Genomic DNA, 922746 nt, shown 5'->3' with positions numbered 1-922746 from the left:
ACTAATTATGAATTATTTTTCGTTTACAGGCGCTAACATGATAAACATTTGACGCCCTTCCATTTTAGGTTTTTGTTCAACAGTTGCAATATCTTTACATTCGTCAGCAAATTTTTCTAATACACGTTGACCAATTTCTTTATGCGTAATCGCACGACCTCTGAAACGAATAGAAACTTTACATTTATCGCCTTTAGTTAAGAATTTACGTCCATTTTTCAATTTAGTTTGGAAATCGTGTTCCTCAATTGTCGGACTTAAACGAATTTCTTTAACATTGATAACTTTTTGTTTCTTTTTCATTTCTTTTTCTTTTTTCTGTTGTTCGAATTTGTATTTACCGTAATCCATAATTCTTGCAACAGGTGGTTTAGCATTTGGAGCTACAACAACTAGGTCTAATTCTACACGTTCAGCCATTTCTAAAGCTTCACGTTTAGATTTAACACCGATTTGGTCTCCATTTTGGCCAATTACACGTAATTCTTTTGCACGAATTTTTTCGTTAACTTGCGTTTGATCTTTTGCTATGGTTGACACCTCCCAAAATTTTACGAAATGTTCCAAGTAAAAAGAGCGGGCGTAAAACGCCCGCTCTTCACTCATACACATTAAATGTGTGACATGATTAACCTGCCAACTGCTCAAAGCGTCGCTACAGGTGAGAAACGGGTGTTTCTACTTGGTTCGTTTCGTATTCAACGTTTATAATCATATCAGCATTTATCATGTAAGTCAACAATTATTTTAATTTAATGATGTTTAATATCATCCATTTTAACATCTTGACGTAAATCTACTTTATCAAGTGGTATTAATTTAGTTTTATATCTAATTTTATGGTAGATATAAAATGCTAAGAATACTGGAATACCCATGTAAGTAATAACAAAGCGATTTAAATCAAAGTGCCCTGTTTTAATGAAATCTACGTCTTGTCCTATAATAACAATCACACATAAAATTCCTGCAAATATTGGACCAAATGGGAACCATTTAGCTTTATATTTTAATTCGCTCTTATGGTGATGTTGTTTATCAAAGGCTCTTCTAAATCTATAATGACTGATTGCAATACCAACCCATGCAATAAATCCAGTCATACCACTTGCTGCAACGATGTATTCATATGCACCGCCACTAAGTTTTTGAACTAAGAAAATAACAATAACTAAAACACCTGTAGCAATTAATGCTAGATAAGGTACACCGTATTTATTCGTTTTGCCAAATGTATCAAATGCTAATTTATCTTTACTCATTGAATATAACATACGTGTTGAAGCGTACATTCCTGAGTTACCAGCAGATAATACTGAAGTTAAAATAACTGCGTTCATGAATGAAGCGGCAAAAGCTAAACCAGCATTTTTAAATACAAGTGTAAATGGAGAAGTTGCAATACTATCATCTCCACCCATTAAAGCATTGCTATCATAAGGAATTAGCATACCTATCACAAAAATGGCTAAGATATAGAATAATAAAATTCTCCAGAATACTTGTTTAATCGCCTTAGGGACAGCACGTTCTGGATTCTCAGATTCACCAGCAGTGATACCGATTAATTCAGTACCTTGGAAAGAGAAACCTGCAACTAAGAATACGCCTAGAATTGATAATAAACTACCTCCTAGGTTTCCTCCTAAGATTGGACCATCACCTTTAGTGAATGTTTCAAATCCAACAAACTTACCACCCATAATTCCTAATATAGTTAATAATCCTATAATGATAAATATAATAACTGTTACTACTTTAATTAATGCAAACCAATATTCACTTTCACCATAAACTCTTACTGATAAAGAGTTAAGAGCAAAAATAATAACTAAAAAGATACAACTCCATACCCATGCTGGAATACCAGCCATAGGTGTCCAATATTGAATGACTTGTGCAGCTATTGTAACATCAGCTGCTACTGTAATTACCCAGTTAAACCAATAGTTCCAACCTAAAGCAAATCCTAATGAAGGATCTACAAATCGTGTAGCATATGTACTGAAGGAACCAGATACAGGTAAATACGTTGCCATCTCACCTAATGAAGTCATTAAGAAGAATACCATAGCACCAATAATAGCATAAGCGATTAATGCACCGAGTGCGCCTGCATCATGAATAGCGCCACCGGAGGTCATGAATAAACCTGTCCCTATGCATCCTCCCATTGCTATCATGGATATATGACGATCTTTCAAACCACGTTTGATACCACCGTCTTGATTTTCGACTTTACTCATAGAAGCTTCCTTTCCTTCTGTAGAGGCTAACTAGAAACGTTTTATTTGCTATGTGTTGATAATTAACTTATCAAATTCATATTTTACGAATTATGTAAAATTAAAAATCGAAATAAAAAAGATTGCATACCTTAGAGATATGCAACCTTTTGCTTAATCTATATCGGTAGCACATCACAAATTGTGACAGTACAGTTTCTATTCGACAACTGTCCCAACAAATGATAATTATGGTTATCATTTGTTTCGGCAACTTTACCTTTCACTCTTTCAACATATGTTCCATAACAACTTCTGAAGAGTTACTAATCAAAGTTGCAACCTCTAACTCATTTTTTATATTTACTAATTTGTAATATACATTAAGCGTTCATTTTTATCAAGACTATCTATGTTTTTTTAAGCGAATTTCATCAATTAAATTCCAAATAAATTCATCTTTTTCAACAGTTTCTTGATCTTGTGAACCGTATTTACGCACATTTACTTCATTATTTTCAACTTCTTTGTCCCCTACAACGATTTGATAAGGAATTTTTTGCATTTGTGCTTCACGGATTTTGTATCCCATTTTTTCATTGCGGTCATCAATTTCTACACGAACACCTTGAGATTTTAATTCGTCTTGAAGATTTTTCGCATAGTCATAATGTAAATCAACGTTTACAGGAATGATTTCAACTTGTTTTGGTGCTAACCAAGTTGGGAAGGCACCTTTAGTTTCTTCAGTTAAGAAAGCTACGAAACGTTCCATAGTTGATACAACACCGCGGTGGATAACTACTGGACGATGGTTTTCACCATCACTACCAATATATGTTAATTCAAAACGTTCTGGTAATAAGAAGTCAATTTGAGCAGTTGATAAAGTTTCTTCTTTACCCATTGCTGTTTTAACTTGAACGTCTAATTTAGGGCCGTAGAATGCCGCTTCACCAATTGCTTCAACATATGGTAAGTTCATTTCATCGACTGCTTCTTTAAGCATTGATTCAGCTTTATTCCACATTTCATCGTCATCCATATATTTTTCTTTATCTTCTGGATCTCTGTAACTCAAACGGAAAGTATAATCTTCAAATCCGAAGTCTTTATATACATCTTGAATCATGTGTACAACACGTTTGAATTCATCTTTAATTTGGTCTGGACGAACAAAGATATGAGAATCGTTTAAAGTCATACCTCTTACACGCTGCAAGCCTGATACAGCACCACTCGCTTCATAACGATGCATAGTACCTAATTCAGCGATACGAATTGGTAATTCACGATATGAATGTGGTCTATTATTATAAACCATCATATGATGAGGACAGTTCATTGGACGTAATACCATTTCTTCTGTTTCATCTAATTTCATAGGTGGGAACATATCATCTCTATAGTGATCCCAGTGACCTGAAGTTTTGTATAATTCAACATTCGCTAATACTGGAGTATAAACGTGGTCGTAACCCATACTTACTTCTTTATCTACGATATAACGTTCGATTTCACGACGAATAGTAGCACCATTCGGTAACCATAAAGGTAAACCAGCACCTACTAATTGGTTATTAGTAAATAACTCTAAATCCTTACCGATACGACGGTGATCACGTTCACGACGTTCTTCTAACATTTGTAAATGCGCTTTTAATTCTTTTTTATCGAAAAATGCAGTACCGTAAATACGTTGTAACATTTTATTATTGCTATCGCCACGCCAATAAGCACCAGCAGTAGATAATAATTTGAATTCTTTAATTTTTGAAGTAGATGGTACATGTACACCTCTACATAAATCTGTAAATTCACCTTGAGAATATAATGTTACATTTTCATCTTCAGGGATTGCATCAATTAATTCTAATTTATAAGGATCATCTTTAAAGAAATCTTTCGCTTCTTCTCTAGAAACAACTTTACGTTCAATTTTATGATTTTCATCAACGATTTGTTTCATAGTTTTTTCAATTTTTTCAAAATCATCAGAAGATACTTTTTCATCCATATCAAAATCATAGTAGAAACCGTCTTCAATAACTGGCCCTACACCAAATTTTACGTTACCATATAAACGTTTTAAAGCTTGAGCCATTAAATGAGCAGTAGAATGACGTAAAACTTCTAATGCTTCCTCACTTCCTGGTGTAACGATTTCAATTTCACCATCTTCTTCTAATGGTCTAGTTAAGTCAACCATTTGACCATTAAATTTACCAGCCACAGCTTTTTTTCTTAATCCAGGACTAATTGATTGTGCAATATCTTCAGTAGTAGTTCCATTATCGAACGCTTTTGAATTACCATCTGGGAATTGAATATTAATTCGATCCATTATATAACCCTCCAATTATAAATTCTATCATCGTTGAAAATAAAAAAACTCGCCCCCTATATAAGGGACGAGTTCGTCGTGGTACCACCCTAGTTATTTAGCAAATGCTAAATATCTCTACATAAGATAACGGTCTTGAGCCGAACACTGATTACCAGCGCCTTAAAATGAAGGAGTAATAATTTAATATATTAGCTAAATTCACACCATACATTAGCTCTCTGTATAATAGTAATTAAATTATCATATCTTCATTAATTTCAACGATTTAGATTTAAGTTCATTATACATCACTTACTGTAAATTTCAATTGTTTCGTAAATTTTCTCCATCTAAATAATAAGAATTCGATAAACTCTTAATTCTTTCAACAATTCTAGCCGCTTTCGTTTGCTCAGCGCCTTCACGCGTATTAGATAAATGATGCTCTAATTCATCTAAATTTAAATTAGATGAAAAGAAAGTCGGTAGTTCCTGAACCATACGATAATGAAGCAACGGTCCAATGACTTCATCTCTAACCCATGGCGTTACTTCTTCTGCACCAATATCATCTAACATTAAAATATTGGCTTCTCTAATACGTTGTAATTTCTTCTCATAACTTCCATCTTTGAATCCACTTTTTAATGTACGAATATATTCTGGAAGATACACAATCGTTGAAGCAACGTTTTTAGATTTTAATTGATTAGCTATAGCGCCTAATATAAATGATTTACCTGTACCAAATGGACCATGAATATATAGACCTTTGACATTTTCTTTATTCACTAGTTTCTTACAAATATCATTAACAGCCATCGCAATTTCTAAACGATGACGTCCATTTGTGTAAATATCTTTAACCTTAGCATCCAGTGTGTCGCGTTGCATATGATGTGCAGTAATGAGTTGAGAATTATATCTTGCTTCATCATGTTTAACCTTACATGGACATTGTTTGTATCTAATTTTAATGCGCTCATTTTCAATATAAAGTTCAGGTGTATGACCTTTAACAAAATTAGGACATTGTTCATAATCATGGCCATCATAACGTTTTTGTTGATCTTTATACTCTTGTAAAATATTTAAATCGTTATCTATCATTTTATTTGTTAATTCTGATTTGTGTTGTATTAAGAATTGTTTAACATCTTCGTCATTTAGAACTTGTTGTTTAATTTTAGCAATCCGTTGTTCTAAATCGCTGTTTGATCCAATAATACTACTAAACGATTTCATCTAATCCTCCTCCCAGTCTTGAGCTAATTGAGCGCGAAACGCTTCTCTATCTTTTTCGAGTTGTGCATCATGTTCATCTTTATTTACTGATGATTGTTGATCTCTATTTTTCAACCATTTTGGTGTTTTTTCTCTTGAAACTATCTCTTTATTTTTTGAATAACGTCGACGTGATTGGTTTGAGTTATAACTTTTAGAAGAAGAACTATCTTCTTTAGTTTTTAAAGCATAGTTATATGCTTGTTGTGCTGTTTTAATACCCAACTTTTTCCAATTTGAGGCAATTTCAAATATATACGTTTTAGGTAGTTTCATATCATTTTTTAACATGACAAATTGTAGCAAAATATTGATAACACCAAATGATAATTTCTCACGTTCTATTAATTCTTCAATCATTCTTTTTTGTTGTAATGTAGGTTCTGATTCTGACCATGAAGATAGCATATCAATTGGACTTGTCGCTTCCAACAAGTCAAACCATTCATCAGTTGATGTTTTAACATCTTCTTGTGCATGCTCATTTTGACTTACAGATGATGATTGTTTACTCTCATTTGTCTTCACTTGTAATTCAGGAAGTTGTTGGTTATGTTCTATTAAATAATATGAACGCGCATGCTTTCTCATTTCTTCAAAAGAAAGTTGTTGATCACTCGTAATAGAGTTTAAAATGATTCGCTTCATTGAATCAGGCGTTAATCCATACAACGTAGCTAACTGAATAATTAATTGGCGTGTTTCTTTAGTTAGCAATTCACTACTAATAAAATGATGTTGCAACATTTCTTTTAACATATCAAATTCAAATGTTTCATTTGATAAATCAATACCTACATATGAAGATTCTTTTTTAATTGTAGAAGAATCTACTCGTATATTTTTCTGAGGGACTTTAAAGACGTCTGTAAATTTACGAGTCACTTGTTGAAATCCTTCCAAATTTGGTTCATCTTTTTCAAAATAAGCTTTTAAACGCTTATAACGTTTATTATCTACTTCATTATACAAATAAACAGACAGCATAGGGTCATTAAAGAATTGATAAGCCGTTGGAGGTTTGATTAGCTCATAAATAAAAAAAGATTGCTGATGATTGTGTTTAACATATGTTTTGATTAACCCAATCGCTTCTAAAGCATCCATTGATTTTCTAAACTCTAATAAATTAGTCCTTAATTCATTCATAATCGTGTAATGAGTAAGCGTCTCGCTCATTGACTCATTCACAAATTGGTTCATATAATGATAGACCCCAATCGCTTGTGTGCCAATTAAAGGTACATATAAGCGATTTAATATATCTAAATGGTTATGATTAAAGAAAAAATTACGATAAACTTTAAATCCATCATGAGGCCTCAAACCATATTCATATGACTGCAAACTCATTATGAATCACTCCGTTTATTATCATTCAATATGCCCTGCATAGATGCGAGTAACTGATCTACGTCTTTAAATTCTTTATATACTGAAGCAAAACGAACATAAGACACTTGATCAACATGCATTAGTAAATTCATCACATGCTCTCCTATATCTCTAGATGAAATTTCAGTATGGCCTTTATCACGTAATTGCCATTCAACTTTATTAGTAATATCTTCCAATTGTTGGTAACGTACCGGTCTTTTTTCACATGATCTTACAAGTCCATTTAATATTTTTTCTCTTAAAAACTGTTCACGTGTCCCATCTTTTTTTACAACAATAAGTGGACTGACTTCTATATGTTCAAATGTAGTAAAACGGGTGCCACAATTTTCGCATTCACGTCTTCTTCGAATTGCATTTGCTTCATCAGCATGACGTGAATCTACAACGCGTGAATGCGTAGAGTTACATTTTGGGCATTTCATATCTTTCACCCTCTTGAATAGATTATGCTTCATTATACTATAAATATAATTAAGACAAAAGAAGTCAACTTACGAGCTAAAATATCGAATTTGAATTTATTTCAACTAAAATTAATATTATGTACATTAAAATTATTTAGTCTAACCATACTGCACATCATCACACTCTAAATATTAAAAAATAAAAAATATACTCTCCCTTAATCACCCTATTTAATTCTTTCTTATATTCCAGAAAAATTATTTTAACTTTGATATTTCACATAATAATTTTAAAATAAAATTTATTTATTGATTAGTGAAATACGCTTGCATAAGTAGTTCTAAGGTAGATTACGAAGTGTAGTTGTGAAGACTCCTATGCTAATTATTAATGAACCTAAGTGCTATAGCACTTAGGTAAGTAATTCTAAAATGGATAATGGAACGTAGTTGAGCGACGCCTGAGGGAGCAGGATGAGTGTCGAGACCAAGGCTCGACCCAGCCCCCTAGGCAAGCGTCTCAACTTAAGTGTAATGTCAATCCATTTAAGAACTGCTTTACAAGACTACAGGCTTAAGCCTTTCCCGCAAGAAAGCGTCGCAACAAAATGAGTAGCATTCATCTAAGAACTACTTTACAAGACCGTGGCTCGACCCAGCCCCCTATGCAAGCATCACAACAGAATAAGTAAATGTTCATCTAAGAATTTCTTTGCAACTAAAACGAGTAAACATCTATCTTAGAACTTCAATTACTAGTTTAAAATAAAAACTGCCGGCAAAGATTAATACTTTGTCGACAGTCTAGCTCATTTCCCTAAGGTCATGATGTTTATTTACGATTTATAATCAGTTAGTAGAAACTACTTTGTCAGCTTAGATTAAGCTACCAATTTGTTCAGCAACTTCCACTACTCTATTTGAATAACCCCACTCGTTATCATACCAAGCAATAACTTTCACTTTGTTGTCGCCCATAACGATAGTGTTTTGTGCATCAACTACAGCTGAATTAGGGTTAGTATTGAAGTCAACTGATACTAACGGTGCATCTTCAACATCAAGAACACCCTCTAAACCTGCATTACGAAATGCGTCGTTAACTTCATCTACTGTAACATTTTTCTCTAAATCAACTACTAAGTCCACTAAAGAAACGTTTTTAGTTGGAACACGTAAAGCAAGACCGTGTAATTTACCTTCTACTTCAGGTAAAACTTCTTTTAATGCTTTTGCTGCACCAGTAGAAGTTGGGATGATACTTTCGTTACATGAACGTGCACGACGTAAGTCTTTATGAGGGTTATCAATGTTATTTTGGTCATTAGTAATAGCGTGAACTGTTGTCATTAAACCATTCACAATACCAAATTTATCATTTAACACTTTGGCTACTGGGCCGATACAGTTTGTTGTACAAGAAGCATTACTGAAAATGTCATATTCTTGAACATCTAATTTATCGTCATTTACTCCTTTAACAATCATTTGAACGTGGCCACCTTTTGAAGGACCAGTTAATAATACTTTTTTAGCACCAGCTTTAATATGAGCGATTGCTTTATCTCCATGATTGAATTTACCTGTAGCTTCAATGACGATATCAATATCTAAATCTTTCCAAGGTAAGTTTTCTGGATTACGATCTGACACTAATTTAATATCATGACCATCTACACGGATACCATTTTCAATTGGTTCTACTTTTTTATCATATCTACCGTGAGTTGTATCGTATTTAATTAGATGCGCAATTGTTTCTGGTGGATAGCTAGCATTGATTGCTACTACGTTTAAGTTATCGTTATGTAAAGCAATTCTTAATACCATTCTACCAATTCTACCCATACCATTAATTGCAATATTTGTTGACATTTAAAGCACCCCTTGATTGTTTGTTTATATGTTATACTTTATAAAATTAGTGTAACATATTTAACAGAATTTGAAAGCGTTTTCCACTAATTTAAATATTTTATTTTTATTTAAGGTATATAAGTTTTAGTTATAAAAAAATCTTAGTGGAATTTTATATTTTTAATAACTTTTATCCCACTAAGATAATATTCAATATTTAAAGTTCTTCTTTATTTAAAAATCCTTGTTCAGATAATAAACGTTCAAGATTTTGCTTTAATTCAAGCTTACTTCCTAAATTATCTATAACATGATCAGCCATTCTACTTTTCTTGTCAATTGAAATTTGACTATATACTCTTGCTTTGGCATCTTCGGCAGTTAAATTATTTCGCTCCATTAAGCGCTCAATTTGTACACTTTCTGATGTATAAACTAGCCAAACTTCGTCAACTGTATCTTGTAAATCATTTTCAAAAAGAAGTGGAATATCCATAATGACATTATGACCTTGTTGTAAATATTCATGTTTTTCTTTTTCCATAATTTCTCTTACAATCGGATGCACGATTTTATTTAATTCAAGGCGTTTTTCAGGATGATTGAACACGAGTTCTCCCATGTACTTACGATCCATTTCACCTTCTTCAGTAATCGCTTCCTCACCGAATTGTAATTTAACTTGTTCTAACCCTTTTGAACCTTTAGCGACTGCTTCACGTGCTGCTATATCTGCATCCACAATTTTAAAACCATATACACTTAAAAGTTCAGAAACTGTAGATTTCCCTGTCGCTATACCGCCAGTTAATCCTATTACTTTAGGCATGATTTTTCACCACTCATTTCTATTTCTGACACTGTGGACAAAAATGACTATTTCTAGTTGCTACTACTTTTTGTTCAATGTCATGATTACATACTTTACATTTCTTTTGTTTATAAACGTTTAAATGGAGTTGCATTTCTCCAGTTTTACCATCTGCATGACGATAATCGGAAATGCTAGTACCTCCATTATTAATACCCTCTTTTAAAACTTCTTGAACATAATAGAAGAGCATTTGACGTTCTTGTTCAGATGTATATTTAACTTTTCGAGAAGGAAGTATGCCTGCTCTAAACAATGCTTCGCACGCATAAATATTGCCACAACCAGCGACAATCTTATGGTCTAGTAACATCTGTTTAATTGGCTTATTCTGCACTTTCTTTTGAGTTAAATAAACTTTAAAATGTTCGAACGCTTCTTCTTCAAATGGTTCCGGCGCTATTTCTAAGAATGAAGGATAATCATTAAAAGAAGCTAAATTACGAATTTCTCCAAATCGACGAATGTCCGAGTAGACAAGTTTTTTACCATTATCTAAATGAAAAATAACGTGCCAATGCTTTCTATAATTAGGTGTACTAATTTCAGATAATTGATTGACTGTAAAAAAACCACCGGCCATACCTAAATGACTTAATAAAATTCGTTCATTATTATTTTTCTCGATAGTAAATACAATATATTTACTACGTCGTTCAATGTTTTTAAATGTGTAACCTTCACTATTTAAACGAAAACCATCTAAATTAATACCTTTGATAATAGTTTCTTTACCTTGTTGTTTTCCTTCAATAACCTTTTTAGAAAAAGTTACACTTTTAATAGTAGTATTTTGAATAAATGGTTCTATACCTCTTTTTACATGTTCAACTTCTGGTAATTCTGGCATTTCAATTTCCTTTCTCTATTTCGCATCATACCAAGTAGAGCCATAATTTGAATCTACTTTTAAAGGCACATCTAAGTCTAGTGCATGTTCCATTATATCTTCTACAAATGCACTAAAATCTTCAATTTCATCTTTAGGCACTTCAAATATCAATTCATCGTGAACTTGAAGTAATAATTTCGCATGATAAGAAGTATCTCTGACTTGTTTATCAAACTCTACCATTGCTAATTTAATGATATCAGCTGCGCTTCCTTGTATAGGTGTATTCATCGCAGTTCTTTCTGCAAAGCCTCTTAAATTGAAATTACGGCTTGTAATATCTGGTATATATCTACGACGATGCAATAACGTTTCTACATACCCATTTGCTTTTGCATCTTTTACGATATCTGACATATATTGTTTCACACCTGGAAAACTAGCTAAATAATCATCAATAAACGCTTTCGCTTTTTTACGAGTTATTCCTAAACTTTGACTTAAACCATAGTCACTAATACCATATACAATGCCGAAGTTAACGGCCTTTGCTTGTCGACGCATTAAATCATCAACACCATCCGCTTCAACGCCAAATACTTTCATAGCAGTTGCAGTGTGGATATCTCGTCCATGGATAAACGCTTCTTTCATACTCTCATCTTGCGTAATATGCGCTAATACACGTAACTCAATTTGAGAGTAGTCGGCTGAAAGTATAACACTATCATCTGAATTTGGTTTAAACGCACGACGAATTTTACGCCCTTCCTCAAGTCTAATAGGTATATTCTGTAAGTTAGGATCAACTGAAGACAAACGTCCAGTTTGAGCTAATGTTTGGTTGAATCGTGTATGGATACGTTTATCATTGCTAATTACTTTTTGTAATCCTTCAACATACGTTGATTGTAATTTAGATAATTGGCGATATTCTAAAATATAATCAATGATTGGATGTTCGCCTTGAAGTTGTTCTAATACATCAACTGCTGTAGAATAACCTGTCTTTGTCTTTTTAATAACTGGTAGTTTAAGCGTTTCAAATAATACAACACCTAGCTGTTTAGGTGAATTAATATTAAATTCTTCTCCAGCTGCTTCATGAATATTACTAATAAGTGTATCCAATTTTTCTTGAATTTCATGTTGCATTTGTTGTAAATCATTCACATCTGTATAGATACCAGTTTCTTCCATTTCACCTAAAATGCGGGCAAGTGGAAGTTCTAAGTTTTGTAATAAATCTATTTGATTATGTGCTTCTAATTCTTTAAACATTAAAGGTTGTGACTCATGAATAGCTTCGGTAATTGAAGCAATATGAGTGTTTAAAACTTCATCATCAGGAATGCTACGTTTTTTACCTTTGCCATATATAGAAATATCATCTTTAACGTAGTTTTGATGATAATGCGTCACAACAGAACGAACGTCATCTATTGTTCTCGATGGATCAATAATGTAACTTGCTAACATCACATCAAATTGAATATTTTTAATATCGATATCTAATCTATGTGCTGCAACATACGTCTTCTTAGCATCATAAACACTTTTACATGTATTCTCATCTTCAAGCCATTTAATTAAATCAGGATAGTCTTTAATACTATCAGCATTAATAACAATATGTTGATCGCCTGTATGGAAACCAAATTTTAATATTTGATCTTTTAGATAGTTGGAACCGTCTATTTCGAAATGGATGACTGCTTCATTTAAGTGGTTAAAATCTATATGATCAAATGTAGGGTCAATTTCAAATGTTCTATCTGAATTATCGTCATTGTCAGTAACATCACTATCTATATCAGCAAGTAACTGTTTAAACTCTAACTTTTTAAATAACTCAATTTTATCTGTATTGTCTTCTTGATGATTAAGTTGCGTATCCTTTAAGCTTACTTCAATAGGACTATCACAATTAATTGTAGCCAAATCTTTACTCATTAATGCATCGTCATGACTATTTTCTAGCTTCTCTTTAAGTTTTTTACCGGAAACTGAATCAATATTGTCATAAACACCTTCGACAGTTTCAAATTGTTTTAAGAGTTTAATCGCAGTTTTTTCGCCTACACCTGCAACACCTGGAATATTATCTGAAGTATCTCCCATTAAACCTTTCATATCAATAATTTGTTGTGGCGCTAATCCGTCATATTTTTCGGCAATAAATTCTGGAGTATAGTGATCAACGTCAGTAACACCTTTTTTCGTATAATAAATAGTGACATTATCAGTAGCTAATTGTGTTAAATCTCGATCTCCGGTTACTATAATCGTTTCAAAACCTTGCTTATCAGCTTCTTTACTTAATGTCCCAATAATATCATCAGCTTCATAATTTTCTAATTCGTAATGTTTAATGTGATAAGCGTCAAGTAATTGACGAATATATGGAAACTGTTCACTTAATTCAGGTGGTGTACTTTGTCTACCGCCTTTATACTCACTATACTTAGAATGACGGAAAGTTGTTTTTCCTGCATCAAATGCTACTAAAAAGTGGTTCGGTTGTTCTTCTCTAATAATTTTTTCTAGCAACATTGCAAATCCATAGATTGCATTCGTATGAATACCTGCTTTATTAGAGAGCAGTGGCAAGGCATAGAAAGCTCTAAAACTTAAACTATTACCATCTATTAAGATTAATTTATTCAAAGTGCAAACCTCCAGAACGAATTTAATTATATTTTAGCATATTCCCTTTATCATCACGAATGAATGATTTTATAGTAAATCCAAATATAAAAAAACCTGTTTATTTGTGCTTTCCAAATAAACAGGTAAATAAATATTTATTGTTTTTCATCTATAAATGACACTCTAAATAATGAACCTTCACCAGGTTGACTATCAACATTTATCGTACCATGATGTGCTTCTACAATATGCTTAGTAATTGATAGCCCTAATCCTGTTCCGCCTGAATCACGACTGCGCGCTTTATCAACACGATAAAATCTTTCAAAAATATGTTTTTGATCCTCTTTATCAATACCAATACCAAAATCTTGGATTTCTAAATTGACTTTAATGTCTTCTCGATAAACTCTAACAATGACCTTATTATCTTCAAGAGAGTAATTGATGGCATTAGACAATAAGTTGGTAATGACTTGAGCTAATTTATTCTCATGAGCTTCAATTATCACATCTTTTTCAATTTCTGAATTGATAGTGATGTTTTTATATCTAGCCTGATTTTGAAGGTTATCAATCGTATTATAGGCTAATTCCGAAAGATTCACATAAGTTGTTTCAAGCTCTGTTTGTTGTTCAATATGTGATAAATCTAATAAATCCATTACTAATGATTCAATACGATTGGATTCTTTTAGGATAATCTTTAAAAACATTTCTAAAGATTGCTCGTCATTTTTAGCACCTTCAATAAGCGTTTCAGCAAAACCTTTAATTGACGTTATTGGTGTTTTTAATTCATGAGAAACATTTGCTACGAATTCACGTCTAAGGTTTTCAAGCTTTTTCAAATTTGTAATATCATGCATAACGAGTACCAAACCTTGTAATCGTTTTTTAGATTTACTGAGGATAGGTAGACATGAAACATCAAAATATTTTTGATGTACGTCATTTATATATAATTCAATTTGATCATAAATTGCTTGTTCAGTTCTAAAAGCTTCAAGTATCAAGTGCTGTATTTTCTCATCTAAATATGCGGTATAATCTTTGCTTTCTACTTTTTTCTCTGGTCTAAATACTTCATAATACGAATGATTGGCTACAACAATCTCTCCATGTTTATCGATCATTAATACTGAACTTGGGATATTCTCCAATGTTGTTTTTAATCGATTAGATTGCATTTTTTGTTTGTTATTAAGCTTTTGGAGTCGTCTCGCTAAATCATTCGTTGTTACAAATAAGGCTTTTGTTTCTTTAACGTTACTTTCAGGAACTCTAACATGGTAATAGCCATCCGCAATAAGAGATGTTGCATATGTAACTTCATTAATAGGTCTAATATATGTCCTATTAATACTTCTAACTGCTAAATAAATTGCTAATAATACGATAATTCCGATTAATGACAAATATTTCCACATACTTTTCTGCAGATCAATAATTTCATTATTCAAACCACTTATGTATATCGTTTTATCATTAACTGTATGTTTAAACGTGTATCTTAGTTGCCCATTCTCATTGTGATATATAATATCTGATGGATTTGCGGCATTGTCTATATTTTTATTTATTTTTTGATGATTACCTAACTTATAAATAGTTTTACCATCTTCGTAAATATAAACAGTTAAATGTTGATCAGATGCGATATTTGTAATTTCTTTGTTGTTTTTTTGCTTATTTAATTTTAGAAAATTCTCAGAAATATGGTTTAATTCAGCACTTTGCGTAGTAGATAGTATTTGATAAATCGTATGATGAATAATGGCCCCTAAACCTATAAAACTGATAATCGTGATAGCACTTAATAATAGGAGTAATCGGTGATGAAACTTTAACATTAACCTTTAGGTCTTTCTAATTTATACCCTAAACCACGTACAGTTTTAATCAATTTAGGCTGCTTAGGATTCTCTTCTAATTTATCTCTTAGATGACTAATGTGTACATCAACTATCCTAGAATCTCCAGCAAATTCATAATTCCAAACTGAATTAAGCATATGTTCTCTTGTAATTACTCGTCCCTGTCTTTCGATTAAGTATAAAAGTAATTCAAATTCTTTAGGCGTTAATTCTAGTAACTCGTCATCTTTATAAACTTCAAAGAATTCAGGTCTAATTCTAATATTTTCAATTATTATATCTTCTTCATCTACATCATCTTTTTCTACTTCACTAGCAAACTTCGATCTTCTAAGGATAGCTTTTACTCTGGCTACCACTTCTCTAGGCGAAAAAGGTTTAGTCATATAGTCATCTGCACCCAATTCTAATCCTAATACGCGATCAAATTCATCATCTTTAGCCGTTAACATTAAAATTGGAACAAGGTTTTTATCAGAACGAATCGTCTTACAAACTTCAATTCCATCTTTTTTCGGTAACATTACATCTAAAACAATCAGTTCAGGTTGAACTTCATTTACTTTTTCAAGTGCTTCTTCCCCATCGTAAGCAACTTCTACGATGTAACCAGCTGTTTCAAGATTATATTTTAGTAAAGTTACAATGGATTGTTCGTCATCCACAACTAATACTTTTTGTGACATAATGTGCCTCCCTGATTAGAAATAACATTCAAATACATTATAACTGAAGTTTAAATAAAAATAACATACCACATATTAAATTTACATAAACTTAACAATTAATATAATATTTTCTATTTATTAAGAAATTATTTTACTAACCTTAACTTAATATTAACAAATTTAGGCAAAAAAATATAATTTTATAAAAAAAGATGACTCACTCAAAACCTATTAAAGGCCTTTGAGTGAGTCATATAGACATTTATATTATTATTTTAAATTTTTAATAAGTTCATCAGCAAATTCAGATGTAGAAACTTCTTTAGCACCATCCATTAAACGCGCAAAGTCATAAGTTACGACTTTTGAAGCAATTGTTGCTTCAATAGCATCAGTAATTTTATCTGCTGCTTCTTGCCATCCTAAGTGTTCAAGCATTAATACAGAACTTAATAATTCTGATGAAGGATTGACTTTATTTAAGTTTGCGTATTTAGGAGCAGTACCATGTGTTGCTTCGAAAATCGCATGTCCAGTTTCATAGTTAATATTGGCACCTGGTGCGATACCAATACCACCAACTTGTGCCGCTAAAGCATCTGAAATATAGTCACCATTTAAGTTCATTGTAGCAACTACATCATGTTCAGCTGGACGTGTTAAAATTTGCTGTAAGAAGATATCCGCAATTGAATCTTTAATGATGATTTTACCTTCTTGTTCAGCTTTGTTTTGTGCTTCATTTGCAGCATCTTTACCATCTTTTTCGACAATTTCATCATATTGTTGCCACGTAAATACTTTATCTGCAAATTCATTTTGAGCTACATCATAACCCCATTGTTTAAATGATCCTTCAGTGAATTTCATAATGTTACCTTTATGAACTAAAGTCACAGCTTTACGATCATTATCAATCGCATATTGGATCGCAGCTCTTACTAAACGTTCAGTTCCTTCTTTTGAAACAGGTTTAATACCAATTCCAGAAGTTTCTGGGAAGCGGATATTAGTTGCGCCCATTTCATTTTGCAAGAAGTCAATGACCTTCTTAACTTCATCAGTTCCTTCTTTAAATTCAATGCCAGCATAAATATCTTCAGTATTTTCACGGAAGATAACCATATCAACGTCTTGAGGACGTTTAACTGGTGAAGGCACACCTTTAAACCAACGTACAGGACGTAAGCAAGTAAATAGATCTAATTCTTGACGTAAAGCTACGTTAAGTGAACGAATACCTCCACCAATTGGTGTAGTTAAAGGTCCTTTAATCGCGATTAAATATTCTTTTATCGTATCTAGTGTTTCTTTTGGTAACCACTCACCAGTTTCATCATATGCTTTTTGACCAGCTAAGACTTCTTTCCACTCAATACGTTTTTCGCCGTTGTACGCTTTTTCAACAGCGGCGTCAATCACACGACTTGCTGCTTTCCAAATATCTGGGCCAATTCCATCACCAATAATAAATGGGATGATTGGTTCGTTTGGTACGTTTAATCCTTCATTCGCTCTAGTAATTTTTTCTGCAGACATACTTTTAACCTCCAAGTTTAACTATGTTTAAAACTCATTAACTAATTAAAACTTATCTTTCTTCTATTGGTAGATATTTACGATCTTTTTCACCAATATATTTTGCACGTGGTCTCATAATTCTATTATCACGATATTGTTCTAAAATATGAGCAGTCCAGCCAGAAGTACGACTTACTGCGAAAATTGGTGTGAATAAATTATGTGGAATATCCATACTATGATATACAGTTGCACTGAAGAAGTCTACATTAGGAATAATACCTTTTTCTTCACGCATACGTTTTTCGATAGCAATAGAAATGTCATATAATTCGCTTCTTCCAGTTTCAGAAGTAATTTTACGACTCATTTCACGTAAATATTTAGCACGTGGATCTCCATCTTTATATACACGATGACCAAAGCCCATAATTTTCTCTTTGTTTTTGAATTTTTCATCTAAATAAGCATCTACTTCATCCACTGATTTAACATCAGATAACATATTCATAACTTGTTCGTTGGCGCCACCGTGTAAAGGCCCTTTTAATGAACCAACTGCTGCTGCGATCCCTGAATACATATCAGATAAAGAAGAAACTGCACAACGAGCTGTAAATGCTGAGGCGTTAAGTTCATGGTCTGCATGTAAAACTAATGCCTTATTAAATGCCTCAACCTCTGTGTCAGTTGGTAATTCTCCTCTTAACATATATAGGAAGTTTGCAGCATAACTTAACTCTGGGTTAGGCTTTACTGGCTCTTTACCGTTTCGTACACGTGCAAATGCAGTAACTAATGATGCAATCTTAGCTTGAATGCGGATTGCTCTTTCTTTTCTATTTTCTTCTGTTTCATCCTCAGCATCAGGATCAAAATGTGCAATGTAAGAAACTGATGTACGTAAAGCAGTCATTGGATGTACATTATCAGTTGCATATTCTTCAAAGTGTTTATACACTCTTGGGTTCAATGTCATATATTTATTTAATTTTTCTTTTAATGTATCTAATTCGTCTTGAGTAGGTAATTTATAATTCCATAAAAGGAAGATAACTTCTTCGAATTGCGCATGTTCTGCTAAATCGTCAATGTCATAACCCGCATATGTTAATTGACTCTCAATAATTGAACTGATTTTAGTTTCAGCTGCAATTACCCCTTCTAAACCTTTTTGTAATTCTGCCATAAGCAATTCCCCTTTTCTTTAACTTAATGTAATGGCTTTCATCATCATTATAGCTAATTGTCTAAATTTTGTGAATGAATATATACCCCGCTTTCTATGTTGAACCGTTAATTACATTACATCATCTAGTGAGTATATCTATTACATTACCCGTTATTATTGGCTTTGTAGATAATTTAATAATGCAATTAGTAAGAAAATATTGAAATTTCAATTTTTTTATCATGAATGATTACAATTTATTAACTAAATATTAAAGGAATTTTTAGAGAAATTTATAAAAGTAATTGTCGAATTGGTTATATAAGTGCATAATAAATATTAATTAAATGTAAGGGAGTTGTCTTATGGCTGAAGAAAAATTACAAAGAGGGTTAAGTAATCGTCATGTGCAATTAATTGCTATTGGCGGCGCAATTGGTACAGGGTTATTTTTAGGAGCTGGACAAACAATAGCAATGACTGGTCCTTCTATTTTATTCACCTATATTATTATAGGCTTCATGTTATTCATGTTCATGAGAGGTCTCGGAGAAATTATGATTCAGAACACTCGTTTCCACTCTTTTGCAGACGTGACTAATGAATACATAGGACCCTTTGCTGGCTTTGTAACTGGTTGGACGTATTGGTTATGTTGGATTATTACTGGAATGGCAGAAGTTACAGCAGTTGCTAAATATGTAAGTTTCTGGTTCCCTAATATTCCGAACTGGATTTCAGCATTATTTTGTGTACTAATATTAATGGCATTTAACTTATTAAGTGCTAAATTATTCGGTGAATTAGAATTCTGGTTCGCGATTATCAAAATTGTTACTATCATCGCTTTAATAGTAGTAGGTTTAATAATGGTGTTATTCGCGTTCAATACACAATTTGGACATGCAAGTTTCACTAACTTATATAAACATGGCATCTTTGCAGATGGTGCTTCTGGTTTCTTTATGTCATTCCAAATGGCACTATTCTCATTCGTAGGTATTGAAATGATTGGTGTTACAGCAGGAGAAGCAAAAGATCCAGAGAAAACTATTCCAAAAGCAATTAATGCAGTACCATTAAGAATTTTAGTATTCTACGTAGGTGCGTTAGCAGTTATCATGTCAATTATTCCGTGGGATAAAGTTGATCCAAATGAAAGTCCATTTGTACGATTATTCTCATTAATTGGTATTCCATTTGCTGCAGGTTTAATTAACTTCGTAGTATTAACAGCAGCAGCTTCATCTTGTAACAGTGGTATCTTCTCAAATAGTCGTATGCTATTTGGATTATCTGAACAAGACCAAGCTCCACCTTCTTTTAGAAAAACAAATAAAAACGGTGTACCACATATTGCGATAATTGTATCATCAGCATTATTATTAGTTACAGCTTTACTAAATTACATCTTCCCTGATGCTACTTTAGTATTTACTTATGTAACAACGATTTCAACTGTATTATTTATTATCGTGTGGGCATTAATTATTATCGCTTATATTAACTATCATAGAAAAAATCCTGAACTACATAAAAAAGTTGATTATAAGCTTCCTGGTGGTAAATATATGGCATATGCGATTCTAGTGTTCTTTATCTTAGTTTTCTGTTTATTATTTGTAAATGAAACTACTAGAAATGCAATTTTCTTAACACCATTATGGTTTATCATTTTAGGTTTAATGTACTTAAGATATAAAAACGTAGCTAAAAGAACTAAATAATTTAATTGCTCATAAACCTTAACTTATCCACTGTGGGTAAGTTAAGGTTTTTATTATGCACGGATTTTACACTATGATTTTTTACTAATTATTCAATATTAAAATATATAATTCCCATTTACGTTTAATTTCTTTAAATATGAAAAATAGGCTAAACCATTCATTTAAAATGGTTTAGCCTATTGTATTTATTAGAAAATTTTATAAATAATATAACTTTAACTATTTAATTATAAGACGTTAGCATAGCCTTCAAAGATTTTACCTTGTGCAGCATCTACTGTAACTAAAATATCATCTTTGAATTCTTTAGTAGCATGTTCAACACCAATCACAGTAGGAATACCTTTTTCAAGTCCTATAATCGCACTTGGAGATGTAATACCATTTTCTTCTGTGATTAAGCCTACAGCTTTTTCAACATATGGCACTAAAGTTTCATCTACAGAATTAGTAACAATGATAGATTCACTTAAATCTTTATCTTCTAAATCTTGTGCGCTATTCGCAACAATAGTTCTACCAACTACTGATCCGCGACCAACGCCTTGACCCTTAGCGATTTCGTCACCTACTAAATGTAATTTCATCATATTAGTTGTACCTTGTTCACCAGTTGGTACACCTGCAGTAATAATGATTAAGTCACCATTGCTTACTCTTCCAGTTTCAACAGCTGTTGCCACTGCATTGTTTAAAAGATCATCAGTAGTTTTGCGACCTTGTTTAATCACAGGATAAGCGCCCCATACTAATGCTAATTGACGAGCTGTATGTTCGCTAGGTGTAACTGCAATAATATCTGAATGTGGACGGTATTTAGAAATAGTTACTGCTGTAGAACCACTTTCTGTTGCAGCAACAATTGCTTTAACATTTAAGTTTAAAGCTGTGTGCGCAACAGAAACACCAATCGCATTTACAAGAGATGTTTCAACTAATTTAGTACGGTCAGATAATAACTTTTTATAATCTTGAGCTGCTTCAGCAGATACAGCAATATCTCTCATTGTTTTAACCGCTTCTTCAGGATATAAACCTGCAGCAGTTTCACCAGATAACATTACTGCATCAGTACCATCGTAAATTGCATTCGCTACGTCACTTGCTTCAGCTCGTGTAGCACGTGGATTACGTTGCATAGAATCAAGCATTTGAGTTGCAGTAATAACTGGTTTACCAAGTTTATTACATTTTCTAATTAAATCTTTTTGCACAATTGGTACTGATTCAGGTGGAATTTCAACCCCCATGTCACCACGAGCAACCATTAAACCATCAGAAACTTCAAGAATTTCTTCGATATTATCAATACCTTCTTGGTTCTCTATTTTAGGAAAAATTGTAATATTGTGATTATTCTCTCTCTCTAGGATTTCACGGATGTCTAATACGTCACTTGGACGACGTACGAAACTTGCTGCAATATAATCTACATCTTCTTTAATACCAAATAAGATGTCTGCAGCATCTTTATCAGTGATACCTGGTAAATTAACTTTAACACCTGGTAAGTTAACACCTTTTTTATTTTTTAATTCACCTGTATTTAAAATATCACATTTAACTTCGCCTTTATCTTTATCAATGTCTTTAACTTGTAATTCAACTAAACCGTCATCAAGTAAGATATAAGAGCCTACTTCTACGTCGTTAATTAAATCACCGTATGTCACTGAGAATTTCTCAGGTGTTCCTTCTACTTGATTCATACTTACGATAACTTCTTTACCTTTTTCAAGAGTAATTATGCCATCTTTCATATCATGTGTGCGAATTTCAGGTCCTTTAGTATCTAATAGAATTCCAATAGTTTTATCTAATTTGTTAGCTACTTTACGAATGGTATCGATACGCGCTTTGTGTTCTTCATGACTACCATGAGAGAAGTTTAAACGTGCAACGTTCATTCCAGCTTTCATTAATTTTTCTAACATTTCTTCTGACTCTGATGCAGGTCCAATAGTACATACGATTTTAGTCTTTCTCATTATAAAAGCCTCCTAAATTAAATAGATAACTCTTTTGCTAATTCATAAATATCTGTATTAAATTTATGATCATTTTTATTGAAAATGTCTTCGAACGGGGTTGCCGTTAGCTTATTATTCTTAATACCAACGCCTTTACCTGTTTCACCTTTCAATAATAATTCTACAGCATAACCACCTAAGCGTGAAGCAAGTACTCTATCAGTACCTGATGGACTACCGCCACGTTGAATATGGCCTAAAACTGATACACGCGCATCTACATTAATATATTTCATTAATTCATTAGCACATTCTTGTCCAGTCATACAACCTTCGGCTACCATCACTATAGAATGTTTTTTGCCACGCTTAATACCTTTTTCTATTTTTTCAGCAATATCTTTAATATCTGTATGCGCTTCTGGTACTAATATCGTTTCAGCTCCTACTGATAAGCCAGCCCACAGTGCTAAATCCCCACAGTCACGACCCATTACTTCGACAATAAAAGTTCTAGCATGACTTGATGCTGTATCTCGAATTTTATCTACGCAATCAATGATTGTATTTAAAGCAGTATCAAAACCAATCGTGAAATCCGTACCATTAATATCATTATCAATTGTACCCGGAATCCCTATAGTTTTAATATCTTTAGTTTCTTCACTGATACGTTGTGCCCCTCGGTAACTACCATCTCCACCTACTACAACTAAACCTTCAATTCCATGCTTGTGTAAATTCTCTATCCCTTTTTTACGAACACTCGCTTCTTTGAATTGTGGACATCTAGCAGAGTAAAGGAAAGTGCCTCCACGTTGGATAGTGTCTCCAACTGAGCCTAATTCAAGTTTATGAATATCATCGTCTAATAAACCTTGATAACCTTGATAAATTCCATAAACTTCAATATCATTATAAATCGCCTTACGCACTACTGCTCTTACAGCAGCGTTCATGCCTGGTGAATCTCCACCACTTGTTAATACCGCAATTTTCTTCATGACGACATACCCTTTCCTTACTAGAATTATCTTTAGTAATAAATTACCACAATTTTTTTAGGTGTTCCATTAATATAGGTGTATTATATTGATGTAAACGTTTTATATATGAAAATTAACTTATTCAATATAAAAAAACTAGAAACCAAAGTATTGATTTCTAGTTTCTATCATTAATTTTCAATATAAGAACCGATATTTCTAAATTTATTAAATCTATTTTCGACTAATTCCTCAGCGCTTTGTTTATTTAGTTCATCTAAATGTTTAACAAATGCTGTTTTAATTTCTTTCGCCTGCTGTTCGATATTATTATGAGCACCACCAAGTGGTTCATTAATGACTTCATCAATAACTTTTAATTGATATAAATCTTTTGCAGTGATTTTCATTGTTTCAGCAGCCATTTTAGCTAATGAACTATCTTTCCATAATAAGGCTGATGCACCTTCAGGAGAAATAACTGAATACGTACTATTTTCAAGCATTAATATTTTGTTTGAGATTCCAATACCTAGTGCACCACCACTACCGCCTTCACCTATAACAATAGCGATTACCGGAACTTTAAGTGAAGCCATTTCAACTAAATTTCTAGCAATAGATTCACTTTGACCTCTTTCCTCAGCAGCTTTACCTGGATATGCGCCTTTAGTGTCGATAAATGTAAAAATCGGACGATTAAATTTTTCAGCTTGTTTCATTAATCTTAAAGCTTTACGATATCCTTCTGGATGTGCCATACCAAAATTTCTATAAATATTATCTTTGGTGTCTTTCCCACGTTGTTGACCTATCACCGTTACTGCTTGTTCATTTAAATAACCAATACCACCTATCATTGCTGGATCATCTCTGAAATTTCTGTCTCCATGTAACTCAATGAAAGAATCAAAAATATGAGGAATATAATCAAGTGTAGTAGGTCTTTCTTGTAAACGTGCAATTTGTACTCTATCCCACGGTTTTAAATTTGTATAAATCTTCTTAGTTTCTCTTTCAAGTGATGCTTCTAATAAGTCAATTTCATCTTGTAAATCTACATCATTTTTTTCTTGAGATTCTTTTAAAGATTCAATTTTACTTTTTATATCAAATAATGGTTTTTCAAAATCAAGCATTCGGTTTCACCTCTTGGTGCATTTTTAAAATTTGAGCAAGTGTCGCTTTCATTTCTTTACGATGTACAACTTTATCTAATTGACCATGCTCTAATAAAAATTCAGCAGTTTGGAAATCATCTGGTAATTTCTCATTAATTGTTTGCTCAATTACTCTGCGACCAGCAAAGCCAATTAAAGCTTTGGGTTCACTCAAGTTAATATCCCCTACAGAAGCAAAACTTGCTGATACACCACCTGTTGTCGGATGAGTTAAGTAAGAAATATATAGTAATCCAGCATCAGAATGACGTTTTAAAGACACGCTGGTTTTACCCATTTGCATTAATGAAATGATACCTTCTTGCATTCTCGCGCCACCGCTAGCTGAGAATAATATGAATGGCAAACGATGCTCTGTACAGTAATCAATAATACGACAAATTTTTTCACCAACGACAGAACCCATACTACCCATTCTGAAACGTGCGTCCATAACAGCTACGCCATATTTAATGCCTTCTAATTGTGCAGTACCGGTAACGACAGCTTCTTTTAAATCAGTTTTCTTTTGATCTTTTTCAATTTTTTCTTGATACCCAGGGAAATCTAAAGGATTAGCAGATGTCATTCCTTTATCAAATTCTTTAAAGCTGTGTTCATCTGAAATTGCTTCAATTCTTTTATATGCAGGTAATGCAATATGATGATCACAATTAAAGCATACGTTTAGATTTTCTGATAATTCTTTTGTATACATAATTTTTTTACATTTAGGACATTTAGTCATAATCCCTGCAGGTACTTCATTTTGTTTTGAATCTTGTACTGTTAAATATTTCTTTTTCTTACTACTTCTATTAAAAAAGTCTTTAAACATGTGTAAACCTCCACGTAACCTATCAAACAACCATATAGTTTACCAAAATGTTGAATTTGCAATTGTTAAAGCTTGCAAAATATTAGAGAGAAACTATGAACAAATTAAAATTAAGTCATAATTTCTCTGTAAATCTAACAATTTGTGTTATTATTTTAAATCAGTTAATTTCATTGTTTTATCGTACACTTTTTGAGGGTCAACATCAATACGAGCTACGCCTGTTTCCATTGCTGTTTTTGCAACTTCACGTGCAACTGAAGGTGCTACTCTTTTATCGAAAGGTCCAGGAATACAATAATCTGGATTTAATTCATCTTCTTCAATTAAATTAGCAATCGCTTCAACAGCTGCTTTTTTCATATCTTCATTAATATTAGTAGATTCCGTTTCTAATGCACCTCTAAAGATACCTGGGAATGCAAGTACATTATTAATTTGATTTGGGAAATCTGAACGACCAGTACCAATTACTTTAGCGCCAGCTTCTTTAGCGTCATCAGGTTTAATCTCTGGATTGGGGTTAGCCATAGCAAAGATAATAGCATCATCGGCCATAGTCTGTACCATTTCCTTAGATAATAAATCTGCTACGGATACACCGATAAAAACATCTGCATCTTTAATAACATCTTCTAATGAGCCGTCAATTTTATCTTTATTCGTAAATTTAGCAACAAAATCTTTAGTCGCATTCATGCCATAAGAACGTCCTTCATATATAGCACCTTTAGAATCACACATAATCATATTTCTAACACCGTATGCATCTAATAATTTTACGATGGCAATGCCTGCCGCGCCTGCGCCATTAAGTACTACTTTAATATCAGATAAATCTTTATCGACAATTCTTAAAGCATTGATTAAACCCGCCATTGTAACGATGGCAGTACCATGTTGGTCATCATGAAATACTGGAATATTAGCTTCTTTCTTTAATCTTTCTTCGATTTCAAAACAACGTGGCGCTGAAATGTCTTCTAGATTGATGCCACCGTAATTTGGAGAGATTAATTTAACTGTTTTGATAATTTCTTCAGTATCAGTTGTATCTAAGGCAATTGGCACGCCATTAATACCTGCAAAACTTTTAAATAAAACTGCTTTTCCTTCCATAACTGGAATGCTTGCTGCGGCGCCGATATTCCCTAAACCTAATACCGCTGTACCATCTGTTACAACAGCAACTGTATTTCTTTTAATAGTATAGTCATATACAGTACGAGGATCTTCATGAATCTCTTTACAAGGCTCAGCTACACCAGGTGAGTAAGCTAAGCTCAATTCTTCTTTATTCGTTACCTTTACATTAGGCATTATTTCTAATTTACCTTGATTTTCTTTGTGCATTTGTAAAGCGTCATCTCTTAAAGACATCAAATCAGCCCCTGTTAATAATCTGTATTTTAAAACAAAAGTTGTGAACAATCAATTTGTTATATTAACTCAATTGTGTTCATAAAATGAAATTAACTGATGATCTTATCTTATTAATCATCAGTTAACTATATCACAATTTTTTTGCTTGTAAAAGCTATACAATTCTAATATCCCTAGGTTCAAAGAGATTAATAAAATGACTTAAATATTCTCTATCTCTTTTAATAAATCCTAGTGAAGTCGTTTCATTAGATGCTTCATTATAAATCAGTACTTCTATATCATTTTCTTTGTTAAATGAAAGATGTTGTTGTATCTCTTCAAGCTCTTTTACATTTCTAATAATAATTCTCTTTGCTTTTTTTATATGTTTTTCCTCATACTCATTAATAGTAATTAACTGGTTAACAATCAGTTGAATTTGTTCGTTTCTTTTTTCAAATTTACCAGACACAACATAAAGTTCATTTTCTTTTAAATCTGTTTCATAATGTTTAAATTTTTCAGGAAAGATTACTCCATCCATCATATTACGGCCATCATTTAACGTTAAAAAAGCCATATTTCGACCGTTTTTAGTTCGAATTTGCTTAATTCTATCTATTTGAACTAAAATCGGTAGAAAATTCGTGTGATGTTTAAGTGTAAAAATACCTAAGTATTGTTTTTTATTAAATAATTTTTCTACAGGATGATTTGAAATATAAAATCCTAAATATTCTTTCTCATAATTGCTAATCATTTGATCATTGAGTTCCTCTTTGTCTTGATAAGTTTGTTTAGGCGTCAACATATCAAATAAAAAATCATCATGTGCTACATCTGAAACTCCATCTAATACTTGATCAATCGCCGTCAATAATGTAGCCCTTGTCTTGCCAAAAGTATCAAATGCACCTACAAATATTAATGCCTCAAATAATTTACGTGTTTTAATTCGTTTAGGTATTCTTCTAGCAAAGTCAAAAAAGTCTTTAAAATCACCATTTTGATAACGTTCATCTACGATAGATTTAACACTTTGGTAACCTACACCTTTAATTGCACCAAGCGATAAATATATATTAGATTCTGTAGCTTTATAAAACCAATGACTTTTATTAATGTCTGGAGGCAAAATATTTAAGTTTTGACTTTTAGCTTCATCAATAATTGTTGCTGTTTTACTTTCATTACCTACTACATTACTAAGTATATTTGCATAAAAATAATTAGGATAATGTACTTTAAGATAAGACATGATATAGGCAATCTTTGAATAACTAACAGCATGTGCTCTTGGGAAACCATAGTCAGCAAATTTAAGTATCAAATCAAAAATTTGCTTACTAATCTTTTCATCATATCCATTTTGCACTGCGCCGTTTATAAAATTTTGACGTTCATTTTCTAATACTGTCCTATTTTTTTTACTCATTGCTCGGCGCAAAATATCTGCTTGACCGTAACTGAAGCTCGCAAACTTACTAGCGATTTGCATAATTTGCTCTTGATAAATAATGACACCATACGTGCTCTTTAAAATGGGTTCTAAATCAGGATGCAAATATTGAATTTCACTTTGCTTATGCCTTCTTGAAATATATGTAGGTATTTCTTCCATTGGGCCTGGTCTATATAACGAAGTGACTGCGACAATATCCTCAAAATGTTCTGGTTGAAGTCGGATAAGTACTTTTCTAACTCCCTCTGATTCTAATTGAAAGATACCTGTTGTATTTCCATTAGAAAGTAGTGTAAATACTTTTTTATCATCCATAGGAATTTTTTCAATATCAATATCGATATTCATATCTTTCTTAACTTGTGTAACAATTTGATGAATAATTGAAAGATTTCGTAACCCTAAAAAGTCAATCTTCAATAAGCCTAATCGTTCCGCTTCAGTCATCGTCCATTGAGTTAATAAACCTGTATCCCCTGTTGTTAAAGGCACATAATTATAAAGTGGTCTTTCATTGATAATAATCCCTGCTGCATGAGTAGAAGTATGTCTAGGTAATCCTTCTAATTTACGACTGATTTCATACCATTTTTCATGACGGTGATTACGATGAACAAATTGTTTAAAATCATCGTTTTGATATGCAACTTCTAAAGTGATACCCAATCGATGAGGAATAAGTTTAGAAATTTCATTTAAAGTTATATCGTCAAACCCCATGATACGCCCTACATCTCTAGCTACAGCTTTCGCCAACAAATGGCCAAATGTAACAATCCCCGATACATGATGTTCTCCATATTTTTCTTGAACGTAATGTATTACTCTTTCACGTCTAGTATCTTCAAAATCTATGTCAATATCTGGCATCGTTACACGTTCAGGATTTAAGAATCGTTCAAAAAGCAAATGATATTGAATTGGGTTGATCGTAGTAATTCCAAGCAAATAACTTACCAGTGAACCAGCTGAGGATCCTCGACCTGGTCCTACCATAACGTCATGCGTTTTCGCGTAATGAATTAAGTCACTTACAATTAAGAAATAATCTTCAAATCCCATATCCGTTATGATTTCATACTCATGGTTTAAGCGACTCTCATAGCGTTCGTCTTGATGTAAATTAAATTCTTGTAGTTTTTGCTGTAATATTGACCATAAATAGTCTTTAGAGCTTTCGCCAGTAGGAGTCTCAAATTTAGGTAATAAATCTTGATGATATTCAATATTAGCTTTACATTGTTTTGCAAGCTCTGAGGTGTTATTCCAGATTTCATCAGCTAATTGTATCTTTTGTAGTTCTTCTTTGGAGAAAAAATGTTCTTCAATATTTTCAACATCACTTACTAAATCTAACTTCGTATTATTCTTAATGGCCTCTAGAGCAGGTATCGTATCAATATCTTCCGGATTAAGATATCTAGCATTTTTTATCCAAACCACTTTTAAATTATAAAACGATACCTCACTTGTGTGATTAATATATGTTGCTTCATTATTAATAAATTCATTTATAATGCCTTGATGTTCTTTCTTGGCATCTTTAAAAATGATGGCAAGATTCGCACTATATTTGTGTAGCCATTCTAATGGCACAAGATCTTTGTCTTTCATTTTAATGGCAGAAGATAATTGATATAGAGCGGTTAATCCCTCATTATTTCGAGCAAGCAACACAGTTTCAATGGTATATAGGCCATTTGATAGGTGAATCGTCATACCAAATATCGGTTTAATATTATATTCGATGCAAGCATCATAAAATTTAGGGAAGCCATATAAAACATTTGTATCAGTTATCGCTAACGCCTCATAACCATTTTGTTGCGCTTTTTTAACAACATCATCGATTTTTAAACTGGAATATAATAAATCATACGTTGTATGAATATTTAAATGTGCAACCATATATGACTTCCTTTCATTTTATAATTTTTGGCGTAATGCTTCTGCTAACTTGTCAAATTCTTCCCAACTATAAACAGAGACACCTGACGCGTTCGGGTGACCACCTCCACCAAATTGATTTGCTACATCATTAATAACGATGCCTTTAGAACGTACACGACATCTTATTTGATCTCCCTCATCAACAGCAAACACCCAAATTTTTAACCCTTGAATATCAGCTACAGTATTTACAAATTGAGATGCTTCATTTGGTAATAATTGATATTCTTCTAAGATTTCTTTAGTAATTCTCACTTGGCAAAATGCATGATCTTCACTCAACTCAAAGTTTTGGAAGATATAACCTTGGAATGGCATCACTTTAGGATCTTTTTCCGCCATTTTATTTAGTTCTACATTATGATCGAATGGGAATTTTAATAATTGACTCGCTACTTCCATCGTATGTGGTGTTGTATTATTAAACATGAATCTGCCAGTATCGCCTACTATACCTAGATACAAAACACGTGCCACATCAGTATCAATAATATTAACATCATTAAAATGCGTAATAAAATCAAATATTATTTCACTCGTAGAGGACGCTTCAGTATTCACATAATTGATTTCTGCATATTGGTCTATCGCTGGATGGTGGTCAATTTTAATCAATCCTCTACCATCCCCGTATCTTTGGTCATCAATACGTGGAGCATTGGCCGTATCACAAACAATCACTAGCGCCTCTTCGTAAACCTCATCCGCTATTTCATCTAAACTTCCAATAAATTCAAGGGACACTTCAGATTCTCCTACGGCAAAAATGTTTTTTTCTGGAAATTTGTGTTCTAAATATAACTTCAATCCAAGTTGAGAACCATAAGCATCCGGATCTGGACGTACGTGTCTATGAATAATAATCGTTTCCGCTTCTTCAATTTTTCGCATAATTTCATTAAATATTTCTACCATAAATGATTGCTCCTCAAGTTTTATTTTTTTAAAATGTATTCGCAAATACATACCATGACAATTGATTAAAAATCTTCGAACATTTGGACAATAATCATAGCATTGGCCACCCTCTCGTTACCACTCATCATAGCAACTTCTAATTTTGCAAAGTTTCGGCCGACATCTAACATGTTATATGAAACATTAATAAAGGTTTCAATAGGTACAGTTTTTATGTAAATAATATTTAAACTTTCTATCATTACGTCTACTTTTTTAAATTTACGTAGTTCATGTTTAATCGTTTCTTCAATAATGGCTACAAATACTGATTTACTTAATGTGCCATACTGATTAGTTAATAATGGAGAAATTTCAACAGTAATGTCATTTTGGGTGATTGTAATATGTTTAGCAATTTGGTCATTAATTGTTTCTCCAATTTGAGGTTGTCGACCAAGTAATTGCATCGCTTTTAGTACATCATCTCTTGTAATTACCCCAATTGCTTTTCTATTTTTAGTAGTTACTGGTAAAATTTCGATACCTTCCCAAATCATAAGATGCGCACAACTCGCTACAGTGGTTGTTAATTCAACATTAATAGGTCGTTTCGTCATCACTTTACTCACAGTGTCCCCAACTTGCATGTGAATAGTCTCTTTACTAGTAATTATACCCACTAGTTTCCAATTTTTATCCACTACTGGAAAGCGCGAGTGGCCTGTAACTTTCGCCCGTGCTTTATAATCTTCAAGACCCATTTCGTCAAAGACAACGGTCATATCATTAATAGGCTTAACAATATCATTTACGATTAATATTTCTTTTCGAATCATTTGATTATACATTGCTCTATTTATGATATTGGCCACTAAAAATGTATCATAATTTGAAGATAGAATTGGTAAATTGTGACTATTGGCATAATCGATTATTTTTTGAGAGGTTTTGAACCCTCCTGTAATGAGTACACCACTACCTTTTTTTAAAGCTTCTAATTGGACATCAGGACGGTTTCCTACAATAAGCAATGTTTGATGACTGATATATTTAACGACATCTTTAAGTTCCATTGCGCCTATCGCAAATTTGGACACACTTTTACTCAAACCATTTTTGCCACCGATAACTTCACCATCGATAATTTTAAGAATTTCATTAAACGTTAAATTTTCAATTTCTTCACGATTTTTCTTATCAATGCGTACGGTGCCTACCCTATCAATCGTAGTTACCAACCCTAATTGACCTGCATCTTTAATGGCTCTATAAGCAGTGCCTTCAGATACATTCATTACCTTCGCAATTTTTCGAACTGAAATTTTTTGTCCGATTTTTAACGATTCAATATACGCTATTATTTGTTCATGTTTAGTCATTCATATACCTCTCTAAAATAGACAGTGTCTTGTATATTATAACTTTTCCACCTAAAAAAATCGATTTTGAAAATACGCTTATTTCAATTTATAATTTACACATTTTCAGAATAAAAATAATAACCTCTTAATAATTTAACGATTGAAGTTATTTAATAATTATAAATATATTTATTGGAAAAATTAATTTATCCTATATATAATTATATTAAAGGAGGAATGTCCTATGTATAAACATATATTATTAGGTGTCGATACTCATTTAAAAAATGAGAAAGCGTTAAAAGAAGTATCAAAATTAGCAGGTGAAGATACGGTAGTTACGATTCTTAATGCAATTGGAGAACAAGATGCTCAAGCTTCTATCAAAGCAGGTACACATCTAGATGAATTAACTGATAAACGTAGCGAAGAACTTGAAAAAACACGCAATATTTTAGATGATTATGGCATTAAATATGATCAAATTATAGTTCGAGGCAATCCTAAAGATGAACTTGTAAAACATGCCAATAGCGGTAAATACGAAATCGTTGTATTAAGTAACCGTAAAGCAGAGCTTCAAAAGAAATTTGTACTTGGTAGTGTAAGCCATAAAGTAGCTAAACGTGCAACTATTCCAGTATTAATTGTTAAATGACTTTATTCACTATTAGAAAACTCCTATTATAGAGTGACTTAAAACATGTATTGTCCACTCATATAATAGGAGTTTTTCTGTTTATCGTAAACCAAGAATTCAACATTATTTTATCTATTTATATTAAAACTCTACAGATTCACCAGGTTTTAAAATTTGAACTTCCCCTTCTGTTACTGCATCTTTAAATTCTTGAGGGTTTTGTTCGATTAATGGAAAAGTATTGTAGTGAATTGGTACTGAAATTTTAGGTTTGATAAATTCATTAATTGCATAGCTAGCATCATCAATACCCATTGTAAAGTTATCACCAATTGGTACAAAACAAACATCTACAGGATGGCGTTCTGCAATTAATTTCATATCACTAAATAAACCTGTGTCTCCAGTGTGATAAATTGTTTTACCTTCAGTTTCAATAATCACACCCATTGGCATACCTAGATAAACTGGAATACCATCTTCGTGCGTGAAGCTTGAACTGTGGAATGCTTGAACATATTTAATCGTACCAAAATCAAACTTCGCTTTGCCTCCAATATTCATACCGTGAACATTCTCAACACCATGATATGTTGATAAATAACCTTGTAATTCTGCTGAACCAATAACAGTAGCATGGTTACGGTTAGCAAGCTCAACTACATCGCCAAAGTGATCAGCATGACCATGCGTTAAGATAATGTAATCCACATCTAATCTTTGTTCATCTAAATCACAATTGTCATTTCCAGATATAAACGGATCTACAATTACTTTTTTTCCATTTCCTTCGAAATAAATAGTAGATTGACCATGAAATGAAAGTTTCATATTGATAGCCTCCTAATAGCTTGTTTAATTGTAGTATACCCTAGCAAATAAATTTTATAACACTTTTTAACTAAAATGCCTGAGAAAACGTATCAACTCTTGTTTACATTTTCAGAAAAATATAAAAGAAGTCTCTTCTGAAATTATTCAATAATTTTGAATTAATTCTGTTTTAGACGTAAAATTAAAGTCAAAGTATTGAAGGAGGAGAATTGTTTTATGACTAAGATAGATGAAATTACTAAAGCGTTACATAACGAAAATGCTGATGCCGCATGGATTACAACTCCACTTAATGTCTTTTATTTTACAGGTTATAGAAGTGAACCTCACGAAAGATTATTAGCAGTGTTAATTACTGCCTCAGGCGAAAAGACACTTTATTGTCCTAAAATGGAAGTTGAAGAGGCTAAAGCGTCATCTTTTGACGGTAAAATCATTGGTTACTTAGATACAGAAAATCCATTTGATATAGAACCCCATTCGTTTAGCAAATTATTAATCGAAAGTGAACATTTAACTGTTAAACGTCAACGTGAACTTACTGAAAATTTCAATGTCACTGAATATGGTGACATTGATCAGACGATTAAAAATTTAAGAAATATTAAGAATAATGATGAAATTAATGACATTAAGAAAGCAGCTGAGTTAGCTGATAAATGCATTGAAATTGGCGTTAATTTCTTAGAAGTTGGCGTTTCAGAACGAGAAGTTGTTAATCATATTGAAAATGAAATTAAAAAGTTCGGTGTGAGTGAAATGAGTTTTGACACTATGGTTTTATTCGGTGATCATGCCGCTTCTCCTCATGGGACACCAGGTGATCGAACATTAAATGATAATGAATATGTTCTGTTCGATTTAGGTGTTATTTACAATCATTACTGTAGTGATATGACGCGTACTGTAAAATTTGGAACACCTTCAGACAAAGCTCAAGAAATTTATAATATTGTGTTGGAAGCCGAAACAGAAGCGATTCAATCAATTCAAGCGGGTGTGCCATTAAATGAAATTGACAAAGTTGCACGTGATATCATCTCAAATGCTGGTTATGGTGATTATTTCCCTCACCGCCTAGGTCATGGTTTAGGACTTGAGGAACATGAATATCAAGATGTTTCAAGTACAAACAATAACAAGTTAGAAGTAGGCATGGTCATTACTATTGAACCTGGCATTTATGTACCCGGCGTAGCGGGGGTTCGTATCGAAGATGATATATTAGTGACTGAAGATGGTTATGAAATTCTAACTCATTATGAAAAATAATTAAAAATCCAGTTGAGATAGGTAATTCCCTCTCAACTGGATTTTTATTTTAATATAATCGATTAGTCTTCTTTTAAAGCGTCTTCAATAGTAGTGTATTCTAAATTAAATGCTTCAGCTACACCTTTATGAGTGACATGACCTTTATAAGTATTTAGACCTAAAGATAATGCATGGTTAGCTTTAAATGCTTCACGGTAACCTTTATTTGCTAATAATTGAGCATAAGGTAATGTTGCATTATTTAAAGCGATTGTAGATGTACGTGGTACGGCACCTGGCATATTTGCAACAGCATAATGAACTACACCATGTTTAACGTAAGTAGGATCATCATGAGTAGTGATCTTATCAGTTGTTTCAAAGATACCACCTTGGTCGATAGCGATATCAACGATTACTGAACCGTCTTTCATTTCTTTAATCATATCTTCAGTTACTAAGCTTGGCGCTTTAGCACCAGGAATAAGAACGGCACCGATAACTAAATCACTTTGTTTAACCGCTTCTTCGATATTTAATGGATTAGACATAATCGTGTTTACACGACCATCAAATAAATCTTCTAATTCCGCTAAACGTTTAGGATTAACGTCTAAGATAGTAACATCTGCACCTAAACCTAAAGCGATTTTAGCAGCATTAGTACCAGCTTGACCGCCACCGATGATAGTTACTTTACCTTTTGGTACTCCAGGTACTCCGCCAAGTAAAATTCCCATTCCGCCGTTAATTTTTTGTAAGAATTCTGAACCTACTTGAGCAGACATACGTCCTGCTACTTCACTCATTGGTGTTAATAATGGTAATGAACGGTCAGGTAATTGAACCGTTTCGTATGCAATACCTACTACTTTATTATCAACTAACGCTTGAGTTAATTTTTCTTCATTAGCTAGATGTAAGTATGTGAATAAGATTAATCCTTCTCTGAAGTATTTATACTCTTCTTCTAAAGGTTCTTTAACTTTGATAACCATTTCTACATCCCAAGCTGAAGATTGATCAGATACGATTTCTGCACCTGCTTTTTCGTAATCTACATCTTCAAAGTATGAACCTAAACCTGCATCTTTTTCCACAAGAACTGTATGTCCTTGTTCAACTAATGCATGTACACCACTTGGTGATAAACCAACTCTGTTTTCGTTGTTTTTTATTTCTTTTGGAATACCAATTTTCATTCCATCCACCTCCAACACTATCGTAACGCTAAACCAATGAAAGCGCAATCAGAAAATGTACACATTATTGTTAAAATATAAATATTAAATATTCTGAAAGTTGTGGTAAACTATAAGTAAGAAAAGCTAAGGGGGTTATTAAGATGTTAACTTATAAAAACATTTTAATCGCAGTTGATGGTTCACACGAAGCAGAGTGGGCTTTCAACAAAGCTGTAGACGTAGCTAAACGTAACGACGCCAAATTAACTATTGTAAACATTATTGATTCAAGAACATATTCTTCATATGAAGTTTATGATGCACAATTCACTGAGAAATCTCGTGGTTTCTCTGAAGAGTTATTAAAAGGTTATCAAGAAGTAGCAACACGTGCTGGAGTAGCTAATGTAGAAACACGCTTAGAATTTGGTTCACCTAAAGCTATTATCCCTAAAAAATTAGCAAGCGAACTTAAGGTAGATTTAATTATGTGTGGTACTTCAGGTTTAAATGCAGTAGAACGATTTATTGTCGGTTCTGTATCTGAAGCTATCGTACGTCACTCACCTTGTGATGTATTAGTAGTACGTACTGAAGAAATCCCAGAAGACTTCCATCCAGAAGTGGCTACACCAGAATTTAGACAACAATATTCATAATTTCAAAATAATTATTTAATTTTTAAAAGGGCACCTTGTTTCCATAGGTGCCCTTTTCTATTTCAATAACGTCATAAAAAATGCCATGATCACATCTTTAAAAGACATAATCATGGCCAATATTATATATTATAATTCACCGAATTTTACAGTGTCTCTTGCAATCATAACTTCTTCGTTAGTTGGAATTACAATTACTTTTACTGGTGAATGTGGGTAGTTAATGAAAGCTTCTTCGCCACGAATAGCTTCATTTTTCTTAGGATCCCAATAAACACCCATGAATTCTAAACCTTCTAATACTTTAGCACGTACTGTTGATGAATTTTCACCTACACCAGCAGTGAAGACAATAACGTCTACGCCATGCATTCTAGTAGCATAAGAACCAATGTATTTGTGGATTCTTGAAGCGAAAACGTCTAGTGCTAATTGAGCACGTTCTTTACCTTCTTCAGCATCACTTTCAAGGTCACGTAAGTCACTTGAAGTACCTGAGATACCAAGTAAACCAGATTCTTTATTTAATACATTTAATACTTCTTCAGCAGTTTGATCTGTTTTTTGCATAATGAATGGAATTAACGCTGGGTCAATGTTACCAGAACGTGTACCCATTGTTACACCTGCTAATGGAGTGAATCCCATTGAAGTATCGATAGACTCTCCACCATCAACAGCTGCGATAGATGCACCGTTACCAATATGACAAGAAATAATACGTAATTCTTCAATTGGTTTATCTAAAATTGCAGCCGCACGTTGTGATACATACTTATGACTTGTACCGTGGAAGCCATATTTACGAATACCATAATCTTCGTAATATTGGTAAGGTAAGCTGTATAAGTATGATTGCTCAGGCATAGTTTGATGGAATGAAGTATCAAACACAGCTACGTGAGGAATGTTTGGTAATAATTTTCTGAATGCACGAATACCCATTAAGTTAGCAGGGTTGTGTAATGGTGCTAATTCACTTAGTGATTCAATTTGTTGTTCCACTTCGTCAGTTACTAAAGCTGATTCAGGGAATAATTCACCACCGTGTACAACGCGGTGACCAGTACCAACAATATCATTAATATCTTCGATGATACCATGTTTTTTGAAGCTATCTAACATGATGTTAATTGCTTCTTCGTGATCTTTAATATCGCGAACTTCTTTAACTTTTTCACCGTTAACTTCAACAGTAAAAATTGAATCTTTAATACCAATACGTTCGATTAATCCTTTAGTAACTAATTCTTCTTCAGGCATTCTAATAAGTTGGAATTTCAAAGAAGAACTACCAGCATTAATCGCTAAAACTAATTTAGACATAAATTATTGTCCTCCAATTTATTAATTAAATATCCATATTTATTTAACCATTAATACAGTTATAATTCAAGAATATGACAGTTTATTTTTTATGATGATTTTCATCCATCCATTGATTTAACTCACTAATAAATCCTTGAAATTGATTTGGATTTTTGAAGTCTGGAATATTAGCAAGTAAGACTTCTACTGGCTTAGTTTCATTTACTTTTTTCTTTTGTAAAATTAAAATAGATTTACGCGCTTTCTCATTTTTAAATAAAGTCTTAGGTAAATTAAGAAACGCTTGCATTTCTGTTTCTGTAGCAATGAAATTTTCTAACTGTTTTACATTCTCATCTTCAAAAATATTGCTAGGTACGACTAAAAAGGCATATCCAGTAGCTTTTAAAGCTGTAATAGCTTGCTCAATTAATAAGTGATGAGAATAACTATGACCTTCTTTAAAGCCTAATTTCATTTCTTTGCTACGTTCATCCACTGGATAATACCCAATTGGGAAATCTCCAATAACGACATCTGCTTCTTCTAAAGGTAACGGCATAATCGCATCTTGAGGATAGACATCAAATGGTATTTCTAAGAAGTTTGCTAGATGTACACTTACTCTAGATAAGACGGGATCCACTTCAATTAAGTGATGCATGACTGTCGTCTCTTTTAACACTTCATTAACTGAAGCACTTAAATGTCCTGCCCCACTTGCAATGTCAACAATATGTAGTTCATCACTGTCTTTTGTAAACTTTTGAACTAAGAATCCTAATATCAATCCTATTGAATCAGGAGTAATTTGATGATTCGCTTGAATTGTTTCTTCTTGTAAAAGACTTAAATAAGCAAATTGAAATGCTTTACGTCTATCTTGTAACGTTGCTTGTTCGAGTAACTCTCTTTTATTTTGATAAACATCTTCCATAGCTAAACCTAAATTTTCAATAAAACTTTGGCCATTTTCTTCATTTAAAGTTTTAGCTTTCTCATCTAAAGTACGGAATAATGTTTCCATAATAGTTTGTTCTTCAGTCATATAAACTTCCTTTCCAACAAAAAAGCGTCCATAAATTTTATTTCTTTAAAATGTAACATCTCTTTCTACATTCTTGTTTTTGAAATAAATATGGACACTTGAATTTATGTCTTTTTAAACATTTATTTATGCAATCATTAAATATTACGATAAGCCTCTAAAGCCGCTTCAAAGTTAGGATAATCCGTACCCTCACTTACTAATTCTTTATAAACTACTTTGTTCTCTTTGTCTAAAACGAAAACTGAACGTGCTAAGAGACGTAACTCTTCCATTACTACACCGTAATTCTCACCGAAAGATAAGTCTTTATGGTCGCTTAAAGTAATAACATTGTCTAAACCATTAGACGCACACCATCTTTTTTGAGCAAATGGTAAGTCAGCTGAAATAGTTAAAACGACACCATCTTCTTGAGAAGCTTCCTCGTTAAATTTACGTGTTTGTTGATCACATACACCCGTATCAATTGAAGGTACTACGCTGATTAATTTCTTTTGCCCTTCAAAATGACTTAAATCTACTTCATTTAAATCATTATCTAATACTTTAAAATCTGGAGCTTGTTGTCCTTCTGAAACCTCTGTTCCTAATAAATGAATAGGATTATTTTTAAAAGTAATTTGTGCCATGTTGTTATGACCTCCAAGATTGATTTTAAATTCTATCTATAATAAATAATACGACAGTAGTAAATCTTAAATCAATTAATTGATACTATTACATGCTTAGACTCAATAAATTGAAAGTACTATTTCCCTAGTAATTGCATAATATAATCGTATGTGTTTTTCAAAATTAATAGTGCAGTGACTATAATAAATAATAATTTCACATAGCCGACACCTTTACTTATAGCTAATTGAGCGCCCAAATATGAACCAAAAATCATACTTACACCCATTATTAACCCATACACGAAATCAACTTGTCCTAAAATAATGAAAAGGATTAACGCTCCTATATTTGAAGCGAAGTTGAGTACTTTCGCATTGCCAGCAGCGCTTAAAAAATCAAATCCAAACATTAATAAAACAAATAACATAAAGGAGCCTGTTCCTCCACCTAAAAAACCATCGTAAAATCCTATTAATAATAATAAGCCAACAAAAATAATAGCTTTACCAAAGGTCAATTTAGAAAAGGTGCGCACATCTCCCCAATCTTTTTTAAATATCGTGTAAATTAAAACAAGTGTTAATATAACGATAACAAGTGGCTTTAGAACTTCGGCTGGTAAAAACGTCGCTAGACTTGCACCACCCGCTGAAAACACAAATATAAATGGAAAAAGTTTTAGTACAATTGATAAATCTACTTTTCCTGAACGAATAAATTTAATCGCACTGGTTAACGAGCCAAATGAACTCGCTAATTTATTGGTGCCTAATGCAAGTGCTGGTGGCATCCCTACAGCGAGTAATGCGGGAATAGAGATTAACCCACCCCCTCCTACCACTGCATCAATAAAAGCGGCTACAAAGCCAAAAACTATAATGATAATAATCATATCCAAACTGATATCCATTAATCCATCCCCAAAAATTTGTTTTTATTTAAACTAATTTTAGAATAATTCATCTATTAATGCATCAGCATCTTTATCTTTTTCACTCTTATAATCCTTACTAATTGTAATTGTTTCAACATTATCTGCAGCACGTTGAACCATTTCATCAAAATTATATACGCTTTCGTATTTAATGACTTTATCGAAATCTGGCTCTGTGACAGGATTTTTAGGTGTAAATATTGTACAACAATCTTCATATGGTTGAATTGACACATCAAATGTTCCAATTTCACGTGCTTTTTTGACAATATCTTCTTTATCAAGCGAAACAAGTGGACGTAAAATTGGCGTAGATGTCACGTTATTGATAGCATACATACTTTTTAACGTTTGACTGGCAACTTGTCCTAAGTTTTCTCCGTTAACAATCGCATGTCCGCCGATACGTTCTAATACAATATCAGCGACTCTAAGCATCATGCGTCGTGTTGAAGTTATCGTATATCTCGGATGGACAACTTTATTAATTTGTTTTTGAAGTTCAGTAAACGGAACAATATGCAGTTTAATTGGACCTACACGTTCAGATAATATACGCGTTAATTCAATTACTTTATCTTTTGCTTTTTCACTAGTAAATGGAGGGCTATGAAAATGAATCGCTTCAATTCTAACACCACGTTTCATAATTTCCATTCCAGCTACAGGTGAATCAATGCCTCCTGAAAGCATTAGCAATGTTTTTCCTCCAGTTCCTACTGGTAAACCTCCTGCACCTTCATATACTTCTGTGTAAATATAGACGCCATCCATACGTACTTCTACTCTTACGTTATGAGTTGGTTGCTTAACATCCACAGTAAGATCTTCAGTTGCATTTAATATTGTGCCACCTAATTCTCTTTGTAATTCATACGTATCAAGTGGGAATGATTTATCGACACGTTTAACATCTATTTTAAATGTATCTCCACTATTAAACTCTTGTGCAAGTTCTACACATAAGTTTTTAATATCTTCCAATTCTTGAGTTGTTTTATGAACTGGACTTACAGATTTAATCCCAAAAATTTTAGTGACACGAGAGATGACTTCTTGAGCATCAGCTTCATCTGTTAGTGTGATATACATTCTATCTCTTTTACCATATACATGTGTACCATCAAGTGACTGTAATGAACGATTCACATTATCTTTTAAAGCGTTGACGAATTTTTTTCGATTGCTTCCTTTTAATGTTATTTCGCCATACCTTACTAATAAATGATCGAATTTCATTTATTTAAGCAACTCCTTTACTTCAGTATATATTGTTTCAAATCTTTCTTTAAATTGATTAATATCTTCTTTCGTAGTAGTATCCCCCAGTGATAATCGTATACTACCCTCTATTTTATCCTCACGAATATTCATTCCTAATAATACTTCATTTAACTTACCACGTTTTGATGAACAAGCACTTGTCGTTGAGACCATGATATCGAGTTTTGAAAATGCATTTACGAGGACTTCACCTTTCACACCAGGAAAAGCAATATTCAAAATTTGAGGGGCTCCATCTTCTGGAGAATTAACATAAATACCTTTATAGTCTTTAAAAAACGAGCGTAACTCTTTATTAAATGACTTTAACTTATTGTAGCGTTCATCTAAATTACTTACAGCTAAATCAATTGCTTTCACTAATGACACATCCATAGCAAGATTGACTGTACCACTTCGGATACCATATTCTTGTCCTCCACCATGAACGATAGGCTCAAGTTTCGCTTTATTGTCTATTAATAATAAACCTTGTCCTTTCAGACCATTAAATTTATGTCCACTAAAACTTACACTATTCACACCTGTTAAGGTCATTGGCACTTTGCCTAAAGCTTGAACAGCATCTACATGTAAGTGCGCCTTAGGATACTGTTTTAATACTTCTACTATTTGAGCAATAGGTTGAATTTGTCCCATAATATTATTCACATACATACATGTTACTAGTCCTACTTTATCATTCATTAAAGAAGATAGATGTTCTACATCTATTTGACCATTTTCGTTAATATTTACATATTTCAAAACAAAACCCTGTGTTTCAAGATAGCGCATCACTTCTAATACAGAAGGATGTTCTAAAACAGAAGTAATAATTTCATTCGCAAATTGTTTTTTACGTAATGCTACACCTTTTAAGGCAATATTGTTAGATTCTGTTGCCCCACTTGTAAATATGACATCAAATGGTTGTTTGCCGAATAAAAGTTGATTAATACGTTCTTTCGCTTGATTTAAAACTTTTTCAGCTTGTAAGCCCATTTTATGCGGGCTATTTGGATTATAATAAACAGATTCATTCACTTTAACAAACGAATCTAACACTTCTTTATGAGGTTTAGTAGTTGCGGCATTATCCAAATAAATCATTTGCAACACTCACTTTCAAATCAAATAAACTATCTAACACAGAGGTCGAGACAAAAGCGTTTAGGATTTGAGCAGAACTGAACAATGAGCAAAATTGTTTCTCAATTTTTGTCGAATTGTAAAGGCCTCTGCCGAAAATCCTGCTTTTGGAACGCCGTTAATCGGTGCCCAGAGCACAAATACTTTTGTCTCAATCCCCTTTTATAATTCTTAAAAATAGACACTAAAGCATTATACTATTTTTTAACAAAATTTAAAGGCATGTATTCTATAATTTTTAGGATACATGCCTAAGTCTGTAGACAAACCCTTTCACTCATCGTCACCTCATACGTGCCTTAAAGCACCACTTCTTCTTTAGAAGTTAGTGGTACTTACACATGAGCTTTAGCTCAGGTGTTCCTTTTCACAAGAAAAATGACCGTCGTTACGCATTTCATCTCCTCGATTGACGAGGGTTTTCTATCAGTCTTAATCTTTAAATTTATTTTGCCTATAAATTTAGGCATATATCCTAATTTTAAGGATATATGCCTATTTTATGTTCTAAAGTCTATTCTTTTGTAATTTCGTCTTCAATGTATTTTGTGATGCCAGGTTCGACACTTTCAAGTGCCTGTTCTGAAATTTCAATTGAACGTTTATATCGATTATTTTTAAACAAACGTTCTGCTTCATTTAAACTTTTATCTACATTGTTATAATCTTTACGGTAGCGATTACCATATTGAATTAAACGTTCAGCATAAACTGCATTAACTAGAACATCATTTGCTTCGTCTTCAAATGTATTCATTTGAATCACAATTTTTGATACTCTATCTTTTAAATGCTTCACATGAATTGGACGTTCGCTAAATTGATCATTTACATCTCTAACTTCATGGTCAATTTCATTTTTCATAATAACAAAGCGTTCCGGAACACTTGTTAAATTAGAAGCAAGCAATCTACGATATACTTCTTCTTTTTTAGATTGGATTCTTAAAAGATTGTCTTCCGCATCTGCTTCATCTTCTCTCATTTGAATAAGATGATTTTGTAATTTTTCTTGTTTTTCGTTAATGACTTTTACATGGTCATCTAGATATTCTAGATTATCTTTAACTTCACTATATCTTACTGCAGACTTAGACATTTCTTTAAGAATATCATCATATACAGCCACTAAATTTTGAATTTCATTCTCATGTTGGCGAATACTATGAACATCACTTTCATTAATGAAGTAGTTCTCACGAATATAATCAATTTCAGTTCTTAGTGTATAGTTCATTTCTCTTGCTTTGAATAATTCATTAGTAATGTCTTCTTTTGTTTCTTCTACTTCATTTTTAGCTTTTACTTCATGTTCGATTAAATCATACATTTCATCAAGCTTATCATTGATTTGTTGAAGTTTATTATTCGCTTCATCCAATTCCAAACGACTAATCATTGGTTCAACGAAATTCAACTCTGTTTTTAAGCTTTGTAATGTCCCATCAATTTTCACATGATCTAAGTCATAGCCATTCGCTTTTAAATCTCTACAACCATATTTTAAATCTTGGAATTGACCTGGCAATTCTTTTTGCGCTTCTCGAATTAATTCTGGAATCTCAGCCATATATTCTTTTGTTTCATTCATTGACTCGCTTAATCCCATAATATGATTATGCGCTTGAACGTAATTACCTTCACTTTTAAGCATGTCATACTGCTCTAGTTCAGGCTCAAATGATTCAATTTGTTTTTCAAGGGGTGCTGCCGCTTCCCCAAATTGATGTCTATTTGCTAATACATCACGTTTCATTTCACGATAATCCGTTTTACATTTGTTATAAACTTCTTCGTTTTCCTTATGTAAAGTTATGATTTCGTTTACGTCTTTTACTTGAGCTTGATAACTCGCTTCGTATCTATCCATCAATTCATGCGCATCATCAATATCCATTTGCGCACCTGAAAATTGAAATTTATCAAGTTGAATTTCAGCATCATGAATCTTATCTTCAACTGGTGCTAGATAATTATTTGTGTGATCTAGGGTGTCTTGTTTTAATGCATCATATTTAGTTCTAGTTTCACCTTTTAAGTTTAATTCAGAAAGCTTATCTAAGTTTTCTTCAAAAGGTAGTTGTTGGACTTTTAATTTACGTTCTTCTGCTTCTTCTAGAATTTTTCTCTTGCTAGATCGCATGTAGAACATAACGCCAACAGCAATCAATATGATAATTAGTATTGCTAATATAATGATTACAGCCATCTCATTCTCCTCCTATATTATCATCATTATAACGTAACTTTACCGTTCATTAAAATAGAATTAAATGAATTGATAGAATATTTTTTTCACTTTATACTTATTTGTAAAATAATTGAATGAGGTACAGTTATGACAGTTATCAAAGAAACAAATTACACTTTGCTAAAAAAACAACTTACTAGTCTAATTGAAGATGAAACAAATTTAATCGCCATCTTAAGTAATACGTCTGCTTTACTCAATGATACATTAGACCAGGTGAACTGGGTTGGGTTTTATTTAATAGAAAATAACGAACTCATCTTAGGTCCCTTCCAAGGCCATCCAGCTTGTGTGCATATCGCTATAGGTAAAGGCGTTTGTGGCACAGCGGTATCAGAAGACAAAACACAATTAGTAACAGATGTGCATGCCTTTCCTGGCCATATTGCTTGTGATGCAAATAGTAAATCTGAAATTGTTGTTCCTATCCATAAAAATAAAAAAATCATTGGTGTGTTAGATATTGATGCGCCTATAAAAAATCGTTTTTCAAAGGAAGATCAGCAAGGCTTAGAAACGATCGTAGCAATTTTAGAAAATCAGTTATCAAAATAGTGATAAATGTATTGACACTTTAAAAAATACTGGTACAATGGGTTTTGTGTGAATTAACGAAAATAGCAGTTGTATATTATTGAGCGCTATGTTGTTCCCGAAGTGGACGTGTCATGTAACTGGAGCTATAAGGTGAAGACACATAAAACAACATATCTTGATGAGCATGCAACACTCTTTTTTGTTTATTCATAACAACAAAAAAGAAAAAGGAGGAGTCTTATTATGGCTCGATTCAGAGGTTCAAACTGGAAAAAATCTCGTCGTTTAGGTATCTCTTTAAGTGGTACAGGTAAAGAATTAGAAAAACGTCCTTACGCACCAGGACAACATGGTCCAAACCAACGTAAAAAATTATCAGAGTATGGTTTACAATTACGTGAAAAACAAAAATTACGTTACTTATATGGAATGACTGAAAGACAATTCCGTAACACATTTGACATTGCTGGTAAACAACACGGTGTTCATGGTGAAAACTTCATGATCTTATTAGCTAGCCGTTTAGATGCAGTTGTATACTCATTAGGTTTAGCTCGTACTCGCCGTCAAGCTCGTCAATTAGTTGGTCACGGTCACGTTGAAGTTGATGGTCGTCGCGTTGACATCCCATCATACTCATTAAAACCTGGTCAAGTTATCACTGTACGTGAAAAATCACAAAACTTAGACATCATCAAAGAATCAGTTGAAATCAACAATTTCGTACCTGAATACTTAGACTTCGATGCAGACAGCTTAAAAGGTACTTTCGTACGCTTCCCTGAACGTAGCGAATTACCTGCTGAGATTAACGAACAATTAATCGTTGAGTACTACTCAAGATAAGTTGCGTAGTATTAAAACCACCCTTTCCTTTGGGATTGGGTGGTTTTTTATAACTTCATTATAATTTGAATAGTTCATCTGGAATATCAGAAATAATTCCGTCTACCCCTAAGTTGATAATTTTTTTTACATCTTTAGACTTGTTCACCGTATATGGTATGACTTTCAAATCATTCTCGTGAGCATGGGCCATAAATTTTTTGTTTACTAATTTATAATTAGGATTCACAAACTTCGCATATTTAGCAATTTCTTTAAAGTCAGGTAATTTGTACCAATATTTCTTTTTGCTAATCAATACCCCTAATTGATAATCACTCTGTAATGTAGAGAGATGTTTGACGCTATCAACATCAAAGGATTGAAGAATCGCTTTATGTGATGGAACTTGATGCGCTTTTAGTCGTTGTACGACTGCTTCCTCAATACCAGGATATTGACTAGGCACCTTTAACTCTATTAATAATGTTTTAGAATAATGATTAAATACTTCCAACACTTCATCAAACGTAGATATTTTTGTATTTAAAAAAGCTTTGCTATGCTTTACGCCAAAGTCAAAGTTTCTTAGTTCTTCAAGTGTGTAATCCATCACTTTCCCTTTTCCATTAGATGTACGATCAATCGTATCATCATGAATTACCACTAATTCTTTATCTTTAGTGAAATGCACATCTATTTCTAACATATCAATATGATGCATTAATGCCGCTTTAAATCCTTCAATAGTATTTTCAGGATAACGATGAGATAATCCACGATGCGCTACAATTTGAAACGCTTGATTGGGTTTAGATATTTTCATAAAAAGACACCTTTCTTTCATCTTGCACCACTTTCAACTAAACTTAAGTTAACACACAATTTACGGAGGTCAAACTGATATGGTGAAACATGATTTCGAAGTTCAAACTAAGTGGCGAGGTGGTCGCGAAAAGGTAGGTACAGTGAATGGTGATGTGATTTCTGAACATATTTCGATTCCAGCTCCTTTAGGTGGTAATGGTACTGGCACAAATCCAGATGAATTATTAGTGTCTGCCGCTTCTTCTTGCTATATTATCTCCCTAGCTGCAACGCTTGAAAGAGCTAAATTTACAAATATAAAGTTAACGATTAAGACCATTGGTACAGCTCTTTTTGAAAATGGAAAATTCAAAATGGATAAGATTACGCACTATCCTTCTATTACAGTTTCGAGTGATGAGAAATCAACATTAGAAAAACGTTTACCTAAACTATTAACGATTGCTGATAACAACTGTATGATTTCAAATTCTATACGCAATAATGTAACTATCGATATTAAACCTACTATTGAATAGTCTTAAGCAATCTCACTATAAATCTTTGTGGGATTGCTAAACCCTCTTTTAAATTGTCAGAATATTTGATAAAATAATTAAATCTTATCCATGTGGGAGGAAATTTAACTATGTATTATTATGAACCTTTATTACTTACACCCGGACCAACTCCAGTCCCTCCAGAAATTAATCATGCTATGAATTTACCAATGGTAGGTCATCGTTCTCCAGATTTTGAGGCTATTGCGAAAGAAGCTTTCAATAATTTGAAACCTATCTTTGGTACGCAAAATGAAGTTATGATATTAACTTCAAGCGGGACAAGTGTGCTCGAAGCTAGTATGTTAAATATCGTCAATCCAGACGATCACTTTGTAGTCATCGTTTCAGGTGCATTTGGTAATCGCTTTAAACAAATTGCAGAAACATACTATAAAAATGTACATATTTATGACGTCGAATGGGGTAAAGCAGTCAATGTCGATGAATTCGTTCAATTCCTTTCTTCAATTGACCACAAAATTACTGCTATCTTTACTCAATACTGCGAAACTTCAACTGCCGTACTACATCCAGTCGGAGAATTAGGCAAAGCTATCAAAGCGTTTGATAATGACATTTATTATGTAGTGGATGGCGTAAGCTGTATTGGTGCAGTTGATGTAAATCTTGAGAGAGATCACATTGACGTACTCGTATCAGGCAGTCAAAAAGCCTTAATGTTACCTCCTGGTCTGGCATTCGTCGCTTATAATCATCGTGCTCAACAACGATTTAGTGACGTAACTACCCCACGCTTCTATTTAAATTTAAATAAATACTTTGATTCACTTCAACAACATTCAACACCTTTCACTCCAAATGTAGGTCTATTCAGAGCGATTAATGCCTATGCAACTTTAGTAAATAAAGAAGGATTTAATAATACGATTGCACGACATAACACCATTAAAAATGCATTAAGAGCTGCATTGAAAAAACTTGATTTAGACTTATTAGTTGATGACGCTTACGCTTCTCCTACTGTAACAGCTTTCGTACCTAAAGACGAAGCGGAAGTTAAACATATTAAATCTACATTGAAATCTCAATTTAATATCACTATCGCTGGAGGACAAGGAAAATTAAAAGGTAAAATATTGCGTATTGGTCATATGGGTAAAGTTTCTCCATTTGACATTTTATCTGTGGTTACTGCATTAGAACTTATTCTCACAGATTATCGGAAAGTAAATTATATTGGTCAAGCAACTACTAAATATACGGAGGTCATCCAACATGGCGCATAAAATTTTAGTTTCAGACCCTATTTCTGAAGAAGGTTTACATAGTTTACTCTCTCACCCTGATTTTGAAGTAGATATTAAAACTGATTTAACACCTGAACAATTAGTTGACGTTATTCCACATTATGAAGGTTTAATCGTGCGTAGCCAAACACAAGTGACTGTTGACGTCATTAATCAAGCACAACAATTAAAAGTGATTGCTCGTGCAGGTGTTGGTGTAGATAACATCGATATTGAAGCGGCTACTTTGAAAGGGATTTTAGTCGTTAACGCACCAGATGGAAATACAATTTCTGCTACTGAACATTCAGTGGCTATGATTTTAGCAATGGCGCGTAATATCCCTCAAGCTCATGCTTCTTTGAAAAGTAAAGAATGGAATCGTAAAGCTTTTAAAGGTGTAGAACTATATCAAAAAACATTAGGTGTCATTGGAGCAGGACGTATAGGCTTAGGCGTGGCTAAAAGACTTCAAAGCTTTGGCATGAAAATTCTAGCATTTGACCCCTACTTAACTGAAGAAAAAGCACAACATTTAGATATTCAACTAGCTACAGTAGATGAAATTGCTGCAAATGCAGACTTTGTAACTGTTCACACGCCTTTAACACCTAAAACACGTGGCATTATTAATGCTGACTTCTTTGCTAAAGCAAAACCTTCACTACAAATTATTAATGTAGCTAGAGGTGGCATTATTAATGAACAAGATTTACTTAACGCATTAGATAACAATCAAATTGCACATGCAGCTTTAGACGTATTCGAACATGAACCTCCTACTTCTTCACCTTTATTGGACCATGACAAAGTCATTGTCACACCACATTTAGGCGCTTCAACAGTTGAAGCTCAAGAAAAAGTGGCTATTTCAGTAGCTAATGAAATGATTGATATTCTAGAAAATGGAAATGTCACAAATGCAGTTAACGCACCGAGATTAAATTTAAATAATATCGATGAAGTGACACAACAATGGATTGAAGTCGGAGAATTATCTGGCGAATTAGCTATTCAATTATTAGAAGAAGTCCCTAGAGAAATTAAAATTACTTTTAACGGAGAAGTAAGTGAAAAAGATACAGATTTAATTATCCGTTCTATAGTCACACGCATTTTACAACAAGATTTAGGAGAACGCGTAAATCTAATCAATGCAATGGCATTACTGAAAGAACAAGGTGTGACGCATCACATTGAAAACCGTGCCTCTCAAGGAACGTTTAGTAATTACATTCAAATTCACTTAATCGGCGGACAAGAAGAAGTCAAGATCGGAGCAACAGTGGTTTCAGGATTTGGCCCACGTATTGTACGTATTAATGATTACTCGGTTGACTTTAAGCCTAACGCTTATCAATTCATTTCATACCATGCAGATAAACCTGGTATGGTTGGATTAACAGGACAATTATTAGGCAAACATGATATCAACATCGCTTCTATGTCATTAGGACGTCATAGCGAAGGTGGCCAAGCGATGATGGTTCTTTCAGTTGACCAACCTGTAACACAGGAAGTTATTAATGAATTATATCAATCTGGTGGTTTTGAAAAAATTTACGGCACGACTTTATCAGTAAAATAAAACAACTATATTATAAAAGCTCGTAGATGAACAGTGATTTCATCTACGAGCCTCTTTTTATAATAAAATGTCACGAATTTTTCCTACGTGATTAACGATATGGTCTGCATGGTATTGTTCTAATTCTTCACGAGCTTCTTGCCCTTTCAAACCTGTTAATGTCCCAATAAAAGTAGCGCCTATTTTTTTCGCACATAATAAATCTGCTAATGAATCTCCTGCAATATATACATCTTCTTTGTTAACAATGTTTTCTTGCTCAGTGACATACGTTTTATAATCCGATTTTTTGTTACCGTTGAGGGTTGCAATATAACAAAATGGGTTTGGTTTTCCTAAAGGAATATACTGTGGAAATTCACTTTCTGCTTCAAGAACATCGCTTGCAGTTACAATGTTGTTTTTATCGAAATATTCTAGAAGGCCAAGCGATTCAAACGGCACTATAGTTTCTGTTTTTGGTCGCCCTGTGGCAATTGCTAATTGATAACCCGCTTCTTGTAAATCATGTAATAAGGTTTTGACTTCCTCCACTGGTCTCAAAATGATTTCATCATATATGAAACCTTTTTTTCGAAAATTAATAGGTGCTTTATTTTCAACTTCTTTAAATAACTTCCCACCTAAATACCAATTTTGGTAAACTTCTCTAGATAATTGCCATAAAGGACCTTTTAGTTTAAATACACTGGCATCATCTGTATTAAGTTGCAATTTAGCAAACTGTTCTAAAGCTGCATATATACTAGCTTTGCCACTTTCAATATCTTTAATAAATGATAAAGGCGCCTCATAATCAATCTCTACCTCATTGTTAATAAAAGTTTGTAAATATTGTAAGTCATCTTGAGACATAGATTTTAATTGTAAAAATGGATTTACAACTTGTGTATCTAACGTTTTTAAAATTTGTATAAAATGAATACTAAATACGACAAATAACATATCCCAATTAGAATTTAGGCCTAATGATTTTAATTGTCTTAAAATGTGGTCGTATTGAAATACTCTATTTCTCACTTCTTCAGTCTGGTCATCATTTATATTTTCAAAAATAATAGCTTTATCTAAACCAAGAAAAGTCTCACTCTTAAGCATTTCTTCTACAGTTAGCGCTGAAACATCAAAACAGCGTTCCTCGCTTAAAAATACCCCATCCACATCAAATAATATTGACTTCATTTCACCGCTCCCCTTTTATTTCAAATATTCTGATACTTTTAATCATAACTAACCTATTATTAAAGTCAATATGCTAACAAAGAAACCAGCATGATATATAAATTGATTACATATCACACTGGTTATCTGAACAACATATATTTATCAATAGGCTTTTATCTTATCAGACTACTAAGACATATATTGTCTTTTTAATTATTTCTTGAAAAATTAATGCATTTGTTTTTCAATTTCATCAGCTACTTGTTGAACATGTGTGCCAATAATGACTTGTGTAGAGTGTTTACCATTTTTCGTTACCCCTACAGCTCCTGCATTTCTAATTTTTTGTTCATCAATAATAGAATTGTCTTTTAATTCCATTCGTAAACGTGTTGCACAATTTGTTAATGTATTGATGTTTTCACTACCGCCTAAGCCTTCTAGAATTTGACTTGCAGTTTTATGGTATCTGCCTTTTCCAGAAGCAATAGCTTGATCTGTAGAATCATCGGTAGTGTCATCAGTTGGATCTGCTAATAAGTTTGTACCTCTACCTATAGTGTTAAGATTGAACACTTGAATGATTACACGGAAAATCACATAGTACAGAATAAAGAATACAATGCCTTGAACAAAAATCATGAGTGGATGATTTGCTACAGGATTGATAAGTGATAGTGCGTAATCAATTAAACCAGCACTAAATGAGAATCCAGCTGTCCAATGGAAGAATGAAGCGATAAATAATGATAGTCCTGTTAAGAATGCATGGATTACAAATAATACTGGTGCTACAAACATGAATGCAAATTCAATAGGTTCAGTTACACCTACTATGAATGCTGAGATAGCACTGGCTAAAAACCAACCATAAACTTGTTTCTTTTGGCTAGATTGAGCTGTATGATACATCGCTAAAGCTGCTGCAGGCATTCCAAACATCATAATTGGGAAAAATCCAGCTTGATAACGGCCAGTGATCCCTTTAATTGCGCCCTGACCAGTTTGGAATTTACCGATGTCATTAATACCCGCTGTATCGAACCAGAATACTGCGTTTAATGCGTGATGTAGGCCTGTCGGAATAAGTAAACGGTTGAAGAAGCCATATAAAAATGCTCCGAATGGACCAAATCCTACGAGCCATTCACCAAATTGTACTATTGCAGAATAAATATAAGGCCATGTAAACATTAGAATAACGATTAAGAATGTACAGAAGAAAACTGTCATAATTGGTACTAAACGTTTACCACTGAAAAATGATAATGCTAATGGTAATTCAACATCACTAAATTTGTTATAACAATATGCAGCAATCAATCCAATAATAATTCCTATAAAAACGTTTGAGTTATCCATTTTTTCAAACCCTTGATTTACTGCGCTTATTTTAATATTAAACAGTGGTGCTATATGCTTTGGTGATAATACTTCTACTACCAATGCATATCCTAAAGCTGCAGCCAATGCTACTGCGCCATCATTTTTCTTAGCCATACCGATTGCTACACCGATAGCAAAAATGAGACCTAGCTGAAGTAGTATAGCTGTCCCTACAGTTGAAAAGAATAATGCTATAGTTGGCAATACATGTAATGCTTTAAGCAGGTTACCTATCCCAGTGATTATTGCTCCGGCAGGCAACACAGCGACTGGTAACATTAACGATCGCCCTAAATTTTGAAAAAACTTAAACATCTATGTTATTTCCTCCCAAAATATTAACTATTTAATTAAATAGCATTTTTATTTATGTATGATATACACCTATAATAATTTATCATATTTGGAAGCGTTTTTGTCGTGATATTTTCAATCAAAATCATCAAATTCATGGACTTAAATGAATTGATTATGATGAATAATACGAAGTTGGATAAAAGGCTGATTTAAGGGCATCTATTGAGTTGAGATTAAATAAAAAACTCTTGAACCCAAATTAGATTCAAGAGCTTTAAAAGCTATAATGAAGTTTATTTATTATTAGAGAAGCGTTTGAATGTTAATAATGAACCTGCAGCTAGTAAAACAGAGGCAATAATTGTTACTAAACCAGAGTTAGATAGTTCCCCTGTTTCTGGTAAAGCTTTAGTAGTATTTTTTACTTGCTGTTGGGATTGTATAAATTTGTTACTTTTATAAGCTTTTTTATTGTGATTTATCTTGTCGAGCCAAGTTATTATCTGCTGTTAAATTTGATAAAGCCTGTTATTGATTAATAGTAATATTTTCTTGTGAAATATAATATTCTTTTCAATTAACTTCAATTTCATAAAATCATATATTAATATTATTAAACCTATTATAAACCTTTATAAATTGTTAAAAGTAACGTTATAATTTAAAGCTAAGGCTTCTTTATGTTTCTTAGCAAGAGTTTTATATGTATATGAAGCTGAAATTGAGTGTACAGAAATTTGATATCTATCCACTATGTATTCCATATCATAAATACTTACTTGCTTATTTTGATCAGCCATTTGACTTAAGAAGTAAATCATACCTGAATTAGTAATAGTTAATACTGATAAGATTTCTCCCTCAGTGACCGTTTTTAATAAAGCCATTCTACGATAGATATACTGCTTGTCGATTTGTGGATCCTCATATTTGGTGGTAACAACATTTCTAAAGATATATTTACCGTCTAAAAACTCCCTAGTGCTAAATCTTTGAGCTCCTTTTCCATTCTTTGAATAATAAACTTCTTGCGAATAAGCTTTTTCAAGTGCGTTTAAAAGGCGTTTTGAAATATCTAATTTTCGTATTTCTTCAGTTTTATCATTATTAATATTTTTTAATTCCAATTCATACATGTCATTCGTCTTAGGATGATTTCTTGCTTCTCTAATATCTTGGATAGTTAAATTACTAATTTCACTATATTCATTGCCGCCTAAACCTTCAAATAAAGCTAAATATAAAGCATAATCACATTCATTAACAATACTTTTTAAAGCTATATCAAAATTCTCTTTAGAGACATATTTTAATTTATGTTTAGCTAAATATTTGTCTAATTGACTATACATAAACGTCTTGTATAAGTTGACATTACTAGCTTTTCTACCAGTCTTAATCGCATAGTCAACATATCTTCTAGCTTGATTAAGATAAGTTACTAAAGTGTTTTTTTGAGGCGTATTGATGCTATATAAAAATATTTGGATTTCATTATCAGTAAAGTTATATAAATCTTTATTAAGTTGTTCCTCTAGTTGTTTAGTTCTACTGAAAAGTGATCGGAAATTTGCTTTATTCTCCTCACTGATCGTCGATAAAAATTCATCTTTATAAAATTGGTTATAATAGTCCATACTTTTTCTCCTGTTACTCCACTAACTCACTCAATTCTAAAACTTTAGAATAAGCTTCTTCTTTAACGAGCTTCTCTTTTCTATTTTGGATTTTGAAATTAACATCATTATTTTTAATATATTTTTCTATTTTATCTAATTGAACTAAAAAGTTGTCCACGTTATTATAATAACCAACTTTAAATAGTTTGATAAAACCATAAACATAAAATTGAGATTTAAATGTTGGTGCATAACTTTTTATTTCATTAATTTTCAATAAGATTTTACTCAATTGCTCAGATAAAATTACCTCATCTTTTCTATTATTTAGAGTATATAACTCATCAATAATATTCGTAAGATTATTAAAAGTAATCAATGATTTATCATTTTTCAATCGTGTACCAGTATATATTAAATAGTTAAATTCATAGTCTGAGTTTTTTATAGCTTTAACGACTTTAGAAGCTCTACTTTCTATTTGCATTTCACTTATTCTATTTTTAGACCAAGCAGTAGCTTTAGAGTGTTGAGCTTGCCATTTAATAGCCTCTGAAGTAGTAAAGTTACTGAATACAACGTTTAATTCGAACTCAATGGTAGGATTTTCTCTTAATGCTCTTTGAATTGATAATAAACGGTGGAAACCATCTAACACATCAATCCTAGTACCTTCTGTTACGATCAATGTATAAGTTGAACTATCATAAATTAGTTCATCACCTTCTGTACTAGTTGTAGGAGCAGCATTAAGATAAATAGTACTTTCTTTTAAACTATCATTTAATAAATGAATTACCATTTCTTTAACATTTTTTTCATTGATATTCGGTGTTTTTATAACTTCATTTGTTCTTATTTCCAGTTTAGCTTCCCTTTGAATATCAAAATTATAATTAATAATTCCACTATTCATGAATGCTCCAAGTTCTTTCACCGTCATTTTAGTACTATAAACATCGTTTACAGGTAATGCTGGGGTAAATTCATACGGCAGACTAATTTCATTTGCTTTATTATAAGCAAGAAAATCGTATTGTTTAGCTTCATTCTGTTCACCAACTGAAATAAAGTTTTCAAGTATTTCTTCTCTGCCCATTGCCTTAAATGATTCAATAATATATAAGACAATCAGTCTAATATCTGTAGTTTCAAAAAAATTTTCATCTAACTTTCTTATTGTAAAAGAATACGATAATCCTTTGGGGATGTTATAATTAATTTCCATATTATTAGCAATTTTATTAATAACTGTATCATTTGCTAGATTTTTCAACTCAGAAACTACATTAATTAATATATTTTGTTTTTCCATAATTTTACATCCTTAATTAAATGTTTAATTTTAACACCGATCATTTTAAAAATAATTTTTTTATTATATTTTTATTTTTTAAAATTATATCATGTTCACTCGTAAAAGCCTTAATAAATATATTGTATATAGTTACTAAAGTATGTTTTTTACATTATAATAAACATATTTATTATAATGTAAAAATTTAATTAATTTTGGTTTTTTGATATTTAGATACTTCAATACATATTACATACAAGATTAATAGCACACTAATAAAAATTTTAATTATTATATATCTTTCATTCTTTGTGTTTAAATTTAAACTATTATTTATAAATATTAAGAGAAATACTACTCTTATAAGCGCCTCAGTTGTGATATTTTTTCTAAAAATTCATAGGGTATTTTACTTGATATATACTCTTTAGAAAGTGGTTCATCATATTTAATGGTGATTAATTTAATATTATTTTCCTCGCATAAATCTTGTTTAATTTGATCGTAGCGTTGTTGTTTTAAGAGTTGTGTTTCACCACCCCAATGTTCTACCGCTTCATAATGTTGAATTCCGTTATATTCAAATCCTAATTTTAATTCTCGTATATAAATATCGATTTCTAGTCCTTGTAGCCAATCTGGTCGATAGTGACGTTTACATTGATATTCATGAAAAATATCTTCAATGATTTTGAACATTGTATTCTCAGAGATCCACTTTTCTCCTATTTTTGCGACGCCATATTCTTGGCGCAATATATTCTCAGATTGTTTAAAATAGTAATTATTCTTCAAGTCTTCTTCTATTTCAATTTGTTTAAAGTACCAGCCATATTTTTCTCTAAAACGACTACCAAACCTATCGAATGCGTACTTAGGTGTTGTTTGATTACATCTAAAGCAAATATTATCTTTAAACTTAATATCATTCATAGTGATTTCCTGATTCATTAGGTGTGCATTGATTACTGGATGTAGATAATTTCTTATATCTTTTTTATTATCAATTAATTTAGCAATAGCGGTTTGAGTGCAACTACACATGTAAGGCGTCGTTTCAAAGCTATCTCTAATTGCAAAAAAGATAGAATTGTAACTCATAGGATAATATGTGATATATGCATCAACATCTTCATTTAATGAAAAATCTATTTTTTGGCTATGACTATAGTTAAGAAACCATCTAATTTTATTATCAATTTTATGTTGAAACGCTTTGAATTCAGTTAAGATTTTAGTAACTAATTTACCTTCTATATAAACTTCTTTATTCTTCCAATTTTTTTATTAACTTAATAATTTCTTCAATAGTTAATTTATGTTCCAGGTATTCCATATCATTAGATACTTCTATGCAAAATTGTCCACCTGTATGTCTAAAAGATGTGAACTGTTGCATAAGTGCAATGACTTTTTGGAAATTTTTAGATTTGCTTAGCTTTAGTATAATTTTTAAAACATTTCTATTTTCAAATAACGAAGCTATTTCTTCTTGAGTATGTTTGTATGCACCTAGATGGTTTAACGCTAAACCATCTAGGTGCATAATCTTCTTGCCGTTAATTTCCTTTTTCATAGAGCGGCTATTTAATGGGTGTAATTCAAGGCGATTATTCCCCTCACTATTAATTGAAGTTTCTACTTTTCCCTCATATTGGCTACCATTTTCTAAAATATCTAGAATTTCTGTAGCTTCATTTAACGTTTTAAAAATTAAAAAATGAGTATGCTCTTCCTCTTTATTAATAAAATTAAGTCTTAAGCATCTATCTCTTTCTTCCCCATCGAAGTTCACTTCATTAATATTTTTAAAATGTATGTGCAAAGTTAAGTGATTTGTGAGATTAATTATAAACAAGTCATTCAGTCCAAGATAAAATGAACTGTATATACTCTGTCCAAAGTCATTGTAGTTATAGTAAAAATCACATTCAGTTTTATAAAAAATTGTTGCATCGCTATATGTATCTTTAATATATTGATCATTTGCTTCCATACTCTGTCTATAATCCATTATCTTTCCACCCATTGTTTCTTATTTATATGTAATGTGCACTTTTTAATCACTATATTATGACATAAAAATAAAGATTGAGAACGCGAATTGTCTCAATCTTTATCTATAATAATTTTATTTTTCTTTTAATTTATCTTGAATTTGATGTAATTCTTTTTGAAGTTCTGCAGTACGTTTTTCAATTTCTTTAGTTAAAAAGTCGATTTTTTCATTTCGTTTTAAGTCTTTTGGAATGTCTGATTGGTAGATAGGTTTACCAAATTTAATTAAGGCTTGTCCTGTAATTAAGCCATGTAATTTAGTAGGACCCACATATGCAGCTGGTAAAATTGGCGCTTTACCTAACATTGCGATTGTTGAGGCACCGCGTTTTAAAGGGGCACCTTCTACGGCAGTACGGTGACCTGTTGGGAAGATCCCTACTGTTTTGTTTTCTTTTAATAAATTAACTGGACGTTTTAACGTACTTGGGCCGGGATTTTCACGGTCTACTGGAAACGCATTTAAAGAAGTTAAAAACTTACCGCCCCATTTGTTACTAAATAATTCTTTTTTAGCCATATAATGAATTTCATTAGGTACAAGTGCTACACCTAACATAATGACTTCATTGTAGCTTTCATGTGTACATGTCACTACATATTTATTATCTTTAGGAATATTTTCCTTACCTAATACATATAAAGATTTAGCCATTTTAACTAAAAAGACATCTAATATTCTACTAATAATTTTATACATTTTGTCACCCGCTTCATAAATTATACACTTTATAGATTTTATCATTATACTTATTTTTGAACAACTTTTCACAAAGATACATCTAAAGTCTGATAGTGGTTTACTAGCAAATTTTCAAAAAATTAAGCATAATTGAGATATCGACTAAAAATTTAAATGGAGGTTTAATATGTCTGATTATAATCAAGATAATTATACGGAAAACAGTAATGATTATTCACAACCTAGAAAACCTAAATTTCCATGGTTTAAAACTATCTTGGTTGCGTTAATTGCAGGTATTATCGGAGCATTACTTGTATTAGGTGCAAGTAAACTTATAAATAACAGTGGTGTCAATAACAATGGTGGTCAAGTCCAAGAAGCGACCAATAGTAAAGGTGGCAATATGCTTGATGGTAAAAGTGACAAATATAAATCTGTCAATGCTATGATTAAAGATGTGTCTCCAGCGATTGTAGGCGTCATCAATATGCAAAAAGCGACAAGTTTAAATGATTTATTAGAAGGTAAATCTACGAAAGCACAAGAAGCGGGTGTCGGTTCAGGTGTGATTTATCAAATTAATGATAACTCAGCCTATATCGTGACGAATAATCATGTTATTAGTGGTGCTTCTGAAATTAAAGTTCAACTACATAGTGGTAAACAAGTTAATGCGAAGTTAATTGGTAAAGATGCTGTGTCTGATATTGCAGTATTAAAAATTGATAAAGTTGGCGGCATTAAATCAATGAAATTCGCAAACTCTTCTAAAGTTCAAACGGGTGATAGCGTATTTGCAATGGGTAATCCACTCGGTTTAGAATTTGCGAATTCAGTAACATCAGGTATTATTTCTGCTAATGAGCGTACAATCGAATCTAATACAACATCTGGAGGCACTAAAGTTAACGTTTTACAAACAGATGCTGCGATTAACCCAGGTAACTCTGGTGGTGCTTTGGTAGATGTTAACGGTAACTTAGTCGGTATTAACTCTATGAAAATTGCTGCCGAACAAGTAGAAGGCATAGGCTTTGCTATCCCTAGTAATGAAGTTAAAGTTACAATCGAGCAACTTGTGAAAAATGGTAAAATCGAACGCCCTTCTATTGGTATTGGATTACTTAACTTAAGTGATATTCCTGATTCTTATAAAAAAGAATTAAAAACTGATCGTGAAGATGGTATTTATGTTGCTAAAGTTAGCCATGGTAGTGACTTAAAAGTTGGTGACATTATTACGAAAATCGATGATAAAGAAGTTAAAGAAGACACTGATTTAAGAACATATTTATATCAAAATAAAAAACCGGGCGAAACTGCTAAATTAACAGTCATTCGCGACGGTAAAACACAAGAAGTGACAGTCACTTTAAAAAATCAAAAATCGACAGCATCTGAATCATCATCTTCAGAATCAGAAAATAATAGTCAATTTTTAAGATAATTAAATATATAAACACACACATTTTGCTAGTCATACATGCATCGTATAATAGCGAAATGTGTGTTTTATTTTATGCAGTTGGTTGACTCTTATGTGTTAAGAATAACGCTGGAATTATAATGATCAATAATGTAATTACTGATACTAAGAACCCTGCATGGTATGCAATAATACTATGAGCCACTGAATTACTTAGACGATTCAATACCATCGCCAGTGTCGTAGCAATGAAGGCAGTTCCGAAGCTTGCGCCCACATTTTCAATCATATTAATACCAACGCCTGCTTCAGCAATTTCATCTTCTGCAAGACCCATATAGGCATCAGTGGTCATACCTAAATTGATACCACCTACACTACAACCTCTGATAAATAAAATTACTGAAAGCCAAATAATACTTGTATGTTGCGTAATAAATAATAATGGCACTGAGCCAAACATAGCGATAATTATGCTAATGACCACAACCCATTTCGCGCCATATTTATCAATGACTTTCCCAATATATGGACGCGTAATCAACATACCTAAACCTTGTGGAATTAAAGCTACAGCCGCTTCAATTGCCGTATAATGTTTAAAGGTTTGGAAATAAAGCGGAATAATAACCATCGGTCCCATAATTCCGATGTTTGATAGGAATAACCCAACAAATGATGCACTATAATTTCTTTTTTTGAAAATTGATAAAGGTAAAATAGTGTCATTACTTTTATGTCGATTATAGAAATAATAGCCTATCATCAAAACTACACCGATAATGATATAAATTAATGTCACAGAATTAAAGAAACTGTGATAGTCTGCTGCTTTAGTCAGACCATATATAAATACTAAGCTAATTAAAGCTAAAAGGATAATACCAATGAAATCCATTGGTTTAGCTTTATTGAATGGTTTAAAGTCTGGTAAATATTTCATCTGAAGCGCTACTGCGATAATAACGACAACGATATTAATAAAGAACATCCAGCGCCATGAAGCGAAGTGGACGATGAAGCCACCAAGTACAGGTCCTAAAATGGGCCCAAATATCATCGGCGTGCTTACTACAGCCATGACTTTACCAATATGTTCTTGGCCAGTTGTTTTAATTAACAACGTAAACATTAATGTTGTTATAACACCAGCACTTAGACCTTGATTAATACGAAATATAATAAAACTTTCGACATTCCAACTTATACCAGCTAATACAGAGGTCAATCCAAATAGTAATGAAGCGCCTATAAATACACGCTTACCATTAAATTGGTTAATTAACCATCCTGCCACAGGAATAATCATGGCTAATGCTAAGATATAGCCTGTTATCCCCCATTGCACAGTATCTAAAGTTGTATTGAAAGTTTGGTTGAGTTGTTTAATTGCGATATTGATCATCGTTGAATCAAGCATTGGCGCAATGGCACCTAAAGCAATTGCCCATGCGGCTGTCATTGTCTCTTTGGAAATTTGATTCGTCTTTTGATTAGACATGAATTCTCTCCTTCGATATTGTTTCTATGTCAACAAAAAATATACGCTCATTTTGTTTCCTTGTCAACAATATACAGAGAGAATTTTTCTTAATCTCAAATAGACAATTTTTTATGGTCTACGGTCTTGTTTAATAATTTCTTCATCCAAATGTTGATTATATCGATGTATAAAAGCCATCATATTTTCAAATTCTTCATTAGTCATAGTTTCAAAGACTTTTTCATCTCTTTGTTGGAATTCTTGATGTAACTCTGAGTGAATTTGATAAATGTGTTCACCTTCAGCCGTTAATTTAAAATAAATTTCTTTTTTATTATTTGGATTTCTATAGTTTTCAATTAAACCTTTTTGTAGTAAACGTTTAGTAAGTTTACTAATTGCGCCTCGTGTCATATATAACGTATCAGCTAGATAACGAACGTTAGGTTGTGAATGTTCTTTTATAGCTTCGATACAATGAACTTCACTCGATTTATAGCCTTTTAATGCATGTTCCATTTTATCTTTATTTAGCCAACCTATTTTATTGAATAAATCTCTAAAACTGTTCATTAAGATTTCTTCTTTATTTTTCTGCATGTTATATCACTCTTTTTGGAAAATTAATAATATACATATTATAGCTTACATGTCTTTCATTTTTCAGTAAAAAATATAGTCACTTAGAAGTGTTTAGCTCATAAGTGACTATGTCTTAAAACTTAAATTTATTTATAATTAATCATGAAATATTTTTTCTTACCACGACGGATAATTGTAAATTCATCATCAATTTTATCTTCACTACTTAATTCGTAATCAACAGATTGTTGTCTTTCACCATTAATATAAATAGCGCCATTATTTACATCTTCACGTGCTTGGCGTTTAGATGAAGCAATGCCAGTTTCAATTAAAGCTTCGATGATATTTGTAGTGTCAGTTGATAATTCTACTTGTGGCACATCTTTGAAACCTTCTTTTAATTCTTTGCCTGATAATGATTTTAAATCACCACTAAATAAAGCTTGAGAAATACGAATCGCATCGTCTAACGCTTCTTGACCGTGGATGAATCTAGTTACATTTTCAGCTAAAGCTTTTTGAGCTTCACGTAAATGAGGTGCTTCATCTCTAGATTGTTCTAAACGCTCAATTTCTTCTTTATCTAAGAATGTGAAATATTTTAAGAATTTGATGACATCTTCGTCAGATTGGTTAATCCAGAATTGGTAGAATTCATAAGGGCTTGTTTTTTCTGCATCTAACCATACAGCACCAGATTCTGATTTACCAAATTTTTTACCGTCGGATTTAGTTACTAATGAAATTGTTAAACCGTATGCTTCTGTTTGACCATACATACGACGCATTAATTCAATACCGCTTGTGATGTTACCCCATTGGTCTGATCCACCTACTTGAATTTTACAATTTAATTCACGGTTTAAATGACCAAAGTCAATTGCTTGTAAAATTGTGTATGTGAATTCAGTGTATGAAATACCATTTTCTAATCGTGTTTGAATTGAATCTTTACCTAACATATAGTTAACCCCTACATGTTTACCATAATCACGTAAGAAGCTAATCAATGAAATTTGACTTAACCAATCTTTGTTATTAACTAAAACTGCACCTTTTTCAGTACCAAATTCGAATAATTTGTGCATTTGTTTGCTTAAACCTTGAACATTCACTTCAACTTGTTCTTCAGTTTGTAGCACACGTTCTTCTGATTTACCAGAAGGGTCACCAATCATACCAGTGCCTCCCCCAATTAATACAATTGGACGATGTCCGTGTTCTTGGAAACGACGTAAAGTCATGAATGGTAGTAAATGACCAATATGCAAGCTATCTGCTGTTGGATCTGCACCACAATATAACGTTACTTGCTCTTTATTTAAAAGTTCTTCAATACCTTGTTCGTCAGTTTGTTGGTAAATTAAACCTCTCCACTGTAATTCTTCAATTAATGCGTTTGTCACGATGACGTCCTCCTCTAAATATGATTTCAATTTTGAATAAAGTTTTAGCATTTTCAAAAATAAAAGCGCCCCTACATTATTAAAAATGTAAGGGCGCTTGATTGCACGTTACCACCATACTTAAACAACACTGCTACTTAAATAACACTTATAAATATTTACATAAATGTTACGAAAGTATAGTTGTCCTCTCTCTTAATGATACGTTCATTAATAAAACGTAGGATAATTCAAACCAAGGTGTATTCATACAAAAGTAAGTGTTAGTTCGCAGCACCCACTAACTCTCTTGAAATCTTACTAAAATATTACTTCTCCTCTTATCCAATATATATTGAATTTCTTTTAATTATAGGTAAGAGATGTTTAAAAGTCAACTTCATGAATATGTTATACTATATTTGAATTTTAGGAGGTTCAAGATGAAAGTACGATTAACTCAAGCCAATAGAAGTCAAAAATTAAATACTTTTGAAAAAACATATAAAAGATTAAAACATATTTGTGTAGGTTTATTTAGTATTGCTTTATTATGTGCTGTTATTGGTTTCCTTGGTACTGTATTGTATTTTCATCATTTAACGCATGAAGCCTCTCAAATTAGTAATGTAGAACTCAAACAAAAAGTACTTCACTTTGCTGGTGATGATCTTTTAAATCATGATAACAAGAATATTTTACAAGAATACGACCGTTCTCAAAACTCTTTAATTGTAGGTCCTGCCCACGTTAGTCCGAATGTTATCAAAGCATTAACATCGTCTGAAGATACTTTATTTTATAGACATAGTGGTGTTTTGCCTAAAGCCTTAGTACGTGCTATGGTACAAGATGTGTTTAATTTACAGCAAAGTACAGGTGGAAGTACAATTACTCAACAATTAGTTAAAAACCAAGTCCTTACTAATAAAAAAACATACAGTCGTAAAGCAAATGAAATTATATTGGCTATGCGTCTTGAAAAAATCTTGTCTAAAAATGAAATTATTTATACATATTTAAACATTGTACCTTTCGGTCGTGATTATGAAGGGTCTAACATTACTGGTATTGCTTCAGCATCTTACAGTTTATTTGGCGTGCCACCTTTTGAATTAAATATTGCTCAGTCGGCTTATTTAGTTGGTTTATTACAAAGTCCATATATGTATACCCCTTATAACACAGATGGCAGTTTAAAACCTCCAAGTGAAGTTGAAATTAGCATTCAAAGGCAACATTATGTATTGAAGAGAATGTTAGTTGAAGGCGTTATTAGCAAAGAAGAATATATGCACGCTAAGAAGTATAATATCTATCAACATTTGCTTACTAATCCTAAATTGCATAATACAAAGCAAACGTCTGCTTAAATGGCTCTATAATAAATTGGACTGATGACTAAAAATCATCAGTCCAATTTTTATGTTTTGAATACAAAAATAGCGCAATTACCTCTATAATTATTAGCTACCACACCAAATAAAAAAGAAAGGTAATGCGCCTATGTGTAAGTCTATATTAAATACATTAAGAATTAAAGATAAAAATCTAAATTTTTTAGATGAAGTGATTGAGAAAAAATATAAAGGACGAATGAGCTTGTTTTACTATGCAGAGCTCACTTATCAACCTACACATTGTGAAAATTGTTTAACTAAAAACGAAAATTTTTCTATAGTTAAAAATGGTAAGAAAACTTCAACGATTACTTTACTTAAAATTATGGAAATGCCTGCTTATTTGAAGCTTCAAAAACAAAGATTTTATTGTAAGACATGTGATAGTTATTTTACTGCTAAATCTAATATTGTCGATAATCATTGTTTTATTTCTAACAAAACAAAACTTGCAGTTTTAGATAAAGCACAAGAATACCGCTCTCAAAAATCTATCGCCAAGTCATGCTTAGTATCATCAATGACTGTATCTAGAGTGATTAATCAAGCGGCAAGCGACGTAGGTCAGTCTTCTTTTGATGCTTTACCTGAACACTTAATGATGGACGAATTTAAAAGTGTTAAAAATGTAATTGGAAAAATGAGTTTTATTTATGCAGATGCTGTATCGCACCGCATCGTAGATGTGGTAGCGGATCGTAAGTTAAAATCGCTGAAAGATCATTTTTATCGTTATTCTTTGAAACTAAGAAAAAAAGTCAAAACTGTAACGATTGATATGTATGAACCCTATATGTCGCTAATCAAGCAATTATTTCCTAATGCGAAGATTATTATTGATCGTTTTCATATTGTTCAATCTTTAAATCGAGCGTTAAATATGTCTAGAGTTCATATAATGAATTGTTATAAAACCTCTAATAGACCGCTTTATAATAAATATAAAAGTTATTGGAAACTATTTCTTAAACCTTTTGAAACGCTAGAAGCATTTAATTATCGTAAAGTCCGTTTATTTAAAGAGTGGAAAACCGAAAAAGGAATTATGAATTACTTATTAAGTGTAGATGTTGAATTATTTAATACATATCACTACGTTCATGAGCTAAGACGATTATTAAAAGAAAACCAAATAGAGAAATTTACTCATAAACTCTTTTCTATTCATCTTTCAGATGTGTGTCCTAAATTACGTCCAGTTATTAGAACTTTAAGAAGATTAACAGCTTTCATTGAAAACACCATGATATATTCTAACCTGACCAACGGTCCGTTAGAAGGAATTAATAATAAAATCAAACTCATTAAAAGGGTATCTTTTGGTTATAGAAATTATGATAATTTACGTAATCGAATTATTATAACTTCGCGACTATTTGCCTCAACAACAAAAAAAGAGATTAAACAACCTAAGGTTGCTTAATCTCAATATTAGGACTCATCAGTCCGATTTGACGTAGAGCCGCTTAAATTTGTAGGCGTACAGGGTTCTGTCTTTTCAAAAAGAAAAAGAGCAGTAGAGATAACTCTACCACTCTTAGTAATCATTAAGTTCTAATTAGAATAAACCAACAGCATGACCGTCGTCTGTAACGTCCATGTTTAATGCAGCTGGTTTCTTAGGTAAACCAGGCATAGTCATGATTGCACCTGTTAATGCAACGATGAATCCAGCACCTGTTTTAGCTTCTAATTCTCTGATTGTAATATCAAAGTCAGTTGGCGCACCTAATGCAGTAGCATCGTCACTGAATGAATATTGTGTTTTAGCCATACAGATTGGATATTTGCCCCAACCGTTATCAGTGAATTCTTTCAATTGTTTTTTAGCTTTTTTACTAAATGTAACTGAAGAACCACCATAGATATCTTTAACGATTGTTTCGATTTTTTCTTCTAATGATTGATCTAAATCATATAAGAATTTGAAGTCGTTTGGTTGTTCGATAACTTCAAGTACTTGGTTAGCAAGCTCAACGCCACCTTTACCGCCTTTTTCCCAAACTTCAGTTAAAGCGATACGTACGTTGTTTTCTTTAGCCCAAGCTTTTACTGCTTCAGTTTCAGCATCAGTATCGTGGATGAATGCGTTTAATGCGATAACTGGTTCTACACCGAATTTACGGATGTTGTTAACGTGACGTTCTAAGTTAACGATACCAGCTTTAACTGCTTCAACGTTTTCTTCTTTTAAGTCGTCTTTAGCTACGCCACCATGCATTTTAAGCGCACGAACTGTCGCAACTAACACTACTGCTGAAGGTTCGAAACCTGCTTCACGAGCTTTGATGTCGATGAATTTTTCAGCACCTAAGTCTGAACCGAAACCTGCTTCAGTAACTACGATATCAGCTAAGTCACGTGCAGTTTCTGTAGCTAAAATTGAGTTACAGCCATGAGCGATGTTAGCGAATGGTCCACCATGTACTAATGCAGGAGTACCTTCGATTGTTTGTACTAAGTTTGGTTTAATAGCGTCTTTTAAGATCATAGCTAAAGCGCCTTCAACTTTAAGATCAGCAACTGTGATTGGTTTACGTTCACGTGTATAACCAATTGTAATACGGCTAATTTTTTCTTTTAAGTCTTTGATATTACGAGCTAAACATAAAATAGCCATAATTTCAGATGCAACTGTGATATTAAAGCCATCTTCACGAGGTACACCATTTGTAGGTCCACCTAAACCAACATTCACATGACGTAATGCACGGTCGTTCATGTCTAAAACACGTTTCCATTCGATACGGCGTACGTCGATACCTAAATCGTTGCCTTGGTGAATGTGGTTATCGATGAATGCTGATAATGCATTGTTTGCTGTTGTAATTGCATGGAAGTCACCATTAAAGTGTAAGTTAATGTCTTCCATAGGTAATACTTGTGCGTAACCACCACCAGTGGCACCACCTTTAATACCGAAAGTTGGTCCTAACGCTGGTTCACGTAAAGCAACCATAACGTTTTTATTTAACTCATTAAATGCATCAGATAAACCTACAGTAACTGTTGATTTACCTTCCCCAGCTGGAGTAGGACTCATTGCAGTTACTAATACAACTTTCCCTTTGTTATCTTTAGGTTTAATTTGATTAATATCAATCTTAGCTTTGTAATGACCATATTGTTCTAAAGCATCTTCAGAAATACCTGCTTTTTTAGCGATTTCTCCAATAGGTTTTAGTTCTGATTGATTAGCAATATCTAAATCTGATAAATGTGCCAACTTATTTCAACCCCTTATGATAATTAAATTATTTTATGTAAGAATACCTTACTTCAATGAAGGTTTCTTTAAATCTTACATACTAATAATAACTAACTATATAAGCGATGTCGAATTTTTGATAGCGTTTCCAAGCATTTGTGTAAAATTTAACTGAAATTTTGTGTATTTTTAAGTTTTTAGCATATTTTAATTCTTAATAAGTTTACATAATAAAAATATAGTAATATAAAATATAATTAAAGCGTCCACATAAATAGTGGACGCTTCTTTTCAAAAAACAAATTAATCTTCCATCGTACTTAAGTCCCCAGCGTCTAAATTTAATTCCCAAGCTTTAAGGACCCGTCTCATAATTTTACCTGAACGTGTTTTAGGTAATTTATCTTTAAATTCAATTTCTCGAGGCGCAGCATGTCCTGACAAGCCTTCTTTAACAAATTTACGGATTTCTTCCTTAAGTTCATCTGATGGTTCATATCCTTGTCTTAAAGAAATAAATGCTTTAATAATTTCACCTCTTACTGGGTCAGGTTTACCAATGACACCTGCTTCAGCAATTGCTTCATGTTCTACTAATTTAGATTCAACTTCAAATGGACCGACACGTTCCCCTGCTGTCATAATGACATCATCTACACGACCTTGGAACCAGTAGTAGCCATCTTCGTCTTTATATGCTGAATCTCCTGAAACATACCAATCACCGATAAAGTAAGATTCATATTTTTCAGGATTCTTCCAAATCGCATACATCATTGATGGCCAACCTTTTTTAATTGCTAAATTACCCATGCGGTTTGGTGGCAATTCTTTTCCAGAATCATCAATGATAGCCGCTTCAATACCAGGTAATGGTTTACCCATAGAACCTAATTTAACGTCCACTGATGGGTAATTGACAATCATATGGCCTCCAGTTTCTGTCATCCACCATGTATCAAGCACTCTCTTATCATAAACTTCTTTTGACCATTTAATTACTTCAGGGTTAAGTGGTTCACCGACTGATAAAATTGAACGTAGAGAAGATAAATTGTATTTTTCAACGACATCATCCCCTGCACTCATTAACATCCTTAAAGCAGTTGGAGCTGTATACCAAATCGTTACTTTAAATTCTTCAATCATGCTATACCACTGTTCTGGAGAGAATCTTCCTCCAGCAATACAGTTAGTCACGCCGTTTAACCATGGTGCAAATACCCCATAAGAAGTACCTGTAACCCATCCTGGATCAGCTGTGCACCAATAAATATCGTCCTCTTGTAAATCTAATACATATTTACCAGAAATATAATGTAATAACATCGCCTTTTGAACATGTAATACCCCTTTAGGTTGTCCAGTTGAACCTGAAGTATAATGCAAGATTAAGCCATCATCTTCTTGTAACCATTCGATATCAAAGTCTTCACTAGCTTGTTTAAGCTCTTTGTTGAAATCAACGTAACCTTCTTCCACATCTTCATCTACAACAATGATTGTTTTAAGATGTGACAATTTGTCTTTAGGTATTCTACTTAATAAACTATTTGTCGTAATAATTACTTTCGCTTCACTATTTTCCAAACGATCTGTCACAGCTTTTTCCATAAAAGCTTCAAATAATGGACCAACGATAGCACCAATTTTTAAAATTCCTAGAAAAGCAAAATATAATTCTGGTGTACGAGGCATAAATATAAATACACGATCACCTTTTTGTACATTTGCTTTCTCAACTAATACATTTGCAGCTTGATTCGATAATGTTTTCAATTGTTTAAATGTATATTGTTCTTTTCGTCGCTCATCTCTGTAATTTAAAGCGATTTTGTCTCCCTTTCCTTCATCCACATGACGATCAATACACTCATACGCCATATTCAATTTCCCAGTTTCGTACCATGAAAATGCCTTTTTCACTTCATCCCAGTTGAAATTTTCATATGTTTCCTCATAATTTTTTAAATTATAATTACCATTTTGAGCTTCATAAACTTCTATTTTCATCATAAACTCCCCCTTGTTTTAGTGAAAACGCTTTCTTAAAAAGTATTATACCTCAATTTTTGTGTTATTCAAAATTTTTAGATAATTATTATAATTAAAGTTGTTTATTACACAAAAAAATATATAATGATAATAATCATTGGTGAAATGGATGTGGAAAATATGAATCACAAAAAAACATACCTCACTAAACAAATAAAATTTAAGCAATTCAATATAGTTATAGAAGGCCCTATCTCGTTTGACGATTTAAAGAATTTAGATTTTGATGAAGCATTAAATGCCTTTCGCCCTTCTCAAGATCAATTTGAAGCATTATTAGAAATTACACAGTTACCTGAAGGACGCATTTATATATCGAGAATAGATCAGCACATTATTGGCTATGTAACTTATCATTATCCCGATGAATTTGAACGTTGGTCTGAAGGTCACTTACCTTACTTGATTGAACTAGGCGCAATTGAGGTGCATAAAGACTATAGACAATATCATATCGGTGGTGAACTCATTTCTCAAAGTCTTTCACAAGATGAATTTGAAGATTATATCGTCTTGACCACAGAATACTATTGGCATTGGGATTTAGCACAAGCCAAATTAAATGTCTATGATTATAAAAAAATGATGCAAAAATTAATGTCTAAAGGTGGATTAGAAGTATTTGCGACAGATGATCCAGAAATCACAAGTCATCCCGCCAATTGTTTGATGGCTAGAATCGGTAACAGAATCTCACTCGACCAACAACAGGCATTTGATGATTTAAGGTATAAAAATCGCTTTCTTTTCTAAAAATGGTAAGGCAAAGGAGTGTAACATAAATGCAATCTGCTAATAAAACAGGCTATGTTTATTCTGATGAATTATTAAACTATCGATTCAGTAACGACCATCCTTTTAATCAAATGAGGTTAAAATTAACAACTGAACTGCTTCAGAATATGAATGTCTTAACAGAAGAGCATATCATTCGCCCTAGAATTGCGACTGAAGAGGAATTAGCCTTAGTCCATCAGTATGATTACATTCAAGCGATTAAACATGCTTCACATGGCATTTTAAGTGAAACTGAAGCTCAAAAATATGGACTAAATACTGAAGATACATTTCAATTTAGACATATGCATCGTCATAGTGCCAGAATCGTGGGTGGCGCACTCAATTTAGTAGACGCTATTATGGATGGCACAGTGCAAAATGGCTGTCATTTAGGCGGTGGATTACATCATAGCTTACCTGGTCGCGCTAATGGATTCTGTATTTATAACGATGTGGCAGTTACAGCGCAGTACCTGGCTACTCATTATCATCAACGTATAATGATTATTGATACTGATGCGCATCATGGTGATGGGACACAATGGAGTTTTTATACTAGTAATGAAATCATGTGTTATTCAATTCATGAAACTGGTAAATTTCTTTTTCCTGGTTCAGGACATTATACCGAAAGAGGCGAAGATTTAGGATTTGGCTATACCGTTAATTTGCCACTAGAACCTTTTACTGAGCACGATAATTATTTAAATGTCTTAAGAAGTACTGTTAAAAGCGTGATTGAATCTTTCAAACCAGACATCATTTTAAGTGTGCATGGCGTAGACATTCATTACTTAGACCCCTTGACCCATTTAAGTTGTTCTTTAGAAACTCTATATGAAATTCCATATATAATTAAAGAATTCGCTGATGAATATACAAATGGTAAAGTGATGATGTTTGGAGGAGGAGGTTATAACATTTGGCACGTGGTTCCACGCGCTTGGAGTCATATATTTTTAGCTCTTTTAAGTGCACCATTACGTAGTGGTCCTCTTCCTGAACAGTGGATTACGAAGTGGAATGGATACTCGCCTGTTAAATTAGCGAAGCAATGGACAGAGGACTATAGAGATTAACAACCTGTGCTACGTTCTCAAACTATTTCTGAAAAAAACCTCGAACGCGCTCAACGCATAATTGATTGGTATAGGTAATTTTTTCGTATATATGAAAGAAGCGAGTTACGTCATAGTAACTCGCAATACTAAATGGTTATTTAGTTGTTCCACGATATTCTATTCGGTGAGGTAAAATCACGTTTGGTTCTTCAATTTCTTCCTCATTCATATATTTAGTCAATAAGCGCATGCCTACTGCCCCGATATCATATAAAGGCTGAATAATACTTGATAATTTAGGTCTCACCATTTCAACTAAACGTGTATTATTAAAACTTATAATTTGTAAGTCTTCAGGCACCTTTATCCCTGCATCAAAAGCACTGTGCATAATACCAATAGCTTGTTCATCACTAATTGATAAAATAGCGTCAGGTAAGTTATCTTTAATTTCATTAAATACTCTAATACCATCTTTATAACTTTCTGATCCTGTTAATTGCAACGTTTCATTTAATTTAAGTTGGTGTTTATCGAGTACTTCTTTTAATCCACTAAGTACATCTTCTTGCGCTTTTTTAGAGTAATCTCCACTTACTAAAGCAAATTCTTTGGCCCCTGATTGAACTAAATGTTCGGTGATTTCTTTTGCAGCTTCTTTAAAATCAATATTAACTGAAGCGATATTGTCATCCTTACCATTTGTTCCAGACACAACTACAGGAACAGAAGATTGATTAATTAAATCTTTAATTTCGCTTGAAATAGTACCCCCTAAGAATATAATTCCATCTACCTGCTTGCTAAGTAAATTGTTGAAAATTTCTTTTTCTTTCTCAGGATCATTGTCAGAATTTGAAATAATTGAATGGTATTTATACATAATCGCAACATCTTCAATACCACGTGCTAATTGTGAATAATAAATATTTGAAATATCAGGGATAATAACGCCTACAGTTGTCGTACGTTTACTAGCCAACCCTCTTGCAACAGCATTTGGTCTATAATTCAAGCGTTTAATTACCTCGTTTACCTTTTTACGAGTCTCAGGTTTTACATTTTGGTTGCCATTTACGACGCGTGATACTGTCGCCATCGATACTCGAGCTTCTCTCGCAACATCATATATTGTTACTGTCATAATATCCTCCTTGTAAGCGTTTTATTTGTTATTATAACGCGTTTTCATTTCATTTTCAAAGTTTATCATAAAAATTGTTTGTGTGAAATAAATTAATTATTTATTCACATTTATGTCAAAATTTAATATCTAAATAAATATAGCATTGTAATTATTCATTTACGAAATTCTTTTTTTCATAAAATATTTATTATTTCTCAATTTTAATTTCTAATATAATGAAATTTACGAAAATAAAGCTATCCATTTTCACACGAAAAGAGTATTATAAAATACTTACTTTTCTAAGTAAAATGAATAGCTTTAGCCGTTAGATTATTTTTAAATTAAATTTTTATTTGAGTTGTTTAGAGTTATACAATTCAGCAAGTGGTTTTAATTCATTGTAAAATGTATCAAATTCATTTAAATCCATTTGTTGACCACTATCACTAAGCGCTACTGATGGATCAGGATGAACTTCTGCCATAACACCATCTGCCCCAACAGCTAATGCAGCCTTTGCAGTAGGTAACATGATATCTTTTCGTCCAGTACTATGAGTAACATCGACCATAACTGGTAAATGAGTGCCTTGTTTTAAAATCGGCACGGCAGAGATATCAAGTGTGTTACGCGTAGCTTTTTCATAAGTACGAATACCACGTTCACATAAGATAATATTTTTGTTGCCTTGTGATGCAATATATTCAGCAGCAAAAGTAAATTCTTCAATTGTAGCTGATAAACCTCTTTTTAGTAATATTGGTTTATTTGTGCGTCCAGCTTCTTTTAATAGTTCGAAATTTTGCATGTTACGAGCCCCAATTTGGAAAACGTCTAAATATTCATCAGCAATTTCAAAATCTGCAGGATTGACAATTTCACTAACAACATTCAAACCAAATTTATCTTTAACATTTTTTAATATTTTAAGACCTTCTACACCTAATCCTTGGAAATCATATGGAGAAGTACGTGGTTTAAATGCGCCACCTCTAATAAATTTTTCGCCTTTAGCTTGTAAGTCTTTTGCGACTGCATCTACTTGTTCTTGTGATTCTACTGAACATGGACCGAAAACGAAAGATTTATTGCCATCACCAATAATACCGCCATTATCAAATTTAACTATAGTATCCTCAGGTTTTAACTTACGTGAAACATATAAATGTTTTTCATTTTCAGATTTTTGTAAATCTGTTGATGCTTTAAAGATTTCTTTAAATAATTGTTTAATTACATTATCATTAAATGGACCTTGATTATGATCCATCAATTGGTTAATCATTTCTTTTTCACGTTGAGGGTCATAAACTTTTGTTCCTTGTTTAATTTTTTCCTCACCAATTTTTTGCGCTAGTTCTCCTCTTTTAGATAATAAGTCTAAAATTTGATAATTAATCGAAACGATTTCTTCTCTATATTGTTCTAACTTAGTTGTCATACTTACTCACCTCATTATAATTCCTTACTTATATATTACTTTAAAGCGATAAAATAATAGTATTTAATTAGTATTCTAACAATTAGATGTCATATGTTCAACCGTATTGATAAATAAATTGTTTAAAATTTTAGAATTGTCAAACATTTATAAAAAATATATTGTATATACAAAACAAAAGAGCAATGCAAATCAAATTTACATTGCTCTTTTAAAACTTTCTTCAATAATTAATCATTGAAAGTACGTTTATCTATTTTACTTTTCGCTTTTTCAGTTCTTTGTTGTTGTTTAGGTGTTTTGTTATTTTGTGTCTTATTATTTTGTTTTTTGTTGTTCTGTTTATTGTTGTTTTGCTTTTTATTAGTTTGTTTTTTTGCACCGTTAGATTTTTTATCTGTATCGTGCGTAATAACACCTTTATCGAATTTAGCTGAAGCATGGCTTTGATTATTTTTTAAATGTGCTTCATCTCTATTGAATTTTTTAGTTACTAACATAGGAATCTTATTATTCTTAGATTTAGCAATTGGTTTTTCAGCTAATAATTCTTGTGTCTTTTTCTCTATACTTTTATCTTTTGCTAATTTTTCTTTTTTAGAGTTAGCGGCTTTAGCTAATTTTTCACCTAATGATAAATTATTTGTATTTTGTGTGTTTGTAACTGAAGGGCTAGATAAATTATTTTCAGCAGCCTCTTTTTTTACTGCATTTTGTTGCGCAGTCAATTCTGTTGCACTTGCGTTTTCTTGTGATTTGTCTGACTTAGCTTCTGCTTTCGCTTCTTGGATTTCTTGCGCTTGTGGTGATTGGTCTGCTAATTCATTTGATGTCTCTGCTTTTATTGCATTTTGTTGCGCAGCTAATTCTGTTGCACTTGCGTTTTCTTGTGATTTGTCTGACTTAGCTTCTGCTTTCGCTTCTTGGATTTCTTGTGCTTGTGGTGATTGATCTGCTAATTCACTTGATGTCTCTGCTTTTATTGCATTTTGTTGCGCAGTCAATTCTGTTGCACTTGCGTTTTTTTGTGATTTGTCTGACTTAGCTTCTGCTTTCGCTTCTTGGATTTCTTGCGCTTGTGGTGATTGGTCTGCTAATTCATTTGATGTCTCTGCTTTTATTGCATTTTGTTGCGCAGCTAATTCTGTTGCACTTGCGTTTTCTTGTGATTTGTCTGACTTAGCTTCTGCTTTCGCTTCTTGGATTTCTTGCGCTTGTGGTGATTGGTCTGCTAATTCATTTGATGTCTCTGCTTTTATTGCATTTTGTTGCGCAACAATTTCTTCTGCACTATTACTTTCATTATTTCTTTGATGATAGTCTTCACTCATTGCTTCAACTTTAGCATCTTGAATCTCTTGCGCTTGTGGTGATTGGTCTGCTAATTCACTTGATGTCTCTGCTTTAATCGCATTTTGTTGTGCTTTCAACTCATCAGATGTAATATTTGATTTTTTTCTATTTTTGAAGTCATCAATTTTTTGTTTTACATTATCAATATTTTCTTCAGCTTGAGTTCTAATATGATGATAATTATCTTTAAGCTCTTGTTCTTTAGCTTTAGCTTGATCAATTTTATCTTGTGCTTTTGTTCTAGTGAGTAAACCAATAGCAGAACCAATTAAAGCACCTGTAATAAAGCTTACTACAAAGTCTTTTCTTGAATTTTTAGTATTGTAAGTATACTGATGACGAGAATTTGAAGTAACCTGATTATTTTGATTTCTTCCTCTATTATGCAAGTCTTCACCAGTATTATTAGTTTCAAATGCATCTCTATCATAGTGTTTTGTCGCATTTGATTGCGCTACATCATCTTGTTGATTTGCGCCACGGCCATGTAAGTCATTGCCTGAATTATTTGTTTCAAATGCATCTCTATCATAGTGTTTTGTCGCATTTGATTGCGCTACATCATCTTGTTGATTTGCGCCACGGCCATGTAAGTCATTGCCTGAATTATTTGTTTCAAATGCATCTCTATCATAGTGTTTTGTCGCGTTTGTTTGCGCTACATCATCTTGTTGATTTGCACCTTGACCATGTAAGTCATTGCCTGAATTATTTGTTTCAAATGCATCTCTATCATAGTGTTTTGTCGCGTTTGTTTGCGCTACATCATCTTGTTGATTTGCACCTTGACCATGTAAGTCATTGCCTGAATTATTTGTTTCAAATGCATCGCGATTATATTTCTTACTCATGCTAATTCCTCCTATAACAAATGCACTTAAACAAGTACAAACCTCATTTAAGTGCATTTGATTGAATCATATTAAAAGTTTTTCTCAACGTTTGTAGTGTAATTTTCATTTGAATGATTTGCATGGTTTGCATCATCAGCTACAGAATTTGTTCTGTAGTTTGCACTTCCTCTACGGTAGTGTCTATTTTGCCATTTGTCAGCAATTTCCATTGCAACATTTGACCATTGAACTACTTGAGAAATTTTATCTTCATTTTGAGAAATATTATGTGTAATTGAGTTAGTTACACGGTCAACTGAACTATTTAAAGTTTGAACTGAGTCGCCGATACCTTTTACACCATCAACAACAGAGTTTAAACGTTCAACTTTACCTTGAATATCTTCAGTTAAGCGATTTGCTTTGTGAAGTAAATCAGTTGATTCACGAGTGATACCTTGAACTTGACCTTCAACACCATCAAGTGTTTTAGCCACATGATCTAAATTCTTTTTGACCGAAATTAAAACTACAACGATTCCAATACATAAAATTAAGAATGCAATTGCAGCGATAATTCCAGCAATTGGTAAAATCCAATCCATTAAAAACGCCTCCTAATTACTTTTAAAATAAAAGTCATTAATTATTAATACCCAACATAATTATATCTAAACATATTAAAATTCATTTGAGATGCCAACTTTTTCTTCATAAGCGCGTTGAAGCTTTTGGATGTCCCCTGCGCCCATAAATAAAATTACAGCATCTTTAAATTGTTCTAATACGTCAATATTATTTTCATCGATTAAAGCAGATCCGTCAATACGGTTTATTAAATCTTGAATAGTTAATTCTCCAGTATTTTCTCGAATTGAACCAAATATTTCACATAAAAATACATGGTCAGCTTTGCTAAGTGAATCCGCAAACTCATTTAGGAAAGCTTGCGTTCTAGAAAATGTATGTGGCTGAAATACTGCTACGACTTCTTTATTTGGATATTTTTTTCGTGCTGTTTCAATTGTAGCATTAATTTCTCTAGGATGGTGAGCATAATCGTCTACTAATACTTGTTTAGCAACATTTGTTTCATTAAAGCGACGTTTTACACCACCAAATGTTTCCAATGCTTCTTTAATATTATTCACGTTCATTTCTTCTAAATAACTAATTGTGATAACTGCAAGTGCATTTTGAATATTATGGTCACCATATTGAGGCGTTAAGAATTGATCATAATATTCGCCGTTAATATAAACATCAAATTGCGTACCTTTATCAGTAATTTGAATATTATCTGCGTATACATCATCATTTTTACTTAAACCATAATAATAAATTGGTACATCCACTTCTAATTTTCTTAAGTGTTCATCGTCTCCCCAAGCAATAATGGCTTTTTTAACATTACGGGCCATGTTCTGGAAAGCATCAGCCACATCATCAATATCTTTAAAATAATCTGGATGATCAAAATCAATATTAGTCATAATGGCATAATCAGGGTGGTAACTTAAGAAGTGACGACGGTATTCACATGCTTCAAATGCAAAATAGTCACTTGCTGGCAATCCCATTCCTGTGCCATCTCCAATTAAAAACGATGTCTTTTTATCACCATTCATAACATGAGATAGTAAACCTGTTGTTGATGTTTTACCATGAGCTCCCGTTACAGCTACAGATGTATACTGACTAATTACATGTCCTAAAAAGTCATGATATTTAATGCCATCTAATTTTAACTCATGTGCTTTTACGATTTCTTCATGTGTATCTGGAAACGCATTACCTTGAATTACAACCATGCCGTCTTTAATATTATCAGCACTAAATGGAAGAATTTTAATCCCTTTATTTTTTAATGCTACTTCTGTAAACACATAATTTTCAATATCCGAGCCTTGTACTTCATGCCCTAAGTCATGCATGATTTGTGCTAGAGAACTCATTCCTGAGCCTTTAATACCAACAAAATGATAATGCGTCATAACCATAAAACTCCTTTTAAATTAATCTTTCTTTAAATCTTCATCTGTAATATATACATCTCTTGGTTTTGAACCGTTAGCACCAGAAATATAATTCAATTGTTCTAATTGGTCTACGATTCTTGCTGCACGATTATATCCAATTTGAAAATGTCTTTGTATTAATGAAGTAGAAATATGTCCTTCTTTTACCATAAATTCACAGACATCATCAAATAATTCATCTTGTGCTTGAGTTTGATTCTTTTTCAATAATTCTTTTTCTTCAAATAAATAATTAGGCTCTCTTTGAGCTTTAATGAAATCAACAACTTCATCGATTTCTTCATCCGATACAAATGTACCTTGAACACGTATAGGTTTATTCATGCCACTGCCTAAATAAAGCATATCACCGTAACCTAATAATCGTTCTGCACCACCACTATCTAATATAGTACGTGAGTCAACGCTTGACGATACCATAAACGCAATACGTGTAGGTATGTTAGCTTTAATTAATCCAGTGATGACATTCACAGATGGTCTTTGCGTAGCCACAAGCATATGAATGCCACATGCACGTGCTTTCTGAGCAATCCTTGCAATCGATTGTTCAACCTCTTGTGGTGCCATCATCATTAAATCAGCTAACTCATCAATAACAATAACAATTTTTGGCATTCTTTGGTCATATGACGCTTTTTTATTGAAAGCTGTAATATTTCTAACGTGATATTGTGCAAATAATTTATAGCGACGTTCCATTTCATCTACTGCCCATTTTAAGCTTTGAGTCGCTGCTTTGACGTCTGTGATGACTGGTGACACTAGATGTGGTAAATCATTGTATGGTGCCAGTTCAACCATTTTCGGATCAATCAATAATAATCTTAATTCTTCAGGATGATTTTTGTACAGTAGCGACATCAAAATACTATTAATGCATACTGATTTACCTGAACCTGTAGCCCCTGCAATTAAAGCATGAGGAGTTTTAGCAATATCCATTAGTAATGGATCATTATTAATACGATTACCCATTGCTACAGTTAATTTAGATTCAGCATTTTTAAATTTATCTGTTTCTAAAATGGATTTCAAGTTAACTTTGGTTGGATTTTGATTTGGTACCTCAATACCAACTAAACTTGTTCCTGGAATAGGCGCTTCAATTCTAATATCTTTAGCTGCTAATGCCATTTTAATATCATCTTGTAACGCAGTAATCTTTGAAACTTTTACACCTTTTTCAACCGCTAATTCAAATCGAGTGACGCTTGGTCCCTCTGTAACATTTTGTACTTCGGCTGGTACATTGAAATAGTAGAATGCATCATTTAATTCTTTTTTCTTTTCTTCAATCCATTCTTCATCTATTTCATGAGTTTCGGGGTTTTCTAATAAATCTAAGCTTGGCAACTTGATATTTGGTCCTTTTCGAATCGCAGGCTTAGACACATCAGTTTGTGCAGAACTCGCCTGATTTCCATCTTCAGTAGTTACACTTGCTTCATTTGAAGCGACTTCATTTTCTTCTTTATGAACTGCATTTTCTTGCTTTGCAGAATTTTTCGCTGAAAATGAATCATCCCTAGTGTTGTCCACATTATGGTGACTAGCTTCATCTTGAATGTTGCTAGGAGATACCTCAGAAGGGTCTAGTTTGCTTCGATTTACATTATCCAACTGATTACTAGCTTGTTGATCAGCGGTTTGTTTATCATTAGAGACAGACTTTTCTACTTTGCTTTCATTATTTGGCGTTGTAGAAGAGGTATCGTTTACTTCTTCTTTTTTAGCTTTCGTCTCGGGTTTTAATTCAGGCACTGATACTTTATGTGATTTCTTTTTATAAGTATCCACCATACGTTTTTTGTCTGACGGTGTCATGACTACATTAAATGGTTTACTGCCAGGCTTAATTGATTGCTTAAGCGATTTTTTAGGTTGCTCAAGATGATTTTCATCATTATCTTGATGCTTATTTGTTGTGGTTTTGTTAGTTACAGTGTCATCAACATTAGAAGCATTATTTCTTTCTACACTTTGAGCAACTGCTTGAGAATTGTCATCTGAGTTATCAGCTTCATGAGATGAAGCCTTTACATTATTATCTTTTATATCTAGTTGTTCGTGAGGTTTCGTTGCATATTCCGTTTCAGAGTCAACCGCATTTTGAACGACATTATTAGTTTCAGATTGAGATGAATTTGATTGATTGTCACTCATGCTCGAATCATTTTGAGAAATAGAATTGTCTATCGATTTTCCAGCTAAATGATCTTCCTCTTGCACTTCATGAGAGTCATTGTAAGTATTATCAAGTTCACGATAGTGTGCTTCATCTACAGTCGTTTGATCACTTTCTCCTGAATCTTTCTCATCATCATCATCTTCAATGCGATCCTGATTATCATGAATCTTATCCTGTTTATTTGAAGCACTATCAATATGTTTTTCATTCTCATTATCAACAAATGTTGGTTCTTCCTCAGAAATTAGTTGAGTTGTGTCATCTAACTGTTGTACTGAAGTATCCTCTAGTTTGAGGTGATGTTGATCTTCTTGGGTATTTTCTACTTTCACGTCTTCATCTTTCACTTGTTGAACGCTTGGAACTTGATTTAAATCTATTTCTTCGTAATTATACGGTGATGATTTAGCTAACTCCTCAATTTGTTGTTGTTCCTCAGCATCAGTATTTTCTTTAGATGATTGTGATTCATTAGAAATATCATGAGATGCCGCTTCAACTGCATTTTCTTTATCATTCTCACCTGCTATAGATGAATGTGCTGTAGTTTCACCGAATAATGCATCGTCAAGAGAACTTTCTCCTGTATATTGCTTAGCTTGTTGCGCATACATTTCGTCAATTGCTTTTTGAATATCATCATCTTCATTATTCGTTTTTTGACGCTTATTTTGTAAAGCTTCTTTAAATTTACGTTTTTGTTGCGCTTTTCGTTCTCTTTCTTTTCTAATTTCTTCAACGATTTGTGAAGCATAAATATTTTCGATATTTACTGTATTATCTTTCTGAGAATAATTAGGCGTTGCCTCATTTGAAGCGAAAGCATCATTGCTTTCTGTATTGTCAGAAGCTTCAATTACAGGAGATTGCTTATTCTCTTTAGAAGTTGCATTGATGTTTTCATTTTCTGAAAATGTTTTTTCAGCGTTTTCTTCTCTATGAGTAGCATGTTCGTTCGTTTTTGCATCATCCAATGATGAATCAGTCTTATTCTCCTCTGTATCTTCCATAGGAGGTATAACACCATTCCTAATTGGACGACGTTTTTTTGTCCCGAAAATAGCTGAAGGTACTTCAGAAGTTTTAAAGCTTGACTTATGATATGTAGAATGAGGGCGCGTGTTATAATCTGATTTAAAACGCTCAGATTGTAACTTAACGCGTTCATGATTATTTGAACTTTGATGAGAAGCGTTAGGCTTTCTTTTCTGTGAACTTACTCCATTAAAACCTGTGTCAATTGATTTATTCTCACGTCTTTGCGAAGGTCTTTCTTTAATTGAAGGTATACCTGTATCATCATGATTCGTATGTTTTCTTCTACGACGTCTTCTCGTATCTTGAGAACTATCATAAACTTGTGATTGTTCAGCAGCTTGATTAAAGTCATCATAATGGTATGAACCGTAATCGTATAAATCCTCGCTATTATATACCTCATTATAAAATGGCTCATTTTCATTATCATGCTCTTGATAAATAGCCTCTTCAGCTTCATCAGTATCTCTACCAATATCTATAGGAAAACGAAATTTACCTTTAGGACGGTCATAAATGTCATCATTTTCAGGAAGTAATGCATTGTCATTATTCATTTGTGTCTTTGAGTCCTGTCGACGTTTGTTTTTACGTCTTAATAATTCTTCATTCGAATTATTATCATTGCCAAATAATTCATCAAACCAACTCATACACTCACATCCTTCCTTCTTTAATCAAAAAATGCTTTGCCGACTTCATAATCGTCAGATAATACCATTATACCCTTTTCTTGAGGCGCATTAGGTAAGTTTAATTCTTTCATAGAACATACCATGCCACTAGAAGCCACACCACGTAATTCGGCATCTTTAATAACCATACCACTTGGCATAACAGCACCAACTTTTGCCACTACGACTTTCTGTCCTGCTTCGACGTTTGGCGCACCACATACAATTTGTAAGTTTTCATTTCCTACGTTAACTTTTAAAATGCTTAATTTATCAGCATTAGGATGTTTATCTTTAGTCTCAACATATCCTACAACAAATTTAGGTGATAAATCTGCATCTAATTTATAATCTACATTTGATTTATCAATTGCTTGTTGTAATGCGTCAACCAATTCTGGCGTTAATTTGATATGACCATTTTCTTGAATATTAGAATAGTTAGAGAATCCAAAAATATTAAAGCCGACTACTTTATCGCCATCTTTGATAATAACGATATCATTTTGTTTGTCATATTCAAATGGACCATTAGTAGGTTCAATTTGTAAGAATGCTACGTCCCCTACCCCTTCTTTATTATAAAATAAATTCATTGTAACTCTCCTCTATTTATCTTTATTATTAAACTTTTTACGATTCGCTTCCAAACGTTGAATGACATTTGGATCGCGTTTTTGTTTATTATTTTTACCTAAAATAAATATAGGTTCAAAATGTCCTTTTTCATAACCAAAAGATAATGATGTGATAGGAACTAAACCTTTAGTGAAAAATTCCATAGTTAAATGTGCCATCACATCATAACCTGTTTTATTGCGTATATCTGCAATAATTAATACATCTTGATGTGGAACGGCTACTAACATTTCACCTTCGCATTGACTATAAATATCATCTAAAAATTTAGTATTTAAAATACGACTAGCATCATACCCATCATTAGAATTCACAAAATAAAAGATATTTCCTTTTACTTCATCAGTTTTATATTTATTTTGTAATTTACGAATATTAAATAAAGACATTTCTTTAACTTGTTGTGTAGTTAAACCTAACTGTTCTAGCATACTTTCGTCAATCAAACGGTAAGATTTACCTAAATCCAGTGCGTAGTAAATGTTAGTTTCTGCAGTATGCTTTTCAATAATAAACGGATGACCATCTTTAGTTTTTTTATCGAAACTTGCTGAACGAATGACTGGCATAATTTGAATATCTTGCATTTTATCAAGACTATCATCATCCATTTGAGCAATTGCTTCTTCGACATAATAAACAATTTCATCCACTATTTTTTCTTTTTGTTCTTCATACTTGGCAACAATCGCATTTAATTTGATTGTGACGCCTTTATGATTGTCTTGTCTGTAAATACGTAACGTTTCTTCTTCACGGTCGAACTTAAAGTCGACATCTAAGCTACTCAAACGTTGTTTAATTTTATCTCTCATTTGAAAGACATTCATTATTAACACTCCTATTTCGCACCTTATAATATTTTACAATAAATAAGTACCTAATTACAGGGAAATCAAAGTATTACTTGAATAGAATTCTATTTTTCACTTATAAATGAGGTACAAATTCGCTATTATGAAATATTACTTGTACTGGCTTAAAAATTCATCAATTTGTTCAATAGATTTACGTTCTTTTCCAATATAACTTCCTACTAATTCGCCTTGTTTAAAGACTAAAAAGCTTGGAATACCCATAATATCATTTTCAATAGCTAAATCGATAAATTCATCTCTATCTACTGATACAAATTTAAAATCTGTATATTTTTCTTCAAGTTTTGGTAAATCTGGTTCAATTACTCGACAGTCAGGACACCATCCTGCAGTAAATTCAAAGACAGTATTTTCTTTTTTCAATTCTTCAAATTGTTGTTCAGATTCTAATTTAATCATTATATCTCTCCTTATATTAATCTTGATATTGTAATTGTTTTATTGTTTGATCATCTAAATTTAAAATTGCTTGTTGCAGTAATTCACGTGCTGAATAATAATCTCTAATATCAAATACTGCATCAGTACTATGAATATATCTTGCACATACGCCTATCACAGCAGTAGGTACACCTTGGTTTGCTTTATGGATTTCTCCCCCATCAGTGCCACCTGGCGAAATGTAATATTGATGATTAATGTTATATTCATTCGTTAAATCTAATAAATAGTTCTTAAAATTAGGTTGAAGAATCATCGTTCCATCTTTAATACGGATGAGCGTACCTCCACCTAATTCGCCAGAAAGCTGTTGCACACCTTTAATATCATTCGCTGGAGAACAATCTACTACAAATGCAACATCAGGTTGAATCATTTTTGTTGCTGCCTTTGCTCCTCTTAATCCTACTTCTTCTTGGACATTGGCACCAACATATAAATCGACATCCAACTCTACATCTTTTAACAATTCTAATATCTCAATGGCAATGACACAACCATATCGATTATCCCATGCCTTCGCGCTAAATCGATGCTCTGATAATTGAGTGAAAGAAGTATAAGGTACGATTGTATCCCCGATTTCAATTCCACGTTCACGTACTTCTTCTGCACTTTCAGAACCGATATCTAACATTAAATCTTTAATCTCAGGCACCGCTTCATTACCTGTTCTAAAATGTTTAGGAATGTTTGAAACTACCCCAATAATGTGTTCACCATCTCTATTTTTAATCTGTAAGCGTTGACCTTGCCATATATCGTTAGCCACGCCGCCAAGATTTGTAAATTGAATCATTCCATTGGAAGTAATATTCGTAATCATAAAACCAATTTCATCCATATGCGCAGCAATCATTACACGTTTTGCATTTTCTTTTTTAGATTTCTTTACTCCATAGAAACCACCCATGTGGTTAGTTATAAATTCATCTACATAAGGTTCCATTTCTTGTTTCATATATGCACGCACGTCGTCTTCAAAACCTGGCGCGCCATGCAGTTCAGTTAATGTTTGAATTCTTTTCAATGTTTTGTCGTTTTGCATTACAATAAACACGCTCCTTAAATGTATTATATCATTTTGAATATGGTAAACTAATGATACGAATTAATTAAGAGAGGTAAGAAATTATGAAACGTCAAACCATTAAATTCATCACAATTCCTGTAGTGCTAACAGTTGGAGTATCTACAGCGATGTTGTTTTATTATCTTCTTGAAAATAAAAAAGTCAAACAGCCAAGTAAAGTGTTAGACGAAGCGAAATCTTATTTCATGAACATAAGAGGCTCATACATTCTACATGAAGCATATATGGATAATTATAAATATCCTAACCGATTAATTTATCAAGGTGGCATCACGCAAGATAAGCACAATAAAATTATAGAATATGTCTTCTATGCAGATGCCTACACTGGCGAAATTTTAACTATTGAAGAATTGTAGATATCGAATTATATAAAGTGAGTAGCATAGAAATTTCTAATTCAGCAAATTTCTATGCTACAATAATTTAAACAAACGGACGCTTTAATATTCTTCTAATTTAACCTTCCATGATTTCATTTTTTACATCATTTTATCTTTCAATTTTCTCTTTTATTGTTTTTCCATCATTTTCATATTTAACAGCGAAATATTTATTGTCATGATAATATAAAAACCAATAGTCATTTTTTATAAAATAAGGAATCAATCTTTCTTTTTCACGAATAGATTGCATTGGATAATCATCATAAGCACATACCCATAATGGATTATTATGCGCATGTGTTGGGAAGATATCCGACATATGCACAGCTTTTTCCTCATCACTTTCAATCATCACTATAGATTGGCCATAACTATGGCCGCCGGTATGCATCATTTTAATACCCGGATATACCGCGATTTCTTTATCAAACAACAACACATTCTCTTCATACGTGCCACGATTTTTCTTCCAATATGTTGCTTGACTACGAATATTCGGACTAATAAACTCATGCCATTCGTCCTGTTGGATATAATGTAGCGCATTTTTGAAGATGGCGTTACCTTCAACGTCAGTTAGACCAGTCGCATGATCAAAATGCATGTGCGTCATTAATACGATATCGATATCATCTACACTTAATCCATAACGTTTAAGTTCTTCATCTATCTTACTTTCATAATCAACGGCATAATTTCTCAGTTGCTTTTCACTTAATTTACCATTACCAATTCCAGCATCCACTAATATATTTTTATCTCCAGTTTCAATTAATATCGGATAAGTTAAATTCGGTACTTGGTTCTTATCATTCACGTCATACTTTTTGGACCATAATGGCTTAGGCACTACGCCAAATATAGCCCCTCCATCCATTTTAGTCGTACCACCATTTAAATAATTAACATTAAATTTTCCTAATTTCATATTTCATTTCCCCTTTTTTGAAAAATAAAATATTCTTACCTTTTACATATTGAATTATTAAATATCAATTTTACTTATATATTTAACCTTTTTTGTTTTATTTCAATCATTGAAAACAAAAAAATACCGCACAATTATATTAACTGTGCGATAACTTAAATAAATTATTTGTTTTTATGAAACTTAGCTTCCATACGATAAATACGTGAACCTTTATCAGAAAATTTCTTTTCATATTCGGTCAGAATATTATCCTCATCATTTTCTTCATGAAGATTTAAATTTAATTTAGTGAAATACATACCATATTGTGACATGCTTTCTAAACTAAATGCAAACAATCCTCTATTGTCTGTCTTGAAATGAATTTCACCATCATCTTTAAGAATTTGCTCATACAATGCTAGAAAAGTATGATAAGTGAGTCTTCGTTTCGCATGGCGTTTCTTAGGCCATGGATCTGAAAAGTTTAGATATATACGAGACACTTCACCATCTTTAAAATATTCATTCAACTCGATGGCATCATTACAAATCATTTTTAAATTAGTGAGTTCAAGCTCTTTAGTTTTATCTAATACTTTATACATTACGCTTTTTTCGCGTTCCATTGATACAAAATTAATATCTGGATGTTTTGCTGCCAATGTAGTAATAAATTGACCCATGCCTGAACCAATTTCAATGTAAATAGGTTGTGTCTTATCAAACCATTCAGTCATTTTACCTGCGTGTGTCCCATCCATATCCACTAACTCAGGATGTTCTTTCAAATAATCTTCCGCCCATGGTTTATAACGAACTCTCATACAAGAAATCTCCTTATATAAATAAGTTACTATTCATAACTTCATTTAAAAATTTTAGCCAAGTATTCATATCCTTAAATCTTTTTTGTTCTTCGTACCATTGCACCATACCAATAGATTGAATCACCGTATACCACTTCATACGTTTATTTAACTCAATGCTCTCTTCTACTCCATATGTTTTGAACCATTGCGACCATTTACGTTCAGGAACGTAGTTGTAAAGCAACATACCAATATCGATAGCAGGATCCGCAATCATAGCACCTTCCCAGTCTACTAAGAATAATTCATCACGATCAGATAATAACCAGTTATTATGATTGACATCGCCATGAACTACTGTAAAGAAACGTGGATCTAAGTTAGGAATGTGATCTTCTAAATAAATAAGCGCTTTACGTACAACATGATGCGTTAAAACTTCTCTTGATAGTGAAGCGTTAATTTTATTTAACATAATTGTTGGCGTGATTGGTTCCATTTCCATACGTTTAAGCATGTTTAACAAAGGTTTTGAACCGTGTATCTTTTTCAATAATTCTGCTACTCGCGTTTGATACATTTCAGAAGGTTCTAATTCACGACCATTCTTCCAATGTTGTGCAGTAACAACTTCGCCCGTTTCAATACGTTTTGTCCACACTAATTTAGGTACAATGCCTTCTGCTGATAAGGCTGCGATAAATGGATTTGAATTACGCTTTAGAAATAATTTTTGACCATCTTGTTCGGCCATATACGCTTCGCCCGATGCACCACCTGCTGAATCAAGTGTCCATCCTAACTGATAAAATTGCTCCAACTCGTTCACCTCACTTCCAATTAGAAAATGGCTCGAGAAATATAGTTTTCAAGAGCCATATATTCTAATTTATTATAATCGTCACATAGATTTAAACGATTATATTTTATTTTTCAACTAAACTTTTTCAGTTTTTTCATTTAGTTTGTTATGTAAAAAATCTGTTGAATAGATTTTCTTTTTCTTAAATCACTCACTGATGATTTTATAATTTTTAGCACACTTTTTCAACTGAAAATGAGAAACAAAAAGATACATTTTACTAGTCAAAAAAAGCTCAAAGTCGATTAATCGTTAAGTCACATTATAACATATTTTGAGCCCAATAGTTATATGAATTTCAGTTATATAAGAATAAAGAGTAACAGCACAGATTATAAAATAATTTCCATATCTGAATCAACTTCCTATACTTGTATGCTCTTTTTTCATGATATTTTATATTAAGTGCCATCGACAAGAATACCTAAGATTGAAAAGCTTAATATAAGCGGATTTTCAATTCAGTTAGCTACTGCCACAATATAAACAAGCCTGTTACATTTAATAATAATGTTCCAGGCTTGTTTATATTACTTTATAAAATTTGAGTTCAAACTCCGCTCCCCGTTATTTACTTTTAGTTTCAATATATTTATTAAATCCTTCTTTTAATTTACGAGTTATAGGTCCAACATTACCGTTTCCAACAGACTCTCCATCAATTTTTATGACAGGCATAACTTCAGCTGATGTACTTGAAACAATAACTTCATCAGCATTTTTCAAGAAATCAACAGTAAATGTTTCTTCTTTAAATGGAATGTCGTAATCTTCAGCAATCCATTTAATGACTCTACGGGTAATACCATTCAAAATGTAATTATTAACAGGATGAGTATAAATTGCGCCATCTTTAATCGCATAAACATTACTTGAAGCACCTTCAGTAACAGTATCGCCTCTATGTTGAATCGCTTCGCTAGCATTATATTTTACAGCATACTCTTTGGCAAGCACGTTTCCTAATAAATTTAAGCTTTTAATATCGCATCGTAACCATCTAATATCTTCTACTGTAGCGGCATTAATTCCATTTTCTAAGTCTTCATATGGACGATCATAACTTTTAGCAAAAGCCATTAATACAGGCTTAACTTCTGGTGTTGGGAACGAATGATTACGTGGAGCTACACCTCTAGTAGCTTGAATATAGATGCCACCATTTTTAATGTCATTAACCTGTAGTAAATCCCTTACAATATCGATTAGTTCTTCTGCAGAATAACCCAAGTCTAGTTGAATTTCACCAGCACTTCTAATAAAACGTTCAAAGTGTTCATCGACTGTAAATAATTTGCCATCATAAGCTCTAATATATTCATAGATGCCATCACCAAAAACATATCCTCGATCTTCATATGATACTTTTGCTTCTTCATGGTCTACGAACTCACCGTTAATAAATACTTTTGTCATAGTTTATCCCTCCACACAAAGTGAATAAATTGCTTCTAAATAGATACTTGTTGCGTTGAATAATTGCTTTTTAGTAATATATTCATTCTTTTGATGCATTAAATCTTCTGAATCTTCGAACATAGCGCCAAATGCTACACCTTTATCAAGGTTTCTAGCATATGTTCCACCACCAATTGTATAAGGTTCTGTCATGTCACCAGTTTGATTTCTATATGCAGTAACAAGTTTTTGTACAAATGGATCATTTTTATCTACATAATGTGGCTGTTGGACTTTACCTATTTCGACTTCAAAGCCTTGAGCTTTAATTTCATTAGTGAAACGTTCAATTGCTTCTTCAAACTCAAAACCTTGTGGATATCGTAAATTTACACCAAATCTACCAGCTTTGTCTTTATCATAAGATATAATACCTACGTTAGTAGTTACATCGCCCATAATATCAGTATGGAACTTCATACCCATTTTTTCGCCGAAATGAGATTCATGTAAATAACGATTACTAAATTCTACAAACTCTTTTGCAGTTTGGTTAAGGTTAAGTGTTGATAAAAAGTCTAAAAGATATAAACCTGCGTTAACACCCAATGAAGGATCCATACCATGTACAGCCTTACCTTCAACCGTTAATACTAATTCACCACTATCTACAACACTTTCTCCTTGTAAATGATGTTGATCTAAGTAATGTTCAAAGTGTTGTACGACATCTGTCATATTTTCTTTAACAAAGACGCGTGCTTTTGCAAAATCAGGTACCATATTATAACGTTGACCTGATTCAAAGGATAATAACTCATAATCTGGTTCATCTGAATCATCAGCAGTATTTGTTTGTACTAAATCAAATGTCGTAATCCCTTTTTCCCCATGAATAGCAGGGAATTCTGCATCAGGAGCAAAACCTAATGTTGGCATTTCCTCAGTTTGGAAATATCTTTCTGTACATTTCCAGTCTGATTCTTCATCTGTACCAATGATAATGTGAATACGTTTTTTCCAATCCACGTTCATTTCATTTAAAATTTTAACCGCGTAGTATGCTGCAATTGTCGGTCCTTTATCATCTAAAGTACCACGTGCAATGATGGCATCATCTGTTACTACTGGATTGAATGGGTCTGAGTCCCAACCATCGCCAGCAGGTACTACATCAACGTGGCATAAAACACCTAAAACATCCTCACCTTTACCCGCTTCAATACGTCCTGCAATGTGATCAACGTCATGCGTAGAGAAACCGTCTCTTTTAGCAATATCATACATGTAATCAAGCGCTTTTCTAGGTCCTGGTCCTACAGGGGCATCTGTTGAAGCTTGCGCATCATCTCTAACACTCTCAATTGAAAGCAGACCTTTTAAGTCATCAATAATCTGACTTTCATATTCTTGAACTTTTTCTTTCCACATTCGAGATCAACTTCCTTTTCAATAGATATACCTATTATTTTACATAATTATGAGTTCAAATTACAGTAAGATGTCAGAAAATTTATAAATTCTATAAAAAAAGAAGTGAAGCTTCGAAATCAAATTAACTTGATTTCGTTGTTTCACTCCTAAAAACATCTTAGAAAATCAATATTAGTCTAGACTGTCGACAAAATCTATCAGTCTATATCATTTTAACTACTTAATTAAAATATATTTTTTAGTCTTTATCTTCTAACGCATTTTTATTATTTTTTAAATCTTCTTCACTTACAACACGTAAATTATTATCTACTGTTGCGCCACCTTCATCATCAAATTTTCCTTCTTGTAAAGAATCTTCTTTATTTGAATTTTGACCTGTGAATTTAGATTTTTCTTCTTCAAGAAACGCTTTAGGATCATTTTTTAAACGATTTGCATAATCTTGAGGATTATTTCTTACGTCTTGAATTTTTTCGTTTGCTTTAGCACCAAATTGGTTCGCTAAATCTTTTGCATTTTCTTTATAACCCTCTGGGTCTTGTTTATATTTATTATATTGTTCTTTTAATTTATCTCTGCTTTCTTTACGAGATAATACAACTGCAGCACTTGCAACACCAATTCCAGCTAGAATTCTGAATAAACCTGCTCTTTTAGCCATAGTTAACACCTTCTCCTTTTGTTATTGTTGTAAAAGTTGTATTTCTTCATCAGTAAGTAATCGATACTCTCCTGATTGAAGATTACCATCTATCGCTAAATTAGCGATTTTAAGACGTTTTAATTCTAATACCTCATTTTCGATGGCATGAAACATCCTTTTTACTTGATGATACTTTCCTTCGTAAATTGTCACATGTGAAATTGTCTCGTTAACTTTAACTAATTGGGCTGGTTTAACTGGCCCGTCGGATAGTTCGATTCCATTTTCAAAAGCTAAAATATCGCTTTCTTTAATAGGAAATTTCGATATAACTTCATATGTCTTAGAAACGTGTTTAGTAGGGCTCATAAGATTATGATTAAATTGGCCGTCATTAGTAATGAGGAGCAATCCTTCTGTATCTTTATCAAGTCTACCTACAGGAAAAATATCAAGGTGTTGATATTCTGGTATCAAATCTATTACTGTCTGAGCTGAATCATCGTGAGTAGCTGAGATGTAACCTTTAGGCTTATTGAGCATAATATAAATTTTATCAATATATATAATTTTTTCTCCGTTTATCGAAATTTCATCTTGCTCAGGTTTAATTTGAGTTTTAGGAGACTTTTCAACTGTTTGATTAACTTCTATATTTCCTTTTTTCAATAACTGTTTAACTTCAGTTCGTGTGCCCACGCCCATATTGGCTAAAAATTTATCTAATCTCATCTTAAGAAACCAACTTTCCGACGAATTTTACCAGGTAAATCTCCTAAGAACTCATCGGCTAAGCGATTTTTAATAGTTATTGTGCCGTAAATTAATGCACCCACAATGACACCTACGATTAAAATAATTAATGCGCCAATTTTGCGATCTACAGGAATAAAGAGACTTAATATGAAGTACACAACCTCTACTCCTATCATCATAATTAAACTATAGATAAAGATCTTCGCAACTTGAACAAATGTATCAGTAAAATGATATTTCGCATAAACTTTTAAAATCATTAGATTTGCTATATTCGCTGCTAATAAAGCGATAGCTGTACTTAACACTGCCCCGGCAGTATGGAACATCATGATGAGTGGGAAGTTTAAAATTAATTTTAAAAGTACTGAACCTAAAATAACAAAAACTGTTAATTTCTGCTTATTAATACCTTGCAACATTGAAGCAGTTACGCTTAATAAAGAAATTAATATTGCAACTGGCGCATAGTAAAATAATATTTTGTTACCATCAGGATTATATTGATAGAACACTGTATATAATGGTGATGATAGGGCCATAATTCCTAAACTTGCTGGTACTGTAATATACATTAATACGCCAATTGAAGTTTTAATTTGACGATGCATTTCAGTTAAACGTCCTTCAGCAAATGTTCTAGTAATATAAGGTATTAAACTTACAGCAAAACCTGCAGCTAATGATGTAGGTATCATGACAATTTTATTTGTCGTAAAGTTTAAAATTGTAAAGAAATAGTCTTTGTTTGCATGCATTCCGGCAGCATCCAGTGCATTATTATGTGTAAATTGGTCTACTAAATTAAATAACGGAAAGTTAAGACTTACAATAACAAATGGAATACTATAAGAAATAATTTCTTTATACATTTTTGTATAAGATACATCTAATCCGGTATTATCAGAAGCCACCATGTCTTCAATAAATGGTTTACGTTTTCGCCAGTAATACCAGAGTGTTAATAGACCTGCAATGGCTCCTATAGCTGCTGCAAAAGTTGCGACACCATTCGCCTGTAAATATGTACCATGGAAGACATTAAGAACTAAGTAACTACCTATTAAAATAAAAATAATTCTTGCAAGTTGTTCAGTAACTTCTGACACAGCAGTAGGTCCCATTGATTCATAACCTTGGAAGACACCACGCCATGTAGCAAGTAATGGTATAAATACTACTACCATACTAATAATTCGTATAATCCAAGTAATCTCTGCTATTGACCAACCAATTTTCCCTTCTTTTTGCCCAAGCGTTATACTCGCAATTTCAGGAGCTAAAAAGAATAAAATTAAAAATCCAATAATCCCAGAAATTGTCATTACAATAAAGCTAGATTTGTACAGCTTTTGTCCTACCCTATAGGCGCCTAATGCATTATATTTCGCTACAAATTTAGAGGCTGCTAAAGGTACACCGGCTGTTGCGACGGCAATAGCGATGTTATAAGGAACATAAGCATAGTTGAAAGGTGCTAATTTTTCTTCTGCATTTGCACCCATAATTGCGTAAAATGGAATTACAAAAAGGACTCCTAATATTTTAGTAATTAAAATACTTAAGGTTATTAGGAAGGTGCCTCGTACCATTTCCTTATTTTCACTCATATTTAATCTTCCTACCTTTAAAATTAATCATTGATTTGATTGATATACTTTTTATTTCTGCATGTTTTCTAGACTTGCATTAATATAAAATATATCACAAAATACTTATTGTTTCCTGTATCTTTTCAAGTTTTTAAGAATTATTCTTATAATAATAAATTTATTTATGAAACATATTTCAAAAATTTAGAAGTATAAATACTTTGTTTAGCGTAACTTGTCATCTATATTTTGTAAATTCTTATGACATCCATAGTAAAAAATGATAATTCTAGATAAAATATTAACGAATCAAAATGGGGGTTAAAACATGTACCAAACTATTATTATCGGTGGAGGGCCAAGTGGACTAATGGCGGCGGTCGCCGCTAGTAAGTCTAATAACCAAATTCTTTTATTAGAAAAAAAGAAAGGTCTAGGACGTAAGTTAAAAATTTCTGGAGGTGGACGTTGCAATGTTACTAATCGTCTCCCCTACGCAGAAATTATAAAAAACATACCTGGAAATGGGAAGTTTTTATATAGTCCTTTTTCAATTTTTGATAACGAATCAATTATTGAATTTTTCGAAAATCGCGGTGTTAAATTAAAGGAAGAAGATCACGGACGTATGTTTCCGGTATCAAACAAAGCACAAGATGTGGTCGATACTTTAGTCAATACGATTAAAGATAACCACGTTGAAATTAGAGAAGAAACAATCGTGAATAGTATTAAATTAACAGAGGATTATCATTTTAAAGTGACAACACAAAATGAGGAATTTCTTTCTAAAACTGTTGTTATTGCAACCGGTGGGACTAGCGTTCCTCAAACTGGTTCAACTGGGGACGGTTATAAATTTGCTGAACATTTTGGTCATACCATCACTGAACTTTTCCCTACCGAAGTTCCTATTACTTCTCCAGAATCATTTATTAAATCTAAACAATTAAAAGGTTTAAGCCTTAAAGATGTTGAATTATCTGTTTTGAAAAAGAATGGCAAGAAACGCATAAGTCATCAAATGGATATGATATTCACACATTTCGGTATAAGTGGTCCAGCTGCCCTACGCTGTAGCCAATTTGTATATAAAGAACAAAAGAATCAAAAGAAACAAGATATCATGATGCAACTTGATGTCTTTCCAGATATTAAACAAAATGAATTAGAACAAAAAATTAAAAAAATGCTTAATGAAGTTCCTGATAAATATGTAAAAAATAGTTTAAGAGGTTTAATAGAAGAACGTTATCTATTATTCATGTTAGAACAAGCGGATATTGATGATAAAACTACGTATCATCATTTATCTAATCAACAACTCACGCGTTTTGTTGAAGGTTTAAAAGGTTTTACCTTTACAGTTAATGGTACACTGCCTATCGATAAAGCATTTGTTACAGGTGGCGGCGTAAGTTTGAAAGAAATTTGGCCGAAAACAATGATGTCTAAGCTACAACCCGGCTTGTTTTTATGTGGTGAAGTATTAGATATTCATGGTTATACAGGTGGCTATAATATCACGAGCGCCTTGGTGACTGGCCATGTTGCTGGGTATGAAGCAGGTCGATTTGAACCAGAAGTAGAGGAATAAATCAGATCTCATTCATTTGACTTTATATTCAATTATAAAATTCACTTATTTTAATACTAAAAAACTAGCTCGAAAGACTTAAATCCCTTCTTTCGAGCTAGTTTTATATTTATTAATAAAATTTCACTTTTATTTAGATACTTTCAATATCTGTTCCTTCAGTACCCCATTCATTCATGCCACCTTCAACGTTTACAGCATGGATACCTTGGTCTTCTAAATATTTCACTACTTTTGCACTACGCATACCAGCAGCACAAATAATGTAGTATGTTTCATCTTTATTAAATTGATTTAAGTTATCAGGAATTTGATCCATTGGAATTGTTTTAGCTCCAGGAATAATTCCTAATGCAGTTTCTTCGTCAGTTCTTACATCCACAATATTCACTGGATTAGCGTCTAGTACTTTCTCTTTTAATTGATCTACACTAATAGATTCCATTTGTAAAACTCCTTTAATTTTATTTAGCAACGATGTTAACTAGTTTTTGAGGTACAGCAATAATTTTCTTAATATCTTTACCTTCAATAGATAGTTTAACATTTTCATCTTGTAATGCTAAATCTTGCATTTCTTCTTTAGATAAATCTTTAGGAATGTTTAATTTAGCTCTAACTTTTCCGTTAACTTGTACAACGATTTCTACTTCTGCATCCACAAGTAATGATTCATCGTAAGTAGGCCATGGTTGGTACGTAATTGTATCCGCATTACCTAAACGGTTCCATAATTCTTCACCAATGTGTGGCGCAATTGGAGCTAACATTTTAACAAAACCTTCTGCGTATGGTTTATAAATTTCGTTAACTTTATAGCAATCGTTAATAAATACCATTAACTGACTGATAGCAGTGTTGAAGTTAAGTGTATTAAAGTCTTCTGTCACTTTTTTAACAGTTTGATTGTACACTTTATCTAATGAATTGTCGTTGCTTTCCACAATTTTATCAGAAAGTGAACCATCTTCATTAATGAATAAACGCCATACTCTATCTAAGAAACGTCTAGAACCATCTAAACCATTTTCGCTCCATGCGATAGCAGCATCTAAAGGTCCCATGAACATTTCGTAAAGACGTAATGTATCAGCACCATGTGATGCTACGATATCATCAGGGTTAACTACATTACCTTTAGATTTACTCATTTTTTCATTACCTTCACCAAGAATCATACCCTGGTTAAATAATTTTTGGAAAGGCTCTTTAGTCGGTACAACACCTAAATCATATAATACTTTGTGCCAGAAACGAGCATATAATAAGTGAAGCACTGCATGTTCTACCCCACCAATATATAAGTCAACTGGTAACCAATGTTTTAACTTCTCTGGATCAGCTAACATTTTATCATTATGAGGGTCGATGTAACGTAAGTAGTACCAGCAACTACCTGCCCATTGTGGCATTGTATTTGTTTCACGACGGCCTTTCATGCCTGTTTTTTCATCTACAACATTCACAAACTCATCGATATTCGCTAATGGAGATTCACCAGTACCCGATGGCTTAATTTCGTCTGTTTCTGGAAGTAATAATGGTAGTTCATCTTCTGGAACGGTTGTCATTGTGCCATCTTCCCAATGGATAATTGGAATAGGTTCACCCCAATAACGTTGTCTACTGAATAACCAGTCTCTTAATTTGTAATTAACTTTCTTTTCTCCAGCGCCTTTAGCTTCAAGTAACTCGATTGCTTTTGTGATAGCCGCTTCATTATCTAAACCATCTAAGTCGCCAGAGTTAACATGTGCACCTGCACCTGTATAAGCTTCTTTTTGAACGTCGCCACCTTCAATGACTTCAATAATTGGTAAATCAAATTTAGTAGCAAATTCATGATCACGTTCGTCATGAGCTGGTACCGCCATTACTGCACCTGTACCGTAACTTGATAATACATAATCGGCGATCCAAATAGGTAATTTTTCACCAGATAATGGATTAATTGCATAAGCACCTGTGAATACACCTGATTTATCTTTAGCCAAATCTGTACGTTCTAAGTCAGATTTTTTAGATGCTTCATCTTGGTAACGTTTCACTTCTTCTTTTTTATCTTCTGAAGTAATGTCATCTACTAATGCGTGTTCAGGACTTAATACTAAGAATGTAGTGCCATAAATTGTATCTGGACGTGTTGTGAAAACGTCGATTGAGTCCTTTTTATCTTCAATTTCAAAAGTAACACGCGCACCTTCAGAACGACCAATCCAGTTACGTTGCATATCTTTAATTGATTCAGGCCAGTCTAATTCGTCTAAATCTTCTAATAAGCGATCAGCATATTCAGTGATTTTTAATACCCATTGTTTCATAGGACGACGGTATACTGGATGACCACCACGTTCAGATACACCATCAACAACTTCTTCATTTGATAACACTGTACCTAAAGCCGGACACCAGTTAACTGCTACTTCATCTACATAAGCAAGACCTTTGTTATAAAGTTGGATGAAAATCCATTGTGTCCATTTGTAATATTCAGGGTCAGTCGTATTTACTTCTCTATCCCAATCGTAACTGAAACCTAATTCTTGAATTTGACGTTTAAACGTTTGGACATTCTGTTTAGTAAATTCTCTCGGATCGTTACCTGTATCTAAAGCATATTGTTCAGCTGGTAAACCGAACGCATCCCAACCCATTGGATGTAATACATTATAGCCTTGCATACGTTTACAACGTGAAATAATATCTGTTGCTGTATATCCTTCTGGATGACCTACGTGAAGTCCTGCCCCTGATGGATATGGGAACATATCTAATGCATAAAATTTCTTCTGACCTAAATTATCGCTAGCTTTGAAAGTTTTGTTATCAGCCCAATAATTTTGCCATTTCTTTTCGATCTCTTTGTGATTGTAACCCAAAGTTTCTCCTCCTAAGATAAATAAAAAACATCTCTAACTATTACATTTTAAAGGGACGACTATAAGCCGCGGTACCACCCTAATTCACATAATTATGTGCACTTTATAATAGTAAGAGATGTTTTAAATTTAATTATTTAACGGTAAGTTCACTTAATTCTTAACACTAGTTTACACCACCACTAGCTCTCTGTTGAAAAGTCTTTAAGCTACTACTCCAATACAATTTAATATTATGAGATTCGCGACGTATTTGCAAGTGGTTAATTTATTTTTTTAAAAGTGATTTACTCTTGAAATCATTGACGAGTATTTCTAGGGTGTTTGCCTTTTGGTAACCCTTTGTCAAAAACAGCAAGGAAAATCATAGCAACAATTAAAAGAAGCATAATTCCTATGAACATTGCACTCATATTAAAGGTATCTACCAACACACCACCGATGAATGGGCCGAATGTTTTACCTACAGTAGAGGCTGAATTAACAACACCTTGGTATTGACCTTGTTTACCTTCAGGCGCCAAGTAATTAGCAATAGTAGGAACTGCTGGCCACACAAACATTTCACCAAACGTTAGAATAATCATACCAATTAAGAACACAGTAAATTGTTGAGCAAAGCTTGTAACAAAGAATGCAAGCATAAAGATTAAAATTCCAACGAACATTTGTGCTTTTAAGTTACCTTTTAATAGAACAATCACAGGTCTAATTAATGGTTGCGCAACTAAAATCATGATGCCATTAACAGTCCAAAGAATACTGTATTGAGATAATGAAATATTCAGTTCTTGTGTATATGATGCGATAGTTGTTTCCCATTGAATATAGGCTATCCAACAAATAGCAAACATTCCACATAAAGCAAGTAAAGCCATGAAGCGTTTTTTATTTTCTTTACTTTTAATATCAATACTGTCAGGTGTTTTCATCTTAGCATGATATTCAAGATTGAATTGAGTCACTGCTATTAATGTAAATAGAACATACATAATTAAGTTTGCTATAAAGATATAATTAAAGCTCAATTCTGCTACGAAACCACCTAAAGCAGCACCAAGCGCAACACCCATATTTTGTGCTAAATAAATGGCATTAAATGTCGTTCTACCTCCGTTAGGCCAAACGGCACCTGCCATCGCAAATATTGTGGGAACTATCATTCCACCACCAAATCCTAGTAATACTAGCCAAACCGCATACCATGGCCATCCATGGAAGAAGTTTAAAAGTGTAGTACTAGTCAAGCATGTAAAGGCACCTATCAAAATTGTGCGATAACCACCCAATTTATCAAATAATGAACCACCTAGTAAGTTACCAACTACCATGCCAAATGAGTTAACCATTAGAACGAGCGTAGCTGTTGTTAAACTCTTACCAAGTTCTTCTTTCATATAAATTGTGTTTAAAGGCCATAAAAAGCTGGCACCAGTTATATTTAGCGCCATGCCAATAACTAGCCACCATACTGATTTAGGTATATTCATATTTCTAGTCCCCTCTTTATATATTTGTAGAACCACATTAAACACTATAACATTAAAATATGTTAAAATCTTTACTTAGAACTAAGTTAGATAGAAAGGATAATGTATTATGGGTAACTATTTCCCGTATGCCTTTGAAAATAAACGATATCATACATGGAATTACCATTTAAAAAATAAATTTGGTCAAAAGATTTTTAAAGTTGCGTTAGATGGTGGCTTTGATTGTCCTAACCGTGATGGCACAGTTGCACACGGTGGATGTACATTCTGTTCTGCTGCAGGTAGTGGTGACTTTGCTGGTAATAGAGCAGATCCTATTGAAGTTCAGTTCCAGCAAATTAAAGATAGAATGCATGAAAAATGGAGCGAAGGTCAATATATTGCTTATTTCCAAGCTTTCACTAATACACATGCACCGGTTGAAGTATTAAAAGAAAAATATGAACCTGTCTTAAAAGAAGAAGGCGTGGTTGGTTTATCAATCGCTACACGTCCTGATTGTTTACCAGATGATGTCGTCGAGTATTTAGCTGAATTAAATGAACGTACTTATCTTTGGGTAGAACTAGGATTACAAACTGTCCATCAAGAAACGTCTGATTTAATTAACCGTGCACACGATATGCAAACTTATTATGAAGGTGTAGCGAAATTAAGAAAACATAACATCAATGTGTGTACGCATATAATTAATGGTTTACCTGGTGAAGATTACAACATGATGATGGAAACCGCACGTGAAGTAGCTCAAATGGATGTACAAGGTATTAAAATTCATTTACTTCATCTATTAAAAGGTACGCCTATGGTAAAGCAATATGAAAAAGGTATGCTTGAATTCATGTCACAAGAGGACTATACCAACCTAGTTTGTGATCAACTTGAGATTTTACCTCCAGAAATGATTATTCATCGTATCACTGGAGATGGACCAATTGACTTAATGGTAGGTCCTATGTGGAGTGTTAATAAATGGGAAGTTTTAAATGAAATTGATAACGAACTTGCACGTCGCGATTCTTATCAAGGTAAACATTATAAAGCTGAGTCCAAAATCAAATCATGAAATTAGAACGTATTCTTCCCTTTTCAAAAACACTCATACAAAATCATATCACCGAAGACAGCAACGTTATTGATGCAACATGTGGCAATGGTAATGACACTTTATTCTTAGCTCAACATGTACCAAATGGTCATGTTTATGGTTTTGATATTCAAGCTACAGCAATCCAAAATACTTCCGAAAAAGTTAAAGACTATAACAATGTTACCCTTATACAAGAGGGACACGAACATATCTTAGAGCATCTAAAAGATAAAGTTACTAATACGATTGATGCAGCCATCTTTAATTTAGGGTACCTTCCAAAAGGTGATAAGACGATTGTTACACATCCTGAAACTACTATTAAAGCAATTGAAGATATCTTTGAATTATTAAGTGTCGAGGGAATTATTGTATTAGTGATTTACCATGGTCACGAGGAAGGTAAAATTGAACGTGATGCAGTGATAGAATATTTGAAAAGTATTGATCAAACTAAAGCACATGTCTTACAATATCAATTTATTAACCAAATCAATCATGCACCATTTATATGCGCGATTGAAAAACGCTAACTTTAATCAAATTGTTAAATTAAAACGAGCCTAACACATTATCATTCCCAAGTGTTAAGCTCGTTTATTTAATTAAATTTCCATTAATGATTTTAAATTTTCTTCGAATAATTGATATCTTTTCTTAATAATATTAGTTATAAAATTAAGTAATTCTTGTTTGTCGTCTTTTTTATTTTTATTAAAGTGAATAATTACTGTGCGTTCATCATCTAAAGGTCGTTCTTTGTATATCCATTCAGAGTGAACTAGATTATTGTAAGTACGTGTTCTTTTATAAGCTTTTATACTCACGTAACTATCCATTTCTTTTAATGTCATAGGTCCCTTATCCCATAACGTTAATAAAATTAAAACTTCTTCTTTCGTTAAATCATAATTTTCATAAATCACTTTAAAAACAGAATTAATTTCTTTACACAATTCTTCTAATTGCAAAATCATCGTTACATTCTCATTAGCTTGATTACTCAATGGAGCCCCCTCCTTCATGTTTTTAACCTTATCTAAATAAATTCATGATATGATTTTCGACATTTCTTACCCTGAAAAATAACCATAATACTCTTAAATTATTACTATTAAGACAATTAAACCTATATGTAAAAAATGTTTGTTTTTTATATAAAACTACAAACTTTTAAACATGCAATTACAATAAAAATTTATAAATTTATCCAAATAAAATATACCAATTCTTTAAATTTTAATCAACTTTCCCGAGAAAGTTTTAATCATATAAAATATGAAAATCTATACAATAAAAAATCAGGAAACGCCTTCTTTGATATACAAAGTTTGGGTGTCCTGATTCTTAATAGTATTTTAAATTTCTTCAATCTCTTCTTCTTTAACTATAAATCCCATAGTATTCACGCTATTGTTTAAGAAAGTTAAGACATAACGCATCACTTGATCACGTTCTGGTTCATTATGGATCTCATGGTAAAGTCCTTTCCAAGCTTTAAAATAAAATTCAGTAGTTGGAAGTTGATGTTTAACTTCTATAATCGAGTGCAAATCTAATAACTTATCTTCTGTACCATACATTAATAATGTTGGAAGTGGTTTGATATCTTGAATATGTTGTAAAGTTTCTTTCATTGTTTCGATAATAATGTTATACCATTTATAAGTTACTTTTTTTAATATTAATCCATCTTGTTTAGCTTCTTCAATGACTTCATTATTACGTGTCAAATCATTATAATTAATGCCGAGTTTAAAACGAGCATCCTTAGAGCCTTTACCTATATTAGAAATAAACATATTTTTACGTGTCTTATTGTTTTTTTGTAATTCAAGCATTGGAGACAACAATAATATTCCTTCAATAGGGACCACAGTTTTTTCAAGGAGATTTAGCAAGATAAGTCCACCTAAACCTACCCCCATTACAAATGTAGGTATTTTATATTCATTTGCAATTCTAATCCATTCTAAGACACTCTCATGATAAACATTAAAACTTTTTAAATGTCCCTTATTTATGCGAGAAGTTTGTCCTTGACCAGGCAGATCTCCCATAATAACATGATAGCCATTACGTCTTAACATTGTAATAACGTAAGCATAACGTCCGGTATGCTCAAGAATATTATGAACTATGACTACTACGCCTTTCGCGTCTTGTTCAGTTTCCCACTTCCACATATCTATTAATCCTTTCATACTTAAATTCCAACATTAATATTATATCAGATAATTCATTAGGATTGGAGTTTACTAGCAATCATTGAAGTAACTTTAATTTAAACAATTTTGTTATTAAATTAAATAAGTGTATTTATACATTATAAAAACTATTCTGATAATTGAAAACGCTTTCTTGACAACGTATTTCATGCTAAACTATATATAAGTAAACGATTTGTGTGTAATGGAGGAATTATAAATGTCACTTTTCAAAGATTTTTTTATCGCTTTATCTAACAGCACATATTTAAATGAAACAGCAAAAAGAATTGGACCTCGCATGGGCGCGGATAAAGTCGTTGCAGGCAATACTATTGAACAACTTATTGATACAATTGAAAGATTAAATGACAAAAATATCGAAGTTACTGTAGATAACTTAGGAGAATTTGTGGGTACAGAAGCTGAAGCAACTCAAGCTAAAAATGAAATTCTTGAAGTTATGCAAGCAGTTAAAGATTATAATGTTGACGCTCACATGTCTGTTAAAATAAGTTCATTAGGCGCAGAATTTGATTTAGATTTAGCTTATGAAAATTTAAGAGAAATCCTTTTAAAAGCAGACGAATTTGATAAAATGCATATCAATATTGATACTGAAAAATATCAAAGCTTACAACAAATTATCGAAGTTCTTGATAGATTAAAAGGTGAATTTAAAAATGTAGGTACAGTGATTCAAGCATACTTATATGATGCTAGTGATTTACTTGATAAATATCCTGACTTACGTCTACGATTGGTTAAAGGTGCATATAAAGAAGAAGCAAACATTGCATATCAAACTAAAGAAGAAATTGATGCGAATTATATTAGACTTATTGAAAAACGTTTACTTAATGCTAAAAACTTCACATCTATCGCTACGCATGATGATAAAATTATCAATCACGTTAAACAATTTGCAAAAGATCATCATATTGATAAGGATAATTTTGAATTCCAAATGTTATATGGTTTCCGCAGTGAATTAGCTGAAGAAATTGCTAGAGAAGGCTATCATTTCACTGAGTATGTACCATATGGTAATGACTGGTTTGCTTACTTCATGCGTCGCCTTGCAGAACGCCCACAAAACTTAGCATTGGCATATCAAGAATTTGTTTCAACAGAAACATTGAAAAAAGTCGGTCTAGCTAGTGCAATTGGAATTGGAAGCTTAGCTATCTTTTCAGGAGCTACCAAACTACTAAGAAAATAAATGGGTGAATGAAGATTAAGAATTGAAATAGATATTCTAAAATAGAGTGAATACATAAGGCACTTCGTTGATTTAATAATATTCATTAAATCGAACGAAGTGCCCTATTTTTTTAATATTTAATTATAAAATATAAATGAACGTAAATGTTCATACACTTACGTAAGTAGTTCTAAGATGAATAACGAATGGGTTGCGCGCGGGGCCCCAGCACAAAGACTTTCGCATAGAAAGTCTACAAACAAAGCAAGCTGGGGAAGGAACGTAAGTGTTCTAACACTTGCGTAAGTCGTTCTAAGATAGATAACGAAGTGTAGTTGTGAAGACTCCTATGCTAATTATTAATGAACATAAGTGCTATAGCACATAGGTAAGTAGTTCTAAAATGGATAATGGAACGTAGTTGAGCGCGGGGCCCCAGCAAAGAGACTTTCGCATAGAAAGTCTACAAACAAAGCAAGCTGGGGAAGGAACGTAAGTGTTCAAACACTTACGTAAGAAGTTCTAAGATGAATAACGAATGATGTTGCGCGACTCTTGGCGGAAAAGAAAGAGCTTAAGACTACAGGCTTAAGCCTTTCTCGCAAGAAAGCGTCGCAACAAAATGAGTAACATTCATCTAAGAACTACTTTACAAGACCAAGGCTCGACCCAGCCCCCTAGGCAAGCGTCTCAACTTAAGTGTAATGTCAATCCATTTAAGAACTGCTTTACAAGACTACAGGCTTAAGCCTTTCTCGCAAGTACTTAAAATTGTTTAAGTAAGTTAGCCATTTCAATTGCACTAACCGCCGCTTCAGCACCTTTATTACCCGCTTTAGTACCTGCACGTTCAACAGCTTGTTCAATACTTTCTGTTGTTAATATACCAAAAATAACTGGCGTGTCAGTAACATCATTCGCTTTAGATACGCCTTTAGCCACTTCGTTACATACATAGTCATAATGTGATGTAGCGCCTCTAATTACACAACCAAGTGTAATAACAGCATCATATTCACCTTTTTGAGCTAATTTTTTAGCTACTAAAGGTATTTCAAATGCACCTGGTACATAAGCCACGTCGATATTATTTTCATCCACCCCGTGTCTAATTAATGTATCTTGTGCACCATCCAAAAGACGACCTGTAATAAAATCATTAAATCTACTAACTACTACCGCAATTTTTAAATCTGTACCTACTAATTTACCTTCAAAGTTCATGTTAAATCTCCTCCTAAATTAAATGTCCCATTTTAAGTTTTTTCGTTGTCATATAATCGTGATTATGTGCTGTTTCCGGAACTATAATTTCCGTACGATCAGCTACTTTAATCCCATACTCTTCTAATCCTTCAAATTTCTTAGGATTGTTACTTAACAAATTAACTTGTTGTACATTAAAATAATTAAGAATACGAGCTGCAATATGATAATCGCGTAAATCTTCATCGAAGCCTAATGCTAAATTGGCAGTTACTGTATCATGACCACGTTCAATTAATTCATAAGCTCGTAATTTATTAATCAAGCCAATCCCTCTTCCTTCTTGAGGAAGATAAATAATTAAACCACCATGTTCATTAATGTAATTCATAGCCGCTTCTAATTGCGCACCACAATCACATCGCTGACTATGGAAGATATCTCCCGTTAAACAAGCAGAATGAATTCTTACATTTTCAGTACTACGTGGTTCTCCTTTCGCAAGAACAACGATTTCTTCATCAGTTAATGAAGATTGAAAACCATACATCTCGAAGTCGCCATTATCTGTTGGCATATTAACACGTGCTTTTAGTTCCACATCATTCGCTCTTTTTTTACGATATTCAATTAAACTTTGAATTGTAATCATTTTTAATTGATGCTTCTCCTTGAACGCTACTAAGTCTTGACCCTTCGCCATAGTGCCATCGTCGTTCATAATCTCACAGATAACACCTGCTGGTTGCGCACCAGTTAAAATAGCTAAATCTACAGCCGCTTCTGTATGGCCCATTCTTTCTAATACACCATTATCTTTAGCAATTAGTGGAAAAAGATGACCAGGTCTGTTAAAACTTTCCGGTGTAGATTCTGGATTAATTAAAGCGCGTGCAGTAGCCATGCGATCAAATGCGCTGATACCTGTTGATGTTGAGACATGGTCCACACTTACAGTAAAGTTCGTTCCATAATCATCAGTGTTATTTTTAACCATTGATACAAGATTTAAACGATTCGCAATTTCTTTACTTATAGGTGCACATATTAACCCTCGGCCATGTTGTGCCATGAAATTAATCGTATCATCTTCCATCCATTCAGTAACTGCAATTAAGTCGCCTTCATTTTCACGATCTTCATCATCTACCACGATAATACTTTTACCATGTTTTAAAGCTTCAAGTGCTACATTGATGTCATCAAACTTCATATTATGCCCTCCTAAACTCCTAAAAACCAAATGCTTTTAATTTATCAATTGTTAAATCCGAATCATTTGCTTTCACGATATTCTCTACATATTTGAAAAGTACATCTGTTTCTAAATGAACGTAATCGCCAATCTTTTTTGAGGAAAGAATTGTAGAACGTCTTGTTTCAGGAATTAAATGTATATCGAAACTATTACTATGCAAATCAAAAACTGTAAGACTAACACCATCAACTGTTATAGAACCTTGTTTCACCATTTGTTTGATAGTGTGCGGTGGGGCTTTAATATTCACGATACGTGAGTTAGGTGTTTCTTTTACATTCATAATCGTACCTACCTCATCTACATGACCTAAGACGAAATGTCCGCCAAAGCGTCCATTCCCTGCCATAGCACGTTCTAAATTCACTACGTCATTTAGTTTTATATTGGATAAATAGGTCTTGTTTTCAGTACCTTTAATCACTTGCACAGAAAAATAATTACTGTGAAAATCGATAACTGTTAAACATGCGCCATTGACACTAATCGAATCGCCGATATGCATATCTTCTAAAATGCGTTGACAGGCGATATCTAGCGTTTTAACAGATTGTTGCGTACGAATATTTTTTATAGTACCTATCTCTTCAACGATACCTGTAAACATTCTTAGTTCACTTCTTTCGCAATGTCATTTTAATATTTTGATGAATTAACTCTGTAGAAATAATTTCAAATTGAGTGGCTTCGTTTAAATCAATCACTTCATCTGTTTGATAGAATTGATATTGACCGGAACCACCTATTATTATCGGGGCATAATAAATAATAAGTTGATTAACATAATTAGTTTGGAGAAATTCTGAAGTAACACGAGGACCTGCCTCTACAAGTAGCTTTCCAACACCTTTATCATATATATCAGCTAAGATGTTTGCTAATTTGCATTCAGTTAATTTTATAATTTTAATATGTTCAGATGAACTACTAAGCGATTGATTTTCGGTATAAATCCAAATATCACTAAAGTTATCTTGAAACATTTGTTTTGAGAAATCGATCTCCCCACTTTTCGATAATACGATTCGAACTGGATGTTTGCCATCTTGAATTCGCGTTGTATATTGTGGGTTATCTGCTTCAACCGTTCCATTACCTGTTAACACAGCATCATGTGTATGTCTCAATTGATAAACATCTTGTTTCACATATTTATTCGTTATCCATTGGCTTTGACCATTATCTGTGGCTTGTTTGCCATCCAAAGATGTGGAAACTTTTACTGTAATTTCAGGAACTTTATTTTCTTTCGCTTTGAAAAAGTCTTTATAAAGAATCGTAGCTTCATCTGAAGGTTGATATTCAACTTCAATACCAGCCTCTTGTAAAATCTTGTCTCCTTCAGAAGGTAATGTAGTATCTTTAACTGCATAAATGACTTTACTTAGTCCAAATTCTATAATTTTATTTACACAAGGTGGCGTTGAACCATAATGTGTACAAGGCTCTAAAGAAATGTAAATGGTGCCGCCTTTTGCCTTTTCTTGCGCCATATCTAAAGCTTGAACTTCAGCATGTTTATCGCCTTGCTTGAGATGTGCACCAAGACCTACTATGCGACCATCATTTACTACCACTGAGCCTACTGGAGGATTAACTCCAGTTTGTCCGTCCACCATTTGTGCAAGTTGAATTGCATATTGCATATAATTACTCAAATTATCACCTCAATAAAAAAACTATGCCTAAAATCTTCATTCAGGCATAGGGAGTTACATGTATAGTTAAATAAGCTTACTACGATTAGTAAACTATCCATATTTAAATAAACGTCTATTCTATCAATAGCGCGTCTTCATTCTTTCTCCCATCCAGACTATTACTGTCGGCTCTAGATTCTCACTAGATCAGCCACCTGTACTTCTTAGCTACAAGCAGGTCGCAGGCTTAAATTACTGCCGGTTGGGAATCACACCCTGCCCCGAAAGAATTACTATGAAATTGTGATAACTTTAGAGTTAATGTAGTTAATTACTACACAATTAATCATACGCTTATTTTTAGAAAATTACAAACAAAGAAATACAGTAATATAGACGATTTAGTCACTAAATGTAGCCTTTTTCAACATTCGGTGTAACCCTATGTTTATTCATGATCAAATTCACTTTGAATTTCATACAGGTAATTCACAGAACTTACCGCTTGAGTGACAATCATTTTAACCCCATTACGTAATTTATTAACGCCATTTGTGACTTGTCCAATCGCAATCATATTATGCAATGTGCCATATCGTGGACTAATCACTTGATTGGTTTCTGGAATAATTTGAATACCACCCATAGGATGAGCCTGAACAATTTGACGATTCTCAAGATTTAATACAAGTTGATCATCTTCATCTAAATCTGATAAATGGGTTTTAGAACCAGTAGAATTAATCACTACATTATATTGATGTACTTTCGCTTCATCTTTAAATTTCAAATTAAATAAATTATCCTCATATTTAATATCTTCTAAGCCTTTTTTTATGATTAAAGACCCATCATTAATTAAATCAATAATTAAACGAGCTGTACGAGGAGGCATCGGATTAGAATTTAATTGAATTATTTTAGTAAAACGTTTATCAAATTCTTTTTGATCACTACGACTGAAACTATTCCATATCCAATTTAGGTTTTCTTTAACGTTTTCAATGATACTTTGAAAGACACCTAATTCATCAGGTCGATTTAAGTCGAATTGTAGATCTTTAATAGTATCGCCTGTTCTACGATGAACCATTTTATCTAACTTAACATCATATAAATCACATTCTAATTTAAATAATTCGAATGCTTTTTCAAGTGGTACATTCCCATAATGTTGTGTCTTAATTTCATTGAATTTTTCTTTCGTTAAATATTTAAAATCAATATCTATCATATTACCTCTTACGCTTGGTAAGTTAGCAGATCTACTTGTCATTGTTATTGGCAATTTAGCATGATGCGTAGCGACATAACGTACTACATCTAAACTCGCTAAGCCTGTGCCAATGATGGCAATACTATCTGTTTGTTCAACTTCATCTAATGTATGATATGTAGGATATGGTGTTTGTATGTATCCTTTCTTGCCTTTCAAATGATAGGGATCATGATAAGAGAATGTTCCAATTGTTAAGAAAATATAATCGTATTCTTTCCATTGCGTCATATCCTCAGACGTACAAACATAATATTTCAACGTCGTTTCATCGACATCAGAGTTAGTAAATATTTCATATACTTGTTTGTTAATAACATTCAAATTGTCATACATAGCTACGTAATCTGATAAATATGATTTCATATAATGACCGAAGACGAATCTTGGCAAATAGTTAGGGTTGTCAAATTTGAATTCATTCTGATTTTGATACCATTTCCAGAATTCTTCATCATCATCTAAATTTAAACTCATATTTTTTGTAGGCAAATTAATTAATAGTTGGCTACTATCGTTTTGAAAAGGTACGCCTTGTCCCATATTCACTTCATTATCATATACATCTACCTTTAACTTTTTAAAATCTTCATTTTTAACTAATTGTCGTAATACACTTACGCCAGCGGTTCCCATTCCAATTATTGCTACACGCATTTTTAACATCATCCTTCTGTCTATCTCATTTATATCATAATAGTATTATATCAATGCCCTTAAAAATATAGTCTTATTCAAGTATAGCCATTAATAATTACTTTTAACCATTATAAGATATGATAGAATCTATTTGAGGTGAATTAATATGAAATTTTTACTTAAAGTTGTCATCGTATTTGTTATTGCGTTCTCTTGGTTGAATAGAAAAAATAAAGCCGAATAATTCAACCTATTGATAACCCTTTCCGTCTTCATACTAAAATTATTTGGGAAGCAAGCTAAATAACTTTATGTGTTTTTCTACATTATAGAAAACCAGCGTACACAATCTTTAAAACCTTTGTGTACGCTGGTTAATTTTTTATTATTTTTGATGTTTCGTATCGTCTTTATATACATAAAGTTTAAAATATTTACCTTCTGTTTTCATTTCTTTATAGAAATCTGCGATAATTTCGGCATTATTTTCTGCCCATTTAATATCTGTCGCATATTGATGTTCGCCAGGATTTTTAGGATTCCATCTCATACTATAAAGTGTATTTTGGTCACTGTGTGATAAATAATGTTGGTGAATGAAATCCGCTCCACCTTTAATTGCTTTCTCAGGTGTATCCCAACCATGTTTTTTAGCGTATTCTGAACCTGTTTTAATAGGGTCTTCATCTAAAGCTCCAACACCGTAAAAGTTATAATACTTTTTACCGTCAATTTCAACACCTTTAGCTAAATCACTTTTGACAGAGCCTGTTTCTAATAATGCATGAGAAATTAAATATACTTCATTTACGTGTTTTTCTTTAGCGGCATTAACGAATGCATCCGTATGTTCTAATAAAGTAGGTCTATCAAATAACATACGTTTGATACGCTTTTCATCAATACCTTGATATTTTGATAAATCTAAAAATTGATATTTTTGTTTGTCATCCTCAATGAATTTACTACTATCCATTGCAGCTTTTATTTCACTTGCTGAAGCATCTCTCCAAGCATTATTACTTTTATTAGACACTTGTTGACTTGTATAATTATCGATTTGCTTTTCTGCAGCTTTATTTAATGTAACATTTAAATGCTCTACACTTTCTTCTTCATCAACATTTTTGAAAAAAATTTGATCAGAAATCATTGAAAAGAAGACGAAACCAGCTACCACTAAAACAATGAGCAACCCTACAAGTCCTATTATAGAGCCCTTCTTGTGCTTCGTCATATTCACACCTCTTAGGTCATTCTTGTAATCTTTAATAAACTATATCATGATAAAAAGTTTAACATTATTACTAAGGTTAAACAATTTTATAATTGCAATGTTACAAATTCATAAAATAACAGTAATCAAAATGAAACTTAACAAAATAAAAAGTAATGAAATAAGCGGAATTTCATTACTTGCATATCTATATTTAATTTATTTGCTATCTAGATTAAGAAATATAAAAATTATTTACTCTCATTGCGGTAATCCATCATAATGAAACTCGCAGCTTGTGATCTATTCTTATAATAATATTGGTTCAAATCAATTGTACCTTCAACTTCGCCATCACGATACATCATTTCATTAGTGAAATTGTTAATCATCACAAATTCAGAACGATCTCTAATAATATCTAAATCATCATTTCTCGCAAAGAAATGTTCAAGATTTAAATGTGCGTAATCCAACTTCATACCTCCCACTGATTAAATGTAGAATTTTATTCTAACAAACCTTTTAATGTAATAAATAGATAGTTTTTGTCATTCTATGTTTACTATTTAACACCTATTTTTTAAATTACGCAAATGATAATTCATGGTTGCTATATTAATATTTATTTATCCGGAAAATTAAGTTATGTACATAACAAAGGAGGTTAGCTCGAATACATTGAGTTTTGAAGAAATCTATACTAATCATTATAAAATTATTCATTATTTGTTAAAACAATACCATATAAAGTATAATTATGATGAATTTTACCAACTACTTTTAATTAAATTATGGCAATTGTCACTTGTCTATGATTCAAATTCTTCAATAAGTCTTAACTCTTTTCTTTATACCCGTCTGAAATTCTATCTTATCGACTTGTTTAGACGGGAAAAATTTAAACCTGAAACTGTCAATATTGATACCCCTATTATGAATTCTTCATTAAAATTTTCCCATTATCCTCAACTTTATAGTTGGCTCCAAGATGTTGAACACCTTCTTCTAGTCCATGAATATACATGGCTTTCATATTATGTAAAAGGTTATAAACAATATGAAATTGCTAAGTTAATGGGTGTCTCAACCACTACTATTAAAAAATATAAATCCTCAGCGTTTAATAAATTACAAACTTATTATCAAGTAGGTGTATAACATGCTACCACATAATTCATACAATTTATTATATATTCAAACTATGTCAGGTAGTTCGCTTAAGACAAAGTGTTGCTTTACGACCTATGACATGGTACTGCCTTTTCCAATAAAAAAGGTACTGATTTATTATTTAGAGCAATATCAACGTTCTTATTCACAGCAAGTAAAGTTAGCGAAACGTCTGTTGGCAATTAATAAATTAGTACCATTATATATTTCTAATAAAGTGATTCTCTTCCCAGTGAAGCAACAACGCGCTCCATTACAAGTTTATTTAAATGCACAAGCGATTGTAGGCTTAACGTCTAACAGCACTGGAACTATCGTAACGTTCGATAATTCAATTCAATTTAAAATTGACGAACCTTATACGTTGATCTATAAGAAATGGCAAGAAAGCCTATTATTATTTCATTTAGTACAAAAATCTACGACGTTTTATTAAATTTGTACTCTAACAATTTTTTAGTAAATAGCGCTGTCACCGATTTAATTAATAATAAACTGACTAAAGCTAATAGGATTGCACCTATTAAAATTAAAAGAACATTTATAACTGGCATAGCAACTTGAGGATTAACGAAATAATTTACTGCCGTTAAACTCGTGATAAATCCGGCTAAGAATAAACCTAATAACAATGCATAAATGATGACCATCACGATTAACATTATAAATAAACTCGTGCTTGAAGTACTTTTTTCTTTAAAAATATATTGTTTTAAAAAGGCGTTAGCAAAGGTAACTGGTTTATGATAATTATATTCATCATTTTTTTGATGATGCATAGTCAATTTATCTTCAAGTAATTTTTTCTCTTTTTTGTTTAAAAACCATAATTGCTTTTTAACTTTTTGTTCAAAGGCTGTTTGTTTCATACTTAGTTGTTTCTCTCCTTTTCCTCTCTTACTCATAAATCTTATCGGAGTTTATGAAGAGTAGCAAGATGTTATGCTCTAAAAATAAAAGAAGCGAACCAGAAATCCATTTTAACCAAAAAGATTTCTGATTCGCTCTTTTTCATTTATTTTAAAATTATAAGATAGATAATCCTGAACTTTGAATATCTTTAGCGAAACCTTTAACAGTATCTACTGATAATTCATTAATGTCACGACCTAGGTTAGTGTTTACTTTTTTCACAACGTCAGCAGGACATGTAATAATATCGACACCAAGTTGGTCAGCTTGAATTACGTTAAATGTTTCACGGCAGCTTGCCCATAATAATTTAACGCCTTCTTTACTATGTGCAACTTCAACAGATTCTTTCACTAATGGAAGTGGATCTACACCTGTATCTGCAATACGTCCAGCAAATACTGAAATATAAGTAGGTACTCCAGCAGTTACCGCTTCAGTAATTTCTTTTACTTGTTCAATTGTATAAACTGCAGTTACATTTAAACGAACGTTATCTGCTGATAATTTTTTAATTAATGAAATTGTTGATTCACCTTTAGAATTTACAATTGGAATTTTAACAAATACATTCTCACCATATTGTTTTAAGATTTCAGCTTCTTTTTCCATAGTTTCTAAATCATCTGAGAACACTTCAAATGAAATAGATGCATCAGGAATTTCGCGAACCGCTTCTTCAGCAAATGCTTTATAATCAGTAACACCTGCTTTTGCCATTAAACTAGGGTTAGTTGTGAAACCATCCACTTCTTTATTTTTATATGCTGCTTTCATTTGTTCGATATCTGCGCCATCCGCAAATACTTCTACATTTAGTTTAGCCATCTTACTATTCCTCCAAATTAATTTTTACGAATCTAGAAATATACTGATAGTATGAACTTAAATTTCAAATATGTATATTTTATTATGAACTTTATATGATATTTTCAATTTCGTAAAGTTAAATGATTATAAACTATTTATATCATTCTTAGTGATAGTTCGCGAATGTTTTGCTTATTTTTGAAAATGAATCCCCCCTACTATAACGTGCTAGTATCCAATTCTATAAATATGGTAATATAATGTAATGATGTCGCACAGGAGGTTCAATATGTCGAAATCTAATAAGTACTTTGTTATTTCAGTTGTATTATTAATTATAAGTTTTTATTTTAATACATTTAATCCATTATTAAGTAAACAAATTACATCAATAAAATATTTATTAATTGCTTGTAGTATTCTCAATGTAATTATTTTAATTACTTCAATTATATTTTCAGATAAAGCAATTAAACATCTTGGTTCCAAAAAAGATAAGCTAAGAACTGCAACTAAAATTTTACCTTTTATTATTTTAGTCGTTATCCTGTTCCATATTTTCGCCTCAATTACAACATTTGGTGTTTTTTCTTAATTTTTAGCGAAAATTTTAAGCATTCAAAAATTAAAATATTTTCAAATTAAAGGTGAAAGTTCATGCAATATATTTTTGTCTTTATAGGTGGAATGGTAGGTGCATTGCTTAGATATCTCATATCTTTTTTAAATGATGGCACTGCCTTTCCAATAGGTACTTTAATAGCTAATTTAGTTGGTGCCATTCTAATGGGATACCTTTCAACTATAGTTATTCAGTACTTTAAAGACCATCCTATATTAAAAAAAGGTCTTACTACCGGATTTTTAGGTGCCTTAACTACATTTTCAACATTTCAATTAGAACTTGTTAAAATGTTTCATCATCATTCCTTTACATTATTATTCATTTACGCTTTAGTTAGTTATATTGTAGGAATTATAGTATGTGGTATAGGGGTGAAATTAGGAGGGCGTTCTAAATGATTAATGGTTTATTAATTATGCTAGGTGGCGGTTTAGGCGCAGTAGTAAGAGCTTGGTTAACGGACTTTACAAAAAGTAAATGGTCTTCCCCACTACCCCTAGCAACACTAATAGTAAATATCGTTGGAAGTTTTTTAATAGGATTAACACTTGGCGTTACACTTAATCATCCATCATTTAGCCTATTCTTTACTACTGGTTTCTTAGGTGGCTTAACGACTTTCTCAACATTATCATATGAATTAGTCAATTTTATAACTCCTAAGTTTAAACCACTACATTTTATTGGTTATACAATTTTACAATTTATTGTAGGATTTTTAGCATGTTATATAGGTTATTTAATTTAAACAAGTAGCTACACATCGACTATATCGCGAAACAGTCAATGTGTAGCTATTTTTCATTTAGTGACCTTCAAATGTATTTGGATCTGGTCCTACTCTTTTATCTTTATTTAAATGATCAATACGTGTCATCTGATCTTCAGATAATTCAAAATCAAATACCTCAATATTTTCTTCTATTCTACTAGGTGTAATTGATTTAGGAATCACGACTACACCGTGTTGAATGTTCCAACGAATAATAATTTGCGCTGGTGATTTGCCTATTTCTTTCCCAATCTCTACTAAAGTTTCATCATCTAAAATTTGAGCGTTCATTAATGGTGACCATGATTCCATATAAATTTTTTGCGCATTCAAATATTTTCTTAATTCATTTTGCGTAAAATAAGGATGAAATTCAACTTGATTGATTACAGGTTTAATTGACACTTGAGCTAATAACGCTTCAAGATGTTCCGGTTGGAAGTTACTTACACCAATATTTTTCACTTTGCTATCTTTATATAAATCTTCCATACCTTTCCACGTATCAATCATCACTGCTTCGTTCGTACCTGGCCAGTGCACTAAGTATAAATCTAAATAATCTAGACCTAGTTTTTTAATACTAGTTTCATACGCTTGAGCCACATTTTCACGACCAAAGTCTTCGAAATATAGCTTAGATGTGACAAAGATATCTTCACGACTTAAACCAGTTGCTTCAAGTCCTTCTTTAATACCTAAACCAACTTGTTCTTCATTACCATACACTTTAGCTGTATCGATACTACGATATCCCGATTTAATTGCATGCTTCACTGCTTCTTTACATGTTTCATCATTTTCAACTCTAAACGTACCAAGCCCTAATTTTGGCATGTGATGCCCATTATAAAATTCAATTGTTTCCATTGTAGAACCTCCCACTATTTATCATATGCTTTATTTATAACATGTATTATGTATAAGATGATATTATTTTATTCCCTAAAACCTCTTACCTTAATACAAAAATATATTAATAATGACAATGTGCGCACCTGAGAGAATTTAAAGCATTGTAAAAATGAACATCAATACAAACTTAGTTAAAAAATTCTAAAATAAGTAGTTATTGATTGTAGTTATAATGACTATGTTAAAAATATTATTGAAAACAATTGCGAGTGAACTTGTGTCAGGAGTTCTAAGATAGATAACGAAACGTAGTTGCGTAGACTCCTAAGGGAACAGTGCCTGTCGAAGACCGAGGCTGAGACGGCACCCCAGGAACGCGCAGCAACTTAAGTGAGTGAACATCTATCTTAGAACCATTCAAGCACAAAAAACGCTAGGAAGATTAATCTTCCTAGCGTTTGAATATTAATTAAACGTTTCAATTTTATCCATGATAGATTGTAATTCTTCAACATTAAATTGAATTCGTCCATGGAACACAAACTTATTAAAGAACTCATCTAATTGTTCAGGACCTACTAACACTTTAACACTTGAACTTTGCGCGTAATTTGAAATCGTTACATCTCCATCACGTTTTGGATTGAAATACATAATAGAAGTTGGTGTATATTTCGTACCTAATTCAGTTTGTAAATCAGTCGCTAACTTTTCAATTGCTTTAAGTTGATCAGAATAATTAATAAATGATAAAGAAGATTCATCATCATTCTGATCTAATACTAATGTCTGAGGTGATTTCGCATCTAAATCAAGCGTATTAAATACTTGCTCCATCATCGGTAACTCTTGGAATTGATTACCACTAATACCATTGTAAACATGTCCTTTTAACAATTGAGAATCAATGATATAAAGACCAGTACGTGTTAATACTAAATGACTAATGCGTTGAATATCATTAAACTCATTACTCGGTAAAAAGATATTCGCCATAATGTGCATGTCATCACGTCGGATACGTTTTTCATTAACTAATCGGTCACGAATACCTATTAATCGCATATCCGTTACATATTCACTTTTATTTTTAGAGAAAAGTTTTAAAGCATCAATTTCACGGTTTTTACCGCTTATAGCCGTATCGAAATCTTCTTTTTGTCTAGTGACTTGTTTCTTATTTTCGATACGTTCTTTTTCTAATGCTTCTTCATGTGACTCCAACATTTGCTTTTCTTTTAAACTATATTCTTCTTTCGTTTTCTGTTTAATATTATTTTTACTTTTCAAGGTAACTAAGAATAATATTAAACATATTATTGCAACTATGATCGCTACAATCAAACCAATTTCAATTGGCCCTAATGAATTCATTAAAACAACGCTCCTTCAGACTTTGGACAAAGCTTTTCAGTCTTTAAACTTAAAATGACTTTGTCAACAAACTTCCTTTTATACTATCAATAATCTTCATTATAATAGAAATGATTAATAATTTCGATATAAATCATCAAAACTTCAATAAAGGCTGCTATGCTTGTACAGCATCTTTTAGGACATTAACTTTGTCTAATTTCTCCCATGGTAATAAGACATCAGTACGTCCGAAATGACCATAAGCTGCAGTTTGTTTGTAAATAGGTTGTTTTAAATCTAACATTTTAATAATACCTGCTGGTCTTAAGTCGAAGTGCGCTCTAACTGCTTCAACTAATTGCGCTTCTGAGACTTTACCAGTGTTAAATGTATCAATAGAAATTGAAACTGGTTCAGCTACGCCAATCGCATAAGCTAATTGAACTTCACACTGATCAGCTAACTCAGCTGCAACAATATTTTTAGCTACATATCTTGCTGCATACGCTGCTGAACGGTCTACTTTAGTTGGATCTTTCCCACTGAAGCAACCCCCACCATGACGTGCATAACCACCGTAAGTATCAACAATAATTTTGCGACCTGTTAAACCAGCATCTCCTTGAGGACCACCGATTACGAAACGACCTGTAGGATTGATAAAGAATTTAGTTTCTTCGTCAATTAAACCTTCTGGTACTGTAGGATAAATAACATGTTCTTTAATATCACTTTGAATTTGTTCTAGTTCAACATTATCTGCGTGTTGAGATGACACAACGATTGTATCAATACGTTTTGGTTTATCATCTTCATCATATTCAACTGTTACTTGAACTTTGCCATCTGGACGTAAGTAGTCTAGAATGCCATCTTTACGTACATCTGATAAACGTTTAGCAAGTTGATGCGATAAGAAGATTGGTAAAGGCATATATGTTTCTGTTTCATTTGTTGCATAGCCAAACATTAGACCTTGGTCTCCAGCACCAGTTGCTTCGATTTCTTCTTCTGAAATATCTTCACGGTACTCTAATGCTTTATCTACACCTTGAGCAATATCTGGAGATTGTTCATCAATCGCAGTTAATACTGCCATTGTTTGATAATCATAACCATATTTTGCGCGTGTATAACCAATATTTTTAATCGTTTCTCGCACTACTTTAGGAATATCAACATATGTAGTAGTAGAAATTTCTCCTGCAATTAAAGCCATGCCTGTAGTAACTGCTGTTTCACAAGCAACACGTGCGTTTGGATCATCTTTTAAGATTTCGTCTAAAATGGCATCAGAAACTTGGTCAGCAATCTTATCAGGGTGTCCTTCTGTCACTGATTCTGAAGTAAATAAACGTTTATTATAAGTCATGTTTTGCTCCTTTATATATTTTATATTTACGAAAATTCTCTTTTAAATTGTGAGCTCAAAATAAAAGAGCCCTCTTCACTATATAAGATAGAGAGAAGGCTCTTAAACGTCCATTCGCTCTTATCGTTCAGACCTTATATGTCTGCAAACGGTTTGGCACCTTTCTTTTTATAAAAGAGGTTGCTGGGTTTCATTGGGTCCATGTCCCTCCACCACTCAGGATAAGAGAATCCGTTACTAACTATACTATCGAATCCCCTTAACAATGTCAATTTCGATTTTTAAAAGTTTTTGTCTTTACCAGGTGGAATAATTAAACCATTATGTTATACTAATTTAATGTAAAGGCTTACACGAAATATATTAATAATTAGATGCTGGAGGGATTGGGTATGTCAGTAGATACATACAGCGAAACACCTAAAATTAAACACTTATTAGAGAAAGAAAGTTCACTGTTCCAACTTTCTACTACACAACTTTACAATAAAATTTTAGATAACAACGAAGGTGAATTAACTGAACTAGGAGCAATCAACGCAAGTACTGGTAAATATACTGGACGTTCACCTAAAGATAAATTCATCGTAACTGAACCTTCTTATAAAGATAATATCCACTGGGGAGATATTAACCAACCTATTGATGAAGAAACTTTCTTAAATCTCTACAATAAAGTTTTAGACTATCTTGATAAAAAAGATGAACTCTACGTTTTCAACGGTTATGCTGGAAGTGACAAAGATACTCAACTTAAATTAACGGTTATCAACGAATTAGCATGGCATAACCTATTCGCACAAAACATGTTTATCAGACCTGATTCATTAGACGAAGCTAAAGATATTAAAGCTAACTTCACAATTGTTTCAGCACCTCATTTTAAAGCAGATCCAGAAGTAGATGGTACTAAATCTGAAACATTTGTCATCATTTCATTCAAACATAAAACAATTTTAATCGGTGGTACTGAATACGCTGGAGAAATGAAAAAAGGTATCTTCTCAGTAATGAACTATTTATTACCAATGCAAGATATTATGAGTATGCACTGCTCTGCAAACGTAGGAAATAAAGGCGATGTAGCTTTATTCTTCGGTTTATCAGGAACTGGTAAAACAACATTATCTGCTGCACCAGACCGCAAATTAATCGGTGATGATGAACACGGTTGGAATAAAAATGGTGTCTTTAATATTGAAGGCGGATGCTATGCTAAAGCAATTAATCTTTCAAAAGAGAAAGAACCTCAAATCTTTAATGCTATTAAATACGGTACTATTTTAGAAAATACTGTAGTTGACGAACGTGGTCGTGTGGATTTCGACGATAATACTAACACTGAAAATACACGTGCAGCGTACCCTATTCACCATATTGATAATATTGTATTACCATCAAAAGCAGCACACCCTAATACAATTATCTTCTTAACTGCAGATGCATTCGGAGTCCTTCCTCCAATCGCCAAATTATCTAAACAACAGGCTATGTATCATTTCTTAAGTGGTTTCACTTCTAAATTAGCTGGAACAGAACGTGGTGTAACAGAACCTGAACCATCATTCTCAACATGTTTCGGTGCACCATTCTTACCATTAAATCCTATTAAATATGCTAATTTATTAGGTGAATTAATTGATGAACATGATGTAGATGTTTATTTAGTAAACACAGGATGGACTGGTGGTAAATACGGTGTAGGTCGTCGTATTAGCTTACACTACACACGCTACATGGTTGACCAAGCTATCACTGGTAAATTAAAAAATGCTGAATTTACTAAAGATGAAAAATTTGGCTTAAGCATACCTACTGAAATGGAAGATGTTCCTAAAACAATCTTGAACCCAATCAATGCATGGAGCGATTCAGATAAATATCGTGAACAAGCTGATGACTTAATTAAACGATTTGAAGAAAACTTCAAAAAATTCGGTCCAGAAGTTGAAGAAATTGCTAAATCTGGCGGATTCAATAAATAATACTTAATCGTTGAATAAAAATGCCCACTCCACTGACACCTTATTGATGTGTTAGTGAGAATGGGCATTTTCTTTTTGCTTTTCAATTTTATTCATCCAAAGATGAACGTAATTCAATACATCTTTCATTGCTTTAGGGCGTGGTACATGGCCTTCTTCTAATTGATAGAATGTGTCATATTGAGCTTTCTTTTTCTGCAACTGTTCTTCTAAATAATAAGCTTGATGAATGCCAACTTGCCAATCTTTGCCTCCATGCACAATTAATATGGGAGGGCTCGTATGATCTATATCCTTAATCGCATCACGTTTCTCATACTCTTCTTTATCTTTCTTAGGATGACCAACCATTCGTCGCAACATTCCACGCAAGTCCACGCGTTCTTCGTACATTAATCGCACATCAGAAACCCCTCCCCATGCAATGTAACTATCAACTGGATAATCTTGGAACGTAAGTAACCCTTGCAATCCCCCTCTTGAGAATCCAATCATATGCACATAAGCATTTGAATATTTCTTTTTTACAATGCGCACTAGTTCTGTCACATCGTTTAAATCAGCACGACAAAATTCATCTCGACCTTCACTACCATTACTTCCTCTATAATATGGTCCTACCACTAAGGTATTTAAATTTGCAAACTGCATTAATCTTGCTGCACGAACACGTCCAACTTGACCTTTACCTCCGCGTAAATAAATCACTATGCGTTTTACACTTTCCTCATAAGGCGTCATTTGTAATGCTTTAACTTTAAGACTATCAACCTCATAAGTGATTTCTTCAAAACGGTGCGTGTTTGACTCAATCGGCATTTTTTTAGTAGCTATAATACCCAAGCTCAATCACCCTCTCCAAACATTTGAGAATAGCATCATCCTGAATTAAATAACTTTGATGTGCTTCAGAAATATCATCAATTCGTTTGAATAACTGAGGACCTTCAGTTTCTAAATAGTCCTTTTTATTTTGAACCTCTTTGACCTCAATGACATAAACATCTTTAGCAAACTTAGAACCATTATTCGTATGCACTTGATATTGCGCAATATAATTTATATTACTAGCAATCGCACCTGTTTCTTCAAACAACTCTCTCTCAACGGCTTCTCGACTAGATTCTCCTTGTTCAACTTTGCCACCAGGAAATTCAATACCTCTTTGTTTGTGTTGTGTAAATAATAATTGTTTCTGGAAAATGGGAATAGCTAAAACGTGATTGCCATTCGGATCATCATTATTTGTTTTAAACTGCATTGTGACACGTCTATCATCTTTATCTATAAACTCCACGTTCTTCACTACTCCTTTGAATGTGTTAAACTATTTAATAATTAATCTATGTTGGAGGATTTCCATGTTTAAAAAAATATTTTTAGGCATCATTCATATATATCAACATTATATCTCACCAATGACACCACCGACTTGTCGCTTTTATCCTACTTGTTCAGAATATACTAGAGAAGCAATTGAAGTCTATGGTGCCTTTAAAGGTGGCTATATGGGCGTACGTCGTATTTTAAAATGTCATCCACTTCATAAAGGTGGTTTCGACCCTGTCCCTTTAAAAAAAGATAAAAATAATCACGAACACCATCACTCATAAGGTGTTAATTGTGCTTTATTAATAATTGGGGGATTAAAATGTATCAATCCCTCTTTTAATTTACCTATGCTTTGCGTATAATCTTCTTTAAAATAATACCCATCCGGCGTAATATCTCCTGGATAATCCCCTTCGTTTGCTAACAACGCTGTAAAGTAACGGCTCAAACCATACTCATACATTCCACCAACTACCACTTTAACTTGATGTTGATGTAAAGTTTGAATTAATTGTTGCGCTTTATCAATCCCACCTACTCTAAATGGTTTTATAATCACCACGTCGATTGGATATTGATCAATTATTGAAATAATCGCTTCCTCGTTGAGTGCTTTTTCATCTATAGCAATGGGTGGATAATTATTTAGATCTACTTCATTAAGTAGAGATAATGATTTAAAGGGTTCTTCGATATATATAATATGTTGCGACGTAAGTTGTTTTACCTTTTCCAAATCTTGAATAGATAACGATTCATTAGCATCTAGCGCTAAATAATATTTGTGATTAAGATGTGTATTCAACTTAAATATGTCCTCATTCAACTGATTAGACCATTTAAGCTTAATACGAGGCGGTTGCGTCGTTTGAAGTGTTTGTAATTGTGCTTCCGTTAAACCACTAGCAGTAGCTCCATATCCTACAGTGAAACTAGGTAACTGATGATACATTTGGTAGATTGCCATCACTGCTGTACAACGTGCAGCAGGATAAGACTCAAGTTGACGCAAATATGGCTCCCAATCCGCAAACGTATTAAACGTGACATTTTTGACGTGGGCCGTCCATTCTTCTAAAACATTTTTTACCGAATAAATGGTTTCTTTATCATACCAATTTGTTTCAAACGCGTTGCTTTCTCCAAAATAAGACTGATTATTATCAGTAATGAATTCTACTATAAGTGCTTTTCTATGCGTCATTTCAACTTTAGGAGTAATAATCGGAGAATGAAATGCTGCATTGTAATAATAAAAATTGATCCCTTTAATTTTCATGTTGATTTACCTGTGAAATGATTTTATTTCGTTGTAACTTTCCAGTAGAAGTATAAGGTAATGATTCCATACGATAATAATGTTTAGGTGTTTTATACTTAGCTAAATTATTTTGTAAAAATTGGGTAAGTGCATCATGTGAAATTTCATTTTCAGAAACATAATAAAGCACTGGAATTTGGCCCCAAGTTTCGTCTTCCTGTGGAACACATACTGCATCTTCTATACCTTCAAATTTCTTAGCTATCGTTTCAATTTCATATGGATAAATATTCTCCCCACCACTTATGATTAAATCTTTACGACGATCATAAACCATAACATAACCTTCGTTATCTATTTCTGCAATATCACCTGTTTTGAAGTAACCATCTTCAAACGTATCATCCAGTTGCTCAGGGTATAAATAGCCATTCATGACATTGTTGCCTTTAATTAGAAGTTCTCCATGCCCTTCTTCATTTGGATTTTTAATTTTTACTTTCACATTCTCACTTGGTTTTCCAACAGTATCATAACGTTGTGCAAGCATTTCTGGTGTTGCAGTTAAGAATTGAGAACACGTTTCTGTCATTCCAAACGAATTATAGATAGGTAAATGATAAGTAAGTGCTTGATCTATTAATGTTGATGATAATTTCGCGCCACCTAGTAATATTTTTTCTATTGAAAATGGTTGATTTAACCCTGCATCCATAAGCCATTTTAATGTTTGTGGCACGAGTGACACATGGGTAGGTTTCTCTTCTTTTATAATATTAAGCATTGTTTGAGTTTCATATTTTTTTAAAATACGAACTGTAAAGCCTTGAATCATTGCACGTAAAATCACACTTAAACCTGAAATGTGATAGATAGGCAATACAGATAGCCATGTCGTATCTTGATCAAAGCCTAAACTCTGTTTACATCCTATGGCACTCGCATAATGATTTTCAAAGGTTTGTGGTACAGCCTTTTGTGGACCTGTAGTTCCAGAAGTAAACATAATTGAAGCAATACGTGTTATATCGAATGATTGTGTGTTTGAAGATGGTTCAAAAGTGTTTAAATCATTGAAATTTACAATTTTAAAAGAAGGTAAATCAAAATTCGTAGTAGAAATAATTGTAGAAATATCTACAGAACGCATTTGATTAATCATTTCTTGTTGTGTTAACCGTGTATTTATCATGGCCACTTCAATATTAGCTAACCAGCATGCATTCACTAGTATTACTGATTCAATATTATTATGAATATATAGCCCCACTCTATTTTCATTCAAAGAAAGTAAGCGTTGCGATAATTTGAAAGCACGATGATATAAATCTTCAAATGTTATTGCAGTTTCACCATCTGTAACTGCTATTTTATTTTTATTATTTATACTTTGTTCTTTTAACCAAAAATCCAATATTCATTCCTCCATACACTATACATATCAATTATAACGATTTTTATAAGAGTTAGCAGTGGTTATGATTAAAATATATGCGATTGGTTTTTTAAATTTCTATAAATCAAAAAAAGAAGACAATTCAAATTGTCTTCTTTACTATCTGAGTAATCAAACGGGAAGTAAGGGATTTTTATAAATATAGAACTAGCTAGAAAAATGCTTATTTATCGCATTTATATCGAATTATCTTTCGAACAAAACTGAACTAAATAGAACTATTTTGACACGCGCTTGACACTTTCGACACAAAAATAACCGGGAATTTATCCCGGTTTTGTTTTATTCTAAAAAGTCTTTTACTTCCTGCAATGTATATTCAAATTGAGTAGGTTCTTCGATTTCTTCGCCAGTAAATTTACTGTTTAAATCTTCATTCTTAATCAAGTCTAAAATATAGTCAGTGTCTTTTAACCATTCAGGGCTAATCTCATATAAGTAAAAACTACCGTATTCATTAGTAATGATTTCAACTGCTTTATCTTGTTTATTCATATCTACTATATAAGTTTTGTTAGTCATTGCTTCTATCCCCTTTTGATAATTATAAAGTTTTTCAGCATTTTTTAATGTCAGATTTTCAATACTTCTCTCACCACGACGCATAGAATTTATGTTGCCGTAACTCACACCAGTCTCTTTGTTTATTTGATAACTTGAAACTTTGTCGTCTAATATAAGTCTTTTGATTGTGTTGATTAATTCATCGTATATATTCATTTTATTAAGAATGAGGCGTTTATATTATTTTAAAATTATTAGTACTACATTAATTATAGCTAACACAATAGTTGTAACCATAAATACTGTTGTTAATCTTCTCATAGTTTTGCTTGTCATTTTTAGCACCTCCATAATATAATGAGGTAAAGGGCTTTCGCCCTTTCCTATTTTAGTAGCGTTACGATGATTGAAATGATTTGTAGTACGACTCCTGCCAGAGCTATTAACATCATTCTTTTATCGTGACGCTTTTTTTCTAATCTTTCTTTTCGCCTCATTCCCTTCACCTCCTAAATATATTATAGTTCATATGAACTATAAAATCAACAATATTTTTATTTTTAGGCATAAAAAAATAGGCCAACCGTCGCAACAGTTGACCTCAGATACACTCCGCAGATGTGTACCGCAATTTCTATTCAATTATAGCATATTTGCGACCGATATTGATGTCGGTCGCATAAAATAGCCATACCCCGAATAGAGATATGGCTAGATCGTTTAGCGTTAAAATCTATTTAATTATAACATAAAAAATAAGGGACAAGCACCGTTATGCTTATCCCTATACGAACGAGTATATAGTGAAATGTCATCTGAGTATATTATATCATATTACTTCCAATTTATCTTGCCAAAATACTTCTCTTTCTTAATACGTTCTTGTTTATCTGTGATTTTACATAAAGCACAATAGAAGTAACCGGCGCTAGGGTTAGTCGGATATTTAAACTTAGCCCACCAATATCCATTGCGTTTAGTCACAGATACAAAGTCTACCCATTGATTTTTAAGTAACCATGAGTTGCTATCTACAACTGATCCATGTAAACCAGCTGAACGTCTAACTTTAATAGTTGTATTAGCAACAAAGCGACCTTTCCAGTTCCACGTGATTTTCTTCTCTTCTTTTTTATCTTTTAGCTTATTAGACAATGTATTAGTTGTGGCTTTAGTAGCAAAGTTAGGTCGAATGAACCACATTTCAGTTTCATAATTGTGCTTTCTGCGTGTAGCCGTTTCCCAACCAGTACCATTATTGATTGGTCCAGAAGTCCAACCACCGCCTAACCAGTTCTGCTCGATTACAACTATATAATCTAAAGTAGCCTCAACTACCCAAGCAACGTGACCCCAACCACCACCGAGTTGAGCACCCCAAACAACTAGGTCACCAGGTTTTGCTAAGAATTTAGGTGTGTTTTTATAAACCTTTGCCTCTTCTTTAAACTTTTCTAAATTCCAAGCGTTAAATGGAATATCTTTAGCTCCGTCACCTTTTAGTCCGTGACCAAATAATTTATTCCAACCAACGTTAGCATAATCAAAACATTGGAATGCTGCATACATATCATAATCATATTGTTTTCCCTCAGTAGCTTTAAGCCACTTCACGAATTCGTCACGTGTGAGTGTAGTAGCACCTTTTTTGGCTGATGTAGGTGTCACTTTGACTTTAACATCTTTTTTGTAGTATTTAGCTACTTGTTTATCTAAGTTGCTTGTGTTACGACCATATCCGCACGCTTGCAAAAGATTGCCTGGATCTTGTTTATCAGATTGGATATCTTGATGTCCCGGCATGCGAGTTTTATAGTCAATATTCCAGTATTCTGCCAAATATGCTAACACACGAGCGCCGTTATCTAAAGCTTTACGAGAACGCTCTTTATCGCTAAAGTAACAAATCTCTACACCAATCGCTACGTCGTTTGCATCTTTGTTATACCAAAGGTTATCAGTAGGCGCGTCATATAATACATGCCATGCTTTTTCTGTTGTCGGTATACATACGACACATTCTTTATCATCAACGAATATATGCGCGCTAGCTACACTGTTCCAAGGTATATTATAAGTATTCTCGTAATAATTAACATTAGTTTGTGCTGATGTATTAGGGTTACCTGTATCATGTGCAACAATAAATTGTGGTTTACCACCATCTAATTTCTCGCCATATCGTCGTGTACCTTTAGTTAATAGATCATAGCGTACTTTTACGCCTTTCCAATTTTCAGTAGCCATTTATAACACCCCTATTTTAAGTTATTTTCTTTCAAGTATTCTTCTTGTGCTTTAGATTTTTGATGTAATACATATGAATTTTTGTACACGCCATATATGGCGATTAAAAACGGTACAGTGGACGTTGCAAAGTTTTCCCAAGCTGTTAATTTATCTGGCATTAAAAATGGCACTTCTATACCACTTGCTTTTAACGCAAGGTATAAAGCGCTTAACATACCACCGAATAAGCCAATATATTGTTTTAATTTATCTGATGTCATCTTCATTCCTCCAAAAAAAGACCAGCGATTACTCGCTAGCCTTTTCAAAATTATATTGTTTATCTTCAATAGGATTATCATTAAATGTGTATGAGATAGTAAAATTACCTGACTTATTGTTTTTTATGACACGTGAAGTTGCCATCATTAAATCTTGTGGAAGTTCGTTACTTCTCGTTGTAACTTCATTGCCGAATGTGTCTTTGTATACTACATCAAAAACATTTAACGGCTCGATAAAAGATAGTGCATCAGCGTCGTTTAATACATCTTTATTTGATAATGCAGAGTAATTATCTTTTTTATTAAGAATCTCATTCAAAAAAAAGGGTAGTGAACCTTCTAAATTGAAAATCGCTGATTGATTTACATCAGCTTGATAAGCAATATAATATCTAAACTCGTTCTCGTTACCATAACTAAGTTCTGATAATTTAATATCTTCTTTATTACGCATAAAATCTTCTTTCATTATTCGCACTACTTCTTCAGCAATAGGTTTTGCCATTAATTCAATCCATTCATTAGTTTGCTCATTATATATTTTAGGAATTGCGTTTGCCATTATTTTTGACCTCCGTTTGTATCTATCCAGATTTTATTTGTATCTTTAGGCGGTTCTGCACTTACGACAAAATCACTGCCACCGTCTTGTTTGATAAGGCCTTTGTCGATACCATATTTAAGCACTTCGTCCCAAATATTCTTACTCTTAATATCTTCAATGCCTTTACCAATAATGCTAGGTACCACTTCGATTTTTGCTTTGTTATCGCTAGGAAACGAATATTTGTTATCAACCCAAATTTCAAGTGTATAAAGACCAGCTGGTATGACATCGTCGATTACAATCTCAACTGCGTTATCTTTAACTACCGTTGCATACGTATACTCAACTTTGTCGTTTAAACTGAAAAACGCTTTAGCACTTAGTTCGTTTAAATCTAAGTTATCGTTATTCGCATCTTGTAACACATAACGCATGATTGATTTATCACCCTGTTTAATACGGTTACCGTCAGTACTTTCAAGCACATTTAATACATTCGTTAACATTTAATCACTCCAATATAAAAAGGCTAGCCGTAGCTAACCTTTGTTTATCTTCCTGTTATTTTTCCGTCAAACTCTGATGTAGGCTTACCTGTTTTAACTCGTATATCGTTGTTGCTATCGACCCAAATACACTTATTACCTAATTGAATAATATTGTTATTCCATGCATGGTTTTTGATTGAAAAATCACCGTCAACGCCTATACCCGTTGAAGTACCCTGCATAAATCCGTTAGGTTCTTTTGTACCGTCACCCATTTTTAAAGCACCTGTCACAAAATCAAATTTTAATCGTGGGAATAAATCAGTTGGCCGTTTCATATTCATAGAATTTGGCGACAAAGATACGTTGTAGTTACTTTCTGATGTATCATCAATTTTTTGAGATGCACTAATCAACTTGAACAACGGCGCTGCATCACTATAAGTGTTCTGATATCTGAATGCACCGTTAGAAGATGAAGTGGCAACTCGAGTAAAACCTTGCCCCTGCAAGATGTTTTTAGATGAAAATTCATCTTCGTTAAAAACAACATTGGCTGATTGGTAACCTAATAACACTGTGTTAAATTGTGTAGGTTTATCTTTAGAATTTGAAAAGAATGATATTGTGTATTTAGGTGATTTATTCTTCTCAAATCGAGCATTGAAAAATGTATTATATACACCTTGCAATCGAATGCCAATTTTAGCAACTTCTCCTTCAACACTGGGTTTAACCCACAAGTTATTATTGATTAAATAAGGGTTAGTATCTGGTTTAGATACAACAATTTGATATACACTTTCTACATTGGTACCTTCACTAGAAAAGTGATAATAACGCCCACCGTCAAATACATTCTCGTTGATCCAACTGATATCGTTTTCTTGTCTAACAACTAAATTAACTTTGTTGTTGGCTAATGTACCGATGTTAAATGTATTGTAAACTGTGCTTTTTGTTGCTGATATACGCAACCCAATGCTAAAGTTTTCGATACGACCGAATGTCAAACGACTTTCAATCACGTTTAATACTTTAATGCCTGTTGAGCCTGTAATATCCCACGCTCTATCTTTTGCAATAACACTAGGTAATGTGGAAATATGTCCTCTTATATAAGTATCTTCATTACCGTATACTATCGTTGGTTTACTACCTACATCAGATAAAATTGAACCTAATGGCATATCAACCACGCAATTAATATTAATTGTATCTGTAACTAACGCTGTACCGTTAAATTGAGCTGCAATGTTATTATTAGCACAATAATCTAATGCTTTTTGTAACGCATCTGTATCGTCTGTTTTGCCATCTCCTACAACACCTAAAGTAGTAATATCTACTGTTGTTTTGTTATTGTTTATGTCACTTTTTATAAGTGTTTCATATTTCAACTCGCCTTTTTTATCATCTAAACTATCATAAACACGTAATAAAGTACCGTCTTTTGCTGGTGCGTTTTCGAAAATTAAAGACGAACCACTATTACCGATTGGTCCTTGTGGCCCTTGTGGACCAACGTCGCCTTTTTCACCTTTAAATTCATCTGGGTTCTCTACTAAATACATATGAATATCATCTTTCAATTCTTGAGTATATTCATCAGTAAGTAACCCCATAGCGTTTTCGGACATGACGTTTCTAACCAATCTTTGCAAAGATGATACATTGACCTCTTTACCAATTGGACCGTCAATACCACTATCTTGAATAGTAAAATAGAAATTGGCTACATGTACACTTTGCGTTTTATATTCTAAAAATAATTTAGCATCTACTCGACCAGCATGTTTAATCACGTTATCTGAGACCTTATAAATAATTACACCGTCTTTTGGAGATACAATATCTAACGGTTCATTTGTAAAAATTGAACCATCTTGACTAAATAGATCTAATCTAGGTTTTAAATTTGTGTCAGTAAAATCTACATTAACGTTGTTATCAGTCACTGTAATTCGAATATAAGCACTACCGTCATCTTCTGTGTAAAAATTCGCGTTGATATTACCGTTTTCGGCGGTACCAACATTGATATTAGTTTCAATATCACTCACTTTACCTATCATATATACACCTCATTTATAAAATTAAGGCTACCCACTCACAGTGAATAGCCTTATCTATATTTATCTTGTATAAAGTACAAACCTTTTAAACCTATCTTTTTGTAATAACTATAAATTGTACTTGCTTGATGTTCACACCAACGTATATCCGTTGCATATTGATGCGTAGCTGGGTTTTTAGGGTTCCAACGCATACGATATAGTGTGTTTTGACCTTTGTTGATATAATCTTGTCTAACAAATTTAGCACCACCGATAATCGCTTTTGCCGGTGTCGTCCAGCCACGATTTTTAGCGAAAGCTATCGCGTTGTTAGGGTTGTTATCATACGCGCCTATTCCAAAGTAGTTGTACATACCATAACGACCACTAGCAAAATTACTTTTACCATTGCCACTTTCTAGCAACGCATGAGCAATCAAATATATCTCGTTGATGTTATATTTTTTACAACCGTCTGCGAACGCCTTACCTTGACCTGATAACGTTCCGCGCCCTTTTAAGATAACGTTCAATTTCGACACGCTAATACCTTGATACTTACCTAAATTAAGCATTTGGTACCGTTGCGATGCGCTGTTCCATATACTTGTAGGGTTCATCGCTGCACTTACAGCTGAACGGCTAGGGAAGTACCATGAATAACCATTACTTTTTTGTGGATACCCTCTATTCATTTGTAAGTTGAGTGCTTGAGCAAATGTAAAACCACTCTTCTCTACTGTGACTTTAGCTTTAGTTTGTTTTGGTGGCGTAGGTTTTTTACTTGTAGAGGTAGCTGGCGTTGAAACTGTTGGTTTAGCTGTTTTAACCTCTTTATCGGATTTAATTTTGATTATTTTTGCACTTGTTGTTGTTACAATTTTCTCTTTCAACAGGTCATCTTTTTTAAGATACATCTCAATGATTTTACTTTCGACTTCTTTGTACTTGCTTCCGTCAGGAATGCCGTTTTTAATCATATCGTAGTCGATTAAATCTTTCATCGAACGCCAAATGTTAGGGTCTGCTTTGATTGTACTTTCAGACAATTTGATTTTTGACCAACTCATTAACCACACACCATATATAAGTGCTTGTAATTGATTTAGCATGAATTGACGTTTACTTTCTGTTTGCGCGCCACAAACTTCTAACACTAACCAACCTGGATGTGAGGGTGCCTCTGTATCAGGTGGTCTAGGGGTCCATATTTGTTCACGGTCAATATAAACGTGTGGATATTCATCTTTGCTAACAAACCGATTACGTTGTAGATACAATTCTTCGACATCTCTCAAATGAGGACACTCTTTGATGTATATACCTTTAGGCTTGGTCATCAAATTACCGTCATCCACTATTAAATGGTCGTTATATTCTAACTCTTTATCTAGAGAGTATTGAAAGTCGGTGTATTGGACTTTTTTAATTTCTTTGAAGTGAGGCTTTTTAGCCTCGCCAGTTGACGTAACATCTTTAGAACTATCTTGTGGCTTAACTTCTGGTTTAACATTTGTTGGTGTTTTGGGTTTGTTTGTTTCGTGTTTAGTTCCAGTCTTTCTAACTTCTTTTTGGTAAGCTGGACGCACAAAACCTGTTACACTTGTATAGCTATGTGTTACATATGCTGCGGCACTTCCCCAGTTGTAGTTTGGTGGGTATTCTTTATGTACCCAATTTTGATCCACGCATCTAAATGTTTTTTTATTACTAGGGCCTACTACAATACCTGTATGCCCTGCCCATCCGATGCCGTTACCAGGATGCCAAACTGCGATATCTCCAGGCAAAGGAACAAAATCAGGCGTATTTTTGATAAACCTGAAACCTTTAGGATATTTGTAATAAGCCATATCAACTGCATTACCCCATGTTCTAAAACCCCAATATCTTTCAAATATATAATTAGGCAAGTCCCAACATTGTGGTCCTCCTCCAGAGCCAGGCAAATCTATTCTTTTTCCTATACTTGCTTTTGCCCATGCTGCAACCTCTGACGCTGTAGGTTTTCGTTTTTTCGGGTTTGGTAGTCCCATTTATCCACCTCCAAAATAAAAAGCCGACTAATTAAAGTCGACTTAAAAAAAGACTTGTGCAAACGCAAAGGCAGCACCCACTAAAGTACCGGCCAAGCCTATGAGTGCTACAATGATTTGAACACTACCTTTTTGTTTTGTTTCTATTGTCCCTTGAATACTTTCTATTTTTTCGTCATGAGACATGACTTTGTACTTAATATCAGTCATTTCATTACCTACGTTTGTCATAACTTTAGTTAAATCTTTGATGTTGTGATTAGTCTCTTTTTGAGCTTCATATGTTTGCTGTTGTAATGTAGTTTGTATCTCAATTTTCGTTTTTAATTCGCCTATTTCTTTGATGTTCTTTTTATCATTTTCGTTAATCTTTTTGTAAATATCGCCGTTTGATTTAACCCATTCGTGGCGTAGTACATACTTATTTTCGTCTGGCATATAAGTCAGCACCTCCAACAAAGGACGCAACAAAACCTGTTGCTGACATTAGCCCCATGTGTACAGTGGTTAGCCAGTTGATTGAATGATAAATACTTGCACTGGTCATTAAAAAATAAAGAATAGCTGACAAAAAACCACCCAATGTAATAAGTTTGCTGAATTTAGTATTTTGATCACTTGATGCAATAAATATAGATGAAATCATTACGATTAAACCTGCAAGCATCACAATGATACCCCAACACCAAATAGGCATAATATGATGTAACGCTAAATAAAAAGAACTATCATCTAATACGTCATCTTGCTCTTTGAACCAAAAGAAACCCCTTAAAAACTCTCTAAAACCATAACTAAAAACCATTATTGATGCTATGGTTTCAGCCAGTGTCAAATCTTTCATATTGTTTTTCATATAACACCTACTTTTTCCCATAATAAAAACCACCAGCTATTCAGCTAGTGGTTCGTAATCTAAACCAGTAATTTCTTTATATTCATCTTCAGTTATCCATTTTACTGTGACGGCTTGTTTTACTTTTTCGAGTGGAAATAATTTCATGTTGTAATATCGTTTAACTACTCTGTACATCATCAGCACTTCCTTTTGTCGTTAATAATTCTAATACGGTAGCCATATCCTTTTTAACGTTTTCGACTTCCGATTGAGTATCTAGTAATTGTTGTGATAGATTAGTAATAACTAAATCTTTATCATCGATTGGTGGTTCTGGTAATGTTTGTTCAAACTCTTCTTTTTCTTGTCCCACCCACTTCTGACCGTCATAATAAATAGGTGCGTATAAACCATTAGGTGGTTTTACATCAGTCCATTTATCATCAGGATAAATAAATTCTCCATCTTCATTTTCAAAAACAAGTACAGGTTGACCATTGTTACACAAATAAACTATTTTCATAAGGCCCCTCCTAATTCGTAAATCTCAATTCACTGTAAATATAATCTTCGCTCGTCCACTCACCTGTAATACCCGATGTGTAAAAAACAATATCTCCAGTTGTTAAAACCACTACACGGCAACCAGATTTACCATTTGTTGCAACTGGAAATGATTGTACTTTGTTAACTACATTTTTAGGTAGCGTTGCGATTACTTGACCATTTAACACATTACCTACATTCAATCTGATATACGTCGTCATAACATCGTTTTGATTTACTATTCTGAACGCACTCGTAAAACCTTCACTATCTTTATATGCTGGGTTAGGTACAGTACCATTTACAACTGTTAAGTCGTTCCAACCAGTATCAGTAAAACCGTCAACCCTTCTCCAATTCAACCAATTATCTGCACCATTTTTACTGCGTACATATATTTCATTTGAATTGTAAGGTAGGAATATGAGTTTAATGTAATTGCTACCCATAAACATAGCCCATAGTATACCGTTTCTAGCGCTAGTTACTGGTCCGTTTAAAGAATTGTATAGGTAATATAAACCACTTTTAGTGATAAGTTTTAACGGATCATTGAAATCTAAATCAACAATCGGAATTGCCATACCATTGCTATCTGTTAATTTGGCTTTTTGTAAATCGTAGCTACTCATCACGCTATCAACATCATCTTTAGTTAAAGCACCATTATTTTTAAAGGCGTTTACCTTTTCATCGATAACGTTATTTGCATCTGCAATAGTACCCTCTAATTCTTCAATGATTAAATCGGCATCATTTTGCATAGAAGATTGTGCTAACTTAAATTTGCTATCAACATCATCTTTACTCGAATTAATTTGAGTAATTGCCATTTCGCTTTGTTTGTTAATATCTTGCAAGATACTAACTTTTCTATCATCTATTAATTTAATGCTATCATCTGTAGTTTGATTAATAGTTTTAACTGCATTTGTGATGATTTGTTTGACCTCATCAACCATGCTAGTAGTTGATTGAATATCATTAACTAAGCTTTCTACTTTACTTTCAATAGTATTTTTTAAATCATCAAACATTCGAATGTAACTTACTTTTATATCGCTTTCTAGTTGATTAATTAAAGCATCTTTAACTTCAAATGTGAATGTACCTAAAACAACAGTGTCATCTTTTCCTTTTTTAGACACATCGTTAAGTGATAAATAAATCTCTCCTAAAACTTCACTGTTTACCACATTTTTTAGAAACCATTGTGGAACGGATACGCCAACAATACCTTTCATCGGGTTAATGTAATCGATATCTAACACGCCAGATGTACTAGCTTTTTCCGTTTGCGTTCTATTTTTAGCTTTAAAAAACGCGTAACCTTTAACGTTGTTACCAGATATCAACAAAGGTTTGTCATTCTTTTTAACTATAAATTGAAATTGCGCTGTATTTTTATCCATATTGTAAAAACCGATACCTCTATTAGATATCGGTCTCAAATATGGCGTTTCTTCTAAATCGATAGTTGCAACTTTATTCAACTCAAATACATCACTCATCGTTTAACACCCCACAATACTTTAGCAATTGCATATCCTCTTTCTTGCGTATATGGCGTAGTGATAGACATTACACGACCTACACCATTAACATCATCTTTATACCCTATGCCTGCTCTGCCACTTATATAATCACCAGGCGCAACATACTGCTCAACATTTGTATAGATTTGACCTAACAAACCAACTACATTCCATTCTGGTCTATCTTCGCGTGATACATAGTCCAATTTCTCGTCATAATCTGGGTTTTCGACAGGAATGTCACGCCATTCGAAATGAGAGTTGCCGTCATCATCTATAAATTCTTTTTGAACACGATTTGTAATAGTTACACCATACTCATTTTTAAGATATCTATCTTTATGTTGATAGGTTTTGTCGTTTGCTATTAAAGCTGCAGTACCAGATATAACACCAATAGGTCTATCACTCGGTTGTGCTTTTCTGATTTTATCACCGTCTAAAGTTACAATAGTCCCCAAATCAATGGCTTGACCACTTTGGCTTTCGAAATACTCAGCAATATCTGCATTGTTTTGTTTCAACTTACCATCTAAAGTTAGATCGCCTTTCAATACATTAAAGTCAATTTTAATATTCGATGTAGAGGGTTTACCTTTATCACTGTAACCAGCAACAATATGGTAACTTCCAGGTGATTTAACGTTACGACTGTTCAAAATTGTTTGAGCGTGGCTATATCTATCCGTTTCCGAACTCAACGAGTTGATAACTCCACTTCTCGAACCCATAGCTTTTGAACTCATACCTGCACCTAATGCAAAAGAACGTGGACTATACGCTTTAGTACCGCCACTCGATGCGATAACCGCACTTTTTTCTGCAACTGCTGCCGAGCCAGTTGTACTTGCACTTAACGGCCCCTTTAATACAGTCGGTGCAACTTTATACTTTTCATCTGCAATAACTGCTGCGTAATCGTAGTAATCAACGCTAACACCACTTATTTCAGTTGTATTGTTATAAGCAACAATAGCATTTCCAGTACCGTTACCTTTCATATTTCCATTGATGATTTTTAACTCGTAAATTCCACCACCACTTTGAATTCCCACTTTTTTAGATGAATTTAAAATGTTGAAGTTACTGATAACATGACGATAACCTCTATTATCTCCACCGTAAATCTGTATATCAGCACCCGCGTTTTTAAAGTCCATGATATTAATGTTATTCAAAGTTATATTGGCACTCATAAATTGTAGTGCTATGGCCGGTAAGTTATCGTCAAATTTACCACTAGCGAGTTTACCAAAGTCATCATCACCAATAGCAGTAAAGTTATTAATTGTTACGTTGCGATAAGCACTTACCACTAACGCTCTAGGCGTTGTGTCTGGATAAACACCATTATATTTAGGATAAAGGGCAGCACAGTTGTTTAGAACAATTGTATCTGCCGTTTTAGTAAGGGTATCTGTTTTCTTTCTGTGGTGGCCGATATGTCTGATGTTATATGATCGTATATCTTCATATGATTGATGATTGTTAACAAATACGGCTCTTGCAGCACTAGCAGTTGCATGTGCTTTGATTTCTAAACCACCAAAGTTACGTTCTGTTTTATTATCTGATAAATAAATTTGTTGAGAACCGTCATCAATTTCAATACCGTTATTATTACCGCCACTAATTGTAGGGTGATGAGCGTAACAGTTAGATATTGTTATATTGCGTGAATGGTGGGTAGTAATACCGTCGTCACCAAAATCATGAACTTCACATTTATCTATGTGTACAAACTGACTTTCTAATGATTGTGGCACTCTATTACCGTCACCTTGGTAATAATAATCATCACTCGCAAACGTTACATCAATACCATGTAATAATGAATGATGTGATTTGACGTTATAAATAAAACCACCTTTAACACCTGCAAAACGTATATTAGAAGAACGTGAGCCACCAGACGGTTTTAAACCTCCACCCTGTCTAAATTTATTACCATCAAAAGTGAAGTTTTCGATTGATATATTTTCTGCATTACCGCTTGTTTTTAGGTTGGTAATACCACAATTTTCGGCAGGTGTATTATTAGCAAGTTTAATTGTGGTAATATCTTTGCCTTGTCCAATCAATCTTGTGTTATTAGGTATTTTAATGCCAGTAACGATATAAGCACCTGCACTCATATTAACTGTTACATTACCATTGCCTAACGCTTGTTCAAAAGCTTTTGTACTATCGTTTTTACCTGTTGGATCACCACCAAAATCATCTACATGTACATTACGTCTAAGCTTCGTTGTAAACTCATCTCGTAATTTATCCATATCATTTTTAGTTTTATTAAAGTCATAAAATAATCTATCTGAGAGTACATCGTGATTTGTACCGTCAATAGCAGTGCGTGATGCTTTTAATTCCGCAACACCGTCGCCATTATGTCCTAAAACCAATGCTGATTGCTGACCTTTCAAATAGGTTAAAAATTCACTTACTGTTGTGTCAGCATATGTGATTTGAGATGAATTGTGTGCTACTTTGTCGCTTGTTTTATGTGCTTTGATGTTATCTTCTACATTGTTAGACCAACTAGTGATATTTTCAAAATTACTTTCAACTTGATTAATGAATTTTTCACCGAAGTAAGAATGCAATTTTGTAACAATATCTTTTATCATATTTTGCCTCCTTTTAGTCATAAAATTGATAATAATCTTTAATTAATTCATACATGATGACTTCGTGTCCTTTATCGTTAAAATGAAGGCCGTCTGGCATACTAGATTTTCTAAAAGCTGGACTGTATGGTTTGAAACTTTCATATCGATACGCATCAAACACAGGTATATCCAAGTCGTTACAAATATCTATTTGTACGTTTACGTAATCAATCAAAGTTTTACCTTTATCGTTCTTATCAGTATCTTTGCGTTTAACCTTAGAACCTTCCATATAGCACTGTCTTGCAGGTGTCATTACCAATAATTTTGCTTTAGGGTTATTCTTTTTGATGACTTCAATCGCACTATAAAAGGCACCGTAAAACGTTTTTATATCCGTTTTATCAGTGCCTATATCTACGTTTTTGACCCAATCACCATCAGTACCTTGTATGATGATTAAATCGCCTTTAATTTTAGAAGCTTGTTGGTAAATATCACTCATGGTAGTCCCACTTTCAGCAAGATTAGTATATTTTGCTTTAATCTTTTTAGCTAATTGTTGAGTAAAATTGTTTTTAGCTAATGACCCTTTAGCAATACTATCGCCAATTGTACCTATGGTTTTAACCTTTTTGATACTAGATTTACTTGAGAAATCATGTACAATTGTTCCGTTTGAAGTAGTAACGCTTTTAGCGTTTGCTTTATCAAGTTTTGCTTGTAAATCATCTGTTTTACCCAATAAATCTTGTGTGGTTTTTGTGTTGGCGTTTGCCTGTGATTGCATTTCTTGTTGTGTTTTAGCAGGGTTGTTTGTTTTTAAGTTAGTAACATATTTAGCAGCTTTACCAACTGCTTTTACATATCTATCTTGCAATCTAAACTCACCTAATACCAAGTCCATTTTTATGATATCTCCATTTATATCACGCTTGGTTGTGATTTCGATAATTCTTAAATCAACGTTCAAGCCCATTAAATCATCAATTACTTTAACAACATCGCCGACCCTAGGTATGGCGTTTTTAAAATACTTTTTCAATAACACGAAGTCGAGTGTTACTGATGTTTTGATACTATCGTTGATAACCTTTTCCATGCTCTTTTTTAAAGTATCTTCTTTGGTAATTCTTCCGTCTTGAACAGGTGGCGCATGCCTTTTACCAATAACATCAGCTAACGGTGATGTATATTCAAATTGCAAACTTGCCTCATTATAAGTTTGTTGATCTGTATAACCACCAAAGCCCTTTATAAATGTAAAACATTTAGTAGCATCTTCTTGTATTTTGATATTGTTAGCATTTACGCCTGCTTTTATCCAATATTCTGGTTTATATTCGATATAATCGTATAAGTGAAATGTTTTAGTTTTTGCATCATATTCATACTCTAGTGAATATCGTTCCAAACCTTTTTTAAATAAATCGAGGTTTGTGTCGCAATTACCAAGATTTTCAAATTTCGAAGATGATACTTTAGCATGCAATTTGTATTTGTAACCTGTACCTTTAAAAACTAAATCGAAATATGCTTTGCCAGTAAAACTACCATTATAAACTTCGTAAATACGATTATTGTTTAAGTCGTCGATTTCTACTGGTCTAGCTTTTATTGTTAATCTACTTTTTTGACCTCGAGTTTCTTTATCTAGCATTACAATACGATACTCATTTTCATCTTCTGGACCAGCAACGCCTGTTATCGTCCACATCTTTGTAATTGCACCGATAGCATCAAATGTACCTTTATTTTCGTCAATTACAATTGTTAACGCATTATCTGTATCAGATAATTTAGTGTTCAGTTCAGTTTCAACTGGTAAATTTTGACCGTAACCTTGTAATGTTTTTAATAATACCGTCATATCGTCACCCCTACATATAATATTCTTTGTGTTTGAACACGACTTTTTGCATCAACTTGGTACTTCTAAACGTGTTCCAACCAGGTATTAAAGTAGGGTTGCGTCGGCTCACATTATAAGCATCAATATTTAAGCCGTTTCTGAAAGTGTGGACACCATCAAACTTAATAGTATCACCTGATTTCAACTCTAAACCTTTGATGTTAATAACATCGCCACTTTCAACCATATAAAAAGTAGCACCGTTTTTATCATCTTTAGATACGTTTTCTGCCAATGTCACTTCAACCGTACTATCTTGATTAATTTGGTTAATTTCAACAGTACCAGCATAGTAAACATTACATATTTTTGTATCGTGGAATGTGTATTTACGTTTATTATCGTTAACATTGAAAGGTAAATCATCAGATATCGCCCACTTTTCAATACTTGCACTTTCGCTCTCTAAATCAGTGCTATAAGCAATACTTTCGAAATAAGGCAATTCAACAGTTTCAAATTCAAGTTCAAACTCACCAGCCGTTTGTGTGGTATCGATTGAAATTGCATTAACTAGACCAACAAATATTTGTCTACCGTCTACATAATCTAGTTCAAACTCTTGAGGTTTTGTGTTGAATATATCTTCATATTTAATAGATGCATCAGGTGTAGATAATTCACGTAAATAATATTGACCACGTAATAATGCTTGTAAATTTGATTTAAGATGTGTTACTTGAGCCATTTTTTCTACTTGATATCTCAATCTAAGACTAACTATCTTCTTTTCTTCATAAACAGAGTTAAAAAACCTTCCTTTCGCACCATTAACTGTACTGTATTCACGATCATATCCTGAGCCTTTGACATCATAGGATACTACTTCTAAAACTGAGCCAGTAAAAGTGTTATTACTGACTTTATACTTTTTATTATCTTTAATTATTTCTATGTCGTGAGCAATCAATAATAACACTCCTTTACAAGCCCATACTGCTGTTTTTACCGTTTTGTTCTTCAATGTAAGATTTAATGTAATCTACATCGCCCTCGTTACGAACAGTTACGTTTACGATTGGACGATTGTTCTCTTGCATACTGTGTCTCACATCTTTAGTCATGTGAGCGTCGACGCTACCATTCAATGAACCACCTAAACCGTCTGTTAAGTCTGTAGATAATTCCGGTTTAAACGCGTCAGTTAAATTACTAGCTACACTACGAACTGCATTCACCGCTTTGTGTTGGTCTGCTAAGATACCCATTCCTAAGCCTTGTGAAATATATTCACCAATTCCTCTAAACACACGAGATGGGGAATGTATGTGTAAGACGCTTTTTGCGGCATTAACGGCACTTTGTGCTACGTTCTTAGCTGCGTTTACCACCCATGATAAGCCTTTTTTGATGCCGTTTACTAAACCGCGCATCAAATCCAGTCCAGCAGAAACAAATTGACTTACAAAGTTTCTAACTGTATTAACTGCTCTACTCATTCCTGATTGCACTTGGCTAACAACATTCATAAAACCACTTATCACACTTTGAACAAACCTAGACATAGCACTAACAATTGAAGATACCCATTGCGATCCACCAGAAACAATCCTACTGTACGCTTGTTGCATATGTTGCCAAACAGAATTGACAACTCGCATAAAACCATTTGCAACTCGACTGAAGAAATTAGAAACAGTTGAACCGATAGAACTCACCCATTGCGCACCTGTAGATACAACATAGTTATACGCTTGTACCATTTTGTTCCAAACAGACTGTGCCATTTGGCCGAACCATTGTGACACACTAGACCAGATTTGAGTGACAAATTGTACTGTGGACGACCAAATTTGACCCCAACTACTAATACTAGTACCTAAAATAGAGTTTAGAGATGTGAAAATAAAATTAGAAATTTGAGTAAAAATTGAGAGTATCGTATTCCAAATTGTATTTAGCACATTTGAAATCGTAGTTTGTAAGGTTAGCCAAGCACCTGAAAAATCGCCAGTTAGCAATTGGATAAATGCCGTGAATAAACCGACGATTAATTGGACGACAGCCGAAATAATACCACCAATGGCAGTAAATACGACTGATACGGCTAGCCATAAAGATTGGAACGCACCTATCAATAATTGAATAGCGCCCATGACTAAGCCGCCTAGTACTTGCATAAAAATTTGGCCAACTTGTTGAAGTAATGGCATTATCGGTTGCAAGGTTTGTTGGATTGAAGCCCACAATTGCATAAACCAGTTAACAATTGAGCTTATCGCACCTGAAATCGCCGAAACTATGCCATTCCACGCGCTTGTTATCATATTTCTGAAATTCTCGTTCGTTTTCCACAAATAGATAATAACGCCGACTAAAGCCATGATTATCCCAATTACAATACCGATTGGACCAGTAAGCACTTCAAACGCAGTACCTAAAATAGGTAGTAGTTTAGATATATTAGCAATCGGACTCATTAACAATCTAAACGCACCTTGTAGCATAGTTAAAATACCTCTTAAAATGCCACTAGATGAAACGAAACGTAATATACTACCGATAACTTTAATTAAACTAGTACCAAATACATTGGATAGTACTGTGCTAATTGCTATCACTGGTGCCATTAACGCCCAGAATATACCACTTAAAATCATAAGTACGCCCATGATTTTAGCGACTGCCGGATGTGTTTCAAACAATTTAGCAATAAAACCTGCAAAAGCAGTAACAACACGTAAGATAACGCTTGCTATTGGCGCCATTGCAACGCCAAACGCTACTAAAGCACGTACAATATTGCCGATTAATTGCATAATCACTGGTCCATTTTGTTGCACATAGCTAATAAACTTCTTAAAGCCTTCTGATTTTCCGACTTGTTCGGACCATGTTCTAAATTGACTAGTTAATTTAACTAACCAATCAAATATACCGGCACTATTTTGTGCAAATGCGCCCATTAAATTACCAATACCGGCAAACACATTGCCAAATATCTGACCTATTTTAGGTAGATTGGTTTTTGTATACTCGATAAATGCTTTGATAGCATTTTGACCAGCTACGCTATTAGCCCAGTTTTGAAACTTTTTACCTAGACTATCTAAACCTTGTGCTACCCATAAGAATAATGGTGCTAATTGGGTAAATACATTGATTAAACCGTCGCCAAATCTACCAGCAGCACTTAATAAAGTATTAAATATTTTAACGCCTGTTGTGTTCATCATATTAAAGAATTTAGAAGCAGTTTGACTATTTTGCGCCCATTTAAGCACGCTAGCGCTCGCTTTTTCCATTCCTGCTGCAACTCCACTCAAGAATGGTGTCATGCGTTGTAGCGCCACATTTACAGTATTTAAACCATTAGCCAACGTATTAAATATTTGGGATTGGTTTTGTTTGATAATGCCTGCCCACGTTGATTTTACTTGTTCTAATGCAGATTGATAACGTCTAGTTTCAGCTGTTGCTTGTAATGTACCATCATTAAGCATTTTTATAGCACTTGCAGCCATTACACCAAAGCCGAACGCACCTGCTCCTGCAATAGCAAACGCTCCGGCTAAACCAACTACGTCACCTGCTAATACACCAACCGCATTCAATACTGCCATAATTGCAGGTACTAAACCTGCGATAACTGGTATCAAGCCTTGAATGCTTGCTATCATTAAACCTTTAACATGTTGGCTAAAAATAGTACCAAACGTTCTAATTTTAGTAGCTAAAGCGTCCATTTTATCGCCATATTCGTCTAAAGATTGACCTAAAGCTCTTGTTAACACTTGTGTTCTAGTCATTCCTCTAGTGTCAAAATTTACGTGTACTGTTTTATCATGCAGTAACGCTAACATTGCTTTAGCGCTAATCACAGAACGCTTTAAATTATCGTTGTCACCTTTAATATCTACTCGTTTATCACGAATACGTTGCAATTCTGCTTTAGCAAAAGATATCGCACGTTTAATAGGGTTGGTGTCTCCGTCTATATCCACTTTATGCTCTCGCCAACGTTGCGCCATAGCTTTGGCTCTTTGGAGATTACGTTGGAATTGGCTAATATTAGCTTTCACATCAGTTTCAATTTCATCTGGAATAGATGTTTTAGCTAAACTTTGCGCTTTTCTTACATTACTTTGAAAGTCGCGTATATTAGCCATGATCTTAGCCATGAAGTTCTTTTCCACGTATTCACTCTCCTTTCTGTTTTTGTTGTTCTAACCAACGCTTAGTACCTGATTTGAATAACTCTCGTCTACGTTTTTCATGTTCAAGTTCTGCACGTTTAATACGTTCATAACTACCAGGGTTACGTATTTCAAAACGTTGACGCTCAATTTCTCTAGTCATACGTTTTAATGACTTGCCAGCTTGTACAAGTCCATTCGCTTGAGCGACCTGTATCATTAATTCTTTCTGATCTAAAATCTTATCTTGGCCACCAATTATCCAATCTTTCCATTCATTAGGTGACATCATCATTAACTCATTTTCAGACAGATAACCTATGTACCTGCTCGTTAATTGTCTTATTTCTGAATAGTTAAGTAAGGTTCCGCGTTCATGATTTCTTTGTAATTCTCTTTCATAAACTCGATGCCGGCTTTCGTTGTTTCTTTGTCCTCGCCCTTCGCCATTTGTGGCGCTTTGTTCATTTGCGTCCAGAACCCTCGAGATTTTTGCTTGAAAAAACCGCTATTATTCAATACATCTAAGGCACCTTGTAATAATTCGATTGTGTCTTCTTTCTCTTCAATGATTTCAATTAAAGCCAATTCAATTTCATCTCTTGAAGGTGCGTTTTTACCTAAATATGCAGTAGCACATTCCCAAAAATTAGCAATAGCAACAGTGTCACGTTCTAAAATACCGTTGTAAATCACATTAAAACCAGGTGTAGTAACAGTTTTGCCATCCTTATCTTTTGTATCTTCGGCAAACTTCTTCGCTTTTAGGTCAAACGCAAATAACGCTTTAGCTTTTACTTCGTTATCATTGATTGTAAGTGTTGTAATTGGTTTAAATTCAGTCAAAATATATACCTCATTTCAAATTTTATATAAAAAAATAAGGGGACATCTGTCCCCAATTATTAAGCACCTGTTGCTTTAGCTTGGTCCTCAAAGCTACCCACTTTTTCCGCAAAACTTTCGTATTCAACAGTAGGTGCGCCTGCTGCCTCAAACCATTCTGGTGGTAGATTAGCTTCAGTTCCCTCTGCAGAGTTCCACTTAACTTTTAACGTTAATTCAATTTTGTTATCTTCATCGTCGAACGACATTTCGTAGCTTTCTGGCACTGTATAAGCAAACACGCCATGATATTTACCGTCATCGCGTTTATTGCGTTCATACAACCATACACGTAATTGTTCGCCGTTTTTAATTGCTGTTTTAACTTGTTCGATACCTTTATCACCAGGAATATTACCGATAGTAAGTTTAAACTCTTCAGAAACTGCATTTACGCCATAATCAGTTTTACCACCACGAATGATTTCAGCTAAGTCATTCTCAATAGTGTGTCCACCTTCTTGTAAGTCGGCTAATAGTAAAGCATCAGTTGGATCTAATTTATCTTTAGCTGGTCTAACTACTGCTAAGTAATTCTTTTGAGCCATGCTTACACTTCCTCTCTCTTAGTTTTATGTCTGAAATTAAATAAAAGCCGAATTGTGCCATGCTTAGTAAACCTATCTACATCTGGAAATACTGCTTGGCTATCAATTCGACTGTGTCTAAATTCATAATTATCTATCTCGATTGGTTTGTTCAGTACATAACCAATAGCGCTAATTAATAGCTTGGCCTCGTACTGTGTTGGATATTGTGAATACACGTGAAAAACGATACCTACCGTTTCACGCATATTTGCACTACTTTCGTTATTAGTGACGTTGCTCTCACCCACAACAATATATGGGTATCGCACATCATCTTGAACGACATCAAAAACCCTATCACCAACTAATTTGTTAATGATAGGGTCTGCTTTTAATGTTTCGTATAATCTACTTGTAAGTTCAGGTTCAACCGATACCCACATATTTTTTACCGTCCTTTATGAAAAATACTTATTGAATGTTTCTCTACCTGCGTCAATAGCAGGCTCCCAAAAAGGTTGAGCATGTTGGCCTTTAGTAGTATGCCATTTACCGTCTGCATCTTTATAGTGCCACGGTATCTTTTTAGCACGACTACCACCAGGACCGACTGCATAAATTCCTGTACCATAATTTACGTACACGGCATACTCACTGCCTATACTTATAACACCAGTCAAACCTCCGTTTCTAAAATCTACGGAAGTGCTTTCTCTCAAGTAACCAGTATCTACTGGCATAAGATCAATTGCAGTGTTATATATCTTCATTGTGGTTTTAGCTATACCTTTTTTTGCCCGCTTTTCTACATCTTTTTGGTACCGTTCCAACTCAACAACTAAACTATCCGCACCATATTTCACTTTAGCCATAAGGTGCCTCTTTCAGTCGAATCAACTTAATTTCATGTTGGCCACCTTGATCTACAGGCTCACCTACAATGCCAAAGATTTTACCCTCGTATTTAAAGTAATCGTTATCGTTTATTGGTAGGTCATAAGGTACATATAGGTTCCTGTCGTATTCAGATGACATTTGATGATATTTAAGTTGTTCTGAAGTCGTAGGCGTATCCATAAAGCCTTTTATAATTTTTTCGCTCTTGTAGCGCTCTTTTTTAAACTTGAAATCGCCTATCACTTCAATTCGGCCTTTCGAAATAGCGTGTGGAAACTCATCGTATGGGTTAAACATGATAACCACTCCATCTTAACTTTCGATAAGGTTTAAGATAATTATACGTTGATGCAGGTAGGTCTGTTACAAACGTATAGCTTACCGTTCCCATTGTGCGAGCAGAAATGTTACCACTTGAGCCAAACTTGATACTCTCTGAGATAAATTTCTGAACGCCAGTAGGTAATGGCGCGTCAAAAGTTTGATTGCAATAATCTTGTGCTACACCTTTGTACATTTCAATAAGTTTGTCGATTGCATCGTCATTATCGAAGTTATCGAGTGGCAATTGGTTAATTAGTTTGACGTCTTGTGCGTCCATTATTTACCACTTCCTAGCGCCTCGACTAATTCAGCTTTTTTCATATCAGAAAAGCCTTCAATATCACGCTCTTTAGCCAACTCTTTCAACTCTGATACTTTCATACCAGAATAGTCAGTTTGCTCTTCTACACGCTCAATTAAAGGCTTGTTTTGACGGTTGTTTTCAGTGGATAATTCAGTTAATCGTTCTTCGCTTACAGTTAAATCTTTACGAGGGAATGTATCGCCTACATTATACGCGTGATTATCGTCTTGTAAGTCAGTAAAATATTCGATTACTTTATACATACGTCACTACCTCCTGTTATGCGCCAGTACCTGAAGTTTCAGTGTCAGCAGTTGTGGCAGCGTGTGCATCTACACCATCTTGTTTAGTAGGCACTTCTGTACCGCCAATAGTGAAGATGAATTTTTGTAAGTGTTCTGGTACAAATGCGCCAGTGTATAACATTTGCTCTGCTAATGTACCGAACATGCCAGGTACGTTAGAATTAGTTTTCGCTTCATTAGCTTGAATAGGTGACGCCATAACTTCACCGATTACCGCCATTGCGTCAACACCTTGTAGCATTTTAGATGGTACTTTGACAATACGGAAACCATCTAATTCACCTTGTACACCTTTACCTAATACTCTTTGATTAGTATCGCCTTGAGGTAAAGCAACAACAAATTTTTTGATACCTTTGTAGAATTTAGGTGTAACGAATAAAATACGTGATGGACCAGCATTGATTTCATCTAATTCAACAGATACGTCTAACACTGAATCATATTGAGCGTCTGTACCACTACCGACAGTTAAGTGTTTAGCTTTATTACGTGCTAAAGTAGCGAAACGTAAATTGTCTAAATAAGGTGCTACTACTTCTGACGCTTGTTTAGCAACAACATAATTAATATCGATATTACCTTCTGTGTCACGCTTATCTAATGCGTCAACAAAACGTCCCCAGTATTTTTCTTGGTCAAGGAAATAAGTTGTTTCTTGGATTTGTGGGTGGTCAAATTCATTCGTAGCGTTACGTTTGTAGTCTTTCAACTCTGTAACGTCACCTTTCATTACTGTAAATGAACGACCTTGCATAAAGATTGCGTCATTACTAATCACTGCAGGTGTAGAATAAGAATTCGCAGCAGTAACTTTTTCTAAAATCCCAACGTGTTTGTGTTTTAATAAAGTATCGCCTGGTTCAACAGACTTATTTGTAGCTTGTGCCATTTATATCACTCCTATTGTAAAAATTCTGTCCATGCCTCCGTTTTTTGAGGCGTATTACCATCTTGTGGCGTTGTTCCCGTTGGCTTAGGTTGTTCGAACAAATGACTATTTTCTTCTTTGAAATTGCCCATATAATCATCTAAACCATTAACATTGCCGTTGTCGTCAACTTCTAATTTGTCAGTGTCAATCAACTTAATAACTTGTTCTGGTTTAATTGCATTTTCTTTAGCAAGCGCAACCTCAATCGCTTTGTTTAATCGAACGTCTTTGATTTTTTGCTCGTAGTTGGCGTTTTCTTGCTTATAACTTTCTAACTGATTATTTAGTTCTTCATTATCGCCAGCTTTAGACTGCAATTCTTTGATTCGACTATCACGAGTAGCGATTTCTTTGTTAGCAGTATCGAGTTGCTCTTGTAAGCTTTCAACTTTTTCAGCTTTGTCTTTGTATTGACGTAAACTATCGTGATGTTCGTCTACAATCTTTTGAACAGTTTCTTCTTCTAAACCTAAGCCTCTTAAAAATTCGCGTTTCATTTACATTTCTCCTCACATTTTTGATAACACTGGTCTTATCCAGCACGAGTTTGCACCTTTTAACGCCTTGAGCATAATTTGGGCATAAAAAATAGCCAGTGCATTAAGCACTAGCTTTACGTTTCTGTTTCTCCCACTCACGATATGTCACGAACGGTATAATGCCGTCATCTTTTGTTCTCATGACAGTAGGTAACTCATCTTCATCGAAGTAATATAATAATTTGCATCGACAATTGATGTTCTCTTTTCCACTAGCCACACCTACAAACAATTTAGGCGCTTGTCCGACACAACCAGATGAATGAAAGTTATCATCGATATCAATCGCTTTCCCATCTAAATGACGATGTGTATCACGCGTTCTATTATCTTTAGTGGCTAACCAACGTTTTTTCATTCCAGTTAAACCATTATCTTTAGCAACTTTTGCACTATCAAGCCCTGCTTGTGACATTGCTCTACCTGCTTCTGTACGTGCTACACGTTGTGATTGTGCTTTTGTCATACCTATATCATCACGTAACGCTTTTGCTATCTTAGAATAACCTTCACCACTCATAATGCCTTGCGTGATGTGTATACGTATCTTTTTAAGCACTTCATCGCGATGCTTTTGTAATGTAGGAACCAATTTAATAAACTCAATCGGTTGCTCGATTGCATTATTGATTACAGATGCAGTAGGTACATCAAACTGCATAGATGTTTGACTTGCCATTTCATACAAATAAAGGCTCATCAAAAACTTTTCAATATAAGTGTTTTGTTGTGTCTGACGGATAGTTTTAGCAACTTCTCTGTAATCTTCCGTCAACATCTCACCTATTCTGATAAGTTCTTTATTGAGCCTGTTGTACTTATTAAATTCAGTCCATGTGACATATACGTCATCAGACTGGTACTTTTCAAACATATCTGCTATTTCTTGTTGTATTTGCTTTAATCTACGTGAGAATAGTATTTCTAATTCACTTTCTGCTTGTTTGATGAATTGGTCGATATAGTTATCAATGTCATTCTGGTTGTTTATCTTCGGATTGTCTTTGTTCATTCACAGCACCTCCAGTATCGATATCTGGTAACTGTGTATTGAGTTCGAGTTGTTCTTGCTCGATACGTTCCATTTCTGCCGTTGGGTCGTCAACCCACGGGTGATGTCTCACAATTGTTTCTTTAGATAGATATTGAGATTGTGCAGCGATTTGTGATTGTTCTAAATCGTTCATCATTCTGTTGAAATTGAATGTGATTTCAATATCTTTCGGATCTACTTTTAATTTGTAGAAATCGATAATAAACTCAATTAATTCTTGTATAGCAACAGTAGCTTTATTCTTTAGCTTATTCGCTTTTAAATCTAAGTTACCGTATAAGAATTTGAGTGCTATACCACTAGGCGCAGAGCCAAATTTATCTGTTTGAAAGTCCACACCTTGCCCGAACTCCATAATGTTCTGACGCATCATATCGAGATATTCTTTTGTACTAGCGACTGGCACTTCAACTTGTATCGTTTCAACGCCACCTTCACTATCTACATTGATTGCTTTGTAGTATTTTAAGCCTTGCATAAACTCTTTGAGATTCTCTCCCTCATATCCACGCAAGATATAAATCAACTCTGCACTCTCATCAAACATATTTTGTGTGTCAGATAAACGCTTATCAATAGCATCTATAATTGTTTTATATTGCCAAATATCCGATACCTCTTCTGGGTTGTTTTTGAATGGTATAAACGGAACTCTATTCCAACTACCAGTTGAGAAGTGTGTTTGTTTGTTGTTTTCACCATAGTAGTAATCGTTGATTAATGAACCGTTATCATACACATAGTATGTAACATCGGTTTCAGTCCAGTATTCTACTTTGGTTTCATCGTTTAATTTGAACACACGTATAAACGCTTGTAGTGCATCTCTTTTACTATCTTTCCAAATCGGAATAGATTGCTCAGCAGGTACTCTAAATAGCTTAAAATCGCCATTCTCGTCAATGTATGGCTGTACCCACTCAATACCTTTGTTACTTGCAGCAGTGAGTACATCGATTAACTCGTTATCCCAACGATTATCTAGCACTTCATGGATAGTATCTAGCACTTTTTCATTCTCACAAGAATAACTCACTGGGTTAGTAACAAGATAAGCTACTTTCTGGTCAACTAAGTTTTGATGATAGTTAGTAGTAATACGCCAATCTGGTTTATCTATGTCAAGATTACCGTCTAGGTCGTATTTATACTTTTGTCTGTATATATCATTATCTTTATCGTAGTAGCGTTGCCCTGTTGAAATACGCTCAATATCTTTCTGATGATTTTGTACTAAACGCACAATCATTTCTTCTTGCGTCTCAACTTTAGGCGCTAACTGTTCTGTTATTTCTTCATAATATGGTTTCTCCCACGGCCAACGAATAAAAATCACCTACCTTAATATATTCATATGATTTTGACGCATATCCCGTTCTAAAGCGTAACGTGTAGCGTCGATACAATTGTGTATAATTAAACCGCCATCAACTGAATAGTTGTGGTGGTCTTCAACTTCCATATTATAAACGTTTTGAATACTATGAAATCTTATTGATTTTATCTTTTCCCTCTTTGGCTCTTTGCCTGTTTGTACAACTTCTGGAACATGTTTTTGTTTTTTTATACTTGTTGATTTTAAATTCTTTTCCACAATATACGCACTCCCTTGTCACATCATCTAAACCACTTTTTCTTCGCCACTTAGATTTACACTTATTAGAACAAAATCTGTTAACACCTGTATCTTGCGCTTCAAATTCTTTTCCACACTCTTTACATTCAAACTTTTTAATTTGATGTAATTTGCCTTTGGTATTTTCATAATGTTTTTTGTGCCATTTACGTCCTTCATCTGATTTGTGCCACTTATTCGCGGCTGGCCGAGCGTTTTCATCTAAATTTCTTATGATTTCTTTTCTTTGCAACTTTGCTCGTTCTAATCCATGTAACGTGGCATGTTCGCCATGTTTCATTAGTTGTAAGTTCGTAATATCGTTATTACTCTTATCATGATCTAAATGATGTATATGGCAACCATCAGGTATTGGCCCATTGTGGTATTCCCAAACATATCGATGTAATCTCTTATGCTTAGTAGAATTTAGATAATATCCAGTTTTGTCATCTCTAGTGAATTTCAAACCGTTAAAAAACACGTATTTCATAGTATCATCTCCTTAATTCTATTATATCAAAAGAATAACGAGAAGTATCTACTTATATACTAATTATTTCATCGTCATTATTGAGTTCTTCAACCATTTTCCAACCACTTGTGGTTAATACTAAATGGTCACTTGTCGCTTTGATTTTACGCCCACTTTCTGTTTCGATTTCAAACACCTCAGCATTTTCTCTAGTTAGCCTTACATCAAAGTATGTTGATTCAGTAGCGATTTGTTTATCTTCGTTAAAACACTTTACTAATCCGGTAGTACCCACTAAATCTTTAATAGGTATTTGTCCTTTTGATGTATCAATTAGTGTATCGCCTGTTACACAGTGGTTATCTTTATCTTCTAATCTCGGCTTAACATTGCCGTCTTTATCTGTTTCGTAATCAATATTCTCAAATTCTCTTGCAACATTTGGTGTTCTCTTAGGGTCAATCACAATAGCATCTAAATCATCAAGCCATTGCTCGCCGTGTTCAACACTGTCAGGACCTTTTTTCACACCTTTAACTCTTTTGATACCATGTTCTTGTTTAAGTTCTGCAATTGACTTGGGTTCGGCGGAGTCACAATATATCTCGTCAGACTGATAGCCTTTCTTCTTCAACCAGTTAGCAAACTCTCTATTACTTATCTGCACACCATAATGTTCATCAACTGCGTAGATAATACGTTTCTTTTTATCATAATGCCAACGTACAAATGCTAAAGGGTCAGTAGCATAACCAAAGTCGCAACCGTTGCGAATGTTATCAAATGTGTTGTATAACTCATCTGGTATAGGTTCTATACGTAAATTATTAAATGGTACAACGCCACTACCAATTGCCTCACCTAAATACTCCCAGCGATATCTTAATTCGTTACGTTGTTTAGCACTCTCTGCCTCTTGTATAAATTGTTTAGATATAAAAGGGTTATTTAAGTACGTTGAGTGATGTACGAATGTATTATCTGGTTGGAATGACGTTTCATATTTCTTGTTTGCCCAGTGTTGCTTACGCTTAGCCGGGTTGTATGAGAAATAGAATTTGTAGAATAGACCTTCGTCTAACTCTCCACGTAACATTGAGTTAGTAATCGTAGTCACTTCATCTTCCGTTTTGAACTCGCCTAATTCTTCTATCCACATAATAGAAAAAGGGAACCGACTATCTTTTAACGACTTTAATCGTTCTGGGTTCTGCGCACCCCTGAAGATAATTCTGTTCCCTCTCGGTATATATGTTAATTCCATAGGCGACACTTTAACTTTGAATAAGTGCGATACTTTCTGTTCCTCAATCGCCCACTTTATTTGCTCGAACACAGACGTTGCTAACGTGTTATCTGTCTTACGCACAACTACTGCATTCATCGGATAACGCATAATCAGTTGAGTAATGATAATGGATATATCAGACGACTTACCACTACCACGCCCACCTTTTGCCACAACGTTTAGTATGTTAGGGTCTTTTGTTGCTCGCCATAAACCATGAAAGTGCTTTGGTATCAATTCAGATAAGTTAAGTGATGTCGTCATTGAATTGCACCGTCGCATTCGTTTCGATTTGTTGCTTATCAACAGGATTATAACCAGAACGGTCAAGTATATCTTTTGCGGCTTGGAACCTCACTAATTCACTTCTGGCATTTAGCAACTTTGTCATGGTTAAAAGTGCTTGTGGCGTTTTCTCACTAAGATAGTAAGCTTGATAACCTTTCAAACCTAGCTGATACTCTTCTTTTTTCTTCCATCTGCTAATCGTAGTAGTGTCAATGCCGATTTTTTTAGCGATAGTTTTATCTGTTTGCCCTGTTTCGTTCTTTATTTCTATATACTTCTGCTGTTTTTCACTCAACTTTAAAAAGTCGTCAAAATTAGCATTGTTTAGCATTTTTGTCATGTCATCTATCACACGCCTTTACGTTAAATACTCTTTAAATTTGTAATAAAAAAGCACCTAATTAAAAGTGCTTTTTATCTTCATACTCTTCCACTTTAATTGATACTATTTGCTTAGTTGCTATTATCTTTTTACCTGATGTTAAAAACGTTTCATCGCTAACAACATCTATAAAGCGTTCTAAAATTTCATCTTCATTTCTTTCACTCATAAGTAAACAAACTTCCGTTTTACCGTCAACAGTATTAATAGTTACGTTGTATTTTTTCTCCATTTTCACACCACTTTCAATTTAATAATAAAAAAAGACTACTCGAGTTACTCTCGAATAGTCACATATGGGAGGTAATTAATAATGCAAAATCAAGTTTATCCAGAAAGGAGAAAAAGTACCTACCCAACGGATAGGCACTCAAGCAATCAGTGGCTGGCCAATACGACCATTACCAAACTTAATCACTTTCATTGAGAACTAACCAGCTACCTCAAAACGAGGGTTTGTGTGGATAGTTCTTACACGACAATTATATAAAATAATTTTGCCCTTTCAAAATAGTGTCATTTCAGTCATTTTCGTCATTTTTGTCACTGTAATAAGTATATTTTTTCTGCCAATTCATCACGTCGTGCTAAAAAATTATTTCTGTTCAATTTAGAATTAGGTAACTTTTTAATCACATCATCGCGCTTGTACCCTTTTTTGAGTAACTCTAGAAAACAAAAGTCTACATGTCCTAATTTCTGTTGTGATTGATTAATGAATTCAACTTCACGTAACATCTGTGCATAACGTTTGTTAGTCTTTTCTAACCTAATAACAACATCTTCAACTTTACTGCTATTTCCTCCTTGTGGTTTAGGTAGCGTGGCTTGTATACCATATTGAGCAATTGAATTGCTATCGTAATCTGGAATAGCATCAGCAATAACATTACACTTCATTTTATGTGTACCAATCATGTTGATAATCGATTCTTTAGAATACAATTAATACCCACCTGCCAAATCATTAATATCGTATTGATCACTCACCCTAGCATAATCACTTGGCACGTCCACACCATCTTCACTCTGCAACTTAACGATAAGTTCGTTAGTTAAGTATTTGCTTAGTTCATACAATGCGATGATGAACCATATTTTTAGTGTGCGTTTAAACATTATCACGCACCTCACTTTTAAAATTAATATCTTTTACAGTGATACTATTATGATCTTCTAATAAGTAATGATAACTAGCTAAGAAATCTGCTATAACTATAGGATGCTTAACAGCCATTCCTTGTTGAGTATTAACTCCGGACAATTTTAAAAAATACACGTCGCTATAATTGATTACTGAACAATCACCAACAATCAAGGTGTCATCTTCTATTTCAAACTCGATACCTTTGCTAATTAATTCTGAAGTTATTATTTTGAAATCACTCATTGCGTTCACTCCTTATCCAGCTTGTTATTCTCGAATTGTTTTCTTTTACGTTCTTCAAATTCTTTACGTTTATTTCTAGTCTTCTTCGCAATTCTTTTATATTCACGTTCTTCTTTGGTGTTTTCTAAATACATTTTGACAATCATTCCTGCCGAACTGACTAATAATAGTAAGGCTATAATAATTAAAATTAGTTCTGTCACTTCCCCAGCACTTCCTATCTATTTGAATTCGAAATCGACTTCAGTCGGTATAACTACAACTTTATAATTCTCATACACCTCTTTAATTTCATTTGATATTTGATTTAGACCAGTAATGTCTAAGTTTTTTCCTTGTAATATGAATATTTCTTTATTCCAACCACGAAAAATGATTTTAGTACGTTCTCTCACTTCCCCAGCACCTCTTTTACTTTTTCTTTTTAAATTTCAAAGTCACTACATCTCTGAAGTGTTGATTTCTTGTATGAGTTTCTGAAAGTTTATAATTAGTTATCATTTCAATAACTTCATAATCTACTAGGTTCAAATGAGATATATGAATATTAGTTTCATCTTTTCCGTCAAATAATCTTTTTAATATTTTTATAGTAGGTTTTTCAAAGTTTTTCATTTCCCTAGCACCTCTTTCACTTTTTCTAAAATGTCTTTACTCTTTGAGGTCTGATTCTTTGATGAATGTGCCATTGATTGTCTTTCCTTTTCTTCCTTTGATTTCGTCATATGCATACTGTAAACACTCCTGTAATGTCATATCATGCTGTTGTGCCAATATGATTAATGTAACGACTGTATCGCCTATCCCATCTTTTAATGCGTCCATTTGTCCACGAGATAATGCTGCACCAACTTCTCCTGCCTCTTCATAAAATTTAAGTGCTTGTCTATCTGGGTTACCATTGTGTAATTTTTTATCAACGCTCCATTGTTCTACTGCTTTTACTAATTGATCTACTGTTAATGTGTTAGTCATTATCTGTGTCCTCCATTTCGATTAATTCAACGTGAGCGTAATCACTGTGACGGTTATAATGTACAAATTCATAATCATTATCATTTTCTGAACGAATATCAACGTTACCCAATTCATCTATAATATCTATTAATTCTTCAATCATTTTTCTGGCTTTCATTTATTCGTCCTCCTTAAATTTAACTTGATGTGGTTTGACCGTTTCTATACCGTCATTCCATTCAATTACTGCATACAAGCAAATAATGTAATCGCCTCTGTAATTTCTTTCAGTTCCCTGTACAACCCCGTGAAATTTATCTCTAGTGATTTCATAAATACGTTCAGTTTCGATTGTCATTGTCGTTGGCCTCCTGTATTGAAATAGTGTACTCATCGATATTTTCAGGTAATTCCATCGTCGCAATATCTTGAGCTTCAAATTCAGCTTTTTCTTCATCGTCAGCAAACACAGTATCTTCAATCACACCAGTATAGTAGATTTCAATATAATATTTTTTCATCACTGCCACGCTCCAAATCGTTTAAAAAGTTTTTGAAATCGTCAGTGCCGTCGAGCTCGTCCATATGCAGTAAAAAATACCTTGTTTGAGATAAACGAGTAAGCGTTGCTCTTCTCGTCTCACCACCTGTTATTACTTCAAAATTGTTTCTATACAATCCATAAACTTCTAAGGTGTCTTTTTTTAATTTATCCCACGCTTCTGCCTTACGTTTAATGTCTGCAATGTCATTGATTATCTTGTCACGTTCTTTTGATACATCATATAAATTACCTTCTATTTCATAACTTAATTTAATCTCTTTATTCAATTTTTCTTCTAAATCTACATTACACTTGCGCAATCTTTCGAGGTCAACAAGCAATGCGTCATAACTTTCCTGCGATAACTTAACTTCTGCCATTTACTCGTCCTCCGATAATTTTCTTGTTTCTACTGGTCCATACTCATTTTCTTTGTTAACAATGTCTAGTATTTCATCTACTGTTAAATTTCTTATAGGTTCACTTATTAATTTTCCACCATGCACTTTTGCAATTTCATATAAACCAGTCTTACGCAAATGTAAGTTGTGTAAATCTAATTCGTTAACAACGCTTTCGTTAACAACGCTTAATAAATAATCACCTGTACTATCAAAGATGTATTGATTGCAGTTATCAAATCTTGAATAATATTCCACTAAATGTGGCGATTGCAAATATCTAATTTCATATTCTTCTGCCATTCTTCACACACTCCCTATTACTTTTAATATCGTTCTCGCTTACTAACCTTCCTGCGACCTTTACCACAAAGCCGTTGACACCTAACTTGCGTAATTCTTGTTGTATCTGTGTAGGTGTCTTTGCTTTGTATCGTTGGTGTATAATTGTCATTTTCATCTACACCTTTACTATGTCGTATCTATCATCAATCTTTACTAACTCACTGCCAACACGCACCATAAGGTAAGGTTCCCCATCAAAGTTATAATTCAACTCTTCCACAACTGCTGGGAATGATGTTTTAGCTTTAGGATGTTTAAACCAAATGTCATCACCTTTATTTAATTCATGTAATTCCACAATGCTACCCCCTTTGCACATTATCGTATTGATCTGTTTTGACTTTAACCATAAGATTGTTTTGCGCTAGATTTTTAAAGTACCTAGTGTTCACTCTGTGTTTAGCAACCTCACGTTCTGCACGTTTAGCTTTAGCAATACGTTCTTCCTCGCGCTTACGTTTTAGTTGTCTTTCGTGTCTAAGTTGTATTTGTTGTAATTCGTAAAGTTGCTTAGATGTCATCCGTTTAGTGTGTGTCATAGCTATATACTCCTTTTCCATACAGCAATTCTGGACCTCGCAAGCCTCTGTTATAACGACCACGTAACGTTGTGAGTGGTACATCATAATTTTTTGAGGCATCTCTCAACGAGATACGTTTGCCATCTAAATATACATACGTTGCTTTTAGTTTTTGTTTATGCATCTCTACCACTTCCAATCGCTTTCTTCTATCCACAGACTATCCTCGTCAAATTCTGCTTCTCGAAGAATATCAACTTCCACGTTGTTATATGCTTTACTGATTAAACGCTCCATTTCTTTTTCACTTGGTTTGTTGTCTGTTGGTATTTCTACTGTGCCTTTTACTTCGAAATTGACGATTAATGTTGGCATTACTTCTTCAGCTCCTTCTTACGCTCCCTGCGTACTTTGATTAATTCTTCATATGTTATCCACTCTTGACCTGTGTATTTAGGCGCTTTACATATCCAAGTTAGCGGTATTTCTCTGTTTTGATACCTAAATATCTTTGCTTTAACCTTTGCTACTGGCGTTGGCATACCTTTTACATCTATAACTTCAAGTAAGGTATCGCCTTTCCACAAAGCAAAATCTGCCACATAAATAATAGGTTTATTTCCGTCGAATTTAGGTTGTAATTCATACTTAGGTTGCAACTCGATATGATCGTATTCACCGCCTAAGTTACCTTCTAAATATTGGTAGTATTCACACTCGACTTTGCTGTCGAATGTGATACCTTTGTACTCAACTTTTTTAGCGTTGTATTTACTCACGTTGTCACTCCTACATATCAAATATCGTTGCTTGTAACCCTAGTTCTTCTTCGTAGAGAAGCTCATATACGCCTTTGAAATGTTTCAACTCACTATCAGCCATCTCTTTGTATTCTTCGCTAAAATGAGCGCCTGTGAGTGTTTTGACGATGTTTAAATTAGGCTCACGTTTCTCCACCTTTATTTCTTCTGTTCCGTCAGGTCTATAAAGGTAATACTTTTCGATAATTGCCATCTTTATCTCTCCACTTCGTTTCTTTTTCAATAATGTCTTTCACTTTCTCATAGTCATCGAATGGCGATATCTTTTTCTCTTCCAGCAAGCGATTGATAGCCCGACCAACTTCAATCAGTAACGTTCCGATAAGTTGATCGTTGCTATAATCTTGTCGGTACATCGTTCCAAGTAGTTTCTTATATTCGATAACCGTCATGTCGTGAACCTTTGCGTACGTTTATAATATTCAAATTCGATAACACCTGTTTCACCGTCTTTATTTTTGGCAATGTTGCATTCAACAATCGACTTACCGAATTCATCATCTTCGTCTTGGTTATAATAATCATCTCGATAAAGAAGCATTGCTAAACTTGCGTCAGCCTCAATTCCACCTGCTTCTTTCATGTCAGACAACATAGGTCGTTTGTCATTTCGACTTTCTACACCACGACTAAGTTGAGAAAGTAAAACGATAATTGCACCAGTTTCGTTTGCTATTATTTTTAAATCACGACTGATTTTTTCAATGCCATTTCTACGGTCTAATTTGCTATCTGTTTGCATTAATTGTAGATAGTCGATGAATATTACCTGTTGCTTATCTTTGTTCTTCATAGCTTGTTTACGGACTTCCTGGGTGCTTACATTACTTTGTGAATTAACATCTATTTCAAGTTTTAATATTTCACTTGCAGCACTTGTTAATTTAGTTAAGTCATCGTAGCTTAGATCTGTTTTTTTCTTAATACGTGACAGTTCAATTCCTGTCACAGTCGATAACATTCGTTCTAATATTGCTACGCCTGTTGTTTCTAAACTAAATAGCGATGTTTTATAACCCTGTTTAGCGATATTAAGCATCATCTGAATTGCAAAACCTGTTTTCCCAACAGATGGCCGTGCTGCGATAACTACTAGTTGTGTAGGCTCTAAACCGCCAATCTTATAGTCCATTAATGGAAAACCTGTCTTAATGACTTTCTTAGGTTCATCGCTATATAATTCTTCTACAAACTCATCTACAATTTGTTTTGTACTTGTTTCATCTGTCGCACTAATCAGTGATACTTGATTTAAGTCAGTAACCATTGCTTCAAACGATTGCATGTTAGGTGATTGGTTAAATTCATTGATTACTTCATTCGCTTGTGATATTTGATAGATTTCCAATAAATTCTGCTGATAGCGCTCAAACATGCCGTAACCAATAAAATCGGAATTATATAGCTTTTGTATCGTGTCGAAATCTAAAAAGTTTTTATTCTTTGATGTTTCTAAAAATATTTCTTGATGATCCACCTTTCCGACTTCAAATACATATTCCATAAATGTTTTAAAGTCGTCGTAATAGAACATATAAGGTTTAACACGCAACTTTTCGATAAGTTCAGGCTTTTTAAGCAAACTCGAAACAATCGTACTTTCAATATCTCTGCGTTCATTCATGGTTGTTCACCTCGAACTTTCTAAGCTGTTCTGCAAAGTCATCAAGTATCTTTTTTCGTGCTGCTACATATTCGGGATCGTTTTTCATTTTCCAACGATGCTCTTTTACATCATCTGGCGCCTCTTCATATCCCATTTTCTTAGGTGCTTTTCTCATAATTTTAGGTAAGTTAGGTGGATATGAATTGCCGGAATTTATATAGTTATCTAATGTTTTTAGTGTTGGTTCGTAATCACCATTTTCGCTAAGAACTTCTATCCATGTTTCTAACTTTGGTTTGTCGAACTCTAAATTATAGATGTTCCTAATTTTTTTGATGATTTGTAATGCTTCTTTCTTAGTCATACTCATTACTCATCACCTAATTCTTGTTCCATTGCTGCGATAACATCATCAGTTTCGCTTTTCTTTTTAGGTTTAATTTTATTTTTAGCGTCATCTTTAGTTTTCACATTTTCTTTTGCCCAATTATTTAACACTTTGATTAGATAACCTACATGACAACCTTTTTCTTTCGTATAATCTGTGGCAACTTCGATAACCTCATCTGCATGTTCTCCTATGTCATCAACTGCATATCCTATCTGTTCCATTTGGTAAGGAGTTAAGTTATTATCTAAAAATGTGATTACATAATTAATTGCTTTTGAGAAGACGTCGTTACTTCTATCTTCTTTATTCTTATTCTTATATTCTTCTTCTCTTTCTTCTTCTGTATCGTTACGTAACGTTACGGTAACGTTACTTTCTATTTGATTTTGCTTTTTTCGTTCTCTATAACGTTGTTGTCTAAGTCTATTTTTTTCGTTATGTTTGCTTTTACTATCTAAACTTTGGTGCTTTTCCCAATTAGTTACTTTATAGACACCTTGATTATCATCTATCATTCCTAATGTTTTAAACGTTTGTAATGCTAATCTGATAGAATTAATAGGTCTGTTAAATTCATTTGCTAACATCTCGTCGTTGTACGGTAAGTTTTCAGATAGCATAATATAACCATGCTCGTTATATTTACCAGCAAGCGTTAGTAATTTAACCCAAACCGTAATGATTGTGTCGCGTTCGGGTAACGCCTCTATATATTTAATTTTGCTGTCATCGAACATTCCGACTTTTAATTTTATCCATGATACTTCAGCCAATATCACTACCTCCTTTAAGCATCTTATTTAGTCGATCGTCCACATCAACCCAGCTATCTGTTAAGTGATATTTATTGTTAAACGTGTCCATTCCTATCTGGTGCTGTTCTGTGTGGTGGTTCCTACACAAAGCTAATACTTGGTTACCTACATGATTTATCTTGTTGCGATTACGACCTTTACCTACCGCATATCTATGTGCTAAATCTGAATGCGGTTTCCCACAAATCACACAGTTACGATTGACCGTCGCCCAATATAAAAATGATTTATCTTGTTTGAGTAAGTCGCTTGTTTTATATGCAAGTGGTATATCGTTATGGAATATCCAGTCCAATGTAACCTCAATAATTTGGCTAGCTTGTGTACGTGTGCAATCACTTAATGAGATGCGCTTGTCGTAGCCGTAGTACGTCCGAACGTATTCGATGAACATATGACGCATGTAGTCCATAGGTTGAGCTGTATGCGCCTCTATGTCCTTTACAAGAGCAAATATCTTACGGCGTTGTTTGTCGGTTATTCTGAAAGGGTCTACGACTTGCACATCTACCTCTACTTCAAACCCGTTATCAAGCAAGAGTGAAGTTTTGTTGTCTAGTTCTACACCTTCAATGACAACGGTAGTTGTACCGTCGTCTTGAATGATGTAATTTTTAATAATTGGCATCTACATCAGTCCAATCAGAACGGCAAATCTGAGTTATCGATGTCTGTACCATTACCAAACGGGTTATTGCCTGCTGGTGCTTGTCCTCGTTGTTGTTGAGGTTGGCCATTCTGTTGATTGCTACCTTTGCTATCCAAGAATTCAATTCTGTTAGCAATCACTCGTACTACTGAACGATTGTGACCTTCTTTGTCTTGAAATCTGTCTTGCTTCAAGTTACCTTCAATTAAAATTTTGCTACCTTTACCACAGTAGTTATTAAGTAGTTCAGCAGTTTTACCGAATGCTACGATGTCAAAAAATGATGTATCGTCCCTTTTGAATGGGTTATCAACTGCCATTGAGAAGTTAGTTACTTGTGTTTGACCAGCTTGTTTAAGTTCTAAATCTTTAGTGATACGTCCTGTTAAAATAGTTAAATTAGTCATTCGTACTCTCCTTATATTTTTTTGCCATTGCTTGAATGTTATTGATTGTAGTTACTGCTTGTTGTTCAGACATTGATGTGTAATCTTGTATTCCAAATGTTTGTTCTGCTTGTTGTTGTGTTACGTCTTTTCCTAATGACTTCATCAAATCAACGAAATCAAACACTTCTTGCTTTAGAACACCAACCGTTTTACTACTTACCTTGTTGTATTTTTCTTGTTTTTGCTTAGCATCTGCATCATCTTCATCAGTTGGAATATTGAAGAATTTCATCAAGAAATACCTTTCAGCATAAGTTAGTGCAGTACCATGTGCTTTAGAAACATCATCTTGTTGACCTACTGCGTAGAAAGTAACTTCGAATTGTTCTTCCGGTTTATCTGCATTGATCCATACATAAGTTAATTTCATTTCAACGATAAATTCTGATGTTGTAATCTCACGGCCAGCTTTTTTATTAAATCTTGTTACTTCAACTTGTTTGTAGTTTTCTTCTGATGTTTTCGGTACAAGTAATAAATTGTTTTCAATCATCTTATTTCTAATTCTATGCAACACTTGAGAGCCACTTACGTATGAGTAGTTGTAACTCTTTGCATCTTTAGTAAAGCCATCAATATTAGCTTTAACGTCTGCTATCTTTTGGAACAAATTAAGTTGTTCAGCCATCTACTTCACCACCAAACTAACAGTGTGTTTCAACTTTGCACCCGGAACGTCTTTACCGCTTTTCAAATCATCAGTAAGCATTTTAGAGTTGAGTTTTGGTGCTTGTGATACCCAGTATTCTTTAGGTATTAATTTTTCATCTGTGACCTCTTTACTTGGTCCATTACTACGTTTGTAAATGTAGTTAGTAGATGTACGGTACTTATCCAATTGACGTTGATCTAACATATCTAGTAAGTAGCCTTTTAATCTGTCAGAAAGGTTAGATTTCTGTTTTTTAATTGCTTGTAGACGTTTAATTTCTTTATCGATAGTTTCAACGTCTGCATCTACCGAACGCTTTAAGCCGATAGTGTTATCAACTTTTATATTCAATTCTTCTTCAATGCTATCCAATGTATCTTTTAAATCTTCAAACGAATAACCTTCGTCTAATTTGTTTAAAACTTCCAAATAATTTTGTGTAAGATTATAGGTGTTCAACATTTATCATCGCCTCCAGTTTTCTACGGTCAGCTTCTAATTCTGCTAAGCGTGATGATTGACCGTTGTTTAATACGACTAAGTCGTCGATGTATTCTAATGCGTTGTCTAATTGGTTGTTTGAATATTCGAGCATTGCTTCGAGTTTCTTCACTCTGTCTTTAGCAACTAGAAATTCAATAAACTCTTTTTCGTAGACTTTTATATATGGTTCTTGCATGATTAGTCCTCCCGTTATATGATAAAGATGAAATTCATTTTATTTGTGCTCGACTGTTACTCATTGCCGTGAGTATCAGTCTTTTTATTTGTAAAAATAACTGTCAAAAAAGATGTATGTTGCAAGTGATGTAAATAACGCTATTCCTGCTGCGTCAGTGATGAATATATTAATCATGATAGATGCAAAAAATATTGTGTTAAATGCTAATCCAGTGATTAGTATTGTTTTGTCTTTGGTCGACATGGATATCATCTCCTCATAAACTAGCTTCGTTAACCATCAAATTATTCTCGATATAGTCGATTGCTTTTCTGACTTTGATATAACGTTTACGACTACCTTCAAATCGATACATACATTCTTGTTGAAAACCTTTATTTGAAGCTATTTTCTTTTCAAAGTCGTCTTTCGATAAACCGCTAATTTTCACAAACTCTTTTACGTCTGCAAAGCCGATGCATTCCATTAAAATCACTCCTTTCGTGTATAATTTGGTTATCGCTACTGCGATAGTGTGTGGTGATAAGGTTGAAAACTAGCTATAACTTTAGTATCAATGTTAGAAATGCCGGTAAGTTTGAAGAAACACCATGTGAATTTGTAGATGGTAGCAAAGGTGTTCGATTAGCTTACGAAAATGGTTTGGTCGTAACAATCCAAGTTGACGGCAATAATATTGATATACGTTCAAGTCACCGATTAATTTTGGTTGATGAAAGCTCTTTAACTTTTGATGTTGATATGAATACAAAAAATCCTAAATAATTTTTTTACCATCAACAGTTAAAGACAATGTATTTTTATTTTGGAGATGTAAGAGGTCTATTGTCGTTAGCAATTCCTCTTCGCTCCATTTTTCTTTTTCTGCTAATTCGAAAATTTTGATCGCTATCTCATGTAATTTTTTTAAGTCTTGCATTTGTTATCCTCCTTTAAGTTGTTTGTTCGATTGTGGGTTAAGCGAGTCTTTTTAAAATTTCAAAATCTCCATGTCTTTCAGCAACATCAATTTGATGGTCTGTAAGTCTTAAATAATTTTTAGGTAAATCACTTAAAGTCAAAGTTTCTGTAAACGCAATAGCAACTTCACATTCCACACGTTTTACTTGATTGTATTTATTAACTTCAAATTTCTTTCTAATAGCTGTGTAAACACCTTTCACAAGATGACCAAACTTTTTAGAATACAACTCTTGAGACACTTCTTCTCCAAAATATTGTTTAGTGAGTTGGTGACCTTTTCTCGTACAAACTGCGTATAATCTATCTGCTTGTGGCCCAGTTAAAGGTACTGTGTTTTTGAAATCTTCAAATTCTTTTTTTATTTCTTTGTATAAAGATAAAAGTTCATCTTTTGTATGAGCAATATCTGCTTTTGTTTCTCTAATTTCATTTTTTGTTTCTACAATTTCGTCGTACATTTGTAAAATTGAATTCGCTTGTGTTACCATGTTTTCCATTTGGCTTCTTCTTAATTCCATTACTTGATTAGACATCTATAACATCTCCTTGTTTAAGTTGTTTTTTTAATCTGTTTGCCATGTCGCTTAAATCTTCAATAATTTTTTCAATAGGTTTTCTTGCATAATCGTTGTCGATAATATCTTTTGAAAAAGCCAGATAACAAAGTGGCGCTACTTCTCGAATGACTTTCTCACTACCTTTGACCAAATCATAAATTTCTTTTTGTGCTTTTAACCTTTGTTGCCCATCATTCAATTTCGCATTCATATCGTTAATAGCTTTATTTAATTCATCATATTTCTGCGATTTCTCACTTATTTCATCTCTACGTTGCTCCATTTCTTTAATGTCTTTTTCTAATTTTTCGTTACGTTGTTCAATCAATTTTTGTTGGTGTCTTGATTGATTGAGTGCATCTTTCGTTTGTTGGTAATCTTCTGGTTCAATATATTTCTCGATTACCTCTGGCTCTCTGTTTTCTGCGTTTTCTAGTTGTTTCTTGGCAATTTCTTCTGAACGTTGCGCTTGTTTGACTTGTGATTGGAGTTGGGCGTTTTGTTCGTCACGTTGCTTGAGTTGTTTCTTCAATTCACGTAATTCTCGAACTGTCATCTCATCAGGTGTTTTTGTTTCTCCACTTGATGTTGTGTGCTCTTTGGTGCGTTCTGGTTCGGGAAGAGTTGCGATTTCGTATAATGCTTGCATTCCTAAATTCGAGGACATCCTCGTTTTCAATTCTGGAGTATCGTAAATCTTAATCATCTGTTGTGCTACACGTTGGTTTAAATTTACTTTTTCTAACCACTTACCAAACTCTCCATGTGCTAAGTCATTCTCTTTAACGTGTTTCAATCTTCGACCAATCTCAAAAATAGATTGACCAGCGATATTTTGATAACTCTTAATTTCAGTTTCAATCGTTGTTAGGTCGTTACTAAGTTGTAGTTCATTCAATTAATCCACCTCTTTTATTAATTTGTTTGTCGTTCTTTTTCGGGAACATCTTGAGTAAAAAAAATATCCAAATTGTTTGTTTCATAACCTAATATTTTGGCCATTTTAATAAACTCATTTGCTCCAATATCTACAATGCCATTTTCCCTTTTAGCGTATGGAGTTCTTGTTTTCCACCCCATTTTGTGCGCCATCTCATCTTGCGTTATTCCACAAGCTATTCTTTCTGCTCTCAATCTTTTTAAGTTGAGTACCATGTTGTCACCTCCGTTCGTTCTCGTTTGAGAACTGTATATAACTTAACATGTGTCGTTCCCGTTAGTCAACACTTTTTACTTATAAAAATTCAAAAAAGTTTTTTCTACCTATATATTGTATTCATTTGGGAACGATGATATAATCTAATTGTTCACATGAAAGAACAATATATTTATTCAGGAGATACTTAAAATGAGAAATAATGATGAAATAATCACAATAATTAAATCAGCTATGAAAGAACAAGATATGTCACTTAGTGAATTGGCTCGTCGTGTTGGAGTTGCTAAATCTGCTGTATCACGTTATTTAAATTTAACTAGAGAATTTCCATTAAATCGTTCAGAAGATTTTGCAAAAGCACTTAGTATCAGTACAGAATATTTACTTGGTTTTGATAAAAGTGAACAACAACATGAACAACCACTACATCGTGCAGCTCATCTTGAGGGTGAATTAACTGATGACGAATGGCAACGAGTTTTAGATTATGCTGATTTTATAAGAAGTAAACGTAAATAAAGGGTGTTTTTATGGGGTTATATGAAAAAATGTTAATAGAGCATGACTATATAGAAGTCAGAGAAACAGATGTTATGCCTAATGACTTACACGGTTTATGGTTAGGCGATTTAATTCTAATTAAACGCAACCTATCCGAAACACGCAAAGCCGAAGTTCTCTACGAAGAACTCGCACATCACAAACTTACATATGGGAATATTTTAGATCAATCTAAAGACATAAATCGCAAATTTGAAAACTACGCTAGGCGTCACGGGTACGAGGCAGCACTCCCCTTACGCATTATCGTGGAGGCACATAACTATGGTGTAAGTAGCTTATATGAATTGGCTGATTATGTTCAATTAAGTGAAAAGTACATAGTAGAGATACTGGAACATTATAAAAATAAATATGGTATTGGAACTCACTACGGCAATTATTCTATTACCTTTGAGCCATTGAGAGTTTTTAAATATAGCAAAATATAAAATAAAGGGAGAAATGTAGAATGAAAAAGGTTTTATTTATTTTATTGGCTAGTTTATTTGTATTAGGTGCATGCAGCAATAATAGTTCAACGCAATCTAAATCTGTTGACGAGAATAAACCACAATTTACCAATGATACATTGGTTTTAGATCAAGCTGTGCTAAAAATTAAAGATACTTTTATCGTTAATGACAAAGAAAGTGGTAACAAAGAAATAGCGTTTAAATATGAGGTTAAAAACAAAACAGATGACGATGCGATAACTCCTGGTAACGTTTGGAGTGCAGGCGTTGAAGTTAAACAAGATGATGATAACACTGTTAGCACCTTAGATACCGGAATGACTATCGTTAAAGGAGGCAAATATAAAGACTGGACAGACCATAACGACGACACAATCAAAAAAGGCAAAACAGTCAAAGGTTTATCTACTTATCAATTAAAAAATAATAATGAAGTTATTCTGACGTTTACAAAAGGCGTTGGTGGCGAAAAGTTAGGCACCAAAAAGATAGATATAACTAAATTAAAAACTGTTGATTATTCTGCAACTGACGACCTTAATAATCAAGCGAGCAATTCTGACGAAAACACAAATGATAACACAAATAATGATAGCGCTATTAAATCTGATGATGCAGTTGCAAATAAAACAGAAAATAGTAATAGCGCAATGCCTAAAAAGACACAAGTTGCATCTAATCAAAAACAATCTAATCAGCAGAATACAACTCAACAAAATACTAGCATGACACAAGCAGATATCGATGAGTGGAATAAAACAAAGCCAACTACTCATGATGAAAGTCAAATGGAACAAGTGGCACAAGAACACTCAGGTGGCCACCCGTCTGCATTTGGCAAAAGCGATGTTCCAGTAGGTGTTGAAAAGCAAGATAATAACGGACAAACATATATTGATGCAACTGAACAATAAATAATTGGGTAGCACGTCTACCCTTATTATTTTTTGCAATTTTTAGAGAGGAATGGTAAAAAAATGGCATCTTTTACAGTAACAAAACGAAAAAACAAAAACTCGACAAGTTGGCAATATGACGTGAAACATCCTAGTTTTAAATCAGGTAAAAAGCGTAAATCTGGTTTCAAAACGAAAGCAGAGGCAACAAATGCAGCACAACAATTGATTAGAGATTTGGAAGATGGTAACGCCTTAGAAAATAATAAAACATTTTCTTCGTATTATGAAGAATGGCTAATAATGAAAAAGAAAAGTGAATTATCGTCACGTCAATATTATTGGTATAAGCGATCATTAGATTTATTTGAAGAATTTTTCGGGGAAAATATGTTAGTAAAAAATATCAAACGCTCTGAATATCAAAAGTTTCTAAATAATTACGGTAAAGGTCGAACAGATGAAACGGTTAGGAAAGTGAATAACTGTTTAAAACAAGCACTTAAAGATGCAGTGTATGATGGCTATTTAAAAAAAGATGTAACTTATAATGTGATTGCAAAAGGAACTGTGGAAGCTAAGAATGAAAGATTTAAATTTATGTCTATCACCCATTATCTGGCTATGCTAGATTATTTCAAAAGTAGAAACGATCAAAGTTATATCTTTTTATACTTGATGGCTATTACTGGTGCGCGATACAGTGATTTAATTGGCATGACATATAACGATTTAAATAAATCAAATGGTATTGTTCATTTGCCTGGAACTAAAACGAAAAATTCAAAAAGAAACGTAGAAGTTAATCCTAAAGATATTTTGATGATTAACTCAAAACTATCTAAATTGCCGCGTAGAATTGATGGAAAGTTATTTAGCTTAAGTCATAACGCAGTGGCTAAATCTTTTAACCACACTAAAAAAATTATTGGTTTAGAAGATGATAATGTAACACCCTATTCTCTTAGACATACACATACATCTTATTTATTATCAAAAGGAATTTCTATTGAATATATAAGCAAGAGATTAGGGCATGCAACTATTTCGCAAACACTCGATACTTATACTCATTTACTTGAAGAACATAAAAAAGAGCAAGGTCAAAAGGTCAGAGAATTATTTTCATGACACATTTTTGACACTTGATAGGTCTAAATCCCTTGATATAAGGGTTTGTTAACGGGAAGTAAGGGATTCGAACCCTTGAAACGCTTGTGGCGTTTACACACTTTCCAGGCGTGCTCCTTCGGCCAGACTCGGACAACTTCCCAAAATATAAAATTAAATAAATAAAAAAACAGAAGCGATATTTCACTTCTGTTTGAATGACTCCTACGGGACTCGAACCCGTGTTACCGCCGTGAAAGGGCGGTGTCTTAACCGCTTGACCAAGGAGCCATGGCTCCACAGGTAGGATTCGAACCTACGACCGATCGGTTAACAGCCGATAGCTCTACCACTGAGCTACTGTGGAATAATGTTAATAATGGAGCGGGTGATGGGAATCGAACCCACAACATCAGCTTGGAAGGCTGAGGTTTTGCCATTAAACTACACCCGCTTAGTAAACGATTATGGGGCGGTTGAAGGGAATCGAACCCTCGAGTGTCGGAACCACAATCCGATGCGTTAACCACTTCGCCACAACCGCCAAAGTGTAAATGGTTCAGGACAGAGTCGAACTGCCGACACATGGAGCTTCAATCCATTGCTCTACCAACTGAGCTACTGAACCATGATAAGAAAGTAATGGCGGTCTCGACGGGAATCGAACCCGCGATCTCCTGCGTGACAGGCAGGCGTGTTAACCGCTACACTACGAGACCTACTAAATTATGTATTGCGGGAGGCGGATTTGAACCACCGACCTTCGGGTTATGAGCCCGACGAGCTACCGAACTGCTCCATCCCGCGCTAATATTATTTATTTCCTTAAAATCAAGTACTTTATTAGTATATCATTTAAGCCTTAGTAGTGTCAATACTTTTTTAAATTAATTTTTACATTTAATTAATTTAAGCTTTATATATTTATGCGATAATTATTTTTTAAGCACCGCTTTTTTGAATACTTTATTAGTATATATACTATAGCCTTTATAGTCAATAACAATTACAAAGTATTTTGTGTAAAAAAACGCTACACTTAGAAAATTTTAATTAAATATACGAATTGGATATTAAGCCCCCCTATTTAACGCAATAAATATATATTTATCTCTTGAAAACTATCTTTAGAAATTGTGTGATAAAACGAACTTGTGCTTTAGAATAACTAAATGCACAAGTTTCGGCAACGGGGGCTAGACATAAAAATTTTCAAAAAGTAAGTATACAATCAACATGATTTAGGAATAAACTCCCACCTTAACAAAATTTGAAAAGTTATTTCATTCATCGATCGATGCTGCTCAAATCCTTATCACTTTTGTCCCGACCTCTATAAAATAATAAATTTTACCTATCTATTTGATAGTCTTTAAACTATTTAGTCATATACATTTGCATTCTTTCTTGTAATTCAGTAAATGAAACGAAACCCTCTTCTTCTAGAAAATGGCCACCCTCTTCTACTATTCTTATATGACCACCTAATGTCTTAAGTAACTTCTCAGTTTCTTTATACGAAACATATTGATCAGTTTTAGATGCTAATCCATAGAAATGTTTAATTTTACTTTTAATTTTAGAATAATCAATATCTATTGGATCAATATTAATATTTTCATCTATATCTTTTGCATCTTCTTTAAAACCGGCTATACTAAAAAATCCGGCTAATGGTTTATTAATATCTAAATCTTCAATATACTTCAATGCTGCTATTGAACCAAATCCATGTGTTACAAAGTATGTATCAGAACTAGAGATTATAATCTGCTTGTTCATAGCTGTTACCCATTTATCAATATTATGATTATTGTCTTTATCTATATTAAATAATTGAACATCATAGCCTTCTAATTTTAAATTATGTTGTAGCCACTCATACCAATGATTATGAGAATCACCTAGACATGAATGAACAATAATTACATTCGTCATTGTTACCCCTCCAATTAAATAATAGTTAATTTACTTTATTTAAACATACCTTAAAATAAAACACTTTAAAAAGAAATATTAATTCTCTAAAAAGTGTTCAATTATTTTACATTTATAATTCATCTATAAGCTCTTCCACAGCATTTTTACCTTGTTGGATACAATCAGGTAGTCCTACTGCTTCAAAAGGTGCTCCAGTAATGCGTAGACCTTTATAAGTTTGTCTCACATGATTTTGAATTTCACGAATTTGTTTAATATGACCGATGTGATATTGTGGCATACTTTTCGGCAAACGATTAACAATAGTAAAATCTGGGTCGCCTTTAAATGTCATCATTTTATTTAAATCACGACGCGCAATCATCGCTATTTCTTCATCTGTATGATCATCTACTACGGTATCACCCGGTTTACCTACATATGCACGTATCAATACTTTACCTTCTGGCGTTGTAAATGGCCATTTTTTTGTCGTCCATGTACAAGCAGTAATATCTGTATTACTTGTTCGTGCAATTACAAATCCTGTGCCATCATACGTATTCTCGATATTCTTTTCATCAAATGCGAATACAACAGTCGCTACCGTAGTTGAATCCATTGAATTAAAGTAATTAAATGCGTGATCGTGATTAAACCATTTCATAAAAGTGTGATGAGGTGTGGTCACTAAAAGACCATCAAATTGTTCGCTTCCACTATTGGTAATCATTTCATAATTATCTTCATTAATCTTTATATCTTCGACTGGCGTATTGTAACGAATTGTTACGCCTTTAGAAGTGACATCTTGTTCTAATGCTTCAATAAAAGAGCTTAATCCATGTCTAAATTGCTTAAATTGGCCTTTAGGCGCACCTGGATATAATTGACGTTGTTTAATACGCTCTTCCTTTTCATGTTGCATCCCTTTAATTAAACTGCCAAATTCTTCTTCTTTTTCTTTAAAATTAGGGAACGTACTCATTAGACTTAAATGATCTATGTCCGTACCGTAAATTCCACCCATAAGTGGTTCGATTAAATTTTCAAGAATTTCATTACCTAAACGTCGTCTAAAGAATTCTCCTACTGAAATATCATCTTCCATTTGGATTGGAGATTTAAATAAATCTAAACCTGCTCTCAACTTTCCAATCGGAGAGATTAATCGTGTTTTAAGAAATGGTTTAATATCTGTTGGAATGCCCATAATTGAGCCACCAGGAATAGGATAAAGTTTATTCTTTGCAAAAATGTATGATTGACCTGTTTGGTTAGTGATTAAATCATTTTCCAAACCAATATCTTTAGCAATGTCTGTCATAATCGTTTTACGTCCTAAATAAGATTCTGGTCCTAGTTCAATTGTATAGCCATCTTTGCGATAAGTTTGGATTTTACCACCAGGTCGTTGAGTTGCTTCAAAAATAGTTACATCAATTTCTGGTTTATAATGTTTAAAATAATATGCGCTAGCTAACCCAGTTATTCCAGCACCTATAATTGCAACTTTTTTACTCACTTTAAGTCCCTTCCTTTATTAAAAAACTGTTTTTATTTCATCAACAATTGCACCAATAAATAATGGGTGCGTGTCCGGCATCGCTGGACGGTAATAATTTGCCCCTATTTCATCACACACCACTTTACATTCATAGTCGTTATCATATAAAACTTCTAAATGTTCACATACAAAACCAACTGGTGTATAGATGAAGTTTTTATAATGATGTTCGTTGTATAGTGTACGTGTTAAATCTTGAACATCAGGCCCTAACCACGGCGTACCTGTATTCCCTTCAGATTGCCAACCTTGTGCCACATGTAAAATATTAGATGAAGATGCTAAGCGTTTCATTGTATCTTGTAATTCATTAGGGTAAGGATCATTGTTTCTTTCAATAAGACCCTTAGGTAAACTATGCGCAGATACGACTAACACAGTTTCATCATGTTCTTCACTAGGAATTTGTTCTAATGTTTCATTTATTTTATTAGTCCAATATTCAATGAATTTAGGCTGTTGATAGTAATGTTCAACATGATAAAGTTTAATACCATATTTATCCGCTTCTTCTTTCGCACGTGTATTATAAGAACCAACTGAGAAGCTTGAATAATGAGGCGCTAAAACTACAGTTACCGCTTCTTCAATACCATCTTTGTTCATTTTTTCTACGGCTTCTTCAATATATGGAGAAATGTGCTTTAATCCTAAATACAATTTAAATTCAACATCTTCATATGTTTCGTTTAAAGCATCTCTTAATGCTTCCGCCTGACGGTCAGTCGTACCAGCTAATGGAGACAGTCCTCCTATAAATTCATAACGATTTTTCAAATCTTGAAGTTCTTCTTCAGTGGGTCTTTTACCGTGTCTAATATCTGTGTAATATGGTTCAATATCACTTTCTTTATATGGTGTACCATACGCCATAACTAATAAACCTACTGTCTTAGTCATTATATAAAACCTTCCCTTTAATAATAAATTTCTTTATTAACAGTTATTATTTCTGTGTGTAGTCATGTACAAATTGTGTCACACGTTTAAGTGTATCTGGTTGAACTTCCGGAAATACACCATGTCCCAAGTTAAAGATATGTTTACCTCTTTCTAATCCTTCATCAAGAATACTCTTAATTCTTTTTTCAAGAACTTCCCAAGGGGCAAGTAATAAAGATGGATCTAAATTACCTTGAAGTGTTTTGTTAACACCTAATTGATTCGCTTGTGAGATTGATGTACGCCAATCTAAACCTAATACATCAATTGGTAAATCATTCCATTCATTTATTAAGTGACTTGCTCCAACACCGAATAGAATAACCGGTACATCATAACGTGATTTAATACCACTAATCAATTGTTCCATAGAAGGTTTAATATAATAGCGATAATCTTGAACGTTAAGCGCGCCTACCCATGAATCAAAGATTTGAATTAATTCAGCGCCTGCTTCAACTTGAGCTGCCACGTAATCAATAGAAATTTCTACAAGATGATTCATTAACGCAAACCACGTTTCTTCATTCCCATACATCATGGCTTTCGTAAAATTATAATTTTTAGAAGGTCCACCTTCTATCATGTAGGAAGCCAATGTAAATGGTGCACCAGTAAAACCGATTAATGGTACATTTAATTTTTCTTGAGTAAGGATTTTAATTGTTTCCAATACATAAGGAACGTCACGTTTTGGATCTATCTGTGTAAGTTTTTCTACATCTTTTACTGATTTAATTGGATTATGAATCACTGGACCAATGCCCGATTTAATTTCAACGTCTACCCCTATAGGTTTAAGAGGCGTCATTATATCTTTATATAGCACTGCTGCATCAGTGTTATAGTTATCTACTGGCAAATGTGTAACATACGCACATAATTCCGGTTGATGTGTAATCTCAAATAATGAGTATTTTTCTTTCAGTTTGCGATATTCTGGTTGCGATCTTCCAGCTTGGCGCATAAACCATACAGGTGTATGGGATGTCTGTTCACCTTTAATTGTTTGTAAAATCGTATTATTTTTATTATGCACCATAATATCCTCCTAAATTAAAATCATTCTTATCTATAATATCATATCACGGTTATTTTATCGTTTATACTACATTAAATGTCATAAAAATGACATAGCACATTAGTATATATATTCAATGAATATAAAACTATTTTTAACAGTAATTATAAACTAATTTATATAATCAAAACTATCATTCATAAGGTCTATTCTGACTTCAAAATAATTAAATTATATAAATAATTGATATAGCAACAATCTCTGTTTAATCGTATAATATAAGCACTAAGGGAGGTATGAATCATGAAAATATATACAACTTATGGGACTTACGGTTACTTAAATCAAATTCGATTAAATAATCCAGAAAGAAATTTATTTTTGTTTTCTACGGATGACTCTTCTGTCATTATTGAAGAAGCAGAAGATAAATCGATATTAAAGCACCCAACTGTTTATGATACAGTCGTTGAAATTAATGAATTAAGTAATGAGCATTTTTATTCAGCATTATTCATTCCAACATCAGATGACCATTCATATCAATTAGAAAAAAAACTTGAAAATTTAGATTTAAAATTAGAGAATTTCGCTGGTTTTAAAAGTTACCGCTTCTTAAAACCTGAGGAAGGCACAACTTATAAAGTGTACTTTGGCTTTGCTAATCGTCAAACATATCAAGACTTTAAAGATTCTGAAACGTTTAAAGATTACTTTTCAAAAGAAGCGTTAAGACGCTACTTTGGTTCAAGTGCACAACATTCTAGTTACTTTGAAAGATATTTATATCCAATTAAAGATTAGTTTTAAATAAATAAAGGTTGTCTTAGTTAATTGAGATTTAGTTCTCACTAACTTAAGACAACCTTTTTTTAATCTTTTAATAGCGATTCCTGATATTGTAATTTTTTGATTGTACTTCGAATTGTAAGCCAGCCTACTATAAAGAAAACAATCGCAAAGATAAAGTATTGCGGATAAATAATGATAAATGTAATAGAGAAAATAACTCCAATAATTATCATCAAACGATATAAGAATTTCTCATATCCTTTAATTACTTCTGCATCTGATACCGGCCAAACTTGAGGCCATAGACCATATGCTTGTTGTGTATAGAATTGTGACATTTGCAACAAGATAATATACATAAATAAGCTACCAATAATTACCGTTACAATTGGGAATGATAACCAAATCATTAAGATAAGCGCAATCACAACTAATCTTAAGATGATTGTAAATGCATCTCTTCCCCTCACAAAACTACGCGTAAATAAATATAAATACATATTTTTTGAACTAAAACGTTGTCCTTTAGGCGTTGGTAACAAGAAGTCTAAATATTGTCTTCTTACTGCTGTTTCTTTTAAATGCTTAACGTCAGTAAACATATTAACGAATTTATAGTAATTTGTATGATGACGTTCTTCAATTAATACCATACGTTCCCACGGGAATAGGTAGCTGTGCTTCATTTTCGGAAGTAAGAAAATCGCTAATAGCAATATAATGGTAAAAATAATTCCCCAGTACATTTGATAGCCTAGTACAAGATAATATGCTAACCCGTTAAGAATAAATAAGATGATATTCAATGACCAACTTGATAAATGTGATTGGTACCATTTCCATCTAAGCAACAAGCCAAGAAACGGATGGATAAGTACTAAAACTATAAAAAGTATATAGCCTAAGTTTAACCCATGATTGAGTTTATAAAATAATGGAAACAGCACAATTAATAAAACGATTTGAATGATGATGCGGTTGAAATAGCTATATCGTAAACTCAAACTCATATACGCTTTCATGTGCTTTTCAAATGGTAAGAGAAACAAACGATCAGCATCTTTTAAAAATGTTCTTATTGGAAAAATAGATGTGATGGCTAAAATGAGACTCGCAAATAGAGCATAATCGATGTGCGATGGAATATGTTTTAACCATTGACCATAGCCTAGGATGAAAGCACCCAGTAAGATAAGTAAGAACACTGAAAAGTGCCCATTAAAAATAAATTTATTGTAATAGCTTTTTTCTTTGCGAATCGCTTTATGACGTTGTTGAAATAATGTTATTGCTGTTTTATTCATGTAGGTTGCCCACCTTGTGTGACATGAATATAAATGTCATCAAGTGTATGGTAATGTAAGCCTGTTTGCTCTCGTAGTTGATCTAAATCGCCAAAGCCTACAACTTTACCTTTATCTAGAATAATGAAGCGATCACAATAACGTTCTGCCGTTGCAAGAATATGTGTACTCATTAAGACTGTACGTCCTTCATTCTTCTTCTCAACCATTAAATCAAGCATAGATTGTATACCTAAAGGATCGAGCCCTAGGAAGGGTTCATCAATGATATATAATTCTGGATTAACAATAAAGGCACAAATAATCATTACTTTTTGTTTCATCCCTTTTGAAAAGTGACTCGGGAATACTTTAAGTTCATTTTCTAATCTAAATGTTTTAAGTAACGGACGAGCACGTTTCATTGCCTCTTCCTCACTGATTTGATATGCCATCGCTGTCATAGCGATATGTTCTTCTAATGTCAGTTCTTCATAAATCACTGGTGATTCTGGGATATATGATAATTTTCTGCGATAAACTTCAATATCATTTGTTATATTTGTATCGGAAATAGAGAGTGTACCTTCCATAGGCGTTAATAACCCTAACATGTGCTTGATTGTTGTACTTTTACCTGCACCGTTAAGCCCAATTAAGCCTACGATTTCTCCCTCTTTTAATTCAAAATTAATATCTTCAATGACAGGATGTTTGCCGTAACCTCCTGTTAGATGTTCAACTTTTACTGTCATAAGGCACCTCCATGACTTACATTGTACCAAAATCATTGTCCAACTACTAAAGTTAGCTATACCTTACTAACGAAATTTTAATATAGTAATGATATAATATTGAATAAATTAAAGCATAAGGAGTGTATTCAAATGGCAGAAACTGTATTTGGCAAAATTTTAACAGGTGAAATTCCAAGTTATAAAGTATATGAAAATGAATATGTTTATGCGTTTTTAGATATTTCACAAGTAACAAAAGGTCATACTTTATTAATCCCCAAAAAAGCGTCTCCAAATATTTTTGAAACAGATGAAGAAACAATGAAACATATTGGTGTTGCAATTCCTAAAGTGGCAAATGCTATTAAAAAAGCGTTTAACCCTGATGGTTTAAACATTGTTCAAAATAATGGCGAGTTTGCTGATCAATCAGTATTCCATCTTCATTTCCATTTCTTACCACGCTATGAAAATGATATTGATGGTTTCGGTTATAAATGGAATACACATGAAGAAGAGATTGATGATAATAAGAAAAAAGAGATTGCAGATCAAATTAAAGCTCAATTTGAATAATTCTGCATATTGTATGCCTTTAAAGGGTAATATAAAATTAAATTGAGTTTTTAAAAATTAAATTTAAGATGATAATTAATCATTTAATTTTAAACTTATTAAAACGATGACATATTAAGTGAGGAGAATATAATATGAAAGTAACACGCGTATTATTTGGTATTGGTGTCGGAGTAGCAAGTGGTATTGCTGTTTCATGGATGAACCGTGATGATCGTGGTGTAACCAAAGGAGATACTACAGGAGATAACGTTCCTACTGGTGCTCGCTCAGAATTAGAACGTGAAATTGAATCAATTAAACGTAGTTTCCATAATATTATCGATTATAGTAAACAAGTCAAAGATGATGGCGTTCAATACGGTAGTGAAATTGGTGATGAGTTCAAAACATTAATTGGTGACTTTAAATCAGATATTAATCCTAATATTGAAAAGTTACAATCGCATATTGAAAACCTTCAAAATCGCGGTGAAGAAATTAGCAATACATTTTCAAAAGATAAAAAATAAAATTACTTTATGTTAATAAAGAGTAAAATAGAAATCTATTGAATTGGTTTCTGTTTTACTCTTTTGTTGTGTAGAACGCCTATATTAACTTAAAATTTAATTTAATCAAACTATTAAATACAGCTTCATCACTTTTTGTATAGTGTAAATAATATCTTGATTTTATTTATTGTAAGTTAGATAATACTTAGCGTATATATGACCTATTAAGAGGTGAAATTATGTTTCTATGTAAACAACAAATCGACATTCACGCTCGTTTTGGAGTGCCAAGAGTAGCTTTTTTAAGCTTTGCAACCACTGTAATCGCTTTTTTTGTCAGTTACGAAATCATGTATTATTTTGTGGATACACCTTTATCAGATAAATACTTTTTAGTTTTGTTATTTTTTGTATTTTTAATGTATCCCATCCATAAATCTATACATTTGTTATTCTTTTTGCCTTATTTAAAGTCTTTTAGAGCACATAAACTGAACAAAAAGCGTTTTTTACCATATTTTAATACTTATGTTAGTACGCCTGTACACAAAATTTACTTTTGCATTAATTTAATTATACCCTTTTTAACTATTACGAGTATTTTAATCTTTTTAACTACACGCTTTCCTGAGTATGGACATTATTTTATGTTCTTATTAGCGTTGAATTTAGGAATATCAGTTATGGACTTTTTATATTTAAAAATTATTATTTTTTCAAATGAAGGTCAGTTTATTGAAGAACATCAAACTGGTATAAGCATTTTAAATAAAGTGCCCTATCATACTACTTTTTAAGTAGTATTAACCACCAACAAAGCTATCAAACTTTGTTGGTTTTTTTAAAATTATTCTTCGTCTAGTACTTTGGTAGTATTACGCCAGTTTCTAATTGGTGAAGCGCTTAGAATATGTTATAGTTACGTTGTTATTAATGTAAAAGGAGCTATCAACTATGAAAATTATGAATAAATTAATTGTTCCAGTAACAGCAAGTGCCCTGCTATTAGGTGCTTGTGGTAATCATGCCACTGATTCGGAAAGTAATACACTTATTTCTTCTAAAGCTGGAGATGTTAAAGTTAAAGATGTAATGAACAAAATTGGTGATGACCAAATTGCAAGTACTTCATTTAGCATTGCTTTAAACAAAATTCTAGCAGATAAATATAAAGACAAAGTCGATACAAAAGACATTGACGAAGATATTAAAAAAGAAGAAAAACAATATGGTGGTAAAGATCAATTTGAAAGTATGCTTAAACAACAAGGTATGTCATTAGATGATTACAAAGAGCAGAAAAAATTAGCAGCTTATCAAAAACAACTATTATCAGACAAAATCAACGTATCTGATAAGGAAATTAAAGATGACACTAAAAAAGCGTCACATATTTTAATTAAAGTTAAATCAAGTGATAGTGATAAAGAAGGTCTAAGTGATAAAAAAGCTAAAGCAAAAGCTGAAGAAATTCAAAAAGAAGTTGAAAAAGATCCAAGTAAATTCGGAAAAATTGCTAAAAAAGAGTCAATGGATTCTTCTAGTGCTAAAAAAGACGGCTCATTAGGTTATGTAGTTAAAGGACAAATGGTTAGTAGCTTTGAAAAAGCCTTATTTAAACTTAAAGAAGGTCAAGTTTCAGATGTTGTAAAAACAGACTATGGTTACCACATAATTAAAGCCGATAAAGAAGACGATTTTGACAAAGAAAAATCTAAACTTAAAACTAAGATTATTGAACAAAAAGTTCAAAAAAATCCTAAATTATTAACAAACGCATATAAAGATTTACTTAAAGAATATAAAGTGGACTATAAAGATAGAGATATCAAAAAAGCTGTTGAAAATACAATTTTAAATCCTGATAAATTAAAACAGCAACAATCTCAACAAGATAGCTCATCTGCTGGCCTATCTTCATAATTTTCAAAGTTCAATACACACAACAAATAGCGATATCAGAAACTTAATCAATGTTTCTAATATCGCTATTTTTTATACATATACAATTATTTAATCTAATTTTTCTGGATTATAGAATTGGCGATTTTCCATTCCAAAAATACGTTCGGTAAATTGGCCTTTTTCTGTTTTTTTGAAGGCTTTTTCAAACATATTCATTTTAGCATCGATGTTATCAATAAAGAATAAAATTTCTGCTTCTTTTAAATGAGGTAATTTCGGAGAACCGAATTCCATTTTACCGTGATGCGCTAAAATCATATGACGTAATAACATAACCTCTTCGCCTTCTATTCCCAGTTCTTTAGCAGCTTCAGCCACTTCATCACTCGCGATTGAAATATGGCCGAGTAAGTTACCTTCTACTGTATATGTTGTAGCTACAGGTCCACTTAACTCTCTGACTTTACCTAAATCATGTAAGATGATAGAACTGTAAAGTAAACTGCGATTTAATAGTGGATAAATATCACATAACGACTTAGCAATTCGAAGCATTGTTAAAACATGATAGCTTAAACCACTTGCAAAATTGTGATGATGTGAACTTGCTGCTGGGAAAGTGAAAAATCTTTCTTGATATTTTTTTAATAAATGACGCGTAATACGTTGTAAATTCGCATTTTCAATATCTAAAATATAATGTGAAATTTCTTCTTGTAATTCAGCTGGTGTTAAAGGCGCACCATCAATGAAATCTTGTGTTTTAAACCCTTCTTCAGGTTTAGCCAATCTGATTTGATTGATTTTCATTTGTTTGCGACCTCGGTAATTAATCACATCACCTTTAACCCAAACAATTTCTTCAGGTTTCAAAATTTTCATTTCTTCTTTTGTTACTGTCCATAATTTTGATTCAATGTCCCCACTTTTATCTTGAAGGAAAAGCGTCATATAGTCTTTTCCTTGAGCAGTAACGCCTTGTGTGGCTCTATGAATCATGAAGAAATTCTCTACTGAATCTCCTGGATTTAATTTCTCTACGTTTCTCATCGTTTACCGCCTTCCTCTATTTTATTTAATATCAGCATTTCTTTAGAAGGAATTGTAGTATCTTTTGTGCATGTAAAGTAAAGCACTTGATAATCATATGCTAACTCTCTTAAATAGTTTAACATCATTGATTTTCTTTGTTTATCAAAATGTACAAACGCATCATCAATGATAATTGGAAATGGATAATAAGGTCGTAACACTTTAATTAAGCTAATACGTAATGCAATGTATAGCAATTCTTTTGTTGATTGACTTAGTTCTAATGGATGATACATCTGCCCATTTTGTTGTTTTACCATAATCGAATCATTTTCATAAGTAATCAGCGTATAATTACCATTTGTTAAAGATTTAAAGATATTAATTGCTTCATTAATAACTTGTGGTAATCGTTTATCTTTAATTTGCTTAATATGTTCATTAACTAACGTTTCTAAATAGCTTAAACTTGCCCAATCTTTGGCAATATCATTCATTCTATTTTTTAGGCTATGATAATTGTGGCGTAGTTGCGATAATGTTTTATCTGTTTCCATTTGATTAATTTGCGCAGTTAATTCGCTTACTTCCATTTGTTTATCTAAATATTGATCATTATAATCATCTACTTGTTGTGCTAATAATTGATCTTCGTCTTCCATCTGGACAGTTGTTTTGCTACTTAAGTTAGAACTATCTTCATAGGAGAAGTGATGGTTTTCTAAATACGTAGTTAAATCATTGAAGCGAGCTAAGTTCTGTTGATACTGTTGATATTGTTCGTAATATTGATAATAATCTGTTTCATTTTTTACGTGAACAAATTTAAATAGCGTTTGAATAATTTCTTCGTTTTCAGTCAAGCGAAGTTTCAATTGCTTGATTTCATTTCCTAATAATTGAAGTTGGTTTTGCAATTGATTTTTCTTATCTTTATTACTTTCATAAGTAGCTAACCAATTTTTCATATCATTAAATAAAGAAACCTTATTAAAGTTAGGTAATTCATGTGAAATTTGATTTTGAGCTTTTTTATAAAATGAAGTAACCTTTTGATTTAATTCATCACGTTGTTGTATTAGTTTTTTCAGATGATTATCGTTTGTTTTCAACTGATTCATCATAGTAAAACTACCCATTAATAAATCATCTGTCATTTTTTCTGGCAATTTAATGTCTGATTTAACTTCTTGTAGATTACTAGATAACTCATTTAGTTCTTTATTTGTTTTTTCTAATAAATGTTGTTGATGTGTTGATTTATTTGTTAAAACATCATTATTTTTAGTAGCATTATTCCATCGCTCACGCAAATGGTACTGTTGATCTAAATCAAAATTTAAATCGTATTTTGATTCTAAATCTTTTATTTGTTGTTTTAAACTGTCGATTTCATCATTAAATGTTTGACTATAATCGACGTCTTTTGATTTAGTAATGATTATACCAACAATAAATAATATTGTGAGTATAGTAAATATTATTCCAAATATCATGTTTGCTGTAGCAAATGAAAAAATAGTTAATCCTAAACCAACTAAACTTAAAATAATAAAGCTAAGTCTTAACCACTTTTGACGTTTATTTTTACTTTCTTTCTCATTTTCAAATGTTTCTTTTAATTTATTATATAAATTTTCTTTTTCCTGAAGTTCAAGTTTTTGTTGATTATATTCTTTTTTCTTTTCAAGAGACTTTTCAGAAACTAAATCTTTTTCAAGACTTTTAATTTCTTTAGTTATAGCTTCTTGCTCTATTGTAATTTCGGAAATAGTTCTCTCAATTTGTTGTTTTTGATTTTCTTGTTCATTACGTTCTTTAATTTTATGGCTTACATAATTCTTCATTGCTTCAGAAGTATCTGCTTCGTGATGCACATCTTGCCAACCTAAATTCGTTTTTAATGTTTGTTGTTCTCTTTGGGATGTATCAATATCTTTATTAAGTGCAGCTATCTTTAATTCAGTTTGTTTAATATCACTCTCTTCATGAGCTAATCGATAAAAGTTATTAACCACTTCATTGGAAGGTATATTTATGGCATTAAAATCACTTTCCATTTGTTTCAAACGCTCTTCTTGCAAACTAATATCTTTTTCAAGTGTTTGTTTATAACGTGAAGCCGTTTCGTATCGTTCAATCCCTTTTTCTGGAAATTTAAGCGGTTCTATATTCAACTGTTGTTCTAAATTTTTCCACTCTTGCGCTTGTGGATGGATTGCGAGCTCTTTTTGTTTGCTCTCATGCATTTTAGAAAGTTGAGTTAGGTTATCTTTTAGATGTTTTAAATGGCGTTGCGATTTATCTTTGTCATCTATTAAACGATGATACTCATCTAGTTTAGCTTCTTCAGTTCTAATTTGCGTTTCTAATTTTTTTAAATCATCTATTTGTTGATTTAAAATTGGATTTTTGCCTGCTTTTTTATAAAGTGTGGCTTTCTTTTGCGCAATCATATTGCCCATAGAAGTAAATTCTGATGACCCTAGCGCACCTGCTTCTAATAGGTAATTTTGTAATTGCTTTTCATCCATATTTCTATGTATATCTTGTAATCCTAAAACATTAAATGAGAATATCCCTTGATATGTTTTTTTAGAGATGAAATTTAATTTCTTTTTTAACCATGCTTCATCACGAATAAGTCCATTTTCAAGATAAACTTTTACATCTCCTTGGGCACGTCCTTTAATACGTTCGACGACGATTTCTGATTTATCATCAAAAATAAGGGTAAGTTTCCCACCATATTGATTGCCCATACGGGGTTCTAAACGTGGCTCTTTTTCTTTTTTTGTTGGAAATCCAAATAAAATTGAATGTATAAATGCTTGAATGGTAGATTTACCAGCTTCATTTTCACCATAAATTTCTGTAAATGAGTCATTAAAAGTAATCTTCCGTTCTACAAATTTCCCATACCCATAAATTTCGAGTGATTTAATGATCATTGTTGTCACCTCGCATATCTTCTTTCAATAATTTTTCTGCTCGATCGACTAATTCAACTTTATTGAAAGCAGTATAATCGTCTAAATATTTTGAAGCTCTCGGATTCAAGTATAATTCAGTCATTGCGTCTTCGAATAATTTAGAATCGCTAATTAATTCATTTGAGAATTCTCGTACAAGAGGTGGATCCTCATTTTGAATATAGTTAAATATTAAATCTTCAATGACTATAAAATGATTTTCATTTTCTTCATACTCATCAGTCATCGCCTTAATTTGGCTAATATCTTGTGGTGATATCGCCATTTCACTATCTATGTCTAAAGTAAGTTTATAGAAGGCTTTCCCTTTATGGCGCACACTATCTTTGAAATCTTGTATTGCTTCATAAATACTTTGTTTATTCGTCTTCTTGATCTCAATCGTAGCTGTGTCAAAGCGAATATATTGAGTTGGAATAAACTTTGTAGTTAATTGAAGACTATCCCCTTCAACAAGCAAGCATCCTTTTTCTCCCTGTTCGCCAAAATGTCGACCTTGAATATTACCTGAATAATGAATTGGTGGCATATCACTTAATTCCTGACGTTCATGAATATGACCCAATGCCCAATAATGATACAATTTATTTTTTAAATCTTCTAAAATGAATTCAGTATAGCGATCTTTAATACTTGATTTACTATACGTACCATGCAACATACCAATATGTATGCCGTTCACGCCTTGACTCGAAGGATATTCATCGATTTTATTTTCATAACTTGCATTATTTTGATAACTAAAACCATGAATATTAATAGTTTCACCATTTTTAGTTATCGCTTGATATGTTTCTACTCGATTTGAAAAAACAGAAACATTATCAGGCCAATCATCTGTAATTCTTTTAGTTAGCGGATCATGATTACCATGAATGATATATACAAAGATTTGTTCTTTTTCTAAACGTTTAAATTGTTCTTTTAAAAACACTTCTGCACGTAATGTGCGATTCTCATTATCAAATAAATCTCCAGCAATAAGGACGAAATCAACCTCTTCTTTCAGAGCAATATCTACAATATTTTTGAAACTTTCATAAGCACTATTTTGAACATCTTCGAAAATGTTAGGTGCTAAATAACTTTTGGATTTAAAAGGGCTATCAAGATGCAAATCAGCACAGTGAATAAATTTAATCATCAGTTTAGACTCCTTAATATTAGGATTAGGTGACTTTATTATGTATCTTTATATTTTATCATATCTTGTTTATTTGGGTCGATGCTCATGATGCATTAAAAAAAGCTACAAGGCTTTCTTAAATTAGAAAGTCTTGTAGCTTAAAACTGTAAATAATTCTTTCAGTTTTTTGCATTGTTTAAAACCTCAATCTATAAATTAGTCAGCGTAAATTTCGTCTAAAGGTTTAACAATAATTTGATTGATTTCTTGGAATACTTGGCTCATTTTTTGCTCAGCTTGCATTAATTCAGAAATATTTTCATCTTTTTCAATTGCTTGAGCTTGTTCTTGAGCTTTAGCTAAATCTTCCTCAGGAATTTCTTCCCCTTGCATTTGTTTTTGTTGGAAGTTTAATTGAGTTTCACGGAACTCATCAAATAATTTTTTAGATTCTTCATTGTTTTTAACTTTAGAGAAAGCATCTTTGATTGCTTTGTATTCATCGCTATCTCTTAATGCTTGTTCTAAATTATTTGCATAATCATATAAATTTACTGCCATGTCTATTGCACTCCTTCGTGTAATGATGTTTTGACAACTCTTAATAACCATAACATATAATGAGTTGTTAGACAAAGATTGCGACTAGTCCTTGGAAGAAACCGATAATTCCTCCTAAAATAAATCCTAATGACATAATTAATTTAAGTTCTTTATTAGCGATTTCAATAATTAACTTTTCAATATAGTCTAAATCAAAGGTATTAATTTGATCTTCAACTAATTTACGTAAATTAATTTTCTCCATAATTGTTGAGACATGTTTAGAAGCTTGTTCAACAATTAAATGTGTAATCTTATTAGCAACTTCTAATTCTAAGTATTTAATAAATTGAGGTGCTAATTGGCTGAATGGTGTATTCACCTTATCATTTAAATTTAAATAAGACGTTAGCCATTGTGTTGTAGACTCTGATATTTTTGAAAATTGATCTTCCTTAACAACTTGTCCTAAAGATTGATTTTTCAGCGTTTCATATTCATTATGAATCACTTGATCAATAATGCCCTTTGCTTTAGGATGACTTGTTAAACGTATTAATTCATGCTGAATTCTGTCGGCTATACTCTCTTTAGTCATAAACATTTGTAACAGACCAACAATTTTCCCCTTTTCAGCAAAAAAGGTATCTAACATATCATATATATCGCGCGCACCTTTATCTGAAGCTAAATAATGACGTGCTCTTTCACATAATAAATCTCCAACATTCTCCATCTTATCATCAATCATTGTAATGGCTTCTTGAGGTAAAATGTCTTTAATAGGCGCTTGTCTATGTTCGTTATAATATTGGTTTAATTTATTAGAAATTATGGAATCTAATTTATCATTAATTAACTGGTCTATATCAATATCAAATCGATATGCAAAATTTCGAATAGTTGCATCATCACTTCTAAGTTTAGATAGTTGCTCAATCACAAACTCATTAATCGTTGCTCTTGTATTAGGCTCATTTAATTTATTATGAATTACAGACTCTGTAATAAGATGTTCTTCGATGACTTGGCCAATTTTGGTTGCAATTTCGTCTCTTCGTTTAGGAATGAGTCCTGGCGTAAATGGAATACGCATTTTAAAAATATAGTAAGGCTTATAAGGGTGAAATAACATACGAATCGCGATAACATTAGTTACACCACCAATTACTGCCCCCACTACTACCATGAAAAGTATTACTAAAAAAGCTTGCATTGATTACTCTCCTCATCTTGTTATTACATTAAGCAAATTATATCATGCACGGTTTAAAATCTCATGATTTTAATAGACAAAATAAGATAATTGAGTTTCGTTCATTATCCATTTTTCAATGTATTTAAAAAGACGAATTTATTGTAAAGTCACAACAAATTCGTCTCAATTTACTCATTTCTTTAAATCGTGATTAAATCATTTTTAGATTCTTCTATCACTTTATTTCATTCACTTATACTTTAATTAGACGTGCATTAATTCTTCCTTAGCATTTCTATTAAAGTAAGTTTCAGCTTCTCTTAATTTTGCCGTACCAAAAATGGGTTGTTTTTCAGAATTTAAAACTCTGTAAATATTACTTACTTTATTACTTTGTAAAATGAAACCATTACGTGTCTCAATTGTATTCCAATAAATATCGCTAGTTGTAGAATGGTTAGGGTATGCGCAATGATTACGTGAAATTGTTTGTACAATTTCAAGTGGATCGCAACCAAACGTATTGTTTAATACGTCAGAATCTCTAAATAATGCACAAATTGATACGCAAGTTGTCCAGTTAGGTAACACACGTTCTTTCTCAATTTGAACTAATGTTTTCTTTGAAAGGCCAATTGTTTGAGCCATAGTATCTTGCGTATAGCCCGCTTCAATTCTTACCATTTTAAATTTTGTTTGAATTAAATCTGTAAAACTCTGTCTATCCATATTATATTCTCTACCTTTCTAATAGGGGTTATATTCTCCGGACGCAAGAAATTGCAATAATACACATTTCTTGAAACACAAATTACATCTTAATATATTTTCAATAAAATGAAAAGAGGAATTTTTGTTTTTACACACAATTTTATTAAAGGCAAAATTGTCAAAATAATTAAACTAGTTTAATAAATCATTTATTTTTTTAAACAAATGATTTTGCAAAGCTGATTTTTACTTGAATAAACTGCGGGTGTGAAATATTTTTTCTTTTCTTTGTTATATTAATTTATTTTCAATTGCATAAATAGCTGCTTGCGTACGATCTGTTACTTCTAATTTATTAAAGATATGGCTGACATGTGTTTTAATCGTTTTTTCAGACACAAACAATGTAGATGCAATTTCTTTATTTGTTTTACCTTTGACCATTTCACGTAATACTTCAATTTCTCTTTTAGACAATTTGTTATTAAAATGTGGTTTCTGAGACATAGAAGCCATAACGTTTTTCGCTTCAGGATGAATAACTTTTTCATCATTCAACACTTGTAAAATGGTATTAATCAATTTCTGCGGTTCAACATCTTTCATTTCATAACCATCTGCACCCTTGTTAAGCGCTGACATTACATGTTCATCATCTACGTAGCTCGTTAAGACTAGTACTTTAATCTCTGGATAATTTTTTTTAACAAATTCTGTAACTTCTATGCCATTCATTCCAGGCATAACTAAATCTAATAAAATGATATCTGGTAAAGCATTCTCTTTTAAATCATCTATGAAACTTTGACCATCTGCAAAACTCGCTTGTACCTCTAAATCCTCTACTGTAGACAGTAAGAATTCTAAACCCTGTCTTACAATATGATGGTCATCGATTAAAATTACCTTTGCCAAAATGTTAAACTCCTTCCCCTACTTTGATAATGGAATATTAAATTTTATATAAGTACCTTCATTAATTTCTGAATAAATATGTAACTGTCCTTTTAACAAATGAATTCTCTGGTTTAGGTTCTTAAGACCCTGTGATTGATAACTACCATGTGCTTTAATATCAAACCCTCTGCCTTTATCTTTGATTTCAACGTATAATGTATCACGTAGTTGTTTTATTGTTACATAAATAGTATTTGTATGTGCATGTTTTTTCGTATTATTCATCGCTTCTTGTATCATTCTATAAACGTGTTCTTCTATTGTATTTGATAAATCAATTAACCCGTCAATTTCAATATCTATATTTAAGTCTAATATTTGTGCGTAATTTCGTAGAGCATGTACTAAACCATGTTCGAGTCCAACTGGCTTCAATTGCCATATTAATGAGCGCATTTCATTGACGGCATTTTGACTCGTTTCTTCAATAGTTTTCAATGCTCTCTTTGCTATATCATCTGAAGTAATATCATGCGCAGCATGGGCAGTTAATTTTAAAGAAAAGAGCATTTGATTCACAGAATCGTGTAAATCTCTTGCTAAGCGATTGCGTTCATTGATTCGAGCCGCTTCTTTCTCTTGATCAGTAAGATAAATACGCTTAATCGCTGAACCTATTTGTAAAGCGACTGATTCAAGCAATTCCAAATCTTCCTCACTATACTCTGTAGTACAAGGTGTAGCTACATTTAATAAGCCATATTGTTCGTCACCTGAACGCAGTGGTACCGTTGCGTGGTGCGTAATATCGTCTGTGGCTTCTTGATAGGCTTGAGCGGCTTTATTAATTCTTGAACAGTTTATAATATTTGATGCTTTTGTCAATCGTTGATTATGGTATGCTTTTACACACCAACACGAACCTTCCGTCATATATTGACAATGATTAGCCTGTAGAGCTCCCGGAAGATAGACGTCTGCTACTAGCTCATGTTCTCCTTCATCATTAATAAAGAAGATCCATCCTGTAGTGAAATTACTGCCTTGTATTAAGCATTTCAACGCACCATTCATCATATTATAGAGCTCTGTTTCTTCATTAAGATATTCCGCTATTTCTTTTAATAACGCTAAACGAGTTGGCTTTTCCATTTTATTCGCTCCAATTAAATTCATATTAGCATTATATCATTATACAGTTTGTTTTTATTTTTTAAAATTATTAAAATAAACGCTACGTGTTCGGGAAGCATTTTCAAAAAATTAAATAATTAGTATGAATTTCAGTAAGAGAGCTATCATTCATAGCGCTCAATGAAACGAAGATGTGATATGATAAATGCGTACTTAATAGGAGGATTCTATGAAATTTAAAATACCTGAAACTTATGATGATTTCACTTTAAGAGAAATCTTTCAAACGTTGAAATTACCAAAAAAAGACTTACATCAACTTAATATGTCTAAAGAAATTACAATTAATGACACGCCCGCTAAACTTATGTCTAAAGTATCTACTGGGGACAGTGTTTACATTCCTACGCCTAAAGAGAAAAGTAATTACGTACCAAGTTATCGATATGCGCAAGTTAGCTATGAGGACGATGATTTAGCGATTGTAATGAAGCCTAAAGGAGTTAAAACGCATCCGAATGATTTAAAAGAGAGCAATACTTTGATGAATCACGTGATTTATACGGTTGATAGTGATTATGTTGAGCCTATTCATCGTTTAGACCAAGAGACAGTTGGTTTATTGATAGTGGCTAAAAATCCATTAATGAAGAAGATTCTAGACCGTATGTTAGAAGATAATGAAATTACAAGAATTTATAAAGCGAATGTAAAGGCATTATTACCACTTAAACCTCAAACGATTGATATGCCGATTGGCAAGGATAAATTCCATCCGAATAAGCGTCGTATTTCAAATACAGGACAACGCGCTATCACGCATATCTTATCTTCTGAGATGATTAAAGAAGGCGTTTGTCAATTAGATATTAAACTTGATACTGGTCGTACGCATCAAATTCGTGTGCACCTTGCTGAAATTGGTCACCCTGTTATCGGAGATCCACTATATGGAGACTCAAAATTAAGACAATTGGAACTTAATAGTTATCAAATTGAGTTTAAACACCCACTTACTCAAGAACTCATTTCAGTTAATTTAGACGATTAATAAAATTATGCAAAAAAGGAGTACCGTTCTGTACTGAACGGTACTCTATTATTTCTATGCAATTAGTGAGGATCTACCATATCTTCAGGTTTAATCCATTCTTCAAATTGTTCTTCAGTAACATAACCAGAATCAATTGCTGATTCTTTTAATGTTAATCCTTCTTTATGTGCTTTTTTAGCAATTTGAGCTGCTTTTTCATAACCGATGTGTGGGTTTAAAGCAGTCACAAGCATTAATGATTGATTTAAGTAATTATCAATGTTTTCTTCAATTGGTTCAATACCTACTGCACAATTATCGTTAAATGTTTGCATACCGTCAGCTAATAAGTAAATTGATTGTAATGTATTATGCAGAATGACTGGTTTAAATACATTTAATTCAAAATTACCTTGTGAGCTAGCGAAGCCAACTACGCTATCGTTACCCATGACTTGCACGGCAACCATTGTTAACATTTCACATTGTGTTGGATTTACTTTACCAGGCATGATTGATGAACCTGGTTCATTTTCAGGGATAGAAATTTCAGCAAGTCCTGCTCTTGGTCCTGAAGCTAACCATCTTATATCATTGGCGATCTTCATTAAGTCAGCCGCTAAAGCTTTTAATGTACCATGTAATTGCACAACTTCATCATGAGATGTTAAAGCGTGGAATTTATTCTCAGATGATACAAAATCATATCCAGTATTCTCAGAGATAAATTTCGCTACTTTATCGCCAAATTCAGGATGTGCGTTAATTCCTGTACCTACCGCTGTACCACCGATTGCTAAGTTTAGAATATGTTTTTTAGATTCTGATAATAATTCTTCACATTTATCTAACATATAGCGCCAACCACTGATTTCTTGACCTAATCTAATTGGTGTCGCATCTTGTAAATGTGTACGTCCAATTTTAATAATAGATTGGAATTTGTCTTCTTTTTCTTTAAAAGTATCACGTAAATGTTTTAAAGCAGGTTCTAATTTAGTTTCTACTTCATGATATAACGCAACGTGCATTGCTGTTGGGAATGTATCATTAGAACTTTGTGACTTATTTACATCATCATTAGGATGAATTGATTCGTCACTACCATGTTCTTTTAAATAGTCATTAGCCACATAACTTACGACTTCGTTTACATTCATGTTACTTTGAGTACCGCTTCCTGTTTGCCATACAACTAATGGGAAATGTTCATCTAATTCGCCTTTTAAGATTAAGTCACATGCGTGAACAATCGCATCTTTTTTAATGTCGCTTAATTTACCAAGCTCATGGTTAGCTAGCGCTGCACCCCTTTTCAATTGAGCAAAACCGTACACCACTTCAATTGGCATACGTTCTTTACCTACTGGGAAATTACGTTTACTTCTCTCAGTTTGAGCGCCCCAATATTTATCCGCTGGTACTTCAATTTCTCCAAAAGTATCATGTTCAATTCTTACTGACATTTGATGTTCTCCCCTTATAAGCTTATTTGACTTAAGTATAGCATTAAATAAATTCAATGAGCAATGAACAACTAAAACGGTTTCATAATGAAAAAAACCACTTGAAATATACTCAAGTGGTGAAAATTTAATTGCACTATTCAAATTTAATTTTAACAGCTTGTACCACCGCTATAGCGCTTAAAATATATAATATAATACTTAATATCAAAGTAACCGGGCTTAATTTAATTAACATGCCTAAAAAGCCTGATAACCCTTGATAAAAATCATTTAATGTATACATTAAAATTGCAGTGACAAGTATACAACAAATTACACTTATGATTACGCCTGTCTGATTACTTTTAATAAAAGGCTTTGCAGTCACATCATCAATTAATCCTTCAGATAAATTTAATTGTAATTGCACGATTTTAAATAAAATAGGCAAATATAATGTTCCTAAAGCAATAGGAAATCCTTTTATAGATAATAGACTCACGATAATCGTTGCAATTGTAATGTGTAACCAATATTTATGCAACATCGATATTGCTCCTCATCTTTTTATTAATTTATATTTTATCATAGATAATGTGTTGCTTTTACGCAAATTAAAAAAGCGAGTCAGAAATCAATTCAACTAAAATGACTTCTTTAACCCGCTTCAACTTACTTTACTTTATTTATAATGTGTTTATAGAGATATACCTTTTTTAACTTACGATTAATCTAAATCAGAGCGAACATCTGAATCATGTGATTGATTGAGTTTTTCTTCATCATTTTTCTCAGAAATTTGCTCCATTTCTTTACCTAATTCTTTTAAATCATCTAAGTCTTGAACCATTGCATTCTCTTCTTCATGATAATTCAATTCTGTTTCTTTTTTATCAGACATTATTTAAACCTCACTTATAGATTTATGCAAAATGAGCAGTAAAGTATTCTTTAACATCTTCAGGTAAACCTTCTGCAGCAGCTCTATCTAATACTACAGTTACCATACGGTGTACTTTTAAATCTGCTGGTTCGAAGCTTGATTTGCCATTTTCTTCATATAATTTTTTAACAAATTCGCGTTTTTGTCCACCTGTAATCACTAATACTACTTCGCGAGCTTTCATTAAGCCTTGTCTTATATTTACATTTAAGCTACCTTTTTCATCAATAGAAGTAACTTGTAAAATAAGCTTACCTTTGTTTTCTTTTGTTTTTATTTTGTCATCGATAAGAGACGTTGCATCATCATCTAAATTAATAGGATAAATTTGGCCAGATGGTACGCCTAAAGCTTCATAATAAGAACGATTGTCATCATAATCTAAAATGTTAACTTGACTGAAATCAACCGGATTACGATCTACATCTTTTTTTAATTCGTCTAATACAGGTGCAGTTTCTCTTTCTAAATGAAGCCCTGCAATAGTTGTAGGATTGTTGTTAAATTGTTTTCTAATGATGTCCGCTGTGAATTGTGCTACTTGGTCAACATCATTAAATACTTTAAAGTTCATTGCCATTGTTATTACACTCCTCTTGAATCTCATTTGTCTTAAAAAAACGGTATTATATAATATGATACCCTTATGACAAGTAAATCAAACCAATTTAAAATGTTATAATAATTCATTAACAAATATAACATTTTTTATTGTATAAATGCATTTAAATATGAACAAGCTTCTCGCTCTAATTTTTAATTACGATAAGCCTGGAAAGTTTTGCTGACGAAGTGCTTCATAAATTAATAAAGCTGCTGTATTAGATAAATTTAAAGATCGAATATGGTCACTCATCGGAATTCTTAACGCTGTATCTGCATATTTTTCTTTAACCCAATCAGGTAAGCCTGTCGTTTCTCTTCCGAAAATAAAAAATAAATCAGTGTCTGGTTTATTAAAATTAAAATCGCTATATATTTGCTTACCAAATTTTGTTAGAAGATAGTATTCTCCGTCAGTCGCTTCAAAGAAGTCTTCAATACTTTCGTGATATGTTATATTTACATGTTCCCAATAATCTAATCCAGCACGTTTTAACATTTTATCATCTGTACTAAAGCCTAAAGGTTTAATTAGATGTAGATTTGTGTTTGTGCCAGCGCAAGTACGGGCTATATTTCCTGTATTTGCAGGTATTTCAGGTTGAAATAATACGATATGATTTGTCATTTATTGTTTCCTCATTTCTAGTCCTTTTAACATTTCAACTTGAACTTCTTCTAGTTCATTATCGTAATGTTCTTGTATAAATTCACGAGCCGCTTCACCAATAATTTGTCCAATTGCCCAATAAGCGGTTCCTCTAATCATAGGTCTTGGATCGTTCATAGCAACTTCTTTTAATTCTGGAATTGCAGTTTCTTCACCAAAGTGAGCCAAAGCTATTATAGCATTTCTTTGGATAGGTTTTTTTCCTCTCCATGCGCCTGCTAGATAGCCATAAGTATTTTTAAATTCTTTATTACTCATTTGTAATAAAGGTACTAAACGCGGTTTTAATATTTCTGGTTCTAAGACAATATCGTCATGCGTAGTATTAATACCTCTATTTTTCGGACAAACTTGTTGGCACGTATCACAGCCATATAGACGGTTACCAATTTTATAGCGATACTCGTCTTGTAAATAACCTTTAGTTTGTGTAAGAAAGCTAATACATTTTTGCGCATTTAATTGGCCATTACCTACTAATGCACCAGTCGGACAACGGTCAACACAAATCGTGCAATCACCACAACTATCTAATATAGGGTCATCAGGTTCAAATGGAATACTGACTAACATTTCTCCTAAATAGGTCCATGTACCTAAATCCGGATTGATAATAAACCCGTTACGGCCAGCAAAGCCTAAGCCAGCACGTTCCGCTACTGCTCTATCAGAAAGTACACCCGTATCCACCATGCTTTTAATTTCTACATCCGGTACTTTAGATGTTATAAATTCGGCTAATTTATCTAATCGTTTCCTCATAATTGTATGATAATCTTGGCCCCATGAAGCACGCGCAAACATTCCTCTTCTGTCCCCTCTTACGCTTTTAGGAGCACCTTTTAATTTATTAGGATAACCGACCGCAATAGCAATAATTGAACGCGCAGTTGGTAAACTTAATTTAGGTTCTGTACGTAAAGCAATATCAGATTCTTCAAAGCCAGAAGCATAGCCTTTTGAATGATAATCCTCTAACTTTTGTTTTAGTTCATCAAATGGATCTGCAGTTGTAAAACCGATGCTATCAATTCCAATAGTATAAGCATAGTCAATAATTTCTTTTTTAAGCTGCTTATAATCCACTAAATCTTCCTCCTATAAAAAATATCCATAGGACATTGTAACACAAAGGGATATTCAAAGACGCAAGATTTATCTCAATAAAAAAGAGCGGAACAAAAATCATTGAAATTTCATTGTTCCGACTCTATTTTTTGAATTATTTTTTAAAAGTACTGCCAATTTATAACACTCTAGCGAGGAAGTTTTGCGTTCTTTCGTGTTTAGGACTATTAAAGATATGTTGAGGTGTACCACTTTCAACAACATAGCCATCTGCCATAAATATCACTTTATCACTTACATCTTTAGCAAAGCCCATCTCATGTGTCACAACTACCATCGTCATGCCTTCTTTAGCAAGTTCTTTCATTACTTTAAGCACTTCGTACACGACTTCAGGATCAAGCGCTGAGGTTGGTTCATCAAATAATATAACGTCTGGATGCATTGCTAATGCTCTTGCTATTGCTACTCTTTGTTTTTGACCTCCTGATAATTGAGCAGGGTAGACATCAGCTTTTTCTTCCAAACCGACTTTTTTGAGGAGCGCTTCCCCTTCTTTTTTCAGATTTTCCAAATCATTCTTTTTAAGTAACTTAGGCGCAAGTATCACATTCTCTAACACTGTTTTATGAGGAAATAAATTGAAATTTTGAAAAACCATGCCCATTTTCTGACGTAACGTATCTAATTTCGTACTTTTTTGCGTCAATTCATTTCCCTCAAAAATCACTTTCCCATTAGATGGTGTTTCCAGTAAATTCATACATCTTAATAATGTACTTTTACCGCTTCCTGAAGGTCCTATAATAGCTACAACTTCACCTTTATTTATTTCTAAATTAATGTCTTTTAATACTTCATTTTTTCCAAAAGATTTATTTAAATTTTGAACTTTAATCACTGGCTTTCATTCTCCCTTCAATAAAACTCATTATTCTTGATAAAGAGAAAGTTAATACAAAATACATGACTGCTGCGATAATTAACGGTGTAAATGGATCGAATGAAATGCCTTGAACCACTTGAGCGTTAAACATAATTTCACTTACACCAATAGTTGAAACAATAGAAGATTCCTTAATTAACGTTACAAACTCATTACCTAGCGCTGGTAAAACATTTTTCACCGCTTGTGGTAAAACAATATGGAACATCGTTTTAGAATAGTTCAATCCTAAACATTGTGCTGCTTCTGTTTGTCCTTTATCTACAGCATTAATACCAGCTCTGAAAATTTCAGCAATATAAGCTGACGAATTTATAACTAACGCGATTGTCCCACATATCAACGCTGAAACATTTAACCCTAATACAGCTGTAGTACCAAAGAAGACTAAGAATACTTGAACAAGCATTGGTGTACCTCTGAGAAATTCAATGTATATAGAAGCTATCCATGACAATAATTTAAATTGACTTAATTTAGCTAATGCTATTAAAGCACCAATAATCGCACCAAAGACAACCCCAATAAATGAAATTAAAATAGTATTTTTTAACCCTTTGATAAAGAACGCACCATATTTACTTAAGAAATTACCATCATCTTGCATTTCCCTTGAAGCTTTATCCATATATTTATCAATCAAATTTTTATTTTTAACTTCTTTAATTGTTTTGTTTATATGTTCCAGTAAAAGTGGTGAATTTTTAGGTACTGCTATCACTGTTTCTTTTTTGGCTTCATTAAAATCTGCATTATTAATTAATAAATCCTCATTTTGCTTTGCATAAGCTTCAGCCACAGGTTTTTCAATAACTAAACCTTCTACTTTTTTACTTTTCAAAGCTAAAATAGCATCTGGCAAACGACTTAATGAACTCAAATCTACATTTTCAATTTCTTGCTGCGCTATTTTTTCCTGTTCAGTTCCTTTTTGTGCTGCAATTTTTTTATTAGAAAAATCTTTTAACGAGTGGTATGTATCTTTATCACTTTTTCTAATTAATACAACATTACTTGACTCCATGTAAGAGTCAGAGAAATCTACTTCTTTTTTTCTCTCAGGCGTTGATGTCATACCAGAAATAATAATATCTATTTTTCCAGTTTTTAAAGCACCTAATAAACTATCAAATTGCATATTCACAATTTTTAATTTTAGATGATTATCATCAGCTATTTTTTTAGCTAACTCAATATCAATACCTGCATAAACACTTTTTCCATTGACTGTTTTTTCAAATTCTAGTGGTGCATAATCAGCTGATAATCCCACTTTCAGTTCTCCACTTTGCTTAATTTTTTCCCATTTCGCATCTTCATCAGCGTGAGCCATTGGTTCTATGTATATAAAGGTCATACCAATTAAGATTGCTATGATTATTAACTTGGATATATATTTCATAGGCAACCTCCTTTTAATGTAAATTATTATACATATAAATGCATTATTATGCAATAACTTTTTTAAAAAAATAAAGCACTTATCTCGTAAAATTGAGATAAGTGCTTTACTTATATGATTATTGTTTAGGAATTTCAAAACGATAAATACTATCTGTATAAGATGGTATAAGTTTTTTGCATATTTCGTGTATAATGAATGCACTTACAAAAGGTATAATGAGATATCCAAAGATTAATAGGATAATATTCATTGTAATATTACCAGGCATACGATTTAACGCATTGATAGGGCCTACTAGTCCAGTATAGCCAAACCCTGCTGATAATGGCGTTCCTTTGATACCAATCATGTATGTAAGTATACCTGCAATAATACCATTTAATATTAAAGGAATTGCAATGATTAAATGTTTAAAATAAACTGGAATCATCATTTTAGCAGCGCCAATAAAGAGCACAATATTTACTCCAAGAGAGTTTACACGTAAAGAGCCAAAGAAAAATGTGACACAAGCCGCTACAATGCCCATATTCGCTGCCCCACTGCCTAAACCTGAAAGGCCGATCGCAGTCGCGATAGCAACTACAGATATTGGTGTTACCATTAATAAAGAATACGTAACACTGATTAATATCGCCATTAATAATGGATTTAATTCAGTAAATGAATTAATCATATGTCCAAGTGCTTTAGTAATAGTTTGTACATAAGGTAATGTTAATAATCCTATTAAACCACTCACTACTGGAATTAGTACAGGTAATATAATCATTTCTAATGAACCTAATTTACCTTGTAAAAGTAAATAAAACGCACATGCAATGATAACAACGATAATCGTATTAATAATATCGCCAATACCTTTTAACGCAATGCCATTCGCACTAACTTGTATTGCACCAGAACCCAACATCGCTGATACACCAACCATACTTGCGCCAGCCCCACTGAAACGAAATTGATGTGCAGCTAATATACCAATAATAAATGCCATAAATGACTGGATCACAGTCACAATTTGAAATATCATTTCTAATGTAGGATGTCCATCTTTAAAAAATTTTAAAAATTCCCCCAACAGAGCATTTGGTAATAATGCTATAACTACCCCTGCTCCAACCGCATTCAAAATATTGCTAAAAAAATATTTCATAGTCAAACGTTGTTTATTCATAGTAGCCTCCATTTCCAAACATTAGCTTTATATTAGTACATTATCCGTCTATAAACAATATAAATTAAAGACTTTTATTGTTTCAATATTTAAATGTTGGAATTTTTACTTACTAAACTTATGCATTTAGAATTATAATATATTTATATACTATTTATTTTTGATATAGTAGCTCGAAATTTATTGATCGATATCATTTTCATTTTAATCTTTACGCTTAATGATTTACTTACAAAGAGTTTAAATTTTACATCTAGGAAGTGACAACTATGTTATTATATTTATTCTTTACACTATTACTAATTTTTTCAGTATCAACTTTAGTTTTATTAATCCAACTCATAATTAACAAAGTTAATAAAAAGAGTATTAAACCTTTTGTTATAAGTACTACTATAACTTTAGTTTTAACAATAATCTGTATAATATTAACAGTAGTTTTCTACCATATTGATGAGCGAAATAAAAAAGAAATGTATCCATCAAAAATAATTGAATTGAAAAATGGTACGTATGAGGTTGGTAAAGATATTGAACCAGGTCATTATACGATTTCATCAAAAAATAATAAGGGATATATTGAAATTAAAACTGTTGAAGATTGGTCATTTAAAGAAGAATTTGGAAAAGACTACGGTACAGTTGACAAACCCACAATTCCGACTATAACAACTTATTTAACTGAAGGTGATAAAGTTAATTTAGATAAAACTGAATTAACTACATTTGAACCTAAACACCAAACATATACAAATCCTATTTCAACAGGTATATGGATTGTTGGTAAAGATGTTAAGCCAGGGAAATATAAAATATACACCACTTTTAGCCATGATATAGGCGGCAACTTAAAGGTATTTAATAGAGATAGTAGCTTAGATAAAGAATATATATTAGCAGGTAAAGATTCTGATACGGGCGATGATACTGAAGGTTCTGTTACATTAAAAGATGGACAAATTTTAGTTCTTAATCACATGTATTCAGTTACTTTAGACAATGAATAAACGTCTATCTTAGATATTGTTTGGCTTATATTAACATTTTAGAGTCAATAAAAGGGTCCATTCGGGGCCTTTTTTATTTTTTTATATAGTGTCTAATAAAAAAGAAACCCTGATAAATCAGGCTCTATAATAAATTGGACTGATGACTAAAAATCATCAGTCCAATTTTTATGTTTTGAATACAAAAATAGCGCAATTACCTCTATAATTATTAGCTACCACACCAAATAAAAAAGAAAGGTAATGCGCCTATGTGTAAGTCTATATTAAATACATTAAGAATTAAAGATAAAAATCTAAATTTTTTAGATGAAGTGATTGAGAAAAAATATAAAGGACGAATGAGCTTGTTTTACTATGCAGAGCTCACTTATCAACCTACACATTGTGAAAATTGTTTAACTAAAAACGAAAATTTTTCTATAGTTAAAAATGGTAAGAAAACTTCAACGATTACTTTACTTAAAATTATGGAAATGCCTGCTTATTTGAAGCTTCAAAAACAAAGATTTTATTGTAAGACATGTGATAGTTATTTTACTGCTAAATCTAATATTGTCGATAATCATTGTTTTATTTCTAACAAAACAAAACTTGCAGTTTTAGATAAAGCACAAGAATACCGCTCTCAAAAATCTATCGCCAAGTCATGCTTAGTATCATCAATGACTGTATCTAGAGTGATTAATCAAGCGGCAAGCGACGTAGGTCAGTCTTCTTTTGATGCTTTACCTGAACACTTAATGATGGACGAATTTAAAAGTGTTAAAAATGTAATTGGAAAAATGAGTTTTATTTATGCAGATGCTGTATCGCACCGCATCGTAGATGTGGTAGCGGATCGTAAGTTAAAATCGCTGAAAGATCATTTTTATCGTTATTCTTTGAAACTAAGAAAAAAAGTCAAAACTGTAACGATTGATATGTATGAACCCTATATGTCGCTAATCAAGCAATTATTTCCTAATGCGAAGATTATTATTGATCGTTTTCATATTGTTCAATCTTTAAATCGAGCGTTAAATATGTCTAGAGTTCATATAATGAATTGTTATAAAACCTCTAATAGACCGCTTTATAATAAATATAAAAGTTATTGGAAACTATTTCTTAAACCTTTTGAAACGCTAGAAGCATTTAATTATCGTAAAGTCCGTTTATTTAAAGAGTGGAAAACCGAAAAAGGAATTATGAATTACTTATTAAGTGTAGATGTTGAATTATTTAATACATATCACTACGTTCATGAGCTAAGACGATTATTAAAAGAAAACCAAATAGAGAAATTTACTCATAAACTCTTTTCTATTCATCTTTCAGATGTGTGTCCTAAATTACGTCCAGTTATTAGAACTTTAAGAAGATTAACAGCTTTCATTGAAAACACCATGATATATTCTAACCTGACCAACGGTCCGTTAGAAGGAATTAATAATAAAATCAAACTCATTAAAAGGGTATCTTTTGGTTATAGAAATTATGATAATTTACGTAATCGAATTATTATAACTTCGCGACTATTTGCCTCAACAACAAAAAAAGAGATTAAACAACCTAAGGTTGCTTAATCTCAATATTAGGACTCATCAGTCCGATTTGACGTAGAGCCATAAATCAAGGTTTCTAGTGATTAAATGTGCCCTATTAATAGGTATAAATACCGGCGGTCGGGGTCGAACCGACACTCCAATAAAGGAACGGGATTTTGAGTCCCGCGCGTCTGCCAATTCCGCCACGCCGGCACAATTTAGATAAATAAAAAACTTCCATCTGGAAGCAATATATGGAGCGGAAGATAGGATTTGCACCTATATCTCGTTCCGGGAAGGAACGTATTCTAAGAGTTGAAATACTCCCGCGCTATATTAAATTATGGAGCGGAAGATAGGATTTGCACCTATATCTCATTCCGGGAAGGAATGTATTCTAAGAGTTGAAATACTCCCGCATTATATTAAATGGAGCGGAAGATAGGACTTACACCTATATCTCGTTCCGGGAAGGAACGTATTCTAAGAGTTGAAATACTCCCGCGTTATATTAAATTATGGAGCGGAAGATAGGACTTACACCTATACCTCATTCCGGGAAGGAATGTATTCTAAAAGTTGAACTACTCCCGCATAGTAAGTTGGAGGCGGCAACCGGATTTGAACCGGTGATAAAGGTTTTGCAGACCTCTGCCTTACCACTTGGCTATGCCGCCAATTAAAAACTGGGCTAGCTGGATTCGAACCAGCGCGTGACGGAGTCAAAGTCCGTTGCCTTACCGCTTGGCTATAGCCCATTAATATTATAAGGGCGGTTGAAGGGAATCGAACCCTCGAGTGTCGGAACCACAATCCGATGCGTTAACCACTTCGCCACAACCGCCATGGCAGGGACAGTAGGAATCGAACCCACATCAAAGGTTTTGGAGACCTCTATTCTACCGTTGAACTATGTCCCTATTAAATAGATGGTGGAGGGGGGCAGATTCGAACTGCCGAACCCGAAGGAGCGGATTTACAGTCCGCCGCGTTTAGCCACTTCGCTACCCCTCCGTGAGATGGTGCCGGCCAGAGGACTTGAACCCCCAACCTACTGATTACAAGTCAGTTGCTCTACCAATTGAGCTAGGCCGGCAATCTAAAATGGTTCAGGACAGAGTCGAACTGCCGACACATGGAGCTTCAATCCATTGCTCTACCAACTGAGCTACTGAACCATAATTAGTAATGGCGGTCTCGACGGGAATCGAACCCGCGATCTCCTGCGTGACAGGCAGGCGTGTTAACCGCTACACTACGAGACCAGATTATATTGCGGGAGGCGGATTTGAACCACCGACCTTCGGGTTATGAGCCCGACGAGCTACCGAACTACTCCATCCCGCGATAATAAAAAATAAATGGCGGAGGAAGAGGGATTCGAACCCCCGCGGCCCGTTAAGGCCCTGTCGGTTTTCAAGACCGATCCCTTCAGCCGGACTTGGGTATTCCTCCACATTTTATAGGTAATTTGCTATTAAATTATTAGATGGCGGTCTCGACGGGAATCGAACCCGCGATCTCCTGCGTGACAGGCAGGCGTGTTAACCGCTACACTACGAGACCAAAAAACGGAGGAAGAGGGATTCGAACCCCCGCGAGCCGTTAAGCCCCTGTCGGTTTTCAAGACCGATCCCTTCAGCCGGACTTGGGTATTCCTCCAAAATTATATGGACCTTGCAGGACTCGAACCTGCGACCGAACGGTTATGAGCCGTTAGCTCTAACCAACTGAGCTAAAGGTCCAAATTATAATTCTACAACTAATAATTAGTGGCGGTGGAGGGGATCGAACCCCCGACCTCACGGGTATGAACCGTACGCTCTAGCCAGCTGAGCTACACCGCCGTTATCTAGTTTGTAAATTGAAATATGGTGGAGACTAGCGGGATCGAACCGCTGACCTCCTGCGTGCAAAGCAGGCGCTCTCCCAGCTGAGCTAAGCCCCCATAATTAATAAATAGTTCCTATCGGGAAGACAGGATTCGAACCTGCGACCCCTTGGTCCCAAACCAAGTGCTCTACCAAGCTGAGCTACTTCCCGTAAGTGAACGCGCCCGATAGGAGTCGAACCCATAACCTTTTGATCCGTAGTCAAACGCTCTATCCAATTGAGCTACGGGCGCAAAATATAGATGGTGCCGAGGACCGGAATCGAACCGGTACGGTGATCTCTCACCGCAGGATTTTAAGTCCTGTGCGTCTGCCAGTTCCGCCACCCCGGCACTATAAAATTAATGGAGCGGAAGACGGGATTCGAACCCGCGACCCCCACCTTGGCAAGGTGGTGTTCTACCACTGAACTACTTCCGCATATGCGGGTGAAGGGAGTCGAACCCCCACGCCGTAAGGCGCTAGATCCTAAGTCTAGTGCGTCTGCCAATTCCGCCACACCCGCGTATACATGTGAGCCATAGAGGATTCGAACCTCTGACCCTCTGATTAAAAGTCAGATGCTCTACCAACTGAGCTAATGGCTCTTAGATGGTGCCGGCCAGAGGACTTGAACCCCCAACCTACTGATTACAAGTCAGTTGCTCTACCAATTGAGCTAGGCCGGCTATTTAGTTAAAATGGTGGAGAATGACGGGTTCGAACCGCCGACCCTCTGCTTGTAAGGCAGATGCTCTCCCAACTGAGCTAATTCTCCAATTTGTAAGCCTGGCAACGTCCTACTCTAGCGGAACGTAAATCCAACTACCATCGGCGCTAAGGAGCTTAACTTCTGTGTTCGGCATGGGAACAGGTGTGACCTCCTTGCCATTGTCACCAGACAAGTGAATGATTATACATTCAAAACTAGATAGTAAGTAAAGATTTTGCGTCGCAAAACTTGAAAAAATTGATTAAGTCTTCGATCGATTAGTATTCGTCAGCTCCACGTGTCACCACGCTTCCACCTCGAACCTATTAACCTCATCATCTTTGAGGGATCTTATAACCGAAGTTGGGAAATCTCATCTTGAGGGGGGCTTCATGCTTAGATGCTTTCAGCACTTATCCCGTCCATACATAGCTACCCAGCTATGCCGTTGGCACGACAACTGGTACACCAGAGGTATGTCCATCCCGGTCCTCTCGTACTAAGGACAGCTCCTCTCAAATTTCCTACGCCCACGACGGATAGGGACCGAACTGTCTCACGACGTTCTGAACCCAGCTCGCGTACCGCTTTAATGGGCGAACAGCCCAACCCTTGGGACCGACTACAGCCCCAGGATGCGATGAGCCGACATCGAGGTGCCAAACCTCCCCGTCGATGTGAACTCTTGGGGGAGATAAGCCTGTTATCCCCGGGGTAGCTTTTATCCGTTGAGCGATGGCCCTTCCATGCGGAACCACCGGATCACTAAGTCCGTCTTTCGACCCTGCTCGACTTGTAGGTCTCGCAGTCAAGCTCCCTTATGCCTTTACACTCTATGAATGATTTCCAACCATTCTGAGGGAACCTTTGAGCGCCTCCGTTACCTTTTAGGAGGCGACCGCCCCAGTCAAACTGCCCGCCTGACACTGTCTCCCACCACGATAAGTGGTGCGGGTTAGAAAGCCAACACAGCTAGGGTAGTATCCCACCAGCGCCTCCACGTAAGCTAGCGCTCACGCTTCAAAGGCTCCTACCTATCCTGTACAAGCTGTGCCGAATTTCAATATCAGGCTACAGTAAAGCTCCACGGGGTCTTTCCGTCCTGTCGCGGGTAACCTGCATCTTCACAGGTACTATGATTTCACCGAGTCTCTCGTTGAGACAGTGCCCAAATCGTTACGCCTTTCGTGCGGGTCGGAACTTACCCGACAAGGAATTTCGCTACCTTAGGACCGTTATAGTTACGGCCGCCGTTTACTGGGGCTTCGATTCGTAGCTTCGCAGAAGCTAACCACTCCTCTTAACCTTCCAGCACCGGGCAGGCGTCAGCCCCTATACATCACCTTACGGTTTAGCAGAGACCTGTGTTTTTGATAAACAGTCGCTTGGGCCTATTCACTGCGGCTCTTCTGGGCTTGCACCCTAAAGAGCACCCCTTCTCCCGAAGTTACGGGGTCATTTTGCCGAGTTCCTTAACGAGAGTTCGCTCGCTCACCTTAGAATTCTCATCTTGACTACCTGTGTCGGTTTGCGGTACGGGCACCTATTATCTATCTAGAGGCTTTTCTCGGCAGTGTGAAATCAACGACTCGAGGAAACAATTTCCTCTCCCCATCACAGCTCAATCTTAAGAGTGCCGGATTTGCCTAACACTCAATCTCACTGCTTAGACGTGCACTCCAACAGCACGCTTCGCCTATCCTACTGCGTCCCCCCATCGATTAAAACGATGTTAGGTGGTACAGGAATATCAACCTGTTATCCATCGCCTACGCCTGTCGGCCTCAGCTTAGGACCCGACTAACCCAGAGCGGACGAGCCTTCCTCTGGAAACCTTAGTCAATCGGTGGACGGGATTCTCACCCGTCTTTCGCTACTCACACCGGCATTCTCACTTCTAAGCGCTCCACATGTCCTTGCGATCATGCTTCAACGCCCTTAGAACGCTCTCCTACCATTGTCCAAAGGACAATCCACAGCTTCGGTAATATGTTTAGCCCCGGTACATTTTCGGCGCAGTGTCACTCGACTAGTGAGCTATTACGCACTCTTTAAATGATGGCTGCTTCTAAGCCAACATCCTAGTTGTCTGGGCAACGCCACATCCTTTTCCACTTAACATATATTTTGGGACCTTAGCTGGTGGTCTGGGCTGTTTCCCTTTCGAACACGGACCTTATCACCCATGTTCTGACTCCCAAGTTAAATTAATTGGCATTCGGAGTTTGTCTGAATTCGGTAACCCGAGAGGGGCCCCTCGTCCAAACAGTGCTCTACCTCCAATAATCATCACTTGAGGCTAGCCCTAAAGCTATTTCGGAGAGAACCAGCTATCTCCAAGTTCGATTGGAATTTCTCCGCTACCCACAGTTCATCCGCTCACTTTTCAACGTAAGTCGGTTCGGTCCTCCATTCAGTGTTACCTGAACTTCAACCTGACCATGGGTAGATCACCTGGTTTCGGGTCTACGACCAAATACTAAACGCCCTATTCAGACTCGCTTTCGCTACGGCTCCACATTTCCTGCTTAACCTTGCATCAGATCGTAACTCGCCGGTTCATTCTACAAAAGGCACGCCATCACCCATTAACGGGCTCTGACTACTTGTAAGCACACGGTTTCAAGTTCTCTTTCACTCCCCTTCCGGGGTACTTTTCACCTTTCCCTCACGGTACTGGTTCACTATCGGTCACTAGAGAGTATTTAGCCTTAGGAGATGGTCCTCCCAGATTCCGACGGAATTTCACGTGCTCCGTCGTACTCAGGATCCACTCAAGAGAGAATATATTTTCAACTACAGGATTATTACCTTCTTTGATTCAACTTTCCAGATGATTCGTCTAATATATTCCTTTGTAACTCCGTATAGAGTGTCCTACAACCCCAATAAGCAAGCTTATTGGTTTGGGCTCTTCCCGTTTCGCTCGCCGCTACTCAGGGAATCGATTTTTCTTTCTCTTCCTCCGGGTACTAAGATGTTTCAGTTCTCCGGGTCTGCCTTCTGACAAGCTATGAATTCACTTGTCGATAACACGACATAACTCGTGTTGGGTTCCCCCATTCGGAAATCTCTGGATCAACGCTTACTTACAGCTACCCAAAGCATATCGTCGTTAGTAACGTCCTTCATCGGCTTCTAGTGCCAAGGCATCCACCGTGCGCCCTTAATAACTTAATCTAATATAGTTATTAATCTGTGAGTGTTCTTTCGAACACTAGCGATTATTTTTTATGAATTCAAGCTTATTTAAAACTCTATTCACTCGGTTTTGCTTGGTAAAATCTATTTTACTTACTTATCTAGTTTTCAATGTACAATAAAATATCTTAAATAATGGTGGAGACTAGCGGGATCGAACCGCTGACCTCCTGCGTGCAAAGCAGGCGCTCTCCCAGCTGAGCTAAGCCCCCAATATCACAGTATTTAATGGTGGGCCTGAGTGGAATCGAACCACCGACCTCACGCTTATCAGGCGTGCGCTCTAACCAGCTGAGCTACAGGCCCATTAAATATTTGAATGTAAAATAAACATTCAAAACTGAATACAATATGTCACGTTATTCCGTCATCTCTACGAGATGTTCCGAATATATCCTTAGAAAGGAGGTGATCCAGCCGCACCTTCCGATACGGCTACCTTGTTACGACTTCACCCCAATCATTTGTCCCACCTTCGACGGCTAGCTCCAAATGGTTACTCCACCGGCTTCGGGTGTTACAAACTCTCGTGGTGTGACGGGCGGTGTGTACAAGACCCGGGAACGTATTCACCGTAGCATGCTGATCTACGATTACTAGCGATTCCAGCTTCATGTAGTCGAGTTGCAGACTACAATCCGAACTGAGAACAACTTTATGGGATTTGCTTGACCTCGCGGTTTCGCTACCCTTTGTATTGTCCATTGTAGCACGTGTGTAGCCCAAATCATAAGGGGCATGATGATTTGACGTCATCCCCACCTTCCTCCGGTTTGTCACCGGCAGTCAACTTAGAGTGCCCAACTAAATGATGGCAACTAAGCTTAAGGGTTGCGCTCGTTGCGGGACTTAACCCAACATCTCACGACACGAGCTGACGACAACCATGCACCACCTGTCACTTTGTCCCCCGAAGGGGAAAACTCTATCTCTAGAGTGGTCAAAGGATGTCAAGATTTGGTAAGGTTCTTCGCGTTGCTTCGAATTAAACCACATGCTCCACCGCTTGTGCGGGTCCCCGTCAATTCCTTTGAGTTTCAACCTTGCGGTCGTACTCCCCAGGCGGAGTGCTTAATGCGTTAGCTGCAGCACTAAGGGGCGGAAACCCCCTAACACTTAGCACTCATCGTTTACGGCGTGGACTACCAGGGTATCTAATCCTGTTTGATCCCCACGCTTTCGCACATCAGCGTCAGTTACAGACCAGAAAGTCGCCTTCGCCACTGGTGTTCCTCCATATCTCTGCGCATTTCACCGCTACACATGGAATTCCACTTTCCTCTTCTGCACTCAAGTTTTCCAGTTTCCAATGACCCTCCACGGTTGAGCCGTGGGCTTTCACATCAGACTTAAAAAACCGCCTACGCGCGCTTTACGCCCAATAATTCCGGATAACGCTTGCCACCTACGTATTACCGCGGCTGCTGGCACGTAGTTAGCCGTGGCTTTCTGATTAGGTACCGTCAAGACGTGCACAGTTACTTACACGTATGTTCTTCCCTAATAACAGAGTTTTACGATCCGAAGACCTTCATCACTCACGCGGCGTTGCTCCGTCAGGCTTTCGCCCATTGCGGAAGATTCCCTACTGCTGCCTCCCGTAGGAGTCTGGACCGTGTCTCAGTTCCAGTGTGGCCGATCACCCTCTCAGGTCGGCTACGTATCGTCGCCTTGGTAAGCCGTTACCTTACCAACTAGCTAATACGGCGCGGGTCCATCTATAAGTGATAGCAGAGCCATCTTTCACTATTGAACCATGCGGTTCAAAATATTATCCGGTATTAGCTCCGGTTTCCCGAAGTTATCCCAGTCTTATAGGTAGGTTACCCACGTGTTACTCACCCGTCCGCCGCTAACGTCAGAGGAGCAAGCTCCTCGTCTGTTCGCTCGACTTGCATGTATTAGGCACGCCGCCAGCGTTCATCCTGAGCCAGGATCAAACTCTCCATAAAAATTTATGATGTTTGATTAGCTCATAATACTAAATAGTGTTTGTAACTTAAAGTTACGTTTATTGGAATTAACGTTGACATATTGTCATTCAGTTTTCAATGTTCATTTTAACAATTACATTTATTAATTGTATCAACAATCAATATCTCTTGTCAAGAACTTTTTTAACTTTTTTATCAGTTCTAAACTTAATTGATTATTTCAACATTTAATATCTTATAATGTTTTTGTATTGTTTTCAATAGTCAAAATTACACTTTCTTAACATTAATTTAAAATACTTAACTTTGTCTTTCAAGAAATGTTATCTGTTTTTGACGACTTTTATATAATAGCAAGATTAATTTAGAACGTCAATCATATTCAAGACAAAAATAAGTTTAATATTTCACGTGTGATGTATCCTTTTATTATATAGAGTATATTTTATACTAATTACATTGAATAACTAGTTATTTTCTTTAGTTTATTAGTTCATTTTATTGTTAATTTAATATCAATATACCTATTATCTCTTCTATAAAACAAATAAATTATCTCTATTTTTATCTTTCTTCAATTAACCCACTAATAATTTATGATGATTAATTTCTTTAATGATCTAATCAATATTATTATTCAAGCATAAGCGCTTTCATATACTTTATAGCTTGATGCATTAAGATAAAACTCTTTCAATTTGTAGTTTAAATGACTCTAGATATTTAAATGATGTTCTCAAGTTTTATAAAGTAGCTTCTCTCTTATTTAAAAAGTTTCTCTACTTTAAAAATAAAAAAGGCTAGAACATGTAATTGCTCTAGCCTCTTAATCAAATATCAATTTAATTGTATTCTCTATTCTTCTTTACCTTTGCATTCTTTGCAAATCCCATATATTTCCATACGATGATGTGTTACGTCAAATTCAGTTATATGTTGAGCAAGTTGTTCCACTTCATCTAATTGCGGATAATGAAAATCAACTATCTTACCACATTTTTCACAAATAACATGATAATGGTTATGGGTATTAAAGTCGAATCTACTTGAAGCATCGCCGTACGTCAATTCTTTTACAATACCAATACTTTTAAATACTCTAAGATTATTATATATCGTCGCAACACTAATATTTGGAAAATCAGGTGAAAGTGCTTGATAAATTTCATCCGCTGTTGGATGTGAATGAGAAGTAATTAGATAACGAATAATTGCTTGTCTTTGTGGTGTAATTCTGATGCCTGCTTTTCTTAAAGCTGCAATTGATTCTTCTAGTTCATGTTCTATTGATTCTAACTCTGCACTCATTGAATTCACCATCTTTCTACTTAATAATTATTATTAGTTAATATTAATATAACTGTTGGGAAACTGTGCTGTCAATAAGTACAGTATTTTTCAACTAGTATCCCTTATCTAAGTCAACTCTATTCTCATTTACTTCTTTCTTATTGAGAAAATCATCTAAATTTCTTTCAAATATTTCTGTAGCGTCTTTTTTTATACTAACGTCATTACCTGTAATATGAGCGGTAATTGTTACATTATCTAAATTATATAATGGATTATCCGCTTCGAGTGGTTCATTTTCAAATACATCTAAATAAGCATGACGAATCAATCTATTCTTCAATACTTCAACTATATCTTCTTCAGCAATGATCGTTCCTCTACCTACATTGATAAAGAGCGCTTCATTTTTCATTTTTTTGAAATGTGATTGATTTAATAAATGATACGTTTCTTGAGTTTCTGGGAGCGAATTAATAACAATATCGGCTTCTCCTATTATATTGTCCAAATCTTCAATTTTAAAAGTTTGATTAAATCCAGGTTTTTCTCTACCTGATTTACTAACTCCCACAATTTCTACTTCAAATGGTGATAATAATTTAACCGTACGTTGCGCTATCGCTCCTGTGCCTAAAAACAAAATTTCCTCTCCATCTAAACGTCTACCAGTTAAAGTAGAATCATATTTATGTTCTTTTTGATTTATATATGATGTACGCATTTTTTTATAATCATCTAATATAAACGCTAAGATAAATTCAGCTAATTGCTTAGCTTGCACACCTCTTGTATTAGTTAAGATGATTTCGCGTTCTTTTATATGCTCTAACGGTAGATTATTAACGCCAGTAGCGTACCATGCAATCCATTTTAAATTTGGACATGACTCTATAAACGCTTTATCAACGCCACTAGAGTAACCAATTAATATATCTAACTCCTTTTTTAATTCTTCAGGAATTTCTTCTGCTTTTTTGAAAAATGAAAAATCCAAATCTGGATATTTATTTTTCAACTCACTTTCTATATCTCCAAGTCTCTTTAAGCTAACGATCTTCATAGAGTTCACCCCAATATTTGTTTAAGCTCATCTAATTGTGTTTTTACTTTCACTTTTTCAATGACATCTATAATATAACCGTCTTCATCAATTACAAACGTAGTACGTACAATTCCCATACTCTCTTTGCCAAATGATTTCTTCAGTTGATAAACGCCAGTAGCTTTAGAAAGTTGATAATCTTCATCTACTAATAAATCAAAATTCAAATTATGTTTGTTAATAAAATTTTGATGTTTTTTCTTAGAATCTCCACTAATACCGTAAACTTGGACATCCCTATCATTAAATAATGCTAAATTGTCTCTAAAATCGCATGCTTCTGTAGTACAAGTCGGCGTATTGTCTCTAGGATAAAAATATAAGATTGCTTTATTGCCTTTAAGTGTTTCATTAGTTATCCATTCACCATTTTGATTTTCTAATTTAAATTCTGGAAATTGTTCACCTTTATTTAACATAATTTCACCTATTTCTTCTTATTATTAGTTATATGATACGATAGTAATGAATATTATTAAAACAAGAGAGGTTGATACTAAATGAAATTCACTGAGAGTGAACGTCTTCAAAAGTTATCTAATGAGTATATTTTAGGTGGAGTTAATTCGCCTTCTCGTTCTTATAAAGCAGTGGGTGGCGGTGCGCCAGTAGTAATGCGTGAAGGTCATGGTGCATATTTATATGATGTCGATGGCAATAAATTTATAGATTATTTACAAGCATATGGTCCTATTATTACTGGACATGCACATCCTCATATTACTGAAGCGATTCAAGATCAAGCAGCAAAAGGTGTATTATATGGTACCCCTACTGAATTAGAAATTGATTTTAGTAAAAAATTACGTGAAGCTATCCCGTCATTAGAAAAAATTCGTTTCGTTAACTCTGGTACTGAAGCGGTAATGACTACTATTCGAGTCGCACGCGCTTATACTAAGCGTAATAAGATTATTAAATTTGCAGGTTCATATCATGGTCACTCTGATTTAGTTTTAGTTGCTGCTGGTAGTGGCCCTTCACAATTAGGCTCTCCAGACTCTGCTGGTGTACCAGAAAGTGTAGCTAGAGAAGTCATCACTGTTCCGTTTAATGATGTTGAGTCTTACCGAGAAGCTATGAAACATTGGGGCGATGAAGTTGCTGCAGTATTAGTTGAACCTATCGTCGGTAACTTTGGTATGGTAGAACCTCAACCTGGATTTTTAGAAGAAGTAAATAAGATTACACATGATTATGGTGCATTAGTCATATATGATGAAGTAATCACAGCTTTCCGCTTCCATTATGGTGCCGCTCAAGATTTATTAAATGTTTATCCTGATTTAACTGCTTTCGGTAAAATTATCGGTGGTGGTTTACCAATCGGTGGCTATGGTGGCCGTCAAGATATTATGGAGCATGTTGCGCCTTTAGGTCCTGCTTATCAAGCTGGTACTATGGCTGGTAACCCTCTTTCAATGAGAGCTGGTATTGCATTATTAGAAGTGTTAGAACAAGAAGGCGTTTATGAAAAATTAGATGCTCTAGGTAAACGCTTAGAAGATGGACTTAATAAGTTAATTGACAAACATAATATTACAGCTACGATAAACCGCGTTTATGGTTCATTAACTTTATATTTCACAGATGAAAAAATTACGCATTATGAACAAGTAGAAAATTCAGATGGTGAAGCATTTGCTAAATTCTTTAAATTAATGTTAAATCAAGGTATTAATTTAGCGCCATCTAAATTTGAAGCTTGGTTCTTAACTACAGAGCATACTGAAGAAGATATTGATAAGACATTAGAAGCGGCTGATTACGCATTTAGTCAAATGAAATAAAACTTGAGAATTCAAAAAATTAAACCTATTAAATTGTTGTTTTCACATTATAATAACAATTTAATAGGTTATTTTAATTTATTTAGGATAAAAACTTGTATAGAATAAAGGTTCGGTTGTATACTAAGTTAAAATTATTTCTTTTAAAGGAGCGTTATAGTTGAGGCTAGGAGCTCGTATATTAAAAACTGGAATCGCAATTATCCTTGCTCTGTTCATAGCTTCTTTTTTACCTGATAATGTTGGTTTAAAATCTGTAGCTGGTATTAGTGCGATCGTTGCTATGCAACCTAATATCTACCGTTCAATTAAAACAATTTCAGAACAGGCTACAGGTAATGTCATTGGCGCAATCCTTGCAGTAATAATGGTCACAATATTTGGTAAGAACATTGTTATTATGGGTGTGACAGTTATTTTATTAATTGCTATTTTATACAAAATTAATTTAGCACATGTTGCTACTTTAGCAGGTGTAACCGCGCTCATTATTATGGGACAACACACTGGCTCGTTTTATGTAGCTGCCACATTTAGATTCATACTCGTAATGATTGGTGTACTTAGTGCTTCAATTGTTAACTTGATATTCTTACCTCCTAAATTTGAAACCAAAATATATTATAATTCCGTGAATATTGCTTCAGACATATTTATTTGGTTTAAACTCGTGTTAAATGACGCCTCTGACTATCATCAGATTAAAGAAGATGGTGAACAAATAGCATCGCGCATTACAAAATTAGAACAAATATTCAATTATTACGAAGAAGAGAAAGCATTGACGCGCAAAACTGCTTTTCAACAAAACAGAAAGAAAATCTTATTTAAAGAAGTTGTTGGTACTACAAGACAGGCATACGAAGTATTAAATCGAATGGCACGTTATCAAAATGATTTGCATCATTTGAATCACAATTTAATTTTCCAAATTAAGTTAGAATTGGATTCTTTAACTGCTTATCATGAACAAATTTTAAAAAGTTTATCTAAGAAAGCAAAATATAATGTCGAACACTTTGATAATCAAATTATGAATCCTCAGAAGAAAGATTTAATGGATGCTTTTCAACAACAATTAATTCAAAATCCTTACCAAACTAATTATTCATATTCAAATGTTATGCAAATTATTTCTGCAATAGAAGAATATCGTTATTTCTTAGAACATCTTGATAGATTACGATTAAGTTTCTTCACTTATCATCGTAACGATACTGATATTGATATTGCTGATGAAGATTTTGATTTATGATTTTCTACTGATATATAAAAATCCGCTTACTAAGTGATTATACTTAATAAGCGGATTTTTTTATTATAAGTTTTGAATGCTATATAGATGTTCATACGCGCCTTTTTTAGCGATAAGTTCATCATGTGTGCCTGTTTCAACTATTTGTCCATTTTGCATAACAATAATTTTATCAGCATGAGTAATTGTTGAAAGTCTATGTGCCACGATTAAAGTTGTTCTATCTTTACTTAATACATCTAAAGCTTCTTGAATAATTGCTTCACTCTCTAAATCGAGTGCACTTGTTGCTTCGTCTAGAATTAAAATAGGCGGATTATTTAAGAATATTCGTGCAATAGAAAGACGTTGTTTTTGACCACCTGAAAGTTTAACGCCTCGTTCCCCTACTTCAGTATCGTAACCTTGAGGAAGATTCATAATGAAGTCATGGGCGTTTGCCATCTTAGCCGCTTCAATAACTTCATCTTCTGTAGCATCTGGTCGTCCTAATAATATATTTTCTCTTACTGTATCTGAGAATAAAATATTATCTTGCTGTACTAAACCAATTTGATTTCTTAAGCTACCAGTTAAAAAGTCTTTAATATTGTGATTATCTATAAGGATTTCACCCTGAGTCACATCGTAGAAACGTGGAATAAGATTGATTAATGTTGATTTACCGCCACCACTCATTCCTACGAAAGCTACGGTATCTCCACGTTCAATATTTAAGTTAATATTTTTTAAAATGAGTGATTCATTGTCATTATATTTAAAACTTACATCTTTTAATTCAATATGTCCCTGTTTAATTTCAATAGGTTGAGCACCGATACCATTTTTGATGTCATAATCTTCATCCATTAATTGGAATACCCTGTCCATTGAAGCAAAACTTTGTGTCAACGTTGTAAATGAAGCAACTAATCTTCTTAATGGCCCAAATAATTGTTCCAAATATCCGACGAAAGCAGCTAATGTACCCACAGTGATTGAGCCATTAATAGCTAGGTAAGCACCTACGCCAATAACAATAATTGGTCCTAAGTCTGTTACCGTATTGATAGCTGCAAATGAATACGCGTTCCATGATGTATGTTGAAAGGCTTTACTTAAGAAATTTTTGTTTCTGTGATCAAAATTCTTCGCTTCGTTGTCTTCAATAGCAAAGCTTTTTATAACTGACATTCCTTGTACACGTTCATGTAAAAAGCCTTGTACTTCTGCAAGAGCTTGTGAACGTTTGCGAGTTAATTGTCTTAAACGTCCAAAGAAGAAATATACAGTTAGTATATAAAATGGGAAGATGAAAATAGCTGCTAATGTTAATTTAATATCTAAAAAGAACATTATAGAAAGTGCAATAATAATGGTTACACAGTCTAACCAAATATTCATTAAACCGGTAAGAATGAAATCTTTAGTTTGTTCCACGTCATTAATAACACGTGAAATAACTTGGCCGACTTGGTTATTCGCATAAAATCTTGCACTTAATGCTTGCAAGTGATTATATAATTGCTTTCTGATATCATATAAAATTTTATTACTTGTCCATTGTGCTAAGTATTGGCGAAGATACTCAATAGGTGGTCTAACAATTAGAAATATAAATAATGCTAAGCCAATGGCTACTGCCAAATGTTGGAATTTTTCATTAGTAGATAGAGCATGGTTATTAATAACTCCATCTATAGCATATTTAATTAATAATGGTATTAACATTGGTATGCCGAATTTGATAATACCAATAATTATCGTCGCAAATATACGATATTTATATGGTTTCACGAACTCTAAATAGCGTCGTATCATTCGTGTTCCCCTCCATCCATTTACGCTTATTTATGAAAATTAATAGAGGTTGAAGACTTAATTTACAAACTGTAACGTCTGTAATAAAAAAAGTAGTTTCAACCTCTAATTATTATTACTCAAGTACTATAAAACAATTATGTACTGATTACATCTATTATGCTTAATAATTGCGAATCTTTTTGTATCTTTCTTTCCATACTTTAATAAAATCAGGCGCAAACGGTCCTTTTTTCTGTTCAATCCATTGTTGTAAAATATCGACATTACGACGTAAAATAACATCAATGTCATGTGGGTAATTCATTTGATTCATATGTTGTTCATATTCATCTTCATCTAATAAATGATACTTACCATTTGGATAGACTTTTATATCAAGATCATAATCAATATATTTCAATGCCTCTTCATCACAAACAAATGGTGAAGATAGATTACAATAATAATAAATGCCATCTTCTCTAAACATACATATCACATTAAACCAGTATTCGGAATGGAAATAAACAATTGCTGGTTCTCTTGTAATCCAAGTGCGTCCATCGCTTTCAGTAACTAAAGTATGATCATTGCCCCCAATTATCACATGATCCGTTCCTTTTAAAATTGTAGTTTCAGACCATACTCTATGGATATTTCCATCATGTTTATAACTCTGAATTTTTATATTTTCGCCTTCTTTAGGTATGGATTCTTTTACCATACTCCACACCACCTTTTAATCATTTTTGCACTTTAAATTATAGCATATTTTCAAAAAAGACTTTAAAAATCATTTGAAAATACTTTTAACCTAGACATTCTCATTAGACAAAAAATAATTGTTAGATTAACCAATAATAAATTGATATATTTTATCCATTGATACTGGAAAGGTATATTTTTGACGTTCATTTAAATCTAACCATTCCATCTGACCTTTAAACTTATCTAGCGAAATATCAACGTCTTCTACAATACTATAAACACTTATATCCCATGTCATATGTGTAAACTGATGTTTGAGATGGAATACTCTTTCTTCCACAATTGTAACTGCGACGTTTAGATTTTCTTCTAATTGTTTTAACGCATCTGGGCCTTCAAACATTGGAAATTGCCACATACCATTTAATAATTTTTCTTGTCTTTTTTCAATCAAATATTCACTTTTTGAATTTCTTACTAAAAAGACATTTTGATTTTTAGTTTTCTTACTTACTTTTTTAGTTTTAACAGGTAATTCAAGCTCTGTTCCTTCTTTAAACGCTTCACAATTTTCTTGAACAGGGCAAAATAAACATAACGGATTTTTAGGCGTGCAAACCAATGCGCCTAATTCCATCATAGATTGATTAAACGTACCCGCTTCTTCTTGTACATAAGGTAGTAGTTCTTGTTCATATGCTTTTCGAGTAGTTTGTAATTTTGTATCTCGTCTGTCATTATTCAACCTTGACCATACGCGAAAGACATTTCCATCTACAGTAGCCAATGGTTGATTAAAGGCAATACTCATGACAGCTGCTTGAGTATACGGTCCAACCCCTTTTAATTGAGCAAACGCATCGGGAGAAGCTGGAACTTTCCCATAATATTTCTCCTCAACTTCCTTAATAGCAGTGTGAAAGTTACGCGCACGGCTATAATATCCAAGCCCTTCCCAATATTTAAGGACTTCATCTTCATGGGCTTTACTTAATGATTCAACTGTTGGAAAGCGTTCAATGAATCGATGGTAATAATCTATAACTGTTTTAACTTGCGTTTGTTGTAACATCACTTCACTTAACCAAATGTAATATGGATTTGTGGTTTCCCGCCATGGCATTTCTCTTTGGTTATTTTCGAACCATGTAACTATATTATTTTTAAAAGTGGGTTCATTTAACATGTATATTTTCCTTTCTACATTCATTTTTATTTTACTTCGTCTAATTTAACTAATTTTTTAATTTTTATTAAGTGTCTTAATTTTGTTATTCTAATTTTTAGATTATAATATATATTAAATTCAAATGAAAAGAGTGAACTTTTATGGATACAGCCACACATATTGCTATGGGTGTCGGATTAACCGCCTTAGCTACGCAAGATCCTGTGATGGCCGACACAATGGTAGCTACGGCTACAACATTAGTTGCTGGGTCTTTAATCCCTGATGGTGATACTGTTTTAAAATTGAAAAATAATGCAACTTACATTTCTCATCATAGAGGTATCACGCATTCAATTCCGTTTACTATTTTGTGGCCAATATTAATTACATTTGCAATTTATATTGTATTTCCACATATAGATGCTACACATGTATGGTTGTGGACGCAACTTGCAGTGTTTCTTCATGTATTTGTAGATATATTTAATTCGTATGGTACACAAGCGTTACGTCCAATTACTAATAAATGGATTCAACTCAGTGTGATCAACACATTCGATCCTATTATTTTTGGTATACTTTGCCTTGGAATTATTATTTGGGCATTGGGCGTTCATCCGTTCTTAGTATTTTTCCCAATTATAGCAATATTCATCATTTATTATATTATTCGTTTTAAAATGCAAGCGATTATCCGAAAACAAGCTCTAAAACAAATTCAACAACAACATCATCCAGTTAAAATCTTTGTAGCACCAACGATGAAGTTTATGGAATGGCGCGTAGCTATTCAGACTGAAGAACACGATTATGTTGGTCGAGCATATGGACGTAATGTAACATTTACTGATAAAGTAAAACGTCAGAAGTTTTCACCTGATACTATATTATGGCAAATCAAAAGTAATCCAGATATTAGAACCTTTTTAAACTTCTCAACTATTTATCGTTGGCAAACACGTAGGCTGGATGATGATACTACTGAAATTAGATTAATCGATTTACGTTATTACAATAAAGGTCATTATTCTTTTGCAGCGATTGCACATTTAGATAAGAATAACCATATAGACCATTCTTATATTGGCTGGGTGTTTACAGAGGATAAATTGCAAAAAAAATTATATGTTCATTAATAGAATATAGAAAAAGGTACGCTATCATCCCAAAAGTTGATAGCGTACCTTTTTAATTTTCTTTTGAATAATGTGTGTATTTATATTTTTCATGCGCAACATAACGCACTAACATAAAGTTTATTGTCCCTATTAATACTATAAAGATAGCAAAGTAAATATGATAAGCAATATTATATATATTTACAGCGCCAAAAATAACGGAACTGGCTGAGCCATCTAGAAGATAATAAACTGGGTTAACCTTTAAAATTTGGTTAATTATATGAAACTTGGTACTGGGAATATAAATAATTGGCACTAAGAAGAAACAAATCACACTAATAATAAAAAATAATTTAGTTACTTTATTACTAATTAAATCAATTAATCCCAACGTTACTACAATAAATATCATAAACAATAAACACATTAACGCAAAGAATAAATAAGCAAACACTGATGTTTCCAAATTCATAGGTTTAAACATAGCTATAATGAGTGTTAGAATCCAAATAACAATGTTTCCCATTATAATGTTCATGATAGCAGTAACTAAAGGTGTTAGTTGAAACGATTTCGTGATTAAATAGTCTCTACTATACTCTGAAAATGCTTTATAAATTGTAAATACCATTGTTATAAAAGTAATAAAAGTGATAAGTCTATATAACCATTGTGCTTTCCCTATTTCTTCTATTTCTAAAAATGAGACACTTAAGAGAAGAATCACTACTAAAATTAATTGTGCTAAAAACAATGTAACAAACCATTTCCATGTATTAAATAATCTTTGCTGTGCAAATTTTAAAAGTGATGGAAAGTGTTTAAAATATAAAATTAAATTATCTATCATTGTTCCACCTACAATTCCACATAAATCCATTTGTTATTTTTCATATCTGCAATTAAATAACCATCACTTGTTTTTACTGTCCATAAATCTTGTTTAATATGATATTTATTTTTCAATTTATCTTTATCAACGATTGGATAAACAAATCCAGTCAATTTATTTTCATCATTAAATAACATATCAATAGGTTGTTGTGTAATAGACACTACAAAGCGTTGATCTTTTTCAGGGACCAGCGTTTTTTTAACTTTGTCATGCTTTTTATGTAATTCTCCATTGAAATAATCAACATAGTTACTATAATTTGATTTCATATATGGCGCTAATGTTTTAAATTCATGTGATTCATAAAGTGCAGCTGGATTAAAGTATTGCAGTTTACTCTTTCCAATTTCATAATTTTTATCATCTACAACAACACGATAATTTTTTGCACTTTCACCTGTAATAGTTACGAAACTATATTTAGGAATATCGAGATTCTCTTCTCCAGTTAATTTAACTGATTTATCCAGTACAAGACCATATGCTAATTTCTCTTCAAATGGATCCTTGTCTTTATTTTGTACTTTCTTTTGAACTTCATTTGTTGGTATTTCTATTTTACCAACATTATTCACTACTAATGCAGCAAGTAACACTAAAGCTATTAATCCTGCTATTAAAATAGTCCAAAATTTTACTATGAAATCTGGAATTTTAACATGTTTATATCGTTCAACTCTTTTAAAGTTATAGCTCATTTCAGGTAATCGACTTCGATTTTCTTTCCAATCCAAATCAAAGTTTTGTTGTTCTTCTTCACCTTCAACGCTCAATCTATCACGTTCATGTTCTTTAAATACAGGCAATACTTGATTCAATGATCCTTCTAATCGCAACTGTCCATGCGAAATCCATGCAACGTAGTTACTTACTTGAGCAACCTTTTTCACATCATTATCAATAAATACCATTGATAAATTATCTGATACATAATCTTTAGAAAGTTGTTTAGCTTTTTCTAGAAAATCATCACTGAGATGCTCAATGATATGATTTAGTATGATTACTTCACTACGGCAAACTCTGGCTATACTCAATATCAATTGCGCAAATTCTGAATGACTGAGTTCATTCACTTTCGTAGAAGCTTTCTCATCCAAGTGTGCAAATTTAATAATTTGTTCCACGTTATGCGACGTTGTTTCATATGTAAACAGTCGTTGAATATCTTTAGTATATTCTTCAACAGTAATATTTAATAAATGTTTATCTTTAATATCACCATAATATGTAGATACCGATTGGATAACTTTCCCTCTATCGGGTTTGATGTCACCAGACATAATTCTACCCAGCAATGTTTTTGATGAGCCAGGTTCTCCGATAATTGCTAGCGCTTCACCTTGATATATATGTAATGAAATTTTATTTAACTCAATGTCTTCAGCAGCATAGCCAAATGGTAAATACCATTTCCTATCTTTTTTACTTCTATAATATTGCGTAACGTTAAGTAACTTTAAAACTATTGAACTTCCCATTCTTGTTACATCCTTCTAAATTTTTAATAAAGCAATCGGTAAACCTTCTTCAGGATTAGAACTGTTAATTCTGTATCCCCATGCGAATATACCTTTTAAGCGTTCAACTTTAAAATATTGCTCGCTGCCATCCGTTAATTTATATATTCTGCCAAACTCAATTTTATTACGATCTACTAAATAACTTTCTGCCACAATCACTTTACTCTGATATACATCATATTCGTTCATGATGCCATTCATTTCTGCTTTACGCATTTTCTCTTTATACGTTTGAATTTCATGTCTTAATTCTTGTTCAGACATTTCACTGAGTTTTTTATCATTCATCAGAAATACCACTTTCCTCTAATTTATTTTTAATTTTATCATATTTATAGCCTTTTCTCATAAGCGACTCAATGGTTTTCATCACAAGCATTTGCCCATCATATTTACGACGCTGTTTATTATAAACTTTTTCTAGATCTCGCTGTAATAAATCGTCCATCATTGCTTCATCTTGCGTAAAATCTAGTTCACTCATGGCTTGATTAGCCACTTCTATAGAATACCCTTTTTGAATCAAGCTATGTAAAACTTTTTGTTTCACTTTGCTTTCTGGGCCCTTTTTCGTTTTCATGATTTTTTGAGCTACATTAATTACTGCTTCTAAAGGCTGTTCTTCTTCATAAATTGCCACGAAATGATTAATAATGTTAGGTTCTACCCCTACTTGGTACAATTTCTGTTTATATACTTCTGGGCCTTTATCCGTCGTATTAATCATTGTATTTTTTAAACTTTCGGCGTAATCATTGTGATTGATATATTTTTCTTTGTAGCAATAATCAATTACTTGTTGAATAGCAACATCACTTATTTCATTTTTTTCCAAATGTTGACGCACTTCTTTTTCAGTTCTTTTTTTATACGATAAATATTGAATGGCTATATTAACACCCAATCTATAATGTTCATATTTCTGAATTTGTTCCATATCAGCCGCTTCAATAATTTGGCCTTTTTTCAAATTAAATTTTACTAACGTATCGATATCTATTCCCATTTCAAACTCTTCATCTAGGAACAGATTGAAACGTTCTTTATTCTTTTTTTGTACTTCAATTTTAGTGATTTTAGGCATGACTTTCCCTCCTTTTCTATAAATGAATTATGATAACTGGCCAAAAATATTTCCAACTGCAACAATTATTATTTTATAATAGCTCCCCCTACTCTCAAAATATTTTAACTCTCTTTAAAAAATAAAAAGAATGAAGATTAAGACGTTATACACATCTTATTCTTCATTCATGATTTTTATTTAGTAATTATTAAGTTGTGATAATGCTTCCTCGTATTGACTATCATTTATGAAATCTTGTTGCTTCATTTTTTCTAAATTTGTTTTAATCCGATTTTTAAAATTATCGGACATATTATTGATGTCATAAACACTTGGTGCATTCACTTTACTTGCTAAAATAGCACTTTGCAATACCGTTATCTTCGGCATACTACTATTATTTTGATTTGTAGTAGAACCAAAGTAATGGTTTGCTGCACCTTCAATCGTATATTGATCACTACCATAATAAATATTATTTAAATAAAAACTTAAAATTTGATTTTTATTATATTCTTGCTCTACTTTATGGGCTACAAATAATTCTTTAAGTTTTCTGGTAAATGATCGTTCATTGCTATAATAATAGTTTTTCACAGTTTGTTGAGTAATCGTACTGCCACCTTGAACATCATGTTCACCAATTGTGGAAAATATTGCACGAACAGTCCCTTTTACATCAAATCCATGGTGTTTATAAAATCGTTCATCTTCCATCGATATAAATGCCCCTTTAACATAATCAGGCATATTATCTACTGGAACATAGCTATTTTTATTCTCAATCGTTTGTAAAGCATCCACATTCGCTCTTGAAGACAAAAAGTACATTAAACCAGTAAATATTGCAAATAGGATAGCTAAAATAATAAATATTCTTAAAAAAATACGTTTACTTTTTTTCTTTTTAGGTGGTTTACCTACAGGTCTGTAATACGTATTATAATGTGGTTCATTTTGATGATGCGAATAGCTCTCAGGCGAGTTGTTATATCTTTGGCTTCTTTTCATGCGCTAGCTCCTTTACTTAAACTCACTCTATAATTGAGAGTTTAACAGTAGTTTATATTTTTAGCTATACTTATCATGAAAAATCAGTCCCAAGGTGTACTACCTATCAGACTATTGGCTATACAAAAAAACTGTCCACAAAGCTAGCAACTTCATGGACAGTCTTGCTTGAAACAAACTTATGCTTCAAATTTCAATTCATTATATTAAATATAATTAGTCTTCTAATTGTTTTACGATTTCTCTATTGAAATCATCTAAGTCATCAGGTGTACGGCTTGTAACGATGTTATTGTCAACAGCTACTGATTCATCAACAACATTTGCCCCTGCATTTGATAAGTCTTTACGTACATTTAATACAGCTGTTAAAGTACGTCCGTTTAAGTCATCAGTATCAATTAATACTTGAGGGCCGTGGCAAATTGCGAATGTTGGCACATCATTTTTAGTGAAGTATTTAGCGAATGTACCATAACGACCTTCAGCGTCTCCACGTAAGTGATCTGGTGAGAAGCCACCCGGAATTAATAACGCATCATAATCTTCTGGTTTAGCATCGGCAATACTTACATTTACTGTAGCTTTTTCGCCATGTTTTCCAACTACTTCCGCGTTAGCAGTATCACCAATAATTTCTGTTTCAAATCCAGCTTCTTCTAAAGCCTCTTTGGGACTTGTTAATTCAATATCTTCAAATTCGTCTGCTAAGATAATTGCTACTTTTTTAGTCATATGTGTATCACCTTTCTTAACTAATTTATATATTTTATATATAGACAAATTGAAAGGATTTTAAACATATGAATTATGGTTCTTCACTTAAAAATTTAGCTATAATCCAGTTATTTAGAGACTTGTTTTACCTTCTCTTCTAATTGATCAAGTAAGCCGATCCATTCATCAATGTCTTCAACACTTACTTCATCTGGGTTAACATGATCGATATCCTCTAAAAATTTTGATAAACGACTTTTAATTTGATCAATAGTTTGATTTTCGTTCATTAAAATAAGCACTCCTTCATAAAAAATATTTTATTTAACATTTACGTTAATTTAATCCTAACAGAATTTGACAAAAAGGGATATAATCTTAATAATGTTTACTGTACTTTTTAGCAACGGAGAAAGGAATTTATAAGTTTAGGAGTAATAATAATGTTGATGACAAATAGTAAAAAACCCATTTCGATTACAAATGATCCATGGGAAGCCTACAATGATATTGAAGAATACGGTAACTTAACCTTAAGTAATATTGAATTTACAACTACAAATTTATGTAATATGCGTTGTAGTCATTGTGCGGTAGGTTATACATTACAAACAAAAGATCCGGACCCCCTTCCTATGGACCTCATTTATAGACGTTTAGATGAAATTCCTCATTTACGTACGATGTCTATTACGGGTGGTGAGCCAATGTTTTCTAAGAAATCCATTAAAAATGTTGTGAAACCACTTTTAAAATATGCGCAGAATCGCGGTATTTATGTACAAATGAATTCTAATTTAACACTTCCTCAAGATCGTTACTTAGATATTGCTGAATATATTGACGTCATGCACATTTCTCATAACTGGGGTACAATTCAAGAATTTACTGATGTTGGCTTTGGTGCAATGAAGAAACAGCCACCACTAAAAGCTAAGTTGAAATTATATGAACAGATGTTAGACAATGCAAGTACTTTATCTGAACAAGGTATGTTTGTCTCAGCAGAAACAATGTTAAATCAAAGCACTTTACCTTATTTAGATAAGATACATAATGAAATTGTGAATGATATGAAGTGTAGTAGACATGAAGTTCATCCTATGTATCCTGCTGATTTCGCAAGTCAACTTAATGTATTATCGCTTAAAGAAATGAAAACAGCCATTCATCATTTATTAGACATTCGTGATGAAAATGTATGGATGTTATTTGGTACTTTACCTATTTATCCATGCATTAATGATGAAAATGATCAAGCGTTATTACAACGTTTAAGAGATGCCAAAAATGTGACGATGCGTAATGACCCAGACGGACGTAGTCGTTTAAATGTTAACGTGTTTAGTGGCGACGTCATTGTGACTGATTTTGGTGATGAAAATGGAACAATTTCAAATATTCGACGTGATAAATTAACGGATGTATTTAACTCATGGTTAGATAGTGACTTAGCTAAGTCTTTAAATTGTCATTGTGAAGCTTTTCATTGTTTAGGACCAAATGTGTTAGTAAAAAATATGTATTATCCAAATACGAATTTCAGACAAAACGAAATCGCTATGCATGGTGAACACATCTTTAATTAAGTAAAAGAAGCGGTTGGAACATAAATTTTAAAATAGCCAGTAAATGATTTTTTATAATTTCATTTACTGGCGTCTTTATTTATACTACTTCGTATTATTGGCTCGAAAAGAAAATCTTAGATGAATGTTACTCATTTTGTTGCGACGCTTTCTTGCGGGAAAGGCTCAAGCCTGTAGTCATGTAAAGACGTTCTTTGATTTTAATCACTAGAACTACTTACTTAAGTGTGTAAACACTTAAGTTCCTTCCCCAGCTTGCTTTGTTTGTAGACTTTCTATGCGAAAGTCTTTGTGCTGGGGCCCCGCACTCAACTACGTTCCATTATCCATTTTAGAACTATTTATGTATGTGTGTGAACGCTTACGTTCCTTTTCTCCACGCGCACACTCGTAGGTCATCCCTAGAATTTCTTATCTAAGTATTCTAGCAATTAGGTTCATTAATAAATCCTCACTATAACACTGTATATTCATATGTAATTTTACATTAAAATATTTAAAACAAATGTCTCGCATATTATTTTATTTAACACGCATCATTAAAATAAATTAACAAGCAAAAGGCAATTTCTATATTTTAATAGAAATTGCCTTTGTCCTTTGACCAAAACATTAATTTTAAGTCTCTTCCCTATTATACTTCTTCGATATTTTGTGCGTTTGAAAGAAAATCTAATGTACTTTTACTTTCTTCGCGTCTATCTTTTCTACGTTGAACGCGTTTAGGTGCGCTTTCGTAGAACCATTTTTCTACTTTAGTTTCTGGGTAAACTTTTGGTACTTGTACAGGTTTACCATCGTCACCTAATGCTACAAATGTTAAAAAGCTTAATGCAGCTAAGTGTCTTTCTTTATTTAATACGTCTTCAATAATAATTTGCACACAGATTTCCATTGAACTTGTGCCTGCATAACTTACCATTGCTTCATATGATGTAATATCGCCTGTTTTAATTGGTCTTAAGAAATCAACTGAATCTGTAGATGCTGTCACTACTTGTGCATTCGCATGTTTCATTGCAGTAATCGCAGCAATTTCATCTATATTAGCCATTAAAGAACCACCAAACATTGTGTGATGATGGTTTGTGTCTTGTGGAAAGACTTGTTTGGCTTTAATACTTTTAGACTCAGACATCGATTTTTTCTCAACTTGCGTTTGTGACATTTTGACTACCCCTTTTATATAATCTATCTTTCTAATGTGTTATTGGGCCCAGTTCCCATTTTCAAAAACTAATTCTTTACTGCCATCATGAAGAATGCCGTAAATCGTTAAATCTGAACTACCAATCATAAAGTCTACGTGTGTATTTGAATCATTTAATCCACTAGCAATCTTCTCTTCAGTAGTCATTTCTGTGCCACCTTTAACGTTGAAACCATAAGCTGAGCCAATAGCTAAATGACATGATGCATTCTCATCAAATAAAGTATTGTAGAAAATAGTATTACGATTAGAAATCGGTGAATCATCTGGCACAAGTGCAACTTCACCCAAACGTTTAGAGCCTTCGTCCGTATCAATTAAGTCTCTTAATACGTCTTCACCTTTTTCAGCTTTATAATCAACAATAACACCATCTTTGAAAGTCAATGTAAATCCATCAATAATAGTGCCGTTGTAGCTTAATGGAAGCTTATTCGTTACGTAACCATTGACATTATTGCGGTCTGGCGCTGTGAACACTTCTTCAGTAGGAATGTTCGCGATGAAAGGTTGTTGATCACCATTAACGTAACTTGTAGCGTCTTCCCAAATATGACCTTCTGTTAAGCCCACTACTAAATCTGTTCCTTCAGATAGATAATGTAATGCTTTATAATTTTTCTCTTGTAGTTTATTCGCATGCACACTTAGATTTTCAACATGATTTTTCCAATTTTCAACTGGATCATTACCATCAATGCGCACGATATCAAATACTTCGTCAACAAATTTTTCAAAAGCTTCATCTTCGGATAATTCAGGGTATACACGTTTTGCCCATGCTTTAGATGGAAATGCGGCAACTACCCAAGGAAATTTATTTTTTTGGCTACCTTCCATATAACCTTTAAACGCTTGTGCATATTTCATCTGAGATGCTTTTAATTTTTTAGAATCAATTCCATTCATTAAATCTGGATCTTCAGACAATAACGCTAAATTCGCAGCCCCACGGTTTGCATAATCCATACGTTCTTCAACATCATATGATTTTACTGGTGTATTTTCAAAAGTATCAACAGATTCATATTCGTATTTTAATCGACTTAATCTAGGATCGCCATATACTACTCTGACATCTGAAGCGCCAGCTTTATAAGATTCTTCAACAATTAAGCGCGTTAATTCCACTGTCTCTACAGATGTTCTTATAAAAACAGGTTGTTCAGGCTGAACATTCATCCCTACCTTTACTAATAATTCTGCATATTGTTGTAATTTCTCTTCATAATTCAATGTTGCCATTTAAGATTCCTCCTTAGTCCTGACGTAAATTACCTAATTCGTCTGCTATCGCTGTTACTTCACTTGGTGAAAATGATTCTTTGGACATCACAAAACTATGAATTTCTTTTATATCTTGATGGTTTGCTTCTGTAAATTTATCTGGATTTAGTAAACCTTGATTAACTATGTTTAATTTCTTTCTAATATCTTTAATCATTTCTTCATTACTTTGTGCCATATTCTTCACCTCTTTATTTCAATATTTTATCAAAGTATGAATATTTAATAAACTTTTATAGAATTTAGTAAATTTATTACTTTCTAAATGTTTAAATTAACTATAAAATGGTTTTATATTATTGTTTGGAGGTATGTATATTGATAGATGTAGCTTTTGTCTGTCTAGGAAATATTTGTCGTTCTCCTATGGCTGAGGCAATTATGCGTCAGCGTTTAAAAGATCGTGGTATTTCTGGAATTACAGTTCATTCAAGAGGTACAGGCCGTTGGAATTTAGGTGAACCTCCTCATGAGGGTACCCAAGATATTCTAAAACGTCATAATGTACCTTTTGATGGCATGATTAGTGAGCTTTTTGAACCTGATGATGACTTTGATTATATCATTGCAATGGATCAAAGTAATGTAAATAATATTAAGTCTATTAATCCTAATCTCAAAGGACAATTGTTCAAACTGCTAGAATTTAGTAACATGGAAGAAAGTGATGTACCTGATCCTTATTACACAAATAATTTCGAAGGCGTGTATGAAATGGTACAATCATCTTGTGACAATTTAATCGATTTCATCGTTAAAGATGCAAATTTGAAAGAGGGGTAAAATAAATGCAAAACAAATTCATTCCTGGTATTATTATTGGTGCTGTTGTTGGTGGCGCAGCTACATTAGCTGATAAATCAACACGTAATTCATTAATTCAATCTATTAAAGATATTAAAGAAGGTAATCGTTCTCGTAAACCTTCTAAAATTAGTTCTATTAAAGATGAAGTTCTATACTGGAAAGATACAATTGAAGAAATTCGCCGTAACAATCCAGAATTAGAAAGATCAATTAAAGATGCTAAAGATACGTTTGTAAATCGTAAAAATAATCGTATCGGCAAATAATTGATAATTAAAGGCAAAATTCTTTTTATAAAGAAATTTTGCCTTTAATTTTAAAAAGTATTTATTGTTTATTGAACAAAGGAGATTGTTATGTCTAATCAAAATCAATCAAATTCGAAATATCTTAATTCAATTAAAGATAAAGAGAATGAGGAGAAAGATAAGATTAAGGTTGATCGTACATATGTAGAACCTCAAGAATTTCAATCGAAAGAACCCAAAAAAGATAGCCAAGTGTTATTTGTTTCAAGATTGAACAAACCTGCGAAATACACTAAAGACTCTAATTTTTTCTCATATTTAATTTATCGTATTGGGAAAGATGATGCCTCAGGTTTAGCTGCACAAATGACCTATCATTTTGTTTTAGCTATGTTCCCTATGCTTATCTTTTTATTAACACTTTTACCGCTATTTAATTTAGATCAAAAACAGATTACTGATTTATTAAGTAATGCGCCAGCAGAGACATCAACTCTAATTAAAGGCGTGATTAACGATGTCACTAAAAACTCTAGTGGTGGCTTACTGTCTATTGGTTTGATTTTAGCAATTTGGTCAGCGTCTAACGGTATGACTGCGATTATGAACTCATTCAACGTTGCTTATGATGTTGAGGATAATCGAAATGGTATTGTATTAAAATTATTAAGTGTAGTATTCACTGTTGTTTTAGGTGTTGTCTTTTTAGCAGCTATGACATTACCTACAATGGGTTCAGTTATCGCACATTATCTCTTTGGTCCGTTAGGTTTAGATGAAGAAATTAAATGGATATTTAATTTAGTTCAAGTCATTCTTCCATTAATTATTATCTTAATTTTATTCACTATTCTTTATTCTGTAGCGCCAAATGTTAAAACGAAATTAAAATCAGTTTTACCAGGTGCAATCTTCACATCAGTTATTTGGTTAATTGGTTCATTTGCATTCGGTTTCTACATTTCTAACTTTGGTAACTATTCTAAAACCTATGGTAGTATCGCAGGTATTATCATTTTATTAATTTGGATCTATTTAACTAGTTTTATTATTCTAGTAGGCGCAGAAATTAATGCCATCATTCATCAAAGAAAAGTCATTAAAGGCCAAACACCAGAAGAAGCAGCATTAAAACACGATGATAATAATCAGAACCATTACAACGAAGATACAACTTATGAATATAAACAAACATCTCTTGGACAAGATGAGGATTATAAAGTAGACAAAGATCCTGATAATAAAACTGAAGAAAAAGAATCAATGACTGATAAAATTAAAGATAAATTCAGTCATGAGAATGACGATAATAAAGATAATAAATAATAATGAAAAATAAAGGTCAAGACGCAATTTCGTCTTGACCTTTGTTTTTTCATTATTGAATTAAATTATGTTGGAAAGCATATATAACAGCTTGAGTTCTATCTTGTACTTCTAATTTACTCAGTATATTACTTACATGTGTTTTCACTGTTTTGATTGTAATATGAGACGCGCTTGCTATTTCTTGGTTAGAATATCCTTTTGCAATTAGTAGCAATATCTCCATTTCACGTTCAGTTAACATTTCATATAATTCTGCTCTTTTTTTCATTCTATTACGCATTTTCACTAACACTTCTGGTTCAAATACTGCTTCACCGTTATATGTTTTACGCACCGCTTCAGCTATATCTTTAGCACTTGTTGTTTTTAAAATATAACTATCTACCCCAGCATCTAATGCTCTATAGACTTCTTTATCTTCTATAAAACTTGTAAGCATGACTACTTTAATGCGAGGTAAATCTTTTTTTATTTGGGTCGTAGCTTCCACGCCGTCCATATCATCCATAAGTAAATCCATTAATATTAAATCAGGTTGTAATTCATGCGCCTTAGCAATTGCATCTTTACCGGATGCGCCTTCTCCCACGACTTCAATATCTTCTTGCGTTGATAAATAACTTGAAATTCCAATACGAACCATTTCGTGGTCATCCACAAATAGTACTTTAATCGCCATATAAATCATCCTCCTTATGTAATGGTGCTTTCACTTCAATTCTTGTCCCTGAATCTGGTAAAGAAACAATATGAAAAGTTGCCCCAATTTCTAACGCACGTTCTCGCATATTCTTTAGACCATAGCTTTGTTCTAGCTTTTCATCTACATTAAATCCTTTACCATTGTCTTGAATACGCAATAATAAATAATCTTCTTTATTGAATAATTCTACGGTTACTTTCGTACCATTTGAATGACGCAACGTATTAGAAATAGCCTCTTGTGTAATTCTAAATAAATGATCTTCAATCCCCTTAGGAACTTCAAATTCTTCAATATCATGAATTACTTTCATAGGTACCTTTTTCTGTAAATCAATGACCAAGTCTTTAATACCTTCCCCTAGCGTCTTATCTTTAAGACCGAGTGGACGAAGGTGTAATAGTAATGCTCGCATTTCTAATTGAGATTCTTGAACCATTTTTTCAAGCACTGGAATTTGTTGATTGAGTGGAGGTTCTAAATTAGTTTCTTTAATGGCTGAGAGCATCATACTAGCTGCGAAAAGTTGCTGACTTACAGAATCATGTAATTCACGTGCTAAACGCTGACGTTCATCTTCAATGATTTTTTTCACTTTGACATCATTCATATTATAATTTTCATTGGTTAAATTTTGGGTTTTAATTCTTAAACGATGTAACTCTTGATTCAATGGTACGAGCGTTTGATAAATATCAACTGTTTCATTATATAATTCAATATTTTGATCATTGATGCCTACCGTTTCACCCTCAATAGCGTGTTCTATTTGATTTTTTATCCAATGATTTTGTTGGTTGATTTTATAAGCTAAGATCGAGCCAACAATAATACATAATAAAATAATAATTAGATTTAAAAATAAGAAGACGGGTATCCCAAATATCTGAGCATAAAACATCCCCTGAAAATAAATAATATTAACGAATACTTTATCAATAAATAAGAACGCGGTTAACATGCTATACACAAGGATTAACATGGAACCAATAGCTCTTAAGTAGTGATTCATCTATAAACCACCTCAACATCACCTATAAATGTTGATATATAAATATTAACATTATAATTTTCTTCTTTTGGTTTTTCTTCAACTTGAATATGATTATTTTCAACTTTATATGATTGACCATTTAAATAAGCCGTGCCGTAGAAAGCTGCCATGTGTAAATTAATGTTGTAATTAGTAGGAACAATAAGCTGAATTTTTCCTAATACATGTCTTACAACAATGGTATTATTTTCTTTAATATTGGCTGCTTTAGTCATATCGATGTGAATATCTCCTATGCCATGTTGGATTTGCACGTCTTCCCATTTATACACATAAACTGGTGTACGTTGCTCACCAAACCATTTTTGTTTAATAAACTGAGGAGAAGTCACTTCTTCTTCAGACGCAACTATATTTAAAGGCTTAAATTTGAAAATTAGATATCTTATTATAACGATAACTAAGAAAATAAATAAAATGATAATAGTATATTTATTGGATAACAATGTAAAAGCAATAAGTAGTACACCTATCCAAAACGCTAAGAGCCCCCTTACTTTGTGAAAGTAAAGGTAGCCAATATAAACTAATATACATCCTAATAATAGTACGAATAGGTAACCTATCTTTTCGAAAAAGATATAGTAAAAATTCGCAATAATCATTAAAGCTGTAAAAATAATTAATAATTCTGTTGATATATACTTACGTGTCAATCTATCGCCCCCTTATCTTTCTATATTTTTAAGCTATTACACTTATTTGCTCAATAATATCACACTGCTCCTGTGTTGATACGCATTCTCTTGAACAACGGTGAATATTCGCTTCTATTCTAGCGCAATAATCTTCACACATATCTAATTGTCTTTTTAAACTTTCAATTTCACAATTATTAATTTCTTGAGCACTTTTAATATTGTACATATTTGTTATATCAATATACTTATTTTCTAATGTTGCTGTTAAACTGTCAATCAACTTATTCATTTGAATCTTTTTCGTTTTTAAATAAGCTATATATCTTTCAATACTTTTTAATTTATTATCTAACGCTATGTGATAGTCATTAATATTTTGTCTATTTATTGTTTTTAGAAAATGATTTAAATATAAATCTATATAATTCATAGAACCACCTCGTCCCTGATTAAGTTTTATTATAATTCTTTTAAATATTACTTAATATAGGCTTAGGAACCATATTCATCTCATACTTAAGTACCAATATATGTAACAAACAATCACAGGTGCATCTTCAGGATTAAGTCTAGTGCTTACTTTATTATTCGCTGAAATAGTTAAAAAGCCCTCAAAAGAGTAAATGACACTCTTTTAAGGGCTTGTGCTTTATATTAACGTTACATCATCATTTATTTACTATTAGTCAATTTTAGTTGTTAAGATTGGGCCATCTTTTGTAACGATAACTGTATGCTCGATTTGCGCAACAAAACTTTTATCTCTCGTTTCAAATGCCCATTCATTTTTACCTTCTGTTACAAATGTTGCTTTGGAAGAAATAAATGGTTCTACTGCGATGACGACACCTTCTTTTAAAAGTGTTTTATCTTTAGGATCATAGTAGTTCATTACATGATTAGGTGCTTCATGTAATGATTGTCCTACACCATGGCCTGTTAAGTTTTTAATAACAGTTAAATCGTTTTGGCGAGCTGTGGCATGAACTGCTTTACCAATATTACTTAATTTAGTGCCTGGTTTAATTTTAGACATTGCATTTTCAAAAGCCATAATAGCAACATCACAAACTTTTTGTTTTAATGGATTATCCGCTTTTCCTACTACAAATGAAATACCTGTATCAGCATAGTAGCCATTCTTCAAAGCAGAAACATCAATGTTAACTAAGTCACCTTCACGGATGATGCGTTTGCCAGGAATACCGTGTGCAACTTCTTCATTTACACTAATACAAGTTTGACCTGGGAAGTTCTCATCGTGAATTGGTGCTGAAACTGCTCCGTGTTCTTCAAATAATTCTTTAGCAATATTATCTAATTCTTTCGTTGTGATACCAGGTTTAGTCGCCTCTTGCATTGTGTCTCTAACCTTTGCACAAATATAACCTATTTCCTTTAAGGCTTGTAATTCTTCATCTGTTTTTACAATCATTTTATCCCGTTCCTTTTTAATTGTTGTTACATCTTATTATACCAAAAATTTTTTGATATACTAAATATGATAAACAAAACGTTAATAATTATTATTTTCAAATATATTTAGAATTATTTTCGGGTCAACGAGAGGATTTATAGATTCATGAATAAATGGTATAAGCATATTATTGGGGCTAGAACAATTAAAACAGGGTTAGCGACCTTTCTAACGTCCTTATTTTGTTTAATGTTAAACCTAACTCCGATCTTCGCAATACTTACTGCAATCGTTACGATTGAACCTACTGCTAAGGCTTCCTTAAAAAAGGGTTACCGTAGATTACCTGCTACAGTGATTGGTGCACTATTTGCAGTGATATTTACTTATATATTTGGAGATACATCTCCTTTATCCTATACGTTTGCTGCAGTATTCACTATTTTATTGTGTACTAAATTAAACTTACAAGTGGGTACAACAGTAGCAGTACTAACCGCTATGGCGATGATTCCCGGTATTCATCATGCCTATTTCTTTAATTTCTTTTCCAGATTATTAACAGCTTTAATTGGGTTAGTAACTGCAGGATTAGTTAACTTCATCGTCTTACCCCCCAAATATTATCAACAAATAGAAGATAATTTATCGGTTACAGAACATAAAATGTACAAATTATTCGCAATTAGATGCCAAGAATTATTACTAGGCAAATTTCAATCTGATGAAAGCAATGATTTACTTGATAAATTAGTAGGACTAAATACAAAAACAGAAACATTAATTGGTTACCAACGTGATGAGTTAAGGTACCATAAAAACAAAGAAAAAGAATGGAAACGATTAAAAGATATATCAAACCGTGCTTATAGTGATCGTTTATTGGCTACCCATCTTTCTAATATCATATACTTGCCTAAAGATATTCATCTTAAATTTACTGCAGATGAAAAAATGGCAATGATTAAAATTAGTAATAGTATCAATCATATTCCATCAAGCGATGAATTTGTTCGACAAAAGGAAGCTGCTTCAACATTAAAATCTTCTGTTAAATTATTAGAAGAATTTGACCAAAATCAAATCAAAAGTCATCTCATCTATGAAATTTTATTAATTTATAGAATACTTGATACTCGATTTGAAGACAAAGAAAGGGAGCGGGACAGAAATTAAAATAATTTCGTTGTATCCCCAACTCGCGTTGACCGTAGACTTTCTTTTCGAAACTCTCTATGTTGGGGCCCCGCTCCCCGGCAAGGATGACTAGGTTTGAAAAAAGCTTGATTTAAGCGCATTTTCAAATCAGTCAGCTACTGCCATAATGCTAATGAAGGCTGAAACATTTTATTTTGTCTCAGCCTTTTTTATTTATATTTAATTTTTCGCTGAACGTTCAACGATGACACGTTTTGCAGCTTCTTCTTCAGTGTTATCAAGTTGTCTTGGTTCAAAAGGAATATCTTTACGTTCACATGCTTTTTCCAATAGGTAATCTGTTAACTCATGATTTTTAGGTAAAATCGGTCCATGTAAGTACGTACCTAATAAGTTTTTATAATGTATGCCTTCACGTTTGTCCGTCTCATTATTTCCATAACCAACCTTAACATGGCCTAATGTACCGAAGTTATGATGCGTACGGCCACCATGATTTTCAAAGCCGACGATTGTACCAAACGTTTCGCTTTCAATCACGATATCTCCAGTCAAGCGATCAGTACGTGATTCGGTATAAAAGTCTAAAATACCTAGACCTTCTAACTCGGTGCCATCTGGAGTGATATATTTAGTACCTAAGAATTGGTAACCACCACAAATCGTAAGGCCTGGCATACCATCTTCAATCGCTTCTTTTAATTTTGATTTAATCTTACTTAATTCTTTCGTAGCGATACTTTGTTCTCTATCGCTTCCGCCACCGATAAAGAAGATATCACATTCATCTAAAGTAACGCCTTCTGTTTCATTGATTTCTACAACATTTAATTTGATATTACGTTTTTTAGCACGTTGCTTAAGGGCGATAATATTCCCGATGTCACTATATAAGTTCAATTTATCTGACATAAAATGATAGACAGTTAATTCATTCATATTTATTGCCCTCCTACAAATGAACGATTAAGTTGTTCAAGCATTGGTGATAATGACGTATAGTTCGGAATGGCTACAGTGAAACCACTATAATTCATCGTTAATGCTGTCGCTTTGTAAATATCCTTTTCAAGCACAATAGGAACAGTGACTTCTGCTAATTTCAAACGCAATTGTAATTCCTCTGCACGTGTACCTGTTACTATAATTGCTTCAATATCTTGTTCGCTTAATTTTTCAAAATCAGCGTCATAAATCCAAGACGTATCACGACCATCTGCTGCATTATCATTTAAACTGATGACATAAACTTTCTGACCTTCAAGTTGCTCGCCTACTGATAAACTAGCATTCATACCTGCAGGGTTCTTAGCTAAATTAATCATTGCTTCTTTCCCATTTAGTTTAAAGTACTGCATACGACCGTTATCAGAAGTATAAGTTTCAAAGCCTTTGCGAATTGACTCATCGTTAAGTCCTAATTCTCTTAAAACTGAATAAGCTGCGATAGCATTGTAAGCATTGAAATCTCCAGCTATTTTCATATCAAATTGCGCATCATTAACATTTAATTTCAAGAACGGGGAGACCTCAAATGTGTTCACTTCATATTTAGGCGCTTCGCGTTTGAAACCACATGTACAATGGTAATGTCCTATTTGATTGTAATGTATGTAATCATATTCTAATAATCTACCACAATTAGGACAGTATTTACTTTCATTCATTGTACTTTGTTCAAATTCATGGGCATGTGCTTTCATGCCATAATAAACAATTGTATCACTTGCGATTTTAAGACGACTCACAAATGGATCATCTGCATTAAGTAATAACTTAATCCCTTTGTTGCTAATTGATTTTGCTATATTATTAACCATAATATCAATTTCACCGAAACGGTCCATTTGATCTCGGAAAAAGTTGGTAAAAATCATCATCGTTGGTGTAACTTCTTTTAATACACGCGGAATAGAACCTTCATCAATTTCAATTACCGCTACTTTTGTATTTTTAGTCGATTGCATAATAAATGCTGACGTAATACCAGCCGCCATATTTGCACCTTCGTTATTATGAACAATATCGATATTATTCGCTTTTAAGGTATGACCAATTAAGTTAGAAGTAGTAGTTTTTCCGTTCGTACCACTTACGAAGACGATATCATCTACTTGTGCGGCTAATTTACGTAATATATTTTGATCCACTCTACGTGCAATTTGACCAGGTAAGTCAGTACCCTTTTTACCAGCTGCGATACTTGCTCTACGGGCCAATTTAGCTAAGTGGGTTGCAGTCCATTGTCTCATGAGTTTCCTCCTTGTTTAATTCACTCGCATAATTATAACACGTTACGGGTATAACAAAAAACATTCTCAATTAGAAATGATAATATACACTCTAGATTATAATAATTATTATTTACTAATGAGAATAAATTTGTTATACTCAAAAAGAACAAACAGAGATGATTAAATTTTATATTTGAGGTGACTTAATTATGTTAAGTAAAGACTTATTAGAAGCATTAAATGACCAAATGAATCATGAATACTACGCAGCTCACGCATATATGGCAATGGCAGCTTATTGTGATGATAAATCTTATGAAGGTTTTGCTAATTTCTATATCCAACAAGCTAAAGAAGAACGCTTCCACGGTAAAAAAATCTATGATTATATCAATGATCGTGGAGAACGTGCAGAATTCAAAGAAATTCCTGCACCAAAAACTGATTTCAAATCAATCTTAGAAACCTTCAAAGATGGTTTAGCACAAGAACAAGATGTAACACGTCGTTTCTATAACTTATCTGAAATTGCTCAAAAAGATAAAGATTATGCAACAACTTCATTCTTAAATTGGTTCTTAGATGAACAAGTTGAAGAGGAATCTACTTTTGAAACTCATATCGACTACTTAACTCGTATCGGTGACGATTGCAACACTTTATATCTTTATGAAAAAGAACTTGCTTCTCGTTCATTCGATGAAGAATAAGTGGCAATTTCTATTTAAAATCAACGTATAAATTTAACCCGTATTACTCTCCCCCACAGTTAGGAGTAATACGGGTTATTTGCGTGCAACTTTCTGTTATTTTTGACGATATTAAGCTAAACTAACAACATCTTTAATTAAAGAAAGGAAACGAATATGTTTAGTAATTCATTTGTAGCACTCGATTTTGAAACAGCTAATGGAAAACGTACTAGTATTTGTTCAGTGGGTATGGTGAAAGTAGTTGATAATGAAATCGTAGAATCATTCTATACGCTAGTAAATCCATTTGATTACTTTTCAAAAACAAATATTGCCGTCCACGGTATAAAGCCTGAAGATGTTAAAGATGCGCCTAGCTTTGCGTATGTTTATCCCTATATGTTGCAATTCATTGATGGGCTTCCTGTCGTAGCTCATAATGCAGCATTTGATATGAACGTGCTACATCAAAGTTTAAAGCAATTAAATATCGAAACACCTTCTTTAATGTATTTCTGCTCTTATCAATTAGCTAAACGCACGATTAGTGCTTATCGCTATGGTTTAAAACATTTAATGAACCATTATAAATTGGATTTTCATGGCCATCATGATGCGTTAAATGATGCGAAAGCATGCGCCATGATTACATTTAGATTGTTGAAGCACTATGAAGATCTTGAAAGTATGTTACAGATTTATGGTAAGAATTTAAAAGATAAAGGTTAATATCAAAGACTATAGTAAAACTATTTCACTCTTTTACATTAGACTCTGGAGTTAAACTAGTCCTAGATAACGATAAACCTTTATCTTCTAAATAAAATCATATATGGTCATATTTTGATATGTGGCTTGTTCTAAGTTTCCGACTGTTACGCCTATTAAGCGAATAGGTACGTCTGGATCTTTCAATTCGTTATATAAATCATATGCCACGTTATAGATATCTGTTTCACTACTAACCATTTCCCTTAAACTGCGTTGTTTGGAGAATGTTTCATATTTATGTGTCTTAATCTTTACAGTCACTGTGCTGCCAGACTTTTGTAGTTTCGCTAAGCGCTCTGCCGTCTTTCCTGATAACTCCCATACTTTCTGTAAAATCTCATCATCATCGTTCACATCTGTCGAGAATGTGCGCTCTGTTCCTACAGATTTGCGAATACGAGTCGCTTTGACTTCACTGTTATCAATGCCTCTCGCTTTGTTATACAAACCTCTTCCTCTTTTGCCAAACCAACGAATTAATTCGAACTCCGATTTATTATACAAATCTTTCCCAGTATAAATCTCATGTTCATGCATAATCTTCTTTGACGCTTTACCTACACCAGGAAACTCCCCTATATCCAAATTCATCAGAATTTCATGCACATTATTATAATCAATGACCATCATGCCATTTGGCTTGTTCATCCCACTCGCTAGTTTAGCCAAATATTTATTATAAGAAACACCCGCCGACGAGGTTAATCCCGTTTTTTCGAAAATGTCTCGACGAATATAAGCAGCAATTTTAGAAGCCGGCATATCTGGTCTTACTAAATGCGTAATATCTAAATACGCTTCATCTAAAGCAAGTGGTTCTACTATATCGGTATAGCTTTTAAAAATATTCATAATAATACCAGAAGCTTCACGATAAGCATCAAAACGTGCTCTAACATAATAACCATTAGGACATAGTTTATGTGCTTGAGACATCGGCATGGCAGAATGAACGCCATATTTACGTGCCTCATACGAAGCTGTCGACACTACACCACGGTTACTTGCTTTTCCTCCTACAATTACAGGTTTCCCTCGTAGCTTCGGATTATCTCTCATTTCTACTTGCGCGTAAAAGCAATCCATATCGATATGCACAATACGTCTTTCTGCCATTATGTCCCTCCTTTTCCTGAAAATAAAAAATATAAAAAGCCTCAATACAATTATACTTCGTCTATGAGTAAAACTCATGAGATGTGCATAGTACGATTGTATTGAGACTTAACTATATTATTCATAATCATTCTGAGCTTGTAATGGTTGATAGTGATACATATATAAACCTTCATCAGTGGCTTGAACATATTTGAATTTATTAATTAACACGATCCCTACTAAATATAAATCAAGTAAACAATAACCAATATGTATACTTAAAATAAAGATAATCGATGAGTAAGAATAAAAACTAAATAAAACCATTAATGCAGCAGTAATCATAATCGCTGGAGCTAACATAATTGTACAAAATTGCCATTTATTAAAGTATTTTTTCGAAATATGAATTAATAAAATACCTTTTTTGTATTTAAAATGAGGTTTCTCCCCTTTTGAAAACACATAAAAAGAAAAACGATGAATCATTTCATGTATAGCCAAGGCAATGCCAAAACCTAATATACCAAATACTATATTAGTTAAAAATGATTGTTCGATAACTTTCGTAAATGAAAAAGCCCATTTATAAGTTAGCAATATTGCAAATAATATTACGACGATTTGAATGGCAATAAACTTCGATAAGTTTAATCGGTTATGATTTAAATCGATTTTATGCACAATTATGACCCCCTATCCCTCTTAATTCATTCATAGTATACATGGACGAATAAAAGAAAAAAAGTTTTTTTTTATAAATTAAACACTCTGTAATCATTTCTTAATATTAATCAAACTGAATTGCATATGAAAGAAAAACTACACACTTCTTAAAAGATAAAAATTGTTTATTTGTCTTCTTTGCGTTCAAACAAAGCCACCGTTTCAATGTGTGTAGTTTGAGGAAACATGTCGACTGGTGTAATCTCTTTCAGGTCATAACTAGAGGCTAAAATTTTTGCATCTCGTTGTTGAGTAGAAGGATTACAAGAAATATAGACAATACGTTTCGGATTAAGCGCTAGAAGTGTTTGTAAAAAGGTTTCATCGCATCCCTTGCGAGGTGGATCGACCATGACTACATCGGGTTTAATTCCTTGTTGTTTCCATTCTATAATGACTTCTTCTGCTTTACCACATTCAAAAGTCGTATTATCTAATCCGTTTAAAGTCGCATTTTGTTTAGCATCCTTAATTGCTGATGGCACAACTTCTACCCCATATACATGCTTCGCAACTGGCGCCATGTACAAACCTATTGTGCCAATTCCACAATAAGTATCAAGCACTGTTTCTTGTCCATTTAATTGTGCATACTCAATAGCCTTGCCATATAATTTTTCCGTCTGACTTGAGTTAATTTGATAGAAAGATTGATCACTAATTTTAAATGTAATATCACTTAATGAATCAATAATTTTGTCTTTACCGTACAAAGTAATGGATTGTCGTCCCATAATAACGTTTGAATGGCTATCATTAATATTTTGCTTAATACTCGTTATATTTGGAAACGTTTGAGTTAACTTTTCAACTAATAAATGTGCCTGTTTAAATTTAGCGCCATTAGTTACAAATATGACCATCATTTCATCTGTATAATGCCCAGTACGAATAACTAAATGTCTTAATAGACCTTTCTTAGTGCGCTCATTATATATACTGATATTAAATTCATTAAGCCACTGTTTAACATGATTCATAATTACTTGATGTTGTTGATCTTGGATTAAACAACTGTCCATATCAATGATGTCATGACTTCTTTGACGATAATATCCCAAAATAGTGTGATTGTCTTTATCTTTACCTATAGGTAATTGTGATTTATTTCTATAACGCCATGGATTTTCCATACCTATCGTGTCATTAATTAACGTCTCGTTAAACTGCGCTTTTCTATGAAATAGATTTACCACTTGTTCTTTCTTCATTGCAAGTTGCGCTTCATATGTCATGTGTTGTAATTGACATCCACCACATTTCCAATAATATTTACAAGGTGGTTCCACACGGTCTTCGCTCGCTTGTTTAACTTCAAGTAATTTACCAATAGCGAAATTTTTCTTTACTTTGATAATTTTAAATTCTATTTCCTCATCAATTAACGCATTTGGAATAAATATAGGATAACGATCAAATTTAACCACCCCATGACCTTCATGTGTTAAATCGACGACATATCCTTGTTTAATGTCGTTCTTATTTAATATTTCCACTCTTTTTCACCCCACATGAAAAAGAGGTTTGAGTAGCTTAATGTAGGTGATGTTATTCCCCGTATTGTCAAACTATGACTCAACCTCTTCTTATTATTTATTAAATTATTAAATATTTATCATTAACAATCTCGTTCTAATTAACTCTGTGTATCATGTTGTTGATCTTCAGTTAACTCTTCATTGTGAATATCTTTCGGTGTACATACTTCTATATGACGTTTTAAATTTAAGAAATTAGCCGGTAATTTACCACCGTATTCTCCATCTACATTAAGTTGCATTTCTGTAAAGGAAGATATATTGATAGATTTCGCTTTTTCATAGATGACTTTCGGATGTTTTGTATGTTCTCCACGTGAAGCTAATGTCATAATATGTCCCAGTTCTGCTAGATTAGCCTTTTCAACAATAATTAAAGTATAATACCCATCGTCTAGCTTAGCATCAGGCACTAGCTTTTCAAAGCCAGCCATTGAATTCGTTAATCCTAATAAAAATAATAATGCTTCACCTTGAAAGACGTTATCATCATATTCAATTCTTATATCTACCGCTTTCATTTGGGGTAACATTTCAAAGCCTTTTATGTAATAAGCAAATGGTCCTACAATTGATTTCAAGCGACTGGGTGTTTCGTAAGAGACTTGGGTTAATTTCCCTCCAGCTGCGAGATTGATAAAATAGCGATTATTCATTTTACCAATATCTACTTTCGTCGTGTGATTCTCAATAATGACATCAACTGCTCCCATAATGTCACTTGGTAAATGTAATGCACGACCAAAATCATTCACTGTGCCCATTGGTATAATGCCAAGTTTGGGACGATTAGGTTGTTCTGCAATTCCATTTACGACTTCATTTAAAGTACCATCGCCACCCGCAGCGATAAGAATATCATAGTTTTGTTTAAGTGCACGTTCCGCTTCAAGTATAGCATCGCCTTCTCTTTCAGTTGCATATGCACTTGTTTCATATCCTGCACGTTCTAATTTTATTAAAACATCTGGTAAAGTTCGCTTAAACATTTCCTTTCCAGAAGTTGGATTATAGATGATTCTTGCACGTTTTCTCATAAATTATCCCTCAACTTTTTTTACATACACTTATATTAAATGATTTAGGAGTGAGATAAAAGTATTTCATCCAATTATCTTAATCCAGTTTATTTAAAAATTATAAAATTTATAAAAACACAAAAAATCCATCTCAAGTGATGGAGGGAGGTCTGGACAAAAGTGTTTAGGATTTGAGCAGAGCCAAACGATGAGCAAAATTGTTTCTCAAATTTTGTCGAGTGGTAACAGTAACCCCAGCTTGCATTGCTTGTAGATTTTCTTTTTGAAAATCTCTGTGCTGAGGGTCCCTCTGCCGAAAATCCTGCTTTTGGGAATCCGTTAATTAATCGAATTCCCTATGCATAAATTCTTTATACCTAAACCTCTACTCTTTATCATGAGATGGAGATTTTATTTGATATTATCGTTTATCTAATTCTTGTTTTAGAATTTGGTTAACTTTTTGTGGGTTAGCTTGGCCTTTAGACGCTTTCATAATTTGACCGACTAAGAAGCCCATTGCTTTACCTTTACCATTTTTATAATCTTCTACTGATTGAGGGTTATTGTCTAAAGCTTCAGTTACAAATTTAGTTAATGTAGCTTCGTCAGAGATTTGAACTAAACCTTTATCTTCCATAATTTGTTTAGCATCTCCACCATTTTCAGCTAATTCTGGGAAGACTTTCTTAGCAATTTTACTACTCATTGTGCCATCTTCAATAAGTTTAATCATTCCTGCTAAGTTTTCAGGTGTTAATTTAGTATCTTCTAGATCAACTTGATTTTTATTAAGATACTCATTTACACCACCCATTAACCAGTTAGATGTTAATTTAACATCAGCGCCATGTTCAATTGCGCCTTCAAAGAAGTCAGACATTTCTTTAGTAAGTGTTAATACATGTGCATCGTATTCAGGTAAACCTAAATCATTTACATATTTCGCTTTACGTTCGTCTGGTAATTCTGGAATAGTTTGACGCACACGTTCTTTCCACTCATCATCTACGTATAAAGGTACGATATCTGGTTCTGGGAAGTAACGATAGTCATCTGACCCTTCTTTAACACGCATAAGAATTGTTTTACCAGTAGATTCATCGAAACGACGTGTTTCTTGTCCGATTGTTCCACCATTTAATAATTCTTCTTCTTGGCGTTTTTCTTCATATTCTAAACCTTTTCTTACATAGTTAAATGAGTTAAGGTTTTTTAATTCCGTTTTAGTACCGAATTCTTTTTGGCCATATGGACGTAATGAAATGTTGGCATCACAACGTAATGAACCTTCTTCCATCTTACAGTCAGACACGCCAGTGTATTGAATGATTGAACGTAATTTTTCTAAGTAAGCATATGCTTCTTTTGGTGAACGAATATCTGGTTCAGACACAATTTCGATTAATGGTGTACCTTGACGGTTTAAGTCAACTAAAGAGTATCCATCTTTATGTGTTGATTTACCAGCATCTTCTTCCATATGAAGACGAGTAATACCAATACGTTTAGTTTCACCATCTACCTCGATATCAATGTATCCATTTTCTCCAATTGGTTGATCAAATTGTGAAATTTGATAAGCCTTTGGATTATCTGGATAGAAATAGTTTTTACGGTCAAATTTAGAATGTGTCGCAATATCCATGTTAAGTGCCATTGATGCACGCATAGCCCAGTCTACAGCTCTTCTATTAACAACTGGTAAAACACCTGGATATGCTAAATCAATAACATTAGTATTTGAGTTAGGTTCAGCTCCAAAGTGTGCTGGTGATGGAGAGAACATTTTTGAGTCTGTTTTTAACTCAACGTGAACTTCAAGTCCGATAACTGTTTCAAAATGCATTATTTCCACTCCTTATAATTTTTCGTATGCGTCATGTAAATTGAATTGTGTTTCATATTGATATGCAACACGGTATAACGTTTTTTCATCAAAAGGTTTACCGATAAATTGTAAACCGATTGGTCGTCCATTGGCTTGGCCACAAGGAACAGAAATACCTGGTAGACCAGCTAAGTTAACAGGTGTAGTTAATAAGTCATTGGCATACATTGTTAAAGGATCATCGATTTCGTCGCCTAAGTTGAACGCAGTTGTTGGTGCAGTAGGACCTACTACAACATCATAATCTTCAAATACTTTATCAAAGTCATTTTTAATTAATGTTCTTACTTTTTGAGATTTTTTGTAATATGCATCATAGTAACCAGAACTTAATGCAAACGTACCTAAGAAGATACGACGTTTTACTTCGTCGCCAAACCCTTCTGATCTAGACATTTTATATAATTCTTCTAATGTTTGTGCTTCTTTAGAGTGGTAACCATATCTGATACCATCGAAACGTGCTAAGTTAGCTGACGCTTCAGATGATGCAATAACGTAGTATGAAGGAATACCATATTTAGTGTTTGGTAATGAAACTTCTTCTACTTCAGCGCCTAACGATTTTAATGTTTCTACAGCACTTTTTACTGCTTCTTTTACATCATCACTTACACCTTCACCTAAATATTCTTTAGGTAATGCAACTTTTAGGCCTTTAATATCTTTACCGATTTCTGAAGTGAAATCTACATCGTCTACTGGTGCACTTGTTGAATCATGTTCATCCACACCTGAAATGGCTTCTAAAACTAAAGCGTTATCTTTAACATTACGTGTGATCGGTCCGATTTGATCTAATGATGAAGCGAACGCCACTAAACCGAAACGTGATACACGACCATAAGTTGGTTTCATACCGACTACACCACAGTAAGCTGCCGGTTGTCTAATTGAACCACCTGTATCTGAACCTAAACTAAATGGTACTAAACCAGCTGCAACTGCTGCTGCAGAACCACCTGATGAACCACCTGGTACTGCTGAATGATCAAATGGATTGACTGTTTTTTTAAAGTAAGATGTTTCTGTTGAACCACCCATTGCGAATTCATCCATATTTAATTTACCAATTAATACAGCATTTTCATTATTCAATTTATTCATTACAGTAGATTCATAGATAGGCACGAAACCTTCTAACATTTTACTAGCACATGTTGTTTCAACGTCTTTAGTAATAATGTTATCTTTGATACCCATTGGAATACCAAATAATTTACCTTCGATTTGGCCTTTAGCTTGCAACTCATCTAGCTCTTCAGCTTTTTTGATTGCATTTTCTTTATCTAAAGCTAAAAATGATTTAACAGTTGGATCAGTTTCTTCAATTGCATCATAAATATCTTTAACAATTTCAGAAGGTTTGATCTCGTTGTTTTTAATCATTTCTGATAATTTTTCAACTGATTCATAGCGAATACTCATCTTAAGCGTCCTCCTCATTCATGATAGCTGGTACTTTAAATTGACCATCTTCTGTTTCTTTAGCATTTTTTAATGCAAGTTCTTGAGGAATGCCCTCGATTGCTTTGTCATCACGTAACACATTTTGTAAATCTAATACATGATAAGTTGGCTCAACACCTTCTGTATCAGCTGTATCATTTTGTTTCGCAAAATCTAAGATACTTTCAAGCGTGTTAGCCATAATTTCTGTTTCTTCTTCAGAAATTTGAAGTCTCGCTAAATGTGCTATATGTTCAACTTCTTCGCGTGTAACTTTAGTCATTAATTAAAAAGCCTCCTTATTACTCATTCATCATAAAATTGTATCAAATTTTCAGTGAAAAATCTAAATATTTCTCATAAGTCATATTGGTATAGTGCTTAATCACGCTTTTTTGAAGATTAACGACGTAAATTAATCCTATTTTATGTTACTTATTTAATTTTAATTAAAAATTAAGTACTTTATAAATATTTAAATAATATAAATTATGCAATTAAAGTATAAAAAATTAATAATTGATTTTTGTTTAAGAAAACGCTTACTAACTAATAATAAAGATAAAATAGTGTTAACTTTATAAAATAAAACTTCTCTAATGTATTCACTTTAATGTATAATATTACATGTAACTAATTTAATTTATAGGTGCAGTTATTCATAATCTATTTATATTAGATATTTTATAAATATTCACCTAAAAAGAATAAAGGGGGTATAAAGATGTTTACTTTAGGAGCAAGTTTAAGCAGTCATGTTAACACAGATTGGCAAACCTATATCATGATTGCGATTTATTTTATTATTTTATTAGTCATTGGCTATTATGGTTACAAGCAAGCAACAGGTAATTTAAGTGAATATATGTTGGGTGGGAGAAACATTGGACCCTACATAACTGCATTATCTGCTGGCGCTTCTGATATGAGTGGTTGGATGATTATGGGACTACCTGGCTCTGTATATAGCACTGGTTTATCCGCTATATGGATTACTATTGGTCTTACACTTGGCGCTTATATTAACTATCTGGTTGTAGCCCCTCGTTTAAGAGTGTATACAGAAATCGCTGGAGACGCTATTACACTTCCAGACTTTTTTAAAAATCGCTTAAACGATAAACAAAATATAATCAAAATTATTTCTGGTCTCATCATTGTCGTGTTCTTTACCTTATATACACATTCTGGTTTTGTTTCTGGAGGCAAATTATTTGAAAGCGCATTTGGATTGAATTATCATTTTGGTTTAATCTTAGTAGCGGTCATCGTTATACTTTATACTTTCTTTGGTGGATATTTAGCTGTATCTATCACTGACTTCTTCCAAGGGGTAATCATGTTAATAGCAATGGTCATGGTGCCTATCGTAGCTATGATGCAATTAAATGGTTGGGAGACATTTCATCGTGTTGCTGAAATGAAACCAACAAATATGGATTTATTTAGAGGAACTACATTTTTAGGTATCATTTCTCTTTTCGCATGGGGACTTGGTTATTTCGGACAACCTCATATTATCGTTAGATTTATGTCTATCAAATCACATAAATTATTACCAAAAGCTCGTCGTTTAGGTATTAGCTGGATGGCTGTAGGTCTTTTAGGTGCAGTAGGTGTTGGTTTAACAGGTATTGCTTTTATTTCTGATAACCATATTAAAATGGAAGATCCAGAAACTTTATTTATCATTATGAGTCAAATTCTATTCCATCCATTAGTTGGAGGATTCTTATTAGCAGCTATCCTTGCAGCAATCATGAGCACAATTTCATCTCAACTTTTAGTTACTTCAAGTTCTTTAACTGAAGACTTTTATAAACTATTTCGTGGTGAAGAACGTGCTAAAACACATCAAAAAGAATTCGTACTAGTTGGACGTCTATCTGTATTAGTAGTAGCAATTGTAGCAATAGTGATCGCTTGGTCACCAAATGATACAATACTTAACTTAGTCGGTAACGCTTGGGCAGGCTTCGGTGCTTCATTCAGTCCACTTGTTTTATTCTCTTTATACTGGAAGAAATTAACACGTGCTGGAGCAGTCAGTGGTATGGTAGCTGGTGCCCTAGTTGTAATTGTTTGGATTGTATGGATTAAACCATTGGCTAACATCAATGAGTTATTCGGTATGTATGAAATTATACCTGGATTCTTAGCTAGTGTGATTGTGACTTATGTTGTCAGCTTACTAACTCAAACACCTGGTGAATTTGTAGAACAAGATTTAAATAAAGTTAAATCAATCGTACGAGAAAAATAATATTTTTAGATAGAATAATGTGGCTGGGACATAATTCCCAAAGAAATAGCCAGTAAATGAGTTTTCATAGATTCATTTACTGGCTATTTTATTCACAACACTTCGTATTGTTGGCTCACTTGCCAAACTTGCTTTGCTTGTAGAAACTGACTAACTCAGTTTCTCTGTGTTGGGGCTCTTATTATGGGACAGCTTCAGCCTGTAGTCTTCAGCTTGTCCTGTTCTCTCAAGAGCCTCGACAAAATACTTTGTATTTATATGTATTTTTACATTGTAATACTTAAAAAATAAGGCACTTTCGTATAATTTAATAAACATCATTAAACTAAAGTAACGAAGTGCCTTATGTACAAAGATTATAGCATGACTCATTTTATTGATTAATTATTATAAATATGAACTTGTGGTTCTTTATCGTCTTTAGTTTTGGTAATTAAAGCACGTGCGTTATTTCCATCTTTAATTCGAATTTCATAGCTATCAATATTATCAAAATACTTTTCAGCTTGTTCAGTTACGTATTGGGTAATACCAATCGTTTCAGCTTGGCCATAATAATCAATTGGTAAATCTATCGTTAATTGTTGTGGCTTTTTATCAACAAATTTGATTTTTCCTACTGCTTGAGTAAAGTTAGTAAAATATGATTGCAAATTATTATTAAATTGTTTGAAGTTATTATTTAAATTTTTATCATATTTTTCAGCAGTAGACGATGGTAATAATGTTGATACTTCATTGATTTTATTCCACTTACTGATTTTAGTTTGATCGTCATCTACCACTGTATTTGCAATAAACTCTCCAGGTGTAATGGAATCTTGACCCGATTGCTTATAAATAGCAAATTGAATTGGAATATTCTTCAAATCATCATTAGCACGTAATCTCGTTAACATTTCTGATGCCATCGCTTTACCTTGTTTTTCAATTTCATTATCATCAAGTTTTTTACTATACGTTTCTCCATCTTTTTCTTTCTGATAATAATAAACGCTATTCATTGCTAAGCCAATCGTCATACCTTTAATATCAGAACCTTTAGTATCATTACTATCATAAAAATCTTGTTCTAAAATATTCGATAAATAGGCAGGAGACTCATCTGCAATTTTTTCAGGTTTTGTTTCCCCATTATGAGAAGGGTTTAGACCTAAATTTTCATTTGCTTTTTTAGATTTTTTCTCACTTTCGCTCATTTTTTCAATCTCTTTTTTAGAATACTTCGGACTTAAATATGCATTAATCGTGTCTTTGTTTAAATATTGTCCATCTTGATATAAGTATTTATCTGTAGGAAAGGCTTCTTTACTTAAATTGAGTAAGCCATTTTCAAAGTCTGCCCCATTATAGCTATTAGCCATATTATCTTGTAATACACCACGTGCTTGGCTTTCTTTAAAAGGCAAAATTGTTCTATAATTATCACCTTGTACATTTTTGTCCGTGGCGATTGTTTTCACATTATTCGAATTTGATTGCGTATCTTGTTGTTTATTAACTGAGTTATCATTTTTATTACTATTACCGTTGCCACATGCCGTTAATAGCACAAGCGACATTATTACTAATAGCAGTGTCCGCTTCATTGCCGTACTCCTCTAATTTGAAATTTCATTTTGTTTCGCTACAAATTGGTCTTCAGTCCAAATTGCTGTGCCAAATTTTTCTGCTTTGGTTAATTTTGAACCTGCATCTTCGCCAGCAATGACGATGTCGGTACTTTTAGTTACACTACTTGTAACTTTTGCCCCTTGCATTTCCAACCAAGCCGTCGCTTCTTTACGTGTCATTTGTTGTAATTTTCCTGTTAACACTATTGTTTTATCTTTAAAATCAGGATGCCCTTCTATTTCACTAGATTTGACACCTTTATACTTCATATTAACATTCTTATGCTTAAGTTTTTCAATCAATTCTTTAATATCTTCATTTTCAAGATAAGTAACAACTGATTGCGCTAATTTATCACCAATGTCATGGATACTTACCAATTCTTCTTCTGTTACTTCAAGCAAACGGTCCATCGTTTCATATTTCTCGGCAAGGACTTGGCTTGCTTTAGCGCCTAAATGGCGGATACCTAAACCAAATAATAAATGTTCCAATGAATTGGCCTTGGACATTTCAATTGCATTTAACAGATTATCTACTTTTTTAGCACCCATGCGTTCTAAAGGTAATAAATCATCTTTAGTAAGATAGAAGATATCAGCAACATCTTTAATCAGATGATTATGGTAAAGTTGTTGGATAATCTTTGTACCTAATCCATCGATATTCATCGCTTGACGTGAAACGAAGTGAATGAGACCTTCAACTAATTGTGCTTGGCATTGAGGATTAATACAACGTAGTGCAACTTCTCCTTCAATACGTACAAGCTCGTGTCCACAACTTGGACAATGCGTTGGCATATGATATGGCACAGCATCATCAGGACGACGGTCAACAATACTACGAACAACTTCTGGGATGATATCGCCAGCTTTTTTCACAACCACACTATCTCCAATACGAATATCACGTTCTTTAATTAAATCTTCGTTATGAAGTGACGCTCTTGAAACAGTAGTCCCTGCAACGCGGACTGGGTCTAAAATAGCAGTAGGTGTTACTACGCCCGTACGTCCAATACTTAATTCGATGTCTTGTAATTTAGTAATCACTTCTTCTGCTGGGAATTTATAAGCAATTGCCCATCTTGGTGATTTCTGTGTATAGCCCATTTCATCTTGTTGTTCTATGTCATTCACTTTTATTACTATACCGTCTATATCGTATGGTAATTGCTCACGTTGTTCTGTCCATTTTTTAATATATTCTAATACGCCTTCTATATCAGCAACACGTTCACGTTCATGGTTAGTTTTAAACCCTAAGCGATCTAATTCATCTAATGCCCCACTTTGCGTTGTAGCTTCAAAATCAGTAAAATCGTTGACGCTATATAAGAATACGCTCAATTTACGTTTTGCTGCTAATTTAGGATCTAACTGTCTTAATGAACCCGCAGCTGCGTTTCGAGGGTTGGCAAATGGTTGTTCTTCATTTTTTTCTTTTTCTTCATTTAAAGCCATAAATGAACGTCGTGGCATATAAGCTTCACCACGTACTTCAAAATTTAAAGGTTCTTTAATTTTTAGAGGTATCGCATGAATGGTACGTAGGTTTTCCGTAATATCTTCACCTGTTGTTCCATTACCACGTGTTAATCCTTGCACAAAGCGTCCATCTACGTATTTAAGTGACACAGCTAAACCATCAATTTTTAATTCACACATATATTCGACTTGTCCGATTTGTTCACGGATACGTGCATCGAAACGTCGTAATTCTTCTTCATTGAAGGCGTTCCCCAAACTCAACATTGGGGTATCATGATCAACCTTTTCAAAGGAAGATTGCGCTTCTCCTCCTACACGTACTGTTGGTGAATCAGGCGTTTTGTATTCAGGATGTGTCTCTTCAATATCTATTAATTCACGCAATAGTTTATCATATTCGCTATCAGGAACTGAAGGATTATCTTGCACGTAATATTCATAACTATATTGATTTAATAAATCATGTAGTTCATTAACACGTTGTTGGGTGTTTTCCATTCATTAATCCTCCTTTTTAGTAATTGGGGCAAATTGTGCTAAGAGTCGTTTAGGGCCTTCAGATTTGAAAATAATATCTAATTCGACTGAGCCATTTTTCTCACTTACATTACTTACCATACCCTCGCCCCAAGACTTATGCGTCACTTTATCGCCAACATTCCAATCTGAAGCGGATACTTGTTTTTTAGATGAAGTCGTACGCTTACTAAATCCACGTTTAGCTGGTGTTTTAGATTTAGGAGAGATCACTTGTCGTTGTTGTTTTTCAGGTGTTTCTAATAGTTCTTCTGGTATTTCACGTAAGAAACGAGATGGCATATTTGATTGTGAGCGTCCAAATAACATCCGAGATGTGGCGTGAGTGATATACAATACTTCTTCTGCACGCGTAATGGCTACATAGCAGATGCGTCGTTCTTCTTCCATTTCATGGTCATCGTCACTTTTAATTGCTCTAATATGAGGGAATAATGATTCCTCCATACCCATTAAGAAGACGATTGGGAACTCTAGACCTTTCGCAGAGTGCATTGTCATTAATGTCACACCATTTTCAATTTGCGCTTCATCAATATCTGCCACTAATGATAAATCTGTTAAAAAGTTAATCAATGATTGTTCTTCAAGTGGTGTATTCTCTTCATAGTCTTTAGGTACTGACATAAACTCGTCGATATTCTCTAATCGTGAACGAGACTCAATGGATTGTTCACGTTCTAACATTTGACGATAACCTGATTTATCAAGGATTTCATCTACAATTTCACTTATTTCAAGGAACTCTTGTTCTTTAATTAAGTTTTGAATAAGTTCATAGAATTCAATACATTCTTGTGTAACTTTTTTAGAAAGTCCAATAAAGTCGACTTCGCCTAATGCGTCAAACATACTAATATTATTATCCATTGCATAGCGTTGAATCTTTTCAACTGAAGATGGACCAATACCACGTTTAGGGACATTAATAATACGTTGTAAACTGATATCATCATTGCTGTTAGCGACAATGCGTAAATAGCTTAATAAGTCTTTAATCTCTTTACGATCATAGAACTTTTGCCCTCCCACCATTGTGTAAGGAATATTAGATTTCATAAATGTTTCCTCTAATACACGAGATTGGGCATTCGTTCTATAAAGAATAGCCATGTCACTATAATCTTTACCTAGCTTGCGGTGTTTAATGATTTGACGTACAACATATTCCGCTTCATCACGTTCTGTCATCGCTTCATAATATTTAATCTTTTCCCCACCAGTATTTGCTGTCCATAATCCTTTTGGTTTACGTTCTGTGTTATTTTTAATAACCTCATTAGCTGCGGTTAATATCGTTTTAGTTGAACGATAGTTTTGCTCTAGGAAAATAGTTTTAGCATCAGGATAGTCTTCTTCGAAAGATAAAATATTTTGTATATCGGCACCACGCCAGCCATAAATAGATTGATCTGAGTCGCCTACTACACATAAATTTTTAAATTTGCTAGCCAATAACTTAACAAGTGTATATTGAGCTTTATTGGTATCTTGATATTCGTCTACATGAATATATTGGAATTTATTTTGATAATATTCTAGTGCATCTGGAACACGTTCAAATAAACGAATCGTCTTCATGATTAAGTCATCAAAATCTAAAGCTTCATTTCGTGATAGTTGACGTTGATAACCACTATAAACTGTCGCTACCATTTGTGAATGAAAGTCATTTGCTTCATTCATCGCATCTTCTGGTGTCTTTAATTCATTTTTTAAGTTACTAATAGCACCGATAAACATACGAGGTTCAAAACGCTTGCTATCAATATTTTCATTTTTTAGCACATCTTTAATCACTGATTTTTGATCCGTTGGGTCGATAATCGTAAAATTGCGTTCAATACCAATTCGATCTGCATCGCGTCTTAAAATTCTCACGCACATTGAGTGGAATGTAGACATCCATATGACTTGGGCTTCTTCCCCTACAAGATGTTCTACACGTTCTTTCATTTCTTTTGCTGCTTTATTTGTAAAAGTGATGGCTAATATGTTGTAAGGAGAAACATCTTTTTCATCTAATAAATAAGCGATTCGATGCGTTAATACTCTTGTTTTACCAGAACCAGCGCCGGCCATAATAAGCAATGGTCCTTCAGTCGTTCTTACAGCTTCACTTTGCTCTTTATTCATGTTTGCTACTAATGAATTCATTTATTAGACTCCTTTTTTATTTTTACAGTTTTTAAAGCTTTTTTTATATCAGTATAAATAATATTACCTACTACAATAGTATCAGCAATATCTTTCATTTTCTTGGCTTCTTCTAATGAACTAATTCCGCCACCATAGAATAACTGAGTTGTTGATAACATTAGGGAGGCTGCTTTCACTTTTTCAATATCTCCATATTTACCACTATATTCAATATACATCATTGGTAATTTATACATATCATTTACCATTTGTGCATAGGCTTCAATATCTTCAGCAGTCAACTCAGTATCTGATTGTGTGACTTGTGCTACTTTACTTTCTGCATTAAGTACTAAATAACCTTCAAATATGACTTCTTCGAAATTAATCATATGTCCATATTGCTTTAGCGCTTTATGTAAAATGCCATTATGATACCTAGTATCTTTACTGTTCAATACGGTTGGCACGAAGTAAAAGTCAAAACCAGGCATTATACTTTCTAAATTTGAAATTTCAAGTACTAATGGCAATGGATATCGTCTCACTCTGCTCATTAAATGTATGACATTATCCTCAGTGATATCATCTGTGCCACCAATCATTATTGCATCAGTTTCAGACATACACAGTGCTTCTAAATCCTTGTCACTAATATCCTTTGCAGGGTCAAGTTTAAACACATGTTGCCACTCTTTAATGTCGTACATATATCCATAACTCCTTTTTTTAACATACACTAAATTATAGCATTTTTAATCTGTTTGTTCTAAATAGATTCCTCAACATCCAAAGTGAAAAATATAAAAATTGAAGTCAAAAATTAAAGCTGAGACACTAAGTCTCAGCCTTTTATATAAATATCTATTCTTTTGTTTCAATATTTAAACGATCTAAAATCATTGTATATGCATCATTACCCCATTGTAACGAACGTTTCACTCTAGAAATAGTAGCTGTTGATGCACCAGACTCTTTTTCAATCGTGGCATAAGTAAAACCTTGTTTAATCATTTTTGCGACTTGTAGTCTTTGAGATAATGATTGGATTTCGTTTACTGTGCATAAATCATCGAAGAACTCGTAACATTCTTCTCTATTTTCTAGTGTTAATATCGCATCAAATAATTCATCTAATGCTTGTCCTCGTAGTTTCTCGATTTGCATCTCAAACAACCCCTATATTCCAATTTCAATATACATTTATTTTAACGCATTAAATAGTTAAAGTGTAGTCATTTTATTGAAAAAAGAGTATAGGCTTATTCTAATCCAGCACGTGTGAAAATCGTATCAACTTGATTTAAGTGGTGTTCGGGATTGAAGCATTCATCTAATTCTTCTTTAGAAAGCACCTCAGTGATTGAACTATCTTGTTCAATTAATTCACGGAAAGGTGTTTTAGTTTCCCAAGATTCCATAGCTTTAGGTTGAACTTTGTCATATGCTTCCTCACGAACCATACCTTTGTTAATTAAAGCTAATAATACTCTTTGTGAGAAGATTAAGCCAAATGTTTTATCAATATTGTTTCTCATATTATCTTCGAATACAGTTAAGCGATCAACGATATTAGTAAAACGGTTTAAAGCATAATTTAATGCAATGGTTACGTCCGGCAACATAATACGTTCTGCAGATGAATGTGAAATATCACGTTCATGCCATAAAGGAACGTTTTCATATGCTGTTGTAATATAACCACGGATAACGCGTGAAATACCTGTGATATTTTCTGAACCAATTGGATTACGTTTGTGAGGCATTGCTGATGAACCTTTTTGGCCTTTAGCAAATGCTTCCTCGACTTCACGTGTTTCAGTTTTTTGTAAATTACGGATTTCAACTGCAAATTTTTCTAAAGAAGTAGCAACTAATGCTAACGTTGCAATGTAGTAAGCATGACGATCACGTTGTAACGTTTGAGTTGAAACAGGCGCAGTGTCAATTCCTAAATGTTTACATACATAACTTTCGATTTCTGGTGGAATATTAGCAAATGTGCCAACTGCCCCACTCATTTTTCCTACTTCGATTTCTTTACGTACTTCTTTAAAACGTTTTAAATTACGTTTCATTTCTGTGTACCATAATGCCATTTTCACACCAAATGTTGTAGGTTCAGCGTGAACACCATGAGTACGCCCCATCATTAAAGTATATTTATATTTTTTAGCTTTTTGTTCTAATACCTCGATAAAACGTTCAATATCTTTTTCTAAAATTTCATTAGCTTGTTTAATCACATAACTTAAAGCTGTATCAACGACATCTGTTGAAGTTAACCCATAATGAACCCATTTACGTTCTTCACCTAATGTTTCAGACACTTGTCGAGTGAAGGCTACGACATCATGACGAGTTTGTTCTTCGATTTCTTTGGCACGTTCAACATCAACTTTAGCATTCTCTCTAATTTTTTTAACATCTTCTTTTGGAATGTGACCTAATTCACTCCATGCTTCACATGCTAGAATTTCAACTTCTAACCATGCTTCATATCTATTTTGGTCTGTCCAAATACTAGCCATTTCTTCTCTTGAATAACGTTCAATCATTTTTAAACTCCTATTCTATGTATTAGATTCATCACAAAAACTGTACATTTATTATAAAAACACACAAATAGTTCGTGTTTAAGTACTTGTTTTTAGTTTAACAGATTCTATTTAAAAAGTATAAACCTTTTTTCTATGTAATAAGTATAATAGATTATTTGGAAAATAGACACTGATGTCCCCAATAAAAAAGAAACCCAAGTGCAATCAAGTTTTAGAAATTGCACTTAGATTTCCTATTCAAAATTTGTAATTCAATTATTCACTTTCGATTTTCTTACCAACAAATTGAATATCTTGTCGTAAAACTTCTACATTACCATTTTTATCTTCTGTATATACTGGTTTTTCAATGCGACGCACGGGCATATAGCCTTCTTCACGCATGCGTGCTAAACAATCAGCAATCGTTTCGTTCTCATTTACTCTGAACTTCACTGTGTTCCACAACGCTTTCTATTTCTTCTACTTCGTATGCTTTAACTTTACGTGTGCGTAAACCTCTTGTCCAGAAACCACCATGAATCGCTCTTGGTTCATAGGCAATGATGAATGCTTTTTCGTCTAAATTACGAACAGTTTCCATCAATTTACGTTCATAGCGTCGAGGAGTTAAGATTTGCATAACCATTCGACTACCATCTCTACCGTGTGCTTCATAATGGGTAACACCATAACCTAAATTTCTTAATTCATTAGGTAAATCTAACTCATATTCTGCTGAAGTTACATTGACGACTGTGTATCCTAAAGCTAGTTTCTCTTCAATCTTCATACCTACCATAATTCCTATTGAGAAGCCAAAGGCATAGGCGAATATATTCTGTATTTGATCAAGACTAGACATTACTAGTCCAAGACCAACCACATATATTAAAACTTCAAGGAAACTTACTGCTGCTGCCATATAACGATAACCTTTTAATGTTAAGATTGTACGCATTGTTAAAAATGTTACGTAAAAAACATTAATGATAAATATCGCTATAACCATTGTCCATGGATTTGATGTTATCACTGACATTTAAATCCCCATTTCTTCCTTATATAACTAAAATCGAACTCATTTTATCAGTGAATATTTAATTTGTCACTAAAAAATCGTTATAGAATAGTGATTAAACAAGGAAGTTAAAATTTAAAGATTGCATGAAAACCCTTGTCATTCGAATTTAATTCTTAGGCCAAGTATAACGATTATAAGCTAACTCACGTTTATGCGCATTGCGAACATAATGTTTTTCAATGACTTCGCGTGCTTCGCTTGGCACTTCTTTACCCTCTAAATAATCATCAATTTGATCATACGTTACACCGAGTGCTTCTTCATCAGGTAATTGTGGTTTATCATCTTCTAAATCCGCTGTTGGCACTTTTTCATATAAATGTTTAGGCGCATTTAAATATTGTAATAATTGTCTGCCTTGTCTTTTATTTAATCCGAAAATAGGGGCAATATCAGCAGCACCATCGCCATATTTAGTATAAAAACCAGTGATATTCTCAGCCGAGTGATCTGTGCCAATGACAATGCCACTACGGTTAGAAGCTATTGAAAATTGTACTTTCATACGTTCACGTGCTTTTTCATTACCACGTTGAAAATCTGTTAATTCAATTCCTGCATCTTTCAATGATTGTACACTTTGATCTACCGCTGGCTTAATGTTAACTGTAATTGTCTCATCTGGTTGGATAAACTTAAGTGCATCTTCTACTTCATCAGCATCTCTTTGTACACCATATGGTAATTTAACAGCGATAAATTGACATTCTCGTCCTTCTTTACGTAACTCTTCTACTGCAAGTTGAGCAAGTTTACCTGTTAATGTAGAGTCTTGACCACCAGAAATACCTAGTACGAGGGATTTTATAAAAGCATGTGATTGAACATATTCTTTAATAAAATGAATAATTTCATGTACTTCATGTTCACTTCCAATGTGCGCTTTCACTTTCATCTCTTTCACTACAATATCTTGTAATTTAGTCATTTTCTTCCTCCATTTCTTTTACATGCTCCGCAACTTCAAAAATACGTTTATGTTTATTATCCCAACATGCTGTACTTAAATCCACTGGATACTCTTGTGGATTCAAATAACGTTTATTTTCTTCCCATAATTTAGAAAGTGCTTGTTTTGAATAATCTTGCGCTTCTTTTTCACTTGGTAAGTCATAAACGAGTTTACCATTTTCAAAAATAGAGTGATGTAAGTCAATGGCTTCGAAATGTTTAATGTGTTTCATTTTATACGTGTGGACTGGATGGAACATTTTTAATGGTTTTTCATTATTAGGATTTTCATGTTCTAACGTAATGTAATCGCCTTCTGCTTTACCAGTTTTTGTATTAATAATTCTGTAAACTTTTTTCTTGCCAGGTGTTGTAACTTTTTCAGCATTATTAGATAGTTTAATACGATCAATATATTCCCCATTTTCATCTTCAATCGCTACTAATTTGTATACTGCACCTAAAGCTGGCTGATCATACCCGGTAATTAATTTTGTGCCTACCCCCCATGAATCCACTTTAGCACCTTGAGATTTCAAGTTCATTATTGTTTGTTCATCCAAATCATTAGAAGCAATTATCTTAGCATTAGTGAATCCCGCTTCATCTAACATACGTCTTGCTTCTTTTGATAAGTAGGCGATATCGCCAGAATCTAAGCGAATACCAATGAAATCTATTTTATCCCCTAATTCTTTAGCTACTTTGATAGCGTTAGGCACACCTGACTTCAAGGTATGGAATGTATCTACTAAAAAGACACAATTTTTATGACGTTCAGCATAAATATTAAACGCTTTATATTCATCACCATACGTTTGTACTAACGCATGCGCATGAGTTCCAGAAACTGGAAGACCAAATAATTTACCAGCACGCACGTTACTTGTTGAATCGAAACCACCTATATAAGCTGCACGTGCACCCCAAACTGCTGCATCCAGTTCTTGCGCACGTCTTGTTCCAAATTCCATCAATGTATCCTCTGGTGCCACTTGGCGAATACGACTGGCTTTTGTAGCAATTAACGTATGGAAGTTAACTATATTTAATAATACCGTTTCAATAAGTTGTGCTTGAATTAATGGTGCTTCTACACGTAATAACGGTTCATTCCCAAAGCACAATTCCCCTTCTTGCATAGCTCTAATATTACCTGTGAATTTAAGGTTTTTTAAATAAGATAAAAAATCATTCTGATATCCAATTGACTGTAAATATTCAATATCTGAATCACTGAAATGGAAATTTTCAATAAATTGAATCACTCGTTTTAATCCATTAAATACCGCGTAACCACTTTCAAATGGCATATTTCTAAAATACAAATCGAATACAGCATTTCGTTCATGAATGCCATCATTCCAATAGCTTTCGGCCATATTAATTTGATACAGGTCATTATGTAGCATTAAACTATCATCTTGGTAACGATACACCTTAATCTCTCCTAACGATCTTTTTGTATATTTTATCACAATTAGAGAATTGTGAGTATTCTCCCAATTTTTATCCTTTTTTAAAAATAAAAATAAAGTTATCTGACAAATTCGTGACAAAAAATATATTTGAATGTGTTCATTAGTTGCCTAGATTATAATACTTATTGAGGTGTTCATATGATATTTGAAGAAGCAAAGTCATTTATACAAACCATGTATTCCGAATTAGCATATCCAACAAATAAAATAACTGAAAGAATCAATGAAATCGAAGAAGAAATTGCTCAAACTGGCACTTATACGCATACTTATGAAGAGTTGAATTACGGGGCAAAGATGGCGTGGCGAAACTCTAATCGCTGTATCGGGCGCCTATTTTGGGATTCACTGTATGTGAAAGACGCTCGAGACGTAACGACTGAAGTGGGTTTTATCGAAGCGATTAATACACATTTAGATGAAGCTACGAACGACGGCAAGATCAAGCCTTATATTACTATTTTCTCTTCTGAAAAGGCACCCCGCATATACAACAATCAACTTATACGTTATGCAGGTTATGAAGATAAAGGCGATCCAGCTGAACGTGAAATTACACAACTGGCACAACATATGGGATGGAAAGGACAAAGTACAGATTTTGATGTTTTGCCGTTAATTTATCAATTACCTGGTGAACCTGTTAAAATGTACGATTTACCGTCCTCTTTAGTAAAAGAAGTCAATATTGAACATGACCATTTTCCAAAATTAAAAGATTTAAATTTAAAGTGGTATGGTGTGCCTATCATATCTAATATGGATTTAAAAATTGGCGGTATCACTTACCCTACTGCACCATTTAATGGTTGGTATATGGTAACAGAGGTAGCCGTACGTAATTTCACAGATCCTTATCGCTACAATTTATTAGAAAAAGTTGCAGAAGCTTTCGAATTTGATACACTTAAAAATAAATCATTTAATAAAGATCGAACATTAGTAGAGTTAAATTATGCGGTCTATCATTCATTTAAATCTCAAGGTGTATCTATCGTTGATCATTTGACTGCATCAAAGCAATTTGAATTATTTGAACAGAAAGAACATGCGGCACAGCGTGAAGTGACAGGTAAATGGTCTTGGTTAGCGCCCCCACTTTCACCAACGTTAACAGCGAATTATCATCATGGTTATCACAATGAAATGAAAGACCCTAACTTCCATTACAAAGAGAAACAATCGATGAAATGTCCATTCCACTAGTGTTCAACAGTCATGGGGTGACATTATAAGATGCGATTATATTATTTAGGTCCTAAAGGGACGTTCTCTTACCTAGCTGCAAAGACTTTTATCTCTGAAGGTGAAGCTACATATTCACCGAAATCGAATTTATATGAAGTAGTAAAGTCAGTTAATGGAAATGACGACTCCGTCGGCATTGTACCTATTGAAAATTCTATCGAAGGTACTATCAACATTATTGCTGATGCACTAGCGTTACAAGAAATTTATGTCCATGGTGAAATTCACCTAGCCATCAACTTCGCCTTATATGGTAAAGAAAGTGCTACCGTTGAAGACATTAAAAAAGTATATTCAATTGCGCCAGCTATAAGCCAAACAAGTCTTTATATTTATCGCCATCATTTTTCATATGATTATGTGGATAGTACAATTCAAGGATTAGATAAAATTTCAGATACTGAAGGTGCTATTGCACCTCTTGGAAGCGGTGAAGCATATGGTTATATGCCTATTGATAGCAACATTCAAGATTATCCTCATAATGTGACTCGTTTCCTGGTGGTGAAAAATCATGACCGCTATAATATGGAAGCTAAAAATACGATATTGCTCATTACACCGAAATTTGACAAAGCCGGCTTATTAGCAAGTATATTAAATACCTTTGCGTTATTTAATATTAATCTGTCATGGATTGAATCGAGACCTTTAAAAACGAAATTAGGTATGTATCGCTTCTTTGTGCAAGCTGATATTGGTTTATGTACCGAACTCAATAAAGTGATGTCCATCCTAGAAACGTTAGATTTCAAAGTAAAAGTCATTGGAGCATTTAATCGTCATTAAATGAGGTCTGGACAAAAGCGTTTAGGATTTGAGCAGAACTTTGAGCAGAACCGAACGATGAGCAAAATTGTTCCCCAAATTTTGTCGAGTCGTGAGTCCCCAACTTGCTTTGTTTGTAGAATTTCTGAATGAAATTCTCTGTGTTGGGGGCCCCGCTGCCGAGAATCCTGCTTTTGGGAAGGCGTTAATCATTTTCCCAGAGCATATTTTTTTAAGTCTTAGCCTATTTTATGATAAATACTATTGAACGTTAATTTTGTTCACTGGTACATCATCACTTTGGTTATAGGTTAAATCAGAAATATCTTCTAAATGTATTTTTTGCGATGCATGATTAAAAGTATTTCCTGCTACAAAGATATTCGCATGTTTGACATTATTATAACTCCTAACATGAATCGCATCTCTTTTCATTTCTCCCTTAAAAATGTTTCCGATAACACTGAAATTCTCACCTGCTTGAGACGCTTGAACGCGGCCTGTTACTGGGTCAGCCGCATTCTTGCCATCCTTCACTCCTAAAAAACGAATACCACCATTACAATTTTTAAATTCATTACGTGAAACAGTCATATTTTTAGCTTTTAATGGTGTGAGTGCATACTCATTTAATCCATCAAAAATATTATTCCGGATATGTACATTTTCGTAGAATTTATTATATCGACTTGCATGTGAACCTATGGCTCTATTCCACGCTTGCATTTTTGGATGTTCTGAATTACCGAAGTAACAATTTTCAATAACAACGTTTTTAGTAATTGTGCCATCTGTCGTGCCAAATTTAGGAAATGCACCAGGCACTTGAATGTCTAATTGTATTGCTTCTGAAAATGAACGATCCCCATTGATATCGTAAAATCCTTCAAACCTACAATCTTTAATATATAAACCATTGATACCACAAGCATCTAACGCATGGCCACCCACTACATTTAAAACAGTTACGCCTAATAGTTGAATATCTTCCGCATGTCCAATAGACATTGCTGTATTATTGTAAGGATAATCTCCTCCATTCATATCAAATACACCACCTTTGATATAAATGTGGCTGTTTCCTTTATAACCATGATAAAAACCTAAGCGTCTTCCATTTTTCAATAATGCGTCCTTACTACAACGTAGCAAGACTGTTTCATCTTCAAGAAGAAGTGTTGTTGAATCATATATCACTAAAGCTTTACCGATATGATAGGTACCTTTAGGAATATAAACAGTTTGCTCTCCGTCTTTTGCGGCATTTAGCGCCCTTTGAATTGCCTTAGTGTCTTTACGCTTATTCTTCCCTTTTAACCCATAATCTTGAGCATTAATTATCATTTTTTATTGTCCCCTATCTATCATTATGTATTACAATTTTAAAATTTATGTATAAATTTGTATCAAATCCAGAGTAAAGCTATACTATAGTTAACAATTTTAGTTAAACCATACTTGAGGTATATGTAAAAGTCTTATCTATATTATTATACAATTTTCGATTACCTCAAACATGCACTTGAGAGGAAGTTAGAATATGACAAAAAAAGCCTTAATTGTTGTAGATTATTCTTATGATTTTATCGGTGACGATGGCCGTTTAACATGTGGCCAACCTGGTCAAGACATTGAAAAATTCATTGTTAATCGTCTTGAATATTATCAAGCACATAATGATAATATTTTCTTTATGATGGACTTACATTATGAGAATGACGAACATCATCCAGAAACTAAGCTCTTTCCCCCACATAATATCGCGGGCACACCTGGACGCGAATTATATGGAAACGTTAAAACTTTTTATGAGAAACATGAAGAGAGTGATAATATCCACTACTTAGATAAACGTCGCTATGATTCATTTTATGGAACTCCATTAGATAGCTTACTTCGAGAAAGAGGTATTACTGAAGTTGAAATTGTAGGGGTATGCACAGATATTTGTGTATTACATACTGCAGTTGCTGCATATAATCTGGGTTATCATATTGTAATTCCTAAAGATGGCGTTGCTTCTTTCAATGCACAAGGACATGAGTGGGCGCTCGGTCATTTCCAAAACTCATTAGGCGCCAAGGTGGATGAATAGCCCTAAAACATGCTAAAATAATATTAAATTTATAGGATAAGGGTGAATTAAAACTATGGCAAAAACTTATATTTTTGGACATCAAAATCCAGATACAGATGCTATTTCATCAGCTATCATCATGGCTGATTTTGAAAAATTAACTGGTAATTCTGACGCAACAGCTTATCGTTTAGGTGATATCAACGCTGAAACACAATATGCGCTTGATCATTTTGAAGTCAAAGCACCAGAATTATTAAGTGATAATCTAGAAGGACAAAATGTTATTCTAGTTGACCATAATGAATTCCAACAAAGTGCAGAAACAATTGCTGATGCGACAATTTTAAACGTAGTAGACCATCACAGAATCGCTAACTTTGAAACAGCAGGTCCGCTATACTATCGTGCTGAACCAGTTGGCTGTACTGCAACTATTCTATATAAAATGTATAAAGAACGTGGTTTTGAAATCAAACCTGAAATTGCAGGATTAATGATTTCAGCTATTATTTCTGATAGCTTATTATTCAAATCTCCAACATGTACTGAAGAAGATGTGAATGCTGCTAAAGAATTAAAAGATATCGCTAATGTTGATTTAGATGAATATGGTTTAGAAATGTTAAAAGCAGGTGCTTCTACCACTGATAAATCTGCTGAAGAATTATTAGACATGGATGCTAAATCATTTAATATGGGTGACTACGTAACTCGTATCGCTCAAGTCAATACAGTTGATATCGACGAAGTATTAAATCGTAAAGATGAATTAGAAAAAGCGATGTTAGAAACTAGTACTAACGAAAAATATGATTTATTTGTATTAGTAGTGACTGATATTATTAATAGTGACTCTAAAATTTTAGTTGTTGGTGCTGAAAAAGATAAAGTCGGCGAAGCTTTCAAAGTTCAATTAGATGATGGTATGGCCTTCTTATCTGGCGTAGTATCACGTAAAAAACAAGTCGTGCCACAAATTACTGAAGTATTAACTAAATAATTTGTTGTTTCTATTTAAACTGAGTCACAATTGGTGGCTCAGTTTTTTTAATAACTCAAAAATTGGGTATAAATAATATAAATCATATTTACTTTTTATATTAATCTTATTTATTAATAAATATTTAAATTTTAGGAGGTCTTGTGCTTGTCTTCAATAGAGCAACAATTTGAAAACAGTAAAACTTTTTTTAAAACACATAAAACAAAAGATATTAAGTTTAGAAAACAACAATTAAAAAAATTAAGTAAAAGTATTAAAAATCATGAAAATGAATTACTTGAAGCTTTAAAAGAAGATTTAGGTAAGAGTCCTGTAGAAGCCTATGCCACAGAAATTGGAATTTTATTAAAAAGTATTAAAACGGCGCGTAAAGAACTTAAAAATTGGGCTAAAACAAAGCAAGTTGATACACCCTTATTTATGTTTCCTTCTAAAAGTTACATTAAGCCTGAACCTTATGGCACTGTTTTAATTATCGGTCCATTTAATTACCCTGTACAACTTGTCTTTGAACCCTTAATCGGTGCTATTGCTGCAGGAAACACTGCTATCGTTAAACCATCCGAATTAACACCTCACGTAGCTAGTGTAATCAGTAAAATAATTGAAACAACTTTTGCATCTGAATATATCTCTACTGTAGAAGGCGGTATCGAAGAAACACAAGCTTTAATCAATCTACCTTTCGATTATATGTTCTTTACAGGTAGTGAGAAAGTTGGTCAAATTGTCTATGAGGCTGCCAGCAAGAATTTAGTACCTGTCACACTTGAGTTAGGTGGTAAATCCCCTGTCATTGTAGACGAAACAGCAAATATAAAGGTTGCTAGTGATCGCATCAGCTTTGGAAAATTTACTAACGCAGGTCAAACTTGTGTGGCCCCTGATTATATTCTTGTTAATCGAAAGGTAAAAAATGAGCTTATACATGCATTAAAACATAGTATAAGTGAATTTTACGGTAAAAATATTCAAAAAAGTCCAGATTTTGGACGCATCGTTAATGAAAAACATTTTAATAGATTAAATGAATTATTAGCCGTGCATCATAACGAGGTAGCATTTGGTGGCCATACGGATGCATCTGAACGTTATATTGAACCTACGATATTAGAAGGTATCAATCCACTCTCAAAAATTATGCAAGAAGAAATCTTTGGTCCACTTTTACCAATCATCACCTATGATGACTTTGATGAAGCAATAGATATCATACAAAGTAAATCAAAACCATTAAGTTTATATTTATTTAGTGAAGATGAAAATACGACACACCGTGTATTAAATGAATTGTCTTTCGGTGGTGGTGCTATCAATGACACATTGATGCATTTAGCAAACCCAAACTTACCATTTGGTGGCGTAGGTTCTTCAGGAATTGGTCAATATCATGGTAAATATACATTCGACACATTTAGTCATAAAAAATCATATATTTTCAAATCCACACGCTTAGATTCAAGTATTATTTATCCTCCATATAAAGGTAAATTTAAATACATTAAAGCTATTTTCAAAAATTAAAGAGAGCAAAACAATATAAAAGCTACGACATCATTTAAATGTCGTAGCTTTGTTTTAATTATTCTAAAAATCCTACATATACACCTTCTGGGGCTGTATATTGATTATCTTTAGGTGTGAGTTTACCAGTATTTGTATCACGATTGAAAACAGTAACTGCATAATTACCTTCTTGATGAGCACATACAAGATATTCATCTGTTTCCGTAATATTAAAATCTCTAGGGAATTCTCCCCCAGTTTTTACAATTTCTACTGGATTAAGTGCTGCGCCCTCTTCAGTTACTGTAAATACTGCAATACTATCATGACCACGATTACTCACATACAAACTTTGTTGGTCGTGAGATAATCTTACTGCTGCTAATTTAGTATCTCCTTCAAAATCTTCAGGAATAGTTAAATGACGTTCTATTTCTTCAAATTTCCCATCAGCGTAACGTATTACACTTACATAATTGGATAATTCATGAACAACATAAGCGTATTTACCATTTTTATGAAAAGCAATATGTCTTGGACCATCTTGATCTTTAAATTGAGAAACAGAATGCTCTTTAAATCCATTATCGCCAAATTCATAAGTGACTAATCGGTCTGTGCCTAAATCTGCAGTAACTATAAATTTATTGTCAGGCGTTTCGTTTATAAAATGAACGTGTGGCTGTTCTTGACGTTCATGGCTACCCGTTGGATAGTCATGTGCTAATTCTTCAATTAATTTAACTACTTCACCAGTTTCTTTATTTAATTGATAGATACGTGCTAGTCCAGCGCCATATACCGCTTCAAATAAATAATTGTGATTAGATGAAACAGAAATATAGCATCCAGTGCCTTGCGTAGATTCTAAACATTTGTTAATTAAGGACAAGTTACCTTCCTCATCTTTTTTAAAAGCTGCTACTCCACATTGCTCGCCTTCTTTAGTGATCGCATATAAGAAGTCTTCAGTTTGTGCTAAATAGGTTGAAGCTTCAATCTCGTATCCAGTTTCGACTGAATCAATTTGGCCATTATCTTCATTTAATTCGAAGCGATAAATACCCTTACCTTCTTTTTTAGTATAAGATCCAATATAACCTCTCGTTGCCATAGAAAAACCTCCAATCATTTATTAATTTCATTTTATTAAAAGTAAGATAGACATGCCAATTATTCCTACTCAGAGTTATTGTTTATAACTTACATTCACAAAAATCATTTAAATAAAATAAAAAATCCAGCAATTCCATATGAAATTACTGGATCAATTTAATCGATTAATTAAGCATTATTGCTTTCGATATCTGAAACGATTTCTTTTGTTTTTCTTTCGATATCTTCAAAGTCTTTTTTGAAAATGTAAGCAAATGCAGCTACGCCTACACCAATTACTAATGTAGTGATGACTACAAAGCTTAATAAGAATTTGAATAAACCTTTAATTAAATCCCACATTAAGTTTCACCTCTGAAATAAAAATAAGTGCGTTTACAATATTATATTTTATCATACTTACTGTGATGGTTAAATAGATAGCTTTTTTCGTCTTATAATAATCGCTAAAAATTGAATTTCAAAAATTCAAAAACTTCATAATTTTTAATTGCACTTTAATTTAAGATAACCACCAAGATTTTACTGAATCAACTACACTTCTATATGCATCTGAAATCATTCTATCCCTCCTTGTATTTTTAATTTTTCTTGCTATCATGTTCAGTATAGTAATAATTATATTAGTTTTCAATTAATGCTATTTTACAATATTTTAAATTTTCAGGAGGCCTTCTCATGCAACAAGTGAAATCGGATATCATGACATTTCGAGGGTCACATTTTGATTTAGGTGTTAAAACGGCTCAATGGCTTAAACAAACACCTTTACTAGAAAATCGTGAACGCGAGTGGAAAAAACGTATGCCTCGTTTTGATATAGATGTTAATGAAACCTACTCAGTTTTTCAAACGTATGCGCCTGAAATTTGGGAAGAATTAACGGGAATGCAAGAAGTACTTAATCTACCAACGAAGCAAATGATTTTAAACTTTGCTCATTATCGTTTCACTGATTTGAAAGAAAGTGGATGTACTGTATTCCAAGGCCCAAATTACATGGTACGTAATTATGATTACCATCCTGCTACATATGATGGTAGATATTTATTATTCCAACCTAATGATGGCGGTTTGGCTCAAATCGGTCCTACATCACGTGTTACAGGACGTATGGATGGAATGAACGAAGCTGGACTTTGTATGGGCTATAACTTTATGCATCGTAAGAAACCTGCTAACGGTTTTGTCTGTTATATGATTGGTCGTTTAGTCTTAGAACATTGTAAAGATGTCGAAGAAGCGATTCAGTTTTTAAAAGAGCTGCCTCATAGAAGTTCATTCAGTTACATTTTGATGGATAGACAGTTACATCATGCTATTGTAGAAGTCACTCCTCGTTCTTTCGATGTTAGATACAATAAAGTGTGTACTAATCATTTTGAATTGTTAACACATGAAAATCGTAATTATACGACCGAATCGCGTGATCGATTAGAACGCACCGTTAATCAAGTGTCACAAGACTTAGATAAATTCACCGCTTTTAAACTTTTTAATGATCCTCAATATGAAATTTATAGTAAATTATTTAGAAGTTGGTCAGGTACGATACATACTTCTATGTATGAACCACAAAGTTTAACGGCTTGGATGACATTAGGTGAGAACCAAACACCCACTTCCATTGATTTTCAATCATGGCTTAATGGTACTGAACTAGAAATCAAACAATTTACAGGTAGAATTGATACAAATTTAACATTCGCTAATTATTAAATAAAAATGTCGACGAACTTTGAAGTAATTCGTCGACATTTATTTATGTACAATTATTTAATTGTAATATCGTATTTTACAGTATAAAATTCTACAATATTCTTGCTTTTACCAACTTTTCCATTTTTAAAAGCTCTGTTTTCTACTTTAGCTTTTCCAGTTCCCGGATGTAATTTTAAAAGTGTGTCTTTTGGTTTTTCCTTATAGCTCATAGTTATAAATTTTTGTTTACTTGAACCTTTTAAATCTGATTCACTATGCATATCAGTAAATTTTAAATAACCAATCTCACTTAAGAATATAGAATTTTGTATTTTTGAATTGTTGACTTTAACACTACCAACATGTAATTTTGATTTAATATTGCGAACTAAACTATTTTTAATAACTAAATCGCCAGAGCCATTTTCTATATTTATATCATCCAATTCTGAATGATTAGCATAAATATCTTCTCCCTCTTTATAAATAGAACCTTCATTTACTTTCAAATTATCAAGCATCACTTCGCCCATATCAGCATCAATCTGCATTTTTTTCAAACCCTTTTCGGGAATAGTAATATAAATTGTAGATTTACTTAAATTAAAGGGATTAACATTAAAACTATATCCTCTATTTTCAGCTCGACGTTCTTTTATATTAATTGCATTTTTTTTGGTAGAAACTTTTACATCATTATCTCCCACATATTTTACATTGAATCGGTTACCTTTTTTGATAGCTATATCAGAACTAAAGCTGTCAATATTAAGTGTATTTAGATTTTTACTAGTAAATTCTTTATTATACTTTAATTTCTTATATTCTTCTTTATCATGGACAAACCATACTAACGTTGCTGCTAAGAAAAATCCTATAAAAATAACTAAACCTGTAATTATCGCTTTCTTCATTGTTTGATTCTTCCTTTAATCGTTTGTATATACCATGATAAATACTTTAATACGAGTCTATATAAATTTCGAGTAATAATAATTGTAATTGCAATTAATACAATGCCTATTCCACTATAAGAAACACTAAAAAGAAAATTACTAAACGAATCTTGGATACCTTTTACGAAGCTCGTAATAATTAATATAATCGGGAAAAGAATAAGAAAAATTGAAAATAAAAACACTAATAACAAAATCCCTAAAAATATAAGGAGAGGAATAATGATAAAAATAAATGAAATGACGCCCAAACTCAAGGACGCCATGATTGCTCTAATAATGTTACGTAAATTCGGCGTAACTTTTGCATATGATATTGCTTCTTTAGCTTTCAGTTCTTTACCAATTGCGTGTGGCTCTTTTAAATCAGATAATATTTCTTTTTCTGATTTGCCCTTTGTTTCTTGATTATAAAAATGATTTTCATAATCGTTCATTAATTTATCTTTTTCTTCAATTGGCAATTCATCTAATTCCATCTCTAGTTCAGTTAAAAAAGTAATTTTATCCATTTCTCTTTCACATACTTTCTTAATTTGTTTATTTCACATATCATGTTATAAAACTTTAACGGCTAAAGAATTCAATACGTTTCACAATACCATCTTTATAAAGAATAGATAATTTCATATGGTTTTCCTTATCTACATAGACAATTGCATCATAACCTTTACCCACTTTATCTTTACGATAATTGTCACCTAAGTAGTTAATCACATCATCTACATGTCCACCTATGTGAGCACCAAAATTTGTATCTACTTTAGAATCGTTAATCACAACAATACCTTTAATTTTGTTTTGTTTCTTTTTAACTTTTACTGTCACATTTTTATGATGTTTATCATTATAAAATTCATATCTATCTAATTTAATGTGATGATTCACATTATAATGAGATTTATCAAATTGTTGATTGAGTTGTACATTATTTATCTTTATATCTGTTAAATCAACTGTCTTTTCATTTTTATAAATAGTAAGACTAATGACCACCGCAAATGCTAAAATAGCAAAGATAATCGAAACAGCCCATCTATTTTGAATGCGCAAAATAACCACCACTTTAATCGTATTAAATTAAATATATCATAATAACTCTTTCATCTACAAAGATATCATGGAAATTATAAATATCGTTTTTTTAATTTTCAATTTATTATATTTTTAGTAAAAGTATTAAAAATATCAATTTTCCAAAAAACTTGTTATAATAATGTAAATTTATTTAAGGAGGTTTTACTTATGTCTAACTTAGAAACATATTACAAAAAAAGCCAACCACTTGAAGACTATATTGCAGATATGACTACAAATAAAAATAATGTACTAGCAATATACGATGCATTTAGTATTCCTTCCAATGATAGTAAAATTGAAAATTTAAAAGACGCTTCATTCTCAAAGGTTTTAGTAATTTCAGAAGACTGGTGCGGCGACGCAATGATGAACCTTCCTATATTAGCGCGTATCAGTGAATATTTAAATCTTGAAGTACGTGTATTTCACCGAGATGAAGACACTAATTTGATTGATCGTTATTTAACCAATGGGACAGCTCGCTCTATTCCAATCTTTATCTTCTTAAATGATAACTATGAACAAGTTAGCGTTTGGGGACCAAGAGCACGCGAAGCTCAAGAATTTGTTACTCATATAAGAGCAGACAAATTACCAGAAAAAGACGATCCAACATTTGAAGAAAAAGAAAAAGAAGTACATCAAGAAATTGTCTCAAAATATAAAAATGATACAGAATTATGGAATCAAGTTTATGATTCAATTATTAATAAATTATCATTATAGGTATTAAAAAGTCTGGGTGGATCACCCAGACTCTTTTTCATTAGCTTAAATATCTCGTTTTGCAGCGTAAATTACATTAGCAATGAAGAAAACCACAATTGAGGCAATTGAGATGAACCATTGCCAATTTGAAAATTTAATATTGCCAGAGTTAGATTTCTCAGTTAAATAACTGAATGGAATATATTTAAGTGATTTCTGTATGTTATCGCCCCATTCTGGAATAAACCCAATAAATGGTTGAACGAAAGGTACAATAAATACTAAGAAGATACCTAAAGTAAAGATAACAGCTGGTTTTTGTACGATTAGAGTTATTAAGAATAGTAATAAACCAAAGAATAGTAAGAAGATAAGATAAAACCAAATATTATTTAAAAATTTATCTCCGTCTAAATTCTTACCATCTGTAAATGCTTGGATAATCAACATCGTTACATAAGTAATCAAAGTAAATATGAATGAAATAATCACTATAGAAATTGTTTTCGCAACGACATAACCGATTCTATTTTTAACTTTATTCATGTATAGTTGGATTGTTCCTTGTGAATAATCGCGAGTAATAGTTTTAATTACTACTAATAAACCAAAGAATAAGAACATCCAGTTTGCCATTGGTAAAATAGTTGAGTAATCTACTTTGTCATTGTGTTGAGCCATCAATATTGTCATTAATCCTAGCATTGCCCAAATAAGTAATAAAGCAATATATGTTAAATAGCTTTTACAAAAACTAATGATATCATGTTTCACTAACTGTAAACTTCTCATTTATTTGTCACCTCTCTGGTTAATATTAAAGTACGTATCTCGAAGCGAACTTTTACGTGTTTCAATGAATTTAGGATAAATATTCTTCTCTGCAAGTGCTTTAATTAATGATTGATAATCTTGTTGCACTTTAATATTTATTTCGCCACTCTCTTTATGAGATTGTAAAACATTGAAATGCGCTTTTAAGTACTCGAGTGCTGTTTTGAAGTCGTCATGACTTACTTTAACCGATGTATAATCTTGTGCGCTACCATCTTTCATATTAACGTCTTGTACAAAATGTCCATCTCTTAAGAAGACCGCTCTATCACAAATTAATTCAATATCTTCTAATTTATGACTTGAAATTAAAATCTTCATACCTAAATCATTCACTAATGATTGAATGGTTTCTAACACATCAATTGAACCATCAGGGTCCATACCATTTGTAGGTTCATCAAGGATTAAATATTTTGGTTTATTCATTAGTGATACTGCAATGGCTAACTTTTGTTTCATACCCATTGAATATTTTTTAACTTTTTTCTTGATGTAAGGTCTCATGCCGAATGCATCGATAATCTTATCAGAATAAGCTTTATCAAACCCTTTTCCTAATACTTGAGCGAATAACTTCAAGTTATTTAACCCACTTTTATTATCATAAAGTTTAGGATGTTCGATCAAATAGCCCACATTCTCGTTGTCTTTAAGACCTACTTTCCCTTTAAAGTTAATAATATTACCGTTCATTACCTTCATTAAAGTTGTTTTACCAACACCATTTTTACCTATTAAACCAACAATTTGGCTATTTCCAAAATCAAAGTTAATATTGTCTAAAACGTTGTTAGAACCATACGTTTTAGTGATGTTCTCTAGCTTCATAAAAGCCCTCCTTTTTAATTCGTTGATTAATATGTCTAAATTGAATAATGTAATTAAGTATCATACATAAAACACTTAATAGTAGTAAGCCATAATTAATATATTTCGCATATAGCTGCGTATTTAATGCATTATTTAAAAACATTGTATTTGTCGCTGTAAACACTAAAGCAATCGTAAAAGGTATAACTAACATCATTGAAATAATGTAAACAGCGTATGATATATGTTCACTTTTTCGTACAGTATTTTTCTGAAATGCAATAGGAATACTGAAGAAATTAACATATACAAATGAAATGGCTGTTGAATAACGTAAATCATTGATTTCAATATTCGTAGCTTGAAAATTATATAATCCTATAATCAGTGCTCCAAATAAAGTTAAAACAATACATGTGATATAGTTTGCATTTAACATATCTTTTTTTGAAACAGGTAAGCTTTCATAAAAGATATGGGATGATTTTCCTCCTAATCTTCTATGAATCCTAAATAAATGTCCTGAATCCAAAATACTGAGTAGCATTAATGCTATAGCGACAGGTATATAGATGATATAACTCCATGTTGTATGCGCTATAATCATGGCATAAATAGGATTAATTACAAGCAGTAAAATATATAAAGCAAGCGTCCAACTACGTAATTTGAAATTTCTAATTAATAGCTGTTTCATTGTATCAACTCACTTTGATGTTTTTCTTGATGTAAATGCATGCGATCAGATTTTTCCAAGTAAATCATCAATTCTTCTATAGAAGGCTGTTTAATATCTACGTTGTTGCCAAACAATTCTTTAAATACATTTGCTTGTTGGGTAAACCCTAGATAACCGGTAGCCCTTTCTTCTTTATATAGAAATAATTGATTTAATTCCTCATCTAAATCTTTTGTATCGCCTCTTACAATGAAATATTGCCCTTGCAATTCGTTACGATAGCCTTGAATTTTTACTTCACCATCTTTTAAATAAACAAGATAATCAGCAATCTTTTCTAAATCTGAAATGATGTGCGTTGAGATAAACACGGTTTTGTTTTCATCAATTAATTCTTGCTGTAAAATTTCAAGCACTTCATTTCGAACGATGGGATCTAAACCAGCTGTTGGCTCATCGAATATGAATAACTCAGCGTGATGACTTAGTGCAATTGCAAGTGAGAGCTTCATCTTCATCCCAGTTGAAAAGTTTTTAATCTTATCTTTAAATGGTAAATTAAATCTTTCTAAATAATGGTGAAATGCTGCTTTATCCCAATTGGAATAAAATGGAGAAATAAAACTTTCTAATTTTTTCACTGACCATTGTTGGTTAAAATAAATTTCAGAATAAACGAAACCTATTTTATTTTTAATCCATTGTGGTTCGTGAACCATCCTCTTATTGAGAACTTTAATCTCACCACTATGTGCTTCTAATAAATCCATAATCAATCGAATGACCGTTGTTTTTCCTGCGCCGTTACCGCCAATGAACCCAGTAACAAAGCCTTGAGGAACATCGAATGAAATATCTTTAAGCGCAAACGACTTATTACTATAATTTACATTTCTAAGTTCGATTGCATTCATTCTTCTTCCTCCTCATAAATTAAAGTTAATATTTCCTTTAACTCTTTTAGAGGCATGCCAATGGTCTTGGCTTCTTTAATCATTGAACGGGCTAGATTCTCAATCACAAAGAATTGTTTCTCCTTTAAAATTGAACTATCTTGTTCTTTCACAAATGTTCCTTTACCTCTAATCGTTGTGACAAAGCCTTCTTTTTCTAAATCTTCATAAGCACGTTTGGTAGTAATTAAACTCACTTGTAAATCTTTAGCTAATTCTCGCATGGAAGGTAAATGACTACCCGCTTCAACATAACCTTTTAAAATATTTTCTTTAATTTGTTGCTTAATTTGTTCATAAATGGGTTGTTCACTGGTGTTCTTTAAAATTATCTTCATCGCTGTCCCCCTTTAACAACTGTATATAAATAATATATACAGTATATACAAATTTGTAAAGTGTTTTTATTGAATTTCTTGAAAATTAAGGATTTCTTAAGGTTTAATTGTATATATTGTATAGATACAATTGGGCTATTAAAAAAGAAGTAAGATAAATAACTTCAATAATTGAAGAGTTACCATCATCTTACTTCTAAGCATAATTCATTTTTTATTTTTACGTCTGTCATTACTTCGATTTATAAACGCACATATCATAAACATAATAGCCGCTAGTAATAATTTAATACCTTGACTTTCATGTCCTGTAGCTTGTAAATAATAGCCAACAACAAATAAGACGATGGCTAAACCAACAAATATTTTGGTTAAGTGTTTCATCATTTTGTGTCACCCCATTATTTTAATTATAACAAATCAGGTGTTTTGTATGTAATCTCGTAGAAATATTGTAAATTGAAATTTATTTATCATATGTTAAAATTAAATTGTATCCACGTATTACATTACACAACCCCTAACTTGTAGTGGCAAGTTAGGGGTTTTTGTGTAAGGTCATCTATTTATTCTTCCACTTTGATTCCAACCAAACTCGAAAAATAACTAGTATGCCTCCTGTAATTAGAGCCATCATACCTTCTAATAACCACGACATTACACTACACCTCCACAATGAAAAGTGTCATATCTTATGATGACCTGTCCTCATTTTAACATAAAAAGCGAACAAATGTTCCCTTTTGAAGAAATAACTAAAAATTCCATTCTCCATATCATAACCAGACTTTATCTTTACTTAAAATCAAGTTAATATAAGAGTGAATGATAATATTAAAGCGAGGTTATAATTATGAATCCTTTAGCACAAAATTTAAATGATCAACTCGTAGATGAACGTCCTGAAATTTTAAGCATGCTATCAAATTTAGGCCAAGCAATGTACTATCCTAAAGGTATTCTGTCTCAATCAGCAGAAGCGAAATCGACGAAATATAATGCAACAATTGGTATGGCTACAAATAATGATGGCAAAATGTATGCACCAGCTTTATATGACGTGTATAACCATTTATCTCCAGATGAAGTCTTTCCATATGCACCGCCACAAGGTATCGAAAGCTTAAGAGATTTATGGCAACAAAAGATGTTAAAAGAAAATCCTGATTTAACTGCACAAGCCATTAGTCGTCCTATCGTAACTAATGCATTAACTCACGGTTTATCATTAGTAGCTGATTTATTTGTAGATAGTGGTGACACTTTATTATTACCTACACATAACTGGGGTAACTATAAATTAATTTTCGATACGAAACACGGTGCTAATATTGAAACTTATTCAATCTTTGATCAAGATGGTCACTATACAACAAACTCATTAGTTTCAACATTAGAAAATTGTAATCAAGAAAAAGTGTTATTAATTTTAAACTATCCGAACAACCCTACTGGTTATACACCTACTAAAGAAGAAGTAAAAACAATAGTTTCAGCTATTGAACAATTAGCTAATAAAGGCACAAAAGTGATTGCTGTTGTAGATGATGCTTACTACGGCTTATTCTATGAAGATGTTTATACGCAATCTATTTTCACAGCAATTACGCAATTAAATTCTAAAAATATTTTACCTGTTCGCTTAGATGGCGCTACTAAAGAATTCTTTGCTTGGGGCTTACGTGTAGGCTTTATTACATTCGGCTTAAATAATGACACTGCCAAAGATGTCCTTGAAGCTAAAGTGAAAGGTTTGATTAGAAGTAATATTTCAAGTGGTCCAATGCCTTCACAAAGTGCGATTCAATATGTACTTGAACATCACGAACAATTCGATAAAGAAATTCAAGCAAATATCGATACATTACAATCACGTTATGAAGTGACTAAAAAAGTCGTTTATGATGATAAATATAAAGATCACTGGACAGCTTATGACTTCAACTCAGGTTATTTCATGGCAGTTAAAGTGAATGGCGTAAACCCAGAAGAATTGCGTAAACATTTAATCGATAAATATTCAATCGGTATTATTGCCTTAAATGATACAGATATTCGTATTGCATTTAGTTGTGTTGAAAAAGAAGATATTCCACATGTCTTCGATTCAATTGCACAAGCAATCGATGATTTAAAATAATATGTAAAGAGGAACTAAGTTAGTTTAGTTCCTCTTTTTTACTGTCCTACTCAATCAAATATAAATAGGAGTGATAGTATGGTTTTCATTTTCTCACTTTTACTCGTCATATCGTTTGTATCTGCCATTTATCATCTATACCTATATGCGTTTACTAGTCCGGGCCATGAAACTAAAAATTTATATTGGTTTATTGGTTCACTTGTTGTGTTTATTTTAATGGGTGTTTGGCTAGCAGAATTGCTTTAAAATGATTACTTATAGCGAAAATAGAAAGACGCTTTTCTAAAGACAAACCTCTAGAAAAGCGTCTTTTTAATATAATTGGAAAAAATATTAAATGATAAATTATGTCACATCTAGTATTAATTACTATATCAATAAGGTACAAATAACATTCTTAAAATATTCGTTATTTTAGTTTTTCCTTATAATCATCAATTATTCCGCATATGAATCTCTATAACTATATTTGCAATATTAATTTATTCATATTTTTTTACTTTCCCAGTAAAATATAAAGATTTTCTCAAGCTCTCTTAGACTATAATTTCATGTAACACTAAAGAATAAACTTAATTCATATTTTTATATTATATCTTCTTTTTAATTTCGTCATTAAACTCTTTTATATCATTATCGATTTGATTATCATTTAAAAATCTTTGAAACTTACTTTTCTCAAAATTATTATTATATTGATAAGAGCATAGATACACGTTTTCTATAGTTTTACGGTTGTCTTTCAAAATCTGTTCAATATACGGCTTATCTACTTCTGATAGAGAAAATCCCCAAAAGTATATTTTTGCAATATTTTCATACCTAACTTTACCTCTTTTTATATAGTCATTTACAGGTTTTGCAAATACTTCTGCATTATTAAAAATTGAATTAATATTCTTAAAAAAACCTGATTTTTTTTTATATTTTTTCTTATGTCCAAAAATATAATCTCTTCCAATTTTATCTTCAATATGAATGTGATTAACTTTTTTTATATTATAAAGTTTTTCTAATGTATATGTATAGTTAAAGTTTAAATATTCGCTATTTTCATCATCCACTAAAAATTCGTTATAATATGATCCAGAAATTTCAATAGATTCAATCCAACTATAAAATAAATCTTTTAATTTAGTATTTAACGTATTGAAGTCGTTTACGTTTTCTTCTATACTCTCTTTACTTCCATTTTTATTTCTTTCAAATTCATCAGAAAATGTAATATATTCAAGAATGTCCTCAAAGTATGACCAATTATTTGAATTATTTTCAGAATTAAAATAGTTATATTTTTCTTCAGCTTTATTTATTGTTTCATAAATATTTTTTCTTTTTTTAAAACAAAATCTTTAAAATAATTATATGAAGTTTTAAGATTATGAGCTCCATAATCAAAACCATTACCAATTATAAATAAATTCATCAATTTCTCCTTTAAAATTTAAAAATTAAAAATATATAAACATATTCATCATTATTATATCAATTTAAAATTTTTGTTGTATACTTCTTAACTTGTTAGTTATTATTATAATAGAAATAAATTTTTTTATGAGGAGCAAAAAAATGAAAGAATTCGTTCAAAAAATTGAGGATTTACAAAAAAGAGTTAGTACTTTAAAAGATAATATCAATACAGAAGAAGCTACTAAAAATGCTTTAATTTTACCTTTTTTCCAATTACTTGGATACGATGTTTTTAATCCCCTCGAATTTACTCCTGAATTTATAGCAGATGTAGGTATTAAAAAGGGAGAAAAAGTGGACTATGCTATTATAACTGATAATTCACCTTCAATTCTAATAGAGTGTAAATCAGTTAATGAAAAATTACATAACCATGATTCTCAGCTATTTAGATATTTTGGAACGAGTACTTCTAAATTCGGGATATTAACAAATGGCATTGAGTACAGATTTTATACAGATTTAGAAGAACCAAATAAAATGGATAGCAAACCATTTCTAACTGTAAATATTGAAAATTTAAAAGAAAATAGTATAAAAGAGCTATACAAATTTAAAAAGGAAAACTTTGATATTGATAATATTTCAAGTTCAGCATATGAACTAAAGTATATGAATCTAATTAAACAATTCTTAGTCGAACAACTAGAGAATCCAAAAGAAGATTTTGTAAAATATCTTTTAACAGAGGTTTATGAAGGAGTTAAAACAAAATCAGTAATTGATCGTTTTACACCTACTGTAAAAAATACTTTAAATATTTTTATAAATGAAAAAGTTACTGATCGTTTAAATGCTGCTTTAAATTCTAGTTCTGTTCCTGAGGTTAAAATCGAAGAACCTTCAGAAGAAATTACTAATGAAACAACTAATACTAAAGAAGATATTATAACTACTCCTGAAGAATTAGAATCTTATTCAATGGTCAAAGTACTACTAGCTGATATTATTGAACCAGATAGAATATTTTATAGAGATAATAGAAGTTATTTCAACATTTTATTAGATGATAGCATTAGAAAATGGATAATGAGAATCTATATTACTAATACTAAATCAGAGTTTGTACTTAATGACGAAAATAAAACAGTAGTAAAATTTGAAAAACCTTTAGACATATTAAAACATAAAGAAGTAATTACTAATGTGGTCAAAAATTATATTTAATTAGTTACTAACCTTACTATTTTAGTAAGGTTTTTTATTATAAATATATTTATCATTATTTAACTTTATAAACGCCAATATCTCTTATCTACATTAATTTTTGCCAACGTTAAATTAAAAAGTAATATTAAACTGATTCTTTTTGCTACATATAGTCGATTCCATATTTTTTTATATTATACTATCTAATATTAATTGTAAAATATTTATTCATCAATTCTATTTAATGTTATCAATAAGTATGGTATTGAGATATTATTTAATTAATTTTTCTAAATCTTTATTATTCAATTCATCGTTATCCTCATTATTATCAATAAATACTGGTATTGATATATCCAGCATTTAGAGCAATTTTAATAATAAATACTATTTTTACAAATATGAATACAAGTTATTTTGATACAAATAAATTATTTTCATTTTTTCATATTCATTGCACATTCGTTATTGAGTATAAAATAATAATTGAAAATTTAACGAACACTTATGATATAAAGATTTAAATACTTCGATAATCATCTTCCCTAAATAACCAACTCATACAAAAAAGACGCTTCCCATAAGTTTAATAAACTCATGGAAAACGTCAGTAAAGAATTATTTTAAAATTTCTATGCCCAATTTATGACCATTAAACGTTTATATCATTGATATATCAGTGTTTAATGGTTATTTTACATCATTCCTGGCATGCCGCCCATACCTGCATCATTTTTCTCAGGTTCTGGGATTGTCGCAACAACCGCTTCAGTAGTTAAGAACATCGCAGCCACACTTGCAGCATGTTGTAATGCTGAGCGAGTTACTTTAGTAGGGTCTACTATACCTTCTTCAAGCATATTTACCCATTCGTTCGTAGCAGCATTGAATCCAACACCAGCATCCGCATTTTTAAGTCTTTCCACAATAACTGAACCTTCAAGTCCAGCATTTTCAGCAATTTGACGTACTGGTGCTGATAAAGCTTTAAGCACAATGTTTACACCTGTAGCAACATCACCTTCAGCCTCAATCTCATCTACTTTATTATAGATGTTTACTAAAGCAGTACCACCACCTGCTACGATGCCTTCTTCTACAGCAGCACGTGTAGAGTTTAATGCGTCTTCAATACGTAATTTACGTTCTTTTAATTCAGTTTCAGACGCCGCACCTACTTTAATGACAGCTACACCACCAGCTAATTTAGCTAAGCGTTCTTGTAATTTCTCTCTGTCAAAGTCTGAATCTGTTTCTTCAATTTGAGCTTTAATTTGGCTTAAACGTGCGTCGATGCTGTTATCATCGCCGTCACCATCAACAACAGTAGTGTTGTCTTTAGTCACTTCAACTTTATTTGCACTACCTAACATATCGATAGAAGCATCTTTTAATTCTAAGCCTAAGTCGTCAGTAATAACTGTCGCACCAGTTAAAATTGCTAAGTCTTCTAACATTGCTTTTCGACGATCACCAAATCCAGGTGCTTTAACTGCAACTGCAGTAAATGTACCACGCATACGGTTTAATACAATATTAGTTAATGCATCGCCTTCTACTTCATCCGCAACGATTAAGATTGGACGGCTAGATTGAACTACTTGTTCTAGTAAAGGTAAAATGTCTTGGAATGATGAGATTTTTTTATCAGTAACTAAGATATATGGTCTTTCTAATTCAGCAATCATTTTATCGGAATCAGTTACCATATATGGAGATTGGTAACCTCTATCAAATTGCATACCTTCTACTACTTCTAATTCAGTGTCTAAACCATTTGATTCTTCAATAGTGATAACACCGTCGTTACCTACTTTATCCATAGCTTCAGAAATATATTTACCGATTTCTTCATCAGCAGCAGAAATTGCACCTACTTGCGCGATTTCATTTTTATTTTCAACTTTTTGAGAAATATCATGTAACGCTTCAACAGCAACTCTCACTGCTTTATCGATACCTTCACGTAAACCTACAGGGTTAGCACCACTTGTCACGTTTTTAAGTCCTTCTTGAATCATTGCTTGTGCTAATACAGTCGCTGTAGTAGTACCGTCACCAGCAATTTCATTTGTTTTATTCGCTACTTCTTGTACTAATTTAGCACCCATGTTTTCATAAGGGTCTTCTAGTTCAATTTCTTTAGCGATTGTAACACCATCGTTTGTAATTAAAGGTGCTACATATTCTTTATCCAATACAACGTTACGACCTTTAGGACCAATAGTCACTTTAACTGCATTTGCTAATTTATCTACACCACGTAACATTGCTTGACGTGCGTCTTCTGAGAATTTAAGATCTTTAGCCATTATTTGACCTCCGTAAAATTTTAATTTTTATCGTTAATATTAATTATTTTTATTTTTCAATGATTGCTAGTAAATCTTCTTCATTTAAAATTAAGTATGTTTCGTCTCCACGTTTAACTTCTGTGCCAGTATATTCTTGGAATACAACTGTGTCGCCTTCTTTAACCTCTGGAGCAACCTTTTCACCATTGTCAAGGATACGTCCTGAGCCAACAGCGATTACTACGCCTTCATTTGACTTTTCTTTTGCGCTATCTGTTAACACAATTCCACTTTTAGTTGTTTGTTCTTGCTCTTTTCTTTCGATAATCACACGACTTCCTAATGGTTTAAGCATGATTGTTCCTCCCTTAATAGGTCTCTTTTTAGCACTTAAATAAGTTGAGTGCTAATCTAAGTTTTATAATAATCAAAGTTGGTCAATTTTTCAAGCGATATGATTTTCTATTTTTTGTACATCCATTATATTTAAGATAAAATAGAAATACTGATATATCGATGGAGGTTTAACATGGCAAGAATTTGGGTGGCATTTTTAACACTACTGATTTATGCATTGGCACAGTTTTTACCACTTTTCTTGGAAAAGACACCAATGTTTAGTCATCTATCTGGAATGGCTTTAGCAAGAGTAGGCGTATATACGCAAGTCATTCTATTTATCATAGCAGCCGTGCTAATTATATGGTTAAATTCAATTATTAAAAATCCTAATGTCATTGAACGGGATGATAAGGAACTTAAACGCTATATTATCCCCTGGGCATTGCTAGGATTTTGTATCGTGATGGTTTATCAAGTTATTGCTGGTCTTATTAATATGTGGATTTTTGGACAACCACAACAAAGCCCTAACACAGAAAGAATAATGGCAATTGCTAAACAACTTCCTGTGTTAATCGTACTCATATCTATTGTGGGGCCTGTCCTAGAAGAATATGTATTCCGAAAAGTTATATTTGGAGAACTTTACAATAAAATTAAGGGTAATCGTATCGTCGCTTTCCTTATAGCATCTATTGTAAGTTCCTTAATATTTGCACTTGCACATAATGATATTAAATTTTTATTGATTTACATTGGTATGGGCATGATATTTTCTTTAGCTTATGTCTTAACAAAGCGTATTGCTGTACCAATCATTATTCATATGATGCAAAATGGTTTTGTCGTGATAATGCAATTTTTCTTCAGTAATGCAGTAAAAGATATACAACATCAAACAAATTTTATCCTACATTCTTTATTTTAAAGTAATAATAAACGCATCTAATTCTCAAATTTTTATTTAATGCAAAAAAGAGTAATTAGATGCGTTTATTTGTACTATTTAATTTTTTAAGAATTTAAATAAATAGCGACCTGTAATACCTAAAAATATGACTATAATACTACTGATTAAAACGATGTTTAACTTTTCAAAATCATATTTCCCCTCTGATTCACTTTTCTCATCATCATTCGATTCAATAATCTTTTTATGACTGTGAATATCCGCTTCATCTTCTTTTTCATCTGAATGTTTATCGCTTGGCTTCTTCAAGTCAGGCATTGATCCTATTTCACCTGTAATTAGCCCTAAAACTTGTTCATCTAAATTTTTGTAATAACCTTTTGAATTGAGTGGGTTAAAATACTCAAATCTAAAATAATTTGATTTTCTTTGTAAATCATTTAAATATTCGTTATTAAACGATTTCTTACGGAAAAGTCTATAAAAGTCTTGATTAGTTACAGTATCTTCATTTTCACCTAAACGATTAACTTGATTAATAATAAATGGATTATATTTATATGATCCCGTCGCGAGTGTATTAAATCTGTGAAGCAATGATGTCCACTTATTATTTCCACTAACATTGTTATCATCGCGATTTGCATACTGATTATCAAATTGATGTGCGTTATAGTGACGGTCATTTATTGTAGATTGGCCATAATGCCATTGATGATTAGTATTCGACGCATAGCGATTTTTTGCTAGAGAAGTACGACTGTTATTCTTATTTGGATATATTTGTTGAATCATCGCATTTGAGACATTACGATGATTTTGTTCTCCCTCGCGTTTATGACCGTCTTGATAGTAATATCCGTTATCTCTATTAGATGATTGATTATGTTGTGATTGGGCCCCATTATTCTTTGATGATTGATGAGGCATATTTTGTTTAGGATATCCTGAATGGGTCGGATGATTATTCCAATTCGAATCATGTTTCCTACCATTATCATATTGTCCTTGAGGTTGATCATTCGTTTGTTGAGATGAATTTGATTGACCTTTATTATTATCACTCGAAGGGTTCGATTGATGATGACCCGGTTCTTGTGAATTATCGTCTTGATCAGATGGGTTTTCTTTTTGATTATCCGTATTCGAGTCGTCCGTTTTATCAGGGTCTGATGAAGAATGAGATGAATCATCGTCTTGATCAGATGGGTTTTCTTTTTGATTATCTGTATTCGAATCATCCGTTTTATCAGGGTCTGATGAAGAATGGGATGAATCATCGTCTTGATCAGATGGGTTTTCTTTTTGATTATCTGTATTCGAATCATCCGTTTTATCAGGGTCTGATGAAGAATGGGATGAATCATCGTCTTGATCAGATGGGTTTTCTTTTTGATTATCTGTATTCGAATCATCCGTTTTATCAGGGTCTGATGAAGAATGAGATGAATCATCACTATCATCTTTATCATCATTGCTAGTATTATTATCAGAATTACCATTATCATTTTCATCCTCGTGAGGATTCCCACTATCACTATTTCCATCGATATCTGATGTATCATCTTGAGAACCATCACTTTGATTGTCTTGATGATTCTCACCACTTACATCATTGTCATCATTAGAATTCGAGGTATCATCCTCATTTGATTGGGTTGCATCATTCTCTCCGTCATGCTCTTCTGTCGAGGGCTGCGAATGATTATTCGACGTTACTTCTTTACCGTTCTCTGCTTCTATATCACCAGCTGGTTCATTATTTGGGTCTTCTTCACTCACATTAGTTTGTTCAGCTTCATTTTGGTTTTCATTTGACGATTGCGGACTATCTGAGGGCGTTTCTTCAGATTCTTCTGTGGTCTCAGTAGTTGGTACTTTCTCATTTTCTTTATTAATTAGTTGATCACTATTCTTTTCTTCACTCGATTCATTTTCTTGAAAAGGCTGTTCCGAATAACTTCCGCCATTATTATTAATATTATTTTTATTTTTTAACGCTTCATTTGCTTGTTGAGCGTTTTCATCCCCATGAATATTCTTAGGCATCACCCTATCATTTGATATTTCTTCTGCATGTGCATGATGAGTAATTAATGGCGCACTTAAGGTCAGAAGTATAGTGGCATGGGCTAATTTCTTTTTCATCAACCTTCACCTCCTTCTTTCATTGAACACTTCTAGTATAAGAAATATAATTGTGTTATGCATGTAAATAAGAATATTGACAAAGAATATTAATACTTTTGAAATTTTTTGTTATATTTATTTTACTTATTGAGGTATAATATTTATACTTAGTTTATATCATTTAAAACAAAGGAGACTTAGATATGGGATTATTTAATAAAGAAAAAACTAAACCATTTTTAAAAGAAATCGAAAACAGACGTACAATTTATAAAACTGAAACATCAATTTCTATTAGTGATAAAGAATTAGAAGAGTTAATTGAACACATTGTTAAATACACGCCTTCAGCATTTAACTCTCAATCTACCCGTATTGTTTTATTATTAAACGATAATCATAGAAGATTCTGGGATAACACAAAAATCGTATTGAAAGATACTATGGGTCCTGATCGTGACTTTGAACCTACAAACCAAAGAATTGAAGGCTTTAAGCATTCTTACGGAACAATTCTTTATTTCGAAGACGAAGATGTAATTAAAGCATTACAAGAAAAAATGCCAAGTTACGCTGATAACTTTGCGAATTGGTCAGTTCAAACTAACGCCATGCATCAATTTGCGATTTGGACTGCCTTAAGTTCAAAAGGTATCGGCGCATCATTACAACACTATAATCCATTAGTTGACCAAATTACTACACAAGAATTTGATATCCCAGCTTCATGGAAATTAGTCGCTCAAATGCCATTTGGTGATATTCGTGAAGAAGCAGGTGAAAAAGAAATTCAACCAACTGATCAACGTTTTATCGTAAAAAAATAATTCACCCTTCTGGAGCAAGTTAGATAATAGATACGCTAACTTGCTCCTTTTTTGATTTTCTTTAATTATTTTAGTAAATTTAAAATAATTATAGGGATGAGGAGCGATACAATGAAGATTCAATTATTTCAATTTTATGTTGAATACGGAAATGCTGAAAAAAATGAAAAAAAAATAAAAAATTGGTTTGAAACTGAATTAAATGAAGATACTGAAGTCGTGGTCTTACCAGAAATGTGGAATAATGGATACGCTTTAGATGAATTATCACTCAAAGCAGATCAAGAACTAGCTAGAAGTTTTCCTTTTATTCAAACACTTGCCAAAACTTATAACGTGGATATTGTAGCTGGCTCCGTTTCAAATATTCGTAACGGAAAAGTGTATAATACAGCTTTTACTGTTTCAAAAGAAGGCCAAAGAATTAATAAATATGACAAAGTTCATCTTGTACCTATGTTAAATGAACCTGAATTTCTAGAAAGTGGTAAAACAGCTCCCGAGCCATTCACCCTTTCTTCAGGTGTTATCGCAACTCAAATCATTTGTTATGATCTGCGCTTTCCTGAACTTCTTAGATATCCAGCACGTGAAGGTGCACAAATTGGCTTTTATGTAGCGCAATGGCCTACTGCACGATTAAACCATTGGAGAGCTTTACTACAAGCGCGCGCTATTGAAAACGATATGTTCATTATTGCATGCAATGGTACAGGTAATGATGGAAACACGGACTATGCGGGACACTCAATGGTTATAAACCCTAATGGAGAAATATTAACAGAACTTGGTCAAGAAGAAGAAAGTATTGTGGTAGATATTGATATCGATGAAGTAGAACAACAACGTAATAATATTCCAGTATTCAAAAATTTAAGATTAGAACTTTATAAATAAGTTTTATCAACACAAAAAAGCCGTGAGCTTGGGAGAGACTCACGGCTTACGTTTTATTAAGGGAATGTTTTTTTACAGTTATTTTTCAATCTTTTGGGGATGTTATTAATTATGAAAATTATCACTTTATACAAATGATGTTACGATAGTTTATATCGTTGAGAATAATTACCTTCTATTACATTTAATAGCTAAGTTAATCATCCTCTACTGAGTTTTATACTTCAGTCACTTTAAATTATTATTCATTAATAAGTTGGGATGGCTTATTAATGAATATATCAACTACACGAAGAAAACAAAGTTAAGTTATTTCTACTAAGAGAATTTACTAAATTGACAATGTATTCTGCCATTATCAATAATGAAGCTTTTCTAAAGCTACACAAACACTCCTTCCAACTTGGGCAAGATGAAATGATTTCGCAACTACAAACAAAATCATCATCTTCTACTACCAATAAAACAAAACTATAAAATTTAAAGACTAAGATTATTAAGTTGTTATCACATCTATGTGATATGTCTATATTAAAACACAGACTTTACACATTTTTTTAAAAACTTCTTAACTTGCAAATTTTTATACTAAACTGTATGTTTTTATATGTTAAAATATTATATGTAATTCAAATACAACAGTTAAGTATTAATTTCGAACAGATAAGCAATGTTTTCCTGACTGGTTGCGCAAAATTGTATAATTGCATTAAGGAGAGTGGCACGATATTGAAAGCAATTGACAAAAGAATTGAACGCTTTGCTTCCTACTTACAACGAAAGAATAACCTTAATCATATTCAGTTTTTGAAAGTGCGATTAGGTTTACAAGTTGTAGTAAGTAATTTAGCAAAGACAATTGTGACATATGGTGCTGCTATCATATTCCATATATTTCTATACACTTTAATTACACATGTTAGTTATTTTTTAATCAGGCATTTTGCGCATGGGGCTCATGCTAAGTCATCATTGTTATGTCATGTTCAAAATTTAATCTTATTTGTTGGTTTACCTTGGCTCGTTGCTTATTTTCCAATAAATTTGGGTATAATGTACACGGTTGCATTAATTGGCTTAATTCTGATTGTATTGTATGCTCCTGCTGCAACAAAGAAACAGCCAATACCTCAACATTTAAGAGGAAGAAAGAAAATATTATCTATTGTTACTATATTAATAATGATAATTATTTCGTTAATAGTACCAGCGCCATACAAACAGTTAATTTTATTGGGAGTAACACTTGAAAGTCTTACTCTACTACCACTATTCTTTCCTAAGGAGGACAATTAATATGAATTTATTAAGTGTTTTATTTGCAAAAATCTTTAGTTTTATCTTTAGTATTGTTGGGACTTTTTCAGTACAAGACGTGTGTAGCTTTTATTTTGATGAACCAGAAGTTCCTGAAGAATTACAAAATTTATCTAATAAATAATTAAGGATAAGTGTTATAGAAATGAATCTTTTAGATTTTATACCATTATCAATTTTTCAGTCTGCAATGTTAATTTTAGTTTCAAAACTCATAATAGATATTAAGTTTAAAAAATGGGATTATTTAGCCGTAATTGGCATTATAATCCCATGTACTATTTTATTTTACTTTTTAGACAGAAAATCTGTTTTAATACTAATTATTTCTTGTATTATATTTTTTTATTTCAAGGCCGGACTTTGGTCTATTTTAGCTATTTTAATTTCCACTTTAATAATGTACATTAGTAATTTCTTTACTCTAGCATTGTTTGTAGTTACTGGAAATAGTATGAAACTTCAGTTTTTTGAAATAGCTATTTATATGATTTCATATACTCTTATTGCTTTAGTTTGTGTATATCTTGTCAGATTTTTAGTGAAATTATTAAAAAAATCTTATCTGTTCTTCAATAAATTTTACATTATTATAATTTCATTATTTTTAATATTATCTATTGTTGTCCTTTATTTATATACACAAAAATTTTATCTAGATACTCAAGGTCTTCGTTTATTTGCATATGTATTTTTGGCTATTTTACTTTTCTTAATACTATGCATTATTATTATCACTTATACAACACAAAGAGAACTTCGTTATAAACGTAACATGCAAGAAATTGAAACGTACTACGAATATACGCTTCAAATTGAGTCTATTAACAACGAAATGCGTAAGTTCCGACACGACTACGTCAATATTTTAACGACTATGTCTGAATATATTCGTGAAAATGATATGACTGGCTTGAAAGAATATTTCAATGAAAACATTGTACCTATGAAAGATAATCTTCAAATGAACTCGATTAAGATTAATGGTACAGAGAACTTAAAGGTTCGTGCTATTAAAGGGTTAGTCACAACTAAAATTCTTCAAGCGCAAGAAAAGAACATCCCTATTAGTATTGAAGTACCTGAGTTAGTTGAACATATTGAAATGAATACAATAGATTTAAGCCGAATTATTGGGATTATTATTGACAATGCGATTGAAGCTTCTGAAGACTTAAAGGATGCTTTAATAAGAATTGCTTTCATTAATACCGAAAACTCTGTTATGTTTATTGTGATGAACAAATGTAAAGAGGATATACCTCGTATTCATGAGTTGTTTCAGGAACGTTTTTCAACTAAAGGAGAGAATCGTGGTTTAGGTTTAACGACCTTGAAAGAAATTACAGATTCGACTGAAAATGTCTTACTTGATACAACCATTGAGAATGGCTATTTTGTTCAAAAAGTAGAAATTATAAATAATATGTCATAAGGATGTGTAACAATGAAAATATTCATTTGTGAAGATGATGTGAAACAGCGTGAAAATATGGTTTCAATTATTAATAATTACATAATGATTGAGGAAAAACCAATGGAAATTGCGTTAGCTACAGATGATCCTTATGAAGTTATAGAGCAATCTAAAGAAATGAATGATGTAGGTTGCTATTTCTTAGATATCCAATTAGAAGCGGATATGAATGGCATTAAATTGGGCAGTGAAATTCGTAAGTACGATCCGATTGGTAACATCATTTTTGTGACTAGTCATAGTGAATTAACTTATTTAACGTTTGTCTACAAAGTATCTGCAATGGACTTTATTTTCAAAGATGATCCAAGCCAGTTGCAAACAAGAATTATTGATTGCATAGAAACTGCACATACACGTTTGAAGTTACTTTCCAAAGAAAGTAACATTGAAACAATAGAATTAAAACGTGGTAGCAACTCTATTTATGTCCAATATGATGACGTAATGTTTTTTGAATCATCAACAAAATCTCATCGTTTAATTGCTCATTTAGACAATCGCCAAATTGAATTTTATGGCAATCTTAAAGAACTCGCCCAATTAGATGACCGCTTCTTTAGATGTCACAACAGTTTTGTTGTTAATCGTCATAATATCGAATCTATTGATTCTAAAGAACGTATAGTTAACTTTAAAAACGGCGAACATTGTTACGCTTCCGTTCGAAATGTCAAAAAAATATAAACACACAAAAGCACCAGCTGATATAAATTTAATCAGTTGGTGCTTTAATATTATGTTATTGTAAGTCTTTCATGACTTCATCTAAAGCAGGAATACTCTCAATCGCTCCATATTTAGTAGTCACTTTAGCTGCTACTAAATTACTGAATTTAAGTATTTCTTGTCCTTCCTTTTCAAAGAGGTCAGTAATATCAGTGATTGAACTATTTAACATTCTGCTAATTACTGCTCCAATAAAGGCATCCCCTGCCCCAGTTGTATCAATCGCTTTCACTTTATAACCTTCGTGATGAATGCTTCCCCCATTTTTTAAGAAAATGGTTGCCCCTTTAGGACCCTGTGTAAAAATAACCGCTTCAACATTGCCTGTAAATAATGATTGAATGGCTTCAGTTTCATCTGCTTTACCAGTAATGAATTCAATTTCTTCATCAGAAACTTTAACAACGTGTGCTTTAGGAATAAATTCTTGAATCGCCGCTTTACACGCATCCGCACTATCCCATAATGGCAATCTCACGTTCGGATCAAAAACGATGATACCATTAGCTGCTTCGAATTTCTCTATCATCATTTTGTGAGAAGTTTTCATTTCACTTTCTACTAAATCGACTGAACAAAAATGCAAAATATCATATTCGGATATTGTAATTTCGTCTAGATAAGACGGTTGATATAACATATCTGCAGAGGGTTTACGATAAAATGAAAAATCACGTTGACCATCTTCTTTTAAACTTACAAATGCAAGCGCTGTATTAGCTTCATTAGTTCTTCTAATATATTGCGTGCCTACACCTAATTGATCAAGCGTTTCTACAATGATATCGCCAAATGCATCGTGTCCTAGTTGTGTTACCATCTCTGCATTCGCCCCCAATTTTTGAGCTACACTCGCCACATTGGCAGGAGCGCCCCCTACTTGACGGCTAAATTGTGTGACGTCTTTTAATTCAGAATTCGTTACATTTGGAATAAAATCAATTAATGCTTCGCCTAGGGCATATAACTTTCTCATTTTATCTATCACCTTTAAATTCATATTTCGTAAATTGTAAATATACTTGTCCCGATTCTGTTGATGTTTTAATTCCTGAAGCAGTTTCATCTGGAAAAATACGAGATGTCAGTACACGTTCACCATCATTACAGAATATTTCTATACTTGATGTATCTACAAAAATTTGTAACTGAGTAAGTGGCGTATCTAAAATAGTACTACGTGTCATATCTGTAACATTATCCGGTAATAAGCCACTCTCTGAACGATCTAATGTTACTTTTTGTTCTCGCGTATTATATGTAATAAGAGTTGAACATTTTTTAGAAGCGCGTAATTCAAAATAAAGTTCTGATGCTTCATTGTCCAAAATATCAATGATTAATTCATATTGTGTGCCTTCATAAGGATGCAGTACACGAGTAAATTTATTTGCGTAGCCTAATGCTGTTTCTTTATTGGTGCGTAATTTCTCTAATGCTTTAAGAGGTCGTTGACGTAACTTGCCCTCCTCCATTGATAATTCACGAGGTATAGTTAAACAATGCGCCCATCCTTCATCATCAGTTGGATAATGAATTTCAGGTAAACCCATCCATCCAATTAATATTCGTTTACCATGTTCATCAACAAAAGTTTGTGGTGCATAAAAATCAAATCCATTATCTAATTCAATAAATTCATTATGTTCAAATGTCAAAGTATCAAAGTCTAATTCACCAATAATATAACCTGATTGGTAAATATTTCTAAATTTATCTCCTTTGGGTTCAAGCCCTTGAGGACTAAATAAAATCACATCTTCTCCATCTAATTTGAAATAATCCGGACATTCCCACATATAGCCGAAATCTTCTAAACTAGTGTGAATTTCTCCAACCAATTCCCAATGATCGAGTTGACGATTTACTGTTTTATATAATAAAAATCGACCTAATTCATTATTATTTTGTGCTCCAATTATCGCGTTGAACTCATCGTCATGTTCAAACACTTTTGGGTCTCTAAAATGACTTGTGTAACCTTGAGGTTGATGAGAAATAACAGGTTCTTTGAATTTATGTATTGTTCCATCCTCATTTACTTTCGCTATCATTTGACTAGCATGACGTTCCCAATCTTCATCTCGATGATTACCAGTATACATATAATATAAGTGACCATCATGTTCAAAGGCGCTTCCACTATATACACCATGGCTATCAAATTCAGTGTCAGGTTTAAGTATAGGGCCTTGAGGTTCAAAAGTGATTAAGTCTTTACTGGTATAATTAAACCAATATTTTAGACCATGCACAGCTCCTAAAGGGAACCACTGATGAGAAATATAATATTTACCGTCAAAATATATTAACCCGTTTGGATCGTTTAATAGTCCTGTTTCAGGTTGAATATGAAATATTTGACAATATTTAGATGTTGAGACTTGATATTTTAAGTCTTCTATTAATTTTGATTCTACATCTTCTAAACGACGATAGCGTTCTTCTCTTGACCATTCAGCCATATTATCCCTCCAACGATAGAGATTATTCTTTTTTCATTTTATCATTTCTAATAATATCGGTCCTATCTTGTGATAATTATTTTATGTTCAACCATAAATGAGCGTTTGCACAGTATAAACTTTCATTCTTAGATTAGTTACCCTAAATTTAAAAAACGGGAGACTATATTTTTTTAAAGACCCCCGCTAATTTTATGTAACTGATATATTTTCAATAAAATAATCACTTAAATTAGAAACTATTCAAATTATATTTTATCATAATTTTAAACGCTTAAAATATTAAATTTCATAGCCTCTTTATTTAATAATCATATATTTTCAAACTATAAAGACAGTTAGAATACCCCTAATCGGATGTGTCAGGACGTGTTTTCATTTAAGATAAAAGAACACCTAAGCCAATGCTTAGGTGTATGCATCACTAATTTCTAAACAAGAAATGATGCTAAAAAGTTTGTCTATAGTCTATTAATATCTTTTATTTAATTTATTAAGCTCACCGTAGAAGTACGCTTTTTCACCGTGGACAATTTCGTCTAATCCTGCTTTATCTTCTTCTTCGGTAGTTGCTAATGGCATCAGTTTTTGTAAAACTTTGCCGATAATCCAAGTTAAAACAATGGTATAAATGACTACCACTACTACTGCAATAAGTTGAATCAATACTGCATGGAAATTACCAGTGTAGACAAGGCCATTATCAATATCTCCATTAACTGCATGAGATTGGAAGACACCAGTAAGTACTGCTCCTACTACACCACCTACACCATGAATACCAAATGCATCTAATGTATCGTTATATTTAAATTTCTCTTTAATAATATTAATGACAAAATAACATGCGATACCACCACAAATTGAAATAATATATGCATTCAAATAACTTACATAACCTGCAGCAGGTGTAATAGCTACTAAACCTGCAAGTACCCCTGATAATAAACCAAGAAGGCTAAGCTTTTTAGTTATTATGTATTCCAGTACTAACCAACTGAATGCACCACCACTAGCTGCAATCACAGTATTTACAAATGAAGCTAATGCAACATCATTTAAAGAATAGGCACTACCTGTATTAAATCCATACCATCCCATCCAAACAAGTATGCCACCAATTAATGTAATTAATAAATTATGGGGTTGAATTTTTTCGATCTTTTTACCATGACCAATCATAATTGCTAAAATAAGTCCCGACACCCCTGACGTAATATGTACAACAGTTCCTCCGGCATAATCTAAAGCACCTAACTTACCTATCCAACCGCCGCCCCATACCCAGTGAGCAACCGGGCTATAAATGACAATAACCCATATTATGATAAAAATTGTAAACGGAATAAATCTCATACGTTCCGCAATAGAACCAGATAAAATTGAGACCGCAATAGTACAAAACATCATTTGAAATAACATAAATAGCGCAAACGGAACATGTGGACTTAAATCTTGATTAATCGCAAAACCTACATGTTGTAAGCCCATGAAATCAAAGTTTCCTATTAAGTCATTTCCAGTTCCAAAACTTAATGTAAAACCAAATGTAATCCATGTGAAAGTTACGATAATCATCGCTGCCATACTTTGCATTACTGTATTCAATACATTCTTAGATTGTACGAGACCCCCATAGAATAAACTTAACCCCGGTGTCATTAACCACACCAGTAATGTACAAAGAAATAAAAAAATTGTGTCATCCATCTTCATAATTACCACTTCCTTTGAAAATATCTTAATGATAGTTTTTCAAGATGGCAAAAATCGGTAAGATAAAATGACACAATATGTTACAAAATATAACATCACACTTCTGTATTTTGTTTTAAATAGTATACTTTCCTTAAAATTCGCTTATGCTTTTTGTACTGTAATCGTCCAAGAAGCGTCATCCAATTGTTCATAGTTTGTTACTGGGTAACCTTGTTCTGCTGCCCAGTTTGGAATGGCTTCTGTCGCTTGAGTACAGTCGAAATCGATTTTTAACTCATCACCGTTTTCAAGTGTTTGCATTTTCTTTTGCGCTTCAATTAATGGGAATGGACATACCATACCAACTGTACCTAATTCATATAACATTATTATTACTCCTCCTATCTGTTTACGTTGTTTGAGGTTGTTTAGAAGTAGATGCTGAGTTCGCTTGCTTTGGTGCAGTTTGTTGCTGTAATTTTTTCATTGGTCTTACGAAGATAAAATAACTCATGAACCATACACCAAAGATCATAGATACTAATGCTATCCAACCTTTCCAAGACATAATTGCAGTTTCTACTAAGCCGTTACCGATTGAGCAACCGCCTGCCACTGAGGCACCAAATCCCATACAAATACCGCCAATTGCACTGTTTCTAATAGTACGTTTATCCGGTAAACGCCATTTAAATTCATGTGAACCTCTTGCTGCAATATATGAGCCTAAGAAGATACCTAATATTAATAAAACGCCCCAATCTACTAATTTAGTATCACCTGTAATTAAGAATGTAATTAAATTAGCAGAAGGTGTTGTAATACCTAAACCATGATCACGTCCCGTTGACATACTCATTGGCCAAGCGATAAATGCTATAAGACCTACCGCAATACCTGCTACAAACGGGTGGTAACGTTTTTCAAATAAATAATGTCTAATACCTGTATACTTTTGTTTCAATTTTGGTACTGCCATTTTAGGTTTAGGCTTACGTAATGTTTTCACTACAACAAATAATGTAATACCAGTTAAAATAATTGTTAATACCCACATTGGAATACCTGTAGTTTGAGCCATACTTGTATTCACCTTCGTAGGTTTATTAATCCAATTCATAACTGGAAGCAAAACGCCTGTTTTAGTTACTGCAGCAGTGCCTGCATACATAATGAGGGCAACCCAGCTCCCGATTAACCCCTCTCCAGCTCGGTACCACGTTCCAGTCGCACATCCACCTGCTAGAACTATTCCTATTCCGAAAATGAAAGAACCAATAATCGTTCCTAGAACAGGAAATGTACTATAAGGAATTGCGATTAATCCTAAACTTGTTAATATTACAAGTCCAATACTTTGAACAGTAATCGCTACTAATAAAGCATAAAACATTTTATTATTTTTTTGCACGTACATATCTCTAAAACCACCTGTTAAGCAGAAGCGTGTACGTTGCATGACAAAGCCTAATAAAATCCCAACGATTAGGCCGCTAATAATCATCCAAACCAAAGTCAAATGCATCCTTTCCCGATTGATTTACTAAGGTATTATAATAGATTAATATTTAATTATCAATAACATTTGTTCGGATTTAATAATATTGAAATAATAAAAAAATCTTTCTTTCTCTCGAAAGAATGATTAAGACTATAAACAAAATACTATCTAGTTCGAATAGTTTTTCATAAAAAATAAAAGTGATTGTAATTCTATACCTAAATCAATATGGTGCACTTGAACAGTTTTTGGCACTTCTATTCTAGCCGGTGTAAAATTCAATATTCCTTTTACATTAGCCTCAACTAACTGATCTACTACGTTTTGAGCTGCCTTTTCAGGTGTAGTTAGAATAACTACATTAATGTCTTGAGTTTCAAGCACTTGTTGTAAATCATCCATATGATGAACTTTCACTTTACCGACTTGTTGATCTACAATATCTTTATCAATATCAAATGCTTCTGTAATCGTCATTTCGTCATGAATTGAAAAGTTGTATGTTAATAGTGCCCTTCCTAAGTTACCTACTCCAACTATAGCAATATGAATCTCCTCACTATCACTAAGTTCAGATTTAAAAAATTCTAATAAACTATCAATATTGTAGCCATAACCCTTTTTTCCTAACTCACCAAAGTAAGAAAAATCCCTTCTAATCGTGGCTGATTCAATATTTAGCGCTTCACTGATAGTTTTAGAATTAACTCGATCAATTCCTTTTGTCTTCAAGGTGTTAACGAATCTATAATATAACGGTAATCGTTTCAATGTTGCACGAGGAATTTTAGCTTGATTTTGAGCCATTTGAGTTGTCCCCCTCTTGTTTGAACTTTTTAATCTATGTATTCAAACTAATTTGCGTGCAATTAGTCATTCCTTTGAAATCACATTATGTCCCATAATGAATACTGACATATTATACCTTAACACTTTTTAAAAATAAATATCTTAGTTTCATGTAACTTTATTATACGGTAAAATAAAGAGTAATGTATAAGGCAATTTTGTGATAAATACTTTTGTAAAAAATAGAAAGGTGAACCCTGAATGATATTAATGCAATTAAATGACATTTCGAAGTCATTCGATGGTGAAGATATATTTACTCATGTTAATTTCGAAGTTAAAACTGGCGAACGTATAGGTATCGTTGGACGAAATGGCGCTGGTAAGTCAACATTAATGAAGATTATCGCAGGTGTTGAAGACTATGATAGTGGCCATATTTCTAAAATTAAAAATTTGCGTATGGGTTATTTAACTCAACAAATGACACTCAACTCTTCATCGACTGTGTTTGAAGAAATGTCTAAACCTTTTGAACACATTAAAAATATGGAAGGTTTAATTAAAGTAGAAACAGATTGGTTAGCTATGCATGCCAATGATTATGATACTGAAGACTATCAACATCATATGGAACGCTATGAATCGTTGTCTAATCAATTTGAACAACTTGAGGGCTATCAATACGAAAGTAAGATTAAAACTGTGTTGCATGGTCTGAATTTTAAAGAAGAAGATTTCGGCAAACCTATCAACGACTTTAGCGGTGGGCAAAAAACACGCTTATCACTAGCACAAATGTTATTAAGTGAGCCTGATTTATTATTATTAGATGAACCGACTAACCATCTTGATTTAGAAACGACAAAATGGTTGGAAGACTATTTAAAATACTTTAAAGGTGCCATCGTCATTATTAGTCACGATCGTTACTTCCTTGATAAAATCGTGACACAAATTTATGATGTGGCGCTTGGAGATATTAAACGTTACGTGGGTAATTATGAACAATTTATCGAACAACGCGATAAATATTATGAACAGCGTATGCAAGAATATGAAAAACAACAGGAAGAAATTAAACGTCTTGAAACGTTTGTAGAGAAAAATATTACCCGTGCCTCTACTAGCGGTATGGCTAAAAGTCGACGTAAAACGCTAGAAAAAATGGAACGCATCGATAAACCTATGTTAGATGCAAGAAGCGCCAATATTCAATTTGGCTTTGAACGCAACACTGGTAATGATGTTATGCATATTCATAATTTAGAAATCGGATATGAAATACCTATTACTAATCCTATAAATATCGAAATCACTAAAGGCGATCATATCGCTATTATTGGCCCTAATGGTGTAGGTAAAACAACGCTAATTAAAACAATTGCCAATCGTCAAGCTAAATTAGGTGGCGAGGTTGTCTTCGGTGCTAATCTTCAAATTGGATACTACGATCAAAAGCAAGCTGAATTTAAATCTAATAAGACGATTTTAGATTATGTTTGGGATCAATATTCTAATATGAATGAAAAAGATGTTCGAGCTGTATTAGGACGTTTTTTATTTGTACAAGATGACGTCAAGAAAATCATCAATGATTTATCTGGGGGCGAAAAAGCTCGTCTTCAACTTGCATTATTAATGTTACAAAGAGATAATGTATTGATTCTAGACGAACCGACCAACCATTTAGACATAGATTCAAAGGAAATGTTAGAACAAGCTTTACAACATTTTGAAGGTACAATCTTATTTGTTTCTCACGACCGTTATTTCATTAACCAATTAGCGAATAAAGTATTTGATTTAGATAAAGACGGGGGACAAATGTATCTTGGAGATTATCAATATTATATTGAAAAGACAGAAGAAGCAGCTGCCTTAGAAATTTTTGAAGCCGAACGCACTGATGATCATACAGGTGGAGCTGAGATTTCAAGTAATAAACAAAATAGTAGTTATGATAATCAAAAACAACAACGTAGAGAACAACGTAAATTAGAACGTCAAATTGAACAATGTGAAGAAAAAATAGAACAATTTGAAAACGATATAACTCATATCGATGAACAACTCACCCAACCTGAAATATTTAATGATCCTATCAAAGCATCTGAACTTGCTAATGAGAAAATGGAAACCGAACAGAAATTAGAACAAGTCATGATAGAATGGGAAGAATTACAAGAAATGTTATAAAGTAGTATTTAAGATAAAATAACTAGAAAATTACCTTAAATTTTCTGGTTATTTTTTTATAATTTTTAACCACAATTTTATAAACAGTTGAAAGTCTTTTATATCAAGTATCCACAGACTTATCCTAGTTATCCACAACCATTCCCTTGCACTTTTACATTTCTTTTACACAAAATTTACGCTATATCCACATTGTTAAGCACTACTTATCCACAGTTTATACACGTTTTGTTGATAAGTACACACGTTCCCTATTGACGCACTTATTTTCCCACAATTTCTATTTAGTATTAAAAATAGTGCTAAGTACACATGTATTTGTAAATCATTGTACTTAACACTAACTTTTAATTATTCAACAGTTGCTTCTTCAATATCCATATTATTTTGGCCATTTAAATCTAAATCTGCTGTAATACCAGCTTTATAGAAATAATATGCAGCAGCACCAATCATTGCTGCATTGTCTGTACATAATTTAGGGCTTGGTATAGAGAGTTTGATATCATGTGTTTTACATAATTCTTGTAAACGTTGACGTAAACCTTTATTACTCGCAACGCCTCCTGCTACAATTAAACGATTAACATTATATTCCTCACAAGCGTGAATCGCTTTCGTACTTAATACGTCGACTACACTATTTTGAAAACTTGTAGCAACATTTGCTTTATTAATTTCTTCATTTTTTTGTTTTAAATTATGTAATTTATTAATTACAGCACTTTTCAAGCCACTAAAACTAAAATCATAGCTATCTTTCTCAAGCCATACTCTTGGGAAATCATACGTATCCTCACCTAAAGCAGCTAATCTATCTACTTCTGGGCCACCTGGATATGGTAAACCAATCGTTCTAGCAACTTTGTCATAGGCTTCACCGACTGCATCATCACGCGTTTCACCAATCACTTCGAAATTCATATGATCTTTCATATAAACTAATTCTGTATGCCCACCAGAAACGATTAGTGCCATTAAAGGAAACGTTAACGGTTCCTCTAAATGATTCGCATAAATATGACCTGCAATATGATGAACCGGAATAAGTGGCTTGTCATAAGCAAATGCTAGAGCTTTCGCAGCATTGATGCCAATTAACAATGCCCCAATTAAACCAGGCCCTTGTGTTACTGCAATAGCGTCAATCTCTTCCATTGTGACATCAGCAGCAACGAGTGCCTCTTCAATTGTTGCAGTGATACCTTCAACATGGTGTCTACTTGCCACTTCAGGCACGACACCACCGAAGCGTTTATGACTTTCGATTTGGCTTAATACAGTATTCGATAATATGGTATCGCCGTTTTTAATCACACTGACACTTGTTTCATCACAGCTAGTTTCTACTGCTAATATTAAAGTTTCATTATTCATTTAAATTCACCCACATGACTAATGCATCCTCGCCTTCTCCATAATAATTTTTTCGTTTTCCTCCAAATTGGAATCCCAAATTTGTGTAGACATGTTGTGCTACATAATTTGTTACCCTAACTTCTAAGCTCATGACATCACATGTTGTTTTTGCGAAATCCATCACATATTTAAGTAATAATTGTCCTAATCCATAACCTCTATAATCTTTGCGAATTGCCACGGTAGTGATCTGAGCTTGATCAATCACTATCCAGAGCCCTAAATAACCAATAATTTCATTTTCGAAAATGATAACAAAATACTTTGCGAAGTTATTTTCATTCAATTCATGATAAAACGCATCAATTGTCCAAGAACTGTCATTAAAACTTTCACGTTCAATATCAAATACACTTGGGACATCATCGACTTGCATTGCTCGTATCGTTAATTCTGATTCTGCTGGTTTAACCAATTGCGTTCCGCCTCTGACATTTTGATATAATTTGGTACAAATGTATGGATATCTTCAGCTTCAGTCACCAATGAATACATTACAGATGCACGTGGTAGATTAGCTTGAATATCACCTTTTAACTGATTTGCTAACTTTTCAGCATCTGTGCCAATAAATAAATATGACTGATGTTGTTCATTTAACCAATCTAATAAGTCTTTAGTTGAAATATATTGGTCTTCTAAAATAGTTCTTAGTTCTCCATCGATATATTGATAAACGCCAGTGTAGACCGCTTCACGACGTGCATCAAACACTGATACTAATAAACGATCTTTGGCTTCACTTTCATCTACTGTAGCTGCTAAACCTTGTAATGAAGATACGCCGTACAACTTAGTATTTAAAGCATAAGCTAGTGTCTTTGCAGTTGTAACGCCGATTCTCACACCTGTATAAGAACCTGGACCTTTGGCTACTACAACAGCATCTAATTCTTCTTTATTTAACTTCGTTTGTTCAAATAAATTTCTAATACCTGGCATTAATTGACTTGAATGATCTTTATTACTTTCTACTGTGTGCTCTGCTAAAACTTGGTCGTTGGCCATTAAAGAAACCGACATAGGACGATTAGACGTATCAATAAGTAGTGAATTCACGTTCAACTTCCTCCTTAACTTTAGAATAATGGTCGCCTTTCGCAATCAACTCAATCGCACGTTCTGTTTCACTCACCGTTTTAATATTAATAATTAACTGCGTAGCGGGTAGTAAATCTTCAATGAATTGGCTCCATTCAATCACGGTAATGGCTTCATCTTCAAAATATTCATTAAATCCTAAATCTTCATCAGAATCTTCAAGACGATAACAATCCATATGATGTAACTTCAGCGATTTCCCTTTATACGATTTGATGATGTTAAACGTAGGAGAATTAATATTTCGTTTTACGCCAAGATGTTTACCTATAAATTGAGTTAATGTTGTTTTACCTGCGCCCAAATCACCATTTAATAAAATTAAATCTCCTGGTTTAAGATATTTAACTAATATGCCAGCAAAACGATTCATGTCATCTAAATGTTTTATACTTATCATTTGCTTTGCTCTCTCCTATTTTGAAAATTCCTTATAACTATATTTACTAATAGAAATTTTAAAATCACATTTTTAACTTACTAATTGTAACAAATTCTAGCTAAAATTTCTCTCTATTCAGATGAAATAAGAATTTGTTAATTGTTAGAAAATTCAAAAAATAGTGTTGACTTCAAAAGTATGTTGTAGTAAATTTAATTTATCGAATTTTAGAATAATTCTAATAATTACATAACTCACCATTCATTAGAAAGGAGTATATTAAAATGACTCAATTTAATACACAACCGCACACTGTAATTCATAATTTAATTATTTTATTATACTCGCAAGGGCTGGAACTTTAGTAGTCAATACATACTAAATGTTTAAGTCCTATTTCTCATTGAATGGGACTTACAAACGTCCCAATCACATTGGGACGTTTTTTTATTTTCAAAATTCAATAACCTGACGGGGGAATTATTAATGAGAAGCGACATGATTAAAAAAGGTGATCATCAAGCACCTGCGAGAAGTCTTTTACACGCCACGGGAGCACTCAAAAATCCAACAGATATGAACAAACCATTTGTAGCAATTTGTAATTCTTATATTGATATAGTACCAGGACACGTCCATTTGCGAGAATTAGCTGATATCGCTAAGGAAGCAATTCGTGAGGCAGGTGCTATTCCATTTGAATTTAATACAATCGGCGTGGATGATGGTATAGCTATGGGACATATTGGTATGCGCTATTCACTCCCTTCCCGAGAACTTATTGCTGATGCTGCTGAAACTGTCATTAATGCACATTGGTTTGATGGCGTATTCTATATTCCAAACTGCGATAAAATCACACCGGGTATGATTTTAGCTGCTGTCAGAACAAATGTACCAGCCATTTTTTGCTCAGGTGGACCGATGAAAGCTGGTCTTTCCGCTCAAGGTAAAGCACTCACTTTATCTTCAATGTTTGAAGCTGTCGGCGCTTTTAAAGAAGGTAGCATTACTAAAGAAGAATTTCTAGATATGGAGCAAAACGCCTGCCCTACTTGTGGCTCATGTGCAGGTATGTTTACTGCTAATTCAATGAACTGTTTAATGGAAGTCCTTGGATTAGCACTACCTTACAATGGCACAGCTTTAGCTGTTAGTGAGCAACGTCGTGAGATGGTTCGTGAAGCTGCTTTTAAATTAGTTGAGAATATTAAAAAGGACATTAAACCTAGAGATATTGTCACTAGAGAAGCGATTGATGATGCTTTCGCATTAGACATGGCAATGGGTGGTTCAACAAATACTGTATTACATACACTAGCGATTGCTAATGAAGCTGGTATTGATTATGACCTAGAGCGCATTAATAAAATTGCGAAACGTACACCTTACTTATCTAAAATTGCACCGAGCTCTGCATATTCAATGCATGATGTGCATGAAGCTGGTGGCTGTCCAGCTATTATTAATGAATTAATGAAAAAAGAAGGCACGTTACATCCTGACCGTATTACAGTTACAGGTAAAACATTGAGAGAAAATAATGAAGGTAAAGAAATTAAAAATTTCAAAGTCATTCACCCACTTGATGCACCATACGATAAAGAAGGCGGTTTATCTGTATTATATGGTAATTTAGCGCCTAAAGGAGCAGTAATCAAAGTTGGAGGCGTAGATCCATCTATCAAAGTATTCACTGGTAAAGCTATTTGTTTCGATTCACATGATGCAGCTGTTGAAGCGATTGATAATAAAACAGTACGCGAAGGTCATGTCGTGGTTATTCGTTACGAAGGTCCTAAAGGTGGTCCAGGCATGCCAGAGATGTTAGCCCCTACTTCTTCAATCGTAGGTAGAGGATTAGGTAAAGATGTAGCACTAATTACTGATGGACGCTTTTCAGGAGCAACGAGAGGTATCGCTGTTGGACACATCTCTCCAGAAGCCGCTTCTGGTGGTCCTATAGGATTAATTAAAGATGATGATGAAATAACAATTAATTTAATTCATCGTACCCTAAACGTTAATCAACCTGATGAAGTACTTGAGCAACGTAAACAAGCTTTACCCCCTTTTAAAGCGAAAGTTAAAACAGGTTATTTAGCGCGATACACTGCTTTGGTTACTAGCGCAAATACGGGTGGCATTATGCAAGTGCCTGAGAATCTCATTTAATATTAAGGAGTGTTAGCAATGACGAATAAAAAGGAAAGTACCGTAATCGAATCTCAATCTCATTCGAATGAACCCCTTTCTGGTTCAGAATTACTAGTGGAAACATTATTACATGAAGGCGTAGATTTTATCTTTGGCTATCCAGGTGGTGCCGTATTACCCCTATACGACACATTTTATGACGGAAAGATTAAACATATTTTAGCGCGTCACGAACAAGGTGCTACTCATGCTGCTGAAGGTTATGCGCGTGTTTCTGGTAAGACAGGTGTCGTAGTCGTTACTAGTGGTCCAGGAGCAACTAACGCTATCACTGGTATTACTGATGCTTACAGTGATTCTCTACCCCTTGTCGTTTTTACAGGCCAAGTAGCAACGCCAGGTATCGGTAAAGATGCTTTCCAAGAAGCAGATTTACTTTCAATGACTACACCAATTACTAAAGCGAATTATCAAGTGAAACATGTAGATGATATCCCAAGAATTGTTCATGAAGCGTTTTATGTGGCTAATTCAGGACGTAAAGGCCCTGTGGTCATTGACTTCCCTAAAGACATGGGTGTATTAACATCTTCTGCTCCCCTTGAAAATGAAGTTCATTTACCTGCATATAACGTTGTAGAAGAACCAAATGAAGCCGATATTCAACAATTAAGCGAGTATTTATCTAAAGCTAAAAAGCCACTTATTTTAGCTGGAGCGGGTATCAATCACTCTAAATCAAATAGCTTGTTAACGGCATTTGTCACTCAACACCAAATACCAGTCGCTACTACATTATTAGGCTTAGGCGCTATACCATATGAGAATCCACTATTCTTAGGTATGGGCGGTATGCATGGATCATATGCAAGTAATATGGCATTGACTGAATGTGATTTGCTCATTAACTTAGGTAGTCGTTTTGATGACCGTTTAGCAAGTAATCCTAATGAATTTGCTCCGAATGCAACTGTTGTCCATGTAGACATCGATAAATCAGAAATTAATAAAGTCATTTCTACTGACTTAGGCATCGTTGCTGATTGTAAGAAAGTGCTCGAATCGTTGGCGCACACATTTTCAAATACGGTTGAACACTCTGACTGGGTTAAACACTGTTTAGCGAATAAAGATAAGCACCCATTTAAATATCAACCAGCTGATGAAACGTTCTGTAGACCTCAAGAAGCGATTGAATATATTGGCAAGATTACTCACGGAGATGCAATCGTAACGACTGATGTAGGCCAACATCAAATGTGGGCAGCTCAATTCTATCCATTCAAACATTATGGGCAATGGGTCACTAGTGGTGGTTTAGGTACGATGGGCTTTGGTATCCCTTCAGCAATCGGTGCACAATTAGCTGCACCAGATAAGACAGTGATTTGTTTCGTTGGTGACGGTGGTTTCCAAATGACAAACCAAGAAATTGCCCTATTACCTGAGTATAACCTGAACGTAAAAATCGTTCTTATCAATAATGGAACGTTAGGCATGGTTAAACAATGGCAAGACAAATTCTTTAATAAACGTTTTTCTCATTCCGTATTCAATGACCAACCTGATTTTATGAAAATGGCTGAAGCATACGGTATCAAAGGTTTCTTAATTGATAATCCAAAGAATTTAAAAGCAACATTAGACGAAGCTTTTGCATATGAAGGACCTGCATTAATTGAAGTGAGAGTATCCCCTGTTGAACCAGTTAATCCTATGATTCCTAGTGGTAAAGCGAATCATGAAATGGAGGGTCTAGAATGAAAAGAACGTTACATTTAAAAGTTACAGATCAATTGAGCACGCTAAATCGTATTACCAGTGCTTTCGTAAGATTACAATACAACATCAGTGAGTTAACCGTTAAACCTTCTTCAGAGAAAGGCATTTCAGATATGGTGATCACTGCAAATATTGAAGATGAAGCTATCCTTAAAATTTTAATTGCAAAGTTAAATAAACAAATTAGCGTTATCGATATTGAAGAAGTTAAGGCTTAATATTTAATCAAATGATGCGCTAGCATTTACAAATATTTTAATAACATAATGACTATCATCAACTGTTGTAGATAATTTATATCTATAATATTAAGAATATTCAAAATTTTATGTAAGTTACAAATTGGAGGAACGTATTATGACAAAAGTTTATTATGATCAATCAGTTGAAAAAGATGCTCTACAAGGTAAAAAAATTGCAGTAATTGGTTACGGTTCACAAGGACATGCGCATGCACAAAACCTTAAAGATAATGGTTATGACGTAGTCGTTGGTATTCGTCCTGGACATTCTTTTGATAAAGCTAAAGAAGATGGCTTTGATGTTTATCCAGTTAGTGAAGCAGTTAAACAAGCAGATGTCGTTATGGTGTTATTACCAGATGAAATCCAAGGTAACGTATACAAAAACGAAATTGAACCTAACTTAGAAGCAGGTAATGCATTAGCTTTCGCACATGGTTTTAACATTCACTTTGGTGTTATCCAACCCCCTGCTGATGTAGATGTATTCTTAGTTGCACCTAAAGGTCCTGGTCATTTAGTAAGACGTACTTTTGTAGAAGGTACTGCTGTACCAGCATTATTTGGTGTACAACAAGACGCTTCTGGTCATGCACGTGATATTGCTTTAAGTTATGCCAAAGGTATTGGCGCAACTCGTGCTGGTGTTATTGAAACTACATTCAAAGAAGAAACTGAAACTGATTTATTCGGTGAACAAGCTGTACTTTGTGGTGGTATCCATAAATTAATTCAAAGTGGTTTTGAAACTCTAGTAGAAGCTGGATATCAAAAAGAACTAGCTTACTTCGAAGTACTACATGAAATGAAATTAATCGTTGATTTAATGTATGAAGGTGGTATGGAAAACGTTCGCTATTCTATTTCAAATACAGCTGAATTTGGCGATTATGTATCTGGTCCACGTGTTATCACTCCAGAAGTTAAAAACAATATGAAAACTGTATTAGAAGATATCCAAAACGGTAACTTTGCTAATCGTTTTGTTAAAGATAATGAAAATGGCTTCAAAGAATTCTATCAATTACGTGAACAACAACACGGTCATGAAATCGAAGCGGTTGGTCGTGAATTAAGAAAAATGATGCCATTTATTAAATCTAAAAGTATTCAAAAATAACTAACAAGGAGATGTTAAAAATGGAAAGCCATATTCAAATTTTTGATACTACATTGAGAGATGGTGAACAGACACCCGGTGTTAACTTTTCTTTTGATGAACGTTTAAAGATAGCTAAACAGCTTGAAAAATGGGGTGTAGATGTACTTGAAGCAGGATTTCCCGCTTCAAGTACAGGAAGTTTCAAGTCTGTTCAAGCCATTTCAAAAGCTTTAACTACTACTGCTGTATGCGGATTGGCACGTTGTAAAAAATCTGATATCGACGCAGTATACGAAGCAACTAAAGATGCAGTCAAACCAGTAGTTCATGTATTTATAGCAACCTCCCCTATTCACTTAAAACATAAACTGAAAATGACACAAGAAGAAGTGCTTGCATCTATAAAAGAACATGTCACTTACGCTAAGCAATTCTTTGATGTGGTTCAATTCTCACCTGAAGATGCATCTAGAACAGACATGGCATTTCTCATTCAATCTGTGCAAACTGCAGTAGATGCTGGAGCAAGTATTATTAACATTCCAGATACTGTTGGATATAGCTACCCTATTGAATATGGCCAAATTTTTAAATCTTTAATTGAAAATGTTAAATCAGAACATGACGTGGTTTATAGTGCCCATTGTCATGATGATTTAGGTATGGCAGTTGCGAATAGTTTAGCTGCTATAGAAAATGGCGCTAAACGTATTGAAGGTACTGTGAATGGTATTGGTGAACGTGCAGGTAACACTGCACTTGAAGAACTCGCATTAGCATTGTATGTTCGTCGTGATCATTACGGCATTGAATCAAACCTAGTTCTTTCTGAAACTAAAAATACGTCTGACCTTATTTCTAGATATGCAGGAATTCGTGTTCCTAGAAATAAAGCCATTGTTGGACAAAACGCATTTAGTCATGAATCAGGCATTCATCAAGATGGCGTGCTTAAAAATCCTGAAACTTATGAAATTATGACGCCTCAATTAGTCGGTATCCGTCAAAATGAATTACCTTTAGGCAAACTTTCTGGTAAACATGCTTTTGCGGAAAAATTAAAAACTTTAGGCTATGATATTACTCCAGAAGAACAAGTAGAGTTATTCAAGCAATTTAAAGCCGTAGCAGATAAGAAAAAATCTGTTTCAGATAGAGATATCCATGCAATTATTCAAGGTACTGAACATGAACAAAATGCCATTTATCAACTTGAAACACTGCAACTACAATTTGTATCTAACGGTCTACAAAGCGCTGTCGTTGTCATTAAAGATAAAAACGGTCGTGTATATCAAGATTCAAGTATTGGTACAGGTTCTATCGTTGCTATCTATAACGCTGTTGATCGCATTTTCCAAAAAGAAAGTAAACTGATTGATTATCGTATTGATTCTGTTACAGAAGGTACGGATGCACAAGCAGAAGTACACGTGGAACTTGTTATTGAAGGTCACCCAGTCAATGGTATGGGTATTGATCATGATATTTTACAAGCTTCTTGTAAAGCTTATGTGGAAGCTCACGCTAAATATGTAGCTGAAACTACTGAGAAGGAAGGTAATTAATCATGACGTATTCAATTGTAGCTTTACCCGGTGATGGTATTGGCCCAGAAATTTTAAATGGAAGTTTAGAACTACTGCAATTAATTAGTGAGAAATATCATTTTACTTATACTTTAGAAAGTTTTGATTTTGGAGGAGCTGCCATCGATTCGCATGGCACTTCCCTTCCTGATGATACATTGGCTGCTTGTGAAAAAGCTGATGCTATTTTGTTAGGTGCTGTAGGCGGACCTAAATGGACTGACCCTAACAATCGCCCTGAACAAGGTTTATTAAAGTTACGTAAGTCTTTAGGATTATTTGCGAATATACGCCCTACTAAAGTAACTGAAGGTGCGACTCAATTTTCTCCTTTAAAAGAAGAACGAGTTAAGGGTACTGATTTAGTTATCGTACGTGAATTAACAAGTGGAATCTACTTCGGTGAGCCTAGACATATTAATGAACGTGAAGCACTTGATTCACTTACCTATACGAAACAAGAAGTGGAACGTATTGCTAGAGTTGCATTTGAATTAGCTTCTCATCGAAAAAAGAAAGTAACTTCAGTGGATAAGGAAAATGTGCTCGCTTCAAGTAAGCTTTGGCGTCAAACAGTAATTGAAGTTAGCAAGGATTATCCTGAAGTTGAACTTAATCATTTACTTGTCGATGCGTGTAGTATGCACTTAATCACAAATCCAACTCAATTTGATGTAATAGTAACTGAAAATTTATTCGGAGATATTTTAAGTGATGAAGCTTCAGTTATACCAGGTTCTTTAGGTCTATCTCCTTCAGCTAGTTTTAGTTTAGAAGGTCCAAGATTATATGAACCTATTCATGGATCAGCGCCAGATATTGCGAATCAAAATATCGCTAATCCTGTTGGTATGATACTTTCTTTAGCAATGTGTCTTAGAGAAAGTTTAAATCAAGATGAAGCTGCCACTGAATTAGAAGACTATGTATATACATTGATTAAAGAAGGTAAAACAACACCTGATTTAGGTGGCAATTACAAGACAACTGAAATTTTCAATCTTTTAAAAGAAAAATATAACTAAAAGGAGGAGTACAAAATTATGGGACAAACATTATTTGACAAAGTTTGGGATAAACACGTCTTAACTGGCAAAGAAGGCGAACCTCAACTCTTATATATCGATTTGCATCTTATACATGAAGTTACTTCTCCTCAAGCGTTTGAAGGTTTAAGATTACAAAATCGTAAATTGCGACGACCTGATTTAACGTTTGCAACGCTAGATCACAATGTGCCTACAATTGATATTTTTAATATTAAAGATGAAATTGCTAATAAACAAATTACTACCCTTCAAAAAAATGCTAAAGATTTTGGTGTCCATATTTTTGACATGGGGTCTGATGAACAAGGGATCGTTCATATGGTAGGACCAGAAACTGGTTTAACTCAACCTGGCAAGACTATTGTATGTGGTGATTCTCATACTGCTACTCATGGCGCTTTTGGAGCTATTGCCTTTGGTATTGGTACGAGTGAAGTTGAACATGTCTTTGCAACTCAAACTTTGTGGCAAACAAAACCTAAAAATTTGAAGATAGATATCAATGGAACACTTCCCACTGGTGTTTATGCAAAAGATATCATTTTGTATCTCATTAGTAAGTATGGTGTCGACTTTGGCACTGGTTATGCATTGGAATTTACTGGTGAAACCATTAAGTCATTATCTATGGAAGCAAGAATGACGATTTGTAATATGGCCATTGAAGGTGGCGCAAAATATGGACTTATCCAACCTGATGAGATTACTTTTGAATATGTTAAAGGACGTAAATATGCACAAAACTTTGAGATAAGTATAGATGAATGGCGTACGCTTTATTCTGATGACGATGCACATTTTGATAAAGTCATTGAATTAGATGTCAGCAATTTAGAACCTCAAGTCACTTGGGGAACTAATCCAGAAATGGGCGTAGGTTTCGATACACCTTTTCCAGAAATAAAAAATATTAATGATGAACGGGCATATCAATATATGGGACTATCCCCTGGTCAAAAAGCAGAAGATATCGATTTAGGATACGTCTTCTTAGGATCTTGTACGAATGCTAGATTATCTGATTTAGTTGAAGCAAGTAAGATTGTTAAAGGCAATCAAGTGCATCCTAAAATTACAGCGATCGTTGTACCTGGCTCCCGCACTGTTAAAAAAGAAGCGGAGGCTATGGGTCTTGATAAAATCTTTAAAGAAGCTGGGTTTGAATGGAGAGAACCAGGTTGCTCAATGTGTCTAGGAATGAATCCTGACCAAGTCCCTGTAGGCGTACATTGTGCGTCTACAAGCAATCGTAACTTTGAAGGTATACAAGGTAAAGGCGCAAGAACACATCTTGTATCTCCAGCAATGGCTGCAGCTGCTGCGATTAATGGTAAATTTGTAGATGTTCGAAAGGTGGTTGTTTAATTATGGAAATGCAACCTATTACGACTTATACAGGTAAAATTGTCCCATTGTTTAACGATAATATCGATACCGATCAAATTATACCTAAAGTCCATCTTAAGAGAATTACTAAAACAGGATTTGGGCCGTTCGCTTTCGATGAGTGGCGTTACTTACCTGATGGTACTGATAATCCTGATTTTAATCCTAATAAACCTGAATATAGAGGGGCTTCTATATTAATTACAGGTGATAACTTTGGCTGCGGTTCTAGTCGTGAACACGCTGCATGGGCATTAAAAGATTACGGCTTTAATATTATTATTGCTGGAGGATTTAGCGATATCTTTTATATGAATTGTACTAAAAATGGTATGTTACCGATTGTTCTTGATGAAGATACAAGACATTATTTAGCAACTCAAACTGAAATTACGATAGACCTCCCTAATCAAACAGTTTCAACTAATGAAAAGTCATTTCACTTTGATATTGATGAAACTTGGAAGAATAAATTGGTCAATGGTTTAGACGATATTGCCATTACGCTTCAATATGAAGATTTAATAGAAAAATATGAAAAACAAAGTAAGGGTTGATAGAATATGACATTTAAGACGACAGTGACATCAAAAGATATAGATGAAGCTTATTTACGAATCAAAGATATTGTTAAAGAAACACCTCTCCAATACGACCACTATCTCTCTCAAAAATATGATTGTAATGTGTATTTAAAAAGAGAAGATTTGCAGTGGGTTCGTTCATTCAAATTACGAGGTGCATATAATGCCATTTCTATATTAGACCACGAAGCACAAGCTAAGGGTATTACGTGTGCTAGCGCTGGCAATCATGCACAAGGTGTCGCTTATACTGCTAAGGCATTAGGGTTAAACGCAGTCATCTTCATGCCTGTCACTACCCCACTCCAAAAAGTAAATCAAGTAAAGTTCTTTGGGGCTGAAAATGTAGAAATTGTACTTACTGGAGATACCTTCGATGATTGTCTTAAAGAAGCACTACAATATACTAAATTACATCAAATGACTTTTATTGATCCATTTAATAATATTCATACTATTGCTGGTCAAGGCACATTAGCTAAAGAAATTTTAGAACAATCTAAAGAAGATAATGTCGTATTTGATTATTTATTTGCTGCTATTGGTGGAGGTGGATTAATTTCTGGCGTAAGTACTTATATGGATGATTTCAGCCCTCATACTCAAATTATTGGCGTAGAGCCTGCAGGTGCAAGTAGTATGTTTGAATCTGTAGTGATTCAAAATAAAATTATCACTCTAGATCATATTGATAAATTTGTTGACGGCGCTTCCGTTGCTCGCGTCGGTGACATCACATTTGATATTGCAAAACAACACGTCGATGATTATGTTCAAATTGATGAAGGCGCTGTATGTTCGACTATTCTTGATATGTATTCAAAACAAGCGATTGTAGCTGAGCCAGCTGGTGCGTTAAGTGTTTCGGCTTTAGAATCCTATAAAGATAAAATTAAAGGAAAAAATGTAGTGTGTATTGTAAGTGGCGGAAACAATGATATCAATCGTATGAAAGAAATTGAAGAACGTTCGTTGTTATATGAAGAAATGAAACATTACTTCATTCTTAACTTTCCTCAACGTCCTGGAGCACTCAAAGAATTTGTTAATGAGGTGCTAGGGCCACAAGATGATATTACTAAGTTTGAATATCTGAAGAAATCATCTCAAAATACTGGTACAGTTATCATTGGCATTCAACTTAAAAATCATGATGATCTTAGTCAATTAAAAACGAATGTGCATGATTTTGATCCTTCGAATATTTATATTAATGAAAATAAAATGTTATATTCATTGTTAATTTAGGTGCAAATGTGAATTGAAGGGTTCTAAGATAGATGTTGACTGATGAACATTCACTCATTCTGTTGCGACGCTTGCCTAGGGTACAGTTTTAGCCAGAAATTCCTCACAGATAAATCTGTGGGGATTTCTAAGGTCTTCTAAAGCAGTTCTTAAATGGAGCACCATTTCACTTAAGTTGAGACGCTTGCCTAGGGGGCTGGGTCGAGCCTTGGTCTCGACACTCATCCTGTTCCCTCAGGCGTCGCTCAACTACGTTCCATTACCCATTTTAGAACTACTTACTTAAGTGTGTAAGCACTTAAGTTCATTAATAATCTATTCCTCAGGCGTCACACAACATCATTTCGTTGGTCATATTTAGAATTTCTTACCTAAGTGTTAAAGTACTTAGGTTCATTAATAATCAACATAGGAGTTCCCAGAACTACGTTTCGTTATCTATCTTAGAATACCTGTCATAAATATAACAACACTAATGTTTGTAAAAAAACAGAGCAGTAGTTTTGCTACCGCTCTGTTTTTATCTCAGGACTACTAATAGTTTAAATAAACTCGCTGCTCTCTTTCCTCAATTCATCAGCTTCAATCGCTTTCTCTTCGTAAAGCTAAATATACGTAAACGTGATCTATAACTTTAATTTTAGACATAAAAAAAGAGACCTTACGGTCTCAATATTGCCTGGCAACGTCCTACTCTAGCGGAACGTAAATCTGCTACCATCGGCGCTAAGGAGCTTCCTTTACTTTGAGGCAAGCGCTCGCATCTTTCTTCATTGTCGTCTTTCGCTTGCTCATTTAGTTTAACTAAACTCGCTGCTCTCTTTCCTCAATTCATCAGCTTCAATCGCTTTCTCTTCGTAAAGCTAAATATACGTAAACGTGTTCTATAACTTTAATTTTAGACATAAAAAAAGAGACCTTTCGGTCTCAATATTGCCTGGCAACGTCCTACTCTAGCGGAACGTAAATCCAACTACCATCGGCGCTAAGGAGCTTAACTTCTGTGTTCGGCATGGGAACAGGTGTGACCTCCTTGCCATTGTCACCAGACAAGTGAATGATTATACATTCAAAACTAGATAGTAAGTAAAGATTTTGCGTCGCAAAACTTGAAAAAATTGATTAAGTCTTCGATCGATTAGTATTCGTCAGCTCCACGTGTCACCACGCTTCCACCTCGAACCTATTAACCTCATCATCTTTGAGGGATCTTATAACCGAAGTTGGGAAATCTCATCTTGAGGGGGGCTTCATGCTTAGATGCTTTCAGCACTTATCCCGTCCATACATAGCTACCCAGCTATGCCGTTGGCACGACAACTGGTACACCAGAGGTATGTCCATCCCGGTCCTCTCGTACTAAGGACAGCTCCTCTCAAATTTCCTACGCCCACGACGGATAGGGACCGAACTGTCTCACGACGTTCTGAACCCAGCTCGCGTACCGCTTTAATGGGCGAACAGCCCAACCCTTGGGACCGACTACAGCCCCAGGATGCGATGAGCCGACATCGAGGTGCCAAACCTCCCCGTCGATGTGAACTCTTGGGGGAGATAAGCCTGTTATCCCCGGGGTAGCTTTTATCCGTTGAGCGATGGCCCTTCCATGCGGAACCACCGGATCACTAAGTCCGTCTTTCGACCCTGCTCGACTTGTAGGTCTCGCAGTCAAGCTCCCTTATGCCTTTACACTCTATGAATGATTTCCAACCATTCTGAGGGAACCTTTGAGCGCCTCCGTTACCTTTTAGGAGGCGACCGCCCCAGTCAAACTGCCCGCCTGACACTGTCTCCCACCACGATAAGTGGTGCGGGTTAGAAAGCCAACACAGCTAGGGTAGTATCCCACCAGCGCCTCCACGTAAGCTAGCGCTCACGCTTCAAAGGCTCCTACCTATCCTGTACAAGCTGTGCCGAATTTCAATATCAGGCTACAGTAAAGCTCCACGGGGTCTTTCCGTCCTGTCGCGGGTAACCTGCATCTTCACAGGTACTATGATTTCACCGAGTCTCTCGTTGAGACAGTGCCCAAATCGTTACGCCTTTCGTGCGGGTCGGAACTTACCCGACAAGGAATTTCGCTACCTTAGGACCGTTATAGTTACGGCCGCCGTTTACTGGGGCTTCGATTCGTAGCTTCGCAGAAGCTAACCACTCCTCTTAACCTTCCAGCACCGGGCAGGCGTCAGCCCCTATACATCACCTTACGGTTTAGCAGAGACCTGTGTTTTTGATAAACAGTCGCTTGGGCCTATTCACTGCGGCTCTTCTGGGCTTGCACCCTAAAGAGCACCCCTTCTCCCGAAGTTACGGGGTCATTTTGCCGAGTTCCTTAACGAGAGTTCGCTCGCTCACCTTAGAATTCTCATCTTGACTACCTGTGTCGGTTTGCGGTACGGGCACCTATTATCTATCTAGAGGCTTTTCTCGGCAGTGTGAAATCAACGACTCGAGGAAACAATTTCCTCTCCCCATCACAGCTCAATCTTAAGAGTGCCGGATTTGCCTAACACTCAATCTCACTGCTTAGACGTGCACTCCAACAGCACGCTTCGCCTATCCTACTGCGTCCCCCCATCGATTAAAACGATGTTAGGTGGTACAGGAATATCAACCTGTTATCCATCGCCTACGCCTGTCGGCCTCAGCTTAGGACCCGACTAACCCAGAGCGGACGAGCCTTCCTCTGGAAACCTTAGTCAATCGGTGGACGGGATTCTCACCCGTCTTTCGCTACTCACACCGGCATTCTCACTTCTAAGCGCTCCACATGTCCTTGCGATCATGCTTCAACGCCCTTAGAACGCTCTCCTACCATTGTCCAAAGGACAATCCACAGCTTCGGTAATATGTTTAGCCCCGGTACATTTTCGGCGCAGTGTCACTCGACTAGTGAGCTATTACGCACTCTTTAAATGATGGCTGCTTCTAAGCCAACATCCTAGTTGTCTGGGCAACGCCACATCCTTTTCCACTTAACATATATTTTGGGACCTTAGCTGGTGGTCTGGGCTGTTTCCCTTTCGAACACGGACCTTATCACCCATGTTCTGACTCCCAAGTTAAATTAATTGGCATTCGGAGTTTGTCTGAATTCGGTAACCCGAGAGGGGCCCCTCGTCCAAACAGTGCTCTACCTCCAATAATCATCACTTGAGGCTAGCCCTAAAGCTATTTCGGAGAGAACCAGCTATCTCCAAGTTCGATTGGAATTTCTCCGCTACCCACAGTTCATCCGCTCACTTTTCAACGTAAGTCGGTTCGGTCCTCCATTCAGTGTTACCTGAACTTCAACCTGACCATGGGTAGATCACCTGGTTTCGGGTCTACGACCAAATACTAAACGCCCTATTCAGACTCGCTTTCGCTACGGCTCCACATTTCCTGCTTAACCTTGCATCAGATCGTAACTCGCCGGTTCATTCTACAAAAGGCACGCCATCACCCATTAACGGGCTCTGACTACTTGTAAGCACACGGTTTCAAGTTCTCTTTCACTCCCCTTCCGGGGTACTTTTCACCTTTCCCTCACGGTACTGGTTCACTATCGGTCACTAGAGAGTATTTAGCCTTAGGAGATGGTCCTCCCAGATTCCGACGGAATTTCACGTGCTCCGTCGTACTCAGGATCCACTCAAGAGAGAATATATTTTCAACTACAGGATTATTACCTTCTTTGATTCAACTTTCCAGATGATTCGTCTAATATATTCCTTTGTAACTCCGTATAGAGTGTCCTACAACCCCAATAAGCAAGCTTATTGGTTTGGGCTCTTCCCGTTTCGCTCGCCGCTACTCAGGGAATCGATTTTTCTTTCTCTTCCTCCGGGTACTAAGATGTTTCAGTTCTCCGGGTCTGCCTTCTGACAAGCTATGAATTCACTTGTCGATAACACGACATAACTCGTGCTGGGTTCCCCCATTCGGAAATCTCTGGATCAACGCTTACTTACAGCTACCCAAAGCATATCGTCGTTAGTAACGTCCTTCATCGGCTTCTAGTGCCAAGGCATCCACCGTGCGCCCTTAATAACTTAATCTAATATAGTTATTAATCTGTGAGTGTTCTTTCGAACACTAGCGATTATTTTTTATGAATTCAAGCTTATTTAAAACTCTATTCACTCGGTTTTGCTTGGTAAAATCTATTTTACTTACTTATCTAGTTTTCAATGTACAATTCTCTATTATTTAGTCAATCGTTTTCATACTTCTTCGTTATCACAAATTTAAATGCTCATTTACGAAAGTAAACTGCGCTTTAAATTCGTTCAACTCATCGTCTGAGAAACGATTTCTTTAAATAATAACTTAAATTTTCAACAATCACAATGAGTTATTATATCAAAATATAACACTTAATGCAATTATCATTTATTTTGAATGTTTGAAATAAACATTCAAAACTGAATACAATATGTCACGTTATTCCGTCATCTCTACGAGATGTTCCGAATATATCCTTAGAAAGGAGGTGATCCAGCCGCACCTTCCGATACGGCTACCTTGTTACGACTTCACCCCAATCATTTGTCCCACCTTCGACGGCTAGCTCCAAATGGTTACTCCACCGGCTTCGGGTGTTACAAACTCTCGTGGTGTGACGGGCGGTGTGTACAAGACCCGGGAACGTATTCACCGTAGCATGCTGATCTACGATTACTAGCGATTCCAGCTTCATGTAGTCGAGTTGCAGACTACAATCCGAACTGAGAACAACTTTATGGGATTTGCTTGACCTCGCGGTTTCGCTACCCTTTGTATTGTCCATTGTAGCACGTGTGTAGCCCAAATCATAAGGGGCATGATGATTTGACGTCATCCCCACCTTCCTCCGGTTTGTCACCGGCAGTCAACTTAGAGTGCCCAACTAAATGATGGCAACTAAGCTTAAGGGTTGCGCTCGTTGCGGGACTTAACCCAACATCTCACGACACGAGCTGACGACAACCATGCACCACCTGTCACTTTGTCCCCCGAAGGGGAAAACTCTATCTCTAGAGTGGTCAAAGGATGTCAAGATTTGGTAAGGTTCTTCGCGTTGCTTCGAATTAAACCACATGCTCCACCGCTTGTGCGGGTCCCCGTCAATTCCTTTGAGTTTCAACCTTGCGGTCGTACTCCCCAGGCGGAGTGCTTAATGCGTTAGCTGCAGCACTAAGGGGCGGAAACCCCCTAACACTTAGCACTCATCGTTTACGGCGTGGACTACCAGGGTATCTAATCCTGTTTGATCCCCACGCTTTCGCACATCAGCGTCAGTTACAGACCAGAAAGTCGCCTTCGCCACTGGTGTTCCTCCATATCTCTGCGCATTTCACCGCTACACATGGAATTCCACTTTCCTCTTCTGCACTCAAGTTTTCCAGTTTCCAATGACCCTCCACGGTTGAGCCGTGGGCTTTCACATCAGACTTAAAAAACCGCCTACGCGCGCTTTACGCCCAATAATTCCGGATAACGCTTGCCACCTACGTATTACCGCGGCTGCTGGCACGTAGTTAGCCGTGGCTTTCTGATTAGGTACCGTCAAGACGTGCACAGTTACTTACACGTATGTTCTTCCCTAATAACAGAGTTTTACGATCCGAAGACCTTCATCACTCACGCGGCGTTGCTCCGTCAGGCTTTCGCCCATTGCGGAAGATTCCCTACTGCTGCCTCCCGTAGGAGTCTGGACCGTGTCTCAGTTCCAGTGTGGCCGATCACCCTCTCAGGTCGGCTACGTATCGTCGCCTTGGTAAGCCGTTACCTTACCAACTAGCTAATACGGCGCGGGTCCATCTATAAGTGATAGCAGAGCCATCTTTCACTATTGAACCATGCGGTTCAAAATATTATCCGGTATTAGCTCCGGTTTCCCGAAGTTATCCCAGTCTTATAGGTAGGTTACCCACGTGTTACTCACCCGTCCGCCGCTAACGTCAGAGGAGCAAGCTCCTCGTCTGTTCGCTCGACTTGCATGTATTAGGCACGCCGCCAGCGTTCATCCTGAGCCAGGATCAAACTCTCCATAAAAATTTATGATGTTTGATTAGCTCATAATACTAAATAGTGTTTGTAACTTACAGTTACATTTATTGGAATTAACGTTGACATATTGTCATTCAGTTTTCAATGTTCATTTTTAATGGAGCGGGTGATGGGAATCGAACCCACAACATCAGCTTGGAAGGCTGAGGTTTTGCCATTAAACTACACCCGCATATTTAACTAATTATTTATTTGGTGCGGCCGAGAGGACTTGAACCTCCACGGGATTTCTCCCACTAGGCCCTCAACCTAGCGCGTCTGCCATTCCGCCACGACCGCTGGCAAAACGCATAATTAATATTTATTAATTATCGAGAACATTATTTATTGTAAATCTTTTGTAATAAAAAGTCAATACTTTTTTAATATTATTTTAAATAAATTTACTAACTTTTAATGTTTAGCGCTTTTATTAAAGCAACGATATATATAATACATGCTTATTATATTAAAGTCAATACCTTATTTATAAAAAATTCAAAGCACTTTATCCTTGGCAAATAACGTCGTGGATAAAGTGCTTTGAATATCATTCTATTAATTTTCAATCATAATCTTTATATTTAAAGAACTATTCTATAACGGTCATTTTTTAAGATATTTCTTCAGTTCTAACTTGCCACTACATTTACCACATCTCATTCTGCTAATATCTACTTTTTTAATTCTCATATATTCACTTCCACAAGATGCGCACTTATAAATATAATTTGCTCTTTGTTCATAGCTTTCAAGTGCTTTACAGTAACGAGGTGCTTTTACTTTTTCACTTAATCTTTTAAAGCCCTCATCTCGATGTTTATATCCCTTACCTAATAAATGCAAATGGTAGTGACATAATTCATGCTTAATGATATCGACAAGCGCTGCTCTTCCAAACCTCTCATATTGTTTCGGATTTATTTCAATATTATGGGAAGATAATAAATATCTACCGCCTGTAGTTCTTAACCTTTTATTGAAGTATGCCTCGTGTTTAAATCTCCTGTTAAAACTTTCAAGAGAGATTGTTTCTACTAATTGTTGTAAACCTTTATTATTCATTAGGGTTAATCATAGTTAATGCAACTTTGCCTTTAGTTTTATCAATATTTAAAATCCATACATCAACTATATCTCCTACGCTCACGATATCCATAGGATTTTTTACAAACTTCTTAGATAATTTTGAAACATGAACTAAACCATCTTGTTTTACACCTATATCTACAAAAGCGCCAAAGTCTACTACGTTTCTAACAGTACCGCTTAGTTTCATACCTTCTGTTAAATCTTCAATTGAAAGCACATCGGATTTTAAAATTGGTGTTTCATATTCATCACGTGGATCACGGTTTGGTGCCATTAATGATTTAATAATATCTTCTAATGTTGGCACCCCTATTTCTAACTTAGTAGCAACGTTTTCTATATTGATGTTAGAAAGTTCTTGTTTTAACTTTTCAGAACCTAAGTCTGATATAGATAAATTTAAACTTTCTAATAAGTTGTATGTTGCCGCATAACTTTCTGGGTGAATTGATGTGTTATCTAAAGGCTCTGTACCGTTTACTATTCTTAAGAAACCGATACTTTGTTCAAACGTCTTAGCACCTAATCGTTTAACTTTACTAATTTCTTTATTATGTTTAATAGCTCCATTTTCTTCACGATAATCAATAATATTTTGAGCTATTGCACCTGATAATCCAGAAACGTATTGCAGTAATGATTTAGAAGCAGTATTAACATCTACGCCAACTTGGTTAACCGCTGTTTCAACAACAAATGTTAATGCTTGTTCTAATTCTTTTTGATTCACGTCGTGTTGATATTGACCTACCCCAATTGATTTAGGATCTATTTTAACTAATTCACTCAATGGATCTTGCACCCGTCTTCCAATAGAAACAGCACTTCTCTCTTCTACTTGGAAATTAGGAAACTCTGCTCTAGCCACTTCGGAAGCAGAATAAACAGAAGCACCCGCTTCATTTACTATAATAAACTGCGTATTTAGTTTATATTTTTGAATAACATTTGCTACAAATTGTTCTGTTTCACGACTTGCTGTTCCGTTACCAATTGCAATTAATTCTACGTCGTTCTCTTTGATGATACGTGTTAATTCTTTTTCAGCTTCTTGAACTTTCGCTTTTGGAGGATGTGGGTAAATAACGCTTTTGGCCACAAATGTTCCGAAAGGATTGATAACTGCAAGTTTACACCCCGTTCTGAAAGCTGGATCGACACCTAAAATTTGTTTCCCTTTCATAGGAGGTTGTAGTAATAAATTTTTTAGATTTTCACTGAATACTTCGATTGCATGATTTTCAGCTTTTACAGTTAAATCTCCTCGAATTTCTCGTTCTATTGAAGGCATAATTAAACGTTTTAAACTATCTTTAATTGCTTCTTTAATATATTGTAATTGAGTATTTGCAGATTTAACTTCATTTTTTTCAATAAAAGTTTCAATATGAGACGTATCAAATTCAATTTTTACTGATAATACTTTCTCTTTTTCACCACGGTTCATGGCTAAAACTCTGTGATTAGCTACGCGCTTAATTGGTTCAGAATAATCATAATACATCGCATATGTTTCTTTTTCATCTTCCGCTTTTTTCTTTTTAGCAGTCGTAATTTGGCCTAGTTGATAGACATCTTTTAAGATTCGGTTACGATATTTAGGATTATCAGAAACATGCTCGGCGATAATATCTTGCGCTCCTGCTATCGCATCTTCAGTTGTTTCTACTTCTTCGTTTATATATTGCGTTGCTTGTTGTTCAATATCAGAACCTTTTCCTTCAATAATCCATTGAGCAAAAGGTTCAAGTCCTTTACGTTTTGCTTCTGTGGCTCTCGTTTTCTTTTTCTGTTTATACGGTCTATATAAATCTTCTACTCTTTGCAATTTAGTTTGCTTTAATATATCTTGTTTAAGTTCATCAGTTAACAGACCTTGTTGATCAATATTATGTATAACTTCTTCTTTTCTCTTTTGTAAATTTGATACATACTGATATTCATCAGAAATTTGTTTTATTTGAACTTCATCTAGTCCACCAGTAGCTTCTTTTCTGTATCTAGCAATAAAAGGAACTGTATTATTTTCTTCTAAGAGTTGTAGTACTGCTTTAACTTGTTTTCCTGAAAATTGATATTTTGTTACTATTTCATCAATTAAATTTTTATCCATTATATAACCACACTTTTTCAAAATTTCATTTTCAATTTTAGCATATAATAAACAATCATTTTATTTAAACCATTTTTCATAATTGTTCTCATACTTTACTCATAATTAAAAAGGAGCGAAACAGGAATTCAAATAATTTCGTTGTTCAACCCCAACTTACGTTGGCCGTGGATTTTCTTTTTCGATAGTCTCTATGTTGGGGCCCCGCTCCCCGGCAAGGATAACTAGAATTGAAAAAAGTTTGATATAAGCGCATTTTCAATTCAGTTAGCTACTGACAAAATATGAGAAAAGCCTGTTACATTTAATAATGTACCAGGCTCTTATATATTATTAATATTGAATTATTGTTTAGCTGCTTGTTGCAATTTTTTAATTGCTGTACGTTGTAATCTTGAGACATGCATTTGGCTAAGACCTATACGTTCTCCAGTTTCTTTTTGACTTAATCCTTCAATGAATGTGCATTGAATAATTTCTCGTTCTCTATCAGATAGAATCGGCAAAATACGTTCAAGTATCATACGTTTTTCTGTTAAATCGTAGTTATCATCTTGTTGGCCCATAATATCTAATAAAGTCACTGTCGAACCATCTTTATCTGCTTCTATCGAATGATCTACACTTAATGCATTATAACTTTGTCCCATTTCCATCGCTTCTAGAACTTCTTCTTCAGAAACTTCTAAACGCTGAGCAATCTCTGAAATTGAAGGAGAACGTTCAAATTCGTTTGTTAATTCATCACTAATTTTTTTAATCCTCGGTCCAATTTCTTTAATTCTTCGTGGAACATGGACGCTCCAAGTTTTATCTCTTAAATATCTTTTAATCTCACCAATAACGGTTGGTACTAGGAATGCTTCAAATTTGCGATCAAAAGATAAATCAAATCTGTTAATAGCACCTATTAAACCAACCATACCAACTTGAACTAAATCTTCATGATGTGATTGTCCTTTTGAATATTTATAAGCTAATGACTCAATTAACTTACGATAATGCGCTACAAGTTTATCTTGAGCATCCGTATTTTTGTTATCTTGGTGTTCTTTAATCCATTGGTTAATCTGTTCAGGTGATACATCATTAACTGATTTCGACTCTTTCGTCATTATTTGGCACCTGCTCTTTTTTTATATACTTAATCATGCTGATTGTCACACCAGATTCTTTGAAAACTTTTACTTCGTCCATCAACGATTCAATTAAAAATAGACCTAAACCGCCTTCACGTAAAAAGTCAATATTTTCATTTTCGGTATAAGGCCCTAATTGAGATTTAGTTTTTTCATAATCAAAACTTTCACCTTGATCAGAAATGATGATTTTAATTTTATCATCAAATACTTCAAAACATATGTTAATCATACCATTAGTTGTTTCATTTTTGTATGCATGTTTAACTGCATTTGTAACCGCTTCACTTACTGCAATTTTAGAATCTTCTATATCATCATATGAAGCACCGGCTCTAGAAAACACACCTGATAATGTTAATCGAATTAAACTGACATATTCTGCAGAGGCAGGTAGTTTCATTTCAATATAATCATTTTTAGACAAGTTACTCTACCTCCGTTCCTTCATTAACGTGCATTAAGTCTTTTAAGCCAGTGATATCAAATAGTCTACTAATTCTTTCTGATGCTCCAAAGATATATAATTCTTTACCATTTTGATTTAACGCTTTCAATGTTCCTACAAATAAACCTAAACCTGTTGAATCCATATAACTTACATTTGTTAAATTAACATGAATATCATGTGTACCTTCTTGACGCATAGGGACAAGCACCTCTTCAAGTTCTGGTACTGTGTAAACATCTAGTTCTCCTGCAACGATAACTTCATAATATTCATCATGTGTTATCGACTCTATATTAAGGTTCATAGTTTGACACTCCTACTCTTTATCTTTACAAATATGTATACTCTATTTAGTATACCCATTACTATTATAATATAATCAAAAAATTTAATTTCTAATTTACTCTTTTTATAATTAGAATTGTCATATCATCACGTTTATTTGGATTTTGTACTTTTAATATAGCTTCATATAAGATTTGTACAATATCTTGTGGGTGCATATGTTTATATTTACGAATTAAATTAAGCAATGTTTCTTTAGCAATAAATTCTCCATCGGTATTTCGTGCTTCTGTGACACCATCTGTGAAAATAATGACAAGATCATCAAGACATATTTGAATTTCTTGTTGACTATAACGTGTATGTTGACTCACACCTAAAACGCGACCTCTTACATCAATTTCTTCAAATGTTTCAGTTTCTGCTCGATACACATAGCCCGGCTCATGACCAGCAGAACTACAATATAGTAAATGATTCATCTCTTCATATAAACCATAAAACATAGTAACGAACATATTTTGATTAACGTTTTTTTCTACTACTCGGTTTAATCTCTTTAGTCCATCACTTGGTAATTGAGAGTGTCCATAGGAGTCCATTCCAAATTTAATCATACTCATAGCTAAGGCAGCGGGAATTCCTTTTCCAATAACATCAGCTACTGCAAAACTCATCGTCCCATCTCTGTGATCAATTAAATTAAAATAATCTCCACTTACTTTTTGTGCTGCTACTGAAATAACGCCAATTTGAATACTGTCGAATTGAGGAATATCTGTTTTCAACATCGTTTGTTGAAGTCTAGAGGCTAAATCAATTTCTTTATCGTGGAATTGCATTTTATCAATTAATTTTTGGTAATCTCTATAGCTATATCCAAATCCTTTGACTACTTCTTGCAAAACGTCTAGTGTTTCAAGCAATTGAGATTCTTGGATTTGTAAAGAAGAAACATACGATTTATGTATTTTAACGACATCTTCAGGCAGAATATCTTTTTTGATTACTTCATCCGTAAAATCGTTACATTTTTCCAAAAATCGTTTTTTATCATCTGTAACCAAGCTTTCATCTATAAGTTGTTTATAGTGTTTTTTAAATTCTTCCACGAATCTGCCTCCTTACTTCATAGTTGCAAAACTTTAATTTTAATTTCGTTAATATCAAATGTATTTATTCACGAATTTTATTAATGAATTATTTAATATATTCCAAAATAATACTTCTATTTAAAAAAGACTTTAGGGATTACCTAAAGTCAACAACTTAAGTCATCTATTAAATAGTAACTATCGAAAAAAGTACTATTTTGTAGGTAATGATAACCCATAATTGCAATTTTGAAAAAACTAATTAATCATTAAACTAAAGATTTTTCTTTATCTTTTTATTAAATATATATTTGGTTTATACATAAAATAATCAAGTTTTTTGAGGACGAACCTCATGTAAACCTAAACTAATATCTAGTGCCTCATCTACTTCTTTCATTTTTTCTTCAGATAAATAAGTTAATTTTTCCTTTAACCTTTTTTTATCTAAAGTCCGAATTTGTTCAAGTAGAATAACTGAATCTCTATCCAATCGATATTTGTGTTTTTCTATTTCCACGTGAGTTGGTATTTTGGCTTTATTAATCCTACCAGTAATTGCAGCAACAATTACTGTAGGACTATATTTATTACCAGTATCATTTTGAATGATAACTACAGGTCTTACTCCCCCTTGTTCAGAACCCTGTACTGGTGACAAATCAGCTAAATATACATCGCCTCTTTTAATCATTCACTTTTATAATTCGAAGTGATGTACGATTCGTTGCAATCACAAGCTTCACATTCTAAAGGAAAAGCTTCTGTTGCTAGGGAGAGGTTTAAATCGGCCATTTGTGCATAGCCTTCTTTTAAAGATTGTTCAAGACTGTGGCTTCTATTCTGGTTAAAAGTTAACATACTATGAACCTCCATCGGATACCAAATAAGACATTGTAAACCTTTATTTAAATTTATAATAACAAATTTTACATCTAGTGACTATACTATTTTAATAATTCATTTGTTACATATTTTTGATTATTTATATAATATATGCGTGGTACACGTCTTCCAAAATTACACAAAACTTCATAGCTTATCGTATTTTGTTTATCCGCTAAAGCTTCAACTGATTGAGGAGTATCAAATTGATTATCTAGTAAAACTACTTTGTCGCCTTCTTGAACATCTTCAGGTACTTTAACTATGGTTTGATCCATACACACTCTACCTATAATTTCACATTGACAATTATTTATATTTACAGTTGCACCTTGCATGGATCTTAAAAATCCATCAGCATAACCAATAGGCAAGATAGCTATTTTCATATTCTCGGTAGCGGTATAGGTGCTGCCATAACTCACTGATTCCCCAGAGATTAAATATTTAGTTTGTACCACTTCCGTAGTCAATTTTGCACTAGGCTTTAGACGAGTTTGCACAATGCTTTTCACATAATCTGAAGGATAATAACCATAAAGTGAAATACCTACTCTTAGTGCATTACATAATTCACATTCTTTTAATAATGAACCCGCTGAATTTTGTGCATGAATATACTTAGGTTTTGGCGCGTTATTAACTAACGTTTCAAATAGAGCGTATTGTTCATCCATGGAATCACCAGGTTCATCTGCATTTGCAAAATGAGTATAAACACCTTCAAACACCAGATTTTCAGATGTTTGTATTGTATCTATAATGTCTTGATATTCTTCTTGTGTTTTAATACCTAATCTTCCCATGCCTGTGTCTAATTTTACATGTAACCATAAACGTTTTTGATTATCCTCATCGATTAAGCGAAGTGCACTTGTTAGCCATTTTTTAGACGGAACTGTCAAAGCTACACGATGTTGTATTGCTTTATTAATATCCTCTATAGGTATAACGCCTAATATTAATATTTGTGCATTAATACCATGCATACGTAATTCAATAGCTTCATCTAAAGTCGCTACTGCAAAGAAGTTGGCACCTTGTTGCATTAAGTGTTGAGCGACTTTAACGCTTCCTAATCCATAACTATTGGCTTTTACAACCGGTATAACTGTTTTATTCGGATGCATTCCAACAAAAGTGTGATAGTTTTCTTGAATAGCATCTAAATCTACGTTTAAATAGGTTGCTCTATAAAATTTGTCTGACATAAGAAGTCCTCCTCAAAACTTTAGATATATTCATCAATAAAAGTCTGATAACTTAAATTCATATTATTCATTATAGTACTGTTAATCTTGCTTTTCTAATATAACTTGGCTCATTGCATAATTATCAGTATGGGTAATAGATACATGAACGATAAAGTTAGGATATTTAATACAAGGCTTACCTTTTTCATCGTTATAACAATTAATATCATTGAAAGCTACCGTTTTACCTAAGCCTGTACCAAGTGCTTTACTGAATGCTTCTTTTGTAGCAAAACGACCTGCTAAAAATTCTATTTTTCTTTTTTCACTTTTAAAAGACTTAAATCTTTCCTGTTCTTGCATAGTTAATATACGTTCAATTAATTTATTTTGTTGTTTCCTATACACTTTTTCAATGCGATCAATTTCAATTAAATCGACACCAAGACCATAAATCATATATTATCCTCACTTCATTTTCATACTGTCTCTTCTAATTCTTCGTTGTCATTAGATTTCTTAAGTTGAAGAATTTCTTTTAATTTTGAAGCTTCTTCTTTGTTTATTAATTCAATTTCTGCATTGCCTCCAGCGGTGGATAAATGTAACTTAGCTAAATCATATTTCCTCATCAAATACCCTTCTTCAATATCTATATTTTGTATTCTATAAAAAGGTATAATAGTTGTTTGAATAAAGATAATTCCTTTTCTTATATAAATCTCATTATCTTTAGAGTAATAACGAAAGTTTTTATATTTTAAAAAAGGGGTTACGATGATAAAACATATTGCAAATAAAACTAAAACAATGATTGCTAATACAATCGTCCAAATTGGTCGCATCAAATGCATATATATAATATCTATAATTGTTATAATACTTACTATTAATAAAAACACAATAAATGTTATTGTCGCAGCTAATCGCATTACTTTGGGACCATTTTCATGCATATATTTATATTCATTCATTGTAGTCACCTCGTAAATAGCCCTTTATATATTGATTTACTTTATTTTCATCCATAAATTTCAACTGCATAACTTCAAATAATGCACCCTTAGCAATTAAGAAAGTTATATTTTCTAATTGAGCTCTCTCAAGGAAATGGTGTTGCGTCGTTTCCATGCCAATAATCTTATTCGTCTTGAAATAATACGTTTTAAAACTAAAAGTACTTACTTCACGAAGTGCAATTTCATTATTTTTGAAGTTTAATCCGGCAGCACGAATATATATATAAGCGTGTAACGCCATTAATCCAATAATTAAAATAGCTATAACCATACTCCATGCACTCCAATAATAAGTACCAAAACAAGCCATGATTATTAATATTATGCTAGGGATTAAAAAATGACGATGATAACCACGCCATGGCATATCGCTTTTTATGTTATTAAACTGCATTTCAGGAACTAGTGTATTAATAATTTGATAGGCTTCTTTTCTTTTAATAAATGGTAAGATCATAATTTTGCCATCATCGCTAACGTCTTCATTTGAAGAGATTTCTAAATCACTAGTAATGATAAAGTGAATGGAAGTGTAACCAAACAATTTCCTTATAAAAGATTGTTTTTCAAGGACAGCTTGTAGTCTATTTGTAGGTACCGTAATATTTTTTACATTTAATAATCCATATTTTATTTTTAGTTGACTGTCTTGTTGCGTAACCGTGTAGTTATAGTATCGATTAATCGTAATGACAGTCCCTATTATGTAACTAATAACTAACACGACAATAATGATAAACAATACAATGAATAATACTGAATGAATCCAGTTCCAAAGTTTAGATGTCCAATCCTCCCAAGAAATCAAATGTTGAAAGACGCCTAGTATAGGCGATACAGTTGCTAAAGCCACGCCAATAGCGCCACTAGTCATAGCCATGAGTAACAATGAACGCCACGACATTTTATAGATCATTGTCTCATTTTTTAGTGCTTCAGAAGTTGTTTTGTGATTATATTGTGTATGTTGATTGTCAATCTCACTCCGTTCATGATTAATGATTGCCTCATTATCAGTATCTTTCAATTGTAACTGATGTTCGCGAATCGTTTGATCAATTAAATCGCTCTGTTTTTTTGAAATTGTAGCTAATTCTATCCCATCACTGGGTGTTTTGATTTGTAAACTCACACCACCCACCATTTGATCAACTAATCCTTGAGTGGTATCTAACGATTGAATCCTATTAATATTTAATTCTTTACGTTTTTTATTCAACCATCCAGACGTTACTATAAATTGTTCATCTTCAATCCAATAACGTGTGACATACACCTCTAAAAATTGATGAATAAAAGTAACAAGAAAGATAAGTAAAAATATAGCTGGACTTATATAATTTCGTATATTTGTAAAATCAAAATCCCAACTATTAAACACTATAAAAATGATAAATGGAAAAATATTTTGTTTTATAACTTTAATTAAACCTGATACATATGAAATAGGATGCAACTTTTGAGGATTATACATCAGAATCTGCACCTCTCAATGTTTCTAGAATATGTTGTGATACATGTTCTGCTTGTGCCTCAGATAACAAAGGAAATTTCATTTCATGACCAGCTGTTACAAACACTACAGTATTAAGTTGAAAAGCTTTTAACAACGGATTTGTTTTGATTTGAAGATATTGTAGCCTTTCAATTTTAGTCATTTCATAATGCTTCATAATAAACATAGACTTAACTTCTATATTCTTAGCATCAATTCTATAATAATGAAAACGATAACGAATATACGGTTGTATGACTAAACGAAGACAACTTAAAACAAACAAGAAGATTAAAATGTAGAGAATAAAATGAAACCAATTAAAGTAGTTCCACATTGAATATAAAGCACCTAATATAATTAATTCAATTAGGAATATAATACCACTAGATATCCAATGAACAGGGTATGCGTTTTTAGGGCTTTTATGAAATGAAGCTTCTACCTTCATAATAAACTCCTTTGCAATTTTTCTTAATTATATCATATTGATTTAATTGAATATAATTTCTGCAATATATGTTTTTCTTCTGTACCTTATGTTCTTTTTATTTATTTTTAGATATAAAAAAACACTCCAAATATTTGGAGTGTTTACTCAAAAAATAGTCGCTCATGACTATTTTTGCATGTCTGCAAAGGTACGTGCTTTCATTGATGGTTTACCTTTATCTTGTCTGTCACGACGATCTGATTTTTTACCTTTTTTCTTGTTGAAATTACCTTTTGAACGTTTATTTTTATTATCGAACTTACTATTTCGTTTACCACCACGGCGTGAATTATTTCCTTTACCTTGACGACTTTTACGTGCTAAAGGCTTTTCAAAAGTTAATTGAACTTCAACTTCGTCGTTTGCTTCAACTAATTCTTGTAGTAATGATGCAACTAATTCTGTGCTATCATATTCATCTAATAATTCACCTGAAATGCGTTTTAAACGCGCTTCACTTTCACGTGACATCCAGTTTTTAACTTTATCTTTAATATCTTCTTCTCTAGCTTTAAGCACTTCTTTACGATGTGGTGGTCTTAAAGCATTCATTCTTCTACCGTTAACTTCCTCAATTTGGCGGATATAGTCCATTTCAATTGGATTAACAAATGTAACGGCAATTCCTTCTTTACCTGCACGACCAGTACGGCCAATTCTGTGCGTATAACTTTCAGTATCTTGAGGAATGTCAAAGTTATAAACGTGACTTACACCTGAAATATCAAGTCCACGTGCAGCAACGTCAGTCGCTACTAAAATATCAATTTGGTCATTTTTAAATTTCTTTAATACCTCTAAACGTTTCGCTTGCGTGATATCTCCGTGTAAACCTTCAGCTTTATAACCTTTAGATAATAAAGCACTTGTTAATTCATCAACACGGCGTTTTGTTCTACCGAAGACAATTGCTAATTCAGGTTGGTGAACATCTAAGAAGTTTGTAAAAGTATCAAATTTCTCAAGTTCTTTTACGATAGTGTAGTATTCATCAATTTGTGGATCAGACATTTCATTATTCATTGTCTTAACAATTTGTGGAGATTTCATAAATTGTTGTACTAAAGTTTGAATCGCTTTAGGCATTGTAGCTGAGAATAACATTGTTTGGCGTTGTTCAGCTGGAATTTTATCCATAATAAATCTCATATCATCAATGAAGCCCATGTTCATCATTTCATCCGCTTCATCTAAGATTAATGTATGAATATCATTTGTTTTAAGTGTACGGCGGTTTAAATGGTCAATCACACGACCAGGCGTACCTACTACGATTTGTGGTCCACGTTTTAACGCTTTGATTTGTCTATCGATTGGCATACCACCAAATACTGTAACGACCTGTACATTTTGTCCACGACTGAATTCGCGTAACTGTTCTGCTACTTGCATAGCTAATTCTCTAGTTGGTGCTAAGATTAAAGCTTGAACGCCTGATTTACCAACTACTTTTTCAATTAAAGGAATCCCGAAAGCGCCTGTTTTACCTGTACCAGTTTGAGCTTGTCCAAGGATATCTCTTCCTTCTAATGTGTAAGGGATACTTTCTTTTTGAATCGGTGTAGGTTCCTTAAACCCCATTGCTTCAAGGGTTTCTACCGTTTTATCCGAAATCCCTAATTCTTTAAAATTTTGCAATATAATTCTCCTTTAAACTATCTTTTTTATCAATATACGTCTGTGTATATAAGGTCCTCTTATTACGTCAACTTCTATATAGTACCACCTAAAAATATTTATCGCAATAAAGCAATTTCTTACTTTCTTTCAATAAATAACTATTTCTTTCATAATAGCGTTTTCATTTTTTGCCTTCTTTTTTGGGAAAAGGGCATAAAAAACAAACCATTGTGCGATTTTTAACATCCACAATGGCTCGTTCAGAAAAACATATAAATCGATATATAGTTTTATTAAATAATTTGATTTACAACTTCTTCAAGCTTATTTCCTCGTGAACCTTTGACTAAAACTTTGTCCTGAGAGATTAAATGAGATTTTAAATAAGCTGTCAATTCATCTTTGTTTGAGAAGTGTGCCACATTTTCAACAAATTGACCACCTACATTACTAATAAATTGAGCATCTGTGCCGTAAGTAAGCAAGGTATGAATGCCTTTATCTTCAAGATGTGCACCAACCTCTTCGTGCATACGTTGGCTATTCTCACCTAATTCTAACGAGTCAGCAAGCACTAAGATTTTACGTCCGTGCATATTGCTTAAGGTATCAATGGCTGCTTTCATACTTGTAGGGCTCGCATTATAAGCATCATTAATCACTGTAATTTCATTATCAGTCACATGACGTTCCATACGCATGCCAGTCAGTTGTACATTATTAATATTACGTTGAATAGTTTCATAATCTAATCCAAGTTCATGACCTATTGCAATAGCGATAGCAGCATTCTTCATATTATGGATACCTAAAATAGGTAATTCGTAATGTTCTTCACCATTAATATCAAAAGCGATACCATCATTTTTACTATTCTTCACTTCGCAAACTAAAACATTATCCGAATTTAAGCCAATACTAATTAATTTAGCATTATCAACTTTCTCAACGTGAGGCGCTAACAATGGTTCGTCGCCGTCATAAATAAATGTGCCACCTTCTTTTAGGCCAATCGTAATTTCTGATTTAGCTTTAGCAATGCCTTCACGTGATCCTAAATCTTGCATGTGTGATTCACCAATATTTGTTATCACAGCAATGTCTGGCTCAGCTATCGTCGATAACAATTCGATTTCATGGAAACCTGACATACCCATCTCTAAAATGGAAATTTCTGTATCGTTATCTAATTCTAAGATGGTTAATGGTAAACCAATTTCGTTATTATAATTGCCTTGTGTCTTTTTAACTTTAAATTCAGTATGCAACACACTTTCAATCATATCTTTCGTAGTTGTTTTACCATTTGATCCTGTAACACCGATAACTTTAGGATTTACATGTTTTAAATAAGCTTTCGCTAATTGTTGTAATGCAGTTAATGTATCTTCCACCCAAATAATTGGCCCACTAATGTTTGCGTCAATGTCATGCCCTTTTTCATAAAAAGAAGCGCCGGCACCATCTTGCAACGCTTGTGCTACAAAACGATGGCCATCAACGTTCTCTCCTTTAAAAGGAATAAATAGCATGTCTTCTTTAATCGCACGTGAATCGATTGTGATACCTTTGATGGTTTGATTTAAGTATTGATCATCAATATCACAAGGTATCCAGTTTTGAATATCTTTTAATGAAACTTCTATCATAAATGAATTCCTTTCTTAATCGATTGTGTATTTATTTTTCTTTTTATCTTCGTGACGCTCTTTGGCTAAGTCGATTAATTTAGTGATTAAGTCTGAGTAAGATAAGCCCATATTCTCCCAAAGACTTGGATACATACTAAATGCAGTGAAGCCTGGCATTGCATTTGTTTCATTTATGAAGATTTGATTATCTTCTGTAACGAAGAAATCTGCACGCACTAAACCAGAGCAATCTGTAGCTTTGAAGGCTTCAAGTGCCATATTTCTTAAAGTGGTTTGAACTTCTTCATCTAATTTTGCAGGAATTTGTAGTGAGATTTTGCCGTCTTTATATTTAGATTTATAGTCGTAGAAAGCGACATCTTTGATAACTTCCCCAGGCCATGTAGTTTCTGGATAATCGTTGCCTAGGACTGCTACTTCAACCTCACGTGCATTAATACCTTGTTCGATGACTAATTTACGGTCAAATTGGAAAGCTTCCGCAATACCTGCTTTTAATTCTTCTTCATTATTACATTTACTAATACCAACACTTGAACCAAGGTTAGCTGGTTTAACAAAGACAGGATATGTAAGCTTGTCATTAACGAGTTTAATGATATTACCTTGATATTTTTCATACTCACTTCTTAAGAAGCTAATATAAGGTAATTGAGGTAAACCACGGTGTTCAAATAATTGTTTCATTACTAATTTGTCCATAGAGCTTGAAGCGGCTAATACACCGTTCCCAACATAAGGTAAATCAAGCACTTCGAATAAACCTTGGATCGTACCGTCTTCACCGTTTGGACCATGTAATAATGGGAATACAGCGTCATATGCTTTTCCATCACTACTTTCTTTTAATAATAATGTGATTTCTCCAGCATCAATGTCTGATAAATGAAGTTCTTCTACTGATTCAATTTTTTCAACTATATTATCTTTTTTCTTCCATTGTCCGTCATTAGTGATATAAATAATATCAACTAAATATTTGTCTTTATCAATCGCATTTAATACATTTTGCGCAGTTAAAATCGAAACATCATGTTCAGCACTTTTACCACCATATACGATACAAATATTTTCTTTTACCATATTCAATTTCCTCCATTGAGAAAGATTAGAACAAAAGCGTTTTGAATTTAAACAGTACTTTTATTCTTAAGAAATTTAATTTCTCAAAAATTTAAAGTTTCTTAATTTATAAATTGTTAATGCCTTAGTCTCTTTCATCATATTATAATATGATTAATCACTGATTTTAAGTTGTAGATTAAACATTTATTATTTTTATGTAATTCTTTTTGTTCTTTCTAAAAATCAATATTATCACAGTATGTACTGTTTTTGCATTTATCAACAAGTAAACATTGGCCACTTTTTTGGATTAATCTTATAAGTTAAACATTACTTATAAGTTGTTTAAATTCGCTGACCCTAGTTATTCTCTAGCAAATTCACATAAAGTCATGTAAAATCGATATATATTAATAATCGTGATATTACAGTTTTTAAGGAGTTTTATATGAAATATTCATCCCGTCAACAGCCTTCAAAACATTGGCTACGAAAAATCGACTGGATACTCATAGCATTATTGACGATCTTAGCAATTATAAGCGTTATAACTATTAGTTCAGCTATGGGTGGCGGCCAATATAGTGCCAATTTTAGTATTCGACAAGTTATATACTATATGTTAGGTGCTATACTCGCTTTAGTAATTATGTTGTTTTCACCTAAAAAGATTAAACACAACACATACATATTATATATCTTTTTATGTATTTTACTTGTAGGTTTATTAATCCTACCTGAAACCTCCTTTACGCCAATTATTAATGGTGCTAAAAGTTGGTATTCATTTGGTCCTGTAAGTATTCAACCATCTGAGTTTATGAAAGTGATATTAATACTTGCGCTTGCTAAAACTGTAGCAAATCATAACCGTTTTACTTTTAATAAGTCATTTCAAACAGATTTAATGTTGTTTTTCAAAATTATTGGTATCTCTATCTTACCAATGGCATTAATCCTATTACAAAATGACTTAGGTACGACATTAGTCATCTGTGCCATTATCCTAGGTGTTATGTTAGTAAGTGGTATTACTTGGCGCTTGCTTGCACCCATACTTATTGCTGCAATTGTACTCGGTGGAAGTATTATTTTAGCTATTATTTATAAGCCTACGTTAATTGAAAGTTTACTTGGCGTTAAAATGTATCAAATGGGACGTATCAATTCTTGGTTAGATCCCTATTCATACAGTAATGGAGATGGTTATCACTTAACAGAATCATTAAAAGCGATTGGTTCTGGGCAATTATTTGGTAAAGGGTATAACCACGGAGAAGTTTATATACCAGAAAATCATACCGACTTTATTTTCTCGGTTGTAGGTGAAGAAATGGGATTCATGGGAGCAGTTGTATTATTACTCATATTCTTAGCTCTTATCTTTCATCTTATAAGACTTGCTACTAGAGTAGAATCTCCATTTAGTAAAATATTTATTGTTGGCTATATATCTTTATTAGTTTTCCACATCTTGCAAAATATAGGCATGACGATTCAACTTTTACCAATTACAGGTATTCCACTTCCATTTATAAGTTACGGTGGTAGTTCGTTATGGAGTTTAATGGTAGGCATAGGTATCATACTTTCTATCCATTATCATCAACGTCAAACCATGTCTAACAAAGAATAATATAAAGACGCTTAATCATGCGATTAAGCGTCTTTATATTTTAACTATTTTAGTTCGTGATGCACTTGTGATGATGTAGGCAAAGTGTTGATGATGTCTAAACGAGATTTTGTTTTTTTAATATTCACACCTAAAGATGATAATAATTTGACTACATTTTGTATCTTATCCGATTTACTCATTGGTAATCACCTCGTTTTTGGACTTTCAAAGTTATACTACCCCAATTAAATTATATTTACCATACAATTTTAAAAATAATTTTTAATTTTTTATTAAGAAATTCGTAAATTAATTTAACACTTTGAATCCATCATCATAGATTTCTTTTTCTATACTATTTAAATTTGTAGGCGTTTCATATTCAATTTCAACGATTTTATAATCCGCACTTACTATAACTTCTTTCACACCTATCATTTGTGATAAACGATGTTGTAATTGTTCAGCTTGTTCATTTGTATTTAATCCTTCAATATTCACGTTACTTCTAGCCATTTTAATTTCTCCTAATCTTTCATTAACTTTTGAAAAGTGACTAATAATTCTTCCATCGCTTCTTCTTGAGCACCATTATTTACTTTATCCATAATACAACTCTTCATATGATAATCTAACAATTTTGTCGCCACACTATTAAGTGCTGATCTTGTAGCTCTTATTTGAGTTAACACATCATCGCAATACACATCGTCTTCAATCATACGATTAATCGCTCTCACTTGTCCCTCAATACGATTGAGTCTTGATTTTAAATTCAGTTTCATCTGTTCAGAATGGTGTGCATGTATTTCACTCGACAAGGCAGTTCACCCTTTCTTTTATTCTATAATATCGTATAGTTTAACGACACTTCTCGTCAAATGCATTTATCAATATATTTAAAAATTGAATATGATATTTTAATTTCTGCATGATACAATAATTGTTAAGAAAATTGATAAAAACTTATACTTTTTGCAAAAGTTATAGCTATAAAGGGAGGCACATCATGTTAGAAATTTTCTCAATGGCTTTTGCCCATTCTACTTTAATTGTTAATATTATCTTAATTTCTGCCTTTCTTTTAAACTTAATTTTTGCGTTCGTTATTATCTTTATGGAACGCCGTAGTGCTGGTTCAATTTGGGCATGGCTTCTAGTATTAGTATTCCTTCCAATTATTGGATTCATATTATACTTATTATTAGGACGTCAAATTCAAAAAGACCAAATCTTCAAATTAAACAAAGAAGATCGTAAAGGACTAGCAATGATTGTTGATGAACAAATCGATGCTTTAGAAAGTGAAGATTTTTCAAAAGGCAATCATCAAATTGTTAAGTTTAAAGAAATGGTACGCATGCTATTATTCAATAATGCAGCGTTTTTAACAACTGATAATCGCATTAAAATTTTTACAGATGGAAATGACAAATTTGATGCATTAATTGAAGACATTAAAAATGCACAAAATTATATACATATTCAGTACTACATTTTCAAAAGTGATGGGTTAGGCCACAGAATACTTTCTGCCCTTGAACAAAAGCTTGAAGAAGGTCTTGAAGTTAAAATGTTATACGATGATATGGGGTCTAGAACATTACGTAAAAAAGATATTAAACACTTTAGAGAAAAAGGCGCACATGTTGAATCATTCTTTCCTTCTAAACTTCCATTGATCAATTTGCGAATGAACAACCGTAATCACAGAAAAATCGTGATTATTGATGGTAAAATTGGTTACGTAGGTGGATTCAATGTAGGCGATGAATATCTTGGTAAAGATAAGAAATTTGGTTATTGGAGAGACACGCATTTACGTCTTGAAGGTGACTCAGTCAATGCGCTTCAATTACGATTTATTCTAGATTGGAATTCTCAATCAAGCCGTGACTTTATTGAATATGATGATCGTTATTTCCCTGATGTAGATTCAGGTGGCTCTATTGGAGTTCAAATCGCTTCAAGTGGTCCTGATGAAGATTGGGAACAAATTAAATATGGTTATTTAAAAATGATTTCATCTGCTAGAGAATCAATTTATATTCAATCTCCTTACTTCATTCCTGACCAAGCATTCCTTGACGCAATTAAGATTGCAGCATTAGGTGGCGTAGAAGTCAATCTGATGATTCCAAGTATGCCTGACCATCCATTTGTGTATTGGGCTACATTAAAAAATGCCGCTTCTTTATTAGATGCCGGCGTTAAGATTTATCAATATGACAATGGTTTCTTACATTCTAAGACCCTTATTATTGATGATGAAATTGCTACGGTAGGAACTGCTAATATGGATAACCGTAGTTTCGTTTTAAACTTTGAAGTAAATGCTTTCGTTTATGATAATGACGTAGCACGTCAATTAAAAGATGCGTTTATCCAAGATATGAAAGTGTCCTATCGCTTAACGAAAGAGCTATACGCTAAACGAAGTACATGGATTAAATTTAAAGAAGGTATTTCTCAATTACTTTCTCCAATTCTTTAATTCTTATATCAGAGAGGCTTAGGTATCCTAGCCTCTTATTTTATTATTTTTGAAAAGAGGTTTCTCATGGACTACCATCAAAAAGTTATTTTAGCACAAAATTATATGCAAAACTTTCATAAGGATGACTATTCAGGTCATGATATTGCTCATGTAGAAAGAGTGACACTACTTGCTCAACGTATCAGAGAACAAGAACAACAAGGCGACGAACTAACTATTACATTAGCCGCTCTACTACATGACGTGATAGATGATAAGTTAACTAATAAAGACGAAGCAGTTCAACAATTGTTAGAATTTTTGAAAACGCTAGAAATAGACGAGGCTACTCAAAATCATATTCTGTATATCATTCAAAACTTAAGTTACCGCAATGGTAAAAACAATAATGTAGAATTATCAATCGAGGGTCAGATAGTTCGAGACGCCGATCGCTTAGATGCCATTGGGGCGATAGGTATTGCTAGGACATTTCAATTTGCCGGTCATTTCGATGAACCGATGTGGACAGCATCACCAAATGATAATGTACCATCAACAGAAACGATCACTTCACTACCTCCGTCAGCGATTCGCCATTTTTATGACAAATTATTAAAGTTAAAAGACTTAATGCATACTACTACTGGAAAAGAACTTGCCCAACAACGCCATGATTTTATGGTGCAATTTTTAAATCAGTTCTATAGTGAATGGCATATTTCAAATAAATAGATATAAAAAAGAGGTTGAACAATTTTTATTGTTCAACCTCTTTATATTGGCTCTACGTCAAATCGGACTGATGAGTCCTAATATTGAGATTAAGCAACCTTAGGTTGTTTAATCTCTTTTTTTGTTGTTGAGGCAAATAGTCGCGAAGTTATAATAATTCGATTACGTAAATTATCATAATTTCTATAACCAAAAGATACCCTTTTAATGAGTTTGATTTTATTATTAATTCCTTCTAACGGACCGTTGGTCAGGTTAGAATATATCATGGTGTTTTCAATGAAAGCTGTTAATCTTCTTAAAGTTCTAATAACTGGACGTAATTTAGGACACACATCTGAAAGATGAATAGAAAAGAGTTTATGAGTAAATTTCTCTATTTGGTTTTCTTTTAATAATCGTCTTAGCTCATGAACGTAGTGATATGTATTAAATAATTCAACATCTACACTTAATAAGTAATTCATAATTCCTTTTTCGGTTTTCCACTCTTTAAATAAACGGACTTTACGATAATTAAATGCTTCTAGCGTTTCAAAAGGTTTAAGAAATAGTTTCCAATAACTTTTATATTTATTATAAAGCGGTCTATTAGAGGTTTTATAACAATTCATTATATGAACTCTAGACATATTTAACGCTCGATTTAAAGATTGAACAATATGAAAACGATCAATAATAATCTTCGCATTAGGAAATAATTGCTTGATTAGCGACATATAGGGTTCATACATATCAATCGTTACAGTTTTGACTTTTTTTCTTAGTTTCAAAGAATAACGATAAAAATGATCTTTCAGCGATTTTAACTTACGATCCGCTACCACATCTACGATGCGGTGCGATACAGCATCTGCATAAATAAAACTCATTTTTCCAATTACATTTTTAACACTTTTAAATTCGTCCATCATTAAGTGTTCAGGTAAAGCATCAAAAGAAGACTGACCTACGTCGCTTGCCGCTTGATTAATCACTCTAGATACAGTCATTGATGATACTAAGCATGACTTGGCGATAGATTTTTGAGAGCGGTATTCTTGTGCTTTATCTAAAACTGCAAGTTTTGTTTTGTTAGAAATAAAACAATGATTATCGACAATATTAGATTTAGCAGTAAAATAACTATCACATGTCTTACAATAAAATCTTTGTTTTTGAAGCTTCAAATAAGCAGGCATTTCCATAATTTTAAGTAAAGTAATCGTTGAAGTTTTCTTACCATTTTTAACTATAGAAAAATTTTCGTTTTTAGTTAAACAATTTTCACAATGTGTAGGTTGATAAGTGAGCTCTGCATAGTAAAACAAGCTCATTCGTCCTTTATATTTTTTCTCAATCACTTCATCTAAAAAATTTAGATTTTTATCTTTAATTCTTAATGTATTTAATATAGACTTACACATAGGCGCATTACCTTTCTTTTTTATTTGGTGTGGTAGCTAATAATTATAGAGGTAATTGCGCTATTTTTGTATTCAAAACATAAAAATTGGACTGATGATTTTTAGTCATCAGTCCAATTTATTATAGAGCCTTTATATTAAGTGCTAGTATATTTATTTTTTCTTTTTGTTGTTTTTAGAAACAACTTGTGTGTTTTTGCCTTTTTTGTTTGAGTCATTTTTATTTTCAAATTTCTCAATCATTGGCGCAACTTCTCTTTTTGCAACCTTTTCATAGTGCATGTTTGCAAAGAATGTTTGGACAATTAAGAACGCCGCACTGACTGACCAGTATAAACCTAATGCTGAAGCTGAACTTAATGAAATCCAAATAATCATAATTGGTGAAATAATCATCATCATGTACGTCATTTGACGTTGTTCTTGAGGCATTTGTTTACTTGAAACCCAAGCTTGGATAAAGTAAAGAACGCCGGCGATGATAGTAATCCAAATATCAGGATGTACTAAATTAAACCATAAGAAGTGTGGATGTTCGGCAATTCCGCCACCAATACGATATTTCAATACAAAGTATAATCCCATTACGACTGGCATTTGAATAAGTACTGGTAAACAACCTAAAGCACTCTTCATAGGATTGATATCGTATTTTTTATAAACTTCCATCATTTCTTGGTTAGCTGCCATTTTTTCTTCCTGAGTACGCGCACGTTTAACTTTTTCTTGTACGCCATCTACTTCAGGTTTAGCAACTTTCATTTTTTCACGCATCATATGACTATTTTTGTAGTTTGAAAGCATGAAAGGTAATAAGATAATACGGATAATTAATACTAACACGATGATGGCAATACCATAATCATCATTAAATACTGAATGGCCTAACCAATGTAATACTTTAGACATTGGTTCTACGAATGTGTTATAGAAAAATCCATCTCTATTACTAGATTTAGAATAATCACATCCAGCTAAAAAGACCATTACCCCTAATAACAAAGGTAGTAACGCTTTCTTCTTCATTTTTACACCTCTATTGATATATTCACATAGGGCTTATTTTATCATAATCAGAGTGTACTAGAAAACAAAAAAAGAAAAAAACTAATATTTATTTGAAATAACTCTGAAATTTGGTAACAGTCTTGTCAATATTATGACTTCTAGCAATTGCTGAAATAACAGAAATACCATCTGCTCCCGCTTCTGCTATTTGGCCTACGTTATCTTCAGTAATACCACCTATAGCTACCATAGGTAACGAAGGATTCATCTCTTTTAATGTTTTGATCATCTCTGGACCCACAGGCTCACTTGCATCTGCTTTAGACGGTGTAGCGTACATAGGACCTACGCCAATATAATCGACGTGAGTTAAATCTGAATGATTGTATTCTTCCTCGTTCCCTACGCTTAAGCCAATAATCTTTTCATTAAACCGTTGAGCGAAAGTAACAACTGTAGCATCATCCTGGCCAACATGTATGCCATCAGCATCAATTTGTTCTGCTAAATCAACATCATCGTTAACTAAGAATGGTACATTATAATCACGACATAGTGCTTGTAATTGCTGTGCTAACTTCACTTTATCTTCGCCTACTAGAGCTTTTGGCCCCTTTTCACGAAATTGAAATAAAGTAATTCCTGCTTCAAGTGCCTCTTTTAAAATAGTTTGAATATCATTACCTTCTGGAACGTCTTGTGTTCCACATATAAAGTACACATTTAAATCGCTCGCTTTAAACATTTATTCCACCTCTAAGCGTTTGACGTGTTGTTCATAAGTTGAATATTCTAATTGAAACATTTCATCTAATAAATGAGATAGGAATGTGCCTGGTCCTTTAACTTGTTCATCCTTTTCAGCAATTTCAGCAGCAATATTATAGAAACTTACCGCTTCTTCAAGGACTTGCAATGATGGGTGTGTTTCTCTGAATAAGAAACTTGCTACTAAACCACCTAATAAACAACCAGCTCCAGTAATCTTCGCTAAAAGCGATGAACCATTTGATAACTGAACTACTTTGTTATCTTGGACAATAACATCTTCTTTACCTGTCAATACAATGGCTGTATTTAGCTTCTCATATGCTTTTTTAGCGATTGTAACAGCATCTAGATTAGCATCTCCATCTGTGCCTTTCATCGTTGTATTTGGATCAACTAATGTTAAAATTTCTGAAGCATTACCTTTAATCACTGACACTTCAACTTCAGATAAGAATTTTTGACAAAATTGTTTGCGATATGTTGAAGCCCCAACCGCTACTGGATCAAAAACAATCGGCGTACCTTGTTGATTTGCGATTTTACCAATTTTTAAAATATCTTCTTCGTTGGCTTTAGTTAACGTGCCAATATTTATTAATAAGGCGCCTGCCACTTTATAAAACTCTTCTGCCTCTTCAGGTGCTTCACTCATTGCTGGGCTTGCTCCAATACTTAATAAACCATTTGCAGTAAAGTTTTTAACGACATCATTGGTATAACAAACAACTAATGGATTTTCATTTCTTAATTTCTCTAAATTATTCATCATCTAATCCTACTTTCTTCATATATGCAAAGTGGTTAACTGGTCCACGACCTTGGCCAATCTCAGGTGTATATTCAATACTTAATGAAATAAATTCTTTAGCTTTTTTAACCGCTTCATAAATTGATTTGCCTTTAGCAAGTTCTGCTGTTATTACTGCTGAAAATGTACAACCAGTACCATGCGTGTGTGGCGTATCAAAGCGTTTATTTTCAAATGTATAAACGTCGTCTTTAGTAAATAGGAAGTCTTTAGCGTTATTTAAATCAGCTGAATGTCCACCTTTAATCACTACGCCTTTACTACCAATTTCATTAATAAAGATGTGTCCTGCTTTACGAATACTTTCTTCAGTATCGATTTTCAGACCTGTAATTTCTTCTGCTTCAGGTATATTAGGAGTTACAACATCAGCTAGTGGTAATAACGTACTTTGTAAATGTTTTTTAGTCGCATCATCCATTAGAGAGTCACCACTTTTAGCTAACATAACAGGATCAATAACGTATGGAATATCAGAATGTTTTTTTAAATATTCTTGTACAAGTTCCATTGTCTCGTGCGTAGCAATCATACCTGTTTTAATTGCTTGTGGTAATTCATCATCGAATACGCTATCAAGTTGTTCTTTAACCCAACTAGTCTCTAAATTATGAATATGTTGAACGCCTTTAGTGTTTTGAGCCACAATGCTAGTGATTGCAGCCATACCATAGACACCACAAGCATGGAATGATTTTAAATCTGCCATTACACCAGCACCACCTGATGGATCAGTGCCTGCTATAGTTAATGCAATTTTTGGTTTATTCATGTTCTTTTCCTCCGAAATTCCATTTTTCATCGATGTATGCCATATTAAAGAAATTGCGTTCATGAATTGTACTTTGTAAGAAGCTTTCTTTAATATCATTTTTTTCTTGGTCGCTACAATTTTCTGTTAGTTCATCTAACATGCGATCAAACACCTCAATTAATGGACGCATTTCTGTACTATAAAAATCAAACCATTTTGCAGTAATGACATCTCTATTTAAATTTTGGTCTTCTAATGCCATTTTAGCTATGACTTCATAGACATATGGACATGGTGCCATTGCAGCAATTGTATATGCAGCATTTTCATGAGCATAAGCATGGTAATACATATGTTTGATGTAATGATCTCCACTTGGTGGCCAAACTTTTTCACGTACAATTTCTTCGTATGGTTCATTAATAAAGTCTGCTAAAATTTCATGTGCTTCTACTTCACCGTCTAACATAAATTCAATTTGTTCTACTAAAAATTTTACATCAGTCATTGTAGGCGCTTTAGGAATTAATAATGCGTATAAATTAGTAAATTCTTTTAAATATGAAGCATCTGCACGTAAATATTGACGCACAGCTTGTTTAGATAATTGTCCTTTTAATAAATCTTGAATAAATCCATCGTTATAAATTTGTTCAATAATTGGTTGTGATGCTTCTTTTAATTCAGTTGAAAAGCTCATCATAATTCCTCCTTAAATATATAAAAAAACTACATTCCCACCTAGCAACGCAGAAATGTAGTCATCCTTTAAAAAGCATGTAAAATTACATAACTACTTTCCTACGTTGGTACTAACCAAATCAGGTTATAAGGGTCTGAACATTCATCTCAGCCATTGTGGTTGGCTCCCCTAGTAGTTTTATTTTATTAATTTTACATTATCAAACAGATATTCATTTTTCAATTAAAAAGCCGGAATATTTCATTAATGGAAATATTCCGGCTGTTTCAAATTTAAGCAGTTACCCAATGTGATGGGCCTTCAGTATTATATAATTTTACAGCTGTAGCATCTTGAACACTTTCAGGTGCTTGAGCTGGTGATACACCTTTATATTCATCAGGTGCTACTGTATCCCATGTAGATTGTAAGAATTGATATTTACCTGCTGCACCAGAACTTGGGTTGACAGCATGAATATCACCACGAGATTCACGTTGTGCGATTTGTTGTAAATGTTCGTTTACATGTACTGAAGAACCACTTGAAGCTGTATTTGTTGTATTGTTACTTGTTGATGCTTGTTGTGGTTGTTGAGATTGATTTGTTTGTGGTGCTTGTTGAGTTTGAGTTGGTTGTTGTTGACTAGTTTGTGTTTGTGAAGTTACCACTTTACCTGAACTTTGATTATTAGAAGTTGAAGCTTGTTGGCTTACACCTTGTTGTTGTGTTGCTTGTGAAGATTGACCAGTTTGACCTGATTGATTGTAGTCCCAACTCCAATTACTACCATCTGATTCAAAGTGGTAAGTGAAGCCATTATAATCAAATGTCATATTATAAGCACCTTGTTGAATAGGGCTATTGTTTAATGATTGATCATTTGATTGAGCTAGTTGTGCTAATTCAGCTTTATTGATTTGAGATTCACTTGCATCTGCATGACCCGCATTTCCAGCTGCTACTCCTAGGCCTACTGCTAATGTTGAAGCAATAATAGTCTTTTTCATAGTGTATATGCCCTCCAATATTTTTTCTTAATCAATTAATTTACAAACCCTACTGTAACATCTGAAGAGCAAGCGCAAGTTACAGCCAAATAAAAAAGAAAGTATCTTTTTTACATAGGAATTACATTAAAATCGTTCTTAAATTAATTAAAAATTCGTTTACAGTTCTTTCATGCCAGTTTTGAAGAATATACGTTAGATTATTATGTATGTAATAAAACTGAAATTTTTCAAACAATTATCGCAAAAATTAAGAACCTCTCCCTATTAATCGAAATCAATAAAGAGAGATTCTGAGTATAATTGAAAGATGTTATATATAAAATAGAAAAGATTGGAGTTAAAGTTTAGAGAGTTGATTTGAATTTAATTAATATTAATAATGTCTAGATTATCTAGGGGATAAGTGTCTTCAATAAACGAGCTATTTGAGAGAATTTCGTTATTTTTAGATTGTGGGGACATAAATTTTATAGTTTCTACATATAATTCTGTTACAAAATGCGTTTGCCCTTCTTTTTCATACTTGCGTGAACGCATCTGGCCAGTGATACCTACTAATGAACCTTGACTAGTATATTTTTCGATATTCGTTGCTGTTTTGCCAAAAGCTTTACAAAAAATATAGTCACAAACAATTTCATTATTATCGTCTTTGTAATTACGTTCAGTTGCAACGCTAAAGGTAGCAATTTTCACCTCTTCCTTTTCATAGATTTGAGCATCTTTAGTCATACGACCTACAATTACTATCTTATTTAGCATGTGTCACCTCCTTCTAAATTTATATTAATGACATTTTAGGTATACGTCAAAACACCATTTTTCAATAAAAATTTACTATTTATAATCAAAATTTGTTATATTTAAAGAAAATAGTTAAAAATTAAATGACTAATTAAATAATTTCTAATTTATTGCATATTTTCAAAATTTTTAGGATGTGATTAAGTGAAGACTTTTAAAGCGGTGCGTTTTCAAATTGTGAATGAAAATGGTGGAATTACTGAATTTGAATTAAAAGATGGCGTTATTATTAACAAAGAAAGTAGTGGAACAGGTTGGTTATTAGAAGTAGTTATTTCAAATGCCCATTATGAAGCTATGAAAAAATACTATAATGATCAAACATTATTAGATATTCGTGTGGTTATTACTAGACCGTCCAATGATCCAGCTTTATTCGACGCTACCATCAAAAGTTTAGTTTCTTTCGATACCACAATGTCTATCGTATTTGAATGTCATATTTATACGTTACGTCAAGTATATGCCGAAAGTTTATTAGAACAATTAGTGGATGAAGGTTTATCAGGAGAAGAATTGAAAATTACATTTAATCGTATGATGCAATCTAAACCTAAACTAAAAGAAGAAAAATTTGAACGAGAATAATAAAAGCACTCTATGATAGTATTAACTATCAAGAGTGCTTTTTTACGATTATGCGTCTTGGATTGCAAATGTAAGTTCACAACTACAAGCAAGTTGACCATCAACGGTAGCTTTAGCCGTACCTTTACCAATTGGACCTTTAATTTTAGTAATTTCAACTTCTAATAACAAAGTATCCCCAGGTGTCACTTGTTTTTTAAAACGACATTTATCAATTCCAGCAAATAAAGCAATTTTACCTTTATTCTCTTCGCTATTAAGCATAGCTACTGCGCCTGTTTGAGCTAACGCTTCAGTAATTAATACACCAGGCATTACAGCGTAATCTGGAAAATGTCCTTGGAAAAATGGTTCATTCCCTGAAACTTGTTTTAAACCTACACAACGTTTACCTTCTTCATATTCAACCACTCGGTCAATTAATAAAAATGGTTGTCTGTGTGGGATAATTTGTTTAATTTGATTGTAATCAAAAATTGTTTCCATTTGAAACTACCTCCAGCAATAATTTATCATTTGATGTCAAAATTAGTCATTGATACGTTCAATATCTGCACCAAGTGATTTTAATTTTTCATGGAAATTAACATAGCCACGATCTAAATGTTTTAATTCTGTCACTTGAGTCGTACCATCCGCTACTAAGCCTGCTAAAATCAACGCAGCTGCAGCTCTTAAGTCAGTTGCTTTAACTTGAGCACCTTGTAATTGGCTCTTACCAGCAATTTTAGCACTTCTACCCTCTACAGTAATATTAGCGTTCATACGTCTAAATTCTGCAACATGCATAAATCTATTTTCAAAGACAGTTTCGGTAATCACTTTATGACCTTCAGCTGTTAATAATAAAGCCATCATTTGAGATTGCATATCAGTTGGAAAACCAGGATGAGGTAATGTTTTAACATCTACTGGTTTTAATTCACCCTCAGCAGTGACACGTACACCGTCTTCTTGGAAATCTAAATTGACACCCATTTCTTCTAATTTATAGATTAGACTTGTCATGTGTTCTTTGACTGCATCACGTACGAAGACATCCCCTCTTGTTATCGCTGCAGCAATAATTAATGTACCTGCTTCGATTCTATCTGGGATAATTGAGTGTTCCACGCCTTTTAGTTTTTCAACACCATGAATAGTGATAGTATCTGTACCTGCGCCTGTGACTTTACCACCCATTTCATTGATATAGTTAGCTAAATCCACAATTTCAGGTTCTTTTGCTACATTTTCAATGACAGTCTTACCTTTAGCTAATGAAGCTGCCATAATAATGTTTTGAGTAGCACCTACACTTGGGAAATCTAAGTGAATATCTGCCCCTTTTAAACCATCTTTAGTACTAGCATAGATGTTACCATTTTCAAGGTGAATTTCAGCTCCTAATGCTTCAAATCCTTTAATATGTTGTTCAATAGGACGAGCGCCGATTGCACAACCACCAGGTAACGCTACAATAGCATGACCTAAACGAGCTAATAAAGGTCCCATAACCAAGACACTTGCTCTCATTTTACTTACATATTCATAAGGTGCTTCCTCATTCAATGTAGCTGACGCATCCACTGTTACTGCGCCCTCTTCTTTATTGTATTCAACTTTAGCGTTTAATGTTGATAAGACATTGTTAATTGTTATGACATCGCTTAAATCTGGAACATTTACCAATTTACTTTGTCCTTCAGAAGCTAATAATGAAGCGGTAAGTACAGGTAATACTGCATTTTTCGCTCCTTCTACTTGAACTTCTCCAGTTAGGCGATTGCCTCCATTTATAACTATTTTATCCATTTTAATCCTCCACTTTAAACTCCTACTATTTTCATCATTTCCCTATTTTAAATAGTTTTATTTATTAATTATATCCACTTTTCAAATTAATTAACAGATATTGATTTATTGGAATAAATATTTTACTTGTGTTGAATATTGTAATAAATCAATCAAAAAGTTGCTAACTGCAGTTCCTAATAAAATTGCCATGAATATTAGACAAACTTGAACTTGAGTAGCATAACCTTTTTTAAATAGGTTATCTAATCTAAGAGAGTTTAATGCCCAATATGCTATACATATACAAATGACATGTAATATTAAATGTATAATTGCAAATTGACCTATATAGTCCATAACTAACTCTCCTTAAAGATTACTGTATTATATTGTACATTAAATATGTATAGAATGATACTCAAGATAATCATTATAAAAATAAGGCTCTACGTCAAATCGGACTGATGAGTCCTAATATTGAGATTAAGCAACCTTAGGTTGTTTAATCTCTTTTTTTGTTGTTGAGGCAAATAGTCGCGAAATTATAATAATTCGATTACGTAAATTATCATAATTTCTATAACCAAAAGATACCCTTTTAATGAGTTTGATTTTATTATTAATTCCTTCTAACGGACCGTTGGTCAGGTTAGAATATATCATGGTGTTTTCAATGAAAGCTGTTAATCTTCTTAAAGTTCTAATAACTGGACGTAATTTAGGACACACATCTGAAAGATGAATAGAAAAGAGTTTATGAGTAAATTTCTCTATTTGGTTTTCTTTTAATAATCGTCTTAGCTCATGAACGTAGTGATATGTATTAAATAATTCAACATCTACACTTAATAAGTAATTCATAATTCCTTTTTCGGTTTTCCACTCTTTAAATAAACGAACTTTACGATAATTAAATGCTTCTAGCGTTTCAAAAGGTTTAAGAAATAGTTTCCAATAACTTTTATATTTATTATAAAGCGGTCTATTAGAGGTTTTATAACAATTCATTATATGAACTCTAGACATATTTAACGCTCGATTTAAAGATTGAACAATATGAAAACGATCAATAATAATCTTCGCATTAGGAAATAATTGCTTGATTAGCGACATATAGGGTTCATACATATCAATCGTTACAGTTTTGACTTTTTGTCTTAGTTTCAAGGAATAACGATAAAAATGATCTTTCAGCGATTTTAACTTACGATCTGCTACCACATCTACGATGCGGTGCGATACAGCATCTGCATAAATAAAACTCATTTTTCCAATTACATTTTTAACACTTTTAAATTCGTCCATCATTAAGTGTTCAGGTAAAGCATCAAAAGAAGACTGACCTACGTCGCTTGCCGCTTGATTAATCACTCTAGATACAGTCATTGATGATACTAAGCATGACTTAGCGATAGATTTTTGAGAGCGGTATTCTTGCGCTTTATCTAAAACTGCAAGTTTTGTTTTGTTAGAAATAAAACAATAATCGTCGACAATATTAGATTTAGCAGTAAAATAACTATCACATGTTTTACAATAAAATCTTTGTTTTTGAAGCTTTAAATAAGCAGGCATTTCCATAATTTTAAGTAAAGTAATCGTTGAAGTTTTCTTACCATTTTTCACTATAGAGAAATTTTCGTTTTTAGTTAAACAATTTTCACAATGTGTAGGTTGATAAGTAAGCTCTGCATAGTAAAACAGACTCTTTCGTCCTTTATATTTTTTCTCAGTCACTTCATCTGAAAAACTTAGATTTTTATCTTTAATTCTTAATGTATTTAATATAGACTTACACATAGGCGCATTACCTTTCTTTTTTATTTGGTGTGGTAGCTAATAATTATAGAGGTAATTGTGCTATTTTTGTATTCAAAACATAAAAATCGGGCTGATGATTTTTTATCATCAGTCCGATTTATTATAGAGCCAAAAATAAAAAAGGTTTGGAAACCAATTTAGCTTCCAAACCTTTATCAATTTATTTTAATTCAGCTACGCGTAAGCGATTTTCTGCTCTTGCTAATGCACGTTTAGCTCGGTTAATATCACTATTATCCTCATCTTCTAAATGTGATAGCGCTCTTTGTTGAGCTAATTTAGCTCTTTCAACGTCAATTTCACTAGCAGCTTCAGCTGTTTGTACAATTACAGATACTTTTTGTTGTCTAATTTCAACAAAGCCACCACTAACAGCTATATACTCAGAACCATCTTTAAAATTCACTTTAACATGGCCTGTTTTTAATGCGGCAACTGTCGGAATATGTCCACTCATGACACCCATTTCCCCAGCTGTCGTTTGAAAAACAACTAGTTCAACGTTATCTTTTTCGTAGACTGAACCATTAGGAGTGACAATATCAAGATTTAAAGTACTCATAATCTATTCCTCCTAATTAGTTTAAACTTCAACACCCATATCTTTAGCTTTAGCAATTACATCTTCCATGCTTCCTACTAAACGGAAAGCATCTTCAGGAATGTGATCATATTTACCTTCTAGGATACCTTTAAAATCAGTTACTGTTGTTTTAACCGGTACATAAGAGCCTTTTTGGCCAGTAAATTGTTCAGCTACATGGAAGTTTTGAGATAAGAAGAATTGAATTCTACGTGCACGTTCTACAGTTAGTTTATCTTCTTCAGATAATTCATCCATACCAAGAATAGCAATGATATCTTGTAACTCTCTATATTTTTGAAGAGTTGATTGCACATCACGTGCAACTTCATAGTGCTCTTGACCAACAATTGAAGGCTCTAACGCTCTAGAAGTTGATGCTAATGGGTCCACCGCTGGATAGATACCCATTTCTGTTAATTTACGCTCTAAATTTGTTGTAGCATCTAAGTGTGCGAAAGCAGTTGCTGGGGCTGGGTCAGTATAGTCATCGGCTGGTACGAATACGGCTTGAATAGATGTTACAGAACCTTTATTCGTAGATGTAATACGTTCTTGTAATTGACCCATTTCAGTTGCTAATGTTGGTTGGTAACCAACGGCTGAAGGCATACGTCCTAATAACGCTGACACTTCAGAACCAGCTTGTGTAAATCTGAAGATATTGTCAATGAATAAAAGTACGTCTTGACCTTGTTCATCACGGAAGTATTCCGCCATTGTTAAAGCCGATAAAGCGACACGCATACGTGCACCAGGTGGCTCATTCATTTGACCGAATACCATGGCAGTCTTTTTGATTACGCCACTATCGCTCATTTCATAATATAAGTCGTTACCTTCACGTGTACGTTCACCAACGCCCGCGAATACTGAAATACCACCATGTTCTTGAGCAATGTTATTAATTAATTCTTGGATTAAAACGGTTTTACCTACTCCGGCACCACCGAATAGACCGATCTTACCACCTTTAATATATGGCGCTAATAGGTCTACTACTTTAATACCAGTTTCTAAAATTTCTACTTCTGTAGATAATTCATCAAAGTTAGGTGCTTGACGGTGAATAGGATCTCTTCTAACTGAAGCATCTAATTTATCTTCTAAATCGATAGTATCACCTAAAACATTAAATACACGACCTAATGTTTCTTCACCAACTGGAACACTAATGTCTTTGCCAGTATTTTGTACTTCCATACCACGTTGTACACCATCAGTTGAATCCATAGCAATTGTACGTACCACATCATCGCCTAATTGCAAAGCAACTTCAAGTGTTAATTCGAAAGTTCCATCTTCTTTAGGGACTTCAATGATAAGGGCGTTATTAATTTCAGGTACTTCATTATGTTCGAAACGAACGTCGATGACAGGACCCATAACCTGAGTTACACGGCCATTACCCATGTTGTTTCCTCCTTTAAAATATTATTCAAGTGCTGCAGAACCGCCAACAATTTCTGTAATTTGTTGAGTGATTTCAGCTTGTCTTGCTCTATTGTATTGTAATGATAAATCATCAATAAGTTCAGTTGCATTATCAGAAGCATTTTTCATTGCAGTCATACGAGCTGCATGCTCACTAGCCTTAGCATCTAGAATCGTTCCATAAATTAAACTTTCAACGTATTGTGGAAGAATAACGCTTAGGATAGATTCTTTATCTGGTTCAAATTCATATGATGACATTTGTCCTTGGCCTTGGCTAGAATCTTCTTGAGATAATGGAAGAACTTGTTTTGTACTCGGTTTGTTTTCAAGAACACTAACATAATGACTATAATAAATCTGCAATTCATCAATATGTTCTTCACTAAATAAGTCTATGGCATATTTTGCAATAGCTTGTATTGATTTGAATGAAGGTTGATCAGGGACGTCAACAAGTGATTTCTCTATTTCATAACCTCTATTTTTAAGGAAATCAACACCAGTCTGACCTAATACCATAATACTGTAATCGTTGTTACTTGAGTGTTTTTCTTTAATATCATTGATTAACTTTTTAAGCACATTGGAACTATATGCACCAGCTAAACCTTTATCACTTGTAATAACTAAATAACCACTACGTTGAACTTGTCTTGGTCTTAACATAGGATGACTTGAATTTTTACTAGCGCCTGCAATTGCTGTAATCGCATCTTGCATTTTTTCCATATAAGGTTCGAATTGCTTAGTATTCTTTTCAGCACGACGTAATTTTGAACTTGATACCATGTTCATCGCTTTGGTAATTTGTTTCATCTTTTTCGTCGATTTTATACGACCATCTATTTCCTTTAGAGAAGCCATTACCTCACCACCTTTTCGAATTAAAGTTTAATTATTCAGATTTACTAAAACTTTTCTTGAATTCGTTAAGTACTGCATCAAATTTATCTTCAGAAGGTAAACCACCAGTTTCTCTGATTTCACCTAATAATTCAGAAGCATTTGATTTAGCCCAACTATTTAATTCATCTTCGAAACGAGTGATGTCTACTACAGGAATATCATCTAAGTAACCTTTAGTTAAGGCATAAATGATTAATACTTGGTTTTCAACTGGTAAAGGTTTGTTTTGATCTTGTTTTAAGACTTCAACAGTACGTTTACCACGTTCTAATTTTCTAGCTGTAAATTCATCTAAATCAGAACCAAATTGCGCAAATGATTCTAATTCTCTATATGAAGCAAGGTCTAAACGAAGTGTACCAGCAACTTTTTTCATAGCTTTAATTTGAGCTGAACCACCTACACGTGATACAGATTGACCCGCATTAATGGCTGGTCTAACACCTGAGAAGAATAAATCTGATTGTAAGAAAATTTGTCCATCTGTAATTGAAATTACGTTAGTAGGAACATAAGCTGAAATATCTCCTGCTTGTGTTTCTATAATTGGTAATGCAGTAATTGAACCTCCACCTAATGAATCATTCAATTTAGCTGCTCTTTCTAATAATCTACTATGTAAATAGAATACATCACCAGGATAAGCTTCACGACCTGGAGGTCTACGTAATAGTAATGATAATTCACGATAAGCGGCCGCTTGTTTAGTTAAATCATCATAGATGATAAGTACATGCTTACCATTAAACATGAATTCTTCGCCCATTGTTACACCTGAGTATGGTGCAATGTATAATAATGGTGCCGGTTCAGACGCTGACGCTGATACTACAATTGTATAATCTAATGCACCAGCTTGACGTAATTTTTCTACATTGGCACGTACTGTTGATTCTTTTTGACCAATAGCTACGTAAATACAGATTGTATCTAAACCTTTTTGGTTTAAGATTGTATCGATACCAATTGTAGTTTTACCTGTTTGTCTATCACCGATAATTAACTCACGTTGTCCACGTCCGATTGGTACTAAGGCATCAATCGCTTTAATACCAGTTTGTAATGGTTCATCAACTGATTTACGAGCCATTACGCCTGTAGCTTTTTGCTCAACAGGACGTGTTTTAGTCGTATTAATTGGACCTTGACCATCAATAGGTTGGCCTAGTGGGTTAACCACACGTCCAATAAGTTCTTCACCTACTGGAACTTCCATAATGCGACCAGTACGTTTTACTTCGTCACCTTCAGTAATTTCACTGTAAGGTCCTAAAATAACTACACCCACATTTGATTCTTCAAGGTTTTGTGCTAAACCAAGAACACCATTTGGGAACTCTACAAGCTCACCAGCCATACAGTCATTTAATCCGTGAATTAATGCGATACCATCACCGATTTGAAGTACAGTACCAACATCATTTACAGACATCTCAGACTCATAATTTTCAATTTGTGAGCGAAGTAATGCACTGATTTCTTCAGCTTTTATGGCCATCTATGTCACTCCTCTTATTTTAGTTAACTCTTCTAAATTTACGTTCAATTTGTTCTAAGTCGTTCTTAACACTACCGTCTAAAACAGTTGTGCCAACTTTCACTCTGAAACCACCAATTAAATCAGGGTTGATTTTAGTATTAATATGTACGTTTGACAACTTAGTTTGGTTAATAATTACATTTCGAATTCTATCTAGTTCTTCTTCAGTCAATTGATAAACTGACTCAACTATTGCTGTATCTTGATTATAGTGAGCGTTATAGAAACTAGTAAATTCTTTGAAAATAGAATTAATTAACGCTAAATGACGGTTATTTGCTAATATCATTAGCATATTTTTTAAGTAATAATTCGCCTCACCGAACACAATTCCTACAAATTTGCGTCTTTCAGAAGCAGGTTTGCTAGGATTTGAATCAATAGCTTTTAATTCTTGTTGATATTGTTGCGTAGCGTCATTCACTACTTTTAACTCTTCATACATTAAATCAAGTCTGTCTTTATCAATAGAAACATCAAATAATGCTTTAGCATATTTTTTTGCTACATCTGCCATTATTTATCGCCTGCCTCTTTAAGATACTTATCAACTAATGCTTTCTGATCTTGTTCAGAAATTTCTTTTTGAAGTACTTTAGAAGCAATCAATACTGATAATTCAGAAACTTGATTATTAATATCTGCAAGTGCGCGTTCTTTTTCACTGTTAATTTCACTTTGAGCAGTTTCAATCATACCATTTGCACGAACGTTAGCTTCATGAACGATTTCTTCATGTTGTTTACGAGCTTGAACTCTAGCGTCTTCAAGGATACGTTGAACTTCATCTTGTGTTTCTTTAAGTGTCTTTCTATTTTCTTCTTCAAGTTTTTGCGCATTAAGTTTTGCTTCTTCCGCTTCATCGATATCTTTATTAATATCTCTTTCACGTTTATCCATTACTTCTTTTAATGGACCCCAAGCAAATTTTTTCAATAATGCTAAGAGGATAACAAATGTTACAACGGTAACAAAAACTGTTCCCCACTCAACACCACCGGCTGCTGCACCCAAAACATATGAATTAGCTAATGCATTCACTGGCATTCGACACTCCTTTCATTATTAATCATCATATTTGCATTAAATAAAACGAACGGCGAAGATCAAAGAGACTTCGCCTCAAAACATTTCTTATCTGAAAAGAGTCATGAATGAAATTACAACACCGATGATTGGTAATGCCTCAACTAAACCAATACCAATGAACATAATACTCATTAATTGACCACGTGCTTCTGGTTGACGTGCTACACCTTCAACTGTTCTAGAAACGATAAGACCGTTACCGATACCTGCACCTAGTGCTGATAAACCGATTGCAATTGCTGCTGCGATTAAACCCATATTAATATTTCCTCCTAAAATTTTTATTTAAATTAGTGTGCGTCCGTTACTTTATGGGACATATAAACCATTGAAAGCATAATAAAGATATATGCTTGGATAGAACCAACAAAGATTGAGAAACCTTGCCATACGATTAAACCTGGAATACCAATTATCCAGCCCCATCCATTTTGGAAGACTAGACCAGCTAATAGTGATAATAATAGTTCACCGGCAAATATATTACCGTATAAACGTAGACCAAGCGTTAATGTAGAAGAAAATTCCTCAAATACATTAATGATTGCTAATGGCCAGAACGGTTTAAAGTAATTGCCTATGTAAGCTTTTGTACCACGCATTTTCACACCATAGTAATGTGTTAATAAAATCATAGTTGTTGATAGTGTTAAAGTCACAGTGGCATCAGCAGTTGGTGATTTCCACCATAACGTATGGTCTTTTGTCACAATAGCAAAAGGTAACCCTAACATATTGGCAACAAAGATGAATAAAATCAATGTTACTGCTAAGAAGTGAAATTGGCCACCTTTTTTCCATGCCATATTACTTTCGATGATGCTTCTTACAAAATCAAAGACCCATTCAATGAAGTTTTGTTTACCCGTTGGTCTTTTCTTTAGATTACGCGTACAAATAATAGCTATTAAAAAAACAATAACTGCAGTAATGACTAACATCAAAATAGTTGATAAGTTGAAAACGATATCAAATCCAAATACATTCCAACTTTTGAGTGGGGATTTGTGATCCATGTACTCACCTCTTTTCATGCAAAATTTTACTCTCTATGTATTAGAGGGCGTATGATGATTAGTACATAAGAAATCATAAGGCCTAGCATTATTCCTATAATATTTACATACTCTTTAAAGAAAAACCAAATCAAGCACGCTAAAATAGCGACTAAATACCTCCAGATATTGCCCGTAGAAATATGTATATTATCTGGTTGCTTTGCCCGAGATAAATAAAATTCAAAGATATATGTATTAATTAAAGCGCCAAACGTTCCTATTATTAATCCTAAAGTAAAAGGATTAGGTTTAACAATGTACAAAACACTTAACAAAATTAAAAAATAGATATAATATTGAATGAATTGTTTGAAGATAATACTAAAACGCTTCATTCGTAGTGCCTCCACAATTACTTATGAGTATCGTGTAAACCGTTCCACTCATACAATTTTAATAATAATATAGCGTATATATCGTGTCAATTCTATTCAAATTGTTGTAAAAATTCCATGCTATTTTGTCACAAAATATTCACATTTTGAATTCTTTTGGCTTTTAAATAGTTAATCCAAAATAATATTTTATACTTTCGCATATTCTTATTGATGCCAAACCATCTCCATATGGATTTTGAGTTGATGCCATATTTTTATAAGTTGCTGAATCATCTAATAATGTTTTTATTTCTGAATAAACATTATCCGCTTCTGTGCCTATCACTTTTAATGTTCCAGCCGCCACACCTTCTGGTCGTTCTGTAACATCTCTTAATACTAAGACAGGTTTATTTAACGAAGGCGCTTCTTCTTGAACTCCGCCAGAATCCGTTAATATGAAATGTGCCTTATTAGCAAAGTTGTGGAAATCTATGACATCTAATGGCTCTATTCTTTCCACTCGCGTTTGGTCACTAAAATATTTACTTGATAAATCTCTCACTTTAGGATTCAAGTGCTGAGGATAAACTACCACTACATCGTCATACTCACTAATAATTTTATTAATGGCTGCGAAAACATTTTCCATAGGAACACCAATATTTTCTCTACGATGCATGGTTAATAAAATTATTTTTTTATTTTTATGCTTATTTAAAACATCTGACGTGTAGTCATTTTTAATCGTAAGATTCAACGTATCAATTGCTGTATTACCAGTTACAATGATAGAATCGCTGTCTTTTTGCTCTTTGATTAAATTTTCAGCTGCATTTATAGTAGGTGCAAAATGTAAGTCGGCAATATTACTTACCATTTGTCGATTGATTTCTTCAGGAAACGGCGCATATTTATCGCCAGTTCTTAATCCTGCTTCTACATGCCCTACAGCTGTTTGATTATAAAAAGCAGCTAAAGCACCTGAAAATGTAGTAGTAGTATCTCCATGCACAAGGACCATATCTGGTTGTTCGTCTTTAATGATATTTTCAAGTTGTATCATAGCGCTAGACGTAATTTCAGATAATGTTTGATTTTCTTTCATGATATTTAAATCATAATGTGGTTGGATATTAAATGTTTTTAAAACTGAATCTAACATTTCTCGATGTTGAGCAGTTACAACAATCATTGGCTCTAATTCGTCGTCATTTTCAAGTGCTTTAACTAAGGGTGCCATTTTAATTGCTTCTGGTCTTGTACCAAAGACTGTCATAATTTTTTTCATATTATTTACTCCTACAACGAATTCACTTTAATACATCAGCTTCATTATTTAGTACCAAATAGTCTATCTCCGGCATCGCCTAAACCAGGCGTGATATATGCTTTATCGTTTAATTTTTCATCTAAAGCAGCTATATAAATATCCACGTCATCATGCGCCTCTTGCATTTTTTTAACACCTTCAGGAGCTGCAATTAAACACATAAATCTGATATTTTTAGCACCACGGTTTTTCAATGAATTAATCGCTTCGATTGCAGATGCACCTGTTGCTAACATAGGATCTACAACGATAATTTGTCTTTCATCAATATCTTGTGGTAATTTCACGAAATATTCTACAGCTTTTAATGTTTCAGGGTCACGATATAATCCGATATGACCTACACGTGCTGCTGGAACTAAGCTTAATACACCATCTGTCATTCCTAAACCTGCTCTTAAAATAGGTACAATAGCTAATTTTTTACCTGCTAATCTTTTAGCTGTCATTTTAGTAACAGGTGTTTGAATTTCGACATCTTGAAGCTCTAAATCTCTTGTTACTTCATATGCCATTAACATACCTACTTCATCAACAAGCTCTCTAAATTCTTTTGTTCCCGTATTCATATCACGGATATAACTTAATTTGTGTTGAATTAAAGGGTGATCAAATACATGTACTTTACTCATTATTTATTTCCTCCAGTTATTTAAAAAAATTACTCATATAGTGGATACTTAGCTGTTAATTTACTTACTCTTTCACTTGCTTCTTTTAATTTAGTTTGATCTTTAGGATTTTTTAGCGCTAAGCTAATAATTTTCCCTACTTCTTTAAATGCTTCTTCATCAAAGCCTCTAGTAGTGGCAGCTGGTGTACCTAAGCGAATACCACTTGTAACGAATGGTTTTTCCTGGTCAAAAGGAATAGTGTTTTTATTACAAGTAATACCGATTGAATCTAATGTAGATTCAGCTTCTTTACCTGTAACATTCACTGAGTTTTTAACGTCAACTGCTAATAAATGATTATCTGTGCCACCAGAAACAATTCTAAAGCCTTCTTCTTGTAGCGTTTCTGCTAATACTTTAGCATTTTTAACTACTTGTTCTTGGTATGCTTTAAATTCTGGTTCTAATGCTTCGCCAAAAGCAACGGCTTTAGCAGCAATCACGTGTTCTAATGGACCGCCTTGGATACCAGGGAAGATTGTTTTGTCTATATCTTTTTTAAACTCTTCTTTGCAAAGGATTAATCCACCGCGTGGCCCTCTCAAAGTTTTATGAGTTGTACTTGTAACGAAATCTGCATACTCTACTGGGTTAGGATGTAAACCTGCTGCTACTAAACCAGCAATATGCGCCATATCTACCATTAATTTTGCGCCTACTTCGTCAGCAATTTCTTTGAACTTTTTAAAATCAAGTTCTCTTGAATATGCAGAAGTACCAGCCACAATTAATTTAGGTTTATGTTCAAGTGCTAATTTGCGAACTGCCTCAAAGTCAATTCTCTCTGTTTCTTTATCCACTTCATAATCTACAAAATTATAAAATTTACCACTAAAGTTAACAGGAGAACCATGTGTTAAATGGCCACCATGGCTTAAATTCATTCCTAATACAGTATCACCCATTTCAAGTGCTACTAAATAAACAGCCATGTTAGCTTGTGAACCAGAATGAGGTTGAACATTGGCATGTTCAGCGCCAAACAACGCTTTTACACGTTCGATAGCGATTGTTTCTGTTACATCTACATAATCGCATCCACCATAATAACGTCGACCAGGATAACCTTCAGCATATTTATTCGTCATTACAGAACCTTGAGCTTCCATAACTGCTTCAGAGACGAAATTCTCAGATGCAATTAGTTCGATGTTATTATTTTGTCTATTATATTCATTTTGTATCGCTTCATAGACAGCTTTATCTTGATTTTGGATATATGACATTAAAAATCCCCTCTTCCTTTCAAACCTATTCGTATTTAGCTCGTTCACCACCGATTTTTTTAGGTCTTGAAGTGGCAATCGTTACTATTGCATCGCCAACTTGTTTAACACTAGTTCTAATCGGTACACAAACATGTTTAATATGCATTCCAATTAATGTTTGTCCAATATCGATACCTTTAGGAACAGTAATATGCTCTACAACTACAGGATCTTTCATATGTTGATAGGCATATGTTGCTAGACTCCCACCTGCATGAACATCTGGTACAACTGTCACTTCTTCCATTGTTAAAGGATTAAACTGTTCTCTTTCAATTGTGACTGCTCTATTAATATGTTCACAACCTTGAAATGCGAATGATACACCTGTTTCTTGTTGTACCTTTTCTAAGGTAGTGAATATATCTTTAGCTACGTCCATTGAACCTACAGAACCTATTTTTTCTCCAATAACTTCAGATGTTGAACAGCCAATAATGCATATTTCACCTTCTTTAAAGAATGATTGTGCTTTCAATTCATCTAATAAAGTCGTAAGTTCTTCCATAGAAATCTCCACCTTATTTATATAATTAAAAGAAGCATAGCAAACTAGCTATACTTCTTCATTATAACGTATTTAATTCATAACTTATACTAAATGTAATATTTTCGTTTTATGAAAAGCCTTGCAATTTATGGATTAGACTATAAAGTTGATTAAACGTATCTCGATACGTATCAATACTACCTCCAAATGGGTCATCCACATCTGCTTGTTCTCCAACGTATTCACTTAAAGTATATATATGAATATTTTCACCATACACATTGATTAGTTGCGTTTTATGTGATTGAGTCATTGTTAAAATTAAATCACTTGTAAGGTCGCTTTCATCAAATTGCTGGGCTAATGTAGGCTCTGGTAAATCATGTTCTAAGATAACTTCTAAAGACTCTGGTGTCACGGCTTGGCCATTTATCGCAAATAACCCTCTCGATTCAATTGTATCGTTTGGAAGCAATGATTTAGCTATGCTTTCTGCAATAGGACTACGACACGTATTACCAGTACATACAAATGTTATTTTCATAACTCTTCACCTCTAATGACACGATTAGCAGTTGCTTTTGACATTCTATTCATTACGGCTTCTGCGGCTTCTGCATTTTCAAAAGCATAAATATATGCTTCATTAATCAGTTCATTCTTATCAATATCATGCAAAATAGCATATAAATTATGATTTGCACCTTTAATATCACTTTCATCCTGACATAAAGGGATAAACCATGAACCATCGGGAACGAAAGATTTTAAACTTTCTGGCAAAATGAAAGCAACATTTGTCCAATCTTTATGGTTTAAAATAGGATGCGTTAAATCTTTCAACATAGTGACAGGCGTTTCTGGTGAATAATGTTTATATTTCATACCCGGAGCAATCGGTTTTTCAACGTTATTAAAATTAAAATGCTCGACACTATCGGGAAGCACTCCATTTAACATAGTTTGAGTAATAGCACCTGGACGAGCGATTCTAAAGGGATATTGCGTACAATCAAGCACAGTACTTTCTAAGCCTTCTTCACTTTGATCCCCATTAACTATGCCGTCAATTTTACCATTTAAATCGTGATAGACATGTTGAAATGTTGTAGGTGATGGACGACCACTTAAATTTGCACTTGGTGCAGCTATAGGTAAATCTACATATTGTAAAATAGCGCGTCCTATTGTATGACTCGGCATACGCACTGCGATTGAATCTAGACCACCGCTCACATTATCACATAGGTAACCTTTTTTCAGCGGTAAAATAAATGAAATAGGACCAGGCCAAAAGGCATTCATTAATAATTGGGCTTCATCAGGTACATGAGCAACAAAGTCATTTAATTGTTCTAGACTATGAATATGCACGATTAAAGGGTTGTCAGAGGGACGTCCTTTGGCTTTATAAATATTAGAAACCGCTTCTTCATCTTTTGCATTTGCACCAAGACCATATACAGTTTCAGTAGGAATCGCAATTAAACCGCCTTGTTCAAATATTGTTTTTATTTCATTTAACTCAGGAAATGATAGTGGCTCTTCACTATAGTTGCGCATATCCCATATTTTACTTTCCATTCACCTCACACCTTTCCATTAAATATCGTAATTATGAGTTTTAAAGAGGCTGGGACAAATAAAATGTCTCAGCCTCACCTCATCACATATTTCCATTCAAATGACACGATTCTATCTATTCCATTAATATCTTTAATGACATTAACTGATAAATTTGGATATTTATTTAAAATTAATCCTTTTAATATCTCGCTTTGATTATACCCTATTTCAAATGTAACATATGCATCTTCATTAAGAACTTTTGGCAATTCATTTAATATAGATTCATATATGGCATAGCCTTTATTTTTCGCAAATAAGGCAACATGAGGTTCATATTTCACAACGGTATCTGCCATACTATTAACCTCTTCATAATCAATATAAGGTGGATTTGATATTAAACCATCTACTTTAATATTATTTTTGATAAGTGGTTTTAAAGCATCCCCATGCAGAAATTCAATGTCGGCGTCATGATGATAGGCATTATCCTTAGCTAAATCTAGGGTTTCTTGAACCACATCTGTCGCTATCACATTCAATTTAGGATTTAATTTTTTAAGTGATACAGCAAGTGCGCCACTTCCTGTTCCAATGTCTACAACTGTAGCTTCCTCTTTCACACGTTCCAAGAAATGAAGCATTACTTCTTCAGTTTCTGGGCGAGGAATAAGACAATGTGAATTCACTTGAAACTGAAGACCATAGAACATTTGAAAGCCTACAATATATTGAATAGGCTCTCCTAGTAGCATACGCTCTACAGCTAAGGAAAATTTAGCTTCTTCAGCTTCACTCATCTCATCATACATATGCATGAGATAATCCGTTCTAGACCAACCAAATAAATCAAGCATTAACCATTCTGCGCGAGATTGTTCAAATCCTTTATTTTTTGCTAATTGAATGGCTTCAGTTAACTTATCCTTAAAGCTCGCCATTATTTAATTCTTTCAGTTTTTCAGTTTGTTCAGAAAGTGTAAGTGCATCGATAATCTCGTCTAATTTACCTTCCATGATTTGATCTAATTTTTGTAATGTCAAACCAATACGGTGGTCTGTAACACGACTTTGGGGGTAATTGTAAGTTCTAACACGTTCAGAGCGATCACCTGTACCGACAGCTGATTTACGTTGTGCAGCATATTTTTGTTGTTCTTCTTGTAATTTCATATCATATAAACGTGCTTTTAACACTTTTAATGCTTTTTCACGGTTTTGAATTTGAGATTTTTCAGAAGAAGTAGCAATCACACCTGTTGGTAAGTGAGTAATACGTACGGCTGAATCTGTAGTATTGACGTGCTGCCCACCAGCGCCACTAGAACGGTACGTATCAATTTTTAAATCTTCATTACGAATTTCAATTTCAACGTCTTCAACTTCTGGTAATACCGCTACTGTAGCAGTTGAGGTATGAATACGGCCACCTGATTCTGTTTCAGGTACGCGTTGCACACGGTGTGCACCATTTTCAAATTTTAATTTACTATATGCGCCACTACCTGAAACTGAGAAACTGATTTCTTTATAACCACCATGGTCACTTTCAGCTGCTTCTACAATTTCAGTTTTGAAGTTTTGAGACTCTGCATATTTTGTATACATTCTTAATAAATCACCAGCAAAAATTGCAGCTTCATCTCCACCTGCTGCTGCTCTAATTTCAACGATAACATCTTTCTCGTCATTAGGATCTTTAGGGATAAGTAAGAATTTAAGTTGTTCTTCTAATTCAGGAATTACGCTTTTAAGGCTAGCGCTTTCCTCTTTTAACATATCAATTTCTTCTTTATCATCCGTTTCATTTAACATTTCATCGATTTCAGCAATTTCTTCTTTTTTACTTTTATAATCTCTATAGACATCTACCGTTTTTTGTAAATCAGCTTGTTCTTTAGAATATTTACGTAATTTATCTGAGTCATTTACAACCTCAGGATCACTTAACATTTCATTTAATTGTTCATATCTTTCTTCAACAATATCTAATTGATCAAACACTACATTTCCTCCTTGTCATTATTACTCGGTGCAACAATATGATGTGCTCTACATCTTGGTTCATAGCTTTCATTCGCTCCGACTAAAATAATAGGATCATCTATTTTAGCTGGTTGTCCATTGATTAATCGTTGGGTTCTACTTGAAGAAGAACCACAAACAGCACATACTGCTTGCAATTTAGTTACTTGTTCACTTACTGCCATAATTTGTGGCATGGGTTCAAATGGTTCTCCACGAAAGTCCATATCCAACCCAGCAACGACAACTCTATGGCCAGCTTCAGCAAGTTTTTCAACAATATTAACAATTTCTTTATCAAAGAATTGAATTTCATCTATACCAATCACATCTACATGTGATAAATCTTGTAATAAAATATCTCGTGCTGTGGTAATATTAATGGCTTCTAATTCGTTTCCATCATGCGATACAACTTTTTCATCATGGTAACGATTATCTATTGCCGGTTTAAACACTACTACTTTTTGTTTAGCATAAAGACCTCGACGCAATCGGCGAATTAGTTCTTCCGATTTGCCGCTAAACATACTTCCAGTAATGCATTCAATCCAACCAGAATGGTAAGTTTCATACATTATAAGTTCCACCTTTTTCAAAACATAATCGCTTAATTATATCACATTTTAAAGGTTTATAAACGACTTTATGTATATCGATATTGCTCATAATTTTAGTATTGATATCGGTATCCCTATTTAATATTTCACTTACTCAGTTTATTGCAATAAAAAAACTGTCTACTTAACTCTATATAATATAGATTAGGCAGACAGTTTAAACTTATCATTAGTTGTTGTTTGATTTGAGACCAAACTTTTTGTTGAAACGTTCCACACGACCATCCGCAGCAGCGAATTTTTGACGTCCAGTGTAGAATGGATGTGAATCAGAAGATACGTCTAAACGAATAACTGGGTATTCGTTTCCATCTTCCCATTCCATAGTTTCTGAAGATGTTTTTGTAGAACCACTTAAGAATTTAAAGTTTGTTGTAGTATCTAAAAAGATAACTTTGTGGTAATCAGGATGAATTCCTTGTCTCATTATTTTCAGCTCCTTTGCCCTGAACCATCTGGAACAGAGTTATTTGTGAGTTTTTACCCAATACTTAGCAATTATAATAGTAATTACTGTAAAACGCAACCCTCAAAATGACTTTCGTTAAATTATTGGTTTACCCGTTTTTGTGCTTTCTTCGGCTGCTTTTTGTAATTGTTGGAAAAACTCTTTATTATTTTTAGATTTTTTTAATTTTCTAATGAATCGTTCAGTAAAGTCTGTAGAATCTGTAAACATATTTCTAAGTTGCCATAATGAATCTAATTCAGATTTACTAATCAATAATTCTTCTTTACGTGTCGAACTTCTGCCTATATCAATTGCTGGGAATATGCGTCGTTCAGATAATTTACGATCTAAATGTAACTCCATATTTCCTGTTCCTTTGAACTCTTCATAAATCATATCATCCATACGTGAACCTGTTTCAACTAACGCAGTCGCAAGAATGGTAAGACTTCCACCTGCTTCAATATTACGCGCTGCCCCAAAGAAAGCCTTAGGTTTGTGTAATGAAGCTGGATCTAAACCACCAGATAACGTTCTACCACTTGGAGGAATAACTAAGTTATATGCACGTGCTAATCTTGTAATAGAATCCATTAAGATAATCACATCTTGTCCAATCTCAACTAATCGTTTCGCTCTTTCAAGTAATAGTTCTGCTACTTTTACGTGGTGTTCAGGTGGTTCGTCAAATGTTGAATGTACAACTTCTGCAGATTCAACTGAGCGTTCGATATCAGTTACTTCTTCTGGTCGCTCGCCAACTAATAAAATAAATAATTTTGCTTCAGGTTTATTTGTGCTAATTGCATTGGCGATTTCTTTAAGTAATGAAGTTTTACCAGCTTTTGGAGGAGCTACGATAAGTCCACGTTGACCTAAACCGATTGGGGTAACTAAATCCATAATACGCGTTGAGTAGTTTTGAGGACTTGTTTCTAAAATAATTCTTTCCTCAGGATAAAGAGGTGTTAAAGCTTGGAAGTGAGGACGTTTTTTGACTACTTCTGCATTTTCATCATTCACAAAGTCTACTTGTAATAAGCCATAATATTTTTCATTATCTTTAGGCTTACGTACCTTACCGGTAACTTTGTCGCCTCGTTTAATTTCAAAACGTCGAATTTGACTTGCTGAGATGTAAATATCTTTTTCACCTTTAGAATAGTTTACTGTTCTTAAGAACCCATAACCATCCGGTTGAATATCATCTAATACACCTTCCATGTAGTAATTGCCATCCTTTTCCATTTGCGCTTCCATGATGGCTAAGACTAATTCACTTTTATTCAATTTACTATAATTAGTGAGTTTTAAAGATTTTGCTTTTTGCGTTAATTCTTTAGTTGTGTAGTTCTTATATAATTCATGAAAAGATTCATATTGTGGTGATGTACGTTCTCTTTCAGGCATAAACTGCACCCATTTCTTATATTTTTATAAAGACCCATTTTTAATATAATTTATTTTCAAGCTGGATTTTCTGTTTTTTTGAAAATGCGACACCAAATAAATCATAAATTATTTTATTAAAAAATTGTGAGTCTTAAATACTAGAATTAATATAGCAAATTTTCATTTTAATTACAAAATGATTTTATTAAATTTCAAAAATTAAAACAGCACATGGAACTATAAAAGTCCCATGCACTGTTATAAATCACAATTAAATTAATTTTTCAAATTAAATGAAATAACCAGCGATTGATTTAACTTCTAAGAATTCTTCAATACCATAATCGCCCCATTCACGACCAATACCAGATTGTTTATAACCACCAAATGGTAAGTCTGGTGTGTTTGCTGCTTCATTAATTTGAATACGTCCAGCTTCAATTGAACGCGCTACTTTTTGAAGCGTATCTTTATCTTTACCAATAACATAGCCAGCTAAACCATATTCAGTGTCATTAGCAATTTTAATCGCTTCATCTACATCATTGTAAGTGATTACAGATGCAACTGGACCGAAGATTTCTTCTTGTGCAATTGTCATATTATTATCTACATTTATAAAGATTGTCGGTCTAGCAAAATAACCAGTATTTAATCCTTCTGGTTTACCTGGACCACCGTAGAATAATTCAGCGCCTTCTTCAACACCTTTATCAATATATGATTGCACTGTATCAAATTGTTTTTTACTAATAATTGGTCCAACTTGAGTGCCTTCTTCGCGTGGATCCCCTACTTTAACATTACTGAATTCTTCTTTTAATGCTGTTAAAAATTCTTCTTTAATGCTTTCTGGCACTAAGATACGTGTACCTGCAGTACAAACTTGACCAGTGTTATTAACTACTTTACCTGTAGTAGCTTTCGCAGCTTCTTTAATATCTACATCGTCTAATACGATATAAGGTGATTTACCACCTAATTCAAGAGAGACTTTTTTGAAGTCTTTTGAAGCCTTTTCCATGATTTTAGAACCAGTACGTCCTGAACCAGTAAATGACATCATTCGTACTTTAGGATGTTCACTTAATGGGTTACCTACGCCTTCACCGTCACCATTAACTAAGTTGAATACACCTTTAGGTACGCCAACTTTATCAAAGATTTCAGCTAAGATAATTGCAGCAAATGGTGTTTCTTCTGATGGTTTAAGCACCACTGGACTACCTGCTGCAAATGCTGCCGCAAGTTTTAATGAAGTTTGGTTAGTTGGGAAGTTCCAAGGTGTTACTAAACCAGTGACACCGATAGCTTCTTTAGTTACTAATGAGTCACCACGGCGCTCTTCAAATTCAAATGAATCTAGTGCTTTACTAGCTTCTTGGAAATGTTGTAAGCCCATTTCATAGTGAACATTTTCAGAAATTGTAAGTGGTGCACCTAATTCATCAGTAATTGCTTCAATAATATCTTGTTTTCTATTTTTATATTCTTCAACGATTTTATCTAATAATTCTTTTCTTTCTTTAACTGAGCTATGGCGAAATTCTAAATATACGTCATTAGCAGCTTCAACAGCTTTGTCAACGTCTTTATCATTACCTTTGGCTACTTTACCGATAACTTCTTCAGTTGCAGGATTAATAACATCAATTGTTTCTCCACTTTCACTATCAATCCATTCGCCGTTAATATATTGTTGAGTATAATTTCTCATCAAATATTCACTCCTTAAGCGTCGTTTATCATCTGTCTAATGTTTAACCCTTTTTGAAAAAATTAAACATAAGGCATTTTAAAATAAAAAAAGTTCTGCTTTGCATTAATCAAATAATAATGCACCATTGCAGAACTTTTCTTATTATTTAGCTTTAACTTCATCTTCAAGCTCTATATAACTTCTTGCCCATGCTTCCATTGGTTTTAAAGCTTCAGCAAGCGCTCTCCCTTTATCTGTCAATTCATAAACAATTGAAACTGGGCTAGTTGAAACTATCTTTTTTTCTACTAATCCCCATTCACCTAAATCTGTTAATTTAATACTCAAAGCACGAGGGGTAATCGTTTTTAAATCCCTTTTCATATCGGAAAAGTGTGCAGTATAATCAGTGCATCGAGATAAGTAGTTAATGATTAAACCGTTCCAACTTCTACCAACAATTTTAAAGGTTTCTTCAAGATATGGACAGATTTCCATTGTCTTCACCTCTAATCAAAACATCTTATACAAAAAGTATGGGAACCTGTAGTCGTATTCATGTTGTTTTACAGGCTATGAAGTAGCTCAATATGACTTTCTACTTCATTTACTTTTTGTCTTTAATATAATTATTATACCAGATATTTCTATACTTGTTCAGTCCAAATATCTGCACCTAATTCTTTTAAGTGTTTAACAATATCTGTATAACCACGATAAATATGTTTCACATTATAAATTGTTGTAACACCTTCAGCAATTAACCCTGCAATAATTAAACATGCACCAGCACGTAAATCACTTGCATAAACCTCAGAACCTTTCAATGACGATGGCTTGATTGTAGCTGTACCAGTAGTCATATCTGCCTCAATGTTAGCGCCCATATTTTTCAATTCATCTACATGTCTGAAACGTGCTGGATAAATTGTTTCAGTAACAAATGAAGGGCCATCTGCCATAAATAATAATGGTGTGATTGGCTGTTGTAAGTCTGTGGCAAAACCAGGATAAACCAATGTTTTAATATCTACATTTTTATAATCATTATGACCCTTGATTGTTGCTTTTTCAGCATCATCATCTATGTTTATATTTACACCTAATTCTTTTAATTTTACTGTTAACGCTTCTACATGTTTAGGTACGATATTATTAATTGTTACCTCTTCTCCAGAAGCCGCAGCAATACACATATATGTGCCTGCTTCAATACGGTCAGGGATAATTTGATATTCAGAGCCGTGCAATGTTTCTACGCCATTAATTTTTAACGTGCTTGTACCCGCGCCTTTGATATTTGCTCCTAAACTATTTAAAAAATTAGCAACATCTACAACTTCAGGTTCTTTTGCTGCATTTTCAATAATAGTTTGACCTTTCGCATGTACGGCAGCTAACATAATATTAATAGTTGCGCCTACACTTACCATATCAAGGAAAATATTAGCACCATGAAGTTCTTTAGCTTCAATTTTCATAGATGTTTCACTAGACTCATCGATTTCAGCCCCAAGCGCTTTAAAACCTTTGATGTGTTGATCAATTGGACGAGGCCCTAATGGACAACCACCTGGTAAGCCAATGACACATTTTTTAAAGCGACCTAACATCGCTCCCATCATATAATAAGACGCACGAAGAGATTCTACTTTATTATTCGGTAATGGCGCATTTTTTATATCAGTGGTATCTACATCTAGATGTTTACCATCCAAATTTGTTTTAATATTTAAATCTTCTAATAAACTTACTAATGTTTCTACGTCAGAAATTTGTGGTAAACCATCTAGCTTTACTTGGCCTTGAGCTAATAAAGTCGCTGGAATAATGGCCACTGCACTATTTTTAGCACCACTTATTGTGACTTCTCCGTTAAGCGTTTGCCCACCACGGATTTTTATTACCTCTTGAGTCATAAGTTTTATCTCCTTTGTTTGTCATTTTCAAATTGTACATTATTAGTATTATAAATTATATTTTATTTATTTGTAAAACGATAATTACTTGATTTTTTTAGTAAAATTAATTCTTAAAATTTATATCTGGAAATCGTATAAAACCTAAAAAATATTATATCTACGAGTATTATAAATCATTTTCTAAAAATTATTAATTCAAATTTCTCACAAAATAGAAAATGGAACGCTCATGAATTTATGAGCGCTCCATTAAAAAGTTCAACTGTAGTTAAACCCAATAAAAATTTAATTATTTAGCACGGTTTGATGTACCAAATTCTCTAATTTTACCTTTAACTGTTTCTTTGATTGCTTCACGAGCAGGTCCTAAATATTTACGTGGATCGTAAACATCTTGGTCATTATTTAAAACTTCTCTTACTGCTTTTGCAGAAGCAATTTGGTTTTCAGTGTTTACATTGATTTTAGCAGTACCATATGGAATCGCTTTTTGGATATCTTTAGTAGGGATACCTGTACCACCATGTAATACTAATGGTAAACCAGTTGAGGCACCGATTTCTTCCATTTCTTTGAAACCTAGCTTAGGTTCACCTTTGTATGGACCATGTACTGAACCTAATGCAGGCGCTAAAGTATCAATACCAGTTCTTTCAACTAATTCTTGACATTCTTTAGGGTCAGCATAAATAATACCACCCACTACGTCATCTTCTTGACCACCAACAGTACCTAATTCTGCTTCTACTGATACACCATGTTGATGCGCATATTCAACTACTTTAGAAGTAATTTCGATATTTTCTTCAAACGGACTATGTGATGCATCAATCATTACAGATGTGAAACCAGCATCGATTGCTTCTTTACATTTTTCAAAGCTTGAACCATGGTCTAAGTGAATTGCTACCGGTACAGTAATATTTAAGTCGTGCATTAAGCCTTCAACCATTTTTACTACTGTATAGAAACCACTCATGTAACGAGCAGCACCTTCTGATACACCTAAAATTACTGGAGCATTTTCCTCTTGTGAAGCTTCTAAAATTGCTTGCGTAAACTCTAAGTTATTTAGGTTGTATTGCCCAACCGCATAACCATTTTCTTTTGCGTCTATTAACATTTCTTTCATTGAAACTAATGGCATGAAAGTTCCTCCTTGGGTGCAATTGCACAACTTTTTCAAAATCATTATATCAAAAAAGAATTTTAAATGCATGTTTATACTCACTCAAACATGTAAATCTTTACTAAACTTTATTTTAGTCGTTGTTAAGTTAACAATATTGCAATTTCAGACAATTGCATAACTGTTCGCATTTCATTACAATACTTATGAAATGGAGGTTAAACATGTCTAAAATATTACATACACAATTAACCGGTATATTTAATCGTTTGGAAGATCAAGCATTAGATATTCAAATGGCAGCACAATGTTTAATACAAGCAATTGGTGGTGAAGGTTATGTCTATATTAAAGGTTATGATGATTTAAAATTTTTCGAACCCTTTATCTTAGAAAGTGAAGAAAGACTACAATCTTCAAAACGATTATCCGCATTACAATCTATCTCTGAAATAGATTCTACAGATCGGGTGTTACTTTTTTCTCCTTTTTATAATGAGGAAGTCGCTAAAGATGTAGTGGATTTACTCAACCAGGATGTTGATTTCGTGTTAATTTGTAACCGTCCTAAACAAGAAGATTTCTCTGATCATCTTTTCCACTTTGTTAATTTAGCCACACCTCGTCCAATTGTTTATACAGAAGATTATGATAAAATCGTCCAACCTCATTCTATGGCTTTCAATTACATCTACTATGAGATTTATACACAAATGATTGAGATGACTCGAGATTTAGAACTATAACTATAATGTCAAAGCACCTCCTTTCTCACGTTTAAGAAAGGAGGTGCTTTCAAATAAGATTATTTATTTTGATGTTTATAAGCCGCTTCTACAAATGCTTTAAAGATAGGTTGCGGTCTATTAGGTCTTGATAAAAATTCAGGATGGAATTGACAAGCTACGAAGAAATCATTTTCAGGAATTTCTACCATTTCTACCAAACGTCCGTCTGGGCTAGTTCCTGAGAATACCATTCCATTAGCTTCAAGTTGTTCTCTATATTCATTATTAAATTCATAACGATGACGGTGTCTTTCTTCAATGTTACTTGCATCATAAATACGTTGTGCTAATGTTCCTTCTTTAATAGCACATGGATATAATCCTAAACGTAATGTACCACCTAAATCTTCAATATCTTTTTGTTCAGGAAGTAAATCGATAATTGGGTAAGGCGTGTTTGGATCTAACTCTGCTGAATGCGCACCTTTTAAGCCTACTACATTTCTGGCATATTCAACTGTCGCTAATTGCATACCTAAGCAAATACCGAAGTAAGGTACGTTGTTTTCACGTGCATATTTAATTGCTGAAATTTTTCCTTCACTTGCTCTAAATCCGAAACCACCAGGTACTAAGATACCATCTACATCACTTAAGTAGCTTGCTACATTTTCATCTGTAACTTCACTAGAATCAATCCATTTAACGACAACGTCTTTCTTCAATGGATAACCCGCGTGTTTTAATGATTCAACGACAGATAAATAAGCATCTTGTAAGCTTACGTATTTACCTACTAAGCCAATTGTAATTGTACCGTCTAATGAGTTTACTGTATCTAATAAATATTGCCACTCATCTAATTGTGTATCGTATTTAGCATCTAAATCTAAGCGCTTAATAACAATATCATCCATATCTTGGGCGCTTAACTGTAAAGGAATTTCATATAATGAAGAAGCGTCTCTACATTCAATGACACTTTCTTTATTAATATCACAGAATAACGCAATTTTATCTTTTAAGTCTTGTGTCATTTCATATTCTGTACGTACTACAATTAAATCTGGTTGAATACCTAGTCCACGTAATTCTTTTACACTATGTTGTGTAGGTTTCGTTTTCATTTCACCTGCTGCTTTAATATATGGTAATAAAGTACAGTGTACGTACATTACATTTTCACGACCTAAGTCACTTCTAATTTGACGAATCGCTTCAATGAATGGTAATGATTCAATATCACCTGTTGTACCACCGATTTCAGTGATTACTACATCAGCATTTGTACTTTCTCCAGCTAATAATAATCGTTCTTTGATTTCATTTGTAATATGTGGGATAACTTGTACTGTACCACCTAAATAATCTCCACGACGTTCTTTTTTTAATACGTGAGAATATACTTTACCAGCTGTTACATTTGAATATTTATTTAAATTAATATCTATAAAACGTTCATAATGGCCTAAGTCTAAGTCAGTTTCAGCACCATCGTCTGTAACAAATACCTCTCCGTGTTGATAAGGACTCATTGTACCTGGATCCACGTTTAAATATGGATCGAATTTTTGAATCGTTACTTTAAGACCTCTATCTTTTAACAATCTTCCTAGAGAAGCGGCTGTGATACCTTTACCTAATGACGACACAACTCCGCCTGTTACAAAAATAAATTTTGTCATTTCCTGACCTCCTAAATAATAAAGGGATGCTTCCTTACTAAACAATTACTTATAATTTAAAGTTAATAAAATAAAAAAATCGCTCCCTCTCACATAGATGCAAGGGGAGCGTATAAAATTTATACACGTGTCCTATTTAAAGGAGCCCGAATAAAATTTTAACATCTTTTTAATAAAAGTCAATCAAAACTAAAATTTAGTCGTTGAAATCTTCTTCGTCTTCAAATTCTTCTTCGTCTTCTTCGGCGATGTCTTCATCTTCATCTTCTTCAATCACAAGATCAGATTCATTAATTTCATCTTCTACTTGCTCATCTTCTGGATCATCTAACGTTTCTTGATCATCTGTTTGAGCTGGGATGTCATCGTCTTGATCCATTTCATCTTCGCCTAATAATTTAAGATTTTTATCTTCTTCATCTTCATCATCAAGAATATCGAATTTTTGAATCGTTGGCGCAATTTTTTCTTCAATGTCATCTACTGAATACCAGTCACGAAGACCCCATTGATTTTCCCCAACATTTAAGAAGCGACCATCTGTATTTAAATCAGTGTAAAATTGAACAACGCGATTTTCAATTTCTTCATATTCATAATCGCCTAAACTTCTAAATTCATCAATGATGTCATATAAATTCATTGTTGAACCTTTATCGTGTAATAAAGTATAAGCCATATCGATAAATGATTTTTCGTCAACCATTTCTTTAGTATAATCTTGTATTTTCATTATAACTAAACTTCCTTTCGAAGGATTTTATAATAACTCGTTAATTTTCATTAATTAATAGTAACAAAAATAAATTATAAATGACAATAAGCGATTTCGCAATTGCTATTCTCTTAGTAATTCACATATTTTTCAAAAATCACTAAATCCTCACATTGATTCATTTCTACAAAACCACTATTGATACATAATGATTTCAGTTCATTATTTTCCCCAAATAATGTTATCACTAATGTTGTAATACTATTAAAATGTTTACGACTATATGTAGGTAGTTGGCGAAGTGCACTTTCTGCAATCCCCTCTTTACGTTGATCCTTATTCACCTCAATCGCTACAATATTAACTTTATCTTCACGTTGTTCAAGTGCAATAAATCCTACTTTTTGATTATCCTTTAATAAATCCACTACTTTATAATTAGCAATACTTGAATCTTTATTTTCAACTAAACGTAAAGATGAGACGTGCTTTGAATCTAAATCTAAGTAGTATAATCTTTCTTTTCCAATTGGACCTTCTTCTTTAGTCGCCGCGTGCATAAAACCTGCACGTTCATATACATTCCATGCGCCCTTATTTTCAGCATCAACCACTAAATATAAATGGTTAAAATCCGGGAATAACTCCTGTACGTATTGTGGTAAATACATCATCATGTTTGTGCCATAACCATGTCCTTGAAACTTTTCATTTACTGATAATGAACGTACATATACGACATTCTCTGGTGTATCATAGCCCTCATGTTGATAATGCTGGTGTAACACAAAAAAACCTACTACATCTCCTTCTTCATTTATCGCAACATTCGCAATTCTATTCACGTCATTTAACGCTTCTTCCAATACAGTTTTTGGTAACGACGAATAAATTTGTTGGCGTTCGCTCAATTTAAAGTTAAGCACATCTTGTCTATATTGTTCTTCAAATTCTTGAATTGTAATATTTTCAAATTGCATTTTTATAGTCATGTCTTCTCCCCTAAACCTTCCAATTAAGTTACATATTATTATAGATGTTTTTCTTTCTTAATCCAATTTTTATCCTATTCATTAAGATTAACCTCTTCGAACTTTTATTTTTTAAAATTAAGCTATTGAAATTCGACAAATTTCATTTACTATTAGTATGACATATAAAATCACGAGGTGAATGAAATGAAAGTAGGTATTGACGCAGGAGGTACGTTAATAAAAATAGTGCAAGAAAAAGATAATAAACGTACCTACCATACTGAACTAACTACTGATATACATAAAGTTATCAACTGGTTAAATAAAGAATCATTTGAAGCAATTAGTTTAACTGGTGGAAACGCAGGCGTTATTGCCGAAAATTTAAATGCTTCCTCTAAAATATTTGTTGAATTTGATGCTTCCTCTAAAGGTCTAGGCATATTACTTAAAGAACAGGGCCATGATATTACAGAATATATCTTTGCAAATGTTGGTACCGGCACTTCTTTACATTATTTTGATGGTCAACAGCAACAACGTGTAGGAGGTATCGGCACTGGTGGTGGTATGATTCAAGGTCTAGGCTTCCTGTTAACTCAAATCTCAGATTATGAGCAGTTAACAAACCTTGCCCAAGCCGGAGATCGAGATACGATAGATCTTAAAGTCAAACATATTTACAAAGACACTGAACCTCCTATTTCCGGAGAACTTACAGCAGCAAACTTTGGAAACGTTCTTCATAATATGGATGTGGACTTCACTGCCTCTAATAAATTGGCTTCAGTAGTCGGTGTGGTAGGAGAAGTTATTACAACAATGGCTATTACAGTTGCGCGTGAATATAAAACTGAGAACGTTGTTTATATTGGTTCATCGTTCAATAACAATTCTTTATTACGTGAAGTAATTGAAGATTATACTGTTTTAAGAGGATGCAAACCTTTTTATATTGAACACGGTGCATTTTCAGGTGCATTAGGTGCACTACACTTAGGAGAATAATGCATACAGCGTTCTAGAAAAGTAAGTTTTTCTAGAACGCTGTATTATAACTTTATAAGTGAGAATATTCTTATAATTCTGAATTATCAAGTTCTGCTATAAACGCTTTTTCTAATTCTTCTACTTCTTCTTTTGAATTACCATGCCAAATGCAACCAAAACGTGATTTTACTCTATCTCCGCTGAACCATTCTCCATCATAATAAGATAATGGATAAAGCACACCTTTTTTCACATATTTAAGAATGACATTAAAGAAGTGTTCATTATCGCCTCGAGAGAAATAACTATAAAACTTTTGATAATTAGGATTTAACTCATGTTGTAATAAAAGCATGCTTGTAGAACCATTTTGTCTAAAATTCAAATCGATAGCAAAGACATCACCATTTTTATCTAACAATAAGTCAAATCCTGCTACACCAAAGAAACCCAGTTCTACGCCATTTTCCATAATCTCACGACCAGCATCAATTACTTTTTGTGGTACTTCATGGACATTTTCATTACCTGCATAAAAACCATATTCATTTGTAATTTGATGTGCGGTACCTAGATATTTAATTCCTAATTCTTCTGAATAAGCGTATTGCACACAGTAATTTTTAACTGCTTCAATTTTTTGTTCAATAATTAAATTATCTGTTGCATCAGTCGCATCAAAAATTCGTTTTGTTGCTTTTTCTAAATCCTCTTCGTTATAACAAATCATTACGCCATATCCACCAGCAGTCGGTAACTCATCCCCTGGTTTAATTACAAATGGGAATGACCAATCTTTAATACGTGCTTTGAAATCGTTAATAGCCACGATTTCACGATCTGGTAAATATTTATTGTTTGTCCATTCTGGTATACGTGCTTTGTTATTTAATGCGATAAATACCTCTTTATCAACAGCGTATGTCTTTTCATCAATCACATCATCACTATGAACATATTGGAAATAAATTTTTTTCCCCTTATCTTCAGCAAGCTCATTTAATAAATGTTCATAACTTTCACGGTTATGAAACTTATAAATATCTTCAGGAATTGATTTACCAATGATATCAAATAATTGTTGTAATTTATTCGTAGCGCTTGCTTCATGTACAATCATTGGCATCTTATCTGCAATAATCATTTCTCTTCCTGTTAAAAAATTTGATTGATGCTCTTCAGGTTTAAGCCATGGATTTGCTATATATGAAGGTCTTGAATTATACACAATCGTTTCATCATATAAATTACTTAACGTCAACATAGGTCTTTTAGTGTTCTCTGCCATTATTTAATTTGCCCCTTTATATGAGAGTGCTGCTGAACAATATCATCAAACAATCCCTTATTTTCAATTAATTCTAAGCCCATCAAAGCTATTATTTTAGCCCCTCTTATTAATGCTTGATCACCATGAACACTTGCAGCTGCTTCTCTAAATCGATGCGTGTGACCAACTAAATTTCTAGACCCAATCTTCACATGAGGGTGAATCGTAGGCACTATATGACTGACATTACCCGTATCTGTAGAACCGAAACCAAAATCATCGTGACTTACTTCTTCGCCTACTTCATTCGCATATTTTTCGAAAAGTTGATCAAGTTTAGGCGTCTTAATAAACTCATTTACACCATTTTGAATAGGCCCAAATTCATAATCACATCCCGTTTGAATCGCGGCACCTCTAGCAATTTGATTTACTTTTTCAGTTAGTACGTCTAATTCTTTACGTGTTCTAGCACGTGTATAGAAACGTGCATGTGTAAAGTCAGGTATAATATTTGCCGCTTTACCTCCATCAAGGATGACACCATGCACACGTTGTCCTTTCTTAATATGTTGTCTTAGTTGTGCGACGCCATTAAAGTAAGAAATCATAGCATCCAAAGCGTTCAATGCCTCGTCCGCATTTTCAGAAGCATGCGCGCTCTTACCATAAAATTTAATGTCTAATACATCAACAGCTAGCGTGTTTATAGTTGGATACGTTTCATTACCAGGATGAATCATTAATGCTATATCTATATCATCAATAACGCCTGCTTTCACATAGGAAGCTTTGGCACTTCCATTCTCGCCGCCTTCTTCAGCAGGACAACCTAATACGACCACTTTCCCCCCCACATGGTCGATAACTTGTTTCAATGCTGAACCAGCTAATACGCTTGAAGTACCTATAATATTATGACCACATGCATGCCCTAATCCAGGTAATGCATCGTATTCAGCTAAGTAGCCAATCGTTGGTCCCTCTTTTTCCGAATCATAGGTAGCAATAAAGCCTGTAGCATGACCAGCGATATCCGTTTCAATGTCAAATCCATTTTCTTTTAATTTATCAATCAATGTTCTTGATGCAAATATTTCTTCATTACCTAATTCAGGGCGTTCATGGATTCGATGACTAATTTCAACATAATCATATTTTTTATTCTCTATATAATCTAAAATTTCTTGTTTATTACCCATAAAATCATAACTCCCTTTTATAGCCGAAATTAACCTCACATTATAAGCTATGCTTAAGTATTGGTTTAATCGTATTCAAATGAATTATTACCTATTTTATCGGATTTAATATCTATTGTCATTAAATTTATCAATATTTACAAAATTTTCTCACAATATTTTGAAAGGAAATTTTTAAATAAGTGATAAATTGCCTCAGTTAGCAAAATTGTAAATACCGAACGCTCTTGTTACAATCAACTTATTGAAGAAACTAAAATGATTGTTTTATTTAGGAGGAACATTTATGCCAAAAATGAACGTTGAAAGCTTTAACTTAGATCATACTAAAGTTGTTGCCCCATTTGTACGCTTAGCAGGCACAATGGAAGGTTTAAATGGAGATGTTATTAAAAAATATGATATCCGTTTCAAACAACCTAACAAAGAACATATGGAAATGCCTGGTTTACATTCATTAGAACACTTAATGGCTGAAAACATTAGAAATCACACTGATAAAGTAGTTGATTTAAGTCCAATGGGTTGTCAAACAGGTTTCTACGTATCATTCATTAACCATGATGATTACGACGATGTTTTAAATATTATCGAAAAAACATTAAATGACGTGTTAGAAGCTACTGAAGTACCTGCTTGTAATGAAGTACAATGCGGATGGGCTGCAAGCCACTCTCTAGAAGGCGCTAAAGAAATTGCTCAAGCGTTCCTAGACAAACGCAATCAATGGAACGATGTATTCGGAGAAGGTAAATAATTAAATTAATTTAAAGAAATCACCACTTCTTATTAATGATAGAAGCGGTGATTTTTTAGGTTTTTAATACAATTCTTTATATAAAATTACATATAAAACACTCATATTTTTTAACAAGACTCTTATGCTAATTATAAATGAACTTAAGCGTTCACACACTTAAGTAAGTAGTTTTAAAATGGATAATAGAATGAAGTTGTAAAAACTCCTATGATGATTATTAATGAACCCTAGTGCTAAGGTACTTAGGTAAGAAATTCTAGAGATGAACTACGAGTGTTGTTGCGCGACTCTTGGCGTTTTTTATATTGAACACAAGTGCGAGTGCATTTGCGTAAGGCGTTCTAAGATAGATAACGAAACGAAGTTGAGTGACGCCTGAGGGAGCAGGATGAGTGTCGAGACCAAGGCTCGACCCAGCCCCCTAGGCAAGCATCTCAACTTAAGTAAGTGAATATCTATCTAAGAACGTCTTTAAATGAACATCCATATATATTTATATGAATTTAAAGTTCTAATTATAATTTTTTAATAAGACCCATTAAAACAAATTGCAATGGTAATCTTAAATATAAAGCCCATGTAGGTACTTGTTTATTCCCTAACGGCAATTTTTTACGAGCCATATAAATATTAGCAGGCAAAACAGAAAGTAGAAATAGGTTCATACCTTTTTTCAACCAATCTGCTGGACGTTTAATTAGTAACATAATGCCAAAGAAGATTTCAAAGACACCCGTCACTAACACTGCTGTTTTTTGTAATGGTAAATAGTCTGGTACGATATTTCTGAATTGACGTTCATTCGTAAAATGTAAAACGCCTGCTGTACCAAACGCTAAACCAAGTAAATATCGAAAGAATTTCATTAACGTTCAACTCCCATTTCTTTTAAATAACTTTTACCGAATTCTGGTAATGCTACGTTGAAATTATCCGCGATAGTCGCTCCAATAGAACTAAACGTTGTATCACCTGATAATTCATGATATTCCTTAATTTTAGGGCTAAACATTAATACTGGAATATATTCACGCGTATGGTCTGTACCATCAGCAATCGGATCATTACCATGGTCAGCAGTAATAATGACTAAATCGTCTTCTTGTAAATTATCAATTAATTCAGGTAAGCGTTCATCGAAATCTTTAATCGCTTGTGCATACCCTTCTTTATCACGACGGTGACCATACAATGCATCAAAGTCAACTAAGTTTAAGAAACTAATACCATTGAAGTCTTTCTTAACTACTTCAATTAATTGATCCATGCCATCCATATTATTTTTCGTACGTATCGCTTCAGTTACGCCTTCACCATCATAAATATCATTAATTTTACCAATTGCAATAACATCATAGTCATTGTCTTTAAGGCTATTCATAACCGTTTTTCCAAATGGTTTTAACGCATAGTCGTGACGGTTTGAGGTACGTGTGAAGTTACCAGGTTCACCAACATATGGACGAGCAATTACACGACCAATTAAATATTTAGGGTCTTTCGTTAACTCGCGAACCTTTTCGCAAATATCGTAAAGTTCTTCTAATGGAATAATATCTTCATGTGCAGCAATTTGTAGGACAGGGTCAGCGCTTGTATAAACAATTAAATCCCCTGTCTTCATTTGATGTTCACCAAGTTCATCAATAATTGCAGTACCTGATGCTGGTTTATTAGCTACGACTTTACGTCCAGTGATTGATTCAATTTCTTGAATTAATTCATCAGGGAAGCCATTAGGATACACTTTGAATGGTTGCATAATATTAAGCCCCATAATTTCCCAGTGACCTGTCATCGTATCTTTACCTACAGAAGCTTCACTTAATTTAGTGTAGAATGCTCCTGGGTGCTCTACTTTATTTACAACAGGTAAATCGTCAATATTACCTAAACCTAAACGTTGTAAATTAGGTAATTCTTGATTGAAACCTTCTAATGTATGTTTAAGTGTATGTGATCCTTCATCGTTAAATGCCACAGCATCTGGTCCTTCACCAATACCTACTGAGTCCATAACAATTAAATGTACTCGTTTAAAAGGTGTCGTCATAATGAAACACTCCTACTCTGTAATAATTTTATGAATTAAATTTGGTGCAGTTGCTTGGTCTTTAATTGTAATGCTTTCATCAAGTTTAGCAATCACATCATCAATTTCTTCTCGATTACTATGAATCGTTAATAATGAGTCACTTTCATTGACGCTGTCGCCTACTTTTTTATTTAATACAATACCTACGCTTAAGTCGATATCGTCTTCTTTAGTTTGTCTGCCAGCGCCTAACATCATTGATGCTACACCAATTTCATTAGCAATGAGTTCTGCTACTACACCGCTAGTTTTAGCTTTATAATCAATTTGATATTTCGCAGTTGGTAACTTTTCAGGCGCATCTACTACTGATGCATCGCCACCTTGGTTCTCTAAAAATGTCTTGAATTTAGCTAACGCCGAACCATTTTTAATTGCATCTAATAATAGTTGACGTGCTTGATCAAGCGAATCAGCCTTACCTGCAAGTACTACCATTTGAGAACCTAATGTTAACACTAATTCAGTTAAGTCTTCAGGTCCTTCGCCTTGTAATGTATCAATCGCTTCTTTTAATTCTAAAGCATTACCGATAGCACGACCTAATGGTTGGCTCATATCTGAAATAATCGCCATTGTATTTCTACCCACATTATTACCAATACTCACCATAGCATGTGCTAAATTCTCAGCATCAGCAATTGTCTTCATAAATGCACCATTACCTGTTTTAACATCTAATACAATTGCGTCAGCGCCAGCAGCAATTTTCTTACTCATAATAGAAGAGGCGATTAATGGAATAGAGTTTACCGTACCAGTTACATCTCTTAATGCATATAATTTTTTATCTGCTGGTGTTAAGTTACCTGATTGTCCGATAACAGCAACTTGGTTATCATTAACGAGCTTAATAAATTCCTCTTCTGAAATTTCTACATGGAAGCCTTCAATTGATTCAAGTTTATCTATCGTACCACCTGTGTGACCTAAGCCACGTCCGCTCATTTTAGCAACTGGTACACCTACCGCTGCAACTAATGGCGCTAATACTAGTGTCGTCGTATCGCCTACACCACCTGTTGAATGTTTATCAACTTTCACACCATTAATTTGAGATAAATCAATGACATCTCCCGAATTAACCATTGCCATTGTTAAAGCTGCACGTTCTTCATCATCCATATCTTGGAAATAAATTGCCATCGCTAAACTTGAGGCTTGATAGTCTGGAATATCCCCTTTAGTATATCCCTCTACAAAGAATTCAATTTCTTCTTTTGTTAAAGCTTTCCCATCACGTTTTTTCTCAATGATATCTACCATTCTCATCGTTCTGAACCCCTTTCTATAATGTTGTTTTCTCTAATTGCTGTCCTTTTCCTGAAAATTAATAATCAGAATCAGATTCTAAACCTTTAATGATTTGGACACCTGCACTAGCACCAATACGTGTAGCACCAGCATCAATCATCTTATTGAAGTCTTCAAGGTTACGTACGCCACCAGAAGCTTTCACTTCTAAATCATCGCCTACTGTGTCTTTCATTAATTTAACATCTTCAGGTGTAGCACCGCCTCCAGCGAAACCAGTTGATGTTTTAACAAAGTGAGCACCTGCTTCTTTAGCTAATTCTGAAGCTTTTACTTTCTCGTCATCAGTTAATAAAACAGTTTCGATAATCACTTTGACTGTTTTACCATTAGCAGCGTTAACGACTTCTTGAATGTCATTCTTAACATCGTCGTAACGTTTATCTTTAAGCGCACCAACATTGATTACCATGTCAATTTCTGAAGCACCGTTATCGATAGCATTTTTAGTTTCAAACACTTTAGTTTCAGTAGTTGTAGCACCTAAAGGGAAACCAATCACTGTGCAAACTAATACATCAGAACCTTTTAATTGCTCCGCTGAGTATTTAACATGTGTTGGGTTAACACAAATTGATTTGAAACCATATTCCTTAGCTTCTTTAATAATATTATCGATTTGTTCACGTGTAGATTCAGGCTTTAATAATGTGTGATCGATATATTTTGCATAATTCATAGTATAGTCCTCCAATATGTTGTTAATAGTTATCATTTCGCCTATTTTTCAAAATAGTACCTCACTTATATAGTACAAAAATTCGCAAAAAAGTTAAACAAATGTTATCTTAATCTTAACTATGAATATTAAGGAGAAGATAGGAATGACAAATGGTACACCTCATATTCAACCTAAAGGAACTAAAATTGCTAAAACAGTTTTAATGCCTGGTGATCCTCTACGCGCAAAATATATTGCTGACAACTTCTTAGAAAACGTTGAACAGTTTAACGAAGTTCGTAATATGTTTGGCTATACTGGTACCTATAAAGGAAAAGAAATTTCAGTGATGGGATCAGGTATGGGTATCCCTAGTATCGGAATTTATTCTTATGAACTATATAATTTCTTTGATGTAGAAACGATTATTCGTGTAGGTTCATGTGGCGCGTTGCAAGAAGATGTTAATTTATATGACGTTATCATTGCACAAGCTGCTTCAACTAACTCAAACTATGTAGATCAATTCAATATCCCGGGTCATTTTGCACCAATCGCAGACTTTGAATTAGTTACAAAAGCTAAAAAAGTAGCAGATAATATCGGTGCAACAAGTCATGTAGGTAATGTTCTTTCATCTGATACTTTCTATAATGCTGATACTACATTCAATGATAGCTGGCATAAAATGGGTATCTTAGGTATTGAAATGGAATCAGCTGGCTTATATTTAAATGCTATCAGTGCAGGTAAAAAAGCTTTAGGTATCTTTACAGTAAGTGACCACATCTTAAGAGATGAAGCGACGACTGCTGAAGAACGTCAAACATCATTCACTCAAATGATGGAAATTGCTTTAGAAATCGCTGAATAAACTTTTTTTAAAAGTAAAACGCTCGAATGTTTGTGAACATTCGAGCGTTTTCTATATTCTAAAATTATACTAAATATGATTTTAACATCCAGTTGTGTTTATCTACTGATGTTTGCATACCGATAAACATATCTTCAGATACATCATCACCTGCATCACCAGCAACTTTAATAGCTGTTTCTAATTGTTTTGAAATGTTAGTTAAATCTTTTGAGAATTCTTCAACCATTTCTTCAGCTTTATATCCTTTCCCAGCTTCTTCAATAATTGAAAGCTCTAAGCTTTCTTTTAATGTACCAACTGGATTACCACCAACTGCTAAAATACGTTCAGCTAAATCATCTACATATTGACTAGCTTCATTGTATAATTCTTCAAATTTAGCATGTAATGAGAAGAAATTAGGTCCTTTCACATACCAATGGAAATTATGCAATTTAGTAAATGCTACTGTCCAGTTTGCAACTTGTTGATTTAGTTCTTTTACGACATCTTGTTGTGTCATTGAAATCTCTCCTTTAATTAATATTTATTCTTTCTACCTTAATGAATATTATATTATAATAATTCTAATCTGTAAATAGAAAAGGTGATATTTATTTATAATCATTATAATTTAAGTCGCTATTTCAAGATTGTTATTAAGCACAATATATGGTTTTATTATCAATAAAGTTCTATTTTTATCAATTATACGTTATTATATTCTCAATTAATTTGAAATATTATCAATTAATTTCTGTCATCATTAATAAAGAATGATTTTTCATATTCGTTTGGTTGATGCCAATGCGTCTTCCACATTCTATTACGATTATTAGCAAATAAGTTATATCCAAAGTTTCTAATTGGAAGTGGCACCACTCTAATTAAAAATCCTAACCATTTATAATTAGGTAATTTTGTGATTAAAGTAGCAATTGCAGTAGATTTATATTCTAAATGATCGCCTTGTTGTAATATAACGCTATTTCTATTTTTAGCTTCAGGATGTTGTTCGAATAAATTTTGACCCGCTTCACTATTTATAGTCGTAAATTCATAACTTTTTGGTAAGCCATGTTGAATTAACCAAATACAATAATTATAGCAGTATACACATTTTCCATCATAATAAATGATTGGCATATCATTTCACCTTCCTCATTGTCATGTTATTTATATTCCTTTAAAAAGTTGACTTTAAACGCAAAAAACACCATCTAATAGTTACAGAAATTTGACTATTAGATGATGTTTCATATTGTTATTATTAATGATTCACTTTGACGATTCTTGTATATTTAAGAAACTGTGTTGAATATTTAAGTTTGATATCTTCAAGTCTGTCATAGGTCACACCAATAATGTGCCAATTTGGATTAAAGTGATAAAATGAATCTTTATTACGAGACCATTTCACCATATTTCCATCTTTATTATATCTTGGTAACGTAACTTCATAACCTTCTAGAACGTTAATATAAGTTTGAAATATATCAGGATCAATTCTATTGAAATTATCAATTACTAAATAGCTTTTATCATTTTTAGGCATTAACTGTGTAATAAAACCTTCACGATAATATAAGGCCCCTGACTCATTCGGTAAATATTTACCATATAGCATATCTTCAGTAAAATCAGGATGACCACTCGTAATCACAGGGTTAGCATTGGTTTTTTGCAGTAAATTATTGGCAGCCTTTAAACCTTCTTCACGTTTGTCTACGACTAAAAGAATAAACGGTTTAATCGTTTCTTCATTCGCATTTGTGACAAATTCAGTCTTTCTTATTGTTTCAAATGGAGATTTAACGCCATCATTCTCACTCATATCAAGTATTGCATCATATTGTGTCTGGCTCATACTTGCGATAGCTTGTTTAGTATTTTCTTGTAAAAAATATAAATTTTTCAATTTAGGATGTTTATTTAACGCTCCTAAAGTGACGGGAGTAATATTCTTTTCATAATAAATTTCAATAGCTGTACTATTTGTACGTCCAGCAATTGGAGGTTTTTCATGTATATGACGTGATACTTCACCTATTCCCACAACAGATTGATCATTATTTTTATCGTAAAAGATAAGATTGTCTCCAACTTCTAATTGGTTATAAAAATGATAACCATTACGTTTGATACCATTGTAGGTATGTGTATATATAGTATAATATTCACCTGGTTCAAACATTTCAGTTTCAGATAAGAAAAAGTAACGTGGAAGTTTCTCTTGACCTTTGCCTAGAGCGATAATTAAATCAAATTCATCTTTTGTTAATTGGTTGATTAACGTTTCACGCATATTGTTCATACGAAATTCTAACATTTCACTACGTTTTAAATAATCTGTAGTTAATGGTTTTAACTCTTCATTAAATTCAAATTCTACTCTTATTTTATTTTGTGCCCCTGTTTGAACACTAGTGATTTCTCCAATTCCTAATAATCCAGTATCTGTTTGGACTTGATAAAAAATCACTTGATCACCTGGTTTTGCTTTTTTAAAAGCGCGAAAACCTTGAGTAGGATTAAATTGTGCTCCTGATTCAAATAAAGTGGTTTGTCCTACCAATGGCTCATTATGATTCCATCTCGTATAACCACAATTAAGCCAAAAGTAATTTACATCTTCTGTCATCGAGAATCTCCTTTTATTTCAATATACTTAGATAATAATTTTATATTCAATGATTCGTTTTTATTAACGGTGTTTTCTCTTTTTAAATACAAGTATTAATACAATAGTGATTGAATAATAGTTATTTTATTAAATTATTCTATCATATTTTAGTTGTTTAATAATCTGTTTATCAATAAGTTTTAGTCATTTTCAATGAAAGAATACCTATCTTGAGTTTCTATTTCACTGTAACTATTTTATAACAAAAAAGAACAAGAACCTATAATTTTATAGCTACGACGGAAATTATAAATTCTTGTTCTCATAATTATTGGGCAACTAATAAACTGCCTAACAGTGGCATAACATTTATCATAATACCACCTAATTTTAACATTGCGCTTAAATTTTTATCCTTAATTGTTAAAATAGCACTTATTATTCCTACAATTGATACTAACCTAGGAATGGCGAGAGATGGATACTTAGGCATATTAAAGAATATACCTACGCCTGCTATAACGCCACAAATTAAAGATATGTAGAGAAATTGTTTCATTAAAACACTCCTAGACTAATTTCATTAAAAATTATTATGGGCTATAGGTAACTGATAATCAAAGTGAAATTACCTTCAAACACACTATCTAAATCTTCAGAAGTCAAAATAAAATTAGAACCCTTTTCTAACTTAAAGATTTCCCCATCTATAATAATATTACCTTCGCCTTCTAATACAGACACTAAACAAAACTCTCTAGGTTTCATATAATTTAATGTTCCACTAACTTCCCATTTCACCATTGTAAAGAAATCATTTGAAACGATATGACTACATTTATGATTTTCAATAATTTCATTTTCAGGTACAACACTAGGTATTTCTGTCAAAAACTGTGTTACATCCAGTGCCTTTTCTATGTCAAGTGACGTTTCATCATGACGATTTCTGTGATAGTCATATATACGATAAGAAATATCAGAAGATTGCATTGTTTCATATGCTGTTATCCCTGCACCAATAGAATGGATTGTGCCTGCGGGAATAAAATAAAATTCGCCAGGTTTTACTTTTACCTTTCTTAAGTTCTCTAATAGCGTATCGCTATCGATTGCTTCTTGAAGTGCTTCTTTATTTTCAAATGCAGTTCCAATTATGATTTCTGCATCTTCTTCAGCATCAATAATATACCAACATTCTGATTTACCGTATTGTCCATTTTCAAATTCATATGCATAAGCATCATCAGGATGAACATGGACAGATAATGGTTCTTTTGCATCTACAACTTTGCATAAAAGTGGAAAGTCTTTACTTGGAAAATCTCCAAATAACTCTCTATGATCGTTCCACACTCGGTCTAACGTTTGATCAGCATATGGTCCATTAAGAATAACATTACGTCCATTTGGATGTGCTGAAATGCCCCAACACTCTCCAGTTTGGTCGCTTGGTATATCATAATTAAAGCGCAGTAATTGGTTACCACCCCATACTTTTTCATGAAAAATAGGCTTTAAAAATAATGGCATTGTTGCACCCCCTAAAACCCTAATTATTATGTAGCGTAGTTATTTATAAACTTTTATTCATTATTTAATATGTATAATAAATATTTCGCTCTAACTAATGATGAAATATTTAATTTAAACAATAGGTTTAATCGTTTCATTAAAATTTTAGTTTAATCGTTGAAAGAAACTAATTCAGTTTAAAAAATCACTTATGTTTTTATTATATCAATTTTGAAGTACTTTTAATAGAAATTCTTAAATCAATAAAAATAAGAGGCCAAAATACCAGCCCCTTATCTCTAAAAAATTACTCAGAATTTAATATTATCCTCTTTGAAATTCATTGATTTTACTTTTTATTGGAAACGAGATAACGCTTCTTGGATGTTTTGATCACCAGTAATAATTTGGAATTCTTGATTTTGATATTTATCTTCAGAAGTCACAACTTCTTTTAATACTGCTGCTACATCTTCACGTGGAATAACGCCTCTACCATCAAAGTATAAGTCCGCTTCGATTTGTCCAGTTCCTTCTTCGTCTTTTAAACCACCAGGATGCACAATTGTGTAAGTCACACCAGATTCTCTTAAATGATTGTCTGCATAGTGTTTAGCGATAGTATATGGTTTTAAATCGCCACTAGGATCAAAGGCTTCACGTCTTGAGTCGTAAGTAGAAACCATTACAAAATGTTTAATATTTGCTTTTTTACTAGCTTCAATAGCTTTAACAGCGCCATCTAAATCAACAATAATTGTTTTGTCAGCACCAGTGCTGCCACCAGAACCAACTGAAAAGATAACTTTATCAAAGCCATTAAATTTTTCTGTTAATTCTTCAATACTGTCTTTTTCAACATCTACTAAAGTAGCTTCAATATTTTGTTCTTTTAATGATGATACTTGTTCTTCTTTACGCACACCAGCTGTAAAAGTCACATTATCATCTTTTAATTGTTGAACTAATTTAGAACCTACGCCACCATTTGCGCCAATAACTAGAATACTCATAAAAACTCGTCCTCCTTCGTGAATGTTTATAATTGTTTGATACCACTCTATGTGATTGATAAAACTTCAATTATCAATTTGACAATTTTAAGGAGTAGTAATAAATTAATATATGAAAATACATTCATATATTAATATGTTAGGCGTGATATTATGTCTACTCAGTTTTCAGAGTATGCAACTGAAGATAAAAATAATGAAATGACGTTAACTAGAGTAACTGAAATTTTCAAAGCATTAAGTGATTACAATAGATTAAGAATTATGGAGCTTTTGCAACAAGGTGAATCAAGCGTAGGTCATATTACGCATGCGTTAAACTTGTCGCAATCGAATGTATCTCATCAATTAAAGATTTTAAAACAAGCACATCTTGTTAAATCTTCTAGACATGGTCAATCCATGATTTATTCTATTGATGATCAACATGTTTCTAATTTATTAAAACAAGCAATGCATCATGCTAAACATCCAAGAGGTGACCATTAAAATGACTAATCATTCACATTCCCACACACATGTTCATAGTCATGTGCATACAAATAATAAAAAAATATTAGCGATTTCATTTATTATTATCGGACTTTTTATGATCATTGAAATTATTGGTGGCTTTATTGCTAACAGCTTAGCCTTACTTTCTGATGGACTGCATATGTTTAGTGACACCGTGTCACTCGGCGTAGCTTTAGTTGCTTTTATTTATGCTGAAAAAAATGCAACCACAACTAAAACATTTGGCTATAAACGTTTTGAAGTCCTAGCTGCACTATTCAATGGAATAACTTTATTCGTTATTAGTATCATCATTATTGTCGAAGCGGTGAAAAGATTTTTCGCACCACCGGAAGTACAATCTACTGAGATGTTTATTATTAGTATTATAGGCTTAATCGTCAATATTATAGTAGCAATAATCATGTTTAGAGGTGGCGACACTTCACATAATTTGAATATGCGTGGTGCTTTTATACACGTACTAGGTGACTTATTAGGTTCTTTGGGGGCGATTATTGCTGCTCTCCTTATTTGGGCTTTTAATTTCACTGTTGCCGACCCTATTGCAAGTATCCTTGTATCTTTATTAATTTTAAAAAGTGCTTACGGCATTACCTTTTCATCTTTAAATATACTCATGGAAGGTACGCCAAGTGATGTAGATTTAGATGAAGTCATCTTAGCAATCACCTCACATAAAGATATTCAAAATGTGCATGACTATCATGTATGGACAATTTCAAATGATATGAATGCATTAAGTTGTCACGCTGTAGTGAGTGAATCTCTTACTGTTGAAAAATGCGAACAAATACTTGAAGAGATAGAACATGATTTAAGCCATTTAAATATTCAACATATGACAATTCAACTTGAAACACCTAAACATAAACATGATGATTCTATTCTATGTTCAGGTTTACACCACGAACTTGAACATCATCATTCACATGAACACTAAACGTGAATAAGCCGAGTGAAAATATAGTTTTTATTTTCACTCGGCTTAAGTTTACTTATAAAAATTTATCAAAAATTAATTGTTTTGCTGGCACTTTCTTCTCGTCAAACCCTTGTAGAAATTCTTCGTTATCATATGTGAGTTTCACTCTTTCTACTGAGCATTTATTTTCCGTAATAGTTACAATCCCATAAACAGCATTAGCCCCATTATTAAGACCAACTGAACCTGGGTTAAAATAAATGGTTTGATTATCATCATATAAATGTAATTGATGATTATGACCAAAAGCGATTAAATCAGCTTCTTTATCATTAAATAATTCTATGATGCTTTCTTTTTCATTATTTACAATAGGACTAAAAGGTTGTTCATCAATTCTTAATTCAAATTTTTCATTTTCAATTTCATAATGAATAAACAACAGCTTTTTTCCACAAATTGTTGTTTCGATATATCTAGGAAGTAAATTTAATTGATCAAAGTACTCTTCATCCATATGACCTTTAATCCATTGATGATGATCATAAAATTTATCTTTTAAATCCTCAGGATACGGCGTATTATTCACTAATGACATCACCGCTTCATCATGATTACCAGCAATAATTTCCATATCGTCACGTTCAAATATCGTATCTAGCACTTTATTAGTTTCATGACCAATACCGATGTTATCACCTAAGTTATAAATTTTATCAATATCTTCCCTACTATCAATGTCATCTAAAACAGTTTGTAACGCATCAAAGTTACCATGTACATCAGTAATAATAGCAAATTTCATGGCCATTTCTCCCTTCCAATTCAATCATTAGGACATTTTAACACTTAATCTTCAAATTTGTTAGATATTAATTTAAAAAACTCGTAAATTTTGATATTGTGTTTATATTACAGTAAAGGAGTGCTTATATTGTTTAACTATCATAGTTTGGCATTCAAAAATGCTAAATCGCAAATTTTAAAAACTATTCTATTTAGTATAGTTAGTTTTCTAATTGTATTTGCGATCTTTAACGTTGCTAGAATGGCATTTATTCGTACATTTATGGAAATGCAAATAGCAACACAACTTCAACAACCCACTGGTTTACCTTTATTTACAATGATTTTACTATTTATATTAGGAGTGCTTTTCTTTATATTCTTAGGTTATCAATTACTTGCAGGCGCTTTTAATGTAATGGCTAAAGCAATAAAAAGAGAAACAGTAAGTTTTAGTGACTTATTTTTTGCTTTCAAAAAAGGTAAATATATTAAAAGTGTTATTTTAGCACTACTTTCAATAGTGCTATATATCATTATGTATTTAATTACAATGGGATTAAATTTCTTATTTAACAAAGCTTTAACCCCAATATTTACGTCACTGCAACAATCAGTAAGTACCTCTGATAATGCAATGGGAATTTTATTAACAGCACAAATTATATTCGTGATTATTATGGGGCTTATATTATCATTAATTTATTGGTTCTTCTTTATTTGGATGATTAATTATACAGTTTCATTATCACAGAATAATGAATTAAGTGCGATTAAACACTTTAAAGAAGGCTTTAATGGTATTAAAAATGGCAATAAAACTTGGTTTAAATTCTTTATTGCAGTTATTTTAATCAATTTAGTAATCATTATTATTTCTCAACCATTAGGCACTTTAATTTCAGTAGCAACAGGTAATATGTCTCAAAATGTTGCTCAAATCATTATGATTGTTGCTCAAGTCATTATTTTGATTTTACGTTTAGTTCTTTATTTTGTAATTTTAATGGGTATTGTTCAATACTTCTTAAAACGTGGAGAAAAATTAGACAAAACTCATAAAAAGAAAAAATTAAATAAAGATGAGAAAAAACAAAAAACAACTAATAACAATTCAATAAATAATGAAGCAAAAGAATCTACAAGTGTTAATGATAAAATTAAAAATCAATCTGAAGTAGTAACAGATAAAGTTAACCAACATTCAGATAAAAAATAATATATATGTTTAATAAAAATCATCGGTTCATTATTGCCGATGATTTTTTATACCCTTATTTTAAGAATTTTCCCTCTAAATACAATGCTGCCCCATCTTCTTCATTTGTTAATGACGTCACATCATCTGTTAATTCTTTAATTTCTGGACGTGCATTCTTCATGGCAACACAATATCCACCATACGCAAACATAGCTCTATCATTATCGCTATCGCCAATAACAAGGGTCTCTTCTTGCTTAATTTTAAAATGTTCAATCATCTCTTTTATACCCGTGCCTTTATCAGTGTTATAAGCCATCGTCTCAGCATTAAATCTAGATGAGTTAGAAACACTAATGTTTAATAAAACTTTATTTTGTATTAATTCATCTCTAAAGTTTGTAATTTTATTTAAGTTATCACTGAATAAGTAAATTTTAGCAAATTGATCCTCTACAATATCTTCCTGCCAATCAATCTTTCCTGCCATAGCATCTCGTCTTGATTTCCATTCACTTTCACTTACATTATTAGGAGGTGTATCTCCTTGAATCATTTCGTCCATCCATTGTTTATCTTCTTTTAAAGCAATACGCATTTTATCAAATGGAAATACTTCATAATAAATATGTTGCTGTTGCGCTAAACTCACAATTTTTTTCACACTATCTGTTAATAGACTATGTTGGAATAAGTTTTTACCATCTATTTCCCCACTAGTGCCATTTGAACTGATAATGCCATCTACTTTAAATCCTTGAGGTACTAAGTTCTCAATTTCAGAATATGAACGGCCTGTAGCTAAGAATACTTTTAACCCTTTATCTCTTAAAGCATCAATAACTTCTTTCGTTTTAAGAGACGCTTGGTTATTTTCATGTAAAATTGTGCCATCCATATCTAAAAATATAGCTTTTGTTTTTTCTGTCATTATTTATGTACCCTCCGTATAATTTTTATCATGCTTATTTTTCAAAAATAGACTCCAACGTTGATGGTATTTTATTACTTCTACGTTCACCCTAAACATTCGAGACATTATGTCACTATTAAGAATATCGTTAATATCTCCCTGTTTAAAGCATTTCCCTTCTTTTAATAAAAATATTTTATCAAATAACGGAATAACTTCTTCAATGAAATGTGTTACGTAAATGATAGAGAGTAAGGGATATGCTTGATTTAATTGTTCTAAGGTAGCAAATAGCGTTTCACGTGCAATAAAATCTAGTCCTGAAGCAGGTTCATCTAAAATAAGCAATTTAGGATGATTCATCAATGCGCGTGCAATCATTACCTTTTGTTTTTGACCCGTAGACAAATACCCTATAAATTGATGCTGTAAATCATACATACCCACTATTTGTAATAAAGATTCAGCTTCTTTAAATAACGCTTCATTTACTTCCTTATAAACACCTATAGATTTAAATGCCCCACTTATAACAACATCTAATACAGTTTCACCTTCTTGAAACTTTTCTAATAAACTTGATGATACAAATCCTATTTGTTCTCTCACCTTTTCAACAGAATAGCCTTGACGTCCGGGTTGCATCCCAAAAAGATTAATAGTGCCTTCTGTAATAGAATCATAACCATTTAATATATTTAAGAGCGTAGTTTTACCGGCACCATTTAAACCATATAATACCCATTTATCACCTTCATTGATTTCCCATGATAATTGATTAAGAATTAATTTACCCTGCTTCTTTTTACTAATATTTTCCAAAGATATTAACATCAAAACACCCCGTCTCGCAATAATAATATTGTAAGACAATTCAGATAATTATTCAAAATCATATTTTTAGTTTCCTATATACAAAAAACAACCTAATGAGGCATCTCATTAGGCTGTTATAAAAATTATTATTCGTACAAACTGTTATTCCACTGTTACAGATTTAGCTAAGTTACGTGGTTTATCTACGTCTAAGCCTCTGTGTAATGCAGCAAAGTAAGAAATTAATTGTAATGTAACTACTGATACTAATGGTGTTAATAATTCATGTACATGAGGGATCACATACGTATCGCCTTCTTTTTCTAAACCTTCCATAGAAATGATACATGGATTAGCACCACGTGCAACAACTTCTTTAACATTACCACGAATTGATAAGTTAACCTTTTCTTGAGTTGCTAATGCAATAACAGGCGTACCTTCTTCGATTAATGCGATTGTACCGTGTTTTAATTCCCCACCAGCAAATCCTTCAGCTTGGATATATGAAATTTCTTTAAGTTTTAATGCACCTTCTAAACTTACATTGTAATCCATTGTACGTCCAATGAAGAAAGCATTACGAGTTGATTCTAAGAAATCAGTAGCAATTTGTTCCATTTTAGGCGTATCATCTACAATTGTTTCAATTGCAGTTGTTACTTTTGCTAATTCTCTTAATAAATCAATATCATTGTCACGACCATGTTCTTTAGCAACTACTTGTGAAAGGATAGATAACACAGCAATTTGAGCTGTATAAGCTTTAGTAGATGCAACAGCAATTTCAGGCCCAGCATGTAATAATAACGTATGATCCGCTTCACGAGATAATGTTGAACCAGCTACGTTAGTAACTGTTAATGATTTATGGCCTAGTTTATTTGTTTCAACTAAAACGGCACGACTATCAGCTGTTTCACCTGATTGTGAAATGTAGATGAATAAAGGTTTTTCAGAAAGTAAAGGCATATTGTAAACAAATTCTGAAGCAACGTGTACTTCAGTTGGTACACCAGCCCATTTTTCTAAATATTCTTTACCTACTAAACCGGCATGGTAACTTGTACCTGCTGCAATAACATAGATACGATCTGCAGCTGCAACATCTTTAACGATTTCAGGATCAATTTTAAGATCACCGTTTTCATCTTCATATTCTTGAATAATACGACGCATTACAGCTGGTTGTTCATTAATTTCTTTTAACATATAGTGATCGTAAATGCCTTTTTCTGCATCTGAAGCATCGATTTGAGCAGTATAAGTCTCACGATCTTGTACGTTGCCTTCTTGATCTTTGATTGTTACGCTATCTTTTTTAACGATAACAATTTCATGGTCATGGATTTCTTTATATTGATTAGTTATTTTAATCATTGCTAAAGCATCTGAAGCAATAACATTAAATCCTTCACCTACACCTACTAATAAAGGTGATTTGTTTTTAGCAACATACAGTGTTTCTTCATCTTGGTTGTCTAATAAACCTAAAGCATATGAACCGTGTAATAAAGATACTACTTTAGTAAATGCTTCTTCTGTTGATAAACCTTTATTTGAAAAGTGCTCAACTAATTGAACGATCACTTCAGTATCTGTTTCAGACTTGAAATCAACATCTTTTAGGTATTCATTTTTTAATTCTTCATAATTTTCAATTACACCATTATGAACAAGTGTGAAACGTTCATTATTCGATTGGTGTGGGTGAGAGTTGACTGTACTTGGTACACCATGTGTGGCCCAACGAGTATGACCAATTCCTACGTGACCATCAACATCGTTGCTGTCTGCTACTTTTCTTAATTCTGCAATACGACCTTTTTCTTTAAATACAGTTGTACCATCTTCATTAGCTACTGCAATTCCTGCAGAGTCATACCCTCTGTATTCTAACTTTTCTAAACCTGATAATAATAATTCCTTAGCATTATCATAACCAATATATCCTACAATTCCGCACATAAAATTTCCTCCGTCAATTAATGGCAAGTAAATTTTATCTGATTTATAAAATTTACACAGCTAAAGGTAGAAACCAATATAAAGCATTTATGCTCTTGAAATTTCTAAAGCTAGATTATCGAAAACAATCCCTTAAACTTAAACATAACCAATATAAAATTCTACAAAAAATAAAAGTTAAGGAGTCCTTCACGATTCAACAAAATACGAAAAATCATTTTGCTTATCATTTAGTTTTGATTAAATCCTAAACGCTTTGGTTTCGACTTCTTTCTATTATTTTAATACCCTTTTTTGCCATTTCTATTTCTATTTTTATTAGATAAAGATAGACATTCTTATTATTTTTGTGCATTTAGTTACCTAAATGTTTTAATAATAAGCTCACGAATGTGTCGCATCCGGAATAGCATCCGCCGATTTACTCGATAACTATTCTCCTCGTCTACAATAACATTAATATATCTATAAGAATTCTCATATTTAATTCTTAATCATTAATAAATTAATGATTTGTCCAGGCGCTTTATATAAATTTATTTACTTTCCTCCTTTCAATATTATTTATTTTACACTGTAAAAACAAATGATTGCAAATAATTTTACAACAACATTGTGCATTTTTTAAAATTATAAGTTTTATAACTTACTCAAATACTTAACTAATATTATTATTTATACTTTTATTTATCAAAAAAATTTGTCCATCGATATATGTAAGCGTTTTAATTTAAAAAAATAATAAAATAGGGTCTTACATTTTATTTGTAAGACCCTATTTCGAAAAATTACTACTTATCTAAGCCCATTTTATCTTCAACTACGTCAGCAATACGTTGAGCATAACGTTGAGCATCTTCGTCTGTAGCTGCTTCAACCATTACACGTACTAAAGGTTCTGTACCAGAAGGTCTAACTAATATTCTGCCTTCACCGTTCATTTCCTCTTCTACTTCAGACATCACTTGTTTCACGTCTTCATTATCTTGAACATGATGTTTATCAGTAACTTTTACATTGATTAATGATTGTGGGTATTTTTTCATTTGAGCCGCTAACTCACTTAATGGTTTACCACTCATTTTAATTACTGACGCAAGTTGTACGCCTGTTAACAAGCCATCACCTGTTGTATTGTGATCCATAAGAACGATATGACCTGATTGCTCTCCACCCAAATTGTAGTTGCCTCTTCGCATTTCTTCAACTACATATCTGTCTCCAACTTTAGTTTTGTTAGAAGCGATTCCTTCCTGTTCTAGAGCTTTATAGAATCCTAAGTTACTCATTACAGTTGAAACAATCATATTATTGTTTAATTCATTATTTTTATGCATTGCTTGACCAATAATAAACATGATTTGGTCTCCATCAATGATATTACCATTTTCATCTACTGCAATTAAACGGTCTCCATCACCATCAAATGCTAAACCAAAATCACTTTTTGTTTCAACTACTTTTTCAGCTAATTGCTCTGGATGAGTAGAGCCACATTCATCGTTAATATTATAGCCATCAGGACTGCAACCAATTGTTTCTGTATCAGCTTCTAAATCTCCAAATAAGAATGGTGCTAATGCAGAAGTTGAACCATTTGCGCCATCTAATACAATTTTTAATCCTTCTAAATTAACATCAATTGTAGATTTCAAATAACTTAAATATTTTTGTGCCCCTTCAAAGTAATCTGAATAGTGTACAATATCCTTTCCAACAGGTCTTGGTAACTCAGGGTTTTCTTGATCAAGTAATGCTTCAATTTCATTTTCTTGTTCGTCTGATAATTTAAATCCATCAGCACCAAAGAATTTAATACCATTATCTGCTACAGGGTTATGAGAAGCTGAAATCATTACACCTAATTCCGCGCCCATTTCACGTGTAAGATAAGCGACACCTGGAGTCGAAATAATACCCAAACGCATTACTTCTGCACCAATTGAAGCCAATCCAGCGATTAATGCAGATTCTAACATCTCTCCAGAAACACGCGTGTCTCTCCCAACTAAAACTTTAGGGTGTTTTTCACCTTCATTATGTGCTAGAACATAGCCTCCGTATCGACCTAATTTAAAAGCCAATTCAGGTGTTAACTCTTTATTAGCTATACCTCTTACTCCATCAGTACCAAAATATTTTCCCATTGTTAAATACTCCTTTATTTATAAAAAATTATTTCAAATTAATATGTGCTGTAACTTCATTTGTCTCAGATTTTTTAACTTTATCAGGCAAGTCAATTTTCACTTTTTTATCTGTCGACTCAGATATTTCATCTAAATCAACTATAGCTTCAACCTCATTAATATCTTGTAATGCTTCTCTATTACCATAAATTTCAATTTCATCTTTGTCTAATGAAATGTCATCAAGTTCTTCATCATCAGGTAACTTACCTTTAGTATGTACATTAACTTTAACTTTTTTACTATAAGGTTCGACCTTTGTTGTTAATTTCACTTGATCTGGTTGAATATGAACATTCAATTTATTAAGTTGTTTATCAAAAGCCGTTACGTCTGCTACATCAGAAGTATCTTTTTTTAATTTATCTACATCACGATAAGTAGCTTTTAAATAAGCAATTTTAGATAATTGTTGTTTTCCTCCTGTGACTTTCACAGTATCAGGCTCAACTTTACTCTCTTTAACTTTATAATTAGCATCTATGTCATTCTGTCCAATATCCGGTTGTACATGCATTGTTTTAGTATCCTTATTTTCTAATGTAATATAAGCTTGTTTAGGTTTTACATTGTAATTGATATCATTGCTTAATCCTTTCACAATGTAATCTTCTTTATAATTACCAGCTTTCGCATTAGATAAATCTACGGTTACTTTAATATCATCCGAATTTTCAATTTTAAGTAACTTAGATTGTGGTCCAGAAATTGTCACATTAACTGTATCTGGTGCTTTAGTGACATGTAATTCTTTTGAATTATAAAGAACTTCGACAGGCACATCTTCAATTGTTTTAGATGAATTTTGAGATAAATTATTATTATTAAAAATGTTACCAAAAACATTATTGACAGATAAGTAAAAGAACACAGCTAACACTAAAGCTATAAATCGTAAGCCCCATTTACTTTCTAACATCTCATTTCACACCTTTCTTTTGAAAGCGTGTACCAAACCAATGTTCAGCTAATAATTCTTCGAAGACTTCAGAAGAAATATCTCTTCGTAATTTCCCATCAAATGTAACTGATATTGATCCAGTTTCTTCAGACACAACAATAGTAAATGCATCTGAAACCTCTGATATACCTACAGCTGCTCTATGACGTGTACCTAAACTTTTAGAAATTTTAGCACTATCAGATAATGGTAAATAGCTGGCAGCACTAGCAATTTTAGAATTTTGAATAATCATAGCTCCATCATGTAAAGGTGTGTTTGGTATAAAAACATTGATTAGCAATTCCTGAGAAATTTCAGAATTCATTGCAATTCCAGTTTCAATATAATCCTGTAATCCTGTTTCTTTTTCAAAAACAATTAATGCACCAATACGTCTTTTAGCCATATATTGTACAGCCTTAGATACCGCTTGAATTAATTTTTCTTCATCATGACTGTAGGTATTTGTATAACGTTTGAATAAACTTCCTCGGCCTAACTGTTCTAATGCTCGTCTGATTTCAGGTTGGAATATTACTATTAAAGCTAATACCCCCCACTGAATAACAATATCGAATAATTTTGAAGTAGCAGTTAAATTAAGAATTTTACTAACTTGTTGACCAATAACTATAAATAAAATACCTTTAAGTAGCTGAATAGCCTTAGTACCCTTAAATACAGTAATGAGAAGATAAAGGACATACCATACAATAAGTAAATCCAGTACGCTTGTAATTATTTTCAATGTACTTAGATTATCAAAAAAGTTGGAAAAATCCATAGCATCTCCTCCGAATATATTTTTCCATAGTGTTAATTATACCAATGAAATTCATTACTGTCATATGAACAATTAAATTGAACAAAAAATTTTCTTCTTCTTTATATTATTGATAAAACGGCTCTATAATAAATTGGACTGATGACTAAAAATCATCAGTCCAATTTTTATGTTTTGAATACAAAAATAGCGCAATTACCTCTATAATTATTAGCTACCACACCAAATAAAAAAGAAAGGTAATGCGCCTATGTGTAAGTCTATATTAAATACATTAAGAATTAAAGATAAAAATCTAAATTTTTTAGATGAAGTGATTGAGAAAAAATATAAAGGACGAATGAGCTTGTTTTACTATGCAGAGCTCACTTATCAACCTACACATTGTGAAAATTGTTTAACTAAAAACGAAAATTTTTCTATAGTTAAAAATGGTAAGAAAACTTCAACGATTACTTTACTTAAAATTATGGAAATGCCTGCTTATTTGAAGCTTCAAAAACAAAGATTTTATTGTAAGACATGTGATAGTTATTTTACTGCTAAATCTAATATTGTCGATAATCATTGTTTTATTTCTAACAAAACAAAACTTGCAGTTTTAGATAAAGCACAAGAATACCGCTCTCAAAAATCTATCGCCAAGTCATGCTTAGTATCATCAATGACTGTATCTAGAGTGATTAATCAAGCGGCAAGCGACGTAGGTCAGTCTTCTTTTGATGCTTTACCTGAACACTTAATGATGGACGAATTTAAAAGTGTTAAAAATGTAATTGGAAAAATGAGTTTTATTTATGCAGATGCTGTATCGCACCGCATCGTAGATGTGGTAGCGGATCGTAAGTTAAAATCGCTGAAAGATCATTTTTATCGTTATTCTTTGAAACTAAGAAAAAAAGTCAAAACTGTAACGATTGATATGTATGAACCCTATATGTCGCTAATCAAGCAATTATTTCCTAATGCGAAGATTATTATTGATCGTTTTCATATTGTTCAATCTTTAAATCGAGCGTTAAATATGTCTAGAGTTCATATAATGAATTGTTATAAAACCTCTAATAGACCGCTTTATAATAAATATAAAAGTTATTGGAAACTATTTCTTAAACCTTTTGAAACGCTAGAAGCATTTAATTATCGTAAAGTCCGTTTATTTAAAGAGTGGAAAACCGAAAAAGGAATTATGAATTACTTATTAAGTGTAGATGTTGAATTATTTAATACATATCACTACGTTCATGAGCTAAGACGATTATTAAAAGAAAACCAAATAGAGAAATTTACTCATAAACTCTTTTCTATTCATCTTTCAGATGTGTGTCCTAAATTACGTCCAGTTATTAGAACTTTAAGAAGATTAACAGCTTTCATTGAAAACACCATGATATATTCTAACCTGACCAACGGTCCGTTAGAAGGAATTAATAATAAAATCAAACTCATTAAAAGGGTATCTTTTGGTTATAGAAATTATGATAATTTACGTAATCGAATTATTATAACTTCGCGACTATTTGCCTCAACAACAAAAAAAGAGATTAAACAACCTAAGGTTGCTTAATCTCAATATTAGGACTCATCAGTCCGATTTGACGTAGAGCCGATAAAACTTACGAAAACAAAAAAAAGCATCCCAACTTGGGATGCTTGTGAGTGAGCCATAGAGGATTCGAACCTCTGACCCTCTGATTAAAAGTCAGATGCTCTACCAACTGAGCTAATGGCTCTAATGGCTGGGCTAGCTGGATTCGAACCAGCGCGTGACGGAGTCAAAGTCCGTTGCCTTACCGCTTGGCTATAGCCCATTAAGATGGTGGAGGGGGGCAGATTCGAACTGCCGAACCCGAAGGAGCGGATTTACAGTCCGCCGCGTTTAGCCACTTCGCTACCCCTCCGACATATAAATGGTGGAGAATGACGGGTTCGAACCGCCGACCCTCTGCTTGTAAGGCAGATGCTCTCCCAGCTGAGCTAATTCTCCAACAAAATGGTGACTCCTACGGGACTCGAACCCGTGTTACCGCCGTGAAAGGGCGGTGTCTTAACCGCTTGACCAAGGAGCCATGGCTCCGCAGGTAGGATTCGAACCTACGACCGATCGGTTAACAGCCGATAGCTCTACCACTGAGCTACTGCGGAATAATTATATATGCCTGGCAACGTCCTACTCTAGCGGAACGTAAATCCAACTACCATCGGCGCTAAGGAGCTTAACTTCTGTGTTCGGCATGGGAACAGGTGTGACCTCCTTGCCATTGTCACCAGACAAGTGAATGATTATACATTCAAAACTAGATAGTAAGTAAAGATTTTGCGTCGCAAAACTTGAAAAAATTGATTAAGTCTTCGATCGATTAGTATTCGTCAGCTCCACGTGTCACCACGCTTCCACCTCGAACCTATTAACCTCATCATCTTTGAGGGATCTTATAACCGAAGTTGGGAAATCTCATCTTGAGGGGGGCTTCATGCTTAGATGCTTTCAGCACTTATCCCGTCCATACATAGCTACCCAGCTATGCCGTTGGCACGACAACTGGTACACCAGAGGTATGTCCATCCCGGTCCTCTCGTACTAAGGACAGCTCCTCTCAAATTTCCTACGCCCACGACGGATAGGGACCGAACTGTCTCACGACGTTCTGAACCCAGCTCGCGTACCGCTTTAATGGGCGAACAGCCCAACCCTTGGGACCGACTACAGCCCCAGGATGCGATGAGCCGACATCGAGGTGCCAAACCTCCCCGTCGATGTGAACTCTTGGGGGAGATAAGCCTGTTATCCCCGGGGTAGCTTTTATCCGTTGAGCGATGGCCCTTCCATGCGGAACCACCGGATCACTAAGTCCGTCTTTCGACCCTGCTCGACTTGTAGGTCTCGCAGTCAAGCTCCCTTATGCCTTTACACTCTATGAATGATTTCCAACCATTCTGAGGGAACCTTTGAGCGCCTCCGTTACCTTTTAGGAGGCGACCGCCCCAGTCAAACTGCCCGCCTGACACTGTCTCCCACCACGATAAGTGGTGCGGGTTAGAAAGCCAACACAGCTAGGGTAGTATCCCACCAGCGCCTCCACGTAAGCTAGCGCTCACGCTTCAAAGGCTCCTACCTATCCTGTACAAGCTGTGCCGAATTTCAATATCAGGCTACAGTAAAGCTCCACGGGGTCTTTCCGTCCTGTCGCGGGTAACCTGCATCTTCACAGGTACTATGATTTCACCGAGTCTCTCGTTGAGACAGTGCCCAAATCGTTACGCCTTTCGTGCGGGTCGGAACTTACCCGACAAGGAATTTCGCTACCTTAGGACCGTTATAGTTACGGCCGCCGTTTACTGGGGCTTCGATTCGTAGCTTCGCAGAAGCTAACCACTCCTCTTAACCTTCCAGCACCGGGCAGGCGTCAGCCCCTATACATCACCTTACGGTTTAGCAGAGACCTGTGTTTTTGATAAACAGTCGCTTGGGCCTATTCACTGCGGCTCTTCTGGGCTTGCACCCTAAAGAGCACCCCTTCTCCCGAAGTTACGGGGTCATTTTGCCGAGTTCCTTAACGAGAGTTCGCTCGCTCACCTTAGAATTCTCATCTTGACTACCTGTGTCGGTTTGCGGTACGGGCACCTATTATCTATCTAGAGGCTTTTCTCGGCAGTGTGAAATCAACGACTCGAGGAAACAATTTCCTCTCCCCATCACAGCTCAATCTTAAGAGTGCCGGATTTGCCTAACACTCAATCTCACTGCTTAGACGTGCACTCCAACAGCACGCTTCGCCTATCCTACTGCGTCCCCCCATCGATTAAAACGATGTTAGGTGGTACAGGAATATCAACCTGTTATCCATCGCCTACGCCTGTCGGCCTCAGCTTAGGACCCGACTAACCCAGAGCGGACGAGCCTTCCTCTGGAAACCTTAGTCAATCGGTGGACGGGATTCTCACCCGTCTTTCGCTACTCACACCGGCATTCTCACTTCTAAGCGCTCCACATGTCCTTGCGATCATGCTTCAACGCCCTTAGAACGCTCTCCTACCATTGTCCAAAGGACAATCCACAGCTTCGGTAATATGTTTAGCCCCGGTACATTTTCGGCGCAGTGTCACTCGACTAGTGAGCTATTACGCACTCTTTAAATGATGGCTGCTTCTAAGCCAACATCCTAGTTGTCTGGGCAACGCCACATCCTTTTCCACTTAACATATATTTTGGGACCTTAGCTGGTGGTCTGGGCTGTTTCCCTTTCGAACACGGACCTTATCACCCATGTTCTGACTCCCAAGTTAAATTAATTGGCATTCGGAGTTTGTCTGAATTCGGTAACCCGAGAGGGGCCCCTCGTCCAAACAGTGCTCTACCTCCAATAATCATCACTTGAGGCTAGCCCTAAAGCTATTTCGGAGAGAACCAGCTATCTCCAAGTTCGATTGGAATTTCTCCGCTACCCACAGTTCATCCGCTCACTTTTCAACGTAAGTCGGTTCGGTCCTCCATTCAGTGTTACCTGAACTTCAACCTGACCATGGGTAGATCACCTGGTTTCGGGTCTACGACCAAATACTAAACGCCCTATTCAGACTCGCTTTCGCTACGGCTCCACATTTCCTGCTTAACCTTGCATCAGATCGTAACTCGCCGGTTCATTCTACAAAAGGCACGCCATCACCCATTAACGGGCTCTGACTACTTGTAAGCACACGGTTTCAAGTTCTCTTTCACTCCCCTTCCGGGGTACTTTTCACCTTTCCCTCACGGTACTGGTTCACTATCGGTCACTAGAGAGTATTTAGCCTTAGGAGATGGTCCTCCCAGATTCCGACGGAATTTCACGTGCTCCGTCGTACTCAGGATCCACTCAAGAGAGAATATATTTTCAACTACAGGATTATTACCTTCTTTGATTCAACTTTCCAGATGATTCGTCTAATATATTCCTTTGTAACTCCGTATAGAGTGTCCTACAACCCCAATAAGCAAGCTTATTGGTTTGGGCTCTTCCCGTTTCGCTCGCCGCTACTCAGGGAATCGATTTTTCTTTCTCTTCCTCCGGGTACTAAGATGTTTCAGTTCTCCGGGTCTGCCTTCTGACAAGCTATGAATTCACTTGTCGATAACACGACATAACTCGTGCTGGGTTCCCCCATTCGGAAATCTCTGGATCAACGCTTACTTACAGCTACCCAAAGCATATCGTCGTTAGTAACGTCCTTCGTCGGCTTCTAGTGCCAAGGCATCCACCGTGCGCCCTTAATAACTTAATCTAATATAGTTATTAATCTGTGAGTGTTCTTTCGAACACTAGCGATTATTTTTTTATGAATTCAAGCTTATTTAAAACTCTATTCACTCGGTTTTGCTTGGTAAAATCTATTTACTTACTTATCTAGTTTTCAATGTACAATTTCCTATTATTTAGTCAATCGTCTCATCGTCTGAGAAACGATTTCTTTAAATAATAACTTAAATTTTCAACAATCACAATGAGTTATTATATCAAAATATAACACTTAATGCAATCATCATTTATTTTGAATGTTTGAAATAAACATTCAAAACTGAATACAATATGTCACGTTATTCCTTCATCTCTGCGAGATGTTCCGAATATATCCTTAGAAAGGAGGTGATCCAGCCGCACCTTCCGATACGGCTACCTTGTTACGACTTCACCCCAATCATTTGTCCCACCTTCGACGGCTAGCTCCAAATGGTTACTCCACCGGCTTCGGGTGTTACAAACTCTCGTGGTGTGACGGGCGGTGTGTACAAGACCCGGGAACGTATTCACCGTAGCATGCTGATCTACGATTACTAGCGATTCCAGCTTCATGTAGTCGAGTTGCAGACTACAATCCGAACTGAGAACAACTTTATGGGATTTGCTTGACCTCGCGGTTTCGCTACCCTTTGTATTGTCCATTGTAGCACGTGTGTAGCCCAAATCATAAGGGGCATGATGATTTGACGTCATCCCCACCTTCCTCCGGTTTGTCACCGGCAGTCAACTTAGAGTGCCCAACTAAATGATGGCAACTAAGCTTAAGGGTTGCGCTCGTTGCGGGACTTAACCCAACATCTCACGACACGAGCTGACGACAACCATGCACCACCTGTCACTTTGTCCCCCGAAGGGGAAAACTCTATCTCTAGAGTGGTCAAAGGATGTCAAGATTTGGTAAGGTTCTTCGCGTTGCTTCGAATTAAACCACATGCTCCACCGCTTGTGCGGGTCCCCGTCAATTCCTTTGAGTTTCAACCTTGCGGTCGTACTCCCCAGGCGGAGTGCTTAATGCGTTAGCTGCAGCACTAAGGGGCGGAAACCCCCTAACACTTAGCACTCATCGTTTACGGCGTGGACTACCAGGGTATCTAATCCTGTTTGATCCCCACGCTTTCGCACATCAGCGTCAGTTACAGACCAGAAAGTCGCCTTCGCCACTGGTGTTCCTCCATATCTCTGCGCATTTCACCGCTACACATGGAATTCCACTTTCCTCTTCTGCACTCAAGTTTTCCAGTTTCCAATGACCCTCCACGGTTGAGCCGTGGGCTTTCACATCAGACTTAAAAAACCGCCTACGCGCGCTTTACGCCCAATAATTCCGGATAACGCTTGCCACCTACGTATTACCGCGGCTGCTGGCACGTAGTTAGCCGTGGCTTTCTGATTAGGTACCGTCAAGACGTGCACAGTTACTTACACGTATGTTCTTCCCTAATAACAGAGTTTTACGATCCGAAGACCTTCATCACTCACGCGGCGTTGCTCCGTCAGGCTTTCGCCCATTGCGGAAGATTCCCTACTGCTGCCTCCCGTAGGAGTCTGGACCGTGTCTCAGTTCCAGTGTGGCCGATCACCCTCTCAGGTCGGCTACGTATCGTCGCCTTGGTAAGCCGTTACCTTACCAACTAGCTAATACGGCGCGGGTCCATCTATAAGTGATAGCAGAGCCATCTTTCACTATTGAACCATGCGGTTCAAAATATTATCCGGTATTAGCTCCGGTTTCCCGAAGTTATCCCAGTCTTATAGGTAGGTTACCCACGTGTTACTCACCCGTCCGCCGCTAACGTCAGAGGAGCAAGCTCCTCGTCTGTTCGCTCGACTTGCATGTATTAGGCACGCCGCCAGCGTTCATCCTGAGCCAGGATCAAACTCTCCATAAAAATTTATGATGTTTGATTAGCTCATAATACTAAATAGTGTTTGTAACTTACAGTTACATTTATTGGAATTAACGTTGACATATTGTCATTCAGTTTTCAATGTTCATTTTTAAAAACAATCTCTTTTATTGTATAACTTCTAAGAAAGAAAGTCAACAACTTTTTTTGATTACTTTTATTATTTTAAATCATCATTTCGAGTTTTGCAATGGTAAGTTTTACACCATTTTAACAATCCCTTAAAAGAATTTACATCTTTTTGACGACTTTTATATCTTATCAAATTGAAAGATGTAAGTCAACAATAATTTGAAATAATTTTTATTGTGAAGCAACTTTAATAATTTCTGTTGCTCACAAAAAAATATTCTATCAGTTTTTCAAAAAATTGCAATAGAAAAAACGCATGAAATTTAATATTTCATGCGTTTTTATTACACTTTTTTAGTTTTTATTTCTTAATAGTAGATGCAATAACTTTTTGTGCGATTTGTTTATAGATTCCACCTAAGCGATCTTCCTCTTGATATATGGATGGTGAAAAGTCTTTTGGATTCCAAGTTGGCTGTTCTAATGGTAATTCACCTAGTAGTTGCGTATTTAACTCATCTGCTAGTTTACGACCTCCGCCTTTTCCAAATACATATTCTTTATTACCTGTTTCTTTACTTTCAAAGTAACTCATGTTTTCAATAACACCAAGAATTGAATGTTCAGTGTGTTTTGCCATCGCACCCGCTCTTGCAGCAACAAATGCAGCTGTTGGATGAGGGGTTGTAACGATAATTTCTTTACTGCTTGGTAACATAGAATGTACATCTAATGCTACATCTCCTGTACCTGGAGGTAAATCAAGTAATAAATAATCGAGTTCTCCCCATTTCACTTCTACAAAGAAGTTCGTCAACATTTTACCTAGCATAGGACCACGCCAAATAACTGGAGCATTTTCTTCTACAAAGAAAGCCATTGAAATTACTTTTACTCCATGACGTTCTACTGGAATAATTGTTTTTCCTTCAACTCCTGGTTTTTCATCAATGCCCATCATATCAGGAACACTGAAACCATAAATATCTGCATCAACTAATCCTACTCTTTTACCTTCACGTGCTAAAGCAACTGCTAAATTTACTGCAACAGTTGATTTACCTACTCCACCTTTACCAGAGGCTATAGCTATAAATTCAACTGGATTATCTTTTGATAATAATCCTTCTATTGTTTTAGGCTGTTCTTTCTCTTTACCTGTATATTGTTCAACTTTGTCAGCAGGTAATTCATCAAAACGTATACCTACTGTATTTGCTCCGTTTTCTTTTAGTGCCTTAACAATTGCCATTTGTAAATCTAATTGAGGTTGTCCTCCTAATTGAGCAATTGCAACTTTGACGCTAACATGTTCTATTTCTTCTTTAGTTTTAACTTCGACAATACCATCTGTTTCTTTAAGAGGTACATCGATAATTGGATCTTTTAATTCTCCAACTATTTCTTTTACTTGATCTACCGTTAACAATGTAAATCCCCCTTAGTATTCTTTATATGTATATTTTAACAAATATGTACATACCTTGTGCCTATCTCAATAAGTATATTATTTTTAGCTAAACAAAAAAAGAAGTTAGCTCATTAATTTAATGCTAACTTCTTTAATCATCAATATTATATATCACGTGTATTTTTGGATTTTTGTGAAGGGTGTCTATCTTCTTTAATAAATAAAGAGAAAACAAATCCTATTACAACTAAAACAGAAACAATAGCAAACGATAAGTCTACACCTGCCGCAACACTTTGTCGTTCAAGTATTTCTTTGCTCACATTTTTAGTTGCATCCGGACTCAACAATTTTGCCCCTATACTCATAAATGTAACCATTAGCGCTGTCCCTAATGAACCTGCCATAACACGACCGAAGTTCATAATTGCAGTCCCATGTGATATATCCTTATTTTTCAATGCATTAATACCTGTTGTATTAATAGGCATCATTAATAATGATACAGCAAACATTCTTATAGCATAAACTACTACTAATAAGGTATAGGATGTATCGTATTTTAAGAAAGCTAAGAAAATCGTAGTGATAGTTAGTATAGAAAAACCTGTTAATATGAGTAATCGAGGTCCGTATTTATCGTAAATTTTGCCAGTATACACTGACATTAAACCATTAAGTAATGCACCTGGCATAATTACCATCCCAGACATAAACGCTGAGAGACCTAAACCATTTTGTACAAATAATGGAATAAGTAAGGCTGGTCCAACCATTGACATCATTACAATCATTGAAGTAATAGTACTAAAGGTGAATATTTTACTTCTAAATACCCATAAGTTTAATAAAGGATTGGAAATAGTTAATTGTCTTCTTATAAATACGCCCACAATAATCATTCCAATTATAAATGAAATAATGACAATAGGATTTGTAAATCCTAGATTTCCTGCACTACTGAAAGCGTATAACATTAATCCAAAGCCTAATGTTGAATAAACTACAGAACGTTTATCTAATTGTGTCTGTTTCGTTTCATTATAACTTGTTAAAGAAATAGCACCGAAAATATATCCTACTAGAGCAATACCTACTACTATAATGAATGGAACTCTCCAACTTGCATTATCTATTATTAAACCTGTAAATGTAGGCCCAATTGCTGGAGCGAATTGAATAACTAACCCTGCAAGTCCCATTGCGAATCCACGTTTTTCTTTAGAAAATAAAGTAAATAAAGTGAATTGCATTAGTGGCATAATTATACCTGCGCCCATTGCTTGAATAATTCTGGCTACCATTAAAGTACCAAAATTAGGAGCAATCGCTGCAATGATGGAACCAACTAGGAACATTCCCATTGAAACTAAATAAAGTGGTTTAGTTTTTATTCGATCCATGAGAAAGGCGGTTAAAGGAATCATTGTTCCATTAACTAGCATAAATCCTGTTACTAGCCATTGTGCTGTATTCTCGGAAGTATGCAATTCTCTCATTATATGAGGTAATGCAGTATTTAATAGCGTTTGATTTAAAATGGCTATAAAAGCACTTAAAAGCATAACGGCAACGATTAAATTACTTTTGCGCTTAGACACTTCGATATTTGCCATTGATAGTCTCCTTTTAATTAATCAGTAATTAAACATTCAAACAAATATTCTTTTCCTTCGCAAATTAAATGCTTATATTTATTTATTTTCATTTAAGTTTTCACTTTCAGGATAAAAAATAATTTTAAAAATAAATAGTAATCCGATTATTACTGCAATTACCCAAAATTCAATTTTTATATATACATAATGAATATGGATAATAAAATAAAACATCACTGTAGTAACGATATAAGAAATTAAATGATAAGTTGCACCGTTAAAATACGGATTGTTTGGCAACTGTTTTCTGAAGTAATCCATTAAATGTTCAATAGCAAATAAGATAAAATATCCGAAAACAATATAACTACCGTAATAGATTAAATTATCAAAAAAATTCTTATTATACGTAAAATATCCTAACTTTAAAAAAATAAGGATTCGACTTAAACCGAATAAACCAAATCCTAGAAACGTTAAAAATATCCCACCAGAAACTACAAAAATAGCGAGGACAAAAATCATTACAACAATATTATTAAATTTATTTTTTGAAAATCTCATTAATATTGCCCTCCTATGTTAGTTTTACACGCATATTTTATCACTTATAGTAACCAATATAAAATTTAAAGAAATTATAATACGGCGCAACTTATCGTTTCCCTAAGCTCAAGTTTTCGTATTTGAAAGTGTACAAATAAAAAAGCAACCAGAAATCAATTCAAATTGAAAGATTTCATTGGTCGCATCGATTTTTAATAATAATTGATTTTATTTCAACGCTTATATGCTTTACTACGCACTTTGTTGGTCATTTTTATACAATGTTATCCAAATTACAATTAAGACTATAGCTACCACTGACACTGCACCAAGTATGTTGTGTAAGTTACCATCTATTAATCCTGTAGACATAGCATATAAATAACCCATTATAGTAGATCCAATAGATGAACCTAAATTTTTAGTTAACGCATAAAATGACATCATTTTCTTCATATGTTTTGAATTTGTTTCCTCTTGCACAATCACACTATCTTTTGTATAAACAAATCCAAAGCTTAAACCTGCTAATATAACTGTTGCTGCAATTAGAAGTGGTGCATTTGAACCAAAGATTAAAATGGTACTACTTACTAATAATAAAGTGAAAGCGCCTATATATAATGCTTTTCTAGATAATCTATCTTCTATTCTAGCTAGATTAAAGTTTAAAGTAAGCCATGCTACTGATAGAGGAAAGATGACTAAACCACTTTGTAATGGAGATAATTTCAAGTGATCTTGAAGATAAACAGGAATATATAAATTATATCCCATTAAACACATCGCGATTAGTAAATCAGTTATAAATACTAATGAGACTGAACGATTAAATTCACCTATAGGAATAAAAGGATGCGTAGTTTTATTCTCAAATTTAACTAACACGATGGCAATAATAATGGCTAATATGAATGCTACTAAGTTTAAAATAAGCATTGATTTATTTAAAATACTAAACATTAATAAACCAATAAAGATATAAAAGAGAGATAAGCCTTTCACATCAAAACGACCTGCTTGTACTTCCGTTTCTTCCGAAAAGTGAAATGTTAGGAATGCTAGAATAATGGCAATAATTGCAATTGGGATATTGATAAAGAATAGCCAATGCCATGTCGCAAATTCTAAAATGCCTCCACCAAGTAATGGTCCAATGATACTAGAAATTCCCCATACACTACCTACGATGCCCATGATTTTATAACGAAAAGGAATCTCAAAAGCGAGTTTCGGAACGATTTGTGTTAATGACATCATGACACCTGCACCGATACCTTGGATAGCTCTTGAAACAATAAGCATATAAAAAGTGCCACTCATACCTGACATTAAACTACCAATTCCAAATAAAAGTAGTCCTACCATTGCAATATATAATATTTTAAATCGAGTTAATAGTTCACCTACAATAGGATTCGCTACTACTAAAGCAATAAAATAAACAGTAAATACTAAAGATATTTCAGGACCTGCATGTAAATCTTTACGTATTGTTGGCATAGCTAGTGAAATAATTGAACTTTCAATTGCGGCCATAAACATTGTTAGTACTAACGTAACTACAATCCCTATTGATTTTATATTCATTAATTGAACCTCCTCATTTTTTAAAGATTTTTTTAAAGTCATGTAATAGCATAATCGTAGATAATAGTTAAACGCAATAAAAATTGAAGTTTTCCCATAAAAATAGGACTGATGACCTATAATCATCAGTCCTATAACATATTCAATTCCTACTTAAACTTAAGATTAAGAGCTGTCTCATTAGTCAAAGAAATATTCACATAAAATATAGAATAGCGATTAAATGTAAAAATGAAGCTATCACAATAAATATATGCCAAATCATATGAAAATAAGGGCGATTTTTCTGCGCATAAAACCATGCTCCGATTGTATAGGAAACGCCACCGAGTACAATAAATAATAAAAAGAGCCATGATGTTCGCATGATAATGATTGGTAAAAAGATAATACCAACCCACCCCATGACTAAGTAGACGATTAAACTTAGTTTTTGGTTAACCTTTACCGAGATGGATTTATATAAAATGCCCCATATTGTAGTGCCCCATAATAATATAAATACGAGCCATCCTATCCAACCACCTACTACTGTTAAAAGCACTGGAGTATAAGTTCCTGCAATAGCAACATAAATCATACTGTGATCAATAATTCTTAGTATGTATTTATGTGCAGTATAGTTTTGCATGGAATGATAGATAGTTGAAGAGATAAACATCATAAAAATACTTATTACATATATCGACACACTAACTGAACTTAGAGTGCCATGTTCACCATAACTATGAACCGCTGCATAAGGTAGGATAAACAGCATTAATAATGCTGCAGCTCCATGAGATGCTGCATTACCTATTTCTTCACCAAAAGATAGAGGAATGATGTCTTTAAAAGATTCAACAACAGTATCTTTTGTATTCTTAGATGTTTTAGACATCTACTTCCACCATCCTTTTTATATCAAATTCATACGTTTTAAATCAGCAGTAGCTGTTTCAACACTATCTTTTCCTTCTTTATTTTTTAAAGGTGAAAATTCTTCTTCACGAGGAACTTGTAGCGTTATAAAATCTTTAGCGTATCTAAAAATATCAAAATAAAATAATTCAAATTTCAATGTTGGTTTTTCAATTACACCAAAATCATCATCTAATTGTTTTAGTTTTTTAATAGCTAAATGATATGGTAAATCTTTATTTACCGCTTCTTTAATAAATTCTAATTTAAACGCATGAATACCAATATTAGCATTATCAAATGTATTAGCTATCTCTTCATCTAACTCAGAATATTCTAATACAGTATCTTTACTATCCTTATTTACTAATCGTCCAACACTCTCACCATCTTTAGGTTGGATTGATTTGGATGTAACGTCTTTATCATGTATAACTGTATAACCAGCAAACAATGGATCTAGCACTTTCACTAAAACATTATCTATATTATTTAAAAAGATAAATTTAACTCCATCTGAGTTCATTTTATCTAGATAACCTTCTTTCTCTAAGGACTTAAATACACCACCATTACCATTCGGTGTTTCCATAATATAACCTTGTTCGTTAAGTACAAGACGTCCTTGTTCACTCAATGCAACAATATTATCTTGTTTGAAAAAGTGAATATTATCAGGATTATAATCAAAATAATTATGCTCTTTAAAATATGTTAACGTCTCATCATGATTGATATCACTTGTCATAATATACCAATTTAATAAATGACCCGTCTCTTGTTTTAATTTCAATAATTGTCTTGCTTGAAGTTCAAATAAGCTGACACCATCAATTTCAAAGGACCCTTTAGGCCCTTTATACCCTAAGCGCGTACCTTGACCGCCAGCCATTAGTAATACTGCAAATTCACCGTTTCTAATTGCTTCAATACCTTTACGTTCATATTTTTCACGTTCTTGGTCTGTTAATTCTGCTTTACGCATAAATTCAACTTCAGACACTGATGAAACATCAGAAATCGTTTTGCGATTAACATATAAATCTTGATAAAGATTTTGAATAAACTCTAAATCTAATGTTTCAACTTTACTTTCAAGTTTCTCTTTTTCATTATTGCTCATTAGCTTTTCATATTCGCTTAAATGTTCTTGATTATATTTCTCTAGTTTACTTTGGTCTAACATTTTAACTCTCCTTCTAGGCAATTCAATAATTTTAAATCTTAAAGAAGTATATGAATTTAAAAAAAATACTAAATAAAACTTAACTCTGTTAATAATCCTAACCAAATGTTTAATAATAAAGTAATGCAATTAATTCGACTACATAGAAACCTTTTTACTCATTAGACAAGGTTTTATGACAATCTTAATACTTTACAATACGTTGTCGACAAGCTAAATCTTTCAATAAAATTATCTCACAACTTTATTGAAATTACCCTAAAAATGAATGACTAATATGCTTTAGAATGTCATCTAAAAACGTTTGAAAAAATATGTATATGGATCCAATACTCAAAGCGGTTGCTAGTGATGCATCTAAAAGCCCTCCCGTTTTAAATGTAAAAGGGAATTTAATAGTCAAAGGAATAGGATAAAGTAACTTAACCCCTCTAGGTGTTAACATATCTAGTATAACATGAGATGTTATTGCACCGATAATCGAAACTAAATAGTATTGAGGTGTTTGTATTAAAATAAGCAAGAAACCTATCATTCCAATAAATAATATGGAATGCGTAAAGGTTCGATGACCAAAGATGAGATTAATAAAAAAGCTTAATATTTTAAAGTGTCTTCCAATTTTACTCCTAGTATGACATATATCAGGAAGTAAACTTGAGACTATTGCTAAGCATATGACTGTAACAGTTGAAAAAAGATCGGTTTGAAAATGTTCAGTTGTTAAAGCACCTACTAATAAACCAGCAGACATATGTGTTTTACCTGTCATGTATCTTCTCCTTTATTAACGATATTTTAACATAAACTCAACAAAAATACGAACGTATTTTCGGGGTGACATTATAGTGTGACACAAATAAATTAAAGTATCACACAAAGCTTGAAAACGATTACACTTTGTTATATTATATAGCCATAACTTACATAAAGGATGTGTTCTTTAATGGCAATGACCGTTAAGAAAGATGATAATGAAGTTAGAATTCAATGGAGAGTCGCAGATATTAAAATTCCTACTAACGAAATTAAAAATATTTCTCAAGATCAAGACATTCATGCAGTGCCTAATCTAGAATCAAAAAACATTTCTCGAATTGGTTCTACATTCGGTAAAACGAATCGAGTAATTATTGACACTGATGACCACGAATACATTATTTATACTCATAACGATCAAAAGGTTTATAACGAATTAACTAAATAGTTTATAATACAAATTTTTCGTAAAATTTTCACGTAATGATATTAAAACTGTCGACTAATAATGTAAGTTGACAGTTTTTTTCATAGCGTTAAACTTTTCAATAAAAGCTAAAATAGTAACAAACACTCTAGGAGGTAATCACTATGTTTGTCGTTACAAATAGAATCACAGTGAAAAAAGGTTTCGCTGAAAAAATGGCTCCCCGCTTCACTAAAGGTGGTAAAATCGAAGAGTTAAAAGGATTTCATAAAATTGAAGTATGGCAAGTAGACGTTGATAAAGATAGTGAAGATATATATGTGAATACTTGGTGGGAAACTGAAGAAGATTTTAAAGCATGGACGCAAAGCGAAGCGTTTAAAGAAGCTCATAAAAATAGAGGTCAATCATCTTCTGATTCATCCCCAGTTATTAAAAGTAAAATTGTAAAAGCAAACGTCTTATCTACATTAAATTAAAAATAAGCATTGAAGTTAGTCATTTTTTGACCTTATAACTTCAATGCTTTTTCTTAAAGTAATAAATGTGCCATAAGTGCAATAATTGGTAATGTAATGGCTGTTCGAATAAGGAAAATTGCGAATAGCTTACCGATGCTTACAGGAATCTTTGATCCTAAAATAACGCCGCCTACTTCTGATAAATAAATTAGCTGAGAAATACTTAAAGCACCGATAACAAATCTTGTAATTTCACTGTGGGCATTTGCTATTAAAATTGAAGGTAAAAACATATCAGCAAATCCAATCAACAATGTTTCAGAAGCTTTTGTAGCTTCCGGAATTTGCAATAACTCTAAAATTGGAATAAATGGTTTGCCTACAATTGTAAAAACAGGCGTATAATTTGCAATAATTGTGGCTAACGTCCCAATACTCATAACCACTGGTAAAATTACAAACCACATATCTACCACTGTCTTACATCCTGATTTCATAAATTCTTTGAAACCTGGTGCTTTTAATCCAACTATTGTCGCTTCATCAAACCCGTGTTTGAGTGCACTTTTACCTTCTGGTAATTTTTCAAGACGAGTTTCTTCAGAGACTTCCTTAGTAAACTCATCCGGTATTTTATTTAAAGGCCAAATTCTAGGCATAATCATAGCTGCTACAAAACAAGAAATAATAACTGTTAAATAAAATGCAAAGAACTTATGTTGCAATCCAACTGTTTCAGCAATGACAATCGCGAAAGTAATCGATACTACACTAAACGTCGTGGAAATAACGATAGACTCTCTCCTAGAATAGATACCACGTTCATACTGACGACTTGTAATAAGTACACCAACTGTTCCATCTCCAATAAATGAAGCTAGGTTATCTACAGTTGAACGGCCAGGTAAGGTAAATAGTGGTCGCATTATTGGTCTAAACAATGGTCCTAAAAATTCTAATAAACCGTATTCCATTAAAAATGGTAAGAATAATGCTGCAAATAAGAAAACAGCAACTAATGTAGGTAGTAAATCATTAAATACAAGACCACCTGTATCTTCAGAATAAATAACTTTGGATCCAAGTTTAAGATATGTCATCCATGCTAAAAATACAGCTAGTACACGTAACACCAACCACACTGGACCTACTTTAAATGCACTTTCAATTAAACTCCCTGGTTTAACTTTATTTCTCAATATTAATGAATATAATATAGTCAATATTCCTGAAAGCGTAATAATAAATAGAATGATAATAGGCATCGCATTACCTAGTAATTCCTTTAGTAAGTTAGCTAAAAAGGCAACTGGTAAAGTCGTTTGTTTTTTTCCATCTTGAACTGTAGGTATAGGAATCAAAAATAAGATAATTCCTATAATGGACATTGTTATAAATTTGACTCGACCTTTAACAATGTCTTGTCTGGTGTATCCTTTCAATTTTATGCCTTCTTTCTTTATATAATGAATGTTTGTATATACATAATTTATGTAATAAGAGGACATTTTTCCGATTAATTATATATAAATATGTCTTTATTTGTATTTTTATAAACAATATGTTCTTTACTATATCTCATTTTCAAAAAGGGTGCAACATAAAAAAGCTAATTCCTCTAAAATATAAAAGGAATTAGCTTTATGAAAGGAGTTATTAAATTCTTCTAAGTAAAAATAAGAAATATGGAACACCTATAATAGCGATAATAACACCTACTGGAATATCTAATGGTGGATGGATACCTCTTGCTAATCCATCACTGACTAAGATAAGTACTGCACCTATTAAACCAGACATGATCACAACATGGAAATAACGTTGTCCTACGAGCGATCTAGCAATATGTGGGGAAATAAGTCCTAAGAAACTAATGCCACCCACAACTGAAATAGACGCCCCTGCTAGCATGACAGATAAAATAAGTAAAATCATCTTAAGGTGTTGAACTTTAGCACCTAATGCTACTGCAATATTATCTCCTAAATTTAAAATATCTAATTGATAACTTAAACCTAATACTAATGGCAAAGTAATAATAAACCAAGGAATAATTGAATAAAAGTTCTCAATTGTATGACCATATAAGCTACCAGTTAACCAAATTAATGCATTATTAGCATCCATAGGGTTACGAATTAATAAAAATTGTACTACTGCCGTACAAATAGCACCTATGGCTAAACCAATCAATGCAAGTGTAGAACCTTTGATGTTAAACTTTGAAATTAAAAATGACAAAATTAAGCTGATAACTAACGCACCAATGAATGAACCTATTGGTAATACAATGAGTGGCGCAGTTGGGAATACCATAATTACGATAATAGCGGCTAAACTTGCACCTTTAGTAATACCAATCACATCCGGTGAGGCTAGCGGATTTCTTACTACACCTTGAATCACTGCACCAGAAATGGCTAAACTGCTACCAACTCCAAATCCTAATAATGTTCGTGGTATACGGTATTCATTTAAAATAAAGTCATCCAATGTAAATATACCTTTTAATGCTTTCATAGGGCTATACATAGTAGAGCCAACGCATAAACTTATAAAAATACTAATAATTAAACAAACGATAACAATGGCGTAACGAATAGATAAATTTCGTTTTGTCATATTCGTTTCACCCCTCTAAGTGTAATTAATAAGAAATAAATAGCCCCTACAAATGACGTTACAATACCTACTGGAGATTCATATGGGAATGTAATGAGGCGACTAAGCATATCAGATAAAAGTAATAAATCTGCACCTACTAGAAAAGTTAACGGTACCATAATAAAGTAATCTTTGCTTACGTAACGTTTAACTATATGAGGGACAATTAAACCAACAAAACCAATTGGACCTGCTATTGAAACAGAAGCGCCAGCTAACACAATAACAAGAAGTCCAATAATAATACGAATAAGTTGAGTTTTTTGTCCTAATCCTTTAGCGATATCGTCTCCTAATTCCATAATTGTTAATTGGCGTCCCATTAATAATGTAATGATGAATGCTATAAGGAGCCATGGCATGATCGAAAGTACTGATGTCCATTTTAATCCATTTAATGATCCGACTAGCCAGAACATCACTGTTGTATTCGAGTCTTCGTTTAAAATAATAATTCCTTGCGTTAAGCTACTGAAAAACAAATGAATAGCCATACCTGCTAATGCTAGTTTTACTGGCGTAATCTTTTTTGTTGAGCCTGAAAGTAAATATACTGTTAGACCCCCAATAAATGAACCAATGAAAGCAAGTAATGTAGCATATTTTCCAAGAGATGGAATTAAAATAGTTACTAAAACGATAACAAAAGAAGCACCTGAGTTGACGCCAAATATTTGAGGAGAAGCCAACGGATTTCTAGTAATAGCTTGCATTAATAAACCAGCAAGCGCAAGTGCGCCACCTATGATTAAGCCACCAATCATTCTTGGCATTCTTACGTTATGAATAAGGAATGTTTGTTTATTGTCTACTGAAGTAAAAAAATAGTCATAAATATCTTTTGCATGAATGTCTGAAGAACCAATCGCTAAATTAAAGTATGCAAAAATAAAAAGAAAGCACACACTCACGAGGAACGTGAGTGTAGTGCGTTTCTTAGTTGCTCTTTCATTAGCGGATTGACTATCAGTTGATCTCATAGTCATTGTTCATCCACCTTACTTCTCTTTATCTTTTTTAGAAATTTCAACAAGTTCTTTAGCCATCTCTTCTGAAGATATTAAACCACGTGCACGTGCCCATGTGTCACGATTTACTATACTTACACGATTATGTTTAACTGCATCTAAAGTATCCCAAACTGGATCTTTTTTCATTTCTTGATAAGATGGTTCTTTTGGACTTGCACCGTCAGTCATAATAAACATACGTTCTGGATTCACGTCTTTTAATGTTTCAGCATTTAACTGTAAGTAAGGTCCTTGTAAATATTTACTTAAACCTTTAGTTACATCTTTAGTTAATGCTTCTTTAAAGCCAAGTTCAGTTAAAAATTGACCAACATAAGATTCACTTGGATGAGCAAGTAATCCTGATTTAGAAGCTACAGCTGGTAAGACTTTTTCATTTTTATCAAATTGAATTTCATCTTTATATTCAGCTAATTTTTTCTTATGTTCATCTAAACGTTTTTTACCTTCGTCTTCTTTATTTAAAGCTTTAGCGACAGTTTTGAAAGCATCGATATTATCATTATAATCTCCGTCGAAACTTTTTAGTTCAATAGTTGGAGCAATTTTGCTTAGCTCTTTATAAATACCTTTATGTCTATTACTATCTGCAATGATTAGGTCTGGTTTTAACTTGCTGATTTCTTCTAAGTTTGGTTGTTTACGCGCACCTACAGATGTATAGTTACCAATTTTATCTTTTAAAGGTTTGATAATACGATTGGGTTTATTATCATCAGCTATTCCAACAGGTTTTACATCTAGCGCAGCTAATGCGTCTACAAATGAGAATTCTAAAGCTACTACTTTTTTAGCATCTTTAGGAACTTTTGTTGTACCTAACTCATGTTTAATTTCAATCGAATCTTTCGATGATGAGGATTTGTTATCGGAATCCTTAGAACCGTTATTACTTACATTACCACATGCAGTAACAAGAACCAATGCAAATAATAATGCGACTATTCCAGCGACTTTGAAGCCTTTCATTACTCCCACTCCTTAATATGTATAGGTTTACATTACCCAGTTTATTGATAACGATTATCAATGTCAATATAATTTGGGAGATTTTTTAAATTTTTTATATAAATCTTTTATATTTTATCTCTTAAAAGTGTTAAATAATATAATCGATAAATTTAAAAAAGCCATTAATCAGTATTTATATCTGACTAATGACTATAAGTGATTTAAAAAAACAAACTAGTTAAAATTGAATAATCTAGATAAGTTCATTATTAGTATGTAGCTAAAGATGTATGATTCACTTGCTCAATCAAAGACTGGATGTGTTGATCTTTCACATATGTTTTAGGTATTTTTTGATGATACATGATTTGAGATAGCGCTTCATATTCGAGGCTAAAGGAAATCATATCTCCAACTTGATAACAATCTTGATTTCCTAAATCAATCATTAAATGATCGCTTGTGGCTCCGACAATCTTAACTTTATCATTAAGTGGAATGATTTTATTAATGACTGTATCAATATATCCTATATCCAATATTGCTTGTAAATAACATTGACGGCCCTCTAATAAACGAGGTTTAATTTCAATTATTTCCGCTTCAAGCGTAATCGCATTTTGAAATAGTCGTGGTATAGGTTGATATGTCGTTGTATCTACGCCTCTAAACAGTGCCTCACCTATTCTCAATTCATTAATACGACCTAAATCATTGTACATTAATTGAGGTAACATGCTTGAATTGCCACCAGATATAATTTTTAATCGAAAGCCTATTTCATTCTCGATCGCTTGCACAAATTGATTAATCGCAAAAATATCATCTTCTGTAGGCGCTAATGATTTAAAACACATAAAGTTAAATGCGATACCTATAAATTGGATATTTTTCATCACAATTATTTCTTTTATATAATCAAGAATATCATAAGTTAGTACACCTTCTCGGCCATCTTTCCAATCTATCATTAACATAATTTGATGTTTTTTATTAAGTTTACCAGCACTATCATTGATATCACGAATGGCTTGAATTTCAGTTTGAATACTCATTTTCACGTTTTCAACTAATTCTAAATAGCGTTTTTTTGGTGTCGATCTTAATAATAAATAACTACATTTATCCTGTAGCTCCATATTTATATTCTCTAATCTTGATTCTGCAAAATGATTAAATCCTAAGTCAATCAGCGTTTCTAAAATTTTCGTATCACCAGCCACACATTTTACGACTGGCGTAAAATGTATGTCTTGCTCTGCTAATAAACCATGCAAGACTTCGGCGTTATATGCAATTTTAGATAAATTAATCGAGATATCTGCCACTTAACTCACCTCTTTTTTTATCGGGTTATCGAGTTTAATATTGAGATATTTTTTAACTTTATTTTCCATTCTCATACGAAGTAAAGCTTTAACTGTGATAGTTGGTCCAAATAAGATTTGTTTTAATATTTCAGCATGTGGTTTGTTATCAGTAATCGCCTGTTCTATTTCTTCTTGTACAACCTTAAATAATTCCACTTCGCTTACACTTTCCTTTTTTGAAAAGTGATGAATTAATTCCGCAAGCTGATTTTGTACTACAGCATGTTGAAATTTCGCAACGACTTCATTGATAGATGACGCTATCAAGCTCGTATTCGTCACGTTGATATCCTTCAATTTCATAGATAATGTATCTAAATCAATGCGAGAACCTCCTAAATCACGAACTACAAAGTTCATTTGAAATTGAGGTCCTAGATTTACAATCGTATTTTGCATATGGGCTTCTAAAGCAATGCCATAATCTTGAATTAAAGCAATTAACGGTGTGACTAATTGACGACAATATGTACGCATAAATTGAGAAATATTCTGTTCATTGACTTCGCCACTTATCCACTCAATATAGCTATCCACGGTAATATTCCCATCAGCCGGATTAGGGTTCACTAACGCTCCTGAGACAATCGTTGCACCATTATTCGCAATATATGGTTTCTCTCTAATAATGCATGCTAGTTGGCGTGCACGATCATCTTCAGTATTAGCGTAAATACCAAAAGGTTCAAGCGCTACTTTAAGTTGTGGATATTGATTTAGCGTTTCTTGCAAGGCCATACTTAAATTCGGGCCATCGACTGTCGTTACACTTGATACCGTTCTTACAGCACTAGTCGCTTGGACATTAACTGGTAATTTAATATGGTATGGCTTATTTATTAATGACATAGTACGGAATGATAACGTTGCTTTCGATTCTATATCAAATGGTGTAGCAATTAATATTTTATCGTTAATCCACTGTTCAAATTGACGATAAATAGTATGTTGATATTGCCATGGATGAACAAATATAATTTGATAATCATCTAGCGAAAGTTGAAATGTTTGAATAAATTTTCTTAGTTTTGCATGATATTCCGGAATAACTTCTCCCAGTACAAATGAGCTGTTGCCATCTACGGTAGTTACTTTTGCATAATCTTTATGCAATAACATGATTTTCAGTGGAATAATCTTCTCAAATTCAGGTGAATATTGCTTAACTTCTTTCATTGTTAAAGGTAATTTCGTCTTAGTTAACGGATGTGTTGGATGACCTTCGATAACTAAACTCTCGGAATACATTAAATCATTAAAGTCACTCGAATCGTTTAAATGTTGTAACCAAGCAAAGAAATTAATAGTGGTCGGCATACCAGAAAATTTCAAACTATCTTGAATATGGTTTTTACGATTAGTGAAATGTTTATATACTTCTATAAAGCTATCTCTACTATGAAGTAATTCTGCAAGTAAACGTTCACTTATCTCAATTTCAAAATGTTGCTCTAAAATATCTAATAAGTTTTCTAATGAAGTTATTTCTACTTCATTTTTCCCACAGTAATAAGTTATTGGTCCCTCGAAATCATAACGAACCATTTTACTTAAATATTTAAAATGAATTTTAAGCACACATCCATAAAGCTGTATTTCAAGCTGATTATCTTGAGTTGTAATTCTTGTTGAGGATGACCATATCTTTTCTTTCACTAATGCATTTAAGACACGGTATTGTATATTTCTATCTGCTAATTGCCAATCACTTTGCATTGTTCGACTCCTCCACTTTAATTGTTCTTTGCATTAAATAAACAGTTAAGGCTACAACTGTTGTAAATAAGCCCATGACGATAAATGTAGTTAAGACACCGAGCCAATCTGATAATGCTGTCATTAATAAACTACCCAATGGAATCATACCTCTATCCATCATAACGATACTTAATATTTTCCCACGGTTTTCAGGGGTCACATGTTCTTGAAAATATATTCGATTGGACGTACGTGCCCATTGACTAAATAAACCTACAAGCGCCATACTGCTAAACATCACTATTACATTTTGTATGACTACACCTAATAATGCCAAACCAAACACACATGAACTCAAATAATACATATTTACGGTATTAATCTTTTTCAAAATAATAGGTAATAAAAGTGTGGCAATCATACCACCAATGGCACAAAAAGTCATGGAAATACCAAATATTTCAGATTTACCAGGAAATATTTGATGAACGAGTACGGGCACTAATGTCGTATAAGAGAATCCAGTTGCCATTATAATTAGCGAAGTTATAAAAATTCTAGATGCTTGTGCATTTCTCTTAAAATATTGCAATACGAATTTCAGTGAATATTCTTTACACTTACTCACATCACTGTTAACTCGTTTAAAATGAAGTGGTATACAAAATAACGCAGCTATAAAATAACAAATCGCTTGTGTTAAAAATGTTGCTGGCGCATGATATACAGCAAGAATAATTCCCGCGATTGCTGGCCCTATTGAGCGACATATATTTATAATAAATGAATGATAAGAAACGGCTTGGCTCGTATTCAATCTTTCAGATAAATCAGGCAACAAGGCTTGTCTTACAGGCGTTTCTACTGCATTTAACATACCACGTAAGGTCGCATAAATTAATATCACTATAATTGAAACATGGGGCATAGTAAAGGTACAAATACATAAAAGTGCAGTCACTAAAAAAGAAGAAGATATTGTAATTCTAAGTAATATCCCCCTATCATATTTATCAGCAATGGTACCCGCCCAAACACTTAGTATCAAAATAGGTACGAGTCGGCAAAAATTAACCAAACCTAAATAAACTGCGTTATGATAACTAGTAAGTACATACCAGTTTAAACCAATTTGTCCTATCCAATTTCCTAGAAATAATAAAAAGGAACTGGAAAAGAAAAATTTTGCCACAGCGTTTCACCTACTCCTTTATAATTGATAATGAATATCATTATCGATATTATGGATTATACAAATCATTTTGATTTTTGTAAAATAATTTTGAGGTGTTTTATGACTAACATAATTAATATCAATAACTTTAATATTCAATTAACTGAAGAAGAACAAGATGCCTATGCATTCTTAAAACAAAATTATCCTCAATTATTAGGTGATTTTGAAGATAACCTGTTGGCAAGTCGAGATAAGATTTCACAACGTTTAATTATTTCTTTATATCGTGAGAATTTAGTAAATGGTAAGGACAATAGTTTAATAGTGTCAGCTAATAAGTTCGATTGTTTATCTATTGATAAAGATGAAGACGTATTGTGTGTTCATTTTCCAAAAGCAAAGAAATACGTATATGGGAAAGTTGAAGGTCGACATGCTTTCGGTCGAGTGGATGTGGTAGGGCCATTCTATGTATCTGATGAGGAACAGAGTGAATTTACGAGACTTATGCATCCGCTTGAAGTTCTAGATTACATACTAATCGAAGATCCAGCGCTCGAAAATGAGGCAAGTGAACAGTTTAAAGCAGATTTAGATAATAGTGTAGCTAATATGGCGCTTGCATTAGCTTATCAGGCATATCACATGCGCGACACAGATAAACCGCTTCTAGATATTATTTCTAATCACGAAGACAGTTACTTACGTTCTGAACAAGCTGTCATTGAAGGCCATCCGCTTCATCCTGGTGCTAAATTACGTAAAGGGTTAAGCGCTCAGGAAAATATTTATTATAGTTCTGAATATGGTCAAGAAATTAATTTAAAATGCGTCTTAATTCATAAAAGTATCGCTAATACTCAAGCGTTAGCTAATAACTATAATGAAGAAATTAAGTCTATCTTCCCAAAATTACACACTCAAATTTCTAATGAACTTAACCAATCTGTAAATTTATCAGAATATCATTTAATGATTGTGCATCCTTGGCAGTATGACTATATTTTAAAGGAACAATATCAGGCAGAACTTGAGCAACAACTCATCTTTCCTTTAAATATAAGTTTACCGTATTATGCTGGCTTATCATTTAGAACATTGATGCCTAAGTATCCAAAGCAATTACCTCATATTAAACTATCGACGAATGTACATATTACTGGGGAAATCAGGACACTATCTGAACAAACAACGCATAATGGTCCTTTAGTGACTAAAATTTTAAATGATATTTTAGATAATGATAGTGTATTTCATGACTATCGCATAGAAATATTAGATGAATTAGCAGGTATACATTTTTATAATGAATATGATAGCGATGACATCCAAACTGATCGTAGCGAACAATTAGGCACCCTTTTCCGAGAAAATATTTATCAACTAATTGCTAAAGACAGTATGCCTATGATTCCATCAAGTTTAGTAGCAAATTATAAATATAATGAAGAAACCCCTATTGACAGTCTTATTAAATTATTCCAACAGAATGAAGGGGTTGGAAGTTTTGAAGAAGCTGGTCAATTATGGTTATGTGACTATGCGACACAATTATTAGGTATTGTACTTCCACTTTATGTCAAATACGGTATAGCGCTCGAAGCACATTTACAAAATTCAATTGCTTCGTTTAATCAGAATGGTAGCCTTAATACGATATATATCCGTGACTTTGAAGGGTTACGTATTGAGGAAGCACAACTAAATGCGAGTGGATATGCTACAGATGATTTTCACGAAAAATCTAGAATTCTTACTGATTCTAAAACTTCAGTATTTAATAAGGCATTTTATTCAACTGTTCAAAATCATTTAGGGGAACTTATATTAACAGTAGCTAAAGTAATAGAAGATGCATCTTTCGAGGAGCATACGTGGCGCCAAATTAGCGAGATTATTCATCAAATTCTAACAAATCTAGATGATGTTGATGAGGAACGCTTAAAAATGATAACGTCTACTTTATTCGCTGAAACTATCGATTATAAATGCGTGACAACGATGCGTTTAGAAGATGAAGCACATCATTATACTTATATTAAAGTAGATAACCCATTACATCGTTAAGCGAATAAGAACAGGAACGAAGGCATCTTCGTTCCTGTTTTCTTATAGCAATAAAAAACCTTAAGACAATAAATGCTTAAGGTTTTAAAAGTGATTACTTATTATTGTAACTCTGATCTTTCAGAGTTATTGTTATTGTTGTTGTCTTTGTTTTTGTCATTTTTTAGAGCCCATTCTTTTTTAGTCATAACATCTTCAACTTGCATGTTAACTTCAACAACATCTAAACCAGTGATGTATTTAACTTGTTCTTTAACAATGTCAGTGACTTTACGGAAAATTTTAGGAGCTGATTCGCCGTATTCTAAGATTACTTTTAAGTCAATCGCTGCTTGTCTTTCGCCAACTTCAACAGAAACACCTGTAGTTACGTTATTACCACTTGAGAAAGCATTAGTGAAATTGTCAGCGAAACCGCCTTTCATAGCTAAGATTCCTTTTACTTCACGTGCTGCGATACCAGCGATTTTTTCGACAACTTCATCAGAGAAAGTTAATTTATTTTCAAAACGTTGCTCGTTACGTTCTTCTCTACGTTCTTGTACTTCTCTTTGACGTTCTTCTCTTTCTTGATCATTTACCCCAGTTTGATTATTGTATGCTTGTTTAGCTTTATTATTATCTACTGCCATGATAAATTCTCCTTTTTATATAATATTATTAAAAAATTTATTTTCATTAGTATTTATATGAACTCTTAACTAGATAAATCTAACTCCATCTATTTAAGAAGTTCATAAAGTCTTGTGTACGGTCTTTAATATACCCAACGCCAATTCCGATTAAACATAATACAATGATTAAAACTGTTTTCCAGAATCCTAAAGTTAGGAATAAGATTGCTATAATTAAAAATGCAAAGAAACCGATGATACGCCACTTATAAGCTTTAATGAAGTCAATAATTTGTTGACCAGCATCTTGTCCATTTTGATTATTATTATTAGCCATGTTATCCCTCCCTTATATTACGCGTTGTCCTGCAGATTTTTGGTCTCTGACATTAATTTCTAATTTTCTTACTGGCATTTCAGTAAAATATTCAACTTTATCTTTAATATCAGCTCTAATACTTTCAGTTAAAGACTTAACTTGTACATTATTTGGTACAAAGAAGTCTGCTTTAATGTCAATATATGAATTGTTTTTCTTGTTATAAAGCTTAGAAACCACATTTGGTTGTCTTACATCTTCGTACTTAGCTAATGTATCATAGGCAGTTTTTTCTACTGCTTTACGTGATACATAAATATGTCCGTCATTGTAGTCTTTGTATAAACCAGGTTTTCTATATGTTGGTTTGAATATGCTGAGTACTAATATTAAACCAATCAATATAAGTAGAGCAGCCAAACCAATTAATAGTGGTTGGAACCAATTGAATTGTAAGAAATAGTGTTGATATTGAGAAATACGACTATCCTTTATGTACATAAACAATAGGAATCCAACAATAGCAACTATTAATAGGCCGAGGATAAAATTCTTTAATCGTTTCACCTCGTCATGCACCTCCTTAGTTATTGTTGAATTATTTGATTATAAACATTCTTAAAGCTTACCTTCTAAAAGCAATATTCCCAAAGTTAACATAATAAAAACATAAAATTTATAATTATTTTTTATTTATTTTTTTCTTCAGAACTTTTATATTGTAAAAATTTTTGTTTTGAATGTCTTGGATGATCGTTTGCTAATGATTTAAAGAGTGACCAAATCATAAAAATAATCACTAATGAAAATGGCAATGCAGCAATAATCAGTAAATTTTGTATAGCTTGCGTTCCCCCTGTATAAATCATAATCATCGCAAATAAAGCGAGTATAATACCCCAGCTTACTTTTACAAACGAAGCAGGATTAATTTCCCCTTTAGAACTTAACATACCTAGTACATAAGTTGCTGAGTCAGCTGAAGTAACAAAGAATATCATAATTACTATTAAAGAAACGATACTCAAAATAAATCCTAGCGGATAATGTTGCAATGTCGCAAACGTTGCTGTTTCTGTAGCTTCTTTCGCTATATTTGCAATACCTTTATCTTGTAAATACACTGCTGATGCACCAAAGACTGCAAAGAAGAAGAAACATACCAGTGCTGGCACGAACAATACACCTAAGATAAATTCTTTAATAGTACGACCTCTAGACACACGAGCAATGAAGATACCGACGAACGGTGCCCATGATACCCACCATGCCCAATAGAAGATTGTCCAATTTTGTAACCATTTAAATTTCTCTCCCCCATTCATTGGGATACGTAAACTCATACTAAAGAAATTAAAGATATAGTTACCTAATCCGTTAGTAAAGGTGTTTAATATGTACAATGTTGGGCCTACGATAAATAAACCTAATAAGACAATAAATGCTAATAACATATTTATATTACTTAACGTTTTAATTCCCTTATCAATACCAGACCAAGCCGACCAAGTAAATAACGCAGTAGCTATAATAATTAAGATGACTTGAGTACCAAAATTATTCGGTAAACCAAATAAGAAGTTTAATCCTTCGTTAATTTGAAGTGCACCGAAGCCTAAGGTAGCCGCTACGCCTGTAACTGTTGCTATAACAGCAAGTACGTCTATCGCACCTCCAATTGGGCCTTTCATTCGCTTTTCACCGAAGATAGGGACTAACGTTGCACTCACTAATCCAGCGTATCCTTTATGGAAACTAAAGTAAGCAAAGACTAAAGCGACAATGCCATATACTGCCCATGCGTGCACACCCCAGTGGAAAAATGCAAATTGAAATGCATCATTAATTGCAACTTGAGTGCCTGCTTTATGTATAGGTGTTAATGTGAATGCATGACTAATAGGTTCTGCCGTCGTCCAAAAAACTAAACCAATTCCCATTCCTGCACTAAATAACATCGCAAACCAAGAAGGTAAAGAGAATTCTGGATCTTCTCCTTCTTCCCCGAGCGTAATTGACGCATATCTTGAAAATAAAAGATATACACATATAAAGAAAATCATTAAAACAAGTAGTAAGTAGTACCATGAAAAGTTGACGGCTATAAATGACGTAATATTTTGCGTTACCGTTTCTAACTGTTTCGGCAATAAAGCACCATATAAGACAAACAATGTACAAATGACTAATGCCGTCCAAAATACAACACTAATGGATTTATTTTTCATCCATAAACTCCTTTCTCTAAATTATGATTTAATTTTTGTTGCCATTTCCCAATAATAAAAAATGACGTTTATTATTATTGCCCAATCGCATAATAATAAACGCCAATTTTTCAAATTATTAACTATCTCTTAAAATCAACTTTTACTCTTCAACATTAATGATTAATTTTCCAATCATTGTGCTAGATTCTAACGTTTTATGAGCATTATATAAGTTCTCTACTGTAAGTCCTGAAATAGTGTTAGTAGTTGTAGGTTGGTACGTACCTTGTTCTACCTTTTCAGCAATATCTTTCAAATACGCATGTTGTTGAATCATATCTGTCGTTTGATGCACAGGTCTTGCAAACATAAATTCATGCGTAAAGCTGATATTCTTCGCTTTCAATGCATTTAAATCTTGTTTCTCTTTAAAAGCAACAATCGTCGCAATGTGGCCAAGCGGTTTCACAACCTTAATCATCGTGTCATAATACATATCCGTATCAAACGTGCAAAATACATAGTCTACTGCTTCAATATCATGTTGCTTTAGTTGCGTTGCTAAATCATGTTTGTGATTAAGCACAATGTCAGCGCCCATCTTCTTACTCCACGCTACTGTTTCATCACGTGAGGCTGTAGTAATAACTTGTAGGCCGTATGCTTTAGCAATTTGTGTCGCAATACTTCCGACACCACCAGCACCATTAATAATAAGTAGTGATTTACCTTCATTCTCTTTAGCATTTGTTGAAATGCCAAACGCGTCGAATAGCGTTTCCGAAGCGGTAAGTCCAGTTAATGGTAAGCTCGCCGCTTGTTCAGCAGTTAAATTACTTGGTGCTTTCGCCACGATACGTTCATCAACAACTTGGTAAGTCGCATTTGAACCATGACGATTCGGTGCTCCTGCATAGAATACGCGGTCACCTACTTCAAATAATTCTACTTCCGAACCGATCGCTTCAACTGTTCCTACTGCGTCAAATCCCAACACTCTCGGTGCATTTTCCACTGGAGTGATACGTTGCTTTGTATCTACAGGATTCACACTGATACTTTGAATTTTCACGAGTATGTCGCGCGCGCTCGGTTGCGGCGTTTCAAGTTCATATTCCTTAAATAAATTGCCTTCTTCTAATTTAAATGGTTGTTCAAATCCAATTGCTTTCATTACTTCTTAGCCACCTTTTAATCAATCTACTGTTGCTTTTTGAAAAGGGAAACCAAATTACTCAGCATCTGAAACTTTGACCACTTGCTTACCAAAGTTATCTCCAGTAAACAAGTTACGAAAGGCTTGCGGTAATTTCTCGAATCCTTCTTCAATAGATACTTTAGTTTTAATTTTACCTTCTTGAATCCATTGCGCAAGTTCTTTACCAGCATGTTCGAAATCATCAGCAAATTCTGCCACTAAGAATCCTCGCATCATCGCTTGTTTTTTAATGAGCGTACTTTGAATACGTGGACCTTGGTCATCTTCAGGATGGTTGTAATTTGAAATTGTACCGCATACTGGAATACGCGCATGACGATTAAGATGTTTAAATACTTCATCGCCGATTTCTCCGCCTACATTTTCATAATAAACATCAACACCATTAGGCACTGCGTTAGCTAACGCTTCAGCGAAATCATCTTTCTTATAATCTACTCCAGCGTCAAAGCCAAGTTCTTCTGAAAGATAATTCACTTTCTTATCTCCGCCAGCTATACCGACAACACGCGCGCCTTTCAACTTAGCAATTTGGCCTACGACGGCACCTACAGCACCAGAAGCAGCAGAAACAACTACCGTTTCGTCTGGCTTAGGTTGTCCAATATTTAGTAAACCGTGATAAGCTGTTTGGCCAGTTAAACCTAGTGTACTTAAATATAAATGTAATGGCACATCAGTATTTGAAACTTTATCGACTTTCTCTTCGTTTACTGTATTAATACGTTTCCACGGTAACATTCCTACAACGATGTCACCTTCTTGAAATTGATCAGAGTTAGAATTGATTACTTTACCAACGATATGACTTTCAATAGGTTGACCTATTTCAAATGGTTCTACATATGAATCAGCTTGCGACATTCTACCTCGCATATAAGGGTCTACTGAAATATAGATTGATTCTACTTGAACTTCATTGTCTCCTGGTTCAGCTACCTCGCTATCTTCATATTTAAATGTATCATCTTGTGGCATACCTTTGGGATATTGAGCGAGTAACACTTGTTCATTCTTCATCATCTAAAACTCCTTTCAATATTTGTTTACAGTATAGTACTATGAACAATTTAATCGCAATCATCATGCTTTCCACTTATAATGACACATGATATGGATTAATACTTTTCAAAAAAGGGAGCCTGCTTAATATGAAATTAGGAATCTTAGATTACGTGCCTATATTCGAAGGTCGTTCAGCTCAAGACGCTTTCAATCATAGTGTCGAGTTAGCAACCTTAGCTGATCAACTTGGTTATGAGCGCTATTGGATAGCGGAACATCATCAAGTGCCTTCTGTGGCGTCAAGCGCGCCTGAAATGGTAATGATGATGTTATTAGAGCATACACATCGAATTCATATTGGCAGTGGAGGCGTGATGTTGCCCCACTACAGTGCTTATAAAGTTGCCGAACAATTTAAGATTATGGAAGCACGCCATCCCCATCGTATTGATATGGGACTTGGTCGTTCTCCTAGCTTTAAAAATGTGAACGAGGCACTTAATGAATTTAAAACTGAGAAACCAGAGCTATCGCAACAAATTGATGACTTAATCAAATATTTTACCGATGATACAAAGCAGCCTCACCGCTTCATGTCACTTCAAGCAACACCATTTATTAATAGTTACCCACAACTCTATATTCTAGGAATGAGTGAACGAAGTGCTGAACTCGCTGCTCGAAAAGGGTTACCTTTAGTCATCGCACATATGGGGCAACCGTCGACACAAATAAATAAAGTCATCGCTCATTACCGTAAGCAATTTGGCTTATATAATGAAGAAGCAAGTGACAACAAGCCTTACGTTATTATGGCAACCTTTGTCGTGACTGCAGAAAAATTGACGACGGTTAGCGATTTACTTGATGCGCTTCATTTATGGTTAATGCGCATTAACTATTTAAAACAACCTATGTCTTATCCTTCTATAGAAACTGCACAACAACGTCAATATTCTGAAAGAGAGCTCGCTAAAATTGAAAAAAATAAAAGAAGAATTGTGAGTGGCTTACCTCATGAAGTGGCTGAGCAATTACAGAATATGCAACAAACTTATGACGCAGATGAAATGATGATATTGCCACACGTATTTGGTGAAGAAAATAGACTAGAGTTACTTAAGCAATTAGCTAATGCTTGCTTTTAAGGAATAATAAAAGAGTAGACAACGCCTTGATTTTAATTTCTCGCGTTATCTACTCTTTCTTTTTTACATTTATTTATTCCATAAGAACTTGATTATTTCATTCGCTACTTCTTTATTTTCATGTAGCTCACTATGTTGTGCGGGTTTACCAGTATATTTAGTTTCTTTATAAGATTTAGGACTATCTTGTAATAAATACTTTAATGACTTAGATGAACTATTTGAGACGCGTCCATCTGAATGTGTGCCATCTTGTAAGTCTCCATAAATATTTAAAACTTCGATATTTTTGCCTTTATAAATATCTTTTAATCCTAATAATTCTTTATAATTATCATTCATTTTACTAGGCTTACCATTTTTATCTACGCTAATTTCATTAACTTTTTCATTAAGATTAAGTACGCCATTAAACGTACCAGCAATATTCACTTCTTTTTGAAGTTGTGGTAATTGCTTATCATTACCATAATCTTTCATAAAATAAGCAAATGATAAATTACCCATAGAATGGGCGACAAAGTTATATTTAGTGAAACCATATTGTGCTTTTAATTCAGATAAGACATTTTTAATATTCCTAGCATTTTGATTAACATCACCATTTTTATTATCTTCGAACACTACCTTAACAATAGGATTTTGAGCATTGTCAGAAATAGTACCTTTGAAATGTACGTCACCTTGATTATCTACAGTGGCAACAATGGCGTCTTTAGTTACACCTTTGTTAATCGCTTGTTTCACCATATATTTTTCAGAGTTTTCACTACCACCATATCCATGCATAAACAATGTCACAGTTTGATCTTTAAGTGCTGATGATTTGCGAGAATGTTGTTTTTCAGATTGGCTACAACCTGTAACTAAAACTGTCATTATACATAATGTAAATATGAAATAAATCATTTTTCTTTTTGTCATTAACTTTAACGCCACCTGTTTATTTTTTATTTATAAGTATAAACGAGCTTTGAGATATTTCCATAAATAAATTTAAAGCAACCATCTAATATATGACTTTTATATTAGACGGTTGCCTATAATTAATAATTATTTAATTTCTTTAGTTTTAGCTAATTCTTTGTACCAATAGGCACTTTTCTTAGGATAGCGTTCTTGAGTATCAAAGTCGACATAGAATAAGCCATAACGTTTTTCATAACCATTTGACCATGAGAACACGTCCATTAATGACCAAATGAAATAACCTTTTACGTTTGCGCCATCACGAATAGCATCTGCAATCACTTCTAGATGTTTTTTCACATAATCGATACGTGCATCATCATCAACTGTTTTACGTTCTTCATCAAATACATCTTTGTAACCTAAACCATTTTCAGTTACATAGATTTTATGATAATTAGGGTAGTCTTTTACGACACGCATAATTTGATCGTATAAACCTTGAGGATAAATCATCCAGTCCCAATCAGTACGTGGTACATCAACATCAAATTCACGTTGACCTACACCTTTAAGTTGATATTTAGAACCACCTTTGTCACCAGTTGCGTTATGAGTAATTTCAGATTCGCCTTCATAGCCTTTCATCCAGTCACTCATGTAGTAATTGATACCTAAGAAGTCATTTAAATCTTTAGCTGCATCTAAAATTTTATAGTCTTCTTCAGTTATATCTAATTTACCACCATTTACTGATAAGATGTGTTGTACACCTTCCATTGTTTCGCGAGAGTATTTACCTAAATATGTTGCATCTAGAATGAATTTATTATGGATAATATCTTCTAGTTCTGCTGCTCTAACATCTTCTGGATTAGAAGGATCGAATGGATATTTAGTAGGTAATGCATGTACTACCCCTACTTCACCACTATATCCATTATCTTTAAATAATTTAACTGCACGTGCGTGTGCCACCATCATATTGTAATGAGATTGGAATACTTTTTCGAAATCATATTTAATTCCTGGTGGGAATTTACCAACTAAGTATTGACCATCACCAATTGGTCCAATTTCATTAAATGTAGTCCAATAGTTAACTTCTGAGAATTCTTCGAAGCAGAATTTAGCATAATCTACGAAGTAATCAATTGTTTTGCGGTTTAAGAAGTCACCATCACTATGCAATGTTTCAGGTGTATCAAAGTGATGTAATGTTACGAATGGTTCTACATGACGTTTATGACATTCTTTAAATAAGTTGTGGTAATATTCTACGCCTTTAGGATTTACATCGCCATATCCTTTAGGGAAAATACGTGACCATGCAATTGAAATACGAATACCATTCACGCCAAATTTTTCACTTAATTCTAAATCTACTGGATATCTGTTGTAGAAATCACTAGCTGGTTCAGCTGTATACCAATAATTTTCTTCAAGATAAGTGTCCCATGCTACACGACCTTTTCCATCTGTTTGAGTCGCACCTTCTGCTTGATAAGCTGCTGTCGCACCACCAAAAATAAAATCTTCTGGTAATTTTTTCATTATACTTTCATCTCCTAATTATTTTTCAAATTGTTGTTGAACGAAGTCTAATGCTGCTTTGCCATCTCGTGTTAAGTTGATGTATTCAACACCTTGAGTTTTAGCTAATTTAATACCTAAACGATCAGTATCTTGTTTGATATCTTCATAGTTTGAAGCTACCTGAGGTGCTAAGATAACTAAATGATAATCTTTCATAATATCCATATGTGCACCGTAACCACCAGCTGCTGCTTTAACAGGTACGTTATATTCTTCAGCTGCTTTATTAAGTGCGTTGGCTAATAAACCGCTTGTTCCACCACCAGCACATAATACTAATACATTCGTTTGCTCAGTAATGTTATTTGAAGGTGAAGCTTCGTTTTCATTATCTGCTTGTAATGATGCATCGTCCGCACCAGCAGTTGCTAAAATTGCGTCTGCTTTTTTAGTATCAAAGTTAGCTGCTACTTTTTCTTTTAAGTCATTGTTTGTTACTTTTTTACCTAATTCTTCTTCTAGAATTTGTTCGTCATATACTTTGACGAATGGGTAATAAATAATAACGTCTACTACAATCAAGACAATCGCTAATACGAATGACCAGAATGCAAAACCAGTACCCATCACGATACCTAATGGACCTGGAGTAGTCCAAGGTAAGAAGATACTAAAGCTGTTCATTCCTAGTACATCTACGAAGAATTTAAAGATCCATACGTTTGCAATTGGCGCAAAGATAAATGGAATAAAGAATACAGGGTTTAGCACTAATGGTGCACCGAATAAAATCGGTTCGTTTACACCAAAGAATGTAGGTACTACAGATGCTCTACCAATCGCTTTATTACGTTTCGATTTAGTTAACCACATGAACATAAATGGCACGACTAAAGTTGCACCAGTACCACCCATAGTTACGACGAACATTTGAGTACCAGGTGTGATAACTTTATCTGCATGCTCACCGGCTTGAATTAAATGTAAGTTAGCTTCAAGGTTAGCATACGTAATGGCTGCGATCGCAGGTTCTACAATTGATGGACCATGAATACCTACGAACCAGAAGAATGCAAAGGCACCAAAGATAATTGTTACCCCAACCCATCCATCTGCTGCAGTGAATAATGGTTCGAATATTTTTAAAATACCGTTTGCTACGTTAGTGTGCGCTACGCCTCTAACAATTAAATCTAAACCATAATGAATAACCATAACCGCTGATAACGGGAAGATATCCTTAAAAACTTGGGAAATATTCGGTGGAACTTCTTTAGGCATTTTGATTGTGATATCACGTTTAATAAAGAAGTTATATACGATTACAGTGATAAATGCTGAAAGAAAGGCTGTTAATAAACCTTTAGTTCCCATAAAGGCACTTAAGAATCCACCATCTTTAGCTTGGTCAGCAGCTAAGAATAAGAATCCACACATTGCTGCCATCATTGTTGAAATAAAGTTAATTTGATTTGTTTTTTCGAGTTTTCGGTTAAACGAATCAGTCAATGATTTGGCAGTCGTACCGGCGACAATGAAACCTACAATCCCCATTGTGTAGTTATAAGGTTTCATTAAGATACCTTCCATTGTTTTACTCCATGTGAAGCCAAATACATTCGGTACATATGTTACTAAGATAAAGATACTTGAGAACAAGATAATTGGAATTGCTGCAATAAATCCATCACGAATCGCTCTTAAATAAATATTACGAGATATTTTTTCAAAGAACGGTTTTCCTTTTTCTATCCATGCTATTAACTTATTCATCAGGGTCAACTCCCTCTTCTATATAATTCTATTAGGTGTTTGATTAAATCTTTTAATAATAATGTTGTCATTAAATGGTCTTGACCGTGCATCATAGTCACGCTATACGCAATGTCATCACCTTGCGCTTCTTTAGCTAATAAACTTGTTTGAGCTTTATGCGCATTTGCAATACATTCATTCGCTTCTTCAGCAAGTTGCTCAGCTTTATCTAGTTCACCATTTTTAGCAGCAGTTAAAGCTTCTAATAATTTAGAACGCGCATCGCCAGCGTACGCTACGATTTCAAAACCAAGTAATTGTACTTCTTCTCTATTCATATAGTTAACCTCCTTTAATTATTTAGATTTCCAAGATGTTGCAGTTGTTTCTAACACTTTGTTCAAATCATCAATATTTTTAAATCCAGTAGTGCGTAACCATTCACGAGCTGCTTCTTCGCCTTGTTCGATATAGACTTTTACAGCACCTGACCAAGTTGCACGTCCACAAAGTACACCATTAAATTTAGCGCCAGCTTCATGAGCGAATTTAAGTGTTTCTTGGAATAATTCAGCAGTAACACCTGCACTTAAATAGATATATGGTAAATGTGTAGAAGCTTCTTGATCACGGAAATGTTGTGCCGCTTCTTCTTTGCTATAAACGACTTCTCCATCAGCAAAGCCTTCAACGTAATTCATATTGACTGGTACTTCCACTTTAAGTACATCAACATTAAATCTTTCTTCAGAGAATAATTTCATAGCTTCATTAACTTTACGAGGTTTTACTTTCGCAAATTCAGCACTTTTATTATCCGGAATGTTGTCGTCGTATGTTAGAACTTCTAAGAAGAATGGAATATCTTCTGCTACACACTCAGATCCAATTCTTTCAATATATGCTTTCTTTTGAATGTTGATTTCTTCTGAATCGTCTACATCATAGTAAAGTAAGAATTTAACAGCATTAGCGCCTTGTTCTTTTAAACGTTTCGCAGACCATTCCACTAAGCAGTCGGGTAAACGACCTTTAGCATTTACGTCATAACCTGTTTTTTCATAAGCAAGTAATAAACCACATTCTTTATTACGTGCATCAGAAGCAGGTAAACCATATTCAGGATCTAAAAGAATTGATGATGCATATTGAGTTAATTCTTCAGATACTAGAACTTTTAATTGTTCAATTTGTTCAACAGTTGGTTCTTCTGTTTGATGTTCAGCCATCATTCTTTTTAAAGCGCCACGTTGGTCAAACGCTAAAGCTGAAATAACGCCTTCTTTATTACTTAATTGTTCAATTGATGATAATTTTTGTTGTGATTTAGTCATGAATTACACCTCTATAACTTCAATTTGTTGGAAAATTTCGTCAAATTTATTTACATTGATATGACCAGTTTGACTTTCCATTGCATTTAACATGCCAAATGTATTTGCTTTTCTTAATAAATCCTTATCAGAATCTTGATGAATTAATCCTGACGTAATGCCTGCTACAGTTGAGTCACCAGAACCAACAGGATTTACTACATTAATATTAGGGATATTAACTTTATAGAAAGTTTGATGATGTTTTGCGAAAGCACCGTCGCCACCTAAAGAAACGATAATCCATTCTATACCTTCGAAGATTGGTTGAGTGACCGCTTCTTTCAAACTATCGATATCTGTAGTAACAGTGGTTTGTAATAATTGAGATAATTCATCAATATTTGGTTTTATCACTGTAGGCTTACTTTCGCTCAACAAAACATCCATTAATGATTGATCTGAACTATCAAGAACTGTCGGTATGTGCTGTTGATTAGCTAATTGAATAATTTCTGCATAATAATCTGAATTCAATCCTTTAGGTAAACTTCCTGACATTGCAATTGCATCAGCTTTTCTGAATAAATGGCTTAAATGTGCTTTGAAACCTTTAGCTTCTTCTTCACTAATTGAAGGACCTTGTTCTAATATTTCAGTTTGTTGACCTTCATGTAGGATAGCGATACAGTTTCTTGTTTCACCTTTTATTTGGAAAAATGAATGTTGGATTTTGTTCTCATCAAGTTGATGTTCAATAAACTCACCCAACTGACCACCTAAAAATCCACTAGCTACAACATCTTCGCCAAATTCAGATAACACACGTGTTACATTTAAACCTTTACCTCCAGCAGTTTTACTTGTATTAGTCACTCTGTTGACAGTATCAAGGTTAAAGTGTTCCAAAGGATATGAAATATCTACAGAAGGATTAAGTGTTAATGTTAAAATCATGAGAGTCCACCTTTAATCGTGATATTCACCTTTGTCCCATTTTTCTAAAAATTCATCAAAGAAATGAGGGTCAGCTTGTTTATCATTATGTGCTTCTAAATGTTCGATTTTAGCGATTAATTTTTTATTTTCCTCAGTAGGTTTGTATTCAGCTTTAATGAAAGCATCTACGATATCGAAGATGAATAATTCACCTACGACTTTACCGCCGAAACTTACTACGTTTGCATTTAATTCTTCTTTAGAATATAAAGCAGTAGTCATATCACGAACTAAAGCCGTTCTAACACCGGGTACTTTATTCGCAGCATTACTAATACCTACACCTGTTCCACAAATACATACACCTAAATCCGCTTCTCCACTTGTTACTGCTTCACCAACTTTTTTACCAAAGATTGGGTAGTGTGTTCTTGTGAAATCATATGTTCCAACATCGATGACTTCATGTCCTTGTTCTTTTAAATGTTTAGAAACTGTCATTTTTGTATCTGTAACAATATGATCGCAACCAATAGCTATTTTCATTTTAAAATCCTCCTAATTAACACATTTTATTTAACATATCTACTCTGATTTGATGACGTCCGCCGTCATAGTGACCTTCAACAAATTCTTTTGCGACATTTTGAGCTAATGTATCCCCAACAATTTGTTCACCCATAGTAATCATACGTGCATTATTATGACCACGTGTCATATATGCAGAACGTTCATCAGACACTTCTGCAGCAATCATGCCTTTTACTTTAGTCGCTACTATAAAGCTTCCTGCACCATAGGCATCAATTGCAATTCCTAAATTCTCATCATTTTTTTGAACTTCATGTACGACTGCTAATGTTGAATCAACAAAGTCTAAGTCCTTTCCTTCTGTTACATCAATCACTTCATGATTGTTTTCTTTTAAGAATGCTTTAACAACATCTTTTAGTCTTTTACCAGCTACATCTGAACCAATAATAATTGCCATAGTAATTCTCCTTTTTAAGATGATATCTTTCCACAGCATTATGTTTATTTGTTGTGTGAAAAAGCGCTTTCAAATCTTTACGATTAAATTATAAACATAAACAAACAAATAATCAACAATAAATGTTTGAATATTGTTTGATATTTAGTTGTTTTAAACAAATTAATGTAACTTTGTGTTTAATTAAACTTTTATAAACTAAAAAAATCCTAAGACTGTTTAATTCAAACAATCTTAGGATTTCTGTATTAATAAATCACTTCTGTATGTAATTTTAATTTTGAAACACTCTCTTCATCATCGGTATCAAGAACAACCGCAGTTAAATCTTCTAATTTACACAACTGCGTAAAGTCTTCTTTTCCAATTTTTGAAGAATCAATAAGTAAATATTTTTCAACCGATCGTTCTAATGCGATTTGTTGCGTATAAGCTTCGTCAATGGTAGAAGTAAGTACGTCTGCCTCTTTAATACCGTTACAACTAAAGAACATCTTGCTAAAGCGTTTCGTTTTAAGTAAGGTATTCGTCATTTCGCCAACAAACGATTCAGTAAGCTCTCGCATCTCCCCGCCAAGCAAATACACTTTGAAATCTATAGAACGTTTTTTAAATAATATTTTAAACACTGGGAAACAATTTGTAATGACTGTCAGCGATTGATGTTCCATCACCTCAGCTAGAAATTCAATCGTTGTCCCTGGCCCGAGAAATATAGTGTCGCCTTCTTCAATGAGCTTAACAGCTTTTCGAGCTACAACACGTTTTTCTTCTTTATTTTGAGTATGTTTCTCTTGATGTGACTTCTCCTTAAATTGAAAGACTGAATTACTTCTCGCCCCGCCATGGATTTTAGTCAATAATCCCTTTTCTTCTAATTCAGCTAAATCACGTCGAACCGTCATATCAGATACGTTGAGTTCCTCAACGATTTCATTGGTTCTAACCGTCCCTTTTTGATTTACGAGTTTAGTAATTTCATCTAAACGATCGTATTTATTCATTCAATTCCTCACTTCCCCCAAATGCTAAGTTATTTTTATTTTGAAAATGCCTAATAGTTTTAGACATATAATTTATAAAGATTTTCAGCGCATATTAATTTTATACCATTCAACGATTGAACTCTAATATTTTTGTATCATAACTTTTAATTATGACAGAATTTAATAAAATGTTATTTTAAAATGTGTGTACTATAATATATAAAGTGAAGGTTATTCAGTAAATTAATAATTTTAATGAGGTGACAACTTTGGCTAATAAAATTGAAAAACTTAAAAGAATTATAGATAATTCAAATAAAATTGTCTTTTTCACTGGTGCAGGCGTATCAGTAGCGAGCGGTATCCCTGATTTCCGTTCAATGGGAGGATTATTTGATGAAATTTCAAAAGATGGCTATTCACCAGAATACTTATTAAGTAAAGACCATCTTAATGATAACAAAGAAAGTTTCATTGATTTCTATCATAAACGTTTACTCGTTGCAGATAAAAAACCTAACATCGTCCATGAGTGGATTGCAGAACTTGAAAAAGAAGGAAAGTCATTAGGCGTAATCACTCAAAATATTGATGGCTTACATGAAGATGCAGGAAGTCAAAATATCGATGAAATCCATGGTACATTGAATCGATTTTATTGCATAGAATGTGGTGAAGAATATTCTAAATCATATGTAATGGATCATAAATTAAGATATTGCGAAAAATGTGGTGAAGTTATTCGACCAGATATCGTGTTATACGGTGAAATGTTGGACCAACCTACTGTATTTAAAGCCCTAGATAAAATTCAGAAAGCAGATACTGTCATTGTATTAGGATCATCATTAGTCGTACAACCAGCAGCTGGATTTATTTCAAACTTTACTGGAGATAATTTAGTCATTATTAATCGAGATAAAACGCCTTATGATAGAAAAGCAGACTTAGTCATCCATAATGATATGACAGAAGTCGTCGAAGAAGTATTTAAAAAGTAATAAGATAATTCAAAGGTTAGAGTGTTTAAGAATCTCTAGCTATTATTGCATACAAAAAAGCACTTCTCGAAATTGAGAAGTGCTTTAAACATTTTATTTGAACACAAATTGCTGACGCAATTTGCGTACTGGACTTGTAAGCAAACAAGTTTGCAACAATTCCAGCATTAACGTTTTGAGAATTGTGGAGAACGACGTGCTTTTTTAAGACCTGGTTTTTTACGTTCTTTCATACGTGGGTCACGAGTTAATAAACCTGCACGTTTTAAAGAACCTCTGTATTCAGGATCTGCTTCTAATAATGCACGAGCGATTCCGTGACGGATAGCTTGAGCTTGTCCTGTGAAACCACCACCGTGTACGTTAACTAATACATCATAGTTACCTTTAGTTTCAGTAACGTCAAATGGTTGGTTTAAGTCTAAGATTAATGATTCGAATGGTAAGTACTCACGTACGTCACGTTCGTTTACTGTGATATTACCTTCACCTGGTACTAAACGTACACGTGCTACTGAGTTTTTACGACGGCCTGTACCTCTATATTCAACTTGTGCCAATGTAATTTCCTCCTTTTAATTAACCACGTAACTCGTAGTTTTCTGGTTGTTGTGCAGCGTGTGGGTGTTCAGCGCCACTATATACAAATAATTTTTTACCTTGTTTTTCACCTAAACGTGAACTTGGTAACATACCTTTGATAGAAGTTTCAAGTAAACGTTCTGGGTTATTACGTTTTAACTCACCAGCAGTAACTGATTTGATACCACCTGGGTGGTTAGAGTGACGATAGTAAATTTTATCTGATTCTTTTTTACCAGTTAATTCGATTTTTGAAGCGTTGATGATGATTACATAGTCACCAGTGTCAACGTGTGGTGTATAAGTTACTTTATTTTTACCGCGTAAGATAGATGCTACTTCTGATGATAAACGACCTAATGTTTGGCCTTCAGCATCGATAACATACCATTTGCGCTCTATGTTTGATTCATTTGCCATAAATGTTTGACGCATAATAATTGTCCTCCTAAAAATAAATGCTTCGTCTTAGATTGCAGGTACTCATCGCAGTCGAACCTACGAACGAGGCCTGCAACCTAGTTAATTCTGTTACGATTTCAAAGCGTAAATGTTCATTTATTTTATCCTGTATAATCTGCTTATATATCTTGTAACACAATAAGTTTCCGGGGCTTATCGTGGGATGATATAAAACAATACCGTTAACTATGTTATATTTTTTACTCTTGTTTGTCAATGCAAATTAGTCATTTTGTAACGATTTTTTATAATGAATTTTTATATCGTTTCCAAAGTCGTTGATAAGCTCTTCTGGGGCTAAATATATCTTCTCTAAATACAATCCTTCTGCCGGTGCTGTAAATGGTACATTATTTCGATTTTTCTCTTTTAAAAGTGTTGGAACCTCGTCAGGTTGTCGTTTACCTTTTCCAACTTCAATAAGAAATGCCACTAATACGCGTACCATATTATATAAAAAGCCAGATCCTGTAACGATGTAATCAAAGCCCTTCTCAGTCTTCACTATTTCGCTTTGATATAACGTACGTTCTTTACTTTCTACTTCTGTTTTTTGAGAACAAAATCCTGTGAAATCATGCGTACCAATAAAGTGGTTTGCCGCTTCGTTCATCTTGTCTAAGTCTAAATCATCTTTAATAAAGGTCTTTAAACCACTTTCGAAGGGATTGCGATGCTCAGCTTGATAAACTTTATAGCGATAGCGTTTACCTACACAGTCATAACGGCAATGAAATTCTTCATCAACCTGTTGCACTTTTTTAACATAAATATCGTCAGGTAACGCACTATTCATGGCATACTTCCACTGCCGTGGCGCAATATTTAATTCAGTATCAAAGTGGAAGTACTGTTCATAGGCATGCACACCACGATCTGTACGACTTGAAGGATGAATGCGTACATGACGACGATGCATGCGTTTTAATATTTTTTCAAATTGCTGCTGAACTGTTCGTCCTTGCTGTTGAATTTGAAAGCCTAAAAATTGACTTCCTTGGTACGAAATATTTACTAGAATTCGCACTATATTACACTCCAATGTATTTTAATATAAATAGTACAATAGCTATCGGAACGATGCTCAATAAACAAATTGTGTCTCTTAAGCGCCATTGTAGCTTTCTATAGCTCGTTCTTTTAATATTAGCGTCATATCCACGCACTTCCATTGCAATAGCGAGCTCTTCTGCTCTTTGAAAAGCTGAAATAAACAATGGAATCATTAAAGGTATAAATGCTTTAATACGCGTTGTGAGACTACCTGAACTAATTTCAGAGCCACGTGACTTCTGAGCTAAGATAATTTTGTCTAATTCATCCATTAATGTTGGAATAAATCTTAATGCAATAGACATAATCATGCTTAGTTGATGCACAGGCACTTTAAACCATTTTAGTGGGGTTAATAACTTTTCAAAAGCATCAGTTAAATCAATTGGACTTGTAGACAATGTCATGATTGTCGCAATCATAACGATAGTAATTAAACGTAATGAGATATAAATACCTTCTAATATACCTTCACTATCAATCTTAATAAATCCAAACTCTACTAATCTTGTACCGCCATGGGTAAAGAAGATATGCATTAAAAAAGTAAATATTAAAAAGATAAATATAGGTGTTAACCCTTTAATTAAAAACCAAAATTTAATTTTAGATAACGTCATAATAAATAATATTAATAAAATAATCCAACCAAATGTCGCAAATGAATGAGCGAAGAAGATGAGCACAATGAACATGAAAACAAATGTAATTTTTGCTCTAGGATCTAAATGATGTACCCATGAATCCAGAGGTAGATAGCGTCCAATAATTAACTTATTCTTCATGTTGTTGCCACTCCTGATATAGTTTTACAAATTCTTCTTCTGTTAAAGCAACGTCATTTAGCTCCGTTTGATACTTCTGTTCAAAGTCTTTTTGTAAGCGAACGATATCTGGTAACGCAATATGCCATTCATTTAGTTGCGTTTCATGCTTAAATAACTTTTTCGGAGATATTTGTTCTACTATGCTTCCTTCTTTCATCACAATGATTTCATCAGCGTATTTAGCCACATCATTCATATCATGAGAAACAAGAATAATGGTCTTGTTTTGCTCTAGCTGTATTTTTTTAAATAATTCCATCACTTGGTGACGACTCTTAGGGTCTAGCCCTGCTGTAGGCTCATCCAATATAATAACGTCTGGATTCATTGCTAGTATAGAGACAATCGCAATCTTGCGCATTTGTCCCCCTGACATTTGAAATGGAGACAATGCCATCACATCTCTTGAAAAGCCAAGTTCTATTAATAAATCATATGCACGTGCTTTCACTTCTTCTACATCCATCTTAAAGTTACGTGGACCAAACTCAATTTCTCGTTCTACATTATCCTCAAAAAGTTGAGATTCAGGAAATTGAAATACTAAACCTACCTTTTGACGCAGTGGTCTAATGTGTTTATCTTTAGTTTTACGTGTGATAGTAAGATCGTTAAATTCCACAGATCCTGTCGTTGGCTTTAATAAGCCATTAAAGTGTTGAATTAAAGTAGACTTCCCACTTCCAGTTTGACCTACAATTGCATAATATTTACCTTGTTCTAAAGTAAGATTGATATCTTTTAATGCTTGAAATTCATAAGGTGTCCCTATTTGATACGTATAAGTCACATCATTAAATGTAATCATCATAATTTAGCTACCAACCCTTCGTAGGTAGTATAATTATCTTTGAAGCCTAACAGGTGATTCATTTTCATAGAGAAAGGTAAATCTAATCCAATCTCATTCAATTCATTCGTATCCTTAAAAATTGTTTGAGGCGTGCCTTCTTTAAACACTTGGCCTTCATTCATTACTACCATGTAATCACCTTCCATGGCCTCTGTTAAGTCGTGAGTGATTGAAATAATTGTCACATCTTTTTCTTGCTTCACTTTATGAATAAGTTTAAGAAGCGATTGTTTAGCTGAAGGATCTAACATCGAAGTGGCTTCATCAAGAATAACCACGGAAGGGCTTAACGCTAACACTCCAGCAATCGCTACCCTTTGCTTTTGTCCACCTGATAAAGATTGAGGTTCATAATCATCATAGCTTAACATCCCAACATCTTCTAAAGCCTGCTTTACAATTTCATGCATTGCATCATGAGGAACTGAATGATTTTCAAGCCCAAATGCGACGTCATATTTTACAATCGAACCGACAAATTGGTTCTCAGGATTTTGAAAAACAATCCCAATGTGTTTTCTTATGTCTCTGAGATTGTCTTCCATTACCTTTTGATTATTGAAATAAATATCTCCCTCAGTCGCTGTTTCAATGCCAACTATAAGTTTAGCTAGGGTTGATTTACCTGACCCGTTATGTCCTACAATTGATGTCCATTTGTTTTTAGGGATAGTTAAGGAAACATCTTTAAGCGTGAAGGTTGAATCTCTTTGATATCGAAAACCAACATGCTCAAACTCAATTATATTCTGCTGTTGTACTTTCACTTTGATCCTCCTCCTAAAAACGTAGTTACTATCATATTTTACATGATTACTTGCATTCTGTATATGAGCGAATATGAAAGCATAAATAAAAGAGAGACATGGAAATGATCTATGTCTCTCTTTAAGTAATATATAAAATAAAAAAGCGCGCACCCCATCATATTTTAGTTGAGTTCACGCTTTAGAATAATATTTAATTGATGGGGCACTCTGAGCTAGACAATATTTGTATGTGGCAAACATTATCGTTGCACTCATTTGCTTTAGTATAAGTAGTTAGTGTATTTATATAGAGAATTAATCTACTAATTCGATAATTACTGATTCTGCACCGTCACCACGACGAGGGCCTACTTTAAGGATGCGAGTGTAACCACCTTGACGTTCTGTATAACGTTCAGCAATTTCACCAAATAATTTTTGAAGTGCAGTTTGTGTAGTTTCATCTTCGTTTAAGATTTCAACATTACGTAATGTTTTAGCAGCATTACGACGAGAAGCTAAATCTCCTTTTTTACCTAAAGTGATTAATTTCTCAACAACACTACGAACTTCTTTTGCACGAGCTTCTGTAGTTTCAATACGCTCACTAACGATAAGTGAAGTAGCTAAGTCACGTAACATAGCCTTACGTTGATCAGAAGTACGACCTAATTTTCTGTAACCCATGAGTTGACCTCCTTTAACTTATTAATCTTCTTTTCTTAAACCTAATCCTAAATCTTCTAATTTATATTTAACTTCTTCAAGAGATTTACGACCTAAATTACGCACTTTCATCATATCAGCTTCTGATTTATCAGCTAATTCTTGTACAGAATTGATTCCTGCGCGTTTTAAACAGTTATATGAACGTACTGATAAGTCTAACTCTTCGATAGACATTTCAAGTACTTTTTCTTTTTGGTCTTCTTCTTTTTCAATCATGATTTCAGCATTTTGAGCTTCATCAGTAAGACCAACGAAAATATTTAAATGTTCAGTCATAATTTTAGCAGCTAATGATACTGACTCTTGTGGAGTGATTGAACCGTTAGTCCAAACATCTAAAGTTAATTTATCAAAATCACTACTTTGACCTACACGTGTATTTTCAACTGTATAGTTAACACGTTCTACTGGTGAGTATAGTGAATCAACAGGAATTACACCAATTGGTAAATCACTAGTATTATTTTGTTCTGCTAATGCGTAACCTCTACCCTTATTAGCAACAAGACGAATTTTTAAATGTCCACCTTTAGACACTGTTGCGATTTTAAGTTCTGGATTTAGAACTTCAACATCACTATCATGCGTAATGTCACTTGCAGTTACTTCGCCTTCATCTCTAACATCGATCTCTAATGTTTTATCTTCTTCAGAATAGATTTTAAGCGCTAATTTTTTGATGTTCATAATAATAGTTGAAACATCTTCAACGACATTATCTATAGCTGAAAATTCGTGTAAAACACCTTCGATTTCAATGTACTTAACGGCAGCACCTGGTAATGAAGATAGTAGGATACGACGTAAGGAGTTTCCTAGTGTAGTACCGTAGCCACGTTCAAGTGGTTCAACAACGAACTTACCGAATTTAGCATCTTCACTAATTTCAATTGTCTCAATTCTAGGTTTTTCAATTTCTATCATTTACAAAAATCCTCCTTAATTACGTCGACTTATTTTTTAAACTGTTTCGCTCAGTGACCTGTAACAATAACAATCATTAAAAATTAGACGCGACGACGTTTTGGTGGACGACAACCGTTGTGAGGTACTGGAGTAACGTCTCTGATTGCAGTTACTTCTAAACCAGCTGATTGTAATGCACGAATAGCTGATTCACGACCAGGTCCAGGTCCTTTAACTGTAACTTCAACAGTTTTTAAACCATGTTCCATTGCTGATTTTGAAGCAGTTTCAGAAGCCATTTGAGCTGCGAATGGTGTTGATTTTTTAGATCCTTTGAAACCTAATGCACCTGCTGATGACCAAGATAAAGCATTACCAAATTCATCAGTGATAGTTACGATTGTATTATTGAATGTTGAACGGATGTGAGCTACACCATTTTCAATATTCTTTTTAACTCTACGTTTACGAGATACTTGTTTACGTGCCATTTATATTTTGCCTCCTTTACCTATTATTTTTTCTTGTTAGCTACAGTTTTAACTGGGCCTTTACGAGTACGAGCATTGTTTTTAGTTTTTTGTCCACGAACTGGTAAACCACGACGGTGACGGATACCACGATATGATGAAATTTCCATCAAACGTTTAATGTTTAAGTTTTGTTCACGACGTAAGTCACCTTCAACTTTATAACCGTCTACAACTTCACGGATACGACCTAATTCGTCATCTGTTAAATCTTTTACGCGTGTGTCAGCTGATACGTTAGCGTCTTCAACGATTTTTTTAGCTGTTGAAGTACCGATACCGTATACATAAGTTAATGAAATAACAACGCGTTTTTCACGTGGAATATCTACTCCTGCAATACGTGCCATATATATTTACACCTCTCTTTTATTAACCTTGTCTTTGTTTGTGCTTAGGATTGTCACAAATTACCATTACTTTACCTTTACGTTTAATGACTTTACATTTTTCGCAAATCGGTTTAACTGATGGTCTTACTTTCATTTTTATACCTCCCTATATTATGGAGTGACGATTATTTATAACGATACGTAATTCTACCGCGTGATAAATCATACGGAGACATTTCTACAGTTACTTTGTCGCCAGGTAGAATTCGAATATAATTCATTCTAATTTTACCACTGACATGCGCTAAAATTTCATGACCATTTTCTAATTCTACTTTAAACATAGCATTTGGTAAAGTATCAAGTACTGTACCTTCTAATTCAATTACATCTTGTTTCGCCATTGATTAACTTCCCCCTTTTTACAATAGTAAGGTAATCGTCAATAGACAACTTCAACGATACGAATCTAATATAGTGACTAGTTATTATAAGTTTAACAAAATGCGGGAATTATTATCGTCTTTCGACACTCAGAAAATTAATTCTTGCCAGAGAAACCTAATCAAAATTCACTTACACATAGACCGTACTAAGTTGATCTATTTTAATTGATCTAAGATATCAATGACATCTTCGGTTACTTCATCAATATCTTTCGCACCGTCAATGTTATTCAATACACCTTTTTCTTCGTAGTACTCTAAAATAGGTTTAGATTGTTTAACATTCACACTTAAGCGATTAGATACTGTTTCTGGATTATCATCTTCACGTTGATAAAGCTTTCCACCATCGATATCACATACACCATCAACCTTTGGAGGATTAAATACAAGATGATAAGTTGTACCACATTTCTCACAGATACGACGACCTGTAAGACGATTCATTAATTCTTCCTCAGGAACTTCGATGTTAATAACAGCATCAATGTTTCTACCAAGCTCAGACATAATGTTGTTTAATGCCTCAGCTTGATCGATTGTTCTAGGGAAACCATCCAATAAGAATCCTTTTTTTGCATCGTCTTCAGAGATTCTTTCTTTAACGATACCTACAGTAACCTCATCAGGGACTAATTCTCCACGATCCATGTAAGATTTAGCTTCTTTTCCTAAATCTGTTTCATCTTTAATCGCTTTTCTGAACATGTCACCAGTAGATATATGTGGTATTGGGAATTTCTTAACAATTTCACTCGCTTGAGTTCCTTTACCTGCACCAGGTAAACCCATTAAAATGATATTCATAAATTGCCCTCCTACAAATTATCTACCACCAAAGCCTTTATATTCTTTCTGACTCACTTGTGATTCAAGTGATTTCATAGTTTCAATTGCTACACCAATAACGATTAATAAACTTGTACCACCAATTTGAATTGATTGAGGTAAGTTCATAAACTTAGTAGCTACGATTGGTAAGATAGCAATAACAGCTAAGAAAATAGAGCCTACAAAAGTTAAGCGATAAAGTACTTTAGTAATATATTTTTTCGTTTGGTCACCAGGTCTAATTCCTGGTACATAGCTACCTTGTTTCTTCAAGTTATCTGCCATTTTTTCAGGATTAACTTGAACAAAGGCATAGAAATACGTAAATGCAATAATTAAAATTACATAAACAATCATGCCGTAAGTGTTTGAAGGGTTAGCATATTCAGATATTGTTTGCGCCCAGTCAGCTTTAGGGAAGAACAATGTTAGTGTTCTTGGCAATAAGAAAAATGCCATCGCAAAGATTACTGGGATAACCCCTGCTGAGTTAACTTTTAAAGGTAGATAAGTTGCCTGTGAACCTAATCTTTGACCTGTTTGCTTTTTCGCATATTGAATAGGAATTTTACGTTTAGCTTCTAACACGTAAATTGCGCCCATTGTAAGCAAAATTAAACCGACAATTAACCCAATTACTTTTAACCATGCCAACGTTGTATCATCATTACCAACAAATGCCTGTTGTGCAAATTGGATAATAGATGAGGGTAATGTTGACAAGATACCTGCGAAGATAATGATAGAAATACCATTACCAACACCAAATTGAGTGATTTGGTCACCAAGCCAAATTAAAAATGCAGTTCCTGCTGTTAATACAATAGCAATCAATAAATAACTCAAGACAGATTGATGCACTATTAATTTACCGCCAAGATAGTTATTAAATTGGAATGCCATACCAATTGACTGAATAAAAGCCAATATGATAGCGAAATAACGTGTTACATTGCTAAGTTTTCTTTTACCTACTTCACCTTGTTTAGCCCATTCAGAGAACTTAGGAACAATGTCCATTTGCAATAATTGCATTACGATGGATGCAGTGATATAGGGCATAATACCCATAGCAAATATTGAAAAGTTCTTTAAGGCTCCGCCACCAAACGTGTTAAGAAGAGCAGCGACACCTTGATCAGAACCCTGTTGTTCAAAAGGCTCTGGATTAACACCAGGAGCCGGAATATAAGTTCCTATTTTGAATATAACTAACATTGCTAAGGTAAAGAAAATCTTATTTCGAACTTCTTTAGTTTTAAAGAAGCTCACTAGCGTTTGGAACATTAGATCACCTCGTGTGCTCCACCTTTAGCATCGATAGCTTCAACTGCTGAAGCTGAGAATTTGTGAGCTTTCACTGTTAACTTTTTGTCAAGTGAACCATTACCTAGTACTTTAATACCAGATTTTTCATTCTTAACTACACCAGTTTCTACTAATAAAGCTGGAGTTACTTCAGTACCATCTTCAAATTTATTAAGTTGGTCTAAGTTAACAATAGCATATTCTTTACGGTTAATGTTAGTGAAACCTCGTTTTGGTAAACGACGGAATAAAGGTAATTGACCACCTTCGAATCCAGGTCTTACGCTACCACCTGAACGTGCTTTTTGACCTTTTTGACCGCGACCACTAGTTTTACCATTACCTGAACCAGCACCACGACCAACACGGTTACGTACACGACGTGAACCTTCAGCTGCTTTTAACTCATGTAATTTCATTTTATAGGCACCTCCTTAATTATTTTTCTTCAACTGTTAATAAGTGTTTAACTTTGTTGATTTGCCCACGGATTGCAGGGTTATCTTCAACAACTACTGAGCTATTAGTCTTTTTAAGACCTAAAGCTTCAACAGTTTTACGTTGTGTTTCAGGACGACCAATAACACTACGAGTGAGGGTAATTTGTAATTTAGCCATTATTTATTTTCCCTCCTTAATTATATAATTCTTCAACTGATTTGCCGCGTAATTTAGCAACATCTTCAGCGTTTTTAAGGTTTTGTAAACCATTGATTGTAGCACGAACCATGTTAATTGGTGTGTTAGATCCTAATGATTTACTTAAGATATCAGTGATACCTGCTAATTCTAATACGGCACGTACTGGACCACCAGCGATAACTCCTGTACCAGGTGCAGCTGGTTTCATAAATACGCTACCAGAACCATAACGACCAGTGATAATGTGTGGAGTTGTTCCTTCAACACGTGGAACGACTACTAAATCTTTTTTAGCTGCTTCTACAGCTTTTTTGATAGCTTCAGGTACCTCTTGTGCTTTACCAGTACCGAAACCTACACGACCATTTTTATCTCCAACTACTACTAATGCAGTGAAACGGAAACGACGTCCACCTTTAACAACTTTAGCAACACGGTTAATTGTAACAACGCGTTCTTCAAATTCTTTCGTTTCTTCTTCTCTACGAGCCATGTATTTGTCCCTCCTTTAAATTAAAATTCTAATCCGCTTTCTCTAGCAGCTTCAGCTAATGCTTTCACACGACCATGGTATAAGTAACCGCCACGATCAAATACGATTTCTTTAATACCTTTGTCAGTTGCTTTTTTAGCAATTGCTTCTCCTACTTTAGTTGATAAATCAACTTTTGAAGAAGATTCGTTAGCAATATCTTTATCTTTTGATGATGCTTGTGCTAATGTTTGACCATTAACGTCATCAATGATTTGAGCATAAATGTGTTTGTTTGAACGATATACATTTAAACGTGGTTTTTCAGTTGTACCTGATAATTTAGTACGCACACGAGCATGTCTTTTCAAACGCACTTTGTTTTTATCAATTTTACTGATCATACTATTACTCCTTTCTTGAGAGAGTTATCTATTATTTACCAGTTTTACCTTCTTTACGGCGAACATATTCACCTTGGTAACGGATACCTTTTCCTTTGTAAGGTTCTGGAGGTCTTACTGAACGGATGTTAGAAGCGATAGCTCCAACTTGCTCTTTAGATACACCAGATACGCGTACTGTTGTGTTTTTCTCTACTGCGAAAGTAATGCCATTTTCAGCTTTAATTTCAACAGGATGAGAGTAACCAACGTTTAATACTAAGTCATTACCTTGCATTTGAGCACGGTAACCTACACCAACAAGTTCAAGTGTTTTTTCAAAACCTTGAGAAACACCTTGTACCATATTGTTTAATAAAGCACGAGTTGTACCGTGAACTGTTCTGTCTTCTTTAGAATCAGTAGGTCTTACAACTTCTAATGTGTTTTCTTCTTGTTTGAAAGTCATTCTTTCATTAAATGTTCTAGTTAATTCACCTTTTGGACCTTTTACAGTAGCTGTATGACCATCAAAAGTTACTGTAACGTCGCTAGGAATGTCAATAATTTTCTTACCAACACGACTCATGTTATGGCACCTCCTTATTTATTATTACCAAACGTATGCGATAATTTCTCCACCAACATTACGTTTTCTAGCTTCTTTGTCAGTGATAACACCTTCAGAAGTTGAAACTAATGCAATACCTAAACCGTTTAATACTTTAGGTACTTCGTTAGCTTTAGCATAAACACGTAAACCTGGTTTAGAGATACGTTTTAATCCTGTGATAACACGTTCATTGTTTTGACCATATTTTAAGAATAAACGAATAACACCTTGTTTATCATCTTCAACATATTCTACGTTTTTAATGAAACCTTCACTTTTTAAGATTTCAGCAATTTGTTTTTTAATGTTAGACGCAGGTAATTCTAATTTCTCGTGACGCACCATGTTTGCGTTTCGAACACGAGTAAGCATATCTGCGATTGGATCTGTCATTGTCATTGATTGTTGCCTCCTTTCAGACTCTTTATATTACCAGCTAGCTTTACGTACGCCAGGAATTTGGCCTTTGTAAGCTAATTCACGGAAACAAATACGGCATAATTTGAATTTACGATATACAGAATGTGGACGACCACAACGTTCACAACGAGTATATTCACGTACTGCATATTTTTGTTTTTTCTGTTGCTTAGCAACCATAGAAGTTTTAGCCACTTAATTAGCCTCCTTTTTAGAGATTATTTACGAAATGGCATACCGAAGTTTGTTAACAATTCACGAGCTTCCTCGTCAGTGTTAGCAGTTGTTACGATAACAATATCCATTCCTCTTACTTTACTTACTTTATCATAATCGATTTCTGGGAAAATTAATTGTTCTTTAATTCCTAAAGTGTAGTTACCGCGACCATCGAATGCTGTTTTAGAAACACCTTGGAAGTCACGTACACGAGGTAATGAAACTGCGATTAATTTATCTAAGAATTCATACATTCTTTCACCGCGAAGTGTAACTTTTGCACCGATAGGCATACCTTCACGTAAACGGAATGTTGCAACTGATTTTTTAGCTTTTGTGATTAATGGTTTTTGACCAGTGATTAATTCTAATTCTTCTACAGCATTGTCTAATACTTTAGAGTTTTGAACTGCATCACCTACACCCATATTTACAACGATTTTTTCGATTTTTGGTACTTCCATTACAGAACTGTAGTTAAATTTTTTCACTAAGTTTTCAGTAACTTCAGTATTATATCTTTCTTTTAAACGGTTCAAAGTGGATCCTCCTTTCAACTAGTTATTAATTATTAGATTTAATTTCTTCGCCTGATTTTTTAGCGATACGAACTTTTTTACCATCTACAAATTTGTAACCAACACGTGTAGGCTCATTTGTTTTAGGGTCTAATAATTGTACGTTAGAAACATGGATAGCTGCCTCTGTTTCTAAGATTCCACCTTCAGGATTTAATTGAGTTGGTTTTTGGTGTTTTTTAATAACGTTTACACCTTCCACAACGACACGGTCTTTTTTAGGTTCAGTAGCGATAACTTTACCTTCTTTACCTTTGTCTTTACCTGCGATAACTTTTACGTTGTCACCTTTTTTGATATGCATGTGGGCACCTCCTTAAATGATTTGGTTTATATATATTAAAGTACTTCTGGTGCTAATGATACGATTTTCATGAAGTTACCTTCACGTAATTCACGAGCAACAGGACCAAAGATACGAGTACCACGTGGGCCTTTGTCATCACGAATGATAACACATGCATTTTCATCAAATTTGATATAAGAACCATCGTTACGACGTACGCCTGATTTAGTTCTAACTACAACAGCTTTGACTACGTCACCTTTTTTAACAACGCCACCTGGTGTTGCATTTTTAACAGTACATACGATAACATCACCGATGTTCGCTGTTTTGCGACCAGATCCACCTAATACTTTAATTGTAAGAACTTCACGAGCACCAGAGTTGTCTGCTACTTTTAAACGTGTTTCTTGTTGGATCATTAGTTAAACCTCCTTTATCTCTAATCTTGTATTAAATAATTACTGATTCTTCAACAATTTCTACTAAACGGAAACGTTTAGAAGCTGATAAAGGACGAGTTTCTTGAATTTTAACAATGTCCCCTAATTTAGCTGAGTTGTTTTCATCATGAGTTTTATATTTTTTAGAGTATTTTACTCGTTTGCCGTATAATTTGTGTGTTTTGTAAGTTTCAACAAGTACGGTAATTGTTTTGTCCATTTTATCTGAAACAACTTTACCTACATAAACTTTACGATCGTTTCTTTCACTCACTTTTGTAACCTCCTCTTTCATATAAATTATTGATTAGCTTTACTTTGTTCGATTTCTCTTTCACGAGCAACAGTTTTTAGACGTGCAATTGTTTTTCTAACTGTACGAATACGTGCAGTTTCCTCTAATTGACCTGTAGCTAACTGAAAGCGTAGGTTAAAAAGCTCTTCTTTTGAAGATTTGATTTGTTCTTCGATTTCTGAAGTGGTTAAGTCTCTAATTTCCTTAGCTTTCATTTGTTTCACCACCCAATTCTTCACGTTTTACAAACTTAGTTTTTACAGGAAGTTTGTGACTTGCTAAACGTAATGCTTCACGAGCTACTTCTTCAGATACACCAGCAACCTCGAATAAGATTCTACCTGGTTTCACAACTGCGATCCAGCCTTCAACAGCACCTTTACCGGCACCCATACGAACTTCTAAAGGTTTTTTAGTGTATGGTGTATGAGGGAAGATTTTAATCCAAACTTTCCCGCCACGTTTCATATAACGTGTCATAGCAATACGAGCAGATTCGATTTGACGAGATGTGATCCAAGAAGTTGTAGTTGCTTGTAAACCATACTCACCAAATGTTACAAAGTTACCGCCTTTTGAACGACCAGTTGTTTTTGGACGATGTTGACGACGATATTTAACACGTTTTGGTAGTAACATTATTATTTTCCTCCTTCACTAGTATTCTTAGTAGGAAGAACTTCACCACGATAGATCCATACTTTAACACCTAATTTACCATAAGTTGTGTCAGCTTCAGCGTGTGCATAATCAATGTCAGCACGTAAAGTATGAAGTGGAACAGTTCCTTCTGAATATTGTTCAGCACGAGCGATGTCAGCTCCGCCTAAACGACCTGATACTTGAGTTTTGATACCTTTAGCACCAAGTTTCATAGCTCTTGAAATAGCTTGTTTTTGTACACGACGGAATGAAGCACGGTTTTCTAATTGACGTGCAATGTTTTCAGCAACTAAACGAGCATCGATATCAACTTTTTTGATTTCGATAACGTTGATGTGTACTTTTTTATCAGTTAATGTGTTTAATTTGTTACGAAGTTTTTCAATTTCAGAACCGCCTTTACCAATTACCATACCTGGTTTACCAGTGTGAATAGCAATGTTAATGCGATTAGCAGCACGTTCGATTTCAACGTGAGAAACTGATGCTTCTTTTAATTCGTTATCAATGAATTTACGGATTCTTAAATCTTCGTGTAAAAGTGAAGCGAAGTCTTTTTCAGCGTACCATTTAGCTTCCCAGTCACGGATGATTCCGACACGAAGTCCGATAGGATTAATTTTTTGACCCACAGTATTCCCTCCTTAAATAATTATTAAGCTTCTTTAGCTTCTTCTTTACCGTCACTAACGACGATTGTAATGTGGCTTGTACGTTTGTTAATTGCACTTGCACGACCTTGTGCACGTGGACGGAAACGTTTTAAAGTTGGTCCTTCGTTTGCATATGCTTCTTTAACAACTAATTCATCAGTGTTCATGTCATAGTTGTGTTCAGCATTTGCTAAAGCGGACATTAATACTTTTTCGATCACTGGTGATGAAGCTTTGTTAGTTAATTTTAAAATTGCAATAGCTTCTCCAGCGCTTTTACCTCTAATTAAGTCAAGAACTAATCTTACTTTACGAGGTGCGATTCTGATTGTTCTAGCAACCGCTTTTGCTTCCATTAGGATTTCCTCCTCTACTTCTATTTATTATCTTCTAGTTTTTTTATCGTCTGCAGCATGACCTTTGAATGTACGAGTTGGAGCAAATTCACCTAATTTGTGACCTACCATATCCTCAGTTACATATACAGGTACATGTTTACGACCATCGTATACTGCAAAAGTATGACCGATGAAATTTGGGAAAATTGTAGAACGACGTGACCATGTTTTGATTACTTGTTTCTTTTCACTTCCGTCTTGAGCTTCTACTTTTTTCATTAAATGATCATCGACGAAAGGTCCTTTTTTAATACTACGAGCCATTTGGGCGCCTCCTTTCTTATTGTGTGCGTGCAGCTGTTACGCCGCACACCCAAATAAGTTGTTATTATTTTTTCTTACGTCCACGAACGATAAGTTTGTCTGATGATTTTTTACCACGACGAGTTTTCTTACCAAGCGTTGGTTTACCCCATGGTGACATTGGTGATGGTCTACCGATAGGAGCACGACCTTCACCACCACCGTGTGGGTGATCGTTAGGGTTCATTACAGAACCACGAACTGTAGGACGGATACCTTTCCATCTAGAACGTCCGGCTTTACCAACATTAACTAGTTCGTGTTGTAAGTTACCAACTTGACCGATTGTAGCACGGCATGTTGATAAGATCATACGAACTTCACCAGAACGTAATCTGATTAATACGTATTTACCTTCTTTACCAAGTACTTGTGAACTTGCACCTGCTGAACGAGCAAGTTGTCCACCTTTACCAGGTTTTAATTCGATATTGTGAATTACAGTACCAACTGGAATGTTTTGTAATGGTAATGCATTACCAACTTTGATATCTGCATTTTCACCACTTTCAACTGTTTGGCCTACTTGTAATCCTTTAGGAGCGATGATGTAACGTTTTTCACCATCTGCATATACTAATAATGCAATGTTTGCTGAACGGTTTGGATCATATTGAATTGAATCAACTTTTGCAGTGATTCCATCTTTATTACGTTTAAAATCGATAACACGGTATTGACGTTTGTGTCCTCCACCATGATGGCGAACAGTCAATTTACCTTGGTTGTTACGGCCCGCTCTTTTCGGTAGCGGTTGTAATAATGACTTTTCAGGTGTTGATTTCGTAATTTCTGCGAAATCTAAAGTAGTCATATTACGACGACCATTTGTTATTGGCTTATATTTTTTAAGAGCCATTGTCGCTTACCTCCTTATTGGTAACATTTATTTTATTTTTTAGTTGAATAAATCGATTGAACCTTCTTTTAGTTTAACAATCGCTTTTCTTCTTTTATTTGTATAGCCTTGGTAACGGCCCATACGTTTTTTCTTAGGTTTATAGTTAATGATGTTAACACTTTCAACTTTCACATCAAAAATTTCTTCAACTGCAATTTTAACTTGTGTTTTATTAGCACGAGTATCTACGTCGAATGTATATTTATCTTCAGCCATAGCTTCAGAAGATTTTTCAGTGATTACGGGGCGCTTAAGAACATCTCTTGCTTCCATTATCCGAGCACCTCCTCAACTTTTTTCGCAGCTGATTCAGTGATAATAACACTGTCAGCGCTAGTGATATCTAATACGTTTAATCCTTGTGCAGTACTTACTTGTACACCAGGGATGTTACGTGCAGATAATTCAACATTAACGTCATCATTTTCAGTAACAACTAATACTTTTTTAGGTTGTTCTAATGTAGTTAATACATTTTTGAATTCTTTTGTTTTTGGAGCATCAAAACCAAAATTATCAACAATTGTAAAGTTGTTTTCTTGAACTTTGAATGATAATGCTGAACGTAATGCTAAACGACGCATTTTCTTAGGCATTTTGTATGCGTAGCTTCTTGGTGTTGGTCCGAATACGATACCACCACCACGCCATTGTGGCGCACGAATTGTACCTTGACGCGCACGTCCTGTACCTTTTTGTCTCCATGGTTTACGTCCGCCGCCGCGTACTGCTGAACGGTTTTTAACTGCATGAGTTCCTTGACGTAATGAAGCACGTTGTAAATTAATTGCTTCGAAAAGAACACTGTTGTTTGGTTCGATAGCGAATACTGAATCGCTTAATTCAACTGAACCTGATTTAGATCCGTCTACTTTTAATACATCATAATTAGCCATTATGCTTTTCCTCCTTTCGCTACTTATTATTTATTACCTTTTTTAATTGAAGTTTGGATTTCTACGAAACCTTTTTTAGGTCCAGGTACATTACCTTTTACTAAAATAACATTGTTATCAGTATCAACTTGAACTACTTCTAAGTTTTGAACTGTAACTGTGTTACCACCCATACGTCCAGGCATTTTTTGACCTTTAAATACTCTTGAAGCATCTGAAGCCATACCTACTGAACCTGGTGCTCTGTGGAAATGAGAACCATGAGCCATTGGTCCACGTGCTTGGCCATGACGTTTAATTGCACCTTGGAAACCTTTACCTTTTGAAGTACCAGTTACATCAATGATGTCTCCAGCTTCAAAAGTATCAACTGTGACTTCTTGACCTACTTCGTATTCATCAACATTAACGTTTCTGAATTCACGAATGAAGCGCTTAGGTGCTGTGCCTGCTTTTTTAGCGTGACCTTCAGCTGGTTTGTTAGCATATTTATTTGATTTAGCATCTTTTTTATATGCTTTTTTGTCTTCAAAACCTACTTGGATAGCGTTGTAACCATCAACTTCTTCAGTTTTCTTTTGTAATACTACGTTTTGACTTGCTTCTACTACTGTAACTGGGATTAATTCACCGTTTTCTCCGAATACTTGAGTCATCCCAATTTTTCTTCCTAAGATTCCTTTGGTCATCGAAAGTCCACCTCCTAAAATTTATCTTTTATAATTTAATTTCGATGTCTACACCAGATGGTAAGTTTAAGCCCATTAAAGCATCAACTGTTTTTGGTGTTGGGTTAACAATATCGATTAAACGTTTATGTGTACGTTGTTCGAATTGTTCACGAGAATCTTTGTACTTGTGTACCGCACGAATGATTGTATAAACTGATTTCTCAGTTGGTAATGGAATTGGTCCAGAAACATCTGCACCAGAACGTTTTGCAGTTTCAACAATTTTCTCTGCTGATTGATCAATCACTCGGTGATCATAAGCTTTTAATCTGATTCTGATTTTTTGTTTTGCCATAATTTTCCCTCCTTGTTCGTCTACATTTAAGTGATAGACTTCTCCACGAAAACTATCTCACACAACGCCATGGCAAAGCGGCCGGGTGTGTCAGTAACCTTTCGCTTCATCGCTTTCTTCAAGTCCAACATTAGATATGATACACGAAAAACATTGATAAATCAAGGTTTTTCTGTAACTTTTTCTGTTCTGTCTAACACATACTTTAGTATTGTACTTGAAATGTTTTGGTAGTTCAACCATTTTAAGTAAATTTTTTCCCTTTTTTCAAAATTTCATTATAATGAAGATATAAAGTAATGAGATGAATACAATTTCTATTCATTTGATAATATTGTAAGCAATCAGAGAATTCTTCATGTTCATGAATAATATGGAGGTGATTTAATAATGAAAAGTAGTGTTAAAGTTACATTAGCGATTTTAAGTTTCTTTTTATTGGCATGTGAATTTTTCTATGGCATTCCCTTTTTAGGAGGAAGTGTTATTTTAAGTTTTGGTTGGCATCCTCTTGTATTGAATGCTTTCTTATACTTAATAGTAGTTATTGTTTTACTAGTTGATTCACAAAACGCTATCAAACCAATGGCTATTATTCCTTTAATAGGTTTTATTGGTTCATTTGTCGCATTTATACCTGTTATAGGCATGGTTATCCACTGGATTCTTTTCTTTTTAATGGTGTTCTTTGTGTTTATCGTTTTAAGTGCACCAACCTATCTTCCTAATAAAGATGCGCGAGTAATTTATACTCAACACAGAGATAGAGATGAACATCGTAGATAATTTTAAGTAATAGACTAAAGACGAGGTAGCCTTGAAAAAGGCAACCTCGTCTTTTTATTTTTAACCGTGTACAAATACAAAGTATAAAATGAATAACACCATTAACACATACATGATTGGGTGTACTTCTTTATGTTTTTTAGTAATTAACATTGTAATAGGATAGAATACAAATCCACATGCAATACCAGTTGCAATTGAATATGATAAAGGCATCATAATAATTGTAATAAATGCTGGTACAGCTACTTCAAATTTCTTCCAATTAATTTCAGCAAAGTTAGCAGCCATTAAAATACCAACTACTACTAATGCTGGCGTAGTTACAGCGCTTGTAACTACTTCAATTAATGGGCTAAAGAACAATGCTAATAAGAAACAGAAACCTGTAACAACACTAGCAAATCCAGTACGCGCTCCTACAGCTACACCTGAAGTTGATTCAATATATGATGTCGTTGTTGTTGTACCAAAGACAGCTCCTACAATAGTAGCTAATGAATCAGCAAATAAAGCTCTACCCGCTCTTGGTAATTTATTATCTTTCATCATCCCTGCTTGTGTTGCAACTGCAACTAATGTTCCTGCAGTGTCAAAGAAATCAATAAAGAAGAAAGTTAAGATTACGATTAAGAATTGAATAGTAAATAATTGACTTGGATCTTTAAATGCTTCAAATGCAGCACCGAATGTTGGCGTGATACTTGGAATCTTACCTACGACGCCTGATGGTGGATGAATTAAACCAGTTAACATACCTGTAACTGCAGTAATAATCATACCAATGAAGATTGAACCAGGCACTTTTTTAGCATATAGAATAATTGTTACTACGATACCAAAGATCGCTAATAATACTGGACCCTTTGTTAAATGACCAAGTGTCACTAAAGTCGAATCATTTTTCACAATAATGCCTGCACTTTGTAAACCTACAAATGTAATAAAAAGACCAATACCTGCTGAAACAGCCATTTTCATCTGGTAAGGAATAGCATTAATAATTGTCTCCCGCCATCCCGTAGCAGTTAGGATTGCGAAGAATATTCCTGAACAAAGAACACCTGTTAAACCAATTTGCCAAGGTATACCCATTGTTAAAACAACAGTGAACGCAAAGAATGCATTAAGTCCCATGCCTGGTGCTAAAGCGATTGGATATTTAGCAATAAGACCCATGAATAATGAACCAACAAAAGCAGCTAGCGCAGTTGCTACAAAAATTGCACCTTGGTCCATTTTCATATCCGCAGAAACACCTTTTACTCCAGCTAAACTTAAAACTTGTGGGTTAACAGCTAAGATGTACGCCATTGATAAGAAAGTTGTGATACCACCAATAATTTCTTTCTTATAGTTAGTATCATACTTGTCGAATTGGAAGTATTTTTTCACGGCTTTAAACTCCTTTTTTTAAAATACTTTAATATTTTAATATTACTTTTCGAAAAACACAATACTAAAAACGAACTTTTTAGATAATATAACGTTTTAAGTTCGATTTTATCTAAAGTTTTAAATTTTTCAATGCATCTTTAAACGGATTATTGTCAAGCGTTTCTTCTTTGTTCATATATTTCTTCATATCTTTTTTAGACACTTTATCGTTCTTTTTATTTTTAAGTCGTTTATCCATTTGCGCTTGTGTTTCTGTATGACCACAGACACAACGATAGACTGCATCTTTACCCTTACCGAATAAAGTCATTTTCTTTTTACAGTTTGGACAGCGTGCATTCGTCTTACGTTGTACATTCTTCTTCGTTTTACATGATGGGTCCTGACAGACGAGCATCTGGCCATTTTTCGTTTTTACTTTAATCATGAATTTTCCACATGTAGGACATTCTGTCGTTGTTAAGTTATCATGTTTATATTTTTGTTCACTATCTTTAATTTTATTGACGATATCTTTCGTAAAACCTTTCATTTCACTTATGAATTGTCGGGCATTATATTTTCCTTTTTCAATCATCAATAACTTTTCTTCCCACTCAGCCGTTAATAATGGTGAAGTAAGTTCTTGAGGTGCTAACTCTAATATTTGTTTCCCTTTTGACGTGACTTTGATTTTGCCGTCCCTTGATTCAATCGCATTAATATTAAACAGTTTTTCAATAATATCCGCTCTAGTCGCAACTGTACCAATACCGCCAGTTTGTTTAAGTGTATTTGCATGTTTTTTATTATTTAACTGAATATAATTTTGAGGATTCTCCATCGCTTTAAGCAACGTACCTTCATTAAAGTACTCAGGTGGTGTCGTTTCATGTTCATTCACTTTAATGTTTTGAATCTTGTATGTTTCCCCTTTTTGAAAATGAAGTTCCTGTACTTGATGTTCTGAATCTTTTCTAAGCGCCTTAAATCCTAATTGGCGTGTCACTTTGTCATTAAACTCAAACGTATAATTATTCGCATTTAAAGTTATTTTCACCGCTTCGTAATCATGTGGCATCATCAGCGATTCTAAAAATCTTTCTGCTACCATCAAGTAAATCTTTTCTTCTCTATTACTCAAACTTTGCATATCGGGACGTACTTCTGTTGGAATAATCGCATGATGATCCGATACTTTCTGATTATTAAAGATACGCATTTTTGATGAATATGATTTGTTAATTAATGGACGAATATTATCTTTATAGTCAGTAGCTAACAATGCTTGTAGTCGTTCTTTGATTGTATCCACCATATCTTCTGATAGATAATTAGAATCCGTACGTGGATACGTTAATATTTTATGACGTTCGTATAAGTTTTGAATGGTATTTAACGTCTCTTTAGGACCCATTTTAAATCGTTGATACGCTTCTTGTTGTAAATCTGTCAAATTATAAAGTGGTCTAGGATAGCTTTTCTTCACTTTTGAGTCTACATAGTCAATACGCCCTTGCGCATGCTTAATCTTTTCAGCAATCGTTTCAATTTCGTCTCTATTTACTATTCGCTTATCTGTTTTTAATTGGAAAGTAACACCGTTAACTTGTACGTCCAATGTATAGTATTTCTGAGGTTTGAAATGATTAATGTCTTGTTGACGAGATTGCACAAGTTGAATCGTTGGCGTTTGTACTCTCCCTAGGGATAATTGCGCATCATATTTCGTAGTTAATGCACGTGTCGCATTGATACCTACAATCCAATCCGCTTCACTACGTGCTAAAGCGGCACGATATAAATCATTATACGCTCTACCATCTTTTAGGTGTTTGAATCCTTGCTGAATCGCCTTTTTAGTCACCGAACTGATCCAAAGACGTTTAATTGGTTTTTTATTTCTAACTTTGTCCAATATAAGACGTGCAACCAGTTCCCCTTCTCGACCAGCATCTGTCGCAATAATGATATCTTTTACTTCATTTTTTAGGATGAGGGATTTTACTGTTTTAAATTGCTTACTTGTTTTTCCAATAACGATTGTTTGCATGTGCTTAGGAATAATAGGTAAATCTTCAAGTTTCCATTCTTTAAAAGCTTTATCATAATGTTCTGGTTGCGCATTTGTAACAAGATGTCCTAATGCCCAAGTTACAATGTAACGCTCATTTTCAATAAAACCATTACGCTTCCCTTTTATATTTAAAGCCTCGGCAATATCACGTGCTACTGAAGGCTTTTCTGCTAAAATAAGTGATTTCATAAAACTTTCCTTTCAATATAACGATAAGTTATAGACAAATTTTATTCATATGTCTTTAATTGTAACATGTATAGCAATAGACATAACTTTCATTTAAATGTAAATAAATTTATAATTAGTATATAAATTTAGGCCGAAATGGAGGTACGCTATGGATATAGTAAAATTAAGCGATTTAAACCAAATTCTGTCTTTTTTAGAAACGTCGTCAAACGAATTTGCCTCATATATATATAAGTTACCTACCAATCAAGATGATCTAACAAACTTATTACAACATTCTCTTACATCCCCGGGAATATTTTCATTAATTGAAAATGATGAAATTTGTGCCTTAATTACTGCTATTGAATATGAAAAGAATAAATTTAAAGTCGTTGGTCCATTTGTGAATGCCGATGTATCTTTTAGTAAAAATGACTATCATTTATTATTTAATGCACTTCGTGATTCTCAAGATAGTGAGGCCGTGTTTAACTTCTCTTATGATGAATGTGTTCAAACGTCTAAACCTTTAATGAAAGATATTGAGGCCAGTTATAATTTTACCGATTATTATCTCAATGTAGCATCACCTATCCAACAGTCTGAAGACTTTCAAAATATCATTGAATACCAACCAGGTTTCCAACGCGCTTTTACTAAATTACATCAACAAACGTTTAAACATAGCGTACTGTCATCGCAAGAAATTATAAATTCCCTTGATGATAATAATCATTTATTCCTATTTGTAAGTGAAGGACTATTGAAAGGTTACTTGTATTTACAAGTCTCTCCTCAAACTTCTGTTGCTGAAATTCGTTATTTTAGTTCTCATTCGGATTACAGGTTGATGGGTATTGCTGTTGATTTATTATCCTTCGCTATTGATTATGCATTTAATCATTATGAATTAGAGAAAGTCTATTTTAAAATTCGCAGTAAAAATGCGACATTAGTTGAGCGTTTCAATGAATTAGGATTTAAAATAGATACGGAATATAAAAAGTACAAATACCTCTCTCCAAATAATTATTAATATGTATTTCTTATGTCTACGATTTTCAATAATTCGAAATCGTAGGCATTTTTTATTTTCAAAAATTTAGTTATGCGTGAGCAATTCAATTCTCACATAATATTATTTTAGATAAACTAATTTCGAGTGTCATAAGTAAGGAACACTTGTAATAAATATATAAGGAGAGTTGAATAATGCAATTTATCGATTTCTTAATCGCATTATTACCAGCGCTATTCTGGGGGAGCGTCGTTTTAATCAATGTATTTGTGGGTGGCGGTCCATACAATCAAATTCGTGGCACCACACTAGGAACATTAATCGTTGGTATTATATTACTTCTATGTGGCAAAGCTGCATTTGATAACTTAACCGTTATTATTGTCGGTTTAATATCTGGGGCGCTTTGGGCATTTGGCCAAGGTAACCAATTACGTTCTGTTCAACTTATTGGTGTTTCTAAAACGATGCCTATCTCAACAGGAATGCAATTAGTAGGTACAACATTATTTAGTGCCATTTTCTTAGGAGAATGGAGTACAGGTACACAAGTAACAATGGGACTTATCGCTATGGTGTTACTTGTTACTGGTATCGCACTTACTTCATTAAAAGCCAAAAATGAAAGAAAATCTGATGATCCTGAATTTAAAAAAGCAATGATGATTTTAATCATCTCTACTATTGGCTATGTAGGTTATGTTGTCATTGGAGATATATTTGGTGTCAGTGGTACGGACGCTTTATTCTTCCAATCAATTGGTATGGCTATTGGTGGTTTTATCCTTTCAATGAAACATGAAACAAACATCAAATCAACTGCCTGGAACCTTATCCCTGGTATCGTGTGGGCAGTTGGTAACTTGTTTATGTTCTATTCTCAACCTAAAGTCGGTGTAGCTACAAGTTTCTCATTATCACAATTACTTGTTATTGTTTCTACACTTGGTGGTATCTTCCTCTTAGGTGAGAAAAAAGATAAACGCCAAATGATTGGTATTTGGTCAGGTATCGTATTAATCATTATTGCTGCAGTTATCTTAGGAAACCTAAAATAACTCAATTTAATTAAGGAGGAATGAGGATGTTTCCAGACTTAGAAAATAAAGTAGTTGTTATTACAGGTGCCGGTAGTGGTATCGGTAAATCATTTGCTGAAAACTTCGGTCAAGCAAAAGCAAAAGTGGTATTAAATTATCGCTCCGATCGTCATTTAGATGAGATTGAAGAACTTAAAAAGACGATTACTAATGCAGGCGGCCAAGCGATTGCAGCTCAAGGCGATGTAGCTGTGGAAGATGACGTTAAAAATTTAGTTCAATCAGCTGTAAATGAATTTGGTACGTTAGACATCATGATTAATAATGCTGGCTTTGAGAAACCTACCCCTTCTCATAAAATGTCATTAGATGAATGGCAAAAAGTAATCGATATTAATTTAACAGGTGCGTTCATTGGTTCACGTGAAGCGGTTAATCAATTCTTAAAAGAAGATAAAAAAGGCGTTATCATTAATACATCAAGTGTACATGATACGATTCCATGGCCAAACTACGTTAATTATGCTGCAAGTAAAGGTGGCTTAAAATTAATGATGGAAACTATGTCAATGGAATATGCGCAATATGGTATTCGCATTAATAATATTTCACCAGGCGCGATTGTTACTGAACATACGAAAGAAAAATTCTCTGATCCTGAAACTCGAGCAGAAACGCTAGAAATGATTCCAGCTAAAGAAATTGGTGAAGCACAAGATATTTCAAATGTAGCGTTATTCTTAGCTTCTGATATGGCAAGCTATATTCACGGTACAACAATCTATGTAGATGGTGGAATGACAAATTATCCTGCCTTTATGGGTGGAAAAGGGTAATCAAACACATATACGTCTAATTCACCTTAGGATGCAACACTATTCATAAGAAAGCTTCATCCTTAATAAAAAGCAAGCAACTCGGTCCTTGAGTTGCTTGCTTTTTTCATAATAATCCAATTCATTATACAAATAAAGCTTGATATACATATAAAATAATAATACTTATTACGATAGAAATATTGGTTACCATACCTATAAGTGGTAGCGTCTTATATTTAAATTGGATAGAATACGGAATAATAGCTACCCCTACTGGTAATAACCAAGCAATAAGTAATGTCGTTTTAATCATATCATCTGATACTGGTAAGAAATAGTGTACCATTAGACCGGCAAATAAACCTAAGCCGTAATGTGCGACTAAGTATTTGATTGCGATGGGTAAGAAGTGACGTTCAATTTTAAAGTTAAGCATGACACCGAGTAATATCATTGATAATGGCATGTTCGCTTTTGAAATAATAGTAAAAAAATCAATAGCCACGTGTGGTAAGTGAAGATTAGACATATTTAAGATAAACATGACGATATATGTCACTAGCGGCACTGAGGAAATTAACTTTTTTCCTAAAAATTTAAAATTGAATTGGTCGGCACCTTCACTAAAATAACTTCCTACAAAGTACGTAACACCAAACATGATAATGGCACCGCCTATATCCGCCATACCAAAATAAACCATGCCGTCCTTCGGCCAAATCGTATTGACTAAGGGATAGGCAAATAAACCAATATTTAAAGCGGCTGTCATCATCCCTACTGAGCCTTTTATATGATTATCATACTTTCTAAATAGCGTGATGACGATTAACTTCGCAATTACACCATAAACAATCATCATAATAGGTAGAATTGAAAATGAAAAATCTAAATCAGCACTATTTAGATTAACGATAACTAAAGAAGGTAATGTGACATTTAATACGAGTGTTGAAAGCACTTGACTGTCTGCTGCTTTTAAGAAGTTAATTCTCTTCAAGAAATATCCTAATGCAATTAATAAAATGATCATTACAAATTGCTCTGTCACATCAATTCCTTCTTTCTAATTTGCTATCTTATTACAATTAATTACTGTAACACAATTTTCATAATTTTTAGAAGTGACTTGTTCATGCTATAATTCAACTAAATTAGAAAGATAAACATGAAAAGGAGAATCTTACATAATGGATTTGGAATCTCAATTAGCTGAACTTAAATATGATTATACACGCTTACAAAACGATTTAGAAAAACGCGAATCATTAAATCAAAATATAGATCCTTTATTGAAACAATTAGAAGATATTGAAAAAGAAATTGCAAACATTCGTTCAAAATTACGTCAGAAATAAGAGGTATAATCCTCTAGTCAGAAAGATAGTAGAATGCTATGATATTAGTCATGATAGAAAGGATGTTATCAGGTGAAACTTTACCTACTTTTATTACCGATATTATATCTTATCGTTAGTTACATCACTATTTTTAAAATGCACTCTATATTCACACGCATTTTAAGAATTGTTATGGGTATCTTATTATTGTTTGTAGTAGCAATTACTACTTTGAAATTCCCTACAGAGAATTGGTGGGTCTTCGTTGTTCTTATTCTTTTAGTAGGAAATGTAGAAGTTACAGCATTCAAAGCCTTGAAGAATGACCAGAAAGGTGTATCAATTCTAAATATTTTATCATTAATTTTATTTGTGATATATATTATTTTAACTTTCGTAATGTATTAATGACCTAACTACATTACAACTTTTATATTAAAAAAATAGAGAAGAGCCTGGAACATTTTTATATGTTTCAGGCTCTTCTAATGTTTAGTCAGTAGCTAACTGAATTGAAAATGCGCTTATATCAAGCTTTTTTCAATTCTAGTTATCCTTGCCGGGGAGCGGGACCCCAACATAGAGACTTTCGAAAAAGAAAGTCTACGGCCAACGTAAGTTGGGGTTGGACAACGAAATTATTTTAATTTCTGTCCCGCTCCCCCTCTTTATTTATCTACGTGCTAATTTGTTTTTCAATGTAAATAGTATTTCATAAATGACTGGGACTACAATTAATGTGAGTAATGTAGATGATACTAAACCACCAATAACTGTAGCTGCCATACCTTTAGAAATAAGGATTGAACTATCTTGACCGAATAGAAGCGGTAATAATGCACCGATTGTAGCAATCGCTGTCATTAAGATAGGTCTAATACGTGTGCCACCCGCTTCGAGTAATGCCTCTTTCATTGGCATACCTTGTTTCTCATTCGTAATGACCCTATCAATCAACACGATGGCATTGGTTACTACGATACCAATCAACATTAACATACCAATTAAACTTGGCACCGAAATCGTTTCGCCTGTAATGAGTAGTGCAAGCACGACACCGATAACTGTAAATGGTAATGAGAATAAGATTGTAAATGGCGCTAAACCACCTTTGAATGTAATAACTAATACTAAGTAAACAATCACGATAGCAACCAACATCGCAAAGGCTAATTGGCTCATAGCTTGATTAATATCATCCGTAGCACCGCCAACATTAATCTTCACATTATTTGGTTTATCGATTTTATTCACTTTTTGCATAACTTTGCTTGATGTACCGCCTACGTCAGAAGCAGTAACTTTACCTGAAATTGTTGTTGAATAATCGCCATCTTCCTGATTAAGTTGACTAGGTGTGGTGTTATGTTCAAGTTTAGCAATGTCTTTTAGTTTCACTTTCTCACCAGTCGGCGATTGTAATTCAATATTGTTAATTTTATCGCGAGACCAGTCTGTTTGTTTGTTTTGTTTTACTTTAACATCTACTTTATTTCCGTCTTCTTTAACAGTGGTAATTGTTTTTTCTGGTAAGTTTTCATTTAAATTTAATGCTAACTGCCCGACTGAAATTCCTTTATCTGTCGCTTTATTTTGATTGACCTTAATTTCATATTGATCATAAGTTTGAGATAAATCTGATTTAACATTTGCTATGCCACCAACAGATTTCATTTTGTCTTCAACTTTAGCAACAGTACCTTTAATTGCCTCAGGTGATGGTCCTTTAACAGTTACTTCTATTGAGTTATTACCAGCACCCGTACCCATATCTAGATTTTTCCATTCTCCTGGGTCCTTCATTTTCGATAAATGAGAAACGACTTTGTCAGGTTCTTCCTCAAAGTTAGGCGTATCTTTATCGTATTCCACCATAATAGCCATACTATTCGTACTACCTGTTGGGTCTGCTGGAGAAGGTCCTCCTACTGAATATTGCACGGTTTTAACTTTTTTCTTACTTTGTAAGTATTGTTGTGCTTCTTTAGCGTGATCGAGTACCGCTTCTTTTGTTTCACCAGGTTTAGGCGTATATGTTACAGCTAAGAATTTATCTTCCCCTGCTGAAATGAAACTTGTACCTAATTTTGCACCACCAAGCACGACACTTCCAACTAATATCACTAAACTGATAATAATAACAATCCATTTGTGATTCAGTGACCAACTTAATACGCTTCGATAACCCCTGCTAATCGCCCCAAGACTTTTAGTCTCATTCGTACTAGACGGACGTTGTTTTGTTTTAATTCCTTTTTTGAAAAATGTAGAAGCCAACGCCGGCACAACGGTAATAGAAACTAATAATGATGCTAATAGACTGAAAGCAATTGCTAACGCAAATGGTCTAAACATCTCACCTACTGAACCAGACACAAAAGCAAGAGGTAAGAATACAATGATTGTCACGATAGTTGAAGATAAAATAGGTTTAAACACTTCACGTGTCGCACTAATCACTAAATTATCACCTTTTAATGATTCACCTGGATCAGATAATCGTCGATAAATATTTTCTACGACTACAATGGAGTCATCGATTACACGTCCAATTGCGATGGTTAATGCACCTAACGTTAAAATATTTAACGATACATTACTTAATTTTAAAGCAATCAGTGCAATTAAAATAGATAATGGAATGGAAACAATAGAAATCGCCGTTGTTTTAATATTTCTTAAGAATAATAAGATAACGATAATTGCTACGATAGTACCTAATGCTGCTTTTTCAACCATTGTATAAAGTGAATCTTGAATTGGTTTAGCAGTATCCATCGTTTTAGTAGCTTTAATATCACTATTATTTTTCACAAACTCATCAATTTTTTTCTGAGTTTCACGAGCGACTTGGACTGTATTTGCATCTTGCGCTTTCATCACTTGAACGTTAACTGCATCTTTACCATTTGTTTTAGAAATAGATGAGCGTTCATCTCCAACATTGACTTTAGCAAGTTCTTTTAACGGTACGCTCGGCATCTCACCATTAGCGCCCATTGACATTGAACTATTTTGAGATTTTTGACCACTACTTGAAGTAGAAGCATCATCTCCAGTGCTACTCATGCTCTTACTATCAGAACCATTATCTCCACTACTTGATTGACTTTGTCCCCCTAAAGTCAGCGGTATTTTTAAATCTTTAAGTGCATCAATAGATTTAAATTGTCCGTCAACAACTAATGATTTTTCATTGTTACCAAATTGGAACAAACCAAGTGGTGTTTCGCGCGTGGCCGTTTTAATATAATTCTCAACATCGTCTGCATTTAAACCGGCTTCATCAAGTTTATCTTGCTTAAATTTCAGTGTAACTTGGCGTGTTGTTTGGCCATTCAATTGTGCATTTTGTACCCCATCTACAGTTTGTAGTTTTGGAATTAATTGTTCATTAATTTCTTTCGTAGTTTTTTTCAAATCATTTTTACTATTTGTAAATGAATAAGCGACAATCGGGAATGCATCCATTGAATTTCGGGTTAATTCAGGTTCGCTAATCCCATCTTTGAAGTCTATTTTATCAATTTCTTTTTTTAAGACTTCTTCAGCTTTATCCATGTCAGTATTGTTATTATATTCGACACTAACAATCGAAGCATTTTGAATCGATTGCGTTTTAACACTTTTAACATAAGCCAAAGACCTTACCTGTTTATCTATCTTTGAGCTTATCTCATCTTGAGTTGTTTGTGGGGTTGCTCCCGGCATTGTTGTTTGTACTGATATCACTGGATTTTCAACATCAGGTAATAATTCAAGTTTCAATTTAGCACTCGAATAAACGCCACCTAAAATGACTAATACTACCATTAAAAAGATAGCGAATTTATTACCCAATGAGAATTGAAGCATTTTCTTAATCATTGCGTCACTTCCCTAAATGTTTTAGAAATTCATTTTCTTAGTTTGAGTTTATCATTTTATCTAAAAAAATCTGAACGCCTCTGTCACTATAGAACCGTTCAGATGTCATTACTTGAATACTGTTGTCTTTATTTACGTTTTAATTTGCGAGAAAGTTTAATTTTAGCTTTAGTTAATCTAGGTTTAACTTGTTCAATCAACTGATAAAGCGGTTGATTTAATACATAGTCAAACTCGCCAATTTTTTCACTTAAATAAGTACCCCATACTTTTTTAAATGCCCATAATCCATAGTGCTCTGAACCTTTAGGTGGATTATTATCCGTACCACCGAAATCATATGTGGTTGCACCATGTTCTCTTGCATAACGCATCATTTCATATTGCATATGGTGGTTTGGTAAAAAGTCGCGGTAATCATTTGAAGAGGCACCATATAAGTAATAAGATTTTTTACCTGCGAACATAAGTAAAGCACCTGATAAGTAAACGCCCTCCGGATGTTTTTGTTTTAAATCTTCCATATCATTTTTTAATTCTGTCGATTTAGATATTTTGTTCTCAACATCATTAAGTTTATTCGCTGTTTTCTTATCATCCGGTTTATTTTCTAATTTACTTTGAAGTTTTTCTTTTTCCGCTTCTTGTTCAGCTAAATCTTTATTAATTTGTTCTAACACCGGTTTAGGTTCTAATTTAACTAAGAATAATTCTGCGTCACCATCTTCATGTAATGAATCGTAAATATTTTCAAAGTAACTAATATCACGTGTCAAGAAGCCATCACGTTCACCAGTAATCTTCATTAAATTAGCAAACGTTTTTAAACCTTCACGATCTGAGTGTTCTACTTTAGTACCACGTTTCAAAGCTAGACGTACTTTTGAACGGTTACGACGTTCATAACTTTTAAAGATTTCATCATCTGTTTTATCAATAGGTGTAATCATTGTCATACGTGGTTGAATGTAATCTTTTGATAAGCCTTCTTTAAAGCCTTTATGTTTAAAGCCTAATGCTCTTAAATTTTTAAGTGCTTCCGTTCCATGTTCCACTTCAACATCCGGATCGATTTTAATAGCATATGCTTTTTCAGCTTTAGCGACTTTTTTTGTTTCCTCTAAAAGTGTTTCAAGTGCAGCTTTGTTACTATAATCCGTTACAAATCCACGAGATACATAGCATAATGTAAACGGTAATTTCGGTATTTTTTTAAATAATAATTGCGCTACACCTTTAATCTCACCATTTTCTCCAACTGCAACGCGTTTTGAATACCATCCAGTTAAACGTTTTGTTTCTGCCCATTTCGTAAGTTGTAATAAATCGCCGTTAGGATGGTTTTTTACAAATGCGTCATGTTCTTGATTAGTGATATTCATCTTTTCCATGCTATAAAAAACTCCTTTATTTTCACATTAATTATCATTATACAGTCTACAATAGTGAGTGTCGACAAACATACTATTGAAGTTTGAGATTATTTAAATCCTCTAAAATCTGCTATACTATATAGACTTTAAAATTAAAATTTTCAATTTTTATATAAAAGAGGTAATGACCATTGAGAAATATATTATTATCGATCTTTATCATTATTAATCTCATTGCTATTATAATTACGATAAGCCAGCCATTTTCAATTGCCTACTTCAGTTTAAGAGTCATGTTTGTTGGCTTAAGTTTAGTCTTAACCGTGCTATTTCTCTTACTTAGAACGACACGTGTGTCGACAATTTTAAGCATTCTGTCATTAATATTAGTATTAGTGCATATCGCCTTAATCGCGCATAGCACTTATGTTTATTTATATTAGAAATTAATCTACAGGTTCGAAGCGATATTTAGCGCCTTTCACAATAATAGAATAAGGCGCAGTCGCTTCTTTATCTTTAAAGACGACTGTTTGATAGCCAGACGTCGTTCCATCTTGAACACGATAAATGATATTGTCATCTGTAAGTTGTAAGTCTGTGTAGTCTTCCCCTTCATCTATAATGCGCATCTTAAACCATTTTTGCCATTTTGATAATGTTTTAGAACGCTTAGCACTATGAATGATAATACGATCAATTGTAAATTGTTTTTGATATAGATGGTCTAGCTTTTCATTGCGCGCTTCCTCACTATCATCCCACTCTATAAAAAATGGTGGCTTAACCATATAATCTGGGTCAGCAATATATAGTAACTTCCAACCTGTTTTATCCCCTTTTTTATTTTCTCTATGCATTTCAATAGGCCCAATCGTTTCTATATTATGTTCATGAAGCGTTTGTTGTAATGCTGCCATATCTGATGTTCTAAACGCCATTGTTTTGAAACCTTGTTGAAAATGGTCATGTACAATCTTCGTAGCAAAGGCTACACGTCCTTCTTCCGTTTTAGCTTCTTTTTTCAGTTTATCAACATCTTCTACATCTAGTAGTTCAATGTAATTTTCATTAATATAAGCCAAACGATTAAATGTGCCAAACTTTTGATGTTTTCCTCCAGCACTTAATTGCAAAATGTTGCCAGGATATTTAAAGTTATTTAGCTGATCGACATAATGAATAATATGATCAAATCTCAATTCCATCGATAGTTCCCCTTTTATAAAATTTCAATTCAATTTTATTTTATCAAAATGGAGATGAGATTACTTCCATTTATCTTTGTATTGCAAATTTCACAGTTTCGTCATATAATATTTTTTGTTGTTCGTAAATAGTTAGCTTTGCTAACCTTTTTAAAAAGGAGTTTTTTATGTTTACAAATGAATTCTTTAATAGTTTCATTGGGATTTATCGTCCTTATGTTAAACGTACGCAACCTATATTGGATGAATTTGATTTACATACAGGCCAATGGTTAGTGCTAAGAGATATAGCCAATAGCGCGCCCACTACACTCGTTCAAATTTCTAAGCGCCGTTTCATTGAAAAGCCTACCACTCGAAAGATCATTAAAGTGTTATCTGAAAAAGAATTACTTACTATTACACCAGGTCAAGATAAGCGAGAGAAGATATTAAATTTATCTGAAAAAGGCCAAAAATTATTTGAAGCTGTAAATGATCGAGTAACCCCTATTCAAAATCATTTGATTGAAAAATCAAATTTAACAATTGAAGATTTAGAACATGTGATTTCAACCATGTCTAAATTACACCAAACATTATCTGAGGAGGAAGAAGAGAAAGAATGAATCAAGTTCAAGATTTAAAACAACCCATTTTCACAAAGAGTTTCACCGTTAACTTCGCCATTAACTTCTTTGTGTATTTATGTATGTATTTGCTACTCGTCATTATTGCTGATTATAGTAAATCAACTTTTCATGCATCGGATAGTCTTTCGGGGCTAGTCGTAGGGCTTTTTATTTTAGGTTCATTAATTGGACGTTTTGCCACAGGAAAATATGTAAATAAATTTGGTCCTAAAAAAATATTAATTACTGGACTTATATTTTTAATAATTACGCAATTACTATATTTCATTCCAGGATCAATTGGGTTTCTAATGTTTGTACGTTTAATTAATGGTATTGCAACTGCAGTAGCTACTACAGCAACTGGTACAATTGCTGCACACGTAACGCCTGTCTCACGTAAAAGTGAAGGTATCAGCCTATTTTCTTTAAGCTTAGTATTAGGTACAGCAATCGGTCCATTTTTCGGAATTCTGTTAATTAAATCTTTCTCAATTAATCTACTATTTATTATTTGTGTTATTCTCGGCGTTATTAGTTTAATTATTTCACTAATCATTAAAATAGATTTTACCCCTACGAATAATGAAACAGATAAAAAAATTGCAAAAGTTTCAAGTTTCAGTATTCATAACTTTGTTGCTAAAGAAGCCGTGCCTGTAGCTATCGTTATGATGATTATCGGCTTAAACTATGCTTCAATATTAACGTTTTTGAAATTTTTTGCCGAACAACGTCATTTAGTAGAAGCGTCTAGTTATTTCTTTATTTGTTATGCTATTGCTTCATTAATTACACGTCCAATTGCTGGTCGTTTAATTGATGCAAAAAATGAAAATGTGGTAGTTTATCCAGCATTTGTTGCATTAGTCATTTCATTCGTTTTATTAGTAATGAGTCATAGCAGTTGGATGTTATTACTTTCAGGTGTCTTCTTAGGTGTAGGATATGGTAACTTATCATCATCAATGCAAGCCATTGCTATTAAAGTTTCACCTTCAAGTAAATATGGCATTGCTACTTCTACTTATTTCATTGGCTTAGATATCGGTATTGGATTCGGACCTTCATTATTAGGTTTATTCACTAATTCAATAACTTATACACAAGTTTATATCATTATGGCTATAGTAGCTGTTTTATGTACTATCCTTTACTTTTTCATCCATGGTCGTAAAGTTAAAGATACAACATACTAAAATTTATAAAAAACGCAATGAGGTTTACTCAATAACCTCATTGCGTTTTTATTATATTAGTTAGCAATTCCAATTGCTTCAATCTCATTTTTCATTTTATCTAATAATTGTTGTTGTTTTGCATTAAAGAAATAAAATACTTGTCTTTCATCCGTTTCAGAACGTAATTTTGAAATAAGTTCTTTCTTATAAATTTTACGGATAATTACATCTATTTTACTTGTATCCCATAACATTTCAAAATGTAAAGTATCACGTAATTCTTTACCACTAATTTTTTTACCTTCATACACTTTGAAAAGTACGACAAATTCTTCAATTGAAATTTTATATGATGATTTCAACCAGTGTTTCAATTGACTTAGTTCTCTTTCAGCTGCAATAAAACGTTGTACTTTGTTATCCATAAAAATGCCTCCAATGTTGATTCTTTGTTGTAGTAAATGCATTATATAATTAAAATTGCTTAATTTAATTATATAACATATGTACAATTTAATCTATTACAAATTTTATTTTAATATCATTACTTATTTAATATAAAACTTGATTTTCATGTGGTCTTCTCTACTCATACATTCCATACTTTTTTCATCTAACTCACTTAAAGCATTCTCTTACTTATTTAAGTTATATAAAAAAGCTACAGCAATTGATATTGATTCATCACATTGCTATAGCCTAGTATTTAGCCACCGATATAATTCATATTAATTTTTTTACGTTGACGGTTCTTCACGGTCTGTTCTGTACGTTCATCTGAATAACGATCATCACGTACATTCCATAAACTAATCAATTGTTCTCTTAATTCCTCGTCTGTAACGCCAGAGCGAATAAATGATTTAATATTAAATCCTTCTACTGTACTAAATAAACAGCCATAAAATTTTCCGTCTGATGATAGACGCGCTCGTGTACAAGTAGAACAGAAAGACGCTGAGACACTTGTTATAAGTCCAAATTTCGCGCCGTTATCTTTATGTCTATAATATTTAGCCACTTCTCCATAATACTTTGGAGGCACTGGTTCAATATCAAATTGTTCTTCAATCATTTCTAGCATTTCATCTTTAGTAACTACTTTACTAAAGTCCCAACCGTTATCGTTACCAACATCCATAAATTCTATAAATCTAATTTCAATATCTTTTTCTTTGAAATACTCAATCATTGGGATAATTTGATCATCATTAATACCTTTTTGAATAACCACATTCACTTTTACGTGGAAACCAATCGATACTGCATAATCAATTTGGTCTAATATTGTAGACGCTTTAATATTACGATTATTAATAGCTTGGAAGACTTCATCATCAATCGCATCTAAACTCACATTGATACGACGTAAACCAGCATCATAAAGTTTTTGACCATGTTTTTTTAATAATAATCCATTTGTCGTCATCCCAATGTCTTCAATGCCATCGATACGCGTAAGCTTTTCAATTAACTGATATAAATTGCGTCTTAGCAATGGTTCTCCACCAGTAATACGTAATTTCTTCACACCCAATTCAGCATAAACTTTAGCGATTCTGACCATTTCATCGAACGTTAATAATTCATCTTTCGGTAAGAATACGAAGTCATCACCAAAGATTTCTTTCGGCATACAGTAATCACATCTGAAATTACAACGATCAGTTACTGATATACGCAAATCTCGAATAGGTCGTCCTAGTTTATCCTTAATTTGAGCTACCATAACACGGACCTCCTTAATAATTTATTTGTTGTTTTAAAGTGTCCAAGTCATGTTGATAGTTAATGTTTTTATACCAATAGTCTGGTGAGTTGATTTCACCAACGTCTAGCGTTTTAATATTCACCTGTTGATAGACATGTCGTAAGCTATAATCATCTGACTTCAATGCTTGTTCCATAATATTTAAGATATCTGGACTATAGAATGCGATAGTTGGTATAATTTTTTCATTTTCAGAGAAAGCAGCAATATCAATTTGATCTTCAATTAATTTAGAGACCATAAATTGATATAACGCACTAATTGCTTTCCCAGTAATCATCGGTGTATCTACAGATACGACGAAGAATAATTCTTCATCACTATACTCTTTCATTACGGTATAGATGCCTGCAAGTGGACCTTTATCTTTCTCTTCTGATTCATCGACAATTATGTTGTCGTGTTTAAATTGGTTAGCAAGCTGATCATTCGTGCTAATAATAATCTCATTAAACATGTTCGTTTCTTCAAGCACATGAATAATACGTTGATAGAACATTTGGCCATCAATTTCAGCAAAAGCCTTCGCTTTGCCGAAACGTTCTGAATGACCGCCTGCTAATATAATTGCTTTCATTCCCTATTAACCCCCACTAACTGGTGGAATCAACGCCACAACATCAGTTGGCTGTATGATATCCTCTTTTTTTACAAATTCTTCGTTGACTGCAACTTGAAATTTTTTATCTTTAATAGAGGGATGACGTTCAAATAACATTTGTTCAAAGTATTCTACGCTAAGCTCCTCATTACTATCTATCATTTCAGAGTCAGTCTGTAATATCTCTTTAATCTCTGCGAAGTATAAAACCTTCACGTTAGACATCTCCTTTAGTTGCTTCTTCGTGACTACCACGTTGATGGCCTTGCCATTCGGCGCCATCTTCCCAAATTTCTTTTTTCCAAATTGGCACAACTTCTTTAATACGTTCAATCGCATATTCATTTGCTCGATACGCATCTTTACGATGGGGTGATGATACCGCGATAAGCACTGCGATATCAGAAATTTGAAGCGGTCCAATGCGATGCACTATCGTAGTAATCGTTCCAGGCCAGCGTTCGTTTATCTCTTCACCAATTTGCGCAAGTTTCTTCTCTGCCATTGGTACATACGCCTCATATTCAAGGTATTCTGTTTTAACACCTTTCGTCCATTCACGTACATGTCCTGTAAAGACTACAACTGCACCTTGGTGTTCGTTTAAAGTAAAGTCTCGATACTGTTCAGTTTCAATTGGCTCAGTAACGACTTCAAATTGTTTCATTATATATGTCAGTCCTTTTGTTTAATCCAATCTAGTAACCATTCTTCGTATTGTTCAAGTGCATTCTCTTCTTGAAAATGATAACGATAACGCACACGACTTAAATTTGATAATTCATCAAGTTCTTCTTGGTTACGATACACAATCACCTTGTCAAAGTCTTCATTTTTAAAGCCTTCGACTAAAATGATATTACAACTTATTGTAACAGATTCGTCAATAATTTGAGTAAGGTTTTGTTTATGCGCACGTGTAACTGTTTGTTGATACTCAGTACCTTGAACGATACTTTGATCGGCACCCGCTTCAAAATGTTTCATATGATCCACTTGGGCGTCTTGCAAAGCAATATCTTCACCTTGATGTCCATGATGTTTAATAGTAGCTACGGTATAGCCATGAGATTTTAAAAATTTTATCGTTTGTTGCATAAGCGTTGTTTTGCCAGAATTTTTAAAACCCACTATTTGAAGAATCATAAAGTCATTTCCTCTTCAAACACATTTGATTCAGTAAGAATTACATCGACTGTGTGTCCAGCTTTAAATCCACGTGTTCCTCCTGGCAACATTATCATTGCGTTACTATGCGCAATTGCTACAACGGCACCTGACTTATTAAATCCTGATGGTACAACTGTCGCACCATTATGCGAGAAAGAGGCATGTGCACGAATAAAACGTGTAAATGGATTAGCTTTTGAAAAATCTTCCATTAAAGTTGCTTTAACAACTTGTGGGTAATAAGCTGTAGCACCCATCATATGTTGCACAGCAGGTTTTACGAAGAGTTCAAAACCAGTGAAACAAGCAGACGGATTACCTGATAAACCAAATAAATATTGGCCATTCGCTACGGCAACAGTAGTCACACTACCAGGACGCATTCCTACTTTATTGAATAATACTTCTGCATCTACAGCTTTGTATATTTCAGGTAAGTAATCGAAATCTCCTACTGACACGCCACCAGTTGTAATAACAATATCATGTGTAGCCATCGCATCTTTGACAACTTCTATACTACTTTGTAAATCATCTTGTTGAATTTTATAATTCTCTACTTTTAAACCAAATTTCTCTGCTAATGCTTGAATCATTGGCCCATTAGAATTACGAATTTTACCTGGTTGTAACTCTTCATGTACATCTAACAATTCACTTCCAGTTGCTATAATTGCTACGCTAGGTTTTTGAGTAACAGGTACTTCAGTATAACCATAAGTAGCTAATACAGCTATAGCTCCTGGATTAATCACTTGTCCTTTTTTCAGTACAACATCACCAGTTGTTGTCTCTTCACCTTTAAGGGAAACATTTTCATGTGCTTCAAAAGGTTTACGAATAGTAAATGTATCACCATCTTCAACGGTTTGTTCGAACATCACTACTGCATCAGCACCTTCGGGAAGTTGTGCACCTGTCATAATACGTACAGCTTCATTTTGACCTAATGTTTTTTCAGAAACAGAACCTGCACCAATATGGTCAATTACCTTAAATTGTTTACGGTTCTCAGAATAAGCACCTGCTGAATCTTCACTTCTAATCGCAAAGCCATCATAAGGTGATTTATTAAAACGTGGAATATCATAAGTTGCCACGATATCTTCAGATAATATATGACCTAAACTATCTTCTAAATTCACAGTAGTATGCTTCGTAAAAATATCTTGTGTTACTACTCGATGAATTGCTTCTTTTACAGGTATTGGATTTCTTTTTTCTACAGCCATTCTTCTCATCTCCATACAATAATAAAATTCATGATATACTAACTCTACTAGGAGGGTTATTATGTCAGAATTCACGCATATTAACGAACAAGGTAATGCTAAAATGGTAGACGTTTCAGATAAAAACATTACAAAGCGTACTGCACAAGCCCATTCAAGCATTACAGTTAATCACACTATTTATCAACAAATCATTGATAATACAAATAAAAAAGGTAACGTTTTAAATACTGCACAAATTGCAGGTATTATGGCTGCTAAAAATACAGCCACTATTATTCCGATGTGCCACCCACTACCTTTAACTGGTATTGATGTTAACTTCTCATGGCAAGCAAATGAGGATGATACTTACACATTAAACATAACAGCCATCGTCTCTACTACTGGTAAAACTGGCGTTGAAATGGAAGCATTAACGGCAGCTTCAGCTACTGCTTTAACGGTTTATGATATGACGAAAGCAGTCGATAAAGGTATGATTATTGGTGAAACATATCTTGAGTCTAAATCCGGTGGCAAATCAGGTGATTATCAACGTTAAATTCTTTTTAATTATAATAATCATGAGCTTGTAATTAAATTAGGGAAACCTATCATTTTTACTCGCTCATGACTTTTTTTATTATTTATTCAATTCATATACCATATGATTTAATTCAGGTTTAATTAATTTCTCAATTGCTAGTTTCACTGCACCAGTTGAACCTGGAAGCGTAAAGATTAATTTATTCATTACAGTACCAGCAATCGCTCTTGAAAGAAGTGATTTCGTACCTACATCTTCTGTATAACTTAAGTATCTAAACAATTCGCCAAAGCCTTCAATTTCTTTATCTAGTAAGGGGCGTATTGCTTCTATTGTAATATCTTTTTGAGAGATACCTGTACCACCAGTAGTGATAATGACATCAATATCAGAAGCCAACCAACTGTCAATTTGAGATTGAATATCTTCTTTATTATCTTTCACAATAGTGTAATGATCCTCATCTACTTCTACATTCATATCGTGTAATAAAGATTGGACTAATTGACCGCCTTTATCACTTTCCTTATCACGTGTATCTGAAATTGTTAAAACTGCGCAACGAATATTTCTTTCTACTTTTTCGTGTTCATGTTGATGCATCTTAAACACTCCTTTATCCAAATAATTGGTTAATTAAATTGATAGCCTCTGACGTCGTGGTTGTTCCATGAACAAGTATACGCCCACCTTGAAAGCTTACAAATCGATGTCCTTTAAACTCAAACATTACCATGTACTGATTGGATTTATATTTCAAGTTATGGTCATTAAGAAATGTCACTATCATATCTTGAGTAATATCCGGATTTTCATACTGTACTGTATCTCTACCACATAATGTAGCATATAATGTATGATTTTGATTTAAATACGGAAAAGTTGGTTTACTTCCGCAAGTAGGACAATCTTCACGGTGCATTCGACTAAATCCAATAGTGTAATGACTAGCATCCCAAATATCACCATATGTCAGCTTTGTTGGTATGTCATTGCCAGTTAATAACTTAAGTGCATCTCTAAGTTGAAAGCTTGTCGTCATAGTTACAGCAGGTTGAATCACACCCACAGTATCACATGTTAAATTAATAGACGGTAATTGAGGCATCACACAATTAAAACATGGCGTTGTTCCAGGAATAAAGGTTGCTTGTGCATACGTACTTTGTACTACTCCTCCATAAATCCACGGGACATTCATCTTATAAGCATAATCATTAATTAATTGACGTGTATCAAAGTTATCTGTCGCATCTATAATTAAATCGATATCCTTAGCATGGGTCTCTAAAAAATAATAATCTACATGTTGGATATAGGCATTAATATGAATGTCAGAGTTGATTTGGGTAAGATGGTTTTTAGCAGCCACTACTTTAGGTAGCATATCTTTGGCATCTTCTTCAGTGAAAAGGGTTTGACGTTGTAAGTTACTAAATTCAATGTAATCTCTATCAACAATAGTTAGTGCTTGTACGCCTGCACGAACTAAACCTTCAGCAACATGAGTACCTAAAGCACCCATACCTATTATTAATACATGTTTACGACCAATCTCTTCTTGCCCTGTTTCTCCAATATGTTTAAATAAGATTTGTCTCGAATACCGTGCTTGAGTCATTGATTTATCCTCTCTAATTTTAAAGTCAATTAATATTATTATAACTAATAGAGCACCTTTTTTTCAAAAAGGTGCTCTCAGACTATTGATAAAGTTGTTCTTAAATGGATTTTTATTCCACTTAAGTTGAGACGCTTGCCTAGGGGGCTGGGCTCGAGCCTTGGTCTTGTAAAGTAGTTCTTAGATAGATATTTACTTGTTTGAGTTGTGTCGCGTTCCTGTGGGAAAGTCTCAAGCCTGTAGTCTTGTAAAGCAGTTCTTAAATGGATTGACATTACACTTAAGTTGAGACGCTTGCCTAGGGGGGCTGGGTCGAGCCTTGGTCTCGACACTCATCCTGCTCCCTCAGGCGTCGCTCAACTACGTTTCATTATCCATTTTAGAACTACTTACCTAAGTGCTATAGCACTTAGGTTCATTAATAATTAGCATAGGAGTCTCCACAACTACACTTCGTAATCTATCTTAGAACTACTTACGCAAGTGTTAGAACACTTACGTTCCTCCCCCAGCTTGCTTTATTTGTAGACTTTCTATGCGAAAGTCTTTGTGCTGGGGCCCCGCACTCAAATACGTTCCACTATCCATTTTAGAACTACTATTCAATGTAAATGTATGAACGCTTATATCCAATAATAATTTTAAATCAATTAGTTGTCGTATGATGTCATTAATTATCCAATTTTGATGATTTTATCTGCTAGTACTTCTGCTTCATAGTTAGAGTGGGTTACAAAGATAATAGGTATCTTCCAATCTTTAAAAATGCGTTTTATCAATTTAATACCTTCATCTCTAGTATTTTCATCTAAACTTGAGAATGGCTCATCTAACAAGATTAAATCTGGTTTAGCACTTAGCGTGCGTGCAAGTGCCACACGCTGAGATTCACCTCCAGAAAGTGTTACTGGATATTGATTCATAAGATGCTTTATATTTAACGTTTCAACTAATGAATCTATATGAACAGAAGATTTTGCCATAAAGGTAATATTTTTCTTTACAGTCATATTAGGAAACAATTGATAATCTTGGAAGAGATAACCAATGCGTCGATCCTGTATTTTAACATTTACCTTTTTATCTGTATCCATTATAAGCCGATCATTAATTTTAATATACGCATAATCTGGCTTACGTAAACCTGCTATCATATTTAATACAGTTGTTTTACCAATTCCTGAAGGCCCTCTTATGGCATAAATCTTAGGAGCAGTGTCATTTATATCAATATCAATAAATGTCTTTTTTAATTGATACTGCAATTTAAGACGTAACATCTACTCCACCTCCTGTGACTTATCTCGATTCGCGAAATTCAATACCCCTATTACTGTTATTGAAAATGCGACTAGCACAAGTACCCATAACCATGCCTGATTTTCTCTTCCCTGATCAACTAGGAAATAAATTTCTAATGGCAGGGTATTCGTTTTATTAGGGATATACCCTGCTATCATAAGCGTAGCTCCAAATTCACCTATCGCACGTGCGAAGCTCATCATTATACCTGCCATAATTGAACGTTTAGACAAAGGTAATATTAGACGATAAAATATTTTGTTCTCACTTGCGCCCATTGTACGAGCAGTATTAAGCATTTTAGGATTGATTCCTCTAAACCCTTGAATCGTATGTTGATACATCAACGGAAAACTAACAATGACAGATGCAATTACTGCACCTGTCATTGTAAATACTACTGGAAGATGTAGTACATTTGTAAAAAAGCTTCCTACCACACTTCTAGGAGAAAATATAATTAACAAAATAAACCCTAGTACCGTTGGAGGTAAAACAATAGGTAATAATATAAAGCTTTCAAGGAGTTTAGTTAAATGCCCTTTCCCTTTATAAAGTAGACGTGATACAAAAATGCCTAATATTGATACTATTATTGTACTTATAACGGCTACTTTGATAGAGATCCAAAAAGGTGTTATATCAGGCATATTAAACCTCCTTAAACTTCAAAGTGATAATCTTTTAAGATGTCTTTAGCTTTATCAGATTTTAAGAAATCCATCCACTCTTTAGCAAGTTTTTTATCAGAAGTTGCACCAGCTTCATAAGTGATTGGTTTTTTCAAGTCTACTTCTTTAATTTCGTTTACTTTATCAGTTTTTTTGTTGTCAGTGAATAAATCTGTTTTGTAAACAAAGCCCATTTGAGCATTGCCTTTTTCTACGTAATTTAATACTTGTTTAACGTCTTTTGCAAAAACTAATTTATCTTTCACGCTGTTGTATAAACCTTGATCGTCAAGATATTGTTTTGCATATTTACCAGCTGGTACAGTTTTAACTTCACCAATTGCTAATTTTTCATTACCTTTTAAATCTTTTACTGATGAATCATCACTGTTTTTATCACCAACTAATACAAGTTTGTTATGTGCATATTTGTATGTATCGTGAGCCTTGTCTTTGTTCTTCAATGCATCTACGTCTTTCGTATTGGCAGACATAAATACATCCGCTGGTGCGCCTTTTTCAATTTGTTGTCTTAATGCACCTGAACCACCATAGTTAAAAGTAACATCTACATTTTTATGCTCTTTTTTAAATTCTTTTTCTAGTTCTTTACTTACATCACCTAAACTAGCTGCTGCTGAAATTCGAAGTTCTTGTTTTTTATCGCTATCTTTATTACTTGAGTCTGATGATTTTTTGTTATCATCACTACTTCCTGAATTTGAACAACCCGCTAAAATAATAGCTAATGTTGCAATGACAGCCAAGAAATGTTTAATATTCATTATTAAAATACCTCCTTGTTATATAATCAATTATACACTTTTTTCACTTGTTTAGAAGATGATAAAATAAATTTTTTCATATTAAATTAAATTGTGTCACATTACTGTGATATTACATTATTTTATATTCATTTTCTTCAACTTGTTTATTAATAATCTTAAAGAACAAATTTATTTCATTATTTTTATTTAAGCTATAATATAATAATGAGTATTTAAAAAAGGAGATAGATTAATGGATGAAGATGTTTTAAAAGGACAATCCATCATGCGCTATGAAGATGGCAAATTATTTGAAACAACAGACAGTTATGTGACTGAATTTCCCTTAACTATTATGGTTAACGGTTCTGAATTTGCGACTGTCATTTGTAGTCCTACTCATATGGAAGAATTAGTCGTCGGTTTCTTAGCTTCTGAGGGCGCCATTTTCAAAAAAGAAGAAATAAAATCATTACAGATTGATGATAGTAAAGGATTCGCGCATGTAGAATTGACGAAAGATTTGGGCGATCGATTTGAATACTCTACTAAACGTATGATTGCTTCTTGCTGTGGGAAAAGTCGTGAATTTTACTTCCATAATGATGCAGCCGTTGCTAAAACATCTATGTCTAAAATCACTTTGACTCCTAAGCAAGTGTTGAATATGATGACCGCGTTACAAAGTGCCAGCACCTTATTTAAGAAGACAGGTGGGTTACACAATGCCGCTATCAGTGATGGAAATGAATTCTTTGAGCATAGACAAGACATTGGTCGTCATAATGCGTTAGACAAACTTTATGGGTTTTGTTTGCAACGTCATATTCCTGTTAGAAATAAAGTACTTATCTTTAGTGGTCGTATCTCATCTGAAATATTACTTAAGGCAGCAAAAATTGGTGTAGGTGTTATTTTATCTAAATCGGCCCCTACGACATTAGCAATTACACTCGCTAATGATCTTAATATTACAGCAATTGGTTTTATAAGAGATGGCAATTTTAACGTATATAGTCATCCTGAAAGAATAGAAGAGGCGCCATCAAACTAAATATTTGATGACGCCGCTTCTTTTAATTTCTATTCTACATTTTCTTTAACGATGTGATAAATGAAACTTTGATAGGTATAGCCTTGTTTGATATACATATCTTTCGCAGTATCTTCTCCATCTGCTACAAGTATAACAGGACGTTTCCCTGCTGTTTCGCCAATATAAGACTGTATTGTTGTACCAATACCTTGGCGTTGGTAACCTTCTAATACACCAAAACTATCAATTTCTACCGTTTTATCTGTTTCAATAACATCTACAGTTCCTACTGCTTTTCCCTCTAAATATGCCACACATCTTGAAACCGTATCTTCCTTATTTAATATGGTTTCTCTTGTAGTGTTAACACTTTCATTTGCGAAGTCTTCTCCGTAAGGCAAAGCAAATGAACGATAGATAGCTAAATAATCTTCTATATTATTAGCATCCACTCGACCTATTGTTATATCAGGGCGTCGTTTAAATCGAACTAACTCTGTTCCTTCTATTATATATAGTTCTAATATGCCTAATTGAAAGCCTTCATTTTTAATTTCTGAAAGCCATGTTTGATTAAGCGATTCATTCTCTGGAAAAGTAAATGCTAAGTGGTTAGATGATTGTTGCTTATGTAATTTAAATTGCTGTGCTATATCTTGATGCCATTGTTCTAAAGTGGGAAGTGTTTTATAAACCCACTTATTCGTATCATATTTCAAAGGTTGTGAAGGTGTTAAATAGATGATTTTTTGTTCATCTTCTAAATAACGTTGACCTTCTTGAGCAATGTTTTTCATAGATATTGCACTCATATCGTTCATCCCCTATGTATATAAACAATTTAATACGTTTATTGTATCAAATTTTTAAAGCGAGAATGATTTAGCATTGTTGTACCGATTAAGCAAGCTATGATAGCTTTAATTAAATCGCCCGGAATATATGTTAGTGAAAATACAATTGCTTTACTAACTGGCATGTCAATAATGAAGCCCATGACCATTGTGCCTACAATATCTAAAAGTAAAATGCCACATACAACTGTTGGAATGAACAACACAATAAAATTAATTTTGTGAATATAGCGATCTCTTACGAATCCGATTAGGTATGCTACTACAGGATATAAGAATAAGAAACCTGCTGATGGTCCTGCAAATACGCCAATACCACCACGACCTCCAGATAAGACTGGTAAACCGGCAGCTGCTAGTAATAAAAATACAATGACACTTAAGGCACCATATTTTTTACCTAAAATAATCCCTGCTAAAAATATCCCAATATTTTGTAAAACAATAGGTACAGGCATAAATGGAAGCGGGAAACCAGGAACTAATCCTAATACACATATAATTGCTGTCATTAATGCTGTATATACTAAATTCTTTGTATTCATTATACATCCTCCTTTTACGAAGATGATTATACCACTAATGTAAACTTATTTGTATAAAAAGTTTACATTATGTTTACGTTTCTATTCTTTTCGCTAAATCAGTAATATATTTAAAGAATTCATCATGTTTTACTACAGTAACTACATGGATTGGGCGTCCTTGTTCTGTAAGATATGTGCGTCCTTGACTCGGACCTCGACTTTCTACATCCACGTTAACTTTTATTGAGTGAACTAAATCCGCTTTACCTACGTAAGCTGTCGTTAATACATCCCATAAGAAATAAGTTGAATTGGTCACGAAATGTGTAAGTGGTGGTACCGCTGCGTAACTCACCCCTAAAAAATCTACACCTATATATGAACGTTCGTTTGCCCACATTTGTCGTACAGCTGGTGTCAGTGGTACTTGATTTGTACTTTCTAAGGCAACCATGTCTATTTCAATGTCGCTGTCGAATACAGTTTTTACCGCTTCTGGATCCCAAAACGCATTCCATTCGGCTGTGCCATCATGTTCAGGTTCTTCTACATTTCCTTTTTCAAGAAAAGTCCCGCCCATCCAAACAAGTTTTGCAATATTGTTAGTAATTTCGGGTTGAATTTTTAATGCTTTAGCTAAATCTGTAAGCGGACCAGTGAATAGTAAGGTTACCTTCTCTTCAGAGTGCGTTAACGTTTCAATGATATCTTGATACGCCTCTAAGTGGCTCATAGTAGATTGAGTGTTAGCAGTCTGTTCATTTAATATAGGTAAGGCATCCATGAAGAAAGCATGCATTCGCCATTCTTTTGGAAAAGGATTAGCCCCACGCTCATATGATGGCGCAACTTTTAATGAAGCGTTAGAGAAGCGATTAATAATCTTACAAGACGCACTAAGTGATGGCTCTAAGTAGCAATCTGCGCCAATAGTACTCACACCAATAAGTTCAATGTTCTCCATTTGTAATAATAAAAAGAGAGAGATTAAATCATCTACCCCTCCATCATGATTAAAATATACCTTAGACATTATTACATCTCCTTTAGTGTATAAAATAAAAAGCTATGATTACATTATACGTAATCATAGCTTTCTTCATAACTGTATTACTTAAATTGATAGTCGCTATTAAAAAATTTTTATTTACTTGCTTTGATTAATTTGTCTTTTAAATCTTTTCTCATGAAGTCTAATGTATATGGATCATTATACCAATATGTTTCAGCTTTTACTTCAACTACATGATCATTTTTGACAGCTGGTAAGTTTTTCCAAATATTTGTAGTTTCGTAACTTGGTTTAGATTTGCCTTCACCTGTTGAAACGATATAATCTCCTGCTACATCTTCAATCTTTTCTTGGCTTACTTCAGCCCAACCTTCTTTTTTAACTAAGTCTTGTTGCCCTTTTGGCATTTTTAAACCAAATGCTTGATATAATACTTCTCCACCACGGCCCCAGTTGTCACCGTAAGTGTATAATTTTTTATTAAATTCATCTAAAATAGCAACAGTTGAATCTTTACCAATGGCATCTTTGATGTCTTCACCATCTTTTTTAGTTTGTTCTTTCCATTTTTCTTCCCATTTTTTCACTTCATCTTCTTTACCAACAATTTTACCTAACATTTCTTGTTGTTCTAAGTATTTATGTTTACCATAATCTACAACAATTGTTGGTGCGATTTTTTCGTATTTTTTAATGTTTTTATCAGTTGAGTAAACGATAATTAAATCCGGTTTTTGTTTAGCAACTTTTTCTACGTCTTGGTCACCAATTTTAGTTACATCTTTAAATTTATCTTTTAAAATCGGACTTTGATCTACTTGATTGCTTACAGCAATGATATTAGCGCCTAATTTATGTAAACCACCTGCAAACGTTGGAGCAACGACTGCGATACGCTTTGGATCTTTAGGAATTTTTATTGTTTTGCCACTGTCTAACTTATATGATTTTGTTTCTTCTTTTGAACCTGATTTACTTGAATCGTTTGAACCGCCATTCCCACATGCAGCTAAAACGATCATTAAAGCGATTAATGGAAAAATTAACTTTTTCATATTTCCTCCTAGTGAAAACGATTATCAATTTCATTAAAATTATACATGAGCTGTAACGAATTTACAATAAATTTTTTCAATATTTAAATAAAAAATAATTAGCTAAATCATTAATTATTTGATTTAAACTAATTATTTAAGTAACACTTTATTAAAATTTAAAATAAACCTAAAACTGATTTTGCTATATTGGTATATGCAGCGTCTTCCATAGGCGGATTATGTAGACCAGCACGCATATCGCGATAATAACGTTGTAGAGGTCGATCCATTTCTAGACTTTTCGCACCTACAATTCTCATCGCTAAATCAATCACTTCTAATCCTTGATTCATTACTAAAATTTTACTTGCTGACGTTTCATTCCAAACATTCGGGTTTTCATTGATAGTTTGATAGCCTTTAGCAGTACTCCATAAAAAATGTCTTGATGAAAGTAATAAAGATTCCATTTTACCGACATTTTGTTGTACGGTCGGTAGTTCTGCAATAGTACCTTTGATACTATTAGGTGAATGCTGCTTAGCAAAGCCAATTGCGTAATCTCTAGCCGCTTGTGCTATTCCTAAATAGGTACTTGGAATGTGTAAAATCCACCCGTTAGGTTGTGGCTTTCTTTTTCCTTCAACAAAATTCTCGAAAGGAAGATACACATCATTAAGTACTAAATCATGGCTTTCAGTAGCTCGCATTCCCACCATATTCCAATTGTCAGCTATTTCTACGCCTTTCAGTTCACGAGGAACTAGAAAGAAGCCAACTTCTTCGATGTCATCTACATATGCAGCAACTATATAATATGTAAGTGCTTTACTCATTGAAGTAAACGTCTTAACTCCATTTAATTTATAGCCGTTCTCAGTTTTAGTGGCGTGCGTTGCGGGACGTCCTCCTCTTGTTGGACTGCCTGTATCTGCTTCACTCACGGCTCTATTTACCAATGCCCCATTTCTGATATCGTCAGCAAACTGTTTTAACATGGCTTCATCCCACATGTGTTGTTCATATAACTGACCTACTACACTTAAATGCCAACCTATAGACAATGCAGTAGCGCCATCAAGCGATCCTAAATAACTTTGTAGAACAACCATATCTTCAATTGTGGCACCTTCCCCTCCATATTCAACTGGTAAAGTAAGTAAACTATATCCTTCATTGACTAACCATTCTATATTTTCAAATGGGAAACTTGAATGGATATCATTATATGCCGCTCTTTCTTTAAAAGTATCTTCAATGGTTTCAAACTTTTTAATCCACTTTTTTTGAATTTCAGAATTTATTAAAAATGAATCTAACATCTTCTCTCACCTATTCATTATTTAAAGTATCGTTTAATCTTAGTTTAACACTCGACTTTAACAAATTAAAGTTAACTATCAAGATGACAAAAGTCATGGACATTAAAAATAGGATGGTACGAAGTTGCACCACGGTGATGTCTGAATTCATCGAATTCATTGTCAGGAATTGTTTCAACAATATCATTTACATGTCGTGAAATATCATTTGTGGGGATAAGAACTGAAGTTTCCATTGGTAGAGTAAGTTAAGTCATGTTATAATTTTTATACATAAGGCACCTCGTTAATTTAGTTTAGTGATGTTTATTAAATTATACGAAAGTGCCTTATTTTTTTAAAGTATTACAATGTAAAATTACATATAAATACAAAGTATTTTGGCGAGACTCTTGAGGGAACAGGACAAGCTGAAGCTGTCCCCTAAGAAAGCGAGCCAACAATACGGAGTATTGTAAATAAAGAAGCCAGTAAATGAATTTGTTAAAACTCATTTACTGGCTATTTCTCTAGTAATTATGTCCCAGACTCTTCATACATAATTATTATATTAATGCCGACGTATTATTTAATGTATTTCTCTAGTTCAGCAATTAACTTATTAATCTTTTCGCGTTGTTCCTCTGTTACATAAACAATAACTGTTCTTTCATCTTGTATGCTACGTTTTTTTGATAATAACTGTAAATCTTTTAATTTTTGTAATGCTTTAGTCAAGTAATAAGGTTTAAATTCTGAATAAGTCGCAATTTCTTTAGAAGTTATTTCATTGGTCTTACTTTTAACAATATAATTCAAAATATAAATTTCTTCATAATTTAAGTTATATTTCTTTTTAGTATCCTTAAAAAATTTTTTCACTTGAAATGTTGCGTTAACTAAATCATTGATGTCTTTAATTTGTCCCATATTCTAAACCACTCCTCCGATGTACATCTCGTTGCTACAAGGTTCATTTGTCCTATTACTACTAAACTAAACATTTCTTATGCTATAAAATTTATTTTATAACATTTAAGTATAATATTTCAATATTTTTATGAACTTAAAATGATATTATATATTAAATTCTAATTCGCTCAATTAAATTACGCTTAATCAATTTAACAATGAATTTCTGAGATATAAAAATACTAGGACAGCTCTCTTAAACAAATATCAAGAACCATACTAGTCTATTATTTCTTCATTTTATCTATTTAATTTTTTCCTCCACATATTCTACAAAAGACTTAACATCCTCTGATTGAATACGTGTCATTGGTACTTTACCAATATTAAATGTAAAAATAACGTCTTCACCATTATATTCTATATTTTCAACTTCATTATATGGGATGTTTCTATAATAAAACTGACCGTTCATATCCACGTTCATAATTAAACGTTCAGATGTGGCTATAAAAGCACCTTCAAATTCAGTTTGTTCTTGTACTTTATATTCAATCATACCTAACACTGAAGGCCCCTTTTTTTCAGTTGGGAATAAATCATCAGGATTTACATTATCCAATATCATAAAAAATAAACTCCTTCTCGTTTCATGTTAAATCATTTATTTTCATTTCCGTTTGAAGTTTATTGTAACATTGAATAAATAAGGTTTCGGTTTCATATGCTCGCGATTCTACTATTTTAATATTTACCAAACGTTCATCTTTATTATTCCTACATTTGACGATATAACCTTTTTGAGATAAACGATTAATTGTATTAGGTGTACCTATTAAACAATGATGAGAGAAATCGTTAACTGATTTTAAGGAAATCGTACCGTGAGAGTAAATTAATTTTCCTAAAATAAATAACTCATCTAATGTTAAATTATATCGTTGTGCAATTTGTTTCACCTGATTTAAAGCACTACTAATGATAATGACATAGGACAGTTTTAAAGATTGAATATGACTTAATTCTGCACTGAAATATTTTAATTTAATTAATTCCTCAACTTCTATAAACAGAATATCTAACTTTTTATGGTAAAAGTTAGTTGGTAAAATTAATAAACGTCGTTGATCCGTATCATCTCGAACTTTAATGATCCACTCCAAGTGATATAAATGTTCTAAATTATATCTAATATTTCTTTTAGACATGTGCATTGATTTAATTAAATCCTCTATATATACACCACGTTGATGAGTTTCATTATAAGTAATAATTTCATTCAATAACTTTAGTTGATCTAAAGTTAAATTTCTTGAATACTTTAAAACTTCGCTAATAGCTTTAATATAGACTAAATAAAATAATAAAATCTCTAATTTTCTTTTTTCCATGATACATGTCACCTCATGATCTTGCATATAAATCCAATATTAAATGATTGGAGTAGAAGATAAACGTCTATATTTCTATCTTCAATTGAGATATCAATATCTTCATATATCATGTTAATGTTTTAAAAATTAGATAAGCATTATTTTTTTAGTAATAGTTATTCAGTACACATTAACCACCTATATTTATATAGAAGTAATTACTAATATTATTAATGATAATGACTTTTTGCCTCAGCAATGAGTAGTTGTGCTTTCTCATCGAAAGGTATTTCTTTTGTTTCTAAATTGTTTAAATTTAAGGGTTGTTTATTTTTTCTTACTTGCCCAGGTGTTGCACCGTATTTCTCATTAAATAGAGCAATAAAACGTGGAAAATGATTAAAACCATGTTCAAAAGCGATATCTTGGATAAGTGTTTTACTTTTCAAAATATCTATTAAACACAACTTTAATCTAACATCATTAATATACTGAGTAATATTATTGTAGGGTGTATGATATTTAATGACCTGACTCAATTCTTTATTTGACATATTCAAAGAATTTGCAAGATCTTGTCTATTAATCTTTTGATCATGATGTTCGATGATATATTCATGCACTTCGTCAACTAATGCATTCTCTAATTTAGAATTCTGACGATGTTTGCGTTGAATGTATCCTAATTCTACACACAAGTGTTTAACTAATTTATCTTTTATATGAAGAATTTTAGGTTTCCGACATTCAAATTCAAGTAAATTAATAATGAAAGGTTCCATTTGCTTTCTTTCTATTGATGAAAATTTATAACCATGTAATTTAATATAATCATCTGCGTATCTTAAATAATCTTTAAAAGCAATTTCCATTACTGCAACAATAGAATCTTCTTTACTTTCAATAGAATATAAATCATTGAGCATAATAAATATTAAATCACGTGATTTCATTTGAAATTTATCTAAATTTAAAGTAATCTGTCCAGATCCCTTTAGCCAATAGATTAATTTGATATTCGATTCCTTTTGCCTACTTATCTTTATATTTTTTAAAAGTTTTACCGAAAAGTTATTAATCATACATATGTCCTCTCACTTTATAATATATAAAGACACGACATAAATAGAAATTAAGTTATCTTCCCCTATAACTCTCTTTCCTATTAACGATGACATACTACGAGGTAATACATCATCGTTCTTCATCGAATGTCTATCTTCATATATAATTGTATGTTTTATTTCGGTATTACCAGTAGCAAACTTTTGACTAATTATATCACTTTATTATCTTATTTTTAGTTTATTTAATATATAGCGCTTTTAAAATATCATTTTTCACTTAAACACTATCCATTTTTTAACCCCTCCATAAATAAAGTGATTAAAAAGCAAAATTTTATTAGTCTAATATTAAAATACAGTTCAAAACTTATAAATTTTAATATCTTTTCAAAGGGAAAAATTTTTGCTGTTTTTTTACAGTAAGATTACAGAAAAATGAGTTTACATTTCATAAAAACTCATAAAAACTGATATGACAGTATTTTTAAATATTACAAAAAATTTCAATCAATACTCATTCAACCAAAATATATTAGCAATAAATTACAAAATGGTAACAATGCCCACAAATCTGCTTTTTTCTGCTAAAGTATTCCTTGTCGAAAAGAAACAAGTTAATCATAGGACTTAAAGTCAACCAATGACTATTAAATAAATAAATAAAAATTAATTTAATTCTCAGGAGGATATTTTAAAATGAAAAAAATCGCTACAGCTACAATCGCTACTGCAGGAGTTGCAACAATCGCTATCGCTGGACATGGTCACGAAGCACAAGCTGCTGAACAAGGTTACAATCCAAACGATCCAACTTCATACAGCTACTCTTACACTATCGACCAACAAGGTAACTATCATTACACTTGGAAAGGTAACTGGAGCCCAGATCGTTTAAGTCACTCAAACCAAACTTATACAACTAACACTACAAATACTAATAATAATCATAACAACTACAATTACAACTATAACTACAACTATAGTTACAATAACAATAATAATAGCAGTAATTACAACTACAATAGCTATAATCACTATGCTAACAATAACTACAGTAGAACTAGTACTCAATCTTATAATGCAGGTACTCAAACTACTGGAAACACAACTACTAGTTATTCAACTTCAAATAATAACGTTAAAGTAACAACTACAGCTGCACCATCATCTAATGGCGTTTCAATTTCTAACTCTGCAAGCTCTGGTAGTAACTTATATACTTCTGGTCAATGTACTTATTATGTATACGACAGAGTAGGTGGTAGAATTAGCTCATTATGGGGTAACGCTAACAACTGGGCAAGTGCAGCTTCAGCAGCTGGTTACACTGTAAACAACTCACCTTCAGTTGGTTCAATTATGCAATCTACTGCAGGTGCTTACGGTCACGTTGCTTACGTTGAAAGCGTAGGAAATGACGGTTCAGTAACTGTATCTGAAATGAACTATGGTCACGGTCCTGGTGTTGTAACTTCACGTACATTATCAGCTAGCCAAGCTGCTGCATATAGCTACATTCACTAATATTGCTCACATTGCTAAAGGATTGTCTAAAATGACAATCCTTTTTTTTACGCCAAAAAGGTTAAGCAAAGACTCAGATGAGTTTCTGCTTAACCTTTTTCAATATCACATTATATTTATTTGGGTTACTTCTCATTCGTGGATTCAATTCTCGCTACAAAAATTGAATCCACTACTTTTATCTATTTTGAGGATATTGTTAGTTAAAAACAAAATAAATAGATATCATCGCTACAAAATATCTATGTAATGTTCTAACATACTTATTTATATCCGTTATATAGAAAATTAAACATTTTATTTACGAATTATTTACATTTTCATTCTTACTTTTTTTACGAATACCAATACCAGTAAAACCATAAATAATTGCTAGAACAGCACATAAATAACATGGGACTGTCCAAATAAAGAATTGATCAACTGAAACGCCTAATTGTTGGGTATAATATATACCTGATGTGCCCCAAGGTATTAAAGGTAATACCATGGTACTTGAATCCTCTAATGTTCTTGATAAATTACTTCTATCCAAGTTTCTATCTTCAAACATTTCTTTCATTAACACACCTACCATAATGATAACGATTGAAGCTACCCCAGCAGCAAATACCATCATTAAACAGCATATAACAGTAATCAATATTAATGTGCCAACCGATTTTACGCCTTTAGACACAGTTTGTACCATAACATCTAAGCATCCTGATTTTTCTACAATCCCTGCAAACGCGTAGCCACAGAAGATAGTAACAATAATTTGTGTCATACTCATCATGCCGCCCTGTTCCATCAAGGTCGTGGCATTTTTAGAAAAATGACTCATACCAGTCATTTCTGATTTAAAGCCATCAAATGTTGCTTTAAAACCATCAACAATATTGAAATGATTATTCAATGAACCTACGATAAGCGCACTCAAACTAGAAGCTAGCATTGACGGTACCGTAGAAACTTTACATAGTAGACATATTATGATGACTATTAAAGGCACCCAGACCCAAATATTAATATTATAGGCTGTTGAAAGTTCATTTAATAATGCCTTAATTTGTTTAGAATTGGCACTACTTTTAGAATTTAAACCTGCGAAGAACCATACAATAATACCGATAATTGAAGCTGGAATGGTAGTCCACATCATTGCTCTAATATGAGAAAAGATATTAACCTTAGTGACTAATGCAGCTAAGTTTGTAGTATCTGATAAAGGTGACATTTTATCACCAAAAACAGCACCGGCAATAATTGCGCCTGCTGCCATTCCTAAATTCATATCTAATTGGCCAGCAATTGAGATTAATGCGATACCAGCTGTTGAAGCCGAACCCCATGCTGTACCTGTAGCCACACTACAAATTGCTGAAATAACAAATGCTGAGACTAAAAAATAATTAGGATTAAGAAATTTCAAACCATAATAAATTAACGCTGGCACAGTACCTGAATACATCCAACTACCTACAATAATCCCTACTGCTAAAATGATAAATATCGCAGGCATCGCAGTCGTTAAACGATGTGTAATACCTTCTTCTAAATCCGTCCATCTCAATCCAACTCGAAAAGCGATTAATGCAGCATAGGCTGAAGATATTAATAATAAAACTTGAATAGGTATATCAAATATAATAAAGCCTGTGGTTACAACAATCACCATCACAATAATTGTAGATATTGCCTCAAAAAATGTTGGTTTCCTTTTCATAATCATCCCCCTTAATTATTTTTTAAAAACCTCTTTTCTGTTTGATTTCAATCTATTCACTTCTACTCTTGTACTATTCTAGTCCAAGTTTATCTAAACCTAATTCTTCTACAGTTAATCCCTCATTAAAGAAATCTCTTTCTAAAATAGTAGAAGCAATCATGATAACGGCATCAATGTTAGGCGTATCTACATCAATGGCACGTCCTAAGCTTGACCATAAAACAAGACCATACGCTATATCCTCAGTTAGATAGCGGTTTTGTACAGAATTAGGTCCTGGAATTTGAGAGAATACTGGACTTGTGTTAAATAAACGATTTAACGGTTCATCTTCATCTTTTCTTTCTAAATAACCGCGTTGAATACGGGCTTCTTTTGCAGTTAAAAGTTCGAAGCCTAATTTACGTCCTAGTGTTAAACGCTCTAATTCAATTGCATGTAATAATCTAACCGTATGTTTTGTAATCCCTTCTTTATATAATGCAAATGAATCAGCATAGTCTATACGCCCTACATTCAGTAATGTTGGTCCAGGATGAACCTCTGGATTACCATTTTCTAAGTTAGTCTTCCATAAATTTTCCTCTTTAACTAAATAAGGATAAATCTGACTCACTTTTTCGAAGCTCTCACTTAATTCTTCCTTTTTATAAGTTGAAAAGAAGACTTTACGTACCTTAAGTGATAAATCTACGCGCGCCTCTTCGAAATCTACACGTGTACCATATGTTAATGTATTAGCTTCCGCAAACTTAGGTTGCACCTCAATATGACGATCTTCCAGTACATTCATAAAACGAATGGACGCCATTGCAGCAGCGATATTGAAGAAGATTAATTGATCATTTGTCACATGTTCAGCCATAATCTTCGCGTAATATTCAATATATGAAGAAGGAATAACAACTTGAATAATTTCAGCGTCTTTTAGTACGTAAGAAATATCATCACTTATATCTGTAAATGGAATGAATTTTTCTTCTCTTTCATCGTTATAATCAAATCCACCTTTATCCATCGCATTTTGAAATTTTTTAATCGATGAATTTCGACAATATAACTTCACATCATGACCTTGGTCTACCATATCTACCGCAGCAGTTACTGCGCCATTGCCTGATCCTACGACTGCTATTTTCATTTAATAACCCTCTTTTCTTAATAGTTGTTAAACATTAAAATATGTAGAAATCTTACTTAAATTCTTTTTAAAGTTCTTCAAAAAATAAAGATGCGTATTAAGAAACGCATCTTTTAATATAGTATCGTTATATATAACCGTCTTAGAAAAATTTTAAACAAGTCCATAAATTATATTTAAAATCCACTAAAATATAATTTAAAATTTTGTTATATTTGTAGTAAGAAATACAATTTAATTAATAAGGAGATTTCACATGACAGAGAATTATGCTTACCAAGCAAATCAACAAAACCTAAACAACAATAATGATGACGCACGATTAATGTCTATGCTTATTTTTTTACTAGGCTTTTTCACTTCAATTATTGGACCAATTATCATTTGGGCTATCAAACGCAATGAAGCCCGTCTGATTGATCAAGCTGGCAAAAATTACTTTAACATGATTATTTCGTATTTTATTTGGAATGTTGTTTTAGGCCTTTTATTTATTCCTATTTTTCTTGGCTTCGCATTAAATATTGATTCTTTATCTATCTTTTTAGGATTATTAGTTATTATTTTAGCCTTAGCAATTTTTGTTATTTCTATTTTGTATATCATATTTCACATAGTGGCCTGTGTAAAATATTTTAGTGGTAATGAATATGTTGTTCCGCTTTCTATTCGATTTTTTAAATAGAATGTTATAGGACTTATTTATTACAACATTTTGTAATATTAATAAAGTCAATGTAAGTTAAAAGTATTCAATTTTCATAGGAAACACATGCTTTCAAAGTTTTATTACAGCCTGTAACCTTGGACATGCTTCTATTACGAAGTTGTTCAAGGTTTTTGTATTTCATTTACGAAATAGTTACATTGCCCATAGCTTTATAATATTCTGCTAAAGTATATGTTGTCGTTGGGAACGACAATTAACTATTCAATTTTAGATTTAAAGTTTCTTCAACATATCGCTAATCAACCTATTGTTGAAGACAAATTTGGGAGGACTTTTTACAATGAATAAAATTATTACTATTTCAACATTAACAGCTGGCATCGGTGCCTCAGCATTAGGTTTAAGTGCAAACCATGCAGACGCTGCTGAATATAATCATACTCCAGCACCACAACAACAATCATTTTATAATACACATAGCACATCAAATACAACATCTATCAGTAGCAACTCATCAACAAGTTATGCTACTAGTAGTTCAACTACTACATCATCTTCAACACAAACGACATCATCATCTGGCAACTTATATACAGCTGGACAATGTACTTGGTACGTATATGATAGAGTTGGTGGTAAAATTGGATCAACTTGGGGAAATGCAAATAATTGGGCAAGTGCCGCTCAAGCAGCAGGTTATACTGTGAACAATACACCTGTGCAAGGTGCTATTCTTCAAACTAGTCAAGGAAGCATGGGACATGTCGCTTATGTAGAAAGTGTAAATAATGATGGCTCAATAACAATTTCTGAAATGAATTATAATGGTGGCCCTTACGTCAAAGATACACGTACAATTTCAGCTAGCCAAGTAAGTTCATATAACTATATTCATTTATCTTAAGTTATATAAAATAAATATTAATTTTTTACGTATTATTCAACCTTCTAGTTCGGTTCAACTTACCTTTAAACTAGAAGGTTATTTTGAATTTACATATAAACTTTGAGAAAATATATTTATTACTATTTATACTGCAAGGAGGTTATACAATGCAGTGGCTAAAAGTAATACTCGCCGGTCTTATAGAAGTAGTTTGGGTAATTGGGTTAGATAATGCTCATAATGTCCTTACATGGCTATTTACTTTAGTTTTTTTATCTCTTAGTTTTTATTTAATGTTATCTGCTTCTAATCATTTACCGGTGGGTACTGTATATGCAGTGTTTGTCGGTATAGGAGCTGCAGGCACGGTTATTACTGATATGCTATTTTTTAATCAGTCATTTTCAATTACTAAGATTGGACTACTTGTATTACTCATAATAGGTATTATTGGCCTTAAACTTTCAACCAATGAACCAGATAAAGGAGGAATATAAGATGTCTTGGATATGCTTAGTAATTGCTGGATTATTAGAAGTACTTGGCGTCGTGTGGTTAAATGAATTTGCTCGCACCAAAAAGAAGTGGCTGATTATTATGATGGCGATCACGTTTGTATTCAGTTTTAGCTTTCTTAAAATAGCAATGATTTCTATACCAATGGGTACCTCATACGCTATTTGGACTGGTATAGGCACTGCTGGTGGCGCTATACTTGGAATGATTATTTATAATGAATCTAAACATTTCATGCGTATCTTTTTTATTTCACTCATTTTAATTTCAGTGATAGGCTTAAAACTTCTTCAGTAGCAGGTTAAATATTTAATTTGTATACGTTTTCTTCTTTTATTATACTTAAAGAGAATGATACGTTAAGGAGTGAGTTTAATGGAAAAAGTTTACATCGCTGGAGCAATTCCTGAAGTAGGATTAAATTTACTTAAAGAACATTTCGAAGTTGAAATGTATGAGGGTGATGGCATCATAGACAAAGAAACGCTTAAAGAAGGCGTAAAAGATGCTTCTGCGCTCATCAGTATTTTATCTACTAACGTCGATCAAGACGTTATTGATAGTGGTAAAAATCTTAAAATCATCGCTAACTACGGTGCTGGCTTCAATAATGTAGATATTGAGTATGCACGAAAAAAAGACATTGATGTTACTAATACACCAAAAGCATCTACAGCTTCAACTGCTGAATTAACATTTGGTTTAGTACTTGCAGTGGCACGTCGTATCGTTGAAGGTGATAAATTATCACGTACTAAAGGATTCGATGGTTGGGCACCTTTATTCTTCAGAGGTCGAGAAGTTTCAGGTAAAACAATCGGTATCATAGGTCTTGGCGAAATCGGGAGTGCTGTAGCTCAACGTGCTAAAGCTTTTGATATGGATATTTTATATACTGGCCCTCATCAAAAGAAAGAAAAAGAACGTGAGATTGGTGCTAAATATGTAGATTTAGATACATTACTTGAAAATGCAGACTTCATTACTATTAACGCTGCATATAATTCTGATTTACACCATATGATTGATAGTGATCAGTTTAAGAAAATGAAACAAACTGCTTATTTAATTAATGCTGGTCGTGGTCCTATCGTAAATGAAGAAGCTTTAGTTAAAGCACTAAATGATAAAGAAATCGAAGGCGCTGCTCTAGATGTGTATGAATTCGAACCTGAAATTACTGAAGGCTTAAAATCATTAGACAATGTAGTAATCACGCCACATATCGGTAATGCTACATTCGAAGCTAGAGATATGATGTCTAAAATAGTCGCAAATGATACTATTAAAAAATTAAACGGTGAAGAACCACAATTTATCGTTAATAAATAATTGAGATAAAAAAGAGGATTGAATTAATAGTTAATTTAATACGGCTCTATAATAAATCGGACTGATGATAAAAAATCATCAGCCCGATTTTTATGTTTTGAATACAAAAATAGCACAATTACCTCTATAATTATTAGCTACCACACCAAATAAAAAAGAAAGGTAATGCGCCTATGTGTAAGTCTATATTAAATACATTAAGAATTAAAGATAAAAATCTAAGTTTTTCAGATGAAGTGACTGAGAAAAAATATAAAGGACGAAAGAGTCTGTTTTACTATGCAGAGCTTACTTATCAACCTACACATTGTGAAAATTGTTTAACTAAAAACGAAAATTTCTCTATAGTGAAAAATGGTAAGAAAACTTCAACGATTACTTTACTTAAAATTATGGAAATGCCTGCTTATTTAAAGCTTCAAAAACAAAGATTTTATTGTAAAACATGTGATAGTTATTTTACTGCTAAATCTAATATTGTCGACGATTATTGTTTTATTTCTAACAAAACAAAACTTGCAGTTTTAGATAAAGCGCAAGAATACCGCTCTCAAAAATCTATCGCTAAGTCATGCTTAGTATCATCAATGACTGTATCTAGAGTGATTAATCAAGCGGCAAGCGACGTAGGTCAGTCTTCTTTTGATGCTTTACCTGAACACTTAATGATGGACGAATTTAAAAGTGTTAAAAATGTAATTGGAAAAATGAGTTTTATTTATGCAGATGCTGTATCGCACCGCATCGTAGATGTGGTAGCAGATCGTAAGTTAAAATCGCTGAAAGATCATTTTTATCGTTATTCCTTGAAACTAAGACAAAAAGTCAAAACTGTAACGATTGATATGTATGAACCCTATATGTCGCTAATCAAGCAATTATTTCCTAATGCGAAGATTATTATTGATCGTTTTCATATTGTTCAATCTTTAAATCGAGCGTTAAATATGTCTAGAGTTCATATAATGAATTGTTATAAAACCTCTAATAGACCGCTTTATAATAAATATAAAAGTTATTGGAAACTATTTCTTAAACCTTTTGAAACGCTAGAAGCATTTAATTATCGTAAAGTTCGTTTATTTAAAGAGTGGAAAACCGAAAAAGGAATTATGAATTACTTATTAAGTGTAGATGTTGAATTATTTAATACATATCACTACGTTCATGAGCTAAGACGATTATTAAAAGAAAACCAAATAGAGAAATTTACTCATAAACTCTTTTCTATTCATCTTTCAGATGTGTGTCCTAAATTACGTCCAGTTATTAGAACTTTAAGAAGATTAACAGCTTTCATTGAAAACACCATGATATATTCTAACCTGACCAACGGTCCGTTAGAAGGAATTAATAATAAAATCAAACTCATTAAAAGGGTATCTTTTGGTTATAGAAATTATGATAATTTACGTAATCGAATTATTATAATTTCGCGACTATTTGCCTCAACAACAAAAAAAGAGATTAAACAACCTAAGGTTGCTTAATCTCAATATTAGGACTCATCAGTCCGATTTGACGTAGAGCCTTTAATACTATTGATTCAATCCTTTTTACATTTTATTTCTTTTTAGCTTTGTATAAGAATTTTGTTTGGCCACTTACAAGTCGTGTAGGTGTCATTTTCATCACACGGTTTCGTACTTTAGTTGTTAAAGTACCCTCTTTTTGAGCTATATTTCCTATTTTTCGTGACCGTTTAATTACTTTAGCAGTATGTTTAACACGCAATTTATCATAACGTGCTAAAGCTTTTTCAAAATCATAAGAAGTTAAACAATTGGTTAATACGATAGCATCTTCCATGGCTTGCCCAGCACCTTGGCCCATATTAGGCGTCATCGCATGAGCTGCATCTCCTAATAAAACAGTACGACCATAGACAAACGTTTTTAATGGTTTCATATCATATAAATCATTTTTGATAAAATCTGTTTCGCTTTGTTTATCTAAGATTTGACGTACTTCCTCAGGATAATGATTAAAATATGCTTGTAAATGTGGCTTTTCAAATGAACGATACTTAGAGTCCTTTTCCGAAGCATTAATTGTAATGAACCAATAGGCTTGATTATTAATCATCGGCACGATACCTACGCGTCCTCTTTGGCCCCAATACTCATTTGCGCTGTCACTGTGCTTCAAGTCCGCTTCATCTACTAAACCTCTAAAGCATGTGTAACCTTGGTATAAGATTTTAGCTTCAGGTTGTACAGTCTGTCTAACTGCAGAATGTATACCATCTGCGCCAATGCACATATCAAAGGATTGGCTCGCATGATTTGAAAAGTGAACCATCACTTGTGACTCTTCATTATCCACTTTAGTCACTTGATAATCTGTGAAAATTGTATCAGGTTGAACGTAAGATTGAATTAACTTAATCAACGTTTGACGAGGCAACGTAACATTCAGTGTATCTTCCTTTAATTTCGCAGATGTTAATAGTTCACCTTTATCATCATATACATTCATAGAAGTTAAATTTTGACCTGCATTTTTGATACCTTTTGCTAAATCATGGTTACCAAGTTTTTGTAAAACATTGTCCCCGATACCAATGCCTGCACTAACTTCTTGAATAGTTGATCTCTTTTCAAAGATTTTGACATCATGTCCTTGTTCTTGTAACAGTGCAGCAGCAGTGAGCCCTCCAATACCTGCACCTATAATTGCAATTTTCATTTATTTACACCTCAGAATTTAAATTCTTTTTCATTTTAACATATTGCCTTATACCCTAAATATCCTTTACATAATTTAAACTTTCAATTAAATTAAAAAATGAAAGAGTACGGGGCAATCCCTTATACTCTCTCACTCTAAATTACTCATCTTCAATTTTTGGATATGTAATAATTACGTCTTATTTTATCTTTTTTAATGCCAAAATGGTCATAATATTCTTTCATATACGTAGCTATTTTATCAGGCCATTCAATATCACTGGCATATTGATGTTGTCCTGGGTTCTGTGGATTCCAACGCATTTGATAAAGTGTGCGTTGTTCATTGTCAAAGTAAGTTGTTTGAATAAACTTAGCACCACCTAAAATCGCTTTACGCGGTGATGTCCACTGTTGTTCTTTGGCATAACTTTTACCAGTATGTACAGCATCCTCATCGAAAGCTCCAATTCCGAAGAAATTATAATATTCTTTCTCTCCGTCTTTGATTCCTTGAGCAAGCTCAGATTTACCATTAGCAGTTTCCACTCTTGCGTGACTAATCAAGTAAAGTATATTCACACTATACTTATCTTGCGCTTCCATAAATGCATTAGCCTGGTTCTCTAAAACCCCTTGCCCTTTAAGCATATGGGTCACTTCTTCTTTTGACATCGGCACTTTTTGAGAAATATCCATATATTTTAAATTATTATCATTCTTCTTAATTTGCATAGCCTGTTCCACTTCAGTATTGCTTGCTGGAGTGAAGTCACCGTTTTTATCGATTGTATTCACAAGATCTGACTGTGTTTGTTTGCGCACTGCTTCTTGAAAATGATAATTGAGGTCACTTCTCAAAATATTCGTTTTATTAAAAATCAATAATATTACTAACGCAATTAATCCTAGTATTAGCAAAATAATTGGAAATTTTAAATGGTTATATTTCTTCATAGCTACGATAATCTCCTAGTTAGCTTATTTAGACAAATAGAAATAAGCAGCAATTATGACAATGACTACGATTGCAAAGGATAAATTAATTACTATTTTCATACCTGTACGGTCACGAAACATGACGTTAAATATAACTAAACTGATTGCCAAAGATACTGCAAACATGCAAATAGCCAAAACTAATTGCATCATAATCAAAAATATAATTCCTAATACGATAAAAACATTAGAAATAATAGTCATTATTTTAAGTGCTGTTGGATGAATAAGTCCCCACCCCTTTTATGTAATTTCATATATAGTCAACCATACCACAATTTAAGTCTTTATGGCTTATAAATAATGAAAAAGAAACCCTTATTAAGAGCTGCATACTTAGAGTATTACTCCTAATAAGGATTTCTTATGTGTAGTTAATTAATCTTCGCCTCTAGACATACCTTTAAGTAAGTTTAACATATAAGTTAAGCTACGATTCATATCGTCATCTTTAAGCACGCCCATTAAACTACGTACAGTTGTTTTAGCATTAGGACTTGCTTGGTTAGCCACGTGAAGACCTTTATTTAATTTATTCAAGAATTGGCTTAATTCTTGAACATTTAATTCGCCTAACATAAAGACCATAGGTGCTAAATTAGTAATTAATCCAGCATATAAATCTTTGTTAAGTTCAGTCATGAATTTATTGACAATCACTTGACGGCCTCTAATTCCACCATTCATTAAATCAAGAATCTTAGCTTCATCTAAAGCTTTAACAATGCGGATTGCTTTTAAAATACTATCTTTATTTTCAGCAATTGCATCGGTTACTTCGATTAAACTTTCTTGTTTAATTTGCTCTTGTGACTTTTCTAAACGTTTGATTTTACTAATTCTTTCAGCCATTATTTATCCACCACATTTCCTGGGAAAACATAATCTGGACGTTCCCATTTTTTCTGTACTTGGACACTATATTGCGGATGACGGTGTTTATCAACACGGAAGTTTGTTGGGTTTAATGGTGATTTACCTTTACGTGTTAATACTTCCATACGACAGCTTGTACGTTTATATGATGGTGTATCAGTATATTTATCAACATCACTGTTGGTTAATTTATTGATAGCACCTAAGTCACCGTTAGACATTGCGTCATTATTTAATGGAATATAAATCTCTTTACCTTTTACGCGATCTGTAATTGTTGCAATTAATGTTGCTTCCCCAGTTTCTGAAATTAATCGTATTTCAGCACCTTCATGAATATCACGATCTTTCGCAAGCTCTGGAGAAATTTCAACAAATGCATTAGGCATTTTGTATTTAATCATTTCTGTTTGATAAGTCATGTTACCTTCATGGAAGTGTTCAAGTAAACGACCGTTGTTCACGTGTAAGTCATATACTTCGTCTTCTTTGAAGAAGTTATCAAATGTTAATGGGAATAATTTAGCTCGACCATTATCAAAGTTAAAGCCGTTCATATACAATGTTGGTTCGTCTGTGCCATCTGGAGCAACAGGCCATTGTAAACTATTAAAGCCTTCTAAACGATCATAACTTACACCTGAGTATGATGGTGTTAAGCGAGCAACTTCATCCATGATTTCTGAAGGATGCGTGTAGTTCCAATCTGCACCCATTCTTTGAGCGATTAATTGGAAGATTTCCCAGTCTGGTTTAGAATCGCCTAATGGTTGTAATGCTTTATTAATACGTTGAATACGACGTTCTGTGTTAGTGAATGTACCGTCTTTTTCAAGTGATGGACTTGCTGGTAATACAACATCAGCATAAGTTGCTGTAAATGTTAAGAATTCATCTTGTACAACTAAGAATTCTACTTTTTCTAATGCAGATTGTACGAAGTTGATGTTAGAGTCTACGATACCAGTATCTTCACCATATAAGTATAATGATTGAATTTCACCGTTATGGATACCTTCCATCATTTGGTGATTGTCGCGTCCTGGTTTAGGATTTAATTTCACACCGTATTCTTTTTCAAACTTAGCTCTTACTTCGTCATCGGCAACTTTTTGATAACCTGGGAATTGGTCTGGCATACTTCCCATATCACTCGCACCTTGTACGTTATTGTGACCACGTAATGGGTATGCACCTGAACCAGGTTTTCTATAGTTACCTGTTACAAGTAGTAAGTTTGAGATTGCTGTACTTGTGTCACTACCGATATCTTGTTGAGTAACACCCATAGCCCAACAAATTGACATTGATTCTGCTTTAGCAGCTTCTTCAGCAAAGCTAATGATTTGTTCTTTAGGAATACCTGTTGCATCTTCAGCAAAATCCATTGTAAATAATTCTAATGATTTATAGTATTCATCAAAGTTATCTACCCAATCATTTAAGAATTGTTTGTCATGTAAGTCATTATCAATGATATATTTCGTTGCAGCGCCTAACCATACTAAGTCAGTACCTGGCTTAGGTTGATAGAATGCATCGGCGCGTTCAGCCATTTCATGTTTTCTGATATCAAATACATGCATTTTTGAGCCGAATAATTTTTGACCACGTTTAATACGTGAAGCAATGACTGGATGGGCTTCAGCAGTATTTGTACCAATTAATACTGTCATAGCTGCTCTTTCTAAATCTTCAATTGAACCTGAGTCACCACCATGACCAACAGTACGGAATAAACCTTTTGTTGCTGGTGCTTGGCAATATCTAGAACAGTTATCAACATTGTTTGAACCAAATACTTGGCGAGATAGCTTTTGCATTAAGTATGATTCTTCGTTTGTACCTTTAGAAGAAGCGATAAATGCTAAATGTTCGCCGCCGTATTCATTTTTAATACGTTTGAAGTTTGTTTCAATGACATCAAGTGCTTCGTCCCATTCTACTTCATGGAATTCGCCATCTTTTCTAACAAGTGGTTTAGTTAAACGTTGATCAGAATTGATGTGACCCCAAGAGAATTTACCTTTGACACATGTTGCAATTTTATTTGCTGGTGAATCGTGTGATGGTTGCATTTTTAAGATTTCTCTATCTTTAGTCCATACATCAAATGAGCAACCTACACCACAATATGTACAAACTGTTTTCGTTTTCTTAATGCGTTCTTTACGCATTTCTGCTTCTGAATCTGAAACTGCGAATAATAAGCCATCGCCTGGTTCGGCTTTCTTAGTTAAATCGATCATAGCTGCTAATGAACCTGGTTCAGTATCAGTCATGTAACCTGCATTACCTTCCATATTAACTTCCATCATGGCGTTACATGGACAAACTGTTGCACATTGACCACAAGATACACATGATGATTCATTAATAGGTACGTCATTATCCCAAATTACACGTGGATGTTCACGATCCCAGTCAATTGAAATTGTTTCGTTAACTTCGATGTCTTGACATGCTTCGACACAACGTCCACATAAGATACATTGGTCTGGATCATAACGATAGAATGGACCGTAATCTTTTTCATAAGGTTTTTCTTTATATTCATATGATTGCTCTTGTAAGCCCCATGCGTCCATGGCATTATGAATTTCACAATCACCATTGTTGTAATCACACACTGTACAATACAACATATGTTTTTCTAAGATTCTGTCTAATGCTTCTTTTTGACTTGCTTTGACGTCTTTATTTTGAGTATTTACCGTCATAGGACGATCTACAACCGTACTACACGCACGTTCAATTTTGCCATCGATTTCAACCATACATGTATCACATGTTTGAATAGGCCCCATCGATTCGTTATAACAAATTGAAGGTACGAAAGTATCACGAGATTTAATAAACTCGAGTAAACTTGTTCCAGGTTCCACAAGATAATCTGTACCGTCAAGCGTCACGATTAAATGTTCTTGCATACTACTTTCCACCCCATCTATATTTTTTACCGTAAAATTATCAATTTAATAAACTATTCCATTCCAATACCCCACATATATTGAACATAGAATTACTATAATTGTATAACTATTTTTGGATAATGTTAAGAGTTTCATAACTTTTTTCAATATTTAAAGTTTTAAAACTTAACAATAATTAAGTTTAATAAATTTATTGTATTGTACCTTTTTTGTACAATTACAAACTATATTTTCAAAAAAAGTAAAAAAATAAACACGCATACTCTTCGTTTAACACTAAAGTTAGAGTATGCGTGTGTATTAAAGATAAATAATTATTTATCTAAATTGTTATTGAGTAAATCTGAAGCTTGTTGTTTAGAAGAATCATTAGGAATAAAGTACCATAGCCCATCACTTTGAATGCCACCATGGCCATCTAGTTGATGACGACTTACAGTATTATTAGCGTCTTTGTAATTGCTTCTAATCGCATTCATATCACTTAAAGTTAGATCTGTCGTTACATTCTTTTGAATTTCTCCAATCAATGATGGGAAATGAGTTAATGCAGAAGCACTCGTCATTTTATTTGCCATCGCTTGTAATACAAGTTGTTGACGCTCTTGGCGACCAAAGTCACCACCTGCGCCTTCTTCTTTACGACTTCTGATGAATTCCATAGCAGTTTTACCATCTATGTGTGTGTTTTGTCCTTTAGTAAAATGTGTACCGTTTACAGTGAACGTATCGTTACTTACTACATCTACGCCACCTAATGCATCAATCATTTCATGTAAGCCATCCATATCAATAGTGGCATAATGATCAACAGGAACGTTCATTAATTTTTCAATAGATTTAACTGCCATTGTTGGGCCACCATATGCGTAAGCATGGTTAATTTTTTCTGTAGAATTACGGCCTACAATTTCAGCTTGTGTATCACGAGGAATACTTACTATCTCTGTCGTCTTTTTCGATGGATTTATTGATAATAACATTATTGAATCACTACGTTCCCCATCGTTTACATTTTTACGTTGGGCATCAGAATCGACACCAAATAATGCGATTGTAAATGGGTCACCATTTTTTAAATTAACATTATTAGACCGTAATTCTGAGTGTTGACGGTTCAAAGGGTTATGAATTTTGTCACCAGTAACATAAATACTAGCAACTATAAAAATAACTGCTACAGTGGCTAATACAACTAAAATTCCAATTATCCATAGTAAAATCTTCATGGGCAGGCTCATCTTACTTCGAGTGCTACGCATCCTACCACTCCTATCTTATTTTATAAAATATATCTATATCATTATATATGAAAATTATTTATTTTCTATACATCTCAAGTTGTAATTTTCACAAAAATAAGATAGTTTATGTACTACTTTAAATAACCGTTTCCTTCATTCAAAATAGATAACATGTCTTCGTAGCACCCTTTATTACTAATAATGAACGGACCACCTTTAGCAAAGTCGAGAGGTTGACCATCTAATCGTGTCATCTTTAAGCCAAGTTGTTTGGCAAATAAGAATTGAGCCGCAATATCCCATGGTTTAGGATTAGTATTCATATGTGCACCAAATTGCCCTTTAATCACACGCACAGAATCTAAACCACATGCCCCAATATATCTCACACCAAACGCCGCATTGTATAATGCTTTAGTTGCACGGTCATTAATATATTCAGAGCCAAAAGAAATGATAGCATCTTCCAGTCTAACTTCCTTAGGTGGTTGTAAAGGTTGCTCGTTCATATATGCGCCTTGTCCTTTAATCGCTTTATAAAGTTTTCTATGTGGGTAATCATAAATATATGAAAGTTGTGGTTCTCCATTTTCAAAGTAAGCTAAAATGATACAATAATCTTCCTGTTGTTTAACTAAATTAGCAGTACCATCAATTGGATCCATAATCCATAAATGACCTTCATAAGGTTTAATCGAATCATTGCTTTTTTCTTCACCTAATAATTGATGCCCCGGAAAATGTTCAGCAAGATACTCCTCAAATTGATGTTGTAATTGCTTATCAACATTTGTTACTAAATCAAAGCGATCCACTTTAGTGTCTGTAGTCATTTCAGCAATCAACCTAGGTATCACATTGTCTAAATGTTCAAGCCATTGTGCAATGTGCTGATCAATATGTTGAAGTTGGTTTAGTTCCATCTCTTGCACCTCATTTATATTATTTCAATTTATTTTATCTTAAAATCACATTTCTTTATATATTAAGTTAAATGAAAATAAAAAAATCGGCTAGTCATCTGCTAGCCGACAAATAGAAAGGAAAGTAAGTAATAAATATTGAAGATGTTTCGATGTAACTCGAACGATTCACAATAAGCTATCTGTTATATAGCTTCTACCCCTTTGTTTGAAATCGTTCTCCCCTGTTACAAATATTATATTAGCATAAATAAGTTGTATATGTAAGCGTTTTCCAAATAAAATATGTTTATTTTTACACCTGAAATCTACTGTTAGCCATTAAATGTCTTACATCTCAGTCTTATGTTATAATTAATGTAATATGTAACGTATAATGATTGTTAAATTAATCTAAATTATAAAGACTGAAAGCAAATCTTTATCAATTGAAGAAGCGTAAGATCTAATGAAGAATGAAAGGGTTTGTCTACAGTCTGATATGTAATGTCTGTGGGTGGTGAAAATATTGAATAAACAAGAAAGACAAAAACAAATTATTTTAGCTATAAAACAAGGACATAAAGTCAAAGCTTCCGAATTAGCTCAACAATTTGATGTTTCAGTGCGTACGATTACTCGAGATATGGCAGAATTAGAAGCGAAAGGGGTTCAACTATACACTTCTAAAGGTAAACGTGGAGGCTATGAGATCCATAACACTGAAGAAGGTATCCAATTCACTTTAAATGAACAACAGATCATTGCCTTATTTTTAACTTTAATTGAAAGTAGATCTTATTCAACATTGCCATACACTGAGTCGATCGAAACGATTATTAATCAATGTCTTAATTTGTCTAACGTCCGACTACGTCATTCACTAAGACATATGAATAATTACATCAAATTCGAAGACACACAGGATATTACATTACCTAAATTGTTTGCAGACATTTTAATTTATAGTAATGAACGTCACGTGATGCTTATTGATTTTCAAAAGGATAATACGTTTATCGCTGAAAATGTTATCTTTATTGGCTTACTTTGTCGCAACGGCACATGGTTAGCTATCATTTATGAAATAGGTTCTGGTTGCACGCGCGAATTACCAGTACTTGATATATACGATATTTCTTATTCTTTTGAAAAAACGATTAAAACTTATGATATTACTATTGATAACTATACTGAATTTTTAAATCCAGTCGAGGAAGACGACTAGTAATTACTTGCTTGCAGTTCTTCCTCCTCGATCGGCATATCCTCCATCAACCCACTTCATTTCTCTGAATTACCTCAAAAGGAGCAACGCCATGCCAAACTCTCAACCACCCATTAACTATCAGCACAATTTAATTGAACTACTTACACTTATTGAAAAAATAAAATATTACTATTTTATGGATCCTAAACTTCTTAACCAAGCTATCGAACAATTTAATATAACAATTGAAGCGTATTATTCGGAAACAAATACACACCAACACGAAAATATTGCCAATCCTACTTTATTGCTATCTCCTACTGCATCTACTGCACCATTTACTACTTACCAAAATTTACTTCATTCATTACATCAACAACCGCTTCATCACTTTCAACGAGGTGAAATACTCTGCGATTTACATGAACGACAACGTCGTATTCATCAAACTTATATATCGATTCTATCTAAGTTTAATAAATTATAAATTTCATTCATTTTTGAACATTAGCTCCCTCTAACCCAAATTGTCTTTAAACACGCAACACGATATAATAAGTTTAGATTAATGTATCTTAGGAGGTATCTTATGTTAGGTTTCTCAGTGTACTTAGGTGAACCATTAAATAAAGACTATATCTTAAAAATGATAGGCAAAGGTTACCGTTATATATTTACATCTTTACAAATTCCTGAGGAGAATGAAGAAACGAAGTTGACATATCTGGGAGAATTATGTCAGTTATTACAGAATACATCTGTAACTTACATTATTGATATCCATCCTTCTTTACTTAATCAACAACTTTACAGTTTTTTACAACAGTATCCAAATGGGGATTTTGTGATCAGAATAGATGACCATTTAAATATGGCTCTAATCCATGAACTTTACACACATAATTTGAAATGTTGTTTAAATGCTAGCACGATTACTTCAGATATACTTAATTCAATTTACACGCAAGAACATTTACCTGAAATATTATACTGCCATAATTATTATCCGAGACCAGATACTGGTCTATCTTTGAGTAGCGTACAAGAACGTAATCAATTAATTACTCAATATGATGAGGATGCGCAGATTATCGCTTTTATCCCAGGTACCACATTAAGAGGACCTTTATTCAAAGGTTTACCTACTATCGAACATCATAGATACACACCTACATTATTAGCTGCACATTCATTACTTACTATCGGTATCCAGCACATTATGATTGGCGATTTAGCCATTAGCGATGATAAAGCTAATGCCTTAGCACAAATGATACTTCATCGCCATTTTGTTATTACCGTTTCATCTTATTCTTCTGCCTATGCAGAACTCATATTTAGAACTCATACATCGCGTATCGATACACCGGAGCATCTTATTCGTTCCAAAGATTCGAGAACGATAAACCATCTTACTATTGAACCAGATCATCACCATGACTATGTGCGCAAGAAAGGTACAATTACAATCGATAACCTTTTAAATAAGCGCTATGAAGGTGAACTTCAAATGATTAAATCAGAGTTACCGAGTCATCCCAACATGAATCATGTTGCTACTGTTTCATCTAAAGATTTATATATTCTTGATTTGATTCAACCTGGCGACACATTTGACCTTATTTCTGAAAAGGAGAACTGTCTATGGAACACTTAACAACAGAAAGCAGAAATCTACATACTATGCACTTAGATGAAATGTCTATCTCAGAAGCACTACAAACAATGAATCAAGAGGACCAACAAGTAGCGCAAGTTGTTGCACAAGTTTTACCTCAATTACGCAATGTTATTGAGCAAACAATACAACGCTTCCGTAGCAACGGTCGTCTTATCTATATCGGCGCAGGCACAAGTGGGCGCCTTGGCGTATTAGATGCTGCTGAATGTGTACCGACATTTAATACTCAACCTACTGAAGTAGTAGGTATCATTGCAGGTGGAGAACAAGCAATGACTGAAGCAGTAGAAGGCGCTGAAGATAACGTTGAGATGGGCGCTAAAGATTTGCAAGATATTCATTTAACTGAAAAAGACATTGTGGTTGGTATTTCAGCAAGTGGCCGTACGCCATATGTTAAAGGTGCACTAGAATATGCAAATACATTAAATGCCATGACAGTCGCATTATCATGTAATACCAATAGTGATATTAGCAAATTAGCGCAATTTCCTCTTGAAGTACCAGTTGGGCCTGAAGTATTAACTGGGTCAACTCGATTAAAGTCTGGTACAGCTCAAAAACTTGTTCTAAATATGATTTCTACATTAACAATGATTGGCATTGGAAAAGTGTATGATAACTTAATGGTTGATGTAAGACCAACAAATTATAAATTAGAGCAACGTTCTATTCATATTATTGAAGATATTTGTGGCCTGAGCTATGAGGAAGCTTTAAATTTATATGATCGTTCTGATTCTAATTTAAAAGTTGCCATTGTAATGAACTTATGTGATACCACTAAAGAAGACGCTAAATTAAGATTATTAAATCACAACGGAGTGATTAAGCAAGCTATCAAATCTTAAGGAGGCATTACAAATGAACAAAAAAGAACGTCTCGCACATGATATTTTGCATGCTGTGGGTGGAATTGAAAATGTTAATAACATCATCCATTGTATGACACGTGTACGTTTAAAAATAATTGATGATAATAAAATTGATTACACTGAGTTAAAAAAGCTCGATGGTGTACTTGGAATTGTTAAAGATGAACGCCTTCAAATTGTGGTAGGTCCAGGTACTGTAAATAAAGTGGCGCAAGAAATGGCTAAAGTTAGCGGTACTCAGTTAGGTGAAGACATCACTCATGCTTCTAATCATCGACAACACATTGAACAACAAGCCAAAGACAACAAAGCTTCATATAAAAATAAGCGCAAACAAAGCAAAATGAACCAAATATTAAAAACGATTGCAAATATTTTTATTCCTTTAATTCCCGCTTTTATTGGCGCTGGCTTAATTGGAGGCATCGCTGCTCTTCTTAATAACTTCATCACTGCTGGTACGATATCTGCGGACTGGGTGAAACAACTGGTTGCGGTATTAAATGTAATTAAAGATGGGATGTTAGCATACTTAGCAATCTTTACTGGTTTCAATGCTGCCAAAGTCTTTGGAGCTACACCAGGTTTAGGTGGTGTTATCGGGGGTACCACATTACTAACAGGAATTACTCCAGAACATCCTATTAAAAATATTTTTACAGGTGAACCATTACTTGCTGGTCAAGGAGGCATTATCGGCGTAATCCTCGCTGTATGGTTACTAAGTTTAATTGAAAAAAGATTGCACAAAGTTGTTCCTAATTCAATTGATATTATCGTAACCCCTACCCTTTCACTTTTAATGATTGGTTTATTAACTATCTTTATCATTATGCCTATTGCCGGCTTTATTTCAGATGGTTTAGTAAACGTTGTCAATTGGGTAATTGGCGTATGTGGTCCATTTAGTGGTTTTATTATTGGTGCATTCTTCTTACCACTTGTTATGTTAGGATTGCATCATATTTTCACCCCTATCCATATTGAATTGATTAATCAATCAGGCGCTACGTATTTATTACCTATCGCCGCTATGGCTGGTGCTGGCCAAGTAGGTGCTGCACTTGCGCTATGGATAAGATGTAAAAAGAATACAACCTTACGTAATGCTATTAAAGGTGCTTTACCAGTCGGATTTTTAGGTATTGGTGAACCGCTTATTTATGGGGTAACGCTTCCTCTAGGACGTCCATTTATAACAGCATGTATTGGTGGCGGCATAGGAGGCGCAGTCATAGGTGCAATCGGCCACATTGGTGCTACCGCTATTGGACCTAGTGGTATTTCTTTATTACCATTAATTGCCCATCAAAAATACCTTGGCTATATCATTGGCCTAGTCTCTGCATATATAGGAGGATTTATATTCACATATTTCTTCGGTACGACTAAAGAAATGAGAAACTTAGACAAATTAGGTGATTAGATGACAAATATTTTATATATCATTGATGAGAATTATAGTTCATTTTCTAAAAATGAGAAAAAACTATCACGCTTCATATTAAATTCACCGCATGCTCTATTACGTATGACCAATCAAGAAGTTGCTGAAGAATTAAACATTAGTGTGTCAACGTTAAATCGATTTAGTCAGAAATTAATGAATACAAGCTTTCAAGTACTTAGAGACGAGTTACAAACATTATTTCCAAAACAAATGACACCTTATAATATCGAACTTGTGAACGATGAATCTGTTGAAACTTTGAAAAAGAAGCTTAAGGCTCGTGCAGAAGAAGCTTTAAAGAAAAGCGCGAGGTTTACAGACGATGCCACTATAGATAAGATTTGCGATAAATTTAAACAATCAGAAACAATTTTTATCTTTGGATATGGTGCTTCATTTGTTTGTGCTACTGACTTATATCAAAAATTGTCACGCATCGGATTAAATATTCAACTTATTCAAGAAACACATTTGTTTACTACAATGTTATCTACACATAGTGCGAAAGACTGTGTCGTCTTTATTACTAATAATGGTGAACAAAGCGAATTACAAGCAATGGTAAAAGTTGTTTCAGATTATCATATACCTATTATTGCCATTACAAGTTCTGATAATAACCCCATAGCGCGTCAATCTGATCTTGTGTTAACTTACGGTCACTCTGATGAGAATGAAATACGCATGGGTGCAACGACTTCTTTATTTGCTCAATTGTTTACTATTGATCTTTTATTTTACCGCTACATTGCGTTAAATTATCAGTCTTCATTGGACTTCATTACTCAATCAAAAATGGCATTAGATAACTATAGAAAACATTTATCAAATATAGAATTTAAACATTAAATAAATAACTATTTTAAATCAGACTGAAAGAAAACCTTTGTCAATCAAGGAGACGAAATACGTAACGACGGGAGTTTACTACTCGTAAATGACCTAGGCACGTATAAGTCGACAAAGAGTGAAAAGGTTTGTCTACAGTCTGAAAGGCGGTGAACTCTTGTTCACCGCCTTTTTTGAATAATGTGTTGTTTATAGTTTATTTATATTTTCAGCTTTATTATTTAACTTTGCGTGAAACATCATTTTTATGGTGTCCACGGACGAAATAGTAAACTGTTACGCCTGCTAAGAAAATGATACCGATAATAACAGATACGACTGTATCTTTATTAAATAACATACCTACAAGTACGACTAATAAGAAAATAATTGTAATGATACTTGCTGGAACACCACCAGGCATTTTGAATGGATGTCCTTCAACTTTTTCAGGATGTAATTGTCTGAAACGAATATGACTAATTAAAATCATAAACCAAGGAATCATACCTGGTAAAATTGAAGCACTGTATACATATACGAAAATGCTGTCTGCACCTTTAACGAATAAAGGAAGAATAACATTTAATAATGCACCAATTAAGATACCAATTGCAATGGCTAATACCGGGTAGAATGGTACACCATTTTTCATAACGCGAGTGAAGATTTTAGGCATTTGACCTTTATGAGCTAATGTATAAATCATACGACTCGCACTGAAGATACCTGAGTTACATCCTGATAATGCAGCTGTTAATACTACAAAGTTGATTAAACCTGCAGCGAAAGTAATACCAATTTTAGCAAATGTTGCAACAAATGGACTACCAATGTTTCCTAATTGATCCCAAGGGTAAATAGAAACAATTACAAAGATAGCACCGATATAGAAGATTAAAATACGCCAGATAACACCGTTAACCGCACTTTTAATATTCTTTTGAGGATCTTTAGTTTCACCTGCTGTAATACCGATTAATTCTACACCCTGGTATGAACCAATAACGATTGATAATGCAAAGAAGAATCCTACGAAACCGTTTGGCATGAAGCCACCGTGAGACCATAAATTAGAAATACCAATTGGATGGCCACCGTTACCAATACCAAAGAAGATTAAACCCAAACCTGCAATAATCATTAATAAGATTGTTACTACTTTAATCATTGCGAACCAGAATTCAAATTCACCGAATGCCTTTACAGATGTTAAGTTTGCTGCTAATAAAAGTAATACTGCAATAACACCTGGAATCCAACCTGGTAAATTCGGGAACCAATAGTTCATGTATTCACCAACGGCAATAACTTCACTCATACCTACTACAATCCACTGGAATATATTACTCCATGCTGTCATGTAACCAGCTGCTGGATGGATATAATCACTTGCGAATGTCGCGAAAGATCCAGTTGTTGGATTTAAGTAAATCATTTCCCCCATTGCTCTCATGATTAAAAATAAAAAGATACCTGCGATTAAATACGCAAAGATAACTGAAGGACCAGTCCATTTTATTGTACTAGTTGCTCCCATAAATAAACCAACACCGATAGTCCCACCAAGCGCTATCATTCTAATTTGACGTGCACTTAGCCCCCTATGTAATTCATTGTTATCCATATAAAATAACCCCATCTCTATTTAATCTAAGGTGGAATAGTTTTATTTTTCAGAAAACCTTTTTTGCTTTCCCTCTTTCCCTAAAAAACATCCTTTACCTTATTGAAGATATTATACTATAATTTGACAAAATTAAAACAAAAATTTTACAAATTTTTGAAATCGCTTCCATTACTATCATGATAAGTGTTTGCAAATTTTTAAAAACCTTGATTTTCCGGCTTTTTAACGCATTAAAGCGAGTTACTTTTTACAAATTTTTTTATTGAAAAATTTCACTTTTTTAAAATTCTACTATTTCATGGTTATTATTAATGTTAAATTTTTTTACAATTAGATATATCGATTTCAAAAAAATAGAATATGTTATACTCTTCTATAGATTAATTAAGGGAGCATATTAAAATGCAAGCATTAGTGAAAAAGAGTGCTACATTATCGGTATTCTTTGGTATTATATTTTTCTTATTAAATTATTTTTCAGCTAAACATGATACGATCAGTCCTTTGCTTATTAGAACCATATTAGCCACTTTAACTTTTTTTGTACTATATATTATCATTTTTTCTATTTTTAACTCTGATGCACGCAAAATTAAGTTTGGAATAACGTTGTCTAGTTCAGTAATCATCTTTTTAATCATTGGTGCATTATTCTTTTCTATTCAAATCGGTGTAATTATGGGACTTATTGTTGGTATTGCTGCTGGATTTATATGGGAAATCATTGAGAAAAGAAACGGAGGTACACATTAATGTCGATTATTATTGGTATTGTTTTAATTATTGTATTATTGTTACTAAGTTTAATCCCTAACTATAGAGCAATGAAACAAGCACAATCCCAAGGACAAAAAAGCACACGTTTTACTGTAATGGTAGGTGTTGACTTAATTCTGATTGTATTATTAGTAGTCACTATTATTTTAAAATTAATCATTTAAAACAAATATTAAAAGCCTTAACGTCATTTCATATGTGTTCGAAATGATGTTAAGGCTTATTTTTAAATTCTACCTTGTAATAGTAGAAAATACCCTACCGTTGCTAAAATTAAATAAATAATTGTACCCACAATAAATGAGCGTAGTTGTACTTTAAATGGAATATGCTTATTAAATATAGGTCCTAGTACTAAATTACCGATACCGATAATAATTGGTCCAGCTAAGAAGAATAAGATAATTTGCCAAGACATGCGGGTTTACTCCTTATCCTTTTCAAAAAAACGAGAAATAATTTCGTCAAAATTCAAATCTTTGCCAATGTATGGTATAGATGAAAAATCTTGCGCTTCAGTCATTTCATTTGTATTGACAATCACATCAAGTCCTGCATTTGTAGCACCCGTAGCGCCATTAGCTGAATCTTCAATAGCTAAACAATATGCCGGTGAATAATTGAGTTGTTGTACTGCAGTTAAATATAATTCTGGATCTGGTTTCACCGATTCAACCTCTTCACGACCAACAATTATATCAATATATTCGTCCAACCCTAATTTTTGAACAGTTGGTAGAATGTCTTTTTTATAACTGCTTGTCGCTATCGCCATAGGGATATGATGTTGTTTTAAATATGCCATTAACTTAGCGATTGTTTCTATCATTTCCAGTTCATGACTTGTTTGATTATGTTCATCGTAAATTTTTTGTTTATCTTCTTTGCCTATTTGGCTTTCGAGATAATCATGCAATCCCTGTGCATGCCCGCCAATATGACTACGGTAAAATTCTAATGTAACAGGCTCAACTTGATGATCCGATAAATGCTTATTAATGATTTCAAATAAGTGTTTTTCAGTATCAATAATGGTGCCATCGAAATCGAATACGACTGCTTTATACATATGATTACTCCTTTAAACTTTGCAATTATAGTTAAGTTTAACATATGCAATGAGCCAGTTCATGCTTCATTTTCAATGAATTAACGTTTAGACCAGTACTTAGCTAAAATAGGTCCTGATATATTATGAACGAAACTAAACACAGCTCCAGGTACAGCTGCTAAAGGACTAAAGTGAACTGTTGCGAGTGAGACCGCAAGTCCTGAATTTTGCATACCTACCTCAATTGACACAGCTTTTTTATCTTTACGGTCAAGCTTTAAGAGATTCGCTAAGGCATAACCCAAGATATAGCCACACACATTATGTAAAATCACTACTAAGAAAATCAAAGCTCCCGTTTGAAGAATGTGCGTTTTATTACCTCCCACAACTGCTGCTAAAATGAGAGAAATAGCTATCACAGAGATAATTGGCAATGCTTCAGAAGCTTTCTTAGTCATACGTTTAAAAAGTAATTGTAAAATAATTCCAAGTATTATTGGGAGAAGTACTACTTGTATAACTGACCAAAGCATACTTATGAAGGAAACATTTAACCACTCATGGGCAAATAGATAAATTAAAGCCGGCGTAACGAAAGGTGCTAATAAAGTTGACACACTAGTGATAGCTACAGATAGTGCTACATTGGCATTAGCTAAATAACTCATAACATTACTAGAAGTTCCTCCCGGACAGCATCCTACTAATATTACTCCAATAGCTAGTTCAGGTGGTAATTGAAAAATTTTGACAATGATATATGCCAAGCTTGGCATAATAGCAAACTGCAATATTACCCCAATAATGACTGATCTAGGAGTTTGAAAGATTAATTTAAAGTCTTTAGGATTTATTGTCATTCCCATCCTTAACATTACAACTCCTAATAGCCAAGGTACCGTTGATCCTAATGGTGCTAATTGCTTTGGAAACATAAATCCTATAATTGCTGCAATAAACATCCAAATTAAAAACGTTTTTGTCGCAAATTGACTCATTTTGGTTAACATTTATATCGCTTCTTTCATTAAGAAATAATGAAATTATAGTAGCACAAGAAAATGCGACAAGCAATAAATTTTCTGAAAATTTAAATAATTATTGTATTCTGCTACTTTAATATTTAAATAAGGTTAAGGATATATTACAAAAGAATTAAATTAAAGTTCGTTCAAAAGTCCTAGTGATTATATTCAAAAAGAGTGATACAATCAGTGTGTATTAATGAACGGCGTACGATTATTAAGACTTTATAGCTAAATGCGTTCTGCATAAAATAAATAAAATCAGGAGGTCATTGCATGTTGTTAGATAAATTCGAAACTTACATTCTTAACATTGTAGGTTTAAAATCTAGATCAACTCGAAAAAATTTAATCAAAGTTTGCAAAGATGTTAAATTTTGCGACTCTTTCCAATACGCTATTGTGAAACACAATAATATTCCAGCTTTAGAAGTAAGCTTGCCTAAACAACAACTTCCCTACTTCATTAGTTTTTTAAGTTTTTATCAATTTTCAATTTATCAAATTTTTTCACCTAAACATTTAAATACGCTATTAGATTCAGAGCAAGCTTATCAATCTTCTAAACGTTTCGATGTAGCGATTGATGGCCTCCAAGATGCATTTATTAAAGATAAAGTGATTGATATTATGACATATTTCTCTAATCACTTTGATATTAAATACACATTAAACAATAACTGCGCAAGTGTATGTTGCCCACCCGAAACTTTCACTAAATTACTACAAACAATAGCTTGTCGTAATATTGATATTTTATCAGCTACGTATAAAACACATGCAATGCATAAAGCAAATATTTCTTAGTAAAAGAAACACATTAAAAAGCATTAGTGATCATAGCATAAAGTAAGTGATTAAATTAAAAAGACAATTTCTATTAAATGATATAGAAATTGTTTTTTTTAATTTCCGATGTAAACTCATAAACGAATAAATCGTATTTTAGCGAGACTCTTATGATAATTATTATTGAATATAAGTAGTTCTAAGATGAATAACGAATGATATTGCGCGACTCTTTGCGTTTTTTTATTGAGCACAAGTGCAATTGCACTTGTGTAAGGCGTTCTAAGATAGATAACAAAACGTAGTTGAGTGACGCCTGAGGGAGCAGGATGAGTGTCGAGACCAAGGCTCGACCCAGCCCCCTAGGCAAGCATCTCAACTTAAGTGAGTGAATATCTATCTAAGAACGACTTTATAAGACTACAGGCTTAAGCCTTTCCCGCAAGAAAGCGTCGCAACAAAATGAGTAACATTCATCTAAGAACTTCTTTACAAGACCGCGGCTCGACCCAGCCCCCCCTAGGCAAGCATCACAACAGAATGAGCGAATGTTCATCTAAGAATTTCTTTAGAGACGGCAACCTAGGAAAGCTTAGCAACTTAAGTGAGTGAACATCTATATTAGAACTACTTTACAAGACATTTCCCTCTAGAGAACGAGCCAACAATACGAAGTATTATAAATAAAGAAGCCAGTAAATGAAATCATAAAATCATTTACTGGCTATTTTTCTAAGAATTATATCCCAGAATTTTATATTTAAATTGCTTTGATTTATTTTTTATCATTTTCATCGTAAACAAGATGTTCGAATGCCTCACGTACTTGTGGCACGGTCATACCGACTACGACTTGCACATTCTTACCACTTTTCACTAAGCCGTGGGCCATTTGATCATGTGTGAAGTAGCCACTATCTTCTACTTTAGATTCATCATTAACTGTTAAACGTAAACGTGTTGTACAGTTCGTTACATCTTTAATATTTTCTTTTCCGCCTAAACCTTCTAAATAGTAATGTGCTTTCGCTTCATATTCATTGCTTGGAGTGAAACCTGAATTATCAGTGTTTCCTTCACCTTTTTTCTCTTTATAATCTTTTTTAGAGAATAATTTCACTTCTTCTTCAGCACGACGACCTGGTAATGGAATGTCGAATTTTAAGATTAAGAATCTAAATACAAAGAAGTAAATTGCTGAGAAAATTAAACCAATAATTACTTGGGCTACATACGTCATCCAGTGATTTTGGCCCAATGGAATCCAGTTAGTAGCGATGAAATCTAATAAACCGCCACCCATGTTCCCTACAACGCCAAATGCATACATAATTGTATCCATTGTTGCTGCTAATAAAGCGTGAATAACAAATAAATATGGTGCGATGAATAAGAACGTAAATTCTAAAGGTTCAGTAATACCTACTACTACAGCAGTTAAAGTTGCAGGTACTAATAATGCTGCCACTTTCTTACGATTTTCTTTAGGTGTCGTTGAGTACATTGCTAAAGCAATACCAATAGCACCGAATACTTTACCGTTACCTTGTAACATGAATCCATAATGGAATTGATCTTTTAGTGGTTTGCTACTTTCAGCAAATTGATTTAAATGTCTGAACCATTCTGCTTTTAAGCCATCTTTAGCTACCACTGGTCCAACCTCGATTGGTGCGTAAATAAAGTGATGTAATCCAGTTGGAATTAATACACGTTCTAAGAAATGATATAACCATACACCGATATAACCTGATGCGATAATAAAGTGTTGCATTGATTCAATACCACTTTGAATTGTTGGCCATACAACACAAGTAATCGCAGCAATTGGTAACATCACAAAGAATGAAATCGTTACTACAAATGTTAAACCTTGGAATACGCCTAACATTTCAGGTAATTTTTTGCTGTAATATCTATTATGTATCCAAGTCACTATAGCTGAAATAATGATACCGCCTAAAATATTTGTATCCAATGTTGGAATACCAGCAATTGCTTTTAATCCAGTTACATTTTCAACACCTTTTTCTAAGTTAGCACCGAATGTATGTGGCCATTGAGTTAAAATTGCGTTGATAAATGTGTTGAACATTAAATATCCCATTAATGCTGCTAATGCCGCATGTCCTGGTGCTTTTTTGGCTAATGATAATGGTAAACCGACCACGAAGACGATTTCCATGTGATTAAAGATGACCCAACCACCTGATTCAATCACTGACCAGAATTTGAACCAGAATGTATGTTGATCAGCTAACCCACCCATAATTGTTGGGTTTTTAAATAATGTCGCAAATCCTAATACAATCCCAAAAAATGCAAACATTAATACGGGAACGATCATTGCGCTCCCAAAACGTTTAATCGCATTCATATTTTTACCCCCATATCCTTCCAATCTATATTGTTTAAATCACAAAATATAAAGCGTTTTCTTAATAACTTAACTTCATATTATAGTAAACGCTTTCATTTATACAACGGCGTTGACTGATTTTGAAATAATTTTGTATAATCAGTTTGTATTTTCTATAAGTGAAAATTTTTTCAGAAAGAATTAGAGGTGTAATTGTGCTATTAGATGAAAGAGTAAATGCCAATTTTGATAAATTAAATGATAATGACCTCCAAATTGCACATTTCGTTAATACTCATATTAATAAATGTAAGACATTAAAAATTCACGAACTTTCGCAATATACGCATGCATCTAATGCAACGATTCATCGCTTTACTCGTAAACTGGGGTTCGATGGCTATAGTGATTTCAAGTCCTATTTAAAATTTGAAAGCGAATCTTTAAGTCAATTACCAACGGATTCGATGGATGCTTTCAAACAAGAAATTGAAACGACTTTTAATTATCTCGATCGTGTGGATTATAATTTGTTAACAGACAAAATTAATCACGCCTCTACTGTCTATTTGTATGGAACCGGGCGTGCACAGAAAAATGTAGCCGAAGAAGCTCAACGTATTTTATTAACAATGCATAAAAATATTATTGTATTACATGATGAACATGAGATTAAAATGGTACTTAATCGCTCAATAGATGAAGATTTGTTCTTTATTATTTCTTTATCTGGTGAAACATCTCAGCTTACTGACGTAACGAATTTACTTCAACTTCGTCAAAAATATTTTATCTCTGTGACCACTATGAAAGATAATACACTTGCACAACATGCCAATTATAATGTTTATGTGGCGAGTAATACATTTTATTTATACGATGGCACAGATTATTCAAGTTTCATTAATTACCATATTTTCTTTGAAACATTATTACGTAAATATAATGAACGTAAAGAGAAAGGCGAATTATCTTAAATTCGCACATTAATATTCAAAAATAGCGCCAAATAGGTATCTACTTGGCGCTATTTTTATAATTAAAATAACTCATTATCTTCAACGTATTGTTGTAAAACTTGATGCATTTTATCAAACATAAGTTCTAAACCATGTACTGTTGAATCGTGATATTCTTTTTTCTTTTGTTTATATTCTAATGCTGAAAGGCGTCTTTCTTTCTCAACTAAAGACTGATAAAAGAAAAACATTTGCGTACCACCAAATTCACGTTCTTCAAACTCAACTTCAATCACATCTTCATGATCACTGAGTTCTGGCATTCCAATTGTCATCTTAATATACTCATTTTTTACTAATTCTTCATAAGTACCTTGGACAATATTTTGTTTACCGTTTCGTGAATCGACAATACGATACGAACCGCCTTCATGCATGTTCACATCAAACGCTTTATTTGTACGTTGCGATGTCATAAACCATTGTTTTAATAAATCTACATCCGTCCATGCTTTATAAACTAATTCTGGTGAATATTTTAATAAGCGTTCAATATGAATTTCAACATGTTCATTTTCCACGTTATACTTTGCCACTTGCTTCACCTACTTTCACTCTTATTTATATTTTAACGCATTTATAGTTAGGACCAAACATTCAACTATTGAAATTTATAAAATTTTTGGTTTTCATTTTCAAAAATTAAAAACTAAACCTTCGCATTAAAAAATAGGTTATGCCTTAGATTTAACTCTTGGATAGCGTACAAGAATAGCACCTACACCACATACCCCTAATAAAATGGAATAAATACAATAAGGCATCACACTAAACGGTGAAACACCTGCTACTGCCGCTGCTGCAATCACTTGAGGGCTATAAGGTAAAAAGCCTTGGAAACAGCCTGCAAAGATATCAAGTAAACTAGCTGATTTACGAGGATCGACATCATATTCATCGGCAATATTCTTCGCTAAAGGCCCCGCCATAATGATTGAAATGGTATTATTTGCTGTCGCAATATCCGCCGCGCTTACTAAGCCAGCAATACCAAATTCAGCACCACGTTTAGATTTAACTTTCGATCTTACAAAGTTGAGTAACCAATCTACGCCACCATTATGTTGAATAATACCAACTAAGCCGCCAATAAGTAAAGCAATAATCGCAATATCTTCCATACTCATAAGACCTTCAGACACTGCCTTTAATAAACCTTGCCAGCCAAATGAACCATCTATAAGTCCAATAATACCTGATAATAATGTACCACCAATTAATACAATAATAACATTAACGCCTACAAGCGCTAAGATTAAGACTAAAACATATGGTATCACTTTAATTAAGTTATAATCATAACTTTTTGAGTGATCAATAGTTATTCCATTCGTTAAGAAGAAAAGTACAATAATAGTTAAAATGGCTCCTGGTAACACAATCCAGAAATTCACCTTAAACTTATCACTCATTTTAGTTTTTTGCGTACGTACCGCTGCAATTGTCGTATCTGAAATCATTGATAAATTATCACCGAACATGGCACCACCTACTACAGTACCCATCGCTAACGCTGCAGAAATATCGGTCGCTTGTGCAAAGCCGAAACCAACAGGAGCAATAGCTGCTACTGTGCCTACGGATGTTCCCATTGAAATAGAAACGAACATACATATAATAAATAATCCTACAATAATTAAATTTTGAGGAATAAGGGATAGACCTAAATTAACTGTGGACGTGACGCCACCCATTTTTTCAGTGGTCGTTGAAAAGGCACCAGCAAGAATGAATATAAATACCATTAATATGATATTAGAATGCCCTGCCCCTTTAGTGAAAATCTCAATCTTATCTACAAATTTTTCTTTTCTATTCATTAATAAAGCAACAATAACAGTAATCGTTATTGCCACGTTAAGAGGCATATTTGTAAAATCACCTGTAATAGTACCTACGCCTAAAAATAAAGCGATAAATAATACTAAAGGAAGTAATGCCCAGGCATTGCCTTTCTTCCTATCTTCCATATTTGACCTACTTTCTATTATCTGACATCAATTTAACTTTAAAATTACAAGAATACTAAATTTACGTCAACCTATTTTTATGAAAATTACATATATTAGCATTTTTATTTATGATTTAGGTCGCTATATGATAGATGGTTCGTCTAACTTAACTCATGTAGTAAAACCATTCTTAGTTAAATACCATGACCTCAAAAATTAAAAATGCGAGAGCCTAAATTACAACTCTCGCATTGAACATTAACTTTGTTAATTAGTCGATTTGAATACCGCCTGTCACACCAAATACTTGGCCAGTTGTATAACTTGAATCTTCAGAAGCAAGCAATACATACGTACCAGATAATTCAACAGGTTGACCTGCTCTACCTAATGGTGTATCTTGGCCAAATTTAGGGATGGCAGATTGCGGTTGACCACCAATAATTTGTAATGGTGACCAGAATGGACCTGGCGCTACACAATTCACACGAATACCTTTTTCACCTAATTGTTCAGAGAAACTTTTCGTTAATGAAATAATCGCTGCTTTAGATGCCGCATAATCATGAATAAGTGGATTTGGATTATATCCTTGCACAGATGACGTTGTCGTAATTGAAGCACCTGGTTGTAAATAATCCAACGCTTTTTGTACTGTCCAGAAGACTGGATAAACATTCGTTTCAAATGTTTCTTTAAATGATTCAGTATCAAAGTCTTTTAAATCATCGTGATAGATTTGATGTCCCGCTACTAACGTCACATTATCTAATCCGCCAAGCTCATTGTAAGCTTGTTCCACTAAATCATAGTTAAATTGTTCATCACGAACATCACCAGGAATAAGCACCGCTTTACGGCCAGCTTTCTCAATCACTGCCTTAACTTCCTGAGCATCTTGTTCCTCACTAGGAAGATAATTAATTGCCACATCAGCGCCCTCTTTCGCGTACGCAATCGCAGCTGCACGTCCAATCGCCGAATCACCGCCTGTCACAAGCATCTTATAATCTTGTAAACGACCGTGACCGACATAAGATTCCTCGCCACAATCAGGTTGCGGAGTTAGCTCAGATTGTAAACCTGGCACCTCTTGTTCCTGTTTCTCAAAGTCTGACGTCTTAAATTTATTTCTTGGATCTTGTGCACCCATGTTAAATCATCTCCTATAGAATAATCATTCACTATTTACCCAACTTCATCGCCCTTTTAACCATACTTTTTGAAAAGGCAGAACCAAATAGCTCACGAAGATATATTATTCTTAAACAGCACTCACATATCATTTATACTCAGCAAGCAATTGATGAATCAACGTAATGAAGTACTCAGGCACCTTTTCCAAGATACGTTCATCAGGATCATACTTAGGATGATGTAAGTCATATTCACTATTAGAACCGATAAACGCAAAAACACCAGGATGATTAGCCAATAATCCTGAAAAATCTTCCCCAATGGTATAAGGATTGTCTAATTCAATGACTTTGTAACCAACCTTCTTAGCCGCTTCTTTCGCCTGTTCAGTTAATTTCTCATCATTCATCACTGCCTGTGGTAAATGCGTATAAATTAACTCAATTTCTACATTAAATAGTTGTTCAAGTCCTTTCGCAATATCTGTCATGCGCTGCTCAATGAGATTTTGAACTTCTGGCTTGAATGAACGTACTGTGCCTTGAACGTACGCACTATCAGCGATAACATTCCAAGTGTTACCCGAAGATACTTCACCAATAGTGACTACTGCACTATCAAAGGCCGATATATTACGACTCACAATAGTCTGTAAACTAGGAATAAGTTGGCCTAATACCATGACGGGATCATTACCTTGTTCTGGTTTAGCAGCATGGGCGCCTTTACCATGAATCTTAAATTCAAAACGATCCACCGCTGATGTTATTGGACCAGATTTAATTGCGAACTCACCTATTTCTAATGTTGGATAATTATGGAAACCTACAATAGCTTTGACATCATCTAATGCATTAGTTTCCGCCATAGCCAGCGCACCCGTACCCATTTCTTCAGCAGGTTGAAATAAGAATTTAACGCGACCTTTTAATGTAGATTCTTGTGCTTTTAACTTTGTCGCCACTGCTAAAATGCTTGCCATATGAATATCATGGCCACACGCGTGCATAGCGCCTTCATTCGTAGACGCAAAGTCATGTTCTACTTGTTCTTGAATAGGCAAAGCATCAATATCAGTACGTACGGCAATACATGGCTCTCCTTTTCCCACTTCCGCCACAAACCCTGTTTCAAATGAGATATCGATAATTTTAATATCATATTCTTGTAAGATCTGTTTTAAGCGTTTTGTAGTTTCATATTCATTATTCGATACCTCAGGATATTGATGAAATAAACGACGCCATTTAATGTAATCATTATAGTTTGTCATATCGTGTCTCGTCCTTTCTTTTTCAAAATAAATTGAACAATATAATATAAAAATGTACGTGCGACCACGCCAATTGCTAAATTATGCGTACTTAGAATTAAAATAATTGTAAATAACATGACAAATGTACGTGCTATAGGTGCTTTACGCAAATGCTTAAACGTCCGTCGATCAAATGTATTCAGCGATACGGTGATTAATACGCAAGCGAGCACTACCGTAGGAATTAAACCAACGATAGACGCTAAAATAAAAATAAAAGATAACAAAAGCAAACTAGTAACTAAAGTTGCTAAACGTGAAGTCGCACCCATTTTATAATAAAATTTCGATTGGCCAACAAGTGCACTACCCCCATAACCACCAAGTAAACCAACTAATACATTTGTTACGCCTAGAGCCACCACTTCTCTATCTTTATCGGCATGACTTTGTGTAATCACGTTCATCATTTCATTCGTTAAATTTGTTTGCACGACTGAAATAATAGCCATGGTCAAAGCATATAGAAAGATAATACTTAAAGCGTGAATATGAAATAATTCAGTTGGCAAGGCAAACTTTGGCACAGCAATGTGTATGTTAGCTAAATCTCGAACGAATTGTACGTGTGGTTTCACAAAATAAGTAATAATAGTCACGAGTATAATTGCAATCAATGGTGCTGGAATAGTCCGAACGAATTTAGAAGATAAAAATATAATCGTAAACGTGCTAATAGCGATGATATAGGTCTCCACAGAAATACCGAAGATGTACTTAATTTGTGTCGTTAATAATAAAATACCTAAAGCATTCATAAAACCTATAACTACAGTATCTGGAATATAATTTAATAACTTATCAATATGACATAGTCCGAATAAAAATAGAATAATCCCCATCATAATCGTTGCGGCAATCAAATAATGAACATTATAGTGTTCAACTAAAGGTGCACCCACAATAGAAATACCACTACTCGGACCAGACACCATACTCAAACGCACGCCAAAAAAACTTATAAAAAATAACACTAACCCACAGCTCATAATACCAATTGTCGGACTCACATGAACGATAAAAGAAAATGCTATCGTTGTAGGAAGCAACGCTAATCCCATTAAAATACCTACTAAAATATTTTGAAATATATTTTTATTCCATTGTTGTAAATAATTTTGATGTGGATGTCGCAAAGTGCCTCACCCTTTTTCTTTATCGTATCACAATTGTCAAACTTTTCTTTCAATTATTACTTATATTAAAAAAGTCGCTCTTCCATGGAAGAGCGACTAAAATTAAATATAATAAATTGTTTTATTATGACAATAATCAGAAGCAAATCATTTTAGAGAACAACAGAGCTAAAGCCCTTAGTTAAGAAATTCTAAAGATGACAATAAGTAACGTTGTATAACGCTCGAGGAGGTCAGAGTTATTGATAAACGTAAGTCTCCAAACACTTACGTAAGTAGTTCTAATGATTAAAATCAAAGAACTGCTTTACAAGACTACAGGCTTGAGCCTTTCCCACTCATAATTCATTACACAAGGAAATGATGAATTAAATTAGCAGCTAATCTTGAAGTACGATCATCAACATCATAATCAGGATTAGTTTCCGCAATACTTATTGAAGAAACTTTCTCACTTAAGATGACACGTTTACCTATATCAAATACAGAATGGGGATATAAACCTAAGACACTTGGTGAACTCACACCTGGCGCAAAGGCACTATCAATGACATCCATACAAATCGTAAACATGATTGTATCGTGCTCGTGCATGAATCGTTCAATTTTATCTTTAATAGTTGGGGAAACTTGATGTAGAAGCTCGTCTGCATAGACGTATATAATTCCTTTTTCATCGGCATAATCATATAACGCACGTGTATTACCACCTTGCGCTAATCCAAGTACTAAGTAATCCACTTTGTCATCCTCATCTAATATTTGTCTGAACATCGTACCTGACGTTGGTGCATCATCTGGACGTGTATCAAAGTGTGCATCAATATTTATGATACCGATAGAGGCATCAGGATAAACTTCTCTTGTCGCTAAATATTGTGCATAGGCAATATCATGTCCGCCACCAATTAAGAAGGTTTGATTATGATTTTTAATCACCTGAGCTGATAATTTAGCCATTTCTTGTTGCGTTTCACTAAGTTCACCATCTTCATATTCGACATTTCCATAATCTATTAACGCTTCACATTCACTTAAATCAGGCAATTTAGCAAATTCTCGTTTTACTACATCCGGTCCCTTTTTAGCACCTACTCTGCCTTTATTCAATTCAATCCCTTTATCTACGGCATACCCTAATAAACCAACACCTGATTTGTCTCCATTCATATCCATTTTTTCTAGATTAGCGAATTTTACTGTTTGAAAATGTCTAAATTGTTTTGGATCTGTTTCACTATCAATTCTGCCTGTCCATAATTTTGGATTACCTAGTGTATACATTGAGCTGCCCCCTAAAAAATTAAAAGTTATATTTAAATCATACATGATTTAATTCGATCATGTCATTATGCTCCTGGTATTATGTTTGATACCCATTTCTAATAATTTTAAGACATTAAAAATTGTTATCAATCAGATAAAAATAATTCAAGACTATTACATTTTAATGATATTTAAAATGGACAATTTATTTATAGCGAAGTAATATGTATAATATTAAAGAAAGAGTTTATACGGTTACCCTAATGGAGGTTACATAAATGAAGACTAATCGTATTTCAGGATTTCAATGGGCGTTAACAATTTTTGTATTTTTTGTGGTAACAATGGCGCTCTCAATTATCCTTCGAGATTTTCAATCTGCAATCGGAATTAAACGTTTTGTTTTTGATATTAAAAATTTAGCACCAGCTATTGCAGCTGTGATTTGTATCGCGGCTTTTAAAAATAAATCTGTACAACTTGCTGGCTTAAAATTTTCAGTAGATGTCAAAGTAGTAGAACGCATGTTACTTGCATTAATATTACCTTTAATTATTTTTATTATCGGTATGTTTAGCTTTAATGCATTTGCTAACAGCTTCATCTTACTTCAAGCTTCTGATTTATCAGTTTCAGTATTTACTATTTTAATCGGACATATTTTTATGGCTTTATTCGCTGAATTTGGTTTCCGTTCATATATTCAAAATATCGTAGAAACTAAAGTGAATACATTTTTCGCATCAATTATTGTTGGTTTAATGTATTCTGTTTGGACAGCGAATACCACGTATGGTACAGAATATGCTGCATACCATTTTCTGTACACATTTATGTTCTCAATGATTGTTGGTGAACTTATTCGTGCAACTCGAGGTCGTACACTTTATATTGCTGTTATCTTTCATGCAGCGATGACATTCGCTCAAGTCTTCTTATTCAGTGAGGAACTTGGAGATATATTCTCAATGAAAGTAATCGCTCTAAGTACGACAATCGTTGCTGTTGTCTTTTACTTATTAAGTTTAATTATTCACTTCATCTTCTATAGAACAACTAATCAATCTTTAGAAGAAGTTGAGCCAAATAATTATTTAGATCATATGGACGATGATGAAGATGTTGCTTCTGAAAGTGAAACTTCAACAACGCACGATGATAAGAAGGACAATGGCATTAAAGAGAATGAAGAAACACATTCAACTGACAGTACTGCATCAGCGAAAGATAAATTAGAAGAGAGTGCATCTTATGAGGATGATAGACATTCATCTGCAGTAGATAGCGCTAAAGATAAAATCAACGAAACTAAAAATAAGTAAATTATTCGTTAAAAAAGCCACTTCATTATTCGCTATGAAGTGGCTTTAATAATTATATAGTTCTTAGATAGATATTCACTCACTTAAGTTGCTAAGCTTTCCAGGGGTGCCGTCTCAGCCTGTAGTCTTCGACTGGCACTGCTCCCCTAGGAGTCTACGCAACTACGTTTCGTTATCTATCTTAGAACGCCTTACACAAGTGCACTTGCAGTTGTGTTCAATATAAAAATAAAAAACGCCAAGAGTCGCGCAACGTCATTCGTTATTCATCTTAGAACAACTTACGTAAATATGGGAAGACACTCATCACCAATAATTCTATCTTCCTTATGGGCCATTATTCTTTATAGAATCTATTTATACAACAGTTATGGTGGATGCCTAGTGTTTATTTTTTAATATATTTTGTTTATTTATAATTTTGATGCCTTGTTGTGTGCCTATAATGACTTGATCTGTAATGTTTAAAAAATAACCTGTTTCTAACACGCCTGTTAAGTGAATGAGGAATTCATGGAATTGATTAGGATCTATTTTTTCATTTAATTGACAATCAATAATATAATTACCGTTATCTGTAATAAAAGGGACATCGCCATTCATACGACGTTCAGTTTGAATTTTGCCATATGATCCAATCTTTTTAGTAATGTGTAACCAATTAAACTTATCTACTTCAACAGGCAACTTAAAGTTTTGTCCCAAATAGTCTACCATTTTTCCTTCATCGACTAAGACAACAAAGCGTTCAGCCATTTCATCGATGACTTTTTCTCTAAATAGTGCGCCTCCGCCACCTTTAACTAAATTAAGCTGAGGGTCTACTTCATCTGCACCATCAATTGCTAAATCTACATGCGAAACATCATTAATATCTACAATATTCATGTTTAATTGTTTGGCAAGATATTCACTCTTATTTGATGTACAGACACCTGTAATATTTAATTGTTCATCTCTTATACGTTCTGCAATTTTAGGGATAAGTAATTCGATTGTACTGCCAGTGCCAATCCCTAAAATCATATTATCTGTAATTTGAGCAACAGCATCATCTACTGTCATGCGTTTAAGCTCTTGTGAATCTTTCATGGTTACTGAGACCCCTTTACATGTTTACTTACTCATTATTTTACATGACATAATAAGAAATATATAGCACTTGTAGCTATTTCTTATTGATTATCGCTTATCTTTTTAAAAGAATTATAGTAAACTTTTGCTTAAAACAGTATGAGGAGTGACATAAATGATTCCTATCTTTGCGATTTCTACTGGAAAGATTGAAGACTTAAATTATGGGCAAAAGCGTCAGATGCTTTCCGCATTAAATAAAGTTCCTTTTTCAGGGAAAATGTGGTTATCTACATTAGGATTTGTAGAAGATGAACAAGCCTATAAAGATCACGGCGGGCCTCATAAAGCAGTGTGTAGCTTTAGCAAAGCTAATTATACTATGTATAAAGATGATCTTACGTACTTACCTGAATATGCGATGTTCGGGGAAAATCTTACAATAGAAGATTTAGATGAGTCTGATGTATATTTCGGCAATCAATATCGTTTAGGTGATGCAATTATAGAAGTGTCAGAAATTCGGGAACCTTGTTGGAAGATTCAAACGAAATTTGGCATACCGGATTTAGTCAAACGGATGTCCTCATCTGGAAAGACCGGGTTTTATTTCAGAGTCATTAAAGAAGGATTTGTTAAGTATAATGACGATTTAGAATTACTACATTTAGCTGATGCTGATACACGATTGTCTGTCCAAGAGCTCAATGATATTTACTATAATGATCGTAACAATTTAGAACGCTTAAACTATGCACTTCAAAATCCATATTTATCGCCCCTTCGTATTGAAAAGTTAAAAAAGCTGCGTGACAGTACTCTTAAAGCACATAAATAAAAAACCCTGATTAGTTCAATGATAATGATCATTTCTAACTAATCAGGGTTTCTATTTTATTGTTCTTTCTTTTCTGCAATATGGTAAACCGTTTTTGAATAAAATGACTCATTTGCTTTTAAAATTGATTTCGCTTGGGTTCTATCAATATTAATATCATCCGGCAGAAATTGGGTTTCTAAAGCTACACCAGAATGCGCTTTATAAATATTAAAATCACTTTTCCAATTAGATGTATGGTTAAACGTAAAAACTACTATATTGGGCATTGTTGTTTCTACATCTAATACAAATTCATTATTTTCAATAAGAAGTTGTTGATTACCAATCTCAAATGGATGATCTAACCCGTTGTTAGCCTGAATTTGTTGAGCAATTAATGGATTGTCAGAAGAAAAAATATCCTTAAAGTAAATGCTATCATTTTTAAATATATCAATTAAATCAATAGTTTGATTATTCGAAATTAAATGCGTTTCATCAATTGGATACATATTTAATTTACTACTTGTGAGCTTGTGATTATCAATCACATTGTTATCGCGATTTAAGTTAAAGTATACATGGTTCGTTGGATTGAATAAGGTATCCTCATTAGATTGAGCTTCGTATTCAATTGTCCATCTATGTTCCATATCATAGGTATGTATTACTTTAATCGTCATATCACCTGGGTATCCATCTTCTTCTGAACGTAATTGAGTAGTAAAAATAATCTTAATATTTGTTATATTATCTATAATTTCATAATTAAATAAATGTTTATCTAAACCATCACTACCTCCATGAAGATGATGTGGTCCATTATTTGCTTCAAGCTGGTAGGTTTGATTGTTTAGCGTAAAAGATGCATTGCCTATTCGACCTGCGTATCGTCCAATTGTGGCTCCAAAGTTATAAGGGTTCTGTGGGTAGAATTCATCTGCCTCAACTCTATTGCCTAATACGATATTATTATCATGATATTTCCATGAGACAATACGCGCACCATAATTCGTAAATACAATATTCGTTTCTTCGTTGTCGATTTTAATTAAGTCAATACCGTGATTTTGATTCTCTACTTCAACTTTCATTACTTACGTCTCCCTCTTAACACGCTTAATCAGGCTCTGCTCGGCAAGACCATCACAAGTACACCTATGATACAAATTAATGCACCAATTAAATCGTATTTATCTGGCGCTTGTTTATCAATAACATATGCCCATACAATACTCATGACAATGAAGACACCACCATAAGCTGCATAAACACGCCCGAATGTTGGAAATGACTGAAATGTAGCGATAATACCATACATCATTAATATGACACCGCCTATAAATCCTAACCAACCTGATTGCCCTTCCCTTAACCACAACCAAATCAGATAGCCACCACCAATTTCACAGAAACCTGCTAATAAAAAGATAAAGATGGAATAAAGCATTGTTACATCCTCCGATACAATTCTATTTGTTAGTTATATTGTATCAACTCGTTACGCTCTTTATCTAATTAGTTTTAAGCACTGACTTTTTCACATACATATTGTTACACTTTTTTTATTAATATTCCATACATTTTATATAAATTAAAAAATGAAAACGCTATCTATAAAATATTTTTAATAGATAGCGTTTTCTTAATATATTTATTAAAGATATTGTTTTTTAAGACGGTAAAATTGAATAGCTAATATTATTCCAGAAATCACTAAAAATATAATTGTAATAATTGAACCAATAGGCCAACGATGCATAAATAATTCGACAACACAATCAATTATCACAATAATAGTTAGAGAAATGATTATCCAAATGTAATTTGATGCATATGTGTTAATAATTGTTTGTTTTTGTTGCTCGTCAGCAAATCGATAATTCGGAATAAGTCTTAGAATTCCTTTAGGATTAGCTTCTCTTTCTTCAATGCTTGGGACATATTGTTCAGTAATTTGAATTCGTTTGTCATTTTCTAGCATAAAAATAATAAAATAAATTGGAAGAAAAATAAGAAATGTTGGGTTCATTTCCCATTTAATATGGCCTTTATAAATCATTGGTACGATAACATTAGTTGTAAGTATAATAAAAATCATCCATGTTAACCAAAACCAGAAACGTTTAAATTTGGATTGACGATTCAGTTTTCTTTTCTCTTCATGTGATTTAACATAGATAAATATGTCATCTGCTGTTTCTTTATGAATAGTTAGCCTACACACAATTACGATTAAAATTAAAAGACTCCCAATAAATAGTGGGGATAAAAATGATCTTTCTAGATCACTTACTGCTTCAAAAGACACAATCACACCTAAAAAGTTTAAACTAATAATACCATGTTTAGCTTTAATTATTTGATATTGTTCGCTTATTCTTTCATCTGTCTCTGTCATCTTCTCCCTCCCAGAATAAATCGTCTAATGTTACGCCTAAGGTCTTCGCAATATTAATACATAATTTTAATGAAGGATTATATTTATTATTCTCAATCATATTGATTGTTTGACGTGAGACGCCAACTGAACGTGCAAGTTCTAATTGGGATATTTTACTTACTCCTCGATATTTCTTAACGTTATTCACTTTCCCTCACTTCTTTCAAACTCCCATTTATTTAAAGCATAACGAGTTATCATAATAATTGTCAAATATATACGACGTTATCCTTTTGGTTTTAATTAATATTATTTCTTCGGTACTTCAATTATAATTGCTATGATACTATACATTTAACATAGCGCTCTAGTCTTATTTCTTGATGGAGTGCATTTTTATTTTTCATTTTCAAAAAGATAGAAAGAAGGAATAATTGTGGATTTCGTATCTAAACCAACGACAGAAACTGCTAAAGCGTTATTAGGGGTTAAGATTATTTATCAAGATAACAACCAAACGTATAGTGGTTATATCGTAGAAACTGAAGCATATTTAGGCTTCGATGATCGCGCTGCACATGGCTTCGGTGGAAAACAAACGCCTAAAGTAACATCACTGTATAAGCGTGGAGGCACTATTTATGGCCATGTCATGCATACGCATTTATTAATTAACTTTGTAACGCGTACGGAGGGCGTGCCTGAAGGTGTATTGATTCGGGCTGTGGAACCAGTAGATGGCATTGAAGCGATGATTAAGAACCGCAATAAAAAAAGTTATGAAGTGACGAATGGCCCTGGAAAATGGACGAAAGCCTTTAACATTCCGCGTGCAATTGATGGCTCTACTATTAATGAATGTCGTTTATCAATTGACGTGAAAAATAGAAAATATCCACGTGAAATTGATGAAAGTGCAAGAATTGGTATTCCAAATAAAGGTGAATGGACGGACAAGGCTTTAAGATATACAGTAAAAGGTAATCCATACGTCTCTCGTATGCGTAAGTCAGACTGCGTCATGCCAGAGGAAACTTGGAAATAAAAAAGAGGGAGAAAATAGAAATTACCTAGTGAGTTTCTACTTTCTCCCTTTAATCTTATTTTATTATGATATCGCCAGCATCATTATTAATAGTAACAATGTTATCGCCTTTACCAACTGTTCTATTTTTGAATACCTTATTATTTATATCAATGTCACCGCCATCTGCATTTGCTTCAATTCTAGTATTTGTAGGATTATTTTTATAACTTAACTCTACATCGCCTGCTTCATTATCTATTTCTAAAGGTTTATCCGCTTGTAACTCTTTCATAATAATATCACTAGCGTCATTTCTAATTTTAGCCTTATTGAATGAAACATCGTCAGTAACAATATCACTAGCATCATTATAAATATTCAAATAATCAAAGTTTCCTTTTTTCACATTAATATCTGATGCGTCAGATTTGATATAAGCAGATTTAGCTTTAATATCATTAATGTCAATACTTCCTACTTCTGAGTTTATTTTTAATTCCTCAAGCTTAGTTGGAACAGTAATAGTTAATCGATTATATTTCATTCCTCCTATATTAAAATTAATACCAGATTTCTTACCTTGATCTTCAACCATTAAACGATGGTTCTTGACATGAGCAGTCGCTTCAGTATGTGGAAGATTACCTTTAGATTCAACACTAAAGTGATCCCCTTTTTTAATTTTAATTTCACTAATTTGTGCATTAACTTTTAACGATTGAATATCAGTATTCTTATAGGTTTTGGAATAATTTGTTTTTATTTTGCCTGTATTTGATTGCTCAGTAAATAAAATTTTCCCTTCATATAACAAACCAATGCCACATCCAATAAAAATTATCAAACCTAAAATAAAAATAATCAGCAAGACTTTTTTCATTATTTTACACTCCTTTTTACTACTGATACATTCCATTTAAGATAATTAATAGTTAACTTTGTAACGCCTTTGCAAATATATATAGTTAAAGGGATTAGCATTAATCCTATTCCAAAAAGAAGACCTGCTGAATAAATATCATAGTTGATTATCTCATTAAATCCTTCCATTATACCTTTCATTAAAAGGAAAAAAGGTGAAGCTAACGAGATGATTGTAAATACTAATAAAGAGAATAATAAAGAAATAATAAAAACGGCAGGCACCAAAATAATAAAGAAGTTTAAAACACCTAGACCCATGACAGCTAATAAGGCTGATGAAATATTTGTAAAATTGTCATCAGTGCTAGCTTTTTTTACCGCTTCATTTGCATTTAAATCGCGTGCTATCATTTTCGGATTTCCTAGTTCATCTGAGATTTGATCTTCAGTTCTTCCTTCTTGGAGTCCGCTATAAAAATGGGTTTCGTATTCATTTAAAATATCTTTTTTCTCTTCATAATCTAAATTTCTCAAATTTTTATCAAGTATCTTCAAATATTCATTTTTATTCATTATGTTCACTCTCCTTTATAAATTGATTAACCGCTTCAGAAAATAGATGCCATTCTTCTTTTAAAATTTTCAATCGTTCTTGTCCTTGATTCGTTATGCTATAGTACTTTCTTGATGGACCTTCTGTAGAAGGCTGATAATATGTAGATAGTTCACCGTTTTGGACTAATCGTCTTAATAAAGGGTAAACTGTCCCTTCCGCAATCGTAATGTAACGTGAGATATTTTGTACCAAAGAATAACCGTATTGATCTTCTTTCTTAATAATAAGTAATACAATTAGTTCTAATGCTCCCTTCTTGAACTGTGCATTCATATAAACTCCTCCACTATATTTAATCAGTACTATACATTACACAGTAGCTGTTAATTAAACTATACCACCTACTACTGTATATAACAAGGTACTAAATTATAATTATTAATATATTTAACAAAATCCCTAGTTTTTGAGCAATTTTGAGGCGTTTGTTAAAAGTAATAAATTATAAATGACTATAACTTTCTACTTATTTTTTTAAAATATTATGTATTCTAGAAATATATATTTTTTATATGTATAATGGTATACATGGGCAATTATAGCGCTTTCATTTTTTAAAAGCGTGCTGAAGTAAACAAAGGGGGAGTATAAATTGGAATTAGATGCAGTCACAACGCTATGTCTCGCTTGTCTTCTTTTTTTATTAGGCGAATTTATTGTTAATCACGTATCTTTTTTACAAAAAATTTGTATACCAGCACCAGTCATTGGTGGTTTATTATTCGCAATATTAGTTGCAGTCTTAGATACTTTTAATATAGTACAAATCAAATTAGATGCTAAATTTATTCAAGATTTCTTTATGATGGTCTTCTTCACAACAATTGGTTTAGGTGCATCATTTAAGTTATTTAAAATCGGTGGCAAAGTACTACTACTCTATTTTGCTTGTTGTGCCGTTTTAGCAATTTGTCAAAACTTTATCGGTGTTTCTCTAGCGAAACTATTACATATCAAACCGTTATTAGGTTTAACTGCTGGTTCTATGTCAATGGAAGGTGGACACGGAAATGCGGCTGCTTATGGTCAAACGCTTGAACAAAGTTTCAATATTGACTCTGCCGTAACAGCTGCTTTAGCTGCTGCTACGCTTGGCCTAGTATTTGGCGGTTTAGTTGGTGGTCCTTTAGTGAAATTGATGATTAAGCATTATAACCTTAAACCTGGAAACAGTGATGATTCATTTAAAGATTATAGTAAGGTTGAAGCCAATGCCAAATTGCATAAGAAATATAAACCAACACAAGTGTTCTTTATTCAATTAACGATTATTGCGTTTTGTATGTCACTTGGCACATTCATAGGTGAGCAGTTCTCTAACCTTACTGGGCAAAGTTTACCTATGTATGTAGGTTCTATGTTTGTAGCGGTAGCTATACGTAATATTTCAGAATATACCAATTGGAATATTATTGACTTAAAATTGAATGACCAAATTGGTGATATCGCACTTGGGTTATTCTTATCACTCGCTTTAATGAGTATTCAATTAACACAAGTCTATTCATTAGCCTTACCACTAATTATCATTGTTTTAGTCCAAGTCGTCTTCATCTCGCTCTTTGCGTTCTTTATTCTGTTTAGAGTGTTAGGCAAAGATTATGACGCAGCAGTAATGGCTGGTGGTTTTATTGGTCACGGTCTAGGTGCGACACCAAATGCTATGGCTAATTTAGATGTTATCACTAAGAAATACGGTAGCTCACCTAAGTCTTACCTAGTGGTTCCTATTGTTGGTGCCTTCCTTATTGACTTAGCTGGTGTACCTATCGTGATGGGCTTTATCAATATCTTTGGTAATTAACTTTTGAAAATGAAAACAAACACTTTCATAATAAATAAAGCGTAAAATGGAAAAGTTGCTTTCCATTTTACGCTTCTTTTGTTTTACTTCATTATCCTCTATGAATATCTAAGCCACGTTGTTCAATCCAAGACATTAATTTTTGATCAAATACTAATTTACTATGTTTAAGCTCACTAATGTCTTTAGCATTTAGCATTGTCATAATTGATTTCATATGTCCAATAAATGATTCAACATATTCAATTGTACTTGTGATGCCACCATTTTCAACATGATTCAAGAATGGACGTGACATCCCTACTGCTTTCGCGCCTAATGCCAAGCTCTTAACAGCATCTAATGGTGTACGGACTCCTCCACTAGCAAATACATTCAATGCATCTTGATAAGCAGCGCTTTCAAGTAAAGATTCAACTGTAGATTGTCCCCAGTTTGCTAAATAGTCCATATCTTTATTAGAGCGACGTTCGTTCTCAATCGTTACGAAATTCGTACCACCTCTGCCACTCACGTCAACATACGATACACCTGCATCAATTAAATCTTTATACAATTCTTTGCCCATACCGAAGCCTACTTCTTTGATAATGACTGGAACGTCTACACGCTGCACAATCGCTGCTACATTATCAATCCATGTTGAGAATTCTCTATTTCCTTCAGGCATCACAAGTTCTTGTGGGGCATTTACATGTATTTGTAAGGCTTGTGCATCTAGCAAACTAACCGCTTCTACTGCTTTATCTACAGGCACATCAGCACCGACATTACTAAATATGATACCTTCTGGATTGGTGTGACGTACAATACTAAATGATTCAGCCATTTTAGGATTTCTAAGTGCGGCGTGTGTTGAACCAACTGCCATCGCTAAACCTGTTTCACGTGCAACGACTGCTAGTTTTTCATTAATTTTCTTCGTCCAATCACTACCGCCTGTCATTGCATTTATATATAAAGGATATTTCATGTCAAAGTTTGATGTATGACTTGTTAAATCAATTTGATCTACATTTACATTCGGAATAGAATGATGTACAAACCTCACGCGGTCAAAGTCCGATTGAGGCGCGTCATGTTGTGCCATTGCAATTTCAACATGTTCATTTTTTCTCTGTTCTCTTTGCATATCGCTCATGCTACTACCTACCTTTGCTTAATTGATATTAATAATGCTTGATACTAGAACCATTTTTTTCTTTTGAAAAAGATAATTAATGCCACCGCTATGATTAACATCACTAGCATACATATAGGATAACTATAATGCCATTTCAATTCAGGCATATATTCAAAGTTCATACCGTATACACCAGCTATAAATGTTAATGGAGAGAAGATAACGGATACAAGTGTCAATACTTGCATAATACTATTCATTCTAAAAGAAGAATATGATTCAAAGTTCTCCCTAATCTCATTCGTCATTTCTTGCGAGGTGCGTATAATGTTATTCTGTTTAATCAAATGGTCATCGATATGTTGAATATACATTGAATGTTTGCTATCTACAATTAAATTGCCCTCTGTTTTAATCGTGTTCACCAATTCTTGCATTGGGAATAAAACGCGTTTAATTTTGATCAAGTCTGAACGTAATTTAAAGACATTATCCATTACCTTTTTACTATGCGTATCATCTACGTGCGCATCTTCAAAGTTATAAACTTTCTCTTCAATCGTATAAACAAAATCAAAATATTTATCTACCATCATGTCTAAAATATGTATCACTATATCTGCACAGTCTAAATCTGGATCTTGGTTTTTAGAGTTCATTTCAGCTACTTTATTTAGAGATTCAAAGTGCTCATGGTGATAAGTTACTAATACTTTGTCATTTACAAAGACGTTTAATGCTATAGGAGAAAAGTCATCTTTATACATGCTATGAAAGACCATATATTGATAATCTTTATACGCTTTATATTTAACACGTGGTACACCACTTATAGCATCTTCTAACTCTAAATAGTTAAAATTAAAATTGTCAATTAAATAATCATTTTCTTCTGATGAAGCTTTTTCAAAATCAAACCACACGATGGTCGCGTCCTGTGGAATGTCTTTGACTGTATCAACTTGTGTAAGTGACTGATTTGTAGTTTGATACCGAATTATCATCGTCATTACATATATTACCTCCTACAGAAACCATACGTCTTACATTCTACCATGAATTAAATGTTGTGTATGCGTTATTTTAATTTAGTAAAATGAATTTAGAAATATAAATTGAAAGGACGTAACTATTTATGAATTACCCGTTTATTGTTAGAAAAAAAGTAGAACAATCTCAAATTGATCATAATAACCACATGCATGACTCGGAATATAATGCCGTGTTCAGTGAAGCCGTTAACGAATTCAATTATGCCAACGGTTTATCATTAGAAGAACGAGAAGCTCTAAATTATACAATGTTTACTTTAGAGGAACATACTACTTATTTATCTGAGTTGTCTTTAGATATGGCATTTCGTATTATAGTAAATATTTATAATTATGATGAAAAACGCGTTCATTTCTTTTTATCTCTATATACAGAAGATGATGTGCTAGCTGCCACTAATGAAGTTATGATGATGGGTATTGATGGCGAACAACGTCGTTCTGCCCCTTTTCCAGAAAAATATAAAAAGAGTATTGAACAGTATTATAGTATTCAAGGTGATATAGCATGGCCGAAACAATTGGGCCACCAAATTGGAATACCAACAAAAAAGGATGAATAGAAATGACACAAACGTTAAGAGATATAATTACAGGGAAAGTATACGATATGTATGATGATTTAAAAGTGAAATTAATCGAAATTAACCAGTCCAAACAATTATTTATGAATGGGCCAAGTCAAGAACTAATGAAAAGAGCGTTTAATATTAGTTATTATCAAGGACAAAAACAATCGATTGAGGCAATACAATAATTACTCGAAAATAATAAAGAAGCATCTATACTTATAGAACAAATACGTGATTATCAAACGCGCATTGATGATAATCAAATCAATTTAGCTGAAATTACGCTACGTATGAACAAGCCACAATTTAAACTTGAAGAAGCATTGGATCAACATTATCACTATTTAGGACAAAGCTACATTATCATTCAAGTGAATAAGATTATAAAAGAGGTTTCAGAATGATACTGAAACCTCTCTTGTAATTATTAATCGATTGTCTTAGTAATCTGTTTAATGACTTTATGTGATTCATGAATTGGATATAACGGGAAATCGTGAAACATTTTAGGATAATCAAAGAATTGAATATCTTGGTGAGCTTCTTCTAATTTATAAGCTAAACGTTGCATATCAGGATAATAAATTTCACGTCCTCCTCCAAACATTACAATAGGTGGTAAATGTTCAAGTGAACCATATAGTGGAGAAATACTTGGATTTGCGAGCGCATCTTCTTTACTCCACACGTTTAGAATACGTTGTAAACCATCAATGTCAACGAAGCGATCTTTACCGATCAGACTATCTGTAATTTGTGGATTCGTCATAGTTGCATCTAACATTGGTGAAATTAAGAATAATTTTTTAGGTATAGGACGTTGTTGCGCGATAAGTTGTTGAACAAAGCTTAATGCAAGTGCGCCACCAGTTCCATCCCCCATAATCACGATATTGTGCGCATCTACTTCTTCTAAAAGAGAATCATAGACATCATTAATAGCTTTAAAAGTATCTGCTATATGAAATTCTGGCGTCTTAGGATAAATAGGTAAGACCACTTCATACAATGTATTTAATACTAACTTATCCATAAATCTCCAGTGAAATGGTGAGGGTTGTAACGTATTATATCCCCCATGAATATATAATATTTTCTTTTTTGTTTCATGACGGAAATTAAATCTGAATACTTGCATGTCCCCTAAAGATAATTTGTCGAGATTAGCTTTTACATTTAATGATGATGGCTGCTTATGCTTAGCTTTATTAACATCTCGACGTCGCTCCATAAATTTATCAAATGCGACTTGATCATCAAATAATATAGAACGATTGTGTAACAAATACTTATTTATAATTCTATTTACCATACGAGATCTCATGATAATTTATAACCTGCCTTTTTATTTTTAATGAGATATGATTTTTAAATACTATTCCATAAAATATAAAAAACGATATAATGATAGGTATGTTGTAAATTTAGTGATTAAGTGTGACGCTTATACTAGCTCTTTTACATTAAATTTAGTATAAAATAGTCAATCTTATAACACAAATGAATAAGGGTAAAGGAGGTCAAAAATTGCCAGACTATCGCAATTATAATTATGAAGACAAGAGTAATGCACATAATAATCAGTTTAGTCGCGCTACTCGTAATGGAAAGAAAAAGCGTTCTTGGGTTAGCTTAATTATTCATATAATCGTTCTAGTCTTAGTAGGTATAACAGGCTATAGTATGTATAAACAACCAATATTTAATCTTGTCTTCGTAAACCAACCTATCAATTATGATGGCATTAAAGATTTTCAAAACTTAGTAACCCAAATCGGTTCTTTAAATATTAATTTTGGTCAACTTGCAAATATCCAAGATATTGCAGACAAATTAATCTTAGTCTTTAATGTATTTTTTATTTTATGTTTAATTAGTATGGTTATTTCCATAATAACTATTCTCTTTAATCGTACTATTTTAAAGATTATTAACTTTATTATTATCGCAATTTTATTAGTTATGTCTTATTACTTTGGTTATGCAGTTCAACTTATTGGACAACGTATTTCTGATAAACTACAAGATTATTATTTAAAAGTATCACCAACTCAAATTATTTCCGAAGCAGATGCAATTCACAATGCGCTTATCCTATTAGTATGTAGTTTAGCGTTACTTATTATTAGTTTCTTCTTCAGAAATCGTCGACCAAAAACAAAACTTAAATAGATTTATTATGACAACCATCAAGATGTATAAATTTCTTGATGGTTTTTTATTTGGTTATTTCTTTTCCGGAAAATAAAAAAAGTATCGATAACACTTAATGTGTACCGATACTTTAAAAATCATGCCCCCACAACACAATTTTATTCAACTTATTTTAATTGATGGTTTTGTTCTGCTTTAACCATTCTGTCATGTTCTGCTTCAGCGCCTTTTTTCCCTTTTAAGAATAAACTTAAAATAAACGCTAATACAGCTAATCCTGTGGCAATCCAGAATGCATCGTTAATGCCTTCGATATATCCAAGTTTATTAACATATTTTAAAATTGCTTGCATTGCTTCTGATTGGCCACCATATTGCATAGCCATTTGACGAATTTTATCGATAATCATTGGATTCGTTTTATCCATTTCATTCGCAAAGTTAGCAACATGATTAGTTGTTTGAGTTGTCATAACTGTAACAAGAATTGCTGTACCAATTGAACCAGCTAATTGTCTCATTGTATTTAAGAATGCATTACCATGAGAAATTAATCTTGGTGGTAAAGCATTGATTGCTGCTGTCATTAACGGCATCATAACGAATGCCATACCAAATGAACGGATGATATAGATACCCATAATATGGAAATAAGGTGTATCCATATTTAATCTTGTAAGTTCCCAAGTTCCGTAAGCCATTACAGCAATACCGAATAAAGCTAATGGTTTCAATCCAATTTTATCTAATAATCTACCAGTAATCGGTCCAAGAAGACCCATTATTAATGAACCAGGTAATAGAAGTAAACCTGAATCAAGTGCTGAGAAACCACGTAAGTTTTGTAAGTAGATAGGTAATAAGATCATACCACCAAATAAACTCATCATTACTACCATGTTAATGATAGTTGTAAGTGTAAATGTTGAAGATTTTAATACTTCAAGATTTAACATCGGTGCTCTCATTGTTAACTCACGAATAACGAATGCGGTAATGAAAATGGCACCAATAATGAACATTGCGATGATTTCACCTGATCCCCAACCTTTGTTACCAGCCTCACTGAATCCATATAATAATGCACCGAATCCGATAGTACTATATACAATACCTTGATAATCGGCTTTAGGATTTGTTGTTTTTTGGTAAAGTTTGAACCAGAAGAAACCAACGATGATTGCAAGGATACCTAATACAGTCATACCATAGAACATAATGTTCCAATGATAGTTTTGAACGATATAACCAGATAATGTTGGGCCAATTGCTGGCGCAAGTATCATGGCAATACCCATTGTACCCATTGCTGCCCCACGTTTTTCAGGTGGGAAGATCGTAACAATAACGTTAGAACCTAATGGCATTAAGACACCGGCACCAATCGCTTGTAACACACGTCCAGTCATCATAATTGGAAAGTTTGTAGAAATAGCACAAACTAAAGAACCAAGTGTAAATAATACAAGCGCGATAATAAATAATCTACGATAAGAATATTTATTAAAGAGGAATGCACTAATTGGAATTAAAATACCATTTACTAACATGAAACCTGTCATCAACCATTGACCAGTTGAAGCAGAAATATTAAATTCAGTATTAATTTTAGGTAAGGCAACGTTTAATAATGTTTGGTTTAAGATGGCAATAAACATACCAAACAACATTGCTGCTAAAATCATACCTCTTGTTGTGTTTTTACCGAATATAAAATCAGCTTTTTGATGTTTAATGCGCTCATTTACGCGTCCTTCTTGAGAGTCCGGATTAATCGGCTCATAAATTGAATCTTTAGGTAGATGTTGATTATTCACATCTTCTTCATCTCTAGGCCCTCCAACAGCTTCTTCGCTGTTCATTTCTGAAGCATCGTCGGAATAATGTAAGGAATGTGATGCTTGTTTTTGTTCAGGATGAATTTTTTCTGACGCAGAATCTTGTTGATTCTGTTCGCTTTCAAAATGATCTTTGCGTTTATCATTATCAAAGCGATAGTTATCTTCGTTCTCAAAGTGACGACGCGCTTCTTCGTCATGATGAGAAGAAGTTGTTTCTTTTGACGATTTATCTCGGTCTAAGTCACTTATTTTAAATTTAGATGGATTACTTTGACTTTTAGATTCTTCATTTACGTGTTGTCCCTTAGATTGGCTTGATTTTGTTTTTTTACGTGATTTTATCAATAAAACATTAATCAAACCAACTAAAATGATCGCTACAACTATATAACCAATAATGAAGGTCGCTGTCATTCTATGACCTCCTTAGTCTTTATGGATTTTTACTTCAGCGTTCATTCCAGGAACAACGTTTTTAGATGGTGCAGAATCTAAAGAAATTTTAACAGGTACTACTTGAGAAACTTTAGTGTAGTTACCGTCAGCATTTGATGATGGCATTAATGAGAAGCTTGCTGCAGTTGCTTGACCAACTTCTTCTACCTTACCATCGATATCAGAATCTTGACCGTCAATTGAAACATCAACTTTGTCGCCTTTTTCTACACTGTTAACGTCTTTTTCGTCAATATTTGCAGTAATATATAAATCATCTAAATTGTAAGCATAAGCTATTGGTGAACCTGCTTGTGCAACTGAACCTTCCATACCACTTGTTTTAACGATAGTACCGTTTTGAGGCATTTTAATGTCCATGTCTTTAGCATCTCCGCCTTGACCTTGAGCACTTACTTCTGCTACTTTGTCACCTTTTTTCATTTTATCGCCTTGTTTCGCATCAAAAGATTTAATTTGACCTGAAGCAGGACTTGAGATTTGAATTTGATCTCCGTCAACTTTGGCATTATCAGTTGTTACATAGCTTGTAGCATTGTGGTATAACATGAAACCTACAATACCAATAGCAATAATAACAATGATAGTGATGATATTTATTAACACCATTTTTTTCATTGAACTTTTCCTCCTATTTGCTTTTCAAAATTACTTTTAATATTATAAAGACATGTGAAGTAAAAAAACACCAACAATTACGTTAAATTTGTTGGTTACTTGAAGTTACAATTAATATAGGTGACATATAATGAAGCAAAAAGCGAAATATAGAATCATAAGAAGTTTAATAGATTTATTAGAAATTTATCCAATCGAGAGTATTTCAATAAAAATGATTTGTGCAAGTAGTAATGTTAATCGTTCGACTTTTTATGCTAATTTTCAAGATAAATATGATTTACTAAATAAAATTCAAAATTACCATTTAAAAAAATATAAAAAATTATTACATGCTTTTGCAAATAATTTTGAAAGTATTAAAAAAAATCCTGAGAAAGTCTATAAATTCTTCTATATAATATTGAAATATATATATAGAAAAAAAGCGTTCTATCACGCTATATTTATTTCTCACCCTAATAAAGAATTAGTGTTAGACTATTTCGATATAACTAAAACCTATTATTCTAAAATTTTAGGCGAATATGAAACTTCTATTCAAAACAAAACATTCTTTATTACTTATACTATGAGTGGACAAGCTGGCATCATTTTAAGCTGGCTAAGAGATGGCTGTAAAGAAAGCCCTGAAATAGTAGCAAATGCTTTATTAGCAAATACACTTAAATTACAACGTTAAAGGAAAGATTAAAGGAGCAAAGACTTAATTGAAAGTCTTTGCTCCTTTAATTACATTAATTATTATAGTTTCGTCTTAAATATTTTTATATTCAATAATTGTAATACAATCAATACGATAGCGGTAATACAAATAATAATGATATAAGGCGTACTATTATATTCTCCTTTAAGATTTACAAGTGGTGTCACTATTCCACCTAGTAATGACTGTAATAACCCTAATAAACTTGAAGCACTTCCACTTCCGGTAGTACGTTCTTCCATTGCTATTGAGAATCCCAAAGTAGCAACGCCTGTTACTGGAGCAACTAGAATGATAAAACCAATGACTAGCATTACAAAATGCCAATGATTAATTAGAGTTAACGTTACTATTACTACACCTATGACTTGAATAAATGTCATTACACGTAGTAGCTTCTGTGGATGAACATAGTCAACCAACTTACCAGCTAATTGACTTGAAATAATTAGTGTAATTCCTATGCCAGCAAACATCCAACTAAAATGTAAAGCTGAGACGCCATATATTTTCTGAACTAAGAATGGTGAAGCAGAAATATAACTAAATAACATAATAAATGTCACACCTTGAATTAACATAGGTAAGACAAAGCGTGGCGTTGAAAATAGACTTCTAAAATTCCTAAAGATAACGCCTATACCACTACTATCTCTATGTTCAACCGCTAGTGACTCAGGGACTTTGAATAAAGATCCCATTAGCATTAATAAAGCTAAAAATTTAGTTAACTCGTTACCATTGTACATGTCACTGGCAATGGCTCTAGATATAACTGCTCCAGCTCCTCCAGTGAAACCTTGGACAAAGCGCAAAAATACCATAAACCAAATATTATGTACGAAAACAATACCTAAACTCGCTAGTGTGAAGATAATCATAGCAACAACTAAAGGTTTCTTTCGTCCGATACTATCTGAAATCGGTCCTACAAATAAATTCCCCAATCCTAATCCAATCATAAATAATGATAATGTTAATTGAGCATTTGAAGTTGTAGTATTAAAATCTTTTTTCAATTCTGGTAAACCTGGTAAAAACATATCAATGGATAATGCCCCAATAGCAGTCAGTGCACCCAAGATAATAATAAACAATAGCGAATGTTTATTTTGTCGCTGTTCCTCATTCATATATAAGCCCCCGCCTTCAATTTATTAGTTGAAAATCATTGTGTATTTAAACAATTAAAAAAGAGTGTGCATAGAGACTAAGACATCAAAATCTTATGCTTAGGGCAATACTAAAGCAGGGAGTGGGACAGAAATTAAAATTAATTTCGTCTTCCCATCCCGGCAAAGCTGACTAGATTTGAAGAAAGCTTGATTAAAGCGTCTTTTCAAATCAGTCAGCTACTGCCAATATGTTAACGAAGGCTGAGACATTTTATTATTGTCCCAGCCTCTTTCAGCTCTGCTCACATCCAAAACGCTTCTGTCCAGACCTCTTTTATCCCACTTCTTATTTTGCTTTCACAAATTGTAATGTACCGTCGTCACTGTTTTCAGTTAATTCATAATCAGTGGTTTGATATTGACCATTATTATTTAAATCTTGTACTTTAGTTTCAATTTTATTGCCTTTTTGTGAAGCACTAAGAATTTGTGGTTGTGTTAACCCAGGGGTTGCCCCTAAATTATCTTTAATTTTTTGGTAGATGTCTGAATTATCTTTAAAAAAAGTACTGACCAAATCAAAATTATTACTTGTAATGGCTGTATTTAAAGAGAATGAATAATCACTGAAAAAGTTACTCAATTTATTTTTCAAACTATTTTCTTCATTTTCTTTTTTCTCAACATAATCACTGATCGCTTCATCATCAAATTCTAATTCGACACTATTAATATTTCCTAAATCTTTTGCTCTCATCGTTTTCGTTTCTGATTTAAAAGTTTTTCCTTTTACTTTCCCAGAAGCAGAGATAACAATATCTTTATTCTGAGGATATGGACCATATTCTCTAGAAGTTGAATACTTCATTTCTTTATCATTTATTTTTACTTTCAGTGAATTATCTTCTAAGTCACTTTTACCTTTTAACTTAACTGTAAGTAGTGCTTCATTAAAATTTTCATTTACTTCTACTGTAGAACCTTTACCATATCTAAAATCAAATTTGAGTTGACCAGTGAATTTGCCATATTCTGTTTCTTTGTCCGCATCTATAGAGTAAATACCTGGGATAAATTTACCTAAAGACATAGTTTTATTAGCATCTGCTACGACAGTTTTGTTTTTACCCCCTGCTCTAAATTCATATTTAGTCTCTAATTTAGGTTTTACTACTGCCTCTTTCGTTGGCGCAGTGAAACTCAAATTATCGAAGATTAAAAAGCGCGTGCCATTTTTGCTTACTCTTAGTACGTTATTTCCTGCTCGTGTTTTAATGTAAGTCGCTTCTTTAGCATCGCTTTTATTTAATTTCTCCACGGTATCTCTAACATCATGAATAAATTTTTTCATTCCTACTTCACTTTTTACGTACGCTATGTACTCGTCGGCTTCCTCAATATCGACATGTGTTTCTTTCGTACTCAATAATGTTGCAACCTTTTGTGAATCGTTATTATCTATAGCATTAACAAGAATTTTCGTTTGTGCCTCTGGAGAGTTATAATTTCTTACTAAATAGAAGACAATAATCATTAAAATAATTATAAAAATAACAATCGCCCAAGGAATAAATTTTCTAAGTTTAATATTTGAAGATTCTGCATGAGGGGCTTGATTTTGTTTCACTTTGACATCTTTTTCATTAATTTGTTTACCGCAATTTGGACATTGTCGTATATTTTTACTTCGTAGTTTCTGACCACAGTTAGGACATTGTTTCATTTAATCACCAACTTCCCCTCGCCTGATGTAATTATTTTATAAAGATAGTTTTATTATAATATAGATAGTTTGTGTAAGAACACTTAATACTTTATATTTAATAATTTTCTATTTACGTATTATCATTACTTTGCCCAAACTTGTAAAAAAATTTGACACTTCGCTATCGATTTTTTAAATCTTTGCATTATATTTTTTTAAACGTTCATCAATCACATACAATACGTTTAATGCTTTTTCAATATCTTGGCTTGATAAATCTTCTACCATATCATTGACAATATTACTCACAATCTCATTATTTTCTTCTGTATATTGACGTCCTTTATCACTTAGAACTACATATTTTAAACGTTGATCGATTTTATCATTAGGCTTTTGTAATTTTACAAATCCGCTATCAATAAGTTTTTTAATACGGCGACTTACGGCGGCTTTATTAACCCCTTGTTTTTCCGTGATTTCAGTTATAGTCAAGGCATGATGATGACTTAATAGTCGCAATACATTAGATTGTTCCATCGAAATACCATATTTTACTTGCTGGTCTTTTAATAACTTAGCAGTTAACGTATTGGTATCATCAATAAAACGTTTCATAAATTCGATATGATTTTTTGAAATTCTGCTCATGGCCTAACTCCTTGTTGGTAATCTCAAATAATTTCCATTTATTCTGTTAAATAATATCAATAATCGTTACGCTTGAAAACTATAATTCAATAATAATGGTTGCTAAAATATAAAGATTTCAATTACATTTAAATAGACAAATATATACGAGGTTCTAATTATGGTTGCGATTATTCTTTCATTTATCATTTTATTAATTATGTTAGGCGTGTTATTCAATATTCATTTTTTACTCAATTTACCCATGTTTATATTGACTATTATTTTGTGTTTCCTTGTTAATATTATTAACCTAATCACAATGACGTTACCCCTTGGTTTGCTCATTATAATGCTATTAGCTATCATTGGCTTGTTCATCAAACATAATCATTTGTTCACTTTGAAAAAGGGAGTAAAATTTCTGAGCAAAATGATAAAACATTTCATACATGGTGCCTTAATTATTGCGATTTTGTTTTATATTAGCACAATCCCTTTTCCTATCATAAATGGTCTCTTTTTATGGTTAGCTATGGTTGCTTTTAGTGCCTGTTATGCCTTCACGTTTTATATGGTATGGTCTTCTGCATTCGGTCGTACGATTACAACAAAACAATATGATTTAATTATGATTTTAGGGGCAGGCATTTTTTCTGAAAAAGTAACGCCAATGTTAGCTGATCGACTAGATCGCGCGTTACGTGTGTTAGAAAGTCAAACTTCAAATTATAAAGTTTTAGTAAGTGGGGGTAAAGGCGTCGATGAACCGATAACAGAGGCTTTAGCCATGCAACGTTATTTAATTGAATGTGGCGTACCCGCTTCTGCAATTATTCTGGAGGATAAATCTACAAGTACTTATGAAAACTTTGAATTTTCGAAAGACATCATAGCTAGTCAATTTTCACGCTCAGCTAGAATGCTTTGTGTCACAAGCCAATTTCATATTTTAAGAGGCTTACATTTTGCACGTTCCGTTCATTTAAAGATGGATGGTATTGGCAGTCATACGCCGTATCATTTTTTTGATATTGCTTTAGTGCGTGATTTTTTAGCTTTAATGTACCAGTATAAGTTATTGCTAGCATTCTATTTTGCGATTATATGTATTATCTCAATTTTAATCATATTTTAATTTATATTTTAGAACCTATGATTTTATAACAAAAGCCCATAGATGACTATGTTCGCATCTATGGGCTTTTAATATTTATGAAGTTATCTTTCCATCTTCCAGATGAATAATACGATCTGCATATTCAAACAAACGTTGATCGTGTGTAATCATTATCCCAATAATGTTATTACTTTTGACGCGATTTCTAATCATTTCTACTACATTTACCGCACGCTCAGCATCTAAGCTAGCAGTTGGTTCATCTGCTAACAATAATTTAGGTTGATTCATGAGCGCACGCATAATCGCTACTCGTTGTTTCTCTCCTCCTGATAGCATATGAGGATAAGCATTTAATCGATGTTTTAAACCTATCTCATTAAGTAGGTTTTCCGCGCGTTGTTTAGCTACTTTAGTAGTTTCACCCGCTTCTTTAGCCACAATCGTGAGTTGTTCTTTCACTATGAGGTATGGCACCAAATGAGAAGACTGGAAGATGAATCCAATATCTTTAAGACGTAACCTCGTTTTCTTTTTATTATTAGAAAATAAGGGCTCGTTATGATATAGAATGTCACCTTTCGTAGCAGTCAACAGTCCTCCCAATATATTAAGAAGTGTAGACTTACCTGAACCAGAAGCCCCATTTAAGATGACAAATTCACCAGGTTGAACAGTAAAGTTAATATCTTTTAACACGTGTGTTTGTGAACTACCTTTGCCAAATGATTTAAATACATGTTCAAGTTGTAATGTCATTATTCTCCACCTCCAATTGCTTCGATAGGATCTATTTTCAAAATTTTAAAGAACGAAAGAATCGTCCCTATCAGTCCAACGATTAAAAATATCACAATCATTACTACAATGTTTGTCGTATTCAAATAAAACGGCATAGAGACTGGCATTAGAAGTTGTAACACTTCAATTAGAAAGATAGCTAAGAATACACCAATCAAAGTAGTCATTATAATTTGTAATACTAGTGCTAACAGTAGATGTCGTGTTTTAATGCCTATCGCCTTTAAAATCCCTATTTGAGAAACCTTCTGAATGGTCATTACATAGAAGAAAGCACTTAAAACGATAGCTGTAATAATAAATAAACTAGCAATCATGAGATTAAGTGGTAATTGTTCTGCTTTATAACTCGCAATATTGTCAGTTAATGTAGATTGTGTGCTCACTTTTACACCTTTCAGAGAATTGACTTTATCTAATTGTTGCTTATTTAAATTAGTTGTTGGATAAAATGTTGAAACTTGTTGATTGATTTGATCAAACCCTTCTTTTGTCATTAAAATCATCGAACTATGGGCATACATCGTATCCTCAATTACACCACTCACTTTAAACTGTTGATGATGTCCTTTAAATGTTATTTTGTCTCCAACATTAATACGTTCGCCCGTTAATTTTTGATTAATAGCAATTTCATTATTGTTGTGTGGATATGAACCCGTTTTAAGTTTTGGACGTAACTTTGATGATGTCGAATAAATTAAAACATCTGTGTCTTGATTTTGTAGTTTTAAAGTTTGTGGCCCCATTGTAGTTGGCTGTTGATGAGTAATCTCTTCAATTTGTTTTTGTTGTTTTGAAGTTAGCTGTGAACTTTCTATTTTTGCCTCTTTCATATCTTTAGCAATGTAATAGCGTGCATTCATATTGTCTAAAAATGAGATATTTTCACGGGCCAAGCCCTGTGCTAAGCCACTAATAAATAACACCATACTTCCTAATAAAAATATGATTAACATGATTAAAGTATATCGAAATTTATAAAATTTCATTTCTTTCCATGCTAAGTTCATTTGTAATTCCTCCCTACTACGCTATATACAAAGCTTAATTTCAGAATATGAACTGAATGTGAACTATGAGAAGAATTGTTTTCTAATTAAGTTATTCGTATAATGATTCTAAAACATTGAAGGAGAAAGACGTAGATGGTGAAATGTTTAATTGTAGATGACGATTTAAAGTTATTACACTATGTTTCTACTCATTTAGAGGCAAATCATATCCATACGATTACCCATTCCAATGGAGAATCAGCACTGAAATACTTAAATGAACACCAAGTAGATATTGCCGTTGTCGATATTATGATGCCAGGGATAGATGGCTTTAAACTTTGTAAAACCTTAAAAGATTACTATGACATTCCTGTAATAATGTTGACTGCGAGAGACGCGTTAAGTGATAAGGAACATGCTTTCATAAGTGGCACTGATGACTATGTAACCAAACCATTTGAAGTAAAAGAATTATTATTTCGAATTCAGGCTATATTGCGCCGCTATCAAATAAATGCGCAAAGTGAGATCCAAATCGGTAATATGTTGCTAAATGAAACATATATGGAGATACAAGTAAATACTCGAAAAATGAATTTACCTTCAAAAGAATTTCAATTACTTTTTCTGTTGTGTAGTCAGCCTAAACATATTTTCACGAGAGATTTTTTAATTGAGAAGATTTGGGGCTTTGATTATGAAGGTGATGAGCGAACAGTCGATGTTCATATTAAGCGCTTAAGACAACGTCTGAGTAAATTACAAGCCAATATACATATCCAAACGGTGCGAGGTCAAGGTTACAAGGTGAGTCATGATGTTTAAGACACTTTATAGTCGAATCGCTATTTATACTATCACCGTAATTTTATTTAGTGCATTAGTCAGCTTCCTTTTCACCAATGTCTATTATCATTTCAATTTGAAACCAAGTAATGATGCTAAGATTATGCGCACGTTAAAAGAAGCACGTTCCTATAATGATCATATTGCTTCTTCAAATTTAGACGCGTACTTTCAACATTTAGGTCAAATGAATTATCAAATTATGACCGTGGACCAACATCATCATAAATCTTTTTATGGTCAGCCTTTTCGAAAAGATAACTTAAGCAATGCTTCGATAGATCAAGTATTAAAAGGCCATGACTTTCACGGCATAAAAAATAAGCCTTATGAATTATTTGTCACAGGCTTCTTCGATAATGAAACAGATAATACAGTCGGTGTAAGATTTATGCATCGACATCAACCTATCGCTGTGTTTATGCGTCCTGATATTGGTCAAACCTTTAGTGAATTCCGCATCTTTTTAAGTGTACTTCTAGGATTATTGCTTATCATTTCTATCACGCTTGTTATTCTATCAACTTATTCAATTATCCGTCCGGTAAAACTTTTAAAAAATGCTACTGAGCGTTTGATAAATGGTGACTTTGATACTCCAATTAAACAGACCCGTCATGATGAGATCGGTACGCTACAATATCGCTTCGAGGATATGCGTCAATCTTTGAAACAAGTGGATGATATGCGCCAACATTTCGTGCAAAACGTTTCACATGAAATCAAAACACCTTTAACGCATATACAACGTTTGTTAAGTGAGTTGCAACAAGCTAAAACTGGTCAATGTCGCAATATGTATATTAATGATATTCATTCAGAAGTAACACGTTTAAGCGATTTAACTAGAGAGTTACTTTTACTTTCCGAACTAGATAATGCTAAACATTTAAAATTCAATGATGAGATCCATTTGACTGCTTTAATTACTGAGATTATTCGTCATGAACAGTTTGCGCTTGATGATAAAAATCTGATGCTCTTATCGGAAATCGAGGATATTTATTTCCGAGGAAATAGTCGCTTATTATATCAAGCCTTTTTCAACTTAATTCAAAATGCAGTTAAATATGCATTAACTGATAGTACGATTGATGTGACACTTTCTTGTAAAAATGACACAATTATTTTTACAGTAACAAATGAAGGAAGCACTATTTCTGAAGAAGCGCAATCTCATGTCTTCGATCGTTTTTATAAAACGGATACACAACAAAATAGTAATGGTTTAGGATTAGCTATAACAAAAGCAATTATTGAATTACATCAAGGAACAATTGACGTAGAATGTCCAACAAACAATACAACTACCTTTACCGTTCAATTATTAAAACATGAATATTAATTTGCTTTAAAAGTCCAACGGTTAACAATAGCATTATTTAACATAGAATTTTCAACCGTTCACTTAAAGATTCCTACCACTTATCTAATATTCCTAAATATTAAATACGAACATGTTTAAATGATATTGAGGAGGAGATAATTGCATGAAAGTTAAATTATTTATTTCACCTGAGGAAAAAGAAAAGTTTGTTGCTATCCATGGGCCTCAATTAGATAATGATATTCAACAAATAATAAAGCACATTGAAGATTTAGATAAACTTAAACAACTGAATGGTAAATATAATGATGAGATTTATATTTTAGATGTTGAAACTATCACTAGTTTCCGCACTCATAAAAACCAAGTAGTAGCTATTCAAAATAATCAAAATTTCATATTAAAAGAACGGTTATATGAATTAGAAACATACTTACCTACATCATTCATTAGAATTTCAAAATCTGAAATAGTAAATATTAATAAAATAAAAAAATTACAATTAGAACCTAATGGTCTTATACGAATGTATTTAGATAATGCAAACTATACTTACTCCTCAAGAAGATATTTAAAATCTATAAAGGAGAGACTTTCATTATGACTAAATTTTATAGATTCACTAGCATCTCTTTATTCATTGGTTTAACTTGTTCTATTGTATTTAGTTACATTGGTGCGAATGGGGAATACTATCCTTTATCACCAATCTCAACAATGGGAAAACTTTATTATCATCATTTAAGTGAAGCTACTATTATGGTTATTGCTATTTTATTATGGCTAATGATTGGACTTTTGTTTTATCTTACAAGTTTTATTTTCACTCATACCGATTGGAGCATTACACGTACTACACTCCTTCATTTTATTTGTAGCTATATAGGGCTTTTGCCTATCGCTATTTTAGCCGGGTGGTTCACCCCTTCTTTAATGAATATTTTAATTTATACGTTCTATTTCATTATAATTTATATATTTATTTGGTGCTTTAGTTACTGGAAAAATAAAAGATATGTAAAAGAAATCAACAAACGCCTTAATAAAATGAGACATTAAAATAAGCGAATATCTATTTAATGAGTTCATCCTCATTAATAGATATTCGCTTATTTTTATTATTTCACATTTAAATATTTTTGCACTTCTTTATTTACTGCTCTGTATACATCTTCATGTTCAGTTAGTTTCAATCCAAATGATGGTACCATTTCCTTAATTTTCGGAACCCAACCTTTGAATTCTGTGCCATAGCAACGTTGTAGTAAATCTAACATAATGTCGACCGCAGTTGATGCACCTGGTGACGCACCAAGCAATGCAGCGAGTGAGCCATCATCTGATGTGATAACTTCTGTACCGAATTGTAAATTACCCTTACCATCTTCTGTATCTTTAATCACTTGTACACGTTGACCCGCTACGATCACTTCCCAATCTTCATCTTTAGCATTTGGCAAGAAGATACGTAAGTCATCCATACGTTCTTTATGCGATAGCATAAGTTGAGAAACTAAATATTTCGTTAAGTTAAATTCTTTTACACCCGCACTTAACATTGTAATAACGTTATTAGGTTTAACAGAACGAATTAAATCTAAATTTGATCCGGTTTTTAAGAATTTAGGTGAAAAGCCTGCGAATGGTCCAAATAACAATGAACGTTCACCATTTACAAATCGAGTATCTAAGTGAGGTACTGACATCGGTGGCGCACCTACAGCTGCTTTACCGTAAACTTTAGCATGATGACGCTCAATCACATCTTGATTTGTACAACGTAAGAATAATCCACTTACAGGGAAACCACCAATATGTTTTGATTGTTTGATACCTGTTTTTTGTAATAAAGGTAAGCTTGCGCCACCAGCACCAATAAAGACAAATTCTGTTTCATACGTATGAGATTTACCAGATTTTAAATCTTTAACTGTGACTTTCCAGTTACCGTTATCTAGTTTTTCGATATTCTCAACTTCTTGTTTATATTGCACTTCTACATTGCGTTCTTTTAAATTAGAAATTAATTTCTTGGTCAATGCACCGAAGTTAACATCTGTACCCGTCTCATCTCGAGATAAAGCGATAGGTACGTTAGATGTTCTACCTTCAATCATTAATGGTACCCATTCTTTCATTTGCTCTCTATCTTCTGTAATATCCATATTTTCAAATAGAACATTCTTTTTAAGTGCTTCTACACGTCTTTTTAAAAATTGAACATTGAAAATGCCTTTTACAAAACTCATGTGTGGAACTGATTGAATAAAGTTTCCTGGATTTTGTAATTGGCCTGTTCTTACTAAATGGGCCCAAAACTGTTTTGATACTTGGAACTGTTCATTAATTTTAATTGCTTTATTAATATCGACAGTGCCATCTTTACCTTCTTTAGTATAGTTTAATTCGCATAATGCTGAATGTCCTGTACCAGCATTATTCCATACGTTCGAACTCTCTTCTCCTGATTGTTCTAACTTTTCAAAGATTTTAATTTCCTTGTCTGGAGATAACTCTTTTAATAATGTACCTAATGTTGCGCTCATAATTCCGCCACCAATTAAGATGACATCTGTTTTGCTATGTTGTGAACTCATAACAACACAGTCCCCCTTTTATAATCACATCTTTAGTCGTAAGGTTAAGACCTTGGCCTAATAAATTAAAACGCTTTCTTTTATTCTTAAAAATTTTTAATATTAATTTTACGTAAAAACGTAAATCGACTTTTAACAACTACCTTAATTATATACATAATTGCTCGTTGAAAAAAGTGTTTATACTAATAATTACATTATTTAAGTTACTGCGTTCTATTTACACTAAATTTACTTTTATTATGAAATGTCTTGCATGAATTAAAGCTTTTAACTTCTACTACTAATAAAGTCACACATGCTATAATTTTTTTAAATCAAACAATTTGAGGTGTAATTATGAAATCAATTACTTTTTTAATGCATAATATTTATGCTTTAGGTGGTACTGTCAAAGCAGTAACTGAACTTGCTAACTCATTATCAAATAAAGGGCATCATGTAGAAATTATTTCAATCTTTAGAGCCGCAGACCGCCCTTACTTTGAATTAGATAAAAAAATTATTGTCAAAACACTCATCGATTATCGTTTAAAACCTCAAAATATAGGTTCAATCGTGATGAATCGTTTAAATAGATATACACCTTTTTTTAAACCGACGCACTTATCACAATATGAGCCAGGGCTAAATCAATTCTCAAGCTATATAGAGCGCAAGGTAATCAAAGCGATTAAGCATGTTAATACAGACGTGTTTGTTGGCACGAGAGCGAGTTTTAATATTCTAATTGCTCAATATCATAATTCTAATGTTACTACTGTTGGAATGGAACATATGAATTTGGATGCGTATCCAAAAACGTACCAATATGAAATTATTAAAGCTTATAATCAATTAGACGCTATTACAACTTTAACTTCAATTGATCAACAAAAATATCAACAGTGTATTACTACGCCTATCTATACTGTGCCTAATATTATTAATGTACAACGACTTCATATTACTAAAGAAAATCGTATTATCAGTGCAGGAAGATTAGAGTATGAAAAAGGCTTTGATATTTTAATTGAAAGCATTCACCGTATTCAAAATACTATCCGTCAAGCTCACTTTAAAGTTGAATTATATGGAGATGGACAGGAACGTGAAAAGCTTCAACAATTAATTAATAATTATAAACTTGCCGATATTATTACACTTCATCCTGCGACACAACACTTAAATGAGAAATTAGCACAAAGTAAGATAACTGTGGTTCCTTCGCGAAATGAAGGATTTGGCATGGTCATCTTAGAAGCAATGGCCCAAGATAACGTAGTAATTAGCTTTAAAGATACTGTAGGACCTTCGAGTTTGATCACTACTGGTGTAAATGGATATTTAGCTGATTATCAAGATGTTAATTCACTTGCTAAATATATAGATATTGCGATAAATCATATTAATCATTCTGACAATATGATAAAAGAAGGACATCTTACGGTTGAACAATATTCATCTGATAAAGTATATGAGGAATTCATATCTTCTATTTCATAAAATTTAAATAAGGACATAAAAAAATTGTAATTTGAGCAACAACGCTCAAATTACAATTTTTATTATTCTTATAGAACTAGTGATAAGATAAATGTCCAAATACAGATAAAGATTAATAATCCAATACTGTAACGTAAAGTCATTTTTAGTAATTCTGATTCTTTACCTACTTCTTTAACAGCTGCGGTAGCAATCGCAATGGATTGTGGTGAAATTAATTTAGCAGCTACCCCACCAACTGTGTTTGAAGCGACAAGTAATGAACCACTTGTACCAATTTGTTGCGCTACTGACGCTTGAATTGGAGCAAATAATGAGTTGTTATTGACAACTGAGCCTGTCATAAATACGCCAATCCAACCTAAGATAGGTGATAATACTGGGAAGACATTTCCTGCTTTGGCAATACCTTGACCCATCGCAGCACTTAAGCCACCATATGTTGTAATTTTAGAAATAGCTAAGATGAAACAAATTGTAAGAACTGGTAACCATAATTCTTTGAATGTTACTCCGAATAAACGACCTGCATCACCGAAGCTTACTTTTTTAGCCATTAATACTGTAATAATTATAGTTAATAAAATAGCTGTTCCAGTTTGGCCAATAAAGTTAAATGTTAAAATGATTGGTTTATGTGCAACATCACTAAATGTGCCTGGTAAATTAAAGTTGAACACTAATGAAGAAAGTGCGCCATTTGGTAAGAATAATTTTTTGAAGAATGGTGCACTCCAAACCATTACAATCACAGTTAAAATTACAAATGGACTCCATGCATACATAATTTCTTTAGCATTATGAGGTTTCACAGGTTCAGGTTCAACATCTTTTTGTACACGATAAATATTTTTGGGTTGGAATTTTCTAGAGAATAAAGCTAAAGCTCCCATTGTAGCTAAAGGTGGGATAATATCAGCTAATTCTGGACCATTGAATACAGTTAATAAACCTTGTAAAACAGTATATGTGATTGAAACGACTAAGATGGCTGGTAATGTTTCTTTAATTCCTTTAAGTCCATCAATGATAAAAATTAATAAGAATGGAATAAAGAAGTTAATGATGGCTAAAGTGAGTGTAGATGTTTGAGAAACACCCATCGCATGTACACTACCTGGTAAATGTAAAGTATCCACTACGCCAACCGGAATACCTATAGCACCAAAAGCTCCAGAAGCTGCATTTGCAACAAGACAAAGCATGGCTGCTTGTAATGGTCTAAATCCTAATTGAGATAATAATAATGCACAGATCGCAATTGGTACACCAAATCCTGCTGCGCCTTCTAAGAAAGCATTAAATGCAAAACCAATAAGTAAAAGTTGGATACGTTGGTCTTGTGAAATGCTAGTGATACTATCTTGAATTGTGTTAAATTGTCCTGATTCTTGAGTGATTTTGTATAATAGAACGGCCATCATAACAATGTAGCCAATTGGAATAATACCTTGATAGAAACCTTCTACAACTGCTCCAGAAGCAATACCTACTGGCAATTTGAAGAATGGTACAGCAATAAGCAATGTCACTACTAAAGTAGTAATAGCAGCATAAATACCTTTCATTTTAAAGACTGTTAAACATAATAAGAATAAGATAATAGGAATAGCTGCAATTAAGCTGGATAACACTAAGTTATCGAAGGGGTTAAATGTTTGAACTAACATAATTTTGACTCTTCTTTCCTTATTTTTTAATGAATTATCTAGATCGTTGAACTGAAAGAGGTCTGACCTCCATTTTGTTTGTTTCCACCTCATACAGTTCGCTACATAATTAATATTTTGTCGACAAGTTAATCATGCTAGATTTCACAATTTTATATTGTGAACTTTTTCACAAGATGAATATAACACCTTTTCTTTTAATTGACAATACTTTGGAGCATTTTTAATTAAAAATTTGTGATTTTTTTAACAAAAAATTGAAATATAAAATTTCTCAAAGATTTAACTATTAATTCATAACAACCAATCTTTTTTGAATATCTTTGCAACTATGATTTTTTTTAATGCACGTGGTAAAATATATATATGAAATTTACGAGCAAAAGGATAATGTATGATGATTAAACAAATAAATATTTCTAATATGGCACATCTTGAGCTACAACTTAATAAAGCGAAATCGGCAGGTTTTTCACATTTTATTCCGTATTCTAACGATATTAAAATCAATCAAGATATGCTTGAAGCCGTTGCTTTATCTGATAACTCTATTGCAGTGGATTATACTGTTGAAGGTTTGTATGTAAATGACTGTAGATATTTTGGTGACGAAAAACTCACTTTTTTAACTTGGATGAAAAATATTAACCATTATCCCAATTTTATTTATAATATCGATGCCACATTGATGCACTTAGCTAAATATGAGATTCATTCTATTATGGATTTAGCAGTCATTACCGCTTTGAAAAGTGAAGTAGATATTGATGGTCATGTCGTTTTTGATTTTGGCAATGAACTAAGAACAAGTAAACTATTTTGGAAATCATTAGATACATATGAAGTAAAATGGATTAATCATTTTGACTTAAATAAATTAGCTTATATACACGGCTACTCCACTCCATTTAATAAGTTTAAATATCCTGGTAAAGAAGAAGAAATGCGTTTTGCTGACAGTTGGCTAGTTACCACTAAATTTAAATTACCAAAGTGGATGTACAATAAAATGCATCAACGTGCTCTTAAAAATCATCGCAATTTAAGCTATATTTATCAAAAAGATAAATCTCAAGTAAAAAATCATATTGTTTTTTTAGGCTTTGATTATAGTTACAGAGGAAATTCAAAATATTTATTTAATTATTTTGTTAAACGTAATCCTACTACAGAAGCATATTTTATAACTAATGATCGTCGTGGGCCTTACTTTGTACCTCCTGAAGCGGAAGGAAATAAGGAACTAATCGAAAGTGCTAAGATCGTTGTAATTGAAAGCTATATTCCTGATGAATATAAACCAAATGGGACAGTTATCCAATTATGGCATGGAACCCCTATTAAAAAATTATTTATGGATAGTCAAGAGCCTGATCAAAATAAAAATATTTATAATTACAAAGCGCGTAAGTATAATAAATGGTTACAGCAAGATTACCTCTTATTAGATACTGCTAATACAAGAGGATTATTCGAAACAGCTTTTCCAAATCAAAATACTCAATTTATTTCATATGGCTATCCAAGAATAAGTCATTTGTTACATAATCTAAATGACCAAATTCATCATAAAAAGATTAAAGACAAACTTGGGATTGATCGTAAAAAACCAGTATTGCTTTATGCGCCTACATGGCATGCATCTAATAGATTAGAAATTACATTGACAATCACACCTGATCTATTAGAAGAATATCATGTCATATATAAAGGCCATGTTGAAAGTACATCTGAAGTGCCTAACGATGTTATCGAAGCACCTAGCAATATTGAAACCCAGGATTTACTATTGATTGCCGATGTAGTTTTAACAGATTATTCTTCGATTATTTTTGATGCTTTAACAATTGGAAAAAAAGTTTGCCTATTTACACCTAATCATGAAGCTTATGAGGATGAACGTGGTGTGTATGAAGATGTAATGCAAAGTTTATCTGAAGTGTGGTATACAGATGAAGATTTATTACTTAACAACTTAATCAATCATACGATACCGGAAATTACTCACCACCCATTAATAAATGAAAATAACCAGTCATTAAAACAATTAACTCAACTTATGCGTAACATTTTAAATGACAACCATTAATAAAAACCGTTAAGATTCTAATTTACGAATCTTAACGGTTTTAATAGTTATCTAACTTTTTATACCTAATCAATTTTAAATATTTCTTTCCATAATAAGGTCTGTATCTACAACATCACCATTCACAAAATCGTGTTCTCCCGTAACTACAAAACCATGACGTTTATAGAATGCGAGGGCTTTATCATTATATTCCCATACACCTAACCAAATTTTAGATTTATGATGTTCACGCGCTTTATCAAGGGCTAATTTTATAAACGTATGGCCTCTTCCTCCACCTTGATATGCTTTGTGAAAATAGATACGTTGAATTTCTAAATACTCATTACCCTTAGGCTCAGTTTGAGCACCATTTATATTTAACTTTAAATATCCGACTATGTCATTATCGATTTTATAGAAATAATGAAAAGAATTAGAATTATCTAATTCCGATAATAATAAATCTTCATTATATGCTTCATCGAAGAATTTTTGGAAATTTTCTTGCGAATACACATCTTTAAAGGTTTCATAAAATGTAATTTCTGCTATACGTTTTAATTCAGTTACCTCATTTTTATTTATTTTCACAACATGCTCAGCCATATCATGTCCCCTCTTCTTATCTAACCATTCTAGTTAGAAAATAAATTTTTATTCCTTGGAGCGTTATTTTCAAACAATTATTTTCAATTAATTTGTGAACGTCTTAAATTACTATTGATAATATTTATCAATGAGTATAAAGTATAGATGATATAAGTATAAATTAGAGTGAGGTTTTTGTCATATGTTTCAAGATCTATTTGTATTAGGCATAACTGGACCAACGAGTCTAGTTATAATAAGTATTATCGCTTTGATTATTTTTGGACCTAAAAAATTACCACAATTTGGTAGAGCTATTGGTAGCACATTAAAAGAATTTAAATCAGCTGCTGAACATTTAGATTCAGATGATGTTCACGATACTCCCAGTAAAGAGTCAAAACAACAACGAGAGCAATCAAAATAATTCGACATTATTAGAACACTTTGATGAATTAAGAATACGAATCGTCAGAGTGTTTATTGCTTTTATCATCTCAACAATAATCGTTTATATTTCATCTCATTGGTGGATGAAACCATTTATTCATTATATTAAACGTGCACATGTAACACTTCATGCGTTTTCATTCACTGAAATGATTCAAATATATGTAATGATTATTTTCTTTGTGGCGCTATGTTTGATTATGCCTTTTATTTTTTATCATTTATGGGCATTTATCACTCCTGGTTTACACCCACACGAACGTCGATTTATTTATAAATATAGTATTTGGTGTGCCATATTATTTGTGATTGGAGTGGCATTTGCATTTTTCATTGGATTCCCACTGATTATTAATTTTTCATTAACCCTTTCAACAATTTTAAGCATTCAACCTGTTATAGGATTTAAAGCGTATTTACATGAATTGATAAGATGGTTATTAATATTTGGCGTTTTATTCCAATTACCTACATTATTTTTGGGCTTAGCTAAATTAGATTTAATAGATGTTAAGGAACTCAAAACATATCGTAAGTATATTTACTTTGGATGTTTTGTCGCTGCAAGTATCGTTGCGCCACCAGACTTAACATTAAATTTATTATTAACATTACCATTAATTATTTTATTTGAATTTAGTATGATTATTGCCAAAGTTACACAACGAAATTGATATTTAAATAAACATAACTATACAAAAATCCTCGAACTTTTTCATAGTGTTAAGTTCGAGGATTCTTTATATTATTTAATTCTTATTTACCACGTTGTTCTTTTTTATCTTTTCTATTTTTGAAAATGAAGAAAATAATTAACACAATGTAAATTAATTGCGCAACAATTGTTTCAACCGTTGGATAGAAACCAATGAAACTAATCGTTGGTAAACCTTCAATACCATGATGTGGCACAGTACCTAATAACTGTAATTTTTGAATACTTACACCAAGCATCTTGAATGCCATAATAAAGATTAAAATTGAAAGCACTCTGAAGATATAATAAATTGGTATAAGTTTGACAATAAATCTGAATAGCAATGCAAAGATAATTAAGATCACAATTGCTAATGCGATACCAATAACAAAGTCTTTAGTAGTAATGCTACCAATCATACCCATATAGAAGATGATCACTTCTACACCTTCACGTAAGACTGAAATTAAACCAATTGTTCCTAAAAGAACAAGGTTACCATTACTAATTGCATTTTGATACATATTTTGAATCATATCATTCCAACGCTTTGCACTTGAACGACGATGCATCCAAATACCTACAACGTACATAAGAATAACCGCAATAATACCAAGTGTTGCTTCCATTCCCTCACGCAAGATACCGTTATTACCCAGCGTTTGAATAAATACAACTGCTAAAGTGATACTTAGAATTAAACCAAGTATAGCACCGCCAATCACACTTGTAGTACCTTTCGTATCTTTCACCTTACGTGTCATTGTAGTTAACGTCATGATGATTAAGAGTACTTCAAGTCCTTCACGTAAGAAGATAATCATTACATCAACGAAAGAATAGCCTTCTTGACCTATCGTATCTTTAATATCTGAGTTAATTTCTTGTAATCCTTTTTTAACTCGGTCTTTATTACTATGGTCTAATATACTTTGATAATATGGAATCTTATCTTCGATAGTTGTATATAATGAACCATTTTTTGTTTGAATTTTACCTTCAACATATGGCCATATTTGAACGAATTTAGATAACGCTTCATCAGCTTGATTTAAGTTATTATCATCAATACCTTTAATTGCTTTATCTAATTCATCGTTCAATTGCGAAGCTTTATATTTACCGGATTCTTCACTGGATTGTTTTTGGTCCACTGTATCGATGCTAGATTTAAATGTTGACCATGCATTTTTAACTTTCTTCGTATCTAAAGGCTCTTTTTGCGTAGCTACACGAAGTTGCATTAAATTCACTTCGATTTGTCCGTATTTACCTTCATCATAGTTACGAATTGCAGATTCATGACTAGTCCAAATTTGATTCAGACTATTATTAATTGATTGTAATTCAGAGTCATTTTTTGTTTTGATAGCCTTTTTTATTTGTGCGTCTTTAGAGTCAACTTGTTGTTTTAATTCTTTAATTTCTCCAGAAATATCAGATGATGATTCTACATTTTCATAGGCAATAAGTGATTTGGTTAATTCTGAAAGTTGATCAGCTTGTTTGTCGGTTGAAGAAGTATGGTCTAAATCTTTTAATTTAGCTTTAACATTTTTACCTTCTTTAGTATTTTTTATATTTAAATCATTCACTTTAGATTTAATATCTTTAACTGCTTTTTGTTTATCTTTATCACTTTTATCCTTGTCTTGTAACGTAGACTTCGCATCCGTAATAGCAACATAAACATCACTAATTGAATTGTCATCTGCAGCATGTACTGGTGTTGGTGCAATTCTTAGCACTGTGAACAGAAGTGCCACTACTAAAAGAAGTTTAATCGAAAAGTGTTTCACCTAGATAGCCTCCTTTTTGAACACCTGGTAATACAAGAAATGATGCAGAACCTTTATGTGTAATATATTCATTTAATTTGTCACGATGACCTAAATTATTTTGAATATCAATAAACTGTTGCGTTGATTTTTGGAAACAAGTAAAGATTAATCCTACTTCTAGGTTACCAGTCTTAGCGTTAGTACCATCACTATAATTATAAGCACGTCGTTTAATAGATGTATTAGCTTCATGTGCTAAACGTGCATGTGCGTTTGGATCAATAATGTAATTACCACTCGCATCTTTTGCTTTTAAATCTAAGTGATCAAATTCTTTTTTACCTGTTAGAGGTGCGCCTGTATCACGTTTTCGTCCAAACGTTGCTTCTTGTTCTTCTAAAGACGTACGATCCCATGTTTCAATGTGAATTTGAATACGTCTTACAATACAGTATGTACCGTTTTTAGCCCATCCATCATCAATAAATACATATTTTTTTAGTTCATCACTTTTTGTAGGATTTACAGTCCCATCTTTAAAAGCCATTAAGTTTCTAGGTGTTTCTTCTAATTTTCCTGAAACGAATCCATTTTGCGACCATCTCAGTTTGACAATATCTCTAAAAGGTCTGATTAAATTATGAATTGCGTGGAATGACACTTGTGGATCATTCGAACATGCTTGAATCATGATATCTCCATCACTATAGTCTTCTTCTAATTGATCATTTGGAAAATGAGGTAAATCTTTAAAATCTTTTGGAATTTTAGATGACATATCTAGTTTTTTTAGAAATGATTTACTAACACCATACGTTAACGTTAATCTACTAGCACCTAAACCTATAGATTCCCCTGTGTCTACTGGAGGTAATAACGCATTTTGACTATCTTTTTCCACGGGAGCCCCATCCGTCATATTGACAGACATGGCGGTCCATTTTTTAAACATCTCTTTAATTAAACTTTTGTCTTTGCTTTTTAAATCTAAAGCTACAATAGTACAATTTTTCTGTGTTGGTGTTGTAACACCAGCTTGTACACGTCCATAGAATTCAAAAGCATCTTTTTTATCATCTTCTGGGGTATCAAACATCGATTTAAATGAAAAGATACTTCCAGCCCCACTTGCGCCAATAACTACACCTGCTCCACCAATTCCAAGCATTTTCAAAAAAGAACGTCTTGAAACTTGTGTAGATTGTTGATCATCTATTTTACTCATTCTGTAACCACAGCCATTTTACTTAATGGTTCACCAAGTGAGTTCACTGCATCAGATAATGCTTTTCTATCTTCTTTAGTTACAGCGCTATAATCTTTAAATCCGTCGCCGTCTTTGTATTTATCTAATAAACTATTCACTTTATCAAAGTTCTTTTGAATATCGTCGCTTAATTTTTTATCTTTTTTCACTAATTCAGGTTTGAATAAGTCGTAGATTTTTTGGGCACCTTCAATATTTGCTTTGAAGTCATATAAATCAGTGTGTGAATAAATTTCTTCTTCACCAGTTATTTTTGAAGTTGATACTTCATTTAATAAGTCAACTGAACCTTGTAACATTAATTTAGGTGTAATATCTAAAGTATCAGCTTTAGCGTCCAACTCTTTAGCATCTTTTAATAATTGATCAGCATCTTTTTTTGTAGTGGCATCAATTTTATTGTCTTGATACAGTGATTTTTCAATTTTATGATATCCTGTCCATTGATCTCCCTTTTTCTCTTCTTTCATATCCGCTAAACGTGCATCAATTTTAGGATCTAAGTCACCAAAAGCTTCAGCAACTGGTTCTGAGCGCTCATAATACATACGTACTTTAGGATAAAGTTCTTTGGCTTTTTCCATATTGTCATTCTTAATTGCAGTCACAAATTCTTCTGTACCTTCTAAGAATTTATCTAATTGTTTATCTGTATATTTTTTATATTCTTTCGTAGCTTTATCTAAAGCCGCATTATTTTTACTACTACTTGAACTTTGTGACTGAGAATCTTTTTTACTATGATCATTATTGCCATTGTTATCGTTACCACATGCTGCTAATAATAATGATGATGCTAATAAAATAGTTGGTAATTTTTTCATAATATGTCCACCTCAATAGAATTTAGGTGATTATTCAACCGCTACTGATTTTTCATTTATAATAATCATTTTATAAAATATGAAATATCCCAAAAACACAATTATTATAGTAGATTTATTTTATCTAGTTTCAATTGATAATCATTATCAAAATAATTATATGTTTGTCCCCTCATTGTGTCAACAACAATTCTATTTTAATTTTAATTACAATAATTTTTATCATTTGTCTTATTAATAATAGTTAAAATATAATGTTTCAATAAGATCTTCTTAGCATAGTATCCTATTTATACGGGTAAACAATTTATAACTATTAATATTTTTTAAAGGAGTCATATGATATGAGTACAGAATTTAAAGCATTTTTAGTTGATAAAGATAAAGATGGCAACGTGAAGAGCGACTTTAAAACAATGACCACAGATGATTTACCTGAGGGTGACGTATTAATTAAAGTTCATTATTCAAGTATTAATTATAAAGACGCATTAGCCACAACTGATAATAATAATATAGTCAAATCATATCCAATGGTTCCAGGCATTGATTTAGCAGGAAAAGTAGTGGAATCTAATGATCCTACAATTGAAGAAGGTGAAGAAGTCATTGTAACAAGCTATGATTTAGGCGTAAGTCATTATGGTGGCTTTAGTGAATATGCTCGCGTTAAATCTGATTGGGTCGTAAAATTGCCACAGAATCTAACATTAGAAGAAGCTATGATTTACGGTACAGCTGGCTACACTGCTGGTTTAGCTATTGAAAAGTTAGAAAAAGCTAGCTTTATGACACTTGAAGGCGGTAAAGTACTTGTCCGTGGCGCTTCAGGCGGTGTAGGTTCACTTGCAGTATTAATGCTATCTAATTTAGGTTATAAAGTCGTCGCAAGTACAGGTAACAAAGAAGCTGCTAAAAAGATTGAAGATTTAGGCGCTAAAGAAATTATTGATCGCATCACTGAAAATGACGATTCATTATTAGGCTCTCGTACTTGGCAAGCTGCCATTGATCCTATCGGTGGCGAGGGAACACCTTATGTCATCAACCGTATTGATAATAACGGTGGCGTGGCGCTAATTGGTATGACTGGTGGCGTTAAATTTAATGCGACAGTCTTTCCATTTATTTTAAGAGGCGCAAGTCTTGTCGGTATCGATTCCGTATTTACGCCAATGAAATTACGTGAACGCGTATGGCGTCGTTTAGCTACAGATTTAAAAGCTGATAAATTGAATGAGATTAAGCGTTCTATTTCATTTGATGAATTACCTGAATCCCTTGAAACCGTATTAAATCATAAAAATACAGGTCGCATTGTCGTAGATTTTAATGCTGAATAAATAGTTAGAGTGAGGATCGCATTTTTACACTGCGACCCTCACTCTTATTTTTTAATATATTTGATACATGCCACCTGATTTAGGCTCAGTTGATTGAAAGCCAAACTTCTCATATAACTTATCTGCTGGATAATCTGCTATTAAGCTTACATATGTGCCTTTTTCAGCAACTGACTCAATATATGTCATAATCTTCTCCAAGATTTGTCTGCCATGGCCCTGTCCTTGATATTCTGGATCAACGGCAATGTCTACTATTTGGAAAGCAGTGCCCCCGTCACCAATTAATCTTCCCATACCAATTAACTTATCATTATCGTAAATCGTAATAGTAAAACACGCATTGGGTAATCCTTTACGTGCCGCTTCCAGAGATTTAGAGCTCATGCCTGCTTTTACTCTTAAATCACAGTATGCTTGTGCCTCAGGTACTTCTTTAGAAAAACGAATCATTGTACATCCCCTTTTATTATTTATAAATATTGATTAATTACTGCTTTATTAGATTCTTTAAATATATCATTATGACTTGATACATATCCTTCATTAGCAGCATCAGGTTCAATATAAGTCTTAGCTAAGTTAGCCGCATTACCCGCATCACTAAATGCACTTGCAATTAAATGCACCTTCGCTTCATGATGAACCACGTCTCCACATGCATAAATACCAGGTATATTCGTAGTAGTATTTCCTAACCCTTTAACGCGATATTCATCATATAAATCTAGTTTTGAAGAACATTCAACCAATAATGGATTCTCATGATCAAAACCATGACTTATAATCACATCATCAAATGGTATTAATTGAACTTCATGCGTTTCAATATTTTCAAGTTCAACTTTATGGATACATTTATCTTCTGTATCACCAATCAATTCTTTGATTTGAGTTTTAGGCATCAGGTTAACGTTTAAATCTTGTAATACTTTGATCATCGATTCATAACCACGTATTTCTGGCTTTCTATAAATCAATGTCACTGATTTCGCTATTCCAGCTAAATCACGTGCCCAATCAAGCGCAGTATTTCCACCACCTGAGATTAAAATATCTTTACCTTTAAATTTTGACAATGACTGAACCACATAATGTAAGTTAGTCATATTATAACGTTCAGCCCCTTTAATATTTAAGGGTTTAGGATTAATAATGCCTCCACCTACTGCAAATATCACAGCTTTAGATTCATAAACATGGCCTTTATCCGTTTCAATTTGAAAATGTCTTTCCTCTACTTTACGAATATCTATGACACGTTCGTTTAAGTTAACTTCAGGATTAAAATGTAAAGCTTGCGCAATCAAATCCTTTATTATTTCATAACAAGGTTTTGGTGCTACGCCACCGATATCCCAAATAATTTTTTCAGGGTAGATTTGCATTTTACCGCCTAATTTATCTTGTACATCAATGATTCTAACTGACATTCCTCGTAAACCAGAATAAAAACTCGCAAAAAGTCCTGCTGGTCCTCCCCCAATGATTGTTACATCTTGCATTATAATTGCCTCCTAAGTCATTTCCCAACTAAATGATAATAATTATCACTAATTCTTATACATTATACTACATGTTTTAATCTTGGTGAAGAAATCCCTACATTATAATAGGTAATAATACCTCGCTATCATTTATTTTCAAAAACAAAAAGGAGCAAGACATTAAATTCTGTCCTACTCCTAAATCCTTATACATTAATCTCTAGGTTCTTTCAAAATAGCTTGGCGTAATAAGAAAAATAGTAATAATAAACCGGCTAGCATGCCTGTATGACCAATACCTGCAAAACCAGCAAAAGCTTCAGGTGAAAAGCTTTTACCAATGACTTGATAAGTCCCTTTAGTTATCATCATTCCTATAGTAACTACAACTCCAATATTATAAATGATGAAAAACCAATTAAATAGGTAATAACTACTTAATTTAAATACTTTCTCAAGTGGAAGCAATATTAAAAACATAAACATCCCTAAAATTAGGGTATGCGTATGGACTACAGCTAATTGAGTATCGCCCGTAAAATGATGCGCTTTAGTTAATTCTCTGTAGTAAAACCCACTCAATAGTCCAATAATCATATAGACTAAAAAAGCATATAATAATCTACGCATGTCAAAATCCTCCCTCACATGACTATTATAATTGATTATCATTTAGTTTAAAGTAAGAATAAATGACAATTAACGCAAAAATGTATAAGTAAAGGACAACTTCTATGATTTACCAATAGAAATTGTCCTTTTTTCAAATATAAAATTATTTATTTCTAGCGTGTTTAAATAATGCAACTAATGAAAGAATTATTGCAACGATTGAGATAATCCATAATGCAATTGAACCACCTGAAGATTGTTGTTCACTTGCTTTCTTATCATCTTCAGATTTATCGTCTTTCACTGCTACAGCATTCGCATCTTTTTTAACTTCTAATGTTGGCGCTGGGTGTTCGCTATCTTCTTTACCTACCCATTTCACTTTATCGCCATTATCATAAGATTGAATGGCTTTAAATGAATATTTACCTTCATCTTTAGGACTTGCTAAGATAAGGGGTAAATCGATAAATTCATCTGGTCCAATACCTTTACCTTTTGCTGTCCAAGTAATTTTAGTAATATTTCCTTTTTTATCTTTATCTAATTTGTATTTATATTCGTCTACTGGCTGAATATTAACAACCTGTACCTCTTTAGGCACTTCTAATTCTACTTTTTCAGTGTGATCTTTTTGTTCTACTGGCACACGTACATCCACACGTTCGTAAGATTCTGGATCCACTGCTTTAGGATTTAATGTGACGTGCGCATCTGCGAATTTAAAGAAACCTATTGAAAAGAAAAGCACTAAGCTCGTGGCTAATAATTTTTTAATCATCTTTATATCTCCTTACTATGGAATACTAATTTGACTCATTACAACACCTGCTATTATAAGTAATAAGCCAATTGTTACTTCTATAATTAATGAAACTTTATTTACTCTATTACGTTTATTTAATGCACGTGTCGTTTGCATGAAACCACATGCCATCATAATTAATGTTCCTACTACTTTTATAATTAAGAACACTGTCCAAGGTTGCATATTATGCCAAATTGATAATATTTTCGTTTCATCGATAGACATTAATATACCTGACAGAATAATGACTGTTACGGCTGCGACATTAACTTTAAATAAGATTTCGCGCAGTAAATCTACGGCATCCCTTTTCCGAGTGAAAACAGAAGTCAGTAGATAGATAAGTGCCCCTAACCATAAACTAATACCTGCAAGATGTAAGGTTCTTAAAATAATTGACCATAGTGGCACGCTTTGAGACCACGCGTGACCTGACATACTCAATGCTAAAATCATCGCAATCGATACAATCCAATACCACGATTTCTCCATATTTCTTAATACGAAGAGACCGCTTAATATAATCAGTGCAATTGAACTTAAAATGTATGGGAATTGCACGAGTGCACTTGGATTAAGCGACAATACATCGTTTAATACGTCTGATGACAATGTCATTAAATATAATACTAGCGACATTAAATAGGCCATCATCATCATTAATGATACTGCGATATGTCTTGGGAAGACATCAAACGTCGACAGATTGTTACGACGTGCAATACCGTTCAACCAATAAAGACCTACTAATATAATTGTAGCGCCTTCAGCTATATATCGAAATACACCAAACCAGAAGTCAGGCGTTTCATAGAATGCTGGAGTCGTATCTACGCCATTAGCTGTTTTCTTTCCGACTGAGAAGTCGAAACGATCACTGATTTCATGTCCATCAGCTGACACCGTATGCCATTCTATTTGGTGGGTCCCATGTCCCACTTTATCTGCAGGAAAAGTTAACGTCTGAGAGTGCCCCGTTGTTGAAGGTTTCACCTCAGCAATTTCTTTACCATTATCATTATAAATGGTGATACCAGAATAGTCCGCATTAACTGGTTCATTAAAAGTTAATTCAATGTTATCAGGATGCTTTGAGACTACTCCATTTTGTGAAGGTGTGGTTTTTTCTAATGTAGCATGTGCTGATGCGATATGTTGAAAATTGGGAACCAACATAAATAAAAACATCATTAAGATGGCTAAAGCTACTTTCGAACTTCGCTTTAATTTCACTATTGACATCCTCCTATAAAATTTTGCTCATTTAATAATGATAAAATAATGTTTACTTTTTAACAATAATAATTCTAATTTGTCACTTTTTATCCAAAAAAATGTAGTTGATAAAAAAGCCCGATTCAAGCGTATTTTTAATACAGTTAGTTACTTTCAAAACGTCAAAGAACCTGAGACATTTGATAATGTTTCAGGTTCTCTTTTTACATTTTAATAATTATTCAATTTTATGTTCTTCATTTTCAAAAAATAATTATTCTTCAATTAGCGCTTGTTTATCGACAGTAAGTTGATTTCTTAATAAGTAAACAATTAACATAGCTAATAATGCACAAATTGTTTCAGCAATTAATAATGACCAAACAACGCCTGGTAAGCTGAATAAAGCGTTAAGTACGAAGAGTACTGGGATAATGACAGTACCTTGAGCAATAGCCATGATTGTAGCGCCACGTCCTTGCCCTGTTGCTTGAAGCATTCCTGTAAATAAGAAACCAATTCCGTTTAATAGTAAAGATGTCATAGTGACTTTTAAGATAAATGTAGCTAATGTCACGATTTGTGGATCAGTGCTAAATAATTGAACGATTGAATGACCGAATAATAATACGATTGTCATACATACCGCAAAGATAGCTACTATAGATAAAATAACTGCTTTAATTGTATCTTTCATACGCGTTTTATTAGAAACGAAGTTATATGCAATTAATGGAATAACACCTTCAGATAATCCCATAATAATTAATTCTGGGAATTGCACAAGTCTGAATGAAATACCGTAACTTGCAATAGCATAGTTTCCGTAATGTGCTAAAAATAAATTGACCACTAAACCTGTAACACCCATTAAGACAACCATTAAGAATGCTGGAATACCTATTTTAAAGATTTCTTGTACCATTTCTTTAGTGGGTTTAGCGTGTTTGATATTTAATGATAACGTATCATCTTTAATTGCAATATAGATAATAAAGAATAACGCGGCTACTAAATTTGAAATGGCTGTACCTAATGCTGCCCCTACTACGTCTAAGTGGACACCAAAGATTAAAATAGGATCTAAAATCATGTTTAATACTACGCTTGAAATCATACCAATCATTGAAATTATTGGTTTACCAATCGCACGTGCAAATTGTTCTAAGACAAAGAATAGAATAACAAATGGTGTGCTTAAAAATTGAACTTTCAAATAATCACTTGTGAATTTTAATGTTTGACCACTAGCACCTAACACGCTAGCAATTTGATCTGTGAATGGTGTTGCAATGATAGCAATGATAACACCAAAAATAAAACTACTAAAGATTGAAAAGCTACTTACATAATGACTCTTTGTGTAATCTTTGGCACCGAGTAAACGTGAAATATATGTTCCTCCACCTACACCGAATAAATTACCGAAAGCCATTAATACTGCAAAGATAGGCAATGTGAGTGAAATGGCTGAAATCATGTGACTGTTGTCTAAAAATCCAATAAAGTAAACGTTTAAAATACCATATATAACACTTAATAATGAACCAATCATCATTGGCAATGAAAAGTGCATCATCGCTTTAAATATCGGTGATTCTTCAAAATAATATAATTGCTCGTCTTTCATTTCCATAATCTCCTTTTATCTTAGATATCTAATAATTAGATACCTAACTATATATCCAAAAATAATCGGGACTTAACTCAAGTTAAATGTTGTGTATTGTCCCGTACTTGCATTTAATTTGCATTTTTAATATTTTCATACATTCTTTCAAAAAGTGACTTCAATTGTTCTTTCTCGCTGTCCTCAAAATCTTTAACTAAAATCAATTCAATTTCATCGAAAATACTAACAAACGATTCTACTAAACGATTGCCTTCTTCAGTAAGTTTTAAATTCTTACGTCTTGAATCATCAGGATCAACCGTGCGATAAATCAAGCCTTTTTTCTCTAAACTCTTTAAAGTGGAACTTACCGTTGAGCCCTTACGTTGAAACGTTTTTAATAATTCATTCTGCGTGATACTTTTGTCTTTATGTCGATAGATATAACCTAGCGTATGACTTTGTTCTTGGGTCACATTATACTCATCTAATTTTCTGTCAGCGTAATTTTTCATTTCATGTGCTAACATTCTGATTAAGTATTGATATGTTGCTTCCATATCCTCACTCCATTTAGTTAGATATCTAACGAATATAATACTCTCTTTCAAAAAATAGTCAACCGATATATTAAAGTTTAAATTTTCAGATTTTAATTCTTGAAAAATAAACCCCAGTTTAACCATTATTTTGGCTAAACTAAGGTTTCTCAAATTATTCTTATGATGGTACTTCAGTACGTTTTGTACTATGTTTTCTAACCATTGCAGATACAATAACTGAAATTACACCGAAGATCATAAAGCCAACCATCATCCAAGTTGTTGTATTCATAGTAAGATGCTCATTCATGTAAATAATTCTTCTTAAAGAATTAGCATAATGTGTAAACGGATCGATGTTATATACCCAAGTTTGATATTTTTTTGGAAGCATTTCTTTAGGCAATGTAACAAGTTGCATGCTAAAGAACATAAGTAGAATGAAGATTGGTAAAGCTTTCATACCTAACCAAACCATAATTCCTAAGATTAAACCGATAAATCCTAACATTGAAATTGTTAAGAATAATGCTACGCGATTAATATGACCTAAACCGAAGTCAAATCCTAATACACCATGCATGAAGTAAACGAAGCTAAAGCTTCCTAATACCGCTGTAATGACTGCTACAACAATTTGTCCTAATGAAGCAATAATACGTTGTTTCCTTTCGACATTATTACTTGTTCTAAATGCAAAGAATAATAATACAGATGATACTAATGAGCCCATCCATACTGGCATAAACATTAAGAATGCTGCATTACCGCCACCTTGATGGCTAGCAATTGAATGTAAGTCTTGGTTATCAACTTTAACAGGGTTTGTAATGCCTTTAATATCAGATGCGTCTACTTTTACGTCTTGTTTAGATAACGTATCGATACTTTGTTTAGTAATTTGATTATTCAAATTATCGCCCATACCACTTAAAACTTTTGACACCATTTGAGATGCTTGCATGCTAACGCCTTTGTTAACAATTGTTTTGAAAGTAGCTTGTTTTACATCAACACTTTTATTCCCCATTTTTTCTTGCATTTCTTTTGCTGCTTGAGGTGGAACCTCTCCTGATTCAACCTTTTGTTGCATTTCTGATTTTTTGCTATCCATGACTACTTTTTGCGTTTTGCTCATCGCATTTTTTGAGAAGTCTTCATCAAAAATAGCAACCCCATAATATTTTTCATTTTCCATATCTTTTTGAATATCTGATTCGTCGTCTACGTTAATCCATTTAATTGTTTCAGAACGACTATCCATTAATTTATCTTCAATTTTTTTACCAATATTTACTTTATGACCTTGGATATCTACGCCTTTATCATTATTTACAACTGCAATTGGCATTTCTTTAGGTTTTGGATTGAATGCTGGATAAAATGCTAAAGAAAAGATAACTAATAAAGCAATCGCAGCTAAAGGTGTAGCCCAAAGTAAAATACTTTTGAAAATATGCATCTTCTAATACCTCCTATTTTTTATTGAACAATGTGTTGAATATTTAATACGTTGTAAATTATAATGAGGTAGTCAAAAATAAACAATAATCAATTATGCGAATAGCGTATGGTTTTGAACAGATTAGTTATTTTTGTCTAATAACTTATTGGAGGTCGATATATATGAAAGAAGATAGGCGAATCAGAAAGACAAAGTCAGCAATAAAGAAAGCCTTTATACAGCTACTAAAAGAAAAAGATCTCGATAAAATTACTGTTCAAGATATTTCCAATCAAGCTGATATTAATCGTGGTACATTTTACTTACATTATGAAGATAAATATACGCTATTATCAGATATGGAAGATGAATATATTTCTGAAATATGGTCTTTATCCCAATTCAATCATTTTAATGCTAGTTCCCCAGAAAATATCGCGGATGAATTTATAAATAATACGTTAACGAAGATCTTGCAACATATTGCTGATAATATTGACTTCTACCATACTATTCTTCAATTAAATAGAAAAAGTAAGCTTGAAGATAAAATTTATTTCTTAATAAAGGAAAATATGCAAAAATATATAAGTGTTAATCATGAAATTGATGGCATCCCTGAAATGTATTTTCATAGTTATGTAGCCGGTGCCACCATTTCCACTATTAAATATTGGGTACAGGATGACAATCGTATTACTGTTGATGAATTGACGCAACACATTTTCAAAATCGTTTACAACGGTCCATTAAGAATTATGGCAGAAAATCATTACGCACGTACTCAAACAACTTAGACTAATTGAATATGAAAGGAACCATTAACCATGCTAACTGCATACAAACATACAACGACTAATGAAATTGTTGAAACAACACTGTTAGATCGTTCTGCATCATGGATTAATGTTGTAGAACCAGATAGAGAAGAAATCGAGGAGTTAATTGAACAATATAATCTTCCTGAAGACTTTATTCGAGATCCATTAGATTCCGAGGAAAGTGCACGTATTGAATATGATGAGGATACGGGTTACTCATTAATTATTGTCGATTTACCAATTGTTAGCTCTACGAATCGACGTGTGCTTTCATTCGTAACCATTCCTTTAGGCATTGTTATCGGAAAAGGAATTATTTTAACTATTTGCGATGCTGAGAATGAATTCTTAGAAAATTATACACGCCAAGATAATGTTAATTTGAAATATCACAGTCGCTTTGCATTAGATATTCTCTTAACAATTTCTAACCACTACAACAGAAATTTACGACTTTTGAATAAATCACGAATTCGTATAGAACGTGAATTGAAAAATAATATTACTAACAAACAACTTTACAAATTAATGGAAGTTGAAAAAAGTTTAGTATACTTCTTAGCCGCACTAAAAGGGAACGATACTATTATTAAAAAACTATTCCGCTTACCAGCGATTAAACGTTTCGAAGAAGATGAGGATTTACTTGAAGATTTAGTGATTGAAAATAACCAAGCGATTGAGACAACTGAACTTTATACAAGTATCCTAGAAAGTATTACGACATCATACTCTTCATTACTATCTAATGAAATGAATAACATTATGAAAACATTGACGTTATTTACCGTTTTACTTACATTGCCAACACTTGTTTTTAGTTTCTTTGGAATGAACGTGCCGCTTCCAATTGATGATAAAAGTTATCTCTCATGGATGATCGTTGTCGGCATTTCACTCATACTTGTAATGATTGTTAGTATCTTCTTGTGGCGTAAACAGCAACTTTGAAAAATGAATGATTTATTTAAAAATAAGATCAAAATCTTATCATTGATAATAGGATTTTGATCTTTTTTATTATCTTATACATTAAATATTGAGTGCAGTGGTAATACATTAATAATTACTATAGAAACGAGAAAGGAGTGATGTTATGAAAGAACGTGGTTATATTGAAAAGCTATGGCGTGAGGAAAAGTATCATGTGTTACTTCATAGCCAACAATACTATAACGAAATTCGTGAATTACTCAAATCATCTCCGTCATTACAAGAAGTACAATTAAAAATTGAAGAAGCTTTAAGAATGAATCCTACAAAAGGCACAATTATTAATGCTTACGACCATATGTGGGGATATTTCAAAAATGATGCTACTGAAGAGGAAAAAGAAAAATCTAAAACTTTAAAAAATGAATTTCAAAACGAGACAATTACTAAAATTGAGTTGCTTACATTTTTAAAAGACTTAGCTCAAAAATATAATGTTACCTATTTATTAGAAAGTCACGTATTAAAAATAGTCAATATAAAAGACTGAAGCTTCTCCTCAACGAGTTTAACTTCAGTCTGTAGTGTATTAATTCTATTCAATTTCTTAAAGAGGAATATTTTCTTGATGTTTAAAGCATTTATGATACATACATTTAGGTATATAAGTAAAACTGAAATACTTAATATTAATATTTAAATTAACTGGGGAATTAAGCTAGTTCTAAATATACGTTGTTTGGCTACTGTTAATACCTCGTGCTATGTGTACATTTGTGTATATTCTTAATCTAAGTTGTATAGGGATTCAAAGTTGTGATGACTGACTACTCTCATAAAATTTCATCCTCTACTTTGTTGTTTAGGCCTGATGTAGTTAAGAGTAATGATATTTCATTCCACACGAGAAGTTGATGCATGTTGTTTCACTTGGGTGTTGGAATATCTTGATGTTGTTCTTAATGCATGAAATGAAATGAGCTTTATGAGATTTGTTGTTGACCTATGCACATGAATAGCATTTTAATTTGTCTAGTTGTTGTTTCTTAGTTGTTAGTTGCTTGTTTCTTGATGCTAAATATTCTTCATGATGTTGTTCAATGATGTTAAGACAGAACTAATACATAAATTATTGATTTCAAGCTTTCTTATTTTAATTATTAAAATGAACTTCATTAACGATTACTTCGATATAAAGTTAACTTGCTTTGAAATCTATATTTATTATGCAATATAAAGAATTATCCTACACTATTGAAAATTTCCAAATCAATCACGCTATATTCTTAAAAATTTATTTATATTGTGTATAGATGAAAAATTTTAACGCTTTCATTATAAATTACTTAAAAAGTTTTTATTTTTCACTATTAATTTTTCTTATCTTTTAATTTATAATAGCTTTTATTATCCTCAAAACATGTTGAACGATATTATTTTTCAAAACTATACTAACGATCAGGAGATACACATATATGAGTAGCAACCTTCTCTTACATGAACATATCACTTCCGCACCAACACGTAATATTAACCATGTTATTTTACTTTTTTCGCTAACCAATGAGTTAATTATTTCAATAAATGGAGAAAGCAAAGATTTACAAAATCACATTGCAATCATTAATCAAGGTGATTTATATCAAATAGAAATGGCTAAAAATTTAATAGAACTTAAAATCCCTGTCGCATACTTTTATTTAGAGGATAATACGTTCTTTAATTGTTATTTTGATCGCCATCTTTTACAATCTAACCGATTTATTAAGTCCATCATTTTGCAAAGTATTACTCACTTTTCAAACAATGAACCTCAAGATGAAGAGGCCATCTCAAAAATCATTCAAACACTTTATAAAGAAGCCGTAGTTAGAAACGAAACGAGCTACATCCCTAAAATGTCGGTAGATCATCAAATACTATCGAACATTTTATTATTAATAAATGAAAATATAACTAATAACATTTCTCTACAAGATTTAGCTCAATATGCTGTTATTTCTGAGTCTTATTGTTCCAATTTATTTGTACGTTATCTTAATATGAACTTCAAAGATTTTTATACAAGTTTAAAAATTATTCATGCTTTAAATCTACTATTATCCACAAATCAATCCATCACTGCGATTTCTGAATTATCAGGTTTTAGTAGTCACACAAATTTTACAAATCAATTTAAGAAGTATTTAGGCTATAACCCCAAACAATTTCGTTCAAAATTAAATAGTTTAGAGCCAATGCCTAAAATTAAATTTAGACATTATATAGAAGACAAACATTTAGATTTAATTTCACAATTTGAATTTACGGATCATTTAACCACTGAAACAACTCATATTGACATTCATAATATTGAAACTCAAACCAATACTAAATCTTCGAAAGCATTTATTCATTTTCAAAATACAAATGAATTATTTCAATTTGTATTTAATGATTTTTACAATATTGAACTTTCTCATCTACCTAATTCTGCTATTTTGATTAATGATGTAAGTGACATTCTTGGGCAACAAATCAATTTTAATTTGTTAAATAGATGTTTTGAGAAACTTTTTGAAAAGAAAATTAGTCTAGCAGTTACTATTAAAAATCAATCTGAATTCAAAGAAATTTATCGTCTCATCATTTCATTTTTACAGAGTAATCGAGATTATCAATGGAATAAAAAAATGGTTAAATTTATGCTCGTTTTTGATACTGAATCTATGACTATTCAAGATATTCATATAGCCCATTTAAAGTTAAAAAATAAAAATCGTGCAATTAAATTCGGCTTAATCGTCGATGGCTTACTCCATCAATGTGACACCTTACAAGAAACTTACGATATTATGAATCGCATGAACTTTGACTATTACTTTGTAGATATTGAAAATATTAATACAAAAAATGTATTAATCGATAAACAACGGGGCTTTACACATGCAAGTACACATTTTGAAAACTATATACGTTTTATTGAAGATTCCAAAATACCTTCAACACAATTTGTATATAGCAGTCTTTCGCTACGCTGTTTTAAATATACAAATAATGGTACTCATCCGATACAATTGTCCGATTTAGTATGTCATTTAACTGCTTTATTAAAATACGGGGGTGGCATTTGTTATAAATTAATTGAAAATGATCCTATGTATATTTCACTATTTAATCATCACGGAAGTATCCTTCCCATCATGCATTTGTATCAATTTATAACACCTTTTGTAGATGAACCCATTATCATTGCAAATAACTATCTAATGAGTCGTAAAGATGGAAATTATCATTTTATTCTCTTTAATAAAATTAATGATCGCTATTTGTCCGATAGTAAACAGCACTATCATTTCCAAAATGAATTAAACGAAAATTCACTATTTATAGTAAATACGCTCAATAATGAACATGGCTCTATACAACATTTAATGCCACAAGATAACTTGCCTGTTTATATTGAAAAGAGCATTATGAAACAATTAGATCGCTCTAACCATCCAAAAACTGAATTATTTATTCAAGAAAAAAATCATGCAACATTTCAAATTACATTACAACATGATGAAGTGAAGTATATATGTATTAAACCAGTCTAACTCATTTATTATCTTTAAGTTTAATATTACGTCATTTAGGTAATATATTTTAGTAAGGAGATGATGAGTTTGGATAAACAACAAGCTACTCAAACAATCGAAAAAGTTTTAAAAGAGTCTAAAATTGGTGTATTATCAACTGCTTATAACAATAAGCCAAATAGTAGATACATGGTATTTTATAATGATGGTTTAGATTTATATACGAAGACAAGTACGAAAACTACTAAAGTAGACGAAATTGAAAACAACCCTAATGCTTATATTCTTTTAGGATATAATGAAACAACAAATAATAGTTTTGTTGAAATAGAAGCCACAATGGAAATTGTGAAAGATCAAAAAGTCATTGATTGGTTATGGGAAACACAAGATAAAACGTTCTTTGATTCTAAAGAGGATCCAGATTTATGTGTATTAAAAGTTAACCCAAAAACAATTACACTTATGAATGACGATAAAATTGATACACCTGTAACTATTGAGCTATAAATTTTAACACAATAAATAATAAACTATCTCAAGAGGCTGGGACAGATAAAATGTCTCAGCCTCATTTCACATTTGGCAGTAGCTAACTGAATTGAAAATGCGCTTATATCAAGCTTTTTTCAATTCTAGTTATCTTTGCCTGGCGGGTGGGGCCCCAACATAGAGACTTTCGAAAAGAAAGTCTACAAACAAAGCAAGTTGGGGATACGACGAAATTATTTTAATTTCTGTCCCCCTCCCTTATTTTTATGTACTAATAATGACACATTTGAATATATTGATTTTAATATTTTATTGCATTTCAATACTATATTTTGTATAAATGAGATAGTACTTTCAAAGGAGATACATAATGAAAAATAAAAAAGGCTTAGGATTAGGCATTGCTTTAAGTGCGATTATGCTTATTGTATGTGTTGTATTAGTCGTTATGATGATGACTGGAGGCCAAAAAGAGACCTATTATGGTTATATGAAGGATAATCATACCATTGAAAAAATGGTAAGTGAGCAAACTGAAAAAATTGAAAATAATGTTCAATTACCTTCAAATGCAGATGTAAATGTTAAAAAAGGTGACTTTGTCTTCCTTGTAAAAGAAAAAGGTTCAGATAAATTTTCAAGGATATCTAAAGTCAAACACGATGATGTACCACATGGACTTATGATGAAGATCCATGACATGGGTGACATGAAAGGTATGTAATTGAAATAATAACTTCCTCGCACGAAGATGAAATTCACCTTTGCGATGAAGTTATTTTTTATGCAAATTTTCCCAACAAAAAAGTACCGAGTAAATCAATACTCGGTACAAAAAATGTCAGATTTCTTTTTTTAAATTGATTCTAAATATTTTTCGCCTTTTTCTTTATCATAAACGTTTTCCCATTTAGAAATAACGATTGACGAAAGTGCGTTACCTATAACGTTAACACATGTACGAACCATGTCTAATAATCGGTCCACACCAATGATTAGCGCAAGTCCTTGGGCAGGTATATTCATTGCCCCTAGCGTTGTAAGTAACACTACGATAGAAACGCCTGGTACACCGGCCATACCTTTAGATGCCACCATGAGTGTCACCATTAAAATAATTTGTTCAGAAATTGATAAATGCATGCCATACATTTGAGCTACAAATAAGGCAGCGATAGATTGGTATAATGCTGAACCATCTAGATTAAATGAATAACCAATCGGAATAACAAATGAAGTTACATCCCTTGGTGCTCCAAATTTTTCCATTTTCTTCATCATGATTGGTAATACCGCTTCAGAACTTGAAGTTGAGAAGGCAAGTAATAATTCATCTTTCAATATTTTAATTATTGAGAAAATGTTAATGCCAACCATTTTAGCAACTATACCTAAAACTACAATTACGAAGAATATCATTGCGAATACAACGACTAGTAATAATTTAAGTAATGGAAGTAATGCTGTCGCGCCAAATGTCATAACAGTAGTACAAATAAATGCAAAGACCCCGATTGGCGCTAATTTTAAAATTTGATTAATCATCCAAAATACTGCTTCTAATACACCATTTAAGAATCCTTTTACAGGATCTGCTTTTTCTCCTATTGCAGCTAACCCTAATCCGAAGAACACTGCAAAAAAGATAATAGGCAATAATTCACCTTTAGTTAATGCTTCAAATATGTTTGTTGGTACGATGTTTACAATGGTATCAATAAAATGATTTCCATATGTAGAATGTTCTGCTGCTGAAGCAGATGTTTCATATTTAGATATATCGCCTTTAGGTAATTTGTGACGATCTAAACCAGCACCTGGCTTAAATAAGTTGCCAATGATTAAACCTATAGCGATAGCTATTGTTGTTATAATTTCAAAATAAAGAATTGCTTTCCATCCATAACTACCTATTTTTTTCGAATCCCCTAGATTTGAAATAGATAATGCTAATGCACAGAATACAATTGGAATGATGATCATTTTGATTAAATTTAAGAAAATGTCACCGAAAGGCTTAATATAATTTGCTACATTCGTTTGTCCAAACAATAATAAACCTACTACTACTCCTAGAACCAAAGCAATTAAAACTTGCATTGGTAAACTAATCTTTCTCTTGAACAGAGCCATGTTGGAACCCCCTTCATCTGACATCGCTTAATTATATCAAATATTTTAAAAACGGGATATATAATTTTTTAACCTATTTATTATTAGCAATATTTGATTTAACAAAAATTATTAATTTAGATATAAAAAAGCTGTACATAGACAACTTTATATTGTCTAAATACAGCTTAAATCCTAATGTTAAGGTTTAAAATTTTGATTAAAGTAATTATATTTGGCACCTTTTATACTTTTTTTAGTTTCAGTATCAAATCCTTCTGCAAAAATACCTTTACGCGTACCAATAGGTTGAATAACATAAGTTAAGTTTGGTTCATCTTTAAAAATAACTTCTTTATAATAAACACCCTTTTTAGCACTGTATAGCGTTTTTTCAGATTTCACTTTATCTGTAAGATGCTTTTGTTCTAAATAACTATCAACTAATTTTATATTTCTGTGTCCTTGATACGTTTTCATACCAAAGAAAAAAGCGATAGCTACAACTAAAGAAATAGCAAATATAATTACTACTCTTATAATTATTTGCTTTTTACTCATTTTGAGTCTCCTTTTAATCTACCTATTCAAAATGTCGAAATTCTATTATCTAAATTATTATGAATGAAATAACAAATTTTTTAAAGTAATTACATATTTTTGTAACAAAATCTACTAAATAGTTTATCTCTAATTCAAAATAAATCAACACTTTTTTATATTCTGTAGACGTACTTTTATCATGTTTTTAAAACTCTTAAAAACTCTGTAAAATACTATGGCAACAGTCTTGACATTAGTTTTAGTTCATACTATCTTTAAATAAGTTAAGGGGGGATAAATATGTATGTAAAGGACAGCTATTTAAGTAAACAATTATGTTTTTTATTATATGTAACTTCTAAAGAAGTTATTAAAAAGTATACTTACTATTTAAAAGAACATGATTTAACATATACAAGTTTTATGGTTGTTATGGCTATTGAAGATGATGAAAAAATAAATATAAAATCTCTTGGCCAACGTGTCTTTTTAGATTCTGGAACTCTTACACCTCTCTTAAAAAAATTAGAGAAAAAGGGCTATGTTAAACGTATGCGTGAAAAGGAAGATGAACGCAATTTACAAATTTCTTTAACTGAAAATGGTAAAAAAATTAAGCCTGTATTAGAATCTATTTCTGAGCAAGTATTTGAAGACTTTAACTTTTCTAAAGAAGAAGAAACTGAACTTGTTCATAGTTTACGACACGTCATTACTAATAACTTCGCTAATGCGTCAGAATAAATCATCACACATGACAAAAGCACACATCTTATATTATCCTTTTCATCTATATAAAAGACTTTATACATAATTTACAAACTTTTGTCATGTTCTTTTTCAATCCACATTTTTACATACTTCTTTATAATTGCTTTTACTTTACGTGAGGATATACTCTTTATATAATGAAGTTGAAAATTTTCACTAAACAGTTGTGATTTCAACTCTTATTAAAGGAGAGATTTTATAATGAATAATAGAGACTTTTTTGATCAATCTATTTTTAAAAATAATCCTAAAGATGTATTTCGCGATTTAGGTGAGCAAGTATTTAATCAATTTTCATCAAAGACTTTTCCAACAAATATTTATAATCAAGCTAATCAATATATTTTAGAAGCTGAATTACCAGGTGTTAATAAATCAGAAATTGAGTTAACTTATGAACATTCAACACTAACTATTAGCGTTCAAAAACACGTTTCTGAGCAAACTGGGAAAGTTCAGCTTAGTGAGCGCGCAAGTGGTGAGCTTATTAGAAGATTCGATTTTGAAGATATCGACGAGTCACAAATTAAAGCAAGTTACAACGATGGTATTTTAGTAGTTATTTTACCTAAAGAAACTTTAGACGAAGATAATACTACTAAAATTGAAATTGATTAGTAACATTGAATAATCAAATATTTTTTTCAATAAAAAAACGTAGGATTCATTTTCAGCAATGTTTCCTACGTTTGTTTTTTGTTATTTTGTTGTTATTGAGTGTTTACCATATTCTTTCTTATATAAGTGCCCCATTGTAATAAAGGCTAAAATACCAAAAATTGCTAATAGAATAAATGCTAAATGGCTTGAACCTGTTAAGTTTGATACATATGTGATGACTAGTGGTGGGAAGAAACCACCTAATCCACCCATCATCGAAACAATACCGTTAGCAGCGCCAGATTCTTTTGCAAAATAAGATGGCACTAATTTAAATACTAAACCATTTCCTAAACCAGCACATATACTAATAGTCAAACAGCCAATTGTAAATAATGCGATGTGGCTAGATATGCCTAATAGAATAGCACCTATGATCATAACAACAAAGTCAAACATCAATACTTTTACAGCATTAAATTTATCTCCTAACACGCCTCCAAGTGGTCTTAGAAACGTTGCTAAAGCAATAAATACACCGGATCTAATACCAGCATCTACTTTATCAATTCCGAAATTATGCACTAAGTAGTTAGGTAAGAATAAACCAAACGCTACAAATGCACCGAATGTTATAAAATACCATAAACTTAAGTAATATAACTTATAATTTGAAGATAGCTTTTTCATCTGCGACATTAATGGTACTTTCACTTTAGGCTCCTTATTATCACCTAAAATAAACATTAAAACCGCAAAAAGCGCAATGATAATTAAGTAACTTCTAACTGTTGTTTGCCAACCAATAATCCCGGCTATAGGTGGCGCTAAGAAAGAAGATACTGCAGTTCCTACGTTCCCTACTCCGTAAATACCATTTGCTAAACCTACTTTGTCTTTTGAAAAGTATTTAGGAACTGATGTTACACCTACTGAGAATACTGCTCCTCCAACACCTAAAAAGAACCCTGCTAACATTAGCATCCCAGGTGTTTGAGCTTGTCCTAATAAAAAGATAGGAAATAGTAATACTATAAAGCTACAAAAGAAGACCCATTTTGCCCCAATAATATTAGTTAAATATCCAAATGGAACACGTAAAATAGAACCTAGAATAACTGGAATAGCTAAAATGATTGATAGCTGTTCCGGAGAAACTTTAATATCTTGAGAAATATAAGGCATAAGTGGAGAAATAATACTCCAAGCCATAAATCCTACTACAAGACTTAATGTTTGTAATGTAAGTTGAAAAACTCCCTTATTTTTTTTCATTTTTTCACCTTCACTATTTCATTTTTTCTTTATCAGTAATTGTTATATTAAAAGAGGTCAAAAATAATATTTCAATCACATTACTGATTACATTTAAATTTTAGTTAATTTGTGAAAAAATGAACATAAGGATTTTCCCTTATACTAATGGGAAATCCCCCTATTTTTATATTTATTTTTTACATAAATATAAAGCCATGAAGAAAGCTACAATTCTCGCTTTCTTCATGGCTTTTAGTGTATTCTGTATTATGTTTTTTAAGTTAAAAATCTAATAATTTTTTCTTCAATGCGTATTCTACTAATTCTGGCTTAGACTTCAGTCCCAATTTAGTCATGATATGTGTTTTATGTGCTTCAACTGTCTTAACTGAAACAAACAATTTCTCCGCTATATCTTTATTACCATATCCTTTGGCTATTAATGGTAATATTTCTAATTCTCGTTTAGAAAGAATTTTAAAAGGATCATTCGTAGATGCCTCGTCTATATTCGTATGATTAACAAATTCATTGACTAACGACGTTGTTAATTTCATATCTACATATGTTTCACCTTTGTATACCGTACGTACTGCCAATATTAATTGTTCATCAGGTGAGTTTTTTAAGATATATCCTTTAGCACCATTACGAAGTACATGAAATAAATATTCTTCATCATCATACATTGTTAGTATTAAAATTTTGGTTTCCGGAAAACTTTCAGCAATTTTACTTGTGGCGATTAAACCAGATTCTCCTGGTGGCATACTTAAGTCCATGATAAGAACATCAGGTTTGTATTCCATTACTTTTTGATAGGCCTCTACCCCGTCGGCAGCCGTTGCCACAACTTCCATGTCTTCCTGAAAATTTAATATCATTGAAAACCCAGATCTAACAACTGCATGATCATCTGCAATTATAATTCTCAATTCAATTCCCCTAACGTCCTCTAAAGTGGTATTTCTAATGTAATAATCGTCCCTTTTCCTATATGTGTTTCGATATCCACTTTTCCTTTAACAAGTTCGGCTCTTTCATTCATCCCATATAGTCCTAAGCCAGTCCCTTGTGGTTGTGAATTAGGATTAAACCCTTTTCCTCTATCGACAATCTCCGCTATCAAATTATTCTCAGTCTGTTGAACTGATACATCAACTGAATTGACACCAGCATATTTCAAAGCATTAAAGATAGCTTCTTGTACCACCCGATAAACTACAGTTTCAATTTCACTATTAAATCGTTGATCTTTAATATTCGATTGATACATAATTTCTAATCCATAGTTTTCTTCAAATTGTTTAAAATATGACTTAAATGCCGCTTCCAACCCTAAATCATCTAGTGATGATGGTCTCAATTCTACAGACAGATTGCGTATGTCATTGATTAAGTTAGACATTAGACTTTCGATATGCTCTGATTTTTCTATTAATTGTGACATCTCTTGTTGGTATTTCAATAATCTTAATTCTACATCGATATTAAGCATTTCTTGAACCACACTATCATGCAATTCCCTAGAAATTCGCTTTCTTTCATTCTCTTGTGCAGATATTGTTTTACGTAACATTTGACGCTGATACATCTTTTCTTGACGCTCAATTTGAGGTGAAATATCTTGTAGTGTAAATGCATATATTTTTTCATCTTCATCAATACATTGATAAGAAGCAGTAAAAGGTTGCACTTTATTGTTAACCGTCTTCATAAACACTTGAAAGTTCTTATCATTAGGTGTTGATGTATCTAAATAACAATTGATACAACTTTGAAGTGCAAATTCATTAGAATACCCTTCACAGCGTCTACAGATCGCATCCGTCATGACACTGTAATTGTTATCCAGGGATATAATTTCTTGAGCCGCTTCATTCATCGCAATCACTTTGCCGTCAATATTAATAAAGACAATTTTTTCATTTGTTTTTTCGTAATACTTTTTAAGCAAATCCTCTAAGGTATGTTCCTGAGTATTTAGCACATATATCACCTACATTTCTTCAGTAAATGCCCATAACTTACCACTAATATTTAAATTATGATTATCAGGAAGAGGTTTTTCATCCCGTTGTCCTAATAATAGAACACCATACACTTTTTGGTCGTGACATAGTGGTATAGCAATAACTGCCGTCAATTCTTCACTAATTAAGATAGGATATTTAATTTTTTCTTCAGGTGGCAAAGTTTCGGACACGTGTGACAATATCATGCGTTTTGCCGTTTTCATTACCATGCCAGCTAGTCCACGACCTTTTCTCAAAATAATCATTTTATAACGATGATTCAAATTGCCAGATACATATCGCCATTTAATAGGAGATGCTGTCGAATAATCTTCGTATAATGCTACTCCAGCAAAATCATAACCTTCATCTATACGTAAACGATTTAATTCGTCTTGAAAAGTTTCTTCCTTAATTAAAGGTTCAGTGAGCACTTAAGTCTCTCCTTTCATCATTAGCGTGTTTTATGTTTGCGATAAACGATATATCGTCTATTTGTATAAGATAAAGGCACGCTCCACACATGCACTAATCGCGTAAATGGCCAGCAAGCTAAAATTGTAAATCCAAGTAAAATATGAATCTTAAATGATAGTGGCACGTCAGTCATTAAATTCGCATCTGGTGAAAATGTGAAAAGATGTCTAAACCAAATAGAAATCGTTTGACGATAATCGAAATCACTTATCATAGCGTTCGTTACTAAAGTTGAATAACATCCCATGAAAATAATTAATATTAATAAGAAATTCACAAAAATATCTGAAGCTGAACTTAATCTTCTTATATTTTTGATAGTAATACGTCTCGCTGTTAAAAGTAACATACCAATAAATGTCATTATACCAAAAATACTACCGATATAAACAGCACCAAAGTGATACATCCCTTCACTTACACCTATGCCATCTATCCATTTAGCTGGAATAGCTAAACCAACTACATGACCAAAGAATACGGGGATAATACCCAAATGAAACAATAAGCTTCCCCATTTAAGCTGTTTCTTCTCGATTAATTCACTTGATTTAGCTGTCCATGAAAATTGATCATATTTGTAACGTGCAATATGACCTACTATAAAAATAGCCACACATAGATATGGAAAGATAATCCATAAAAATTGATTAAGCATGAGACGTCACCTCATTTGGAATATTTAAACATGCTTTAAGTGTATTGCGCAGCGCACGAATCACATATGCATACGGGTTATTATCTTGTGCTAATTGATTCGCCATTTCATACGTACCATCTTCAATAATCATAATAACAAGTTCTAAGTTTCCTTCAGCACGTGGATCGTCTTGCCATTGCGCCACATGTAAAAATTGCAACATTAAAGGTAGATAATCAGACAACTCATTACTTGCCATTTTTAAACCAAACATTTCATATAAAACTTTCAATTTAGCTAACATCTGACCACGTTCTTTTTGCGTATTAAACTTATTATAAGTCATATAAAGTGGCGTTTTTTTATTAAAATCAAACGTATCTGTATAAATTGCTTTAATTTCTGATAATGAGAATTGATGCATAATCTCACGGTATTTTATTAAATCTTCATAGCCAGGATGAGATTTATCAATTGTTTCATTAAACGTTTTTGGATGGAAGGTAAGCTTTTCAGGAAAATTAAGCTGCTGTGCAATATAACCTAAACTTTCTTGATAGTAGTGAAATTGTTGTAAATTAATCACGGAAAATACCTCCATAGAAATTATCATTATAAATTTCTTGTCCTGTTTTTCCTGAACCTACTGGCACACCACAGCCTTCACAATTATCACCGAAGTACTCTCCTCCATAACCTTGACTACCTTGCGCATGATACGTATCCAAATACGTTTCTTTATGAGAAGTTGGAATAACAAAGCGATCTTCATATTTCGCTAAGCCTAATAAACGATACATTTCTTGGATTTGGATTTCTGATAAACCAAGTCTTTCAAGTTTATAACTATCGAAGTCTCTACCAGTAATTTGAGAGCGCATGTAACTTCTCATCATCGCCATTTTTTGAAGTGACTCTTTAACAGGTTGCACATCACCTGCTGTAAATAGATTTGCTAAATATTCAATTGGTAAACGCATTTCTTCAATTGCTGGGAAAATCATGTCAGGATTTTGGCCAGCATTTTTACCTTCAAAATAACTCATGATAGGACTAAGTGGTGGACAATACCAAACCATAGGCATTGTTCTATACTCAGGGTGTAATGGAAACGCAATTTTATATTCAATTGCTAATTTATAGACTGATGAATTTTGTGCTGCTTCAATCCATTCATAGCTAATGCCATCTTTTTCCGCTTGTTCAATCACTTCTTCATCAAATGGATTTAAGAAAATATCTAATTGTTTTTCATATAAATCTTGTTCATTCTCAGTAGAGGCAGCTTCGTGAACTCTATCAGCATCATATAAAAGTACGCCTAAATATCTCATTCTACCAACACATGTTTCTGAACATACTGTAGGTAAGCCTGCTTCAATTCTTGGGAAACAGAACGTACATTTCTCTGCTTTATTTGTCTTCCAGTTGAAGTAAACTTTTTTATAAGGGCAACCTGTCATACAGTAACGCCAACCACGACATGCATCTTGGTCTACAAGAACAATGCCGTCTTCGTCACGTTTGTACATTGCACCTGAAGGACATGAAGCGACACAGCTAGGATTTAAACAATGTTCGCATAAACGAGGTAAATACATCATAAATGTTTCATCAAATTGGAATTTAATATCTTCTTCTATTTTTTGAATGTTTGGATCTTCTGGACCTGTAATATGTCCTCCTGCTAAATCATCTTCCCAGTTAGGCCCCCATTCAAGATTAATTTTATCTCCAGAGATGATTGAATGTGCTTTGGCTACTGGCGAATGTTTACCTTCTTTCGCAGTTGTTAAATGTTCGTAATTATATGTCCATGGTTCATAATAATCTTTAATAAGAGGCATGTCAGGATTGTAAAAGATTTTACCTAAGGCAATTTTTGATAATCGGTTTCCTGTTTTAAGTTCTAATTTTCCTTTTTTATTTAAAACCCAACCACCTTTATAGTGTTCTTGGTCTTCCCATCTTTTCGGATATCCTACACCTGGTTTAGTTTCTACGTTGTTAAACCACATGTATTCAGCACCTGGACGGTTAGTCCAAGTACTTTTACATGTAACACTACAAGTGTGGCAACCAATGCATTTATCTAAATTTAACACCATTGCAATTTGCGCTTTAATCTTCAAGCCAATTTACCTCCTTCATTTTTCTAACGGCTACGTAAACATCTCGTTGATTTCCAATTGGACCATAATAGTTAAAGTGATAACTAATTTGTGCATAACCACCTACAAGTTGTGTAGGTTTTAAGTGAATTCTTGTTGGAGCATTATGTGAACCACCACGTGTGTCAGTGATTTCTGATCCTGGTGTTTCAATATGTTTATCTTGTGCATGATACATAAACATTGTGCCTTTAGGCATACGGTGTGATGTGACAGCTCTTGCAGTTACAACACCGTTACGGTTATAAACTTCTAACCAATCATTATCATTAATGCCATGTTCCTCAGCATCTTCATTTGATAACCACACTACTGGGCCACCTCTAAATAATGTCAACATACGTTCGTTATCTTGATATGTTGAGTGAATATTCCATTTACCATGTGGTGTAAGGTAGCGTAATACTAAAGCATCTTGTCCGCCTTTTACTTGTTTATCTCTTGTTCCAAAGACCATAGGTGGCAATGTTGGTTTATATACTGGTAAACTTTCTCCAAATTGTTGGAAGACTTCATGGTCGATATAGTAACTTTGTCTACCTGTTAAAGTTCTGAATGGTACTAAACGTTCAATATTTGTTGTAAATGGAGAATATCTACGTCCATTTTTATTTGAACCTGGGAACACAGCCGTTGGTATTACTTCACGAGGTTGTGATGTAATATTTAAGAATGAAATCTTTTCTGACGCGCGTTCTTTAGAAATATCTTTTAATTCCATACCTGTTTGATTTTCTAAATCTTCATATGATTTTTGTGAGAGTTTACCATTCGTTGCTGATGAAATATTTAATATTGCATCAGCTACTTTGCGTGCAGTATCAATACGCGGACGATTATTTCTCACTGAATTTTCATCCTCATCATTCCAAGTACCAACCATACTCTTCAATTCATCATATTCCTCTTTCACTGCATAACTTACGCCATGCGCGCCTACTTTCGCTTTTTCAAGTAAAGGACCTAATGTGACATATTTATCATAGATTTTTGTGTAGTCACGCTCTACAATTGAGAAGTTTGGCATTGTTTTTCCTGGAATACCTTCAACTTCACCTTTAGACCAATCTTTGACAATACCGTACTCTGAGCCAAGTTCTTGTTTAGAGTCATGACCTAATGGTGAGGTTACGACATCTTTAAATGTCCCTGGTAAATAATCTTTCGCCATTTCGGAAACTGCTTTACTCAATGTTTTATAAATATCCCAGTCTGAACGAGATTCCCATAATGGATCAATCGCTGGATTGAATGGATGCACAAATGGATGCATATCTGTTGATGATAAATCATGTTTCTCATACCAAGTAGCAGCTGGTAACACAATATCTGAATAAAGTGGTGTAGCTGTCATACGGAAGTCTAATGAAACGAGTAAATCTAATTTCCCAACTGTATCTTCACGCCATTTAATTTCTTCAGGTTTATCATCTTCATTAGGTTCAGCCATTAATCCTGAACGTGTACCTAATAAATGTTTCATGAAGTATTCTTGACCTTTAGCTGAACTTGAAATTAAATTTGATCTCCATACAAACAATGTTTTCGGATGATTTTTTCTTAAATCAGGATCTTCAACTGCAAATTGTGTGTCTTTATTCTTAACTGATTCAATCGCTCTTTTTAAAATTGCTTCATTAGAATCGTCGCCCGCGTCTTTAGCTTCTTCACCGAATAGTAAACTGTTTTTATTAAATTGAGGATATGAAGGTAACCATCCTAATCTAGCAGCAGTGACGTTGTAATCCGCTGGATGTTGATGCTTAATATTTTGAGCTAATGGTGATTTTAATTTATCTACGTTAGACTCTTCATACTTCCATTGATCTGTTGCAAAATAGAACCAACTTGTACCATTTTGTAAACGTGGTGGCCCTTGCCAATCTTTTGCGAAAGCGACTGTATTCCATCCTTCGATAGGGCGACATTTTTCTTGTCCAACATAGTGCGCCCAACCGCCACCATTTACACCTTGGCAGCCACATAATAAAACTAAGTTTAAAACAGCACGATAAATTGTATCTGCATTGAACCAGTGGTTAATACCGGCACCCATAATAATCATTGAGCGACCTTTAGTATCAATAGCATTTTGTGCAAATTCTCTTGCTACTTGTGTGATTAATTCAGATTTGATACCTGTCACATCTTCTTGCCACGCTGGTGTATATTTAGATTCTTTATCGTCATATGATTTTGCTTCTAATTCATGATTAAAGCGTTTAATGCCATATTGACTTGTCATCAAATCGTAGACTGTCGCTACATATACTTCTTTACCATCTGCTAATGTTACTTTTCTTGTAGCAATCGGTCTTTCAAAGATGCCGTCTCCTTTACTGTCAAAGAATGGGAATTGAATTGTTTTAAGTTCATAATCTTCCTCAGCCATTGACATTGCAGGGTTTATTTTAGTGCCATCTTCTGTTTCTAATTTCAAATTCCATTTTTTGCCTTCTTCCCAACGTTGGCCCATTGTGCCGTTTGGTACTACAAATTGATGGCTAATTGTATCATGAATGACTGGTTTCCATTCACTATTGTCACTTTCCATTCCTAAGTCGCTTGCTCGTAAGAATCTTCCTGCTTTATAACCATTGTCATCTTCATCCAACATAATCACGAAAGGCATATCTGAATATTGCTTAGAATAATTGATGAACATTTCACTTGGGTTATCTTCATAAAATTCTTGTAAGATCACGTGTGTCATGGCTTGTGCCACTGCAGCATCTGTTCCAGGATTTGGCGCTAACCAGTTATCTGCGAATTTAACGTTCTCAGCATAATCAGGTGCTACTGAAACAACTTTAGTTCCTTTGTATCTTACTTCTGTCATAAAATGGGCATCCGGTGTACGTGTTAATGGTACGTTAGAACCCCACATAATGATGTAAGAAGCGTTGTACCAGTCACTTGATTCAGGCACGTCTGTTTGTTCACCCCAAATTTGTGGAGATGCTGGTGGTAAGTCGGCATACCAATCATAGAAACTAAGCATTTCACCACCTAGTAAATTAATGAATCTTGCTCCTGCTGCATAGCTGATCATAGACATTGCTGGAATTGGTGTAAATCCAGCTATTCTATCTGGACCATCCTTTTTAATCGTATATAAGATTTGCGCAGCAATAATATCCGTAACATCTTTCCAATTAGAACGTACATGACCGCCCATACCACGTGCTTCTTTATACGTTCTAGCTTTATCTTCATCTTCAACAATTGAAGCCCATGCCGCAATACGGTTACCATTATTTTCTTCTAAAGCTGTTGTCCATAAATCTAATAATTTCCCTCTGATATATGGGTATTTAACACGCAACGGGCTATATTCATACCATGAAAATGATGCACCACGTGGACATCCACGAGGTTCAAACTCAGGCATGTCAGGTCCACAACTAGGATAATCAATTTGTTGATTTTCCCACGTGATAACGCCATTTTTAACAAAGACTTTCCACGAACATGATCCTGTACAGTTCACGCCATGTGTCGTTCTGACTACTTTGTCATGACTCCATCTTTCACGATACATTTTTTCCCATTCTCTACTTTTGCTTTCAAGTACTGACCAATTACCATTAAATTTTTCAGTTGGTTTAAAAAAGTTTAATCCAAATTTTCCCATTTATATAAATCCTCCTACCGATTAAGGTATTTAGCATGTTACGTTATGTGTTAATTACTTATTAATTTAAGTTTATTGTACATTTTTTCACAAAGTAAATATATTAGGGAAATGCCTATTTCATATAGTGAAATCCCTAAAAACGCTAGGAATTAAAATGATTTTTCATAAATGCAAAAATAGCCATACAGAAATGATGTATTATCAATTTCTGTATGGCTATGTACTATTTTATAAAGTAGTTCAAACACTTAGTACGCCGCTTCAATAAATTTGGAATGATGATTGTCTATAATACTTTGATATAACCGTTGTTGGGATACATGATGATGATCATCATATGCGAGTAGACAGCGTTGACCCTTTTCCGAAAAATCTTCAGCAGTTAACATCGCTTTATCTTTCGGACCGGTAATGACATATAAAGTTTCGTCGTGCTGTGCTTCATGCTGTTCCACTTTATCTTTATCTATATAATCAACCATCGCACCTAGAATACAAATGCCTGGTTCACTCTCTAAATTGAGCTGTTGTAACTGCGCTTCAATCGTACTGAGCTTACCGATGATGACCTTCTGATTATAGCAAGTTGCATTGAAAACGATCGCAATAGAATAATCCTCTTTAGTATAGGCAGTGATTTGCTTAATGATATGCCCTAATCGCTTAATGCCCATATAAATCGCTAGTGTTCCGCCATTAATGAGATTACGAATATCTGTTTCATGGTTTATTGAATCTTTGAAGTGCCCTGTTGAGAATGTCACACTAGGCGCAATACTTCGCATCGTTAGACCTATATCCATATTAGCTACGGCTGCACTTGCGGATGTTACACCTGGAACAATCTCGTATGCAATACCATGTGCTTTTAATGTATCGATTTCTTCAGTAACACGTCCAAATATAGCGGGATCTCCACCTTTTAAACGAACGACGATACGATGTCTTTTAGTCGCTTCCACAATCTTCAAATTAATTTCTTCTTGTTGAATGTGTTTCGCATAAGGCTTTTTACCTACATCTATCACTTCAGCTGAAGGTGGCGCATATTGGATAATCATTGGATTGACGAGACGATCGTAAAGTATCACATCTGCTTTACGAAGGATACGCTCTGCTTTTTTAGTTAACAGGTTAGGATTACCTGGTCCTGCTCCGATCAAATAAACTTTCGCTTCTTCATTTACAGACATACGTAGACGTCTCCGTCATGTACTTCGACTTTATATGTTTCTACACAACCCGTATCTGGTTCTTGAACCTCACCGTTTCTTAAATCAATCTTTTGATCGTGAAGTGGACAATACACAAACTCGCCGCTGACTGTACCTTCTGATAAAGGTCCTTGTTTATGTGGGCAAATGTTATTAATAGCGTGAATTTCCCCACTTTCTGTTAGGAAAAGGCCAATTTGTTTACCATCAACGATTACTTTTTTTCCAATTAATGGTGTTAATTCTTCAAGTGTAGTCACTTTTACTTTTTCCATTGCTTTCATCCTTTACACCTTCTCAACTTCAAAGATTTTTTGTGCGTCTTTATTTTCAACGATAGCTGACCAAGGTTCGCCATGACCATCAATTGCTTTTTTAGCATCCATAATTCTATCGAATAATTCTTTTTGTCTTTCAGGATCAAGTAAGACTTCTTTAACATTGTCAAAGCCTAAACGGTTAAGCCATGGTGCAGTTCTTTCAGCATAGATACCAGTTTCTCTATAATACTGCATTAAAGCACCACATAATTGAATAACTTCATCTTCTGTTTCAACAGTAGTTAAGAGTTTACCAACTGTTACATCAGTACCGCCGTTACCTCCAATATAAATTTGGTAACCATTTTCAACTGAAATAACACCGAAATCTTTAACACCTGATTCTACGCAACTACGTGGGCAACCAGAAACACCCATTTTAAATTTATGAGGTGTATCGATATATTCAAATGTTTTTTCTAAACGAATACCTAAACGTGTCGTATATTGCGTACCGAATCGGCAGAATTCTTTACCTACACAACTTTTAACTGAACGTGTTTTCTTACCATAAGCAGAAGCTGAACGCATGCCTAAGTCTGCCCATACTTTAGGTAGTTCTTCTTTTTTCAAACCATATAAACCAACACGTTGTGAACCAGTCACTTTCACTAAAGGCACGTTGTATTTCTTAGCTACTTCACCTAATCGAATTAATTGATCTGCATCTGTCACCCCACCACGCATTTGTGGAATAACTGAGAATGTGCCATCGTTTTGGATATTAGCATGGTAACGTTCGTTCGCAAAGCGTGATTCTCTTTCATCTTGATGGTCATGAGGGTAAACCATATTTAAGTAGTAGTTGATCGCTGAACGACATTTTGGACAACCATTTTTATCTTTAAAATCAAGTACGTGACGTACTTCTTTAGATGTTTTAAGACCTTTAGATCTGATTTGAGTCACAATTTGATCGCGTGTTAAATCAGTACAAGCACAAATACCAGTAGGTTTTGCTGCGACAAAGTCATCACCTAATGTGCATTTTAAAAGTTCACCGATTTGACCTTTACATTTACCACAAGAGTTACCTGCTTTAGTTGCTTTAGTCACTTCTTCAACAGATGTTAAACCTTTAGTAGTAATCGCATTGACAATTGTTCCTTTATCGACACCATTACATCCACAGATTGTTTCATCATCAGCCATATCAGCAATTGACGTTGCTGCATCTTCACCGCCTTTATGAAGTAATGATACTAACGTATAATCTTCTAATGATTCATTTTTCTTCATCATGCTGTAAAATCTCGAACCATCATCAGTATCACCGTATAATACTGCGCCAACCACTTGTCCGTTGCTTAAATACACTTTTTTGTAAATGTTATCGACGCTATTAAAAATTTCGATGCCGTGGACGTCTTCATTTTCAACAATTTGACCCGCACTATATAAATCACAGCCAGAAACTTTTAACGAAGTAAATGTAGTAGAGCCTTTATAGCCATCTGTCTCTTTACCAGTTAAAAAGTCCGCAAGCACTTTACCTTGTTCATATAGTGGTGCTACTAAACCATATACTTTACCAGCATGTTCCGCACATTCACCGACAGCATAAATATTAGGGTCAGATGTTTGTAAGTAATCATTAACGACAATACCTCTATTTACTTCTAATCCTGCTGATTTCGCAACTTTAGTGAATGGACGTATACCAACCGCCATGACTACTAAATCTGTTTCAATCACACGACCATCAGCTAATTTAATCGCTTCAACATCTTCATTACCCATAATTTCTTTCGAATTGGCTTGCAGTTCAATATTCATACCTTGACGTTCTAAATCTGCTTTCAACATTTCGCCAGCTTTACGGTCGAGTTGCATCTCCATTAACCATTCAGCTAAATGTAAGACAGTGACATCCATTCCTTGGTCCATTAAACCACGTGCACATTCTAACCCGAGTAAGCCACCACCGATAACCACTGCACGTTTTTTCGTTTTAGCTATTTCAATCATGCGTTCAGTATCTTCGATTGTGCGCCATCCGATCACACTAGGTAAATCTGAACCTGGTATAGGTAATACGAATGCACTTGAACCTGTCGCAAAAATACAAATATCATATTGAACTTCTATGCCCTTAGAAGTCGTCACAGTTTGGTTTGTTTTATCCACTGTTTCAACTGGGTCATCCACGATTAATCGAATATTGTTTTCCTCATACCATTCATAAGGATTCATAATTGTTTCTTCGACTGTCATTTTCTTTTGTAAAATATTAGATAACATAATTCTGTTGTAGTTTGGATAAGGTTCTTTGCCAATGATTGTAATATCAAACATTGAGTCTGAGCGTTCTAATATTTCTTCAATTGTTCTAAGGCCTGCCATACCGTTACCAATCATTACAAGCTTTTGTTTAGTCATAAAATATGCCCCTTTTATCACTTAAAATTTAGTTATTTATAATGATTAAAATTATAAATATATTATTATTGAGAATTTACAACTACTTTCTTCACTGTTATTTTATAACATTTTCGATTACTTTTGTGATTATTTTCACATATTTTAATAAAAGTAGGGATTTCCCTAATACACTATTTCTTACTTGAAACATGAAAAAACTCCCTTACATTGTCATGTAAGAGAGGCTTGAGAATTTATATATGTAGCTGTTCTAAACGTTCACTAATAATCAACTTAAGTATGTTATCAAAATTAATAGACGGTGTGATATGTAATGTGCCTTCAATATCCATTTCTGAAATTAGTCGTTTTACTTTATTCACTAATCGTCCATCGTATAGAAACATCGGTACAACAATTAATTCACCATAGTCGCGTGATAGTTGATCGAGGTCATTTTTAAATGTGATATCTCCGTATAACGTACGACAATAAATCGGCACTTCTTGTGTTAACTTTTCACTAAATTCCTTAAGTTCATCATGTGCTTTAGTATAAGAGAAACTGCCATGCGCAATTATCACAATCGCATAATTTGTCGTAGCATCCATATGTACGTCATTAATGCGTTTTTCAACTAAATCCACCATATAATCATGCGTACCAAGAGGCTCACTAATTTCATAACGAATGTTAGGATGCGCTTGCTTAATGTTTTCTAAAATATTGGGTACATCGACAATATAATGCATCGCTGAAAAAATTAATAAAGGCACTACTTTAAATTCTGTTTCACCTTGGTCAATCAATCGCCCAATCGTATTCTCGATGCTTTTTTCTTCACTTTCAATAAACGCCAGTTCATAATTATATGTTTCATCACTTAAAAGACGATCTAGAAAGTCACCTAGCGCTTTATTTTGGTCCCCTTTACGCATACCATGTGCAACTAAAATGTTTGCTACCAATTCCCCTCATCCCTTTCTTTTCGAAAATGAATTACTAATATGCAACATCTTGAAGTAACAATAGTTAATGTTGAATTAAATAATATGTTTTTAAAAGCTTTAAGTCAACGTAAAAAATAAATCTAGGATAATAGTTCTTAGAAAAATAGCCAGTAAATGAGTTTTTATAAATTCATTTACTGGCTTCTTTATTTACAATACTTCGTATTATTGGCTCGCTTGCCCAACTTGCTTTGCTTGTATAAACTGATTAACTCAGTTTCTCTGTGTTGGATCTATTCTTATGGGACAGCTTCAGCTTGTAGTCTTATAAAGTTGTTCTTAGATAGATATTCACTCACTTAAGTTGAGATGCTTGCTTAGGGGGCTGGGTCGAGCCACGGTCTTGTAAAGTAGTTTTTAGATAAATGTTACTCATTTTGTTGCGACGCTTTCTTGCGGGAAAGGCTTAAGCCTGTAGTCTTATAAAGTCGTTCTTAGATAGATATTCACTCACTTAAGTTGAGACGCTTGCCTAGGGGGCTGGGTCGAGCCACGGTCTTGTAAAGTAGTTCTTAGGTAGATATTCACTTGTTTAAGTTGTTACGCTTTCCGGTGGGAAAGGCTCAAGCCTATAGTCTTGAGGCTCTTTCTTTTCCACCAGGAGTCTTCACAACTACGTTTCGTTATCTATCTGAGAACGACTTACGCAAGTGCACGCGCACTTGTGTTCAATATAAAAAACGCCAAGAGTCTCGCAACGTCATTCGTTATTCATCTTAGAACTTCTTACGTAAGTGTTTGAACGCTTACGTTCATTGATATCCTGTCTCCTCAGGCGTCACACAAAATCATTCGTAGTTCATCATAAGAATTTCTAGAGCACTTATGTTCAGTAATAATGAATATAAGAGTCTCGCCAAAATACAATGTATTTATATGTAATTTTACATAAAAATTTTAAAAATAAGGTCCTTACATATAATTTAATAAACATCACTAAACTAAATTAATAAGGTGCCTTATGTATAAAGATTAAAACATGGCTCAACTTACTCTATCAATAGAACTTCAGTTCTTATCTCCATAGATAATATTTCGCACAATAAAAATTGTCTTTTTTCTTATCTAAAACTTTTATGTCCTAGACTTGTTAAAATTAGCTTTTTGTACTAAAACTATCGCGTTTACCGTTTAAATAAGCGAATACAAGACCTACAAAGATGCCTCCACCAATATAGTTACCAATAAAAGCGAACACCACATTTTTTAATACATCTAACCATGATAATGCATCAATGTTATAGAACATCATTCCTGCATATAAGCCAGCATTGAAAACCACGTGTTCATAACCCATAAATACGAAGACAATAACACCAACAGCGATGAAGAATGCTCTTGCAAGCCCTTCTTTAAATAACATTGAAACGTAAATGCCGATGTTAATAAAGAAGTTACAGAATATCGCTTTAATTAAAATATTTAACCATGATGATTCTACGGTTTTAGCGTGTACAGTTTTACTTAAAGCTACAATCATCTCTGGCGTCATAATATGTGTGCCTTTCATTAAAAAGAATAAAATGAATCCACCTATAATATTTCCTAAGAAACAGAATAAGAAAATAACAATCATTTTATTAACTGTAATTGCTTTATAGTACCATCCCACTGTTAAATACATAAAATTACTTGTTAGCAATTCTGAATTTGTTAAGACGATTAATACTAACGCTAAACTAAATGAAATAGCGCCTAACAAGTTAACTAACCCCTCATTTGTATCCGCAAATTGAGTTTTAACAGCTAACATGAAGACAGTCACTATTGCTAATAAAAATCCTGACATAATTGCTTTTAATAAATATCTCCCGGGTGTTTTTTTAGCCATGACTTCTTTCATTTGGACTTGTCCTACTGCAGCCTCTACTATATGACGTGTCGTATATGTATCTTCTAAGTTTTTGTGATTTTCCAACATTTGAAATTCTACCTCCCACAATATTCAATTGTATGATTTACAATTATATAAAAATTATTAGTAAAGAGGTAGATAAAATTGTATTTTTTCGATATAAACTAAAAAATCGAGATATAGTTTTTGAATAAACTACATCTCGATATATGATTAGCGTGTGCGTTTAAATTTAGATAAATAATGTAAACCACTCGCAAAAATACCATATCCTAGTGCTGTTCTTAAAACATATTTAACAGCACCATTATTTAGGCATTTTGAATTAAATAATAATGTAGGAATTAATGTACTTAATGAAAATAGTGCAAGTACTTTTAAATAACGTTGTTTCATCATATCATCCTCTTTTCACCTACATTATAACTTAAAATTTCTTACAAAAATTGACATCCTTATGACTTTTTATTTTTTTAATAATTTCTCTAATTGATCGAGCGTAGAATTCATTCCTGCTTCAACGCCCATGTTAATGGCTTGTTGCGCCGCTTCTTTCGTTGGAAATTCAGATGTAGACGTCACAGTGGTACGATTGCCTTCTTCTTCGAAATCCATAAAGATATGCATACCAGGTAGACGGGTATCTTTCTCACCTTGAGGCGTCGCAAAGAAATCGAAGTATTCAATGTGATGCGGTTTATTCACTTTTTTATATTCTGTAAGCGTATAACTTGTGTGTTCTGGTGTTTCAATTGCAAAGAATGCTTGTCCACCTGTTACAGCATTAAACTTAAAAACCTTGGTTGTCGCACCTTGTGGATGAAACCATTGTTCAAATAATTCTTTCTTTGTATAAGCATCAAATACTTGCTCAACGGATGCATCAAACGTTCTTGAAAATATAATCTTATTACTTTTAATTTTAATTGTCATTATTTACTTCCCTCATTTTCAAAAAGCTTTATTCTTACAAAATTTAGCAATTTATTTCCATAAATACAACAAAAAAACAGACAAGGCAATCACCTCGTCTGTTTAAATAGATTATCAGGAATACTATTCTTCAATAGGGAATTCTAAATCAAACTCAACGTCTAATGATTTACCTAATAAGAAACCACCAGTTTCTAATTGTTGGTTGAATGTAACACCGTATTGTTCACGGTCGATTTTACCAGTAATTACTAAACCAGCTGTGTTTTTACTGTTTAAAGGATTTAAACTAATACCTTTGTAATCTAAATCGAATGTTTCTTCATGTGTTTGGTCTTTCATAGTTAAGTTACCAGTTACTGAATGGTCATCGACTTTAGTAATTTCAAATTTAATTTCTGGATATTGTTCAACATCTAAGAAATCCGCACTTTTAAGATGGTTATCACGGTCTTCTACTTTAGTATCGATCGAATTTGCTTGTACTGTAAAAGTCCCTTGTAATGAGCTTAAATCATTGAAATCGCCTGTAATGTTAGCATCAAAGTCATTAAAACGACCTTTAACGTTTGATACTACTAAGTGTTGAATAGAAAAATTAATACCTGAATGCACTGGATCTAAATTAAAATTAGCCATGTTTGCATACCTCCAATAGTTAAATTATGAAACCACTAAAACATGTTTCATGTTTGTATATTTATTATACTTAGTATAATAAATGAACTCTATGAAAAATACAAGTAAAATGACTTATTTTAAAATTTAATTTTTAATATTCTATTACATCAACCTACGCAACTTTTATTTACCCTTTTTAGTAAACCTAGTGTGATTATCTTCAATATTAATTTTTGAAATATAATTTATACAAACTATTTCTAATATAGGCTTTCTTGCCTCAATTATTTAAATGCAGTTTCAAATATTTTATTCATGATAGTAGCTACTTCTTTGGGTGTTTCTACACATCCTCGTTTCACCCAATCTTGTAACACTCCAAAAATCGCATTACTCATAAATATAAGTAAAAAATATTTTTCTTTCGTCGTTAAGGTGTTCGTATTTACTATAGGTACTAATTTCAACTCAACATTATATTGTAAAATCTTCTTCATCTGAATGTGAGCCGTTTGAGCACTATCATCCCCAAGTAAGAGTAGTATTAACTTCCCTTCATCTAACCAATAATGAACCATTGTTTCTAGAAAAATATGTTGATTTGAAAATTCTTTTTTAAATATTTCTTTTTTTCCTTTTTTTAATAGTGATGTTAGATAACTATAAATAAAATCATTTTTATCTTTATAATGAGCATAAAACGTAGTTCTACTTATACCACTCTCTGTACAAATATCCTTAATAGTAATTTTTTCAAATTTGTTTTTTTCTAATAATCTAATCATGCCTTTTTTAATACTATTCATAGTATTCACTACACGTTTATCAGTTATTTCAATATCATCCATTTAAGCCCTCTCCTTTTTTCCAAACATTTAATCATAAAATGTTCAGTTACTATAAAAATTAATTCACATTTACTTAAAAGGATTTATATTTAATATATAGAATTGATAAAACATGTCAATATAGGAGGGATAGCTGTGACTGAAAGTATTGCAAGTTTACATAAAGCTGTGAAGATATTTGGAAACCATAAAGTATTGAATCAAATAAGTTTAAATATTCATAAAGGCGAACTTCTTGGCTTAATTGGACCTAGTGGTTGTGGTAAGACAACTACTATTAAATGTTTGTTAGGTATGGAAAAGCTTGATTCAGGATCTACTGAAATTTTTAATAAAAAAATGCCTAACCGCAAAATACTGAACAAAATTGGATACATGGGTCAAACTGATGCATTATATGAAACATTAACTGCATATGAGAACCTTGAATTTTTTGGTCATTTAGCTGGGTTAAAAGGACAGCAATTAGAAAATAATATACAAGAAAGTATGAAATTAGTTGATTTAAAAGAAGCATTGAATAAAAAAGTAGTAAACTTTTCAGGAGGCATGAAACGTCGATTATCTTTGGCAATCACATTACTTGCACAACCAAACTTGATCATCTTAGATGAACCTACAGTGGGTATAGATCCTAAACTGCGAAATCAAATTTGGGGACAATTAAAAAATATGACTAAAGAAGGTAAAAGCGTCATTGTTACAACACATGTCATGGATGAAGCTGAACGTTGTGACAAAATTGGATTAATAGTAGAAGGTCAATTATTCGCCTTAGACTCTCCCAATCAATTAAAGAAGCAATTTAATGTGAATACGATTGAAGAAGTATTTATTAAAGCTGAGGAGGTAGGTCAATCATGAAACTATTAGCTATTGTTAAAAGAGTGATGAAAGAGCTACTAAGAGATAAACGCACCCTTGCTTTGATGTTCCTAGCTCCAATTGTTATACTCACGCTCATGTATTTCATATTCAATGGGGATGAAGAAGAACTCCAACTTGGCGTCGATAACTCTGTATCTTCTCAGATTACTGATAATTTACCAGATAAAAATCTAAATCTTAAAAACTATCATTCAACAAATAATATTAAGTCAAAGATTGAAAATGATCACTTAGACGGATTTATTTATCAAGATAATAAAGCTTTACATGTTGTTTATACAAATGAAGACCCTAATAAAACTTCAGCCATTAAACAAATAGTTGGCCAATCAATTCAAAAAGCCAAGATGAACGATGTTAAAAAAGTTTTAGAAAAAATACCAATGACGGCTAATAAAGATAAAAATACAAATATTTCTATTCATAATAAGTATTTATATGGAAATTCTGATAGTAGTTACTTTGACAAAATGTTTCCTATTTTGATGGGATTTTTTGTATTTCTATTTGTGTTTTTAATTTCAGGGATTGCTTTACTAAGAGAGCGAACAACTGGTACCCTTGAACGAATTTTAGCTACATCAATACGTCGCAGTGAAATTGTAATGGGCTATCTGATAGGATATGGCATTTTCGCCATTATTCAAACTTTAGTCATTGTTTTATTCTCTATTTATTTACTTAATATAAATGTTGCTGGAAGCTTATGGTATGTTATTTTAATCAACATTGCCTTAGCTATTACGGCTTTATCTATGGGCATTTTCATTTCAACCTTTGCCAATTCTGAATTCCAAATGATTCAATTTATACCTTTAATTGCAGTGCCACAGGTCTTCTTTTCTGGCATCTTTCCTCTTGAAAACATGCCAAATTGGCTAAGTAATATTGGTTATTTCTTTCCATTGCGTTACGCTGGTGATGCATTAACTAATGTAATGATTAAAGGGCAAGGATGGGCTCACATTTGGTTAGATTTATTAATCCTTATCCTATTTATCTCAATATTTATTATTCTCAATATTATAGGCCTCAAACGATATAGAAAAGTATAAACAAAAAGAGACTACAGTAGAATTTGATAATTAAAAGTTTTTATCAAATCTAAACTGAGTCTCTTTTTCAGTATTAGCAAATTTATAAATATTTTTTCCATCCTTCAACTTTATACGGATCTTCTACTTTTTTACCATTAATAAATACTGTAGGAACAGATTTAATATGATGCTCTTTTGTTAATTTTTTCTGTTCATCAGCTTTTTTCCATGCATCACTATTTTTAGTTTTATATTCTTTCTTAATGTTTGCTTTATCTGTTTGTGAAATGGCTAATTTATCGATTTCTTTATCTAGGAAATCTTCAGTTAACCATTTTTTATCTTCATCTTGTTGTTGTGCATAAACATTGTGTTGGAAAGTTAAATATTCTTTAGGTGCTATTTTTTCTACTACATTACCAGCTCTTGATCCTACTATAGAATCTTTAGCTAAAAATCCAGCATTCACAAATTGATATTCTACTTTATTAGTATCAATATATTGTTTTTTGATGGTAGGCATTACTTTTTCTTCTACTTTTTTACAATATGGACATTTATAATCTCCGTATTCAACGATTAATATTTTACCATCTCTAGTTTTAGGCGGTGTTTGCTCTTTCTTGTTTTTAGAACATGCGCCAATAACTACAAGCAATATAATTAATGCACTGCCTGCTAATAATATTTTTTTCATAGATGCTCCTTTAATAATGAGATATTAATTCATATTTTCCTCTTTATAATCTGAATCATGACTATCAATATATTGTTTTGTATCAAAATGTTCTAAGTATTTAGCTTTTTTACCGTTAAATTGATAAGTATAATAATGAACTTCTTCATTGTTATTCAAAGGTTTGTATGCTAATACTACATATTTACCTTTTTCAAATACATAGATATTTGCATCTTTCTTATCAAAATGTTTTACCACATCGCCTTGATCATTTTTGGCAAGTCGTTCTTGTTTCTGATCTTGTAACTTCACCGCTTTATCTATTTTATTTGTGTACTTATCATTGCCACACCCTGCTAAAAATAGTACACATACACTTATCGTTACAATTAATTTTTTCAATCATCTTCACTCCTACAACTCAGTTCGATATATTAACAACTTCCAATAATATTATTACTGCAAATTCTATCATACAATGCTTTTGACGTAAGTGCTAGATTATTAAAAATTTCTTTTTTATAATAAAATAAGTTATTTATTTTTAAAAATTAATTTCAACATACTACTAAAGTATGAGTGAATATAATAATAAAACATGTGTAATAGTATAGTTAATTTGTTAAAATAGATAAGAATTCTTAAAAAGACAGAGGAGTAGATATTCATGAAATTCGTTAATTTAACACCTGAAGAATTTGAAAAATTTACAACAGAAAATTTTTCACATTACACTCAATCGCGCATTCATTTTGAAAATAGAAATGAAATGAAAAACGACGTGCATATAGTAGGTGTCAAAGATGAGGAAGGCAAAGTTATTGCTGGAACTTTAATGACTGAAGCACGTGCCCTAAAAATCTATAAATATTTCTATACTCATCGTGGTCCTGTAATGGATTATAGTGATATCCAATTAGTTCATTTTTTCTTTAAATCATTAACAGCTTACTTAAAAAAACACAACTGCTTATTCGTTTTAGTAGATCCTTATATTTTAGAAAACTTACGAAATGCCGATGGTGAAATTTTAGAAAGTTATGATAATCGCGCCGTGATTAAAACATTAGAAGACTTAGGCTATAAACACCAAGGTTGGTCTGTAGGTTATAGTACGATGAGCCAAATTCGTTGGTTATCTATTCTAGATCTTGAAGATAAAACGGAAGATCAGTTATTAAAAGAAATGGACTATCAAACACGCCGTAATATTAAAAAAACGTATGAAATGGGTGTTAAGGTAAGAACATTACCAATGGAAGAAACAGATACTTTCTTCGAACTTTTCCAAATGGCAGAAGAAAAACACGGTTTCAAATTTAGAGATAAACCATATTTCTATGAAATGCAAAAAACTTATCAAGACCACGCCATGTTAAAACTTGCATATATTGATTTAAAAGACTATCTATCTACTCTTCAACAAAAACACGATGATTTAACGAAACAATTAGCTGATGTTGATGAAGCATTAAAAGAAAGTCCTAACTCTAAGAAAAATAAAAATAAGAAAACACAAATTGAACAACAGTTAAATAGTAATGAACGTAAACTCAATGAAACTAAAGAAAAAATTGCTGCTGAAGGTGAAACTTTAAATTTAGCAGCCGCACTTTATATTTATAATGACCATGAAGTATACTATTTATCAAGTGGTTCTAACCCTAAATACAATGCTTATATGGGCGCTTATCGTTTACAATGGGAAATGATTAAATTTGCCAAAGAACATAATATTGATCGCTATAATTTCTACGGTATTACAGGAGACTTCGGTGAAGATGCTGAAGATTATGGTGTACAACAATTTAAAAAAGGGTTTAATGCCAATGTCTACGAATATATCGGAGACTTTATTAAGCCAATTAAACCATTAGCTTATCGTGCAAAACAATTATTAGAACGTCGAAAATAATAAGAATTATCTAACTTAACACTAAATATAAAAACCACGTTATAAAGAACTTTTCAATTCTTTATAACGTGGTTTAATTTATATTAGTTTTCATTAATAACATTTAAAAATCTGCGAAGTCCCTCTGTCTTAGGATGATTAAACATCTCATCTGGAGAGCCTTGTTCGCCTATTCTTCCTTCATTAATGAAGATGATTTTATTTGAAACTTCTTTAGCAAAGCGCATTTCATGTGTCACGATGACCATTGTCATGCCTTCATCTGCTAGTTCTTTAATGACTTTTAATACATCATTAACTAATTCAGGGTCTAATGCAGAGGTTGGTTCATCAAACAACATCACTTTCGGACTCATCGCTAATGCTCTTGCTATAGCTACACGTTGTTGTTGACCACCAGATAAAGCGTGTGGACGTTGGTCTTTAACACTTGTTAATCCAACCTTTTCTAATAGTCCCATCGCTCTTTCTTTAGCATCTACTTTACTCATCTTCTTAACAGTTACTAAACCTTCCATCACATTTTCTAAAGCTGTTTTATGTGGAAAAAGATTGTAACTTTGGAAAACCATTCCTGATTGTTTACGAACGTTAATTTGAGACTTCTTATTGTTAGCTGTATAGCTTTCGCCATTAACCGTCACATTACCTTCAGTTGGAATTTCTAAAGCATTAATCATACGCAACAATGTTGTTTTACCAGAACCTGAGCGACCAATGAGTGTCACAACTTCTCCTTTATCAACATTTAAATCAATGCCTTTAATCACTTCTTTATCATTGAATGATTTATGGATACCACTTAATTCAATCATGAGCTATACCCTCTTTCAATATATGATTCATAGAAGCTTTGGATAACCGAAATAATGAAACATACAACCCAGTACATAACAGCTACAAGAATATAAATTGTGAAGTATTCATATGTTGTAGAAGCTACTTCCTGAGCTTTACGGAACATCTCAGCTACTAAGATAAATCCTAAAAGAGACGTATCTTTAATTAGTCCTAAGAACGTATTACCTAAAGCTGGAATCGATACACGAATTGCTTGAGGTAAAATAATGCGTTGAATCGTTTGACGATAGTTCATGCCGATAGAGTATGCCGCTTCTGTTTGTCCTTTAGGTATAGAAATAATACCACCACGAATAATTTCTGAGGCATAAGCGCCTACATTAAGAGATAACCCAATAATAGCTGATAATACAGATGAGAGCGTCCACTGTTCGTCAGCATTACCCGTAATTAAACGTCCTAATTCAGGGATACCATAGAAGATAATGAACAATTGAACAATCATTGGTGTCCCTCGAATAATAGATACATAAACACGTGCAATTCCTTTTAGAATCTTACTTGTAGAAATACGCATTAACGCTGTAAATAAAGCAATAATTAAACCTAATATAAAGGTAACGATAGTAATTGGAATAGAGTATTTTACTAAACCTTCCAACATTGGTCCAAATGCTTGTCTTGCTGCATCAAGTGCGTGTTGTTGTTGACTATTTAGGCTCAGAAACATTTTCACCGAACCATTTCTTACCGATTTCTTCTAATTTACCGTTTTCTTTAAGTTTATCAAGGCCTTTATTGAAATCGGAAACGACTTTGTCATCTACACTTTTATTAAATGTAAATGCTGATTTACTTTGTTCTGCGTTACCTTTAATCGCTTTGATTTTGGCATTAGGTTTTTGTTTTTTATAATCTAAGTAAGATAAACTATCGTTAAACGTACCGTCTACACGGTTAGATAATAATAAATCCATTGCTTGGTTAAAGCCATCTACTTTAGTAATATCTGCGCCTTTATCTTTAGCTAATTTACCGTAGTTAGATGTAAATGTTTGCGCTAATTTTTTACCTTTAACGTCATTAAATGATTTAATATTTTTTTCATTTTCACGTACAACTAATACTGCGCTTGAGTATGTGTAAGGTTTAGAGAATTTATATTTTTGTTCTCTTTCTTTGTTAATACCGACTTGGTTAGCAATCACGTCAAAACGTTTAGCGTCTAAACCAGCAAACATTGAATCCCATGAAGTTTCATTGAATTTAAGCTTGTATCCTTCTTCTTTCGCTACTGCTTTGATTACATCAATATCATAACCAGTTAATTGATCTTTTTTATTGTGGAACGTAAATGGTGCATATGTACCTTCAGTACCTACTTTTAATGTTTTATTATCGCTACTACTGCTAGATTTTGAATCACTGTTCTTATCAGATGACCCACTATTACCACAAGCAGCTAACACAAAGATTAGTGCTAAAGCTACAAATAAAAGTCTTTTCATTTCTTTGTTTCCTCCATATTCCTATTAGATTAGTCAGAATAAATTAATTCTAATCTCAACGCTCGGAATAGTCAATAATAATTTGCGTCACAACAAGTGTTCAGAATGTTTGGATATTACCGTTTATCAACTAAAATGATTTATTAATTATTTTCCGACTCAGCTTTTACTTTCTTTTTACTTTTAATGAGAAAAGTTAACAATAAACTGATCACCGTAATACCGAGTGCAAATAGGAAACCAGCATGATAACCATGTAACACGGCGTCGAGCTGAATTTGATGCGCCATGTCTTGCTTATTCATACCTTGATATTCACTCATTGTTGGTTTAAAACTTTTACTCGCTGAACTTAAGATAGTAATTAAACCTGCAGTTCCAATCGAACCTGAAATTTGTTGAATGGTGTTCGTCATTGAAGAGCCATGCGCGTTTAATTCTGGTGTCAATTGATTCATTGTATGTGTCATAATCGGCATTAATCCTAAAGCAATACCAATCATACGAATCGCATAAATCGTTGCGAGCATCATCGTTGATGTGTGTTCATCCATAAAGACAAAGTAAGATGTCGTTACAATGACAATTAACATGCCAATAATGGCTAAAACTTTAGCGCCAAAGGTTTCATATAACCAACCAGATATCATTGACATAATCGCCATGACAATCGCTCCTGGAAGCAAAATCAATCCAGAATCTACAGGTGTACGATTTAAGACATTTTGTACAAACATGGGTAAGACGGTTTCAGAACCAATCATTGAAATCATTGTTACCGCCATAATCGCTAAACCAACCGCAAATTCTTTATTTTTAAACACTTTGAAACTAAGTAACGGTGTTTCAAGTCGTTGTTGTCTCCAAATAAATAGCCCTACTAAGATGACACCACCTATAATGGTCATTAAAACAATCGGATTATCCCAACCATCGTGCGAAATCGAGCTTACACCATAAAGTAATCCACCGAAACCTAAAATGGATAACACAATCGAAATCATATCAATCGGTGCTTTAACGTTAGTACCCACATTTTTAACAATTTTCAAAGCAAGAATAAATGTAATTGCTGAAATTGGTGCTACTACGTGGAATAATGATCTCCAATTAAAATATTCTACTAAATAACCAGATAACGTTGGACCTATGGCTGGTGCTAAACCAATCACTAAGCCAAAAAAGCCCATATACTTACCACGTTCGTGTGGTTCAAAAATATCAAGTATCGTCGTCATCATAAGAGGCATCATTATGCCTGATCCTAATGCTTGAATGATGCGCGCACTCAATAAAACTTCGAAATTCGGACTGAATCCTCCTAATAATGTACCTATTAAGAAGATAGCAATCCCCGTTAAGAATACTTGTCTCGTCGTATATCGTTGAATAATAAATGCCGATAATGGTACGACTACCCCATTTGTTAATAGAAAGGCTGTTGTCAGCCACTGTACTTGCGAATATTCTATATTAAAATCTTTCATAATTCGCGGTAACGCAGTCGTTAGTAAAGTTTCATTTAATAATCCAAAGAAACCGCCTAATAACATTGTATAAATCATTGCTAATTTTCTTTTATGCGACATTGTTTTCCTCCATTCTCTTGGTGCTAAGTGTCAGATACTGTTGCTTATTATACAGATTCAAATTTAATTTTCACATAAATAGTTGTAAATTTTTCAAATCGTAATAATTACTATTTACAAAGATATTATTTTACTTTATTCTTTTAGAAAAGGAGGTTCCAAATATGAAACAAGATTTACAAACTGCACGACGTAATTTGAACAGCCCTAACATTAAAACACGTAAACGCGCATTAAAAATAATTAAACAATCTAAACATAAATAAGCGATGCTACGTACATTCATTTTAAAGTACTCCGCCGTAGTCTAAGAAATTCAATATATGAACTACACACATTTAACATTTAACTCCTAAAAAAGTAGAAAATGGAAATCTTCCTAATTATAAAGATTTCCACTTTCTACTCTTTTCAATAAATATTATAAATAATAATGATTTGTAACGTTTAAGTGTTCATCTAATTCATAGATTAATGGTGCACCTGTTTTAATTTCATAGCCAACAATATCTTCATCAGAAATGTTGTCTAAATATTTAATAAGCGCACGGATTGAGTTACCATGTGCTGCGACTAACACAGTTTCTCCATCTAATAAATGTTGTGAAATTCTATCCGTCCAAATTGGCACCACACGTTCAAGCGTTGTTTTTAGACTTTCAGAATATGGCATCATGCGATGATCTAAATGACGATAACGACGATCTTTTAAATATGATTCTCGTTGTTCTTCAGTTTCTGCTGGTGGTTTCACATCGTATGAACGACGCCATTGATGCACTTGTTCCTCACCAAATTCTTTACGTGCTTCGTCTTTATTTAAACCTTGTAGTTTACCATAGTGACGCTCATTTAAACGCCAACTTTTATGAACTGGGATCCATTGTTGATCAGATTCAGCTAATAAATATTGAGTTGTTTCTAAAGCTCTAGTTAATAATGATGTGTACGCTACATCAATTTCAATACCGCTCTCTTTCAATTTGCGTCCAGATTTAATCGCTTCATCTCGACCTTGATCAGATAATTGAACATCTTCCCAACCAGTAAATAAGTTTTTAGCATTCCATTCACTTTGTCCGTGACGGCATAAGATTAATTTTGGCATTTAAAACACCTTCCTGTATTTACTTCGTGATACTTTTATTTGAAAAGTAAAACGAGGCTTGAAAATTTCTTCACTGTGCTAAGTATCTGAGTGCCTCTTTCTCTAATACTTTCATTATAGAACTATTTCAATATTTTTCATAATTCTAGTGTTTCATCATCAATTTGCTATACATTTTTAAAAATTAAAGTTTAGTCCCCGGAATCGGCAACAAGACAAAAAGGTTCACTATTAAGCTCTCTGCTCAATAGTGAACCTTTTCTGTATAATAAAATTAATCTAAAGTATCTGGTTCTGGATGAACATATACTGAAGAAATACCAATGCTATGTAAATGTGATTCCACTTTATCACAAATCTCATGGGCTTCTTGTAATGATAAGTGTGCATCAACGACAATTGTGACATCTAAAAAGATACTACTACCGTGATAACGTCCTTTTACACTTTTTACATCTTTCACGTCTTTGACCTCTAATACCTCATTACGATACTCTTCCAAATCCTTTTCATTAAAACCATCACTTAAAGCAAATATGGAATCTCTAAAAATACCGAAACCGGTATAGACAATAAGTACACCTAATAGTGTTGCTAATATAACGTCCACAATAGATAAGCCAAATTGGGTGAAAACTAAACCAATGGCAGTACCAATACTAACTAAACCGTCAGACAGATTATCTTTTGCAGCAGAATCTAAAGAACTGCTTTTTGTTTTTTTGGCTAATCGATGATTGATTGCATAGACGCCAATCATTACTATCCCACTGATCAAACTGATGATAATGGTAATTGCATTAGGCGTATGATGTTCCTGTGTAATGATACGAGGGGCGTTTTCAATCACTACTTGAATCCCAACAAACATAATAATAAATGATACTAATAATGTTGAAATATTCTCAGATTTTAAATGACCATATGGATGGTTCTTGTCAGCTGGTTTGATAGAAATCTTAAGTCCTACAATAACCGCAATAGATACTATAATGTCAGTCATATTATTTAAAGCATCAGCCCTAACTGCAGCTGAATCATATACAAATCCAGTAATATATTTAGACACTGAAAGAATAATATATACCACTAAACTTAGATAAGCGCCTCTTTGAGCTAGCTTTAGGTTTTCACTTTGAGACATCTCATTACCCACCTTAAAAGCGTTAATATCAATAGTATGAGCTATGAAATATTGAATTACAACGTTTTTTTATTTCTATAAATTTTATATAAATAAGCTAATTTAATTTTTAGCTAGGCCTAATTTTTATTGATTAAATAAAAAAGAGAGCGAATCAGAAATAAATCTTAATTAAAAGATTTCATCTGTCTCACTCTCATTAATATTACTTATCACGTAATAACCACTTAGACATTACAAATGTGATTGGGATAGTAATAACTAACCCCACAAAGGGCGCGATTTCAGATGGAAGATTAAACCATCTCACGAAAACATATAAAAATAATGTCTGCATTCCCATATTTGCAACTTGTGTTAAGGGAAAACTTAAGAACTTTTTCAACGTTGGTTTTACATTATAAACAAAATAACAATTTAAATAATAAGAAATAATAAAACTCACTACAAAACCTATAATATGACTGAGCATATAATGTACATTAAATAGCTTTAGTAACATTAAGTACACTACGTAATAATCTAGCGTATTAATACCGCCGACGATTACAAATTTTATAATTTCATAGTGTGTTTTGGTTAACTTCATAATGACTCTCCTTAGTCGTTTGTTTCTTTAATTTCAAACGGCAATACTTTTATTTTTTTATCGTTAGGAATGTGATGATATTCTTTGAAGTTTTCTTGATCTATTTCATTAGTCGGCGTCATGCCACTAAAGTATGTTTCAAACGGTAAGTGATGAATCACCAGCTCGTTTTTATGATTATTAATCTGCGTATGTATAGCGTCTACTCTTTTTTCATTTTCAAAATGTAGCGTTGTACAAACGATGATATATACTACCATTAATAATATAGTTAATAATTTAAGTATGTTAAAAATGGATTGCGTAAGTCTACCTAGCGTAGTTAAAAGAATTACGGCAAGTAGGCACCATAAAGTATATATCATAAAGAAATATTGTGGCACTACTTTTCCAATTAAAAATATAGGAATGGCATTGAGAATAATTGAAATACCTATGCCTTCAATGACAACGCGCATATAACGATTCTTCACTATATAGAAACTCGCTATAAATACACTGATATAAAACATAAGACAGATTATAATATTTATGATGCCATAACTATATAAGATGGCTAATTGCTTCAAGTTGAAAGGCACATAAATCAATATTCTGTATATTGGCAGTGCGCTAATTCCACATATTAAAAAGAAGCGTTTATACCTAGACCACTCTTTAAAAGCTACATTATTTACCAATAATATAATTAAAACTATAGCAATTAAACTTATTAAAAAGATATTATCGAAAAATATGTATTGTGGTAACTGTTCAAATAAAGTCAGTTTTATTTTATGGAAGAAACCTAATTCATCCACTTGAGCACGTAAATTTTTGATATTGATAAAATGGTATATGTAGCTTTCATTAAACAACATTATAAATGGACCACATAACGTTAACATAAAGCCTATTAATAAGTTAAAGTTGATCTTCCGCTTCCAAATGAAGTAAATGATTAATGCGCTCAACAACATCATGACATTATAAAAAGTAAGTGTTTCCGCAAACCATTGGCCTATGACGCAGGCAATCCAAAATATACAGATATTCCAAAATTTGAACTCATTTTCCAAAATAAAAGTTGAAACCACAAAATGTAAAATATAGAGTGCAATACAAGTCCCAAATACATAACTATAAAATAATTCAAAATTGCCATAGCTTTGCGCAAAAATTGAATTGGGTATAATAAATATGAAGAGTATTATTAAAATGAATGTATTAGTTGAGAATGTATATGTCACGAATTTGAGCATCATTAAGACTAAAAGTATAGAAATGGTACCATATGAAACGACGCGCAATGTTGCAGATTGCGTAATAGCAAAAGCTAAGAGATTACTAATATAATCTCCATCAATTTGTTCGAAATGATTGGTCACGGCTTGCATCCCTTGATGACTGCCCCAAAACCAATCCGAACTATGTAAAGGCATCATAAATGCGATGTAACAGTAAAAGATGAATAAACCTAATAACCAGATGTATAATTCGTGTTGCTTTAATCTAAACATTTCTCTCTCCTTCTTATTACTTAGAAAGACTTATCTAACAGAATTTTAAATTTAAATATTATTATATACTATTTTTATAAATTAACCATTATTTAAAGGGTGAGGCTATGCCAATTAATAAAATTGTAATTGCAACTGATTCATTTAAAGAGAGCATGTCAGCTAAAGAAGCTGGTTTAGCCATTCAGCGTGGCTTTCAAAAAATATTTAATGAAGACATCGCCTATGACATTATTCCAATGGCAGATGGCGGTGAAGGCACGACTGACGCGTTAAAGGAAGCCTTAAATGCTAAAACATATAAAGTGAAGGTTCATGACCCACTCTATCGCGACATTGAAGCGAGTTACGCACGTTCACAAGATAACAGTGTGGCAATTATTGAAATGGCTGCTGCTTCCGGTTTAGACTTATTGAAATCTCATGAACGCGATCCATTAAGGGCTTCTACCTTTGGAGTAGGAGAATTGATTAAAGATGCGTTAGATCATGGTGTTTCAAAGATTATATTAGGACTGGGTGGAAGCGCGACGAATGACGGTGGTAGTGGCATGCTTGCTGCACTTGACGTTAAATTTCTAGGTGAAAATGAGGAAACCTTACCTTTAGGTGGTGGTTATCTTTCACACCTAGCACGTATCGATATCTCTCAATTAGATTCACGACTAGAGCATGTGCAGTTTGAAGTCGCTTGTGACGTCAATAATCCTTTATTAGGTGATAATGGCGCAACCACTGTGTATGGACCACAAAAAGGTGTCACAGATAAGATGATACCAAAGTTGGATTCCGCCTTAGCTACCTATCATGATATGATTGAAAGAGACATTAATAAAAATGTTAAAGATGTACCTGGTGCCGGTGCGGCTGGTGGCTTAGGTGCAGGTATTCTAGCATTTTTCCCAAATGCTTCCCTATCCAAAGGTATCGATATCGTTCTTCAGGAGACCCAATTTTTAAAGAGAGTAAAAGATGCAGATTTAGTCATCACTGGAGAAGGAAAAATGGATGCGCAAACGATTTATGGCAAGACGCCCATTGGTGTAGCACAAGCTGCGAAACAGTACGATATCCCTGTCGTAGCAATTTGTGGTAGCTTAGGCGATGGCTATGAAGCGGTTTATGAGCATGGCATTGATAGTGCCTTTAGCATCATCGAGCAACCTATGGAGATAGATGAGTTATTAACTAAAGGGAAAGATAATATTCAACGTATCGCTGAAAATGTGGCACGATTATTCCAACAAGTAATAAACAAATAAATATAAATGAGGTGACCAACATGAAACGTACAGACAAATACAAAGAATCTTATAAATACGATGATCAATATCGTCAACCTTCTAAAAAAAATAGGGACCCACGTTATCGCCAAGAACGTAGACAAAATGATGAGGACTACCGTCAGCGAAATGGCCAACGTCGTCCCGAGTCAGAAGACCCAAGATATCGTGACGACTATGCGTCACGCGAGGATTATCGTCGTGATGATTTCTATGATGAACGTGGTAATCGTTATTACAATGAACGTGATTTTCGACGTGAACAACAATTAGAAGAAGAAAATGAAAAAAATAAAACATCTAAAAAGTGGTTAATTGCAATTATAGCTTTTTTATTAGTGATTGTTGCTATATTTGCTACTAAAGCAATCGTAAATCATATGACTGGCGAAGATGAAAAAGTCAGCAATGATCCTAATAAAGTATCCAAAAATTACGAAAATCAAGTTAACGATCAAAAAGATGGTATTCAAAGCCAAGTTGAAAAAGCTAAAAACGATATTAAAGATAAAGTTGACAGTGATTCACGTATTTCACAAATTCAAGATGAAATTAATAAACTGAAAAATAATGAAGAAAATAAAAATGATTCAAAATTCACTCAGTTTTATCAAGATCAAGTTAATAAATTAAAAGAAGCAAATAACGCGCAACAAAATAATGAGAATCAAAGCAAAGTGGACAGTTTACTCAATGATGTTAATACAAAATTTGATGATATTAAGAACAAATTAGATAGTATTATTAACGGGGCTAAAGACACAAGCAATCAATAATATTTTATAACTCCATTTACAGGCTCTTTATTTACAGCAAGTAATGTAACTTTGCATTTCTCTACTAACTAGTGTTATAATTTACTTAACAAAGTTATTAAGCATAATACACCAATCCCCTCACTACTACCAATAGTGAGGGGATTTTTTAAGTGTGGCTATAGTCGCCTATTTTTTCTTATCGTTGCGATTGCGTAGCCAATATGCAAATAATGCAACGATACAACCACTTGTTGCTGTGGTCATGATGTGAACAAAGTTATCAAGCATAATTACACCTCCTCTCTGCGTCTAAATTGACGCCTGAGAGATAGGCGACCTATATATTATATCATCTCCGAATATACGATAATAGGTAACTTCCGATAAGTAATATTGTATCTATATAATATTATGAAAAACTCCTCTCAATAAAAACTATTTTTGTAACTTACAAATGTTTAAAAAAAAGATATAATGTTATTTGCAAATCTTTTCAAGGAGATTCAATATGCAAAATACAACAAGCACTAAACTACCCTTATTTTTAATTATTATTTTAGGTGTTATGACTGCTTTCGGGCCAATGACGATTGACATGTATTCACCGGCATTGCCTACCGTCCAACATCACTTTGGCTCTTCTGCTTCTGAAGTTCAGCTCACTCTATCATTTGCAATGATTGGCTTAGCGTTAGGACAATTTTTGTTTGGTCCTCTATCAGACGTGTTTGGATATAAACGAATGGGTATCATCACTTTATGTATTTTTCTCTTAACTTCTGTAAGTTCAATCTTTGTCACTCACCTCTCGTTTTTTATTACTATACGCTTGGTTCAAGGATTGACTGCAGGTGGTATTATTGTGATTGCTAAAGCATTTGCAGGTGAAAAATATGAAGGAGATATACTCGCTAAATTTCTAGCTTCATTAATGGTGGTTAATGGCATTATAACAATAATTGTGCCCCTTTTAGGTGGACTGTCATTGACACTAGGTTCATGGAGAATCATTTTCGTACTTTTAACTATAATTAGCCTCGCGCTCTTATGTAGTTTTGCAGTAAATATGCCTGCTACTCATAATGAACACCATCGCACTTTAAATTTTAAATCGATATTCTTAGATTTCGGCCAATTATTAAGAAAGCCAGGTTTCGTTATCCCTATGATCTTACAGGGCTTAACGTACGTGATGTTATTTAGCTTTTCATCTGCTTCTCCATTTATCACGCAGAAGATTTATCACATGACACCACAACAATTTAGTGTAATGATTGCTATAAATGGCATAGGTCTTATAGCTGTAAGTCAAATCGTGGCGATATTAGTCACATATGTTCATCGCTATCATTTGTTTATTTATTTAACTTTAATTCAAATTTTCGGCGTGATATTAATCTCATTGACATTGATTTTACATGGTCCATTATGGATATTACTTATCGCCTTTTTCTTGAATGTTTGCCCAGTAGCATCAATTGGTCCTCTGGGATTTTCAATGGCTATGGAAGAACGTACTGGAGGAAGTGGCAATTCTTCAAGTTTATTAGGTTTATTTCAATTTATACTTGGGGGCATTATCTCTCCCTTAGTTGGTTTAAAAGGGGAATATAATGTTATGCCATATGTTTTAGTTATTACAATCGCAGCAATCTTATTAATCGCCCTTCAAGTGATCTATTTTAGACATCACTACCGAAAAAATATTTAAAGTCAGCATGGCAAAGTAATCATGTTAATTAGATTACTTTGCCATTTAATATATATTCACCATTTTGTTATAACTTTTCGACATTTACATGACAACTAACTTTCCTCACTCTTTAAAAAATCATTATTTAATATAATAGCTAATGAATAAGGAGGAATTGAAATGATTAATAAAGATTCAATAGTAGCAAATATTGTCACTCAACAACCTTTGGCAGCAGATGTCTTTAGACAATATGGTATCGATTTCTGTTGTGGTGGCAACATTTCAATTGAGGAAGCAGTTCAAAACAAAAAAGTAGATGTTGACACACTTATAAATAAACTTAATGCATTACCAGTCTCTCAACCTGGAGGTATTAGCGTTGAATATCTCGATGCGCCTTCATTAATTCAATATATTCAATCACGTTTCCACCAAACTATACGAGAAGAGTTCAAAAATCTTACTCCTTACGTAACTAAAGTAGCGAAAGTACATGGCGAAAGATTTCCATATTTATTAGAATTGCAAGATTTATATCGTCAATTCAGAGATGGAATGTTAGAACATACATTAGAAGAAGATAACCATGCTTTTCCAAAATTGATTGAAATTTCAAAAGGTCAAAAAGTAGAAAATGCTGATCAAATTATTAATAGTTTAGTGGATGACCATACACAAACAGGTCAATTACTCCAATCAATGCGTGAGTTGACAAATGATTATCAACCTCCACAAGAGGCTTGTACAACATGGCGTTTAGTGTATAATCGCCTTGAGAATTTAGAACGTGAAACACACGAACATGTACATCTTGAAAATCATGTTTTATTTAACAAATTTGCAAGTTAATAAAGTAGATGTTGATAAATGAGCAACAAACTAGCCGGTCATACATTTTTAGCTACATTAGGTAAAAAAAGGTTACGCCCAGGTGGTAAAGTAGCTACGGATTGGCTCATTCAAAAGGGACATTTTTCAAAAGAAAAGAAAGTTCTAGAAGTGGCATGTAACATGTGTACGACGTCAATTGAACTGGCCAAAACATATCACTGTCATATAGAAGGTGTCGATTTAAATAACAAAGCCTTAAAACAAGGCCGAAAAAATGTCGCCAAACATCATTTAGAAGATTATATTCATTTAACGCAGGCTAATGTTGCACAACTACCGTTTGAAGATAATAGCTTTGATATTATTTTGAACGAAGCGATGCTTACAATGTTGCCTCTAGCAATGAAGGAAAGAGTGCTTCAAGAATATTACCGCGTGCTTAAACCAAATGGCATTCTACTTACACATGATATTGCGATTGTTAATCGTCCACTTAAAGAACAAGTTATCACTGAACTCAGTGACGCCATTAATGTGAAAGTAACGCCTTTACCTACAGAGCATTGGTATCAACTTTATCAATCAGCAGGATTTAGCACAATCGAATCTCATACAGGTAAATTGTCATTAATGTCGCCCCCTGGCATGATTAGAGATGAAGGTTTTGTGGGCACACTTATGATTATAAAAAATGCCTTAAAACTTGCTAATCGTCCGATGTTCTTAAGAATGTTTAAAACAATGCGTAAACATAAAAATAATATGAACTATATCGTTCATGCTGTTCGAAAATAATTAATTCAATATTGATTCCATTGTGAGGTGTCTTTCCATGAGAGACTTATAATGGAATCATTTTTTATTTAAAAATTAGCGAGAAATAGGGATCCAAATTTCTGTAATATAATCATCGCTTTGCGTATTTCCCGGTAAATAATGTTCAAAAAGTGGTGCAGATTTAACTGAAACATCAAGTTTTGGTAATACGTTTTGATGTATTTGTGCGATTGTCTCTTTAACAGCTTGTGGAACTTTACCAACAGCCTCAAAGACAATGTATGTTTGTGCTTCTAACGCAATCATTTCATATACACTTTCATTATCAATATTTTGGTTTGTAGGTACGCCAATGATATACTCCAGTGCTCCATTTTCTAACGTACGACAAATACCTAATATTCCTGATAACTTATGATTACTTTTTTCGATTATTTCTTCAGTTAATTGCTTATTATTCACTTCTTGCCAAAAATCAGGAATGTCTTGTTGCATTTCTCTTCCATTACTATATTTTCGTTTTATTCCTACAATTTTTAAATTTTCTAAATCTTTAAAACAGTAGTCCATGTTATCCTCCTTTTCCGCAAACCAAAATTCTAATCTTCTTAATTAACTATTATATACCCAATTCAAAATATTATACGAAAGTGCTGTGAGGGTATATAATAAATTTACTTTAATATAGAACGTGCGCAACATGTTATGAAGGAGAACCATTTATGACGAAAAACATCTTACCTGTAAAACCGATTAGCCAATTATTCCCTATTCCAATGGTTATGGGATGTGAAGGGGTTTCAGCAGCTATGTTACTGCAATATAATCATCATGATATTAAAGCCACAGAAATCATGAAACACTGGCCTACTCATCCCAATAATCCCCATAAAGGCTATGTTGGTCATCAATTAATGATTAAGTTTGGACATCATCAAACGATATTCCCTGATGCCTACGTCCCATACTTACAAACGATCGATGAACGCTTTGTTGATGGTACAGGTACAGATTTAACCAAATTAGAAACAATTATTGACCAGGGCCAACCCATTATTTTGTATCACACAAGTCTTGGAGATTCACCTAACCGCAAACAATTTAAGTTTGATAATACACCTACTGAGTTGGTCTCTAATATTCACGTCACATTGTTAATCGGCTATGACGAGCACTATTATTATTATATTGACCCTTTATGGAGTCATGTATTTCGTAAATTTATTATTCCTGCCATTGTGCCAAATCGCTTCCAAGTCATCAAGATTGGTAAAAAAACAATGGAACGCAGTTTTAATGCACCTGGTAAAAAATGTATTTATCTACAATCTTAAAATGATACCCTCTAAATCATCTTATATTTAATGATCATTTAGAGGGAAACATTCCAATTATTCTTCTATTACAAAATCTACTAAAGCATGGTTCATCTCTTCCTCAATGTTATCTGTACGCCATTCACGTCGATATCCTAAACATGGACACATATAAGTAACACCATTATCAAAAAGCGTTTTACGGAAATGTACGTGACCCATAATACTATACTTAATAGAAAAATTTTTATACAAACTATCAAAATCACGTGTGCCGATAAAGGCGTTAAAGAAATCAAAGATGCGATGAGGCGTTGGCACGACAAATTGTGGATGCGTCACGATATGGGTCATTAAAATAATATTTTTATCACTTACTTTTTCTAAGTCATTTTTAGTTTGCTTGGCAGTGAATTGAGATAATGTTCTATCATCCATTTGCCAGTCTATTTTCACTTTATCTTGCCAAGTTGCGCCATAATATTTACCTCGCTCAATGCGTTCAATTTCAAACTTATTATCGGCATAACTATAATCATACCAAGCTGTATGGCCGACAATCGCCCAATCATTATTAATAATATAAGGTTTCCCAATTAAACATTCCGGTTGTTTAGCGTAGAATTCATAGATTTCTTCAGACGTAATAGAATTATCTGGTACCCAATAATCATGATTCCCAGGCACAAATAATACAGGTATTGATAATTTATATTGTAACTCTCTAATAAATTGATAGCTTTCTTGAAAATGATTCGAAATGTCACCAGCGATTAATAAAATATCTATGTCACGCTTCATAGCAACCTTTGTTAGTGAGGCTAAATAAGCCTGAACCTCTAATTTAGGATTTCGATCAATATGTAAATCTGAAATTGCCCCTATCTTCATATATATTCCCTCTAATTAAATAATTTCTTAGATTTCATTTATTATTTCATACATGACTTTAAATTTAAATTATTCCAATTAATGTATTTTAATAAATTTATTTGTTTTTTGAAAAATTAAGAGTATAATAAAAATAACTTTTAGCAAGGGCACATAGTTTATTAAAATTAAAAATTAACACCAATAAAATGACAGAATATTCCTACTATTACATACTATCGTACATTTAATTTTATGCTCTTCAGTTAAAAGGAAGATTTTAAATACTGATATAAGAAAGCGTTTTCACAAAAATATTGACATCATTCTTTCTGAGGAGGAAGTTTATGGCAAGACAGTTAGAAAGAGAATTAAGTAACAGACACATCCAATTAATCGCAATTGGTGGCGCAATCGGAACAGGTTTATTTTTAGGGTCTGGCCAAACAATTTCCTTAACCGGCCCTTCATTATTAATTACCTATATGATTATTGGTATGGTGCTCTTTGCCTTTATGAGAGCGCTTGGAGAATTATTATTAAGTAATACACGCTTTAATTCATTCGTAGATATTGCAAATGAATATATCGGACCTTTTGGAGGCTTCGTTATTGGTTGGACGTATTGGCTTTCTTGGATTGCTTCTAGTATGTCTGATTTAACAGCCATGGGACAATATTTTAGTTTCTGGTTTCCTCAAGTCCCTCACTGGATTACGGTTTTGTTCATTGTATTAATGCTAATCTCTTTCAATATGCTCGGAGCTAAATTATTCGGTGAATTAGAGTTTTGGTTCTCAATCATTAAAATTGTAACTATCATTGCAATGATTATTATAGGCCTTGTGATGGTCTTCTTTTCATTCAGAACATCATATGGACACGCATCATTTGGTAACTTAGTTAATCACGGCGGAATTTTCCCTAATGGCCCATTTGGTTTCTTAATGGCCTTCCAAATTGCAGTTTATTCATTTATCGGTATTGAGTTAATCGGGGTGACAGCTGGTGAAACAAAAGATCCAAGAAATGTTATTCCTAAAGCAATTAACAATGTACCTGTTCGTATTTTATTATTCTACGTAGGTGGATTATTAGTCATTATGTCAGTCATTCCATGGAATAAAATTAATTCAGATAGTAGTCCATTCGTAACTATGTTTAGTTTAATCGGTTTACCTTTCGCAGCAGGTTTAGTTAACTTTGTAGTCTTAACAGCTGCTGCTTCAGCGACAAACAGTGGTATTTATTCAAATAGCCGTATTTTATTTGGTTTGGCTAAACAAGGTTTGGGACCTAAAGTATTAAGTAAAACAAATGGCAATAGTGTGCCTTACTTATCAATGCTTGTATCATCGGGGACTTTGCTTGCAGCTGCTTTATTAAACTTTATCTTCCCTGATGCAATTCAATTATTTATTTACGTAACGACATTATCAACAGTCCTCTTTTTAGTCGTTTGGGCTATGATTATTATTTCTTATATTATTTATGTTCGTAAAAATCCAGAAGAACATCGCAACAATAAATTCAAATTATTTGGTGGACAAGTAATGGGATATATTGTCCTAGCATTCTTCTTCTTTGTCTTTATCTTATTGTTCTTTAGTGCAGATACAAGAATGGCAGTCTTTATTTCACCGATTTGGTTTATTTTCTTATTCTTCTTATATAAAAAATATAAAAAGAATGCAGAAATTCTAGCAGAACGCACACGTAAACAAGGACGTAACTCTATTAACTATTAAATTTATGTCCCTATTATTTATATTAGCGAAACATAACCTACTTCAACTTGAACTTGGTTATGTTTCGCTATTTTTACGTCATTTGAATTAGGTAATTTACAAGTGAAAATATATAGAACAAAATAAGTTAAATTAAAAATTCTTTTGTATAGTAGTCATACAATTTTGATAGCTTATTTACTATCGTGTAAAATGATAATTATCCATATTTTTAAAAAGGAGTTACCAATGGAACTATTAGAAGCTTTCCTCTTATTTATCTGTGCAGTAATTATTAGTTCTATTATTTATAATAGGTTTCCTAAAATTCCTACTGCTTTTATTCAAATCGCATTGGGTGTCTGTCTTTTTATTTTACCTATTCCAATTCATTTTGAATTTGAATCTGAAGTATTTATGATGGCAGTCATCGCCCCATTATTATTTGTCGAAGGGACACACGTTTCTCGTACTAAATTAATGGAATATCGAAAACCAGTCATTTTAATGGCAATGGGTCTGGTCTTCACAACCGTTATTGGTGTAGGTTTCTTTATTCACTGGATTTGGCCAAGTTTACCTATGCCCGCTGCATTTGCTATAGCAGCCATTCTTTGCCCTACCGATGCCGTTGCAGTATCCGCTATTACAAAAGGTAAAGTCTTACCAAAGGGTTCAATGTCAATACTAGAAGGTGAATCATTACTTAATGACGCTGCCGGTATCATTTCATTTAAAATTGCAGTTACCGCGTTAGTAACAGGTAGTTTTTCTGCCTTTGATGCCATTAGTCAATTTATTATTTCAACCATTCTTGGTATTTTAATTGGTGTTATCGGTGGTGCATTAGTGGTTCGCTTAAGAATTTATTTAACTGCTAATAAAGGATTAAAAGATAGTAATACCTTAAATTTTATTCAGTTACTGACACCTTTTGCGATTTATTTTATCGGTGAAGAACTCCATGCCTCAGGTATCATCGCTGTCGTTGTTGCTGGATTAATTCATGGCTTAGAACGCAATCGTTTAATTCGTGCCCAAACTGAATTACAAATGAATTACAATCAAATTTGGAATACGTTAAGTTACGCTTTAAATGGTTTTGTCTTTGTGGTATTAGGGTTCATGGTCCCTGAAGTATTTATGGAAATTATTCATAAAGAACCTCAAAATATTACATTCCTTATCACTACTACCTTACTTATTGCACTTGCGATATATGTCTTTAGATACATATGGGTATATTTATGGTTCAAAGATTTTTATTATCCTAAAAACGTGCAGTCTTATCTTGATGAGGAAGAAGATGCCGGTCCGCCTAAACGTAGTCATTATGCCTTTATAATGACAATGTGTGGTATACATGGGACGATTTCGCTCTCTATGGCACTTACATTACCTTACATGATGAATGAAAATCATGAATTTACATATCGCAATGATCTATTATTTATTGCCTCATTAATGGTATTAATTAGTTTGATTGTCGCACAAATCGTCTTACCTATGATTACGCCTTCAGAAAAGATCTCAGACTTTAAAGGTATGACCTATCAATCTGCTAAAATATTTATGGTTCAGAATGTGCTTGATCGTTTTAAGAACAAGGCAAAAGACAATAAAAATGTAGATTATCGTCCAATTCTCAATCAATATTTCAATGAATTATCATTCTTAATTAATATGGAACCTGATAATCAAAATACGAAAGAATTGCGTCGTTTACAGGAAATCGCTGAAAAAGAAGAAACAACAACGCTTGAACGTTTAATTGATAAAGGACGTATTACTAAAAAGGATTTAACAGATTATCGCAATGTGATGGAATTCAGTCAATCTTATCGTGAAATGTCATTCTTAAGAAAAGTAAGCCGTTTTTTCAAAATGATCTTCTTACGCTTTAAGGCTAGAAAAGATTCGCGAAAGGAAGCACACAAAATTCATAAAGAAGACCGTGCGCTTATGAGAGAAGAACATAAAGCAACTTCTAAAGAGGATCGTGCATCAGTTAAAGAAAAAAGAGAAGAATATAAACAAGAACGTAACAAAGTTAAAGAAGAACGTAATGAACAACGCAAACAGTTTGCGAATAGTTTCAACAAAGTGCAACACATTATGCGTGTCGTTAATCACAATATTATTATGAAAATGCGTGAGGAACAAAACAGTTCAAATGTACTTGAAGTAAGTTTAATTATTAACCAGTATCATGCATTGTCACGTACAATTCGTCAAAATCAAAATAGAAAACAACAAAAAGCGGAAAATAAAGAAGTTTATGCTTTAACTACTCAACAACAACAGGAACTCAAACTTGAAGCATTATATATCCAACGTCAACTACTTGATGAATTAATTTCTCGCAATAAAGTATCTAATGAAATTGCGACACAATTGCGTGAAAATATAAACTATAATGAAATCGTGTTAGCACACGAAGCGCAACACTAAATAATTAAAAAGCAGGAACTTGAAATTTTAATTTACAAGTTCCTGCTTTTTACTATTTCTGTAATTTAAATGGTACTGTCGCTAAGATAACGTTTTTTTGATAGAATAAATGCATTTTCAAACGTATACTTGTTTGGTTATGCAAGAAATTATGCCAAGATTTTTTAGTGATGAATTGTGGTACTACCACAGTAATCACATAATTTTTATCATTCGCTTTTTTATTAATTTTATCAATAAAGCGTGAAATTGGACGTATCACGCTGCGGTATTCTGAATGTACAACAACTAAACGCACGTCTGGGAAATGGTTTTTCCACTTTTCAACAAAGTCTTTATCCGCTTCGTCACCAAATGATACATGCACAGCAATAACATCGTCAGCAATCATCTGTGCGTAATAAACTGATTTATCTATGGCTGATGTAATAGTACTTACAGGTACAACAGCTAAGTTTTTATCAACTATAGGCATATCTTGTACCATTGCAGTTGATTTCAATTGTTTCGCAATATCTTTATAGTGAGAATTAATACGTAAAAATACGTAAACCACAATAGGTAAAAAGATTAAAATTGGCCATACATGTGAAAATTTAGTAATTAAAAAAATCATAAACACGATAAAAGTAATCGTGCCTCCAACTGCATTTGCGATGAGTTTAGTAGCCCATCCTTTTTCACGACCTCTAATCCATTTAAGCACCATGCCATATTGCGCTAATGTAAATGGAATAAACACACCCACTGCATATAATGGAATTAAGTTCTCAGTTTTACCATTGAAAATAATAATTAACAAAATGGCACAAACACCTAAAGTAATAATTGAATTAGAATAACCTAAGCGGTCACCACGAACTCTAAACATGCGAGGCATATATTTATCTTTCGCCATACTTGCCGCTAACATTGGAAAAGCTGTGAAGCCAGTATTGGCAGCTAATACAAGAATCATCACTGTAGTAGCTTGTACAAAGTAATAGCCAACATTATGTCCTAAAACATTTGCGGCTAATTGTGATAATACTGTCGTCTCAGCTTGTGGCATAATACCGTACCAATAAGCTAAACCTACAATACCTACTAATAAGAAGGCTAAGATACCCCCCATAGTTAGTAATGTTTTAACAGCATTTTTAGGGCCTGGATCTTTAAAGTTTGTAACAGCATTGGAAATGGCTTCTACCCCTGTGAGTGATGAAGCCCCTGATGAAAAGGCTTTTAACAACAGGAATAACGTTACACCTGGTACAGCAGTACCTACACTTGCATGCATATGAGGTGTCGCTTGGCCTGTCGCAACTTTCCAAACACCGATTATAATCATAATAATTAACCCGATAATAAATAAATACACTGGATATGATAATACAGTAGCCGATTCAGTTAAGCCACGTAAATTCATAATCAAAATAAATAACACTAATAAACATGCGATTAATACTTTGTGATGATATAAAGATGGGAAAGCTGCCACAAATGCATCAGCACCTGACGCGATACTAACAGCTACCGTCAATATATAATCAACAAGTAAAGAACCACCTGCAAGTAAGCCCCATTTCTCTCCTAAATTATTCTTAGACACCATATAGGCGCCGCCACCTTTAGGATAGGCATAAATAATTTGACGATACGATAAGATTAACGCAGCCAATAGAATTAATACAGCACAAGCAATAGGTAACGTATACCATGATGCAATCGCTCCTACAACAGATAATGTAATCAAAATTTGTTCAGGACCATAGGCAACGGATGACAAGGCATCGGATGATAAAATGGCTAGCGCTTTGAAATTACTAATTTTCTCATTTTTTAAATCTCTATTTCGTTTAGGCTTACCAATTAAAAGTCTTTTAAATTGAGTGAACATTTAACCCTTACCTCTTTTATATTCAATTTCAATGGTAAAATATACTCCCATTTTCACTAAAAGTATAGCCACTAGCATAAGATTTATTAGATATTTATACCCTAAAAGTTACTTTTTACTATTATATTTTCAGGTATATTTTTATAATATAGCTATCTCAAAAATATTGCTAACAATGTATAAACCCCTTTATTGAGCTATTTCAAAAAAATGTTGCTATACTTATCACAGTTAATTATTTAGATTGCCTACGATAAAAATAATTATTTAAAGGAAAAGAATGAATGAAAAAGAAATTATTAATAAGTGGTATTATTTTACTGATTATTGTGATTATCATTTCAGTTGGAATTAAAATGAAACCTAGCTATTCTATGTTTAGTCCATCCTCTCAGATATATATCGATAAAATGGTTACAAATGAAATGAAGGATGACCACATACCTGGGATGTCGGTATTGATTATTAAACATAACAAAGTTTTTCTTAATAAAGGCTATGGCTACGCTAATGTTGATAAGCAGATTAAAGTTTCTCCTAAAACACGTTTTGAAATTGCCTCTAACACAAAAGCTTTTACTGGCTATGCCATTATGCAATTAGTAGAAGATGGGAAAATTAATATAAACGATAAAGTGAGTAACTATATACCTGGATTTTATATGAAGTATAAAGGTAAGAAAGAAGATATTACTGTTAACCAATTAATCGCCCAAACGAGTGGCATTCCTGGCGATATCACAGATGATGATAAAGTCACAAAAAAGAACAACAATTTAGCGGGCATCGTAGACAGTATAAAAGGACGTAAACTTAATGCTAAGCCAGGGAAACAGTTTGAGTATTCCAATATGAACTATGATATGTTAGGTCTCATCGTACAAAATGTCTCTCACGAATCTTATTCAAACTATATGAAGAACCACATTTTCAAACCATTAAATATGCGTCATTCAACGACTAAAGAAAGTAATGAGAAAAAGACTAACGACGCGCAAGGATATAAAGTGAAGTATGGTAAAGCTTATGTGGATAATCCAGAATTCAACCTGGGTGATAATCCTGCCGCTTATATGATGACAGGTACTAAAGATTTAGAACCATGGATTCGTTTCCAACTCAACTCACATTCGAAACAAAGTGCATTAATTAAGGAAACGCATCAACCTAAGGTAAAAACTGAACAAAAAACTTCACCAACAAGTTATGCTACAGGTTGGTTCGTAGATGAAAATGCTAAAGATACACTGGTTTATCACCCTGGCACATTAGAGAATTATTCATCTTATATCATTTTGAATCCTAAAAAAGATTATGGTATCGTGGTGCTCGCTAACGCTTATTCTAAAAATGTTCCAGAACTGGCCCACCATCTGGATACTCAGATGAGCGCAAATCAACATGTCACTACGCTTCAGAATTTAATCAATCAATGGCAAGCAGTAATCATTGCATTTACAGTTATCATAACTCTAGCAATAATCAGTAGTTTCGTGCTTATTTATCGTCATCTCATTAGTCATAAACCGTTGAAGTTCGATTTCAAATCACGCAATATCCAACTTAGGCTCTTAATGTTAATTGTCGCTTTTGCGCTGATATTAGGTATGATCCATTTATTGCCATCCATTGTTTTAGCCAATACAGACTGGCAATTCATTATGTCTTGGTTACCTACATCTGCTAAAGTCGCATTAATGAGTATACTCGTACTTCTAACAAGTCTATTTGCTTTTATATTCTTGAAAATTATAACAACAACAACTAACTTAAAAGATAACAAATAATCTGTGCAAAAAAGTATAAAATATACTGAAGTGTGATAAGCTAAACATATTAAAGACTAAGATTATTAAAGACCTCAATGCATAGGAGTAGAGACATGAAAAAGAAATGGTCCTTATTCTTTATGAGTCTTATTGTATTATTAGCGGGTTGTGATTATTCTCATAAAGAAGATCAACATGGATTCTTTTATACAATATTTGTCAGACCAATGGATGCACTATTACATTTCCTAGGTCGCTCATTCCATGACAATTATGGTTTGGCAATTATCGTGATTGTATTAATTATTCGTCTTGTGTTGATGCCTTTAATGTTTATTCAAGTTAAGAATATTCACGTTGTGCGTAACAAAACGAAAGTTGTGAAACCTGAAATTGATAAAATCCAAGAAAAGATTAAACATGCTGAAACACCTGAAGAAAAAAGCGCAGCAAATAAATTGTTGATGAAGAAGTACAATGAATATGGTATCAACCCATTTAAAAATTTAATTGGCACATTACCAATTTTAATTCAAATTCCTATATTATTAGGATTGTATACTTGTATTAAATATCCTACTAGTGGTGGGATTATCCAACATCCTCACTTCTTATGGTTTAATTTGATGCATACTGATATCGCAATGACTTGTATTGCTGCCTTGCTTTATTTTATTCAACCACTAGTAAACTCAATTCACTATCCTAAGAATGAACGCAGAACGTATTACGTTATGATGATTTTGTCTCCATTATTTATCATCTATGCTTCCTTACAATCTGCTTCAGCATTGAGTTTATATTGGGCAGTAAGTGCAACATTCTTAATTATTCAAATGCATTTTGCGCATAGCCATTACGCTAAGATTGGTAAAGCTGAAGGTGAAAAGTTACGACAACGCATTGAACGCCAACGTCAGAATTCAAACACACCATCACAAACAGAAGTTACACAAGACCAATAGATACAAAAGAGGAACTGAAACTATGAATTGTTTCAGTTCCTCTTTCTCATTGTATGGTTATTTCAATGGATGCATGCCGTCTTTCCAAGTATTATAAATTAATTTACCACCTTGAGCTTTAAATTTATCGTTAGTAATGCCTCTTTCAAATGGTTGCGCAGGTTGAATCGTCACTTTAGGATCAACACCAACTTCTTCAGCATACCACTTCGCAAAGTCTGAACCTTTAACCGGTTCATCATCTGCCACATTATAGATACCATTGTCGAAATCAATTGCTTGAATTGAAATTTCTACTGCATCGTCTAAGTGCACAAATGATGTTACACCATCAGATAACGTCACTTCACCATCTTTGAATTGATTATAAATCATGCCATCTTTACCATACCAAGTACCAGGCCCATATAACCAACCGAAACGTAAGATAACATATTTATCCATACGTGCTGTTTCTTTTTCAAGACCTACAACACCGTCAACCGTAATTTTACGATCGCCTTCTGAATTGTAATCAAGTGGTGTTTCTTCAGTAGCTAAACCTTCACCCGGTTCATACATAAATCCAATACTTTGTGCGACAACTTTCTTAACATCATATTTTAAAGCAGCATCAGTTAAGTTTTTGCCACCTTCAACACGTACTTTCGTGTTCGCCGCCATGTCCACATTTTTTAAATCAGTAATTTGATTAATAATAATTTCTGGACGAAAATCTCCAATAGCTGCGTCAATTGTATCTGCTTTTAAGATGTCGCCGATATACGCTTTGACATTAAGGTTTTCTAATTTCTCTTTACCTTTTTCTGAAGTCGTGAATCCTGCTACTTCATGACCTTCTTCATTTAAACGTTGTACTAATCTTGTGCCGATTAATCCTGTCGCACCTGTCACAAATATTTTAGCCATAACTTATACTCACCTTTCTATTTCTCTATTTTGAAAATGAATATCTAAACTTGTCTTTATTTTCCAGAATGACGAACTAAATCAATTGTATTCATCCATACAATATGACCGAATAATTCTGAAAGACGCTCTTCAATCGGTAAATCTTTAACTGGAGGCGTCAATTCAAGTTTCGGTAAAATATATTCATGGAATGCGATATGAACGGCTATACCGAATAATGAACCTTTAAAAGCTGTGACTTTTGAACATTTTTCAGCTAATAAACCATAAGCTAACCCATTCGCCACTGAAAAGCCGTAATGAATGCCCATCACCGTTATAGGAACATCATTTCCGTTGTAGCGATACGTTGCATTTTTAATGTTTTCAGGTAGACCCAATTTATTAAGTAATGTCATTGGCGGTGGCTCTTCATCGCGTTCAGGCGTTCTAGGAGGTACGAGACCTTCCCAGCCCATCTTTACAGCACCACTTAATAAACCACCTACAACGCCAGTAATAAGGATCCGTTTAGTTGTTTGATTCATTATTATCACAACTCCTATTTTGTCGATAATCTTTTCAATTATTTATTGTTTTACCCTAAAATTCAAATTTTTAAAAGTAAACATAATTGAAGCCTTTGAATATCACATTTATATGCAACTTCAAAGGCTGAAAATATTTAGCTTATTTCGCGTTGCGTTGTTCTTCTTTAGCGTGCACCATGTTAGCCACAAATTGGTTAACTGGCGCTTCAATACGATGTTCAACACCTAACTTTGCTACAGCGCCATTGATATAATCAATTTCAGTTAAACGATTATTGTTAATTAAATCTTGATACATTGACGGGAAATGAGGACCCACTTTATCATTTAAATCAATTAGATATTGATACACTTCATCTGCATTTAAATGTACACCATCGATTGTTGCAACTTGAACAATTTCTTGAGTAATTTTATAAATCAATTTTCTTGCATAGTCACTTGCATTTAAATTAGATAAACGACATTCTAAAATCGTACATAATGCATTGGCAGTACCATTTACGCAAATCTTCTTCCATATTGATTGTTGTAAGTCTTCGCTTTTATGAGGTTTTAGTTGTGCTTTTTCTAAAATATTATATACGATATCAACATTAGCTTGACCTTCTTCTACAAGCGCACCAATTTCAACCGGACCCGCCCCCATTAAATGCGTATGCCCTGGTGATTCTAAACCAGCCGTCCAAGTTGTTACACCTCTTACGATACGTGCTTCATCTACATAGTTTACAATTTTACGCTCATGTTTTAAGCCATTCATCGTACAAACCATAATTGTTTGATCATGAAGATGTGATTGAATATGTTGCAACATATCATGAAGTTGCATGGCTTTAGTGAATAAAAATATTACATCATATTTAGCATCTTTAGGAATATCAGTATCTTGATACATAGGAATATTCAAATGATGCTGTTCTCCATTGATATCAATATGTAAGCCATCATTTTTAACGGCTGTAGCTTGAGGTTCCCAACCGTCAATTAATGTTACATCATAACCGTGGCGATATAACATTGCACCAAATCCACTGCCTAATGCGCCTGAACCAGCAATCGCTATTTTCATATGTCATAACTCCTTTTTTCTTGATATTGATTTTAAAATACTACTTCACTTATTGTCAGTCAATATTGTTTGCTAAATATTCTTAATTTTTAGATAAATTAAGCCCTTTATTTTAAAAAAATGGGAACAATACAGAAATCGATTTTAATGAAAGATTTCTATATCATTCCCATTTAAGGATATAATATTAAATTTTACCTACTTTTTTTGGAACTAAGAATAATATAACAAGGAATGCAATTAAAGCAATACCTGCGTTGAAGATTACACCAGATGCGCCACCAAGTTGTAAATTCATTTGTGATGCGCAAAATCCATAAATGGTACTAGACATTGCTACACCAAATGCATTTCCTAATGATGAAGCCATCTTATACACACCAGATGCAACCCCTACTTTATCATCAGGTGCTTCAGCTACAGCTGTATCTGTTGAAGGTGTCGCGTATGTACCTAAACCAATACCGAATAATAAATAACCTATAATACTTGAGATAATATAAGCAATGTTTGGTAAAAATGTTAGTGATAATAAGAGTAAACCAACAAAGGTAAAGGCACTACCTGTTAATAATGGTTTTCTTGCGCCTTGTTTTTGTAATAACTTTTCACCTACACGTATCATTACAAGTACAGCTACAAGATACGTAATTGAAATTAATCCCGCTTGTAATGAACTAAATCCTAATTGACTTTGATAATACGTGTTAACAACGATTAATGTACCACCAGCTACACCATTTAACATAAAGTTAGAAAGTGTCGCCCCACTGTATCCTTTATTTTTAAATAAATGAAAATCAACAAGTGGATTCTTAGCTTTAATCTCACGAATAATAAAGAGGACACCAGCTATTAAAAATACTGCGCCTAGCGTTAAAATCATTGGTGACATTAATCCACGATCTGCGGCTTGAGTCACCATAACATTGACGCTCAATAATGTAATTACAAGTAAGATTAAGCCTATAACATCAAATTTAGATTTATTATCTTTCTCGCCGGGCTTTGGCTCATTTTTCGTTTCAGGCGTGTGTTTCATTAAAAAGAAGGCCAAGATAGATAACGCGATAGACACAATAAATATCCATTGCCAACCAACTGAAGACGCCATTAGGCCACCAAATAGTGAACAGATACCACTACCGCCCCATGAACCTATTGACCAGTAACTCACGGCACGTTGTCTTTCTTTTCCAATGTAATATTCATTAATAATTGCAAGCGTTGATGGCATAATGAACGCACCTGAAAGCCCCTGTAATGCACGTCCAATTAATAATAGCCAAGCAAACGGTGCAATAATTAATAATAATGATCCTATAATATTTAATGCTAATCCCAAATAGGTCATCTTGACGCGCCCAAATTTATCAGCAATATCCCCAGCACCCACAATAAATAAACCTGAGAATAATGCGGATAAACTCACTGCGATATTGATTGTGCCCATATCTGTATTAAATGACGATTGTAGTGTTGGCACGACATTTACGAGTGATTGAGCAAACAACCAAAACGTAAGTACGCCTATAATGATTCCTATGAGTAATTTATTATCTCCCCTAAATTCTTTTGAAGACTCCATTTGAAAAACTCCTCCTAATATACCCTAAAAAATAAACTAAAATAGTTTATATTTAAAACCTTATCATAATTAAGCTTAAATGACTTCACAAAAAACTCTATTTTTCAAAATTATAATTAATTAGAATATAGAAACTTCATTTATATTAATAAATTTCATATTTTCGTAAATATAAGTATTACTTTATGCCTATCTACTTCAATTTCTTCATATTATAATAAATAATGTTATATTATATATTTTTAAATTTTAACAATAGGTGTTAGTCGATGTTTAACTTATTTATATTATTACTTGAACGTGTAGGTTTAATTATTATCATTGCCTATATATTAATGAACATTAATCATTTTAAGACGATGATGGGTGAACGAGAACAGCTTCGTTCTCAATGGCAATTAACGATTCTTTTTGCTTTGTTTGCGATTCTTTCAAACTTTACAGGGATAGAAATTGAAAATGGCAAAATCATTTCTAGCAATATTTATTATCATTTAAGTGATAATGCTTCGCTCGCAAATACACGCGTACTTACGATTGGCATGTCTGGACTAATTGGTGGGCCTTTTGTCGCAATTATTGTAGGTATTATTTCAGGGGTCTCACGTATTTATATTGGTGGCGCAAATGCATACACATATTTAATATCTTCCGTTATTATTTCATTAATTTCTGGATTTTACGGCTATCGAACAATGCGTCGTTATACCTATCCCAAAGTATTAACAGGCGCGATTATTGGTATTGTAAATGAAGCTATTCAAATGGCATGTATTATTCTTTTTTCAAATGATATGGCATCGGCTTGGTCGTTAGTACAATTTATTGGCCTCCCTATGATTCTTATTAACAGTTTAGGGACTGCTATTTTCTTATCTATTATTTTGTCTACGTTACAGCAAGAAGAACAAACGCGTGCAGTTCAAACCCATGACGTTTTAGAGTTAGCGAATAAAACATTGCCTTATTTTCGTTCTGGTCTAAATGAAATATCTGCACGGCCCGTAGCTGAAATTATTTTAAAATTAATGAAAGTATCGGCCGTGGCAATTACTAATAAAAAAGACATTTTAACTCATGTCGGTGCAGGCAGTGATCATCACGTTGCTAAAAAAGAAATCATTACTCACCTTTCCAAAGAGGTGATTCGAACAGGTCATTTAAAAGAAGCTCATTCTAAAGAAGAAATCGGTTGTAATAATCCACATTGTCCTTTGACTGCAGCTATTGTTATTCCATTAATGATACATAACGAAGTAGCTGGGACATTAAAATTCTATTTCACGGAAGAAAATAATATTACACACTCTACAAAACAATTGGCACGAGGGTTAGCGGACATCTTTTCAAGTCAATTAGAATTAGGCGAAGCTGAGACACAAAGCAAACTCTTAAGAGATGCAGAAATTAAATCTTTGCAAGCACAGGTCAATCCACATTTCTTCTTTAATGCGATTAATACAATTTCAGCATTAGTACGTATTGATAGTGAAAAAGCACGTAAATTACTATTACAATTAAGCCAATTCTTTAGATCTAATTTGCAAGGTGCGCGCAATAATACGATTACACTAGATAAAGAATTACAACAAGTAGAAGCATATTTATCATTAGAACAAGCACGTTTTCCTAACCGATTTATCATTCAATATCATATCGATGAAGCGTGCAAAAACGCACTAATTCCACCATTTATTATTCAAATTCTAGTGGAAAATGCGATCAAACATGCATTTAAACATCGTCGAAAAGATAACGTGGTACGTGTAGAAGTTTATAGTGAACAACATCAACTTCTAATTAGAGTGAGTGATAATGGAAGCGGTATTGCTGAAGATAAATTACCAATGCTAGGACAAATGAGCGTAAATTCCGATACCGGTACAGGCAGTGCATTAGAGAACCTTAATCGTCGTTTGATTGGACTTTATGGCACAGAAGCCAAACTACATTTTAAATCTACTTCAAAAGGCACGATTGTTAGTTGTCAAATTCCATATAAATCATAATATAAAGGAGGAAATTGAAGTGAAGGCATTAATTGTGGATGATGAACCTTTAGCTCGTAACGAATTACATTATCTACTTAACGAATTATCTCAGATTGAATTAATTGAAGAAGCTGAAACTGTCGAAGAAACATTAGAAAAATTATTATATGACACATATGACTTAGTCTTTTTGGATATTAATTTAATGGATGAAAATGGCATCGACTTAGCGCATAAAATTCAAAAAATGAAGCAACCGCCTTATATAATTTTTGCTACGGCACATGATACCTTTGCGGTAAAAGCTTTCGAACTTAATGCTATAGATTATATTTTAAAACCGTTCGAACTTGAAAGAGTCGCTCAGGCAGTACAAAAAGTTGAAAAAGCTATTCATTTAAATACAGGCAGTAGTGAAGAAGATACTCAAGAAGACGTAGCCACTGCATCTATATCTGAATCCAATATGACTAGTAAATCTGTCATTCCCATTGAAGTAGATGAACGTATTTATGTTCTTCATATTGAAGAGATTGTAGCTATTTCTGTCAACACAGGCGTTACGACCATTATTACCTTGAAGCGTACTTATCAAACTACCGAACCACTAACACATTTTGAAAAGAAAATAGCAGCACATAAATTCATTAAAATTCATCGTGCTACAATTATTAACAAAAAATATATTGATAGCGTCGAACATTGGTTTAATTATACATATCAAGTCACTATGACGACTGGCGATAAATTCCAAGTTAGCCGTTCATTTATGAAAAATTTCAAACATGAAATTGGATTAATATAATAATTATTAAAGATGAGTATTGAGGACAAATCAAATTACAGTGATATTGTTCCCCTACTCATCTTTTTTGATTTTCAATTTTATCATGATTCTCACCTTTAAAATAATGCAACTCATCGTTAAATATTTGTAACTCACTTTGAAAAAGCTCTCGAGTAAACGTTTTCATACTAAACTATAGACAAAGAAATAAAGAGAGGAAGCGTAGCATTATGGCACAACAATCATCACAAACTACAAATGCTAATGAAAGTAATAAAGTTTCAAAAACGTACAATTTCTTTCAACAAGCATTAACGATTTCTGTTGTATTATTAATCTCTAAAATTATCGAAAGTTTCATTCCATTTCCAATGCCTGCTTCAGTCATTGGGCTCGTACTATTATTCATCTTGTTATGTACAGGCATTGTAAAATTAGGCCAAGTGGAAAAAGTGGGAACCGCTCTTACAAACAATATTAGTTTCTTATTCGTTCCAGCTGGTATTTCAGTTATTAATTCGCTACCACTTTTAAGCCAGCATCCAATTTTAATTTTATTATTAATTATTATTTCAACATTATTATTACTAGTCTGCGTTGGATTTGTTTCACAATTATTCGTAACTAAAACATTATTTCCAACTAAAGAACAAAACGAAAAAACAAAACTTGGGGAGGGTAACTAATGGCTGAACATTTAGGAATTACAACACCATACTTTGGAATACTTGTATCACTGATTCCATTCGTCATTGCACAATATTTTTATAAAAAAACTAATGGCTTTTTCTTACTTGCTCCTCTATTCGTAGCAATGGTGGCAGGAATCGCCTTCTTAAAAGTTACAGGGATTAGCTATGAAAACTATAAAATCGGTGGCGACATCATTAATTTCTTCTTAGAACCAGCCACAATTAGTTTCGCCATTCCACTATATAAGAAACGTGACGTACTTAAAAAATATTGGTTACAAATCTTTGGTGGTATTGCAATCGGTACACTAATCGTACTTATTTTAATTTATCTTGTTACTGCAATTTTCCAATTAGGCGATAAAATTGGTGCTTCAATGTTGCCACAAGCTGCTACAACAGCTATTGCCTTACCAGTTTCTGAGGGTATCGGTGGCGTAAAAGAATTAACATCACTTGCTGTTATTCTAAATGCCGTAGTTATCTCAGCACTTGGACCGAAAATTGTAAAATGGTTTAAAATTTCAAATCCGATTGCGCGTGGTTTAGCTTTAGGAACAAGTGGTCATACACTAGGTGTAGCCGCTGCGAAATCATTTGGTGAAACCGAAGAATCAATGGGTAGTATCGCTGTAGTTATTGTAGGCGTTATCATTGTAGCGATTGTACCTCCTTTAGCTACTTTCTTATTCTAATGTGATATTCCTTTAATTTAACATTCGATTTAACAAAGAAAAGCGTTGATTAACAAGTAGTAGACTTATCTACCTCACTTGTTAACCAACGCTTTTTAATATATTAATTCACACTTTGAACTTGTTTATTCTTGTTATTTTTATTAGTTGGGTCTAATTTTCTTTCTAAATAACGTAAACCTAAGTCAATAATAATTGCAATTAATGCAATAGGAATAGCTCCCGCTAAAATATAGACTGTACCATCTGTTGAGTTCGTACCGCGAATGATGATGTCACCAAGTGTTGGTGCACCAATAAATGACCCAATCGCCACAATACCAATCGCTACAACAAGTGCGATACGAATGCCTCCGATAATAACAGATAATGATAAAGGCAATTCAATCATGCGCATAATTTGATTACTTGTCATACCCATACCTTTACCAGCATCTTTAATGTTATGATCTACTTCTGTAATTCCAGTATACGTATTTTTTATAATAGGAAGTAACGCATATAAGAATACAGCCACAACTACTGTTGTTGGTCCTAAGCCTAACGCTAACATCAAGATAGCCAACATAGCAATAGCAGGTACCGTTTGAATAATATTCGCTATCGTGATGATTGGCCATGCTAACTTAGAATAACGTGCAATAAGTATTCCTAATGGAATTCCAATAATACACGCGAATAGCACACCATAAATCGACATTAATAAATGTTTAAAAAACAACTCCATAAGATAGCCAAAGTTCAAGGTATAATATTCATAAAGTGAGCTTAATAAGTTACCTTTCATTATTTTTGACCACCTTTCTTATCATCTTCGAAATAGTTATGTTTTTTCACATACTCTTCAGCAATAACGGCAGGTTCTTTACCTTTACCATCCGCTTCATAGTTTAATTTCTGCATATCTTTTGTACTAATTTTATTTTCTAATTTCGTTAATGCCTTATCGATTTCTGGATTATCTTTAATTAATTTTTCTGTCGCTAATGGACTACCATCATACGGTGGGAAGAATTTACGATCATCTTTTAGAACTTTTAAATTATAAGCTGCGATACGTCCATCCGTTGAATATCCTACAGCCACATCTAATTTTTTATTCTTTAATGCGTCATACACTAAACCAATTTGCATTGGACGTGCACTCGCAAACTTAAAGCCATAATCTTTTTGGAAGGCCGGATAGCCATCTCCTGCACGGTTCATCCATTGCGTATCCATACCTAAACGCAATTCATCTTTATATTTTTTCAAATCTGAGACCTTTTCCAAATGATATTTATCAGCAACTTCTTTAGTCACCATAAATGCATAAGTGTTTGCAAATCCAAATGAATTATAATATTTTTGATCATATTTCTTTTTGAAAAGTTTTTGCGACTCTGCCATCGCCTTTTTCGGATCTTTGGTAGGTGGCGCATCTAATACACTGGTCAATTCTGTTCCTGTATAACGTACAGCTGACATATTAACATCGCCACGTTGTAACGCATTATGTTGGATTATACTTGATCCTAAATTACCTACAATCGTAGGTTTAATCTTTCCATCTGTGTAATGTTCAATCATTAATTTCTCAATATTGGCCATTATTTTCGTTTCACTCGTTTCAGTAGCAGTGATTTTAACACTGTCTTTCGCATTGCCGTCGCCTAGACCTGGTAAACCACATCCAGATAATACTACGAGGGACAATGCCAGAAGTATGAAAGTTATTTTAAACTTTTTCATAAATTTAAAAATCCTCCCTTTTCAATTATCTAGATACTTTAAGTCCTTTAGGCACGGCCCACTTTTCAACTAAAGAAAGCAAGAAGTCTACAAGTAAGGCTAAACAAGTAACAAGAATAGCAGCGCTAATAATCATCGGTGGTTGATATAAATTTAATCCATTGAATACTAGATCCCCTAAACCACCTGCACCAACATAACTTGCTAACGTTGCCCAACTAATGACATACACACTTGATAAACGAATGCCACTAATAATTAATGGTAAAGCAAGAGGCAATTCCACATCTTTCATTAATTGAAATTTTGTCATGCCCATACTTGTTCCAGCTTGAATAATATTTTTATCAATATTTTGTACCCCAAGTACGGTATTATTTAAAATTGGTAATAATACATAAATAAATAATGCGACAATCGCTGGCGTCTTACCTACACCAAAGATTGGAATCATAAGTGCTAATACGGCTAACGTCGGTATTGTTTGAAGCACACCCGCAATCGTTAACACTACATTCGCAGTACGTTTTGTTTTAGACAATAAAATACCTAATGGTACCGCTACGACAATCGCAATTAATAACGCGATGACTGAAATATAGAAGTGTTCGATAGTTTTTGATACGAGTTGGCTTCCATATTCTTGGAAAAATTCCTTCATTAACGATCAACTCCTGAATCATGCGTTTCATCTAAGTTCTCAGTATCAAAACGATCGGTGACATCTTGTTGTTTATGTGTCGCATCTTCCTGTTGGTGTTGTGCAATCGCTTTTTTCTCTTGATTGCCGATTTCATTCTCACGTTCTACATCATTCATATGTGAGTCTGACAACTCCATTTCATCATCGCCTTCACCCCAAATTGAGTCGTATACGATATCTACTAAATTAGCACGTGTAATTAAACCAATTAGCGTATTATCGTTATCAACAACGGGCACATTTCTCACATTACGTTTAAGTATTGTACGCACTGAGTCTTGTAATTTTGAATCTATATGTACTTTATAAACATCACGTTGCATCGTATCGATAAGTTCTTTTCTTTGACGCAAACCTTGGTTAATATCTTCAATATCTAAAAATCCTAATAAGCGATTATGATTATTCACTACGAATATTGTATCGACACGTCTTTGTCTCATAACATTAACCGCATCATTCAATGAATCATCGGCTTTAACTGTAACAGGTGTAATCATCGCATCTTCAACTGTTCTCATATTAGGACGATCTTGAATTAATCTATTTTGTCCAATAAACTCTTTAACAAAATCATTCGCCGGATTTCTTAAAATATTATCTGGCGTATCATATTGCACAATCTTACCTTGCGACATAATACAAATACGATTAGCTAATTTAATTGCTTCGTCCATATCATGCGTAACAAATATAAACGTTTTCCCTAACTTTTGTTGTAAATCTTTTACTAAATCTTGTAGCGTATCTCTCGTAATAGGGTCCAATGCACCAAACGGTTCATCCATTAAGATAATATCTTGTTCAGCTGCTAGTGCACGTACCACCCCTATACGTTGTTGTTGACCTCCCGATAATTCTGAAGGGTAACGGTCTAAATAATCTTCCGGTAAATCAACTAGCTTAATTAGTTCTTTTGCTTTCTCGTCTTTCTTTTCTTTAGACCATTTTAAAAGTTTCGGTACTAACACAATGTTTTCACGAATGGTCATATGAGGCATGAGTCCAATTTGTTGAATCACGTAACCAATACTACGACGTAATTCTACTGGATTCATGTTACGAACATTCTTCCCATTCATTTCAATCGTTCCTTCAGTGGCTTCAATCATGCGATTAATCATTCGCAATGCTGTTGTTTTACCACTACCACTTGTCCCAATAAAAGCAATAAATTCCCCGGATTCAATGTCTAATGAAATGTTATCTACCGCTTTTTTATTCCCTGAATAAATTTTGGTTAAGTTTTTAATACTTAGCGTCATTAGCTTTCTCCTTCCTAATTTAACCCTGAAGAAAAATAAACGAACATAAAAAGGCCAAGAGTCCCATTGTTAAACAAATGTGTCATAAGTCAAACAAGGGCCACATGGCCTTTGCTTCATGAAATTTTAGTAAATTCAATTTCTATGAAATTCGTTGATTTTTCGTCATTTATTAATATATACCCTATATAATTTTTTGAAACGTTACTTATTTAAAATAATTAAAAAAGTTTCACAATTCTTTTTTTATGCTTTCAAACGTTAAAGTAACCCAATAATTAAGGAGACTAAAATAATATTTATTAAATGGAAAAATTAAATAGCACTAAATATTATAAGCGTCAATAAAATTCATTAAATTGTCAAAATTTTCGAAATCAATCGCTTATTTTTACTAGGAAAAATTGAATTCCTCCAACGTTAGTATTAATCTAAAGATGTAATAAGTATTTAACGAAGGGAAGTTTTACTTTATGAAAGCAGCAGTATGGTATGGTCAAAAAGATGTTCGAGTTGAAGATCGCGAACCTAAACAATTAAAAGATAACGAAGTGAAAGTTAAAGTATCTTGGGCTGGAATTTGTGGTACTGATTTACACGAATATCTAGAAGGACCAGTATTTATTTCTACAGATAAACCTGACCCATTCTTAGGTCAAAAAGCACCTGTTACTTTAGGTCATGAATTTGCTGGTGTGGTTGAGGAAGTTGGTAAAGATGTAACTAAATATAGAAAAGGCGATCGCGTAGTTGTTAACCCAACTGTTTCTAAACGTGAAAAAGACGAAAGCGTAGATTTATATGATGGTTACTCATTCATCGGCTTAGGTTCAGATGGTGGTTTCGCAGAATTCACTAATGCTCCTGAAGAAAATGTTTACGCTTTACCTGAAAATGTATCTGCTAAAGAAGGTGCATTAGTAGAACCAACAGCTGTAGCAGTTCAAGCTGTTAAAGAAGGTAATTTATTATTTGGTGACACTGTAGCTATCTTTGGTGCAGGACCAATCGGTTTATTAACTGTCGTTGCAGCTAAAGCAGCTGGTGCAAGTAAAATCTTCGTTTTCGACTTATCAGAAGAACGTTTAGCTAAAGCTAAAGAAGTAGGCGCTACTCACGTTATTAATTCTGGTGATGTAGAACCTGTTGAATATATTTATGAACACACTGAAAATGGTGTAGACGTGACTTTCGAAGTAGCTGGTGTAGGTGTAACATTAGCACAATCTGTTAAAGTAACACGTCCTAGAGGTACAGTTGTTATCGTTTCTATCTTTGCGCATGAAGTTAACTTTGACCCAATGTTATTAACTAACTCTGGTGTTCATTTAGCTTCAACTATCGCTTACTCACCTACTACATTCCAACAAACAATTGACTTAATTGCGAACGGAAGCTTAGATGTTAAGAGCGTAGTAACAGATGAAATCGAATTAGAAAACATCGTTGAATCTGGTTTCGAACAATTAGTAAACGACAAATCACAAGCTAAAATCCTAGTTAAATTAAACGGCTAATCTATTGATTAAATTATAATATCATTCCCTAAGAGCCCCTCCATAAACCACATTATGGAGGGGCTCGTTATGTATTCAATACTTCGTATTGCTAACTTATATTTCTAATGCAGTTCTTAAATGGATTTTCATTCCACTTTAGTTGTAAAGAAATTCTTAGATGAACATTCAATCATTCTGTTGTGATGCTTGCCTAGGGGGCTGGGTCGAGCCTTGGTCTCGACACTCATCCTGCTCCCTCAGGCGTCACACAACGTCATTCGTAGTTTATCCTTAGAATTTCTTACATAAGTGCAAAGCACTTATGTTCATTAATAATTAACATAGGAACCTCCACAACTGCACTTCGTAATCTATCTTAGAATACTTTTCACAACTGTTTTATTACTTAATTTCATAAAATTATTATTCTCATTAGATACTCATCACAATACTAAGTATTTATAGTAATTATCCATTTAACTAAATTTAAAAGATAATGTATTTTTCTACATTAATGAAAAAATTTATAAATTAAGTAAGTTGTATTTAAACTTCAGTATTTATCTTAATACAAATAATAAGATGTATAAGTATTTAAAAAAACAATAATGATTAGCCTAGTACAATTAACTAAGTATTTAAGTATTATTGACTAGGAGGTTCTACGTTTATGTAAGTAGTTCTAAAATGGATAATGGAACGTAGTTGAGCGTGGGGCCCCAGCACAAAGACTTTCGCGTAGAAAGTCTACAAACAAAGCAAGCTGAGGAAAGGAACTTAAGTGTATACACACTTACGTAAGTAGTTCTAAGATGAATAACGACTGACGTTGCGCGACTCTTGGCGGAAAAGAAAGAGCTTAAGACTACAGGCTTGAGCCTTTCCCGCAAGAAAGCGTCGCAACAAAAATGAGTGAATGTTCATCTTAGAATTTCTATACAACTTAAGTGAAATGACCATCCATTGAAGAACTACATTTTACTTATCATGCATGCCTTTGCCTTCTAAAATATGATTAAAATATTTCTCAACTCTATTTTGCCTTGTCTGGCTACGTTTCGCTTGTGAAATATGATAAATATATTGATGTTGACGTCCAGGCGTTAAATTATAGAACGCCTCTTTAAACTCAGGTACATCATCCAACTTACTTTGTAATTCTTCAGGTATGTCGTAATCCTCTGTCTTCTTCAATTCCACTTTCTTGCCCGCTTTTTCCACTTTAATCGCTTCATTCACATAATAAAGAATCTCATCACGACGTTCTTTAATCTCATCTAACGTTTCAAACCTCAATTGTCTCGCTGCTTGAACTTTTTCCGTTTGCTGAATTAACGTATGATATTGATCTTCCAAGATAGCGCCTTTGTGAAAGAGAAGCGCTACATAATGTTTAAAGCCATGGATTAATACCACATTTGCTCCATTTAACGTATAACAGGGATGCATCCATTTATAGGTCTCTTCTAATTCAGTTTCTTCAAATATTAAATTTCTAAGATATTGATAAGATTCCTTCCATTGACTATCCTTTTCCAAAAAAGCTAAAACATTATCATTTGCCTGCTTATGCGTCATTTCTAACACCTTCCGATCAATTAATTTGGTAACAATACAGTTATTATATTATTTAAGTTTATAATTAACTATTGATAACACAATATTTTGCAAATTTACTAAAATGTAAATTGACTAATTATACGATAAGCGTATAATTAAAAAGTGTCATTTTATATGAATACTAAAACAATTTTAAAAGGAGTATTTATGGGACAGAACAATAACGATAGTAATAAAATTAGTCTGACTCAATTAGTGCTACTTGGACTAGGTAGTTTAATTGGTTCTGGTTGGCTCTTCGGTGCGTGGGAAGCTTCTTCCGTAGCTGGTCCTGCCTCAATTATCTCGTGGATTATTGGATTTATTGTCATTGGAACAATTTCATATAACTACATTGAAATCGGGACTATGTTCCCACAATCTGGTGGGATGAGTAACTACGCACAATATACGCATGGATCTTTACTTGGATTTATTGCTGCATGGGCAAATTGGGTCTCACTTGTAACGATTATCCCAATTGAAGCTGTATCTGCGGTTCAGTACATTAGCTCTTGGCCATGGGATTGGGCAAAGCCTACCAGCGCTTTAATGCATAATGGAACAATTAGTACGATTGGCTTATTTGCTGTATATATTATCATCATTATCTTTTCTTTATTGAATTATTGGTCAGTAAAATTATTAACATCATTTACAAGTTTAATTTCAATCTTTAAATTGGGTGTACCTTTATTAACAATTATTATGTTAATGCTTTCTGGTTTCGATACTAGTAACTATGGTTCATCAATGGGTGAATTTATGCCATATGGTAGTGCCCCAATCTTTGCTGCCACAACAACATCAGGTATCATTTTCTCATTTAACGCATTCCAAACAATCATTAATATGGGATCTGAAATTAAAAATCCTGAAAAGAATATCGCACGAGGTATCGCAATTTCTCTAACGTTAAGTGCGACATTATATGTTGTTTTACAAAGTACATTTATTACTTCTATGCCACAATCAATGATTCATGAACATGGTTGGCATGGTATTAACTTTAACTCACCATTCGCAGATATGGCGATTTTATTAGGTATCAACTGGTTAGCGATTCTATTATATATTGAAGCTGTAGTTTCACCATTTGGTACAGGCGTTTCATTCGTAGCGATTACAGGTCGTGTTTTAAATGCGATGGAAAAAAATGGCCATATTCCTAAATTCTTAGGAAAAATTAATACAACATACAACATTCCACGTGTTGCGATTGTATTTAATGCCATTATAAGTATGGTCATGGTAACTTTATTCCGTGACTGGGGCGTACTTGCGGCTGTTATCTCAACAGCAACATTAGTTGCTTACTTAACTGGTCCAACGACAGTAATTGCTCTACGTAAAATGGGGCCTAAATTACACCGTCCTTTCCGTGGTGCATTGTTAAAAATTATGGCGCCATTATCATTCGTCCTAGCTTCATTAGCAATTTACTGGGCAATGTGGCCAACAACTGCCGAAGTAATCTTTATCATTATTTTAGGTTTACCAATTTATTTCTTCTATGAATATAAAATGAATTGGAAAAACACTAAAAAACAAATCGGTGGTAGCTTATGGATTATCATTTATTTAATCTTATTAGCAATCATGTCATTTATCGGTAGTAAAGAATTTAAAGGTATTAACTTAATTCACTACCCTTACGATTTTGTCGTGATTATTGTCTTAGCGATTATCTTCTATAAAATCGGTACAACTAGTCATTTCGAAAGTATTTACTTCAAGCGTGCTAAAAAGATTAATAAAAAAATGAAAAAAGATACACTTGAACAAGCGAAACAAGAAGCTACACAAGAACAAGCAGAGAAATAAATTTAATCAATACCAAGCGTGATAGTTACTTCACGCTTGGTATTTTTTATTGTGTTTCTTAGTGCTATAGTTAAGTTGAATGAAGTAAGAAGAAGGAGGTCTAACATGGTAACGATCACTACGTCTTTCGGGAAGATTCATGGCATCAAGGAAGATGAAATCATCAAATTTTTAGGAGTTCCTTATGCCTATCCACCTAAACACCATCGTCGCTTTAAACATTCCGAGTTATATACATCATGGAATCATGATATTGAAGCTACACATTTCAAAGATATTCCTCCTCAACCTTATAATAAGTTAGAAACTTTCTTTTCTTCTGAACATGTCACTTTCCCACAAAACGAGGATTGCTTATATTTAAATATCTGGAAACAAAATAATGAGGATAAAGACAAACCTGTAATTATTTATTTTTACGGTGGTGGCTTTGTGAACGGCCATGGTTCTGCTGAGTTATATACACCTGAAGCTATCGTTCAACAACATGATGTGATTGTAATCACATTTAACTATCGTTTAGGTGCTTTAGGCTTTTTAGACTGGTCCTATTTTAATGAAACGTTTGATAAAAATAATGGTTTGTCGGATCAAATTAATGTATTAAAATGGGTTCACCATTATATTGAAAGCTTTGGAGGAAACCCTCATAACGTTACATTAATGGGGCAATCTGCTGGAAGTATGAGTATTATGGCATTAATGCAAATGCCTGAAATAGATACATTCTATCATAAGGTAATGTTACTCAGTGGTACTTTGAGACTCGATAAAAAAGAAACTGGCTACCTAAAAGCACAACATTTCCATAAATTGATAGTTACTCACTTTCAAAATAAAGGGCTAGAAGATTTAACAGTATCAAATATATTGAAATTACAAGCTTTAGATGAGGCTTCACGTGGCAAATCCAAAGGCTTGGAACTGATTTACGCGCCTATTGAAGATGACTCTATGAGTCGCCCATTGTCACATTTCACGAAACCTGTCGTCGTAGGCGTGACTAACAATGAGGGAGATTGTTATATTCGCAACGAATCTCGTAAATTAGAGGCATCACGCTTTGTAAATGTCATGACGTTAAATGATATTGATATCGACGAAGCAAATGCACAAACTGGCAAACAACAAGCACAACTTGTAACTGATTTGTATTTTAAAACGCCTGCCCTTCAATTATTAGATACACTGTCTCTTTCAACGCGATGGTTTTTACGTTTCGATTGGTGTTTACCAAACACTTCTGATTTTAATAGTGCCTATCATATTCTAGATCTTGTTTTTTGGTTTGGGAAAATGAATATCCTTAAAGCGCACGGCATTAAAAACTTAACTTCAGAAATTAAATTAAGCGAACAAATGACAAGCGATTTAGTAACTTTCGCAAAGTCAGATACAATGCCATGGCAACCTTATCATTCAAATAATAAAGAGCCACACATATACAAATAAGGCGTACCGCAAATGTTGCGATACGCCTTTGTTTTTAATTCTTCGCATAATGTATATTTTTAAGAGTAAGCACTATGATTAAACCTACTAGTCCTATGAATGCACTGACGAGTGTGACCGCTTCAACTGACATATTAGAAACAACCAAGCCTCCAATAATACCACCAAAACCAATGCCGGCATTAAGACATGACATGTTCCAACTCATCACTTGGCTTGTGTCACCCTCTACGTGTTCAATAATTCCGCTTTGAATCGCAGGGTTCGTACTCCATTGAACAATGTTCCATATAAATAGTCCTACTAATAATAGAAGCGTAGTAGATAATATTAAGTTAATAATAATCATCATGACGATAAAGACTGAGAAAGCAATAATCAACCAACGTTTACTTGTCAGTTTATCTGCCAATACGCCTCCCATTGAGGTACCAACAACACCAGCAACACCGTTAACTAATAATGCTAATGAAACAAAGCCCATGTTGTGCCCATTTTCCAAAATGAGAGGATTAATATAAACAAATGTCACGGAATTAGCGATTAAGATTAACAACGTAATCGCAAGATATTTCACAATTTCGGCAGGTCTTAAGATGTGAGAAGTTTGTTGCCCACTGTCATCGATATGATTATATTGTCGATTGGCAGAGTTAAGTTCTGAAATGGTAGGTAAATATTTAATCATCAGTAAACCAGCAATCAGACTTACTAAAATAATAAAGACAAATGTAAATCTCCAACCAATCCAATCACCTATCATAGTACCGATTGGCACACCGAAAACATTGGCACCACTGAAACCGGTATAAACGACACCAATCATCTTCCCACGATTTTTAGGCGCTGTAAGCATAGCAGTTAAAGCAAGTACTTTCACGATAATTAAAGAAGCAGCTGCAGAAGAAATAATTCGTCCAATAACTAAAATGGTAAAATTCGGGGCAATTGCGATGATGACATTCCCTGCAATAAAGACAACTAAAGTCCAAAGTAATACTGGACGTGCCGAAAAACGATTTGTCAGTTTAACCAATATAGGACCACAAATCGCAAAGGTAAGCGCGTAAAGCGTAACAAGTTGACCAACGACAGCTTCAGAAACGCCTAAATCATCACTCATTAAATTCATAATTCCAGCGACCATCATTTCAACCATCCCAACGATAAAGACGCTAATGATAAAGGTTGCTATACGCATGATAGACATGCAGAAATCTCCTTTCTTAAATATTAAATTTTCCATAAAAAAACAGCTACTTGCTATTTTTTTAAGCATAGTAACTGTTTCATTATAATATTCATTTTTATTTTTGTACAAAAAATTTAAGAGAAATCATTTCTATCTTCTAAATAATGCTCAACAAACGTTTCAACAATCATTAATACAATTAATACAATCAATGTCCCGTAATTAACATAGTTATTATGGAGTAAGATGTCGATTCCAAAATTTAAATTAAAATGATTTTCTACTACACTAAAACCCAAACGCAAAATATTATATAGTCCAAGTACCGTAATCAAAAAGCCAATTATATAAGACAATGTTTTCATGTGTACTAACCCCTTTTGTATCATTTTAACTATATGCTAAATCAATCCATTTAACTATCACTTATATTTATCTTAAATTTTCCTTAAATTATTAAAGCAATAATAGTTAAATATTAAAAAGTTTTATAAGATAAATAATGAGGTGTTCGCAATGAATGGGAATGTGCTTATTATTGAAGACGATAAAGATATTAGTGAATTGATGAAATTATCACTAACTACAAAAGGCATAGATACAGTTCAATCTGTATTTAATATTGAGGAAGCTAAAAATGAATTACTGAATCATCATTATCAAGTGATTCTTCTAGACTTAAATTTAAAATCAGAAGATGGCTATCAACTCTTAAAATATATAGATTTATCTAAAACTGCGGTTATTGTTGTCACTGCTAAAACAACACATATCGATGTCTATAAAGGCTTTGAAAATGGTGCTGTTGATTACATTAAAAAACCATTTGATCCAATGGAACTTTATTATAGAGTGTCTCTTCATTTAAATAAAAAATCTAATCCGATTTATACATACCACAATTTAAAAATTAACTTTAATAGTATGGAGGTTTATGTAAATAATGCGTTAGTTAATTTGACTAATCGTGAGTATCAATTACTAACTTATCTCATCAACAATAAAAACCGAGTGCTTACTAAAGATCAACTGTACACGAAAGTTTGGGGGTATGATACGGGTGTTGATGACAATACATTAATGGTTCACATACGTACATTACGTAAGAAAATTGAAACAAACCCTAATGAACCAAAGATGATTAAAACTGTCCGTGGCAAAGGCTACATGTTTAAGGAAGATGCTCATGAATAAACGATTCACTTTAAAATTTTTAAAATATATTACTGTATTTTTTATTGTTAATTTTATTTTTTCTCTAATTTTTATTGGATTAATGACATTCAATCTCGTAACTAACCTATACACGACTTTAAGTGAAGTTGGTCCTGAATATTTTGATTCAACGAATATGAGTCACACTCCAAGTGAACGATTAAAAAATTTAGCTAAAAGAGAAAATGCGGAATTGTATTTCACAAAAAAGAATGGGGATATTCTTTATCCAAATCGTTTAAAAGGACAAAATATTAAACATAAAGTCCTTGATAATATTTATAATACAAACACAATTTATACTCAGCATAACACTTATTTTATTTACATTTATCGTGAGCAAGTTAAATCTCCAAACATCACGAATGATAGCCAAATAAAGACGTCTCAATTATTAGATAGTTTATCAATTCAAGATTTTAACCGATACATTTTTAATATTGATAATGGCAAACTTTCGTTCGTAAAAAATTCTAACTTTAGAGATTACGAGAACTCTTATGATTTAGGTTATAATTTCCATGATGCAAATAAAAATTTTCTAAAAATAACACTTGGATTTATTATATTTAACATCGTTTTAGTTGCGATTACAGCTTTCTTAATCTCTAAACGTTTAACAAAACCATTGGCCTATTATATTGATTGGATAGGTAATTTATCTGAAGGAAAATTATATCAACCTACATCTAACCAAAAACGAAAGCGTAAGAGAAAAAAATCAAAACGTAAAACGTATCCTGAATTAGACCATTCGTTGACCCATTTAAATCAACAAATGTTGTCAGATAAGTTTTATCACAACCAGATTAATTACTATAAATCGAAATGGATCAGCCAAATTTCTCATGATTTGAAATCACCGCTAACAACGATTTATGGCTATTCGAAATTAATACAAACCGATGAAACATCACAACCTTATGTACAACTTATTTCTGAAAAAGCTTCTTTCATGAGCGACTTAATCGATAGTTTGAATCAATCGTTTGATTTAGAAACACAACAAATGAAACAAGATAAAGAAAACTTCCCAATTAAAGCAACTGTGGAACGAATCATTTCTATCATAGGATATCAGTCTATCTCCTTATCATTTAATTTCGATGAAGATGCACAGTTTTATGGAAATAAATTATATTTTGAACGTTTACTCATTAATTTAATTAATAATAGTATTGAACATAATGATAAACATCCAAATATAACAATTCGCTTTACTCGAGAAAATAATACAGTCATTTTCGACTATATTGATGATGGTCAAGGTTTGCCACAAACGAATATTAATGATCTTATTAATCAGTCTTATACTTCTAAAAAGGATCGCGCTCATCATGGTATGGGATTGACCATTATTCAAGATGCCGTTCATTTTCATGATGGAAGTATTGAGGTGTGCCCGACTGCTATTGGTGTATATTTCCATATCTCACTTATTGATAAAACTTAATGACATACTAAAAGTCAGTTTCCGCTATATTTTCTAATCGGAAACTGACTTTTCATTTTCAAAAAATTATTTATCGTCTTCGTCATCTTCTTGGATATCGTTATTACGCGCAATAAGTTGATGACGTGCATTAAAGAATTGGTTATAGCTTAGATATGTTGCAATTAAAGCAGACATAATCGTTGCTGTAGTATGAATGAACACGACTAGTAACTGAAATTTAATCGCTTGTAATGGCGGCACCCCACCGATGATTAATCCTGTCATCATACCTGGAATAGAGACTAAGCCGTATGTTTTCACTGAATCTATAGTTGGTACAATTGCTAAACGAACACTTTCTCTAATAGCATCCTTAGACGCTAACTTAGGAGAAGCAGCGAGTGTTAACTTTGATTCAATATCGGCAATATCTTTTACGAAAGCGCGATCTAAATTCTGGTACGCTAAATTAATCGCAATTAAACCATTGTTTGCGAGCATACCACCAATTGGAATCACTTCATTTGCTTTGAAGTCAATCGCTCCAGCTAAGACGGTTGCTGCTAAAGGTAACGCCGTTCCTACAAAAATCGCCACGAAAGAAATAATAAACACGTGGTGCATCACTGGTGACGCACGATTTATTGTATTCCACGAAGCATTAATAATAATGATTAACACTGCTAATATTAAAATCCATGCTTCATCAATTTTGAAAATATAATTTAATATAAATCCTAATATCAGTAATTGAATAACTGCACGAAGAGAGGCAACTACCAAGTCTTTAATAATATGTAAACCTTCTTTGTAGGAAATGATTATTGGAATTAATAACAGTAAGGCAGTTAAACAGAGGGCTGTATTACTCATTATGACGTAAGTCCTCCTCTTTGGTTATTTCACCATCAGTAATGGTAATTCTTTTTTGAAAATGACGCATACTTTGATCATCACTATGTGTAATCCATAAAATCGCTACACCTTCATCAGCAAGTTGAAAAATCATTTTTTCAATTTTTGATTTATTTTGTGTATCTAAGGCACTTGTAGATTCATCAAGTAATAGTATTTCGGGTTTGTACATCAATTGGCGTGCAATCGTGATTCTTTGTCGTTCCCCACCTGACAAATGTTCAATTTTTGAATTTAAAGAATAGTCTCCTAAATTTACCATTTCTAATAATTTTTCAGCTTTTTCTTTATCAAATTTATCGTCATGTGCCATTGCCGGAAATGCCATATTATCTTCGATTGTTTCTCCAAATAATTCACTTTGTTGCATAAGGTAACTAATTTGTGAACGTAATGTTTCTGGTTCGTAATCACTATACGGTTTCCCTTTAAAATAAAGCTCCCCTTTTGTAGGACTAATTAAATTATTAATTTGTTTTAGGAAAGTACTTTTCCCACTACCTGAAGGGCCTACTATAGCAATCGTTTCACCTTTATCGAATTGAAAGTTAATATTTTTTAAAATGTCTCGTCGAGATGCTTTATAACTTAGATTTTTAATTTCTAACAACATCGGTCTCTGACCTCCTCATTCCTATCCTACTACTATTTATTAAATAATTAAATTTAATTTTTCTAAACTTTAATTTAAACATCAATGTAAATGTCTCGCTATAAAACAAAAAAGTAAGACGATCAACACACTAACGTCTGAATCACGTCTTACTTCCATATACCCCATTATTTACCTAAAATAAAAGGAATAATAATAGATATAAAAGATATAAAATTATTCGCCATATGTAACGTTATAGTTGTTGCTAGATTTCGCCCACTAAAATGATAGGCAACCACAAATCCAATAGCCATAATGATGTAGGGACCTATTTCAAATGGTGACGTTGCATGTATGACGTGTAAACCAGCAAAAACCAAAATGGAAACGACATACATCGCACCATAAGTTAATTTCTTACCTAGTTCATGAATAATTAAATGTCTAAATAATAGTTCTTCCACAATTGGCGTAATGATAACGATATCTAAAAATAGAATTGGCCATAACCATTTGATAGTAAATAATTGTTCAATTGTTTTGTTGTTAACAGTATCATCAAATTGATATTTTTCAGGCAATAATTCAATAAACCAGCCATAAACGCCTAGTAATAAATACATCACTACAAATACTATAATTATTAAGATTATATGTTTCTTTAAATCTTTAAAACGTTGCATAGCTATGGGGATAATTGTTTTTTTATGCATTAAATAAAATAATAACAATATTAAGCATTGACCAATGAGGGTGTAAATTTGTCCCCAAGACATTAAACTGCGCTCAAATTGATTTTCAGGCATGGGCCCGAATAAATAAGTGAGCGTTCTCATAGTCATTGATAACAACATAATAATTAACACCATATTAAACCCTGCATAAGCAGGAATAAGCCAGAAATCTCTTTTCACTATACGTTTAGAGGCAAATTCATTTCTTATTGGTGGTTGTTCATTAGTTTGTTGCGAATCATTATATTCCGAAGTCATATGTCTCTCCTTATCTTCTGATTCTCATAAATAAGTGATATTACTTTTCAAAAATTAAAAAAACCTCTCAATCATTGTAATAATAAATATGACCAATTGTACAGAGCTATGATATAAGAAGGAAGCTGCTAAGTTCTTATCACTTCTCAAATAAACAATGATGGCACCGAGAGAGAGTATCATGTATGGTAGGATTTCTAGCCAAGATATTAAATCGTAGACATGTGCCAATACTTCTATAACTAAGCTAAGCCCTATCATAAAGGTTAAACTAAAACGTTTACTTAATTCATGGATAATCAGATGTCTGAAGATTAATTCTTCAATTAATGGTCTGAAAATAACCATTGTAATAAAGGTAAAGATAATCGCACTAGGATGATTGAATAATCATTCTAACCGAATTTGAGCTTGTGTTTTATCATAACTTAATGGCGATGGAAGCATTGAAACCCCGAAATTAACACTATAATAAGCTAATAAAACAAAGCTCGTCGTAGCAATAACCATACCTAAATGTTGTTTAGCGAAATGAAATTGACGTCGCGCAACATCTACAATATAAAACTTATGCAAGGCAAAAAACGCTACAATCACTATAAACTGAGCAATGACAAAACTAATACTCAACGTCAAATTATAAAAATATAACGGGGGTGGATCTTGCGTAATCATCGCCGTTACACCTAATACACCGAACACAATAATAATTGGCATCAGTATTTGAAAAAATAAAAAGATAGGAACGAGTAGGAAATCTTTTTTAACTATTTCATTACTCCCCCATCGATTTCTAGGAACTACATATTTAATAACTTCTTTCTCTTTCTTCATGTGTCACCTCAAACCTACAACACTTATAGTTTACTATTTTAAAATAACCTTATCATAAGACCAATTGATTTTTATTAAATTTGTTTTTTCAATTTTTTATAAAAATTTAAAAACTATAATTGTAAAAAATATTAATTGTTATATCATTAAGGGTATAAAAGGCCAAAGGGGAGGAATTATAAATGACAGAATTGCTTACTACGATGCAATTTATCGTTAATGCTATGATCTTTATTATAGTTATTGGCGCGTTAGGACTTTTATTAGTTTTATTATTTAAAGACCGAGCACAATCGCAACATAGTGTATTACGTAACTATCCTGTGCTAGGAAGAGTGCGTTATTTTGCTGAAAAAATCGGCCCAGAATTACGTCAGTATTTATTTGCGAACGATACCGAAGGGAAACCATTTTCAAGAAGTGAATACACAAATATAGTATTATCAGGGAAATATAATTCACGTATGTCAAGTTTCGGGACACTAAGAGAATATAAAGAAGGATTTTACATACGCAATACGATGTTTCCATTACAAACGACGGAATTACAAGTAGATAATCGTACAATGATTTCTACATTTCTCTATTCTGTAGATAGTCAAAGATTGTTTAAACGTGATGAACATCGTGAGCAAAAAGACATTGATCCATTCTATTTATCGGATGAAAATGCGATCGTCTTGGGAGAAGAGCTTGCTCATCCATTTAGAATCAAACGTCTTGTAGGTCAATCAGCGATGAGTTATGGTGCGTTAGGTTCACATGCGATTACAGCCTTATCGAAAGGGTTAGCACGTGCAGGGACTTGGATGAATACAGGTGAAGGTGGTTTGTCAGATTTCCATCTTAAAGGCGGCGGCGATATCATCTTCCAAATTGGACCAGGCTTATTCGGTGTTCGTGATAAAGAAAGTCATTTCAGTGAAGATTTGTTTAAAGAATTAAATCAACACAAAGAAATTAAAGCTTATGAACTTAAACTTGCTCAAGGGGCTAAAACACGTGGTGGCCACATGGAAGGTAATAAGGTAACGGAAGAAATCGCTAAAATTCGAAACGTGGAACCTCATAAAACCATTAACTCACCTAACCGCTTCGATTTTATTAATTCACCAGAAGAACTATTGCAATTTGTAGATAAAATTCGTAGCATCAGTCAAAAACCTGTTGGCTTTAAAATTGTAGTCAGCAAAGTAGAGGAAGTCGAAAAGTTAGTACAAGCTATGGTAAAACTTGATATTTATCCAAGTTTTATTACGATCGACGGTGGTGAAGGTGGTACAGGGGCCACTTTCCAAGAACTTCAAGATGGTGTAGGTTTACCTTTATTCACGGCCTTACCTATCGTTTCAGGCATGCTAGAACGCTATCACGTACGTGATAAAATGAAAATCTTTGCTTCAGGTAAATTAATCACACCTGATAAAATTGCTATCGCGTTAGGTTTAGGTGCTGACCTAGTTAACGTCGCACGTGGGATGATGATTAGTGTTGGATGTATTATGAGTCAACAATGTCACTTAAATACGTGTCCAGTTGGCGTAGCAACGACTGACCCTAAAAAAGAGAAAGCGCTAATTATTGATGAAAAGCAATACCGTGTGACAAACTATGTAACAAGTTTACATGAAGGTTTATTCAATATCGCAGCTGCAGTCGGTGTTAAAAGTCCGAACGAAATTACAAAAGACCATATCGTGATTAAGCGAGACGATGGCACACTCCAAGAAATCGCAAACTATAAATTGAAGCTAATAAGTTAAAGTATATTAAGCTAGGTTATTTACGACGGTAACCTAGCTTAATTTATATTTATTTTCCAATCCCGAGTAATCCAGTTTGATTTATCCTCCATCTTTAGTATAATATATACAAACATAATTATCTGAATATTCAATTAATTGGAGGTCCTCACTATGTCAGAACAACGCCCAAATTGGAAAATTGAAACTCAAACGATTCACGCCGGTCAAGTCATCGATGAATTCTCTAAATCACGTGCAGTGCCGATTTATCAAACATCAAGCTATGTCTTTGATAACACGCAACACGCTCATGATTTATTCTCCCTCGCCCAACCAGGAAACATCTACACACGTATTATGAACCCTACGCAAAATGTCTTTGAAGAACGCGTGGCTCAGTTAGAAGGTGGCGTAGGTGCACTCGCAACGTCTTCAGGACAAGCAGCCATCACACTTGCCTTACTCAATATTGTTGAAACTGGCTCAGAAATCGTTGCCTCTTCAAATCTTTACGGAGGTTCATTCAACTTATTAAATATTACTTTTAGAAAATTAGGCATCAAAGTCCATTTTGTCGATCCAAGTAACCCTGATCATTTTAAAAAAGCGATTAACGATAAAACACGTGCGATTTATGCAGAAACAATTGGTAATCCTGCCATTGATGTACTAGATATTGAAGCTGTCGCAAATATTGCTCACGATAACGGTATGCCATTAGTCATAGATAATACATTTGCCTCTCCTTACTTGTGTCGTCCATTTGAACATGGCGCTGATGTCGTCATTCACTCTGCCACTAAATTTATTGGCGGTCACGGCACTTCTATCGGTGGCATCATCGTAGACAGCGGTAAATTCAATTGGGATAACGGCAAATTCCCTGGTTTAGTTGAGCCTGATCCTAGTTATCACGGTATTTCTTATACGAAAGATGTGGGCGAAGCTGCTTATATCACGAAAGCCCGTGTTCAATTATTACGTGACTTAGGTTCAGCCGTTTCTCCTTACAATGTGCATGAATTCTTAATCGGTCTTGAAACACTTCATTTACGTATGGAACGTCACTCTGAAAATGCTTTAAAAGTAGCACGCTTCCTTGATCAACACCCTAAAGTGACATGGGTTAATTATCCAGGACTTGAAAACAGTAAATATCATCAACTCGCAAATAAATACTTGCCTAAAGGACAAGGTGCTATTCTTACATTTGGTGTGGATGGTTCAATTGACGATATCGCCCACTTTGTTGACGAATTACAATTATTCTCATTACTTGCGAACGTTGGTGATTCGAAATCATTAGTCATTCATCCAGCAAGTACAACACATCAACAATTAACTGAAGAAGAACAACGTCAATCCGGCGTCCTTCCAGAAATGGTACGTCTATCTATTGGTACTGAAAATGCAGAAGACATTATCAACGACTTAGATGCCGCACTAAACAGTATTTAACAATAAACAAGAGTGGACAAAAACGTCCACTCCTTTTCTCTTTCTAGTCATCCGTCATATTCGATTTTTGTTTAAATCCTAAATGTTTTAAATAACGTACAGACCCTTCCATATTCACTTTTTTACCTTTTTTAGATAATGTAGCGTACGGAAGTTGTTTTCCTATTTCTTTAAGGTCCGCTTTTTTGTAGTCGATCTCAACAGTTTCCACCCATTTTTCGTGGTTATTTTCTAATTTATAAGAGACACCTTTATAATCTTTCAGTAAACGATTATCATCAAATGCTTTTTTACCTTCTTCTTTCGACATACCCAAATCATTATATTTTAAAGTGCTAATTGTGTTTTGTTTTAATACTTTATTCTTCTTATAAGTCAAAGTTGTGATGACATGTTTACCATCAACATCACCTTCATATGTTTTTGAGCGCTCTTTACTACAAGCACTTAACATGCTTACACATAATACAATAATACCCACTAACGTTAAGAACTTCTTCATGATATGCCTCTACTTCCCTTTTATTCATTTTCACAATAAATTATAGCACTTACTTATTGATGATGTGAGTTTTTTCAAATCTTTTTATATTTGAAACCATTATTTTTTCAGAAAATTAAGTTTAATCATGCTACAATGATTGTAACTATATATTAGGGGGTCACGTACATATGAAAGAGTCAATTGAATTACTTAAGTCATTGACTGACGTAAATGGTATTGCGGGGTACGAACGTAAAGTTAAAGAAACAATGCGTCATTATTTAGAACCCGTGAGTGATGAAATTATCGAAGACGGTTTGGGTGGCATTTTCGGAAAAAAAGAAAGTAAAACAGGTACTAAATCGTTAATGGTGTCAGGACACTTAGACGAAATTGGCTTCATCGTGACAAGCATTGATAATAATGGGTTCATCAAATTCCAACCGATTGGTGGCTGGTGGAATCAAGTGATGTTGTCACAAAAAGTAACGATCACGACAGATGATGGCAAAGAGATTCGCGGTATTATTGGTTCTAAACCGCCTCATGTTCTTACACCAGAAGCACGTAAAAAGCCAATCGATATTAAAGAGATGTTTATTGATATCGGTGTGCGTAGTAAAGAAGATGCTGAACAACATGGCGTCGAAGTTGGCAATATGATTACGCCATATAGTGAGTTCGAGCAACTTGCGAATGGTAAATATTTAACTGCTAAAGCCTTCGACAACCGTTATGGTTGTGCGCTTGCTATCGATGTTCTTAAAAATCTGAAAGATGAACAAATTGGTATCGACCTTTATTCTGGTGCAACAGTACAAGAAGAAGTCGGTTTACGTGGTGCTAAAGTGGCTGCTAATAAAATTAAACCAGACTTAGCTATCGCAGTAGACGTGGCTGTGGCATATGACACGCCAGGCATGTCTAATTTAGGTAATGAAACAGCTATCGGTAATGGCCCTGTGGTTATATTAATGGACGCTTCAAATGTGGCGCATCAAGGCTTACGTCAACACATTAAAGAAGTGGCAAAGAAACATTATATTACAGTTCAATGGGATACAACACCAGGCGGTGGTACAGACGCAGGTAGTATTCACGTTGCAAATGAAGGTATACCTACGATTTCTATTGGTGTGGCATTACGTTACATGCATTCAAATGTGTCAGTGTTGCATACAGATGACTATGAAAATTCAGTACGACTTGTAACTGAAATCGTCCGCTCACTTAACGATGATGCTTATAACAAAATAAAATGGTAACTTACTAGTTAAAATATTATAAAGTTGATAGTTTAAGAGATATTATTGAAATATTGCATTATTACACTCGAGTATGATATGCTTTATTTAACGAAGATTAACGTCATATGACGTCACCAAACCCCAGTCTATGGCAGTAGACTGGGGTTTTTCAAATGGTGTACTGGTATTAGTCGCCTTTTCGTTTCTTATATTGTTCAAACCAATAATCGAACAATATATTGAGCCACCGATTAAGTAACGGGGCTATTACTAATACGAAGATTAACGTCATAAACTCCACCTCCCTTAAACGAATTACCGTCTAAGGAAAGACGACAGCTATATTATATCATTTTTATAAAATAAATAACGAATTAAAGGTCGTTCTAAACTAATAGAACGACCTTTTTAAATACCACGATTCATTTTTATTCTACTGTATTTTTCCAACTGTCATCGCTTAGCATTTCGCCAGGCCAAGTGTATGCCATCACGCCACCATCAATACGGATTGTTTCTCCAGTAATGAATGAACTATCGTCTGATGCTAAGAAGGCTACAAGTTTGCCTACTTCTTCTGGTTTACCTAAACGACCTAGTGGTGTTACCCATTTTTGATTTTCACGGAATGTTTTACCCGCTTCATCTTCAGACGTGCCTGCTAAGTTATCTACTAATGGGGTTTCAATTGTACCAGGTGCAATCGAATTAGCACGAATGTTCTCACGGCCATATTCAATCGCGATAGATTTCGTAAAGTTAATCACCGCACCTTTTGCAGCATTATATCCTGAACGATATAGGTCAGCTGCTTGTCCTGAGAATGAAGACGTATTAATAATAGAACCGCCATTATCCATCATTAGTGGAAGTAAGAATTTCGTTACTAAGAACGTACCTCTCATATCTACGTTCATAATGTTATCAAACACTTCCACTGGATACTCATGAATACGACCTGCACTGTGATCCACACCTGCGTTATTAAAGATGACATCAATACATCCATATTCTTCTTTCGCTTTCTTCGCGAAATCTTGAACTTGTTGATCATCTGAAATATCTACTTTATAAGCCGTCACTTTACCACCATTTTGTTTAATCTCTTCGACAGTCTTCTCTAATTCATCAGAAATGTCTAACGCTAAGACATGCGCACCTTCTTCAGCTAATGCTTTCGCAGACGCTTGCCCAATACCAGTGCTGGCCCCTGTAATCACTGCGATTTTATTCTCTAAACGTTTCATAACTGTTCACGCTCCCAAATTGATTTCTACTCAACTTATTATTTTATTCTTCATTCTTTTTCCACAAAATGAAGCACCTCAAACGCGAGCGTACAAATGATAGCGCTTAACAAAAAAGATTTTAAACCTAATATCCAAAATTTCTAAATTTAAATAACTTATTCAAGTAATAAATAATTCTTATATTTAAATTTCTGAATATTGCTATATTTTAAAAATTAGTTTGTTATACTTTACGTTATCTAACAAAGGGGGCCATTTCATGAATGCAAATACAAAAGATAAACCATCTTTACTTACAAAGTTTTTAAATGGCGTTGAAAAAGTGGGTAATAAATTACCCGATCCAGCAGTACTCTTCTTTCTCATGTGTGTCGGTTTAGCCATCATCACGTGGATTGTCTCTTTATTTAATATTTCAGTTAAACATCCAGGTACCGGTAAGGTGATTCATGCCAAAAGTATTATTAGTACAGACGGTATTGCGATGATTATGAATGATGCAATTAAGAATTTCTCTGAATTCCCGGCACTTGGCTTGGTGCTTGCTGTAATGATTGGTGTCGGTGCCGCTGAAAAGACAGGTTACTTTGACAAGTTAATGATCTCAGTCGTGAATAAAGCCTCTAATAAATTGATCTTACCTACGATTATTTTAATTGGTATCTTAGGGAGTTTAGCGGGAGACGCAGCCACAGTGATTTTACCACCACTTGCTGCTATGCTTTTCATTAAGATTGGTTACCACCCTATTGCCGGTTTAACAATGGCTTACGCTGCTGCAGTTGGAGGATTTGGTGCCAATCTGTTAATTGGTATGCAAGATGCACTTGTTTATGCCTTTACTGAACCTGCTACAAAAATAGTCTCAGATAACGTTAAAATTAATGTCGCAATGAACTGGTACTTTATCGCAGCCAGTGTATTCTTAGTACTACCAGTGATTTACTTCGTAACAACTAAAATTGTCATTCCCCATTTAGGAAAGTATGATGAAAGTCAATCTGACCTAGATGAAGATGAGGAAACATCATCTAAAGTAACACCTACTGAGAAAAAAGCACTGTTATGGGCAAACATTTCATTTATTGTCTTGATTATTGCGCTCATTATTTGTTGTATTCCTGAATCAAGTTGGCTTCGTAATGCGAAGACAGGTAGCTTAATAGACGATTCACCATTAATTAATGGGGTCGGTTTAGTTATCTTAGTCCTCTTCTTAATTCCTGGGATTATTTACGGAGTTAAGAGTAAACAAGTTAAAAGCACAAAAGACTTAGGCACTATGATTGCAGACTCATTAGGTTCAATGGGCTCATTCATTTTAATCGTCTTCTTTGCGGCTCAATTACTTGCCTTTCTACAATGGAGTAACTTAGGAATTATTGTCGCAGTATATGGCGCCAAACTATTACAACATCAAAATGGTATCGTTCTTATTATCGGTATCATCCTCTTAAGTAGTTTAGTCAATATGTTGATTGGTAGTGCGTCAGCTAAATGGGGTATCCTCGCACCTATATTTGTGCCAATGATGATTTTAGTTGGCTTCCATCCTGCTTTTACACAAATGATTTATCGTGTAGGTGATTCAGTTACTAACCCTATTACGCCAATGATGCCTTATATGCCATTATTGCTTTCTTATGCGCAAAAGTATGATAAAAATATGAAACTTGGTTCACTCCTTTCAAGTCTCATGCCATACACCATTGCTTTAAGTATCGCTTGGACTATATTTGTAATCATCTGGTACTTAATTGGCATTCCACTCGGACCAGGTGGCCCTGTTAAAATACCTAAATAATTAGAAATAAGAGTAGAAAAGAAATCGTTTTCAAATTAATTGATTTCTTTTCTACTTTTTTCTTATTAATACGCTAAGATTTGCTCTTGCTCCCTTTTTCAATCCACAATATTACGGTAAAATAAAAATATAAATAAGTAATAAAATTCAACACATATTCTAGTCATTGAGGAGGACATGATGGAAGAACGTATAGGTTTAATAGATATTGGATCAAATACCATCAGATTAGTAATATTTAAATTCGATAAACAAACAGGTCTTAGTGAATTACTTAATATTAAAACCCCTGCCCGCTTGAGCCAATATCTCACTAAAGAAAATAAGATGAGTAAAGAAGGCATACATGTCTTAATCGATGCATTACACAGCTTCAAAACGGTTTCGGATAAATTCAATGTTACAGAATTACATCCCATTGCCACAGCTGCGATTCGTCAATCAAAGAATAACGATGAAATCGCTAAAGCCGTAAAAAAAGAAGTCGGGCTCGATATTCAAATCATACCTGAAAAAGATGAAGCGTATTATGGTTTCTATGCAATTACACATACCACTGAAATAGAAAATGGTGTATCTGTAGATATCGGGGGCGGTTCCACAGAAGTTACACTATTTAAAGATAAAGAATTGTTTGAATCGCATAGTTTCCCATTCGGTGTTGTGACATTAAAACGCAAATTCTTCGAAGACAAAGATCATAACGATAAAAGTGCGATTAAGGATATGGAGAAGTTTTTATCACAACAATTTGATACGTTAGATTGGTTAAAGGATCAAGAAGTAGCGCTAGTTGGTGTAGGCGGTTCTGCTCGAAACGTAGCTCGTATCCATCAAGCTGAACATTCCTATCCTATTGGTGGCGTTCATAACTATACAATGACAAATAAAGATATTGATGAAGTTTATGATATTATCCGTAAAAGTTCACGTGATGATTTAACCAATTTAGATGGGTTAAGTCGCGACCGAGTAGACATTATTTTACCAGCGGTGTCTGTTTTTAAAGCACTTTATAAAAAAGTAGACGCAACACAATTTACATTTTCAAGAAATGGTTTACGCGAAGGCTATGTCATTAAACAAATTCGTGAAAGTTATCCAGATGTATTCGATAAAAGTAATGTGCGAAAAGAGTCAATCCATTTTTTAGCACGTGAATATCATATTGAGGATGTGAGTTCACAAGCCCGCTTAAAATTAGCTAAATCTTTATTATCTCAACTTATTGAGATGCGCGATTTAGATGTTAGCGATAATGATCAACGCTTATTTGAAGAAGGCGCTTATATCTATTATTTAGGTAGCTTTATTGATTCAGATTCAAGTTCGCCACATACTTACTATATTATTGCGAACTCAATGATTAATGGTTACACGCATAAAGACCGTGTAAAACTAGCATTACTCGCTAGTTTTAAAAATAAATCACTACTTAAGTTTTATTGCAAAGAAACAGAATGGTTTAATAATAAAGAAATCGATACGATTCAAGCATTGGGTGGCATTATTAAATTCATCAATGCACTCAATATTTCACATACAAGTTTCGTGGACGATGTGGAATTGAAGAAAAAGAAAAAAGGCGAAGATGATTATGAACTTACTGTTTATTACGCAGATGGTGAACCTATCGCTGAAGAGTATCAAGCTACAAGACAAAAAAAACATATAGAAAAGATACTAAAAGGGAAAGTTTCTATCATCTTTACAAAATCTTAAAGTTAATATGATATCTTATAATTAGGTCATTCTGCCATTGACTATAAAATCACTATAAATAAAGTATATTTGAGGAAATGACGAGGTGTATTTGGAATATGCAAACTCAATTGGGAGAAAATGATATCAGTTTACCACAATACTATAATAACCGCGAATTAAGTTGGTTGGATTTCAACTATCGCGTACTACAAGAATCATACGATAATAACAATCCACTACTCGAAAAATTAAATTTCGTGTCAATTTTTAGTTCGAACTTAGATGAATTCTTTATGGTTCGTGTCGCTGGTTTAAAAGACCAAGTTAAAATGGGATATGACAAACCTGAAAACAAAGCACAAATGACACCACAAGAACAAGTTGACGCCATCCAAGAAAAAGCTAAAAAATTCGTTGACAAACAATACGAACGCTACAATGAATTAATTGAGGAATTAAAAGATTACGACATCGTTATGTGCAAACCGGATGAACTATCTGACACATTAATAACTAAGTTAGAAAGAGATTTCAAATTAACCATCTTACCAACTTTAACGCCACTTGGCATTGATGCGTACCATCCTTTCCCAAAATTAAATAACAAAAGTTTAAATATCTTTGTTGATATTGATACTGAGGATGCAATTAATTCAGCTATTGTCCAAATTCCTTCACTCATTCCAAGATTCTTAACTTACAATGAAGGAGCTAAGCAATATGTAGTTATGGTTGAAGACGTAATTACATACTTCATTAACTACTTATTCACTGGATATGAAGTTCTAAATACATTTACATTCAGAATTACAAGAAACGCCGATTTAACGATTCATGAAGATGGTGCAGAAGATTTATTAATCGAAATCGAACGTTTCTTAAAAGAACGTAAAAGTGGTTCAGCCGTACGTTTAGAAGTAGATGGTCGTACAGCTAATCCAGATGATTTAGACTGGCTCATTGAAACACTTGAAGTGGATAAACAAGACGTTTATTTCTTAAATGGACCATTAGATTTAACATTTATCTTTGGTCTAGTTGGCCATTTATCTCATAAATTAAATTACTTAACTTATGAGAAATATACGCCACAAATTCCACGTTCTTTAGGTAATAACAACTTATATGACCTTGCATTAAAACGTGACATCTTCTTCCATCATCCATACGAATCTTTTGAACCTATCGTCGACTTCATTCGTGAAGCTGCTGATGATCCAAACACAGTAGCCATTAAACAAACGTTGTACCGTGTAAGTAAAGATTCACCGATTATTAACAGCTTAAAAGAAGCTGCTGAAAAAGGTAAACAAGTAACCGTACTTGTAGAATTAAAAGCACGTTTCGATGAAGAGAATAACGTTCATTGGGCACGTATGTTAGAAGATGCGGGATGTCACGTTATCTACGGTATGACGCATTTAAAAACACACAGTAAAATCGCCCTAGTGGTCAAACGTATCGGTGGCGAATTAACATCATTCGTACACTTAGGTACAGGTAACTATAATGATAAAACAGCGAAACTTTACACTGACATGGGTATCATCACAACAAATAAAGAAATTGCAGAAGATGCGATCAACTTCTTCAACTACTTAAGTGGCTACTCGGTTAAACCAGAATATAATAAATTAATCGTAGCGCCATTCGATATTCGTGACGTCTTCATTGATCGTATCGATAAAGAAATTAGTAGCCATCTTCAACATGGTAACGGTAAAATCATGATGAAGATGAACTCATTAACAGATAAAGCAATTATTGAAAAGTTATTCGAAGCATCACAAGCGGGTGTAAAAATCCAATTAATCATTCGTGGTATTTGTTGCTTAAAACCAGGTGTTCCTGGTATCAGTGAAAATATCGAAGTAGTAAGTATCGTAGGACGTTTATTAGAACATTCACGTATTTATTACTTCCATAACAATGGCGACGAACGTATTTACTTATCATCTGCAGACGTAATGACACGTAATATGATTAAGCGTGTGGAAATTCTATTCCCTGTAGAAGATAAAGAAATTGGTAAACGTTTAGTAGACTTTATGGATTTACAATTGTCTGATAACCAAAAAGGGCGTTATCAAGATCAAAATGGTGAGTACCACTATGTTCAAAACAATTTATCTCCATTAAACTCTCAAGTTTACTTAATGCAAGAAGCAATGAAGTACGGTCAGGAGCTAAAGAAACAAACTGCACAACCTTCAGGCATGCCCGTCGTTTCTAAACGTCGTGCTGGCTGGATGAACCGTATTCGTCATTCATTTAAAAAATAGTCTTTGTACTAGTAAAGGCAATGGTCCTTAATCGGGCCATTGCCTTTTTCATTTATCTTTATAGTTCTTCTACCATTAGCTACTACTCATTCTGTTGTGATGCTTGCCTAGGGTACAGTTTCAGCCAGAAATACCTCACAGATAAATCTGTGGGGATTTCTAAGGTCTTCAACTTGTACTGTTCCCTCAGGCGTCACACAACGTCATTCGTAGGTCATCTTTAGAATTTCTTACTTAAATGTTAATCATTAAGTTCCTTTACTCAGCATAACTACATTCCATTATCCATTTTAGAACTACTTATGTAAGTGCATGAACACTGACGTTTACCAATAACTATATCGCATTTACGTGTTCGCACTCACTACTCGTTATTTATTTTTATAATTTATTATTTAAATAAAATTCTTCAAATCTATTTATTTTTCTGGATGGTCGTACCAATGGTTGAGGAATGTGTAAAGTACGTCGCTATAGGTGCTTAACTCGTCTGCTTCTATTTTTTCATCTACGCTATGGGCTTCTTCTAGGCTACCTGGCCCATACAGTATAGTCGGTATACCGAAATGGGCTGTCCAACCACCATCTGTTACTGTCGTGCTCATGCCATGTTCCATTTCACTGTCATAGACGTTACGATGAGCCTCTTGTAATTGTTTAAATCCAGGATGTTCTAAAGGAATTGTAAAGCTTGGGAAGATTTCACCTTTATCTTCAATCATGGATTCGCCACCCCATTCAAATTGTAATGGGTTTTCACGAAGCCAAATATCCACTTCTGCTACGCGATTTAGGTAATCTTCAATTTCAGCGATTACATCTTCATAGCTTTCATTCGGTAAGTAATGCACCGTAATCCATAAACGACATTCGTCCGCTATAAACGCTGGATGTCGTCCTCCTTCAATGACGGCTGGGTTAATCGTATTAGCGCCTGGGGGCATACCGGGACTGTGTTTCATAACTGCCCAATGCTGTTCTAATTCATTCAACGCTTGAATAATTTTCGTCATCTTTTCAATCGCACTCGCACCAAATAATCCACCACCTGCATGAATCATTTGACTACGTGCGCCATCGTGAATGGTGTTCTTACTTTTCACCGTAATCCAACCAGTGATTACGCCACCTTGCCCTAGCGCCATATTCTCACTCGTATCTAACACCAACGCTAAATCGGCTTTAGCTCCTATTTCACAAGCCAATTTCGTACCCGCTTCGCCGACCTCTTCACCTACCACAGATTGCACAATAATATCACCTTTAGGCTGGCGACCTTCTTGATGCAACTTTTCAAGAACATAGAAGAGCGTGGCCATACCACCTTTCATGTCACTCACACCGCGACCATATAACCAACCCTCTTGTTCAGTAAGTTTAAACGGTGGGTAGTCCCAATTTGAATCATCTTCCACAGACGCCACATCTACATGACCATTCAAGATTAATTTCGGTGCATTAGGATCCTCACCCTTTAGCGTAGCCACAATCACACTATCATTGTCATACAGACGCTCACGCTGAATATCGAAATCTAGTCCACGTAACAACTGCTCAATCTCATCCTGCAATGGATCTGTATTACGACCCGGCGGACTTTCCGTATTAAATCGCACCAATAAATCCAATAATTCATAAAGACGTTGTTCCATCTCAGCCACTCCTTTTTGAAAATGAATACCCTATTACTGCCCTTCACCCTAAGTGTATCATTTCAACACACCACATTCCGTATAAAAACAAAGAGGGGAGCGAGACAGAAATTAAAATAATTTCGTCGTCCAACCCCAACTCACGTTGACCGTAGACTTTCTTTTTCGAAAGTCTCTATGTTAGGGCCCCGCTCCCCGGCAAGAATAACTAGAATTGAAAAAGCTTAATATAAGTGCATTTCAATTCAGTTAGCTACTGCCAAAATGCTAACAGAGGCTGAGACATTTTATTTGTCTCAGCCTCCTTCTCATATCATATTATATTATATTAAACAGGTCGCACGGTAATTTCGTTCACATTCACATGATCAGGCTGTGTTAAAGCATAAACCACAGCATCTGCAATGTTTTCAGGATCAAGTTTCTTACGGCCACCAAAGTCCGTATTCTCTGTCATAGGTGTTGCTACCATGCCAGGATGGATACTTGTCGTTTTGATACCTGTGCGTGCAAGTTCTTTCTCTAAACCGTTAAATATCATTAAGGCAGCTGACTTAGTCGCACTATATAATGTGCTTTCATTAGATACTTCAGTCGCTGACACAGAAGCTAAATTAACTAAATGACCTGAACCTTGTTCTTCAAATTTAGGTAATACGGCATGTACGCCATATAATAAACCTTTAATATTTGTATCAATCATCGCTTCCCATTCATCTAAATCATATTTCGTAATACGCGCTGAAGTATTAACACCGGCACAGTTTACGTAGAAATCTACTTTGCCGAATTTTGCGATGGCGTTTTCCACTAAAGCGTCTACTTCATCTTTAAATTTCACATTCGTTGGTGTGATTAGGAAGTCGCCTTCGTTCATATCTTTAGCAACTTCTTGTAGTTTCTCATCACTACGTCCAGCTAATACGACTTTTACGCCTTCTTTCGCAAGTGTTTTAGCGATCGTTGCGCCAATGCCACTGCTCGCACCTGTCACAATTGCCACACGTTCTTTTAATTCTGTCATGTTTACGTCACCCTTTTTTCTAGTTTCATTGATTACCTTTCCTAAATGTTTAAATCCTAAACCCACTTATACCATTATTTTTAAAAATTCTTAGCGAAAATCACACGAGTAATTGTAAAAATCATAAAAACGTAATAAAGTTAATATATGGCAAAGTATTGGGCATATTGATAGGAGGAAAATCTATGACATTTGAAGAACGTATTCAAAAGTTGCGTGCTGAAATGAGCAGAACAAGTTTTACATTCCGTTTTGAAGACTTATACACAGAAGAAGAATGGTTAGAAATGTCAGTACGTCAACGTACACGTCAAGAAAGAGAATTTATTATGCGACTTGAGGGTATTCCAAATGTGAGAATGCCATTTTCAACGGAGGATGGTATTAAATTCAAGTTATATAATCAAAAATATGATTACAATGAAGTTAAGAAAAATTTCAAAGATCAATTTTAAATCATTATAAACTAGAAGCCCATGTCTCACTCGGTAAGACATGGGCTTTCAACACATTATTCCAGAATGATTAGGGGTATATTTATGGTTATGCCCCCGTTTGCTCACCCGAGGGCATATCTATTTGAATGGATAGGAGGTCATTCAATTTTGGTGTTAGTTTGTGACTAATGATTTACGTTCGAGTCCGTAGTAATAAAGGCGTTCGGCATCAATATATGGAATAGAATCGATGGTTAAGTAGCCATCTTTAATGTCACCGATCATTCCTTGATTAACGCCAGTTTTCAAATAAATATCATAACTGCCTTCATCAGAAAAAATAACTTCTTCAATTACTTTTCTCATCAGTATCACTCCAATTAGTAATTACTCATTCCTTACATTCTTAATAATACACCCTTTTAAAATTTTTTAAAGCATTTTGTGATACTTTTCACAAATAGTTCATTTTTTTGAAAATAAAACCTACTAAACTTTTTATGTATATAGTATTTAGTTCGTTACGTTTTTTGCTCCCTTTCCTAGGGGATCTTCTCAACTTGTAGGCTTTTAAAGAAATTCTTAGATGACCATTTACTCATTCTGTTGTGATGCTTGCCTAGGGGGCTGGGTCGAGCCTTGGTCTCGACACTCATCCTGCTCCCTCAGGCGTCACACAACGTCATTCGTAGTTCATCTTTAGAATTTCTTACCTAAGTGCTTTTTAGCATTTAGGTTCATTTATAATCAACGTTGGAGTGTCGTAAAACTTCAATATCTAGGTATCTTAAATTAATAATTATAATAATATACAACTTGTTTATTTGGGTTTCACAAAACTTTTGCTATCAATAAAAATTAAAAAGCTTGTTTTCCATTCATTATAGAAAACAAGCTTTTCAAATCTATAATATATTAATTTGCTAACTATAGTAATCACTAATAGTTTCCATAACACTTATAAAATCATTTTCTCTAATAGAATACTCGCTATTAAATCCAGAATTAAGCACTTTTACAAAGTTATCAAAATTATAGATAGATTCTTCACCTTTATTACTTATATCTTCTTCAATGATTCCAGCTTTTGATTTTAATAAAATTTCTTGATAATCTTTATCAATACGTTGAGTATTATTATTAGGGTGCGCTTTTATGAAATGCTGATTGGGTGTGATTGCAATTAGATTTTCATAGTACATTGATATTTCTGGATACTGGTGCTGTGGAAATATATGATGTATTTGCGTAGCTTTTTCTTGGTCATTATCAACAGTTACTTCTGATAAACCATTTCTATAGGCATCATTATATTTTCTAAGGAAAACTTTTGCTTTTTTAGATTGATATTTATAATACTGTACGTTAACCTCTTTTTTATGCAATACTGCCCATTCTTGCCTTGTCATATTTTTAGGTTTATCTAAATTTTTATCTCTAAAATTCTCAGTGTTATACATTAAATTTGAATAGGTTATTACATTTTTTGATATTCTGCCTCTAGAAGTCCCTTTTTTCTTTTCTTTAAAAGCTAATGGATTTATTACTTTAGTAAAAATTCTTCTAGCTTCTAAAGAGCCATTAATTTTAGTATTATTAATAATAAAATTTTCGAATTTATCTTTTAGCTCTATATAGCTATCTTGAGTCTGTATTTGAAAAAATTGTTCAAACATACTTGTTAAATCACTGTCAGATAAAACTTTTCTTATATAAATATTTAAAAACTCTAGTGAATTTCTTTCTTTTAAAGCTATATATTCTAAAATTTTAATATTATTAACTTTATAAATATTGCTTCTACCCTTTTTTTCTTTAAATAAGATTTTTGCATTGGCTAAAAGCTCTAAAGGTTGCGCAAAAAACTTATCATATTCATTTTCAGATTTAGCATGCTCAGTATCTGGCTTATTAAATATTTCTTCTACATTTTCTTTAGTGTAATTTGCTCTCCAAATATCTTTACTTGTAAAATTCAAATCCTCTCCATTGTCTTCAACATAATTTAAAGTACAATCTGAAACAATACATAAGACATCTGGAGTACATTTTTGATCGATCCATCTTCCATTATTACTTACTCTTATATCATACTCAAAATTATTCTCTTCAAAAAATTTATAAATATCATCCGTACTTAACAACAAACTCATCCCTTTTCACCATTATACAAACCAAAATAAAAAACACTATTTTTATCAATGTTCAAACTTCTAGTGCTATAATTTCTAGCGATTTTATAGAATTCTGTAAATATTTCTGAATTCCAAAATTTGAGATGCTTATTTTTAATTAGTAATCCACTATCATTTTCTAATATTGCTACTGAGCCATTAGTTACACAACCTTTAGGTTTTTTTATGACTCTTGGATAGTAAGTCATATTCGGTGATAAAAATACATCAGTTCTATCTAAATATTTGTATACACTATGTTCCTTTAAATTATCCTCAGTAATATATGCATCATAATTTTTAATATCCATAATTGTAGAACCATCTTTTTTTATATTTCTACTTTTAATAACTCTGATATTGTTTTTTTCATTGTCTGTTAACTGAGCATTTGTAATAGATCTATCTCTAAATACTTTAAATATGCCAAAAGTCATATCACTAGCTATTTTATCAAAAAAATCATTTCTATAAATAAGCCAACTAGGAAATTCCTCATCAACCATTTTACCTTGATCAATTTTATTATTTTTATCTAAAGTTAGCGAATAAACATTAGTAATTCCTTTTTTATCTACTGTATTTATTAATATTGCAATAGTTTCAATTAGAACTCCTTTAAAGCCTTTTTCACCAAAATCTATTATTTCCTTTATACAATAATGAGAACTGGTCTTTCTCGTCTTACTAAAATCATTATTATGTAGAAAATATTTGGGCATTATTAAAAAGATATTTTCAGACAAAGTTAATGATTTATTTAAGAACAAAGCCGCAGTATTTTTACTTGTATAGTCTTTTAATACTTTTTGATATATATCCCAATTTTTAACTTGTCCTTTTTTTAAAAAAGGGGGATTCCCTATAATTAAATCATATTTATTATGAAATTCTTTTAATAGAAAATCTTCATTATAATAATTAATTTCAATATTTTCCGGTAAATTTCTATAGTGATTTAAAATTTTACATATTTTTAAACTGTCTTCATCAACATCTATTACATCTATTATAATATGATCATAATTTTTATACTTATTAATAATTAATTCTAGAAAGTTTCCAACCCCCACTGACGGTTCTAATATTTTCAAAGTATTTTTATTAAAATCTGGTAAACAGCGCGACATGGTAGAAATTAATTCTTCATCAGAATAATATGCAGCAGTATCATTTCGTTTGTTATTTATCAATTCAGCTATTTTTGCTAAATCTTTTAATTTCAAATTTTCAGGGTTGTTCTTAATAAAATCACAAACTTTATTTCTAGATTGTAAATTGTAGTTGTTTATAATTCTCTTCACTTTTTGACTTACATTTTTCATTTTTTAAAACTTCCTTGATATTTCTAGCTATTTTATTAATAATTATTGTAGGTATAGCTTCTCCAATACTTTGTCTGATATTTATTTCATGAGTTTTTAACATTTTTTTCTTTTCTTCTAAGGATAATTGGTTTAACTCTTTTTCAGTATACCCATCAATCCATTTAAATTCTCTAGGAATATTCATCATTAACATAAGTTCTCTAATACTAAACACCCTATCATCTTCAGGGTGAACTGTATTTTGACTCGAAATTATATCATTTCTAGTATGAATACAAGGAGCTACTTTATCCCAATATTGTCTTTTATACTTATCTCCATTCTTATTGACGTTAAAAATAATTTCTCCATTTTTATTGCGATGAGGTCTTTTTAATGGGTCTTTATTATCAAAAGCATTTTCACCTTCGTGTAAATCGGATATCCAATCTCTCATGTCTTCTCTATACGGTTTAAAATTATGATATATATCATTGGGATCAATTTCCCCCATTGTTGTTAAACTAGGTAGATGACCAATAACTTCTCGAAGCACATTGCTTTTTTCAGTTTCAGGAAATAATTCATTCATAATTCCTTCGTAATAAAAATCATTTCTCACCCCTATAACTATAGTCCTTGTTCTACTACTATTTGCTCCATAATCCTTAAAATTAATTACTTTAGTTTCATAGGTGTATTTATAAGATAGCCAATTCTTGAAAGCATCTTCAATTTTTATCCTTTTATCATGGTCGATGCATACTGTATTCATAAAACTTCTGACATTTTCTGCAACAAAAAATTTAGGATTAAGATTATCAACAATTTCAAGGGATTCAATGACTAAAGAATTTTTTTGTATAGTCCCATCATTTTTTTTATGATTAGCTACAGACATTCCTTGACAAGGAGCTGTAAATATAATTACATCAATTTCACTTTCTTTTTCTTTACTTTGATATTCTTTTATAGCTGTATAAAGTTCTGTTTTGACTTCCTTTTTAGTTATATCTCCCAAAACATAAGATTTATCATATTTCGCTTTATTATTTGCTTTTTGCACGTTTAATCTTTTTTCAATCAATTCCGAAGTTGCTGCGCATTTAAAACCTTGCTGTTTAAAACCATAACAACCTACTCCAGCTGAACTAAATAAAGAAACATAATTCATTATAATCCACCAGCTTAAATTAGTTTTCATTATATAATAACATAATTCAACCACTTTTTTCAGCTTGAAATTTCATGGTATATACTTATTGAACTCATTAACTTAAATTACGTAATCATCATTTTTAAAGTTGTTATCAACAAAATGATTTTAATGTTATTCTATCAATCATTTTCTTCATAGAAGTTAAATATATCGTATTTTGATAAGACTAACTTTAAAAAAATCTTCATTTTTCCCAAAGCGAAAGTTATAAAGTGATATTTTCTGTAAATCTATCATTATTCAAAATTTGTTTAAAAATTGATAATTTTTTTCAAAACTTTGCTATTGTGGGCTCTTTTTATTAAAAAGATACTATATTAAAATAGTAATAGTTTCATGCACTATTACAATTAGGGAGGGAGTAGGTTGGAACAATTTCAAAGTTATTGAGTTCTTCGAAATTGAATACTCCTTTGTTAGGCTATAGTCTTTTAATTATTATTTATTTAAAGATTATAGCTTTTTTAATTAAAATCGTAAAAAAGTTTAAAAAGTGATATTTTTGGTCAAGGAATTGCTATTGTGCGGGGTGTTTTGATTAATTTTTCTATATTATAATTTAGGTATATTAGATTTCGATCTAATATGTAGTGAAGGATTTATATTTTAGTGGGATAGATGCCTAGGTGTTAAATTCCTAAAGACTCATCTTAGCGGAAAATGAGGTGGGTCTTTTACTTTATTTGAATTTGCATTAATAATATGTTCATAGTAAAATAAAAGTATAAAAATACACCTAGAGTTTTTGAAAATGGCACTAGGTGGAAAAACTAAGCAACATATTTTGAGGGTCAACTCAAAACATATGTTTTCTACAAACAGCTTATTTTATTAAGTGCTCATCTTAATCCACTATAAGATGAGCTATTTTTATGCCATTTGTAGGTCATAATGATATATATTATAAAATATGTTAAATCCAAAGAATTCACATGAATATTTACTATTATGTCAACAGCCATGTGTTATCACCCCCTTTACTACAAACAAATTCTTAAGCTGTTTGAGGTAATACATGACTGTAACTTAGTTTTATAACGATATTATATAATATTTTTAATACACAACAAAATTATAAGATAACATTAATAAAAAAGCCTAAGATTGGGTAGTCAATAATTATATTAGCTACTATCTTAGGCTTTCTTGATGTATTAAATTGTTATTTATAGTCCTAGTTCTTTAATGAAGTGAACGAGTTCGTCTTTCATTTTTGGATCTTTTAGTGCGTATTCGATGGTTGTTTTGACGAAGCCAAGTTTTTCTCCTACGTCGAAGCGATTGCCATCAAAGTCGTAAGCGTAAACTTGAATATCGTTGTTCATGCGTTCGATGGCGTCGGTTAATTGTATTTCATTGCCGGCGCCTTCTTTTTGTGTTTTAAGGTACTCAAAAATTTCAGGTGTTAAAATGTAACGTCCCATGATTGCTAGGTTTGATGGTGCTGTGCCTTGAGCTGGTTTCTCAACAAATTGTTTTACTTCGTAACGACGGCCATCTTTTCCTAGAGGTTCAATAATACCATAACGATGTGTAACATTCTCTGGCACTTCTTGAACGCCAATCACTGAGTGACCTGTTTCTTCATATACGTTCATTAATTGTTTGATAGCGGGTTCGTCTGATTCTACAATGTCATCTCCTAGAAGCACGGCAAATGGTTCATCACCGATAAACTGACGAGCAGTATAAATCGCATGGCCTAAACCTTTTTGTTCTTTTTGACGAACATAAAAAATATTGGCTAAATCTGTTGAATATTGAACTTTTTCTAGTAGGTCTGTTTTTCCTTTTTCTTCAAGCACCATTTCTAATTCTTTTTGATTATCGAAGTGATCTTCAATCGCACGTTTATGTTTGCCGGTTACTATAATAATATCTTCAATTCCTGCACGAGAGGCTTCTTCCACTATGTATTGAATTGTTGGTTTGTCTAAAATAGGAAGCATTTCCTTAGGCATCGCTTTCGTGGCTGGTAAAAATCTCGTTCCTAAACCAGCGGCAGGTATGATCGCTTTTTTAATCTGTTTCAAACTCAAGTAACTCCTTTGCACATTCTGTCTTTTATATCATTTGTTAGTTTATCATTCTTTGGAATTCTTTCCTAGCAATAGCATATTAATTTAAGTACGGGTGGCACAAGAGCTACTCTAGTGGTGCCATTTATGTTAGAAATTTACTGTTTAATGAATAATCATTTTTAAAACTAATATAATGTTGTTTGTAGAAAAACTTATAAGTTTTTCTATCAAAAAACACTCCCCCTTTTGTGGTGAGTGCTTTCATGAATATTTCTTATACAAATAAGCTTATAAATAGGATGAAGATAATTCCTGATACTGAGATGATGGTTTCGAGTAGTGACCATGTTAGGAATGTTTCTTTGATTGTTAGTCCGAAGTATTCTCTGAACATCCAGAATCCTGCGTCGTTTACGTGTGATAGGATGACGCTTCCTGCTCCGATTGCGAGTACGACGAGTGCGACGTTGACGTCTGAGTGTTGTAATAATGGTAAGACGATACCTGTTGTTGAGATGGCTGCTACGGTTGCTGAGCCTAATGCGATTCGTAATACGGCTGCGACAATCCATGCAAGTAAGATTGGTGACATTGTTGAACCTTCGAACATTTTCGCAATGGTATCCCCTACGCCACCGTCGATTAGTACTTGCTTGAATGTCCCGCCACCGCCAATGATGAGGATCATCATGCCGATTGGGTAGATAGCATCTGTGACTGATTTCATGATGTCGTCCATTTTTCTACCGCGATGTAAGCCCATTGAGAAGATAGCAAAGATGACTGAAATTAACATTGCTGTGCCGGCTGTACCAATGAAGTAAATGATTTGTTCAAATACATTTTTAGCTTCTTGATGACCAGTAATTAATTGAACAATCGTTGAAACTAACATTAAGATGACTGGTAAGATTGCTGTAAAGATACTTAAACCGAATCCTGGCATTTCAGAGTCTTTGAATTCTTTTTGAGAGCCTAAAGCTGAAATATCGCCTTCGCGCGTATAGGCTGAAGGGATAATTTTTTGTGCTACTTTATTGAAGATGGGTCCAGCAATGATAGTAACTGGAATAGCGATAATGATACCGAATAATAAAACTTGTCCTATATTGGCTTTTAATTCTTTAGCGATGACTACTGGTCCAGGATGTGGTGGTAAGAAGCCGTGTGTTACTGATAAGGCTGTCACCATTGGTAATCCAAGTTTCAGTGGTGATACTTTCGCACGTTTTGCGATAGTGAATACTAATGGAATTAATAATACTAAACCTACTTCAAAGAATAGTGCGATACCGACGATAAAGGCTGCGACTAACATTGCCCATTGAACATGTTTCTGTCCGAATTTAGCGATTAATGTATCTGCAATGCGATTAGCGCCTCCGCCATCTGCTAGTAATTTACCTAGAATGGCACCAAGTCCAAAGATAAGTGCGATATGTCCGAGTGTACTGCCCATACCGGTTTCAATCGTACTCATGACTTTATTTAATGGCATGCCTAAAAGAATAGCTGTAACGACTGAGGTAATAATTAATGAAATAAATGTATTTAATTTCAAAAAAATGATTAATGATAAGAGTAATAATATTCCAATTACCACGCTAATAAGTGGCCAAATCTCTCCAAACATTGTAAGTCCTCCCATTGTGTTTCTAATTTATGATGCAATAATTTAATCCATGTGCTTGCGTTGGAAATCTGCAATTTCTGCGTAGCGATCTTCTAATGAACGACTAAGATTAATAAAGATGGATACTAATTGTTGATATACTTTAACGGTTTCTTGGTTCGGTTTATGTGCGTTAGTTGTTCCTACCATCTTTTCAATAATAGAGAAGTCTTCAATTTCTCCTAACGCTTTTAAGCCTAAGACACATGCGCCAAGGCAAGAACTCTCGTAGCTTTCTGGCACGATAAGATCAGTATCAAAGATGTCTGCCATCATTTGACGCCATACTTCACTCTTGGCGAAACCGCCTGTCGCTTTAATCGTGCTAGGCGTTTCGTTCATCACTTCAACTAGTGCAAGGTATACCGTGTAAAGGTTGTAAAGTACACCTTCTAGAGCGGCACGAATCATGTGTTCTTTCTGATGTGATAGTGTTAAGCCAAAGAATGAACCGCGTGCATCTGCGTTCCAAAGCGGTGCGCGTTCGCCGGCTAAATAAGGATGGAAGATTAAACCTTCTGCGCCTGGTTTAACGCGACTTGCGATTTTTGTTAGTACATCGTACGGGTCTACGCCTAAGCGTTTGGCCGTTTCAACTTCACTAGCCAAGAGTTCGTCACGTAACCATCTAAGAATGACGCCTCCGTTATTAACTGGTCCACCAATGACGTAATGGTCTTCGTCTAACACGTAACAGAATATACGTCCTTTGTAATCAGTACGTGGTTTATTGATGACAGTACGAATGGCACCTGACGTCCCGATTGTGACGGCAACTTCCCCTTTTTTATAACTGTTAACGCCTAAGTTTGACAGTACGCCATCGCTTGCACCCACTACGATTGGGGTATTTTCATCAATGCCCATTAATGTGGCGTAGCGTTTTTTCATACCTGTTAAGATATGCGTCGTTGGTACAAGTTTAGGTAATTGTTCTCGTGAGATACCTAATAATTTGAGTGCTTCTTCATCCCAATCCAACTTTTCCAAATTAAACATACCTGTTGCTGAAGCCATAGAATGATCGATGACATATTGTTCAAAGAGTTGATAGAAGATATATGTCTTAATGTCAGCGAACATAGCCGTTTGGTTATAAATTTCAGGTTGCTCATGTTTCATCCAGAAGATTTTAGATAAAGGTGACATAGGATGAATCGGTGTGCCTGTGCGTTGATAAATTTCATGACCGTTATGTTCTTGAGTGATGCGATCAGCGTATTTACTTGCGCGATTATCTGCCCAAGTGATACTTTCCGTTAATCTTGAATGTTGCGCATCTAGCGCGACCAAACTATGCATTTGTGCACTGAAAGAAATGAGTTTGATATCTTCTTTCTTAACACCCGCTTCTCGCACAACGTATTTCACTGTCATTAAAACAGCATCAAATAGTTCATCTGGGTTCTCTTCTGAAACATCTACGTTTGGCGTATGTAATGGATAACCAATATTATGCTTCATAATAAATTGTCCATTCTCGTCGTATAGCACTGATTTCGTACTTGTGGTACCAATATCAACGCCAATCATGTATTTCATAGTATTCTTTCTTCCTTTCTATTTAGCGTAACCAGAAACTTTCGATATCTTTACCGACATCATCAAAGTTTAAGTGAAACGCCTCTCTTAATTTATTTGAATCGTTATACTCAATTGCTTCAATAAATACTTCGTGATTCCCGTGAATGCGGTCGAAATCTGTTTTGTTATGAATCATGCGATCTCTCATTGAGAGTAAGACCAAAGATTCGATGACCGGTTTCAAATGATTCCAGAACGTGCGTAAATATTGATGATTTGAGGCTTTAATCGTCGCTTCGTGAAATTGCAAGTCATGTTGCGTAAAGGCTTCAGCATCTTCAAATTGTACTGCTACTTTCATCATTTCAAGGTGCTTGCGCATTTCTTTTACTACTGGTGTACGATCAATATGTCTCATCTTTGAAAATGCGAACGACTCGAGCATAAGTCTCAAATCATATAATTCTTTCTTCTCTTGTTCGCCGAATGAAAGTACTTTCGCACCCATGCGCTCAAGATGTATTAAATGATCAGTTTGTAATAACTTGAACGCATCACGTACAGGAGAACGACTGACATCAAATTGTTTTGCGATTTGATTCTCAGTCAGTAACGTATCACTTTCAATATCGCCATTAACAATCTGTAAGCGAATTTCGGCAGCGACCCCTTCTCCTTTCGTCATACCACCAAGCCATTGTTCTGGATATCCTTGATTCACAACACTCACCTCTAATTACTACTTTACTCCAACTTGTATACAAGTATATTAATATACTGTTTTTGTTTTTGCAAGCGCTTTCTTTTTATTCAAAAATAAAACACCCTAGCTTTTTACAAGCTAGGATGCGATATGAACCTTATTTATCATCATTTGCTACTTCGATGCAATAATGTGTTTCATGACATTTTGGGCATTGAAGTTTACGTGTTTTGGCTGTGTGTCTTGCTAAGATAAATGATTTTAATGATGGTTTAAAGACGTGTTGGCAGTTTGGACAAAGGAAAGAAATATTTTTGAAATAAAACGCTGTCAGTCCTATTGCATAAGTTACTAGAATTGGTAACACTGCTACAAATGGTTTTGCTGAACTTCTTAATAAACTGAGGACCAATCCTGAGTATTGTACAATGCCGATCACACCTGCACTAAGCCAGATTTTACCTTTTACTGAGTTAAATTTTTCTGATTTTTTCATAACTTTGTCTATGTCAGCTAAGTGATTGATTGAAGAACTTGATTGTTCTGAAATATATTGTTGTACCGAGTTGATATGCTTTAACGTCTCAGATTGATGTTGCATATCTTGTTGAATTGTTTCTTTATGAAGTTGAAGGATCATTTTCAACGTTTGTAAGTCATTATCTTCATGAAGTAATGTTTTAATTTCATCTAATGTGCAGCCAAACTTTTTCAAGATTAATATTAGTTGAAGCTGATGTAGTTGTGTTTCTGTATAATAGCGTCTGTTAGATTCGTGATGACGTTCAGCTGTTAATAATCCTTTACGATCATAATATTGTAATGTTCTGATTGTAATGCCACTTTGGTGTGCAAGTTCTCCAATTGAATAATGTGACATAGCGTTCACCTCCTAGCCCTAACATAGCTAATGACGCTACGTCATGAGCAAGACCTTTTTCCAAAAATTATAACAAGTAGTCTGCCTTCCGTCTTATTAAGATTTAATCCTAGTCAGTCATATCATTTACTCGATTTCTCCATCTGATATTTCTGCATGAATGGCTTGCATTTTTGCTTCGATATCTGTAAGTTCAAGTGCACATTCTTTCAATCTATCTTTATAATCTTCTGTATTTGTATTATTTTTATAGCGAATTTTATGTTCTAAACTTGCCCACATATCCATACCGATCGTACGAATTTGTATTTCAACTGGTGTCACTTCCACACGATCAGCTAAAAAGACAGGGATTGAGACAACAAGATGTAAACTGCGATAGCCATTTTCTTTCGGATGTTGAATATAATTCTTACGTTTCAACAGTTTAACGTCTTCTTGTTTTAATAACATCTTTTCAATGACATAAATGTCTTCTAAGTAATTACATACGACACGAATACCAGCAATATCTAAAATATTCTCTTTGGCACTTTCTGCAGTGACTGGTAAATTTTTGCGTTGTAACTTTTTAACTAAACTGTTCATTTCCTTAACACGACGTTCCATATGATGAATTGGATTATGTTTATAAACATGATTAAAATTATCATCTAAAATATCTAACTTTGTAGATATTTCTTTTAAAGCGGATGAATATAAATGATCAAGTTCCACAAATCCAATGAGTCGATCAAATGCTTCGTCTCCATCTTTAAATTGATTTAAACTATCTTTAAATTCACTACGTAATTCTTCAATATATAATGATGGTTTTCTCTCTACGTACATAGCGATTGCCCCCTTGTTCCTTAACCTCCATTATATCGAATTACAAAATGAACTAAAAACGATAACCACCTCATTTATCCTAGGTAATTAGAACGAGAAACTAAATGTTTATGTATACATTGTTCTAAAATGAATATTAATTTCACTTAAGTTGAGACGCTTGCCTAGGGGGCTGGGTCGAGCCACGGTCTTGTAAAGTAGTTCTTAGATGAATGTTACTCATTTTGTTGCGACGCTTTCTTGCGGGAAAGGCTTAAGCCTGTAGTCTTAAGCTCTTTCTTTTTCGCCAAGAGTCGCGCAACATCATTCGTTAGTCATCTTAGAACTACTTACGTAAGTGTTTGAACACTTACGTTCATTGATAGCCTGCTCCCTCAGGCGTCTCTCAACTACGTTCCATTATTCATTTTAGACCTACGTGTAATTACTTAGAAAAGAAAAACTATGAATAAGTTTATCACTCTTGAAGTTTTTCATATTGAACATAAGGGTCAAAGCACTTGTGCAAGAAGTTCTTAGATAGATAACGAAGCGTAGTTGCGAGACTCCTAGTGGAAAAGAAAGTGTCGAGTGACTACAGGCACGAGCCTTTCCCACAGGAACGCGAGCAACTAAAGCAAGTGAATATCTATCTAAGAGTCGCTTATATAAATATGTTAGAAATTCTAAATATGGACAACGAAATGGCGTTGTGTGACGCCTGAGGGAACAGTACAAGTTGAAGACCTTAGAAATCCCCACAGATTTATCTGTGAGAAATTTCTGGCTGAAACTGTACCCTAGGCAAGCATCACAACAGAATGAGTGACTGTTCATATAAGAATTTCTTTACAACATACATACAATAGTAAATCCCAAACAAGTGGTTTGTCTTGTTTGGGATATGTGAGTTAAATATTATTCGTCTTTTTTGTGTTCGATGACTTTAGTGTCGCGATTGTCGGCGATTTCTTGTGCACGTTTTTTGGCGTCTTCTTTATTATCGAATGAGTCAGACGCTTGTTTCGCGCCTTCTGTTTTCACTTTCCATTCATCATCTTCATAATACACATGCACATTTTCTTCGTTTAATTCCGGATTGGCTGAGTCATCTTTTTGATGTTGTGTAATATGCTTGTTTTTCAACTCATCAAGTTCCTCTTTACTCGCATTTTTGTACCATTCTTCTGCTTGTTTAGTCGCAATCGGAATTAAATCGCCTTCTTTATAACCGTCTTTTAACATTGCGTTACCAATATCAATCGCTTTTTTACGTTCTAATTCATCCATGTTCTTCCAAGTATTGGGGTAATCATTCATTGTCCAAGGCATAGTGTCACACTCCTCTAATAATGATTTATTCATTTAGTTAGCTTTACCACTCTTTTTGAAAATGAAACCCCCAAGTCTGGAGAGAAACACTTTCACTCTTCGTTGACCTATACATGCCTAGGTCATTTACGCTGGTGCATGTTCATGTAACTCATCGACGTTTTTACGTGTAGCGACACAGTTGGTTTGTAATTTCATCATCGCTGATTTGATGTAGTTATATTGAGGTAAGTCGTTCAATTGTTTAATATCTAAACTACCATGTAATTCAAAGTGTTTAGCTACATTCTCAAAGGTAGTTAAGAACTCACCCATTTGTGCATCTGTAATGCGTTGACGCTGTTTATCTTGCATGGCTCTCATTAACATAAAGTTGATTTCTTCTAATGCGAAGATCGTTGGATAATAGTAACGTAGTGCTTCTTTATTAGAGAATAGTTCTCCATTTGCTGAGTTGTAAATTTGCGTCATATTACTCATTTTTACTGATAATGCAAGACTTTCATGTTTTTCACGTTCTGTATCTTGGTATCCATTTTCAGAGAATAAATAATGGAAAATAGTCGCTTCTTTACGCACTACTTCAGAGATAGTTCGTGGCAGAATAGCCGAAGACGTTTGACGGTTAAGTATTAAAATACCGACTACTGCAATTACAATCCCAATTAACACATCAAAGATACGTGTGTAAGCAATCGAGATAGATAGATTTTGCGATGCGAGTCCATTAAGCAAGATAACTTGTGTTGTGATAAAAATAACGGCAAACGCGTAATTCGAACCTACAAAGGCTTCTGTCACCATAGCAGCGAGCCCCATGATAATGACGGCTACTACTACATGTGGATGGAAATATAGAATAGCAGATAAAACTAATGTCCCAATAATTGTTCCTAATCCACGGGCCATGGCTCTATCTATCATACGTCGTGTCGTCATCCCTAACATAACCGTATGCGCTGTTAAAGGAATCCAATATGATTTCTGAATATCAAAGGTTAATGAAATAAAAATAGCGATGCCCATGATAATGATATAAATCAAGGTGTTACGAAAGACGATAGAATCAAGTGTTAAGTTATGCAGAATTCGTTGACTGTAAAGCGGCTTTCTCACTTGAGCTTCGTGTTCGATACGACTAGAATCTAAGTTTGCAATTTCATCAATTTTTAAAATATATTGCATGAGATTATCAAAATCTTCGCTGACATGAACTTCTTTTGTCCAATTTTCTCTGGCATTACTAAGACGATATGCATTACGTGTTGTTACTTCCATCATCTCAATTAATTCCTGTGGAAGTGGACGAATATCTTTCTCATGCAGTTCAAGTAATTCAGAGTAAATCCCTTGTGCTGACGTATGTAGTAACAGTAATCGTTGGAAACGTTGATTCAGTTTCGCCTTAGCACCAGCAGTCGCTGTAATTAATAATTCATCTGAATTTTTGAATTGTGTCACTGCTGATTGAGAAATTTCTTTAAATTTCTCTGGATCGTTATAGTTTTGCATCAATTTGTTAATCATTGTGAAGTCAGCAGTGATGGCACGATCTTCAACGCGTTGCTTCTGGAAGATGATCATAATAAGCACAACGAGTGTCGCTAATGCGCCACCTACTAAGATAGCGAATCCACGGTATAACGCTTGATCTGGCGCTACAGGTAAGTTACTAGGTAAACAAAATGTAACTAAGAAGAAAGTAGAAGATGGTCCGGCAATCTTCAATGCACTAAAAATATAATATGGTACCACTGTGACAATAAGTAAAGTAAAACCATAAAGAAGTGGTTGAGATACGGTTAAGGTGCCGAGCATCATACATATCGCAAACGAAATAGAACATAAAATAACCATTCTAAGTTTAGAACGAGGTGGTCCTTGAAAGACGTATATATGTGCTAACGCCCCCGTCGATACAAGTAAACCAAAACTAAAATTCCCAAGGTAATAGCCAATTAATGCTGGGATAATCATTAATAAACCTTGGCGAATCCCTTTCATAAAGTCAATCTTGGTTTTATCGAATTGTATAAGAGACTGTAATACATTTCCCAAAATTATCTTTCCTTTCTATAAAGCATACATATTTATGATAACACTTTTTAAGTTTACTCATCAGTAGCATGATTATAGACTACAAAAAAAGAGCGAAACTGAAATCTTAATTTGATAAAAAGATTTCTGTCTCACTCTCAAAAAGTTATATTATTTTGTTTCTGCTACATCGATAACAGGTTCTTCTGAAATGTATTTGCCAATATTTTCACTGAATGCTCTGAAGTGGTCTGAATGGTTATGTGTTTGTACTGCCTCTTCATCTTTATAATTCTCAACCACAACAAATATGTTGCGTTCTTTAACGTCTTCATAATGATGATAGAACGTATTACCCGCTTCTTGGCTAGAACTTTCAACTAATTTTTTCATTAATTTTAAATATTCTTCACGGTGCTCTTCTTTTACTTTAAGTTTTGCATTAATAATAATCATTTAATCACCTTCAATATTGTTATTGCTTTAGTTGTACCATATCTACTTCAGTATTAAACAATTATTTGCTTTTAAAAAGACTATTCTACTTTTTGCTTTCATCTTGAAGAAGTGGTTTGTCTGGTGAAACGAAGAACCATAAAATGACTGCAATCACTGCTGGTACAATTAATAGTTGGAATGTCATTGACCAACCTAATGAAGTGACTAACGCACCTGCTAAGAATGGACTAACTAACGCACCAAGGTTACCCCATAGGTTCATCCAACCTGAGACTGTTCCGGCGAAGTTACGTCCGATATCATTTGCTGCAGCCCAGCTCATACCCATTGAGATACCCATACCACCTAAGCCAAGTGATAACCAGAAAATAGTGATATACAAGCTTTCAGTATGAACTGCGAAAAAGATTGATACTGCAAATACGATGAAACCAACAATAGCGATGACACTTCTTGCTACAAAACGTGATTGACCACTATGTAAAATTTTATCTGAAATAGCACCTGCAGATAGAATTAAGATAAACATGATAAACCATGGTAATGAACTAATTGTCATATGTTTGAATTCTACGTGATATTGTTCAGTTAAATACGTAGGTAACCAAATTAAGAATAAAGCAATAATAAACTGAACGACAAAGTATTGACCTGCAATCGCATAGAAACTTAAACGACGGAAGAATTGATTCCAAGGTGGAAGTGATTTACTTGTTTGAACTAAATCACGATTCTCCATGATATATCTTTTTTCAGCCTCATTTACCATACGATGATGTTCTGGTAAATCTTTCGCGATAATCCCCCATAAAATCGCAATAAGGATACCTACTGCCCCGAAGATATAAAATACTGCTTGCCAGTTAAATGCATTTACAATGGCAATAGTAATAATTGGTGCTAATACGGGTCCAAAATATGAACCTGCAAGTAATGCACTTGATGCTCTTCCCTTTTCATCTTTTGAGAACCAAGTTGAATTAAATACGGCATTAGATGGATACATTGGTGCTTCCCCAATACCAAATAAGAAACGTACTAAGAATAATAAACCGTGATGTTTAATCATTCCTGTAAAGATTGTAAAAGCACTCCACCATACTAATGCGACTGAAATCATTTTACGTGGACCAAACTTCTCCGCTAACATTCCCGAAGGCACTTGCATTAAAGCATAACCAAGTGAGAAGAATGAAGCTAACAATCCAAACTGTTGCTTGTCCATATGTAAATCTTTCATCATTTGTGGTGCAATATATGAGATATTTGATCTATCCATATACGCGATAACTCCGATAATAAAAAACAATAGTGCGAACATCCAACGCACATTACTCTTTCTTTGTCCTTGACCCATGTTACTGTCCTACTTTCATTTATATTTGTTGATTCTAAATTAATGTTGTCGTACTAAATGATTACGTAGTTTTGAACGTACTTTAGATCCTCCTTCTTCTAACAGTAATTTCAATATTGATTACTTATTTTTAATTATATTATCACTTAGTGTAAACGTTTACAATATAATTTTAATATTTTTTTATTAAATTGTACTTGTTTGTATTCTTTGTTTTATCATTTTGAAAAGGGCGTGTCATAGTTGCTTTGGATTAAGATTTGAACTCTAATCAAAAAAACTGTAGAATGAAATTGAATTAAAACGCTATGAGTTATTTTATAAATGAATAAACATTTATCATCCACTGGAAGTGCCTTTGTTTAAGGCTGAGAGTAAAGAACGAACTTTATAATTCCTGGAACCTGATCCAGTTTGTACTGGCGTAGGAAAGTGGCGCAAAGGATATCGTAAAGTTAAGCTGAACGCTATTTCCCTACAAGGGCAATAGCGTTTTTTTATTGTTCAAGGGGTGATGCATATATTTATTGCAATAACAAGTTACAAAGATTTAACGGACAAGGATTTACAACATTTCTTAGCTATAGCTAAAGGCATAGACGGATTACTCTTTCGTACCCCTATGTCACACGAAGCGTTATTCAACTTCATCACTCGACTATTAGAGGCTGGCTTTCCTAAAGAGAAAGTGATCATTCACAGTGATACTGAATTACTAGAATCCTTAACACTGTCACGCTTGCATTGTCGTGAAATGGATTCAAATGCTTTCGACTATAAACAACTACACCCAAATGTCGAAGTCAGTATGTCGACTCATTCCAAGCAATCTGTGGAGCAAGCTTATGAACATGGTCTTGATTATGTGTTTTATGGCCACATTTTCAAAACGCCATCTAAACCAAATCAACAGCCACGATCACAGGATGAAATCAATGACGTTTTACGTTTGCCAATACCTATTTATGCGATTGGTGGCATCACTAAAGAAACGATTCACCAATTACCTAATGGGTTTGCTGGTATATGTGCAATTTCTTTCTTTATGAACGCATCTTTACAACAAATCGAACAGTTACGAAAGGAGTGGTTGAAAGATGCATGATGTTCTTATTATTGGCTCAGGTGTGATTGGTATGTCTATTGCACGACATTTAAGTCAATCACAAATGGATGTCGCGATTGTCGACAGAGATGTTCCTGGTAAACATGCTTCTTATAAAGCAGGCGGTATGCTAGGTGCACAAAATGAATTTACTGAAGATACGGATTTATTTAGACTCGCGCTTGAATCGCGCTCACTTTTCCCAGAACTGTGTGAAACATTGCAAGATGAAACAGGCATCGATATTCAATATCAACCTTCAGGATTAATCAAAGTTGCTAATCGTCCTGAGGATGTTGAAAGTTTAAGACAACAATATGACTTCTTAAGTACTATGGACCCAAGTGTAGTGGAATTATCTGATGAGGATTTAATCGATTTAACGCATGGTCATGTTACATCAAGCGAAATGGCTATCTACATTCCAAATGATGGACAAATCAATGCCAATCATTATACGAAAGCACTTTTTAAATCACTGCAACAGCGCGATATTCATCGTTATTATGAAACTGAAGTGTTTAGTGTTGAACGTCAAAATGGCTACTATGAGGTGTCTACTTCAGAAGGTCAATTAGTTGCTAAGAAAGTGATTGTCGCTGGTGGTGCGTGGAGCTCTAAATTATTAGAACACTATCAACTTCCACGCAAAGTAGTTGGTGTCAAAGGCGAAGTATTACTTATTGAACATGACAGCCTAGATTTGAAAGAAACGATCTTTATGACGAATGGTTGCTATATTGTGCCGAAACAACCAAATCGTTTCCTTATCGGTGCAACAAGTGAATTTGATAATTATTCTGTCGGTAATACTAATCAAGGTGTCTCATGGTTGCATCAATACGCCAATGAACGTGTTCCTGAATTGGCACAAGGTAAGGTCATTAAGCAATGGTCAGGCGTACGTCCTTATACTGATGGCGAATTGCCTATCATGGACCGCATCGACGATGGTTTATATGTCATTTCAGGTCATTACCGTAATGGTATTTTACTTTCACCTGTCATAGGACGAGATATCGCAAACTGGCTATTCACTGGCGTTAAACCACGCAATTACGAGTCATTTAATGTCTCAAGGAGGTCAAATAATGAAGTGTATCATTAATGGTGATACGTTCACATTCGACGCAGAACAGTCGATTACTCAAGTGCTTCACTCACTTGAATTAGACCCTGAACGTGTCATTGTCGAGCATAATAAAACATTAATTAAACAAGAAGACTATGATAACCACACTGTACGTGAAGATGATCAATTAGAATTATTAGAATTTGTTGGAGGCGGATAAAATGTTTAAAATCGGATCATTAGAATTACAATCTCGTTTATTATTAGGTACTGGTAAATTTGAAAATGAGGACATCCAAACACAAGCGATTAAAGCATCAGAAACAAACGTCCTTACATTCGCAGTAAGACGTATGAACTTATACGATAAAAACTTACCTAACCCACTTGCAAATATTAATTTAAAAGATTTCATCACTTTCCCAAATACTGCTGGTGCTAAAACAGCCGAAGAAGCCATTCGTATCGCAGAAATCGCGAAACATGCTGGCGTATGTGACATGATTAAAGTAGAAGTCATTGGTGATGATGAAACATTATTACCAGATCCTTTTGAAACATACGAAGCTTGTAAAGTGTTATTAGAGAAAGGTTATATCGTATGTCCTTACATTTCTAATGACATAGTCCTAGCGAAACGTTTAGAAGAATTAGGCGTGCATGCCGTTATGCCACTTGCTTCTCCAATCGGTACAGGACGTGGTATCAACAACCAATTGAACCTTAGCTATATCATTAAAAATGCTAATGTTCCAGTTATCGTTGATGCTGGTATTGGCTCTCCTAAAGATGCATGTCATGCGATGGAATTAGGCGCTGACGGAATCTTATTAAATTCAGCTGTTTCAGGTGCGAAAGATCCAGTAAAAATGGCAGAAGCGATGAAATTAGGCATTGAAGCTGGTCGCTTATCTTATGAAGCTGGTCGAATTCCAGTGAAATATACTGCACAAGCATCAAGTCCAACTGAAGGATTAGGATTCTTATAATGCAACGCTACAATCGTCAAATGCGTTTTTATGCTTTTGGTGAACATGGGCAACACGCCCTATCGAATGCAAAGATTTTAATACTTGGAGCCGGTGCATTAGGTAGCCATGTGGCAGAGCTATTAGCCCGCATGGGTGCCCATCACTTGGCCATTGTTGACATGGATATAGTGGAAGAATCCAATCTACATCGTCAAGCGTTATATACAGAAGATGACGCTACAAACTTGGTGCCGAAAGTACATGCCGTTAAAGAAAAATTGTCTCATATTAATTCCAATGTTGAGGTACAAGCATTTTACCAAGAAATTGATTCTACTAATATAGAGGATATTCTGAATAAGGTGAATCCTGACATTGTCATTGACGGCATGGACCATTTTAAAATTCGCTACCTTATTAATGAAGTATGTCACAAACACCACATCCCTTGGGTGTATGGCGCTGCAGTTGGTAGTAAGGGCACAGTCTATGGTATCGATTTTGAGGGGCCTTGCTTAAAATGTTTATTAAAACGTATGCCTTCTACTGGCGAAAGTTGTGCCATTAATGGCGTCTTGCCTCCTGTCATTACACAAGTGGCAAGTTATGAAGTATCCGAAGCCATTTGTTATTTATCTGGAAAAGGCTTTTCCAAAAAATTACTTACGATTGATGCGTTCGATATTAACTTCAAAGCCATGAATGTCGATATCTTGAAAGACAGCGACTGTGAGGTTTGTGAACAGCAACATTACGAATTATTAGAAACGAAACAACAACAACACATTGAAAGTCTTTGTGGTAAAACGTATCTCTTTAGATACCAACCTGCTGTCTTTGAACATGCTGAATATTTCCCGGGTGATATGGTGAAATCGACTTCATTTGCGAAACTCATTCAGGATAAAGATTACGAAATCACCCTATTTAAAGATGGACGCATGAATGTTTATGGTGTCGAAGATGATGAAGAAGCAAATCAACTGTATCATCGCTATTTAAAAGCTCTTAAATAATAACCTTTTAGGTTTATACAAGCAATTCATAGTAAATTTTATTATAATGAATTTACTATGAATTTTTTATTATAGTTTAAAGCTTAAAATTAAAGGAGTTCTTTATAATAAATGGAACAGTTAATTACCGATTTTATAAGTAAATGGGGCTATGCAGCAATATTTATTCTTATCTTGTTAGAGAATGTGTTGCCTGTTGTCCCTTCTGAAATTATATTGACATTTGCGGGTTTAATGTCAGTTAAATCTGGCTTATCTATTCCGCTTCTATTCCTTATTTCAACGATTGCTTCATTGATTGGCTTATTAATCTTGTATTATATTTGTCGTTTAATCAGAGAAGAAAGTATTTATCGCTTTGTTGATAAACATGGAAAATGGTTCAAATTGAAAGGTAAAGACGTCAAGCGTGCCAACGATTGGTTTAAACGCTATGGCGCATGGGCTGTCTTATTATGTCGCTTCATCCCAGTTTTACGTGTGTTAATTACCATTCCTGCCGGTATCAATAAAATGAATGTGGTTACATTCACTGTCTTATCATTATTAGGTACAACGATTTGGAATTTTGCGCTTATTTTATTAGGCCGTTTATTAAGTGACAGCTTCGACGCATTAATGGCTGGTTTACACACTTATTCTTACATCATGTATGTCATTATCTTCTTAGCTATCTTGTACGTACTATATGTCATCTTCATTAAAAATAGAAAACGTTCAAGATAATCAGAGATAACGTATACCATTCGTGTAGTTTCAACCTGCATGGATGGTTTTTTATTTTAATTTCGACAATTTAAGCATCCCCATTGAAAAAAAGGTACTTTTTAAAGATAATTTATGTAAGCGGTTTTATGTTTTGCTGCCTTTTTAAAAAACAAACGATAATGTCACACAGGAGTGAAAAACGAATGACTCAAACAACTGAAAGTGAATTAAGAAAGAAATATTTAGATTTATTGTCTCAACAATTTGATAGCCCAGAAAAACTCGCTACAGAAATTATCAATTTAGAATCTATCCTGGAATTACCTAAAGGTACAGAACACTTTGTAAGTGACTTACATGGTGAGTATGAATCTTTTCAACACGTGCTACGTAATGGTTCGGGTAACGTTCGCGCTAAAATCAATGACATCTTCGAAGACAAGCTATCTCCGAAAGAAATTGATGACTTATCAGCGCTCGTTTATTATCCTGAAGAAAAATTAAAACTTGTGAAAAATAACTTTGATTCTAAAGGTAAATTAAATATTTGGTATATCACTACAATTGAACGTTTAATCGAACTCATCACCTACTGTTCTTCAAAATATACACGTTCTAAGTTGCGTAAAGCACTGCCTGAAGAATTTACATATATCGTGGAAGAACTCCTTTATAAAAGCAATGAATTCAATAATAAGAAATCGTATTACGAAACTCTCGTTAATCTAATTATTGAACTTGAACAATCAGATGACTTAATTATTGGTCTGTCTTATACTGTGCAACGACTTGTGGTAAACCACCTACACGTTGTTGGTGATATCTATGATCGTGGTCCTCAACCAGATAAAATTATGGATACTTTAATTGATTATCATTCTGTAGATATCCAATGGGGTAACCATGATGTGCTATGGATAGGTGCCTATGCCGGTTCTAAAGCATGTCTTGCTAACTTATTACGTATCTGTGCACGTTACGACAATTTAGATATTATCGAAGACGCTTATGGCATTAATTTACGTCCTTTACTTACATTAGCCGAAGAACATTATGACGGTGATAATCCGGCCTTTAAACCGAAAAAACGTCCCGACAAATCTGCTGGATTATCTAAACTTGAAGAGGATCAAATCACGAAGATTCATCAAGCTATCGCAATGATTCAATTCAAATTGGAAATGCCGATTATTAAACGCCGTCCAAGCTTTGAAATGGACGATCGTTTAGTCCTTGAAAAGGTCAACTATGATACGAACGAAATAACAATTTACGGCAAAACATATCCTTTAAAAGACACATGTTTTAATACTGTTGACCCGAAAGACCCTGGCAAATTATTACCTGAAGAAGAAGAAGTGATCGATAAATTATTACTTTCTTTCCAACAATCTGAGAAATTAAAACGTCATATGGCTTTCCTAATGCAAAAAGGTACGCTCTACCTACCTTATAACGGCAATCTTCTTATTCATGGTTGTATTCCTGTTGATGAAAATGGAGAAATGGAATCATTTGAAATCGAAGGCGAATTACACAAAGGTCGTGACTTACTAGATGTTTTTGAAAGACATGTACGTCTAGCATATGACAATAAAGACATTACTGATGACCTTTCAACTGATTTAGTATGGTATTTATGGACAGGTAAGTATAGCTCACTTTTCGGAAAAAGAGCTATGACGACATTTGAACGTTACTTTATTGAAGATAAAGCATCTCATAAGGAACCTAAAAATCCATATTATTATTTACGTGAAGATGTAGATATGATTCGCAAGATGTTGAAAGACTTTGGCTTAAATCCAGATGAAGGACGTATTATCAATGGACATACGCCAGTGAAAGAGGTTGATGGTGAGGATCCTATCAAAGCTGATGGTAAGATGATTGTCATCGATGGTGGTTTCTCTAAAGCGTATCAGAAGACGACAGGTATTGCGGGTTATACGTTACTTTACAATTCATTTGGTATGCAGTTAGTGGCACATCAACATTTTGATGCGAGAGATAAAGTACTTTCAGATGGTGCCGATGAATTATCAGTACGTCGTGTGGTGGATGAAGAACTACAACGTAAGAAGATTAAAGATACTAACGAAGGTAAAGAAATGTTAGAACAAATTCGCATTTTAAAATTATTAATGCACGATAGATATTTGAAGTAATATCAACAAACTAGTTCTAAGATAGATAGTCACTCACTTAAGTTGCTACGCGTTCCTGTGGGAAAGGCTCAAGCCTGTAGTCTTGAGGCTCTTTCTTTTCCACTAGGAGTCTTCGCAACTACGTTTCGTTATCTATCTTAGAACTACTTATATACATAATATATTCATGTGTTTATTTATAATAGTTTATCCTTATCCTTTTCAAACTAATTATCAATAGCTAAAAAGACTGGCAAAGAGTAATATCTTCGCCAGTCTTATTTGTTTTATTAAACGGTATTATATTAATTTGAACTATAATATTTCATTACTATACACTTAAAGTTATTTTTAAAATTAATATAAAAAGCTAAATTCATACTTATTTAAAACATACAACATTACCTGAAGATATATATTTATTAATACTTTAATAAATATATATTTTGACATTAATAATTGTGTGAGAAATTCTAATGATAATCAACGAATGGCGTTGTGTGACGCCCGAGGGAACAGTGTTTTGATGAACTTAAGTGCTTACACACTTAAGTAAGTAGTTCTAAAATGGACAATGGAACGTAGTTGAGTGACGCCTGAGGGGGGGTGAATTATTGATGAACGTAAGTGTTCAAACACTTACGTAAGTAGTTCTAAGATAGATTACGAAGTGTAGTTGTGGAGACTCCTAGGGGCGCAGTGCTGTTAATGAACCTAAGTGCAATAGCACTTAGGTAAGTAGCTCTAAAGATGGATAACGAATGGCGTTGCGCGACTCTTGGCGGAAAAGAAAGAGCCTCAAGACTACAGGCTTGAGCCTTTCCCGCAAGAAAGCGTCGCAACAAAATGAGTGCCATCCATCTAAGAGCTGCTTTAGAGACAGCACCCCTGGAACGCGAAACAACTTAAACGAGTGAATATCTATCTTAGAACTACTTTACAAGATCAAGGCTCGACCCAGCCCCCTAGGCAAGCATCTCAACTTAAGTGAAATGGTCATCCATTTAAGAACTGCTTTAGAAGACCTTAGAAATCCCCACAGATTTATCTGTGAGGAATTTCTGGCTGAAACTGTACCCTGGGCAAGCATCACAACAGAATGAGTGATGGTTTATCTAGAATTTCTTAATACACGTCTCTCAATATGCCATAGGTACCATGATCGAATTGTTGTAATGGCTTATGGCTTTTATTAAATGATACGACTTTATCGTCATCGATATGATAAATAATCATGTCGCTGTCAGTAATATCGTCATATTCTTCTGCATGTATTTCCACGATATTTTTATTCACAATCGTATTATCAAACCATCTTGGGCTGTGATTTTCATCAAATAAAATATGGTTACGTAATGGACCATTCAGATTATTTCTTGCCTGTTCATCAGTAAACGATACAGGCATCATGCTCACATTGTTGAGACCAAATTCTGGTACTAATTCGTTAAAGGCTAAACTGTTGAAAATAAAGGATTTCGTCATGAGTAAGCATTTATTATAGCGAATTAAATCCGCATAAATTCGGTCGTTACTTGAAAGTAAATTGCCTTTGAATATTTCAAAGCCATATTCTTCTGCTTTAGTTGTTGTGTTCTCAAACAAGTTGAAGACCATGACTGGAATATCATGTTCACGAAGTTTGCTACCTAAATGGAAGGAGAATTCACTTTCCCCTACTATGATGACACCAGGTGGTTCTGTACTAGCTAAACCAAGCAATTTACTTACAGGGGTAAAGCTAAAGCCATAAATAACTACGGTAATAAATACTAGTCCAAATGTTACTGGAGTAATATAACTTGCCATTTTAACGTGGTCGTTTAAAAATAAGCCCCCAAAGAATTGAGCTACTGTTAATACGACAATACCTCGTGGTGCCATCATGGCAACAAGTGCGCGTTCTTTTTTCGTAATTTCAGTACCAATAGTTGATAACAGTACTGAAATAGGTCGTACTAGAATAATCATGACGATCGCAAAGACAAGTAATTGCCATGATAAGACATCCATTAATACTGATGACGTTAATGATGACGTAATCAGAATAAACACGGTTGATACTAATATGGATGAAGCATTTTCAACAAAATGATCTGACTCTTTGAAAATTAAATCATGACGCTTATATCGTGCCATCATTAAACCAAATATAGTTACAGCTAATAAACCTGATTCTTGTAAGATTTGATCACAAATACTAAATACCAACAGAATAAAGACAAGTTGAATAGATGGCATTAGATTTTGTGGAATCATATCGCGTTGAATCAACAAATTGAATATAAATGATGCGCCAAATCCAATAGCAGCGGTGATTATAATTTTCAAGATAAATAGAAAGATAACTTGTAAACCGAAGCCTTGTTCAATGATTTGATAAACATAAAACGCTGTTAAGGCTAAAATTGGGCCGATAGGATCTAAAATGATGCTTTCCCAACGTAAAATAGAATCCACGCTCTTGCGCACTTTCGCTTGTTTGAGTAGTGGTTGAATAACTGTCGGACCTGTAATAAGAAATAATCCGCCCATAACGACAGAAACTGATAATGGGAATTCTAATATTTTATTTAAAGCGATGGAGCCTAAAATCCATGAAATCGCAGCTCCTATCGTAATAATACGAATGACTGCTTTAGAAATTCCTTTTAATTCACGGAAATCTAAGTTACTACTACCTTCAAATAAAATAATCGCTACAGCCAATGAAACAATAGGACTAAATACCTCTGATCCTAGCGTATGTTGGGGATTCGCTAGCCCTAGTATTGGCCCTACTAATAAACCTACAATCGACATGACAACGATTGAGGGCCATTTGATACGTGTCGCTAACCATTGGCTAAAGATTCCTAACGCTAAAAATAGCACAATGATGAGCATGACAGGTAAATCAAAAGACATACCTACACCTTCCTCGATTAAAAAATTCATTTCCTAGTTTTTACTTAATACTGTGTTATACTATCAAACTTTCTTTAAGACTGCATTACTATTGTATTTCACTTTATTAAATGACTTTTGTGAAAATACATTGTTCATCTCATATAAACTTTAGTATTTATTTTTTTGAAAAATTTCGTTAAAATAGATAATTGTTTTTATAAATATATTTTAAGTTTGAGAGGATTTTTAGGAAGTGCAATATTTTAAAGAAGCGATTATAGTCGCGTTTGCGTTTGTTGGTGTGGTTGTGGGCGCTGGTTTTGCGACAGGACAGGAAGTTTTTCAATTTTTTACAAGTAATGGAAGTTATAGTATTCTCGCTATTCTTATCACGGGTGTGATAGTGACATTAGGTGGCATATTTGTTTTACATACAGGTTATCGTATAAAGTCACATAATCATTCTGAATCGATACGATTTTATTTACCCTCTTGGATGGCGCATTTATTTGATATTATTCTTACTATTTTCTTATTTTCATTAGCGATTATAATGACTGCTGGTGGCGCATCGACTGTGCACGAAAGCTTTGGTTTACCTTTCTGGATGAGTTCTCTACTGTTAGTGCTTCTTATTCTAGTGACATTATTTTTAAATTTTGACCGCTTAATTGCCGTTTTAGGCGTGGTAACGCCTTTCTTAGTCATTGTAGTGACAATTATCGCTATTTATTACTTTATGACGGGCCATTTAGACTTCACGGCTGCCAACGATTATGCTGAACATCATCACGGGTTATCGCTTGGTTGGTGGTTTGATGGATTAAATTATGCGAGTCTACAAATTGCGGCTGCGTTTAGTTTCTTAAGTGTCATGGGCGGTCGTTTGAAACATCGCCAATCTGCGCTTTGGGGTGGTTTATTAGGTGGCATCATCATTACATTTTTACTATTAATGATTAACTTAGGCTTGATTACTGAGTTTGAGCATATTCAATCTGTCGCGCTCCCTACCCTATTGTTAGCACGTCAAATTTCTCCATTATTAGGTACAATAATGTCGATTATTATGATTTTGGTAATTTATAACACGGTCGTTGGCTTAATGTATGCTTTCGCTTCACGTTTTACTGAGCCCTTTTCCAAACGCTATTTCGTGCTAATTATCGCTATGGCCGTCGTTACGTTTATATGTACGTTTATCGGTTTTATTTCTTTAATCGGAAAAGTCTTCCCAATCATGGGCTTGTTCGGTTTCATACTCCTCATCCCAATTATGTATCGAGGCTTTATTCAATTTACATCTTTAAGACACAAGTAACACAAAAGGTTCTCACAGGTACGCTTATAGTACCAATGAGAACCTTTTATGTTATATTTCAGGGGGATTGTTTACTTAATTTCTTGAAAGCCTGTTGAAGCGTAATCAGTTCCTCTTCTGTTAATTCTGAGAAAGCATGTGTCAGTGTCGTGGCATGTTGAGGAAAGATCTTCGCCATGAATTGCTGTCCTTTATCTGTCAAAGTTGCGTGATAGACACGTTGATCGTTAGGGTCTTTATCACGCGTGATCCACCCTTTGTCTTCCAATTGGCTCACCACATAAGAAATACTGCTACTTGCGATGAGAACTCTATCTCTGATGCGTTGAATCGGTTGTGGGCCTTTGTTGTAAAGTAATTCCAAGACGGCAAATTCTGTGACGTTTAGTCCGTAATTTTGAACATCTTGTTTAACTACTTTCTCTAACGCATCCAATGCCCTATGTAGCCCTATAAATGCTTTTAGTGACTCTTGCGTGCGATTCATTTCCTCACCTCTTTTTAGAAATTCATTTCGATTTAGAGATAAATTATACACTTTCTGTATTTCATCGTCAATTTGAATATTTTTGTCCATTATTGATGCATAATTATGTGCCGTTTCTCACTTTCCATCCTTGTAATTTTGTGGCGTATTGTGCTGTTGAAAATGAAGTTTCAAATAACAAATAAGTCTCTCTGACCTTTCCCAAAAAGAAAAACGAATGAATATAATGATTTCTGGGAATACTATGATTGGAGGTGTCTTAAATGGCCAATCAACTATTTATTAACAATGAATTTATAGAGAGTAAGTCAAATGAGACGATGGATGTGATTAATCCTGCAACAGGCGAAAAAATTGATACCATCACGTTTGCGACGGAAGAAGAAGTGAATGAAGCGATTGAGAAATCAAAACATGCGCAACGTGAATGGGAGCGTGTGCCTGCACCTACACGTGCGGAACATGTAAAATTATTGATTCCTTTATTAGAACAAAATAAGGATGAATTAGCGAAGTTATATGTCGAGGAGCAAGGTAAGACGCTTGCGCAAGCTGAGGGAGAAATTGATAAAGCGATTCAATATATCGACTATATGACGAGCTTGAGTATGAGCAATAAAGGTGAAGTGTTACAAAATAGTGTTGCCAATGAAAATATTCAATTAACGAAGAAACCAATTGGAGTCACTGCAGGCATTGTGCCATGGAATGCGCCGATTATGGTGTTAATGCGTAAGGTTATTCCAGCTGTGGTGACTGGTTGTTCTGTAGTTATTAAGCCAAGTGAGGAAACAACATTATTAACATTGAAATTAGCAGAATTATTCCGTGCATCAACAATCCCAGCTGGTTTAATTCAAATCGTGCCTGGTACTGGTGAAACTGTAGGTACTCAACTTGCAACACATGAAGATATTCAATTAGTGTCACTAACAGGTAGTATGGCCGCTGGTAAAGCCGTGTATAAGAATGCTGCTGATACTGTGAAGAAAGTGAATCTTGAATTAGGCGGTAATGCCCCTGTCTTAGTCACACCACATGCTGATTTAGATAAAGCGATAGAATATATCGTAACAGCGCGTATTAATAATGCAGGTCAAGTGTGTACATGTCCTGAACGTATCTTCGTGCATGAAGATGTGCATGATGACTTTATTGCTAAAGCGAAAGATCGCATGAGTCAACTTCACGTGGGCGATCCATTTGATGACAATACAGATTACGGCGCGATTATTAATCAGAAACAATTAGATAGCATTGATGAAAAAGTACAAGAAGCAGCTAAGAATGGCGCTAACCTTGTGTTAGGTGGACATAAGATGGACCGTGCTGGTTTCTTCTATGAACCTACGATTATTGATAATGTGAAAACGAGCGATAGTGCGTTTAAAGAAGAAATATTTGGGCCTGTGCTTGCTGTAACGACTTATAATGACTTTGACGAAGTGATTGACGCGGCGAATGATACAAATGCTGGACTATCTTCATATATCTTCTCTGAGAATTTAAAAGAAGTGATGGAAGCAACAGAACGACTTAAATTCGGTGAAGTGTATGCCAACTGTGAAGCGGAAGAAGTTATAAATGGTTATCATGCTGGCTGGAGAGAATCTGGTTTAGGTGGTGCCGATGGTATTCACGGCTTTGAGGAATACTATAATACAACAGTAAGTTATATTAGATGGTAATATAAAGCAGCTTAATATTAATGAAAACGCCAAATCTAATTAGATTTGGCGTTTTTTCATCATTATTTTATGCGTCGCCAAATGATAAGCGACTTATTAATTAAAAATATTTATTTTTTATATTTATCATAGAAAAATCAGCTATTATTGGCATTTTATGAGTCGTTGCCATCGACTATGATTTTCCTCTTAATTAATGATAACATATTATAATAAGTTTATCTATAAAGGAGGACCATCAATGAATGTACATGAATTCTTTAAAGAATATCGGAATTTTAGTTTAAATTTTGATAGATTACACAGATGGTATTTAGGAACATTACTTTCCTATGATCATTCCATCGACCTATTAACTCAATCTTTGCCTACTACTCCTTATCGAGAAAAAATCTATTTTAAAGAAGAACTTTACCAAAAAGAGCATCTAATACAACATGATAAACGAGATTTGTTAAAAAAGTTCCAAAAAGGATATCAACAATTCCTCGATGAGATGGTTCTAATTCGTTTAGTAACTCTACTAGAAGTTTTTTTGGTAGATATGGTTAAAACTATATTTTTTTATGATAAATCATTATTCTATGAAAAAGGAAAGTATGAGTTAAATATTTCAGAATTTCTTTTAAAAGACAAATTTTCTTTAGAAACAGATTATATTAATAAATTAACTTCAAAATTAGGTAGATCTGGCTTCGAAGAGATAGAAAAATTATATCTCAAAAAGTTCAATATAAATTTTAAAAATTTTAGTTATGAAAACCTTTATAACTATAATTATACAGGTTTAAAACAATTACACGACACTAGACACTTAATTATTCATAAATTAGGGAAGACAGATGATAAATATAGAAATGATTATAACTATAGTAAGAAAAAAATTTCATTGTCAACTGAAAAAGTATTTTATTACCTTGAATTAATCGCTTCCTTTACAAAATATATAAAGAAAGAACTTGAAACTAAAATATTAAAAATCACTTAACTCTTAATCTAATTTATTCATTCAATGCTTTGTCTAAGGCTTTGATGTTTTTCTTCATGATGGATTGGAAAGTTAATGTGTCGTCGTTGGCTTGTTCTTTAGTTAGGACGGATAAGTTATTGAAACTTACTGGTTTGGCTTTAGTTTCATCGCGAATGACATCTGTGATTTTAGAAGTAATATTTTGTTCATATAAGATGTAAGGTTGGTGTGTTTGATCAATTTGTTTAATCATCGCAAGAATATCTTTCTGACTTGTCTCTTCGTTATTCATGCCACTAACGCCTTCTTGTTCAAAGTGATATCGCTGTGCTAAATAGCCTAATGAATCATGAGAAATCACTACTTTATCACGTTTAGGATGTGTCGTAATTTGTGTTAACTCTTTGTCTAAGTGTGTTAAATCTTGATTCAACTTTTGAAAATTCTTTTCATAATACGCTTTATGAGACGGGTCTCGTTTCACTAAATCCTCTTTAATCTTCTTAGCAAATTTTTTATCTAGCACTGGATCTAGCCACACGTGTGGGTCATGTCCCGCTTCAGCGTGGTGGTGTTCATGTTCATCATGATCATTGTCTTCTGTTAATAAGTCTTTATGACTTAGGTCATCTGCCACCGCTAATTTCATATCGTCATTGTTCATTGATTTCGTAATCTTTTCTGCAACTGGATCTAACTCATCACTTGAATAAATAAACAAATCACTTTTAGCAATATTAATCATATCGCGCTGACTTGGTTCATACGTATGGGTATCTGCCCCTGGAGGATAAATTGTATCCACGTTGACGTATTTACCGCCGATTTGTTGTGTAAAACTTTTGAATGCGAATACAGTCGTATAGATGTCGATTTTATTTTTGGTTGTAACCTTCTCTTTTGTATGGGTACTGTGTGTTGTGCTACAAGCTGATAAAGCGATACTTAAGCACATAATGAGGATCAGTACGGACGCCCTTTTCAAAAACAACTAAACCCCTCCAAAACGTAATAATTTCGTTCTCAACTATATCGGTTCTGTTTAAAAAAAGCAATATCTCTGTTTACAACAATTTGTATAATCTTTATATTCTAAAATTTATTTATCGAATGTTTTGTTTTTCTGGAAAAGTGATACATAGTACTAAGACATTTTTAAAGGAGTGACGTAACATGGCTGAAGACATTAAACAAGGTAATAACAAATTTTACGTTGGTGACGATGAAAATAATCCGCAAGCAGTAATCACTTATAAACAAGTTGATAATAATGAAATCGACATTGACCACACTGGCGTGTCTGATGAATTAGGTGGCCAAGGTTTAGGCACTAAATTAGTAGATGCAGTGGTACAACATGCACGTGAAAATAATTTAAAAATTATCGCATCTTGCCCATTTGCGAAAGACGTATTAGAAAAAAATGAAGATTATCAAGACGTTTACTTCGGATAATTAAATATTTAGAAATTCATTGGAGGTTGGGATAAATAAATGTCTCAGCCTTCGTTAACATTTTGGCAGTAGCTGCCTGATTTGAAAATGCGCTTAAATTAAGCTTTTTTCAAACCTAGTCATCCTTGCCGGGGGAAGACAACGAAACCTTTTTTAAATAATGGTTTCTGTCTTCCTCCCTTTTCTTTGGATTAAAACAATTATCTTGCACGTTTGTTGTTTATGGAGTATATTTATTATACTTAATATAAATTATAGATAGAGATGATTTATTTCATCGTAGGAGGCACGTTACTATGACTTCATTTCACACAACTGAAGCAACACAAGTTACAAATATTACTTTAAATGTACAAGATTTAAATAGAATGACTGATTTTTATTCAAATATATTAGGATTTTCAATCAAAGAACAAAATAACCAATCTGTTACGTTTAACGTAGGTGCACACGGACACACTTTAACATTAAATTTATTAGAAGACGGACGTCGCCCTGCTTTTAGAGAAGCTGGATTATTCCATGTCGCTTATCTTTTACCAAGTCGTACAGATTTAGCAAACTTCCTTTTCCATATGAGTCGCATGAACATTCCTGTCGGTGGTGGCGAGCATTTAGTAAGTGAGGCACTATATTTTAATGATCCGGAAGGCAATGGTATTGAGGTCTATCAAGATCGTCCTATTGATACTTGGCAATGGTCTGATGGTTTCGTGAAAATGGATACCCTAGAAGTGGATGCTGATGATTTAATTGCACAACGTTCTGAAGAAGGTTGGCAAGGTTGGCCTGCAGGAGGCAAAATTGGACATTTACACCTTAAAACACATGATTTAGGTCAAGCACGTGAGTTTTATATTGAACAAATAGGTTTAGAACATATTTCTCACTATCCACAAGCGTTATTCATGTCTACACAAAAATATCATCACCACATTGCTGCAAACACTTGGCAATCTAATCAAGTACGCTTAGACAATGAGCATACTTATGGTTTAGCTCACTTTGATATTTACAAACCAAATGTAGAAGAAACACAACTTACATCACCAGAAGGCTTCGACATCACACTTCACAGTGATACAAGCGTAGTACCTGGATAATAGTAAAACAGAGTAGTCATCATCAGACTACTCTGTTTTTTTGCTTGTTTTTTAAACATAAAAAACAGGACGTTGGACACGCCCTGTTCAATAAATCTCTATCTATCTTAGTATAAACCTTTTGTTTGGTTGCTAGTGTCAATAAAGATGTTTTTAACTTGTTGATAGTTTTTAATTGCATCTTTATAAACTTCACGGCCAATACCTGATTTTTTGTAACCGCCAAATGGTGCGCCTGCTGGAATTTGGTTATAAGTATTAATCCAAATACGGCCTGTTCTCATTGCTTTTGCAACATTTAATGCACGGTTGATATTAGTAGTAAAGATACCACCAGCTAAACCATATTCAGAATCGTTCGCAATTTTAATTGCATCTTGTTCATCGTCGAATTTTTCAACCACTAATACAGGTCCGAAGATTTCTTCTTGCGCTAATTTATGGCTATTATCACTTAATTCAATAATTGTTGGTTCGAAGAAATAACCTTTATCGCGACCATTATCTGTAATACGATGGCCACCAGTTAAAATATTAGCACTTGAATCTTCTTCAGCTAATTTTACATAGCTTTCAATTTTTTCTAATTGTTCTGGACCAGTTTGTGCACTCATTTTCACATCTTCGTCGAATGGATCGCCTACTTTAATATTTTCAAATGCATCTTTAAGCTTAGGCATGATTTCATCATAAATTGAAGATTGAACTAATAAGCGAGAACCTGCACTACAAACTTCACCTTGGTTGAATAGAATGCCTAATTGTACACCTTCAACCACTTGTTCTAAGTTAGCATCGTCAAAGATGATGTTCGCACTTTTACCACCTAGTTCTAATGTTGTTGGTACGATACGTTCAGCACCTGCTTTAGCTACACCGTAACCAACATCTGTAGAACCAGTGAATGATAATTTATTTACACCTTCATGATTGAAGATAGCGTCACCAGATTCAGAACCTTTACCTGTTACTACGTTTACAACACCTTTAGGTAATACTTCTTGGAAGACTTTTGCAAGTTCAATTAAAGTTAATGGTGTTGATGATGATGGTTGAATAACTACTGTATTACCTGCTGCTAATGCTGGACCCAATTTCCATGATGCTAATAAAATTGGGAAATTCCAAGCTACTACTGCGCCAACTACGCCCACTGGTTCATTAACTACTAAACTCATTGTATTTTCATCTAGTTCATTGACTGTACCTTCATCAGTAGTTAACACACTTGCGAAATATTTAAATTGGTTTGCCGCTTGTGGCACATCAATTGTTGATGTTTCACGATAAGGTTTACCATTTTGTAATGATTCGACTGTCGCAAAGTGTTCAGCTTTTTCATGGATACGACGACTAATTTCTAATAAATAGTCTGCACGTTCTTCTTTTGAAATTTTACTCCAACTGTCAAATGCATTAGTTGCGGCTTGTACTGCTTTATCGACATCTTTTTTATTCGCTTTAGCTACTTGTGCTAAATCTTCACCGTTAGCAGGATTAGTAACTGTTAACGTTTCTCCACTTTCACTATCTTGAAATTCTCCGTTAATGAATAAACCATATTTTTCATCGATAAAATCTCTAACATTTACTTTAGCCATATGTCATCATCCTTTTTAAAAGTTTTTAAAACGTGATGCAAAAGATTAATTTATAAATCTCACTAAAATGTAAGCGTTTACTATTTTCTAGTGTTATTTTACTTTATTTTGTTGAAAAAACGAAATAAGTTGCTCTAACTTATTCCGCTTCATTTCTTCACATATGGTGTTTACCCGTTCACTTAAGAATTACACATATCAATTTTATTTAACCCATTGAATAACATCATCTGCAGATTGACGTACTTTCGCTTTAGGTTCCTCTTTTCTATAGCCGAAACCAACCATAACAGAAGGTGCAAAATCATCAGTGTTTAAAATGCCTTCTTCAGATAAGATTTCAGTAACTTTATCTAAGTCGAAACTTTCCATTGGACATGAGTCGATGCCAAGTAACGCTGCAGATGTCATCATATTAGCTAAAGCAATATACGTTTGTTTGCTCGCCCAATCTAATAATGTACGGTCATTATCATTAATATGGAAATTCGTTTGGAAGCCATTTACTTTTTCATTAAATGCAGGTAGCGTACTTTCTTCGTATTTTTTGACATTTTTAACAACCGATTGAACGTAATCAGAACTAGGAGTTACATTCTTACGGGCTAATATAAGTACGAAGTGACTTGCCGTTTTCAACTGCTTTTGAGCACCTGCACTATACGGAATTAATTTATCTCGTAAATCTTGATTCTGAATCACGACAAAACGCCATGGCTCTAAACCTAATGAGCTTGGTGATAATCTAGCTGTTTCAAGTATCGTTTCAAAGTCAGAATCGCTCACTTTTTTCTCCGGATCAAACTCTTTTGTTGCATGTCTAAAATTAAACGCGTTTATAATTGTATCTTGCATTTCACTCATAAAATTAGCCTCCTCAGAATATTTTCATTCAAATTATAAATGACTCTTTCTCATCACTAAAGATATTAGCTTATATTTTTTGCTCTAATTATTTGAAAATTAATTACAAAAGACTTTTTTATGTGAGTTTTTTAACATTTAATCATAAAAATTAATCAAAACTATTGATTTGTGAATTAATTCACAATATAATATATCTGTAAGTTAAGTAATAGAGATGTTTCAAATCATTATTTTAATTACATATACATTTCTATGGTCAACTTCAGTCTTAATTATTAATTAATATATAAATCTATACAACTTGAAATGGGGTTATAATAATGACAAAAATTATGTTTTTCGGAACTCGTGACTATGAGAAAAATGACGCTTTAAATTGGGGTAAAGCTAACAATGTAGAAGTTGTTACTTCTGAAGATATTTTAAGCGAAGAAACAGTTGATCAATTAGAAGGTTTCGATGGCGTAACTACAATGCAGTTTGGTAAATTAGCAGATTCAGTTTATCCTAAACTTGAGAAATATGGCATTAAACAAATTGCACAACGTACAGCTGGATTTGATATGTATGATTTAGATCTTGCTAAAAAACATGGCATTATCATTTCTAACGTGCCTAGTTATTCTCCAGAAACTATCGCAGAATATTCAGTATCAATTGCACTTCATTTAATTCGTCGCTTCCCTGCAATTGAAAAACGCGTTCAAGAACATAATTTCAAATGGGCAGCACCAATCATGTCTACTCCTGTTAAAAATATGACTGTAGCAATTATTGGTACAGGTCGTATCGGTGCTGCAACTGGTAAAATTTATGCTGGTTTTGGTGCTAAAGTTGTTGGTTACGATGCATATCCTAACAACTCTTTAGACTTCTTAGAATACAAAGATTCAGTAGAAGAAGCTATTGATGGCGCAGATATCATTTCATTACATGTACCTGCTAACAAAGAAAGCTTCCACTTATTTGATGCAGAAATGTTCTCTAAAGTAAAAAAAGGCGCTGTATTAGTTAACGCTGCTCGTGGTGCTGTAATCGATACACCTGAATTAATCAAAGCTGTTAATAATGGTACTTTATTAGGTGCTGCTATTGATACTTATGAGAATGAAGCTGATTACTTCACATATGACTGGTCTAATAAAGAAGTCGAAGATAAAACATTATTAGAATTAATTGAAAATGAAAATATCTTAGTAACACCTCACATTGCTTTCTTCTCAGACGAAGCTGTAAGAAACTTAGTTGAAGGCGGATTAAACGCTGCATTATCTGTAATTAACACAGGCAAATGTGAAACTCAATTAAACTAAGACATTACACTATAAATTACAAAAGCTGAAATCTCTATTTGAGACTTCAGCTTTTTTCTTGCCTATTTTAATACTTCTTGTTCAATGATTTGTAAAACACCTTGTTCATCATTACTTGGTGCTACTGCACTAGCGATATCGAATAAAGATTGATCTTGGCTATTTGCCATTACATAGCTATATTTTGCGAATTCTAACATGTCTTTATCATTATTCGCATCTCCAAATGCCATCAACTCTGACGCCTCCATATTCCACTCATTTAATAACCGTTTGAGCGCTTGCCCTTTAGTCATGTTAGGCATGATAATATCAATACTGTTATGACCACTTGACACAAGTTTGATTGTATCGCTAAACTTTTCTTCTAAATCAGCATCCAATGTTGAATGCGTATCGCGATTAATGTTTAACGCTATTTTGACATATTCATCATCTGGTAGTGGTTGAAATGAATCAATTTCTTCTAACTGATGATAATAGAAATGTGCATCTTTCTTAAAAGCCTCACTCGTATTTTTTAAAATATATGCGCTTTTCAAACCACATACGATAAATTCATCAATCTTTCTTTCATTATTTAGATAATTGACGACTTCCGTATACTCATCTTGACTAAAACTGCGATAATTATATAAGTCTGTACCATGATAAATGACTGCTCCATTTTCCGAAATAAAGAACATATCTCTTTCACCAAATATTGATTTCAGTTTCGCAAATTGATTACCACTTGCAGCAATAAATTCTATATTACGTTGCTTCAACTCTTGAAAAATTTTATTAAAACGAGCTGTATCATATTCCTTATTTGAATCTAAAAATGTCCCATCCATATCCACAGCAATTGCTTTAACCATAAAAGCTCCCCCTTAAATTTAACGTTTTATTTAAAACAATTATATCTATCCCCCTTTTATGATTAAAGTTCACTAAATGAGGTTGAAACTATATTCATATTTTGAAACTTCATTCAAAAATATAAATAAAACTCCTCTTGATCTATCACAAGAGGAGTTTTACCAACTAATTATTATTTAGTTTGTTGTCTTTTTTTATAACCACCAAGTAATAACATGCTTCCAATAAGTGCCATTAAATAACTTAATGATAATGATCCTGACTCACCTGTATTAGGTAATGCATATTTTCTTGCTACTACTGTTCTATATTGTTTCATAGCTTCAGTCATAGTGTAACCATGTCCATGGTAGTTAACATGAGAACGATAATTAGATTTAGTATATTGATCATGTTGTTGAGAATGACCATGTTGATTTATGTCTCTATCATAATTAAATCCGTTATGTTCTTGATGGTTATGTGCGTAATTATTGAAACTATGTTGATTATTAACTTCATAGTATTCATGTCCATTATTATATCTATGTTGCTCATAACCATATGGAGTATGGTATTTAGAATGATCATAATTAAAATCGTTATGATGACCGAATTCACGGTGATTGTAATATTTATAATCCATGTGATGTGGTGCAATTGGTTGTCTTGGTATTACAATACTTGGATGATTAGTTAAATCAATATGAATATTGCCATCATTATCAAGATAATAATATTGAATTGTAGATGCTTTACCATTTAAACATGGCACGCATAATTGTCTACCATCTGCTAACAATATAATAGTATTTCCATGGTTATCAATATAGTAATTAGTTACTACATTTGGTACAGTAGTTGGATTATATTTTGGTGCTGAAGATGATCCTTCAACGATTAATTTTTTATTATCACTAAAGACAATAACTGTATTACCGTTTTGATCTTTATATGTTTCTTTAGTAATAACAGAGTGGCCATCTTGGCCTTTTGGTATTGTCACTGAATGTCCATCACTAAATTCGATGACTGTATTTCCTTCTTTTGTAATTCTTTGACCGACAATTGTAATTGAGCTACCATTTTGGCCATCTCGACCATTTTCAACTGTAATTTTATGTCCATCACTAAATACTACAACTGAATTACCATTTTGATCTTTATATGTCTCTTTTATAGTAACTGAATGACCATCTTGACCTCTTGGTATTGTTACAGAGTTACCGTCACTAAATTCAATGATTGTATTTCCTTCTTTTGTAATTCTTTGGCCAATAATTTTTACTGTAGTACCGTTATAAACATTGTTACCATTTTGACCATTATAGCCATTATTTCCATTTTGGCCGTTGTATCCGTTATAGCCGTTTTGGCCATCTCTGCCATCGCGACCGTCTCGACCATCACGTCCGTCTCGTCCATCGCGACCTTTTTCAATTGTAATATTATTTCCATAACTAAATACTACAACGGTATTGCCATCTTTATCTTTATGAGTTTCTTTAATAGTTACAGAATGACCATCTTGACCTCTTGGTATCGTTACAGAATGACCGTCTGAAAATACAATTATTGTATCGCCACTCGAAGTTATTCTTTGACTAGTAATAGTTATGGATTGACCATTTTCACCTTTCGGTATTGTGATTGTTTTACCATCCGTAAATGTGATTACAGTATCTCCATTTGGTAATTTCGCTGTTGTTTGAATGCCAATTGAATGACCGTCTTGACCTTTCGGTAATGTTATTGTACGTCCGTTATTGAACATAATCACTGTATTACCCGCGCCGTCAGTATGAGTATTTGTGATTACAATTGATTGGCCATCTCGTCCATCTTGGCCATCTTTACCTTTTGGTATTGTCATTGACTTACCATCGGTGAATGTTACTACTGTATCGCCGTTCGCATTTTGTGTGATGGCTTGGATACCGATTGAGTGGCCATCTTTACCTTTTGGTACGGTTACTGTTTTGCCATCACTAAATGTAATGACAGTATTTCCTGCACTATCTGTACCTGTTGTTGTAATTGTAATCGATGTGCCATTTCGTCCATCTTCACCTTTATCACCTTTCGGTATTGTGATTGTTTTACCATCTGTAAATGTAATCACTGTATCTCCGTTTGGTGATTTCGATGTTGTTTGAATACCAATTGAGTAACCATCTTGACCTTTCGGTAAGGTAATTGAACGTCCGTCGTTGAACGTAATCACTGTGTTGCCTGCGTCGTCTGTATGTGTATTTGTGATCACAATTGATTGACCATCTCTACCGTTTTGACCGTCTCGGCCATTTTGGCCATCTTGACCTTTTGGTATTGTGATTGTTTTACCGTCGGTGAATGTGATCACTGTATCGCCGTTTGGTGATTTCGATGTTGTTTGAATGCCAATTGATTGACCGTCTTGACCTTTCGGTAATGTTATTGAGCGTCCATCATTGAACGTAATCACTGTATTACCTGAACCGTCGGTATGAGTATTTGTGATTACAATTGATTGACCATCTCGACCATTTTGGCCGTCTCGGCCGTTTTGGCCATCTCTACCTTTTGGTATTGTCATTGACTTACCGTCGGTAAATGTCACTACGGTATCGCCAGCCGTATTTTGTGTGATGGCTTGGATACCAATTGAGTGACCATCTTGACCTTTTGGTACAGTTACTGTTTTGCCATCGCTAAATGTAATGACAGTGTTACCTGCACTATCTGTGCCTGTTGTTGTAATTGTAATCGATGTGCCATTTTCACCTTTTTCACCTTTCGGTATTGTCATTGACTTACCATCTGTAAATGTGATCACTGTATCTCCACTTGGTGATTTCGATGTTGTTTGAATACCAATTGAGTGACCATCTTGACCTTTTGGTAATGTAATTGAACGTCCGTCATTGAACGTAATCACTGTATTACCTGAACCGTCGGTATGGGTATTTGTGATTACGATTGATTGACCATCTCTACCGTTTTGGCCATCTCTACCTTTTGGTATTGTCATTGACTTACCATCGGTAAATGTTACTACTGTATCGCCAGCCGCATTTTGTGTGATGGCTTGGATACCAATTGAGTGGCCATCTTGACCTTTTGGTACAGTTACTGTTTTGCCATCGCTAAATGTAATGACAGTATTTCCTGCACTATCTGTGCCTGTAGTTGTAATTGTAATCGATGTGCCATTTTGACCGTCTCGGCCGTTTTCACCTCTATCACCTTTCGGTATTGTGATTGTTTTACCATCTGTAAATGTGATCACTGTATCGCCGTTTGGTGATTTCGATGTTGTTTGAATGCCAATTGATTGACCGTCTTGACCTTTCGGTAATGTTATTGAGCGTCCATCATTGAACGTAATCACTGTATTACCTGAACCGTCGGTATGAGTATTTGTGATTACAATTGATTGACCATCTCGACCATTTTGGCCGTCTCGGCCGTTTTGGCCATCTCTACCTTTTGGTATTGTCATTGACTTACCGTCGGTAAATGTCACTACGGTATCGCCAGCCGTATTTTGTGTGATGGCTTGGATACCAATTGAGTGGCCATCTTGACCTTTTGGTAATGTAATTGAACGTCCGTCATTGAACGTAATCACTGTATTACCTGAACCGTCTGTATGGGTATTTGTGATTACGATTGATTGACCATCTCTACCGTTTTGGCCATCTCTACCTTTTGGTATTGTCATTGACTTACCATCGGTAAATGTCACTACGGTATCGCCAGCTGTATTTTGTGTGATGGCTTGGATACCAACTGAGTGGCCATCTTGACCTTTTGGTACGGTTACTGTTTTGCCATCACTAAATGTAATGACAGTATTTCCTGCACTATCTGTGCCTGTTGTTGTAATTGTAATCGATGTACCATTTTGGCCATCTCGACCATTTTCTCCTCGGTCACCTTTCGGTATTGTGATTGTTTTACCATCTGTAAATGTGATCACTGTATCTCCGTTTGGTGATTTCGATGTTGTTTGAATACCAATTGAGTGACCATCTTGACCTTTCGGTAATGTTATTGAACGTCCGTCGTTGAACGTAATCACTGTATTACCTGAACTGTCTGTATGGGTATCTGTGATTACGATTGATTGACCATCTCGTCCATTTTGGCCATCTCTACCTTTTGGTATTGTCATTGACTTACCATCGGTAAATGTTACTACTGTATCGCCAGCCGCATTTTGTGTGATAGCTTGGATACCAATTGAGTGGCCATCTTGACCTTTTGGTACAGTTACTGTTTTGCCATCGCTAAATGTAATGACAGTATTTCCTGCACTATCTGTGCTTGTAGTTGTAATTGTAATCGATGTACCATTTTGGCCATCTCGACCATTTTCTCCTCGGTCACCTTTGTCACCTTTCGGTATTGTGATTGTTTTACCATCCGTAAATGTAATCACGGTATCTCCATTTGGTGATTTCGCTGTTGTTTGAATACCAATTGATTGACCGTCTTGACCTTTCGGTAATGTTATTGAGCGTCCATCATTGAACGTGATTACTGTGTTACCTGAACCGTCGATATGGGTATCTGTGATTACGATTGATTGACCATCTCGACCGTTTTGGCCATCTCTACCTTTTGGTATTGTCATTGACTTACCGTCGGTAAATGTCACTACGGTATCGCCAGCCGTATTTTGTGTGATGGCTTGGATACCAATTGAGTGGCCATCTTGGCCTTTTGGTACAGTTACTGTTTTGCCATCACTAAATGTAATGACAGTATTTCCTGCACTATCTGTGCCTGTTGTTGTAATTGTAATCGATGTGCCATTTTGACCGTCTCGACCGTTTTCACCTCTATCACCTTTCGGTATTGTGATTGTTTTACCATCTGTAAATCTAACCACTATATCTCCGTTTGGAGATTTCGATGTTGTTTGAATACCAATTGAGTGACCATCTTGACCTTTCGGTAATGTTATTGAACGTCCGTCGTTGAACGTAATCACTGTATTACCTGAACCATCTGTATGGGTATTTGTGATTACGATTGATTGGCCATCACGTCCATTTTGGCCATCTCGACCTTTTGGTATTGTCATTGACTTACCATCGGTAAATGTCACTATTGTATCGCCAGCTGTATTTTGTGTGATGGCTTGGATACCGACTGAGTGACCGTCTTGACCTTTTGGTACAGTTACTGTTTTGCCATCGCTAAATGTAATGACAGTATTTCCTGCATTATCTGTGCTTGTAGTTGTAATTGTAATCGATGTACCATTTTGGCCATCTCGACCATTTTCTCCTCGGTCACCTCTATCACCTTTCGGTATTGTGATTGTTTTACCATCTGTAAATGTGATCACTGTATCGCCGTTTGGTGATTTCGCTGTTGTTTGAATGCCAATTGATTGACCGTCTTGACCTTTCGGTAATGTTATTGAACGTCCATCATTGAACGTAATCACTGTATTACCTGAACCGTCGATATGAGTATTTGTGATTACAATTGATTGACCATCTCGACCATTTTGGCCGTCATGTCCGTTTTGGCCATCTCTACCTTTTGGTATTGTCATTGACTTACCGTCGGTGAATGTTACTACTGTATCACCAGCCGTATTTTGTGTGATGGCTTGGATACCAATTGAGTGGCCATCTTGACCTTTTGGTACAGTTACTGTTTTGCCATCGCTAAATGTAATTACAGTGTTACCTGCACTATCTGTGCCTGTTGTTGTAATTGTAATCGATGTGCCATTTTGACCGTCTCGGCCATTTTCTCCTCGGTCACCTTTCGGTATTGTGATTGTTTTACCATCTGTAAATGTAATCACGGTATCTCCGTTTGGTGATTTCGCTGTTGTTTGAATACCAATTGAGTGACCATCTTGACCTTTTGGTAATGTAATTGAACGTCCATCATTGAACGTAATCACTGTATTACCTGAACCGTCGGTATGGGTATTTGTGATTACGATTGATCGACCATCTCTACCGTTTTGGCCATCTCTACCTTTTGGTATTGTCATTGACTTACCATCGGTAAATGTTACTACTGTATCGCCAGCTGTATTTTGTGTGATGGCTTGGATACCAATTGAGTGGCCATCTTGACCTTTTGGCACGGTTACTGTTTTACCATCGCTAAATGTAATGACAGTATTACCTGCACTATCTGTGCTTGTAGTTGTAATCGTAATCGATGTGCCGTTTTCACCTTTTTCACCTTTTGGTATTGTGATTGTTTTACCATCTGTAAATGTAACCACTGTATCTCCGTTTGGTGATTTCGATGTTGTTTGAATACCAATTGAGTGACCATCTTGACCTTTCGGTAAGGTTATTGTATGTCCGTCGTTGAACGTAATCACTGTATTACCTGAACCGTCTGTATGGGTATCTGTGATTACGATTGATTGACCATCTCTACCGTTTTGGCCATCTCGACCTTTTGGTATTGTCATTGACTTACCATCGGTGAATGTTACTACTGTATCACCAGCTGTATTTTGTGTGATGGTTTGGATACCGATTGATTGACCATCTTGACCTTTTGGCACGGTTACTGTTTTGCCATCACTAAATGTAATGATAGTATTACCTGCACTATCTGTGCCTGTTGTTGTAATTGTAATCGATGTGCCATTTTGACCGTCTCGGCCATTTTCTCCTCGGTCACCTTTGTCACCTTTCGGTATTGTGATTGTTTTACCATCTGTAAATGTGATCACGGTATCTCCATTTGATGATTTTGTTGTTGTTTGAATACCAATTGAGTGACCATCTTGACCTTTCGGTAATGTTATTGAACGTCCGTCGTTGAACGTAATCACTGTATTACCTGAACTGTCTGTATGGGTATTTGTGATTACGATTGATTGACCATCTCTACCGTTTTGGCCATCTCGACCTTTTGGTATTGTCATTGACTTACCATCGGTAAATGTCACTATTGTATCGCCAGCTGTATTTTGTGTGATGGCTTGGATACCGACTGAGTGGCCATCTTGACCTTTTGGCACGGTTACTGTTTTACCATCGCTAAATGTAATGACAGTATTTCCTGCACTATCTGTGCCTGTAGTTGTAATTGTAATCGATGTGCCATTTTGACCGTCTCGGCCGTTTTCACCTCTATCACCTTTCGGTATTGTGATTGTTTTACCATCTGTAAATGTGATCACTGTATCGCCGTTTGGTGATTTCGCTGTTGTTTGAATGCCAATTGATTGACCGTCTTGACCTTTCGGTAATGTTATTGAACGTCCATCATTGAACGTAATCACTGTATTACCTGAACCGTCGATATGAGTATTTGTGATTACAATTGATTGACCATCTCGACCATTTTGGCCGTCATGTCCGTTTTGGCCATCTCTACCTTTTGGTATTGTCATTGACTTACCGTCGGTGAATGTTACTACTGTATCACCAGCCGTATTTTGTGTGATGGCTTGGATACCAATTGAGTGGCCATCTTGACCTTTTGGTACAGTTACTGTTTTGCCATCGCTAAATGTAATGACAGTATTTCCTGCACTATCTGTGCTTGTAGTTGTAATTGTAATCGATGTACCATTTTGGCCATCTCGACCATTTTCTCCTCGGTCACCTTTGTCACCTTTCGGTATTGTGATTGTTTTACCATCCGTAAATGTAATCACGGTATCTCCATTTGGTGATTTCGCTGTTGTTTGAATACCAATTGATTGACCGTCTTGACCTTTCGGTAATGTTATTGAGCGTCCATCATTGAACGTGATTACTGTGTTACCTGAGCCATCTGTATGGGTATCTGTGATTACGATTGATTGACCATCTCTACCGTTTTGGCCATCTCTACCTTTTGGTATTGTCATTGACTTACCGTCGGTAAATGTCACTACGGTATCGCCAGCCGTATTTTGTGTGATGGCTTGGATACCAATTGAGTGGCCATCTTGGCCTTTTGGTACAGTTACTGTTTTGCCATCACTAAATGTAATGACAGTATTTCCTGCACTATCTGTGCCTGTTGTTGTAATTGTAATCGATGTGCCATTTTGACCGTCTCGACCGTTTTCACCTCTATCACCTTTCGGTATTGTGATTGTTTTACCATCTGTAAATCTAACCACTATATCTCCGTTTGGAGATTTCGATGTTGTTTGAATACCAATTGAGTGACCATCTTGACCTTTCGGTAATGTTATTGAACGTCCGTCGTTGAACGTAATCACTGTATTACCTGAACCATCTGTATGGGTATTTGTGATTACGATTGATTGGCCATCACGTCCATTTTGGCCATCTCGACCTTTTGGTATTGTCATTGACTTACCATCGGTAAATGTCACTATTGTATCGCCAGCTGTATTTTGTGTGATGGCTTGGATACCGACTGAGTGACCATCTTGACCTTTTGGTAATGTAATTGAACGTCCATCATTGAACGTAATCACTGTATTACCTGAACCGTCGGTATGGGTATTTGTGACTACGATTGATTGACCATCTCTACCGTTTTGGCCATCTCTACCTTTTGGTATTGTCATTGACTTACCATCGGTGAATGTTACTACTGTATCACCAGCCGTATTTTGTGTGATGGCTTGGATACCGATTGAGTGGCCATCTTGGCCTTTTGGTACAGTTACTGTTTTGCCATCGCTAAATGTAATTACAGTGTTACCTGCACTATCTGTGCCTGTTGTTGTAATTGTAATCGACGTGCCATTTTGACCGTCTCGTCCGTTTTCACCTTTTTCACCTTTTGGTATTGTGATTGTTTTACCATCTGTAAATGTGATCACTGTATCTCCATTTGGTGATTTTGTTGTAGTTTGAATGCCAATTGAGTAACCGTCTTGACCTTTTGGTAATGTAATTGAACGTCCATCGTTGAACGTAATCACTGTGTTGCCTACGCTATCTACATGTGAATCTGTTATTACGATTGATTGACCATCTCGGCCATTTTCTCCTCGGTCACCTTTGTCTCCTTTAGGAATAATGATAGATGTATTATCAGAGAAAGTAACTTTTCGATCACCATTTTGTTCAACTGTATTACTTAAAATAGTTATTGAATGGCCGTCTTGTCCTTTTTCTCCTTTCGGTATTGTAATCGACTTACCATCTGTAAATGTCACTAAAGTATCGCCACTTGGTAATGTTGTAGTTGTTTTAATGCCGACTGACTGACCATCATGACCTTTAGGTATTGTTATACTTCTACCATCACTAAAATGAACTATTGTATTACCTGAGCTATCAGTTTCTGTACTTGTAATACTTATAGAAATTCCATCATGACCTTTTTCTCCACGGTCGCCTTTAGGAATGGTCACTGATTTTCCATTTGTAAATACAATAACTGTATCACCTTGTTGATTTCTATCAACTGATTGAATTTCAATTGAATGACCATCTTGGCCTTTCGGTATTGTGATGCTTCTACCGTCATTAAATGTAATTATTGTATTTCCTACTTCATCTATATGTGTATCGGTAATTACGATTGATTTACCATCGTGACCATTTTGTCCGTCCTGACCTTTTTCTCCACGTTCACCTTTTGGTATAGTGATTGATTTACCATCTGTAAAGGTTACAACTGTGTCGCCTTGCGCATTTTTACTTATATTTTGAATACCAATAGAACGTCCTTCTTGACCTTTAGGAATACTGATAGATTTACCGTCACTGAAATGAACAATCGTATTATCAGATTCATCAGTGCTTATATTCGTAATAGTAATTGATGTTCCATCATGGCCTGTTTCTCCACGTTCACCTTTAGGAATTTCCATAACTTTACCATCACTAAAATGAACAATTTTATTACCATTCGTAGCAGTTTCAATTTGGGTAATACTGATAGAAGTACCATTATCGCCTCGGTCACCTTTATCACCTTTAGGAATAATAATAGATGTATTATCAGAAAAAGTAATTTTACGGTCGCCGTTAGATTTTACTATATTACTTGTGATTGTAATTGAATGACCATCTGCACCTCGTGCTCCAACTTCTCCTCGATCACCTTTTGCTCCTTTTGGTATTGTCATTGTTTTTCCATCTGTAAAGGTTACAACTGTGTCTCCATTTTCTTGTGATTTAATAGAAAGAATACCAATCGATATACCATCTTGGCCTTTTGGAATCGTCATTGCTTTACCATCTGTAAAGTGAACAATTTTATTTCCCGAAATATCAGTTTCAATATTTGTTATACCAACTGAGGTACCATTGTCACCTCGGTCACCTTTATCACCTTTATCACCTTTCGGAATAATAACCGATGTATTATCTGAGAACACAATTCTACGATCACCATTTGATGTAACGGTATTACTTGTGATTGTAATTGAGTGACCATCTGCACCTCGTGCTCCAACTTCTCCTCGATCACCTTTATCACCTTTATGAATCGTCATTGTCTTGCCATCTGTAAAGATTACGACTGTATCTCCATTGGCTTGTGGTGTGATTGTTTGGATACCAATTGATGTACCGTTGTCGCCTCGGTCACCTTTATCACCTTTATCGCCTTTCGGAATAATAACCGATGTATTATCTGAGAACACAATTCTGCGGTCGCCATTTGATGTAACGGTATTACTTGTGATTGTAATTGAGTGACCATCTGCGCCTCGTGCCCCGACTTCACCTCGGTCACCTTTATCACCCTTACGAATCGTCATTGTCTTGCCATCTGTAAAGATTACGACTGTATCCCCATTGGCTTGTGGTGTGATTGTTCGTATACCAATCGATGTGCCATCTTGGCCTTTTGGTACAATCATTGTTTTTCCATCTGTAAAATGAACAACTTTATCACCGGAAGTATTCGTTTCAATATTTGTTATACCAATTGAAGTTCCATTATCACCTCGATCACCTTTGTCACCTTTCGGAATTGTGATTGTTTTTCCATTGGTAAATGTAATTATGGTATCTCCATTTGATGATTTTGTTGTTGTTTGAATGCCAATAGATGTGCCATCTTGGCCTTTTGGAACTATCATTGTTTTTCCATCGCTGAAATGAACTACTTTATTGCCTGTTGTATCAGTATCAATAGTCGTAATACTTATTGAAGTTCCATTGTCACCTCGATCACCTTTATCACCCTTAGGTATGATTAAACATGTATTATCTGAGAAAACAATTTTACGATCTCCATTTGGTTCGATGGTTCTACTTATAATAGTGATAGAATGTCCGTCTGCACCACGTGCTCCAACTTCACCTTTATCACCTTTGTCACCTTTAGCTCCCTTAGGAATTATCATTGTCTTACCGTCTGTAAAGGTTACAACTGTATCTCCATTAAAATGTGATGTAATTGTTTGAATTCCTATTGATGTTCCATTGTCACCTTTGTCACCCTTATCTCCTTTAGGAACTATCATTGTTTTTCCATCTGTAAAATGAACAACTTGATTGCCTGTCACATCAATCTCAATGTTTGTTATACCAATAGATGTTCCATTGTCGCCTTTATCACCTTTATCACCTTTGTCACCCTTAGGTATGATTAAGCACGTATTATCTGAGAAAACAATTTTACGATCTCCATTTGGCTCTACTATATTACTAATAATAGTAATTGATTGACCGTTTGCACCATCTTCACCACGATCACCTTTAGCTCCTTTAGGTATTGTCATTGTTTTACCGTCTGTAAAGGTTACGATTGTATCCCCATTCTCTTGAGATGTAATTGAACGTATACCAATTGATGTTCCATCATGACCTTTAGGGATTGTCATTGTTTTACCATCTGAAAAATGGACTACTTTATTTCCTGCTCTATCTGTTTCGATTCTAGTGATACCTATTGATGTACCATTATCGCCTCGATCACCTTTAGCGCCCTTAGGTATTGTCATTGTTTTTCCATCTGTAAAGGTTACGACTATGTCTCCACTTGTTTGTGGAATGATAGTTTGAATTCCTATTGAAGTACCATTGTCGCCTTTTGGTACTATCATTATTTTTCCATCTGTAAAATGAACAACTTTATTTCCTGCTGAATCAGTATCAATATTTGTTATACCAATAGATGTTCCATTGTCCCCTTTATCACCCTTATCTCCTTTAGGAATAACTAGAGTAGTATGATCAGAAAATACAATTCTACGGTCACCATTTGCTTCTACGGTATTACTAGTAATAGTAATTGAATGACCATCAGCTCCACGTGCACCAGCTTGTCCACGATCACCTTTATCCCCTTTTGCACCTTTTGGAATTGTCATAGTCTTACCATCTGTAAAGGTTACGACTGTATCTCCATTAGTTTGTGTTGAAATCGTTTTGATACCAATTGATGTACCATCTTGACCTCGAACACCAGCTGGAATGATCATTGAAGAATGATCACTAAATTCAACAGTAGTATTTCCATCATTATCTTTAGATATGTTTGTAATTGTTATTGATTGACCTGCAGGGCCTTGTGGTCCTCGTGCTCCAGTTTGACCGCGATCGCCTTTATCGCCTTTAGGTCCTTTAGGTATTTTAAGCGTAGTACGATCACTGAAATGTACGATAGTATTACCGTCTGAATCTACAGTCGTACTAGTAATTGTAATTGAGTGGCCTGCTGCTCCTTGTGGACCACGAGCTCCTGTTGCACCAGTTTGACCACGATCACCTTTATCACCCTTGTCGCCTTTTTCGCCTTTAGGAATACGTATAGTTCTACCATCGCTAAATATAATGACGCGTTCTCCAGTAGATGGATCTAAGTGTTCATCAGTTATTGTTATTGAACGACCATCTTGACCCGGTAAACCATCTGGCACAAAGAAACGGCTAATTTGTTGACCAGTAGTCGCATTAGTAATCGTTACCCAGCTTCCTGGTTTTCTATTATTATCTACACCACGTTGAACATTAGTATTAAGGTTAGGTGTTCTACCATCTCTAGGGACAATTGTTTTACCTGGGCTACTTTTTTTACCATCTAGTGTCGCAATAGCTGAAATGCGATCACCTTCTTGTAAAGAATAATTTGGCAAATTCAAGTTGAAACGTCCATTGCTATCAGCTGTAGTATGATATTCTCTACCTGCTACATAAATAGCTAATTGTGCATTGGGACTTGTTTCACCACTAACAGTATTAGCACCAGATAATTGTGGTTCAATAATTGGTGCTAATGGTCCACTAAGGTTGGAATCATTAACTGCACCCACACCGATAGCTACAATTCTATTTACAGGGGCTTCATCATAAGTTTGTTTGACAAATCGACCTATAAATTGATTATTATAACTTACAGAAGTATATAATGTGCCGTGTTTACCATTTCGTCCTTCTCTTTGAACGACTTGTTGACCAACCGGTACATCTTTAGATACTACATATTCAGTTTGGAATGGTACTACTTGTACATCCGAAGCATCATCAGTTGAGACTATATGAGCATCGACATTTCCATCACCTTGTACTTTACCTTCCTCATAAAAATAATTTTGGAAAGATGAAGGATTAAATTGAGAAGTAGGATTTTCCTCTCCATCAGTAAACATGTCAACATATCCATTGAAACCTAAGTCTCCATTCCAATTTCGAACCGGAAGGCTAAATCGATACTCAATACGTCCACCATTATTTACGAATAGTCTTGTTATTTGAAGTCTTGAAGTAAATACATAGCCTTTAGGGTAATTAAAGCGTCCTTGTGTAACCATATTCATATTATTTGATATAGTGCGTCCACCAGTTGTAGTGTAAGAACCAGTTATAGTACTAGGGACATTATATCCAGAACCGAAATTAAATCCTGCTAATTCTGCCATATGAGCATGTTCGGATGCTGAAGGATCGACTTTCCACGTTACAGTGAAATCCATAGTATTATTTCGGCGATTAGGTTGTGCATGTAAAGTATAATTAACCGGGGCTTGATCTACTGCTGTATGACCTCTACCTGTAATAGTTAGACCATTTTGTGGGTTAACGCCAACTATTCTTTTTAAATCAGCTACTGAATTAACATTTTGGTTGTTTATTTTATTTGAACTACTTGGAGTTACGGCATAGACGCTGTAACGAGATGTTTGTTCATTCGCATATTTAATTCCTGCTGACATAATTGCTTTAAATGCTTCTTGTGCAGTTGTATTATTAAGATTGATATTTACACGTTTTAGTATTTCTGCAACATCTGCTTCATCATATGAATCAGTTAGTAAATCATGTATCAATTTTTCACGATTAGTAGATTTGTTGTATTGAGTTATAAACTCTTGTGGTGCTTCTGGAATAGCCGAAGTATCTACTTCTACGTCGCCACTAGGATAAGTTGCTTCTAAACTAGCTGCTCTTTCTCTAGTATTGTCTTGATAGTGTAAATCTTTTTTAGTTTCTTTTGTTGAATTTGAAGAATCTTTACTTTCTTCTTGTTTAACTTTCTCTTTATTATCAACTTTTTCTACTTTAACATCTTCTTTTTTAGAATTATCAGATTTTTCAACTTCTTTATGTTCATCCGAAACTTCGTTATTATCATTTATTTTTGTTTTATCTACTTTATTATCTTGGGTTTCTTTTGTAGTAGAAGATGCATTGACTGATTCTTCATCTACGTTTGGTTTTTGTTCAATTTTTTTAACTTCCGTGTTATTTTGGGATTCGTTTGTCTGAGGTGGTGCAATCGCTTGTTCATCAGAGGATTGTTCAATAGCTTGTTTACTTCCATCATTACTTTGGGCTTGCGCTTCATTACTCAAACCAAAAATTAAAGTAGTCCCTACGAGAATCGAAGCCGTACCAATAGTAAATTTTCTAATAGAATAATTATTATGTCTATTTAGAAACGGACCTATTTTATTGTTAGATTTTTCTTTCAATGATGTCACTTCCTTGGTGTAAATTCTGAATGGTAAATCTCATTTAATAATAGCATTATTTTATATTTATAACAATACTATATTAAATGCATATTATTAATAAAATTATACTATTTAATTTCCTTGTTTCTTAATACGAAAAAACTTCAATTAGAGAAGATGGGGTTGCCCTCTCTAATTGAAGTTTTTTAGTTAATTTGTTTTGCTACGAAGATTTTACGTTTTTCCCATATGCCTGTTTGTTCGTTATAGTCATCGCAAGTGATTAATGTTAATTGATTGGTTTCACCTTTATGTTCATCTAAGACTTTGACTTCATCTGGGTTCACGTCACGGATACTTGTCATTTTATACTTACGCGTTTCATTACCCACTTTAAAGTAGACTTTGCTTCCTTTTTTAGCAGCTTTTAAGTTAGTGAATTGATAATGTGGACGATCAATAAAGGTGTGGCCAGCTATTGAAATATTTTGATCGTCTAATTTTTCATTTTCTTCCGCAAAACTTACGCCACGATTTAATTGTTCTGGCGTTGCTGGTCCAGGATAGACTGGTTCTTTAATTTCTGCATCTGGAATAGTTATGTAACCTGCCATTTTTGATTTATCTTTAGGAATAGTCGGCGTTTCTTTTTGGGTTGCTTCTTTTTTATCATTGTTATCATATTGCTCAATTTTATTATCATTATCTTTTTCATGTAGATAATTGTCTATATGTGGTTTGGCAAATAAATATGCTGCCACTAGAATTAAGATGATACCTATAATAGTCATCAAATGGCTTGTCCAATTCTTCATTGTGTAGGTACTCCTTTAAACTTGTCGCTATTTGCTCATAGTATATCACTTTTAAACCACTATTTTAATTTAATTTTTTCAGTTTAATTGTAAGGTTTTATCACAAACATTTGCTCTATATAGGTTCAACCTTTTAAAATAATGAAAAATACTAAAGTAGGTGAAGACTTGATTAGAAATGCTAAAAGACAAGATTTAGAAGCTATACTAGATATTTATAATGAGGCTATCTTAAATACAACGGCAGTTTATACTTATGAGGCACAAACGTTGCAAGAACGTGAAAGTTGGTTTGAAACTAAAATACTCGCAAATGAGCCTATCTTTGTTTATGAACGAGATAAGAAAGTAGTTGGATTTGCTACATATGGACAATTTAGAAATTGGCCAGCTTATTTATATTCAATTGAGCATTCGATTTATGTAGATAAGTGTTATCGTGGAAAAGGCATTGCTTCACAACTGCTTAGTCATTTAATAAAAGATGCCAAACAAAGAAATTATCGCACTATCATTGCAGGAATAGATGCTTCAAACGAGGGTAGCATTAAATTGCATGAAAAATTCGGATTTACTCATTCAGGTACAATAAAAAATGTAGGATATAAATTTGAACGTTGGCTTGACCTTGCTTTTTATCAATATGACCTATTCGACAAATAATCTATATCTCAATTTCTCTCAGTCATAAAAAACAAGTGAACGGTTATTCGTCCACTTGTTTTTGAAATGTAAATAGTTTTTCTTGTAACTCTTCTATTTGTTTCCTCTTTTTCTCCTCAATAACAAAACCCACATAATAAAACAGAAACACTAAAATCATGCTTAAAGACATTGATTCAAATAAGAGATTCTCCCAAGTTCCCTTCACTGTGAAATAATGTGTAATCGTTGTGTTAATGACAAATACTAAAAAGATGATACATAATCTAAGCATATCATCAGCCCCTTTGGAGCTATTTTATACACAAGAGTGAAATTTTGCAATAACTTTTTTAATTTTCTGTAAATTATTTTTAAGGTTTTGTATATTTGGGACTACCTTTTCTAAAACAAATAAAAAAACCATTCTCGAATGACTAAAGCGCATTCAAGAATGGTCTACTTCTATTATTCAATAAAAATTAGTTTTTAACTGGATTTTCTGCTGCATCGGCAAAGATTTTTTTCTTAATTGCTTCACCAGTTGGTGTACCTGCTAAGCCACCAAGACCAGTTTCTCTAAGTTCTGCTGGTAAGCCACGACCAATTTTATCCATTGCTTCGATAACTTCGTCAACTGGGATACGGCTTTCTACGCCAGCTAATGCTAAGTCAGCTGAAATTAATGCGTTACCAGAACCAATTGCGTTACGCATTACGCATGGGATTTCAACTAATCCACCTACTGGGTCACATACAAGACCTAATAAGTTACTGATTGCTAATGCCATTGCATGACCTGATGCTTCTGGTTCGCCACCTGTAATTGCTACAGCTGAAGCTGCTGCCATTGCTGATGCAGAACCAACTTCTGCTTGGCAACCACCAGTTGCGCCGGCAACGCTTGCGTTATTTGCAATAACACGACCGAATAATGAAGCGACAAATAAGAAATCAATCATTTGATCTTCTGTTAAGTCATGTGTTTTTTCTAATTTGAATAATACGCCAGGAATAGTACCTGAGGAACCTGCTGTTGGTGTAGCACAAATGATACCCATTGCTGCGTTAACTTCGTTTGTTGCTACGGCACCTTTAACAGCTTCCATCATTTCATAACCAGCTAAAGCACGGTTATTTTCATTATAATCACGAATTTTTGCTGCATCGTGACCTGTATAACCTGTTACACTTTCAACGCCGTCACCTGTTGTACCTTTTTTCACAGCGTCACGCATAACTTCTAGGTTTTGTTTCATTGTTTCTCTAACTTCTTCGCGAGATTTACCAGAAAGCTCCATCTCTTCTTTAATCATAATATCCGCGAAAGACATTTTGTTTTCAACTGCGTAGTCTATAGTTTCTCTAATTGAATCAAACATCTTCAATCCCCCTCTATTTTATATAGGATATGTTTAAGTGACTATATTTTTCTTTAATTTGATTTAACGTTGATTCAGGTAATGCTTTAGTTAATGGTAAAACCGCTAAACTATGATCTTTGCCCGTTTCGATCATTTCCTCATCAATTGATGCACCAAGTTCACTAATATCATTTAAGAAATGATTGACTTCAGATTTGTCAATTTTGCCGTCCATTTCTAAAATAGGTAAACCATGGTTAAAGTTAACTTCTAGTCCTTCAACACTAATTCTTTTTAGTTTAATTGTACCGCCACCAATTGAGTTTCCAATAACTTCAATATGGCGACCATTAGCTTCAGCGATTAAGTAAGCACAGTTAGGATGCTCCCCAATGCTTTCTCCATCTTCTTCAATAATATCTATATCAATTTTTTGATCTTTAGCAATCGTTATAGAATCTTTGATACGGCTATCAAATGTGCTATAACCCATTGAGCCACCTATAACTGCTAAATCAGTTCCGTGACCTTGGTGTGTTTTTGCGAAAGATTCATAATAGTGAATTGTTAATTTTTCTGGTTGTATATTGCCTAATACTGAATAGGCAGCATTTCCAATTTTAACAGCACCTGCTGTATGAGAACTTGAAGGTCCCATCATGACAGGTCCGATGATATCAAACGCGCTTTGATAATCGTAGCTTTTTTTAGTGGCCATTATTAAACACTCTCCTTAGGTTGTTTCTGTTTACTAGGCAATTTCATACTCATATCCATCAAATTGAATTTTTTGATTAAAGTACTGAAAATAAACGCTAAAATTACGCTTGTGATTGCGACTGCAATAATTGTAATAACTGATTTAGTTGGATTATTAAAGCCGAATAATACAATTGCACCTGCGATTGGTGTTGCCATACCTTTAACGCCTATTACTAATCCACTAAATGTTACAATACATGCATTTACCACGCCGATAAGGGCATTTGTTCCGTATAATTGTAAAGGGTACTTAGCGATTAAATCGATTTGTGTTAATGGTTCAATGAAGACAGCAAATGCTTTTGATTTACTTCCACCAATGTTAAGTCTGCTGAATAAAACAGCGTTAACGAATGAAGAACCAGTACATGTTAATGCACCGATAGCCATTGGAATTCCAGTTAGTCCTAACAAGCTAGTTAATACCATTGAACTTAATGGTGTCATACCTGTTACTGGAATTACTAATCCAAGAATAACTGCTAATGCATATGGATGACTATCACCTACAGAAGTAATCGCACCACCAATTTGGTGTAATACCGCCATAACTCCTGGGCTAATAAGTTTCGCTAAACCAAATGCAACTGCTGGTGCTAATAAAATAACAACGATTAAATCTAAACCTTCTGGAACTTTTTTCTCAATAAATTTAATACCGAAAGCAACTAAATAAGCTGCAATAAATGCTGGTAATAATTTAAAGTCATGTAAGACTAGACCTACAATAACTGCAAATACAGGTGAAACGCCAAGATTTAAACATGTTAAAATCCCAACTGCTACTCCTGCTAAACTTCCTACTAAATCACCAATTGTTTGAAAAAATTGGATATGAAAAACGCCACCAATAGCGTAACTTAAGAACGCTTGTGGTAAGAACGTTGCACAAGCAGCCCCTGATAATGCTTGTAGTCCTTGTTTACCGTATGGCGCAAAGTTTAAGAAAAGCGTCATAACGATAAGCACTAATACAAGGGTGCCAACTCCTAAAATAATATTCATTCCCCAAAACCTCTTTCTATTTATTTATCAACCATGAATATGTTACACCCTATAGAAAACGATTTCAATACATCTAAAGAGTGAAATAAGACCAAATTGTGAAATAAATAACATTTAGAGACTTTTTGAAGAATAAAAAAATTTAATTTTGCCAAAAATTGTTAACAAATAACTATTTCTTAACATTTTACACTGTAAAAAGTAACTTTGTAAACTACTTATCCCAATCTCAAAAAATTTGCTACAATTCAATTTGTTGTGTAGTTGTCTTCGAATGCATCTTATACTGTAACGTCATTTTTGTTTAGATTCTAATATTTTGCTCACATGAAAATAGCAAGTGAGAAATAAAAAATCTTTTGGGATTTTATGTTTACACACTTGCTATCTTTTTAAACATTTAATTTTTTAAATATAAATATTTCAACCTAAATAGATCATATAATATAAGTGTTATTACATTATATCAAATTTCACCAATTACTTATTAATATAATTTCTTCATTATTTAAATCATTTTTGTAAAGAAGTTGTTTGGAGGCGATCTAATTAAATAGTACTTATTTATAAGGATGCACCCACTAGTATTTTAATTAATTCGTAATACTGGCGCTTAGTTATAAATTCAGTGGGTTGGTAGTTTGCATGGAAAAGCTGTTTATATAGTTGAAATGCGGTGTCTCGTGGAATTAAATAAGTTGCGTTGGTGGTTTGTAACCATTCTAAGAAAGAAGTTTGTATGTTGGCATTTTTATAAGCAATAATAAGTTGTTTAAAAGTATCAAAATGAAACAGAGGTTGTTTTGGGTATGGGTTTACATATGACTTTAATTTTTGAGAAAGTAATGAATTATGTTTTGTTAAACGATATTCTTCTAATATTAAACTTTCAGGAAATTTAAGAATTGTGAGAAATAATTCTAATAAAAAGAATTGTTTATTGAAATGTATTTTAATCGATTTACCTATTTCTATTGTAGGGACATACTTACAGAAACCACTCAAATGAACCTCTACTATATCTTCTGTAGTTTCACTAGAAGACAAAGTACTTAGAGTTATTTCAATTTTATAGTCTTCTAATTCGCAATATAAAATATTGTTTTTAATACTTACCTTAAAATTTGCTTTTTGAAGATGGGTACAAAGTATTTTAAATAAAAGAAGATATTCTGTAAATAATAAAATATCAATCTTTAAATTTGACAGAAGTGGTTTTATTTTGGTGTCTGTGAAGAAAAAATGGCGTTTTTGCAGTGTCTTAGATTTTAAATTAATGCTTTGTAGATAGTAATAAGAAGTGATAATTTGATCACGTATATCTAGTGGATACAAATTTAGAAAATATAAATCATCGACTGTGCGATCAAGTGGAGGTTCTTCTTTTAATGAAATAAGCAAAGAAGAATCATCTAATGAAATAAATTTCGTTGGAGGAGTTAAAATGTGCTGTTCTAATTGTTTCCTATTTGGTAAAGGAATGCCATATTTATGTATGGTAGCTTGTAATGCCTCGTAATCTAACTCATTAATATAAGCAAATGTTCTTAAATGATTACGCCAGACACTTTCATACAGTTCTTGCTTGCTAATTAACATATATTTCATCCTTTCATTGTTAGACATGTCTATGATGCGTTAAAGGATTATATTTTATAGTCATATTAAACGCTCATTTTATATTTTTGTCAATATAATCCTATTTAAAATAGATATTTTTATTTATTAATTATTTCTAGCCATTTGTCTCAAAAATTCATTTTACAAATATTTATTTTCTGTATAAAAAAACATTCGAAAATTAACATTTTAAATGTTTGGTTTTTTAATCATCAAAAAAGAGAAACGAACTATAAATTCCAGCTCGTTTCTCTTTTAATATTAATTTTTAATCCTCAACCTTTAATAACGCTTCAGTTAAATGATGTGTTTGTTTATATATTCGTTGATAGATATGATAATACGCTTCATATTGGCGATGGCGTTCTAGGTTGGGTTCAAAGGTACGCTCTATATCGATAAATTGTTCAACACATTCATCAAATGAGTTAAACCACTCTAAACCGTATGCTGCAATCATTGCAGCTCCCATGCTTGGTCCTTCTTCGTGTTTTAATTTTCGGATAGTAGCATTAAAAATATCGGCTTGCATTTGTAACCAAAATGCACTCTTCGCGCCTCCACCAATAGAAGTCACGTGCGTAATTTCTTTACCCGCTTCTCGAATCAATTGAATAGAGTCATATAATGAATACGTAATACCTTCAAGTACGGCACGCGCAAAATCAACTTTCGTATGACTGCCACTAATTCCAATGAAACTTCCACGTATAAACGCATCTCCGTGTGGTGTACGTTCTCCAGCTAAATAAGGTGCAAATAAGAGATGGTTTGCACCAACAGAAGAGGTACTGGCTTGTTTCACAATATCATCAAATGAAACATCTTCGAAGAATGTCTTCTTTAACCAACTGAGACTATAACCCGCTGCTAACGTTACACCCATTGCATAAAATGTTTGTGGCACACTATGGTCAAAGAAATGAATATTATTGTGATAATCTGTGTAGCTATCTTTTTCAACATTTAAAACCACACCAGAAGTGCCAATACTGCAAAGTGTATCGTTATCATTAATAATACCGGCACCAATAGCACCACAAGCGTTATCTCCACCACCTGCAAAGACTTTTACTGGTTCAGTAAAGCCAAATTCTTGTGCTAACTCAGGAACCACTTCTCCAACAAATGCTGTAGAACGAACTAAAGGTGGATAAATATCACCAATCCCAAAGCACTCTCCAACGTCACGTGTCCAATCATGTGTTTGTGGACTAAGTAATAGCGTACTTGCCGCGTCTGAATACTCCATATGAACTTGACCAGTTAAACAATAACGTACATAATCTTTCGGTAAAACAAAGACATCTACTTGGTTCCAAATCTCAGGTTCGTGTTGTTTTACCCATAACATTTTCGGTAATGTAAATCCTTCAAGAATAGGATTACCATTTAAACGTTCTCCGTACACATCTTTGATTTGATGACATTGTTCAGAGTTGCGTGTGTCATTCCATAAAATTGCATTGCGTACTGGTGCATGACTAGCATCCAATGCGACTAAACCATGCATTTGTCCTGAAAATGAAATGCCTTTAACTACATAATCAGATGCTTTTAATTCTTGATTAAGATGCTTAATGCCCTGTTTAATCGCTTCAAACCACTCAGCAGGATCTTGTTCGCTATACCCCGGACGTGTTTGAATCAATGTAAGTGGTTCACTTGTTGATGCAACCACCTCACCTTGTTGAGTAACTGCAATAATCTTAACTGCACTTGTTCCTAAATCAATGCCTAACACAACTTCTTTCATGACTGCTCCATCCTTTTTATACTTCATTTAAAATACGAAAAGTCCACCTATGAAATCAATTCAATTTGTTTACATTTTTTATAAAAATAAAATTAATTATTCTAACCTATACGTTTATCATATCGATTTTATCTGTAATTTCAATAGATGACACTATATTATTTACTTTTTATTAATGAAAAAAAGCAGTGCAATGGAATCAATTTTAGTTAAAATGATTTCATTGTACTGCTTTTACATAAATTTATTTAATATTATCTGTTACCTACGTCATGACCAAGCTCTACAGTGTGATCATTTTTATTATAAATAGCACCTTGAATACTACCAAAGTTAGGGTCATTACGTTTTTCTTGTACGCCATAATTAAGACGTTTAAATTCATTAATATCTTCGTCACTCATAGCATTTTCATAATAGACAGTACCCCCGTCGTTATAAAAGCGTGGTTTATCAATAGATTCTTGTAATGTCCCATTGCCTCTTAAGTAATCTATAATGACTTCATTAAGAATGGTTGGTATTTTATTTCCTCCTGGTGTACCAATGCCCATATAGAAGTCAGGGCCAACCACGATTGTTGGTGATGTAAATGAACGTGGTGCTTTATGTTTTCCACCATAGTTAGGGCTATTAGGATCATTCGAGAAGTTTGTTAATGAGTTGTTCATGTAGAACCCTTCTTTTACAAATTTTCCTGACCCAAAGAAACTAGATAACGTGTTAGTAGTGCTGGCAAGTTTACCGTTCTTATCAATCACTACAAAATGTGTGGTACTTGTATTATCAATTTGCTGCGTATTGAAGTCACTTCCATTATCAGCGCCCGCAACTGAATTAATACTATTTAAACGACTAGATAGATAATCTTGAGATAAGTGAGTATCACTACTAGCTTCTTGACCGTTAACGATATCTCTATTCCTATACATGACATCACGAGATTTAATGATGCCTGAAATAAAGTCGGAACGATTATTTTGTGTATCTACGCTTTCGTCAATTTTTAATCCTTGTAACATCAACGTTCCACCAAGTGGATTAGATGCTGCATAGACAGTGTTGTTTAAATATTTAGTACTAACGGGCTTCTTCTCTTCTGTCTTGAAAGCTTTAAAGTCATCTTCCTTTAATTCACCATCTAGTTGTTTGGAAATACTCTTCCCAATATCTTTATAGAAATAGCCTGTACCATCATCTCTAATTTTTCTTAACGTTTCGGCTAAGTCTTCTTGTTTTACAACATCACCTTCACGTACCGTGCGTTTTCCTTTGAAGAAAGGTGAATCACGATCAATATCAGAGCCAAACATTTTCAAACTACGTTCTAACTCTGCATCCACTTCAAAACCATCTTCCGCTAAAGGAATAACGTAATTAAAGACTTTCTTTTCATCCATTTTACCTTCGCGTTCATGCATATCATGTAAGCCTTGCACAAATCCAGGTGTACCTATCTGATCACCTTTTTTATAATTGAAAGAAGACATCGTTTTATATTCATACATTTTAGGTTCTTCGCCATCTTTGCCATCATAAGTCAATGTAGCGCCACCACCGCCTAATCCAGAAGAATGGGGTTCTGTCACTGCAAGTGCGTATGAAACGCCCATGGCAGCATCAACGGCATTGCCCCCGTCTTCGATAATCTTGTTCCCTACTCTAGTTGCGATGGCATTGTTAGAAGCCACGCCATATGTCTTCTTAGTGCCAGAGGATTTATGATTTGTAATTTTATTCTCAAATAAAGTGTCTTTATCAGGTCTATCTTCTTTTTTAAAATAATAAAATGTAAATGAAATCAGAATCGTCACTATTAAAATAATAGTGAGCATCACTTTATTATAGATATTCATACTAACTGGCCCCTTTAGATAAATATTGCTCCGTTATATTTTTTAAATCATTTTTTTCAAATTGGTCAAGGCCTTCATTGGCTTTTGCAAATGTTACCATCAATAAGATGACTATGATAATGAGCGTAGTTAAGATACCTACCCAGTGTTTTTTAATATTCATAGGTATATCCTCCATTCTCTTGTTTCAGATGAATCGTCTTATCCTCGATAGCGTTATAATAACGTTGTTCTTCCATTTTATTCATCTTATCTTTAGTGATTTTACCGTCTGCACCACGCACAGGCGTCATATGGAACTTATTATGTTGCCCATCCCAGTCATGTTGAACAATCATGCCTTTTTGATTTTTGGATAAGAATGAATCTGATGTAAGATTTCCTAAACTATAAAAAATACTTGCACTTTTATATTTTTCAACTTTTTGTACTACAGAATTATGACCAACAATGACATCTGCACCTGCATCGACAAGAGCATGACCATAGACCTTTTGGCGATCGGTAACATTACGTTCATTGGGGATACCCCAATCGACATTAACAATGACTAGATCATTTCTTTCTTTTAAATTCTTAATTAACGGCACAAAGATTTTAGGGTCTAAACTGATAGATGTCGTATTTTTTATTGGATTTTCATAATTCGATTCCACATCTGTAAAGGAAACATTGGCTATTTTTTTACCTTTGATATTCTGTTGCACTGTTTTACTGTTAATTAAGTTAGATCCATTACCTGTTAAGAAATTATAATCCGTTTGCGCTTCTACTTTTTTGCTCAAATCTTGCGCTTGCACATTATCAATCGTGTTATTGATTAAATTAACACTTTTAATATTTTGTTTTCTTAGAAACATAATGTTATCTAAGTTTTTATTTAAGTTATCCGTTGGATTATTGGAAAAGTGACTCACTAAAAGTGAAGCAGTAGAAAAATCACTATTATGTAATGGTTCTTTCAAGCTAGCAAAAACATCATTCAAATTCATTTTTCTAATGTGTTTGTTTAAGGTGATGTTGCCTAGATATGTATTACGAATTGAATTAACGTTAGACTTTGGCATCGCTTCTATTGGTTCAACTTTTACAGCTCGAATAGCAAACACTAATAGAACGAATGCGACGATTAAAACAATGAGTGTGTAAATAAAATTTCGACGTTTATGGCGTTTAGATTGCTTAAGTAACCATTCGCTCGCGGTTAACCGTTTTTTCTTTTTCATTACTTTACGCTCCTTGCTCGCGATTAATTAATAAAGCTATATAAGAACAAGATGACATAGGTAATACAAGTTAATAACATTGTTGAAGCTAATGTAATCACGACACCTTGTTTTTGAATTGTATTAGCAATAATACCAGGAATTACGACCCCGATACCTGAAACTGCGACCGTTTCAAATGGTGTTAATGGATAAATTAAGTCAAAGATAAATTTCAATACCATTCCTGTCAGTATCATCGCTGCAAATTTACGTCGGCCATATAAAATCACCCATCTACTAATACCGTATGTAACAATAAAGTATGTTATACAACTAATAACAAGTACGGATAACAACATCACAGGTTGATCAAATATAAGTGCTAGATAACCAGGTACTACTAGTCCTGCTGGATTTATTCCAAATTTCTCTGCAAAGATTAAACTTAATACAATGCCGACGAATAAGGAGAAATATAATTCTGAACCTATCATTTTATTCTATCCCTTCTATAAATTCTGCTATTCTTCCACCTGGACCATGAATATTACCTACGCAGAAAATAAGCGCATTTTGTGATTCTTTAAGAATTGCTTTTTCGATATCACTAAATTCATGATTTTCAAAATTAAGATATTTCTTATCTGGCATATGTTGCATGACTTCTGTCACCATTTGCGTACTCTTACCTGTACAAATGAGCGTGTCATACTCGACATCTTCAATAAAGTTTTCAACAAATTGTCGTGTACGGTCTATCCTATCTGAACGACAATTTAAAATAACTACTTTTTTAGTGTAAGGATAGTTATAAGATTCCACTTTATTTAAAATTGCCTTCGTGGATTGAGGTTCATTAGCTGCAAACGCGTTTACAAATACATTTTGTGTGTTATTTGCATTAAAATACTTAATTTCAACAGCACCAGGATCAGGGGGTGCATTTAACATACCTCTTAATGCAACATTTTTATCCACGCCTACTGCTTGCGCTACCCCTAATACGATAGCTACATTGTCTGGAAAGACTAAATAATCGAATTTTCTTAAGTAAGATTCAGGAATTTCATCTTTGTCTACGACTATCAATTCTGTCTTTCTTTTTTTGGCTTCTTTTGCATAAAACTCAGTATAAGCATCTTTCATAACAACTAATTTACCTTTATACGGAATCGTCGCCGTAAAAGCTTGCGCGACATCTTGAAGCGTTGGCCCTAATACATCCATATGATCTTCCATCACATTGACGATAACACCTATATTCGCTCTAACTAAATCCTCTTGAAAGACGATTTGATAATCGGGGTTAACAGCCATACATTCATTAACTAATGCATCCGCTTTCTGTCTAACCACTTTGCGAACAATATCTCGCTGTTCACCAATATTAGCCCCTTGAGGTTTTCTAATTACTGGATATTCTCTCTCTGTAAACCAATACATCATACGAGCGTCTGTTCCTGTTGTTTTACCAATAACATGATAATGGTCTTCTCTTAATACGCTATAAATCATCCTTGTAATCGTCGACTTACCTCGAATACCATTAATATTTATTCGTAGGGGAATCTTCTTTAATCGATTAATATGGCGTTTCTTTTCTTTGATACCGAGCCATAGTATTAATACGATACAAATTGTAATAAGAATCAAAATAGTGCCCTCTCTTTGATTGATTTTGTATTAAGTTGTGTTTAAACCATTTTAAACAATTATGTATTTTAAAAATGAAGAAAATAAAATAATTAATATAGATTAGCTTAATAATTTTAGTTTAAATTCATTCTTAGAAAAAATTCACTAAACTTAGACAGTAAACTATTACCTCTAATAAAGGTATGCTAACACGTCCATGTTTTGTCAGTTTTAAAAATGTAAATTTAATGTTAAAAAATATTTATGTTTGTAAACTTTTTTAGAAATTTTAAATATTTATTCATTTAATATTATAGAATACTTTTTTAAACAGATTAAGTATTTGCATATACTTTTTGTAAAAAATCAAATATTTACTCTTTATTTACACTAAATTAAAATTTTGATGTTACCTTAAACATGAATAAAACGGTATAAAGATTATTGATCATGTAAATTATATTATTGAAGACTAAAAAAGCTTTGATTAATCGTGAAGACGAAATGCGTATATATCACTAATTTATAAAGAAGATGTGATGCTTTATGATGTCGAAGAGTTAAAAGACTTAAAGGCTTGCTTATAATCTGTATCTAGGAGGCACTTGATGAGTAAATCTATGTCTAAACCCGTAAAAATCGCCGTTAGCATTTATCTAGCATTTATATTACTTGCGTGCTCGAGTTATTTAATTTTCATTCTTATTGGCAGTTTACAAGGTAACGATATGAGTAGTTCAGTATTAGACACTGATCCACATCATATTAATAATGTAACTAAATCTTCATCTGAAGATATGAGTGAAATTAAAACTAATAAAACGAATGAATTAGCCGAAAACGAAAAGGCGCCAAATACACATTCTAAAAATTTAGATACATATAATAAAAAAGCAAGTACATCTTCATCCGAATAATGATAAAGATGTACTTGCTTTATTTTATTTAAACGCCTTCGCATATTGAATTTGAAATTGTTTAGGTGTGAGTTGATATTTTTGTTTAAATATTTGTATAAAATAACTCGTCGTGGAGAAACCACATGTCATTGCTACTTGTGTAACACTGTACTTCATATACATTAATTGTTTGGCACTTTGTTCCAAACGATAACTTTGAAGATAGTTAAAAGGTGTATCCCCTACAAATCGTTTAAATAACTTAATCGTTTCTGCTTCACTTATTTGAATTAATTGACTTAACTCTTGTAACGTTACTTTTTTATTATAATGAGTTTGTAAATACTCAATACATTGCTTAACTCTTGGATCAAAAAAATAATGATTTGTTTGATTATATTTCTCGATAATTAATAATAAATAATTTAGAGATCGGTAAAACTCACTTAATACTTCGAGTTGATAATGTCCTTGTTGCGCAATATAAGTCTGTCCTACTTTTTCAATACTATTTAACAAACATGCATCTTCTTCAACATTTCTCTCTAATTTGATATATGGAAGCATAGAGGCTTGATCAATTATATAATTCATATATGTAAAATTAATGTATTCAGTTGCATCAGGTAAACCTACGTTCCAACAGTAAAAACGGGAATTTGAATTTATTTCATGAATTTCATGGACAATATTTGAATTAATAAATAGCCCTTCTCCTTGGTCAATTACTATCTCATTATCTGCAATCTTAACTTGAATAACACCTTCAGTTACATACATAAATTGTAAAGCATAATGCCAATGTAGTGGTATATATCCTAACAATGTATCATTCAATTTAGTATGTAAAATGATGTGAGGCCAACGTTCATCAGGATAATTAATCTTTTCTTCTAAATCTTCAGTAATAATCATACGTCTTCTCACCTCGAAACACCTCAATATTTTGATAGTTTTAATCACTATTTGAGTATTTTATTATTTATAAACATTATATTATGAGATTTATAATTAACAAAATAGATGGAGGTGCATTGAATGGCTCGTACGCAACATAGACTAAAAAGTGTGCTATTCGCTATAATTGGTGCTACTTTATGGGGGTTAGGTGGAACCGTTTCTGATTTTTTATTCAATCAACGCGATATAGATGTAGATTGGTACGTTACTGCACGGCTCATTGTAAGTGGAGTTTTTTTACTAGGCATTTATAAAATATTATATCCAAAACGCTCTATATTCATTGTGCTTAAAAATATGAAAACATTAATTAGTTTACTTATTTATAGTTTGATAGGTATGTTATTTGTACAATACGCTTACATGGCTTCAATTGCTACAGGAAATGTAGCTGTTGCTACTTTGTTGCAATATATAGCACCCGTTTACATCATTATTTGGTTTGTCATTCGTGGGTTAGACGTATTTCGACCATTTGATATTTTAGCTATCGTCATGACATTGATTGGTACTTTCTTACTTTTAACAAACGGCTCGATTTCTCATTTAGTCGTTTCTCCTACAAGTCTCATTTGGGGTATCATCGCTGGCTTAGCTTTAGCATTTTATACTATATACGCTACTGGTTTACTTGAAAAGTTCCCTTCATTATTGATTGTAGGTTGGGCAATGGCTATTTCAGGAATTGCGATGAATTTTAAACATCCAATTTGGCACATCCATACTAGTAATTTAAGTATTTCAACGATTTTCTATTTAATATTTGGAATTATTGCAGGCACTGCCTTAGCTTTCTACTTATTTATTGATAGTTTACAATACCTTTCACCGAAAGAAACAACACTTCTAGGTACGATTGAACCTGTGATTGCCGTAATTACAAGTGCATTATGGTTGGATGTTTCATTTAAACCTATACAAGTTGTCGGTATTGCTATAATTCTAGTATTGATTTTAATATTATCTCTGAAAAAGCAACCCGAAACATTATAGCTAAAAATTAAAGAGAGCAGGATAACGTAACTTTACTTCATCCCACTCTCTATTTCATTATGTTAAAGGCAATCATAGTTATGAATTTTTACCGCCTTTTTCGCCAATTTCTTGATAGAATTCTTTGTCATGATTCTTCGCTGTAGCATTGCCACCTTTTTTATCCGCTTCTTCATGACTCATTTTTTGGTTATCAGACATTTTAGTTCCTCCTCAAAAAAATAATATGATACTCACGTATCTAGTAGCACCTTTCCCCCATTATTTTCCAGAAAATTGATTTTACACAAACTAAATAATCATATACATTAGATTTACATATAAACTAAATAAAATATTTATACAATGATCCAATGTAAAAAAGACTGTCTTATAAAATTAATTATAAAGACAGCCCTAACTCACAATGAAATATTATTTAATGATTTTCTTTAATTGTTCAAAGAACTTTTGTTGTTCAGGTAATGGGAAGACTGGATAAATATGGAATAAGTTATAGCCTGGTGTGAAATCATGATCTATCCCTTTTTCACTTAACATCTTAGATAATTTTACTGCATCAGGATACAACGTTTCTTTAGTACCGATAAAGATTGAAATACGACCTAATCCTTCTAAATCACCATTGATTGGTGAAATGCGGTAGTCTTCAATAGGTAAGTCGCCTGCCCATAACTCAATAAAGTATTTACTTCCCTCAATACCAAGCATTGGATCAATTTTTTCATATTCTTTTGCTTCTGGATTACTAAACGTAGCATCCAATACTGGTGATACTAAGACAAGATGACCAGGTTGTTGTAATTGAGCCGTTTCCTTTATATATTGTGCGAATGATAATGCAATTTGTGCACCAGCAGAATCACCCATAATTGTAATTTGGCTCGCTCTATCTACTAACATAAGTTGTTTTTCATAAAGATCTGTTAATAATTGAAACGTAGTACGGTAATCGCGATGGGGCACTTTAGGATAAACTGGCATCACAATTTTAGCATTCAATTCTCCAGCTAATTTATCAATAAATTGAAAATGTTCTTCTAATGGATCTTGGAACCAAGCCCCACCATGGACATATAGCACAACTTTTTGTTGGCGATCGCGCGCATCATTCACAATATAAGTTAATGAACCATGCCAATCTTTAATTCTAACATCATGTTCAAACTCATAACTCGTACCACCATATTTACCAGCAGTTATATCTTTTGTTACTTCTAATGCTTTTTTCGCATCTTCTATATTCTCGAAAGTCTTTTTCATACCTGACATTCGAATAAATTTCTCTCTTAGATAACTTTGGTAACTACGTTTTTCTTTAACTTTAATATAAGCAAGGAAACCTAATATTCCTGAAGTCATCACTGATAATAATCTTTTTTTCATTTATACCGTCCTCCTATACACCTATTAATTATAAACCTTTATATTGCATTATTTTAGTAAAATACATTACGAGATGATGGAGCGTTCTAGGGTTTTTCTTTTTTTAACAAAATGGTATTCTTATACTAAATTATAAGAATTTTCAAACTTTATAAAGAAAGTAGGTTATTGCCTGTGACACGTAATAAAATTGTACTTATTGGGAGCGGCTATGTAGGCTCTGCTTTTGCACATGCTATCGTAGCAAAAGGGTTAGTAGACGAACTTGCCATCATTGATATTGACGAAGATAAAGCCAAAGCTGATGTGTGGGATTTAAATCATGCGACACCTTTTAGTGACAACTTCGTTGATGTTCATGTGGGAACATATACCGATTGTGCTGATGCGGATATTGTGGTCATTTGTGCAAGTGCTAAATTGGATAAAGGAGAGACCCGTCTCAAACTTCTCGTAGATAACGTGAATATCTTTATACCTATAATCCAACAAGTCATCGCTAACGGTTTTGATGGTTATTTTGTATTACCTTCAAACCCCGTTGATATTATGAGCTATGTCACTAAACGTATATCAGACTTTCCAAAAAACAAAATAATTGGCTCAGGTACATCTCTTGATACTGCACGCTTCGAATTCTTCTTAAGTCGTACATTTGATGTAGCACCTCACAATGTCTATGCCCCAGTCATAGGTGAACATGGTGATTCACAAGTGCATGTTTGGTCACATGCTCAAATAGCCGGAGAACCAGTATTAAAGTTACTTAGTAATGATACAAATATCACATCTTTTAAAGAGTCTATCTCAACTCAAACTACACAAGTTGGTTACGATATCTATGTTCGAAAAGGCACAACCAATTTTGGTATTTCTTTGAGTTTAGTTCGCATAGTAGAAGCCATTCTTTTTAATAAAAATATCATTATGAATGTATCAAGTTATGTTGAAGGAGAATATGGTCTGAATGATTTATATATTGGTACACCTACCATCATAAATGGTAATGGTGCTGATCGAATCATTGAATTAGAACTATCAGAAGAAGAACTATCAAAACTTCAACAATCTGGCGAAATCATCGTAGAATACCAACAACGTGCGGATGCAATTATAGATAAATATATCTAAAAATAAAGCTCTAATCGCTATAGTTAACAAATAGTGATTAGAGCTTTATTTTATTGTAAACTGTCGTTCATCAATTGTAGTTGATGTTCAAAGCTTTGCATGTCAATAAAGCGTGCTTGTCGGTGCATTTCTTTTCCATCTAAAAAGATTAAATCTACTGGTACAGTAAAAATAGATAACTCTCCAGCGATGGCTTCCACTTTAGATTGATTAATGACGCCAAACGTAGCATGACTATATTCGCTTACAATATCTTGAATTTGAGGTAATACAGCATGACATACTGAACAATGGTCACGCATAACATGGATGACGGCTAACGGATGTGTCTCTATAAATTGATGAAATTGTTCTATACTGTTAAGTTGTTCTGTCATTAAGCTCACCTCTACCTCAAATATTTAATCTTTTTTAAGAAGATTTTGGAATACTTCTGGCATCTTAGTAATCTTTTGTTGTTCCAAATCAAAGAAACCACCTGTTTGGTAACCCACGCAATGCACTTTGTCACCTGAAGCAATTTCAAATTTAAAGACCCATTTTAAACGACTGCTTTTAACATACCAACAACGTCCTACAGGTTTGTCATGAATCGTAATAGGTACTTTGTAATCCACTTCAGTTCTCATTAATATTGGAGAAATGTGTTGTTTCATCATCTCAGAGAATGTCATATATTCATTAATGAAAATTGTACGCAAATCCTCGAACCAACGCACATAGACGATATTGCTTACTATACCCATAGCATCAATATCATAGTTATTCACTTCTATTTCTTTTTCAGCTACTAATAAACCTTCTTCAGACATAATATTTAACTCCTTTTATAAATCATTCTACACTTTTATTTTACGCCCTTACCCTTAAATTTTCATCATGTTTACTTTTACTTTTTAAAATTAAAAATCCTGACAGTAGATGAACTACCATCAGGATTTATTCTTCATCTATTTAATTTTCATAATTGCTTTACCAGGATCAACTGACTTAACATCTTCAACTGTCAAAGTTTTGTCGCCTAAATTTGTGATGATAACTGGTGTTACGATGCTAGGTGCATGTTCTTCTAAGTACGCTAAGTTAATCTTCATTAAAGGTTGACCTTGTGTTACAGGCTCATTCGCATTAACTAAACTTTCGAAACCTTCACCGTTCAATTTCACCGTATCGATACCAATGTGAATTAAGACTTCTACACCACTATCTGACTCTAAACCAATTGCATGTTTAGTTGGGAAAATAGTCTTAACCGTACCATCAAATGGTGCTACGATTTCTCCTTTTTCTGGAACAAATCCAACGCCATCACCCATCATTTTTTCAGAGAATACTTTATCAGGCACTTCTGATAATGGAATAATGTGTCCTGTACCTGGCGCATAAATTTCTGTTTCTTTCACATCTTCAACATGTACAGGTTCATCTGAAACTTCTTCAGTCACAGTTGTTTCACTAGGTTTAGTGATTTCACCTTTCATGATTAACGCCATATCATGCTTAATTTGGTCAGATTTAGGACCAAAGATTGCTTGCATATTGTTTCCGACTTCAAGTACGCCTGAAGCACCTAATGCTTTTAATCCTTGTACATCAACTTTAGATTTATCATTTACTTCAACACGTAAACGTGTGATACATGCATCTAAGTGTTTGATGTTTTCTTTACCACCCATAGCGTCTAAAACGTCAAATGGTAATTTCGCAACACTTGAGTTACGCATTTCTTGTTCTTGGTCTTCACGACCTGGTGTTTTAAGATTAAATTTCTTAATTGCAAAACTAAATAAGAAGTAATAAACAACCGCGTAAACAATACCTACTGGAATGACTAATAAAGCATGTGTGCGATCCCAGTTTAATAAACCATAAAGAATGTAATCAATAAAGCCGCCAGAGAATGTCATACCAATTTTCACATCTAAAAGATGCATTACTAAGAATGATGTACCCGCTAAGAATACGTGAATGACATATAATAATGGTGCAACAAATAAGAATGAGAATTCTAATGGCTCAGTGATACCAGTTAAGAACGATGTTAAAGCTGCTGATAACATTAAACCACCAACAACTTTTTTACGTTCTGGGCGTGCATTTTTATAGATTGCTAAAGCTGCAGCTGGAAGTCCGAACATCATAAATGGATATTTACCAGTTGTGAATGCCCCAGCTGTAAATGGTACACCATCTTTTAATTGTGCCATCCAAATACGTTGGTCACCACGAATTAAGTCGCCTGCATGGTCTTTATATTGACCAAATTCAAACCAGAATGGTGCATAGAAGATGTGATGTAAACCAAATGGAATTAATGAACGTTCAATAATACCAAAGATAAATGTTGTTAGTGTTAAGTTTTTATTTAATAAGAAATTAGATAATCCGTTCAAACCATCTTGGATTGGTGGCCAAACGAAACTTAATACGATACCTGTGATGATTGCTACGACTGACGTAACAATTGGTACGAAACGTTTACCTGCAAAGAATCCTAAGAAAGCTGGTAACGTAATATTGTAGTATTTATTATAACACCATGCTGCAAGTGCCCCCATGATGATACCGCCAAACACACCTGTTTGAAGTGTTGGAATCCCTAAAATTAAAGCATTCGCTGGTAATTTATTAGCTTGACTTAATTCTTTTGCGCCATTAGCATAGCTATAAATATCATCAATTGTGATATGCATAACTTTACCCATTGTTGCATTCATAATTAAGTAACCTACTAAAGCAGCTAAAGCGGCAACCCCGTCACCACCAACTAGTCCAAGTGCTGTACCGACTGCAAATAGCAACGGTAAGTTATCAAAGATAATTTGTCCAGCTGCTTCCATGACAGATGAAATCATTACGAAGACATCCATTTTTAACCATGGTGCTAGTTTAACTAATTGTTCATTATGCATCGCATTACCGAACGCAAGTAAAATACCAGCAGCTGGTAAAATCGCAACTGGTAACATTAGCGCTTTACCAATACGTTGCAATTGACCGAAAAACTTCTTAAACATAAGTCCTATTCCCTTCTGAATTCATTTTATGAACTTTATGACAACAAATAAGACATAAGCAAAAAGAGAAAAGTATGTTTAAGAAAACGTAAGCTCAGTTCTTACTCAACTTAATGAGTGCAACCTGTCCCGTCGTCTTCTCTACTTTCAAGGATACAAATTCATACAATCATTACTAAATATGTAATATTATAGTCATTTTGTATCCTAATTAAGACGTTTAATCTGCCTTAATCTCTTATTTGCTTATGCCTAATTTAATAGTAACACGCAGTTCTTTTATTAATTAATTTTTATTATATACACATGATAAAACGTTTTCAATACTTTTTTCATCCCACTTTATCGCTTTTTTAAATTATACTTACAAATACTTAAATATTGCATAAAAAAATTAAATCCTCATATATTTAAAAAAGCAATCTTAAGATAAAGTACGAACAGAAGTGGTGAAAGTGATTTTATTACTATTAATTTTAATGAACGTAAGTATTCAACACTTACGTAAGTAGTTCTAAGATGAACAACGAATGTCGTTGCGCGACTCTTGGCATTTTATTGAACACAAGTGCGAGTGCACTTGTGTAAGGTGTTCTAAGATAGATAACGAAACGTAGTTGAGTGCGGGGCCCCAACACAAAGACTTTCGCATAGAAAGTCTACAAACAAAGCAAGCTGGGGGAGGAACGTAAGTGTTCTAACACTTGCGTAAGTAGTTCTAAGGTAGATTACGAAGTGTAGTTGTGAAGACTCCTGGTGGAAAAGAAAGAGCCTCAAGACTACAGGCTTGAGCCTTTCCCACCGGAAAGCGTAACAACTTAAACAAGTGAATATCTACCTAAGAACTACTTTACAAGACCAAGGCTCGACCCAGCCCCTTAGGCAAGCGTCTCAACTTAAGTGAGTGAATATCTATCTAAGAACGACTTTATAAGACTACAGGCTTAAGCCTTTCCCGCAAGAAAGCGTCGCAACAAAATGAGTAACATTCATCTAAGAACTACTGTATATAAAAAAGAAGCTTACCTGTTAAGGTAAGCTTCTCTTAAGAATTGATATTATAAGAAACGTTTAGCTGCTACTGAAAGTGGTGGAATTTCTTCGAAGTCTAATTTTTTATCTTCAGTAATTGATCTGTAAGCCCATTTACCATAGTTAAGCGCTTCTTCATTTACGATTTTACCTGGTAATGGTGCAGCATTAGGATCAACATGTACGTCAACGATAGTTGGTACATTTTCATTTAATGCAGCTTCTACAACTTCATCGATACGGCTAGGATCTTTTAAGACATAACCTCTACCGCCTGCAGCTTCAGCGAATTTAGCGTGATCCATATCAGAGAAATCAATCGCATATTCTAATTCACCAGCAGCTTGTTGTTCATATTTAATGAATGATAATTGTTTGTTATTCATAACAAAGATTGTCATTGGTAAGTCATATTGAACAGCAGTTGCAAAGTCTTGCATTACCATTTGGAAGGCACCGTCACCAGTGATTGAAATTGCTTGACGTTTAGGATAAGCAATTTTAGATGCGATAGCGCCTGGAAGACCACAACCCATTGTACCTAACCATGATGAAATAATGAATTTATTATTTACTGATAAGTTTAAGTAACGAGTTGACCAAACTGTTGAAGTACCAACATCAATTGAGAATACAGCATCGTCATCGCTATATTTACTAATTGATTTCATTAAGCGTTCTGGACGAATTGGTGAACTTTCGTTGTTCATATCTTGTTCCATCCATTTATCCCAAACAGCTTTACGTTGTAATGTTTTATCTAAGAATGGACGAGTTGGGACGTGTCTAATGCTTTCAGTTAATTGGTGGAAAGCAACTTTAGTGTCGCCAACGATACCTACGTTGATGTTGAAACGTTTACCGATCACATCTGGGTTCGTATCAATTTGGATTGCTTTGATATTTTTCTTAGGTAGGTAATCTACGTAAGGGTAGTTTGTACCTGCCATGATTAATAAGTCAGCATCTTGAATTGTTTGGTAAGATGTTTTAGTACCGATTTTACCTAAGTTACCAATGCTGTATGGATGATCATCAGGGATGATTGTTTTAGCTGGTAATGTGTGAATGACTGGAATTTTTGCTGCTTCGATAAATTCACGTAATTCTTCTTTAGCATTTTGTGCACCTACGCCGATAAGCATAACCGGTTTTTTACTTTTATCGATTAATTTAGATGCTTTTTTAATGCTACGGAATGTTGGTGATGGTGCTTTAGGTTTCATTGTATCTACTGGACGATTTGTTGTATCTTTAATTTTTTGAGTTAATAAGTCGTTAGGACAGATAACTACAGCAACACCGCGTTTTTCATAAGCAGTACGGATTGCATCATTAACAACGTCGAATACGTTATCGCCTTTTTGAATTTGGTGATGATAAACAGCTACGTCATCAACCATTTTAGAAATATTTGTTTCTTGGAACGCTTTAGTACCTAATAATGAGCTGTTTGTTTGTCCAGCAATAATTAATTGAGGTACGCGGTCCATTTTTGCATCGTACATACCATTTAATAAGTGAACTACACCAGGACCACCGATACTTAATGCTACCCCGATTTTTCCTGTCATTTTAGTGTATGAAGCAGCTGCTAAACTTGCTACTTCTTCGTGACGTACGTGATAGAATTTGAATGAATCTCTTACTGTACGTAAGCTATCTACTACTGCGTCAACAGAGTCCCCTGGAATACCATAAAGATGATCTATTTTCCATGCTTCTAATGCTTTGACTAATGCTTCATTTGCTTTAATTTTCGCCATTTTTACAAATAGCTCCTTTCCTAACTTATACGAGTACTTATTTCATATTCCCATTAATAAAATAAAATAATCATGATCGGAATAAGTATTGAGCTGATAACAGCAGTCAATATCATTCCAATTGAACTAAATACGCCAGATTCAATATCGTGTTCTAGCGCTTTTGCCGTACCAAACGCGTGTGATGCGTTACCGTATGTTAAGCCTCTTGCGATTGATGTTTTAAAATTACCTACTTTCAATAACATTGATCCCATCATACTCCCTATTAGCCCTGTAGTGATGATAAATAGTACGGTAATCGTATCTGTACCACCTAATTCATGTGATACTTCAATCCCTACAGCAGCTGTGATGGAACGAGGCAATATTGTCACAATGGTTTCTTCAGAGTAACCTAACAACTTTAACGAACTAAACACTAACACAAAATTGAGTACGACTCCAGCCATTACGCTTGAAAATATAATACTCATATTTTCGATGATTTTATGTCGATTTTTATAAAGTGGATACGCTAAACACACGACAGTTGCGTTTAATAAATGGTTAATCCATTTACCACCAGCCATATAATCATGATAGTTTTGATGTGTAGCGAGTAAAACGATAATCACACCAATCGAACCAATTAAGGCAGGGTTTAAAAATGGATTGTTATATTTAAGTTGTAATTTTTTTGCCAATAGATACATAACGATGGTTAACAATATCATAAGGATTGCTTTAATTATCATCTCAACTCATTACCTTTCTTGGCTTTAGGTTGTTTCACCATTTTTTCAGCGATATAACCTGAAACAAGGGCGACGCAACTTGTACCTACTATGATTAATAAGAAGAAGATGATATAGCTCTTAGTTATATTAGAAAAGATATCCATAATACCGACAACCGATGGAATAAAGAAAAAGACCATCGTTGATAATAAAAATTCTGCACCTTCTGATATCCAGTTAATGCGAATTATTTTAAGTTCTAATAAGATATATAGCAAAATCATGCCTACAATACTTCCAGCAAGTGGTATGTGGAAAAGTTCTTGTAGTAAACTTCCTATATAACTAATGACTATGATAATGGCAATTTGAACAACAATTTGTGCAACTGTGAGCGCTTTTTTCAAGATGACCGAACCTCCACTAAAATATGTCGAAATTGTTACAGCTAAATTTAAGACTACATTCATAATTGTAATTTATGTTGAAAAGCTAGAAAAATACTCATTTTGAATATTAACTATAGTTTTTTTCTATGTAACCGTTTTATTTTAGGAGTAGTCAGTTTTGTACGATATTGTTTTTAATTTTAAATAAAATAAAAAAGCAGGTTAATGAAATCAATAGTAATTAAAATGATTTCATTCTCCTACTCCCTAAGCGAAACTATTCAAATAATCAATCGTATTTCAAACGTTGACTCATAAATTCAATCCACTTCGACGTGGCATGACTGAGTAATTTATCTTTCTTCCAAATCGCCCCAAGTTCCCAACGCATACTTGGATCTTCAATCTTGATACTTTTGATATTATCTTTCAACATACTCGCTATATGTTCTGGTAAAATACTGACACCTAAATGTGCTAATAATAAGTATTCTATAAAGTTCCATTGAGATACATTTGAGACTGTGTTTGGTATGAAACCAGAATTTTTAGCAGCTGCAATAATTTTATCGTTAAGATAAAAATCTTCATTAAACATTATGAAGTCCTCATTCTTCAAATCCGCCATAGTCACTGATTCTCGCGTCGCAAGTTCATGTTCATCACTTACTACTAATCTTAAATCTTCACTATATAAAGATAAATAATCAAAAATGTTCTCATTAATAGGAATGGTGGTGATACCAATATCGATTTGATCATTAATCAAACGCGTTTCAATCGATTTACCGCCACTTTCATTTAAATTGTATGTTACGTTCGGATAGAGTTTATGAAACTCACCTAGTATATATATAAAATGTTGCATATCCATCACTGCAGATAGCCCAATGTTAATATGACCTGTTTCAAGTCCTAGCAATCCATTAATTTCGTATGGAATATTGTCATACAACGCAATAATCTCTTCGCATTTTTTATAGAATACTTTACCTGCGTCAGTAAGCACTAAATATCGTTTTTGACGGTCGAATAGCGTCATTTTGAGTTCATTCTCTATATCTTTTATCGCTTTACTGATGGTAGGTTGGGCGATATATAAAGACTTTGAAGCATTTGTCATACCACCTTGGTTTACAACTTCCATAAAGTATTTCATATGTTTGATATCCAAATGCTCACCTTCTTTGTTTTTACTTCTACTATTATTATATTATACACCAATATTTTTTAAACTTTTTGGAAAAATAAAATCTATATTGGAGGACTATGAGAATTTTTAAATACGCTTATGTTTTTATATACGTAAAAAATAACTATTAATATATAAATTATTTGTTTATATTCATTTAAAAACACTAGTATTTTTATTTCTCAAAAAATGTTATAATCGTTAAGGCTCAATTTGAATATCGAGGTGAGGCATTGAGCTTTTACGAATTTATGCAAAATTTTGTTGGTGATGACACACCATTAGGTGAATTGGTAAATTGGATTAATCAAGATAACAATTTCCCTAGAGAAGTGAAGAGCCAAAATGAAATATTGTCATATTTTCGACAACATCCATGTCCAGAAACCATACCGGTGACAATTGTTAAAAGAGCATTGTCTGTTTTTAACCAATTCACCAATGTATGATTTCTAACAATGTAATTATACATTCATGGAAGTATCATCTCAGAAGACGGACGCCTTTCGGGGCGTTCGTTTTCTTTTTTCTTTAACAACATACCCCTTTTATTTTATTAAAATCACAAATTTGTAAAATTAGTTACAAAATATAATGGAATATTTCATACATATTACAGTTACTTGTATAATTGATTTCTTATATTGTATTACGCCTTTTTAACGAATATGATTAATACAGTTTTTAAGTATTTTATATTTTGAGGAGAACAAAATGAAATTCAAAAAATTATTTTCACGTCTTTTATTAGCTACTGGAATCATGTTCGCTGGAACTTTCACGTACCAAAATATTGAACATACACATGTCTCTCATGCCGCTTCATATAACTATTACAATAGAGGTCAATGTACTTGGTGGGCGTATCAACGTCGTGCACAATTAGGCAAACCTGTTTCAAATAGATGGGGCAACGCAAAGAACTGGTATTACAATGCACAACGTTCAGGCTATAGAACAGGTCATATCCCTCGTCGCTACGCAGTAATGCAATCAACTGCAGGATATTATGGTCACGTAGCTGTTGTAGAGCGTGTTTATAATAATGGAAGCATTTTGGTATCAGAATATAACTATAACGTACGTCTTGGTTACGGCACACGTTACTTAAGCAAATGGGCTGCACGTAACTATAATTACATTTATTAAATTTAACGATAATTACCCTATATATTAGAATTCCTTAATGATGTAAGTAACAATCTGTCACTTATATCATTAAGGAATTTTTTATATGAATTAAAAAGAGAGTAGGTTTAACAACCTCATGTTAAACCTACTCTCTATCTATAGTTTATGATTGTTTTCTTAATTCTTCTAAAATGCGTTGTGCAGCAGCAGTATTGGCTTTAGGTTCTTGTTTTAAAGCCTCTGCTACCTTTGCAATTTCGTCGCCTTGTGCACCTACGACAATCGCTAATGATTTATATTGTAAGCTCATATGGCCTTTTTGAATACCTTCAGAAACTAAGGCTCTACATGCTGAAAAGTTTTGTGCTAATCCAACGGCAGCAACGACTTGTCCAAGCTCTTGTGCAGTTTCTACATTTAATAAATCTAATGAAGCCTTAGCAATTGGCAATACTTTCGTACCACCACCGACAATCGCTAAAGTCATCGGTACTTCAATGGTACCAACGAGACGACCACGTGCTTCATCGTATTCCCATGTGGCGATACCTCGATATTGACCATCACGACTCGCATACGCATGGGCACTTGCTTCTGCACCACGCGTATCATTTCCTGTCGCTAACACTACGGCATGAATACCGTTCATTACGCCTTTATTATGTGTGGCTGCACGATGAATATCTACTTGTGCTAGTACTGAAGCACGTTCCATACGTTTGGCTACTTCTTCACCTGAACGTTCTCCTCTATTTAGATCTTCGACTTTGATTTCACCTTGTACACGTACAACAGATGCTGTAGCATGGTTCGATAAAATACTCATTAACACGTCGTGGTTTGGGAACTCATTTTTCAAGTGAGCAGTAATCGCTTCTAAGATAGTATTAAGCATATTTGCACCCATCGCATCTTTCGTATCTACAAAGACCTTTAAAGATAACAACTGTTGTTCAGGGAACGTGTCGATATCAATACGACGATAGCCACCACCACGTTCAATGATAGATGGATAAGCTTCATCAGCAATTTGTTTAATTTGAGGCTCAAGATTTCTAATGTCTTGCGCTAACGCCTCTGTGTCTTCAACAGCATCAAAGACGATTTGACCAATCATCAAGCGCTCACTCTTAACTGTTTTGAAACCACCAGTGTTGTTAACCAGTTTCGCACCATAGCTTGCTGCCGCAACAACTGAAGGTTCTTCCACCATCATTGGCACGACATATTCTTTATCATCAACAATGATTCTAGGCAATAAGCCTACTGGTAATGTACCTTGACCAATCACATTCTCGATTAAGCTGTTGGCTACTTCTTCATTAATAAGTGGGTTGTTACGTAATACTTCATAATTATCGTCATTTAACCAACCGTATTCGACTAACTGTTTCAACTTATCTTCACGTGATAAATGACGAAACGCTTTGTCTAAACTCTTCATTTTACTGCGCTCCTTTTTCAACCATTAAAGCGATACCTAAACCGCCGCCGATACAAGCAGTTGCGATACCTGTTTGTTTATCTTCTTGTTCAAGCGCATTCACTAATGTTGTAACTAAACGTGCACCACTTGCACCGATTGGATGTCCTAAAGCAATCGCTCCGCCGTAGATGTTCAATTTTTCATCAGGAATGTGTAAATTATCTTTGACTGGAATACTTTGAGCTGCAAATGCTTCCGTCATTTCTACGATGTCTACACTATCAATTTGGCTATTTGTTTTTTCTAATAACTTTTCAACGGCATAGAATGGCGCATAACCCATGAATTGTGGATCACATCCAACTTCTGCATAATCACCGATAATACCTAGAATTTCGAAACCATGCTCTTTCGCGTATGATTCTTCCATTAAGATTAATGCAGATGAACCATCATTAATGCTTGAAGCATTTCCACCAGTCACGGTACCATTCTCTTTGAAAATAGTCTTTAACGTCGCAAGTTTCTCTACGCTTGTGTTTGGACGCACTCCTTCATCTGATGTCATCGCTTCCCCTTCAGCATCTTTCATGCTGATAATTTCGTTATCAAACTTACCTGCTTCTGTTGCTTTAGCTGCTTTAAGTTGTGAATTATTCGCAAATTCATCTTGCATTTCACGCGTGATATCGTATTTCTCAGCAATGTTCTCAGCAGTCACGCCCATTGGTACATAATGAAAAGCATCAGTTAATCCGTCATGCATAAAGCTTTCAACAGGTTCTTCGCCTTCTTTTAAGATAAGCTGTGGTGCATTCGTCATACTTTCAACGCCCCCAACAGCTACGACGTTTGCTTCACCTAATTGTATTAATTGTTTGCCTAAGATGATGGCTTTTAATCCTGAGCCACATACTTCATTAATTGTCATTGCTGGCGTTGCATCTGGAATACCAGACTTAATAGCGATCTGGCGTGCTGGGTTTTGTCCGACACCACTTTGTAACACATTACCGAAGATGACTTGTTGGATTGTGCTAGGATCGATATCAATGGCATCAATAGCACCTTTTAACGCAGTTGTACCTAGTTCAACTGCTGAATAGTTTCTCAATTTCCCTTTATATCTGCCAATTGGAGTTCTTTTGGCACTTACAATAGCGATTTTTTTCATTCTTTATCTCCTTGTATGTAGTTTCTATATAATTGTATTTTAGTTATTGATTTTGGTAAAATAATTACTAATATGATTGTTAATAATAGCAATAAAACAAACGTTATATTCAATATTGCTTCATGCATTATTACTGCGTTTAATAGCATTAAACAACATTTTAATATGCATTTCAACATTTAAAATGAAAACGCTTTCCAAAATTTTATAATATTTTGAATTTTTACGTAATATTTCTATTATTAATATGATTAATACTATTATTTGAAAGGATGTAACGCCCATGAGTATAGGTATCGATAAAATTAATTTTTACGTCCCTAAATACTATGTAGACATGGCTAAGCTTGCAGAAGCACGCCAAGTTGATCCAAATAAATTTTTAATAGGTATTGGACAAACCCATATGGCTGTAAGTCCAGTATCACAAGATATCGTATCGATGGGAGCGAATGCTGCTAAAGATATTATAACAGAAGATGATAAAAAACATATTGGAATGGTTATCGTAGCTACTGAATCAGCGATTGATAATGCAAAAGCAGCTGCTGTTCAAATTCACAACTTATTAGATATTCAACCATTTGCTCGTTGCTTCGAAATGAAAGAAGCATGTTATGCTGCTACACCAGCGATTCAACTTGCAAAAGATTATCTTGAGAAACGTCCTAACGAGAAAGTGTTAGTCATCGCAAGTGATACTGCACGTTATGGTATTCAATCAGGCGGTGAACCAACTCAAGGTGCTGGTGCTGTCGCAATGATGATTTCTCATAACCCTAGCATTTTAGAATTAAATGATGATGCTGTGGCATACACTGAAGATGTGTATGATTTCTGGCGACCTACTGGCCATAAATATCCATTAGTAGCCGGCGCTTTATCTAAAGATGCTTATATTAAATCTTTCCAAGAGAGTTGGGGAGAATATGCACGTCGTGAAGGTAAAACATTATCTGATTTCGAATCATTATGTTTCCACGTGCCGTTCACTAAAATGGGTAAGAAAGCGTTAGATTCAATTATTAATGATGCTGACGAAACAACGCAAGAACGTTTAACTGCTGGTTATGAAGACGCTGTATACTATAACCGTTATGTAGGTAATATTTATACTGGTTCTTTATATTTAAGTTTAATTTCTTTACTTGAAAATAGAGACCTTAAAGCTGGGCAAACGATTGGTTTATTCAGTTATGGTTCTGGTTCAGTTGGCGAGTTCTTTAGTGCTACGTTGGTTGATGGCTTTGAAGATCATTTAGATAAAGAAGGTCATAAAGCGTTATTAAATAATCGCGAAGAGGTATCAGTGGAAACGTATGAAGCGTACTTTAACCGTTTTGATGAGTTAGAGTTTGATCATACTACTGAAAAATCTGAAGATGATAAGGATATCTTCTATTTAGAAAGTATTGAAGAGGATATTAGACAATATCATCGTCCTGAGTAATCCATAAATGGATTGTCATTGCGCTTTAGTTGTTAAGAAATTCTTAGATGGACAGCCACTCGTTTTGTTGTGATGCTTGCCCAGGGTACAGTTTCAGCCAGAAATTCCTCACAGATAAATCTGTGGAGATTTCTAAGGTCTTCTAAAGCAGTTCTTAAATGGATTGTCATTCCACTTAAGTTGAGACGCTTGCCTAGGGGGCTGGGTCGAGCCACGGTCTCGACACTCATCCTGCTCCCTCGGGCGTCACACAACGCCACTCGTTGTTCATCTCTCGAATTTCTTTCCTAAGTGGCGTAGTCCTGAGGTTCATAATGATTATGCTTTATTAAGCTTCAAACAAAATCATTTGTAATTTATGTTTTAATTTATAATCAAAATAATATGTTAAATGGAAGTCGTGTTGGTGCGGCTTCTTTTTTATGGTTTTGTGGAATGGGCGGGTCTGTATAGGTGTGTCATATCTGCTTTTTCAATTTCTAGTAGTTTAATTTTATTATCGATGGTGCCTCCATATCCTGTTAAACTTCCGTCTTTTCCTACTACACGGTGACATGGGATGATAATTGAAATTGGGTTTTTACCTACTGCGCCCCCTACTGCTTGAGCTGACATTTTAGATTTACCTAGTGTTTTACCTACTTGTTTAGCAATGTCTCCATATGTTTTAAACTCGCCATAATTAATATCTTGTAAAACCTTCCAAACGCGTTGTTGAAATTCAGTTCCTTGGGGCTTCAAAGGAAAGTCAATTACAGGGTTATTTCCTAAGAAATAGTCGTCCAACCATTGCTTTACTTTCCCAAAAACAGCTAAATTCGAATCTGTCGTATATTCTAAATCTGAAGAATTGTATTTATACAATACGTGCGTAATTGCAGTGCCATCACTAATAATCTCTAAATTTTGAACAGGTGATGTATATAGCATTGAATAAGGCATGGCTCTCACTCCTTTGTGGCTATTATGACGAAGTTTTAAACAAATGTACATCGGGAAACTCAAATTATAAATATAATGAATGCGTTATTGATGGCAGGCTTGAATAAAGATGATGTTGATTTACATTTCAATACGAATAAATTTAATGATTTCATTCATTCACGATTTAAAACTTTCAAAATACTATAAACGTAAATATAGAGAATTAGAAAAAGAACAATCTCACTAATAGTTTAAAAAGGGAGCACACTATCACATATTATAGTGCACTCCCTTTTTTATTATTTTAGAAATTATATAATTCATAGCCTTTATCTTTAGCATATTCTATAGCTAAAATTTCTAAAACGTTGATAAATGCTGGTTCATCTTTGACGTTTACATATTGGAATTTTAATCCATATTCTTCCGCAGTAATGTTTTTAACGTCATCTTCGCTTACACCTTTTTCTTGGGCTAAAGCTTTTTTAAATTTAGTTGTCCCAACGCCAGATTTTAAATTATATTGTCCTAATTTATTAAATAGGTCTTTAGTAATTGGTTGATATCCTGTTGAGAAGCCACCAGTTTGTCCAACAAAAATTGGTTTTTTGTTATCAAAAATGACATACACGCCATATTTATCTTGAACTTTTTCACGATCTTCTTTACTAAATGATAAGGCATTACTTTTATCATATTTAAATAATTTTTTTAATTGTTTTTTATTATCTTCTTTGATTTGATCTAACTTTTTGCTACCTTTCATAATGCTTAATCCTCCCATATAAAGTATTTTTATAAAACATTGAAATAGTATTGGATAATTTTATAAAAAATACTATATTACTAAAATTCGTTAAATAATTTTTCATATTTATATTGATTATTTTAAATAATATACCCTTTTCTAAAACTTTAAAACCCCTCAAACCATTTACACAAGTTTTATATTATTTTGATAAATAAAAAGTTTATATTTTATTCTTAATTCACAAATTATTTGATAACGCTGGTTTATTTGTTTATAAATATAATTTATAATTATATATTATGTGTAACTGTCTACTTTTTATATTGTGTACATGTTGGGAGAAGATAACATGAACGATAAAGATTTAAGAGTAATTAAAACTAAAAAGGCCTTAACTCAAAGTTTATATGTCTTACTTGAAAAAGAAATGTTCTCTAATATTTCAGTCAATAAAATATGTAAAAATGCTCAAATACACCGTACAACGTTTTATAAACATTTTTATGATAAATACGAACTATTGCATTATTTATTTAAGTTAACGCATAACGCTTATTTTGCCATAGATATTAAAGAGCGATTAAATAACCCTTTTCAAATTTTGGCTAATACTTTCAATAAAGATGAGATTTCACGGATTGAATTGAAGCAACATGGGGATAAAGAATTCGAAAAGGCACGAAACAATTATTTAATTGAAACTGTAAAAAATGAATTTAAAGACAATATGCACCGCATTGCTATTGACAATTCAGTACCACCAAGTTTAGTATTCTATGTCTTTGGCGCAGTTTTAACTAGCTTTTTAGAATGGAAGCGAAACGAAAATGCTACACTTAGTCCTAAGGAGATGGACGAAGTCTTTCATAAACTTATTAATATCAAAGCAAAATAATAAGTAAATTATCGACTTTTACTTAGCGATTATTTAAAATTATCCTTGTAAGACATTAATTTTAAAAGGGGTAATAAAATGACTGAATTACATCCATATTTGTCTTTTGAAAAAGCTAAAGATGCACTTGAGTATTATGAAAAGGTATTTGGTGCTACTAAAATCAACAGATTAAAAGTAGGAGAAAGCCAAGCAGAAAGTTTCGGAATGACTAAAGATCAAATTGAAGATTCTACTATGCATGCTGAATTTGAAGTTTTAGGTGTCAAAATTTTATGTTCTGACTCATTTGGCCGTGTTGAAAATATTAATAATGGCATTTCATTATTAATTGATTTCGACGTTAACGACCAAGAAGATTCTGAGAGAGTTGAACAATTTTACGATAAGATTAAAGATCATGAATCACTTAATATCGAATTACCGTTTGCCGAACAATTCTGGGGTGGTAAAATGGGCGTATTTACTGATAAATACGGTGTACGTTGGATGTTAAATGGTCAAGATTATTCTAAAATGTCATAGTAAAAATATAGAAAACAAAAGAGAGATACTCTATTCAAAGTAGAGTATCTCTCTCTTTTGTATTAAAAGCATTTATTTTAGATGAGTGGCTGTATAGTCATTGACTTTTTTTAATGAATCTATATTACAATGACAATCTGATTTGCAGCTACCACAATTACCACGTTTAGCACGTTTAAAGAATTTAACTAATGTGAAAAGCGTATAGCTAATGATAGCTATAAATATAATTAAATTAATTAAGATATACATGATAAGACTCCCTTATATAAATAATTTACTTATTTGATAAAATAAAAATGTTAAAACATAAGCTGTCACTATAGGATAAATTAATCCAAAACCAGTCCATTTCCATGATGATGTTTCTTTACGAATTGTAGCGACCGTCGAAATACATGGAACATACAGTAAAATAAACACCATAAATGCATAAGCTGAAAGTGGTGTAAACTGTTGTTGAATAACATTGACAAGACCGTCTTCACTTGAAGAATAAAGAATCGCCATAGAACTGATAATAACTTCTTTAGCTAAGAAGCCTGGAATTAATGTTGCTCCTGCTTGCCAGCTACCAAATCCTAGTGGTGCAATTAATGGTGCGACCATTTCTCCTAAAATATGCATAAAGCTTTGATCTATTTTCACATTAACGCCATGTGGTCCAATGTAACTTAAAGTCCAAATAACAACTGATCCGCCAAAAATAAAAGTACCCGCTTTTCTAACAAATCCTTTTGCTTTTTCCCAAGTACTTCTCCATAAAGTTTTTATAGAAGGGAAACGATAAGTCGGTAATTCCACGATAAAAATTGCGTCCTCATTTTTCAAAATAAAACGATTTAAAATTGTGCTAACGATAAGCGCGACTACAATACCTAAAACATATAAACTTAATACCACTAAAGATTGATAATTTTTAAAGAATATACCAACAAATAATGCATATACAGGTAACCGCGCTGAACACGACATAAAAGGGGCTATTAGAATAGTAATTAATCGCTCTTTTTCATTCTCAATGCTACGGGCTGCCATAATGCTTGGAACGTTACAACCAAATCCTATGATCATTGGAATAAAAGATTTACCACTCAACCCTATCGATTCCATTGTTTTATCCATTAATACTGCAATTCTTGCCATATATCCTGAATCTTCCAAAAGGGAAATGAAGAAGAATAGCACCACAATTTGTGGAACGAAAACAAGAACGGAACCAACGCCGGCAATAATGCCATCTGTAATTAAATCTTGAAGAAATGGCAATATGTGTAAGTGATTCATTACTATTTTTATCCAATCTGTTAGTTGGTTGCTGATAAAGCTATCCATCTGATCGGATAGTGGCGTACCTACCCAAGTAAATGTAGTTTGGAAAATCAACCACATTATGCCTAAAAATATTGGTATGCCCAAATATTTATTCATTAAAATTTTATCTACTTTTTCAGTTAAAAATTGTCTTTCTTCTTTAGGATAGTTAATTACATCTTTTAATAATGTATCGATATACTGATTTCTAGTTTGCGCAATACGTGTATGAACATCAATTTCAGATAAACTATTTAATTGATTCTTCAATGGTTTTAATTGCTCTAAAATTTGAGTATCTAATTCTTGATATATTTTTAAGTTGTCTAATAAATATTGAATAGCAATAAATCGTAAACGCTCAGTTGGATAATCAGTATGTTGTTGAATAACTGAACAAATTTCTTGAATTGTCTTTTCAATATCTTCATCGTATTTAATTTTAAATAACTGTCTTTCTTCAGGTTTTAAATAATTGAGTTCCTTTAATAAATCATTAGTCCCCTTAGCGTTTCTTGCCACTATAGGAAAAACAGGGATTCTTAATTTTCTCATTAGTATCTCATAATCAATTTGTATGCCTCTTTTTGTAGCCACATCAATCATATTTAAACCAATAATTGTAGGACTATTTAATTCTAATAACTGTATAGTTAGATGCAAATTTCTTTTTAATTGGCTAGCATCAATGATATTAATCATGCCTGAAAATGATGATTTCATTAAATAATCAGTGACTACACTTTCATCTTTTGAAATAGGAGATAAATCATACAAACCTGGTAAGTCAATTAACTCTCCTAAATTTTGTTTCAATTTGCCTATTTTTTTCTCAACAGTGACGCCGCTCCAATTGCCTACATATTCATATGATCCTGTTAATGCATTAAATAATGAGGTTTTGCCAACATTCGGATTACCTAGTATACAAAAGCTATTATCCATATTGATTACTCCTCTAACACAATAAGATGAGCATCACGTTGACGGATACTAAGATATTGTCCATTTATTTCGACTACACTAGGCCCATTTAATAGACATTTTTGTTTAATTTTAATCGTAGTTCCTTTTGTTAAACCAAATGCACTTAATCGGTATAACATACTTTTATTTTTTATATTTATTGCTTCAACCTTATAATTTCTATCTTTAATGCCTTTTGTTAGATTTAGCATAAAATCACGCTTTCTAAATTTCATTTGATAATCATTATCAATAAAAATATCATATACCTAGCTTTTCTTTTATACAATATCCCTCAATTAAAAAGTGTGTCGATTTAATGAAAATGATTTTCAATATTAATTACTCATTTAATTTGTATTGTTAAAAACAAAAAAATGCCATACAAAGGAAGAGTTTAGTAAGACTCTTCACCTTGTATGGCAATCGTATTGAAATTTATATTAGAACATTTCTGAAACGACTTTTTGTTCTAAGAAGTTTAATAAGTAGTCTGGGCTACCAGTTTTAGCATCTGTACCTGACATTTTGAAACCACCGAATGGATGGTAACCTACAACTGCTGCAGTACAACCACGATTTAAGTATAAGTTACCTACATCGAATTCGTTAACTGCTTTAATCCAGTTTTCACGGTTATTAGTGATGACTGCACCTGTTAAACCGTAATCTGTATCGTTCGCAATTTCGATTGCTTCTTCAAAGCTATCAAATTTAGTAAAGCCAACAACTGGACCGAAAATTTCTTCTTGCATCACTTGATCAGAAGATTTTAAGCCTGAAATAATTGTTGGTTTAATGAAGTAACCTGTTGAATCGTCAGCTTCACCACCGATTTCAACTTTACCTTCTTTACCACCAATTTCGATATATTTTTTAATTTTATCGAATTGTTTTTTATTAATTACAGGACCCATAAATGTGTTATCCACAGTATTACCTACTGTAAGGTCTTTTGTTAATTCAATTGCTTTTTCTAATACTTCATCATATACAGAGCTGTGTACGATGGCACGTGAACATGCTGAACATTTTTGACCTGAGAAGCCAAATGCAGATGTTACGATTGATTGTGCTGCTAAGTCAGTATCAATATTTTCATCTACAACGATGGCATCTTTACCACCCATTTCAGCGATGACACGTTTTAAGAATGTTTGACCTTCTTGCACAACTGCACTGCGTTCATAGATACGTGTACCAGTTGCACGTGAACCTGTAAATGTTACAAAGTGTGTGTGAACAGAATCTACTAAGTAATCACCGATTTCTTTCGGATCGCCAGGTACAAAGTTTACTACCCCTTTAGGAAGACCTGCCTCTTCTAAAATTTCAATTAATTTATATGCAATTAAAACTGTATCTTCAGCAGGTTTTAATAAGACAGTATTACCTGCAACTACAGGTGCCATTGTTGTACCAGCCATAATTGCGAACGGGAAGTTCCATGGTGGTATTGTCACACCAGTACCAATAGGTTTGTAGAAGTATCTATTATGTTCACCTTCACGGTCTAATACTGGTTTACCGTCTGCTAAATCCATCATTGAACGTGCATAGTATTCAATGAAGTCAATACCTTCTGCAGCATCGCCAACTGCTTCATCCCATGGTTTACCTGCTTCATATACCATAACAGCAGAAATTTCTTCTTTACGACGACGGATGATTGCAGCTACACGTAATAATAATTCTGCACGATCTCTATGTGACCACTTACTCCATTCTTTATATGCTTTATTTGAAGATTCAAATGCTTTTTCAACATCTTCTTTGGTTGCTTTTGAAACTTTAGCAATGACTTCAGAAGTGTTCGCTGGATTAATTGAATCAAATGTATCATCTTTAGTAATGTGCTCCCCATCAATAACGATTGGAAGTGTTTGACCTAATTCACTTTTAACTTGTTCTAACGTTTTTTGAAATCTTTCGACATTTTCTTGTACTGAAAAATCAATCCCAGGTTCATTTTTGAAAGGTACTACCATTCTTAATTACCCCCTATGTTTTTGTAAGAATTTAAAACGATTTACGTAAAACTTGACTTACATGAAATGATAATTCGTATCATTACTTTTATTTTACTATGTAACTACCCCATTTTGCAATCGCTTACATAATATTATCTGAAAAGTTTTACTTATCAAAATAATAGACACTTTTCTATCACATTTACATTTTGTAAAACAATATTATTTTATATTCAATTTATAATTTTATAAAAATGAAGTATAATATAATCAGCACAAATTACCGACATCTAGAGAAAAGGAAGTATATTATGAAAGTTTTAATTACTGGAGGAGCAGGTTTTATTGGTTCTCATGTAGCACAAAAATTTATGAACGAACATATTGACGTCCATATCATAGATAATCTTAGCACTGGCTTTTTAGAAAATATCCCTTTCGTTAAAAAAGAAAATATTTATATTAAAGACATCACTGATTATAACTTTGTAACGCATTTAATTAAAAAAGAACAATTCGATTATATTATTCACCTAGCAGCTATGGTGAGTGTAGTTGAAACTATAGAAAAGCCTAAGCTCTCTAATGAAGTAAATATAGAAGCTACAGTCAATTTACTAGAAGCTACACGCAAATGGAATCCAAATATTAAGAAATTGATTTTTGCCTCTTCAGCAGCAGTTTATGGCAACTTACCTGATTTACCAAAATCAGTTTCTGACTCTAAAGTTTTCCCACTTTCACCATATGCGATTCAGAAATTTTCAGGAGAACAATATGCTAAAATTTATAATAATCTCTATCAAGTCCCTTGCGCTTGTTTAAGATTCTTCAATATTTATGGTCCTAGACAGAATCCAAATTCTGATTATTCGGGCGTATTATCTATTATGAACAGTAAATTTACTCACCAATCAGAGTTCACATTCTATGGAGATGGCGAGCAAACTCGTGATTTTGTCTATATTGATGATTTAATTTCTGCATTATGGTTAACCGTTCAATCTTCTGAGACTAATGGACAAATTTATAATGTGGGTACTGGATCACAAACCAATTTGAAAGCGGTCTTTAGTGCTTTTGAAAAGGGCTTCGGATATAGCATTCCATATTCATTTAAAGCACCACGACTTGGCGATATTAAGCATTCTTGTGCTGACATTACGCCACTTAAAGCGCTTGGATATACGCCTCAATATACTATCGATGAAGGCATCAAAGCCTATTTAGCTTATAACAATAAAAATAAAATTACTTTCTAATAAAAAATCACGGTCATCGTGTATCTACGTTGACCGTGGTAAATTATTTTATTTTAAAAGTGAATAAAACTCTTCGATAGCTAATTTATTATATTCTCCGGCATCAAATTCCTCGTATTTTTTATTTTGTCTTGTCATAAACAATTCGATTTGTTTAGCTATTTCATCCGTCTCATGACTAACTAAAGCACCATAATCTCCATCCTTTAATACATATCTATTAGCCACAATATCTGAAGCAACAACATTCATTTTAAGCGTTAAGGCTTCAAGTAACACCATAGATTGTCCTTCATAGTACGAAGTTAACGCAAAGGCATCTGCTTGTTTCATTATGTAAAATGGATTTTTTCTTTGACCTAATAAATAGACGTGATTTTCTACTTTTAATTTTTTAATTAGTTTCTGTAACGTTTTTCTTAAAGGACCTTCACCCATAATATACAATTTAGTATTTGGATAGCGTTTAACTATTTTACTAACCGCTTCAATTAATAAATCAAAGCCCTTTTCAGGTGATAACCTTCCTACCGTAACAATCTTAAAGTCATTGTCATTAAACTCTACAGCACCAACGTTACCATTATCAATATTCACTAACACAGGCTTGTGATTTTTTTCAAATTGATCTGCATCATCTACAACAAGTTGTTTAATTTTAGTTAGATTAATTGTATTTCTTGAGACGACAAATTTTTTATTTAAAGCTCTTATATTTATTTTTTCTTTATTCTGTTTTTTAGATGCTTCAGAAACACAAACTAATTTATTAAATTTTGGATATAAAGAAATAACACCTTTCAAGTTTTGGTAATGTGGTCGAACTCCATTCACTGTTCTGTCCATATCTGCTTTTATATCACTATGTAGATACACTAATTTACGTTTTGTATTTGTCGCTAGAATAAGATTTGCCCAGAACATAGAATAGCCACTGAAATCAATCGCATAATCAAATTGGCTGTTGCCGAACACCTTTCTTATTTCTCGCTCATACACATTTTTCGGATAAATAAAGCGCTCAATTGCACCTTTTAATCCTCTTTGTCTGACGAAATCCACTTTGTATGTTTCTCTTAACGAAGCAGCCAATGGCCCTACTCTTAAAATAATTCTCACATTTTTATTAACGTTATTAATATTATTTAAAATCTCTTGATTATTACTTCTATTTGTAAAAATAGTTACATCATATTTATCGTAATCTATATTTTCTAATAAATTAATTACAGAAGAAGTTATCCCGTTATTTTTCATTCCTCCAGGATATATTAAAACTCGTTTTTTATTACATTTTTTAGGCTTAGAACTTACTCTTTTATTTTTGAAAAGTGATTTAACAAGATGTTCTGTGACTTCACCATGATCTAAATGAGTATATGTATTTTTGAAGTGAATGTATTTATTTTTCACAGATATTGAATTATAAGTTTCATTTTTTATATTCTCTATAACCTTTTCAATAGTATGAACGACAGGACCAGGTAACGCATCACTATTAATATACATTCCTCTTGATGTTTTATAGTCTTCATAATCTGGCGTATAGAAAATAATTGGTCGATCCGTTACGAGATAATCGAAAAAGATACTTGAGTAGTCCGTCACCATTAAATCTGCCACTGACAATATTTCATTTGTATCGAAATAATCAGGAATGAGATATGGTTTTAATTGAGCATTTTTATTAGCCTCTTTAAATATGAATGGATGCACTTTTACGAGCACTTGATAATCGAGGTTATTTTTTAATTTTTCTATTTCATCAACAATATTTTTTAAGCTTTCTTCAGGATTATCAACATCTTCCCCTCTCCATGTTGGACAATATAATAATATTTTTTCATCACTAATTTTTATGTGCGCTTTCAATTCCTCTGTAATTGTCTGAGGGTTTGTTTTTAAAGTTAAATCAATTCGAGGATAACCAATTTCTAAGATTTCCCCGCCATAAATATTTTCAAGTTTAAATGCTTTTTTGAATATCTTAGTCGTATGTGGATTAGGACTAATTAAATAATCACTTGCTAAGAAGTTTTTAATAATGTTCTGAGACCCTCGTAAACCATTTTCAATATCTAATCCCATATATTTTAAAGGAGTGCCATGCCACGTATTGATATATACTTGATTTGGTTTTTTAATAAAATAAGCTGGAAACGTTGAATTATTAAATAAATACTTACATTCTACTAACGCTTTTAAATAGTCATTAGATTCCTTAATGATAAATTCAACATTACGATACTTATTCAATTTCTGTTTATAATAGTTCAATGTTTCTTCAGAATCTACTACCCATTTATGTGTATATTTATTATATTTTTTGTTATTGATTAAGTATTTAAATACTGCATACGGACTGTCAGTAATACTTTTTCCGTCTCTTACTTGATATAAAATAGAATGATTATCCACTTTAATATCTTCATAGTATTTGGCATACTTCATTATTTTACGCGTATAATCTGACTTTCTTTGTCTTTTAACAGGTTCAGAAATAAATTTTAATTTACGTTGGCTTTGATTCGCTATAAAGTTTTTAAGTGTCATACTTCATTTCCTTTCTAAGTTGTTTCATTCTTTCGATGCTTTTTAAAGTAATGATTCACTTTATTATTTATTAAAAATTTGTTTTGGATAACAATATCACTATCGTTCCTAATCTTTTTAATTATATCATTTATTTATACTATTTATTATATATTAAATTATCACAGAAAGTACTTTCAATTATTTTCAAAAATAAAAACCTTCCAATCATTGTCTAATTGAGCTTAGATCATAATTGAAAGGATTACTTTTACTCACTAATCTTTGGCGCATCTTCTTCAGTGATTGTGCGTACCACTTTGGCTGGAACGCCAGCAACTAAACTATTCTCAGGCACATCTTTCGTTACTACACTCCCTGCTGCAATGACCGAGCCATTTCCAATAGTGACACCAGGCGTAACTACTACATTTCCACCGAACCAAATATTATTACCGATTATAATGGGTTGTGCTAATTCAAGGCCTTTATTGCGTTCTTTGTATGTAAGTGGATGATTAGCAGTATAAAAACCACATGAAGGGCCAATAAAGACGTCGTTACCAATAGTGATACCGCCACCGTCCATAAAGTAGCAGTTACTATTTACAAATACATTTCGGCCTAGTTTCACATTCCAACCGTAATCTGTATCAAACGGGCTCATCAGGGCTAAATTTTCCGCTTCATATCCAAATAATTCTGTTAGTATTTCTTTTCTTTTTTCTTGATTACTTGGACGCGTTTGATTAAGTTCGAAACACAAATCTTTTGCGCGAATACGATCCGCGTCTAATTCTTTATCAAAATTAGCATCATACCATTGATGCGCTAGCATTTTATCTTTTTCAGTCATAATCCTCACCTACTTTTATAGTTAGTTAAAGTTTAAACAATCTTTCTTGTTTTAGCACGAAAAGTCCATTACATATCAATAATGACATTAAAAAATCCCCGGAAGTCATTTACTTCCAGGGATTATAATCTTTATATTTATGTCACGATTATGACGTAATATAGTCTCCACCATTCACGTGAATAATTTGACCTGTGATATAAGAGCTATCTGCATTAGTAGCTAAGAATACATATGCTGGCGCAAGTTCAGCAGGTTGGCCACGTCTACCCATTGGTGTGTCGCCACCTTGGTTTTCCACTTTGTCTTCATCAAATGTTGAAGGAATAAGTGGCGTATAAATTGGACCTGGTGCAACGCCGTTTACACGAATATTTTTCTCCATTAACGTTGTCGCTAATGAACGTGTGAATGATACAATTGCACCTTTAGTTGAAGAATAATCAATTAAATGACCTGATCCACGATAAGCCGTTACACTTGTTGTGTTAATAATGGCATCATTTTCATGCAGGTGTGGTACTGCCGCTTGTGATAAGAAGAACATACCAAAGATATTTGTATCAAATGTTTCTTTAAATTGTTCAGGCGTAATATCTAAGAAATCATCTTGTGGAAATTGAACTGCACCATTATTGACTAAAATATTTAATCCACCAAAGTCTTTAACTACATTTTCCACTAAATCTTTAGATTGTTGTGCATCTTTTAAATCATGTGCATAAGCTTTCGCTTCTACGCCGATTTCTTTAAGACGATTAACTGTTTCTTCAGCGTCTTCATGTTCATTGTAGTAACCAATAGCAACGTTTGCGCCTTCTTTCGCAAATAAGATGGCCACTGAGCGACCAATACCTGAGTCACCACCAGTAATAAGCGCTACTTTACCTTTTAATTTGCCTGCTGCTTTATATTCATCTAATTCCGTAACTGGTCTTGGATCCATATCCTTTTCACTACCAGGTTGTTCCGATTGAGTATAGCCTTTTATTTTTTTATGAAATTCTAATAAATTCATTCATGCTCACTCCTTTGTCATTTACTTAACCGTTCCCATTTAATGATTTTTTAAAACAACTAATAATATAATTTTTATTTAGGAAAATTAAATTTAAATTCAAAAAAGATTTCCAATTACTCATTCGTTAAGTTTACAACTTTTGAATGACGAGAAATCCGTACTAAAGATGCATGAAATTTATTTAATAACCTTATATAATTAGATTAAATTAAACAGAAAGTTAATAATTTGCGATAATACATCTTAAAAAAAGACAGGAAGTGTGATAACAAATGAAAGGCTTATTTAAAGGAATGATTGCTTTACTAATTGTCCTTGGTATTGTAAAAACATTCCAAGACCACGATATTGTTAACGAAGCTAATCACTATTATAACGAAGTAAAAGATGGTCAATTTGTTCAATCGATTTCAAATTATGATTTCAATAATTTAAAAGATTTACACTTAGATCACTTTAATCCTTCTGATTTTTTCTAAAAATAAATATAACATGCAAGTGATAGCATACATGTTAGACGAATGTTCTGATATGTGTGCTTTTTTATTTGAAAATGGTCAAACAGAGTTATTGACTGAAATACCCTTAGGGGGTATATTAAACATGAATGTTAGAGGAGGTGCAAAAATGAGCCAAGATAGTAAAACAACGTTAGCGATTACTGGCATGACCTGTGCGGCATGCTCTAATAGAATAGAGAAACGTCTCAATAAAATGGATCATGTAGATGCGCAAGTTAATTTAACGACTGAAAAAGCGAATATCGAATACGATTCAAGTGAGTATACAATAAATGATTTTGTCGATATCGTTCAAAAGTTAGGATACGATGTGTCCACTGATAAAGCAGAGCTAGATATTACTGGCATGACCTGTGCAGCATGTTCTAATCGTATTGAAAAGGTGTTAAATAAAACTGACGGTGTAAAACAGGCTAACGTAAATTTAACGACTGAACAGGCTGCGATTGATTATTATCCTGGGCAAACAGATATTGATACGCTTATTGGTCGCATTCAAAAGTTGGGTTATGATGCTGAACCGAAACAAACTGAAGAAGAACAAACGTCACGTAAAGAACGAGAGTTGATGCATAAACGTAACAAGCTTATTATTTCTGCGTTCCTTTCCTTACCTCTCTTAATGACGATGCTTGTTCATTTATTCAATATGCACTTGCCTGAGATTTTAATGAATCCTTGGTTTCAATTTATTTTAGCGACCCCTATCCAATTTATTATTGGCTGGCAATTTTATGTAGGCGCATATAAGAACTTGCGTAATGGTGGCGCCAATATGGATGTGTTAGTCGCTTTAGGTACAAGTGCTGCTTACTTTTACAGTATTTATGAAATGATTAAGTGGCTAATGGGTACTACTACCACACCTCATCTATATTTCGAAACGAGTGCCGTATTAATTACGCTTATTCTTTTCGGAAAATATTTAGAAGCAAGAGCTAAATCACAAACGACAAATGCGTTAAGTGAGTTGTTAAATTTACAGGCGAAAGAAGCGCGTATTGTTAGTGATGACGGCACACAACAGATGGTACCTTTAGATCAAGTTAACGTGAACGATACATTATTAATTAAACCTGGCGAAAAAATACCGGTAGATGGTCAAATTATCAAAGGTGAAACGGCTGTAGATGAATCAATGCTTACTGGTGAATCGATGCCGATTGATAAGCAAGTCGATGATACCGTGATTGGTTCAACAATTAATACCAATGGTGTTATTACGATTAAAGCCACTAAAGTGGGTAAAGACACTGCGCTATCTAACATTATTAAGGTTGTTGAAGATGCGCAAAGTTCTAAAGCTCCTATTCAGCGTTTAGCTGATATTATTTCTGGCTATTTTGTACCGATTGTTATTGGTATTGCAGTACTTACATTTTTAATTTGGCTAGTATTTGTTCATCCTGGACAATTTGAGGATGCCTTAGTCGCAGCCATCTCTGTGTTGGTAATTGCATGTCCATGTGCACTTGGTCTTGCTACACCTACGTCTATTATGGTTGGGACTGGTCGCGCTGCGGAACAAGGTATCTTATTTAAAGGTGGCGAATATGTAGAACGTACTCACCAGGTCGATACGGTGGTGTTTGATAAAACGGGTACGTTAACACATGGGAAACCTGAGGTAACCTATTTCCAAGGAGCAAAAGAAATATTGTCATTTATTGCATCTGTTGAAAGTAATTCAGAGCACCCGTTGGCTACTGCGATTGTAAGTTACGCGCGTGAACAAGGTGTGGCTACTACTGAGGTTGTTGATTACCGCACGTTGCCTGGTCATGGGGTGCAAGCGGTGATTGAGAATAAAACGTTATACGTGGGCAATCGTAAATTTATGACGGATAATGGTATTGATATTAGCGATGTGCTGTCTAAGATGGAAGCACTTGAGACGAAGGGCCAAACGGTTATGTTAGCGGCGTATGACGGCGAGTTGAAAGGCATGATTGCTGTTGCGGATACGGTGAAGTCTTCTGCAAAAGAAGCGATTCAACAGTTAAATGATATGCATATTCGCACGGTGATGCTGACTGGAGATAATGAACGTACGGCGCGAGCAATTGCAGATGAAGTTGGCATTGACCAAGTTATCGCGAATGTCTTACCGGAAGATAAAGCGCAACATATTGGCAAGTTACAAACGAATGATCATAAAGTTGCGATGGTTGGCGATGGCATTAATGATGCGCCTGCATTAGTGAAAGCGGATATTGGTATAGCGATGGGTACAGGAACAGAAGTGGCGATTGAAGCGGCTGACATCACTATACTAGGGGGCGATATCCATTTAGTACCTAAAGCGATTCGTGCGAGTGATAAGACGATTCGTAATATTAAGCAGAATCTATTCTGGGCGTTCGGTTATAATGTCGCAGGTATTCCAATTGCAGCCATGGGCTTATTAGCGCCATGGATTGCTGGTGCAGCGATGGCGTTAAGTTCTGTAAGTGTTGTAAGCAATGCCTTACGTTTAAAACGTATGAAGCTATAGATGTTTGTCATTAACATAATTCTATTTTATTTTGTTTCAATAATAAAAAGAGTAAAATATGGGTATATAAGTATTGAAGTTCTCGGAGGTGACGTAAAATGATTAATGATGTAATTAAAGTAGATGGTATGAGTTGTGATCATTGCAGAAATGCAATTGAATCAGCATTAGCTAAAATCAACGGTGTGAGAAGCGCTGAAGTAGATTTAGATAAAAATGAAGTTAGAGTCGATTACGATGACAATAAAGTTTCAATGAAAGAAATGAAAGATGCCATCGAAGATCAAGGCTATGATGTAAAATAATCGATGACTTTAATAATCATAATATGAAGTTCCAAGAGAAGACGCGATGATGCGCTTCTCTTGGAATTTTTTAATTCACTCTTAGTCGAGTAGTACCTGTATTAAGTACATCCATTGTAGCGTCTAATGCATCTACGATTAAATTTTTCACGGCTGCATCAGTATAAAACGCGATGTGTGGCGTTAAAAGAATATCTTCACGCGCAATGAGTTCATCTAATAATTCGTCATTATAGGCTTTTTGACGGTAATCTCCAGGGAATAACCCTCTTTCATGTTCGTAAGTATCTAGTGCCGCGCCTTTGATATGTCCTTCATCAATAGCACTAAGTAATGCTTTGGTATCAACAATCGAACCTCTCGCGGCGTTAACAAAGACGGCACCTCGTTTGAATTGGGCGAAGTGAGATGCATCGAATAAATGATGATTATATTTTGTCTCAGGTATATGGACGGTCACAATATCTGCCTCTTTCAACGCATCTTCTAACGTGTTTTTATAGTCTACATATTGTGCTACGTGCTCACTTGGAAAAGGATCGTACGCAACTACGCGACTGTTATAGCCTTTCGCAAATATCTTTGCAGTAATTGAACCAATGCGACCCGTACCAATGACAGCCACAGTTAATTCGCTAATTGAACGTGATAATATTGAAGGCTCCCATCTAAAATCATGCGCACGTAATTTGCACTGAATATCATTTTGATTTCGGACAATATTAATTGCTTGAGTTACCGCAAATTCAGCAATCGAACTTGGAGAATATGAAGGAACATTTGACACAATAATATTGTATTTCGAAGCTAAATTTAAATCATACGTATCGAAGCCAGCGCTACGTTGTGCAATTTGTTTTATTCCAAATTGTTGTAACTTCGCAAATACTTCTTCTGAAAGAGGATGCTGTTGAGATAGAGATAATCCATCAAACCCTTGAACACTATCCACATTCTCTTCAGTTAAAAAAGCTTTATTTAATTCTACTTCCACTTTATTTTTTGTTGCCCACTCTTCGATATACGGAATATCTTCATCGCGAACACTCATTATTTTGATCTTAGTCATGATGTATCATCTCTTTTCTTCTTAGTTGTTAGACTTGATATAAATAGGCTAAAGAGGCGAGTCTATCAGCCGCTTCAGATAATTGATCATCGTTAAGTGCTAATGATATACGAACGTAATGGCGTCCATTTTCCCCAAAAGGAATGCCTGGGGCTACTAAAATGGATTGTTCTTGTAGTAAATAGTGTTCGAACGTTTCACTGTCATACCCAGGAGGCGTTTGAAGCCATGAATAAATTCCACCTTTGGAGTGTACAAATGGTAATTTCGCTTCTCTTAAGCGTTGTTCAAAAGTATCACGACGACGTTTAAATGTTTCATTCTGTTGATCTAAAAAATCATCGTAATGATTTAAAGCATAGGTTGCGGCGTCTTGTAAGGCACCGAACATCCCTGCGTTAGTATGCGTTTGATATTTTTTAAGAGCTTGAATCATATCTTTATTGCCAACTGCAAATCCTACACGAAAGCCTGACATATTATATCCTTTCGATAATGAAAAGATTTCGATTGCTACGTCTTTGCCATGTTCAGAAGCAAGAATACTCGGATTCTTAGCATCAAATCCAAAAGCACTGTAGGCGAAGTCATGAACAATCTTAGTGCGTGTGCCTTTGAATTTCTGAATTGCTTCATCAAATACTTCTTTCGTCGCCGTAGAGCCTGTAGGGTTGTTAGGATACGTTAAATAGATTAATGAAGTTTTATCTAACGTCTCTTGGTCTACTTTATCCCAATCAGGCAAATAGTCAGGAGGATCTAAATTCAAAGGAACAGGGTTAGCATCTGCCAACATGACACCTGCTAAATAATCTGTATAACCCGGGTCAGGCAATAAGACATTCTCTCCAGGATTAACGATACAAGTTGGTAATGCGACTAACCCATTCTTCGTACCATAAAGAATACAGACTTCCTCATCTTTATCCAACGTGACATTGTATTGTCGTTGATAAAAATTAACGATGGCTTCTTTGAAAGATTCTTTACCATGGAAAGCCCCATATTTCTGGTTCTCTGGAATACGTATAGCCTCTGCAAAATGATCGACAATACCTTGAGGTGTTTCTCCATCTGGAATACCAACGGCCATATTAATAAGTGGAAGGGGGCCATGTTCAACTCTACGCCCCATCGTTTTACCAAAGTAACTTTCTGGAATCGCTGCTAATCGTTTAGATATTACCATTTACATCCCCCTTTTAAATATAAAAAAGCTATATGTCTCTTGTTTAAAAGTGACATATAGCTAAAAGTTTATATATGACACTTATCTTCGTCAGCTAAATCTTTACACTTCTCTAGATAAGTTCTATCGAATTAATTTTATTTTATCAGTTCGATAAGTATTGTCAATATTGATAATTTTCTGAATTATTCTTTGTATTTAAAAATTTAACGACCACGTGTGATGTCATCTAACATCGCTTCTGCTGTAATCTTCGCGCTTGTAAGTACAATCGGCACGCCAGCACCTGGATGTGTACTCGCGCCTGCAAAATATAAATCTTTATAGTCTCTCGATACATTAGGTGGACGATAATAATTACTTTGTGCCAATGTCGGCATTAAACCAAATGCCGTACCAAATTTAGCATTATAGCGACTTTCAAAATCTAACGGCGTGAAAACTGTTTCTGAAACCACATCTTCTCGCACATCTTTCAATGCTTCAATCGTTTGAATCTTGTTATAAACGACTTCTTTCGCACGTTCAATTATCGCTGGGTCATGCCAATCAATATTTCCTGTTTTTAATTCTGGGACAGGCATTAAGGCATACATACCTATTTGTCCTTCTGGTGCTAACGTCTCATCTTCAACAGCCGGGAAATAAAGATATAATGATGGATCTTCAGGCATTCTACCACTAAATATATCATCAATGTTACCTCTAAAGTCTTCGGCAAAGACAACGTTATGTACGTGAACTTTATCTCGTAAATTGCGATTTATGCCGGCATACACTAGAAACGCGGAACATGAGTAGTCCATGTTTTCTACCTTTTCAGAAGAATATTTCTTAAGTGGTGAATGTGATGGCATCAAGTGTTGCGCTGCATATGGGAAATCAGCCGTACAAAGCACTTTATCGAAACGGTGAATTTCGTCATTCACGCGTAAACCGTCTGCGCGTTTAAATTTAGGGTCGATGATAATTTCTTGCACATCTGAATTCAAGCGCACTTCTACACCGAGGTCTTGACCTAACTTTAATAGACCTTGTGCCAAACTGTACATGCCACCCTTAATATAATACACGCCATGCATCATTTCTATCATCGGAATAATTGAATAGATAGAAGGACCCTGTTTCGGATCAATACCTATGTATAACGTTTGAAAAGCTAAAAGTTTACGTATTTTATCATTGGCCACGTAGTTATCAATGAGTTGGTTTGCTTTATTAAAGGTATGTAATTTTAAGCCACGATATAATGAGAGTGGATTGTAAAATTCACTCGGTTTACGAAACGTGCGTTCTAAGAAGTACTTACGTGCAACTTCATAGCGTTTATATACATCAGTTAAAAACGACATAAATCCTGGTGTAGAACCAGGCTCAATCGCTTCTAGCGCCTGACTAAGTTGTGGTAAATCGGTAGACACACTTACTTTATCTTTATCAGAGAAATAAATGTCAAAGATATGCGTTAACTGTCGCATATCTATATAATCTTCGTAATGTTTACCACTTTCTTCAAATACTGCTTTATATACATCGGGCACCATGACAATCGTTGGTCCCATATCAAAAGTAAAGCCATCTTTTTTGAATTGACTCATACGTCCGCCCACTTGTTCATTTTTCTCAAATAGGGTGACTTGATGTCCATGCGCAGCTAACCTTGCAGCAGCCGCCAATCCGGTTACCCCTGCGCCAACAATGGCTATCTTCATAGCATTACCACCTAAGCTTTATATTTTTTCTTTAAACTACGGTAAATTTTATTCTTCTTCCAAGTTGACACATAGACGCGTTTATCAAGCGTATAATCTGCTTTTCTTACTTCATTTAAAATGCCTCGATACACCTCAGCAGCAAGCTCTATAATCATACGTGATTCTTTATTGTATACCTCTAAATTGTTAAGTACAGCGTCGTAGTTATCATCAGCTAACTTGGCATAAAATTCCCATATACGCTTATAATTATCTGACGGGGTTTGACGATCAATTTCTTTATCGATGTCAACATCAAATTCATTTAGACGTTCAATACTAAAGTAAATACGACCATTACGATAGTCTTCACCTACATCACGTAAAATATTTGTAAGCTGTAGTGCTTCACCTAATTGTTTACCATTACCGTAAGCCTCTTGAGTTGGTGGCGTAGATAAGATTGGAATAAGCAACACACCGACCGTGCCTGCTACACCATAGCAGTAATCTAATAACCCTTGATCTGTTTCAAACATTTCGAAGTGTTGATCCGCTTCCACAGTATCAATCAAGTCATAAAGGGCCTGATAATTCATTTGAAAATGTTGACTCGTATCAGCAAAGGCCAACATAATTTGTTCATCACTTTCAAAAGTATCAGGTATACTAGCGTGATTTTCAATCAACTGCACATCACGACGAATTTTATGTAAATACTCAACATCTTGATGTATATCGATACTATCATCAACAATACGACACACGGCATAAATAGCCCAAATCGCTTGACGTTGTTGTTCTGGTAACATATCAAAAGCGTATGAAAAACTTTTTGAATAATCCTTCATAATTTGATGACAATATTGATAACTTTCCTCTATAGTTCTCATGGAGAGCCCCCTGTTTATGCATTAATGATTAATATTAAAAGTACGTCCTTTCCATTGTACCGTTTTTGTAAAATGAATATGACGATAAGAATTCATAAAAATGAAAATAAATACTAAGAATAATATTGGATTTAAGAGTAAAAATAAAATCGAAAATGATCCAATACGTTTATGTAATCGAATAAATTGTAGCGTAGCTAAGGCAAAGGATAAACTAATACGCTTTAAAGACATAGATTTTGATAAAAAGCTCATTATCAAAGCAAATGGCATCAACATATTCCCTATCATCCACATGATTATTAACGTCATAATACGTCCTTGTGTCTGAGAGGCACCTACTGCTAAATGTTTGGTCCAGCCTTCGATTAAGCTCCTTGGCCCTTCTTCATACATTCTAAACCCTACATAGTTTTGACCTTCATAACAAGCCACCGGCAACTGTCGTTGTTTGAATGCTTCACCTAATGCGAATCCTTCAATAATATAGTTACGCGCATTGTAATGACCTTGTGTTAAAGCATAATCCGCTTGATTCATCACCGTCACAGGCCCAAATGCTAAAGACTGTGGTTCCTTCTTGGCAATACTTGAGAATTGATTCATCCCCACCATCGTCATTAAATTAAATAAAGCCGATAACTGTTCATAGGGCTTTTTAACGATGTGATAAGGTTGTATGCTTAGTAATCCACGATATTGTTGTTTCTCATAGCTTTGTAAGATAGCCTCTAAAGCTTGGTCATCCAATAATACGACATCTGCATCTATAAACATGACAATATCTGTAATTCCATAGTTCATACCTTGATAGCAAGCGAAGGATTTCCCATACCATCTTTTATTCTTCTCGTCCTCAGTTACACTGTAGACTTTCGCACCCCATTCTTTCGCAACTCGAACCGTATCATCTTGCGACCCATCATCCATTACGATGACTTCTGCTTGTATCGTTTGTCGCTTCAAACTTTTAAGTAAATGCGGTAACCGCTTGGCTTCATCTCTTGCAGGAATAACGATACTGATAGATTGAGAAACGCTAGCAGTATTTTCTTTTTGAAAATGTAGTAAATGACGGCGATTGTACATCAAGTACCCACTTAATACAGACGTCCCTATCAAGCCGTGCAATAGTGGTTCTAATACTTTCACTAGCGCTTCTCTCCTTCCGTTTATTCTTGCAAGTCAGCTTGTTCTCTAGCATTAATTTTATCAGCAACCTGTTGTCCACTTAGCGTCACCATTGGCATACCGCCCCCAGGATTGACTGAACCGCCTACAAAGTAGAGATTCTCAAAATACTGGCTTTGTTTAGGAAACTTAAAACCTTTATTCTTTTTGCGGTCCGCGACGACACCATAAATAGCCCCTTTATTCGAAGCATAATGATGTTCAATATCGTGCGGCGTCCATATATCTTCATATACTATATGTTGACTTAAATCCGTTAAGCCCATTCGTTCTAATTTATCTAATACACGTTCGCGAAATTTACTATATTGTTCTTCGGTAAACGGTTTATCCTGAATATATGGAATATGCGGTAACACTTTCAAATTCTCATAACCTGCAGGTGCTTGTGTTTTATCCGTTTTGTTACTATTCACGAGATAAATTGTCGGATCTTGTGGCAAGACCTTTTCATGAAAGACTTCGTGATAATTACGTTTAGAATCGCTTGAGAAGAAGAAATTATGATGTGCTAATTGCGAGTATTGTTTATCCACGCCTAGATGCATAACATACCCTGAACTTGCAGGTTCAAATGACTGCTCTAGTTTTTCTAGCTTTTTCTCTGAAAAGTGTAACAAGTCTCGATAAGTTGGAATCACTTCTCTATTCGAAACAATGTAATCTGCATTAACATGTTCACCATTGTCTAATCTCACGCCAGTTACATGATTAAAATATGTATCAATACTTTGGACATCTATTCCGGTGTGAATCGTTACGCCTTCTTCTCGAGCAAGTTGTTCTAAGGCATGTGCTAAATGATGAATACCACCTTTAACGTACCATAAACCCTGTTCATATTGCATATGAATAAGCAACGTTAGTACAGCCGGCGCATCATAAGACGAAGAGCCTACATATTTAATAAAGTAAGCCAACATATCTCTCAATTCTTGTTTATCAATATATCGGTTTATTGCTTCTTGCATCGTTGAAAAGTAATCAACACCTTTTAAAGAATTGAAAGGACCTTGATATTTAATAATTTCATGCACTGTATCTAATCCTAATGCAAAATAACCTTCTTCAGTAAAACGATGAATCCCTTCAGCATATTGCAAAAATTGATATAATTGTTGAATATCCTCATCATTTAAACTTTGATTCATTTGAGACATTACTGTTAAATCTTCATATAAATCAATCACCTCACCATTAGTAAAGAAGCTTCGCCATTGTAAGGGCAAACGCTCAATAGTGACATAGTCTGACATTTTTTTATGGCTATATCTAAATAAATTTTCAAAAATATAGAGCATAGTTAAAATAGAAGGTCCTAAATCAAAACCAAAGCCTTGCGCTTCAAGTCGATTTACCTTTCCACCGATATGATGATTTTTCTCATAAAGATTCACTTCAAAACCATTTTGAGCTAAACGAATAGCAGCTGAAATGCCTCCTAACCCACCCCCGATAACTATTATTTTTTTCTTAGTCACGATGGGCACCTCTTTCCAATTTTATTTGATATATTTTTTCCAACCTTGGCCGATGATAGCGTTGTGTCACTATTATAGGTAAATTAGCTACTAGCACATAACAAATATTTATTATTTGAATATATCTAGGCGCTTTATAAAACACTAACACTGGCATCATGGATAGCCAATGTACAAACTCTGCACGTCTCATTTCTAAAATCATTGTATGTATATAATTAGAATGAAATGAAGTTAAATATTTTTTATTAAATATATTATGATTTAACTGACTACCTTCAGGAATATAGTGTTTCCATTTATTAATCTTAAATGTGTCATTCCATAGTTTCCCTTCCTTTTCCCAGGAAAATGATTTAAATAAACGACTATATTGTTCAAACATTGTACTAGGGAGTTTTATACATAAAGAAGATAATATCAATTGAGTTGAACTCCAAAACACACTATGTAACAGTATCAACTTAAAAATCTTTAAAATATGTTTCATCAATCTATTTCCTCAAAGCATTATTAATTATCGTTATTCCCTTAATATCACACTATAAAACGCGTAGAAAAGGCTATAATTATTACTTTCATTATTCATAAAAAGAGCGAGAGAAAAATCATTTTAATTAAAATTGATTTCTCACTCGCTCTAATAAATTTACTCGTTAGCTATTGATATTTTATTTTTTGCTATTTACTTCTTTCATTTTCTTAATTATCTCATTGCTTAACGCTTTACAACCACTATATTCTAGATGTATACCATCATAAGCAAAGTATTCTTGATGTCCTTCAGATGCTTTATACCATTCTACAATATGAACATTCTTATGTTTTTTAGCTGCTTCTTCCATAAGTTTATTATTGTTTTGTTCATAATCTCTTGGCACTCTTACAGTTATTAAATAAATGTCAGCTTTTCCTAAACTATCAATGAGTTCATTTAATTGATCTTTAGTAAACTCACCATTTGTACCTAATTCAACAACTACGCTTTGTCCTTTTTTAGTATAATTTTGATAATTCTGGTCTACAATATCCTTACCTTCAATAAGTTGACGTCCTACTTTACCATCAACATTGGCATTAGGAACTTTTTCAGTAAACACTTCACCAATATCTACCATTACTGAATCACCTAGTAATAAAGGAGACATTTTTTTAACATCGACTGTTTTACCATTATTATTCTCATTATTACTTGGGTTATTTTTTGGTTTATGCTCAGTTTTAAATGATTTTTGCTTATTAGCTTGTTGCTTATCATGCTCTTTACCTAAACTGTCAAACGTACCAAAAAGAATAACTAATGATGGAATAATTAAAAGTAAAACGACTATAGTACGTAAAAATTTATTGAATTTAATTGGATTAACTGCAAAGGCTTTGAAACCTTTTTTCCTAATTGGTGTTTCAATAAATCTGTACGAAATTTGAGCCATAATATACATTAATATAATTTCAATAATGTATATATACCAAGGAATTTGCCCTTGAACAAAATAGCTATTTAGAAAAACAATTATAGGAAAATGCCATAAATATAAACTATATGAACGTTTCCCAATATAAATAAATAATGGGAAGCTAAGGAATTTAGCTAATAAACTTGATGGATGTACAACACTAGCAATAATAAATAGTGTTAAAAATGAAATGATGTAAAATCCACCACTATAAATCCATTTATCTTGATCACTAACCACAAAGAATAAAACTACAAGTACTATAATACTTATAATTCCAATAGCACTTATACCAATTTTCTTTGCTTGAGATTTACTTTTCTCTAAAGAAAAAGCTGGCCAAATAAAGGCTAAAATACTACCTAATAATAACGTTTGTAATCTTGTATCTGTTCCAAAATATACTCTAGAACTGTTACCTGTATATGTATATATAATAAACATTGCTAATAAAGATACAATAGAAACAATAAATAATATTAAAATAACTATTTTTCTTTTAAATAATTTTAAGCACCCTAATAAAACAATAGGGAAAATTAAATAAAATTGTTCTTCAATAGCAAGTGACCAAAGATGCTTTAATGGCGCTACTGAAAACTGATTAAAGTAATCTACATCTTGAAAAATGTACCACCAATTGGACACATAAAAAATAGCAGCTATAGAATCCTTCTTAATATCTACGATTAACTCTGGCTTAAAAATCAGAGTGAATATTAATACAACAGTTATTAAGAATAAAACTGCAGGTATAAGTCGCTTTAACCTTCTAATCCAAAAACCAATTAAATCAATCGTATTATTTCTATAATATTCACTAAGTAATAAACTTGTTATCAAATAACCAGAGATTACAAAGAAAGTATCTACTCCTAGAAATCCTCCAGTTAACCATTTAGCATTTAGATGATAAATGATAATACCTAATACTGCAATGGCCCTCAAACCATCTAGGCCAGGTAGATAATGGGGTTGATTAAATTTATCCAACCTTTTGTATCTATTATCTTCCATGTTAATAACACCCCGTATAAATATTTTGCACACTGATTATCTTATCACAATAAATAACGTATTTACATCAAACTATGAATATTTATATATGTAAATATTTTTTAAAAATTTCATACAACGATTTAATTTGATAAAAAAAAAGGAACTAATGACTTTCATCATTAGTTCCTTTAAATATAATTATTATAAGTTTAACTAAGAAATGTATTTATATTACATTCCCCAAGCACTCATACCTTGAGCTTTGTAAGCTTTGTATGCAGCGTTAATTTGATCATCTACAGATGCAGTTGAACCCCATCCTGGCATAGTTTGGAATAAACCTGAAGCACCTGAAGCGTTACGTGCGCTTGATTGACCATTAGATTCTCTTGCAATGATATATTCCCAAGTAGAAGCTGAAACGCCTGTACGAGATGCCATTTGTTGTGCTGCATAAGAACCAGTTGATCCAGCAGTGTTACCATTACCTAATCTTACTGAGCTAGATGGTGCTGAATATGAAGTTGTTTGAGCACTGTAGTTAGTTGTGTTATTTGTTGGAGCAGATACTGATTTAACGTTAGAGTTGCTAGCTTGTTGATTTGAACTTACTGATTGGTTTGAACCTTGGTTGTAAGATGCTGAGTAATCAGTTGCTTGAGATTGTTGAGCTGGTTGAGCAGCTTGTGTAGTTGAAGCTGTTTGAGCTGCAGCTGTGTCAGCAGCACCAGTATAATAGTAGTTCCAAGACCAAGTTGAACCATTTGAAGTGAAGTTGTATTTGAAACCATCTTTAACGAATGAGATATTGTAAGCACCAGATTGTACTGGGTGAGCGTTTAATTCAGATGGGTTGTTTTGAGCTAAGTTAGCTAATTGTGCATAGTTTGAAGTTTGTTCAGATGCGTGTGCACTGTGATCTGTAGTTAATGCATAACCTGTTACTCCTAATGCTACTGCTAATGATGAAGCCATAACTGTCTTTTTCATAAAAATAATTCCTCCATAAATTTGTTTTATTTTCGAGTGTTAATTTCTTTAAGTGTTTATTGCTTTGTTTCTTTGTTTAACTTTTGACAATTGCTACTATAACACAAAAAAAACCTTATAATATTACGCTCACCTTACAAAAAATTACAATAAAGATTTTATTTTGTAATATTGAAATATTGCTGAAGTGTGTTGTAACAATACAATTTCATCTCTTGTATTTTATTTTTCACCGTCAAATTGGGATTTACATTAGCTTTTTAAGAATTTTACAATCGTTTTACACAATACTTTATATTACAAAATATTGCTTTGTTACATATTTGTAATATTTCTTACATTTAATTTCGCATAGGTTTTTTCTATTTTAAACAAAAAAATCAAGAAACTATTCTATAAAATAGTCTCTTGAAGTGATTTGCAATGATAAATCAATAAAGTCAATTCATCATTTTAATAATCTTTAACGCCCCATAATACTTTTTCACATTTACGAATAATGTATTTTAAAATTTCTATACGTGACGTTTTTTTATGATCAGCTGGCACAACTAGCCATGGCGCATAAGATGTATTCGTTTTTTCAATCATATCATGGCTTGCTTCTACATATACATCCCATTTCTCACGATTACGCCAATCTTCATCTGTGATTTTCCATTGTTTGTCTACATTTTGTTCACGATCTTTGAAACGTTTCAATTGTTCTTCCTTATCTAATGTAAGGAAGAATTTTAAAATAATTGCCCCTTCGTCTGTCCACATTTTTTCAAAAGAATTAATTTCATCATATGCGCGTTGCCATTCATTTGTAGTCGCAAAGCCTTCAATTCGTTCAACGAGCACGCGACCATACCAACTGCGATCAAATAATTCAATGTGTCCACTTCGTGGCATATCTTTCGCAAAACGCCATAAGTAATGATGTTTGAGTTCCACATCTGTTGGCGCACTGATTCCATTTACTTTATAACCCGTAGGATCCAGTTTTTCTCTAATACGTTTGATATTGCCACCTTTACCTGCTGCATCCATACCTTCAAACACTAAAATAAGTGGAATCTTTCTCTCATATAAGGCAAATTGAATTTCTCTCATACGTTTTTGTAGTTCATTAATTAAGGTTTTATAGTCATTTTTAGACACTTTGTCTACATCTATATTGAATAAATCCGTTGTAAAGTTAGCCGTAAACTTGCCATCCACTTGCTGTTCTCGTTTTTGGTGTTTGTCAATCGCTTTTTCCAAACGTTCAATAATATGATGATACATTTTTTCAATCGCATTTTGACGTTCCGTATAGTCAATAATCTTCCATTGTTTATCATTTTTAATAAATTGATGCATGTCCTCCAAATATATTTCTGATGACAACACATTACTATATTCTTGCACTTTCCAACGCATTAAAGGGTTCTCTTTAGTTTGTTTAATGTGCTCTTGACGTTTCTCTTCATTAATTTCAATGAAGAATTTAATGATTTCATAATTATCTTTTTTTAACATTTTTTCAAAAGAAGCAATTTGTTCCTTCAAAACCTCATAATTTTTATATCTATTATGTTTAATTTCATTTTCACGATAATCTAAATAATGTGAATACCAACTGCGAAAATAAATATTAATATCACCTTTTGCAGGTAGCGTATTCCAGTATTTTTGTAAAAATTGATATCTTAAATCATCAGGTTGAGGTGATTGCGTTGCAATAAAGCGCGTATATTTCGCGTCAAAGTTTAATAATAATTCATTTGATAAACGCGTTTTACCTGATGCCGAAACCCCTTCAAATAAAATCATGACCGGAATGCCTAATTCATGTGTTTGTCTCGTTAACTCTGCTGTTCTTAGCGCTAATGTTTCGATTTTATTAGCCATATGACATCCATCCTTTTGTTTAATCACTATTTATTTTATTGTAACACTATTTACTCATAAGCTATTTTATAAATTTATTTTTCAAAAAATAAGGAATTAATAATTAGTCCCAGAGACGTGATTATCAATTCCTCTTAAAAAAATTATTTCAAAAATTTACAGTCTTAACCCATAAATTTATAAATATCGTTAGTATATAATTTTAAAACTTTGCGTAATACAATATCTAAAATAAACGCAGTTAATAATGGAACAACGAAGAATCCTAAAACAATTAAAATAATACTCATCATCGCTGAATCTACATGTAAAAATTTAAATGCACTAATTGGTCCAATCATACCGATGAAACCAAACCCTGCTGATTCTTTTGTACCGGCAATACCGATTAAACTTCCGGCGATACCTGAAACGGCTGCCGTAATTAAAATAGGTAACATAATAATTGGATATTTGACCATGTTAGGCATCATCATTTTCACTCCACCGAAGAAGATAGATATTGGTACGGCTACACGATTCACTTGGCTTGTACCAATTAGCAATACTGCTTCAGTAGCTGAAATTCCAATTGAAGCTGATCCAGCAGCTAATCCTGTAATACCAATGGCAATCGCTATAGCTACCGTTGATAATGGTGAAATAATAATGAAGCTAAATACCATTGAAATGAGCATACACATCAATACTGGTTGTAATTCAGTGAAGCTATTGACCATATTTCCGATACCAGTTGTAATCATGTGAACATACGGTAAGATTAACACACCAATGGTTGCGGATAATCCACCCACTACAGTTGGGTAAACAATTAACGCCATACTGCCCACGCGCTTTTCAATTAATAAGATTAATAACACTGCAATCGCAGCAGTAATCATCGTATTGATTAAGTCACCGATACCTGCGATAATCCAAGCGCCATTCTTAAATTGAGCAGCGCCACTTCCCACATATGATGCACATGCTACAACAGCGATAGCAAGTGGTGTCATTTCAAATTTCAAAGCAATAAGTGCTCCAATTAACGCTGGCACCGTAAATTGCATGGCTTGCACGACATGAAGAAAAGTCGCAAATACCGGGTGATGATGCATAAGTGCTTTAAAGATTTCACCTAAAATGGCATTAGGCACTAAACCTACAACGATTCCAATCGCTACTCCGGTAAGCACCCTAAACGTAAAATCTTTAACTCCTATATTTTTAAGCTCTGTTGTCATATCGAAACCTCCTATGATGTTGATACACGCTTAAATTAGTATTAATTGATTGCCAAGATTACTTTATTTATTAGCTTTCTTAGACAAATAAGTGATGATGCATCTTACTATAACATAATATCTAAATTTTCAGAATATTTATTTAATAATTTTCATTAAATAGTACAATTTAATCACAAAAAACGCATTTCTACTATTATAATAGTAAAAATGCGTCAACATTATTTCCCAGACTATTTTTCCCCTTATCTAGTCTCTAATCGCCTGGTCTTTAGAACGTTCATCTAAATCAATGCCTTCTTTACGTTTCTCTTTTTTATAACGTAAGAACATTAAGCATAATAATGCTAACCATGCCGGCGCGACTAACACACCAATTCTGATATCTTTATCTAGTGCAAGGACGATAAAAATAAAGACGAAGAACGTTAGAATAAGATATGCACTTACTTTACCACCTGGTAATCTAAATTTACTTTGTGCGTGTAATTCTGGTTTATTTTTCAAGAAACCGAGATAAGCAATCATAATAATTGTCCAAATGATGATGTTAAGCACGGTAGAAACTGTTGTGATATAAACGAATACTTCAGTGGCATTTGGAATAACGTAGTTTAATACTACGGCGATAAGTAATAAGCCACATGTGATTAAAATTGAGTAATATGGTACGCCGTGTTTATTAGTTTTTTGTAAAAATGGTGGTGCCTGTTTACGTGCCGCTAAACCATACATTGTTCTACTGTCTGCAAAGATACCACTATTACATGCAGATGCTGCAGCGGTTAATACAACAAAGTTAATCACGCCAGCCGCAAATGGAATCCCTACTAAGCCAAACAATGTTACATATGGGCTGTCAGCAGGATTTAATTTATCCCAAGGTACTACTGACATTACGACCGCCAATGAACCTACATAAAAGATAAGAATTCTGTAAGGTACATTATTAATTGCTTGTGGAATGGTTTTATGAGGATTTTTTGTTTCACCAGCCGTAATGCCAATTAACTCAATTCCTATGAATGAAAAGATAGCCATTTGGAATGAGAGCAAGAATCCTGTCGCACCATGTGGGAAGAAACCACCATGACTCCAAATATTAGATAACTTCGCTGTACCACTTGTGGTATGTGTACCCATGATAATCATGACAATCCCTACTACGATTAATGCGATAATTGTCGTTACTTTAATCAATGCGAACCAAAACTCCAATTCCCCAAATATTTTAGCGCTCATTAAATTTAAAGCCATCAATACTAATACTGTAAATAAAGCCGTTAACCAACTTGGAATAGTCGGCCACCAGAAATTCACATACTTCGCAACTGCTGTTACCTCTGCCATACCTGCTACGATCCATGTAAACCAGTACGTCCACCCCACAATAAATCCTGCTAACGGTCCGATGTACGTATGCGCAATATCAGCAAATGATTTAAATCCTAAATTCGAAAGAAGCATCTCTCCCATTGCTCTCATGAATAAGAATAATACTAAACCTACAATAATATAGGTTAATAAAATCGATGGTCCAGCTAAGTGAATCGATTGACCTGCCCCTAAAAATAACCCTGTCCCTATTGCACCGCCGATTGCAATTAATTGAATATGCCTATTAGACAATCCTCTTTGTAGTTTATCTTCCATAGTCTTCTTCTCCATCCTATGGAGTAAGCTATTCAGTTTGATAAATTCTAGATGTACAGTTAAACAACATACCCCTTTGTTTTTTAAAATGCTGAGTAACAAGTAACTTTTTGAATATTTATACTTCTTTGTTAAATAATATACTTTAATTTATCTGAAAAATCAAAGTATTTTTAAAACTTTTATATTTTTTTGTTAAATCTTACTTTTTGACAACCTCTACTATTCGAATGATAATTTAATGTAAGCTTAATTTTCAAAGAAGGAGGTGTCATAGATGTCTACTACAAAAGTCGATCCACGTATCATTAGAACGAAAAAGTTACTTGTAGAAGCCTTTCAAGAAGTGTCGCGTGAAAAAGATATGGCTCAAATCACGGTGAAAGACATTACCGAACGTGCCACCGTCAATCGTGCTACCTTCTACGCACATTTCACAGATAAATACGATATCTTGGATTACACGCTTTCGGTCACTATACTGAAAGATTTGAATGACACCTTAACTATTTCAGAAATGATTAACGAAGCCGTCATTTCCGAAGTCTTTATTGCGATTGCGCATTACATGTCAGAAGTTCAGGAGTCGTGCAAGAAGAATAGCGAAACATTTTGTAATCAAGCTCATAAACGTATCAACAATGAATTAGAAGATATTTTCACTATCATGCTTCGTAACAGCTATCCCGACCAAGACATCGACATCTTAGTTAACAGCGCGAGCTTTCTCGCAGCCGGTATATGTGGTCTCGGTAGACATTGGCTCGACACTAGTACACTCACTGCCGAAGCATTTATCGAGAAGAACCTACCATTCCTTATACATCATATTACGCACCTTTAGGATCAAAGCGCTCTAGCTTCGATCTTTATTTTTTGAAAAGGCACATCCAAACTATCCAACATAAATGATTAACTGTTGTCTAAACAACACATTGCATAAGCATGTAAGTTGCACTTAAATATAAACGGGAGTATAGTACATCTATACAACACATGTTAGTTAAATAATAAGTGTTGTTTAATATTAATGGTTAGGAGGGAATGCGATGTCGGAGATAGATGAACATGAGGGTTTTAAGCGCACATTTCAGAATCATAAATTAACTTTAGGTTTATCCATACCATTTGATAATAAACAAGAGAATCACATTGATTTTCAAGAGCAAGTTGTCTTAGCGCAACAAGCAGAACGTCTAGGATTTACTAGTCTATCTGTAAGAGATAATCCACTTTATAGTCCACATTTAGGTCAAGTCTCTACTAACTATGACCCATTTGTATTTCTAACTTATTTAAGTGCGTTTACCTCAAAGATTGCACTCAGTACTGGAAGTATTGTAGCCACTTTACGTCATCCTATTCATCTGGCCAAATCAGCAGCTTCCCTTGATTTACTTTCTAATCAACGTTTATTACTTGGTATGGCCACAGGAGATCGTCCTTTTGAATTCCCAGCTTTTAAAGTAAATGAAGAAGATTTAATCGAACGTTTCCAAACGTCGATACATTCTTTACGTCAACTTTGGGCTTCACATTCTCCTAAAATTTCCAATTCACTATTTGAATTATATGAAGATTCTGGTTTACAAGTGTTGCCTAAGCATAAGACGATACCAATGTTTGCGACCGGTTATTCTAAGCAATCGTTGTCATGGATACAAGAACACATGGATGGTTGGCTATTTTATGCCCAGCCTTTTCAAGAACAGAAGAAACTTGTGGAAGCATGGCATCACGGCACTAAACGTTTCAAACCATTTATTAATATATTAATGATAGATTTATCTGAGAATCCGAACGAGACGGTCAAAGTGATTAAAGGTGGATATCGTACAGGACGTAAGAACTTACTACAAATTTTAAAAGCTTACGAAGCAATGAATACAAACCATATTATTTTACGATTTACAAATACTGACCGTAATTTAAAAGAACTTATAGATGAAGTGGGCACGCATATTGTGCCACATTTCCCACCACATACAAATTAGGAGGAACAATAATGAGAGAATTACTAGATAGAATTAATCAATTAGCAAATAAAGAAAAAGTTGAAAGTTTGAGTATTGAAGAAAAACAAGAACAACATCAATTAAGACAAGAATATTTAGGTATGATTAGAGGCCAAGTACTTCATACTTTCTCAACTATGAAAGTTCTAGACCCCCTTGGCCAAGATGTAACACCTGATAAAGTGTATGACTTAAGAGAAGAATACGGTAATATTGAAGAAAAATAAAATATCATTATTAAGACTTAGGCTGTTCTTAAAGTTTTCGACTTTGAGAATAGTCTTTTTGTATATATTTTCTTGTTGAAAAGGTTCTAGCCTGTAGTCTTATAAAGTCGTTCTTAGATAGATATCCACTCACTTAAGTTGAGACGCTTGCCTAGGGGGCTGGGTCGAGCCACGGTCTTGTAAAGTAGTTCTTAGGTAGATATTCACTTGTTTAAGTTGTTACGCTTTCCGGTGGGAAAGGCTCAAGCCTATAGTCTTGAGGCTCTTTCTTTTCCACCAGGAGTCTTCACAACTACACTTCGTAATCTACCTTAGAACTTCTTACGTAAGTGTTTGAACACTTACGTTCATTGATAACCTGCTCCCATACTTTCTCCCCAGCTTGCTTTGTTTGTAGACTTTCTATGCGAAAGTCTTTGTGCTGGGGCCCCGCACTCAACTACGTTCCATTATCCATTTTAGGACTACTTAAATAAGTGCGAAAACATTTAAGTTCTTTTCTATAATTGATATGAATCTATATAAAGGTAAATTAACGTGATCAAGATAATTTCTTTTATTAAAAATACCCCCCAATATTAGATCTCATTCTAACTTTGGGGGGCATATAAATTGATGTACTTTATAAAATTTATTTAACTAACACGCTAAGAAATTATATTTATGGCCATCTGGATCTGCAAAAGTTGCACCGTAATATCCTTGGTATACGCCGGGTTCATCTATCACTTTGCCACCTGACTCTACAACTTTTTCAATTAGGACATCTACTTCATCATTTGTTTTAACTCCTAATGAAATGATCACTTCATTAGGTTGTGAAACTACCGTGTCATGGGTCACTTTTTCAAAATGATTATTCTCAATTAAGATAATAATCGTTTGGCCTATTTGAATTCCTACCATTTTATCTAACATGTCTGGATTTTTATTTATTTCAAATCCTAAATTCTTATAAAATTGTTCGCTACGCTCTAAATCTTCGACGTGCAAATTAAACCACATTGATTGAATCATATGCATTACCTCATTTTCAAAAAATTAGAAACCTACTTTATTAATCCATTGTTCTAGCGTTAAGCGATTTGGATTGATATCATCCATTTGCTTGAAGTCAACTACGTAACCTTTCTCTTCAAGCCAGCCACGTTCAGCAGTGCCACTTGAGAATGAACCTCTAATTTCAGTAGGTTTACCAGTAACTGTGGCAAATGTTTTTACTACTTCATTTAATGTAAGTTCATCTGAAGCGATTTCGATAGCTTGATAATTAAAACGTTCAGTATTCGCGAAAATGTTAGCAGCAATTCTAGCAATATCGATAGATGAAATCATCGCAAATTTCACATCTCGATTAATAAATTCTGGAATATAAATTTCACCGTCTTCAACTTTTGTAATTCTTAAGAAATTATCCATAAAGAACGATGGTTTAATAATTGTATAATTTATTGAGCTTACTTTAAGTTCATTCTCAATTTCAGCAAGTGCTTCAAAGTGAGGGCCTGTACGATCACGGTTCACGCCACCTGCTGTACTGTAAACCATGTATTCCACACCTTGTTGTTCTGCTGTATGAATAATCATTTTACCTTGACGTAATTCCTCTTCTACATTATCCACTATGATAGGTTGAACACTATAAACACCGTATTGACCATCCATTGCTTGTGTTAGACTCTCTTCATTACTTAAGTCACCTTCGAAGATTTCTAATTTTTCATTATCAATAGACGTTAATTTGTCATTATTTTTATTTCGTGTAAAAGCACGTACTTTCCATCCATCTTCTAATAATTCTTTAACTACTGCATTGCCTTGTTTACCTGTAGCACCAATAACTAAAATACTTTTATCCATTACTTCTCTCTCCTATTGTAAAAACCAATAATCTTCTTTTTCACCTTTTAGATACGTATATTCTTTAGGTGTATCACCATTCATTTTTATATCATTATTAATTAAGTCACGGATGTCCCAAACTAAATGAATAAATTTTTGTAATTTATTTCCAAAGAAGCCATTCGGCGCATCCATGTTCAATACCTTTTCCACATCTGCCACAGAAATATTCATCTCTTCAGCAATATTTTCTAAACTTAACGTTGATTCATGAAAATGCGCTTTGAGTTCTTCACTTGTCACACGTCTTTGTTCTTTATTTAATGACATCTTCATCCACTCTTTTCTAAAAATTTTTCAATGTCCAAAACTTAAATATTTGAAATATAAATTAACACGCTTTATAATAAACGGAGCATTATCCGTTTGTCAATAATATGAATTTTAAAGAGGTGATATGATGCGCAAAGATGCATTAAAAAATCGGCAACGTATTGAAGATAAAGCGATTGAATTGTTTCGTGATGAAGGCGTAGATAATGTAAGTATGAATCGATTGTCTAAAGAACTAAATATTGGTATGGGCACTCTTTATCGTCATTTTAAAGATAAAGGAGATTTATGTTACCACATTATTGAACACGACTTTGACGATATTATGAATCAAATGCTTGAAATTAAACAACGCTATACTTCTAAAAGAGATATTATGAGCCATTCACTCGACATATTTTTACAATTTAAAACGGATAATAGTGATTTACTTACTTGTATTGAAGGAAACGATAATGCTGAATTATTCAGAGCAAGTAACTTTTTCAAGAATTTAAATCAATATTATTATGACTTATTTAATGATTACGATAACGAAGCATGGTCTATATTCAAAACAGACATGCTTTTAAAATCTTTAACAACTGCGACATTTGAATACCAAAAAAATGTAAGGAAATTATCAAATGAAACATTTCGTGATAATTTAATTCAACTATATTTACCTAATGAGGTGACAGAATAAATAATGGAAAGAATTACGTTAATTACTGGTGGAAATAAAGGTTTAGGCTTTGAAACTGCGAAAGAATTAAAAGAACAAGGCCATAAAGTTTATATTGGCTCTCGTGATGAAGCACGCGGTCAAAAAGCAGCTGAAGAACTTGGCGTTGACTTTGTACAACTAGATGTTACGGATGAGTCTTCAGTTCAAAATGCTTATAAAACAATTGAAGATAAAGAAGGACGTTTAGACGTTTTAGTGAATAATGCGGGTATCTCTGGTGGTTTCGCTAAACCTACAGATTTAACTGTTGAAGATGTGGAGAAAGTTTATAACACAAACGTTTTTGGAATTGTAAGAATGATGCATACATTTGTTCCGCTTCTTGAAAAGTCAGAACAACCTGTTGTAGTAAACGTAAGTAGTGGTTTAGGTTCATTTGGTATGGTAACTAATCCAGATACGCAAGAATCTAAAGTGAATTCACTCGCTTACTGTTCATCTAAATCTGCAGTGACAATGTTAACATTGCAATACTCTAAAGGCTTACCACACATTCAAATCAACGCTGCAGACCCAGGTTCAACAAATACAGATTTAGTTGGTGATTTCAGCAATAACTCTAAACCAGCATCTGAAGGTGTTATCCCAATTGTGAAACTTGCAACGATTGATAAAGATGGTCCAACTGGTACATTCATCGATGGTAACGGCACAATGCCTTGGTAATTTAACCTTTATGAATAATTAATATTTAGGAGGCTTTTCAAATGAAAAGTATTAACTTTGAAGAACACTATGTTGTAGATGAAATTCAAAAAGAAACAATGAAATATATGTCATCTGATCCTAAAGGTGTACCTATGAAAACGATGCTTGATGGCTTAGAGCAAAAATCAGGTTTCACGGATGCAGATGAAATTACTCATCATGATAAACGTATTAAATTTATGGATGAGCATGATGTTGAAATGCAAGTATTATCTTACGGTAACGGCGCCCCTTCTAACTTAGAAGGCGAACGCGCTATCGAATTATGTAAGAAAGCAAATGATACTTTAGCAGAATACGTGAAAGAACATCCAGACCGTTTCGTAGGTTTCGCTACATTACCTATTAATGAACCTGAAGCAACTGTTGAAGAATTTAAGCGTTGCATTAACGAATTAAACTTCAAAGGCGCATTAATTATGGGCCATCCTAAAAGTGGTTTCTTAGACCAAGACGAATATGATGATTTATTCGCAGCAGCTGAAGAACTTAACGCGCCTATTTATTTACATCCATCTCCAGTACAAAGTGATGTTTACCAAGCATATTATAAAGGAAATTATCCAGATGTAACTGCTACAACATTCGCTTGCTTCGGTTACGGTTGGCATGTTGACGTAGGTATCCACGCTATCCATTTAGTTCTATCTGGAGTATTTGATCGTCATCCAAACTTAAATGTCATTATTGGACATTGGGGTGAATTCGTACCATTCTTCTTAGAACGTATGGACAGTATTTTATTTGCAGATCACCTAGAACATCCAATTAGTTATTATTTCAAAAATAATTTCTACATTACACCAAGTGGTATGTTAACTAAACCACAATTCGATTTAGTAAAAGCAGAAGTTGGCGTAGATAGAATTCTTTACTCAGCAGACTATCCTTACGTGGAACCAGAAGAATTAGGCACATTCCTAAGCGAATTAGGTTTAACTGAAGAAGAACAAGACAAAATCAGCTACAAAAACGGCGCAAAACTATTAGGCCTAGATAAATAAAGAAGTATAGTTGAGTGACGCCTGAGGGATGAGTTATTGATGAACGTAAGTGTTCACACACTTACGTAAGTAGTTCTAAGAAGAATAACGAATGACGTTGCGCGACTCTTGGCGGAAAAGAAAGAGCTTAAGACTACAGGCTTAAGCCTTTCCCGCAAGAAAGCGTCGCAACAAAATGAGTAACCTTCATCTAAGAACTGCTTTAGAAGACCTTAGAAATTCCCACAAATTTATTTGTGAGGAATTTCTGGCTGAAACTGTACCCTAGGCAAGCATCACAACAGAATGAGTAAATGTTCATCTAAGAATTTCTTTACAACTAAAGTGAGTGACTCTCTATCTTAGAACTATTTAAAAAATATACATTAATCGGAGGTTTTATATATGGAAACTTTAGAATTAAAAGGTGCTAAATTACGTTATCACAAAGTAGGCAATGGACCTGTATTAATCTGCATCCCTGGTGCTAATGGCACAGGCGACATCTACATGCCACTTGCACAACAATTAAAAGACAAATTCACAGTCGTAGCTGTAGACCGTCGTGGCTATGGTCAAAGCGAATTAACAGAACCCCTACCAGACGAAGTATCAAACCCAGACAGCCGCTACCGTGTGAAACGCGATGCTCAAGACATCGCAGAATTAGCAAATCACTTAAGCGACGAACCTGTGTATGTATTAGGTTCAAGTTCAGGTGCTATCGTAGCAATGCACGTATTAAAAGAACACTCTGACATTGTTAAACGCATTGCTTTCCATGAACCACCAATCAACACATTCTTACCAAATGCTAAATATTGGCAAGATAAAAACGCTGAAATCATTGATATTGCTGTTAACGAAGGCATGCCGCAAGCAATGAAATTATTCGGCGAAACATTAAACACTAGTCAACTTGACCGACAATATATGTCTAAACCAGCGCAAGCTGAAGACGACGCTGAAAGTAAAAAACGCTTTGAAGAAATGTTAGGTTGGTTCAAATATGAAATCCGTCAATATACTGAATCAGATATTTCTATCGACGACTTAAACAAACATAAAGATATCATTACTTTATTAAATGGTACCGCTTCTAGAGATTCATTCCCTCAAGAAGTTAACTTCTACATTTCTGAACAAACTGGTATCAAAATTATTGATATTCCTGGTGGCCACCTTGGTTATGTTCAAGAGCCAGAAGGTTTCGCAAATGTAGTACTTGAAATGTGGGGTTAATCAATATAAAGGAGTGTTCGGACTGTGCTTTTCACAAGAAATAAGCCGTATACGAATGAAACGTTATTAGCGAAAGAAGATATTCTCGAACTAATTCAATTTGAGCGTTTCTGTCGTGATAATTCACTATGGGATAGCATGGAGTCATGCTTCGCTGAAGATTCTTACGTGAATATTTCATGGTTTAAAGGAACGGGTCATGAATTCGTTGTTTCTTCAGAAGAGATGAATCGTTACGCGCCACATCAAATTCACAATTCACAAATTTGGATTAACGACACACGTGCGGTAGCGATTATGCAAGCAACCATTCAAACACGTTTAACGATTCAGAATGTGGAGATGGAACTTCAATCTGATGCCAAATTAGTTTATTGCGTTGAAAAAGATGACCAAGGCGTTTGGTACATTACGCGTCTTGAATGTATTTATGAAAAAGATAGCTTAACACCGGTCAAACCAACGACAATTAATTTACCGAAAAAAGATTTTGAAGGCTATCGACAAAGTTATGCATGCTTGTCTTATGCTTTAAATGAAATTGGTTATGACGTAAACAGTGAACTTCAAGGGATCGATCGCCCAGATGAGGTCAACGCATATTATGAAGAAATCGACAGTTGGTTAACTTTTAAAGAAAAGGAAGCGTAAATAGATATGAAGAAAATTGATTTACACGCGCATTATATTTCTCCGGGATTCTCAAAATTCCTAGATAAATATTTCAATGGTAAAGGCGACGGCGTAGCGACGCCTGCTTTCTCTCCTGAGGGATATTTAGATTTAATGAATCGTATGGAAATTGAATACGGCGTACTCTCTATTTCAAGCCCTCACATCAGTGCTGCCCCTGATAATGAGATGGTTGAATTAGCGAAAGAAGTAAATGACTATGCATCTTCTTTCACTCATAAATATCCTGAGCAATTAGGATTCTTTGCGACGTTGCCATTACCGTTAGTGGATGAAAGTATCGCTACTATTGATGAGGCATTGGATCAACAAGGTGCATTAGGCTTCACTTTACCTACTAACGCACGCGGTGTCTATATCGGCGATGACCGTTTAGACAGTGTGTTAGCTAAGTTGAATGAACGTCATGCACTCGTTGCGTTGCACCCTAATGAACCGAAACCAAATATTGAGGCGATGAGTGAAGTCGTTCCTGCACCATTAATGGAATTCATCTTTGATACAACACGTACCATCATTTATATGAGTCAAAACAACGTGTTCAGTAAGTATCCAAACATTAAATGGATTGTGCCTCATTGTGGTGCGTTATTACCAGTGATTGCGCAACGTGTCGCTATGGGTAATAAGATGTTTGGTAGCGAACGTCAACCTGATGATTTAGAACAAGTGATGAAAGAGCTTTATTTCGATTTAGCTGGAAAAGTATTACCATATCAATTGCCAAATCTCGCGCAATGTGTAGATATGGATAAAATCGTCTATGGTTCAGATGCACCATACACAACAGATCAAGTGGTTACAATGTTAGCGGATGAACTTGAATCAACAGAGTTAATCTCACGTCATGAACTTGAAAAATTGTTATATGATAATAGTAAACAGTTGATTAAAACAGTTACAGATGCCGAAGATGGAAAATAAAAAAATTAAGGAGGCACAGGTACATTGATACCTATGCCTCCTTAATTTTATGTCTTTATGCTAATATTTCGTCCATTGAGCGGTTAACACTATTTGCATACATATTGCCAAATTTAAGTAAGTGCACCATAAATAAATATAACCTATAAAATTCTAAACGTTTACGTGCACCTTTTCCAGAAGGATAATGTTTCTCATATTCATCATAAAATTCTTGCGTAAATCCACCAAACACAGTGGTAATGCCTAAATCAAACTCTCTATCGCCGTAAAATGGCGCTGGGTCGAATAATGCAGGACGCCCATCCTTAAGGAACATATAATTACCGCCCCATAAATCACCATGTAATAACGATGGCTTACTATTATGTGCCTCCAATTCATTAACCATCACCGTACGCACTTGTTCGTATACTTTATTATCTTCTTCGTTCCATAAACCTTTGCGCATCAATTCATCTCTTAAGTGATCCATGCGACGTTCCACAAAGATTTCAATCCATGAATCGGACCATGAATTATCGAATGAAATGTCCCCACCTTCATGTGGTAAATCAAATCCAAATTGTCCTTCAGGCTGTTGTTGACTATGCATCTTAGCTACAAGTTGGCCTAACTCACGTTGACTTCCACTCGTTCCTTCATCTAAATAGCTTAAGATTAGGTATGCATCCCCGTTAATTTCGCCATTCGCAATAACACGTGGCGCTGTTACATCCGCTTCTTCAAACGCATTAAGTCCCGCAATTTCTGCTGCATAGAAAGACTTATCGCGATTGCGTTGGACTAATAAGAAATACGGTTCATCTTGCGTCGTTACCTTAAACGCTTCGTTCACATCCCCACCACTCACTGATGTAATGTCTTGTATATGGTCTAACGGTAATTGGTCTTGCCATTCTTTTTTCATGACGTCAGCCTCCTTTAATTTTGTATCAGTATTTAATTATTATATTTCCTGAAAATGCCTCAGCTAATCTTTCACGAAAATCTCTTTATTTAAATATGTAAATTAAGATAAGGCAAATTTTCAAACACTAAAGAATTTAACTATGCAATTACAGTTGAAAATGCTAGTCTAATATAAGAATGTTTTCAATGATATTAAATGAGGATAGTAAGCCTCAAATACAATGAAATAGGAGCATTTATTATGTACAAATTAATTAAACCACTTTTATTCAAATTTGACCCTGAAAAAGCACACGGCATGACTATCGACGCTTTGAAGTTTGCCCAAAAACAACCTTTCTTATTACCAATCATCCACAAATTATTCACTTACGATAACCCATCACTGTCTCAAACAATTAAAGGTATTACATTTAATAACCCTGTTGGCTTAGCTGCAGGATTCGATAAATCATGTGAAGTACCTAAAGCTCTTCAACATGCTGGCTTCGGTGCCTTAGAGTTAGGTGGTATTACACCTAAACCTCAAGATGGTAATCCAAAACCACGTATGTATCGTTTAATCGAAGATAACGCTTTAATTAATCGCATGGGCTTCAACAATATGGGTATGAATAGAGCATTATGGAACCTACGTCGTCATGCATACAATATTCCAGTCGGCTTAAATGTAGGTGTAAATAAAACAACACCTTATAACGAACGCTATCAGGACTACATCAAGGTTATTGATACATTTAAAGCCGATGTTTCGTTCTTCACTGTTAACATTAGTTCTCCAAATACTGAGAATTTACAAAGTTTCCATGATAAAGATGAATTTTCAATGTTATGTAAAGCATTGAAAGATTTTAAAGCTCATACAGAAGTTAATGTTCCTATTTTCTTAAAATTAACTTCCGATTTAGAACTTGATGGTTTTAAAAATATATTACCAGCGATTACTGAAACATTTGATGGTATGATTTTAGCAAATACTACACGTAAACGTGATGGCTTAATATCATCTAATAAAGTGGAAGATGGTGGCCTAAGTGGGAAACCCCTTTTCAAAAGAAACTTAGAGTTAGTGAAATGGGCGTACCAACAAACTAACGGTGAATTCTTGATTATTGGTACAGGTGGTATCTTTAGCGCAGAAGATGCAATTCAAATGATGAGAAATGGTGCATCATTAGTACAAATTTATTCATCTTTAGTAATTGAAGGACCTGGATTAACTAAGAAAATTAATAAAGACATTGCGTCTTATTTAAAACAAAACAACTATAATAACGTAAGTGAGATTATCGGTTTAGACGCCAAATAATCATAAATATACTTTACTTCCTAGCAGAAAGTAATATACTGAAACCAAAGATAAGAAAGTTTATCGGAGGAGTATTGCATGGCTATAGAAGATAAAGAGAAAAATCCATCTAACCAACAATCATCGACAAAAGAAACTGAAACTTCTACACAAAATAATAAACAACATGATGATGACGATAATAGTATTGGCTATAATGGAGAGAAAAAAACTGCTCTCGATCTTGAAATCGAACGTGAATTATTAGAAATGATGGAAAATAAAGATCCAGAACCTGAAAAAGAGAAAAAAGGTTTAAAAATCGCCGGCATCATTTCTACGGGAGTTATAGCAGTTTTAGCAATTATTCGTTTTATCAATCGTACAATATAAAAAACAAAGACTGAAAGAAAACCTTTGTCAATCGAGGAAGCGCAATGCGTAACGACGGGAGTTTACTATGTGTAAATGAGCAAGGCACGCATAAGGTGACGAAGAGTGTAAAGGATTGTCTACAGTCTGAAATAATTATCCCAACTTGATTTAAAATATAAGTTCAAGTTGGGATATTTTTATGGTATTTAAAATTGTTGAAGAAATGCTTTTGCTTCCTGATTAATCGTTTTAAAATCAATACCTTGCGCCATAGCAGCAAAGACACATCCACAATAACATTGTCTAAAGATATGATAATCATTACACATTTCAATCGAACGCTCATAACCTTTATTCTTCTTGAAATCGCTTGGTAAATAACTTACATCATATATATTTTGAACTTCCATACCTAATTCATTAATAAGTTGCGCGTTCTTTTTAGGTGATAATGTTAACGCACTACCAAAATAGTCATACCCATATTTCACTGCTGCTTCCGCCACTAATTCTAGACGCATTTCAAAACAAGCTGTACAGCGTAGTCCCCCTTCTGGCTCATCAGTTAAACCACGAGATTTCGCCATTTTCATAAATTCATGAGGCTTATACTCTGCTTCAATATATTGAACATTCTGTCCTGTTCTTTCATTAAAATCTTTTACAAATTGTTCTTGAACTTTAGCGCGACGTAAATATTCATTTTTAGGATGAATATTAGGATTAGCAAAATAGATTGCTACATCCGCATATTGTGTTAAATACTCTAGTGTATAGGTGCTACACGGTGCGCAACAACTATGAAGTAGAATTTTAGGACGTAATTCTTGACGTTCCCATTGATTAATTAACTTTTTCAGTACTCTGTCATAGTTAATTTTTTGATTCTTCATTTTCGCTATAATCGGATCAGCTTTTAACATAAAAATGCTCCTTAAATATTTTATAAATTAATTATATAATATTTAAGGAGTTTAATATATCAATATTCTTTTTTTATCATTAGTACATAATAGATAAACATTATGCCCCCATACATTAATCCTGAGATGCAGCAAGTCACAAATTGTCTTAGAAAATGAGGCGCCTCATTGAAAATATAAGGGAAGACTACACCAGTTAAAATAAACATTATTATAGCAAAGTAAAACACTAAAAATACACCTTTAATAGCAGTTTTCTTTAGTAAACGCTGATATTCTTTTCGAGAATAGACTTTAGATTCGTCTAAACGATTTCTTCTATTTATATATAATGAAACGATAGTTAATATCGCAAATAAAACTAAAAGACTTACCGTGCCGAAACTTATTGTATTTTTAGTTACATCAACAAGAAAACTTATAAAACTTAAAATCGCAATAACAATATATGTTAATAAAAACATAATGGCTAGATTATGTTCTAATACGCCTTGTTCCCGTTCATCTCTACCAGTAAAATTTTGAGTAAACCAGTTAAATAATTTTTCATTAAATTTATTCATCATGCTCTACCCCTTTTTGTATTCTTTTTTAATTTTGCTTTTTCCAAAAAAATAAGCAAGTAAGCCAAACGCTAAACCAGATAAAATATTTTTGAAGAAAAGCATACCTAATTCAATAGGTTCATGAGAAAAATATAATTGAATTAAATCAAATAGCATCATAAAACCACCAAATATTATTCCTGCTAGCACACAACTTATCTTATGTTTCTTTAATAATTGTTGATATTCCTCCTTAGAGTACACACGATCTTCATTGAGTTTCTTCTTTTTAATGCCAATCATTAAAGATATATTAGCCACAAAGAACAGTACAAATATTCCAATAGTAGGAATATTAATACGCTGCACTACAAAATCATTAATTAAACTAATGGCTGCTAATATTAATAATCCAAAATAAGTAATTAAAAAAGCAGTAGTAAACTGTGCATAAATTTCTTGTTTTTCTCTCTCGTCTCGTTCACTTGTAGTTCCAATTACTCGATTAATCATCTTATCTCGAAAATTAGCCACTATTAATCACCTCTTAATTACTAATAGCTTCTTTATGTCAAATATAAACGACATCTACATATATGTCAAATATAAACGACACACCAAACTATAATTTTCTAATTTTAGAGTGTTATGGTTCAATAAATGTAATAAAAAAGCACCTAGACTATTTTGAAGGTAAGACTAGGTGTAAAATTAGGAACATATTACTGACTTAAACCAAAGCCAATATGTATCTCCAATATCTACTATTGGGCTAACGTTTTCTTAACGGCAATTAAGAAAACGTTGATTTTTATATTCATTTATTAATTTCTCTTTGTATAATAGTCGCCGGACCATGATTAACAATGTCATAAAAGTAATTAATTAAATCTTCTTTAGGTATACGTTGATTGTCTTCTACCCAATGTCTTAAAAAGGATAATCCTGCCCCTGAAACATAGCTCATAAAATATGAAAATGGTATACCGCTTATTTCTCCCTTCATGCTTGTAAAGCTATTTAAATAATTATTTAGCAAGCTATATAATTTTTCATGTAAAGTAGAGTCTTTACCTACTTTAAACATTAATTGATAAAATTCGATATTCTCTTCAATATGAGAGATTAGAAATTCCATTATTTCTCGTAAATCATCAGTAGTAAATTTGCCTCCACTGTTTTGTTTACTTTCTTCAATAAACACTCTAACTTTTTCCACTTGTTCGTCTTCCATTTTTTCTAATAAATCATATTTATCTAAGTAATGCGTATAGAATGTACCACGATTGATATCAGCTAAATCAGTGATTTGTTGTACTGTTATTTCATTAAAATTATGTTGATTAAGTAATTCAAGAAATGCATATTTAATCGCATTTTGTGATTTTCTAACTCTACGATCTTGAACCATAGTTTAGACCTCTCTTTATACGGTATGTTCTTATACAATTATATCGATTTTGTTGGTTTTCGTACAACGTACAGTAATTTCTCATATCAATATACTTACAATAAAAATTAATTACACTACATTTACACTTTCAACTAAGTTATAAAAATCATTTGTTAAAGGTAACGAAATTATTAAAGGTAATAGCACACCATTACCTAAGATGAAAACACGTTACGAACACGAAGATACTGTAAACAAAGGTAACCACCTAGTTTATACTGGTGGCGATTATGACTCACACTTAATCATTCCAGTAAGTGAATAACTATATTGAGCAAGAAAGAAACGTATTAATGCAATACCTTTCTTTATTGCTCATTTTTATAATTTAAATTAAATTTTAATCTTTAATTATTTGACATTTCATCTGCTTTTTTAGCTTCATAGTCACCAATTTCTTTTTCATCAAAATTTAAAGAAATATCAATGATGCCATCAATATTAGCATGTTTAAACTCATCATTGAGACTTACCACATTAGACTTAAACGTCTTTTTATTATCCATTTTTCCTATTGCATATATCTTCACATTTTCTTCTCTAGTGTAAGGACTGTATACTCTAAGACTATCAGCATAGTTACCAACTTTTTTATCATTAACATAAATGTCAGTGTCTTTATTTTCTATAAATAAAGCACCAGATGTATGCGCAATGGTAAACCATCTCTCCTTAAATTTTTCAGTAGCCACTGGAGTCTGGTGCATCATCTCAAGATCTAACTTTCCTTTATGCACACGCTCACCTATTTTCTTACTAGCACTAAGAGAATAGTCTCCTATTGTAAATTTTCCGAGATAGACATCTTCTTGTTTCTTTAATTGAACTTCTCGTTTTTTTCCGTCTAGCGTATAAGTAAGGAGCGCATTATCTGAACCTTTGATCTTAAAATCTTGCTGTGGGATTTCATATGTATACTTATTAAATAGTAAATAGCGTTTTCCTTCTTCTTTTACACTTAATATCAAATCCCCACTAAGATCATGGACAGAAATTTCCTTTTTATTAGTATGATTTGCTTCTTTAATAGCTTTTTGTAATTCATTGCCATTATTATCTAAATTACCTTCAGTTTTCAACAATTTAATATAAGCTCTCAATTCATCATCAGATAATTTCCTACCATTTGTAGTGACAAACTTTGATAAGGTCTTTATATCTTCAGACTTTGCAGCTTTTGCAATTTGTTCTCCTTCTCTATCTGGTGATAATTGATGTTTTACTATAAAGAAAGCACCTACTAATAAAAGAACCAAAGCCACTATTATAATTTTGAAAGGCGTAGGAACTCTTTTCGATGTTCTCGGTTCATTTTGAAAAGGCGGAACCGAACTAGTCTCTGTGACTAGTCGAGTCCCACATTGTGTACACACTCTTTGACCCGGAACAATCTTACTTCCACAGTGTTTACAATATCTCATTAGAACCACTTCCAGAACAATCTATGAGCAAGACCTAAATCATCAAATTGATCGATTAATGCTGATCCACCTAAATGTATCGCCAGCCCTACTACTGCAAAGAAAATAACAATACTATAAAAACTTGGTAAACGTAATGTTTGGTTCACGCTGTTTTTAGTAATTAGGTAGACACAAGATGTAAATAATAAAATAATTGAAAAAACAACTAATATACCGCTCAGTATATACATTTTAAGAAATAAGACAAATAGTCCTAAATATAAAATGAATACGGAAATTGTATTAATAAGCACGAAATCTGATAATAATTTTTTAAATAAAACTGGCTGTACCACAGTTAATCGAATCAAACCAAATGTAACTATAAATAAAAAGCCAGTTGCAAAAGCTACTCCTAGTATTACCCTTAAAATAATTGACGTAACTCCAGTTACGTACGCGCCAAAATTATCCACGATGTATAAATGGATAAACATACCTAAAATTAAAAGACCTACTACTATTAATGAAATTAATAAAGAATAGCTAAATGAATGATTACCTTTAATCGTTGCATCGTGAGAACTAAAAGCTTGTTTAAAGAAATGTTTACTTTCACTAAATATTGATTTCACTTTATTACTAAATTCACCTTGAGCATAACGCTGCTCATAAGATGGATAACTTTTTGCATATTGCGCTCGGTCAAACTCAGTTTGATGAGTACTTTGACCAAAGTTATTAGATTTATCCTCTTTGTTGGTTTCTGAAGAAAAAGTAGATTGTGTTGTTGATGACACTCCCTTTTGTGAATGAGTATGATTATTATCCAAGTTTAATGATTCTGATGTTGAAGGCGTTGATTGTGAAGTTGTAGTTGGTAATTTTGTTCCACATTCTCCGCAAAATAAATCTCCTGGTTGATATGGCTGACCACAATTTGGACATTGCATCTTGATGTACCTCCGAAAAATGAAATTTTTAGTTATTATACCACTAATTCACATTGTGTAATATATTATTTTAAATTTTTTAAATATAAAAAAGAGATAAATGCATCATCATTAATTTAATGTGCACTTATCTCGTTCTTATTTTTATGAAAATAAATTTATTCTATTCTGCTTCTCTGATTTCAGCATCTACATCTGCATAATCAATTTCTGTGTCTGTAAATGTTTTATTATTAATTGGGAAATGTTGTTCGAAAGTTTCAAAGTTTTGAATTTCGACCTTAACATCATCCACTTCAAAATCTAAGACATGTCCACCAAAGTTACGATCATCATTTGCAAAGTGGATATGGAATCCTGCAGAACCAATACCATGGAATAATTCTGGTGTGAAGAAACCAATAATTGTACCTTTGATATCTTCACGTGTCTCTTCAGGTTGACGACGTGCAGAATCAATTAAGCGTGTATAAGGTGGTTCTTGCTTAGGCATCATACGTACATGCATTTTTTTAAATGTACCACTAATTTTTACAGCTGAGAATAAATTATCACTCATCATATGCTCTTTGACTTCATTTAATACATTTTCAGAGTCTTTATCTGCTGTTTGATAAGAATGATCCGCTTCGAAACGTGTAATTGTAGCGTAAGGTGTCATTTCGTCACCATTTAGTTTTTTAAATTCTTTGTGTTCATTCGCATGAAACGCTTCGCCATTAAGGAAGATAACTTCGCCATTAGAACCTGTTAACGTAGCTAGTCCTGAATCACCATGTTCTAATAACTCGTCAATTGTAGCAGTACCTTCTAATAATCCTGCCATCAATGTACCTAATGTCCCGTGTTGATATAATACATGACTCATATTATTATTCACTCCCATTGATTTGTTTGCTTAAAATTAGTTTAAAGAATCTGGTAATACATTTGTAGATAACTTAATGTTATCTTTGTAGTTTACTGGAATATCGATTAATACTGGACCTTCTGTTTCATATCCTTCTTTAAGCGCAGCTTCAAGTTCTTCTTGGCTTCTTACGCGAAGACCTTTAGCACCAAATGATTCAGCATATTTCACATAATCAACTGGTCCAAATTCAACACCAGATGAACGGTTGTATTTCATTTCTTCTTGGAATTCTACCATATTATATTTACCATCATTCCAAATTAATTGGATGATGTTTAATTTTTTACGGACAGCTGTTTCAAGATCTTGACCAGAGAATAAGAAACCACCGTCACCAGCTACTGATACAACTTGTGTATTAGGACGTACTAAAGCAGCTGCGATTGCCCATGGTAACGCTACACCTAGTGTTTGCATACCATTACTAAATAGTAAGTGTCTAGGATTGTAACTTCTAAATTTACGAGCCATCCAAATGTAATGACTACCTACGTCTACAGTAACAGTAGTATCATCAGTTAAAGTGTTTTGCATTGTTTCAATAATTTCTAATGGGTGCATTACGCCATCTTCATGTGTATATTTAATTCCAGTTGTTTCAATAATATTAGCTCTTAATTGCTCTAAATCATCTAAATGTTTTTGATCAATAATTGTGCCATCAATATGTTCTGATAATAATTGAATTGTACCAGCAATGTTACCTACTAATTCTTTTTTAGGACGTAAGTAATTAGTAATCTCTGCTTGAACTTCATCAATAACGATAATTTCTGTATCTAATTCTTTGTTCCAGTTACTTGCTTCATATTCAATTGGGTCATAACCAATCGTTACTACTAAATCAGCTTTTCTTAATAATTCGTCACCTACTTGGTTACGGAATAAACCAACACGACCAAAGAAGTGGTTCTCTAATTCACGGTTAAGTACACCAGCGCCTTGGAATGTTTCTACTACTGGTAAGTTTGTTTTTTGAACTAATTGACGAATTGCTTCAGTTTCTTTCTCACTTGAACTTCTCATACCTGCAAGTAATACAGGGAATTTAGCTTCTTTAATATCGTTAATAACTTCTTTAATATCTTCTGTTGATGGTACGCCTAAACGTGGTTGTTGACATAAATCAATAGCTTTAGATTGTACAGGAGCTGAAATAACGTCTTGTGGAATACTGATGAAGCTTGCACCATTTTTACCTGAAGTAGCAGTACGAATGGCATTTGTCATAACTTCAGATAATGATTCAGGATCTTGAACTTCTGCGCTGTATTTAGTAGATGATTTCAATAACGAAACATTATCTACCGCTTGGTGCGTTTGACGTAATAAGTCATTACGTTTAACTTGACCACCAATTGCTAAAACAGGGTCACCTTCTGACGTTGCAGTTAATAATCCAGTTGTTAAGTTACTTACCCCGGGACCACTTGTTACTAAAGCCACACCTGGATTACCTGTAATACGTCCTACACCTTGTGCCATCATAGCAGCATTTTGTTCGTGACGCGTTACGATAAGTTCTGGGCCATCATCTTCTAAAGCGTCAAATAGATAATCAATTTTTGCTCCAGGAATTCCAAACACATAATCTACGTTATTATTTTTCAAAGTATCAATGACCATATCCGCAGCAGAATAATTTTTTTTAGTCATTTACATTCATATCCTTTCAAACAATCTTTTAGTTTTATATAAAAAAGAAGCCACATACACATGTCTATTTTTTAAGGGAAAAAGAGGGAAAGACTTAGTCACATGTTTATTGCGGCTTCTTTATATGTTAAGTTACTTCATTATTTCAATGTTGCATTGTAATCTCAGTTAAATAAGCATATACAAATGTGAGATGGGAGTCTTCTATTTTATATGTCATTCTTGTGTAAACAATTCACTTCTACATAGTGACTATTGCTTATTACAACCTTTAGGGGAATGATTGTAAAACACATGGATAGAAACATTTGAATATGATGTAACTTCATTACGTGTCTAATTATAGTATGCTTCTAAACATAAATAAAATACATATTCTTGATAGAAACTATTCCATTTTGGAATAGGTCAACTAACTTTAAACAATTAATGTGCATTTTTCTACTTTAAAAGGTCCAATCGCTTGACTTATCAACAATTATTATAGTGAGGTTAGAGATATTAATTTAACCTTTTATCTTTAAAGTGTATTTTAATACTTTTTCATTGTTTTTATTTTTTTCATATCTGATATAATCAAGTCTATCGTTTAAAATTTTCTTGTTAGGCTATTTCATTTCATCAAAAGTAAGAAAACTTTAAATTTTCTGAAATTTTAGACAAAATATTACTTTTTTGTGCTATGATAATAAATGTTAATTAGCAAACAAGTTATTAAATAGAGAAAACAAAATATTCAGTGGAGGTTCATCATCATGGCCAGTATTTTTAAAAATTTTACCCGAAAAGAAGATCCCACTATCTATCAAAATAAAGATGGACACTTAAAACGTACTTTACGTGCTCGAGATTTTCTTGCATTAGGTGTAGGTACAATTGTATCAACAGCTATTTTCACATTACCAGGAGTTGTAGCTGCTGAACATGCAGGTCCTGCAGTAGCATTATCATTCTTATTAGCTGCAATTGTGGCAGGTTTAGTAGCTTTTTCATATGCAGAAATGGCGTCAACTATGCCATTTGCTGGTTCGGCATATTCTTGGATTAACGTATTATTTGGAGAGTTCGCTGGATGGGTAGCCGGATGGGCACTTCTTGCCGAGTACTTCATTGCCGTCGCCTTTGTAGCTTCCGGTTTTTCCGCAAACTTGCGTGGACTTATTTCACCATTAGGTATTGTCTTACCTAAATCATTGTCCAATCCTTTTGGTGCTGATGGAGGCGTGATTGATATTATCGCGGCACTCGTGATCATCGTCACAGCTATTATTTTATCTCGTGGTGTGACTGAGGCGGCACGTGTGGAAAACGTCTTAGTTATTTTAAAAGTATTTGCGATTATTTTATTCGTTATAGTAGGTTTAACAGCTATTCAAGCGTCTAACTATGTACCATTTATTCCTGAACATAAAGTGACTGAAAACGGTGACTTTGGTGGATGGCAAGGTATTTATGCTGGGGTATCAATGATTTTCTTAGCATATATCGGCTTTGACTCAATCGCTGCAAACTCTGCAGAAGCTATCAATCCTGAGAAAACAATGCCTCGCGGTATCTTAGGTTCTTTAGCAGTTGCGATTGTATTATTCGTAGCAGTAGCATTAGTATTAGTAGGTATGTTCCATTATTCTAAATATGCAGGTAACGCTGAACCTGTAGGTTGGGCATTACGTCAAAGTGGACATGGTATTATCGCAGCAGTTATCCAAGCGATTTCAGTCATTGGTATGTTTACTGCCTTAATCGGTATGATGTTAGCTGGTTCACGTTTACTTTACTCATTCGGACGTGACGGACTATTACCATCTTGGTTATCAAAATTAAACCACAAACATTTACCAAATAGAGCTCTATTAATTTTAACAATTATTGGGGTGTTAATTGGTTCAATGTTCCCATTCGCATTCTTAGCGCAATTAATTTCAGCGGGTACGTTAGTAGCTTTCATGTTCGTATCACTTGCAATGTATAGCTTAAGAAAACGTGAAGGTAAAGATTTACCAGTACCAGCGTTTAAAGTACCAGGTTTCCCAGTATTACCAGTTATCACATTTATTCTTGTTTTACTTGTGTTCTGGGGCTTAAGCTTTGATGCTAAGCTTTATACTTTAATTTGGTTCCTTGTGGGTATTGTTATTTACACATTCTATGGTGTAAGACACTCTAAGAAAAATGACGAAAAAGATTACGTTGTACCTAAAGACTAAATATTATTCTAAAAAGGTAGGCATCTCGCCTACCTTTTAATTTATCGACAAAGTATTTAAAATTATAAAGACTGATAGAAAACCTTTCTCAATCGAGGAAATGAAATGCGTAACGACGATCATTTTTCTTGTATAAAGGAGCACCTGAGCTAAAGCTCATGTGTAAGTACCACTAACTTCTAAAGAAGAAGTGGTGCTTTAAGGCACGCATAAGGTGACGATGAGTGAAAGGGGTTGCCTACATTCTGAAAAAGCCTATCTCTAATTCCGAGATAGGCTTTTTAATATCAATGGCAGGCTTACCAACCTTGACCTTCGATACTATAGTTATCTAGTTGTCCTTTTTCCAATGCTTGTAGTGCATCTTCTATAACATCTAAAGCGTGATCAAGTTGTTCATACGTAATAACTAATGGCGGTTGGAAGCGTAGGACGTTCCCTGCTACTGCGATAATTACGACGCCATGATCAAAACAGTAATTGCAAATCTTCAATGCTTCATTAGAGGCTCTCGTCTTCGTTTGTTTATCTGACACAATATCAATACCAATTGATAAACCTATGCCTCGTACATCGCCTACGTATTGATATTTCTCTACCCATTGATCCATGCGCTGACGTACGTGGTATCCCTTTTCAGAACTAGCAGTTAATAACTCATCTTCTTCAATCATCTCTAGCGTAGCTAAAGCCGCTTCACAACTTACTGGGTTTGCACCGGTTGTAAACAGATGTGCTGGTGCTTCTAAACTATCGATAATTTCTTTACGTCCAACAATGGCTGACATCGGTAAACCCCCAGCTAGTGACTTGCCAAACGTAATTAAATCTGGCGTAAAGTTGAAATGCTCTACCGAACTCCAAGTACCCGTACGACCAAGCCCCTGTTGGATGTCGTCTACCGCAAGTAAAATACCATGTTCGTGACACAAAGCCTCAAGTGCTTCAAAATAACCTTCTACCGGTTCTAGTAAGCCTCCGTCACCTTGAATGGTTTCAACCACGATACACGCCACTTCTTCAGCTGGCACATATTTCGCAAACATTTCTTTAAGCGGTGCGAGATATTCTTCGACCGTATTCGTAGCTGGTCGTTCATACATCCCTCTATATTTATCTGGAAAAGGAATATGGTAAAAGCCATTCAGCAATGGGCCATAGTGTTTACGCATATTCAAACTAATCGCCGACATAGAGAGGGAACCAAACGTTGACCCATGATACGCATTCGTAAAACTAATGATATAAGGACGACCGGTATAGGCACGTGCAAATTTAATAATCCCATCATTGGCATCCGAGCCACTCAACCCAAATGTGACACGCTTTTCATAATCCCCTGGCGCAATCTCGCATAACTTTTTAGATAACTTCACTGCTGGTTCATGGTACATATAAGCAGGAGTATAATGAATAAATTTCTCTGCCTGTTTCTTAATCGCATCAGTGACGCGTTTTGGTGCATGACCCACATTTTGAGAACTTGCACTCGAAAGCAAATCAATATATTCTTTCCCATCCACGTCCACTAATGTTGCTCCGTATCCATGATCAATAGCTAATGGGTAATATTTTATTCTCCCAGATGCTGCAAAATATCGCCCGTCTTCTTTAATTAGTTCCTCTGCCTTACTCATGATTGCTCATCCTCCCACAACGTGCCTTCCCTTATATTTTTTATTTCTGAAAAGTTTTGGCCTTCGCAATAAACTTTATTTAATGATAGTAATCAATATCTTACTAATAATAGTCAGATTTGTAAATATATTCTGAATATTTAAAATAATAAAAACTTAACATTAGTAAATATAAAAAAGAAGCAGGATAGAAATTAAAATAATTTCGTCGTCCTGCTCCGGTAAAGATAATTAATATTAAAAAAGGGCTTAATATAAGCGTATTTTCAATTCAACTGGCTACTGCCAAAATATTTATTGAAGACGAGGCATGTATTTTGTTTCGACTTCTTTCTAATTACTTTCGTATGGGATAACATCATCACCATATTCTTTTTTAATATAGTCTTTAATTTCTTTAGATTGCATTACTTTTAATAGTTCTTGGAACTTTTTGTCCTTTTTATGACCTTCTTGCACGGCGATGATATTGGCAAACGGTGATGATTTACCTTCTATTACAATGGCATCTTTAGAAGGTTTCAAACCATTATCTATTGCATAGTTTGAATTCATTATGACAGCTGCACCTTCCCCATTTTTATATGTTTTAGGTAAAAATTCTGCCCCTTGTTGATGATTAAATTTCAAGTTCTTTTTATTTTCAGCAATATCTTCAAATTTTGCATCTTCAATTTTGATGCCTTTTTTAAGTTTAATTAATCCTTCATCAACAAAGAAAGATAAAAATCGACCTTCTTCTGCTGGATTATTAGATACATAAATAGTAGAACCTTCTGGAATATCTTTTAAATGTTTATATTTTTTACTGTACACTCCCATTGGTGTTGTAAACACTTTGCCTAACTCTTCAATTTTATAACCATGACTTTTCTTTTCAGCTTTCAAATAAGGGACATGTTGGAAGAAGTTAGCATCTACGTCGCCTTTATCCAATAGTTTATTCGGCACTTTATAATCATTCACTTCTTTTACTTCTAAATCATAACCTTTTTTCTTTAATTGATCTTTAGCTTTTTTTAAGACGTCTCCATGTGGTGCAGGTGATGCTGCAACAGTAATTTTTTTATTATCCTCTTTATCTTTGCCACAACCTGCTAAAACTATAATTAATACTAAAATACTGATAACACTCAACCATTTTTTCAAGAATACCGACACCTCTCTTTAAGAATGCTTCAATTACGCTCCAACTCTTAAATACTTATAAGACATAAAAAAATACTTTCTATTGCCTAAGAGAAAGTACAGATACACTTTCTCTTATCTCTTAAAGTAAGTCCTACTTTATGTGAATTAGCACTATGTCATTGAATGACGTTTGCCGGGTTTCATAGGGCACATCCCTCCACCACTCTTGATAAGAGTTTTCATGTTTTATTGAATTGATATTATATTAGCACTAGACATAGATAGAAGCAATATAATTTTTAGAATATTCTAATTTCTTTAGATGTGTAGTTTCTTTCATGGAGGGAATAATATTCAAAACGAATTCGAAGGATGACTCATTATGCTACGCTACGCCTACCACTTACTTAGTGCTTTATTCATCAGTATTATTTTGCTAATGACTATGACAGTTATGGATGTCTTAGCACAATCGACTCATTTAACATTATTGCTAATTAATATTGATTTTCTTGTAGATCCTAGTAAAACACCATTAATTCTCGAATTGTTGATTCACGTATTTATTGGTTTTATCATTTATATTATTTTCTTTGCGATTTATCATATTTCTAAACCGTTTTATAAAATCAGTTACTTCTTATTGTTCATTGTTTTTGCAGCATTATATCCCCTATTAATTGTTATGGCTCAACGCTCATTTTTCCATTTTAGTTGGGGAGAATATGGTTTATGGATGATGGCGCACTTGATTTTTATAATGTTAATGGCTTTTGCAATTTCTTACTTTTCAAAAAAGAGATTTTAAAACCTAGACATGAAAATCTTAAAAAAATCTTTACTATCATTAACTTATATTTACAAACTATGCTTTCTTTAACTTAGATTAAAAATTCAATAATGTTTACTTTAAATCCCTATTCAACTGTTATTTCAGTGCTACACTAAAGTTGTAATTGATAATAAATGAAATGGGGTTTTCATTGTGAGGAAGGTCTCTCTAATTGTATCAACTGTTTTAACAAGTACAGTTTTATTAACTGTAACAAATCCATCTCATGCATCTGCTACAGAATTTGTAACGCAAGATAATGCTCAACAAGTTGCAACAATGGCGATGTCAAACAGTGGAGGCAACCCTGATTTACAAAACTTCAAAAAAGCAGTAGATAAGGGCGATTACTTTGAAATCATCAGTCAAAATAAATTAAATGCTGGGAACGGGGTTTACAAAGTCTATAAAACTGGTGAAGTAGAATATAAAAATGATAAATACAGTCAATTTAATAAACTTCAAGATGGAGAAACACATGCTGAACACGGTATAGCTAAAGCAGCTGAGATTGAACCTCAACATAAAGAAGAATCAAAAATCGCTTCAGTAGATTGCGCACGCGAACTTAATACGTACTATGTAGGTAATGTAGATTCTTCAGAAGTCCCTTCCACTAAAAAAGTAAATAAACACAAATCAAAGCAACATGACTCACACAAATCTTTACCTCAAACGGGTGAAGCATCACATGAACAATCCAGTCAATTATTCGGCGGTTTATTCCTTTTATTAGGAAGCGCCTTAATGATAAATAGAACAAATAAAAAAGTTTCATAATATACAAAGTGCGCCTTTCAACAATTTGAGTTGAAAGGCGTTAGTTTATGACGATTTTTTGAAAAGTATAGTCTAAAGCCCTTACAAATGAATAGACAAAATAGTAACGGGTATCTTCTTAATGTATAAATGGAATTCATCGCATAGTCACATAACTTAGATCGTGAATTCTTTAAGGAGGAATCGAATTATGAAATATGTAGTTGTTGGTACTTCACATGCAGGATATGAAGTAATTGAAACACTTTTAAAAGAAGATTCAAATGCTGAAATTGAAGTATTCGAAAGTGGAGACAAACCTTCTTTCTTATCTTGTGGTATTCAAAGTTATTTAGAAGATGTGGCGCCATCACTTGATTCATTACACTATGCTTCCGAAAAATCTTATAAAGATCAAGGCGTAAATATTCACACAAATAGCACTGTTACTGATTTAGATACTGATAAAAAAGTGATTACAGTAGAACAAAATGGCCAATCAAATGAAGTTTCATATGACAAATTATTCCTAAGCCCAGGTGGTAAACCTGTCACACCACCTGTAGAAGGCATTGATAAATATAATAATGTCTTCTTTATGCGTGGTCGTGAGTGGGCAGATAAAATTAAACAACGCATGCCTCAAGCTAAAAAAGCTGTGGTAGTAGGCGGTGGCTACATTGGCATTGAAGCTGCTGAAGCTTTTGCTAAAGCTGGTATAGAAACTACAATTGTTGATATTGCTGACAGAATTTTAAGCACTTATCTTGATAAAGAATTCACTGATATTCTAGAGGGAAATTCTGAAAAACATGGTCTTTACTTTAAAGGTGGCGAAACTGTTCAATCACTTTCAGGAGATAACGACAGCAATGTTACTAAAGTTGTAACTGATAAAACTGAATACGAAGCAGATACAGTCTTATTCGCAGTTGGTGTAGCACCTGCTACTGAATGGCTAGATGGCAAAATTGATTTAGGCAAAAAAGGTATTATTAACATCGATCATCAACAACGAACTTCTGCAAAAGACGTATATGCAGGTGGGGATGCAACACTTATTCCATTTGCACCGATTGAAGAAGATCGCTATATTGCCCTAGCAACTAATTCACGTCGACAAGGTGTAGTAGCAGCTAAAAATATGGCTGGCAAAGATATGACAATGCCACGCGTTTCAGGTACATCTGGATTACAATTATTTGATTATAAATTTGGTCAAACAGGTGTACATGGTTCTGAAGCAGATAGCTATGACGGCAGTCTAGGCCAAAAATATGTCGAAGAACTTATTCATCCTAAATTTAGACAAGACGATACAACTATTCACATGAAAGTGATTTACGATGAAGATAGCCATAAAATTTTAGGTGGACAAGTGATGTCTACTGAAAATGTAACTGATGCTATCAATGTAATCTCTGTAGCGATATCAGCTGGTTTTACTTTAGAACAGTTAGCGGTTCAAGATTTCTTCTTCCAACCTGATTATGATCGTCCATGGCATTATCTCAATGTACTGGCACAACAAGCATTAGACGATACATTTGGAAGCGATAAAATGTTATTCTAATTCATTTAAATAGATGAAATACACTCAGTGAGACGTCATATTGACATTTCACTGAGTTTTTCAATAAAAAAAGTCATCTTAGTGTCCAATACTTAATGTATTAGAACTAAGATGACTTTATATGTATAAGTAGGCTCTCATTATTTAGAATAGTAAGCGATTTGTAAGGTTTAATAATATCCTAAATAAGAGAACCTAGCTTGCATCTAGAATAGCATATTTTCAGTAAAAATATTCAACCACATTAAAGTTTATGAAATAAATTAGTACAATTTATGAAACTATAAACTGTTAATTAAGAATTTTCAATAAATATGAGCTATTTAACTTGAGAATGTAATTGATTTTTATCATAATAAATATGAAAGTTAATTAAAGGAGTGGAAAGAGTAATGAACAAAGAACAATTAGAAAAAGTATCTAAAGGAAAAGGGTTTATCGCGGCGCTAGACCAAAGTGGCGGTAGTACTCCTAAAGCTTTAAAAGAATATGGTGTCAATGAAGATCAATACAGCAACGATGATGAAATGTTCCAACTTGTACACGATATGCGTACTAGAGTTGTTACTTCTCCTTCATTCTCTGCAGATAAAATTTTAGGTGCGATTCTTTTCGAACAAACTATGGATCGTGAAGTTGAAGGCAAATATACTGGTGACTACTTAACTGATAAAGGCGTTGTTCCTTTCTTAAAAGTAGACAAAGGTTTAGCTGAGCAACAAAACGGTGTTCAATTAATGAAACCTATCAATGATTTAGATGAGACTTTAGATCGCGCGGTTGAACGTCACATCTTCGGCACAAAAATGCGTTCTAATATCTTAGAATTAAACGAACAAGGTATTAAAGACGTGGTTGAACAACAATTTGAAATCGCTGAAAAAATCATTGCTAAAGGTTTAGTACCAATCATCGAACCTGAAGTTAATATTAATGCTAAAGACAAAGCTCAAATTGAAGAAGTATTAAAAGAGGAACTTAAAAAAGGTTTAGATGCTTTAAACGAAGATCAATTAGTAATGTTAAAATTAACAATCCCAACTAAAGCTAACTTATACAAAGAATTAGCAGATCATCCAAATGTTGTACGTGTGGTTGTATTATCAGGCGGTTACAGCAGAGACGAAGCTAACAAATTATTAAAAGATAACGACGAATTAATCGCAAGCTTCTCACGTGCATTAGCAAGTGACTTACGCGCTAGCCAATCACAAGAAGAATTTGATAAAGCATTAGGCGAAGCAGTAGACTCAATCTACGACGCATCAGTAAATAAAAACTAAGGTGCGAAGAAAAGCGCTTAGGTCGCGAGCAATAACTAGCTATGAGCAAAAATCGTTCTTTGATTTTAGCGATTAGCGTATTATTGTCGAACGACCTGCTTTTCGTAGCCCGTTTATCACAAGGTGCGAAAGTGAGCGGTTAGGTTTTGAGCAGAATCGAAAAGTGAGCAAAACTGTTCTTCAAGTTTTGTCGAGCTTTGAGTATTTCTGCCGAAAAACTTGCTCACTGTAGCCCGTTTATCACAAGGTGCGAAAGTGAGCGGTTAGGTTTTGAGCAGAATCGAAAAGTGAGCAAAACTGTTCTTCAAGTTTTGTCGAGCTTTGAGTATTTCTGCCGAAAAACTTGCTCACTGTAGCCCGTTTATCACAAGGTGCGAAAGTGAGTGGTTAGATTGCGAACAATTACTAGCATCAAGCGAAAACTGTTCTTTAGTTTTAGCGCGATGCGTATTATTGCTGAGCAATCTGCTCACTGTAGCCCGTTTATCATTCCGGCGAAGTTCAATTATAACTCCGCTCGAAATTAAGTAAATGCCGACTGGTTCAATTGGACCAGCCGGCATTTTAAATATCTATTTCTATATATCTCCGAAGAATTATTTATAAATTTTTTCTAATTTTTCTTTAGTTTCTTCAATTAATGCATCTAATTCTTTTTTCTTTTCTTCATCTTGCATTGCACTTTGGCTAGCCTTCATAAAGCCATGGAAGACTTCTTGTAATTGCTCACGAGATGCTTTCATTTGTTCGAAATCTACATTTTTGAATTTTTCTAAGCGTTGTGTAAATTCGTTTTGGTCAACATTCTCTTCTAAAAATTGTTTACCTTCATCTGTAATAGTATAGATTTTTTTGTTACCTTCTTTTGAAATTGATACAAATTCTCTGTCTTCTAACATTTGTAGAATTGGATAAACTGAACCTGGACTTGGTGAATAAAACCCTTTAAAACGTTCTTCTAAATCTTTAATAATTTGATAACCATGGCGTGATTCTTCTTCTAACATTTTTAAAATAACAAATTGTAAATTTCCTTTTTTGAAGAATCTGTCACGTCCGCCACCACGGCGTCCACCGAAACCACCAAATCCTTCAAAACCTCTAGGTCCTTTACCTCCATCAAATTGTTCAAATCGTTGCATACCTTGTCTCATATCTTGCATATGTCTTCTAAACATCATATTAATCACCTTTTCTTAAATTATTATTTAATTACTTTTTCGATATATCGCTATAATAAACGATATATCGTTATGTGTAAAGCGATATATCGTAATAATTTCAATAAAAATAAATACTGCTCCAACAAACCTTGTCAGAACAGTATTTCAACAATCACTATTTTTTATTTTTAATCCTCACTACACATGAATTAATACTTTTCCAAATTTACCTCCAGTTACGACAGGTACGTTATCGCCATATTTATCTCGTAAATATTGTTCAACACTTGCAAATTGTTGTTCATCTAGTTCAACTTCAACCTCTTTTAACCAGTTTGGCAATTGCTGCATAACGTCATCAATCGATTTGTCATTATGTTGTGTATGACGTTCAATTAATGTTTCATACGTATAATCATTGAAATACAGTAATTGAAGTAAGTAATACATATCTGCAGTCATTTCCTGACTTTCTATTCCTAAAAATGCTACAACTTCATCAACGATAGAATTCTCTTTAGGTCCTGCGATTAAACTTACATAAACATATTTCTGAGCAATATCGATTGCTTTCTCAATCGTTTTCCACGTCGTTACTGCTGGGCACATTGAGGCAAATACTAAGTCATGATTGCCTATGTTTTCTACACTCATATCCTCAAATGATTGATTTACCGTTGCTACTTCTACACCGTAGTGTTGTGCATTATCTTTCAACATATCATGTAATATAGGCGATGGTTCTAAGCTTGTAACTTTAGCGCCTTTTTTTGCAAATGGAATACTAAACACGCCAGATGCCGCGCCTACATCTAATATACTTAAATTACTAAATGAATCTGTTTGTTTCTCGACCCAGTCCATAATACGTTTGGTACGTTTCTGGCTTTCTTCAGTAAATGAATTTTTATTAAAGTTTTCAGCCCACTTTTCAAATTCAGGTGCATGCGGATCCCCTAAACCTGCACGTTTCATTCTTTTATCTTGAGTGTTTTCATCATTCTTCCAAGCTTCTTCCCAGAATTGGTTGCTAAAAATATCTTTTGGCATGAGGAAACTCCTTTGTCAGTTTATATATGTCTATCTTACACTCCCATTTATCATACATAAACTCATAGGCTTGCTATTGAAAAAAGCTTTTAATCACTCAAGAGTAGGACAACACCTCTCTCTTAAAAGTGATTAAAAGCTTAGTTTTTATTACACGATATCTAATAAAATTTTACAATTATAATTCTTCGCCATTTGACTCAATAACTTTACGATACCAGTCAAATGAATCTTTCTTCGTACGTTTTAATGAGCCATTACCTTCATTGTCACGATCAACATGAATTAAACCATAACGTTTTTTCATTTCACCAGTTGTGAATGACACAATATCAATAATACCCCATGGTGTGTAACCCATTAATTCAACGCCATCTTTATCTACGGCATCAATGGTTGCTTCAATATGTTCACGTAAATACTCGATACGGTAATCATCATGGATGTTGCCATGCTCATCAAACTCATCTACTGCTCCAAATCCATTTTCAACAATAAATAAAGGAATTTGATAACGATTATATAAAGCATTCAATGTATAACGTAAACCAACTGGGTCAATTGCCCAACCCCAATCACTCTTCTTAATATAAGGATTGTCGACTGAATTTGGTAAACCACCATTAACGATATTATCTTCAACACTTGCTTCGTTATCATGTTTAACGACGGTAGACATATAATAACTGAAACCGATGTAATCCACTTTACCCTCATGTAAAATTTCATCATCGCCATCTTGCCAGCCAATGTTGAAGCCTTCACGTTCAAACATCTTCTTAGCATAACCTGGGTAATAACCACGCGCTTGGACATCCGGGAAGAAGAAACGCATACGACTCGCTACTTCAGACTCCATAATATCTTGAGGATTACAGCTATATGGATAGATTGGCACGTGAGAAATCATAGCCCCGATTTCAAATTCTGGATTAATTTCTTTCCCAATTTTAACCGCTTTAGCACTAGCAATTAATTCATTATGCGCTACTTGGTATAACACTTCTTCTCGATGATCATCTTCAGATAGGGACACACCTGAATTAGTCCATAAGAAGATAGGGTTATTAATATCCATTTGGTTATTAATTTCATTAAATGTCATCCAATATTTCACTTTATCTTTGTAATGTTTAAATACAGTTTCTGCAAAATGGGCAAAGAAGTCTGCTACTTTACGATTTCTAAAACCACCATATTCGCGAGCTAAATGTAACGGCATTTCAAAATGTGAAAGTGTAATAACAGGTTGAATATCATATTTTAATAATTCATCAAATAAGTCATCATAGAATTTTAAACCTTCTTCATTCGGTTCAGTTTCATCGCCATTTGGGAAAATGCGTGTCCAAGCAATTGATGTTCTTAAACATTTTAAGCCCATTTCGCTAAATAGTTTCACATCGTCTTTATAACGATTATAGAAATCAATTCCTACGTGGTTAGGATAATATTTACCAGGTTCCACGTCTTGCGTAATTTCACGTGCCTTACCATGGGCACCTGCCGTCATCACATCAATAACACTTAAACCTTTACCACCTTGATCATAACCACCTTCAAATTGGTTTGCTGCTAAAGCGCCACCCCATAGAAAATCTTTTGGTAATTTAGACATCATTAAAACCCCTCTATTTTTTCTTTAAATATATCAAATAAGTAGGGAATATAGTAACGATTGCTAATTTAAACTCTTATATAAATAACTAATTAAAAGTTGAAATGGAAGTTTTAATTAATGAAGTAAATTAGAGTAAGTTTTAAAATTTATATTCGTAGCATTGAAGGTATATTCCTAAGAAAATACATGCATAAGAATCCTAATGATGAACTACAAATGTTGCGTGACTCTAGACGTTTTTTATATTGAACACAAGTGAACTTGTGTAAGGCGTTCTAAGATAGATTATGAAGTGTAGTTGTGGAGACTCCTAGTGGAAAAGAAAGAGCCTCAAGACTACAGGCTTGAGCCTTTCCCACAGGAAAGCGCAACAACTTAAACGAGTGAACATCTATCTTAGAATGCCTTTATAAGTCTACACATTGAAAAAGTATTGAATATAAAATTAGCCACCCCATATAAATTACGGAGTGGCTAGTTTTATATTAATTTTCGTCATAAAACCCTAATTGAAGATCTCTAGAAGTTTGACGACGTGTTCTTCTCATTAATTCAACATCATCAATTAATGATTCACCATATGATGGAATCATTTCTTTAATTTTCGCGTTCCATTCACCAATTTGCTCTGGGAAGTTCTTTTCAAGTACTTCTAACGCTACTGATACTGATGTAGAAGCCCCTGGTGATTCACCAAGTAAAGCAATTACAGAATGGTCTTCAGAATTAACCACTTCTGTACCGAATTGGATAAATCCTTTACCTTCTTTTTCAGTATCTTTAATAACTTGTACACGTTTACCTGCAGTGTATAATTCCCAATCTTCATCACGAGCTTCAGGATAGAACGTACGTAAGTGGTTCATACATCCTTCTTTAGTCATGATGATTTGATCAAATGAATATTTAAGTAATGGCAAGTTTTTAACAGCTGCAGCTAACATAGTTGTAATATTGTAAGGTTTAACAGATTTGAATAAATCTAAGTTTGAACCATTTTTAAGGAATTTAGGACCTACATTCGCGAATGGTCCAAATAATAAAGTTCTTTCCCCTTCAATATAACGTGCATCTAAGTGTGGTACAGTCATTGGTGGTGTGCCTGGTGGCTCTTTACCGTAAACTTTTGAATCGTGTTGTTCAATTACTTGTGGGTTAGTACAAGCTAAGAATTGTCCTGTAATTGGGAAACCACCTAAATGTTTACTTTCAGGGATGCCTGTTTTTTGTAATAAAGGAATTGCGGCACCGCCAGCACCGATAAATACATAATCTGCTTCTTCTTCGAATACGTTACCAGTTCTACGGTCTTTAATTTTAACTGACCATTTACCATTAGATAAACGTTCAAAGTCCAATACTTGATGACTGTATTTAACTTCAACATTATCGTCTTCCTCTAAGTGTTTCGACATTTTACGAGTTAATTCACCGAAGTTAACGTCAGTACCTTCGTCGATTTTACTAGCAGCCATTTTGCCATCATCAACACGGCCTTTCATCATTAATGGAATCCATTTTCTCATTACTTCGATGTCTTCAGTATATTCGATGTTATCGAACATTGGCGCTTCTTTCATCGCTTCGTAGCGTTTTTTCAAGAATTTTTTATTATTGACACCTCTAACAAAACTAATATGAGGTAGAGGATTAATAAATTCTCTTGGGTTCTCAATATGTCCTGCTTTTACTAAGTGACCCCAGAATTGTTTAGAAATCTCGAATTCTTCGTTGATTTCTTTCGCTTTTTCGATATCAATTGAGCCATCTGGTTGTTGTACAGTATAGTTCAATTCACACAATGCAGCATGACCAGTTCCAGCATTATGACGTTCATTAGAACTTTCAAGACCTGGTCGATCCATGCGTTCATATAGCTTGATGTTCCAATTAGGTTCAAGCTCGTTTAACATTGAACCAAATGTTGTACTTAAAACACCAGCACCAATTAAAATCACACTTTTTGATTCTGTCATGGTTGTACACCTCTTCAAAGTTATTTAATTAACAATTTAATAAATATTACTTACTCTCCCTTTATTTTAGTAACATTTAATTGCAAGAATTGTTTGTTAAGTCTTTCACTATTATGTTAAAACAAATATAGTAAATTGTAAATCTAATAAACTTAAATAAAATTATAATCTAATATATTCTTGATTTAATATATTTGTTTTCAATTCAATCCACAAAAATAAGACGTCTAATTGCCTCAATGACAATTAAACGTCTTTATTCCATCATTTTATAGTTTTGGTTGTAAGAACTTTTCAATATAAAATGCTGATTCTTCAATAGATTTATATTCCGTATTAATCACAGTTGCATTTAACTTTTTAAATACTTCTTCCGCATACGCAAGTTCTTTCTTAATACGATCGAGATTGTTATATCTTGATTCACTGGATAACCCTAATGTTTCTGCACGATTTTTACGAATATTCGCAATGTACTGCGGACTTGCTGTTAAACCAAATACTTTCAGTCCTTTTTGCTTAAACACGTTGTCTGGAATACTAATTTCCGGAACCAATGGAATATTCGCAATCTTGTAGCCTTTGTTCGCTAAATACATACTTAATGGCGTTTTAGACGTACGAGATACGCCCACAATTAACGCATCCGCTTCACCTATATCTGTAAAATGTTTACCATCATCGTATTTAACTGAATACTCAATGGCTTCAATACGTTTGAAATATTCTTCATTGAGTTTACGCAAAGCGCCACTTTCCATTAGCGGTTCATGCTTAGTAACCTTTTCAATAATACTAATTAAATCTGACATGTAATCGACGTATGGAATTTCATGTTCACGTGCGAATTCATGACCTAATGTATTAAAAGATTCACTTACAAGTGTTGTTGCAACAATCGCATGTTGGTCGTGTGCTAAATTTAAAATATTTAAGAACTCTTCTTCATCTTTAATATAAGGAAATTTCTTGATTTCGACATCTGTCAAATCTGGAAATTGCGTTAAAGTTGCATGAATCATACGTTGTGCTGTTTCACCAATAGAATCAGATACTATAAATAACTTTAAAATTTGTTCATTAGATTGCGTTTCGTTCACGTTATTACTCGCTTTCCTCCACTTGACTCTGAGCTGTCGCTAATATTGCACCTGGTACACGGAATGGTGAACATGATACATAATCGATAGCCAATTGATTGAAGCGACGAATCGACTTCGCATCGCCACCTAATTCACCACACACTCCAATTTTAATATCAGGATTTACTTTCTTCGCTTGTTCGACTGCAATTTCGATTAATTTTCCAACACCGTCTTTATCCAATGTTTGGAATGGGTCAAGTTTCAATATATTACTTTCAGTATACACATTTATGAATTTACCTGCATCATCTCTAGAGAAACCATATGTCAATTGTGTTAAATCGTTCGTACCGAAACTGAAGAAGTCACAATGTTGAGCTAATTCATCTGCCACTAAGCATGCACGTGGTGTTTCGATCATTGTTCCGATTAAGTAATCGACTTTATCGCCTTTCTCTTCTTCCAACTTCTCAATTGTTTTTACAAGTTTATCTTTTAATGTTGTAAACTCTTCCACTGTTGATACTAATGGAATCATGATTTCAGGTTTACATGTTATACCCTCTTTTTTAAGTTTTAAGACACTACCCATAATCGCTTCAACTTGCATTTCATATAATTCTGGATATGTGATAGCAAGACGACAGCCTCGATGACCTAACATTGGGTTCACTTCATGCAAGTCTACGATACGCTTATTCAATGTTTCTTTAGAAATATCGAGTTGTTGTGCTACATTTTCAATATCTTCATCCGAATTTGGTAAAAATTCATGTAACGGTGGATCAAGTAAACGCACAATCGTAGGACGCTCTCCTGATAATTTAAATATCGCTTCAAAGTCTTCAATTTGATATTTGCGAATATTATTCAATGCTTCTACACGTTGTTCGTATGAAGATGATAGGATAAAGCGACGCATTTCAACAAGACGTTCAGCACCAAAGAACATATGCTCAGTTCGCACTAAACCAATACCTTTCGCATTAAAGTTGTATCCTGCTCCAATGTCTTGAGGTGTTTCAGCATTCATACGCACATCTAAGCGTGCAACGTCTTCAGACCATTTCATGAAGCTTGCAAATTCTTCACTGTGCTCTGCACTTACTGTTTTGATTTCACCTTGATAGATATCGCCGTTAGCGCCGTCGACTGAAATCGTATCGCCTTCATGTAATTCGCCACCATCATAATAAACCGTCTTAGCTACTGTATTGATTTCTAAATTAGAACATCCTGTAACACAACATTTACCCATACCACGTGCTACCACCGCTGCATGAGATGTCATACCACCATGCGTTGTCACAATCGCTTCACTTGCCACCATACCTTCGATATCTTCTGGTGATGTTTCTGGACGCATTAAGATGACTTTCTTGCCTGCGTCTGCTTGTGCCTTAGCATCTTCAGCTGAGAAGACAATTTGTCCTGTTGCTGCACCTGGACTTGCTGGTAATCCCATTTTCGAAATAGCCGTCGCTTTTTTTAAAGATTTTTCATCAAAATTAGGATGCAATAACTGATCGATAGATTTCGCTTCTACTTTCGTTACCGCTTCTTCTTTAGTAAGTAAGCCCTCTTCTACTAAATCAACAGCAATTTTAATCGCAGCACGGGCTGTGCGTTTACCATTACGTGTTTGTAATAAATATAATTTGCCATTTTCAATCGTAAATTCGATATCTTGCATATCTTTATAATGTTCTTCTAATTGTTTCGTCACATCTACGAATTCTTGATGCACCTCTGGCATTTGGTCATGTAATGTTGAAATGTCTTTAGGCGTACGAATACCCGCTACCACATCTTCCCCTTGGGCATTTAATAAGTATTCACCAAATAATTTATTCTCACCACTTACTGGATTACGCGTGAAGGCTACCCCAGTACCACTATTGTCTCCACTATTACCAAAGACCATCTCTTGGATGTTTACGGCAGTACCGATATCGTGTGGAATGTCATTTAAATCACGGTAGATACGTGCACGGTCGTTATCCCAAGATTTAAATACAGCTTCCACAGCTTCTTCCAATTGTTTTAAAGGTTCTTGTGGGAAAGGTTTATACACTTCTTCAACATAAATTTCTTTAAAACGTTCACAAATTTCTTGTAAACCATCTGCAGTAATTGCAGCATCATTCTCAAAGTTATGACGTTGTTTATAATCTTCAAAGTATGTATCAAATGCTTGCATAGGCACGTTATATACAACTTCACCAAACATTTGTAATAAACGTCTGTAACAGTCATATGCGAAACGTGCGTCGCCTGTTTTCTCAGCTAATTTCTTCACGTTATCATCATTTAATCCTAAGTTAAGAATCGTATCCATCATACCAGGCATTGAAATTTTCGCCCCACTACGTACAGATACTAATAATAAATTGCTATCTGAAGAGAATGATTTACCTGTTCTCTCTGAAAATGCCGCAAGATGATCAATCAATTGCGTTTTAACATCTGTCGATAATGATTGACCTTGGCGTAAATATTCAATACACGCTTCCGTTGTAATTGTAAAACCATCAGGTACGGGTAAACCTAAACGTTTCATTTCAGAAAGGTTAGCACCTTTACCTCCAAGTAAATCTTTCATCGATTTTTGTCCTTCATCAAAAGCATATATATATTTAGTCATATATGTCACCTCAATTAATTATTATGTCATACTAATCAATTTAGAGTATGTCATATAATTAATCAAAATACAAATAAAACTACAATTATTCAGCAATGGTTTACAAAAAAGACACAATTAATGCTATATAAGAACAAACTTATTTTTTAACGTTCAACTGTTATTTCGCGCTTAATTGTGTCATACTATTTCTTAACATTAATTTATTCTAAACTATATTTTTCAAAATTAAAAACACTCCTATGATTATTCATAGAAGTGTTTTGTCAATTTAGTTTAGTATTTTTATAAGTTTGATAACTGATAGAGCAGTAATTTTAATGAATTTAAATGCTCAAACCCTTAAGTAAGTAATTCTAAGATGAACTACGAATGACGTTGCGCGACTCTTGGCGATCTTTATATTGAACACAAGTGCGAATGCACTTGTGTAAGGCGTTCTAAGATAGATAACGAAACGTAGTTGAGTGCGGGGCCCCAGCAAAGAGACTTTTGCATAGAAAGTCTACAAACAAAGCAAGCTGGGGGAGGAACTTAAGTGTTTACACACTTAAGTAAGTAGTTCTAATGATTAAAATCAAAGAACTACTTTACAAGATCGCGACTCGACCCAGCCCCCCTAGGCAAGCATCTCAACTAAAGTGAGTGAACATCTATCTAAGAATGTCTTTACATGACTACAGGCTTGAGTCTTTCCCGCAAGAAAGCGTCGCAACAAAATGAGTGCCATCCATCTAAGAGCTGCTTTAGAGACAGCACCCCCTGGAACGCGAAACAACTTAAACGAGTAAATATCTATCTAAGAACTACTTTTAAAAAAAGGCTAAACTGATCTATTCACCATGTTCTGCGCGATATTTCTCAACTTCTGCATCACGTAATTCTACACGACGAATCTTACCTGAATTTGTCTTTGGTAAATCTTCCACAAACTCAATAGCACGTGGATATTTATAAGGTGCTACTTCTTGTTTCGCAAACGTTTGTAATTCTTTCACTAACGCATCATCGCCAGTATAACCATCTTGTAAAATAATAAATGCTTTTACAATATTACCGCGAATAGCATGAGGACTTGCCACAACAGCACATTCTTTGACAGCAGGATGATTTGTTAATGCATCTTCTACCTCAAACGGTCCAATGGTATAGCCTGAACTAATGATGATATCGTCACGACGACCCTCAAACCAGAAATAACCATCCTCATCAATACGAGCTAAATCCCCTGTAATATAGTAGTCTCCAGCTTGTGCTGCTTTGGTACGTTCTTCATCTTTATAATATCCTTTGAAAAGTCCTGGGAAATCTAGTGGCAATGCAATATTACCTTTCACATTAGTATCCACTTTATTACCATCGTCATCTACTACAGTCACGTGACTTCCTGGAATTTCTTTCCCCATTGAGCCTGGACGTGGGTCAGTATCTTTTAAGAAACCAATAAGTAACGTACTTTCCGTTTGACCGTAACCATCACGTACCGTTAAGTTAAAGTTTTTACGGAATTGTTCTACGACTTCACGATTTAAAGGTTCGCCAGCTGACACAGCACTATGTAAATGTTCTATATTATAATCTTGTAAATTATTTAACTTCGCCATCATACGATATTCTGTTGGCGTACAGCATAACACATTAATTTTAAAATTTTGTAATAATTCTAAGTAACGAGATGGATTGAACTTTCCATTATAAACGAAAGCAGTAGCACCTGAACCCATAATAGATAAGAAAGGACTCCATACCCATTTTTGCCAACCTGGTGCTGCAGTTGCCCATACTAAGTCGTCTTCTTTAATACATAGCCAATGTTCTGGCGCCATTTTCATATGCGCGTAACCCCAACCATGAGAATGTGTTACCGCTTTTGGATTACCAGTCGTACCAGAAGTGTACGATAATATAGCAATGTCATCTCTAGTCGTGTCAGCCATATCTAATGACGTACTTTGGCCTTCTTTTTCATCTTCAATACTAATCCAATCCGTTTCTTGTCCGTCTACAATAAATTTAGTTAAATTATCATATTCTTTAATATTTTTAAATTCTTTGACGAAATCTGCCTTAGCAATTACAGCATTAATTTCCCCGTGTGTAATACGATATTGTAAATCTTTCGTTCTTAACATTTCAGAACTTGGAATAATCGCAATGCCCAATTTTAAAGCTGCGATGTAAAGTTCATACGTCATAATTGAACGTGGCATCATAATTAATACTTTATCGCCCTTTTTTAACCCATGATTTAAAAATACATGGCCTACTTTATTGGCATTATTGATTAATTCAGAATATGTAACGGTGATAGGTTCATCGTGTCCATTTTCATAAATCAGTGCTTTTTTAGTTGCATCTGAAGCGTGTTTCTCAATTTCAGAAACAATGTTATACGTTTCCGGTGCAAGTAAGTTTGAATTCTTCATATTAAACTTCCTTTCCCTTCTCATTCTTTCTCTCTCTTTTCAAATTCTTTAACGCATTAAAATATACCACTTATGGTAATGATTTTAAATAGTCCCGTCTTTATAAATTAAAAAGATTAAGTTTCCAACCCCAATAATGATAGGTTTTAAGAAACTTAATCTTATCGTGTTAAAATATATTACTTACATCTATTGCCGTTTCCAACCCTGCCAATTCAATACGCACATTATAAGACAAATCTCGATTCACTATATCGTGGTCTACCCCTTCTCTAGTGCCACGTTTTTCATGCGTTTTATTATAAGCAGTAGAGTTTTGCCAGTCATAGAATGCTTGGCGATCTTCCCATAATGTCAAAATAATGTAATGACGATGTGCAACATTAGGACGTAAAAAACGTAATGCTTTAAATCCTGGTTCATCTTGCAAGTACTTAGGTCGCTCTAAAAATTTCTTTTCAAATGCTTCTTCCATACCATCATTGACGAATAAATGATTTAATACACAAAATGAGTCATTGGATAAATCATTAATTTTTTCTAAAATACTATAGTTTTGGATATCATTATTTTTCTCAATTGTCATTAATTGATTATCTATTTCTTCAATTACATAAGTTTTATAACTGTCTTCTAAAATCATCTCTGTTATTCCTTCATTTCTATACTAGTATTATGCCTAATTTCGTCCTTGTTGTTCATATAGAGAAATTGAACGTTTTACAATTTCTAAAAATTCATTATCTGAAGTAGGAAAGTTTATAAAATAATTTAATATATTATCTGATAGACGTTCATGCTTTGGAAATGACTGATCTTCATTTATCCAATGAGCAAGTTCACCTAACGGGGTCTGGTCGTCTACAAATCCTTGCATAAAATCGTAAAAACTCATCATCTCACCCCAGTATTTCTATATAAACTTATATTATCATGAACAATATCTTTAAAACTAGTGGTGTAAGGGTGACAGTTTAACCCAAATTGTAGATTAAAAAATTGTTTCAATCGATACTTTACTATGAATTTAAGTAATCTAAAACGACTGCGCCTACCGCTTCTGCTGCAACAAGCATAGATGATTCATCAATTTTAAATTTAGGGTGATGATGTGGGTACGCTTTCTCATCTTGTGGCGCTGCACCTGAGTAGATAAATGTACTTGGAAGTGCTTTCGCATAAAATGCAAAATCTTCAGATGGAGGTTGTGCTTCACATTCTTCGACACCTTTAACATCTGCTAGATCTGCATTTTCAATTGTTTTCGCTACATACTCAGTAAAATCTGGATCATTGTACAATGCCGGATAGTCTTTACTAAATTCAAAGTCGCACTTAACACCAAACGTTGCCTCAAGTCCTTTAACTAAACGGTTCAACTCTTCTTCAATACGGTCACGCGTAGCATCTGTAAGTGCAAGCACATCGCCTTCAAGTACAATTTTATCTTTAATTACATTGAATTGTCCTTTTCCATCAAAAGAACCAATCGTTACTACGCCAGTTTCAAAAGGATTAAGTCGACGTGATACAACAGTTTGAGCGGTAGTTACAAAGTTAGCCCCCGCTACAATTGCATCGTTCGCTGTATGAGGTGATGAGCCATGTCCACCTTCTCCTTGAACCGTTAATTTGAAATATGAACGGCCGGTTTGGACATTCTCTGGACGATAATACACTTTACCAGGTTCCATATTTGTCATGACATGCGTACCAAGCACATGATCAACGCTATCTAAAACGCCATCTTCAATCATGCCTTTTGCGCCACCAGGAGGCATTTCTTCTGCTGGCTGATGAATGACAATAACTTTACCTTTAAATTGATCTTTCATTTCAATCAGTGTTTCTGCCAAAACAAGCATGTACGCAGTATGCGCATCATGACCACATGCATGCATCACGCCATCATTTTTCGATGCGAAAGATAAGCCTGTATCTTCTTGAATAGGCAATGCATCGAAATCAGCACGAATAGCGATTGTTTTACCTGCTTCACCACTATCGATAGTTACTTTCACGCCATTTTCACCAACATTGGTTTCAACTTTACAATCTTTATCTTTATAAAAATCAGCAATATATTTAGGGGTTTCTGTTTCTTTAAATGAAAGTTCTGGATGTTCATGTAAATGACGACGAATTTCAATCATACGTTCTTCTTTATCTTGTAAACGTTTCACTAAATCTTGAGTCATCTTTTCTCCACTCCTTTTTCGCATCCTTTTTCTTCATTATATGCTTTTCTCTTTTTACAATGTTGTGTCACGGTTTCATATTACTTAAATAATTTTTAATGTTACCTTACTATATTGTATTCACTTTTTCTTAAAAAAGAAGCGTATGCAAGTCCTCAAGAGACTTTGCACACGCTTTGATTAAGTTAAAAAGCGATATATTATTTAGAATGCTGTTTAGGAACACCTATAAGTATGACAGTAAATGAAATGAATGCCATTAAGATGTTCAACCATAATCCCAACATTGCACCAAAATTAATATTAACCATTGCAGTACCTATACCATATATAGTACCTGAAAGTGCGATACCAAAGGCGCCACCAAGTGAAGATGCCATTTTATAAATACCTGACGCCACACCTACTTTATCTTCAGGAGAATTTGAAATGGCCGTATCTGTAGATGGTGTCGCATAGAAGCCTAGCCCTAATCCGTATAATAAGAAACCAATAACACACACGACAACATACATTTGAGGTGATAGGAATGTAAATGATATTAGTAAAATCCCCACCATATTAAGTGCAGTACCTAATAACATTGGTTTTCTTGCACCAACTTTTTGCAGTACCTTTTCACCAACACGAATCATCAATAACACTGTAATTAAATACGTAATTGAAAGTAAACCAGTTTGAAATGTTGAGAAACCTAAACCTTGCTGTACGAAAGTATTAGCAACGATTAATGTACCAGCGACCCCGTTTAACATAAAATTTGAAAGCGTAGCGCTCGTATAGGCTTTATTCTTAAATAATTTAAAATCTATTAATGGATGATGCATCTTCATTTCAACACGCACAAAGATAATAGTTGAAATAATAAATGTTGCAATTAAAGCTAAAATTATAGGTGAGAATAAACCTAATTTTGCACTTTGCGTAATTACTATATTGATACTTAGCATCATAATGACAAACAATGTTAGACCTATAAAATCAAATCTAGTACTACTTGTTTGGTTAGCTTTCGTTTCAGGTGTTCCTTTAATTAATAAGATTGCCAGAATAGCAACAATTATAGAGATAATATAGATCCAACGCCAACCAATTGCTGTTTCAATCATACCTCCGAATAGAGAAGCAAACCCTGAACCGCCCCATGAGCCAATGGACCAGAAACTTAATGCACGTTGACGCTCTGAACCATGATAATACGTTTTAATAATCGCTAAGGTAGATGGCATAATAGCTGCTGCTGATAGTCCTTGAATAATACGTCCTAGAATTAACATTGAAGTAAATGGTGTTGCTATGATTAATAATGAGCCAATAATACTCAATATTAATCCAATGTAAGTCATTCTTACACGACCTAATTTATCGGCGAAGCTACCTGCACCAACGACAAACATACCACTAAATAATGCCGTAATACTTATCGCAATACTAGTTGTACCAATATTACTTGAAAATGAATGCTGTATCGTTGGTACTAAATTGAGTAATGATTGTGCAAATAGCCAAAATGTAATTACTCCGAGCACAATACCTAATAAAAGTTTATTATTTCCAGTGAATTGTTGTTGTTTCATTTCCATGATGTTCTCTCCTTAACTTAAGTAGTCTAAAACGACTGTTCCCACCGCTTCTGCAGCCACTAACATTGATGATTCATCGATTGTGAATTTTGGATGATGATGCGGATAAATATTTCCATCTTTTGGTGCAGCACCTGAATAAATAAATGTGCTTGGTAATGTCGTTGCATAGAAAGCGAAGTCCTCTGAAGGTGGTTGAGGTTCACAAACTTCTATACCTTTAATATCATCTGTATCCGCTTCTTTAATTGTTTGTGCAACATATTGAGTAAATTCAGGATCGTTATACAATGCTGGATAATCTTTTTTAAATTCGAAATCACATTCCACTCCAAATGTTGATTCAATACCTTTAACTAAGCGTTTCAATTCTTTTTCGATTGTGTCACGTGTGTCATCAGTTAACGCTCTTACGTCACCTTCAAGTTCTACTGCATCTTTAATGACATTAAATTGGCCCTTACCATCAAATGAACCTATTGTGATAACACCCGTTTCAAAGGGGTTTAGTCGTCTTGATACAATGGTTTGAACTTCCGTAACGAACTGAGCCCCAGCCACTATTGCATCATTAGCCATATGTGGCGAAGAGCCATGGCCACCTGAACCTTGTACTTTTAATTTGAAATAAGCACGTCCAGTTTGAACAAATCCTTCTCTGTAGAAGACTTTACCTGCTTCCATAGTGCTCATTACATGAGCGCCTAATACATGATCTACACCATCAAGTACACCATCTTTAATCATGCCTTGTGCTCCACCTGGAGGCATTTCTTCTGCTGGTTGATGAATAATAATAACTTTACCTTTAAATTGATCTTTCATTTCTATTAATGTTTCACCCAAAATCAACATATACGCTGTGTGTGCATCATGACCACATGCATGCATGACGCCTTCATTTTTAGATGCAAAAGGTAAACCGGTTGCTTCTTTAATAGGTAAAGCATCAAAGTCTGCTCGAATCGCAATTGTTTTACCAGGTTTACCACTATCTATAGTCACTTTCACCCCATTAGGCCCTACATTAGTCTCAACTTCGCAATCTTTATCTTTGTAGAAATCAGCTATATATTTTGGTGTTTCGTGTTCTTTGAATGATAACTCAGGATGCTGATGTAAATATCTTCTTATTTCAATCATGCGTCCTTCTTTTTCTTGTAAAGTGTTAATTAATTGTTTATTCATAATTCATCTCTCCTCACTTATTATTGTATCGCTTATCTCTATATTTAATATTTAATCGATGTCCTATTCATCTCTAATTTTATTTATTTTTAAAATTAAAAAGGAGAATGACAAAAATTAATGATTAATTTTTGTCATTCTCCAGTTATACATATTTATTAATTTCTAAAATATGAATAGAATTCGTCATTACTTTTAAATGATACCTCAATGTCTCTTCTACTTTAACTTCTGTAATATCCAATTTGGGATATGAAATACGATTAACATAATCAATCGTTTCCTGGTCCATACCATACGTTGTGTTATGCTGTTGCCACACTCGATATAAAGCACCATTTTCTTTATCTAACGTGTAATGTTTGACTTTGTATAAACCACTTTGAAGCTGTTTAATTTCTATTTTAACGTTTCTCTTCTCCATGACGTTCAATTGTTCCGAGATAGTATAATATGGATTATAATGATCTGCATCCCATACAACAATTTGAAGATGCGTATCGTCTCCGACAACTATACATTCCTCATTTCTAAATCTCACATTATATTGGAGCATTTTAAAGAAATTACTTGTAAAGAACGCAGGTCGTTTCCCATCAAATTGATGATATAAGTCGATACCCATCAGCTGATGTTCATGCATTGCGCCATACTTCTGATGTAATTCATAATTCAACCAATACCCCACCGTACATATCTTCTCATTAATATCCAGTAACTGTTTAAATATAATACCAGCTCTAAAATATTCACCATTAGTCAAATTAGAATTACCAGTTAAAGTATTCCAGTTGAGTAACATAAGTGGAATGTCTTTATGACTCGCAGGAAGCCATTCGAGTAATGCGTTTACAGTCTCATTGATGTGATTTTTAGCATATTGATACTGTATATCTTCAGAAACTTCTAAATTGACAACGTCATTTTGATTAGCTTCAAATGCTAACATATTAATCTTTTCAGAGTGATCTTTAAAGATTAATTTCAAGTTATTCTTATAGTCACTAACATCTTGATAATTCACAATAAATTTCACGTTAGAAATATATTGATTAAACACATCATATAATTGTATATATCGTTTCAAATCAATGGCATCTATAATCACTGAAAGGTGCATTTTACTACTACGTGTTGTCATATTTATAAAATGTTTAAGAATCTCTACCCAAGTATCACAGTATGATTGGAAGGTAGTTGCACTACGTGGTGGTCTTAAACGAATACTCAAGTGTATTTGATGATTCATTAAAAATAATAAACATTCATCTAAAGTCATATACTCATGACTATGTGGAATAATTTCATCCGATGCTACGACATGTTCTCTCCAAGAAGTATCGTTCACTAAATCTTGAACAAGGACAGTATCTAATCCAATTCTGACCTTTACTTCTAATAGTTGTTGTCTATATCGATGTACTCGCATATTAACAATACTTCCAATTTGTACGATATGATTATATTTATTTAATTGTCCAAGATTTTCCTCTAGTTGAATATCAATTTCTTTTTGCGGCTCTGCCGAATTAATGACGACATCCATTTGATTATCCACAAATGACGACAAATATTGAATATATCTTTTAATACTTTGTTTATTCATTGGCTTCGTTACTAACTGATGTAAGTCTTTAACTTGGTATTGTTTACGATATTCGCTTGGTGTCATGTAATACCATAATTTAAAATTTTTGGCTAATGACGTTGAATTAGAAAAGCCATTTTTCAATGCTATATCAGTAATTGAAATATCCGTGTATTTCAAATCTTTTTCAGCATTTCTCGTTCTAACTTTATTAAGATAACTACTAAACGACGTTCCTAGTTTTTTCGTAAATAAGCGCGAAGTATATGAACTAGATAAATTGAGATAATGCGCCAAATCGTCTAAACCAATATGTTCCATAAAATGTTGATTAATAAATTCTGATGCCAGACTAGCAAAGAGGTCATCTTTATTTTGTTCTTGAATCATCTCGTGTCTAGATTGGTATGGAATAAATTTCACTAACATCTCGATTAATTGAATCATCATTTGATCCATATGTAGTTGATGAAACTTTCCTTTTCTTAAATACGTAATTCCTATTTTGGCCAATAATGTTTTGATATCGTTATGTATTTTTTGAGACATTTCCTCAAAGTGAAAGTAAATATTTTTATCTTCAATATAATGTGAAAAATAACTATTAGACAGTCGGAGCGACATAAAGCTTACTTCTGAATCGTCTAAAATCAAGAAATTTTGGTAGCTATTGACTAAAATCAAATCCCCAGCAAGATACTGTTTATTTTGATTGTTGCTTTGACATGTCATCTCACCTTTTAGTATTAAGTTAAGCGATAAATAATCAGAAGCTGTATCTTCTTTTTGCGTATCGAACGTGATTTCATAATTTGCATTCAAGAGGTATTCATCCGCCCTTCTAAATCACTTCTTTTTATCTATAATATCAAACTTCATTAATTAATAAGATTGAAAGTGAGTAATATGTAGCGACAGGCATACAACAGTATTAATGATTAAATTAAAAAAGGCAATTTCTATTGGATTTAATTAGAAATTGCCTTTTTATCGTTATATATAATTTTTAAAATTTAGTGTTGATAATATGGATCGAATTCCATTGCCCCAGCCTTTTCATCGCTTACGCCATGTCTATAATAATCTACATATTGTGGTTCTAATGGTTCTTTACCACGAATAATATCTGCAGCTTTTTCAGCAAGCATTAGTACTGGTGAATGAATATTACCATTTGTTGTTCTAGGCATAGCAGAGGCATCAACTACTCGAAGATTTTCCATTCCATGTACTTTCATTGTTAAAGGATCAACTACTGACATTGGATCTGAAGCAGGGCCCATTTTCGCACTACATGAAGGATGTAAAGCTGTTTCGCCATCTTTACGTACCCAATCTAAAATCTCTTCATCAGTTTGAACAGATGGTCCCGGTGAAATTTCGCCGCCATTATATGGATCCATGGCTTTTTGCGATAAGATATTACGCGCTACTCTAATCGCTTCTACCCATTCTTGTTCATCTTCTTTAGTAGATAGATAATTAAATACAATACTTGGCTTTTCAAATGGGTCTTTAGATTTAATCTTCAAGCTACCTCGTGAATTAGAATACATTGGACCAACGTGTACTTGATAGCCATGAGCTACTGGTGCTTTTTGACCATCATATCTTACAGCAATTGGCAAGAAATGGAACATTAAATTTGGATAATCAACTTGATCATTTGATCTTACAAATGCGCCACCTTCAAAGTGGTTAGACGCTGCAGCACCTTTGCGTGCGAATATCCATTGTAGCCCAATCCAAGGCATACGTTTCACATCTAAACTTGGTTGTAGAGAAACGGGTTGTTTACATTTATGTTGAATGTATACTTCTAAGTGATCTTCAAAGTTTTCTCCAACACCTGGTAAGTGCATGCGAGGTTCAATTCCTTTAGATTTTAAGAATTCCGCATCACCAATACCTGATAATTGTAATAATTGAGGGGTGTTAAAAGCACCACCTGATAAGATAACTTCTCCAGCCTCAACAGTATGATATCTACCGTTACGTTTAAATGTTACCCCAGTGGCTTTATTGCCATCGAAATGAATTTTAGTAACAAATGCGCGTGTTTTAACTGTTAAATTTTTACGTTTCATAGCTGGATGTAAATAAGCTCTAGAAGCAGAAACACGTCGACCATTATGTACTTGACTATCAAATGGTCCAAATCCTTCTTGTCTATAACCATTGACATCTTTTGTTTTATGATATCCCGCTTCAACCCCTGCATCAAAGAATGATTTAAATAATGGGTTGGTTGCAGGTCCTCTTTTTAATTTTATAGGACCTTGGTGGCCTCTATATTTATCATAAGGTGCAGCGCCATAAGTTTTTTCTAATCGTTTAAAGTATGGTAAACAATGTGCGAAATCCCATGTTTCCATACCTTCTGGCTCTGCCCAACCTTCATAATCCATTGGGTTACCACGTTGATAAATCATGCCATTGATAGAGCTTGAACCACCAAGCACTTTACCACGTGCATGGTCTACTTTACGACCCATATGTGGTTCTTCTTCAGTTTCATAAATCCAATCATAAAATCGATTTCCTGAAGGGAACATTAATGCTGCTGGCATTTGAATAAATAAGTCCCATGGATAATCACTTCGTCCTGCTTCTAATACAAGGACATCTTTATCTTTGTCCTCTGTTAAACGGTTCCCTAGTACTGACCCAGCACTTCCGCCTCCGATAATCACATAATCATAAGATTTCTTTTTGCTCATTGTAATATTCGTCCTCCCTTAAAATTAATTTGTCGATAAGCTCGACTTCTTTTTTATCTATGTCGTATTTAAGTTCGATACGTTTTTCTACTTAGTTCAAATAAACGGGACCGTATGATATTTACAAATTCTACGGCCCCTTTTTATCTATATATAACTTTTACTTACTGAAGAAATTCACTGGCTCTGGATTTGTATTAGTTAAGATATGTTTAGTAATTAAGTATTCTTCTAAACCTTCTTTACCTAATTCACGGCCAATACCTGATTGTTTGTAACCGCCCCATGGTGCTTGTGCAAAGTAAGGATGGAAATCATTAATCCATACTGTACCTAATTTAAGTTTGTTAGCTACTCGCTGTGCTTTTCCTAAATCTTTTGAGAATACTGCACCAGCTAAACCATAAATAGAATCATTGGCTAATTTAATCGCTTCTTCTTCACTATCGAAGCCTTCAACGGTAACAACCGGACCAAATACTTCTTCTTGTACAATACGCATTGACGTATCACAATTAGTAATCACTGTTGGTTCAAAGAATAAACCATCTTTTAAGTCATCTCTATCAGGACGTTTACCGCCAATTGCAATTGTTGCGCCTTCTTCTTTGGCAATTTCCATGTATTTTTCAATTTTACTACGATGCTCAGTTGAAATAACTGGTCCCATTTCAGTATCATCGTCAAAGCCGTTACCTAGCTTGATTTTTCCAACACGTTCAATTAAGGCCTTTTCAAAGTCATCTTTAATGTTGTTATGCACTAAAATACGTGAACCTGCTGAACAAACTTGGCCTGCATGGAAATAACCACCATTTAATGCTTGGTCTACTGCTAATTCAAAGTCCGCATCATCAAATATGATGTTTGGATTTTTACCACCAAGTTCTAATGCAACGTTCGTTACGTTATTAGCAGCATTCTTCATAATGTGTTTACCTGTTTCAATGCCGCCTGTAAATGAAACTAAATCCACTTCTTTATGCCCTGATAGTGTATCGCCAATTTCTTCACCACTACTTAGCACTAGATTAATAACACCTTTAGGGAAACCGACTTCCTCCATTAATTCGAACACACGAATTGTAGTTAATGGTGTAATCTCACTTGGCTTCATAACTAATGAACATCCAGTCGCTAATGCTGGCGCAATCTTCCATGATGCTTGTAATAATGGATAGTTCCATGGCGTAATTTGAGTTACTACTCCTACTGGCTCTTTTAATACTTTACTTTCAGAATTTGGGATTGGTGTATTAATAATTTCGCCACCATCTTTATCGGCTAAACCTGCGAAATACGTAAACACGTTTGCAATATCATCCATATCTGCATAGGATTCTTCTAATGTTTTACCAGTATCTAATGTTTCTAATTTTGCTAATTCATCGCGATTTTCAGCGATTTTATCCGCAATTGCTCTAACTTTTTTACCTCTGACTTCACTTGTTTCTAATGACCATTCGCCATCTTCAAATGCACGACGCGCTGCTAAAATTGCTTGTTCAGCGTCTTCAGCAGTGCCTTCAGAAACAGTAAAAATAACTTCTTGGTTATAAGGATTGATAATATCTCTAGTATTTTTATTTGAACTTTCGACCCATTCACCATCGATATATTGACGACGAGACAATTTTTCTACAAGTTCCATCAAACGACCTCCGTTAAGTTTGTTAAATTTTTATTTAACGAATTTTACAAATTTATCCTAGCATACTTTCTATACCCTTGCAAACGTTCTAACTACACACATTTTTTCAACTTTTCTTGAAAATTAAGTACAAAAAATGCTAAAAATAGTTATGCAATTTTGAAAGTTTTTATAAAACGCTTTATAATGATTGAGACTAAAAAATGAGCGTAAATATTTATTGTCGCAATTATTAACATGCAATAAAGGAGGTGCACACATGGCACGTTCTAAAAACTATAATCAAAAAATTGAAGAAGCAAAAGATTTAGTAATTAATTCCATTGGCGAAACAATGGACTTATATGGAACTAACAGAAGTGTAGGTAATTTGTATGGCACTATGGTTTTTGAAGGAAGTATGACGCTAGATGAAATGCGTGAACAATTGCAAATGAGCAAACCAAGTATGAGTGCTGGTGTAAAAAAACTGCAAGAGTTTGACATCGTAAAACAACAGTTCACTCGTGGCAGTAGAAAACAACATTTTATTGCTGAAAAAAACTTTTTTAATTTCTTTCGTAATTTCTTTACTCAAAAATGGGAACGCGAAGTCAATACTAATTTAGAAGCAATAAAAGAAGCAGAAATACTTCTCGAAGAAGCATTACAAAGCGAGAATTTAGATAATGAAGCAAAATCAGAAATTAATAGAATTCAAGACCAACTTACTCATACCAAACAATATTGTAAATGGTTAGAAAATTTGAGTAACGCAATTGAAAGTGGTCAAATCTTCGAACATTATCCTATACCAGAAGACGAAGAAATATAAAAAAGCTAGAGGACTTCCAAAGTCCTCTAGCTTTATTTGTGTTATAAATTATCGTCTTCTGGCTTTTCTTTAACTTGAACAATTCTTAGGGAACGACGTTCAATTTCTTTATGTTTATCAGCACGTGTTTCGAGTTTAATCCTATCTCTATTTAACGTAATGATAAAGGATATCATCATAAAGATAAATATGACAATAAGTGGCACACTTGCTAAAATTGAAGCCGTTTTTAAAACTTCAAGTGCACGCTCTCCACCTACTAACATTAATGAGAATGGTAGTAAGCATAAAGCAAATGCCCAGAATAAACGATTTGCTTTTAATGGTTCTCCAATCACTTTTTTCTGAGATGCGGCTGCTAAAATATATGAACCAGAATCAAACGTAGTCGCTAAGAATAAGAATGCTGATATTAAGAATAAGATAATTGTTAAAGTAGGGAAAGGTAATTGATGCATAACTTCTATAATTGTAGCTTCTGTACTGTGAGCATTTAAGAAATTAATTACATCAAATTGCCCTGAAATTTGTAAATAAACAGCATAATTTCCGAAGATGCCAAAGAATAATAGGCAACCTAAAGTACCATAGATAATTGTGCCTAAAATGACTTCTTTAAGACGACGACCTTTTGAAATACGAGCGATGAATAAACCGATAAAGGGTGCATATACTAACCACCATGACCAATAAAATATTGTCCAATCTTGTGGGAAGTGCGTTTCTTTACGCCCTTTTATTCCACCAAACGGTTCTATCCATGTGGCCATATGGAAAAAGTCTCTCATCATATTACCAAAACTAGTAATAGTCGTTTCCATAATAAAAATAGTTGGACCTACGATAAATACAAATGCTAGTAATAAGAACGATAGCCATACGTTTACGTCACTTAATTTTTGAATACCTTTTTTCAAACCAGTATAAGAACTGATGGCAAAAATGACTGTAATCGTTAGTAAAATAATTGATCGCATGACCATATTTTCTCCATCAATACCTGTAAGTCTTTCAATACCGGCAGAAATCATAGGTACACCGAGCGCTAATGATGTTGCCGCCCCACCAAGTAAGCCGAAGATGAATAAGATATCTACTAACTTACCTAATAGTTTATCTGTTTGACCTTTTAATACTGGACGACATGCCTGACTAATTTTATAAACAGGTTGTTTTTTTACGAACACCAAATATCCGATTGGTAACGCTGGCAGAACATATATTGCCCAAGCAATTGGTCCCCAGTGGAACATGCCATATTGCGTGGCATATGTAAGTGCTTCATCTGTCATACCTTTTGCGCCATTCGGTGGAACTTGATAATAAAATGCCCACTCTATAACGCCCCAATACAAAATATCGGAACCGATACCGGCACAAAACAACATTGATGCCCAGCTAAAATTATTAAATTCTGGTTTATCTGTTGCTTTCCCAAGCGTTACATTTCCATATCTTCCAAATGCGATATATAGAACAAAGAATAATATTGCTAAACCCATGAATAAGTATACTGATCCAATTGAATTTGAAATTGCACTATTAATATCAGTAATGACCTTTTCACTTGCTCCAGGAAATACCATCATCGGTATAACAGCGATTAATAATACAATCACCGTCCCTATGAAGGTCGGCCAATCCATAATTTTTTCTTTTTTCAACGATGCTCCTCCTCTATATATTTTGCTGTTTTTTGAGTGTTTTATATTTCGACGATATCTAATATTAAATAAAAATGCAAATTCCATTCAAATTAATCCATTTTTATTTTTGAATAAATATATATTAACAACATATTTATAAGCGTCCTAAATCGTTAAAACAACAGTGTTAAGTTTAAATTTAACGTATTTAATAAAGTTTACATCGAATTAAAAATGAATATTTATAACTCATATATGCATTTATATTTATTTTTATTTTTATAGGATAGCCCATTTTTCATCAAAAAAGGCTATCAAGTTCTTCCACGTTGATAAGAACTCAATAGCCTTAATATTTAATATCCTAATATCATTTTAATAGTAAATCCAACGATGACTGAGACGATAATCGCGAAGAAACCTGGTATGATGAAACTCGTTGGTCGGGTGCGTCCTGTCTCATCCAAGTTAACCGCAAAGAGTATCGTTGGTTGCGCAGGAATCACAAAGTTAACATTCAAGGTTTGAACCATTGCAATAAAATACATTGGTGGAATGCCCATGCTCATGACAATTGGCACCATGATTGAAGCCGTAGCCGTTTGTGAAATAACAATCATCGCGACGACAGCGACTAAGATTATCACTAGCCATGGCACTGATTGTATCGTTTTACCAATATCATCTCTAATAATTTTTAAATTCTGAGGCGCATTAAAGATCGTTGCACCTAACCACCCTGGCCCTAACACGGCAAACAGTGCACCAATTGCGGATTGTGTAATATTAGAAGATAGAATATCGCTTGTATTAATTTTTTGTAGCAATAGATTAACTGCCACACTTAAATACATAAAGAATTGCACAATTTCAGTCATTGTGAGCGCTACTTCTTTTCCATTCACTTTGAAAGTAGGCATTAAATCTGGGAAGATGCCAAATGTTAGAATCCCTACAACACATAGTAAGAACGCGATAACACCTATTTTTACTTTTTTGGAAAATGAAAGCACCATTTCAACATCAGGCGTATGTGCAATTTCACTTTCAGTTACTGTTGTTTTACGACCTACAAATGTACAAAAGACACTTAACAGTAACATTGTAATAATAGCAGTTGGTAAGACAATACTTAAATATTTGCCCATTGAAATATCATAACCTGCCATAACTGAGATAATGTATGCTGTGGCAGATGCTGCAGGACTACATAATAATGCTAAATTTGCTGTTAACACTGAAGCTGTTAAAGGGCGTTTAGGCTGTATCTTCGCTTTAACTGCTGTCTTAGCAATAATTGGTTCTAATGATAATGCAATATTCGCTGTACCTACGCCAAATACGAATAGAAAGACAATCATTGGTGCAATAAAAATAATTGATCTAGGAAATCGTTCGATAATTTTTGAAGCGAGATAGACAAGATAGTCTATACCTCCTGTAGCTTGTAAAGTACCACCGGCGATACCAATAGATAAGATGATTAATACTGCAGTTACGGGTGCTGATCCCGGAGGTAATTGAAATCCGAATATCATGATAAGTTGAGCCACAATAGCGAAGATACCACATCCTAAAGCGCCAGCTGTTCTAAGCCCTAATAATATGGCCAATATCATGATCGCGATTTCTACTACGAATAGTAGCATGATGAAAGCTCCTAACTATATATAGAGATTTATGTGATTTTTTTAACATACTTATTTTAACACTTTCTGATGTTAAACGTATATAACTATATTGATTTTTGAAAATTGTTTCATTATAAATGATAATGATTATCAATTATGCAGTCAAATAAAATGGGTGCGGAACAGAAATTAAAATAATTTCGTCGTCCAACCCCAACTCACGTTGGCCGTAAACTTTCTTTTTCGAAAGTCTCTATGTTGGGACCCCGCTCCCCGGCAAGGATAACTAGAATTGAAAAAAGCTTAATATAAGCGCATTTTCAATTCAGTTAGCTACTGCCAATATGTAAGATGAGCCTGTAACATATAATAATGTCACAGGCTCACTCAATTTATTTATGGTCATTGTCTTTAATTTTTCCTTTTTTTGTTGGAATATCTTTTGTGTCATCATACGTTTCTTCATCTTCTGTATGACCTTTTGCCATGTCTAAGTTCTTTTCTAAATTTTTTTGTTTTTCTTTTTTAGAACGTTTGTCGTAGGCACGTTCTTCAAATATTGAGCCCCATATTAATCCAAATATAACGCCAATCGTTACAATAACAATTAAAATCAATATAATCCATTTAATAATATCGAATGACATGTTAACTCACCTTCCTTTAACATTGGGCAATACTTTATTTAAATTGTCGTATTTCTTATTATATTTATTTCCCGTTCTGCTTCGGCTTCAATCATAATGTGAGAAAACATGCCTTGACCTTTTCTAAAAACAAAAAAGAACCACGACTCCAATATATGAGGAATCGTGGTTAATGTACATTTGTATTATGAAATATAGTTGTATGAACCAGCTTGGCCAGCTGAAATTGTACGTGTTGATACGACACCTGGTCCACCGTTGTAGTTCATTTCTGAAACGTTAACTGAACCGTCATCATTTACGTTCTCAACATATGCAACGTGACCATAAGCGCCTTGAGTTGTTTGCATGATAGCGCCTGATTTAGGTGTATTGTTTACTGTGTAACCGCTTTGTGCTGCTGCGTTTGCCCAGTTATTTGCGTTACCCCATGTACTACCAATTTGTCCACCTACTTTATCGTATACGTAGTAAGTGCATTGGCCTGATGTGTAAAGGTTAGCACCTGAGCTTGATTTACCAGCAAATGCTTTACTGCTTGTTGTGTTTGAAGTTTGTGTTGTTTGTGATTTTTGAGTTGTTTGAGTTGTTTGAGTTGTTTGAGTCGTTGGTGCTTTTTGAGTTGTAACTTTAACATTGCGGTTTGATGTTGAATAATTTGAGCCTAAGCCACCGCCGTTGTTGTTAGCAGTATATGATTGTGTATTATTGTTTGTATTTTGAGTTTGGTTTTGATTTTGAGTATAGCCATAGTTATTGTTATAGCTGTAGTTATAATTGTAATTTTGTGTTTGATTATTTGCAGTTTGTTGACCGCCTTGTTGTGCTAATGCTGGGCTCCAGTTACCTTGCCATTTATAATGATAATTACCTTGTTGGTCAATTGTATAAGTGTAGCTATATGAATATGGATCGTTAGGGTTATATCCATTATTATTGTTTTCCGCTGCATCTGCATCGTGATGCGCTAGTCCGAAAGTTGCAATACCTGCCGTCGCGATTGTAGCTGTAGCGATTTTTTTCATAATTAATATCCTCCTAGATTTGTTTGAAAATAATTTTTCTTGTGGCTACCTGCAATTTACAATTATTAATATTTTAAGTAATGTTTTTGATTTTCTCTCGTTAATTAACGACAAGACACACTTTAACAGAGATACAAGGGTTTGTGGGCGATGTTAAAGCTTTGTAAATGAATCATAATAATGTAACGCAGTTTGTAAAAAAAGATAGTCTTTATTACAAAAACTATAGCCCCTCTATGCCAATGGGTTTGTGTCTTTTTTCGACAGTGTTGTTCTCGACTTTGTAATTTATCTGATTATTTAGAAGATGTTTTGTATCATGAAAATCGGGTTAATAACTACAAACATATATTAAAAAAACGCATTATCAACATAGTTTGATGTCGATAATGCGTTTAAATGATTTATTTAAATATATTGTTTATTTTTTAAGTAGTTAAGAATGACTTCTACAGATTCTTCTACGCTTTGTTGTTCTGTATTAATAGTAATTTCTGGTTGGTTGGGGGCTTCGTAAGGGGCGCTAATGCCAGTGAATTCTTTGATTTCACCTGAACGGGCTTTTTGATAAAGTCCTTTAGGGTCTCTTTTCTCACATTCTTCAACGCTACATTCTGTATAGACTTCGATAAACTCACCATCTTCTAAAATAGCGCGTACATCATCGCGGTCTGCTCTATATGGAGAGATAAATGCTGTAATAGCAATCGTGCCAGCATCTACTAGTAATTTGCTTACTTCACCAATACGACGAATGTTTTCTTTACGATCTTCAGGACTGAACCCTAAATTCTTGTTTAAGCCATGACGTACATTATCGCCGTCTAAACGATAGGCATGTTTTCCTTGTTCAAATAATGCTTGTTCAAGTGCAACTGAAACGGTTGATTTACCTGAACCTGATAGGCCTGTAAACCAAATCACTACACTCTTATGACCATTCTGTTGTTGTCTATCTGCTTTCGTTACTTCAGAATCGTGCCATGTAATATTACTTGATTGACTCATGCTTTTCCCTCCACTTATTGTTGTTTCAAACCTCTAATTAATACTTCTGCTACTTCTGGTCTTGAGAATTTAGTTGGTAATGATTCACCGTTACGTAATTTTTCTCTCACTTTTGTACCACTTAAGTGAACATGTTCTGATGCATCGTGTGGGCATGTTTTTGCCGTTGCCATGTTGCCACATTTTTCACAATAAAAAGCATGTTCAAATTTCAAGATTTGAATATCTAATTCATCTTCAAATTGAGAAATAAGTTCTTGAGCTTCATACGTGCCGTAATAATCGCCTACACCTGCATGATCACGACCGACAATGAAATGTGTACAACCATAGTTTTTGCGGACTGTCGCATGTAAGATTGCTTCACGTGGTCCTGCATAATGCATTGCTGCTGGATAGATGACTAAACGTGCTCTATCTTTCGGGAAGTAGTTTTTAAGAATCGCTTGATAACTTTCCATACGTACATCTGCTGGAATATCATCTGCTTTTGTTTCACCTACTAATGGATTGAGTAATAAGCCATCCACAATTTCTAACGCTGATTTTTGAATATATTCATGTGCACGGTGCACAGGATTACGTGTTTGGAAACCAACCACAGTTTTCCAACCAAGATCATGGAATAATTGACGTGTTTCAGCTGGATCTAAATGGTAATCTGAGAATTCATCATGTTTTGGACGATTCACTAATTGGATAGGACCAGCTAGGTAAACATTGCCTTTGTCATAAACTTTTTTAACGCCTGGATGTGCTTCTTCAGTAGTACCATAGACATTTTGTGCCTCTTTTTCTTTGTCATACGTATATTTTTCTTCAAGTTTTAATGTACCGTATAATTCTCCATCTTCCCCGTAAAGCGCCACGTCATCGCCAACTTCCAATTTAGCTGCTTCGTCTTCAGTTACTGGCAATGTGATTGGAATACTCCACACTAAACCATTTTCAAGATGTGTGTCTTCAACAACTTTAGTGTAATCCGCTTCACCCATGAAACCAGTTAATGGACTAAACCCACCAATAGCAATTAACTCTAAATCAGAAATTGCCCATGGATTTAACGTAATCTTCTTAAATGATTTCGCAGCTTCGATTAAAGTATCTCTTTCTTCACCTTCAACGACACGATTAATTAATTCGCCACCATGTGGTCGAATTGTATAATTAATAATTGCTTCATTTGTTGCCATAACTTCATTACCCCTTTTCTAATTAAATTGATTAGTTTACTCGGTTTTACTTGTAAGAAAAAGACAATTTTTTGTTGCGAATTAGTGTGATAATAATTAATATCACAATCGCACAAATAATTGCGAATCTAATAATATTTGTAATTGTGCCATCGCTACCTAAATATTTCATCAATGCGTTACTATTTGTAAAGATGATTAATCCACCAACACAAATAGCTAAAATATTTATTGGTAAGATTTTAGTAAGATAAGCAGAAATAGGAGCTGCTACCATACCGCCAACACTTAATGCGATGACAAACCACCAATTAATTTGTGTGATACCTAAAAAGAGAATAAAACTTATTGATGTTGATAGTGTGACGAAAAACTCACTCGCTGAGACTGTACCGATAGCGTAGCGTGGTTGAATCTTATGACTTGCCAATAGCAAAGGTGTATTGACTGGACCCCACCCACCGCCACCAATGGCATCTAAAAAACCAGCGATAGCACCTTGTGGCATAAGCTTAGCACTACTTAACTTTCCATCATGCGTGTGAAGTTCTTTATTTCGTTTAAATAGGAATTGATATAAAATGTAAATTCCCATTGAAAGTAAAAATAAAGCGATATAGGGTTTAATATAATTGCCATGTATACGCGTTAACAATGCAGCACCAATAAATCCACTAATCGCTCCAGGAATCGCTAGCTTTAACATGGTCGGTTTATGTACATTTTCAAATTTCCAATGTGACGTTCCTGAAGCTGCTGTCGTTGCGATTTCGGAAAAGTGCACAGTGGCGGATACTATCGCAGGTGCAATGCCATACGTTAATAAAATAGATGATGAGGAGGCCCCGAAACCCATTCCGAGTGACCCGTCAACAAGTTGGGCTAAAAATCCAGCTAATGCAAATATAAATAATTTCCTCATATATCATATGCCCCTTCATATTAAACTTGTGATTGGAGCCATCGCATGAATTCTCGTTGCTTATCTTTGTTCAAGTATGTTTCAGATAATATTTGTTGCAATAAATTTTGTTTTTCAGATGGCTCAATTGGTAATGCTTTAATGTGCTGTCTACTTTGATATAAAAATTCTATATATGCCTCGTAACGTTCATCGTACATATCACCTAAAGTAGAGATGATTTGCGCGCCTAATTTAGGACTTGCGCCGTTCGTTGAGACACTCATCGTTAGTCGTCCACGTGTTAAAATGCTAGGAAATGTGACGTCTCCTGATTGTGCATCTGTTGCGTGATTAAGTAAGACCCCTTTAGGTAGACTTTCTTTCACTTGCTTGTTCACTTCAGGCTCATTTGTCGCAACAACTACAAGATGCGCACCTTCTAAATCACGTGGTTCAAAGGCTTTTTCACTCCATGTAATGCGACCTTCAGTTACTAATGTATGTAAGGCTGGTGTGAGTGAAGGACTCACAATATGAACATTGGGACAATATGCTATTAATGTAGTGGCCCGTCTTGTCGCTACTTGTCCACCACCAACAATGACAATATGTTTATTTGTTAAATCAATCATAAGTGGCATACTATTCATACTGTTTCCCCCATTCACTTCGCCTTTATGCCGATTTATTCACCTACATTATAACTAAGGTAAGGTCATTTCTAAATCAACAACTTGTTCTTTAAACCAGCTAATCTTCTGTCTCATTTGCACTACATCGCCAATCACAATCATTGCCGGATTCTTAATCGCAGATGCTTGTTCGACAATCGTGCCTAATGTGCCGGTAACAGTCTTCTGGGAAGCAGTCGTTCCTAAATGGACTAACGCCACAGGTGTATCCATCGATTTACCATGACGGATAAGCAATTCACAAATTTCAGGCAATCGCTTTACACCCATGTAAACACACAGTGTTTCTGGTCCATGTGCCAGATGTTCCCAGTATGCGTCTTTCGACATGCCAGGTTTATTCACTGCTGTAACAAACGCAACGGAAGAACTATAATCTCTATGCGTCACTGGAATGCCCGCATAAGCTGGTGCTGCAATACCTGAAGTAATACCAGGGACGATTTCGAATGGGATTTGATGTTGTGCTAAGATTTCCGCTTCTTCACCTCCACGACCGAAGACAAATGGGTCGCCCCCTTTTAGACGCGTAATCGTATGACCCTTTTTCGCTAAACTCACTAACATGCGATTCGTTTCCTCTTGCGGTAAGGAGTATTTATTCGGATCTTTACCACAATAGAAGAATTTCGTTGATGGTTTCGCAAATTCTAAGATTTCTTTATTCACTAAACGGTCATATAGAATAACATCTGCCACTTGAATTGCTTTCATACCTTTAATCGTTAATAAATCTGGATCACCAGGCCCTGCACCTACTAGATAAACTTTTCCCATCCTGTCACCCCCCGTTTTTTATTTTTCTGAAAATTAACTATGGAAATCTTGGTCACCGTGAACTTTAGCTACTACGCCAGAACGAATAACAAAGTCACCGAAATGTTCACCTTCAAGACGTTCTTTACCATAGTCCATAAGAATAGGACGTAAACTTTCAAGAATTTCTTGTTCGCCAATATTCTCTTTATACAATTTATTTAAGCGTTCACCGTTAAATCCGCCACCTAAATACATATTGTATTTACCAGGCGCTTTACCAATAAATGCAATTTCAGCAAGTGCTGGTCTCGCACAACCATTTGGACAACCTGTCATACGAATCGTAATTTCTTCATCGTTCAAACCCGCTTCATCTAATAAATCTTCAATCTTAGAAACTAAAGATGGTAGATAACGTTCTGATTCAGCCATAGCCAATCCACATGTTGGAAAGGCTACGCAAGCCATTGAATTACGTCGTAAACCTGTATAATTCTTACCGTCTGTTAAACCATAGTGGTCAATAAGACTTTGGATTTCCTCTTTTTTCTCAGGAGTTACATTTGCAATAATTAAGTTTTGGTTTGGAGATAATCTGAAGTCGCCCGTATGTGTTTCTGCGATTTTTCGCAATGCCGTTTTTAATTGATAATCTTCCGTATCTTTGACGCGTCCATTTTGAATAAATAACGTATAATTCCAAACGCCTTTTTCGCCTTCAATCCAACCTAGACGGTCGCCGTTATGTTCAAATTCGAAGTCACGTGCTTTTTCAATGTTCCATCCTAAACGTGAAGTGAGTTCTTCAACTACCTTATCCACACCTAAGCGGTCCACAGTATATTTGAAACGTGCATTTTTACGATTCTCACGATTGCCGTAGTCGCGTTGAATCGTTAAAATTTTCTCACAAACTTCAATCGCCTTATCTTTAGGGATAAATCCAACTAAACGTCCTACTTGAGGATACGTGTCAGGGTTACCATGCGTCATACCCATACCGCCACCGATTGTAACGTTAAATCCGATGAGTTCTTCGTTCTCAACAATAGCGATAAGACCAATATCTTGAGAGTAGACATCAATATCATTTGAAGGTGGGACTGCAATACCAATTTTAAATTTACGTGGTAAATATCTCTTACCGTACATTGGTTCCACTTCTTCAGATGAATCTAAGACTTTCTCTCCATCTAACCAAATTTCATGATACGCATTTGTTTTAGGTAATAAATGATCACTAATTGCTTTAGCATAATCATTGATTTCTTTATGGATACTTGATTGATATGGATTAGGGTTACACATCGTATTACGATTGACGTCCCCACAGGCTGCAATCGTATCAAGTACTGCTTCATTAATCTTTTGCATTGAAGATTTTAAATTGCGTTTTAAAATGCCGTGGAATTGGAACGTTTGACGTGTCGTTAATTTCATTGTTTGATTGCCATAACGTTCTGAAATGTCATCCATTGCTAACCATTGGTCTGGTGTTGCTTTGCCCCCAGGTAGACGTACACGAATCATAAAGCCGTATGCCGGTTCAAGCTTCTGTTTACGACGTTCATCGCGTAAATCTCTATCATCTTGTTGGTAGCTACCATGGAACTTTAATAATTTCGTATCATCATCAGAAATAGCACCAGTTAATGGATCTGCTAAACCTTGTTCAATCGTTCCACGTAAATAATTACTATCGTCTTTGAGATATTCTAAGGCGTCAAGCTTTTGGTTTAATTCATCAGATATTTGCTTATTTGTTTTAGCCATTAAATACCACCCCTTCTTTAGTACACATCACGTTGATAACGTTTATCTTTTTTCATTTGTTTAAGATATGCCTCAGCATCTTCTTCAGATAAGTTTTGCTCTTTAATTAAGACGTTGCGAATCGCTTGATGTACGTCTTTAGCCATGTTCTTTTCATCGCCACAAATATAAATTGAAGCGCCATTTTGTAGCCATTCATTAAACTGCGCACTGTGTTCTGAAATACGGTGTTGCACATAAACTTTTTCATCTGTATCGCGTGAGAATGCGATATCCATCTTACCTAACGTGCCGTCTTTCAACCATTCTTGCCATTCAGTTTGATATAAAAAGTCGGTTGTAAAGTGTTGGTCGCCAAAGAATAACCAAGTGTTACCTTTATAACCATTTTCTTCACGCTCTTGCATATAAGCTCTAAATGGCGCAATACCTGTACCAGGACCAATCATTATCACTGGTGTGTCACCATCTGTTGGGAACTTGAAGTTTGGATTACGTTTTAAATAAATTGGTACTGTATCGCCTGGTTGAATACGTTCAGCGAATTGTACAGAACATACGCCTGAACGATCACGGCCGTGTGCATTGTATCTTACTGCACCTACTGTAATATGCACTTCATCTGGTAAAGCTTTGTAGCTACTTGAAATTGAATATTCTCTTGGTGGTAATTTTCTAAGTAATTGATATAAATTTTCCGGTTGTAATTCTGTTGTATCGAAATCATTTAATAAGTCGATTAAATCGCGACCTTCAATATAACTTTGAACCCATTCGTTATCTTCTACTTTTTCTTTTAGCTCATCATTGCCAAATAATGTCGCTGCATTGATAAGCAATGGTTTCGTTAATTTAGTAATTTCAAAATGTGTTGTTAAGGCATCTTCAAGTGATAACGTATCACCTTCATCAGAAATTTGAACTTGGTCTTCTGGATCCCAGCCTAATGTACTGATGAGTAAATCAACTAATGCTGGATCATTTTGTGGTAAGACGACTAAACAATCGCCTACTTCATATTCTTCACCAAAGTTATCTAATAAGAATTCAATATGACGTGTTTCTTTATTAGAACCTCGACCATTTAAGTTAATATTTTCTAATACTTCTGCTTGATACGGATTTGATTTAGAGAATTTCTTCTCTTTTGCCGATTTAATAGATTCACTGACAACTTGTTCGTTTTGTGTACCTTCTGGCGCTGTATCGATAGCATTGATAACGTTGGCCATCCACTTTTCAGCGTCTTCTTCATAATCAACATCGCAATCTACGCGATCATAAATTCTTTCAGCACCTAACTCGCCAAGCTTTCTATCAAAGTCGCGACCTGTTTGACAGAAGAATTCGTAAGTTTGATCACCAAGCGCTAATACAGAGAAGCGCACGCCTTCAAGTTTCGGTGCTTTACGTCCATGAAGAAACTCATGAAGTTCAGCTGCGTTATCTGGTGGATCCCCTTCGCCTTGTGTAGATGTAATGATGAATAAATCTTCTACGTTTTTAAGATTTTTAGGTTTAAATTCATCCATCGCTTTTAAAGTAACGTTGTGTCCAATATTTGATAAACGCTCTTCAAAGATTTCTGCTAAACCTTGCGCATTCCCTGTTTCAGAACCATAAAGCAAAGTAATACTACGTTTCTCAGGCGTAATACTAGGTTCTTTTTCTTGCAACATTGCTTCAGTGTTGGCAGATAGTTCGCCTTGAGCTGTCGCTTGATTTGATGCCGCAGTTTGAGATTGAGTTGGTGCACCATTCGCAGTGAATTGCTGATTAGCCACTAAATATCCACTTAACCAAACCTTTTGTTCTGGTGTAAGCGTCTGTAACAATTCATTAATTTGGGTAGCTTGCCCTTCTGTAAAAGGACTATTTGTGACACTTAAATTCAATGTTATCCACCTCTTATTCTATAAAAATATAATTTTATTTAATATGCTATCTTTATTATGTAAGAAATATATCTGACTGTACATCAAAAGCCAGATATATTTTCATTTTTAAAACCTATCAGAATACTATGTTTTATATTTAAAAATTTTTACCTTAATATTAAGGTTTATCTGCAACGTGGAGACCACATTCAGTCTTTTCAAAATTCGACCAACGACCTGCACGAGAATCTTCAGAGTCAAAGACAGGTGCAGTACATGGAATACAACCAATGCTTGGATAATGTTGGTCATGTAATTCATTGTAGGGTAAATCATGTGCTTTAATATAATCCCAAACCTCATCTTCAGTCCAATAAATTAATGGACATACTTTAATCGATTTAAAACGTTCATCTTTATTGATGAAATTAGTGTGTGCACGCGTTGGAGATTGATCACGACGTAGACCTGAAACCCAAGCGACTGCACCACCTAACACTTCTTCTAACGGTTTAATCTTTCTAATGTAACAACATTGGTTAGGATTATTCTTCCAAAGTGCTGGATTATATTTCTCTGCCTGTTTTTCAAGTGTTAAGTCAGGTTTCTTCATTTCAATGCGTAATTGTGGAAAGCGTTCTTTCACTCTATCAATTAAGTCATATGTTTCTTGAAAATGTAAATCCGTATCTAGAAATACAATTTGAGCATCTGGTTTAATTTGAGAAATCAAATTAATAAGTACCATACTTTCTGCCCCGAAACTACATGAATAAACGATAGAGTCACCATATGTGCGGTATGCCCATTCTAAAATTTCGTAAGCGCCCTTTGTAGCGTCATTTGTAGAAATAGCGTCGATAAATGGATCCCCATCAAAACGCTCATAAGTAATCTTCGGTACTGACATAAACTTATGCTCCCCCCCTCAGTGTTCACAAATTTATTTATCTAATACCTATCGGAATTGTCAGAATAATATGTTATTACTTTATCGAGTTTCTTTTAGAAAGTCAAGGGCATTTGAGGAGTATATTTGAGAACAAAGAAACGATTAGATAAACAAAAACCACTCTAGCCTTAATCTAAAGTGGTTTTTAAATATTAATATTCTGGAATACATTCTACTAACGCAACTTTCCCATTTACGGGAGTAACTAAAATTTCAAATCCATTATTTTTGACATTGTTATAAATATAAGCTCCTGAGCCTGTATGTTGGTCATAAGTATTATACTTTCTAATAAATTCTTGTTCACTCACGTTATCTGGTGCCACAGCTATCCCCCACACAGTGTTATCTTGCGTTCTTGGATTATAAATAATAGCTATATTGCCATATTTTATATAATCATCATCAAAACCAGTAATGTGAGGCATTAATTTTCCTTTACCAAAACGTTTTTCTACTTCATCTCTACTCATCCCTACTTTAATTCCCATAAATGAATCTAAATTGTTCTGTTGCATATATGTTGTTTGAAATCCATCTGATAGGACATCTATTTTTGGTGGTTGAGGTGCATTCTCTTTATCTGCTTTGTCTGTTTTTTCTTCTTCTTCTCTTTGCTTTTCCGCTTTTTTAGGGTCATTTGAAATTCTATGCTCGCCCTGTTTCTCTTCTTCTTTTGAAACATGTTGCGTAGTCGCCGGTTTATTTTGTGCTTGTTCATTTCCTTTTAGGAAAAAGTGATAATACGCGAAACAACTACTCACAATAATCGCAATAACAAATATAGCGATGACTATAAATGGCCAAACTGAACGTTTTCGCTTCGGTTGCTCTGAGAAATAATTATAGTTTTGATTATGGTTATATTCAAAACTTTGTAAATCACATCCACATCGATTACAAAAATGTTGATGTTCTTTTAATGGGCTACCACATTGAGGACAATATTTCATATATTCATCTACCTTTCACTTTTCTTGATTTTAAGACTGAGTTGTTTGTGAAACTTGTATATGAGTGAATTAAAATTTATACATGACTAATTATTCAGCAAGACATTGAATTTTAGCAATATAACCATGATCAATATCTACGGCAACTAAATAACCGTTACCTTTAAAGTTGTTATACACAATCTCCGAACCACTGTAATCATCATATGCAGGATAATGCTCAAGAAATTCACTCGTTGTGACATGATCAGGAGATACCCCTACTGCTATGACTTTTCCATCGTCGCCTTTATTATCATAATCCACTGTTAAATTGCCATATTTGGTAGATTCCCATTTAAAGCCATCCACTTTTAATGTGCCGGTAGGTTTTCCTACAATTTTTTCTACTTCTGAATGAGACATTCCTTTTCTCACGCCCATATAGCCACCTAAATTATTACTTTGCATATAGGTTCTTTCGAAATCTTCACTCATGACATCAATTTTTGGAGATTTAACTTTATTCTCTTTCTCTTTTTCTGATTCATGTTTTTCAGATTTTTTAGGGTCATTAGATACTTTATGTTCACCTGTTTGTTTTTCAGTTTTTGAAGTATGTTGGGTAGTGGTAGTTTCGTTTGGCGTATGTTGTTCATCTTTTATAAAGAAGAAATAATATGTAAGAGAGCTTGCAAATATAATAGCAATAATGAGCATACCTATAACAACCCACGGCCAAACTTTACGCTTTGGTTGATATGATTCTGACGGTTGAGGTTGGAAATAAATTTCACTATCCCGATACTGTTCAAATGCTTTTAAATCGTGACCGCATCTGTTACAAAAACGTTGATGAGCGTTAATTTCATTTCCACATTGAGTGCAATATTTCATAAATGACCTTCCTTTCACTTCTTGATGAGAGTAATAACAATGATGAGTGTGAAATAAGGTTTCTCTATTTTTATGTATACACACGTAGTATTTACGCTTAATTTTAAATGACTTCTTTGAAATTTTCTATATTTATTTTTCCCGGAAAATAATTTAAAAATAAAGCCAATCGAAGTAATAACACTCCCATTGGCTTTGGCAAACTCTTAATCATATTAAACTATTATTGGTTTCTATCGTTATAACGCATTTGTTGGCGATAACCATACGTACTTTCTTTAATCAGTTGATCATTCAATAAACCAGCGCCAATCGCACCGGCCACAGTAGATATAGAAGCGGCGAACCATGGAATGCTGAGATATAAATTTATGCCAGCTGGTCCTTTCAATCCTACTTGTTGTCCTAAGAAATTAGCTGGTAAGAGAACGACTTCTGCGATTAAGAATAATAGATACAAGATAATGTAGTAAATAATAATAGCGATTAATAAGGTCATAACGGTTGTTAAATTATATAACCAAATGATGCGCTTATTATTACTATGTTTAGTTGATTCCCATAAATTGTGAGACAACATGATCCATACCAACATCCCGAGAATCGCGATGACCGAGATTCCAAAGAGACGCCACATTGAAAATTCCATGCTCATCTGCCACATCGTTGTAAAGATTAGGCCAAATGCGCCAGTTGTAAAGGCAATCGCTACGATATTGCTTAGACTTGCCATCATATTTAATGGATTGTTCGCAAAGGTCATGCCACTGACTAAACGTAACATACCTGCAGAACGTGAGTTAGATAAATAACGTAAATGATTCGTTTTTGTTTCCTCTAAATAAACTTCTGTTTTTTTAATTTTTGAGAAAGGAAATTGCTTACTCATCATATTTTTAACACTATTATCATCATCGTATTCTTTGTTTTGTTCTTCTGAACGATGTACTTCATTGATTATCGTAACGATAGCATTCTTAAAACGATTCTTAACAGGTCGCCATCCAAATGCTGGATATGAAAAAATGGCTGCCCCATTCTTTTTATTAATATCTAAAGCTAACACATGGTGCTGATAAAACATTGGTAAGTCTGTAATAGCAACCACATAATCCCATTGTCTTTCATCATGATAATCTTGAATTTTTTTGAAGATTTCTTCTACAGATTCAGCAAAACCAGTCAGAGGATCAGCGACGAGATCAATTTTCCAATCGTGTTGATGATTGTGTTGTTGTGACAAAATGTCTGGTAGCTCATCAATTAAACTTTCGCCTAAGGTTTCAGTGACGCCTGGCGCGACAACTAAACCAACTAATTTTTCGTCGTTATTACTCATCCTTCATCCTCCTCTCTGTGGTCTTGTTTTTTACCTTCATGCGCTTCTTCATTATCTTCTTTATTTGAAGCGGATTGTTCTACTTGTTGTTGTGACTCATCTTGAGAAGCAGATTGTTGTTGTTCTTCCTCTTTCTGTTCTTCTTGTTCCGCTTCTTTATAACGATGATACTGGCGATATGAATACGTAATGCGACGAATTTTTTCTTCGTCCTCTACTGTAGATCCCATTGCTCCAGCCAGTAAGCCTAATGACGCTACAAACCATAAGAGTTTTAAATAATTTTGAAAAGTAAAATCCGGATTCGCACTTGTCCAATTATTAAATAAACTCACAGGTACAAATAGTGAAATACTGATAGATAGTAAAACATATAATATCACGTAATTCATTAATGTAATTAAAATTAATGTGAGCATCGTTGTAGCGTTATAAATATAACGATAAACCCGTTGAGATTTCGCTGTTTTACGTTCAAATAATTGATGTGCATAGAGTAACCAGCCTGCCATGCCTACGATAGCGATAATCATTAAAATAATAAATCGATAAATTGAATATTGAACACTTAATTCCCAAGGCATTGAAAAAATAGAAACATAGGTCCCTGTCGCAAATGCCACTGAAATAATTTTTTTAAAATTAAAGATATTCTTCCACGGTTCATTCGCCCGCGTTAACCCCAGTATAAGTTGAATCCACCCTAATATAAGGAAAGGATTGATATAGCGTTGTTTTGTACTATCATCCTCACTCGGCTCCACTGCTTTCGGACGAATAAATAGTGAAAATTTAGGGTGAGATTTAGGTTTGTCGTAATACAATTGCTCAATTAATGACGTAATACTGTTAACTAATTTACGTTCAAAATTAAACCAGCCTAATGAAGGCATCGATATCATTGCGATTTGTTGTTCACTATCAAAGTCACTAATAACGACTTTGTTACCTGAGATACTTGGTAAGTCGGTAATGCAAACGACGAAATCCCACTCATTTTGTTTCTTTAATTCAGCAGCTTTATCTATACTTGCGTACACATCTTCTGCTGAGCCGATTAATAAGTCGACTTTGGTTTCGAACTTCCAATCTACGTTGCTATTAATACGTTGTTGAAGTAAGCCTTGTATCTTGGGTATCGCACAGTCGACATGTTTACGTGCCACGCCCGGCGAAGGTACGAGTCCAATCGTGTACATTAAGTTAACTCCCTCCTTTTTTAAAAAAAATAAACGAAAAGTGTACGTTTAAAGTGGCAATCTACATTTAAACGTACACCCTATACATTGATATGTTTTATTTAGCAAGTACTAATGGTGAGAAGATGATATAAATAATCACAACTAAAGCTAAGATAATTGTGCCTGCAATATAGCGATATTTCCAAGGTGTTAGATCCACTTTAGCGTTATTTGTATTTAAATCAAATTCATTAGATGGTTTCAATTTATTGAAAATAAGTACAATGATTAAATCAATAAAGAAGATAACACTAAATGTATAGAGATAATTAATTTGTGGGAACATCAAGCTTACAGTGACATATAAAATAATATGCGTAAACAGTGCTACTTTAGCACCTAACTTAGAGGTACGTCTAGAGAAAAATGCCACAAGTACTAACACAAGAACGGGCATACTATAAACGCCGTTAAATTGTTGAACAATCGCATATAAACCACTTGGGAATAGTGAAATTAATGGAGAAAGTCCTACACAGATAGCACCAATGACTACTGTCGCAATATGACCTACGCGAGCTATGTGTTTGTCTGACGCTTTTTTACCAAAGAGTGGTTTATAGAAGTCATAGGTAAATAATGTCGTAGTACTGTTTAATGAACCTACGAAGGAACTTAAGATAGCACCAAAAATAACGGCACCAAAGAGACCTAATGACAAGTCTGGTAAAATACTTTGAATTAGCGCTGGATACGCATTGTCATTATTATCGATACCACCATTAAAATAGTTATAAGCAATGACACCCGGAATGACTGTGAAGATAGGTCCAAATATTTTAAAGATACTTAAGTAAATAGCACCTTTTTGTGATTCTTTTAAGTTTTTAGCTGCTAGTGCTTTTTGAACAATCATTTGGTTGGCACACCAGAAGAATAAGTTATTAAAAAACATACCAAAGAATAATGTTGGCCATGGCACGATATTTGAATCTACTGAGCCAAACGCGTTAAGTTTCTCAGGCGTGTGTTGAACGATATTGTCGAAACCTTTGACGAAACCGCCATCACCCACATGATGTAAGCCAATTAAAGTTACAATTAAACCACCAACAATTAACCCGATACCGTAAATAGAGTCACTGAATGCACTTAAAGATAAGCCACCTATAAAGAGATAAAGGACACCAATCACACCAATTGTTAATGAAATAATGATGGTTGCTGTCGTATTGCTTACACCTAAATAGTCGCCAATATGAAACATCTTATTAAAGACTAAAGAACCTGAATATAAAACAACAGGCATAAACGACACGACATACGTGAAAATAAATAAAATTGATACAAAACGCTTCGTAAATGTATCATATCTCATCTCTAAAAATTCAGAAATGGTAGAAACACCATAACGTAAGTATTTAGGAAGGAAGACCCAAGCGAGTAAGACTACCGCTACGGCAGCAGTAATTTCCCACGCCATAACCTCCATACCTTTTCCATAACTTTGACCATTCTGACCTACTAATTGTTCTGTTGATAGATTGGTCATGATAATCGTTGAAGCAATAGTGAAACCTGTTAAAGTATTGCCTCCCATAAAATAGCCGTCTGCACTATCGGTTTGTACTTTTTTCGATCGCCAATAAGCATAAACACTAATACCGATAACTACGCCTAAAAATAGCAAGACTGCTAGCCAATTCATACTTCTTTCGCTCTCCTTTAATAAATTTTGAATATTTTCCCAATATAAAAACAAACGTTAACTTCATATTTAACGTTTATATCCCCTTTTTTATCTTCGCTCCAGATTGAAAATTTTAAAAACAACTATTTATATTTAGTTCATATATATATTAAATTTACTTTTAATACTTTTTCAATCTTAAAACTTGTGCATTACCAATTTTAATGAATTTCAATATTTTTACAAATTTATTTTTAATCAATTTTGATTAATTAATTAACCTATGAAACTTATAAGAGCCTTTAATTTATTCGCTTTAAACTAAAAGATTTCCTAAAAGCAGACAAGATAGACGCAAATAGATAGCCTATCTTGCCCTACTTTTACTCTGCAATTACCTTGACTTCTAAATTCAAAAATTATACATTGTAAATATAGTATTAATATATGCACTAGGGGTGTTTTTTAACTGAGATGAGGCTTGTCCTCGAACCCTTTGAACCTGAACTAGTTCATACTAGCGTAGGAAAGTGTGGGATAAATTTTAGATGTTGATAGAGATTTTATGTCAAATCTCTTTTCTATATACATATCTATCATTTACGCAACTTTCCTAGCGAAGGTTGCGTATTTTTTTACTGTAAAAGAAAGTGATGGAGGCTTGTGCAATGGCAAGAACAGTATTAGTAACAGGCAGTGGCCGTGGTTTAGGCGCAGTCATCGTAAAAACATTAGTGTCTCAAGGATTTCAAGTTGTCATTAATTATAATAAGAGTAAAGAGACTGCTGAACAGTTAGCAACAGAATTAGGCGACAACGCAATCGCACTACAAGCAGACGTGACACAACGCGAAGAAGTGGAACGTTTAGTCAAAGAAGCAACCGCCCATTTCGGTCAAATCGATGTGGTTGTCAATAATGCGTTAGTCAATTTCAAGTTTGACCCAGTAGCACAAAAAGCATTTAAAGACTTAACTTGGGAAGATTACCAACAGCAAATTGATGGCACATTAAAAGCAGCATTTAATGTTACTCAAAGTGTAGTCCCTCAATTTATTGAACGTAACGCTGGTAGTATCATCAGCATCGGTACAAATTTATTCCAAAATCCTGTCGTGCCATATCATGAATATACAACAGCCAAAGCAGGCTTAATCGGATTTACACGCAACGTTGCTGCTGAATTAGGTCAATATGGCATTACGGCTAATATGGTTTCTGGTGGCTTATTAAAAACGACTGATGCCAGTGCTGTAACCACACCAGAAGTATTTGACTTGATTGCCCAAACGACACCATTACGCAAAGTGACTACACCTCAAGACGTGGCAAATATGGTAGCGTACTTAAGTTCTGAAGCCGCAAATGGCGTTACAGGACAAAACATTACAGTTGATGGTGGTTTAACAATGAACTAAAACTTTTGGAGTCGATAGTGACGTACTCAATGCACGCATTCTTCTCTATTTAATCAAAATCCCAACAACAAACTGGAGTGTTAGTGATTCATTATGAAGAAAGAGAAACAACAATTACACATTGGCATTTTAATTTACGGTTGTGGGCATCATCAGGCAGCTTGGCAACAATCTAATTCAAGCGTTGAACGTCTTGGTGATATTACGTATTATCAAGAGCTAGCTCAACTTTCCGAAAAAGGACTATTTGACGTCGTATTCTTTGCGGATAATCAAGCTTTCAATCCTGGTTTCACGACGATGCCGAGTTTCTGGTTTGACCCGCTCATTAACTTAACGGCTATTTCCCAGGTTACACATCATGTTGGTTTGGTACCCACTATCTCGAGTACATTTTCAAATCCATTTACGGCAGCGCGTCAGTTATTAAGTTTGGACCATATCACTGGTGGACGCGTCGGTTGGAATTTAGTGACTTCTATGACAGATGTGGAGGCTCAGAACCACAGTATGGAAGCATTGCCTGAGCATGCTGTTCGTTATGAAAAGGCGGACGAATTCGCCCACGTCGTTAATGAGTTGTTTGAGTCATGGACTACTGAGGACTTTCAACCTGATCGTGAAGCCGGCACGTTGATGGATACGACAACGATACAACCGCTTCACCATAAAAGTAAATATTTCCAAGTGCGTGGACCACTCACTACACCACAAAGTCCACAAGGAAAGCCCGTTGCTATGCAAGCAGGTTCATCTAACCACGGTATTGCATTAGCTACGAAATATGCTGATGCCGTCTATTCAGTAGCGTGGAATCTCAAACAAGCTCAACGCTATCGTGAAAGACTAGATGCTCAAATGAAACAAAATACAGATAACCCAAGATACATTAAAGTCTTTCCGGGATTAGTCACTTACGTGGGGCGTACGCATGAAGAAGCAGAAGCTAAAAAAGCAGAGCTAGATGCCTTACTTTCTGTTGAAACTGCTTTAAAACAGTTAAGTTTCTTTGTCCAACAAGATTGTAATCAATGGGAACTAGACCAACCCGTTCCTGAATTACCCCCACTTGAAGAATTTAGTGGACCTAAAGGTCGTTATGAAACCATCCTTGAAATCATTAATGACAAACAACCGACTGTTCGTGAATTACTTGGCTATTTAAATGCTGGAGGCGGTCATTTAACTTTAGTCGGCACACCTGAAGAAATCGTAGACGAAATGGAGCATTGGTTCAACGAAGGTGTCGCAGATGGGTTCAATTTAATGCCACCTTCCCTCCCACATAGCTTAAAAGACTTTGTAGATTTAATCGTTCCTGAATTACAACGTCGTGGTTTATATCGCACAGCGTACACAGGACATACCCTGAGAGATCACTTAGGGTTAAATTAGAAATTCAATAGAGCTTATTGATAAAGTTCTTAAAACTATTAAGACTGAAAGAGTTTACCTACAGTCTTAAGACATTCATTATTATCCAAATTATCCAATTCAAAATTCATTTATCCCATATCCAATTTATTAATTCATATAATAGAAATTAACATGAAGGCGATGATGCTAACTTAGGAGCACCATCGCCTTATTTTTTCCATAATAAAAGCGAGCCGTTTTTTCAGGCTCGCCCCAGACTCTAGACAATCTCCATTAATATTTATATGGATCGTTATCTTTTTTGTCTTGTAATTTTTTAGCTTCATCTTTTAAGAAATTATCATTTTGATGATTCTGTTCATGATCTCTATTTAAATCATTAGAATGATTATCATTGCTATGATTGTATCTATCACTACGACGATAGTTGTTGTCATCGATATCGCGACGGTGATTATCATGTTGATAATCTTCATCATTAGTTAATGTTCTACCAAGATTATTATTGTGTTCGTGATTGTTATCTGCTGACCAATCCACATCATTGCGACGATTGAAGTCCTCATCACGGTTTAAATCATCATGGTGATGACGCTCATTGTCATTGCTATGACGAGAATCATAATGACTACCATTATGCACGTCATGTTCATTATTTGAATATTGATCTTTAATATAATCTTGTTCTTTCGCTTTATCTTCTTCATCTAAAATGAAAGCATTGTTACTAGCGTTTACATCATTACGCTCTCTATCGTTTCTATCGTGGTTGTCTCTATCATAACGGTGATCATTTCTATCATTATGATAATCATTGCCACGTTGACCTTGGTTTGTCATATTCGCATAACCATTATTTCTGTTGTTATTATCATAGTTATTGTCATGGTGGTCACCATAACCATTGTGACGGTTGTCGTGACGGTTGTCGTAACCATTATCGTGATGATTACCATTATTATCATAATAGCGGTGATCATAATCATTATCATTATGTTTTTTAGCTTTTCTTACTAATAACATAATACCTGCGATTAACCATAAGATAGCACTAATCCAGTTAGATGCTAAAGCTAAGATACCTGCGATAAGAATTAAAATACCAGCAGCTTTATGTTTTTTACTGATTAAAAAGCCTCCAATAATTGCTAAAATTAAAGGAATGATTGAAGCCCATGTAAAGAAATCAATAAATTTACTTAACGCACTAACACCCTGGTTAACTTCAGTTGTAGAATATTGATTTCCTTGTTTTTGAGATTCCGTTAAGATTTGTTGGCGGAATTCACTATTACCTACAAAAGGACGGATTAAAAGAAATATAATTGCAACCAACGCTTGTATAGCAACACCGACCCAAGTCAGTATGTGTTCACCAACTCGGCTCACTTTATTATGTCCATGTTCATTCTTTGTTGAATAATCATATGTTTGATTCGCCATAATTATGCCTCCTTTTTTTGTCCTATACCCTACTGATATTGATGTTACTCTTATTTTTGAAAAGTAAAATAAAATTCCTTTTCAAAAAATTAAAAATAACGATGGACAATTAGGTAATAAATGCGTGACGTAATCCAATACATTAAGGCATAGATAGCGATAACAGTGATGATAACACCAATATAACTTGTCGCGAAAACACCTATATTCGTAATGCTTAACGCACCTAATAGCGTGAAAATATATTTAAACGCCACAGTGACATGAATCATCGCTACTAAAATCGGTAAAGCAAAAATCCAAATAATCTGATGATTAATAGTCGATTTAATACGTTCGTCCTCAATCCCAACTTTTGCCATAATTTGATAATTACGACGATCTTCATAGCCTTCTGCAATATTTTTATAGTACATCATTAAGAACGTGCCAAGCAGCAAGACTATAGACACAACTACACCAATAAATATCAATCCACCATTAAATTCATACAAAACTGTTGCAGTTTCGTGTCTAGTTTGAATATCAATTTTATATTTATCCTCTAGATGATTCATCATTTTATTAAAATGAGAAGCATCTTTAGTCATAATATTAAAATTTATAAATGTTGTTTCATAAATGCTCATATTACGACTAGGTGAATAAAGACCACTTAAATAGTAATGTGTTAATTGATTATAAATTTTATTGTTAGGCGTTACTACTGTTAATGCATAAGGCATCTTATAACTATAACTATACTGATTGACTTGTCTCGCCTTAAAGTGCTGATTCATCAATGTGAGATGTTTTAATTTTTTAAATACTAAACTATCGCTAGAAAGCCCTACTTCATCTTTGTTTAAATGTACTTTATTTGTAGCCACTTTATTATATTCATCTTGCGTCATAAAAATTAAGAAAGTACTATTAAGGTTCAATTTTGTTAAGTTATTTTTTTCTTTAACAAATTTATTTGGAGGCTGGTATGCAGAACTAACCATAGCTATTGGTATTTCTTTAAAGAAATCTATCTTCGCATTCTTCTCAATATCACGTTCTAAGTTATACACTTTACGTTGAACGTGCTTATCTGTTTTCACATTACCTTTAACTGAAATTTTATATTGGTCAGGCATCATTTTATCGATGCTTTTGTCTATACCACGATATGTCGTAATCGTCATGCCCAAAGTGACAATTAAAAATGTACATAAAATAGAAATACTGGCAAGTCCGATAGCATTCGTATTAATTCTAGATCTTAAACCAGAAATAATGAAAAAATATTTCGGATGATAGTACAGTTTCGGAATTTTTTGTAACCATTCAAGTAATAAAACTCCTAATGACATAAACAAACAATATGTTCCTAACATAACAAGAAAGACAGCCTTAAAAATATGGACTAATGATTCAGTTAATAACACATCACTTAAGGCAGTTTTATAACTTATAGCTATGGCGATAAGACCTATGATTAATAATATATAGAGTATGGGCTTAGGTAATCGCTTCTCCATTTTCTGGTGTTGCTGAATTAATTTAATTGGACTTTGGAATAATAGTTTAATATTATTCATTACAAATAAGAATAACATTAGCACTGCCAACATTAATAAAGTAATGAGCATAGCGTTAATATTGAAGGGATAGTCTATTAATGACATGCCTGTTTGATGCATCAATTTATTTAACAACATAAAAATTAAAGCACCAAATAAATAGCCTCCTGAAATACTAAGAAGTGCAATCATAATATATTGATAAATCATTTCTATCAATATAATGATTTGGAAATGTTTCTTCTCCATTCCTAATATCATATACATCGCCAATTCCTGTTGACGTCGTTTCATCATGAAACGATTCGCATATAAAATAAAGGTAAAACCTAAGACACTCATGAAAAAGTTACCTAACCCTATAAAAATCGGTAACGTATCACTACGTTTTTGTACATACTCATTCATGTTTAAAGATAGTAGTATGAATTCAATGCCAAATATCATACCCAACGCTAAAATAAACGGTATCATCACATGGCGTTGTGTTTTGAAGTTCTGACCAATCATCGTCCAAAGCATACGAAATGGCATCTTAGTCACCTCTTTCATTCAGAATGGCTAAACTATCCGCAATACGTTTCTGGAAATCTTGTTGTGATTCCTCTCCACGATAAATCTCATGATACAAACGTCCATCTTTAATAAACAACACACGCTTTGCATAAGATGCATCCACTGCTGAATGCGTCACCATTAAGATTGTTTGTTGATGATTATTTATTTTTTTGAAAAGGTCCATAATATTCTTCGATGTCTTTGAATCAAGTGCGCCAGTTGGTTCATCGGCAAGTAATAAATTTGGCTCATTGATAAGCGCACGTCCAATAGCAATACGTTGTTGTTCCCCACCAGAAATTTGATATGGATATTTATCTAGTAATTTCTCAATGCCTAGTTCGGTGCTGAGTTGATTTAAACGTTGTTGCATAATTTTATGTGAGCGATTTGCTAAGACGAGTGGCATGAGCATATTATCTTTATTGGTCATAGTTGGTAGGACGTTGAAGTCTTGAAAGACGAAGCCTAGGTTATCACGACGGAAATGTGCGATTTGTTTGTTGCGTAATTTACGAATGTCTTGGTTGTTGATGGTAATGGTGCCTTCTGTAGCTTTGTCGAATGTGGCGATGAGGTTGAGGAGTGTGGATTTGCCTGAGCCTGATTCGCCCATGATTGCGACGAATTCGCCGTTGTCTATGGTTAAGGATATGCCATTGAGGGCTGTGGTTGCGTTTAAGCCCCTGCCGAAAGTTTTCTTTACATTTTTTACGTCTAATAGCATGTCTTCGTTTCTTCCTTTCATTGAAAATGATTTTTTAAATTTCTTATTAAAGTCATTCAGTCGTTTTAAGATAGATAGTCACTTGCTTAAGTTATTTCGCTTTCCTGTGGGAAAGGCTCAAGCCTGTAGTCTTGAGACTCTTTCTTTTCCACTAGGAGTCTCATAACTACGCTACGTTTTCTATCTTAAAATGCCTTCTACAATTGCATTTACATATTTATCTCTTCAAAAAAATCTGCCAACTGTACTATAATTATCTATCTTAAAATCACTTAAGTGTGGGATGTTTAAATCTATTCACCCAAGTCTTTCACTATTTTTTTATATTTAACAAAACTAAAACTAGTATATTTTTGTGTTAATTCTATGATAAAACAAAAAAGGGCCAACAACATTGATATTTTCTTACAAATGTTGTTGGCTGGCTTACAATTTTGAAAGTTTAGTTTGATTGTGGGAAGTGAATGTAGAAAGTTGTGCCTGTTCCAAGCTCTGAGTCGACCTCGACTTTATGATGAAGATGTCTTGAAATATGTTTCACGATGAAAAGGCCTATACCACTTGATTGGTCATTAAGGCGACCATTATAACCTGAATAACCTTTATCAAATATTTTCGGCAAATCGGCTTGGCTAATTCCAACACCATTATCACGAATCGATAGTACTTTTGTTTCGTTATTAAACTCAATCCAAATATCTTTTCCTCGAGCATATTTCAATGCATTATTTAGAATTTGTTCAATCATAATGCTACACCACTGAACATCGGTTAACACCTCATCTTCACAACGTTCATAGTGAATTTTTGTTTTTTGATCAATAAACTGAATTGAATATTTCATAATTAAGGGACGCACAAGTTCATTAATTGTTACTTTGGAAAAGGACATGTCCGTTTCTTCATTCATCAACTTTAAATAACTTAAGGCGAGGCTTGTATAGTTATCAATTTGAATAACCTCCTGGCGTACACGGTTAACCACATTATCTTCATTGCGTTCTAGTAACAATTTCGAAGCGGTAATTGGTGTCTTGATTTGATGGACCCATGTTAAAAAGTAGTTCTCCACATTGGCTTGATACTCAGTTTGATTACTCTTAACTTGTTGCAATTCTTCTTCAAGTTCCGTAATTGTTTCTTTCATATTTTCTTGTTCTTTAAATCCACTCAATTGAATAAGCCAATAAATAATCATGACAAATAAAATAATTGCTGTACCTAATAGAAATGCGCTCAAAGGCAAACTAAATAAAAAGAAGATTAATAGAAACAATAATATAGTCGCAATCACAATAATAATTTCATTCAATATCGATTTCATAAATGCTTTGAACATATCCGTTACACCTTATACCCAACATTTTTCTTCGTTTCTATTAAATCTTTCACGCCAATGGATTGTAACTTCTTACGCAAACGTGTCATATTCACGGCAAGTGTATTGTCATCAATAAAATTTTCAGATTCCCAGCACTTTTCAATTAAAGCTGTACGGCTGACATATTTACCTTCATTGCGAAATAGCATATGCAAGATTTGAAGTTCTGTGAAAGATAATTGCACAGATTCATCATTATGGTAAAGTGTCGCTTCATCAATAATCAACTTACAATCATGTACAATAATTTCATTATTAGAAACGGCTAAATCATATGTTCGACGTAGCAACGCTTGAATCTTCGCCACAGTTAAAGATAAGTTGAATGGTTTCTCGATGAAATCATCGCCACCCATTTGAATCGCCATAATCTGATCCATATTATCCGTGCGCGAACTAATGAAGATAATCGGCACATTCGACGTCTTTCGAATTTCTTGGCACCAGTGGTAACCATTAAATGTTGGTAAATTGATATCTAACAATACAAGTTGCGGTTGATGAGTGTTAAATAAATCAAGAATATTATCAAATTGTTTTGCTACAACTACTTCATAATTCCATTGAGATAGCTCATGTTCTAAGCTTTCTGCAATCACTAAGTCATCTTCCACAATAAGGACTTTCATATTGCTCACCTTTCATAACTAAATTTCTTAGAGTTAGTAATTTATTCTTTATCTTGCTTATCATAGTCCGGATTTGAGATTTTGTTTTTCTCTTTTTCCATTTCTGCTTTTTTCTCTTGGTCTTTTTTACTACGTTTTCTTTCTTCTCTGATAGATAATGCGATAAATCCAATAATTAATAATGGAGACAACATAATTAATATCACAGATGTTCACCTCTATATTTTTATCTAGTATTTTCGAATTACTTAGCCTTTATTTTACATCTTTTTCATGAAAATGAATACGCGTATACAACGAGATTTGTTAAAGCCCCACCATAACATATAGTATGATGAGGCTTTGTATTCATTATTTCTTATTTAATATATACTTTCTAATATCCTCTACCGTGATACTTTTAAAGATTTGTCGTTTAACTTCATTTCGCTTACCTACTCTCATCATACTGCCACTATAACTTCTTGGTGCGTAGTTCTCCCAGTAGTCCAATTGTTTAAATAATTCTCGCAATGTCTCCATGTGTTTACCACCTTTTCAAAAAAATTGGGTAAATAAAATAGCCCTCCTTAAATAAGAAGCGCTTCCAGACATCTTCTTATCTTTCAGGAATTCCTGTTGGATGTAGCACCTCACGATGAACGCAGTTGCTGGAGCTTCATAGGGCCAAATCCCTCCACTCACTCTTAATAAGACGAACTATTTTATTTAACATCATTATAACCTACTCCTTAATTTCTGAAAAGAAATAAGAAATTAATTCAAATAAAAAATATTATAAATTAGACAAATTAATAATTGTTTACAATACCTTTACTTAAAAATAACTTTATAATCATCTTAAATCAAATAAAGTTTCTTAATATATAAGTGTAACAACTACTTTATACATATTAGGGGGCTTTTTAAAAAATGAGTTTCATCAACAAATTCGGTAAAACTACTGTTGCAGGTTCAATCTTAACTGCTTCATTATTGGGAACATCACAAATTTCATTCGCATCTAGTCCAGGCGCAGGTCCAGAAGATCAACAAAATGATAATGGCGCTATCGCATTTGGTAACACTAAGAATCCTAAAAACGTTATCTTCATGGTTGGCGATGGCATGGGACCGTCTTACAACTCAGCTTACCGTTATTTCGCAGATAACCCAGATACAAAAGAATTAGATCAAACCGCATTTGATAAATATTTAAAAGGTACAAACCGTACAAATCCAAATGACCCTAAAGAAAACGTAACTGACTCAGCTGCTGGTGGTACAGCTTTCGCAACTGGTCAAAAAACATACAATGGTGCTATTTCAGTAGATACTGATAAAAAACCTGTTAAATCAGTATTAGAACAAGCTAAAGAAGATGGTAAATCAACTGGTATCGTGACAACTGCAGAAGTCACAGATGCTACACCAGCTGTTTACGCATCTCACGTTGATAGCCGTGATAAAAAAGATGAAATCGCTCAACAATTCTTTAACGATAAAATTAATGGACAACATAAAGCAGACGTTATCTTAGGTGGCGGTTCTAAATACTTCGGTAAGGAAAATGGCAACTTAACTGATAAATTCCAACAAGATGGTTACGACTATGTTACTAATAAAGATGAATTAGCAAACTCTCAAAGCAATCAAGTATTAGGTTTATTCTCTGAAAAAGATATGCCATTACAAATCGATGCACCTCAAGAAAATCCATTATTAGTCGATATGGAAAACAGTGCATTATCTAAATTAGAAAAAAATGACAAAGGCTTCTTCTTAATGGTAGAAAGTGCGTCTATCGATAAATCTGGCCATCCTAACGACATCACTGGTGTTATGTCAGAAATGAGTGGTTTCGAAAAATCTTTCCAAAACGCTATCGATTACGCAAATACACATAAAGATACGTTAGTTGTTGCAACAGCTGACCACTCAACTGGTGGCTTATCAATCGCTAAAGGTAAAGATTACGTTTGGAACCCTGAAGCAATTCACAAAATGAAACACTCTGGTAGCTACATGACAAAACAAATTGCTGATGGCAAAGACCCAGAAGAAGTTATCAATGACGGTTATGGAATCAAATTCCCTAGTGATCAATTAGATAAAGTTAAAGAAGCAGCGAAAGACTTAAAAGACGCTAAATCTAAAGCAAAAGACGACAAAGACCCTAAAGTCACTGAAGCAACTACAAAATTACAAGATGCTATCCAAAAACCAATTAACGATGAATCTCACACTGGTTGGACTACATACGGTCATACAGGTGAAGATGTAAACACTTACGCATACGGTCCAGGTGAAGATAGATTCGCTGGCAACATGGACAACACTCAAAGCGCAAAAAATATCTTCGACTTCTTCGCAAACGACGTAGCAAGCCAACAAAATCAATAATATGTAATATTGAAGCAGGCGCTCTCTTAAATAAGGAGGCCTGCTTTTTTAAGTTTATATACGTAAAAAAGAGCTTTATCCACTATCGGACAAAGCACTTTTTATTTTATTTTAGATTTAAATTATCCTTTATTTTCTTTTCGACATTACTCAAACTATTTTTATCAGGATAGAAATAATATAATCCATCATCGCCGATTTTATTTTCACCATCGATTGTAAGCTTTTCTACGTTATCTTGAGCTTTATCATAATCTGATCTAAAACCATTTAACTGCACAAAGCTTAAATCCGTTTTTAAATTGTCTCGAGTAGCTTTAAAAATCCCATTTAATTTTGTGATGGAATTAATTGAAAAGGCCTCTTTGGCAACTGCAGTAATAACTTGTTGTTGACGTAATTGACGTCCTTCATCTCCACCAGCGCCCTCTTCTTTACGACTACGCATATAAGCTAAGGCTTTTTCTCCATCCATTTTGTATTTTTTCCCTTTTTCAAATTGATATGTGTTTTTTGAGTCTCTAGTTGTGAATGATGCATTACTTGGAAGTGTAACGCCACCCATTTCATTTACCACCGTCTTAACTCCATCCATATTAATTGAAATATAATGATCTACTGGTACATTCATTAAATGTTCTAAAGATTTAACAGCCATATCAGGACCACCATATGCATAAGCATGGTTAATTTTCTCAGTTGAATCTTTTCCTACAATTTTAGCACGAGTATCTCTAGGTATACTTACCATCACAGTTTTTTTATCTTTTGGATTAATTGAGATTAATACAATTGAATCACTACGTTGGCCAGAATTTTGTTCTTCTCTTTGAGAATCGCTATCTATCCCATATAATACTACAGTCATCGGTTCTCCATCTTTTGTTGGTTTATCTCTGAATTCAGAATGCGATCTTTTTAACGGAGAATTCACACTATCATTTAAAGATTTTACTTTAGTAAAAATAAAAACACCAATAATAGCAGCAATTATTAAAAAGAAAACTAGAATACCAATGATAATTTTAAAAAGTTTAGATTTACTTTTCATGATTAACTTCCTCACTTTCATTTTTTATGTCATAGTATTTTAAAGTCATTGCTGCTCCAGTTGCGATAACTAGCCATTGTATTAAGCCAATTGACAACTGATTTTGTACCAAAGTAATTTCGAATAACTGATGTGCTAATATAGCTATAAAAGCAGCGACCGCTAAACGGACTAATTGATTATGACCTTTGGAAACATATCTCATAAAAATAACAAATAAAATTAAAATAAATATTAACAATCCTAAGTAACCAATTTGAAGAGCCATGTTTACATACAGATTATGTGAAGATGCATTTCTACCAATCACATCGGTAGCCACTGTATTAGGTCCAAATCCAAATATTGGACGTATGTCTATTAAATTATTCAACCTTCCCCATATGTCAGCTCGTCCTGACATTATACTTTTTCCAGTATGTTCTAACATCCAAGCTTCTAATTTACCATATTGACTCCATTTTGGTAATTTAGGATATAAGAAAACTATAGAACCAAAAATTACCATTATCAAAATAAAAGTAATTACACTGACAGCTTTATATTTAATTATTTTATTCCAAATTAAATAAATGCTTAAGCCAATTAACATTGATAATAATACTGACCTAGTATCACTAGCCAATAATAATAATAACGCTAAAAATAGAAAAACATATGGAATTAATCGTTTTTTAGTTGTAAATATTCTCATTAAAATGAAATAGATGGCTATAAACATAAAAGGCCCTAAAATATTTGAATTAGGATATATACTTGAAAATTGACGTCCAAAGCCCTTACCTACCCATATAAGAAAATGTAAAGAAACAAAAATAATACTTATTCTATAAAACATGAGTATCACTTTTTCATTCCAATCACTATTAGAAAAATATAAATAAACTCCTATACAAGCTACAAATTCAAATGTATTCGTAAGACCTTTATTTCCTAATCCAATTTGAGAGGAAATTAGAGAAATAACTATATAAAAAATTGTTAACAATAGTATAATCAAATCTGAAAATTTAACATGTCTTTTATAAATAATTTTAAGAAAATAGAATACATTCGTATAACCAACTACAATTCCTAGAGATATAATACCGATTCTAGAACCGTTGGCATTTAGAGATCCAATTAGAAGTAATATGAAAAGGATACTTAATATAATATTACTCATAATTGGATTTTTAGGTTTCACATTATTTTCATGTACCAATTGTATTCTTTCCTTTCTTTGAAGTAGTAATTTTAACTACTAGTAAATTAGTTACTATTAATTTTAATAACATTGCTATAATTGTCGCCCAACAAAATCCTGATAATCCAAACATATGACTTCCAATAATTGCTAAAGTTAAGTACACTAAGCCATAACCTATTTGTATGTAGAAAATAATTTTAGAATTAATCATTCTCATCGCAAACGGATGAAATATACTATTAAATATTTGTAAAATACATATTATAACCACTAAGTTAATTACTATCGTAACTTTATCTGTATATTTATTGTATAAAATATACACTACTAAAAGTGAAGAGTATTTTACTATGAAAAATAATGGGATACTTGCTATTAAAATTCCAATATTAATTTGTATAAACCTTTTTAAATTATCTTTGCTATTTTTCACACTTAAGTATGAAAGAATGACATTATTCATTGGAGTAGTTATTAATCCTATCATTTTACTTGCTGTTGAAGCTATAAAGTATACGTTAACTAATAAGGGACCGATAATTGGTAAAAGTATAAACCTATCTAAATAATTTAATACGTTTATTATAACGTTTATTAAAGTGAAATTTACATAATCATCAAATATTTTTTTTATTTTTTTCTTATTTGTTGTTTTTTTAGCGTTAATATATTTTATGAAATTGTTCTTTTTCACTAAAAAAATAAATCCTAACAATTCGCCAAAAACAAATACAATCGAGTAGAAAGGTATTAAGAATTTAAAAATCAGTAATCCAAGTAAATAACCAATAAATACAAATATATTCACTAACAAAATATTAATATATTTTAAATTTTCTCTAAAATATACATTTAAATAATATCTTGAAGTTAGTAATAAAGAAAAAATAATCATTAATAATAAATTGAAATCAAAATTATGACTATAGAATAAACTTACACCACTAAAAATAATTAGATTAAGAATTAATATGATAATAAAACCATTTGTGAAAATAGTTTCTCTCTCGATTTCATCGATATCTTCTCGATGCAACAACCTTACGTTATTTAAAGTATTTCCTAAACTAGTTGCCACAACTATAGCTATCCCGTATAAAACTATTAATAATGCGAATTGATCATTATTTACATTTTTATTTATGAATGGAAAAGCTATTAATTGTATTACCACTACTACAATTAAATTAGAAATTATATTTAGCGTTGAATCTTTTAAAAATCTACCCATAATATTCACCTAAATACAATTTTTCATAAACTTTCCCAATATTATTCCAATCGAAATCTGTTAAGAAGGTTTTATCCTTTAGATTGTTTTGAATTATTTGATAGTTATGTATGATGAATTTTAAACCTTCTTCAATATTTTTAACGTCGTTCGGTTGGACAGCAATTCCATACTTGGTTTCCTCAAAATAATTATATATTCCTTCATTTTTAGTATATAATACAGGAAGATTTTGACTTAGAGCTTCAATATAAACTAGTCCAAAAGTTTCATTAAAAGATGGCATGGCAAAAATATGATGATATTTCATAATTTCAATTAATTCTTCTTTACTTTTTTCTCCAATATAATTAAAATTATATTTTTTATTTAACTCATCAAAATATTTAGTATCAATAATACTGCCTACTACTGTCAACTCATAATTTTCTATCCTATTTAAAGCTTCTAATAAAGTATGTAAATTCTTATTACTATAAATTCTTCCAACAAATAAAATTTTTACATTTTGTTTATTGATAGTCTTTACATTTTGAGATGGATTATTTATCCATAATTCATCAATACCGTTAGGGATAACTAAAGAATCATTAAGTTTTTTCACTAATTTAATATTATTTTTAAATATATCTAATAATTTATGTTTATACGAGTGATTGGGAAAAATTACATTTTTCGCTGACATAATTACATCAAAAAATTGTTTTTTTAAATGCTTTTTGTATTTTAAAGTGAAATTAATATCTGTATTTCTAATTGTTAAAATATATGGTATTTTATTTCTTTTAAATAATCTTAAAGCTAATAGCCCATCATTAGTTAAAGTATGAGCATGCACAATATTTATTTGGTCTAATTTAATATTTTGTTTCAAATATTTATAAGATTTAGAAAGTCTTTTTAGACTAAGAATTGAATCTAGTTTATCTAAATTTACTGGATTTAATACTTTTAAATTCGTATGATTTTTTACACTCTTTTTTAATGGATTATAAATTATATGATCAAAATCAGACGGCATACTTTTAATTTGATTCTCATAAATTTTTGTAAATAAAAAATTAGAATTTAAATGTAGTATTTTCATTTCACTCACCTAAGGATTCTTTCTTTTGAATATCTTTTAATATTTGTTTAGCTTTTTTCAAATCATTATTAAACCAGTTTGATTCTTTTAAAGTAGCAATCATATTCTCATTGAAACGATATTTTATCACTTTTGCTGGAATTCCCACTGCTATAGCGTAGTCAGGTATATCTTTTGTGACTACAGCGTTAGCTCCTATAATTGCACCGTCTCCAATAGTAACACCTTGAAGTACCACCACATTAGCGCCTAACCATACATCATTACCTATATTAGTTTTTTCTTTATTTAATGAATGATTTATCAAGTCTTTACTAAGAAGTTGGGCAGTGGTAAAAAAATCCTTACTATGCTCAGCTTGACCTAATTTAACTCCTGGTGCTATAGAACAATAATTACCCACTTTAGCATTATTTATCATTGTATAGGGGCCAATGTAATTATAAGAACCTAATTGTGCTCCTTCACTAATGAACACGCTCCATGAAAATTTATTACCTTTCCCAATGTTTCCATAAATCCCTTTTTTGAGAGTAGATATTCTAGCTAAACGTTTTATTATTTTTTTTATCAAATATATACACCCTTTATTTCATTTTAGAATTTAGCAACCGTTTCTAAATATTCACTGAAATCTTTATATACTTTTTCAGCATTAAAAGATTTTTCAAATAAGTCTCTAGCATTTTGTGCATGTTCTTGTTGTAATTTTTTTGTTTCATAATATTTATTAATTAAATTAACAAGATCATTTGAGGATTTATATTGATAGCCACAATTATTTTCTAATAATAGTTCTGACATAACACCTGACACAGATACTAGTATTGGTAATGAAGCAGATAAATATTCACCAAATTTGTTCGGTGCGTTAAGTCTAAAATTCATACTATCTTTATACGGTGCAATACCTATATTAGAAGTAGCTATTAAAGAAGCAATTTCATCTTTACCTACCCATCCTGGAATTATTACATGTTTGTTATCTTTATATTTATCAATAAAATAATCATATTTTTCTCCAGTACCACATAAAACAAATTTAATGTTAAGATTTTGAATTTTATCAATAGCTTCTTCTAAAGTTTCTAAATCAAATTGTTTACCAAAATTCCCTACAAAAGTGACAATAAAATCTTCTCTGCTAAGACCATAGTCTCCCCAAAACTCTTCAAATCTGTTTTTATAATAATACAAATCAAATTTTGGATAAGCTGTATGGAAAGGAATGTCGTATTTTCTAGGTGTTAAATTACTAATTTTAAGACCATAGTTCACAAAACCTTTTGTAACACCTGTCACTGCATTACTACTATTTAACACTCGGCTTAAGCTACGTTTTGATTTATCAACTAATAAATTAATTAGTGGATGTGAGATTTTTGGTGTTACTTCATAGTAAATTTCAGGCCATAAGTCTCTAATATCAATTATAAAGGGAACTTTATTTTCTTTAGAATATTCTTTAACATTTAATGCTACTTCGATCGGCGACATAGTACATAAAATTAAATCTGGCTTAGATAAATTATTTGCGTAATGTTTGAATTTTTGACCAAATGTTTTAAAATGCATATATCTTTCTAAAGATACGTTCTTTTTATAACCTTTTGTAGAAAGTAAAAGTAATTTGGATTTGTTATATAAATTTTTAACTTCATCTGATTCAGTACGAAACTTTTTATTATAATGATCAAAATTTGAGGTAAACCATATTACTTTATGACCTCGTTGATCTAAGATGCGAGTTAAGTTCCCCATTCTTCTTAACCTAACATTATCACTATCAGTCGGTAATGGTTCACCATCTGAAATTATCCATATATTCATTTTACAACCACCTTTAAGTTACAATTTCAATCTCAATTTCTTTAATTAATTCTTCACAAACTTCTAAGGCTTGTTCAGAATTATTGGCCTGACAAATAATATGACCAATTCTACTAGTACTACTATTCGCTTCTCCTAATTTGTCGCCTATATTGGCTGTAAATCCTACTTCAATAACTTGAGGATGATTCTTTACATTTTCCGGGATATAAGCTTTAGTTAATATACCTGGTTTACTTTGAATAAATCGAACTGCACAACCTTTGTGTAATTTATCCTCTAAAGAGTTTAATGGTTCATTCACACTTTGTTTTAAATAAGCTTCCAAAACATCTATTCCAGTGGCATATTTTACTAAGTGGCTAGTAATAAAATCTCCACCTAAACGTGCTCCAATTTCGACAATTTTAGGCCCTTCTGAAGTGACCATAATTTCAGTGTGAGAAGGACCTGTTTTAATAGATAATGCTTTATTTGCTTGGATTGCTACTTGAGTAATCTGTGATTTTATTTCTTCATTTTTATTACTTTGAATTTTATGAGCATGTTCAATAAAATGAGGGGCACCAGTAGTGATTTTATCGGTAATAGACAAAACATATGTTTCTCCTTCAACGGTCATAGTCTCTACAGAAACCTCATCACCTTCCATATATTCTTCTACTAAAATAGTATTAGTTCTAGAATTTTCCATTGCATGTTCATAAGCACTCGCTATATCACTATTATTTTCTAATAAAAAGATTCCTCTACTACCAGAAGAATCAACAGGTTTTACAATTTTTTTACCTTTTATACTATCAAGTGCTGTTTCATAATCATTTTTATTGTTTACTAGGTAGTACTTAGGTATAGGTACGCCATTTTTACTTAGCGCTTCTCTCATTTTAAATTTATCAGTGGCTTTAAGAGCAGTATCGTAACTTATTGTATTTAGATTAAATTTTTCACCTATATTACTAATCGCTCTCATAGGCATATCAGTAGCAGCGGTTACTATACCATCTGGTTTTTCTACTTTCACTACCTCAACCAGAGCTTCCGTATCTATAGTACTTACTACATACTTTTTATCTGCAAATTCAAAACCTTCAGCATTAGGATTCATATCAGCAACAATAGTATAAAAACCTAATTTTTTTGCTGTTTGAATAATTGGTACTTGCAAAAAACTTGCGCCAAGAATGATTACTTTTTTCATTTATAAAACCTCATCATTCATTTATTTTTGACATTATAATTTTGTCGTAATATTTACCATCTTGGAATTTACTTTGTCTTAATACACCGTCTTGCTTAAAACCTAAACGTTCATATGTTTTAGTAGCATTTTTGTTATAAGAAAAGACTTCTAAATATAGCATGTGTAAATTTAGACTATTAAAAGCAAACTTAGTCATTAATTCAAGAGCCTGAGTACCGTAACCTTTTCCCCAATAAGCTTCTTCACCTATATAAATAAATAGTTCAGCATTACGATTTACCCAATCTAAATTTTTAAATCCAATTATTCCAATAGATGTTTCATTTTCAAGTTCAATTACAAACATTCTATTATCTTTTTCTAACATTCTGTTTTGGAACCAATTTTCATGTTCTAATTCAGTAATAGGATAGACTGTTCCAATTAGGTATCTTAATTTGTCATTTTTCATCCAATTTAAAATTAAGTTACTATCACTCTGTTTTAAAGCTCTTAAATTAATTTGAGACATTTATTATCTCTCCTTGTTATTAATATTACTTCTTTTCAGTACACTTAAAATTGTTTTCCATATAATAATAAAATCAAATTTAAATGAAACATGATCTACATAATAGACATCATTTTTAAATTTGTATTCTTGAGGGATAGAATTCCTGAAAAAAGCCTGATTATAACCAGTAATCCCAGGTTTAACTTCAAGCTTTCTTGCCTCATCGTTTTTATAAATATTAAGTGCTTCTGGCGTATCGGGTCGTGGTCCTACAAGACTCATATCGCCTTTAATAACATTAATTAATTGAGGAATTTCATCAATACTTGTTTTTCTAATAAACTTACCTACTCTTGTAATACGACTATCATTTTCAGAGTTATAAGTAGAACCATCTTCATTCCTAATATCTGGTGCGTTCATTTTCATTGATCTAAATTTATACATTAAAAATTTAGATTTATTTTTGCCTAAACGATAACTTTTAAAAAAAACTGCACCTTTATCATCTAATTTTATTAATACGGAAGTTCCTACTATAACTGCACCTACGACGGGCATAGCAACTAATGATAAAGTTATATCTAAAGCACGCTTATACTGATTTTTATAATCCATTAATTGACCACCTCATTTATTACTTCTAAAAATGTTTTAGCTACATATTCAGCATCTTCATTAGTGATTTGTAAGTGTAGAGGCAAAGTAATTTCATTTATAAATTGATTATATGCATTTGGATAATTTTGCATATCAAAGCCTAAGTCTTTATATGCTGTTAGCAAAGGTAGCGGTTTATAATGAACATTTGTAGCTATTCCTTTTTCAGCCATTTTTTCTATAACTTGATTTCGTTGTTCACCAGTCATATCTTTTACTCTAGTTAGATATAAATGACCTGATGATTCTCTTTCATTATCATAATGATGAAGTACTTCAATATTATTTGAATCTAACACTTTATCATAAATAGCAATAATTTCTTTTCTTCTTCCAAGAATCTCTTCATATCTTTCTAACTGAGTAATACCAATTGCTGCTTGAATATCTGTCATATTACATTTATATAATGGAGCAATAATATCGTACTCCCAGTTTCCTGCTTTAGTCTTAGCAAGAGCATCTTTTGATTGGCCATGCAAACTTAATAACATATATTGCTGATAAATTTCATCATCATTAAGAGACGAGTTCTTTTTCCATGTCACTGCGCCACCTTCTCCAGTAGTTAAGTTTTTAACAGCATGGAATGAAAAACATGTGAAATCTGCAATATTTCCAATTGAAATATTATGACTTTTTGCTCCAAACGAATGAGCACCATCTGCAATAACTACTACCCTATTAAAAGCTTCTTGCCATTTATTATCAGCCTTAAATAGTTCTTTCTTCTGTTCGACAATATTGAAAATCACATCATAGTTTACCGGTTTCCCTGCTATATCTACTGGAATAATAGCTTTAGTTTTTTCAGTTATACACTCACTTAAAATATCATAGTCCATTTCAAATGAATCTCTAGCAGTATCTATCATTTTAATTGTAGCGCCAGTATGAGCCACAACAGAGGCAGTTGCAGTGTAAGTATAGGCAGGCACGATAACCTCATCGCCCTCGCCAATACCTAATACTCTTAAAGTCATTTCTAAAGCAGCTGTACAAGAATTTAAAGCAACTGTTCTAGAGCTACCAACATATTCAGTAATATTTTCTTCGAATTGTTTAGTCTTTGGTCCAGTAGTAATCCAACCAGACTTTAGAACTTCTACAACTTTATCAATATCACTTTGTTCAATAGTTGGTGGTGAAAATGGAATATTTTTTTTACTCATAATATCACTCCGTTTTTTAGATTATAATGACCAATAAGAAACAGTGTCGCTTTCATAATGTTTAAATCTATTTTTTAAATCAACAATAATTGAATGATTTTTGTTTAATAAATCTAAGAATTTCTGGTCGTCTAACTCTTTAAATTGTTTATGATTTACTGAGTAAACTAAAACGTCGATTTCAGAATTAATATCCTTAATATCGGATGTGTAACTTGCTTTAATGTTTTCATATTCAGGTCTAAAAGCATCCATATAAGGATCTACTACCAATGGCTCAATTCCGTATTCATTTAATTCTTCAACCATTGTTATAATTTTAGAATTTCTAAAGTCTGGTGTATCTTCTTTAAAAGTTAAGCCAAATACAACTACCTTAGGATCGTTAGCCATTTTATTTTTAACTAATTCCTTAATTAAATTTTCTCCAACGAAAGTAGACATAAAATTATTAATTTTTCTTCCAGCTGCTATAATTTGAGAATGGAAACCTACATTTTCTGCTTGGTAAATAAAATAATAAGGATCTACACCAATGCAATGTCCTCCTACTAATCCTGGTGTGAATCCTAAAGCGTTCCATTTTGTATTCATAGCGTCAATCACATCAAATGTATTAATATTCATTCTATTAAATACTTGTGATAATTCATTCATAAATGCAATATTAATATCTCTTTGGCTATTTTCAACTACTTTAGCGCTTTCAGCCACTTTGATACTTGGAGCTTTATGAATTCCTGCTTCAATAACTGCACCATAAGTACTTGAAATTTTTTCTAATGCATCTTCATCAATTCCAGAAACAATTTTAACAATATTTTTCACAGTGTTTTTCTTGTCACCTGGATTAATTCTTTCAGGAGAATAACCAACTTTAAATTCTTCAATCCCTTTTAAGCCTGATTCTTTTTCTAATAAAGGTAAACAAATATCTTCTGTAACTCCTGGATAAACAGTTGATTCATAGACAACTACGTCATCTTTTGATAAATAACGTCCTACAGTTTCAGTAGCACCTTCAATTGGTTTTAAATTAGGAGTATTATCTTGTTTGATAGGAGTTGGTACTGTAATTACATAAAAATTAACATCTTTTAAGTCTTCTTCGTTTGAAGTGAATTTCATTGTTGTTTGTTTTAAAGCTTCTGATCCTACTTCGCCAGTTGGGTCAATAAAATTATTGTATTTTTCAACTTTTTCTTTATCAATATCAAATCCAACTACTTCAAATTTCTCCGCAAATGCCACAGCTAATGGCATACCCACATATCCAAGTCCGATTACACCAATTTTTGTATTATTTTCCATTATTTATCCCATCCTTTTTGTTATTTGCAAAATCTATTAAAAATTGTTTATTAAAATTATTTTGTAAATTACATATAATACTTTCTAACTCATTTGAATTGATAGTAGAAACTTTTCCACGATAAATTTTTTCATATACTTGTTCTGGATGTATTTCATCTTCGTTAAGTAATTCCTCATATAATTTTTCACCAGGCCGCACACCAGAAAATTTAATTCCAATTTCATCTTCAGTTTTACCACTTAATCTTATTAAGTTTCGGGCTAAGTCTACAATTTTCACCGGTTCTCCCATATCTAAAACAAATACTTCTCCACCTTGAGCTAGAGCCCCAGCTTGCAATACTAATCTGGAGGCTTCTGGTATTGTCATAAAATATCGTGTCATATCTGGATGTGTTACTGTAACAGGGCCCCCAGCAGCGATTTGCTTTTTAAACAATGGTATTACTGAACCACGAGAGCCTAATACGTTACCAAATCTTACCGCCACAAAATCCGTCTTACTATTTCTATCGTTTAAACTCTGTACTACCATTTCTGCCATACGCTTAGATGCGCCCATAACATTAGGTGGATTTACTGCTTTATCTGTTGAAACCATGACGAATTTTCTTACACCTGCATTTTTAGCAGCAGTGGCTACATTTCTAGTACCCAGTACATTATTTTTAAAAGCTTCAATTGGATTATATTCCATTAATGGCACATGTTTATGTGCAGCAGCATGATATACAGCGTAAGGTTTGAATTCACTCATTATTTCTTGAATTCTATTACCGTTTTGAATATCAGCAATAATTGGAATAATTTTTATTCTATCTTTATATTGATTTATTAATTCTTGATGAATCAGATAAATACTATTTTCTCCATGGCCCAATAATAAGATACTTTCTGGTTCAAATTTACATACTTGTCTACAAATTTCAGAACCAATTGATCCTCCGGCCCCTGTTACTAAAATAGTTTTATGAGTAAGTTCTTTTGAAATCATAGCCATATCCAATTCTACTGGTTCTCTACCCAATAAATCTTCAACTTCAACTTTTCTAAGTTGATTTACTTCCAATTCACCTGATAATACGTGCTCAATACTCGGCATTTTAAACAGCTCTATCCCAGTGCTATTGCAAATGTCATTTATTTCTTTTAATCTCTCAGATTTTAAAGTCGGAATAGCAATTATAATTCTTTTAATTCTAAATTTATTTACTAAGTTAGGGATGTCATCAATAGTTCCTTGAACTTTAACTCCACCAGCAATGGCTAATTTACGTTTTTGAGGGTCGTCATCTACTGCTAAAACTGGTTCTAGACCCATATCTGGACTTCTTAACATTTGTCTTATTAATAAGGAACCACCTTGACCAGCCCCTACAATTAAAGTTGGTTTTTTCTTATAATTTTTACCACTAACATATTTTCTAGTAAGTCTAAATGATATTCTTGAACCACCGATAAATATTAAGTGCATCATCCATGTGATGAGATATAGTCTCATGAATGGTGGATGACCAGTAAAAATTGGCACAGTAATGATTGTTACTAGAATCGAACAAGTTACTGATTCTACTATTAATAATAATTCATTCACACTTGCGTATTCCCAAGCACGATGATACAAGTTAAATATATATGCAAAAACATGATGTGATATTAACAAAATTATTGATGTTAATATTAAAACTTGGTGTGAATACCCTCTAAAATACGGTTCCAAAATGTTGTAACAAATAAACACTGAAAAAGCTACAATTAGAGAATCAATTATTATAAATAATAGTAATCGTCCTCTTGAACTTAATTTATCCACTTTCATCCTCCTAACTTACTTTCCATCAATTTAAAATAAGCCGAGAAATTTTTTTGATTTATATTCTTGAGTAGGTTGCTTTTTAGCTAAATCTTTATTATTGATAATCATTTTAGCGTTATCAATTAATTTATTTATTTCTTCGGCATATTTATTTAATTTTTTATCTTCAAATAAACTTTTCATTATAAAAGGCCTATTTACACTATGATGGGCATCAGAAGCAATAAAATGTACTAAATTATTTTCAAGCATTTGTAAAGAAATTTTCTGTATTTTTTTTCCGTGGACTCCTATTAAAGAAGCTGATGTAAGTTGACTAAGTGCTCCACCATTTATTAAATCAAATAATACATCTAAATTTTGACTTATCTCTTTATTTCTTTCAGGATGAGCAATAATAGGTACATAACCTTTAGATTGTAATTCAAAAAATAAACGACTCGTATAGTGTGGGACTCTACCAGAAGGCAATTCAATAAGTAAATATTTAGATTTATTAAGACCGATAGCTTCTCCATTTTCAAGTTGAGGAATTATTTGATCACTAATCCGAATTTCTTGACCTGGATACAAATTCACATTCAACTCTTTAAACTCATCCATTTCCTGTATTTCATTTAATTTTTGTTCTACTATGGAATATTCATTATCAAAAGTAGGACTAAGATGGTGAGGGGTAACAATGATATCTGTAACCCCTTCCCCTTTCCCTTGTTTAATAAGGTTGATCATATCTTCTTTAGTGCTTGGTCCATCGTCCACACCAATAAAAATATGGTTGTGTATATCAATCATTTTACGACTCATCTCCGTAATAATAATAGTAACTTGAAGATTTATCTTTTGGTGTTTTATTTAAAACAGCTCCTAAAATGTGTCCATCTGCATTTAATACTAAGTTTTTAGCTTTTTTGACCTCATCTTTATTATTTTTTTCTGAATCGATTACTAACACACATTCAGGTACATATTGTAAAAATACTTGTGCATCTGTTACTGAAACTACTGGTGGAGTATCAATCAGGATAAAATCATATATTTCGCTTAAATTTCTAAAATGTTTTTCGAAATTTTCTGAAGCAATTAGTTCTGACGGATTAGGAGGTACAGGACCTGATGTTAATAAATCTAAATTATCTACACGAGTTTGACGGATCGCTTTATCATAATCAGACTTACCAATTATTAAGTTTGATAAACCATCATAATTCGAAGTTTCAAAATGGTAATGTTGGGTAGGTTTACGCATATCCCCATCTATAATTAGTGTTTTATAACCTGCTTGAGCATAAGTTATTGCAATATTTGCTGAAATTATACTTTTACCTGCAGCTGGTTTTTCAGAAGTAACAATTATACTTTTAATTTCTCCTTTAGTACCTGAAAACATTATGTTTGATCGAATACCTCTAAACTTTTCACTTACAGTTGACTTAGGTTTATCATGCACAAATAGAGGCGTTTCCAATTTTTTTCTTTTAGTTTCTTTTGCCATAATTTTTCTCCTTATTTAAGTTTTTGAATAGAACCTAGTACTGGAATATTTAATTCATTTTCTACGTCTTCTTCTGTTCTAATACGTTTATCAAATAATTCTTTTAATATAATGATTATTAATGCTATAATCACTCCTAAAATTAATCCAACAACCAAATTAATGAGCATATTAGGAGATACTTTTGAAGCTGTACCATTTGCAGATGATAAAACTGAAACATTGTTCACATTCATAATATCTGGCATTTTATTGCTAAAAACATCAGCAATTTCATTTGCTACTTTCTCAGCATCATGTTTGCTTCCATTTCGTACATTAATATTTAGAATTTGTGATTCAGCCTGAGTAGTAACTGTTAGCATTCCTTTTATATCACTAGCTGAATATTTTTTGTTTTTCTTTGCAACTTCATCTAAAATACGAGGACTTTTAACAATTTCAGTATATGTATTAACTAATTGAATATTGCTTTGTACTTCTTGAGCCATTAACTCAGAATTTTTTTCTTTTTGATTAACTAACACTTGTGTATTCGCCTCATATTTGGGCTTCATTAAAAACATAGTAATTAATAAACTAATCAGCATAAAAATAATTGGCAATAAAATAATTAGTTTCCAATTTTTTTTAATAGCTGAAATAAATTTTGATAAATCTAATGAGTTTTCCATGTTTACCTCCAATGATTGATTTCGGTATTAATTTTATATTTTTATATATGTTTTTACAACACAATTTCAAAATATAAAATATGTATTTTACTGAGATTTTTACTTTAGAAATCTGATCAATTACTAATTCTCTAATAAATGCTTTGAATGATCTTAAAAAATCATTACAGTTCATCTTATCTAAAGTTTTAGAAATAACATTTAAGTTTGTGTAAATATCATGTAAATTTTCATATTTTATTAAATATCCAATTAATCCGAGTAGATTGATTGGATAAGCACCTCCCGTCATTATATAATATTGACCGGTCAGGATGTGTCGTTTTAAAAGAAAATCATTAATTTTTTCGATATATATAAATAAAATTAATTAGCCTATCCAGAAACTAATATATACATTATTAAATTAAGGTTGTTTCAATTTATCTAAATTTAATAATTATTATGTATATTTCATAAATTATAAAAAGCCAAGACATTTTCTATACGAAAACATCTCGACTTATTATTTTAATATTCAATATTAGGCATTTCGTTAACTTTATTTTGATATTTTTTGAAACCGATAAATGCAGCTACACCTAAAACTAATGCAATTAATAATCCTCTCATGTCTATCACTCCTTTAAGGTTCTACACTGATTAGATTTCTTCTATATGTAATGAATCTAAATACATCTATATTATACACTTACTTAATAACGTTTTTAAAGATTACATAACAAATTATATACCCCATTCGACTGATTTTTTCACAAAAGTATTGCAATAATGTGAAAATCGAATATATTAATTATATCGATTTCGAAATAATTATTATTTGAGGAGAACTATTGTGACTAAACTATTATATATTACAGCACATCCTTTAGATGAATTAACATCTAATTCAATGGCAGCTGGTAAAACATTTGTAGATGCTTATAAAGAAAATCATCCTAGCGATGAAGTAAAACATATCGACTTATTTAAAGAAGACATTCCTATGATCGACAAAGATGTCTTAACTGGCTGGGGTAAATTACGTAACGGTGATGAATTAACTAGTGACGAACAACAAAAAGTAAATCGTTTAAGCGAAATTCTTGATGAATTTTTAGCAGCTGATAAATATGTATTCGTATCACCAATGTGGAACTTATCATTCCCTCCTGTATTAAAAGCATATATTGATGCGATTTCTATTGCAGGTAAAACTTTCAAATATACAGCTGAAGGTCCTCAAGGTCTTTTAACCGATAAAAAAGCTTTACACATTCAATCACGTGGTGGTTATTACACTGAAGGTCCAGCTGCTGAAGTGGAAAGTGGCGATCGCTACTTAAGAAATATCATGACATTCTTAGGCGTGCCTTCATATGAAACAATTATTATTGAAGGTCACAATGCTGAACCAGAAAAAACAGAAGAAATTAAAGCAGCCTCAATTGCTGAAGCGAAAGAATTAGCTAAAAAATTCTAATTTCTAAAGATCTAAAAGCTAGATATCAAAATGATGATTTTGATATCTAGCTTTTTGCATTAAAACTTATATTTTTTAATAGCGTTACTTACTGCTGTCGCAAAATTATCCATTCTTGATGTCCAATTTGTTACTACTTTACGTGCTACTGAGGCATCATTGCCATCTTTAAAAAATGACTTACGGATATCAGGCGTGATTTCTAATTGTACGCCCATGCCTTTTTTATTAAAGTTTACAATATTATTTGCATCTGTCCCTGCTAGATACCCTGTTGCACGTTGAACGTTGAATTTGAATTTTTTCAATTCTTGGGAAATTAATCCTAGTAATTGCGTATCTCTTCCACCCATTAATACTGTATTATATCCTTGTGCTTGGCCTGCGCCATGCACAGATACTGAAACATCTCTATTATAATTAGTATTAATTAAGTCTTTGTCATCATAGTTTGTTGATGTAACATGTAATGCTTTATTATTACCATTTCTAATTGCATTGAAAGCGTAATAATCGTAATTTCCTTTATTAGCAATTGCTTTTGCTAACTCGGTAGTTCCTTTTTCAATATTTCCTCCATGAGGTGCAAATATAAGTACATTACTATTTTTATTAGAACGCTCTTTTTGCCAATCTATCCCTTGTGTTGTATGGGCAAATAAATCAGACATTGATCTATAAGTATCTGTAGGTTTTACTTTGCCTAATTGATAAGCCGGTGGTGTCACTTTTTTATGCACAGTAGTTTTAGTTGTTGGTTTGGCTTTTGATGTTGTTGTCTTTGTTGTCACTTTTTTCACTGATTTCGTCGATACAGTTTTTTTTGCTTTTGTACTTGTTTTATAAACTGTGACTGCTTTTTTCGGTAGAGTTGCTTTTGTACTAGATGTTTTCTTTACATTTTTTGTATTACTTTGTTTTTTTGAAACTGGTTTTGCTGTTGGCTTAACATTTGATTTTTTCACTGTTTGACTTGTTGATGGTTTTTTAACTTTATATTGAGATGATGGTTTAGTATTTGTACTTTGTTTGTTTACAATAGTTGATTTAGGTTTTGGCTTTATTGTAGATGTTTGGACTTTATTATTACTTTTTATAGAATTCAGAACTGGTTTAGACGGTGTACTTGGCTTATTACTAGGTGCTGGTTTTGAAATGATATTAGTATTTGAATTGATTTGTTTATTATTGGTATTTAAAGTAGATTTCTCCATTACAGGTGCAGGTGATGGCTTAGGTTGTTTCATTATTGAAGTTAAATCAGTATCAGGTTCATTAGCCAATTCTGCGATTTCATCTTCACTAAGATATGATGAAGTATCCTCATTATCACTTTGCTTAATTGTATTAGTCTCATCATAAGTATAGTTGCTTTGACTATCCATTCCTTCGTTATCCCAATTACTTTTATTTAATGGTGCATTTTGTTGCATTTTTTGATAATTATGTTCAGCTGCATGTGCCTGATCTTGCAAAAGACTAAATGTACTTATTCCGATTGCAGTAGTAGCTATTCCCATTAGCCACTTATTAGTTACAATTGACGTATTTAGTTTTATCTTTTTCATTTACGTATCCCCAACATTCTCCTTAAATAATTTATATTACATTTTTAATATTACTTAATTATTTTGAAAATACAATATCTATTTTAAGTTGTTACACAATATTTTTGAAATGTAATACAAAATATTTATTTATGTCGATTAAAAGCATAAAAAAAGCATTAGAATGTCATTTAATAAACATCCTAATGCTTTAAATATTTATTCCTCGTCTTTTAAATGTTGAATATTTTGAAATCCTTCTCGATGATTAGAGAGTTCTTCCATGATGGCGTACCAGTCGTGGCCTACTTTTTGAAAGGTGCTTTGCATTAAATCATCTTGAGCTTTGTTTAACTTATCGATGAGCTTGCTTCCTTTAGGGGTTGGGAAGAGCTGTTTAACGCGACGATCCTCTTCTGAAGTCTGTTCAATAATTAATCCCTCTTCTTTCAATTTGCGCAATGTCGCATGAGAACCCTGCTTTGAAATTTCTAATGTCTTCAATAATTGTTTAATTGTAATGCCCGGTAATTTATTTATGAAAAATAAAAAGCGATGGTGCTGACGACTCATGCCATATTTTTCAATAATTTCATCAGCTGCAGTAATGAATGTCTTGTATGCGAAATAAAACAACATATGTTCATAATCTTTTTTATTACTATCCATAATCTTCTTTCCTTTATATTGCGAATTATTATACACATTATAATCAATTTTCAGAAAAAGGTCATTAATAGGTCAAGTTGGTTGACTTTAATTCTAAGAGCAATTATAGTGTAAGTGTATTATAAATATAGAAAAAGGTGGAATGAATATGAAACGACGTGTAGGACAATATTTAATGGATTCAGTACAAGCGGCAGGCGTAGATAAAATCTTTGGTGTGCCTGGCGATTTCAACTTAGCATTCTTAGACGATATTGTGCGTCATGATGGCGTGAATTGGATCGGAACTACAAACGAATTAAATGGTAGTTATGCAGCAGATGGTTATGCGCGTATTAATGGGCTTGGCGTCCTTGTTACTACGTTTGGTGTAGGTGAATTAAGTGCAGTGAACGGTATCGCAGGTTCTTATGCAGAACGTGTGCCTGTTATCGCCCTAACTGGTGCACCAACAAGAGCCGTTGAAAATGCTGGCAAATACGTTCACCATTCACTTGGTGAAGGCAAGTTCGATAGTTATCGCCAAATGTTTGAACCTATTACTACAGCACAAGCGTACATTACACCTGAGAACGCGACAATCGAAATTCCTAGAGTGATTAATGCAGCGATTCGTGAACGTCGTCCTGTACACATTCACTTACCTATCGATGTTGCAATGGAAGAAATTGAAATTGAAAATCCATATGAAGTCGCTTTAACACCTAAACAAGATTTAAGTCGCTATGTAGATATGGTTGCTAATAAATTAAATCATGCAAAACAACCTGTCATTATCACAGGTCATGAAATCAATAGTTTCCACTTACATGACGAATTAGAACAATTCGTAAATAAAACTAATATTCCAGTTGCTCAATTATCATTAGGTAAAGGTGCTTTTAATGAGGAAAATGAACACTACATTGGCATCTTTGATGGTAAAATTGCCGACAAAGACATTAAAGATTACGTGAATAATAGTGATGTGATTCTAAATATTGGAGCGAAATTAACAGACTCAGCAACTGCAGGGTTCGCTTATGACTTTGATATTGAAGATGTCATAATGCTTAACCATCGCAACTTTAAATTAGGCAATATTGTTGAAGAAGATGTGACATTACCTAATTTACTAGCTGATTTAAATAATATAGATTACCACTATGACGGTACGTTCCCTACTTTTAAAAAAGCAGAAGAAGGCAATTATGAATTATCTGACGATGCATTAACTCAAGAAACATATTTCAAAATGATGCAAGAATTCATTGGTGGCGATGACATCTTACTCGCTGAACAAGGCACATCATTCTTTGGATCATACGAATTAGCATTACCTAAAGACATGTCATTTATCGGACAACCATTATGGGGCTCAATCGGCTACACATTACCTTCAACATTAGGAACGCAAATGGCCGACGCATCACGCCGTAATGTATTATTAATCGGCGACGGTTCATTACAATTAACGGTTCAAGAATTATCAACAATGATTCGCCACGACATTAAACCCATTATCTTCGTAATTAATAACGACGGTTACACAGTTGAACGCTTAATCCATGGTATGGAAGAGCCTTACAACGATATTCGTATGTGGGATTACAAAGCGTTACCTAAAGTGTTTGGTGGAGATAACGTGGCTGTGCATGATGTTAAAACATCAAATGACTTAAAACGTGTGTTTGACGAAATTAATGATGCACCAGATCAAATGCATTTCACTGAAGTAACAATGAATTGGGATGACGCACCAGAAAAATTGCGTGACATCTCAAAAGCCTTCGCAGAACAAAATAAATAATTAGAAGAACGTTGTATGAAAGATTAAATGAAGAAAAGCTAATGTGTAGAGTTGAAGTGTTTCATCTCTTACACATTAGCTTTTTTATTTATGCTGAGCGTGGTATGTACTGAACCCCAAAAGTTGCAGTTTGGTTTAATATACTATTCAAAGGTTGTTTCCTATATTGTGTTGGAGACAAACCTTTGTATTTTGTTTTAATTCTAGTATAATTATAAAAATTTATATATTCGTGTATTGCTCTTTCCAATTGTTGGAAATTATCATATATTTTTCCATAAAACATTTCTTGTTTTAGTAACCCAAAGAAATTCTCTATTAAAGAATTATCTAAACTAAAAATTCTTTCTTTATCAAATTTGTGTTGTCAAACAGCCAATATAGCTAGATTAGAAATTTTAGAATGATTAGCTGTTTCTTAATAAGAGAACTTATTTTCTAGTCTAAATCTTAAAAAAATACCTTGAAATCTCTAATATACTCTTTTATATAGTTTTTTTATCTAGTCCTTCGGGTCCTAATTTCAAATATTAATTAACTCATCTTTTTACAATAAATGTTAATATGAGTTAAATTCAAAACTCAGAATAACAAACCTAAAATTTTTGCTTAACCAGTGACGAATTTTAGATACTGACCACGATAGTTAAGCATTATAGTTCCTATAGAGACAAAAGTATAAAAAACGCTAGCCTTGGGCTAACGTAATTAATTTATCTTTATAAAAAGTTCTCTTAAAAATACAATTCTGCCTTTTTCTCCAGCTCTATTCCTATCTCTTTTAGTAGCTCTTCGAGAATATATACCTCCAGATAAATTTCTAGATTTTTGTTCTTCTTTCATTTTTCCCTCTAAAAATTTTCTCTTTTCTATTTGCCAAAACCAATATCTTTTACAAAGATATTCTCCATCTCGTGGTACATGATACATAAAGAATTTACCATTAAACTTTTTTGGATATTTATCTTTATTTTTTTTATCTAATTTTCTTAAAAAGTAATACACAACTAACCCCATTGTAGATAAACCAAAAAGAATTATAGCTAATGTAGTTTGAATATCCATAACTCAATCATCCTTTCTTTATGTAATAATTTTATTTTTCAAAATTCTATATCGTAGTGATTGAATGTGCTTTTTCTTCGTCAGTTGCCATTTCATCATCACTTGTTTTTACCAAATCGCCATCTTCTGTGTCGTCTAAACTTAAAATTTTATTTTCTTGTTTTAGCAATCCACCGTAACTTAATATTATTTTTCTATAAAATTCCTGTTCTAAATCGCTAACAATTCTTGCGTTTTTCATGAGTACCAGTCAGATAATCAGAGAACTTTACAGAGTATTTTGATGTTTCTTTAATCGCAACTTGAATATCTTTATTGCTCTTTTTAGTCGGCTTAATTGCTTTAATATTTATTACTGGTTTGTAATCGAACTAAAGTGTTTTTTGCCAAAGTTTGCTCCATTCATCTTGAGTTATACAATTTTCTTTTTCTAAAATATGCATTTTCAACACACATTAAAACCTGTACCTCATTATTTACATCTTACACATTAGCTTTTTTGTGTTTAGTATGAAGATTTTATATGTTATATTACATGCTTTTTTCATTTAGATATTCGTCGTCTATAACCTGTTTAGTGATATCTTGAAGGTGATGCACATTCCACTCACTTTGTGGGTCGTATTGTAACCCGTGTTTTTGGGCAAGTTGGTCATTATAGTCATCTAAATTATAAACTTGGAAATGTTCTCGTGTATTTTTATTATATGGATTAGCTTGTTCATAATGATTAACCATACTTGTCCATGATACATGTTCCACATGCACGTCTTTAGGTGTTTTCACAATATCGAAATTGATACGTCCTAATAATTGGTTATTTTCATTGCCTCCATACTGCCCATTCAGAAAATTACCTAACGAATAAGCCACGAGTGTTTTATGAGAAGACGTTTGACTTTTCACCCATTCAACGGGTTGTATCACATGGGGATGTGTCCCTATAACAACATCAACACCTTCATCGGCGAAGAGTTGCGCATACTTTTGTTGTGTTTTATTCGGTTGATGATGATTTTCATTACCCCAATGCGCTGATACTAGCACAACATCACTCTGTTTTTTAGCCTTACGAACGTCACGTTTGATTGTTTGTTCATCAAACGTTTTAACAGTATAAGGGTAGTGTGACGTCATGTCATTTGTTCCATATGTATAACTCAGTACACTTACTTTAATACCATGAGTTGTTATCGTATGTATATCTTGTGCTTCCTTTTCAGAATCAAAAATCCCTGTAAATAAAGCCTTATCTTTATAATGTTTCCAAGTTTGAATATTATTATGAACGCCATCATCACCTTGATCGAGCGCATGATTATTCGCACCATTCACCACATCAAAGCCAGTATTCACTACATCTTGCGCTATTTGACTTGGCGTATTGAAACGCTTAAATCCTGAAAAAGGACGATCATCCCCACCAATTGGCGATTCTTGATTCACAAAAGCTAAATCTGGCTGTTGAATATCCTTTTTAATATGCTGATACATAGGAGTAAAATTAAAAGACCCTTTCTGATGTTGCGCATCATTATAAACAACGGGATGAATAAGGTTATCCCCTACTGCCACAACCGATGCTTTCTCGGTTGTATCTGTAACTAGTGTCATTCCACCTATTACTATAAAAATTATAAAAAGAGTAATACAAGTAAAGTAATACTTAAACAATTGAAACGCCTCTTTCATGATGAAATAGAAATAAAGCACCTTTAATACTCAGAGCAATTTTAAAATTTTTATCTATATACTGTTTATTAATTTTAAAATACCTCTAATTTATATTCAATTCAATATTAATAAAGATATAAAAATAATGTTATGCTTAAGAAAAAGTAAACAATTAAGAGGTGTTTACATAATGTTATTATTGCCACTAGCTATTATAATGGGCATTTTTGGATATCTCTTTAAACATTATCCGCCCGAAGAAAAAAATTTATTATATGGATATCGTACTAAAAAAGCATTAAAAAATGAGGCAAACTGGAAAAAAGCGCAAAGTTTATTTTCTAAATTTACTTTAAAGTACTTACCAATAATAATTGCGAGTGGAATTTTAGCTTTAATACTTGAAATTATTATTGGAATTTCTAATAGAAATAATCTTTTTTATATTTTACTAATCATAGAAGCTATTATTACAATATGGTATTTATTTATCATTTATTTTAAAGTAGAAAAAAGATTATAATTTTCCTGACTAACTCAAAAAAGACTACCATGCCGGTAGTCTTCTGCATTATCTATCTTTACCTGAATCGTCCACTTGTTTAATTGCTTTGTCTAATGCATCTGAGAATTTATACATCACTGGTGACCAATTTTTCTTATTTGCTCTAGATTTAGGCGACATATCTTCATTAATAAATAGTGATTTTCTAAACGCAGTCGTCAATTCTAATTGCACGCCTTTATCTTTAAAATCGCGATTCACAAAGTTTTGTTTCAAATCGCCACCAAGATAAGAAGGTGCGATTTTAACAGTAAAATGTTGTTTCAATAATTGTTGTTTAATCGCTTCTTTTAACTCCGTATCTAAACCACCTAAATAAATAACCGGTTTATCACCTTTCGCACCATGAATTGATACAGCAAAGTCTTTTGATTTCACCATATTAAGTAATGTCGGATCATTATAATGTGAAGAAGTCACATGAAACTTTTCAGGATTCTGTTGGTTTAAAACTGTGAACGAATAATAATCATAATGATTATGCTTCGCTACCATTTTTGTTAATTCGGTTGTTCCCTTTTCAATATTACCACCGTGAGGCGCGACAATGATGACATTACTACCTGTTTTCTTAATCTCTTTCTTCCAATCTACACCTTCCTTAGTATTCGCAAAGAGTTGCGTCATGGAACGAAAGTGATCTTTATGTGGAACCACCGGCTTAATTGGTGTAGGAGGTTCCAAATTGACAGTTGGCTCTTTCCCCTTCTCATTGTCATGATTAAGAGGATGAGGCAACTTGTGTTTCGTCTCCTCTTTATGTGGCACACCTTGATGACTGTCCTCTGTTGCTTCTGCTTGTTTATGGAAAAGGACGACCACTAACACTATCACCAATAAACTGATTATCATGATTACCCACTTCTTCAAAAACGAGAAATTGCGTGCATTTTTCATTCTCAAATTAAACATTTCCCTTCTACAATCAATAATTAAATTTGGACGATAGCCGTAAATTAAATGTCATACCCATCCATATCTTCATTATTTAATATAGAAAGTAATCGCCTATTTGAAATCATCCCTAAGTCCTATTATCTCAAAAGGTTGATGTAGAAATTGTAATTTATTTGTTAAGGAGAAATTAACTATGCCTCGCTAGTTGTAGTTGAATTAATATATTAACCCGTTACTTCTTATTATTTAGTCTATAACTTATTAAATAGATAAGTTTAACCCTCTAGTGTGAAGTTGTTTCACATTAGAGGGCTTGTTTTATAGTATTATTCTTCTACTAGCCATTCAATTGTGCGTTTAATCGCTTTATCCCAAAAATCATAATCATGGTCGCCAGGTCTTTCTTCATATTGATATTTAATACCTTTGTCATCTAAATATTTCATAAACTGTTGATTATCATCGTATAGGAAATCTTCGGTGCCACATTGAATCAATAGCTGCGGTAGGTCGACTCCCTTTTCAACCGCTTCATCTACTAAATGATATGTATCTAATTCTGTCCCTTTTACCGTTGTAGCTTGCCCAGTGATTGCTTGTGGTGAGAAATCTGTCCACTCAAGATCAATCAACCCTTGTGCCTCGAACACAGCTGACAATGGTGCTGCTTTTGAAAATAACTCACTCTGTGTCAAAGCAAATTTCATCGTGCCATAACCCCCCATTGAATGACCCGCTATGAAATTGTCTTCACGCTTCGTTGATAATGGAAAAACTTGATGCGCATAATTGAAAACTTCCAAAATATAATCATAATAACTATGGCCATACGCCATATTGGCATACCCACTATGGTCCGCATTCGGCATAATTACTGCCAATTGATGTTCTTCAGCGTAACGCTCAATACTAGTAAAACGTGTATAAGATGTCGCATCACTCGATAAACCATGTAATAATAATAACGTTTTTAACGGCTTCGCTGATTGTGAACGATTAAAAAAGCTATCATCCTCCGGAATAATCGCCACAAACGACTGATTCATCCCAATCGTCGGAGATTTATAATTAATAGTCATTAACGCCATGTTGCTCCTCATCCCTTCAAAATAAACTAGAGTATTATCACCATTTTACACTTTTTTACCCCTATTGATAATCTTAAAATTCCCCAAACAAAAAAGACGCTAGTGATAACACTAACGCCCAAAGTAGCAATTTAAGTTTATATAGGTTTTGGTAGATAAATATAAACTCATATACTTCCCATAATTTAGTAGCAGTAAAATATGAAAAGATTAGGTTGATTCTTGATGATCCTAAGTATTCACACACTTAAGTAATTAATCCTAAAATAAATAATGAAAACTGGTGAGGAGATTTGTAGACTAAAAGTTTAATATACACAACTACTCACACTCTTAAGTAAGTAGTTCTGAAGAGGGCCAACGAATGACGTTGTGTGACGCCCGAGGGAACAGTACAAGTTGAAGACCTTAGAAATTCCCACAGATTTATCTGTGAGGCATTTCTGGCTGAAACTGTACCCTGGGCAAGCATCACAACAGAATGAGTGATAGACCATCTAAGAACTACTAACAACTTAGGAGTAGTTAATTTCGTTAGAAATTATTAAGTACATCTATACGTTACTTCCGAACGAGCCAATCTTTGCCGTTCTTCAGCAACATCTTTTCCTCTTTCAACTCACTTATGATATGCCCAGTTGTTTCACGTGAAATCCCAGACAAATCACTCAAAAGTTGAATCGTCATCACTTGCTTAATCTCATAAAACTCCTCGTTATCATACCCAACGGAATGACACAAATAGTACAATACCTTCTCAACACGTTCCCTCGCTAACTTCGTCGTTAACGCCATCGTGTATTCCATTTGCAGACGTAATTCCGCATTTAACTTTTCAAAAAGTGTAATAAAAATATCCTCATGCGTCTTACATAAATATTCCAATAAATCTTTCGGTATACCGATAACATCACACTCCGTTAGCGCGGTACACATTTCACTCGACATTTCTTTGCGAAACAGTTGCGTCAGTGGCAGCAGTACCTCTTCCTTATACAGTGCACGTACCACATCACCTTCCGCATTAAATGTTTCACGCAAAACATTTCCCTCTAACAACAGATACACATGCGTAGGTTGATCCGAAGAATAATACAATACTTGACCCTTATTATAATGACGTAATA

Annotated in this window: 880 protein-coding genes, 45 tRNA genes, 9 rRNA genes, 8 pseudogenes, 8 riboswitches and 2 other annotated features (1 of these 952 only partly in view); of the genes and pseudogenes, 228 read left to right on the top strand and 714 right to left on the bottom strand. The window is 33.5% G+C overall.

What is annotated here, in order from left to right; genetic code table 11:
- Positions 1-12 precede the first annotated feature (12 nt).
- The 14 genes from infC to MT340_RS06015 all read right to left on the bottom strand — a co-directional run bounded on the left by infC (position 13) and on the right by MT340_RS06015 (position 19104).
- A complete protein-coding gene (gene infC / locus MT340_RS06080) occupies positions 13-540 on the bottom strand; it encodes a translation initiation factor IF-3 (protein ID WP_103298717.1) in 528 nt (175 codons plus the stop codon).
- Positions 541-562: 22 nt separating this feature from the next.
- Positions 563-690 (bottom strand) — a sequence feature (ribosomal protein L20 leader region).
- A 62-nt stretch (positions 691-752) separates the two neighbouring features.
- Positions 753-2246 carry an amino acid permease gene (locus tag MT340_RS06075; protein ID WP_243589187.1) on the bottom strand — a complete coding sequence of 498 codons (1494 nt, stop codon included), beginning with the start codon at positions 2244-2246 and terminating at the stop codon, positions 753-755.
- 159 nt (positions 2247-2405) lie between these two features.
- A riboswitch (Lysine riboswitch) is annotated at positions 2406-2581 on the bottom strand.
- Positions 2582-2631: 50 nt separating this feature from the next.
- Positions 2632-4569, bottom strand: coding sequence for a threonine--tRNA ligase (thrS, locus tag MT340_RS06070; RefSeq protein WP_243589186.1), 1938 nt, complete (start codon positions 4567-4569; stop codon positions 2632-2634).
- 306 nt (positions 4570-4875) lie between these two features.
- Complete coding sequence (dnaI, locus tag MT340_RS06065) at positions 4876-5796, bottom strand: primosomal protein DnaI (protein WP_243589185.1); 921 nt, start codon at positions 5794-5796, stop codon at positions 4876-4878.
- Positions 5797-7188 (bottom strand): replicative helicase loading/DNA remodeling protein DnaB, encoded by a 1392-nt coding sequence (locus MT340_RS06060; protein WP_243589184.1) that lies wholly within the window; start codon positions 7186-7188, stop codon positions 5797-5799.
- A complete protein-coding gene (nrdR, locus tag MT340_RS06055; protein ID WP_243589183.1) occupies positions 7188-7658 on the bottom strand; it encodes a transcriptional regulator NrdR in 471 nt (156 codons plus the stop codon). Before nrdR ends, MT340_RS06060 begins: the two co-directional genes overlap by 1 nt.
- A gap of 858 nt (positions 7659-8516) precedes the next feature.
- Positions 8517-9515, bottom strand: coding sequence for a type I glyceraldehyde-3-phosphate dehydrogenase (gene gap, locus MT340_RS06050; protein ID WP_243589182.1), 999 nt, complete (start codon positions 9513-9515; stop codon positions 8517-8519).
- A gap of 199 nt (positions 9516-9714) precedes the next feature.
- On the bottom strand, positions 9715-10326 hold the full coding sequence (gene coaE, locus MT340_RS06045; protein WP_243603674.1) for a dephospho-CoA kinase: 612 nt from the start codon (positions 10324-10326) through the stop codon (positions 9715-9717).
- A gap of 19 nt (positions 10327-10345) precedes the next feature.
- Entirely contained in the window at positions 10346-11218 is an 873-nt protein-coding gene (gene mutM / locus MT340_RS06040; protein ID WP_243589181.1) for a bifunctional DNA-formamidopyrimidine glycosylase/DNA-(apurinic or apyrimidinic site) lyase, read from the bottom strand.
- Between the two features lie 15 nt (positions 11219-11233).
- Positions 11234-13867 carry a DNA polymerase I gene (gene polA, locus MT340_RS06035; RefSeq protein ID WP_243603673.1) on the bottom strand — a complete coding sequence of 878 codons (2634 nt, stop codon included), beginning with the start codon at positions 13865-13867 and terminating at the stop codon, positions 11234-11236.
- 137 nt (positions 13868-14004) lie between these two features.
- The gene (pnpS, locus tag MT340_RS06030; RefSeq protein WP_243603672.1) at positions 14005-15702 is read right to left on the bottom strand and encodes a two-component system histidine kinase PnpS; all 1698 of its coding nucleotides are present in this window, start codon (positions 15700-15702) and stop codon (positions 14005-14007) included.
- Positions 15702-16412, bottom strand: coding sequence for a response regulator transcription factor (locus MT340_RS06025; RefSeq protein WP_243589179.1), 711 nt, complete (start codon positions 16410-16412; stop codon positions 15702-15704). The genes pnpS and MT340_RS06025 overlap by 1 nt, the downstream gene beginning before the upstream one ends.
- Positions 16413-16664: 252 nt before the next feature.
- The gene (icd, locus tag MT340_RS06020) at positions 16665-17933 is read right to left on the bottom strand and encodes an NADP-dependent isocitrate dehydrogenase (RefSeq protein WP_243589178.1); all 1269 of its coding nucleotides are present in this window, start codon (positions 17931-17933) and stop codon (positions 16665-16667) included.
- Positions 17934-17985: 52 nt separating this feature from the next.
- Positions 17986-19104, bottom strand: a complete 1119-nt coding sequence (locus MT340_RS06015) for a citrate synthase (protein WP_243589177.1) — start codon at positions 19102-19104, stop codon at positions 17986-17988.
- Between the two features lie 347 nt (positions 19105-19451).
- Between MT340_RS06015 and MT340_RS06010 the strand changes: the two genes are divergently transcribed.
- Entirely contained in the window at positions 19452-20813 is a 1362-nt protein-coding gene (locus tag MT340_RS06010) for an amino acid permease (protein ID WP_243603671.1), read from the top strand.
- A 230-nt stretch (positions 20814-21043) separates the two neighbouring features.
- On the opposite strand, the gene pyk is transcribed toward MT340_RS06010, so the two are convergent.
- From pyk to MT340_RS05970, 8 genes are all read right to left on the bottom strand, one after another.
- A complete protein-coding gene (gene pyk / locus MT340_RS06005) occupies positions 21044-22804 on the bottom strand; it encodes a pyruvate kinase (protein ID WP_243589175.1) in 1761 nt (586 codons plus the stop codon).
- A gap of 17 nt (positions 22805-22821) precedes the next feature.
- Positions 22822-23790, bottom strand: coding sequence for a 6-phosphofructokinase (pfkA, locus tag MT340_RS06000; protein WP_243589174.1), 969 nt, complete (start codon positions 23788-23790; stop codon positions 22822-22824).
- Positions 23791-23963: 173 nt separating this feature from the next.
- Positions 23964-24911 (bottom strand): acetyl-CoA carboxylase carboxyltransferase subunit alpha, encoded by a 948-nt coding sequence (locus tag MT340_RS05995; RefSeq protein ID WP_243589173.1) that lies wholly within the window; start codon positions 24909-24911, stop codon positions 23964-23966.
- Positions 24904-25770, bottom strand: coding sequence for an acetyl-CoA carboxylase, carboxyltransferase subunit beta (gene accD / locus MT340_RS05990; RefSeq protein ID WP_243589172.1), 867 nt, complete (start codon positions 25768-25770; stop codon positions 24904-24906). The genes MT340_RS05995 and accD overlap by 8 nt, the downstream gene beginning before the upstream one ends.
- Positions 25771-25920: 150 nt before the next feature.
- A complete protein-coding gene (ystJ, locus tag MT340_RS05985; RefSeq protein WP_243603670.1) occupies positions 25921-27150 on the bottom strand; it encodes an NADP-dependent malic enzyme in 1230 nt (409 codons plus the stop codon).
- Positions 27151-27307: 157 nt separating this feature from the next.
- Positions 27308-30505: a DNA polymerase III subunit alpha gene (locus tag MT340_RS05980; protein WP_243589170.1), complete on the bottom strand. Its 3198-nt coding sequence runs from the start codon at positions 30503-30505 to the stop codon at positions 27308-27310.
- A gap of 18 nt (positions 30506-30523) precedes the next feature.
- Positions 30524-31462: a DHH family phosphoesterase gene (locus MT340_RS05975; protein WP_243589169.1), complete on the bottom strand. Its 939-nt coding sequence runs from the start codon at positions 31460-31462 to the stop codon at positions 30524-30526.
- A 65-nt stretch (positions 31463-31527) separates the two neighbouring features.
- The gene (locus tag MT340_RS05970) at positions 31528-32826 is read right to left on the bottom strand and encodes a DRTGG domain-containing protein (protein ID WP_243589168.1); all 1299 of its coding nucleotides are present in this window, start codon (positions 32824-32826) and stop codon (positions 31528-31530) included.
- Positions 32827-33052: 226 nt separating this feature from the next.
- Here MT340_RS05970 and MT340_RS05965 point away from each other — a divergent pair, with 226 nt between their 5' ends.
- Complete coding sequence (locus MT340_RS05965; RefSeq protein ID WP_243589167.1) at positions 33053-33466, top strand: universal stress protein; 414 nt, start codon at positions 33053-33055, stop codon at positions 33464-33466.
- 123 nt (positions 33467-33589) lie between these two features.
- Here the strand turns inward: MT340_RS05965 and MT340_RS05960 are convergent, their stop codons facing one another.
- A complete protein-coding gene (locus MT340_RS05960; protein ID WP_243603669.1) occupies positions 33590-34279 on the bottom strand; it encodes a metal-dependent hydrolase in 690 nt (229 codons plus the stop codon).
- Positions 34280-34498: 219 nt separating this feature from the next.
- On the opposite strand from MT340_RS05960, the gene MT340_RS05955 reads away from it, so the two are divergent.
- Positions 34499-35554, top strand: a complete 1056-nt coding sequence (locus tag MT340_RS05955; protein ID WP_243603668.1) for a M24 family metallopeptidase — start codon at positions 34499-34501, stop codon at positions 35552-35554.
- Between the two features lie 62 nt (positions 35555-35616).
- Here the strand turns inward: MT340_RS05955 and ald are convergent, their stop codons facing one another.
- Positions 35617-36738 (bottom strand): alanine dehydrogenase, encoded by a 1122-nt coding sequence (ald, locus tag MT340_RS05950; protein ID WP_243589165.1) that lies wholly within the window; start codon positions 36736-36738, stop codon positions 35617-35619.
- A gap of 143 nt (positions 36739-36881) precedes the next feature.
- On the opposite strand from ald, the gene MT340_RS05945 reads away from it, so the two are divergent.
- Entirely contained in the window at positions 36882-37379 is a 498-nt protein-coding gene (locus tag MT340_RS05945) for a universal stress protein (RefSeq protein WP_242241194.1), read from the top strand.
- Between the two features lie 129 nt (positions 37380-37508).
- Here MT340_RS05945 and MT340_RS05940 read toward each other — a convergent pair whose 3' ends face one another.
- The 7 genes from MT340_RS05940 to ezrA form a co-directional block, all read right to left on the bottom strand.
- Positions 37509-38705, bottom strand: a complete 1197-nt coding sequence (locus MT340_RS05940) for an acetate kinase (protein WP_243589164.1) — start codon at positions 38703-38705, stop codon at positions 37509-37511.
- An 82-nt stretch (positions 38706-38787) separates the two neighbouring features.
- On the bottom strand, positions 38788-39735 hold the full coding sequence (locus tag MT340_RS05935) for a class I SAM-dependent methyltransferase (protein WP_243603667.1): 948 nt from the start codon (positions 39733-39735) through the stop codon (positions 38788-38790).
- Between the two features lie 137 nt (positions 39736-39872).
- Entirely contained in the window at positions 39873-40367 is a 495-nt protein-coding gene (tpx, locus tag MT340_RS05930) for a thiol peroxidase (RefSeq protein ID WP_243589162.1), read from the bottom strand.
- 119 nt (positions 40368-40486) lie between these two features.
- Complete coding sequence (locus tag MT340_RS05925; protein WP_243589161.1) at positions 40487-41263, bottom strand: TSUP family transporter; 777 nt, start codon at positions 41261-41263, stop codon at positions 40487-40489.
- Between the two features lie 39 nt (positions 41264-41302).
- Positions 41303-42526: a tRNA uracil 4-sulfurtransferase ThiI gene (gene thiI, locus MT340_RS05920; RefSeq protein WP_243603666.1), complete on the bottom strand. Its 1224-nt coding sequence runs from the start codon at positions 42524-42526 to the stop codon at positions 41303-41305.
- Positions 42527-43663: a cysteine desulfurase family protein gene (locus tag MT340_RS05915; RefSeq protein ID WP_243589159.1), complete on the bottom strand. Its 1137-nt coding sequence runs from the start codon at positions 43661-43663 to the stop codon at positions 42527-42529.
- 553 nt (positions 43664-44216) lie between these two features.
- The gene (gene ezrA, locus MT340_RS05910) at positions 44217-45911 is read right to left on the bottom strand and encodes a septation ring formation regulator EzrA (protein WP_243589158.1); all 1695 of its coding nucleotides are present in this window, start codon (positions 45909-45911) and stop codon (positions 44217-44219) included.
- A gap of 129 nt (positions 45912-46040) precedes the next feature.
- Between ezrA and MT340_RS05905 the strand changes: the two genes are divergently transcribed.
- Positions 46041-46508 carry a GAF domain-containing protein gene (locus MT340_RS05905; RefSeq protein WP_243603665.1) on the top strand — a complete coding sequence of 156 codons (468 nt, stop codon included), beginning with the start codon at positions 46041-46043 and terminating at the stop codon, positions 46506-46508.
- A 225-nt stretch (positions 46509-46733) separates the two neighbouring features.
- A complete protein-coding gene (rpsD, locus tag MT340_RS05900; RefSeq protein WP_011275505.1) occupies positions 46734-47336 on the top strand; it encodes a 30S ribosomal protein S4 in 603 nt (200 codons plus the stop codon).
- Positions 47337-47394: 58 nt separating this feature from the next.
- Here the strand turns inward: rpsD and MT340_RS05895 are convergent, their stop codons facing one another.
- Positions 47395-48141, bottom strand: coding sequence for a glycerophosphodiester phosphodiesterase (locus MT340_RS05895; protein ID WP_243589157.1), 747 nt, complete (start codon positions 48139-48141; stop codon positions 47395-47397).
- Positions 48142-48220: 79 nt separating this feature from the next.
- On the opposite strand from MT340_RS05895, the gene MT340_RS05890 reads away from it, so the two are divergent.
- The 3 genes from MT340_RS05890 (at position 48221) to serA (ending at position 51520) form a co-directional block, all read left to right on the top strand.
- Positions 48221-48661 (top strand): OsmC family protein, encoded by a 441-nt coding sequence (locus MT340_RS05890; protein WP_243589156.1) that lies wholly within the window; start codon positions 48221-48223, stop codon positions 48659-48661.
- 110 nt (positions 48662-48771) lie between these two features.
- Entirely contained in the window at positions 48772-49932 is a 1161-nt protein-coding gene (locus tag MT340_RS05885) for a pyridoxal-phosphate-dependent aminotransferase family protein (protein ID WP_243589155.1), read from the top strand.
- Positions 49922-51520 (top strand): phosphoglycerate dehydrogenase, encoded by a 1599-nt coding sequence (serA, locus tag MT340_RS05880; RefSeq protein ID WP_243603664.1) that lies wholly within the window; start codon positions 49922-49924, stop codon positions 51518-51520. Before MT340_RS05885 ends, serA begins: the two co-directional genes overlap by 11 nt.
- A gap of 57 nt (positions 51521-51577) precedes the next feature.
- On the opposite strand, the gene MT340_RS05875 is transcribed toward serA, so the two are convergent.
- The 8 genes and pseudogenes from MT340_RS05875 to MT340_RS05840 form a co-directional block, all read right to left on the bottom strand.
- Positions 51578-52702 carry an HAD family hydrolase gene (locus tag MT340_RS05875; RefSeq protein WP_243603663.1) on the bottom strand — a complete coding sequence of 375 codons (1125 nt, stop codon included), beginning with the start codon at positions 52700-52702 and terminating at the stop codon, positions 51578-51580.
- Between the two features lie 210 nt (positions 52703-52912).
- The gene (gene nagE / locus MT340_RS05870; protein ID WP_243589153.1) at positions 52913-54385 is read right to left on the bottom strand and encodes an N-acetylglucosamine-specific PTS transporter subunit IIBC; all 1473 of its coding nucleotides are present in this window, start codon (positions 54383-54385) and stop codon (positions 52913-52915) included.
- A 275-nt stretch (positions 54386-54660) separates the two neighbouring features.
- Positions 54661-54786: pseudogene (locus MT340_RS05865) on the bottom strand (LPXTG cell wall anchor domain-containing protein); the annotation flags it as partial.
- 213 nt (positions 54787-54999) lie between these two features.
- Positions 55000-56004 carry a phage lytic cycle repressor MrpR family protein gene (locus MT340_RS05860; protein ID WP_243603662.1) on the bottom strand — a complete coding sequence of 335 codons (1005 nt, stop codon included), beginning with the start codon at positions 56002-56004 and terminating at the stop codon, positions 55000-55002.
- A 13-nt stretch (positions 56005-56017) separates the two neighbouring features.
- Positions 56018-57301 (bottom strand): ParB N-terminal domain-containing protein, encoded by a 1284-nt coding sequence (locus MT340_RS05855; RefSeq protein ID WP_243589150.1) that lies wholly within the window; start codon positions 57299-57301, stop codon positions 56018-56020.
- Positions 57302-57643: 342 nt separating this feature from the next.
- Positions 57644-58384, bottom strand: a complete 741-nt coding sequence (locus MT340_RS05850) for a PDDEXK family nuclease (RefSeq protein WP_243589149.1) — start codon at positions 58382-58384, stop codon at positions 57644-57646.
- A 166-nt stretch (positions 58385-58550) separates the two neighbouring features.
- Entirely contained in the window at positions 58551-59297 is a 747-nt protein-coding gene (locus MT340_RS05845; protein ID WP_243589148.1) for a hypothetical protein, read from the bottom strand.
- Between the two features lie 117 nt (positions 59298-59414).
- Positions 59415-60041, bottom strand: a complete 627-nt coding sequence (locus MT340_RS05840) for a lysophospholipid acyltransferase family protein (RefSeq protein WP_243589147.1) — start codon at positions 60039-60041, stop codon at positions 59415-59417.
- A 169-nt stretch (positions 60042-60210) separates the two neighbouring features.
- Between MT340_RS05840 and MT340_RS05835 the strand changes: the two genes are divergently transcribed.
- The gene (locus MT340_RS05835) at positions 60211-61473 is read left to right on the top strand and encodes a S1C family serine protease (protein WP_243589146.1); all 1263 of its coding nucleotides are present in this window, start codon (positions 60211-60213) and stop codon (positions 61471-61473) included.
- Positions 61474-61543: 70 nt separating this feature from the next.
- Here the strand turns inward: MT340_RS05835 and MT340_RS05830 are convergent, their stop codons facing one another.
- From MT340_RS05830 to tyrS, 3 genes are all read right to left on the bottom strand, one after another.
- Positions 61544-62953 (bottom strand): MDR family MFS transporter, encoded by a 1410-nt coding sequence (locus tag MT340_RS05830; protein ID WP_243603660.1) that lies wholly within the window; start codon positions 62951-62953, stop codon positions 61544-61546.
- A 111-nt stretch (positions 62954-63064) separates the two neighbouring features.
- Positions 63065-63535, bottom strand: coding sequence for a MarR family winged helix-turn-helix transcriptional regulator (locus MT340_RS05825; RefSeq protein ID WP_243589144.1), 471 nt, complete (start codon positions 63533-63535; stop codon positions 63065-63067).
- 128 nt (positions 63536-63663) lie between these two features.
- Positions 63664-64926 carry a tyrosine--tRNA ligase gene (tyrS, locus tag MT340_RS05820; protein WP_243603659.1) on the bottom strand — a complete coding sequence of 421 codons (1263 nt, stop codon included), beginning with the start codon at positions 64924-64926 and terminating at the stop codon, positions 63664-63666.
- 422 nt (positions 64927-65348) lie between these two features.
- On the opposite strand from tyrS, the gene MT340_RS05815 reads away from it, so the two are divergent.
- A complete protein-coding gene (locus MT340_RS05815) occupies positions 65349-66278 on the top strand; it encodes a transglycosylase domain-containing protein (RefSeq protein ID WP_243589142.1) in 930 nt (309 codons plus the stop codon).
- Positions 66279-66411: 133 nt separating this feature from the next.
- Positions 66412-67728: an ISL3 family transposase gene (locus tag MT340_RS05810; protein WP_243588819.1), complete on the top strand. Its 1317-nt coding sequence runs from the start codon at positions 66412-66414 to the stop codon at positions 67726-67728.
- A gap of 135 nt (positions 67729-67863) precedes the next feature.
- Here MT340_RS05810 and MT340_RS05805 read toward each other — a convergent pair whose 3' ends face one another.
- Both MT340_RS05805 and acsA read right to left on the bottom strand, forming a co-directional pair.
- Positions 67864-69531: a formate--tetrahydrofolate ligase gene (locus tag MT340_RS05805; protein WP_243589141.1), complete on the bottom strand. Its 1668-nt coding sequence runs from the start codon at positions 69529-69531 to the stop codon at positions 67864-67866.
- Positions 69532-69816: 285 nt separating this feature from the next.
- Positions 69817-71526, bottom strand: coding sequence for an acetate--CoA ligase (gene acsA, locus MT340_RS05800; protein ID WP_243589140.1), 1710 nt, complete (start codon positions 71524-71526; stop codon positions 69817-69819).
- A 162-nt stretch (positions 71527-71688) separates the two neighbouring features.
- On the opposite strand from acsA, the gene MT340_RS05795 reads away from it, so the two are divergent.
- Both MT340_RS05795 and MT340_RS05790 read left to right on the top strand, forming a co-directional pair.
- Positions 71689-72321: a GNAT family N-acetyltransferase gene (locus MT340_RS05795; RefSeq protein WP_243590242.1), complete on the top strand. Its 633-nt coding sequence runs from the start codon at positions 71689-71691 to the stop codon at positions 72319-72321.
- 29 nt (positions 72322-72350) lie between these two features.
- Positions 72351-73505: pseudogene (locus tag MT340_RS05790) on the top strand (acetoin utilization protein AcuC).
- Between the two features lie 58 nt (positions 73506-73563).
- Here MT340_RS05790 and ccpA read toward each other — a convergent pair.
- From ccpA to MT340_RS05740, 10 genes are all read right to left on the bottom strand, one after another.
- Entirely contained in the window at positions 73564-74553 is a 990-nt protein-coding gene (gene ccpA, locus MT340_RS05785) for a catabolite control protein A (protein WP_243589138.1), read from the bottom strand.
- A gap of 334 nt (positions 74554-74887) precedes the next feature.
- On the bottom strand, positions 74888-75979 hold the full coding sequence (locus tag MT340_RS05780; RefSeq protein ID WP_243589137.1) for a bifunctional 3-deoxy-7-phosphoheptulonate synthase/chorismate mutase: 1092 nt from the start codon (positions 75977-75979) through the stop codon (positions 74888-74890).
- Positions 75980-76209: 230 nt separating this feature from the next.
- Entirely contained in the window at positions 76210-78183 is a 1974-nt protein-coding gene (locus MT340_RS05775) for a coiled-coil domain-containing protein (protein WP_243589136.1), read from the bottom strand.
- A 71-nt stretch (positions 78184-78254) separates the two neighbouring features.
- Complete coding sequence (locus tag MT340_RS05770; RefSeq protein ID WP_243589135.1) at positions 78255-78770, bottom strand: DUF948 domain-containing protein; 516 nt, start codon at positions 78768-78770, stop codon at positions 78255-78257.
- Between the two features lie 75 nt (positions 78771-78845).
- The gene (gene murC, locus MT340_RS05765; protein ID WP_243603658.1) at positions 78846-80159 is read right to left on the bottom strand and encodes a UDP-N-acetylmuramate--L-alanine ligase; all 1314 of its coding nucleotides are present in this window, start codon (positions 80157-80159) and stop codon (positions 78846-78848) included.
- A gap of 21 nt (positions 80160-80180) precedes the next feature.
- A complete protein-coding gene (locus MT340_RS05760) occupies positions 80181-84086 on the bottom strand; it encodes a DNA translocase FtsK (protein WP_243603657.1) in 3906 nt (1301 codons plus the stop codon).
- Positions 84087-84106: 20 nt separating this feature from the next.
- Complete coding sequence (ytpR, locus tag MT340_RS05755) at positions 84107-84703, bottom strand: YtpR family tRNA-binding protein (protein WP_243589132.1); 597 nt, start codon at positions 84701-84703, stop codon at positions 84107-84109.
- A 12-nt stretch (positions 84704-84715) separates the two neighbouring features.
- Positions 84716-85576: a DUF1444 domain-containing protein gene (locus MT340_RS05750; RefSeq protein ID WP_243589131.1), complete on the bottom strand. Its 861-nt coding sequence runs from the start codon at positions 85574-85576 to the stop codon at positions 84716-84718.
- A 135-nt stretch (positions 85577-85711) separates the two neighbouring features.
- Positions 85712-86026: a thioredoxin family protein gene (locus tag MT340_RS05745; RefSeq protein ID WP_334311118.1), complete on the bottom strand. Its 315-nt coding sequence runs from the start codon at positions 86024-86026 to the stop codon at positions 85712-85714.
- Between the two features lie 13 nt (positions 86027-86039).
- A complete protein-coding gene (locus MT340_RS05740) occupies positions 86040-87113 on the bottom strand; it encodes a M42 family metallopeptidase (RefSeq protein ID WP_243589130.1) in 1074 nt (357 codons plus the stop codon).
- Between the two features lie 86 nt (positions 87114-87199).
- Between MT340_RS05740 and MT340_RS05735 the strand changes: the two genes are divergently transcribed.
- Positions 87200-87517, top strand: a complete 318-nt coding sequence (locus MT340_RS05735; protein ID WP_243603656.1) for a PepSY domain-containing protein — start codon at positions 87200-87202, stop codon at positions 87515-87517.
- Between the two features lie 133 nt (positions 87518-87650).
- On the opposite strand, the gene MT340_RS05730 is transcribed toward MT340_RS05735, so the two are convergent.
- The 8 genes from MT340_RS05730 to MT340_RS05695 form a co-directional block, all read right to left on the bottom strand.
- Positions 87651-88472, bottom strand: coding sequence for a YtnP family quorum-quenching lactonase (locus MT340_RS05730; protein ID WP_243589128.1), 822 nt, complete (start codon positions 88470-88472; stop codon positions 87651-87653).
- Positions 88473-88636: 164 nt separating this feature from the next.
- Entirely contained in the window at positions 88637-89281 is a 645-nt protein-coding gene (trmB, locus tag MT340_RS05725) for a tRNA (guanosine(46)-N7)-methyltransferase TrmB (protein ID WP_243603655.1), read from the bottom strand.
- A gap of 13 nt (positions 89282-89294) precedes the next feature.
- Positions 89295-90086: a phosphotransferase family protein gene (locus tag MT340_RS05720; RefSeq protein WP_243589126.1), complete on the bottom strand. Its 792-nt coding sequence runs from the start codon at positions 90084-90086 to the stop codon at positions 89295-89297.
- A 609-nt stretch (positions 90087-90695) separates the two neighbouring features.
- A complete protein-coding gene (gene dat / locus MT340_RS05715; protein ID WP_243603654.1) occupies positions 90696-91544 on the bottom strand; it encodes a D-amino-acid transaminase in 849 nt (282 codons plus the stop codon).
- Positions 91545-91547: 3 nt separating this feature from the next.
- Positions 91548-92957, bottom strand: coding sequence for a Cys-Gly-3M3SH dipeptidase (locus MT340_RS05710; protein WP_243589124.1), 1410 nt, complete (start codon positions 92955-92957; stop codon positions 91548-91550).
- 241 nt (positions 92958-93198) lie between these two features.
- Entirely contained in the window at positions 93199-93624 is a 426-nt protein-coding gene (locus tag MT340_RS05705; RefSeq protein WP_243603653.1) for a YtxH domain-containing protein, read from the bottom strand.
- 21 nt (positions 93625-93645) lie between these two features.
- Positions 93646-94338 carry a pseudouridine synthase gene (locus MT340_RS05700; RefSeq protein ID WP_243589122.1) on the bottom strand — a complete coding sequence of 231 codons (693 nt, stop codon included), beginning with the start codon at positions 94336-94338 and terminating at the stop codon, positions 93646-93648.
- A complete protein-coding gene (locus tag MT340_RS05695) occupies positions 94335-95972 on the bottom strand; it encodes a putative polysaccharide biosynthesis protein (protein WP_243589121.1) in 1638 nt (545 codons plus the stop codon). Before MT340_RS05695 ends, MT340_RS05700 begins: the two co-directional genes overlap by 4 nt.
- Positions 95973-96282: 310 nt before the next feature.
- On the opposite strand from MT340_RS05695, the gene MT340_RS05690 reads away from it, so the two are divergent.
- Positions 96283-97551 carry a BaiN/RdsA family NAD(P)/FAD-dependent oxidoreductase gene (locus MT340_RS05690; protein WP_243589120.1) on the top strand — a complete coding sequence of 423 codons (1269 nt, stop codon included), beginning with the start codon at positions 96283-96285 and terminating at the stop codon, positions 97549-97551.
- A gap of 133 nt (positions 97552-97684) precedes the next feature.
- Here the strand turns inward: MT340_RS05690 and MT340_RS05685 are convergent, their stop codons facing one another.
- From MT340_RS05685 to MT340_RS05675, 3 genes are all read right to left on the bottom strand, one after another.
- Positions 97685-97996: a rhodanese-like domain-containing protein gene (locus MT340_RS05685; protein ID WP_103298296.1), complete on the bottom strand. Its 312-nt coding sequence runs from the start codon at positions 97994-97996 to the stop codon at positions 97685-97687.
- Positions 97997-98015: 19 nt separating this feature from the next.
- On the bottom strand, positions 98016-100430 hold the full coding sequence (gene leuS, locus MT340_RS05680) for a leucine--tRNA ligase (protein ID WP_243603652.1): 2415 nt from the start codon (positions 100428-100430) through the stop codon (positions 98016-98018).
- Between the two features lie 48 nt (positions 100431-100478).
- Positions 100479-100665 (bottom strand) — a binding site (T-box leader).
- A gap of 64 nt (positions 100666-100729) precedes the next feature.
- On the bottom strand, positions 100730-101920 hold the full coding sequence (locus MT340_RS05675; protein ID WP_243603651.1) for an MDR family MFS transporter: 1191 nt from the start codon (positions 101918-101920) through the stop codon (positions 100730-100732).
- A gap of 109 nt (positions 101921-102029) precedes the next feature.
- On the opposite strand from MT340_RS05675, the gene mnmL reads away from it, so the two are divergent.
- Positions 102030-102989 (top strand): tRNA modification radical SAM protein MnmL/YtqA, encoded by a 960-nt coding sequence (gene mnmL / locus MT340_RS05670; RefSeq protein WP_243589117.1) that lies wholly within the window; start codon positions 102030-102032, stop codon positions 102987-102989.
- The gene (gene mnmM / locus MT340_RS05665; protein ID WP_243589116.1) at positions 102986-103546 is read left to right on the top strand and encodes a tRNA 5-(aminomethyl)-2-thiouridylate-methyltransferase MnmM; all 561 of its coding nucleotides are present in this window, start codon (positions 102986-102988) and stop codon (positions 103544-103546) included. Before mnmL ends, mnmM begins: the two co-directional genes overlap by 4 nt.
- 72 nt (positions 103547-103618) lie before the next feature.
- On the opposite strand, the gene MT340_RS05660 is transcribed toward mnmM, so the two are convergent.
- Both MT340_RS05660 and MT340_RS05655 read right to left on the bottom strand, forming a co-directional pair.
- Positions 103619-104020, bottom strand: coding sequence for a transcriptional regulator, SarA/Rot family (locus MT340_RS05660; RefSeq protein WP_481906657.1), 402 nt, complete (start codon positions 104018-104020; stop codon positions 103619-103621).
- 351 nt (positions 104021-104371) lie between these two features.
- The gene (locus MT340_RS05655; RefSeq protein ID WP_243590241.1) at positions 104372-105199 is read right to left on the bottom strand and encodes an alpha/beta fold hydrolase; all 828 of its coding nucleotides are present in this window, start codon (positions 105197-105199) and stop codon (positions 104372-104374) included.
- Between the two features lie 241 nt (positions 105200-105440).
- Here MT340_RS05655 and MT340_RS05650 point away from each other — a divergent pair, with 241 nt between their 5' ends.
- Positions 105441-106442, top strand: a complete 1002-nt coding sequence (locus MT340_RS05650; protein WP_243589114.1) for a proline dehydrogenase family protein — start codon at positions 105441-105443, stop codon at positions 106440-106442.
- 747 nt (positions 106443-107189) lie between these two features.
- On the opposite strand, the gene ribH is transcribed toward MT340_RS05650, so the two are convergent.
- The 7 genes from ribH to MT340_RS05615 form a co-directional block, all read right to left on the bottom strand.
- The gene (gene ribH / locus MT340_RS05645) at positions 107190-107648 is read right to left on the bottom strand and encodes a 6,7-dimethyl-8-ribityllumazine synthase (protein ID WP_243589113.1); all 459 of its coding nucleotides are present in this window, start codon (positions 107646-107648) and stop codon (positions 107190-107192) included.
- A 13-nt stretch (positions 107649-107661) separates the two neighbouring features.
- Positions 107662-108843 carry a 3,4-dihydroxy-2-butanone-4-phosphate synthase gene (gene ribB, locus MT340_RS05640; protein ID WP_243589112.1) on the bottom strand — a complete coding sequence of 394 codons (1182 nt, stop codon included), beginning with the start codon at positions 108841-108843 and terminating at the stop codon, positions 107662-107664.
- A gap of 19 nt (positions 108844-108862) precedes the next feature.
- Positions 108863-109495 carry a riboflavin synthase gene (locus MT340_RS05635; protein WP_243589111.1) on the bottom strand — a complete coding sequence of 211 codons (633 nt, stop codon included), beginning with the start codon at positions 109493-109495 and terminating at the stop codon, positions 108863-108865.
- A gap of 7 nt (positions 109496-109502) precedes the next feature.
- A complete protein-coding gene (gene ribD, locus MT340_RS05630; RefSeq protein WP_243589110.1) occupies positions 109503-110546 on the bottom strand; it encodes a bifunctional diaminohydroxyphosphoribosylaminopyrimidine deaminase/5-amino-6-(5-phosphoribosylamino)uracil reductase RibD in 1044 nt (347 codons plus the stop codon).
- 137 nt (positions 110547-110683) lie between these two features.
- Positions 110684-110821, bottom strand: a riboswitch (FMN riboswitch).
- A gap of 155 nt (positions 110822-110976) precedes the next feature.
- On the bottom strand, positions 110977-112461 hold the full coding sequence (locus MT340_RS05625; protein WP_243589109.1) for an FAD/NAD(P)-binding protein: 1485 nt from the start codon (positions 112459-112461) through the stop codon (positions 110977-110979).
- A gap of 367 nt (positions 112462-112828) precedes the next feature.
- The gene (gene sagB / locus MT340_RS05620) at positions 112829-113680 is read right to left on the bottom strand and encodes a peptidoglycan release complex glucosaminidase SagB (RefSeq protein WP_243589108.1); all 852 of its coding nucleotides are present in this window, start codon (positions 113678-113680) and stop codon (positions 112829-112831) included.
- Positions 113681-113910: 230 nt separating this feature from the next.
- Positions 113911-114135: a hypothetical protein gene (locus MT340_RS05615; RefSeq protein ID WP_243589107.1), complete on the bottom strand. Its 225-nt coding sequence runs from the start codon at positions 114133-114135 to the stop codon at positions 113911-113913.
- Positions 114136-114340: 205 nt separating this feature from the next.
- Between MT340_RS05615 and MT340_RS05610 the strand changes: the two genes are divergently transcribed.
- Both MT340_RS05610 and MT340_RS05605 read left to right on the top strand, forming a co-directional pair.
- Complete coding sequence (locus MT340_RS05610; RefSeq protein WP_243589106.1) at positions 114341-114820, top strand: sigma-70 family RNA polymerase sigma factor; 480 nt, start codon at positions 114341-114343, stop codon at positions 114818-114820.
- A gap of 1 nt (position 114821) precedes the next feature.
- A complete protein-coding gene (locus MT340_RS05605; protein WP_243603650.1) occupies positions 114822-115268 on the top strand; it encodes a competence protein ComK in 447 nt (148 codons plus the stop codon).
- On the opposite strand, the gene MT340_RS05600 is transcribed toward MT340_RS05605, so the two are convergent.
- Entirely contained in the window at positions 115252-115701 is a 450-nt protein-coding gene (locus MT340_RS05600; protein ID WP_243589104.1) for a hypothetical protein, read from the bottom strand. The two genes, MT340_RS05605 and MT340_RS05600, sit on opposite strands and share 17 nt — an antisense overlap.
- 157 nt (positions 115702-115858) lie before the next feature.
- On the bottom strand, positions 115859-116572 hold the full coding sequence (locus MT340_RS05595) for a transaldolase (protein ID WP_243589103.1): 714 nt from the start codon (positions 116570-116572) through the stop codon (positions 115859-115861).
- 271 nt (positions 116573-116843) lie between these two features.
- Here MT340_RS05595 and MT340_RS05590 point away from each other — a divergent pair, with 271 nt between their 5' ends.
- The 3 genes from MT340_RS05590 (at position 116844) to MT340_RS05580 (ending at position 117927) form a co-directional block, all read left to right on the top strand.
- Entirely contained in the window at positions 116844-117149 is a 306-nt protein-coding gene (locus tag MT340_RS05590) for a hypothetical protein (RefSeq protein ID WP_243589102.1), read from the top strand.
- A 62-nt stretch (positions 117150-117211) separates the two neighbouring features.
- Positions 117212-117577 (top strand): fluoride efflux transporter CrcB, encoded by a 366-nt coding sequence (gene crcB, locus MT340_RS05585; RefSeq protein ID WP_243589101.1) that lies wholly within the window; start codon positions 117212-117214, stop codon positions 117575-117577.
- Complete coding sequence (locus MT340_RS05580) at positions 117574-117927, top strand: fluoride efflux transporter FluC (RefSeq protein ID WP_243589100.1); 354 nt, start codon at positions 117574-117576, stop codon at positions 117925-117927. The genes crcB and MT340_RS05580 overlap by 4 nt, the downstream gene beginning before the upstream one ends.
- Positions 117928-117984: 57 nt before the next feature.
- On the opposite strand, the gene MT340_RS05575 is transcribed toward MT340_RS05580, so the two are convergent.
- From MT340_RS05575 to metK, 3 genes are all read right to left on the bottom strand, one after another.
- A complete protein-coding gene (locus tag MT340_RS05575) occupies positions 117985-118821 on the bottom strand; it encodes an aldo/keto reductase (protein WP_243589099.1) in 837 nt (278 codons plus the stop codon).
- A gap of 450 nt (positions 118822-119271) precedes the next feature.
- On the bottom strand, positions 119272-120180 hold the full coding sequence (locus MT340_RS05570; RefSeq protein WP_243589098.1) for an NERD domain-containing protein: 909 nt from the start codon (positions 120178-120180) through the stop codon (positions 119272-119274).
- 157 nt (positions 120181-120337) lie between these two features.
- A complete protein-coding gene (gene metK / locus MT340_RS05565) occupies positions 120338-121534 on the bottom strand; it encodes a methionine adenosyltransferase (protein WP_243589097.1) in 1197 nt (398 codons plus the stop codon).
- 117 nt (positions 121535-121651) lie between these two features.
- A riboswitch (SAM riboswitch) is annotated at positions 121652-121762 on the bottom strand.
- Positions 121763-121926: 164 nt separating this feature from the next.
- On the opposite strand from metK, the gene pckA reads away from it, so the two are divergent.
- Complete coding sequence (gene pckA, locus MT340_RS05560; RefSeq protein ID WP_243603649.1) at positions 121927-123519, top strand: phosphoenolpyruvate carboxykinase (ATP); 1593 nt, start codon at positions 121927-121929, stop codon at positions 123517-123519.
- A gap of 51 nt (positions 123520-123570) precedes the next feature.
- Here the strand turns inward: pckA and MT340_RS05555 are convergent, their stop codons facing one another.
- Together MT340_RS05555 and ytkD are read right to left on the bottom strand one after the other, a co-directional pair.
- Complete coding sequence (locus MT340_RS05555; RefSeq protein WP_481906662.1) at positions 123571-124338, bottom strand: alpha/beta hydrolase family protein; 768 nt, start codon at positions 124336-124338, stop codon at positions 123571-123573.
- A gap of 4 nt (positions 124339-124342) precedes the next feature.
- Positions 124343-124780: an RNA deprotection pyrophosphohydrolase gene (ytkD, locus tag MT340_RS05550; RefSeq protein ID WP_243590240.1), complete on the bottom strand. Its 438-nt coding sequence runs from the start codon at positions 124778-124780 to the stop codon at positions 124343-124345.
- A 100-nt stretch (positions 124781-124880) separates the two neighbouring features.
- On the opposite strand from ytkD, the gene yidD reads away from it, so the two are divergent.
- Positions 124881-125132: a membrane protein insertion efficiency factor YidD gene (gene yidD, locus MT340_RS05545; protein ID WP_243589094.1), complete on the top strand. Its 252-nt coding sequence runs from the start codon at positions 124881-124883 to the stop codon at positions 125130-125132.
- Here yidD and menC read toward each other — a convergent pair.
- From menC to MT340_RS05220, 65 genes and pseudogenes are all read right to left on the bottom strand, one after another.
- Complete coding sequence (gene menC / locus MT340_RS05540) at positions 125123-126130, bottom strand: o-succinylbenzoate synthase (protein WP_243589093.1); 1008 nt, start codon at positions 126128-126130, stop codon at positions 125123-125125. The two genes, yidD and menC, sit on opposite strands and share 10 nt — an antisense overlap.
- Positions 126120-127526, bottom strand: coding sequence for an o-succinylbenzoate--CoA ligase (menE, locus tag MT340_RS05535; RefSeq protein ID WP_243589092.1), 1407 nt, complete (start codon positions 127524-127526; stop codon positions 126120-126122). Before menE ends, menC begins: the two co-directional genes overlap by 11 nt.
- Before the next feature lie 570 nt (positions 127527-128096).
- Positions 128097-128288, bottom strand: a pseudogene (locus MT340_RS05530) (hypothetical protein); the annotation flags it as partial.
- Positions 128289-128906: 618 nt separating this feature from the next.
- Positions 128907-130319: an N-acetylmuramoyl-L-alanine amidase gene (locus MT340_RS12855; RefSeq protein WP_279390859.1), complete on the bottom strand. Its 1413-nt coding sequence runs from the start codon at positions 130317-130319 to the stop codon at positions 128907-128909.
- An 11-nt stretch (positions 130320-130330) separates the two neighbouring features.
- Positions 130331-130582 (bottom strand): phage holin, encoded by a 252-nt coding sequence (locus MT340_RS05515; protein ID WP_240574379.1) that lies wholly within the window; start codon positions 130580-130582, stop codon positions 130331-130333.
- 28 nt (positions 130583-130610) lie between these two features.
- The gene (locus MT340_RS05510) at positions 130611-131147 is read right to left on the bottom strand and encodes a hypothetical protein (RefSeq protein WP_240574382.1); all 537 of its coding nucleotides are present in this window, start codon (positions 131145-131147) and stop codon (positions 130611-130613) included.
- Positions 131147-131638 (bottom strand): hypothetical protein, encoded by a 492-nt coding sequence (locus MT340_RS05505; protein ID WP_243603648.1) that lies wholly within the window; start codon positions 131636-131638, stop codon positions 131147-131149. The genes MT340_RS05510 and MT340_RS05505 overlap by 1 nt, the downstream gene beginning before the upstream one ends.
- 44 nt (positions 131639-131682) lie before the next feature.
- On the bottom strand, positions 131683-133695 hold the full coding sequence (locus MT340_RS05500; RefSeq protein WP_243603647.1) for a BppU family phage baseplate upper protein: 2013 nt from the start codon (positions 133693-133695) through the stop codon (positions 131683-131685).
- 50 nt (positions 133696-133745) lie between these two features.
- Positions 133746-135713, bottom strand: a complete 1968-nt coding sequence (locus MT340_RS05495; RefSeq protein WP_243603646.1) for a glucosaminidase domain-containing protein — start codon at positions 135711-135713, stop codon at positions 133746-133748.
- A 42-nt stretch (positions 135714-135755) separates the two neighbouring features.
- Entirely contained in the window at positions 135756-136151 is a 396-nt protein-coding gene (locus MT340_RS05490) for a hypothetical protein (protein WP_243603645.1), read from the bottom strand.
- Positions 136135-136590 carry a hypothetical protein gene (locus MT340_RS05485; protein WP_284120972.1) on the bottom strand — a complete coding sequence of 152 codons (456 nt, stop codon included), beginning with the start codon at positions 136588-136590 and terminating at the stop codon, positions 136135-136137. Before MT340_RS05485 ends, MT340_RS05490 begins: the two co-directional genes overlap by 17 nt.
- A gap of 15 nt (positions 136591-136605) precedes the next feature.
- On the bottom strand, positions 136606-136716 hold the full coding sequence (locus tag MT340_RS05480) for an XkdX family protein (protein WP_284120971.1): 111 nt from the start codon (positions 136714-136716) through the stop codon (positions 136606-136608).
- 13 nt (positions 136717-136729) lie between these two features.
- On the bottom strand, positions 136730-137074 hold the full coding sequence (locus MT340_RS05475; protein WP_243603643.1) for a hypothetical protein: 345 nt from the start codon (positions 137072-137074) through the stop codon (positions 136730-136732).
- A 10-nt stretch (positions 137075-137084) separates the two neighbouring features.
- The gene (locus tag MT340_RS05470) at positions 137085-138608 is read right to left on the bottom strand and encodes a BppU family phage baseplate upper protein (RefSeq protein ID WP_243603642.1); all 1524 of its coding nucleotides are present in this window, start codon (positions 138606-138608) and stop codon (positions 137085-137087) included.
- On the bottom strand, positions 138605-141259 hold the full coding sequence (locus tag MT340_RS05465; RefSeq protein WP_243603641.1) for a peptidase G2 autoproteolytic cleavage domain-containing protein: 2655 nt from the start codon (positions 141257-141259) through the stop codon (positions 138605-138607). The genes MT340_RS05470 and MT340_RS05465 overlap by 4 nt, the downstream gene beginning before the upstream one ends.
- 13 nt (positions 141260-141272) lie before the next feature.
- A complete protein-coding gene (locus tag MT340_RS05460) occupies positions 141273-143111 on the bottom strand; it encodes an SGNH/GDSL hydrolase family protein (protein WP_243603640.1) in 1839 nt (612 codons plus the stop codon).
- A gap of 10 nt (positions 143112-143121) precedes the next feature.
- Entirely contained in the window at positions 143122-144063 is a 942-nt protein-coding gene (locus MT340_RS05455) for a phage tail family protein (RefSeq protein ID WP_243603639.1), read from the bottom strand.
- 13 nt (positions 144064-144076) lie between these two features.
- Positions 144077-147289 carry a phage tail protein gene (locus MT340_RS05450; protein ID WP_243603638.1) on the bottom strand — a complete coding sequence of 1071 codons (3213 nt, stop codon included), beginning with the start codon at positions 147287-147289 and terminating at the stop codon, positions 144077-144079.
- A gap of 4 nt (positions 147290-147293) precedes the next feature.
- Positions 147294-147578 (bottom strand): hypothetical protein, encoded by a 285-nt coding sequence (locus tag MT340_RS05445; RefSeq protein ID WP_227940551.1) that lies wholly within the window; start codon positions 147576-147578, stop codon positions 147294-147296.
- Positions 147579-147631: 53 nt separating this feature from the next.
- Positions 147632-148135 carry a tail assembly chaperone gene (locus MT340_RS05440; RefSeq protein WP_243603637.1) on the bottom strand — a complete coding sequence of 168 codons (504 nt, stop codon included), beginning with the start codon at positions 148133-148135 and terminating at the stop codon, positions 147632-147634.
- Positions 148136-148194: 59 nt separating this feature from the next.
- On the bottom strand, positions 148195-148722 hold the full coding sequence (locus MT340_RS05435; protein WP_243603636.1) for a phage tail protein: 528 nt from the start codon (positions 148720-148722) through the stop codon (positions 148195-148197).
- A gap of 2 nt (positions 148723-148724) precedes the next feature.
- Positions 148725-149147 (bottom strand): DUF3168 domain-containing protein, encoded by a 423-nt coding sequence (locus MT340_RS05430; protein ID WP_243603635.1) that lies wholly within the window; start codon positions 149145-149147, stop codon positions 148725-148727.
- Positions 149148-149162: 15 nt separating this feature from the next.
- Complete coding sequence (locus tag MT340_RS05425) at positions 149163-149576, bottom strand: HK97-gp10 family putative phage morphogenesis protein (RefSeq protein ID WP_243603634.1); 414 nt, start codon at positions 149574-149576, stop codon at positions 149163-149165.
- Positions 149569-149898, bottom strand: a complete 330-nt coding sequence (locus MT340_RS05420; RefSeq protein WP_049394911.1) for a phage head closure protein — start codon at positions 149896-149898, stop codon at positions 149569-149571. Before MT340_RS05420 ends, MT340_RS05425 begins: the two co-directional genes overlap by 8 nt.
- Positions 149891-150202 (bottom strand): phage head-tail connector protein, encoded by a 312-nt coding sequence (locus tag MT340_RS05415; RefSeq protein WP_243603633.1) that lies wholly within the window; start codon positions 150200-150202, stop codon positions 149891-149893. The genes MT340_RS05420 and MT340_RS05415 overlap by 8 nt, the downstream gene beginning before the upstream one ends.
- Positions 150202-150492, bottom strand: coding sequence for a Rho termination factor N-terminal domain-containing protein (locus MT340_RS05410; protein ID WP_243603632.1), 291 nt, complete (start codon positions 150490-150492; stop codon positions 150202-150204). The genes MT340_RS05415 and MT340_RS05410 overlap by 1 nt, the downstream gene beginning before the upstream one ends.
- Positions 150493-150508: 16 nt before the next feature.
- Positions 150509-151426 (bottom strand): sugar-binding protein, encoded by a 918-nt coding sequence (locus MT340_RS05405; protein ID WP_243589070.1) that lies wholly within the window; start codon positions 151424-151426, stop codon positions 150509-150511.
- A gap of 11 nt (positions 151427-151437) precedes the next feature.
- Entirely contained in the window at positions 151438-151965 is a 528-nt protein-coding gene (locus tag MT340_RS05400; RefSeq protein ID WP_243603631.1) for a phage scaffolding protein, read from the bottom strand.
- A gap of 103 nt (positions 151966-152068) precedes the next feature.
- A complete protein-coding gene (locus MT340_RS05395) occupies positions 152069-153019 on the bottom strand; it encodes a phage head morphogenesis protein (RefSeq protein ID WP_243589068.1) in 951 nt (316 codons plus the stop codon).
- Positions 152982-154397 carry a phage portal protein gene (locus MT340_RS05390; protein WP_243589067.1) on the bottom strand — a complete coding sequence of 472 codons (1416 nt, stop codon included), beginning with the start codon at positions 154395-154397 and terminating at the stop codon, positions 152982-152984. Before MT340_RS05390 ends, MT340_RS05395 begins: the two co-directional genes overlap by 38 nt.
- A complete protein-coding gene (locus tag MT340_RS12875) occupies positions 154398-154655 on the bottom strand; it encodes a hypothetical protein (protein ID WP_481906656.1) in 258 nt (85 codons plus the stop codon).
- Positions 154543-155169, bottom strand: coding sequence for an HNH endonuclease signature motif containing protein (locus MT340_RS05385; protein ID WP_243589066.1), 627 nt, complete (start codon positions 155167-155169; stop codon positions 154543-154545). The genes MT340_RS12875 and MT340_RS05385 overlap by 113 nt, the downstream gene beginning before the upstream one ends.
- A gap of 52 nt (positions 155170-155221) precedes the next feature.
- A pseudogene (locus MT340_RS05380) lies at positions 155222-155494 on the bottom strand (PBSX family phage terminase large subunit); the annotation flags it as partial.
- A gap of 6 nt (positions 155495-155500) precedes the next feature.
- A pseudogene (locus MT340_RS05375) lies at positions 155501-156703 on the bottom strand (PBSX family phage terminase large subunit); the annotation flags it as partial.
- On the bottom strand, positions 156687-157067 hold the full coding sequence (locus MT340_RS05370; protein ID WP_243589065.1) for a phBC6A51 family helix-turn-helix protein: 381 nt from the start codon (positions 157065-157067) through the stop codon (positions 156687-156689). The pseudogene MT340_RS05375 and the gene MT340_RS05370, both read right to left, overlap by 17 nt.
- 61 nt (positions 157068-157128) lie before the next feature.
- Positions 157129-157341, bottom strand: a complete 213-nt coding sequence (locus MT340_RS05365) for a hypothetical protein (RefSeq protein ID WP_243589064.1) — start codon at positions 157339-157341, stop codon at positions 157129-157131.
- Between the two features lie 311 nt (positions 157342-157652).
- On the bottom strand, positions 157653-158054 hold the full coding sequence (locus MT340_RS05360; RefSeq protein WP_243589063.1) for a hypothetical protein: 402 nt from the start codon (positions 158052-158054) through the stop codon (positions 157653-157655).
- Positions 158055-158228 carry a transcriptional activator RinB gene (rinB, locus tag MT340_RS05355; RefSeq protein WP_243603630.1) on the bottom strand — a complete coding sequence of 58 codons (174 nt, stop codon included), beginning with the start codon at positions 158226-158228 and terminating at the stop codon, positions 158055-158057. It abuts the gene before it with no gap.
- Positions 158221-158499 carry a hypothetical protein gene (locus MT340_RS05350; RefSeq protein ID WP_243603629.1) on the bottom strand — a complete coding sequence of 93 codons (279 nt, stop codon included), beginning with the start codon at positions 158497-158499 and terminating at the stop codon, positions 158221-158223. The genes rinB and MT340_RS05350 overlap by 8 nt, the downstream gene beginning before the upstream one ends.
- A 5-nt stretch (positions 158500-158504) precedes the next feature.
- The gene (locus tag MT340_RS05345; RefSeq protein WP_048668104.1) at positions 158505-158702 is read right to left on the bottom strand and encodes a hypothetical protein; all 198 of its coding nucleotides are present in this window, start codon (positions 158700-158702) and stop codon (positions 158505-158507) included.
- Positions 158703-158720: 18 nt separating this feature from the next.
- Positions 158721-158894: a hypothetical protein gene (locus tag MT340_RS05340; protein WP_243603628.1), complete on the bottom strand. Its 174-nt coding sequence runs from the start codon at positions 158892-158894 to the stop codon at positions 158721-158723.
- Positions 158895-158910: 16 nt separating this feature from the next.
- Complete coding sequence (locus tag MT340_RS05335; RefSeq protein ID WP_243603627.1) at positions 158911-159114, bottom strand: hypothetical protein; 204 nt, start codon at positions 159112-159114, stop codon at positions 158911-158913.
- A gap of 36 nt (positions 159115-159150) precedes the next feature.
- The gene (locus MT340_RS05330) at positions 159151-159474 is read right to left on the bottom strand and encodes a MazG-like family protein (RefSeq protein ID WP_243603626.1); all 324 of its coding nucleotides are present in this window, start codon (positions 159472-159474) and stop codon (positions 159151-159153) included.
- A complete protein-coding gene (locus MT340_RS05325) occupies positions 159467-159634 on the bottom strand; it encodes a hypothetical protein (RefSeq protein WP_243603625.1) in 168 nt (55 codons plus the stop codon). The genes MT340_RS05330 and MT340_RS05325 overlap by 8 nt, the downstream gene beginning before the upstream one ends.
- Positions 159635-159814, bottom strand: a complete 180-nt coding sequence (locus MT340_RS05320; RefSeq protein ID WP_243603624.1) for a hypothetical protein — start codon at positions 159812-159814, stop codon at positions 159635-159637.
- Complete coding sequence (locus tag MT340_RS05315; RefSeq protein WP_243603623.1) at positions 159798-159977, bottom strand: hypothetical protein; 180 nt, start codon at positions 159975-159977, stop codon at positions 159798-159800. Before MT340_RS05315 ends, MT340_RS05320 begins: the two co-directional genes overlap by 17 nt.
- Entirely contained in the window at positions 159958-160380 is a 423-nt protein-coding gene (locus tag MT340_RS05310) for a hypothetical protein (protein WP_243603622.1), read from the bottom strand. The genes MT340_RS05315 and MT340_RS05310 overlap by 20 nt, the downstream gene beginning before the upstream one ends.
- Complete coding sequence (locus MT340_RS05305; protein ID WP_243603621.1) at positions 160381-160704, bottom strand: hypothetical protein; 324 nt, start codon at positions 160702-160704, stop codon at positions 160381-160383.
- A 157-nt stretch (positions 160705-160861) separates the two neighbouring features.
- Entirely contained in the window at positions 160862-161044 is a 183-nt protein-coding gene (locus MT340_RS05300; RefSeq protein ID WP_243589057.1) for a hypothetical protein, read from the bottom strand.
- 4 nt (positions 161045-161048) lie between these two features.
- The gene (locus tag MT340_RS05295; RefSeq protein ID WP_243603620.1) at positions 161049-161285 is read right to left on the bottom strand and encodes a hypothetical protein; all 237 of its coding nucleotides are present in this window, start codon (positions 161283-161285) and stop codon (positions 161049-161051) included.
- Positions 161272-161451, bottom strand: a complete 180-nt coding sequence (locus tag MT340_RS05290; RefSeq protein WP_243589055.1) for a helix-turn-helix domain-containing protein — start codon at positions 161449-161451, stop codon at positions 161272-161274. The genes MT340_RS05295 and MT340_RS05290 overlap by 14 nt, the downstream gene beginning before the upstream one ends.
- A gap of 2 nt (positions 161452-161453) precedes the next feature.
- Positions 161454-161642, bottom strand: coding sequence for a hypothetical protein (locus MT340_RS05285; protein WP_243589054.1), 189 nt, complete (start codon positions 161640-161642; stop codon positions 161454-161456).
- Entirely contained in the window at positions 161642-162046 is a 405-nt protein-coding gene (locus MT340_RS05280) for a DUF1064 domain-containing protein (RefSeq protein WP_243589053.1), read from the bottom strand. The genes MT340_RS05285 and MT340_RS05280 overlap by 1 nt, the downstream gene beginning before the upstream one ends.
- A gap of 10 nt (positions 162047-162056) precedes the next feature.
- Positions 162057-162281, bottom strand: a complete 225-nt coding sequence (locus MT340_RS05275) for a DUF3269 family protein (RefSeq protein ID WP_243589052.1) — start codon at positions 162279-162281, stop codon at positions 162057-162059.
- The gene (locus tag MT340_RS05270) at positions 162250-162480 is read right to left on the bottom strand and encodes a hypothetical protein (RefSeq protein ID WP_243589051.1); all 231 of its coding nucleotides are present in this window, start codon (positions 162478-162480) and stop codon (positions 162250-162252) included. Before MT340_RS05270 ends, MT340_RS05275 begins: the two co-directional genes overlap by 32 nt.
- Positions 162477-163712 carry a DnaB helicase C-terminal domain-containing protein gene (locus tag MT340_RS05265; protein ID WP_243589050.1) on the bottom strand — a complete coding sequence of 412 codons (1236 nt, stop codon included), beginning with the start codon at positions 163710-163712 and terminating at the stop codon, positions 162477-162479. Before MT340_RS05265 ends, MT340_RS05270 begins: the two co-directional genes overlap by 4 nt.
- Positions 163705-164064 carry a hypothetical protein gene (locus tag MT340_RS05260; protein ID WP_193624736.1) on the bottom strand — a complete coding sequence of 120 codons (360 nt, stop codon included), beginning with the start codon at positions 164062-164064 and terminating at the stop codon, positions 163705-163707. The genes MT340_RS05265 and MT340_RS05260 overlap by 8 nt, the downstream gene beginning before the upstream one ends.
- Entirely contained in the window at positions 164064-164858 is a 795-nt protein-coding gene (locus MT340_RS05255) for a phage replisome organizer N-terminal domain-containing protein (protein WP_193624735.1), read from the bottom strand. The genes MT340_RS05260 and MT340_RS05255 overlap by 1 nt, the downstream gene beginning before the upstream one ends.
- The gene (locus MT340_RS05250) at positions 164851-165528 is read right to left on the bottom strand and encodes a putative HNHc nuclease (RefSeq protein ID WP_193624734.1); all 678 of its coding nucleotides are present in this window, start codon (positions 165526-165528) and stop codon (positions 164851-164853) included. Before MT340_RS05250 ends, MT340_RS05255 begins: the two co-directional genes overlap by 8 nt.
- A gap of 14 nt (positions 165529-165542) precedes the next feature.
- On the bottom strand, positions 165543-165956 hold the full coding sequence (locus tag MT340_RS05245) for a single-stranded DNA-binding protein (RefSeq protein ID WP_193624733.1): 414 nt from the start codon (positions 165954-165956) through the stop codon (positions 165543-165545).
- Positions 165949-166626, bottom strand: coding sequence for an ERF family protein (locus MT340_RS05240; protein WP_243589048.1), 678 nt, complete (start codon positions 166624-166626; stop codon positions 165949-165951). The genes MT340_RS05245 and MT340_RS05240 overlap by 8 nt, the downstream gene beginning before the upstream one ends.
- Positions 166627-167112: a siphovirus Gp157 family protein gene (locus tag MT340_RS05235; protein ID WP_243589047.1), complete on the bottom strand. Its 486-nt coding sequence runs from the start codon at positions 167110-167112 to the stop codon at positions 166627-166629.
- Entirely contained in the window at positions 167096-167329 is a 234-nt protein-coding gene (locus MT340_RS05230; RefSeq protein ID WP_243589046.1) for a hypothetical protein, read from the bottom strand. The genes MT340_RS05235 and MT340_RS05230 overlap by 17 nt, the downstream gene beginning before the upstream one ends.
- Before the next feature lie 84 nt (positions 167330-167413).
- Positions 167414-167575: a DUF1270 family protein gene (locus MT340_RS05225; protein ID WP_243589045.1), complete on the bottom strand. Its 162-nt coding sequence runs from the start codon at positions 167573-167575 to the stop codon at positions 167414-167416.
- Positions 167576-167588: 13 nt separating this feature from the next.
- The gene (locus tag MT340_RS05220) at positions 167589-167798 is read right to left on the bottom strand and encodes a hypothetical protein (RefSeq protein WP_243589044.1); all 210 of its coding nucleotides are present in this window, start codon (positions 167796-167798) and stop codon (positions 167589-167591) included.
- Positions 167799-167860: 62 nt separating this feature from the next.
- Between MT340_RS05220 and MT340_RS05215 the strand changes: the two genes are divergently transcribed.
- Positions 167861-168097, top strand: coding sequence for a hypothetical protein (locus MT340_RS05215; RefSeq protein WP_279390482.1), 237 nt, complete (start codon positions 167861-167863; stop codon positions 168095-168097).
- Here the strand turns inward: MT340_RS05215 and MT340_RS05210 are convergent.
- From MT340_RS05210 to MT340_RS05195, 4 genes are read right to left on the bottom strand one after another with little or no spacing between them, the layout of a single operon-like run.
- Positions 168090-168251, bottom strand: a complete 162-nt coding sequence (locus MT340_RS05210; protein ID WP_012991008.1) for a hypothetical protein — start codon at positions 168249-168251, stop codon at positions 168090-168092. The genes MT340_RS05215 and MT340_RS05210 overlap by 8 nt on opposite strands.
- A 37-nt stretch (positions 168252-168288) precedes the next feature.
- Complete coding sequence (locus MT340_RS05205; RefSeq protein WP_243589042.1) at positions 168289-168828, bottom strand: ORF6C domain-containing protein; 540 nt, start codon at positions 168826-168828, stop codon at positions 168289-168291.
- Complete coding sequence (locus MT340_RS05200; RefSeq protein ID WP_243589041.1) at positions 168821-169750, bottom strand: DUF3102 domain-containing protein; 930 nt, start codon at positions 169748-169750, stop codon at positions 168821-168823. Before MT340_RS05200 ends, MT340_RS05205 begins: the two co-directional genes overlap by 8 nt.
- Before the next feature lie 17 nt (positions 169751-169767).
- Positions 169768-170007, bottom strand: a complete 240-nt coding sequence (locus MT340_RS05195; protein ID WP_002484756.1) for a helix-turn-helix domain-containing protein — start codon at positions 170005-170007, stop codon at positions 169768-169770.
- Between the two features lie 193 nt (positions 170008-170200).
- Here MT340_RS05195 and MT340_RS05190 point away from each other — a divergent pair, with 193 nt between their 5' ends.
- The 4 genes from MT340_RS05190 (at position 170201) to MT340_RS05175 (ending at position 173054) form a co-directional block, all read left to right on the top strand.
- Positions 170201-170530 carry a helix-turn-helix domain-containing protein gene (locus MT340_RS05190; protein ID WP_243589040.1) on the top strand — a complete coding sequence of 110 codons (330 nt, stop codon included), beginning with the start codon at positions 170201-170203 and terminating at the stop codon, positions 170528-170530.
- Between the two features lie 11 nt (positions 170531-170541).
- Positions 170542-171003, top strand: a complete 462-nt coding sequence (locus MT340_RS05185; protein WP_243589039.1) for an ImmA/IrrE family metallo-endopeptidase — start codon at positions 170542-170544, stop codon at positions 171001-171003.
- Positions 171004-171023: 20 nt separating this feature from the next.
- Entirely contained in the window at positions 171024-171941 is a 918-nt protein-coding gene (locus MT340_RS05180; RefSeq protein WP_243589038.1) for a DUF5067 domain-containing protein, read from the top strand.
- Between the two features lie 63 nt (positions 171942-172004).
- Positions 172005-173054: a tyrosine-type recombinase/integrase gene (locus MT340_RS05175; protein WP_243589037.1), complete on the top strand. Its 1050-nt coding sequence runs from the start codon at positions 172005-172007 to the stop codon at positions 173052-173054.
- A gap of 52 nt (positions 173055-173106) precedes the next feature.
- Here the strand turns inward: MT340_RS05175 and MT340_RS05170 are convergent.
- The 12 genes from MT340_RS05170 to hemE form a co-directional block, all read right to left on the bottom strand.
- A tRNA-Ser gene (locus MT340_RS05170) sits at positions 173107-173196 on the bottom strand.
- A 56-nt stretch (positions 173197-173252) separates the two neighbouring features.
- Positions 173253-173324 (bottom strand) — tRNA-Glu (locus MT340_RS05165).
- 1 nt (position 173325) lies between these two features.
- Positions 173326-173400, bottom strand: a tRNA-Asn gene (locus MT340_RS05160).
- 13 nt (positions 173401-173413) lie between these two features.
- Positions 173414-173487: transfer RNA gene (locus MT340_RS05155), tRNA-Gly, on the bottom strand.
- A 14-nt stretch (positions 173488-173501) separates the two neighbouring features.
- A tRNA-His gene (locus tag MT340_RS05150) sits at positions 173502-173577 on the bottom strand.
- A gap of 11 nt (positions 173578-173588) precedes the next feature.
- Positions 173589-173661 (bottom strand) — tRNA-Phe (locus tag MT340_RS05145).
- Positions 173662-173676: 15 nt separating this feature from the next.
- Positions 173677-173752, bottom strand: a tRNA-Asp gene (locus MT340_RS05140).
- Between the two features lie 14 nt (positions 173753-173766).
- Positions 173767-173840, bottom strand: a tRNA-Met gene (locus tag MT340_RS05135).
- 570 nt (positions 173841-174410) lie between these two features.
- Positions 174411-174971: an RBBP9/YdeN family alpha/beta hydrolase gene (locus MT340_RS05130; RefSeq protein WP_243603619.1), complete on the bottom strand. Its 561-nt coding sequence runs from the start codon at positions 174969-174971 to the stop codon at positions 174411-174413.
- A gap of 112 nt (positions 174972-175083) precedes the next feature.
- Positions 175084-176478, bottom strand: coding sequence for a protoporphyrinogen oxidase (gene hemY / locus MT340_RS05125; RefSeq protein ID WP_243589035.1), 1395 nt, complete (start codon positions 176476-176478; stop codon positions 175084-175086).
- A gap of 18 nt (positions 176479-176496) precedes the next feature.
- Positions 176497-177420, bottom strand: coding sequence for a ferrochelatase (gene hemH / locus MT340_RS05120; protein ID WP_243603618.1), 924 nt, complete (start codon positions 177418-177420; stop codon positions 176497-176499).
- Between the two features lie 46 nt (positions 177421-177466).
- Positions 177467-178504, bottom strand: a complete 1038-nt coding sequence (hemE, locus tag MT340_RS05115) for a uroporphyrinogen decarboxylase (RefSeq protein ID WP_243603617.1) — start codon at positions 178502-178504, stop codon at positions 177467-177469.
- Positions 178505-178786: 282 nt separating this feature from the next.
- Here hemE and MT340_RS05110 point away from each other — a divergent pair, with 282 nt between their 5' ends.
- Positions 178787-179287: an antibiotic biosynthesis monooxygenase gene (locus MT340_RS05110; RefSeq protein ID WP_243589033.1), complete on the top strand. Its 501-nt coding sequence runs from the start codon at positions 178787-178789 to the stop codon at positions 179285-179287.
- Positions 179288-179355: 68 nt separating this feature from the next.
- Here the strand turns inward: MT340_RS05110 and ecsB are convergent, their stop codons facing one another.
- A complete protein-coding gene (gene ecsB, locus MT340_RS05105; RefSeq protein ID WP_243589032.1) occupies positions 179356-180579 on the bottom strand; it encodes an ABC transporter permease EcsB in 1224 nt (407 codons plus the stop codon).
- Positions 180576-181313, bottom strand: coding sequence for an ABC transporter ATP-binding protein EcsA (ecsA, locus tag MT340_RS05100; RefSeq protein WP_243589031.1), 738 nt, complete (start codon positions 181311-181313; stop codon positions 180576-180578). Before ecsA ends, ecsB begins: the two co-directional genes overlap by 4 nt.
- A 132-nt stretch (positions 181314-181445) precedes the next feature.
- Between ecsA and MT340_RS05095 the strand changes: the two genes are divergently transcribed.
- From MT340_RS05095 to prsA, 4 genes are all read left to right on the top strand, one after another.
- The gene (locus MT340_RS05095; protein WP_243589030.1) at positions 181446-181871 is read left to right on the top strand and encodes an HIT family protein; all 426 of its coding nucleotides are present in this window, start codon (positions 181446-181448) and stop codon (positions 181869-181871) included.
- Between the two features lie 134 nt (positions 181872-182005).
- Complete coding sequence (locus tag MT340_RS05090; protein ID WP_243589029.1) at positions 182006-182383, top strand: YtxH domain-containing protein; 378 nt, start codon at positions 182006-182008, stop codon at positions 182381-182383.
- Between the two features lie 221 nt (positions 182384-182604).
- Complete coding sequence (locus MT340_RS05085; RefSeq protein ID WP_243589028.1) at positions 182605-183162, top strand: DUF3267 domain-containing protein; 558 nt, start codon at positions 182605-182607, stop codon at positions 183160-183162.
- Between the two features lie 157 nt (positions 183163-183319).
- The gene (gene prsA, locus MT340_RS05080) at positions 183320-184288 is read left to right on the top strand and encodes a peptidylprolyl isomerase PrsA (protein WP_243589027.1); all 969 of its coding nucleotides are present in this window, start codon (positions 183320-183322) and stop codon (positions 184286-184288) included.
- 90 nt (positions 184289-184378) lie between these two features.
- On the opposite strand, the gene yhaM is transcribed toward prsA, so the two are convergent.
- From yhaM to MT340_RS05040, 8 genes are all read right to left on the bottom strand, one after another.
- Positions 184379-185320, bottom strand: a complete 942-nt coding sequence (gene yhaM, locus MT340_RS05075; protein ID WP_243589026.1) for a 3'-5' exoribonuclease YhaM — start codon at positions 185318-185320, stop codon at positions 184379-184381.
- Positions 185317-188253 carry an ATP-binding protein gene (locus tag MT340_RS05070; protein WP_243603616.1) on the bottom strand — a complete coding sequence of 979 codons (2937 nt, stop codon included), beginning with the start codon at positions 188251-188253 and terminating at the stop codon, positions 185317-185319. Before MT340_RS05070 ends, yhaM begins: the two co-directional genes overlap by 4 nt.
- Positions 188243-189439 (bottom strand): metallophosphoesterase family protein, encoded by a 1197-nt coding sequence (locus MT340_RS05065; protein WP_243603615.1) that lies wholly within the window; start codon positions 189437-189439, stop codon positions 188243-188245. Before MT340_RS05065 ends, MT340_RS05070 begins: the two co-directional genes overlap by 11 nt.
- Before the next feature lie 198 nt (positions 189440-189637).
- Positions 189638-189982, bottom strand: a complete 345-nt coding sequence (locus MT340_RS05060) for a YlbF/YmcA family competence regulator (protein ID WP_103328194.1) — start codon at positions 189980-189982, stop codon at positions 189638-189640.
- Positions 189983-190049: 67 nt separating this feature from the next.
- Positions 190050-191180 (bottom strand): DUF445 domain-containing protein, encoded by a 1131-nt coding sequence (locus tag MT340_RS05055; protein WP_243589022.1) that lies wholly within the window; start codon positions 191178-191180, stop codon positions 190050-190052.
- A gap of 246 nt (positions 191181-191426) precedes the next feature.
- Positions 191427-191891 (bottom strand): XRE family transcriptional regulator XdrA, encoded by a 465-nt coding sequence (gene xdrA, locus MT340_RS05050; RefSeq protein WP_103298845.1) that lies wholly within the window; start codon positions 191889-191891, stop codon positions 191427-191429.
- A gap of 273 nt (positions 191892-192164) precedes the next feature.
- Positions 192165-192788, bottom strand: coding sequence for a response regulator (locus MT340_RS05045; protein WP_243589021.1), 624 nt, complete (start codon positions 192786-192788; stop codon positions 192165-192167).
- 18 nt (positions 192789-192806) lie between these two features.
- Entirely contained in the window at positions 192807-193922 is a 1116-nt protein-coding gene (locus MT340_RS05040) for a GAF domain-containing sensor histidine kinase (protein ID WP_243589020.1), read from the bottom strand.
- A 211-nt stretch (positions 193923-194133) separates the two neighbouring features.
- Between MT340_RS05040 and MT340_RS05035 the strand changes: the two genes are divergently transcribed.
- Positions 194134-194955, top strand: coding sequence for an RluA family pseudouridine synthase (locus tag MT340_RS05035; protein WP_243603614.1), 822 nt, complete (start codon positions 194134-194136; stop codon positions 194953-194955).
- Positions 194956-195017: 62 nt separating this feature from the next.
- On the opposite strand, the gene fumC is transcribed toward MT340_RS05035, so the two are convergent.
- From fumC to MT340_RS04990, 9 genes are all read right to left on the bottom strand, one after another.
- A complete protein-coding gene (fumC, locus tag MT340_RS05030; protein ID WP_243589018.1) occupies positions 195018-196403 on the bottom strand; it encodes a class II fumarate hydratase in 1386 nt (461 codons plus the stop codon).
- Between the two features lie 136 nt (positions 196404-196539).
- Positions 196540-196932 carry a hypothetical protein gene (locus MT340_RS05025; protein ID WP_243589017.1) on the bottom strand — a complete coding sequence of 131 codons (393 nt, stop codon included), beginning with the start codon at positions 196930-196932 and terminating at the stop codon, positions 196540-196542.
- Between the two features lie 180 nt (positions 196933-197112).
- On the bottom strand, positions 197113-197286 hold the full coding sequence (locus MT340_RS05020) for an SAS053 family DNA gyrase inhibitor (RefSeq protein ID WP_243589016.1): 174 nt from the start codon (positions 197284-197286) through the stop codon (positions 197113-197115).
- A 22-nt stretch (positions 197287-197308) separates the two neighbouring features.
- On the bottom strand, positions 197309-197908 hold the full coding sequence (locus MT340_RS05015; RefSeq protein WP_243589015.1) for a 6-phosphogluconolactonase: 600 nt from the start codon (positions 197906-197908) through the stop codon (positions 197309-197311).
- A gap of 180 nt (positions 197909-198088) precedes the next feature.
- Positions 198089-198559, bottom strand: a complete 471-nt coding sequence (trmL, locus tag MT340_RS05010) for a tRNA (uridine(34)/cytosine(34)/5-carboxymethylaminomethyluridine(34)-2'-O)-methyltransferase TrmL (RefSeq protein WP_243589014.1) — start codon at positions 198557-198559, stop codon at positions 198089-198091.
- Positions 198560-199687 (bottom strand): tRNA epoxyqueuosine(34) reductase QueG, encoded by a 1128-nt coding sequence (queG, locus tag MT340_RS05005; protein ID WP_243589013.1) that lies wholly within the window; start codon positions 199685-199687, stop codon positions 198560-198562. It abuts the gene before it with no gap.
- A gap of 160 nt (positions 199688-199847) precedes the next feature.
- Positions 199848-200570, bottom strand: a complete 723-nt coding sequence (locus tag MT340_RS05000) for an amino acid ABC transporter ATP-binding protein (protein WP_243589012.1) — start codon at positions 200568-200570, stop codon at positions 199848-199850.
- Entirely contained in the window at positions 200563-202017 is a 1455-nt protein-coding gene (locus MT340_RS04995; RefSeq protein ID WP_243589011.1) for an ABC transporter substrate-binding protein/permease, read from the bottom strand. Before MT340_RS04995 ends, MT340_RS05000 begins: the two co-directional genes overlap by 8 nt.
- A 118-nt stretch (positions 202018-202135) precedes the next feature.
- The gene (locus tag MT340_RS04990) at positions 202136-203194 is read right to left on the bottom strand and encodes a PTS sugar transporter subunit IIC (protein ID WP_243589010.1); all 1059 of its coding nucleotides are present in this window, start codon (positions 203192-203194) and stop codon (positions 202136-202138) included.
- 473 nt (positions 203195-203667) lie between these two features.
- Here MT340_RS04990 and MT340_RS04985 point away from each other — a divergent pair, with 473 nt between their 5' ends.
- Positions 203668-204201 carry a hypothetical protein gene (locus tag MT340_RS04985; protein ID WP_243603613.1) on the top strand — a complete coding sequence of 178 codons (534 nt, stop codon included), beginning with the start codon at positions 203668-203670 and terminating at the stop codon, positions 204199-204201.
- Between the two features lie 251 nt (positions 204202-204452).
- Positions 204453-205769, top strand: coding sequence for an ISL3 family transposase (locus MT340_RS04980; protein ID WP_243588819.1), 1317 nt, complete (start codon positions 204453-204455; stop codon positions 205767-205769).
- 90 nt (positions 205770-205859) lie between these two features.
- Here the strand turns inward: MT340_RS04980 and MT340_RS04975 are convergent.
- The 35 genes from MT340_RS04975 to bcp form a co-directional block, all read right to left on the bottom strand.
- Positions 205860-205943: transfer RNA gene (locus MT340_RS04975), tRNA-Leu, on the bottom strand.
- 42 nt (positions 205944-205985) lie between these two features.
- Positions 205986-206060, bottom strand: a tRNA-Gly gene (locus tag MT340_RS04970).
- A 14-nt stretch (positions 206061-206074) separates the two neighbouring features.
- Positions 206075-206149: transfer RNA gene (locus MT340_RS04965), tRNA-Gly, on the bottom strand.
- Positions 206150-206249: 100 nt separating this feature from the next.
- Positions 206250-206324, bottom strand: a tRNA-Gly gene (locus MT340_RS04960).
- 9 nt (positions 206325-206333) lie between these two features.
- A tRNA-Cys gene (locus MT340_RS04955) sits at positions 206334-206407 on the bottom strand.
- 9 nt (positions 206408-206416) lie between these two features.
- A tRNA-Gln gene (locus MT340_RS04950) sits at positions 206417-206488 on the bottom strand.
- A 13-nt stretch (positions 206489-206501) separates the two neighbouring features.
- A tRNA-His gene (locus MT340_RS04945) sits at positions 206502-206574 on the bottom strand.
- A 2-nt stretch (positions 206575-206576) separates the two neighbouring features.
- Positions 206577-206650: transfer RNA gene (locus tag MT340_RS04940), tRNA-Trp, on the bottom strand.
- Positions 206651-206660: 10 nt separating this feature from the next.
- A tRNA-Tyr gene (locus MT340_RS04935) sits at positions 206661-206744 on the bottom strand.
- A gap of 6 nt (positions 206745-206750) precedes the next feature.
- Positions 206751-206826, bottom strand: a tRNA-Thr gene (locus MT340_RS04930).
- A 9-nt stretch (positions 206827-206835) separates the two neighbouring features.
- A tRNA-Phe gene (locus MT340_RS04925) sits at positions 206836-206908 on the bottom strand.
- Positions 206909-206919: 11 nt separating this feature from the next.
- Positions 206920-206995: transfer RNA gene (locus MT340_RS04920), tRNA-Asp, on the bottom strand.
- An 8-nt stretch (positions 206996-207003) separates the two neighbouring features.
- A tRNA-Met gene (locus MT340_RS04915) sits at positions 207004-207077 on the bottom strand.
- 15 nt (positions 207078-207092) lie between these two features.
- Positions 207093-207185, bottom strand: a tRNA-Ser gene (locus MT340_RS04910).
- A gap of 35 nt (positions 207186-207220) precedes the next feature.
- Positions 207221-207296 (bottom strand) — tRNA-Asp (locus MT340_RS04905).
- Between the two features lie 6 nt (positions 207297-207302).
- Positions 207303-207392: transfer RNA gene (locus tag MT340_RS04900), tRNA-Ser, on the bottom strand.
- A gap of 9 nt (positions 207393-207401) precedes the next feature.
- Positions 207402-207475 (bottom strand) — tRNA-Ile (locus MT340_RS04895).
- A gap of 28 nt (positions 207476-207503) precedes the next feature.
- A tRNA-Met gene (locus MT340_RS04890) sits at positions 207504-207577 on the bottom strand.
- A 25-nt stretch (positions 207578-207602) separates the two neighbouring features.
- A tRNA-Ala gene (locus MT340_RS04885) sits at positions 207603-207678 on the bottom strand.
- 21 nt (positions 207679-207699) lie between these two features.
- A tRNA-Pro gene (locus tag MT340_RS04880) sits at positions 207700-207773 on the bottom strand.
- Between the two features lie 8 nt (positions 207774-207781).
- Positions 207782-207855: transfer RNA gene (locus tag MT340_RS04875), tRNA-Arg, on the bottom strand.
- A 10-nt stretch (positions 207856-207865) separates the two neighbouring features.
- Positions 207866-207954, bottom strand: a tRNA-Leu gene (locus MT340_RS04870).
- 13 nt (positions 207955-207967) lie between these two features.
- Positions 207968-208042 (bottom strand) — tRNA-Gly (locus MT340_RS04865).
- 3 nt (positions 208043-208045) lie between these two features.
- Positions 208046-208127: transfer RNA gene (locus MT340_RS04860), tRNA-Leu, on the bottom strand.
- Positions 208128-208136: 9 nt separating this feature from the next.
- Positions 208137-208209: transfer RNA gene (locus MT340_RS04855), tRNA-Lys, on the bottom strand.
- A gap of 5 nt (positions 208210-208214) precedes the next feature.
- Positions 208215-208290, bottom strand: a tRNA-Thr gene (locus tag MT340_RS04850).
- A gap of 13 nt (positions 208291-208303) precedes the next feature.
- A tRNA-Val gene (locus MT340_RS04845) sits at positions 208304-208379 on the bottom strand.
- Between the two features lie 9 nt (positions 208380-208388).
- Positions 208389-208503, bottom strand: a 5S ribosomal RNA gene (gene rrf, locus MT340_RS04840).
- Between the two features lie 68 nt (positions 208504-208571).
- Positions 208572-211493, bottom strand: a 23S ribosomal RNA gene (locus tag MT340_RS04835).
- 157 nt (positions 211494-211650) lie between these two features.
- Positions 211651-211726, bottom strand: a tRNA-Ala gene (locus tag MT340_RS04830).
- A 17-nt stretch (positions 211727-211743) separates the two neighbouring features.
- Positions 211744-211820 (bottom strand) — tRNA-Ile (locus tag MT340_RS04825).
- Between the two features lie 95 nt (positions 211821-211915).
- Positions 211916-213466 (bottom strand): 16S ribosomal RNA (locus MT340_RS04820).
- Together the 16S, 23S and 5S rRNA genes with 29 tRNA genes alongside form the textbook arrangement of a ribosomal RNA operon.
- A gap of 837 nt (positions 213467-214303) precedes the next feature.
- Positions 214304-214756: a peroxide-responsive transcriptional repressor PerR gene (perR, locus tag MT340_RS04815; protein WP_243589008.1), complete on the bottom strand. Its 453-nt coding sequence runs from the start codon at positions 214754-214756 to the stop codon at positions 214304-214306.
- A 94-nt stretch (positions 214757-214850) separates the two neighbouring features.
- Positions 214851-215801: a phosphoglycerate dehydrogenase gene (locus MT340_RS04810; RefSeq protein WP_243589007.1), complete on the bottom strand. Its 951-nt coding sequence runs from the start codon at positions 215799-215801 to the stop codon at positions 214851-214853.
- Positions 215802-215806: 5 nt separating this feature from the next.
- The gene (gene bcp / locus MT340_RS04805; RefSeq protein ID WP_243589006.1) at positions 215807-216262 is read right to left on the bottom strand and encodes a thioredoxin-dependent thiol peroxidase; all 456 of its coding nucleotides are present in this window, start codon (positions 216260-216262) and stop codon (positions 215807-215809) included.
- A gap of 81 nt (positions 216263-216343) precedes the next feature.
- Between bcp and MT340_RS04800 the strand changes: the two genes are divergently transcribed.
- Both MT340_RS04800 and MT340_RS04795 read left to right on the top strand, forming a co-directional pair.
- Positions 216344-217633 (top strand): glutamate-1-semialdehyde 2,1-aminomutase, encoded by a 1290-nt coding sequence (locus MT340_RS04800; protein WP_243589005.1) that lies wholly within the window; start codon positions 216344-216346, stop codon positions 217631-217633.
- Between the two features lie 160 nt (positions 217634-217793).
- Positions 217794-218888: an FUSC family protein gene (locus MT340_RS04795; protein ID WP_243589004.1), complete on the top strand. Its 1095-nt coding sequence runs from the start codon at positions 217794-217796 to the stop codon at positions 218886-218888.
- A gap of 63 nt (positions 218889-218951) precedes the next feature.
- Here the strand turns inward: MT340_RS04795 and MT340_RS04790 are convergent, their stop codons facing one another.
- The 3 genes from MT340_RS04790 to mutY all read right to left on the bottom strand — a co-directional run bounded on the left by MT340_RS04790 (position 218952) and on the right by mutY (position 222564).
- Positions 218952-220688 carry an ABC transporter ATP-binding protein gene (locus tag MT340_RS04790; protein WP_243603612.1) on the bottom strand — a complete coding sequence of 579 codons (1737 nt, stop codon included), beginning with the start codon at positions 220686-220688 and terminating at the stop codon, positions 218952-218954.
- 163 nt (positions 220689-220851) lie between these two features.
- Positions 220852-221394, bottom strand: a complete 543-nt coding sequence (gene ntdP, locus MT340_RS04785) for a nucleoside tri-diphosphate phosphatase (protein WP_053030354.1) — start codon at positions 221392-221394, stop codon at positions 220852-220854.
- A 126-nt stretch (positions 221395-221520) separates the two neighbouring features.
- A complete protein-coding gene (gene mutY, locus MT340_RS04780; protein ID WP_243589002.1) occupies positions 221521-222564 on the bottom strand; it encodes an A/G-specific adenine glycosylase in 1044 nt (347 codons plus the stop codon).
- A 143-nt stretch (positions 222565-222707) separates the two neighbouring features.
- On the opposite strand from mutY, the gene MT340_RS04775 reads away from it, so the two are divergent.
- Complete coding sequence (locus MT340_RS04775; protein WP_243589001.1) at positions 222708-223685, top strand: metal-dependent hydrolase; 978 nt, start codon at positions 222708-222710, stop codon at positions 223683-223685.
- A gap of 52 nt (positions 223686-223737) precedes the next feature.
- Here MT340_RS04775 and MT340_RS04770 read toward each other — a convergent pair whose 3' ends face one another.
- From MT340_RS04770 to MT340_RS04740, 7 genes are all read right to left on the bottom strand, one after another.
- Positions 223738-224520, bottom strand: a complete 783-nt coding sequence (locus MT340_RS04770) for a teichoic acid transporter (RefSeq protein ID WP_243589000.1) — start codon at positions 224518-224520, stop codon at positions 223738-223740.
- A gap of 8 nt (positions 224521-224528) precedes the next feature.
- Positions 224529-226046, bottom strand: a complete 1518-nt coding sequence (locus MT340_RS04765; protein WP_243588999.1) for an ATP-binding cassette domain-containing protein — start codon at positions 226044-226046, stop codon at positions 224529-224531.
- 15 nt (positions 226047-226061) lie between these two features.
- Positions 226062-226376, bottom strand: a complete 315-nt coding sequence (locus tag MT340_RS04760; protein WP_243588998.1) for a YfhH family protein — start codon at positions 226374-226376, stop codon at positions 226062-226064.
- Entirely contained in the window at positions 226369-227172 is an 804-nt protein-coding gene (recX, locus tag MT340_RS04755; RefSeq protein ID WP_243588997.1) for a recombination regulator RecX, read from the bottom strand. Before recX ends, MT340_RS04760 begins: the two co-directional genes overlap by 8 nt.
- Positions 227173-227352: 180 nt before the next feature.
- On the bottom strand, positions 227353-228165 hold the full coding sequence (gene sgtB, locus MT340_RS04750; protein WP_243588996.1) for a monofunctional peptidoglycan glycosyltransferase SgtB: 813 nt from the start codon (positions 228163-228165) through the stop codon (positions 227353-227355).
- Positions 228166-228381: 216 nt separating this feature from the next.
- Positions 228382-228900: a type 1 glutamine amidotransferase domain-containing protein gene (locus tag MT340_RS04745; RefSeq protein WP_243588995.1), complete on the bottom strand. Its 519-nt coding sequence runs from the start codon at positions 228898-228900 to the stop codon at positions 228382-228384.
- Positions 228901-229010: 110 nt separating this feature from the next.
- Positions 229011-229172: an SE1561 family protein gene (locus MT340_RS04740; protein ID WP_243588994.1), complete on the bottom strand. Its 162-nt coding sequence runs from the start codon at positions 229170-229172 to the stop codon at positions 229011-229013.
- 159 nt (positions 229173-229331) lie between these two features.
- Between MT340_RS04740 and yfkAB the strand changes: the two genes are divergently transcribed.
- Positions 229332-230471 carry a radical SAM/CxCxxxxC motif protein YfkAB gene (gene yfkAB / locus MT340_RS04735; protein ID WP_243590236.1) on the top strand — a complete coding sequence of 380 codons (1140 nt, stop codon included), beginning with the start codon at positions 229332-229334 and terminating at the stop codon, positions 230469-230471.
- A gap of 634 nt (positions 230472-231105) precedes the next feature.
- Here yfkAB and MT340_RS04730 read toward each other — a convergent pair.
- From MT340_RS04730 to MT340_RS04720, 3 genes are read right to left on the bottom strand one after another with little or no spacing between them, the layout of a single operon-like run.
- On the bottom strand, positions 231106-231639 hold the full coding sequence (locus MT340_RS04730; protein WP_243603611.1) for an acyl-CoA thioesterase: 534 nt from the start codon (positions 231637-231639) through the stop codon (positions 231106-231108).
- 39 nt (positions 231640-231678) lie between these two features.
- A complete protein-coding gene (locus MT340_RS04725) occupies positions 231679-232926 on the bottom strand; it encodes an aminopeptidase (protein WP_243588992.1) in 1248 nt (415 codons plus the stop codon).
- Positions 232927-232939: 13 nt separating this feature from the next.
- Positions 232940-233146, bottom strand: coding sequence for a DUF1128 domain-containing protein (locus tag MT340_RS04720; protein WP_243588991.1), 207 nt, complete (start codon positions 233144-233146; stop codon positions 232940-232942).
- 140 nt (positions 233147-233286) lie between these two features.
- Here MT340_RS04720 and MT340_RS04715 point away from each other — a divergent pair, with 140 nt between their 5' ends.
- The 3 genes from MT340_RS04715 to MT340_RS04705 all read left to right on the top strand — a co-directional run bounded on the left by MT340_RS04715 (position 233287) and on the right by MT340_RS04705 (position 235349).
- On the top strand, positions 233287-233751 hold the full coding sequence (locus tag MT340_RS04715; RefSeq protein ID WP_243588990.1) for a low molecular weight protein-tyrosine-phosphatase: 465 nt from the start codon (positions 233287-233289) through the stop codon (positions 233749-233751).
- A gap of 5 nt (positions 233752-233756) precedes the next feature.
- Positions 233757-234041, top strand: a complete 285-nt coding sequence (locus tag MT340_RS04710) for a YtxH domain-containing protein (RefSeq protein WP_243588989.1) — start codon at positions 233757-233759, stop codon at positions 234039-234041.
- 90 nt (positions 234042-234131) lie between these two features.
- Complete coding sequence (locus tag MT340_RS04705; RefSeq protein WP_243588988.1) at positions 234132-235349, top strand: YihY/virulence factor BrkB family protein; 1218 nt, start codon at positions 234132-234134, stop codon at positions 235347-235349.
- A gap of 52 nt (positions 235350-235401) precedes the next feature.
- On the opposite strand, the gene vraR is transcribed toward MT340_RS04705, so the two are convergent.
- The 5 genes from vraR to map form a co-directional block, all read right to left on the bottom strand.
- Positions 235402-236031 carry a response regulator transcription factor VraR gene (gene vraR / locus MT340_RS04700; protein WP_243588987.1) on the bottom strand — a complete coding sequence of 210 codons (630 nt, stop codon included), beginning with the start codon at positions 236029-236031 and terminating at the stop codon, positions 235402-235404.
- Positions 236021-237067 carry a sensor histidine kinase VraS gene (vraS, locus tag MT340_RS04695; protein WP_243588986.1) on the bottom strand — a complete coding sequence of 349 codons (1047 nt, stop codon included), beginning with the start codon at positions 237065-237067 and terminating at the stop codon, positions 236021-236023. The genes vraR and vraS overlap by 11 nt, the downstream gene beginning before the upstream one ends.
- On the bottom strand, positions 237064-237765 hold the full coding sequence (vraT, locus tag MT340_RS04690; protein ID WP_243588985.1) for a cell wall-active antibiotics response protein VraT: 702 nt from the start codon (positions 237763-237765) through the stop codon (positions 237064-237066). The genes vraS and vraT overlap by 4 nt, the downstream gene beginning before the upstream one ends.
- Positions 237766-237793: 28 nt before the next feature.
- Positions 237794-238180: a hypothetical protein gene (locus MT340_RS04685; RefSeq protein ID WP_243588984.1), complete on the bottom strand. Its 387-nt coding sequence runs from the start codon at positions 238178-238180 to the stop codon at positions 237794-237796.
- Positions 238181-238432: 252 nt separating this feature from the next.
- Positions 238433-239185, bottom strand: coding sequence for a type I methionyl aminopeptidase (gene map / locus MT340_RS04680; RefSeq protein WP_243588983.1), 753 nt, complete (start codon positions 239183-239185; stop codon positions 238433-238435).
- Positions 239186-239332: 147 nt separating this feature from the next.
- On the opposite strand from map, the gene MT340_RS04675 reads away from it, so the two are divergent.
- Positions 239333-240343, top strand: coding sequence for an FUSC family protein (locus MT340_RS04675; protein WP_243588982.1), 1011 nt, complete (start codon positions 239333-239335; stop codon positions 240341-240343).
- Between the two features lie 201 nt (positions 240344-240544).
- On the opposite strand, the gene gatD is transcribed toward MT340_RS04675, so the two are convergent.
- Both gatD and murT read right to left on the bottom strand, forming a co-directional pair.
- The gene (gene gatD, locus MT340_RS04670) at positions 240545-241264 is read right to left on the bottom strand and encodes a lipid II isoglutaminyl synthase subunit GatD (RefSeq protein ID WP_243588981.1); all 720 of its coding nucleotides are present in this window, start codon (positions 241262-241264) and stop codon (positions 240545-240547) included.
- Positions 241265-241266: 2 nt separating this feature from the next.
- On the bottom strand, positions 241267-242577 hold the full coding sequence (gene murT, locus MT340_RS04665) for a lipid II isoglutaminyl synthase subunit MurT (RefSeq protein ID WP_243588980.1): 1311 nt from the start codon (positions 242575-242577) through the stop codon (positions 241267-241269).
- Positions 242578-242768: 191 nt separating this feature from the next.
- Here murT and ftnA point away from each other — a divergent pair, with 191 nt between their 5' ends.
- Complete coding sequence (gene ftnA / locus MT340_RS04660; RefSeq protein WP_243588979.1) at positions 242769-243269, top strand: ferritin; 501 nt, start codon at positions 242769-242771, stop codon at positions 243267-243269.
- 156 nt (positions 243270-243425) lie between these two features.
- On the top strand, positions 243426-243980 hold the full coding sequence (locus MT340_RS04655; RefSeq protein WP_243603610.1) for a 3'-5' exonuclease: 555 nt from the start codon (positions 243426-243428) through the stop codon (positions 243978-243980).
- Positions 243981-244067: 87 nt separating this feature from the next.
- On the opposite strand, the gene dinB is transcribed toward MT340_RS04655, so the two are convergent.
- The 7 genes from dinB to gatC form a co-directional block, all read right to left on the bottom strand.
- Positions 244068-245138 carry a DNA polymerase IV gene (gene dinB / locus MT340_RS04650; protein WP_243588978.1) on the bottom strand — a complete coding sequence of 357 codons (1071 nt, stop codon included), beginning with the start codon at positions 245136-245138 and terminating at the stop codon, positions 244068-244070.
- Positions 245139-245255: 117 nt separating this feature from the next.
- A complete protein-coding gene (locus MT340_RS04645; protein WP_243588977.1) occupies positions 245256-245804 on the bottom strand; it encodes a DUF3267 domain-containing protein in 549 nt (182 codons plus the stop codon).
- A gap of 167 nt (positions 245805-245971) precedes the next feature.
- A complete protein-coding gene (gene rlmD / locus MT340_RS04640) occupies positions 245972-247342 on the bottom strand; it encodes a 23S rRNA (uracil(1939)-C(5))-methyltransferase RlmD (protein WP_243588976.1) in 1371 nt (456 codons plus the stop codon).
- A 140-nt stretch (positions 247343-247482) separates the two neighbouring features.
- The gene (locus MT340_RS04635; RefSeq protein ID WP_243588975.1) at positions 247483-248421 is read right to left on the bottom strand and encodes a diacylglycerol kinase; all 939 of its coding nucleotides are present in this window, start codon (positions 248419-248421) and stop codon (positions 247483-247485) included.
- Between the two features lie 403 nt (positions 248422-248824).
- The gene (gatB, locus tag MT340_RS04630) at positions 248825-250252 is read right to left on the bottom strand and encodes an Asp-tRNA(Asn)/Glu-tRNA(Gln) amidotransferase subunit GatB (protein ID WP_243588974.1); all 1428 of its coding nucleotides are present in this window, start codon (positions 250250-250252) and stop codon (positions 248825-248827) included.
- 12 nt (positions 250253-250264) lie between these two features.
- A complete protein-coding gene (gene gatA, locus MT340_RS04625) occupies positions 250265-251722 on the bottom strand; it encodes an Asp-tRNA(Asn)/Glu-tRNA(Gln) amidotransferase subunit GatA (RefSeq protein WP_243588973.1) in 1458 nt (485 codons plus the stop codon).
- 1 nt (position 251723) lies between these two features.
- Positions 251724-252026 carry an Asp-tRNA(Asn)/Glu-tRNA(Gln) amidotransferase subunit GatC gene (gene gatC / locus MT340_RS04620; protein WP_126565871.1) on the bottom strand — a complete coding sequence of 101 codons (303 nt, stop codon included), beginning with the start codon at positions 252024-252026 and terminating at the stop codon, positions 251724-251726.
- 441 nt (positions 252027-252467) lie between these two features.
- Here gatC and putP point away from each other — a divergent pair, with 441 nt between their 5' ends.
- Positions 252468-254006, top strand: a complete 1539-nt coding sequence (gene putP / locus MT340_RS04615; RefSeq protein ID WP_243588972.1) for a sodium/proline symporter PutP — start codon at positions 252468-252470, stop codon at positions 254004-254006.
- Positions 254007-254386: 380 nt separating this feature from the next.
- Here the strand turns inward: putP and MT340_RS04610 are convergent, their stop codons facing one another.
- The 10 genes from MT340_RS04610 to MT340_RS04565 form a co-directional block, all read right to left on the bottom strand.
- Positions 254387-255595 carry a CamS family sex pheromone protein gene (locus MT340_RS04610; RefSeq protein ID WP_243588971.1) on the bottom strand — a complete coding sequence of 403 codons (1209 nt, stop codon included), beginning with the start codon at positions 255593-255595 and terminating at the stop codon, positions 254387-254389.
- 12 nt (positions 255596-255607) lie between these two features.
- Positions 255608-257611 (bottom strand): NAD-dependent DNA ligase LigA, encoded by a 2004-nt coding sequence (gene ligA, locus MT340_RS04605; RefSeq protein ID WP_243588970.1) that lies wholly within the window; start codon positions 257609-257611, stop codon positions 255608-255610.
- A gap of 3 nt (positions 257612-257614) precedes the next feature.
- Positions 257615-259807, bottom strand: coding sequence for a DNA helicase PcrA (gene pcrA / locus MT340_RS04600; protein WP_243588969.1), 2193 nt, complete (start codon positions 259805-259807; stop codon positions 257615-257617).
- Complete coding sequence (gene pcrB, locus MT340_RS04595) at positions 259804-260499, bottom strand: heptaprenylglyceryl phosphate synthase (RefSeq protein WP_243588968.1); 696 nt, start codon at positions 260497-260499, stop codon at positions 259804-259806. Before pcrB ends, pcrA begins: the two co-directional genes overlap by 4 nt.
- Before the next feature lie 154 nt (positions 260500-260653).
- Positions 260654-260956, bottom strand: coding sequence for a YerC/YecD family TrpR-related protein (locus tag MT340_RS04590; RefSeq protein ID WP_103297985.1), 303 nt, complete (start codon positions 260954-260956; stop codon positions 260654-260656).
- Positions 260957-261051: 95 nt separating this feature from the next.
- Positions 261052-262347, bottom strand: a complete 1296-nt coding sequence (purB, locus tag MT340_RS04585; RefSeq protein WP_243588967.1) for an adenylosuccinate lyase — start codon at positions 262345-262347, stop codon at positions 261052-261054.
- Between the two features lie 258 nt (positions 262348-262605).
- Positions 262606-262785, bottom strand: coding sequence for an NETI motif-containing protein (locus tag MT340_RS04580; protein ID WP_126565877.1), 180 nt, complete (start codon positions 262783-262785; stop codon positions 262606-262608).
- Positions 262766-263371, bottom strand: coding sequence for a DUF2179 domain-containing protein (locus tag MT340_RS04575; protein ID WP_243588966.1), 606 nt, complete (start codon positions 263369-263371; stop codon positions 262766-262768). Before MT340_RS04575 ends, MT340_RS04580 begins: the two co-directional genes overlap by 20 nt.
- Positions 263372-263519: 148 nt before the next feature.
- Positions 263520-264341 (bottom strand): ammonia-dependent NAD(+) synthetase, encoded by an 822-nt coding sequence (gene nadE, locus MT340_RS04570; protein WP_243588965.1) that lies wholly within the window; start codon positions 264339-264341, stop codon positions 263520-263522.
- Positions 264334-265803, bottom strand: coding sequence for a nicotinate phosphoribosyltransferase (locus tag MT340_RS04565; protein WP_243588964.1), 1470 nt, complete (start codon positions 265801-265803; stop codon positions 264334-264336). Before MT340_RS04565 ends, nadE begins: the two co-directional genes overlap by 8 nt.
- 180 nt (positions 265804-265983) lie before the next feature.
- On the opposite strand from MT340_RS04565, the gene MT340_RS04560 reads away from it, so the two are divergent.
- Together MT340_RS04560 and MT340_RS04555 are read left to right on the top strand one after the other, a co-directional pair.
- Entirely contained in the window at positions 265984-267051 is a 1068-nt protein-coding gene (locus MT340_RS04560; protein WP_243588963.1) for a nitric oxide synthase oxygenase, read from the top strand.
- A gap of 30 nt (positions 267052-267081) precedes the next feature.
- A complete protein-coding gene (locus tag MT340_RS04555) occupies positions 267082-267882 on the top strand; it encodes a prephenate dehydratase (RefSeq protein WP_243588962.1) in 801 nt (266 codons plus the stop codon).
- A gap of 240 nt (positions 267883-268122) precedes the next feature.
- Here the strand turns inward: MT340_RS04555 and MT340_RS04550 are convergent, their stop codons facing one another.
- On the bottom strand, positions 268123-269205 hold the full coding sequence (locus MT340_RS04550) for a glycoside hydrolase family 55 protein (RefSeq protein WP_243588961.1): 1083 nt from the start codon (positions 269203-269205) through the stop codon (positions 268123-268125).
- Between the two features lie 196 nt (positions 269206-269401).
- On the opposite strand from MT340_RS04550, the gene MT340_RS04545 reads away from it, so the two are divergent.
- From MT340_RS04545 to MT340_RS04535, 3 genes are all read left to right on the top strand, one after another.
- A complete protein-coding gene (locus MT340_RS04545; protein ID WP_243588960.1) occupies positions 269402-269956 on the top strand; it encodes a cysteine hydrolase family protein in 555 nt (184 codons plus the stop codon).
- 55 nt (positions 269957-270011) lie between these two features.
- Positions 270012-270941, top strand: coding sequence for a manganese-dependent inorganic pyrophosphatase (locus MT340_RS04540; protein WP_243588959.1), 930 nt, complete (start codon positions 270012-270014; stop codon positions 270939-270941).
- A gap of 147 nt (positions 270942-271088) precedes the next feature.
- Positions 271089-272468, top strand: coding sequence for an aldehyde dehydrogenase (locus tag MT340_RS04535; protein WP_243603609.1), 1380 nt, complete (start codon positions 271089-271091; stop codon positions 272466-272468).
- A 58-nt stretch (positions 272469-272526) separates the two neighbouring features.
- Here the strand turns inward: MT340_RS04535 and pglS are convergent, their stop codons facing one another.
- Together pglS and MT340_RS04525 are read right to left on the bottom strand one after the other, a co-directional pair.
- Positions 272527-273564, bottom strand: a complete 1038-nt coding sequence (pglS, locus tag MT340_RS04530; protein ID WP_243588957.1) for a 6-phosphogluconolactonase — start codon at positions 273562-273564, stop codon at positions 272527-272529.
- Positions 273565-273734: 170 nt separating this feature from the next.
- On the bottom strand, positions 273735-273908 hold the full coding sequence (locus MT340_RS04525; RefSeq protein WP_103299074.1) for a hypothetical protein: 174 nt from the start codon (positions 273906-273908) through the stop codon (positions 273735-273737).
- Between the two features lie 336 nt (positions 273909-274244).
- Here MT340_RS04525 and MT340_RS04520 point away from each other — a divergent pair, with 336 nt between their 5' ends.
- Positions 274245-275285 carry a C45 family autoproteolytic acyltransferase/hydrolase gene (locus tag MT340_RS04520; RefSeq protein WP_243588956.1) on the top strand — a complete coding sequence of 347 codons (1041 nt, stop codon included), beginning with the start codon at positions 274245-274247 and terminating at the stop codon, positions 275283-275285.
- 53 nt (positions 275286-275338) lie between these two features.
- Here MT340_RS04520 and MT340_RS04515 read toward each other — a convergent pair whose 3' ends face one another.
- The 3 genes from MT340_RS04515 to MT340_RS04505 are packed head-to-tail and all read right to left on the bottom strand — an operon-like array spanning position 275339 to position 277276.
- Complete coding sequence (locus tag MT340_RS04515; RefSeq protein WP_243603608.1) at positions 275339-276181, bottom strand: DUF4097 family beta strand repeat-containing protein; 843 nt, start codon at positions 276179-276181, stop codon at positions 275339-275341.
- A complete protein-coding gene (locus MT340_RS04510; RefSeq protein WP_243588954.1) occupies positions 276178-276735 on the bottom strand; it encodes an HAAS signaling domain-containing protein in 558 nt (185 codons plus the stop codon). Before MT340_RS04510 ends, MT340_RS04515 begins: the two co-directional genes overlap by 4 nt.
- A gap of 55 nt (positions 276736-276790) precedes the next feature.
- Positions 276791-277276 (bottom strand): hypothetical protein, encoded by a 486-nt coding sequence (locus tag MT340_RS04505; protein WP_243588953.1) that lies wholly within the window; start codon positions 277274-277276, stop codon positions 276791-276793.
- A gap of 192 nt (positions 277277-277468) precedes the next feature.
- Here MT340_RS04505 and MT340_RS04500 point away from each other — a divergent pair, with 192 nt between their 5' ends.
- Entirely contained in the window at positions 277469-278029 is a 561-nt protein-coding gene (locus tag MT340_RS04500) for a thioredoxin family protein (RefSeq protein ID WP_243588952.1), read from the top strand.
- 45 nt (positions 278030-278074) lie between these two features.
- On the opposite strand, the gene pmtD is transcribed toward MT340_RS04500, so the two are convergent.
- From pmtD to MT340_RS04465, 7 genes are all read right to left on the bottom strand, one after another.
- Positions 278075-278803, bottom strand: coding sequence for a phenol-soluble modulin export ABC transporter permease subunit PmtD (pmtD, locus tag MT340_RS04495; protein WP_243588951.1), 729 nt, complete (start codon positions 278801-278803; stop codon positions 278075-278077).
- Entirely contained in the window at positions 278804-279676 is an 873-nt protein-coding gene (pmtC, locus tag MT340_RS04490; RefSeq protein WP_243588950.1) for a phenol-soluble modulin export ABC transporter ATP-binding protein PmtC, read from the bottom strand.
- Entirely contained in the window at positions 279654-280355 is a 702-nt protein-coding gene (gene pmtB / locus MT340_RS04485; protein ID WP_243588949.1) for a phenol-soluble modulin export ABC transporter permease subunit PmtB, read from the bottom strand. The genes pmtC and pmtB overlap by 23 nt, the downstream gene beginning before the upstream one ends.
- Positions 280352-281251 carry a phenol-soluble modulin export ABC transporter ATP-binding protein PmtA gene (gene pmtA / locus MT340_RS04480; RefSeq protein ID WP_243588948.1) on the bottom strand — a complete coding sequence of 300 codons (900 nt, stop codon included), beginning with the start codon at positions 281249-281251 and terminating at the stop codon, positions 280352-280354. The genes pmtB and pmtA overlap by 4 nt, the downstream gene beginning before the upstream one ends.
- Positions 281248-281628: a PSM export ABC transporter transcriptional regulator PmtR gene (gene pmtR, locus MT340_RS04475; RefSeq protein WP_103328231.1), complete on the bottom strand. Its 381-nt coding sequence runs from the start codon at positions 281626-281628 to the stop codon at positions 281248-281250. The genes pmtA and pmtR overlap by 4 nt, the downstream gene beginning before the upstream one ends.
- A gap of 207 nt (positions 281629-281835) precedes the next feature.
- Positions 281836-282012, bottom strand: coding sequence for an SE1626 family protein (locus MT340_RS04470; protein WP_243590235.1), 177 nt, complete (start codon positions 282010-282012; stop codon positions 281836-281838).
- 178 nt (positions 282013-282190) lie between these two features.
- Positions 282191-282286, bottom strand: coding sequence for a Trp-rich small protein (locus tag MT340_RS04465; RefSeq protein ID WP_243588947.1), 96 nt, complete (start codon positions 282284-282286; stop codon positions 282191-282193).
- 195 nt (positions 282287-282481) lie between these two features.
- On the opposite strand from MT340_RS04465, the gene MT340_RS04460 reads away from it, so the two are divergent.
- Both MT340_RS04460 and MT340_RS04455 read left to right on the top strand, forming a co-directional pair.
- A complete protein-coding gene (locus tag MT340_RS04460) occupies positions 282482-283768 on the top strand; it encodes an aminotransferase class I/II-fold pyridoxal phosphate-dependent enzyme (RefSeq protein WP_243588946.1) in 1287 nt (428 codons plus the stop codon).
- Between the two features lie 78 nt (positions 283769-283846).
- Complete coding sequence (locus MT340_RS04455; protein ID WP_243588945.1) at positions 283847-284017, top strand: hypothetical protein; 171 nt, start codon at positions 283847-283849, stop codon at positions 284015-284017.
- A 344-nt stretch (positions 284018-284361) separates the two neighbouring features.
- Here the strand turns inward: MT340_RS04455 and MT340_RS04450 are convergent, their stop codons facing one another.
- Together MT340_RS04450 and MT340_RS12870 are read right to left on the bottom strand one after the other, a co-directional pair.
- A complete protein-coding gene (locus tag MT340_RS04450) occupies positions 284362-285084 on the bottom strand; it encodes an AbiH family protein (protein WP_284120974.1) in 723 nt (240 codons plus the stop codon).
- Positions 285081-285197 carry an AbiH family protein gene (locus MT340_RS12870; protein WP_272108687.1) on the bottom strand — a complete coding sequence of 39 codons (117 nt, stop codon included), beginning with the start codon at positions 285195-285197 and terminating at the stop codon, positions 285081-285083. The genes MT340_RS04450 and MT340_RS12870 overlap by 4 nt, the downstream gene beginning before the upstream one ends.
- 143 nt (positions 285198-285340) lie before the next feature.
- On the opposite strand from MT340_RS12870, the gene MT340_RS04445 reads away from it, so the two are divergent.
- Positions 285341-286408, top strand: coding sequence for a type I restriction endonuclease (locus tag MT340_RS04445; protein WP_243588944.1), 1068 nt, complete (start codon positions 285341-285343; stop codon positions 286406-286408).
- A 677-nt stretch (positions 286409-287085) separates the two neighbouring features.
- Here MT340_RS04445 and groL read toward each other — a convergent pair.
- Together groL and groES are read right to left on the bottom strand one after the other, a co-directional pair.
- On the bottom strand, positions 287086-288702 hold the full coding sequence (groL, locus tag MT340_RS04440) for a chaperonin GroEL (protein WP_243603607.1): 1617 nt from the start codon (positions 288700-288702) through the stop codon (positions 287086-287088).
- A 49-nt stretch (positions 288703-288751) separates the two neighbouring features.
- Positions 288752-289039 (bottom strand): co-chaperone GroES, encoded by a 288-nt coding sequence (gene groES / locus MT340_RS04435; protein WP_243588942.1) that lies wholly within the window; start codon positions 289037-289039, stop codon positions 288752-288754.
- 174 nt (positions 289040-289213) lie between these two features.
- Here groES and mroQ point away from each other — a divergent pair, with 174 nt between their 5' ends.
- Positions 289214-289954, top strand: coding sequence for an intramembrane glutamic endopeptidase MroQ (gene mroQ, locus MT340_RS04430; RefSeq protein ID WP_243588941.1), 741 nt, complete (start codon positions 289214-289216; stop codon positions 289952-289954).
- A 78-nt stretch (positions 289955-290032) separates the two neighbouring features.
- On the opposite strand, the gene MT340_RS04425 is transcribed toward mroQ, so the two are convergent.
- The gene (locus MT340_RS04425) at positions 290033-292084 is read right to left on the bottom strand and encodes an SdrH family protein (protein WP_243588940.1); all 2052 of its coding nucleotides are present in this window, start codon (positions 292082-292084) and stop codon (positions 290033-290035) included.
- A 185-nt stretch (positions 292085-292269) separates the two neighbouring features.
- Between MT340_RS04425 and MT340_RS04420 the strand changes: the two genes are divergently transcribed.
- The 6 genes from MT340_RS04420 to agrA all read left to right on the top strand — a co-directional run bounded on the left by MT340_RS04420 (position 292270) and on the right by agrA (position 297271).
- A complete protein-coding gene (locus MT340_RS04420) occupies positions 292270-292893 on the top strand; it encodes a nitroreductase family protein (protein ID WP_243588939.1) in 624 nt (207 codons plus the stop codon).
- Between the two features lie 111 nt (positions 292894-293004).
- Positions 293005-293790: a carbon-nitrogen family hydrolase gene (locus MT340_RS04415; protein ID WP_243603606.1), complete on the top strand. Its 786-nt coding sequence runs from the start codon at positions 293005-293007 to the stop codon at positions 293788-293790.
- Positions 293791-294519: 729 nt separating this feature from the next.
- Entirely contained in the window at positions 294520-295086 is a 567-nt protein-coding gene (locus tag MT340_RS04410) for an accessory gene regulator AgrB (RefSeq protein ID WP_243588938.1), read from the top strand.
- Between the two features lies 1 nt (position 295087).
- On the top strand, positions 295088-295231 hold the full coding sequence (gene agrD, locus MT340_RS04405) for a cyclic lactone autoinducer peptide AgrD (protein ID WP_243588937.1): 144 nt from the start codon (positions 295088-295090) through the stop codon (positions 295229-295231).
- A gap of 21 nt (positions 295232-295252) precedes the next feature.
- Positions 295253-296542 carry a quorum-sensing sensor histidine kinase AgrC gene (agrC, locus tag MT340_RS04400; RefSeq protein ID WP_243588936.1) on the top strand — a complete coding sequence of 430 codons (1290 nt, stop codon included), beginning with the start codon at positions 295253-295255 and terminating at the stop codon, positions 296540-296542.
- Between the two features lie 12 nt (positions 296543-296554).
- Positions 296555-297271, top strand: coding sequence for a quorum-sensing response regulator AgrA (gene agrA / locus MT340_RS04395; protein ID WP_243588935.1), 717 nt, complete (start codon positions 296555-296557; stop codon positions 297269-297271).
- Positions 297272-297326: 55 nt separating this feature from the next.
- Here agrA and MT340_RS04390 read toward each other — a convergent pair whose 3' ends face one another.
- From MT340_RS04390 to MT340_RS04365, 6 genes are all read right to left on the bottom strand, one after another.
- Positions 297327-298289 carry a carbohydrate kinase family protein gene (locus MT340_RS04390; protein ID WP_243603605.1) on the bottom strand — a complete coding sequence of 321 codons (963 nt, stop codon included), beginning with the start codon at positions 298287-298289 and terminating at the stop codon, positions 297327-297329.
- Position 298290: 1 nt separating this feature from the next.
- The gene (locus MT340_RS04385) at positions 298291-299778 is read right to left on the bottom strand and encodes a sucrose-6-phosphate hydrolase (RefSeq protein WP_243588933.1); all 1488 of its coding nucleotides are present in this window, start codon (positions 299776-299778) and stop codon (positions 298291-298293) included.
- Positions 299779-300249: 471 nt separating this feature from the next.
- On the bottom strand, positions 300250-301494 hold the full coding sequence (locus MT340_RS04380; protein WP_243588932.1) for an ammonium transporter: 1245 nt from the start codon (positions 301492-301494) through the stop codon (positions 300250-300252).
- Between the two features lie 144 nt (positions 301495-301638).
- Positions 301639-301863: a sulfurtransferase TusA family protein gene (locus MT340_RS04375; protein WP_103296997.1), complete on the bottom strand. Its 225-nt coding sequence runs from the start codon at positions 301861-301863 to the stop codon at positions 301639-301641.
- 22 nt (positions 301864-301885) lie between these two features.
- Positions 301886-302989 (bottom strand): YeeE/YedE family protein, encoded by a 1104-nt coding sequence (locus MT340_RS04370; RefSeq protein WP_243588931.1) that lies wholly within the window; start codon positions 302987-302989, stop codon positions 301886-301888.
- A gap of 156 nt (positions 302990-303145) precedes the next feature.
- The gene (locus MT340_RS04365; protein ID WP_243603604.1) at positions 303146-303784 is read right to left on the bottom strand and encodes a redox-sensing transcriptional repressor Rex; all 639 of its coding nucleotides are present in this window, start codon (positions 303782-303784) and stop codon (positions 303146-303148) included.
- 243 nt (positions 303785-304027) lie between these two features.
- Between MT340_RS04365 and MT340_RS04360 the strand changes: the two genes are divergently transcribed.
- Entirely contained in the window at positions 304028-305965 is a 1938-nt protein-coding gene (locus MT340_RS04360) for an ABC-F family ATP-binding cassette domain-containing protein (RefSeq protein WP_243588930.1), read from the top strand.
- A gap of 351 nt (positions 305966-306316) precedes the next feature.
- Here the strand turns inward: MT340_RS04360 and tsaD are convergent, their stop codons facing one another.
- Genes tsaD through tsaE form a run of 4 tightly spaced genes read right to left on the bottom strand, consistent with a single transcriptional unit; the run spans position 306317 to position 308885 of the window.
- The gene (tsaD, locus tag MT340_RS04355) at positions 306317-307342 is read right to left on the bottom strand and encodes a tRNA (adenosine(37)-N6)-threonylcarbamoyltransferase complex transferase subunit TsaD (protein WP_243588929.1); all 1026 of its coding nucleotides are present in this window, start codon (positions 307340-307342) and stop codon (positions 306317-306319) included.
- Positions 307335-307799 carry a ribosomal protein S18-alanine N-acetyltransferase gene (gene rimI / locus MT340_RS04350; RefSeq protein WP_243588928.1) on the bottom strand — a complete coding sequence of 155 codons (465 nt, stop codon included), beginning with the start codon at positions 307797-307799 and terminating at the stop codon, positions 307335-307337. Before rimI ends, tsaD begins: the two co-directional genes overlap by 8 nt.
- Positions 307772-308443 (bottom strand): tRNA (adenosine(37)-N6)-threonylcarbamoyltransferase complex dimerization subunit type 1 TsaB, encoded by a 672-nt coding sequence (tsaB, locus tag MT340_RS04345; protein WP_243603603.1) that lies wholly within the window; start codon positions 308441-308443, stop codon positions 307772-307774. The genes rimI and tsaB overlap by 28 nt, the downstream gene beginning before the upstream one ends.
- Complete coding sequence (gene tsaE / locus MT340_RS04340) at positions 308424-308885, bottom strand: tRNA (adenosine(37)-N6)-threonylcarbamoyltransferase complex ATPase subunit type 1 TsaE (RefSeq protein ID WP_243588926.1); 462 nt, start codon at positions 308883-308885, stop codon at positions 308424-308426. The genes tsaB and tsaE overlap by 20 nt, the downstream gene beginning before the upstream one ends.
- A gap of 468 nt (positions 308886-309353) precedes the next feature.
- On the opposite strand from tsaE, the gene ilvD reads away from it, so the two are divergent.
- From ilvD to ilvA, 9 genes are all read left to right on the top strand, one after another.
- The gene (gene ilvD / locus MT340_RS04335) at positions 309354-311042 is read left to right on the top strand and encodes a dihydroxy-acid dehydratase (protein ID WP_243603602.1); all 1689 of its coding nucleotides are present in this window, start codon (positions 309354-309356) and stop codon (positions 311040-311042) included.
- Between the two features lie 18 nt (positions 311043-311060).
- Entirely contained in the window at positions 311061-312788 is a 1728-nt protein-coding gene (gene ilvB, locus MT340_RS04330; RefSeq protein WP_243588925.1) for a biosynthetic-type acetolactate synthase large subunit, read from the top strand.
- A complete protein-coding gene (locus MT340_RS04325; RefSeq protein ID WP_243588924.1) occupies positions 312785-313024 on the top strand; it encodes an ACT domain-containing protein in 240 nt (79 codons plus the stop codon). The genes ilvB and MT340_RS04325 overlap by 4 nt, the downstream gene beginning before the upstream one ends.
- Positions 313025-313163: 139 nt before the next feature.
- Positions 313164-314168 carry a ketol-acid reductoisomerase gene (gene ilvC, locus MT340_RS04320; RefSeq protein ID WP_103365355.1) on the top strand — a complete coding sequence of 335 codons (1005 nt, stop codon included), beginning with the start codon at positions 313164-313166 and terminating at the stop codon, positions 314166-314168.
- A 20-nt stretch (positions 314169-314188) separates the two neighbouring features.
- Entirely contained in the window at positions 314189-315718 is a 1530-nt protein-coding gene (locus tag MT340_RS04315; RefSeq protein ID WP_243603601.1) for a 2-isopropylmalate synthase, read from the top strand.
- A 2-nt stretch (positions 315719-315720) separates the two neighbouring features.
- Positions 315721-316764, top strand: a complete 1044-nt coding sequence (gene leuB, locus MT340_RS04310; protein ID WP_243588922.1) for a 3-isopropylmalate dehydrogenase — start codon at positions 315721-315723, stop codon at positions 316762-316764.
- 18 nt (positions 316765-316782) lie between these two features.
- Positions 316783-318153: a 3-isopropylmalate dehydratase large subunit gene (gene leuC, locus MT340_RS04305; RefSeq protein ID WP_243588921.1), complete on the top strand. Its 1371-nt coding sequence runs from the start codon at positions 316783-316785 to the stop codon at positions 318151-318153.
- A 2-nt stretch (positions 318154-318155) separates the two neighbouring features.
- Positions 318156-318731, top strand: coding sequence for a 3-isopropylmalate dehydratase small subunit (gene leuD, locus MT340_RS04300; RefSeq protein ID WP_279390693.1), 576 nt, complete (start codon positions 318156-318158; stop codon positions 318729-318731).
- 6 nt (positions 318732-318737) lie between these two features.
- On the top strand, positions 318738-320006 hold the full coding sequence (ilvA, locus tag MT340_RS04295) for a threonine ammonia-lyase IlvA (RefSeq protein ID WP_243588920.1): 1269 nt from the start codon (positions 318738-318740) through the stop codon (positions 320004-320006).
- Positions 320007-320941: 935 nt separating this feature from the next.
- Here ilvA and rrf (MT340_RS04290) read toward each other — a convergent pair.
- The 21 genes from rrf (MT340_RS04290) to MT340_RS04190 all read right to left on the bottom strand — a co-directional run bounded on the left by rrf (MT340_RS04290) (position 320942) and on the right by MT340_RS04190 (position 341632).
- Positions 320942-321056: ribosomal RNA gene (gene rrf, locus MT340_RS04290) — 5S ribosomal RNA — on the bottom strand.
- Between the two features lie 68 nt (positions 321057-321124).
- Positions 321125-324046, bottom strand: a 23S ribosomal RNA gene (locus MT340_RS04285).
- A gap of 427 nt (positions 324047-324473) precedes the next feature.
- A 16S ribosomal RNA gene (locus MT340_RS04280) occupies positions 324474-326024 on the bottom strand.
- 113 nt (positions 326025-326137) lie between these two features.
- Positions 326138-326211, bottom strand: a tRNA-Gly gene (locus MT340_RS04275).
- Positions 326212-326232: 21 nt separating this feature from the next.
- Positions 326233-326318 (bottom strand) — tRNA-Leu (locus MT340_RS04270).
- A 306-nt stretch (positions 326319-326624) separates the two neighbouring features.
- Positions 326625-327083: a SprT family protein gene (locus MT340_RS04265; RefSeq protein ID WP_243588919.1), complete on the bottom strand. Its 459-nt coding sequence runs from the start codon at positions 327081-327083 to the stop codon at positions 326625-326627.
- A complete protein-coding gene (locus tag MT340_RS04260) occupies positions 327076-329223 on the bottom strand; it encodes a Tex family protein (RefSeq protein ID WP_243588918.1) in 2148 nt (715 codons plus the stop codon). The genes MT340_RS04265 and MT340_RS04260 overlap by 8 nt, the downstream gene beginning before the upstream one ends.
- Positions 329224-329567: 344 nt before the next feature.
- Positions 329568-330338 carry an RNA polymerase sigma factor SigB gene (gene sigB / locus MT340_RS04255; protein ID WP_243588917.1) on the bottom strand — a complete coding sequence of 257 codons (771 nt, stop codon included), beginning with the start codon at positions 330336-330338 and terminating at the stop codon, positions 329568-329570.
- Positions 330313-330765, bottom strand: coding sequence for an anti-sigma B factor RsbW (gene rsbW, locus MT340_RS04250; protein WP_243590233.1), 453 nt, complete (start codon positions 330763-330765; stop codon positions 330313-330315). The genes sigB and rsbW overlap by 26 nt, the downstream gene beginning before the upstream one ends.
- Positions 330766-330790: 25 nt before the next feature.
- On the bottom strand, positions 330791-331117 hold the full coding sequence (locus MT340_RS04245; protein ID WP_243588916.1) for an anti-sigma factor antagonist: 327 nt from the start codon (positions 331115-331117) through the stop codon (positions 330791-330793).
- A 91-nt stretch (positions 331118-331208) separates the two neighbouring features.
- Positions 331209-332210: a SpoIIE family protein phosphatase gene (locus tag MT340_RS04240; RefSeq protein WP_243588915.1), complete on the bottom strand. Its 1002-nt coding sequence runs from the start codon at positions 332208-332210 to the stop codon at positions 331209-331211.
- Between the two features lie 313 nt (positions 332211-332523).
- Positions 332524-332886 carry a type II toxin-antitoxin system PemK/MazF family toxin gene (locus tag MT340_RS04235; RefSeq protein WP_243588914.1) on the bottom strand — a complete coding sequence of 121 codons (363 nt, stop codon included), beginning with the start codon at positions 332884-332886 and terminating at the stop codon, positions 332524-332526.
- Entirely contained in the window at positions 332883-333053 is a 171-nt protein-coding gene (mazE, locus tag MT340_RS04230; RefSeq protein WP_243588913.1) for a type II toxin-antitoxin system antitoxin MazE, read from the bottom strand. The genes MT340_RS04235 and mazE overlap by 4 nt, the downstream gene beginning before the upstream one ends.
- A gap of 86 nt (positions 333054-333139) precedes the next feature.
- Positions 333140-334288 (bottom strand): alanine racemase, encoded by a 1149-nt coding sequence (alr, locus tag MT340_RS04225; RefSeq protein WP_243588912.1) that lies wholly within the window; start codon positions 334286-334288, stop codon positions 333140-333142.
- Between the two features lie 81 nt (positions 334289-334369).
- Entirely contained in the window at positions 334370-334729 is a 360-nt protein-coding gene (gene acpS, locus MT340_RS04220) for a holo-ACP synthase (protein ID WP_243588911.1), read from the bottom strand.
- Between the two features lie 20 nt (positions 334730-334749).
- The gene (locus MT340_RS04215; RefSeq protein ID WP_243603600.1) at positions 334750-335244 is read right to left on the bottom strand and encodes a PH domain-containing protein; all 495 of its coding nucleotides are present in this window, start codon (positions 335242-335244) and stop codon (positions 334750-334752) included.
- A complete protein-coding gene (locus tag MT340_RS04210; protein WP_243588910.1) occupies positions 335237-336763 on the bottom strand; it encodes a PH domain-containing protein in 1527 nt (508 codons plus the stop codon). The genes MT340_RS04215 and MT340_RS04210 overlap by 8 nt, the downstream gene beginning before the upstream one ends.
- Positions 336756-337235, bottom strand: a complete 480-nt coding sequence (locus tag MT340_RS04205; RefSeq protein ID WP_243588909.1) for a PH domain-containing protein — start codon at positions 337233-337235, stop codon at positions 336756-336758. Before MT340_RS04205 ends, MT340_RS04210 begins: the two co-directional genes overlap by 8 nt.
- Before the next feature lie 168 nt (positions 337236-337403).
- Positions 337404-338915 (bottom strand): degradosome RNA helicase CshA, encoded by a 1512-nt coding sequence (gene cshA, locus MT340_RS04200; RefSeq protein ID WP_243588907.1) that lies wholly within the window; start codon positions 338913-338915, stop codon positions 337404-337406.
- Positions 338916-339190: 275 nt separating this feature from the next.
- Entirely contained in the window at positions 339191-340546 is a 1356-nt protein-coding gene (locus tag MT340_RS04195; protein WP_243588906.1) for a UDP-N-acetylmuramoyl-tripeptide--D-alanyl-D-alanine ligase, read from the bottom strand.
- Positions 340547-340561: 15 nt separating this feature from the next.
- Positions 340562-341632 carry a D-alanine--D-alanine ligase gene (locus MT340_RS04190; RefSeq protein WP_243588905.1) on the bottom strand — a complete coding sequence of 357 codons (1071 nt, stop codon included), beginning with the start codon at positions 341630-341632 and terminating at the stop codon, positions 340562-340564.
- A gap of 430 nt (positions 341633-342062) precedes the next feature.
- On the opposite strand from MT340_RS04190, the gene MT340_RS04185 reads away from it, so the two are divergent.
- Positions 342063-343250, top strand: a complete 1188-nt coding sequence (locus MT340_RS04185; protein ID WP_243588904.1) for an FtsW/RodA/SpoVE family cell cycle protein — start codon at positions 342063-342065, stop codon at positions 343248-343250.
- Between the two features lie 44 nt (positions 343251-343294).
- On the opposite strand, the gene MT340_RS04180 is transcribed toward MT340_RS04185, so the two are convergent.
- The 3 genes from MT340_RS04180 to MT340_RS04170 all read right to left on the bottom strand — a co-directional run bounded on the left by MT340_RS04180 (position 343295) and on the right by MT340_RS04170 (position 344017).
- Positions 343295-343432 carry an Lmo0850 family protein gene (locus tag MT340_RS04180; protein WP_243588903.1) on the bottom strand — a complete coding sequence of 46 codons (138 nt, stop codon included), beginning with the start codon at positions 343430-343432 and terminating at the stop codon, positions 343295-343297.
- 109 nt (positions 343433-343541) lie between these two features.
- Positions 343542-343748 (bottom strand): putative copper chaperone CsoZ, encoded by a 207-nt coding sequence (gene csoZ / locus MT340_RS04175; protein WP_243588902.1) that lies wholly within the window; start codon positions 343746-343748, stop codon positions 343542-343544.
- 11 nt (positions 343749-343759) lie between these two features.
- Entirely contained in the window at positions 343760-344017 is a 258-nt protein-coding gene (locus MT340_RS04170) for a metal-sensitive transcriptional regulator (RefSeq protein ID WP_374188738.1), read from the bottom strand.
- A gap of 224 nt (positions 344018-344241) precedes the next feature.
- Between MT340_RS04170 and cls the strand changes: the two genes are divergently transcribed.
- Together cls and MT340_RS04160 are read left to right on the top strand one after the other, a co-directional pair.
- The gene (gene cls / locus MT340_RS04165) at positions 344242-345726 is read left to right on the top strand and encodes a cardiolipin synthase (RefSeq protein WP_243588901.1); all 1485 of its coding nucleotides are present in this window, start codon (positions 344242-344244) and stop codon (positions 345724-345726) included.
- A gap of 66 nt (positions 345727-345792) precedes the next feature.
- Positions 345793-346443, top strand: a complete 651-nt coding sequence (locus tag MT340_RS04160) for an HD domain-containing protein (RefSeq protein WP_243603599.1) — start codon at positions 345793-345795, stop codon at positions 346441-346443.
- 89 nt (positions 346444-346532) lie between these two features.
- Here the strand turns inward: MT340_RS04160 and MT340_RS04155 are convergent, their stop codons facing one another.
- The 8 genes from MT340_RS04155 to MT340_RS04120 form a co-directional block, all read right to left on the bottom strand.
- On the bottom strand, positions 346533-347849 hold the full coding sequence (locus tag MT340_RS04155) for an ISL3 family transposase (protein ID WP_243588819.1): 1317 nt from the start codon (positions 347847-347849) through the stop codon (positions 346533-346535).
- 153 nt (positions 347850-348002) lie between these two features.
- A complete protein-coding gene (yidC, locus tag MT340_RS04150; protein ID WP_243588900.1) occupies positions 348003-348875 on the bottom strand; it encodes a membrane protein insertase YidC in 873 nt (290 codons plus the stop codon).
- Positions 348876-348963: 88 nt separating this feature from the next.
- Complete coding sequence (gene thiE / locus MT340_RS04145) at positions 348964-349602, bottom strand: thiamine phosphate synthase (RefSeq protein WP_243588899.1); 639 nt, start codon at positions 349600-349602, stop codon at positions 348964-348966.
- A complete protein-coding gene (gene thiM / locus MT340_RS04140) occupies positions 349603-350394 on the bottom strand; it encodes a hydroxyethylthiazole kinase (protein WP_243588898.1) in 792 nt (263 codons plus the stop codon).
- A complete protein-coding gene (gene thiD, locus MT340_RS04135) occupies positions 350387-351208 on the bottom strand; it encodes a bifunctional hydroxymethylpyrimidine kinase/phosphomethylpyrimidine kinase (protein ID WP_243588897.1) in 822 nt (273 codons plus the stop codon). Before thiD ends, thiM begins: the two co-directional genes overlap by 8 nt.
- Positions 351201-351890 (bottom strand): thiaminase II, encoded by a 690-nt coding sequence (gene tenA / locus MT340_RS04130; protein ID WP_243588896.1) that lies wholly within the window; start codon positions 351888-351890, stop codon positions 351201-351203. Before tenA ends, thiD begins: the two co-directional genes overlap by 8 nt.
- 81 nt (positions 351891-351971) lie before the next feature.
- Positions 351972-352073: riboswitch (TPP riboswitch) on the bottom strand.
- A gap of 92 nt (positions 352074-352165) precedes the next feature.
- Positions 352166-352882 carry a transglycosylase family protein gene (locus MT340_RS04125; protein WP_243588895.1) on the bottom strand — a complete coding sequence of 239 codons (717 nt, stop codon included), beginning with the start codon at positions 352880-352882 and terminating at the stop codon, positions 352166-352168.
- Positions 352883-353248: 366 nt separating this feature from the next.
- Positions 353249-353647, bottom strand: coding sequence for a single-stranded DNA-binding protein (locus tag MT340_RS04120; RefSeq protein WP_243588894.1), 399 nt, complete (start codon positions 353645-353647; stop codon positions 353249-353251).
- 186 nt (positions 353648-353833) lie between these two features.
- Here MT340_RS04120 and MT340_RS04115 point away from each other — a divergent pair, with 186 nt between their 5' ends.
- On the top strand, positions 353834-354277 hold the full coding sequence (locus MT340_RS04115; protein ID WP_243588893.1) for a YwpF-like family protein: 444 nt from the start codon (positions 353834-353836) through the stop codon (positions 354275-354277).
- Between the two features lie 48 nt (positions 354278-354325).
- Here MT340_RS04115 and fabZ read toward each other — a convergent pair whose 3' ends face one another.
- The 28 genes from fabZ to fdaB all read right to left on the bottom strand — a co-directional run bounded on the left by fabZ (position 354326) and on the right by fdaB (position 379394).
- Positions 354326-354763: a 3-hydroxyacyl-ACP dehydratase FabZ gene (gene fabZ / locus MT340_RS04110; RefSeq protein ID WP_103298003.1), complete on the bottom strand. Its 438-nt coding sequence runs from the start codon at positions 354761-354763 to the stop codon at positions 354326-354328.
- Between the two features lie 42 nt (positions 354764-354805).
- Positions 354806-356071 carry a UDP-N-acetylglucosamine 1-carboxyvinyltransferase gene (gene murA / locus MT340_RS04105; RefSeq protein ID WP_243588892.1) on the bottom strand — a complete coding sequence of 422 codons (1266 nt, stop codon included), beginning with the start codon at positions 356069-356071 and terminating at the stop codon, positions 354806-354808.
- Between the two features lie 105 nt (positions 356072-356176).
- Positions 356177-356410, bottom strand: coding sequence for a DUF1146 family protein (locus MT340_RS04100; protein ID WP_243588891.1), 234 nt, complete (start codon positions 356408-356410; stop codon positions 356177-356179).
- A gap of 126 nt (positions 356411-356536) precedes the next feature.
- Positions 356537-357853 (bottom strand): ISL3 family transposase, encoded by a 1317-nt coding sequence (locus tag MT340_RS04095; RefSeq protein ID WP_243588769.1) that lies wholly within the window; start codon positions 357851-357853, stop codon positions 356537-356539.
- A 181-nt stretch (positions 357854-358034) separates the two neighbouring features.
- Positions 358035-358436 (bottom strand): F0F1 ATP synthase subunit epsilon, encoded by a 402-nt coding sequence (locus tag MT340_RS04090; protein ID WP_243588890.1) that lies wholly within the window; start codon positions 358434-358436, stop codon positions 358035-358037.
- A 21-nt stretch (positions 358437-358457) separates the two neighbouring features.
- Positions 358458-359870 (bottom strand): F0F1 ATP synthase subunit beta, encoded by a 1413-nt coding sequence (gene atpD / locus MT340_RS04085; RefSeq protein WP_243603598.1) that lies wholly within the window; start codon positions 359868-359870, stop codon positions 358458-358460.
- Between the two features lie 21 nt (positions 359871-359891).
- Positions 359892-360758, bottom strand: a complete 867-nt coding sequence (gene atpG / locus MT340_RS04080) for an ATP synthase F1 subunit gamma (RefSeq protein ID WP_243588889.1) — start codon at positions 360756-360758, stop codon at positions 359892-359894.
- A gap of 31 nt (positions 360759-360789) precedes the next feature.
- Positions 360790-362298 (bottom strand): F0F1 ATP synthase subunit alpha, encoded by a 1509-nt coding sequence (gene atpA, locus MT340_RS04075; RefSeq protein ID WP_103297997.1) that lies wholly within the window; start codon positions 362296-362298, stop codon positions 360790-360792.
- Between the two features lie 19 nt (positions 362299-362317).
- Positions 362318-362857: a F0F1 ATP synthase subunit delta gene (locus MT340_RS04070; protein ID WP_243588888.1), complete on the bottom strand. Its 540-nt coding sequence runs from the start codon at positions 362855-362857 to the stop codon at positions 362318-362320.
- A complete protein-coding gene (locus MT340_RS04065; RefSeq protein ID WP_279390478.1) occupies positions 362857-363387 on the bottom strand; it encodes a F0F1 ATP synthase subunit B in 531 nt (176 codons plus the stop codon). The genes MT340_RS04070 and MT340_RS04065 overlap by 1 nt, the downstream gene beginning before the upstream one ends.
- 87 nt (positions 363388-363474) lie before the next feature.
- Entirely contained in the window at positions 363475-363687 is a 213-nt protein-coding gene (atpE, locus tag MT340_RS04060) for a F0F1 ATP synthase subunit C (RefSeq protein ID WP_002448651.1), read from the bottom strand.
- Between the two features lie 32 nt (positions 363688-363719).
- Positions 363720-364445 carry a F0F1 ATP synthase subunit A gene (gene atpB, locus MT340_RS04055; protein WP_243588887.1) on the bottom strand — a complete coding sequence of 242 codons (726 nt, stop codon included), beginning with the start codon at positions 364443-364445 and terminating at the stop codon, positions 363720-363722.
- 26 nt (positions 364446-364471) lie between these two features.
- Entirely contained in the window at positions 364472-364822 is a 351-nt protein-coding gene (locus tag MT340_RS04050; RefSeq protein WP_243588886.1) for an ATP synthase subunit I, read from the bottom strand.
- Positions 364823-364985: 163 nt separating this feature from the next.
- Complete coding sequence (gene wecB, locus MT340_RS04045; protein ID WP_243588885.1) at positions 364986-366095, bottom strand: non-hydrolyzing UDP-N-acetylglucosamine 2-epimerase; 1110 nt, start codon at positions 366093-366095, stop codon at positions 364986-364988.
- Positions 366096-366139: 44 nt separating this feature from the next.
- Positions 366140-366769 carry a uracil phosphoribosyltransferase gene (gene upp / locus MT340_RS04040; protein ID WP_103298948.1) on the bottom strand — a complete coding sequence of 210 codons (630 nt, stop codon included), beginning with the start codon at positions 366767-366769 and terminating at the stop codon, positions 366140-366142.
- Between the two features lie 29 nt (positions 366770-366798).
- Positions 366799-368037: a serine hydroxymethyltransferase gene (glyA, locus tag MT340_RS04035; RefSeq protein ID WP_243588884.1), complete on the bottom strand. Its 1239-nt coding sequence runs from the start codon at positions 368035-368037 to the stop codon at positions 366799-366801.
- Positions 368038-368062: 25 nt separating this feature from the next.
- Positions 368063-368587 (bottom strand): TIGR01440 family protein, encoded by a 525-nt coding sequence (locus MT340_RS04030; protein ID WP_243588883.1) that lies wholly within the window; start codon positions 368585-368587, stop codon positions 368063-368065.
- A 109-nt stretch (positions 368588-368696) separates the two neighbouring features.
- Positions 368697-369113: a low molecular weight protein arginine phosphatase gene (locus tag MT340_RS04025; protein ID WP_243588882.1), complete on the bottom strand. Its 417-nt coding sequence runs from the start codon at positions 369111-369113 to the stop codon at positions 368697-368699.
- Positions 369110-370153: an L-threonylcarbamoyladenylate synthase gene (locus tag MT340_RS04020; RefSeq protein ID WP_243588881.1), complete on the bottom strand. Its 1044-nt coding sequence runs from the start codon at positions 370151-370153 to the stop codon at positions 369110-369112. The genes MT340_RS04025 and MT340_RS04020 overlap by 4 nt, the downstream gene beginning before the upstream one ends.
- Before the next feature lie 74 nt (positions 370154-370227).
- The gene (prmC, locus tag MT340_RS04015; protein ID WP_243588880.1) at positions 370228-371079 is read right to left on the bottom strand and encodes a peptide chain release factor N(5)-glutamine methyltransferase; all 852 of its coding nucleotides are present in this window, start codon (positions 371077-371079) and stop codon (positions 370228-370230) included.
- The gene (prfA, locus tag MT340_RS04010; protein ID WP_243588879.1) at positions 371066-372142 is read right to left on the bottom strand and encodes a peptide chain release factor 1; all 1077 of its coding nucleotides are present in this window, start codon (positions 372140-372142) and stop codon (positions 371066-371068) included. Before prfA ends, prmC begins: the two co-directional genes overlap by 14 nt.
- Positions 372142-372741, bottom strand: a complete 600-nt coding sequence (locus MT340_RS04005; protein WP_243588878.1) for a thymidine kinase — start codon at positions 372739-372741, stop codon at positions 372142-372144. Before MT340_RS04005 ends, prfA begins: the two co-directional genes overlap by 1 nt.
- Before the next feature lie 211 nt (positions 372742-372952).
- Positions 372953-373210, bottom strand: a complete 258-nt coding sequence (locus MT340_RS04000; protein WP_011275226.1) for a type B 50S ribosomal protein L31 — start codon at positions 373208-373210, stop codon at positions 372953-372955.
- Positions 373211-373327: 117 nt separating this feature from the next.
- Positions 373328-374644, bottom strand: coding sequence for a transcription termination factor Rho (gene rho / locus MT340_RS03995; RefSeq protein WP_243588877.1), 1317 nt, complete (start codon positions 374642-374644; stop codon positions 373328-373330).
- 271 nt (positions 374645-374915) lie between these two features.
- Positions 374916-376343 (bottom strand): aldehyde dehydrogenase family protein, encoded by a 1428-nt coding sequence (locus tag MT340_RS03990; RefSeq protein ID WP_243588876.1) that lies wholly within the window; start codon positions 376341-376343, stop codon positions 374916-374918.
- A 144-nt stretch (positions 376344-376487) separates the two neighbouring features.
- On the bottom strand, positions 376488-376823 hold the full coding sequence (locus MT340_RS03985) for a winged helix-turn-helix transcriptional regulator (RefSeq protein WP_243588875.1): 336 nt from the start codon (positions 376821-376823) through the stop codon (positions 376488-376490).
- Between the two features lie 149 nt (positions 376824-376972).
- The gene (locus tag MT340_RS03980) at positions 376973-378244 is read right to left on the bottom strand and encodes a UDP-N-acetylglucosamine 1-carboxyvinyltransferase (RefSeq protein WP_243588874.1); all 1272 of its coding nucleotides are present in this window, start codon (positions 378242-378244) and stop codon (positions 376973-376975) included.
- 292 nt (positions 378245-378536) lie between these two features.
- Complete coding sequence (gene fdaB, locus MT340_RS03975; RefSeq protein WP_243588873.1) at positions 378537-379394, bottom strand: class IIb fructose-bisphosphate aldolase FdaB; 858 nt, start codon at positions 379392-379394, stop codon at positions 378537-378539.
- A gap of 206 nt (positions 379395-379600) precedes the next feature.
- On the opposite strand from fdaB, the gene MT340_RS03970 reads away from it, so the two are divergent.
- Positions 379601-380122 carry a DUF2529 family protein gene (locus tag MT340_RS03970; protein ID WP_243588872.1) on the top strand — a complete coding sequence of 174 codons (522 nt, stop codon included), beginning with the start codon at positions 379601-379603 and terminating at the stop codon, positions 380120-380122.
- Positions 380123-380181: 59 nt separating this feature from the next.
- Here MT340_RS03970 and MT340_RS03965 read toward each other — a convergent pair whose 3' ends face one another.
- The 3 genes from MT340_RS03965 to MT340_RS03955 all read right to left on the bottom strand — a co-directional run bounded on the left by MT340_RS03965 (position 380182) and on the right by MT340_RS03955 (position 383496).
- On the bottom strand, positions 380182-381789 hold the full coding sequence (locus MT340_RS03965; protein WP_243588871.1) for a CTP synthase: 1608 nt from the start codon (positions 381787-381789) through the stop codon (positions 380182-380184).
- Between the two features lie 196 nt (positions 381790-381985).
- Positions 381986-382522: a DNA-directed RNA polymerase subunit delta gene (gene rpoE, locus MT340_RS03960; protein WP_243588870.1), complete on the bottom strand. Its 537-nt coding sequence runs from the start codon at positions 382520-382522 to the stop codon at positions 381986-381988.
- Between the two features lie 113 nt (positions 382523-382635).
- On the bottom strand, positions 382636-383496 hold the full coding sequence (locus MT340_RS03955; protein ID WP_243588869.1) for a GNAT family N-acetyltransferase: 861 nt from the start codon (positions 383494-383496) through the stop codon (positions 382636-382638).
- A 186-nt stretch (positions 383497-383682) separates the two neighbouring features.
- On the opposite strand from MT340_RS03955, the gene coaW reads away from it, so the two are divergent.
- Entirely contained in the window at positions 383683-384486 is an 804-nt protein-coding gene (coaW, locus tag MT340_RS03950; RefSeq protein WP_243588868.1) for a type II pantothenate kinase, read from the top strand.
- A 70-nt stretch (positions 384487-384556) separates the two neighbouring features.
- Here coaW and ldmS read toward each other — a convergent pair whose 3' ends face one another.
- The gene (ldmS, locus tag MT340_RS03945; RefSeq protein ID WP_243603597.1) at positions 384557-385756 is read right to left on the bottom strand and encodes an L-aspartate--L-methionine ligase LdmS; all 1200 of its coding nucleotides are present in this window, start codon (positions 385754-385756) and stop codon (positions 384557-384559) included.
- Positions 385756-386940 carry a M20 family metallopeptidase gene (locus MT340_RS03940; RefSeq protein WP_243588867.1) on the bottom strand — a complete coding sequence of 395 codons (1185 nt, stop codon included), beginning with the start codon at positions 386938-386940 and terminating at the stop codon, positions 385756-385758. The genes ldmS and MT340_RS03940 overlap by 1 nt, the downstream gene beginning before the upstream one ends.
- Before the next feature lie 286 nt (positions 386941-387226).
- On the opposite strand from MT340_RS03940, the gene MT340_RS03935 reads away from it, so the two are divergent.
- Complete coding sequence (locus tag MT340_RS03935; RefSeq protein ID WP_243588866.1) at positions 387227-387697, top strand: S-ribosylhomocysteine lyase; 471 nt, start codon at positions 387227-387229, stop codon at positions 387695-387697.
- A gap of 518 nt (positions 387698-388215) precedes the next feature.
- On the opposite strand, the gene MT340_RS03930 is transcribed toward MT340_RS03935, so the two are convergent.
- From MT340_RS03930 to deoC, 4 genes are read right to left on the bottom strand one after another with little or no spacing between them, the layout of a single operon-like run.
- Positions 388216-388566, bottom strand: coding sequence for a DoxX family protein (locus MT340_RS03930; RefSeq protein WP_243588865.1), 351 nt, complete (start codon positions 388564-388566; stop codon positions 388216-388218).
- Positions 388566-389753 (bottom strand): phosphopentomutase, encoded by a 1188-nt coding sequence (deoB, locus tag MT340_RS03925; RefSeq protein WP_243588864.1) that lies wholly within the window; start codon positions 389751-389753, stop codon positions 388566-388568. The genes MT340_RS03930 and deoB overlap by 1 nt, the downstream gene beginning before the upstream one ends.
- A gap of 12 nt (positions 389754-389765) precedes the next feature.
- Positions 389766-391067: a pyrimidine-nucleoside phosphorylase gene (locus tag MT340_RS03920; RefSeq protein ID WP_243588863.1), complete on the bottom strand. Its 1302-nt coding sequence runs from the start codon at positions 391065-391067 to the stop codon at positions 389766-389768.
- A 58-nt stretch (positions 391068-391125) separates the two neighbouring features.
- Positions 391126-391788, bottom strand: coding sequence for a deoxyribose-phosphate aldolase (deoC, locus tag MT340_RS03915; RefSeq protein WP_103298818.1), 663 nt, complete (start codon positions 391786-391788; stop codon positions 391126-391128).
- 145 nt (positions 391789-391933) lie between these two features.
- On the opposite strand from deoC, the gene deoD reads away from it, so the two are divergent.
- On the top strand, positions 391934-392644 hold the full coding sequence (gene deoD, locus MT340_RS03910; protein ID WP_243588862.1) for a purine-nucleoside phosphorylase: 711 nt from the start codon (positions 391934-391936) through the stop codon (positions 392642-392644).
- A 64-nt stretch (positions 392645-392708) separates the two neighbouring features.
- On the opposite strand, the gene MT340_RS03905 is transcribed toward deoD, so the two are convergent.
- The 6 genes from MT340_RS03905 to MT340_RS03880 all read right to left on the bottom strand — a co-directional run bounded on the left by MT340_RS03905 (position 392709) and on the right by MT340_RS03880 (position 397777).
- The gene (locus MT340_RS03905; RefSeq protein ID WP_243588861.1) at positions 392709-393149 is read right to left on the bottom strand and encodes a Dps family protein; all 441 of its coding nucleotides are present in this window, start codon (positions 393147-393149) and stop codon (positions 392709-392711) included.
- A 227-nt stretch (positions 393150-393376) separates the two neighbouring features.
- On the bottom strand, positions 393377-393772 hold the full coding sequence (locus MT340_RS03900) for a thiol-disulfide oxidoreductase DCC family protein (RefSeq protein WP_243588860.1): 396 nt from the start codon (positions 393770-393772) through the stop codon (positions 393377-393379).
- A gap of 124 nt (positions 393773-393896) precedes the next feature.
- The gene (locus MT340_RS03895) at positions 393897-395267 is read right to left on the bottom strand and encodes an EVE domain-containing protein (RefSeq protein ID WP_243588859.1); all 1371 of its coding nucleotides are present in this window, start codon (positions 395265-395267) and stop codon (positions 393897-393899) included.
- A gap of 310 nt (positions 395268-395577) precedes the next feature.
- Complete coding sequence (locus MT340_RS03890; protein WP_243588858.1) at positions 395578-395808, bottom strand: hypothetical protein; 231 nt, start codon at positions 395806-395808, stop codon at positions 395578-395580.
- Between the two features lie 41 nt (positions 395809-395849).
- Positions 395850-396782 (bottom strand): type I phosphomannose isomerase catalytic subunit, encoded by a 933-nt coding sequence (locus MT340_RS03885; protein WP_243603596.1) that lies wholly within the window; start codon positions 396780-396782, stop codon positions 395850-395852.
- A 338-nt stretch (positions 396783-397120) separates the two neighbouring features.
- Entirely contained in the window at positions 397121-397777 is a 657-nt protein-coding gene (locus tag MT340_RS03880; RefSeq protein WP_243588856.1) for an SDR family oxidoreductase, read from the bottom strand.
- Between the two features lie 153 nt (positions 397778-397930).
- Between MT340_RS03880 and MT340_RS03875 the strand changes: the two genes are divergently transcribed.
- Positions 397931-398266: an ArsR/SmtB family transcription factor gene (locus MT340_RS03875; protein WP_243603595.1), complete on the top strand. Its 336-nt coding sequence runs from the start codon at positions 397931-397933 to the stop codon at positions 398264-398266.
- A 1-nt stretch (position 398267) separates the two neighbouring features.
- Entirely contained in the window at positions 398268-399236 is a 969-nt protein-coding gene (gene czrB, locus MT340_RS03870; protein ID WP_243588854.1) for a CDF family zinc efflux transporter CzrB, read from the top strand.
- A 55-nt stretch (positions 399237-399291) separates the two neighbouring features.
- Here the strand turns inward: czrB and MT340_RS03865 are convergent, their stop codons facing one another.
- Complete coding sequence (locus MT340_RS03865) at positions 399292-400023, bottom strand: metallophosphoesterase family protein (protein ID WP_243588853.1); 732 nt, start codon at positions 400021-400023, stop codon at positions 399292-399294.
- A gap of 129 nt (positions 400024-400152) precedes the next feature.
- On the opposite strand from MT340_RS03865, the gene MT340_RS03860 reads away from it, so the two are divergent.
- Positions 400153-401223: an EscU/YscU/HrcU family type III secretion system export apparatus switch protein gene (locus MT340_RS03860; RefSeq protein WP_243588852.1), complete on the top strand. Its 1071-nt coding sequence runs from the start codon at positions 400153-400155 to the stop codon at positions 401221-401223.
- A 55-nt stretch (positions 401224-401278) separates the two neighbouring features.
- On the opposite strand, the gene MT340_RS03855 is transcribed toward MT340_RS03860, so the two are convergent.
- From MT340_RS03855 to cdaA, 6 genes are all read right to left on the bottom strand, one after another.
- Complete coding sequence (locus MT340_RS03855) at positions 401279-402136, bottom strand: HAD family hydrolase (protein ID WP_243588851.1); 858 nt, start codon at positions 402134-402136, stop codon at positions 401279-401281.
- A gap of 3 nt (positions 402137-402139) precedes the next feature.
- Entirely contained in the window at positions 402140-402952 is an 813-nt protein-coding gene (locus MT340_RS03850) for an ABC transporter ATP-binding protein (protein WP_243603594.1), read from the bottom strand.
- A gap of 144 nt (positions 402953-403096) precedes the next feature.
- Complete coding sequence (glmS, locus tag MT340_RS03845; protein WP_243603593.1) at positions 403097-404902, bottom strand: glutamine--fructose-6-phosphate transaminase (isomerizing); 1806 nt, start codon at positions 404900-404902, stop codon at positions 403097-403099.
- A 791-nt stretch (positions 404903-405693) separates the two neighbouring features.
- Complete coding sequence (gene glmM / locus MT340_RS03840; RefSeq protein ID WP_243588849.1) at positions 405694-407049, bottom strand: phosphoglucosamine mutase; 1356 nt, start codon at positions 407047-407049, stop codon at positions 405694-405696.
- 28 nt (positions 407050-407077) lie between these two features.
- Entirely contained in the window at positions 407078-408010 is a 933-nt protein-coding gene (locus tag MT340_RS03835; protein ID WP_243588848.1) for a CdaR family protein, read from the bottom strand.
- A 1-nt stretch (position 408011) separates the two neighbouring features.
- Positions 408012-408818 carry a diadenylate cyclase CdaA gene (gene cdaA / locus MT340_RS03830; protein WP_243588847.1) on the bottom strand — a complete coding sequence of 269 codons (807 nt, stop codon included), beginning with the start codon at positions 408816-408818 and terminating at the stop codon, positions 408012-408014.
- Between the two features lie 250 nt (positions 408819-409068).
- Here cdaA and MT340_RS03825 point away from each other — a divergent pair, with 250 nt between their 5' ends.
- On the top strand, positions 409069-410385 hold the full coding sequence (locus MT340_RS03825) for an ISL3 family transposase (RefSeq protein WP_243588819.1): 1317 nt from the start codon (positions 409069-409071) through the stop codon (positions 410383-410385).
- A 93-nt stretch (positions 410386-410478) separates the two neighbouring features.
- Here MT340_RS03825 and MT340_RS03820 read toward each other — a convergent pair.
- The 16 genes from MT340_RS03820 to MT340_RS03745 form a co-directional block, all read right to left on the bottom strand.
- Positions 410479-410551 (bottom strand) — tRNA-Lys (locus MT340_RS03820).
- A 3-nt stretch (positions 410552-410554) separates the two neighbouring features.
- Positions 410555-410629 (bottom strand) — tRNA-Gln (locus tag MT340_RS03815).
- A 6-nt stretch (positions 410630-410635) separates the two neighbouring features.
- Positions 410636-410719, bottom strand: a tRNA-Tyr gene (locus MT340_RS03810).
- A 10-nt stretch (positions 410720-410729) separates the two neighbouring features.
- Positions 410730-410805: transfer RNA gene (locus MT340_RS03805), tRNA-Val, on the bottom strand.
- A gap of 7 nt (positions 410806-410812) precedes the next feature.
- Positions 410813-410887: transfer RNA gene (locus MT340_RS03800), tRNA-Glu, on the bottom strand.
- 1 nt (position 410888) lies between these two features.
- A tRNA-Asn gene (locus tag MT340_RS03795) sits at positions 410889-410963 on the bottom strand.
- Between the two features lie 12 nt (positions 410964-410975).
- Positions 410976-411090, bottom strand: a 5S ribosomal RNA gene (gene rrf / locus MT340_RS03790).
- Between the two features lie 68 nt (positions 411091-411158).
- Positions 411159-414080: ribosomal RNA gene (locus tag MT340_RS03785) — 23S ribosomal RNA — on the bottom strand.
- Positions 414081-414435: 355 nt separating this feature from the next.
- A 16S ribosomal RNA gene (locus MT340_RS03780) occupies positions 414436-415986 on the bottom strand.
- Positions 415987-416437: 451 nt separating this feature from the next.
- Positions 416438-417505 (bottom strand): Mrp/NBP35 family ATP-binding protein, encoded by a 1068-nt coding sequence (locus MT340_RS03775; protein ID WP_243588846.1) that lies wholly within the window; start codon positions 417503-417505, stop codon positions 416438-416440.
- Positions 417506-417651: 146 nt separating this feature from the next.
- Complete coding sequence (locus MT340_RS03770; protein ID WP_243588845.1) at positions 417652-419103, bottom strand: MDR family MFS transporter; 1452 nt, start codon at positions 419101-419103, stop codon at positions 417652-417654.
- Positions 419104-419181: 78 nt separating this feature from the next.
- Positions 419182-419649, bottom strand: a complete 468-nt coding sequence (locus MT340_RS03765) for a SepA family multidrug efflux transporter (protein ID WP_243588844.1) — start codon at positions 419647-419649, stop codon at positions 419182-419184.
- Between the two features lie 234 nt (positions 419650-419883).
- Positions 419884-421221 carry a multidrug efflux MFS transporter SdrM gene (sdrM, locus tag MT340_RS03760; RefSeq protein WP_243603592.1) on the bottom strand — a complete coding sequence of 446 codons (1338 nt, stop codon included), beginning with the start codon at positions 421219-421221 and terminating at the stop codon, positions 419884-419886.
- Between the two features lie 196 nt (positions 421222-421417).
- Positions 421418-422101: a PAQR family membrane homeostasis protein TrhA gene (gene trhA, locus MT340_RS03755; protein WP_243588842.1), complete on the bottom strand. Its 684-nt coding sequence runs from the start codon at positions 422099-422101 to the stop codon at positions 421418-421420.
- Between the two features lie 18 nt (positions 422102-422119).
- Positions 422120-423307, bottom strand: coding sequence for a UTP--glucose-1-phosphate uridylyltransferase (locus tag MT340_RS03750; RefSeq protein WP_243588841.1), 1188 nt, complete (start codon positions 423305-423307; stop codon positions 422120-422122).
- Between the two features lie 253 nt (positions 423308-423560).
- The gene (locus MT340_RS03745; protein ID WP_243588840.1) at positions 423561-424079 is read right to left on the bottom strand and encodes a metal-dependent hydrolase; all 519 of its coding nucleotides are present in this window, start codon (positions 424077-424079) and stop codon (positions 423561-423563) included.
- Between the two features lie 174 nt (positions 424080-424253).
- Here MT340_RS03745 and MT340_RS03740 point away from each other — a divergent pair, with 174 nt between their 5' ends.
- Together MT340_RS03740 and MT340_RS03735 are read left to right on the top strand one after the other, a co-directional pair.
- Positions 424254-424514: a SunI/YnzG family protein gene (locus MT340_RS03740; RefSeq protein WP_243588839.1), complete on the top strand. Its 261-nt coding sequence runs from the start codon at positions 424254-424256 to the stop codon at positions 424512-424514.
- A 143-nt stretch (positions 424515-424657) separates the two neighbouring features.
- Complete coding sequence (locus tag MT340_RS03735) at positions 424658-424972, top strand: heme oxygenase (protein WP_243603591.1); 315 nt, start codon at positions 424658-424660, stop codon at positions 424970-424972.
- Positions 424973-425025: 53 nt separating this feature from the next.
- Here MT340_RS03735 and MT340_RS03730 read toward each other — a convergent pair whose 3' ends face one another.
- The 7 genes from MT340_RS03730 to MT340_RS03700 all read right to left on the bottom strand — a co-directional run bounded on the left by MT340_RS03730 (position 425026) and on the right by MT340_RS03700 (position 433860).
- The gene (locus MT340_RS03730; RefSeq protein WP_481906655.1) at positions 425026-426342 is read right to left on the bottom strand and encodes a YjiH family protein; all 1317 of its coding nucleotides are present in this window, start codon (positions 426340-426342) and stop codon (positions 425026-425028) included.
- A gap of 268 nt (positions 426343-426610) precedes the next feature.
- On the bottom strand, positions 426611-427576 hold the full coding sequence (locus MT340_RS03725; RefSeq protein ID WP_243588837.1) for a FecCD family ABC transporter permease: 966 nt from the start codon (positions 427574-427576) through the stop codon (positions 426611-426613).
- Complete coding sequence (locus tag MT340_RS03720; RefSeq protein WP_243588836.1) at positions 427573-428604, bottom strand: FecCD family ABC transporter permease; 1032 nt, start codon at positions 428602-428604, stop codon at positions 427573-427575. The genes MT340_RS03725 and MT340_RS03720 overlap by 4 nt, the downstream gene beginning before the upstream one ends.
- Positions 428605-428616: 12 nt before the next feature.
- Positions 428617-429618 (bottom strand): ABC transporter substrate-binding protein, encoded by a 1002-nt coding sequence (locus tag MT340_RS03715; RefSeq protein WP_243588835.1) that lies wholly within the window; start codon positions 429616-429618, stop codon positions 428617-428619.
- A 251-nt stretch (positions 429619-429869) separates the two neighbouring features.
- Positions 429870-430928, bottom strand: coding sequence for an alanine racemase (locus MT340_RS03710; protein ID WP_243588834.1), 1059 nt, complete (start codon positions 430926-430928; stop codon positions 429870-429872).
- Complete coding sequence (locus MT340_RS03705) at positions 430929-432686, bottom strand: IucA/IucC family protein (protein WP_243588833.1); 1758 nt, start codon at positions 432684-432686, stop codon at positions 430929-430931.
- Complete coding sequence (locus MT340_RS03700) at positions 432676-433860, bottom strand: MFS transporter (RefSeq protein WP_243588832.1); 1185 nt, start codon at positions 433858-433860, stop codon at positions 432676-432678. The genes MT340_RS03705 and MT340_RS03700 overlap by 11 nt, the downstream gene beginning before the upstream one ends.
- 102 nt (positions 433861-433962) lie before the next feature.
- Between MT340_RS03700 and MT340_RS03695 the strand changes: the two genes are divergently transcribed.
- Complete coding sequence (locus MT340_RS03695; protein ID WP_243588831.1) at positions 433963-435912, top strand: IucA/IucC family protein; 1950 nt, start codon at positions 433963-433965, stop codon at positions 435910-435912.
- A 101-nt stretch (positions 435913-436013) separates the two neighbouring features.
- Here the strand turns inward: MT340_RS03695 and MT340_RS03690 are convergent, their stop codons facing one another.
- The 6 genes from MT340_RS03690 to MT340_RS03665 all read right to left on the bottom strand — a co-directional run bounded on the left by MT340_RS03690 (position 436014) and on the right by MT340_RS03665 (position 441294).
- Positions 436014-436544 (bottom strand): Asp23/Gls24 family envelope stress response protein, encoded by a 531-nt coding sequence (locus tag MT340_RS03690; RefSeq protein ID WP_243588830.1) that lies wholly within the window; start codon positions 436542-436544, stop codon positions 436014-436016.
- A gap of 79 nt (positions 436545-436623) precedes the next feature.
- Positions 436624-436863, bottom strand: a complete 240-nt coding sequence (locus MT340_RS03685) for a DUF2273 domain-containing protein (RefSeq protein WP_243588829.1) — start codon at positions 436861-436863, stop codon at positions 436624-436626.
- A gap of 12 nt (positions 436864-436875) precedes the next feature.
- Positions 436876-437412: an alkaline shock response membrane anchor protein AmaP gene (gene amaP / locus MT340_RS03680; RefSeq protein ID WP_243588828.1), complete on the bottom strand. Its 537-nt coding sequence runs from the start codon at positions 437410-437412 to the stop codon at positions 436876-436878.
- 122 nt (positions 437413-437534) lie between these two features.
- Positions 437535-439073: a BCCT family transporter gene (locus MT340_RS03675; protein WP_243588827.1), complete on the bottom strand. Its 1539-nt coding sequence runs from the start codon at positions 439071-439073 to the stop codon at positions 437535-437537.
- A 142-nt stretch (positions 439074-439215) separates the two neighbouring features.
- Positions 439216-440229 carry a zinc-binding alcohol dehydrogenase family protein gene (locus MT340_RS03670; protein ID WP_243588826.1) on the bottom strand — a complete coding sequence of 338 codons (1014 nt, stop codon included), beginning with the start codon at positions 440227-440229 and terminating at the stop codon, positions 439216-439218.
- A 57-nt stretch (positions 440230-440286) separates the two neighbouring features.
- Positions 440287-441294 carry an NADP-dependent oxidoreductase gene (locus MT340_RS03665; protein WP_243588825.1) on the bottom strand — a complete coding sequence of 336 codons (1008 nt, stop codon included), beginning with the start codon at positions 441292-441294 and terminating at the stop codon, positions 440287-440289.
- A 131-nt stretch (positions 441295-441425) separates the two neighbouring features.
- On the opposite strand from MT340_RS03665, the gene MT340_RS03660 reads away from it, so the two are divergent.
- Positions 441426-442427, top strand: coding sequence for an LLM class flavin-dependent oxidoreductase (locus MT340_RS03660; RefSeq protein ID WP_243588824.1), 1002 nt, complete (start codon positions 441426-441428; stop codon positions 442425-442427).
- A 69-nt stretch (positions 442428-442496) separates the two neighbouring features.
- On the opposite strand, the gene MT340_RS03655 is transcribed toward MT340_RS03660, so the two are convergent.
- The 9 genes from MT340_RS03655 to MT340_RS03615 form a co-directional block, all read right to left on the bottom strand.
- Positions 442497-443351 (bottom strand): alpha/beta hydrolase, encoded by an 855-nt coding sequence (locus MT340_RS03655; protein ID WP_334311115.1) that lies wholly within the window; start codon positions 443349-443351, stop codon positions 442497-442499.
- A gap of 129 nt (positions 443352-443480) precedes the next feature.
- Positions 443481-444893, bottom strand: a complete 1413-nt coding sequence (lacG, locus tag MT340_RS03650) for a 6-phospho-beta-galactosidase (RefSeq protein ID WP_243590231.1) — start codon at positions 444891-444893, stop codon at positions 443481-443483.
- 15 nt (positions 444894-444908) lie between these two features.
- On the bottom strand, positions 444909-446648 hold the full coding sequence (locus tag MT340_RS03645; protein WP_243590230.1) for a lactose-specific PTS transporter subunit EIIC: 1740 nt from the start codon (positions 446646-446648) through the stop codon (positions 444909-444911).
- A gap of 2 nt (positions 446649-446650) precedes the next feature.
- Positions 446651-446965, bottom strand: coding sequence for a PTS lactose/cellobiose transporter subunit IIA (locus tag MT340_RS03640; RefSeq protein WP_103297703.1), 315 nt, complete (start codon positions 446963-446965; stop codon positions 446651-446653).
- An 18-nt stretch (positions 446966-446983) separates the two neighbouring features.
- Positions 446984-447961 (bottom strand): tagatose-bisphosphate aldolase, encoded by a 978-nt coding sequence (lacD, locus tag MT340_RS03635; protein WP_103366398.1) that lies wholly within the window; start codon positions 447959-447961, stop codon positions 446984-446986.
- A 3-nt stretch (positions 447962-447964) separates the two neighbouring features.
- Complete coding sequence (locus MT340_RS03630) at positions 447965-448897, bottom strand: tagatose-6-phosphate kinase (RefSeq protein ID WP_243588823.1); 933 nt, start codon at positions 448895-448897, stop codon at positions 447965-447967.
- 12 nt (positions 448898-448909) lie between these two features.
- Positions 448910-449425 (bottom strand): galactose-6-phosphate isomerase subunit LacB, encoded by a 516-nt coding sequence (gene lacB / locus MT340_RS03625; protein ID WP_243588822.1) that lies wholly within the window; start codon positions 449423-449425, stop codon positions 448910-448912.
- Positions 449426-449441: 16 nt separating this feature from the next.
- Entirely contained in the window at positions 449442-449870 is a 429-nt protein-coding gene (lacA, locus tag MT340_RS03620) for a galactose-6-phosphate isomerase subunit LacA (protein ID WP_243588821.1), read from the bottom strand.
- 248 nt (positions 449871-450118) lie between these two features.
- Positions 450119-450874, bottom strand: a complete 756-nt coding sequence (locus MT340_RS03615; RefSeq protein WP_103297699.1) for a DeoR/GlpR family DNA-binding transcription regulator — start codon at positions 450872-450874, stop codon at positions 450119-450121.
- 251 nt (positions 450875-451125) lie between these two features.
- Here MT340_RS03615 and MT340_RS03610 point away from each other — a divergent pair, with 251 nt between their 5' ends.
- Positions 451126-451857: an NAD-dependent protein deacylase gene (locus MT340_RS03610; RefSeq protein ID WP_243588820.1), complete on the top strand. Its 732-nt coding sequence runs from the start codon at positions 451126-451128 to the stop codon at positions 451855-451857.
- Between the two features lie 167 nt (positions 451858-452024).
- Here MT340_RS03610 and rpsI read toward each other — a convergent pair whose 3' ends face one another.
- From rpsI to rpsJ, 35 genes are all read right to left on the bottom strand, one after another.
- Complete coding sequence (gene rpsI, locus MT340_RS03605) at positions 452025-452417, bottom strand: 30S ribosomal protein S9 (RefSeq protein ID WP_011275150.1); 393 nt, start codon at positions 452415-452417, stop codon at positions 452025-452027.
- A 19-nt stretch (positions 452418-452436) separates the two neighbouring features.
- On the bottom strand, positions 452437-452874 hold the full coding sequence (rplM, locus tag MT340_RS03600) for a 50S ribosomal protein L13 (RefSeq protein WP_243588818.1): 438 nt from the start codon (positions 452872-452874) through the stop codon (positions 452437-452439).
- A gap of 250 nt (positions 452875-453124) precedes the next feature.
- Positions 453125-453928 (bottom strand): tRNA pseudouridine(38-40) synthase TruA, encoded by an 804-nt coding sequence (gene truA, locus MT340_RS03595; protein ID WP_243603589.1) that lies wholly within the window; start codon positions 453926-453928, stop codon positions 453125-453127.
- Positions 453929-453932: 4 nt separating this feature from the next.
- Positions 453933-454739, bottom strand: a complete 807-nt coding sequence (locus tag MT340_RS03590) for an energy-coupling factor transporter transmembrane component T family protein (protein WP_243588817.1) — start codon at positions 454737-454739, stop codon at positions 453933-453935.
- Positions 454729-455592: an energy-coupling factor transporter ATPase gene (locus MT340_RS03585; protein ID WP_243588816.1), complete on the bottom strand. Its 864-nt coding sequence runs from the start codon at positions 455590-455592 to the stop codon at positions 454729-454731. The genes MT340_RS03590 and MT340_RS03585 overlap by 11 nt, the downstream gene beginning before the upstream one ends.
- Positions 455589-456401, bottom strand: coding sequence for an energy-coupling factor transporter ATPase (locus tag MT340_RS03580; RefSeq protein ID WP_243603588.1), 813 nt, complete (start codon positions 456399-456401; stop codon positions 455589-455591). The genes MT340_RS03585 and MT340_RS03580 overlap by 4 nt, the downstream gene beginning before the upstream one ends.
- A gap of 297 nt (positions 456402-456698) precedes the next feature.
- Complete coding sequence (gene rplQ / locus MT340_RS03575) at positions 456699-457070, bottom strand: 50S ribosomal protein L17 (RefSeq protein WP_011275144.1); 372 nt, start codon at positions 457068-457070, stop codon at positions 456699-456701.
- 21 nt (positions 457071-457091) lie between these two features.
- On the bottom strand, positions 457092-458036 hold the full coding sequence (locus tag MT340_RS03570; RefSeq protein ID WP_002448356.1) for a DNA-directed RNA polymerase subunit alpha: 945 nt from the start codon (positions 458034-458036) through the stop codon (positions 457092-457094).
- 83 nt (positions 458037-458119) lie between these two features.
- Positions 458120-458509 (bottom strand): 30S ribosomal protein S11, encoded by a 390-nt coding sequence (gene rpsK / locus MT340_RS03565; RefSeq protein WP_000101625.1) that lies wholly within the window; start codon positions 458507-458509, stop codon positions 458120-458122.
- A 23-nt stretch (positions 458510-458532) separates the two neighbouring features.
- Complete coding sequence (gene rpsM / locus MT340_RS03560; protein WP_126565798.1) at positions 458533-458898, bottom strand: 30S ribosomal protein S13; 366 nt, start codon at positions 458896-458898, stop codon at positions 458533-458535.
- Positions 458899-458920: 22 nt separating this feature from the next.
- Positions 458921-459034, bottom strand: a complete 114-nt coding sequence (gene rpmJ / locus MT340_RS03555; protein WP_001829709.1) for a 50S ribosomal protein L36 — start codon at positions 459032-459034, stop codon at positions 458921-458923.
- Positions 459035-459065: 31 nt separating this feature from the next.
- Entirely contained in the window at positions 459066-459284 is a 219-nt protein-coding gene (infA, locus tag MT340_RS03550; RefSeq protein ID WP_001829792.1) for a translation initiation factor IF-1, read from the bottom strand.
- Between the two features lie 198 nt (positions 459285-459482).
- A complete protein-coding gene (locus MT340_RS03545; RefSeq protein ID WP_243588815.1) occupies positions 459483-460133 on the bottom strand; it encodes an adenylate kinase in 651 nt (216 codons plus the stop codon).
- A gap of 18 nt (positions 460134-460151) precedes the next feature.
- Positions 460152-461444 carry a preprotein translocase subunit SecY gene (gene secY / locus MT340_RS03540; protein WP_243588814.1) on the bottom strand — a complete coding sequence of 431 codons (1293 nt, stop codon included), beginning with the start codon at positions 461442-461444 and terminating at the stop codon, positions 460152-460154.
- Positions 461444-461884, bottom strand: a complete 441-nt coding sequence (gene rplO / locus MT340_RS03535) for a 50S ribosomal protein L15 (RefSeq protein ID WP_070442783.1) — start codon at positions 461882-461884, stop codon at positions 461444-461446. Before rplO ends, secY begins: the two co-directional genes overlap by 1 nt.
- Before the next feature lie 19 nt (positions 461885-461903).
- Positions 461904-462083, bottom strand: a complete 180-nt coding sequence (gene rpmD / locus MT340_RS03530; protein ID WP_001096576.1) for a 50S ribosomal protein L30 — start codon at positions 462081-462083, stop codon at positions 461904-461906.
- Positions 462084-462099: 16 nt separating this feature from the next.
- Positions 462100-462600 carry a 30S ribosomal protein S5 gene (gene rpsE / locus MT340_RS03525; protein ID WP_103297691.1) on the bottom strand — a complete coding sequence of 167 codons (501 nt, stop codon included), beginning with the start codon at positions 462598-462600 and terminating at the stop codon, positions 462100-462102.
- A gap of 20 nt (positions 462601-462620) precedes the next feature.
- Positions 462621-462983 carry a 50S ribosomal protein L18 gene (gene rplR, locus MT340_RS03520; RefSeq protein ID WP_243588813.1) on the bottom strand — a complete coding sequence of 121 codons (363 nt, stop codon included), beginning with the start codon at positions 462981-462983 and terminating at the stop codon, positions 462621-462623.
- Positions 462984-463014: 31 nt separating this feature from the next.
- Positions 463015-463551 carry a 50S ribosomal protein L6 gene (gene rplF / locus MT340_RS03515; protein WP_103297689.1) on the bottom strand — a complete coding sequence of 179 codons (537 nt, stop codon included), beginning with the start codon at positions 463549-463551 and terminating at the stop codon, positions 463015-463017.
- A gap of 24 nt (positions 463552-463575) precedes the next feature.
- Positions 463576-463974, bottom strand: coding sequence for a 30S ribosomal protein S8 (gene rpsH, locus MT340_RS03510; RefSeq protein ID WP_011275134.1), 399 nt, complete (start codon positions 463972-463974; stop codon positions 463576-463578).
- A 30-nt stretch (positions 463975-464004) separates the two neighbouring features.
- Entirely contained in the window at positions 464005-464190 is a 186-nt protein-coding gene (locus MT340_RS03505; RefSeq protein WP_001140799.1) for a type Z 30S ribosomal protein S14, read from the bottom strand.
- Positions 464191-464213: 23 nt separating this feature from the next.
- The gene (gene rplE / locus MT340_RS03500; protein WP_103297688.1) at positions 464214-464753 is read right to left on the bottom strand and encodes a 50S ribosomal protein L5; all 540 of its coding nucleotides are present in this window, start codon (positions 464751-464753) and stop codon (positions 464214-464216) included.
- Between the two features lie 25 nt (positions 464754-464778).
- Positions 464779-465096, bottom strand: a complete 318-nt coding sequence (rplX, locus tag MT340_RS03495) for a 50S ribosomal protein L24 (protein ID WP_002448459.1) — start codon at positions 465094-465096, stop codon at positions 464779-464781.
- 35 nt (positions 465097-465131) lie between these two features.
- Positions 465132-465500: a 50S ribosomal protein L14 gene (gene rplN / locus MT340_RS03490; protein WP_002466492.1), complete on the bottom strand. Its 369-nt coding sequence runs from the start codon at positions 465498-465500 to the stop codon at positions 465132-465134.
- 31 nt (positions 465501-465531) lie between these two features.
- Positions 465532-465795 carry a 30S ribosomal protein S17 gene (gene rpsQ, locus MT340_RS03485; protein ID WP_011275131.1) on the bottom strand — a complete coding sequence of 88 codons (264 nt, stop codon included), beginning with the start codon at positions 465793-465795 and terminating at the stop codon, positions 465532-465534.
- 26 nt (positions 465796-465821) lie between these two features.
- Complete coding sequence (gene rpmC / locus MT340_RS03480; RefSeq protein ID WP_000644737.1) at positions 465822-466031, bottom strand: 50S ribosomal protein L29; 210 nt, start codon at positions 466029-466031, stop codon at positions 465822-465824.
- Entirely contained in the window at positions 466021-466455 is a 435-nt protein-coding gene (rplP, locus tag MT340_RS03475; RefSeq protein WP_103297687.1) for a 50S ribosomal protein L16, read from the bottom strand. The genes rpmC and rplP overlap by 11 nt, the downstream gene beginning before the upstream one ends.
- Positions 466456-466457: 2 nt before the next feature.
- A complete protein-coding gene (rpsC, locus tag MT340_RS03470) occupies positions 466458-467111 on the bottom strand; it encodes a 30S ribosomal protein S3 (protein WP_243588812.1) in 654 nt (217 codons plus the stop codon).
- 23 nt (positions 467112-467134) lie between these two features.
- Positions 467135-467488, bottom strand: coding sequence for a 50S ribosomal protein L22 (gene rplV / locus MT340_RS03465; protein ID WP_103297685.1), 354 nt, complete (start codon positions 467486-467488; stop codon positions 467135-467137).
- Positions 467489-467515: 27 nt separating this feature from the next.
- Positions 467516-467794, bottom strand: coding sequence for a 30S ribosomal protein S19 (rpsS, locus tag MT340_RS03460; protein ID WP_001829710.1), 279 nt, complete (start codon positions 467792-467794; stop codon positions 467516-467518).
- Between the two features lie 64 nt (positions 467795-467858).
- Positions 467859-468692 carry a 50S ribosomal protein L2 gene (gene rplB / locus MT340_RS03455; protein ID WP_243588811.1) on the bottom strand — a complete coding sequence of 278 codons (834 nt, stop codon included), beginning with the start codon at positions 468690-468692 and terminating at the stop codon, positions 467859-467861.
- Positions 468693-468731: 39 nt separating this feature from the next.
- The gene (gene rplW, locus MT340_RS03450; RefSeq protein ID WP_002448403.1) at positions 468732-469007 is read right to left on the bottom strand and encodes a 50S ribosomal protein L23; all 276 of its coding nucleotides are present in this window, start codon (positions 469005-469007) and stop codon (positions 468732-468734) included.
- Positions 469007-469630, bottom strand: a complete 624-nt coding sequence (gene rplD, locus MT340_RS03445) for a 50S ribosomal protein L4 (protein ID WP_243603587.1) — start codon at positions 469628-469630, stop codon at positions 469007-469009. The genes rplW and rplD overlap by 1 nt, the downstream gene beginning before the upstream one ends.
- 26 nt (positions 469631-469656) lie before the next feature.
- On the bottom strand, positions 469657-470319 hold the full coding sequence (gene rplC / locus MT340_RS03440) for a 50S ribosomal protein L3 (protein ID WP_103297682.1): 663 nt from the start codon (positions 470317-470319) through the stop codon (positions 469657-469659).
- A gap of 28 nt (positions 470320-470347) precedes the next feature.
- Entirely contained in the window at positions 470348-470656 is a 309-nt protein-coding gene (gene rpsJ, locus MT340_RS03435; protein WP_001118667.1) for a 30S ribosomal protein S10, read from the bottom strand.
- 390 nt (positions 470657-471046) lie between these two features.
- On the opposite strand from rpsJ, the gene MT340_RS03430 reads away from it, so the two are divergent.
- Positions 471047-471442 (top strand): hypothetical protein, encoded by a 396-nt coding sequence (locus tag MT340_RS03430; protein WP_243588809.1) that lies wholly within the window; start codon positions 471047-471049, stop codon positions 471440-471442.
- Positions 471443-471502: 60 nt separating this feature from the next.
- Here the strand turns inward: MT340_RS03430 and MT340_RS03425 are convergent, their stop codons facing one another.
- The gene (locus MT340_RS03425) at positions 471503-472837 is read right to left on the bottom strand and encodes an NCS2 family permease (RefSeq protein ID WP_243588808.1); all 1335 of its coding nucleotides are present in this window, start codon (positions 472835-472837) and stop codon (positions 471503-471505) included.
- Positions 472838-472949: 112 nt separating this feature from the next.
- Positions 472950-475085 carry a DNA topoisomerase III gene (locus MT340_RS03420; protein WP_243588807.1) on the bottom strand — a complete coding sequence of 712 codons (2136 nt, stop codon included), beginning with the start codon at positions 475083-475085 and terminating at the stop codon, positions 472950-472952.
- Positions 475086-475236: 151 nt separating this feature from the next.
- Here MT340_RS03420 and MT340_RS03415 point away from each other — a divergent pair, with 151 nt between their 5' ends.
- From MT340_RS03415 to MT340_RS03405, 3 genes are all read left to right on the top strand, one after another.
- A complete protein-coding gene (locus MT340_RS03415; protein WP_243588806.1) occupies positions 475237-476106 on the top strand; it encodes a GNAT family N-acetyltransferase in 870 nt (289 codons plus the stop codon).
- A gap of 176 nt (positions 476107-476282) precedes the next feature.
- Entirely contained in the window at positions 476283-477146 is an 864-nt protein-coding gene (locus MT340_RS03410; RefSeq protein ID WP_243588805.1) for a GRP family sugar transporter, read from the top strand.
- 26 nt (positions 477147-477172) lie between these two features.
- The gene (locus MT340_RS03405; RefSeq protein WP_243588804.1) at positions 477173-477964 is read left to right on the top strand and encodes a glucose 1-dehydrogenase; all 792 of its coding nucleotides are present in this window, start codon (positions 477173-477175) and stop codon (positions 477962-477964) included.
- 124 nt (positions 477965-478088) lie between these two features.
- On the opposite strand, the gene MT340_RS03400 is transcribed toward MT340_RS03405, so the two are convergent.
- Entirely contained in the window at positions 478089-478997 is a 909-nt protein-coding gene (locus MT340_RS03400; RefSeq protein ID WP_243588803.1) for an AEC family transporter, read from the bottom strand.
- Positions 478998-479136: 139 nt separating this feature from the next.
- Here MT340_RS03400 and MT340_RS03395 point away from each other — a divergent pair, with 139 nt between their 5' ends.
- Entirely contained in the window at positions 479137-479304 is a 168-nt protein-coding gene (locus tag MT340_RS03395) for an SE1832 family protein (protein ID WP_103298898.1), read from the top strand.
- 72 nt (positions 479305-479376) lie between these two features.
- Positions 479377-479694 carry a membrane stabilizing protein MspA gene (mspA, locus tag MT340_RS03390; RefSeq protein ID WP_243588802.1) on the top strand — a complete coding sequence of 106 codons (318 nt, stop codon included), beginning with the start codon at positions 479377-479379 and terminating at the stop codon, positions 479692-479694.
- Between the two features lie 264 nt (positions 479695-479958).
- Here the strand turns inward: mspA and MT340_RS03385 are convergent, their stop codons facing one another.
- The 3 genes from MT340_RS03385 to MT340_RS03370 all read right to left on the bottom strand — a co-directional run bounded on the left by MT340_RS03385 (position 479959) and on the right by MT340_RS03370 (position 485734).
- Positions 479959-483153, bottom strand: coding sequence for an efflux RND transporter permease subunit (locus MT340_RS03385; protein ID WP_243588801.1), 3195 nt, complete (start codon positions 483151-483153; stop codon positions 479959-479961).
- A 128-nt stretch (positions 483154-483281) separates the two neighbouring features.
- A complete protein-coding gene (locus MT340_RS03380) occupies positions 483282-484544 on the bottom strand; it encodes a lipid II:glycine glycyltransferase FemX (RefSeq protein ID WP_243588800.1) in 1263 nt (420 codons plus the stop codon).
- A 428-nt stretch (positions 484545-484972) separates the two neighbouring features.
- Positions 484973-485734, bottom strand: coding sequence for a VOC family protein (locus MT340_RS03370; RefSeq protein ID WP_243603586.1), 762 nt, complete (start codon positions 485732-485734; stop codon positions 484973-484975).
- Positions 485735-485901: 167 nt separating this feature from the next.
- Here MT340_RS03370 and MT340_RS03365 point away from each other — a divergent pair, with 167 nt between their 5' ends.
- Positions 485902-486342, top strand: a complete 441-nt coding sequence (locus tag MT340_RS03365; RefSeq protein ID WP_243588797.1) for a MarR family winged helix-turn-helix transcriptional regulator — start codon at positions 485902-485904, stop codon at positions 486340-486342.
- Entirely contained in the window at positions 486339-487544 is a 1206-nt protein-coding gene (locus tag MT340_RS03360; protein WP_243603585.1) for an MFS transporter, read from the top strand. The genes MT340_RS03365 and MT340_RS03360 overlap by 4 nt, the downstream gene beginning before the upstream one ends.
- A 56-nt stretch (positions 487545-487600) precedes the next feature.
- On the opposite strand, the gene MT340_RS03355 is transcribed toward MT340_RS03360, so the two are convergent.
- The 7 genes from MT340_RS03355 to MT340_RS03325 all read right to left on the bottom strand — a co-directional run bounded on the left by MT340_RS03355 (position 487601) and on the right by MT340_RS03325 (position 492300).
- Positions 487601-487951 (bottom strand): SarA family transcriptional regulator, encoded by a 351-nt coding sequence (locus tag MT340_RS03355; RefSeq protein WP_243588796.1) that lies wholly within the window; start codon positions 487949-487951, stop codon positions 487601-487603.
- Positions 487952-488232: 281 nt separating this feature from the next.
- Entirely contained in the window at positions 488233-489255 is a 1023-nt protein-coding gene (moaA, locus tag MT340_RS03350) for a GTP 3',8-cyclase MoaA (protein ID WP_243588795.1), read from the bottom strand.
- A gap of 13 nt (positions 489256-489268) precedes the next feature.
- Entirely contained in the window at positions 489269-489874 is a 606-nt protein-coding gene (gene mobA, locus MT340_RS03345) for a molybdenum cofactor guanylyltransferase MobA (RefSeq protein ID WP_243588794.1), read from the bottom strand.
- 6 nt (positions 489875-489880) lie between these two features.
- Positions 489881-490114 carry a molybdopterin converting factor subunit 1 gene (moaD, locus tag MT340_RS03340; RefSeq protein ID WP_243588793.1) on the bottom strand — a complete coding sequence of 78 codons (234 nt, stop codon included), beginning with the start codon at positions 490112-490114 and terminating at the stop codon, positions 489881-489883.
- Between the two features lies 1 nt (position 490115).
- Positions 490116-490565, bottom strand: a complete 450-nt coding sequence (locus MT340_RS03335; protein ID WP_243588792.1) for a molybdenum cofactor biosynthesis protein MoaE — start codon at positions 490563-490565, stop codon at positions 490116-490118.
- Positions 490566-490573: 8 nt separating this feature from the next.
- Positions 490574-491044: a molybdopterin-guanine dinucleotide biosynthesis protein B gene (gene mobB / locus MT340_RS03330; protein WP_243588791.1), complete on the bottom strand. Its 471-nt coding sequence runs from the start codon at positions 491042-491044 to the stop codon at positions 490574-490576.
- Complete coding sequence (locus MT340_RS03325) at positions 491041-492300, bottom strand: molybdopterin molybdotransferase MoeA (protein WP_243588790.1); 1260 nt, start codon at positions 492298-492300, stop codon at positions 491041-491043. Before MT340_RS03325 ends, mobB begins: the two co-directional genes overlap by 4 nt.
- A 61-nt stretch (positions 492301-492361) precedes the next feature.
- Between MT340_RS03325 and moaC the strand changes: the two genes are divergently transcribed.
- Entirely contained in the window at positions 492362-492844 is a 483-nt protein-coding gene (gene moaC / locus MT340_RS03320; protein WP_243588789.1) for a cyclic pyranopterin monophosphate synthase MoaC, read from the top strand.
- A gap of 81 nt (positions 492845-492925) precedes the next feature.
- Here moaC and MT340_RS03315 read toward each other — a convergent pair whose 3' ends face one another.
- The 5 genes from MT340_RS03315 to modA all read right to left on the bottom strand — a co-directional run bounded on the left by MT340_RS03315 (position 492926) and on the right by modA (position 497208).
- Positions 492926-493432: a MogA/MoaB family molybdenum cofactor biosynthesis protein gene (locus tag MT340_RS03315; RefSeq protein WP_242240808.1), complete on the bottom strand. Its 507-nt coding sequence runs from the start codon at positions 493430-493432 to the stop codon at positions 492926-492928.
- Between the two features lie 13 nt (positions 493433-493445).
- Positions 493446-494450, bottom strand: a complete 1005-nt coding sequence (locus MT340_RS03310; protein WP_243588788.1) for a ThiF family adenylyltransferase — start codon at positions 494448-494450, stop codon at positions 493446-493448.
- A 674-nt stretch (positions 494451-495124) separates the two neighbouring features.
- Entirely contained in the window at positions 495125-495730 is a 606-nt protein-coding gene (locus MT340_RS03305; protein WP_243588787.1) for an ATP-binding cassette domain-containing protein, read from the bottom strand.
- On the bottom strand, positions 495731-496402 hold the full coding sequence (modB, locus tag MT340_RS03300; protein ID WP_243588786.1) for a molybdate ABC transporter permease subunit: 672 nt from the start codon (positions 496400-496402) through the stop codon (positions 495731-495733).
- A gap of 11 nt (positions 496403-496413) precedes the next feature.
- Positions 496414-497208, bottom strand: a complete 795-nt coding sequence (gene modA / locus MT340_RS03295; RefSeq protein WP_243588785.1) for a molybdate ABC transporter substrate-binding protein — start codon at positions 497206-497208, stop codon at positions 496414-496416.
- A 235-nt stretch (positions 497209-497443) separates the two neighbouring features.
- Between modA and fdhD the strand changes: the two genes are divergently transcribed.
- Complete coding sequence (gene fdhD / locus MT340_RS03290) at positions 497444-498244, top strand: formate dehydrogenase accessory sulfurtransferase FdhD (protein WP_243588784.1); 801 nt, start codon at positions 497444-497446, stop codon at positions 498242-498244.
- 29 nt (positions 498245-498273) lie between these two features.
- Here the strand turns inward: fdhD and MT340_RS03285 are convergent, their stop codons facing one another.
- The 10 genes from MT340_RS03285 to MT340_RS03240 all read right to left on the bottom strand — a co-directional run bounded on the left by MT340_RS03285 (position 498274) and on the right by MT340_RS03240 (position 506195).
- Entirely contained in the window at positions 498274-499038 is a 765-nt protein-coding gene (locus tag MT340_RS03285) for a GNAT family N-acetyltransferase (protein ID WP_243588783.1), read from the bottom strand.
- 38 nt (positions 499039-499076) lie between these two features.
- Positions 499077-499625: a biotin transporter BioY gene (locus MT340_RS03280; protein ID WP_243603584.1), complete on the bottom strand. Its 549-nt coding sequence runs from the start codon at positions 499623-499625 to the stop codon at positions 499077-499079.
- Between the two features lie 73 nt (positions 499626-499698).
- The gene (locus MT340_RS03275; protein WP_243590229.1) at positions 499699-500643 is read right to left on the bottom strand and encodes a nucleoside hydrolase; all 945 of its coding nucleotides are present in this window, start codon (positions 500641-500643) and stop codon (positions 499699-499701) included.
- A 107-nt stretch (positions 500644-500750) separates the two neighbouring features.
- Complete coding sequence (locus MT340_RS03270; protein ID WP_243603583.1) at positions 500751-501674, bottom strand: ABC transporter substrate-binding protein; 924 nt, start codon at positions 501672-501674, stop codon at positions 500751-500753.
- A 158-nt stretch (positions 501675-501832) separates the two neighbouring features.
- Entirely contained in the window at positions 501833-502978 is a 1146-nt protein-coding gene (locus MT340_RS03265) for an acyl-CoA dehydrogenase family protein (RefSeq protein ID WP_243588781.1), read from the bottom strand.
- Positions 502979-503049: 71 nt separating this feature from the next.
- Positions 503050-503214: a hypothetical protein gene (locus MT340_RS03260; protein ID WP_243590274.1), complete on the bottom strand. Its 165-nt coding sequence runs from the start codon at positions 503212-503214 to the stop codon at positions 503050-503052.
- Between the two features lie 328 nt (positions 503215-503542).
- Positions 503543-503887: a transcriptional regulator, SarA/Rot family gene (locus MT340_RS03255; protein ID WP_243588780.1), complete on the bottom strand. Its 345-nt coding sequence runs from the start codon at positions 503885-503887 to the stop codon at positions 503543-503545.
- Between the two features lie 286 nt (positions 503888-504173).
- Positions 504174-504497 (bottom strand): PH domain-containing protein, encoded by a 324-nt coding sequence (locus MT340_RS03250; RefSeq protein WP_243588779.1) that lies wholly within the window; start codon positions 504495-504497, stop codon positions 504174-504176.
- A 22-nt stretch (positions 504498-504519) separates the two neighbouring features.
- Positions 504520-505260 (bottom strand): transcriptional regulator, SarA/Rot family, encoded by a 741-nt coding sequence (locus MT340_RS03245; protein WP_243588778.1) that lies wholly within the window; start codon positions 505258-505260, stop codon positions 504520-504522.
- 212 nt (positions 505261-505472) lie between these two features.
- The gene (locus MT340_RS03240; RefSeq protein WP_243588777.1) at positions 505473-506195 is read right to left on the bottom strand and encodes an AraC family transcriptional regulator; all 723 of its coding nucleotides are present in this window, start codon (positions 506193-506195) and stop codon (positions 505473-505475) included.
- Positions 506196-507005: 810 nt separating this feature from the next.
- Between MT340_RS03240 and MT340_RS03235 the strand changes: the two genes are divergently transcribed.
- A complete protein-coding gene (locus MT340_RS03235) occupies positions 507006-507833 on the top strand; it encodes a CHAP domain-containing protein (RefSeq protein WP_243588776.1) in 828 nt (275 codons plus the stop codon).
- 301 nt (positions 507834-508134) lie between these two features.
- Here MT340_RS03235 and nhaC read toward each other — a convergent pair whose 3' ends face one another.
- Complete coding sequence (gene nhaC, locus MT340_RS03230) at positions 508135-509544, bottom strand: Na+/H+ antiporter NhaC (protein WP_243590228.1); 1410 nt, start codon at positions 509542-509544, stop codon at positions 508135-508137.
- Positions 509545-509614: 70 nt separating this feature from the next.
- Positions 509615-510685: an NAD/NADP-dependent octopine/nopaline dehydrogenase family protein gene (locus MT340_RS03225; RefSeq protein WP_243588775.1), complete on the bottom strand. Its 1071-nt coding sequence runs from the start codon at positions 510683-510685 to the stop codon at positions 509615-509617.
- A gap of 256 nt (positions 510686-510941) precedes the next feature.
- On the opposite strand from MT340_RS03225, the gene MT340_RS03220 reads away from it, so the two are divergent.
- The 6 genes from MT340_RS03220 to MT340_RS03195 all read left to right on the top strand — a co-directional run bounded on the left by MT340_RS03220 (position 510942) and on the right by MT340_RS03195 (position 515579).
- Positions 510942-511370: a magnetosome magnetite crystal formation protein family gene (locus MT340_RS03220; protein WP_243588774.1), complete on the top strand. Its 429-nt coding sequence runs from the start codon at positions 510942-510944 to the stop codon at positions 511368-511370.
- 325 nt (positions 511371-511695) lie between these two features.
- Positions 511696-512259: a CHAP domain-containing protein gene (locus MT340_RS03215; protein WP_243588773.1), complete on the top strand. Its 564-nt coding sequence runs from the start codon at positions 511696-511698 to the stop codon at positions 512257-512259.
- A 149-nt stretch (positions 512260-512408) separates the two neighbouring features.
- A complete protein-coding gene (locus MT340_RS03210; protein ID WP_243588772.1) occupies positions 512409-512738 on the top strand; it encodes a DMT family transporter in 330 nt (109 codons plus the stop codon).
- A 1-nt stretch (position 512739) separates the two neighbouring features.
- Positions 512740-513054 (top strand): DMT family transporter, encoded by a 315-nt coding sequence (locus MT340_RS03205; protein WP_243588771.1) that lies wholly within the window; start codon positions 512740-512742, stop codon positions 513052-513054.
- 78 nt (positions 513055-513132) lie between these two features.
- Positions 513133-514089, top strand: coding sequence for a 2-hydroxyacid dehydrogenase family protein (locus tag MT340_RS03200; RefSeq protein ID WP_243588770.1), 957 nt, complete (start codon positions 513133-513135; stop codon positions 514087-514089).
- Positions 514090-514262: 173 nt separating this feature from the next.
- Positions 514263-515579 carry an ISL3 family transposase gene (locus MT340_RS03195; protein ID WP_243588769.1) on the top strand — a complete coding sequence of 439 codons (1317 nt, stop codon included), beginning with the start codon at positions 514263-514265 and terminating at the stop codon, positions 515577-515579.
- Between the two features lie 73 nt (positions 515580-515652).
- Here the strand turns inward: MT340_RS03195 and MT340_RS03190 are convergent, their stop codons facing one another.
- The 7 genes from MT340_RS03190 to MT340_RS03160 all read right to left on the bottom strand — a co-directional run bounded on the left by MT340_RS03190 (position 515653) and on the right by MT340_RS03160 (position 523733).
- Complete coding sequence (locus MT340_RS03190) at positions 515653-516777, bottom strand: FAD-dependent monooxygenase (protein ID WP_243588768.1); 1125 nt, start codon at positions 516775-516777, stop codon at positions 515653-515655.
- 152 nt (positions 516778-516929) lie between these two features.
- Complete coding sequence (locus MT340_RS03185) at positions 516930-517715, bottom strand: N-acetylglucosaminidase (RefSeq protein WP_243588767.1); 786 nt, start codon at positions 517713-517715, stop codon at positions 516930-516932.
- A 24-nt stretch (positions 517716-517739) separates the two neighbouring features.
- Positions 517740-517961 (bottom strand): hypothetical protein, encoded by a 222-nt coding sequence (locus MT340_RS03180; protein WP_243588766.1) that lies wholly within the window; start codon positions 517959-517961, stop codon positions 517740-517742.
- Positions 517962-518135: 174 nt separating this feature from the next.
- The gene (locus tag MT340_RS03175; RefSeq protein ID WP_243588765.1) at positions 518136-518609 is read right to left on the bottom strand and encodes a helical membrane plugin domain-containing protein; all 474 of its coding nucleotides are present in this window, start codon (positions 518607-518609) and stop codon (positions 518136-518138) included.
- Entirely contained in the window at positions 518609-521563 is a 2955-nt protein-coding gene (gene fdhF, locus MT340_RS03170; RefSeq protein ID WP_243588764.1) for a formate dehydrogenase subunit alpha, read from the bottom strand. The genes MT340_RS03175 and fdhF overlap by 1 nt, the downstream gene beginning before the upstream one ends.
- 317 nt (positions 521564-521880) lie before the next feature.
- A complete protein-coding gene (locus MT340_RS03165; protein ID WP_243588763.1) occupies positions 521881-522828 on the bottom strand; it encodes an LCP family glycopolymer transferase in 948 nt (315 codons plus the stop codon).
- A 113-nt stretch (positions 522829-522941) separates the two neighbouring features.
- Positions 522942-523733, bottom strand: coding sequence for an inositol monophosphatase family protein (locus MT340_RS03160; protein WP_243588762.1), 792 nt, complete (start codon positions 523731-523733; stop codon positions 522942-522944).
- A 508-nt stretch (positions 523734-524241) separates the two neighbouring features.
- Between MT340_RS03160 and MT340_RS03155 the strand changes: the two genes are divergently transcribed.
- The 6 genes from MT340_RS03155 (at position 524242) to MT340_RS03130 (ending at position 529777) form a co-directional block, all read left to right on the top strand.
- Positions 524242-524940, top strand: a complete 699-nt coding sequence (locus MT340_RS03155) for a helix-turn-helix transcriptional regulator (protein WP_243588761.1) — start codon at positions 524242-524244, stop codon at positions 524938-524940.
- Between the two features lie 91 nt (positions 524941-525031).
- Positions 525032-525409 carry a hypothetical protein gene (locus MT340_RS03150; RefSeq protein ID WP_243588760.1) on the top strand — a complete coding sequence of 126 codons (378 nt, stop codon included), beginning with the start codon at positions 525032-525034 and terminating at the stop codon, positions 525407-525409.
- Positions 525410-525511: 102 nt separating this feature from the next.
- A complete protein-coding gene (locus tag MT340_RS03145; RefSeq protein ID WP_243603582.1) occupies positions 525512-526579 on the top strand; it encodes a MupG family TIM beta-alpha barrel fold protein in 1068 nt (355 codons plus the stop codon).
- Entirely contained in the window at positions 526567-527454 is an 888-nt protein-coding gene (gene murQ / locus MT340_RS03140; RefSeq protein WP_243590227.1) for an N-acetylmuramic acid 6-phosphate etherase, read from the top strand. The genes MT340_RS03145 and murQ overlap by 13 nt, the downstream gene beginning before the upstream one ends.
- A gap of 13 nt (positions 527455-527467) precedes the next feature.
- On the top strand, positions 527468-528904 hold the full coding sequence (locus MT340_RS03135; protein ID WP_243588759.1) for a PTS transporter subunit EIIC: 1437 nt from the start codon (positions 527468-527470) through the stop codon (positions 528902-528904).
- Positions 528905-529777 (top strand): MurR/RpiR family transcriptional regulator, encoded by an 873-nt coding sequence (locus MT340_RS03130; RefSeq protein WP_243588758.1) that lies wholly within the window; start codon positions 528905-528907, stop codon positions 529775-529777. It abuts the gene before it with no gap.
- 217 nt (positions 529778-529994) lie between these two features.
- On the opposite strand, the gene MT340_RS03125 is transcribed toward MT340_RS03130, so the two are convergent.
- A complete protein-coding gene (locus tag MT340_RS03125) occupies positions 529995-531383 on the bottom strand; it encodes an amino acid permease (RefSeq protein ID WP_243588757.1) in 1389 nt (462 codons plus the stop codon).
- A 405-nt stretch (positions 531384-531788) separates the two neighbouring features.
- Between MT340_RS03125 and MT340_RS03120 the strand changes: the two genes are divergently transcribed.
- Both MT340_RS03120 and MT340_RS03115 read left to right on the top strand, forming a co-directional pair.
- Entirely contained in the window at positions 531789-532139 is a 351-nt protein-coding gene (locus MT340_RS03120) for a hypothetical protein (protein ID WP_243588756.1), read from the top strand.
- Positions 532139-532327 carry a hypothetical protein gene (locus tag MT340_RS03115; RefSeq protein WP_243588755.1) on the top strand — a complete coding sequence of 63 codons (189 nt, stop codon included), beginning with the start codon at positions 532139-532141 and terminating at the stop codon, positions 532325-532327. The genes MT340_RS03120 and MT340_RS03115 overlap by 1 nt, the downstream gene beginning before the upstream one ends.
- 62 nt (positions 532328-532389) lie before the next feature.
- On the opposite strand, the gene MT340_RS03110 is transcribed toward MT340_RS03115, so the two are convergent.
- The 3 genes from MT340_RS03110 to MT340_RS03100 all read right to left on the bottom strand — a co-directional run bounded on the left by MT340_RS03110 (position 532390) and on the right by MT340_RS03100 (position 534227).
- Positions 532390-532581: a hypothetical protein gene (locus MT340_RS03110; RefSeq protein WP_243588754.1), complete on the bottom strand. Its 192-nt coding sequence runs from the start codon at positions 532579-532581 to the stop codon at positions 532390-532392.
- 6 nt (positions 532582-532587) lie between these two features.
- On the bottom strand, positions 532588-533232 hold the full coding sequence (locus MT340_RS03105) for an HAD-IA family hydrolase (protein ID WP_243588753.1): 645 nt from the start codon (positions 533230-533232) through the stop codon (positions 532588-532590).
- Between the two features lie 80 nt (positions 533233-533312).
- Positions 533313-534227: a bile acid:sodium symporter family protein gene (locus tag MT340_RS03100; RefSeq protein WP_243603581.1), complete on the bottom strand. Its 915-nt coding sequence runs from the start codon at positions 534225-534227 to the stop codon at positions 533313-533315.
- Positions 534228-534518: 291 nt separating this feature from the next.
- On the opposite strand from MT340_RS03100, the gene MT340_RS03095 reads away from it, so the two are divergent.
- Complete coding sequence (locus MT340_RS03095; protein ID WP_243603580.1) at positions 534519-535049, top strand: hypothetical protein; 531 nt, start codon at positions 534519-534521, stop codon at positions 535047-535049.
- Between the two features lie 757 nt (positions 535050-535806).
- Here the strand turns inward: MT340_RS03095 and MT340_RS03090 are convergent.
- Positions 535807-537408 carry an alpha-glucoside-specific PTS transporter subunit IIBC gene (locus tag MT340_RS03090; RefSeq protein WP_243588750.1) on the bottom strand — a complete coding sequence of 534 codons (1602 nt, stop codon included), beginning with the start codon at positions 537406-537408 and terminating at the stop codon, positions 535807-535809.
- A 197-nt stretch (positions 537409-537605) separates the two neighbouring features.
- On the opposite strand from MT340_RS03090, the gene MT340_RS03085 reads away from it, so the two are divergent.
- The gene (locus MT340_RS03085) at positions 537606-538367 is read left to right on the top strand and encodes a MurR/RpiR family transcriptional regulator (RefSeq protein WP_243588749.1); all 762 of its coding nucleotides are present in this window, start codon (positions 537606-537608) and stop codon (positions 538365-538367) included.
- 62 nt (positions 538368-538429) lie between these two features.
- Here MT340_RS03085 and MT340_RS03080 read toward each other — a convergent pair whose 3' ends face one another.
- Positions 538430-538945: an SRPBCC family protein gene (locus MT340_RS03080; protein WP_243588748.1), complete on the bottom strand. Its 516-nt coding sequence runs from the start codon at positions 538943-538945 to the stop codon at positions 538430-538432.
- A gap of 138 nt (positions 538946-539083) precedes the next feature.
- The gene (locus MT340_RS03075) at positions 539084-540379 is read right to left on the bottom strand and encodes a Na+/H+ antiporter NhaC family protein (RefSeq protein ID WP_243603579.1); all 1296 of its coding nucleotides are present in this window, start codon (positions 540377-540379) and stop codon (positions 539084-539086) included.
- Positions 540380-540458: 79 nt separating this feature from the next.
- Here MT340_RS03075 and MT340_RS03070 point away from each other — a divergent pair, with 79 nt between their 5' ends.
- Positions 540459-540581: a hypothetical protein gene (locus MT340_RS03070; RefSeq protein WP_279390690.1), complete on the top strand. Its 123-nt coding sequence runs from the start codon at positions 540459-540461 to the stop codon at positions 540579-540581.
- 51 nt (positions 540582-540632) lie between these two features.
- On the opposite strand, the gene MT340_RS03065 is transcribed toward MT340_RS03070, so the two are convergent.
- The 4 genes from MT340_RS03065 to hutG all read right to left on the bottom strand — a co-directional run bounded on the left by MT340_RS03065 (position 540633) and on the right by hutG (position 545233).
- Entirely contained in the window at positions 540633-541514 is an 882-nt protein-coding gene (locus MT340_RS03065; RefSeq protein ID WP_103365555.1) for an SDR family oxidoreductase, read from the bottom strand.
- Between the two features lie 129 nt (positions 541515-541643).
- Positions 541644-542771: an amidohydrolase gene (locus MT340_RS03060; RefSeq protein WP_243603578.1), complete on the bottom strand. Its 1128-nt coding sequence runs from the start codon at positions 542769-542771 to the stop codon at positions 541644-541646.
- On the bottom strand, positions 542768-543949 hold the full coding sequence (locus tag MT340_RS03055) for a SulP family inorganic anion transporter (protein WP_243603577.1): 1182 nt from the start codon (positions 543947-543949) through the stop codon (positions 542768-542770). Before MT340_RS03055 ends, MT340_RS03060 begins: the two co-directional genes overlap by 4 nt.
- Positions 543950-544297: 348 nt before the next feature.
- Positions 544298-545233, bottom strand: coding sequence for a formimidoylglutamase (gene hutG / locus MT340_RS03050; protein WP_243588745.1), 936 nt, complete (start codon positions 545231-545233; stop codon positions 544298-544300).
- Between the two features lie 260 nt (positions 545234-545493).
- Here hutG and sdpC point away from each other — a divergent pair, with 260 nt between their 5' ends.
- Complete coding sequence (sdpC, locus tag MT340_RS03045) at positions 545494-546537, top strand: peptidoglycan release complex CPBP-like subunit SdpC (RefSeq protein WP_243588744.1); 1044 nt, start codon at positions 545494-545496, stop codon at positions 546535-546537.
- A 381-nt stretch (positions 546538-546918) separates the two neighbouring features.
- Here the strand turns inward: sdpC and MT340_RS03040 are convergent, their stop codons facing one another.
- The gene (locus tag MT340_RS03040) at positions 546919-547629 is read right to left on the bottom strand and encodes a ribose 5-phosphate isomerase A (RefSeq protein ID WP_243588743.1); all 711 of its coding nucleotides are present in this window, start codon (positions 547627-547629) and stop codon (positions 546919-546921) included.
- Positions 547630-547786: 157 nt separating this feature from the next.
- Between MT340_RS03040 and MT340_RS03035 the strand changes: the two genes are divergently transcribed.
- Positions 547787-548449 carry an MOSC domain-containing protein gene (locus MT340_RS03035; protein ID WP_243588742.1) on the top strand — a complete coding sequence of 221 codons (663 nt, stop codon included), beginning with the start codon at positions 547787-547789 and terminating at the stop codon, positions 548447-548449.
- 56 nt (positions 548450-548505) lie between these two features.
- On the opposite strand, the gene MT340_RS03030 is transcribed toward MT340_RS03035, so the two are convergent.
- The 4 genes from MT340_RS03030 to MT340_RS03015 all read right to left on the bottom strand — a co-directional run bounded on the left by MT340_RS03030 (position 548506) and on the right by MT340_RS03015 (position 551022).
- The gene (locus MT340_RS03030) at positions 548506-549525 is read right to left on the bottom strand and encodes an aldose epimerase family protein (RefSeq protein ID WP_243588741.1); all 1020 of its coding nucleotides are present in this window, start codon (positions 549523-549525) and stop codon (positions 548506-548508) included.
- Between the two features lie 29 nt (positions 549526-549554).
- Positions 549555-549881, bottom strand: coding sequence for a YnfA family protein (locus MT340_RS03025; protein WP_243603576.1), 327 nt, complete (start codon positions 549879-549881; stop codon positions 549555-549557).
- Between the two features lie 207 nt (positions 549882-550088).
- Positions 550089-550832: a hypothetical protein gene (locus MT340_RS03020; RefSeq protein WP_243588739.1), complete on the bottom strand. Its 744-nt coding sequence runs from the start codon at positions 550830-550832 to the stop codon at positions 550089-550091.
- Positions 550816-551022, bottom strand: coding sequence for a helix-turn-helix transcriptional regulator (locus MT340_RS03015; RefSeq protein ID WP_103297010.1), 207 nt, complete (start codon positions 551020-551022; stop codon positions 550816-550818). The genes MT340_RS03020 and MT340_RS03015 overlap by 17 nt, the downstream gene beginning before the upstream one ends.
- Positions 551023-551250: 228 nt before the next feature.
- On the opposite strand from MT340_RS03015, the gene MT340_RS03010 reads away from it, so the two are divergent.
- Complete coding sequence (locus tag MT340_RS03010; protein ID WP_243588738.1) at positions 551251-551859, top strand: DNA-3-methyladenine glycosylase; 609 nt, start codon at positions 551251-551253, stop codon at positions 551857-551859.
- Positions 551860-551914: 55 nt separating this feature from the next.
- Here the strand turns inward: MT340_RS03010 and MT340_RS03005 are convergent, their stop codons facing one another.
- Genes MT340_RS03005 through MT340_RS02995 form a run of 3 tightly spaced genes read right to left on the bottom strand, consistent with a single transcriptional unit; the run spans position 551915 to position 553594 of the window.
- The gene (locus MT340_RS03005) at positions 551915-552721 is read right to left on the bottom strand and encodes a DUF4097 family beta strand repeat-containing protein (RefSeq protein ID WP_243603575.1); all 807 of its coding nucleotides are present in this window, start codon (positions 552719-552721) and stop codon (positions 551915-551917) included.
- Entirely contained in the window at positions 552721-553278 is a 558-nt protein-coding gene (locus MT340_RS03000; protein ID WP_243603574.1) for an HAAS signaling domain-containing protein, read from the bottom strand. The genes MT340_RS03005 and MT340_RS03000 overlap by 1 nt, the downstream gene beginning before the upstream one ends.
- Positions 553271-553594 (bottom strand): PadR family transcriptional regulator, encoded by a 324-nt coding sequence (locus MT340_RS02995; RefSeq protein WP_243588735.1) that lies wholly within the window; start codon positions 553592-553594, stop codon positions 553271-553273. Before MT340_RS02995 ends, MT340_RS03000 begins: the two co-directional genes overlap by 8 nt.
- 319 nt (positions 553595-553913) lie before the next feature.
- Here MT340_RS02995 and gltS point away from each other — a divergent pair, with 319 nt between their 5' ends.
- Positions 553914-555125: a sodium/glutamate symporter gene (gltS, locus tag MT340_RS02990; protein WP_243588734.1), complete on the top strand. Its 1212-nt coding sequence runs from the start codon at positions 553914-553916 to the stop codon at positions 555123-555125.
- A gap of 91 nt (positions 555126-555216) precedes the next feature.
- Here gltS and fni read toward each other — a convergent pair whose 3' ends face one another.
- Positions 555217-556266 carry a type 2 isopentenyl-diphosphate Delta-isomerase gene (fni, locus tag MT340_RS02985; protein ID WP_243588733.1) on the bottom strand — a complete coding sequence of 350 codons (1050 nt, stop codon included), beginning with the start codon at positions 556264-556266 and terminating at the stop codon, positions 555217-555219.
- A 44-nt stretch (positions 556267-556310) separates the two neighbouring features.
- Positions 556311-557258, bottom strand: coding sequence for a magnesium/cobalt transporter CorA (gene corA, locus MT340_RS02980; protein WP_243588732.1), 948 nt, complete (start codon positions 557256-557258; stop codon positions 556311-556313).
- A gap of 125 nt (positions 557259-557383) precedes the next feature.
- On the opposite strand from corA, the gene MT340_RS02975 reads away from it, so the two are divergent.
- Together MT340_RS02975 and MT340_RS02970 are read left to right on the top strand one after the other, a co-directional pair.
- A complete protein-coding gene (locus tag MT340_RS02975; RefSeq protein ID WP_243588731.1) occupies positions 557384-557863 on the top strand; it encodes a thioesterase family protein in 480 nt (159 codons plus the stop codon).
- 2 nt (positions 557864-557865) lie between these two features.
- A complete protein-coding gene (locus MT340_RS02970; protein ID WP_243603573.1) occupies positions 557866-558057 on the top strand; it encodes a hypothetical protein in 192 nt (63 codons plus the stop codon).
- Positions 558058-558299: 242 nt separating this feature from the next.
- Here MT340_RS02970 and MT340_RS02965 read toward each other — a convergent pair whose 3' ends face one another.
- Positions 558300-559196 carry an alpha/beta hydrolase fold domain-containing protein gene (locus tag MT340_RS02965; protein WP_243588729.1) on the bottom strand — a complete coding sequence of 299 codons (897 nt, stop codon included), beginning with the start codon at positions 559194-559196 and terminating at the stop codon, positions 558300-558302.
- Positions 559197-559372: 176 nt separating this feature from the next.
- Here MT340_RS02965 and MT340_RS02960 point away from each other — a divergent pair, with 176 nt between their 5' ends.
- Entirely contained in the window at positions 559373-560044 is a 672-nt protein-coding gene (locus tag MT340_RS02960) for a hypothetical protein (RefSeq protein WP_481906654.1), read from the top strand.
- A gap of 149 nt (positions 560045-560193) precedes the next feature.
- Here MT340_RS02960 and MT340_RS02955 read toward each other — a convergent pair whose 3' ends face one another.
- Positions 560194-562281, bottom strand: a complete 2088-nt coding sequence (locus MT340_RS02955; protein ID WP_243588727.1) for a DHA2 family efflux MFS transporter permease subunit — start codon at positions 562279-562281, stop codon at positions 560194-560196.
- Between the two features lie 12 nt (positions 562282-562293).
- Positions 562294-562941, bottom strand: a complete 648-nt coding sequence (locus tag MT340_RS02950) for a biotin/lipoyl-containing protein (protein WP_243588726.1) — start codon at positions 562939-562941, stop codon at positions 562294-562296.
- 130 nt (positions 562942-563071) lie between these two features.
- Here MT340_RS02950 and MT340_RS02945 point away from each other — a divergent pair, with 130 nt between their 5' ends.
- Positions 563072-563623, top strand: a complete 552-nt coding sequence (locus MT340_RS02945) for a TetR/AcrR family transcriptional regulator (protein WP_243588725.1) — start codon at positions 563072-563074, stop codon at positions 563621-563623.
- 62 nt (positions 563624-563685) lie between these two features.
- On the opposite strand, the gene MT340_RS02940 is transcribed toward MT340_RS02945, so the two are convergent.
- The 3 genes from MT340_RS02940 to MT340_RS02930 form a co-directional block, all read right to left on the bottom strand.
- Positions 563686-564780 (bottom strand): MFS transporter, encoded by a 1095-nt coding sequence (locus MT340_RS02940; protein ID WP_243603572.1) that lies wholly within the window; start codon positions 564778-564780, stop codon positions 563686-563688.
- A 328-nt stretch (positions 564781-565108) separates the two neighbouring features.
- Complete coding sequence (locus tag MT340_RS02935) at positions 565109-566485, bottom strand: membrane-associated protein TcaA (RefSeq protein ID WP_243588723.1); 1377 nt, start codon at positions 566483-566485, stop codon at positions 565109-565111.
- Between the two features lie 174 nt (positions 566486-566659).
- Entirely contained in the window at positions 566660-567118 is a 459-nt protein-coding gene (locus MT340_RS02930) for a MarR family transcriptional regulator TcaR (protein WP_243588722.1), read from the bottom strand.
- A 412-nt stretch (positions 567119-567530) separates the two neighbouring features.
- Here MT340_RS02930 and MT340_RS02925 point away from each other — a divergent pair, with 412 nt between their 5' ends.
- Entirely contained in the window at positions 567531-568235 is a 705-nt protein-coding gene (locus tag MT340_RS02925) for a YdcF family protein (RefSeq protein WP_243588721.1), read from the top strand.
- Positions 568236-568310: 75 nt separating this feature from the next.
- Here MT340_RS02925 and MT340_RS02920 read toward each other — a convergent pair whose 3' ends face one another.
- A complete protein-coding gene (locus tag MT340_RS02920; RefSeq protein ID WP_243588720.1) occupies positions 568311-568976 on the bottom strand; it encodes an ABC transporter ATP-binding protein in 666 nt (221 codons plus the stop codon).
- Complete coding sequence (locus MT340_RS02915; RefSeq protein WP_243603570.1) at positions 568976-570031, bottom strand: ABC transporter permease; 1056 nt, start codon at positions 570029-570031, stop codon at positions 568976-568978. The genes MT340_RS02920 and MT340_RS02915 overlap by 1 nt, the downstream gene beginning before the upstream one ends.
- Positions 570032-570166: 135 nt before the next feature.
- Here MT340_RS02915 and MT340_RS02910 point away from each other — a divergent pair, with 135 nt between their 5' ends.
- From MT340_RS02910 to MT340_RS02895, 4 genes are all read left to right on the top strand, one after another.
- A complete protein-coding gene (locus MT340_RS02910) occupies positions 570167-570841 on the top strand; it encodes a response regulator transcription factor (protein WP_243603569.1) in 675 nt (224 codons plus the stop codon).
- On the top strand, positions 570834-572207 hold the full coding sequence (locus MT340_RS02905; protein WP_243588719.1) for a sensor histidine kinase: 1374 nt from the start codon (positions 570834-570836) through the stop codon (positions 572205-572207). The genes MT340_RS02910 and MT340_RS02905 overlap by 8 nt, the downstream gene beginning before the upstream one ends.
- 145 nt (positions 572208-572352) lie before the next feature.
- On the top strand, positions 572353-572793 hold the full coding sequence (locus tag MT340_RS02900) for a LytTR family DNA-binding domain-containing protein (RefSeq protein WP_243588718.1): 441 nt from the start codon (positions 572353-572355) through the stop codon (positions 572791-572793).
- Complete coding sequence (locus tag MT340_RS02895; RefSeq protein ID WP_103297050.1) at positions 572790-573248, top strand: DUF3021 domain-containing protein; 459 nt, start codon at positions 572790-572792, stop codon at positions 573246-573248. The genes MT340_RS02900 and MT340_RS02895 overlap by 4 nt, the downstream gene beginning before the upstream one ends.
- A gap of 59 nt (positions 573249-573307) precedes the next feature.
- On the opposite strand, the gene mqo is transcribed toward MT340_RS02895, so the two are convergent.
- Positions 573308-574786: a malate dehydrogenase (quinone) gene (gene mqo / locus MT340_RS02890; RefSeq protein WP_243603568.1), complete on the bottom strand. Its 1479-nt coding sequence runs from the start codon at positions 574784-574786 to the stop codon at positions 573308-573310.
- Between the two features lie 339 nt (positions 574787-575125).
- Between mqo and MT340_RS02885 the strand changes: the two genes are divergently transcribed.
- Positions 575126-576271: a glycosyltransferase family 4 protein gene (locus MT340_RS02885; RefSeq protein WP_243603567.1), complete on the top strand. Its 1146-nt coding sequence runs from the start codon at positions 575126-575128 to the stop codon at positions 576269-576271.
- 68 nt (positions 576272-576339) lie between these two features.
- Here MT340_RS02885 and MT340_RS02880 read toward each other — a convergent pair whose 3' ends face one another.
- The gene (locus MT340_RS02880; RefSeq protein ID WP_243603566.1) at positions 576340-577941 is read right to left on the bottom strand and encodes an L-lactate permease; all 1602 of its coding nucleotides are present in this window, start codon (positions 577939-577941) and stop codon (positions 576340-576342) included.
- 397 nt (positions 577942-578338) lie between these two features.
- Here MT340_RS02880 and MT340_RS02875 point away from each other — a divergent pair, with 397 nt between their 5' ends.
- Complete coding sequence (locus MT340_RS02875) at positions 578339-580030, top strand: CDP-glycerol glycerophosphotransferase family protein (RefSeq protein ID WP_243603565.1); 1692 nt, start codon at positions 578339-578341, stop codon at positions 580028-580030.
- A 75-nt stretch (positions 580031-580105) separates the two neighbouring features.
- Here the strand turns inward: MT340_RS02875 and MT340_RS02870 are convergent, their stop codons facing one another.
- On the bottom strand, positions 580106-580621 hold the full coding sequence (locus tag MT340_RS02870; protein WP_243588715.1) for a GNAT family N-acetyltransferase: 516 nt from the start codon (positions 580619-580621) through the stop codon (positions 580106-580108).
- A gap of 184 nt (positions 580622-580805) precedes the next feature.
- On the opposite strand from MT340_RS02870, the gene tatA reads away from it, so the two are divergent.
- The gene (gene tatA, locus MT340_RS02865) at positions 580806-581030 is read left to right on the top strand and encodes a twin-arginine translocase TatA/TatE family subunit (protein ID WP_243588714.1); all 225 of its coding nucleotides are present in this window, start codon (positions 580806-580808) and stop codon (positions 581028-581030) included.
- Positions 580975-581727, top strand: a complete 753-nt coding sequence (gene tatC / locus MT340_RS02860) for a twin-arginine translocase subunit TatC (protein WP_243588713.1) — start codon at positions 580975-580977, stop codon at positions 581725-581727. Before tatA ends, tatC begins: the two co-directional genes overlap by 56 nt.
- 82 nt (positions 581728-581809) lie before the next feature.
- On the opposite strand, the gene MT340_RS02855 is transcribed toward tatC, so the two are convergent.
- The 3 genes from MT340_RS02855 to efeO are packed head-to-tail and all read right to left on the bottom strand — an operon-like array spanning position 581810 to position 585622.
- On the bottom strand, positions 581810-583549 hold the full coding sequence (locus MT340_RS02855) for an FTR1 family protein (RefSeq protein ID WP_243588712.1): 1740 nt from the start codon (positions 583547-583549) through the stop codon (positions 581810-581812).
- Positions 583530-584756: an iron uptake transporter deferrochelatase/peroxidase subunit gene (efeB, locus tag MT340_RS02850; RefSeq protein WP_243588711.1), complete on the bottom strand. Its 1227-nt coding sequence runs from the start codon at positions 584754-584756 to the stop codon at positions 583530-583532. The genes MT340_RS02855 and efeB overlap by 20 nt, the downstream gene beginning before the upstream one ends.
- Positions 584753-585622, bottom strand: a complete 870-nt coding sequence (gene efeO, locus MT340_RS02845; protein ID WP_243588710.1) for an iron uptake system protein EfeO — start codon at positions 585620-585622, stop codon at positions 584753-584755. The genes efeB and efeO overlap by 4 nt, the downstream gene beginning before the upstream one ends.
- 344 nt (positions 585623-585966) lie before the next feature.
- On the opposite strand from efeO, the gene MT340_RS02840 reads away from it, so the two are divergent.
- Positions 585967-586965, top strand: coding sequence for an acrylyl-CoA reductase family protein (locus MT340_RS02840; RefSeq protein WP_243588709.1), 999 nt, complete (start codon positions 585967-585969; stop codon positions 586963-586965).
- A 51-nt stretch (positions 586966-587016) separates the two neighbouring features.
- On the opposite strand, the gene MT340_RS02835 is transcribed toward MT340_RS02840, so the two are convergent.
- The 8 genes from MT340_RS02835 to MT340_RS02800 all read right to left on the bottom strand — a co-directional run bounded on the left by MT340_RS02835 (position 587017) and on the right by MT340_RS02800 (position 594703).
- On the bottom strand, positions 587017-587418 hold the full coding sequence (locus MT340_RS02835) for a GNAT family N-acetyltransferase (protein ID WP_243588708.1): 402 nt from the start codon (positions 587416-587418) through the stop codon (positions 587017-587019).
- Positions 587419-587438: 20 nt separating this feature from the next.
- Positions 587439-588470, bottom strand: a complete 1032-nt coding sequence (locus tag MT340_RS02830) for an NAD(P)/FAD-dependent oxidoreductase (RefSeq protein WP_243588707.1) — start codon at positions 588468-588470, stop codon at positions 587439-587441.
- Positions 588471-588665: 195 nt separating this feature from the next.
- Positions 588666-589082 (bottom strand): DUF2871 domain-containing protein, encoded by a 417-nt coding sequence (locus MT340_RS02825; RefSeq protein WP_243588706.1) that lies wholly within the window; start codon positions 589080-589082, stop codon positions 588666-588668.
- 145 nt (positions 589083-589227) lie between these two features.
- Positions 589228-589845, bottom strand: coding sequence for a YcnI family protein (locus MT340_RS02820; RefSeq protein ID WP_243588705.1), 618 nt, complete (start codon positions 589843-589845; stop codon positions 589228-589230).
- 15 nt (positions 589846-589860) lie between these two features.
- The gene (locus MT340_RS02815) at positions 589861-591108 is read right to left on the bottom strand and encodes a copper resistance CopC/CopD family protein (RefSeq protein ID WP_243590226.1); all 1248 of its coding nucleotides are present in this window, start codon (positions 591106-591108) and stop codon (positions 589861-589863) included.
- Positions 591109-591361: 253 nt separating this feature from the next.
- Complete coding sequence (locus MT340_RS02810; protein ID WP_243588704.1) at positions 591362-592717, bottom strand: MATE family efflux transporter; 1356 nt, start codon at positions 592715-592717, stop codon at positions 591362-591364.
- 113 nt (positions 592718-592830) lie between these two features.
- Positions 592831-593259, bottom strand: coding sequence for a MarR family winged helix-turn-helix transcriptional regulator (locus tag MT340_RS02805; protein WP_243588703.1), 429 nt, complete (start codon positions 593257-593259; stop codon positions 592831-592833).
- A gap of 160 nt (positions 593260-593419) precedes the next feature.
- Positions 593420-594703: a YhgE/Pip domain-containing protein gene (locus MT340_RS02800; RefSeq protein ID WP_243588702.1), complete on the bottom strand. Its 1284-nt coding sequence runs from the start codon at positions 594701-594703 to the stop codon at positions 593420-593422.
- A gap of 164 nt (positions 594704-594867) precedes the next feature.
- Here MT340_RS02800 and MT340_RS02795 point away from each other — a divergent pair, with 164 nt between their 5' ends.
- The 6 genes from MT340_RS02795 to MT340_RS02770 all read left to right on the top strand — a co-directional run bounded on the left by MT340_RS02795 (position 594868) and on the right by MT340_RS02770 (position 601218).
- Complete coding sequence (locus MT340_RS02795) at positions 594868-595482, top strand: TetR/AcrR family transcriptional regulator (protein ID WP_243588701.1); 615 nt, start codon at positions 594868-594870, stop codon at positions 595480-595482.
- A 30-nt stretch (positions 595483-595512) separates the two neighbouring features.
- Positions 595513-596457 carry a magnesium transporter CorA family protein gene (locus MT340_RS02790; protein WP_243588700.1) on the top strand — a complete coding sequence of 315 codons (945 nt, stop codon included), beginning with the start codon at positions 595513-595515 and terminating at the stop codon, positions 596455-596457.
- A 145-nt stretch (positions 596458-596602) separates the two neighbouring features.
- Positions 596603-596989 carry a YbgA family protein gene (locus MT340_RS02785; RefSeq protein WP_243588699.1) on the top strand — a complete coding sequence of 129 codons (387 nt, stop codon included), beginning with the start codon at positions 596603-596605 and terminating at the stop codon, positions 596987-596989.
- Between the two features lie 925 nt (positions 596990-597914).
- Positions 597915-600020 carry an AraC family transcriptional regulator Rsp gene (gene rsp / locus MT340_RS02780; protein WP_243603564.1) on the top strand — a complete coding sequence of 702 codons (2106 nt, stop codon included), beginning with the start codon at positions 597915-597917 and terminating at the stop codon, positions 600018-600020.
- Between the two features lie 69 nt (positions 600021-600089).
- Positions 600090-600512: a pyridoxamine 5'-phosphate oxidase family protein gene (locus MT340_RS02775; protein ID WP_243588697.1), complete on the top strand. Its 423-nt coding sequence runs from the start codon at positions 600090-600092 to the stop codon at positions 600510-600512.
- A gap of 352 nt (positions 600513-600864) precedes the next feature.
- Positions 600865-601218, top strand: coding sequence for a DUF4889 domain-containing protein (locus MT340_RS02770; RefSeq protein WP_243588696.1), 354 nt, complete (start codon positions 600865-600867; stop codon positions 601216-601218).
- A 131-nt stretch (positions 601219-601349) separates the two neighbouring features.
- On the opposite strand, the gene MT340_RS02765 is transcribed toward MT340_RS02770, so the two are convergent.
- Both MT340_RS02765 and MT340_RS02760 read right to left on the bottom strand, forming a co-directional pair.
- Positions 601350-602627, bottom strand: a complete 1278-nt coding sequence (locus MT340_RS02765) for a cation:dicarboxylate symporter family transporter (RefSeq protein ID WP_243588695.1) — start codon at positions 602625-602627, stop codon at positions 601350-601352.
- Positions 602628-602807: 180 nt separating this feature from the next.
- A complete protein-coding gene (locus tag MT340_RS02760) occupies positions 602808-603167 on the bottom strand; it encodes a DUF3139 domain-containing protein (protein ID WP_243588694.1) in 360 nt (119 codons plus the stop codon).
- Positions 603168-603449: 282 nt separating this feature from the next.
- Between MT340_RS02760 and MT340_RS02755 the strand changes: the two genes are divergently transcribed.
- Complete coding sequence (locus MT340_RS02755; protein ID WP_243588693.1) at positions 603450-603893, top strand: MarR family winged helix-turn-helix transcriptional regulator; 444 nt, start codon at positions 603450-603452, stop codon at positions 603891-603893.
- A gap of 228 nt (positions 603894-604121) precedes the next feature.
- Positions 604122-604538 carry an Hsp20/alpha crystallin family protein gene (locus tag MT340_RS02750; protein WP_243588692.1) on the top strand — a complete coding sequence of 139 codons (417 nt, stop codon included), beginning with the start codon at positions 604122-604124 and terminating at the stop codon, positions 604536-604538.
- An 81-nt stretch (positions 604539-604619) separates the two neighbouring features.
- Here the strand turns inward: MT340_RS02750 and MT340_RS02745 are convergent, their stop codons facing one another.
- From MT340_RS02745 to MT340_RS02665, 17 genes are all read right to left on the bottom strand, one after another.
- A complete protein-coding gene (locus tag MT340_RS02745) occupies positions 604620-605795 on the bottom strand; it encodes a nitrate/nitrite transporter (RefSeq protein WP_243588691.1) in 1176 nt (391 codons plus the stop codon).
- Positions 605796-606058: 263 nt separating this feature from the next.
- Complete coding sequence (gene nreC, locus MT340_RS02740) at positions 606059-606712, bottom strand: nitrate respiration regulation response regulator NreC (RefSeq protein WP_243603563.1); 654 nt, start codon at positions 606710-606712, stop codon at positions 606059-606061.
- 20 nt (positions 606713-606732) lie between these two features.
- Complete coding sequence (nreB, locus tag MT340_RS02735) at positions 606733-607767, bottom strand: nitrate respiration regulation sensor histidine kinase NreB (protein ID WP_243588689.1); 1035 nt, start codon at positions 607765-607767, stop codon at positions 606733-606735.
- A 9-nt stretch (positions 607768-607776) separates the two neighbouring features.
- A complete protein-coding gene (gene nreA, locus MT340_RS02730; RefSeq protein ID WP_243588688.1) occupies positions 607777-608226 on the bottom strand; it encodes a nitrate respiration regulation accessory nitrate sensor NreA in 450 nt (149 codons plus the stop codon).
- A gap of 20 nt (positions 608227-608246) precedes the next feature.
- Positions 608247-608927, bottom strand: coding sequence for a respiratory nitrate reductase subunit gamma (gene narI / locus MT340_RS02725; protein WP_243588687.1), 681 nt, complete (start codon positions 608925-608927; stop codon positions 608247-608249).
- Positions 608920-609495 carry a nitrate reductase molybdenum cofactor assembly chaperone gene (gene narJ, locus MT340_RS02720; protein ID WP_481906653.1) on the bottom strand — a complete coding sequence of 192 codons (576 nt, stop codon included), beginning with the start codon at positions 609493-609495 and terminating at the stop codon, positions 608920-608922. Before narJ ends, narI begins: the two co-directional genes overlap by 8 nt.
- Complete coding sequence (gene narH, locus MT340_RS02715; protein ID WP_243603562.1) at positions 609488-611041, bottom strand: nitrate reductase subunit beta; 1554 nt, start codon at positions 611039-611041, stop codon at positions 609488-609490. The genes narJ and narH overlap by 8 nt, the downstream gene beginning before the upstream one ends.
- Positions 611031-614714 carry a nitrate reductase subunit alpha gene (locus MT340_RS02710; protein ID WP_243603561.1) on the bottom strand — a complete coding sequence of 1228 codons (3684 nt, stop codon included), beginning with the start codon at positions 614712-614714 and terminating at the stop codon, positions 611031-611033. The genes narH and MT340_RS02710 overlap by 11 nt, the downstream gene beginning before the upstream one ends.
- 251 nt (positions 614715-614965) lie before the next feature.
- On the bottom strand, positions 614966-615910 hold the full coding sequence (gene cobA, locus MT340_RS02705; protein WP_243603560.1) for a uroporphyrinogen-III C-methyltransferase: 945 nt from the start codon (positions 615908-615910) through the stop codon (positions 614966-614968).
- Entirely contained in the window at positions 615901-616215 is a 315-nt protein-coding gene (nirD, locus tag MT340_RS02700; protein WP_103328512.1) for a nitrite reductase small subunit NirD, read from the bottom strand. Before nirD ends, cobA (MT340_RS02705) begins: the two co-directional genes overlap by 10 nt.
- Positions 616216-616218: 3 nt before the next feature.
- Positions 616219-618630 carry a nitrite reductase large subunit NirB gene (gene nirB / locus MT340_RS02695; protein ID WP_243588682.1) on the bottom strand — a complete coding sequence of 804 codons (2412 nt, stop codon included), beginning with the start codon at positions 618628-618630 and terminating at the stop codon, positions 616219-616221.
- Between the two features lie 236 nt (positions 618631-618866).
- Positions 618867-619580: a sirohydrochlorin chelatase gene (locus MT340_RS02690; RefSeq protein WP_243588681.1), complete on the bottom strand. Its 714-nt coding sequence runs from the start codon at positions 619578-619580 to the stop codon at positions 618867-618869.
- 1138 nt (positions 619581-620718) lie between these two features.
- The gene (locus MT340_RS02685; protein WP_243603559.1) at positions 620719-621543 is read right to left on the bottom strand and encodes a formate/nitrite transporter family protein; all 825 of its coding nucleotides are present in this window, start codon (positions 621541-621543) and stop codon (positions 620719-620721) included.
- A gap of 147 nt (positions 621544-621690) precedes the next feature.
- Positions 621691-621873, bottom strand: coding sequence for a hypothetical protein (locus tag MT340_RS02680; RefSeq protein ID WP_243588679.1), 183 nt, complete (start codon positions 621871-621873; stop codon positions 621691-621693).
- A 69-nt stretch (positions 621874-621942) separates the two neighbouring features.
- The gene (locus MT340_RS02675; RefSeq protein WP_243588678.1) at positions 621943-622410 is read right to left on the bottom strand and encodes an SRPBCC family protein; all 468 of its coding nucleotides are present in this window, start codon (positions 622408-622410) and stop codon (positions 621943-621945) included.
- Between the two features lie 123 nt (positions 622411-622533).
- Positions 622534-623049 carry a YceI family protein gene (locus tag MT340_RS02670; protein ID WP_243588677.1) on the bottom strand — a complete coding sequence of 172 codons (516 nt, stop codon included), beginning with the start codon at positions 623047-623049 and terminating at the stop codon, positions 622534-622536.
- 266 nt (positions 623050-623315) lie between these two features.
- Positions 623316-623879 carry a TetR/AcrR family transcriptional regulator gene (locus MT340_RS02665; protein ID WP_243603558.1) on the bottom strand — a complete coding sequence of 188 codons (564 nt, stop codon included), beginning with the start codon at positions 623877-623879 and terminating at the stop codon, positions 623316-623318.
- Between the two features lie 135 nt (positions 623880-624014).
- Here MT340_RS02665 and MT340_RS02660 point away from each other — a divergent pair, with 135 nt between their 5' ends.
- Positions 624015-624743, top strand: a complete 729-nt coding sequence (locus tag MT340_RS02660) for an ABC transporter ATP-binding protein (protein ID WP_243588675.1) — start codon at positions 624015-624017, stop codon at positions 624741-624743.
- Entirely contained in the window at positions 624740-625822 is a 1083-nt protein-coding gene (locus tag MT340_RS02655) for an ABC transporter permease (RefSeq protein ID WP_243588674.1), read from the top strand. Before MT340_RS02660 ends, MT340_RS02655 begins: the two co-directional genes overlap by 4 nt.
- Positions 625823-625904: 82 nt before the next feature.
- Here the strand turns inward: MT340_RS02655 and MT340_RS02650 are convergent, their stop codons facing one another.
- Together MT340_RS02650 and MT340_RS02645 are read right to left on the bottom strand one after the other, a co-directional pair.
- Positions 625905-626501: a thioredoxin domain-containing protein gene (locus MT340_RS02650; RefSeq protein ID WP_243588673.1), complete on the bottom strand. Its 597-nt coding sequence runs from the start codon at positions 626499-626501 to the stop codon at positions 625905-625907.
- 24 nt (positions 626502-626525) lie between these two features.
- On the bottom strand, positions 626526-626885 hold the full coding sequence (locus MT340_RS02645) for a DUF4467 domain-containing protein (RefSeq protein ID WP_243588672.1): 360 nt from the start codon (positions 626883-626885) through the stop codon (positions 626526-626528).
- Positions 626886-627150: 265 nt separating this feature from the next.
- Here MT340_RS02645 and MT340_RS02640 point away from each other — a divergent pair, with 265 nt between their 5' ends.
- The gene (locus tag MT340_RS02640) at positions 627151-628398 is read left to right on the top strand and encodes an aminoacyltransferase (RefSeq protein WP_243588671.1); all 1248 of its coding nucleotides are present in this window, start codon (positions 627151-627153) and stop codon (positions 628396-628398) included.
- Between the two features lie 83 nt (positions 628399-628481).
- Here the strand turns inward: MT340_RS02640 and MT340_RS02635 are convergent, their stop codons facing one another.
- The 4 genes from MT340_RS02635 to MT340_RS02620 all read right to left on the bottom strand — a co-directional run bounded on the left by MT340_RS02635 (position 628482) and on the right by MT340_RS02620 (position 632296).
- Positions 628482-629213: an amino acid ABC transporter ATP-binding protein gene (locus tag MT340_RS02635; RefSeq protein ID WP_243588670.1), complete on the bottom strand. Its 732-nt coding sequence runs from the start codon at positions 629211-629213 to the stop codon at positions 628482-628484.
- Positions 629210-629929 carry an amino acid ABC transporter permease gene (locus MT340_RS02630; RefSeq protein ID WP_243588669.1) on the bottom strand — a complete coding sequence of 240 codons (720 nt, stop codon included), beginning with the start codon at positions 629927-629929 and terminating at the stop codon, positions 629210-629212. The genes MT340_RS02635 and MT340_RS02630 overlap by 4 nt, the downstream gene beginning before the upstream one ends.
- The gene (locus tag MT340_RS02625; protein ID WP_243588668.1) at positions 629910-630707 is read right to left on the bottom strand and encodes a transporter substrate-binding domain-containing protein; all 798 of its coding nucleotides are present in this window, start codon (positions 630705-630707) and stop codon (positions 629910-629912) included. Before MT340_RS02625 ends, MT340_RS02630 begins: the two co-directional genes overlap by 20 nt.
- Before the next feature lie 143 nt (positions 630708-630850).
- Entirely contained in the window at positions 630851-632296 is a 1446-nt protein-coding gene (locus MT340_RS02620; RefSeq protein WP_243588667.1) for an MDR family MFS transporter, read from the bottom strand.
- A 164-nt stretch (positions 632297-632460) separates the two neighbouring features.
- Between MT340_RS02620 and MT340_RS02615 the strand changes: the two genes are divergently transcribed.
- A complete protein-coding gene (locus MT340_RS02615; protein WP_243588666.1) occupies positions 632461-632562 on the top strand; it encodes a putative metal homeostasis protein in 102 nt (33 codons plus the stop codon).
- Positions 632563-632717: 155 nt separating this feature from the next.
- Here the strand turns inward: MT340_RS02615 and MT340_RS02610 are convergent, their stop codons facing one another.
- The 4 genes from MT340_RS02610 to MT340_RS02595 form a co-directional block, all read right to left on the bottom strand.
- On the bottom strand, positions 632718-633404 hold the full coding sequence (locus MT340_RS02610) for a 2,3-diphosphoglycerate-dependent phosphoglycerate mutase (RefSeq protein WP_243588665.1): 687 nt from the start codon (positions 633402-633404) through the stop codon (positions 632718-632720).
- Between the two features lie 274 nt (positions 633405-633678).
- A complete protein-coding gene (locus MT340_RS02605; RefSeq protein ID WP_243588664.1) occupies positions 633679-634548 on the bottom strand; it encodes a cation diffusion facilitator family transporter in 870 nt (289 codons plus the stop codon).
- Positions 634549-634753: 205 nt separating this feature from the next.
- Positions 634754-635137, bottom strand: coding sequence for a GtrA family protein (locus tag MT340_RS02600; RefSeq protein ID WP_243588663.1), 384 nt, complete (start codon positions 635135-635137; stop codon positions 634754-634756).
- 11 nt (positions 635138-635148) lie between these two features.
- A complete protein-coding gene (locus tag MT340_RS02595; protein ID WP_243603557.1) occupies positions 635149-636636 on the bottom strand; it encodes a hypothetical protein in 1488 nt (495 codons plus the stop codon).
- A 107-nt stretch (positions 636637-636743) separates the two neighbouring features.
- On the opposite strand from MT340_RS02595, the gene MT340_RS02590 reads away from it, so the two are divergent.
- The gene (locus MT340_RS02590) at positions 636744-637898 is read left to right on the top strand and encodes a glycerate kinase (protein WP_243603556.1); all 1155 of its coding nucleotides are present in this window, start codon (positions 636744-636746) and stop codon (positions 637896-637898) included.
- A gap of 20 nt (positions 637899-637918) precedes the next feature.
- The gene (locus MT340_RS02585; RefSeq protein WP_243588660.1) at positions 637919-638695 is read left to right on the top strand and encodes a hypothetical protein; all 777 of its coding nucleotides are present in this window, start codon (positions 637919-637921) and stop codon (positions 638693-638695) included.
- A 168-nt stretch (positions 638696-638863) separates the two neighbouring features.
- Here MT340_RS02585 and MT340_RS02580 read toward each other — a convergent pair whose 3' ends face one another.
- Complete coding sequence (locus MT340_RS02580; protein ID WP_243603555.1) at positions 638864-638965, bottom strand: type I toxin-antitoxin system Fst family toxin; 102 nt, start codon at positions 638963-638965, stop codon at positions 638864-638866.
- A 220-nt stretch (positions 638966-639185) separates the two neighbouring features.
- Between MT340_RS02580 and MT340_RS02575 the strand changes: the two genes are divergently transcribed.
- The 3 genes from MT340_RS02575 to MT340_RS02565 all read left to right on the top strand — a co-directional run bounded on the left by MT340_RS02575 (position 639186) and on the right by MT340_RS02565 (position 641999).
- Positions 639186-640388 (top strand): putative multidrug effflux MFS transporter TcaB, encoded by a 1203-nt coding sequence (locus MT340_RS02575; protein ID WP_243588659.1) that lies wholly within the window; start codon positions 639186-639188, stop codon positions 640386-640388.
- A 162-nt stretch (positions 640389-640550) separates the two neighbouring features.
- Positions 640551-641222, top strand: coding sequence for an iron-sulfur cluster repair di-iron protein ScdA (gene scdA, locus MT340_RS02570; protein ID WP_243588658.1), 672 nt, complete (start codon positions 640551-640553; stop codon positions 641220-641222).
- Between the two features lie 18 nt (positions 641223-641240).
- Complete coding sequence (locus tag MT340_RS02565; RefSeq protein ID WP_243588657.1) at positions 641241-641999, top strand: class I SAM-dependent methyltransferase; 759 nt, start codon at positions 641241-641243, stop codon at positions 641997-641999.
- Between the two features lie 75 nt (positions 642000-642074).
- Here the strand turns inward: MT340_RS02565 and MT340_RS02560 are convergent, their stop codons facing one another.
- A complete protein-coding gene (locus MT340_RS02560) occupies positions 642075-642551 on the bottom strand; it encodes a GyrI-like domain-containing protein (protein ID WP_243588656.1) in 477 nt (158 codons plus the stop codon).
- A 152-nt stretch (positions 642552-642703) separates the two neighbouring features.
- On the opposite strand from MT340_RS02560, the gene MT340_RS02555 reads away from it, so the two are divergent.
- Positions 642704-643315: a C39 family peptidase gene (locus tag MT340_RS02555; protein ID WP_243588655.1), complete on the top strand. Its 612-nt coding sequence runs from the start codon at positions 642704-642706 to the stop codon at positions 643313-643315.
- A 57-nt stretch (positions 643316-643372) separates the two neighbouring features.
- Here the strand turns inward: MT340_RS02555 and MT340_RS02550 are convergent, their stop codons facing one another.
- Positions 643373-644188 carry a metallophosphoesterase gene (locus tag MT340_RS02550; protein WP_243588654.1) on the bottom strand — a complete coding sequence of 272 codons (816 nt, stop codon included), beginning with the start codon at positions 644186-644188 and terminating at the stop codon, positions 643373-643375.
- Positions 644189-644514: 326 nt separating this feature from the next.
- Here MT340_RS02550 and MT340_RS02545 point away from each other — a divergent pair, with 326 nt between their 5' ends.
- Positions 644515-645915 carry an amino acid permease gene (locus MT340_RS02545; protein ID WP_243588653.1) on the top strand — a complete coding sequence of 467 codons (1401 nt, stop codon included), beginning with the start codon at positions 644515-644517 and terminating at the stop codon, positions 645913-645915.
- A 228-nt stretch (positions 645916-646143) separates the two neighbouring features.
- Entirely contained in the window at positions 646144-648345 is a 2202-nt protein-coding gene (locus tag MT340_RS02540; RefSeq protein WP_243588652.1) for a cation:proton antiporter domain-containing protein, read from the top strand.
- Positions 648346-648397: 52 nt separating this feature from the next.
- Here the strand turns inward: MT340_RS02540 and MT340_RS02535 are convergent, their stop codons facing one another.
- Entirely contained in the window at positions 648398-650224 is a 1827-nt protein-coding gene (locus MT340_RS02535; protein WP_243588651.1) for an APC family permease, read from the bottom strand.
- 284 nt (positions 650225-650508) lie between these two features.
- Here MT340_RS02535 and MT340_RS02530 point away from each other — a divergent pair, with 284 nt between their 5' ends.
- The gene (locus MT340_RS02530) at positions 650509-652011 is read left to right on the top strand and encodes a serine hydrolase domain-containing protein (RefSeq protein ID WP_243588650.1); all 1503 of its coding nucleotides are present in this window, start codon (positions 650509-650511) and stop codon (positions 652009-652011) included.
- A gap of 95 nt (positions 652012-652106) precedes the next feature.
- Positions 652107-652958, top strand: a complete 852-nt coding sequence (yidC, locus tag MT340_RS02525) for a membrane protein insertase YidC (RefSeq protein WP_243588649.1) — start codon at positions 652107-652109, stop codon at positions 652956-652958.
- 57 nt (positions 652959-653015) lie between these two features.
- Here the strand turns inward: yidC (MT340_RS02525) and MT340_RS02520 are convergent, their stop codons facing one another.
- The 4 genes from MT340_RS02520 to MT340_RS02505 form a co-directional block, all read right to left on the bottom strand.
- Positions 653016-653867 (bottom strand): NAD-dependent epimerase/dehydratase family protein, encoded by an 852-nt coding sequence (locus MT340_RS02520; RefSeq protein ID WP_243588648.1) that lies wholly within the window; start codon positions 653865-653867, stop codon positions 653016-653018.
- A gap of 56 nt (positions 653868-653923) precedes the next feature.
- A complete protein-coding gene (locus tag MT340_RS02515) occupies positions 653924-654397 on the bottom strand; it encodes a DUF1440 domain-containing protein (protein ID WP_243588647.1) in 474 nt (157 codons plus the stop codon).
- A gap of 142 nt (positions 654398-654539) precedes the next feature.
- Entirely contained in the window at positions 654540-655472 is a 933-nt protein-coding gene (locus tag MT340_RS02510) for a 2-dehydropantoate 2-reductase (protein ID WP_243603554.1), read from the bottom strand.
- Positions 655473-655659: 187 nt separating this feature from the next.
- Positions 655660-657060 (bottom strand): MFS transporter, encoded by a 1401-nt coding sequence (locus MT340_RS02505; protein ID WP_243603553.1) that lies wholly within the window; start codon positions 657058-657060, stop codon positions 655660-655662.
- 269 nt (positions 657061-657329) lie between these two features.
- Here MT340_RS02505 and MT340_RS02500 point away from each other — a divergent pair, with 269 nt between their 5' ends.
- The 4 genes from MT340_RS02500 (at position 657330) to lrgB (ending at position 661225) form a co-directional block, all read left to right on the top strand.
- A complete protein-coding gene (locus tag MT340_RS02500) occupies positions 657330-659069 on the top strand; it encodes a sensor histidine kinase (protein ID WP_243588645.1) in 1740 nt (579 codons plus the stop codon).
- A gap of 19 nt (positions 659070-659088) precedes the next feature.
- Complete coding sequence (locus MT340_RS02495; protein WP_243588644.1) at positions 659089-659856, top strand: response regulator transcription factor LytR; 768 nt, start codon at positions 659089-659091, stop codon at positions 659854-659856.
- Positions 659857-660068: 212 nt separating this feature from the next.
- Complete coding sequence (gene lrgA / locus MT340_RS02490; RefSeq protein WP_243588643.1) at positions 660069-660524, top strand: antiholin-like murein hydrolase modulator LrgA; 456 nt, start codon at positions 660069-660071, stop codon at positions 660522-660524.
- A complete protein-coding gene (gene lrgB, locus MT340_RS02485; RefSeq protein ID WP_243603552.1) occupies positions 660524-661225 on the top strand; it encodes an antiholin-like protein LrgB in 702 nt (233 codons plus the stop codon). The genes lrgA and lrgB overlap by 1 nt, the downstream gene beginning before the upstream one ends.
- A 103-nt stretch (positions 661226-661328) precedes the next feature.
- On the opposite strand, the gene MT340_RS02480 is transcribed toward lrgB, so the two are convergent.
- Genes MT340_RS02480 through MT340_RS02465 form a run of 4 tightly spaced genes read right to left on the bottom strand, consistent with a single transcriptional unit; the run spans position 661329 to position 664924 of the window.
- Positions 661329-662012: an ABC transporter permease gene (locus MT340_RS02480; RefSeq protein ID WP_243588641.1), complete on the bottom strand. Its 684-nt coding sequence runs from the start codon at positions 662010-662012 to the stop codon at positions 661329-661331.
- Positions 662012-662956, bottom strand: a complete 945-nt coding sequence (locus MT340_RS02475; RefSeq protein ID WP_243588640.1) for an osmoprotectant ABC transporter substrate-binding protein — start codon at positions 662954-662956, stop codon at positions 662012-662014. The genes MT340_RS02480 and MT340_RS02475 overlap by 1 nt, the downstream gene beginning before the upstream one ends.
- 25 nt (positions 662957-662981) lie before the next feature.
- On the bottom strand, positions 662982-663617 hold the full coding sequence (locus MT340_RS02470) for an ABC transporter permease (RefSeq protein ID WP_243588639.1): 636 nt from the start codon (positions 663615-663617) through the stop codon (positions 662982-662984).
- Positions 663617-664924 (bottom strand): betaine/proline/choline family ABC transporter ATP-binding protein, encoded by a 1308-nt coding sequence (locus MT340_RS02465; protein WP_243588638.1) that lies wholly within the window; start codon positions 664922-664924, stop codon positions 663617-663619. Before MT340_RS02465 ends, MT340_RS02470 begins: the two co-directional genes overlap by 1 nt.
- 473 nt (positions 664925-665397) lie before the next feature.
- On the opposite strand from MT340_RS02465, the gene MT340_RS02460 reads away from it, so the two are divergent.
- Positions 665398-666441: a 2,3-butanediol dehydrogenase gene (locus MT340_RS02460; protein WP_243588637.1), complete on the top strand. Its 1044-nt coding sequence runs from the start codon at positions 665398-665400 to the stop codon at positions 666439-666441.
- 960 nt (positions 666442-667401) lie between these two features.
- Here MT340_RS02460 and MT340_RS02455 read toward each other — a convergent pair.
- Positions 667402-668001: a YdeI/OmpD-associated family protein gene (locus tag MT340_RS02455; protein WP_243588636.1), complete on the bottom strand. Its 600-nt coding sequence runs from the start codon at positions 667999-668001 to the stop codon at positions 667402-667404.
- A gap of 189 nt (positions 668002-668190) precedes the next feature.
- Here MT340_RS02455 and MT340_RS02450 point away from each other — a divergent pair, with 189 nt between their 5' ends.
- Together MT340_RS02450 and MT340_RS02445 are read left to right on the top strand one after the other, a co-directional pair.
- Positions 668191-669846, top strand: coding sequence for an APC family permease (locus tag MT340_RS02450; protein WP_243590225.1), 1656 nt, complete (start codon positions 668191-668193; stop codon positions 669844-669846).
- A gap of 105 nt (positions 669847-669951) precedes the next feature.
- On the top strand, positions 669952-671298 hold the full coding sequence (locus tag MT340_RS02445) for a carboxylesterase family protein (protein WP_243588635.1): 1347 nt from the start codon (positions 669952-669954) through the stop codon (positions 671296-671298).
- A 34-nt stretch (positions 671299-671332) separates the two neighbouring features.
- On the opposite strand, the gene MT340_RS02440 is transcribed toward MT340_RS02445, so the two are convergent.
- Positions 671333-672508, bottom strand: coding sequence for an MFS transporter (locus MT340_RS02440; protein WP_243588634.1), 1176 nt, complete (start codon positions 672506-672508; stop codon positions 671333-671335).
- A 116-nt stretch (positions 672509-672624) separates the two neighbouring features.
- Positions 672625-672789, bottom strand: coding sequence for a hypothetical protein (locus MT340_RS02435; protein ID WP_243616807.1), 165 nt, complete (start codon positions 672787-672789; stop codon positions 672625-672627).
- 217 nt (positions 672790-673006) lie between these two features.
- Here MT340_RS02435 and MT340_RS02430 point away from each other — a divergent pair, with 217 nt between their 5' ends.
- Complete coding sequence (locus MT340_RS02430) at positions 673007-673684, top strand: response regulator transcription factor (protein ID WP_243588632.1); 678 nt, start codon at positions 673007-673009, stop codon at positions 673682-673684.
- On the top strand, positions 673677-675158 hold the full coding sequence (locus tag MT340_RS02425) for a HAMP domain-containing sensor histidine kinase (RefSeq protein ID WP_243603551.1): 1482 nt from the start codon (positions 673677-673679) through the stop codon (positions 675156-675158). Before MT340_RS02430 ends, MT340_RS02425 begins: the two co-directional genes overlap by 8 nt.
- Positions 675159-675224: 66 nt before the next feature.
- Here the strand turns inward: MT340_RS02425 and MT340_RS02420 are convergent, their stop codons facing one another.
- From MT340_RS02420 to MT340_RS02400, 5 genes are all read right to left on the bottom strand, one after another.
- The gene (locus tag MT340_RS02420) at positions 675225-676013 is read right to left on the bottom strand and encodes an ABC transporter permease (RefSeq protein ID WP_243588629.1); all 789 of its coding nucleotides are present in this window, start codon (positions 676011-676013) and stop codon (positions 675225-675227) included.
- Entirely contained in the window at positions 676006-676668 is a 663-nt protein-coding gene (locus tag MT340_RS02415) for an ABC transporter ATP-binding protein (RefSeq protein ID WP_243588628.1), read from the bottom strand. Before MT340_RS02415 ends, MT340_RS02420 begins: the two co-directional genes overlap by 8 nt.
- A gap of 167 nt (positions 676669-676835) precedes the next feature.
- Complete coding sequence (locus MT340_RS02410) at positions 676836-677642, bottom strand: CPBP family intramembrane glutamic endopeptidase (RefSeq protein ID WP_243603550.1); 807 nt, start codon at positions 677640-677642, stop codon at positions 676836-676838.
- Between the two features lie 54 nt (positions 677643-677696).
- Positions 677697-678008, bottom strand: coding sequence for a CPBP family intramembrane glutamic endopeptidase (locus MT340_RS02405; protein WP_284120973.1), 312 nt, complete (start codon positions 678006-678008; stop codon positions 677697-677699).
- 24 nt (positions 678009-678032) lie between these two features.
- Positions 678033-678476: a hypothetical protein gene (locus MT340_RS02400; RefSeq protein ID WP_243603548.1), complete on the bottom strand. Its 444-nt coding sequence runs from the start codon at positions 678474-678476 to the stop codon at positions 678033-678035.
- A 182-nt stretch (positions 678477-678658) separates the two neighbouring features.
- Between MT340_RS02400 and MT340_RS02395 the strand changes: the two genes are divergently transcribed.
- Positions 678659-680239: an FMN-binding glutamate synthase family protein gene (locus MT340_RS02395; RefSeq protein WP_243603547.1), complete on the top strand. Its 1581-nt coding sequence runs from the start codon at positions 678659-678661 to the stop codon at positions 680237-680239.
- Between the two features lie 153 nt (positions 680240-680392).
- Positions 680393-681679, top strand: a complete 1287-nt coding sequence (locus tag MT340_RS02390) for an O-acetylhomoserine aminocarboxypropyltransferase/cysteine synthase family protein (RefSeq protein ID WP_243603546.1) — start codon at positions 680393-680395, stop codon at positions 681677-681679.
- A 43-nt stretch (positions 681680-681722) separates the two neighbouring features.
- On the opposite strand, the gene MT340_RS02385 is transcribed toward MT340_RS02390, so the two are convergent.
- Positions 681723-682181, bottom strand: a complete 459-nt coding sequence (locus MT340_RS02385) for a YehR family lipoprotein (RefSeq protein WP_243603545.1) — start codon at positions 682179-682181, stop codon at positions 681723-681725.
- Between the two features lie 170 nt (positions 682182-682351).
- On the opposite strand from MT340_RS02385, the gene MT340_RS02380 reads away from it, so the two are divergent.
- On the top strand, positions 682352-683428 hold the full coding sequence (locus tag MT340_RS02380) for a M42 family metallopeptidase (RefSeq protein ID WP_243588621.1): 1077 nt from the start codon (positions 682352-682354) through the stop codon (positions 683426-683428).
- 410 nt (positions 683429-683838) lie between these two features.
- Here the strand turns inward: MT340_RS02380 and MT340_RS02375 are convergent, their stop codons facing one another.
- Positions 683839-684657 carry an SDR family oxidoreductase gene (locus tag MT340_RS02375; RefSeq protein WP_243588620.1) on the bottom strand — a complete coding sequence of 273 codons (819 nt, stop codon included), beginning with the start codon at positions 684655-684657 and terminating at the stop codon, positions 683839-683841.
- A gap of 262 nt (positions 684658-684919) precedes the next feature.
- Between MT340_RS02375 and MT340_RS02370 the strand changes: the two genes are divergently transcribed.
- The 3 genes from MT340_RS02370 to MT340_RS02360 all read left to right on the top strand — a co-directional run bounded on the left by MT340_RS02370 (position 684920) and on the right by MT340_RS02360 (position 690450).
- Complete coding sequence (locus tag MT340_RS02370) at positions 684920-686464, top strand: AbgT family transporter (RefSeq protein WP_243588619.1); 1545 nt, start codon at positions 684920-684922, stop codon at positions 686462-686464.
- Positions 686465-686644: 180 nt separating this feature from the next.
- Positions 686645-688186, top strand: a complete 1542-nt coding sequence (gene ppx / locus MT340_RS02365; RefSeq protein ID WP_243603544.1) for an exopolyphosphatase — start codon at positions 686645-686647, stop codon at positions 688184-688186.
- A gap of 98 nt (positions 688187-688284) precedes the next feature.
- Positions 688285-690450, top strand: coding sequence for an RNA degradosome polyphosphate kinase (locus tag MT340_RS02360; RefSeq protein ID WP_243603543.1), 2166 nt, complete (start codon positions 688285-688287; stop codon positions 690448-690450).
- Between the two features lie 419 nt (positions 690451-690869).
- On the opposite strand, the gene MT340_RS02355 is transcribed toward MT340_RS02360, so the two are convergent.
- Together MT340_RS02355 and MT340_RS02350 are read right to left on the bottom strand one after the other, a co-directional pair.
- Positions 690870-692111 (bottom strand): acetylornithine deacetylase, encoded by a 1242-nt coding sequence (locus MT340_RS02355; RefSeq protein ID WP_272107573.1) that lies wholly within the window; start codon positions 692109-692111, stop codon positions 690870-690872.
- A 319-nt stretch (positions 692112-692430) separates the two neighbouring features.
- Positions 692431-693126, bottom strand: a complete 696-nt coding sequence (locus tag MT340_RS02350; RefSeq protein ID WP_243588616.1) for an SDR family oxidoreductase — start codon at positions 693124-693126, stop codon at positions 692431-692433.
- Positions 693127-693311: 185 nt separating this feature from the next.
- Here MT340_RS02350 and MT340_RS02345 point away from each other — a divergent pair, with 185 nt between their 5' ends.
- Positions 693312-693581 carry a DUF1413 domain-containing protein gene (locus MT340_RS02345; protein WP_243603542.1) on the top strand — a complete coding sequence of 90 codons (270 nt, stop codon included), beginning with the start codon at positions 693312-693314 and terminating at the stop codon, positions 693579-693581.
- Positions 693582-693737: 156 nt separating this feature from the next.
- On the opposite strand, the gene MT340_RS02340 is transcribed toward MT340_RS02345, so the two are convergent.
- The 14 genes from MT340_RS02340 to MT340_RS02275 all read right to left on the bottom strand — a co-directional run bounded on the left by MT340_RS02340 (position 693738) and on the right by MT340_RS02275 (position 711058).
- Positions 693738-693929, bottom strand: a complete 192-nt coding sequence (locus MT340_RS02340) for a hypothetical protein (protein ID WP_243588614.1) — start codon at positions 693927-693929, stop codon at positions 693738-693740.
- Positions 693930-694486: 557 nt separating this feature from the next.
- Entirely contained in the window at positions 694487-695716 is a 1230-nt protein-coding gene (locus MT340_RS02335) for a hypothetical protein (RefSeq protein ID WP_243588613.1), read from the bottom strand.
- Positions 695713-697062, bottom strand: a complete 1350-nt coding sequence (locus MT340_RS02330; RefSeq protein WP_243588612.1) for an Eco57I restriction-modification methylase domain-containing protein — start codon at positions 697060-697062, stop codon at positions 695713-695715. Before MT340_RS02330 ends, MT340_RS02335 begins: the two co-directional genes overlap by 4 nt.
- Positions 697004-698248 carry a DNA cytosine methyltransferase gene (locus MT340_RS02325; RefSeq protein ID WP_243588611.1) on the bottom strand — a complete coding sequence of 415 codons (1245 nt, stop codon included), beginning with the start codon at positions 698246-698248 and terminating at the stop codon, positions 697004-697006. The genes MT340_RS02330 and MT340_RS02325 overlap by 59 nt, the downstream gene beginning before the upstream one ends.
- 1181 nt (positions 698249-699429) lie before the next feature.
- A complete protein-coding gene (galU, locus tag MT340_RS02320; RefSeq protein ID WP_243588610.1) occupies positions 699430-700296 on the bottom strand; it encodes a UTP--glucose-1-phosphate uridylyltransferase GalU in 867 nt (288 codons plus the stop codon).
- A gap of 262 nt (positions 700297-700558) precedes the next feature.
- Positions 700559-701917, bottom strand: a complete 1359-nt coding sequence (locus MT340_RS02315; protein WP_243603539.1) for a gluconate:H+ symporter — start codon at positions 701915-701917, stop codon at positions 700559-700561.
- A 42-nt stretch (positions 701918-701959) separates the two neighbouring features.
- Positions 701960-703498, bottom strand: a complete 1539-nt coding sequence (gene gntK, locus MT340_RS02310) for a gluconokinase (protein ID WP_243588609.1) — start codon at positions 703496-703498, stop codon at positions 701960-701962.
- A gap of 22 nt (positions 703499-703520) precedes the next feature.
- Positions 703521-704201, bottom strand: a complete 681-nt coding sequence (locus MT340_RS02305) for a GntR family transcriptional regulator (protein ID WP_243588608.1) — start codon at positions 704199-704201, stop codon at positions 703521-703523.
- A 139-nt stretch (positions 704202-704340) separates the two neighbouring features.
- Positions 704341-705063, bottom strand: a complete 723-nt coding sequence (locus MT340_RS02300; RefSeq protein ID WP_243588607.1) for a MerR family transcriptional regulator — start codon at positions 705061-705063, stop codon at positions 704341-704343.
- Positions 705064-705189: 126 nt separating this feature from the next.
- Entirely contained in the window at positions 705190-705894 is a 705-nt protein-coding gene (locus MT340_RS02295; RefSeq protein ID WP_243588606.1) for a GTP pyrophosphokinase, read from the bottom strand.
- Between the two features lie 897 nt (positions 705895-706791).
- The gene (locus MT340_RS02290; RefSeq protein ID WP_243588605.1) at positions 706792-707205 is read right to left on the bottom strand and encodes a DUF2188 domain-containing protein; all 414 of its coding nucleotides are present in this window, start codon (positions 707203-707205) and stop codon (positions 706792-706794) included.
- A 126-nt stretch (positions 707206-707331) separates the two neighbouring features.
- On the bottom strand, positions 707332-709209 hold the full coding sequence (locus tag MT340_RS02285) for an FUSC family protein (protein WP_481906661.1): 1878 nt from the start codon (positions 709207-709209) through the stop codon (positions 707332-707334).
- A 204-nt stretch (positions 709210-709413) separates the two neighbouring features.
- The gene (locus tag MT340_RS02280) at positions 709414-709698 is read right to left on the bottom strand and encodes a putative quinol monooxygenase (RefSeq protein WP_243588603.1); all 285 of its coding nucleotides are present in this window, start codon (positions 709696-709698) and stop codon (positions 709414-709416) included.
- Positions 709699-709783: 85 nt separating this feature from the next.
- Positions 709784-711058, bottom strand: a complete 1275-nt coding sequence (locus tag MT340_RS02275; protein WP_243588602.1) for a pyruvate MFS transporter — start codon at positions 711056-711058, stop codon at positions 709784-709786.
- Between the two features lie 338 nt (positions 711059-711396).
- A riboswitch (TPP riboswitch) is annotated at positions 711397-711506 on the top strand.
- Between the two features lie 66 nt (positions 711507-711572).
- Here MT340_RS02275 and MT340_RS02270 point away from each other — a divergent pair.
- The 7 genes from MT340_RS02270 to MT340_RS02240 all read left to right on the top strand — a co-directional run bounded on the left by MT340_RS02270 (position 711573) and on the right by MT340_RS02240 (position 718098).
- On the top strand, positions 711573-712163 hold the full coding sequence (locus MT340_RS02270) for a thiamine phosphate synthase (protein WP_243588601.1): 591 nt from the start codon (positions 711573-711575) through the stop codon (positions 712161-712163).
- Entirely contained in the window at positions 712156-713271 is a 1116-nt protein-coding gene (thiO, locus tag MT340_RS02265) for a glycine oxidase ThiO (RefSeq protein WP_243588600.1), read from the top strand. The genes MT340_RS02270 and thiO overlap by 8 nt, the downstream gene beginning before the upstream one ends.
- Positions 713255-713455, top strand: a complete 201-nt coding sequence (thiS, locus tag MT340_RS02260; RefSeq protein ID WP_243588599.1) for a sulfur carrier protein ThiS — start codon at positions 713255-713257, stop codon at positions 713453-713455. The genes thiO and thiS overlap by 17 nt, the downstream gene beginning before the upstream one ends.
- Before the next feature lies 1 nt (position 713456).
- Positions 713457-714224, top strand: coding sequence for a thiazole synthase (locus MT340_RS02255; RefSeq protein WP_243588598.1), 768 nt, complete (start codon positions 713457-713459; stop codon positions 714222-714224).
- The gene (locus MT340_RS02250) at positions 714224-715222 is read left to right on the top strand and encodes a ThiF family adenylyltransferase (protein WP_243588597.1); all 999 of its coding nucleotides are present in this window, start codon (positions 714224-714226) and stop codon (positions 715220-715222) included. The genes MT340_RS02255 and MT340_RS02250 overlap by 1 nt, the downstream gene beginning before the upstream one ends.
- 111 nt (positions 715223-715333) lie before the next feature.
- On the top strand, positions 715334-715948 hold the full coding sequence (gene uptA, locus MT340_RS02245; RefSeq protein ID WP_243603537.1) for an undecaprenyl phosphate transporter UptA: 615 nt from the start codon (positions 715334-715336) through the stop codon (positions 715946-715948).
- Between the two features lie 185 nt (positions 715949-716133).
- Complete coding sequence (locus tag MT340_RS02240; RefSeq protein WP_243588595.1) at positions 716134-718098, top strand: fructose-1,6-bisphosphatase; 1965 nt, start codon at positions 716134-716136, stop codon at positions 718096-718098.
- A 1104-nt stretch (positions 718099-719202) separates the two neighbouring features.
- Here the strand turns inward: MT340_RS02240 and MT340_RS02235 are convergent.
- Positions 719203-720984, bottom strand: coding sequence for a cation:proton antiporter (locus MT340_RS02235; RefSeq protein ID WP_243603536.1), 1782 nt, complete (start codon positions 720982-720984; stop codon positions 719203-719205).
- Positions 720985-721219: 235 nt separating this feature from the next.
- Between MT340_RS02235 and MT340_RS02230 the strand changes: the two genes are divergently transcribed.
- Positions 721220-722287 (top strand): YkvI family membrane protein, encoded by a 1068-nt coding sequence (locus MT340_RS02230; RefSeq protein WP_243588594.1) that lies wholly within the window; start codon positions 721220-721222, stop codon positions 722285-722287.
- 58 nt (positions 722288-722345) lie between these two features.
- Here the strand turns inward: MT340_RS02230 and mhqR are convergent, their stop codons facing one another.
- A complete protein-coding gene (mhqR, locus tag MT340_RS02225) occupies positions 722346-722774 on the bottom strand; it encodes a MarR family transcriptional regulator MhqR (protein WP_243590223.1) in 429 nt (142 codons plus the stop codon).
- Positions 722775-723037: 263 nt separating this feature from the next.
- On the opposite strand from mhqR, the gene aldA reads away from it, so the two are divergent.
- Together aldA and MT340_RS02215 are read left to right on the top strand one after the other, a co-directional pair.
- Complete coding sequence (gene aldA / locus MT340_RS02220; protein WP_243588593.1) at positions 723038-724462, top strand: aldehyde dehydrogenase; 1425 nt, start codon at positions 723038-723040, stop codon at positions 724460-724462.
- Between the two features lie 241 nt (positions 724463-724703).
- Positions 724704-725450 (top strand): hypothetical protein, encoded by a 747-nt coding sequence (locus MT340_RS02215; protein ID WP_243588592.1) that lies wholly within the window; start codon positions 724704-724706, stop codon positions 725448-725450.
- 13 nt (positions 725451-725463) lie between these two features.
- On the opposite strand, the gene MT340_RS02210 is transcribed toward MT340_RS02215, so the two are convergent.
- On the bottom strand, positions 725464-726387 hold the full coding sequence (locus MT340_RS02210; protein WP_481906652.1) for a metal ABC transporter solute-binding protein, Zn/Mn family: 924 nt from the start codon (positions 726385-726387) through the stop codon (positions 725464-725466).
- Between the two features lie 218 nt (positions 726388-726605).
- Here MT340_RS02210 and MT340_RS02205 point away from each other — a divergent pair, with 218 nt between their 5' ends.
- Together MT340_RS02205 and MT340_RS02200 are read left to right on the top strand one after the other, a co-directional pair.
- Complete coding sequence (locus MT340_RS02205; RefSeq protein WP_243588591.1) at positions 726606-726887, top strand: GNAT family N-acetyltransferase; 282 nt, start codon at positions 726606-726608, stop codon at positions 726885-726887.
- A 296-nt stretch (positions 726888-727183) separates the two neighbouring features.
- The gene (locus MT340_RS02200) at positions 727184-727990 is read left to right on the top strand and encodes a VOC family protein (protein ID WP_243588590.1); all 807 of its coding nucleotides are present in this window, start codon (positions 727184-727186) and stop codon (positions 727988-727990) included.
- Between the two features lie 107 nt (positions 727991-728097).
- On the opposite strand, the gene MT340_RS02195 is transcribed toward MT340_RS02200, so the two are convergent.
- Both MT340_RS02195 and MT340_RS02190 read right to left on the bottom strand, forming a co-directional pair.
- A complete protein-coding gene (locus MT340_RS02195; RefSeq protein WP_243588589.1) occupies positions 728098-729591 on the bottom strand; it encodes an aldehyde dehydrogenase family protein in 1494 nt (497 codons plus the stop codon).
- A 204-nt stretch (positions 729592-729795) separates the two neighbouring features.
- Positions 729796-730455, bottom strand: a complete 660-nt coding sequence (locus tag MT340_RS02190) for an NAD(P)H-dependent oxidoreductase (protein WP_243603535.1) — start codon at positions 730453-730455, stop codon at positions 729796-729798.
- Positions 730456-730778: 323 nt separating this feature from the next.
- On the opposite strand from MT340_RS02190, the gene MT340_RS02185 reads away from it, so the two are divergent.
- Complete coding sequence (locus tag MT340_RS02185; RefSeq protein ID WP_243588587.1) at positions 730779-731771, top strand: D-lactate dehydrogenase; 993 nt, start codon at positions 730779-730781, stop codon at positions 731769-731771.
- Positions 731772-731833: 62 nt separating this feature from the next.
- Here the strand turns inward: MT340_RS02185 and MT340_RS02180 are convergent, their stop codons facing one another.
- The 3 genes from MT340_RS02180 to srtA form a co-directional block, all read right to left on the bottom strand.
- Entirely contained in the window at positions 731834-732631 is a 798-nt protein-coding gene (locus MT340_RS02180; protein WP_243588586.1) for a Cof-type HAD-IIB family hydrolase, read from the bottom strand.
- 173 nt (positions 732632-732804) lie between these two features.
- Complete coding sequence (locus MT340_RS02175) at positions 732805-747432, bottom strand: YSIRK-type signal peptide-containing protein (RefSeq protein WP_243603534.1); 14628 nt, start codon at positions 747430-747432, stop codon at positions 732805-732807.
- A gap of 188 nt (positions 747433-747620) precedes the next feature.
- A complete protein-coding gene (gene srtA, locus MT340_RS02170; RefSeq protein ID WP_243588583.1) occupies positions 747621-748229 on the bottom strand; it encodes a class A sortase SrtA in 609 nt (202 codons plus the stop codon).
- Positions 748230-748397: 168 nt separating this feature from the next.
- Here srtA and MT340_RS02165 point away from each other — a divergent pair, with 168 nt between their 5' ends.
- Complete coding sequence (locus MT340_RS02165) at positions 748398-748892, top strand: GNAT family N-acetyltransferase (RefSeq protein WP_243590221.1); 495 nt, start codon at positions 748398-748400, stop codon at positions 748890-748892.
- Positions 748893-748935: 43 nt separating this feature from the next.
- Here the strand turns inward: MT340_RS02165 and MT340_RS12850 are convergent, their stop codons facing one another.
- The 11 genes from MT340_RS12850 to pgsB all read right to left on the bottom strand — a co-directional run bounded on the left by MT340_RS12850 (position 748936) and on the right by pgsB (position 760095).
- Complete coding sequence (locus tag MT340_RS12850; protein WP_334311001.1) at positions 748936-749166, bottom strand: hypothetical protein; 231 nt, start codon at positions 749164-749166, stop codon at positions 748936-748938.
- 187 nt (positions 749167-749353) lie between these two features.
- A complete protein-coding gene (sdaAA, locus tag MT340_RS02160) occupies positions 749354-750253 on the bottom strand; it encodes an L-serine ammonia-lyase, iron-sulfur-dependent, subunit alpha (protein WP_243588582.1) in 900 nt (299 codons plus the stop codon).
- Between the two features lie 13 nt (positions 750254-750266).
- Positions 750267-750953 carry a serine dehydratase beta chain gene (locus MT340_RS02155; protein WP_243588581.1) on the bottom strand — a complete coding sequence of 229 codons (687 nt, stop codon included), beginning with the start codon at positions 750951-750953 and terminating at the stop codon, positions 750267-750269.
- Positions 750954-750955: 2 nt separating this feature from the next.
- On the bottom strand, positions 750956-752002 hold the full coding sequence (locus MT340_RS02150) for a PTS sugar transporter subunit IIC (RefSeq protein WP_243588580.1): 1047 nt from the start codon (positions 752000-752002) through the stop codon (positions 750956-750958).
- Positions 752003-752566: 564 nt separating this feature from the next.
- Positions 752567-753628, bottom strand: coding sequence for a hypothetical protein (locus MT340_RS02145; protein WP_284120866.1), 1062 nt, complete (start codon positions 753626-753628; stop codon positions 752567-752569).
- 262 nt (positions 753629-753890) lie between these two features.
- Entirely contained in the window at positions 753891-755378 is a 1488-nt protein-coding gene (gene xylB, locus MT340_RS02140) for a xylulokinase (RefSeq protein ID WP_243588578.1), read from the bottom strand.
- A gap of 254 nt (positions 755379-755632) precedes the next feature.
- Complete coding sequence (locus MT340_RS02135) at positions 755633-757234, bottom strand: gamma-glutamyltransferase (RefSeq protein WP_243603533.1); 1602 nt, start codon at positions 757232-757234, stop codon at positions 755633-755635.
- 1 nt (position 757235) lies between these two features.
- A complete protein-coding gene (locus MT340_RS02130) occupies positions 757236-757397 on the bottom strand; it encodes a hypothetical protein (RefSeq protein ID WP_243588577.1) in 162 nt (53 codons plus the stop codon).
- Positions 757387-758460 (bottom strand): CapA family protein, encoded by a 1074-nt coding sequence (locus tag MT340_RS02125; RefSeq protein WP_243588576.1) that lies wholly within the window; start codon positions 758458-758460, stop codon positions 757387-757389. The genes MT340_RS02130 and MT340_RS02125 overlap by 11 nt, the downstream gene beginning before the upstream one ends.
- A gap of 23 nt (positions 758461-758483) precedes the next feature.
- Entirely contained in the window at positions 758484-758936 is a 453-nt protein-coding gene (pgsC, locus tag MT340_RS02120; RefSeq protein ID WP_243588575.1) for a poly-gamma-glutamate biosynthesis protein PgsC, read from the bottom strand.
- 1 nt (position 758937) lies between these two features.
- Entirely contained in the window at positions 758938-760095 is a 1158-nt protein-coding gene (gene pgsB, locus MT340_RS02115) for a poly-gamma-glutamate synthase PgsB (protein WP_243588574.1), read from the bottom strand.
- Positions 760096-760685: 590 nt separating this feature from the next.
- Here pgsB and MT340_RS02110 point away from each other — a divergent pair.
- Positions 760686-760994, top strand: a complete 309-nt coding sequence (locus MT340_RS02110) for a hypothetical protein (RefSeq protein ID WP_481906651.1) — start codon at positions 760686-760688, stop codon at positions 760992-760994.
- A 24-nt stretch (positions 760995-761018) separates the two neighbouring features.
- On the opposite strand, the gene MT340_RS02105 is transcribed toward MT340_RS02110, so the two are convergent.
- Positions 761019-761903 carry an AraC family transcriptional regulator gene (locus tag MT340_RS02105; RefSeq protein ID WP_243588573.1) on the bottom strand — a complete coding sequence of 295 codons (885 nt, stop codon included), beginning with the start codon at positions 761901-761903 and terminating at the stop codon, positions 761019-761021.
- A gap of 111 nt (positions 761904-762014) precedes the next feature.
- Here MT340_RS02105 and MT340_RS02100 point away from each other — a divergent pair, with 111 nt between their 5' ends.
- Positions 762015-762929 carry an EamA family transporter gene (locus MT340_RS02100; RefSeq protein ID WP_243588572.1) on the top strand — a complete coding sequence of 305 codons (915 nt, stop codon included), beginning with the start codon at positions 762015-762017 and terminating at the stop codon, positions 762927-762929.
- Positions 762930-763007: 78 nt separating this feature from the next.
- Here the strand turns inward: MT340_RS02100 and MT340_RS02095 are convergent, their stop codons facing one another.
- Both MT340_RS02095 and MT340_RS02090 read right to left on the bottom strand, forming a co-directional pair.
- A complete protein-coding gene (locus MT340_RS02095; RefSeq protein WP_272107551.1) occupies positions 763008-763130 on the bottom strand; it encodes a KGG domain-containing protein in 123 nt (40 codons plus the stop codon).
- 213 nt (positions 763131-763343) lie between these two features.
- Positions 763344-764315 (bottom strand): alpha/beta hydrolase fold domain-containing protein, encoded by a 972-nt coding sequence (locus tag MT340_RS02090; protein ID WP_243588571.1) that lies wholly within the window; start codon positions 764313-764315, stop codon positions 763344-763346.
- 174 nt (positions 764316-764489) lie between these two features.
- Here MT340_RS02090 and MT340_RS02085 point away from each other — a divergent pair, with 174 nt between their 5' ends.
- Positions 764490-765446: an L-lactate dehydrogenase gene (locus tag MT340_RS02085; protein ID WP_243588570.1), complete on the top strand. Its 957-nt coding sequence runs from the start codon at positions 764490-764492 to the stop codon at positions 765444-765446.
- A 50-nt stretch (positions 765447-765496) separates the two neighbouring features.
- Here MT340_RS02085 and MT340_RS02080 read toward each other — a convergent pair whose 3' ends face one another.
- The 7 genes from MT340_RS02080 to cidR form a co-directional block, all read right to left on the bottom strand.
- A complete protein-coding gene (locus MT340_RS02080) occupies positions 765497-765823 on the bottom strand; it encodes a thioredoxin family protein (protein ID WP_243588569.1) in 327 nt (108 codons plus the stop codon).
- Positions 765824-765847: 24 nt separating this feature from the next.
- On the bottom strand, positions 765848-766258 hold the full coding sequence (locus tag MT340_RS02075) for an acyl-CoA thioesterase (protein ID WP_243588568.1): 411 nt from the start codon (positions 766256-766258) through the stop codon (positions 765848-765850).
- A 138-nt stretch (positions 766259-766396) separates the two neighbouring features.
- Entirely contained in the window at positions 766397-768463 is a 2067-nt protein-coding gene (gene ptsG, locus MT340_RS02070) for a glucose-specific PTS transporter subunit IIBC (protein ID WP_243603532.1), read from the bottom strand.
- 1058 nt (positions 768464-769521) lie between these two features.
- Positions 769522-771261 (bottom strand): pyruvate oxidase, encoded by a 1740-nt coding sequence (locus MT340_RS02065; RefSeq protein ID WP_243603531.1) that lies wholly within the window; start codon positions 771259-771261, stop codon positions 769522-769524.
- Between the two features lie 53 nt (positions 771262-771314).
- Complete coding sequence (locus tag MT340_RS02060; protein ID WP_243603530.1) at positions 771315-771998, bottom strand: LrgB family protein; 684 nt, start codon at positions 771996-771998, stop codon at positions 771315-771317.
- Positions 771995-772387 carry a CidA/LrgA family protein gene (locus MT340_RS02055; protein WP_243603529.1) on the bottom strand — a complete coding sequence of 131 codons (393 nt, stop codon included), beginning with the start codon at positions 772385-772387 and terminating at the stop codon, positions 771995-771997. Before MT340_RS02055 ends, MT340_RS02060 begins: the two co-directional genes overlap by 4 nt.
- A 271-nt stretch (positions 772388-772658) precedes the next feature.
- A complete protein-coding gene (cidR, locus tag MT340_RS02050) occupies positions 772659-773543 on the bottom strand; it encodes a cidABC operon transcriptional activator CidR (protein ID WP_243588564.1) in 885 nt (294 codons plus the stop codon).
- Positions 773544-773794: 251 nt separating this feature from the next.
- On the opposite strand from cidR, the gene MT340_RS02045 reads away from it, so the two are divergent.
- Together MT340_RS02045 and MT340_RS02040 are read left to right on the top strand one after the other, a co-directional pair.
- On the top strand, positions 773795-774010 hold the full coding sequence (locus MT340_RS02045) for a sterile alpha motif-like domain-containing protein (RefSeq protein ID WP_243588563.1): 216 nt from the start codon (positions 773795-773797) through the stop codon (positions 774008-774010).
- Between the two features lie 265 nt (positions 774011-774275).
- Positions 774276-774710: a CHAP domain-containing protein gene (locus tag MT340_RS02040; protein WP_243588562.1), complete on the top strand. Its 435-nt coding sequence runs from the start codon at positions 774276-774278 to the stop codon at positions 774708-774710.
- Positions 774711-774855: 145 nt separating this feature from the next.
- Here MT340_RS02040 and MT340_RS02035 read toward each other — a convergent pair whose 3' ends face one another.
- Complete coding sequence (locus tag MT340_RS02035; RefSeq protein WP_243588561.1) at positions 774856-776136, bottom strand: hydroxymethylglutaryl-CoA reductase, degradative; 1281 nt, start codon at positions 776134-776136, stop codon at positions 774856-774858.
- 1 nt (position 776137) lies between these two features.
- Entirely contained in the window at positions 776138-777292 is a 1155-nt protein-coding gene (locus MT340_RS02030) for a thiolase family protein (protein WP_243588560.1), read from the bottom strand.
- 283 nt (positions 777293-777575) lie between these two features.
- Between MT340_RS02030 and MT340_RS02025 the strand changes: the two genes are divergently transcribed.
- A complete protein-coding gene (locus MT340_RS02025; RefSeq protein ID WP_243588559.1) occupies positions 777576-778742 on the top strand; it encodes a hydroxymethylglutaryl-CoA synthase in 1167 nt (388 codons plus the stop codon).
- A 420-nt stretch (positions 778743-779162) separates the two neighbouring features.
- Here the strand turns inward: MT340_RS02025 and MT340_RS02020 are convergent, their stop codons facing one another.
- Positions 779163-779684 carry a methylated-DNA--[protein]-cysteine S-methyltransferase gene (locus tag MT340_RS02020; protein ID WP_243588558.1) on the bottom strand — a complete coding sequence of 174 codons (522 nt, stop codon included), beginning with the start codon at positions 779682-779684 and terminating at the stop codon, positions 779163-779165.
- 286 nt (positions 779685-779970) lie between these two features.
- On the bottom strand, positions 779971-780432 hold the full coding sequence (locus MT340_RS02015; protein WP_243588557.1) for a hypothetical protein: 462 nt from the start codon (positions 780430-780432) through the stop codon (positions 779971-779973).
- Between the two features lie 334 nt (positions 780433-780766).
- On the opposite strand from MT340_RS02015, the gene MT340_RS02010 reads away from it, so the two are divergent.
- Both MT340_RS02010 and MT340_RS02005 read left to right on the top strand, forming a co-directional pair.
- A complete protein-coding gene (locus MT340_RS02010; protein ID WP_243588556.1) occupies positions 780767-781312 on the top strand; it encodes a TetR family transcriptional regulator in 546 nt (181 codons plus the stop codon).
- Positions 781313-781390: 78 nt separating this feature from the next.
- Complete coding sequence (locus tag MT340_RS02005) at positions 781391-781837, top strand: VOC family protein (RefSeq protein WP_243588555.1); 447 nt, start codon at positions 781391-781393, stop codon at positions 781835-781837.
- Between the two features lie 72 nt (positions 781838-781909).
- Here MT340_RS02005 and MT340_RS02000 read toward each other — a convergent pair whose 3' ends face one another.
- From MT340_RS02000 to pruA, 4 genes are all read right to left on the bottom strand, one after another.
- Positions 781910-782089: a FeoB-associated Cys-rich membrane protein gene (locus MT340_RS02000; protein WP_243588554.1), complete on the bottom strand. Its 180-nt coding sequence runs from the start codon at positions 782087-782089 to the stop codon at positions 781910-781912.
- A gap of 12 nt (positions 782090-782101) precedes the next feature.
- Entirely contained in the window at positions 782102-784096 is a 1995-nt protein-coding gene (gene feoB / locus MT340_RS01995; RefSeq protein ID WP_243588553.1) for a ferrous iron transport protein B, read from the bottom strand.
- A 5-nt stretch (positions 784097-784101) separates the two neighbouring features.
- Positions 784102-784329, bottom strand: a complete 228-nt coding sequence (locus MT340_RS01990) for a FeoA family protein (RefSeq protein ID WP_243588552.1) — start codon at positions 784327-784329, stop codon at positions 784102-784104.
- Between the two features lie 231 nt (positions 784330-784560).
- On the bottom strand, positions 784561-786105 hold the full coding sequence (gene pruA, locus MT340_RS01985; RefSeq protein WP_243588551.1) for an L-glutamate gamma-semialdehyde dehydrogenase: 1545 nt from the start codon (positions 786103-786105) through the stop codon (positions 784561-784563).
- A 293-nt stretch (positions 786106-786398) separates the two neighbouring features.
- Between pruA and MT340_RS01980 the strand changes: the two genes are divergently transcribed.
- Positions 786399-787349 (top strand): NAD-dependent epimerase/dehydratase family protein, encoded by a 951-nt coding sequence (locus MT340_RS01980; RefSeq protein ID WP_243588550.1) that lies wholly within the window; start codon positions 786399-786401, stop codon positions 787347-787349.
- A 48-nt stretch (positions 787350-787397) separates the two neighbouring features.
- Here the strand turns inward: MT340_RS01980 and MT340_RS01975 are convergent, their stop codons facing one another.
- The 3 genes from MT340_RS01975 to MT340_RS01965 all read right to left on the bottom strand — a co-directional run bounded on the left by MT340_RS01975 (position 787398) and on the right by MT340_RS01965 (position 791755).
- Positions 787398-789902: a glycosyltransferase gene (locus tag MT340_RS01975; protein ID WP_243588549.1), complete on the bottom strand. Its 2505-nt coding sequence runs from the start codon at positions 789900-789902 to the stop codon at positions 787398-787400.
- Between the two features lie 250 nt (positions 789903-790152).
- Positions 790153-790737: a sugar O-acetyltransferase gene (locus tag MT340_RS01970; RefSeq protein ID WP_243603528.1), complete on the bottom strand. Its 585-nt coding sequence runs from the start codon at positions 790735-790737 to the stop codon at positions 790153-790155.
- Between the two features lie 148 nt (positions 790738-790885).
- Entirely contained in the window at positions 790886-791755 is an 870-nt protein-coding gene (locus MT340_RS01965) for an SDR family oxidoreductase (protein WP_243588547.1), read from the bottom strand.
- 275 nt (positions 791756-792030) lie between these two features.
- Here MT340_RS01965 and MT340_RS01960 point away from each other — a divergent pair, with 275 nt between their 5' ends.
- From MT340_RS01960 to copZ, 3 genes are all read left to right on the top strand, one after another.
- Positions 792031-792237 carry a hypothetical protein gene (locus MT340_RS01960; RefSeq protein ID WP_243588546.1) on the top strand — a complete coding sequence of 69 codons (207 nt, stop codon included), beginning with the start codon at positions 792031-792033 and terminating at the stop codon, positions 792235-792237.
- A gap of 148 nt (positions 792238-792385) precedes the next feature.
- Entirely contained in the window at positions 792386-794773 is a 2388-nt protein-coding gene (locus MT340_RS01955) for a heavy metal translocating P-type ATPase (RefSeq protein WP_243590219.1), read from the top strand.
- Positions 794774-794871: 98 nt separating this feature from the next.
- On the top strand, positions 794872-795078 hold the full coding sequence (gene copZ / locus MT340_RS01950; RefSeq protein WP_243588545.1) for a copper chaperone CopZ: 207 nt from the start codon (positions 794872-794874) through the stop codon (positions 795076-795078).
- Positions 795079-795148: 70 nt separating this feature from the next.
- On the opposite strand, the gene MT340_RS01945 is transcribed toward copZ, so the two are convergent.
- The 12 genes from MT340_RS01945 to MT340_RS01890 all read right to left on the bottom strand — a co-directional run bounded on the left by MT340_RS01945 (position 795149) and on the right by MT340_RS01890 (position 810795).
- Positions 795149-796147, bottom strand: a complete 999-nt coding sequence (locus tag MT340_RS01945; RefSeq protein ID WP_243603527.1) for a D-lactate dehydrogenase — start codon at positions 796145-796147, stop codon at positions 795149-795151.
- Between the two features lie 28 nt (positions 796148-796175).
- Complete coding sequence (locus MT340_RS01940) at positions 796176-797336, bottom strand: aminotransferase class I/II-fold pyridoxal phosphate-dependent enzyme (protein WP_243588543.1); 1161 nt, start codon at positions 797334-797336, stop codon at positions 796176-796178.
- Positions 797337-797542: 206 nt separating this feature from the next.
- Positions 797543-799048, bottom strand: a complete 1506-nt coding sequence (locus tag MT340_RS01935; protein ID WP_243588542.1) for a phytoene desaturase family protein — start codon at positions 799046-799048, stop codon at positions 797543-797545.
- Between the two features lie 11 nt (positions 799049-799059).
- Positions 799060-799923, bottom strand: coding sequence for a phytoene/squalene synthase family protein (locus MT340_RS01930; RefSeq protein WP_243588541.1), 864 nt, complete (start codon positions 799921-799923; stop codon positions 799060-799062).
- Positions 799924-799944: 21 nt separating this feature from the next.
- The gene (locus tag MT340_RS01925; RefSeq protein ID WP_243588540.1) at positions 799945-801075 is read right to left on the bottom strand and encodes a glycosyltransferase family 2 protein; all 1131 of its coding nucleotides are present in this window, start codon (positions 801073-801075) and stop codon (positions 799945-799947) included.
- 20 nt (positions 801076-801095) lie between these two features.
- Complete coding sequence (locus tag MT340_RS01920; RefSeq protein WP_243588539.1) at positions 801096-802595, bottom strand: phytoene desaturase family protein; 1500 nt, start codon at positions 802593-802595, stop codon at positions 801096-801098.
- The gene (locus MT340_RS01915; protein WP_284120865.1) at positions 802588-802980 is read right to left on the bottom strand and encodes a glycosyl-4,4'-diaponeurosporenoate acyltransferase CrtO family protein; all 393 of its coding nucleotides are present in this window, start codon (positions 802978-802980) and stop codon (positions 802588-802590) included. Before MT340_RS01915 ends, MT340_RS01920 begins: the two co-directional genes overlap by 8 nt.
- Positions 802981-803266: 286 nt before the next feature.
- The gene (locus MT340_RS01910; RefSeq protein ID WP_243603525.1) at positions 803267-805069 is read right to left on the bottom strand and encodes an acyltransferase family protein; all 1803 of its coding nucleotides are present in this window, start codon (positions 805067-805069) and stop codon (positions 803267-803269) included.
- 213 nt (positions 805070-805282) lie between these two features.
- Complete coding sequence (locus MT340_RS01905; RefSeq protein WP_243588538.1) at positions 805283-806041, bottom strand: transglycosylase SLT domain-containing protein; 759 nt, start codon at positions 806039-806041, stop codon at positions 805283-805285.
- 453 nt (positions 806042-806494) lie between these two features.
- A complete protein-coding gene (locus MT340_RS01900; protein ID WP_243603524.1) occupies positions 806495-807919 on the bottom strand; it encodes a phosphate--AMP phosphotransferase in 1425 nt (474 codons plus the stop codon).
- Positions 807920-808083: 164 nt separating this feature from the next.
- Positions 808084-809142, bottom strand: a complete 1059-nt coding sequence (locus tag MT340_RS01895) for a PTS sugar transporter subunit IIC (protein WP_243588536.1) — start codon at positions 809140-809142, stop codon at positions 808084-808086.
- Positions 809143-809391: 249 nt separating this feature from the next.
- Positions 809392-810795: an amino acid permease gene (locus MT340_RS01890; protein WP_243588535.1), complete on the bottom strand. Its 1404-nt coding sequence runs from the start codon at positions 810793-810795 to the stop codon at positions 809392-809394.
- A 277-nt stretch (positions 810796-811072) separates the two neighbouring features.
- Between MT340_RS01890 and MT340_RS01885 the strand changes: the two genes are divergently transcribed.
- From MT340_RS01885 to MT340_RS01875, 3 genes are all read left to right on the top strand, one after another.
- Entirely contained in the window at positions 811073-811639 is a 567-nt protein-coding gene (locus MT340_RS01885; RefSeq protein ID WP_243588534.1) for a TetR/AcrR family transcriptional regulator, read from the top strand.
- A gap of 205 nt (positions 811640-811844) precedes the next feature.
- Positions 811845-812789: an LLM class oxidoreductase gene (locus MT340_RS01880; protein WP_243588533.1), complete on the top strand. Its 945-nt coding sequence runs from the start codon at positions 811845-811847 to the stop codon at positions 812787-812789.
- A gap of 11 nt (positions 812790-812800) precedes the next feature.
- A complete protein-coding gene (locus MT340_RS01875) occupies positions 812801-813037 on the top strand; it encodes a DUF896 domain-containing protein (RefSeq protein WP_243588532.1) in 237 nt (78 codons plus the stop codon).
- 639 nt (positions 813038-813676) lie between these two features.
- Here the strand turns inward: MT340_RS01875 and MT340_RS01870 are convergent.
- Genes MT340_RS01870 through MT340_RS01860 form a run of 3 tightly spaced genes read right to left on the bottom strand, consistent with a single transcriptional unit; the run spans position 813677 to position 815209 of the window.
- Positions 813677-814054: a VOC family protein gene (locus MT340_RS01870; protein ID WP_243588531.1), complete on the bottom strand. Its 378-nt coding sequence runs from the start codon at positions 814052-814054 to the stop codon at positions 813677-813679.
- 24 nt (positions 814055-814078) lie between these two features.
- Positions 814079-814897 (bottom strand): NmrA/HSCARG family protein, encoded by an 819-nt coding sequence (locus MT340_RS01865; protein ID WP_243588530.1) that lies wholly within the window; start codon positions 814895-814897, stop codon positions 814079-814081.
- 12 nt (positions 814898-814909) lie between these two features.
- Entirely contained in the window at positions 814910-815209 is a 300-nt protein-coding gene (locus MT340_RS01860) for a DUF2316 family protein (protein ID WP_243588529.1), read from the bottom strand.
- A 130-nt stretch (positions 815210-815339) separates the two neighbouring features.
- On the opposite strand from MT340_RS01860, the gene MT340_RS01855 reads away from it, so the two are divergent.
- The 6 genes from MT340_RS01855 to MT340_RS01830 all read left to right on the top strand — a co-directional run bounded on the left by MT340_RS01855 (position 815340) and on the right by MT340_RS01830 (position 820489).
- Entirely contained in the window at positions 815340-815897 is a 558-nt protein-coding gene (locus tag MT340_RS01855) for a TetR/AcrR family transcriptional regulator (RefSeq protein WP_243588528.1), read from the top strand.
- 3 nt (positions 815898-815900) lie between these two features.
- A complete protein-coding gene (locus MT340_RS01850) occupies positions 815901-816605 on the top strand; it encodes an SDR family NAD(P)-dependent oxidoreductase (RefSeq protein WP_243588527.1) in 705 nt (234 codons plus the stop codon).
- A 41-nt stretch (positions 816606-816646) separates the two neighbouring features.
- Positions 816647-817651 (top strand): amidohydrolase family protein, encoded by a 1005-nt coding sequence (locus MT340_RS01845; RefSeq protein WP_243588526.1) that lies wholly within the window; start codon positions 816647-816649, stop codon positions 817649-817651.
- 384 nt (positions 817652-818035) lie between these two features.
- The gene (locus MT340_RS01840) at positions 818036-818872 is read left to right on the top strand and encodes an alpha/beta hydrolase (RefSeq protein WP_243588525.1); all 837 of its coding nucleotides are present in this window, start codon (positions 818036-818038) and stop codon (positions 818870-818872) included.
- A 24-nt stretch (positions 818873-818896) separates the two neighbouring features.
- Complete coding sequence (locus MT340_RS01835; RefSeq protein ID WP_243588524.1) at positions 818897-819523, top strand: nuclear transport factor 2 family protein; 627 nt, start codon at positions 818897-818899, stop codon at positions 819521-819523.
- 6 nt (positions 819524-819529) lie between these two features.
- Positions 819530-820489, top strand: a complete 960-nt coding sequence (locus tag MT340_RS01830) for an amidohydrolase family protein (RefSeq protein ID WP_243588523.1) — start codon at positions 819530-819532, stop codon at positions 820487-820489.
- A gap of 55 nt (positions 820490-820544) precedes the next feature.
- Here MT340_RS01830 and MT340_RS01825 read toward each other — a convergent pair whose 3' ends face one another.
- The gene (locus MT340_RS01825) at positions 820545-821399 is read right to left on the bottom strand and encodes a fructosamine kinase family protein (protein ID WP_243588522.1); all 855 of its coding nucleotides are present in this window, start codon (positions 821397-821399) and stop codon (positions 820545-820547) included.
- Positions 821400-821642: 243 nt separating this feature from the next.
- Between MT340_RS01825 and MT340_RS01820 the strand changes: the two genes are divergently transcribed.
- Positions 821643-822710 carry a quinone-dependent dihydroorotate dehydrogenase gene (locus MT340_RS01820; protein WP_243603523.1) on the top strand — a complete coding sequence of 356 codons (1068 nt, stop codon included), beginning with the start codon at positions 821643-821645 and terminating at the stop codon, positions 822708-822710.
- A gap of 78 nt (positions 822711-822788) precedes the next feature.
- Positions 822789-823082 carry a hypothetical protein gene (locus tag MT340_RS01815; RefSeq protein ID WP_243588520.1) on the top strand — a complete coding sequence of 98 codons (294 nt, stop codon included), beginning with the start codon at positions 822789-822791 and terminating at the stop codon, positions 823080-823082.
- 188 nt (positions 823083-823270) lie between these two features.
- Here MT340_RS01815 and MT340_RS01810 read toward each other — a convergent pair whose 3' ends face one another.
- From MT340_RS01810 to MT340_RS01795, 4 genes are all read right to left on the bottom strand, one after another.
- Complete coding sequence (locus MT340_RS01810; RefSeq protein WP_243588519.1) at positions 823271-823987, bottom strand: epoxyqueuosine reductase QueH; 717 nt, start codon at positions 823985-823987, stop codon at positions 823271-823273.
- A 59-nt stretch (positions 823988-824046) separates the two neighbouring features.
- Positions 824047-824550, bottom strand: coding sequence for a DUF3278 domain-containing protein (locus MT340_RS01805; protein ID WP_243588518.1), 504 nt, complete (start codon positions 824548-824550; stop codon positions 824047-824049).
- A gap of 6 nt (positions 824551-824556) precedes the next feature.
- Entirely contained in the window at positions 824557-825066 is a 510-nt protein-coding gene (locus MT340_RS01800) for a hypothetical protein (protein ID WP_243588517.1), read from the bottom strand.
- A 283-nt stretch (positions 825067-825349) separates the two neighbouring features.
- A complete protein-coding gene (locus MT340_RS01795) occupies positions 825350-825943 on the bottom strand; it encodes a TetR/AcrR family transcriptional regulator (protein WP_243588516.1) in 594 nt (197 codons plus the stop codon).
- Between the two features lie 154 nt (positions 825944-826097).
- Here MT340_RS01795 and MT340_RS01790 point away from each other — a divergent pair.
- Positions 826098-826250, top strand: a pseudogene (locus MT340_RS01790) (hypothetical protein); the annotation flags it as partial.
- A gap of 82 nt (positions 826251-826332) precedes the next feature.
- Here MT340_RS01790 and MT340_RS01785 read toward each other — a convergent pair.
- The 4 genes from MT340_RS01785 to alsS all read right to left on the bottom strand — a co-directional run bounded on the left by MT340_RS01785 (position 826333) and on the right by alsS (position 830910).
- Positions 826333-827406 (bottom strand): TcaA second domain-containing protein, encoded by a 1074-nt coding sequence (locus tag MT340_RS01785; protein WP_243603522.1) that lies wholly within the window; start codon positions 827404-827406, stop codon positions 826333-826335.
- Positions 827406-828341, bottom strand: coding sequence for a zinc ribbon domain-containing protein (locus tag MT340_RS01780; protein ID WP_243588514.1), 936 nt, complete (start codon positions 828339-828341; stop codon positions 827406-827408). The genes MT340_RS01785 and MT340_RS01780 overlap by 1 nt, the downstream gene beginning before the upstream one ends.
- A 163-nt stretch (positions 828342-828504) precedes the next feature.
- Entirely contained in the window at positions 828505-829209 is a 705-nt protein-coding gene (gene budA / locus MT340_RS01775) for an acetolactate decarboxylase (RefSeq protein WP_243588513.1), read from the bottom strand.
- A gap of 36 nt (positions 829210-829245) precedes the next feature.
- Positions 829246-830910 (bottom strand): acetolactate synthase AlsS, encoded by a 1665-nt coding sequence (alsS, locus tag MT340_RS01770; protein WP_243588512.1) that lies wholly within the window; start codon positions 830908-830910, stop codon positions 829246-829248.
- Between the two features lie 755 nt (positions 830911-831665).
- On the opposite strand from alsS, the gene MT340_RS01765 reads away from it, so the two are divergent.
- The gene (locus MT340_RS01765) at positions 831666-833117 is read left to right on the top strand and encodes an APC family permease (RefSeq protein ID WP_243588511.1); all 1452 of its coding nucleotides are present in this window, start codon (positions 831666-831668) and stop codon (positions 833115-833117) included.
- A 299-nt stretch (positions 833118-833416) separates the two neighbouring features.
- Here MT340_RS01765 and MT340_RS01760 read toward each other — a convergent pair whose 3' ends face one another.
- Together MT340_RS01760 and MT340_RS01755 are read right to left on the bottom strand one after the other, a co-directional pair.
- A complete protein-coding gene (locus MT340_RS01760; protein WP_243588510.1) occupies positions 833417-834754 on the bottom strand; it encodes an aspartate aminotransferase family protein in 1338 nt (445 codons plus the stop codon).
- 333 nt (positions 834755-835087) lie between these two features.
- Positions 835088-835903, bottom strand: coding sequence for a MetQ/NlpA family ABC transporter substrate-binding protein (locus MT340_RS01755; protein WP_243603521.1), 816 nt, complete (start codon positions 835901-835903; stop codon positions 835088-835090).
- Between the two features lie 111 nt (positions 835904-836014).
- Positions 836015-836121, bottom strand: a riboswitch (SAM riboswitch).
- Between the two features lie 146 nt (positions 836122-836267).
- Between MT340_RS01755 and MT340_RS01750 the strand changes: the two genes are divergently transcribed.
- From MT340_RS01750 to MT340_RS01735, 4 genes are all read left to right on the top strand, one after another.
- Positions 836268-836693 carry a hypothetical protein gene (locus MT340_RS01750; RefSeq protein WP_243588509.1) on the top strand — a complete coding sequence of 142 codons (426 nt, stop codon included), beginning with the start codon at positions 836268-836270 and terminating at the stop codon, positions 836691-836693.
- A gap of 177 nt (positions 836694-836870) precedes the next feature.
- On the top strand, positions 836871-837497 hold the full coding sequence (locus tag MT340_RS01745) for an LPXTG cell wall anchor domain-containing protein (protein ID WP_243603520.1): 627 nt from the start codon (positions 836871-836873) through the stop codon (positions 837495-837497).
- Between the two features lie 190 nt (positions 837498-837687).
- Complete coding sequence (locus MT340_RS01740) at positions 837688-839049, top strand: FAD-dependent oxidoreductase (protein ID WP_243588507.1); 1362 nt, start codon at positions 837688-837690, stop codon at positions 839047-839049.
- A 392-nt stretch (positions 839050-839441) separates the two neighbouring features.
- Positions 839442-840332: a fructose bisphosphate aldolase gene (locus MT340_RS01735; RefSeq protein ID WP_243588506.1), complete on the top strand. Its 891-nt coding sequence runs from the start codon at positions 839442-839444 to the stop codon at positions 840330-840332.
- 596 nt (positions 840333-840928) lie between these two features.
- Here the strand turns inward: MT340_RS01735 and MT340_RS01730 are convergent.
- The 15 genes from MT340_RS01730 to betB form a co-directional block, all read right to left on the bottom strand.
- A complete protein-coding gene (locus MT340_RS01730) occupies positions 840929-841510 on the bottom strand; it encodes a PadR family transcriptional regulator (protein WP_243588505.1) in 582 nt (193 codons plus the stop codon).
- Between the two features lie 183 nt (positions 841511-841693).
- The gene (locus tag MT340_RS01725; protein ID WP_243588504.1) at positions 841694-842545 is read right to left on the bottom strand and encodes a class I SAM-dependent methyltransferase; all 852 of its coding nucleotides are present in this window, start codon (positions 842543-842545) and stop codon (positions 841694-841696) included.
- 178 nt (positions 842546-842723) lie between these two features.
- Positions 842724-844163, bottom strand: coding sequence for a 6-phospho-beta-glucosidase (locus tag MT340_RS01720; RefSeq protein ID WP_243603519.1), 1440 nt, complete (start codon positions 844161-844163; stop codon positions 842724-842726).
- Between the two features lie 488 nt (positions 844164-844651).
- Positions 844652-846142: an L-lactate dehydrogenase (quinone) gene (gene lqo / locus MT340_RS01715; protein WP_243603518.1), complete on the bottom strand. Its 1491-nt coding sequence runs from the start codon at positions 846140-846142 to the stop codon at positions 844652-844654.
- A 269-nt stretch (positions 846143-846411) separates the two neighbouring features.
- Positions 846412-847242, bottom strand: a complete 831-nt coding sequence (locus tag MT340_RS01710; RefSeq protein WP_243588503.1) for a pyruvate, water dikinase regulatory protein — start codon at positions 847240-847242, stop codon at positions 846412-846414.
- 4 nt (positions 847243-847246) lie between these two features.
- The gene (ppdK, locus tag MT340_RS01705; RefSeq protein ID WP_243588502.1) at positions 847247-849871 is read right to left on the bottom strand and encodes a pyruvate, phosphate dikinase; all 2625 of its coding nucleotides are present in this window, start codon (positions 849869-849871) and stop codon (positions 847247-847249) included.
- Between the two features lie 833 nt (positions 849872-850704).
- A complete protein-coding gene (gene mbcS, locus MT340_RS01700; protein ID WP_243588501.1) occupies positions 850705-852297 on the bottom strand; it encodes an acyl-CoA synthetase MbcS in 1593 nt (530 codons plus the stop codon).
- Between the two features lie 169 nt (positions 852298-852466).
- Positions 852467-852940 (bottom strand): antibiotic biosynthesis monooxygenase family protein, encoded by a 474-nt coding sequence (locus MT340_RS01695; protein ID WP_243588500.1) that lies wholly within the window; start codon positions 852938-852940, stop codon positions 852467-852469.
- Between the two features lie 36 nt (positions 852941-852976).
- Entirely contained in the window at positions 852977-853192 is a 216-nt protein-coding gene (locus tag MT340_RS01690) for a sterile alpha motif-like domain-containing protein (RefSeq protein WP_243588499.1), read from the bottom strand.
- 124 nt (positions 853193-853316) lie between these two features.
- Positions 853317-854495, bottom strand: coding sequence for an amidohydrolase (locus tag MT340_RS01685; RefSeq protein WP_243603517.1), 1179 nt, complete (start codon positions 854493-854495; stop codon positions 853317-853319).
- Between the two features lie 200 nt (positions 854496-854695).
- Positions 854696-856078 (bottom strand): MFS transporter, encoded by a 1383-nt coding sequence (locus MT340_RS01680; protein ID WP_272107535.1) that lies wholly within the window; start codon positions 856076-856078, stop codon positions 854696-854698.
- A gap of 12 nt (positions 856079-856090) precedes the next feature.
- Positions 856091-857266 carry a M20 family metallopeptidase gene (locus tag MT340_RS01675; protein WP_243588497.1) on the bottom strand — a complete coding sequence of 392 codons (1176 nt, stop codon included), beginning with the start codon at positions 857264-857266 and terminating at the stop codon, positions 856091-856093.
- Positions 857267-857411: 145 nt separating this feature from the next.
- Complete coding sequence (gene aryK, locus MT340_RS01670; protein ID WP_243588496.1) at positions 857412-859676, bottom strand: transcriptional regulator AryK; 2265 nt, start codon at positions 859674-859676, stop codon at positions 857412-857414.
- 191 nt (positions 859677-859867) lie between these two features.
- Positions 859868-861574: a choline dehydrogenase gene (gene betA / locus MT340_RS01665; protein WP_243603516.1), complete on the bottom strand. Its 1707-nt coding sequence runs from the start codon at positions 861572-861574 to the stop codon at positions 859868-859870.
- A gap of 160 nt (positions 861575-861734) precedes the next feature.
- A complete protein-coding gene (gene betB, locus MT340_RS01660) occupies positions 861735-863225 on the bottom strand; it encodes a betaine-aldehyde dehydrogenase (protein ID WP_243588495.1) in 1491 nt (496 codons plus the stop codon).
- Between the two features lie 259 nt (positions 863226-863484).
- On the opposite strand from betB, the gene cudC reads away from it, so the two are divergent.
- Complete coding sequence (gene cudC / locus MT340_RS01655) at positions 863485-864039, top strand: choline uptake/conversion transcriptional regulator CudC (protein WP_243588494.1); 555 nt, start codon at positions 863485-863487, stop codon at positions 864037-864039.
- A 41-nt stretch (positions 864040-864080) separates the two neighbouring features.
- Here the strand turns inward: cudC and MT340_RS01650 are convergent, their stop codons facing one another.
- From MT340_RS01650 to MT340_RS01570, 17 genes are all read right to left on the bottom strand, one after another.
- A complete protein-coding gene (locus tag MT340_RS01650) occupies positions 864081-865703 on the bottom strand; it encodes a BCCT family transporter (protein WP_243588493.1) in 1623 nt (540 codons plus the stop codon).
- A gap of 338 nt (positions 865704-866041) precedes the next feature.
- Complete coding sequence (locus MT340_RS01645; RefSeq protein ID WP_243588492.1) at positions 866042-867334, bottom strand: anaerobic C4-dicarboxylate transporter family protein; 1293 nt, start codon at positions 867332-867334, stop codon at positions 866042-866044.
- 374 nt (positions 867335-867708) lie between these two features.
- The gene (locus tag MT340_RS01640; RefSeq protein ID WP_243588491.1) at positions 867709-867963 is read right to left on the bottom strand and encodes a hypothetical protein; all 255 of its coding nucleotides are present in this window, start codon (positions 867961-867963) and stop codon (positions 867709-867711) included.
- Between the two features lie 185 nt (positions 867964-868148).
- Positions 868149-868988, bottom strand: a complete 840-nt coding sequence (locus tag MT340_RS01635; RefSeq protein ID WP_243588490.1) for a CHAP domain-containing protein — start codon at positions 868986-868988, stop codon at positions 868149-868151.
- Positions 868989-869396: 408 nt separating this feature from the next.
- Positions 869397-869996, bottom strand: a complete 600-nt coding sequence (gene cysC, locus MT340_RS01630; protein ID WP_243588489.1) for an adenylyl-sulfate kinase — start codon at positions 869994-869996, stop codon at positions 869397-869399.
- Positions 869997-870010: 14 nt separating this feature from the next.
- Positions 870011-871189 carry a sulfate adenylyltransferase gene (gene sat, locus MT340_RS01625; protein WP_243603515.1) on the bottom strand — a complete coding sequence of 393 codons (1179 nt, stop codon included), beginning with the start codon at positions 871187-871189 and terminating at the stop codon, positions 870011-870013.
- Positions 871190-871235: 46 nt separating this feature from the next.
- Positions 871236-872111 (bottom strand): sulfite exporter TauE/SafE family protein, encoded by an 876-nt coding sequence (locus tag MT340_RS01620; RefSeq protein WP_243603514.1) that lies wholly within the window; start codon positions 872109-872111, stop codon positions 871236-871238.
- Between the two features lie 20 nt (positions 872112-872131).
- Positions 872132-872743 (bottom strand): NAD(P)-binding protein, encoded by a 612-nt coding sequence (locus MT340_RS01615; RefSeq protein ID WP_243588486.1) that lies wholly within the window; start codon positions 872741-872743, stop codon positions 872132-872134.
- A gap of 54 nt (positions 872744-872797) precedes the next feature.
- Positions 872798-873562, bottom strand: coding sequence for a uroporphyrinogen-III C-methyltransferase (gene cobA, locus MT340_RS01610; protein WP_243603513.1), 765 nt, complete (start codon positions 873560-873562; stop codon positions 872798-872800).
- A gap of 33 nt (positions 873563-873595) precedes the next feature.
- Complete coding sequence (gene cysI / locus MT340_RS01605) at positions 873596-875317, bottom strand: assimilatory sulfite reductase (NADPH) hemoprotein subunit (RefSeq protein WP_243588484.1); 1722 nt, start codon at positions 875315-875317, stop codon at positions 873596-873598.
- Positions 875318-875334: 17 nt separating this feature from the next.
- Entirely contained in the window at positions 875335-877152 is a 1818-nt protein-coding gene (locus MT340_RS01600; protein WP_481906660.1) for an assimilatory sulfite reductase (NADPH) flavoprotein subunit, read from the bottom strand.
- A 220-nt stretch (positions 877153-877372) separates the two neighbouring features.
- Positions 877373-878104, bottom strand: coding sequence for a phosphoadenylyl-sulfate reductase (locus MT340_RS01595; protein ID WP_243603512.1), 732 nt, complete (start codon positions 878102-878104; stop codon positions 877373-877375).
- Positions 878105-878298: 194 nt separating this feature from the next.
- Positions 878299-879099, bottom strand: coding sequence for a hypothetical protein (locus MT340_RS01590; RefSeq protein ID WP_243588481.1), 801 nt, complete (start codon positions 879097-879099; stop codon positions 878299-878301).
- 90 nt (positions 879100-879189) lie between these two features.
- Complete coding sequence (locus tag MT340_RS01585; protein ID WP_243588480.1) at positions 879190-879975, bottom strand: zinc-ribbon domain-containing protein; 786 nt, start codon at positions 879973-879975, stop codon at positions 879190-879192.
- Between the two features lie 223 nt (positions 879976-880198).
- Positions 880199-881314 carry a 5,10-methylene-tetrahydrofolate dehydrogenase gene (locus MT340_RS01580; RefSeq protein WP_243588479.1) on the bottom strand — a complete coding sequence of 372 codons (1116 nt, stop codon included), beginning with the start codon at positions 881312-881314 and terminating at the stop codon, positions 880199-880201.
- Entirely contained in the window at positions 881311-882513 is a 1203-nt protein-coding gene (locus tag MT340_RS01575) for a 5,10-methylene-tetrahydrofolate dehydrogenase (RefSeq protein ID WP_243588478.1), read from the bottom strand. The genes MT340_RS01580 and MT340_RS01575 overlap by 4 nt, the downstream gene beginning before the upstream one ends.
- 97 nt (positions 882514-882610) lie before the next feature.
- Entirely contained in the window at positions 882611-884203 is a 1593-nt protein-coding gene (locus MT340_RS01570) for a solute:sodium symporter family transporter (RefSeq protein ID WP_243588477.1), read from the bottom strand.
- A 426-nt stretch (positions 884204-884629) separates the two neighbouring features.
- Positions 884630-884731: riboswitch (TPP riboswitch) on the top strand.
- Positions 884732-884853: 122 nt separating this feature from the next.
- On the opposite strand from MT340_RS01570, the gene MT340_RS01565 reads away from it, so the two are divergent.
- Both MT340_RS01565 and MT340_RS01560 read left to right on the top strand, forming a co-directional pair.
- Positions 884854-885603 carry a 3-oxoacyl-ACP reductase gene (locus MT340_RS01565; protein ID WP_243588476.1) on the top strand — a complete coding sequence of 250 codons (750 nt, stop codon included), beginning with the start codon at positions 884854-884856 and terminating at the stop codon, positions 885601-885603.
- 93 nt (positions 885604-885696) lie between these two features.
- Positions 885697-886998 (top strand): LLM class flavin-dependent oxidoreductase, encoded by a 1302-nt coding sequence (locus MT340_RS01560; protein ID WP_243603511.1) that lies wholly within the window; start codon positions 885697-885699, stop codon positions 886996-886998.
- 255 nt (positions 886999-887253) lie between these two features.
- On the opposite strand, the gene MT340_RS01555 is transcribed toward MT340_RS01560, so the two are convergent.
- From MT340_RS01555 to MT340_RS01525, 7 genes are all read right to left on the bottom strand, one after another.
- The gene (locus MT340_RS01555) at positions 887254-888423 is read right to left on the bottom strand and encodes a DUF4064 domain-containing protein (protein ID WP_243588474.1); all 1170 of its coding nucleotides are present in this window, start codon (positions 888421-888423) and stop codon (positions 887254-887256) included.
- Between the two features lie 89 nt (positions 888424-888512).
- Complete coding sequence (locus MT340_RS01550) at positions 888513-890504, bottom strand: ABC transporter permease (protein ID WP_243588473.1); 1992 nt, start codon at positions 890502-890504, stop codon at positions 888513-888515.
- A gap of 1 nt (position 890505) precedes the next feature.
- The gene (locus MT340_RS01545; protein ID WP_243588472.1) at positions 890506-891255 is read right to left on the bottom strand and encodes an ABC transporter ATP-binding protein; all 750 of its coding nucleotides are present in this window, start codon (positions 891253-891255) and stop codon (positions 890506-890508) included.
- 442 nt (positions 891256-891697) lie between these two features.
- Positions 891698-892594 carry an ATP-binding protein gene (locus MT340_RS01540; protein WP_243588471.1) on the bottom strand — a complete coding sequence of 299 codons (897 nt, stop codon included), beginning with the start codon at positions 892592-892594 and terminating at the stop codon, positions 891698-891700.
- Positions 892595-892599: 5 nt separating this feature from the next.
- Complete coding sequence (locus MT340_RS01535; RefSeq protein ID WP_243603510.1) at positions 892600-893265, bottom strand: response regulator transcription factor; 666 nt, start codon at positions 893263-893265, stop codon at positions 892600-892602.
- Between the two features lie 41 nt (positions 893266-893306).
- Positions 893307-893471: a hypothetical protein gene (locus tag MT340_RS01530; RefSeq protein ID WP_243588469.1), complete on the bottom strand. Its 165-nt coding sequence runs from the start codon at positions 893469-893471 to the stop codon at positions 893307-893309.
- 145 nt (positions 893472-893616) lie between these two features.
- Positions 893617-893787: a hypothetical protein gene (locus MT340_RS01525; protein WP_243588468.1), complete on the bottom strand. Its 171-nt coding sequence runs from the start codon at positions 893785-893787 to the stop codon at positions 893617-893619.
- A gap of 73 nt (positions 893788-893860) precedes the next feature.
- A riboswitch (SAM riboswitch) is annotated at positions 893861-893961 on the bottom strand.
- A 216-nt stretch (positions 893962-894177) separates the two neighbouring features.
- Here MT340_RS01525 and MT340_RS01520 point away from each other — a divergent pair.
- Complete coding sequence (locus MT340_RS01520; protein WP_243603509.1) at positions 894178-895647, top strand: alkaline phosphatase; 1470 nt, start codon at positions 894178-894180, stop codon at positions 895645-895647.
- 106 nt (positions 895648-895753) lie between these two features.
- Here the strand turns inward: MT340_RS01520 and MT340_RS01515 are convergent, their stop codons facing one another.
- The 16 genes from MT340_RS01515 to MT340_RS01440 form a co-directional block, all read right to left on the bottom strand.
- Positions 895754-896701: an LCP family glycopolymer transferase gene (locus MT340_RS01515; protein ID WP_243590216.1), complete on the bottom strand. Its 948-nt coding sequence runs from the start codon at positions 896699-896701 to the stop codon at positions 895754-895756.
- Positions 896688-897902, bottom strand: coding sequence for an O-antigen ligase family protein (locus MT340_RS01510; protein WP_243603508.1), 1215 nt, complete (start codon positions 897900-897902; stop codon positions 896688-896690). The genes MT340_RS01515 and MT340_RS01510 overlap by 14 nt, the downstream gene beginning before the upstream one ends.
- Positions 897892-899118: a lipopolysaccharide biosynthesis protein gene (locus MT340_RS01505; RefSeq protein ID WP_243588464.1), complete on the bottom strand. Its 1227-nt coding sequence runs from the start codon at positions 899116-899118 to the stop codon at positions 897892-897894. The genes MT340_RS01510 and MT340_RS01505 overlap by 11 nt, the downstream gene beginning before the upstream one ends.
- Entirely contained in the window at positions 899111-900205 is a 1095-nt protein-coding gene (locus MT340_RS01500) for a glycosyltransferase family 4 protein (RefSeq protein ID WP_243603507.1), read from the bottom strand. Before MT340_RS01500 ends, MT340_RS01505 begins: the two co-directional genes overlap by 8 nt.
- A 1-nt stretch (position 900206) precedes the next feature.
- Positions 900207-900779 (bottom strand): CatB-related O-acetyltransferase, encoded by a 573-nt coding sequence (locus tag MT340_RS01495; protein ID WP_272107526.1) that lies wholly within the window; start codon positions 900777-900779, stop codon positions 900207-900209.
- 23 nt (positions 900780-900802) lie between these two features.
- Complete coding sequence (locus tag MT340_RS01490) at positions 900803-902035, bottom strand: glycosyltransferase family 4 protein (protein ID WP_243588462.1); 1233 nt, start codon at positions 902033-902035, stop codon at positions 900803-900805.
- A gap of 13 nt (positions 902036-902048) precedes the next feature.
- Positions 902049-903236 carry an ATP-grasp domain-containing protein gene (locus tag MT340_RS01485; protein ID WP_243588461.1) on the bottom strand — a complete coding sequence of 396 codons (1188 nt, stop codon included), beginning with the start codon at positions 903234-903236 and terminating at the stop codon, positions 902049-902051.
- 13 nt (positions 903237-903249) lie between these two features.
- Positions 903250-903750, bottom strand: a complete 501-nt coding sequence (locus tag MT340_RS01480; protein WP_243588460.1) for a GNAT family N-acetyltransferase — start codon at positions 903748-903750, stop codon at positions 903250-903252.
- 3 nt (positions 903751-903753) lie between these two features.
- Complete coding sequence (locus MT340_RS01475) at positions 903754-904350, bottom strand: sugar transferase (RefSeq protein ID WP_243588459.1); 597 nt, start codon at positions 904348-904350, stop codon at positions 903754-903756.
- Entirely contained in the window at positions 904350-905564 is a 1215-nt protein-coding gene (locus MT340_RS01470; RefSeq protein ID WP_243603506.1) for a DegT/DnrJ/EryC1/StrS family aminotransferase, read from the bottom strand. The genes MT340_RS01475 and MT340_RS01470 overlap by 1 nt, the downstream gene beginning before the upstream one ends.
- A 21-nt stretch (positions 905565-905585) precedes the next feature.
- The gene (locus MT340_RS01465) at positions 905586-906875 is read right to left on the bottom strand and encodes a nucleotide sugar dehydrogenase (RefSeq protein ID WP_243588457.1); all 1290 of its coding nucleotides are present in this window, start codon (positions 906873-906875) and stop codon (positions 905586-905588) included.
- Entirely contained in the window at positions 906865-908691 is a 1827-nt protein-coding gene (locus tag MT340_RS01460; RefSeq protein WP_243603505.1) for a polysaccharide biosynthesis protein, read from the bottom strand. The genes MT340_RS01465 and MT340_RS01460 overlap by 11 nt, the downstream gene beginning before the upstream one ends.
- 30 nt (positions 908692-908721) lie before the next feature.
- The gene (locus tag MT340_RS01455) at positions 908722-909489 is read right to left on the bottom strand and encodes a tyrosine-protein phosphatase (protein WP_243590215.1); all 768 of its coding nucleotides are present in this window, start codon (positions 909487-909489) and stop codon (positions 908722-908724) included.
- Between the two features lies 1 nt (position 909490).
- On the bottom strand, positions 909491-910189 hold the full coding sequence (locus MT340_RS01450) for a polysaccharide biosynthesis tyrosine autokinase (RefSeq protein ID WP_243603504.1): 699 nt from the start codon (positions 910187-910189) through the stop codon (positions 909491-909493).
- 11 nt (positions 910190-910200) lie between these two features.
- The gene (locus tag MT340_RS01445; protein WP_243603503.1) at positions 910201-910863 is read right to left on the bottom strand and encodes a Wzz/FepE/Etk N-terminal domain-containing protein; all 663 of its coding nucleotides are present in this window, start codon (positions 910861-910863) and stop codon (positions 910201-910203) included.
- A gap of 510 nt (positions 910864-911373) precedes the next feature.
- Entirely contained in the window at positions 911374-911475 is a 102-nt protein-coding gene (locus tag MT340_RS01440) for an SE2200 family small protein (RefSeq protein ID WP_243588455.1), read from the bottom strand.
- A 223-nt stretch (positions 911476-911698) separates the two neighbouring features.
- Here MT340_RS01440 and MT340_RS01435 point away from each other — a divergent pair, with 223 nt between their 5' ends.
- Positions 911699-912325 (top strand): FMN-dependent NADH-azoreductase, encoded by a 627-nt coding sequence (locus MT340_RS01435; protein ID WP_243588454.1) that lies wholly within the window; start codon positions 911699-911701, stop codon positions 912323-912325.
- A 59-nt stretch (positions 912326-912384) separates the two neighbouring features.
- On the opposite strand, the gene MT340_RS01430 is transcribed toward MT340_RS01435, so the two are convergent.
- Positions 912385-913893 carry a poly-gamma-glutamate hydrolase family protein gene (locus MT340_RS01430; protein WP_243588453.1) on the bottom strand — a complete coding sequence of 503 codons (1509 nt, stop codon included), beginning with the start codon at positions 913891-913893 and terminating at the stop codon, positions 912385-912387.
- Between the two features lie 198 nt (positions 913894-914091).
- Positions 914092-914541: a MarR family winged helix-turn-helix transcriptional regulator gene (locus tag MT340_RS01425; protein WP_243588452.1), complete on the bottom strand. Its 450-nt coding sequence runs from the start codon at positions 914539-914541 to the stop codon at positions 914092-914094.
- Positions 914542-914689: 148 nt separating this feature from the next.
- Between MT340_RS01425 and MT340_RS01420 the strand changes: the two genes are divergently transcribed.
- The gene (locus MT340_RS01420) at positions 914690-916330 is read left to right on the top strand and encodes an alpha-keto acid decarboxylase family protein (protein WP_243588451.1); all 1641 of its coding nucleotides are present in this window, start codon (positions 914690-914692) and stop codon (positions 916328-916330) included.
- A gap of 88 nt (positions 916331-916418) precedes the next feature.
- On the opposite strand, the pseudogene MT340_RS01415 reads toward MT340_RS01420, so the two are convergent.
- The 4 genes and pseudogenes from MT340_RS01415 to MT340_RS01400 all read right to left on the bottom strand — a co-directional run.
- Positions 916419-916664 (bottom strand): annotated as a pseudogene (locus MT340_RS01415) (IS3 family transposase); the annotation flags it as partial.
- 374 nt (positions 916665-917038) lie between these two features.
- Positions 917039-917395, bottom strand: coding sequence for a hypothetical protein (locus tag MT340_RS01410; protein ID WP_243588450.1), 357 nt, complete (start codon positions 917393-917395; stop codon positions 917039-917041).
- A gap of 46 nt (positions 917396-917441) precedes the next feature.
- Positions 917442-917872, bottom strand: a pseudogene (locus MT340_RS01405) (protein rep); the annotation flags it as partial.
- Positions 917873-917926: 54 nt separating this feature from the next.
- Positions 917927-919087: a CapA family protein gene (locus tag MT340_RS01400; protein ID WP_481906650.1), complete on the bottom strand. Its 1161-nt coding sequence runs from the start codon at positions 919085-919087 to the stop codon at positions 917927-917929.
- 172 nt (positions 919088-919259) lie between these two features.
- On the opposite strand from MT340_RS01400, the gene MT340_RS01395 reads away from it, so the two are divergent.
- A complete protein-coding gene (locus MT340_RS01395; protein WP_243588448.1) occupies positions 919260-919592 on the top strand; it encodes an SdpI family protein in 333 nt (110 codons plus the stop codon).
- 48 nt (positions 919593-919640) lie between these two features.
- Here the strand turns inward: MT340_RS01395 and MT340_RS01390 are convergent, their stop codons facing one another.
- The 3 genes from MT340_RS01390 to MT340_RS01380 form a co-directional block, all read right to left on the bottom strand.
- Positions 919641-920486, bottom strand: coding sequence for a poly-gamma-glutamate hydrolase family protein (locus MT340_RS01390; RefSeq protein ID WP_243603502.1), 846 nt, complete (start codon positions 920484-920486; stop codon positions 919641-919643).
- Between the two features lie 371 nt (positions 920487-920857).
- Positions 920858-921619 (bottom strand): alpha/beta hydrolase, encoded by a 762-nt coding sequence (locus tag MT340_RS01385; RefSeq protein WP_243588447.1) that lies wholly within the window; start codon positions 921617-921619, stop codon positions 920858-920860.
- Positions 921620-922180: 561 nt separating this feature from the next.
- Positions 922181-922746, bottom strand: the 3' portion of a protein-coding gene (locus MT340_RS01380; protein ID WP_243603501.1) for a Crp/Fnr family transcriptional regulator. 121 nt of this gene lie beyond the right edge of the window; 566 of the gene's 687 nt are visible here — the last part of the coding sequence; its start codon lies off the right edge, out of view; it ends in the stop codon at positions 922181-922183.

Origin of the sequence: Staphylococcus sp. NRL 16/872 (assembly GCF_022815905.2) — a bacterium.
Classification (GTDB): domain Bacteria; phylum Bacillota; class Bacilli; order Staphylococcales; family Staphylococcaceae; genus Staphylococcus.
The sequence above is the reverse complement of the archived record's forward strand: the minus strand, read 5'-3'. Positions and strand labels throughout refer to the sequence as shown.

What these genes read in the sequence shown, in the direction of transcription:
- MT340_RS06075 (WP_243589187.1), bottom strand. Translation starts at nt 2,246, where the DNA reads ATGAGTAAAGTCGAAAATCAAGACGGTGGTATCAAACGTGGTTTGAAA.
- thrS (WP_243589186.1), bottom strand. Translation starts at nt 4,569, where the DNA reads ATGGATCGAATTAATATTCAATTCCCAGATGGTAATTCAAAAGCGTTC.
- dnaI (WP_243589185.1), bottom strand. Translation starts at nt 5,796, where the DNA reads ATGAAATCGTTTAGTAGTATTATTGGATCAAACAGCGATTTAGAACAA.
- MT340_RS06060 (WP_243589184.1), bottom strand. Translation starts at nt 7,188, where the DNA reads ATGAGTTTGCAGTCATATGAATATGGTTTGAGGCCTCATGATGGATTT.
- nrdR (WP_243589183.1), bottom strand. Translation starts at nt 7,658, where the DNA reads ATGAAATGCCCAAAATGTAACTCTACGCATTCACGCGTTGTAGATTCA.
- gap (WP_243589182.1), bottom strand. Translation starts at nt 9,515, where the DNA reads ATGTCAACAAATATTGCAATTAATGGTATGGGTAGAATTGGTAGAATG.
- coaE (WP_243603674.1), bottom strand. Translation starts at nt 10,326, where the DNA reads ATGCCTAAAGTAATAGGATTAACTGGCGGTATAGCGACAGGGAAATCT.
- mutM (WP_243589181.1), bottom strand. Translation starts at nt 11,218, where the DNA reads ATGCCAGAATTACCAGAAGTTGAACATGTAAAAAGAGGTATAGAACCA.
- pnpS (WP_243603672.1), bottom strand. Translation starts at nt 15,702, where the DNA reads ATGTTAAAGTTTCATCACCGATTACTCCTATTATTAAGTGCTATCACG.
- MT340_RS06025 (WP_243589179.1), bottom strand. Translation starts at nt 16,412, where the DNA reads ATGTCACAAAAAGTATTAGTTGTGGATGACGAACAATCCATTGTAACT.
- icd (WP_243589178.1), bottom strand. Translation starts at nt 17,933, where the DNA reads ATGTCTGCAGAAAAAATTACTAGAGCGAATGAAGGATTAAACGTACCA.
- MT340_RS06015 (WP_243589177.1), bottom strand. Translation starts at nt 19,104, where the DNA reads ATGGCAGAATTACAAAAAGGTTTAGAAGGGGTAATTGCAGCTGAAACT.
- MT340_RS06010 (WP_243603671.1), top strand. Translation starts at nt 19,452, where the DNA reads ATGGCTGAAGAAAAATTACAAAGAGGGTTAAGTAATCGTCATGTGCAA.
- pyk (WP_243589175.1), bottom strand. Translation starts at nt 22,804, where the DNA reads ATGAGAAAGACTAAAATCGTATGTACTATTGGACCTGCATCAGAGTCA.
- pfkA (WP_243589174.1), bottom strand. Translation starts at nt 23,790, where the DNA reads ATGAAGAAAATTGCGGTATTAACAAGTGGTGGAGATTCACCAGGCATG.
- MT340_RS05995 (WP_243589173.1), bottom strand. Translation starts at nt 24,911, where the DNA reads ATGCTTGATTTTGAAAAACCATTATTTGATATAAAAAGTAAAATTGAA.
- accD (WP_243589172.1), bottom strand. Translation starts at nt 25,770, where the DNA reads ATGTTTAAAGACTTTTTTAATAGAAGTAGTAAGAAAAAGAAATATTTA.
- ystJ (WP_243603670.1), bottom strand. Translation starts at nt 27,150, where the DNA reads ATGTCTTTAAGAGATGACGCTTTACAAATGCACAAAGAAAATCAAGGT.
- MT340_RS05980 (WP_243589170.1), bottom strand. Translation starts at nt 30,505, where the DNA reads ATGGTTGCACATTTAAATATTCATACAACGTATGATTTATTATATTCC.
- MT340_RS05975 (WP_243589169.1), bottom strand. Translation starts at nt 31,462, where the DNA reads ATGGTAGAAATATTTAATGAAATTATGCGAAAAATTGAAGAAGCGGAA.
- MT340_RS05970 (WP_243589168.1), bottom strand. Translation starts at nt 32,826, where the DNA reads ATGACTAAACATGAACAAATAATAGCGTATATTGAATCGTTAAAAATC.
- MT340_RS05965 (WP_243589167.1), top strand. Translation starts at nt 33,053, where the DNA reads ATGTATAAACATATATTATTAGGTGTCGATACTCATTTAAAAAATGAG.
- MT340_RS05960 (WP_243603669.1), bottom strand. Translation starts at nt 34,279, where the DNA reads ATGAAACTTTCATTTCATGGTCAATCTACTATTTATTTCGAAGGAAAT.
- MT340_RS05955 (WP_243603668.1), top strand. Translation starts at nt 34,499, where the DNA reads ATGACTAAGATAGATGAAATTACTAAAGCGTTACATAACGAAAATGCT.
- ald (WP_243589165.1), bottom strand. Translation starts at nt 36,738, where the DNA reads ATGAAAATTGGTATTCCAAAAGAAATAAAAAACAACGAAAACAGAGTT.
- MT340_RS05945 (WP_242241194.1), top strand. Translation starts at nt 36,882, where the DNA reads ATGTTAACTTATAAAAACATTTTAATCGCAGTTGATGGTTCACACGAA.
- MT340_RS05940 (WP_243589164.1), bottom strand. Translation starts at nt 38,705, where the DNA reads ATGTCTAAATTAGTTTTAGCGATTAATGCTGGTAGTTCTTCTTTGAAA.
- MT340_RS05935 (WP_243603667.1), bottom strand. Translation starts at nt 39,735, where the DNA reads ATGACTGAAGAACAAACTATTATGGAAACATTATTCCGTACTTTAGAT.
- tpx (WP_243589162.1), bottom strand. Translation starts at nt 40,367, where the DNA reads ATGGCACAAATTACTTTTAAAAATAATCCTATTCATTTATTAGGAACA.
- MT340_RS05925 (WP_243589161.1), bottom strand. Translation starts at nt 41,263, where the DNA reads ATGGATATCAGTTTGGATATGATTATTATCATTATAGTTTTTGGCTTT.
- thiI (WP_243603666.1), bottom strand. Translation starts at nt 42,526, where the DNA reads ATGAAATTCGATCATTTATTAGTAAGGTATGGCGAAATAACATTAAAA.
- MT340_RS05915 (WP_243589159.1), bottom strand. Translation starts at nt 43,663, where the DNA reads ATGATTTATTTGGATAATGCCGCAACTACTAAACCTCATAAAGAAGTG.
- ezrA (WP_243589158.1), bottom strand. Translation starts at nt 45,911, where the DNA reads ATGGCTGTAATCATTATATTAGCAATACTAATTATCATATTGATTGCT.
- MT340_RS05905 (WP_243603665.1), top strand. Translation starts at nt 46,041, where the DNA reads ATGACAGTTATCAAAGAAACAAATTACACTTTGCTAAAAAAACAACTT.
- rpsD (WP_011275505.1), top strand. Translation starts at nt 46,734, where the DNA reads ATGGCTCGATTCAGAGGTTCAAACTGGAAAAAATCTCGTCGTTTAGGT.
- MT340_RS05895 (WP_243589157.1), bottom strand. Translation starts at nt 48,141, where the DNA reads ATGAAAATATCTAAACCCAATCAAGCGTTTCAAATTGTAGCGCATCGT.
- MT340_RS05890 (WP_243589156.1), top strand. Translation starts at nt 48,221, where the DNA reads ATGGTGAAACATGATTTCGAAGTTCAAACTAAGTGGCGAGGTGGTCGC.
- MT340_RS05885 (WP_243589155.1), top strand. Translation starts at nt 48,772, where the DNA reads ATGTATTATTATGAACCTTTATTACTTACACCCGGACCAACTCCAGTC.
- serA (WP_243603664.1), top strand. Translation starts at nt 49,922, where the DNA reads ATGGCGCATAAAATTTTAGTTTCAGACCCTATTTCTGAAGAAGGTTTA.
- MT340_RS05875 (WP_243603663.1), bottom strand. Translation starts at nt 52,702, where the DNA reads ATGAAGTCAATATTATTTGATGTGGATGGGGTATTTTTAAGCGAGGAA.
- nagE (WP_243589153.1), bottom strand. Translation starts at nt 54,385, where the DNA reads ATGTTTAAGTTTTTTCAAAATTTAGGGCGATCGTTAATGTTACCAGTC.
- MT340_RS05860 (WP_243603662.1), bottom strand. Translation starts at nt 56,004, where the DNA reads ATGGACTATTATAACCAATTTTATAAAGATGAATTTTTATCGACGATC.
- MT340_RS05855 (WP_243589150.1), bottom strand. Translation starts at nt 57,301, where the DNA reads ATGGAAAAACAAAATATATTAATTAATGTAGTTTCTGAGTTGAAAAAT.
- MT340_RS05850 (WP_243589149.1), bottom strand. Translation starts at nt 58,384, where the DNA reads ATGAGTTACAATTCTATCTTTTTTGCAATTAGAGATAGCTTTGAAACG.
- MT340_RS05845 (WP_243589148.1), bottom strand. Translation starts at nt 59,297, where the DNA reads ATGGATTATAGACAGAGTATGGAAGCAAATGATCAATATATTAAAGAT.
- MT340_RS05840 (WP_243589147.1), bottom strand. Translation starts at nt 60,041, where the DNA reads ATGTATAAAATTATTAGTAGAATATTAGATGTCTTTTTAGTTAAAATG.
- MT340_RS05835 (WP_243589146.1), top strand. Translation starts at nt 60,211, where the DNA reads ATGTCTGATTATAATCAAGATAATTATACGGAAAACAGTAATGATTAT.
- MT340_RS05830 (WP_243603660.1), bottom strand. Translation starts at nt 62,953, where the DNA reads ATGTCTAATCAAAAGACGAATCAAATTTCCAAAGAGACAATGACAGCC.
- MT340_RS05825 (WP_243589144.1), bottom strand. Translation starts at nt 63,535, where the DNA reads ATGCAGAAAAATAAAGAAGAAATCTTAATGAACAGTTTTAGAGATTTA.
- MT340_RS05815 (WP_243589142.1), top strand. Translation starts at nt 65,349, where the DNA reads ATGAAAGTACGATTAACTCAAGCCAATAGAAGTCAAAAATTAAATACT.
- MT340_RS05810 (WP_243588819.1), top strand. Translation starts at nt 66,412, where the DNA reads ATGTGTAAGTCTATATTAAATACATTAAGAATTAAAGATAAAAATCTA.
- acsA (WP_243589140.1), bottom strand. Translation starts at nt 71,526, where the DNA reads ATGAAAATAGAAGTTTATGAAGCTCAAAATGGTAATTATAATTTAAAA.
- MT340_RS05795 (WP_243590242.1), top strand. Translation starts at nt 71,689, where the DNA reads ATGAATCACAAAAAAACATACCTCACTAAACAAATAAAATTTAAGCAA.
- ccpA (WP_243589138.1), bottom strand. Translation starts at nt 74,553, where the DNA reads ATGACAGTAACAATATATGATGTTGCGAGAGAAGCTCGAGTATCGATG.
- MT340_RS05780 (WP_243589137.1), bottom strand. Translation starts at nt 75,979, where the DNA reads ATGACAACTAAGTTAGAACAATATAGAGAAGAAATCGTTTCGATTAAT.
- MT340_RS05775 (WP_243589136.1), bottom strand. Translation starts at nt 78,183, where the DNA reads ATGAGTAAGAAATATAATCGCGATGCATTTGAAACAAATAATTCAGGC.
- MT340_RS05770 (WP_243589135.1), bottom strand. Translation starts at nt 78,770, where the DNA reads ATGGATTGGATTTTACCAATTGCTGGAATTATCGCTGCAATTGCATTC.
- murC (WP_243603658.1), bottom strand. Translation starts at nt 80,159, where the DNA reads ATGACGCATTATCATTTTGTTGGTATTAAAGGCTCAGGAATGAGTTCT.
- MT340_RS05760 (WP_243603657.1), bottom strand. Translation starts at nt 84,086, where the DNA reads ATGAGTTGGTTTGATGAATTATTTGGCAATGATAATAATTCGAATGAA.
- ytpR (WP_243589132.1), bottom strand. Translation starts at nt 84,703, where the DNA reads ATGAATTTATTTTATAATAAAGAAGGGGTAGGGGACGTAGCATTCTTA.
- MT340_RS05750 (WP_243589131.1), bottom strand. Translation starts at nt 85,576, where the DNA reads ATGAATGTCTTTCAAATGAGAGATAAAATTAAACAACGTTTGAGTAGC.
- MT340_RS05740 (WP_243589130.1), bottom strand. Translation starts at nt 87,113, where the DNA reads ATGCAAAACGACAAAACATTGAAAAGAATTCAAACATTAACTGAACTG.
- MT340_RS05735 (WP_243603656.1), top strand. Translation starts at nt 87,200, where the DNA reads ATGAAACGTCAAACCATTAAATTCATCACAATTCCTGTAGTGCTAACA.
- MT340_RS05730 (WP_243589128.1), bottom strand. Translation starts at nt 88,472, where the DNA reads ATGAAATTAGGAAAATTTAATGTTAATTATTTAAATGGTGGTACGACT.
- trmB (WP_243603655.1), bottom strand. Translation starts at nt 89,281, where the DNA reads ATGAGAGTTCGTTATAAACCATGGGCGGAAGATTATTTGAAAGAACAT.
- dat (WP_243603654.1), bottom strand. Translation starts at nt 91,544, where the DNA reads ATGACAAAAGTATTTATTAACGGTGAGTTCGTAGACCATGAAGAAGCA.
- MT340_RS05710 (WP_243589124.1), bottom strand. Translation starts at nt 92,957, where the DNA reads ATGTGGAAAGAAAAAGTTCAAGAATATGAAAGTCAGATTATTGATGAC.
- MT340_RS05705 (WP_243603653.1), bottom strand. Translation starts at nt 93,624, where the DNA reads ATGGCTAAAAGAGCAGGTTTATTCAGAATTCTAGCTGGAATTGGTGTT.
- MT340_RS05700 (WP_243589122.1), bottom strand. Translation starts at nt 94,338, where the DNA reads ATGAGATTAGATAAATTTTTAGCCAATATGGGCGTGGGCACACGAACT.
- MT340_RS05695 (WP_243589121.1), bottom strand. Translation starts at nt 95,972, where the DNA reads ATGAGTGAAAATAAGGAAATGGTACGAGGCACCTTCCTAATAACCTTA.
- MT340_RS05690 (WP_243589120.1), top strand. Translation starts at nt 96,283, where the DNA reads ATGTACCAAACTATTATTATCGGTGGAGGGCCAAGTGGACTAATGGCG.
- MT340_RS05685 (WP_103298296.1), bottom strand. Translation starts at nt 97,996, where the DNA reads ATGGAATCTATTAGTGTAGATCAATTAAAAGAGAAAGTACTAGACGCT.
- MT340_RS05675 (WP_243603651.1), bottom strand. Translation starts at nt 101,920, where the DNA reads ATGAATATACCTAAATCAGTATGGTGGCTAGTTATTGGCATGGCGCTA.
- mnmL (WP_243589117.1), top strand. Translation starts at nt 102,030, where the DNA reads ATGGGTAACTATTTCCCGTATGCCTTTGAAAATAAACGATATCATACA.
- mnmM (WP_243589116.1), top strand. Translation starts at nt 102,986, where the DNA reads ATGAAATTAGAACGTATTCTTCCCTTTTCAAAAACACTCATACAAAAT.
- MT340_RS05655 (WP_243590241.1), bottom strand. Translation starts at nt 105,199, where the DNA reads ATGTGGAAGTGGGAAACTGAACAAGACGCGAAAGGCGTAGTAGTCATA.
- MT340_RS05650 (WP_243589114.1), top strand. Translation starts at nt 105,441, where the DNA reads ATGTCACTTTTCAAAGATTTTTTTATCGCTTTATCTAACAGCACATAT.
- ribH (WP_243589113.1), bottom strand. Translation starts at nt 107,648, where the DNA reads ATGAACTTTGAAGGTAAATTAGTAGGTACAGATTTAAAAATTGCGGTA.
- ribB (WP_243589112.1), bottom strand. Translation starts at nt 108,843, where the DNA reads ATGAAGTTTGATGACATCAATGTAGCACTTGAAGCTTTAAAACATGGT.
- MT340_RS05635 (WP_243589111.1), bottom strand. Translation starts at nt 109,495, where the DNA reads ATGTTTACAGGTATCGTTGAAGAGATAGGTACTATAAAAAATATTCGT.
- MT340_RS05625 (WP_243589109.1), bottom strand. Translation starts at nt 112,461, where the DNA reads ATGCGTGTAGCAATAATTGGAATGGGAACCGCTGGCGTAAGTGTATTA.
- sagB (WP_243589108.1), bottom strand. Translation starts at nt 113,680, where the DNA reads ATGACGAAGCACAAGAAGGGCTCTATAATAGGACTTGTAGGGTTGCTC.
- MT340_RS05605 (WP_243603650.1), top strand. Translation starts at nt 114,822, where the DNA reads ATGCTACCACATAATTCATACAATTTATTATATATTCAAACTATGTCA.
- MT340_RS05600 (WP_243589104.1), bottom strand. Translation starts at nt 115,701, where the DNA reads ATGAAACAAACAGCCTTTGAACAAAAAGTTAAAAAGCAATTATGGTTT.
- MT340_RS05595 (WP_243589103.1), bottom strand. Translation starts at nt 116,572, where the DNA reads ATGGCTAAACTAAATGTAGAAGTATTTGCGGATGGCGCAGATATCGAA.
- MT340_RS05590 (WP_243589102.1), top strand. Translation starts at nt 116,844, where the DNA reads ATGTCGAAATCTAATAAGTACTTTGTTATTTCAGTTGTATTATTAATT.
- crcB (WP_243589101.1), top strand. Translation starts at nt 117,212, where the DNA reads ATGCAATATATTTTTGTCTTTATAGGTGGAATGGTAGGTGCATTGCTT.
- MT340_RS05580 (WP_243589100.1), top strand. Translation starts at nt 117,574, where the DNA reads ATGATTAATGGTTTATTAATTATGCTAGGTGGCGGTTTAGGCGCAGTA.
- MT340_RS05575 (WP_243589099.1), bottom strand. Translation starts at nt 118,821, where the DNA reads ATGGAAACAATTGAATTTTATAATGGGCATCACATGCCAAAATTAGGG.
- MT340_RS05570 (WP_243589098.1), bottom strand. Translation starts at nt 120,180, where the DNA reads ATGAATTCATTAGGGCCAATTGAAATTGGTTTGATTGTAGCGATCATA.
- metK (WP_243589097.1), bottom strand. Translation starts at nt 121,534, where the DNA reads ATGACTTATAATAAACGTTTATTTACTTCAGAATCAGTGACAGAAGGA.
- pckA (WP_243603649.1), top strand. Translation starts at nt 121,927, where the DNA reads ATGTCAGTAGATACATACAGCGAAACACCTAAAATTAAACACTTATTA.
- MT340_RS05555 (WP_481906662.1), bottom strand. Translation starts at nt 124,338, where the DNA reads ATGCCGATTGAGTCAAACACGCACCGTTTTGAAGAAATCACTTATGAG.
- ytkD (WP_243590240.1), bottom strand. Translation starts at nt 124,780, where the DNA reads ATGCAGTTTAAAACAAATAATGATGATCCGAATGGCAATCACGTTTTA.
- yidD (WP_243589094.1), top strand. Translation starts at nt 124,881, where the DNA reads ATGTTTAAAAAAATATTTTTAGGCATCATTCATATATATCAACATTAT.
- menC (WP_243589093.1), bottom strand. Translation starts at nt 126,130, where the DNA reads ATGAAAATTAAAGGGATCAATTTTTATTATTACAATGCAGCATTTCAT.
- MT340_RS12855 (WP_279390859.1), bottom strand. Translation starts at nt 130,319, where the DNA reads ATGGCTACTGAAAATTGGAAAGGCGTAAAAGTACGCTATGATCTATTA.
- MT340_RS05515 (WP_240574379.1), bottom strand. Translation starts at nt 130,582, where the DNA reads ATGACATCAGATAAATTAAAACAATATATTGGCTTATTCGGTGGTATG.
- MT340_RS05510 (WP_240574382.1), bottom strand. Translation starts at nt 131,147, where the DNA reads ATGGCAAACGCAATTCCTAAAATATATAATGAGCAAACTAATGAATGG.
- MT340_RS05505 (WP_243603648.1), bottom strand. Translation starts at nt 131,638, where the DNA reads ATGTTAACGAATGTATTAAATGTGCTTGAAAGTACTGACGGTAACCGT.
- MT340_RS05500 (WP_243603647.1), bottom strand. Translation starts at nt 133,695, where the DNA reads ATGATAGGTAAAGTGAGTGATATTGAAACTAATATCAATGTTGGTACC.
- MT340_RS05495 (WP_243603646.1), bottom strand. Translation starts at nt 135,713, where the DNA reads ATGGGACTACCAAACCCGAAAAAACGAAAACCTACAGCGTCAGAGGTT.
- MT340_RS05490 (WP_243603645.1), bottom strand. Translation starts at nt 136,151, where the DNA reads ATGCCAGACGAAAATAAGTATGTACTACGCCACGAATGGGTTAAATCA.
- MT340_RS05485 (WP_284120972.1), bottom strand. Translation starts at nt 136,590, where the DNA reads ATGGGAAAAAGTAGGTGTTATATGAAAAACAATATGAAAGATTTGACA.
- MT340_RS05480 (WP_284120971.1), bottom strand. Translation starts at nt 136,716, where the DNA reads ATGAAATTATTTCCACTCGAAAAAGTAAAACAAGCCGTCACAGTAAAA.
- MT340_RS05475 (WP_243603643.1), bottom strand. Translation starts at nt 137,074, where the DNA reads ATGAAAATAGTTTATTTGTGTAACAATGGTCAACCTGTACTTGTTTTT.
- MT340_RS05470 (WP_243603642.1), bottom strand. Translation starts at nt 138,608, where the DNA reads ATGAGTGATGTATTTGAGTTGAATAAAGTTGCAACTATCGATTTAGAA.
- MT340_RS05465 (WP_243603641.1), bottom strand. Translation starts at nt 141,259, where the DNA reads ATGATAAAAGATATTGTTACAAAATTGCATTCTTACTTCGGTGAAAAA.
- MT340_RS05460 (WP_243603640.1), bottom strand. Translation starts at nt 143,111, where the DNA reads ATGACGGTATTATTAAAAACATTACAAGGTTACGGTCAAAATTTACCA.
- MT340_RS05445 (WP_227940551.1), bottom strand. Translation starts at nt 147,578, where the DNA reads ATGTCACCTAATGAATGGAAAGATTGGATAATTGGTGGCCAAGATAAG.
- MT340_RS05435 (WP_243603636.1), bottom strand. Translation starts at nt 148,722, where the DNA reads ATGGCTCAAAAGAATTACTTAGCAGTAGTTAGACCAGCTAAAGATAAA.
- MT340_RS05430 (WP_243603635.1), bottom strand. Translation starts at nt 149,147, where the DNA reads ATGTGGGTATCGGTTGAACCTGAACTTACAAGTAGATTATACGAAACA.
- MT340_RS05425 (WP_243603634.1), bottom strand. Translation starts at nt 149,576, where the DNA reads ATGGCTAAAGTGAAATATGGTGCGGATAGTTTAGTTGTTGAGTTGGAA.
- MT340_RS05420 (WP_049394911.1), bottom strand. Translation starts at nt 149,898, where the DNA reads ATGTTTAACCCATACGATGAGTTTCCACACGCTATTTCGAAAGGCCGA.
- MT340_RS05415 (WP_243603633.1), bottom strand. Translation starts at nt 150,202, where the DNA reads ATGGACGCACAAGACGTCAAACTAATTAACCAATTGCCACTCGATAAC.
- MT340_RS05410 (WP_243603632.1), bottom strand. Translation starts at nt 150,492, where the DNA reads ATGTATAAAGTAATCGAATATTTTACTGACTTACAAGACGATAATCAC.
- MT340_RS05405 (WP_243589070.1), bottom strand. Translation starts at nt 151,426, where the DNA reads ATGGCACAAGCTACAAATAAGTCTGTTGAACCAGGCGATACTTTATTA.
- MT340_RS05400 (WP_243603631.1), bottom strand. Translation starts at nt 151,965, where the DNA reads ATGAAACGCGAATTTTTAAGAGGCTTAGGTTTAGAAGAAGAAACTGTT.
- MT340_RS05395 (WP_243589068.1), bottom strand. Translation starts at nt 153,019, where the DNA reads ATGAACAAAGACAATCCGAAGATAAACAACCAGAATGACATTGATAAC.
- MT340_RS05385 (WP_243589066.1), bottom strand. Translation starts at nt 155,169, where the DNA reads ATGAAATACGTGTTTTTTAACGGTTTGAAATTCACTAGAGATGACAAA.
- MT340_RS05370 (WP_243589065.1), bottom strand. Translation starts at nt 157,067, where the DNA reads ATGACAAAAATGCTAAACAATGCTAATTTTGACGACTTTTTAAAGTTG.
- MT340_RS05365 (WP_243589064.1), bottom strand. Translation starts at nt 157,341, where the DNA reads ATGGAGAAAAAATACAACGTAACTATTAATACTGTTGACGGTAAAACG.
- rinB (WP_243603630.1), bottom strand. Translation starts at nt 158,228, where the DNA reads ATGTTTAAACGCACACTAAAAATATGGTTCATCATCGCATTGTATGAA.
- MT340_RS05350 (WP_243603629.1), bottom strand. Translation starts at nt 158,499, where the DNA reads ATGAGTGATTTCAAAATAATAACTTCAGAATTAATTAGCAAAGGTATC.
- MT340_RS05335 (WP_243603627.1), bottom strand. Translation starts at nt 159,114, where the DNA reads ATGAAAAACTTTGAAAAACCTACTATAAAAATATTAAAAAGATTATTT.
- MT340_RS05330 (WP_243603626.1), bottom strand. Translation starts at nt 159,474, where the DNA reads ATGACTAACACATTAACAGTAGATCAATTAGTAAAAGCAGTAGAACAA.
- MT340_RS05325 (WP_243603625.1), bottom strand. Translation starts at nt 159,634, where the DNA reads ATGAAAGCCAGAAAAATGATTGAAGAATTAATAGATATTATAGATGAA.
- MT340_RS05320 (WP_243603624.1), bottom strand. Translation starts at nt 159,814, where the DNA reads ATGACAATCGAAACTGAACGTATTTATGAAATCACTAGAGATAAATTT.
- MT340_RS05315 (WP_243603623.1), bottom strand. Translation starts at nt 159,977, where the DNA reads ATGAAAAAATATTATATTGAAATCTACTATACTGGTGTGATTGAAGAT.
- MT340_RS05310 (WP_243603622.1), bottom strand. Translation starts at nt 160,380, where the DNA reads ATGGCAGAAGTTAAGTTATCGCAGGAAAGTTATGACGCATTGCTTGTT.
- MT340_RS05305 (WP_243603621.1), bottom strand. Translation starts at nt 160,704, where the DNA reads ATGGCAGAAGAATATGAAATTAGATATTTGCAATCGCCACATTTAGTG.
- MT340_RS05295 (WP_243603620.1), bottom strand. Translation starts at nt 161,285, where the DNA reads ATGACACACACTAAACGGATGACATCTAAGCAACTTTACGAATTACAA.
- MT340_RS05290 (WP_243589055.1), bottom strand. Translation starts at nt 161,451, where the DNA reads ATGCATAAACAAAAACTAAAAGCAACGTATGTATATTTAGATGGCAAA.
- MT340_RS05285 (WP_243589054.1), bottom strand. Translation starts at nt 161,642, where the DNA reads ATGCCAACATTAATCGTCAATTTCGAAGTAAAAGGCACAGTAGAAATA.
- MT340_RS05275 (WP_243589052.1), bottom strand. Translation starts at nt 162,281, where the DNA reads ATGGCAATTATCGAAAAGTATTACCTTTATAGACCTGACGGAACAGAA.
- MT340_RS05270 (WP_243589051.1), bottom strand. Translation starts at nt 162,480, where the DNA reads ATGACGGTTATCGAATATAAGAAACTACTTGGAACGATGTACCGACAA.
- MT340_RS05265 (WP_243589050.1), bottom strand. Translation starts at nt 163,712, where the DNA reads ATGAATGAACGCAGAGATATTGAAAGTACGATTGTTTCGAGTTTGCTT.
- MT340_RS05260 (WP_193624736.1), bottom strand. Translation starts at nt 164,064, where the DNA reads ATGAGTATGACTAAGAAAGAAGCATTACAAATCATCAAAAAAATTAGG.
- MT340_RS05250 (WP_193624734.1), bottom strand. Translation starts at nt 165,528, where the DNA reads ATGCCAATTATTAAAAATTACATCATTCAAGACGACGGTACAACTACC.
- MT340_RS05245 (WP_193624733.1), bottom strand. Translation starts at nt 165,956, where the DNA reads ATGACTAATTTAACTATTTTAACAGGACGTATCACTAAAGATTTAGAA.
- MT340_RS05240 (WP_243589048.1), bottom strand. Translation starts at nt 166,626, where the DNA reads ATGGCTGAACAACTTAATTTGTTCCAAAAGATAGCAGACGTTAAAGCT.
- MT340_RS05235 (WP_243589047.1), bottom strand. Translation starts at nt 167,112, where the DNA reads ATGTTGAACACCTATAATCTTACACAAAATTATTTGGAAGTTTTAAAC.
- MT340_RS05230 (WP_243589046.1), bottom strand. Translation starts at nt 167,329, where the DNA reads ATGCAAGAACCATATATAAAAGTCTACGAAAAAGAGTTTATTGAATTT.
- MT340_RS05225 (WP_243589045.1), bottom strand. Translation starts at nt 167,575, where the DNA reads ATGTCGACCAAAGACAAAACAATACTAATCACTGGATTAGCATTTAAC.
- MT340_RS05220 (WP_243589044.1), bottom strand. Translation starts at nt 167,798, where the DNA reads ATGGAATGCATCGGCTTTGCAGACGTAAAAGAGTTTGTGAAAATTAGC.
- MT340_RS05210 (WP_012991008.1), bottom strand. Translation starts at nt 168,251, where the DNA reads ATGCAAGACTTAAAAAAATTACATGAGATAGCGATCAAAATTTTCGAA.
- MT340_RS05205 (WP_243589042.1), bottom strand. Translation starts at nt 168,828, where the DNA reads ATGTCTAATCAAGTAATGGAATTAAGAAGAAGCCAAATGGAAAACATG.
- MT340_RS05195 (WP_002484756.1), bottom strand. Translation starts at nt 170,007, where the DNA reads ATGGTACTCAACTTAAAAAGATTGAGAGCAGAAAGAATAGCTTGTGGA.
- MT340_RS05190 (WP_243589040.1), top strand. Translation starts at nt 170,201, where the DNA reads ATGAGAAATAATGATGAAATAATCACAATAATTAAATCAGCTATGAAA.
- MT340_RS05185 (WP_243589039.1), top strand. Translation starts at nt 170,542, where the DNA reads ATGGGGTTATATGAAAAAATGTTAATAGAGCATGACTATATAGAAGTC.
- MT340_RS05180 (WP_243589038.1), top strand. Translation starts at nt 171,024, where the DNA reads ATGAAAAAGGTTTTATTTATTTTATTGGCTAGTTTATTTGTATTAGGT.
- MT340_RS05175 (WP_243589037.1), top strand. Translation starts at nt 172,005, where the DNA reads ATGGCATCTTTTACAGTAACAAAACGAAAAAACAAAAACTCGACAAGT.
- MT340_RS05130 (WP_243603619.1), bottom strand. Translation starts at nt 174,971, where the DNA reads ATGACGAATGTAATTATTGTTCATTCATGTCTAGGTGATTCTCATAAT.
- hemH (WP_243603618.1), bottom strand. Translation starts at nt 177,420, where the DNA reads ATGACTAAGACAGTAGGTTTATTAGTTATGGCGTATGGTACACCATAT.
- hemE (WP_243603617.1), bottom strand. Translation starts at nt 178,504, where the DNA reads ATGGTGCATAATAAAAATAATACGATTTTACAAACAATTAAAGGTGAA.
- MT340_RS05110 (WP_243589033.1), top strand. Translation starts at nt 178,787, where the DNA reads ATGAAAATATATACAACTTATGGGACTTACGGTTACTTAAATCAAATT.
- ecsB (WP_243589032.1), bottom strand. Translation starts at nt 180,579, where the DNA reads ATGAATAAAACAGCAATAACATTATTTCAACAACGTCATAAAGCGATT.
- ecsA (WP_243589031.1), bottom strand. Translation starts at nt 181,313, where the DNA reads ATGACAGTAAAAGTTGAACATCTAACAGGAGGTTACGGCAAACATCCT.
- MT340_RS05095 (WP_243589030.1), top strand. Translation starts at nt 181,446, where the DNA reads ATGGCAGAAACTGTATTTGGCAAAATTTTAACAGGTGAAATTCCAAGT.
- MT340_RS05090 (WP_243589029.1), top strand. Translation starts at nt 182,006, where the DNA reads ATGAAAGTAACACGCGTATTATTTGGTATTGGTGTCGGAGTAGCAAGT.
- MT340_RS05085 (WP_243589028.1), top strand. Translation starts at nt 182,605, where the DNA reads ATGTTTCTATGTAAACAACAAATCGACATTCACGCTCGTTTTGGAGTG.
- prsA (WP_243589027.1), top strand. Translation starts at nt 183,320, where the DNA reads ATGAAAATTATGAATAAATTAATTGTTCCAGTAACAGCAAGTGCCCTG.
- yhaM (WP_243589026.1), bottom strand. Translation starts at nt 185,320, where the DNA reads ATGAGAAACGTAGAGAAATTAAATCCAGGAGATTCAGTAGAGAATTTC.
- MT340_RS05070 (WP_243603616.1), bottom strand. Translation starts at nt 188,253, where the DNA reads ATGATCATTAAATCACTCGAAATTTATGGGTATGGGAAATTTGTAGAA.
- MT340_RS05065 (WP_243603615.1), bottom strand. Translation starts at nt 189,439, where the DNA reads ATGATTAAATTTATTCACTGTGCTGATTTGCATCTTGATAGCCCTTTT.
- MT340_RS05060 (WP_103328194.1), bottom strand. Translation starts at nt 189,982, where the DNA reads ATGGCAGTAAATTTATATGATTATGCAAATAATTTAGAACAAGCATTA.
- MT340_RS05055 (WP_243589022.1), bottom strand. Translation starts at nt 191,180, where the DNA reads ATGCAAGCTTTTTTAGTAATACTTTTCATGGTAGTAGTGGGGGCAGTA.
- xdrA (WP_103298845.1), bottom strand. Translation starts at nt 191,891, where the DNA reads ATGGATAGACAGAGTTTTACAGATTTAATTCAAACAAAATTTAAAATG.
- MT340_RS05040 (WP_243589020.1), bottom strand. Translation starts at nt 193,922, where the DNA reads ATGGAAAAGCCAACTCGTTTAGCGTTATTAAAAGAAATAGCGGAATAT.
- MT340_RS05035 (WP_243603614.1), top strand. Translation starts at nt 194,134, where the DNA reads ATGAAATTTAAAATACCTGAAACTTATGATGATTTCACTTTAAGAGAA.
- fumC (WP_243589018.1), bottom strand. Translation starts at nt 196,403, where the DNA reads ATGTCAGTAAGAATTGAACATGATACTTTTGGAGAAATTGAAGTACCA.
- MT340_RS05025 (WP_243589017.1), bottom strand. Translation starts at nt 196,932, where the DNA reads ATGTTGCATAAATATTGGTTACACATTACAATTGCAACGATTATCGTG.
- MT340_RS05020 (WP_243589016.1), bottom strand. Translation starts at nt 197,286, where the DNA reads ATGTCTGATAAAAAAGAAACAGAATTGAATTATCATGAAGAAGAGAAT.
- MT340_RS05015 (WP_243589015.1), bottom strand. Translation starts at nt 197,908, where the DNA reads ATGGCAATGAACTTTAAAGTATTTAATGATGTTGACCAAGTAGCACAA.
- trmL (WP_243589014.1), bottom strand. Translation starts at nt 198,559, where the DNA reads ATGACAAATCATATCGTATTATTTCAACCTGAAATACCTGCAAATACA.
- MT340_RS04995 (WP_243589011.1), bottom strand. Translation starts at nt 202,017, where the DNA reads ATGAAATATATATCCAAGTTAATAATCATAGCAATCTTAATTGGTATG.
- MT340_RS04990 (WP_243589010.1), bottom strand. Translation starts at nt 203,194, where the DNA reads ATGAATAAACAACGTTTGACTATGAAATATTTTTTTAGCAATATTTTG.
- MT340_RS04985 (WP_243603613.1), top strand. Translation starts at nt 203,668, where the DNA reads ATGTATCCATCAAAAATAATTGAATTGAAAAATGGTACGTATGAGGTT.
- MT340_RS04980 (WP_243588819.1), top strand. Translation starts at nt 204,453, where the DNA reads ATGTGTAAGTCTATATTAAATACATTAAGAATTAAAGATAAAAATCTA.
- perR (WP_243589008.1), bottom strand. Translation starts at nt 214,756, where the DNA reads ATGAGTGCAGAGTTAGAATCAATAGAACATGAACTAGAAGAATCAATT.
- MT340_RS04810 (WP_243589007.1), bottom strand. Translation starts at nt 215,801, where the DNA reads ATGAAGATCGTTAGCTTAAAGAGACTTGGAGATATAGAAAGTGAGTTG.
- bcp (WP_243589006.1), bottom strand. Translation starts at nt 216,262, where the DNA reads ATGTTAAATAAAGGTGAACAATTTCCAGAATTTAAATTAGAAAATCAA.
- MT340_RS04800 (WP_243589005.1), top strand. Translation starts at nt 216,344, where the DNA reads ATGAAATTCACTGAGAGTGAACGTCTTCAAAAGTTATCTAATGAGTAT.
- MT340_RS04790 (WP_243603612.1), bottom strand. Translation starts at nt 220,688, where the DNA reads ATGATACGACGCTATTTAGAGTTCGTGAAACCATATAAATATCGTATA.
- ntdP (WP_053030354.1), bottom strand. Translation starts at nt 221,394, where the DNA reads ATGGTAAAAGAATCCATACCTAAAGAAGGCGAAAATATAAAAATTCAG.
- mutY (WP_243589002.1), bottom strand. Translation starts at nt 222,564, where the DNA reads ATGTTAAATGAACCCACTTTTAAAAATAATATAGTTACATGGTTCGAA.
- MT340_RS04775 (WP_243589001.1), top strand. Translation starts at nt 222,708, where the DNA reads ATGGATACAGCCACACATATTGCTATGGGTGTCGGATTAACCGCCTTA.
- MT340_RS04770 (WP_243589000.1), bottom strand. Translation starts at nt 224,520, where the DNA reads ATGATAGATAATTTAATTTTATATTTTAAACACTTTCCATCACTTTTA.
- MT340_RS04765 (WP_243588999.1), bottom strand. Translation starts at nt 226,046, where the DNA reads ATGGGAAGTTCAATAGTTTTAAAGTTACTTAACGTTACGCAATATTAT.
- MT340_RS04760 (WP_243588998.1), bottom strand. Translation starts at nt 226,376, where the DNA reads ATGAATGATAAAAAACTCAGTGAAATGTCTGAACAAGAATTAAGACAT.
- recX (WP_243588997.1), bottom strand. Translation starts at nt 227,172, where the DNA reads ATGCCTAAAATCACTAAAATTGAAGTACAAAAAAAGAATAAAGAACGT.
- sgtB (WP_243588996.1), bottom strand. Translation starts at nt 228,165, where the DNA reads ATGAAAAGAAGCCAAAGATATAACAACTCGCCTGAGAGCTATTCGCAT.
- MT340_RS04745 (WP_243588995.1), bottom strand. Translation starts at nt 228,900, where the DNA reads ATGACTAAAAAAGTAGCAATTATCTTAGCAGACGAATTTGAAGATATT.
- MT340_RS04740 (WP_243588994.1), bottom strand. Translation starts at nt 229,172, where the DNA reads ATGAACGAAAATCAAACTATTGATCAAATTAAAAGTCGTTTATCAAAA.
- yfkAB (WP_243590236.1), top strand. Translation starts at nt 229,332, where the DNA reads ATGACAAATAGTAAAAAACCCATTTCGATTACAAATGATCCATGGGAA.
- MT340_RS04730 (WP_243603611.1), bottom strand. Translation starts at nt 231,639, where the DNA reads ATGTCACAAACGCAAGTTGAGAAAAAATCGATGTCTGAGTCTAAAAGT.
- MT340_RS04725 (WP_243588992.1), bottom strand. Translation starts at nt 232,926, where the DNA reads ATGGCAACATTGAATTATGAAGAGAAATTACAACAATATGCAGAATTA.
- MT340_RS04720 (WP_243588991.1), bottom strand. Translation starts at nt 233,146, where the DNA reads ATGGCACAAAGTAATGAAGAAATGATTAAAGATATTAGAAAGAAATTA.
- MT340_RS04710 (WP_243588989.1), top strand. Translation starts at nt 233,757, where the DNA reads ATGCAAAACAAATTCATTCCTGGTATTATTATTGGTGCTGTTGTTGGT.
- MT340_RS04705 (WP_243588988.1), top strand. Translation starts at nt 234,132, where the DNA reads ATGTCTAATCAAAATCAATCAAATTCGAAATATCTTAATTCAATTAAA.
- vraR (WP_243588987.1), bottom strand. Translation starts at nt 236,031, where the DNA reads ATGGCGATTAAAGTACTATTTGTGGATGACCACGAAATGGTTCGTATT.
- vraS (WP_243588986.1), bottom strand. Translation starts at nt 237,067, where the DNA reads ATGAATCACTACTTAAGAGCTATTGGTTCCATGTTAATCCTTGTGTAT.
- MT340_RS04685 (WP_243588984.1), bottom strand. Translation starts at nt 238,180, where the DNA reads ATGAATTATATAGATTTATATTTAAATCATTTTCTAAAAACAATAAAT.
- map (WP_243588983.1), bottom strand. Translation starts at nt 239,185, where the DNA reads ATGATTGTAAAAACAGATGAAGAATTACAAGCCTTAAAGGAAATAGGT.
- MT340_RS04675 (WP_243588982.1), top strand. Translation starts at nt 239,333, where the DNA reads ATGAATAAATGGTATAAGCATATTATTGGGGCTAGAACAATTAAAACA.
- gatD (WP_243588981.1), bottom strand. Translation starts at nt 241,264, where the DNA reads ATGAATGAATTAACTGTCTATCATTTTATGTCAGATAAATTGAACTTA.
- murT (WP_243588980.1), bottom strand. Translation starts at nt 242,577, where the DNA reads ATGAGACAATGGACTGCAACCCACTTAGCTAAATTGGCCCGTAGAGCA.
- ftnA (WP_243588979.1), top strand. Translation starts at nt 242,769, where the DNA reads ATGTTAAGTAAAGACTTATTAGAAGCATTAAATGACCAAATGAATCAT.
- MT340_RS04655 (WP_243603610.1), top strand. Translation starts at nt 243,426, where the DNA reads ATGTTTAGTAATTCATTTGTAGCACTCGATTTTGAAACAGCTAATGGA.
- dinB (WP_243588978.1), bottom strand. Translation starts at nt 245,138, where the DNA reads ATGGCAGAAAGACGTATTGTGCATATCGATATGGATTGCTTTTACGCG.
- MT340_RS04635 (WP_243588975.1), bottom strand. Translation starts at nt 248,421, where the DNA reads ATGAGAAAACGTGCAAGAATCATCTATAATCCAACTTCTGGAAAGGAA.
- gatB (WP_243588974.1), bottom strand. Translation starts at nt 250,252, where the DNA reads ATGCATTTTGAAACAGTTATCGGACTTGAAGTTCACGTTGAGTTAAAA.
- gatA (WP_243588973.1), bottom strand. Translation starts at nt 251,722, where the DNA reads ATGAGTATTCGCTATGAATCAGTTGAAAAATTATCAGAAATGATTAAA.
- gatC (WP_126565871.1), bottom strand. Translation starts at nt 252,026, where the DNA reads ATGACTAAAGTTACACGCGAAGAAGTTGAACATATAGCACATTTAGCG.
- putP (WP_243588972.1), top strand. Translation starts at nt 252,468, where the DNA reads ATGTTTACTTTAGGAGCAAGTTTAAGCAGTCATGTTAACACAGATTGG.
- MT340_RS04610 (WP_243588971.1), bottom strand. Translation starts at nt 255,595, where the DNA reads ATGAAGCGGACACTGCTATTAGTAATAATGTCGCTTGTGCTATTAACG.
- ligA (WP_243588970.1), bottom strand. Translation starts at nt 257,611, where the DNA reads ATGGAAAACACCCAACAACGTGTTAATGAACTACATGATTTATTAAAT.
- pcrA (WP_243588969.1), bottom strand. Translation starts at nt 259,807, where the DNA reads ATGAATTCATTAGTAGCAAACATGAATAAAGAGCAAAGTGAAGCTGTA.
- pcrB (WP_243588968.1), bottom strand. Translation starts at nt 260,499, where the DNA reads ATGTACGACATTAAAGAGTGGCAACATGTGTTTAAACTTGACCCTGCA.
- MT340_RS04590 (WP_103297985.1), bottom strand. Translation starts at nt 260,956, where the DNA reads ATGCAAATCGAGAAACTACGAGGACAAGCATTAGATGAATTATTTGAT.
- purB (WP_243588967.1), bottom strand. Translation starts at nt 262,347, where the DNA reads ATGATTGAACGTTATTCAAGAGAAGAAATGGCTAGTATTTGGACAGAC.
- MT340_RS04575 (WP_243588966.1), bottom strand. Translation starts at nt 263,371, where the DNA reads ATGTCAGTGATAACATCAAATCCATGGACAATGGTTATAGCGATATTT.
- nadE (WP_243588965.1), bottom strand. Translation starts at nt 264,341, where the DNA reads ATGACTAAATTACAAGATATTGTAGTGAAAGAGATGAAAGTGAAAGCG.
- MT340_RS04560 (WP_243588963.1), top strand. Translation starts at nt 265,984, where the DNA reads ATGATATTTGAAGAAGCAAAGTCATTTATACAAACCATGTATTCCGAA.
- MT340_RS04555 (WP_243588962.1), top strand. Translation starts at nt 267,082, where the DNA reads ATGCGATTATATTATTTAGGTCCTAAAGGGACGTTCTCTTACCTAGCT.
- MT340_RS04550 (WP_243588961.1), bottom strand. Translation starts at nt 269,205, where the DNA reads ATGATAATTAATGCTCAAGATTATGGGTTAAAAGGGAAGAATAAGCGT.
- MT340_RS04545 (WP_243588960.1), top strand. Translation starts at nt 269,402, where the DNA reads ATGACAAAAAAAGCCTTAATTGTTGTAGATTATTCTTATGATTTTATC.
- MT340_RS04540 (WP_243588959.1), top strand. Translation starts at nt 270,012, where the DNA reads ATGGCAAAAACTTATATTTTTGGACATCAAAATCCAGATACAGATGCT.
- pglS (WP_243588957.1), bottom strand. Translation starts at nt 273,564, where the DNA reads ATGGCAACGAGAGGTTATATTGGATCTTATACTAAAAAAGAAGGTAAG.
- MT340_RS04525 (WP_103299074.1), bottom strand. Translation starts at nt 273,908, where the DNA reads ATGTGGGATTTAATTAAAGGTTTATTCAAATTCTTATTAAGCTTTGTA.
- MT340_RS04520 (WP_243588956.1), top strand. Translation starts at nt 274,245, where the DNA reads ATGCAACAAGTGAAATCGGATATCATGACATTTCGAGGGTCACATTTT.
- MT340_RS04515 (WP_243603608.1), bottom strand. Translation starts at nt 276,181, where the DNA reads ATGAAGAAAGCGATAATTACAGGTTTAGTTATTTTTATAGGATTTTTC.
- MT340_RS04510 (WP_243588954.1), bottom strand. Translation starts at nt 276,735, where the DNA reads ATGGATAAAATTACTTTTTTAACTGAACTAGAGATGGAATTAGATGAA.
- MT340_RS04500 (WP_243588952.1), top strand. Translation starts at nt 277,469, where the DNA reads ATGTCTAACTTAGAAACATATTACAAAAAAAGCCAACCACTTGAAGAC.
- pmtD (WP_243588951.1), bottom strand. Translation starts at nt 278,803, where the DNA reads ATGAGAAGTTTACAGTTAGTGAAACATGATATCATTAGTTTTTGTAAA.
- pmtC (WP_243588950.1), bottom strand. Translation starts at nt 279,676, where the DNA reads ATGAAGCTAGAGAACATCACTAAAACGTATGGTTCTAACAACGTTTTA.
- pmtB (WP_243588949.1), bottom strand. Translation starts at nt 280,355, where the DNA reads ATGAAACAGCTATTAATTAGAAATTTCAAATTACGTAGTTGGACGCTT.
- pmtA (WP_243588948.1), bottom strand. Translation starts at nt 281,251, where the DNA reads ATGAATGCAATCGAACTTAGAAATGTAAATTATAGTAATAAGTCGTTT.
- pmtR (WP_103328231.1), bottom strand. Translation starts at nt 281,628, where the DNA reads ATGAAGATAATTTTAAAGAACACCAGTGAACAACCCATTTATGAACAA.
- MT340_RS04470 (WP_243590235.1), bottom strand. Translation starts at nt 282,012, where the DNA reads ATGAAACACTTAACCAAAATATTTGTTGGTTTAGCCATCGTCTTATTT.
- MT340_RS04465 (WP_243588947.1), bottom strand. Translation starts at nt 282,286, where the DNA reads ATGTCGTGGTTATTAGAAGGTATGATGGCTCTAATTACAGGAGGCATA.
- MT340_RS04460 (WP_243588946.1), top strand. Translation starts at nt 282,482, where the DNA reads ATGAATCCTTTAGCACAAAATTTAAATGATCAACTCGTAGATGAACGT.
- MT340_RS04455 (WP_243588945.1), top strand. Translation starts at nt 283,847, where the DNA reads ATGGTTTTCATTTTCTCACTTTTACTCGTCATATCGTTTGTATCTGCC.
- MT340_RS12870 (WP_272108687.1), bottom strand. Translation starts at nt 285,197, where the DNA reads ATGAATTTATTTATAATTGGTAATGGTTTTGATTATGGAGCTCATAAT.
- MT340_RS04445 (WP_243588944.1), top strand. Translation starts at nt 285,341, where the DNA reads ATGAAAGAATTCGTTCAAAAAATTGAGGATTTACAAAAAAGAGTTAGT.
- groL (WP_243603607.1), bottom strand. Translation starts at nt 288,702, where the DNA reads ATGGCTAAAGATCTTAAATTCTCAGAAGACGCACGTCAAGCAATGTTA.
- groES (WP_243588942.1), bottom strand. Translation starts at nt 289,039, where the DNA reads ATGCTTAAACCATTAGGAAGTCGTGTGATTATCGAAAGAAAAGAGCAA.
- mroQ (WP_243588941.1), top strand. Translation starts at nt 289,214, where the DNA reads ATGGCAAGAATTTGGGTGGCATTTTTAACACTACTGATTTATGCATTG.
- MT340_RS04425 (WP_243588940.1), bottom strand. Translation starts at nt 292,084, where the DNA reads ATGAAAAAGAAATTAGCCCATGCCACTATACTTCTGACCTTAAGTGCG.
- MT340_RS04420 (WP_243588939.1), top strand. Translation starts at nt 292,270, where the DNA reads ATGGGATTATTTAATAAAGAAAAAACTAAACCATTTTTAAAAGAAATC.
- MT340_RS04415 (WP_243603606.1), top strand. Translation starts at nt 293,005, where the DNA reads ATGAAGATTCAATTATTTCAATTTTATGTTGAATACGGAAATGCTGAA.
- agrD (WP_243588937.1), top strand. Translation starts at nt 295,088, where the DNA reads ATGAATTTATTAAGTGTTTTATTTGCAAAAATCTTTAGTTTTATCTTT.
- agrC (WP_243588936.1), top strand. Translation starts at nt 295,253, where the DNA reads ATGAATCTTTTAGATTTTATACCATTATCAATTTTTCAGTCTGCAATG.
- agrA (WP_243588935.1), top strand. Translation starts at nt 296,555, where the DNA reads ATGAAAATATTCATTTGTGAAGATGATGTGAAACAGCGTGAAAATATG.
- MT340_RS04390 (WP_243603605.1), bottom strand. Translation starts at nt 298,289, where the DNA reads ATGAGAAAGTTATATGCCCTAGGCGAAGCATTAATTGATTTTATTCCA.
- MT340_RS04385 (WP_243588933.1), bottom strand. Translation starts at nt 299,778, where the DNA reads ATGGCTGAATGGTCAAGAGAAGAACGCTATCGTCGTTTAGAAGATGTA.
- MT340_RS04380 (WP_243588932.1), bottom strand. Translation starts at nt 301,494, where the DNA reads ATGAAGATGGATGACACAATTTTTTTATTTCTTTGTACATTACTGGTG.
- MT340_RS04375 (WP_103296997.1), bottom strand. Translation starts at nt 301,863, where the DNA reads ATGTTATATGAATTAGGTACAGTTGGTATGGTATGTCCATTCCCATTA.
- MT340_RS04365 (WP_243603604.1), bottom strand. Translation starts at nt 303,784, where the DNA reads ATGGCTCAAAATCAAGCTAAAATTCCTCGTGCAACATTGAAACGATTA.
- MT340_RS04360 (WP_243588930.1), top strand. Translation starts at nt 304,028, where the DNA reads ATGATATTAATGCAATTAAATGACATTTCGAAGTCATTCGATGGTGAA.
- tsaD (WP_243588929.1), bottom strand. Translation starts at nt 307,342, where the DNA reads ATGAATAATGAAACTTTAATATTAGCAGTAGAAACTAGCTGTGATGAA.
- tsaE (WP_243588926.1), bottom strand. Translation starts at nt 308,885, where the DNA reads ATGATAAGTATAAAACATTTAGATGACATGAATCGTTTTGCTGGCATA.
- ilvD (WP_243603602.1), top strand. Translation starts at nt 309,354, where the DNA reads ATGAGAAGCGACATGATTAAAAAAGGTGATCATCAAGCACCTGCGAGA.
- ilvB (WP_243588925.1), top strand. Translation starts at nt 311,061, where the DNA reads ATGACGAATAAAAAGGAAAGTACCGTAATCGAATCTCAATCTCATTCG.
- MT340_RS04325 (WP_243588924.1), top strand. Translation starts at nt 312,785, where the DNA reads ATGAAAAGAACGTTACATTTAAAAGTTACAGATCAATTGAGCACGCTA.
- ilvC (WP_103365355.1), top strand. Translation starts at nt 313,164, where the DNA reads ATGACAAAAGTTTATTATGATCAATCAGTTGAAAAAGATGCTCTACAA.
- MT340_RS04315 (WP_243603601.1), top strand. Translation starts at nt 314,189, where the DNA reads ATGGAAAGCCATATTCAAATTTTTGATACTACATTGAGAGATGGTGAA.
- leuB (WP_243588922.1), top strand. Translation starts at nt 315,721, where the DNA reads ATGACGTATTCAATTGTAGCTTTACCCGGTGATGGTATTGGCCCAGAA.
- leuC (WP_243588921.1), top strand. Translation starts at nt 316,783, where the DNA reads ATGGGACAAACATTATTTGACAAAGTTTGGGATAAACACGTCTTAACT.
- leuD (WP_279390693.1), top strand. Translation starts at nt 318,156, where the DNA reads ATGGAAATGCAACCTATTACGACTTATACAGGTAAAATTGTCCCATTG.
- ilvA (WP_243588920.1), top strand. Translation starts at nt 318,738, where the DNA reads ATGACATTTAAGACGACAGTGACATCAAAAGATATAGATGAAGCTTAT.
- MT340_RS04265 (WP_243588919.1), bottom strand. Translation starts at nt 327,083, where the DNA reads ATGAATAATAAAGGTTTACAACAATTAGTAGAAACAATCTCTCTTGAA.
- MT340_RS04260 (WP_243588918.1), bottom strand. Translation starts at nt 329,223, where the DNA reads ATGGATAAAAATTTAATTGATGAAATAGTAACAAAATATCAATTTTCA.
- sigB (WP_243588917.1), bottom strand. Translation starts at nt 330,338, where the DNA reads ATGACGAAAGAGTCGAAATCAGTTAATGATGTATCACCTGAACAGATT.
- rsbW (WP_243590233.1), bottom strand. Translation starts at nt 330,765, where the DNA reads ATGAAACTACCTGCCTCTGCAGAATATGTCAGTTTAATTCGATTAACA.
- MT340_RS04245 (WP_243588916.1), bottom strand. Translation starts at nt 331,117, where the DNA reads ATGAACCTTAATATAGAGTCGATAACACATGATGAATATTATGAAGTT.
- MT340_RS04235 (WP_243588914.1), bottom strand. Translation starts at nt 332,886, where the DNA reads ATGATTAAAAGAGGCGATGTATATTTAGCTGATTTGTCACCAGTACAG.
- mazE (WP_243588913.1), bottom strand. Translation starts at nt 333,053, where the DNA reads ATGTTAACTTTTAACCAGAATAGAAGCCACAGTCTTGAACAATCTTTA.
- alr (WP_243588912.1), bottom strand. Translation starts at nt 334,288, where the DNA reads ATGTCAGACAAATTTTATAGAGCAACCTATTTAAACGTAGATTTAGAT.
- acpS (WP_243588911.1), bottom strand. Translation starts at nt 334,729, where the DNA reads ATGATTTATGGTCTTGGTGTCGATTTAATTGAAATTGATCGCATTGAA.
- MT340_RS04215 (WP_243603600.1), bottom strand. Translation starts at nt 335,244, where the DNA reads ATGAATGAATATAAATATATGCATGAAAATGGTCCCAAAGTAATGCGA.
- MT340_RS04210 (WP_243588910.1), bottom strand. Translation starts at nt 336,763, where the DNA reads ATGTATAATCCTCAAAAGTTGCATCCTATTTCATATGTATCAGGTTTA.
- MT340_RS04205 (WP_243588909.1), bottom strand. Translation starts at nt 337,235, where the DNA reads ATGAAGGTAGAAGCTTCATTTCATAAAAGCCCTAAAAACGCATACCCT.
- MT340_RS04195 (WP_243588906.1), bottom strand. Translation starts at nt 340,546, where the DNA reads ATGATAGAAGTTTCATTAAAAGATATTCAAAACTGGATACCTTGTGAT.
- MT340_RS04190 (WP_243588905.1), bottom strand. Translation starts at nt 341,632, where the DNA reads ATGGTAAAAGAAAATATTTGTATCGTATATGGTGGTAAAAGTGCTGAA.
- MT340_RS04185 (WP_243588904.1), top strand. Translation starts at nt 342,063, where the DNA reads ATGAAATATTCATCCCGTCAACAGCCTTCAAAACATTGGCTACGAAAA.
- MT340_RS04180 (WP_243588903.1), bottom strand. Translation starts at nt 343,432, where the DNA reads ATGAGTAAATCGGATAAGATACAAAATGTAGTCAAATTATTATCATCT.
- csoZ (WP_243588902.1), bottom strand. Translation starts at nt 343,748, where the DNA reads ATGGCTAGAAGTAACGTGAATATTGAAGGATTAAATACAAATGAACAA.
- MT340_RS04170 (WP_374188738.1), bottom strand. Translation starts at nt 344,017, where the DNA reads ATGAAACTGAATTTAAAATCAAGACTCAATCGTATTGAGGGACAAGTG.
- cls (WP_243588901.1), top strand. Translation starts at nt 344,242, where the DNA reads ATGTTAGAAATTTTCTCAATGGCTTTTGCCCATTCTACTTTAATTGTT.
- MT340_RS04160 (WP_243603599.1), top strand. Translation starts at nt 345,793, where the DNA reads ATGGACTACCATCAAAAAGTTATTTTAGCACAAAATTATATGCAAAAC.
- MT340_RS04155 (WP_243588819.1), bottom strand. Translation starts at nt 347,849, where the DNA reads ATGTGTAAGTCTATATTAAATACATTAAGAATTAAAGATAAAAATCTA.
- yidC (WP_243588900.1), bottom strand. Translation starts at nt 348,875, where the DNA reads ATGAAGAAGAAAGCGTTACTACCTTTGTTATTAGGGGTAATGGTCTTT.
- thiE (WP_243588899.1), bottom strand. Translation starts at nt 349,602, where the DNA reads ATGTTTAAAGCGAGCGATTTAAATGTGTACTTTATATGTGGAACACAA.
- thiM (WP_243588898.1), bottom strand. Translation starts at nt 350,394, where the DNA reads ATGAATAATTTAGAGAAATTAAGAAATGAAAATCCATTAGTTGTTTGT.
- thiD (WP_243588897.1), bottom strand. Translation starts at nt 351,208, where the DNA reads ATGAATAAACCAAAAATTGCATTAACTATAGCAGGCACTGATCCATCA.
- tenA (WP_243588896.1), bottom strand. Translation starts at nt 351,890, where the DNA reads ATGAGCTTTTCAACTGAATTAAAAGAAGCATCACAACCAATTATTGAA.
- MT340_RS04125 (WP_243588895.1), bottom strand. Translation starts at nt 352,882, where the DNA reads ATGAAAAAGACTATTATTGCTTCAACATTAGCAGTAGGCCTAGGAGTA.
- MT340_RS04120 (WP_243588894.1), bottom strand. Translation starts at nt 353,647, where the DNA reads ATGCTAAATAAGATAGTAATTGTAGGTCGTATGACTAAAGATGCTCAA.
- fabZ (WP_103298003.1), bottom strand. Translation starts at nt 354,763, where the DNA reads ATGGAAACAATTTTTGATTACAATCAAATTAAACAAATTATCCCACAC.
- murA (WP_243588892.1), bottom strand. Translation starts at nt 356,071, where the DNA reads ATGGATAAAATAGTTATAAATGGAGGCAATCGCCTAACTGGAGAAGTT.
- MT340_RS04100 (WP_243588891.1), bottom strand. Translation starts at nt 356,410, where the DNA reads ATGGACTATATAGGTCAATTTGCAATTATACATTTAATATTACATGTC.
- MT340_RS04095 (WP_243588769.1), bottom strand. Translation starts at nt 357,853, where the DNA reads ATGTGTAAGTCTATATTAAATACATTAAGAATTAAAGATAAAAATCTA.
- MT340_RS04090 (WP_243588890.1), bottom strand. Translation starts at nt 358,436, where the DNA reads ATGAGTACTTTAAATCTTGATATTGTCACTCCTAATGGTTCAGTCTAC.
- atpD (WP_243603598.1), bottom strand. Translation starts at nt 359,870, where the DNA reads ATGGGTAATGGCCGTGTAACTCAGGTTATGGGTCCTGTCATCGACGTT.
- atpG (WP_243588889.1), bottom strand. Translation starts at nt 360,758, where the DNA reads ATGGCTTCTCTAAAGGAAATAGATGGTCGTATAAAATCGACGAAAAAG.
- atpA (WP_103297997.1), bottom strand. Translation starts at nt 362,298, where the DNA reads ATGGCCATAAAAGCTGAAGAAATCAGTGCATTACTTCGCTCACAAATT.
- MT340_RS04070 (WP_243588888.1), bottom strand. Translation starts at nt 362,857, where the DNA reads ATGGCAGATGTAGCAAAAAAATATGCTAAAGCATTATTTGATGTTTCT.
- MT340_RS04065 (WP_279390478.1), bottom strand. Translation starts at nt 363,387, where the DNA reads ATGCCAGTGAATGCATTAGCTAATTCATATGTTTTGGGTGCAGCAGCC.
- atpE (WP_002448651.1), bottom strand. Translation starts at nt 363,687, where the DNA reads ATGGGTTTAATCGCAGCAGCAATTGCAATCGGTTTATCAGCACTAGGT.
- atpB (WP_243588887.1), bottom strand. Translation starts at nt 364,445, where the DNA reads ATGGATCACAAATCCCCACTCAAAAGTTGGAATGTATTTGGATTTGAT.
- MT340_RS04050 (WP_243588886.1), bottom strand. Translation starts at nt 364,822, where the DNA reads ATGAAGCGTTTTAGTATTATCTTCAAACAATTCATTCAATATTATATC.
- wecB (WP_243588885.1), bottom strand. Translation starts at nt 366,095, where the DNA reads ATGAAAAAAATTATGACAGTCTTTGGTACAAGACCAGAAGCAATTAAA.
- upp (WP_103298948.1), bottom strand. Translation starts at nt 366,769, where the DNA reads ATGAGTAAAGTACATGTATTTGATCACCCTTTAATTCAACACAAATTA.
- glyA (WP_243588884.1), bottom strand. Translation starts at nt 368,037, where the DNA reads ATGTCATATATCCAAAATCAAGATAAAGCTGTCTATGAAGCGATACAA.
- MT340_RS04030 (WP_243588883.1), bottom strand. Translation starts at nt 368,587, where the DNA reads ATGGAAGAACTTACGACTTTATTAGATGAATTGAAAGCACAATCATTC.
- MT340_RS04025 (WP_243588882.1), bottom strand. Translation starts at nt 369,113, where the DNA reads ATGAAAATAACATTTGTATGTACTGGTAATACGTGTCGTAGTCCTATT.
- MT340_RS04020 (WP_243588881.1), bottom strand. Translation starts at nt 370,153, where the DNA reads ATGGAAAGTAAAATATGGGATATGCGCAACTATAGTGAAGAGCCACTA.
- prmC (WP_243588880.1), bottom strand. Translation starts at nt 371,079, where the DNA reads ATGGCGAGCTTTAAGGATAAGTTAACTGAAGCCATTCAATTAGCAAAA.
- MT340_RS04005 (WP_243588878.1), bottom strand. Translation starts at nt 372,741, where the DNA reads ATGTATGAAACTTACCATTCTGGTTGGATTGAATGCATTACTGGAAGT.
- MT340_RS04000 (WP_011275226.1), bottom strand. Translation starts at nt 373,210, where the DNA reads ATGAGACAAGGAATTCATCCTGATTACCACAAAGTTATCTTTTTAGAT.
- rho (WP_243588877.1), bottom strand. Translation starts at nt 374,644, where the DNA reads ATGCCTGAAAGAGAACGTACATCACCACAATATGAATCTTTTCATGAA.
- MT340_RS03990 (WP_243588876.1), bottom strand. Translation starts at nt 376,343, where the DNA reads ATGAGAAATTATACTCAACAATATATTAACGGCGAATGGATTGATAGT.
- MT340_RS03985 (WP_243588875.1), bottom strand. Translation starts at nt 376,823, where the DNA reads ATGGAAATCTGTCCATATCTTGAAGAAACCTTTAAAATTGTTGGTAGA.
- MT340_RS03980 (WP_243588874.1), bottom strand. Translation starts at nt 378,244, where the DNA reads ATGACTCAAGAGGTAATAAAAATCCGTGGTGGGCAAACGCTTAACGGA.
- fdaB (WP_243588873.1), bottom strand. Translation starts at nt 379,394, where the DNA reads ATGCCATTAGTTTCAATGAAAGAAATGTTAATAGACGCAAAAGAAAAT.
- MT340_RS03970 (WP_243588872.1), top strand. Translation starts at nt 379,601, where the DNA reads ATGTCTAAAATATTACATACACAATTAACCGGTATATTTAATCGTTTG.
- MT340_RS03965 (WP_243588871.1), bottom strand. Translation starts at nt 381,789, where the DNA reads ATGACAAAATTTATTTTTGTAACAGGCGGAGTTGTGTCGTCATTAGGT.
- rpoE (WP_243588870.1), bottom strand. Translation starts at nt 382,522, where the DNA reads ATGAAAATACAAGATTATACTAAAGAAATGGTTGACGAAAAATCATTT.
- MT340_RS03955 (WP_243588869.1), bottom strand. Translation starts at nt 383,496, where the DNA reads ATGACTATAAAAATGCAATTTGAAAATATTACAATTCAAGAATTTGAA.
- coaW (WP_243588868.1), top strand. Translation starts at nt 383,683, where the DNA reads ATGAAAGTAGGTATTGACGCAGGAGGTACGTTAATAAAAATAGTGCAA.
- ldmS (WP_243603597.1), bottom strand. Translation starts at nt 385,756, where the DNA reads ATGGCAGAGAACACTAAAAGACCTATGTTGACGTTAAGTAATTTATAT.
- MT340_RS03940 (WP_243588867.1), bottom strand. Translation starts at nt 386,940, where the DNA reads ATGGGTAATAAACAAGAAATTTTAGATTATATAGAGAATAAAAAATAT.
- MT340_RS03935 (WP_243588866.1), top strand. Translation starts at nt 387,227, where the DNA reads ATGCCAAAAATGAACGTTGAAAGCTTTAACTTAGATCATACTAAAGTT.
- MT340_RS03930 (WP_243588865.1), bottom strand. Translation starts at nt 388,566, where the DNA reads ATGAAATTCTTTCGATATTTACTTGGTTTAGCGTTTGGTACAGCAGGC.
- deoB (WP_243588864.1), bottom strand. Translation starts at nt 389,753, where the DNA reads ATGACGACACCTTTTAAACGAGTACATTTAATTGTTATGGACTCAGTA.
- MT340_RS03920 (WP_243588863.1), bottom strand. Translation starts at nt 391,067, where the DNA reads ATGAGAATGGTAGATATCATTGAGAAAAAACGTGATGGGAAAGCTTTA.
- deoC (WP_103298818.1), bottom strand. Translation starts at nt 391,788, where the DNA reads ATGAATTATGCAAAATATATCGATCACACATTATTAAAGCCTGAATCT.
- deoD (WP_243588862.1), top strand. Translation starts at nt 391,934, where the DNA reads ATGACAAATGGTACACCTCATATTCAACCTAAAGGAACTAAAATTGCT.
- MT340_RS03905 (WP_243588861.1), bottom strand. Translation starts at nt 393,149, where the DNA reads ATGACACAACAAGATGTCGTAAAAGAACTAAATCAACAAGTTGCAAAC.
- MT340_RS03900 (WP_243588860.1), bottom strand. Translation starts at nt 393,772, where the DNA reads ATGCCAATCATTTATTATGATGGAAAATGTGTATACTGCTATAATTAT.
- MT340_RS03895 (WP_243588859.1), bottom strand. Translation starts at nt 395,267, where the DNA reads ATGACAGAAGATGTAAATTACTTTTGGCTTAATTGTGGTTATACGAGA.
- MT340_RS03890 (WP_243588858.1), bottom strand. Translation starts at nt 395,808, where the DNA reads ATGAAACAATTTCTCTACATATCTTTAATTTGTGGCGTTATAGCAGGC.
- MT340_RS03885 (WP_243603596.1), bottom strand. Translation starts at nt 396,782, where the DNA reads ATGCCATTATTTTTAAAGCCTATTTTTCATGAAAAAGTATGGGGTGGT.
- MT340_RS03880 (WP_243588856.1), bottom strand. Translation starts at nt 397,777, where the DNA reads ATGAGTATTCTAGTTATTGGCGCAAATGGTGGCGTAGGTTCTAAATTA.
- MT340_RS03875 (WP_243603595.1), top strand. Translation starts at nt 397,931, where the DNA reads ATGTCTACTCAGTTTTCAGAGTATGCAACTGAAGATAAAAATAATGAA.
- czrB (WP_243588854.1), top strand. Translation starts at nt 398,268, where the DNA reads ATGACTAATCATTCACATTCCCACACACATGTTCATAGTCATGTGCAT.
- MT340_RS03865 (WP_243588853.1), bottom strand. Translation starts at nt 400,023, where the DNA reads ATGAAATTTGCTATTATTACTGATGTACATGGTAACTTTGATGCGTTA.
- MT340_RS03855 (WP_243588851.1), bottom strand. Translation starts at nt 402,136, where the DNA reads ATGACAGAAAAAACAAAAGCTATATTTTTAGATATGGATGGCACAATT.
- MT340_RS03850 (WP_243603594.1), bottom strand. Translation starts at nt 402,952, where the DNA reads ATGTTAATATCTTTGGAAAATATTAGTAAAAAGAAGCAGGGTAAATTA.
- glmS (WP_243603593.1), bottom strand. Translation starts at nt 404,902, where the DNA reads ATGTGCGGAATTGTAGGATATATTGGTTATGATAATGCTAAGGAATTA.
- glmM (WP_243588849.1), bottom strand. Translation starts at nt 407,049, where the DNA reads ATGGGAAAATATTTTGGTACTGATGGAGTAAGAGGTATAGCTAATAAA.
- MT340_RS03835 (WP_243588848.1), bottom strand. Translation starts at nt 408,010, where the DNA reads ATGTTAGAAAGTAAATGGGGCTTACGATTTATAGCTTTAGTGTTAGCT.
- cdaA (WP_243588847.1), bottom strand. Translation starts at nt 408,818, where the DNA reads ATGGATTTTTCCAACTTTTTTGATAATCTAAGTACATTGAAAATAATT.
- MT340_RS03825 (WP_243588819.1), top strand. Translation starts at nt 409,069, where the DNA reads ATGTGTAAGTCTATATTAAATACATTAAGAATTAAAGATAAAAATCTA.
- MT340_RS03770 (WP_243588845.1), bottom strand. Translation starts at nt 419,103, where the DNA reads ATGGCAAATATCGAAGTGTCTAAGCGCAAAAGTAATTTAATCGTTGCC.
- MT340_RS03765 (WP_243588844.1), bottom strand. Translation starts at nt 419,649, where the DNA reads ATGAGATTTTCAAAAAATAAATTTAATAATATTGTTGTAATGATTTTT.
- sdrM (WP_243603592.1), bottom strand. Translation starts at nt 421,221, where the DNA reads ATGAATATAAAATCAATAGGGATTGTAGTTACGTTAGTACTAACAATG.
- trhA (WP_243588842.1), bottom strand. Translation starts at nt 422,101, where the DNA reads ATGTCTAAAACATCTAAGAATACAAAAGATACTGTTGTTGAATCTTTT.
- MT340_RS03750 (WP_243588841.1), bottom strand. Translation starts at nt 423,307, where the DNA reads ATGTTAGACCAAAGTAAACTAGAGAAATATAATCAAGAACATTTAAGC.
- MT340_RS03745 (WP_243588840.1), bottom strand. Translation starts at nt 424,079, where the DNA reads ATGACAGGTAAAACACATATGTCTGCTGGTTTATTAGTAGGTGCTTTA.
- MT340_RS03740 (WP_243588839.1), top strand. Translation starts at nt 424,254, where the DNA reads ATGGCAATGACCGTTAAGAAAGATGATAATGAAGTTAGAATTCAATGG.
- MT340_RS03735 (WP_243603591.1), top strand. Translation starts at nt 424,658, where the DNA reads ATGTTTGTCGTTACAAATAGAATCACAGTGAAAAAAGGTTTCGCTGAA.
- MT340_RS03730 (WP_481906655.1), bottom strand. Translation starts at nt 426,342, where the DNA reads ATGTCCATTATAGGAATTATCTTATTTTTGATTCCTATACCTACAGTT.
- MT340_RS03725 (WP_243588837.1), bottom strand. Translation starts at nt 427,576, where the DNA reads ATGACAAAACGAAATTTATCTATTCGTTACGCCATTGTTATCGTTTGT.
- MT340_RS03720 (WP_243588836.1), bottom strand. Translation starts at nt 428,604, where the DNA reads ATGACTATGAGATCAACTGATAGTCAATCCGCTAATGAAAGAGCAACT.
- MT340_RS03715 (WP_243588835.1), bottom strand. Translation starts at nt 429,618, where the DNA reads ATGAAAGGCTTCAAAGTCGCTGGAATAGTCGCATTATTATTTGCATTG.
- MT340_RS03705 (WP_243588833.1), bottom strand. Translation starts at nt 432,686, where the DNA reads ATGCAAAGTGATTGGCAATTAGCAGATAGAAATATACAATACCGTGTC.
- MT340_RS03695 (WP_243588831.1), top strand. Translation starts at nt 433,963, where the DNA reads ATGACTAACATAATTAATATCAATAACTTTAATATTCAATTAACTGAA.
- MT340_RS03690 (WP_243588830.1), bottom strand. Translation starts at nt 436,544, where the DNA reads ATGGCAGTAGATAATAATAAAGCTAAACAAGCATACAATAATCAAACT.
- MT340_RS03685 (WP_243588829.1), bottom strand. Translation starts at nt 436,863, where the DNA reads ATGGCTAATAATAATAATCAAAATGGACAAGATGCTGGTCAACAAATT.
- MT340_RS03675 (WP_243588827.1), bottom strand. Translation starts at nt 439,073, where the DNA reads ATGAAAAATAAATCCATTAGTGTTGTATTTTGGACGGCATTAGTCATT.
- MT340_RS03670 (WP_243588826.1), bottom strand. Translation starts at nt 440,229, where the DNA reads ATGAAAGCAATTGGATTTGAACAACCATTTAAATTAGAAGAAGGCAAT.
- MT340_RS03665 (WP_243588825.1), bottom strand. Translation starts at nt 441,294, where the DNA reads ATGAAGAATGAACAAGTGTTACTCGCTCAATATCCCAAAGGTATGCCA.
- MT340_RS03660 (WP_243588824.1), top strand. Translation starts at nt 441,426, where the DNA reads ATGAAATTAGGAATCTTAGATTACGTGCCTATATTCGAAGGTCGTTCA.
- MT340_RS03655 (WP_334311115.1), bottom strand. Translation starts at nt 443,351, where the DNA reads ATGACAAAAAGAAAAATGATTTATTTCATATTTACATTATGTATAATG.
- MT340_RS03640 (WP_103297703.1), bottom strand. Translation starts at nt 446,965, where the DNA reads ATGAATAGAGAAGAAGTACAATTACTTGGTTTTGAAATCGTAGCGTAC.
- lacD (WP_103366398.1), bottom strand. Translation starts at nt 447,961, where the DNA reads ATGACTAAATCACAACAAAAATTATCATCAATTGAACAATTAAGTAAT.
- MT340_RS03630 (WP_243588823.1), bottom strand. Translation starts at nt 448,897, where the DNA reads ATGATTTTAACATTAACACTTAATCCTTCTGTAGATATTTCATATCCT.
- lacB (WP_243588822.1), bottom strand. Translation starts at nt 449,425, where the DNA reads ATGAAAATAGCTATTGGTTGCGATCATATTGTTACAGATACAAAAATG.
- lacA (WP_243588821.1), bottom strand. Translation starts at nt 449,870, where the DNA reads ATGGCAATTATTATTGGTTCAGATGTAGCTGGTAAAAGACTAAAAGAT.
- MT340_RS03615 (WP_103297699.1), bottom strand. Translation starts at nt 450,874, where the DNA reads ATGAATAAATACGATCGTTTAGATGAAATTACTAAACTCGTAAATCAA.
- rplM (WP_243588818.1), bottom strand. Translation starts at nt 452,874, where the DNA reads ATGCGTCAAACATTTATGGCAAATGAATCAAACATAGAGCGCAAATGG.
- MT340_RS03590 (WP_243588817.1), bottom strand. Translation starts at nt 454,739, where the DNA reads ATGAAGAATAAGTTAATTATTGGACGCTATCTACCTCTGGATTCATGG.
- MT340_RS03585 (WP_243588816.1), bottom strand. Translation starts at nt 455,592, where the DNA reads ATGATGATTACATTTAATGATGTGACTTATACGTATCAAATAGGGACA.
- rplQ (WP_011275144.1), bottom strand. Translation starts at nt 457,070, where the DNA reads ATGGGTTACAGAAAATTAGGTCGTACTTCTGATCAACGTAAGGCTATG.
- MT340_RS03570 (WP_002448356.1), bottom strand. Translation starts at nt 458,036, where the DNA reads ATGATAGAAATTGAAAAACCTAGAATTGAGACAATTGAAATTAGTGAA.
- rpsK (WP_000101625.1), bottom strand. Translation starts at nt 458,509, where the DNA reads ATGGCACGTAAACAAGTATCTCGTAAACGTAGAGTTAAAAAGAATATT.
- rpsM (WP_126565798.1), bottom strand. Translation starts at nt 458,898, where the DNA reads ATGGCACGTATTGCAGGAGTAGATATTCCACGTGAAAAACGCGTTGTT.
- rpmJ (WP_001829709.1), bottom strand. Translation starts at nt 459,034, where the DNA reads ATGAAAGTAAGACCATCAGTTAAACCGATTTGCGAAAAATGTAAAGTC.
- infA (WP_001829792.1), bottom strand. Translation starts at nt 459,284, where the DNA reads ATGGCGAAACAAGATGTAATTGAATTAGAAGGTACAGTACTTGATACT.
- MT340_RS03545 (WP_243588815.1), bottom strand. Translation starts at nt 460,133, where the DNA reads ATGAATATCATTTTAATGGGTTTACCTGGTGCAGGTAAAGGAACTCAA.
- secY (WP_243588814.1), bottom strand. Translation starts at nt 461,444, where the DNA reads ATGTTCCAAACGCTAGTGAGCTTCTTTAAAACTAAAGAAGTTCGAAAT.
- rplO (WP_070442783.1), bottom strand. Translation starts at nt 461,884, where the DNA reads ATGAAATTACATGAGTTAAAAGCAGCTGAAGGTTCACGTCGTGTACGT.
- rpmD (WP_001096576.1), bottom strand. Translation starts at nt 462,083, where the DNA reads ATGGCTAAATTACAAATTACCCTCACTCGTAGTGTTATTGGTCGTCCT.
- rpsE (WP_103297691.1), bottom strand. Translation starts at nt 462,600, where the DNA reads ATGGCTCGTAGAGAAGAAGAAACGAAAGAATTTGAAGAACGCGTTGTT.
- rplR (WP_243588813.1), bottom strand. Translation starts at nt 462,983, where the DNA reads ATGATCAGTAAAATTGATAAAAACAAAGTGCGTTTGAAAAGACATGCT.
- rplF (WP_103297689.1), bottom strand. Translation starts at nt 463,551, where the DNA reads ATGAGTCGTGTTGGTAAGAAAATTATTGACATTCCTAGCGACGTTACA.
- rpsH (WP_011275134.1), bottom strand. Translation starts at nt 463,974, where the DNA reads ATGACAATGACAGATCCAATCGCAGATATGCTTACTCGTGTTCGAAAC.
- rplX (WP_002448459.1), bottom strand. Translation starts at nt 465,096, where the DNA reads ATGCATATCAAAAAAGGTGACAACGTAAAAGTTATCGCAGGTAAAGAC.
- rplN (WP_002466492.1), bottom strand. Translation starts at nt 465,500, where the DNA reads ATGATCCAACAAGAAACACGTTTAAAAGTAGCAGACAACTCTGGTGCT.
- rpmC (WP_000644737.1), bottom strand. Translation starts at nt 466,031, where the DNA reads ATGAAAGCTAAGGAAATTAGAGACTTAACCACTTCAGAAATCGAAGAA.
- rplP (WP_103297687.1), bottom strand. Translation starts at nt 466,455, where the DNA reads ATGTTACTACCAAAACGTGTTAAATATCGTCGTCAACATCGTCCAAAA.
- rplV (WP_103297685.1), bottom strand. Translation starts at nt 467,488, where the DNA reads ATGGAAGCAAAAGCGGTTGCTAGAACAATCAGAATCGCACCTCGTAAA.
- rpsS (WP_001829710.1), bottom strand. Translation starts at nt 467,794, where the DNA reads ATGGCTCGTAGTATTAAAAAAGGACCTTTCGTCGATGATCATTTAATG.
- rplB (WP_243588811.1), bottom strand. Translation starts at nt 468,692, where the DNA reads ATGGCTCTTAAAAAATATAAGCCAATAACAAATGGTCGTCGTAATATG.
- rplW (WP_002448403.1), bottom strand. Translation starts at nt 469,007, where the DNA reads ATGGAAGCAAGAGATGTTCTTAAGCGCCCCGTAATCACTGAAAAATCT.
- rplD (WP_243603587.1), bottom strand. Translation starts at nt 469,630, where the DNA reads ATGGCTAATTATGATGTATTAAAAGTAGACGGATCTAAATCAGGTTCA.
- rplC (WP_103297682.1), bottom strand. Translation starts at nt 470,319, where the DNA reads ATGACCAAAGGAATCTTAGGAAGAAAAATTGGGATGACTCAAGTATTC.
- rpsJ (WP_001118667.1), bottom strand. Translation starts at nt 470,656, where the DNA reads ATGGCAAAACAAAAAATCAGAATCAGATTAAAAGCTTATGATCACCGA.
- MT340_RS03430 (WP_243588809.1), top strand. Translation starts at nt 471,047, where the DNA reads ATGAAAAGTAGTGTTAAAGTTACATTAGCGATTTTAAGTTTCTTTTTA.
- MT340_RS03420 (WP_243588807.1), bottom strand. Translation starts at nt 475,085, where the DNA reads ATGAAATCACTTATTTTAGCAGAAAAGCCTTCAGTAGCACGTGATATT.
- MT340_RS03415 (WP_243588806.1), top strand. Translation starts at nt 475,237, where the DNA reads ATGGATATAGTAAAATTAAGCGATTTAAACCAAATTCTGTCTTTTTTA.
- MT340_RS03410 (WP_243588805.1), top strand. Translation starts at nt 476,283, where the DNA reads ATGCAATTTATCGATTTCTTAATCGCATTATTACCAGCGCTATTCTGG.
- MT340_RS03405 (WP_243588804.1), top strand. Translation starts at nt 477,173, where the DNA reads ATGTTTCCAGACTTAGAAAATAAAGTAGTTGTTATTACAGGTGCCGGT.
- MT340_RS03395 (WP_103298898.1), top strand. Translation starts at nt 479,137, where the DNA reads ATGGATTTGGAATCTCAATTAGCTGAACTTAAATATGATTATACACGC.
- MT340_RS03385 (WP_243588801.1), bottom strand. Translation starts at nt 483,153, where the DNA reads ATGATTAAGAAAATGCTTCAATTCTCATTGGGTAATAAATTCGCTATC.
- MT340_RS03380 (WP_243588800.1), bottom strand. Translation starts at nt 484,544, where the DNA reads ATGGAAAAGATGAATATCACTAATCAAGAACATGACGCATTTGTAAAA.
- MT340_RS03370 (WP_243603586.1), bottom strand. Translation starts at nt 485,734, where the DNA reads ATGGAATTGAGATTTGATCATATTATTCATTATGTCGATCAGCTAAAT.
- MT340_RS03365 (WP_243588797.1), top strand. Translation starts at nt 485,902, where the DNA reads ATGTTTACAAATGAATTCTTTAATAGTTTCATTGGGATTTATCGTCCT.
- MT340_RS03360 (WP_243603585.1), top strand. Translation starts at nt 486,339, where the DNA reads ATGAATCAAGTTCAAGATTTAAAACAACCCATTTTCACAAAGAGTTTC.
- MT340_RS03355 (WP_243588796.1), bottom strand. Translation starts at nt 487,951, where the DNA reads ATGGATAACAAAGTACAACGTTTTATTGCAGCTGAAAGAGAACTAAGT.
- moaA (WP_243588795.1), bottom strand. Translation starts at nt 489,255, where the DNA reads ATGGTAGCTCAAATTAAGGATAAACTAGGACGACCTATTCGAGATTTG.
- mobA (WP_243588794.1), bottom strand. Translation starts at nt 489,874, where the DNA reads ATGAAAGCAATTATATTAGCAGGCGGTCATTCAGAACGTTTCGGCAAA.
- MT340_RS03335 (WP_243588792.1), bottom strand. Translation starts at nt 490,565, where the DNA reads ATGAAACAATTTGAAGTCGTTACTGAGCCAATTGAAACTGAACAGTAT.
- mobB (WP_243588791.1), bottom strand. Translation starts at nt 491,044, where the DNA reads ATGATTCTTCAAATAGTGGGTTTTAAAAATTCTGGCAAAACAACGCTT.
- MT340_RS03325 (WP_243588790.1), bottom strand. Translation starts at nt 492,300, where the DNA reads ATGGCTGTAGAAAAAAGAAATCCAATACCTGTAAAAGAAGCAATTCAT.
- moaC (WP_243588789.1), top strand. Translation starts at nt 492,362, where the DNA reads ATGTCAGAATTCACGCATATTAACGAACAAGGTAATGCTAAAATGGTA.
- MT340_RS03315 (WP_242240808.1), bottom strand. Translation starts at nt 493,432, where the DNA reads ATGCATCAACATGAACACGAAAAAGTAGAAAGAAATATTCGTTGCGCA.
- MT340_RS03310 (WP_243588788.1), bottom strand. Translation starts at nt 494,450, where the DNA reads ATGACTCAAGCACGGTATTCGAGACAAATCTTATTTAAACATATTGGA.
- MT340_RS03305 (WP_243588787.1), bottom strand. Translation starts at nt 495,730, where the DNA reads ATGTTACGTCTTAAATTGCAGTATCAATTAAAAAAGACATTTATTGAT.
- modB (WP_243588786.1), bottom strand. Translation starts at nt 496,402, where the DNA reads ATGCCTGATATAACACCTTTTTGGATCTCTATCAAAGTAGCCGTTATA.
- modA (WP_243588785.1), bottom strand. Translation starts at nt 497,208, where the DNA reads ATGAATATTAAACATTTCTTGGCTGTCATTGCAACATTAGCTATTATT.
- fdhD (WP_243588784.1), top strand. Translation starts at nt 497,444, where the DNA reads ATGGATGAAGATGTTTTAAAAGGACAATCCATCATGCGCTATGAAGAT.
- MT340_RS03285 (WP_243588783.1), bottom strand. Translation starts at nt 499,038, where the DNA reads ATGAGTGCAATATCTATGAAAAACATTGCTCAAGAAGGTCAACGTTAT.
- MT340_RS03280 (WP_243603584.1), bottom strand. Translation starts at nt 499,625, where the DNA reads ATGAATACAAAGAATTTAGTATATACAGCATTAATGACAGCAATTATA.
- MT340_RS03270 (WP_243603583.1), bottom strand. Translation starts at nt 501,674, where the DNA reads ATGAAAAAGTTAATTTTTCCATTAATCGCTTTAATGATCGTTTTAGCT.
- MT340_RS03265 (WP_243588781.1), bottom strand. Translation starts at nt 502,978, where the DNA reads ATGTTAGATTCATTTTTAATAAATTCTGAAATTCAAAAAAAGTGGATT.
- MT340_RS03260 (WP_243590274.1), bottom strand. Translation starts at nt 503,214, where the DNA reads ATGGAAACTTCAGTTCTTATCCCCACAAATGATATTTCACGACATGTA.
- MT340_RS03255 (WP_243588780.1), bottom strand. Translation starts at nt 503,887, where the DNA reads ATGGGACAAATTAAAGACATCAATGATTTAGTTAACGCAACATTTCAA.
- MT340_RS03250 (WP_243588779.1), bottom strand. Translation starts at nt 504,497, where the DNA reads ATGATATTGGATAATGTAAATCCTGATGATTTATTCCCAACTGAAAAA.
- MT340_RS03245 (WP_243588778.1), bottom strand. Translation starts at nt 505,260, where the DNA reads ATGGAAAAAAGAAAATTAGAGATTTTATTATTTTATTTAGTCTATATT.
- MT340_RS03240 (WP_243588777.1), bottom strand. Translation starts at nt 506,195, where the DNA reads ATGAAATCACGTGATTTAATATTTATTATGCTCAATGATTTATATTCT.
- MT340_RS03235 (WP_243588776.1), top strand. Translation starts at nt 507,006, where the DNA reads ATGAAAAAAATCGCTACAGCTACAATCGCTACTGCAGGAGTTGCAACA.
- MT340_RS03225 (WP_243588775.1), bottom strand. Translation starts at nt 510,685, where the DNA reads ATGAAAATAGCAGTCGTAGGATCAGGCAATGGCGCAGTAACTGCTGCG.
- MT340_RS03220 (WP_243588774.1), top strand. Translation starts at nt 510,942, where the DNA reads ATGACAGAGAATTATGCTTACCAAGCAAATCAACAAAACCTAAACAAC.
- MT340_RS03215 (WP_243588773.1), top strand. Translation starts at nt 511,696, where the DNA reads ATGAATAAAATTATTACTATTTCAACATTAACAGCTGGCATCGGTGCC.
- MT340_RS03210 (WP_243588772.1), top strand. Translation starts at nt 512,409, where the DNA reads ATGCAGTGGCTAAAAGTAATACTCGCCGGTCTTATAGAAGTAGTTTGG.
- MT340_RS03205 (WP_243588771.1), top strand. Translation starts at nt 512,740, where the DNA reads ATGTCTTGGATATGCTTAGTAATTGCTGGATTATTAGAAGTACTTGGC.
- MT340_RS03200 (WP_243588770.1), top strand. Translation starts at nt 513,133, where the DNA reads ATGGAAAAAGTTTACATCGCTGGAGCAATTCCTGAAGTAGGATTAAAT.
- MT340_RS03195 (WP_243588769.1), top strand. Translation starts at nt 514,263, where the DNA reads ATGTGTAAGTCTATATTAAATACATTAAGAATTAAAGATAAAAATCTA.
- MT340_RS03190 (WP_243588768.1), bottom strand. Translation starts at nt 516,777, where the DNA reads ATGAAAATTGCAATTATAGGTGCAGGTATTGGAGGGCTCACTGCTGCT.
- MT340_RS03185 (WP_243588767.1), bottom strand. Translation starts at nt 517,715, where the DNA reads ATGAAGAAATATAACCATTTAAAATTTCCAATTATTTTGCTAATACTA.
- MT340_RS03180 (WP_243588766.1), bottom strand. Translation starts at nt 517,961, where the DNA reads ATGACTATTATTTCTAATGTTTTTATCGTATTAGGAATTATATTTTTG.
- MT340_RS03175 (WP_243588765.1), bottom strand. Translation starts at nt 518,609, where the DNA reads ATGGCTGAAAGAATTAGTAAAATCAAACGTTTAGAAAAGTCACAAGAG.
- fdhF (WP_243588764.1), bottom strand. Translation starts at nt 521,563, where the DNA reads ATGCAAGAACATTTAATCGTGACGCTTGACGGTACAGATTATCTTGTG.
- MT340_RS03165 (WP_243588763.1), bottom strand. Translation starts at nt 522,828, where the DNA reads ATGCGTAGCACTCGAAGTAAGATGAGCCTGCCCATGAAGATTTTACTA.
- MT340_RS03160 (WP_243588762.1), bottom strand. Translation starts at nt 523,733, where the DNA reads ATGGAACTAAACCAACTTCAACATATTGATCAGCACATTGCACAATGG.
- MT340_RS03150 (WP_243588760.1), top strand. Translation starts at nt 525,032, where the DNA reads ATGCCAAACTCTCAACCACCCATTAACTATCAGCACAATTTAATTGAA.
- MT340_RS03145 (WP_243603582.1), top strand. Translation starts at nt 525,512, where the DNA reads ATGTTAGGTTTCTCAGTGTACTTAGGTGAACCATTAAATAAAGACTAT.
- murQ (WP_243590227.1), top strand. Translation starts at nt 526,567, where the DNA reads ATGGAACACTTAACAACAGAAAGCAGAAATCTACATACTATGCACTTA.
- MT340_RS03135 (WP_243588759.1), top strand. Translation starts at nt 527,468, where the DNA reads ATGAACAAAAAAGAACGTCTCGCACATGATATTTTGCATGCTGTGGGT.
- MT340_RS03130 (WP_243588758.1), top strand. Translation starts at nt 528,905, where the DNA reads ATGACAAATATTTTATATATCATTGATGAGAATTATAGTTCATTTTCT.
- MT340_RS03125 (WP_243588757.1), bottom strand. Translation starts at nt 531,383, where the DNA reads ATGGATAACAATGAATTACATAGGGGGCTAAGTGCACGTCAAATTAGA.
- MT340_RS03120 (WP_243588756.1), top strand. Translation starts at nt 531,789, where the DNA reads ATGCAAGCATTAGTGAAAAAGAGTGCTACATTATCGGTATTCTTTGGT.
- MT340_RS03115 (WP_243588755.1), top strand. Translation starts at nt 532,139, where the DNA reads ATGTCGATTATTATTGGTATTGTTTTAATTATTGTATTATTGTTACTA.
- MT340_RS03110 (WP_243588754.1), bottom strand. Translation starts at nt 532,581, where the DNA reads ATGTCTTGGCAAATTATCTTATTCTTCTTAGCTGGACCAATTATTATC.
- MT340_RS03105 (WP_243588753.1), bottom strand. Translation starts at nt 533,232, where the DNA reads ATGTATAAAGCAGTCGTATTCGATTTCGATGGCACCATTATTGATACT.
- MT340_RS03100 (WP_243603581.1), bottom strand. Translation starts at nt 534,227, where the DNA reads ATGTTAACCAAAATGAGTCAATTTGCGACAAAAACGTTTTTAATTTGG.
- MT340_RS03095 (WP_243603580.1), top strand. Translation starts at nt 534,519, where the DNA reads ATGTTGTTAGATAAATTCGAAACTTACATTCTTAACATTGTAGGTTTA.
- MT340_RS03090 (WP_243588750.1), bottom strand. Translation starts at nt 537,408, where the DNA reads ATGAATGCGATTAAACGTTTTGGGAGCGCAATGATCGTTCCCGTATTA.
- MT340_RS03075 (WP_243603579.1), bottom strand. Translation starts at nt 540,379, where the DNA reads ATGGAAGATAGGAAGAAAGGCAATGCCTGGGCATTACTTCCTTTAGTA.
- MT340_RS03070 (WP_279390690.1), top strand. Translation starts at nt 540,459, where the DNA reads ATGAAAATTACATATATTAGCATTTTTATTTATGATTTAGGTCGCTAT.
- MT340_RS03065 (WP_103365555.1), bottom strand. Translation starts at nt 541,514, where the DNA reads ATGGGTGCACAAGATCCAAGAAATAAATTTAAGACGTCAGACTTTGAG.
- MT340_RS03060 (WP_243603578.1), bottom strand. Translation starts at nt 542,771, where the DNA reads ATGACAAACTATAATGATTACATTAAATGGCGTCGTTTATTTCATCAA.
- hutG (WP_243588745.1), bottom strand. Translation starts at nt 545,233, where the DNA reads ATGTATACACTAGGTAATCCAAAATTATGGACAGGCAGAATTGATAGT.
- sdpC (WP_243588744.1), top strand. Translation starts at nt 545,494, where the DNA reads ATGAAGACTAATCGTATTTCAGGATTTCAATGGGCGTTAACAATTTTT.
- MT340_RS03040 (WP_243588743.1), bottom strand. Translation starts at nt 547,629, where the DNA reads ATGAAAGATTCACAAGAGCTTAAACGCATGACAGTAGATGATGCTGTT.
- MT340_RS03035 (WP_243588742.1), top strand. Translation starts at nt 547,787, where the DNA reads ATGATTCCTATCTTTGCGATTTCTACTGGAAAGATTGAAGACTTAAAT.
- MT340_RS03030 (WP_243588741.1), bottom strand. Translation starts at nt 549,525, where the DNA reads ATGAAAGTTGAAGTAGAGAATCAAAATCACGGTATTGACTTAATTAAA.
- MT340_RS03025 (WP_243603576.1), bottom strand. Translation starts at nt 549,881, where the DNA reads ATGCTTTATTCCATCTTTATCTTTTTATTAGCAGGTTTCTGTGAAATT.
- MT340_RS03020 (WP_243588739.1), bottom strand. Translation starts at nt 550,832, where the DNA reads ATGACAGAGACAGATGAAAGAATAAGCGAACAATATCAAATAATTAAA.
- MT340_RS03005 (WP_243603575.1), bottom strand. Translation starts at nt 552,721, where the DNA reads ATGAAAAAAGTCTTGCTGATTATTTTTATTTTAGGTTTGATAATTTTT.
- MT340_RS03000 (WP_243603574.1), bottom strand. Translation starts at nt 553,278, where the DNA reads ATGAATAAAAATGAATATTTGAAGATACTTGATAAAAATTTGAGAAAT.
- MT340_RS02995 (WP_243588735.1), bottom strand. Translation starts at nt 553,594, where the DNA reads ATGAATGCACAGTTCAAGAAGGGAGCATTAGAACTAATTGTATTACTT.
- fni (WP_243588733.1), bottom strand. Translation starts at nt 556,266, where the DNA reads ATGAGCGATATGCAAAGAGAACAGAGAAAAAATGAACATGTTGAAATT.
- corA (WP_243588732.1), bottom strand. Translation starts at nt 557,258, where the DNA reads ATGACGATGATAATTCGGTATCAAACTACAAATCAGTCACTTACACAA.
- MT340_RS02975 (WP_243588731.1), top strand. Translation starts at nt 557,384, where the DNA reads ATGAATTACCCGTTTATTGTTAGAAAAAAAGTAGAACAATCTCAAATT.
- MT340_RS02970 (WP_243603573.1), top strand. Translation starts at nt 557,866, where the DNA reads ATGACACAAACGTTAAGAGATATAATTACAGGGAAAGTATACGATATG.
- MT340_RS02965 (WP_243588729.1), bottom strand. Translation starts at nt 559,196, where the DNA reads ATGAGATCTCGTATGGTAAATAGAATTATAAATAAGTATTTGTTACAC.
- MT340_RS02960 (WP_481906654.1), top strand. Translation starts at nt 559,373, where the DNA reads ATGAATAAGGGTAAAGGAGGTCAAAAATTGCCAGACTATCGCAATTAT.
- MT340_RS02955 (WP_243588727.1), bottom strand. Translation starts at nt 562,281, where the DNA reads ATGACAGCGACCTTCATTATTGGTTATATAGTTGTAGCGATCATTTTA.
- MT340_RS02950 (WP_243588726.1), bottom strand. Translation starts at nt 562,941, where the DNA reads ATGAAAAAAATGGTGTTAATAAATATCATCACTATCATTGTTATTATT.
- MT340_RS02945 (WP_243588725.1), top strand. Translation starts at nt 563,072, where the DNA reads ATGAAGCAAAAAGCGAAATATAGAATCATAAGAAGTTTAATAGATTTA.
- MT340_RS02940 (WP_243603572.1), bottom strand. Translation starts at nt 564,780, where the DNA reads ATGAATGAGGAACAGCGACAAAATAAACATTCGCTATTGTTTATTATT.
- MT340_RS02935 (WP_243588723.1), bottom strand. Translation starts at nt 566,485, where the DNA reads ATGAAACAATGTCCTAACTGTGGTCAGAAACTACGAAGTAAAAATATA.
- MT340_RS02930 (WP_243588722.1), bottom strand. Translation starts at nt 567,118, where the DNA reads ATGAGCAGAATTTCAAAAAATCATATCGAATTTATGAAACGTTTTATT.
- MT340_RS02925 (WP_243588721.1), top strand. Translation starts at nt 567,531, where the DNA reads ATGATAAAACATTTCATACATGGTGCCTTAATTATTGCGATTTTGTTT.
- MT340_RS02920 (WP_243588720.1), bottom strand. Translation starts at nt 568,976, where the DNA reads ATGACATTACAACTTGAACATGTATTTAAATCATTTGGCAAAGGTAGT.
- MT340_RS02915 (WP_243603570.1), bottom strand. Translation starts at nt 570,031, where the DNA reads ATGAACTTAGCATGGAAAGAAATGAAATTTTATAAATTTCGATATACT.
- MT340_RS02910 (WP_243603569.1), top strand. Translation starts at nt 570,167, where the DNA reads ATGGTGAAATGTTTAATTGTAGATGACGATTTAAAGTTATTACACTAT.
- MT340_RS02905 (WP_243588719.1), top strand. Translation starts at nt 570,834, where the DNA reads ATGTTTAAGACACTTTATAGTCGAATCGCTATTTATACTATCACCGTA.
- MT340_RS02900 (WP_243588718.1), top strand. Translation starts at nt 572,353, where the DNA reads ATGAAAGTTAAATTATTTATTTCACCTGAGGAAAAAGAAAAGTTTGTT.
- MT340_RS02895 (WP_103297050.1), top strand. Translation starts at nt 572,790, where the DNA reads ATGACTAAATTTTATAGATTCACTAGCATCTCTTTATTCATTGGTTTA.
- mqo (WP_243603568.1), bottom strand. Translation starts at nt 574,786, where the DNA reads ATGAGTTCACAACATAGCAAAACAGATGTCATCTTAATTGGTGGCGGA.
- MT340_RS02885 (WP_243603567.1), top strand. Translation starts at nt 575,126, where the DNA reads ATGAAATCAATTACTTTTTTAATGCATAATATTTATGCTTTAGGTGGT.
- MT340_RS02880 (WP_243603566.1), bottom strand. Translation starts at nt 577,941, where the DNA reads ATGTTAGTTCAAACATTTAACCCCTTCGATAACTTAGTGTTATCCAGC.
- MT340_RS02875 (WP_243603565.1), top strand. Translation starts at nt 578,339, where the DNA reads ATGATTAAACAAATAAATATTTCTAATATGGCACATCTTGAGCTACAA.
- MT340_RS02870 (WP_243588715.1), bottom strand. Translation starts at nt 580,621, where the DNA reads ATGGCTGAGCATGTTGTGAAAATAAATAAAAATGAGGTAACTGAATTA.
- tatA (WP_243588714.1), top strand. Translation starts at nt 580,806, where the DNA reads ATGTTTCAAGATCTATTTGTATTAGGCATAACTGGACCAACGAGTCTA.
- tatC (WP_243588713.1), top strand. Translation starts at nt 580,975, where the DNA reads ATGTTCACGATACTCCCAGTAAAGAGTCAAAACAACAACGAGAGCAAT.
- efeB (WP_243588711.1), bottom strand. Translation starts at nt 584,756, where the DNA reads ATGAGTAAAATAGATGATCAACAATCTACACAAGTTTCAAGACGTTCT.
- efeO (WP_243588710.1), bottom strand. Translation starts at nt 585,622, where the DNA reads ATGAAAAAATTACCAACTATTTTATTAGCATCATCATTATTATTAGCA.
- MT340_RS02840 (WP_243588709.1), top strand. Translation starts at nt 585,967, where the DNA reads ATGAGTACAGAATTTAAAGCATTTTTAGTTGATAAAGATAAAGATGGC.
- MT340_RS02835 (WP_243588708.1), bottom strand. Translation starts at nt 587,418, where the DNA reads ATGATTCGTTTTTCTAAAGAAGTACCTGAGGCACAAGCATACTGTGAT.
- MT340_RS02830 (WP_243588707.1), bottom strand. Translation starts at nt 588,470, where the DNA reads ATGCAAGATGTAACAATCATTGGGGGAGGACCAGCAGGACTTTTTGCG.
- MT340_RS02825 (WP_243588706.1), bottom strand. Translation starts at nt 589,082, where the DNA reads ATGCGTAGATTATTATATGCTTTTTTAGTCTATATGATTATTGGACTA.
- MT340_RS02820 (WP_243588705.1), bottom strand. Translation starts at nt 589,845, where the DNA reads ATGATTAAAAAATTATTAGCCACGAGCTTAGTGCTTTTCTTTTCAATA.
- MT340_RS02810 (WP_243588704.1), bottom strand. Translation starts at nt 592,717, where the DNA reads ATGAAAGACGAGCAATTATATTATTTTGAAGAATCACCGATATTTAAA.
- MT340_RS02805 (WP_243588703.1), bottom strand. Translation starts at nt 593,259, where the DNA reads ATGGAAGCAACATATCAATACTTAATCAGAATGTTAGCACATGAAATG.
- MT340_RS02800 (WP_243588702.1), bottom strand. Translation starts at nt 594,703, where the DNA reads ATGCATATTTTCAAAAGTATTTTACTTTGGGCTACACCTTTAGCTGCG.
- MT340_RS02795 (WP_243588701.1), top strand. Translation starts at nt 594,868, where the DNA reads ATGAAAGAAGATAGGCGAATCAGAAAGACAAAGTCAGCAATAAAGAAA.
- MT340_RS02790 (WP_243588700.1), top strand. Translation starts at nt 595,513, where the DNA reads ATGCTAACTGCATACAAACATACAACGACTAATGAAATTGTTGAAACA.
- MT340_RS02785 (WP_243588699.1), top strand. Translation starts at nt 596,603, where the DNA reads ATGAAAGAACGTGGTTATATTGAAAAGCTATGGCGTGAGGAAAAGTAT.
- rsp (WP_243603564.1), top strand. Translation starts at nt 597,915, where the DNA reads ATGAGTAGCAACCTTCTCTTACATGAACATATCACTTCCGCACCAACA.
- MT340_RS02770 (WP_243588696.1), top strand. Translation starts at nt 600,865, where the DNA reads ATGAAAAATAAAAAAGGCTTAGGATTAGGCATTGCTTTAAGTGCGATT.
- MT340_RS02765 (WP_243588695.1), bottom strand. Translation starts at nt 602,627, where the DNA reads ATGGCTCTGTTCAAGAGAAAGATTAGTTTACCAATGCAAGTTTTAATT.
- MT340_RS02760 (WP_243588694.1), bottom strand. Translation starts at nt 603,167, where the DNA reads ATGAGTAAAAAGCAAATAATTATAAGAGTAGTAATTATATTTGCTATT.
- MT340_RS02755 (WP_243588693.1), top strand. Translation starts at nt 603,450, where the DNA reads ATGTATGTAAAGGACAGCTATTTAAGTAAACAATTATGTTTTTTATTA.
- MT340_RS02750 (WP_243588692.1), top strand. Translation starts at nt 604,122, where the DNA reads ATGAATAATAGAGACTTTTTTGATCAATCTATTTTTAAAAATAATCCT.
- MT340_RS02745 (WP_243588691.1), bottom strand. Translation starts at nt 605,795, where the DNA reads ATGAAAAAAAATAAGGGAGTTTTTCAACTTACATTACAAACATTAAGT.
- narI (WP_243588687.1), bottom strand. Translation starts at nt 608,927, where the DNA reads ATGCTTAATCAATTTTTATGGATTATCTTTCCATATCTATGTGTGGCT.
- MT340_RS02710 (WP_243603561.1), bottom strand. Translation starts at nt 614,714, where the DNA reads ATGGGAAAATTTGGATTAAACTTTTTTAAACCAACTGAAAAATTTAAT.
- cobA (WP_243603560.1), bottom strand. Translation starts at nt 615,910, where the DNA reads ATGTCTGTAAATGAAGAAGCGAAAGTTTATTTGATCGGAGCAGGACCA.
- nirD (WP_103328512.1), bottom strand. Translation starts at nt 616,215, where the DNA reads ATGAAAGCAATGGAAAAAGTAAAAGTGACTACACTTGAAGAATTAACA.
- nirB (WP_243588682.1), bottom strand. Translation starts at nt 618,630, where the DNA reads ATGACTAAACAAAAGCTTGTAATGATTGGTAACGGTATGGCAGGCCTT.
- MT340_RS02685 (WP_243603559.1), bottom strand. Translation starts at nt 621,543, where the DNA reads ATGTTGGAAAATCACAAAAACTTAGAAGATACATATACGACACGTCAT.
- MT340_RS02680 (WP_243588679.1), bottom strand. Translation starts at nt 621,873, where the DNA reads ATGAAACAACGTTATTTAAAAGTACTTGCACTATTTTCATTAAGTACA.
- MT340_RS02675 (WP_243588678.1), bottom strand. Translation starts at nt 622,410, where the DNA reads ATGACAATTAAAATTAAAAGTAATAAGATTATATTTTCAAGAACGTTT.
- MT340_RS02670 (WP_243588677.1), bottom strand. Translation starts at nt 623,049, where the DNA reads ATGGCTAATTTTAATTTAGATCCAGTGCATTCAGGTATTAATTTTTCT.
- MT340_RS02665 (WP_243603558.1), bottom strand. Translation starts at nt 623,879, where the DNA reads ATGGATGATATTGAAATAACTGATAAACGTGTAGTGAATACTATGAAT.
- MT340_RS02655 (WP_243588674.1), top strand. Translation starts at nt 624,740, where the DNA reads ATGAAACTATTAGCTATTGTTAAAAGAGTGATGAAAGAGCTACTAAGA.
- MT340_RS02650 (WP_243588673.1), bottom strand. Translation starts at nt 626,501, where the DNA reads ATGAAAAAAATATTATTAGCAGGCAGTGCATTAATTATATTGCTTGTA.
- MT340_RS02640 (WP_243588671.1), top strand. Translation starts at nt 627,151, where the DNA reads ATGAAATTCGTTAATTTAACACCTGAAGAATTTGAAAAATTTACAACA.
- MT340_RS02635 (WP_243588670.1), bottom strand. Translation starts at nt 629,213, where the DNA reads ATGATTGAATTAAGTGGTATCCATAAATCATTCAATGATAAAGAAGTG.
- MT340_RS02630 (WP_243588669.1), bottom strand. Translation starts at nt 629,929, where the DNA reads ATGTTTCTGAGCCTAAATAGTCAACAACAACACGCACTTGATGCAGCA.
- MT340_RS02625 (WP_243588668.1), bottom strand. Translation starts at nt 630,707, where the DNA reads ATGAAAAGACTTTTATTTGTAGCTTTAGCACTAATCTTTGTGTTAGCT.
- MT340_RS02620 (WP_243588667.1), bottom strand. Translation starts at nt 632,296, where the DNA reads ATGTCGCATAAAAGAAAATTAGCAATGATTTATACAATGTTATTAGGC.
- MT340_RS02615 (WP_243588666.1), top strand. Translation starts at nt 632,461, where the DNA reads ATGAAACAAGATTTACAAACTGCACGACGTAATTTGAACAGCCCTAAC.
- MT340_RS02610 (WP_243588665.1), bottom strand. Translation starts at nt 633,404, where the DNA reads ATGCCAAAATTAATCTTATGCCGTCACGGACAAAGTGAATGGAATGCT.
- MT340_RS02605 (WP_243588664.1), bottom strand. Translation starts at nt 634,548, where the DNA reads ATGTCTCAAAGTGAAAACCTAAAGCTAGCTCAAAGAGGCGCTTATCTA.
- MT340_RS02600 (WP_243588663.1), bottom strand. Translation starts at nt 635,137, where the DNA reads ATGAAGTTAACCAAAACACACTATGAAATTATAAAATTTGTAATCGTC.
- MT340_RS02595 (WP_243603557.1), bottom strand. Translation starts at nt 636,636, where the DNA reads ATGTTTAGATTAAAGCAACACGAATTATACATCTGGTTATTAGGTTTA.
- MT340_RS02590 (WP_243603556.1), top strand. Translation starts at nt 636,744, where the DNA reads ATGCCAATTAATAAAATTGTAATTGCAACTGATTCATTTAAAGAGAGC.
- MT340_RS02585 (WP_243588660.1), top strand. Translation starts at nt 637,919, where the DNA reads ATGAAACGTACAGACAAATACAAAGAATCTTATAAATACGATGATCAA.
- MT340_RS02580 (WP_243603555.1), bottom strand. Translation starts at nt 638,965, where the DNA reads ATGCTTGATAACTTTGTTCACATCATGACCACAGCAACAAGTGGTTGT.
- MT340_RS02575 (WP_243588659.1), top strand. Translation starts at nt 639,186, where the DNA reads ATGCAAAATACAACAAGCACTAAACTACCCTTATTTTTAATTATTATT.
- scdA (WP_243588658.1), top strand. Translation starts at nt 640,551, where the DNA reads ATGATTAATAAAGATTCAATAGTAGCAAATATTGTCACTCAACAACCT.
- MT340_RS02565 (WP_243588657.1), top strand. Translation starts at nt 641,241, where the DNA reads ATGAGCAACAAACTAGCCGGTCATACATTTTTAGCTACATTAGGTAAA.
- MT340_RS02560 (WP_243588656.1), bottom strand. Translation starts at nt 642,551, where the DNA reads ATGGACTACTGTTTTAAAGATTTAGAAAATTTAAAAATTGTAGGAATA.
- MT340_RS02555 (WP_243588655.1), top strand. Translation starts at nt 642,704, where the DNA reads ATGACGAAAAACATCTTACCTGTAAAACCGATTAGCCAATTATTCCCT.
- MT340_RS02550 (WP_243588654.1), bottom strand. Translation starts at nt 644,188, where the DNA reads ATGAAGATAGGGGCAATTTCAGATTTACATATTGATCGAAATCCTAAA.
- MT340_RS02545 (WP_243588653.1), top strand. Translation starts at nt 644,515, where the DNA reads ATGGCAAGACAGTTAGAAAGAGAATTAAGTAACAGACACATCCAATTA.
- MT340_RS02540 (WP_243588652.1), top strand. Translation starts at nt 646,144, where the DNA reads ATGGAACTATTAGAAGCTTTCCTCTTATTTATCTGTGCAGTAATTATT.
- MT340_RS02535 (WP_243588651.1), bottom strand. Translation starts at nt 650,224, where the DNA reads ATGTTCACTCAATTTAAAAGACTTTTAATTGGTAAGCCTAAACGAAAT.
- MT340_RS02530 (WP_243588650.1), top strand. Translation starts at nt 650,509, where the DNA reads ATGAAAAAGAAATTATTAATAAGTGGTATTATTTTACTGATTATTGTG.
- yidC (WP_243588649.1), top strand. Translation starts at nt 652,107, where the DNA reads ATGAAAAAGAAATGGTCCTTATTCTTTATGAGTCTTATTGTATTATTA.
- MT340_RS02520 (WP_243588648.1), bottom strand. Translation starts at nt 653,867, where the DNA reads ATGGCTAAAATATTTGTGACAGGTGCGACAGGATTAATCGGCACAAGA.
- MT340_RS02515 (WP_243588647.1), bottom strand. Translation starts at nt 654,397, where the DNA reads ATGAATCAAACAACTAAACGGATCCTTATTACTGGCGTTGTAGGTGGT.
- MT340_RS02510 (WP_243603554.1), bottom strand. Translation starts at nt 655,472, where the DNA reads ATGAAAATAGCGATTGCTGGTTCAGGCGCATTAGGCAGTGGATTTGGT.
- MT340_RS02505 (WP_243603553.1), bottom strand. Translation starts at nt 657,060, where the DNA reads ATGGAGTCTTCAAAAGAATTTAGGGGAGATAATAAATTACTCATAGGA.
- MT340_RS02500 (WP_243588645.1), top strand. Translation starts at nt 657,330, where the DNA reads ATGTTTAACTTATTTATATTATTACTTGAACGTGTAGGTTTAATTATT.
- lrgA (WP_243588643.1), top strand. Translation starts at nt 660,069, where the DNA reads ATGGCACAACAATCATCACAAACTACAAATGCTAATGAAAGTAATAAA.
- lrgB (WP_243603552.1), top strand. Translation starts at nt 660,524, where the DNA reads ATGGCTGAACATTTAGGAATTACAACACCATACTTTGGAATACTTGTA.
- MT340_RS02480 (WP_243588641.1), bottom strand. Translation starts at nt 662,012, where the DNA reads ATGAAAGGTAACTTATTAAGCTCACTTTATGAATATTATACCTTGAAC.
- MT340_RS02475 (WP_243588640.1), bottom strand. Translation starts at nt 662,956, where the DNA reads ATGAAAAAGTTTAAAATAACTTTCATACTTCTGGCATTGTCCCTCGTA.
- MT340_RS02470 (WP_243588639.1), bottom strand. Translation starts at nt 663,617, where the DNA reads ATGAAGGAATTTTTCCAAGAATATGGAAGCCAACTCGTATCAAAAACT.
- MT340_RS02465 (WP_243588638.1), bottom strand. Translation starts at nt 664,924, where the DNA reads ATGACGCTAAGTATTAAAAACTTAACCAAAATTTATTCAGGGAATAAA.
- MT340_RS02460 (WP_243588637.1), top strand. Translation starts at nt 665,398, where the DNA reads ATGAAAGCAGCAGTATGGTATGGTCAAAAAGATGTTCGAGTTGAAGAT.
- MT340_RS02455 (WP_243588636.1), bottom strand. Translation starts at nt 668,001, where the DNA reads ATGACGCATAAGCAGGCAAATGATAATGTTTTAGCTTTTTTGGAAAAG.
- MT340_RS02450 (WP_243590225.1), top strand. Translation starts at nt 668,191, where the DNA reads ATGGGACAGAACAATAACGATAGTAATAAAATTAGTCTGACTCAATTA.
- MT340_RS02445 (WP_243588635.1), top strand. Translation starts at nt 669,952, where the DNA reads ATGGTAACGATCACTACGTCTTTCGGGAAGATTCATGGCATCAAGGAA.
- MT340_RS02440 (WP_243588634.1), bottom strand. Translation starts at nt 672,508, where the DNA reads ATGTCTATCATGCGTATAGCAACCTTTATCATTAGCGTCTTTATCGTT.
- MT340_RS02430 (WP_243588632.1), top strand. Translation starts at nt 673,007, where the DNA reads ATGAATGGGAATGTGCTTATTATTGAAGACGATAAAGATATTAGTGAA.
- MT340_RS02425 (WP_243603551.1), top strand. Translation starts at nt 673,677, where the DNA reads ATGAATAAACGATTCACTTTAAAATTTTTAAAATATATTACTGTATTT.
- MT340_RS02420 (WP_243588629.1), bottom strand. Translation starts at nt 676,013, where the DNA reads ATGAGTAATACAGCCCTCTGTTTAACTGCCTTACTGTTATTAATTCCA.
- MT340_RS02415 (WP_243588628.1), bottom strand. Translation starts at nt 676,668, where the DNA reads ATGTTGTTAGAAATTAAAAATCTAAGTTATAAAGCATCTCGACGAGAC.
- MT340_RS02410 (WP_243603550.1), bottom strand. Translation starts at nt 677,642, where the DNA reads ATGACTTCGGAATATAATGATTCGCAACAAACTAATGAACAACCACCA.
- MT340_RS02400 (WP_243603548.1), bottom strand. Translation starts at nt 678,476, where the DNA reads ATGAAGAAAGAGAAAGAAGTTATTAAATATGTAGTTCCTAGAAATCGA.
- MT340_RS02395 (WP_243603547.1), top strand. Translation starts at nt 678,659, where the DNA reads ATGACAGAATTGCTTACTACGATGCAATTTATCGTTAATGCTATGATC.
- MT340_RS02390 (WP_243603546.1), top strand. Translation starts at nt 680,393, where the DNA reads ATGTCAGAACAACGCCCAAATTGGAAAATTGAAACTCAAACGATTCAC.
- MT340_RS02385 (WP_243603545.1), bottom strand. Translation starts at nt 682,181, where the DNA reads ATGAAGAAGTTCTTAACGTTAGTGGGTATTATTGTATTATGTGTAAGC.
- MT340_RS02380 (WP_243588621.1), top strand. Translation starts at nt 682,352, where the DNA reads ATGAAAGAGTCAATTGAATTACTTAAGTCATTGACTGACGTAAATGGT.
- MT340_RS02375 (WP_243588620.1), bottom strand. Translation starts at nt 684,657, where the DNA reads ATGAAACGTTTAGAGAATAAAATCGCAGTGATTACAGGGGCCAGCACT.
- MT340_RS02370 (WP_243588619.1), top strand. Translation starts at nt 684,920, where the DNA reads ATGAATGCAAATACAAAAGATAAACCATCTTTACTTACAAAGTTTTTA.
- ppx (WP_243603544.1), top strand. Translation starts at nt 686,645, where the DNA reads ATGGAAGAACGTATAGGTTTAATAGATATTGGATCAAATACCATCAGA.
- MT340_RS02360 (WP_243603543.1), top strand. Translation starts at nt 688,285, where the DNA reads ATGCAAACTCAATTGGGAGAAAATGATATCAGTTTACCACAATACTAT.
- MT340_RS02350 (WP_243588616.1), bottom strand. Translation starts at nt 693,126, where the DNA reads ATGACAGAATTAAAAGAACGTGTGGCAATTGTGACAGGTGCGAGCAGT.
- MT340_RS02345 (WP_243603542.1), top strand. Translation starts at nt 693,312, where the DNA reads ATGACATTTGAAGAACGTATTCAAAAGTTGCGTGCTGAAATGAGCAGA.
- MT340_RS02340 (WP_243588614.1), bottom strand. Translation starts at nt 693,929, where the DNA reads ATGAGAAAAGTAATTGAAGAAGTTATTTTTTCTGATGAAGGCAGTTAT.
- MT340_RS02335 (WP_243588613.1), bottom strand. Translation starts at nt 695,716, where the DNA reads ATGAGTTTGTTGTTAAGTACGGATGATATTTATAAATTTTTTGAAGAG.
- MT340_RS02330 (WP_243588612.1), bottom strand. Translation starts at nt 697,062, where the DNA reads ATGAAAAATGTAAGTCAAAAAGTGAAGAGAATTATAAACAACTACAAT.
- MT340_RS02325 (WP_243588611.1), bottom strand. Translation starts at nt 698,248, where the DNA reads ATGAAAACTAATTTAAGCTGGTGGATTATAATGAATTATGTTTCTTTA.
- MT340_RS02315 (WP_243603539.1), bottom strand. Translation starts at nt 701,917, where the DNA reads ATGTTTGGAGAGATTTGGCCACTTATTAGCGTGGTAATTGGAATATTA.
- gntK (WP_243588609.1), bottom strand. Translation starts at nt 703,498, where the DNA reads ATGAAATACATGATTGGCGTTGATATTGGTACCACAAGTACGAAATCA.
- MT340_RS02300 (WP_243588607.1), bottom strand. Translation starts at nt 705,063, where the DNA reads ATGTCACATTATTCAATTGGAGAACTTGCACACCAAAGTGGCATTACA.
- MT340_RS02295 (WP_243588606.1), bottom strand. Translation starts at nt 705,894, where the DNA reads ATGTACGTAGAGAGAAAACCATCATTATATATTGAAGAATTACGTAGT.
- MT340_RS02290 (WP_243588605.1), bottom strand. Translation starts at nt 707,205, where the DNA reads ATGCCTTGGACAATGAATGATTACCCCAATACTTGGAAGAACATGGAT.
- MT340_RS02285 (WP_481906661.1), bottom strand. Translation starts at nt 709,209, where the DNA reads ATGAAAGGGATTCGCCAAGGTTTATTAATGATTATCCCAGCATTAATT.
- MT340_RS02280 (WP_243588603.1), bottom strand. Translation starts at nt 709,698, where the DNA reads ATGATTATTATTAATGCAAAACTTAAAGTAAAAGAAGAGCACCGTGAA.
- MT340_RS02275 (WP_243588602.1), bottom strand. Translation starts at nt 711,058, where the DNA reads ATGGGTCAAGGACAAAGAAAGAGTAATGTGCGTTGGATGTTCGCACTA.
- MT340_RS02270 (WP_243588601.1), top strand. Translation starts at nt 711,573, where the DNA reads ATGCATATATTTATTGCAATAACAAGTTACAAAGATTTAACGGACAAG.
- thiO (WP_243588600.1), top strand. Translation starts at nt 712,156, where the DNA reads ATGCATGATGTTCTTATTATTGGCTCAGGTGTGATTGGTATGTCTATT.
- thiS (WP_243588599.1), top strand. Translation starts at nt 713,255, where the DNA reads ATGAAGTGTATCATTAATGGTGATACGTTCACATTCGACGCAGAACAG.
- MT340_RS02255 (WP_243588598.1), top strand. Translation starts at nt 713,457, where the DNA reads ATGTTTAAAATCGGATCATTAGAATTACAATCTCGTTTATTATTAGGT.
- MT340_RS02250 (WP_243588597.1), top strand. Translation starts at nt 714,224, where the DNA reads ATGCAACGCTACAATCGTCAAATGCGTTTTTATGCTTTTGGTGAACAT.
- uptA (WP_243603537.1), top strand. Translation starts at nt 715,334, where the DNA reads ATGGAACAGTTAATTACCGATTTTATAAGTAAATGGGGCTATGCAGCA.
- MT340_RS02240 (WP_243588595.1), top strand. Translation starts at nt 716,134, where the DNA reads ATGACTCAAACAACTGAAAGTGAATTAAGAAAGAAATATTTAGATTTA.
- MT340_RS02235 (WP_243603536.1), bottom strand. Translation starts at nt 720,984, where the DNA reads ATGTCTTTTGATTTACCTGTCATGCTCATCATTGTGCTATTTTTAGCG.
- mhqR (WP_243590223.1), bottom strand. Translation starts at nt 722,774, where the DNA reads ATGAATCGCACGCAAGAGTCACTAAAAGCATTTATAGGGCTACATAGG.
- aldA (WP_243588593.1), top strand. Translation starts at nt 723,038, where the DNA reads ATGGCCAATCAACTATTTATTAACAATGAATTTATAGAGAGTAAGTCA.
- MT340_RS02215 (WP_243588592.1), top strand. Translation starts at nt 724,704, where the DNA reads ATGAATGTACATGAATTCTTTAAAGAATATCGGAATTTTAGTTTAAAT.
- MT340_RS02210 (WP_481906652.1), bottom strand. Translation starts at nt 726,387, where the DNA reads ATGTGCTTAAGTATCGCTTTATCAGCTTGTAGCACAACACACAGTACC.
- MT340_RS02205 (WP_243588591.1), top strand. Translation starts at nt 726,606, where the DNA reads ATGGCTGAAGACATTAAACAAGGTAATAACAAATTTTACGTTGGTGAC.
- MT340_RS02200 (WP_243588590.1), top strand. Translation starts at nt 727,184, where the DNA reads ATGACTTCATTTCACACAACTGAAGCAACACAAGTTACAAATATTACT.
- MT340_RS02195 (WP_243588589.1), bottom strand. Translation starts at nt 729,591, where the DNA reads ATGGCTAAAGTAAATGTTAGAGATTTTATCGATGAAAAATATGGTTTA.
- MT340_RS02190 (WP_243603535.1), bottom strand. Translation starts at nt 730,455, where the DNA reads ATGAGTGAAATGCAAGATACAATTATAAACGCGTTTAATTTTAGACAT.
- MT340_RS02185 (WP_243588587.1), top strand. Translation starts at nt 730,779, where the DNA reads ATGACAAAAATTATGTTTTTCGGAACTCGTGACTATGAGAAAAATGAC.
- MT340_RS02180 (WP_243588586.1), bottom strand. Translation starts at nt 732,631, where the DNA reads ATGGTTAAAGCAATTGCTGTGGATATGGATGGGACATTTTTAGATTCA.
- srtA (WP_243588583.1), bottom strand. Translation starts at nt 748,229, where the DNA reads ATGAAGAATTGGACAAGCCATTTGATGACTATTATAGGTATCATCTTA.
- MT340_RS12850 (WP_334311001.1), bottom strand. Translation starts at nt 749,166, where the DNA reads ATGCTTAGATTATGTATCATCTTTTTAGTATTTGTCATTAACACAACG.
- sdaAA (WP_243588582.1), bottom strand. Translation starts at nt 750,253, where the DNA reads ATGTTTGATTCAATTAGAGAAACTATAGACTACGCAGTTGAAAACAAA.
- MT340_RS02155 (WP_243588581.1), bottom strand. Translation starts at nt 750,953, where the DNA reads ATGGCCACTAAAAAAAGCTACGATTATCAAAGCGCGTTTGATATCATC.
- MT340_RS02150 (WP_243588580.1), bottom strand. Translation starts at nt 752,002, where the DNA reads ATGAATATTATTTTAGGAGTTGGCACCCTTGTATTAGTGCTTATCGTT.
- MT340_RS02145 (WP_284120866.1), bottom strand. Translation starts at nt 753,628, where the DNA reads ATGTCTAACAATGAAAGGATGAAATATATGTTAATTAGCAAGCAAGAA.
- xylB (WP_243588578.1), bottom strand. Translation starts at nt 755,378, where the DNA reads ATGAAAGAAGTTGTGTTAGGCATTGATTTAGGAACAAGTGCAGTTAAG.
- MT340_RS02135 (WP_243603533.1), bottom strand. Translation starts at nt 757,234, where the DNA reads ATGAATATCTATAATAAAGTGATGCTCACTATTATTTTAATAGTGACG.
- MT340_RS02130 (WP_243588577.1), bottom strand. Translation starts at nt 757,397, where the DNA reads ATGAATATTAAAAAACACTGGGTAGGTATCTTAACTACGCTCATTATC.
- MT340_RS02125 (WP_243588576.1), bottom strand. Translation starts at nt 758,460, where the DNA reads ATGAAAAAGAAAAAACGGTTAACCGCGAGCGAATGGTTACTTAAGCAA.
- pgsC (WP_243588575.1), bottom strand. Translation starts at nt 758,936, where the DNA reads ATGATAGGTTCAGAATTATATTTCTCCTTATTCGTCGGCATTGTATTA.
- MT340_RS02110 (WP_481906651.1), top strand. Translation starts at nt 760,686, where the DNA reads ATGAGTAAATCTATGTCTAAACCCGTAAAAATCGCCGTTAGCATTTAT.
- MT340_RS02100 (WP_243588572.1), top strand. Translation starts at nt 762,015, where the DNA reads ATGGCTCGTACGCAACATAGACTAAAAAGTGTGCTATTCGCTATAATT.
- MT340_RS02095 (WP_272107551.1), bottom strand. Translation starts at nt 763,130, where the DNA reads ATGTCTGATAACCAAAAAATGAGTCATGAAGAAGCGGATAAAAAAGGT.
- MT340_RS02090 (WP_243588571.1), bottom strand. Translation starts at nt 764,315, where the DNA reads ATGAAAAAAAGATTATTATCAGTGATGACTTCAGGAATATTAGGTTTC.
- MT340_RS02080 (WP_243588569.1), bottom strand. Translation starts at nt 765,823, where the DNA reads ATGACAGAACAACTTAACAGTATAGAACAATTTCATCAATTTATAGAG.
- MT340_RS02075 (WP_243588568.1), bottom strand. Translation starts at nt 766,258, where the DNA reads ATGTCTGAAGAAGGTTTATTAGTAGCTGAAAAAGAAATAGAAGTGAAT.
- ptsG (WP_243603532.1), bottom strand. Translation starts at nt 768,463, where the DNA reads ATGTTTAAGAAGTTTTTCGGTCAATTGCAACGTATTGGTAAAGCGCTA.
- MT340_RS02065 (WP_243603531.1), bottom strand. Translation starts at nt 771,261, where the DNA reads ATGGCGAAAATTAAAGCAAATGAAGCATTAGTCAAAGCATTAGAAGCA.
- MT340_RS02060 (WP_243603530.1), bottom strand. Translation starts at nt 771,998, where the DNA reads ATGATAATTAAAGCAATCCTTATGATATTGTTAACCATCGTTATGTAT.
- MT340_RS02040 (WP_243588562.1), top strand. Translation starts at nt 774,276, where the DNA reads ATGAAATTCAAAAAATTATTTTCACGTCTTTTATTAGCTACTGGAATC.
- MT340_RS02035 (WP_243588561.1), bottom strand. Translation starts at nt 776,136, where the DNA reads ATGAAGAGTTTAGACAAAGCGTTTCGTCATTTATCACGTGAAGATAAG.
- MT340_RS02030 (WP_243588560.1), bottom strand. Translation starts at nt 777,292, where the DNA reads ATGAAAAAAATCGCTATTGTAAGTGCCAAAAGAACTCCAATTGGCAGA.
- MT340_RS02025 (WP_243588559.1), top strand. Translation starts at nt 777,576, where the DNA reads ATGAGTATAGGTATCGATAAAATTAATTTTTACGTCCCTAAATACTAT.
- MT340_RS02020 (WP_243588558.1), bottom strand. Translation starts at nt 779,684, where the DNA reads ATGCCTTATTCAATGCTATATACATCACCTGTTCAAAATTTAGAGATT.
- MT340_RS02015 (WP_243588557.1), bottom strand. Translation starts at nt 780,432, where the DNA reads ATGAAAGGTAGCAAAAAGTTAGATCAAATCAAAGAAGATAATAAAAAA.
- MT340_RS02010 (WP_243588556.1), top strand. Translation starts at nt 780,767, where the DNA reads ATGAACGATAAAGATTTAAGAGTAATTAAAACTAAAAAGGCCTTAACT.
- MT340_RS02005 (WP_243588555.1), top strand. Translation starts at nt 781,391, where the DNA reads ATGACTGAATTACATCCATATTTGTCTTTTGAAAAAGCTAAAGATGCA.
- MT340_RS02000 (WP_243588554.1), bottom strand. Translation starts at nt 782,089, where the DNA reads ATGTATATCTTAATTAATTTAATTATATTTATAGCTATCATTAGCTAT.
- feoB (WP_243588553.1), bottom strand. Translation starts at nt 784,096, where the DNA reads ATGGATAATAGCTTTTGTATACTAGGTAATCCGAATGTTGGCAAAACC.
- MT340_RS01990 (WP_243588552.1), bottom strand. Translation starts at nt 784,329, where the DNA reads ATGCTAAATCTAACAAAAGGCATTAAAGATAGAAATTATAAGGTTGAA.
- pruA (WP_243588551.1), bottom strand. Translation starts at nt 786,105, where the DNA reads ATGGTAGTACCTTTCAAAAATGAACCTGGGATTGATTTTTCAGTACAA.
- MT340_RS01980 (WP_243588550.1), top strand. Translation starts at nt 786,399, where the DNA reads ATGAAAGTTTTAATTACTGGAGGAGCAGGTTTTATTGGTTCTCATGTA.
- MT340_RS01975 (WP_243588549.1), bottom strand. Translation starts at nt 789,902, where the DNA reads ATGACACTTAAAAACTTTATAGCGAATCAAAGCCAACGTAAATTAAAA.
- MT340_RS01970 (WP_243603528.1), bottom strand. Translation starts at nt 790,737, where the DNA reads ATGACTGAAAAAGATAAAATGCTAGCGCATCAATGGTATGATGCTAAT.
- MT340_RS01965 (WP_243588547.1), bottom strand. Translation starts at nt 791,755, where the DNA reads ATGAATTTATTAGAATTTCATAAAAAAATAAAAGGCTATACTCAATCG.
- MT340_RS01960 (WP_243588546.1), top strand. Translation starts at nt 792,031, where the DNA reads ATGAAAGGCTTATTTAAAGGAATGATTGCTTTACTAATTGTCCTTGGT.
- MT340_RS01955 (WP_243590219.1), top strand. Translation starts at nt 792,386, where the DNA reads ATGAGCCAAGATAGTAAAACAACGTTAGCGATTACTGGCATGACCTGT.
- copZ (WP_243588545.1), top strand. Translation starts at nt 794,872, where the DNA reads ATGATTAATGATGTAATTAAAGTAGATGGTATGAGTTGTGATCATTGC.
- MT340_RS01945 (WP_243603527.1), bottom strand. Translation starts at nt 796,147, where the DNA reads ATGACTAAGATCAAAATAATGAGTGTTCGCGATGAAGATATTCCGTAT.
- MT340_RS01940 (WP_243588543.1), bottom strand. Translation starts at nt 797,336, where the DNA reads ATGGTAATATCTAAACGATTAGCAGCGATTCCAGAAAGTTACTTTGGT.
- MT340_RS01935 (WP_243588542.1), bottom strand. Translation starts at nt 799,048, where the DNA reads ATGAAGATAGCCATTGTTGGCGCAGGGGTAACCGGATTGGCGGCTGCT.
- MT340_RS01930 (WP_243588541.1), bottom strand. Translation starts at nt 799,923, where the DNA reads ATGAGAACTATAGAGGAAAGTTATCAATATTGTCATCAAATTATGAAG.
- MT340_RS01915 (WP_284120865.1), bottom strand. Translation starts at nt 802,980, where the DNA reads ATGTTTGAACAATATAGTCGTTTATTTAAATCATTTTCCTGGGAAAAG.
- MT340_RS01910 (WP_243603525.1), bottom strand. Translation starts at nt 805,069, where the DNA reads ATGGAAGATAATAGATACAAAAGGTTGGATAAATTTAATCAACCCCAT.
- MT340_RS01905 (WP_243588538.1), bottom strand. Translation starts at nt 806,041, where the DNA reads ATGAAAAAGACAGTTATGGCTTCATCATTAGCAGTAGCATTAGGAGTA.
- MT340_RS01900 (WP_243603524.1), bottom strand. Translation starts at nt 807,919, where the DNA reads ATGGCTAATAAAATCGAAACATTAGCGCTAAGAACAGCAGAGTTAACG.
- MT340_RS01895 (WP_243588536.1), bottom strand. Translation starts at nt 809,142, where the DNA reads ATGACAACAGAGCTTAAAAATATAGGAGTTAAAGATTTTACGTTTAGG.
- MT340_RS01890 (WP_243588535.1), bottom strand. Translation starts at nt 810,795, where the DNA reads ATGGAAGATAAACTACAAAGAGGATTGTCTAATAGGCATATTCAATTA.
- MT340_RS01885 (WP_243588534.1), top strand. Translation starts at nt 811,073, where the DNA reads ATGTCTACTACAAAAGTCGATCCACGTATCATTAGAACGAAAAAGTTA.
- MT340_RS01880 (WP_243588533.1), top strand. Translation starts at nt 811,845, where the DNA reads ATGTCGGAGATAGATGAACATGAGGGTTTTAAGCGCACATTTCAGAAT.
- MT340_RS01875 (WP_243588532.1), top strand. Translation starts at nt 812,801, where the DNA reads ATGAGAGAATTACTAGATAGAATTAATCAATTAGCAAATAAAGAAAAA.
- MT340_RS01870 (WP_243588531.1), bottom strand. Translation starts at nt 814,054, where the DNA reads ATGATTCAATCAATGTGGTTTAATTTGCACGTCGAAGATTTAGAGCGT.
- MT340_RS01865 (WP_243588530.1), bottom strand. Translation starts at nt 814,897, where the DNA reads ATGGATAAAAGTATTTTAGTTATTGGTGCTACAGGTAAACAAGGCAAT.
- MT340_RS01860 (WP_243588529.1), bottom strand. Translation starts at nt 815,209, where the DNA reads ATGTCATTAAATAAAGAACAAAGACGTGTGACAAGTGAAGAACTCAAA.
- MT340_RS01855 (WP_243588528.1), top strand. Translation starts at nt 815,340, where the DNA reads ATGCGCAAAGATGCATTAAAAAATCGGCAACGTATTGAAGATAAAGCG.
- MT340_RS01850 (WP_243588527.1), top strand. Translation starts at nt 815,901, where the DNA reads ATGGAAAGAATTACGTTAATTACTGGTGGAAATAAAGGTTTAGGCTTT.
- MT340_RS01845 (WP_243588526.1), top strand. Translation starts at nt 816,647, where the DNA reads ATGAAAAGTATTAACTTTGAAGAACACTATGTTGTAGATGAAATTCAA.
- MT340_RS01840 (WP_243588525.1), top strand. Translation starts at nt 818,036, where the DNA reads ATGGAAACTTTAGAATTAAAAGGTGCTAAATTACGTTATCACAAAGTA.
- MT340_RS01830 (WP_243588523.1), top strand. Translation starts at nt 819,530, where the DNA reads ATGAAGAAAATTGATTTACACGCGCATTATATTTCTCCGGGATTCTCA.
- MT340_RS01825 (WP_243588522.1), bottom strand. Translation starts at nt 821,399, where the DNA reads ATGAAAAAAGAATGGCAAGACCAATTACCGTTAGACCATATACAAGAC.
- MT340_RS01820 (WP_243603523.1), top strand. Translation starts at nt 821,643, where the DNA reads ATGTACAAATTAATTAAACCACTTTTATTCAAATTTGACCCTGAAAAA.
- MT340_RS01815 (WP_243588520.1), top strand. Translation starts at nt 822,789, where the DNA reads ATGGCTATAGAAGATAAAGAGAAAAATCCATCTAACCAACAATCATCG.
- MT340_RS01810 (WP_243588519.1), bottom strand. Translation starts at nt 823,987, where the DNA reads ATGTTAAAAGCTGATCCGATTATAGCGAAAATGAAGAATCAAAAAATT.
- MT340_RS01805 (WP_243588518.1), bottom strand. Translation starts at nt 824,550, where the DNA reads ATGAATAAATTTAATGAAAAATTATTTAACTGGTTTACTCAAAATTTT.
- MT340_RS01795 (WP_243588516.1), bottom strand. Translation starts at nt 825,943, where the DNA reads ATGGTTCAAGATCGTAGAGTTAGAAAATCACAAAATGCGATTAAATAT.
- MT340_RS01785 (WP_243603522.1), bottom strand. Translation starts at nt 827,406, where the DNA reads ATGAGATATTGTAAACACTGTGGAAGTAAGATTGTTCCGGGTCAAAGA.
- MT340_RS01780 (WP_243588514.1), bottom strand. Translation starts at nt 828,341, where the DNA reads ATGCAATGTCCAAATTGTGGTCAGCCATATCAACCAGGAGATTTATTT.
- budA (WP_243588513.1), bottom strand. Translation starts at nt 829,209, where the DNA reads ATGAGTCATGTATTATATCAACACGGGACATTAGGTACATTGATGGCA.
- alsS (WP_243588512.1), bottom strand. Translation starts at nt 830,910, where the DNA reads ATGACTAAAAAAAATTATTCTGCTGCGGATATGGTCATTGATACTTTG.
- MT340_RS01765 (WP_243588511.1), top strand. Translation starts at nt 831,666, where the DNA reads ATGGCCAGTATTTTTAAAAATTTTACCCGAAAAGAAGATCCCACTATC.
- MT340_RS01760 (WP_243588510.1), bottom strand. Translation starts at nt 834,754, where the DNA reads ATGAGTAAGGCAGAGGAACTAATTAAAGAAGACGGGCGATATTTTGCA.
- MT340_RS01750 (WP_243588509.1), top strand. Translation starts at nt 836,268, where the DNA reads ATGCTACGCTACGCCTACCACTTACTTAGTGCTTTATTCATCAGTATT.
- MT340_RS01740 (WP_243588507.1), top strand. Translation starts at nt 837,688, where the DNA reads ATGAAATATGTAGTTGTTGGTACTTCACATGCAGGATATGAAGTAATT.
- MT340_RS01735 (WP_243588506.1), top strand. Translation starts at nt 839,442, where the DNA reads ATGAACAAAGAACAATTAGAAAAAGTATCTAAAGGAAAAGGGTTTATC.
- MT340_RS01730 (WP_243588505.1), bottom strand. Translation starts at nt 841,510, where the DNA reads ATGTTTAGAAGACATATGCAAGATATGAGACAAGGTATGCAACGATTT.
- MT340_RS01725 (WP_243588504.1), bottom strand. Translation starts at nt 842,545, where the DNA reads ATGCCAAAAGATATTTTTAGCAACCAATTCTGGGAAGAAGCTTGGAAG.
- MT340_RS01720 (WP_243603519.1), bottom strand. Translation starts at nt 844,163, where the DNA reads ATGTCTAAATTACCAAAAGATTTTCTATGGGGTGGCGCTTTAGCAGCA.
- lqo (WP_243603518.1), bottom strand. Translation starts at nt 846,142, where the DNA reads ATGACAGAATCAAAAAGTGTGATTTTAATTGGTGCTGGTGTTTTAAGT.
- ppdK (WP_243588502.1), bottom strand. Translation starts at nt 849,871, where the DNA reads ATGACTAAATATATATATGCTTTTGATGAAGGACAAAAATCGATGAAA.
- mbcS (WP_243588501.1), bottom strand. Translation starts at nt 852,297, where the DNA reads ATGAAGAATTCAAACTTACTTGCACCGGAAACGTATAACATTGTTTCT.
- MT340_RS01695 (WP_243588500.1), bottom strand. Translation starts at nt 852,940, where the DNA reads ATGATTTTAGAAGACAGTTATAAAACTTATGTAATTGAAGAAATAGAT.
- MT340_RS01690 (WP_243588499.1), bottom strand. Translation starts at nt 853,192, where the DNA reads ATGAGTTTTTACGATTTTATGCAAGGATTTGTAGACGACCAGACCCCG.
- MT340_RS01685 (WP_243603517.1), bottom strand. Translation starts at nt 854,495, where the DNA reads ATGACTCAAGATTTAGTGAAACGTTTACAAGATAAAGAAGAACGTATG.
- MT340_RS01680 (WP_272107535.1), bottom strand. Translation starts at nt 856,078, where the DNA reads ATGGAAATGAAACAACAACAATTCACTGGAAATAATAAACTTTTATTA.
- MT340_RS01675 (WP_243588497.1), bottom strand. Translation starts at nt 857,266, where the DNA reads ATGAATAAACAATTAATTAACACTTTACAAGAAAAAGAAGGACGCATG.
- betA (WP_243603516.1), bottom strand. Translation starts at nt 861,574, where the DNA reads ATGAGCAAAAAGAAATCTTATGATTATGTGATTATCGGAGGCGGAAGT.
- betB (WP_243588495.1), bottom strand. Translation starts at nt 863,225, where the DNA reads ATGGAACTTGTAGAAAAATTGTCTCGTCGTCAATATATCGATGGTGAA.
- cudC (WP_243588494.1), top strand. Translation starts at nt 863,485, where the DNA reads ATGGCACGTTCTAAAAACTATAATCAAAAAATTGAAGAAGCAAAAGAT.
- MT340_RS01645 (WP_243588492.1), bottom strand. Translation starts at nt 867,334, where the DNA reads ATGCTACTATTCGTAGTAGAAATCGCGATCATGATATTGGCCATATTA.
- MT340_RS01640 (WP_243588491.1), bottom strand. Translation starts at nt 867,963, where the DNA reads ATGTCATTCGATATTATTAAATGGATTATATTGATTTTAATTGTTATT.
- MT340_RS01635 (WP_243588490.1), bottom strand. Translation starts at nt 868,988, where the DNA reads ATGAAAAAAATCGCTACAGCTACAATCGCGACGGCAGGTATTGCAACT.
- cysC (WP_243588489.1), bottom strand. Translation starts at nt 869,996, where the DNA reads ATGAGTCAATCAAGTAATATTACATGGCACGATTCTGAAGTAACGAAA.
- sat (WP_243603515.1), bottom strand. Translation starts at nt 871,189, where the DNA reads ATGGCAACAAATGAAGCAATTATTAATTATACAATTCGACCACATGGT.
- MT340_RS01620 (WP_243603514.1), bottom strand. Translation starts at nt 872,111, where the DNA reads ATGAGGAAATTATTTATATTTGCATTAGCTGGATTTTTAGCCCAACTT.
- MT340_RS01615 (WP_243588486.1), bottom strand. Translation starts at nt 872,743, where the DNA reads ATGAATAGTATGCCACTTATGATTGATTTAACAAATAAACATATTGTC.
- cobA (WP_243603513.1), bottom strand. Translation starts at nt 873,562, where the DNA reads ATGGGAAAAGTTTATCTAGTAGGTGCAGGGCCTGGTGATCCAGATTTA.
- cysI (WP_243588484.1), bottom strand. Translation starts at nt 875,317, where the DNA reads ATGGCTAAAACAAATAAGCAAATATCTGATGAATTAAACCAAAAGCTT.
- MT340_RS01595 (WP_243603512.1), bottom strand. Translation starts at nt 878,104, where the DNA reads ATGTCAGTACCGAAGATTACTTATGAGCGTTTTGATGGGGATCCATTT.
- MT340_RS01590 (WP_243588481.1), bottom strand. Translation starts at nt 879,099, where the DNA reads ATGAAATATTGTCCTCAATGTGGTAGCCCATTAAAAGAACATCAACAT.
- MT340_RS01585 (WP_243588480.1), bottom strand. Translation starts at nt 879,975, where the DNA reads ATGAAATATTGCACTCAATGTGGAAATGAAATTAACGCTCATCAACGT.
- MT340_RS01580 (WP_243588479.1), bottom strand. Translation starts at nt 881,314, where the DNA reads ATGAGTAATAACGACGAAAAATTAGTTGGTTTAGTTGTCGCGCCAGGC.
- MT340_RS01575 (WP_243588478.1), bottom strand. Translation starts at nt 882,513, where the DNA reads ATGTACACGATTGGACTCGTACCTTCGCCGGGCGTGGCACGTAAACAT.
- MT340_RS01570 (WP_243588477.1), bottom strand. Translation starts at nt 884,203, where the DNA reads ATGAATTGGCTAGCAGTCTTGCTATTTTTAGGCGTAGTTATCGGTATT.
- MT340_RS01565 (WP_243588476.1), top strand. Translation starts at nt 884,854, where the DNA reads ATGGCAAGAACAGTATTAGTAACAGGCAGTGGCCGTGGTTTAGGCGCA.
- MT340_RS01560 (WP_243603511.1), top strand. Translation starts at nt 885,697, where the DNA reads ATGAAGAAAGAGAAACAACAATTACACATTGGCATTTTAATTTACGGT.
- MT340_RS01555 (WP_243588474.1), bottom strand. Translation starts at nt 888,423, where the DNA reads ATGGCGAATCAAACATATGATTATTCAACAAAGAATGAACATGGACAT.
- MT340_RS01550 (WP_243588473.1), bottom strand. Translation starts at nt 890,504, where the DNA reads ATGCCATTTCGTATGCTTTGGACGATGATTGGTCAGAACTTCAAAACA.
- MT340_RS01545 (WP_243588472.1), bottom strand. Translation starts at nt 891,255, where the DNA reads ATGCTATTAGACGTAAAAAATGTAAAGAAAACTTTCGGCAGGGGCTTA.
- MT340_RS01540 (WP_243588471.1), bottom strand. Translation starts at nt 892,594, where the DNA reads ATGTTCAAAGCATTTATGAAATCGATATTGAATGAAATTATTATTGTG.
- MT340_RS01535 (WP_243603510.1), bottom strand. Translation starts at nt 893,265, where the DNA reads ATGAAAGTCCTTATTGTGGAAGATGACTTAGTGATTGCAGAAAGCTTA.
- MT340_RS01525 (WP_243588468.1), bottom strand. Translation starts at nt 893,787, where the DNA reads ATGGAGACATTGCGAGAATTATTTAAACAATTGGACTACTGGGAGAAC.
- MT340_RS01520 (WP_243603509.1), top strand. Translation starts at nt 894,178, where the DNA reads ATGAGTTTCATCAACAAATTCGGTAAAACTACTGTTGCAGGTTCAATC.
- MT340_RS01505 (WP_243588464.1), bottom strand. Translation starts at nt 899,118, where the DNA reads ATGGGTAGATTTTTAAAAGATTCAACGCTAAATATAATTTCTAATTTA.
- MT340_RS01500 (WP_243603507.1), bottom strand. Translation starts at nt 900,205, where the DNA reads ATGAAAATACTACATTTAAATTCTAATTTTTTATTTACAAAAATTTAT.
- MT340_RS01490 (WP_243588462.1), bottom strand. Translation starts at nt 902,035, where the DNA reads ATGAATATATGGATAATTTCAGATGGTGAACCATTACCGACTGATAGT.
- MT340_RS01485 (WP_243588461.1), bottom strand. Translation starts at nt 903,236, where the DNA reads ATGAAAAAAGTAATCATTCTTGGCGCAAGTTTTTTGCAAGTACCAATT.
- MT340_RS01480 (WP_243588460.1), bottom strand. Translation starts at nt 903,750, where the DNA reads ATGTCTCAAATTAATTTAAGAGCTTTAAAACAGAGTGATAGTAACTTA.
- MT340_RS01475 (WP_243588459.1), bottom strand. Translation starts at nt 904,350, where the DNA reads ATGGATTATAAAAATCAGTATAAGCGTGCTTTAGATATAACTTTATCA.
- MT340_RS01470 (WP_243603506.1), bottom strand. Translation starts at nt 905,564, where the DNA reads ATGAGTAAAAAAAATATTCCATTTTCACCACCAACTATTGAACAAAGT.
- MT340_RS01465 (WP_243588457.1), bottom strand. Translation starts at nt 906,875, where the DNA reads ATGGAAAATAATACAAAAATTGGTGTAATCGGACTTGGATATGTGGGT.
- MT340_RS01455 (WP_243590215.1), bottom strand. Translation starts at nt 909,489, where the DNA reads ATGATTGATATACACAACCATATTTTTATTGGTGTGGACGATGGACCA.
- MT340_RS01450 (WP_243603504.1), bottom strand. Translation starts at nt 910,189, where the DNA reads ATGGCAAAAGAAACTAAAAGAAAAAAATTGGAAACGCCTCTATTTGTG.
- MT340_RS01445 (WP_243603503.1), bottom strand. Translation starts at nt 910,863, where the DNA reads ATGGAAAACTCATTAGATTTATCAAAATTTATTTCAGCTATTAAAAAA.
- MT340_RS01440 (WP_243588455.1), bottom strand. Translation starts at nt 911,475, where the DNA reads ATGAGAGGATTATTAATTGCATTAGTTTTAGGTGTAGCTGCATTTATC.
- MT340_RS01430 (WP_243588453.1), bottom strand. Translation starts at nt 913,893, where the DNA reads ATGAAAAAGATAAAACTAAATACGTCAATTGTAACTAATAAGTGGCTA.
- MT340_RS01425 (WP_243588452.1), bottom strand. Translation starts at nt 914,541, where the DNA reads ATGGATAGTAATAAAAAAGATTATGAACATATGTTGTTTTATTTCGCA.
- MT340_RS01420 (WP_243588451.1), top strand. Translation starts at nt 914,690, where the DNA reads ATGAAACGACGTGTAGGACAATATTTAATGGATTCAGTACAAGCGGCA.
- MT340_RS01410 (WP_243588450.1), bottom strand. Translation starts at nt 917,395, where the DNA reads ATGGATATTCAAACTACATTAGCTATAATTCTTTTTGGTTTATCTACA.
- MT340_RS01400 (WP_481906650.1), bottom strand. Translation starts at nt 919,087, where the DNA reads ATGAAAGAGGCGTTTCAATTGTTTAAGTATTACTTTACTTGTATTACT.
- MT340_RS01395 (WP_243588448.1), top strand. Translation starts at nt 919,260, where the DNA reads ATGTTATTATTGCCACTAGCTATTATAATGGGCATTTTTGGATATCTC.
- MT340_RS01390 (WP_243603502.1), bottom strand. Translation starts at nt 920,486, where the DNA reads ATGATAATCAGTTTATTGGTGATAGTGTTAGTGGTCGTCCTTTTCCAT.
- MT340_RS01385 (WP_243588447.1), bottom strand. Translation starts at nt 921,619, where the DNA reads ATGGCGTTAATGACTATTAATTATAAATCTCCGACGATTGGGATGAAT.